This window comes from Fibrella rubiginis (assembly GCF_017353185.1).
GTDB classification, from domain to species: Bacteria; Bacteroidota; Bacteroidia; order Cytophagales; family Spirosomataceae; genus Fibrella; species Fibrella rubiginis.
In genome coordinates this window covers 57,672-791,099 of the sequence record NZ_JAFMYV010000002.1, presented here as the reverse complement: position 1 = coordinate 791,099, position 733,428 = coordinate 57,672, and the positions used below count along the sequence as shown (strand labels likewise).

The window sequence follows — 733,428 nt, the reverse complement described above, 5'->3', positions numbered from 1 at the left end:
CGTTAAACCTTGGACGTTAAACCTGAAACTCCCCTTAGTCTTCCGGATACGGAATGTAGACGAAGCCGGTGAATTCGGCGAGGACCACGAAGAGGCAGCAGTATTCGTCGGCGTTTTTGTAGTTTTCACGCCAGAGTTCAAGGGACTCAGGCGCAATGAGTTGACGCTCAATAAACTCGTCGACATACGTGGCTTTGTAGGTCAGCTCGTTGCCCATATTGCCTTGGCTAAACAGCAATTGACCCACGGCTACGTCGGTGTTCGAGGCCACAAATACGGGGTAATCCGAGAAGCCGCGCTTGCGGATCTGGTAGGAAGCTTCTTTCAGCGAGTCGGCCACCTTGACGAAATCGGCAGACACGATGCCCATCAGTTTCCGATTCAGATCGGGCGAATTCGCATCGTCCATCAGGACGTTTTCGTTACTGTAGTTGATCATGGGATGTGAAGGAAGGTTAATGTACAATGAACAATGTATAATGAACAATGGCTTCGCATATTACACTCAGTCGCGAAGCCATTGTTCATTATACATTGTTCATTGTACATTTTCTCTTAAAACCTCCCCGCGCCCAGGATCAGTTCCAGGTCTTTGTAGCGCATGTTGTAGGTGCGGGCGATGTGGGGGTTGGTGAGGGTGCCTTTGTGGCAATAGACGCCCTTCATAAACCAGCGATTGGCGTAGAGCATGGCTTCAATGCCGCCGATGGTGCCGGTCTGGAGCAAGAACGGCAGAAAAATATTGCTCAGCGCCATACTTGCCGTGTGGGGCACCCGCGCTGCAATATTGGGCACGCAGAAGTGGATCACGTCGTGCACCCGGAAAGTCGGATTCTTGTGCGAGGTCATCCGCGAAGTCTCGAAATTGCCGCCCTGGTCAATCGCCACGTCGATGATGACCGAGTGGGGTTTCATGCGGCTCACCATTGTGTCGGTTACTACCACCGGGCTGCGGCCATCGTCGCCGCGCAGGGCACCAATCACCACGTCGGCACGCTCAATGGCCTCCGAGAGGGTGTCTGAGTCCAGAATAGACGTGTAGACCGACGTGCCAATGGCGTATTTAAACCGCTGTAGTTTGTAAAGATCTTTGTCGAAAATCTTGATGTCGGCGCCCAGGCCCAGGGCGGCGCGGGTAGCGAATTCGGCCACGGTGCCCGCGCCAATGATGACCACTTTGGTAGGCGGCACGCCCGTGATACCCCCCAGAATGATGCCGCGACCATTGGCACTGCTGAGGTATTCACCCGCAATGAGCAGTACAATGCTCCCCGCCATCTCGCTCATCGACCGGATCACGGGCAGCCCCTCGGCTTTGTCTTCGATCAGCTCATAGGCGATGCCGGTCACGTTGCGGTCGTTAAGTTTCTCAAAATAAGACCGTTCGTGGGCGGGCAGGTTCAGAGCCGAAATAATCGTGGTGCCCTGCCTGAGGTGGTTAAACTCGTCGGCAACCAGCGGCTCAATCTTCAGAATCAGGTTGGCTTCGTAGACCTCTTTGGTCGAATAGACAATGTGCGCCCCGGCCTCGCTGTAGTCGCTGTCGCTGAATTTGGCACCCACACCGGCGTTGGTTTCCACCCGCACCTCGTGTCCGTTGCGCACCAGGATAGCCACGGCCTCGGGGGTAAGGGCAATGCGGTTTTCCTGCAACGACACCTCCTTGGGCAACCCAATCAGCAGGCTGCTCTGCGTCGACTTCACAGCCGCCGCTAGTTCTTTTGGGTAGAGCGATGTTTGCTTCGCTAGTTCTTCAAATCCTGTCACAGGCTTGGTAAGAAATTGATCAGGGTAAAGGGTCTGGGTTAACTGAGGGCCGTTTTTACGGTTCGTATGCCGTCGGGATCAACGGTGAGGTCGATGAGGTAGTAGTGAGCAGGCCACAGGCTGGCAATGCGTTCGGGCCACTCAATCAGGCAGTAGTTGCCCGAATCAAGGTATTCGTCAAGGCCAATATCGAGGGCTTCGGCTTCGTTGCGGAGCCGGTAGCAATCAAAATGATACACCGAATCGCCGGTTTGGGTGGTGTACTCGTTGACCAGCCCGAAGGTTGGGCTTTGCACCACGCTCACCACGCCCAACGCCCGACAGATGGCCTTGATCAGCGTGGTTTTGCCAACGCCCATATCGCCTTCGAAGAGCCACACCCGTTCCGGGCCGGCTTCGGCAATGAGTTGCTGCACCACAGCGTCGACTTCGGTTAGCTCAGTAAACGTAGCGGTCATGGTCGTGAACGTTGATTATAGCACAAAGATAGCCACTATGGCGCGAAAAGGCCATTCTGCCCTATGCATGCGGGCTAAACAACTGCCGAAACGTGAAGGCAAAGGGCGTGGGGCCATGTTCATCCAGCGAACGGAGCCGCGCTTTGGCCTCATCCACAGTTGGCTCGTGGCCTTCGTCTACCCACCACAGGGCCAGATAGGCCGTAGGAAATGTAGAAAACCACTCGTCGCGGCGGCGCATAACCACGGTATGGGCCGACTTAAACGCGAACTGCTTCAGGGCCTCGACAGACGTCCAGACCGACATGGTGACGATAATGAGGTCGTCGGCAAAGGGACTTAGGTCGGTCGCGTTGTTGCCTTCGCCCTTAAGTCTCCAGACGAAGCCGGGGCTACGTTCGGCCAGGGCGTTGATCTCGTCGAGTTGCGCCGCGAAATCGGCAATGAGCGGGTCGTGAATGGGCGCGAGGAGGCGCGAAATATTGATCTGGGCAATGTGCATGGGGTAGGGTCAAACCCGTAGCGACTGGATCAGTTGCCGTACCGACGAATGACCCAATAAAAGTAGGTAGTTGCCCGTTAAATATCGTTTTTCGCCCTCCACACGCACTAAGTCAGCCTCGTAGGCCAACTGGTTGTAGGCTTCGTCTGACGCCTGAAACAGCCGCGCCCACTGATCGGTAATGTCGGCATGAACGGGTTCTCCGCGTACTACCAGCCGATCATCAATTGAGTAATCGAACCGGCGGACGTTGCGGACAAACTGAAGCGCAAACTGGAGTACGTCGGGGGTGAGCCGTCCGTTTTTGAAGTGGACTAACTCGTGTTGTACGGCCAGTATCTGCATGAGCCGGGGCGTGGGTGTGCGGATGGCAAAAGCATAGCGCCGCAGAAAGAACAACCGCCCTAATGTATGCCGCATATAATAGCGGCTCAGCCGGTAGCCCAGCCCCCGTCCGGCCAGGGCATAATCCTGAAAAGCCAGCCCGCCATAAATAAACGGGACTGTGCCACGAAAAAAAGGCGTGTGTAATTTGTAGGTGTTATATGACTGAAAGCCAAGTAGTTGTCGGTTTCTATAGGCCATCACCACCGTAGGTTTATGCACGAAATGCGCCGACTCGATATAGTTGTCAGCCAACGGAAACCCGGTACGACGGGCCAGATCATAGAGCGCAGCAAGCTCATGCGACCTTAGGTCCTGGGCAGGTTTCAGCGTTATGGTTAGCACAGCAGAGGAGGGTTGTGGGACTGGAAATAACAAAATCCTTCCGCTATGCTGAATACCGTTTACTCAATTCACCGCATCGCCGGTGTGGTACGTCAGCCATCTGTTAACCAGCCTGTTACGTAAATAACTGATTAACAGATAAGTATATGTTAAACCAGCCACCTGCTAAATTACCGGGGGCTTGCCTGTAGATCACCCGACGCTAACGAATGCCGCTAGTAAGCGCGCCATTCAGTTGCCTAAACGCTTGGTTACCGGTATCTGATTGATGTGAAGCCTAAACGTCTGTCTGCCAACATCTGACCCATAGGGGGCCTGTATATTCACTTGTAAGGGGTTGGTTAGATAAAAAAACGGCTGACTGATGGGGGGCATCGGTCAGCCGTTGGTATGGGATTGGTGGCGGTATTACTTCATGTTGTGGTACACCATCTGCACGTCGTCGTCTTCTTCGATGCGCTCGATGAGCTTCTCCACATCGGCCGCCTGCTCGTCGGTGAGTTCTTTGTAATCGGTGGGGATACGCTCAAATTCAGCACCTTTCAGTTCGTAGCCCTTTTCTTCGAGGTATTTCTGGAGGGCACCGAAGGCCGTGAAGTCGCCGTAGATCACGATTTGGTTTGTCTCTTCGTCCAGTTCCAGCTCGTCGGCACCGAGGTCGATGAGTTCCAGTTCCAGTTCTTCCATGTCTATGCCCTCAGCGGGAATGCGGAACACCGATTTGCGGGTAAACATGAAGTCGAGCATGCCCTGCGTACCCAGGCTGCCACCCAGCTTGTTGAGGTAGCTGCGGATGTTGGCCACCGTCCGGTTGAGGTTATCCGTTGCCGTTTCGATCACCAGGCCCACGCCATGGGGGGCGTAACCTTCATACACAATCTCTTTGTAATCCTCCTGCTCCTTCGACGACGCCTTTTTGATAGCCCGCTCCACGTTCTCTTTGGGCATGTTGGCGGCCTTGGCGTTCTGGATGATGGCCCGTAACCGTCCGTTGGTGTCGGGGTCGGGTCCGCCGGCTTTCACGGCAATGACAATGTCTTTTCCGATGCGGGTGAAGGTTTTGGCCATCTGCCCCCAGCGTTTCATTTTTCGGGCTTTCCGGTATTCAAATGCGCGTCCCATTTTTTAAGGAGTCCAAGGTTTAATGTCTAACGTCTAAAGTTGCTTCGCGTACTAGAGTGCCGCACGCGAAGCAACTTTAGGCGTTAGACATTAAACCCTGGACTATTTTTTTAAATTGTTTCAACAGTGTTCAATAGGTCAACATCCACCATGCCCCGTGTCAAATCCTCGAAGGTGTCGCGCTGACGGATCAGGTGGGCGGTGCCTTCGTAGATCAGCACTTCGGCGGGGCGGCTGCGGAGATTATAGGTCGAGGCCATGCTGAAACCATAGGCTCCGGCATTTTCAATCGACAGCACGTCGCCGGGCCGTACTTCGGGCAGCACACGGTTGGTAGCGAAGGTATCTGTTTCGCAGATATAGCCCACCACGTCGTAGGTTGTTGGCGTGCCCGCTGGGTTGCTCAGGTTCACAATCTCGTGGTAGGCGTCGTACATCATGGGCCGGATCAGGTGGTTCAGGCCCGAATCGACCTGCACGAAGGTGCGGGTGGGGTGCTGCTTCACCACGTTCACGCCCACCAGCAAATGGCCCGACTCGCTTACCAGAAACTTGCCCGGCTCAAACCATAGTTCCAGTTCACGGCCGTATCGAGCACAAAAGGCACCGAACGCTTCCGACATGGCGGCACCGAGTTCGGCCATGTCCGTTACGTGGTCGCCCTCGCGGTAGGCCACTTTAAACCCACTGCCGAAGTCCATAAACTGAAGGTCGGGGTAGTCACCCGCCAGGTCGAACAGCACCTCGGCACCCTGCAAAAACGTCCGGGCCGACTTAAAATCGGAGCCTGTGTGTACGTGCAGGCCTTCTACCACGATGCCGTAGTGCGCCACAACCCGGGCAATGTCGGCGCGGAGGGCGTGAGGAATACCAAACTTCGAGTCGGCATGGCCCGTCTGAATTTTCAGGTTACCGCCGTCGGCCACGCTGGGGTTAATCCGCAGGCAAACAGGCACGCTGCTGCCGTAGGTTTCGCCCACCTGCTCCAGCAGGGGCAGGCTGTCGACGTTCAGGCGCAGGCCCATCCGGATGGCCTCTTCGATTTCGGTCCAGGCGTTGCCGCTGGGGGTATACATGATCTGGCCCGGAGCATAGCCCGCCATTCGGGCCAGCCGCGCTTCGTTTACCGACACCACGTCGACCTCTACGCCCTGCATCCGCATCAGCTTCAGGATCGAGAGGTTGGTGAGGGCTTTGGTGGCGTATTTTATTTTGAGGTTCACCCCGCGAAACGCCGCCCGGAACTGGTTGATCTGGTCAATGATCCTGTCGGCATCATAGACGTAGAGAGGCAGACCAAACTCGTCGGCGAGGGTGGTGGTGGGGATACCCTGAAGGTGATAAGGCGATGACATATGGGGCAAAATAGGCCGCAAATATACGGTTTTGGGCCGCAGAGGGCAAATTTAAGGGAAGGCCTGAAGGGTAAGTTCCGCCTTTCTGACGGACCAGAATAAGCTTGCGCTTACGCTCGAAATTGCCTGGCTGACAAAATAAAAATTCGCGCTGCGCGGGCGGTTTTGCATCACACGTGCTCTCTTTGCCGTACTTTGAGGCGACGATACACCCCCCGGGCGGGGGTTTGAAACCTAACGCGAACAGCCCCAGCGCCAATGATGGTATTTTGCCGTTCGCTCAATAGATTGCCAACGAATGACAACCTTCTACCTCTTTTTGTCGAATCCTCCCTTGTGAAACAGCCGCTTTTTTTAGTGCCCGAAAGCCAGTTACTACCAAAATTGGCCAAACGAGACGAACAGGCGTTTCAATGGTTATACGACCAGTATGCCCATGTATTATATGGAGTAGTACTCACTATTGTGGAAAAACCCAGTGTGGCCGCCAAGGTAGTAGAAGATGTTTTTGTCGCTGCCTGGGCCGATTTTGATACGTTTGCGCCGCGTCAGAGCAGTTTATTGACCTGGCTGCTAAACCGCGCCCGCCGGGCTGCACATGGTTGCGTTGACCCGCAAACAAGTGGGAGTCAGGTAAAATTTAGTCAAGATTCTACGGAAGTAGACAATCTAATGGCAGATGAACACCGTATTTTGTTAAATAAAATGTATTTCTGCGGACAGACTGCCGACCAGCTTGCTGAGTCTGCCCAGTTGCCTCCACAAGGGTTGCGGAGGCTGATGCAGACCACACTACAGGAACTTAAACAAGTATTCAGCCGATGAACATACCCGACTACATTGATTCCGGAATTCTGGAATCGTATGCGCTGGGAGCCGTCAGCGACCAGGAGCGGCGCGAGGTACAATGTTTGTCTGCCATTTATCCCGAAATTCGTCAGGAACTGGATAAGCTGACACAGGCGCTCGAAAACTACGCTCTCCTGCACAGCACCGAACCGCCAGCTGATCTTCAGGCGCGCATTCGCAGTCGGCTCACGATGGGGCCACCCGCACCATCGGAAAGCACCAATACAGACACAACGTCGGGCGCCAAGGTGGTACCCCTGCACCGCGAGGTGCCTACATTTCAGGTAGCCTGGGTAGCCGCCGCAGCCGTGGGGCTGGTGCTGATCGCCTTTGCGTATTTTTTGATCAATCAGCTTAAAAACAAGCAGGAATACGCCGACGAACTGGCGCAGACCAACACCCGTATCCAGACAGAGGTGAGCCAGTTGAAACAGCAGCAGGCGCATAACAGTCAGTTGATCAGCCTGTTGAAAACACCCGGTGTGGAAACGATCCGGCTGGCGAAAGCCAAACCAGATGGTGCACAGGCCGATCTGGTGGTGTACTGGAACCGGGCTGCCAAACAGGTGACGCTGGAAGTAGAGTCGCTGCCCACACTTCCCGCCGACAAGCAATACCAGCTCTGGGCGCTGGTGGGGGGTAAGCCCGTCGATGCCGGTGTATTTGGTACTGACCGTCAGCGGCTGCAACGCACGGCCCGCGCCATTGCCGCTGCCGACGCCTTTGCCGTGACTATTGAGAAGGCAGGGGGTAGCCCCACACCCACACTGTCGACGTTGTTGGCCATGGGTAAAGTAAGCTAAACTGTCGTGGGTTTTGGGGTGTTGAGCCGGTATGGATATCAACTACCGGTTCTACCCGACCCTGCTCAACACCTTCTCGCGCTACCTGCACGGCGGCAACCTGACCGAACAGGCCCTGCTCGACGCCATCAACCGGGTGCCGCAACCCTCCACCGCGGCGCAGGAGCGGGGCACTTCGTTTGAAGAAACCCTGATCAAAGGCGTTGACGAAGAACGTTTCGACCCCGACATTCTGAAGAAAGTGCGGAAACTGCTGCCGCGCCCCATCGTCGACACGCAGGTGTATTGCCAGTGGCAGATCGACGATGTGCTGTTCTACGGTTACGTCGACCTGATTGGTAAATACAAAGCTGTCGATATCAAAACTACGGGCTCGTATCAGCCGGGGCGGTACCTGTTCAACCACCAGAACCTGTATCTCCACGCGCTGAAGAAAAAGGGTATCAAGCTGATGGAATACGTCATCACCGATTTCAAGGACGTGTTCGTTGAAAGCTATACCCTCACGCACTCCATTGATCGCCAACTCGAAGAAATTCAGCAGTTTAAAGCCTTCATCAATGCCAACCGGGCGTTGATTACAGACAAAAAAATAGTGGTGTAAATTTTAATGATAAGTGATGAATTTGCGGACGCCAACTACGCTGACGTCCGCAAATTCATCACTTATCATTCATCACTCACCATTCCTTGTTCCCCCATGTTTGCTCTTTACCGGACAGTGTATACGGGTTTGCCGCGGCGGATGTGGCTGTTGGCGGGGGTGATGCTCATCAACCGATGCGGCACCATGGTATTGCCGTACCTGTCGCTATACATGACCCAGCACCTGCACTTTTCGGTGGAAGAAGCCGGGATTGTGTTGGCTGCTTTTGGGCTGGGGTCGGTGCTGGGGACGTTTTTGGGCGGGCAGCTTACCGACCGGCTGGGGTTCTATTCTATCCAGTTGTTTAGCCTGCTCTTTGGCGGGCTTATGCTCCTTGGCCTTCAGTTTATCACCTCTTTTCCGGGTTTGTGCGCCGCCGTTTTTGTGTTCACCCTTCTGGGTGATGCCTTTCGTCCGGCCAACTCAGCGGCCATTGCCTACTACAGCACACCCGAAACCCGAACGCGGGCCTACTCGCTTAACCGGCTGGCTATCAATCTGGGCTGGGCAGTGGGCGGCGGCCTGGGTGGTCTGCTGGCAAGCATCAACTACCGGTTGCTGTTCTGGGTTGATGGTCTCACCTGCCTCAGCGCAGCCTTTTTCCTGCTCTACGCCCTGCCACGGCCCACTACCGCACCACCGCCGCCCGATGCCGTCCAGACAGAGCAGGTACGCATACAGTCGCCGTATCGGGATGGGTTGTTTATGCTGTTTACGGGTTGCGTGCTGCTGTATACCACGGCATTCGTGCCTTTTTTTAGCTTTATCCCGCTCTATTTCAAAGAGAACTTAGGGCTGAACGAAGCCAAAATCGGGGTGCTGTCGGCCATGAACGGGCTGCTGATCGTGGGGGTCGAAATGGTGCTTGTCTACAGCCTCGAACGGCGGTTCCGGCGCCGGATGGGCATCTCGGCGGTGGGCGTGCTGCTAACGGCCCTGAGCTTTGTTGCCCTTGCCACCACCTACTGGCCGGGCGTAGCCGTCGTCACGATCCTGCTGATGACTGTGGGCGAAATGCTGGCCATGCCGTTTATGCAAACCTTCACGGCCAACCGCGCCAACGACAGCAACCGGGGCCAGTATATGGGCCTCTACGCCATGGCCTGGGCGCTGGCTCAGGTGTGTAGCCCTGTCCTCTGTTCGCAGGTGGTGCAGTGGGTTGGTTTTACCCCACTCTGGTGGCTGCTCACCGGCCTAGCGGTGGTGTCGGCAGCGGGATTGTTTTGGGTAAACAGGGTCGTAGGGGTTCGCTAGGTACTTGTCGGTTCAACCACTCATTCTTCACGCTTCACCAGCTGGTTATGTCGGTTCATCGGGATATTGGTTGGTCGTTTAGCCGCCGGCCACGATCTTGACGCGTCCTTGCCTATGCAAACGTGAAGTACGCTAACGATATAAAAATCAGGCTGTTTGGCCCCCCGGCGCTGTTCCTGTTCGGTACAACTTTCTTTCGGCTGAACTGGTATTTTGAGTTTTCCCTGCGCCAGATCATCAAGACCGACATTATCGCCATTTCGGCGGGCTACATCTGCTGGGAACTAACCCGCCGGGTGGTGCTGGCCGTTCAGCGCCGCTACCCCAGCCACACCCAGACCCGCACCCGAATTACCTGGCTGGCGCTGGCCCTGCCTGTTCTGGCCAATTTTGGCTGGTTTATTCGCAAAGTGGCCCATACTGTGTTCGACCAGAAAGGCTGGTACTGGCCCACTGCCGTTGACTATACTTCGTCGCTGGGTATCCAGTTTTTTTACCACTGCGTGTACATGGTCATCTACGAAGGGGGCTACGTCCTGCGGCAATGGCAGCAGACGTACGTGGAAAAAGAGGCGCTGGTGAAGGCAAACCTGCAAAGTCAGCTTGATTCGCTGAAGAACCAGATCAACCCGCACTTTCTGTTCAACAACCTCAATTCACTCTCGTCGCTGATTAGCGAAAACCCCCGGCAGGCCGAAGCATTTGTTGATGAAATCAGCAGTGTGTATCGCTACCTGCTGCGCAGTAACGAGTTCGACCTCACCACCCTGCGCAACGAACTGGCATTTATCGACTCGTATTTCCACTTGCTCAAAACCCGCTACACGGCCGGTATCGAACTACATATCTTCGCCCCCGAACACGAACAGGGTCTGCTCTTACCCCCGCTGACACTACAGGTGCTGGTAGAAAACGCGGTGAAACACAACATTATCCTGGCCGAACAACCCCTGCACATCGAGATCCTGGCGCGCGATGGTAGCCTGATTGTGCGCAACAACTTGCAGCGCAAATCCACCAGCGTAGTCTCGAATCGGGTTGGGCTGGCCAATATTGCCACCAAGTATCAATTGCTGGGCACCGGGGGGATCGACATTCGGGAAGAGGCCAGTTCGTTTGTGGTTACGCTACCGCTGCTGGCTGCCAGCACCACCGACCACCCAACCATGCCGCCGTTTGTGCTGGCTGGTTCGTAATCGGTTAATACGCTTCACCCAACAGACGTGCTGGTTGAAGGCCGGTTTTGTCCTGTTCAACGGTCAGGTTATTTGGGTGCGATAGTATAAGCCGTTATTTTGATGCATTGCAGTGCCTTTGTCCCGTTAACCTCCTAAATCAAATCGCTCCAGAACCATGCTGAACGTATTTATTGTCGAAGATGAAGAACTGGCCGTTCGCAAACTGACCAAGCTGTTGCAGGAGGTAGACCCCACCATTGAAATTGTGGGCACGGCAGCCAGCGTACGGGCGTCGGTGAACTGGCTGGAGCAGAACCGCACAACGGGGCAGCCCGCCCCCGACCTGATCCTGATGGATATTGAACTGGCCGATGGGCAGAGTTTCGATATTTTCGAGCAAACACCGGTTGAGTCGCCGGTTATCTTCACAACGTCGTATGACGAGTATGCACTTAAAGCATTCAAAGTCAACAGTATAGACTATCTGCTGAAGCCCATTAAACGCCGGGAGCTGGAGGCCAGCCTGGAGAAACATCACCGGCTTCGCAGTCAGCAGACAACCACCCAAGTGCCCGTTCAGGATGCCGGCCGCGTGGCGATCGACGTGCTGGTGCAGCAACTTCGGCAGCAGATTCAGCCCACCGACTACCGCAAGCGGTTTCTGGTACGTCACCTGCAGCAGTGGGTACCGGTGGAGGTAGCCGACGTAGCTTATTTCTATTCTGAAGACGGTGTGAGCCTCTTCCGTACCAATAACAACCAGAAGTTTTCGCTCGACTACACCCTCGACGAACTGGAAGCGATGCTGGACCCGACGCAGTTTTTCCGGGCCAACCGCCAGTTTATCATCGACATCAACTCGGTGCAGCAGATTCACCCTTATTTCAACAATAAACTGAAGCTAACCATCAAACCCGCCCCCACCGACGAGGTTATTGTGAGCCGCGAACGGGCTACGGATTTCAAAAAATGGATGGGGAAGTGAAGGGGCAGGTACAGTAGAACAATAATTTGGGCTGATGGGCTGGAAAGAACCGGTTCGGGATTATCTTACCAACGTTAACCGACATACCCCATCGGTTGGTTAGCAACACTGTCTGACCACGTTATGCTCAATCCAACACAAGCCGACCTTTCGCCAGCTTTCTACCAGTCAGTACTCGATTATTCGCTTACACGAATTTACGCGGCAATCGCCGTGCGCGACCCAGATACAAACGAACTGGTTGATTTTCAAGTCATTTTGTCAAACTATGCCTTTCGCAAGGCGGTTGCCCGTACAGAAGCTGAATTAAGTACCAACTCCCTGCGCGCGTTGTTTCCGGTGCTCGACCGCAGCGGATATTTCAACGAGTACCGTCGGGTGGTGGAAACGGGCATATCGTTTACAGGTGAGCTGGATGGAGCTGGCCCTGCCGGGCGCGACTGGTACAAGATCACGGTAAGGAAACTCAACGACGGTATCGTTGTCAACCTGATCGACATCACAGACCGTAAGCAGCAGGAACAAGCCAACCTGCTTAAAACCATCGCCAACGAAACACAATCGGCCATTGCCCTGCTCGAAGCTGTACGTGACGAAGCAGGTACGTTTGTCGATCTACGTTTTGCGCTGGCAAATCCCACCTGCGCTCAGATTCTGGGGCGCAGCCAGCAGGAACTCATCGGGGCCAATTACCTCAGCCTGTTTCCGGAAGCGCAACATGATGGTATGCTCGACTTATACCGAAACGTACTGGAGACAGGTGAACCGCTACAGCTATCAGAACTGGAATACCGGTCTGGGGCCGTCAATGGCTGGTTCGACACCAGGATTTCCCGCTATGGTGACGGGGCCATTGTCACGTTCAATGACATTACGGCCATCAAAGAAAATGAACTGGCCCTCTCGCGGCAGAGTGAGCAACTACGCGCCACGCTTGATGCATCGCTCAGCTCTATTTTCTACATGACGGCCATTTATGAGCCACAAACTGCCCAAATCATTGATTTCCGGGTGGAAATGGCCAACAAAGCCACCGAACGAAGTATCAACATGAAACCGGAGGAAATAGAAGGTCATACCTTGATGACCCTGTTTCCGGGTAATGCAGAGAATGGTTTTTTCGACGCCTACGTGCGTGTAATGCAGACTGGCCAGCCCGAACAGATGACGCAGCATTACCGCGACGAACTGGGGCTGGAAGGCTGGTTTGAAGTGTCGGCTGTAAAGCAGGGGGCTGACAGTATGGTAGTCACCTTCATGAACGTGACCGAGAGCAAGCAACTCGAGCGACAGCTTCGGGAGTCGAACGCCAGCCTCGATCAGTTTGCGGCGGTAGCCAGTCATGATTTGCAGGAGCCATTGCGGAAGATTAACTCGTTTAGCCAGGTACTGCGGGAGCAGTACGCGTCCAGATTAGGCGATGGGGCTGAGTTGTTGCTCCGCATGCAGTCGGCCGCTAACCGAATGCAGACGCTCATCCATGATCTGCTGGCCTACTCGCGGCTGTCGGGTGGCCAATCGGTGCCGAATCAGTCGGTTGATTTAAACCGGCTCATCGGCGATGTGCTGATTGATCTGGAAGTGGCTATTCAGGAAAAAGTAGCGTCGATTCAGGTAGATAAGCTACCTGCGTTGACAGGTAATGCGCTGCAATTGAGGCAGATATTTCAAAACCTGTTGTCCAATGCGCTCAAGTTCAGCAAGCCCAATCTGCCGCCCCACGTAAGGGTGTCAGGCCAGGAAGTGAAGCGCACCGCCCTGCCTGCCGAGCTGATCCTACCGGGTAAGCCACGACTAGCCTACTGGCAAATTACCGTGGCCGACGCAGGTATTGGCTTTAATGAAGCTTACCGTGAGCGCATCTTTGGCGCTTTCGAACGGCTCCACGGCCGCAGTAGCCAGTACAGTGGCACGGGCATTGGACTGGCTATTGTAAAGAAAGTGATGGATAACCATGGCGGGGCTGTATTGGCCCATAGCCGCGAAGGAGAAGGGGCAACGTTTACGCTGTATTTCCCAAAATAAAGATCGCCAGCCGTACGGAAGGCTATATAAGCGAACAGCCCCGACCTTGTGGGCCGGGGCTGTTCTTTCCATAGTGTTGAGTAAATCAGGGACGCGAAAGCAACGTTAGTTTGCCTTTACTGCATCTTTCGCTGAGTTGATGCCCGACTTAGCGTCGTCAGCAAACTCATCTACTTTATTGTTGTAATCGGCTTTGGCTTCGTACTTGTTCTTGTTGAACTCGTCTTTCGCCTCACCTTTAGCCTGATTGAACTGGTCTTTTGCCTGATCAGCATACTGGCTGGCCTGGCCTTTTACCTGGTTGAACTGGTCTTTCGCCTGATCAACGTATTGGCCTGCCTGCTCTTTCACTTTGTCGAACTGATCTTTGGCCTGGGCAACGCCTTTGTTCCATTGATCTTTCAACCCTTCGGTCCGCTTGTTTGCTTCTTCGGTCAGTTTATCGCGGGTCTCTTTGCCGCTACGGGGTGCTGTCAGGATGCCAATGGCTACGCCGGTCAGAACGCCGGTCAGGAAATCACGTGTGCTACGCATTGTGTTGGTTGGTTTGTGGTGAATCATTTAACTTAAAACTTCGCCCGGCGCTTTGCTTCGCCAGCAACACTTTTGGTCTTTGAGGCAGCGGTGTCGACATAATCGTTGTATTGGCTGCGGATGCTTTCGAGACCGTCTTGCAGTTGATCCTGCAAATTCTTGAAGAAGTTATCAGTCTCCGACGACAGGCCTTCGCGGGTTTTCTTGCCACTCTGTGGAGCGAGCAGAACACCGACAACAACACCAGCCGCCAGGCCTAAAAGAATTCCGGGTAACGATTTCATGTGCTTGGTTTGCGTTAAGTGAAATGGATCAAAACGTCTGACCATCCTTTTGAAAATATCGTACCAAGATGCCGACGCTGGAGAAACAGGTAAGTAGATTGCTATAAATCAGTGAGTTGTCATTTTTGAATTCAACAGATGATTTGATTGACGTATCTTGTTGACGGGGAACAACTTCTACAATATGGTCATCCCTCCCCCCAACCAACGCCCTGATGTTACCTAACCGTCTGCTTTTACAAACAGGCTTATTGAGCGGTATAGCCTGCTGCCTGCTCAACTGCTCTACGGCAACATACTACGTTGTTCGCCATGCCGAGCGGGCCAATGAGACCGATACAACCAGTTTGTCGGCAGTGGGATTGCAGCGGGCCGACAAACTGGCCACGCGGCTGGGGTTGGTCAAACTCGACAGTATTTATGCCACGCCTTATACCCGCACTCGTCAGACAGCCCTGCCCACCGCTCGCGCAAAGAATCTACCGGTGACACAATACCCCACCAGGCCACCTACCGAGCTATCCAATCGACTGCTTACTTTTAAAGGGCAATCGGCCCTGGTTGTAGGTCATAGTAATACGGTGCTGCCGTTGGTAGCGGCGTTGGGTGCTAAACCAACTATTGCGGTCATCAACCACGGCGACTACCAGTATCTATTTATCGTGACCCGCCGCCAGACACCTTTTGGCAAGCGTGTCTACCTGCGTGAAGAAACGTATTAAGAAATTTTTGATTTGGGATTGCGGATTGGGGATTGGTTGCTGACGCCGGTGCAGGTTATGCATGAGCAAACCCAGGCGTCGGCAACCAATCCCCAATCCGCAATCCCAAATCCAACACCCCAAATCCTCTATGCCCACTCTACTTGTTTTCTTTCGTCTTTCAGTCATTACCACATTATCGCTGGCTCCGGCCGTTGCGGCGCTGGCGCAGGGGCCTACGGTAGCCCAGCCCAACAGCCTTTCGGTTCCCAAAAAGAAATCGGGGCAAGCCGCCCGGCCAACCGGACCCCGTATCGGGAAATTCGTTCGTAAAACATCGCGGGAAGTACCTGATGTTTATAAGGGCCGGGTGCTCACGGTGGGGTCGGGTGGGGGCGTGGTGGGTCTGGAAACGGCCTACTCCCTGCTCGACGATGGGCGCTTGTTCAGCAAAACCAGCAAGGCTACTACCTACACTTTCCTGGGCACTCAGACGCCCCAAAACACCAAACGCGTGTTTTGGTCGGTAGAGGATCGGTGCCAGATAAAAAAGACGGCTTTCGACAAGCCGGGGAATATATATCGCTTTGTGCAGTGGCGAAAAGGCGCTGAAAAGCACAAGGTTACCTGGATGCCGGGCGACAAAACGTTACCTGCCAATTACGAAAAAGTATATACGGGTTTTATGGGCATGTTGCCCAAAAAGTAGTCGATCATGAACCACACCCTCTACCTCACTGCGCTGCTTACGACGCTGGCTGGCGGGATCGCCCTGGCGCAAACGCCCCAACTGGCCAGGCCCGCCGACCTGACTACGGGACCTGTGGAAACGGGTTTGCCCGGCTTTTCGCGAAAGCAAAAAACGGCCGTTGCCGACCCTACTCTGGCCAGGCGCCTGAACGCTGCCGAAGCCCCTCTGCCCACCAGCCGGATGCAGCCACAAACGCTTACGGCCACCGGCAAAGCCCCCCTACAGGTACCACCCCTGCGGCTCAAAATTGTGCGCGACAGCCGGTCGGGCCTCCCGATCTACATCGAGAACCTGAACCCGCGGCCGGGGACAAATCGCAACGGCCGGCGGTCGGCGCAGGCTGCTGCTTATGCGTTTCTGGGCGAAATAAAAGGGCTGCTGGGCATGGGCAGTCCAGAGCAGTCGTTACAGATCAGGCAGACTATCGCCGACGATGACCTGGGCCAAACGCACTACCGCATGGCCCAGACCCACCGGGGCGTGCCGGTCTACGGAGCTGAGCTGGCCGTTCACCTCACCAACGGCGAGGTGACGCTGGTGAACGGGCAGTACCAGCCTATTCCCGCCACGCTCGACGTGCAGCCCGAACTGTCGCTGGCAGCAGCGGGCAAAGCTGCCCTGCGCGATGTGGGCAAAACGATTCCGGTGCGGATGTTCGGGCAGAATGTGCTGAAGATGGAGCCGGTGTCGGGTAGCCTTTGTGTCTACGCAGGCAGCGCCGATCAGCCCGCGCCCGCCCGGCTGGCCTACGACCTCACCGTGCGGCCCAACCTGGTGCAGCGCTGGCAGTATGTGGTTGATGCCCAAACGGGAGCTGTTTTGGCTAAACACAACAGCACCTGTAGCATTGATGGGTCGAAAGATGCCTCAGCGCGGGATCTGAACGGCGTTACGCGGTCGTTCAAAACGTACCTCTATGGTAACACGTACATCCTGCTCGATGCCAGCCGGGAAATCTTCGACAAGACCAAATCAAAACTGCCCGACAACCCCGTTGGCGGGTTGTGGACCATTGATGCGGCCAACACCTACGGCGACAATATCGAGGTGCGGCAGGTGGCATCGGCCAACAATACCAACTGGACACCCACAGCCGCGTCGGCGCAGTATAACGTGGGCATTGCCTATGACTATTTTCTGAAAACATTCAAGCGGAAATCGATCAACGGCAGCGGCGGCACCATCACGTCGATCATCAACGTCAACGACCCCGAAACAGGCAAGGGCATGGACAATGCCTACTGGAACGGCGAGTACATGCTCTACGGTAACGGCGATAAAGGCTTTAAGCCCCTGGCCGGAGCACTCGACGTGGCCGGTCACGAAATGAGCCACGGTGTTATTCAGAATACGGCCAATCTGGCTTACCAGGGCCAATCAGGCGCCCTGAATGAGTCCTTTGCCGACGTGTTTGGCGTGCTCATCGACCGGGCCAACTGGACCCTTGGCGAAGACGTGGTCGTGGCTAAATACTTTCCGTCGGGGGCATTACGGAGCATGGCCAACCCCAATCAGGGTGGCACCAACGACAACGGCTACCAGCCAAAAACGATGGCGCAGTATGAAAACACAACCGAAGACAACGGCGGCGTACACATCAACAGCGGCATTCCCAACTACGCCTTTTACCTCTTCGCCAGCAACGCCAGCGTGGGTAAGGACAAAGCCGAGCAGGTGTATTACAAAGCACTGACCCAATACCTCACCCGTTCGTCGAAATTCATCGACCTGCGGCTGGCCATTATCCGGGCCGCCACCGATACCTACGGAGCCAGCAGCGCTGAAGTAAACGCCGCCAAAGCCGCCTTCGACGCGGTGGGCATTGTGGAAGGCAGCAGCACGCCTGTCGACACCAAGCCGACTATCCCCGCCTCGACGGGGCAGGATTTTATCAGCGTAGTCGACGTATCGAGTGGTAAACTGTTCACAACAACTTACCCCGTCACGACTTTCACGGCCCGAAGCACCTCGAAGTTACTTCGTCGCCCCAGCGTGACTGACGACGGTAAGGTAGCTGTTTTTGTGGGCAGCGACGGGAAGATCCGGGCCAGCAGCCTGACCAGCCCCGCGTCGGAAACCGTGATTTCTCAGGAGGCAGGCTGGGCCAACGTGGCGGTGTCGAAAGACGGTACGCGGCTGGCGGCGCTGACAGATAAACAGGACGGAAAGATGTACGTCTACAGCTTCGACCTGGGCAAATGGCAGACGTTCAAGCTCTACAACCCCACCACGGCGCAGGGCGTGAAAACCGGGGAAGTGGCCTACGCCGACTCGTTTGAGTGGGATTATTCGGGTGAATACGTCATCTACGACGCCTTCAACAAGCTCAAAAACGCCTCTGGTACCGCAGTCGATTATTGGGATGTAGGCATTTTGCACGCCTGGGATGGTGCCAAGAAAAATTTCGCCGACGGGGTTATCGAGAAGCTGTTTACCGACCTCGATGAGGGGGTCAGCATTGGCAATCCGTCGTTTGCCAAGACGGCGCCCAACGTCATTGCGTTTGACTATTTCGACGAAAACGACCAGAGTTATTATGTGCTGGGAGCTAACATTGAAACCAGCGATGTGCAGGCCCTTTACACCAACAACACGCTCGGTTTCCCAAGCTATTCGCGCACCGACAACGCCGTGGTGTTCGGCACCGTCGACAAGAATAGTAAAGAGGCCGTGGCGCTCATTGGCGTGGATGCTGACAAGATTTCGCCCAAAGGATCGGCTTCACCGCTAATTACGGGGGCAAAGTGGCCGGTCTGGTACAGCAACGTGGCGCGTGCCCTGCCCAACCGCGTGAGCCAGACGCTGACATTTAACCTGCCCAGCAGTCGGTTTCTCAATGAGGGGGATCTGACGCTTTCGGCCACGTCGTCGGCGAATTTGCCGGTGGGATTCAAAGTCATGAGCGGTGCGGCCACACTGTCGGGCAACGTATTGAAAATGAGTGCCGTAGGGCAGGTAGTGGTGCGGGCGTTCCAGGATGGTAACGCCCAGACCTATGCCGCCACGCCCGTTGACCGCACCATCGACGTGCAGCAGTTGCTGGCTACCGAACCCACCTGGGTTGGCGACGTGCGGTTGTTTCCCAACCCCACCCGCAGCCGCTTGTCTGTAGAGCTGCCCACGGGCGTGACCTGGCAAAAAGCGGATTTGGTTAGCACGGGCGGGGCTACAGTCCAGCAACAAACCAACGCCTTGCAAAAGCCATTGGAGCTAGATGTAAGTGCCTTGCCAGCAGGCTTGTATGTGATCACCATCGACACCGACAAAGGCCGCGTCCAGCGCAAGGTGCTACGCGAGTAGGGGCGACCACGAGGGGCCGCCCCTACAGGAGAACCGACTGACAGGTGGGGCAACCTTATTCTTTCCGTTCTTTCTTCTTCAACGTAATTTCCACTACACCATACCTTGCCTCGTCACCGTATTCTTTGTATTTATTTCTCGCGTAACTGTCTTTAAGCACAGTGACAGATTCAATGGTGTTGGGGTCCAGCGCGGGCATCGTGGCTTTGTCAGCTTTTTTGCCGTTAATAATAAACAGCGGTTCGCGACCATCGCCAATGGCGTTTGTTCGATTGATTACGTGAAATGACGTTGTTGATTCAGCTTTGTTTGAAGTAGTGGCTAGGCTGGATAACCCTATTCTTGGAAAACTGTACACCCCTACCTGAATAGGGTCTGGTGTGGGAACGTACCCCGTCTTCTTGTCATCCAACTGAAATCTAATGGGCAGCACGTACTTCACGGCCACGGGTTTACCATTTTCTAGGGCCGGATTCCATTTAGGCATTTGCTTCACGATCCGAACGGCCTCTTCGTCAATGCCAAAGCCAATACTCTTGAGCACCTGAATATTGCTTAATGAGCCATCCTCGTTCACAATCATTTCGATCAAGGAAGTGCCATCTATGTTGGCTTTAATGGCGCGTTTAGGGTAATGAATAGTCTTGATCAAAAACGATAACAGTGCTGACTCCCCACCTGGGAAACTGGGGGCCGACTGCCTGTTCGGTGTTGGTGCAACGTACCCTGACTTCTTATCTGACAACTGGAAATTAATGGGTAGGTTATATCTGACGGTAACAGGTTTGCCGCTCTGCCGACCGGGTACCCAGTTGGGCATGGCTTTCATGAGCCGGATAGCTTCGGCATCGCAGCCGAAACCAAGGCCCTTCAAAATTTGCAGATCACCAAGAGACCCATCTGTATTCACCACAAACTGGACAAATACTTTACCCGACACCTGCGCCCGCCGGGCTGCGTCCGGGTACTGAATATTATCATCCAGAAACTTGGTCAGTGCCTGCATGCCTCCGGGAAACACAGGCTGTTGCTCTACCACCGTAAATACTTCATTCTCGCTGCCGATGGGAGCCGTTGCCGTACTGGGGGGACTGGTCATGGGCACAGACGATACGTCGGCAGTTTCGCTGGCGAGGGCAACCAGCAGAATAATGTGTCGCCCATTTGCCTTTATCTCCCTTTCTTCTGACCTAAAACCGACGAAGCTTGCCACAAGTGTGACTGGCTTATCGTTTGGCAGGTTGATTTTGAAATTGCCTTCTGCGTTTGCGGTAGTGCCCCTTGTATCATTTTTGATGACAATGTTAGCGCCCGGTAGTGGCTTGCGCGTGGCCCGGTCAATAACTCGCCCTTCTATCAGCACCGTATCTATGGAGGCCGTTATGGTAGCCTCGGTCGGAGCAATGCCACTTGTTACTGTCGCCGTAGTGGCTACCTCAGTGGATGCTTCTGGGCGCGTAGTCATGGCCAGCAGTGCAGTGGCAAGGGGCATAATAAGCGCGTATTTCCAGAGGGCGCGGCGGTTGGTGTGTTGTTGATACAGCATCTGAATACGTTGTTTTAGTGTGGGCGATTCGGGTTGGGCGGGGCCAAACGAATGCGTCAGGCCATCGGGGGCGGTTTCGGTCCCGCGGCTGGGGAGGTGAAACGCATAGTCGAGAAGGAAGCGGGCGTAGGTGTCGCGGTCAGTGGCCGCTTGGGTCAGGGCGTCGCGGTCGGCGAGAAATTCATGCACCTGCCGAATGGCCCGACGGTAGCCAAAAAGCACCGGATTGGGCCAGCAGAGGGCCTGTAACACATCCATGAGCAGCACGTCGACGCTATGCCGCTGCCGTATGTGTACCAGTTCGTGCTGCCGCACAGCTTCTGTATGGGCATCGTCGGGATTGAGCACCAGGTACCGAAAAAACGAGAACGTGGGCGTTTGGGCGTCGGTGGGGTGCACGAGCGTATAGGTGGGCAATACCTGCGCTGGCCACTGCCTGATGAGCCGGAGTAACGCCCCCGTACGCCAGCCTGTGCGGATAAGCAAACCAAGCGCCACGGCACCCGCCAGCCAGAGGGCCAGCGTTGGCCAGTCGGGCAGGAGCGGAGCTTCCGGTGCCACAGCAACGGCCATCACGGTACCCAGGTCTGCCGCAACCGCGGTCACCACCGGTTCTTCGGTGCCCCAGGGCCACGCCCAGGCCAGACCCGGAATGTTGACCAGCGGCAGCAGCCACGCCACCACCACCGAGGCCAGCAGGTAGACCCGGTTGAGGCTGAGAAACGTATGGCGCCGGAGCAGCAGCCAGTAAAAGCCGTAGAACAAGGCCAGATACAGGTTAGCCTTACACCAGTAGAGCAGCAGGGGCGAATCGAGCAGGGCCGTGGTCATGGCTTTTGTCGGTTGAGAAGGTCGATGATCTCATCGGCTTCGTTGAGGCTCACGTTGCGTTCTTTCACAAAAAACGACACCAGTTTTTGCAGCGACCCATCGAAATAATTGGTCATAAGTTGCTCGGTCTGGAACCGGCGGTATTCGTCTTCCGATATCAGCGGGTAATATTCGTGGGTCTTTCCGTAGGCAGTGTAACCCACCACGCCCTTCTTCTCCAGAATCCGAATAATGGTCGATACGGTGTTGTAGGCTGGTTTTTCGCCTGTCGAATCCAGAACGGGGAGGTCGGCAAGTACGTCTTTGACAAATCCTTTCTTCAGGCGCCAGAGCACACGCATGATGTCTTCTTCGGCATTGGTTAGTTCTCTCATAGGGCTGGTTAGTTTGTGTCTAAACGAAGTTAGTACTATTTTGTTAGTTAAAAAACTATTGACTTAGTTATAAAGAATAAAAAGGGGTGTAAGTATTAAGAAGTACTACTAATCGTTGTCGCTTGGCTTCGCCGAGTGACCTATATCAAAGGGCCTCCGGCCCGTAGTGCGACGTTGAGAGGGTTTCAATACCCTTTACAATTCAGCCTACGGGCCGGAGGCCCTTTGAATACAGGTCACTCGGCGAAGCCAAGCGACAACGATCAATAGTACTTCTTACGACAGGTACTTCAGCTTTACCACTTCTTTGGCTTCCAGGAACCGCCACTTACCACGGGGCAGTTCTTTTTTGGTCAAACCGGCGAAAACTGTACGGTCGAGCTTGGTGACTACATAGCCGAAATGCTCGAACATGCGCCGCACGATGCGGTTACGGCCCGAGTGAATTTCCACACCAATTACCTGGGCATCGGGCGTGACAATAGCCAGGTCGTCGGGCTTAATGAAGCCGTCTTCCAGTTCTACACCCGCACGGATGGCCTCGAAATGCTCGTCGGTGATGGGCTTGTCGATTTCTACCTGATACACCTTTTTCACGTTGTTCGACGGGTGCGTCAGCTTACCGGCCAACTCGCCGTCGTTGGTCATCAGCAGCAGACCCGTGGTATTGCGGTCGAGGCGGCCAACGGGATAAAGACGGAACGGACCGGCGTCGGCAATAAGGTCCATGACCGTATTGCGCTCTTCAGGGTCTTCAGTGGTGGTGATGTAATCTTTCGGCTTGTTGAGCAGCAGGTACACCATTTTCTCCGGGTTCAGCACCTTGTTGCCGTATTTCACCACGTCGCCGGGTTTTACGCGGTAACCCATCTCGGTGATCACGGTGCCGTTTACCTGCACGTCGCCTTTGGCAATCAGCTCGTCGGCCTCGCGGCGCGAGCAAATGCCCGCGTTGGCAATATAGCGGTTCAGCCGGATGGCGTTAGGGTCACTTTTGCGTTCACGTTCCAGGTTCCTCGCTACCTTCCGCGATTGCGGCAAGTTTTCCTTCATGCGGTCCATGTTGTAGTTGGGCGCACTTTTGAAATAACCCGTGCGGCGTTCGATGTGCCGCTCGCCGGTTTCGCCTTCGTCAGCACGTGGCCGTTCGTCGCGCGGGCTGTCACTGCGGCGGTCAAACGAGCGTGGTCCGGCATTCCGGGGTGCCCGGGGTGCATCATTACGGTCGTCGCGGCGGTTGGCCGATGTACGGGGGCGTGGTTCGCGGGCCGGTTCGTCGCTCCGGTCAACGGGTTTGCGCTCATCACGGTCAAAGGAGCGAGGCTCGCGGGGAGGACCCTCACTGCGGCGGTCATCATCGCGGCGGCTAAACGGCCTGCGGTCATCATTCCGGTCGCCTCCGGCATAGGGCTTCCGTTCAAATGGCCGGGCGGGACGCTCATCGCGGTTGTCGCGCGGTCCGTCGTTACGGTTATCCCGCTCAAAGGGGCGGGCAGGCCGCTCACCGCGGTCAAACGGTTTGCGCTCGTCGCGGTCATATGAGCGGGCCGGGCGCGGGCTGTCGTTGCGATCACGGTCAAACGAGCGCGGTTCGCGGGGAGCATCCCGATCAAAGGAACGTGGCTCACGCGGAGCGTCGCGGTCAAATGAGCGGGGTTTATCGTCGCGGTTGAAGGGCCTGCGCTCAAACGTCGACCGGTCGCCGTCGCGTGGACGGTCGTCGCGGCGGTCACCACCGGCGTAGGGTTTGCGCGGCCCGTCGTTACGGGGTCCGGCTTCCCGGTCGAAAGGCTTACGGTCGTCTGTCCGGTCACGGTCAAACGAGCGTGGTTTATCACCGTAAGGCTTACGTTCACCGTCATAAGGCTTGCGCTCGCCACCAGCGTAGGGTTTCCGCTCGAAGGGTTTGCGGGCCGAGTCACCGTGGTTGCCAGTGCCACCCATGAAAGGCTTGTATGGTTTACGGGGGCCATCGCTACTGCCGCCGTAGGGCTTGCGGTCGTTGTCTTTAGTATAGGAACGAGGGGCGTCGGAACGGGGCCGGTCGTCGTCACGACGTGGGTAGGCCGGGCGTGATCCGGCATCCCGATCACTGCCAGCGCGCTGGTTGTCACGGTTAAAGGGGCGGGCATCATCGCGACGGCCACCTGAACGACCTTCACCATCCCGGCGGTCGTTGTTATTCGAATTTCGTTTCATGGAAAAATGCAGTCTGCATCAACTGCCTGTTTTGGCTTAATTCCGCTGACAGTCAGCCGATAAAGGGAATAGCTGATGGCCAATGGGGCCGCAAAGATACAGCTTTTTGTCCAATTCTATTCCGGGGATTTGCCTGTATCGAGGGGTCCGGGTAGGTCTTATGCCATCGTTGACGAAAATACCATCAATACTTATCCGGCTAGTAAACGGATTACCGCTTACGAAGGTGCTTATGAAACGTAACTAACTGTTCAATAGGTTTGTACATATCACTCCTCTCAAACCAGAATATGAACTATTTCCTGGCCCTTACCCTAACTGTATTGCTTTTGCAAAAGACCGTTGCCCAACCTGCGCTGCCACCCACGCCCCAACGGCCCGTGACCGACACCTATTTTGGCAAAACGGTTGTAGACAACTACCGTTGGCTCGAAGATATGGCTAACCCCGAAACCGCAGCCTGGTTTAAAGCGCAGGGCGACTACACCAACGCCGTTCTCGCCCAGATTCCGGGGCGAGACAAGCTCATTGACACCTTCGCCGATTATGACAGTCACCTGTCGGTGCGGTATGGCGAAATCAAAAAACGGGGCAACACGTACTTCTACCGCAAAACACTGCCCACCGAAAAGGCCGGTAAACTATACATGCGGGAAGGCCAGAAAGGTGCTGAAAAAATGCTCTTCGACCCCGCCGCCTACGCGCCGGGCAAAACGTACCTGATGACCGCTTTCACCCCCTCTTCCAACGGTCAGAAACTGGTTATTGGATTGCAGGAAGGCGGAGCCGAGCTGTCCACCATCCGTACCATGACCGTAGCGACGAAAACCTTTGGCCCGGAGAGCATCACCGCCGTCTTCGGGGGCGAGGTAAGCTGGCTGCCCGACGACAGCGGATTTTTATACACGCCCAACAACTCGATGGATACCAAAGACCCTAAAGGTAACCTGAACACTAAAGGGCGGCTGCATAAACTCGGTACCAATCCGGCCACGGACCCCGACCTGTTCTCTATCGAAAAGAACCCTGATTTTGGTATTCGGGCCGATCAGTATCCGATTATGTTTTACTCCGACGACAACACACAGGTATACGGCTACCTGGGTACGGTCGACCGCCGGGCCACGGCCTGGGTGGCCCCGGCTTCGGAAGTGGGCAAGCCGGCCATAGCCTGGAAACGGCTCTGTACTGTCACCGACAGCGTCAGTAGTTTCGTAAAACTGGGCAATCAGTTGTTTCTGGAAAGCGTGAAAGGGGCACCCAATGGGCAGATTCTGGTAACGGACGCCACCAACCCCAATCCGGCCAAGGCTACCGTGTTACTACCGGAGGGCAAACAGCGCATTACACGAGTAGGCTCATCCAAAGATTTTTTGTTTGTAACACTGAGCGATGGCATCAACGAGAAAATCAGGCAGTATAACCCCCGCAGCAGGCAATGGGCTGAGGTGCCTATTCCGCTGAGTGGCACTACCGGCCTGGAAGCCTACGATGCTGCCCATAGTAATGAGGTGCTCGCGTACGTTAGCTCCTGGAAGCAACCCACCGTCGTCTACGACTACGACCCCGTTACTCAAAAGCTGGTCAGCAGCCTTTTCGATGTGAAGGTAGATTACCCCGGCGTAGCCGACCTGGTAGTGGAAGAACTGGAAATTCCTGGCCACGACGGCACCATGGTACCGCTGTCGCTTATTTATCGAAAAGACCTGAAGCGCGACGGTAGCGCGGTTTGTTTCATGAATGGCTACGGCGCCTACGGCAATTCGTCGGTGCCCGTCTTTGCGCGGCAGCGGCTGGCCCTGCTCAACAAAGGCGTGGTGGTAGCCGAAACTCATCCGCGTGGCGGTTCCGAGAAGGGGCAGGCATGGTACAAGGCGGGCTACAAAACCACCAAGCCCAACACCTGGAAAGACTTTATCAGCAGTGGGGAGTACCTCATCAAAAACGGCTACACCAGCGCGGGTAGGCTCATTGGCATGGGTACGAGCGCCGGCGGGGTGCTCATTGGCCGGGCCATCACCGAGCGGCCTGACCTGTTTGCTGCCGCCATCAGCAACGTGAGTTGCTCGAATGCTCTTCGGATGGAAAACTCGCCCAACGGCCCCGTCAATGCGGCGGAGTTTGGCACCGTGAAAGACTCCACCGAATGCATGGCGCTCTACGAAATGGATGCGGTCAACCATGTTACGGCAGGCACGAAATACCCCGCCGTTATTTGCGTGGGGGGCTGGAACGACCCCCGCGTAATCGCCTGGCAGCCGGGCAAGTTTGCCGCCGCCCTGCAAAACGCAACGTCGTCGGGTAAGCCGGTGCTCATGCAGGTCAATTACGACAACGGCCACTTCACCGAAGACAAGGCCGTTACCTTCCGCAACTTCGCCAATATGTATGCCTTTGCCTTATGGCAGGCTGGGCACCCCGACTTTCAACCAGCCGGCGTGGCTAAAAAATAACCTGACAAGCCATTGACTGTAGTGTATTTCCTGACTTACCGACCATGAAAACCACATCCCTACTCCTGGCAGTATGCCTGTCTCTTCCAGTTACTCTGTTTGCACAGGGGCCGGTTTCGGCCACGCTCACCAACCCCGGCAACAAAACCTTCACTGTTCCGAAGAATCCGAAATTGCCTAAGCTGAACTGCATCATGAGTAATGGCAAACCCCGGCCATTTGATTGTGAATTTACGTTCGTCAAACTGGAGTTTTATGGTAAAAACGGGGCACTGCTCGGCACGGCGAAGCCCACAAAAGGACAACCCCAGTCAACGCCATTGCCGTTTGACCAAGCCAAAAAATCGGCCCCGGCTGGCCAGAATGGTCTCATTACCTACACCGTTAAAGCTTATTTCACCCGTCGGGTGAAACCCGCGTTTCCTGTCAGCAAAGGGTACCAGATTCGCTCGTGTATGGTCACCAACTGCCTCCAGCCCGACCAGAATCAGACGGTCGTATCGGGCCTGACAATGCCCGCTGCCATCGGTGATAAAGCCGTGCAGACGTTCGACTTGTCCTGGCAGTACAGTAAGAAAGGAGGCCAGTTTATTGGTCCCCGTTCGCTATATCTTGAGAACGACGTGACGACCACCAAATTCCCCTTCGATGCTGGCGTGACCATGGGCGACAAGTCGGAAGCATGGATCTCGTTTATGCCGTCTATTACTGGTGATCCCTCTCCGGCCAACTAATCCCAGGCCTTGAGGTCAGAAGCCGTTAGCGCTGATAAGTACCGCTCACAAAATCGAGTAGCTTGTCTATCAATAAGCTGGTAGCTTAGTCTCTTTAACGTTCGTCTCAGACCCCCTATGCACCCATCTGCACGCTTCCTTACATACACACTTCCCTGTAGTCTGCTGCTGGCAGGCTCACTGCTGGCTGGCGACCTGCCCAAGAAGCCGGTAAAAACCTATACCATCGGGCAGTTTATGAAGACGGTCCGGTTTGGCGGGGCCGACCTCTCGCCCGATGAAAAGACGGTGCTGTATAGCTCGAATCAGGACGGCATCTTCAATTTATATGAAGTGCCTTTTGCCGGTGGGACACCCAAACAACTTACCCACTCCAAAACGGAATCGCTGTATGTGCTTGGCTATTTGCCCGACGGACGGATTCTGTACAGTGCCGATCAGGGAGGTAATGAACTGACGCACATTTATTTGCGCGAGAAGGACGGAGCCGTAACGGATTTGACGCCCGGACCGAATGCCAAATACCAGTACGCCGGCCTGAGCCATGACCGCAAGAGTTTTTACTATCAATCGAACGCCCGCAACAAGGCCGCCTTCGATGTATTCGAGATGGACCTGGCTACCATGAAACCCCGGATGATTTACGAAAACGGGGGCGGCTTTTTCCCCGGCGACGTCTCGCCCGACCGGCGGTACATTGCCCTCGGTAAGACCGTGACAACTACCAACAGCGATGCGTACCTGTTTAATACACAGACGAAAGAAGTTAAAAACCTGACGCCTCATACGGGCGAGGTAGCCAATAGCCCGCAGGAGTTCAGCCCCGACGGCGCCAAACTCCTGATCCGCACGGATGCGGGCGGCGAGTTTGCCTATGTACAGGCCTACGACCTGAAATCGGGAAAAACAGAAACCCTCGACAAAGCCAGCTGGGACATTGCCGCCGATTATTATTCCTACAAAGGCCGCTACCGGGTGGTGTCGGTGAACAACGACGCCCGCACCGAACTTCGCCTGATCGATACCCGCAGCGGGCAGACCGTGGCTATGCAGGGCCTGCCGGCGGGTGACGTTACGGGCGTGAACATCGGCGACAGCGAAGGACGGATGCTGTTTTTCGTGAACAGCTCCAACGCACCCGCCACCCTGTTCAGCTACGATTTCGCCGCCAAAAAAGCTACGCCGCTGGTACGCGGGCTGAACCCCGAAATTGACCCCGCCGACCTGGTTACGGGTGAGGTGATCCGCTACAAATCCTTCGACGGGATGGAGATTCCGGCCCTGCTCTATAAACCTAAAGACGCCTCAGCTACCAACAAGCGCCCGGCTATCCTGAGCATCCACGGCGGGCCGGGTGGCCAAACGCGCCTGAACTACTCGCCGCTGGTGCAGTATCTGGTCAACGCCGGGTATGTGGTGCTAGCCGTAAACAACAGAGGGTCATCGGGTTACGGCAAAACGTTCTACGCTGCCGACGACCGCAAACACGGCGACGCTGACCTGCGCGACTGCGTGGAATCGAAGAAGTTTCTGGCCCAGACCGGCTACGTAGTGCCCGACAAAATTGGCATCATGGGCGGCTCCTACGGGGGCTACATGACCCTGGCAGGCCTCACCTTCACGCCTGATGAGTTTGCGGTGGGTGTCGATATTTTTGGCGTAGCCAACTGGCTGCGGACACTGAACTCCATGCCTGCCTGGTGGGGACCACAACGTGATGCCATGTTCAAAGAAATTGGGCACCCCCAGACCGATTCGGTGGCTCTCTACAATAAATCGCCGTTGTTCCATACGCAACGAATCAAAAAGCCGCTGCTTGTTATTCAGGGGGCCAATGACCCGCGCGTGCTCAAGATCGAGTCAGACGAGATTGTGGCGAACGTGACCAAAAATGGCGTTCCCGTCGAGTACGTCACCTTCCCCGATGAAGGGCACGGTTTTGCCAAGAAAGAGAATGAAATCGTGGCTTACGAGGCCGTGCGCAAGTTTCTGGACAAATACCTGCTGGGTACCGAAACGGCACAGCGATAAGGGAGTGTATAAATTACCGTGGTCGGTGTAGCTTCGCGCATCGTGCCCTTCGACAAGCTCAGGGTGACAGGAAATTAAAACAATCCTCTTGAATTGATTCAACGTCCCTGTCACCCTGAGCCTGTCGAAGGGCCACCAGCGCGAAGCCTAGAGCGCGAAGCTGCACTACTAATCCCCTTCCTCATGACCCGCCCGATCTTCTCCCTAATTGGCCTTTTGCTGTTCATCACAGCTTTCTCTCCTACTGTATACCAACCCGAACCAATTCGTGTTTCGGGCGGGCTGGTTTCGGGCATTGTTAATCCCAAAACGGGTATTCAGTCATTCAAGGGTATTCCCTTTGCGGCCCCGCCCGTGGGTAACCTGCGCTGGAAGGCCCCGCAACCCGCGAAACCCTGGACCGGCGTTCGGCAGTGCGATGCGTTTGGTCCTAGTCCCATGCAGGGTGTGCCGGCTCCGTTTGGCCCGTGGAGTGCCGAATTTCTCATTCCAAAAGCGCCCATCAGCGAAGATTGCCTGTACCTCAACGTCTGGACTGGGCAGGCGGGCGCAACACAAAAAAAGGAATCCCGCCGGCCGGTGCTGGTCTGGATCTACGGCGGTGGGTTTTCGAGCGGTGGGAGCGGGGCGCCCATCTACGACGGTGAAGCCACCGCGCAAAAAGGGGTTGTCTTTGTGAGCATCAACTACCGGGTAGGGCCTTTTGGCTTTTTCGCGCATCCCGAACTCACGCAGGAGTCGGGCAAAAACGCGTCGGGTAATTACGGACTGATGGATCAGATTGCGGCTCTACAGTGGGTGAAGCAAAACATTGCCGCCTTTGGCGGTGACCCCGCCAACGTGACCATTGCCGGCCAGTCGGCGGGGTCCATGAGCGTTAACTGTCTGGTGGCCAGTCCGCTGGCAAAGGGATTGTTTACCAAAGCCATTGCCGAGAGTGGAGCCAGTTTTGCCCGGCCGCAGCCGCTGCTCAAGCAGGCCGAAGAAAGCGGGGTAGCCGTGATGAAGGCAATGGGCGCCTCGTCGCTTGCCGAACTCCGGGCTAAATCGGCTGATGAGGTGTTGGCCAAAGCACAGGGTAGTGTACGCGGCCCCATCACCGACGGCTATGTGTTGCCCGAATCCATTGCCGCCATTTTTGCCCATAAAAAGGAGAACAGCGTGGCCCTGCTAACGGGCTGGAACGAAGACGAAGGCATGGTGTTTGGCCCGCCTAAAAACGCCGCCGACTACCGCAAACAAGTGGCGCAACAGCAGGGAGCGCGTGCTGACGTCTACCTGCAGCATTACCCCGGCACCACCGATGATGAAGCCGCCGATTCGCAGCTGAAGGGGTCGCGTGACCAGGTTTTTGGGGTGCAGAACTACCGCTGGGCCACCCTTCAGAGTGAGCAGGGCAAGCCGGTTTACGTGTATCGGTTCACCCGAAAACTGCCCGCTTCGGGTGAATACGCGCACTACGGGGCTTTCCATACCGGCGAAGTAGCCTACGCCTATGATAACCTGCGGTTCATTGACCGGCAACTCAGGCCCCTGGATGGCGCTGATGACAAACTAGCCACTGAGATGTCGGCCTACTGGGTTAACTTCATCAAAACGGGTAATCCCAATGGTGGGGGCCTGCCGCAGTGGCCAGCCTATTCAGCCACGGGCAAACAAGTGCTGATCCTGGGTGAGAGCACCCACGCCGAACCCCTGCCCGACGCGGCCCGGCTGGCGTTTCTGTATGGGCTGATGAGCAACTGATTGCCAAACGCGGTATGTTGAGAATAGTAATAATCCGTTTATATAGCTGGGGACAGGCTTTACAGTGAGGTAATATAGGAAAGCGAGCTTTGCGGCTCTGTCAACCAGTAAAGCCGCTCTTTGCTCATGATCCGCTCGTCGCTGCGTTTACCAATAGTTGTTTGCCTGGCCCTCGCTTGTTGGGTTAGTGGCTGTCAGGACCACCGGATGGTGCCTCAGGTGGGCTTCCCAGCCGTTGTTGATGCCATAAATCCAGGTACGTTTCTACCGGCGGTGCTCACCAATGTAAACGGGGTACAGGTGTATAACGGTGGGTTTGGCTCCGCCATCGCCGCTGACCCAACAGACCCGGCCGTATTTTATATGCTGACCGACCGGGGGCCAAACATCGACGGTACGCTGGCCAATTCCAAGGTATTTGCCCTGCCTGGTTTTGCGCCACAGATTGGCAAGTTCCGGCTGATAAACGGGCAAATGACGCTGGAAAAGGTCATTGAACTTAAAAATAGCACCGGTGATAAACTTAACGGCCTGCCTAACCCGGCCAATCAGGGTGGCACAGGCGAAACGGCCCTAAGCGTGGGTAACACCAACCTGGGCACAAGCGTAGATGGTATCGACTCGGAGGGGATGGCCATAGCACCCGACGGTACGTTTTGGGTGAGCGATGAGTATGGTCCCCATATCGTGCATTTCGATGCAACTGGCCGGACCATCGAGCGGATAAATCCATTTGGCAGCGGTACAGGAGGTCGCCGCATTCCACTCGTGTTTGCTACCCGCCGTGCAAACCGGGGTATGGAAGGCCTCACGATTACCCCCGACGGCAAGACGCTGGTGGGGATAATGCAGTTCCCGCTTTATAACCCGTCGTCGGCGGCTATCTCCGGCTCGTTAGTGACTCGAATTTTAACGTTCGATATTGCGAGTGGCAGCACGAAACAGTATGTGTATCTCATTGAACGGTCTAATCTTCAGGCCATTAGTGAAATTACGGCCATTACCAATACAACGTTCCTGGTGCTGGAGCGTGATGGTGAATACGGGACCGACGCCAATAAAGCTACCCTGTTCAAACGCGTCTATAAAATTGATCTGAGCAATGCTACAGACATCTCAGATCCAGCCAACGGGGCCAATGGTAAACTGTTTGGTGGCAAAACAGTGGAAGAACTCAAAACGGCGGCGGCACTGCAAACCAACGGCATTGTGCCCGTTAGCAAATCACTGGTGCTTGATCTGGCCACCGACGTATCGCCGGTATATCCACACGACAAAGCTGAGGGAATGACACTGCTATCGCCCACGTTGCTGGCCGTCTCAAACGACGACGATTTTGGGGTAACAGGCACTGGCACGTTTGTAGCCAAACTATTACCCGCTACCAATGCCGTAGACAGAAACCGGGTGTATTTCATTACGCTTAAGGCACCGGTCAAATAGCCGGAATGTATCGTTCTGTTTCCCGAGTGGACCTTCTCTGAACTGGGTTGGTCCACTTTGCGGTTAGTCGGTAGGGCGCTCGTACCTTTGCCCAACGATCTTTTTTTACCTTATGCAACGCGTTTATTTCGACAATGCCGCCACAACCCGGCTCGATCCGGTGGTGTTGGAGGCCATGCTGCCCCTGATGCAGGAGAATTTTGGCAACCCCTCGTCCATTCATGGTCATGGCCGTGTGGTGCGGTCGGCTATCGAAAAGGCACGCAAAACGGTGGCGGGCCTCCTTAACGCCGCCCCCGCCGAAATCTTTTTTACGTCGGGCGGCACCGAGGCCGACAATACCGCCATTTTGGGCAGCATCGACACCTATGGCATCACCCACGCCATTACCTCACCACTAGAGCATCATGCGGTGTTGCATACGCTGGAATACCTGGCCAAAAGCGGCAAAATAAAGCTTAGCCTGGTAGCCATCGACGAAGCCGGACGGCTGGATTATGACCATCTGGAAACGCTGCTGAAAACCAACCCCAACTCACTCGTGTCGCTGATGCACGGCAACAACGAGATTGGTAATCTGCTCGATATGAGTCGGGTAGGGGATCTGTGTCAGGAATACGGTGCCATCTGGCATTCCGATACGGTGCAGACCATGGGCCATTACCGGCACGATTTGCAGACCCTGAAAGCCGACTTTATTGTGGGTGCCGCCCATAAATTTCACGGCCCCAAAGGCGTTGGTTTCCTCTACACCCGCCCCACCGAACGCGGCTCCATTCACCCGTTTATTCATGGCGGGGCGCAGGAACGCAACCGGCGCGGCGGCACCGAAAACGTCTACGGTATCGTGGGCTTGGCTAAAGCGCTGGAGATTGCCTACGCCGAAATGGCCGAACACCGCGCCCACATAGAAGGCCTGAAGCAACGTATGATCGACCAGCTCCGCGCCCAGATTGACGATGTTCAGTTCAACGGACTGTCAGCCGACCTCGACCAGAGCCTTTATACGGTGCTGAGCGTGAGCCTGCCTCCGTCCGACATCAGCGACATGCTGCTCTTTAACCTGGATATCGCCGGAATTTCGGCGTCGGGTGGTTCGGCCTGTTCGAGTGGGTCTGAAGTGGGGTCGCACGTGTTGGGTGCCCTGCCTGGTCTCGATCCAAACCGGGGTAACATCCGGTTCTCATTCGGCAAATACAACACCGCCGACGAGGTCGATTTCGCCGTCGCCAAAGTAGCCGAGTTGTATGTGGGAGTGGCTTAATGAGTGAATTGGCGATTGAGCGAACGTTTAACCCAAACACAATACACTCAATCACTCATTCGCTAATTCACTCATTGACAGCGCGTGCCAGCGTTGGGCTACGGTCAGTGTGTAATCGATGAAGGCGCGGGCGGTGCGGTCGTATACTTCGTGGCCCACAAATTGCCCATCGGCATCCAGGTTTTTGTCCGTCTCGTGCGACTCGTACAACTTCGGCGAAATAATAGAGAAGTTATTGGTGAAGCTGATGACTTTGTTCAGCACCGTGGTCATGTCGAGCGCCGGCTGCCGTCCACCCCGTCCGTTCGACACGCCTACCATAGCGAAAACTTTATTGTCGAAGAGTTGATTGAACGCTGGTCCGCCAAGGGCATGAAAGGCGTTGAGGATTTGCGGCGTGGCTGTCCAGTTGTATTCGGGCGACGCAAAAAAGACCAGGTCGGCGTTGCCCCAGGCGCTAACAAATTGCTGCTGAAAGGAAGTAAGCGTCTCGGGTTTCATCCAGGCAGACCCCACAAAAAGAAGGTCATACTGCTCAAAATCAACGATTGTCACCTCATGCTGACCCGTTTCCTGCAACACGTTACGAACAAATTTGCAAAAACGCAGCGTGTTGCTATTGGCGCGTGGTGAGGTAGAAATAATGGCAATTTTCATAGGAAAGTGTTGCGGCCAACCCAGGCTACGTTGGAATGGGGGGCGGCATATAAATAAAACCCCGGCGTTGCGCAGATAGTTTATCCGGTAAAGCAGCGCACAGACGCCGCACCTACTATGACTTCATCACGCATTTGTGTTATCACCGGCGCTAATTCTGGCATCGGCAAAATTACGGCCCAGGAATTGGCCAAAAAGGGGTTCGACATCATCATGTTGTGCCGTAATCTCGACAAAGCCCGGCCCGTACAGCAGGAAATCCAGGCCGCCAGCCCGGCCCAGAAAATTGATCTTATCCGCTGCGACCTGGCCAGTCAGACGTCCGTGCGCGAAGCTGCGGGCGAGGTCCACGCCCGCGTTGACCGCATCGACGTGCTCATCAACAACGCGGGTTTGCTCGTCAACAAAGAGCAATACTCACCGGAGGGGTACGAATTAACGTTTGCCACCAACCACCTCGGCCCGTTTTTACTGACCAACCTCCTGCTCGATCTGCTGCGTAAGGGACAGGACGCCCGCGTGATCACGGTAGCCTCGGAAGGGCACCGGCTCACCGGCACCTTCCGCCTCGACAATTTGGCCCGCCCCAACTCCTACAGCCCCATCTTTGCCTACGACAGGTCGAAGCTGTGTAACATTCTCTTTGCCAAAGAGTTGTCAGAACGGCTGCTCGACGATGGTATCACGTCAAACAGCCTGCATCCCGGTGCTGTACGAACCAATTTTGCGGGTGACCCGGGGGGGATGATGAACGTCGTCTTTAAACTGGCTAGCCCTTTTCTGCGCACCCCCGAAGAAGGTGCCGACACCAGCGTCTGGCTGGCCTCCTCGCCCGACGTAGAGCACGTAACGGGCTTGTACTTCGCCGACCGCAAACCGAAAACCCCCTCCGAAGAAGCCCAGAATGGTTTCTACGCCAAGAAACTGTGGGCGATGAGCGAGGAAATGGTGGGGAAGGAAGAGGATGGAAAATGAAAAATGGCTTCGCGCTGGTGGCCCTTCGACAAGCTCAGGGTGACAGGAAACTAGAATCAATTTACCTGAACTGCATTAGATGGGCTGTCACCCTGAGCTTGTCGAAGGGCCACCAGCGCGAAGCCATTTTTCATTTTCTACTCCTTCACTCCAGCGCCCGTTTCAAATCAAAGATCAGGTCGTCGGCGTGTTCCAGGCCGATAGACATGCGAAGGAGGTTGGGGGGTGTTTGGCTATTGGGGCCTTCCACACTGGCGCGGTGCTCGATCAGGCTTTCAACGCCGCCGAGACTGGTAGCGCGGGTGAAAACCTGCACTTTGGCCGCTACCCGGATGGCATCATCGGCACCGCCGCGCACCTGGATGGATAGCATGGCACCGTAGCCGGTCATTTGCTTTTTGGCAATTTCGTGACCCAGGTGGCTTTCCAGGCCGGGGTAATGCACAGCTTCCACGTGCGGATGCTGCGCCAGAAATTCGGCCACCTTACCCGCCGTTTCAGTTTGCATCCGTACCCGGGCGACCAGCGTTTTTATACCCCGCAGTACCAGCCAGCATTCAAACGGCGACGGCACCGCGCCCCCCACCGACTGCAACCGGCGAATGCGCTGGTAGAGCTTGCTGTCTTCTTTAAACACCAGGGCCCCACCAAGCACGTCGGAATGGCCACCGAAGTATTTGGTAGTGGCGTGCATGACCACGTCGCAGCCCAGGTCGAGGGGGCGTTGCAAAATGGGCGTGGCCCAGGTGTTGTCGCAGACGCAGATTGCCCCACCTGCATGAGCGATGTTGGCAATAGCCTGAATATCAGCGATTTTCAGCAACGGGTTCGACGGCGTTTCTACCCAGACCACCCGCGTATTTTCGTGCATGGCGGCTTGCACGGCGGCCAGATCGGTCATGTCGACGCGGGTATAGGTAAGGCCCCAGGGGTGCATCAGCTCTTCGAGCAGGGCGGGCGTGCCGTAGTACGCATCGGTGGGAATAAGCACATGGTCGCCGGGGGCAAGGGCCAGAAACAGGTTCATGGTGGCCGCCTGCCCCGACGCGTAGGCTGCCGTGGCAAAACCGCCTTCCAGAGCCGTCAGGCTGCGTTCGAGCGAATCGCGGTTGGGGTTGGCGTTGCGGGCATAGAGGTAGCCATGCTTGAACGACCCGTCAGCATCGCGCTCAAAGGTAGTGGAGAGGTAGATCGGCGGCGCCAGCGCACCGGCGTTGCGGTCGTAGTAGTGCGTGGAAAGAAGCGCAACGGTTTCGGGTTTCATAGGAGAGCGATTTTGTCCATAAAAATGGGCCGCAGACGACGCAGATTAAGCTGATTTGCGCAGATTTATCGACACAAACAAGAAAAAATCGGTGTAAACCCGCTTAATCTGCGTCATCTGCGGCTCATTAGTGGCGAAGTAACAAAAAAGCCCCGACGTTGGCCGGGGCTTTTCAATATCTGGCGGAGCGTTGCTCCGCTGTATGATTGTTTTAACAGCGGAGCAACGCTCCGCCAGACAACGTCCTTACTTGTTGGCAACCAACTTCATTTCGACTGTGAAGTCGTCATGGATGGCTTTGTCGCCGATGCTTTCGAAGAATGATTTCGAGCCGTAACGGATGTCAAACTTCGTGCGGTCAATCGTGGCTTTGCCGTCGGCAGAGATACCAGCGGGCGTCACTTTCACCGTGGCCGGGAAGGTGATGGCGTTGGTGATGCCTTTGATGGTCATATTGCCCGTCACGTCATACTGATCGCCGCCTTTTGGGGCCACTTTCGTAATCTTGAACGTCGAGGTTGGGTGCTTGGCCGTGCTGAAGAAATCGTCGCCTTTCAGGTGGCCAATCAGTTTGGCGTTGTAGGTAGCATCGGCAATGTCGGTATCGGTGATGCTGTTCATGTCGAAGGTAAATTCGCCCCCGGTCACTTTGTTGCCGTCAACGACAAACGCGCCATCTTTCACTTTGATGTTGCCCGAGTGTTCGCCGGTTACTTTTTTGCCATTCCACACCAGGGTGCTTTTGCTGGCATCTACTTTATACATCACCGCTTTGGTTACCGCAGTGGTATTGGCCGTTTTTTTGCCGGGACCAGCTACTGCCGCCGTGGCCAGTGTTACGGCGGTCAATCCCGCCAGAATCAGGTTGGTTTTCATTGGATAATCTGAGATATAGTGAGAAAAAAATTAGGTGTACTCAAGTGAGTCAGTCGTCGGTGGCCCGGCTCCGGAAATCATCAATCAGTGCGTTAAGCTGGTCGGCATTAGGCTCAGTATAGCCGTCAAATTGCCGTTCCCAACCTTCCTGCGCCACATCAATTTGTTTCAGCAGAGCCAGTCCCTTCTCAGTGATCACCACGTCTACGGCGCGGCGGTCGCTGGGGCATTCGTTACGCAAAACCAGCTTCTTCCCCACCAGTTTGTCGACCAGCCGCGACGCATTCGACATTTTATCGAGCATGCGTTCGGTGATGTCGTTGATCTTAACGGGTTTGGGATGCTGGCCTCGCAAAATCCGCAGCACGTTATACTGCGGCAAGGTCACATCATAGGGCTTCAATAGCCGCATCTGACTGTCACACAGCCAGTTGTTGGTAAACATCAGGTTCACAAGAAGCCTGTGCAGGGGCGACCGGAAGGTCTCCTGCTTAATCTCATCTTCAATTCTCATGGTAGTCGACAACATTGTTAAAAGGGTTAAAAAAAGAGTACGGTGGTAACTAGTGTCTGTACGTGTATACAGGTACAAACGTTGCGAATACCCACTCTTTGTGTAAATCCTTGTTCATGTTGTGACAAAAAAAAGTATCATTCGTTACGTTGAAACAGCCCTGAATCAGTGGCAAAACAGGGGGCATAACCGTGCAGAAAGAATTGCTTTCAGCTAGCCGATGCGAATATAATGTTGATACATATAATACAAGCGTAAAGGAAAAAAATAAGTTCGTTACTGAAAAGAAATGACCTGCGGAGAGTTGATGTCGAAGTCGCGGAAACGCAGCACAGGTACGCCTTCGAAGGTGCTGCGGAACGGAGCCGAGTTGTTGGGCAGGTTGGGGTAATAGGCCAGCCGAATCTGGAAGCTGTTGAAGGTGAGGTGTTCGTTTCGCAACCGGAAGCCAATGCCATAGCCCTGATAAAGCGGCCCTGACAGCAATGATTCTGGTGGAAACGATACCATGCCCAGGTTGGCAAACGTGATGAACGCCACCCGGAAACCCAGCACGTTGATGCGCGAAAACAGCAGGTTCTCATAACTCACCAATAATCGCTTGGTGCCAATGAGCGCGTCGCTGTTGACGCCGAAGCTCCGGTCGCCGTTGAGGTATACGTATTCGTTATTGAACCGGTCGGCCCCAATAGTGAGGTTGGTGTTGAGAAAGTGGCGCATCTGCCCCCAGCCTGTTTTGTGGAGCGGACTGAAATAGTTGCTGATCAGCGACAAAATAGTCTGCTGACGACCCTGCTGCCCATAATAGGTACCCGCACTGACAAACCCGTAGAGATAGCCCATCTTTCGGATATACTGCCCCCGCGAGAGGTTAACGCCCATGTAGAGCCGCTCACCGAGTTCGGCCCGTTCAAACCCACCCACCAGCGAAATTGTGCTACCATAGGGAACGTCTTCGGTGCGGCCAAAGCCATAAATGAGCACATCGCGCACGTAACGACGCTGGGTGTAGCCAACGCTGAAAAGGCTGGTGCGCCGATCCTGATAAAGCTGGTTGGTGTCGGCCCTCACTTCGGGACGACGACCGTAATCATAAGTGGTCAGGCGGGCGGCCACCACAATACGGGCGCGGTCTTCCGGGTTGCGCAGCTTAAACGGCGACGGAAATGAGCGGCCAACCCAGGTGTCGAAATAAAAATAATTGAGTGGAAACTGAATCAGGCTGTCGGGTCGGATAAGCACCCGGTTTTGCAGCCAGTATTGGCCTAGTTCCAGTTGCCCCGCCCATTTAGTATCGGGGTTGATGAAGGGCCGGAATAACTTGGCCGACAGCACTTTCTGAAACCGAAGTAGCTGTAGATCAATCTGTCCCGTCAAAAACGTCTTGCCAATGTAGGGGTTCACGTAGCGCCCCAGGTATTCCAGCTTTTGGTAAGGATCGTTGCCATCGTAATTAACCCGGTTTACCAGTTGCTGGCCCAGCCCCCTGAAATTGCGCTGGTCGAGGGCCAGTTGAAACGAGTTAAATCCACCAACGCCGCCGTCGGGCAGGAGCGACCACACGTCCTGCGTAATCACGTACACGTCAACAAACTGTTTGCTGCCACGGCGGGGCACCACCAGAATACGGGCATCGAGAAATATACCGATTCGTCGCAGCAGGCGTTCGTTATCGCGCAGTACGGTGGGGTCTACAGGATCTCCTTCCTTGAAAAGCAGGTATGACCGCCTGATCACGTTCTCGCGGGTGTTGGTGTGCACCCGGTTACCCGTGCGCTCAATCCAGTTGGCGGCTTTTCGGGTTGTGTCGTAGACGCTGGCACCAAAAACCCCCAATCGCTGAATATAAATTTTACCAATGATGCGGCCTCTGTAGGGCAGGAACGGGTTTACCTCAATCTGGGCTACCTCACCCGTAACCTGGCTATTATATACGTCCCGGAACAGCACATCGTAAAGCTGGTGGGTGAGCCGGTGTTTGTACATCCGTCGTTTCAGCGAGGTGTAGAGCAGGCTATCGCTGGCGCGGGCGGCACTATCGGCTATGGCGGTTGAATAGGCCGTAGCCAGCGAATCGGCCGTTGAGCGGCGAAGGCTGTCGGTGGCGGGTGGACGGGGCGTGGGAATGCTGTCGGTTTTTTGCGCCATTGCTCCGCTGTGCTGAACCAGCAGAATAGCCATTACCAGTAGTGCCAAACGCAGGCCTTGGCGGCAATGACCCAACACAAAAATGATCACAGACATGCAGCAGTAGTTAGACGCAGCGACTCAATAGCCAATCCGGTTATAGGTTAGATGTTGAAGATACACAAAAGGTTTAGTTAAGGCTTGCGTTTAGGCCGCCGATTAAACCGCCCGACTCATCCAGATGTCGCGCTGACGTTCGCCACCAAACGGAAACACGTGCCAGCCGAAAGGGACAAAGCCCTGTCGCCGGTAGAAAGCGATTGCGGGGGCATTGTGTTCCCAGACACCCAGATAAACGGCTTTATGACCCTGAGCACGGGCCTGATCCAGACAAAATTGCATAAGCTGCTGGCCATAACCTTTGCCTATATACTGCCGTAACAGATAGATCCGCACAAGTTCGAGGGCGTTGCGTTCTGCCAGTCGGCGGGGGGGCGCATGGCGACGAAGTTTGAGGAAACCCATTGGCTCGCCTGCTTCATTTTCGGCCAGCCAGAACGACGCCCGGCGGTCGGTCATTTCCTGCGCGTAGATGGCCGTGGTCACGTTTTCGTCAATAAAGGCCTGAATAGGATTGCCTGGATACGTTTCCGGACTAAACGCTTCGTAATAACAACGTCGGGCAAGGGCCACCAGTGGGTGGAGATCGTCAGGTGTAACGCGGCGAATGTGCATCGGGGGAGCGATGAGATAAGGAAGGAGAAGCAAGAGATAAGAAGCAAGAAATAAGAAAATGAGAAGTAATAAATGATAAACGAGAAGTAAGAGGTAAGAAATAAGAGACAAGAAACGAGAGGTAAGAAATATGAAGTAAGCGTATAGAGCAAAGAGAAAGCTCCTGGCTCCCACCTCTTGTCTCTTGCTTCTTATCTCTTGCTTCTTATCTCTTGTCTCTTACTTCTTGTTTCTCTCCCGAACTTACCGTTTAGCAAATAGTGAGCCGATTTGGGTTAGTTAACGTGTCGGTTAGTGACAATGGCTGTATTTTGGTTTTTTAACCTGCCGCCTTTCAGTTATGGCCCACCGTCGTTTTGTGTTTGCTGTCATCGCCTGGCTGCTGTCGCAGGCTGGTTATGGACAGGTTAGCCAGCAGCGTCAGACAGAGAACCTGCTTCGTCGCTATATGGTTGCCCGTGCCTCGGAACGGCCTGAACTGGCAATCCGGCTGTCGGAAGCCTATGTATACGTAGACCCGGTCCGCAGCCGTACTTATGCAGCCACGGGGCTACAGCTACTGCAAAAATACCCCAACGACACGCTTTATCTGGCAGGCATCAATAACCTGGCGGTGGCCTACGGTGGGTTGGGGCAAAACAAACGGGCCGACTCCTGCTTTCGGGTGGGTATTGCGCGGGCGCAGAGGCTGAACAACACGGATAAGTTGGTGCGGATGCTGGCTAATCAGGCTACAACCTACATGGACGAGGGCCGCAACTACGACGCGCTGAAACGCCTGAGGAAAGCATTAGCCTATGCCGTTGGTTCCAGTCACGACGACAAGCGGGCCTTACTGCTCAACAACATAGGGTTGGTTTATGATAACCTGGGCGTTTACGGCCCGGCCCTGCGCTATTACCATGCCGCCCTGCGCGAAGCCGAACGGCAGCACAACCTGAACGTATTGGGATTAGCCAAAGGAAACATTGCCACCATCTACGCCCAACTCGACAACCCCCAACGGTCTAATCAGTTGCTGGGGCAGGCCATCAAGCATCTCATAGAATCCAATGACCCTATCACGGCCAACCAGTGCCGGCTAACGGTGGCCGAAAACTGGCTCGATATGGCCCGACCCGACTCCGCCCGCCCGTTGGTGTGGCGGGGGTTGCAGCAGGCCAAACTAACTCAGATGCCCTACCAGATGGCCGTGGCTTATGTATTACTGTCGCGCCTGTATTTCAGCCAGCAGCGGTTTGTACAGGCCGAAATCTGCGCCAGGCAGGCACTGGAACTGGCCCAGGTGGAAAACCAGTCGATGGAGGGCCAGGCGTTGATGCACTTAGCCAAAGCCATTGACGCTCAGGGTCGTACCGGGGTGGCGCTCCCGCTGGCGCAGCAGGCCGTTGCCGCCACGCACCAGACAGCCAACAAAGGTGAACGCCGCGAAGCCAACCGTATTCTGGCCGACCTGCTGGAACATAGTGGCAAGCTGAACGAAGCGCTGGCTACCCGGCGGATCTATGAAGCCCTGAAAGATTCACTCTACACGGCTGGTTTCCGGGAACAGTTTTCGCAGTTGCAGGTCACGTATGAAACCGAGCGGAAAGAGCAGCAGATCGCGTTTCTGAACCGCGAAAATGACCTCCGCAAAAACCAACTGACATGGTTGGGCCTGAGTATGGTAATGGTGTTGTTGTTGCTTGGCCTGGTCTACTGGCTCTACCGTCGTCAGCAGCTTGCCACCGAAAAAATCAGCCAGCAAAAAGAACTGCTCACCCGCCAGTCGAGCCAACTGGCCCTGCTCATGCGCGAGTTGCACCACCGGGTGAAAAACAATTTACAGATTGTTTCAAGTCTGCTGAGCCTGCAGTCAAAACGCCTGGTCGACGAGCAGGCACGGGCGGCCGTACGGGAGGGACAAAGCCGGGTTGAAGCCATGGCAATGTTGCATCAGCGGCTTTATGCCACCGCCGAAGTGACCAATATAAACTTCCGCAACTATGTGGCAGACCTGGTAGAGAGCCTGATGACAACCTATGGCTATCGCCCTGCCGATGTTGACCTGACGATTGAGATCAGCCATGAACAAATAGAGACAGACACAGCTATACCCCTTGGATTGATTATCAATGAGTTGATTACCAATTCATTAAAACATGCCTATCAGCATGTGGCCCGCCCCGCGCTGACGGTGCGGCTCGAGCCCACCCGTAATGTCGACGGTCTGATGACGCTCCGCCTCACCGTGGCCGATAACGGACCTGGCCTGCCCAGCGCACAACCCACAGTGACATATACGGCCGGGGCCGAGTGGGTTTCATCGTCAGCAGTAGGTGGGCAATTGGCCCGTCAAAACAAAAAACGAAGCCGTACCGGCGAAATCGCCTCGAAGGATAGTACGTTTGGCATGCAATTGGTACTGTCTTTGGCGCGTCAACTTCGGGCTACGGGCCAATTTATCGAAAATAAAGGCGCACAGTTTCAGTTAGATATTCCTATGGCTCAACCGCTGGCCTGATCTGTTTTGGAAACGATACACATTCTTGTTGTAGAAGATGAGGCCATCCTGGCGATGGACCTGGCTCAGCGCCTGGGCGACCTGGGTTATTACGTGGTTGACACGGTCGACAATGGCCCGCAGGCGCTGGAGATTGTGCGGCAGCAACCCATTGACCTGATCCTGATGGATATTCACATCATGGGCGAATGGGACGGGATTGAAACGATCCGCCGGATGCAGACTACGCACTCCATTCCGTTTATTTTCCTGACGGCCATGACCGATGCCACCACCATTGAGCGTGCCCGTCAGGTGTCGCCCTCGGCCTATATTACAAAGCCCTTCAACGATCTCAACCTGCGCATTGCCATCGACCTGGCCATCCACAATTTTGCGGCCCGCCTCCCCGCCGACCGGCCCCATACGATGGACACCGCCGCGCCCGAATCGTTGTTGAAAAATGAGGCCCTGCTGCTGGTGAAAGACTACTACTTTATCAAGCAGAACTACCGGTTTATCAAATTTCAACTGCAGGACGTGCTGTTTCTGCAGTCAGACGGAAACTATACCGACATTGTGACGCGGGAGGGTAAGTATACCCTTCGTGTGGTGATGAGCAAGGTGATTGAAAAAATGCAAGCGCCTGACATTGTGCGCGTTCACCGGTCATACGCCATCAACAGACGCGTTATTGACGGTTTCGGTGAAAGTGAAATCATCATTGGCAAACATACCCTGCCCATTGGCCGGTCCTACCGCGAGGAGTTTATGAAAGGGCTGGAGTTAATGTAGCTATGCCGTAGTGGCGTACTGAGCCCATCGTCACGCCGGCAAGCCAGGGGAAGGGTATTTTCACAACGACTGGTTGAGAAACGCTATCAAGGGATGAAGGTCTGCATAGGCCGCCAATATTTCCGTGGGCAATTCTGCTTTCGTAAGCAGCTTGTCGGGTAGGGGAGACGAGGCCGTAAAGCTTTTTAGTTTTAGGTACTCAATGGCGGGGTTATCGGGCAGATAGCCTTTGGGCGGGCGCGCGAGCGCCTCTTCGCGACTTAGCTCGTTGAAGCGTTTTTTGAAGGCTTCCCCCTGTACAATAGCGTCAAAATGGGCCAGGTTATAATCAATCTCCTGCCTGACGGTAGCCAGCAGCGGAGGTTCGGGCATGTAGAGGCCACCGGCCACAAACGCATGGCCCGGCTCAAGATGAAGGTAGTATCCCGCCGAGTTCAGCTTCTTACCGCCGATATTGAACCAGGCACCAAAATGGCTTTTGTAGGGGTCTTTATTTTTAGAAAAGCGCACATCGCGGTTGATGCGGAACACACATTTTTTGGGTTCCAGCGGTGTGTCGGCAATGGCCGGGTCGAGCTGACTCAGCCCGTTCAGCAACCGCCCAACCAGGGTCAAAAAATCAGCTTTAGCGGCATCATAAGCTGCCCTGTTTTCGTCGAACCAGGGCTTATTGTTATTCGCCTTGAGCTTGCGCAGGAAAGCGAGGGTAGTAGGCTGTAGCATAAGGCAAAGATAAGCAGTGTACCAGGCCGCTACTACGGCAGCAGTGGCCAGCAGACATGAGCAACTACCCGCCGCCACTGCCTACTGCCAACTAATTTTCGTACCTTTGCGGCCGAATTCAGCCATAATCAACGCGAATGCTATCAGTATCCAATGTCTCGCTTCGCTACGGCAAGCGGGTACTTTTTGACGACGTCAACATAAAATTTAACCCCGGCAACTGCTACGGCGTAATTGGGGCCAACGGGGCAGGTAAATCAACATTCCTGAAAATCCTATCCGGCGAAATTGAGCCGCAGACGGGCAACGTCAGCATGGGTGCGGGCGAACGGATGTCGGTTCTGAACCAGAATCAGTTTGCCTATGACGAGTTTCCCGTACTGCAAACGGTGATCATGGGCAACAAGCGCCTGTATGAGATCATGCAGGAGAAAGACGAGATCTACGCCAAAGCCGACTTCACCGACGCCGACGGGGAGCGGGCCGCTGAACTCGAAGCCGAATTTGCCGAGATGAACGGCTGGGATGCTGAGTCAGATGCCGCCTCACTGCTATCGGGGTTGGGTATCCGCGAAGACCTGCACTACACCCAGATGGCCGACCTCAACGCCTCTGAGAAAGTGCGCGTGCTGCTGGCCCAGGCCCTGTTTGGTAACCCCGACATTCTGCTGCTCGACGAACCGACCAACAACCTTGACGTGGAATCGGCGATTTGGCTGGAAGGGTTTCTGGCCAATTTCAAAAACACGGTGATCGTAGTGTCCCACGACCGCCACTTCCTCGACCAGGTCTGTACGCACATTGTCGATATCGACTTCTCGAAGGTGAAGCAGTATGCCGGTAACTACACGTTCTGGTATGAATCAAGTCAACTGGCGCTCCGTCAGCGGCAGGACCAGAACAAAAAGACCGAAGACAAGCGCAAAGAATTAGAAGAGTTTATCCGTCGTTTTTCGGCCAACGCCTCGAAGTCGAAGCAGGCCACTAGCCGCCAGAAACTGCTGGAAAAACTCACCATCGACGATATCGCTTACTCGTCGCGGAAATACCCGTACATCCATTTCAAGCCCGAACGCGAACCCGGCGACCAGATCCTGACCGTCGAAAACCTGAGCTACACGGGTGAAGACGGCCAGAAACTGTTCAGCAATGTGTCGTTCAGCATGAACAAGAGCGACAAGATCTTCCTCTACAGCCGCGATAGCCTGGCCGTGACGGCCCTGCTCGACGTGTTGTCGGGCACGAAGCAACCTGACTCGGGTACGTTTAAGTGGGGTGTAACCATCACGAACGCCTATTTCCCCAATGATACCGGCCGTGACGCTTTCTTCGAAGGCAGCGACCTGAACCTGGTTGACTGGCTCCGGCAGTATTCGGTAGAGAAAGATGAGAGTTTCATCCGGGGCTTCTTGGGGCGGATGCTGTTTTCGGGCGAAGAGTCGCTGAAGAAAGCCACGGTGCTGTCGGGTGGCGAGAAGGTACGGTGCATGCTGTCGCGGATGATGCTCTCAGGCGCCAACGCCCTTATGCTCGACGAGCCAACCAACCACCTCGACCTGGAATCTATTGAAGCCGAAAACCGGGGCCTGATCGAGTTCAAAGGGCCGGTGTTGTTTTCATCGCACGACCACCAGTTTGTGGAGACCATCGCCAACCGCATCATCGAGTTGTCGCCCAGCGGTATCCTCGATAAGCTGATGACCTACGACGAGTTCATCACCGACGAGCGCGTGAAACAGCAACGCGAAGAATTGTATTTAAAAGCAGTGTAATTACTAGTTCAAAAGTGTAAGGTTTAAAGTGTAAAGTTGGCTGGCCGGTCCGCCGGTGCGGCAAGCATACTATTGCGTCAGCCAACTTTACACTTTAAACCTTATACATTAAACTTATTTTGCCCCATGAAAGCTGAAATGCGTACCAACAAGGGTACAATGACCATCGAATTTTTTGATAAAGACGCACCGGGCACGGTTGCCAATTTTGTGAAACTGGCCAAGTCGGGTTATTACGACGGCATCTCGTTTCACCGCGTTATCCCCAACTTTATGATTCAGGGCGGCGACCCCACCGGTACGGGTGCTGGTGGCCCTGGCTACAGCATTCCCTGCGAACTGGACGGCGGAAACCAATTCCACGACCGGGGCGTACTGAGCATGGCACACCGGGGCCGGAACACGGGCGGGTCGCAGTTTTTCATCTGCCACAACCGCCAAAACACCGCCCACCTCGACCGCAACCATACCGTGTTTGGTAAAGTGGTAGAGGGCCTCGACGTGATCGACGAAATCAAGCAGGGCGACAAAATTGAGTCAATTACGATCTCAGAAGAAGCGGCTGCTTAGGTAGTTAACCCTGTTAAGTACACAAAATCCCGCCTGTTCACAGGCGGGATTTTGATGTTTATATGGCTTTGCTTTAGTATACAAGTGCTTTAAAGTCAGGTAGTTTGTTTCTTATTGATGCCGCATCAGGCATTGTTTTTATGCGCATCAACTCTTCAATGGCAATTGACTCCTGGTCGCGGTTCATGCTAGCCACGGCGAGCACCTTTCCCGCCTTGCTGTAGAACGCCAGAAACGTCTGGTCGGCTACCGAACCGTCGATAAAGAGATCATCCCAATCCTCGGCATGACCCACGTAGGAGAGCCGTTTGTCATACTGGTTTGTCCAGAAAAACGGAACATAGTCGGCTGTGCTTTCGGGTAGACCCATCATGTTTAGCGCGGCCGTTCGGCCCTGTTGCAGGGCCGTCCGCCAGTGTTCGATGCGGATGGGTGTTCCGTCGTTTTGCGCGCCTGGAAAGCGGGCAATATCACCCGCGACATACAGTCCTTCCGCCGCCCGCAGATGTTCATCGACGGAAATACTATGATCTTTTTCGTTTAATTGTAAGCCTTGTAAAAAGCCTGTGTTTGGCTTTACACCAATGCCCACAATGACCAGATCAGTAGACATAGTTTCACCATTGTCAAGTAAAATAGTGTCAACGTATTCCTGGCCCTGAATGGTTACTATTTGGGTGCCCAAACGAAAATTAACTCCGTTTTTTTCGTGCATACGTTGAAACATCTGCCCAATTTCAGCGCCAAGTAGTTTCTCAAATGGTAGTTTTTCGGGTGAGGTTATTGTTACCGGCAAATTGCGTTGCCGAAGACTGGCAGCTACTTCTAATCCAATGAAACTGGCCCCAACAATTACCACACGAGCGTCGGGTTTCAACTGGTCAAGCAGTTGCGCAGCATCGTCCTGCGAACGTAGGGTGTGCACGCCGGGCAGGTCGGCACCGGGTACGGGCAGGGTGTTGGGGGTGCTTCCGGTAGCAAGCAGCAACTGATCGTAGGGTAAGGTGGTGCCGTCTTTAAACGAGATCGTACGCGTGTCTGTAGCCACTTGTGTGGCCTCCTTGCCCAGTAAAACGTCGATGTCGGCATCTTTGAAAAAATCCTCGTTGCGCAGGGGCAGTTTGTCGGCAGTGGCCTTGCCGTTCAGGTAAGCCTTGCTCAGTTTAGTACGGTCGTAGGGTAGGTGATCTTCGCGCAGAACCAGGCTGATTCGCCCGCTAAATCCACGTTCACGTAGGGTCTGTGCCGCAAAAAAACCAGCCGCGCCACCACCCAAAATCAACACTGACTGCCGGGAATTGACTTTCGCGGAAGCCATAGCCGGTTCTGCCGGGGCTTTCTCGTTGTCGGGAAGTTGCACCCAAATTTGTCCGTCGGCTTCGCGGGCAGGGTAGGTGGAAAGACCGTCGAGCGAGGGCGGTTCGATCAGGTGGCCGGTGCCAATATCGAAGCTGCTGTGGTGCCAGGGGCAGTAGAGGCGTTTGCCGCAAAGCAACCCCTTGGCTAGTGGGGCCTGCAGGTGCGGGCAAACAGCACCAACGGCAAACACATCGGTACCCACACGGGCCAACAGCAGCTTGGTGTCGCCAGCGGTTACTTCTTTTAGCTGTCCATCGGCCAGGTCGTTGGTATGGGCTACGGCAATTTCAGTCATGGTGGTTAATGGTCTAGTGATCAACTAGACAAACCACGATTCGTGGGATTGGTTAAAAAAGTAGGGGAAAGCGGATATTGGATGTTGGATAGTAGTTGCTGGAGGCTGGCTATTGGCTGCTGGATGTTGGAGGCTTCGCGCTACGTGCCCTTCGACAAGCTCAGGGTGACAGGAAACTAGAATCAATTTACCTGAACTGCATTAGATGGGCTGTCACCCTGAGCTTGTCGAAGGGCACGTAGCGCGAAGCCTCCAACGTCCACTATCCAACATCCAACGTCCAGCATCCAGCCTCCAACGTCGTATCTTTAGCCTATGGAAACGTCGCATATGGGTTGGTATAGCCAAACCATCAAACAATACTTATCGCGGCAGGAGGTCGACGCAATCATGCGGAAGTCGGACTGGCGGGCCGTTGGTGAGTTGGCCACTACCTGGGGCTGGATCGCTGCCGCTTTCGCATTGGCAGGCTTCTTTCCGAACCCCATCACCATCCTGGCCGCCCTGATCGTGCTGGGCGGCAAGCAGTTAGCCTGCGCCATTATTATGCACGACTGTTCGCACAACGCGTATTTCACCTCAGCCCGCTGGAATACACTGGCGGGCAACTGGCTGGGCAGCTACCCGATTTTGCAGAACGTGGAACAATACCGCCCCTACCACCTGCAGCATCACAAATTCGCAGGGCTACACAACGACCCCGACCTCAGCCTGACCAAAGGTTACCCCACCACCGCCTTGAGCATGGTCCGGAAATTTGCGCGCGATCTGTCGGGGGCCACGGGCATTAAAGGGCAGTTGGCCGTACTGAGCATGCACGCTGGGTATTTGTCTTATTCGCTGGGCGGCGCGGCGCAGTGGCTACAGAAAAGATCGGCGTGGGACCATCTTCGGCTGGGCTGGAAAAACCTGCGTGGACCGCTGACTGCCAATGGATTGTTGTTTGCCCTGCTTTGGCTGTGTGGCGCGGGATGGCTTTATCTACTTTGGATTGGCGCGCTGCTGACCACCTACAATGTCTCGCTCCGGGTGCGGTCGATGGCTGAACACAGCGTGGTGGAGGAGCAGGAAAATCCGCACAAAAACACCCGCACCACCTATGCCAATTTTTTGGAGCGGCTGTTGTTTGCTCCCCACCACGTTAACTACCACGCCGAGCACCACCTGATGATGGCCGCCCCGCCCTACAACTACCCCAGGCTGCACCGTATACTCCTCTCACGCGGTTATTTCGACGAAGGTGTACTGGAAACAGGGTACTGGAAGATTCTGAAAAAAGCGGTGGCAGGGAAGAGAACGTAGTGCCGCGTTTTCAACTGGCGAACCGGAAAAACGCCAGACTACTTTTTCCTGACCAACACAACCCGGTCAGCTACGCCGGCTGGCGCTTGCACAACGCCGTTGACTACGGCCGTTTTTTGTAATGACCTACCGGTTGTAGCGTCGATCCATTCGGCTTCGTAGCTGCCTTTGGGTAGGCTTAGCACCAGGTTATAGGGCTTTGCGGCCAGCGTTTCGCAGTAGATCGCCCACCGGGTTTTGCCATCGCCCATGGCCCACGTCTGGGTGCCGGGTGCGGCTTTTACGATCGTATTGTCAGGCATTAACTGGCTAACGGTAAGTGCTTTAAGCAATTTTACTAAAACGTTGAGTTGCGCCCGCAGGGCTGGTCCACCACCACCCGGCGACGTGCCTACGCTGTCGGTGCCCGTCTCGGAGCCAACGGCATAGCTGTAGTCGAGCTGATTGAACAGACCCCCGCCGCTGAACAAAAACCGCCATGCCTGCCGCCGGTAGGTTGAGTCGGCCTGACCAGCAAAGCCGGTTTCGTTGAAGCCGATGACTTTGTTCAGATAGCTGTTTTCACCAACGGTTTCGGGGGAGGCGTAGTGAAACGTGAAAATTGACACATTGGGGTCGGGGTTGGTAATGGGGTAGTGAAAGTTGCTGATATCCTGCGAAATCAAATGCCGGATGGGCAGCCGTTTCTCTTCGTCGGTGATCCAGGCTGCCACCCGCCGCTGCCAGTCGTTCGAGCGTTGCGATACTACCTGTAAGGTGCTTCGCCAGTCGGTGGCAGGGCCATAGGCGTTGTGCATCCGGACCACATCTGTCTGGTCGGCCCAGGGTTCGTTCTGAATCTCGAAATAGATATTGTCGAACCGGTTCAGGCGCCGCACAATCTCGCGAACGTAGCGCTCCTGATGAGCCAGAATGGTGCCATTCTGAAGGGTATTCACCGCCGTTGATTGGACTGAATCAGTAGCGTTAACGTTGTTTTTAGGATTGAATGCGCTGTATTTCCAGCCATCGCTGTAGTGGGCCGAGAATAGATTGACTTCCACGATAACGCCCCGTTGTTGCGCTTCAGTCACAAAGTCGGCGAGACGCGTAAAATAGGCTTCATCCCACGTGCCCAGATCGAACTTGTTGCCGCCCAGTGCGTAGCCGGGGGCGTTGCTCCGTTTCCAGGGAAGCACCAGTCGGCCAGCTGCGGGGGCCAGCGTATTTTTCTGAATGCCGAAATCGCCCAGCTTTTCCACGTAGGCACCCGTAAATAGCCGGGTGGTGTTCATGCCATCGGCGGCGGTAGCCTGCAGGTATTTTTTAAAGTCGAAGTCGAGATTGACGACTGAGCCGTAGTGTTCGCCGGAGCCAAGCAGTATGATGGGCTGCCCACGGTAGGACAGGTAGTGCGGATTCTGGGGGTACAGCCGAACCGTATTGACAGACTGAGCAAAGAGAGGCAGGCAGGAGCCAAAAAAGACGAGCAGTAACAGTACTCTTAAATACATGGATCAGGGTTTTTGAAAGACCAATGTAACTCCACGCCTGGCAACAAAACAAAAAGAAAGAGCCGGATCACTGACCCGGCTCTTTGCTGACTATTCCTAAACCCTTAACCTTTTCTACTTGAAAAACTAACTTAAACTCATTCTTGTTCCAATAACCCAATTGAATGGGTGTATTTTTTCAGTTACTCATTTTCAGGCAGTTGCGCCTGATCCTGACTGACTGTCCAGAAGTACGTTAACGTACGAACTGTGTTGTTAACCTGGCCTGCCCATTGGCTTGCTTCAGGTTGTTTTTGCTTCGCCAATTGGCCAGAAACAACCGAAGATGCTTTGACAAACTCGGCACGGTCAGCGGCTGACAAACGCAGCACATCAACCGGATTTTGATTGTACATCGACACGACATTCATGTATGTCTGCCAGGCCGATGTGTGGCTGAAGCGGTTGGCGTGCTGCTCGATAAAGTGAGCAAACTGCTTTTCCGATCCATTAACCAGCAGGGTAGCTGCCGATTTGTTGGCAGCCGGACTATCATCAGAGATGGTGGTAGCCGCGTTTGCCGTGGTCGTTAATGCTAATCCAAGAATCAACGACGCAAAGATAACACGCGATTTCATTGTTTTGTTCTATTTGGTATTCAGTAATAGAACAGGGCCAGACCCCGATTAGTTTATATTTGATGCGTACTCTATAGGGGCCTTTCAAAATAATATTCTGAATTATATCCTCGAAAATGCCGTATAAGGCTTACGATTGCTCTGTTTGTGTTGTTTAATCAATAGATTATTTGGTAAGTATTTGCTCGTATATACCAATTGTACTTTTTTAAGTTTTTTGAAAGTTCTTCAAAAAAGTCAATTATTGGTTAAAATTATTCATGGCCTGCTGTATGCCCATAGTACAAAAAGCCAATGCTGCATCGCCAGCGCGGTCCAGCACCTCTGGTAGCATCGCTAATTCGCTGTCAGGAAACTGGCCCAGGACGAAATCAATCTGCCGCCCGCGCGAGAAAGCGTTGCCAATTCCGAACCGCAGCCGGGCGTATTGTTGGGTGGCGAGCACTTCGTCGATGTTGCGCAAACCGTTGTGCCCGCCCGCTGACCCCTTGGGCTTCATGCGCAGTTTGCCAAAGTCGATATCCTTATCGTCGGAGATAACGAGGATGTTGTCGACCGGGATGTTTTCCTGCTTCATATAATAGGCCACTGCCTTGCCGCTCAGGTTCATAAACGTGGTGGGCTTGATAAAAAACAGTTGCTTGCCTTTGTATGACCAGGCAGCGGTGTAGGCCAGTCGGTTCATCGTGAACGAAAAACCGTGTTGCGCGGCAAGCCGGTCGAGCACCATAAAGCCCGCATTGTGGCGGGTAAGGGCATATTCCGGGCCAATGTTGCCCAGACCAACGATCAAAAATTTCATAGAGATACTGGCAAGAAGGCACAAATTTGGGGAATTCAGCGGGTTGTTCGGATAAAATACGAGCGGAAACCTACTTTTAACCCATGAACCAGAAACGCCTTGTACTGGCCAGTCCATTGTTGGAAATTGTGATCAGCCGACTAAGCCAGGAGTTGATCGAAAATCACACCGATTTTGCCAATTCGGTGGTATTGGGACTACAACCACGCGGCATTTATTTTGCCGAACGTGTGGTGCGCGAGCTAAACCGGACACTGGCCGGCCGTTATCCGGCTCACAACGTCCCCCTGGGCTATCTGGACGCTACGTTCTACCGCGACGATTTTCGGCGGCGCGATGCCCCGCTGCGCCCCAACACCACCCACGTGCCATTTCTGATCGAAGACAAGCGCGTCATTCTGATCGACGATGTTATGGCTACTGGCCGCATGGTCCGCGCCGCGCTCGATGCCATGTCGGCGTTTGGGCGGCCCCGCAAGGTAGAGTTGATGGTGCTCATTGATCGCCAGTTTAACCGTGACCTGCCCATCAAGCCCGACTACGTAGGGCAGCGCGTTCAGACCCTGGATACGCAACGCGTGCTGGTAGAGTGGACCGAACAGGGAGCCGAAACAGATCGCGTCTGGCTGATTGATAAAGCGTAGGAACGAGTTTAAAGTCTAACGTCCAAGGTCTAAAGTTGCTTCGCGCATTACGATGGCGCGCGAAGCAACTTTAGACCTTGGACGTTAGACTTTAAACGTACCTACCCTCCTTAAGCAATTTCAATTTGCTTCACTTCGGGTTGTTTCTCTTCCACTTTGGGTAATTCAACGGTTAGAATACCGGCTTCGTAAGTGGCTTTGATGGCGTTGGCATCGACGTTTTTAGGCAGACGGAAGCTGCGTTCGAAAGCCTGGAAACCAAACTCTTTCCTTACGTAACCTGCATTTGCCTCTTCGGTGGCCTGCTCATTCTTGAGCGCCAGCGTCAGCACCTGCTGGGTTACGTTCAGGGTAAACTGCTCTTTCTGCGCACCGGGGGCCGCTACTTCAAGCACAAAGTGCGTATCCGTCTCTTTTACGTTTACAGCCGGGCCAGTGGAGGCTGGTTTGCGGTAGTTCACTACGTAGGGACGGTTGGCCAATGAGGGGCCAAAGAAGGTGTCGAATAAGGTAGGCATTGTGTTAACGCGTGCTAAGGTGTTCATTGTCTGTTGTTGTTTAACTGCTCAGTAGCAGGTTGTATCTCCCTATTTGCAAAAGTACTGCCAAAGGAAAAAAGATGACATGTTGTCTGGTTTTTAAAGAATTTATGATGTTTTAATGACATAATGTCTTGATTCGCCGTTTGCTCTTTATACGTTTTGTCATTACTATAGTCATTAATACTTATTAGTCAATCATAAGTTGTTCATGCCAATCCCGGATAGTAATTTTATGGGCCATCTACTCAGAAAATACTTGTATATAATCCCACTTGTAACCATGCTAAAATTCTACACGTCATTACTGGTACTTGTTACGGCCAGCGTCTTGTCAATACAGGCGAAAGCACAACAAACGGCGGTCGATTATTTTGAAAGTGGTGTAACTAAAAGCCGTTCCGGCGATTTCACTGGTGCGCTCCAGGCATTTAGCATGGCCATCACCATGAACCCCGACAATGGCCCCAGTTATTACAACCGGGGGCTGGCCAAAGCGAATCTGAAAGACCACCGCGGCGCTATTCTGGACTATGACCGGGCTATTGAACTGAACCCGAAAGATGCGCTGGCGTACCTGAGCCGGGGGGTAAGCAAAAGCAAACAGGATGACCACCGGTCGGCCCTGCTCGACTACGGGCGGGCCATTGAACTGAATCCCGACGAAGCCCAGGCGTATTACAACCGGGGCGCCAGCCGGAGCCGGCTGGAGCAGTATCGGGGCGCTTTACAGGATTTCACCCGTACACTGGAACTGGAACCCAACAACCAGTCGGCCCTCTACGCGCGGGGCATTACGAAGCAAAAACTGGAAGAGTTTTCGAGCAGTCTGGCCGATTTTACCAAGCTTATTGAACTGAACCCCAAGCGTGGTCAGGCCTATGCGGCAAGGGGCGCTTCGCGGGTGGAACTGAACGATTTTACGGGTGCCATTGCCGACCTGAACAAAGCCATTGAACTAAACGCCGAAGACACTGAGTCGTACCTGAATCGGGGTTTCGCCAAGGGGAAGACCGAAGATTTCAAGGGGGCCAATATTGACTTCGACCGGGCCATTAGTTTAGACAAAAACAGCCATCGGGGCTACTACGGGCGTGGTTTCTGCCGCAGCAAGCTGGGCGATCAGAAAGGAGCCGTGCAGGACTTTAACCAGGCCATTGACCTCAACAACACCAATACCGACACCAAAGTATTTTATAACGGCCGCCTGAACCGGGGGGCACTCGACAACCTGCGGGCGGTAGTGCAGGAGCGCAACAAAATCAACGAACTGTCCGGCGAACGTTCGGAAGCTTATTTCAGCCTGGCCGTGAGCCGCAACAAGCAGGGCGATGCCAAACTGGCCATTGCCGATCTGAACAAGGCCATTGAACTCAACCCGACGTATGCCGAGGCGTATTTCACGCGCGGTATGATCAAATCGTCGCAGAATGACCAGAAGGGTGCTCTGCTCGATTGCAGCAGTGCCATTAAACTTAACCCGCGCTACGCCGAAGCGTATTATATTCGGGGCATAATCCGGCATAGTTTGGGTGACGAAAACGGCGGTTGCCTCGATCTCTCGAAGTCGGGCGAACTGGGCTACACCCCCGCCTACAAAGTCATCAGCGACTATTGCAATTAACCCCCTCTGGCATGACCCACATTCTTGTTGTTGACGATGAACCGGACGTGCGTCCGCTTTTTGAGCAGCGGTTCCGGCGCGAAATTCGGGGCGGCACGATCCACCTGACGTTTGCTTCGTCGGGTGAGGAGGCGCTGACCATCTTCACCGAACGACCGCAGGAGGCCGTACTGATTTTGTCGGACATCAACATGCCGGGCATGAGCGGGCTGGAGTTACTGCGGCACATCAGAACAGTGACCCCCAAAAGGCCACCCGTGGTGATGATGATTACGGCCTACGGCGACGAGGACAGCCATAAACAGGCGATGGACCTGGGGGCCGACGACTTTCTGACCAAGCCACTCGACTTCACCGATCTGAAAGAAAAACTGGCCAACCTGCCGGTATAACCGAAGCCACATACCAATACCAAAAAAGGCCTCTTGTAACTACAGGAGGCCTTTCTAATTTATACAGTAATACTTATTGAAGAACTGGCTGCTGGAGCTTACGAAGGGCTTGCAGATCATCGGCGATTGTAGTGACCTCCAGTTGCTTCTGGGCAAATTTGAGGTTTAGCCGGCGAGACTTTTTCTGCTCAAAATCGGGGGAGGCCTCTACTTGCGCTATAGTCTGTTTTAAATTAGTGAGGACTTTTTGCCGCGTTAGCTGCCATGCTTCTGCCTCCCGAATGGTTACGGCCAGCCATTGATTGTATTGACCTGCTGGCACGTCGTCTCTTATTACAAGCAACGCTTTAGCTAGGGTAGCAAAGTCCTGCGAATGGGCTTCCAGCATATGCTCAGTAAAATACCGGATTAACGCACGATTGTTGCTGGCTAGAATGCCGTATTTGTTTAACAGAATACGCGGGTACAGTTGTTTAAAGACGATAAGTTTGGGAGACCCGGCGTTGTCAGCAAGATATTTTTTATAGTCGATAACTGCTTCATCCGGCGTAATTAGTGCAGGCACATTCGGCTGAGGAATGGGTACCGGATAATCCTGCACAACCTCTCGCTGTAGGGTAATGAGTCGTTCGCGGCAGTTGGATGACGTATCGTCAGTGCAAAGGGCGGCTGAGCTTAATCTTATCTGCGCCAGCGACATGTGGCTGACGCCAGCAAAGTGACTCGCATCAGGTTGGTTAGCATTGTTGAGCGTCGCTATTGGCGATATTGACAAGGCAGACGCAATGCGTGAATAATACTGGACGCAAGTGCATACAACGCCCAGAATGATGAAAGAAACTGGTATAGAGAAAGGTCGTTTCATTATGAGGTCAGGAGATGCTACAGCTAGATGCACGCACTGATGATATTCCACACGCAGCTACCCGAAAACTTTTTGCCCTGATCTTACTCCACCAACACGAGTGTACCGCTGCGTTCGGGTAGGGTGGGGGCAGGGTTTATGACAAATCGGTATGGCCCGGCTGGCGCCCGTTCACCCCGGATTCGGCCATTCCAGGGCTCATGATACGGTGATTCGTCCAGGATCAGGCTACCCCATCGGTCGAAAATACGCACCCGGCAATTGGGAAATGCCTCGATGCCCGTTAACCGCCAGACGTCATTCTGACCATCGCCATTGGGTGTAAACGCCGTGGGAATAAACAGACCGGGCAGGACGTCTACCTGTACACTGCTGCTAAGCGGGCACTGGCCATTGTCGCTAACGGTAAGCCGGTAGGTTGTGGTCTGATGCGGTTGAACCTGTATGCTTGAGCCAGTGAAGGCATTATCGGCAGGCTCCCATGCGTAGGTAAGGGACTTGCTTTCAGGCTTGACGGGCCCCTGTAAGGTGAGGCTTATGCCCGCCGCAATGGTTTGGTTTGGTCCCAGGTCGGGTTGAGGCACATCGCTGACGGCAATGGTTTGACTTCGGATAGCCGTACAGCCGGCTGCATTTGTAACTGAGTAGGTAACGGTGTGCACGCCTACCCCGGCCAGTGCCGCAGAAAAAAGATTGTTTTGAACACCCGGTCCATCAAATAGCCCGCCATTTGGTTCGGTATAGAACGGAAACGGCTCCGATTTGCTGACACACTGGGTTGGCGGCGGTGGAAACAAAATAGTCGGCTTTTCGAGTACAGCTACCACATTGGCGTCTACAGAGCAGATGCCGTCCGAAACGGAGACCGCGTACGTGCCTGGTCTTGTAGTCACCAGGGTGGGCGTGTTGCCGGGAATGTCGCTGTAATTATACTGCCACTGGTAGACGGTGTTGGGTGAAGCGTTACCCGTCAACGAGGCGGTTAGCGTGTTGCCCTCGCAGGCTACGCTGCCGCCCGTTGGCGCTGTAATGGCTACCCGACCCAGTGTACTCTGACGAATAACGATCGACGTTGTGTTGACGCAATCAGCAAGGGCCGTGTTGGTTACTTCCAGCGTGTATTCGCCGGGGCTATCCACAATCAGTGCGTAGTTTGTATGCCCCCTCAACAGAACGCCGTCTTTAAACCAGCGATACCGATAGGATGGCAGAATGTTCGAAAAAAGGTAGAGTATATCGCCCGGGCACAGTGTCGTCTTCGTAACGGTGATCTGGGCTTCATGGCAGTATCTTCTCGCCATCATCGACAGCGGTTTTTTAGGCTGCCTGGATCGTTGTTGTGCGTGCGTATGCTGACAGCTTGTATACAGGAGTAGTCCAACAAGCAGATAATGTACAAGGCGGCTAAGCATAGGTGGGGCAGTATGGAAGTTTTGGCATGGGCTTTTGCCGATGATGCGCTTTCTTGCGTTAGTCTTCCAAACTTCATCACAAACCATGCCTGTTTACCACCACCTTGGCCAGTTGCCGCCCAAGCGCCATACGGTTTTTAAAAGCCCGGCGGGGGCATTCTATTATGAGCAGCTTTTTGGTACGGTCGGCTTCGACGGTATGTCGTCGCTGTTGTATCACCTGCACCGCCCCACCCAGGTGAAGGCCGTGCTCGATTCAGTTGATCTGCGGCCTTCGCTGGCGGTGGAACACAACATCATGTCGCGAAAACTAATCGGTTTCGACGTGGCTCCGGCTGATGATTTTTTGCAAAGCCGCACGCCGCTGCTGGTTAACAACGACGTAGTGCTGGGCGTGGCCGCCCCCCGTCAGTCGCTCACCGACTATTTCTACAAAAATGCGGACGCCGATGAACTGCTCTTCATTCACCGGGGCACGGGCACGTTGCGTACCCTGCTGGGGCAGATTTCGTTTGTGCCGGGCGATTACCTGCTCATTCCGCGTGGCATGATCTACCAGATCTCATTCGACGAAACGACTGCTGCGGGGGCTGATTCGGTTGGCAACCGGTTGTTTTACCTCGAGTCTACCTCGCCGATCTATACGCCCAAACGCTACCGGAATCACTTCGGTCAGCAGCTCGAACACTCACCCTATTCGGAGCGGGATCTGAAGCTGCCGCAGAACCTGGAAACCCACGACGAGCAGGGCGAATTTGTCCTGAAAATTAAGAAGGAAGGCATCCTGCACGCGCTGGTATACGACTATCACCCGTTCGACGTGGTGGGCTGGGATGGGTATAATTTCCCTTACGGCATCTCGATCCATGACTTTGAACCCATTACGGGGCGCATTCACCAGCCACCACCGGTGCATCAGATGTTCGAGACCAAGGCGTGCGTGGTGTGCTCATTTGTGCCCCGGTTGTTCGACTATCATCCGCAGGCCATTCCGGCACCCTACAACCACAGCAACATCGACTCCGACGAGGTGCTGTATTACGTCGACGGCAATTTCATGTCGCGCAACGGCATTGGTCCGGGTGTGCTGACGTTGCATCCGGGGGGCATTCCGCACGGTCCGCACCCCGGCGCGATGGAGCGTAGCATTGGCAAAACCGGCACCGACGAACTCGCCGTGATGGTTGACACTTTCCGCCCGTTGCGCCTCACCACCCAGGCCATGGGTATTGATGATGGCGTTTATTTTCAATCATGGCGCGAACAATAAATAAATGAGTGACTAAGTGATTGAGCGAATGAGTGACTGGCTGATCGCTACGCCGCATTTGTGTTATAGCAACATAAGATAGCCGCGTAGCGACCAGCCAGTCACTCATTCGCTCAATCACTCAGTCACTCATTCCCCATATGTCTTCCGACTTCACCATTCATAATCTGCCGTTTGGCATTTTCAGTACTGCCCGGCAGCCTAACCCCCGTGTGGGGGTGGCCATCGGCGATCAGATCATCGACATGACGCTTGCCGCCAACGGGGCCTTATTCGATGAGTTTCTGACCGAAAAGCAGAAGACCGTTTTTCAACTCGCTACGCTAAATGAGTTTATCCGGCTGGGTCGATCTGTATGGCGGCAGGTGCGGCAGGTGCTACAGGCGGCGCTGACTGAACCCACCGGGCAACACCAATTGCCCGATCACGCCTTTGTACCCATGACCGATGCCATTATGCACCTGCCCGTGCAGATCGGCGATTATACCGATTTTTATTCCAGCATCGACCACGCCAGTAACGTAGGCAAAATGTTCCGGGACCCCGCCAACGCCCTGCTGCCCAACTGGCGACACCTGCCGGTAGGGTATCATGGGCGGGCTTCGTCGGTGGTGGTGTCGGGAACGGACATTCGTCGGCCCAGCGGGCAAATGATGCCCAAGGGCGCTACTGAGCCTGTTTTTGGCCCTTCGCGCCGCCTCGATTTTGAACTGGAAACGGCCTTTATTGTGGGCAAAGACACAGCGCTGGGTACGGTGCTGACGCCTGCCGATTTCGACGAACACGTTTTTGGTATAGTGCTGTTCAACGACTGGTCGGCGCGCGATATTCAGCAGTGGGAGTATGTGCCACTGGGACCGTTTTTGGGCAAAAGCTTCGGTTCGTCTATGTCGCCATGGGTCGTTACGATGGAGGCCCTGGCGCCCTTCCGCGTGCCTGGCTACGTGCAGGCTCCTCCGCCGCTGCCGTACTTGCAGGAAACCAACCCGCTCCCCAACCTCGACATCCACCTGGAGGTAGAGCTGATTCCCGCCAGCGGAGACGACAAAACAGGTAAAACAGTTATTTCGCGCTCAAATCAGCGTTTTCTGTACTGGTCGCAGGCGCAGCAACTGGCCCACCACACGGTCAATGGCTGCAACCTGCGGGTGGGTGATCTGATGGCGTCGGGTACTATTTCCGGACCGGACCGTTCGTCGTGGGGGTCACTGCTCGAACTGTCGTGGGGCGGCGCTGAACCGCTCAGGCTGGCAAATGGTGAAACGCGCACCTTCCTCGACAACGGAGACACTGTCACGTTCCGGGGCTGGGCGGGCGGGGGAGAGCACCGTGTAGGGTTTGGTGAAGTAACGGGACGGATTGTGGGTTAAGCGATCCTGCAGAAGTTCTACATTATGATTCGATTAAATCTATAGGCATTATAGATTAAAATTGTAAACGAAAACCGGTGAGCGCGGTTGAGGTTGGGTAATGCATAAACGCAACACACGCTAACGTATGAAAAAGGTAATCGTTTTGGCCGTATTGCTTGTAGCAGTAGCCACCGCAGGTACACAGGCAGCACCATCGCAGGGTGGGGCTGATCCCAAAAATTCATCAGCCAGCCGGACTACGCCAAGTAGCACGGGTGGAACTACATCGAGTAACCAATCAACAGGTGGCAGCACCGGCACTATGTCGGGCGGATCGATGAAACATGGTGGCAAGATGAGTGGTAAAGCCATGAGTAGCAAAGGGAAAAGCAGCAGCATGTCGTCGGGCAGTAAGAGCAGCAAGCAGCAATAGTTGAGCGCCTGCTCCAGTTAATGTTGTTACCAGCAGAGCCCCGTATCAGGTTATTTCAACCGATCTGATACGGGGCTCTCGTGTGTATAGAGAAAGGACAATGACGGTCATTTTCGTAGAAAAATGGCGATTTGTTACTGATGCATGAGGAGACATAGGATATTGCGTATCGACAACTGCTCTAACTCATGCGTATACTCACGTTTCTACTGTTTGTTATTACCGCGTCGCATGCCCAAAACCTGACCGTACGAGGGCTTAAACAACCCGTGGAGGTGTTACGCGATGGGTGGGGGGTGAACCACATTTACGCCAAAAATGAGCATGACCTGTTCTTCGCGCAGGGGTACATGGCGGCGCAGGACCGCCTGTTTCAACTGGAAATGTGGCGGCGGCAAGCGACCGGCACCGTAGCCGAACTGCTTGGCTCGCAAGAGCTTAAGCGCGATATAGGTACGCGCCTGTTTAGGTTTCGTCCCCAGGATCTGGATGCTGAACTGAACCGGTATCACCCCCGCGGGAGCGTGATTGTGCGGGCGTTTGTGGAAGGTATCAACGCCTACGTGACACAGATCAATCAGACTCCCGACAAACTCCCGTTTGAGTTTAAAACGCTGAATACACGCCCCGGCCTCTGGACACCGGAAGTAGTCATCAGCCGGCATCAGGGCCTGCTCAGCAACATCCGCGATGAGCTGAACTATGGTCGGCTCGTACACCTGATCGGAGCCGACAGCCTGCGGGCGTTGCAGTGGTTTCACCCCAAAGCAAACCAGAATGACAAATCGCCCGACCTGACACTGCACGTAGATGGTAAAGGGCTGATGCAGAATATATTAGAGTTGTACGAAGCCTTCCGCCTGCCCGTCCGGTTCAGCAAAGCCGACAAAACAATGGGCGTGACCATGGAAGACGAGGCACTGAACAGGGCGTCAAAGGGGGTAGGGATGCCATCACTCCAAGTGATGGCATCCCTACCCCCTTTGACGCCCTCTCAAGCTGAAATCGACGCCTGGTTCGAGGAAGAAAAGCAGTTTGTGGGGTCGAACAACTGGACTATTTCGGGCGAGAAATCAGCGAGTGGGTACCCCATGCTGGCCAATGACCCCCACCGGGCGCAGTCTACGCCATCGTTGCGGTATTGGACGCATCTGAACGCGCCCGGCTGGAATGTCATTGGCGCTGGCGAACCCACCTTGCCGGGTATTTCCATTGGCCACAACGACTATGGCGCGTGGGGCCTGACTATTTTCGACACTGACAACGAAGATTTGTACGTCTACGACATCAACCCGGCCAACCCGAACCAGTATCGCTACAAAGGTCGCTGGGAGACCATGCGCACCCGCCGCGAAACCATCGCCGTGAAGGGTCAACCCGCCCAGACCGTTACCCTGAGGTACACCCGCCACGGGCCGGTCGTGTTTGCCGATGCCAAAGCCCACAAGGCCTACGCCGTTCGGGCGGGGTGGCTCGAACCGGGTTGTTCGCCCTACCTGGCCAGCCTGCGCATGAACCAGGCCAGGTCGTGGACCGAATTCCGGCAGGCGTGTATGGCCAGCCGCGTGCCGGGCGAAAACATGATCTGGTCGGACCCCAAAGGCACCATCGGCTGGCAGGCGGTGGGGCTGGCCCCCATCCGTAAAAACTGGACGGGACTTGTGCCCGTACCCGGCGACGGTCGCTACGAATGGGCTGGTTTTCTGCCCATTGCGCAACTGCCCCACTCCGAAAATCCAAAATCGGGTATCATAGTCACGGCTAATAATAACCTTACACCCAGCGATTTTCCCCATCGCGATGCCATTGGCTGGGTGTGGGCCGGACCGTCGCGGGCGCAACGAATTGAAGAGGTGCTGGCCGATGGTAAACGTAAAACACTATCCGACTTCATGCGCCTGCAAGCAGATTACGTAGCCCTGCCCGCCCGCACGTTGGTGCCGCTGCTGGAACCCCTTTCGTCAGACGATGGCCCAACGGAGCAGGCCCTGGCGTATCTCCGCAAATGGAATTATTCGCTGGATATGAACTCGGTGGCGGCATCGATTTACGTGGGTTTCGAGACCAACCTCCGCCGGGCCTTCGCTGATCTGGTTATTCCTGACGATGCCAAACCGTATCTGAAAACCATTCCAACCAAGCGTCTGCTGGACTGGGCTGTGTCGCCACAATTGATAATCAGCCGACCTATTAATCGCGACAGTTTATTGCTGGCCTGTGTAACGCAGTCGGTGGCTGACTTAACCAAACGCCTCGGCCCTGACATGGAAACGTGGGTGTATGGGCAGCGCACAAACAAGCACATCACCCTTACGCACGCCCTGAGCGACCTGGTAAGCGATGAGCAGAAGAAGCGGATCAACCTTGGCCCGGTGGCGCGGGGCGGCTACGGCGAAACGGTGAATGTAACGGGCAGCGGCCTGAATCAGGAACATGGTGCGTCGTTCCGGATCGTGATGGATACCGAAGACTGGGACCGCACGATGGGTATCAACACCCCCGGCCAGTCGGGCAACCCCGACAGCCCGCACTACCGCGATCTGCTCCCTCTCTGGGCCGAAAATGGCTATTTTCCCGTTTTCTTCTCACGCAGTAAAATTGAGCAGGTGACAGAGCAGAAGACGGTGCTGAAACCGTAAATCGGTCTTTGGTCATTTGCCAATCGTAGGCAAATGACCAAATTTTCCGCCCTGCTAAGGGTTGAAACGGGGCTGGCTTGTCTTTACCTGTCAGACAATCCCCTCAGCCAAATCGATTTGGTCAGTTTTGCCGGTTAACGGTGTCATTCTACCTGAATCGTCTAATTTTAACCTCGTTAAACCTAAATCACTCCTTTTTTAACCCCACGAAATTGTTTTCATGAGTCAACTCATTACGACCGATTACATCGTTTTCCTCCTCTATTTCGTTGGCGTTTCGGCCTACGGATACTGGATCTACAAACAAAAACAGACCGGCAAACAAGACACCAAAGACTTTTTCCTGGCCGAAGGGTCGCTGACCTGGTGGGCCATCGGGGCCTCGCTCATCGCCTCAAACATATCTGCTGAGCAGTTTATTGGCATGTCGGGCGACGGGTTCCGGCTGGGCATTGCCATTGGCGTGTATGAATGGCTGGCAGCCATCAGCCTCATCATTGTGGCGGTCTGGTTTATCCCGATCTACCTGAAGAACAAAATCTTCACCATGCCGCAGTTTCTCAGCACCCGCTACAACGAGACCGTGAGTTTGATCATGGCCATTTTTTGGCTGTTTCTCTACATTTTCGTTAACCTGACCTCGATCCTGTTCCTGGGTGCATCGGCCATCAGCAACCTTGTTGGGGGCGATAGTTTCCATGCAATCATCATCGGGTTGAGCGTTTTTGCCATCATCATCACCCTCGGCGGTATGAAAGTGATTGGCTATACCGACGTGATTCAGGTGCTGGTGCTTATCATCGGCGGGCTGGTAACGACCTATTTGGCCCTGACCAAAGTAAGCGAAACCTTCGGGCTGGGCAGCAGTGCGATAACGGGTTTCAACGCCATGATTGCCAACGCCGAGGATCACTTCCACATGATTTTTGCCAAACCGGGACCGGGCTCGTCCCAGGCTGATATAAATAAATACCTGACGCTGCCGGGCATTATGATGTACCTGGCCGGGCAGTGGGTGGTAAACCTCAACTACTGGGGTTGCAACCAGTACATCACCCAGCGGGCACTGGGCGCCGACCTCAAGACCGCCCGGACAGGTATCCTTTTCGCTGCCCTGTTGAAAATCTTCATGCCCGTTATTGTGATGGTGCCGGGCATTGCGGCCTACGTCATTCACGCCCACGGCGGGTTGCAGGCCGAAATGCTTCGCGACGGGGCCGTATCGGGCGACAATGCCTATTCGGCGGTGCTGACGTTTTTGCCCAGTGGCCTCAAAGGGCTATCAGTAGCGGCCCTCACGGCAGCCATTGTGGCGTCGCTGGCGGGCAAGGCCAACTCGATCTCGACCATTTTCACGCTCGACATTTACCATAAATACGTGAACAAGACGGCCACCGAAACGCAGCTTGTGTGGGTGGGTCGGCTGGCTATTCTGGCTGCCGTGCTTGTCGCTATCGGCTTTGCCTGGGGCGACGCGCTGGGTATTGGCGGGGCGGGGGGCTTCACCTACATCCAGAAATATACGGGCTACATCAGTCCGGGTATTTTCGCCATTTTCATCCTCGGCTTTTTCTGGAAACGCACCACCGGCACGGCGGCCATCGTGGGTATTCTGGCGGGTTTCGGGCTGGTGGTTTTGTTCAATCAGTTTGCGCCTGCCCTCTTTGGCAACGACACGCTGCTCTATACGGCCTTCCCCAACAAAGATGGTGTGTATGAAATCCCCTTCCTGGTGTCGATGGGCCTGTCGTTTGCCCTTACGGTGCTGCTGATGGTGATTATCAGCCTGGCCGGTCCAAAGGTGAACCCCAAAGCGTTCGAGATCGATGCGACCATGTTCAAACTGGCCCCCACGCACGTTGCTATGATCGCTATTATCCTGGCGCTCGTTTCGGCGATCTACGTCCGGTTCTGGTAGGGAAACGAGTTTAAGGTTTAACGTCCAACGTTTAAAGTTGCTTCGCGCTCGGCTTTTGCGAACGCGAAGCAACTTTAAACGTTGGACGTTAAACCTTAAACTTTAGACGCCTCTATCTTTGCCCCCCTGAACTACCCCTCTCTGTGAACGAAATACGCGTGTTTGCCCCGGCCACGGTGGCCAATGTGGCCTGTGGCTTTGATATATTTGGTTTTGCCGTCGACCAGCCGGGCGACGAGGTGCTGCTTCGCCAAACCGACCAGCCCGGCGTTCGCATTATCGATATTATTGGCGACGACGGGCGACTGCCCCGCGACGCCGCCCGGAACACCGCTGGTATTGCCATCCAGTCTTTCCTGAAAAAAATAGGTCGCCCCGACGTTGGTTTCGACATGGTGCTGACCAAACACATGCCGCTGGGCAGCGGGCTTGGGTCCAGCGCGGCCAGTGCCGTGGCGGGGGTTTTTGCCGCTAATGAGCTCTTAGGCAGGCCGTTAACGACGCTGGAATTACTGCCTTTTGCGATGGAAGGTGAACGCATAGCCTGCGGTTCAGCCCATGCCGACAACGTGGGACCGTCGCTCTTGGGGGGCTTCGTAGTAGTACGCAGCTATGCGCCCCTCGACGTGATCAAGATCGAAACGCCCGCCAGTCTGTTTGCCACCATTGTGCATCCCGACGTGGAGGTGAACACGAAAGACGCCCGCTATATCCTGAAAAACGAAGTGTCGCTCAAAAACGCGATTACCCAGATGGGCAACGTGGCGGGCCTGATCGCGGGCCTGATGAAGCCCGACTACGACCTTATCGGCCGCTCCATGGTCGACGTGATCATTGAGCCCGTTCGGTCGATTCTTATCCCGGAGTTCGACGAAGTGAAACGGTCGGCAATCGCCAATGGCGCGCTGGGGTGCAGTATTTCCGGCTCCGGCCCCTCGATGTTTGCTCTTAGCCGCGACGCCGACACGGCACAAAACGTGGGTCAGGCCATGCAGCAGGCGTTTCTATCCGTTGGTATCACCAGCGAAGTCTACGTGTCGGGCATCAACAACGTAGGGCCGAGAGTACTGGCATAGGGTTAATACATCACCACCAATGTTCCCCGTTCTTCAGCCAGGTAGGGGGTTGGCTTTACCACGTAATGATACACACCTGACGGGATCAACTGCCCGTCGCGCCGTCCATCCCAGGGGTGCTGATAATCGTCGCTGGCGAAAATGACCTCACCCCAGCGGTTGAAAACCCGTACTGCGCAGCCCGGAAACGATTCGATGCCCCGGAACTCCCAGCTATCATTTAGGCTGTCGCCATTGGGCGAAAACGCCGTGGGAATAAACAGACCCGGCAACACCGTCAGTACCACCTCGTCGGTCAACGGGCATACCCCATTGCGACTGACGGTGAGCTTATACGTTGTGGTCTGGGCGGGTTGAGCCGTAATGCTGACGGCCGTGGCTGAGGTCAGCCCGGACAGTGGCGTCCAGGCGTAGGTCAGGCCCGCGCCGGGTGGTCCCCCCAGATTCACCCGGCTGCCGACCACAATGGTCATATCCGCGCCCAGGTCGGGCTGGGGGACGTCGACAACCGTGAACGTGCGTGTGGTGTCGGCGCGGCAACCGGCGGTGTTCGTCACTGAATACATAACCGTGTGCCGGCCAGCCCCAATCAGCCCCGGATTCAACCGCCCGCCCGTGATCCCCGTCCCCGAAAATACCCCTCCCGCCGGATTAGCCTGCAGCGTCAGGGTGGGGGCCGAGGCACCACAAATAGGCGAAATAGAGTCGATCAGGGGTACTGGGCGGGCATTTACCTGTGCCAGTGCCGACTTCACCGAACAAGCCGTATCGCTGACCGTGACCAGGTAAGCACCGGGTTTGTCGGCGCGGGTGGTGACAGAGGTAGTAGATAAGGGTGATCCATTCAGCTGCCAACTGTAGGAAATGCCCGTCAGCGACTGGGGCAACCGGACGGTGAGCTGTCCGCCTGCACAGAGCGGCCCGGCCAGGGCGGCCACCACACTAACGCTCGTAAGCGGGCTTTTGACCAGATTGATGGAATCGGCACTGAGGCAGCCGTTGGTAGTATTGAGAATTTCCAGACGATATTTTCCGCCCCGCGGCGACACGAGCCTGTCTTTGGTCTCGCCGGGTAGTGGCTTGCCGTCCTGGTACCACTGGTATCTGAAATCGGGGCGGGCGTTGGCCTGTAGCGTGGCAGGACGATCAACGCAGATAACGGTATCGGCTGCCGTGATGCGGGCGGGGTCGTTGGGTTTGTAGGTTACCCGAAACGGCTCCGACACCGAGTCGCGGGTGCAGACCGTGGCGAAGCTTTTAATGACTGTGTAGTCGCCCGCCAGGGTAGTGCGGATCGTGGGTTTGTTTTCGCCGGGCAGGTTATAGCCGTCGCGCCGCCATTGATAGTTGAAGTCAGCGGCATTTTCCGACGTTAGTGTGATGTCGCTGCCTACGCAGATAGCCACGGGCGACGCACCGGTTGGCGATACCGCCGTGATCGTTGGTTTGGGCGGTACCTGCGGTGAGCAGTCGACCACCAGAATCTGATGATCGCGGCGTACCTCGCCGATTTTCACCCCATTCCGATACTCTTCGCACAATACGGCAAAGGCAAACAGGCCCAGTTTATCGGGTTTCACGCGCAGGACCCCGTCGGGACTGATGCTTAAGGCTGGTTTTCCCGTAATGGCCTGCTGGGCGGAATAACCTGACTGCCACCTGAGCAGCGGAAAATCGGGGTCTTTGTAGGAATTTTTGAAGCCAAAAGGGGTGTAAATATTGTCGCGGTAGGGCGTCACCAGGCTGTAGCGCAGTTCGTCGCCGTCGGCATCGGTGGCCTGGAAGGGCAGGGTGAAATCTTTGTCGCGGCAGATATATTCGGGGTTGGGCGTCAGAAACACCGGCGACGAATTGCGGAAAGCCCCGCCGTTGCGTTGCAGGGCCGGAAACGCCAGGTAGTAGATCATGCCGGCCTGGTCGGGGCGGTCAATGTTGGTCACGTTTTTGTTGCGGCAACATTTTTCCCAGACAATATAGTACCCTGCCTGATCGGCATATTGAGCCGCGTCTAGCTGAACCAGCCCCTGGTATTTTACCTCCGACGTTTCTAACCCTTTCGACCGGGCGCAGGCGGGATTGGCGTAGACCAGCAGAATTTTTCTGAGAAATTTCAGCGGAAAGTCACCCATCAGCTTGTTGTCGCGCTGACGAAAAATAGACAGGTAAATCTGCGGGTCGATGATGGCTTCCGGTCCCTTGCTGGCTTCATCGATGTAGAGGTTCAGACTCAGCCGATACTGTCCGGGCTTACCTGTAGCGACCAGTTCTACGTTACCCCCGGCAATGTGCGATGCCCAGGCCAGTTGAGCACTCTGGCAAAGCAGGAACAAAAAAAGTAAGGCTGATTTCATATGTCGAGCTAGTATACAGGCAAGGTAAAATACGAATTTATCGTGGCACAGAGTTGCCTTATCTATCAGGCGCTTGATTTAGTAACAGGAGTACAAACAAGCGCAAAAGGTTGCTTCGCTCAACAGTAGGTGCCGTCCGCGTTGGCAAAGGAGAAATGGGGGTGTTGCTGGTACGGCTACTGGCAACAAAAACTACGGATGTTGCCGTAGCAAGTTTCAGCGATTTGGATGAGGATGAGCAATAGCAGGCCCATTCATACTTATCGTAACACCCCAACCAGCTGACCACCAGGACGGGCATGCCGAGAGCGATTTAATGCTGTTGATCTGATTCCTGGTATTGACAACCGAGTAAGAAATAAATGTATACGTAGGCAGACCTTATTTTGATGTCATAATGAACTGGTTAGTTTTGCTTAGTACACCGTAACATTCACTACATATGTGTAAGCAGGCAGGCTCGATTTGGGGATCAATACTCCTTGGCTGTTTGAGTAGCTTTTCAGGGCTACACGCTCAAAACCGCCCGTTGCCGAGTATACCTTCGGAACGTATCTTAAGCCGTGTCGAAGCTCACCTGCGCGCCTGTCGGAACGATAGCGCACTGGCGCTGACCGACCCACTCCTGACCCAACTCGGGGCGCAGGGCAAACTTGATATGCCCTTTGGGCTGCGGGTGCAACTGGCCGAAGCCACTGCCCTCGAACAAAGTTCGCATGACGACTTAGCCCTAAAAAAATTGCTGGCTATTCAACGGATGAGTCAACAGACCAGCGATTGGGAACTTCAAGCCAAAGCGGGCTTACAGTTAGCACTGATCTACGAAAAAGTTCACCGGCTAGACCAAAGCCGGGACTGGTTGGCCCAGTCAAAAGCCATTATTGAGCAGCAGGGTCTAACACGTCTATATCCGCTTTACACCGTACGCAAAGCCTCTTGGGAACGACATTTTGGCGATAAGATGATGGCTCAACGATTGGCCCAACAGGCAGTGCAGACTGCTTCTGGTCAGGGATTGCTTAAAGAAGAAGCCGACGGGCATCTGCTCCTGGCGGCCCTATTGCCTGCATCAGCGATTGATGAGCAACTACGCCACTCGTTTGCGGCTGTCAGGCTTTTTCGGCAACTGGGTGATTTGGAGACGATAGGCTTCATGTATGAAGCGATTACCAGAAAATATATTCAGCAAACCAAGTGGGCGCAGGCACTACACTACAATGACTCGACCCTTGCGGTTGTTGGTCGGATACTGGCCACCCATCAGGATACGCTCCCGGTAGATGTATTGCTGGGCCACGCCTTTGAGGCGCGGGCTACCATCTATCAGCAACGAGGCTTGCCCGATTCTGCCTTGGTGTTTATGCGGCGAAGCATACCACTGTTGCTGGAGGCACAGAATAAAGAGGTTCATACCCAGATTGCCAACATCGAATCGCGCTACCAGAATGAGCGCAAGCAGAAGCAGATCGAGGAACAGACGATGGCCCTGCGGCTAAAAAATAACCAACTCCTGCTGTCGGGTATTATCGGGTTTTTGGTGCTGACGATGGCCGTTGGGCTACTGGTGGGGTATCGGCGGCAACGAGCCGACAAGCAGCACCTGCATACCCAGTACGCCATTATCCGCCAACAGGCCGACACGCTCCAGCGTCTCGATACGGCTAAGACGCGCCTCTTTACCAATATCTCGCACGAGTTCAGAACGCCGCTTACGGTCATTAATGGCCTCGCAACTCAACTTGGGCAAAGCACCGACGACAGCATACAGGAAACGGCTACGCTGATTGGGCGCAACGGCAAAAATCTGCTGCACCTGGTCAATCAGATTCTCGATCTGGCCCAAATCGACAATGGATCGATGCCCATAAGCTGGGTACATGGCAATAGCATCACGTACCTGCAATACCTCACCGAATCGTTTTATTCGCTGGCGCAGCAACGAGAAATCCGGCTGGTATTTTATGCAGAACAGCCGACTGTTTTGATGGATTTTGATGCGGGGAAACTACAGACTATCCTGACCAACCTGGTGGGTAATGCCCTGAAGTTTACGCCCCGGCAGGGCAGAATAGTCATTCACGCCAAGGTGTTGCCGGGTACAGCCTGCCCCGCTGAGGCGGGGTTGGCCGGGAGCCAATTCCTGCAACTGAACGTACAGGACACGGGTAGCGGCATCGCCGAGCATGAACTGCCGCACATCTTCGACCGCTTCTATCAGACCAATGAGTCGAGCACGCGCCATAACGAGGGTACGGGCATCGGCCTGGCGCTGGTACACGAACTCACGACCCTGCTCGGCGGGCACATTGCGGTGGAGAGCCGCATAGGCAAGGGAACAACCTTCGCGCTCATGCTGCCCATTCAGCAACGCGACCCGGAGGCAACCCCCTGGGAACCGGCCCACACCCGGCCCAACGGGGCGAAACCTGACGTACTTGCGCCCGCCACATACCTGCCCCTCACCGCCACCGACAAACCACTCTTGCTACTGATTGAAGACAACGCCGACGTAGCCACCTACATCAACGGCCTGTTGCAGCGCGACTATCAGATCACGTGGGCCGAAAACGGCAAAATCGGTATCGAGCGGGCCTGGGAACTCGTGCCCGACATCATTATCAGCGACGTAATGATGCCCGAAAAAGATGGCTACGACGTATGCCATACGCTCAAAACCGACGAACGCAGCAGCCACATTCCGATCATCCTGCTCACGGCCAAAGCCACGCAGGCCGATAAGCTTACTGGCCTGAAAACCGGCGCCGATGCCTACCTCGAAAAGCCGTTCCAGACCGACGAACTGTTCGTACGCTTAAACAACCTCGTGTCGCTGCGGAAACGGTTGCAGGCAACATACAGCCAAACCATCCGCCTGACCGCCCCCTTGCCCGTTGGTGACGACGGCTCGCCCGCGCCCACCCTCGACGAGCAGTTTCTCGCCAAAATTAATACGGTCATTGCCGACCATATTGATAACCCCGACCTCGGTGTTGGGCACTTGTGCGCCGCCACCAACCTGTCGAACACGCAGGTGTTTCGGAAACTGAAAGCCCTTACGGGCCTAAACCCCACGCTCTACGTGCGCCGCCAACGGCTGGAACGGGCGGTGGGGCTGCTGCAAAACCCCGCGCTTAACGTGGCCGAGGTAGCCTACGCCGTTGGTTTTGCCGACCCCAATTATTTCTCCCGCGCCTTCACCGAAACCTTCGGCCACCCGCCCGATGCACTACGAAAGCGGTTGAAAACCAAGATGGTATAGTATGTATAGTTAGCACTCACGCAAACTGGGTGCTATTTTTTTTAGGGACAATGCATGCTGAGTGCTAGCTAATGCAAGCTGAGTGAAGTCCCGATGGGTACGTTGCCGTGCAGTTTTGTGGCATCACTTGAGCCGCCACTGAGGGCGGACTGGTGCAGTCTTTTTTCCACCAAAACCATCTCGGCGGAGTTACGCCCATCTATGAGAAAGCTAGTCTTTCTGTCGTCCTTTTTTGCCGGTTTGGCCATCGTCACCAGCCTGTGGTTAGCTAGTTGTAAAGGCGAGGTCGGCCCGGCAGGGGCTACTGGCCCGGCTGGTCCTGCTGGCCCGGCAGGTGCCGCTGGTGCTACCGGCCCGGCGGGTGCTTCAGGAGCATCAGGCGTTTCGAGTGTGATTCAATACTCGTTTACCGCCAGAACGTGGGCGGCAACAGTGGGAGCGCAACAAACGTTTTCTTTCACTGGTGTTAGTGACCAAGTTGCTGCTGCTAGCACCTTTGCCTGTTACATCGCGGTTCCTTCCTCGAACACAGCCATCAATTCCATCAACTGGTTTCAGGTTCCGGGGGTGATACGCATTAATGACGGCTCAAATAATTTTGATTATGGAGACTATAATACTTGGTTAAATACGGCCAACGGTCGTAGTCCAGTGTTAGCTGTACGGCGAGAGTCTGTAGGTACTAGTGGGGCATTAACCGCCGCTGTTCGCATCATTATGGTACCCGCCAACGACCTCCGCAATGGTGGTCGGAAGGCCGCCGTGGATTTCAAGGACTACAACGCCGTAAAGGCCTTCTACCACCTCCCCGACTAAGTCTCCTCTACTGCGTATTTTAGAAAAGCCCTCTACAGCTAAAGTGGTGGGCTTTTCTACTGGCATACTACTGCACATCGAGCAGAGCTACGTCTGCGCTTGCACTGTGCACCACGTCAACAATGTGCTTATTGCTCTACTACTAAACCTGTTAACCTAAAAAATCATGAGTGCCGTGAACTCTCCTCTCCTGTACGGATCAATTATCAACCTGCAAGCTGGCTCTTCGACAGGTGCGTATCTAACCAAGTATGCTAAAATTCCAGACGTCATAAGTTTTGCTGCAAGCGATTCGGCCAGGGGCATGGTATTGACAAGCTCAACCATAGATAATACGGCGGGGTCGGGTAACTGGGAAATACGTTCAGCTACGAAGAAAGACGGAGAGCCACTACTGTACGGTGATCAAGTTTATTTATCAAATCTGCATCCAGATATGGGTTACCTTGATTCGTGCCGATATACTAAAAATATTCCTTCACTAACGGATTATCCAGAAATGATTGGGGTATTTACCAGCAAATCCAAAAATCGTGATAGTAGCTCAGGAAGCTGGACCATCTCGTCAGCTACTGGTAGTAAGCAGACCGGCGAACCTGTTAACCAAGGGGATAGTATCTTTCTACAGAATGCCTATCCTGATGCAGGTAAGTTATGCGTATACGGTGCTGTTTCATCTAATCCCGCCTTCTCCGGCTACGACAAGGCTAAGTCATTTGTGTTTTGCACATATACTAGTGTGCCCCAGTCGACGAATGACACTGCGTGGACAGTAACTAACAGTACAAAATTACTCGACACGAATGATGCCGCTACAGCTCAACGAATAAATACATTTCTTAAAAAATTTAAAATAACCTCATTAATTGATACGTCATTAGGTACGGTAGCCAATCCAAAAGTTGTAAAATGCGGATATGTTTTTTGCGATTTCTCGGATAAAACTGGCAACCTGGGGGACATAAATACCAATTTCAATCTATTAAATGGAATAGATCAAGTCAGCAATACCAATATAGTGGCAGACTTTATCAACAAAGAATCTAACGGAACTGTCAAATTGGATATAGCCCAACACTCAGATAATTCAACTAAATGGATACGACTTCCTAAAACTAACGCAGATTATGTAGGCAATCTCAATACACTGTTTGCCGATGTCGATACTTTAGTAGAGATTCCAGATGAATGGCAAATCCTATTTCTTGCTTTCCCCAAAGGTGCCACTGCAATTGCCAGTTCCCAGATGTGTGGTGAGCGACTGCTCGATCAGAACCAAAAAATAAACATTGTTTTTCTTGACCCTAATCTGTACAACGAAGCAGATAATAATACCCCTTGGACAACTGTTCATGAAGTGATGCATGCCTTGGGCTTGCCTGATCTTTACGAAACGTCAAGTTACGGCTGGTCGCTGATGTCCGATTGTCGGACAGGGTGGCACATCACCGGCTTTGAAAAGTTAGTGTTGGGCTGGCACAAATTAAGTGATTATCATTTTCTGGAAAGTGGAACGATCAAAGCCAATATTTTTGATCAAAGCGCGGGGGAAGGAACTAAAAAAGGCATCATCGTTATGCCTGATACTGTGCGGAAAGAATGCTATTTCGTCGAAAAGGCGCAAGCCGTTGGTAGAACTGTGGTTGATGTAGCCAGTTTTGATCGGAATGGGTTGCTGCTTATGATGGCAGATCCCAGTTTACGCGATATCAGTCCGTTTGTTTCGGAGCGTGGTGATTCGACAACCAATTTGAAGTTTGGAGGTGCCGGAAAAGCACCGTTCATATCAGGGCAATCGTGTACTACGATGGGTATATCGTTATTTTATCACGACAGCGATCCGTACGTACGGGTAAATTCATCCTATACCGTACCAGACTCGGCCCAATCGCTTCGAGAGAACGAATACATCAAAACTTCAGATAGTACTGTTGTTTTCAAAATGGATATGTTCGGGATGCTTACGGCAGGGAGTGACCGATTAAAACTCGACGGCAAGCTCTTAAATGGCAAATCAACAAACAAAATGGATTATGGCTTCACTGTTTACGTAGACAGAAAAGGTATAGTACATTGGATCGCTGATATCAGTCAGACTGATTCATCAACTAATTTTTTATACCCGACCAACACACCTTCGCCTCTGCCCGACGGTGATTATTTCTTTAAAGTGGAAAAAGACCCGCAATCTGATGATTACCGGGTGGCTGTTTATGCTGGAAAGATCGGAGATACTCAGGCCGTATATAAATACACGCTTTTCGCCATCCTTAAAGCGGATATAAGTAGAGGTTGGGAAACGCCAGTGGACGAGAATAAATGCATTATTCGTTTTCAAAACGACGGTAATCTTTGCTTGTACAGTAAAAATGACGACAACACTGATAAGTATCGCTGGAGCTTGTATAAGAGTACAGAATCTAGAAAACCCGTATTTGCAGAATGGGAAGATTCGGGTGAATTGATCTTTTATTATGATGATGACACGCCTACTAATTCTGTAACGAAAAGCCTATTTTCGGCAGCGCAAAAAGGTACCAGACCATTCGCCCTAAAATCAAAATTGGTCGGCACCACGTACTCAATTGTTGTTGTGGATGGTGCCGGAGCGGAACTGTACGCACTCGATAATACACTAGATGGCAAAAAGTGAGATAGGGAGCGATTAAAATCGCAAGGTTAGTCATCCCCAAAAGGGGCGAGGTAACGTACCTGCCTCGCCCCTTTTACTATTAGCTAAATTCGCCTGATTGCCATTGTAGACAAAACCGGCATCTTACTCATTCCGAAATGGTCGCTCGTATGCCGGTTTCAGCAGCCGCCAGATGGCAGAGCGGTAGTCTTTACCATTGTGCATCGAAAACAACACACCGGGGTAAGGATGCGCTTTGTAGTGTTCAGCCAACTCCCGGAGGTCCTCACAGGTACGTAGTTGTTCGTGGCAGGTGCCTTCGATAGTGCTGCAAGTCGGCAACGGTGGCTTTGATCCACTGGTAAAACTCGTCGGGTACGCGTTCCAGCATCTCGTCGAAGGGTTGGTTCGCTGCCGGGTATTCCCAAATGCTGCGCGTCTATACCTGCGTCAGCACGCGGTGCAGGCGAACGTGCTCGGCAAACTTCACCTTCACGCGAAGGCCCAATTCGGGAGTGGGCCGGAATCTGGCGCTGCCGTATGACACAACTTCGAGTTGGAACGCAACCCGCTTGCTTCTGCCCAAAGCATGCAGGTGCTGTCGCCGGACCGAATACGCGAAAACATCGCCAAACGGCTGGCAATGGCGTTCAAGCAGTATAAGGTCCCAAACGAAGTACCAGATGAAATCTCAAAAGTTTAACTACGACCTCGACTATCGCAACCTCAACCTGCGCGAACAGCCCGAATTGTACCGGGTCGGTGTGGGTGAGATGGGCGTTCTGTTGGTACGGCCGTATAAAGATGAAATCTTGCCCCACTGGCGATTTAAAACGCCGGAGATTGCCCGCGAATCGTCGGAGAAAATCTATGCGATGTTTCTGGACTACAAAGCCGCCAACGACTTCATCGGCATGGACATGGCCAGGAAGTTTCTGCAAATGGGCTACACCCGGTCAAGGCGTTACGCCAACCACGCCTCCGGGCAGAAATACGATGGTCCCGTTCCCGATGATAAAAAAGGGCAGTCGGGTGCCCACGGGCGTGAGCAGCTGCCCCGCACGGAAGACCCCGTCAAGGCTGAATCGGCCCGGATATTTTACGCCAAATACCTCCAGGCCCGCGAAGACCCGGAGTATAAAAAATTAAGGAAAGACTGGCAGGAAAAGTGGGGATGAAGTGATTTACGATGTACGACTTACGATTTATTGCTGACGCCAGCGCAGACTAATGCAGCGTCAGCAATAAATCGTAAGTCGTAAGTCGTACATCGTAAATCACTTCACTACTGCCCAACCGGCACCGTAGGTGATGGCGTCTTCGATAACGGCCAGCAGGGGGTCGGGTACGTCCTGATCGTGGTTGAGATAACGGCGCAGATGAAAGAAAGCGAATGCCCCGGCTAGGGCCCCCGCGGCACCCAGCAGTGCACCAACGCGGACCGATGCCCCCCGCGCCTCGCTCAGCACGGCCCCACTCGTGGCACCAGACGCCAGACGGGCAATAAGCTGCGGTGGTGAAATGCGGTCTGGCCCGTGGGGTATTTTATCGCCAATGAGTTCTCCCCCCGCCAGCACTTTGAATACGTTAGCCACCTTAGGTGAAGCCATAAAAGCTAACCTACTGTTAAACAAAGGATTAGGTGTCTCAGCCGAAAGCTTCTGACTAACCAGTGCCGGGCCGGAAAATGCCCGCATACCCGATACCACGCCTATAGAAAAGGCACTCAGTGGTGATGATTTCATACGTTTTTCTACTCGTTGAGTTTCCTGTTCAACCGGGAATGTAGCCTTTTGTTTGCCAATGGGTAAGACGCACTGACCAATACGGGTTTAGCACCGTATGCCTCATCAGCATTAATTTCTTTGCGACCTTTGCCCGTCGTGTGGTAGCTCCTCACCAGCGCGATTTAACCGGGATTTGCCCCACTGAATACAACCATGATTCTCTTAGACGGAAAGCTGCTCTCTGCTCAGATTAAACAGGAAATAGCCACCGATGTGGCCGAAATAAAGGCCCAGGGTGGCAAAATTCCGCACCTCGTGGCCATCCTCGTCGGCACGGCGGGCCGGTCGGAGGCCTACGTGGCCAGTAAGATGAAAAGCTGTGAGGAAGTGGGCATGCACTCTACCCTCATCCGCTTCGACGACGACGTGACGGAGGCCGATCTGCTGGCCGCCGTAGAAGACGTCAATGCTAATCCTGACATGGACGGACTGATTGTGCAACTGCCCCTACCTAAGCACATTAATCCCGACAAAGTGATGGAGGCAATAGCTCCTGAAAAAGACGTTGACGGATTCCACCCCATCAATATCGGGCGCATGGCGAAGGGGTTGCCTGCCTACGTGTCGGCTACGCCGCAGGGGATATTGGAGATGCTGAAACGCTACGATATTTCAACTACCGGCAAGCATTGCGTGGTGGTAGGCCGAAGCCAGATTGTGGGCCTGCCCATGAGTATCCTGATGCAGCGCAACGACTACCCCGGCAACTGCACCGTCACGCTGACCCACTCCAAAACCACCAATCTTGCCGAGATCTGCCGCACCGCCGACATCCTGATTGCCGCCCTGGGTCGCCCCGAATTCATCACCGCCGATATGGTCAAAGACGGTGCCGTGGTGATCGACGTGGGGTTGGAACGCGTTGTTGATGCCACTAAGAAAAGTGGTTTTGCCCTCAAAGGCGACGTGAAATTCGATGAAGTAGCGCCCAAAACCACCTACATCACGCCCGTCCCCGGCGGTGTGGGCCTGATGACGATCTGCTCACTCATGCAAAACACCGTCAAAGCCGCCCGACGGGAGGTGTATAAGTAGAGAGGATTACAGAGGCCGTTTATTCATTATCAATGTATAGTTTCATACTTAATACGAAGCCAAAATCGTACAACAGTTGGGCAAAAGCTTCTGGATCTGGAATTCGCTACAAAGATGCATTGACAAACGCGCTGATGTCATTTCATCCGGACTGTGTTTCTGGTGAACAAGATATGTACGGGCTGGTGTATCACTTTTATAAGAAGCAAGAAGGGCTGGATGCAGACAACTTAAGTAAACCTATCTGGGATTGTTTACGTGGTGTGCTTTACACTGACGACAGTCAGGTAAAATTAAGGCTTGCTGGAAGTTTTAATTTGTTAGATCCGGTCTATGATTATCAAGCACTTGATTTTACAGGTATTTCAGGAGATATTGTTAGTGCTCTGTTAAATGCATTTGAAACGGAGCAACATATTCTTTACGTGGAATGTGGTACGTTCTCTGCCGATCTGATCCGGCTAAATTTGAACCGAGATGCGAATTAAGCAACAGTACTTGCAAGAATACCTTCACGACATTGCTGTCAATCAATTAAGGGCTGAGTATCAGTCGAAGGGCTATACTGTAGCCATTGACGCGCCTATAGGCGATACTAAAGCAGATTTGGTAGCCAAAAGGGCAGATGAGGTCGTCGTATTGGAAATCAAGGTGGGGTCGATGACACCAGAAAAAAGAGAGCGAGTAACTAAGCTGGGCGATTATGTAAGAGACCACAAGAATTATAAATTCCTGGTTGTTGTCTCCACACCTCCTAAGCCTAAAAATATTGATGTACCCGACTTGGATGAATTACTACACGAATATATTCTAGATAATTTCCCAAGTGAATTGGATTCGTTGTCTTCACATACGCAAATCGAAGACGTGATCGAAAGCACAGTTGATGAACTGTCAGTACTCGATGAAGGTCGGCTAGCAGTAAAGGGCAGTGGTGTTGTTGAAGTGGAGCTTCACTATGGCTCAAAAGATGATGAGCACATAAGCTATGATAGCTTTCCTTTCACGTTTGACGCCGTGTTAAAAAGAAACGAGAAAGATGAACTGACTATCGATGATATGCATGAGCTAACCGTTGACACGTCCTCATGGGATGAGTCCTAAACAGTGTTGTGCCATAAACCCCCGCCGCCATGAACAAACGTACCTTCCTCAAACTCTCGTCTACCGCGCTGGTCACGCCCATGCTCTCGCCCACTTTTGATTGGATAGCCCCCGGCGCCATGACCAACTGGGCGGGCAATTACCAATACAGCACTAACCGGCTGGCACAGGCCAAATCGGTAGAGCACGTACAGGAATTGATTCGCAGGTACCCCAACGTGAAGGTGTTAGGGACGCGCCACTGCTTTAACGGCATTGCCGACAGTACCCACCAGTTTATCAATCTGGGTGACATGAACCAGGTGGTGTCGCTGGATACCAATGCCCGCACCGTCACTGTGGATGCGACCATGAAATACGGCGACCTGGCCGTGTATCTGGATCAGAAAGGCTTCGCACTGCATAACCTGGCTTCACTGCCCCACATTTCGGTGGCGGGGGCCTGCGCTACGGCTACCCACGGGTCGGGGGTGGGCAATGGCAACCTGGCTACGGCCGTGGTGGGTATGGACTTCATTACGGCGGCGGGCGAAAAACGGACGCTGACTGAGGCTGCCGACGGCGAGGCGTTTCGGGCGGCGGTGGTGCATCTGGGGGGCTTGGGTGTGGTCACGCACGTCACGCTCAAGGTTCAGCCCACGTTTCAGGTGCGGCAGGATGTGTACGAAAACCTGCCCATGAGCCAGCTGAAGGACCATTTCAACGCCATTATGTCGGCGGGGTATAGCGTGAGTCTGTTCACCGACTGGCAGAAGGGTACGGTGAGTGAAGTATGGGTGAAGTCGCGCGTGGAGCCGGGTGGTACACAGGCAGCGGCACTTCAGGAGTTTTACGGGGCCAAACCCGCCACCCGCAATCTGCATCCCATTGCGGCCCTCGATGCGGTAAACTGCACGGCCCAGATGGGCATACCCGGCCCCTGGTATGAACGGCTGCCTCACTTCCGGATGGGATTCACCCCCAGCAGCGGCAAAGAATTACAATCAGAGTATTTCGTACCCGCCAGCAACGCCGTCGAGGCACTATTGGCCGTCGAACGCCTTCGCGACCAGGTAACGCCCCACCTGATGATCTCGGAAATTCGCACCATCGCTGCCGATAATCTCTGGATGAGCACGGCCTACAAACGGCCTTCGGTAGCGATTCACTTTACCTGGAAACCAGACTGGGTGTCGGTGAAAAAAGTCCTGCCGGTAATTGAAAAGGAACTGGCGCCGTTTGGCGCACGACCACACTGGGGCAAGCTTTTTACCATTCCTCCGGCTCAGCTACAGGCCCGTTACGAAAAATACGCCGAATTCAACCGAATGCTGGTTCAGAACGACCCCAAAGGCAAGTTCCGCAACGCATTTCTGGACACGAACATCTTTGGGTAATGATGAGTGATGAATGATAAACGATGAATTTGCTGCCGCATGAGTACCATGTATGCGGCAGCAAATTCATCGTTTATCATTCATCACTCATCATTCAAGATCAGTGGCGGCCTTTACGGGATTGTACAAACGTACCATCAGCGGCGAACGATAGCTCAATAAGCTGGCCGGCAGCCGTTTGAATGAATACTTTATACTGGCCTGTGGTGCTTTTGCCAGCCAGTTTAATGCTCGACCCGGCATAGTTTGTGGTGATGTAGGTGGTCACGTTAGCGGGTAAAGCAGTAGCATCCACTACGCTATAATTCCCTTTCACGCCCCGCACAATTTCCTGACTAAACGTGCCGTCGAGGTTGAACAGCAGGGTTTTGCGCTGGCTGTTTTGGGTAATCATGACCAGGTACCCCCGGTTGGCATCCGTCGCCGCCAGGTCTACGGTAGCCCCGGCGTAGTTGGCCGTTATGTAGGTCGTAATGGCGGCTGGAAGTGCACTCACGGCCACTACCGTCAGGCTGTCGCGCTTCCTGCCAAACCCATGTCCGCCATGGCCGCCCCGTAGCTGAAGCTCTTTATTGAACGTACCATCGGCGTTGAACAGCAGCAGGTTACGTGTAGTCGTTGTGCTGATGGCTACCAAAAAATTACCCTTGTCATCTTTGGCAGCGTAATCAACCGTCGATCCAGCGTATGTAGCTGTAATATAGGCCGTTACTGCTGCGGGCAGGGCTGTCACCGCAATCTTGGTCAGGCTGTCGCGGCAATGAAAACCGGTGGTATCGCCAGTAAGCCGGGCGGCTGATAGTGTAGCGTCGGGAGTTACGTTCGATCCAGTGTTGCATCCCCAGAGGGCCATGCCAAAGAGCGCTGTGAAGACCAGCAGTTGTAGCTTTTTCATCGTTGTATTAAGTTGGTTTTGTACAGGATTACGGCCTATAGAGTAAGGCTGTTGCAGGGAGTCAATTAATTTATGGTGAAAACTCTCCCCCTTGTACCACACAATCATCTGCCGTGCTGACCAATTTCATAATGTCATAAATCGCACAACAGGGTGGAACGCGGTCCGGTCTCATTACCTAACCACCCTCAAACTAAAAGCCAATATCAATCACCAGCGGCTGCACCAGCCATTGCTGACGGCGGATGTCGTAGATCGTGCGGAGGCCGAGTTCCAGCGGGGTGCGAAGGCGAAGTGGGTTGAAAACGAAGGAAATATCGGCTCCCACCGTCCAGTCGTAGCTGCTGACGGGAACAACGGCACGGGGCACCCCCCGAGTGTCGGTCTGAATCACGTTGCTGGTGCCCCGGGCATAGTCGGAGAAGAGGTTGCCTTTGATGCGTTGGACGTAGAGCAACCGAGTGAGCGACCAGTGCACGTCGGCGAGGGGGAGGCGGTAGTCGGCCCCGACCACCGTGAGGTTGTCAAACGCTACGTAGGGAGCCCCACGCGGGTAGAGCACGCTGGCCTGAAAGCGATAGAGTCGGTTGGCGTCGGGCGTACCCCACTGGTATTGATACGCCCCCCGCAGGCGCAGGCTGTGATGCTTACCAACACCCGGCAAAAACACGTTGACCGACGACCCCCACTGCATACCGCGTAGCTGCCCCGTTGCCGTGGCCAGTGGTGTGTGCCGTATCGATGAGTTCATTGTCACCCCCAGCCGTGGTCCCACGTCGCGGTAGCTTTGGCGGAGCGTATAGCTGTAGGCTGCCCCATAGGTCAGGGTATGCAGGTTGCCGTTACCACTTTCGGTCAGTAGCCGCCCCGGCAGGTCGTAGCCCGTTACGTTCATAAAGCCATAGTAGGCCGACAGGCTCGCGCTTTGGTTAAACCGCGATTGGGTTAGCACCAGGGGCAACCGAATCCCCGCCGTGAGTTGGTTGTAGTGCCAGGTGTCGGTGCGCAAACTGTCGAGAGGAAGCACCCTGTCCAGGTAGACACTGGTGCGGCGGTTGCCCGTCTGGAAGCCCACGTCGAGCACCGGATAAAGGCCCTGGTAGCTCAGATTGGCCGCGAATGCCCCCACTTTTTCGCTCTGGTCATAGACGTATGCCGCCGACACCTGGGTGGTAGCCAGAATATCCTGCGACTGTATGCCCACCGTCAGCCCCTGCCCGTTGGAACTGAAGGCCGGCCCCCAGCCATACACATTCAGGGCGTTGGTGAGTCGGCGGTAGCGTTGGGGCGGAGATGTAGACAGGGCTGGTATCGAATCCGTGACAATGGGTGTAAGCGTCTGATTGCCAGCGTCGGGTAGCGGACCAAAATAGCGTGTGGTCTGGTCGGTTTGGGCCGTTATGGGGGGCCAGGCAGCGGGATCCAGCGGCAGTTCGGCAACGCGGAAACCGTGGGTGTCGTAGTCCTGCACGGCCATCGTGCGGATGTTGGGCGACACCGTGGCGTGATAGGCACCAAATGGCCGCGATGTCACCTGCGACACCTGCCCCGAGGCGATCTCTACGGCGTAGATATTGTCGATGCCCGACTGCGGCGAATTAAACAGAATGTGCGTGTTGCCGTACGACTGCGGGTGGCTGATATTGACATTCGCCACGGGCATCAACGCTCGTTTGTCGCCCGTTTGGGTGTCTATATACGCAATCGTCTTGCCTGCCTTTGATAGCGTTACCGTCACGATCTGCCGGTTGTTATGCCAGCGGGGGTGAACGTAGAGGTCATTAGCGGGATTGGGCAATATGCTTAGCTCGCGGCCCGTGTTGGCATCCAGCACCACCAGCCGGTTCTGGTTATCTGTCTCATTGCGAAGGGCAATCAGCTTCTGGCTGTCGGGCGACAGAGCCACGGCGGTGTAGCGGCCACGCGTACTGAGGCGACGGAGGGTACCGGTGGTCAGGTCAAGCAGTTTTATTTCGCCGTAAATCCTTGACCGCCAGCGCGGATCGAACCGATTTTCGATCCAGCAGGCCCGTTGTGGTGTAGCCGAGAAATAGGCCGGGTCGTTCAGGATCAGCCCCTGTTTATACACCCGTTTTTCAACCCCATTCCGGCTCAGCAACACCAGTTGGGCAATGTCGCCGAGGCCACTTTTGATGCACAGTATCGTGCTGTCGGAAAGATACTGCGGGAAGCGATAGTTGGTAAAAACGGGGCGGGTGCGGTCCGATGGCTCGGTCCGGGCTTTTTCGGCCAGAACCGGGTATAGCGTGGCGGGGGTGATGGTCAGGCCTTCGCGCTTCTTTTTCCAGGTCTCGATCAGGTCATTCATTGTTTCGCGATAGAGGGCATCCACGCTCGTGCCACCCGGATTCTCGGCTGATTTGGTGCTTTGTTTCAGGCCGTTGGAAAACGAAAACGGGTAAAACGGGAACTGCGTGTAGATCCTGTTCAGCGCCTTGCTCCAGGCATTGGGACCATAGCTACGCTTGAGTTTGGTGGTGAGGAAGTAGCCCAGCTCGTAATGGTTGGGTACGTTATCACGGAATGAGCCGCCCGTGGCTTTGGCAAAGCTGAAGACGGGCCGGGTGAGCAGGTTGGTGCGCATGCCCAGTTCAAATTCGGGAATGCGGCCCCGGCCAGAGCGCGTCAGGATGGTTTCGGTACCCACAGCGTCGCCTTCCAGAAACCAGCCCGGCGTTACAATCTGCGCCGGGAAACTCAGCCCCTGTGCACCTAGCAGTGTATAGAGCACCCGTCCGTAGCCCTGCAACGCCTTTTCATACTGCACAATGTGGCGGTACTCGTGCACGGCCAGCAGGTCGGTCCAGGTGTTGGTACCCAGCAGGGCCGGGTCTTGTGGGGGCGTGGTGAAAAACTCGGCATGGCGCGGATAGAGCGTGGCAAACCCATTGCTCACCGTAGTCTGATTTTGCAACACCACCGACAGGGGCCGGGGGCGTCGTTCCAGTCCGGCCCCGTCGGGCTCATACACCTCCTCCAGCCGTTGCGCCGTACGGCGGGCAGGTGCCTCAAAACCAGCGGGGTAGATAACGCGAAAATGGGGGGTGTTGATCCTGTACCAGCGCAACGACGACGGATTCTGGTCGAGAATAGGCAGTCCCTGACCAACAGCCGTGAAGGCAGTCAGCAGCAAAAAGGCGAACGGAAAAAAACGCATAGAGTGGTCAATGAGTCAGCAACGACAACGCTGGAAGTGGTGCTGCTAAGATACCGACCGGCCGCGTTAAAAGGCAGGGTAGTTTTTGGCAGCGTTGTCGAGCACCAGCACCCAATCATGGCCGTAACCGCTGTCGGGAGGGGTAAACCGTTGTGGTTTCTGGTTGGTAAACGCCCCTGCCGACTGTGCTTTTCCCGTCCGTGGATCAAACCAGGTGGCCGTGAATTGTTTGCCCAAAAGCTTACCCGGGTTGATCGTAAACGGCTTACCCACAGCCGAATAGACAAAAGCGTAGTCTTTCCCCCGCGTGGCCTGAATGCGTTCGGCAGGGCCGAGGTTGTTCTCTATAATCAGCGATTGGTCGGGTACGCGGTCCAGCAGGGGGCGGGCGGTCATGAGCTTCCTGACGTGGGCCATCTGGTTGGCGCCGGGCAGGTCCAGGGCCTGTTGCCAGAATAGATGCGGGCTGTTTACGGCGGGGCGGGCGTTACTATACATCTGCCAGATGTCGTGGCAGCCGTAGGTATGGCCAAAGGCACCCGCAAACAGATCGAGGTAGGCATACAGCCGAACGTCATACGCGTTGGAGGTGCCTAGGTCGTTGGCGTTGAAACAGACCGGGTGATCTTCGTAAATAGGCTCGGCGTCGAGGGTAGGCCGGGTGGGTTGGCGGTTATAGGCTGCCGTAATGAAATCGTACATAGGCGTGGCGCGACAGTGTCCATTCTGATGCATATTCAGGTCAAACCAGGGTTCGGTGTTGAACCACTTGCCCGCCCCTGCCTCCATGCCGTTGGGTTGCGGGTGATAGGTGATCAGCGCTTTGTCGGCTCCACCCACGCCGTCCTGAATGCCCTCGGCCATGGCCCGCCACACGGCCACGTCGGCGGAGCCGTCGCGCGGGTTGCGGTCGCCACCCAGCACCCAAACGATGTTTTCGCGGTTTTTGTAGCGGTTGCCCACGTACCGGCCATAAACGCGGGCGTTAGTTTGGTTGAAGATTTCCGGTCCCTGTCCCCAGCCACTTTTAAACAGCTTGTCGCCCCAGGTAGGCAGAAACGCCACGACCATACCATAGCTCGCCGCACGGTCGATGATGTAGTCGACGTGGGCGAAATAGGCTTCGTTGGGGGTGGTGGGGTCGTTGTTACGCAGGGGCGTTTCGCCGTAAGGGTTGGGTTCTTTCAGGCCGTCGAACTCGGCCAGGGCAACGGCCTGCACCACGGTAAACCCCTGCGCGGCACGGCGTTTCAGGTACTGATCGGCCTCTTCGCGGTTCAGCCGGTGAAACAATTCCCAGGCGGTGTCGCCAAGCCAGAAAAACGGCGTATTGTCCTGATGGACCAGGTAGCGTTTATTCTCCGACACCCGTAGCCGACCGTGCGAAAAAGGCGTCTGGGCGTAGGAGAGGAAGTTTGTTACGGCAAAAAGCAGTACGAGCAGGGCGTTTTTCATGAGTGGTCTGACAGGGAAAGTCGTCAGGCTCATAAAGCAGAAAAGAAGGTTCGTTTCCTGTTTAGTTGGGCGCTACCTGCGATTGCGCGCTGCCGTCCGATTAGCCAATGCCAATTCCGGCCAGCAGCGCCATATACCCCTCAATACCAGCTTCCACTTCGCTCAGCAACACAAACTCGTTGGCGGTATGTGACCGCTCAGAATGACCGGGACCACACTTCAATGACGGAATCACCCGTCCATGCTGCGTCAGTAATGCCTGATCCGACAGCGTAGGCGAGCCGTAGGTGGTACGGCCCAGAGCCAGCCCTGCCTGCACCAGCGGGTGATCAATTGCAATGCCCGATGGCCGCAGCCGCACCGACCGGGGCGTAACCGTGGCCGAAACGTTTTCGCGCACGATAGCCAGCACTTCTTCCAGTGTGTATTGCTCCGTCACCCGCACGTCGACGGTGAACGTGCAGACATCGGGCACTACGTTGTGCTGCGTACCCGCCTGTATGATCGTGACGGATTGTTTCACCGGCCCCAGCAACGGCGATACCTTTGGGTAGGCATAGGTCTGAAACCACTGCATGTCAGGTAGTGCCTTGTAAATGGCATTCTCACCCTCGTCACGAGCAGCATGACCAGCCCGCCCCTGTACCACACAGTCCAGCACGAGTAGTCCTTTTTCGGCAATGGCAAGCTGCATTTGGGTGGGTTCACCCACAATAGCGACGGATAGCGGCGGCAGGTGGGGCAGGAGGGATTCGATACCGCCCCGCCCCGAAATTTCTTCTTCAGCCGTAGCCGCCACAACCAGATTATGGCTTAGGTCAGCGCGGTTATATAGGTGTACAAACAGGGCCAGCAAACTCACCAGGCAACCGCCTGCGTCGTTGCTGCCGAGGCCATAGAGCACGTCGCCTTCCACCGTCGGACTAAACGGATCACGCGTCCACGACGGGTTGGGCTTTACCGTGTCGTGGTGCGAATTGAGTAGCAATGTAGGCTTGGCGGGGTCGAAATGGCGGTTTTTGGCCCATACGTTATGCCCCAGCCGCTCGCAGGCCACGCCGTTCTGCTCAAAATAGGCCGCGATCAACGCCGCCGTTGGCCCTTCCTCCCGGCTCATTGACGGCGTGGCGATGAGCTGTTTTAGCAGGGCAACGGCATTTTCGGCAAGAGGGTTGTTCATGGAGGTAAGGATTTACGAATTACGAATTACGATCTTGCTGACGCTCCTTTTGCTCTATAGCAATTTCATGCGTCAGCAAAAATCGTAATTCGTACATCGTAATTCGTAAATCAATACATTTTCACCGTCACCAAACACTGCCCCACATGGCGCATGGTATGTTCGGCGGCGTGGAAGAGCAAGCCTATAACGGTAGATGGCAACGCGGCCCGGCCCACGGTGCGGTAATCCGGGAGGGTATCTGGGTCGGTTTGGGCCAGGGCAGCAACGGTGCGGTCGGTCTGGGTGCTAAGGCGAGTTAGCAGCTCGGCCACGGTAGTTTGTCCGGTGGCGGGTTGCCCCTCCTGTTTAAGATCGGCAAACTGAGTGGCCGACAGGTGCTCGCCACGGGCGTAGGTAAGCATCCGGTCCTGCACGCCGGCGATATGCTGCAAATGAAACCCCACCGAGGCTACCCCCGCCGGACGGTCCCACAGACGCTCATCGGGGAAGGCCGCAAGGGCGGCGTTAAGGTCTTCGCGGGCTTGCAACAGGGCGTGGGCTGCGGGTTGCAACAGGGCCGGAATGCCCGGCTGCGGCCCCCGGAGCCAGATTTCGGGTTGTGTTGGCATAGGTTCTCTTTTGTAAAAGCCTCGACCTGCGTTTATTATTCCGATAGGGCCAAATACTCAAACTTTTACCCCGTTCGGTCAGTTTCCTTAGTATATGGAAACGCTCGAAAAAATCCGTAAGGCGTACACTGAATACGTCCTTGAAAACGGCAAGCAGCCCACCTCCGTTTTCCAGTTTGCCAAAAAACTGAAACTCGCCGAAGCTGAGTTCTACGATTACTACGCCTCCTTCGATGCCATCGAAGCCGATGTCTGGCTCGCCTTCTTTCAAGCGTCGAAACAGACCGTCGAGGCCGACGATACCTACCAGACCTACTCCGTCCGCGAGAAGCTGCTGGCCTTCTACTACACCTGGATCGAACTGCTCAAAGCGCAGCGCAGCTTTGTGGTTTACAGCTATGGTCGGTTGCGGGGTATGAACGCCGGTGGCGACATGGCTGTGGCCTCGCCTATTGCCAAAGCTGGCCTACGCAACCGTACCGTCAACTCGCAGGTACTGATGCCCTTCAAGGAAGCCTTCAACGATTTTGCCCGCGACCTGCTGGCCGAAGGCCGCGAAAGCCGTGAAGTTGAACCCCGCCCGTTTCTTACCGACCGCTACCCCGGTGCTCTCTGGACACAGGCCCTGTTCATCCTCGATTTCTGGATAAAAGACGTAAGCAAGGGCTTCGAAAAAACCGACACAGCCATCGAAAAGTCGGTCAACACCACGTTCGACCTCATCGGCCGTTCGCCACTGGACACCCTCTTCGACTTCGCCAAGTTTGCTTATCAGAATCGATAAATAATGAAAAATGTAAACTGAAGAATCGGTCCGCCGATACGGTAAAATGTGGCTGTCGCAAGCGTACTCCTGCGACAGCCACATTTTACCGTATCGGCGGACCGATTCTTCAGTTTACATTTTTCATTACCCTTCATCATGAAAACCCAAAACTCCGTTCCAACTAGTAAGGTTGCCCGTGCCAGCCAGTTTGTTAAGGCCGGTGTGAAAGTAGGGGGTAACTATATCAAGCATTACAGCAAAAAGCTCGTCGATCCGTCGCTGACGAAGGAAGACCTGCACAACGATAATGCTGCCGATATCTACGATGCACTGAGCGAACTGAAAGGTTCGGCGCTGAAAATGGCGCAGATGCTGAGTATGGACCGGGGCCTTTTACCCACGGCCTACAGCGATAAATTTGCCATGTCGCAGTATTCCGCGCCGCCACTGTCAGGGCCGTTGGTGGTCAAAACGTTCCGTACCCTGTTTGGCAAAACGCCGGGCGAGATGTACGACAAATTCGACATCAATTCGGTCAATGCCGCCAGTATCGGGCAGGTGCACGTGGCTTATAAATACGGGAAAAAGCTGGCCGTGAAGGTGCAGTATCCCGGCGTGGCTGATTCCGTTACGTCTGACCTGCGCATTGCCAAGCCATTGGCTGTGAGACTACTGAACCTCGACGAGCGTCAGATTGATCGCTATATGGGTGAGGTGGAAAGCAAACTGCTGGAAGAGACAGATTATGATCTGGAATTGAAACGGTCGGTGGAAATATCTGAAGCCTGCGCTCACATACCGAGTTTGGTGTTCCCGAAATACTACCCCGAACTGTCGAGCAAGCGCGTGCTGACGATGGACTGGCTGGAGGGGCTGCACCTGAAAGAATTTTTGGCCACCAACCCCACGCAGGAGGTGCGCAACAAGATTGGGCAGGCGCTGTGGGATTTCTACGATTTCCAGATTCACACCCTCCGGCAGGTCCATGCTGATCCGCACCCCGGCAATTTCCTCATGCGCGCCGACGGCACGATGGGCGTGATCGACTTCGGCTGCGTGAAGGTGATCCCCGACTTTTACTACGATAATTATTTCCAGCTCATCAACCCCGACACGATCAAAGACGAAGCCCTGACGCAGCAGATTTTTACGAATCTGGAGTTTCTGGTGCCGCAGGACAGCCCCAAAGATCGCAAGTTTTTCTCCGGCCTGTTCATGCAAATGATCGACATGCTGGGTGCTCCCTTCGCCGTCAATGAATTCGATTTCGGCGACGATGAGTACTTCAACAACGTCTACGCCTTCGCCGATCAACTCTCGAAACTGGAAGAGCTACGTTCGTCAAAAGTGGTGCGTGGCTCGCAGGACGGCTTGTACGTAAACCGGACGTATTACGGTCTGTATGCTTTGCTCAACGAATTGAAAGCCAAGGTAGTAACGCACAAGCCCGAATGGCTAAAGCCAAAGATGATAGCCGTTGTTTAACGTAACCCGGACTTTAGTCCGGTTTGATAAATACACGCACAGACGCTCGCCAGATATCATTCTGGCGAGCGTCTGTGCGTAAAGACATGGCCTTGGCGGCTAGGGTAGGTAATCGTCCATTTGTCTTTATAGCACGTGTGGCACAAAGTCCAGACTAAACTTTATGAAAACGACAATCACACTCAGTATTGCCTGCCTGTTGGCTTGTTCCGGCTTTATGTATAGTCAGGCCCCCGGCGAATGGATGAGCCTCTTCGACGGTAAGACGTTAAATGGCTGGAAAGTGGGTAAAAACGCCGACACGTTCAGCGTGCAGGACGGGGCTATTGTGGTGGCCGGACCTACCGCGCATTTGTTCTACGAAGGTCCCGTGGGCAACCATTCGTTCAAGAATTTTGAGTGGAAAGCGCAGGTAAAAACCATGCCCGGCTCCAACTCCGGCATGTTTATTCATACTGCATTTCAGGAGGGTGGCTGGCCCGCGCAGGGTTACGAAATCCAGGTGAACCAGTCCCATACCGACTGGCGCAAAACGGGTAGCGTCTATGGTGTGCAGGACGTGAAAGAAACGTTTGTCAAAGACGACGAATGGTACACCGAAGATATTACGGTGCAGGGCAAACAGGTGACGGTAAAGATCAACGATAAGGTAATCAACACCTATACCGAACCCGACAGCCTGACTAACAGTACCATCAAACGCCGCCTGAGCCGGGGCACGGTAGCCCTGCAAGGCCACGACCCCAAAAGCAAAGTCCTCTACAAAGACATCATGATCCGCATCCTGCCTGATTAAGAAGAACTGTTTGGCGGAGTGCCACTCCGCCGTAAGCAAGTGGCATTGAAAAAGCCCGCCAAACATCGATTTGGCGGGCTTTTTGGTGCTAGTTCAGGACACGTGTAACCCCATCGGGGTTCCACAGCGCAGCGTCGGTAGAAAAAATGGCGTGATCGTTTTCTGCGTGCCGTAGGTACGCCACCACCCCATCTATGTTGTGGCGTACCTACGGCACGCAGGCAGGCGAAAACCGGTGCAAATTCTACCGACGCTCCGCTATGCAACCCCGATGGGGTTACTTCCGTACCGCCGAGATCGGGACACAAGGCGCTGGCAGGCAGGTCGACTCATACGCGCCCATATCCACCCGCCCGTTCTGAACGCGTGGTTGCCCGGCGAGGTCAGTAGGGAGCAGATCTAGTGTGTTTGGGTCGCCGGTATTGATCGCCGGGCTGTTAGCGAGTAGCCGATAATTACCGCTGGCAGGGTTAATGAAAGAAGGGTCAGAAATCATATTACCAGTACCCTGCATTGTTAACGTAGTCAACTCTTGCAAATCTGAATAATTAGCGTAGAAATAATTACTTATATCTGCACCCACCGATAAATGTATAGTTTGTTTTTTGAACATGGGCGAATCGGGGGCAGTGTTATTCCAGACGATACAATTTTTCAATAGTGTATGATTTGTTCTGAGCATGTTCGCATACATTATATTTTCGTCAGTCATTAAATTATAAAAAGCACCACCTGATATATAAGCTGAATTGCTAACCAAATTACAATTCGTAAAAAGAAGGCTGGTTTCTTTATCGCCCGATTTACTGTAGATAACACCGCCTCTTGCCGCTATGTTGTTAGCAAACAGGCAGTTGTTGTAGGTTGAATGAGACATGCTTGCGTTTATGGCTCCACCATCACCACCAGCTGAATTATACCTGAACAGTGAATACTCAATTCTACACTGATTTGATGCCGTACTGATTGCACCGCCCAAGATAGTAGCTTTATTTGATAGGAATTGACAGTTATTAATCGTTAGCGAATCCAACAGGTCACTGCCAGGATCAACATAAACGGCACCGCCATACGTGGCGCTATTGTCTGAAAAAAGGCATTCATCTAGGTTAATTTTGGCAGAGCCACTTTGTGTTACTGATGCAAAAGCGCCACCAGATTCAGCACTATTAGTTGCGAAGTAAGAACCCCTAATGCGAATAGTAGATTGACTATTATTTTTTGTTATAGCTCCTATGGCGCCGCCACCAACTAATGAACCTTCAATATTATTGTCGACAAATCGGCAATTATTTATAAATATAGATAAGGCGTTTCTGCCAGACTCAATATACAGGCCGGCTCCTGAACTGCTGTAATCATAGGGTGCTCTATGACCACCGTAAATAGTTAGCCTATCAAGTGTAATTAATTGTGCTGAATTGATTACGCTGACAACATGGGTGCTGTTATCGCCCGAATACCCCACCACGCCTATGTCGCCTGATAAGGTAGCGAGGTCTGCGTAAGGTGTTCGTTCATCAAACGTTGTTTCTGTCCCCCAAAAGCCGCCATATACCGATACGCCTGATGCAATACTGAACGAGGCAGTTCGGTCTGTTGTGGTCGTGGGTTTATAAACGCCGGCTCCTATCCAGAATTGTGTGCCGGTAGTGGCGGTAGCTATGCTGCCTGCCAGCGCTGTACCCGGTAACGCATTGGCCCACGAACTGCCCGAATGATCACCCGCGCCGGAAGGCGTGACCCGGATAATGGGCTGTGAAAAGGCGAACGTGAGACTGGAAAAGAAAACGACGAGCAGGTGGCAAAAGCGCATGAGCGGTTGTGGATCTAATACCATAGCAGAGCAATAATCATGCAAGGCGCGTTGACTTATTGTGGCTTCTCGGTCTTCCTTCGTCAGACAAACTCACGCAGCACCCCTTAACTGTTCGACTACAATTTTCAACCCCGTCTGCTTCGTTTTATCTTTACAAATGCCCATTCCCAACACCACCGTAGCCCCCAAACCCATGAAGCCCCGTTTCGACGATATTTTTATGGAATTGGCCGTGAACCTGGCCAAACGGTCGCACTGCATTAAGGCGCAGGTGGGGGCGGTGCTCACCAAAGACACCCGCATTATCTCCATCGGCTATAATGGCCCGCCCGCCGAGACGCACAACTGCGACGAAGAATTTCCCGGAGTTGGTTGCCCCCGCGATTCGAAGGGGTCGTGTTCGCTGGCCCTACACGCCGAACAAAACGCCATCCTGTATGCCGCCAAAAACGGCTCGGCTATTGAAGAGGCCACGATCTACGTCACGCTGTCGCCCTGCATTGCCTGCGCCCGCATCATCTACAGCATGAAAATTCAGCGGGTGGTGTACCTGCATTCCTACGCCGAATACAAGGGCATCGGCAGCGATGAAGGCGTCGATTTTCTCCGGAAATTTGGCGTCAATGTAGAGCAATACGTACCCACGTCGGGCTTTTTGCTGCAGGATCAGGCCCCTCTTGCATCCGCCCGGTCCGTATGAACCTACTGGCACACGCCTGGCTATCGGACCGCAACGAGGGCTACCTGGTTGGCAATTTTATTGGTGACTTTATCAAAGGTGACCCCGCCAACCCGCGCCACAGCCTGCTCCCCGACGAACTGCGGGGCGTGCGTATTCACCGGGCCATCGATGCGTTTACGGATAGCCACATAGAGGTGCAGGCCGTGCGCACACTGCTGCATCCGCGCTGCCATAAGTATGCTGGCGTGGCCGTAGACGTGTTTTTTGATCATTTTCTGGCTACTCAGTTCCCGGAGGTGACGGGCAACGAACTGGACGAATTCGTGCGCTTTGCGTACCACACGCTCCAAACCCGCGCCGACCGACTGCCCCCCCGCGCTGCCCGCATGGCCCACTACATGATGGAGCAGGACTGGCTCCGGCATTACCAGTCGACCACGGGCATCGACCGGGCGCTCAAGGGCCTTGCCCGACGTACCCAATTTGCCTCTGGCCTCGACACGGCCGTTGACGACCTGGTCTTGTATTACGCCCAAATCAACCTGCATTTCCTGCGTTTCTGGCCACAACTCGTTGCCCACATCCGGCAGGTTACGGTAGCGCTGGCGTGACGATTACTTGATCGGCAACACCCGAATGTTTTTGTTCTCGATACGCGACAGTTCGGTAAGCTGTTTGGCCATGTATTGCTGGTCGTAACGAATGGAGGCGGTGGTATCGGCGGGGTTGCCTTTGTAGTTGATGTAGTCCTGAAAACGGATGCCGCCCACCACCTGCGGGTTCATTGCCTTGCGGAAACGGGGCCCTCCCTCGCTGTAGGCCAGATAATCCATGGTGTGTGTTTTCTGGTTGAACCAGTAGCAGAAGACATCGCCATGGTCTTTACCGCCACCTTCTGCCCGGAAGCGTACCCGAACCTTATCATACAACTGCCCATCGACGGTGGCTTCACCAACGTAGTCGGCTAGTACGGCGGGGTCGCGGAGTTTAAATGGGAGCAGCACAAAATAAGCCACCGAGTTCACAGCCCGGCTGTATTTACCTGCCTGGGCCGTATCCAACACCTGCGGCTGACCATTTAGCGAGCGCGTCAGCCCATCATTTGTCAGCACCTCCCGGATGATCGTGCCCGTTGAGTCGGGGTGGGTTCGTTCGTAGCGGAACTGCCCGCCCTGCTGGAGTAACACCAGGTGGAAATTGCGGAAGTCGAATTCAATCTGCTTACCCTGCCAGGCATCGCCACCGTGCGCAGTAATTGCCTGGTCAATTAGCGTTTGCGCGTTCTTGCCAGACTGGCAGGCTACAGTCAGCAGGAGAAACAGCCCAATCATGGGAAAGGGGCTGGCTAACCCAGTCGGCAGGTGTGTTAGGAATCTTTTCACGAAGGACTCCGCCTGAAAGCGGACGTTGGATGGATGTCAGCAGCCTTATTTGATCCGGCTGTCGAACTGGAACGGCTCGACCTGACTGATCTGAATGTAGGCAAAATCAGGGTGTTGGGGGTTCAGCAGGTAGTTGTGTTCGGCGGGAACAATGGCCGATGGCACCTGTAAAATGGCCGATTTTCGGCCCACCAGCCAGGCGTCGCCCAGACGTTGGCAGTGGGTATATTGCTCAAAGTCGCTCCAGTCGGGGGGGAGGGTGTCCAGCGCAATGGTCTCGATGGGCAAGGTGTCGGGAATGTCGATGCAGATCGTTCGGAAATCGGCTTGCAAACCCCGTCCGGTACGGTGCACCACGTTTTCGAGGCAGGCCAGTGCCCGCGAGGCAGCGGTGTAGATCACAAACCGGTCGGCCGAATTCCAGCGCGCTGCCCGGCCCGATGCCACCAGGCTGTCGGCCCATTTGGCCAGCGTAATGCGGTATACCTCCAAAAGAGTTTTCAGTTTAGAGTTTGCTGTCTTCGGTTGCTTCGCGCTTCGGCGTGACCCCCCGCCCTGAAGGGTGCCCGCTGGCGCACGAATTAGGCCTTCGGCTTTTTATTAATGCGCCAGCGGGCACCCTTCAGGGCGGGGGGTTACGCCAAAGTGCGAAGCAACCGAAGACAGTAAACCGTTTTTACGCCAGCGCGCCAAATTCAATTCGCGTCAGCTCATCGTCGATCAGATCAATACCGCCCGACGTTTGCATCAGCTCAAAAGGGCGTTGATTACCAAGGCCATAGGCGGGGGCATCGAGCCAGCTTCTAAACTCGGCGATGCTGCCGAAAATGGCTTCGCCGTGCTGGAAAAGAGCCAGCATTTTCAGGGCCAGTTCGCCCGTGGTGGGGCTGAGCTTGCGCTTGGTTTCTTTGTAGCGGAGCAGCGTCTTCAGCGACGTGTCGAACAGAGGCGCGATCTCTTCCCGCTTGTAGCCGGAGAGTTCGGCCAGGTCGAAAAACAGCACGGCGTCGACCCCCCGGCGCGACGACAAAACGATAGATATTTTATCGCGGATAAGCGGTTCATACCGCCCGAAAACTGATTTACGCATCGTGCTGATTGACTGAGTGTTGTCCTGACAACACAAACCTAGAGAAGTTTGTCCCAAAAAAAAAGACAAATGATTCACGAGGTAGGCAAATGATTTACGAATTACGAGGTGCGATTTACGAATTTTGCTGACGCTAGTGGGCTGTCGCAAGAATACGCTCGCTTTAGCCCACTGGCGTCAGCAAAATTCGTAAATCGTACCTCGTAATTCGTAAATCATTTGTCTGCCGTCGATTCCGTCCTGAAAGATATTCGCAACAAGCGAATTGCGCCCGTTTATCTCATCCACGGCGATGAGCCTTATTACCTTGACCGCATTGCCGATGAACTGGAAAAAGTGGTTGTGCCCGTAGCCGAGCGGGGGTTCAATCAGTTTGTGCTGTTCGGAAAAGATGCCGACGTGGGGGCGGTGCTCAACTACGCCCGGCGCTATCCGTTCATGGCCGAACGGCAGCTGGTACTGGTGAAAGAGGCACAGCAGATCGGCGGTATTAAAGACAAATCGGGACAGCAACTGCTGGAAGGCTATGCCATGGAGCCCCTGGGTAGCACGGTGCTGGCCATCTTCCACAACGAACCCCTCGACGAGCGCAAAGCCTGGGTAAAGGCCTTCAGCAGCAAGGGTGTGCTGGTGAATGCCAAAAAAATGTACGACAGTAAGCTCGTCGATTGGGTGGGAGACTACTGTCGGGGGCGGGGTACCAAAATCAGCCCCAAAGCCTGCCAGATGCTGGTTGATGCCATTGGCAATGACCTGAAACGCATGGCGGGTGAGGTAGACAAGATCCTGCTCAACCTGCGCGTCGACGAAGAAATTTCGGCCACTACCGTCGAGCGGTTTGTGGGTATCAGCAAGGAATACAACGTCTTCGAACTGCAAAAAGCCATCACCCAGCGCGACGTGCTGAAAGCCAATCGCATTGTCGATTATTTCGGGCAAAACGCCAAAGACAACCCCCTGGTGGTGATTCTGGCGCAGTTGTTTCAGTATTTCAGCAAAGTGCTGTTGGTGCAGGCCAGCAAAGACCAAAGCGAACGCGGACTGGCCCCGGTGCTGGGCGTGAACCCGTTTTTTGTGAAAGACTACCTCTCCGCCGCCCGCACGTTTCCGTTGGTGAAGGTGGCCGACATCATCCACGCCATCCGCCGCGCCGACGCCCAGGCCAAAGGCATCGACACGGCTACTTTATCTGAAGACGATATCCTGAAGGAACTGGTGTTTGCCATTTTGCACTGAGACAATGCAAACCCTACAGGCCGTCCGCCGCTGCGGTTTCCAAACCTATAAGGTTTACGACAAGCCCTACCGGTGCCGGACGGTGCCGTGCGAAAAGTCGTAGCGGAAGATGGGTTCTACCTCGTGGGTGTGGTCGTATTTGACCAGTTCGGTAAGCAGGCCGGTGCCCAGACCAAACACCCATCCGTGCACCGTGGGGCGCTGCTCAAAATGCCAGGCCGACTGGATGATGGACGTCTTCACCAGGTTTTGCACCTGCGCCAACACGTTTAATTCCACCAGCCGGTCAACACGACTGGTTTCATCGTCAATGGCTGCAATCTCTGCTTCATGCAGGGCATAAACATCTTTTATATTGCGTAACCATTTGTTAATCAAGCCCAGGTCCTGGTGGGTCATAGATGCTTTCACGCCCCCACAGCCATAATGACCACACACGATAACGTGTTCTACCTTCAGCACTTCCACGGCGTATTGCAACACACTCAGCAGGTTCATGTCGGTGTGAATGACCAGGTTAGCCACGTTGCGGTGTACGAAAATCTCGCCGGGTTGCGCGCCCGTGATGCTCTCGGCAGGTACGCGGCTGTCGGCGCAGCCAATCCATAAAAATTTGGGTTTCTGACCTGACGCCAGCGTGTCGAAGAAGGTCTCATCCAGTTCAAGCTGATCCTGTGCCCAGGCCTTATTCTTCAGTAATAGCTTCTCGTAGGGTTGCATGTTGTTGGGTATTGCGTTTTTTTAAGGAAATCTCATTTAGTTCGTAATCAATGCCCTGCGCGCGGGCTGTGGCACCAAAATCGGTCAGCATGTTGACGATGTCATGGTCGATGAACATGGCGTGCTGTCCGTCAATGTACACTGAATCGCCGCGTTTCAGATTGCGCAAAGCCTCTTTCAGGCGAGGCTTACTCAGAAAATACATGTCTTTCTGAAGCTTGATCAGCACCTTGTTCTTGTCGCGAATGACCCGAAACGTGGCCTGCGAGTTGGTGTAAACAACATAGACAACGCCAATGACAGTGCCCATGAGAATACCAACCAGCAAGTCGGTGAAGACAATGCCGATGACAGTCAGGATAAAAGGGACAAATTGATTCGGCCCGTCGCGGTAGATGCGCACAAATAAACTCGGTTTGGCCAATTTATAGCCCACCACAATGAGCAATGCCGCCAGACAGGCCAGCGGAATATGGTTCAGCACCGACCCCAGCAAGGCCACCGCGATAAGCAACAACAAGCCATGCAACATGGTAGACACCCGCGTTTTGCCCCCGCCAAAAATATTGGCCGACGTGCGCACCACCACCGACGTAATGGGCAGTCCGCCCAGTAGTCCCGACACGATGTTGCCCAGGCCCTGCGCTACCAGTTCCTGATCGGGCGACGACTGCCGTCTGAGTGGGTCGAGGCGGTCCGAGGCTTCCAGGTTGAGCAGGGTCTCCAGGCTGGCTACCAGGGCTACTGTGGCCGCAACAACATAAACGCGCGGGTTTTTCAGGGCGCTGAAATCAGGAAAATCAAAAATAGCCGACACGTTTTGGCCGGCTTTAAACACCGGAATGCGTACCATATGCTCATTATTGTCGCCCAGGTACCAGTCGGGATAATACAGTCGGAAAAGCTGGTTGATGCCCACTCCCAGGACAACCACCAACAGAGCAGCGGGTAAATTTTTGAAGAAATTGATGCCCCGCCCGGCAGCGCGTTCCCAGGAGATCAGAAGGATTAGCGAGATAATGCTGATGAGTACTGCTCCCGGACTGGCAGTTACAATGGCCCTGTATATTTCGGAAACCGTGTTTTCACCATCAGCAAGCTGACTGAATTCATATTCGCCTTCGTAATCATTGTCGCGGCCCAGCGCGTGGGGTATTTGCTTAAGCACGATCACGATACCAATGCCCACCAGCATGCCTTTAATCACACTATCGGGGAAGAGGCTGCTGAACCGCCCGGCTTTGATCAACCCCAAACCAAGCTGAAATACACCCGCCAGAATTACCGCTGTTAGAAAGGCCTCAAACGAACCCAGATCACCGATAGACTCTGCCACGATTACGGCCAGACCCGCCGCCGGACCGCTCACACTGAGCTCTGATCCTGACAAACCGCCCACTACCAGACCACCAATGATGCCTGCAACGAGCCCTGAAAATAGCGGTGCGCCCGATGCCAGCGCTACGCCGAGACAAAGTGGCAACGCCACCAAAAAAACAGATATCCCTGCCGGTACATCGTGCTGGAGGTTACGCGGATGGTATTGGCTTAAAGTTGCCAGTGGGCCAGATAGTTTCATGAATGTGTCTTGGTCTACGCCTGTCTGGCATACGACTGCTAAAAAGCTACGCACCGGACAAGCATATTAAAACCAGATTAAAACAAATGGTTTCACATTCATCTACTATTTACAGATAGCCCATGCTTTCTAGCTACGAAAAGGCCCTAAAACGCCAAAAACCGCCTTTGTGGAGCGGTTTTTGTTTGTTGACTGACCAAGTAATCGTTGTAGCGGGGAGCAGGATCGAACTGCCGACCTTAGGGTTATGAATCCTACGCTCTAACCATCTGAGCTACCCCGCCGTATCGTTCTGCAAAAGTACGGCTTTAATTTGTTTGGTCAAGGAAGCCACCTTGTTTTTGGTACCTTTTTTCTGTTACCTTGCTAAAACCTTCCTCCTCGGTCAGCCTTGTTTTTGGGCCGCTTAACCGTAATTGGCTGAGGCCAAAGGAAGTACAAACAGCTTAGTGTTCACGAGTTTTTGCCGCTCCCCATCATGGAGAAATTTAAGTTTACTACCGAATATGAACTGCGGGCTTCGCCTAAAGTACTCTTCCCATACATCAGTTCGGCCTCGGGGCTGTCGCAGTGGTTTGCCGCCAAGGTCAATACGATGCCCGACCACAAATACGATTTCATTTGGGATGATGAAAGCCACGTGGCCCGCCAAACAGCACTGCGCCAGAACAAAAGCGTACGGTTCGATTTTTTGAACACCGGCGACAATGGCCACGACGGTAACTATGTCGATTTTCGGCTCGACGTGAGTGAGTTAACGCAGGCTACCTACCTGAAAATCACCGACTATTCAACCAATACCGATGAAGACGATCTTCAGGATATGTGGGACGGAATGATTCACAAGCTTAAAGAGATTGTTGGATCGTGAGTACCTGAGATCAGTAGTTATCAGCCAGATGATCGTTAAAAATGCATAACTGCAACTGATTAATGAACAATGCTCAATGGGCCGCGCGTTAATGAATGAGGTACGCATTGGTCGGTTATAACGGACGCGCTGTTCATTCATTTAGGTGAAAAAAATTGATAAACTGGTGCTGAAGTCGTTCTTCGGCCCCTTCTTTCTTACGCTGGCCATCGTCATCTTTATTTTCATGATGCGCCTGCTGATGCTGTATATCGAAGAGTTCGTCTCGAAAGATATTGGCTTCGTCACCATCGCGCGGCTGCTGTATTTCTTCGCCGTGCTTACTATTCCTACCGCCCTTCCGCTGGCTGTATTGCTCTCGTCGTTGATGACGTTTGGCAACCTCGGCGAGTATTTTGAGTTAACGGCCATGAAGAGCGCCGGTATCTCGCTCACACGGGTACTGCGCCCGCTCATTCTGCTGGCCGTGGGCTTCGCATTTTTCTCGTTCTGGTTCAACAACCACGTATCGCCCTGGGCCAACCTGAAAGCCTTTAGTCTGCTTTACGACGTAAAATCGGCGAAGGCGACGCTGAATCTGAAGGAAGGCATTTTCTATAACGACCTGCCGGGCTATAGTATCAAGGTTGACAGCAAAGACAAAGACGGGGTAGGGCTGAACGGGCTGGTGATCTACAAACACAGCACGTCGGGTGTTGAAACGGGCAACCGCGAAATCATACTGGCCAAATCGGGCAAGATGTACACCGACCCCAGCCGGTCATACCTGGTGTTTGAGCTAAATGATGGCAATGACTACCAGGAATACAGCGATAACCGGTCGGCGTCGTTTGGTGCTGGCGTATCAGCCAAGCCGTCGCAGTTTATGCGCAACGCGTTTAAACATTACAAGCTGGTGATTAGCATGGAGTCGTTCGGGTTGCACCGCACCGATGAACAGCAGTTTGAATATCACCCCTACATGAAAACGCTCTCGGAACTGACCACCATCACCGACTCGCTGCAACGCGATGCCAAACGGGCCAGTCTGAGTGTGGCCAGTTCGTCACGTAACTACTATACATATCAGTTCCGGTCTGACGAAGTGGTGAAATCCAAACGGGTCAAAGATGGTCCCTGGGTAGACAGCCTGCTGGCCCGCCCGCTACGCACGTCGAACCCCATTGAAGTAGATCAGCAGGCCCAGACGCAGGCGCAAAATATGCTTTCCTATGCCCAGTCAAATATCACATACCTGGCCGAGAAAGAAAAAAGCTCGTACCAGTATGACCTGGAGAGCCACCACAAATTCACGCAGGCTATCTCGGTGTTTATCATGTTTTTGATCGGTGCGCCGCTCGGAGCCATCATTCGCAAAGGTGGTTTTGGTTTGCCCGTGCTCGTCTCCATCATTTTCTTTATTGTCCTGTATGTGCTCACGCTGCTGGGCGACAAGTTCGCCAAAGATGGCGCGTGGCCCGTACCAATGGGGGCGTGGCTGGCTAATGCCGTACTCCTGCCCGTGGGCCTATACCTGCTCCGCCAGGCCCGCCTCGACTCCCGCGTGTTCGACAAAGACGCCTACCTGATCGCCTGGAACCGGTTGAAGGGGAAAGTGAGTTCAAGATTTAAAGTTTAAGGTTTAAAGTCTAAGGTCTAAAGTTGCTTCGCGCACGAAGTGGGTAGTACGCGAAGCAACTTTAGACCTTAGACTTTAAACCTTAAACTTTAAATCTTGAACGCCTCCCTCGGCCGGATATTCAGGGTTTGAAATAGCTGCAAATCGGCGTCTGTATCGGGGTTGGGGGTGGTAAGGAGCTTGTCGCCGGCGAAGATGGAGTTGGCTCCGGCCAGAAAACACAACGCCTGCTCTTCTACCGACATTCGTACCCGCCCCGCCGAGAGGCGCACCATGGCGGCGGGCATCAGAATCCGGGCGGTGGCAATCATCCGCACCATTTCCCAGACAGATACCCGCTCCTGCTGGTCCAGTGGTGTGCCTTCTACGTGCACCAGCGCGTTAACCGGCACCGATTCAGGGTGTTGAGGCAGCGTGGCCAGTGTCAGGAGCATCCCGATCCGGTCGTTGTGCGATTCGCCCATGCCGATAATACCCCCCGAACAGACCGAGATGCCCGCATGGCGAACGTGCTCCAGCGTGTCGAGTCGGTCGCCGTAGGTGCGGGTAGTGATGATGTCGCCGTAAAATTCTTCGCTGGTGTCGAGGTTGTGGTTGTAGGCGTAGAGGCCAGCATCTTTCAGCTTCTCGGCCTGACTGTCGGTAAGCATACCCAGCGTGCAGCACACTTCCAGGCCCATAGCATTGACACCCCGAACCATGTCGAGCACTTTGTCGAAGTCGCGGTTATCGCGCACTTCGCGCCAGGCGGCGCCCATACAAAACCGGCTGCTACCTGTTGATTTTGCCCGGCTGGCTGCCTCCAGCACTTCATCGACTTCCAGCAGTTTCTGCGTCTTCACGGCAGTGTGGTATCGTGCCGCCTGCGGGCAGTAAGCGCAGTCTTCGGGACAGCCACCCGTCTTGACCGAGAGCAGCGTGCAGACCTGCACTTCCTGCGGGTCGTGGTGCTGCCGGTGAACGGTGGCGGCCTGATAAATAAGGTCTAAAACGGGGCTGTTGTAAATAGCCGATACCTCGTCGCGGGTCCAGTTGGTGCGCATATATAAGGCAGTTTTCTGTTTACTGTCTTCTGTTTTCTGTTGGCTTACGCTAGCATATTAATCTTGCGTAAGCCAACAGAAAACAGAAGACAGTAAACAGAAGACTTATTTTAATTCGCTGATTTGCTTAACGTTACGTTTTGTGTCGATGTGGCCAGCCTGGGCTAGTTCGAGGGCGCGGTTGGCGGCTTTGCGGGCGTCGGCGGTGCGGCCGGCGCGGCGGAAAGCGTCGGCCTGCTCGTAGTAGAGGTCGGCCTGTTCACCAGGTGTTGTTTTGAGCGAAAGGGCCTTGTTAATCCACTTCGTCAGGTATGGCACGTCAGACGGGTCTGGGCTGCTCCGGTTGAAGAGTTTGGCTACGTAGAGATATTCGGCGGGCACCAGCGAGTGGGTGGCTACGTGGCTGTCCATGCGTTCGGCGGCGCGCTGACCCTGTTTCAGCTTGAAATACGCGTTTACCTCCGGCAGCAACGTACGCGACCCCGCCAGGTTCGGATCGATGCCAATGCGCACCAGCCCCTCATACACCTGCTTGATCTGCGCGGGCGAAAATTTCAGCCCCCGACTGCTGTACAACGACGACATCAGGATATTTTCGGCCACGTTCACGGCAGTTTGCCCATACTGCTGTTTGAAGATGCCGATGTTACTCACCAGGCTCCTGGCCAGCGGGTTATCCATGTCGAGGATGATCTTTTGCAGCACCAGCCAGTTCGTGTTATTGCTGTGCGTGTTGGCGGGTTGCTGCTTCGCATAGTCATCCATCGCAGCCATGTTCGTGACGGTGTCGCCGGTAACGCGGCTGTACATGCCCAGGTCGATCAGGAAATTGGGCGACTTATCGCCGGCGGCATACCGTTGTTTCCAGTTGGCCGACCGGGCGGCGGGTGTGGTGGCGTTGTTGCCGTGGCGGATCACTTCGTCGGTCGAGTTTTGGCTCATGGCGAAGTGAATCAGCTCGCCCTCCGGGCTGAAATACAGGAACAGGGGCAGCGAGGGGATGTAATATTTCTTCGACTGCAAAAAAGCGCGGGTAGCGGGCTGATCAACGTCGAGGCGGGTGTTGATAAACTTACTGTTGTACGACTTGCCTACGCGGCTGTCGGCCAGGGTGGGCATAAAGCTCTGGCAGACGTGGCACGAGGGCGAATAGATCTCCACAAAAACGGGTTTGCGGGCCGCCTGCGCCGTTTTGAACACTGAAGCGATGGGTGCCTGCACGAACGAGATGCCCTTCTGCGCTACGGCAGACAGGGTAGTGAAGCAGGTTAATAGGATGAGGATGGAGTTACGCATGGGGGAGGAGGGTGGATGGTTTTTTTGTCATCCCGACGCCAGGAGGGATCTAGTTTCCTGTTGCACAATACGCTTGTAGGAAACTAGATCCCTCCTGGCGTCGGGATGACAAAAAAACAACATCCAATGTCTATTTCTTCTGATTCTCAGCGCGGAATTCTTCTTCCACGCGCTTGCTTAAGCTACGGCACAGGTTGTCGATATCGTCGGCCATGGCGGCGTCGCCGGTGGCGGTGCGGACGGTGTTGGCAATGCCGCCCATGATCTCGATCATGAAGCGCTTCATGTCGCCTACTTCCATGTCTTTCGTCCACAGATCGATTTTGAGGGTGTTGCGGTGGTAGTGATCCCAAACGGCAATAGACACGCCCTTGGTGTCGTTGAGGCCTTCGTTGGGGTTCTCGGTGGCGTCCCAATAGATTTTATCGGGTACGTTCTGGTTGTCTAATTCGACAGTGAAGTTGATTTCTGATTGGCGCATTCTTGGGGGGAGTAGTTCAATGTCTAAGGTTTAAGGTTTAAGGTCTAAAGTTGCTTCGCGCACAGCAGTCTCTGGGGCGAAGCAACTTTAGACCTTAAACCTTAGACATTGAACTCATTTTTCCCCAAAATTAAGCATTCGGGGCCAAAACCGGCTTGGTCAGGGTTTGCCAGATTACGTCGTACACGTCGATAGCGTCGATTTCGGGTTGGGGAGTGGGTTGGTCGGTGATGAGCACGGGGTAATACTCCTTGCCGATGTTCACTCCGCCGTGCGAACCTTTTACGAGCGTAGCGTCCAGCGAGATCACGTTCATCAAATACCGGAAACCCAGCAACTTACGGGCCAGTTTATACCCCGCTTTGGCCTTAATCAGCGGGTTGGTTTGGTCCATAAATAGCTCGACGGGGTCATAGCCGGGCTTGCGGTGGATGTCTACAAGCTGGGCGTAATCCGGCTTTTTGGCGTCGTCGAGCCAATAATAATACGCAAACCAACTGTCGGGCTTGGCCACGGCCACCAGGTCGCCGGACCGCTCATGGTCGAGGTGATGGGCTTTTTTACCTGCCTCGTCCAGCACCTCGGCCACGCCGGGGAGGGCTTCGATCAGGGTCTTCACCTTGGGGATGTTGGCCGGGTCGCTCACGTAGACGTGGGCAATCTGATGGTCAGGCGCGGCGAAGGCGGCAGAGGCTCCCGCATCAAGCAGTTCACGGCCCACCTCGGTACGCACGGCGATCAGGCCCGCCTCGCGCAGGGCACGGTTGATGTAGATGGGTCGCGACACGGTGTTGATGCCGTATTCCGACAACAGGATCACCTCGGCCCCTTTTTGCTCGTAAAACTTGACCAGTTCACCCACCAGATCGTCTATTTCCCGCAGATCAGCGCCGATTTTGGCGAAATCAACGCCGAACTTTTGCAGGCCGTAATCCAGGTGGGGGAGGTAGATGAGCGTCAGCGTGGGGTCGTGCTTATCGTCCACGTACATCGACGCGTCGGCGATCCAGCGCGAGCACTTGATGCTGGTTTGTGGCCCCCAGAAACTAAACAGCGGGAAGGTGCCGAATTTGGCGTGCAACTCGTCGCGGAGGGAGGCGGGGTGGCTGTAGCAGTCGGGCATTTTCAAGCCATCGGCGTGGTATTGGGGTCGGGGCGTAACGGAATAGTCGACCGCCGCGTACATGTTATACCACCAGAACATCTTGGAGCAGGTGAAGCCCGGGTCGTCGCGTTTGGCGCGTTCCCAGATCTTTTCCGCCTCCACCAGCCGGTTCGACTGTTTCCAGAATTTAATTTCAGCGTCCTGCCGGTCATACCAGCCATTGCCCACAATGCCGTGTTCGGAGGGCCACTTGCCCGTCACGTAGCAACTCTGCGCCGTGGTGGTTACGGCGGGCAGCACAGGACGCACATACGTCAGCCGCCGCTTGGCAATGTACTGCTGCAAAAACGGCGTACACTCGCCAAGCACACTGGCACTCAGGCCAACAATATCAATGACAACGGTTTTGTTCATAGAGTTGAGGATAGCTTCAATAGTTATGAGCCGTTTTTATTCACTTTCATAATTGAAATGAAAGATATTTACAGACCTAGAATACTTTGCAGAGAATCAGTATTTTTCATAACCAATTCTACGCCAATGGTTTCTGAGAGCTTCTATTAGTGGATCGATGTGCCTTGCCTTTATTGGAAGATTTTCTCCACGCTTTAAGAATGCTTCTAGCCATTTTTGATCTGATAGGTTTTTATTCATTATCACAATCTGATATTTTTCGTTTAAAGTAAAAGCACCTTTTTCGAATGCTTTGTCATGCATTAGACACAAGCACAGACCATTTCCAGTTTTACCTCTCATTGACTCATTATCAGACCATCGGTCAATATGACCACTAATAAGATATCCCTTGCCTTCTACATCGCAATTTGGAAAACAGCATTTATATGAGAAGTTGCTCTTTACGTTATCTGAAAATTTTTGATGCCCAATCCGCACATACAGCTCTTTTAAAGCGGATCTTGTATCAGAATATTCTATAGTCAAACTTTCTTGCAAGCTTGTTTTGTATTCATTCAGGAGCATTGAAGGTAAAGGGGTATTAAAAGCTGAGAAATAAGCTCCGTTTAGGCATTGAAGGCGATTGTTTTGGATAGTATAAAATAAGTTAACTTTTTCTGCCTTATTCAATTTATTTTCTATGAAATAGTCTCTTAATAACTGATTGTTTATTGTAAAAAAATCCGAAAGAAGAACGTATGGTTTTAATTCTTTAAAATCTGACAACTCAACCTTGTGGAATGAGTCAACGAAATCCCAATCATGCTTTTCATATGAGGGGAGATCACTTGTTATGTAACCATCTGTTGATGCTGTCGAATACCCAATGAACCTCTTTTCGTTATTGAATGTCTGTAAATGAAAAACTATATCGTTCTTACTTACATTACTTAACAAATTCCAAAATGGCCATGAGCTACCATTTTTTTTGTGTATAGGCGCCCAAGCACTTTCTTGAGAATTCCAGCCAGGATTATACGCTGCGTCATGAGCTCTGAGTTCTAACCAAATCATAATCTAACGTTGAGTTTGATATTGTAATTTACTAAATACTTGGCAACTCTTTTACAAATATAGGCAGCTATACAAGTCAAAAAATAAGACTGTACTTCTCTCACCCATGTTTCGCAACCCACGCAATTTCCCTACTAATCGACTCGCTGATGGGGGCTTGGAGGTCGGAGGGGAGGACGCCCCAGGTGTAGGTTTCTATTTCGAGGTGGTTGGTGAAGGGGGCGATGCGTTGGCGGTGCAGGACTTCTATTACACTGGTTTGGGTGGAGCCGAGCAGGCCGTAGCGTTCCATAAACAGCGGCACGTGGAAATGGATGCGCCATTCGCGGTGGGTGGCGGCATCGTAGGCGGCGAGGGCATCGGGCAGGTCGGCGAAGTAGGCGAGGGTGCCGTCGGATAGGCGGGCCACTACTTGGTGCAGGTACGTGGGTTCGTTGAAAGCGCGGATGGCAGCGAGTTTTTCGGCGGCATCATCGGTGAAATCAATCTGCAACGCCGAGCTTATCTGTACTTTTCCCACGCGGATGTTGGCGGTTGCGAGCGATGCCAGCACGGTATCCGTTTCTTCGTAAGCTACTGCCACGTGGCACACATCGTAGCAGAGTTGAACGTGGTCATACAGCGCAAGGTCAGCGGATGCTTCGTCTAAACCGTGTGTTTCGGCCAGGTACGTTCTGGCGGCGGGGCGGAGGACGGTGGTGTACCAGGCTACAAAATCAGCACAATTGTCGAGCAGGCCGTCGGGTTCGGGTTCCACGTCGAGGTGCATAATTTTGCCTGTCGTTTGCCGCAGCCGGATGAGTTCATCCACCACCGTCAGCATGGCGTCGGTGGCGGTTTGCATAGCCTGTTGGCGGGCCTCGGGGGTGGGCCACCAGAGGCGGTAGGAGAGAGGCGAGGTCGAAATGCCGCCTTCGGTTTCGTCGGCGGGGAGCAGTTCGGTCAGTAGCCGAAACAGCCGGATCGTGTAGTCGACGCGGTCGGCGGTGGTCCAGTCGGGGCTATGCACGTCGTCTTTCACGCGTTCGTGGTGGAAGCCGCCGTAGGGAAAGCCATTCATGGTGAATATGTAGCAGCCCGTTTCGGCCAGCCACACCTTGAAGTCGGCCAGCTTTTTGGGTTGCATCAGATCAATACTCGCCTGATTGGCCAGTCGCAGGCCCAGCGCTAGGGGCTTGTCGGGACTAACGGTAGTCTTCACGGCGGGTACCTGCTCGCGCAGGTGCCGGAAATGATCGTCCCACGCTTCGCCGGGGTGGATATTGGTGCAGTAGCCTAGGATCATGGTTTTTACGATGGGCGAGCGGTCCGCCGCCACGGTTACGATTTAATGCTACCCCTAACCTTCATGAAGGTTAGAATGACGTATTAATGACGCGGGTATCGATGCGGAAGGGGGTATTTTCGACTATGTGCACACGTTCGAAAAAACCAGGATACGCTGTGTGGATCAGATAGTTACGGGAGCGATTTACAATGGCCGAGGGTACTGAAACGGTTAGTGCATCTGGTTTTTTCAGCCAGTCGGACAGATAAACCTGCATAGCTTCATCCTGTGTTTCGTCCTGCCAACTGGGTGGTAAATCGGCTAGTGCAATATGCCGGTGGTCATCGGGAATATCCAGGACTAATAGGTGAAACAGAGGAATAAAGCTGGGGTTCAGGTGGGCGATAACTTCCAGCAGAGCCAGTTCCGGCGTGGCCGACGTATACAGTATAGGAAAGCCTTTGGGATTCCAGCGCCCGCCCGCCCGACGGGCACCTTCGGCAGAGAGTGGCTCGGCAATGTAGGTGCTTTTGTAGAGGCGATAAACCAACATGGGTGGGCGGAAGGATCAGGAATAAACGCCGTATTCAATCCGCGTCAGTACGTCATCGACCAGCCCAAAGCCGCTGATGGTAGCCAGTAACTGGAGTGGTGACTGATTTTTCAGCTCACGAAGCGGATGCCGCAGCCAGTTGGCGAGCGCATCGGGTTGTCCGTCGAAAACCAGCAGCCCATGCGCCGTTAGGTTAGCCAGCAGCAGCAACCGCTCCGAGGCCTGCTCGTCGAGGTGCCCCTCTGTTCGAAACCGATGCAGACTGCGTTCGGCAATCTGAAGCACAACCGCCATTTCCTTCAACGATATGCCCAGCAACTGCGCCAGTTGGTCAACCTGTTGGGTATTCACCCCCCGCCGGGCCTGCTCAATAATGGCTAAACCGGAGAGCAGTTCAGGCCGGTAGGAAGCTACAGATGCCGACAAGGGCGACCGTCGCCGTTTTGGAATGGTTGTGGGCGAGGCCTGGTGTGAAGGTACAGTAGCCATTGGATTAGGGTTTTTCCAAAGATAACTGCCTTTTTGCAGTAATGCAACTGTAGAAAGACAGTTCAGGATTCGTGTTCAGAGAGCGGCTGAAGTCAGTGGCTTCGCGCTTTGGTGGCTTCGCGCTGTAGGTTGCTGACGCCTGGCCCTTCGACAGGCTCAGGGTGACAGCCCACCTAAAGCAGTTCAGGTATGTTGATTCAACTTCCCTGTCACCCTGAGCCTGTCGAAGGGCCAAGCGTCAGCAACCTACAGCGCGAAGCCACCAAAGCGCGAAGCCGCTGACGTCAGCCCACTGAAAACGGCACACTATAAACAGAAGACAGCCTTCCCACCGCCTGCTGAATCAGACCGAAATCCATGTCGTGGACTTCGATACCTTGTCCCAGCGCGTCGAGGAGGGTAATGGTGAGTTGACCGCCAAGGTGTTCCTGAAATTCGGTGAGGCCCCGGCGCAGGTTTTCGCTCTCGTTTTCGGCGAGGGCGGGGTGGAAAAGATCGAAGCCGAGTTGTTGGAAAACGTGCAGCACACGGTCGGCGTCGTGGGCTAAAATGCGTCCCGCCAGTTGTGAATAAACCGTGTCGAGGGCAATTCCGATGGCAACCGCCTCACCGTGGCGGACGCTGAAATTGGTCAGATACTCCAGTTTGTGGGCCGCCCAATGGCCAAAATCGAGGGGTCGGGCGGAGCCAAGCTCGAAGGGATCACCGCTCGAAATATGTTGCATGTGCATCCGGGCGCAACGGTAAATAAGCTCCGTCATCGCTTCGGTGTCGCGGTGGGCCAGGGCTTCGGCATGGGCTTCAATCCACTCAAAAAAGGCCAAATCCTTAATCAGGGCCACTTTTACGGCTTCGGCGATGCCTGCCCGCCAGTCGCGCTCGTCGAGGGTAGTCAGGAAATGGGCGTCGTTAATAACGGCCGCCGGTGGAGCAAACGTGCCGATGAAATTCTTTTTGCCCCGGTAATTGACCCCGTTTTTCACGCCCACCCCCGAATCGTTCTGCGACAATACCGTAGTTGGGATGCGGATATGCCGAACGCCCCGGTGGGCAATGGCAGCAGCGTAACCGACCAGATCGAGCACCGCCCCGCCACCAATGGCCACGATATAGGAGTGCCGGTCGATGCCGTACTGATCGACCGCGTCGATGAGGCGATCAACCAGTGCGGGATCATTTTTAGCCGCCTCGCCACCAGGCACCAGTATGGGATCGGCGGCAAGGATGGCCGAGGGTATACCGGCTACATACTGCGCGATAGCATCGGGCAGCGTGGGGTGATGGGCCAGTACGCCGCTGTCGATAACGAAGAGTAACTTTTTGGCCTGACCAGTAGGCGAAGGCTGACCCAGGTAGTCACGAAACAGGGGGTTTTCAGGCGCAAAGAGGTGTCGGGTAAAGTGAACGGCGTAGGTGAACGGTACGCTGAATGACTGTTGCAAAGGGGGTTGGACTGCGTTCATTGCATAGGTTGTTGCTGAAAACAAAAGCCAAATTTACGGTTGCTTACCCATGTTTTGGCTATAAAATAGGCCTCACTAAACCTTGAGGGCCTTTACCTATCCAACAGCCAATTAAACCAATAGAACTAATGACAATTCGCAAGATGATCCTCACGGGCGCGGTCCTGCTGGCTACAGCCACCACTGCCACTTTCGCCCAAACTCAGCCGGTATATTCAGGACATCAACACCTGACACCCGAGCAAAAGATGGCCCGCAAGGCCGAAATGAAAGCCAAACTGGCCGCCATGTCGCCCGCCGAGCGCGAGGCCTTCCGGCAGGCGCACCGCGAGCACCGGCAGGCCAAACTAGCCGCCATGTCGCCCGAAAAACGGCAGCGTGTGTTGGCCCGTCGGCAGCTGAAACGTGAAAGACGCCAGCAGGGGTAAGGGGGTGTGGATCGGGGCGCTATATTGCCCTATGAATCAACTCGTTAAAGCAGTCCTGTATGTCGCTGCTGCGCTGTGTTTGGCCGTAAGCTGTCAGCCCAACGCGCAACCACAACCCGCGGTAACCGTCACATCGCCAGCTACTTACTCGGCGACTGCCGCCGATAATGCCTTTCTCGATAGTCTCCAGCGCGACACGTTTCGGTACTTCTGGGAAACGGCCAATGAGCAAAACGGCCTCGTTCCTGACCGGGCGCCCACCCCCTCGTTCTGCAGCATTGCCGCCGTGGGGTTTGGCCTGACTACCTACCTGGTGGGCGTGGAACGGGGCTACATCACGCGCGCTCAGGCGGCAGACCGTACCCTGGCCACGCTCCGCTTTTTTGCCAACGCCCCGCAGTCGGAAAGGGCCACGGGCATAGCGGGCTATAAAGGGTTCTTCTACCATTTTCTGGACATGAAAACCGGCGAGCGGTTTAAGCAGGTCGAGCTGTCGACCATCGACACGGCCCTGCTGCTGGGTGGCATTCTGAGCGCTCAGGCCTATTTTGACCAAAACACCCCCGCCGAAACCGAGATCCGCACCCTGGCCGAGACCATCTATGGCCGCGCCGACTGGACGTTTTTTCAGAAAAGAAGTCCACTAGTGGCTATGGGCTGGCATCCCGAAACGGGATTCATTAAAAGCGACTGGACAGGCTACAACGAGGCTATGCTGCTTTATGTGTTGGCCCTGGGTTCGCCCACGCACCCGGTGGATCCGGAAGCCTGGACGGCCTGGACGAAGACCTATTCGTTTGCTACCTTCAATGGTCTTCAGCACGTCAACTTCGATCCGCTGTTTGGGCATCAGTACTCGCACTGCTGGATCGACTTTCGGGGCGTTCAGGATGCCTACATGCGCGACAAGCGGCTGGATTACCACGAAAACTCACGGCTGGCCACCTATGCCAACCGGGCCTACTGCGTGGCCAATAGGGCGGGCTGGACCGATTACGGCCCCACCATTTGGGGCCTCACCGCCTGCGATGGCCCCGCCGATACGCTGGCTAACGGACGACAGTTTTTCTCGTACCGGGCCAGGGGTGCAGCCTCCACCGGCATTGTCGACGATGGCACCATTGCCCCCACGGCGGCGGGTGGTTCGTTACCGTTCGCCCCGGAAATCTGCGTTCCTGCGCTCAGAGCCATGAAATCGCGCTACGGAGCGAAACTCTACGGCCCTTACGGTTTCCGCGACGCGTTTAATCCCACCTACCGCTACCCGTCGCGTTTTGCCAACGGCTCAACGGCATCGGGCTGGTTTGACGTTGATTACCTGGGTATTGACCAGGGGCCAATCCTGCTCATGACCGAAAACCTGCGGACGGGATTTGTCTGGAATCTGATGAAAAAAAGCCCGCACATCCGCCGAGGGCTGACAAGGGCCGGGTTTACGGGCGGGTGGTTGCAGTAGGACCCTACACGCCTACGTCACGGCGAAATATTTCGCTACGGGAATGGACAGCGGCAGGAGCAGCAATACGCCCAACGCCAGCGGCCAGTTGCCCGATACGCTCACCCAGGCGGCGTCCATCACAATCAGCGACAGCACCCCCGCTTTCACGGCCTTGCCAATATTGGGGCCAATGGGGTTTTGAACGGCGGTCAGCAGCGGGCGACCAATCAGGACCAGGTGTAGAAAGACAAAACCCAACGTAATGAGCAGAGTTTGGGCGCGGGAGGCCATCCAGAGTTGGCAGGCGATGACGAGCAGGTACAGGAAGCCCGCGAAATAGAGGGTGCGCTGCTTGCCGCCATGCACTTCGTCGCGGCTGATCATGGTGATGGCGGCGATGTAGATAACCGGCACGATACCCAGCCACCACAGTTGCCCAACGGCGTCGGCACCAGCAGCACTCACGCCCAGTAGCAGATTTACCCCCCGGCACAAGCCCATATTGACAGGGCCAAACAGGGACTGATGCTTACCAAAACGATCATAAAAAACGGCCAGTCCCGCCACCAGCAGGGCCAGCCAGCCGCTGGTTTGTCCATAAAAAAAGGCCAATGCAACCCCCAGTGCCAACAACCCCACCCCCAGCGCCGAGGCTTGCCCCAGCGACACGCGCCCGCCTGGAATGGGCCGTTCAGGGCGCTCAACGGCATCTAATTCGGCATCGAACACGTCGTTGAGGACTACGCCGCCGCCATATAAACCAATGGTCGACAGTACCAGAAGCCAAACGGGCTGACCCGTGCCAAACGGCGAAGCAAGTCCCGCCAGCGGAGCCAGTGCCGCCCCCGCCAGTACGTCGGCAGCAGCGGTCAGCAGGTTCGCCGGGCGCATAAGTTGGAGGTATGATTTCATTTAGACTGAAAGAATGGCAGGATTTTTTGGACAGGATTTGCAGGATTGCAGGATTCACAGGATTTTTTAGTTTGTTCTGTAGCAGATAAGGAGAGAGAAGGAAATCCTGTGAATCCTGCAATCCTGCGAATCCTGTCCAAAAAATCCTGCCATTCTTTACTTTATAAACAATGATTGTTGATCGCGGCGGGGTTGCTGACCGCCGCGGAGGATGGTGTTGCCGTTGAATTTTTCGCTTTGGTCAATGACCATCGGCGTGGCAAAGTCGGCGACGTTGATCTGGCCACTCTGGGCAAACGCGTCGATGGCGTTCTGGTAGGTCACGAGCCGGATGGCTTCGGGCGAAATACCCCGCATCACCATCAGGGCGGCGGTTTTGGGCACGGCCAGCGGGTCGCTGATGCCCCAGTCGGCGGCCGAGTTGACCATGATGCGCTCCGGGCCATACTGCCGCACTACCTCCACCATGCGCTCATTACCCATTTTCGTGAACGGATAAATGGTAAACGCCGCCCAGAACCCACCATCCAGCACCGACTTCACGGTCTCTTCATTGTTGTGGTCTACGATCACCATGCCGGGGTCGAGGCCGTGCTCCAGGGCAATGGCCATGCTGCGTTCGGTACCTTCTTTTTTGTTGCGGTGCGGCGTATGAATCTGCACGGGCAGGTGGGCTTCTTTGGCCAGTTCCAGTTGCGCCCGGTAGAACTTTTCTTCGGCGGTGGTCTGATCGTCGAACCCGATTTCGCCAATGCCCACCACGCCTTCTTTGTAGGCAAACAAGGGCAGCAGTTCCATCACCTCTTCGGCCAACGCCTCGTTATTCGCCTCACGCGAATTCAATCCGATGGTGCAGTAGTGCTTGATCCCAAACTGCGACGACCGGAACCGTTCCCAGCCCACCAGGCTGGCGTAATAGTCTTTGAACGTAGCGAGGCCCGTGCGGGGTTGCCCCAGCCAGAAGGCAGGTTCAATGAGCGCTACAATACCCGCGTCGGCCATCGCCTGATAATCGTCGGTGGTGCGCGAGGTCATGTGAATATGTGGGTCGAAAAAGGACATACCCTTGATATGGGCCATGTAATCGACCGGCGTTTCGGCAACGGGTTGAGCTGGTACTTCGTGCTCGTCCTGGGCGTGGGAGGGGTTCATAGGGGAGGGGTTTGATGTTCAAGGTTTAACGTCTAATGTTTAACGTTGCTTCGCCTGTGTCTGACGGAGCAACGTTAAACCTTGAACTCATCTGTTCAATCACCCGCCTGGCGGCTTCGCGGTCGCGTTCGTCGGGTGAGGCGGCTAGTCGTTTTACATCGGCCAGTAGTGATTCGTTCATGAATCGGGGCACCAGTTGCCACACCTCCGCGGGGACAGTACGGCCTGCCGCCCAGCGTTCGTGGGCAAATTCGGAGATGTCATGAGCCAGGGTGGCATTGGCGCGGTCCATCAGGCCGTGGATGCGGGTGATGGGTTTGTCGTTGAAAATGCACTTCAGCACCAGTTGATTCCAGGCTGCTTCGGTGAAGTATTGCGCCGGGTACGTATTGCCAAACGCGATAGCGTCAAACACCGGCCCCATGTTCGACCGAACGGCCTCTGTGGCCCTGAAAAGCCACTTTTGGGGGAAAGCTAAATGGGGGAGAGCCGAATATAAGGCCGCCAGTTCCTGCATTTCGGCCGTGTCGAACAACGTCTCGATGGCCTTCGTGTAAGCCGTTTCATCGTCGGCAGGCAGGCTGGTAAGGAGCAATACCCGCGCCAGCCGGTCCATTGTCCAGTCGGGGTTGTGGGGCACGGGTCGGCGTGACACGAAACGCGGCACCGCCACAAACGCAGCGAGTCTTGCGGGAATGGGTGCCTGCTGTTTCGACGTGAGCCACGCTTTTTCCGAATCAGTGGCTGTTTCGTTGAATAGATCGGGGAGTGTCATAACAAAAGAGTAGCACAGAGACACAAAGGTTAACGCAAAAGTCGCAAAAGATCAGCCCAACCCCTAAATCCCCTGAAGGGGACTTTGCTCGTGAGTAAGCAAAGTCCCCTTCAGGGGATTTAGGGGTTGGGCCGGCTACTAACTACCTCGCGCCGAACACCCGTTTCAGGATGTCTGTTACCCGCGCTACGGGGTTTTCACGGATGCGTTTTTCCTCCTGGGCTACGAGCAAAAACAGGCCATCGACGGCTTTGCCTGTGGCGTATTCCGTCAGGTTGGCGTTGACGGGTTTCTGACCAAACGCCAGCCTGTTATAGGTGGTTGCCAGTGTGTTATAATACCGCGTGGCATTATTTTTCTGTAACGTGCTGTCGATGATCGGTGCGAACTCGGCTACCAGTTGCTGACCGGTGGTGCGGCGCAGGTACTGCGTGGCGGCATCATCACCCCCGCGCAAAATGCTCACTGCGTCCTGAATAGTCATAGACGTAATGGCCTTGAAAAAGACCGGCTTGGCCTTCTTGGCGGCGTCCTCGGCCGAGCGGTTCAGGGCCACCACAAACTGATCGACCTGCTTGCCGAAACCCAATTGCCGTAGCCGCGATTCAATGCGCTGGGCTTCGGGCGGGAACAGAATCTTGATCAGGTCGTTTTTATAATAGCCATCCAGCGCCGAGGCCTGCGTAGCGCCCTTGTCGATTCCCACGCGCAGGGCTTCTTTCAGGCCCGTAGCAATGTCGGTGGGGGTGAGAGCCGCTCCGGTGGCGGTGGTTGAGGTAGACTGAAGCACTTTCCCCAGTACGCCACCCAGCGTACCCAGCGGCGATTGCCGACGGACAGTAGAGTCCTGAGCCTGAGTCGATAAGGCTAAAAATAGGGGAAGGGCCACGGCCCACACATGAATCGTTTTCATCTCTGAAGGTTGTTTTACGTACTTTTGACAAAAGAAAATGTACAATGTAAAACGGGTTCTATTAAAAAATGTACAATGAACAATGTACAATGCACGATGTGGTCTGCTGTTGCGGTTGCTAATGCAGAGTAGGTTAATGCGGAGCCACACCAGTAGAACCTCATTGTACATTATACATTGTTCATTGTACATTAAAACTACATGCCACAAACTGTTCGGGCCGAAGTAATCACCATTGGTGACGAAATTTTATTTGGCCAGATTACCGATACCAACACCCAGTGGATCAGCACCGAGCTGACTACGCTCGGCATCCGGACCGTCCGCAAAACGTCGGTTGGTGATGAGGCCGGGGTAATTCTGGACGCTCTGCGCGAGGCCGCCGCCCGCGCTGATGTGGTCATCATTACCGGTGGCCTTGGTCCCACAAAAGATGACATTACCAAGAAGACGCTGTGCCAGTTTTTCAACGTGGGCATGGTGCGCAACCAGCAGGCACTGGAACTGGTGACGGGATTTTTCGAGAAGCGGGGTCGTGAAATGACCGACCTCAACCGGGGTCAGGCCGACCTGCCCGAAAATGCTGAGTACGTGCAGAACGACTGGGGCACCGCTCCCGGCATGTGGTTCGATGAGAACGACACGGTCTATATTTCGCTGCCGGGGGTGCCGTTTGAGATGAAGAGCCTGATGACCAATCGGTTTCTGCCCAAACTGAAAGAACGGTTCGATCTGCCCGTGATTCGCCACAAAATGATTCGCACCATTGGCGTGGGCGAGTCGTTTCTGGCCGAAAAAATTGAAGCCTGGGAAGACGCCCTGCCGCCGCATATCCGGCTGGCCTACCTGCCCAGTTTTGGTCAGGTAAAACTGCGGCTAACGGCCACAGGTGCTGACAATGAACAGCTTGGGCGTGAACTCGACGCTGAGGTGGCGAAGATAATGCCCCTGATCCAGGCCAACGTGTACGGCTTTGATGGCGACGAAATCGAGAACGTAGTCATCAAGCTGCTAAAAGAGAAAAACCTCATGCTGGGCGTGGCCGAAAGCTGCACCGGCGGGCAGGTAGCTGCCACGCTGACCAAAGTGCCGGGCGTGTCGGCGGTGTTTGCCGGGGGCGTGGTGGCCTACAGCAACGAGGTGAAACACATAGCCCTGGGCGTGAACCCCGATACTCTGGCCGAATTCGGGGCGGTGAGTGAACCCACCGTCTGCGAAATGGCCGAGGGCGTCCGCATCATGCTTGGCACCGACGTGGGCATTGCCACGAGCGGCATTGCCGGCCCTGACGGTGGCACGCCCGACAAGCCCGTGGGCACGATCTGGATCGCCTGCGCCACCGACCACGGCACCGTAGCCAGGCACCTGAAGCTGGGCCAATACCGCGAACAAAACATTACCCTCACCACCAACTACGTATTAGAACTACTTCGTCAACAACTGAAAATAATGTACAATGCATAATGAACAATGTACAATGCTGCTTACGCCAGCGTAACTGCTCTGGCGTAAGCAGCATTGTACATTGTTCATTATGCATTGTACATCCCTAAAAAATGGCCCTCATTGATATGGTAATGCCCAAAATGGGCGAGAGTATAATGGAATGCACCGTCATCACCTGGCTCAAGCAGGTGGGCGAACGGTTTGACGCCGACGAGTCGGTGCTGGAGGTGGCTACGGATAAGGTAGATACCGAAGTGCCCGCTCCCTACGCCGGTGTGCTGAAAGAAAAGCTGGTAAACGACGGCGACGTGGTGCCCATTGGTCAGCCCATTGCGCGGATTGAAACGGAAGAAGCCGTCGGCGATAGCCCCGTCGATGCCGTTCCGGCCAACGCGGGCGCAACGACCACAAACCCCAACCTGGAGCCGATTGGCGTTGACGTGGCCGGGGTAAACGATCAGGTAGAAGCCGACGAGTTACCCGACGTGGCCCTGCATTCGGCGGTAGAACTGGAAGCCAGCATCGGTGCCATGAGCAGCCGCAACCGTGCCGACGTAGCCGTGACGGGCCCCGCGTTTGAGGGTCGGTTTTATTCGCCGCTGGTACTCAACATCGCCAAAGAAGAAGGTATTAGTCGCGCCGAGCTGGACACCGTGCCGGGCAGCGGAGCCGAAAACCGCGTCACGAAAAAAGACATCATGGCGTATGTGGCGAACAGAGAAGCGAGAGGTGAGAGTCAAGAGGCAAGAAATAAGAGTCAAGAAGCAAGTGAGAAGCGTCAGGAGGTAAGTGGGGAGAGGGAAGCGCAACAGCCTTCGGTAAACAAACCCGCAAACCCACAACCGGCGAAGCCAAGCCTGAACGGTTCGGCAGATATTATTCAGATGGACCGCATGCGGAAGATGATTGCGCAGCGGATGGTCGAATCCAAGCAGACATCGCCGCACGTGACCTCGTTTGTGGAAGCCGATCTGACCAACATGGTACAATGGCGGACAGCCAATAAAGACGCGTTCAAGGCCAAAACGGGCGAAAACCTGACCTACACGCCGATCCTGATCGACGCCATTGTCCGCGCTATCCGCGATTTCCCGATGATTAACGTATCGGTGGAGGGCGACACGATTCTGGTGAAAAAGAGTATCAACGTGGGCATGGCCGTGGCCCTGCCGTCGGGGAATCTGATCGTGCCGGTCATTCATGATGCGGCGCAGTATAACCTCACGGGTTTGGCTAAAAAGGTGAATGACCTCACCCGCCGTGCCCGCGAAAACAAGCTCACCGCCGACGACCTCGCCGGGGGTACCTACACCGTGTCGAACATTGGTACGTTTGGCAATTTGATGGGTACGCCCATTATCATGCAGCCGCAGGTGGCTATCATGGCGTTTGGGGCCATTGTGAAAAAGCCCGCCGTGGTGGAAACCCCGCAGGGCGATCTGATCGGTATCCGCCAGATGATGTTCCTCAGCCACTCGTATGACCACCGGGTAGTAGACGGCGCGCTTGGCGGCATGTTTGTCCGCCGGGTAGCTGATTACCTGGAGAAATGGTCAGAATCGAATTTTTAAATGTTCAAGGTTCAATGTTTAACGTTTAAAGTTGGCTAACGCAAGCGTACTCATGCGTCAGCCAACTTTAAACGTTAGACATTGAACTTTGAACTCACTTATGAAACAAACAATTTGCATTGACCAGGACGACGTGCTGGCCGACACCCACGCCAAGCTGGTTAAGCTTTATCTGCAATCGGACGCGCCACGCTATGAACTCGCCGAACTTCAGGAAAAATCATTTCAGGAGCTTTTCCACGAAGAAGAACGCAACGCCGTATACCGCCAGATTCACGAGCCGGGGTTCTTCGCCGATATTCCCGTAATGCCTGGTGCGCAGGAAGCCATTGTACACCTGCAGGAGCGATACAACGTTTTTGTGGCCACGGCAGCCATGGAGTTCCCCAATTCGTTCCGCGATAAGTACGACTGGCTGGCCGAACATTTTCCTACCATCCACTGGAAGAATTACATCTTTCTGGGCGACAAAAGCATCCTGGGGGCCAATTTTCTCATCGACGATATGCCCTACAACCTGCACACGTTTACGGGTAAGGGTTTACTGTTCGATGCGCTCCACAACCGCGACGAAACTGCCTATACACGGGTTCGCAACTGGACCGAAGTACTTGGTTTGTTGCTAGATTAAATATCTGGTAATTCGTTTAAACGGTCTAACAAGGACCTTAAACGAGACGTTAGCTAAACAATCCACATCAATTAGGTTGATCTTCACCCACGCACGATATTCTTATGTCACAAATTAGCTGCTCGTTCTGTGGCCGCCGTAAAAACGAGGTTCAACTGCTGCTGTCGGGCATTGACGCCCATATCTGTAATCACTGTATCGAGCAGGGTTTCGAGGTGGTGATTGAAGAAACCCGTCCCCGCCGTAGTCAGGGATCTGAACCACCCAAGCTGAATCTGATTAAGCCGGTGGAAATGAAAAACTTCCTTGATCAGTACATCATCGGGCAGGACGAAGCTAAAAAGGTGCTTTCCGTAGCGGTATACAACCACTATAAACGCCTGATGCAACCCTTCTCGGAAGATGAAATCTCGATTGAAAAGTCGAACATCCTCATGGTGGGTGAGACAGGCACGGGCAAAACCTACCTGGCCCGCACCATTGCCAAGATGCTGGAAGTACCTTTCTGCATTGCCGACGCCACCGTCATCACTGAAGCTGGTTACGTGGGCGAAGATGTCGAAACGGTGCTTACGCGCCTGTTGCAGGCTGCTGATTACAAGATTGATAAGGCCGAAATGGGCATTGTCTACATTGACGAGATAGACAAAATTGCCCGCAAGTCAGACAACCCATCCATCACCCGCGACGTGAGTGGCGAGGGTGTGCAGCAGGGCCTGCTGAAACTGCTGGAAGGGTCGATGGTGAACGTGCCACCGCAGGGAGGCCGCAAACACCCCGACCAACGGCTGATTTCGATCAACACCGAAAATATTCTGTTTATCTGCGGGGGGGCCTTCGATGGCATCGAGCGGCACATTGCCAAGCGCATTACATCGCGCCCGATTGGGTTCAGTGATGAACGTCGCCTGCACGCCGTCAGCGACCGCAGTCACCTGATGCGGTTTGTGTCGGCGCAGGACCTGAAATCGTTTGGTCTTATTCCCGAACTGCTGGGTCGGTTGCCCGTGCTCACGCACCTCGATGCGCTGGATCGCGAATCGCTCTACCGCATCCTGACCGAGCCAAAAAATGCCATCACGAAGCAGTATGAGAAGCTCTTTGCCATGGACGACGTAGCCGTAACCTGGGATGCCTCGGCCCTGGACTACATCGTTGATCAGGCACTGGCCTATAACCTGGGTGCCCGTGGGCTGCGCTCCATCTGTGAGTCGATCATTACCGACGCCATGTTTGAGATGCCCTCGCAGCCAGGCAAGAAGGAGTTGACCATCACCCACGAATACGCCTCAGAAAAGTTTGGTCGTACCACCATTCATCAGCTTCGTCAGGCGGCATAGCGTAAAAATTATTTTTACCCAATGAAAAGGGGTTTTGTTCTGATAATCAGGGCAAAACCCCCTTTTTATTGCGCGTTCATCCCTGGTGGACAAATCCCGTTGCATCTGTTTAAACACAGTTTGCTCAACAAATGAAGAAGTAGTCTGTTAGTGGGATGATAACTTATCGTTTCACTCAAACACATACACGTTATGAAAACGTCGACCAAACACGTTTTTTTTGCTCTTAGTCTAACCGCGCTGCTCGGTTCATGCAGCCGCCCAACGGCTACGTTCCAACCATCACACGCGCAACGTTTCTATTCGCCGCAGCCCACGGCTACGGTCGTGACTACAACCAACGATGCCGTTGCTGAAGCTGCTCCCGCCGTTGAGTCTACCCCTGTTGCCACTGCCACACCCGCTGCTACCAAAGCCGACATCGAAAACGTATTGGTGAAAGCCGAAGCGATGGCGTCAACAAAGGCTACTGCTACCGAATCACGGAAGTTGAACCGCCGCATTGCTAAAATTCGTGAAGTGTTGGCAAAAGCACCGGAGGCTGCTCCAGCCACGAACGCGTCGGCCAAGAAAAATACGCTTGTTCAGCGCATGATGCTGAAGCGTATGGATACCAAAATGAAAAATCAACTGGCTCCTGAGAAACCAATGGCCGCCAGCACATTAACGGCCGGTATTGTTATTGGTCTTATTGGTTTGCTGCTGTTGTTGCTCACTACGGGTACTGCCGCCACCCTCGGTCTGATTGGTCTGATCGTAGGTATTGTGCTGATCATTCTGGGTTTGCTATAAGCACACACGGATAACGGTCTTTGTTTCGCAGATCGTCAACCGATGGGCATGGTTTTTCGGAACCATGCCCATTTGTTTATTTTGCCCTGTCAACTTTTCAACCGATGCTCATGACCAGTTTCAGCAAGTCTATTTTCCTTTCGGTGGCCAGCGTTGCCCTATTAACTGCCTGTAGTCGCCCTATGGCCACATTTCAGGCGTCGAAACCCGTTCATTATTATTCCCGGCAGGCAACCGAACCGTTACCTGTTGCTGGTGAAACGATTGCCACCGGTATACCCGAAAAGCAGCCGAATGAGCCCATTGCTGTTGCCGGCAAAGCAGATCAGCCGGCGGGGGATGCACTGGTTAGTTTAAAGGCCACCTACGCTGGCAACAGGCGCATGACCCGGCGGCTGGAGCGCGCCGAGAAACAACTGGCCGAAAGCCGGTTGGTGCCCGCAGCCACCCAGGCGAAAAAGCCCACGCTGGTTCAGCAGTTGGTGTTGAAGAAGATGGCCAAGAAAATGGAGTGGAAGCTGGCACCTGAGCAAACAAAAGCAATTACCGGCAATGCCCGTCTGGGATTAATCATCGCTGGTGTAGGGTTGATCCTGCTGCTGCTCGGCAATGGACTTGGCAGCATCCTGGGCCTTATTGCGCTGCTGGCTGGTGGTGCCCTGTTCGTCTACGCGCTGCTACAGGAGTAGGCCCGAAATCGGAAAAATCAACAGAATGAGTCGTCGGGCGTTTAGTAGCCGAAGCATTAACGCGCACGTATATGGAACAACGACCGACCCTCATTTTTTTGCACGGCCATGGAGTAGACCCTTCCATCTGGGATTTCCTGGTTCCTGCCCTCGACCATGATTACGCCATTCAGCGGCCCGACCTCTCGAGGATCACGGAACACACCACCATCGATGCCTACGCCGAAGCAGTGCATGCCATGCTGAGTTCTTCAAAGATTGACCAGTGCATCCTCATCGGGCACTCACTGGGCGGCTATATTGCGCTGGCTTTTGCCAAAAAACACCCCGAACTGGTACGGGGCCTGGTGCTTTTCCACTCCACGGCATTCGCCGACGCCGATACCGACGAGCAGCGTAAAAAGCGGCAGGATGCCCAGGATATGCTCGAACAGCAGGGGGCACAGCCCTTTGTTGAAAAAGCCGTCCGTGCCATGTTTACTCCTGACCACCGCGACTCGATGGCTGGTACATACGTGGACCATAATAAAACGCTGCCGGTTGATGCGTTGCTGGCTGGTTTACAGGCCATTCGGTCGAGGCAAGACCAAACGCCGGTGCTCGCCAACGCTACGTATCCGGTGTTGATTATTGCCGGAAAACAGGACGAAGTGCTGCCCATCAGCCGTTCGGAAGAACTGCATAAGGCCCTGCCCAAAGCTGACTACGTTGTGCTCGACAACTCTGCTCACCTCGGCATGGTTGAAGAGCCGGAAGCATCGTTGCGGGCTTTGCAGCAGTTTCTGGAAAAAGCGGGAGGAAGAGAATGATGAGTGGTGAATGATGAACGATGAATGATGAATTGGCTGCCGCAAGAGTACCTGGGCTGGCGGCAGCCAATTCATCACTTATCATTCATCGTTCATCATTCACCATTCTCTTCTGTAGTTTTGCGCCATCAACCTGACAGGCACACGACTATGGCACAGCTATTCAATGTATATCCACTTTACGACATCGAACCCGTACGGGCGCAGGGCAGCTACCTCTGGGATACCAACGGCACGCGCTATCTCGATCTGTATGGGGGGCATGCCGTAATCTCGGTAGGTCACACGCACCCACGCTACGTGCAGGCCCTGACCGATCAGCTTCATAAGATTTCGTTCTATTCCAACTCGGTGCGCATTCCGCAGCAGCAGGAACTGGCCGATAAGCTGGGCGCCTTGTCGGGACATGACGATTATGCGCTATTCCTTTGTAATTCAGGCGCTGAAGCCAACGAAAACGCCCTCAAACTAGCTTCGTTTCATACGGGCCGGAAAGGCGTGGTTGCCTTTACAAAATCGTTTCATGGACGTACTGCCGGGGCTGTTGCCGCTACCGACAACCCCGCCATTGTAGCGCCTGTTAACGCCACAGACCACGTTACGTTCCTGCCATTCAACGATGCCGAAGCTGCCAAAGCAGGCATCACAACCGACGCCTGCGCGGTTATTGTGGAAGGTATTCAGGGCGTGGGTGGTATTCAGGTGGCCACCGACGAATTTTTGCAGACCCTTCGCCAACGTTGCAACGAAACCGGTGCCGTGCTTATCCTCGACGGGGTGCAGTGTGGCTATGGCCGGTCGGGGCAGTTTTTTTCGCATCAGCATAGCGGCATCCGCGCCGACATTATTTCCATGGCGAAGGGCATGGGTAACGGCTTTCCCATTGGTGGTATCCTGATTGCCCCCGAATTCAAGGCTTCCTACGGGCTGCTGGGTACCACCTTCGGGGGTAATCACCTGGCCTGCACAGCGGGGATTGCCGTACTCGACATCATGCGCGACGAAGACCTGATTGCCAACGCTGCCCGCCTGGGTACGTACCTGATGGATGGCATACGGCAGATCGGCGGGTACAAAGACCTGCGTGGCCGGGGCCTGATGATCGGCATAGAATATGATTTCCCCGTCGATAAACTCCGTCATCAGTTGCTGTTTGAGCATAAACAGTTCACGGGCGTGGCCGGCAAGCACACCATCCGCCTGCTACCCTCGCTGGCACTGGGTATCGACGAAGCCGATATGTTTCTGGAAGCACTGAGCGCGTGTGTGAGCGTAACGGGGTAATTTTTAATCAGTTCATTAGTTTACTACATGCGAAATTTCCTCTCTCTCGCCGATGTTACTGACCTCGACGCGCTCATACAATCGGGCCTGAGTGCCAAAGCCAATCCTTTTGCTGATGAGCAACTTGGTCATCACAAAACCATCGGACTACTGTTTTTCAATTCCAGCCTCCGCACCCGGCTCAGCACCGAAAAAGCGGCCCGTAACCTGGGCCTCAATGTCATGACCCTCAACGTGGGATCTGATAGCTGGGGCCTGGAAATGGAAGACGGTGTGCTCATGAACGGTGACAAAGCCGAGCACGTTCGCGAAGCCGCCGCCGTGATGGGTCGCTACTGTAACATGCTCGCTATCAGAGCTTTTGCGGGTTTGACAGACCGTGAACTGGATTACAAAGAACTGGTAATGAACCAGTTTGCCAAGTACGCGGGTGTGCCTATCGTGAACCTGGAATCGGCCACGCGGCACCCGCTGCAATCCCTCGCCGACTGCATCACCATCGAAGAAGCACGGACAAAGTCGACCATCATGCCCGCCCGGCCAAAGGTGGTGCTCACGTGGTTACCGCACTTCAAACCCCTGCCGCAGGCCGTGGCTAACTCTTTCGCCGAGTGGATAAACGCCCGCGCCGCCGCGGGGCATGTCGAATTTGTGGTCACGCATCCCGAAGGCTATGAACTGGCCCCACAGTTTGTGGGGAATGCTCGTGTGTACCATGATCAGGACGAAGCCTTTGCCGGGGCCGATTTTATTTACGGCAAAAACTGGTCGTCGTACACACAATATGGACAGGTGCTCACGCAGGACCCCAGTTGGGCGGTGACAATGGACAAAATGCGGCTGACCAACCAGGGGAAAATGATGCACTGCCTGCCGGTGCGCCGCAATCTGAAAATTGCCGACGAAGTCCTCGACAGCCCCCAATCGCTCGTTATCGAGCAGGCCGCCAACCGCGAATGGTCAGCACAGGCGGTACTAAAAGAGATACTCAGCAGTTTAAGGTAGTTTACGTTTTTCGAATGAATCCACTTACCATTCTCAAAATCGGCGGTAACGTCATTGACAACCCCAAGGCGCTGACGCGCTTTCTGACCACGTTCTCGATGCTACCGGATACGAAGTTGCTGGTGCATGGCGGGGGGAAAATCGCTACCGACGTTGCCCAAAAACTGGGTGTGGAAACCACCATGATCGATGGTCGCCGAATCACCGACAAACCCATGCTCAACGTGGTGACGATGGTCTATGGCGGACTCGTTAATAAACAGATTGTGAGTCAGTTGCAAAGCCTGGAATGCAACGCCATTGGCCTGACCGGGGCTGATGCGGGTATTATTAAATCGACAAAGCGCCCCGTAAAGGACATTGATTATGGCTTCGTAGGCGACATTTCGGAGATTGACTCAGGGCGAATACAGGCGTTTACGCGTGAGGGGCTGGTGCCCATTTTTGCCCCCATCACCTATGCCGAAACGGGCGATTTGCTCAACACAAACGCCGACACACTCGCCTCGGCTATTGCCTGCGACATGATCTACCACAACGACGTAACGTTGGTGTACTGTTTTGAGAAGAAAGGGGTTCTGGCTAATCCCGACGATGAGACCAGCGTAATCAACCAGCTCACGCCCGACCAGTACAGAGAACACAAAGCTGCCGACAACATCAACAAAGGCATGATTCCCAAGCTCGATAATGCCTTTGCCGCCCTGAGTGCCGGGGTAAAGCGCGTCATCATCTGCCATGCTGACGAGGTAGAAGCTGCATTGACAGGGCAGGCTGGTACAACGTTGCGGAGTTAAGAGCGTGTGAAACCGTTTGTCTATACGCAGCGAATAACTGACTGAGCGTCAGGCCTATTGTGGAGTCGAAGGGCTAGGCGACAGCAACCTACCTAGTGAAGCCTGCCTATAGCCCCTAGCCATTCCGCGATCACCTTAAGCGGCGCTATTTCCAGGTCATTTTTAGCAGCGACACGCCTTGCCGGGGCAGGACGAAATCAAGGGTGGCGGCGCCATTGGTTATGAGGAGTTGAGTGGGGGGAGTTAACTCGTCTAACTGACCGGCTTTTTCCAGTTGGTTTAGTTGCTGCGCTGTTGGCTGCTGGGGTGATCCCATCGTTTTCCAAACCTCAAACGAGTTGCTGTGCGTCTGATCAACCCGGTAGTGGTGTAGCTGAACAGCTTTGGCCGGAATACCCCGAACCTGTACCGACACCCGCGAGGCCGAATCCAGCCGGTTGTCGTCGTGGTAATTCCAGACCATGATGGCTGCCTGTTTCGTGTCCAGGGCGGCCAGTGCGTTGATGTCCGGTTCGGCGCGGATGCTCTCGTCACGCACCCGCCGGTAGTCGTAGGCCAGTCCCTGCTGATCGACGGTGGCACGCTTACCGGTCATCATGCCAAACATACGGAACACGTTCAGCACCGGTTTGTCGACGCCATTAGTTGCCAAATCGCGGAATCCGCGGAACCAGGGCTGATTTTCGAACTCAAATGCCCACGTCACGGCGCCCAGCAGGTTCACGCCCCGGCTGGCCGCCAGATCAAACTTACGGGCGAAGGATGCCGCCGTGTAGGTTGGGTACATCGTGCCGTTGCGGTAGGCGTTTTGCGGATGAAAGTCTTCGGAGCAGGCCGCGCAACCTTCCGGGTCCGACTCGCCGATGATGATGGGCAGTCCCTTCAGGGTGGGGTAGGAGGCTATAATGTCGAACCCCTTGTCGATGTCGCGAAGTTGCTTACCCATGTCCATCCGCACTACCCCATCAACCAGTTTGGGTGCCCCCTTGGCGTGGAAGGTGATAAAATCCAGGGGCGCACCCACCCGTCCGGTCACGTAATTTTTGCCCGAAACGATGTGATCCAGGAAGGTTTTCAGAAACAGCGCCGCCTTGGGCGAACCCGGGCCGGTTACTTCGGGGCCACCCATGCGGGCGGTGGGCAGGGCGCGTTTTACGGCGTCGGCGCTGTAGTCGTATAGCTTGATGTACTCTTCGGTGGTGCCTTTCCAGTACGGAATATCCGGCTCGTTCCAAAGTTCCCAGTACCAGCTTTCCACTTCTTTCCGGCCATAGCGCTTCACCGAGTGTGTTACCCATTGATACACCAGTTCGGCCCACTTGTCGTAGTCTTTAGGCGGGTAGGCCCAGCCCGTAAAAATCTCGTTATACGACGTCCCCGGACTCCACTGGTGGCGGTAGGGCTGCGGATGGGTCGACATGGCTTCGGGCATGAAACCGATCTGCGCAATGGGTTTCATACCCCGCTCAATGTATGTGTCGAAAATCCTGTCGACGATTGTCCAGTTATAGACGGGGTTGCCCTGCGCGTCTTCGGTGTAGGCGTTGGTAGACCCCCATTTTGGCGCGGCCGTGCCATCGCCCGTGACAAGCAGACTGTGCGCCCGCACATACACCGGTACGGGACTCAGTTTAGCCAGTTCAGCAAGCAGTTTTTTGCCGTCTTTCATGTAGGTGTAGTTCGGCTCGTCGTAACCAAACCACGCCCATATTGGCTTCAGGGGTACCTGCGTCTGGGTCAGGTCCACCCGGATTGTCACCCGTTTTGGGGAGGGCGTCTGGGCCTGGATAGCCCCCAGCATAAGGCCAGACAGGCAGGTCAGGGCAACGAGGTGCTTAAGCATATTGTCTTTGGACGTTGATAATTGACCTATGCCGAGACCGACAGCCGGTAAAACCAGGCTGTATTATTGGTGTTATCGCCGAAAAAGAGACCGGTGTAGTGCACTGGGCATCCCTCCTCAATAGTAGTCGCATTGGCGGTAGACGAACCAGGCCGTGTTAGCCTTAACGGTTAACTGGCTAGACAAGGTAAAGGGTGAGGGTAGGGGTAGTTTACCGTAGTTTGGTCCAGGGTCGATGATACAAAAAAAGCCCGCGACCAGCGCGGGCTTTGACGGAGCGTAGTTCCTAAAGGGCCAGTTCCTTAGCCGACACGATGGTGAGCACTTCCGTGTCTTTCAACCGGGCGGCCAGACCCAGCGTCTTGGGCACTTCGTAGTGGAAGAAGAACTTCATCGTGTGCAGTTTTCCCTCGTAAAAGGCGAGTTCGTCGCCTTGTGGGTTTTGGGTTAGCATAGCCTGCTTGGCCACGATAGCCTGTTTCAGCCACTGCCAGGCCACAACCACAATGCCCATTTGCTCCAGAAACAGGGTGGCGTCGCTCAGGTAACGCTCCACATCGCCGGCACCGGCATGGGGCATCAGGGCCTGTAATACCTCCTGAACGCGGCCCAATTCGGTTTTCAGCATCGTGGCATAAGGCTTCAGCTCGTCATGGGTGGCCGCTTCGGCAATGGTCTTGCCTACTTCACCCATTAGAATCTGGGCTGCTTTGCCGCCTTTCATGGTCATTTTCCGACCCAGCAAATCCTGCGCCTGTATGCCCGTGGTGCCTTCATAGATCGGCGTGATCCGGATGTCGCGGTAAAGCTGTTCTACCGGAAAATCTTCCGTGAAGCCGTAGCCACCAAACGTTTGCAGACTCTGGCTCACCGACTGCACCCCCATCTCCGACGGGTACGTTTTGGCCATCGGCATCAGAATCTCGACCAGCAGGTGCGCGTTCTCTTTTTCCTCGCCTTCGGCCACGCGCGAGATATCATAGGCACGGGCCGCTTCGAGCAGCAGCGACAGCGAACCTTCCGTCACGGCCTTTTGGAACAACAGCATCCGCCGCACGTCGGGGTGGTTGATAATGGCCGTTTGGGGGGCGTCGAGGGCGTTTTTTTCGTTCAGGCGGCGGCTCTGTGGCCGTTCGCGGGCATACTGTAGCGCCGCATGGTAGGCTGCCGTGGCAATACCCGCCGCCGTCATACCCACGCCAATCCGGGCACCGTTCATCATCTGAAACATGTAGGGAAGCCCCTGATGCGGTTGCCCCACGAGGTAGCCAATGCAGTTGTCGGCTTCGCCCATGGTGAGGTGCATGGCGGGTACACCCTTCTGCCCCAGTTTATGGTACACGCCCGTTGAGGTAACATCGTTGCTGACCTTGCCCGACTCGGTGATGCGGTATTTGGGCACTACAAACAGCGAAATGCCTTTGGTGCCTTTGGGTGCTCCGTCGATGCGGGCCAGCATGAGGTGGATGATGTTGTCGGCTACGTCATGATCACCCGCCGAAATAAACACCTTCTGCCCTTTAATCTTGTAGGTGCCGTCGGGTTGTGGTGTGGCCGAGGTGGTCACGTCCGACAGCGACGAACCCGCCTGTGGCTCCGTGAGGGCCATGGTACCCTGCCAGTTACCCGACAGCATGTTGGGAACGTACGCCTCTATTAGTTCGGGCGAACCGAAGGAGGCGATCAGGTCGGCTGCGCCGGACGTGAGGCCGGTATACATCATGCCGTTGTTGGCGGCCATCAGGATAAAGCCAATGCTCGACGTAATGAGTTCAGGCAGTTGCTGCCCGCCGTGATCGAAGGAGAAACCCGCGCCAATCAGCCCGGCGTCGCCCACGGCTTTGATGTAGGCCCTGATGCTGGGGTGCACCGTCACCTGACCGTCTTTCAGTTCGGGCTGGTTTCTGTCTACATCGCGTACGTGGGGGTGCATGAGCGTGTCGGCAATGTGGGTGGCCGAGTCGATGGCCATGTCGAACGTACCCCGGTCGTGGTCGGCGAAGTGGTGGTACTGCGTCAGATCTTCAGCACGAAATACTTCGTGCAGCAGGAAGTTGAGGTTGCGTTTGCTGAAATAAGCGGACATGGAGAGCTGGGAGTAAGTGGAGCACGTGTGATTTACGATGTACGAGCGGTCCGCCGCTGCGGGACGACTTACGATTTGTCGCTTACGCCAGAGCAATCATACGCTGGCGTAAGCGACAAATCGTAAATCGTAATTCGTAAATCAACAGTATGCATGCATACTATTATGTAAAAGTAGGAAAAAGTTGGATGCAAAGTAGACAGTGGGTAGAAAACCATATTGATCTGGCTTGCGTTTACGTTTTGATTCTGAATCACTAACTAACCAATTCATTCATGAACCACATGAAACGTTCTGTATCGTTCCTGCTCGTCGTTTTGCTGGCATTTGCTTCAGCGGCTGTTGCCCAAAACCGGAAGAGCCCACACACCACCGTAGAAAGCCCCGACAAGAGCATTAAAGTTGTTTATGGCCAGCCATCGAAGAAGGGGCGGGTTGTTTTTGGCCCTGAAGGCTCACAAAGCCTCGAAAAATATGGTAAGCCATGGCGCACCGGTGCCGACGAAGCCACGGAGGTGACGTTTAAAAAAGACGTGATGTTTGGCGGTAAAATGGTGAAGGCGGGTACCTACACGCTTGTTACGTTCCCCGACCAAAAGGAATGGGGCGTGGTGCTCAACAGCCAGCTTGGCCAGTGGGGCGCGTATGATTACGATAAGTTCAAGGAGAAAAACGTAGTGGAGGTGAAAGTGCCCGTGTCAGCCAACAAAACACCGATTGAAATGCTGACGATCACACCGTCAAACAAAAGCATTGCTATCGCCTGGGACAACATGACCGTTTCGGTGCCAGTAACGCCCCACGGCACAAGTAATTAGCGATTGCTGACAATGAGCTCCTTGGGGAGTGACCCCAGCGGGGTCTAGTCTTTGTAGCGAACGATCCGCCCTTATACACTTCGACCCCAGCGGGGTCGTGTCTTTAGTCTCTTCAGAAAGATCACCTAGATTTTTCTTCAGAAAACTGACAAAGACGCGACCCCGCTGGGGTCGAAGTGTATAAGGGCGGATCGTTCGCTACAAAGACTAGATCCCGCTGGGGTCACTAGTTATAAGTTCAGTAATGGAATCTAATCAGCCAGAAGGTCGATCAGCCGCTGGTTGACGTAATAGGTGGTGCGGCCAACGGGGTTGGGCGTCAGGATGCCCGCAGCGGCTAATTTTTTCAGGTAAGTGGACGCCGTTTGGCGATGAACCAATCCGCTTTTTACTAAAAAATCTACTTTCAAATAAGGCTGCGCAAACATGAGCCGAAGCAACTCAGGGTTATGCGACGTTTGCATGGTATGAGCCATTTCCTTTTTAACCTCCCCCATTAGGACAAGGATGCGCCGAATCTTCGACATGGTCAGTCGGGACGTATCAGCGATTGCGTTTAACATAAAAATGATCCACTCGGTCCAGTTCTCGTCTTCTGTGACGCTACGTAAGAGTTTGTAATAGGTACTGCGGTAAATGTTGATGTACCGGCTCAGATACAGAATCGGTTGCGAAAGCCGTTGCTGTTGCACCAAGTATAAGTTGATCATAATTCGTCCTGTGCGTCCATTACCATCGGAGAATGGGTGAATAGCCTCAAACTGGTAATGCATGAGGGCCAATTTAATCAACGTATCAGGGCCGTCTTCGCTATCCTCATTGATAAACTGCTCAAGAGCAGCCATCTTTTGCCGAATGACCGTTTCGCCCGTTGGCGGCGTGTACATTACGTCACCAGATCCTGAGCTACGCAGCGTAGTGCCAGGTGTTTGCCGAATTGCCGACTGATTGTTCTTAATTGTCTGAACCACTTCGATCAACGTATTCGTCAAGATCAGGTTGTGCCTTGTGCGCATCCGTGCTATACCTGTATACGTAGCTTCCCGGTAACTAAGTACCTCTTTTGCCGCTGTGTTTGTTGGCACACCGTCTACAGAAGCCCGGTACAATTCATCCTGGGTGGTTACGATATTTTCGATGGCCGAACTATCGCGGCTTTCCTGCAAAACCAGTGTGTTAAGTAATAACAGAGGGTCGGGTAACGTAGCGCACAACCCGTTCAGCTCACCCAAATATCGGGTAGCTGCTGCCAATGCTCGTACAATTTCTGGTTGGTAAAAATTGATGGCAGGTGGTAAATCGGGTAAGTCATTATACGGTTCTTCTCTGTGGTAGGCCATTGCTATTCCTAATGTCGAAAATTTGTCAAAACTTCGACAATATGGCCAATTTGTGTCAAATGCTTCGACATCAAATAGACTTGATGTCGAAAAAAAAGCAAAATTCCGACATCAAAATGGGCAAATTGTGACTTCACCGCCACTATTCCACCAGCCTGTAGTTCTTCCACTCGCCGAAGCGGTATTTGAGCCGGTCTTCGATAGCGTAAACTACTTTGTCTTTCAGGCTTTGTACGTGATGAATTTTGGTGGGGTCGAAGTCGTTTGGAGCAGCGGCGATATAGGGCTGCATCACGGCGGGGTGAGTACCTTCGAAGCGTTTGATGCGAAAAATGTTGTAATAGTCGAATTGTTTGGTCGCCATTGGGCTAACCATAACGTCGGCAGGGGCAGCCGATAGTGTATGTAGCGCCGGCTCGTCCATCTGACGGCCGTAGAACGTGCGGAAATAGGCCCACTTCTGAAACATCTGTTCGGCAGGACGCACAAAACTGTAGTGGTGCACCGGCACCGGCACATACTTCACGCGGAGTTTGGTACCGGTTTCGCCCTGCTCGTAGGCCGCAAATGACGTGTATTTCCGAAAGCCCTGCGAGTCGCGGTAGGCGTAGGCGTTGATGCCGTTGCGAAACACACGAATCTCTTTTTTATGCTGCTTACGGGTATTGTTAAGGTAGTCGTAGCTACCGTGGAAATTCAGGAAATCGAACAGCAAACCGTCAATATCGGGCCGATCATCAACGGCCTCCATCGCGGCGCGGATGATGGGCAGGTCGCGCTCATGCATAACCTCGTCGGCCTGAATATGGAACAACCAGTCACCGGTGCAGGCGTCAAGGGCGATGTTGGCCTGCTGGGCAAAGATTTTGCCGTTGCCACGCATGGTCTCGTCCCAGATAGTATCAATAATCCTGATTCGGGGATCGTTGAGCGCCACCAGAGCTTCTCGGGTTTCGTCGTTTGAATCACCCACGGCAACGCAAAATTCATCGCAAAGGGGTAAAACGGACTGGATAGCTGCTAGAAAAGGATATTGGTAGGTGAAACCGTTGCGGATGTACGAAAAGCCGCTGATTCTCATGGTGCTGTAGTTATGGTTCAGCAAAAATAAGCAGCTTTTATTAGAAGGGGTATCCTACCGCAATGTTGAGCACGAGGTTATTGCGTCGCCAGTCGCGGCTGCGGAAGTTGATTTTGTTCAATACCCAACGCTCCCCTTCGGGTAGGTAAGGAATGCTGAACGGCGTGGCTAAATCGGCACGAATCAGAAAGTAGGAGAGGTCGATGCGCAGGCCTATGCCCCCGCCGATAGCCAGTTGTTTGGCAAAATCTTTGGTAAACTCAGAGCCAACACCATACGTACTCTGACTGCTGTAGCTCCATACGTTACCGGCGTCGACGAAAGCAGCCACCTGAATGAGAGACGTCAGCTTAGCCCGAAGTTCAGTGTTCACCTCCAGTTTAATATCGCCGCCACCATCCTGAAACAACGTCCCCGGCGCGGGTGCGTAAAGACCTGGCCCTACAGCCCGTGGTCGGAAAGCGCGTACACTGTTGGCCCCACCCACAAAATATTGCCGGACAAAGGGCATTTCGTTGATGTTGCCGTAGGGAATACCGATGCCCCCAAAAAACCGGTTCGCCCAGGTCAGCTTGGGTGTTAACTGGAAGTAATGCCGGGTGTCGAGGTCAAACCGAAAGAACTGAGCGAAAGGTACGTTGGCAATGTTTTTATACCCGACCGAATCGGCTTTTACCAGGAGTCCAGCCAGGTTTCCGGCCGGCTCGGCGTTAATAGTCAGGCGGTTGGTGTAACGTCGACGGCTCTGTGGATCAGAGTTGTAGTTGAACGTGTAGATCGAACTCAGGATCAACTGTGGCTGCAACAGTTTGGCGTAGGCCTGACTTGTTCTGGGATCGGTAAGCCCTTCGATGTATTTCTGCTGTTCGTTGTACAGGTATACGTAGTTGATATTGAACGGTAAGATCGTGTGTTCAACACGACTGTTGGCCCGGAAGGCATAGCCAAACGAGGCCCTGGCCGAACTCAGGTTATACAGCGAATCGCGTTGCAGAATTTCGTAGCCTACTGTCAGGTTAGTTTTGGGCAAAATCTGCCGCCGGTCGTAGCGGATTTTGAACGGCGACACCAGCCGGGGGAAGCTCAGCGTGGCGTCGATACCGTAGCGATAGTTGGTTACGCCGCGCCCCGCTGCGCCTACCTGCAGGTCGATACCCGCCGTAGTGTTGACTTGCAGCTGCTCGGCGCGGTGTAAGAAGTTTCGATCTATGTAGCTCAGTGTCAGCAACGTACCTGCCAGATTGTTGGAGCGTGAGTTGCCCGACAGTTCCAGCCGGACCGACCGTTTGGGCAGGGGGGTAAGGTAATAATTCAGGTCCATCAGGGCCGAATCGCGCCCATAACGGCCCACCGGCTCGAAGCGGTTACGGATGTATTTAAACGTACCCAGATTCACCAGCCGCGACAGGGACAAATCCTGCGCCCGGCTGTTATAACGCCTCCCCGGCCGCAGGCTGATGACGTCTTCAAACAGGACAGGATTATACACCCTTGACGAATCGACGATGTAGAATTTGCCCGGTCGGTTGGTCAGGCCAGAATCGGCGGCGGTAGGGATAGGTGCCTGGTAAGCCACGGCCCGGTTGGTGTCGTTGCGGGCATTGGCGAGGGTGTAGTTTGGGAAGATATAGATGTTGCGCAGGTAATAAGGCACTTTCGCCGCCGCCGGAATGTCGGGCTTGATGGCCAGGTAGAACCGCACCTTGTGGTTGCCCACGGCGGTATCGGTCAGCACGGCCACGTAGTCGGGCAGGAAATAGAAGAAGCCGCGCTGTTTGATAGCCTCGCCGATACGTTCTTTTTCGGCCTTCACCACGTCGAGCACAAAGGGGTTTCCCGCCTTCAGCAGCGATTGCGGTGAGGTGTTGAACATAGCCCGCGCCACCAGCGTGGAGTCGCCGATAAACGACACCGAGTCGATCAGGTAGCGCTGGGGCACCTGAATGGTGTAGCGGGCTTTGGTTTGGTAACTGTTCACATCGACAAAATCGCCCTGTAGTGTCGTACCAAAATAGCCTTCGTTCTCCAGCGTATTGCCCATCAGCTGCCCGTTGGCGGCCAGTCCGCGCGCCGAGGCCAGCACGGGTGCTTCGCCAAACTTCCGCCGCAACCCCGCCCGGAAACCTTTTTCCTTCTTTGGCTCACCAATGAAATAATAGAACCCCACTTTGTAGGGAAAGCCAAAAATCCGACTGTTGGGCCGTGGCCGCGCCAGCGTTTGCAACTCGGAAACGAGCCGGTCTTTTTCCTTTTTCGTAACCGTCGAATCTGTCTTCAGCACAAAATCAGCTCCTACATACAGTTTTTCTCCCGCCGGCAGGTGCTTGGCTATGTTGCAGCTTTGGAGTATGGTAATGTACAATGTACAATGAACAATGTACAATGGTAGTCGCGTCGGCTTTATGCTGTGGCGTGTTTGTGTGAATGAATGGTATATTTTTATCAATGATCTCATTTTGTCGTATTCCCAGATGTACACGTTGTGGGCTGTTTGGAGCCGTAAGGCATTGTACATTAATTTTCCTCCTCCTTCCTGCGCCGAACCAGATCAGCCAGGGTGTTGAAGTCGACGGTGATGACGAAGCCCACGCCGGTTTCGATGACAAAGCCTTCCAGAATAGTTCGCTCACTGTTGGAGCGGCGGTAGGCCCGGAGCGCATACCGACCGTCGCGGGTGATGTTGTAGTTGAGCGACAGGTTGTCGAATACAGCACTGTTGTTCTGCGCCTGCTTAATATCCTGTGATCCCTGCACCAGAAAGTTCTTACCCACCGATACCGTCAGGCGTCCCTGCAAGAAACTCCGCGACAGACCAATGTTCAGGTCGGTACGGCTGCCGGTGGCGCTACCCGTCTGGGCCTCGCCCGCCTGCGAATTGAGGTTTACATCCAGATCGACGCCCTTGATCAGACCCGACGCAAACTGCTGCAATTGCTGCGAAATAATCTTACTTACGCTGCTGCGGGCCAGGTCGGTAGCCGTGGCCCCTACGTTGAACCCGGAGCTTGACCCGCTCGACGATTCGGCGATGAAGTTGCCCAGGATCAGCAGGCCAAACACCTGCTTGTTCATGTCGTTGGGGTTGGCGCGCAGGGCTTCCAGCTTACGCGTCACCTCGTCGCCCACCTGACCCAACCGGGTGATGGTTTCCGACGGGGCAATGATGTCGAAGTTAATGGTCGGTGCGGCCAGGTTACCACTCAGCGTAAGGGCCACGTTATACGGCACCTGAATTTTGGCCAGCGGCTGCGTGCTGCCCGACGTTTCGCTGGAAATAAGGGCATCCGATGTAGTGCGGGCCTGGTAAATGGCCGTCAGGTTCAGGTCGGCTTTAAGCGGGTCACCGGTGAAGTTGATATAGCCGCCTTTCTGGAGGGCAAATTCCCGTTGCAGCACCTGATACGTGAGCGAATATCGGCCTTCTGTCACCTCATACCGGCCCAAAACAGATACCTCGCCGCTGGGCGACACGTTCACAGCCAACCGCGCATTGCCCCGCGCCCGCAGGTTGTCGCCGTTCAGTTCATCTACAATAATCGTGATCTCCGATTTCTCGTCGGCCTCCAGCGTCAGGTTAATGTTGGAGTTGTTGAGCTGGTCGAACTGGAGGGGGGCGGCCACGGTGTCTTTACGCGGACGCAGGTATTTGGCAAGGGCCAGCGTGTCGTTGTGGTCAATGAATGTCAGTGTCTGGCGGGCGTCGTTCAGGCTGGCTTCATCGCTGGGGAGCACCGTAGTCACTTTCGAGCCGTCTTCCAGCCGCACACTACCGTCTACCGACGGAGCCGCGCCTTTGCCCACAATATGCAGGTTAGCCGACACCGAGGCTTGCCCGTATAAAAAGCCGTTGTCTTTGCGGGCGGCATTAAGGGCCAGGAAATTCTGCGCCCGCGCCCGAATATCGTACGATACGTTGGGGATGTTACTCAGCACCACGCGCCCGTCGATGTTCAACGCCCGGCCCAGGGTGTCGCGCAGGTTGAAATCCGTAAACGTCACCGTTTGCCCCGACAGCCGGATGCGCTCCTGATCAATTCGGTAGGTAGCATTCAGCTGTTTGACGTTAAACGCGACAGAGTCGAGCGAGATGCCGCCGTTGAGTTGGGGTGAGGTAGTGCTGCCCAGAATATCGGCCTCGCCGTGCAGTGTACCCCTGGCCCGACGTAGTTCGCCAAAGCTGAAGGCTTCGATGGTGCGGGCGTCGAGGCGGTTTAGCCTGAGGAAAAAATCGAGGGCCTCTTTGGGGTTGTTGGGGTTGTAATAGCCCGACAGTTTGGCATCATTATCTTTACTCAACAAGCTGACATCCACCGAAATACGCCCATTCGAAACGTTGGCGAATTTGCCATTGATGTTGCCAATGGGCTTGTCCATTACCCGGAGGCTGTCTACGGTCAGGTCGCCGGTAAAGCTGAGGGGCTCACCCCCCGGTTTCGACAGGTAGTTGCTCACGACCACATTACTGTTGAGCGTTCCTGCCGCCAGGGCCGTATCCTGATTGGCTACGGCGGCCAGATCCCGCAGATTCAGGTTGCGGGCCTCCACGCGCAGGGGGGCGTTTGGTGTCGGGGTGGTGCTGTTCAGGCTGAGCGTTTGTTTGCCCTGGCTAAGCATGAACCCCTTGGCTATCACCCCGGCATCGCCATACTGCAGGTAGCCCGTGCTGTCGGACGTCCAGGTGCGGTAGTTGGTGAGCAGCCCGCGCTGACCTATCTGCAGGCGGTAGTCGTTGCCTGCCAGGCTCACCAGCCCGGCCAGCCCGTGCCGGTCTTTATTGAGCGAATCTTTGCTGATCAGGCCAAACGAAAACCGGTTGTTGGCGGCACTGCCCGTAAGCTGGGTGGTATAGAACTTGAGGCTGTTGGTCTGCAGCGAATTGATCTGCCCCGCCACCGCCAGCTGATTGTTATAAGCCAGCAAGCCCAGCGACGATCCCTTCACCACAATGGTATCATAGTCGATCAGGCCCGTTTTCACGGTCATGGCCAGGGTGGTATCACGCTTATTGTCGATGTAGGCGTTGAGCGAAACGGGGTCGAGCTTGCGCAGGGCGGGTAAAAATGCCTGCAAGAGCGGGTGCTGCCGCACATTACCCGTGATGTAGAAGCTGTAGGGCGGCTGGATAGGCTTATAGGTCAGGCCCGGAATTTTGAAATACCGCCCAAACTCACTCGCAATGATGTCGTACAGACGCGTGTACTCAAACTGCCCACTCAGGCCCAGCTGCCCAAAAGGCAGACCTACCAGCAGGGTCTTGCGGTCGGGGTTAACGGTCCCGGCTTTCAGATACAGCGTGTCGATGGGGTAGGTCTTGCCTTTCAGCGTCACCACGGCGTTTTGCGCATTGACAGTACCTTCGGGCCGTTTGGGGTCCGTTGAGGTCATATTCAGCTGAATAGCACCCTTGATAGACAGCGGGTCGGCGTACAGTTTCAGCTTGTCGAGGTTTAGCTCGGTAATGTTTATCGCCCCGGTTACGCTTGGGAAAGCCGTTTTAAGCCCTACTCTGGTATCCAGCACCAGGTGCACGTTGGGGTCGTTGATGCCACCTTTTATGGTGAGAATGCCGTTGGTCAGCGTGCCATTGACGTCGGCGTTTTTGTACGAATAACCGTTCAGTCCTGCCTCGTCTACCACCGCCCGGAAGTTGGTCGACAGGGTTTTGGTGTCCAGCCCGCGTCCATTGAAACCCGCCCGCGCCGTGATCGTGCCAAACTGTTTGGGGTTCATGAGCCACTTGCCCGCCTCGAATTTTGTCAGCGATGCGCGGCCTTCATACGCCTGATTTTTGCCCGTATAAAAATTGCGCAACGTGCCGTCGAAGGTGGCGTTTCCCCAGTTGGTGGCCAGTTTGGCGTCGGCAGTGAGGGCGTCGAGCTTCCCGCGAATGCGTCCGGTCAGTTTCAGGTTGGGAGCCAGCGCCAGCGAATCGGGGAGGGTGCCTTTGGGGGCCAGTTTGTTCAGGTCGGCGCGGGTTGTGCGGGCGTCGATGAGGTTGAGGTCCAAACCCAGCCGGCTGGGTGTAGTTACGTTAGTGAATCGCCCGTTCATTTTCAGCACGGTACCACCCAGCATGGCAAAATCGGCCACGGGAATCCGCAGGTCAGCCAGGGTACCCCGGATCTGAGCGTTGGCGCGAACCACTTCGCGGGCATTGCCGGCTAGCGGGGGCGTCGCAGCCAGAAATGGAGCCAGTTGAATAACGTCGGCGAAGGCGAGGCGGCTCTGGCGGAGGTTCAGAAACACCTTCACCCGATTCAGGTTCTTACCCTCTGTGGCGTGGGATAACTGCCCAATGGAATCGTACCGGATTTCGAGCCGGTCGCGCAGCAGCGACCCCGGCTGTCCCGGCGCACCCGTGCGGATAAACAGGTTCGAGAGCAGCGTTTGCTTTGCCCCGTACTGTGCATCGACGTCAACGTGCTGCAACACAAACCCCGACTTGTCGCTGAACCGGCCGCGCCGCAACTGCCCCGAAATCAGGTCGGGGCTATAGAGCAGGTTGCGTCCTTCGATGCCCAGCCCTTTCATGTCGAGGTGGCCGTAATCCAAGCCGCGTTTCTGCCGGGGTGCCGTCTCATCGTCGAACTGTATGCGGTTATTGGCAAACTGTACCTGCCCCAACCGAGCCACCCACCCAGCGGGTTGTGTTGCTGTTGGCTTCACCGGCGGGGCGCTCGATGCAGCTCCTGTCTTCGCTATCGCCACCCGTGCTTCCGGCGACCGCGCAAGGACCTTGGGACGCTGTGGACGCAACAACGTGGCCGACACCTCCGAATTCAGCAGTTGCAGCGACTGGATGCCTATGTTCTCGCCGGTGAGGTATATGTGGTCGCTTTCCATAGCCAGCTTACCCACTTTACCGGTTGTGGCAAAGTCGGCAGTTTCCACGCGTACGTTCCAGAGTGCGCGCGTCAAGTCCCACTTACCCAGGCCCAGTGTGAGTGTGTCGCCGGGCTTCGAGGGGTCGGACGGTGGCGAAGGAACGCCTTCGTAAATGCGGCTTTTTACGTTCAGCCCATCGGCGGTCAGGTCGCGGATGAGGTAGCGCGATTTGGCCACGTCGACGTTCTGGAAATTTACCCGGAGGGTGTCTACGTAGGCATCTACGTTGGCGCCGGCCATGTCGTCTTCATACCGGATCAGTACTTTGCGCAGGCTGGCTTTCGACAAACTGATGTCCAGCGGCGAAGACGTTGTATCGGTGGCGGGGGCGGCAACAGGCTTTGGTGCCAGCGAATCGATGGGGTTGAAGGCGTCGATGAGGTAATTGAAATTAAACGCCGCCGTAGTGTCGCCTGGTTTGGCTAATTTCCTTGTAACGTGCAATTTAACTTCGTTTAACTGCACTTCATTCAGGCTCACTTTGCTCTGCAAGAGGGCCAGCATATCCAGATCCACGCGCATGTGTCGACCACTCAGCAGCGTGTCGCCCTGGGGTGTCTGGAAAAAAACGTCATTCATTTCTATCCAGTCGGGAATCCGATACCGGATGCTGCCAATGCGAAACGGGGCCTTTATTTTCTTGCCCAGGTAACTGTTAACCTGCTGTGTGACAAATCGTTGTCCCCATGAGGTGGTAACGATGAGCGTAGCAAAACCGACCAGCAGTAGCACGATGGCGAGTATGACAAGGCCGGTTGTCAGGAAAAAGCGTTTCACGAAGTGCGTTGAGTGTGTGAACTGTCTACTTAGGTATAACGCGGAAAAGGCATTGGATGTTGAGCGGGATTAATGAGTGAATGAGTGATTGAGTGAATGAGCGAATGCCTGGACTGCTGCGCGAGCGTTCCTGTTTGCACTGATGCAATCACAATAAACAGGAACGCTCGCGCAGCAGTCCAAGCATTCGCTCATTCACTCATTAACCTATACTCCACGCCTGGGCTGCGGTGCCGGCGGGAAACAGGCTCTCGTGGGCGGGCAGTTCAACGAAGGCGTCGGCGGCGGTGAGATTGGCAAAGTCGGCAGAGCCGCTGCCGGGCAGGGGGTGGGCCAGCAATTGACCATCTGGTGAGGCTTCGATGCGGGCGGGAATGAAATAAGTCAGGTTGGGTTTAAACGTGACCGGCTCGGCGAGTTGTACAAACAGCGGTGGGTCGGCGGGAGCACCCATAGCCCGCTGCAAATAGGGCCGCACGTACCTGTAGAAGCACATAGTAGTAGAAACAGGGTTGCCGGGCAGGGCAAACACTACCCGCTCGGTGCCCGCACTGCTGCCAAACCAGAACGGTTTGCCGGGTCGCTGTTCGATCTTGTGAAAATGGCGGCGGATGCCCAGCCCTTCCAGCACGTCGGGAATAAAATCAGCTTTTCCCGCCGACACGCCTCCCGTGCTGATTAGTACCTCGTGTGAGGCCAGCAGACGCGAAATACCCGTTGTGATGGTGGGCATATCGTCGGGGAATTGATGTACGCTGGCGTCGAGGCCCAAATCGCGCAGGGCCGCCTGTAGCAAATACGCGTTCGAGTGCCGAATCTGGTGGGGCAGCGGCGTTTTGTCAATATCCACCAGTTCGTCGCCCGTCGCGATCACCGCCACGCGTGGTCGCCGCCGCACCGACACGCTCGTTTGCCCTACCGACGCCACCACGGCCAGCTCAACGGGCCGCAACTGCACCCCGGCCGATAAGAGTACGTCGAGGGGTCGCCGGTCGATACCCTGATGGTGGACGTTTAGCTGCCGTTGCACCTCGTCGGGGGCCGTCAGCGTAGCGATGCCGTCAACAATTGAGAGGTCTTCATACCGGATCACGGTATCAGCGCCGGTGGGTAAAATGGCTCCGGTCATCACTTCCAGGCAGCCAAGCGGGTCGGGGAGGGGCTGGGCGGGTTCACCGGCGCGTTGGGTGCCCAGAATGGTGAAGGTCGTTTTTCCGTCGGCCAGGGCATCGTAGTGTATCGCAATGCCATCCATCGCCACCCGGTCGAAGGGCGGAAAGTCACGGTCGGCCACAATGGTTTCGGCCAGGATGCGGCCCAGGGCCTTATCGAATGGTACCGATTCGGTGCTCAGCACGAGGGTGTGTTCGGCTAAAATCCGGTCGGCGTCAGAGACAGTGTTCATAGGTATTGGGAGCTGTTTGGTTGCGCGAAAGTACGGCACCTAACCGCTTTGTCACTGCATCAAAGTTGCTTCGGGGATGAAGAGTCGAAAGCGGGTTCCGCGAACGAATGAGCGTTCGTCAGGTTCCAAAACGTCAATCAGCATTTCGGAACTTACCTGGGCGGGTGTTGCTTTGGGCGTCAGGTTTTCAACGGTGAGTATACCGCCGGTTTGTTCACTCAGCCCTTTGATCAGCCGTTTCCCGAACGACGTAGTAGGCCGCTGCCAGAGATCCATATCAATACCCGGCCCATTATCGGCCACTTCCAGCAACAGCCCGTCGCGTTTCAACAGCGAAATAGATAAACTAGGATCCGGCACGTGCGGAATGGCGTATTTGAAACAGTTTGTTAAAAACTCGTTGATAATCAAACTAATAGGGACAGCTGTGTCGATGTCCAGCACGTCGACGTTGCTGGTAATTTGCAGCTTTATCGACTGCTCTGAATACCCGTAAGCCTGCATGGTGCTGGCCGTCAGTTCCTCCACAAACTTGCCCATGTTGATGCTGGTCAGCTCTTCCGAATGATACAGTCGCTGGTGAATGAGGGCAATGGCGTCGATGCGGCGCTGACCCTCCTGAAATGCCTTAATCGCCTGCTTGTCTTCCAGCCGGTTCAGTTGTAGGCTTAGGAGGCCAGACACAATAGCAAGGTTATTTTTTACCCGGTGGTGCAATTCGCGCATGACCGTCTGTAGCTGGGCCGCCTGCTCTTCAATCCGGGCTTTATCGGCCTGAATTTCGGCGGTGCGGTCGGCCACCTGTTCTTCCAGCGTCTGGGCGTAGCGCGTTAGTTCGGTGCGGGCGTCATGCAGCGAACCGGTCATTTGGTTAAAGTGCTGGGTAAGTACCCCCAATTCGTCCTGGGTGGTCTGCACCACCTGAGCATCGAGATCACCGGCGTTGATGCGTTGCACCCCGTCCAGCAACCGGAGTACGGGCTGGGTGAAAGTGGCATTGACGAGCCGGGGCAGCAACAGAAAATTAACCGCTGCCGTGCTGATGATGAGTGCCGAGATTTTGAGCAGACTGTCTTGCTGTTGTAGGCGGGCGGGCAGGTCCAGTATGTCGACAGGGGGGCAGAAGACCAGCATAACCGTGAGTAGGATGGTAGCCACAATGATCTGGGCGAAGCCTATCTGCTTAATTTTCAAGCTGGTAGGGATGGCTGAGAAGTTGAGGTATACAAAGATTTCGGCCAGGTTGCCCAACCAGAGCAGCGTTGAATACATCCAGTAGCCCACGGTGGAATAGAAGCCCACCGACAGCACCACAAGGCACATAAACACAAATACACCGTTGACGGCCGTCATCCAGCGAAGGCCCTTGGCGACTTCAGTATCCTGGTATCGCAGCCGGAAAGCTTTCCGGGCGCAAACAGTTAAGGCCCACACGTTGGTAAGCGACCCGTAGAGGAAGCCAGCGGTGTTGAGATAGTTAATGTTGCTTTTATTGAGAAACTCGTTCTAAACCGTAAACAGGCAAAGCATAGCCCCTAGCCCAAACGAGATCCCCCGTATCACGCGCCGTTCTTTGGGAAACGTATCGTCGAGAAAAAGATAGTTGAACTGAATAAACGAAATTTCGACGAGGGCCAGGGCTGGAAATGTCCAGCAGGAAAGCAGTATCTTGTAGGGCAGGCTGCCAATGTAGGCCGGGTGAACGGCGTAATGAAAGATTTCGCTTGTTTGCCAGACGAACTGGAAAAAATAAAAAATCAGCAGCCACCGACGGCTGAGACTCCTTGCGGGTGCGTTCAGGACAAAAATCCACATGTTCCCCACGATGAGCGCCAGGCTGAGGGCCATCAGGGAATTTGTATGCAGTAGAAAGTAAGGCATGGATCGGATAAGCTAAGTTCGAGCGAAACCCCTGAACACTAAGGGGTTTTCATAGGGCAATATCTCCATAATTTGCGAAAATGTAGAGGTCGTCTCGACTTGTGCTTAACACTTTCGTAACCTGTTGAAATGCCGTGGAGTGGGTGGTATCTGCCAACTTGCAGGCAATACCAAAAATCACGGATTTTTTGACTAAGCCAATTTTGCACCGCGCCGACTTCGGACCTGACTTTGTCTGGGGAACAGCCACGGCTGCCTTTCAGATTGAAGGTGCCACCATCTCCCACGGGCGGGGGCCATCGGTCTGGGATACGTTTACCCAGAAGAAGGGGGCCATAAAAACGGGCGAAAACGCCATGATGGCCTGTGATTTCTACCATCGCTACCCTACTGATCTGGCCCTGAATGGTCAGATGGGCTTCAACGCGTTCCGGTTTTCCATTGCCTGGTCGCGCATCTTGCCGCAGGGCACCGGGCGCGTGAACGAAGCGGGACTGGCCTACTACGACCGCCTTATTGACGAGGGTATCCGGCAGGGGCAAACCCCCTGGGTTACGCTCTTTCACTGGGACCTGCCCCAGGCGCTGGAAGACCGGGGCGGCTGGATGAACCGCGAAATCGTGACTTGGTTTGCCGAGTATGTAGCCGTGGTGGTAAAGGCGTTTGGGCATAAGGTGAAACACTGGCTGGTGCTGAATGAACCCTCGGCCTTTACGCTGCTGGGCTACCTGGTGGGTATGCATGCCCCCGGCCGGCGCAACTTCCGGGCCATCACATCGGTCATTCACCATGCCGCGCTGGCTCAGGCCGAAGGCGGGCGGGTAGTGCGCAGCTTGGTGCCCGGCGCAGTAGTGGGCACCACCTTCTCGTGCTCGCCCGTCGAGCCGATGAATAGAGCCTCGAAGCGTGACCAACAGGCTGCTCACCGCGCCGACGCCTTGTTGAACAGGCTATTCATCGAACCTGCCCTGGGCATGGGCTACCCCACCGACGAGCTAACCTTCCTGAACAGCATCAAACGCATTGCCCGCCCTGGCGACATGGAGCGGCTGGCCTTCAATTTCGACCTTATTGGCCTGCAGCATTACTTCCCCGTGGTGGTCGAACACTCCATGCTCGTGCCATATCTGTGGGCCAAAGAGGTATCGCCCAACCGCCGTCAGGTGCCGGTGATCACCGAGATGGGCTGGGAGGTGCATGAGCAGAGCCTGCTCAGGATTATACGCCAGTTTAATCAGTACCCCGGTGATCATCAGCTCTTTATTGCCGAAAGTGGCTCGGCGTTTTATGACCGGGTAGAAGATGGGCAGGTAATTGACACCCAACGGGCTGCCTACCATGTGCAATGCCTTCAGCAGGTTCGTCAGGCCCAGGCCGAGGGTATTGATCTGGCCGGTTATTTCGTCTGGACGCTACTCGACAACTTCGAGTGGGCCGAGGGCTACCGCCCCCGTTTCGGCCTTGTCTACGTAGACCACCGCACTCAGCATCGTATCGTCAAGGCATCCGGCCAGTGGTTCCGGAGCTTGCTGTGTGGGGACTGATTGAAGGCCAGAACGTTTTTGCAGTTAGATCAACGGGGGCAGAAAGGGGAGTTATCGCTACTTTACAGCTTTGTTTACAAATCCTGTAAAATAAACTGGCAATGACAACTAAACAAAACCGCCCCAACCTCTTTACCTACGCTACCAGCGAACTCTCACAAGATGCCTTTATCTGCTGGCTCGCCGAATGGGCCGACCCGAAGTACAAGAAGGTCGATTCAGCATTGCATCAGGCGGGGCAGGAGTTTATTGTTTCAATGGTACAGAAGGTGAAACCAGGATTTGAAAGCACCGCAATAGAATCGGTTGGCATAGAGCCGCAATTTCAAAAACTAGATATATTAATTAAGATAAATGGGGACTCCCCTAATAAACTAGCTATTTTGATCGAGGATAAAACGCATACCAGTAATCATTCAGACCAGTTGGAGCGGTATCGTAAATTGGTTGGAGAAGCTGGTTATCAAGAGGATCAAATGATCCCATTGTATTTCAAAACTGGCTATCAATCGAGGTTTGATACAATCGGTGTATACAAGACATACTTACGCAATGACTTTCTAGCTATGCTACAAAATGGAAAGCGGGAAGGAGTGGTCAATGCTATCTATGACGACTTTCTTGCTCATCTGCTAGAAATAGATACACTCATAAAACAATTTTCAACCAAACCAACCCAGGAATGGACCTATCATGACTGGGTTGGTTTCTTTACAGTTCTATATGATCAACGTTCTGTGTTGAGCAGTGCGTCGAACAATGACGAAACAAATTGGGGGTATGTTGCTAATCCCGCAGGTGGATTTGTTGGCTTTTGGTGGTATTATAAAAAATTAGTTGGAAGAGGATTCACCCCTTATCTTCAATTAGAGGAGGAAAAGCTTTGCTTTAAAATCGTGGTTGATGATGACATGGACAAAGCTACGACTCGTGACGAAGCTTACAGGGCAATAGTTGCAGTAGCTGGCAGAGATTTGCGACCCAAACGAATGGGCAATGGAAAATACATGACTGTCGCTCAAATGGATAGTTATCTTCACAAAGACTCAGAGGGTCTGGTGAACATTGAAGCTACTATCGAAGAGTTGAAAAAAGCACAGGACATAATTGACGCTGCCTTTCGTGATTCGCAACCCACTGACAATTAGTGGTGTTGACAATCCGGTGAGGAAATTGCCTCAGCAGCGACTGAATTCTGGCTATATCTACTCACTAAACTAACCAACAAGCCAACGAAAGGAATCAACTTCCTCACCGATGAAAATGGTCAAAAAAACAGCCGTAGTCATTGATATTCAGACCTATGGCGAAGAGTTGGAAGACTTTCTGGATGGGCTAGAGGTTGAGTCACGGCAGGATGAACTTAGAGAAGATTTCGACACTGTGATTGAGCGCATCAGAGTCGGTGTATAGAGTGGCTACCCGAGTAATTTCTTGTCAAAAGCACGTCTGTCAAAACTAAATGGCTCTACCGACTGCACCATAACAGAATCGAAAAGTGGGTGAGCAGGGTTTAACAGATAGTTAAATTCACCGGAGATCACGGCAGACGGAACTTGCATAACTAAGTAGGCTTCTTCACGAATCCATGCGTCTGTAATGTCAAACAAAATGCCTGCCTGCTCTTTCCAATCAGGAGGCAACTCATTAGCAGCTAGCGACTTTATCGACGAATTGGGTATCTCGATTGTAACAACCGAATACGCATTTTGCTTTAAGGTCAACATCTTGGGCAGGTGAACCCAGTACTCCTAAGCGCAGAGTGCAATACTACTGCCAGTGTATAAGACCGCTACGCCTTCACGGTTCCAGCGTCCTCCATTTAGTTTGGCTCCATAGCCTGACAGATCCTCTATATATTCCGAAGTGGCAACCCGATAAACCTGCATAATAGTTGGACACAGTAAAGTAACCTAAGCCATTATGCCGTGTTCCAGGCGACCCATAAGTTTCGTTACAACCTCAAAGCCACCATCTTCTGAAAGCAAATCAACGGGTATACGCTTATCAATTGCCTGGTTGGGGTTTTTTAGCCAACTGTCAAAATCTTTTCTCGTCTCAAACAACTTTGAGGCTTTCTGCTGCCAAAGCACGTCAATCTGAGAAGCTATCGACGATTGATTCTGCTTGACGTCCTGTACAAATGAAAACTTACGGAGTAACTCCATTAAAAATGGTCCTTCGCTATCCTCGACTCTAACCGTGATTTCCATACCTATCAAAGTTAATACTAGTATTCACACTGCATAACGTACACCAGGTGATTCTGGTTGACTCTATTTGGCTCATCAGTGTCAGCCACTTAGCGTTGGATTCGCCAAAAATCTGCTGCGATTATAGAACAAGCCCGGCGTATCGGGTTATTTTTACCCACTTAAGACGCCGTATCCATGCAGTTTTCGCACCTCCATTGCCATACCCAGTACTCCCTGCTCGACGGGCAGGCCGATATTAAGAAGCTGATTAAGAAGGCCAAAGCCGATAATATGCCCGCTGTGGCCATCACCGATCACGGCAATATGTTCGGCGTGTTTGAGTTTGTGGCCGAAGCCGCCAAGCAGGGCATCAAACCCATTGTGGGCTGTGAATTTTATGTGGTCGAAGACCATACGATCAAGCAGTTTACGAAAGAGAAAAAAGACATTCGCTATCACCAGCTGCTGCTGGCCAAGAACGCGCAGGGCTACCGGAATCTGGCCAAATTGTGTTCATTGGGCTACATGGAGGGTCTTTACGGCAAATACCCCCGCATTACCAAAGCCATGATTGAGCAGTATAAGGAGGGCCTGATTGCCTCCACCTGCTGCATCGGCGCGATGGTACCCAAGACGATTCTGAAGAAGGGCGAAGAAGCCGGTGAGGTCGAATTTAAATGGTGGCTCGACCGGTTTGGCGAAGACTATTACGTAGAACTGCAACGCCACGAGATTCCCGACCAGATCAAAGCCAATGAGGTGCTGGTGAAGTTCGCCCGGAAGTACAACGTGAAGATTATCGCGTCGAATGATTCGCACTACGTGGATCAGGATGACTGGGTGGCACACGACATTCTGCTCTGCGTAAACACCGGCGAGAAGCAGAGTACGCCGAGCATGAAGGAATTCAGCGACGACGAGGCCATGCCCAAAAACACGCGCTTCGCCTTCTTCTCCGATCAGTTCTATTTCAAGAACACCCAGGAGATGACCACGCTCTTCCACGACCTGCCCGAAGCCATCGACAACACCAACGAGATCGTGGGCAAGGTGGAAACGCTGAAGCTGAAGCGCGACATTATGCTGCCCAACTTCCCCATTCCCAAGGAGTTTCAGCAGCATACCGACGACGTGATGAACCAGTGGGAGTATCTGAAACACCTGACCTACGAAGGAGCTAAAAAACGATACGTTGACATTTCGCAGGAGGTCCAGGAACGGCTTGACTTTGAGCTATTTACCATCCGTACCATGGGCTTCGCGGGCTACTTTCTCATCGTGGCCGACTTCATTCAGGCGGGGCGCGACATTGGCGTCATGGTCGGGCCGGGGCGGGGTTCGGCGGCGGGGAGTGCGGTGGCGTACTGCATCGGCATCACCAACATCGACCCCATTAAATACAACCTGCTGTTCGAGCGATTCCTGAACCCCGACCGGAAATCCATGCCCGATATCGATACCGACTTCGACGACGAAGGTCGGCAGAAGGTGATCGATTATGTGGTCGATAAGTACGGCAAGCAGCAGGTGGCGGCTATCGTTACCTACGGCACGATGGCGGCAAAATCGGCCATCAAAGACGTGTCGCGGGTGATGGACCTGCCCCTTAACGATGCCAACGCCCTGGCTAAGCTCGTGCCCGACAAGCCCACCTATAACATGACCCTCAAACGGATTTTTGAAGATCCGATTGACGGGCCGGGGGGCCTCAGCAACATCATCTCGCCCGACGAAGTAGAAAACGTGCGCAAGATGCGGGCGCTGGAATCGGGCGATCAGAATACGGGTCGGATCATGAAGCTGATCGACACCGAGAAGGTGCAGAACGTGCTGCAACAGGCCCGGCGGCTGGAGGGTACCGTGCGTAACACGGGCGTTCACGCGGCGGGGATCATCATCGCACCAAGTGACTTGTCCGACATCGTTCCGGTGTCGACCTCGAAAGATACCAACCTGATTATCACGCAGTATGAGGGTAAGGTGATTGAAGATGCGGGTGTTATCAAAATGGACTTTCTGGGGTTGCGCAACCTCACCATCATTAAAGAATGCCTGCGGTTGATCAAGCAGAATCACGGTCGCGAGATCGAGATCGACAACATTCCGCTCGATGACCCGGAGCCGTACAAGCTGTTTCAGCGGGGAGAGACAAACGCCATTTTCCAGTTTGAATCCGACGGCATGAAAAAGTACATGAAGGACCTGAAGCCCGACCGGTTTGAGGACCTCATTGCCATGAACGCCCTCTACCGCCCCGGCCCGATCCAGTACATTCCCAACTTCATCAACCGGAAACACGGGCGCGAAGACGTGACCTACGATTTGCCGGAGATGGAAGAGTACCTGTCTGATACCTACGGCATCACAGTGTATCAGGAACAGTTGATGCTGCTGTCGCAGAAGCTGGGTAACTTCACCAAAGGCGACGCCGACGTGTTGCGGAAGGCGATGGGAAAGAAAGACCGCGCCACGCTGGATAAGATGAAGGGTAAGTTTATGGACGGTTGCGCCGCCAACAAGCTACCCGCCAAAGCCTGCGCCAAAGTCTGGACCGACTGGGAGGCCTTTGCCGCCTACGCCTTCAACAAATCGCACTCCACCTGCTACGCCTTCGTGGCTTATCAGACGGCCTGGCTCAAAGCTCATTACAAGGCCGAGTACATGGCGGCGGTGTTGACAAGCTGCCTGGGCAACATTGAAAAAATTACCTTCTTTCTGGAGGAGTGTAAAAACATCAACATTCCGGTACTTGGCCCCGACGTGAACGAATCGGAGCGGGTGTTTGGCGTGAACAAAAAAGGTGAGATCCGGTTCGGGCTGGGGGCCATCAAAGGCTCCGGCGACGCAGCAGTAGAAAACATCATTGCTGAACGGACCGAAAACGGCCCCTTTCAGGACATCTACGACTTCATCACCCGCGTGAACCTGCGGACGGTGAACAAGAAAACGATTGAATCGCTGGCCTACGCCGGTGGGTTCGACGCGCTGGACCCCGATATTCACCGGGCCCAGTATTTCGAGATCGTGCCGGGCGACAATGCCACGTTTATTGAAAAGATCATTCGCTACGCCAACACCCACCATGCCGAGAAGGCCGCCTCGCAGCAGTCGCTGTTTGGCGGTGGTGCGGGCAACGACGTGGCCATGCCGAGGCCAAAACCCGCGGTGGTCACGCCCTGGAATCAGATCGAGAAGCTCAAGTACGAAAAAGACGTGGTGGGTTTCTACATCACCGGCCACCCGCTCGACGAGTTTCAGGTGGAACTGGAAGGGTTTTGTAACTGCACGCTAGACAAGGTCTATGAAACCAACGCACCCGATTTGCGCATTGGCGGTATCGTGTCGGCGGTGCAGACGCGAATTGCCAAGAACGGCAACCCCTTCATGATCTTTAAACTGGAAGACTACCAGGGGTCAATGGAAATGACCCTCTTCGGTGACGACTACGCCCGCATGGCGCAGTATGTGGAGGTAGGCCTGTTTTTACACGTAACGGGTAAAACGCAAAACCGCTGGAACTCGGACCAACTGGAGTTTAAACCCGTGAGCATCCGGTATTTGAGTGAGATCCGGGAGAAGCTGTGCAAGGAACTGCTCATCACGCTCGATCTTGCCTGCCTGAGCGAAACACTCGTGGCGCAGGTAAACGAATTGCTGAAAGCCCACCCCGGCACCTGCAGTTTATCCATGAAAGTGGTGGACCCTACCGACGGCATTGCCATCAATCTACAGTCGCGCACGTTGCGGGTGTCGCCCGCCAACACATTACTCAATGCCCTGCGGTCTATGGATGGCATCCAGTGTAAAGTTGCCTGATATCACTAAAAATAACTAGGTAAAAGGAACCCGCTTCGTGCGGGTTTTTTTGTGACTGCATCATTTTGTCCAGAAGCTCACTTCGGCGAACTGATAGTAAACAAACATTAAATAGGATAAAACAGCGAACCAAATAATATTTGGCCTTTTTGAGTCTGTGCAGAATATAGATAATGTTTCAACAATTTATCCAGTAACTATAAATTTACCAAAATAATATGTGAATTTATGAGGAATGTTCGATTTTATTGCTGATTTACCCCTATTTATAAAGGAGAAATATTGCAAAGGCCATTTTGTTAGATAAAATTTGTGCGATTCATTACCACAATCAAAGTCGGGTTTGACGAAACAAAAAGGATGAAAAAACAGATTTTACTTGCATTTTCAGTAAGTGCTGGTTTTGCTGCTCAAGCCGGTGATACCACGGATGTGGCCAAGCCAAAGGCTGTTTCTGCCGTTGCGACTACCGCTCCTAAGGAGGGTGAAGACACAGGTAAATTTACCTTTTCGGGTTACCTCGACTTTTATTACCTCGGCAACTTCAACAATCCCATCGACCGCATGAACACGGGCGTAAACGGCTCGGCACGGGCGTTCGATCAGCGGGCCGGGCAGTTTCAGCTGGGCATTGTGCAGGCTAAAGCCTCTTATACCTCTGAAAAAGTCGACGCGGTAATGGACCTGGCGTTTGGTAACAACGCCGACCTGGGCAACTACGGCAACACGGTGTCGTTGAATTCTGGGGCGGCCACGTCAACGGCCTTAGCCATCAAGCAGGCTTACCTGACCCTGAAAGCCACCTCTAAACTGAGTTTTACGGCAGGTCAGTTTGGTACGCACATCGGTTATGAGGTGATTGATGCTCCGGTCAACTACAACTACTCGCTCTCCAACCTCTTTAACAACGGGCCTTTCTACCACCTGGGCGTGAAGGCCCAATATGCCATCAGCGACAAGGCTTCGCTGATGGTGGGACTGGTGAACAACATCGACCGGAGTTTCGACAACAACCGGGCAAAAGGCTTCATCGCTCAACTGGCCCTGATTCCCGTTAGCGGCTGGAATATCTACCTGAACACGGCTATTTCTAACGAAGCAAACGTACGCACCAAGCCCGACGCCGCTGTTGGTACCGATACCACGGGTACGTATTCCATCTTCGACTTAACCACCACCTACCAGATTACGCCCAAGTTCTTTCTGGGGTTAAACGCGGCCTACGGTTCGCAAACAGGTGGTTATCAGCAGCTTAATCCTTATGCTACCGGTACGTATGTTGACAAATCGACCAGTTGGGGTGGGGTAGCCATCTACTCAAACTACGCCGTGTCGGACAAATTCGGTCTGGGTGCCCGCTACGAAGTATTCGACAATACGGGTGGTGCCCGCGCGCTGGTTGCCGCCGATGGTACAGGTGTTTCGGTCAACTCAGTCACGATCACGGGTAACATCACTACCGGCAATGGTCACGTGTTGCTCAAGCCTGAATTCCGGGTCGACAGTTACAGCAAAAACAAGTTCATCAACGGCGACGGTAAGCTCACCAAGAGCCAAACCACGCTGGGCATGGCGGCGATCTTCAAGTTTTAATCCTTACAACAAAACCAATTCTGAGTCATGAAAAAACCTGCTCTAGTTCCCCTGCTTATCTTGCTGGCAATCAGTGTATGGGCCGTGTTGAGCCCGTCTGTTCCCACGCAGATCGTGACGGAAGGTATCAATACCGGCGACACCGCCTGGATGCTGATGGCCACGGCACTGGTACTGCTGATGACCCCCGGTCTGGCTTATTTCTACGGTGGCATGGTGAATAACAAGAACGTGATCTCGACCATGTTGCAGAGCTTCATTGCCATGGGTGTCATCAGCATCCTGTGGGTGGTGTGTGGTTTCAGCCTTGCCTTCGGTGACTCGATCGGTGGTTTTATTGGCGATCCCCGCACATTTCTGATGTTCAAGGGTGTGCTCGATGGTAAGCCCTGGTCATTGGCCGCAACCATCCCCCTGGCGGTGTTCGCTTTCTTTCAGTTAAAGTTTGCCGTGATCACCCCCGCCCTGATCACCGGGTCAATGGCCGAGCGGATCAATTTCCGGTCGTATGTGCTGTTTATGATTCTCTTCAGCCTCTTCGTGTATGCTCCGCTGGCTCACTGGACCTGGCACCCAAATGGGTTCCTGTTCAAACGTGGGGTGCTTGATTTTGCCGGTGGCACTGTGGTTCACATGTCGGCGGGGTGGGCTGCCCTGGCGGGTGCGTTGTACCTGAAACGTCGTCAGTCGCACGTAGAGGCGGCTATTCTGCCACCTGCCAACATACCATACGTATTGTTGGGTACGGGTTTGCTGTGGTTTGGCTGGTTTGGTTTCAATGCCGGTTCGGCGGTGGGTGCCTCGCCACTGGCGGCTACGGCCTTCGCGACGACCAACACGGCGGCGGCGGCGGCGGGCCTGGGCTGGGTGCTGTTTGATGCGGCCCGTGGCAAGAAAGTGTCGGCCCTTGGGTTCTGTATCGGTGCGGTAGTTGGCCTGGTGGCTATTACGCCCGCAGCTGGTTTTGTAACGATACCAACGGCCATTTTTATCGGTACCGTTGCCTCGATGGTGTCGAACTATGTGGCGCACCTCCGCTCAAAATCAACCCTCGACGATACCCTCGACGTGTTTCCCTGCCACGGTGTGGGGGGTATGGTCGGCATGCTGATGACGGGCATCTTCGCCAGCAAAGGTGTTAACTCAGCCGTAACGGTCGAGGGGCTTGCCTTCGGCGAAACGGGCCTGTTCTTCGAACACCTGCTGGCCCTGGTGGTGGTTTCTGCTTTCGCTTTCGGCATGTCATTCCTGCTGCTGAAAGTAACCGACATGATTCTGCCCCTGCGCGTGACCGAAGCCGACGAGAAAGAAGGCCTCGACGTGAGTCAGCACGATGAGTTTTTGATCGACGCGTAAAGAGAGTTTACTGTTTACTGTTTAAGGTTCAATGTTGCTTCGCACTGTTACGCCGAGCGCGAAGCAACGTTGAACCTTAGACATTAAACAGTAAACCAAAATATAACGGCAGACCCACAGGCTTAGGTGTTGCGTTGGCGGCTTTGGCCGCTGGCTCATCGAACTGTGGTTTTGTTGTACTCGTTGAAGGTATCTACCCCTGGTGGATACCTTCTTTGTTATCTGGCCGCTGCCCGCCGTAATCGGTCGTTGATAGCGCGGCCAAGTCCCTGCTCCGGGGCGAGCTGCACATATATGTGTGTTACGGGTAGCGTATCGAGGGCACGAAGGTGAGCAAACAGGTTTTTTGCCGCTTCATTCAGGTTGCCGGAAGGAGAGAGTTGAAGCTGGTAACTTTCGGAAATGCCGGGCAGTAACTCACTGAATACCAAGGTACCTGCGTAAGCTTCAGGCGCCGGTAGCTGACCAGGCCGGAGCAGCGTGACGGGTTTGCGGGGGGCGTAATGGCTGCTGAGCATACCTGGGGCGGCGGGGTTCGAACTGGAATGGTCCTTTACGGATAGCGGCCCCGTCACGGCCTCGATCTGTTCCAGCGCCATGCCGCCAAGTCGGTAAACGGTGGGTTGCCCGGCTTCATCAAAACCAACAATTGTTGACTCCAGCCCAATCTGGCAGGGTCCTCCGTCGAGGATATACGGTACCTGATCGCCAAGCTGGTTGGCCACGTGCTGCGCCGTAGTGGGACTGATGTAGCCGAATGGGTTAGCACTCGGTGCCGCCAGCGGAAAATCGAGTTGAGCTAACAAACTCAGCGTAAGCGGATGATTGGGTATCCGTACGGCCACGCGCGCAAGGCCCGACGTGGTCAGGTCAGGAATGTGCGGTTGTTTGGGCAATAGCAACGTCAGCGGACCGGGCCAGAACGCCCGCGCTAATTTTTCGGCTAGCGGGGGCATAGCCAGCACCAGCGACCGCACCTTTTCCAGCGTATCGGTATGCACAATGAGTGGGTCAAAGGCAGGCCGGTTTTTCACCCGGAAAATGGTCAGCACTGCGTCGGGATCAAGGGCGTTGGCGGCTAGTCCATACACCGTTTCGGTGGGTATGCCTACCACAGTACCCTCTTCCAGAAAACGTTTAGCGGTGAATATATCCGTACCGATCATCCTAGCTCAACCGAATGCCATCATCACCGATGGTAATTTTTCGTTCGCGATAAAGTGCCCCCACGGCCTGCTTAAAGGTTTTTTTGCTCATGGCGAGTGCCCGGTAAATAACCTGTGGATCAGACTTATCCGTCAGCGGCAGAAAGCCATTGCTGGCGTTGAGCTTATCAAGGATGGCCTGGGCGTTGGGTTCTACTTTGGCGTAACCCATGGGTTGCAGGCTCAGGTCAACCCGCCCGTCGTCGCGGATGCGCTTCACATACGCCCGTACTTTGTCGCCATTGCGGAGTGGTTTAAACAACTCATTGGCGTAGAATAACCCCCGAAACCCGTTGTTTACAATAGCATTCAGGCCCAGGTCGGTACGCTCGTAAATCTGCGCAACCACTTCATCACCTTCTTTCAGGTCTTCCGGTGCCTCATCGTCGATCAGCGAATTAATCTTGGTTGAGCCAATCAACCGACCGGATTTTGTATCATACCCACAGTAGATCACGTACCAGCGACCCACCACCAGCGGTTCGGCCTGCTCCTGAAGCGGCACGAGCAGGTCTTTTTCCAACCCCCAGTCCATAAATGCCCCAAACGGAGCCGTTGCCACGCATTGCAACGCGCCAAACTCATCGCGCGTTACGGCAGGACGCAGGGTGGTGGCAATAGGCCGGTCTTCAGAATCGGTATAGACAAATACCTCTATTTCGTCGCCCTCACGGAGTGTATCGGGCACATATTTATTGGGCAGCAGGATATCGTTTTCGTCATCATCGCCCAAAAACATGCCCACGCTGGTCATCCGCAGGGCCGTCAACCGGTTGTTCCGTCCAATCTCAATCATGGGGCAAAGGTAGGGGAAGGGGGGTCAAGGTCTAAAGTCTAATGTCTAAAGTTGCTTCGCACTGAAACAGTACGCGCGAAGCAACTTTAGACATTAGACTTTAGACTTTAGACTTTAGACCTTGAACCCTCTTCCCCATCGCCAGTCCCGATAAAAAGGCTCCTTCCACATTGCCGTTGCCGAAACCGTCGCCGCCGAAGAGGAGGGGTGCGTGGGCCTGGGCAGACAGGAAGGGGGTGGGGTGGCGCTTGATGGCGTTGCTGTAGCGCCAGCGGTGAATCTGTCTGTCAACGATTGAATCGGCGGGGATATAGTGGGTGACGTCGGCGGTGAGCAGGGGGATCAGGGCCTGCTGGTCGGGGTCGTCGAGGTGTGCCTGACTGAAAGCGTGACTGGCGTGAAGGGTGACGGTAGTCTGATTGGGCGATATCCCTTTTTGCGCATTATCGGCCAGCCACGCCACCGGGCTGTGCTGGTCATCGCCGTCGGTTTGTTTCAGTCCACCCGGCTCCGGTAGTTGACTTGGACCGTTCAGTTGTAGCATGACGGCCAGGCAGGGCGCGTAGTGGATGGCTTCCAGGGCTGCTTTGTCGGCTTCGGCCAGTGCCAGACCAGAGGCGTCGCACAGGGCCAGGGCCTGCGGGGCGGGGACAGTAATAAGTAGCACGTCGGCGCTGAATATGCGTGTGTTGTCTTGTTCAGTGGTGGTTAGTGTCCAACCCGTTTTGGCGGGTGCGATGCGCGTTACCGTGCACTCCGTCTGCACGTCGAGACCCTGAGCGAGGTATTTGGCAATGCTGTTCATGCCTTCGGAGCCAACCCAGCGCGGATGCCTGAACCCAGCCGGGTCTGACTGCTCCAGATGCCATTCGTGCACCACACCCGCCTGGCTCATCTCCTGCGTAAGCGCATGAAATTCGGGACTTTGTGCCGAAAAATATTGAGCGCCATGATCGGCGCGGCCATTGCCGAGGCGGCGGGTTGCCAGGCGACCACCAATGCCCCGACCTTTGTCGAGAAGGGTAACGGTATGGCCCTGGCGGGTGAGTTCGCGGGCGGCAGTCAGGCCAGACAGGCCAGCGCCAATGATCAGGATAGTGGGCATAGGGTTGAAACCGTTAAGCCCTGCTCATTGTTGAACACGTCATGCGTTGGTCTGTTTTGCTACGGTGGTCGTTCTCGCTCCTGATTGCCCTGCCGCTGGCAGCCCTGCTGCTGTTTCCATCGCTCTGGCGTTGCCTCACCATCCAGTACTCGCCCCGGTTCGTTGTCCAGACAGAAAACAACCGCACCCTCTACATCAGCCAGGACGCCTCGGCCCGGCAACGCGACGTGTTGCTGGCCCATTTTGAGCAGGCCAACGACCGTATCCGGCAGTTCTGGGGCAAATCGGAAGGGCGGGCACTGGTAATTTATTGCCCTACGCAGGACCAGTATGCGCAGTATTGTTCGGGCGGTGAAGGGGCCGGGTGCAGCCTCGGTATGCCCTGGGGAGATTCATTTCTTGTTTTGGGCCCCGACGGCAACAACGTGGATGTAATGGCCCACGAGCTTTGCCACGACGAGTTATTTGCCCGGCTGGGCTGGTTTACCATTAAACGGCAGGTGCCGCAGTGGTTCAATGAGGGCCTGGCCCTGATGGTCGACTACCGGTTCACTACCGCCACCAACAGTGCTGCCGTACGGTTTCTGGAATATGATGCCCAATGGAACTACCGCGCCCACGGCCCGTCGGGGTTGTCACCGCAGTTTGTACCGGAACTGTCGTCGCTGGAGACCACACGTGATTTTTTTTATGGCGATTACGGTCGCGTCATGCTGGCCTACCTCACGGCTGGCCGCGAGGTGTCGCGCTGGATGGCCACCACCGGTTCGGCTGCGCTGACACGGCTACTGGCTGACCTACAGGCGGGTGAGTCGTTTGACGATGTTTACCAGTATGCTCACAAAAAGAAAACGGCTGGAAAAGCAGCCCCGTCAGGATCGGCACACTAAGCGAGGCCATTAAAAAATGTTCTTCGGGCAACTGGTCGCACGGATTGCCCGTCTGCTATCTTTGTTTACACGCCTCACAATACCCCTGTAATGACTAAAAAGTACGTCAGCGCCACCTCCCGCGATCCGGGTACAACCACCGTGAAGGAGGCGTTCGATAAGTTGTTGCAGGTGTATAAGTTACGGGGCCGGTTCAACGAAACATACCTCGAAACGTTCTGGGGTAAAATGATGGGACCAATGATCGCCTCACGCACCACCCGCCTTTACGTTCGCGACCGTACCCTCTACATCGAGCTATCATCGGCACCCCTCCGCAACGAACTGGTCAACGCCAAACAAAAACTCATTCAGGTCGTCAACAAAGAAGTCGGTGCCGACGTGATTGACGATGTTGTGTTTACCTGAGTTTAATGTTTAATGTCTAAGGTTTAATGTTGCTTCGTGCTCGGCGTAACAGCGCGAAGTAACGTTGAACCTTAGACATTAAACATTAAACATTAAACATTAAACTTCCTTTCTTCCTCCCCAAATCTGATACTGAATGCGTGCCCAGACCAGGATGCAGGGCACGGCTTTGATGCTGTAGGGTACGAAAAAAGCGTCGCGCCAGAGCTTAGGAAACAGATCGGTAGGGGAGAGGGATGTGAATAGGATGACCAGCGCCAGCAGGACTTTGTCGAGGGTAGAGGCGGGTTTGGGCAGCACAATCCACCAGAGCGCCACGCCAACTACCGCCAGCACGTAGGTAGGTGATTCGGCCATCTTGTTGAAAACGATGACGAACAGCAGGAAATACGCCACCATCAATCGCTGGTAGAGTCGGTCGTGCCACAGCTTGAATCGGGCGAAGGGAGCCAGAAAGAGCGTGATGCCCACTAGCTCGATAATGCGCAGGTTGCCATCGGATTTGTCCATACCGAACCAGGCCACCAGTACGCCCGGCACCGAAATAAGTACGCCCAGTTTGCTCACCACCACCACCCGGCCCCATTCGGCGTATTCGCTGAGTACGCTCTCCCAGGGAATCATGGTCCAGGGAGCCAGGCCCAGCAAGACCGTCCAGACGACCATAGCGAGCAGAAACTGTCCTTTCTTCGGGTAAAAAAGAAAGAAGATCGCCGCGCCTACGCCGTAGAATTTAATGTAGAGACAAAGCGTAAACGCCAGTGCTGCCCACCACACTTGCTGTTTCCGCAAGGCATATAGCCCCAGCAGCATAGCCCCCACGATGAAGTTGTTGCTCTGCATGTTCTGCGCCGTAATCAGCGCCTCGCTCACCACAATGGCCAGCACCACCAGCCGCTTCCGGTTGGCGTTTTCTTCATCCGACAGATAATACCAGATACCGGCCACCAGCACCACGGCATTGAGCAGGTTCCAGAGCAGCACGCCAAGCCAGTTGGGCAGGTAATAAAACGGCCCCATCAGCCACGCGAACGTCGGACTGTACTTGTAATTGTCTTCAAACAGATCAGGATGAAGGCCGTATATCGTTTTGTTAATCAACAGATTATGGAACGGCTTGGCAAACATCAGGTAGTTGTTGAACTGCCCAAGCGCGTATTTCTGCGCCGCCACTGCTGTCAGCAGCACGATAACGAATCCGGCAAACCGTTGCGCCGTCAGCCAGCGGGGAAAGTGGGGAGTAGTAAGCGCAACTTTAGCCATTGAACCTTAAACTTTAGACTCTAGTGTTTCCGCAAACTCACCCATCGTGGCGTACTCACCGTGCTGACGGAGGAAGCGAAGCAGGGCCTCTACGCGGTCGAGGAGTTCGTGGTCAGAATAGCGTTTGACGTAGGTCGGAATTTTGTCGAAAGCCGAGAGGTCGGTGAACTCCCAGGGGTGGACATACAGGTTCACGTAGCCATCGGCGCGGAGTGTTTCCAGGCACAGTTGCTTGTAGAGCGCAAAGGGAAAATTTTTCAGGCTAAGCCAAAACAGGGGCAGCCGTAGCCTGGGCGTTACCGAGGCCGGAATTTGCCATACCGACTGTTCGCGGAAGGGTAAGCGTGGTTCACCCCAATGGTTGTACCGCCCCGGAATGAACGTGGGGTGCAGCGATGAGTTGTATACATAACCTGCATCGGCCACCTCATCGGGGTTGGTATCGCCCATCCGCGCCCGCCGAAACCCACGAACAGGCTTGCCCAGCAACGTTTCCAGCGCCTGTTTCGATTTAGCCAGATCACCCGGTTCAAACGTCGTGTGGAAATACCCGTGCGAGGCAATCTCATGGCGCCTGGCCAGTTGCTGCATCAGTGCAGGTTCATGCAGGGCGTAGTTGGCCGTGGTGAACAGGGTGGTCCGGGCATTGAGTGCCTCGAACCGTTCGGCCAGCAGGCGCAGGCCTTTGGTCGATACCGCAATTTGATCAGTGAGTGACAGGTCGTGGCCGTATTCGAGGGCCGTATCAAATTCTTCTACGTCAACGGTGAAGAGTATGCGCGGGGGGCTGGTGCTTGCCATGTAATGACTTCCTCAATCTCGCTCGTGTCGCCAATGATGTAGGGTGGGCGCTGTTTCACTTCCACGAACGTTTTGCCCAAATATACGCCGATAATGCCGATGACGATGAATTGGGCACCCCCGATGAGCAGCGTCAGCAGCACCACTGTGGTGTATCCCGAGACAATACCGTCGGTGAAAAAGTACTCATACAGCACCTCAAGGCCGAAAAGCGTAGAGAACAGCGCCATCAGCAGGCCAAGTACCACCGAGGCATAGAGCGGCTTGGTGGTAAAGGAGGTAATGCCCATCACGGCCAGCTGAAACATCTTCTTGAACGAGTATTTGGTGGTGCCGGCGAAGCGGGCAGCAGGCTCATACTCGATCCGGCATTGCCGAAAACCTACCCACGAAATCATGCCGCGCAGGAAGAGGTCGTTCTCTTTAAAGCTCTTTAGCGTATCGATCACCTTCCGGTCGAGCAACCGGAAATCGGCAGCACCGTCTTCCAGTTCCAGATCTGATGCCGCCCGGAGCAGTTTGTAAAAGTTGCGCGAGGTAAATCGTTTCCGCCACGAGAGCGTGGGGTCGGGTTTGCGCACGGTGTAGACCACCTCAAAGTCTTCGCGCCATTTCTGCACCAGCGTCGGGATCAGTTCGGGCGGGTGCTGTAGGTCGGCGTCGAGGCTGATGGCGCAGGCACCGCGGGCGTGTTCGTAGCCCGCCCGGAGGGCCATCTGATGCCCGAAATTCCGCGAAAAAGAAATAAACCGCAGCTCGTCGTGCACCTGACTCAGCTGTCGCAATACCGCCTTGGTCTGATCCGTACTACCGTCGTCGATAATCAGGATTTCGTAGGGGCCCAGCGGCTCCATCACGTCCCGCAACCGCTCCACTAGCACCGGCAGGTTCTCTTCTTCGTTGAACGCGGGAACAACAAGACTGATGAGATCGGGCGTAAACGGGGCGTTCATGAGTAGTGGTTAACAGACCCTACAAATATACGGCAAACAGGTGTTGAGGCAGTTTAAGCGTATGCAGGTCCAGTCAAAACACCGGGGGTAAAATCACCACTGGAGTTTGTTTGTGACTACGAAACTTCTCGTCGGCGGTAAGCAGCGTGAAACCTAAATCCGTCGCAGTAGCTGCCACAATAGCATCCATAAGCTTAAGACGAGTAGTCAATCTAATTTGAATAGCCCGCTGTTTTATTGATTGTGATAAATCAATACTGACGCAATCGGCAAGTAACTCATTAATAATGTTCCGTTCCGGGCGAGTGAGTTGTGGCTGACACTGCATCTCCATTTCAGTGACCACTGAAATATATACCTGTTTCCCGTCAAGTAGTTCAGTGGCCAAACTATCGCCATTGAGTAGCCGAATAAGTACGTTCGTGTCGGCGAAAATAGGCTCAATCATCGCTACGTAATTCGCGCTGATAAGCTACCGGATCTTGATCCCATTTTACAGTCCCGGCATACTTTTTAGCATTAAACCCACTCCTGGGTTTAGTTTGAGCTTTTTTGACCTCGGCTTTCACCCTTTGGTGCCCTTGGTGTGACGTTGCCATGTTGCTGTTTTGTAGTGTTCAACTTACCAACATACGGGTCAATAAACAAGTTTGCAAGTTGAATAAGGTCATAGGCTAGCGGTACCCACTCATAGCCAGTCGCCCAGTTGATTTAGTACGTCCTGCTCGGTGATGTGGCCGGAGAGGATAATGTCGGCCTGGTTGTAGATGGGCAGACGGGCCTGGTGTTTCAGGCGCAGGTTGGTGAGCAGGTCGCTGTCCGCGGCGTCGAAGAGGGGGCGTTCGGCCTGCTCATTGGGGTGTTGTTCGGCATGGAGCAGCATCCGTTCCCAGATGACTTCGGGCGGGACATCTAAAAATACCGATACGCCCGTGGTTTTGATATAGGCCATGTTATCGTGGTAGATGGGCATACCACCGCCCGTAGCCACTACCAGGTTGACACCAGGTTTAATGGTGCGCAGCACGCGGGCTTCCAGTTCGCGGAAATGAGCTTCGCCAAACTTTTCGAATAGCTGAGCAACCGTCATTCCTTCTTCCCGCTGAATGAGTTTGTCGGTGTCCGTAAAATGATAGTGCAGTTCGCGGGCCAGCCGTTTGCCCAGCGTCGTCTTACCCGACGAAGGCATACCGATCAGGAAGATGTTTTTCATTTAACAAGCCCCAGTACCGTCTCTTTATCGGGTGTGCGGTTGTGGTGCCATTTGCCCCGAACAATACCATTGCTGAGAAGCCAGGTGCCGGGGTCGGTGCGCATGATTGTTTTCAGTACAGTGGCATCGCCCTTGTAGGTGGGCAGCACCAACTGAAACTCTTTCTTGAACGTGTTGATGGCCTCGTCGGAGGCCGATGTGAGCAGAATAGGCGTGACGGCAGTGCCTTTGAGGCTATTAACCAGCGACCGGATGGCTGGTATGGCCCCCGCGTCGACATGCTTCACGTCTTTAACGATCACAAAGAGTTTGTTCCCCTGAAACGTCTGTTCTGTGAAATCACCTTCGGCATCATTCCAGACGCGGTAGTCGGTAATCTTAGGCTTAGCCGATTCATTGAGCAACACCATCTCCTTGAACTTATAGGTGGTGTCGGTGGGGTACTTGTCGAAGCGTTCCGTTTTGCCATTTTTGGTCATAATATACTCATAGCGAAGTGGTTCCGACGGTTTCATCTGCGTAGGGATGCTCTTGCCAACTGCGTAGGGCAGCATATCCCAGGGCGGAAGGTACTGGATGGCATAGACGCCTAAACCAACCGACAGTATCAGCGACATGAACACAAGCCAGCCCGTTTTGCGCGATTTCATGCGGTTGCGGTGGCCGATGATGTAAAGAATGAGCACCATCAGCACCACATCTTTGGTAAACGACGTCCAGGGTTTGAGTTTCAGGGCCTCGCCGAAACAACCACAGTCGGTGACGCGGTTAAAGTAGGCCGAATAGAAGGTAAGGAATGTGAAAAAGCTGACCAGCAGCAGCAGCAACCACGTGGTCAGTTTGGGCCGGAACGAAGCCAGCAGGGCCACACCCAGCACCACTTCGGCCACACACATGAACACGGCAATAATGAGCATGTAGGGCAGGGTGGCAGTAAACAACGGAGCCAGCACAGGTAGATCCTGGGCAAATACTTCGAAGTATTCGTCCATCTTAATCTGCGTACCTACGGGGTCGTTGAGTTTGATAAGGCCGGAGATGACAAACAGAATGCCAACGGCAAAACGGGCAATGCGGGCGGCAATCAGCGTTTTCGAAATGCGCGCCTTCATTGGTGGCTGTGGTGTGGTGGCGTTCATAAGGTTAGCTTAATAAGGCAAAAAACGGCGTAATTGATCATATCCATGTAGTTGGCTTCCACCCCTTCCGAGACCAGCGTAGCTCCCTGGTTGTCTTCAATCTGCTTGGTACGCAGTAGCTTCATCAGAATAATGTCGGTCATGGAGCTAACGCGCATATCGCGCCAGGCTTCGCCGTAATCGTGGTTTTTGGCGAAAAGGAGATCCATCACCTGATTCATCTGCCCGTCGTAGAGGCGCTCCAGTTCGTCGGTAGGAATATCGGTGCGGGCATCAGCGGCAAGTTGAATCTGAATCAGAGCCATCACGCAGTAGTTAATGATACCTACAAACTCAGGCTCAATGCCTTCGCCTACTTTGCTCACGCCCTTTTCCTGCAACGTGCGGATGCGCTGGGCTTTGATGAAAATCTGATCGGTAATGCTCGACAACCGGAGAATGCGCCAGGCCGTGCCGTAGTCCTGATTTTTTTTCAGGAACAAGTCCTTGCAGCGCTGAATTACCTGCCGATATTGGGATTCTGTGGACAAAATAAGTTTAAAGTCTAAAGTCCAATGGTTAAAGTAGACAGCCGAAGGCAACTGGTTGCTGAGGTCTAAAGTTTACTGTTGACAGAGCTGTTGACATTGAACACTAAACGTTAAACATTGGACTGTTTTTGATGGCCGAAATTACGAAAAAAACGATCATCTGCCGGGGACAAACCGTCGACCTGACCGTGCCGAGGGTGATGGGAATCATCAACAGTACGCCCGATTCGTTCTACGCCGGCAGTCGCCTGGAGGTAGGACTTGAGGTGGCGACGGCCGCCGTGGCGACGGCCGCCCGTATGCTCGACGAGGGGGCTACATTTCTCGACGTAGGTGGCTACTCAACCCGACCCGGCGCGACAACCATTAGTCCCACCGAAGAGGCCGACCGCGTACTACCTGTGATTGAAGCAATCCTCAACAGCTTCCCCGACGCGCTTATATCCGTCGATACCTTCCGGGCCGACGTGGCGCGGCAGGCTGTAGAGCAGGGCGCGGCCATGATCAACGACGTGTCGGGCGGGACGCTGGACGCAGACATGTTTGCCACGGTGGCCGGGTTGGGGGTACCCTACGTGCTGATGCACCTGCGCGGCACGCCCCAAACCATGCAGTCGCTGACCCATTATACGGATTTGGTACCCGACGTAGTGGCTGAACTAACCGACCAACTAACCAAACTCCGGTCATACGGGCCGGTGCAGGTAATCATCGACCCTGGATTTGGGTTTGCCAAGACGGCTGATCAAAATTTTTTGCTACTCCGCGAACTGGCTGCTTTCGCCGTCTTCGACGCCCCCATACTGGTAGGGCTATCGCGCAAGGCGACTATTTATAAGACACTGAATACCAGTGCCGAATTCGCTCTGAACGGCACCACGGTAGTGAATACGGTTGCCTTACTGGGGGGCGCATCTATCCTGCGCGTTCACGATGTGCGGGAAGCGGTTGACGCGGTAATTTTGACCCAGAGATTAAAAAAAGTTTGACACCCGGCTTGTGTTCGCCAGAACGAAACCCTACTTTTGCAGTCCCAAAACGGCACTCGCACGGCTGTCAGGAATGATCTGGTAGCTCAGCTGGTAGAGCAATACACTTTTAATGTATGGGTCCTGGGTTCGAATCCCAGCCGGATCACAGGCAAAAAAGAAGGGTTGATAGCATTTGCTATCAACCCTTCTTTTTTTGCGTTAAGGAGTTTTATGCCTTCCGTCTTCTGCTGGGTTCGAGGCAATTGTTTATTTATACAAGTTGAGCTTACGCAATGTGGCCTGTAATTCGGATAAGTGAACGTCTTTTATTACTACTTTTCCTTCGGGGTCAATTAGCACCGTAGTGGGATAACCTTGTTGCGGTTAGACTGTATTCAATTATAATGTTACAAGCTACCGATTTTCTACAATGCTTCCTCATAAAAGTGAAAAACGCGAGTGTGGGTTTTACTCTGGTGTGGCTGCTTATCCCGTAGGGATTTAACAGCGTAGCGTCGGTAGCGGTGGGGTTGGGGTTTTACCCTTCCTACGTGCCGTAGGTACGTCACCAGTAGCGTACCTACGGCACGCAGAAGCAATTCGGGGTCATTTTTCTACCGACGCTACGCTGTTAAATCCCTACGGGACAAGCAGCCACACCAGAGTGAAACCCATCCAAGGCGCGAAACAACCACCGTGGACCGTCTTGGACAGCAGATCTTGACCTCAATTGCCTCCGAACCGCATGGTAGTGCCGATGAGGAAACCGGTGCCGAGGTAGTTGCCGCCCTGGAAACGACCCACCACTTCGACGCGAAAGAAAGGGAAGCCCGGAATGAGGCCGTCGAGGCCGTAGCCGACTTCGGTGTAGTTGCGGCTGGCGGGGGTGGCGAGGTAGTGCACAAATAGGTTTTCCCTAAAGCCCGCCAGCCGTACCAGTGTCAGCTGCGTAAGCAGCAACTGACGATATTCCATCAGCACGTGGGCCTCGGCAAAGCGACTGCGGGTGCTGTACTGGTAGTAGGGCAAAAACCGAAATGCACTGACCGGATCGCCCATTTGCAAAAAGAATTCGTTACCCTGAAAGTGCTTAAAGTCAGGAAAATACACCGATTTGTCGGTTAGGAATCCGCCCGCTGATAGTTGATAGGCCAGTCGGCTGCGGATACCCGTTTCGACTGAGTGCCGCCAGGTTAGCTGCGCAAAATCATAGTCAATATCCGAATTGCCCACACCTGAAATGCCTTTGCGGTAATTGAATGTAACCAGCGGGGCCTCGCTGTTGGTGAGCTGAATCCGCTTGCCGTTGCGTATGCGGTAGCGCAGTTCGCCTAGGCGCAGCGAGGCGTTCAGGTTCAGAGTCAGGGCCTGATGCACCGGAAAGCCCGCACTCTCTACCTCGCTAGTGGCGGGTCGGTTTGGCGTATAGCTGAAATAGGCCCAGTTGATCAGCGGCTTGATGCTCTCTTTGTAGTTGCCCAGTTCAGTACGTTCGGCGTATTCCAGGCTGCCGCCCAACCGGAAACGGCCTTCATTGGGCTGAGTGGTCAGGCTTAGTTTGAGGTAATCCTTCTGAAAGAGCTTCATCAGGTTGCGCTCGAAAAACGCCGTTGTAAGCGTGTTCAGCACGGGCTCAATGGGGTTGCTCTCGTTGAGTTGCGACACAAACCGCCCGCCCGACAGCTCAACAGCGGTGGTTTTGTGCGTGTAGGAAGCCGTGCCGTAGCCTACAAACTGCTGCCGACCGGTCTGGTAGCGGGCCAGGCCGCTGAGGGCCATGCGATTTTGTTTCAGGCTATCGAGCCGACGGTTGAAACGTAGCGAAGCCGTGATCGGAAAACCCTCGACGGTGTTAAAATAGGCACTTTCCAGATCAACGGGGCCATGCCAATGCCACGACGTACGGCGCGAAGGGTTCCAGTTGTGTTTGCCAAACAGCAGGCTGAAAGGGTTATTGGCTTTCCGTTTTTTTGCCGCCGCCTGCGCTTTTTTCAGGCTGTCGGTGGGGGCGGTGCCGAGCTTGATTACGCGCAGACTGTCGCTTTTCTGGTAACTGACCACCTCAGCCTTGGTGAGCGGCACCGTGCGGAGCGAATCCCAGAAGGCGTTGCTGCGTTTGCGGGCCAGCGAGTCGATCACGGTAGAGTCATTGCGGACTACGGCCACGTCTTCTTTGCGGGCCTTGCGGGCTTTGTATTCCTGCTTTTCATATTCTTTGACGAGCTGCTTCAGGTTTTTAGTCGAAAACTCTTTCTGTTTCGCCACGGCCTCGGCAAAGGGCTGGGCTTTCACGTCGGTTTTGCTCAGCGTGCGGGCCGGGGCATTAAATCGCTCGTCGACCACCTTCACGTCTTCCACAAAACCAGGGTTAATCACAAAATCGCGGAAGCTCTGACTGCGCACCGCCTGCGCCGAAAAGGTAGCCCCCATAAATGACCCGTCGACGTCGAACTGCTGACTCACGGGCATCCAGACCGATTTGATCGGGCTGCAGGTCGATTTCAGCTTTATCGTAAAACCCTGTTCGTTGATGGTTTCCAGTTGAGCACTGTAGATGGCCCAGGTATCCTCAATAATGTAGACTGTACCCCGCACAACCCCGTCGCCATACTGTTTGGGGATAACCTTGATCTTCGACACATCGACGCCCTGCTCATGGAAGGTGCCTTCGTATTCAAACTTGTAGTAGCCAAAGGCATTAGGTGCCAGCGGCGATACCGCACCCAAGAGTTTGGCCGGGTAAAGATTGGCGTTGTAATAGGCATTAACCTGCACAAACTGATTGTCTACCTGTGAGTTACGGCTAGCCACAATACGCTGCTTTACGGTGTTGGGCAACTTAAACTCAACCTCAGCTACGTTCTCGTTCAGTACTGGCTGACCTACTTTGATGTTTGATTCCTTTTCTAGTTCTTTCAGCTTGTCTTTGTACAAAAACGTCAGTGGCAGCTTGTGCACAATAAAAGACGATTTAGTGTAGACCCGCGCTTTAAACTGCTGCACCTGTAATTGGTGGAAGCGGGCTTTGGCAATGGCCCGCCGCATGATGCTCACCGCCGGGTCTTCGGTGTTCTTGCCAATTTTCACGTCCTGTAATTTGATGGCCTGCTCGGCCATAGTAACATCAATTGTCTGGTAGTCAGTGGCTATAGTGACCGCTTTGGTTTCGGCTTTGTAGCCCAGAAACTGAAAAACGATCTCATACTGACCAGGTTTCAGGGGCAGGTCATAACGGCCCTCTTCGTTGGCGATGGTGCCCAGTGTAGTGCCTTTGGCGGCAATTGTGGCAAACGACATGGGCTGACCCGTGCCTGATTTTACCACGCCCCGAATGCCCTGTGCCTGGCCCGCAAAGGGGACCGACAGGATTAATAAAAAGGTAAAAAAGCGGTTGAGTAACGACTGGTGCATACAGGTGGTTAGGCGGTTGCGTAGTTGACAAATAACGAATGGTAGGGGTTGAACCGGTACTGATTTCGTGCGAACAGGGGCATTATACGGTTAAGCTAGTAGTAAATACGGATAGGCGGTACCAACCCTGAGATGTATTTCCGGGACGAAGCGTTGCCCCGTTTACGTTTTTTAACATGAATTAAACGCCAGACAGATTTGTACTACTGGCATATATCCATGCAGCGTATGGCCAAAAAAACAACCACCGTTTCGGCACCAACAATAGCGTCAGACACCGCAAAAGCCCAGGCCGATGAACACCGGCTGGCCGACCGGAAAAGGGGGAGTAGTACACTCGTAGAACAGGAAGTAAAGCGGGAAGACCTCGGGTTTGGTACCAAAATTAATGATGCCTCCTCGCGGCTGGTCAACAAAGATGGGTCGTTTAATGTGGTACGGGCACATCAGGATTTCTGGAATCACCTGAACCTCTACCACCGCCTGATCACCATTTCCTGGGTACGTTTTCTGACGGTGGTGCTCATCTTTTATGTGTCGGCTAACACCCTCTTTGCGGGTCTGTATGGTTTACTGGGCTACGAAAACCTGGTTGGCCTGGAGAAGGTCACGCCCGATACGTCCTTTGGTCGCTTCATGGGCGCTTTCTTTTTCAGCTCGCAAACGCTGACCACCGTGGGCTATGGGCATATTAGTCCGGCGGGCTATTGGACCAGCGGTCTGGCGGCTATCGAGTCGATGTTTGGACTGTTACTGTTTGCCCTCGCCACGGGCCTGATGTACGGTCGCTTTTCGCGGCCAGTGGCCAGCATCCGTTACTCAAAAACGGCCCTTTTCGCCCCGTATCTCGACATCAACGGCTGGATGTTTCGGATCATTAATCAGCGCACCAATCAACTCATCGATGTGCAGGTAGAGGTGTCAATGTCGCGGCTGGAGAAGAAAGACGATGGTAGTATCAGCCGACGGTACTATGCCCTGAAGCTGGAACGCGCTAAAGTCAGCTTTTTCCCCGCCAACTGGACACTGGTGCACCCGATTACCGAAGATAGTCCGCTTTATAATTGCACCCAGGAGCAACTGGCCGAAAGCGATGCCGAATTTCTGATCCTGTTGCGCGGCACCGAAGATACCTTCAACCAAACCGTCCACAGCCGCTTTTCGTACCGGTATAATGAAATTGAGTGGGGGCGTAAGTTCACCATCATGTCGCAATCTACCGCCGAAGGCAGCCGGGGTACCCTGGTCGACCTGGACCAACTGGACGACACAGTGGAAGCGGCGTTAAATTGAAGGATGTACGAATTACGATTTACGAATTACGATTGACGAATTACGATTTTTGCTGACGCTAGAGTTTGCTCTACAGCAGGTTGATGCGTCAGCAAAAATCGTAATTCGTCAATCGTACCGCAGCGGCGGACCGCTCGTAAATCCCTTTTATAATGCTCACACCCCCCTCTCTGCGCCCCGGTGATACGGTGGCGATTTTGGCGCCGGCCAGCCCGTTTGCTTATGACGATTTACAGGCCGCTTTCGACGTGATCAGGAACGACTGGCAACTCACGGTCTGGGAAGGGGAGACCCTGCAATTGCATGCGGGTGGTTTTGCGGGTACCGATGCCCAACGTGCCGCCGATCTTCAGTACGCCATCAACGAGCCAAGCATCAAGGCCATCTTTGCGGCGCGCGGGGGGTATGGTTCCTACCGACTTATTGAACTGGTCGATTTTACGCCGTTGCTTACCCAGCCGAAATGGCTTGTGGGTTTCAGCGATGTCACGGTACTGCTCAGCCATTGTCAGCAGCTGGGTCTGGCCACGCTACATGGCATCATGCCCCGTGGGTTCCGGCTACCGCAGATCGAGCAGGATATCGAAACGCTCCGGCAGTGGCTCTTTGGCTTAAAAGTACCCCCATATACTGTAAAGGCTCATCAACTAAACCGAAACGGCCAAGCTACAGGACCGTTGGCGGGCGGCAATCTCTCCCTGCTGCTGCATACGTTGGGCACGTCGTCGGAGGTAGATTGGGACGGGCACCTGCTGTTTATCGAAGACATCGACGAGACGCTTTTTTCACTCGACAGAATGATGATCCAACTACGGCGGGCGGGTAAACTGGCCAATCTTGCCGGCCTGCTGGTGGGTAATTTCTCCGATATGCGTGACAATACGTCGTTGCCTTTTGGCAAAACACCAGCGCAGATCATCGCCGATTCCGTAGCTACTTATACTTATCCCATGGCTTTCAACGTGCCGGTAGGCCATGTTAGCCCAAATCTGGCTTTGCCTGTTGGCCTGGATGCGACAATGAACGTTAATGAAATAGAGGCAATATTGGTTTTTTAGGCTGTTTTGACATAAAACAGGTTAAACAGTTCTGGGCTGCGGTGTGTTTACGTGCTAGTTCACGCTTGCTACTGACACCGTGACAGATGAGAAAAACTACTTACGATATTGCTGTGGTGGGCGCTGGCTGTGCCGGATATCAGCTATTGTATCAGCTGGCTCAGCAACCGGCCTGGTCATCGTGGCGCGTCCTGTTGCTTTCCGATGGTGTTCCCCTTCAGCGTTCGTGGTGCTTTTGGGGAACCGATGACCATCCCCTGCAACACCTGGTGACAAAGTCCTGGACGGATATCGAATTCCAGTCGCCCGATTTTGGGCAAACGCAACCCATTGCACCCTACACCTATCACTACATTGCGGGTGAGGCGTTCTTTCGCTATTTCGAGAAGACATTTTTGCCCGCTAATCCCAACATTCAGGTGGTGCAGGCCGAGGTGCGTGAGCTAACCCAGGCGAACAGGCAGTTCACGCTGGTGACTGAAGACGCTACTTTTTGGGCGAAACAGGTGTTCAGCAGCCGCCATCAGACCCCCGTCCGGCCCGGCCGGTGGAACCTGTCGCAACATTTTCGCGGGTGGTTTGTCCGCACCGAAACGCCCGTTTTTCGCGAGCATGTGGCCACGCTGATGGACTTCCGGGTACCCCAGCAGGACGCTGTTCAGTTCGCTTACGTGCTGCCCTTTTCAGATAATGAGGCCCTCATCGAAATTACGGCCTTTTCCAGAGCAATGGCCTATACCACCGTTCGTTACGACGATATGCTGGCCGATTACATCAGCCGCCGCTATCCGGGCGTGATGTTTAGTGTGGAATCGACGGAGCAGGGTCAGATACCCATGACCGACTACCCCTTTACCCGGTTTGGTCCTGCCGGCGAAATGCTGCTGGGAACGGCGGCGGGTATGGTGAAAGCTACCACGGGCTACGCATTCCGACGCATTGGTCACGACTGCACCCAACTGGCCAATGCGTATGGCAATACCCAACCCGCCGACTGGCCCATTACCACCGGGCGTTTTCGTTTCTACGACCGGCTGCTGCTGGGCATCCTTACTGAGCAGCCGGGTATGGGGCTAAACGTGTTTTCGAGGTTATACCGCTACACATCCTTCCGGCAGATATTGCAGTTTCTGGACGAAGAGTCATCCCTTCTTGCAGAGGTCAGCATGATTAGCCGGTTGCCTTACGTGCCCTTTTTAAGCCAGTTGGTTAAACAATGGAAGCACTGAACTGGACGGCCCGCCGCATCGCTCAGACGCCATCGCTCGTGAGCATTGGGTGTGGTATGTTGCTGATTGTATGGCAACTAACTAATGGCTATGTGCCCCAATGGGCACAGTGGTTGGTGGTTGTTTTGTTGCTCTTTGGCATTGGCATCCCCCACGGCGCTATTGACCACTTAATTGATGAAGAAACGGCCCGCCGCACAAACCGGGGTTACTCGATTGGGGCTTTTGTGGTCAAATACCTGCTCACCATGGGCTTGTATGGCCTTTTGTGGTACTTTTTTCCCACTGCCAGCCTGTTAATTTTTCTGCTTATCTCGGCCTGGCATTTTGGCGAAACCGACATAGAACACGTGCCTCTGACCCTGCCCTGGACGGTAGTGCGGTTTGGGTGGGGTTATTGGGTGCTGTCTTTTTTGCTGCTAACCCACCCCACCGACGTTACGCCTATTCTGGCCCGTCTCACCCAGGGTAGTCCGGCTCCTATGCAGGTTTGGGCGTGGTGCGTGGCCCATACCGCTTTGTGGCTGGGTGGTGGTTTGGCCGCAATAGCCGGCCTGTTTGGGCTGGCTCAACAGACGCGTCGCTGTTTGGTCGACGGCAGGCGTCTGGTGCGGCTGGGTTGCCTGTTATTGCTGACCTGGCCCTTGCCGCTGCTGGTGGCATTTGCCCTGTATTTTGGGGGCTGGCACGCGTTGAGTTCGTTCCAGACAATTTATCATTACCTGAAAAACCGTCCCCAAAACCCGCTGTCGGCCCGGCAGGTGTGGTTTCGGTCACTACCGTTTACGGCCATTGCCCTGCTTGGACTACTGCTGACAGGGAGCTGGTGGTACCTCTATGCCCAAACCTGGGACCCGCTGCCGTTGTTGTTTTTGTTTCTCTCGCTTATCACCCTGCCGCACCTCAACGTGATGCACGGCATGAACAGCCGCACTCAACCCCATGATCCCACCATCATATCCCGATGACCCGCTTCCCTGGCAGACAGAAGGGTCAGACTACGTTTACAGAGAACGCTGGCTCACCGTGCGCAAAGATGCCGTGCGACTGGCTAAGGGTGGCTATATGCCTGATTATTACCTGTTTGAGTATACAGACTGGATCAATGTGGTGGCCGTTACTACGGCCGGGCAGCTGGTGCTCATCCGAATCTATCGGCACGGGGTTGGGCAGACCCTGTTTGAGCTTTGTGCCGGTGCCGTAGACCCGCCACCGCCCGGCGTTGATCCCCGCTCCGAGGCTTATCTGCTGGCTACAGCGCAACGCGAACTGCTCGAAGAAACGGGTTTTGGCGGTGGTACATGGCAACTGTTCATGACGGCATCGGCCAATACGGGCACGCATACGAATCTAAATTACACATTCCTGGCCATAGACGTTGACCGGGTTCAGGCGCAGGACTTGGAAGACACTGAAGAGATCACGGTGCATCTGGTATCGCCCGCCGAAGCCTGGGAAATCATCAATTCCGGCCAGATGAAGCAGGCCATATGCCTGGCCCCGTTGCTGAAATACCTGGCTACGATGCCACGATCAGCCCTGTCTGGCAATAGCCAGCAGCAATAAGATTGACCCTGTCAGGGTTAGAAATTGCCGAAAATAATCCCAGTATAACCGCGTTTTTCGGGAGCGTTGCATCATGGCAACAGCCTCGTCAACAGGCGATTCGCGAAGAATCCTGTTGCCCGGAAAGAAATAAACCACCGTAATAAACTGCGTCAGCGCAAAGCAGCCGATGGCGCCCAGCACCAACCACTGCCGCCCGACAGGATCAGACCAATACCAGCCGACGGCGGCAATGGCCGACAAACCAAAAACAGGCGAGAGCACTTTATAAAAATCGCCGGGATTGCGGTATTTCCAGTAGTTCCGCACGTGGGTAATGCTGTCGGGAAAGCCCCGAACCAGGTTTTCTTCGTTCACCAGCACGTCAAACAGCCCCCCGCCGAAGGATGCCATGAGCGTGAGGGTGGCGATGAAGAGGGCGATGAGTCCGACATCCATTAGCTATCAGTGAGTAGGTTGTAGCGTTGACGCTGAATCTGCGTCCAGTTTCTGCGGAACGGATTGCGTTGTTACGCGCTCGAACGTGGCATCGTAGTCGGGGCGGGTAGTGTCCATCCACTCGTCCCAGAAGCGGAAGTAAAGACCGTAGTTGCCCCGGAAAAACTGGTGGTGCTGGTTATGATTGACGGATGTATTGAGCCAGCGACCCAGCCGGTGGCGGTTCCAGTGGGCAGGAAATAATTCCCAGCCCAGGTGCCCATATACGTTATAAACCATCATAAACACCAGAAAGGCCATGATTGTATAGCCGTGCAGGGGTAGAATAAATGAGGCAATCGGCACAATCAGGGCCTCCACAACGGCCTCTAGCGGGTGAAAGGCGTAGGCTGCCCAGGGAGACGGGTTCGTCGATTTGTGATGCACCAGGTGCATGGTTTTAAACAGCCTGGGGTGGTGCATGGCCCGGTGCGTCCAGTAAAAGTAGGTGTCGTGCAGGACCACCAGTGCCCCAAAAGAGAACAGCCCATAGGCGGTGCCATAGTCGGACCAGTGGGCATACATCAGGTTATGATCACGAATACCCGTGACGAACAGCGCTACCGACACCAGCGCAAAAATGGCCGTCGTAGCCACCGAATAGCCGATTTCGCGCCGCAGATCGTCGTTTTTGGGGAAACGCGGCTGTATTTTTTGGGAAGCCAGCCGACTACGCCGCCAGTAATAGTAGATGACATAAAAGATGCCTGCTACCACGAGGTAACGCAGCAAGTGAATCATCCAGACGGCCATACCGCCCCAAACGGGATATGTTTTGAGTAGTGATTGCATGATCGCTTATTTGCCTTCCTCTTCCTGCTCTTCGCGCCATTGCTCAAACTCATCGGGTGAGGCAAACGTGACGGGGCGACGAGGGCGCTTTTCGGGTGCTTTTATCTCCAGATCGCGGCTCACGGATTGTCCATGCTGAGTTAGCGTCAGCTTGTATTTGCCGGGCTGGATATACAATTTCTTATCATCGGCGGGAGTCAGGTCAGCCGCCTTGTCGTCTTTCTTTTTTGCCTCGTTTAGCTGCGTCTGGTACAAGGCCCGGCTGCTGCTGTCAATGCTGTAATCAAACGCCAGGTAGTTCAGGCCCGCTTCGGTGGTGTCGGTCAGGGTGCGTAATACCAGCCCCTTCTCTGTCTGAATCGTGGCCGTAGTTTTTCCGGAAGACTTAGCTACGTAAGGAAGGGACAGAGAGTAGGTTGGTATGTCTTCGTAAGGGCTGCTTCGCTTACCCCAACGCGTGCTGGCGGTCACTGGTTTTAGGGTGAACAGATACAGCGGCCTGGCCAGAACGGAATCGGTTAGCTGCTGCAGGTGCTCTATGTTGGCCGTATATAATGACCGCCCGTGGGTGCCAATCAGCAACTCGTTGTCGCGTGGATGCACCACCACGTCATGCACGGCCACGGCGGGCAAACCTGTGCCAAACGGCATGAATGTCTGTCCTTTATCCAGCGACACGTACAGCCCATGGTCGGTACCGACGTAGAGCAGATTCGGGTTTTTGGGGTCTTCGCGCACCACGTTTACCGGCTCGGCGGGCAGGGATGAGGTGGGGCCGTTACCGAGCTGTTTCCAGGTCTGCCCGTAGTCTGTCGAAACGAACACGTAGGCGTTGAAATGGTCGTTCCGGTAACCGTTAAGCGACGCGTAAACCGTGCCTTCCTGATGCGCCGACGCCGACACCCGGCTCACCCACAGCTCGACGGGCAGGCCATTGGTAATGCGTGTCCAGGTGTTGCCGCCATCTTTCGAAACATGAATCAGCCCATCGTCCGACCCCGCGTAGAGCAATCCAAACCGCAGCGGTGACTCGTCGATGGTGGTCAGCGTGCCGTAGGTAACGTCGCTTTCGCGGTTGTCCTTGCGGTTGGCAGCGGCGGTTAAATCGCCCGACAGCGTTTTGAACTCGTCGCCTTTATTCAGGCTGCGGTGAAACCGGTTCGAGCCAAAATAGATCACGTCCTGGTTGTGCCGCGAGATCAGGATGGGGGCCTGCCAGTTCCAGCGCAGGCGCGGCTCGCCAACTTCCGTCGGTACCACCAGCCGCTTGGTTTCGCCCGTATTCCTGTTGACTCTGAAGTAGTTGCCGAACTGAAAACCAGTATAGACCGTGTTATTGTCGCGCCAGTCTACCTGCACCTGCATCCCGTCGCCACCCATAATCGACTTATACGGGTACTTCCCGGAAGCGTACCAGTCATTGTCTGCCTTGTAGTTGCTGGGGCCAGTCCAAACGCCGTTATCCTGCAGACCGCCGTATACGTTATACGGCTTGGCCATGTCGACGGCTACGGCGTAGAACTGTCCCACGGCGGGCGTATTGGCCTTAAACCAGGTTTTGCCGCTGTCGTAGGTGATGTTGATCCCCCCGTCGTTGCCCAGAATCTGATGCTTGTTGTTGGCCGGGTTGATCCATAGCGCGTGGTGATCGGAATGCACGTTGCCGCCGTCCATGTTGCGATAGGTCTTGCCGCCATCTGTCGAGCCAATGACCGGCACTCCCGCAATCACGATTTTGTCGGCGTTGTCAGGGGCCACCCATACGTTGCCAAAATAGTAGCCGTAGGTGTTGTACAGCCCGTCTAAGAAGTCGGCGTTGACCTTGCGCCACGTTGCGCCGCCGTCGTCTGACCGATACACTTCGGCCCCGATCACGTCGGCGTTGATGAGCCGCGAATTGGCATCGTCGGTATATTCCAGAATGGCCACCGGCTTGATCTTGTCGGCCTGCACCAGTTCCTTGAGTGTTTTGGGCGTGTACTTTTGGGGGAAATTCTGCTCTTCCAGATAATCGGCAATAAAGGAGTCTTCCGATTTCAGAAACTCTTCCTTCGAAATCACCCGCAGTCGGTCTTTGGTCAGTTTGCGGGCATCAGCCACAGCGTCCTTTGCCTCTTTCTTGTCGGGCCGGGCGCTCTGATTATCCAGAATCACATACATCGTCTGGGTGTTTCCGGGGAAGATACTCAGGCCGATCCGACCGGTCTTGGCATCCTGCGGCAGACCCGATTGCCCCCCCGACAGGATTTTCCAGGTTTCGCCGCCGTCGGTGCTTTTGTAAAGGCCAGAGGTAGCGCCACTTTCCACAAAATTCCAGGCCTTCCGCTCCTTGTGCCACATCGCGGCGTACACCACCTGCGGGTTGGCTGGATCAACGTCTACGTCGATAGCGCCGGTCTGATTGTCGATGTAAAGTGTTCGCCTCCAGGTTGTTCCGCCATCGGTGGTTTTGTAGAGACCGCGTTCGGGGTTGTCGGTGTAGAGGTGCCCAACGGCGGCTACCCAGGCCACGTTAGGGTTGGAGGGGTGCAGGGCAATTTTGCCGATGTGGTGGGTTTCGTCCAGCCCCGGCAGGTGCTGCCAGGTGCGTCCGCCATCGGTGCTTTTGTAGCAACCCATGCCGGCGTAGCTCGACCGGCTTGAGTTGGCCTCGCCCGTGCCCAGCCAAACGGTATGCTCATCGGTGTTGGCTCCTTTCCAGTCTACGGCCAGGGCACCGAGCGTCATAACGGCTTCGTGCTGAAACAAGGGGGTAAATGACATACCGTTGTTGTCGGTTCGCCACAGCCCGCCACTGGCATAAGCAACATAAAACTGGTTGGCATTCAGTGGGTTAACGGCCAGATCGACCACGCGGCCGCTCATCACCGTTGGCCCGATAGACGTGACGGGCAGATTTTGTACCAGTGAGGTTTTTGCCAGTTGCCGCCGGTGTGTGGCCCCGGCCATGCGCTCAGCAGCCGGTGTTGGTGCCAATGCAACAGGCGTAGTTAAGGGCGCTTTTTTGGCTTTTTTTTGGGCGAAAGCACCCGTAGTTACCAGCAGGATACCGCAGGAAAGTAGTAGTTTGTTCATGAACATCAGGGCAGTCATTGAATTGCTTCGCTAAAGTACGAAGAACCCTGCTTGACGGTCAATTAGGCTTAGCCTGTTCGGTCGCACAGCGATTACTTAAAATCCCTTTTCTGGCTGCTGCGAATCATCGCCGGTGCGTTCGGTGCTTTCAGGCGCATCCGGAGAGAGCTGATCGCTGATAATGAGGGCCATAACAATGCCTGTTGTGGCACAGAGCAGCACCAGCAAATCCGGTTGGGTCAGCCAGCCCAGCAACAGCACCGCCACGCCGGTTCCCGCCCGAACAGCCACCCCCCGTTTGAAACTGATATGCGCGGGGCCGGCGTGCAGGGTAGTGTAGCTGATGAGCGCCTCGGCCAGCAGATAAACACCCACTGAACCCGTCAGTAACCAGCGTAGTAAGTCGGACGGTGGCTGCCCAATGGTTTTGATCGCGTAGGTAAGGGCAACTCCCATTACAGTTAAGGCCACTGTCAGGGGCAAGTGTATGTAAAGCCATAGCGTATAGCGGCGAACCGTGGGTTTGCTTTGCTCATCGGTTTCGGCTTTCAGTTTGTTGCCTTTTTCCTCCTCAATGTGCGTTTGCGTCAGTTCACGTACTGCATCATCGTCAAGCCGGTCGAAATAAGCCCACCATAGTCCGAAGATCAGCAGGCCACCCAGGCAGGTAGCCGCTATATTCTTCGCCTGAAACGGACTCGCCACCAATCCCTGCACAATACCTGTTACGGCCTGCCCCAGCACCAGCAGCGTAAACAGGCCGTAGCGTTCGGGCAGGTGACGCACGTCGGGCGGGAAATCGCGGTGTAGTTTACCGCCCGACGTGATCGGCGTAGCCAGTTCGATCAACAGCGCTACCGCCCAAAGGGCGTAGCGGTAGGGGGGGCGTATCCCGATAGAAGCAATCCAGATAAGGATAGAAATGGAAAACCCAATCAGGATTACTTTGATATAAGGCCGGGCTTTGGGTACGTAATGCCAGGCGCGAACGTATTCGAGGAGCAGGATGCCCCGCACCAGGGCGTAGGTGAGGGCATAAACGGTTGCGTTTGTTTCAATGGCTGTTGGAATGGCCCCGGCCAGCACAAGCAGCCCAACCAGTTGCAGGCAGCCCAGTATTCGGTGCACCACATCCTGTTCACTGTCGAAGCGGGTGGCGTAGTGCGTTTGCCCATTCCAGAGCCACCAGACCGGTACGTAGAGCAGAAAAAACTGACCCAGTGCCAGGCCATCAAGATGATGGATAAGCCGATTGGCTAGCTGCGCCACAATAGCCGTGTATACCAGATCATTGAGTAGTTCGGCCCAGGTCGTGCGCCGTTCTCCCTTCAGCTCATCAGAGCGCAGGCGGGGTACGTGCCGGTCTTTCCTCGTTGGTCTGGCCATACTGGTTCATAGGGTAGTATGGTATGAACCAGAAAGAGCGTGGATGAGCACAAAAAAAAGCCCCTAACTTTTTCCGAGTTAGGGGCAATGTTAGTGACCGATACGGGAATCGAACCCGTGTTACCGCCGTGAAAGGGCGATGTCCTAACCGCTAGACGAATCGGCCGTCTTGTAAAAGACCTGACGGGTTGTTGATGATTAAACCACCGCGTCAGCGAATCGTGATGCAAAAGTACGGCTAAGCCCGTAAAATGCAATACCTACCCCCAAAAAAATCTCGGGGAAAGCGGTTCAGCCCCTTTTACTGCTATTTTTGGCGTGCAGCAATCCGCTCAACATCAACCTGTTTTACCCCCTTCGTCGGCATGAAAAAAAGTATAGGCATCTGCCTGTGTGCTCTGTTTCTCGCGGTACTTTCCTCTCCGCTTGTTGCCCAAACCACCGTCTCCAGTCCTGCCCAATTTCTGGGTTATGCCATCGGCGAACGCTTTACCCCCCACCATCGCGTACTCGACTATGCCCGTCAGGTGGCCCAGCAGGCCCCAAACCGGGTACGCTTTATCAACTACGGCACCACTTACGAAGGCCGCCCGCTGGCCGTGGTGATCATTGCCAATGAGGCCAATATGGCCCGCCTCGAGGAAATCCGAACCGACAACCTGCGCCGGATCGGCATGCTCGATGGCAAACCGTCGGGGAAAACCATCCCCAGTATTCAGTGGCTGAGCTACAACGTACACGGCAACGAAGCTGTTAGTTCGGAAGCGTTTATGGAGGTGCTCCACGGACTGCTGGTGCCGGCGCAGGCCAGAACGCCGTTTCCCGTTTCGCCCAAAATTCTGGAAACCAGCGTGGTCATTCTCGACCCCGGTCTGAACCCCGACGGCCACGACCGCTACGTGAACTGGTACAACCAGATGCATGGCCGCGTGGGCGACCCCAACCTGTTTGCGCGGGAACACAACGAACCCTGGCCCGGTGGCCGCTATACCCACTACTATTTCGATCCAAACCGCGACTGGGCCTGGCAAACGCAGGAAACGACCCAGCAGCGCATGGTGCTTTACCAACAGTGGATGCCTCATCTGCACGGCGATTTCCACGAAATGGGCCTCGAAAGTCCGTATTATTTCGCCCCGTCGGCCAAACCGTATCACGAAGACATTACACCCTTTCAGCGGAATTTTCAGACCATCGTTGGGCAATATTGCAGCCGGTATTTCGACAAAAACAACTGGCTCTACTACACCCGCGAACGCTTCGACCTGTTCTACCCCAGCTACGGCGACACGTACCCTACCTACAACGGCGCCATCGGCATGACCTACGAACAGGGTGGCAGCGGCCGGGCGGGCGTAGCGGCCCGTAAGGCCGACGGCGACACGCTCACGCTCCGGCAGCGCATTGACCACCACGTGGCTTCGTCGTTCGCCACGCTCGAATCGGTAGCCGACCGGTCGGCGGAGGTGGTGACCGAATTTGGCAATTTCTTTGACCGGGCGCAGCGCACGCCGGTAGGTGCCTACAAGACGTATGTGGTGAAAAGTGGTGGTGACGAAGGCAAGCTGGCTGCCCTCCGCCAACTGCTCGACCGCAACAACATTCGTTATGGTATGGCTGGCCGGGCCATCACGGTGGGTGGCAACACCACATCGCGGAGCAAAGGCTCATCGGCAGACGGGGTCTATAATTATTTCACCCAGAAGGCTGCCAAAACTGTGTCTGTTGCCCCGGAAGACCTGGTAATCAGCGCGTTTCAGCCGAAATCGACGCTGGTGAAAATTCTGTTTGAGCCTACCACGGCGCTGGAGGATTCGATCACCTACGACATCACGGCCTGGTCGCTGCCCTACGCGTATGGCCTGCAAACCTACGGCCTCAACACCCGCCTCGACCCCGTAGCCATGCCCGCGTCAACAACGGTCACGGCCACTGCCGCAACCACCGACCGGCCCTACGCCTATGTGGCCCGCTGGCAGTCGATGCCGTCGGTGCAGTTGCTGGCGCAGTTGCTGGCTAAAAAGCTGAAAGTGCGGGCTGCCGAAAAGCCTTTCGAAACCGACGGGCAGACCTACGGCGCGGGTACGCTGCTGATTACGCGGGCGGGCAATGAACGCCTCGGCGGCCGGTTCGACGAGATTGTGCAGCAGGAAGCGGCCAAACTAAACGTAAAACTGACACCCATCAAATCGGGCTTTGTTACGAAAGGGTCTGATTTTGGCTCCGACTTCATCCTGTCGCTCAAAGCGCCCCGGGTAGGCGTGGTGTCGGGCGAGGGGCTGACGGCCACGGCGGTGGGTGAGGTGTGGCATTACTTTGACCAGGAGCTGAAATACCCCGTCAGCCTGATCAACGGTGCCGACCTGGCCAACGTCGACTGGCGGCAACTCGATGTGCTGGTGATGCCCAATGGGTATGGCTACAGCCGGATTTTGAATGAGCGCGTGCTAACGGCCCTGCGCGAATGGATCCGGGCGGGTGGAAAGCTTATCGCCATGGAAAAAGCCATTGGGTCGCTGGTAGGTAAAGAGGGCTTCGACATCAGGGAGAAAGAAGACAAGAAAGATGAAGCCCGCAAAGGTGGCAAAGAAAAAGCCCTGACCGACTCACTAAAAATTTACGCCAGCCGTGAGCGTGAAGCTGTCTCCGACGAGACGCCAGGCAGTATCTACCGCCTCCACCTCGATGCCACGCATCCGCTGGGTTTCGGCCTGACAACCAACTACTACACCCTGGTGCTGGATGCCCACAACTACGACATTTTGAAAGACGGCTGGAACGTGGGGTATTTGAAAGATAGCGACTTAGTGGCTGGTTTCGCCGGAAAAAACGCGAAGGAGAAACTGAAACAAACGCTATCGGTTGGGGTGCAGGACCTTGGCAAAGGGCAAGTCATTTACCTGGCCGATAACCCGCTGTTCCGGGGCTTCTGGTATAATGGCAAGCTGCTTTTTGGTAATGCTGTATTTATGAGTTCGTATTGAGTCTAAAGTTTAAAGTCTAAAGTCTAAAGTCTAAGGTTTAAAGTTGGCTGACGCGAGAGTACGCCTGCGTCAGCCAACTTTAAACCTTAGACTTTAAACTTTAGACTTTAGACTTGATAGTGATATTTCAGTCCCCTGCGTCTTTACTACAGCAGTAGCCTAATTGCTTTCCAGTTCAGGTACTCCCAAACGAACGTTTTATGAATCCATTTCAGATTAAAGAAGCCCCTGTGGTCTACGATGTGGCTATTGTTGGGTCAGGTGCAGGCGGCGGCATGGCAGCCTACATGCTGGCCAAAGCCGGTGCGAAAGTGGTGCTGCTGGAAGCCGGTGGCTATTTCGATCCCGCCGACCCGAAATACATTACGCAGCTAAAATGGCCCTACGAATCGCCACGGCGCGGCGCTAACACAACCCGCCCGTTTGGTGATTTCGACGCGGCATGGGGCGGCTGGCAAATCGATGGAGAACCGTATTCGGCCAAGACCGGTACTGAATTTCACTGGTTCCGTTCGCGGATGCTGGGCGGACGGACCAACCACTGGGGGCGTATCTCGCTTCGGTTTGGCCCCGACGATTTCCGGCGTGGCTCGCTGACAGGTGTGGGCGACGACTGGCCAATTACGTATGAAGATGTGGCTCCCTACTATGACCGGGTTGATAAACTCGTTGGCGTATTTGGGTCGAAGGAAGGCATCCGCAATGAACCGGACGGCCACTTTTTGCCACCGCCAAAACCGCGCCTGCACGAGTTGATGATTCAGAAAGCAGCCAAGGGAATTGGTATTCCGGTGATCCCGTCGCGGCTGGCGATTCTGACAAAAGCCATCAACAATGAGCGTGGACAGTGTTTTTACTGCAATCAATGCGGCCGGGGTTGCCAGGCCTACGCCGACTTCTCGGCCTCGTCGGTATTGTGTATTCCGGCCATTAAAACGGGTAACGTGACCCTCATCAACGGGGCCATGTGCCGCGAAGTGACTACCGACCCCAAAACGGGCCTTGCCACGGGCGTGAGCTTTGTGCATACCGGCACCATGCAGGAGCATACCGTACGGGCCAAGACCGTGATGCTGGGTGCTTCGGCCTGTGAGTCGGCGCGGATTCTGCTCAACTCGAAGTCGGCGCTGCACCCCAATGGCCTGGCCAACAGCAGCGGCGTAGTCGGCAAATACCTCAACGACTCAACCGGTGCTTCGCGGGGTGCTTTCGTTCCCGCCCTGATGGACCGTGACCGCTACAACGAAGACGGCGTGGGGGGTATGCACGTATTTACCCCCTGGTGGCTCGACAACAAAAAACTCGATTTCCCGCGTGGCTACCACATCGAATATGGTGGTGGCATGGGCATGCCGGGCTTCGGCTTTGGTTTTGGCACCGAAAACATGAACGGAAAGTACCCCACCGCCAACGGTACTATGAAACCGGCCGGTGGCTACGGATCGGGCCTGAAAGAAGACGTACGCCGGTTCTACGGGGCCTACGTACACATGGCCGGGCGTGGGGAGCCGGTGCCGCTGGAGAGCAACTACTGCGAAATCGATCCCGACAAGGTGGACAAATACGGTATTCCGACCCTACGGTTCAACTACAAATGGTCGGATTATGAGGTGAAGCAGGCCAAGCACATGCAGGATACGTTCGAGGAAATCTTCCACGCGATGGGTGCCATTCCAATGGGTAACAAGCCTGGCCCGGAAACCAACCACGGCTACGGACTGGAGGCTCCCGGCAAGATCATTCACGAAGTAGGCACGGTACGGATGGGTAAAGACCCCAACAAATCGGCCCTGAATGCTTACCAGCAAGCCCACGACTGCAAGAACCTGTTTGTTGTTGACGCCGCCCCCTTCGTGTCGCAGGGTGATAAAAACGTGACGTTGACTATCCTGGCCAACTCCATGCGCACGTCTGAATTTGTTATCGATCAGGTAAAGAAGAAAAACATTTGACCCTGAACTTTCTCATGAAACGTAGAGACACACTAAAAGCCCTTGGTTTTTCCGGAATTACCTTCGGTTTGGCCGTTGGTCCCGCTGAGGCAGGCGTACCATTGCCCCCCGACAAGAAGGTGCCCCTGAAAGTACCGGGAGGAAGACAGCCGTTTGAGGCAGAGCGCGATGTCAAGCTCCATGCCGACAAGTTTTTTACGCCCCAGGAACTGAAAACCGTCACCCTTCTGTCGGACATCATTATTCCGGCCGACAGCAAATCGGGCAGTGCCACGCAGGCAGGTGTACCGGCCTTCATCGAGTTTATGATGAAAGACGTTCCCGCCAACCAAACGCCCATGCGCGGTGGTCTGGCCTGGCTCGACAACACCTGCCGCAAACTATACGGCAAGCCCTTCGCCGACTGCACCCGTGCGCAGCAGATCAACATGGTTGATCAGATCGCGTACCCGCAGAAAGCAAAGAAGGACATGTCGCAGGGGGTGGCGTTTTTCAACATGATGCGCAACTTCGTGGTCTGTGGCTTTTACACCAGTAAAATCGGCATTGAAGACCTCGGCTACAAAGGCAATACCCCCAACCAATGGGAGGGCGTGCCCGAACCCGTGCTGAAGAAGTTTGGGTTGAGTTATACCTAGAAGCAGGAAAGCAGGAAAGGAAGAAGGGAGGAAAGGGTGGCTGACGCACGAGCAATTTGCTGGCGTCAGCCACCCTTTCCTCCCTTCTTCCTTTCCTGCTTTCCTGCTTTCCCTTCTATCTTTGCCCCGTATGGAACAACGAACCCTATTTCAGCGCCTGAGGCCTCATTTGCTCTTTGTTTTCGGGCTTTTCCTGCTCACATCCATCTATTTTTTTCCCGCCTGGGAAGGCAAGGAACTCGCGCTGCAAGATGTACGGACGGGTAACGCCGCCACCATGGAGTTGCGCCATTACAAGGCAGAAACCGGTAAATACCCCAACTGGACCAACGCCCTGTTTAGCGGGATGCCCGGCTACCTGATCGCTTCGGAGTACCCAAATACATTCATTGGTACCGCTGCTGCCGCTGTGCTGCGCATTTTTCCCCGCCCCGTCGACGTGGTGTTTTTGCAGATGGTGGGCATGTATATCTTGCTCGTCGTGCTGCTCCGGAATGGTACAGTTAGTCGAGTGGTTAACAGTGTTAGAGTCGCTGAGGATAAGATAGTTGACAATAACGTGCCTTTGTCTGGCACTACACGGGGCTGGCTGGCTGCCATGGGTGCTGTAGCCTACGCCTTTGGCTCCTGGAACATTCTGAGCATAGAAGCGGGTCATATTTCAAAGGCGCTGGCACTGGCCTATGCGCCGGGCATTTTGGCTGGGCTGGTGCTTTGCCTGCGGGGCCATTACTGGTCGGGTGCGGCGGTAACGGGCTTGTTTGCCTGTCTCAACATCAGCGCCAACCACGTTCAAATTACATTCTATCTTTTCCTGTGCGTCGGGTTATACGTGCTGATTGAGGGTATTCGCCTGTTTCGGGCGGGGCTGGCCAAACAGTTCATCATGGGTCTGGTCATTTTTGGCGTAACCACCGGACTGGGTATGGCTACGTACAGCAAGCGGCTGCTGATTTTGAATGAATTTTCGAAAGAAACGATCCGGGGTAAGTCGGAGTTGACGGCCAAAACAACGGCCGTTGCGGCTTCACCGGGTCAGCCTGCCGTAGCCGAAACGTCGGGCCGCGCCAGAGCCACCGACGGACTGGATGAAGATTATGCCTTTCAATACAGCTACGGCATCGGCGATGCGCTAACCCTGTTTATCCCCAACCTGTTTGGTGGCGGCTCGGGTGGACTGACCGAAAAGTCGGAACTCTATAACGCGCTGGTAAGCCGGGGCTACCCCGCCGAAGATGCACTGGTGGCCGTGTCGCAGCAAATACCCGCCTACTGGGGCGACGAATACGGCATTGGCGGACCGGCCTACGCCGGGGCTATTGTCGTGTTTTTGTTTATCCTGAGTTTATTTATCAGTACGGGCAACTTGCGGTGGTATCTGCTGGCATCGGCAGCGTTTATGCTGGTTCTTGCCCTGGGCAAAAACATGATGGCTATCAACGGCCTGCTGTTCAACTATTTCCCGTTCTTCAACAAGTTTCGGGCCGTTACGATGGCCCTCACGCTGATGCAACTGTTTCTGGCGGCTGGGGCTGCTTTGGCGGTATATACGGTGGTGGCCCGGAAACCAACCTTTGCCGACATTAAACGGCCGCTGCTGATTAGTTTCGGTCTTACGGGCGGTCTGGCCCTGCTGCTGGCCCTGGTGGGCGGAAGTCTGCTGAGTTTCCGTGGCCCCAACGACGCGCAACTGTTTGGGCCACAGGGAGGCGACCTGGTGCAGGCGCTGGTCAACGACCGGATTGGCCTGATGCGGGCCGACGCGTTCCGTACATTCTTCTTCGTCGCCGTGGCTGCTGCCCTTATCTGGGCCTATGTGAGTGGTCGATTGAAAGCCGCGTTTTTCCTGCCCCTCCTGTTTCTGTTCCTGACTGTCGACATTTATTCGGTGGCAAAACGGTACATCAACAACCAAAGCTTCCGGTCGAAATCACTGGTAGATGCTGCTTTTGAGGAAACCCCTGCCGATGCGCAGATTTTGCAGGACAAGTCGCTAAGCTACCGGGTGTTCGACAATACGGGCGATTTTATGAGCGATAATCGGCCCTCGTACTTTCACAAGTCGATTGGCGGGTATAATGCGGCTAAATTGCGGCGGTACCAGGAGTTGATACAGTACGGTTTCCGGACTGGCAACGCCGACAACATTCTGAACATGCTGAACGTGAAATACGTGATCGCGGCTCAGATGGACAGCACGGGCCGGCCCGTGGGTGCCCCGCAGGCGCAGCAAAACCCCAACGCGCTGGGCAATGCCTGGTTTGTGCAGCGCATACAGCAAGTACCCAACGCCGACGCTGAAATGGCCGCGCTAAAAACAGCAGATCCGCGCACCACCGCCATTGTAGACCAACGCTACGCCAATCAGCTAAGCGGTCTGCCCGCCACGCTGTCGCCCGCCGGAACAATTGCACTGACGGCCTATTCGCCGGACAAGATGACTTACCAAAGCGACAGCCCAACGGAGCAGGTAGCGGTGTTTTCGGAGATATTCTACCGGGGCAACGACGACTGGAAAGCCTATATCGACGGCAAAGAAACTCCCCACTTCCGCACCGACTACGTGCTGCGTGGCCTGCGCATACCCGCCGGAAAACACACCATCGAGTTCCGCTTCGACCCAAAAACCGCCGCCATTGGTAACACCCTCGATTTGATTGCCAACGTGGGGTTGGTCCTGCTGCTCATCGCCGGTCTGTATTTTAGCCTTCGGGGGAGTGCTGGCAACGCTACTGCGGAAAAGGACAAAGTGGGAGCAAAGGCGTAGGGCGCGAGAATCAGCTAATGGACTACGACGGTAAACTGTTTCGCATCGTTTCCAATACAGACAATGGCGAAACCTCATCCGCTACGTTTTTTCGCTATCACCAGGATGGGGATCGGCTAATTGGCTCGTACTGTGGTGGGGTAATTGTAGACGGTTCATTGGCCGGGACGGTGGATGATGCAGGCGTACTCACTTTTCAGTATCAGCACGTCAACACGGATGGCGAAACCCGAACAGGTACTTGTCGGTCGGTGCCGGAAACATTGCCCACCGGTAAAATCCGGTTGCACGAAACCTGGCAGTGGACGTCAGGCGATGGCTCAGCGGGGGCGTCGGTGATAGAAGAAGTTTGATCTATGCTGTTCCGTCTGGCACCAACGCCTTCGGGGTTTTTGCACATCGGCAATGCCGTGAATTTTGTGCTGACCTGGCTGGCCGCCAGGCAACTGGGCGGACGGTTGCTGCTGCGCATTGACGACCTCGATGCCACGCGCAAACGCCCCGATTATGTGGTCGATATTTTCGAAACAATTCATTGGCTCGGTCTCGATTATGACCTCGGCCCGGCTGATCCCGACGATCTGGATAAACAGTGGTCGCAGTGGCACCGGCTGGATCGGTATGCAGAAACGCTGGAGAAGCTGCGCGAAGTTAACGCCTTGTATACCTGCTCATTATCCCGACACCAATGGCAGGAACTGGACGCTACAGATAACTGGCAGTCACTGGATCGAACGGGCGACTTATTCCATGAAGAAGACATCGCCTGGCGGTTTCGGGCACCGGGTAACGGGTCGGCAGATTTTGTGGTTCGTCGGCGAGATGGGTTGCCTGCCTACCAGATCGCTTCCCTTACCGACGATCAGCTACATGGTGTCACGCACATCATCCGGGGGCAGGATTTGGCTGAATCCACCACCCGACAGGCGCAGTTAGCCAAGGCGTTGGGCTGGACCGATTTTCTGGATACAGCCATCTGGCACCACCCGTTGCTGCTGGACCAGTCTGGACAGAAAATGAGCAAATCAGCTGGTCATGGGCACAATGGGCCAACATCGGTGCGGGCAATGCGGGAGGCCGGTGAAAACCCCAGTCGCATCTTCGAAGCCGTAGCTGAGCTGCTCCAATTGCCTTGCGAAACATCTGTTACGCTGCCTCAACTGCTGACCTGTTCAATCGATTGGGACGTATTTTTTAGGACCATAGGCACTGTTAATAAACCTTAAGACACGAACCAGATAAACAGAAGGGGTCGTTGGAGGTTAAAAGAGAGTCGATAGTCAATAGTCGTCAGTCGATAGTCGGCTGATGCGAAGAAAGTTTGTGCACCGAGTCTTGCTATGTCGAGGCATCGGACCGCAACGACAATTGACTATCGGCTTACAGACTACGACCATTTTATGCAGAACTACACCATACTCTGGGCCGACGATGAGATCGACCTGTTGAAGCCCCACCTGCTGTTTCTGAAGAACAAAGGCTACGACGTTACCCCTGTCAACTCCGGTGCCGATGCGTTGGAAAAAGTAGAGCAGGAAAAATATGATCTGGTCCTCCTCGACGAGATGATGCCCGGTATGACCGGCCTCGAAACGCTCTCGCAGATTAAGCAGATGCGGCCCAACCTGCCCGTGGTGATGGTGACCAAGAGCGAGGAAGAGCATATCATGGAAGAGGCTATTGGTGGTAAAATTGCCGATTACCTCATCAAACCCATCAATCCAAATCAGTTGCTGTTGTCGCTGAAAAAAAACCTCGACAACAAACGACTGGTGACCGAGCGTACCAACATCGGCTACCAGCAGGACTTCCGGAACCTGGCCATGCAGTTTAACGACCGTATGGATTTCAATGAATGGGCCGACGTGTATAAAAAGCTCATTTACTGGGAGTTGGAACTGGACAGCGCGCAGGATAACAGCATGTCGGAGGTGTTGAACATGCAGAAAAGTGAGGCCAACGCCAACTTCTGCAAGTTCATCATGGAGAATTACGAAGACTGGCTCAACGACCCCAAGGGTGATAAACCCCTGATGTCGAATCAGTTGATGCGTAAGAAAGTGTTCCCGCTGCTGAATACCACCGAGACCGGACCTCCTTCGGCCCCGTTGTTTTTTATCCTGGTTGATAATCTCCGCTATGACCAGTGGAAAGTGATCGAGCCACTGATCACGGACTTTTATACCGTCGAAGAAGAGTCATCGTATTATTCGATTCTGCCCACAACCACCAGCTTCGCCCGCAACTCGATCTTTTCGGGACTTATGCCGAGCGAGATGGAGAAGCAGCACCCCGACATCTGGGTGAATGATGACAATGAAGAAGCCGGCCTGAATAACCACGAAGATGAATTTCTGAAGCGCCAACTCGACCGGGCGCGATTGAACATCAAGTCGTCGTACCACAAAATTCTGAACGTAAACCAGGGCAAAGCACTGGTCGACAACGTGAACAACCTGATGCAGAATCAGTTGAACGTGGTGGTGTATAACTTCGTGGATATGCTCAGTCACGCCCGCACCGACATGGCGATGATTAAGGAACTGGCCCCCGACGAGTCGGGCTACCGGAGCCTGACCCGCTCGTGGTTCCTACACTCGCCGCTTTTTGAACTGATCAAAAAGATCGCTGATAAGGGTGGCCGCCTGATTATCACCACCGACCACGGCATGATTCGGGTGCAGAAACCGGCCAAGATTGTGGGCTACCGCGAAACGAACACGAACCTCCGCTACAAGCAGGGCAAGAACCTCGGCTTCGACGATGCGCACTTGTTTGTGGCCCGTAAACCCGAGCGGTTCTTCCTGCCAAAGCCCAACGTCTCGACTGCCTACGTGTTCACGACAGAGTATTACTTCTTCGCCTACCCCAACAACTATAATTACTACGTCAACTACTACCGCGACACCTTCCAGCACGGCGGCGTGTCGCTGGAAGAGATCATCATCCCCTTCGCGTACCTGACGCCGAAGAAATAAGGGAGTGGGCCTGCGTGTATACCCCCCGCCCTAAAGGGTGCCTTGCTTGCGCCAGCATATTCCTTCGGCATTGCTGCTCCTGCGCAAGCAAGGCACCCTTTAGGGCGGGGGGTATACACGCAGGCCCACTGCCACTTTCCTATGGCACCATTCTTGTTTTGGGTCAATTTGCTGGCTTCCTGTTGCCGGTATTACCCATGTATAAACGACTATTAATCCTGTTGTTATGCCTGCCTTTATTGAGCAACGCACAAACACTTAATTTCTTTGGCCAGTATCCACAATACAGCCAAACCGGGCCGATTTCAAAGCGGCTCAACTACCAGCTCTTTCTCTCGTCGACAATCGACGCGCTAGCGCAAACGATTGACAATCAGCGTTACCCGGCTACAAATCTGCAGGTTTATGCACAACCAAGCCTGCTGTATACTGTATCACCGCATGTACAGGTAGGACTTGGCTATGCCTACGTGTCGCATAACCTGTTTGGCATCCGCGTGAGTGAAAATCGGGTCTGGGCGCAAACGATGCTGACCCATGGCATTAGCCAAACGACGCTGAAGCTGAACCACCGTCTGCGATACGAAGAACGATATCCGTTTCGGGAATCGACGCAAAAGTGGTCGCTGGCGCAATTAGCCCGCTATTATGTGGGTGTCACCCTGCCGCTATTTGATGCGAAGAAAAGTAAAACCGGCTTCTATGCGGCGGTTTCCAATGAGGCCTTCCTGTGTTTTTCGGGTGCCAAAAACGGCCCTGTCAGCGCTAAAAATGTGTTTTACGGCGAAGATTGGGTGTATGGCGGTATTGGCTACAACACGGGCAAATGGGGAAAAGTCGAGCTGGGATACCAGTATCAGGATCTGGTGCGCAACCCCGCTCAAGACCACCGACATCTGCATTTGGTACAGGTGCAATGGGCGACCAATTTCAGCCTTACCGGCATCGCCGACTGGTTGCTAACGCCGCCTTTCTAAGTAGATACTGTAGCCCTGGCCTGCTAATTGCTCTATATTTAATGTCGAGCAGTTAACTGGATTATGCTATATTTGTTCTGCTCATTTTTACAATTAAATGAAACGCCTGCTTAGTCTCACCTTTCTGGCCCTTCTGGTCTACCATACGCTGGCAACGGTGTGGGTGTCTGTAGGGGTGTGGTGGCAGGAGCGGCACGATCTCACTGAAAGCCTGACGGTGTACTCGTCGGTCGATAGTATGGTCGAGTTTCAGGTGGTGCTGGGCAATCAGCAGGCGCAGGAACTAGCGCAGCAAACAAGCGAAGACGGGTTTGCCTACCACGGCAAATTTTATGACGTCGTCAGCGTTGAACTTCGGGGCGACACGCTGCACATTGCCGGGTTGCAGGACAAGAGCGCTAGTTTTTGGCAGCAGGACCTGCTCTCATTCGTGAAGCAGACTATCGGCACGCATGCCCAAAACGATACCCAGAAGAAAGCAGGGGCTTTTCTAAAACTGCTGCTGAAAGAATATCAGCTTACCGACCGTATTACCATTACGCCTCATTTCCTAACCTGGCTCGCCGACGTTCGCATTGCCGACGCGCCCACCCATGTACTCACCCGCGCCCTCGCGGTGATGTCGCCCCCTCCACGGGGCTGAACGCCTGTTTTCTTCTTGCCGGAATGTCATTGCGCTGATCGTCAGGGGTCATGCGTATTCGTTCACGTACACTACTCCTACTGGTGAGGTGTACCTGCGCTTACGTTCACCCACTGCACCACGGTAATCGCTCCGGCCAATGCCGATGCCCACACATGGCCCGAAATGGGGCACCCTGTTGCTGGCTAAGGCAAGGAAATCATTCGTTCATCATTCCCGACATCATTTCACCGTGAATACATCTTTATGTCGCGTAGGGCTGCTGGCCTTATGCTTATCGCTGCCTACCCAACTGATCCATGCACAGGGGTGCGTAGCTGTTCGTCACATGAGTTGCGCCGCGCCCACGGGTTCGTCGGCCGATTTTTTCAAGCAACGCACCGGCCACTGGCAGGTATCGGCGGGGTATCGCTTCTTTAATTCGTACAAACATTTTGTGGGCGACGTAGAGCAGAAGCAACGCGTGGAACAGGGCACACAGGTCATCAACACCTCTCACGCCCTCGATTTGGGCATCACCTACATGCCGTCGCTGCGGTGGTCGGTGTCGGTCAACCTGCCGATCCAGAATAACGACCGGTCGTCGCTCTACGAACACTACGGCAATGCGGTAGCTGCTAACCCCGACCAACTGCGGTTTCATACCAAGTCGCAGGGCATTGGCGATCTACGGATTTCGGGCAACTACTGGCTCGTGAATCCATATAAGCTGCCCAAAGCCAACGTGGCCCTGGGCCTGGGTGTGAAGCTGCCCACGGGCAATTACGCCGCCACCGATAATTTCCACCGCCGCACCAAAGAAGGCGCCGACTATACCATCAACAAGCCCGTGGATCAGTCGATTCAGTTGGGCGACGGACGGGTAGGTTTCAGCCTGGAAGCGCAGGGTTACTGGCAGTTGAGCAAAAGCCTGACAGCCTATGCCAACGGGTTTTACCTGTTTAACCCCGCCGCCACCAACGGCGTAGTACGCAGTCCGGAGGCCACCTCGATTGACCTCGTAACGGGCACGTTTTCTGTGGCCGATCAGTTTGCGGCGCGGCTGGGCGTGAGTCAGTCGGTCCGGTTTATTCCCGGTTTGGCCGTCATGCTGGGCGGTCGGGTAGAGGGCGTTCCCGCTATCGACGCCATTGGCAGCAGCACCGGTTTCCGTCGCCCCGGCTACATCGTTTCGGTTGAACCAGGGCTGGCTTACATGAAGGGCAACTATTCTGCTGCGCTTACTGTGCCAGTGGCCGTATACCGCAACCGGACCAAAAGCTACGCCGACCGGCTGGACCCGCTGGGCATCAAACAGGGCGACGCTGCTTTTGCCGATTACCTCATTTCGTTTAACGTTTCCCGCTGGTTTTAACTTGTCGGCAACCGGGCACTCATAAGCGCCCGGTTGCTGCACCACCTATCATGAAAAAACACTTTTCATTGGCTGCATTGGCCCTTTTGCTGGCCGGTCCGGCATTGGCGCAGATGCCACAGGATGCTATATACATGCCCAAAAAGACCATTTGCACCGCCCTTATGCTGGGCAAAAGCGACTGGAACTGGTATTGGGAGAACACACTGAAACGTGAGAACTATAACATTGGCCGGCATACTACGCAAAGCGCCACGCTGATGGTGGCCGCCGGACTGAGCGACCGGGTGAACCTGATTGCCAGCCTGCCTTATATCAGCACCAGCACCAGCGCGGGCAATTTGCTGGGCCAGAAAGGCTTTCAGGATCTGTCGGGCTGGTTAAAGATCAATGCCGTCCGGTACAAAGGATTTTCGCTGCACACCATCGTGGGGGCTTCCATTCCCGTGTCTGACTACGTGCCCAGCTTCCTGCCGATGTCGATTGGCATGGGGGCCAAAACGGCGTCGGGCCGGTTGCTGGCCAATTATAAGCACTCGCCAACGGGCCTCTATGTTACTGCCCACGGCACCTATACCTGGCGTGGCAAAGTGCAACTCGACCAGGATGCCTACCAGTTCGACGGCAAGATCTACAATACCAATCAGGCTGCTTTGCCCAACGCCATGGACGCGGCCGTGCGGCTGGGCATCCTGAAGCGTACGTTCCAGACAGAAGTGTTTGCTGAGCGGTTTGCCTGTGTGTCGGGCGATAACATCCGGCGCAACGACATGCCGTTTCTGACCAACAATATGCAGGCGACCACCGTGGGTTGGTATGGCAAATACCAGCCGCATAACGTGGGAGTCAACGCCCGTGCCAGCTACGTTACGGATGGCCTGAATATGGGTCAAAGCACATCATTCATGCTCGGCCTCCTGTACCAGTTCAACCTGTAACAATTACTCATTCCCGCCTTGCCTATGTAGGCGCGGATTAATGTCCAGAACAGATGAAAAATTTACATAAATTACTTATTGCCAGTACGTTGTCGATGGTGTTTTTATCCTGCGACAAAACCATTGACGAACCGCAACGCGTAGGCTACACACCCGCTAGCGTTGATGACAAGGCGGGTACATGGAAAACGTATGTGCTCACCGCACCCACCGACGCTACCCTGGCAGTCCCCTCGTCGACGAGTTCGGCGGAGTACCAGGCGGAGCTGACCGACCTGAAATCGCGGTCGGCGAATTTGAGCCTCGATCAGCAGGAAGCGGTAGTGTTCTGGGGTGCCGGGGCGGTATATCGCTGGAATGAAATCGCCCGTGAACTCGCCGCCCGTTACAACGTGCCACCCGCCTCAAACGCCGACGGTAAGTACCCCGTCCCTGACGCCACTAACCCTACCGCCGACCCGAAGTTCCCGTTTGCCAACCCGCCCTACACGGCTCGTGCGCTGGCGTATCTGAGCGTGGCGCAGTACGACGCGCTGGTGTCGGCCTGGAGCTACAAGTACAAGTTCAAGCGCGTGGCCCCCTCAAAAGTGGATGCCACGGTCCGGGTAGCCCTGCCAACGTCGGCTCTGCCCTCATACCCCTCGGAAGATGCGGTTGTAGCGGCGGCATCGGCTACGGTGCTGAAGGCGATGTTTCCGGGCGAAGTCGCGTTTATCGATGCCAAAGTGGCGGAACACCGCAACAGCCGCCTTTGGGCAGGTATGAACGTAGAAAGTGATCTGGCTGCTGGCGTAAGCCTGGGTTCACAGGTAGGAGCGAAGGTGATGGCCCGCGCCAAAACCGACGGCATGAGTGCTGCCAATAACCAATCCGTAACAGCCGCCCTGATCGAAGCCGCCAAAGCCCGTGGTCAAACCGAGGTGTGGGTAAGCCAGGAAACGCCCGCCCGTCCACCCATGCTGCCTAACTACGGCGCGGCCATCAACTGGAATTTTGATGCCGCAACTAAGGTGAAACTGCGCCCCAACCCGGCACCGCTGCCTGGCTCAGACCAGTTTAACAAGGAGCTGGCCGAACTGCAGGCGATGCAGAAAAACCAAACCCGCGAGCAGGCTCGTATTGCCAACTACTGGTCTGACGGCCCCGGCAGCTACACGCCCCCCGGCCACTGGCACCGTGCCGCCGCCAACGCCGCCCACGAAGCCAAATTCAGCGAGGTACGCATGGCCCGGACATTGGCCTTGGTGGGTACTGCTATCCATGACGCAGGTGTTTGCTGCTGGGAAACAAAGTTTTACTACTACACCCCCCGCCCCCAGCAGTACGGCGTAAAAACGTCGATTGGCCTGCCAAACTTCCCCAGCTACACGTCGGGCCACTCTACGTTCTCGGCAGCGGCAGCAGCCGTGCTCGGCTATGTTTTCCCCGACAAAGCCGATATGTTTACGGCACAGGCCAGAGAAGCTTCAGAATCAAGGGTTTATGGCATGATCCATTTCCGGTCTGACTGTGAAGCCGGCCTCGTCTGTGGCAAAAGCATTGGTGGTTATGCCGTTGTTCGTGGCCAGGCTGACGGGTCGGGGCTCTGATTGATGTGTGAATTGTGAATGAGTAAATAAGTGAAAAGGCGAACGTTTGCGTTATCCGCTGGTGCGGTCGGCGTAAACGTTCGCCTTTTCGTTGTAGCATGAATTGATCCATTATGAGCCGTAAACTGCTATTCTGGGCCTGCATAGGGCTATTCGGCCTGATTTTGTTCGAGGCGGCGCGGGTGTATTTTATCATGCCGTTTCCCGGCAGTCAGCTCGACGATGCGGCCAATGCTGATCGGGTGGCGGTAGCGTACTGGCTGCATGGGCACACGACGTTGCTGCGTGTGCTGGCCGTTTTGGCGGTGGCCTACCCGGTGTTTTTGGTGATGATGAAACCCGCCCGGTTGAGGCATCGCTGGCTGGTGGTGACTCTGCTACTGGCCTACGCCGGGGTGGTCTACCTGGTCAACACCGAGATGATGGCCGACCAGATGTTCAAACAACCCGTAACGAAACGGCTACTGGCGCTGGACCAGAACAAAATACCTGTGAACAAGCTGGTGCTGGGCGTGGTGGAAGGGACCGAAGCGCGGGCGTACCCGCTGCAACTTGTTGGGTATCACCATCAGGTGCGCGACACGGTAGGAGGGAAGCCCATCATGGTTACCTACTGCACCGTTTGCCGCACAGGCCGCGTGTTCGACCCAATTGTTGACGGTAAAGCTGAAACGTTCCGGCTGGTGGGCATGGACCATTTCAACGCCATGTTTGAAGACGAAAGCACGGGGTCGTGGTGGCGGCAGGCTACGGGCGAGGCCATTTTGGGGCCGCGCAAAGGCCAGACGCTGACCGAATTACCAGCCCGGCAGATGACGTTGGCTGAATGGTCATCAGAACACCCGAATACGCTGGTGATGCAGCCCGATCCGGCGTTTAAAGCAGAAATCGACAGTTTGGCCACGTACGACCTGGGCACGAAGCGGGGCAAACTTACCGGTCGGGATTCGGCCTCATGGAAACCCAAATCGTGGGTAGTGGGTGTGGTGGCTGGCAACGCCGCGAAGGCCTTCGACTGGAACGAACTGGTGAAAAAACGGGTGATCAACGGTCAGGTAGGCACCGAACTCGTGCTGATCACGCTGGCTCCCGATAAGCTCAGCTTCGGCACCTGGAGTAGGACGGTTCAACAGAAAACGTTGACGTTTTCACCTACCCCCGACGGACAGTTTACTGATCGTGAGACCAACTCTATCTGGAACCGGCAGGGTACCGCCGTAAGCGGCCCCCTAACCGGTCAACGCCTAACCCCGGTCCGTGGTTACCAGGAATTCTGGCACTCATGGCAGAGTTTTCACCCTGAAAAATAGGTTTAAAGTCTAAAGTCCCATGTGGCTGACGCGAGTGTATTCACGCGTCAGCCACATGGGACTTTAGACTTTAAACCTATTTTTCTAATATCCGTCGTTCTGCTTCAGCGCGGGGTTCGCATTGATTTCGCGGTTGGGAATTGGCCAGAGCGCCTGATTGGGATTCCAGTTAGCAAGGCGGGTGGCCGCGCGACCCGTGCGAACCAGGTCATAGAAGTAGTTGCCCCCCTCAAGGGCCAGTTCAAGGCGGCGTTGCAGGAAGATTTCGTCACGCATCAATGACTGGCTGGCGGCAGTAGTGGCCGAAACCGGTGTTAACCCCGCCCGCGTACGAATCTGGTTCACCAGAGTTACCGCCGTAGCCAGGTTAGCATCGCCTCCCAATTCGTTCAGGGCTTCGGCGCGGGTCAATAGCACTTCGCCTAAGCGGATCATGATGATATTGTCATCCTGGGTGCTGATGCGGTAATACTTGATCTTCGAGTCGAACGAGGTAGTCAGGATCGCGCGGGCATCGGTGGCTGAATACGACGTGGCCAGACTGGTTGATGGACGAACCTCGTTCCGGCCACCGCGCGCCGTTGAGAGCAAGAAAAACGCCAGGCTGTTCTGATTCGTGGGGTCCTGTTGCAACTCCCAGATTGACTCAGCCGTATTTTTCGCTTCGAACAAATCTGTGAATTTTGGCACGAGTGAATAGCCTGTTGACGCTTGCTGAGCAAATGAAGCGGCATCAGCCCATTTCTGTTGGTAAAGGGCCACTTTCGCTTTCATCGCCAACGCGGCGGGCTTTGTGGCCCGGCCCTTGCCAGCGGCACCCGCATAGGTAGCAGGCAGCGAAGCAATAGCTTTGTCGAGGTCAGCATTGATCTGGGCGTACACATCGGCTGCTGGTGACTTAGCCACCTGGAGAGCTGATGACACGACCGTAGTGGGTTGTGTAATAATTGGTACACCGCCCCATAGCCGAACCAGCGTAAAGTAGTAGAACGCCCGCAGGAATGTAGCTTCAGCCACAACAAAATTCTTGTTGTCGGCACTGAAGGTAGGGTCCGTGATGGTAGGCACTTTGGCGATCACATTGTTGACCCGGTTCACGCCGTCATAGAGAATATTCCAGGCGTTGGTCACCTCAGCGTTGTCGGTGAGGATAGACCGGTTAGCAATTTGCGCGAACGACGGAAACGTACCCGTGTGGGTCAGGTTACCACCTTCCAGATCAGGTAACAGGGTAAGGCGCGTTCCATAAGCATTGGCCGTTTGCAGGGCGTTGTAGGCACCATATAAAGCTGCCTGCGCCGTGGTAGCGTCATTGATTGCCGTTGCCGAATCGAGACTGGCTTGGGGAGTCTGGTCAAGCACATTGCAACCGCTCAGGGTAGTCAGAATAGCCAGCCCGACAATTGATTTTTTATAGGTCAATTTCATGAAATTAGTTTGTTTAGAAACCCAGGTTTAACCCGAACGTAACCGTGCGGGCCTGTGGGAACGTGAGGAAGTCAGTACCCAGGGCGGTGCTGCTACCTGAGAAGGTATTAACCTCTGGATCAAGACCGCTGTATTTGGTGAACGTCAGCAAGTTCTGGCCTTGTACATATGCCCGAATGCTCCGCACCTTCAGGCGTTGCAACACGCTTTTAGGTAGCGTGTAGCCCAACACTACGTTTTTGATCCGGCCATACGAACCATCCTCCAAGAACCGATTCGACGTGCGACGGTTGTTGTTGGGGTCGGCGTAAACTGCGCGGGGTACGTTCGTGTTCGTATTGGTGGGCGTCCATCGGTTTAGTACTCCGTCTGTCTGGCCGAAGATGCTATTCATCCCTTCTGAGAATGCCTTGGTGTTATTATAAATATACCCGCCGCTCACAAACTGATAGAAAACACTCAGGTCAATACCAGCATAGGAGAAGGAGTTGGTTACGCCGCCAAAGAACTTAGGTTGCGCTGAACCAAGGATTTGCTGGTCGTCGCTGGTGATGCGTCCGTCGCCGTTGATGTCTTTGAAACGGATATCACCGGGGCTGGTTAGGGCCGACTGGTACACGGCGCCTGTACCAAATTTGGCCACGGCGGCAGCGTTGGCAGCGGCAATCTGGTCCGTAGACTGGAAAATGCCGTCGGTCACGTACCCCCGAAATGAACCGATTGCCTCACCCGCTGCTACCCAACTGGCAAAACCGGCGGCGAAAGGCGGTACACCATCGGCCAGCGACAGCACCTTGTTACGGTTGAAGGCAATATTGGCATCAGTCGTCCAGCGGAAGCCGCCCTTATTGAAATTTTGTGAGCTGAGGCTAAACTCAAACCCTTTGTTTTCCATGCTGGCCGAATTTTGCACAAAGTTCGTGAAGCCAGATGAGGATGGAATGGGTCTATTTAGCAGCAGATCGGTGGTGTATTTATAATAATATTCGGCGGTGAAATTAAAGCGGCTTAGGAAACCAAAATCGATGCCAATGTTCGACTGGGCCGTTTTTTCCCATTTTAAATCGGGATTTGCGATCTGAGTGGGTGCCGTTCCAGGGCTTTGCAGGTATCGCACGTTATTACCAAACTGGTCAGACACACCATAAAGACCGAGCGAACTGAAGTTGCCAATGTTGGCATTACCCGTCAGTCCGTAACCACCCCGGATGTTGAGGTTAGTAAGGACCCGCTGGTTTTTCATAAACGGCTCCTCAACAATGCGCCAGCCCGCCGATACCGAAGGGAATAGACCGTAACGATTATTGGCTCCAAATCGCGATGAGGCATCGTCACGGACACTCAACTGCAACTGGTAGCGATTTTTGTAGTCGAAACCCAGTCGGGCAAAATATGATTGGAAACCCCACGACGTACCGCTCGACGATGCGTCGCTTTTAACGGAAGCTGCAGAAAGCCGCGTAATCGAGTTACCAGGGAAGTTCGTCGCTTGGGCTAATACACTCTCGAAGGTCGACTGTTGCCACGACGCACCGGCCAGCGCATTGATAGACAAGTTACCACTTAGAGCCGTTTTGCGATAAGTCAGATAGTTTTCGGCCAGCCAGTTCAGATCTTGGGCCGACCGGGCAATACCTGATCCATTGGCACCCCGGCCAATGAGGGCCGTAGAGGGGTTAAACTGGTCTTCGCGGAAGTTGAGGAGATCGAGTGAAGCCGTTGACCGCAGCGACAGACCTGGTACGAACGGAATCTTCCAGTCGAGGTAAGCACTGCCCAGAGTACGTAGTTCAACACCCGTAAGCTGGGGCAGGGTAGCCGCCGCCAGTGGGTTTTCTACTGACGAAACCGGGTCGCGGGCAAATGATCCATCGGCGTTGCGCACGGCCACGTCAGGAGCCAGCAGCACTGCCGTTGAGAGCACGCCGTAGATATTGTTGTCGTTCTGAATTCGGTTGCTCACCGACCGGCTCAGGCTCAGTTTAGCACCTACCGTCAGGCTCTTGTTCACGGTCTGATCTACGTTGACCCGGGTGCTAAGGCGATTAAAGCCTGACCCCAGAATGATACCCTGCTGGTCGAACCGGCCTGCCGAGACGTAAAACTTCGTCCTTTCGTTACCGCCCCGCACCGATAAGTCGATCTGCGAAATGGGTGCCTGTCGGAAAATTTGGTCATACCAGTTGGTGCTGGTTGTTACGGTGCTGGGGTCGTTAAACTGCGAGGCGTCGCGAAATTTGTTGGCGTCATCGCCATCGCCGAAAATAGCAGCCGTCAAGTCGCCGTATGTAGGCCATGAGGTGCCGAATGCCACGATGTTGCCCGCTGCATTCTTAGGATAGCGGTTTGTTACCATCTCGTTTAGCAGACCGTCGAACTGAGGGCCGGTGAGGGGCGTAAACCGCTTCCAGGTATTCTGTTGGCCGTATGTAGCGTTCAGGTCGATCTGCGTAGCACCCGCTTTACCGGCTTTAGTAGTGATCAACACCACACCATTGGCGGCCCGTGACCCGTAGATAGCTGCCGCAGCGGCATCTTTCAAAATTTCAAATGATTCGATATCTGACGGGTTAAGGTTTGAGAGTGCGTTCTGCTGTGAGTTACCCACGCCAATACCCGAATAACTGCCCGTGTTGATAGGAATTCCATCCACTACATACAGCGGTTCGTTACCCGCCGAAATTGAACTGGCACCCCGGATACGCACAGCAATGCCACCACCGGGTGTACCTGAGCTTTGGGTAACCTGCACCCCTGCTGCCCGGCCCTGAAGGGCTTGCTCAACACTGGTGATGGGCAGGTCGCTGATCTGTTTAGCATTAACGGTTGAAATTGAGCCAGTTACCTCTCTTTTCAACTGGGTGCCATAACCCGTTACTATAACCTCGTTGAGATTCGTGGCATCAGCCTGAAGTATTGCGTTGACCGTAGTCCGGTTGTTGACCGCTACATCTTGAATCACGTACCCAATGAAACTAAAGACGAGTCGCCCATCGGCGGGCACCGTGATCTGGTACTTACCGGTGGCGTCAGTGCTGGTGCCACGGGTTGTTCCTTTTACCTGTACGCTCACACCGGGAAGGGGTGAGCCGTCGTCTGATGAAGTGACGCTGCCAGTCACTGCTACATCCTGTGCCATGGCAGGCACAACAAGAAGTAACAGCAACAGCCAGCTTCCAAGAAAGAATTTGTTCATAGAAGTTTGACGATAGAGTTTGTTTGGTTTGTTTGATTAAACGGCTGCAAAACTATTTAATGAAACCGTAACATAGGCGGTTTGTTTGGCAAAAAGCCTAAATTCGCCAATAAATATTTTGCAACTTTAAATTGACTATTTACATGAGTATCTATTCTCAAATCGGTTTATTCGCTGCTTCAATAGGATTTTTCTGTGGTGTTATAAATGACGTTCAAGCGCAGAGTATACCTATAAAGGCCCGTATTGACCAGATGGCTACAGCCATTGAGCCAAAGGTGGTTGCCTGGCGGCGCGACTTCCATCAGAATCCCGAACTGGGCAATAGAGAACTGCGTACCGCAGGCAAGATTGCCGCCCACTTACATGCACTGGGCATCGAGGTGCAAACGGGTGTAGGAAAAACCGGCGTGGTTGGTTTGCTCAAGGGTGGCAAACCCGGTCCGGTGGTGGCTCTCCGCGCCGATATGGATGGCCTGCCCGTGACCGAGCGGGTGAACCTCGCCTTCAAATCGACGGTCACGACCGAATACAATAACCAGCAAACGGGGGTGATGCACGCCTGTGGGCATGACAGCCACGTGGCCATGCTGATGGGAGCCGCCGAAGTGCTGGCGTCGATGAAAGCCGATTTGCCCGGTACGGTAAAGTTTATCTTTCAACCCGCCGAAGAAGGTGCACCCGTGGGTGAAGAAGGGGGTGCGCAGTTGATGGTGAAAGAAGGCGTACTGGAAAACCCCAAAGTTGATGCCATTTTCGGGCTGCACATCAACTCGCAAACAGAAGTAGGCACGATCAAATACCGGCCCGGTGCCACCATGGCCGCCGTTGATTCCTACGCCATCAAGATTCGGGGGAAGCAAACGCACGGGGCCGCCCCCTGGTCGGGCGTTGACCCCATCGTGACGGCCGCCCAGGTAGTGATGGGTTTGCAAACCATTGTGAGCCGCAATCTTGTGTTAACCGATAACGCGGCCGTAGTGACGGTGGGTGCCATGCACGGTGGAATTCGCGAGAATATCATTCCTGAAGAGGCCAACATGATTGGTACTATCCGCACGTTTAGCCCGGAAGCGCAGCAGACGGTACACCGCCGCATCAACGAAATTGCTACCAACATTGCCGCCTCAGCCGGTGCCAAAGCCGACGTGAACATCAAGATTATGTATCCTGTCACCTACAACGATCCTACCCTGACCGACAGGATGGTTGGTACGCTGGAAGCCGTGGCCGGAAAAAACAACGTGAAGATCACGCCCGCCCAAACGGGTGCCGAAGACTTTTCTTTCTACCAACAAAAGGTGCCGGGCTTCTTTTACTTCCTTGGCGGCATGACGAAAGGCAAGAAACTAGAAGACGCCGCTCCGCACCACACGCCCGATTTCCAGATCGACGAAAGTGGCTTCACCCTCGGCGTCCGCACCCTCTGCCATCTGACGGTCGATTATATGACGAAGAAGTAAGGATTTACGAATTACGAATGACGATTTACGATTTTTGCTGACGCCAGCGGGCTAAAGCAAGCGTACGCTGGCGTCAGCAAAAATCGTAAATCGTACCTCGTACATCGTAAATCCTTACCCTTCCACCCTCCGGTTCCGAATTATTTTTGAGAGAATGGCGGGGAAGAATCGTTTGAGGTAAATGCCCCAGATTTCGCGTCCGCCGACGTAGATTTCTTCCCGGCCTGCCGCCACGGCTTTCAGTATGCGCCGGGCACATTCGTCGGCGGGCATGCCCTGTTCCTGCGCCCTGTCTGATTTTCCGTAAACTTCGCCGCTGGCACTGAGTGCACTGCTGGAAATAGGCGTACGGATATAGCCGGGGCAAACTATCGTCACGCGAAGTCCTTCGTTGGCTACCTCGGCACGGAGAGAGTCAAAAAAGCCGTGCAGGGCGTGTTTTGAGGCACAATAACCCGACCGCTGCTTCACACCGATCTTACCTGCCACGCTGCTGGTGACCACAAAATGGCCGCTTTTTTGCGTCAACAGTTGGGGTAAAACGGCCTGCGTAAGCGCTACGGCTCCGAAGAAATTGACATCCATCAATCGTCGATATACCACCGGGTCGGTGTCCTGCACCAGGCTCCGCTGGGTGATGCCCGCATTTTGAAACACATAATCAACGCGCCCAAAACGAGCCAGTACCGTCTGGACTTTTTCGGCCAGATCAGCCGCGTCCGTCACGTCGAGAGGTAGTACCAGCACGGCATCGGCGGGTAATCCGGTAGCTTTCGCCACGCGCTGAAGCTCAGTTTCGCGCCGCGCCGAGAGCACCAGACGGGCGCCCTGCCGGGCCAATTCCACCGCCAGCGCCTCGCCAATGCCCGACGAAGCACCCGTGATCCAGGCTGTTTTTTGATTGAACATGATCTGATTTACGACTTACGATTGACGAATTACGATTTTTGCTGACGCTAGAATTTGCTCTACAGCAGGTTGATGCGTCAGCAAAAATCGTAATTCGTCAATCGTAAGTCGTAAATCATCTCCTCCATTCGCCGGGGTTTTGCCGCCAGGCAGATAGTGAGGCCAGCGCATCGGCGGGGATATAGTTGAGGGTTTGGGCTTCCTGAACGAGGATATCGTAGTTGCTCAGGCAGGCTAGTTTTACGTCAGCATTGGCGAAATTCTCGTCGGCGAGGGCGAACCCGTAGGTGAAAATGGCGATCATGCCGACCACGTCGGCACCCGCCTGACGCAGCGCTTCAACCACTTTCAGCGAACTGCCCCCCGTCGAAATCAGGTCTTCCACGACCACTACTTTCGGCGGTAAACCCGACGCATCAGCCTCTAGCCGACCTTCGATCTGGTTACCCATCCCATGCTTTTTCGGCTCCGGGCGCACGTAACAGTAGGGGAGATTCAGTTCGTCGGCGATGAGTGCCCCCTGCGGAATGCCCGCCGTAGCCACACCTGCGATGACTTGTGCCTCTGGAAACTGGGTGCGTACTACGTCGGCAAGGGCGTGCTTGATGTATGTACGTACCTCCGGGAAGGCCAGCGTTACGCGGTTGTCGCAATAGATGGGCGATTTCCAGCCCGAACTCCAGGTAAACGGATCGGCGGGACGGAGGCGGACAGCCTGCACGGCAAGCAGGTGACGGGCAACGGTTTGAGCAACAGTAGACACAGGTAGCTGGCTGATTTAATTTGGGTGCAATATTAGACCTTGGACGTTGGATATTAGAGGCTGGATGTTGCAGAAGCAAATGGTAATGGTCAATAGTCAGCATCCCTTTCCCAAACACCCATGAAAACCCTTCTCTTCCTTTTCCTCTCGCTGCCCCTGTTGGCCCAGACTAAAACCAATAAAGGGCAGGTAGTACGGCTCGATCCGCGTTTTGATAAATTAATACCTAAAGATGCCGCGCCTGAAGTGCTGGCCACGGGTTTCGAGTGGGCCGAAGGGCCTGTCTGGGTGAAAGCGAAGGGTGGTGAACCGGGCTACCTGCTTTTTTCCGACGTACCCAAAAACACCGTTTTCCGCTGGACCGAAGCCGATGGCTGCAAACCCTTCCTGATGCCGTCGGGCTATACCGGGCGGGGTACCTATAGCGATGAACCCGGCAGCAATGGCCTTACCATCGACGCTCAGGGACGGCTGATCAGTTGTGAACACGGCGACCGTCGCGTTTCGGCCATGCCGCTGAATGGGGTGGGGGGCAAAATTACCCTCGCCGACCGCTACCAGGGCAAACGCTTCAACAGCCCCAATGATGTGGTGCAACATGCCAACGGCAGCTATTACTTTACTGATCCGCCCTATGGCCTCGCTAAAAAAGAAGCCGATCCGGGCCGCGAAACGCCCTTGTTTGGTGTGTATCGCCTCGACCCGACGGGTGCGGTATCCTTGGTGGTGCGCGACCTGACGCGGCCCAACGGCATTGCCTTCTCGCCCGATCAAAAAACGATGTACGTGGGGCAGTCAGACGAACACCGACCCGTCATTATGGCTTATCCCGTTCTGAAAGATGGTTCGGTAGGGGCGGGGCGGCTGGTCTATGATGTGTCGCCACTCTGGAAGCTGGGTTTAAAAGGCGCCCCCGACGGCCTAAAAGTAGATCAGCAGGGCAACATCTGGTCGAGTGGTCCGGGTGGCGTTATTGTGCTGGCCGTTGATCCGAAAACGAGCGCGGGTACGTTGCTGGGCCGCATCGAAACAGGCGAAGCCACCGCCAACTGCGGCTGGGGCGACGACGGTAGCATGCTCTATATCACCGCTGATGCCTATTTGTTGCGTATCAAAACAACGGCGAAGGGGGCGGGTTGGTAGCAGGTGGTTTTTCTCCATAAAACACCATAAATACATCGAATAAACCGGTCGCAACTTGGCTACTTCCGCTGTAAATTTGTGATAGTTGCCTAGGTAGTGAACCCGGCAGCTAACGTAGCTTGACATCAGGAGGGTTGTTCCATGTTAGAGAACAGGAAGTTTATCATTATTGGGGTGTTTTGTCTGGTGGGTTTGCTCTACGCCGCCCGCCTGTTTTACCTGCAAATTCTGGACGACAGCTACTCGCTGGAATCGTCGAGTAACTCGATCAAACGGGTGATCGAAGTGCCTTACCGTGGGCAGATTTATGACCGAAGCGGTAAGCTAATGGTTTATAATACACCGGTTTACGACTTGTATGTAACGCCCAAGCGGGTGAAGATTCCGGATACGCTGGCTTTCTGCCGGATGATGGACCTGAGCCTGTCGGAGTTCGACAGCATCATGAGCATCGCCAAGGCCTATTCGCCCGTGAAGCCGTCGGTGTTTTTGCGGCAGCTTTCCAAAGAAGACTATGCCCGAATTCAGGACGCCCTGGTCGATTACCGGGGGTTCGAGCCGGTGATGAGCTCCATGCGTACGTACCCATCGCATACCATGGCCAACGCCCTGGGATACGTCTCGGAGATTAGCAAGAAGAAGCTCGAAAACCAGGAAACACCCTACTACCGGCAGGGCGATTACATTGGGCACAATGGCCTGGAAGAAGCTTACGAGGTAGAACTGCGCGGACGGCGGGGCATCAAATACATGATGCAAAACGTACGGGGCGTTGATAAGGGGTCGTTTAAAAATGGTGAGTTCGACACCGCCGCCGTGGCCGGGAAGAACCTGTACACAAGTATCGACGTCGATGTGCAGCGCTACGCCGACAGCCTGATGCAGAACAAAGTAGGTGCCATTATTGCCATTGACCCTGGCACCGGCGAGATCCTGACGTCGGTATCGGCCCCCACCTACGACCCCAACCTGTTGTCGTCGCGTTTATTTTCTAAAAACTACCGTAAACTGATTGCCAACCCCTATAAGCCGCTGATCAACAGGCCTATAATGGCTAGTTATCGGCCGGGTTCAACGTTCAAACTGATTCAGGCCCTCATTGCCCAGCAGCAGGGAACGCTGTTTTCAAACACCTACTACGGCCATGCAGGCTCACCCATGCGGTGTCACTGCCGGGGTGGAAACAACCTGCGCGGGGCTGTGCAAAACTCGTGCAACCCTTATTTCTACCAGGTGTTTCGCAAGTACATCTACCATAACGGTAACCCCAACACGTTCAGGGCATCGGCCATTGGCTTGCAGGAATGGCACGATCATGTAATCAAATTCGGCATCGGCGAAAAGCTGGGCGTCGATCTGCCCAGTGAACTGCGGGGCAACCTGCCCACCGTGGGTTTTTATGATCGCGCTTACATGCACCATGGCGAGTCACGCTGGAAATTCTCTAATATCTACTCGCTGAGCATCGGTGAGGGCGAACTGCTGATCAGCCCCCTCAAACTGGCCAATCTGGCCGCCATCATTGCTAATCGGGGCTGGTACATTGCGCCGCACTATGTTAAGGGCATCGGCAAACTGGGCGAGGGCATTCCGGAGAAATACAGGGAGAAACACTATACTGACATCGACCCGCAGTATTACATTCCAGTGATCGAGGGCATGCGCATGGCTGTGGCGGCGGGTACGGTGAAAAAAGAGGCCGACATCAGCGGCATTGAGCTTTGTGGGAAAACGGGCACCTCGCAGAACGCCCGGTTTGGTCACGACCATGACCACTCGATCTTCATCGGTTTTGCGCCGATGAACAATCCAAAGATTGCGATTGCCGTTTTCGTGGAAAACGCAGGTTGGGGTGGCGTAGCTGCCGCATCGGCTGCGGCACTGGTAGCAGAACGGTACCTGAAGCGGAAGACCGAAGCCACCAAACTCAGTGAATGGCTGATGAAGCAGAACTACATGCCGCCCCTGTCGATGCTGCCCCAGCCACGCGTAGCCGTTCCGGCCGCTAAAAAGCCCGCCGATACCACGACCAAAAAAGTCCTCCCTAATGATTCCCTCCGTCGCCTCAGGCCAATGCTGACCCTGGCGCGGAAGGAGATAGCTGGCAGTGGGCAGTAGGCAGTGGCTTACGCCGGATTAGTACGCTGGCGTCAGTCACTGCCCACTGCTGCTTACCCACTGCTCACCTCTACAAAATGGCCCGTAACGCTGAAATATCCCGCAATATTGATACCCTGACGGTGGTGCTGTACCTGGGCTGTGTGCTCATGGGCTGGCTCAACGTCTATGCCGCTGTCTATAGCCCCGAAGAGCAAACCCACCTCTTCGACATGAGCACCAACGCCGGGAAGCAACTGATGTGGATCGGTACGTCAGTGTTGCTCATTATCTGCGTGCTGGTGATCGACTATAAATTCTACGACACCTTCGCCTTTGTGTTCTATCTCTTCATGATTGGGATGCTGCTGCTGGTGATGGTATTTGGCTCAAACATCAACGGATCGCGCTCCTGGTTCAAATTCGGGGGTTTTTCGCTGCAACCGGCCGAGTTCGCCAAGCTGGCCACAAGCCTGGCCCTGGCCAAATACCTTGATCAGCCGGGCATTAACCTGACCAAACAGAAAGACCTACTCTGGATTGGCGGCATCATTGGCCTGCCCGCCCTGCTTATTATTCTCTCGAACGAAACCGGCTCTACGCTCGTGTTTGCCTCGTTTGTGATCATGCTCTACCGCGAAGGTCTGCCCGGCTGGATTCCGCTGACGGGCATCACCCTGGCCGCCCTGCTGATTTTGGCCCTGATCGTGCCGTTTAAATTTCTCTTTTTAGGCATTGCCGTGTTGTGCGGCATCGTAATCCTGCTCCTGCCGCGCTACAACCGCAACGTACGCAACATAATTGGCATTGGCCTTATTGGCGGGGCCATGATGCTGACGGCTACGGGCGTCGACTTCTTCGTGAACAAGGTGCTGCAACCCCACCAGCGCAACCGCATTAAAGTACTCATCGACCCCAACGTCGACCCGCTGGGCGTGGGCTGGAACGTGACGCAGGCCAAAATAGCCATCGGGTCGGGCCGCCTCGACGGCAAGGGTTTCCTGGAAGGCACCCAAACCAAGTTTGATTTTGTGCCTGAACAAAGCACCGATTTCATCTTCTGCACCATCGGCGAAGAGCACGGCTTCATTGGCAGTATGGTAGTGATAATGCTGTTTATGGCCCTGCTCAGCCGCATCGTGATCCTGGCCGAAAAGCAGCGCAGCAAGTTTGCCCGCGTGTATGGCTACTGCGTGGCGGGCATCATCTTCTTCCACGTGATGGTCAACATCGGCATGACCATCGGCCTAATGCCCGTCATCGGCATTCCCTTGCCCTTCTTCAGCTACGGCGGCTCGTCGCTCTGGTCCTTCACGCTGCTCCTCTTCATCTTCCTCAAACTGGACTCCAGAAGGACGAATTCCCTTTTTAATTAAAGTGAATGTAAGTGGATATGCTATCTGTTGTAGTCAAGGAATTGATAGCCCCTTCTTTGTACAATTGAATCAGAAGTATTGCTATTTACCCAGTCAGTACGGATAGCATATTGATCAATCACCAATCTTTCGATTTCTTTATATTTGTAAGTAATTTGCGCGTCCAAAATTTCAACGTCATCATCATCACTAAACATCTTTATCATCATATCTCTTTTTTCGAGTAACTTTTCAACAGCTTCAAATAGTGGAGATACTTCAGGGTTTAACAAAGTGTATAGCTTACGACGAATTTTTGAATGCATCTCGTCACTATAATAGTCTAATAACGCCGCTCTATTGCTAAAAATAATCGTAAAAGAATAATTATAAGCTTTGGAGATTCTCAATTTACCACCGGTGCGTCCATCTGTGACCTCCCATGGTAGATCTGCCTTACTTCGGAAGTACGTATTTATAATTTTATAGTATTTTTTATTTGTGTCTAGAATATTTTGAAAGTCAAGTAGAATTTTCTCAAATTCGATCTTGATCTCGACTGAATTTGGTACCTTAAAGTATATAGAATGAATTATATCTCTGACATTTGTACTTTGTTTGAACAAAGCTGTCAGAGCATTAGAAAAAGCATTTGGATCATCATATAACTTGTCTTCCCATCTAATAATACCTAGTTCTTCCAATTCTTTCTCCTTCTTCTGTAAATCAGAAATAAATTGTGTTCTAGACTCATATATAGGGTCTGAAAAATCTATATGCTTAATATTCATCTGACCATTTGAAAGAATAGCCTCGTGGACTAGTAATTCATCCATATGGTCTTGTTCATAAATTAGAATGCCGAAATCTTGATCTTTGATACTTAAAATTTGACCATTATCGCCATAAAACCATTTATTCATTAAAATCTCATATTTCGAATAAGAACAAACTAAGACCCCCCCCTTCTCTTTATTTCTTCCATATTCATTATAATTCGCTTGTAAAACGTTTTTATAATGATTTACCTCTCTCGGTTCAGCAAAGACAAATAGCCTTACTATCTCTCTACCCTCTCCGTTCTGGGCTTTTAAATAAGACTTTTTTATAGGATTTGGGGTATTAGTGTCTGTCCAAAAAGTTGACACTCCAATGAGGCTCACAGCGAATATTCTGTTGGCTGACTCAAAGTAAGGTTTGGCCGTCTCTAAAAAATTTTGTTCGTAACTTACATTTAATGAAAAAGAATCTTTGATTACGCTTTCCATTTCGTTCACAGTCCTCTCTAACCTTTTTTCGAAATATCCAGTAGTGTACTTTCGTAGATACTCCCTTTTACCTTCACTTTCGACAATGTCTCCAATTTTCCTTATCTTATCTAAAGCTTTTAGTTGCCAATGATTTCTAAACTGCATTATAGAATTACAAACTTCAAAAGCTCTTTGATCAAAAGTGTTAGAATCAAATTCGTACCTCAAGTCGCCTTTTATAAAAAAAGGAATGTCTTTTTCATCTATTTCATCGTCGTTCTTAAATAAACAGTATAGTGTCTTTCTTCTTTCATGAGCTCTTGTGAATTCATCTCTAGTATTATTAGATTTAAGCCAGTTTTTTGTAATTATTGCAATTGCAATGTGCGACTTATTTAGTAACTTAGATATAGTTCCATAAAGATCTGACGGATTGTCAGAAATTACGTTGTCGTATTTCGCCTCTATTACGTCAACAAAAGGTTTTTTCTCAAAAAATGAAAGCAAATTATTTCTAAGTTGTATATCTTTATGATTGTAGCTAATGAAAACTTTTGTCTTCTCAGTCACTAATTTGCTATTGGTTTTCATCGTTCGCAGAAAATTTGATTTCAGAGTTAAAATTTACCTGTTGTTTTTTTTTTCTTCATGGTTAACAATAATCTGTCTCCATTGAAGATTTTCTTTTAGAATAATAGATTCTATTTTATCGACAAATAGTTGATAACTTCCTTGATTAGAATACTGTCTTGAAGAACTAAGAAATAAAAATTTTTCGTTATTTATGATTTCTGATGTTGATCTATACTGTTTCCATTTTTCGTTTGGTCTCAGTATAGAAGACAGGCTTGCAAAAATAGATATGGCGCCGCCGCAAACAGCAATGATTATGTCATTATATTTAATAACTGTTAGAATAGGAATTGAAACCGCGAGGAAAATTTCTGATATCTTAAAAAAGAAGTGCAGTTTTTTGTTTAATGAAGCATTTTGGTTATACCATGCTATTTGAGTTTCTACTCTGCTAGTAATGTAATCTTCTGTTGTCATGAGGTTGATGCAAAAAATAGAATTCATAGAGATTATACTTTGATTATATCCAGAGGCAAAAGTTGATTGAAGAAAGCCTCGAAATTCACTGGGTAGCGATTAAAGCATACTCTTCATAACATTTAGGAAGTAATATCAAAGCAAAGCATTTGTGACTGAAATTTAAAACAGCATTTTATCAATTGATTAAGCGTATGTTTTAATAATGATATAATGTCTTTAAAATGTATATGAATATGTTACATCTCGCCTTCCACACCCAGCCCGAAGAGGGCGAAGTCGTAGCGGACGGGGTCGGTGGGGTCGAATTGGCGGAGGACATTGGTGAGGGTTACAGCGGCTTTCCAGTCGGTTTTTGGGGTTTCGTCGGCTTTCAGGGGCAGGATACCCAGCTTGGCGGCTACCCGACCCACATGTACGTCGATGGGGATCACGAGCTGGTCGGGGCGGATGCGCCGCCAGAGACCAAAATCAACGCCTTTATCGTCGCGGCGGACCATCCAGCGGAGAAACATGTTCAGCCGTTTGCAGCCCGAATTGCGGGCGGGCGTGGCAATGTGTTTGCGGGTGCGTTCGGGAAAAAACAGGCCTTTCTCACCCGTAGTGTCACAAAACCGGTCGTGAAACGCAATCAGGTGGGGTTCTGTGGTGGGGCTGTCGGTGCCGCCATCGTCGGGGATAAACGCATCTTCCAGCGATTCGTGGTGGGCGTAATATTGCTTCAGGTAATGCAGGAAATAAAGCGTGTCCGTAGTGTTGAAGGTGCGGTGTTTGAACGTCAGAAACCGCTTTAGGTCGCTGTCTTCGTGATACCGGATAAAATCATAGGGGCGGCCTTCCATGAGTTGTACCAGTTCATTGGCCTTCTGCAAAATCACGGGCCGCTGCCCCCAGGCCAGTACCGCTGCCCAGAATCCCATGATCTCGATGTCCTGCAAGTGCGTAAACTGATGCGGAATGCTGATGGGATCGCGCTCAATAAAGGAAGGCCGATTATAGAAATCGGCCTTCACATTGAGCAACAATTTTACCTGTTCTAGTTGGGGCATTTTGAAGAGTTTAACGTCTAAAGTTTAACGTTGCTTCGCGTTCTGGGCCCTTCGACAGGCTCAGGGTGACAGGCCAATAAGAAAGTATCCTACAATGATTCAATGTCGTTGTCACCCTGAGCTTGTCGAAGGGCCCAGAACGCGAAGCCTAGAACGCGAAGCCACCTTGAACTTTAGACGTTAAACTCCCTTCACTTGCTCCGCCCGCCGCTGGCAAGCCATGCACCTGCGCGCGACACACCCGACATAACAGCCAGGACTGAGGAGATAACAAATGTGAAGACGGCAATGAACGGGTAGGCCAGCACAAACATGACGTTGAATGCTTTAAACCCAGGCGTCGCCCGCATTTTCTCGTCCCGCTCCCGATGCCGACGGGCAACTCGCTCTTCTTTGGATTCCATAGCTTTTGTAGTTCAAGGTTTAATGGCTAAGGGTCAACGTTGGCTTACGCAGGCCCGGCTCCCTTCTGGCATAACCTCTGCGTAAGCCAACGTTGACCCTTAGCCATTAAACCTTGAACTGCCTTTTATTTCGTATAACTCACTTCGGCTCGAAAACGCTGACCATTGGGTGAAAGTTTCTCGAAAGCGCGGGCCGAAAGGCGGATAATCACCTGGTCATTGATGCCCGTATCGGGAAGCTTGCCGATCACTTTTACGTACAGACTCTGGTTGTTGATGTCGTTGCGTACCTGTACCAGCGTACCCACGGGTGCCGACCGGTGGAGGGCCAAGTATTTGGTATTCGGCTCATTACCTTCAATCACATCGGCAAAACCAACGTCGGAATGCACCCGTCCCGACCGAGCTACAGTGGGCTCAGGGTCGGCGGTGGGCCGGGCGGGGCGGGGCGATTCAGCCTTGGGTGATTCGCGCTTGACGGGCTCCGCCGTGGTGGTAGGTTCTTCTTTTTTAGGCTCTGCGGCTGGTTTCGCGGTGGTGGCCGGCTTGCTTTTCGGCTTTGATCCGGGAGTCAATGGCGGCTCAGGCGTCACAATGGGTTTGGCTTCCAGACGGGTAGGCGCAGGCTCGTCGGCCGGGGTTGTGTTGCGGGCCGACGCCGACTCGCCACCTGGTTTCGCCTTTGTCGAGACAGGTTTAGCTTCGGCCGGTTTGGCGGCGGTTGACGAACCCGTACCTGCTTTGGTGGCGGCACTGGCGTTGACAATCAACGATTGGCCCACCTGAATACCGTCGGCCCCAAGGTGGTTCCACTCCCGTAGTTCGGCCATGGTCACGCCATAACGCACGGCAAGGCTGTAGAGCGTTTGACCACTCTGAACTATATGAACGCCTTCGTTTTCTTTCACCGTCATGCGCTCCTCGCGCCGGTCAGTGCGCCGTTGCGCTTTTGCGTCGGCTTTGTCGGCGGCTTCAGAGTCGGCAATGATCTTCTCCGTGTCTTTGGCGGCTTTAGCTTTCTCTTTCTCGTCTTTCCGAATGGCTTTCTCTACGTCTTTCTGCTCACGGCGCGACAGTTTTACGTCAGAAACCGGTACGCGCAGCAGTTGATCATACCGCACCCCCCCGTCGCTAAGGTCGGGGTTAGCCGTTTTTATGTCGTTGACATTGACCCCGTAGCGGCGGGCAACACCATAAAGCGTTTGCCCCTGATCCACGCGATGAAGGACGTATTTTCGGCCGTCCCTACGTTCAACGCCCACAGAGTCAATGGGATAGGTAGTTGCAAAAACGGCGGTGGCGCCAACGGCAAGCTGGCAAGTGAGCAGGAGGAGAGAAAGGCGTGCGTGTGTGGCTACATTCATGGGTGCTTTTCCGCCGGGAATCGGTGTCGAAGCCTCCGGCGGCTATTTGTAAAACTAAGTAAAAAGCGGGCATCTTTGCCAAAAAACGCCTGTATGCACCTTCTTGGTATAATTCCCGCCCGGTATGCCTCTACCCGCTTTCCGGCAAAAGCCCTGGCCGACATTGGTGGAAAAAGCATGATTCAGCGGGTGGTGGAGCAGGCCCGGCAGGCCCAGTCGCTCAGCCGCGTGGTGGTTGCCACCGACGATGACCGCATTCATGATCATGTTATGGCCTTCGGTGGCGAAGTGGTGATGACTAGCCCGCATCATCAAAGCGGCACCGACCGTTGCCAGGACGCGCTGCAACAGCTGGGCGGCTCATATGCGTATGTGGTGAACATCCAGGGCGACGAGCCGTTTATTCAACCGGCTCAGATTGACCGGCTTACGGCGGTGCTGGACGGGCGCGTCGAACTGGCCACGCTCATCAAGCGCATTACCGATGCGGCCATACTGCAGAACCCTAATTCCCCTAAGGTGGTAATCAGCGCACTTGGCGAAGCCCTGTATTTCAGCCGTCAGGCCATTCCTTACCAGCGCGATCAGCCTGTGGCTAACTGGCTCGATCACCAGCCCTACTACAAACACATTGGTCTGTATGCCTACCGAACCGACGTGCTGGCCCAAATCACACAGCTGCCTCCGTCGACACTGGAACGGGCTGAGGCGCTGGAGCAGTTGCGATGGCTCGAAAACGGCTTCCGCATTCGTACGGTAGAGACCGACCTGGAGACCATCGGCATCGACACGCCTGACGATCTGAGCAGGGCACTGGCTCAACTAGACCGGGTCTGAAACAAACATGCATACCGGAGGTTGAGTATGTTTGTGATTAGTTAAATGACTAATAATCAACAGTTAATCTACCAATCTACTATGCGTCTATTGTCTATCGCTGTGGTTGCCGTGTTCCTTTTGAGCCGGTGCCAATCGCCGGAAGTGGGGAGTCAAACTGGTTCAACCCAATCGGCAAGGGTAGGGGCACCGGGCACGCTGCTGGCTCAGTATCCCAACGGTATTCCGGCTCTGAAAAAGGGTATCAACCTCAGCAGCTGGTTTGGGTCGGGGGCCAGTCCGTCGCAGTTTACCACCCGGTTTACCAGCACCGCCTTCGGCCAGATCAAAGCACAGGGTTTTCTGCACGTACGCATACCCATCGGCCCTAACCAACTTTTCCAGGAAGCTACCCCCGGCATATTGAATCCTGCTACGCAGGCGGCGCTGAATACGGGCGTAAACGGCCTGTTGGCGGCTGGGCTAGCGGTTATTATTGACCCCATCCACGCGTCAGGCGACAGTGATTTCGAGCAGAAACTGGCCAATGACCCCACGTTTTTACCCAAAGCCCAAGCCTACTGGCGAGCGGTAGCGGCCAATTTCTCTGGCAAGCCTAACACGCAGGTATTTTTCGAGGTCATGAATGAGCCCCACATGGCCAGTACTAACCCGGCCTGGTATAGAACCGCGCAGGATAGTCTGATTTCGGCTATCCGGTCGGTCACGCCTAACCACGTAATCATAGCTACTGCGCCCGACTGGAGTTCAATGGACGCCCTACTGACGGTGACGCCCACGGACAAAAATGTGCTCTGGAATTTTCATTACTATTCGCCCATGGTGTTCACCCATCAGGGGGCGAATTGGATCACACCGACGTTTGGCTACATCAAAAATCTGCCCTATCCCTCAACACCCACCAACGTGCAGTCGGCGGCGAACGCCGCGGGCGATGCCACGGCCAAACAATGGATACTCTACTACGGCACCGAAAACTGGAACGCCGCCAAAATCATGACCGACGTAGGGCGCATCAACACCTGGGCCACCAACAACGGTGTGCTGGTGTCGTGCAACGAGTTTGGCGTCTACAAAACGTACGTAAGCAACACGCCCCGCTGTGCTTATTTAGGCGACGTGCGCAAAGCGCTTGAAGCCTATCAGATTGCCTGGACCATGTGGGAATACGACGAAGGCTTCGGCTATATCTCCTACAAAAATGCCAACAACCGTACCGGCGTGCAGATTAACACCACGCTGAAAACGGCGCTGGGACTCTGAATGGATAATGTAAATGGGCTGACGCGAACATGCTCCTGCGTCAGCCCATTTACATTATCCATTCAGAGCCCCGCCTGTACGCAGGATGTGGATGTTTGGGTAAAAGCCTGCAGCCTGATTGGTCAGGCACCCAAAGCCATTTTTGGCAAAGGCCAACATCAGAACTTTTCAGGACGGGTCAGTAAACAGCTTTAGATTCCACTCACTGTACCAATGAAGTTCCATCTTGCCATTCTGAGTAATGGTAATGGGCAGGAATACATATATCCCGCGATTCATGCCCGTTGGACCGGTAATGGTTCTGAACCACGAATGGGCCGGTGGGTTTGTTGCTGATGGCAACGCCCAGTTCAGCAATGGCGTATCGGTTGCCATCATAGTGAAACCACATCACATACTGACGCCTCGCAGCATCATAAATCACTTTAGGGCGTTCAACCGTCTCAATTATACCTTTTGTCAGGAATACACCCTCGTTTTTTCAATTTGTAGAGATCCTTCGACGAGTAACACGATGCGCCCCTGGGCTCTCCCCGGTGTTCACCGTACCAGTAAAACGTTTTCAGCGAATCAACGTAAAGGATATTGCCCCATGACAGTCGATGGGAAGGCCATCATCCGCGAGCCAAACGGCACCAGGTTTAAAGGCCGTGTACGGCGTTGGTTTCTGAGCGAAAGCGGTCAAACCGACTATAAATACACACCAGCCAACCAGCAGGGTTTTAGCAGGCAGCCTTCTACCAAAACAGGCATTTCTCGTTTTCATTTCGTCAAACGCTATCAGGCACGTAACAGGCCTTACTTCTTCTGGTTAGACAGGAAGGTGAGCAACGAGGCAAACTCTTCATACGACAAGGCGTTTACCAGACCCGTGGGCATCATAGAGGTGTCCAATTCCTTACGGGATAAAATATCTGTTGCTTTTATGGTGTATACCTGGCCCGTTACGTCCCGCATCACCACTTTGTTGGCCGTTTCTTCCGTTACAAAGCCAGTATAGCTTTTGTTGCCTTTTGCGGTAATCATAACCGTACTGAATCCCTGCGAGATAGACGCATTAGGCTTCAGGATCGACTCGGCAATCTGTTCACGGTTCATAATCGACCCAATTTGCCCCATGTAAGGACCTTTCATGGTTTCATTGCGGCTCAAGCTGTGGCAGCTAATGCAGCCCTGTTGGGCAAACAGGACTTTCCCAACCTGGGCATCGCCCTTTAGTCGAGCCATCGCCAGCATGACATCTTCAATAGATGCCTCACCCACCTGTCCCTTTTTATTCCTGATCTTTTCCAGATCCACTTTGGGTTCTTCTTTCGCAACCACCACCGAGTCCTGACCAAATTCGGCGATTTCCATCCGGTGCCGGCTGTTCAAGTCGGTGAAGAATTTCTTGTCCGATGACGTAGTCCATTCGGCCATCAGAAAGTCATGGATGGCGGGCGACGACGCCCAGGTAACCGCTTTGTAGTACGGGCCATGCGTGTCGGGCCGGGTGCTCCACCACCAGGAACCATCATAGTCTGCTTCCTTTTTGTAGAGCCGGGACAGGGTAACGAGAATCTGGTTTTTCAGGGCTGTATCGTTTGTCTTTTTGTAAGCGGCTATCAGCCCATCTACGGCTTTTGGGTCGTGCATGTAGCGTAACACCCACAGGGCCAGTGTATTGCTTGACGTGCCAATGGCCTGCACACAGGCATCGACTGCGTTGAGACTAACGAGCGCCCGCATGGCTAAGTGGGCCGGGATGATAGCGGGGTTCGGCGTAGCGTGTGGGCCTTCGGTACCGAGTGCGGGGGCCGCAAACGAAGCGGGCACCCCCACCTGCAACAGCGCCGGAGCAGCCTCCGGGCGACCTAACCGGCCCAACCCAATGATAGACGCCGTCTTCACCCGCACCGACGGGTCGTTGAGTCCCTGCATAAGCGGCTCGATGGGTACCTGAGCAAGCAGCGACTTCCGGTCGGCCAGGGCGCGGAGGGCATACTCCCGCATGGCCGGTTCCGTGCTTAGTGTAACGAGATCGGCGATACCATTGGCCCCGGCCGCCTGGGCGTAGGTGTACATTCCCGCAACCCGGTTCGCTACCGGCAGTTTAGTGTCGGCAGCAATTCTCCAGGCCGCTTTTGCAGCGTCGGTGGCGGGGCGGGTCAGCATTTCCTGCTGGGCGGCCAGGCGAGCCACGCCACTACCCGACTTGAGCAGTTCGGCCAGTTTCCTGACAGAACGTTTAGAGAGGGGTGAGAAGGGTTTGTACGACCAGTTTTTGGGTACCATCCGCACCACAAACCCTTTGTTCGGATTACCAGAATAGCCCGCCCCGTCCCAGGCCGACAGGTACGCCCGGCCCGACGCATCGATGTCGACGTCGGTAATCTGCGCCAGTTTCACAAACTCCTCTTCTTTCTGGGTAAAGCTGGGGCCATCTGCCGTTACCCGGTGGATGTAAAGCTGACTCCGGCCCCAGTCGGCCATCATGGGCACCTGGTTGTATCTGGCAGGCCAGGTGTCATCATCCAGAAACAGAGAACCCGTACCCGAACCGCCCCCTACATCGACTAACGCCGGCAGGATCTCATCGGTAAAGTGCTTGAACAGAACGGGGTACCCGTATTCGCCCGACTGAATCTGGTTGCTGAACCGGATATTCCAGCCCCCACCGTCGTTCGTATTTCCCCGCGTAAACATATTCATGAAGGGGTCGATGGCTACGTCGTAAATGTTACGCATGCCGTGCGTATAAACTTCCATGCCGGTGCCGTCGGGGCGAACCCGCACGATGCCACCACCCAGCATCGTCAGTTTCGTGCCCGACCGGTCAACGGCATTGTGAAACCCAAAGTCACCAACGGCAATGTAAATCCAGCCATCGATACCCATCCGGATACCGTTGGTGGCGTGGTCTGTTCCCCGGCTTTTCAAAAAAACCGGATTGCTAATGTGTTCGATGAGCGGCCGGGATGGGCCATCAGCCACACCGTCGTCGTTTTTATCGTCGAAAACCACCAGGTCCATACCCGTTGCCAGCCCCGTTTCTTTAGAGAAGATGGTGTGTAACACAAAAAGCTGATTGCCCACCGGCAAAAGGCCGCGCGGATTGTCAACTACGGCATAGCTGGTACTCTTGTCTACCTTGCCATCGTTGTTGACGTCTACGAGCCTGACAATGCGCCCGTTACCCGGCTTTTTACCCAGTGAGCCAATCATATCTACCCCCACAAAAACTTCGCCGGTTGGGGCAACAGCCAGACAGGCGGGACTCGGCACCAGATCGGCACTGGCAAAATTGGTGATGGTGAATTCGGCTGGCCAGTTGCTGGCGTTGCGGAGCGAATCGGCCTGGCTTAGTACCGGGTAGCTGGCTGCTTTTTCCGCGCTGTTTTGTTCTGTACTGTTCCAAATGCCGATCAGCAGAATGAACAGGAGAGCTAACTGAGATTTCATCGCGTTGGTTGTTAGATCAAATCAGTAGTTGAGGCGTGTTAAACGCCGTAGGGTACCCGTTAATGGGAAGTATATTTATGGGGTTCGCTACCCATGCTCCAGAAGAAAACAGGCACGGTTTTCAGTCCGTCAAAAATCAGCCGATACGCGCAATGATGACTAGAACGCTGGCCGGAAAAACCTCGCCGGCTGCCTACGTATAGGACAAAGCGAAGGGGGCAAAAACGCCGACTACCCACCGGTCTATTACGTCTCCATCTGTGGCTCCAACGCCAGCACAACAGGGCCCGGCGCTTCTTCGCCAAAGCCCGAGGCGGCTACTGTTGGATTACCGATCAGCAGATCATGAAGGTTGAGCGTCGTCTTCACGACAAAGGACCCGTAAGGTTTCCGCCGTGTCTTGATTATATAGTCTATATTTTAGAGTCAAAAACTTTCCCCTGCTCCACTGTCTGCATGATGCTGGCGGGGAGTTGTTCGGTGATAGGGCCATGGAGGGCTTCGTGGACGATGGCCGCTTTGCGGGCACCGGAGGCCATCAGAACGACGTCGCGGGCCTCGGTGAGGTGTTGCAGGCCGAGGGTGATGCCCTGCGAAAGAGGCGTGGGTTTTGTGAAGTATTTCTGTCCGACATCAATAGTGGACTGGGCGAGCTGCACCACGTGACAACGAAGCGTGAACGGCGTTCCTGGCTCGTTGAGGGCGATATGGCCGTTCATGCCAATGCCCACCAGCAGCAAATCGAGCTTGCCAAAATCGGCAATGGCCGCATCGACGCGGGCGCATTCAGCCTGCAGGTCAGCGGCTTTGGCGTCGAAGTACGTAATCTGTTCGGGGCGGATGCTGGCGGGCGTAAACAGGTCGCGGTAAACCAGGTAGCCGCAACTGCCTTCGTCGGTGGGGCCGAAACCGACCCACTCATCGAGGCCAATAAACCGGCACTGACTCAGGTCGAGCTGACCCGCCTGAACCATTGCGGCCAGGATACGGAAGGTTTCGCTGGGCGTGTCGCCGGAGGCAAGACAGAGCACGGCGTCTGGTTTCTGGCGAACGAGATCGGCAATGTAGTCGGCGGTGTGGTGGGAGAGGGCCGCGTGGTCGGGGAAGGTACGTTGTTGCATACTGGACAAAGGCAATGAGGTTTCGGGCCTACGCTGCTTTGCTGTTACAGACAACCAATTTTCCGACATGACCAAGTTTAGCAGTACCAAGTCAACGTTTGTTCTGGGCATTTTTGCCGCCCTGCTTTGTAGCCTAAGCCAACTATACGCCGCCGCCCCCAGGCGTGAATATTATCAGCTTAAAGTATACCACCTCAAAGACAACAGCCAGCGCGACCGGCTGGATGCTTACCTGAAAGATGCGTATTTGCCCGCGCTGCACCGGGCGGGTATCAGTAAAATAGGTGTTTTCAAGCCCGCCGAAGCCGACTCACTGGTGTACGTGCTGATTCCATTCAAATCGGTTGATCAGTTTGCGGGCCTGAATGAGACGCTGGCGAAAGACAAGCAATACGCCACTGCCGGGCAGGATTACCTCAACGCCGCTTTCGACAAGCCCGCCTATAAAGGTTTTGAATCGGTACTGATGGAGGCCTTCGCCGGTATGCCCAGCCTGATTGCCCCTAAACTGACCGGTACTCCCGCCGAGCGCATCTACGAACTGCGCCTCTACGAAGCCGCCACTGAAAAACTGCACGAAGCCAAAATAGCCCAGTTCAACAACGGCGAGCTGGATATTTTCAGCCGACTGGGTTTCAACACCATTTTTTGCGGACAGGTGAAAGCCGGGGCCAAACTGCCGAGCATGATGTACATGACTTCCTTCGCCAGCAAAGCCGACCGCGATGCCCACTGGAAATCGTTTAGCGCCGACCCCGCCTGGAAGTCCCTTAACGCCCTTCCCGAATACGCCCACAATTTCCTCCGCGCCGATATTTACCTGCTCCATCCAGCGGCGTATTCAGAGATTTAGTTGGGTACGTCATTTCCTTATAAAAAATGCCCTGGGTACGTACCCAGGGCATTTTTTGTGAACGCATTCTAAGCAAAATGAGGAGTGTAAATCGCTATACTGTACCGTACTAATTATGCTGTGGCATAGCCGGTATATTGACGGTACTCTTTGGGCTGAAAACCAATCACAATATCGGATTTTGGCACACCCTGAAGTTCCAAATCTTCAGCCACGTCAGCGTCGGTATTGTTCGCCATGATCCAAATCTTGCCATCGGGCTTGATATCGAAGTGAAAAATGACTGAATAACTGAAAAGCTTCTGGTTCCAGCCTGTTCCTATTAATACGTAATGATGTCCTTCTTCGTCTTTAATAACCTGATTGTCAACATCATGCATATTCATAGGTTGCGTCTTGGCGTAATCGTTCAGGATATTCAGAACGTACGATTGGTACTGCTCTATTTTTCCCATTGCTCAATAGTTTGTGTGTTTTCATTAAAGATAACCAAATGAATATTGGCCCGCTCACAAATCAGTTGAACACCTGGTACGTGAAACCGACGGTCATAAACCGACTTAGGCACAGCCAAAAATAGTACACGGTCCTGCTCTTGCTCATCCATCAACAGACGGTAATTTGTGTATTGCCCAACGGCATTGTGAAAATCGCGCATAAACGAAACACTCAGAAAGCTTTTTACTTCAACAGCTATCTTCTCTACATGGTCATTCTCAGTTTTTTCGGCAGCAATTACTCTTTCTGCACCCAGATCAATGTCAAGGTCTAAACCCAGCAGCCGAATAGGGTAGGGGTCGTGTGTAATTGTCCAGCCAGCTTGTTGAAGAGCTAGCCGAACCATATCGTGGAATACGTCTTTTGCCATGTCTAAAGTTAAGAGCAAATGGTAGTAGCTACAGTGCATCTTGGTCAGGAGCGCATTTTTGATAAGCTACCTTCGTGGATGGATTACTTTAAAAAGCTACAGGATCTACTACAACTAGAACGGGAAGAAGACCGCTACCAATACCAACAACTCACCCAGTCGAGCAGCGTTGCCGAGCGCAGGACCAATGGCCTGACCTGGTATCCTATTGCCATTCGTGGTTCCGAACTGGGGCTGGGCGATTACCTGACCGTCGAGGTGGAGCGGACTACCCATCAGGACCTTACCCATCAACTGCGGGGGGGCGTACCAGCGGTGCTGTTCAGTAATCACGACCCAAAAACAGATCGCGTAGAGGGCACCATCTCGTACCAAAACGGCAACCGGCTCAAGATTACGCTGCTGACCGACGAGCTGCCCGACTGGTCGCGCAACGGAAAACTGGGCATCGACATGCTATTCGATGATTCCAGCTACGACGAAATGCAGGCGGCCCTCAAACAGGCTAACGGGCTGGCCGATGCCGGTACGAATCGCCTGATCAACACCTTGATCGGGGCGGCATCGCCTACGTTTCTGCCCGATGGCCCGGATATAGTTATTCCCCGGCTGAACGATAGCCAACAACAGGCCGTTCGTAAAAGTCTGTCTGCCAACGAATTAGCTATTGTGCACGGCCCACCCGGCACGGGTAAGACCACCACGCTGGTGCAGCTTATTAAGGCACTGATTAGCCGTGACCACAAACAGATACTGGTGGTGGCACCCAGCAATGCGGCGGTCGATTTGCTGAGCGAAAAGCTGCACGACGAGGGGTTGAATGTACTGCGAGTGGGCAATCCAAGCCGTATTTCTGAACGCCTGACCGCGTTGACCCTGGACCACAAAATGGCGGAGCATAGCCAGATGAAGGAAGCCAGAAAGCTGAAGAAGCAGGCGGGTGAGTTCAAAAACATGGCCCACAAATACAAGCGAAGCTTTGGTAAAGCCGAGCGTGAGCAGCGCAAAGCCCTGTTCGACGAAGCGCACCGGATCATGAAGGACGTAGCCACCACCGAGCAATACATCATCGACGATCTGATGGGCAAGGCGCAGGTGATTACCGCCACGCTGGTGGGGGCCAATCACTACACCATCCGCAACCGCAATTACCATACGGTGGTCATTGATGAAGCCGGCCAGGCCCTTGAGCCTGCCTGCTGGGTACCTCTGCTAAAAGCTCAAAAAGTAATACTGGCGGGCGATCCTTACCAGCTTTCTCCCACGATCAAGTCGGCGGAGGCGGCCCGAAATGGATTAAGTACCACCCTGCTCGAAACGTGTATTGCGCTGTACCCCCAAGCCGTAACCCTGCTGGACGAACAGTACCGAATGCACGAACACATCATGGGTTACTCAGGCAGGGTATTCTACGGCAATCAGCTACGGGCACACGCGTCGGTAGCCCATCATGCGCTGTTTCCAGGCGACACTGCGTTAACGTTTATCGATACGGCGGGATGTGGCTTCGAGGAAAAGCTGGAGGGCACCAGTTCCACCAACCCGGAAGAAGCGGCGTTGGTCATCAGGCATTTAACGCAGACGGTTGCTCAGTTAGGCGAGTTCTATTCACCTGCCCATTTTCCGAGTATTGCCGTTATTTCACCGTACAAACAACAACTGGTTGTCCTGAATGAGCAACTAGACCACGCGCCGGATCTGCAACCGTATCGGTCGGCCATCTCGGTCAATACCATCGACAGTTTTCAGGGGCAGGAACGCGACATCGTCTATATCTCCATGACCCGCAGCAACGACAAGGCCGAGATTGGTTTTCTGTCAGACATTCGCCGGATGAACGTAGCCATGACCCGCGCCCGGAAAAAACTAGTCGTGATCGGCGATAGTGGCACGTTGGGAAGCCACCCGTTCTACGCCGATTTCATCACCTACGCCGAAGAGCTAAATGCCTACCAAAGTGCCTGGGAATGGATGTGAATTGTCTGGGTATGATTTAAAGTAGTGTATAACTGGCAATGCCCCCGATAGTCATTGGCTATCGGGGGCATTGTCAAACCTGTAAAGTCTCTAAAGACCTTTGGTCCTGTACGACTACGGTTTAAAGTTGCGGGATTGATGTATAACTCGTTGAATCAGAACTAAATCTGTATCTAACAACTCGTACATGATGCGGTAATTTCCTTCCAGTAGTTCGCGGTATTGAGACTTATTGATTTCAGGAATCATACGGCCCATCTCAGGGAAACTGGCTAGTTGGCCTGTTCGTTCGTAGGCGCGGCTAACGAACTGTTTAGCGTAGCTCACTGAAAAATCGCCAATGAACTCAGCTACTTCAGTGATTTCGTTTGCAGCACGGGCTGTCCAAATTACTTGAGCCACTTTTCGAGTCGTTTTCCTACCTCATCATGAGTGACAAACTGACCTGCTTCATACTGTTTCCGGCCTTCGTCAAAAATCTGAATGAGTATCAGGCGCTCTACGATATCATCAATAGTTACCTCGTCAGGTAAGGTATCGACCACTTTCTGTACGGCTTCTTTCGTCATGACTGATTCCAATTTAGTCAAATATAGCCAGTTTGACCGATAAAACGCCCGAACCACTTTGCGGCAATCCGGGCGTTTTACGGTAGCTTAAACCTCATAGGTTTCCAAAACCTATACTGTTTACTGCTTTATGCCTGCACCTGCATCTTGATCAAATTCAGAGCGGCACCAGCTTTGAACCACTCGATCTGGCCCTGGTTGTAGGTATGGTTTACCGGGAACTCATCGGTGCTGCCGTCGGCGTGGTGGAGCACCACGGTCAGGGGCTGACCGGGAGCGAAGGTGGTCAGGCCCTTAATGTCGATGCTGTCGTCTTCCTGCACCTTGTCGTAGTCGGCGGGGTTGGCGAAGGTGAGGGCCAGCATGCCCTGCTTTTTCAGGTTTGTTTCGTGGATACGGGCAAACGAACGCACCAAAATGGCCCGTACACCCAGGAAACGGGGTTCCATCGCTGCGTGTTCCCGTGATGAACCCTCGCCGTAGTTCTCGTCGCCCACCACAATCGAGCCAACGCCCGCGGCTTTGTAGGCCCGCTGCACGGCGGGTACTTCGCCGTATTCGCCGGTCAGCTGGTTCTTTACCGAGTTAGTCTTCTCGGTGTAGAAGTTCACCGCCCCGATGAGCATGTTGTTCGAGATATTGTCGAGGTGGCCGCGGTATTTCAGCCACGGACCGGCCATCGAAATATGGTCGGTGGTACACTTGCCTTTGGCTTTAATCAGCAGTTTCAGGCCGTTCAGGTCGGTTCCTTCCCAGGCTGGGAACGAGGCCAGCAGTTGCAGGCGATCCGACGTGGGCGACACCAGGATTTGCACACCCGAACCGTCTTCGGCGGGGGCCTGATACCCGGCGTCGTCAACGGCGTAGCCTTTTACGGGCTGCTCGATGCCCTGTGGTTCGTCGAATTTCACCTGCTCACCGGCTTCGTTGGTCAGCGTGTCGGTCATGGGGTTGAACGTCAGGTCGCCGGCGATGGCGAAGGCAGTCACGATTTCGGGCGAGGCCACGAAGGCGTGGGTGCTGGCGTTGCCGTCGTTGCGCTTGGCGAAGTTCCGGTTGAACGACGTGATGATCGAGTTTTTGCGGGTGGGGTCGTCCATATGCCGCGCCCACTGCCCAATGCAGGGACCGCAGGCGTTGGCCAGCACTACGCCGCCCATTTGCTCGAACGTGTTCAGGATACCGTCGCGCTCGGCGGTGAACCGTACCAGTTCCGAACCGGGCGTTACCGTAAATTCGGCTTTTACTTTCAGGTTTTTTGAGGCAGCCTGCGCGGCGATGGATGCCGACCGGGTCATGTCTTCGTAGCTGGAGTTAGTACATGAGCCAATCAAACCCACTTCCAGCTTCTCCGGCCAGTTGTTGTCGCGCACGGCCTTGGCGAAATTCGACAGGGGCCAGGCGAGGTCGGGCGTAAAGGGACCGTTTACGTGGGGTTCCAGCGTATTGAGGTCGATTTCAATTAGTTGGTCGTAGTACGTAGCGGGGTCGGCATACACTTCCTCGTCGGAACGGAGGTCGGCTTTGACACCGTCGGCCAGATCGGCAATTTCGGCGCGGCTGGTGGCGCGGAGGTAATTGGCCATCTTTTCGTCATACCCGAAAATCGACGTGGTGGCGCCAATTTCGGCTCCCATGTTGCAGATCGTGCCCTTGCCGGTAGCCGAGAGGCTTTCGGCACCGTCGCCGAAGTACTCCACGATGCAGCCCGTTCCGCCTTTCACGGTCAGGATACCCGCCACACGCAGGATCACGTCTTTGGCCGACGCCCAGCCGCTGAGCTTGCCGGTCAGTTTCACGCCAATAAGTTTGGGCATTTTCAGCTCCCAGGGCAGACCCGCCATCACGTCGCAGGCATCGGCACCCCCCACGCCAATGGCTACCATGCCGAGGCCACCCGCGTTGGGCGTGTGCGAGTCGGTGCCAATCATCATGCCACCGGGGAAGGCGTAGTTTTCGATCACCACCTGGTGAATGATCCCTGCGCCGGGCTTCCAGAAACCGATGCCATACTTATCGGATACAGAGGCCAGGAAGTCATAGACCTCTTTATTCTTGCTTTTGGCTGTCGACAGGTCATGGTCGGCCCCCGTTTCGGCCTGAATCAGGTGATCGCAGTGTACCGTCGAGGGTACGGCAACCTTCGGGCGACCCGCCTGCATGAACTGCAACAGGGCCATTTGAGCCGTGGCGTCCTGCATGGCTACGCGGTCAGGGGCGAAATCGACGTAGGCTTTGCCCCGCTCGAACGATTCGGTAGCCGAGCCGCCGGAGAGGTGTGTATATAAAATTTTCTCTGACAACGTCAGCGGGCGACCAACTACCTGCCGGGCGGCACGTACGCGTTCGCCGAGGTTCGCGTACACGCGCTGAATCATGTCTACATCAAAAGCCATTCTGCTAAAGTATTAACGGGTGAAAAAAAGGATTCGCTACAAAAACAACCCACCATCACGGGTGCTGGTTCACAGGCCCAAAATTAAGGAAGGGAAAGGAATGATGAATGATGAGTGATGAATGATGAATTTGCTGACGCATGTGGCTTCGCGCGCTCTCCGTTGTCGCTCGGCTCCAGCCGAGCGACCCATATCTAAGGGCCTCCGGCCCGTAGCTTGAACTTGAACGATGTAGGCCAACGTGTCTCAACGTTGCATTACGGGCCGGAGGCCCTTAGATATGGGTCACTCGGCTGGAGCCGAGCGACAACGGAGACTGTCACCCTGAGCTTGTCGGGGACGCCTAGTCGAAGGGCACGATGCGCGTAGCCTAGAGCGCGAAGCCACATGCGGCAGCCAATTCATCATTCATCACTCACCATTCATCATTCTTTTACAGGTTGCAACCTGTAGACGAAACCGGGCGATTCGACCGAGACGTAGAGGTAGCCGTCGGGGCCGGTTTCGATGTTGCGCACCCGGCCAATGTTTTTCAGCAACTGTTCCTGTTTCACCACCTTGTTGCCCTCCATCACGCAGCGGTTAAGGTACTGAAACCGCAGTGAACCCACCATCAGGTTGTTTTTCCAGGCGGGGTATTTTGTGCCGTCCACCGTGGCCATGCCCGACGGGGCGATAGACGGCAGCCAGTACGTAACGGGCTGTTCCATGCCCTCTTTGGCGGTCAGGTTCGTAATCGGCTTGCCGTCGTAGTTGATGCCGTAGCAGATGACGGGCCAGCCATAGTTCGCGCCTTTTTTAACCAGATTCAACTCGTCGCCGCCGCGTGGACCGTGCTCATTGGCCCAGATTTCGCCCGTAGCGGGGTTTTTGTACATGCCCTGCGGATTCCGGTGGCCGTAGGAATAGATCGTGGGCCGTGCGTTGGGTGTCTTCACGAAGGGATTGTCTTCGGGCACGCGACCATCGTCATACATCCGGTGGATCTTGCCCAGGTCGTTGGTCAGCGTCTGCGGATTTTCTTTTTCGTTGCCGCGCTCACCCACCGACACAAACAGGTAGCCTTTGTTGTCGAACACCAGCCGCGAACCGTAGTGGTGGCGCGTTTTGGAGTAGGGCATAGCCTCGAAAATGACCGTCTGATCGCTCAGCGTCGTGCCCGTCAGTTTGGCCCGCATCACCGCCGTGGTCGACAGTTTCTGGTTGCCTTCCATCTTACCCGCCGAATACGAGAAGTAAACAAGGCCGTTGTTGGCGAAATTGGGGTGGAGGGCCACGTCGAGCAGACCGCCCTGTCCTTCAAAAACCACCTCCGGCCCACCGGTAACCGCCGTTTTCTGGTGCATTTTGTCCACCCGGTAAATAGACCCGTTGCGGTCGGAGATCAGAAACTCGCCGCCGGGCAAAAACGCCATTCCCCAGGGCGACTCCATACCCGACGCGATAGTGTCGAGCTTAACGGTCTGACCCTCAGAGGTGAAGATGTTCGACGTAGGCTTACTGGCGAACTTGTACTGGTCGACGTTCTTGAGGCTCTCACCAATCAGGTCGGCCATGTCGCTAATCTCTTTGTCGGTCATGACGCCTTTCCAGGTGGGCATACCCAGGTCGGGGTAGCCGCCGGTGATGCTGGCTACGAGGTTCGCTTTTTCGGTACCGTGCTTCCATTTTCGGTCTACAAAAGCCTCTACTTTTTCGCCGTGGCACGAGGCGCAATACGTCTGATAATTGGTGCGGGCGGGCTTTTCAGCGGCCTTTTTTTCGACGAACGAACTGCTCAGCGCCGTGACAGCCGCGAAGGCAACGCCGATGGTATACTTGATCATTGGAATGCTGGTGAAGGTGAAAATTAACGTTCAGGTTGTCAACGACTAACAAAGCCGAAAGTGGGCGCGGTTTAACCGGCAGGCAGGTTTTGTTTCGTGTGAGATGCTGGTTCCAGGTGGTACCACGAACTAAGTAAGGGAGGCAAAATCACAATAATCAAGGCAGAAATAGGGTTGAGACTAAACATTCAACACAGTTTGTTGGTAGGTTGTATGGTATAATGTTTGTCCAACTTAACACTCAACTCATGAAAAAGGGAATCATCCTGGTAATGGGGCTTGTCGCCTCGACTTCGTTTTTTGCCTGCAAAAACGACAACAACACGGTTGTCACGCCAACCACTAAAACCATTTTCTCGGCTGTGCTGAACGGTGCCAGCGAAAAACCAACCTCGACTACGTCACCCGCTACGGGTACGTTTGAGGGGAGCCTGGAAAATACGACCAATGTAATGAGCTATACGCTTACGTATAAAGGATTTCCTACCTCATCGACCGTAACGATGGGTCACTTGCATGAAGTAACGCCCAACAGCACGTCGGGCGTGAACGGCACAGGGCCCGCTGTTATACCGTTCGGTACGTTGGCCTCACCCATTGTTGGTACCACAACGCTGACACAGGCTCGGGTTGATAGCATGAAAAACGGCTTTTTCTACGCTAATATCCACACGAATGATTTCCCTGGTGGGGCCATTCGTGGTAACCTGGTTCGTCAGAACTAATACGATTTCATTTTCAGTAAAAAAAGGCGATTCCGTTATGGAATCGCCTTTTTTGTTCAATAAATATTGGTCAGGGTTTTTGTAGTAGCTGTCAGCTTAATGCTCTGCATATGGTGTTTAGAGCACTAGAGCACCCCCTTTGTGCTTGGCAAACTATCCAATGCCTTGATATCGCGTTTAACCGCCATTTTAATGGCTTTGGCGAAAGCTTTAAAGATGGCTTCGATCTTGTGATGTTCGTTGTCGCCGGTGACCTTGATGTTTACGTTGGCCTGGGCGGTGTCGGCGAAGGATTTGAAGAAGTGGAAGAACATCTCGGTGGGCATCTCACCGATTTTTTCGCGCTTGAACTCTGCATCCCACACCAGCCACGGACGGCCCGAAAAGTCGATGGCCACTTGCGCCAGTGCCTCATCCATCGGTAGCAGAAACCCGTAGCGGCTGATGCCCCGCTTGGTACCCAGCGCCTGCCGATACGCCTCACCCAGCGCCAGCGCCGTGTCTTCAATCGTATGATGCTCGTCGATGTGCAAATCGCCCTGCACGCGGATACTCAGGTCGGCCCCGGAGTGCTTGGCCAGTTGGTCGAGCATATGGTCGAAAAAGCCCAGTCCCGTGTGCATGTCGGCCTTGCCGGTGCCATCCAGGTTTAGCTCAATCTTTATTTTCGTTTCGTTGGTATTGCGCTCTACGGTGGCCGTGCGGGCGGGTAAGCGCAGGAAGGTGTAGATGTCGGTCCAGTTATCGGTCTTCAGCGCAATGGCTTGTTGCATGGTCTCACTCATGCCTTCTGTATCAGCCGCTTGCGTATCGGGGTTGGCGTTGGGGGGCACAAACAAAATCGCTTTCGCCCCCAGGTTAATGGCCAGTTGCACGTCGGTGAGGCGGTCGCCAATTACGTAGCTGTTGGCCAGGTCGTATTCGCCGGTGAGGTACTGCCCCAGCAGGGCGGTACCGGGTTTGCGGGTAGGGGCCTTGTCGGCGGCGAAGGTGCGGTCGATGAACTCGGCGGCGAAGTGAATGCCCTCGCCTGCCATGGTTTCCAGCATCTTGCGGTGGGCGGGCCAGAAGGTCTCTTCGGGGAAAGATTCCGTTCCCAGACCGTCCTGATTGGTTACCATAACCAGTTCATAGGGCGTCTCTTCGGCAATGTGGCGCAGGGCCGAGAGCACGTTGGGAATGAAGGTAAGTTTGTCGAGTGAGTCGATCTGAAAATCGGTTTGCGGCTCGATGATCAGCGTGCCGTCGCGATCAATAAACAGGATAGGTTGCATGGCTGCAAGTTAGCCCCGACTACATAAAAAAAGGCTACTCAATCGTTTTTGGGCTATATTTGCCCCATAAAACGGGCAGCCGGCACTTGGTATTACCCCGGAAAGTAGGCATAAGTAGTTCGTATCGATAGACGTATAGATTCAGGCAGAACCATTCATCGTTTCATAGAATACACCCTGCTGCTCATTCGTAATAGTTCACAAAACTGCTTATTCGCTACCGCTATGTTCAATCCACAACATCCTATTTCTAACTAAGTCAACTTTTTGTAGTGTTCATTGTCTAAAAAAAATGCAAAATCAAAGAAGCAGTAAACTCACCCGCATTGGGGTGTTCTATGACGGTAATTATTTCCTACACGTAAGCAACTACTACAACTACTCGCACGAACGCCGCAGCCGCATTAGCATCTCAGGCCTGCACCAATTCATTCGTTCGCAGGTGGCTGATCTGGAAGACAGCAGCAAGGAACTCTGCCAGATCGTGGATGCCCACTATTTCCGGGGCCGCCTTAATGCCCACGAAGCCAGTCAACGGGGTAATCAACTGTTCTACGACCGCCTGTTCGACGATATCCTGATGTCGGAAGGGGTGGTGACGCATTATCTGCCCGTGAAGACCTACCAAGGCTATCGGCAGGAAAAAGGTATTGACGTGTGGCTGGCCCTGGAGACCTACGAGCTAGCCATTTATAAGCAGTTCGACGTGGTCGTGCTCATCACCGCCGACGGTGATTATGTGCCCCTGATCCGGAAGCTTAATACCCTCGGCACGCGCGTGATGGTGCTCAGCTGGGATTTTGAATACCTCAACGACGAAGGCGAAAAAATGGTGACACGCACCTCGCAGGACCTGCTCGAAGAGGTGTCGTACCCCGTGCCGATGCATGAGATCATCGACAACCGGCTGAAGAAAAACGACGCCATGATCCGCGATCTGTTTGTAAAGCAGCAGCCCCGCGCCGACGTACCGCCCCGGGCGTATTACCAGAACACGAACACGGCGGCACCGTCTAACGGCAACGGTGGATTCATCAACACAAACCCAATCGATCCGCAGTTTATGGGCGAGGGGGACGACGAAGACCGGCAGCCTGATTTCGACAACACCGACGAGCGCCATGTGAGCACGATCCGTAGCCTGAAAACAGGTTATGGCTTCATCAACTGGCCACCCAACAACCTGTTTTTCCATTACACGAGCGTCACGGCGGGCGACTTCAACGACTTCCAGGTGGATGATGAAGTGTCGTTCCGGCTGGGCAAGAACAACGAAGGCAAAGACATCGCCATCGACGTGCAGACGATTGATTATCAGGCATGAACCAGTTTCGCTTTGCTGTAGATAGCCACCTTGCCGACTGGCGCTGGCGGGTGGTAGCTACGGCAGAAGCACACTTCGACGCCGTTGTGTTGCTCAACAACAACGGCGTTGCCTACCCTAATGACCCGTTTCCAAACCGACTCTATGTTGGTGCGAAACGGGTCGTTTTGTTTACCGGAAAAGGTGACCTGCAAACACTGTCGGATTTCCACGAACAGCATCGCTGCCATCTGGTGGGGTACGTGGGCTACGACCTGAAAAACCAGTTGGAATCCCTGCACAGCCGCCACCCCGACCGCCTCGGCTTCCCGGATAGCTGGTTTTTTGAGCCGCTGTACATCCTCCAGTTTGAGCGTGATGCGGTTGTTATTCAAACGGATGAACCCGACGCCGGGCCGTGGCAGGCGTGGCTGACGGAGCCGGATGGGTTGTTGCCGCTGCCCGTTGCTGCGGGTAGGAGTGAGGCGGCTTTGGGTAAACAACCAATTGTGGAAGCGCGGGTAAATCAGACCGACTACGAAGCCGCTGTACGACATATCCGGGGGTTGATCGAAGAAGGCGACGTCTACGAACTGAACTACTGCATGGAGTTTTTTGCCGAGCCAATTACCCTCGCGCCGGTGGCGGCATACCAGGCGTTGTGTACCCGGTCGCCCATGCCGTTTTCAGTGTTGCTGAAGCAGGGGAGGCGTTATGTGCTGGGCGCCTCGCCCGAACGGTTTCTGAAAAAGACAGGGTCACGGCTTATTTCGCAGCCCATTAAAGGCACCATCCGCCGGGGGAATACGCCAGCAGAAGACAAGGCCCTGAAAGACGAACTGCGGAACAGCGAAAAGGAGCAGGCCGAAAACCTGATGATCGTTGATCTGGTGCGCAATGACCTCGCCCGGTCGGCCCAGGTCGGTTCGGTGCGGGTTGATGAGTTGTTTGGTATCTACACCTTTCAGCAACTGCATCAGATGATCTCGACGGTATCCGCCACGGCCCGCCCCGGCGTTTCGCTGGCCGATATCCTGGGCAACGCCTTCCCGATGGGGAGCATGACGGGAGCGCCAAAGATCCGCGCCATGGAACGCATCGACGAACTGGAAGCCACTCGTCGGGGCATTTACTCCGGTGCCATTGGCTACATCACACCCGACGGTGATTTCGATTTTAACGTGGTGATTCGCAGCCTGTTCTACAACGCCGACACCCACTATGCCAGCTTCTCGGTAGGCAGCGCCATCACCTACGATGCCGACCCCGCCACTGAATACGCCGAATGCCTGCTGAAGGCGACGGCCATGCGGGAGGTAATAGAGAAGGGTTGACAGGGTTCTCCTCTCAAGGAAAGCCGATAAAATCTCAAGTCGCAACGACGCCCGCCGGTGATCAAGCTGCCTTAGTTTTGGCTCGCCTCTAAGGAAATGAAAAATGAACCGGAGAACACTGTTAAAAACGTCCCTGGCCGCAGGTGCACTCAGCCCCTGGCCTCTAGCCTCTGCATTGGCACAGGGCCAACCAATAACACCCCCAGGCAACGACCGTAAGCCAAACGGCTTTAAACGGGTTGCGCTTGGCGATTTGGAACTGACGATCCTGACGGACGGCTATATCAGGCAAAGCCCGGTGCATCCGTTCCTGGCCCCGCTGGCCCAGCCTGATCAGGTAAAAGCCGCACTGGAGGCTGCTTTCCGACCCACTGATGTCATTGACGTGGCGATGAACGTATTAGTAATTGAAAGCAAAGACCGGCTGGTATTGCTGGATACGGGCATGGGTGTGTTTGCCGGACCTACCCAAGGGCAATTGCCCAAAAGCCTTGCCGAAGCGGGTTTTAAAGCCAGCGAGTTTACCGATGTAATTGTCTCGCACGCGCATACCGACCATATCGGGGGGTTGGTTAATCAGCAGAACAAGCTTGTATTCTCCAGGGCTGCCATCCACATGGCAAAAGCAGAGTATGATTTTTGGCAGCGGGCCACCCTGGCCGATTTTCGCAAAAGCCCGGCTTACCAGATGCCCGACTTTGTGAAAAAAACCATTGCAGACATTCAGCGGGTTTTAGGCCACCTTGCCCCAAACCTGACATTCATTGATACCAGCAGGGAGTTGCATGGTATGTTCAGCTTTGAGCTGGCACCGGGTCATACGCCGGGTCTCACGATGACCACGATCCGTTCGAAAAATGAAAAACTCGTGTGTATTGCCGACCTGATTCATTCTGATGCGCTGTTGTTTGCCCACCCGGAATGGGGCTTTTTTGGAGACACCGATATAGACCAGGCTGTAGCGAGCCGCATAAACATGTTGCAGCAACTGAGTGCATCAAAAAACAAAACGTTTGCCTATCACCTGCCCTGGCCCGGACTGGGGCATGTGCGCCCAAAAGGAACGGCGTTTGAATGGGTCCCCGACGTATATTCCGTTCCTTAGCAGAGAGTCCGTCTTTGTTAAACGACGGCATCGGGCTCTACCCGACCCATGATGGTTTGTACTAAAACCCCCTCCAGTCTGGTGGTCCTTGTTTGGAAAAAGGCGACGTTGAGCGAACGCGCCAGGAACGTTAAAGCACCGCCGGCTACTAATAAGAAAAGGTAGTTAGACACTCCCGCCGCTCCAGAACCAGAGTTAATGCTACTCAAGGCCGAGAATAAAATCACTGCCCCTAAAGGTATGTAAACCAGCAAGTCGAGTGTGTTATCTGAGGAAATAGTCATGTGTAGCCGCACGCCAGTCTGTGTTTCTTCCAGATGGCCAGTCAGGTTGATGTAGGAATTGTATCGGCCGCCGTATTCTACATACTGGACACGTAGCTCATTGCCCTCCAGGCGACCTGAACAAACAATTTTAGCCAGGATGAAATTGCCCTGTTGGATTACCAGCGGGGTAGCCAATGCCGTATCCAGGCGCTGGCGGGCATTTATAAGGGAGACCGGTAGCTCCACTGCTCGGCTAATTTCCATTCGATTAGCGGATTTAGTCCCTAACCAGCGTTTGGTCGTTATCAGATAGAGAAGAAAAATACCAAGCTTAGTGAGGGGAAAGTTCAGGTTTCATCCCAGGGCCGGTTTAAGGATTAGGATGCGTGCGTGATCTATACTGCACTGTCGTATGGCTCTGTTTCAGTAAGTTACGGCTTTCCCAGCTTGAAACCAGCTAATTTCTAGCAAGCGTATCAGGTCTCGGAGTAGAAAAAAGACTCACCGACATACGGGCGTCGAATCACAAGACTGGCTTGTACAATAGGGAACTTGCCAAGAACCATGCTTTTAGTAGACTGATAACTACCTCTACCTACCCTCATGACCTACATCAATTGCATGGCATTTCGACTAAAATGCACACTGCTATTTAGTAGTTGTCTGTTAGTGAGTCAGTTGGTGCTGGCTCAAACCAATGATGCCTTCGATCGGCAACTGGCCGAATACCACGCCAATCTGAACCAGCTACGAAAGGCACATCCCAACTCGCGCGATATGCCCGACCTGCGGTTCTTCTTTTTCGGTATGGGCGACCGGCGTAAGCTGATCTACAGGAACGGCGTACTGAAAGATGCCCTAACGGCTGAGGTGGTCCGTAGCTGGCCGGTAAAACGCGAGCGTATTATCCCGTCGGCCTACACGGTTGCGCTGGAAACGACCGGCGGGAAAACCATCATCCTTGCCGAAGACCAGGCAGGCGTCTGGCTCACGGAAGGGAAAGCCGCCCGTACCGCCCTGACCCGCAGCAACCTGGTGTTGCCCGATTTTAAAGGGAAAACCTATGCGCCCATTCTAAAAGTGCTTCACCATGAAGTCCTGATCAATATCAACCAGGGGAAGCCCGTACCTAATTTTTTGGTTTATAAAAAGCCCTGGTACCGCGATGCCACGCTGATGGGCATGGTGCTGAAACAGACAGGCAACCTGCGCCAGATTCGGGACTGGGTGATGGCCATCCGTGACCCCTTCGACCGCAATAACCACGGCATCAGCGAAGCCGACAATCCGGGGGAGTTGCTGTACCTGATTTCGCTGGTGAGCAATAAAAATCACCCCGCCGTAGCCACCGTGCTGGACTCGCTGAAGCAGTTCGTGAAAACGGGTGAGCAGGGGCCATACATCGAAGGCAAAACGGATTATAACGTTCACCCGGTCTTTCAAACAAAGTGGACCAAGTTTGGCCTCAACGCACTGGGCCTGCCCGATCCGTATCAGATTCCTAAAACCTATGATCAGTACTCCTCGCTGTTTTGGTGGGCCTACAAAGAACAACACGTAGACGGAAAGCGATTTGATCAGAGCAACAGCACCAATTACCCCTACCTGGTCTGGGCCGATGATCATTTCTACGGCGAAAAAAATGGCATTGTCACCAACCGCGATTATCCGCTCTCGTGGGAAGCACACGCCAGCGATGCCACTTACCCCGGCATTGCCATCCTGGACGAAAGCCTAATTCGCGACAAACTCAGCCCGTCGCACACCTGGCACGCGGCAGAAATGTTTTTGCTATTGATTGAGCAGTAACGCCTTTCCCTTGTCTACTCTTCGTTTATGCTTTTCTCTATGAATCGCTTTCTTCGTCTTTTTTCGCTGTTAGTGCTCTCAATCAGCGCGGCTGGTCAAAGTCAACCCTTGCTGCCTAAACCAGCCGTGGCCGACAGGATCACAGACCACTTTGCGGCCCCTGTTTACGAAGGCAACGCCACGCTCGACGGGTACGTCGGCGACCGGATGCGGATCAATCTGGAGCGTCGGCTGCTGACGCTCAACCTGCCGTCTATTCTGGAACCTTACCAGCACCGCCCCGGCAAGCAGACCTGGATTGGCGAGCACGTGGGCAAGTTCATTCATGCGGCGGGCCTCACGTGGCAATATATGGGTAACCCCCGCCTGAAAACCCGTATGGATTCGGCTGCCCGGCTACTAATCGCGACGCAGCTCTCCGACGGCTACCTGGGTACCTACCTCGACAAAGACCGCTGGACGGACTGGGACGTGTGGAGCCACAAATACAACCTCATCGGCCTGCTCACTTACTACCAGTTAACAGGCGATCAGGCCGCGCTGACGGCTTGCCGCAAGGTGGGCAACCTGCTGGTCCGCACGTTTCAGACGGAAAAAAGAGACCTTATCAAGGCGGGCTGGCACGTGGGCATGGCCGCTACGAGCGTGCTGGAGCCGATGGTGATGCTTTACCGCTACACCGGCGATCCTGCCTACCTTGGCTTTTGCCAGTTTGTGGTCAGCACCTGGGAACAGCCCAACGGTCCTAAGATCCTGACCAGCCTGCTCGACCACGGCAGCGTGTATAAAACGGCCAACGGTAAAGCCTACGAGATGCTCTCGAACCTGGTGGGCCTGGCCGATCTCTACCGCATGACGGGCGACGAACGGTACCTGAAAGCGGGCACCAACGCCTGGCAGGACATCATGACCAAGCGCCATTACCTGACAGGCACCTCAAGCTGGGGCGAGCATTTCCGGGACGATTTCAGTCTGCGCCCCGATGGCGAGGTCCACGGCGACAAGTACGAGTCGGCGGGAGAGGGTTGCGTAACCGTTACGTGGCAGCAGCTGAACCTGCAGCTGCTGCGGCTGTCGGGCAACCCTAAATACGCCGCTGAACTGGAGCGCATTACCTATAATAGCCTGGTGGGGGCGCAGTCGCCGCAGGATGGCAGCGTGTGTTATTTTATTCCTATGAACGGGCGGAAACGGTTTGGTGAAGTCAGCCACGGCATCCTGCCCGACGTAAGTTGCTGTGCTTCAAGCATTCCACGAGGGGTAGCCCTGATTCCGCAGTACATAGCGGGAAGCCTATCGGGCGGGCAGGCGGTGGTCTGGCAGTACGTATCGGGTAGGTACCCCATTCAGTTAATAACCGCCGGTAAAAATCAGCCTGTTACCCTCCAGATCCGCACCGCATACCCGCAGGACGGCAAGGCTACCATCACCGTATCCCTACCCCAACCAGCCAAATCAGCTACCCGGTTTGCCCTGCAACTCCGCGTGCCCGACTGGTGTTCCGACTACCGGGCTACTGTGGGCGGGCAAACCTATGCGGGCAAAGCGGGTCAACTGCTTACGCTGGAACGTAGCTGGCAAAACGGTGAGCAGGTGATGGTGACTATGTCGCTGGACTTACAAGCAATGCCCGACCCAAACAAAGGCTCTGAGGGCGTGATTGTGCAACGGGGACCGCAGGTGCTGGCCGAAGACGACCGCCTCGACACGGTAGACAAACTACCGGCGAACTGGTTTGGTGGGCAGTTTTACCAGCTAACGGGAAAGGTAGGCGGACAGACCAAACAACTTCGGCTGGTTCCCTTTGCTGAAGCCGGGCAAACGCAGGGTCACTACCGGGTCGTTCTGGATAATCTCACTAACCTTCACTACAAGCGCTAGAGGGCAGGGTGTTGCCGTGCGTTTTGCCTGATCAACCCACATTCTGCAGGTAAAATGCAACCGTAAACTGGCTCAGACAGGCAACGGGTACCCGGCAAAATAGGGGGCCGTCGGAACAACTCATCGACGTTTAAGTTACTTCTGCTAGATAACGCTGCCTGCTGCCTTGCCCCGGAACGTGACAAGCAGTTGCTGACATAAGTGTGTTGAGCAGGGTCATAAACAAGTCTATTTATGAGTTTATACGATAAATTATTCGCCACATCGATTCCAATGCCTACGTCGAATAAGCCGGACGATGCCAGCAAAAAAAGCTTTTTCGCTAATGCCTGGATTGTGCTGCGCGACGCGTTTAACGGCTTTCTCGACGACCGGTGCCTAAAGCTGAGTGCTGCGCTGGCCTATTACACCATCTTTTCGCTGGCTCCACTGCTGGTGCTCATTATGTCGCTGGCGAGCATCTTCCTGGGCGAAGAAGCCATTCGCGGACAAATTTTTGGCCAGATCAACGGCCTGGTAGGCAACGAAGCTGCCAAGCAAATTCAGGACATGATCAAGAATGTGGGGCTGTCGGGCAAAACGAACACGGCCCTTATTATAGGTATCGTTACCCTGTTGATCGGTGCAACCAGCATCTTCGTTGAAATTCAGGATTCGGTCAATCTGATCTGGCGAATAAAGGCTAAACCTAAAAAAGGATGGCTAAAATTGCTGAAAGACCGTTTGTTATCGTCTTCACTGGTGGTGAGCCTGGGTTTTTTGCTCCTCGTATCGCTCGTTGTTAACGGGATCATCCTGGCGATGAGTGATCAGCTCACCCGATTGCTGCCCGGCCTGGGTATATACGTAATCAGCGCCGTCAACTTTGCCATCAGTACGGCCGTTGTGACGTTGCTGTTTGGGGTTATTTTCAAGGTTCTGCCCGACGCTAAAATTGACTGGAAAGATGTGCGCTTCGGAGCCATTTTCACAGCCTTGCTTTTCATGTTGGGGCGATACCTGATTGGATTATATATTGAAACTACCGGCACTGAATCGAGCTACGGAGCCGCTGGTTCGCTCATCGTTATCCTTACCTGGATTTATTACACCGCGGCCATTCTGTATTTCGGAGCCGAGTTTACGCAAGCCTACGCCAATCATTTCGGTATCAAGATTGCGCCCGCCGACAATGCCGTCTACGTAGAGCAAATTGAACGCGAGCGCGAGGTAGATGTCATTCCCACAGAGCAGAAAGTAGAACAGGCAAAGCAGTAAAGGGGCCTTCTGGCCGTTACCTGACCTTTCTTGTTGTCTCGGCTTTGCGGATCAGGTCGAAGTGAGGCAGGCGATCAAGCGGGACTGACACGGTGATTTTGGCCGGACCCACAACCGTTGAGCCATCGTCGGCCTTCCAGGTGCCTTTGGGTAGTTGTACCGTCCGGCTGGTTTTGCCTTTCTCGGTCAGGGGAGCTACCAGCAGCGTGGAACCAACCATAAACTGGTCGGTGACCGTGGCAAACCCCTGATCAGGGAATTCATACTCCATGTGGCGCACCGTGGGTTCGCCGGTTTTGGCCGACTGCCGTACCGCCGCCATAATCCGGCTGGTCATCTGCTGGCGCAGAGCTACGGCCTGCTGCACGGCGGCATCATGCTGGCTGTCGAGAATGCGCCAGGGGGCCACCGAAAACTGCATCATGGGCATCAGCGCGTGGCATTGCGCCGACCGGACCACCAGATCCTGATCGAGACTGCTGCGGTCCAGAAACGACACGTAATCGCCGCCGCCAATCATGTCGGGGCAGGTGAAGGCATAGCCCATCAGGCCCTGCGCCACCAGTTGAGGCACCAGTTTGCGGAGGTCTTCCCAGGTGTGTCCTTTGTCGGCCAGGCGTTGCGCCAGCGGTTGACCCGCCATTTTCCACATAGCCCGGTACTCATTGAGGGGGTACGTCAGGCCAAACTGCCCGAACAGTTCCGTCTGCCGGTTGGGCAGCACCGACGTATAGGCGGTTGTGGTGGCCGGGTAGTAGGGCGCGTCGCCCGCATCGAATTTGAAGCCGTCTACGCCATAGGTATCGTGCAGGGTGCGGAGTTGCTCATTGAACCAGCTCACCGCTGTTGGATTGGTGAAATCGAGCAGGGCGCTGGCTCCATTCCACCAGCGGATCAGGGCGGGTTCGGTTTTGGTGGTTGCCCAGGGCTGGGATTTGCCACCTGGATTGTCCAGCAGCAGTGCCCTCCGTTTGCGCAGTGCGCGGTAGGCAGGCGAGTCGGCACTGACAAACGGGCAGATCCAGACCATGACCTTGAACCCCATCTTGTGCAGTTGGTCCATCATGCCTTTGGGGTCGGGAAAACGGCCCGAATGGAACCGCCAGTTGCCGTAATCGTCCTGCCAGGTGTCGTCGATCATGAGCACGCCGGGCTGGTAGCCGTGGTCGATGATGCCTTTGGCGTATGTCAGTACGTCGGCCTGGTTCTGGTTGTACGTCAGCTCAATCCAGGTGTTCCACTGCGGACGGGTAAAGAGCAGCGTGTCAGGCAGTTGGCCGGTGGTTGGAAAGTATTTTTTCGCCACAAACTGATACGCTTCGCGCAGGGTGGTGCCCGCCTGCCCCTGTTGCACAGCGCCGTGGGGCTGGGTGATCGTCAGCGTTTTGTCGGTAATGGTGAAGGCGAACGGCTCCTCACTCCAGACGTAGCGCCCCAGATTCGATAGTAACAGCGGCTGCGCCTGATTACTCTTGTTATCGGCGTACAGGTCGACCGTGTAGGGCGTCAACCCAAACGGTGCCCGATCCCCCTCCGATACAGCGCCACCCCACCAGCGTTCGCCCGGTTTTGACTGAATCGTGATGGGTGACTGGGTTGTTTGCGCCTGGGCCGTAAGCAGGGTTAGCGCGAGAAAGAGTACCTGGGTGGAACGTGTTAAATGGTTCATTAATAGTAAGTTAACTAGTATGAAAGAACTGCCCAACAGCGAGTTTTTGTCGCCCCAACGATAACAACGACCTGCCCTGCTAAACGCTTTGTTGCCTCTGTCCGGCTGCGTTTACGTATCAACTTCCTGAAGCATGTCGGGCAGCGACACGATTACCGCCCCCGTCGGCAACCACCAATCTAGCGAGCGCATAGTATAAACGGGATCTTACTCGCCCGTGTACACACAGCCAACCGTGCTGATTCGCCGGTGAAATTAGTTATCAGCGGATATAAGGTGGTGCTCTTCCATTAAGCAGCCTACCCGGCCGCCTGCCAATCAGATCGGGCTCTCAGACAATACGTTTCTGCCGCGCGAACGCTTACCTGCCTGAAAATCACCGAATTCAGGGACAGAAAATCACCGAACCCCGTGCTTTCCTGCCTTTGAGGAAAAAGGAACCTTTGTCGAGGCATTCGTTGGATACTTTTTCAAAGATGTCTCAACAAAATAACCTGAAACAGGGCGAAAACACAGATTCGCCAACAGGTGAAGCGTTCCCGCGTACCAGCCTTCTTTTTTTAACCTACAAACCCCGCTCGACTATGGAAGTAACAAAAACAGCCCAGCTGCCTCTGCAGTTGCACGGGCAGCTTATTACCCCGCAAAGCCCGGAGTATGCTACCGCGCGCCAGGTTTTCAACGGCATGATCAATAAGCACCCGGCTCTGATTGCCTGGTGCGCAACCGTCGACGACGTGGTGACGATGGTCAACTATGCCCGCGAGCAGCACCTGCCGCTGGCTGTGCGCGGGGGAGGCCATAACGCCGCCGGCTCAGGCGTCTGCGACGACGGCGTAGTCATTGACCTGTCGGGCATGAAACGGATTGATGTAGATGCCCAAAAGCAGACCGTCCGGGTAGAAGGGGGCTGTCTGTTGCGCGAACTGGACGCCAAAACCCATGAGTACGGCTTAACCGTGCCGACGGGCATCAATGGCACTACGGGCGTAGGCGGACTGACACTCGGCGGGGGCCTTGGTTACCTGACCCGTCAGTGTGGCCTGACGATCGACAATCTGCTGGAAGCGACCGTTGTTCTGGCCGATGGCCGGGTCGTCAACGCGTCGGCTACTGAACATGAGGATTTGTTCTGGGCCATTCGGGGTGGGGGTGGCAACTTTGGCGTTGTCACCTCGTTTCTGTTCCGGGCGCACCCCATCGGCACCGTTGTGGCGGGGCCCATGCTCTACGAACTGGCCGACGCGAAGGCGATTATGCAATGGTATCGGACGTATATCAGCGACGCGCCCGACACGATCAACGGCTGGTTTGCGTTTCTGACCGTGCCGCCCGGCCCGCCTTTCCCCGAACACCTGCACCTGAAAAAGATGTGCGCGATTGTGTGGTGCTACAGTGGCCCCGCCGAAGACGCAGACACCGTATTCGGACCGATTCGCGCGATGAAAACGCCCGCCCTCGATCTGGTTGGGCCAATGCCGGTGCCGGTGATGCAAGGCCTGTTCGACGCCTTGTACCCGCCGGGGCTGCACGCGTACTGGAAGGCCGATTTTGTCCGGGAATTAAGCGACGAAGCGATCGACATTCACCTTCGGCACGCGGCCCAGCTGCCCACGATGCTGTCGACCATGCATCTCTACCCAATCAACGGGGCGGCGGCCCGCGTAGACAATCAGGCCACCGCCTGGAACTACCGGGATGCCACCTGGTCGATGGTCATCGTGGGCTTTGATGCCGACCCGGCCAACGACACACTGATTACCAACTGGACACGGCATTACTGGCAGGAGTTGCACCCGCACGGGGCCGGTGGGGCCTACGTCAACTTTATGATGGACGAAGGCGAAGACCGCGTGAGGGCCACCTACGGCACCAACTACGACCGGTTGGCGACCATCAAAACGAAGTACGATCCGGCTAATTTGTTCCGGGTGAATCAGAACATCAGGCCGCGTTGACCAACAACAAAACCAAAGACAAACGACCATGCCGAAGTACGTAATTGAACGGGAGATCCCCGGTGTTGGCAGTTTATCTGCCGAACAGTTAAAGGGAATCTCGCAGACCTCCCGCGGGGTGCTGGAGCGAATGGGACCACAAATTCAGTGGGTACACAGCTATGTGACGGGCAACAAGACGTACTGCGTTTACATCGCCCCGGACAAGGAAATGATCCGCGAACATGCCCGGCAGAGTGGCTTTCCGGCTAACTCCATCTGTCAGGTTTCGACCATCATTGACCCCATCACGGCCGAATAATGCGCGACGGTCACGCTGCTTCGACTACCTACGGCTTCCCTCATCAACAGGCGGACCGAGACACGCAATCGGTAGCCGCCCCCCGGATCGAATCAGTTGATTTGCTCCGGGGGGTGGTAATGATCCTGATGGCGTTGGACCATGTGCGCAGCTACTTCCATTACGATTCATTTATGTTCAGTCCGACGGACCTGGCGCAGACAACACCAGCCTTGTTCGCGACCCGTCTGATCACGCATTTGTGCGCGCCAACATTTATTTTCCTGGCTGGCACGTCGGCCTGTTTCATGGCGCGGCGTAAAACCAGAAGGGAGGTGTCCAGCTTCCTGCTGACGCGTGGTTTATGGTTGATCGTCCTGCAACTGACGGTCATCCGATTTGCCTGGAATTTTGATCCCGGCTTTCATTTCAACTCCAGCAACATCATCTCCACCATTGGCTGTTGCCTGATCCTTCTTGCCCTCCTGATTCACCTTCCGGTCAGGGGTATTCTAGGCATCGGCCTGGGTATGGTGATAGGGCACAACACACTGGACAGCGTTTCTTTCGAGAATGGGTCCGCTCTGGACGTTGTCTGGTCGTTTATGCACGGGCATAAGCTGTACCCGCTGGGGCCTGAGTACTCGTTCCTGTTTCTTTATCCGATCATTCCCTGGGTAGGGGTTATGGCACTGGGTTACTGCCTGGGCAGCCTGTATGCGCCGGGCTATTCCGCCGCGAAACGGAAGCAGCTACTTAGGCAAACAGGCATCGCCAGCCTGTTTGTCTTTCTGCTGGTTCGGTGGGTAAACCGGTACGGTGATCCCGTGCCCTGGACTTCCCATCGGGCGATTTCGATGACGATTATGTCGTTCTTTAATCTCGAAAAGTACCCGCCGTCCTTTCTTTTCCTGTGCCTTACGCTTGGTGTTGCACTCCTGCTCCTGAGTGCGTTTGACGCCCCCGGAAAGCGGGATCGCTGGCGACCCATCGCGACGATCGGCAACGTGGCTTTATTTTATTATGTGCTCCATATATACCTCATTCATCTGGTGGCTTTACTAACCGTCATGCTCAGTGGGTATCCCTGGCAAACCATGGTGTTTACTGGTCCCGTCAGCCAGGTTTCACCCTTGCTGAAGGGACATTATGGTTTTGGCCTGGGGGAAGTTTATGGCCTCTGGATTGCCTTTGTTGGGCTGCTCTACCTGCCGTGTGCCTACTGGTATGCGTTTAAGCGTAGAAAAAGGGCCAGCTGGTGGGTTAGCTATGTATAAGCGGTTCCGTGTCCATACCTATGTTCGGGGCGGTTGATACGCCTGCGCCAGTCCTGTTGATGGTCTGGGAAGATTACGCTATAATGACCGTGTGGTAAGCGTCTGGTTGTTTCCCACCGGTAATTGTATTTTTGTCGTCATCCTAACTACCTGACTGTGGGCACTTTTAACGATCAAAAGCTGCGTATCTACGGCCCGTTCGTGCTGTTTCTGATCGGGACGCTGTTTTTTCGGCTGAACTGGTATTTTGAACTGTCGGTCACTGACCTCGCCATTTCAGACCTGACCAGCCTGGCGGCGGGCTATGCATGCTGGGAAGCAGCCCGCTGGACGGTTCTGTGGCTGCAAGCCCGCTATCCCGGTCTCGCCAACACCCGTCGGCGGTTGCGCTGGATGGTTCTGTTGTTGCCCATTCTGGCCAATGTTGCCTGGGCCTTACGGCGACTCGGTTATGTGCTCCTGGCAACAGACGATACGTTTATGGTTCCCCTGTCCAATTATACCTATGGTCTGGGTATTCAGATTTTTTACCACTGCGTGTATTACGTTGTCTATGAAGGAGGCTACGTGTTGCAGGCGTGGCGGCAGACGTACAACCACAACGAGCAGTTAAAAAAGAACCGCCTGACCCAGCAACTAAATCAGTTGCGTACCCAGCTGAATCCGCACTTTCTGTTCAACAGCCTTAATTCGCTGTCGATGCTGATTCAGGAGAACCCCCGGCAGGCCGAAGCCTTCGTCGATGAACTCAGCAGTGTGTACCGCTACGTGTTGCGGACCAACAACCACAGCGAAGGCGACCTTGGACTCACGACGCTACAGCAGGAGCTACAGTTTATCCGGTCGTATTTCGAGCTACTGAAGATTCGCTATGGCAGAGGTATCGACCTGCACATCGACGTTGACAATCGCTATCTGAACCACCAGATTCCGCCACTGACGCTGCAACTGCTGGTGGAAAACGCCGTGAAGCACAACGTCATTCTGCCCGATAGTCCGTTGCACGTGCATATCCTGACCGAAGGCTCCCAACTGGTCATTCGGAACAATCTGCAACGGAAAAACACCGCCGTGCATTCCACCAAGGTTGGGCTGACCAGCATTGCCACGAAATACCGACTGCTGGGCTCGTGCGACATTAGTATCTGTGAAGAAGCGGGGCAGTTTGTGGTAAAGCTGCCGTTATTGACCGCCCAACCCACCCCGGTTTACGAACCATGACGCCCCTTAACGACACGCGCCTGCGCCTGCTGGGGCCGCTTGGGCTATATCTGTTTGTGGCCGTCTTTTTCCGGCTCGACTGGTACCTGAAACTCCCCCTCGACAAACTGCTCATCAACGACCCCATTGCCCTGTTTTGGGGATTGGTCTGCTGGCAGATTGCCCGCTGGGTGGTGTTGCAAGTCCAGGCGCAGTACCCCGGACTGCCCAACACGCGCACACGACTGGTGTGGCTGCTGGCCTGCCTACCGGTGCTGGTGTTGCTGGCCTGGTTTCTGCGCCACGCCACGCGTTTTCTAGCAGATGGGCAATTCCTGTACTTCGGCAGCGCCGTTGAATTGAGCCGTACTATCGGCATCCAGCTCTTTTACCACTTCATCTACTTCACGGTCTATGAAGGCTGGTATATTCTGCGCCAGTGGCAGCGCGAAACCGTAGAGGCCAATGCGCTGGATAACGCCTCGTTACAGAGCCAGATCTTATCGCTCCAGCACCAGGTAAATCCCCATTTTCTGTTCAACAGCCTCAATTCGCTCTCCGCCCTGATTGCCGACGATCCTGACCGTGCCGAACTGTTTCTGGATGAGCTAACCACCGTATTCCGCTACCTGTTGCAGGCCAGCAGCCAACCGTCGATAACACTCGGCGACGAACTGGCGTTTGTGCGGGCTTATAGCCACCTGTTGCAGGCCCGGTATGATGCCGGGCTACAACTGGAGGTGGCCGTAGAGGCGTCGCAGGAACAGGCACACCTTGTCCCGCTGACGTTGCAGACCCTGATCGAGAATGCCATTCGCTACAACATTATCCTGCCCGAACAGCCGCTTCGTATCCGCATCTATACCGAGCAGGGGCGGCTGTTTGTGGCCAACACCCTGCAACGCAAGACCCTGCGCGTAGCCACGGCTGGTTCGGGCCTGACCAACCTGGCGATGCGCTACAAACTGACCAACCATGGGCAACTCGCTATCAACGAAACAGCAGGCTGGTTTGTGGTAAGCCTGCCCCTGGTACGCGAGGAGGAAAACGCGCCACTTACCGCGTGATTCGTCATCCCAGCCATGCTTTGCCTGAGCAGATTGGCGTTATCGATCAACAGGTTCAGTCCGTCGACCGGCGGCTTTGGCGGTTGCCCGACTAATTATGACTTTCCCTGTTTTAATCACTAAGTATTGCCAGTACAGGTGCCCGACAAGGGTTTATTCCAGAAAGAAGGCAGAATTGTTCCAAGGGGTGGAAAAAAGAGGTATTGCTTACTCCATGCCCCGAAAGCTACTGGGGGAGACCCCTTTTTCTTCCGAAAAGACCCGGCTGAAGTACCGGGGATTGTCAAAGCCCACTGCATAGGCAACTTCGGCAATGCTCAACGCTGAATGTAGTAGCAGTTCTTCGGCTTTTTGCAGGCGAAGAGCCCTGAGGTAAGGGATGACGGACATACCGGTCAGTGCCATTGTCTTGCGGTATAACGAGTTTCGGCTCATGCCCATCAACTGACATATCGTACTCGTATCAAGGGCCACGTTATCCAGATTACGTTCCAGGGTACTGCGCAGTTTTGCCACAAACTGGTCTTCCCGCGCATCGGCCCCGTCGGCGGGGACCGGGTTATGCTGCGGGTTGCCCAACGCCCGCTGGCTATAGTATTGCTGTAGCAAGCGCCTGGTTTTTAACTGATTATTCAGTACGAGGAGCAACTCCTCACGTCCGAAAGGCTTAACCAGGTACGCATCGCTCCCTCGCTGTAAGCCCACAATCCGGTCATCGCCCGCGGCCCGGGCTGTGAGCAGTACAATCGGAATGTGGCTCGTGCGTTCTTCGTTCTTCAGGGTGTCGCAGAGTTCAAATCCGTCTTTGACGGGCATCATCACGTCGCTCACAATTAAGTCTGGTATGATGGCGAGGGCCTGGTCAATGCCGAGCTGCCCGTTTTTGGCCCGTATGACCTGGTATTCCTCCCGCAGGCAGGCCTGGATGTAGGCGGCTGCATCATCATTGTCTTCCACCAGCAACAGCATGGGGCGATCAGGAGCGGGCACCGACCCGGTTTCGACCCAGTCTGGAGAGATCGGGTCGAAATAGGTGACTGGGTCAGATGTAGACACTAGGGGCGAGGCTAATACATCGTTGGCTAAAGGTGCCTGCCGGGTTAGAGGCAAACGGACCACGAATTCAGCGCCGGACCCATCCAGGCCGGACCGGTTGCGAACCGCCAGGCTACCCTGCATCAGGCTAACCAGCTCCCGCACCAGCGAAAGACCGATGCCGGTACCACCATTGGCGGAGGCGGCCACATCAGGCCCGGCCTGACGCGGCCCGGCCTGATAATAGCGGTCAAAAATTCTGGTCAGGCTGGCCGGGTCAATGCCGGGGCCGGTATCGCTGACGGTGATCTGGATCCATGGGTTAGTCAAATGACGGGTTGGCGTAAGTGCCTCGTAATAACCCGCAGAGGTAAGCGGATGCCAACTGGTCTGAATGGACACCTCACACCGTACTTCTCCCCCCGGCGGGGTAAAATTGAGGGCATTTCCCAGCAGGTTAGTTATAATGTCCTGTAGTTTGTCTGGATTGAAGTCAGCCTCACAGACTTCCTCGTCAGCATGTACAATCAGGTGTATACCCTTCGTTCGGGCTATTAAATGAAACGATTCACCCACGAAGCGGATAAAGCGGACCAGGTCGGTTCGCACGAGCTTAAGGGGCATCTCGCCGGCCTCCAGCCGGGAGAGGTCCAGAATCTGATTGATCAGTCGCAGCAGGCTGCGGCCATTTCGCTCAATCAGAACAGCCCATTGCTGCAACTGGGGGTCTGCCTGCTGGTGTAGGTTGTCGGCCATACCCAGAATCACCGTCAGGGGCGTACGAAACTCGTGGGATATGTTGGCAAAAAAGCGTGATTTGGTCTCGTCAAGTTGAAATAAATCCTGGGCTTGCCGGGCAATGATCCCGGTAGCCTCGTTGATCTGGGTTTGCAGTCGGATTTGTGCCTGCTGGTGTTGCCAGTTCCGCCACTGACCCCAGGCCCAGACCAGGCTCAGCAACAGCAACCCCACCGAAAAGACAAACCAGCTGCGCAGGTAAAACGGCCGTAGTACCCGCACCCCCAGCGTGAGTGTAGACGACGACATTCGACCGTCGGCAGCCTGTCCCCGAATCAGCAGTTCGTGGTCGCCGTAGGGTAGGTTGCCCAGCCGCAGCCAGGACTCGGCCTGGTAACGCCAGGTGTTATCGACGCCTTTAAACTGGTAGGCATAGGTGTTTTTCTGTGCATCGGTGTAGTTGAGCAGCGCGACCTCGAGGATACTACCCCGGTCGTTGGGCAGCAGCGTGATCTGATTGGTCCTGAGCAGTTCTCCGGTCTTGTCGATTAGCGTGTCGCGGTCGGCATCGAACTGGCGGAAGGAAACCACGCGCAGGGGCAGGGAAGGTAGCGGGGGTTCGGCTTCAAAATCACGCGGGTCGAAGGTCGTTACGCCGTTCAGACCACCAAAGTAGAGCCGCCCCTGCGTATCCTGGTAGTGCGCAATACGGTTGAACTCGTTATGGGTGATGCCATCCTGCACCATATAGGCCCGGGTGGTGAGCCGGACGGGATCGAACTGCATGATGCCGTTGTCGCTACTGAGCCAGAGGTGGCCCCGCCGGTCGGCATATACTGCGTAAATATTATCGTTGTTTAGCCCGTCGGCCCGTTTGAACTGGTGGTAGCGACTCCGGGCGCGATCCCAGCGGACAAGCCCGGCATTGGCCGTGGCCAGCCAGAAAACTCCATTAGGGGCCTGATAGAAATGCTGATAACTGTCGGTGGGTAGTTTGAAGGCACCTTTACCACCACGCCAGTAGCGGGCCGTAACGCCCTGTTGGGGGTCGACAGTGTATAGCCCCGTGGTGGCGCAGAGCCAGATTCTGCCTTGCCGGTCGGCACCGATGTGCAGGACGTGAGCCTGGGCTAATTCGGAAAACTGGTTATAACGTCTAAACGACGTTACCTGCTGGGTGGCCAGGTCAACCAGCCACAGGCCGGGGTCGCCACCGGCCAGCAACCGGTGAGGGTTGGCTGAGAAGGGATGAATGGTCCACACGGCTCCCGGGCCGGGTAAGGGCATTACGCTGGTCTGGGTAGTTCGGTAATCGTAGGCCACCAGCGTATGTCCCTCACCCAGGTACAGCTTGCTTCCTACCCTACCACTTAAACTTCGGAAGGACCGCGGACTGGCAAACACCTGGCGGGCCGCCGCCCCCGAACGCCTGCTGGCAAATAGACCCATGTCATTCTCCAGATTGGTATAGAGTGTGTCGCCCACGGCGGTAATGCCCCGGGCGGCGGGTTGTTTCCCGATGCCGGCCAGGTAGAACAAACGTTGGAAATAGTTCTGGCTAATCCGGGTCTGGTAGAGGCCAAAGCTGGTTCCCAGCCAGAAACTCCCATTTTTGTCCCGAAAAAAGCTTCGGTTGTCGACAGAGCCACCAGTCAGTTGATTGCTGATGTCGACAAACGACCGATTGGCCGCATCGCGCAACTGGTGACCATTCCAGACCAGTCCGCTCCGGTCGAAGGCATAGACGAGTCGCTGTTGCAATTTCTCCGAACTGATCAGATCAATGGGTTCCTCCCGCCGCCGACCCGACTCATCGATTGTAAACAGATGGCCCGAATAAGGGCGCTTTGGGTCTGTTGACGTCGTGTAGAAGAATTCCGTACCCGCATGGCGCTGCCCTAAACAAGTACGGATATTGTCTGTGTGGTCGTAGGTACGTAATAAGCGCCCATTCGGCGTTAGTTCAACCAGTTGCTTCTTGTTGGCAATGGCCCAAACGGTGTTGCGGGTTGTAACGGCCACCAGGGTCAGGTCGCTGTATCGGGGTAATGACACCGTTTCCAGACCCGACCTGGGATGGTATACGTTCAGCCTGGCTGGCTGGTGATCAATGAAGAAAATAGTCCCGTCTTCACTGTTCAGCAAAATCGGCGGCCATTCCGGGGGGTGGTTAGGTCGGGGCTGGTGGAACCGCTTCTCGAAGGAGGTGGCTACGCTAGTTATTGGATTAAAGAGGGTGATGCCTGATTTGCCCTCAGGCCCCATGAGCCACAACAGACCATCGGCATCCTGAGCGATGGCGTGGATGTCATCAAAATCAAGTCCGTTTTTCTCCCGGGTATAGGTCGTGAACGTAGCCCCGTCAAAGCGGTTAAGCCCAAACTTGGTGCCGAACCACATGAAGTCCCGGCGGTCCTGGAAAATGGCGTTCACTTCGCGGTGAGCCAGCCCCTGCTCGGGGCCATACCGCTGAGTGGAGGCTACAACAGGTTGCGCCCCGGCCAGCGAGCAGCAACCGAGTAAGAAGGCCAAACCCAAACTAACCGCTTTCAACTTGTCATGTTTTAATGCCTGGTGTCGGAAACGGGTTGTCAACAATACGTAGCGCCTGATGTCATTGCCTACACCAGACGTGCTGTTGTCTTGCGGCTATCGTGTCCCGCTGGCTGGGTACTGATTAGCCATCAGGGATAAGTTCGTAAGAGTACTCTCTACCGGTTCTTATACCTACTTGCTCGAAGAAATGGAATAAGTCGGCTATTTTCTTTCGCTTTTTGGCCTGATGCACCAAATATGCACCTATTTGGGTGAAATCTGCACATGGGTCTAATGGCTCTCGGCTAGACTTGCACAAGCATTCGGGACCGAAAAACCCCATCTATTCTCTCCCGATCTGGGGGGCTCTGCATTGAATGCCTCACTGGTTGCCTTGTATAACCCAATCAATAATGCTATGAAAAAAACAATGTTATGCCTGATAGGCAGTTTGGCGCTGGCCACCGGGGGCATGGCCCAGCGGATTAGTCCAAGTGTACTGGCTGCCGGCGGAGGCTCCGCCCGAACGGCCACCATGAGCCTCGACTGGACGGTGGGCGAAGCGGTCGTTGAGACCGCCACCACATCCACCCGGCTCTATACGCAGGGCTTTCACCAGCCACTGCTTCAGGTCAGTGAGCCGCCGACTCTGAAGGTCGAGGCCGCGGGTTATTCATTTACCATAGCCCCCAACCCCGTTGCTACCAACCTTACTCTGGGCATTGCTGCCCCGGAAAGCAGCCCGCTAAAATTGCTACTGACGGACATGAACGGCCGTCAATACAGCCTGCCTATTGTGCCTGCTAACACCACCTCGACACAGATTGACATGACGACTTTTCCAGCCGGTATATACCTGCTTCGGATCGGCAAAACCGATGGTCCTCAGTTGAAGGCCTACAAAATTCTCAAAACCCAATAACCCCTTTTAACGCAATTGACAATGAAAAAACAGCTATTGATCCTCTTCCTGCTCTGCTACGCCATCCTGCCGTTTGCCCAGGCTCAGCAGGTGCCTCAAGGCATGAAATACCAGGCCGTAGCCCGCAGTCACTCGGGTGAGGTGCTAGCTAACCAGCCCGTGACGCTCAAAATCAGTCTGAACAGCAAAGTGGCAGGTTCCTCAACGGTGCATTATAGCGAAACCCACTCAGTTACGACTAATGCGCTGGGTTTGTTCGACCTGACCATTGGAGCGGGTAAAGCGAGTCTGGGTACGTTCAAAAGCGTGCCGTGGAGCACTCAGGACGTCTGGATGGAAATTGCCATTCAGGACGGGGGAAACAGTGGCTTCTCCACCGTTAGCAGTAGTCGGCTGCTGGCCGTGCCGTATGCCTTTCATGCCATGACAGCCAACGAATTAGTGGGTAGCGCCAATGCCCGTGTGGCTGCGGGCGGGCCGACTGACGGCGTACCCAGCAACGTATGGTCCACCTTCGGCAACACCAGAACGGACCCCACCACCGACCGGATGGGTACGATGGACTATGCAGACCTGATTTTTGTAACCAACAAGACCGAACGGCTCCGTATTACGAAAGATGGCGACATCAACATCGCCAACAGCCTGAAAGTTGGTAAGGATGTGGAAGTTGGCAACGATCTGACTGTAAAACGAAATGTGTTTTTGAACACCACCGGTGGCTCGACGACGAATAATGGCCCGCTGACGGTGGCCAATATGAGTGCCACCAAACTGACGGGCATCCTGGACGTTGACAAGGCAACGAACCTGAACAGTACGCTGAACGTAGTGGGCGCGACAACGCTGAAGAACACATTCGCCGTCGATGGGGCAAGTACGCTTAAAAGCACACTCGACGTAACCGGGGCAACCAAACTCAGGAGTACGCTGGCCGTCGATGGTACGACAAACCTCAACAGTAGCCTGACTGTCAATAACATGGCCGCTACCAAACTCACTGGCACGCTGGATGTAGATAAAGCGGTTGACCTGAACAGTACACTGAATGTCGACGGCACCACTGTGCTCAACAACAATCTTACCGTTGGCGCACCGTCAGCCCTGAATGGTCAGGTAACGATTTCGGCAAACATGCCGGGCACCGACCAGAATGACTACACGAACTATCCACTGCGCGTACAGGGCAATGATCAGGGCATAGCGGTAAAACTAACGGCCTCTACTCCCCTGCCGGGCAATAACTTCATCACGTTTTTCGACAGCGGTGGTAAAGCGAAAGGCCGTATCGAAGGCTCAGGGGGCATTGCCAACGGACTACGGGCGGCTGTGATTTCGCTGATCGGCACACCCGATATAGATGCGGCCTTCGGCGCGTCGCAGAGCAAAGATCAAAACGTCGATCAGAGCATTCCCGGATCAGCCGGTGATTTTTTCACTTCCAACTACGCCTTTGGGGCGTACCAGCAGACACTCGACCTGGTGGGCGATATTATTCGCCTGATCACCAATATTATTGGTGCGTCGGGCCTTTGTATAACGGGTGACTGCGACGATGTAATCTGGAGTGCCGTAGACGTAGCGGTTGGTGCGCTTCAGTTAGGCGGCTATGTTGCCTACAACGAACTTCAGGCTGGCGTAGCCTTCGAGTCAGGTGGTGCCGATTATGCCGAATGGTTGTTAAAAGCCAACGTCAAGGAGACATTCCTGTTCGGCGAAGTAGTTGGTGTCAGAGGGGGCCTCGTCTCTAAAACCTTCACGGATGCTGAAAAATTTATGGTTGTTTCCAATGCACCAGCTGTCATTGGGGGCATGCCCGATAAAAAGAAGGTCGCACTCTACGAAAAAATCGCCTTTATGGGCCAGGTGCCGGTGAAGGTACTGGGCCGGGTTCGCAAAGGCGACTATATCCTGCCATCGGGTAAAGGGGATGGTATGGCTATGGCTGTTACGCCGATTAACATGAGCACACTCGACTACCACCGGGTGATTGGGGTTGCCTGGGCTGACTCAGATCCGAAAAAGGCGTTTAGTTTTATCAATACTGCCGTTGGCCTGAACACCAACGACCTGGCCGCTACGGTGGATCAGATGCAGTCGGTGATCAATGGGATGCAGTTGGCCTTGCAGAAGGCGGTTCCCGATTATAAACCCGCCCTGTTTGTTACCAGTGGTAAAACGCAAACGACCAGTTCAACAGGTTATTCGACGGCGCCAACCATGCGTGAGGTTATCAAGAATGATATTGCGAAGAGTGGCTATACCAACATCCGCGAGGCTATGCAGGAGGTGAAACAGTATATGGGTGCGCAAGGAATCGATTTGAGCCAGTATCCGTATATGACTGAACTGCTCAACAACCCAACACCCGAAGTAGCCCGCAAGGCGCAGGGTCACTATATGGGGGTACTGGTTAAGGCACAAGCCCTGCTCGCTCAACAGCAGAAGTTATCGCCTATGCCCCGGTAAGACCTGATTAGTAATACTGAAACACATCAGTAACGTCAACTGATTCGTTACCTGCTTTTCGTATTCCTAAGCAGTACCTGGCTGACAGTCGTTTGTCAGCCAGGTACTGCTTACCTCTCGCCCTGCCCCGTCGCCCCAGATAATGTTGAATGAGGTGCCGGTAGTATGCCCCAGTCTAATCAACGGTTTGTTTCAGATCAACCGGTCTACCAACTCCGGCGGGGCGATGGGCAACGTTGTGTGACCCAAATCGGGATGGGTAATATAGGTACCCCTGACGCAGACGTTCAATTGACAGATGGGGATCCACACAGCCATATAACGGCCACCTGAGCCGACAGGGTTCTGTTAACGAAGCCTTAAAAACGCAATTAACCTTCGAGCCGACTATTGTCACGATGAACCTCAGACCGCTTGTTTTAGCTAGCCAAAGCATTAAATTAAGATGTGACACCCTACGGGTTTACTTGCCTAAACAGGGACAGCAGCAGTTGGCTGTCAGTGAGTTAGTCTACCTACGATCGGAGGGAAACTATACCTGGCTGTTCTGGACTAATGGTCAGCAAACGTTATTACCCCGGACGCTGAAGTACGTTGAAGCAAAGCTGCCCGCCAACGCGTTTGTGCGCCTCCACCGTCACCATACCGTCAATAGTAGCCATGTAGTTGGCGTCTGCCAGAAGGTTACCGGCCTGGTAGTCAGGCTCAGCAATGGGCAATCACTGGTTGTGGCACGTCGGCGCAGGAGTCAAATTCTGAAGCAATTTCAGAGCCTTTATGAAAGACTCGAAAACAGACCTTAGCACGAATAACAGGTGATTCTGTCGGTGCGTCCCCCAGCGACGGAAAACCGCACTTCGTATCTATTGACCTGACGGATTAGCTCGGCACACCTAGGATGGTCTGACAAGCCGTTTTGCCTCCAACAAGATGCACGTCATGAACAATCGTCGACGTCACTGACCAGTCGATAAATTGACCAGACTGTATGATTAATAAGCTGGTTTATCCATTGTGTTATTCTTTCATGAAAACGGGGATAGATTGATAATCGTCCGGTCATAAGGGCTTAACATTCAGGCTATTTGGTGAACATACCTTTGCGGGAAATTAAGATAGCCCGTATATGTCCACTTCATTACTCAACCTTCTTTCCCGGATTTTGCACTGGCTCTTCATGGGTCTTGTGGCATTTCTGTGCCTCTTTGGTCGGCCCGCAGCGGGGCAGTCCGCCGTTTCGGGCGTGGTTCGGTCCGCCACTGATCAGACGCCGCTGGCGGGCGTATCGGTCATTATTAAAGGAACTACCACAGGTACCACCACCGGGGCCGATGGTGCCTATAAGCTCTCAGTGGCCAACCCCAGCGCGGTATTGACCTTTTCGTATATCGGTTTTGTGCGGCAGGAAGTGATGCTCAACAACCGTAGCACGGTCGACGTGAGCCTGGCCGAAGACGCGCAACAACTGTCTGAATTTGTGGTGACAGCCCTGGGCGTCAGGAAAGACGTGCGCAACGTGGGCGTGTCCATTCAAAACGTCGACGGGGCGTCGGTGATCAAAGCGCGTGAACCCAACCCCATCAACTCGCTGGTGGGGAAGGTGGCGGGCCTCAACATTGCCACGTCGGCCGAACTCCTGCGCCGCCCCATCATTCAGCTACGGGGCAACACCGACGTGCTGTTTGTGGTGGATGGCGTGCCGATCAACTCCGATACCTGGAACATCAGCCCCGACGATATCGACACCTATTCGGTGCTGAAAGGGGCCTCGGCGTCGGCCCTGTACGGTTTTCGGGGAAAAAACGGGGCTATTCTGATCACTACCAAACGCGGCAGCAAAGACAAACGCGGTTTTCAGGTCGACGTAAATACGAGTCAGATGGTGGAGAACGGCTTCCTGGCCATTCCAAAAGTGCAGGACCTCTACGGCCCCGGCGACCACGGCGTGTATGAGTTCGTAGACGGCAAAGGCAACGGCAAAAACGACGGCGACTACGACATCTGGGGGCCACCCCTCGATGGGCGACTGCTGCCCCAATACGACAGCCCCGTTGACCCCACTACGGGCAAACGGACGCCCACGCCCTGGCTTCCGCGCGGCAAAGACAACCTGACGCGGTTTTTGCAGGCGGGCATTTTGTCGACCAACAACGTCGCCATCTCATCGACGGGCGAGAAGTACGATCTACGGTTTTCGCTTTCGCATACCTACCAGCGCGGCATTGTGCCCAACACGCAGTTGAACAGCACCAACTTCAAGGTTACTACGGGCTATAACTTCACCGACCGGCTGCGGTTTGAGGGCGATTTGCAGCTAAACCGGCAGTATACGCCTAACTACCCTGACGTGAACTACGGCCCTAACTCACTGATCTACAATATGGTAATCTGGGGTGGTGCCGACTGGAACGTCGACGACATGAAAAACTACTGGCAGCCGGGCAAAGAAGGCGTGCAGCAGATTTACGCCGAATACCAGCGCTACAATAACCCCTGGTTTGTGTCGAAAGAGTGGCTGCGGGGGCATTACAAGACCGATATCATCGGCCAAACCTCGTTGCGCTACCGCATCGCCGACGGGCTGGAGGCTACCCTGCGCACGCAGCTATCGGCCTATAATTTGCTGCGGACCGAGAAGTTTCCGTACTCGGCCACGGTCTATGGCCGCGAAGAGGGGCGGGGCGATTACCGCGAAGACCGCCGCAACCTGTTCGACAGTAATACGGACTTGCTCATTCGGTATAACCACAAGATCGGGTCGCTACTGGACGTGTCGGCCATTGGTGGGGGCAACCTGCGGGTGTTCAACTATAACGCAAACTACGCCACCACCAACTACCTCAACGTGCCGGGCGTGTACAATTTTGCCAATTCGGCCAACCCCGGATTCTTCAGCAACTACACCGCCGACATGCGCGTGAACTCGGCCTATTATTCTGCCGACCTCACCTTCCGCGACTGGCTGACACTCTCCACCACGGGCCGCGTGGACAAGCTCTCGACCCTGCCCAGGGGCAACAACACCTTCTTTTACCCCTCAGTAGCCCTCAGCACGGTATTTTCGGACCTGTTTACCCTGCCCACCGTCATCTCGTTTCTGAAACTGCGGGCCTCCTATGCCAACGTGAAAGACGCGCTGACGGCCTCAACCATCGGGGCCACGCCGGGGGCCTCGTTCCCGCTGGGCTACGGCGACAACTACGCGTCGTCGTACGACGGGCCGACGTACCAGAACTCGGCGGTGTACAGCACGCCGCTGGTATATAACAACCAGCCGGGCGCCTATTTCACCAACACGCTCAACAACACCGACATTAAGCCCAACTCGACATCACAAACCGAAATTGGCCTCGACCTGCGGCTGCTGAAGAATCGCCTGGCGGTTGACGTGGCCTATTACGTGAGCAACGACGGGCCGCGTATTTTTCAGTTACCCCTTTCACAGACAACGGGTTACACGTCGGTGCTGGTCAATGGCATCAACACGCAGAAGAAAGGACTGGAGATTTCGGTGACGGGTAAGGCGTTGCAAACGGCGGGATTAAGCTGGGATGTAGTGGCCAACTACGCCACGTTTCAGGAGCGGTACACCGACATCTATCCCGGCGTAAACACGCTCAATACGTTCTTTAAAGTAGGCGACCGGACGGACAAATATTACTCCCAGACGTTTGTGCGCACCCCCGACGGGCAACTGGTGAATGACGCCGGTGGACGGCCCATTATCAACCCGGTGGCGCAGTACCTGGGCAACATCAATCCCGACTTTACCTGGGGCATCAACAACCGGTTTGGCTACAAAAACCTCACGTTCAGCTTCCAGTTCGACGGGCGCGTGGGAGGCGTAATTGCCAACTACATTCAGCGGCAGACGTTCCGGGGTGGGCGGCACATTCAAACCGTGGAGGGAGCTATGGGCATTGCCCGGCAGCAGGATGTACAGGGTATCAAATCGTATCTGGGCGAAGGGGTTCAACTGGCTAACGGTGCGCTGAACTACGATGCCGACGGTAACGTGCTGAATTTTGGCGAGTTAACCTTCGTGCCCAACGCTACCAAGACCTATCTCCAGGACTACATCAGCCGCCGCTACAGCCCAAGTGGCGGAAATCTGATGTCGCGCTCGTTTGCCAAACTGCGCGAGGTAACTATTGGTTACGCACTGCCTCAATCGTTTCTGAGCCGGGTGGGCATCCGGCAGGCGTCGATCTCGCTGGTGGGGCGTAACCTGCTCTACTTCGCCGAGAAAAAAGACATCGACCTCGATCAGTTCATCGGCAACGGCAGCTCAGACCTGCAAACGCCTACCACCCGCCGCTACGGCCTCAATTTGAACCTCACATTTTAACAGTTTTCAGTCTTCGGTTTGCCGTTTTCAGTTGCTTCGCGCCTTAGCCTGGACTGCATCAGAAAACGGTAAACTGGAAACGGTAAACTGAAAACAGAAAATTTTATGAAACTCAACCATCTATATATCAGCTCATTCTTGTTGCTGGTACTAACGTTGTCGGGTTGCGAGAAGCCGTTCGATGAACTGGAAAAAGACCCGAACCGGCCCGTCAACGCCCCGGCCTCGCTCGTGCTGAAGGGCGTCTTGGCCGACGTGTTCGACGCTACGGGCAGTGCCTGGGACGACGAGCAGCGCTGGAACCAGTTCTACGCCAGCAACTACAACTACTACGCTACCAACGAGTATAGCTGGACGGCGGCACCGCTGCGCTACACAACGCTGAAGAACGTGGTGAAAATGGAGCAGGAAGCCCGCCGGGTGGGATTGCCAGAGGTAAATGCCTACGCCGCGCTGGGTAAATTTTTCCGGGCCTATTTCTACGAAGACATGACCCGCCGCGTAGGCGATCTGCCCCTGACCGACGCCCTGAAGGGCCTCGACAATACCGCCCCCAAATATGACAGCCAGAAAGCGGTCTATGTACAGATCCTGAAGTGGCTCGACGAAGCCAACGCCGACATGACTGCCCTGATTGCCAAAGGCGACAACGCACTGGCGGGCGACATCTACTATGGCAATGACCTGCGCAAATGGCAAAAGCTGGTCAATAGCTACAAATTGCGGGTACTGATCAGCCTAAGCAACAAAGAAACAGACACCGACTTGGCCATAAAAACGCGCTTTGCCGAGGTGCTGGCCAACCCCGCCAAGTTCCCCCTGCTCACCAACGAGGGCGACAACTGGCAATACCTGTTCAACAGTACGACCAACAAATACAGCCGAAGCCCGGATAATTTCGGGCAGAACGCCACCCGCGAAAACATGGCCGCCACCTACCTGGGATTGCTTACGAGCCTGAGCGACCCGCGTACGTTTGTGGTGGCCGAACCCGCCCCGGCCAAACTGGCGGCGGGTCTGAAACCAACCGATTTTGGGGCCTTCGTAGGGGCATCGTCGGGCGAAGACCTGGCCGATATGTCGGCGAAGGCCAATAAGGGAGAGTACTCGTTTCAGAACCGGAAGCGCTATTACAGCACCTACACTGCCGAGCCGTATGTGCTGTTGGGCTACGCCGAACAGTGCTTCACCATAGCCGAAGGCATTAACCGGGGCTGGTCGGCGGCTACGGCGCTGGGCACGGCGGAAGAATTGTACAAAAAAGGGATACTGACGTCGTGGGCCTTTTACGGATTGAAAGATGGTAACAACGACGTATTTTTCTCGAAAGACGGTGGTTATAAAGAGTTTAACAGCTATTCGGTGCCGGTGAATTTTGCCACGTACTACGCGCAGCCGGGGGTGGCCTACGCCGGCAATACGGCGGCAGGACTGAAGCAGATTCTGACCCAGAAATACCTTGCCTTTGCGCAGGGGTCGGGCCTGGAAGCCTGGTTCAACCAGCGGCGCACGGGCGTACCCGCGTTTCTGACGGGTGTCGGCACGGGCAATTCGCAACGCATTCCCAAGCGCTGGCAGTACCCCACCTCCGAACGCACCACCAACGGCACCAATTTAAAACAGGCCCTTGATAGTCAATACAGCGGAAACGACGATATTAACGCCGCCATGTGGCTGTTAAAATAGCCCCGTTCTTATGCCAAACCTTACTTCCCGTCGCGACCTGCTCAAGTCGGCGGCGCTGCTGCCGCTGACATCGTTTTCTGTCGAAAAAACAGCGCCCCAAAAAACGCGGGCGGTGCGCTTTGCCTACATCGGCGATACACACCTGACGCCCGACGCCAAGCCCATGAAGGCCGTGGCGGCCTGTTTGCATCACCTGCAAAATCAGGCCGACAAACCCGCCTTTATCCTTCACGGCGGCGACGTGATCATGGACGCGCTGGGGCGCGACAAAACAGCCGTGGCGGCGCAGTGGCAGGCGTGGCAGCAGGTAGTAAAAGCCGATAACGCCTTGCCCATCAACTACTGCATCGGCAACCACGACGTATGGGGGCTGCCCGACGCCAAAGCCGATGCCCGCTACGGCAAGGCGTGGGTGCAGGAGGTGCTTGGACTACCCAACCGGTACTACAGCTTTGCCCGAAACGGCTGGTACTTCATTGTCCTCGACAGCGTACAGACTAAGCCCGACGGAAGCTGGTATACCGCCCACCTCGACGAACCACAGTTTGCCTGGCTGGAAAAGGAACTGGCTACCGTGCCCGCCACCACGCCCGTGCTGCTACTGTCGCACATTCCGATTTTGTCGGCCACCGCTTTCTACGACTCAACCAACGTAAAAGGCGGTAATTGGGCCATCCCCGGCAGTTGGGTGCATACCGACGCCACGCGTCTGTTCGCACTATTCCACCAGCATCCCAATGTGAAACTGGCCCTGAGCGGACATATGCATCTGCTGGACCGGTCGGAATACAACGACGTAACCTACTGCTGCAACGGGGCCGTGAGTGGCAACTGGTGGAACGCCGACTATTACCACGAAACCCCCGCTGGCTACGCCCTCATTGACCTCTATACCGATGGCAGTTTCGACCGAACCTATGTCCGCCAACTCTTCGCCTGAAACAGCCGCGGCCCAGATTCGTGACCTGCTTGTGCACGGCGGCGGGGCCGATTACGTAGGTGAACCCGTCACCCAACTCGAACACGCGCTGCAATGCGCCCAACTGGCCGAGCAGGCCGGGGCCGACCGAGCTACCGTGGTAGCGGCGTTTCTGCACGACATTGGTCACCTGCTGCCTGGCGAAACTGCCGCTGATTTTATGGCGGAGTTTGGCCGCATGGATCACGAAACGCTGGGTGCTGTCTGGCTCGAACAACGCGGTTTTCCTGCCGCGGTGACGCAGCTGATCCGCCACCACGTCAACGCCAAACGGTACCTGACAGCCAAATACCCCGATTACCTCGCCCGACTGTCTGATGCCAGTCGCCAGACGTTACTGTATCAGGGTGGCCCGATGAGCAGCGACGAGGCGCAGGCGTTTGAAGCGAATCCGTATGTTGACCAGATCATCCAGGTACGCCGCTGGGACGAAGCCGCCAAACGAACAAACCACGCCACGCCGGGGCTGGAGCATTATTTGTCTTTGGTCTACGGTTTGCTGTCTTCGATTGGCTGAGGTGGGAGTAGAGTTTTGCGCATGGTCGGCTTCGCGCTCTAGGCCCTTCGACTAGGCCGGTCCGCCGGTGCGGTCCCCGACAAGCTCAGGGTGACAAGCAAATAAGATAGGTTCTTGAATTGAATCAACGTCGTCTCCGTTGTCGCTCGGCTCCTGCCGAGTGACCCATATCTAAGGGCCTCTGGCCCGTAATGCAACGTTGAGACACCTGGGCCTACATCGTTCAAGTTCAAGCTACGGGCCGGAGGCCCTTAGATATCCGTCACTCGGCATGAGCCGAGCGACAACGGAGCAAATAAGACAGGCTCTTGAATTGAATCAACGTCGTCGTCACCCTGAGCTTGTCGGGGACGCCTAGGCGAAGCGCCGCCCACACTCAGCAAACCGAAACCATAAAAAGCATGAAACAAACCCTCTACCTTTTCTTGCTAACCCTCCCCGCCTTCGCCCAGAAAACTACGCTACAGGTGCCGGGGCGGAACCGGTTTTGCCAGATCGACACGGCGGGGGTATCGGTGCTGCCGAGTGGGCGGTTTGTGACCCCCGCCGGGCACGCTATCCGCATCACGTCTGATCCCTATGGCCTCGCCCTCAGCCCCGACGGGCAAACAGCGCTGGTGCTGCACGACGGCGTATTTTCCATCATAGGCCAGCCAGGTTCGGCGCGGCCCGTGCTGACGCGGATGCCCGCTTTTGGTCAGCCCGACTCGCAATCGCTGCTCACGGGCGGGTCGTTTCTGGGCGTGGCGTTTGGCCCCGACGGCAAAACAGCGTACCTGAGTCAGGGCGACAAGGGCAGTGTGCTGGTGTTTGAGGTGGCAACCAGGACCAAAATCGCGGAAATCAGCCTGAACGGGGCCGTTTCAGGCAAAAACTATACCGACAGTTTCACGTCGGACCTGGTGGTGAACGGGCCCAAAAACGAACTGCTGGTACTGGATCGGGCCAACTTCCGACTGGTGCGTATTGATCTGAATACGCGTAAGCTAACCGCCTCTGTACCAACGGGCAGGCAGCCGTTTGGGCTGCGCCTCAGCCCCGACCAAAAGCTGGCGTTTGTGGCCAACGTGGGCCAGTACAGCTACCCGCTCGTGCCCGGCGTGACGCCCACCAACCGCGACACCATGATGCTCAAATTTCCCGCCTACGGAGCCCACTCGAAAGCGTCGCGGGAGGGGGTGGACATAGAGGGGCGGCACATTCCCGGCCTCGGCGACCCGAATGATGACGAAGCCATGAGCGTTTGGACAATCGACTTGGCGACGAACCGGGTAGTGGCGCGGCACAAAACGGGCGTACGCATCGGCGAGATGATTGAAGAGGCCGAGGTGGTAGGAGGGAGCAGCCCCAACTCGCTGGCCGTAGGCCGAAACCTGGCCTACGTCACCAACGCCACCAACGACAATCTGTCTATCATCGACTACCGAAAACACCGCATCGTAGGCACCATCCCGCTTCGCCTGTCCCGGCTTGGTGCGCCGCCCGTGCTCGACAAACTCCGTGGGCTAATGCCCTTTGGCCTGTGTTTGACGAAAGACGAAAAAACGCTCTACGTAGCTCTGCTGGCCTTCAACGCCGTGGCCGTTGTCGACGTGGCTAGCCGGAGGGTGGAGGGCCTGATTCCCACCGGCTGGGGACCCACCCGCGTGCTGCTCTCGCCCGACGAAACCACGCTCTACATTACCTCGGCGCGGGGGTATGGGGCGGGACCAAACGGGGGTAAAGGATTCGTGGCACCGCCGCAGGGAACGTATATCGGCGATATTCAATTGGGTACGTTTCAGTCGGTGCCCGTTCCCGACGTCGCCCGGCTGGCGCAATACACCCGGCAGGTGCTGGCCAATACCTACGAGACGGTACCGGTTCAGCAGGCGGCTACGAGCCAGAAAGTACTGCCGATGGTACCGGGTTTACCCTCGTCGGCGATCAGATACATCGTGTACATCACCAAAGAAAATCGCACCTACGACGAAGTGCTGGGTCAACTACCCACCGGTCGCGGTGATAGTACACTGGCCCGGTTTGGCCTCGGCGTGACGGTGCGTGGTAAAAAAGATACCGTCTACCTGACGGGTGCTGACGTGATGCCCAACCACAGCCGCATCGCGGGCCAGTTTGCGTTTTCCGACAATTTTTACTGCGATTCCGACGCCAGTATTCACGGGCACCACTGGATGATGGGCACCATTCCGAATGAGTGGGTAGAGGCCAACGCGGCGTCTACGGGCACATTCAAGGCGTTTTCGGCGGCACCGGGGCGGCGGTTTCCGAAGACGACCGGGGCCATTGACCCCGAAGATTACAACGAGCGCGGCGGCATCTGGGAGGCCCTGGAACGCAGGCGCATCCGGTTCTACAATTTCGGGCAGGCCAACGAATACGCCGGGTCGTTTGAGGAACCGCACAACACCCCCTTCGGCACGGCGCACCCTGTCTCGTTCCCCATGCCCGACGCCGCGTTTCGCAACACCTCGCGCAACTACGCGGGCTACAACACCAGCATTCCCGATCAGTTCAGGATGGATCAATTCACGACCGAGTTTACCAAAAAATGGCTGGGCAGGAAGCCCCAGCCGCTACCCCAGTTGCTTACGGTGATGATCCCCAACGACCACGGCGCCAGCCCCCGACCGGCATTTGGGTATCCGTACCTGCAGAGCTATATGGCTGATAATGACCTGGCTGTAGGCCGGATGCTGCACTTTTTGAGCCGGACACCCTACTGGAAAAACATGCTCGTGATCATCACCGAAGACGACCCGCAGGGCGGCGTTGATCACGTGGATGCCCACCGGTCGCTGCTGATGCTGGCGGGGCCGTATGTGAAGCGCAACTACGTCTCGCACACCCACGCCAATTTCGGCTCTATCCTGAAAGTGATCTACAACCTGCTGGGCGTTCCCTACGTCAACCACTACGACCTGACCGCTTCGCTGCCTCAGGATTTTTTCACCGACAAACCCGACTTTACCCCCTACGACGCCGTGCTACCCGATGCCCGCGTGTTCAACCCCCAAAAAGCCCTCGACTATTACAAAAAAACCTTCGACTGGCCCGCCATCCAACGCGGTCCCCTCATGGGCGACGTCCCCAAAATGGACGACCCCCGCCAGCAACGCGCCGAGCATTACCGGCAGAAAGAGTAGGGGCAATGTACCACGGACTTCAGTCCGTCTACGGCTGCGTTAGCAATGAAGTAATCAGACAGCAACTATTGCTGACGCAGCCGTAAACGGACTGAAGTCCGTGGTACATAACCCACTGCCACCAAATCCATGAAAAACCTCCTTCGTCACCCCACAGTTTTTGTCCTCTTCGGCGCAACGGCGGCGTTCTGCACGTACACCTGCATGTACGCATTCCGCAAAGGCATCACGGCGGTCACGTTCGAGGGGATGGCCTATGCGGGGCTGAGCTACAAGACGTGGCTTATTATGGCGCAGGTGCTGGGCTATGCGCTGTCCAAGCGACTGGGTGTCAAGGTTGTATCGGAGGTATCGGCGGGGCGGCGGGCGGTATATGTGCTGGCGTTTATCGCGGCGGCAGAACTGGCCCTGCTGGGTTTTGCGCTCGTGCCCGCTCCCTGGAATATCCCGTTTCTGCTGCTCAACGGCCTGCCGCTGGGTATGGTCTACGGCGTGGTACTGGGCTTTCTGGAAGGTCGCCGACAAACCGACGCGCTCGTGGCGGGGCTAACGGCCTCGTTCATTTTCGCGTCGGGATTCGTGAAAACCGTGGCCCTCACCATCCGCGCTGACTGGGGCGTAACGGAATTCTGGTTGCCGTTTGTGACGGGGGCCTTGTTTGTGGGGCCGTTGCTGTTGTCGGTTTTTGCCTTGTCTAACCTGCCACCCCCAACGGAACAAGACCGGGCGCAACGAACCGTTCGTCCCCCCATGATGCAGACCGACCGGCGGGCCTTTGTCCGTTACTTCAATCCCGGTCTGGCCCTGCTGATTGCTGCCTATGTGCTTCTGACTGCTTTCCGCGACTTTCGCGACAATTTTGGTCCCGAAATCCTGAAGAGTGTAGGCAACCTGTCGCCCGCCCTGTTCACCAAAACAGAAGCCTGGGTGGCGGTAGTGCTGCTGGTGCTGATGTCGCTGATGACGCTGGTACGCGATCATTGGCAGGCGTTTCGGCTCATCAACGCGGTCATGATCCTGGCCATGATTACGCTGGCCGTGAGTACCTACGCGTATGAACAGGGCTGGCTGTCGGCGGGCAACTGGTACCTCGCGCTGGGCATTGGTCTGTATGCCGCCTACGTACCCCTGAACGGCCTGTATTTCGAGCGGCTGGTGGCGGCGTTTCGCTACCCGAGCACGGTTGGTTTTGTGGTTACGCTGGCCGATTATTACGGTTATCTGGGCAGTGTAGGCATTTTACTGTACAAAAATTTCGGCCAGTCGGACCTGAGTTACCTCGATTTCCTGCGCTATGGTGCCTACGCGCTGGCGGGCTGCTTTGTGCTGCTGCTGGGCGCTTCGTATCGGTCTATGGCCGGGCGTTATACTGAACAAACCCCTTCACGGTATGCTACCTCAACTGGTGATTTTTGATATGGCCGGGACCACCGTCACCGACCTGCACGAAGTGGAACAATGCTTTGCGCAGGCTGCCGCCGAAACAGGTCTCCGCGCTACCTCCGAACGGATTCTGGCCGTACAGGGCATGGCCAAACGACACGTATTCGACCTCTTGTGGCGCGAACAACTGGGCACTGATGGGGCCGACGTTGACGCACGGGTGGACGAGTCGTATACGATGTTCAAAACGATTCTGGAACACCACTACGAAACGCAGCCCGTAACGCCCACCGAGGGTTGCCTGGCCGCGTTTGCCTGGCTGAGCGATCGGGGCATACCCATTGCGCTCACCACCGGCTTCTATCGCACCGTAACGAACCTCATTCTGAACCGCCTGGACTGGCATGTTGATCCGTCAGGCTACTATATTGCTGATGACCAGACCGTTGTTCAGGCCAGTATTGCCTCCGACGAAGTGCCCAACGGTCGGCCCGCGCCCGATATGATTTGCCTCGCCATGCAGCAACTGGGCATCACCGACCTTAATCAAGTGGTCAATATTGGTGATACACCGTCCGATCTGTTGTCGGGAAAAGCAGCGGGTGTTGGCCTGAATCTTGGCCTTACCAATGGCACCCATACGGAAGCGCAACTGCGTGATTATCCGCACGATTTGCTGCTGGGTTCATTGCTGGAACTGCCCCAATTGCTGAGCAGCAGGGGGTAGCTTTTTTGTCATCCCGACGTTAGGAGGGATCTAGTTTCCCATCTCAGAATATGTCAGAAGGGCACTAGATCCCTCCTGACGTCGGGATGACAAAAAACGCGATGCTTACAGTGTGAAACCACCTTCATTACACCACCTTTCCAGACTCAACGACTCCTTATGTACGATCTTATTATTGTTGGCGCAGGTATTTTGGGAGCCTCGCATGCCTGTCATGCCACGCAACGAGGGTTAAGGGTGCTTTTGCTGGAAAAAGATAACCGCCCGGTAGGCTCGACAGTACGGAATTTCGGGCAGATTGTGCCGTCGGGAATGGCGGGGCAGTGGTTCGAGTATGGCCGTCGGACGCTGGAATTGTACCGGCAGTGGCAGGCCGAAACAGATCTGTCGCTTCGGCAAAACGGGTCCGTTTATGTAGCCTCTGACGAGGACGAATGGCAATTAGCCAACGAACTTTTCGACAAGCGGCGGGCCGAAAACTACCCCTGCGAACTACTCTCAAAGGACCAGACGCTGACTAAATATCCGCTGCTTCGGCCCGATTACGTCCGGGGTTCGCTCTGGTTCCCCGACGAGATGAGCGCCGAACCGGACGTATTCATCCACCGTTTCATCGACTACCTCGTGCGCAGGCACGGCGTCACCTACCGGCCCAATGCGGCGGTGGTAGGCTGCCTGTCAAACTACAGCGGGGCCATCGTCACGCTGGCGGGTGGCGAACGGCTCTCGGCGGGGCGGGTACTCATCTGCGGAGGCTATGAATTTCGGCTGCTCTACCCCGACGTTTTTGCCGATAGTGGGCTAATCGTGAGCAAGTTGCAGATGATGCAGACGGTGCCCATGCCAGCGGTGGCCTTGCTTGGAAACATCCTCACGGGTCTCACCATCCGTCGGTATGAATCCTTCGCCGAATGCGCGTCGTTTGCCCACATTCAGACCCCAGATCACCTCGCCCAGCTAAAAAACTGGGGCATCCACCTCCTTTTCAAACAAGCCACCGACGGGTCAATTATTATTGGCGATACCCACGAATATGCCCCCGCCGCCCGAATTGATGACCTGGGCTACGATACCAAAGACGCCCTGAACCACCTGATGCTCACCGAAGCCCGCCGTATCGTGCAATTTCCCGTCGAACCCATCGCCCGGACCTGGGCCGGATTCTACGCCCAGACCGCTGACGAAATTTTTGTGCACGATGTGGATAATTACATCCGCATCGTTACCGGCATCGGCGGCAAAGGCATGTCATCCGGCGCGGGGTATGCTGAGGCGTCGATGGGAGCGTGGGGGTGAGAGCTTAGGGTTTTCTGTTTTCTGTTGCTTCGCGTCTTTGTTATCCGCGCCGTTATCGCTTGGCTCCAGCCGAGTGACTTGTATCCGAGGGCCTCCGGCCCGTAGTACGAAATTGAAGCAAGTCAGCCAACACACTTTAAAGTCCAGTTACGGGCCGGAGGCCCTCAGATACAAGTCACTCGGCTGGAGCCAAGCGACAACGGCGGGTTGCTTTGCCTAAACCATCAACTTGCCTATGCGAAGCAACTGAAAACGCTAAACTGAAAACTGCCCCCCGCTTAGAAAAATACAAAATCTTCAGCCGCCCGCTTGCTTTTTTGGAAATATAGTCTTACTTTTGCACCAGAATTTCAAGCGGCATCCGGCGCGCTACTCTCTGTTCTAAGCGACTATACTGGTCGCACTCGTTTCAACATGTGGTTTACAGAGCCAGCACACGGATGTACAAAAGACAGTACAGTCTGTGGGCGATGGGTCTCTGAAAGGACGAGGGTCAACTACGCTGTTCTAAGCGAGTCAAAAATTCATCTGGAAATTGGTTGGGGCGGTCCGTTGGGGCGTCGGCAGATCACAAGTAAAACGTGTCTGCGACAAAGAATGTCTGGGTTGGTGCTTAGCAGGTTTCCTGCACACTACGCTGTCTGCTTGACGAAATTCCGCCGTATGCGGAAGTCATTCAATACCTTTTATATTATGAATTCGGACAATAATCAGCCCGAAATTGACGGCATTGCCGATCAAATCAGCGTGCAGGATACCGCCGCTCACACTGACACCGACGAGGCACCCGTTGCCAAAAAGCCCAAAGCCAAGAAAGCCAAAGCCGAACAACCCGCTGATACCGTAACGCCCGTTGCTGAACAGCCTGTTGATCAAGCCGTTGAGTCTAACCAAACCGTTTCAGAAGCGATGCCAGAAGCCGCTCCCGTTACTAACCAGAAAGACGTTGTCATTAAAGATACCATCACCGTTCAGCCCGACGCCAACCAGCGCACGTTTGCTGACCTGAACCTGTCGCCCGATATGCTGGCGGCGGTAACGGAGATGGGCTTCACCACGCCATCACCCATTCAGGCCGAAGCCATTCCGCCCATTCTGGCGGGTCGCGACGTGATCGGACAGGCGCAGACGGGTACGGGTAAAACCGCCGCATTCGGCATTCCTGCCCTCGAACTCGTTGACCCCAGCGACCGCAGCGTACAGGTACTCATCCTGTGCCCCACGCGTGAACTGGCCGTTCAGGTGACGGAAGAACTCCGCAAACTGAGCAAGTTCAAGCGGGGTATATACATCGAAACCATCTACGGTGGCGATTCGATTGACCGCCAGATTCGGTCGTTGAAGAAAGGGGTGCACATCGTGGTCGGTACGCCGGGCCGCGTTATGGACCACATGGAGCGCAACACGCTCAAACTCGACAACGCCAAAATGATTATCCTCGATGAGGCCGACGAAATGCTCGATATGGGCTTCCGTGAAGACATCGAAAGCATTCTGGAAGATTTCCCCACCGAGCGGCAGACGGTACTGTTCTCGGCCACCATGTCGAAGCCCATTCTCTCGATCACGCAGCGGTTCCAGCAGGACCCCGTGCTGGTGAAGGTGGTGAAGAAAGAACTGACCGCCGTTAACATCGAGCAGGTATACTTCGAGATTAAGCCCCGCGCCAAAACCGAAGTGATGTGTCGCCTGATTGATCTCTACGACCTGAAACTGATGCTCGTATTCTGTAATACGAAGCGGAAAGTGGAAGAAATTGTGGAAGACATGATGATCCGGGGCTATGCCGCTGAAGGTCTCCACGGCGATCTGCGGCAGGCGCAGCGCAACAACGTGATGAGCAAGTTCCGGGCCGGTACCACCACTATTCTGGTCGCTACCGACGTGGCGGCCCGTGGTATCGACGTGGATAATGTGGACGCTGTCATCAACTACGACATTCCCCTCGACGAAGAATATTACGTACACCGCATTGGCCGGACGGGCCGCGCGGGTAAGTCGGGCCGGGCGTTTTCGTTTGTGAGCCGCGACGAGAAATATCGCTTCCGCGACATTCAGAACTACACCAAAGTGCGGGTGGAGAAAGGCGTTATCCCGTCGTTTGAAGACATCGTGGGTATCCGCAAGGCCCGCTTTATCGAGCAACTGAGCGTAGACATCAAGGAAAGCAAAGACCTGCACCTGTATGGCGACATGCTAACCCAGTTGCAGCACGAAGGCTTTACGACCGATCAGATCGTGTCGGCGCTGATGAAGCGGAGCATGGGTATCGAGAAAAACGAATTCTCGGATCAGGACCTCAACGCCGACGACCGTCGCAACAGCAAGTTTGAAGGTGACCGCGGCGATTCGCGGGGTGGCCGTTTTGACGATCGTCGCAACGATTCACGCGGTGGTGATCGGGGCGGTCGTTTCGAAGATCGCCGGGGTGGTGACCGTTTCGGCGGAGACCGGGGTGGTCGCTTCGAAGATCGTCGTGGCGGTGGTCGCTTCGACGATCGCGGTCCCCGTCCGGGTGGCCGTTTCGAAGACCGTGGCCCCCGTCCGGGTGGTGACCGGTTTGCTGGTCCCCGCGAAGGTGGCAAGCCGTACTTCGGCAAAGACAACGAGCGCCCCGTTCGTGAGCGTGAAGCCAACATGACGCGCCTGAGCGTGAGCATTGGCCGTAAAGACTACGTCCGTCCGGGCGATCTGGTCGGTGCCATCGCGGGCGAGTCGGGCATTCCCGGCAGCAGCATCGGCAGCATCGACATTTTCGACAGCCACACCTTTGTTGACGTACCCAACGACGTAGCCAACCGCGTGGTGGCTTCCATGGACGGCAACAACATCAAAGGCCGCCGCGTAAGCGTTGAAATCGCCCGGTAATAATCCGTTGAAATTAATTGAAAGTGCCTCCGGCTTTGCTGGGGGCACTTTTTTTATGTGGAAGACGTATCGCAGGCTTCAGTCCGGGGCGCGCAGGCTGCGCTACAACCAAATGGGCCTTATCTTCGGCTACTCATAAATAAGTTGCATGAAATCTGTTTTGCGCATTTCTGGCCTGTTTGGCCTGTTTTTAGTCCTTACATACCTGGTCTGTCATTTCCTCGACACCTCACCGAATGGGCAAACCGACGGCCTCATCAAAGGCGTTGCGTATGTAAACGTGCTGTGGTTAGTAAGTATATGGTGGGTGATTAGTAGCCTGTTAGCTCTGGGTTTCCGGGCAAAAAGTGGATTGCTTCAGTCGCTGGCGTTCTACACCACGTCGGCCCTGGGTACGCTGGTGTTCCTGGAGGGCCTGTGCTGGATACTGGTGTCATTGGGCATCCCGGCGGGTGTAGGCGTGACCAATCACCGGCTCTATATTCCCGCCAACATCGAGAACCCAATCACGTATGCGGGCGACGTAAGCCCCTTTTCGGGCCGTTGGCGACTACCCAACGCCCGCGAGCAGGTGGTCAACTGTTCGGGCGATACCCTCCGTCGGTATTCAAACGAACTGGGTGCTGCCGATGACCCATATACGTCCGATACCACGACTAACCGCGTGATCGTGCTGGGCGATTCGTACATGGAAGGCTATATGGTAAACCCCGCCGACCGTATGTCGACGCGCTTATCAAAGGCTACCGGCCACCGGCACCTGAACTTCGCCATCAACGGCACCTCGCCCATTAATTATTGGCAAACGTACCGGCAATTCAGCCACAGCGTAGCCCACAAAGCCGTGCTGGTGGGGTTATTGCCTGCCAATGATTTTGAAGATTACAACGGTGAGAAAGTCCACGCGCAGGTCGATTTCCCCATCTATCGGCCTTATTGGACCAATGACAGTAAACTGGCGTATTCACTGGCCAACATCCACCAGTCAATTGGCGCAGTAGGCCGGACGCGGGCCAGCCTATTGCAAACCGTCGACTCTGTCTATCAGACGCTTACCTGGAAGCAAAAGGCCCGTGTTCATTTCGTCGAGCATTCGTACCTGGCCCAGACACTCCTAAAGCTGGCGCAAAACCGCGTGAAAGTGGATGCCAAATGGACACGATATGCCCAATTTTCGGAGGCTGAATGGAACACCATGACCCACAGTATGGACCAACTGAAACAGGATGCAGCCGGAAAGTCGGTGATCTTTGTTTCGCTGCCTATCATGCTGGACGTGAAGGCGTTACGCGCTGGTGCCGACAATAAATTCGACCGGCAGATGCGGACATTTTGTCAACAGCGGGGCATCGGATTTATCTCGTTAGTACCTCACGCCCTCGCCTACAAAGGCAACATAGCCGACCTCTACGTCCCCTGCGACGGCCACTGGACCGCCAAAGGCGAAGCCTGGGCCACCGAATGCCTGTTGAAAGAGGAGGCGTATTTGAGAGTGGTGAAATAATGAACAATGAATAATGTACAATGTACAATGGCTTCGCGCTGAAATGGGTTGAGCGCGAAGCCATTGTACATTGTACATTATTCATTGTTCATTATTTCACCACACATTCTCCAGATCGGCGGCGTCGTACTGGTGCGACCGGTCTTTGAAGAGGGTGTTTAGCCCCTTGCCGTTGCGGCGGTTGAGCAGGTTTTTGTTGCGCAACCGGTAGAGCAGGGCTACGGGCATCAGGAATACGAAAAAGATGACTGTGAGCAACACGCGGGTATTGATGAACCCCAGCACTTCGGCCAGTTTGAACCACACCCACGCGATGAACCGACTGAGGTAGGGGATGACAAACAGCAGGGCAATCAGACCGAATGCCCCGTAGAGATAGCCGATGTAGTGGTTTTTAGTGAAGATGTGCAGAGCCAACAGGCCCGCTGCAATAGCCACGTTGGCTTTCCAGACATCAATTTCGGGGATCGCTTTTGGTGCCATCGGTGCTTAAAACAGCGTGTAAATAAACGGAGCCAGCGCCGAGCCGCCGCCCAGCACGATCAGGATACCCAGCAAGAGCAGGATCACGATAACGGGGGCCAGCCACCATTTTTTGCGCTGTTTCATGAAGCGCAGGATATCAGTGAGAAATTCCATATGTAGGCTAATTTAGTTGTTGGTCATTCGTTGAGTGGCAGGTTGGCTACGCGCTCTAGGTCCTTTAAAATCACTAATCAAGCACAAATTCTTCTTTCCAGTTGTCGGTGTCCTGCCAGGCGGGTTGCTGCCGCTTGTCGAAGAGGTAATTACCCACCACAAGATAATCCATTTCGGTGCGCATAAAGCAGCGGTAGGCATCGTCGGCGGTGCAGACGATGGGTTCACCGCGCACGTTGAAGCTGGTATTCACCACTACGTCGTAGCCCGTTTTCTGTCCGAAGGCTTCAATCAGGGCATAATAACGCGGGTTGGTCTCCTTATGCACCGTCTGTATCCGCGCCGAAAAGTCGATGTGGGTAATGGCGGGCATGTCCGACCGTTCGTAGTAGAGCTTGTCGCGCAACGAGAGCGCATGGTAGTTTGCGGGCAGGGTCCGTCGCCGGTCTTTGGCTACGGGGTGCACCAGCAGCATATACGGTGACGGGCCTTCATAATCGAAATAATCGCTCACCCGTTCGGCCAGTACCGAGGGCGCAAAGGGCCGGAACGACTCGCGGTATTTGATTTTCAGGTTCAGCTTCTTCTGCATGTCCTCACTACGGGGATCGCCCAGGATACTGCGGCCACCAAGGGCGCGCGGACCAAATTCCATCCGTCCCTGCACCCAGCCTACCACATTATTGTCGGCCAGAATACCCGCTACGGTGCTCGAAAGCGCCTCGTTGGGCAGGTACGTGGCCACGGCATGGTATTTCCGAATCACGCGCTCGGTGTCGGCGTCGGTGATTTCGGGGCCAAGGTACGATCCCTGCAGCGCATCGAGCGAGGGGGCCACCTGCCGGGGCTGCTTGAAATAAATATGGTAGGCCGCCAGCGCCGCGCCGAGGCTCCCGCCCGCATCACCGGCTGCTGGCTGAATAAACACGTTTTTGAACACACCCGACGCCTGCAACTTCCCGTTCGAGACGCAGTTGAGCGCTACGCCCCCCGCCAGACAGATGGCATCGGCCCCGGTGAGGCGTTTGGCTTCCTGCGCCATCCGCAACACCACCTCTTCTGTGACGCGCTGAATGGCCAGGCCAAGGTTGCAGTGGGCATCGGTCAGTTCGTCTTCGGGCTGCCGTTGTTTCATGCCGAAAAGGGCCTCCCATTTGTCAGAATTGACCATTTTCAGGCCCGTGGCGTAATCAAAGTAGTCCTGGTCGAGCCAGATGGAGCCGTCGTCTTTGAGCGAAATGAGCGTGGTCAGAATCTTCTGCACGTACTCATCCACGATGGGGGCGGTGGGGTTACCGTAGGGGGCCAGGCCCATGAGCTTGTACTCGCCGGAGTTGACCCGGAAGCCCAGAAAGTACGTAAACGCCGAATAGAGCAACCCCAGCGAATGCGGAAAATGCAGCTCCTTCAGGATGCTGATGTGGCTCCCTTCGCCCAGACAGATCGACGCCGTGGCCCATTCACCCACCCCGTCGAGGGTCAGAATGGCCGCCCGTTCGTAGGGCGACGGGTAGAACGCACTCGCCGCGTGGGAGAGGTGATGTTCAGGAAACAGCAGCTTCACGGTCTTGGCTTCATCGCCGTAGGTGTCGGCTAATTCGCTGCGGATGAGTCGCTTAAGAAATATTTTCTCCTTGATCCAGACCGGCATAGCGGTCATGAATGAGCGCAGGCCTTTTGGCACGAAGCCGTAGTAGGTCTCCAGCAGCCGTTCAAATTTCAGGAGGGGTTTGTCGTAGAAAACGACCGCGTCAATATCAGCAAGGCGAAGCCCGGCGTAGTCGAGGCAATACTGAACGGCCTGTTTAGGAAATCCGGGGTCGTGCTTTTTGCGGGTAAAACGCTCTTCCTGCGCCGCGGCGACCACTTGCCCGTCGATCACGAGGGCTGCCGCTGAGTCGTGGTAAAAGGCCGAAATGCCAAGTATGTTCATGCGCAAAGAAACAGGTGTACAGTGTATGGGCTATGGATTAGGCCGCACAAAAGTACAATCGAATAGCCTTTCCCCCGCCCTCGGCGATGCATACGGTAGTAGATTATCGCTAATCTGATTGATTGCTAGTGGCTTAGAACGCATTATTTAGTGTGGGCGAACAAACCAGTGCCTGACCAACTTAATTTTTAAACATCTTGCTATCCGACCTCTACGGGGCCAGACTCGTTGCACTCGCTGGCGAAGCTAGTGGCGCGTCAGCCTGAACGCCATGCTTCAGCTTGGCGCTGGGTGGGTACATCCCCCTCCCTCAGCGACTTTAGTCGCGAGTGTGGTTCTTAGTCATTCCCGGCAGCGACTAAAGTCGCAAAGAGGGGAGGGGACATACCCGCCCAGCGCCGGGCTGAAGCCACGGCGTTCAAGCTCACACGCCACTAGCGCCGATGGCTCAAAACCAGCGAGAGATGATCGCCGATGAACCACTAAGGATAAGCAATAGTCAGCTAGAAGAAGACCTCGCGGGTTATCCCACATATCCCGGTGAGGTGATCACCGACAAATTGACCGCACGGAACAGCACGCTGAAACAACTTGGCGAGTCAACCAGACGTGAGTGCTACGTTTATGTCTGAGCTTATTTGTGGCCAAAAAAGTGTGTTGATTAGTTAAGGCAATACAATTGGTCCTAACCAACTCATCCAAAGCCAAAAGCCAAACAAACCGCCCACGAGTCCTGCAAGGATAAATGTAAATCGCTGTGTTTCTGGAACGACCTTTAGCGTGATAAAACCTAGCACAATGAATCCTACAAAGCCCGTCATCAGGCTGATAGACGGCACCCAAAGCTGTAAATAAGTGGCTAGTTTGGTCTCATCCATTTGGACTGACCACTTTTTGCCCTGCATCAAACTGTATAAGGACATAATCATATTGAAACTTTGTCTAAGCCAAAAGAGGGTAAGAAAAATAAAAAACCACGTTCTGAGGTCGAGTACCTGTTTGTCTTGCCACCACCGTTTTCTGGCAATTAAGACAGCCAGACCAATCGTACCTGTAATCATGGTTTGCGCTGGACCGCCGAGATTAATTGGAAACATAATCTTACGCTGCTGTTGCCGAAGTAAAGAATAATACGATTTTTCTTGGAAGTTAACGGTACTACCGAAATGAAATAAATCGCCCCGTTTTTTATATAGTTGATACTTTAAATCTAATTTATGTATGGTGTCACTAGCTTGACTAAACCACTCAGGTGTACCATTGAAATGGGTAGAGCCGTAATGAATCGAGGCATCAAAACCATAATATTTGGCTATTACATAATGCCCTGTTTCGTGCAATAACGTGCCAAGAATAGTAAAACAAATAAAGCTAAGAACTAATCGAAAAAATAGCTTGGAATAAAATGGGTAGAGGTTATTCGTCATTGTTTAATGAAAGACAAATAGAAACTTTGAACCATGTTTTTACAATTACTCTGTGTATGGAATGCCTAATTTCCTCAAACGTGAAGTGATCGCTCCTTTATTTCTACCTAATTTCAGCGCAATTTCGTTTATTGGAAAATCTTGAAAAAACATAATTTTTAATTGACGCTCTTCTTCATCTGTCCATAGACTATAATCTGACGCATGTTCTTTTCGAATCTCTTTTACCGAGTAAGCTTTCGGCTTATCAGTAACTGGAGATGTGTTCAAGTGAATCGTTTTCAGCTCTTTACTATCTTTTACTGATTCGTCAAAGACTTCGATTGGTAGTTGCACGAATAATCTTTTTCCGGTAGAATCAGAAACGTATTGGACGTCGATCATATTTATACGGAGTTTTTTTGCAATAAACTAAAATAAAGATAAAAATCAAGACGTTTTTTCCCGTATTCTAAAGTGAACTACGCATCGACCGCAATCAGCCTATTGTATCTATTCATGAGAGCATATCAATGGCTAAAATTTTATTGACCCGATAAACTATTTAAACTATCTGCTTAATTCTCTAAAAGATTGGTATAATACAGCATTACCTAATCGCATATTGATTCAGTCATAGCAGGATTAGTCGAGAAGAAAGTTCCTATTATTGAGGCCTGTAAGTGGGGCCAACGACCCGGATAAAGGTCATTTCTAGGCATGGCTAGACGCAAAAGGGGTACCGTCTCAAACTTAGACGGTACCCCTTTTGCATTGATAATCAACTACTTATCCGTGAAAGAAGTCTTTCATCTTCTCGAAGAAGCCTTTGTCGCTTTTGTTGGGCTTGGGCTGGAAGTTGGGTGAGCTACGGAGTTTTTCCAGGATCGTGCGCTCTTCGGAGCTGACCGATTTTGGGGTCCAGACGTTGACGTGGATGAGCTGATCGCCGCGGCCATAGCCGTTTAATTCTTTGATGCCCTTGCCTTTCAGGCGCAGAATCTTGCCGCTTTGCGTACCCGGTTCCAGCGTGATGCGGGCGCGTCCGTCAATCGTCGGCACCTCCACACTCGTGCCCAGGGCGGCATCCACGAAGTTGACGTAGAGATCGAACACCACGTTGGTACCGTCGCGCTTGAGGTCTTCGTCTTCTTCCTCTTCCACCACAATGAGCAGGTCACCGGCCACGCCACCCCGCGGGGGCACGTTGCCGCGACCACCCACCGACAGTTGGATGCCCTCGGCCACGCCGGCGGGAATCTTGATTGGGATCACGTCTTCCTGCAACACCCGGCCTTCGCCGTGGCACACGTCGCAGCGGTCCGTTACGATCTTGCCTTCGCCGTTGCAGGTGGTGCAGGTGGCCGTCGAGACCATCTGACCGAGCATGGTGTTGACCACCTTGCGGGTTTGGCCGCTGCCTTGACAGGTTTGGCAGGTCTGCACGGCAGTGCCGTTTTTCGAGCCGTTACCGCCGCACGTCTGACAGGCTACGTGGCGCTTTACTTTGATTTTCTTCTCAACGCCGTTGGCGATTTCCTGCAAATCGAGCTTCAACTTGATGCGCAGATCGGAGCCGCGGCGTACGCGCTGCCGCTGCCCACCTCCGCCGCCACCCCCGCGCCCGAAAAACGAGCCGAACGGTGATTCGTCGCCGAAAATGTCGCCAAACTGACTGAAAATATCGTCCATCGACGGGCCACCGGCACCGTAGCCACCAGCGGCACCACCCATACCAGCATGGCCATACTGATCGTAACGGGCCTTTTTCTGCTCGTCGCTCAGTACGTCATAGGCTTCGGCAGCTTCCTTAAATTTATCCTCGGCGGTGGGGTCGTCGGGGTTTTTATCCGGGTGAAACTTGATCGCCATCTTCCGGTACGCCTTCTTGATGTCGTCCGGCGAGGCGCTCTTGTCAACCCCCAGCACTTCGTAATAATCGCGTTTGTTTGCCATCGTGGTTAATGAGTGAATGAGCGATTGAGTGAATGAGTGAATAGGCTGACGCAAACACCACTGATGCGTCAGCCTATTCACTCATTCACTCAATCGCTCATTCACTCATTGATTTCATGCTCCTATAATCACCTTTGCGTAGCGGATCACTTTGTCGTTGAGGAGGTAGCCTTTTTCGATTTCGTCGATCACTTTGCCTTTCATGTCGTCGGTTGGGGCGGGAAACTGCGTCACCGACTCGTGGAGGTCGGCGTTGAACGGTTCGCCTTTGCTGGTCATGGGTTTCAGGCCTTTGGCCTCAAGCGTTTTGGTCAACTTATTGTATATCAACTGAATACCTTCCAGGGCCGCGTTTACGTCTTTGGCGTTGGCCAGCGACGGCATCGCCCGCTCAAAATCATCCACTACGGGCAGCAGGGCCACCAGCAGGTTTTCGTTCGCGTTGGTGATCAGATCCAGCTTTTCCTTGGCCGTGCGCCGACGGAAGTTCTCGAAATCGGCGTAGAGGCGCAGGTACTTATCTTTCAACACCGCCAGCTCAGAACCCACCGGCTCAGCCTGCTCGGCTTCGTCAGACGGGGTAGTTTGCTCCGGCTCGTCCGTTACGCCACCGTTGATGGTTTCGGCGGTCTCGGTATCAATGTTTTCGGTTGAGTTGTCAGTTGCCGACGGCTGATCGTCGATGAAGTCTTTATTTTCCATACCTACAGGTCGTATTGTTCCTTAATTCAGGTTGCAAACCTACGCGCAAAACCGGTACCAAACCGCCTCCAACTGACAAGATGACAGCCTATAGTCAACACAAAAAAGCCGCCCCTCAAAGCGGAGACGGCTTTTCGCCTAACCTAAACAAAAATAATATGGGAGAGTAATGAGGTTGTTTTTCTGCGAGGAGTCACCTCACCCCCGACCCCTCTCCTGAAACCAGGAGAGGGGTCGGGGGTGAGGTGACTCCTCGCAGAAAAACAACCTCCTATTCGCCGCTCATCATTCCTTTTTTAACTTCCTCCCTTCATCCGCGACTTCAGTTCATCCGCGCCGGTGTTGCGCTGACGGATGCCTTTCACGTTCTGGTTGCCGAAACGGTAGGTGAACGAGGCCCGGATCACGCGGCTCTGCCAGAATGATTTTACCTGGAAGTCGATGTCCTGGAATTGCGCTTTGCCCGTGAAGTGGTTGGTCCAGAAGAGGTCGTTCATGTTCAGGCTAAACCGGCCTTTTTTGTCCCATACCTGCTTCTGAATGCCCAACGAGAGGGCACCCTGTGGGCGCATCTGGTAGAAACCATATACGCCCGCGCCGTTGTAATAGCCCGATACCTCTACCGTTAGGGTCTTGTTGAGCGTGAAATTCTGGCTCGTGTAGGCGTTCCAGGACGTCTGTTGCAGCGTGATTAACTCGTTGTTATAGAAAGTCTTATACTTGTTGTAGAAGGCTGATACGTTGGTCTGCATGTTCCACCATTTGGTCACGGGCAGGGGGAAACTGAGCGTCAGGCTGAGGTTATCCTGATGGTCGATGTTCTCGCTCGTGACAAAGGTTTTGTTCTCGGCGGCAATCTGCCGGGGCACCTCGTCGATGATGGCGTCGACGACACGGCTGTAGGCCAGCGTGGTGATAAACGCCTGCTTGAAGGTGTGCGTAAGCTGGAACGAATTGGTGAACTGCGGCCGCAGATTGGGGTTGCCCTGCTGGTAGGTGAACGGGTCGAGGAAGAAGATGAACGGGTTGAGGTTCTGGTAGTTAGGGCGGTCGATGCGGCGACTGTAGTTGAACGACAGCGCGTTGCTTGAGTCAAGTTGCTGCGTGATAAACAGGCTCGGAAACAGGTTGGTGTAGTTGCGGCTGCGGACGTCAGCCAGCGTGACCGAGTTACCTACCGAGTTGGTGTGTTCCAGGCGCAGACCCGCTTGGAACTGCGTTTTCCTGCTCAGTGGACGGCTGTAGTTGAGGTACGCCGCTGAAATGTTTTCTGTGTAGATAAACCGGTTCGAGCGGGTTTGATCAACCACCCACGCATCCGCTTTGGTCTCAAACGTCAGGTTATTGTCAGACTCCACACGGCTGGCTTTCAGGCCCGTTTCCCACTTGCCTTTACCCATAGGGTAGGCATAGTCTACTTTGCCCACCAGAATCTGAATGGCCGACGGCATGTTGTTGCGCACCGAATCGGGACGGCCCGATACGGCACCGTCGGGTGTGAAGAACTGCGTGCCCAGAAAATTCCGCGACTGCCCATCGTAGGTTACGTAGTCGACGTCGGCGCTGAGTTCGTGGCCTTTGTCGTTGAACAGGTGCTTCGCGTTGAGGTTGTAATTCAGGTTAGTCAGGTTGGCCTTAATGGTGTTGCCGGTGGTGAAACGGCGTGTTACGGCTCGTTGCTCGTTTAGGATATCGGCGTTACTGATGCCGCTCGGCTGACGTTCATTCTCCACAAAACCGCTTACCAGCGCGCCCAGGGTCGTTTTTTTGGACAACGACCAGTCAATGCCTGCCTTGAAGTTGTGGTTCAGGCTCTGGCTCACCCGCGACGACCGCTGATCGAAGTACGTCACCTGCCCGTTGTAGGGAATTCGGCGGAAGATGTCGTTGCGGTTGAAATTAGTGTAGTTGCCGTAGCTGTAGTTGCCAAACAGGTTGACCTGCCCCACGCGGTGGTTCAGGGTCAGCGACGAGGTCATGCGCCCCCGCCCGTTGGGCTGCAACGTCTGCCCGGCGCCCACGGTGACAGTGCCGTTGGTGCCGAAATTCTTGTTCTTCTTAAACCGGATGTTGATGATGCCGGAATTACCCGCCGCGTCGTACTTGGCCGACGGGTTGGTGATGACTTCAATCTTCTCTACGTTGTCTGACGGCGTGTTGCGCAGCAGGTTCATCAGCTCCTGCGTAGACAGGTACGACCGCTTGCCGTCGATCTCGACAATGACCCCGCCTTTGCCGCGCACTTTGATCGCCTCATTCTGCTGATCGACGGTGACACCCGGGGCTTTTTCGAGCACTTCCAGCAGCGTATTCCCCGCCGACACCACGCTGTTTTCCACGTTGACCACCGTACGGTCTACCTGCTGCTCAATGAACGGCTTACGGGCGGTCACGGTCAGTTCGGCCAGTTTTTTTGTTTCTTCCGCCAGCCGGATAGGAGGGAGCTGCACTGTTTGATGCGCATCGTCGATGGTGATCAGATCGCTATACGCTTTGACGTATCCCACCTGTTGCGCCGACACTCGGTAGGAGCCGGCAGGTATGCGTTCGAACAGATAGGCCCCGGCAGCATCGGCTACGGCGCCCTTCACCAGACTTGAATCTGTCGATTTAATCAGCATCAACGTGCTGAATTCGAGTGGTTTAGTGGATGATTGTTGCGTTACACTACCGCTAATGGAGCCTACTGATTGCGCCAGCATGTCCGGCAGCACAACCAGGTAGAAAAGGATGCAGATATAGATAAATTTCATAAGGTTGGGTCTGAACGAAGGTTGTACTTTCGCCGGGTGATGCGGTAAAAATATGGTACTGTGTACTGCATAGTACCTGATCTTACACGAACGGTAGGTTCAGGATGATTAGCGGCCATCTGCCATACAGATGCTATCTGTCCTGGGGGCGTTGCATGGTTCAAAAAAAGCGCAACCATCGGCCGCGCTCGTAGATGTGTAGAAGGAGAGGATGCAATCGGCTAGTCGACTTTATAGGCGATCACCTGATTGCCAAAAAACGTGGGCACCAGCAACAGCTTTTTTCCGCGTATGTACGTGATGTCGGCAGAGCTGACTTTGGCCGCGCGGGTATCGAGCAACTGTTGTTTCGTGCCGTCCCTGTCGACAAAGAACACCTGTCCGTTCCAGTCAGACACGAAATAGCCTTTTTTGCCGTCGTTCATGATGCCATCCGTAGCAGCCATGCCATCGGCGATGGTGGTGATCGCCTGCGTACCCACGTCGACCGAGCGGAGGGCACCGGTTTTAGTGCTGCCAATTACTAGTTTGTCGTTGCCCATGGCTAACAGGCCGTTGGGCTTGTTGAGTTGTTCGCCCTGAAGCCATACCGTCCAGGCACCGTCTTTGAGGCGGTAAATTTTGTCGAACCGGCTGTCGGATACGTAGACCGTACCGTTGGGGCTGACGGTAACGTCGTTGAGGAAGGCGTTTTTCGGGTCCACAGCGTCGTATGTCTTTTCCACCTGCCCGGTTTCGATGTTCAGTTCCAGCAACCGATACACGTCTGATACGTAGAGTTTGTTCCGGTGAACGGCCATGCCTTTAGGGGCGTTGAGGCCCGTGGCCCAGTTCAGCTTGCGGATCGTGCCATCGAGGTTCATGGTCGAAATAAACCCGTTCCCATCCAGGGCATCGGATTTGCCATCGATGTTGGCTACGTAAAGTAAGTCCTGTTCGGCGTCATAGAGCACTGATTCGGGTACACGAAGGGTGGTGTCGGAAGCCCACATTTTGGTCAGCTTCTTTGGCTTGGGGCCGGCGGTGGCAGCGGCAGGAGGGCTGAAAAAAAGGTATCCGCCCAGGGCGAAAGCAGTAAGTGATGCGTAAAGCGTGTTCATTGGAACGTTGTTTGGGCAAAACAACAAAGACCATGCGCTGGCTGCAACCCTTAGGATAGAATAGCAGGTATAACCAGAAAAATTCAGTGGCTTTGCGTATATAGGTACAAACGTAAATAGGAACGCATTAACAGACGTTATTGACACACGTATTAAAATTTCGTCTCATTTTCTTTATTAGCAAACAATCTCTAAATGAGCCTGTTAATGACCTGCCACGGCGTCTTAATCAAGTATAACATGTATTCGATAACTTACTCGACGGCTATTTCAGCCACCCTCAAAGAGAGCATCCGGGACCTTGTCCGTTTGCAACAAATGTATGACCCATCAGACGAACTGCTATGGGCATTTTTCAACGCGCGCGTGTTGCTCAACCAGCCTATTGCTGTCGACGACTTTGTGCAACAGGCCTACACGACCGACCATGTTATGGGGCACAAGTCGGTTTATACGGCGTAAGAAACTGCTGAACAATGCGTATCATTACGCGCCCAAATCGGGCAGTTTAAGCTAGTTTTCAGGCATACAACCGCTGCGTTTCTTATGCAAATTGGATTCATTGGCCTCGGCAAAATGGGCTTCAACATGGTGTTGAATCTATTGCGCCACAAGCACGAGGTAACGGGCTACGACATCAACGAGTCGCTGGTCAACGAGGTTAAACAGGAAGGGGCCGGGGGCGTTTTAACCCTGCCCGAACTTTGCCAGTCGCTACAGGGGCGGCGCGTTTTGTGGCTCATGATCCCCGCCGGTCCGCTGATCGACCGGGTAATTGATCAACTCATTCCGCTCATCAGCGAAGGCGACGTAATCATCGACGGGGGTAATTCACATTATAAAGATTCGGTTCGGCGCTACGGCATGCTCAAAGAAAAGGGCATCCATTTTGTCGACTGTGGCACGAGCGGCGGTACAGAAGGCGCGTTGAACGGTGCCTGCACTATGGTAGGTGGCGACCCCAACGTGGTGGCTTCCATCGGTCAGGTATTCACCGATATTTCGGTCGAAAACGGGTATCTCTATACGGGGCCATCGGGGAGTGGGCACTTTACCAAGATGGTGCACAATGGCATTGAGTATGGCATGATGCAATCTATTGCAGAAGGTTTTGAAGTACTGGAAAAAAGCCCGTATCCGTTTGACTACCAGGCCGTTTCCAAGATGTGGAATAACGGGTCGGTGATCCGAAGCTGGCTGATGGAACTGACGGAGAATGCGTTTTCAAAAGATCCTAAACTGGAAAGTATTCTGGGCAGGATGCATTCGTCGGGCGAGGGTAAGTGGACCCTAGAAGCGGCGCTCGATATGGGTGTGCCAACGCCGGTTATTGCGCTGTCGCTGATGATGCGTTACCGGTCGTTGCAGGATGATACGTTCTCCGGCAAAGTTGTGGCCGCCCTCCGAAACGAATTCGGCGGCCACGCGGTGGATAAGAAGTGAGAGGCAAGAAGTGAGAGGCAAGAAGTGAGAGGCAAGAGGCAAGAAGTGAGAGGTAAGAGATAAGAAACAAGAAGTAAGATGTGAGAGGTAGGAGGCAAGAAGTGAGAGGTCAATGTATTTCTGCGTCAGCAACGTTTACTTCCAGCTTCCTGCCTCTCACCTCTTGTTTCTTGCCTCTTGCTTCTCACCTCTTGTTTCTTATCTCTTATCTCTTACTTCTTGCTTCCCACCCTTGCCCTTCGCTTTTCGCCGAACATTCGCAGGGGCCACACGGTTGATATGCCAGATTCACCACACAGAACCCATACATGGCGCTCAACTTACTCACCTATGTAAAATCGCAGTTTACGGCATCGGTCGTCGACCAGCTTGGCGAACGGCTTTCTGAAACCCCCGCCCACACGTCGGCGGCCGTAGCAGCTATTATCCCTACCGTGCTGGGTGCCCTGGCGAAGCGAACACAATCGGTTTCCGATGCCGAGGGGATCGTCGACGTGCTCCGCTCAGGAACCTACAGCAAAGAAGCCACCCCATTCGATATCGGGCAGGTAACGGATACCGCCGCCGAAACCCAGACCGCCGTTTCGTCGGGCGATGCATTTGTTAAACAACTCTTTCCGAATCAGCTGGATCAGGTGGCTGAACAGATCGCCCGGTTCAGTGGGGTAAACCGGATGTCGGCTCATACGCTCATCGACCTCGTTGGCTCGGTGTTGAAAGGCATGCTGGGGCGTCAAACGCTCGATAATGGCCTTACGGGGCTGAATTTGCACACGATTGTGGCCGGTCAGGTCGACGAAATCCGGGCGGGACTGCCTGCCGGGCTGGCCTCGCTGAGTACGCTGCTTGGGTTTGACAAGCTGCCCGGCTCGGCGTCGGACAAAGAGGCGCAGAGCGTGACCACGTTTATGAGCACACCCACCAACCCCGACCTGCCCAAAAGTCCGCTGGTGGAGCGCGAACACGAGAACATTCGCTGGACGCGCTGGGCCATGTTTGCCGTGGGGGCACTGGTGCTGTTTCTGATTATCCAGAAGTGCCGGCAGCCCGAATCAAGCACTGAGGGCGTTTTCACCGACACCACAGCCCGGTCTGAACCCGCCAGTCAGCAGGATACCGCCACCACACGGCAGAACATCGAAAAATCGAACGGCTCCACGGAGGATACGGCCCGTGGCCCGTTTAAAACCACTGTTGGCACGGGAAGCGGTATGGTAGGCGATACCACCGCCGGGGTCACCAAATCAGTAGAACTGCCCGGCGGACGGCGGTTGAATGTGGTGGAGAACTCGTTTAACGCCAACCTGGCGGGATTCATGGCCGGGAAGTCACGCCCGATACCGCGCACGTTCACGTTTGAAAACCTGACGTTTGATACCAATTCGGCCCGGATCACCAAAGAGTCGCAGCCTAACGTCAACGACCTGATCGAGATTATGAAGGCCTACCCAACGCTGCAAATCAACGTACAGGGTCATACCGACAATACAGGCGACGCCGCTGCTAACAAAAAACTGTCGCTCGACCGGGCCAACGCCGTGCGGGAAGCACTAACCGCCGCTGGTATTGCCGCCAACCGCGTGACGACGCAGGGATACGGTGCCGAGAAACCCACGGCTACCAACGATACCGCCGAAGGACGCCAGAAAAATCGTCGCATCGACGTGGTGGTGGCGAAACTGTAAAATGAGTCGTCAGTCAATAGTCGTCAGTCAATAGCCAGCTGACTATCGACTGACGACTATTGACTAGCGACTCATTAACTTGCAGGGCCAATCAGCGCCTTCATATGTTTGTTAATGCCATCGACCGTGTCGATCCGTTTACCCGTCCTATTCACTCCATCATGCGCCTGTTCGGCCACGACGAAATCGTGCCGGGGTCCGCTACTCTATTCTTTGTCAACGAGCAGGCCTGCGCCGTCACCTGCAAGCATGTAGCCGAACTGATTGCCCGATCAGACGCCATTTTCGGTCAGTACAATGCCTTCAGGGCTGAACTAAGGCAGTTTCAGCGCGACCGGAACTACGCTCACATACAGACGAAGCTGGAAGAAAAGTACCAGTTGAAGAGCGAAACGGTGATCCGGCTGCGCAACATGTTCATGAACTGTGTTGACCAGTTTTCGGAGCTTAAAATAGACCTGCACCCCACGCAGGATTTGGCCATTCTGCGGTTCATCGGCTATAAGAAGTTGCTGTATAAAAGCCACGCCGTCTTTCTGCGCGACAGCAGCCGGGCACGTCCGGGCCGGTCGCTATGCCGGCTGGGTTATCCGTTCCCCGAATTCACCAACTACACCTACAACGCCAAAACCGATGATATTGAATGGACCGTTGGGGGCCGCGAAACAACCCCTAAATTCCCCATCGACGGCATTATAACGCGCTTACTGTCAGACAACGGGGCCGACATAACGGGCATTGAGATGAGTACGCCGGGGCTGCGCGGCCAAAGCGGCGGCCCCCTGTTCGACGTCAACGGGGTGGTGTATGGCATGCAGACCGAGACGCGCCATTTGCACCTGGGTTTCGACATTGAAGACCGCAACGTGCTGGTGAATGGCCGCAAAGCCCGCGTGTCGAACTACCCGTTCCTCAACGTCGGGGCCTGCGTTCATGCCGACGTCATCAAGCGGTTCCTGGCCGACAACAGCGTGAACTACTTCGAGGAATAGCGGTTATACTGGCTCTGTTCAGGCCGATTTAGGCAAGCTAACGACCGTGCCATGGTTCGGTTTACCGCAACCCGGTTCAGGATAGTCCCGCCTGTGCAGTTGTCAGGGCAAATGTGGCCGCATATAAAGCAATAAAAGCCGGGTAAGTAGCCCGGCTTTCATGGTTAGAAGATGACCAACGGTGGTTAGAACAACTTCTCATTTGGGGGTTTGATGCCCTTCATCCGAATGTAAATCGTAGTTTGGCCGCGGTGGTGCGTCTGGTGTTCAAACTCTTTGGCAAACGCCGTTTCGCGACTCATCTCTTTACCAAACACCTTGATTTGCTCGGCCATCTGGGCATCTGTCATGCCCTTGAGCGCGTCGATGGTGAAATCGTAGCTTTCCAGCACCACTTTCGAGAGTGCCGCTTTGGTCTTGAACTCATCCATCTTTTCCAGATTCTTGCCCTGGTAGGGATTGGCTTTGCCACTGGCTGCCGCCGCGAAATTGAAGTTGCCGTTGGCCAGGTGCAGCATCTGTTCGGCAAAGGTCCGTATCTCTGCCGTTGGCTTGTAGTTGGTGCCCTCTTCGGTCATCGCGTCGAGGTATTCTTTCGTAAACTCTTTGGCCCGTTGCCATTCGGCCACCATCTGTGCTACGGTCGTGGTAGAGCCGCTCCCGGCTGCCCGGCCCGTTAATAGTCCTGACACCAGTAGCAAACCGGTAAACAGCAATCGGGTAACTGTTTTCGTGATCATAATTGGTAGGGTTTTAAAAATCTGTTTGGTTTTGGTAAAAGACAAAGATAAGGCGTGACGGGTCGACTGCGAGGCCGGGTCGCCAAGATCATGATAACACAAAACAGCCCACTACGAACTGATCAACAACATGTTCTACGATGGTTGCATGTTCGCGTGGGATGATCCCATAGCCCGACCCGTTTTACAGCATACCTGACGTGAGCGATTCAGAAGAACCGGCAGCATAATCACCCCGCCCGCCACCACCGACGGAATTGTGCTTGGCAAGATGGCCGCTACGCCTCCGCTCCACTACGTTGGCGCCTGCGTTCAGGCCGATGCGATCAGGCGTTTTCTGGCCGTAAACTGCGTAAACTCGTTGGCGAGTAGTTGATTGATCACTTGAACGATTAATTTAGCAACCATGCGCGAATCAGTATTTATGGTATTGGCCCTGTTGCTTATGATGGCCCTGCTGGCGTCGGTAGCGCAACGCATACGGGTTCCAACGCCTATTTTTCTGGTGCTGGGCGGCCTGCTGGTCAGCCTGATACCGGGGGTGCCCCACCTGGTTATCGACCCGGATCTGATTTTCCTCGTGTTTTTGCCGCCGCTGCTCTACGAAGCAGCCTGGTTTATGTCGTGGCGTGAACTTTGGCGGTGGCGACGCATTGTGCTCGTACTGGCCTTTGGGCTGGTTATCTTAACGGCCACCGCCGTTGCCTATACGGCTCAGTGGCTTATTCCGGGCTTCACGCTGGTGCTGGGTTTTGTGCTGGGGGGCATTATTTCGCCGCCCGACGCCGTGGCGGCAACGTCCATTCTCAAGGATGTGAGCGTACCCAAAAGCATGGTCAGCATCCTGGAAGGCGAAAGCCTCATCAACGACGCCGCCAGTTTAATTGTGTTTCGATTTGCCTTGGCAAGCGTGGCAACGGGTACTGTGGTCTGGAAACAGATCGGCCTGTCGTTTGTGGCCGTTACGGGCCTGGGCGCGGCGGTTGGCCTGGCCGTGGCCTGTGTGTTCTACGTCATTCACCGCTGGGTGCCACTTCAGCCGCGTATCAGCATTCTGCTCACGTTTTTGGCCCCCTACCTTATGTACCTCGCGGCGGAAGAACTGCATTACTCGGGCGTCATTGCTGTGGTAAGTGGGGGACTGTTTCTGTCGAACCACAGCCACCGGCTGTTGCAGCATACCGAACGGGTGCAGGGGGCGGCCATGTGGGGAACGGTTATTTTTATCATCAACGGCCTGGTGTTTGTGCTTATCGGCCTCGAATTACCGGTCATTCTGGAGGGGCTTGACGAATATTCTCTGGCCGCTGCCATTGGCTATGGGCTGGTTATTTCGGCGGTGGTGATTGGGGTGCGGCTGGCTTTCTCGCTTATTTCGTCGCCCTTCACCGACCTGGTGGGGCGGTTCATGCCGGTGGCCGTGCGGCACGTCGGCTGGCGGGGACCAATCATCGTGGGCTGGGCCGGTATGCGGGGCGTCGTGTCGCTGGCGGCGGCGTTTTCGGTACCTATTACCCTGGGCAACGGTGCTCCCTTTCCCCACCGGTCGCTGCTGTTGTTCATCACCTTTATCGTGATCATGATGACGCTGGTGGTGCAGGGCCTTAGCCTGCCACTGCTTATCCGCTGGGTGCGTCCCGAAGAGTTGGTTGACCGTATACCCGATCAGCAGCAGGAAACTACCATCAATCAGCAGCTGCACGCGTTGGCATTATCCGAACTGAACGGGCAGTATGCCGACCAACTGACCCATAACCCCTTGCTCACCGGTTTAAAAAGCCGGTTGGAAAACGGACTTCAAGTCAATCAGCTAGCCCTGTCAGAACAGAACAAAGAACTGTTTACTACCTACCAGGAGGCGCTGGTCAGGCTTCACCAAATAAAGCGCGACGAACTGGTGCGCCTGCGCCACCAGGCCGACTTCGACGACGAGGTGCTTCGGAAAATAGAAGCACAGCTAGACCTGGAAGAAGAAAAAAACGATCATTCCATCCGGTAATCCCTGACTAAACCACCATTACCATGAAACACACGCTACTACTGCTGCCCACCCTTTTCTGGGTCAACTCTTCCTTCGGCCAGATGACCATGAACTCATCTGGCACCTACAATACCCTAACCATTCAGGACCCGTACCAAAACAATTATGTCGGGGTGGAAGGGTCGCCGTACATGCCCGAGAAAGGATTTGCACCTGGCTGGATCAAGGTAAGAACGGGCAAACAACCAATGCAGGGCCGCTTCAACACCCAACTGGGGCAACTTGAATTCATCGACGGGCAGCGGGTGCAGCGCCTTATCACGCCGACCAGCGAGTTTGGGCTTATTCCCAGCCCTGGCGACACGCTATTGTTCCGGAATGGCTTCTCAGGCAAAGGAGAAATAACCCCCACCACGTTCTGTCAAGTGCTTTTTTATGGCAAAAAGGCCGCCCTGCTAGCGTACCTGTCGGGGGTGATAAAAAAAGACGAAGACCCCATGAGCAATGATTTTGGCAAAAAGCAGTTTGTGCAGAAAAAGCAAGTTTACCTGCTTATTAACAATGATTTACAGGCTGTTATGCCTACCAAATCGTCGCTCATCAGTGCGTTTCCCGCTGACCAGCGCGACGGACTGGGTGAAACAATTAAACGCTACGGTGGCAAACTGAAATCCTGGACCGAGGTGAAACTGGTGCTTCAGGCCTACGATAACCAGTAGTTGCTAAAGTTACGTCAGCCGCACCCCAAAGAGATCTTTAGACCGGGTGTAGATGTAGCCCACCACCAGCAGCGTCACCACGCCGCCCGCCACCACCGAGGGGATCGTGCCGAGCAAACTCGCCGCCACACCCGATTCAAACGCGCCGATTTCGTTGGACGAGCTGACGAAGATGCCGTTGACCGCTGCCACCCGCCCGCGCAGGTGATCAGGGGGAAGCAACTGCATAATGGTCTGGCGGATAATGACGCTGACACTGTCGAACGCGCCGGTTAACGCCAGCATCAGGAGCGACAGGTAAAAATTGGTGGAGAGGGCAAAAATGAGCGTGGCTACCCCAAAACCTGCCACGGCCAGGAGCATGTTGCGCCAGGCGTTAACGGTGGGTGGAAATTTAGCCAGGGCCAGCATTGTGATCACCGCGCCCACAGACGGTGCCGCCCGCAAAAAGCCCAATACCACGGCTGGGGGCACAATAAGCTGCCCGTTGCTCAGGACGGGCGCAATGCCCAAAAACGACCAGCCTGCCGCATCGACGCGCAAAATGTCTTCGGCGAAAATGGGCAGAATGGCCACTACTCCGCCAAAAAGCACCGAAAAGAGATCAAGCGAAATGGCGTAGAGCACAATCCGATTGCTGAACACAAACGCGAAACCCTCGCGCAGGCTATCCCACAGCCCCAAACTGGCCGACGCGGAATTAGTCACCGTGGGGGCTGTTTGGCGTTTGATCAGCGACAGGAAAATGAAACAGATAACATACAGCCCAATCACCACCAGCAACGTATTGTCGAAACCGAGGGCTGCGTACAGAAACCCGGCCACACCCGGCCCGGCAATGGCCCCCGCCTGCCAGAACGAACTGCTCCAGGTGGCCGAGTTGGCATACAGCTCACGCGGCACCAGAAACGGCTTTAGCGACGAACTGGCGGGCGAATAAAACCCCCGCGCCGTGCCGATGAGCATCAGTACGCCATAGATCACTACCAGCCGCATGGCCTCCGACAACTGCCCCGCCACCGAGGGCCGAAACGCCAGGTACAACACCACCGACCCCAGCATGATCACCAGCAGGCTGATTTGCAGAATCCGCTTTTTGTCGCGCCGGTCGGCGAGGTGTCCACCAAAGAGAGACAACAGAATGAACGGAATGGCCTCGGCCAGGCCAATCAGGCCCAGGGCCAGCGGATCATGGGTGATCTTGTAGAGTTCGTAACCCACAATGACTTCCTGAATGAGCAGGGTGGCCGTGATCAAAAACGAATTCAGCACGTAGTACCGAAAATCGGGTACGCGCAGGGCGGCATAGGCGTCGTGGGCAGGAGGTACCGGTGTTGTCATACAAAAAACAACCCCGAAACCAGTGCGTTGGGTTCGGGGTTAGTTTTCAGTTAAGCGTTTAGGGTTTTCAGTTTAGCGCGAAGCAACGGAAACGCCAAACGGAAAACGGTTACGGATACATCGTCTGCACGGTGGCAATGTCGAGCGGGGAGAGACCGTTCCGTTGCGCGTTGAAGGTAGAACCGTCTTTTTTGGTGATCGTGGGTTGACCGTTGGCCGAAAAGGCCCACGAGTTATACAGCATGATCGAGTTGAAATCCAGTCCGCCGGCCTGATCGAAGCCGTCTTTATTCATTTGCGTATACGTCTGAAAATCAATGTCATGCCCAGGTTGTGCATTGGCCATGTTGACCGTCAGGTATTGATCGCGGTCGGCCCGGCTGTGTTCGTGATACAGCCCGACAGTATGACCAATTTCGTGGATTACGTTGCCCACGGTGCATTCTGTGCCCATCGTGATCCACTGCTGACCACCTACCCGACCCACATAACCCGAACAGCCGCTGCCATTCTGGAAAGTAACATAACTGTACTGGTTGGTACGCTGCACAAACCGGATGCCTGTGTTGGCTACCCAGTGGTTCATGGCGTCGACCACGCGCTGCTGATTGGGCAAGGCCGGGTCAATGGTGTAATAAACGATCTTGTTGGTCCAGCGCAGACTTTTCAAGGTACGGCCCGCCCCGGTGGTGGCGTGTTCCGGATCGGTCAACTCATTGGGCGAGAGGATGATATCACCCTGAAAAACGGCTTTCCCGTTGATGAGCTGGTAACTGACGGGATCGCCCCGGTGAATACCCGTTTTCAGGGTTCCGGTTTGGTTGGGAAAAGCCTGCTCGACCTGAGCAGGCACCGGGCGCGCTGCGTCGGTAGAATCAGTTGAGCAGCTAAGCAGGCACAGGGTTCCAATGACCCCAGGTAGAAGTAGAGCGTAACGTTTCATAAGATAAGGAGTTGGAAAAGTGTTTAACTATCAGCGATTTACGCACAAATAAAATGCCATGATCATATGATACATATATATTTTTTAGATTCGAGTATTTATACTTAAATGTCAACTACTTTTTTCGTCGAATCGGCCTGTGATATGCTGAAAAAGCCTGACCGGTATGATGGCGACCCACAAAGGCCGTGTAAGAATTCATCGTATTACGCAGGATAAGTGAGTAACGCACACCTCACTCGTTGAAAATTGCAGTAGTTTAGCTTATAAATACTACACCCTAGACCGCCCCACTGGCACCACTGCCTTTTTGTTATGGCTACACGCATTATTCCCCGCGCGGCATCGGCCCACGAACCGCCCATGCTCATCAAAAGCCTTTTGTATCAGTCTGTCCGTTATGAGCCGCACCGGGAAATTGTTTATCGTGATCTGTTCAGGATGAACTACGTCACGTTCAATGAGCGGGTGCGTCGGCTGGCCAACGTGCTCACCGAAGCGGGCGTGCAGGCGGGCGACACCGTAGCCGTGATGGACTGGGATAGCCACCGTTACCTGGAGTCATTTTTTGCCATCCCCTGCATCGGCGCCGTATTACACACCATTAACGTGCGGCTGTCGCCATTTCAGATTCTGTATACCATGAATCATGCTGCCGATAAGGTGGTGCTGGTGCACGAAGATTTCATGCCGTTGCTGGACGGTATCCGGTCGCAGCTGACTACCGTCGAGACGGTGATTGTGGTTAGCGACAAACCGTATGCCGAGGCAACCAAAGGCGACTTTGTGTTGCCCGCCAACACGCACGGTGAATATGAAGCCCTGCTGGCCGAGGCATCTACAGAATATGATTTCCCGGATTTCGACGAAAACTCGATTGCCACCACCTTCTACACCACGGGTACCACGGGCCACCCCAAAGGCGTCTATTTTTCGCACCGGCAACTGTTTATGCACACCATGTGCCTGACTACCTATGTCTGCGCTTACCAGGCCGTACCGTTTCAGTCGCCCGTGGATGTGTATATGCCTATCACGCCCATGTTTCACGTGCACGCCTGGGGATTTCCGTTTTTGGCTACCATGACATCAACGAAACAGGTGTATCCCGGCCGCTATGAACCAGAGATGTTGCTGAAGCTGATTTTGGCCGAGGGTGTCACGTTTTCGCATTGTGTACCGACCATTCTAAATATGCTCATCAGCAGCCCCGCCGCCGTAAAATATCAGGAGCAACTCAGCCGCTGGAAAGTAATCATCGGTGGGTCGGCGCTGACCAAAGGGCTGGCTACGGCCGCGCTTAATATAGGTATCCGAGTGTATCAGGGCTATGGCATGTCGGAGACGGCCCCCATCATGTCGGTATCGTACCTGAATGATCACGAACGTACGCTTGATACCGAAGGTAAAGTGCATCTGCTGACGCAGGCGGGCCGCATTGCGCCGTTTGTGGAAATGCGCCTGATGGACGAGGCCGGCCATTTTATGCCCCACGACGGCGAGGCCGTTGGCGAGGTGGTGGCCCGTGGCCCGTGGATGACGCAGGGTTACTGGCAGGAACCCGAACGCAGCGAAGAACTCTGGCGCGGTGGTTGGCTGCATACCGGCGACGTAGCCAGCATTACGCCCGACAATTGGGTGCATATTGCCGACCGCACCAAAGATGTGATCAAAACCGGGGGCGAGTGGGTCTCGTCGCTGGAAATCGAAGACCTCCTCTCGCAGGTGGCCGGGGTGGCCGAAGTAGCTGTGGTGGGCCTTCCCGACGAAAAGTGGGGCGAACGGCCCCACGCCATCATCGTGCTCAAAGCTGATTACGAGGGCAAACTGACTCCCGAATCGGTGAGAGCATCGTTGCAGGAAAAAGTAGACAAGGGTGAGCTAAATAAATGGTATGTGCCTGACCGTGTGCTGTTTGTGAAAGAAATACCCAAAACCAGCGTGGGTAAGCTCGACAAAAAACGCATCCGCAGTGAAATGAAAGATGCCATTCTGGGATGAAGAAGGGCAGTTTAAAGTTTAATGTCCAAGGTTCAAGGTTGCTCCGCCCATGTCTGACGGAGCAACCTTGAACCTTGGACATTAAACTTTAAACTACCCCTATGCGCATCGGCTTGCTCTCCGACACCCACAGCTACCTTGACCCGGCTGTTTTTGATCACTTCGCCGAGTGCGACGAAATCTGGCATGCGGGCGACGTAGGGCTGGATACGGTAGCTCAGCAACTAACTCAGTTTAAGCCGCTTCGCCTGGTGAGCGGCAATATTGATGACCCGCAGGCGTATCCTGAAAACCTGCGCTTCGAGGTGGGAGGTGTGCGGGTCTGGATGACCCACATTGGCGGTAAACCACCGCGTTATAATCCCACCGTGCGGCCACAACTACTGGCCAACCCACCTGACCTATTCGTTTGTGGGCACTCACACATCCTGCAGGTCATGCGTGACCCCACCAACAAACGACTGCTCTTTATAAACCCCGGTGCGGCCGGGAAAACGGGTTTTCACCTCATGCGCACCTGCGTGCGCTTCACGCTCCATGAAGGGCGTATCAGCGACATGCAGGTGATCGAACTGGGCAAGCGGTGAGTCCTAACGGCCCAGCACACTTTCGCCGAAGGGGGCGCCCATGCGGGCAAAAGCCCTGAATGCCGACTCGTTATTGGCGATGAACGTAGTCATAGACGAACTTAGATTCGTCCAAAATGAGGTTGTTGACTCTTGCGTATAGGCCGACTTAAAACTCGTGCGAATGGTTTGCATATTTCCTGATAGTTGGTTGACAATAAGGTCGGTAGCTCAGAGAGCTAATTGACCTGTTACCAACTAATGAACAAGATTGCACTTTAAAATGATTCGCGCTTATAGGAATAGTACAACTTGTTCATCTGTCAACTATCCGTTTAACGGCATAATACCAGAGAATCTTCGTACGGTCTTACGGAATCAGGCGTCCAGGAAGCATACTTTGATGGCTTCGCTGATAGTATTCAGGGCTGCGTAGCTCGACGGTTTCTTTATATAGGCGTTAATGCCGTATCGGTAAGCTTCGCGAACAAGATCTGGCTCGGCGCTGGTAGAAATGATGACCGCCGGTATGAACTGTAAGGCCTGATCAGCGCGAATAGCTCTGAGCACTTCAAGTCCGGTCATGAGAGGCATGTTCATGTCTAGTACAACCAGCTTAATTTCTTCGGTAGCCTTCTGTTCCCGGAGCAACTGTAGCAATTCCTGACCATTTTCAGTTTCAACAATGGTGGCTTGCCAGCCTGATTCTTTAATGGCTATACGCATGAACATGCGATCATCATCATCATCGTCTGCCAGGTAAATAATTTTATTTGTATGGTGCATGGGTATACGGTTGGGTGTAAAAAGAAGCTATAGAACAAAGCTAATTCGGCAGTACTTCCCTAAACTATGACATGCGTCACATGAAATTATGATGGTCATTGGTGTTTCAGTACGCTGAAAGAAGAATTGGCCGGGGGCTAGACGGTTGTCATCTATTTTTCTTTTTTTTGCATCTATAGTGCCAGCGTAGTAGGCCCAATGGTCTGACAATGTATCTGGTTAAGTCTATGCATGAATCTACCATTACATACGGCCGACGCACAGGCTGAACCTGAATTGTTTCCTTATATGTGGCTGACTTCCAGACGGGTATGGGATGTGATCAACGCTGCGCCCGTGGGTATTAGTTTGCTGCAGGCATTGCGGTCAGACGATGCAGACCTCATCGATGACTTTCAATACGTGTTTGTTAATCCGGTTCAGGAAGCCATGATTAAGTTGTTGGCTGACGACATAGTGGGCCAGCCCCTCACCATGATCAGTCCAGATGTGACAACGGCGGGCGTACTGGATCGGCTGCGACAGGTGGTGGAAACCGGCCAACCAGCAACTCAGATTGAGGCCTATCAGCTAGACGGTATAACAGGGCTTTTTTGTCAGGTCTACCTAAAATCGGGTGATGGGGTGTTGTTGTTAGTGCAGGATGTTTCGTTCCGTCCGCTGTCGGCCGCTGAACAGCAGCAGCAAACGGCTCTGTTAACCGCCATTCATAATCGCATTTCCGCAGCTCATATCCGGGCCATGCTGATCGCGCTGATCAGCGGTCAACTCTTCTGATTTCCTGACAAGGAACTGATAGCCGGTTGGGGGGACGGTCATATGGGTATGTGACCGGGGTCATTGCGTGGTCCTTATGGAAAAAGCACCTTTGTGTTTACTCAACTTCAATTAATGCCGGCCACCTGAAATATGCCATCATATCCTACTGAGCTATCTGACGATGCCGCCCCTGCTAATCGCCTGCGTCAGCAGGAAGAGGCAATACACGACCTCACCCAACAGCTTAGCGAACGTACTGCCGAAGTGGGCATGCTTCGTATGCTGTTAGCCGACGAAGCGCAACATCAGTCTCAGGAAACTCATCTGTTACGCATTTTCAGGTACACATCCGTAGCAATTGGCATTTTGAAAGGACCGGAGTTCGTAGTCGAGCTTGCCAACCCAGCCATGTGTGCTCTCTGGGCACGACCTGAAGCTGAGCTGCTGGGCCGACCTATCTTTTCGGTATTGCCTGAAGCTGCTAAGCAAGGCTTTGAAGAATTATTGGCGCAGGTGATGCAAACAGGGATACCCTTTATTGGGACAGAAATGCCTGTTGTGCTTCAGCGTGAAGGCAATTTGGGCACAGTTTATTTCGATCTGGTTTATGAGCCTTTTCCTGATGCTGACGGGCGGATCAATCGTGTTATTGTAACAGCTACCGATGTTACCAGTCGGTTAAAAACCCGTGATCAGTCCGATAAGTTACTGGCGCAGGAACGCGAGCTGCACGAATTGAAATCGAATTTTGTGACGATGGCCTCCCACGAGTTTCGTACCCCTATGGGCACCATTCTATCGTCGGCCTCCTTGATAGGGCGGTATAATGGTGCCGACGATGGCGAAAAACGGGAGCGCCACGTGCAGCGAATCAAAGCGGCAGTGCACGGATTAACCGACCTGCTGAACGACTTTCTGTCGCTGGGACAGATGGAGCAGGAAACCATGCACGGACAACCTCAACCGCTGGAACTGCAAACTTTTTGTGCCGAGATCCTGGATGATATGCAGGGCATGGTGAAGATAGGGCAACACTTTGTTTATCAACACCTGGCTGGCGCGTTAACGGTCAGCATTGATGGTTCGATGCTGCGTAATATTCTGGTCAACTTGCTGGTTAACGCCAGCAAATACTCGTCGGAAGGAAAATCCATTGAACTTACCACTGCGGTGCAGGACAATTTGCTGGTAGTAACGGTGAGAGACGAGGGCATTGGCATTCCCGACGCAGATAAAGACAAACTATTTATCAATTTTTTTCGCGCCCGCAACGCCATCCACGTGCAGGGAACGGGTTTGGGACTATACATCGTTAAACGATACGTTGACCTGCTGGGTGGTACCATTTCATTTACGAGCCAGCTCGACTCGGGCACCATCTTCACCGTCCAACTTCCCATCTACCCCTTTGTGGCATGAATACCATTCTGGTCATTGAAGATAACCCGGAAATGCGGGCGAATATCACCGAAATTCTCCAGCTGGCTCCGTATCAGGTGGTGCAGGCCGCCAATGGTAAGCAGGGTGTGGCACTGGCCCGGCAGCAGCGCCCGGATCTGATTTTGTGCGATATCATGATGCCTGAGCTAGACGGCTACGGCGTATTGCACATTGTGAGCAAAGACCCTGATCTGGCCGGGTTGCCGTTTATTTTTCTGACGGCCAAGGCCGAATCAGCCGATTTCCGGTTTGGTATGAACCTCGGTGCCGATGATTACCTCACCAAGCCTTTCGACGATATAGCCCTGCTGAATGCCGTTGAAATCCGCCTAAAGAAAGGCAAGCAGAGCCGACCCGAGCATACGTCGGATTCGGCCCATCTGATGAGCCTGATGCAGGCCGTGCGGCATATCGACGATGCCAGAGCGCGCCTGTGTGAGAGTTATCCAACCACCCTGCACAAGAAAAAGCAGTCTTTGTTTATGGCCGGAAGCCTGCCCGCGTCGCTCTACTTCATTAAACGGGGTAAGATCAAACTATTTACCAGCGACGAGTCGGGCAACAACTACATTACTGCGCTCTACGGAGAGGGCGATTTTGTGGGCTATCTACCACTCCTGGCCAATACACCTTATGCCGAATCGGCAGAGGTGCTCGACGACACGGAGGTCTGCAGCATTCCACAGGCTGATTTTCTGACCCTGATTTACCATAACAAGGAGGTCGCCAACGAATTTATCAGGATGTTGGCCTCAGACGTAGCCGAGAGCAGAGACCGATTGTTGCAACTGGCCTACCAGTCGGTGCGCAAACGTACCGCCGAGGCCCTGCTGATGGTACAGCGTAAATTTTACGCCGACGCGCCTCCAATCATGACCCTATCGCGCGAAAACTGGTCGCACCTGGTAGGGGCATCCACCGAAACAGTGATCCGCACCCTGAGCGACTTCCGGACCGAAGGCTTAATTGAGATTATGGGTAGTCAGATCAGGCTCCTTGATGTGGATAGACTGGCCCGGCTGAGACATTGATTGGCTGACTTTTATCAGGCTAACCTATGACGAGCATCAGCATAATAGGTGATGATAATTCGCCTTGTCGGGACGAATATCATGGCGGCTGGCGGGTTTGATGGGGAATTTTGCAGCGTATGATAAACGCTCAACGCCAACTAACCAGATCGGTCAAATTCACCAACCCCAAGCGCTCGCTTTTCTTTGCCACGGCCCGGAAGCGGGTGGATGCCTACTTTGCCCGGCGCGGCGAGTCGCCTCACGCCAATGGGGCTATGTGGGGTAAAGCTGTCTTCTTTCTGGCTATCTACGGGGCCATTTACGGATTAATGCTGAGCAACCAGTTTGGCGTTTGGCCCATGCTGGGCCTGGCCGTTGCGCTGGGTTGTTTTGCCGCGTTTGTGGGCTTCAACGTCTCGCACGACGCTATTCATGGCGCTTTTTCGGCTCGAAGCTGGGTTAACCAGCTGTTGAGCAACACCTTCAACCTGGTGGGTGCCAACCCCTATCTGTGGAAAACAACGCACAACATTGTCCACCACACCTATACGAATATTCCCGGCCACGACGAAGACATCGAAGTTGCACCCGGCCTGGTGCGCCTGGACGCCGACGAGCCCCACCGCCCCTGGCAGCGCTTCCAGCACCTGTACGCGTTTCCGCTCTACGGGCTGGCGTCGCTGTCGTGGGTGTTCCGGAAAGACTACCTCAAGTTTTTCAAGAAAAAGATTGGGCAGCACGACAACACCAATCACCCCCGCGCCGAGTATGTGAAGCTGTTTCTGTACAAAGCCATCTACTACGCTGCCTTTCTGGCCCTGCCCATGCTGGTGCTTGACCTGGCCTGGTGGCAGGTGCTGGTGGGGTTTGTGGTCATGCACCTGGCCGAAGGGCTGGTGATTGGCCTGGTGTTTCAGCTGGCCCACGTGGTAGAAGGAACCTCGTTTCCGGTGCCTACCCAGACGGGCACCATTGAAGAAGCCTGGGCGGTACACCAACTGCAGACTACGGCCAATTTTGCCCCCCGCAGCTGGTTTGCTACGTTTTTCTGTGGTGGCCTGAATCGTCAGATCGAGCATCACCTCTTTCCGCAGGTATGCCACATTCATTACCCGGCCATTGCCCAGATTGTGAAACAAACGGCGCAGGAATTTAAACTGCCTTACCTCGAAAACCCCACGTTTCTGTCTGCTCTTGTCTCGCATTATCGACTGCTGAAACAACTGGGTCAGCAGGCATAACCTACGCACAAAACACGCAGCCAGTGTTGGACTGGCTGTTGCGGCTGGCTTACAATGAAAGGTTGCCAACCAATGCCCTACCAGCCGTTGTCAGGCAACGGTAGCGAAACAGAACGCGACACAAATACATCTTCAGTTTATGGCTACTCAACAAGACCTAGACTTCACCTACTCGACCATCGACAAGGTATTCCGGCTCAGCATTGGCGAGACCGGCGACTACAGTGGTGCCATGTATAACGGCGATTTTTCGCTTACACTGGAGGAGGCGCAGCAGCAAAAACACAAGTTTATTGCCGACAGCCTGCGAATAGGCCCCGGCTCGACAGTGCTCGACATGGGCTGTGGGTGGGGGCCTTTCCTGACGTATGCCAAACACCACCGGGGCGCCATTGGCCGGGGCGTGACGCTATCGCAGAGGCAAGCCGAAGCCTGCCGAAAGAATGGTCTGAACGTTGACGTGAAAGATTGCCGCCTGATCACCCCCGCCGACTACGGCACCTTCGACGCCGTCACCTGCATTGGGGGCATGGAACATTTTTGCTCCATCGAACAGTGGCAGGCCGGTGAGCAGGATGCTATCTACAGCAATTTCTTCAGGAATCTGAGCGAACTGCTGCCTGCCGGGGGGCGCTTTTACATGCAGACGATGGTGTTTGGTGAACAATTGCCCCCCTTTGAAAGCATCCGGCTCGACGCCGATTCTGATTCTGACGCGTATTACATGGCCTTGATGATTGCCCAGTTTCCCGGATCCTGGCTGCCCTACGGTCCTGCCCAAATCAACCGGTGTGCCAGACCTTATTTCAAATTGGTATCGATCAGTAGCGGTCGGCTCGATTACATCGAAACCATTGGCCAGTGGCGCAAGCGGTTTCGGGCGTTCATGACCCAAAAGTATGCCCTCTACGCGTCACTGTTGCCCAAACTGCTCACCAACCCGTCATTTCGTGGACTAATCAGCGTGTTTCGGAAAAGCCCTAATCGGGTGTGTTTCGAGCGAAACATTATGGACCACTATCGGCTGGTTTTCGAAAAATTGTAGCCTCGGCAGCCATTCGTCCAGATGCGTTGTTGTATTTAACACGCCCTGTTTTGCCCGAATGCGCTGATGTCCTTCAACTTTATTGCTCCCCTCTACGACAGCCTGGCCGCGTTGATGTTTGGCCATACGCTGAAGCTGGCCGGGCAGTGGTGCGTTGAACGGGTACCGCCCCACAGCCGGGTGCTGGTGCTGGGTGGTGGCACAGGCACTTTGCTGCCCCGCCTGCTACAAACCAACCCGCAACGGGTGCTGTACCTGGAAGCGTCAGACACTATGCTTCACATGGCTCAGCAAAAAATAGGTAAATCCTCTGCTAATGAGCGCATTGTGTTTAGGCATGGCACGGAGACAGATCTTGAGCAGGGAGAACGGTACGACGCGATTTTGCTGCCGTTTGTGCTCGATCTGTACCCCGAATCTACGCTAACAGGTCGCTTATTGCCCTGTTTACTTGAGCATCTAACCGAACCAGGTGCGTTGCTGATCTGTGATTTCGACCAGCCCAAAACAACCTGGCAGCGGCTGCAACTCTGGATGATGATTCGTTTTTTTCGGGTTGTTGCGTGCATCGACGCCAGCCGGTTGCCCAACTGGCCGCAGGTGTTGCAACAGGCCGGGCTAGTGGAAACACAAAGCGCGACCTTGCGTCGGGGACAGATACGAATGGGCAGCTGGCAACGCGTTATACCCGCTCCAGCGCCCGGTACACCTCCGGCAACGCGCTGATATCGAACCACATGTCGGTGCCGACCGTCAGGAAATGACCGTCGCGTTTGGGGGGCTTCGCCAAGCCGTCTTCGGGGTTGTAGTCGTAGGCAAAAACAGTGGACATAAGGGGCTGTAGCGCCTCCCAGGGCATGGTTTTGCGCTGCTCCTGCCGGTTGTTAACCGTTATAACCTGTACGCTCCGGTTGGCGAACGAGGCCTGAATGTGCAGTTCGCGGTCACCAGACTGCTGGTAGCTGAGGTAGCTTAGCTCAAAGGGTTTTTCTTTACCTCCCGCTTCATAAATAGCCTGAATTAGCTCCTGAATGGGGTACAAAAATGCATCGGGATTGGTCGGCGTGCCCGTTTGCGTCGACTGACCAGTCGGGCCGGAGCCGGGCGTGATGAGCACTTCGAGGTAATCGTCTTTCTCCGACAGCTCACTCTCCCGAAGCGGCTTCAGGCGGGTATTGGCCACTACATTGTCCAGCACCGGCAGCCAGTCTGGACCAAGCGTGCCTGACCAGTCGAAATTGTCGGCCAATGTGAAACCTTCTCCTGTAATGTCTTCTTCGTCAAGCTCTTCGCGGTCAGTATAGGTAATGGAGAAGTCGACGTGGAGGGCATTTTTTGGCGTGGGTTTTACCTCCAGCGTGTAATAATGAGTGAAAGGCGGGGGTATCATCCCCGCCGACTGGAAGCGAATCGTAAGTGAAGCGAAGGGCATAAAGAGAAGGAGTCCAAAGCCTAAAGTTTAAAGTTGGCTGACCAATCCGCCGGTGCAGCAAGCGTACTCACGCCGCACCGGCGGATTGGTCAGCCAACTTTAAACTTTAGGCTTTGGCCTTTAAACGTTGGACCTTGAACGTGTTGTCATACAAAGATACACAGCCGAGGGCCGCCAGCGTACCCACGCCTGCTCCGGCCAGCACGTCGAGGGGGTAGTGGGCACCCACATACACCCGGCTGTAGGCTACCAGCGTTGCCCAGGCAAACAACCACCGCAGCCAGCTATGTTGCCTGCCCAGCAGCAACCACAACCCCGTAGCCAGCGCGAAGGTGTTGGCCGCATGGGAGGAGCAGAAGCCATATTGTCCGCCACAGGGTAGTAGGGGATGAATGGCCGCCTGTAGGGCTGCTTCGTGGCAGGGACGCAGCCGGAGCGTGAGCGGTTTCAGCACCGACGAACAGACCTGATCGCTGATGGCTACGGCTACAGCCAGCGTAAGCACCAGGCCCACGGCCCGCTGCCGGAACCGCCAGGCCAGCCAGCCCACCAGCACCACATAGAATGGAATCCAGGTGTTTCGCTCCGTAAACAGCACCATGACGGGGTCGAGCCAGGGGGCATGGAGGCGATTGAGGGTCAGAAAAAGCCCGGTATCGAGTTGATTGATCGTCTCGCGCATAGCCCCGCAAAGGTAGGCTTCCTGAACTATCTGCCCTGGCTTTTCAGCATCCTCGACACCGTGCTGCGGGTAAAGGAGATCTTGGCCTGGTCGGAGTCGGAACAGCACAAACTAATCCTGGCGGGTGGTTACCAGAAAGTTGGCGCATTACCCGCGACCACCACAGAACCCGCCCCTCATAGCCAAATGCGGCGCAAAAAGCGGCCTCAGCTTTGAGTAACTCGCGCTCATCGAGCCTGAAATTGTTTGGCGGTTTCGGGAAGAAATCGGAGTAGCCTAGTAGCACCATACCGGCAGATTGCGGCCTGGCCTGCCTTGTTACTGGCAATTCTGACCCAAGGACTTGCTTTATAGAACAAACAACTTGCTTTATAGAACATATGACCGATTTTTATAGCGACTAATCATCGTTATATGCGCTTATTGCTTGTTGTTGCCTGCCTACTCAACGCACTGACTACTTTTTCGCAGGATGCCAGCCGTCCCAAACCCATTCACAAGCAACAAGCTGGCGCTTTTGCACAACTTGACTGGGAGAATGATGCGTTTCAGGTGCATCAGCGAAGCGTGACAGATCGGTATTACAGCAACGGTATTCGGCTGACCCATCTGAGCAATTACTGGCAAAAATGGCCTACCCACTACGCATTGCTAAGGTTGAATCCGAAAGACAAGCGGTCCTACAAGGCCCTGTATAACGCCTCGGTTGGTCAGGAACTTTACACCCCCCGCGATACCAGGAGCGTTCGGCCCCCGCTGTATCCCTACGACCGTCCCTACGCGGGCTACCTGTACGTAGCCTGGGGCCTCACTACCACCGACCCCACGGGTGGGCGTCGGCTTAGTTCATCGCTTGCGCTGGGTGTGATTGGCCCTGCTTCGGGGGCCGCCGAGTTGCAGGATCACATGCATGGTCTGCTCCATCAGGCCGTACCGGCGGGTTGGGGTACGCAGATGAAAAACGATCCGGTTATTAGCTACACCGTGCGGTATGAGGGTCGGGCTATCCCTCTTTTTTCGCCCGTTTTCGACGTCATCAGCGAGGTTGAAGGAACCATTGGCTCGTTGATGAACGCGGCGGGAATGGGCGGTACACTGCGCGTCGGGTTGTTTAATGACTATTTTGGCCACCCCACGGGCTTATATAGTGCAGGAACGTCGCCCCGGAAATTTCAGTGCTACGCTTTTATTCGGATTGGTTTTCGGGCTGTTCTCGACAACTCGCTCATGCAGGGCGGCTGGCTGAACGGGGCCAAAAACTATTATGCCCTGCCCGCCGTAGAGCTACAGCATTTCTACGGACAGACCGACGTGGGCGGCGTCATTGCGGGCAAAAACATGCAACTTACTTTCATACAACACGTTCGCACGCCCGAATTTGTAGGCGCCTTGTCTGACCAATGGGGCCACCTGGCTCTGCTCGTGCGGGTGGGGAAATAGGGGAGTAACCAGCCTTCTGTCGGGAGGTGCTTATTTGGGTTGGGTGGCTTCGCGCTGTGGTGTGGCTTCGCGCTCTAGGCCCTTCGACAGGCTCAGGGTGACAGCCCATCTAATGCAGTTCAGTGGAGTTGATTCAACTTTCCTGTCACCCTGAGCCTGTCGAAGGGCCCGATGCGCGAAGCCACACCAGAGCGCGAAGCCACACCAGAGCGCGAAACCGCCCAACCCCACTCAAAACCGGATCAGCAAATGCCCTTATTCGATTAAAGCGTTTGTAAACAGGGTGTTGGCATCTAGATCAGTTGTTTCCAGCCCCTGCGTTTTTAGCCAGTCGAGGAACGCGTTAACCCGTCCGCTCTCCAGCTTGCCCCAGTTGGTTTCGTCGCCATAATAGGCTGATGTATAGGCCTGGCTTTTCAGCAGATCAATTCGTTCCTTATCCCGTTGGGGTACGAACTGGGCCAACATAGCGGCGCTTTCGGCTACGTTACCAACCGCATACAGAAACCCTTTTTTCGTTGCGTTCAGGAAGCGTTTATACACCTCCGTGTTGTTGTCGATCTGGTGCCGGGTGGTCAACAAAACCGGTGAATAGCCATACGGAATACCATAGTCGGCAAGGCGAAATCTGGTCAGTTGGATACCCTGCGTGTCGGCTTCTACGCCTTCCCAGTTATCAAATATCCAGGTCGAATCGGCGGCGTTGGTGAGCAGGGTATGCCAGATACCAAGCTTGTCGGGGTAGGTGATACGAAGGTCACCCCGACCACCATCGTTCACAATCATCTGCTTCACGATGGCGTCTTCGTAGCGCGCTTTATAGGATGCGTAGATAAGCCCGTCCAGGTCGCTGGGCCTATTTATATGGCTGCTGGTCAGCGCTACAATGGCGCTGATGTCTTCCCGTAGCAACGCCGCCACGGCCACCGCCTGCATTGGATTGGCTTTGGTGTTGAGGCTGATGACGCTCTCGAACGGTGCCAGGGCAAAATCGGCTTGTCCAAGCGCCAGTTTTTTGGCGGGCGTCAACGTATAATTGTCCGATTCGGGTGTTAACAAGTGGACTTCCAGACCTGCTTCGGAATAATAACCCAGCGACTGTGCGACGAAAAAACCGGTGTGGTTGGTGTTGGGCGTCCAGTCGAGGGCAACGCGTAAGTGGTTCATAACGATTGAGTTGGTTGGCAAAGGGCTAGTCAGCCAGAAACTGCCGCAGGTAGTTCCGGGCGGTCAGGATAGCCGTTTTTACGTCGTCGGGGGATCCTTCGTAGGCTTTGTCTTCTACTTCAATGCAGACCGGGCCCCGGTAGCGCACGTCGGTGAGGGCGGCGAAAAAGCTACCCCAGCGCACGTCGCCGAGGCCGGGTAACTTGGGTGAGTGGTACTCCAGCGGATTGGCCATGATGCCCACCCGGTCGAGCTTGTCGCGGTAGATTTTTGCGTCTTTGAGGTGGATATGGTGCAGCCGGTCGCGGTAGGTATAGATGGGTTTCACTTCGTCCATCATCTGCCAGACCAGGTGACTGGGGTCGTAGTTGACGCCCAGTGCCCGCGAGGGGATAAGCTCAAATACCCGGTCCCAGATGGCGGGAGTGGTCATCAGATTTTTGCCGCCCGGCCACTCATCATTGGTAAACCACATGGGGCAGTTTTCGATGCCGATTTTTACGTTGTGCGCTTCGGCTTCGTGCACAATGGCCGGCCAGTGTTCGGCCACCAGCTTCAGGTTATCGGCCACGTTGAGCGTGGTGTTGCGCCCCATAAACGTGTTGACCACCGGCACCGCAGCGCCGGACCGACCCAGCCTAGCCGCTGCCCGGATAAGCTTTTTGATGTGCTCGCGGTAGAATTCGGCCTGTTCGGCGTTGGCATCCAGCGGGTTAGGGTAGTAGCCGAGTCCCGAAATAGACACGCCATATTTGTGGCAGAGGAAGTGTACGGCTTCCACGTCGAGGTTATCAACGTCGATGTGCGACACGCCCGCGTAGCGCCTAGCGTCGGCGCTGTCGGTAGGCCAGCACATGATTTCTACGCACTTGAAACCGTGATCCGCCGCAAATTTGAGGACGGCATGAAGGTCGTAGTCGGGCAAAATAGCCGATACAAAGCCGAGGTCTAGCATAAAGGGAGATGTGTTTAGCGCAGTTTGCAAAAAACTAATTCAGGCTCGTTTTGAATAAACAAAATCTCGCCGGCGGGGGTGTAACCCCGTTTCTGAAGCAGGTGCAGCATGGGTGCATTGTCGGCTTCGGTCGAGATGTAAATTTTTTCGACCGGCCAGCGAGATTCCGCGAAAGCCAGCAAGGCATGACCAATGCCATGCCTTTGCTGATTGTCCCGCACCTGAATGTAGGCTATAAACGGATTCTGGTAGAACGACCGGGCCGTTGTCAGGTAACCCGCCACGGTTTCGCCCTGAACAGCCACGAAGCATTCGCCCCGGCTGATTTCTTCCTGCCGGTCGCCGGCAAACATGTCGAACTCGTCAATCGCCTCAAAATCAGCCGCAACGGCTTTTCTGATGGAATAGGAGGGGGTTGTCATGGCGTAAAACTACACCGACCAGTTTGAATACGACCTACATCAGTAGCCTTTCCCTTCCTGACTATCGGCCATTGGCGCGTCGGGAGCAACGGCACCGGGCGACGCTTCGCCAAAACGGCGGTAGGCATCTTCCATGATGGCAGCCGTTGCCGAAGCACCCAGGCGGGTAACGCCCATTGCCTTCACCTGCAACAACCCGTCGAGGGTACGCACGCCCCCGGCGGCTTTCACCTGCACCCCGGGTCCGACGCTGTCGAGCATGACCTGAAGCTGATGAATGGTGGCCCCTTCGTAGCTGTATTTGCCGTCGCCACCTTTCACGAAACCGTAGCCCGTAGACGTTTTCACAAACTCAGCACCGACTTCGGTACAAAGCTGGCAGAGTTTGATGATGTACTTAGTGTCGGACAGGTAGTCGTTCTCGAAAATGACCTTCAGGATGGCTCCATGCGCCAGACAGGCCTCGTGGATGGCCTTTATCTCGTCGCGCACGAAGTCCCAGTCTTCACCGAGCACCTTGCCGATGTTCACGACCATGTCTATTTCCACGGCTCCGTCCCGGCAGGCCTGAATGGTCTCGGCTACCTTGATCGACGTGGCTGAGTTACCGGCCGGAAAACCAATGACCGTGCCCACCAGCACGTCCGAGCCGGCGAGTAATGTCTTTGCCAATGCCACGGCATAGGGCTTGATACAAACCGAGGCCACATCGTACTTGAGGGCAACGGCGCAACCGTCGCGCAGTTCGGCGTCGGTCAGGGTGGGGTGCAGCAGCGAGTGATCGATCATCTTGGCGATCTCGCGGATAAGGGTTGTGTTGGGCATGATTGTTTTAATGAGTGATTGAGTGAATTCACTCATTCACTCAATATTTATAGTCCGCCGCTGATGGCGTACTGGTTGGTGAAACAATATAACTGACTGTAAATGTGCAGGTTAGTTTGGTTGGTTTGGTAGCGGCGCTCTATGAATAGGAGTGGGGTGTTCTTGGGGCAGGCGAAATAGATGGCCTGTTCGGTGGTGGCTCCCACGGCCCTCAGGCGCTGATCCATCTGCCTGATGTCGAAGTTGTACTGGCTGCTCAGGGTTCTGAATAACGACCCGTCGAGCAGGTCCTGGGTAAGTAATCCGTCGAGTCCGCAGTTGGGCAGCCAGGTATATTCGAGCATAACGGGGCTGTTGTCGGCATACCGGATCCGGTTCATGGTCAGGCAGTTGATGCTTTTCTCCGTGTCGGTCAAGGCGTAGAAAAAACTGTCGGGCCAGGGTCTGACGGCAGGGTCGGTCAGGAATTCGGTGCGTACCGTGTGCTGACTACCTACCGCGTCTGAAAAGCCTTGAAACGACAATAGCCCCAGTGCCTGTCGTTCAGAGCGTACGATGCTTCCCTTACCATGCCGCCGATCAATGTAGCCTTCCCGCACCAACTCGGTTAATGCCTGCCGAACGGTCATGCGTGTGGTGTTGAACTGCGTAGCCAGTTCGTTTTCCGAGGGTAGGAGCGAGCCAACGGCGTAAACCCCCTCGGCTAACTGCTGTTTCAGCGAGGCGTGAATCTGTTTGTACTGGCGCGGCTTGTTTGTCATTGAGCCAAAGGTAATTAGTTATCTTGTATAGACAAGTTTTATTTGATTAACTGGTTGTCTATACAAGTAGCTGTTCGAACCATACCGTTTTATAAATTGGCTGTCAGTCAATAACATAGATTCACCCGGTGGTATAAGGTGGGCGGAAAAGTGCGGATTTTTGAGGCCAACATCATTCACCCACGCACATGCTTCACAACTTTCGTTCCTACAGAATTGCCCTGGTTCTCGTCACCCTGTTGACGACGGCGCAGGCGCAAAACAGTCCACCCACTGCTGACCCGGTGCCCGACTATGCCGAGTTCAACCGTCGGGCCGTGGTACCCGTCGAGTTTGGTATGGGCTTTTCGTCCCAGCAGTCAAAATCCCTGTTTTCGGTGCAGACCTGTCCGCAGTTCACGCCGATCAATCATTACTTGCGGGTAGGGGCCGTGATCGGTGCGGCTTACACTGCCGGTTCGCCGGAACTGAAAACGGAGCACTGGGTAGCTTACGCCGGTCCACGGATCGCCCTGAAGCTGACGTCGCTCGACGTTAAAATCAATGGTCTGCCGGAAGGCATTCTTTGGGGAAATATGCAGCTGTTTGTTGAGCACCTCTGGGGGCAAACCAACGCAAAATTGCTGGGTGGTGGTGTGGCGCTGGAGATACTGAAACGATACGGCGTAGCCCTAAAAATTCACCGCGACTACGAACACCAGTCTACCTGGGGGCAGTTTGCCGTGGCCTATAATGTTATCGGTCAGCGGAAAGAGAAGAGTTTTCAGGACAACTAAGCAGAGACAGCCATGAAAAAAGCATTGGTTATCAGCGGTGGTGGCTGCAAAGGTGCCTACGCTGTGGGCGTGCTGAAATTCATCAGAAACAGGCCCGAGTTTTTCAAAAACGGTCAATTCCTGTTCGACGTGTACCTGGGCACCAGCACCGGCGCCCTTATTGTACCCCTCGCATCGGTGGGCGATATGAACGTGCTGATTAATTTTTATTCGGGTACAGCAACGGCCAATTTACTGGCCACGCACGACGCAGCGGCTTTATTCAGGACAGGCTGTTTGTTCAACAGCTTCAAGCTCGATCAACTCATCGACACGGTCTATGATGCTCCCCGTTTCGGGCGGATAGTGACCCCCGAAAAACAGGTGGGCGTTTCGGCGGTTTGTCTGCAAACGGGTGAGTTACGGCTGTTTACCACGCAGCCTCTGGCGGCCCGACTGCCGCATTACACCACGCAGACAATCGCCAGCCGGAATGATTTGGTCGACGCCATCCTGGCGTCGACCCACCAGCCTTTTTTCCTGGAGCCGGTGCGCATCCGGTCGGCCCCGGTCGCACCCGCCCGGCACTACGTAGATGGGGGTGTGCGGGAATACGCGGCTATTCAGGTGGCCCTCGATGCCGGTGCCGACGAAGTACTGGCCGTTTTGCTGTCGCCCGAAACGCCGGAGGCTGCCGACTCGCTGAAGCCCAACGACCTGATCGGCGTGTTGCAGCGCACCATCGACATTTTTAGCGAAGACGTGAGCCTGAACGACGTGCGGGTGCCGGACATCCTGAGTCGGGGTGCCAACTACGTGCTGGCCGTGCGGCAGGCCATGGTCACGGCGGGCCTGCCCACGGCCCAGATCGACAAGCTGTTGAATCCACCCCGGCAACCGAATCCGTTCGCTAACCGCTTGGCCAGCAGGATACACATCATACGGCCCAAACTACCGCTGGGGGGTGGTCCGGGCGGGTTGCGGTTCGATCCCGTGGAGATGCAGGGCATGATGGCGAAGGGCGAGGTCGATGCCGCCGCTTATTTCAATCAGCTCGATGCCAACGGCGGCGTTCCACCCGTTGTACTGGCCTGACTGTCTGGAATGTACGCGTATCCTGAATCTGAAGTTGAGGATGTTTACGGGTCTTTTTCGGGTGAAACACCTGATACCGAAAGGAGACATTTCCCGGTTTTGGATCCAATACAGACCCGTATTTTTGGCCTACTCTGCGCGCTGTAGTTCACACTCACCACACTGATTCTAAACCGATTACGCACATGCATCTGAACCTGCCTACCCTGCTGGACGTAGCCATTGGCCTCATCTTTATCTTTTTCGTCTTCAGCATCTTCGTCTCCGGCGTGGTTGAGCTGATCAATACCCTCTTTCAAAGCAAGCGCGCTGAATTTTTGCGGCTGGCCATCGACAAATTGCTGGGTGCATCACTAGCCGATGCCTTCTTTTCCCACAGACTCACCAGCATAAAACAGCAGGACTACAGGGGGCTGAAGCCGATCAGCTACCTCTCGGCTGATTCGTTCTCGACCGTGCTGATTGACTTGCTGAGTAAAGCTGGTCATAAGGTAGGGCCTGTTGATGCAACAGCGGTGGGCACAACCCAAACGCTGGCCGCCATCAGGCAGGGGATGGAGCATGGTTCACTCGCCGACGTCAAAGAGCTAATTGAGCCAATGCTGGCCAAGTCAGACAGCTTCCAGTCGTTCAAAGACGCTTTGGAGAGGTGGTACAACGGCTATATGGAGCAGGTATCGGGCTGGTATAAACGATACGCGCAGGGGGTAGCCTGGCTGGTGTCGCTGGTGGTCGTGCTGGTATTTAATGTCGACACCATCTACCTGACCAACCGGCTCTTCAATGATACCGACCTGCGCGGACGACTGGTAGCCGACGCTATCAACGCCACAAAAACGGGTAAGGCCACCTACGGCAAGGATCGTGCGTTTATTGACTATCTGGTTGATAACAAGTCAGCGGTCCTTAACACGACGAAGAGCGCGCTCAAAGACACACTCACCGATTCCGAGAAACTGATGGTGCAATCGGCCTACGTAAAGTTTGTGCAGGGCCAGATCGACGAACTTCAACTGCCTATTAGCTGGAAACAGGGCGATGGTAAGTGGGGGTTTCAACCGGGCCAGGAGTGGTACGTTGCCATCGTTGGTTGGGTGCTAACCATGGCTGCCCTGTCGTTTGGTGCCCCGTTCTGGTTCGACCTGCTGCTCAAGCTCGTCAACATTCGCAACACCGCCCGCCGCCCGCCCGGCAATCCTGACCCGACTAAATAACCCCTTAGCTAAACCCCATCACGTCGCGCACGCGCTGAATGGTCTGGCTGGCTACGGCGCGGGCTTTCTCTTCACCAGCCTGCAGTTCGCGCTCCAGTTCGGGATTACCCTCGGCCATCAGTTCATTGAAACGCTCGCGTTCGGTGGCGAATTTTTCCACCATCAGCTCATAGAGTTCTTTTTTGGCAGCGCCAAAGCCGTATCCACCCGCAGCATAGTTGGCGCGCATTTGCCCGGTCTGTTCGTCGGTTGCCAGCAATTTGTACAGCTGAAACGTGATGTCGGTGTCCGGATTTTTGGGGGCTTCCAGCGGTGTAGAGTCCGATATGATCTTTTTTACCACCTTATACAACTCGTTGGCGGGCAGAAAGATATCGATGTAGTTGTTGTACGACTTGCTCATTTTGGCCCCGTCGGTGCCCGGAATGGTCATAATTTTCTCGTCGATGCGGGCTTCGGGTAGCACAAAGACGTCTGTGCCGTACTGGCTGTTGACTGCTGTGGCAATGTCGCGCGTCATTTCGAGGTGCTGACGCTGGTCTTTTCCCACCGGCACCAGGTTGGCGTCGTAAAGCAGGATGTCGGCAGCCTGCAACACGGGGTATGTAAACAGCCCCGCACTCACCGCCGATTTGCCCAGCTTTTCCACCTTGTCTTTAAACGAAGTGGCATTGTCGAGCATGGGCATGGGCGTGAAGCAGTTCAGGTACCAGTTCAGTTCGGTATGCTCCGGCACCCGCGACTGCCGCCACAGGGTATTTTTTACGGTGTCGTAGCCAAAAGCCAGCCAGGTGGCAGCCACGGCCCGGACATAGTCACGGCGATGCTCGCCATTTCTCAGCGTGGTCAGTGAATGGAGGTCGGCAATGAACAGAAACGATTCATTACCAGCCTCTTTGGATAAATGGATGGCGGGCAAAATGGCCCCCAGTATATTGCCCAGATGCGGCCTGCCGCTGCTCTGAATACCCGTTAGGATGCGTGACATATGGAGATTGTAAGGGCCGCAAAAGTACGAACGGATGCCGTAGCCCCATCAGGAACGCACCGACAAAAGGGGGCAGCTGTACGCTAAATAAAGGGTGTTACTGATCGGAATAATCCATCGGCAAAACCGATACATTTGATTCCGTATTTCACCTAAAACCACTGGACTAATGCTACCTATTTTACTGGATGCCAACACGTTTGTTCAAAAGGATTTCTTTACTGTAGCCAGCGTCACCACGTTTGCCGGGGCCACCGGCATTACTTACGTGATTGCCAACGGACTGCAAAAAGCTTTCGATTTTAACCCTAAATGGCTGGCTCTTGCCATTGGTATCATCGTCTGCGAATTGGGCGCCGCCCTTTCCAGCGCGTCGGGTGTGGCCGATTACCTGATGGCGGTTGTCAATGGCTTTCTGGTGTTTAACACCGCCGGGGGGATGACCAGCCTCACGGGCCCTCCAGCACCACCCGCGGGCGGCACCACCCGCGAAACCCCCTTCGGTCCAACCAGACGTGAGTTTACATCGCCCTGGTTTTGACTTGCTTACGCATTAAAACCACCTTCACACCATGAATAACGAATCAACTATTACCGAAACCGAGCCTCCCTCATCCCCGGCTACGTATTACCGGAACCTGCTGAGCCGGGGTGGCCCGGCCGGGTCAGGACTTGAGTCACGCGAGGGCGTCGGCGCAGGCCCCGACCTGTCGGAGCACGGCATCCGCGAACGGCTGGACTATGCCCGGCTGAGCTGGCAGGACGTGGTGAAGAACAACCTCGGCGACAGCCCGAAACTGCATCGTATTGCCCGCAAACTGGTTAAACAGGCCGCTGAACCCCTGCGTATGGTGGCCAATGATGACAACGCCACCCTCAGTCGCGGACTGGACAACCTGGCCCGGCTGGAGAGTATTGTCCGCCTCGACGGGTCGCGGCCTTCGTTTATGATCCGCGATGGAGCGGTAGACCTGACCACAAGCCCGGCGGGAAACTGGGCCGACCAAATCAACGCCGATTTGCCTAACCTGGGGCAGATGCTGCGCTGTGTGGGCCGGATCGACGACCCCAAAGCAAGTCAGCAATTCGACGGTACCGGCTTTTTGCTGGCTCCAAACCTGCTGCTGACCAATCGGCACGTGCTGGATGTTTTCGGCGAAAAGCAGCGCAATGGTGTCTGGAAACTGCGGAAGGGGATCACGGTCAACTTCGGGCACGAGTTTCAGACCAATACCCCGCCCCGCGTCCGGAAACTCAAATCGGTGCTGTTTTGTGGCCCCGATCTTAGCCCTGAGGTGAACCACGCCGACACCGACATGGCTCTGATTGAACTGGAGCCGGTGCCCGCAGGGGAGGCCCTGCCCTTATTTCTAGGCCTCGATCTCACCCCCGACTGGGCCGTTGAGGGTACGTTTATTTATACCGTTGGCTATCCGGCCAATCCGGGTATGCCCGCGCCGGGGTCGGGGGTAACCTTCACGCTTTTGGAAGAACTGTTTAAATCGACCTACGGCATCAAACGGCTGGCTCCGGGGCAGCTGATGCCGCTCGATGCGGGCTTTACGCCCCGTACGCTGGCCCACGACGCCACCACGCTGGGCGGCAATTCGGGTTCATTGATTGCGCAGGCAGGCCGACTCACGCTGGCGGGTGGACTGCACTATGCCGGTAAGTCAAATGTGCCGCGCATGAACTGGGGGCATGTGCTCGAACATATCCTCGATGCCACAGACGGCCACTCGTCGAAAACGGTCGGCGAGCACCTGGCCGAACACCACGTTAAGGTCCACTAACCCCACGGTCATGCTACCCATCGATCAGATTGTGAAGGCGTTACGGCTCTCGCGCGACGAATTTGCCACGCTCTTTTTGCAGGCGCAGGTGGGTAGACCTACGCGTATGAACTTCGAAGCCGTCGCCCAGACGGCCATGGGCGACGAGGCCTTTCGGTTGGGACTGACCTATGCCCTGGGCCAGGGTTTTCTGATGCAACTGCTGAAAGGAATCGTCGACGATCAGCGCGACGATGGTACGCTGGCTTCCGAAATGCTGATGAAAGGAGCCGAAGGATCAGCTGACTTGCAGGCGATGGTGAACGTGGTCAACGGGTTTGGCTTACCCAAAGCGATGGCCTACCGGTTGCTCAACGGCATGAAATGGGCCTGTAAGGTGCACGTCGACGGGCAGGAACGTGGAACGGGCATCCTGATTGGTCCAAACCTGGTGCTGACGGCCTGGCACGTGGTGGTCGACCTGTACCAACTAAACCAATCCAACCCCAGTGAGCGCATACCCGATAAGCAGGCGGCCAACCGCCTGCAGGTGGAGTTCGATAATTACGACGGCTACCTGAACGGCACACTCATGTTGCGGCCGGCCACCTCGCTGATGGTCAACGCCCACAAAGATTGGTCGGTCTGTTTTAAAACCTGCCACGAGCAGGAACTGCTGAAAACCATACCCCCCGTGCTCACCGAGTTAAAGGACTGCTGGGATTACGCCGTCATCCGCCTGGCTCGCCCCATCGGTGCCGAACGCCGATGGGCCAACCTGGACCCCAACGCCGTGGTGCCCCGCAACGGGCAGCGGGTGATGGTGTTTCAGCATCCGCAGGGCAAGTCGCTGAAGTTCGACGAGGGGCCGATTGCCGCCCCGGCGGTGGCCAACCCGGCCGTATTTCCGGGGCTGCGGTTCCTGCATCAGGCCAACACCCTGCCCGGCTCGTCGGGTGGACCGTGCTTTGATCAGGACTTTATGCTGTTTGGCCTGCATCAGGGCGAGTGGCCCACCAAACCTACCGAGCCAAAGCTGAACCGGGGCGTACCCATTGCCGGTATAGAAGCCCACATCAGGCAGGTCATTGGCACGCTGCCCGGCCCTGACCCCGCCGACAGTTCGATCTGGACGCTGGGCGAATCGGAACGGAATATGCCTGTACTGGGGTGTGATGAGTTTCAGTCAACCATCTGGCAATCTGTCTTGTCTGGTCAGTATCGGTTGTTTGTGGTCAACGGTATGCCGGGTAGTGGCAAAACGTTCCGCACGCGGGTGCTGACGGCCATGTTGCCCGCGAGTGGGCATCTGATCATCCGGCTGAATGGGGAATCGGTGTCGAAAAAAAGCGCTGCTGAACTGGTCGATACCATTGCGCACCAGGCAAGTCAGCCATCGCCTGCCCTGGTCGCGCAGGTCGACATGAACACCACCGCCGCGGCCTGGCTCCGGGCCGAAGTACTGCCCAAACTGCTTCAGGTGCTGGAGCAGGCCCGGCAGGGACGCATGGTGTGGCTGGTGCTCACCGACCTGAACAGCTATAACATCGACGGTTCGCTGGCTACCGATTTGCTCACACTGCTTTATGAACAGGTTGCCACGCTCGACTGGCTGCGGATTGTACTCGACGGCATGCGTGGCGATCTGCCCGATCAGATCAGTCAATGGCAATTACCGCTTCAGGTAGCCCCCACGTTAGAGGTAAAAGATATTGTCAGCTACTTCCGTCGGCGACTGGCTGCCGAGAACAGTGCTGTTGATGACACGGCTATTATGGCCATGTCGAAAACCCTGTTTCGGATGTATCAGACTGCACAGAATACCGGCCTGGATAAGGCAACCCGGCAACTGGCTACCGACCTGCTAGACTGTTACACCGACCTGCGACAGGCCATTGACGAATCGATCTGATGGAAGAGACCGCCGCCTATAATGCGAAAATCGCCACCAAAATGGCCCGCTGGATGAATGACGCCGCCGTCGATGCGGTGGTGGAAGAGTCTGCGCTAGAGAGAACGGATGACGGTTCATTAGTAGACCAGTTCGCTGATTATCAACGGCTAGTTGATAAGCAGCTTGTGGCGCTGGCGTTGTCTGGCCGCGTCTCGCCTGATGCGCTGGGTCAGGATAGCTGGTCACCTAGCCTGCGCGTAGATGTGCTCAGCCGGGTGGTGGAGCATTGCGTAGTGGAAGCGGATGAAACGGGCGTAGGCTGGCTGCTGAAACAGCCAAAGCGCATCGAGATGTTGCGGCCAATCATCGCGTCCGGAATGTTGCGACAACGACTGGACGACCCGTTACCAACCACCGACCTGTTTGGTAAAATGCTCCGTAATTTACTAGGGTTCAATGGTAGGATCAAGGTAATAAACCGCTCCCACGATGAGCTATTGGCCCTGATGGAGGCGATGGAGGCCACCAGACCACTACATTTACCCCAGCCCGACTGGACGCAGATTCGCCTGCAAATTGGGCTCGCCAACTTCCTCACGGATCAACGCGCCCTGCTGGCTAATGGCTTCGTAGGTCGCCAACCGGAGCTGGATACCCTGCGTGCCTTTGTAAATGATACTAGTCCTTCGCTGTCGTGGCCGTGGAAAGGGCTGGTGCTGACAGGCCTGGGCGGTTCGGGGAAATCGACGTTGCTGGCCCGTTTTTCAGAAGAAGTCGTTGCGCAACAACTGGCTACGCTCGTGGTGTTCGATTTCGACCGTCCCGGCCTTAACCCTGACGACCGGCTGTGGCTCGAATCGGAAATGGCCCGGCAGGTGGGGTATCAGTACCCGGCTATCAACGAGACCTTGAGGAACAAACGGAGCCTGTCGCGGCAGCAGAAAGTTGAGACGGGCAATGGCTACGAGAAATCATCGGCAGAGTCGGAATCACACAACCGTTCGCTGGGGTTGCTCGGGCCGATTCGTGACGCACTGCTGGCTACGAATCCCACGCCCCGGCCTATTTTGCTGGTGCTGGACACCTTTGAAGAGGTGGAGCAACAGGACCTGACCGAAAAGCTGGTATCGTGGCTCTACAACGTGGGCGACCTACTGAGCGCATTTCCGATCCGCCTTATTTTCTCCGGTCGGCTCTTCGACGGGGCGTTGCAAAAAGTGCTCCGTTTTGCCGACGGGCGCCATCTTGATCTAGGCGAACTGGCTGGTAATGAGACGCGTATTTTGCTAAAACGGCTTGGTGTAAACGAGGCACTCATCCGGCGTGTAGCCAAATCGACGTTGATTCCACACCGTCCGCTGGAGCTAAAATTGCTGGCGAAGATGCTGGCCGAAAAAGGCGATGCCACGCTGGATGAGATCGAGGACGAGTTGCGCAACGGGGGTGAGGCGGCCAAGTCGATGTTTATGGGCTTGGTATACAGGCGGGTGCTGCTGCGCATCAACGACAACACCGCCCGCAAGCTGGCCTACCCCGGACTAGTCCTTCGCTACGTCACCACCGACCTCATTCTGCACGTGCTGGCCCCCGTACTGGACCTGACCTTAACGGAGGATCAGGCACAAATGGCGCTGGATACGCTGGCTAAACACAGCTGGATTTGCTACCGGGGTACCAATGGTGAGGTATGGCACCGCAAAGACCTGCGCCGGTCCATGCTCAGCGCCATGCGGGCACAGGAACCCGAACTGGCTAACCGAATCAGCGAGGCCGCATTTGCCTATTTTTCTCAGCTCAGGGATTCGAAAAAAAAATTGGAAAAAGAAGACAGATCACTATTAGCTGAACGTATTCATCAACGTACACTGTGGCTATATAATGTGACTGTTCCTGGCCCAATGGAAGCCGAGCAGCTCTACCACCGCCTGCTGTGGCTACAACAACCCGACGAAGGTGCAGGCTATGATTTACCCACGCTAAAAAACACTGCCGAGTACATCGGAGCCGACGCGCAGGACCTGCCCAAAGCTGCCGCCATTCTGCTTCAATACGCCCAAAAAGGCCGCGTCAAGGCCGATGAGGTGGAGTTTTTGCCCGCCGAGTATTTCCAGAAAGCGTACCAAAAAACGGGTGAGCGACTTGTAGAAAACCGGGAGTTTGGGAAAGCATTTCGATTGTATAGGCGTAGTGAAAAAATCAGGCAATCGAGACACGTTCAGGTTGAGGAGATTCACCAAACGTGGGAACTCGATACCCTGTTTGCAGTAGCACAGTGGGAAGACCTGAGTTTGCTAATCCAATCAGAGGCGAATTATCCAGAGGCAGACAAACTGTCGGTGATTCCCCGTCGGGTTTGCCTTATGTCTTTGATTGATCATGACTGGGCGCAACAGAATTCTCCGATCAATTTGTCGAGCGTTCTGGCTGATGGACCGATGCTGGCAGCCTACAAAGAGAGTAAAACAGCCCAGTTTTACAATAAAAATGTCTTAATATATCTGCTGCTACAACGCTTTTCAGCACAGGCCAACGCAGACGACGATAAACTCATCTTACTTTGGGTTCGCAGCCTCAAACACAAGACTGCTCTTTTGGAATCAGCTCATTTCCAGCGCAAACTGCTTTATCTGGAACTCTGGCAGCCCAATCAACCTCTCACGCTAACCCTAGCCCCGTCGCTGCTCAAAATTGATCCGGCCTGGCTGGAAGCCCTTGTCACACAGCCGTTTATGCGCGATCAGTTGGGGCAGGATGGGCGCGACCTACGGCAGATGCTGCTTGATGCGCGGGCTTTGCTGACGCGCAAAACCGTCCGTCGCACACTCGATGCGCTGGACGTGCTTTATAAAAATAAGATCGCCGGGAAGGTACGGCGCATCGAGCGCAACCCGGCAGAATTTGGTGTCGATCTGGTACGCTGGTTTCGCGGACCGGACTCCGAGTTTCGTGATCCTGTCCGGTTTGCCCTGCTCGACGCCTTCCGCACCCGCGACGACTACCAGCAGCTAGCCGGGCTACTGGCTTCCGTACTTACCCTGCCTTTTACCGACCTGGAACCGGAAGCCTTCGCCGAGGCGATGGTGCCTGATCCTGAGCACTTTCTGGAACCGTACATCGAAATCGTGGATCGGACCTGGGCGTTGGGTCCATTGTTAACAGCCGCCGTAGCTACCCGTCCCGGTGCTGCGCCACTGGCTCGCGTCAAAGCTGCCTACGACCGTTGGGATGCGGCCGTGCTGGCGGCATTTGAGCAGTACGACGCGCGAAACCCTACCAAGCATTCACCTTAAACTACACCATACCATGTATGCAGATCTTACCCAGCTCGCCACCCTGGCGGGCATGACCCGGCTCGTCGATGACGCAGCTGAACAACGCGAAAGTGTACTGGAAGGGGTTAGCAATGTTACGCCACCAACCTCATTCAAAGGCCGTGTTGGCTACAAATCCGATTTTCTAACGGGCTGGAGCCTCGCCCTTCCCCTGGCCGCCGGCACCACCGCCGCCGATATGCGCAAACTGCGCCGTGGCGGTACCGGCGTAGTACTGAAGTATGGACACTTTTCGTCGGTCATGTCCGTCTCCCGGAAAATGCCCATGCTCACCGCCGTCAACATCGACGGGTCGAAATCGAAGAGTCTGCCACGGGTAAAAACCTGGAACTACGACGGTCGGCTGGACGAGGCCGACCAATGGGGTGAAGAGCTTTACGGTGGCAACGCCCTGGACCGGGGTCACATGGTCCGCCGCGAGGACCCCGTTTGGGGCACCCCCGCCGAGGCAAGCATGGCCAACGTCGACACGTTTCATTACACCAATGCCTGCCCGCAGATGGCCGGGATGAACCAGAAAACATGGCTGGGGCTGGAAAACTACGTCCTCAGCAACGCCCGCGCCGACGGCATGCGCGTCAACGTCTATACCGGCCCATTCTTTACACCCGACGATCTGGTGTATCGGGGGGCCTTCATTCCGCGTTCGTTCTGGAAAGTAGTCGCTATTGTGCTGCCTAATGGTCGCCCGTCGGCCACGGCCTACAAGATTGATCAGAATAAAGAACTGCAGGAACTAGAGTTTGTGTATGCTGGCTACAAAACGTACCAGATTAGTATTCAGCAGGTTATCAACGGCACCCATATCGACTTCAGCTCAATGGTGCCCTTCGATGGTTTTTCGCAACACGAAGCCGCCACGGGTACGTTACTCGCCGAAGCGATTGATGACCTGAGCCAGATTAGAGTTTAAAGTCTAAGGTCTAACGTTCAAAGTTGGCTGACGCGAGCTTACTGGCGCGTCAGCCAACTTTGAACGTTAGACCTTAGACTTTAAACCTTATTCCCACTCAATCGTAGCTGGTGGTTTGCTTGAAATGTCGTAGACCACGCGGTTAACGCCCTTGACCTTGTTGATGATCTCGTTTGATATATCGGCGAGGAAGGTGTAGGGGAGGTGGGCCCAGTCGGCCGTCATGCCGTCGACGCTGGTGACGGCGCGGAGGGCTACCACGCGCTCATAGGTACGTTCGTCGCCCATTACGCCCACGCTTTGCACAGGCAGAAGCATGGCCCCGGCCTGCCACACCTGGTCATACAGCCCCTCACGGCGGAGACCGTCGATGAACAGAGCGTCCACCTGTTGCAGAATAGCCACCTTCTCTGGGGTCACGTCGCCCAGGATACGGATGGCCAGACCCGGACCTGGGAACGGATGACGACCCAGAATATGATTGGGTAGTCCCAGCGTACGGCCCACCAAACGCACTTCATCTTTAAAAAGCGTATTCAGCGGCTCAACCACCTTCAGCTTCATGAAATCGGGCAGGCCACCCACGTTGTGGTGCGACTTGATTGTGGCCGATGGCCCTTTCACCGAAACCGACTCGATTACGTCGGGGTAGATAGTACCCTGACCCAACCAGGCCACGTTTTCGATCCGGTGTGCCTCCTGGTCAAACACGTCGATGAACGTTTTACCAATGGCCTTGCGCTTGGCTTCAGGGTCGCTCAGACCGGCCAGCGCGTGGTAAAACTGGTCTTTGGCGTCAACGCCTTTTACGTTGAGCCCCATTGTCTTATAGCTTTCCAGTACCCCCTCAAACTCGTCTTTACGCAACAGGCCGTTGTCAACAAATACGCAGTAGAGATTAGCCCCGATGGCCCGGTGAATAAGCATGGCCGCCACCGACGAATCGACCCCGCCAGACAGGCCCAGCACTACGTTATCGTTGCCCAACTGTTCTTTCAGCGTAGCTACGGTCGTGTCGACAAACGATTCAGCCGTCCAGTCCTGGCTACAGCCGCAGATATCGACGACGAAATTTTTCAGTAACTGCTTACCCTGCGTGGTGTGTGTTACTTCGGGGTGAAACTGGATGCCATACGTCTCTTCGCCCTGCGCCTGAAACGCCGCTACCCGCACCGTTTCCGTTGAGGCAATCACGTCGAAATCAGTTGGCAGGCTTGTGATCGTGTCGCCGTGCGACATCCAAACCTGCGAGTTAAGGTCAAGACCCTGCATCAGGCGGTTGCCGGTTTCGATATGGTTGATGCGGGCACGACCATATTCGCGAATAGAGGAAGGCTTTACTTCACCGCCGCTTGTCTGAGCCAGTAGCTGAGCACCGTAGCACACGCCCAGAACGGGCAATTTGTGGCGAAAAGCGGCTAAGTGAACGGTGGGGGCGTCGGCGTCGCGGACAGAACAGGGACTGCCGGAAAGAATAATGCCTTTAATGGCGGGGGTGATGGGAGGGAGGTTGTTGTACGGGTGAATCTCACAGTACACGTTCAGTTCACGAACCCGGCGGGCAATTAATTGGGTGAACTGCGAACCGAAGTCCAGAATCAGAATTTGCTCGGTAATCATGCGTGGCTTTCTAAAGCCCAAAATTACATGAATTTGGGCTTTACGCTCATTGGGGCCTAATTATTGGAATGTATAGTCTTGTAGGGTATTCACTCGGTCCCACCCTTTATCAGAAAAGTTACATCGAACTGCCTGATAATCAGCCTTTCACTCAAGCATTAGTTACACACTCAAAAAGTATGAAAACCATGACATCAGAATCATTCATCGACGCCCTGTCTATGCCCTTCCACAAAACTGTGGAAAAAAATTCCCTCCCCAACAACCAGAAACTGCTTATTCCCTTTTTCGACCGTAAACGCACGGTGTCTGTTGATGAGATTGTTCGGCTTGAAGGATCGGGTAACTACACAAATTTTTACCTGAAAGACGGCACGAAGATGTTGGTGTCACGCACGTTGAAAGAATATGAAACACTGCTTGATGGTCAGGCTTTTGTACGCGTTCACAAGTCGTGCATTGTAAACCTGAGCTTCGTGCGTAAGTTTTTTGTGAAGAAAGAAGGTGAACTCGAATTGGCCGACGGTCAGCAGGTGAAAATTTCACGCCGCCGCGCTCAGGTATTCATCGACCGGATTCGGGACCACAGCCCTGCTTTGGTAAACTAATTAGGTACGTAGTTAACGCAATAGGTATTTTTCGCAACGAACCGGGCCGGGGTGCTGTTTACACCTTAGCCCGGTTTTCTGCGTATTTTATGTGGTTAAACAACTTATTTAAAGGGCGTATTTCTACGTAATCGGTAAGGGACATACACGTGAAGGTAAGTAGTAGATTTATATGAAAGTGTTTGATTGTCAATTAGTTATGAAATAAAAAACCGTATGTACATGTAATTGCGTTTTTAGCTAACGGTTGTGCCTCCGTAGTTTTGGCTATCCCAAACAGGAAGTCATCCCCCAGAACCAAAAACTCATTTGACATGGAATCGAACCACTTCGCACCGCCCGTTGGCATGGCTATGCCTACCTACCCAGCCACGTATCAGCGCAACACGCACCGCCTCGCGTTACCTTACCTGAACCGTACGGTAATGGTGTCGGTTGATGACATCGTCTATCTGGAAGGAGAGGGAAATTATACCTTCATCCATACCCGTGACCGGCGTAAGTATTTGGTGTCGAAGACGTTGAAAGAGTTTGAGAAAACGCTGGACAACGGTATTTTCATTCGTATTCACAAGTCAAACATCATTAACCTGGCTTACGTACAGCACGGCGTTTTTGCCCGCGATCGGGTTATTCGCCTCGCCGACAACCGTGAACTGACTATCTCGCGCCGCCGTATGCATCAGATCACGCAGTTGCTGGTGAACTACCAGGATGAGTTGAACTAGTCAGTGTGTGTCGCAAAAAAAGGGCCTGTTGCTAGCAACAGGCCCTTTTTTTGCGACACACACTGACTAAACTGATTTACGAATGACGCTGTACGAGCGCTCCGCACCGCGGCTACGCTTGCTTTGGGGTCAGCAACAATCCTACATCGTCATTCGTACATCAGAATATCTTATACGCCAGCGTGATCTGCCACGATTTGGCACGTTGACCGAAACTGCCTGATGCACTGTTGATCTGGGCAATGTCGGATAGGTTGCCCTGATAACGCACGTCGAGGCCAAGACTGCCAAGATCAAGGCCGCCGCCTACCTGGTAGCCATAGTAAGCCTTCTGCCAGGCGTCGTTGAGCGTGCCGCCCGTATATTGTTTCAGCGCATCGCTCAAACCAGCATTGTTATCAATGCGGAAAGAAGCCATAGGACCAGCCACAATACGCAGAGGACCACCTTTGAGGCCAAGCAATACGGGCACATCGAAACTTGTCGTCTGAATGGTTACGGTTTCGGGCTTGCCGTTGCGCAACACATCAAATTGTCCCGACAGGTTTGTATAGAGCAGTTCAGGCTGGATAAACAGGTTCTTGCCGAAGCGGGTGTAGATACCAAAGGACGTGCCAGTACGGCTGTTCAGGCTTTCGCTCAGGTTATCGCGGAAAGTCTGACCGTTCACGTCTACCGTGGGCGAACCGTTGGTGTTGGTACCCGTGCTGACAAAATTGCCAAACGAAAGACGTGATAAATTGATGCCGCCTTTAACACCAATCTGGAATTGAGCGTGTGCAGCGAGTGGTAGGAGGGCAATGGCGAGGCCAAACAGGAGTTTGTTCATGCAAGCGGTTGTGCGTTTCATATGCTGTATGGGTTTAACGTAAAAAGCGTGCCAGGCGCGTCAAAAACTAACTTTTTCTGAGCAAACGGCGTTGTTTCAGTAGACGATCAACAGCCGGAAGCCAACAGTTTCTGCGCGTGTCAGCGTGGTTATAGCCGTTGGATTGACGTTAACGCTAATCGTTTAACGGTTTGTAAAAAGTTTACGGTCCGCGCTGTTGGTTACGTGTTATCCGCTGTTCGTTGCAGACTGCTCACTGTTAACTGTTTCCTCCGTGGCTAAAATCAAAACCGCCTATTTCTGTCAAAATTGTGGTCATCAGTCGCCGAAGTGGCTGGGCCGTTGCCCATCATGCGGTGAATGGAACACTATCGTTGAAGAGGTTGTCCAGAAAGATGAACCTGAAAAAGGCGGCTGGCGACCATCGAATAGCCCGCTGAAAGTATCGGCTAAGCCCAAGCCTATTCACGCTATCAACTACGAAGAGCAACCCCGCATGCTCACCGCCGACGCCGAGTTAAACCGGGTGTTGGGCGGGGGGATCGTGCCGGGGTCGCTGGTGCTGATTGGCGGCGAACCGGGCATTGGCAAATCGACTTTGCTGCTGCAGATTGCGCTGAGCCTCAGTAGTATGCGTGTGCTTTATATTTCGGGTGAGGAAAGCGAGCAGCAGATAAAAATGCGGGCCGAGCGCCTGGATGCCCCCACGTCTGACTGCCACATCATGACCGAAACCTCCACGCAGAATATCTTCCGTGTGGTGGAGCATTTTGAGCCAGAAGTCCTCATCGTCGACTCCATCCAGACCATGCAGTCATCGCTGGTCGAGGCGGGAGCGGGGAGCGTGTCGCAGGTGCGGGAGTGCGCCGCCGAGTTTATGAAGTACGCTAAAGAATCGGGGGTACCGGTGTTTATGATCGGTCATATTACTAAAGAAGGCTCCCTGGCCGGTCCTAAAGTGCTGGAACACATGGTCGACACGGTGCTGACGTTTGAGGGCGACCGCCATACGACCTACCGTATTCTGCGCACGTCGAAAAACCGCTTCGGCAGCACCGCCGAACTGGGTATCTACGAGATGCTGGGCAGTGGACTGCGGCAGGTAAGCAACCCGTCGGAGATCCTGATTTCGCAGCGCGAAGAAAGCCTGAGCGGTGTGGCCATCGGTTCGATGCTGGAAGGGAATCGGCCCTTAATGATTGAAATTCAGGCCCTTGTGGGTGTGTCTACCTACGGAACACCGCAACGGAGCAGCACCGGCTACGATAACAAACGCCTGCAAATGCTGCTGGCCGTGCTGGAAAAGCGGGGTGGGTTCCGCCTGGGTCAACAGGACGTGTTTTTGAACGTGGCGGGTGGCCTGCGCGTAGAAGACCCGGCCATTGATATGGCCGTTTGCGCGGCTATCGTGTCGAGCTACGAAGACATTGCCATTCCGACCAACGTGGCCTTTGCCGCCGAGATTGGCCTGGGCGGCGAGGTACGGGCCGTAAACCGCATCGAACTCCGCATTGCCGAAGCGCAGAAGCTGGGTTTCAAGCAGATCTACGTCTCGAAATACAACCTCAAAGGCCTCGACATCGACTCATACAACATCAACATCCGCCCCGTCGCCAAGCTGGACGAAGTATTCCAGGGAGTTTTGATGTAAGCGTGTACGACTGTCAAATGGAGCAGGCTCACGCATGACCCCAGCGGGGTCTCGTCTCTGTAGAAACAGGCGGGTTTGTGTTCATATTCGACTCCAGCTGAGTCGCGTCTTTGTATGGGATAGGAACACAGCCATCATATACAAAGAAGCGACTCCGTTGGAGCCGAATATGAACACAAACCCGCCTGTTTCTACAGAGACGAGACCCTGCTGGGGTCTTTCCTGCGCAATAAGTTTTTTTGTATATTTCTCTGTAATTATATGTTGATAATATAAGTTTGATACTTTTCAAATTGAGAAATCTGATCTCTAAATGAAGGAAGAAAAATCATGAATTCTTCAATCTTACTAGTGTGATAATTGAGAACAACAATTGATATCGGATACTTATCAAGATTTTGTTAAAACATCAAATTCTTGTCGATGGTTAAAAGAATATCAAACTTATTGTCAACGCAATAAGCCATCAATTCTCCATTCTTAATGCCACTCAATTCAAACTCTCTGACCGTGTATACCTCAAAATCATTCAGGTGCTTTTGAGCATTTTAGTGACGCACTCATCAAGCAAAATTTTCATTGAGAATGTTTGCTGAAGTTTCAACTAATTTTTGCGACATCTCAAGCAGGCGAACAACCTGATCTCTATGTACTCCGTCAAAGTCGTCTAAAAAAACGTCGATGGATTCGCCAGTTTCCAGATAGTCAAACAGGTTTTTAATAGGAACTCTCGTACCAAAAAACACGGGTGTTCCGCCTAGAATATTGGGGTCGATGTTGATTACCTGGCCATTCATATGGTGACGATTTATTCAAGACTAGCCAAGTTAGCTTACACCTCTTCTCCCTGCAACTGCTTGTCATACAGCTCCCTATACAAACCATTATGCGCCATTAGCTCGTCGTGGGTGCCTTTTTCGCGGATTTCGCCGTCGTCCAGTACGATGATTTGATCGGCGAGTTTGGCGGAGGAGACGCGGTGCGAAATGATGACCGAGGTGCGGTTTTCCATGATCCGCTTTAAGTTATTCAGGATAATGTTTTCCGTGTTCGTGTCCACCGCGCTTAGGCAATCGTCCAGCACCAGAATGCGTGGGTCGCGGGCAATGGCGCGAGCAATACTCAGGCGCTGCTTTTGCCCCCCAGACAATGTTATACCCCGCTCGCCAATGCGCGTGTCGAAGCCTTCGGGAAACTGACTGATGTTGTCGGCCAGATCGGCGTCGGCTACGGCGCGGAGTACGCGTTCCTGCGGCATGTTGGGCTGTCCGAAGCGCACGTTGTTGCTGATGCTGTCGGAAAACAGGAACACGTCCTGCGGCACGTAGCCCATCTGTCCGCGCAGCTTGCTCAGGTCATAATCCTTGATCGGCACATTGTCGATACGGATTTCGCCCGTCGAGGCATCGTACATCCGCATGATCAAATTGGCCAGCGTGCTTTTGCCGGACCCCGTCGTACCCAGAATCGCCACCGACTCGCCCGCCGCTACGTTCATGGAGAAATTTTTCAGCGCCACAATGCCGGTGTCGGGGTAGACGAAGCGGACGTTATGAAATGAAAGTGCCCCCTGTAGCTCACGGCGCAGGTTTTTGGTCGACACCAGCGGCGTTTTCACCGCCATAAATTCGTTGATCCGCTGCTGTGAGGCCGCCGCCCGCTGCGTCTGGCTCGTGGTCCAGCCCAGGGCCATCACGGGCCAGGTGAGCATGTTTACATACAGGATAAACTCGGTGATGTTGCCCGCAGTAAGTCGTCCGGCCAGCACCTCCTGCCCGCCCACGTAGACCACCAGCACGTTGCTGAGGCCAATGAGCAGTACGCTCAGGGGCTGCCACAGGGCATCGACGAGCGTGAGCCGTAACGATTTTTCCTGGTACGAATCGGCCTCATGAGCAAAGCTATTGACGGAATTTTGCTCCTGTACAAACGATTTCAGCACCCGAATACCCGAAAACGCTTCCTGTACATACGTGCTCATCCGCGACAACGCCCGCTGTATCTCTTCTGACCGTCGAATCACGATGTTCTCGACCAGATAGATACCCACCGACAGAACAGGCAGCGGTAGTAGTACATAGAGCGTTAACCGGGCGTTGATACTCACCATGTAGCTGATAACCAGCGCAAATAACACCAGCAGGTTCATGCCGTACATGATGCTTGGCCCTACATACATCCGCACCTTGCCTACATCTTCCGAGATACGGGCCATCAGATCGCCGGTGTTATGCTGTCGATAGAAGGCCAGCGGCAGGGTCTGGTAGTGGTCGTAGATGTCGTTTTTGAGGTCGTATTCAATATGCCGCGACATCACGATCAGCGTCTGGCGCACCAGAAACAGGAAGAACCCCTTTAGCAAGGCCAGCACCAAAATCAGCAGGCCATAGAGCAGTATGCTAAACGCAAATATATCGTAGAGCGTAGGCTGAAGGCTCGTGCTGTCGTAGAGGTAATAGATGTCGAGGGTTTCGCGGACCAGGTCGAGCGAATAGCGCACCAACTGGGCGGGGAAGATGCCAAAGAGATTGGATATAGCCGTGAACACAATACCCCAGATGAGGTACCATTTGTAGCGGGCCAGGTATTTATTGAGGTGCGAAAGGGCGCGTAACGTTTCCACAAAGACAAGTCGTTCTGTAGTGGCAACGCAGCCAGTGGGGGGGAGGGTTCAGGGTTAGTTTAAAGTTTAAGGTTCAAGGTTTAAAGTTGGCTGACGCGTCACTACGCTGGCATCAGCCAACTTTAAACCTTGAACCTTAAACTTTAAACTCCTCCTTATTCCCACAAAATGCCCGACGTGGCCAGGGCAGCGAACGTGACGAGGGCCATGCCGACGAAGCTCGTTGCCAGGACAAGGGCAAGAGCAGCCCAGCCCCGCCCCCGAAACTGGGCTTTGTTACGCCGGATCTTGGCCAGCGAACCGGCGGCTATTAACATCGACGCCAGCGGCAATGTAAGGCTGAGTACCCAAACCCAGGGAGCTACCGGAGCCAGCAAAAACAGGCCATAGGGCAACACGCTGCCGCCCAGCGCGTAGAAAACGCCCTTGGGTACGCGCCGTTTTGAGGGTAATTCGTCGGGAATGAGCTGGTTGGCAGTGTAGTTGGTTTGTGAGCCGGCCATTAGTTGACTGGTATATAACCAGGCCGGACGGCGGGGAACGGTTATGTCGGGGTTACCATGCCGAACGGGAACACCAGTTGATAGGGCCAAACTGGTAGTGATAGGTCTGGGGGCCGTCGTGCCATGAACGGTTTTGCGGGGCTGGAGGGCTGCTGTTGAGTAGTGCGGTTCTGCCGACTCGCTGGGCTGGGGAGCAGTAGACAGATGGACTGGTGCAGGTGCCAGGGTTACCTGGTCTGGTGGCGTCAGTAAGGAAGGCGTGTAGGCCGGTTGAGCGGGACTGAAGTAGGCAGGCTGAGCTACCCGGCAGCCACCCAGACATAGCAGCATGAAAGGCCCTAACCAGGCCAGAAAACGGTACGAGAGCATACGGAGGAGGTAGATTTAGGTCAAACGATACGGGGTTACAGTTGGGAAAACTACCCATTTAGGCGTATTTTTGCAAGACCAATTCAGTGTTCTTTTCCATATCGGTAGAATTAGTAGGATTTAAGCGGCATGTTAAGCAGACGACTCCTGCGTATTAAGGTCATGCAGACCCTTTATGCGCTACGGCAGGCCAATCAATCGACGAAACAGTTGGCCGTCGATGGCATCAATGATCAATTCCAGCCTGATCTCAATTCCATGCTGCCGCAGAACAGGCGGCAGCTGGAAGGTTACCGCAAACTGGCCGCGTTGCTCTTCGACGAGGCCGTGCGTACCAACGAACCCGCTCAGGATCAGGAGGTACCCAAATCTGTCATCGATGCCGTTAACGACGCCGTCACCTACTACCAAAACCGGTATCGGAAAGATCAGCAGTTTTTGTCCGGGCGGCTTATTGAAGCCGTTAAAGACATTTACAGCGACTACCTGCGAGTACTACAGTTGCTGGTTGAATTTGGCCACATGTCGCGCCTGGACCGCGAACGCCGCTTTCCTGATCCCGATGAGACGCCGTTTGTGTATGCCTCTGATCTGAGTCAAAACCGCATCATCGAGGCGCTGACGGCGCACCAGCCCCTACAGGTGGAAAATACCCGTCGGGGCATTTCCTGGACGGAAGACCTGACCTTTGTGCGGAAGACATACCGCGAGGTGCTGAAAACTGACGAAACGTTTATTGCCTATTGTGCTGCCCGGCAGCACACGCCCGACGAGGACCAGCAACTGGTGCAGCATTTGCTGCGGCAGTTGATTTTCAAACACGATACCGTCCGCGACCATCTGGCCGAAATTGACCTGGCCTGGACGGAAAACAGCGAAGTAGTGCGGGGCATGGCGATCCGGACGCTGAAATCGGTACAGGGACCGCAGGGATTGACGCTGGAACAACTCACCGAAGACTGGGAAGAGGACGAGCGGTTTCTGAACGAACTGTATCAAAACGCCCTAACGCGGGATGCTGAGGTAGAAAAATTGCTCGGCGAACAGCTTAACAACTGGGAGCTTGACCGGGTGGCTATTCTGGACCTGATCATCCTGAAACTCGCTGTTTGCGAAATGCTTACCTTCCCCAACATCCCTACGAAGGTGACCATCAACGAGTATATCGACATGGCAAAAGCATACAGCACACCCAAGAGCGGCACGTTTGTCAACGGAATTTTGGATAACTTGGCGACCCGATTGACTACCGAAGGCAAACTCCGCAAGAGTGGCCGGGGGTTATTGGACAATAAATGAACTGATTTACGATGTACGAATGACGAGCGGTCCGCCGCCGCGGTTACGATTGGTTGCGTACACAGACTGTAGCAACTTAGCCGTAAGCGATACATCGTATATCGTAATTCGTACATCGTAAATTTTTGCACATGAGCAGATCAAGTCGTGACCTCGCTTTTTTTCTGACCGGAATTGCCACAGGCACCATTCTGGGCTTACTCTACGCCCCCGAGAAGGGTCATGTAACCCGCGACCGGCTATCGTACCGCTTGTCGAAATACCGGGAGCAATTGCAACAACTCCTCAACGATATCCTGGAGTCAGCTGAGTTGCCGGAGAATTTTTCTAAAACGGAAGGGCAGCGTGTTGTTGACGACGCCCGTGAGAAAGCCGAGCGGTTGCTGGAAGATGTTGATCGGCTGATGGCGCAGATCAAGCAACAGGGTGCATAAACCATCAATCAGTCTATTTCCCGTGAAAACTACCTTGTATAGCCTTGCTGTTCTTCTGCTCGTATGGGTAGGCTCAGCCTGTTCAAACCGCCGCGATGCTCAGGGGCAACCCGTTGGCGAGGCCAATGCCATTGCAGGTAAGTCGGCTAAGATTACGTTCAAAGAAACGGGTGTGCATGATTTTGGTACCATCACCGAAGGCGATACGGTAGAGCATACCTACGCGTTTAGCAACACCGGCGAATTGCCTCTGGTCATCAACAATATCACGGCATCGTGCGGATGCACCACGCCCGACTGGCCCCGTGAGCCGGTTGCTCCCGGCGCTGCATCGACGGTGAAGGTGCGGTTCAACAGCAGGGGTAAAGAAGGTGAACAGCGCAAAACCGTTACGGTATACGCCAACACTAACCCCCCCACTACTGATATCTCGTTCAAAGTGCTGGTGAAACCGAAGGGGAAGTAAGTTCAATGGTCAAAGTCTAAAGTTTAATGTTGTAGATCGCTGACAGTGAGCGTATCAGGAAGACAATAACACGAGACTTCATGCTTTGAATCAGCAAACCTTAGTCTTTAAACTTTAAACTTTTATATGCACGTCGTTCTTGCACAGGCCATGGGCCAAAATGGTATGTTGACACTGCTGCTTTGGGGCGGAGTGTTGCTGGTGCTGTATTTTTTCATGATTCGGCCTCAACAGCAAAAAGCAAAGCAACAGAAAGACTTTGTAGCTAACCTTAAAAAGGGTGATGCCGTTGTGACTATTGGTGGCCTGTATGGCAAAATTACCAGCGTTGACGCCACAACCGTGACCCTCGACGTAGACCGTGGGGTAAAACTCACGTTCGATAAATCGTCGATAGCGCGGGAGGCCTCGGCCAAAGTTGATGCCGAAAAAGCGGCCTGATTTACGTCAGTTTTTGCCCCGAACTACGTCAATGCAACAAGAAGCTACCCCCTCGAAACCGGCCTTTCAGATGGGGAAATGGCTGGCCTGCCTGTTGGCAGCTGGCCTGTTTTGGGTTATGAACGCCCTCAACCGCGACGGGTATTCGCTGAACGTGAATTATCCCGTAAAATTTCAGTACAACGATTCGCTTTTTATCCCTACTACCGCATTGCCCCGCACGGTTCGCGTTAATGTGTCGGGCGATGGCTGGGGACTGTTACGGCTGTCATGGTTACCATTTCGCACCAGCCCGGTGCAGTATCCGGTAAATAACCCCCTGAAGGCATCCATTATTAATACGTCGGCTATGACGGCCGCGCTGGCTGAACAGGTGAAGAGTTTGAAGGTCAACTACGTAGTGGCCGACACACTGGAAATGGGCTTTGAGCGGCGTATGACAAAATCTATTCGGCTTATTCCCGATAGTACGCATATTGACCTGCTACCCCGGTTTGTGGTGTCGAGCGTAATTAATTTCACCCCAGCCACGCTGACGGTAGAAGGCCCCGAACGGTTGGTACGTGGGTTTGCTGATACACTAGTCGTGCGTATTCCCGGCCGTCGTATTGCCGACAATTATGACGAGGAACTGCCGCTGAACGCTTACAAGCATCCTCTGGTGAAACGTAGTCACGACAAAGTCTTCGTTAGTTTCGAAGTAGCCGAGTTGTTGTCACCAGTACCGAAAAAATAACCTTGGCTTATTTCGTGAATCGTGATTTGATTAGTCCTGATTTCTTGAGACTGACGAATAAGCCAAGGTTATTTTCGTACAGATCGCCTTTGTCGTAACCTACGGTGGTGTTCAGCACAGTGCCTCCCAGCCAGTTGAGCTGACTATACAAACCAATCATTCCAGAAAATTGAGCTGCCATCTGGTTGAAGGGGGCGTCGTAGATGCCTAAATTCTGGCTGTAGGAAAACTTGCCTGTGAACCCCATTCTCTTCGAAAATTGCCCCGACAAGCCTACATGGTATACCCGAACACGGTTGTTGTTGGTGAATTCATTGCCCGGATATCGGCTGGGTAGGTCAGTAGCCGGGGCAATGAACGGCGTACCAATCGTGCGGCCATAGCTCGACCAGCCATCGCGGTACTGGCCGTGGTTGAAATAGTTGTCACGACCCCGTTTGCTGGGATCTTCGTTGATGAACTCGCCCCCTCCCTGGCTGTAGGTGTTCAGGTATTCCAATACGGCCCGATTGAGCCGAAAGCCGCCCCGGTTTGGCCGGTTGTTGGTGAATCGTGTGCCATGGAGTCCGTCAGCTATATTGATAAGGTAGAACAGTGAGCCGTCTTCGTAGATACTTTGTCGATAGAAAAACACCGACACCGCTTTGCCCCTAAATTCCATGCCCAAATCGACCGTACCGAGGTGATTACCAATACGGTTTCCGGCATCAAAGGGGCTGTACTTGGTCGTGTCGATAAGGCGATCACCAAGGCTGCTCCCCAACACCACATCGATGTAGTCCTCGGAACTGGCAGGTAGCTGGCTGTTCCGAATAAATGAGCTGGGTAGTGATTCATTATTGCCACCCCACTGCACAGAATGATTCATGCCACCAATAAACCAAAACTTGCCTGTTGCACTGCCCAGCCGAAGATACAGTGCCTTTTGGTGAAGCATTGATCCTTTTACAAACCGATTGTATTCAAACCAGCCATGTGCGTAGAGTGCATTTACGTACAGCCAGCGGGTAAGTGGCACCCAGCCAACCGTATTGAGTTGAATTTTGAGGGGGGGCACGGCATTACCCGACCAGATATAGGAGCCTGTTGATAAGGAAGAGTCGGCAAGGCCAATAATTTCACGTCGTCGTCCACCCCAGGCTTCAATGCCCCGAATCCGCATTTTTACGTACGCCTCCGGAAGCACAAAAGCTACCATGTTGCTTGGCTTTGTCCGGTTTGCATTAAACCCATTGGCGTTGGCGGCCAGATCGAATCCCCATCCCCAGTCAACATGGCGGTGACTGGCGCGGAGGCTGTCGATGGCAGTTACGGGTGCACCGTGGTAGTCTACCCGGAGGCCTGTGCGCAACGTATAAACGTTTTCACCGCGTGGTACAATGCCATACTGATTGGCGCGAAGCCAGAACGGAATTTCGGCCCGGTCAGCAGAACCGGCCTGGGCTTTTCGCTGGCTATCCGTGAACTGAGGCGTTATATAACTGCCTAATTCAACCTGAAAAGTAAGCGGTTTTGTAGTTTGTCCATACGCTGCCAAACTACAGAAGACTAGAAGTGTAATTCGATACATCAAGGCTGATTATTAACGAGAGTAAATGGGGGGAACCAACAAAAAATGCGCTGAATCTAATGCGAAGGCTACAAAATCCAAGCCAGACGACCAAGTAATCTATCAAGCGCGACTACCTGGTATCTATTTACCGGTCAATAGTGATCGCTATTCGTTTTGGTCTATCTTCGGAACGCCACTAATATTGCCCTACCTTTGCCCGGAATAACAGATCAGTTACCGCGTTGGTTGATGTTTAATGGTGTCAAACGTCCCAACCGAATTAGTGCTATGGAAACAGTAAATAACCCCAATAACGACGAATTACTGCGGATCATCGATTTGCTCAATACTACCTATGAGGGCGAAGAAGCCTGGCACGGCCCCTCAGTGGCCGGAGCTATGCGCGACCTGACCCCCGATATGGTTGGCCGACGCCTTACGCCCAACGTGCATACCATTGCCGAACTTGTCTTTCACATGACGAGCTGGCGCATCTTCTGCGTGAAGAAAATGCAGGGAGACGGTGAATTTGATATTCTGACTCCGGAGAAGAACTTTGGTCAACTGCCCGAAAAAATTGACGATTTTGAGTGGGAGGCGCTACAGATGGAGTTGAGCCTGAGTCAGGAAGAACTCATTAATGAACTCGATAAACGCGACGATGATGAGTTCCTGGAAGACATCGTGCCGGGCCGTGACTACACGTATTATGACCTTCTGCATGGCATTATCAACCATGATACCTACCATACAGGACAAATACAGATTATGAAAAAAGCCCTGGCGTTTAGCCATGCCGGTACCAGCCGTTTCGCCGATGATGACGATGAATTTGGTGGTAAATTTGATCGTGAAGACTATTATTGATCAGTATTTGCGCTAAAAAGTCGTTTTATGCAATGACTTGACTATCAACAGGTTTACAGTGTTAGGTTTAGTCTATAGTTTTTGTTTTGTACGAGAAATAGCCTCCAGATAAAAGGCGGTAGCAGTGGGCAGGAAATCGGAAGGGATTCGGCAGGCTGCTACCGCTTTTATGTGAACAGTCAATCCATGAATTATTGGTTAGTTAAGACCGAGCCGGAAAAATATGGCTGGTCTCATTTCACGGCGCAGGGCCGGGCCGTATGGGACGGGGTCCGAAATTACCAGGCTCGTAACAACCTCGCGGCGATGCAACTGGGCGATCAGGTCCTGTTCTACCACAGCGTCTCAAACCCGGCCGTGGTAGGCGTGGCTACAGTGATGCGCGAGGCCTATGAAGACCCCACTGCCCCCGCCGAGCCCAACGGCAAACCAACACCCTGGTGTGTGGTGGAACTGGAACCAACCCTGGTTTTCACGCAGCCCGTGCCGTTGGCACAAATCAAAGCTGAACCGATGCTGGCCAACATGGGCCTGATTAAACAATCGCGGTTGTCGGTCATGCCTGTGAAGCCCGACGAGTTCGATCAGATTCTGGGCTGGGGAATGGGGGAAGCCAGGAAGGGTTGAGGTCCACCATCAAACATTAAGCGTCCAACACTAATCGCTGTCCCAATCATGGCGCTCCTTCAACCCATCCTTGATTTAGTCGACCTGCTGTACAAAAAAGGCATTCGTGATGTGGTGATCTCGCCTGGCTCACGCTCAGCGCCGCTTACCCTGGCGGTGGCACGGCATCCGGGTCTGACTGCCCGTGTGGTGCCCGATGAGCGGTCAGCGGGGTTTACGGCATTGGGCATGGCGCAGATGAGCGGGTTGCCTGTGGCTATTATCTGCACGTCGGGTACGGCAGTGTATAACCTGAGTCCTGCCGTGGCCGAGGCGTATTTCGCGGAAGTGCCACTGCTGCTGCTCACCGCCGACCGGCCTTTGGAGTGGCTCTACCAGCAGGACGGGCAGACGATTGCGCAGGATGGTCTTTTCGGGAAGCACGTTAAACGCAGCTACCAACTCCCCGCTGATTACACGCATGCCGATGCCCGCTGGTTTATAGAACGCACTGGTAACGAGGCTGTTAATCTCTGCGTTGCCTCGCCGCCGGGGCCGGTGCATATCAACGTACCGTTGCGTGAGCCGTTCTACCCAGCCCCTGACGAAACGTTTGTTTATCAGGCGGGTAGGGTAGTGGAGGCGCTGCCTGTAGAGCCGCAGCTTCCCACCGATGCCTGGCATGCGCTGCTGGATGAATGGGACGGTACCGAACGGAAACTGATTACTGTGGGTCAACTGCCTTATTCGCCTGAGCTGATGCGCGTACTTACCCAAATCAGTCAGGAGTTTCAGGTGCCGGTGGTGGGCGAAATTATCAGCAACCTGGGGCGTAACGAGCTGTTTATCAGTAGTTCAGATACGTTGTTGGCCCAAAAAGACACCGACCTGCTGGAACGCCTCCGCCCGGAGCTACTGATTACACTGGGCAATTCATTGCTGACGCGCAACCTGAAAACGTACCTCCGTGCCTATCCGCCCACACGACACTGGCACATCCGCCCCACCACCGCCCGGCTCATTGACCCGTTCCGGTCATTGACCACCCAGATACCAATGGCCCCGCTGCCATTTCTGACCAAACTGCTCGCCGACATTGATTATCAGCGGTTTAGGCAGGGTGACGACGACAGCGATGAAGAAAGCACGTACCTGACCACCTGGCAAACCGCCGACCGCGCCGCCCGCCGACTGATGGAAAGTCATTTGCGGGAAGCACCCTTCACCGACTGGTCGGCCACGCAGCGGGTGCTGGAGGCGCTGCCTGATGGATCGCACCTACACCTGGGCAACAGCATGCCTGTTCGGTATGCCAACCTGTGTGGTCTGGACGCCCGACAGCAGGTGCGTGTGTGGGCCAATCGGGGTACGAGCGGCATCGACGGCTGCATGAGCACCGCCGTGGGGGCGGCCCTGCGTACCCAGGCTGTGGTGACGCTGCTTATCGGCGACGTATCGTTTTTCTACGACCGCAACGCGCTCTGGCAACCAGACCTGCCCAAAAACCTGCGCGTGGTGCTGCTCAACAATGCCGCCGGACATATTTTCCGCATCATCGATGGCTCCTCATCCCAGCCCGAACTAGAAACCTATTTCGAAACCCCCCACGACCTGACCGCCCAGCGTACCGCCGCTGATCATCATTGCGATTATGAGGCTGTTGCTGACCAGGATGCACTTTCTGAGGCATTAAGCCGCTTTTATGCCCCGTCAGATTGCCCGCGTATCCTTGAAATCAAAACGGATAAATTCGTCAATGAGGCTGATTTCAAGGCATATAAAGGCAGAAAATAATGAGTCGGCGTTGTTGCCTGACCACTTAGTCCTCAATGGCCTCGATGCCAAGTTGCTTCAGTCGCTCAAGGTTCTCTTTCATGGCCCTGAGTTGTTCCGGGGCATGTCCCTGCCAATCTGTAACCTCACCAGAAACCCGAAGCGGATGCCGGGAACGGTATGACTTTGTTGGGTTTCCGGGAAACTTCTTGTCCGTCAGATTGGGATCGTCTTCAAACGGGCCGGTTGGCTCTACAACATAAATTCTGCCGGGGGATTCGCCCAGCGCCAATTCAGCCCCCCACACAGCGGCATCCAGGGTGGCGGTCAGGTAGACAAAGGATGCCTGCTTCTGCTTGCCGTAATTTGATTTAAAGCCGGGTTCAATTAAGTCGCCGGGCTTCAGATCAGCCTTAGTGCCATGATAAAACAGTTGAGAACTCCATTCGTGGGTGAAAGATGCTGGCTTTTCTTCACTTGGATTTGCTTTCATTGCTTCCGCTTGCTTTCAGTTTCGGTTAAAGAATAGCTATAGGCACGTTACCGGCAATTTGTCCTTAATAGGTCATTAACCTGTTCATCGCCAGCCTGTTGGCCTCGTTGCCAGGCGGCGCAGGCCGCTGGTTTATGACCCAGTGCCAGATGGGCTTTGCCTATGTAAGCATATAATTGATCGACCGACGAGTCGAGTTGTTCGGCCTGCTGGAAACTGGTTAGTGCTTTGGCAGCTTGTTTTCGACGGAGGTAATAAATACCCAGATTTCGGTGTGCCCAGGCGTTTTTGTTATTGGCCCGGAGGGCATCCTCAATCAGAGGGAGTGCATCAGCGTCGCGGTTGAGCATCAGGAGCAGATAACCTTTGTTGTTGCGGTAGTAGGGCTGGGTGGGTTGCTGGGCCAATGCCCGTTCTACAAACGGCAGTGCCTGCGCAAATTGGCCTGTCTGGGCCAGCAGCAGGGCCTGATTGTTTAGCGTCTCAGCCCGGTTGGGGTCAATAGCCAGCGCTTGTTTCAGATCGGCCTGGGCATCGGCATACCGTTTTTGGCCAAACGCCAGTGCCGCCCGGTTGGTGAGTGCTTCAGCATTTTTGGGGTCGAGCAAAATGGCTTTGTCAAAAGCCGATTGTGCCTGTCCGGCATTGTTCAGACCAGCATAGGCCTCGCCGAGGCGGGTTTGGTAGAACGTGGAGTCTTTATAGGTTTTGGCAATTTGCTGTAAATCGCGGAGCGCATCGGTGGGTTGTCCGGTAGCGAGAAACACGTCGGCGCGGTTGAGGTAAGCGGGTTCAAAGGCCGCGTCGACCTCAATTGCTTTGGTTAAGTCAGCCTGCGCTGCCTCCAGCTCGCCATTGCGGTAGTGGGCCAGCCCCCGGTTACTGTAGGCATCGGCAAAATTACCTTTTTTAGCAATGGCTTCGGTGTAATACCGGATGGCTTCTTTATACTCCCGTTTTTGCAACTGTACATTGCCTTTCAGAAAGAACTGCGCTGCCTCGCCGGTGCGGTCGGTGCAAGAAGTAATGTACAATGTACAATGTATAAGGTACAATGCTAAGAGCCTACCATACCGCCGCCTCACCTTCACTCCAATATGCTCTATGCTATTGAACCGGAGGCCATTGTACATTGTACATTGTGCATTATACATTCCTTTACTTTTCATCCCCTTATGCGCTATATAAAAGACCTTCCTCATCCACAGGTCAAAATCAGTCTGTACAGTTGGAACAGCAAATACATCGTAAAAATTGAGGCCGGTCCCTACGAACAGACCTATAAGATCGGTGAGTTCGACGTGACCGGCCCCGACGATGTAGAGAGCATGATCTCTGAATCATTTATGGCCTCTGTGCTAGCCCGCTTTGGCGAAATGGACCGGGACTGGAGCGGAGCGATGAGTAATGATGAGTGATGAATTTGCTCGTGCCTATACCCCCCGCCCTAAAGGGTGCCCGCTGGCGCATGAGCATAAGCTCTGGTAAAGCTATTGACGCGCCAGCGGGCACCCTTTAGGGCGGGGGGTATAGGCACGAGCAAACTCATCGCTCATCATTTAATGTACAGCCACTTATTATACAGCGCTTTCTGCTTCTCGCTTGCGTTGGCAAGAGGCTCGAGGCGGTAGCCGAGCAGAGGGCTTTCGGTGAGTTGTACGGTAAATTCGCGGGAGATGCCGCCCCGGTTCACGCTCATTTTCAGGCGTTCACCTGCCTTGCGACCTGCAAGCGTCTTTGTCAGGTCCTCTGTTAAAGTGGCCCCGTCTATAGCCAATACCTCATCGCCCACGTTGAGACCACCCAGTTCGGCAGCCGACCCCCGGCGCACGCTCGTGATCGTAGCCCGGTTAGTTGCGGGGTTGGTACGGGCGGTGGCACCCAGAAAACCACCCTGCTGCTGTCGTGCCTCCGGCGTCTCGGCGGCGTTGACCAGCCGCAGGCCAACGGGCTCAAAATAAGCATTGTAGTTCAGCGGCCCTGTACCGTTTACGCCATTGTCGAAGAAGTCGGCAAGCGGTTTACCCGCTATTTGCTCGGCGGCCTTGCGGAACTCGTCGTCGGTGAAACCACGCTGCTGCTTTTTGTAATACTCCTGATAGAGATACCGCAGTAGATCATCCATCGACCTTTTCCCGTCGGTGGCACCCAGAATGGCCAGGTTCAGCAACGACCCCAATACGGCTCCTTTCGAGTAATACGATACGGTGCTGTTGGCCGAATTCTCGTTGGGGCGGTAGTACTTGATCCACGCATCGAAGCTCGATTCGGCCGCCGACTGTACCCGGTTGCCCGGTGCATTTTCGATACCCGAAATATCGCCCGCTACCACGCGCAGGTACTCTTCCGGCGTATGAAAGCCCGCCCGGCGCAGAATGTAATCTTCGTAGAACGACGTGCAACCCTCTGATAGCCAGAGCATATGCGTGTAGTTCTCATTTTCGTAATCGAACGGTCCGAGCGCAATGGGACGAATGCGTTTCACGTTCCAGAGGTGGAAGTATTCATGGGCCACCAGCGTCAGAAAACCTTTGTAATTGGCTTCTGTAGCATAGGCTGCGCGGTTGGTTTGCAGGGTCGTGGAGTTCAGGTGTTCCAGCCCACCGCCACCCTGATTGGTGTGGTGCACGATGAAGGTGTAATCGGTGCAGGGATGTTCGCCAACCACGCTGGCCGCGGTTTCGCAAACACGCTTGTAGTCGGCGGCGAGTTTGGCGGCATCATACTGCACGTTGCCGTACATGGCTACCGTGTGCGGAATAGCCTGCCCTAGGTTAGCGGGGTTGCTGGCTGTAAACGAAATGATGTCGTGGTTGCCAATCTCCATCGGCGAGTCGACCAGGATATCGTAGTTGGGTGCTTCGAAGGTGAACTCACTGCTGGCCACGGGTTTCAGGCCCGTGGCCACCTTTTTCCAGCCGGTAAACGGCACCACCTGTACCTGCAACGGGTTATTTTTCAGGGCGTTGCTGTACAAAAAAATGCTGGCCCCGTTGAGGTAGCCGTGGGTATCGTCGAGGAAGCTGTTGCGCACCGAAAATTCAAACGAATAAACGCGGTACCGCACCGTCACATCATCGGCTTTGGTGTAGATCCGCCAGGTGTTCTTGCTCACTTTTTCCGACCGCACGGGCTGCGTACCGGCCAGGGCGGTGAACCCCTCCACATTTTTAGCGTATTCCCGAATGAGATAGGAGCCGGGTGTCCAGACGGGCATTTTCAAATCGAAGTAGCCGTCTTTGCTCGCGTTGGTAGCTTTCGCCGCGTTTTGCAAGCGCATTTCCACTTCAAAGTAATGGGTTTGTGGCTGTGGCATCGAGAGCACGTACCGAATCTGGGCGGCAGGAGCGGGCACCGGATCGTCGGCATGGGGGGCCGGGTAGGAGCGTGGTGCTGCCTTAAGCGGGTGAATGGGGCCACTAAATAGGGTTAGAAGCGTACAGGCTAAAAGGCCGGCGGCCAGGAGTTTTTTCATACGGAAAGAGCACTACATTCGTTGATTGGGTAAGTTTACCGGGCCAAAACAGCCATTTTATGGCCGTTTTGAGTTTGCGAAACTACAATGCTTTCTACCCTTACACAACCGTTCACCGGTTCTATGCAACTACCGTCACATCGTTTTTGGGGTGCACTATGCGTGGTTCTGGCATCGCTGCTAGCCCTGCCGGCCACTGCCCAGCGCACCCTATCCTATACCGAACCCGAGCTGTACTATCGCAATGGCCTGGAACTGTTCGGAAAGACCAATTATGCCGCTGCTCGCGCTGAGTTTCAGCGGTACCTAGCCCAGCGTCGACCACTGCTTAATGCCACGGGCACGCCCGCTGCCGGGTCACCTGCCGCCGATCCTAACGCCATTTCGGCTGAATACTACATTGCCCTGTCCAGCCTGTATGCCAACGATCCGGGGGCTGAAGCGCTGGTCGATCGCTTTGTGCGCAACCACAGCGAAAACCCCAAAGCCGGGCAGCTTTACGGCGATCTGGGTACGTATTACATCGGTCAGCAAGACTATACCAACGCCATTACCTACCTGGAAAAGGCGGTGAACGGATCAAATTCGGGGGCACGGCAGCGGTCGTTGCAGTACCAGCTGGCCCTGGCCTACTATAATACGCAGGACCTGCCCCGTGCGCTGCCCCTGTTCAATCAGGTAAAGACCGACCCAAATTTCCCCGACGCGTCGGCAGCATCGTACTATGCCGGGGTGATCCTGTTTCGTAATGGCAACTACGCCGAAGCCGTGAACGACTTCCGGCGTATCCAGAATGATCCAACCTACAAGAACGAAGTACCCAACTGGATTGCGCAGGCTCTCTATAAACAGGGGCGCTACGACGAGTTAACGGCCTATACCGAACCACTGCTGGCACGGTCACCGGGCAACACTCTGGCCGAGGTGAGTTTGTTTACGGCCGAGGTCTACTACCGGCAAGGGCAATATGACCGGGCTATTCCGGCTTATAAACGCTACATAGCAGCCAAGGGCACGGCTGTTCCAGCGGCTGTTCGTTACCGCTACGGGCAATCGCTCTATAAAACGGGCAATTATGCCGAAGCCATCAACCAGCTCAAAGGCCCGGCAGGAGGGAAGGATACCACCGCGCAGTATGCCGCCTATACGCTGGGAATCAGCTATTTACAGACCGACAACCCAGCCTACGCGCTGACGGCATTTGATCAGGCGGGGCGGTTGTCGTTTAATCCCTCCATTCAGGAAGAGGCCCGTTTCACCCATGCCAAGCTACAGCTCGATCAGCAGCGCGGGGCCGATGCTATCAACGAACTGAACGATTTCCTGAAAAAATACCCCGACAGCAAGTTTGAGAACGAAGCCAACGAACTACTGGGCGAGGGCTATCTGGCCTCGAACAACTACCCGGTAGCTATTGCGTATCTGGAAAAACTTAAACGCCGTACTCCCCGCATCAATGCCACCTACCAACGGCTGACCTTCAACCAGGCGGTGGCCGATTTCAACGCCGAACGGTATGATGCGGCTCTGGTGAACCTGAATAAGGCCATTGCCACCCCCGCCGATGATAATGTAAAGGCCGACGCCACGTTCTGGAAAGCCGAGGCGCTATCAGCACAGAAAAAATTCACCGAAGCCATACCGCTTTATGCTGCCATCAAATCGGGCACCTACGCCAGCAGGGCGCAGTATGGGCTGGGCTATGCGTACTATAACCAAAAAGACTACGCCAAAGCATTGACTTATTTCCGGGCCTTCACCAGGTCGAATCCCGACGATGCCGTGTTGCTGGGTGATGCGCTGATCCGCACCGCCGACTGTTTGCTGGCAACCAAGCAGTATACCGAAGCGGTGCAGGCCTACGACCGCGCCATTGAAACCGGCCGTGCCGACGCCGACTACGCAACCTACCAGAAGGCCATTATTTTCACCTACGTAGGGCGTGATGCCGAAGCCCGCACTCTGTTTGATCAGGTGCAAAAGAACCCCAACTCGCGCTACGCCGACGATGCCCTGTTCCAAACGGCCAACGTCGACTTCGAGAAAGGAAATTTCGGTGGTGCTGTGAATGGATTCTCGCGGTTAATCAGCACGAAGCCAAGCAGTTATCTTATTCCGGCTGCGCTGTTGAAGCGGGCCGTAGCCTACAGTAACCAACAGCAGTACGACCCCGCCGTAGCCGATTACAAGCGTATCCTGTCTGACTATGGCAACACGCCCCAGGCGCAAAGTGCGCTGCTTGGCTTACAAAACGTGCTCGACGACGCCGGTCGGGCCGAAGAATTTTCCGGTGCCCTGGGCGACTATAAAAAGAAAAACCCCGGTAGCACCGACACCGAGAAAGCTGAACTGGAAAATGCCAAGTCGCTGTATTTCGCGGGTAAATACCCGCAGGCCATCACGGCTTTCAAGGCCTTTGTGCAGGAATACCCCAACAGTGCCAATGGGGCCGAGGCGCGGTACTATGGTGCTGACTCCTACGCCAAAACCGGCGACGTAGCGAGTGCGCTGAAACTCTATAACCAGCTGGTGCAGTCGGGGCAGACCGATTTTGCCACGAAAGCAGCATCGCGTGCGGCTGAGCTGGAGCGGAAAGGGCAGAACTACGCCAACGCCGTCAGGAATTACCGCTTTGTGCTGAGCCGCGCCAATGACCGTACTGATCAGGTAAATGCCCAACTGGGTTTGATGGACACGTACCTGGTCTACAAAATTGACTCGGCAGCGGTGTATGCCCGTGAACTGGTGAATGGCGGTAACGTGGTGCCGGGTGCACAAAACCGCGCGCAACTGGTGCTGGGTAAGGTAGCCCTGGCCAAAGCTGACTATAAAACGGCCATTGCCGATTTTGAAAAGACGGTAGCTCTGGCGAAAGACGTGAGTGGTGCCGAAGCCAATTACCTGATTGGCGACGCGCAATACCGGCAGAAAAAATACAAGGAGTCGATTGCCACCCTGCTGAAGTTCAACCAGGTGTTCGACGGTTTCGATTACTGGAAAGGCAAGGCCTTTTTGCTCGTTGCTGACAATAACATTGCCTTGGGTGAAACGGCGCAGGCCCGTGCCGTTCTGAGTTCGATCATCGACAATGCCGCTGATGCGGAGATTGTGGCCGAAGCCAAAAAGAAGCGTGATTCCCTTGGCGAACCTAAATAATGACCCTATCCAACCGTATGTCAATTCCCCATCATTCAGTTACTAAATCGCTGTTGGTCAGTGGGCTGTTGCTATTTGGCCTGCCGTCGGTCATGCTGGCGCAACAGCCGACCAAGCCGGCCAAACCCAGCGAAATTGAGAGTCAGGAAATCACCGTCGAGAAAAGCCGTCGGATTGAGTTGCCACCCGCCACCCGGATCATCAACAAGATTCCGGCTCCTAAGCCAAACACCGACGCCCGTAAGCTGACCTACGAATTTCAGGACCGCAAACTGACCATTGGCGACCCGCGTATTCAGCCTACGGTGCTTACCCCCGCTCAGGCTCAGGCCGAGGGGCGCACGGCCTTATCGAACTATGTAAAAATCGGAGCGGGCAACTACAATACCTTTTACGGCGAAGGATTTTACCAGACCTCCACTGCCAGTGGGCTGGGGGTGGAGGCGTCGGCGCGGCATTTGGCGTCGGCTATCGGGCCGGTGGATGGGGCTAATTCGGCGCAGCGCGAAACCCGCCTCGACCTGAAGGGCAGTTACAATACGGGCAACATGAAACTAACCGGCGGCGTGGGCTTCGATCAGCAACGGTACTTTTTCTATGGTTACCGGCCCATTACCGAAAATGGCGCGCGGGTAGTGCCCAATCGGGACAGTCTCTTGCAGCGCCTTAGCACATTCCGGCTTAACCTGGGTATCGAAAACACGGGTAAAGACCAGGCGGTGGACTATTCGCTGCGCACAAATTTGTCGAGTCTGCGCGATGCCTACCGCGCCGCCGAAACCGACTGGAGCACCCATTTTCAAAGTTCACTCGCCATTACCGATAACATTGTGGCCTTGGTCGATGCAGACGCGAGCCTGACCCAACGTGTTGATCGTGAGACAGATACGCGTAATTTGTTTCGGCTGCGTCCGGCGTTTAAATACACGGCTCCGAATTTTGCGGTCACCCTGGCCTTAAACGCCGTTAACGAAACTGACAAACGGCTGGGTATCAACAACACCCGGGCCTTCCCGGTCGTCAATATCGACGTGGTGCCGGCGGGGAACATCCACTTCTTTGCGGGCCTCGACGGCGATATTGTGCGGAACACCCTGCAAAGCTTCCTGTCGGAAAACCGCTGGCTGGCTCCCGACGTGGTGCTGGCTAACACTACTAAATCCTACGACATCTACGGCGGCTCGAAAGGACAGTTGGGCAATGGATTCAGCTACGAGGGTAAAGTGTCGTATGCCCGTTACCGTAATTTCTATGCCTTCAACAATACCCTGGCCGACACAACAAAATTTTATACCCTCTACGACGGCGGTTACGCGCAGGTGTTGACCCTGTCGGGACAGATTGGCTATTCACCCAACGATAATTTCCGGTCAACGCTGAAAGCCGACGTGTTCCGGTATGATCTGGACCGGCTGGATGAAGCCTGGGGCCGGCCGCGGGTATCGGCCAGTTGGCAAAACAGCTATTCACTGGAGAAAAAGCTGTTTGTTACGTCTGATTTTTACGTTTACGGCGGCATTCACAATAAAAATTTCGTCACCAACGAAACCGTTCGTCTGCCTGTTATCTATGATTTGAACCTGAAAATCGATTACCTGCTGGGTAAGCAGGTGTCGGCGTTTATCTCGTTTAATAACATCCTCGGCCAAACGTATCAGCGGTATTTGTATTACCGGGTGCAAGGACTTAACTTTCTCGGCGGAATCTCCTACTCTTTTTGATGACTATGCAACCCATCGGCGACTACCTCAAAAAATTGCTTTATCAGTATGACTGTCTTGTTGTGCCTGGTTTGGGCGCGTTCCTGACCCATGCTGTGTCGGCTTCCTACAACGAACGGGATGGCCTGTTTCTGCCACCCCGTCGCCGGTTGGCCTTTAATGAGGCTATGCGGCTCGATGATGGCATTCTGGTCAATTACCTCATGTTCCATGAACGCTGCAACCGCGAGGCGGCGCTGAATCACATAGACGCCTTTGTGCAGGAGATCAAGCAAACGGCGCAACAGCAGGGTAGCTATTCCATTGATGGTATTGGCCTGTTTTCGCTGAATGCGGAGAATAGCCTGCAGTTTGATCCCGAACTGCGGCATAATTTCCTTAGCAGTGCATACGGACTGGGACCTGTTCAATACCAGACTATTCCTGTGCTGCTGACTCAGCCCATGCTTGAAGCAGCCGGTGAGCCCAAACGAAACCCCCTGTTCGTGGCGGCCGTTGATTCTGCTGATGATGACGTGCCCGTGCTGGAGATGCCCGTTCGGCAGTTGTCGCCGGGTTGGCGCTGGGCTGCCGTAGCATTTTTGGCCGGGTCACTTGGTTTCATCAGCTATTTCACTGTATTGCATCCTAATCAGGGTCTACAAAGCAGTTTGAATCCGGCATCCATGTTTCGGGTGTTTGCTCCCGCATCAATGCCAACGTGGTCACGTGCCACCGCTGCTGAAGACGTGAAGCCTTCGGCTGCGGTTGTCACCCCGTCTGTTCCTGCTGTTCCAGTTGAGGAGGAACTGGGTAATGGAATGACTACGGCTGTTCCGACCCCTGCTCCGTCACCAGATGCCCCGGCGGCTAAGAAGCCTGATCTGGCCCCTGAAAAAGAGGTTGTAGCAGTAGCCGTGCCAACGCCAACGGTTGAGCCTGTTGCTGTTAAGGCGTCACTGCCGATAAAAGCTGCGGTTGCTCCGGTTAAAAAGGCTGTCAAAACAAACAGGGTGGTTGTTCGGCCTTTTGGTGGTAGTCCATATGCCCTTGTGGTGGGAAGTTTTGCTAACCGCAATAACGCCCTTCGCTTACGCAAACGACTTGTTGCTGCCGGTTACACAGATGCAGCGATCCTACCAACTCATAAAGGTGAGTTGATTAAGGTAGCGGCCCTGGGTGCTGCCACCCTCAGTGAGGCTGCCGCTCATAAAGATTCACTTACTCAATTCACCGGCACACACGCTATAATTGTGCGTAACCGGTAGGTTGTCAGTTTGTTAGCGCATAAAAAAGGCGGCCTGATGGCCGCCTTTTTTGTAGTTTATAGCGACCCTAACAACGAAAATGGCCGTTCTACCGTTATTTTGGCATCGTCAACCCTGTCCATCGACACCAACTCTCATGCGTATTGCCTACGATAACGAAGCTGAAGCCCGGACGGCCGCCTTTGCGGGGTCGTTTGCCATGATGGTGTTGCTGCTGATTGTGCTGTTTCTGGTCAGCATCTCGGCTAGTACGCCCCAGCCGCCACCCGTGGAATACATTGAAGTAAACTTCGGCACGTCAGACGTGGGTAGCGGGTCGGTGCAGACGTATAACAAACCCAACCCATCGCCGAGGGCGGAAAACGTGAAGCGTTCCGACGACAAGCCTAACCCCAAAGTGGCCACCACGCCCCGTGTGGAACGCACCCGGCCAACGCCGTCTGAACGTACCCCGGAGGCAAAACCGGCAAAAACAGTTTCCGAAAAACCAATCATTGCCTCAAGGGCTGAAAGCCCCGTTACCGTGCCTGACAGGCCTGAAACGAAGCGTCCTGAAGCGTCCTCCCCTAAAACCGTATCGGCCCCGCCCCGTACGGAACCGGCTAAAAAAGTAGAGACCGTAGATCCGAATGCACTCTACAAAAAATCGTCGGGGTCGGGTGGTTCCAACGGCACCAATGGTAAAGCGTCGGGTATAGGAGGCAACAATAACGGAGACGACCGGTCTGGCGTAGGGGATAAGGGTAATCCCGACGGAAATATTAACGCTAAAGAGTTTTATGGCAAACCCGGTGGCTCATCGTCGGGGGTAGCGCTGAACGTTTCGGGTTGGGCGTTTGGCAACAATCGCCTCGATAAAGATGATTCAGATGAGGGCGGCAAAATTATCTATCAGATTCGGGTAGACAGTGATGGTAACATTGTCTCGGCGCGCCCCATGACCCAGACCGTAAGCCCGTCTGTGGAGCGTTTCTACCAGCGGCAGGTGCTGCGGTTCCGCCTGCGGCCGAAAGGGTCTGTAACCCCGTCGGAGATCACCGTAGGCACGTTAACGGTAACCATCAGCGCCAGATAGCAACGCATCATCGCGTTTTGCCTTTTTCTTGTTCATGACGTATTCTGAAGCGGTCAGCTATCTCTATGACCGGCTACCTGTTTTTCACCGGGTTGGGGCCACTGCCTACAAACCCGGCCTTGACAATACGCTGGCACTGCTGGCGGCCCTGGGTGAGCCACATCATCAGTTTCCCAGTATACACGTGGCAGGAACTAACGGGAAAGGGAGTACCTCACACCTACTGGCCAGTATTTACCAGTCGGCTGGATACCGGGTGGGGCTTTATACCTCACCACACCTTAAATCCTTCACTGAACGGATTAGAGTCAACGGACAAGCAATTGACGAGCAGGCGGTAGTGGATTTTGTAGTGGCCAACCAGGCAGTTATTGAGCAACGATCACCTTCCTTTTTTGAAGTAACGGTAGCGATGGCCTTTGACCGATTCGCCCGTGAAAAGGTCGACCTGGCCATTGTGGAAGTGGGCCTGGGCGGTCGGCTGGATTCAACCAATGTCATCACCCCTGACTTGAGCGTGATTACCAACATTGGCTTTGACCATACCGATATTTTAGGTGAGACGCTACCGCTTATTGCCGCTGAGAAAGCTGGTATTATCAAGCCCGGCGTGCCGGTGGTAATTGGAGAACGCCATCCTGAGACCTGGCCTGTGTTCGACGCTGTCGCTGCCAGACAACAGGCGCCCATCACGTATGCCGAAACGGTTTGGCAGTGTGTAGATGCTGGTTTAGCCAATGGTATTCGCCTGATTGAGGCTCAGCAGCTAGACGCCGACAAATCGCTTTCCCTTGGATTGGCCTTACCTGGTCTTTATCAGCTACAGAATCTACAAACAGTGCTTACATCGCTAGCGGTGTTAAGCAGCCAATGGCCAGTTTCAGATGAGGCGATCAGGGCTGGTTGCGCGTCTGTGTTGAGTCAGACAGGTTTGCGTGGTCGGTTTCAGACTATCTCTATTCCGCAATCAGACAACATGTCGTTGCCCCTTGTCATTGCCGATACGGCTCATAATGAACCTGGTTTGCGGGCATTATTCGATACGGTTTATACGGTCCCGCATGAGCAACTTCATATCGTGATGGGCCTTGTGCGTGAAAAAAAAGTAGCGGCTATCTGGCCGCTCCTTCCGGACGATGCCCAGTATTACTTTTGTGCTGCCCAGTTACCCAGAGCGCTTCCCGCCGCCGAATTAGCCGAAACAGCCATGCGGCACGGTAAGATAGGTGCGGTGTATGAGGATGTGAATGTGGCCCTGGCAGCCGCATTAGCCAGGGCTACGCCTGCAGATCTGGTCCTGGTAACGGGCAGTACCTATATAGTGGCCGAGTTGGCCCCCTTAGATTAAACAAGAATGAGTGGTCGATTGAAATTACAGCGATTCGAACAGAACCGACTGGCCTATAATGTCATTGAGCGGGGAAAACCGACTTACACTACCATCAAAGGTGCCTGGAATCGTGATCAGTTTCCTACCGACCAGCCAATCGTGGTTGAGTTAGGCTGTGGCAAGGGGGAGTACACGGTGGGATTGGCCCATGCCTACCCTGCTAAAAACTTTATCGGTGTGGATGTAAAAGGTGACCGTATTGCCCGGGGCTCACAACAGGCATTGACCGAAAACTTAACCAACGTGGCCTTTTTGCGAACGGATATCCAATACCTGGAGGAATTCTTTGCTCCCGGTGAGATCAGCGAGCTATGGATTACCTTCCCCGATCCGCAACCGCGTGATAAACAGGAAAAACACCGGCTTACCTACGCCAAATTTCTGGCCATGTATAGTCGTCTACTGAAACCTGAAGGATTTCTTCACCTAAAGACAGATAATCTTCCTTTTTTCGCTTACAGCCTGGATTCGCTACCTGCCAATGGCTTCACGTTGCTCGACTGGACGAATGACCTTTATAAATCACCACTGAACGAACGCCATCTGGGTATTCAAACCAAGTATGAGGCGATGTTCTTTGCCAAAGGCTTCTCAATAAACTATCTAGTTAGTCAAAAAACAGTACGTTGACCTAAGCTACACCAAGAGAGGCTGCCCTGATTGGGGCAGCCTCTCTTGGTGTGTAGTAATACGATCGTTAACGCTTACCTTTTTAGCTGAACAAACGTTCCATCAAATCAGCCACACGGCTTGAGTAGCCGTACTCATTATCGTACCAGCCAACTACTTTGACAAAGTTGCCCATCGAGGTGGTCAGTTTCGAATCGAAAATGCATGAGTAGGAACTACCGATAATATCAGCCGATACCAGTTCATCTGTTTCGTAGTGCAGAATACCTTTCATGGTTGTCTCTGCAGCTTCCTTCATGACCCGGTTAATTTCCTCTACGGTTGCCTCTTTTTTCAGAATTACAGAAAAATCAGTGATCGACCCATCCGGCGTTGGTACGCGCATCGAATTACCGTCGAGTTTTCCCTTCAGATGGGGCATGATCAAGCCAATGGCTTTAGCTGCACCTGTAGAGGTTGGTACAATGGACAAGGCAGCTGCCCGCGCGCGGCGCATATCAGAATGAGGCGCGTCCTGCAAGTTCTGATCAGCCGTGTAGGCGTGAATAGTGGTCATAAAACCCCGTTCGATACCGAAATTATCGTCAAGGACTTTTGCCATTGGAGCCAGGCAGTTAGTTGTGCAGGAGGCGTTGGAGATAATTGTCTCGTTACCGGTCAGGATGTTGTCATTTACACCGAGTACTACGGTTGGAATGTTGCCTTTGGCAGGAGCCGATATAACCACCTTTTTGCAACCGGCTGTGATATGCTGGCCTGCGCCTGCTTCATCCACAAAACGTCCTGTCGACTCAAGCACGACATCGATGCCTAAAGAAGCCCAGGGAAGTAATTTAGGGTCGCGCTCTGCATAGGCATGAATCCGCTTTCCATTTACAGTCAGGCTATCTGCATCGGCCTCTACCTGACCATTGAACCGGCCGTGTACTGAATCGTATTTCAGCAGGTGGGCAAGGGTATTATTATCGGTTAGGTCGTTGATAGCAACGATCTCAATATTTTCTTTTTCCAATAATCGACGGAAGGAGAGACGTCCAATACGTCCAAAACCGTTGATCGCTACTTTAATGGTTGCCATTCGGATATAAACAGGTTTGGTTAACGGCCTCAAATATACGCGTATGAACTGATAAAGAGAGGGCGCAACTACAAGCGAGTAGATTTAGCAGAAAAGGATGCGGTTTAGCAAATCGATTAGTAAATACCACAGCAATATTTAGTAAAATCATCTATTTGCTAACATATTGCGCTAAATTTCGTCTTTTTGCTATTATTTTTGATTAATTTTTTAGCCAATCTGTCAGTTTTTTCGATAATATTTAGTAATACTAATATTATTTACTAATATTTGCTGCCTGTATAACGCATTTGCTAAAATTGACTATCGTATTTGCTAAATGATTCTTTCGTCTCTATTGATTCGTCAGTTCAGTCAGTAAGGTGGATGCTGCTATCGAAGAATGATGGAAGTCTATTATTCTCAGTGGGATCAATCCGTATTGATAAGGAAGAGGATCTGGTCATAGACTGGGTATAACCATACACCTAGTGAGTCCGAAATAAAAGCTCCTACAAACACGACCAACACGACCAAGTTGTAAGACAGGATCCTGCTAATACCGCACTGGTCGTAGATTCGCTTCTACAGACAGGGTAACCAAAGCAACAGCATGCTTATGGCAAACCTGCTCTACATACTACACCATCAGTCTTTCCTCGATACTGATATAAGCCAACTAGTGGCTACAGATAACAACAACCAATCTTATACTGGTACTGTCATAAACACTTCAACCTGCCAGATTCATTACATGATCATAGGCATAAGATTTGGAAGGCATTAATTGTATTAATAGGAGAGGAGGCATTGGGCAACAGCCTTACAAGTGGTATATCTCTATGGTAGCCAACTCTTGAGACACTATCTTATATGGACCGTTACCCTTTATATTTGTTACGTCAGCATTCATTTTGCAAACAGGCAAATAGATTTATCTTGTAATGGATCCTCTATGCGAATCATAACAAAATAAAATTTGCTTTTGGGTTTTGCATTCAACAATTACTTGCTGATTATCAATCGTTTAGCAACTTGCAACTCTAGTTTCACTTTATATTATGAACCAACACATCACTGCCGTCGAAGCAGTTTGGCAGGACAGAAGTTTGCTCTCAAATCCAGAATACAAACACACCATTGACACCGTTATACGCGAGTTGAATTACGGAAATATACGCGTAGCAGAACCTATAATGGGAGGGGAGTGGCAGGTAAATGAGTGGATTAAAAAAGCCATCCTTCTTTACTTCGTGAGCCAGCCAATGCAGGCCCAGGAAGTCGGCATTTTTCATTACCATGACAAAATTCCTCTCAAGACAGACTTCGCTACCGCCGGCGTTCGGGTGGTGCCACCAGCCACTGTTCGTTACGGTGCTTTCATTGCTGCGGGGGCAATTCTTATGCCGTCGTACGTAAACATAGGTGCTTACATAGGCGAGCGTACCATGGTCGACACCTGGGCAACGGTAGGTAGCTGCGCTCAGATTGGCAGTGATGTTCACCTAAGTGGCGGCGTAGGTATTGGCGGCGTATTGGAACCGCCCCAAGCGGCTCCTGTTATCATCGGTGATGGTGCATTCATTGGCTCACGTTGCATTGTTGTGGAAGGTGCCCGGGTAGGCGAGCGAGCCGTTCTGGGAGCAGGCGTAACCATTACAGGATCGTCAAAAGTGATCGACGTGACGGGTAGCGAACCTAAAGAATATAAGGGTTTAGTACCTGCTAATTCTGTAGTCATTCCGGGTAGCTACACCAAGTCATTCCCAGCCGGCAATTTTCAGGTTCCGTGCGCGCTAATCATCGGTCAACGCAAAGCCTCCACCGATTTGAAAACATCGTTGAATGATGCGTTGCGGGAGAACAACGTAGCTGTTTAACCAAGCCAGCGTTTCTGATGCTGCTTCGTAAAGGCGCAGTACAATTGTAACACGGAACTTATTGGTCAGGTTAACCCCGATTTACATTTGTTAAGTCGGGGTTTCTTTTTTATCAAGGTTTACATTTGTTAAATTTACATTAGTCATTTACATTTGTGTGTTATCAATCTGCTAGTTACACATGTCAATCAATGACAAAATTAAACAGGTACTGCTCACCAAAAACTTGTCTCCATCGTATCTGGCTGATGATATTGGGGTGCAACGGTCCAGTATCTCCCATATTCTCTCTGGTCGGAATCGGCCCAGCCTCGACATCATTCAAAAGATAGTCCGGCGATTTCCGGAATTCAACTACGAGTGGTTTCTGGATGATGATGTACAATTGTTAACCGAACAAGCACCCACTGCTGATTCAACGGCAGGCCGCCTGGATGTTACCCGCGGACAAACCCGTACTGAGCGACCCTTAGTAGCGCCTAGCGATATCAATACCGAACGATCAGCCTCCGTAAACAGACCAAACGTTCCAAAACCGATTGCCGTATCTGAAGGATCGCTACAGCAATCAGCGGATGTTAGTCCGATAGCCGGTAAACAGATCGACCGGATCCTCATTTTTTACACCGACGGCACCTTCCGCGAATACACCCCTGCCTAGGCACTTTTTCTTTCCGTACCTTTGCAGCCAATTGCCGTGGTGCCCGCCGTTTATTCTGAACGACCGGGCTGAAAAGGGAAACCGTCAAAAGCCGGTGCTGTCCCCGCAACTGTAGGTTCAATTACGTTGGTTGCCCATGCTACAACGCCACTATCTGGTAGTCCGGATGGGAAGGCCGTGCAACCAATTGAACAAGCCAGGAGACCTGCCACGTCATAAACCGTCAGACTGGTTTCGGGTGAAAGCCGTCTGCTGATGCTTAGTGGCTCCCGCAAGGGTAGCCGTGGTTATGCACGAGGATGGAGTGGTTCGGTCAGCAGTGTATGGCTGTCGTATCCGGTTAGGGGTTGTGTCAGGTTTATTAACTGGCATGATCCTGTTTGCTCACCTGGTACTGGGACAGGTACGTCAATCCATCTGGCTCGATACGGTTCAGGTAGTTGACCGCGTGCAGCCGACACTTACCGTGGGCCTGGGCACCTGGCAGACAGACAGCAGCCTGTTACAACTAACCAATCTTCGTTCACTGGCCGATGCCTTACCCACTGTGCTACCGGTATCTGTACGCAACTATGGCAACGGCATGTTGAGCACCCTGTCGGTTCGGGGAACAGGACCGTCACATAGTACAGTCAACTGGAATGGTTTACCCCTAAGCTCGCCCATGCTTGGGCAACAGGATTTAGCCTTAATTCCGGGCATTGCCTTTAACCGACTCAGTCTGCAAACGGGGAGTTACAATACCGTAGTCGGGGCCGATGCGGTATCGGGGGTGCTTGCTTTGCAAACGACACCCAGCTGGACACCGGGCCTTCGTGGTGCTGTTATGGCTGATGTCGGCAGCTTCGGCCGATATGCTGGTCAAGTAACCCTGCGCTATGGTAGCAGGTCGGGGCGGTGGTCGGGGCAAACGGGCAGTTACGGCCTGACACTGGCCAATAACTTTCCGTATCAGAATCTATCCCGTTTTGGCAAACCCATCGAAGAACAAACCAACGCGGGTATCCGGCAATGGGCCATTACCCAATCCATTTTCGGGCAGTTGACCAGCCATTCGCTGCTGGCCCTGCACGGCTGGTGGCAATCGGCTGACCGCTATCTTCAGCCGGGCATTGGTGAATCGACTACGGGGGAGCGGCAACAAGACGAGAGTCTGCGACTGACGGCACAACTATCGGGCGGGCAGAGCAAACGGGAATGGCTCGTACAACTGGGCTTCATCCAGGACTATTTACGCTACGTTAGCCCCCTTGCTCATCTTGACGAACCCTCAACCACCCGGCAATTTGTAGTGCGGGCAGAGCAAACCTGGTCGTTGCACGCTCAAGAGGTCACCAACCCCGGCTGGACGATCCGGGTGGGGGCAGAATCCATTATGGCCATGGGCCAGATTGCAGCCTACCAGGGACAGCAGAGCCAGACGCGGGCCGATGGGTATGCGCTGCTTACGGGCATACTAACCCCTCGCCTTACCGTAACAGGCCAGTTTAGGCAGGGGTGGGCGAGTGGCTTTTCCCCACCACCTGTACCCGCTTTGGGCGCTACCTACCGCCTCGTGGACCGCCCCGGCTTTTCGCTCACGGGTCGCCTGCACTTAAGCCGTACTTACCGGATGCCCACGCTCAACGACCGTTTCTGGCGACCGGGGGGTAACGAATCGTTACGACCCGAAAGCGGCTGGAGTCAGGAGGGAGGCTTTACCCTTGAACGAACTCCTCGTCCCAACCAATCCCTCCGGCTGCTGCTGACAGCCTACCATACGCTGATTCACGACTGGATTCTGTGGCTACCCCAGGCTAACGCCGGTTACTGGTCACCCCGTAATGTGCAGGTGGTACGCAGCCGGGGACTGGAAAGTCAGGTTACCTATACGGTTAAAAAAGGGGCATTTACCTGGCAAAACGGCCTTAATCTGGCTTATACACGGGTAAATGAAGTGGCTGGCCCTGCCGTGCAGGATGCCTCTACCCTGGGATTACAATTGCCCTACGCACCCGTGTGGGTCATTAACAGTCAACACTCAGTTACCCACAAAGCCTGGACAATAGGGGGGCAGGTTAGCTACACGGGTGCCCAGGCCACACAGGCCGACCACGGGCATTCGCTGCGGGCGTTCTGGCTCGTCAACGCTCAGCTACATCATCGCTTTACCCAGCTGCCGGGTTTCACGGGAAGCCTACAGGTTAACAATCTTACCCAGTCTATTTATCAAACCATTGAAAACAAGGCCATGCCCGGTCTTAACGGGCGGCTGCAACTTGCTTATGCATTTCACTAATACAAGGCCTCTGGGCCGTTCCGGCTGTGTTGCCCTATTGGCTACGGCGGGCTTTTTTATTCTACAGAGTTGTTCGGTTACTGAGCCTGTCCGTACTGAGCCGTTTGAATCGGGAGTCCTGGTTATGGAAGAAGGGGCGTTTAAGAAAGGAAACGCTTCCGTCAGCTTGCTCAACGCCCAAACCGGGCAGGTTACGGCCCCCAACATCTTTTCGGCGGTCAATGATCGTCCCCTTGGCGATGTGCTACAGTCATATATTGAAATCGGCGGAAAAGGGTATCTCGTCGTGAACAACAGCGACAAGGTAGAAGTAGTGGAAAGCAGCACGTTTCGCAACATCGGTACCATTCAGAAGGGGATAAGCGCCGCCCAGCTAGCCGTTGAGCAACCCCGCTACATGGTCGCCGCGCCGCCCCAAAATGGGCAGTACCTTAAAGCGTACGTAAGTTGCTGGGGGGGCAAAACAGTAGGGCCCAACGTGGCCGTTGTTGACCTGGCCGGTCGACAGGCATTTAAGCAGATTACGGTAGGCGGCGGTCCGGAGCAGCTTGTACTAGCCGGCAACCAAGTCTTCGTAGCTAATTCCGGCGGGTTTGGCGTTGATAATACCGTGTCAGTCATCAATACCGATACCGATCAGGTAGTAACGACCATTACCGTTGGCGACCGGCCAACGTCGATGGCCTACGACCCGGACAACAACGTGGTATATGTGTTGTGCAGTGGCAAGTATGCCTTTGATTATACGACCAATAAACTGGTGCCCACCACCGCTGAGCTGATAAGAATCAATCCAACCACGCGCCAGATCGTCAGCCGCGTCACGATTGGAGGAAAACCTGTGCTCGATAATCCAGGCAACATGGTGTTCAATAACACCACCAAAACGCTGTACTTTACCTTCGGTGGGGCCGTGTACAGCACACCTGCTGCCGCCACGAGCATTCCATTAGACAGGCCACTCATCAACCGAAGTTTCTACGGCCTTGGCGTTGACCCGGCCACGAACATTATCTACGGTGGCGACGCAAAAGATTTCAACCGGGGCGGCACGGTGGTGCGGTACCGGGCTACAGGTGTATTGCTTGATTCGGCTAAGGTGGGTATTGCGCCAAACGGGTTTTACTTCAAGTAGGCACGGGTTGGCTCTTTCACAAAAAGCCCGCTTCAGGCGGGCTTTTTCATGGGTACCAGGGTTACTTCGTGCCGCTGCAGAACCCCCTATACAGGGTGTATAGCCCTATTTGGCCACCTAAGTCTTTCTCTAGTAGTACGTTAACGTTTCACGTGGATAAGGTCTTCACACAGGATGGCTAACCTACACCAGTTGAGTTGTATAATTTATATTATGTTAAGTAGATGATGATAAAATAAGGGCGCCTTTTATCAGCGCCCTTACCCTTACGGCTTATTTCGATTCTACACAGGCAATGTTCTTGCCTTCAAATTGCTTCAGAATCGTTTCTAATTGCTCAAGCGATGTATTCAACGAGTTGTCATCAGCTTTCACCGATTTTGCTTTCGTGAAGTACGGCAATGCCTGCTTGAATTTGCCACAAACGCGGCCTTCTACTTCTTTGCCGTTTTTCGTGTAATCAGCCATGCTCATGTTATCAACTTCGCGCTTCATCTCGGCACCTTCGTTGAAGTAATATACGCCCAGGTTAAAGTTAGCTTCGAAGTTATTGGGATCCGTAGCCAGCACTTTGTTGTAGTAACCCTTCGACAGTTCACGGGTCTCGGTGGCTTTCTTGGTTAGCTCACCCGCGTTTTTCTGCATGGCGGCACCATCTACTCCTTTAGCGGCTTCTTCTTTCATCTGAGCGTCCAGATCAGCCATTTTCTTTTTCTGCTCAACTACTTTAGCCTGCAAGTCGGTCAATTGACGTTTCAGTTCGGCGTTTTTGGGTTGCTTCTTGATGGCACCTGCCAAACGGGCTGCCTCAGCATTGTACGTGTCTAGTACCGCCTTTTCGTCGGCCACTTTCTTGCTCAGCTGACCACCTTTCTTACCCGAGTCGAGTGCTTTTTTGGCTTCCTTCTCATACTCAGTGGCTTTATTGTCGTACAGGATAGCCAGGTTCAGCGCCGACTGCACGTCGGTCGGATTCTTATCATAGTAATCCTTCATGCTGGCGATGGCGTCATCTACCCGGCCCGACGATTGCAGGATACTCACGCGGGTGGCATTAAGATCACGATTGCCCGGTAGCACTTTCAACGCCTTATCGAGCGTAGCCAGGGCTTTGTCGGTTTCTTTGTCGTTGTTATACATCTGCGCCAGTGAAGCCCAGATAGTAGCGTCGCGACCACCGTTGGCACCATATTTCTCAAACTGCTCTTTCGTCTGGGTCATATAGGTGGCTTTGTTTGCCCCCTCCCCTTTCGCATTCATTGCCTGCTGGGCACTGATACCCGCATACATAGGTGCTGTGGTATCGGCAGGATTAATCTGGGCAGCCATCGACATAGCGGCATAAGCTGCATCATAATTTTTAGCCTGGTATTTCCGAACCCCCTGGTTCATCATGGCCGAATACATCATCTTACCCGTCAGGGCTTCGTTGATCTCTTTGCCCATTTTGCCACCATTCGGCTCTACTTCCAAGGCCTTTTTATACGACTCATAGGCCACCATCGCGGCGTTTGAATCGAGCGTGTTCAGCTTTGGATCCAAGGCAATGGCTTCATAAATCTGCCCTTTGGTATACCAGGTTTTGGCTTTACCCGACAGTTTAGGCTCAGCCACGTTGGCGTCGATTTCTGTTTTGGCCTTATCGAGCGCACCCTGCTCTTTCAACAGAATCGCTTTGTTCTGGGCCATAGCTGTCAACGAAAACAGCGAGGCGGCCGATAGGATCAGGACTTGTTTCATGGATTGTGCCATGTAGCGTACTTATTGGGTTGATTTTGAAACTAAGAACGAAATTACACATTTCCTTCTGTTTTTAGACGCAAAACCGAGTCGCCGGTTTAATCCCAGCGACTCGGTTTCGTTACCTGGTACACACGCGCTCTATTCTGCCGACGAAGCAGAAACTTCATCTGGGCTATCTGTTACCTCAACCACGCCGTCAGATGGGCCGTCGGTTAACGTACTGGTCACACCTCCATCCTCATCCAGGTCATCCTGCACCACCGTTGTTACCGACGAGATAGCGTCGCCTTCACGGAGCTTGATCACGCGAACACCCTGTGTATTGCGGCCAATCACGTTGATTTCCCGTACAGGCGTCCGCAGCAAAATGCCCGACCGGTTGATGACCATCAGGTCAACGGTATCTGAGGCTTCCAGAATACCCACCAGGGCACCTACTTTTTCCGTCACCTTCAGTGTACCAACGCCTTTAGCGCCGCGGTTTGTGATCCGATACTCGTCGATAGGCGACCGTTTGCCATAGCCGTTTTCCGAAATCACGAGCAGTTGCGCATCAGGGCTACCAATGCACACCATGCCCACTACCCTATCGTCGGGCTGTGATTCATCAAGCGTGATGCCTTTCACCCCGGCCGCCGTACGACCCATGGGCCGAACGCCGCGTTCGTTGAACCGAACGGCTTTACCCGCCCGCGAGGCAATCACAATTTCGTTACTACCGTTGGTCAAAACCACGTCGAGCAGACGATCTTCCTGGTCAATCGTGATCGCGATGATACCACTCTGACGGGGCCGTGAATAGGCTTCCAACAACGTTTTCTTGATCGTGCCCTGCTCAGTACACATCACAATGTAGTTGTTGTTGATATAGTCCGGGTTGCCCAGGTCTTTCACGTTGATCACCGCCCGCACTTTATCATCCTGTTCAATCTGAATGTAGTTGGGCAGCGGCTTACCCTTGGCATCGCGGGCACCTTCCTGCAGCTTATACACCGGAAGCCAGTACATGCGCCCTTTCTGCGTAAAAATCAGCAGGGTGTTATGCATCGAAGCCGAGTACAGATGCTCGGTAAAGTCGCCGTCTTTGCTGGTGGCTCCTTTCGAGCCGGTACCACCCCGCCCCTGCTGCCGATATTGCGTCAGCGGCGTGCGTTTGATGTAGCCTTCGTGCGAGATCGTAATGATCATTTCCTCGTCGTCGATCAGCGACAGGTCGTCGATGTCACCATCGGCCAGGGCGTTGATCTGCGTGCGACGGGGATCGCCGTAACGGTCTTTGAGGTCGGCCAGCTCGATCTTGATAATCTGCCGCTTCCGCTCATCCGACGCCAGAATCTCGTTATAGTCGGCAATAGCACGCATCAGTTCGTCATACTCTGCCTGGATTTTAGCGCGTTCCAGGCCCGTCAGGCGCTGGAGGCGCATTTCCAGAATAGCTTTCGCCTGGGCATCAGACAAGGCAAAGTCCTCCATCAGTCCTTTGCGAGCCACGTCGGCATCGCGCGAACCACGGATCAGCTTGATCACCGCGTCAATATTATCAAGGGCGATGAGCAGACCCAGCAAGATGTGCGCCCGCTTTTCGGCCTCGCGCAGTTCATACTGGGTGCGACGCGTAATTACCTCATACCGATGCTCTACGTAATAGCGCATCATGTCTTTGAGGTTCAGAATCATGGGGCGGCCCTTCACCAGAGCCACGTTATTGATGCTGAACGACGATTGCAGGGCCGTGTGCTTGTATAGGTTGTTAAGCACTACGCTGGCGTTGGCATCGCGCTTGATGTCATACACCACCCGCATACCATCGCGGTCTGATTCATCGCGGAACGCCGAAATACCCTCAATCTTTTTTTCGTTGATGAGGTCGGCCGTTTTCTCCAGCATCACCGACTTGTTGATCATGTACGGAATCTCCGTGACGATGATCTGGGTTTTGCCTTTGTGTTCTTCAATGGTCGCGTTGGCCCGGATCACCACGCGCCCCCGGCCTTCGCGGAAGGCCGACTGCACGCCGCTCATGCCAAAGATGGTGCCGCCCGTTGGGAAATCGGGAGCCACCACGTGCTTCATCAGCTCGTCAACCGTGATGTCGTTGTTATCCAGGTAAGCCGTGATACCGTCGACCACTTCCGACAGGTTATGGGGGGCCATGTTGGTGGCCATACCCACGGCAATACCCGACGAGCCGTTGAGCAGCAGGTTGGGCAACTTGGCGGGCATGACGGTTGGCTCTTCCAGCGAATCGTCGAAGTTGGGCTGGAAATCAACGGTTTCCTTGTAGATATCACCCAGCATTTCTTCGGCAATCCGCTTCAGGCGCGCTTCGGTATACCGCATGGCCGCCGGCGAATCACCATCTACGGACCCGAAGTTCCCCTGCCCGTCAACCATGGGGTAACGCAGCGACCAATCCTGGGCCATCCGCACCATGGTATCGTAAACAGATGAGTCGCCGTGGGGATGGTATTTACCCAGCACCTCGCCCACGATACGGGCTGATTTCTTGTGTGGTTTGTTATAATTGACACCCAGTTCGGCCATACCGAAGAGGACGCGGCGGTGTACGGGCTTGAGGCCATCGCGTACGTCGGGTAAGGCCCGAGAAATAATCACCGACATAGAATAGTCGATGTAGGCACCGCGCATTTCGTCTTCGATATTGATCGGGACTACGTTGCTGGGGTTCTCCATTTCGGGAGCTTGATCTGCCATAAACGGAAGGGGGATTTCGCGAAAATTTACAATTTTGGCCGTAGCGTTTCACAGCAAGCGGCTATACACAAATATACAATTTTTCCGGGTAAATTAAAAGATATAGCCTAGAATCACGCGTAAGAAGCCTTGTTTGACAAAAAATACCTCCCCCCTATCCTGCTGATTACCAATCCGTGGAACAGTAGCTATATTCTTTCCGAAATACAATTAGTCGTTTTCTAAAACAGCCTTAGCAGCGCTGGACAATGAACGCTATATAGTGGATTAAAAAATCAGCGCTGACCTGCCTTACGCCTTCAGGCGGGGGTCGAAAAAAAAGGGTTCCGTGCGCAGCAGCTCGATGGCCGCAAAGTCAGGATGGGCGGGGTTGAGCAGGTAATTCCACTCCTGCGGCACGATCACCGACGGCACCCGCAACACCGCCGACGTGCCCGCCAGCAACCAGTTTTCGCCCTGCTGCTGGCATACGTCAAAATTCTGGTAATCAGTCCAGTTGTCAGGTAAGTCGGCGGGCAAAATAGTCTGCACGGATAGCCGGTCAGGAATATGAATGACCATGACCCGAAATAAGTCCTGCAGGCCCTCACCGCTACGGTGCACCACGTTTTCGAGACAGGCGAGGGCGCGGCTACCCGCCGTGTAAATCACAAACCGACCCCGCGTGTTCCAGCGCGCTACCCCACCCGATGCCATCAGCCGGTCGGTATAGATGGCTCGCGTAATTCGGTATACCTCCAAGTGGGTTATTTATTTACTGTCGTCCGTCTTCTGTTGCTCCGCATTTGCCCCCGGTTGCAAAGCAACAGAAGACGGACGACAGTAAACAGAAGACTTTTTACATTACGTTAAGCCAGGTCGCCGAAGTCGATGCGGACTAGTTCGTCCATGATTAAATCAATACCGCCCGACGTGCGCAGTAGTGAAAAAGGCACCTGATTACCCAGGCCAAACGCGGGCTTGTCCATCCACCGCCTGAACGCCTCGGAAGAACCAAACACCTCGGCCCCACGACTGAACAGAGCCTGCATTTTCAGCACCTTCTCACTATCCTGCGGATTAAGGTTGCGGTGCTCCCGTTCATAACGCTGAAACGTCTTGAGCGACGTGTCGAACACGTCGGCCACCTGTTCTCGCCGGTAGCCGGTTTGGTCAGCCACGTTAAAAAAAAGCAGTGCGGGTATACCCTGTAAGGCCGCCAACACCAATCTGTTTCGATCCTGAACCATGCTGAGTTTACGGTTTAGCGAAGTGGTGCTCCGCGGTGAACTGTACTGATAGCGGAGTGGTACTCCGCCAAACAGGTTACGACAAATATAGACAATTGTCTGATTAACACGGAAATTTGTCTTATTGTTCAGGAGCTGGTGAGAGAAAAAATCAGTACTGCCTCCAGAACCTGTAGCGACCACGGCCAGCCACTGCCTAACGCCTGCGTTGGCCAACAGCCAGTGAGCTGCCTGGTACTGGCAACGAAAGCCAACTGGTTACTCAGAAACACCTTACTTGTTTAGCGTTGGTCACTACTTAACCGATATCGAATCAGACCAGAAGGCGGGATGTCAATGCACCAGGTTAGGCAGGGGTAGCTGACGAAGTTGCCCGATCACGTATTGTTTATACGTCCGACCAATGCGTAGAACTTGTCCGTTGATGGTCACTTCATCTCCCTGCCAGCGAGAAATAAACTGAGGGTTTATCAGGTGTGATCGACTGATGCGTAAAAAGCCGCTGCCAGCTAAGTCTATTTCAACTTGCTTGAGGGTACTCCGCATTAAATAGCTGGGGCCAGCTGTTATGACCCGCACGTAGTTTTCCAAACTTTCCAGGTAGCGAATGTCATGGGCGTTCAGTTCGTGCCGCCTACGATCAGTCTGAACAGTGAGCAGATAACGGGGAAGGTTGCTAACCGAGGCGGTAGCCTGAGCGGCTCGGTTAGCAAATGGGACTAACTGGCGGAAGAGTACATAAACGCCCAGCCCCGTAAGCGTGAATAAATAGTATTTAATCAGGATAGGGATAGGCCAGAGCCCAAAACCGAACCGTAGAATTAGCCAGATATTAATCGTCCCCACGCTGAGCGCCAACGCTGTCCAGTACGCATACTGGCGACGTTTGCCCTGTTGGTACAGGCCCTCAAATAATACCCGATTGTGAAACACAAGCCAGCCATAAAGCAAGACTAGGAAGGCGTAAGGCGACCAGGCCATCCAACCTTTTCGGGCGTTCACCGCATACACGTCGAGCAGGTAGATAGCCATCAGCAAAGCCGTTAAGGCCAATGCGTTTCGCATCTAAAATCGATCTAGCCCCATGCGCTGCTCCATTGCTCGTTTAACAAAGATAATTAGGGAGCAATGCACTTAGTCACTAGTCAAGTGCATTGGCCACTCTACACTTGACAACGGCAAGTTGGGCTATCCACATTTGGGCCAGTCGCTGTCCAACGGCTATCGCTTCTATGTGTATCATGATGAATTAATTGCCCCGACCTGCCTACTGGCGGCTTGTTTGTCTACTGGTAATCTGCCTACTGAACCGGCAGAAAGCCCTGGCTCAACTCCGGGCTGGTGAATCAGCTCCGAGGTTTTCCTTGGCCGATCAGTTCGGTCAAACTACCACGCTGGATTTTCCAGTCAATACCCCAGTCATTATAGTGTTTGCCGGCCGGTCGGGCCGGGCCGAAGCCCAGCAGTGGGTTACGGCCCTGTTGCAGGTAACCCGCCCTGTCCGGCTGCTGACAGTTGCCTGCACGGGTTGGGTGCCAAAGCTGCTTCAGGGCGTTGTTCGCCGGGCTTTTGCAGAGGCTAAGCCCATCTTAATCAACTGGAACAACCGCGTAGCTGACTCGTACGGCTTTGGGCAAACGACCTGCCGACTGGTTGTCTTGACCGGCATAGGTCACGTAATCATCGTTGACGATGGCCCCTACTCACCGAAGCGCTTAACCGCCGTTGTCCACGCGATCACGCAACTACAGGCTAACAACTGATGATGGCTACTCCAACCATTTCTCTCCGGCGGTTGATTGCCTTGCCGTTTGTGGTGTTGCTTCTCACCCGCCTGGGCATTGAGCTTAGTGTGCATCTACTGCCCATGCGCTGGGCCTGGCTGCCCGCTTTTGGCCTCTACTATGCTACCACTAGTGCCAGTATTTTGTTTGCTAATCGGTATTGGGGTATCCCCATTGGCTTAATGAGCCGCCTATCGCCCCGGCCATCCTGGTCTCTCTTGGTCAGCGTCGTTATACCAGCCCTCTTACCCTTGGGCGTGTTTGTCTTCAACATAAAAGCGGTGTCCCTACCAATGCTAGGTGGCATCGGCTTGTTTGCGCTGATTAACCCCTGGTTTGAAGAATCGTTTTGGCGTGGCTTGCTCACCCACCTGCCGCTCTCCCGCTGGGGGCGCATTTTGCTGTCAGCCGCCCTCTTCAGCTTTTCCCATTATTTTCTCTGGGGTGCTTACTGGCTATCGGCCAGGCCGGTGTTGGTGGCTACCTGCGTAACGACGTTTTTGATGGGCGTCTGTTGGATGTGGTTCTATTTACGGGATGGCCGACTAGTTTACCCTATACTTTCTCACCTAGTCGTGGATGTGTTGAATCTATCAGTGGCTGTGTTTATGGGTCTTCAGCTAGCTACAATTCAATGAGATGCCGGATGCGTTGGTGAACCAGTTGGCGGAAACGTCGCCTTGAACTACCGCCTCATGATACCGTATGGGAAGTGGTGACCGGGGCGACGCGTTGGCTGGCTTACTTCACGTGAGATACCCAAATACGTACGTTAAGCCACCAGTTCCAGCAACCGGTCTTGTTGCAACACAATCCGCTGGCGCTCACCAAGCTCATCAGACGCCCGCATCAGGGGCAGACGGACTTCGGGCGAAATCAGGCCCATGATAGCCATTATATTCTTGATCCCCACGGGGTTACCTTCTTCGTAGAGCAGCGGGTCGATGCGCAGGAAATGGCCCAATTCATGGCTGGCCGTTTTGAAATCACCCTGCAACGCCGCGTCGATCATGGCGGTGAACTTGGCCGGGAAAGCATTGGCAATTACCGACATCACCCCTACCCCACCAATGCTGATGATGGGAACGCCCTGTACGTCGTCGCCAGAGATAAGCAGGAAATCAGCTGGCTTGTCGCGGGCAATTTCCATGCACTGCTCAATCACGCAGGAGGCTTCTTTCGCCCCAATGATGTTGGGGTGCTGAGCCAGTTCTACAATCGTTTCGGCACTCATGTTAATGCCCGTGCGAAACGGAATGTTATACAGAATAACCGGTACAGGGCTGGCATCGGCAATGCGCGTAAAATGCTCGATTACACCCCGCTTTCCGGGTTTATTGTAATACGGACAAACCGACAATATAGCATCAACTCCCTGAAAGTCAACATCTTTCATGCCTGACACTACCTCGCTCGTTACGTTGCCGCCAACGCCATAGACGATGGGCAACTGCTTCGGATTGTTAGCTTTGAGGTAGTCGAGCAACTGCGCCTTTTCTGTCTTCGTCACCGCCGGCGATTCACCCGTGGTGCCTTGCAGCACGAAGTAGCGCACGCCCCCTTCCGAGACGTGGTTGATAACCCGGCCAAAGCCATCGAAGTCGATGGTATGGTCGGCGTTGAAGGGTGTAACGATGGCGACACCTACGCCATGAAAAAGAGAGGACATGTACGGTAACGGGGTTGTATTACCCCAAAGTTACGGCTTTTCGGTGAAGGGAGTTTAAGGTTCAACGTCTAAGGTCTAGGCGACCCCGTCTAACGTTGCTTCGCGCATTAAACTCAAAGCGCGAAGCAACGTTAGACGGGGTCGCCTAGACCTTAGACGTTGAACCTTAAACTCCCTTCACCCCAGCATTGCCATGAACTCGTCTTCGGAGAGCATAGGCACGTTGAGCTGCTGGGCTTTGGCTACTTTCGACGGTCCGGCGTTTTCGCCAACGATAAGGAAGTTCAGCTTTTTCGATACCCCGCTGAGCAGTTTGCCACCATTGGCGGCAATGCGCTCTTCCATGGCTTCGCGGCTGAAATTGGTGAAGGTGCCAGTATACAAAAACGTCTTACCCGCCAGCGAATCGCTCTCCAGCGCCACCACTTTTTTCTCGGAAACAAACTGTAGCCCCGCCGCCCGGAGCCGCGCTACGTACCGCCGGTTATCTTCATCCTGAAACCAGGCAAAGGCACTTTCGGCAATACGGGGGCCTACATCAGGTACGCCCGCCAGGGTGTCCAGGGGGGCCGCCATGAGCGCATCGAGCGAACCAAAATAATCGACAAGGCGGTCGGCGGTGGTACTGCCGACGTACCGTATCCCCATAGCAAACAACACATTACCAAACGGTTGCGACTTAGACCGGTCAATAGCGGTGAGAATATTATCAACGGTTTTCTGGCCGAACTTCACCGTCCGCGCTTTGCCCGGCTCTTCCGTACCGTCGGCATGAACGACGGGCGTGGCGGGATATGTCTTTTCCAGACCCAGCAGTTTTTCGTTTGTCAGGTCGTACAGATCAGCAGGCTCTTCCACCAGCCCCCGCTCAATGAGCAGCTCAATTTTACCTTCGCCCAGGCTTTCGATATTCATGGCCCGGCGCTGGATAAAATGCTCGAACCGGGCCTGCCGCTGCGGAGGACAGTGCTTCTCGTTGGTGCAATAAAAGTGGGCTTCCCCCTCCTGCCGAACCAGCGGCGTTCCACAGGCGGGGCATTCGGTGGGGTATTCGATGGCGCGGGCCGATTCGGGCCGCTTGCTCAGGTCAACGCCCGTCACTTTAGGAATGATCTCGCCGCCTTTTTCCACGAACACCGTGTCGCCGAGCATTACCCCCAGCCGGGCAATCTCGTTGGCGTTATGCAGTGATGCCCGCTTCACCACCGTCCCTGCCAGCAGCACCGGCGATAGGTGCGCCACCGGGGTAACGGCCCCCGTGCGCCCCACCTGATACGTAATGCTGTTGAGCGTGGTAGCCGCCGCTGCCGCCTTGAACTTATAGGCAATGGCCCAGCGCGGACTCTTGGCGGTGTAGCCCAGTTCGCGCTGTTGGTCATAGCGGTTTACCTTGATCACGATGCCATCGGTGTTGAGCGGCAGGGTGAATCGTTTCGTATCCCACTCGGCGATGTAGGCCATAACCTCGTCAATACTGGTGCATTTCTTCCAGGTCGGTGAGATATTGAAGCCCCACTCGGCCAGGGTAATCAGGCTTTCTTCATGGGTCTGAAACACGGGTTCGTCGGAAAGAAACGAGTAGATAAAGCAATCGAGCCGGCGTTTGGCTACTGCTGCTGAGTCCTGCTGTTTAAACGTGCCCGATGCTGCATTGCGGGGATTAGCCAGTAGTGGCTCGCCAATGTCTTCGCGTTCTTTGTTGATCCGCTCAAATTCGGCCAGGGGCAAAAACCCTTCTCCCCGCACCTCAAAAAGGGGAGGAACGGAGGAACGTGAGGAGGTGGCATTCCCCCTTCCCTCCTTCACCCTCAACGGCATGGTGCGGATGGTGCGGATATTATGGGTAATATCGTCGCCACGGACGCCATCGCCACGGGTAGCGGCCTGTACCAGCAAACCATTTTCGTAGGTCATGCTGAGGGCAACGCCATCAAATTTTTGTTCGCAGATGTATTCGTACCCATCACCGTTCAGGCCTTTGCGCACCCGGTTGTCAAATTCAATCAGGTCCGTTTCATTGTAAGTATTCCCCAGCGACAGCATCGGAAAGCGGTGGTAGACGGTGGCGAACTCCTTGCTTATGGTACCACCGACCCGCGAGGTGGGTGAATCGGGTCGCTTGGCATCGGGATACTGCTGTTCAAGGGCTTGCAGTTCTTCCAGCAGTTTGTCGAAGGTGTAATCGTCTACAACCGACTGGCTGTGCTGGTAATATTGATCGTTATAATAGTTGAGCTGATCGGTCAGCTCCTGGATACGGTCTTGTGGCGACATGAAAAATAAGGCACCCGTAGCTGAGCTATAACAGCGACTTCGATACCTGGCTGGATTGGTTTACGAAGATGGCGGCGTTTCAGCGTTTGGGCAAAAAAAAGTAATTTTACTGAATTATGAACCCACCAATTATTGCCCCGTCGATCCTGGCGGCTGACTTTGCCAACCTGCAACGTGACGTTGAACTGATTAACCGTTCGGAGGCCGACTGGTTTCACGTCGACGTGATGGACGGCGTGTTTGTACCCAATATTTCCTTTGGTTTTCCGGTGATGGAGGCCATCCGCCGCCACGCTACCAAACCCCTCGACGTTCACCTGATGATTGTGCAGCCTGAGCGTTACATCGACGCCTTTGCCAAGGCCGGAGCCGCCGCCATCACCGTTCATTACGAGGCCTGTACACACCTGCACCGCACCTTGACGCAGATTCGGGAAGCGGGTTGCCGGGCGGGGGTAGCGCTAAACATGCAAACGCCCGTAGAGAGCCTGATCGACATTGCCGATGCATTTGACCAGGTGCTGATCATGACCATCAACCCCGGCTTTGGGGGGCAAAAATTATTACCCTTGTCCGTTCCGAAGGTGGCCAAACTGCGCCGGTTGCTGACCGAAGCCCACAGCCCGGCCCTTATCGGCGTTGACGGGGGCGTTGACACTCATACAATCGGCATGGTCGTTGCGGCAGGTGCTCATTATGCCGTGGCTGGCACCTCCGTTTTTGGCGCACCCGATCCGCTGGCTGCCATTCAAACATTAAAAACTGCCTCAAAACCCCTCCTGGCTTAACTTTACCGACACCGCAACGAAACCGTTCCTATGAAGAATCAGGTCCTTTACGCCTCCCTGTTCCTATCACTTTTTTTTACCGGTTGTAAGTTCAACCAGCAACGTACCGACAACCAACCAGCTTCTGACTCTACAACGGCTGAGGCCGACAGCACAGCAACGGCTACCGCTGACAAACCAGCTGAACCAGAATGGGCCAAAAATGCGACCATCTACGAAGTAAACGTACGGCAGTTTTCGGCCAAGGGGGATCTGGCTTCTGTGGAAACACAGTTGCCCCGACTTAAAGAACTGGGCGTTGACATTGTCTGGATGATGCCCATCTATCCGGTGGGCAAAGTAAACCGGAAAGGTTCGATGGGTAGCCCCTATGCCGTGGCCGACTACATGGCGGTGAACCCCGACTACGGAACCGTGGCCGACCTGAAACGGCTGGTGAAGCGGGCCCATGACCTGGGGCTCCGCGTGATTCTTGATTTTATTCCCAACCACACGGCCTGGGACCACCCCTGGACCAAACAGCACCCCGACTGGTATACGACGGTGAATGGTAAGATGACCTCACCCCTCGACGAGAAAGGAAAACCCACCGGCTGGGATGACGTGGTGGACCTTGACTACAGCAAGCCCGAACTGCGCAAAGCCATGACCAGTGTGCTGACGTACTGGCTTCGCGAAACCGATATCGACGGCTACCGCATGGATGTGGCCGGGCTGGTACCCACTGATTACTGGAAAGAACTGCGTCCGGCTCTCGATGATGTGAAACCCGTGTTTATGCTGGCCGAATGGGAGGCCGACCCGGCTCATTTCCGCACAGCGTTTAACATGAACTACGGCTGGGCTATGCACACGCTGCTGAAAAACATTGCCAAAGGCACCCACTCGGCCCTGGCGATCGACACGCTGCTGGCGCAACGGCAAAAAGAATATCCCGACTGGGCCTACCAGATGCAATTCACCCAAAACCACGACGAGAACACCTGGAACGGTACGCTGGCGGAGTCATTTGGCCCCGGGGCCAAAGCGTTTGTCGTACTCACGAGCACATTCAACGGCATGCCACTAGTATATAATGGAGCAGAAGCAGGACTAAATAAGCGGCTACAGTTTTTCGAAAAAGACCCGATCAGCTGGGGTACTTACAGCGAAGCCATGTTCTATAAATCATTGTTGACACTGAAACACCGCAACCGGGCGTTGTGGAACGGAAAACATGGTGGGCCACTGGTAAAAATCCCCACGGGTCACGATGCGCAGGTGTACGCCTTTTACCGGCAGAAAGACAATGACCATGTGGCCGTGATTATCAACCTGAGCGGACAGCCACAGACCATCAAACTCGGTGAGGGTGCCTACGCCGGTTTATATACCGATGTGTTCGCCCAGACGCCAATGGAGCTTAAAAACGATATGTCGCTGACACTCAAGCCATGGGCATATCATGTACTAACGAATTGAGTTTATACTTCAACGTCTAGGGCTAAGGTTGCTTTGCTGGGGTGTTCACCAACACGAAGTAACCCTGACCGCTGAGACCACTTCTTTACCCCTTTCATGTCGACACCTTTCTCCACTTCATGGCTTCACGTGCCCCCCCTGTGCAGGCGGGTCTGGCTGCTGTTTTGGCTACTGGCTGGTCTGGGGGAGGTATCGGCACAGGGTATTCAGTGGGCAAGTAAAGTAGTGGGCTATTCGTCGGAAGGACGGGGTGACGGAGGTGGACAGCAGTTTCAGGCAACACAGATCCTGGGCGTTCCCAGTATCTATCCCCGAACGGGCGTAAGTCCCTGCGCCTGGTCGCCGATCAGCCTGGACGGTGCGCCCGAAGAATGGATTACCGTGGCGGTGGCTAACACCCGTCCTGTGCGGCAGGTGCTGATTGCCGAGACGGCCAATCCCGGAGCGGTGGTGCGGGTGATCCTAACCGACGTTTACGGTAAAGAACACATCGTTTTTGATGAGAAAGAGGCAGCCATCCGGGCAACTAAAACGCCCATCGATCCGCTATTGCGCATCAACGTGGCCGATAGTACCCTGGAGGGGCGGCAGGTAAAGGTGGTGCTAAACCCAAGCCGTACCAAGGGGATGAACCAGATCGACGCTGTCGGGCTTAGCTACCTGCCCAACCCGCCGGTACCTGGCATACGCGTATCGCCCGATACGCCCGCCACGCTGGCTAAGGAAAGCGTAGGGCGGGGCATCAACACACCCGGTCAGGAGGTGGCCCCCGTCATTGCTCCCGACGGGAAAGTGCTTTACCTAACCCGTAATTTCCACAAAGGCAACACCGGTGTACCCGACAAGCAGGACGTGTGGTACTCGGTGCTTGATGCCGACCGAACCTGGAGCGAGGCGCAGAACATTGGCCCGCCCATCAACAATAATGACAATAACGCCATCAGTGGCATTTCGCCCGACGGCAAAACGATTTACCTGATCAACGTGTATCAGCCCAATGGCGGCATGACTTTCGGCATTTCCAAATCAACGATGACCAAGACCGGCTGGAGCATGCCCCGTGAGTGCAAAATCGTGAACAATTACAACAACCACGCAGAGCACCATATGGAGTTTACCGTGTCGCCCGACGGCAAGACGATGTTGCTGGCTGTACAGCGCAACGATGCCCTTGGCGATCAGGACCTGTACGTGTCGTTTCGGCAACCCGATCTCACCTGGAGTGAACCTAAAACCCTGGGGCCGACCGTGAACACGGCCGATTCGGAAAGCTCACCGTTTTTGGCTGTCGACAATAAAACCTTGTATTTCACTTCGCTAGGCAGGCCCGGCTTCGGCAATGGCGACATTTACGTGACCCGCCGCCTGGACGATTCCTGGACCAACTGGTCGGAACCCGAAAACCTGGGACCGGCCGTGAACACGCCCGAATGGGACGGTTATTTTACCATTCCTGCCTCCGGCGATTATGCCTACCTCAGCTCACGGGCCAATTCGCTGGGGGCAGATGATATTTTCCGGCTAAAACTATACCCCGCCATTCGGCCCGATCCAGTGGCCATCGTGTCGGGACAGGTACTGGATGCCATCAGCAAAAAACCGGTGGCCACCGACGTTATCTCTGACCTGTTCGACGACAAGGAATTTGCCAAGGTGGAATATGACCCCGAAACAGGCGAATACAAGATGGTGCTGCCTACCCAGAAGGCCTATCAGCTTACAGCTCGCAAAGACGGCTACTTCCCCGCCAGCGAAACGCTGGACCTGAGCAACGACAAGCGATTCCGCGACATCAAACGAAACCTGTACCTGATGCCCATTCAGGCCGGAGCCAAGATGATTTTGCGTGGGGTGCACTTTGCTCAAAGCGAAGCACAGTTGCTGCCAGGGTCGGAAATAGAACTGGACCGGGTGCTGGCTCTGCTGAAACAACACCCCGACATGGAAATTTTGCTGGAAGGCCATACCGACAATCAGGGTGAGTGGGCACCCAATATGAAGCTGGCCGAAGACCGGGTGAAGACCGTGAAAGAGTACCTCACAGGCAAAGGTATCACCGAAAACCGGGTGCAAACCAAGGCGTGGGGGCCCTCGAAGCCCATTGCCAGTAACGAAACCGAAGAGAAGCGTAAGCTGAACCGGCGGGTAGAATTCACTATTCTGAAATTGTAATTCAGTGGGGTGTTGGCTTATTTTGTGCCCATCACCCCACCTCCATGCCGGTCGCTCGGCCCGCTATGCCCCTCCGTCCTTCGTCCAACATTCCTCTGTCTACCCGTTCCCTCATTGTCTTGCTGGTCATCATGGCGGTGGCCTTCGCGTTGCGCATCTACAAGCTGGATGCCCACGGCGTGTACCTCGACGAAAAATTTACGCTCGTAGCCTCGCAGGGTGTGGTGCAGGAAGGATCGAACCAGCACGACGTTTTTTTCACGCCCGGCAAACCCTATTTTACCCCCAAAGAATTTCATAAACCCAAGCGCCTGGCCGACTACGACGAAGCCATTGCCCGCAGCGACATCAGCAATAGCCCTGCCTACACGGGGCTGCTCTCGCTTTGGATACGCGTGTTTGGCATCAGCGATTTCTCGGTGCGGTTCCTGTCGGTGCTGTTTAGCATGGGTACGGTCTGGCTTATTTTTCTGCTGGCCCGTCGCTACACTGGCTCGGTGCGCGTAGGCCTGATTAGTGCCGCTGTGGCAGCTACAGAGCCGTTTTTTGTCGCCTACAGCCACGTTGCCCGCGCCTACAGCATGACCATTTTTGTGTCACTGCTGGCTACCTGGCTCTTTCTGCGCATTCTAGATCGGCTTTCCGACCCAACCCGGACCGGCGAACGCAACGTGTTTCTGGCCAATAAAGGCCTCTGGGGTCTCTATGCAGGCTACGGCATTGCCTATGCGGTCTCTATTCTGGGGCACACGCTGGGGCTGATGGTGTTTGTAGCCCACGGCCTGTACCTGCTGCTGTACGTGCGCAACTGGTCAGCCTACGTGGGCTTTGGCCTGGCCGGTCTGCTGGCCACGCTGGGGCTGCTGGTGCCGTGGTTTACGCTCTACGCGGGCAAATACCTGTTCATGACAATGGCCTATCAGGCGCAGTTTTACAAGCATCTGGCCGATACGAACCCGCTCAATAACGGGTTTGGCGTTATCCTGCCCGCCACCATGCCCAACGTATTCAATGCGGCGTTGCCCGTGGTGGCTGATTTGTTCTGGCTCACCAACGGCCTGGCCTCTGATACGCTGGGGCGACGAAATGTGCTCATCGAATTAGCCATCGGACTGTTGGTGCTGGGCTTAGTGTTGGTAGCCGAGCGACAACGCCGGGCAGGCCAAACGCCGTACGGGCAGACACCCTGGTGGGCAAAAGTTGGCGTACCAATGCTATTGTTGGGCGTTCTGCTGATCGTAACGATTCCGAACGGTCAGGCCATGATGCTGACGGCACTGCCCCTGTTCGGTTACGTACTCTACAAAGCCGTTCAGTATTTTGGCCAAATCCAGCAGCGGCATTTTCTGGTGCTCATGGGCCTGCTGCTGCTTACCCCTACGTTTTTCCTGTTGTTCATCGCCTTCCGCAATGGACACACCTACGGCATTACGCAGCGGTACACCAGCTTTTCGTTTCCCTACGCGGTCATAATCATCGGTGTGCTGATTGACCAGTTGTTCCGAATGGACCGCTACATCAGCTACGTTCTGGCGCTTGTGCTGCTGTTGAAAGTATACTACATCATGGACCTGAACAACCGTATTCTTGCTGATATCGCGCCTAAATACACGCAGTTTGGCGTGGCCCGCATCAAAAATCCGTATATGACCGCCGCCGACCGTATCGAGCAGCAATACACTCCTGGCGATACCGTGCTGTACCCCGCCGTCAGGCTGCATCCCGCCGACGAAATAGAGAAAACATTCTGGCCGTTTTCCATCAAAGACGCACAGATGACTAACCTCTACCTGCCCCACGACGCCACGTATTATCAACGAATGGACACCACACAGGAAAATCAGATTTGGCTTGTGAAAGGCCGCACCGGGCAGCGGGTGCTTATCTTTGATTTTAAAGGACCAACCTATCGGTATTGAGCTAGCTGATAGACCGCTGATTTTTATGATCATTATGATTAAAAAAGATCATTCTTGATCATACGCATCATAAAAATCCGCGGTCTATCAGCCAGTTCAGTGCCTATACATTATGATATCCCAACAACCCACACAGCCGGTTTTTCCCAGAGCGACGGCAACCCACCGGCCCTGGCTGGGTTGGCTGTATGCGCTGGTATTTACGGCCCTACCCATTGGTGCAGTGGCCTGGGCATGGTGGTGCGGGGCGGCGAACGTACCCAAATGGGACGACCACGCGCTGAAAGAATCACTGCTGCAACTAGAGAAAGCCACCTCACCGCTCGGCTGGTTCCGGCAGGTGATTGCGCAACATAACGAGCACCGCATTGCCCTCGACCGGCTCCTGGCCTGGGCTGATTTTACCCTGTCTGGCAAGCTCAGTTTCACCCGGCTTATGGTCTACGGCGATATGAGTTTGCTGTTTTTGGTGGCGCTGTTCGGCGTGGTGCTGGCCCGCTACACCAAAGCCTGGTACGTGTTTTTGCCGCCGGTGGCGTTTTTTATTATCAGCCTGGCGCAGTGGGAAAACCTGTACTGGGCCTTATCGTCGATTCAGAATTTTGGCGTCGTTTTCTGGTCGCTGGCCTGCCTATACGCCCTGGCACACCAACCCAAACCATGGTTGGCCATTGGCCTCGCCGCCGGGGCAACGCTCGTAAGCGGCAACGGTTTTCTGGTCTGGCCCATTGGCGTTTTGATGCTGTTGGTGCAACGCCGCAACCGTGATTTGCTGCCCTGGGGTATCGCGGCGATGGGGCTGATCGCCCTGTATTTCTGGCACTACGCCATGCCCAAAACGCACCCACCCACGCGGGGCAATGTGGTCGAACTGGCAGGGGCTTGTCTGGCCTTTTTGGGTGCCGCCATTGAGGCCTTGCCTACCACCCAACCCTATCTGCTGAGCATGCTGCTTGGCGGGGGTTTATTGCTGGGCTGGGGCGTTGAACTGGTCCGTTTTGCAGGCCAGGGCAGGCATAAAACAAGCTGGAAACCTCTGCAAACGTTTGGGTTCGGGGCGTTGGCGTTCCTGGTTGGCACGGCTATGGTGGTGGTGTGGGGCCGGTTTGGCTACGGGAAGGATATGCTGCTCACCAGCCGCTACCGAATCTATTCCCTAACACTGTTATCTTTGACATATACCTACTGGCTGTCAATACGTTACAACAAAGAGGCATTTTCAGCGAAAATGGTATGGACATACGCGCTTGGCGGGCTTGTTCTAAGTGGTATACTCTGGTGGAGTGCCTTCCGGCTCAATACCCATGAGGTAATTGCCCTCCGAAAACAGTTGCTCACCAGTCAGTACAACTGGACCTATACCCGCAACGCACCCACGTCGGGCATTGACTCCACCACCGCCCGGCTTATCGACAATGCCCCGGCGTTTTATGATGCAACCCTGCCCCGGTTTTTCAAGCCCGTCACCGCTGCAATATTCCCCGTCGACACGCTATTTAAAGCCGGCGATAATTACATACTACGGCTCGGTGTAGCCCCCACTTCGCCCCCCGTTATGCCGTCGCTGACTCATCCCGACGCTGGGCTGAATGTATTGCTCCGGTCGGCCAAACGAACGTACCTCTACGGTGTCCTGCCCCGCCCCTATCGCAACTGGCGGGTGCTGGTTGGACTACTTCCTTTGTACCCCAACGGCCAGCCCATCGAAGTGGCCATACCAGGCGGTGAACTTGACGCGGGCACCTACGATCTAGCCGTGGTGCAGTACGGTCTCCAGGCCTCAACAGGTATGTTGCGGCCCACCAACAGGTTGCTCACCGTGGCCCCGCACCACACCATCACCGGCCCCGTTAAAAACTGGTAGCCCGGCTTTTTCTATGACAACGTTAACCCAACCCACCACTCGCCCCGCGCTTAACCACCTTGTGCAACTCGACGGAGTCCGGTTCATTGCCGTGGCGATGGTGCTCATCGATCACTGGACCGCCGAGCGCCTGCCCCCCATCCTGTTTGTACCACTGGGTTCGCTGGGCGTCACGATCTTTTTTGTGCTTAGTGGTTTTCTCATTTCGCGCATTCTGCTGTCGGGCAAAGACAAACTACCCGAACCCAAGTCGGCCTCACTGGGTGGCTATCTGAAAACATTTTACATCCGCCGGACACTACGCATTTTCCCGATATACTACCTCACGCTGTTTATTCTCTATGCCCTGAATGAACCGCCCGTACGCCGTACTATTGGCTGGCTGGCCCTGTATGCGAGCAACCTGTATATCGCCAGATACGGCACCTGGATGGGCACCGTCGATCACCTCTGGTCGCTGGCGGTGGAAGAGCAGGTGTACCTGGTGCTGCCCATGTTGCTGTTTGTGCTACCCCGCCGGCTGGTGATGCCCACGGCCCTGCTCATGATGGTGGGCAGCGTGGCCCTGCGCTATGGCCTTATGCGCCACGGCAGCACCTGGTTTATCGGCTACGTATCCATGCCCACCTGCCTCGACGCCTTCGGGCTGGGGCTGATCATGGCCTACCTCTGGCTCTACCAGCGCCCACGCTTCGATGCGCTCTTTCGCTCGTCTATTGGCCTCATCATCAGCATCATAGCGTTTGGCCTGGTGGTCTGGGGAGCGCGTACCACTGCCGCCGCACAACCGGGTCTCGACTATCACGTAAACAATATTTACGCGCACGTCTGGGAACGGCTCACGGCTTCGTTCGTTGGTTTTTTCCTGATCGGCCGGGCCATTCTGGGCTTTCGGGGACCCATGAAATCATTCCTCGAAAGCCGGGTCAGCCAGTATCTGGGCCAGATCAGCTACGGCCTTTACCTGTATCACAATTTCATTTACAATGCCTACCACACCCCCCAAACCCATATTGTGTTGCGCGTGTGGCGGCGGCTGGTGAGCTACGTACCTACGCTGGGCAGCTCGTTTGCCTTTGAGTTTGTTTATTTTCTGGTCATCACCATTGCCCTCGCCAGCCTGTCGTGGTTCCTGATCGAAAAGCCAATCAACCGCTTAAAGGACCGGTACGCCTACTAACCAGACCCATTGGCTAAGGTCTGGGGCCATTCGGGAGGGCGGGCCAAACAAATACCTATCTTTGCCCTGTTGTTTATTCAGTATATCATCTACGTATCGATCCCATCGGTAGCCTATAGATTTCTCCCCAAACGATGCCCGTATTCTTATCGATTGTCATGCCTGCCTACAACGAAGAAGCCGTTATTGAAGACGTTGTGGTGCTGTGGACCAATCTGTTAACCGCCCATTTCCCTACCGAAACCACCCGCCTGATTGTTGTCAACGACGGCTCAAAAGATAAGACGGGAGCCATTCTGGATCAGATCGCGCCGAAATATCCCCAACTTATGGTCGTGCACCAGCCCAACGGCGGTCACGGCAATGCGGTGGTCAACGCTTACCGGCAGGCCATCGCCCTCGATTCGATGTATGTGTTCCAAACCGACAGTGACGATCAGTTCGTCACCGCCGATTTTGACAAGCTCTGGGCAAAACGGGCCGAATCACCATTTATTCTGGGCCACCGCGAAGTTCGGTTCGATGCTCCCGCCCGGCTGATTATCACCCGCATCCTGCGGCTGAGCATTGCCCTGATCTACGGCACCTACATCAAAGACAGCAACATCCCGTTCCGCCTTATTCGGGGTAGTTATCTCAAGCGGCTGCTGGCGCAACTGCCCACACCCACGCCTTTCGCCCCCAACATTTTCCTGGCCGTGATGGCCAAAAAAGCGGGCAACAACCTATTCGATATTCCTATTACGCACAAAGAGCGCTTAACCGGCGAGGTGTCTATCCTCCGCTGGAAGCTGCTGAAAGTATGCATCCAGAGTTTCCGTGAACTGGCGCAGTTCCGGCTCGATCTGGGCAAGAAAGTAGCCGCGCTACGGCAACCTGAGCCTGTTCTCAACTAACTGATTACCAGCCTGTAAATAAATTTTCTTTTCACAAAATGCACACTAAATACGTAATTATTGGCTCAGGTCCAACGGGCCTGGGTGCGGCGCACCGACTGAAAGACCTCGGCATCACTGACTTTGTGGTGCTCGAAAAAGAAGACCGGATCGGTGGCCTGTCAAAAAGCTTCGTCGACGAAAAAGGCTTTACCTGGGACGTTGGTGGACACGTACAATTTTCGCACTACAAGTACTTCGACGACCTGATGCTGAAGGCATTGGGCGAAGACGGCTGGCTTAAACACCAGCGCGAATCGTGGGTCTGGATCGAGAACCGGTTTGTGCCGTACCCATTTCAGAACAACATCAAATACCTCTCGCCCGAAACGATGTGGAAGTGCCTTGAAGGCATTATTCACGTCTACAAAAACCCCTCGACGCAGAAGCCTAAAAACTTTAAAGAGTGGATTCTGCAAACCGCCGGGCCAGGCATTGCCGAGGTATTTTTGTTCCCCTATAATTTCAAGGTGTGGGCCTACCCCACCGAGGAGATGAACGCCGTGTGGGTGGGTGAACGCGTAGCCATTGCCGACTTGAGCCGGGCCACTAAAAACGTGATCTTCAACCAGGACGACTTTTCATGGGGTCCCAACAGCACGTTTCAGTTTCCTAAAAAAGGCGGTACGGGCAGCATCTGGGAAGCCGTGGGCAACATCATCGGGCGTGATAAATTCAAGCTCAATGCCACGGTAGAGAAAGTAAATGGCCCCACAAAAACCCTCACGCTGGCCGGTGGCGAAACCATCACCTACGATCACCTGCTGAGCACGGTACCGCTCGACATCTTCACCCGCTACGTAGAAGGGCTTGATCCTAAGCTGGTTGAGACTGCCCAGGGGCTGAAACACTCGTCGACCAACGTAGTGGGCATTGGCCTGAAAGGTAAACCCAGCGAACGGCTGAAGACGATGTGCTGGATGTACTTCCCCGAAGCCAACAGCCCATATTACCGCGTTACGGTGTTCTCGAACTACAGCCCCAACAACGTACCTGACTCAGAGCAGTATTGGTCGCTGATGACCGAAACGAGCGAGTCGTCGGCCAAGCCGGTAGACCGCGAGAACCTGATCCGGGATACGATTAAGGCCCTGATCGAAGACCAGTTGATTGAGTCGGAAGACGACGTGGTATCTACCTTCCATAAAGCATTCGAGTACGGCTACCCAACCCCATCCGTCGAGCGTGACGGTATTCTGAACGCCGTATTGCCCGCCCTGGAGCCGTTTGGCATTAAGTCGCGGGGTCGTTTTGGTGCGTGGAAATATGAGGTAAGCAACCAGGACCACTCGCTCATGCAGGGTGTGGAATGGGCCAACCGCGTAGTGGCCGACGTACCCGAATTAACCCTCTTCTTCCCAGATACGGCCAACGCCATGTGGGGTAAGTAAGGTTGCAGGTTTAACGTCTAAGCGGTCCGCCGCTGCGAGTCCAAAGTTTTCGTCTCTGAACCTATTCAGGACGGCTACTTTGGACTTTCTGGTTTTACTTTTGGTGGTCGTTGTTTTCTTTGTCATCCCGAAGTATGAGGGATCTACTTTCCTAATGTATAAGTCAATCGAAGGAAAGTAGATCCCTCCTTCGTCGGGATGACAAAAAACAACGACGGGTCTTAAACCTTAGTCTTTAAACGTTAGACGTTGAACCTTAGACGTTGGACCATACTAGCCATATTAAGTCTGCTCGTAGGCGGGTTGGGTTATCGTTGGTACCAGCAATCGCGGGCGGCGGTGGCGTCGTTTGTGCCGAATGATGCGCTGCTGGTTATGGACAGCCACGAACTGCTAACCAACTCGGACCCCGCCGGGCTATCTATTCAGCAACTTCCCCTCTTTTCCACGGCTGTTCAGCGGCTGAAACGGCTGCTCTATTCCGCTACGGATTCGGCTCAGGTTCAGGCATTGCTAGCCCAAAAGACGATCCGTTACTCGGTGCATCCGCTTACCAGATCGGCTTTCGAAATTATTTTCTGCGTTCCCGTTGGTACACCTGCCGACCAGGGGTTTCTGCAACGGCTCCAGCAACCCGACCCCAACCGGTTTCGGATACTGAGCCGTCAGTATGCCGGGCAAACGATCTACGAACTGCGCGATTTGCGCAACCAGTCCTACGGCTCGTTCCTCCTATACCGCGATCACCTCATCGGCAGCCCATCGGCTCTGCTGCTCGAAAATGTGGCACGCCACCTGAGCCAGTTTTTCCGCACGTCGACCGGCGTAGACTTCCCCGAATCAGCGGCTAACCTGGCGAACCTGTACGTCAACGCCGATGTACTGGGCCAGCTTCTGTCCAACCCGGCCGCCAATGCCTCGCTGCTGCGGACATTTTTGCCCCAAACGCTCACGCTCCAGTTTCGACGGTCCGACTCGCCCACGCATTGGCTTGGTTTTGCTACTGACCCCATTACCAACCGGCAGGATGTGGCCAACCTGTTTGCCGGACAAACGCCCCACCGAATCCGCAATGGTGCGCTGATTCCGCAACGCACCGCCACGCTCTACCACCTCGGCATTTCCGATCCGGCTCGTTTTGGCCAGTCGCTGACCACGTTGCTTCGCGCTTCGGATAATGCCCGGCTGCGGTCGCGGCTCTCTCGTATTACGTCCCTCCTGCCCAACCTGTATAATGCGCTCTCCGGCGACGTGATCCTGTGCCGTTTCGAATCCTCTAACACCGCCATTGGCCAGGTGCTTATTCTTGAAGGCACTAATGTTCAGCAACTTAGCAACGCCATCCAGGGGGTGGCGTATCGGCTGGGTGGTGGAGCAAAATCGGCGGCGCGGCCTGTCGCGGCGCGGCCGTATTTGGGTCATCAGCTATTGCCCCTGCCCGTTGATGAGTTGCCCGCCACGCTTTTCACCAACCTCTTCGCCGGTTTTTCGCAAACCTGGATGACGCAGCACGGTCGGTGTGTGGTGCTGGCCAATTCGGAAGAAAATTTGCAGGCCTGGATCCAGCAGATGAACAGCCATACGGTCTGGGCCACCGACGAACGGCTGTCGGCCCTCTTAACGCAAACGCTACGCCCCGCTCATTTCACCTCGTTCACGCGGTTGCCCCGGTCAGGGTCATCGTTTCTGAACCAGTGGCCCACCCCCTGGCAAAACCTGCTTGGCCCGGAGCCGTTTGAGCGCGTCGAAAACCTCGCCTACCAGGCCACCTACGGGCAAGACCGGATTCTGTCGACGGTCATTTTGGGGCGTACCTCGCGGCAGGCCGACACTACGTTGCTGGGGCGGGTGCTGCTGCGCAAACGCATTCCCTTCAATGCCAGCCTGATCGCGTCGCCGGTAGTGGCGGGGCGACTGTCGGACCCCGGCGCGCAAATTTGGGCGCAGAACAGCGCCCAACAATTCGTGCTGCTCACCACCGACAAAGACAAGATTGTGCAGGACACCACTGACGGTCCTATTCGCAGCAACGTGGTGGCGGTAGACTGGCGCAATAACGGGCAATTGCAATACCTGTTCATGACCAGCCGGTCACTGTACGTGGCTGATCTAGGGCTGAAACGTGTTCAACTTCAGCGTATTGCGCTGCCAGCGGGCATCGAGACCAGCTACCTGGCGCTGCTCAGTGGCAACCGTCAGCAGTCATCCATCGTGGCATTGATGGCCCACCGCGATGGGTCGATTTACGCGCTCGACCGGCAGCAGCAACGCATCAACCGGCTGTTTACGTCGCCTAAAAAAGAACCACTGCAACTGCCGTTTCAGGTGATCGACCAGCGCGGACAACTCGCCGTGCTGGGGTTGCAAACCGATGGCTTCCTGCATTATTGGGAAGGCGGCGCCACACAGACTATTAACCGCGAAGCAACTCGCTTTCCGTTGAAGCTAGCTATTAACTCCGAAGATGCCCGTGACTCCGTGCGCTTCGCCGGTCCGGCACTGTTTCTGCCCGCCAGCAATCAGATTGTAACCGTCAACGCCAATGGCGAACTAATCACCGTCGGCAGCAATGGACTGATAATCAGTCGAAAACAATTATACCGTCCTCTTCGCGATGGTACGTTCCGGCTCTTTCCCGATGCCGAACAGACGGGCTACATCCTGCTCCGCACTACGGATGCCGACGTGGCCGTACTCGACGCGCAGGGCAACCGGCGCTTTGAACTGCGCGGCCTCAAGCCCGACCAAACCCACGTGCAGTACCACCGGCTGGGTGCTGGTGTGGAGATTTTGGCCGTGAAATCGGGTAACTTTACTACGCTGTACGACCTGTCGGGCAACCGTATCGGCAACCGGCCCATTCCCAGCGATTTCCCGGTTACACTCCAGTTCGACGACGCGTCGAATGAGTTATATATTGTCAGCAGTATTCAAAAAGCAGTGCAGTTGTTTAGTATCCGAATTCGATGAAGATTGTCCGGTACCTGGTTTTGGTGGTGGTTTGTGTGCTTTGGCTGGGCGGGTGTTTTCAGCCGGTTATGCATCAGTTGTACGAGACAAAGGTGATCGTAGATGATTACCGCTATGGCGACCTGTATCGCCTCTCGAATCTGCCCCAATTCAAAGAGCGTCAACAGCGTTGCCCTCAACACGCATCCGTGTTGACCACCAAACCTGTCTCTGAAACGGCCCCGAACCTGTACGTCATCGGCGACAGTTTCACCGAACATGGCCGCTTAGCTGCCAATGATCTGCCCGTGCACTGGTTGCGGTGGCAACACTGGGAAGACCCTAAAAATCAGGTTGTGCAACTGGATACAACCCGGCGCAACATCTTGCTGCTGGAGTCGGTAGAGCGGCATTTTCGCGAACACGCAGCCGGACCGATCAACAACCTGCTTGTGGTAGCCGATTCAAACAGAACGAACAGTCCAAAACCAGAACAGCCCTCCTGGCGTGCTCAGTTGGTCGATATGGTCCGGTCGAAAGGCATCGAGGAGCGGTTAGAGACTGTACTGTTCAGTCATGATCTGTTCCAGTTTTTCCGCGAACAGAAGGCCGTGCTGAATCAGTTGTGGTTTGATCGGGTGGCCCCAACCGTCTCGCTGTCAACCAACAAACAGCACCTGTTCACCGACTTAGATACCAACCCCGACAAGCCGTTGAACTCGTCGTTTGCGCCACTCACCAACGCCGAAGTAGACACGCTTGTGGCGCACCTGAATCAGAGCGCCGCCCGCTATAAGCAAGCCGGTTTCGACGACGTACTCCTGTCGATCATTCCAAACAAGGCCACCCTGCTTGATCCGAATCGCGGGAAATACAACCACCTCATCGAGCGTATTCAGCAGCATCCTGCGCTCACGGCCAGGGTAGTCGATGTGTATCAGCCTTTTCTCACTCAGCACCCCGCTCCCTACGCTCTTAGCGATTCTCACTGGAATTGCGCCGGTCGCCAGATCTGGCTCGACACTCTAGCAAAGGCACTGGATTAGAGCCACCAACCGGCGTAGTGCAGTTAGCTTATACGCAAAAGCCCCCAAACCAGGCTGATTTGGGGGCTTTGTAGAAAGCAGCGGGCTCGAACCGCTGACCTCCGCTCTGTCAAAGCGGCGCTCTGAACCAACTGAGCTAGCCTTCTATACGCATCCCGTTTTGACCGGGATGGGATGACAAATTTAGGCAACGCCGGGCGTTTGTCCACTGCTCCGGTAAACTTTTTGCGACGGAATCCGCAACAACAGCAGTAGCCCGATCACAAACAAAACCAGCAACGCCAGGATACTGTTGCGCATGCTGCCGGTGAGTTGTTCCACCAGTCCATAGATAGCCGTGCCGACCACTATCGACAGTTTTTCGCAGACGTCGTAAAAGCCAAAATACGAGGCGGTATCTGTCGTTTCGGGCAGAAGTTTGGTGTAGGTAGAGCGGGAGAGCGACTGAATGCCGCCCATCACCAGGCCTACCACCCCGGCCACAATGAAAAACTGGTTCTCGTTGGCCACAAAATAGGCCGCCACACAGATGCCCGTCCAGATCACCACGGCCGTCACCAGGGCATAAATATTACCCACCCGTTCCGACAGCCGGGCGAAGCCGATAGCCCCCGGAATAGCCACCAACTGGATAAGCAAGATGATGATGATCAACGAACTACCTTCCATTTTTAGCTCGTTGGTGCCAAAGAGCGTAGCCACGTACATCACCGTTTGCACCGCCATGTTGTAAACAAAGAAAGCCAGTAGAAACCGCTTCGCCAGCGTTTGTTGCTTCAATTGATTGAACACGGTTTGCAGTTCACGAAAACCGTTGAAAATCCAGTTTTCGCCCCCCAGCGCCCTGGGCTTACGTACCCCATCGGGCAAGACGTTGAACGGAATTTGGGCGAAGCCAAACCACCAGAGGGCCACCGTCAGAAAGGAAATGCGCGAGGCCATGCTGCTCGAAATACCCCCAAACCACTGGGGTTTCAGAATCATAACCAGGTTAAACACCATCAGCAACACGCTACCGATATAACCCATGGTGAACCCCCGCGCACTGACCCGATCCGACTGGTCTTCGGTTGTGATATCGGGCAGGTAGGAGTTATAGAATACAATGCTGCCACCCCACCCTACCAGGCTCCAGGCAAAGCAGAATACGCTGAAGGTGATGGTGTCTTTAGTAAAGAAAAACAGCAGTCCGCAAGCCAGCGCACCCGTGTAGCAATAGAACTTCATGAACAGCTTTTTACGCCCGCTATAGTCGGCCAGGGCCGTGCCGAAGGGGCTAAGCAGGGCTACCAGCAGCATGGCCGCCGACACGGTATAGGAAAACAGTACCGAGTTGGGCAGGTGCATACCCAGAAAATCAATGTCGGTACCACCCTGCGCATTGACGGCGGTGGCAGCGAAATAAACGGGGAAAATGCTGGACACAATCACCAGCGAATGCACCGAGTTAGCCCAGTCGTAGAACGTCCAGGCGCGAATGAGCCGGGGATCATTTTTCACGATGGGCACCGCCTCAGCCAGCGTATGGTTGGTCGTAGCTAGTGAGGATTGAGCAGTAGGAAGGGCCATTGGTTTCGAAATTAAGAAGCAAGATGAAAGCCATCAGAAACACCAGCAAGAACGTCTTGTTTCTTGGCTCTGATGTCTCCTTCACCTTAAATAAGCCATACAGCATCTTTTCGGATGTAATAAAGCCCATTATTATAAAAGATGCGCCACCAGATGTCGCGGCTGCTCAGGATGTTTACCTTATTACCGCGCCCCAGGGTAGCCACCACCGGTGCCGCCGCCGACGGTTCCGTGCGGAGATAAACACGGTCGTTGCTGGTGATACCCGATTCGTAGCCTTCGGGCAGGTTGATGAAGATGAGTACCGTCACCAGGTATACCATAATGACGGTTTTGAGCCGTGTTGACGTTTCTTCGCGTCGCATAGATTTAAACAGCAACACCCCAAATACGTACATCCCAAGTAGCAGTAGCACGGCAGTCAGATAAATGCCATACTGCCGGTAGAAAAGGTAGAAATAGTTTAGGTCGCTGGTCTCGTAGCCCGACAAGCTGTTGACGCGGGCGATGTCGTTCATTTTGCGCAGCACGGCCTCGTCGGGGTTTCGTTTGCTGAACACCTGCAGGTAATAGAGTACCTTGGCCACGTCGCCCTGTTGTTCATAGGCTCGGGCCAGTTTCAGCAGCATGGGCCCGGAGGCCGGCTGCTCTTTCGAGAGGGCCGACTCGAAGAGTTCGGCGGCGCCAGCCCACTGCCCAAGCCGGTAGAGTGAGTCGGCGCGGGCGGTCAACACAGCCCCTGTTACATCGGCCACAGAAGGCCGTTGCGGAGGGGTTTGAGCGTGGGTTGTTGAGTACCAGTTCACTACGCCCCAAACCCCCAGAAATAGGAATATTTTTACGTGAAGGGCTTGCATTGGGCCAATTTACGCAATAATTTTGCATCGCGATTCTGAAAACGGTCATTTGTTCCGCGTGCAGAATAGCCCGATCTGGTAGCTCAGCTGGTAGAGCAATACACTTTTAATGTATGGGTCCTGGGTTCGAATCCCAGCCGGATCACACAAACAATAAGGGGTTGAAAGCGACAGCTTTCAACCCCTTATTGTTTAATGTTTAACGTCTAAGGTTTTAATGTTGCTTCGCCAGCCCGCCGTTCGCCGAATTAGTGTAGCTATACTACCAGGCTGGCGAAGCAACATTAAAACCTTAGACTTTACACTTAGAACGGCAAGTCGCCGCTGCCGTCTTCGTCGAAGGCACTATTGAAGGGAACGCTGGCGGGTTGCGCAGCGCGGGGCTGACGGGCAGCGGCCGGGGCCGCCTGACCACCGCCGGCAGGGGCGCCCCCTTCGGCACCATCGGCAGCCTCAATACGCCACACGCGGGCTTCGGTATACCAGCGCTCATTGTACTCCCGCGACTCCAGGTTCAGGCTCAGCTTCAGCATGTCGCCGGGGGCATACTGCTTCAGGTCATTGACCTTCTCACCCCAGAGTGAAACACATACTTTCTTGGGAAACTGATCGGTTGTTTCGACCACAAATTCCTGCTTTTGCCAGGTGCCATTTTTGCCCTGACCCGTCACTTCCGGCAGTGTTTTCACCAGCTTGCCTACTAATTCAAGTGCCATATGCTTAGTTGATTCGGTTTATCGAACAAGTCCGTAAAAGGGTGCTACTTACCCGTTCATACCCCTAAATTACGAAATTTTGGCCGATTTACCCGCCTATGCGTTGACTTTATGCCCGGTTAGACCTACTTTTGTCCTACCAAAAAATACGGCCACGTGGTGAAATTGGTAGACACGCCACTTTGAGGGGGTGGTTTCGCAAGATGTGGGAGTTCGAGTCTCCCCGTGGTCACAAAAGGCTCCCAATTGGGAGCCTTTTTTCGTTATGCAACAGCCCGACAGACAGTCGATTGTGGCCTGGCTCCAGGCACTTCAGGACCAAATTTGCGCCGCCCTCGAAACCGCCGATGGCACCGGCCAGTTCCGCGAAGACCACTGGGAACGGCCCGGCGGTGGTGGCGGACGGTCGCGTGTGATGGCCGATGGCGCCATCATTGAAAAAGGCGGTGTGGGCTTCTCCGCCGTGCACGGCGAGGCGTCAGAAGCCACCCTGAGGCAGCTTAACATCACCACAAAGCCCGGTGAAGCGCAGCCCGAATTTTTCGCGACGGGGGTATCCATCGTCCTGCATCCGCACAACCCGCACGTACCCATCATCCACATGAACGTGCGGTACTTTGAGATGAGCACCGGCCAGTACTGGTTTGGCGGGGGTATCGACCTGACGCCGCACTATGTAGTACCACAGCAGGCCCGCTGGTTTCACGAGCAGCTCAAACAGGCCTGCGACCGTCATGACCCGGCCTATTACCCGAAATTCAAACCTTGGGCTGATGATTATTTCTACATCCCCCACCGGCAGGAAACCCGCGGTGTTGGCGGCATCTTTTTCGATTACCTGAACGAAACAGAAACGGTGTCGAAAGAAGCCATTTTTGCCTTCTGGCAGGAAGTAGGCAGTGCCTTCGCCCCCATCTACACCCACCTGATGGCGCTCAACGCCCACAAACCCTACACGCCCGACGAGCAGCGCTGGCAGGGGCTGCGCCGGGGTCGCTACGTGGAGTTTAACCTGGCCTGGGACCGGGGCACTAAATTTGGCCTGGAAACCAATGGCCGCACCGAGTCTATTCTGATGAGCATGCCCCCGCAGGCCAATTGGGTCTACGATTACCACCCCGCCCCCAACACGCCCGAAGCGGAAACACTGACATGGCTTCGTAAAGGCGTTGACTGGGTTTAAATAAGGTTTGACGTTTACTGTTTAACGTTTAGGTCAAACGCTGCGCATCAAACTCCAGACTTTGAATCATTTTCTATGGATTATTACAACCAGACTTTCGACCAAAACAGCGAGCTGCCTGACAGCTGGAACGGGCAGGATTTTGAGAAATGTACGTTCCGAAAACTGGATCTGGCAGGTGCTCTATTGACAAAATCTAACTTTATCAATTGCCAGTTTGAGGAATGCAACCTGTCGAAAGTAACCGTTGGCAATACCAAGTTCGATGAGGTTCATTTTATCAAATGCCGCCTGACACAGGTCGATTTCGGGCATTGTAATCCCTTCGGCTTCAGCGTTGGTTTTCAAGGGTGTAACCTCGACTTCTCGGTATTCTTAAACCGAAACATGAAGAAAACGCGCTTCGATACCTGCTCGATGAAAGAAGCCCATTTCTTAAAATGCGATCTGGCCGGTGCGACCTTTCTTGATTGCGATCTGGAGCTAGCCAAATTTGGCGAGAATAACCTGACTCAGGCTGATTTTACCAGCTCGTATAATATCCGGCTGAACCCCGACGATAATAAACTAAAGAGGGCCAAATTCTCCCTCCGCCACCTGCCAGGTCTGCTGAGCAAATATGAGCTTGATATAACGAATTAATTCCTTCACTTACGGCTCACCAGCACATAATAATCTGCATCAACAGTCACCTCTTTCACGGCAGGCTGTTTCAACTCCTGCCAGCTGGTGGTGGGCGTGACAAGGCGGCGCGGGCCAAGGTCGTTCAGACAAAGGCGGACGGGCATCGTGAATCCTGGCAGACAGTTGACCCAGCGGTAGCGAATACCCGTTGGTGAGGTCGTGTATTCCAGCGTCGGGATTTGAGCCGTGCGCAGGTACTGGTCGAAGATGGGCTGAAGTTTCAGGCCCGTTTTTGTGATCAAAAACTGCTCAATCTGGGCTGTGGTAACGGTTTTGTGGTAGAATGTCTGGTTTAGCTGCCGCAGCACCTGCCGCCATTTTTCGTCGTTGGCCACCCACTGCCGGATCATGTGGAGCATGTTGGCTCCTTTGAAATACATGTCGCCCGACCCTTCTTCGTTGACGTTGTAATGGCCAATGATGGGCTTGTCGTTTTGCACCCGTGCCCGTGTACCAATCACGTACTGCGCCCCGGCATTTTTACCAAAGAGATAGTCTACGTAGAGGCATTCAGCGTAGCTTGTGAAGCTTTCGTGCACCCACATGTCGGCGATGTCTTTGTAGGTGATGTTGTTGGCAAACCACTCGTGCCCCGATTCGTGCACGATGATAAAATCGAATTTCAGGCCCCATCCCGTACCGGAGAGGTCAGTGCCGAGGTAGCCATTGCGGAAGCGGTTGCCGTAGGTAACGGAGCTTTGATGTTCCATGCCGAGGTAGGGCGTCTGCACCAGTTTGTAGCCGTCTTCGTAGAACGGGTAGGCCCCAAACCAGTGCTCAAAAGCCCGGAGCATGGTTTTCACCTGCCGAAAGTACTGCCGTGCGGCGGTTTCATTTTCGGGCAGTACATAAAAGGAGAGCGGCAGCGTGCCCTTCTCACCGCGCAGCGTGTCGGACCAGCTGACGTAGGTAGCAGCGTTTACATTCACCCCGTAATTGTTGATCGGGTTCACTACAGCCCATTCAAACGTGCGGGTGTGATCGTCGTGAGGGATAATGCGGCGGAGCTTTCCGTTCGATACGTCGGTGAGGGCTTCGGGCACACGCACCTGAATCAGCATCGAGTCGGGTTCGTCATACATATGGTCTTTGCACGGCCACCACACGCTGGCCCCCAGCCCCTGGCACGAAGTAGCAATAAACGGGCGTCCTTTGGGGTCACGCGACCAGGTGAAGCCCCCGTCCCAGGGCGGCATTTTGGCTACGTGGGGTTTGCCTTCGTAGGTTACCGTAATCGTTTCTGTCTGGCCAACCTGCTGTTTTTTAGCTAGTTGCACAAAATGGGCATTGCCTTCGTTGCGCCATGTCAACGCCTGCCCGTCCTGTTCCATCTTGGTGATCCGTAGGGGTAGTTGCAGGTCAATCTGCATGGTTTGCCCCCCGGCCAGCACCCGGTACCGAATGGCGTTGCTGCCCCGGATGCTGCTGTCGGAGGGGTTAATTTGTACCGACAGCGTGTAATGATTCAGGTCCCACCAGCGGCGTTCGGGGGTGATGCTGCCCCGTAGGGTATCGGCGTGGGTGAAGCCCGGCTGAACGGTGCTTTTGGGGGTTTGCCCACAGGCAGCGGTGCCACCGAGCAACGTCAGGACCAAAAAAAAGGCCAACAGGCCACGAAGATTGGTAAGCCCGGAATGGGTCATATCAGTGAGGACGCAGGCCGTTCAGGTGCCAGGGTGTGCTTGTATCGTAGCGAAGCGTGCCGTGGTCGATGTGGAGTGGACTGCTGATGTTGTTGTGATACAACTGGCCGGTGCCCAGCCCCTGCGGCAGCAGGTTTTTGAACTGTGCGGCATACTGCGCAATGGCGTTTAGCCCAATGTTGGATTCCAGCGCCGACGTAATCCACCAGCCAATAGACAAGCGGTTTGCCAGTTCGATCCACTCGTCGCAGTGCCGCAGACCACCCAACAGCGTGGGTTTGAGAATGATAAATTGCGGCTGAATTTTCTTCAGAAGCCGAAACTTATCCACGTATTCCATGTGGCCGATCAGCTCTTCGTCGAGGGCAATGGGCACGGGAGTCTGGCGACAAAGATCAGCCAGCAACTCGTGCTGACCCGCTGCAATGGGCTGTTCAATGGAATGAAGGCCATATTCCGCCAGCCGTTCCAGCTTGGCGAGGGCTTCGTCGGGCCGGAACGCACCATTGGCGTCGACCCGCAGGGTGATCTGTTCGGGCGAGTACTGCTGCCGGATGTAGCCCAGCAACGCACATTCCTGGTCGAAGTCGATAGCACCGATTTTGAGCTTGATGGTGGTGTAGCCCGCCGCCAGTTTTTCGTCGATCTGCTGCCGCATAAAATCCGGCGAGCCCATCCAGACCAGGCCGTTGATGGGTATAGCCCGGTGGCCGTTGACGAACTCGTTGGCCTGGATCAGCCGTTGGCCACCCGACAGGAAATCGAGCATGGCTGTTTCCAGACCAAACAAAATGCTGGGATGCTGCTGACTGATCAGCTGATTCAGCACAATCGGCACATTCCAGGAAAAAAGCTGGAGATCGATGGCGTTGAAATAGTCGCAGTACTCAGTGAGTCGTTGCTCAAAATCGGGCACATCGTCCAGGCTCAGGCCGCGCAAAGGGCCACATTCGCCGTAACCCACTACGTCGGGACGGTCGGAATCGACGAGCCGAAGAAAGTACGAATCTTTTTGGGTAAGCGTCCCCCGCGAGGTACCAGCCTCGAAAGTGAAATGCAACGTGTATTTCAGGTGGCTGACCCGGAGACTCATCAGGATGGGGTGGGCATAAGACGCGATAGACCGTTAAAACTACTACTTTTGACCCACCCCGAAAAACATGTTACGAAATTATTACCCTACCTGTGGTCGGTAAACTGCTGCTAAAACCCTTCTCTGCGCTGTACGGGGGCATCACCGATTTGCGCAACCGCTTGTATGACAACGGGTTTATAAAAAGCATTCGCCCCGCACAACGTTGCCTAAGTATTGGCAACCTGACGGTGGGCGGAACGGGCAAAACCCCCGCCGTAGAATACCTTATCCGCCTGCTTGGCCAGCTTGACCCCAGCCTGGCAGGTGGGTTGGCTACCCTGAGTCGAGGCTACGGACGTGACACAACGGGCTTCCGCATCGCCTCCCCCACCGACACCGCCGCCACCCTCGGCGACGAGCCGCTGCAACTGTATCATAACCTCGGCCATGCCGCCACCGTCTGCGTAGGCGAAGATCGAGCCGATGCCCTCGCCCAGCTTACTCGGCTTCGGCCCGAGATTGGCACGGTAGTGCTCGACGACGCCTTTCAGCACCGGGCCGTGCAACCCCAGCTTCAGCTTTTGCTGACGGACTACAACCGCCCATTCTACACCGACGACCCGTTTCCCGGCGGGCGCCTGCGCGAACGGCGGCACGGAGCCAAACGCGCCGACCTTGTGCTCGTCACCAAATGCCCCCATGAGCCAAGTGATACAGAGCGGGCACAGATTACGGCGAAAATCAGCCAGTATACCCGCCCCAATACGCCGGTGTTGTTTGCCGGCCTTCGATACGACACGCCAAAGCAGTTTATTGATAATCAATCTGTTGAGGCAATTACTGGCCCCGTTTTACTGGTATCGGGTCTGGCCGATGCACGACCGCTGGCGCAGTACGTAACCGAAACGTTTGGCCTCTGGAAACACGCTGCTTTCGGCGATCACCACGCCTATACCCGCGCCGACGTTGACCAACTCCTGCGCGATTGCCCACCCGATACGTGGTTGTTGACCACCCAAAAAGACGAAGTGAAACTGTCGGCCCTGCTGACAGACTCTGAACGAAAGCGGCGGCTGGCCTACCTGCCCGTGGCCATGCGTTTCTGGCGCGACACCGACGCGGCCGTACTGGAGCAGGCCATTTTGAGTGTGTATAAAAAACGTTAATGGGCCCGTACGGTTCGGTGGGTGGGTGTAATTGGCCTATTTTTGCCATGCTCCGGTAACAAGCGTTGCCGTGGCGGTATTAGTTATGAGGGGTTGCCTACGACTTTTTGTGTGTTTATTGATTTGGGGTATCGCTGGTTCAGCCTGGGCGCAGCAGTTTCCCGGCAGTGGTTCAGGCGGAACGTTACAACCAGGCAGTTTTCCCGGCATGTCGCCGGGAACGTCGACGGGGGGCGGGCGGCCCGGTGGGTCGGGAGCGGGTGTAGGACTTGACGACTCGACGAAGGTGATCTACGGCCCCAAAACCACCCGTTTTTTCCTAGAAAGCGACATTTTCAACAACCGTAAAAAGCTTTACATCACCGATACAGCCCTGGTTGGTACGCACCAGTTTGAATACACCCGCCGCAACCAAAACCTCTACACCGATTTGGGCAATCTGGGTACGCCTATGCGCCCGGTTTTTTACCAGACGCCCACGCAAATTGGTCAGCAGCAGGGCTATTACGTCTTCACCCCCTACGCGTTCAACACCGAGACAGTCCGGTATTACGACACCAAATCGCCATTTACTGATATGTACCTGGCCCTGGGGGCGCGCAATCAGAACATCCTGAATTTCGATTTCACCCAGAACATCAGTCAACGCTTCAACGCCGGGTTTAACGTGCAGCGGTTTACGTCGGAAAAGCAGTTTGGCTTAGGCTCGGCCCGGACGCAGACCGAACGGCTGCTGGCGCAAAACTGGGGGGTACTGCTCCACGCCAATTACCGCACCGAAGATGACCGCTACACACTGCTGGTGCACTTTAACCACATGAACCACAGCCTGCCCGAACAGGGCGGCAGCGTACCTACCACCCGCCCCGACGGCACGGTGCTGGCTTTTGATTATGAAGGGCAGGCCAAGCTGGTGGGTACTTTGGGCTGGGAACGCCACAGCGACGTGCATATTTACCAGCAATATGTACCGGCGCAGGGGTTTCAGTTCTTCCACCGACTTGATTACCAGTACCACGTCAACAATTACCGAGACGATCAGCTGAGGTCGAACCTTGATTTTGCCAAAGGATTTTACCCCGTTTCGATGACCAGCACAAACCGACCGCAGCAGTTTCTCGACTCGGCCCGTATTCAGCAGGATGTGTTCTGGAAAGCCCTCGATAACACGTTCGGCATCAAGGGAATATATGCCCGTGGCAAGTCGGCGTTCAATTACCGACTCTACTACCGGCCCCGCCTTTTCTCGCAGACGTCGCAGTACAATCAGGCATCCAGAATAGACACCCTCAGGACCAGGACAACCTCAACGGTGTCAACCTCAAGCGTAACGACCGTTACGCAGTTGGGCGAATACGACAATACGAAACTAGAGAACTACATAGGCGGGTGGCTGGGCTATTATTTCCCCGACAGCCTCTCGCGCCTCACCGCCGAAGCCGAGTACCTGTTGGGCGGGGGGTACCGGTTGCAGGGACTTTTGGAAAGCAAAAACTTCACGGCAGGATTCACCAGTCTTCAGGCTGCCCCCACCCTGATTTCGCAACGGTTTATCAGCAACAATTACAGCTGGACCAACAACTTTGGCCTGCGACGAACGCAACATGCCTATGGTCAGTTTTCGGTGCGCTACAAAAATGTGACCGCCACCCCCGGTGCCGATTTCTGGCTGTTGGGCAACTATGTCTATTTCGACGAAAAAGGGGTGCCACAACAGAATAAAGGGGAGTTCTCCATGTTCAGAACGGGACTGGGGCTAAGTTATAAAACGCCTCGTTTTCTAGCCAGTACGCAGGTTTATTACACGCCTCTCAACTCTGGTGACGGTATTTTGCGGGTGCCCAAACTATTTGTCAACGCCCGGGTGCAGTATGATTTCATCTACGCCAAAGTGCTGCATATCCAGACGGGCCTGGATGTGCATTACAAGTCGAGCTACTACGCCGATGCCTACATGCCCGTAACCCAACAGTACCACCTGCAAAACGTTCAGGCCGTGGAAGGAGCCCTGCTGGCCGACGTATTCGCCAATATGCGGGTAAACCGGGTGCGGTTTTTCCTGAAGTTGAGCCACGCTAACCAGGGCCTGTTCGGGCCGGGCTACTACGTCTCGCCGGGTTTCCCCCAAATTCAGCATGGCCTTTGCTTTGGCGTCGACTGGCTGCTGTTTGATTAAAGTCTGGCCTAGAGCGCGAAGCTATTCCAGATACAGCCCTATTAGTCAATTCAACAAATGACAAACATCACCGCCCTGTTGGGTGCTTTTGGCGAAGAAGTAAAACTGATTGAAGACTCCCTTGACCATGCTGATGTGGTGGAGCTACACGGTCACCGGTTTGTGACGGGTATGCTTGGGCAGCAGCGGGTGGTGGTGACGCTCACGGGCATTGGCAAAACCAACGCGGCCATGGCTACGGGGCTGGTAATGGCCCATTTCCGGCCCAGCCGTGTTATTTTTACGGGCATTGCAGGGGGCGTAAACCCGGCCCTGCAACCGGGCGACCTGGTCATTGGCGGCGATGTGGGTTACCACGACGTGCGGTCGGTGACGCTGACGATGGAGCCTACGCGCCAAACCATGCACCCGGTCACGTACGCCCTGAATCCGCTTTATTTTCCCGCCGACCCAACTCTGCTGGCACTAGCACAACAGGCCGCACAAGTCATTGACTTTGATACTGTTCCCGGAAAAAAACGCCCGCCCAGCGTGCACGTGGGGCGCATCCTGACCGGCGACGAGTTCATTCATTCGGCCAGCCGCGCCACGGCGCTGCGCGACGAATATGGGGCCGACGCCATCGAGATGGAAGGTGCCGCCGTAGCGCAGGTGTGCCATCAGATGGGTATTCCCTGCCTCGTAATCCGCAGCCTCAGCGACAACGCCGACAGCCACGCCGTCATCGACCTTCTTGCTTTCCTCAGCACCGCCGCCCGCAATTCAGCAAGGCTGGTGAAGGCAATGATGGAGTAAAAATTTTCAGGCTCGTTGTCGCTTGGCAGAGCCAAGCGACAACGGCGTGTCCGGTCTATTCTCTCAATCGCTCATTCACTCATTGATCAAGGTACTACGTTCACGATCCGCTTGGGGACTACAACTACTTTTTTGGGGGCTTTGCCCTCCAGCCACTTGATCACTACTTCGTTGGCCAGTACTTCCTGCTCAATACTTTCGGACGACTGATCGAGGGGGAAGCTGATGGTGGTGCGCACTTTGCCGTTAATCTGAATGGGGTATTCAAAGGCATCTTCGACCAGAAATTGCGGGTTGAAAACGGGGTACGACGCTTTTGACACGGTGCCTGGTTCGTTGCCCAGCGCGGCCCACAGTTCTTCGGCGATGTGCGGCGCGTAGGGAGATAACAGCAGTACCAGGTCCTGCAAAATGGCCCGCTTGTGGCACTTCAACTGCGCTAACTCGTTGACGCACACCATAAACGCCGACACCGACGTGTTGAACGAGAAGTTATCAATGTCTTCCTGCGCCTTTTTGATGGTCTTGTGCAACACCTTCAATTCCTCCCGCGTGGGCGCTTCGTCCGTCACAATCCATTCGCTTTGAGCATCCTGGTTTTCACCGTTGGGTGCAACTTTATAAAACAGCCGCCACAGTTTCCGAATGAACCGATATGTGCCGTCGATGCCGTTCGTATTCCAGGGTTTCGCCTGTTCCAGCGGCCCCAAAAACATCTCATACAACCGCAGCACGTCGGCCCCGTAACGTTCGGCTACATCGTCGGGGTTGACCACGTTGTACTTCGATTTCGACATTTTTTCCACGGCGAATCCGCAGACATACGTGCCGTTTGGTTCGAGGATAAATGTCGCGTCCGCATTGTCGGCAGACCATTTTTTGAATGCTTCCGTATCAAGTACATCGTTATCGACAATGTTCACGTCGACGTAAAGCTCCACTGTTTCGTACTGATCTTTCAGGCCAAATGACACGTAAACGGGGGGCACGCCGGGCATGCCGGTACCAATTTGACGATACACGAAATTGCTCCGGCCCTGGATCATACCCTGATTGATGAGCTTTCTAAACGGCTCTTCCTCAGGCACATAGCCCCGATCTTTCAGGAATTTATTCCAGAAGCGGCTGTAGAGCAGGTGGCCCGTGGCGTGTTCGGTGCCGCCGATATAGAGGTCTACGTTTTTCCAGTAGGCAATGGCTTCAGAAGAGGCAAATTCGTGGTCATTCTGCGGATCCATGTACCGGTACCAGTACCACGACGACCCCGCCCAGCCGGGCATGGTGCTTAACTCATATTGATAGTTCTCCTTATACTTCCAGTCTTCGGCGCGGCCCAGTGGGGGTTCGCCGGTTTCAGTGGGGAGGTATTTGTCCACGGCGGGGAGTTCCAGCGGCAGATCGGCCTCGTCGATGAGGTAGGGAAGCGGTTCGCCCTGCTCGTTCGGCGAATCCACGCGGGGCTTGAAATAAACGGGTACGGGTTCGCCCCAGTAGCGTTGGCGGCTGAACACGGCGTCGCGCATCCGGTAATTGACTTTGCCTTTGCCTGCCCCTTTGGCTTCCAATGCCGCAATCAATTTCGCCGTAGCCTCGGCGTAGGTCAGGCCATTGATCAGTTCCGAATTGATGTAGTGGCCTTCCTTGGTATTATCGGCCTGCTCATCGAGGTTCTTCTGGGCGTCGAGAACGGGTACGATGGGCAGATTATACTGCTTCGCAAAGAGGTAGTCGCGCTGATCGCCGGAGGGTACGGCCATCACCGCGCCCGTTCCGTAGCCCGCCAGCACGTAGTCGGCCAGCCAGATCGGCACCTGTTCGCCGCTGATGGGATTGATGCAATAGCTACCCGTAAACACCCCAGACACGGTTTTGCCCTCCGCCATCCGGTCCCGCTCCGACCGCAGTTTCGCCGCCGCCACGTATGCCTCCACCACCTCACGCTGTTCAGGCGTAGTCAACTCGTTAACCAGTTCATGCTCAGGGGCCAGCACCATAAACGTGACGCCATACAGCGTATCCACGCGGGTGGTGAAAACGTCTATTGATTTACGATTTACGATGGACGAATTACGATTTTTCACTGCGTCAGGATGGTGTTTAGTAGAACCATCATTCGTAAATCGTAAATCGTAAATCGTAAATCTAACGCTCGCTCCCACGCTCCGGCCAATCCAGTTGCGTTGCTGCTCTTTGATGGATTCGGTCCAGTCGATGGTGTCGAGGCCGTAGAGCAGGCGGTCGGCGTAGGCAGTGATGCGCATCATCCACTGCCGCATCAGTTTCTGCTCAACGGGATATCCGCCCCGCTCCGACACCCGCGTGCCGTTGGGTCCGTCTTTTACTTCGTCGTTGGCCAGCACCGTACCCAGGCCGGGGCACCAGTTCACCACCGCGTCGGCCACGTAGGTGAGGCGGTAGTTGAGGGTGATGGCATACTGTTCGGTTTCGGTTTTGGCGTTCCATTCTTCGGCGGTAAACTGCGGCAGGCCGTCGGCCGTAACCGCATTGACACCCGCCGTACCGTTCTGGGCAAACTTGGCCGTCAGCGTCTCAATGGGTTCGGCTTTGTCGGTATCGCGGTTATACCACGACCGGAACAGTTCCATGAAAATCCACTGTGTCCACTTGTAATAGCTGGGGTCAGACGTGCGCACTTCCCGACTCCAGTCGTAGCTGAAGCCAATGTTTTTCAGTTGCTCAATATAGCGCGTCAGGTTAACCTCCGTGGTGAGGGCGGGGTGCTGCCCCGTCTGAATGGCGTATTGTTCGGCGGGAAGGCCAAAGCTGTCGAAGCCCATCGGGTGCAACACGTTGAACCCTTTCAGCCGCTTGTACCGCGCCACAATATCGGAGGCGATATAACCCAGTGGATGCCCCACATGCAACCCCGCCCCCGACGGGTAGGGAAACATATCGAGGACATAATATTTTTCCTTGTCAGATTGATTGTCAGTCTTGTAGGTCTGGTTTTGTTCCCAGAACCGCTGCCATTTCAATTCGGTCTCGCGGTGGTTATAATCGGCCATTTCGGAATATATAATGAAGAATCGGTCGGGGACGCCCAGTCCGCCGATGCGGTACAATGAATAATGACTCTTCATGAAGACCCTGTTATTCACGTCACTTTCGTGCAAAAATAGCCTATTGGGCGGGATTGTGGGGCACAAACGGCGGTGACTTCCATTTTCTGAAGGGGGACTGCCAGGCCCAGCGGGTCGTAACATCGGTACGATTCAATAACAAACTACTATCTTGCAATGGGTTGATCAAACGAGCTAATCATAGCCGCTAAAGAATTTAACGATTGGGTAAAAGGCGATGTCGCCATCGAAATCATCGGCAAAATGATTGCGGAGGCAAATGGAAAGTTGAATCAGTTACTGGATTCATTCGAGGAGCAAGGCATTAATGAAGAAGACGAGTCTGTACAAAATGATCCTCGCTATAAAGCCATGATTCAACAACTGGATGTGTACGACGACGAAATTCAGGCCATTTATGCAGGAAAAGACACAGCCTCTATTTTTGACAAAGTGACTACGGTTTACGCCCCCCATATCAAACAACAGTACACTTTTGCGGCTGTGCCCCGCTGACCAATGCCGCTAGCTGATTTTACACGTCGCCAATTTGATCGCCAAAAAAAGCGGATAAGCCGAAAATTATTCAAACGAGTTCAGCCTCAGTTAATCGATAGGCCGAAAGGTATATTATTGGGAGGGCAGCCAGCCTCTGGTAAAACAAATCTGATCGAGACGATCAAACGACGAATGGCTGAACGCCAATTTGTCGTTATCAACGGCGACGAATTCCGGGTATATCATCCTAACTACAACGCCATTTACAGCCAATACGGCACCGAAGCACCGCACCACACCCAGCCATTTTCCAACGCGCTGGTGGAATAGGCCAAGAATGAATGCCTGACAAAAGGCTATAATTTCATCGTGGAGGGCACCATGCGCAACTTTTCGGTCATCCAAAATACGGTATCGGAGTTGCTGGCGCACGGTTTTCGGGCCGAACTTCACGCGCTTGCCATTCCACGCGTTGAAAGCCTATTGGGTATTTTTGACCGCTACGAGCGCGACATGACACAGACGCATATAGGGCGTTTTTCGGCCATTGCCGTGCATGATTAGGCGTATCATAATATACCCGCCAACCTGAACCGGGCTACCCGCGAACTAGCCGTTGACCGGTTTGTGGTCTACCGGCGTGATCTCGCCAACGAATTAGTCACCTGCATAGACACCGCCGATATGACCAATCTGGACACTGTCGATTTCAACGGCCTGTTTGCACAAGTACGTCAGCCACAACGCGATGCTGCCTTTTATACGGACAAATACAACGCTTTGCTGCAATCAGCGACGCAGCGGGGTGAGACCAATCAGGCTTATTTAGCGCAACTGACAGCCCTGGCGGGGCAACTTTCGTGACGGAGCTTTGCCGGGACGGGGTTATCTTTACTTAGTTAAGCCCATACCGCCGTGACCTTCCTGCAACAAACTGCCCAACTTATTTTCGCGCAACATCAACACCAGATGGATCACGTCTGGGTGATTTTGCCCACGCGGCGGGCCGTTTCGGTGTTTAATCAGGAACTGGCCGAGCTTACCGACCGGCCCATGCTGGCCCCCCACGCCGTAGCCGTCGATGACTTCATTACTGAAGCCGCCGACGTGCAGATCATCGACTCGGTCAGCCTGCTGTTTGAGTTGTATGACGTGTTTCAGCAACTGGAACACCAGGTCGAATTCGACAAATTTGTGGGCTGGGCCTCTATTCTGCTGACCGATTTCGACCGGATCGACCAGTTTCTGATCGATGCCGACAAGCTATTTGGCTACCTCACGGAAGCCAAACGCCTCGAAACCTGGAACTTGCAACTACCGTCGGGGGCGGCGCCGGTCGTTAATACGCCCGTTACGAGCCAGTATTTCAAGCTCTTCACCAACCTCAAAGACGCTTACCACCGGCTGCGCGAACGCCTGACAGCCAAGGGCTTGGCTTACAGGGGCATGGCCTACCGGCTGCTGGCCAACGAAGTAGAAGCCCGATTGCTGGGCAACCCGCTCTACGAGAAAATTTACTTTGTTGGGTTCAACGCGCTCAGTGCCGCCGAAGAGCAGATTATCAGGGTGCTGACCAAAGCGAACAAGGCCGAACTGATCTGGGACACCGACGCCTACTACATGCAGAACGGGCGGCAGGAGGCGGGTGTTTTTCTGCGGAAGTACAAGCAGATAGGCCTGCCCGGCTTTAAAGATCGCAGTGGCGGGCCGGGGCTGGGCAACACCGTCACAACCGGGCGTGACCTCACCGAAACGCCGGGCCGCACCTACCGCATGGTGGGGGTACCTACGGCCTCGTTGCAGGCCAAACTGGCGGGGCAGCTGGTGAGCGAAACCCCAACGGTGGGAGGCCACACGCCCCGCACCGCCGTGGTCCTGGCCGACGAAACACTGCTGATTCCCGTGCTGTATTCGCTGAACGAGACCGTACGCGACCTCAACGTTACGATGGGTCTCAGCCTGCGCCATTCGCTGCTGTTCACCCTCGTCGACACGCTGTTCGAGTTACAACGCACGCTGGTCCGCTTCAACGACCCCGGCGGACAATCGATACCCAAGTTTCACCATCGGCAGGTGACCAAGTTGCTGAACCATCCGTTCGTCCGGCAATATGCCACCATCAACGAACTGCTGGCACCCGACCAACCCAACGAACTACCTAAACCACTGATCGACTGGCTGTTGGGTGAACTGATTTCGGGCAAACGGGCCTACCTGAGCAGCGACGAACTGCGGGCGCTGGGGCAGCAGGACGCGCTGTTTGGTATCCTGTTTACTCCCTGGCCCGACCATGACCCCACACTGGCGATTCAGGCGCTGTACGAGTTGATCGACCTGCTCCGCGATGTGTATCGCGAGGGGCAGGACACGATTGAAATTGAATACCTGTACCTGTTTTTTAGCCTGCTGAAGCAACTGGAAACCACGCTTCGGCAGCAGGCGCAGCAGACCGGCGCCCCGGGAGGCCGAACCCCGGCCGTGACGCTGAAAAGTTTCCGGCAATTTCTGAACGAGTTGATCCGCCAAACCACCATCCCCTTCACCAGTGAGGGCGACAGTCCTGTGCAGTTGATGGGTTTGCTGGAAACGCGGGGGCTTGATTTTGAGCGGGTTATCGTGCTGTCGGCCAACGAGGGCGTACTACCTCAGGCCCGGAAGCACAACTCGCTGATTCCGTTTGACATAGCTCTTGAAGTAGGCCTGCCCACCTACCGCGAACAGGAGTCGATTACGGCTTATCACCTCTACCGCCTGCTGCAACGGGCCAAAGACGTCACGTTCCTGTATACCACCACGCCCGACGCCTATGGCAACGGCAAGGGAGAACCCAGCCGTTTTTTGCGGCAGATCGAACACGAACTGGTGCCCGCCGCCAACGGCACCATTACACTGTTTAAACCTGGTCTCCGGCTCGCGGCAGGGGCAGATCGGCAGGAAGCCGCGCTCTTGCAAGTGCAAAAAAGCGACGCGATCAAGGCGAAATTGACAACGTACCTGACCAAGCACGGCATCTATCCCACGCACCTGAATCAGTACGTATCCTGCGGGATGCAGTTCTATTTTCACAAGCTGGTCAACATCCGCGAAGAGCGCGACCTCGACGAACACATCGGTACCGACGAGTTTGGTACCTGGATGCACGAGACCCTGGAAGCCATCGACCGCGACTACCGGATGCGCCAACTGCCTGTCACAAAAGACATTGTCTTACAGGTATTGAAAGAACAATACGCCAAGGTGATGTCGGGGCGAGTGGCCGATACGGGGTACAATTTGCTGTTCTACAAACTGGCCGAAGACATTATGGTGCAGTTTCAGCAGTTCCAGAACGAGGAAACAGCCCGACGGGGCATTCGCATTCTCGGGCTGGAGGAACACTTTGCCACTACTCTGCCCGTCGATATTGGCGGTGGTACCATCGTTCACGTGCGTATTGGCGGGAAACTCGACCGCACCGAGCAGTTGGATAACGGCACGATTCGCATTGTCGACTACAAAACCGGCAAGGTGGAACTGCCCGTGAAAATGCCCAACCTGCGCGAGTCGATCACCGACGCAGCCGAAGGCAGATGGGACAAAATCAGGCAGCTTTGGCTGTATAAGTATCTGTTTCTCAAGAGCGGGCGTGCCAATGGTTACCCCGTCGAAGCGGGTTTTTACTCGTTCCGCGCCGACCCCGCTACCCCCCAGTTCAAGACCAACCGCGTGGCCTTTTCCGACGACAACGACCACGCAACGTACATCGAAGAATCGGAAAAGCTCATCACCATTTTCGTGCAGCGTATGTTCTCCGACGACCCCTTTACGATGACCACCAACCTCGCCGCCTGCGAGTTTTGCCAGTACACGAAAATCTGCGGGAGGTAGGAAGGGTTTTACAGTTTGCTGTTTTCTGTTGCTTCGCCAGCTTAGTGGTACATCGCGAAGCAACAGAAAACTGTAAACTTAAAAATACAGATTCGCCGCTACCCGGAACGTGTTGCAATGGGCATCTACGATGTCGGCGACGCGGGGAGAATAGCCGCCGCCCATGGAGACTACAATGGGCAGGTTGTGTTTCCGGGCCTGTTCAAAGACAAATTCGTCGCGTTGCTTCACCCCCGCCATCGACACGCTCAGTTTGCCCAGGCGGTCGGTGGCCAGGATATCTACGCCTGCTACGTAGAACAAAAAATCTGGCTGTTCAATAGCCAGCAGGCGGGGCAGCGTGTCGTAGAGGGTGTTCAGAAATACGTCGTCGCCGGTGCCGGTTAGCAGCGGAATGTCGAGGTCCGATTGCTCTTTTTTGAGTGGATAGTTGTCTTTACCGTGCATACTGAACGTAAACACGCGCGGCTCATGCCCAAACATCACCGCCGTACCGTTGCCCTGATGCACGTCGAGGTCGATCACCAGAATCTTGCGCGACTGCCCTGTTTCAAGCAGGTAATGGGCCGCCACCCCCACGTCGTTAAGCATGCAGAAACCTTCGCCATGGTCGGGGTAGGCGTGGTGGGTGCCGCCCGCCACGTTCATCGCCACGCCATCGCGGCGGGCGTAGTGGGTGCAGTCGAGGGTGCCCTGCGTGATCACCCATTCGCGTTCGATGAGGCGCGGCGACATTGGAAAACCAATACGACGCACCATCCGGGCATCTACGGTCTGCGTTTTCAGGGCGTGGACGTACTCGGGCGTATGAACGCCCAGTACCCACCGGTCGTCGATGGGGCCGGGAGCGAAGAAATTAGCCTCGGTGCAGGTGCCGTCATAAAGAAGCTGTTCGTGAATCAGCTCGTATTTAATCATCGGAAACCGATGCGGTTCGCCGGGTTCATTGCCACGGGGCGGGCTGGCGGGAAGTTCGTGTTTGTAGAGCGGCGCGTAGGCAATCTGAAGCATGAAAATAGGGGTGGGTAACAGCAGGACCGTTGAATAAAAGTTGACGTCTGCATACGTGTTGAGTCTCAAGGGGTAGACGATAATTTCGTAGATTCATCATTCCGTTACCTCTGTTTGGAGAAACCCTAAGCAGCTCACAACGGTTTGGTCTGTACGTCATCTACCAACATATCTTCATCAACCTATGAACATCGAACTTTCTACATCTACCGAGGCCGCACCCTTCGATCTGCTGGACGTACTGGTGCAAAATCGCAGAGACCGCGATGATGACCGTTCGTTGTTGTCGCTGCATTTTTTGGGTCAGCGGGGGCCCCAGACCGAGCGGTTAAAAATGCCGCTGCTGACTTGGTTCGATGCCCATCAGCTACAGTCGTTCACCCGTCAGTTGGCCAATGCCGGTAACCGACCCGACCGTTGCGAAATGGACCTGCCCGATGCAGGCCTGCGCCTGATTGCTACCGGCCAAAACCGCCGCTCGATCCGCGTTGAACCCATGCCCACGGCCTCGCGCCGGTTTGCGCCCGTTACCATCAACGGCACGCCCTCCGGCCTGCGCGACTACGCCAAAGTGCTTTACTCCCGCCTCTGGGAAGCCTTCTGCCGAGGGTAGTAAAGGGAATGTACCGCAGCGGCGGACCGCAATGAATAATGCACAATGTACAATGGCTTTGCGCTCAGACCTTCTCATGCAAAGCCATTGTGCATTATTCATTGTACATTGAAAAACAGCCACGCCACGGCTTTGCCGAACTCGCGGCTCCAGCGCCACTCTTCATGTTTACCGGCTGGGTCAACGGCTATTTGCAGGTAGGCGCACTCATCTTCTGTGGCACATTGCAGACTGTTTTGCAGGCGGTGAAGCGTCGGCACCATATTCCTTGATTCAGCCTCGCCGCCGTAGAGGTAAATTTTCGTGTCGGCGGGTAGGGGTTGTTGCCGGGCAGCGGCGTACACGCCCGGCGATATCCAGAGTGCGGGCGAAAACACCAGCCACCGCCCGAAGACATCAGGCCGACGCAGCCCCGCCCAAACTGCCAGCAACCCACCCAATGATGACCCACCAATACCCGTATGGGCCGCATCGGGCAGGGTCCGGTAGTTCGCGTCGATATGCGCTTTGACGGTGTTCACCAGAAAATTGATATGCGCATCACCCTTACCCAGACCCGCCTTTCTGGCCTCGACAGTGTACTCCCCCATCCGCGCTTCGTCTGCATGGTCTACGGCCACGATAATCACCCCCTGCTGACCACGACTCGCCAGCTGCGCCATTCTGAACTCGGCCTTCCAGGAACCATAGCCAGACCCTTCGCCGACAATATTCTGACCGTCAGTCATGTACAGCACAGGATACGCCTGGTCACTAGTGACATAGTCATAAGGCAACGCCACCTGCACCCGGCGTGGTTCGGGTTGGTCAGGTTCATCAATGTATAGTACCTGCTCGATGGGTAGGTGGGCCGGATTGATCGGCAGCCCGTTCCATTGCCAGAATGGCACATAGTCTTTCTCCAGTCCATCGGCGCGGTTGGCGGTGCGGTTAGGCGTTAGTTCGCCTTCGTCATCCAGTTCCAGACTTCCCTCACCACCCCGGTAATATTTATAGTCAAGCCCGTCGGGCAGGGATTCGTCCAGCAGCACATCAACGGCGTAGGTGCCGGGGCCGGTGGGTTGTAGTTGCGTGGCGTCCAGGCCAGTAGCCCACTCACAAAAGTTACCGGTAACAAACACAGGACGGTCATCGACCGCAGGTGTCGTCAGTTCAAAACGAAACGGAAAAAGCATACCTATAGAACACGTATGCCCACCAAAGTGTGCAAAGTTCTGCTACAAAAAGGCCGGGTTAGCAGCCCTGCCCGTAGTAGGCATCGGTGCCGTGTTTGCGCTGGTAATGCTTCTGGCAAAGGGTATCTTTCAGGCGCTGCGTGTCGGCGTTTAGTTGCAGGGTCAGGTGCGCCATCCGGGCGATTTCTTCCAGCACCGCCGCGTTATACACCGATTTTTCGGCTGTGTCTCCCCACGTGAAAGGCCCGTGGTTTTGCAGCAGCACCATTTCTACCTCTTTGTGCGACAGTGACTTATCGCGAAAAGCATTGATAATCTGGTTGCCCGTTTCATGTTCATAATCGCCCTGAATCATGGCGTCGGTCAGGACAGGGGCGCAGGGAATGTCGTGGTGGGTGTGGTCGGCGTGGGTAGTGCCAAAAAGGGGGATGTCCAGCCCCGCCTGTGCCCAGGCCACGGCATAGGTGCTGTGCGTATGCGTAATGCCCCCGATATCGGACCAGGTTTTGTAGAGCAGGGCGTGGGTTTTGGTGTCTGACGAGGGGCGCAGCGTACCGGCCACTACCCGCGCCTCGTAATCGCAGATGACCATGTCGCTGGGTTTCAGCAGCGCATAGGGTACGCCGCTGGGCTTAATAGCAAACACGCCCCGGCCGCGATCTACCGCGCTGACGTTGCCAAACGTAAACAGGACCAACCCCAGCTTCGGGAGCTGCATGTTGGCTTCATAACATTCATCCTGTAGGGTAGTGTACATGGTATGATGGGACGTCTTTATCGGTGGGCTGCCTCGCTCCAGCGCAGTTCGTTTTTCAACTGACGCAGGTTTGTCTGTTTATCAATGACTACCAGTTCAACGCCAAACATGTCGGCCAGGTCGTCGAGATGGGTTATGGTCAGGTTTTGGCTGTAAACGGTATGGTGCGCCCCACCGGCCATAATCCAGGCGGCGCAGCCGGTGGCCATATCGGGCATGGGTTTCCAGAGGGCGCGGGCAACGGGCAGTTTAGGCAGGGCTTCGGTCACCGTCACCGCCTCTACTTCGTTGACAATCAGCCGAAAACGACTACCCATATCAACCAGCGACACGTTGATGGCAGGCCCCGCCGGGGCGCTGAACACCAGCCGGACGGGATCTGCTTTACCCCCAATACCAAGCGGATGAATTTCGCAGCTCGGTTTACCGGCGGCGATAGACGGGCATATTTCGAGCATATGCGATCCCAGCACCAGCGGGTTTACGGGATCGAAATGGTAGGTATAATCTTCCATGAATGAATTGCCGCCCGGCAGGCCCGCCGCCATCACCTTCATGGTCCGCACCAGGGCCGCCGTTTTCCAGTCGCCCTCGCCGGCAAACCCATAGCCTTCGGCCATAAGCCGCTGGGCCGCAATGCCGGGTAGCTGGGTCATGCCGTGGAGGTCTTCAAACGTATCGGTGAAGGCTCCGAAGCCGCCCTCCTGCAAAAACGTCCGCAGACCAAGCTCAATCCGGGCGGCATTGCGCAGGGATTCGTGCTGTGGTCCCCCCCGTTGCAGGGCCGCCATCAGTGTGTAGCCATCGGCATATGCTTCAACCAGCCGGTCAACGTCAGCGTCTGTCACCTGCCCAATCACGGCCACCAGGTCGCCAATGCCGTGCGTATTAACCGACATACCGAAGGTCATTTCGGCGGCTACTTTGTCGCCTTCGGTGACAGCCACCTGACGCATGTTATCGCCAAAGCGGACCACCTTCAGCGTTTTCAGTTCGTGGGCCGCCACTGCCACCCGCGCCCAGCCTGCCAGCTGCTCAACCACCGACGGGTCCTGCCAGTAGCCAACAACAATTTTCCGGTTCAGCCGCATCCGCGACAGCATGAAGCCAAACTCGCGGTCGCCGTGTGCCGACTGGTTGAGGTTCATGAAATCCATGTCGATAGCCTGCCACGGAATGTCGCGGTTGAACTGCGTGTGCAGGTGCAACAGGGGCTTTTGGAGAATCGTCAGCCCCCGAATCCACATCTTGGCCGGCGAGAATGTGTGCATCCACGTCACCAGGCCCACACAGGCCGGGGTCACGTTGGCGTCCTGACAGATGGCATAAATCTCGTCGGGTGTTTTGACAACGGGCTTGAACACCACCCGCACGGGCATGGCCGCTGCGTTGTCCAAAAAATGGGCGATCATCTGGGAGTGCCCGGCCACTTGCTGCAGGGTCTCTTCGCCATACAGGTGCTGGCTGCCCGTGACGAACCAGATTTCAGCTTGTTTTAGGTTATGCATCAGGTGAGTAACAGATAATACTGACAGTTAAGTAGTTATGCTGGATTCACTGGCCCCGGCGCGGTTTCATTCTCGACAAACGCACCCAGCCTGAGGTATCGGTGATACAGCGTTTCGTAGATAGCCACCTGCGCCGGGCGAGGGTGATAGTGGGCATCGAAGCCCGACCCCATGGCTTGCTGGGCACTGCTCAGGCTGGGGTGAACACCCGCCGCCACCGCCGCAAACATGGCTGCCCCAAGCGCACAGGCCTGGTCGGACTGCGCCACCTGAATAGGCTTGTTGAGCACGTCGGCCAGGGTCTGCATTACAAAGGGCGACTTTTTGGCCACCCCTCCTATGGCAATGACCCTTTTGATGGGCACCCCTTCGGCCAGAAACCGCTCCACAATGCTGCGCGACCCAAAGGCCGTGGCTTCTACCAGCGCCTTGAACAGGCGTGGCGCATCGGTGCCCAGGTTCAGCCCGGCCACGGCTGCTTTGAGGGTATGGTTGGCGTCGGGCGTGCGGCGGCCATTGACCCAGTCCAGGGCAATCGGGTCTGCTTCTGTCAGCGGCAGTTGGGCGGCTTCAGTAGCCAGGTAGGGTATCAATTGCTCCGCCAGGGTTGTGGCGGCGTCGTTGCCCAGCAACGCCCGCACCGGCTCGGTGATGAGGCGGGCAAACCAGGCGTACACGTCACCAAAGGCCGATTGCCCCGCCTCCATGCCCAGCATGCCCGGTGCCACCGACCCGTCAACCTGCCCGCAAATACCCCGGATGAGCCGGTGCCCGATGTCGTGGGTAGGCGCCATCAGAATATCGCAGGTCGACGTGCCCATGATGCGCACGAAAGCGTAAGGCTCGATCTCGGCTCCCACCGCGCCCATGTGTGCGTCAAACGCCCCCACGCCGATGACCACGCCGGTCGACAGGCCCAGCTTTTTGGCCCACGCCGCCGAGAGGTTACCCATCGGCTGGTCGGCGGTGTAGGTTTCGGTGAAAAGCCGGTCGCGCAGACCGGCCAGCAACGGGTCTAACCGGGTAAGAAACTCATCGGAGGGCAGGCCGCCAAAATCGCCGTGCCAGAGGGCCTTATGCCCTGCCGCGCAACGTGACCGCCTCAGGCTCAGCGGATTTGTATTACCCGTCAGCACCGCAGAGATCCAGTCACAGTGTTCAACCCACGAAAAAGCCTGTTGCCGAACGGCGGCGTCGACCCGCAGCGTCCGCAGGATTTTGGCCCAGAACCATTCCGACGAGTAAATACCGCCCACGTATTTGGTGTAGTCGGTAGCCCAGTGGTGGGCCAGGTCATTGATCTGCTCTGCTTCGAGGTTGGCGGTATGGTCTTTCCAGAGAATGAACATGCCATTGGGGTTGTCGGCAAAGTCGGGGCGCAGGGCAAGGGGCGTACCTGCTTCATCCACGGCAACGGGTGTTGAACCAGTGGTGTCGACAGAGATACCCGCCACCTGCTGCCGAACGGCATCGGGTACGCTGGCCAGCGCGCCGGTGATGGCCGCTTCAAGCCCTTCGAGGTAATCGAGCGGATGCTGCCGGAACTGAGACTGAGCCGGATCACAATACAACCCCTGCTTCCAGCGCGTGTATTCGTGAACGTGCGTACCTACGGTCTCGCCCGTGCGCGCATCCACGAGCAGGGCACGCACCGAATCGGTGCCAAAATCGACGCCAATAACATACTGACTATTCATATTGACTATGCTTGCTGGAAACAGTGGGGCTGCCGCGACTAGCTGACCCGGCCATTGGCTAAGGTATGGGTTAGACCCGCGTATTAACAAATAGTCCCTTGCCACGTTTCAGCAGCAAGGGACCATCAGACATGGGCAAATAACCCTACTTCTTTTTTTTCGGTTTGTCGTCTTTATCTTTCTTGTCTGACTTCGGTGCCTTTTCGGGGTTGGAATCCTTCTTGGCGGCTTTCTCTTTTACGGGCTGACCTACCTCCATCTTGGCGGCATCGGCTTTCTTGTCTGCTTTGGCTTCGGTCAGGCCCGTGCCCATCACCGACCCCCGCACAAACGTACCCCAGGTAAGGTTGTCTTTGCCTTTTTGCACGCGTTTGGCCCGTTCAATGGCCATGTTGGCGGCGGCTTCCACCACCCAGTCGAAGTTGGCCTGCCCTACCGAGTTTACGTCGGCGTCGGGGGCGGGGTTGCAGAAGTCAATGGCAATGGGGATACCATCCCGCACGGCGAATTCAACCGTATTGAAGTCGTAGCCCAGGCCATGGTTCAGCTTCAGGATATAATCGTGCATGGTGGCCATGAGCTTCTTGCCCGCGTCTCCTGTTGTTTTCATTTCGGCATCGTAGCGCAGGTGGGGGGCGTTGCGGGGTTCGTAGGGCATAATCCGCACGTCTTTGCCGCCAATGCAGTAGCACCGGAAATAGTCGGTGAAGTCGATGGCCTCCTGATAGAGCATCACCAGTTGCCCGGTTTCGTCGTAGGCGCGGAACATCTCCTCGGCGTTGTCTACCTTATAGACGTTTTTCCAGCCCCCGCCTGAGTGCGGTTTCATGAACGCCGGAAAACCAATTCGCTCGAAAATGGCACCCCAGTTCATGTGCTGCAGGTTCGAGAACGACTCATGCTTGGTGTCGTCGGGGCGGTGTTTCGAGGGCAGCAGGATGGTTTTTGGCACCGGCACGCCCAGTTGCACGGCCAGGGCGTTGTTGAAGAATTTCTCGTCGGCACTCCACCAGAAGGGATTGTTCACCACGGCGGTGCCGGTAAGGGCGGCGTTTTTAAGGTATGCTTTGTAGAACGGTACGTCCTGCGAAATACGGTCGATGATAACGGCATAGTCTGTGGCTACGCCCTGCTCTACGCGCTCAATAGATACGGGTTCGGCCTGAAAATCAGACTGCTTCTCGTTAACCCGCTGAACAAAGGCCTCTGGAAACGAGCGTTCCATGCCGTGTAGTACTCCAATTTTTTTCATATGCGTTTATAGGTAAGGGGGACCGGATTGGGCTACTTTTTTGGACAGGATTTGAAGATGGACAGGATTTCCTTTTTTACTCTGAATACAAGCAGTAGAGCAAAGAAAAATCCTGTTCATCCGCAGCGGCGGACCGCCTAAATCCTGCTAATCCTGTCCAAAAAAGTAGCCCAATCCGGTCCCTATTTTAAATGCCATTCAGATACTCCGGGAATTGGCTGCGCCAGACGGGCCAGTCGTGTTCGCCCCAGGGCTTCACGTCGAGCCAGTGATGGATGCCTTTGTTGTGCAGGATACCCGACATCTGGAGGGTTGAGGGCTTACAAAAATCGTATTCCGACGTGCCCAGCACAATGCGCATCTGGTAGAGGTGATCATTTTGGGCGTTGGGCATGTAATCGACGGGGTTGTTAAAGTACACGTTGTCGTCGTAATAGCCATCCATAAATGAGCGTATGTCATATTTGGCACCCATTGTCATCAGGTGCGCCACCTGATCGGGGTGACGAAAGGCGTAGTTAAGCGCCTGAAAACCACCGAAACTACAGCCCGCTACGCCGATTTTGTCTACGCTGCATTCGCGCTGAATATGGGGCACCAGCTCTTCCGAAATGAACCGGTCATAGAGTACGTGGTTCCAGATGCGGGTGCCGGGGTGCAGGTGCCGGGCATACCAGCTGTCTTTGTCGATACTGTCGATGCAATAGAGCTTGATACGGCCCGAATCAATGTGGCCCTGAATGGCGTCGGTCAGCTTAAAATCCTTGGCCTCGTAGTAGCGGCCCATGGTGGTGGGAAACAACAGCACCGGGTACCCCCAATGCCCGTAGACCAGCATCTCGATGTCGCGGCCCAGCCGGTGGGAATAGTACTTACTATAGGATTCTTGCATAGACAAACGGAGAAAAGGCCCGGCGCAAGAACGGACTTTTGGCCAAAATGACGGTAATTTGCCTTCTGTGAATTTATTCTGTAGCCTATTTTTATCCTTTATGCTGACGTCTGCCTCGGCCCAGCCGTCGGCCTCGGTGACGGTATTACCCGACGATTCGCTCGTATCGGTGCCCCTGAACCGGCCCGTTCACCTGACCATCATCCTGCCGCCGGGCTATTCGGAAGCAGGTCCCCTCCTACCGGTACTGTACCTCAACGACGGCCAGGACATTCCCAAACTGCGGATGAACGAGGTGCTCGATTCGCTCTACAAAGCGCAGGCAATCAGCCCCTTTGTGCTGGTGGCCCCCCACGCCAACGTCGACCGGATTCAGGAGTACGGCACCGCCGCCCAGCCCGATTACCTGAACCGGGGCAGCAAAGCAAAAGCCTACACCGACTTTGTGCTGACCGAACTCATGCCCTACGTTCAGCACCATTACCGCGTCTCAACATCCCCCGCCGACAACGTGATTGCGGGATTTTCGCTTGGGGGTCTGTCGGCGTTTGATATGGCGTTTCATCACCCCGACCGGTTCAGCCGGGTAGGTGTTTTTTCGGGATCGTTCTGGTGGCGGTCAAAGGCATTCAACAACGCCTATGACGACGACACCGACCGGATCATGCACAGCCTCATCCGGGCAAGCCCCACCAAACCCGCCCTGACGTTCTGGCTCCAAACCGGCACCCACGACGAAACGAGCGACCGCAACAACAACGGCGTGATCGATTCCATCGACGATACGCTCGACATCATCAAGGCCCTGGAGAAAAAAGGGTTTATCCGCGAAACGCCTGGCAATCAGGGTGATATACGCTACGTGGAAGTGGTCGGCGGTGAACACAACCAGAAAACCTGGAGCGCCATTATGCCCAATTTCCTGACCTGGGCCTTTGGGCAGCGGTAAAGTATGGCAGTGGTCTTGTTTTAGGATGCAACATACACTAAACCCAATCCAGCATGCGCTACCAACACCGGTACATCCTGACCACATGCCTGCTGCTTACCCAGCTGCCTTTTACCCATAGAGCCTATAGCCAATCCATGGATTCGATAAAGACAGTAAAGCCGGGCGCAACGCTCGTGCAGGTTTCGGACCAATTTAAATTTACGGAAGGCCCCGCCGTTGACAAGAACGGGGTTATCTATTTCACCGACCAGCCCAACGACAAAATCTGGCGGTACGATACCGACGGCAAGCTGTCGGTGTTTATGGACAAAACCGGGCGGTCCAACGGATTGTATTTCGACAAAAAAGGGACCTTGTACGCCTGCGCGGATGAAAAAAATGAGATCTGGGCCATCAGCCCGTCGGCGAAACCCACGGTGGTACTGTCGGGGGTGCAGGGGCAGAAATTAAACGGTCCCAACGACCTGTGGATCGACCAGAAGGGCGGCATCTACTTCACCGACCCCTACTACCAGCGCGACTACTGGGAGCGAAAAAAACCCGACATCGACGGACAGAAAGTGTACTACCTCGCCAAAGGCAAACAGGAACCCGTAGTGGTTGATGGCGACCTGAAGCAGCCCAACGGCATTGTGGGTACGCCCGACGGCAAGCACCTGTACGTGGCCGATATTCGGGATAACAAGACCTACAAATACCAGATCAAACCAGACGGCACCCTGACCAACCGGCAGCTTTTTGTGACGCAGGGGTCAGACGGCATGACGCTCGACAACCAGGGCAACGTATACCTGACGGGGCGGGGCGTGACCGTCTATGACCCGGCAGGAACCAGGCTTGGCAATATCCCCGTGCCGGCGCGGTGGGTGGGCAATGTCTGCTTTGGCGGAAAAGACCGCAGCACCCTGTTCATCACGGCCTCTGAGTCTGTCTACACGCTGTCAATGCAGGTAAAAGGGGTAGAATAGCCCCGTCAACCCATAGCTTTCACTCATGAAACACCTCCTTCCCTTCCTCCTGCTCTGCACGGCAACCTACGCCCAGACCACGCCCCAACGCAAGCTTGTCTGGGCCGATGAATTTACCAAAAACGGCCTGCCTGATTCCACCAAGTGGGGTTACGACGTGGGCGGCAACGGCTGGGGCAACCACGAACTGGAATTCTATACGAAAAACCGCCCCGAAAATGCCCGCGTCGAAAACGGTAACCTCATCATCGAGGCCCGCAAAGAAGCCTACCAGGGCAGTCAGTACACCTCGGCCCGGCTGCTGACCAAAAATACCGCCAGCTGGACCTACGGCCGGTTCGAGGCCCGTATTAAACTGCCCGACGGACGCGGCACCTGGCCCGCCTTCTGGATGCTGGGCAAAAACGTCTCGACCGTTGGCTGGCCTTTGGGTGGTGAAATCGACATCATGGAGCACGTTGGTTTCGATCAGGGTGAAGTACATGGCACCATCCACTGCGAAGCCTACAACCACCGCAAAGGCACCCAGAAAGGCAAGCACACCACGGTAGCCACGGCCTCAACGGCGTTTCACGTTTACGCCGTCGACTGGACGCCCGACCAGATCGACTTCTATGTCGACGACCTCAAATACAACTCTGTGAACCGCGCCGAACTGGGCAGCACCGAAGCACAGTGGCCGTTTAACAAACCGTTTTTCCTGCTGCTGAACCTGGCCGTAGGCGGCGACTGGGGCGGGCAAAAAGGCGTGGACGAAACAATCTGGCCCCGCCGTATGGAGGTCGATTACGTACGGGTGTACCAGTAGAAACACGTACTCAGCCGTTTGGTAATACCTGATTTATTACCGTTGGCTCATTGGCAAATGGCTGATGACTCTGTTTTGAGCAGGCGCAAAAAAGCCTTCTACAGCTCGTAGAAGGCTTTTTTGTTGCTCCAGCAGGTAGTTCTAGCAGCATCGGGCAAGCACGTATAAGTGCGTAGTACCGCAAATATGGGATACATAGCCGGGGGCTCTCTGCTCAATTTTGTCACGGGCAACCGATCAGCCACATACCAAAACAAACGGTGTTGCCCAACGCCATGACAACACGCCCTTCATTCCGCACGCTACTCGTACTCATTACTGCACTGGCCATATCGGTCAGTGCCTGTCAGAAAGCCAAAGACGGCGAAGTAGGCCCGCAGGGTGCCACCGGTGCCACCGGGCCAGCCGGACCCAAAGGCGATCCCGGCGCGGCAGGCCCTAAAGGCGACCCCGGCACCGCCAACGTGATCTATTCAGCCTGGATCGACGTGGCTTTTACAGGCAGCGGCACCACGTATACCGGTAATATCACGGCCCCTAAAATTACGCAGGACGTGCTCGACAAAGCCGACATCCGCGTGTACTGGAGCGAAAGCAGCCGGGTAATTACCCTGCCCTATGCTGAAGTAGTTGGCACCACTGCCTACACGGTTCACCAGCGTTTCTATGTAGGCCGGGTAGAACTAAAAGCCAGCTATGCCCTGAGCACCCAAAAAATGCGCTACGTAATCATTCCCGGCAGCGTAGCCTCAGGCCGGGTCGGCAACGACGGTATCGACCGCAATGACTACGCCGCCGTAAAAGCCTATTACCACCTACCAGACTGACTTTGCTGGCTATTCCGCCTACATCCGCACCCCTATAGCTCTCTCCTATCCACACTCTACCTGAAAAGTGAGTCCCCGCCCTCTGCTGAGGTGGCGGGGACTTTTGCGTATCACCTTTTATGGGATAGACAAGCCTATCTGGCTACTTCATCTTTGTAGCAGGCAACCCGGCAATATTACTAAGCCACCGGACTGTTTGCCACGATGAGACAACCAACGAAGCAGTTAACCAGCCTAATGAGTCGTGCAGTAGGCATCCAGTTTAACCAGAAGATCAGCCATGAGGGGCATCTTATAAGTGGTTGCCGCACCCGTACCCATTGGTTGATTCACGGCACGCAGCCAGTTACGTAGTTCGCCAGGCGGAATTACCTTACCGTATTGCGCGCGGGCAATGCTCTGAAGGCTGCACACAATACCCGCCACAATGGTAGAGGCGGCAGAGGTGTCGGTGAAAGTGGCAGGTGTTGGTCCAACGTTGACCACCGTCCGGATCTGGTCGCCCCATACGAAGACATCAATACGTGGTCCTGAATTGGAGTTGGCTCTACGGGTATACCGGTGGTTTACAGCCGGAGGAGTGGGGTAATTGGTAGACCCTATCATAATGGCCCCCGAATCGGTGGTAGTATTGATAGTAGAGGTGCCATTTCCTGCTGCTTCCACCACCGCGATACTTACTGGTGCACTGGTAGCACACTTGATGATATCAAAAATCGTGGAATTCTGGTTTTCCAGCGGTAGCTGGCCCGCACTGGTGCCTATCTGAACCAGTATAACGCCGGTTTTGTCCGTTACGATTGGTCCCGATGCATTCAACTTGGCATTTAACAGTGCTGAATGATTGTCCTGAATGCCATTTGGGCCATCTACTGTGCTCAGGTATACGTCTGTTTTGGGGACCAGCCCAACGTAAGGCCGAGACGGAACTGAAAAACGGGGCAGCAGCACCCCAAGCGTGTTGGTGCCGTGGTCAGTTGCTCCGTCGGGGTTTGGATTGGGGTAGTTGGCAGGTGGAATCGTGTAGAGTGGTGTGATATTCCGCATCCATTGATGGTCAATAATGGCCAGTCGAACGTCTTGCCCTGTGCCGGGCTGCGGTCGGAGCCAGGCCTGGTCGATACCCAGTTCCTGCATGTAATTCTGGCATGAGCTGATGGGCGGAGGGGCTATGGGGGCGGGGCCACTTCTAAACAGGGTGAAAATAACCCGAATAATAACCCGGACTATAGCAACAATGAACCGGATTAGTCGGGCTAAGAGCGAGATGGTGCGAGGTTGCCCAGACACTGGTTTGTTGGCGTTGGGGTGATGCGTCAGGGGCACTCTTTCGTCGTCGGGCTGGGCTTCCAGGTAGGTAACCCCCTGAACGTCTACTAGCTTCCGCCGTTCGGTTTCGGGCGGAATTTCCCCCTTCGGATTAGACAGCCTGAAGTAGTTCAGGTAGTTGACGCCATCGGGCCGGTTCAGCCTGTAGTACCGCTGAAAATCAGCAATTGCCCTTGGCGAACTACCTTTAAATAAAAAGGAGATACTAAGGTTATTCTTCTTCGCAAAATCAACGACACGTTGCTCGTCCATCGGGGTAAATTGGGCACTGGACTTTGTGTAGGTATCGGTGTCAGGCCTCAAACGCCCATTCTCCTGGGGGCTGGTATCGGTGACTAATTCGGTATAGACGTCAGTAAACGTGCTGTCTGTGGCTTCCAGCGACTTCAGCCAGTTAGCTGATAGCTGTACAGAAGGGTCGATTTTTAAAATCAGGTAGGGCATGGATTTTCTTTTTTACCTAAACTAATCAATCTAATGCATCCACTCCACACTGCCCCCTGCGACGATTCGCTGGGGAACCCTGCCTCCCTTGAAGCCATGCTGGCCGAAGACAAGGCTGGCTACATGCCCGGTCACACGCCCGACCCGTTTATTCTGGCCCGCCACAACGGTCTGATGAAGGCCACAAAAGACTTCAAAAAAGCGATCACCAAATTCACGGTGCAGGGGCCAATGGTGAAACGGACGGCCCGGCCTATTTTCATCACCAAAGCCATGCTGAAGCAATTAGTCTACGAACACGACGGCACCCACGGCCTGCAATTGTACTGGGGGTTTGTGCCACAATTAAATGGCGTGGATGCAGCCTGGGACCCGATCAGCAACAAAAAGCCCTGGCCGACGCTCGATTTTAGGCTCCTGATCGTACCGACGAAATACGGAGCCGCCTTCGACCATGACAACCCATCACCTGAGCAGCGGGCGTGCCATATCACGCTCACTCCCAGTAAGATATACGCCCCGAAGACCAACCAGCCCAATGCGCCCTACGTCTGGCAGGATGCCACCCTGGGCGACCGCCAGGACCTGAAAGCCAGTCAGGTACACATGTGGCCATTTGACCCCGACACTGATCGCCCTAAGTCGTATTTTATTGGCCGCTACCGGCTGTATAATGACCTGCTGCAAAACCATGCCATGATTCGGATCGAGCCGATGGTGTTTACATCACCCGACGCGACAGGCCGGTCTGTTACCCAGGTGGGGCTGGTTATGGCCGGGGTAGATCGGGAAAGTGACCCTTGGCCAGCATGGAGCAAGGCCCCCGATGAGCCGGGCGATGGCCCAAAACCAACAATCTACTGGACCAAATATATCGACACCGTCACGGGTGCCTATTGTACCCTGCCCTGCCGACCCCACTGTCCGGGAGGCGAAGGCAACTAACCACGTTACTATGAGCAACCAACTCCTGATCTGGTACATCGGCGTGGCCGCCAACGTCCTCCCCATTGTGCTCGGCCTGTGGAGTTGGCAGCGGCTGAATAGCCCACTGCGGGCTATCTGGGGGGCGTTTGTGGTTAGTGGTGTGCTGGTTATCTCGTCACTGATTACCCGTCATCTAGGCATAACGGCCAATGCCCTCTATTACCTGGGGCCAGTTGCCTATGCCTGGCTGTATTCAGTTGCCTTCAGATCAGTTGTTGACAATCAGCGCCTGCAATGGCCCATCCGGGTGTTCCCGGTGGCGCTGATGCTGCTGTTGGGTAGTATGGTTATGTTCCGGGGCGTAGAATCCTTTTCGGTATGGGGCTATGTAGCGTCTGATAGTTGGGTGATTTGTCTAAGTTTGGTGTGGTTTAATGAACAACTGGCCCATCGCCCCGATCAGTCATTACGGGCCACGCCCTGGTTCTGGATTAATATGATGCTGCTACTCGAAAAGCTCTATAGCCTGTTCTTTGCCCTCACCGGCCAATGGCTCTACGGCTACCACGAGCAATTGTTCAACGTGTTGCTGATGGTGGTGTCGCCGCTCATAATCTGGGGTAATGCCCTCATGGCCTGCATGGGTATCTGGAAACAGCAACAGTTGACCAAACAACCCGCTCACCAACCTGTTATGACCGAATGACCCGTCGCGTACTGATTTGTCTGTTGGGTTTGCTGTCCTGGTCCGAACTGCCCGGTAGATGCCAGTCGGTTCGGATCAGGCAGTTTTGTAGCCTCCACGATTCAGTCTGCTTCAACCTCAACCGCCCCATCCTGCTTGATTACAAGCAAAACTACGTGGGCATCACGTTTCAGGACACCCTGCGACCCGCCGACGCCCAGTATGCCTACAGGCTCAGCAACGTCGATTTTGACTGGGTACAGGCGGGCGACAGGCGGGTGGTGACCTACTCTAACCTAAACGGCGACAACTATACGTTTCAGGTGAAAAACGTGCGGAGCAACAGCCCGCCAACCCAGTTCAGGTTTGACGTAGAACTGGCCTTTTACCAGCGGTGGTGGTTCCTGCCCGTTTTGTTTTTAGCCATGCTCGTGGTGCTGGGCATCGGTATTTACCTGGCCTTTCTGGTGCGGCTGCGGCAGGTGCTGCGGATGCAGCGTGTACGTGACCGCATTGCCCGCGATCTGCACGACGATATGGGCAGCTACCTCAGCAGCATCAGCATCCTGAGCCAGACCGCCCGCCGCAATGCCCTGCGCAATCCCGAAAAAACGCAACAGGCACTCGACAGCATTGGCCAGACCGCCCGGCAGGTCATCGACCGTATGGGTGACATGGTCTGGAGCATCAACCCCTCTCACGACTCCATGAACGACGTGCTCGCACGCATGACCGACGTGGGCAATACGCTGTTTAGTGATACCGACGTGGTATTTAACCTTTCCGTAGCCGACGATGTGCAGGGCATGAGCCTGTCGGCCGAGGTGCGGCGCGAGTTTTTTCTGATTTATAAAGAAGCCCTGACCAATGTGGCCCGCTACGCCAGGGCCAACGGTATCCGGGTCACGCTACGCCGCGAAGGCCACAACCTGGCGCTAACGGTACAAGACAATGGCTGCGGATTCGACCCGGCCAACCCCACCTACCGCAACCCCGGCGGTGGCAACGGCCTGCGCAACATGCAGGCCCGCGCCAAGCTGATTGGCGGCGAACTAACCCTACAGTCGGCCCCCGGCGAAGGTACCATTATTCGGCTACTGGTAGCAGGTGGCGGGGCGAGCTGACCGTTGCCGAAACAGGCCCTGCCACTCCCATGATTATGGTAGCTGTTGCTGCGCCGGAGCCAGTACCTTCGCTTATCAGCCAACTACAAAAACCAGCCCATTATGGCCATACGGGTATCTATATACGAAGACAACCAGCCCCTGCGCGAAGCACTCAGCGCCCTCATCACCGACGAGGACGACTATACGCTGGTGGGGGCCTTTGGCGACTGTCTGCACGCCAACGACCAGACCTACAGCCTGCAACCTGACGTGGTGCTTATGGACATCGACCTGCCGGGCCGCGACGGTATTCAGGCCGTAACAGGTCTCCACCGTGAGTTTCCCAACGTCGACGTACTTATGCTCACCGTCTTTGACGACGATGACCGGGTGTTCCGGGCCTTGTGCGCAGGGGCGTCGGGTTATTTGCTCAAACAAACCACACCCGACCAGATTCTGGAGGCCATCCAGTCGGTCTATGCCGGTGGCGCCCCCATGACGCCGAGTATTGCCCGGAAAGTAATCCAGACATTCCCTGCCCGGATTGGGCATTCGGCCGATCTGGACCAGCTCACCACCCGCGAAAGCCAAGTGTTGCAGTATCTGGCTAAAGGTCTGAGTTATAAGCTGGTGGCCGCCGAATTAAACATCAGCGTTGAGACCGTGCGAACGCACATCAAGCGTATCTACGAAAAACTCCACGTTCACTCCGTGACCGAGGCCATAGCAAAATACCGGGGGTAGCCAACAGGGCAGGTAGTTTCCACGTCACCCTTTCATGGGACGCGGCGGGATGAAAATGGGCGGAGATTTACACCGAATTAATTGGCTTTCCGCCGCTATCCCCATCATGAAAACCCAATCTGTTTCCGTTAACCCAGGTTATTTGGGTGTGTTTCTGCTCCTGCTATTGGCATCGACAAGCTGCAAAAAAGGAGGCGATGCCAAACCCGAGGAAACGCCACTGAGCAGCTTCGTTAAAGGCGATGCCTCACTGGCGATCACCACCCGCACGTCGGGCCCCTGGGAATTGGGCGTTGTTTTCAGTTCGTCGGCGACGGGCAAGATCACCAAAGTAGGGAGCAAAATGCCTGAGCCAGGCAGCTACCGCATCATTATCTGGGACTTTACCACGAAGACGGTGCTGCGTCAGAAGACAATTGAACAATCCTCACCCGATGCACTGACGATGGAAGGGATTGACGCGCTGACCATCGAAAAAAGCAAAAAGTACCTGATTAGCATCAACAGCCAGTCGGGCGGGGTAAACAAGAAATATACCACCATCAACCGGACGAGCGGCACGCTGTTTCCGGCAAACACGGGCAGTATTTTGTTACAGAATGCCTGCTACAAGTCGACTGCCACGGCCATCTTCCCCGACGGAGTTACCAACGTGACCAGTGAACTGTACGGCTATCCGGAGTTTGCCTTTGTGGCTGATTAACGTTATCAACCGTGGCTTTATTCCTGTAATTCAGCCGGTTGCGACTGATATGTTTTCATTTTAGCCGGACACGTCAGCGACAGCGTAGTACCTTCGCCGGGGCTGGACCGGATGGTAAGGTGGCCACCCAGGTCTTCGGCACGCTGACGCAGGCTGGTAAGGCCGTTGCTGCCCACCCTTGTTACCTGGGTATTGAACCCAACGCCATCGTCACTCACCGTAAGCCGCAGGTGCGCTTCGGTGCAGATAAGGTTCACAGACACGTGGCGGGCCGACGCGTGGCGCATGGTATTGTGCAGCATCTCTTTGTAGATCAGATACACTGCCCGCTGCATGTCTGGAGTCAAGTCAGTGCAGCTGTGGGCCGTGGGCAGGTCGAGATGCAGGTCAACGGGCTGACGGTCAAATAACGCATAAGCCGTTTCGCGCAGTCGATAGACAAAGTCGTCGCTCGAAGAAGGACTGGCGGCCAGGCTCCACACGATCTGCCGCATGGTAGTCAGCACCTGCCGGGCCGACTCGCCAATGAGCCGGAGCGTGGCGCGCGCCTCGTCGGGCTGGCTGACCAGCAGTTGGTCTGCCGCCTGGCTAAGCATACTAATGCCGCTGAGGTCGCCGCCGATATCGTCGTGCAGATCACGGGCAATGTCGGCCCGAATACGTTGAAGCTGCTGCTGTTTACGTTCGTTTTCCTGCAATTGCGCAATCAATTCGGCCTGAACAGCCACCCGTTCGCGCTCCGACTGCCAGTTTCGCAGCGACAGGCCCAGCGTGAAACAAAGCACTTCCAGCACCACGCCCAGTTGCATAAAGCTGATGGGAAACGTGAAAGCAAAGGCCCGCTGCATGGTAAACAGGCTGGGCACATAATTACCCCAAAGGGCAATCAGGCAACCTGCTGTAAAGAAAAAAGATCCCACCACAAAGTAGATCATAACGGGCTGGCGAAGCCGGAAAATGCGGGGCACAACCCAAAGTGCAGCACTAGCCAGCACCAGCCGGGTAGCCACGTAGATACCCGACCGCAGGAGCGGCGATCCGTCCATCAGATACAGCAGTGCTTCGGCAATCGTATGGCAGCCCAGCAGAAGCAGCATGGCCTGTAGCAGCCGGTCGCTCGGTGGGTCGTTGCGCCTGAAATCCATCAGGGCCATAGCAAACCGAATGTAGAGGGCAAAGGCAATGGTCTCGGTCAGCGTGACCATGTAGCTGGCTCCCGGCTGGTAATTCGGGTTTTCGTACTCCAGATCGTCATAGCGAAAGGTGACCGTCACACAAAGGATATAAACGGCGTAGTAGGCATACACAGCCTTACGCTGTTGCCAGTATGACAGCGCTGCGTAGACGGCCATCATCAACAGCATTCCATCAAAGAAAAGCCGTAGGTGGGGATACGTTACGGGCAAAATAGACATGGTGATGTTACGACCGGGAGGCGGTTGGGTTGGGTAAGCTTACATAACCGGAAGGTAGTATTAGAAAGTTACATAAGCAAAAAAACGCAAATCGTACAAGTATAATTACCTGTTTTATTATACAGTTTTAAATAGTGATATCAACAGCGGCCAGTTGAAGCTGGTCATGGGAGATCCTTTCCCACACACTTTCCGAATGGCCATCAGGGGCAATCCTGGCTTACTTTTTTAGAATATATGAATCCGCTCCGGTCTCGAGCGATTGGCATACTTTTTTGTCTACATCATGAATAGTACACCTCATATCGTCTTTACAATTGCTGTAAAAACGCCATTGTGTCAACTCCATCGGCGTAGTCGTTCAGGCCGGGGCGCTGGGTGGTGCCGAAGGGAATTGAACCGGGGTACCAGCCTGCCGCCGAAACGACAACCTGAATCTTTTCGGCATGTTGGGCTAACAAATCACGCAGGTGATCCAGACTGGCATAGGTTTGGTAATACACCACCGAAATGGGCGACACCAGATTGCCGGGGGTACTGTCTGGGGTCGGTGTGACCATTAAAAAGCCGTTATCCAGGTGTTCAACGCGGTTTACCAGGTAAATCGACTTGTTGTAGTCGTAGTTGTTCTGGTACTTGTGCAGGTTCAGATACTGGTTCATCCGGGGTTCGAGCGTACGCAGCAGGGGCACAAAATCGAAGGGTTTTCCATCGAGTTCGTCGGGAACAAACAAGGTCGATACGTTACGGCAACCCAAACCGTAGTACGTCAGGATATCGTCGCCGAGGCGTTCCAGCTGGGCGTCATCTTCCACCCCCGTCAGCACCCCCACCGACGTGCGGTTCTTGCGAATAACGTGCGGCTTTTTAGCAAAGTAATACTCGAAATAACGGGCTGTGTTGTCGCTGCCGGTGGCAATGAAGGCATCGGCCGCATTCAGCCGGTCGACGATCTCAATGCGGTCGGCGAAAGCCGGTTCCACCGTGATCAGTTGCTGAATCAGGTACCGCATCAGCATTTCGTCCTGACTGCTCAGTTTGGCCATGATGCTGTGACCGCTGATGAGCACACAGAGCAGGTCGCTGAACCCCACCGCCGGAATATTCCCGGCCATAACCACGCCTACCTTTCTGGGCGTTTCCGGCTCAGCCGGATATTGAGCCAGCCAGTCTGTTAACGCCTCAGCCGCAAGCATTTGCGAGGCAATCGCATCCAGTGCCAGCAGGCAATTGGGCACGGTAAACCAGTTATTTTTCGAGTTGGCCCGATAGGCGGCCTCCTCTCGCTCGGCTAGCCGAGTGGGGTCACGCAGGCGTTCACCGAGTTGTATAAATGCGTGGAGTCGTTGTTGACGGAACATAAAAAAGTCTTCAGTTAATAGTTTTCTGTTTACTGTTTTCTGTTGCTTCGCGCTGCAGTGGGCTGACGCACGGCCCTTCGACAAGCTCAGGGTGACACCGGGCTGGCGCACCAGGCCACCAGAGCAATCATCTTGAGCTGATTCAACTTCCCTGTCACCCTGAGCTTGTCGAAGGGCCGTGCGTCAGCCCACTACAGCGCGAAGCAACAGAAAACAGAAAACAGATTATTCCCCTAACAGGTCCGGCCTCCGCGCTCTTGTGCGGGCCAGGGCCTGTTCGTGCCGCCAGTCATCTATCTTAGCTTCGTGGCCCGACAGCAATACATCGGGAATGGTCCAACCCTCAAAATTGGCCGGGCGGGTGTAGATCGGCGGGGCCAAAAGGCCATCCTGAAACGAGTCGGTGAGGGCCGATGTTTCATCACCCAGTACGCCCGGAATCAACCGTATCAGGGCATCAGACAGTACTGCCGCCGCCAGTTCGCCCCCCGATAACACATAGTCGCCGATGCTGATTTCGCGGGTGATGAACTGTTCGCGCACCCGCTCGTCTACGCCTTTGTAGTGCCCACAGAGAATGATCAGGTTCTGCGCCAGCGATAGCCGATTCACCAGTGGTTGCGCCAGCCGTTCGCCGTCGGGTGTCATATAGATCACGTCGTCGTAGGTGCGTTCGGCCTGTAGCTTACGGATGCAGTTGGCAATGGGTTCGATCTGCATCACCATGCCCGCGCCACCACCAAATGGATAATCATCTACCCGACGGTGCTTGTCGGCGGTGTAGTCGCGGAGGTCATGCACCAGCACCTCGGCATGGCCTGCCTGTTGCGCCCGCTGCAGAATGGAGTAGCCGAAGAATGAATCCAGAAGCTTTGGCAGGCAGGTGATAATATCAATTCTCATGACTTTTGACGCTCGATTTTAGGCATCAGACTAAACAATCGTTGATCGGACGTTCAGTGTCCAACGTCCAAAATCCTGTTTATCTTTCTTCATCCGGGTCCGCATCGTCGGGCTTAGCGTTTACGTCAGAGAGGTATACGGCCAACAGCCCTTCGGGGAGGGCCACATGGAGCGCTTTGGCTTCCCGGTCAACGGTCTTCACGATCGCACTATTGATCGGAATCAGCATTTCCTGCCCCTTGTAATTCATCTCGATCAGGTCCTGTGTGGCCATCGTTACCACCGACGACACCGTTCCCAGAGCACCATCAGCTTCATCAATTATCTGATAACCAATGATTTCGTGGTAGTAGAACCGGTCGGGATCGGTGATCTCCTCTAAGTTATCGAGGGGCATCCAAAGCGGGCAGTTAATGAGTTTTTTTCCCTCATCAATCGTGTCAACGCCCTCCAGTGCCACAATAGCCCGATCACGGTTGATGGATATTGATTCGATAAAATACGGCAGCAGTTCACCCCGCACCTCGATCAGGATCGACTCTAAATCATCGTATTCGTCGGGGTCGTCAACGTCCAGAAAAAACACCACTTCGCCGTGGAGGCCGTGGGTTTTGGTGATATGCCCCAGTTGGAAACAATCGTCTTTCGTCATAAGTAGGTGAGAGCCAAGAGGTAGGGAGCAAGGGATGAGCGCTAAGAATTAAGCTGTACGTTTTTCTTACTTCTTGTCTCTCGCTTCTAATCTCCTGCTTCGTCTTATTGTGATACGCAAAGAGCCTGCTCGGAAGAACAGGCTCTTTGCACTACCGGTATTGAAATGAATTAAGCAGCGGGCTTGTCGTCAGTCGACGTTGCCTCAGCAGCAGGAGCCTCATCGGCCTGGGCTACGGGAGCAGCTTCGGCAGCAGGAGCTTCTTCAGCAGCCGGTGCTTCGGCTTCTACTGAAGGTACACCAGCTTCCATTTCTGGGGCGGCGGGGGCTTCAGCAGCAACGGCTGCAGGAGCGTCGTCATGCGCGTCGGCTACTTCAGCTACTGGCTCAGGTGCTACTTCGGCAACGGGCTCTTCCACTTTGTATTTGGCGGCAATGGTTTCAGCACGGGCGGCGCTTACTTTCTGCTCGGCAGCCAAACGCTCCTGACGAGCTTTATCCTTGCTCTGCACTTTTGTGTCGGCTTTGGTAGCCACACGGTTTGCTTTGTCGTCTTTCCAGGCGTTAAATTTCTCATCGGCCTGCTCCTGCGTGATAGCACCCTTCACCACACCCACTTGCAGGTGTTTCTTGAGCATGATGCCTTCGTGCGAGAAAATAGAGCGGGTGGTGTCGGAAGGCTGAGCACCAACCATCAGCCAGTAAACGGCCCGGTTGGCGTCGAGGACAATACGAGCGGGGTCATTATTGGGGTTGTACGAACCGATTTTCTCGATGTACTTCCCATCACGGGGTGACCGTGATTCGGCTACTACGATATCATAGATAGCCATGCGTTTGCGTCCACGACGCGTCAAGCGAATTTTAACTGCCATTTTCTGGAGTTTTTTCCCGGCAGGAGCGAATCCTGCCGAAGGGGGAGCACGTCCCCCGGGTTAAACATGGCCGCAAAGGTAAGAAAAAAAACGCAACAAAGGCCCGAATCTATAAGCCGGATTCTGTCGGCCCGACCGTACCCGTGGGCGCGTCGGACCGTCTTATCATTTATCTGGGAGGGCCGTCACCGACCCCCTCTATCGACCTACCCGTACCGGTCGCCACCCGAAGGCGACGAGGAGACGAGCCGCCCCACATCCGGCACTGTTTGGTCTTTCAGCCCCTAAGGTTTATCCTGCCCCGCATGTCGCCATCCGGGCGGTGGTCTCTTACACCCCCTTTTCACCCTTACCGGGGTTAATGAGTGACGGTCCGATGCATCGGACCGTCACTCATTAACCCCGGCGGTATATTTTCTGTGACACTGGCTGTCGAACGGTGGTTACCCGCCGCCCGCCTTCCCGTTAGGAAGTAGGGTGCCCTATGCTGTCCGGACTTTCCTCCCCACCCGAAAGCAAGGCGATAAGACGATCCGGGCCGTTGTTGCGCGGGGCAAAGGTACGGAGGAAAGCAGGAAGGGAGGAGAGGAGGAAAGCAGGAATAGCTACTGCCCACTGCTACTTCTTTAAAAACTCTACCACTCGCTGGCCGAACTCAGGCGTGCGCATGGCCCCGCCGTGGTCGCCGGGAACGGTGGCGAGGGTGGCATGGGGGAAGGCGGCGGCGAGTTCAGAGGCCTTGCCGTTGTCTTCGTCTTTATCACCCGAAATGACCAGTACGGGCTGCTGAACGCGTTTTAGCTCAGCCATCGTGGTCACGGGCTGAAACTGTTGCATGAACTTGAGGGCGGTGGTATCAGCCCCTGATTTAACGGCGTAGTCCACGGCGGGTTGCAAATCGGGGTGGCTGCCGGGCTTGGCCAGAGCTTCGTAGAAATTACGGCGGCGGAACCAGTTTGGATCGGTGAAGCCTGTGCCCATACCACCCAGTACGGCTTTGCGGATGGTGTTTTGGGGTGCAATGGCCAGCATTTTCGCCGCAATAATCGATCCCCGCGAGTAGCCCACGACATCGTAGCTTCGATGGCCCAGGTGCTTCATTAAGGCAATTACATCCCTGGCCTCTACGTCGTTCATGTACGCCTTTGCCTCGTGTGACCGATCAGAGCGCCCATTGCCCCGCAGATCGAGCGTAACCACCGCGAACCCACTGTCGACCAGCATTTTCGTTACCGCCGCCCGTTTCCAGGATTCGCCGTTGCCGATGAAACCGTGAATCAACACCACCGCCGGACCGTTCCCCTGGGTGTCATAATGAATCTTTGTGCCGTCGGCGGCAGTAAACAGCGGTTCACGAGTAGTCTGTGCCTGAGCTAATTGAGTCAGGAAAAGGAGGGTAAAGAGGAGGTGTTTCATGCTATGTTTTTAGAGAGCCAGGCAGCAATTATTCGATCAAGGAAATCATCTGAAGAAATTGATTCATATTTAAAATCGTCGTGCTTCGGTAAAGTCCTAAAACCAACAAGTCCTGATCGCCAGTCACTAAAAAATCAGCTTGGCAAGCTTCGCAGATTCCTAAAAGATAATTATCATCTACATCCCGCACAATAGACGGAATAGTCTCTATTGTAGTCTTTTTCATAAACTTCAGAGCAATTACTTTGAAGCGATGAACATGTCTCGGCGATACGATCTTAGCAAACTTCGCACGCTGAATCACATCGTCAAATTCAGCCATCAATTCAGGCGCGTAGAACACCTGCACCTGAACGTCTCTCAGAAGTTTATAGTAGAGCGTACGACGTGATTTTCGGCTGATACAGGCCGATACAAACCAGTTGGCATCAAGAACGACTTTGAGCCTTTTTTTCATTTCGGTATGCATTGATTTCTTGCTGAATCTCCTCAGCTGACATGTCGACATCGGGCATCTCAGCGTCCAATTCGTCAAAAAGATCATCAAGCAAACGAACCTGAATTTTCCTGGCAATAGTGCGCCTATCCTTGGGTGAGAAGGACTCAAACGTTTTTATAAAATCGGTCTGTGTCATATCTATTCATCGGCTACCTACTTGGGCAGACATATCGTTTCATCACCTACAACAACAAAATTACCACAAATAACACGGCTCACAGCCCTGCTACTTTCACGTCTACTTTACCGTTGGCGTAGACCACGGCGACCATAGCGGTGGGGGTTAAATAGACCTGATCGGGGCGAACGTCGGTGATTTTACCTTTCAGCGTCACGCCTTTAGCCAGCGGATAATTCGTTAGCCGCTCCTGCACCGATTGCCTGATGGCGTCGATCTGATCGCCGACGGGAAAGGCCATATTTTTCTCCATCGTCTTGGCTAACGTACTCTGCAACAGCCAGCTGGCGGCACGCTGCAGCAGATTTTTGGTATCCAGATCGTAGGTCAGATTCCGCAGGGCAACCGTCTTGGTTTGCGGGTCGTAATAGGGCTGACCACGCAGGTAAATATCGCCAGTGACGCTGCCGGTAATACCTGCTTTGACGATGAGGTTATCGTTTTGACCGTAAAGATCAATGTCGGTTACGGTGACGTTGTATGCTCCGTCTCTAAACGAAAACGACTTGCCAACAAGCTGTTTCTTAGCCAGTTCGGCCACTTCGGGATAGGTTGCTTCGGCAATGATGCCCACCCGAAAGTCATCTTTTACCGTTGGCACCACTGTCAGGTCGGGCAGGGCGGCGGCGGGGCGGACGGGGGGCTTGGGACCAATGGTGGTGAGCGTGTGCCCCTCCAGCCCGATGGTGGTACGGATCTCGCCCTGCTCGAACCGGAGGGGCGTAATCAGCACCCGGCGCGGCACTACCGACAGCCACGTACGAAATTCTTCCGACACGTTATATGGCTCCCGCACCAGGTTCCAGGTACGCAAAACAGGCGTTTTCAGGTCAATGTTGGCCTTTACCTGCTTATCCAGCGCCGCCGTGATAGTGCCCAGATTGTTGTCAATCGCCTTTCTGACCAGGCCCGTAATGGGAATGTCGAAGCCCACGAGCCGCACCGTCGGCGTGGTTACGAAGTCATAGCCTTCTGCCCTGGTTTGGGTCGAAACGCTCCAGTCGGGGTCGATGGAAAAGCGGGTGGCAAACTTCAGGTCAATCTCGAACGTGGTTTCGCCACTCTGCATGAAACCGAGCACTTTCTTGCCGGCCTTTGCCCAGATTTTCAGCGGCACCTGGAAATAGAACAGGCTGTCGCCCTTCACTACGCCCGCCGACACCCGGATGGGTGCGCGTTTCCAGACATTGGTCATAAACGGCGTACCGTCACCGTCATTGTCGAACGAGTTGTCTTCGTAAATCAGCCCGTTCACCTGGGTGTTGATCTGCCGTTCTACGTCGGCCAGGGCAATGGATACGGGAATGTTGACCGTCGACAGCAGCGATTCATTATGTACATCCATGTTGGTAGCCTTGTAGTTGGCCGTGGGAGCCGTAGGATTCAGCCGACCGCTGTTTGGCGAACAGGCAGTGAGAGCAAATAGCAGCAGGCAGTAGCAGTAAGCAGTGCCTGCTGCCACACCCCTTTTATTTAAGCGTAACCTTGGTGGCACCGTAGCCGAATTTCTGTTTTTGGGCATCTTCGAAAAAGCGAACGTTGGGGTGGCGACTCAGCTGGCGGTGGAGTTCCTGCCGGAGTTTACCCGTACCCACGCCGTGAATAAACGTAATCTCGCCCATACCCGACGCAATGGCGTTCTCTAAATTTTTCTCGAATGCCCGCAACTGCACCTCCACAATCTCGTCGGGCTTTCGGCCCGAATTGCCCGTAGGCAGCAGCTTTTCGATGTGCAGGTCTACCACCGAATTAGGCCGTTCTACGCTAACTATAGCTACATCCTCATTGGGCGTGAGCATGGCCGTTTTAAGCCCGTCAGACGTGGGTGGTGCCATGCTGGCGTTAGTGGTTTCGTCGTCGAGCTGGAAGACGTGACCAGGCTGACCGAGCACAGGTACGATCTGCTTGTTTTTGTAGAATGCCTGGGCGCGGGGCTTTAGTCGTTTCACCAGCGGCATCCGGGCGGGCTGACCGCCACCGGGCCGAAAATACAGCGCCTGCGCCAACAGCGTGGGCCACTGCTCGAACTTAGCCATCGCGTAGATTTCGGCCATTTTTACCTGCGTCTTCGCTTTCATGGTCCCGCTTTGAAGGCCCCGGTAGCTTCCCTCCCGCTCTTCGGCCAGGGTAAAGAGCACCTCCCAATCGGTGTTGTTCACGAGATACAGGGCTACGTCGCGGTCGTTTTGGGGGACATAGGCAAGATAAAAGCCGACACTCGCCAGCACCTGCCCCGGTTGCCCCAGCGGTCGTTGCGGCGCAAACGCTTCACGCACCTCAGCCGCCTGCCCCGACGGCTTGAACCGCTCGGCTTCCATGGGCGACACGACTACTAATTCCGACTGCATGACGGGTATTCTGAAGCCGTCTTCGATCTCAATTTCAACCTGGTTGCCCGACAGAAACCGCGTAATAACGCCCTGTTCTTTTGCCCGCAACATGCGCACTTTATCACCGATGTTCATAGATTTTGTTCAAACGTTCAACGTCTAAAGTCTAAAGTTGCCTGACTAGCGAACATCCAGCCTACAAACATTGGCCATTAGACGTTGAGCTTTAGACTATCTTATTCCCAACCGCAACCCGACCGTAAAGTTTCGGCGGGGGGCGGCGTTGTAATAGCGGTTACCTACTGCGTTGAGGTCGTAGCCGAGGCTATAGGTTTGATCCAGCAGATTATCACCACCGGCGTACAGGTCTGCCGTTATGTGCTTACCAATCAACTGCTTATAACCGACTGTAGCCTGCAGCAAACGCGTGGGGTCGGCGGTGGCGGTATTGGCGTCGTTAAGGACAAACGGCGTGAGAAACTGGTAGGTAACGTGCGCATAGAGTCCCATTGGTAATAGTGCATCCAGCCCCCAGACACCCGTGAGCGGGGCCACACCAGGTACTTTTTTGCCCGACAGGTCAACCGCCAACTGCTGGTAGTTCAGGTAAGTGTAGTCGGTGAGGGTCAGGCTCTGCCATACTTTCAGGACGGGTCCGCTGGTGGTAACGCGGGCGGGCAGCAGGTCATAACCGAGGTAGCTTTCCAGACCCAGTTGCTGGGTACGTCCTGCGTTGACGAAATACTCCGCGCCGTTGGCCAGCGACCGCCGCACAATAGTGTTGCTGAGTTGCAGCGAATAGCCTACCACGTCGAACTGAAGGCGGTTGAACAGTCGTCCGCGCAGGCCCAGTTCAGCCTGTATGCCCCGTTCCGGCTCCAGATCGGCGTTAAAGAACCCCGCCGACGAAAGCACTTCCTGGCTCGTGGGGGCCGAATAACCCGAACTGACGTTAAAAAATAACGCGGCCTGTTGCCCCAGTGATTTCGACACGGCCACCCGCAACAGGCCAACGGGTGTGAACGCACGGTTCTGCTGACCAGGACCCGGTTTGCCCGCGATGGAAAAGCGCGTAAACTGGTACTGCGTCTGGTTATAGCTTAGCCCCAGTGTACCGACCAACCCAAGCGGCAACTGGATTTCATTCTGCAGAAACACGTTCCACTGCTGCGCCCGAAGTTCATCGTCAGTTTGGAGCGTGTCGATCTGGCCTTTGCGATTACCAAAGTTGCGGTCGATGGTGCGGTTTGTCTGCCATTCGCCGCCCATTGTCAACGTATAGGCACCACCGGTGGGGCTGAACCGCGTTATGCTCCGCCCGCCGAGGCCCTGATCGGTACGCCGTTCGTAGTTGGTAATGAACGGGTTGTTGAACTCCGTCGATGAGGTGTAGAGTACGTTGGTGGTCTGCCAGCGCGGGTTCCAGATGTAGCGGTGCGATACCCCCAGGTAAGCCACTTTCTGGTTGATGGCTGCCCCCTGTTCGGCGCTGCCGGGGAGGGTACGGGTGGCGGGGCGCGAAGCAGCGGGGTTGGCCCGGTACTGGGCTTCGGTGAGGCCGCCGGGCGTTTCGTAGTACAGATCCGAGTAGATAAACAGGCCCGTCAGCGATTGCTTTTCGGTCAGGGCTACGGTGCCGGTAAGAGCCAGGTTATCCCGCACCGACCGGCTATGGTCGCGGTAGCCATCGGCTTGCAGGTGGTTTACACTCACCGTTATGTTCGCCGATTCTCCCGCCGACTGTGCCAGTGCATTGTATCCCTGCTGCCCGTAGCTGCCGGCCAGATAGCCCACTTCTACCTGGTTGGTGCCCGCCACCGTGGCGGGTCCGCCCAGCAGCACCGTACCACCCGTATTCGAGCCGTAGAGGCTGCCAGAGGGGCCTTTGATAACTTCCACCCGACCCAGTATCCGCACGTCGAGGGCGTTGAGGGGCGTGTTGCCGGCTGCGTCGGTGAGGGGCATATCCTGGTAATACACCCGCACGTTGCGCACCCCAAACGGCGACCGGATCAGGCTCCCCCGAATCGAGAGCCGGTAACTCCCCGGCGACCGTTCGTCCATGCGCACCCCCGGCAGGGTGTTCATGGCCGATACCAGCGTGGGCGTAGCAAAGCGTTGGGTAAGGTCGCGGCGCGAGAGCAGGCCCACCGACGCCGCCGTGTTCAGCAACGACCGGTTCGACTCGTAGGCGCGTACCACCACTTCGTTCAACGGTTTGGCGGTGAGGGTATCAGCGGTTAAGTCCGTAGATTGCGCCAGTAGTTGATGATTAGCGAAAAGTGCGGCAATCCAGCCGTAGCGTAGTAGAAAAACGTTCATCTGGAATCAAAAGTAGGCACGGGGTTTGTACCTGTTGTCATCAAGCCCCCTCCGTACAACTTATCTCCGTCTGTTTTCGTCATGCTCCGGCTCAGTTTATTCATTTTTCTTAGCCTGATCCTTCTGGCAGAGCGTGCCGCATATGCCCAAACCACCACCGAACGCCCTGATTTACAACTCGTTTTCGACAGCCTTCATGTCAACGGCGTTTTTCTGCTACTCGACGTCTCGGCCAACCAGTTGACGGCCTATCGCCCCGATGAATGCCGCCGGGGCACGCTGCCCGGCTCGACGTTCAAGATGGTAAACACCCTGATTGGCCTGGAAACGGGCAACCTCGCCGGACCCGAAACCGTTATTGCCTGGGACGGGGTGAAGCGGTTCGTGCCGGACTGGAACCGCGCTCACACGCTGGAATCGGCCTTTCGGGGGTCGGTGATACCCTACTATCAGGAGCTAGCCCGGCGCATCGGCCTCAACGACATGCGCAGCTATCTGGACAAGGTCAAGTTTGGCCATATGGTCGTGAGCCGCGCCACGCTCGACCAGTTCTGGCTCACGGGTTCGTCGACGGTTTCGCTCGTTGATCAGGTGTATTTCCTGCAAAATCTGTTGGCCGGTGCTGTACCCTTTTCGGCTGATAACCGGGCCATTCTGCGGTTTCTGATGCGAACTGAATCTACACCTGCCTACAAACTCTTTGCCAAAACGGGTTGGGTTGGATTTGGGCGAAACGAGGGACTGCCCGCCCCACTGACCCCAACTGATTACGGTTGGTACGTGGGCTACCTTGATCGCGCTGATGGTCGTCAGTTCATTTTTGCCACCCGCCTGGAAAGCCCCGCCCCCGTACCCGAACACTGGCCCGCCGCCCGCAAGGGTGTGACGGTGGGGTGCCTGCGGAAGTTGGGTGTGATCAAGTAGGTTTGGCTGTCAGCTTGTACCTGGCGGCAATAAACAGGCAGTAAATAATTCGTCAAAAATGGCCAAAATGGAGCCATTAAGGCCGTTTTAGTGTTTTCTATTCGATGGAAGATGTGCTGTTGAATCGTGTAGAAGGAAGCCCGAAAGTTGACCAGCGGTCGGCGCGGGTGTGGATGCCAAAACGGGTGCTGTTTACGCCCGACGCCCTGAACGAGCCGTATGGCCAGCAGATTTACGAACGCGTGTCGGCGCTGAACTTGCCCATCGAGGTGATGAAAAATAATCGGCTTACGGGCCTCCGGGGGGCCGACGACCGCGAGACGTATCGTATTGCCAAAAACACGCTGGCCATTGTCAACGCACCGCCCAGCGCCATGCGCCTGCAACCCATTCCGCCCTCGGCCGACTGGCAGATGAACCTGGCCGAAGGCTGCCCCGCTCACTGCCAGTACTGCTACCTGGCGGGTAGTTTGGCGGGGCCTCCGGTGGTGCGCGTCTACGCCAACCTACCCACCATGCTGGCTAACACGGCCAGTTACGAAGGCACCTACCCGCCCAATGCCACCTGGCAAAACAAAGACGGTCAGGCGGGCGCACGACCCACCTCGTTTGAAGTTAGTTGCTACACCGACGTGCTGGGCATTGAACACCTGACGGGCGGCCTGGCCGAATGCATCCGGTATTATGGCGGGCGCGAAAATGGGCAGCTCCGGTTTGTGACGAAATATGATGGGGTAGACAGCCTGCTCGACCTGCCGCACAACGGCCATACCCGCGCCCGCGTGAGCCTCAACACCGAATCGATTGCCCGAAAACTGGAAGGGGGCACGGCCTCCGTGGAAGCGCGGTTGCAGGCCCTGCGTAAGCTGGCATTGCCCAAAGACCTGGGGGGTGGTGGCTACCCCGTAGGCATCATCCTGGCCCCGATCATGCCGATCCCAAACTGGCAGGACGAATACAGCCACCTGCTCGACCGGATTCATGAGGCACTGGATTACAGCACGTTAGGGAATCAGCTGGATCTGAACGTCGAGATGATCAGCCACCGGTTTACGCCCGGCTCGAAAGATGTGCTCATGCAGTGGTACCCCAACACCTCGCTGGATATGGACGAGGCAGGTCGGTCGGCGAAGCGCAACAAATTCGGGGGTACTAAATACGTTTACCAGCCCACCGACATGCAGGCCATGAAACGATTCTTCTATGACGAATGGGCGAAACGTTTCCCCGACGCGCCAATTTTGTATTGGACGTGATGAGGATTTGGGATTGTGGATTTGGGATTTGGGATTGGTTGCTTACACCAGCGTATGACTGCTCTGGCGTAAGCAACCAATCCCAAATCCGAAATCCACAATCCCAAATCAAAATACCTGATTCCTTGCCCGAAACTGGATCGTTAGTCCGGTGGAGAGGGTGGCGCTGCTGAGGGTTTTCTGGCTCGTGTGGGTCTGTTGCTGCGACACGTTGCCGCGGCGCGACTCGTGGAGCACATTGGCGAATGTGAAACGGGCCGTACTGTAGTCGCCGTTTACGTGCAACGCCACAACGGGGCTAACCCGAAAACGCAGGCTCAGGCCCATTCCGCTCGCCAAAGCCTTTGCTTCTTGATTTTCAGTGCGGATTAAGGTTTCAGTCTGGTTTAGTTTACCCTGTACGATGGTGGCAGGACAGATGGCCCAGGCTTGCCCGGCCAGGGTGCGAATATCGAGCACTAACCGGCCCAGCGGGATGGTCACGAACGGTCCGGCCATCAGGCTGCGGCTCTGCCACCGGCCCGCCTGGCCTGCTGCTGTGCTACCTTCTACATTATCATTGGGTGTTTGACTGACAGCGGCCGCCAGCGCTTTCGTGTCGATACCGTTCTGTGTTTCTTCATAACGCCCCATCAGGCCCAGCGGCCCCGCCAGCCGGTAGCCAGCCATAACGCTCCAGGTTTGTCCGCGTAGGGCAAGGCCATTTTCATCGGCATCAGCGGTTCGTTTACCGAAAGTACCCAGCGGCTGACTGGTGCCAAGCGAAAAGGACAAAAACCCGTTTTTTTGCTGGCTGTTGAAGATAAACGCTTTCTGCGCCCAACTGCTTTCAGCAGCAAGCAAGAGAAACAGAATCAGGCATATACGGTTCATAATAGCAGATAAAGGATCAGGTAAGTAACCAAGTATTGCATGCTTCTACAAAAGCAGTGCCACAATCCCTTTGACCACCGTATTTTTGACGCATGCCATCGCCCACGCCAAGCGCTATTCTTCAGCAACTAACTGACGATCAACTAACTAATCGGCCTTTTTTTGCCGACGGCCTGTTCCCGGCGTATCGTTACAATCAGTATTGGAGATACCAGCGGCCCGATCCGAACCTGTTTTTTACGGCTATCAGCGTCTTCACGCTCCAGCAGCTTCTCCCCCACCTTGCTCCTGCCGAACAAGAACGGGCCAGTGCCCTTATAGCCCGCGCTCAAGCCGCCTACGCCCTGTTTCGCAACAAAGACGGCCTGCCTACCTACAACTTTTACGGCACCAGTCCGTCGCGGCATTTTCCGTATGGCTGGCTTATGCATCGGTTCCGGCATTTTCAGTTGCCCGACGATATCGACGACACGGCAATGGTCTACCTGACCCGTGGCGGCGGACTGGTTCAACCCAGTGCCAGTGACCTTACGTTTCTGCACGAAAAGCTGGCGCAACATGCTAACGGCACGCGGCTTACCGTGAAAAACACTTTTCCTGAATACCGTTCGTTACGCGCCTATTCAACCTGGTTTGGCAAGAATATGCCCATTGAGTTCGACGCCTGTGCCCTGGCCAATATGCTCTGTTGCGTGTATGCCTACGGCCTCCCGCTAGACAAACATGCCCTGGACAGTCTGACCCTGCTGGCCGACCTGATCCGCACCAACCGTTACCGCACCGACCCGTTTCGGGCGGCACACAACTACGCCCGCCCGGCCCTGATTGCTTACCACATTGCCCGCCTTATGGCTGACCACGACCCGGAGTTACTGCGTCCCGTTCAGGCCAAATTCGTTGCCGACATGCAATCTGAACTGGCCCGAACCGCGCCCCCAATGGAGCAGATTCTGTGGGCTACGTCGCTGCTGCGGCTGGGCGAAACGGCACCGGACGTGCCTCTGGAGGGTATAGAGGCCTCTTTCGGTCGTTTTTCTTTTTTTATCGCGGGCATGCTTTCGGCCTACGAACAGCCGTGGCTTTACCGCTGGGCGCACCATCCCTTCTGGCACATCCGCTGGCGCTGCGATGCTCACTGCCGGGTGCTGGTGCTGGAATATTTGGTGTTGAGAAACAAGAAGTGAGAGATAAGAAACAAGAAGCGAGAGATAAGACACAAGAAGCGAGAGATAAGACACAAGAAGCGAGAGGTGAGAAACAAGAAGCGCGACGTGTAGTACCTGCTTCTACACCCCTTTTTTGCTGGTTCATGCGGTTGAAAATACGGTTGATACCTGTAGCCAATGGCCCTGCGTGGGGCAGGTGGCAACTTTGTCCTGTCGGAACGCGAGACCAGTTCGTTTCTCCGGCGACCTTCCTCTTTTCAACCAAACAACCCGCTCAGAACGGGAAACAACAAATCACATGAACCGTTTATTCACCTTCCTCCTGCCCATCCTGGTTGGGCTATTGGCTTCGCTGTCGGCCTGCAAAAAAGAGCAGCAAGATGTCGACCCCAACCCAAACCCGCCGGGTGGTTTTGTGGCGTCCTTTGTGGGGGTGCGCTGGCAGATGGCCAGCTTTGAACTTGACCCTCCGCAGGACCTCGACGGCGACGGTAAACCCGATAGCAACCTGCTCCAGTTTCTGCGGCCCTGCGACCTCGACAACACCGTGGTTTTTGAACGCAACGGCACCATGTCGGGCGATAACGGCAAGCTGAAGTGCGACGATGACCCGGCTACGAGTAAGCCCGGTTCCTGGACGTATGACAACACGACGAAGAAAATGAAAATCGTGGATGGCGACGACGGCACGGTGTCTGACTGGATCGTTGACGAGGCCTCGGCCCGGTACCTGAAAGTACGCACCACGATCACCGAAGACGGGCGTAGCTACAGTGCCGTTATTACCTGGAAAGCCGTATAAGATTGGCTCGTACACACACCAGCGTTACCCATGAAAATCACCCGACTTGAACTGGCCGTTGCCAATCTGCCCAGTATACACCCGTTCTATGCCCATCAGCTTGGCCTGCCTGTGCTAAGGGCCAATCAGCAGAGTGTTACGTTCCGGGTGGGCTGGACGGAATTGGTTTTCAGGCAAACAGATAAGCCGGTGGCACCTTACCACCTCGCCCTCAACGTGCCCCTGTATACCCTTGAGCAATACCAGCTTTGGTTCGACCTCCCCTACCTCAGCATCGACGAGGTAGGGGGACGGGTAGCACATTTTCCGGACTGGAAGGCGCGGGCGGTTTATTTTCGGGACCCCGGCCACAACATCGTCGAACTCATCGAACGCGACGACGCGGGCTTCGCCGCACCAGGGAACTATTTTCAGGGTGTCAGCGAGGTTGGTGTCGCCACGGCCAGCGTACCCGGCACTGCTGCCTGGCTCGCCAGCCAGTATGGCCTGACACCCTTCAGGAAGCAGGACCCCAACCCCGACTTCATGGCCATCGGTGATGATTACGGCCTGTTTGTTCTGGCCAAAACCGGTCGGCCGTGGCTGTTCACCAACACACCTGCCGCTGAACAGGATTGCGTTATACACTTCACCGACTGGCTTGGTCAGCAGCACCAGACAACGGCGGCGGCTATCCGGCAGGGCTCCGCCGGGCATCAACCGCCAACCGCCAGGCCTCACCTGTGTTGTGGTGCATGTGCTGCCCAGCGGTTGGCCGCACACCACGCTTCAACGGGCAAATTGGTTGCTTCACCAACGGCAAGTGCGGGTTGGTCGGTGTCGGCGGCTATGTAAAGGGGGCTTATGGCCTACCTTGTGGCCTATTTTTGGGCCTTAAACACGTAGCTGACCCTATGGCTTTCGACACCTGGAATGACCTGTTTGTGGGGATGGTGGCGTCTATCCTGCTGCTGAACGTTGTTCAATGGTTCATCTACCGGGAGCGTATCTACGGCCTGTATACCCTCTACATGCTCGTATGGCTGTTTTTCTACGGTGTACGCATGCCCTTGTTCAGTGACCGGGTTTCTGAAAACACCTATTCGTTTATCAAGGCCGGCTTTCCTTCGCTGGCCTATTTTATTTATTTCGATTTCGCCGACGCCTTCCTCCAGGTACGCAGGCACCAGCCAGGGCTATTCAGGCTTTTTCAGTTCGGCAAGGCCATCGTAGTGCCTTACATCGCTCTCCAGCTGTGGGTCTGTTTTCTGGCCTCGGTCTGGCACCCGGCCCTCTTCAACACGGCCCATACGGCGGTGCGGGTGACGCTGGCGCTGGTAGCCATCTACAGCATCGCCCGCCTGTTTCAGTACCGCACCATGGCCGCACGGTATTTTGTTACGGGGTCAATCTGCCTGGTTGCGGGCGGACTTACGTCGATGGTGCTCACATTCATTTACCCCGTTTTACCCGACGATATTTTCTTCTGGCAGGCACCCATTGCCTACTTTCAGATCGGCATTCTGGGCGAATTGCTTTGCTTCTCGCTTGGTCTCAGCTACCGGCAACGGCGGGCAGCCGTCAAGACTGCCCTCGTGGAGCAGGAACTGGCGCAGGAGCGCGAAAAGCGACACCGCGAACAACTCGAAAGTGAATTGTCGGTGCAGCGGCTCCGGCAGGAGATGTCGGAGGTGCAGATGCGGGCGTTGCAGGCGCATTTGAATCCGCATTTTCTCTTCAACAGCCTCAACACGCTCTCGTCGCTCATTGCCGACGACGCGGTCCGGGCCGAAGTGTTTGTCGACGAAATGGCCAGCGTGTACCGGTATGTGTTGCAAACCAACGCCCAGGAACTAACCACCTTGGAGCGCGAACTGGCCTTCATCGACTCTTATTTTCACCTGCTCGAAACCCGCTACGGTCGGGGTATTCGCCTCAACAATCAGGTCGACGCCGTTTACCTGCCTTACCTGATCCCGCCGCTGACGTTGCAGTTACTGGTTGAAAACACGGTGAAGCACAACGTTATTCTGGCCGACCAACCGCTCACCATCAGCATTTTAACCAACGAACGGGCGCAACTGGTGGTGCGCAATAATTTGCAGCGCAAGCAGGTGCGGGTGGCGTCAAACGGCGTAGGGCTGAGCAACATCCTGACCAAATACCAGATGATGGCGCAGCCCGTTCCAGTCATCGAGGAGCGGGATGGGCACTTCGACGTGACGCTGCCCCTGATCGAGCCGGCAGGCAGTAATGGCGCAACCATTGCCCCCACTGCCCACCGGTAGTTATGCCCGTTTCACCGGTCTCTACTGACGTTCCAGGGATAATGTTGTTGCCCAACCGAAGGCGAGGCAACCAACTTCGGGGAATCAACCATCACAAAGTCAAGCACAATGGCACGTCCCTACCTCCGCTCCTTCCTGCTCCTGACGGCGGCAACCCTCTGGCTGGCAGCCCGTCCACTCGACATTCTGGCCGATCTGGACATCACACCCGACGAATTGCATCAGATAACGCTCAACAACCTGACCGACACTGCGTTTCATCTGCCCCCCATTTCATATAAAGCCCGCGACATGGCCAGGCAACTGGCTGTTGGGGCGCGGGTGGAAGCAGTAAAAGCCCTGGGTAACGTGGTACGGGCCTATACCGAAACCGCCGATTTCCGCAGTCGCTACGACGCATACCTACGCAACGAATACCACGTCAGCGACGGGCAGACCCAGGCGGCTGAACAGATAGCCAATACCAGCAGCGACGCGCCCAAACAGCAGTTTAACCAGGCCATGACGCAGGTGAACCAATCGCTGGCGGGCATGGACCCGGCCATGCTGGCTATGGTGCTCCAGTCGCAGATACAGGTAACGGCCGACGAGGTGGCGCAGTCGGAGGGAGACACCAGGGCAGAGAACATGGCAAAGCTAACGCAGCTTAAAAAGCTACAGGCCCTTTCGCGCAGCAATCCGGCCGAATTCAAGAAGCAGTATCTGGCCTTCATGAACCATGATCTCGGCAAGGCTGGGGCTGGTCAGCTCAAAGAACACGAAGCCCGGCTGGCCGATGACAAGAAAAAAGCCGCCGACTATCAGCAACGTCTGGCCGATTACAAAGCGCACGCCAGCCCGACTATTGGCCTGAAGAACAAACTGCGGGGGTTCATTGCCCTGGCTGAATCGGTCGATTTCGGCGCGAAAGTGATCACGACCAATGGTCGGGCCGAGTTTGTCGACGTGGCCAATCGGCGCAAAAGCAACGAATGGAAACTGCTCTACCGCATGGGCCGGGAACCGGTTATGGCCGCCCGTGCCGTTGCTCAGCGTTGGGTGCAGGACCTCGACCGAACAGCCAGCCGATAAGCGGCCCGCAATCGGTCAGGTCGACATACGAACCAACACAGGGCATTAGCCCGTACCAAAAGCCGCTTCATAGGCGGCTTTTGTCGTTTCACCCAGGCACGCGTTGGGCACCTGGCTGATGCCAGACACCTTTGACCCATCAGACCGTGAAAGCGGCGAACAGTAAACAACAACAGCACCCATGAACCGCTCCTTACCCCGCCTCGGCCTGCTGGCCGCCCTATCGCTTACACTGGCCTGTACTACGCCCAAAAATGAGGTTGTTCCTCCCGGCGGCACCACCGGCACGCCAGTCACTACCGGAAAAACACCCTACGTCACCATCACCACCATGGCGGGGGGCGACACCAAAAAAGGGTTCGTAGATGGCAACCGCACCGCCGCCCGGTTCAATTACCCCAACCAGATGACGATCGACAAAAACGATAACCTCTACGTCATCGACCAGCGCCAGAGTTACCAGGGCGGCAGCGTAATTCGCAAGGTAGACCCGGCAGGCAACGTCACCACCTTCGCTACAGGGCTGAAATCGGTCACCGACATCTGCGTGGACCCCCGCGACGGCGTTACGCTCTACGCCATTGAAAGCGGCGACGCCATTGGGGTCTATAACGGCATTTTCCGCATTAGCGCGGCCGGCGACGTTACCCGGCTCAGCGGTGGACCGGATGCGGGCGGTGGCTACAGTTTCGGCTATCGCGACGGACCATTGGCGCAGGCTAAATTCAACACACCCACCAGCATCATTATGGACAAAGTCGGGATGATCTACATCGGCGACGCCCTCAACAAATGCATTCGCAAGGTCGACTTAAGCACCAACATGGTTTCTACGCTGGCCGGAAAACCCCAGGACTCGGCTATCTGTCAATTTGTGGATGGCAAGGGCACCGAGGCCCGGTTCTGCTCTTTGGAAGACCTCACCATCGACGACGCGGGCAACCTTTACGTACCCGACTGGGGCAACCACGCCGTGCGCAAAATCACACCCGACGGCACCGTGTCGACATACCTGGGCCTGAGCACGGGCTATTCTGCCGACAAGCCCCGCAGCAAAAGCGGCGTCTATCAACCCTACCGCGTGCAGTATGACCCGGTCAACAAACGCCTGATCGTGGTTGTGGACACGGGCACCTACATGATCATGGTCACACCCGACGATTATGTCCACAGCCTGGATCGGATACTGGCCCACGACTACGCCGACACCAGCCCCGGCACGAGCCATGCCAACTACAGCCTGGCGGTAAACTCGAAAGGCGAGTTGTTTACGCTCGACAAGTATAACCACTGCATCCGCAAGCGGGCCATCACCTGGCAATAAGCTACCCCATTCACTGTCACCGCCAACTCTTCCCATTTTGTCATGAAATTGCTCCCGATGAGTATACAGATTACGGGTTTAACTACCACTATTCCTGATCAGGCGATGCCGGAGGACAAAGGGTCGAAAAACGCGGTAATTTTGAGGTAAGCAAACCAACAGGGCTATGGATAATCTGCGACGGTTCGAGGCAGTCAGTGACTACAACGCGTTCAACAATCAGGAAACGCTGCATCCTCTGGTCAGTGTCATTGACATGTCAAAGGCAAACCCAAGGCAGTCCTCCAGCATGTATTTTGGCTTCTACGTCGTCTTTTTAAAAGATGTCAACTGCGGTGATCTGCGGTACGGAAAAGGCACTTACGACTACCAGGAAGGCACGCTGGTGTTCATTGCGCCCGGACAGGTGGTTAGCGTTGACAACACCGGGGAAATCTACCAACCCAAAGGCTATGCGCTGGTTTTTCATCCCGATCTGATTCACGGCACGGTCCTGGGGCGGCATATTCAGGAATACACGTTCTTCAGTTATCAGTCAAACGAAGCGCTGCATGTGTCCAGACGGGAACGGGACATGGTGCTGGACTGCCTGTCGAAAATTGAGTATGAGCTGGAACACGGCATCGACAAGCACAGCAAACAACTGATTGTCAGCAACATTGAACTCTTTCTAAATTACTGCGTCCGCTTCTACGACCGTCAGTTCATCACCCGTAATCACGTGCACCAGGGCATTGTCGAGCGGTTTGAGCAGTTGCTGAACGACTATTTTCAAACCGACAAACCGCAGTTGCTTGGTTTACCCTCGGTAGCCTACTATGCGGGTGAGTTGAATTTGTCGGCTAATTACTTTGGCGATCTGATCAAAAAAGAAACCGGCAGAACCGCACAGGAATACATCCAGTCGAAGGTGATCGACGTGGCCAAAGAACGGCTGTTCGACCCCAGCAAATCGGTTAGCCAGCTAGGCTACGAACTAGGCTTTAAGTATCCCCAGCACTTCATCCGGCTGTTTAAACAACGCGTTGGTCAGTCGCCCAACGAATACCGAACGCAGAACTGAGCAATGGCCGCTACAAAGCACCTTGCATGACAAACAAACGCAAAACCTTGATAAACAGCAACTTATCAGGCAGCCCTCTACAGCTGTGGCGGCTGTTTGCGGTAAGTCTGTTACTTCTGTTGAGTGCTGAACGATCTTTGGGTCAAGCTACAGGACAATTGGTACGAATCGCCAAAATCGTGGTAGACACGACTCAACTGACGTTCTATCGGGCGGCGCTTAAAGAAGAAATCGAAGCGTCGGTGCGCCTTGAACCCGGCGTTTTAACCCTGTATGCTGTGTCGGAAAAAGACCGGCCCCACCACATCACGATTCTGGAGATTTACGCAGATTCTACGGCTTACAAAGCGCACCTGAAAACGCCCCATTTCATCAAGTACAAGACCGGCACGGCGGGCATGATAACATCGCTTGAGTTGGTTGAAACGGTGCCGCTGATACCAACGATGAAAATAAAACAAGCATAAACGACATGCAAAAACGCACATTAGGAAACAGCAAATTAGACGTCTCGGCCATTGGGCTGGGCTGTATGGGCATGAGCTTTGGTTATGGTCCGGCGGCCGATACACGCGACATGATCGCCCTGATCCGGGCCGCCGTAGAGCAGGGGGTTACTTTCTTCGACACGGCTGAGGTCTACGGCCCATTCACCAACGAAACGCTGGTGGGTGAAGCCCTCGAACCATTCAAAGGGCAGGTGACGATTGCCACCAAATTCGGCTTCAACATCCAGGACGGAAAAATGGCGGGGCTGAACAGCCGCCCGGAGAACATTCGTAAAGTGGCCGAAGCCTCGATGAAACGCCTGCGTGTAGACGTGATCGACCTCTTCTATCAGCACCGCGTTGACCCGAACGTACCCATTGAAGACGTGGCGGGTACGGTGAAGGAGTTGATTCAGGAAGGCAAGGTAAAGCACTTCGGCCTGTCGGAAGCCGGGGCCGGAACCATCCGGCGGGCTCACGCGGTGCAACCTATTACGGCCCTGCAAAGCGAATACTCTCTCTGGACCCGGCAGCACGAACGCGAGATCATACCCACCATCGACGAACTCGGCATCGGCCTGGTGGCCTACAGCCCGCTGGGCAAGGGGTTCCTGACCGGTACGATTGACGACAAAGCCACCTTCGCCGAAGGCGACATTCGGAACACACTGCCCCGCTACACCGAAGAAGCCCGCAAGGCCAATCAGGCACTGATTGATCTGCTGAACACCTTTGCCGACCGCCGACAGGCAACCACGGCGCAGATTGCGCTGGCCTGGGTGCTGGCCCAGAAACCCTGGATCGTACCCATTCCCGGCACCACGAAGCTGCATCGGCTAACGGAAAATAATGGTGCGGCCGCCATTGAACTCACCGCGGCCGAACTACAGGAAATCGAGGCGGCTTCGGCGCAGATTGAGGTAGTGGGGACGCGGTATACGGAACAGATGGAAAAATCAACGGGGCTTTGATCAGCAACCGCACCCTGCCGGCCACGCCCCTTTCGCTGTGTGTTGTGGTCGCTGTCTGGCTGCTGGGCATTGGCACAATGAGTGCTCAACATACCCCAGCTCAGCAGGCCATTTTATCAGCCAAGCAGCAGCGGATTGTCGCCATTGCTGCACTGACGGCCAAAGGTAATCTACCTGCCTTAGCACCTGCGCTGGTCAGCGGGCTGGAGGCTGGCCTGACCGTCAACGAAATCAAGGAAGTGCTGGTGCACCTCTACGCCTATTGTGGTTTTCCCAGGAGTATCAGGGGGCTCACCACCTTTATGGCGGTGCTGGACGACCGGAAAAAGCAGGGCATTCAGGACGAAATAGGCAAAGAAGCAACGCCCGTTACCAACACCGGGAGTAAGTACGCACAAGGGCAACATGTGCTGGAAAGGTTATCTGGACAGCCACAAAATGGCCCCAAGCGTGGTTATGCGGCGTTTAGTCCGGAAATAGACGTGTTTTTAAAAGAACATCTGTTTGCCGATCTGTTTGGCCGTGATGTGCTCAGCTATGCCGATCGGGAACTAACAACCGTTGCCGTTCTGAGTAGCATCGGGGGCGTAGAGCCAATGTTGCAGGCCCACCTGGGGATCTGCCTGCACGTTGGCCTCACCGAGGTGCAACTCAGGCAAATGCTCGCGCTGATCGAGACCCATGTCGGTAAAGTCGAGGCAGAGGCAGGTCGAGTCGTTCTGACCCAGGTCACAGGGTCGAGGAAGTAAAAAACGGTGGCTGTCAGCTGGCCGATTTCCAGAAAAACAATGAAGAACGGAATGCTAACCTTGAGGATGGCAGCCTTTATGGTTTTAGCCCTCGTCGGTATTGAAGCAGCCGCTCAGCACCGGCCCAGTGCGTCGGGAGCGGCAGACGCTATTTTTCCAAAAGGGCAGCGCGCACCCGATGCTACATTTACCGGTACGGTTTGGGTGCAGCAGTTGATTCAGCCCGACAGCGCGTTCAACATCCCGGTCGGCTACGTAACGTTCGAGCCGGGTGCCCGGTCGTTCTGGCATAGTCACCCGGGCGGGCAGGCCCTACTGGCCATGGGCGGTATTGGCTACTATCAGGAAAAAGGAAAACCTATTCAGGTTCTCAGAAAAGGCGACGCGGTCAAGTGTCCCCCTAACATACCTCACTGGCATGGCGCTTCACCAACGGTTGGCTTCACGCAGGTGGCCATTACGCCCAACACCCCAACCGGGCGGGTAACTTGGTTACGAAAGGTGACCGATGAGGAATATAACCGGTTGAAGCGGTAAGGCAGCTTTTTGTTTCAGGCTGTCAGGTACGTCAATGGGTGTGTGTTAATACCTTTATTTTTTGCAACCATTTCGCTACTGCCGCTGCTGCTTCATCGGCTTTTTCGTCTTTAATAACCAGGTATTGACCGTCTCGCTCCACGCCGCCCCTCGTTGTAAAGCCTTCCAGCATATTGCTGTTCGGGCATAGTTCCGCTACCGTCCGGAAACTACTACCTACGCCATAGCCGGCGTTAGAATTAAACGGAACAACGGTTTTTCCCCGCAGGTCATACTGCCGCAGAAAACTCTTTATCGGCGGCGGCAACTGCATGCCCCAGGTGGGGAAGCCTACAAACACGACATCGTATTGCTGAATGCGGTCGATCTTCGTTTTCAAGGGTGGTAGATACCCTGTTTCGTTCTCCCCGGCAACCTGTTGCACCGTTGCCTGATAGTTTTTAGGATAAGGATTTTCCAGTTCAAGGGCCACCAGTTTTCCGCCTACCTGCTTGTGAATCATCTCCGCTAGTGCCCTGGTATTGTTGGTTCGCGACAAATACACAATCAAGATTTTATCAGAAGACACCGTATCAGCAACGGTGGTTATGCTGCCCGCCTGTTGGGCAGGTGAACAGGCAGAAATCAGGATAAGGAAGGGAAGCAGTAAGTGCATGTATAGAGTGGCTAAGTGCAACTCACTATTTAGCAGCCGTCAGTTTAACGGGCCGCATCAGCTTTGAAAACGAGAGTGATCCCATGGTCCATTTGCCGTTTTGGTTGACATACACCTCCGTGACCATAAACGGATTGACCACCTCGTTGCCACCCACGACGGCCACCAGGTCAATGTCGCTCAGCAAAATAGCCGTGTTGCCAATACTATTCACCGTAGTCGAATACACCTCCGCTTTTTTGTACCAGATGCCCCCGCCTTTGATGACGTTCAGTTCCTGTTGTTTACCCCACGACCCACCCATGTGGACAAACATGGATTTGTCGTCGAAGAGTGTGGCAAGCTTATCTACGTTCTTGTCGGCCATCCACTGCCACTTATCCTTTGAGAGGTTGATAACGGCTTGCTCTGCTGTTGATTGAGCCAATGCCGATCCTGCGCTGATGAGCGCGAAGCCCAAGCTAATAATGAATGTTTTCATGCTGATTTTTAAGGTTTTACGGTTGAATGTACCCGTTTTTGATTAATGTTCAATTTTATGCGTGTCGCGTACGCTGCTAAACGTGAGGGCCAGTATTTTCCAGTCGCCCTTTTGTTTGGTATAGACTTCGGTGACGGTGAATTCCGTCACGGCATCAGCACCGCGAACCACGGCCGTCAACGTGATACGACTCCAGATAATGGCCGTTTTGTCGGCAATCTCTACGGCCACATCATGTACATCGGCTTTCTTGTACCAGATGCGTCCGGTCTTGATGATGTCGAGTTCTTCGGCCTTTTTCCAGGTGCCACTCATATGGACAAACTTGGCTTTGTCGTGGAAGAGCGGCGTCAGTTTATCCACGTTTTTGTCGGCCATCCACTGCCATTTCTCTTTAGAGAGATTGATGATCTCCTGCTCTGCTGTTGATTGAGCGAGTGCCGATACGGTGCTAATGAGCCCGAAGCTCAAGCCGAAAATGATTGCTTTCATAGTGATTAAGACTGGTTTACAATTGGTTTTTGGCGTTATTATTTCTTGCCGGCGTATTCGTCGTCGGTAACCCGTTTGAACCAGATGGTTCGCTCTTTCTGGGTGGGTGTGGTTTCAATCTGATTGACCGCCGTCGATAGCCGGTCGCGATGGCATCCAGCACGCTGCGTTCACATTCAGCTGCGTCGGGTATCTGGAATACACCAAATCCCGGGATGGGCATTACTGCCCCATTGTTTAATGTTACTGTTTGCACGAGTGTACTAAATTTATGTGACAAAGGTCTGCCTGTTTTCTGGCCGGATGGGTATACGGATTACGGACATAGTAACCATTATTACTGAGCTTCGGCGTGGCCATTACCAAGTGCTGCAACAGTACCGTGGGGCAGGTCGTGAAAGTGTCGCGCAGTAAGAACGGGGGTGTCAACATCGATTAGGTGTGGGCCGTGATGGACTGTGGCTGGTACGTGAATCCCGATACCATCAACGCCCAGCTGGAAGGTTCGATTGTGATGGCACGGTGCGGCCACCACCCACGAAATTACCTTCAAAGACGGCAAGACGGTTCAAGGGCCAGCCCATTCAGGTGCTGCACAAGGGCGAAGCCATAAACATTGCCCCCAACGTAGTGCACTGGCATGGTGCCAGCCACGACAGCCGCTTTACCCATATCGCCATTAACCCCAACGTGAGCCAGGGCGGGGCAGTAATCTGGGGGCAACCCGTAACAGACGATGAGTACAACGCATCCCGATCATAACCTGGCGGGCATATGATAGCACTCAACTAGTCATCTCTGCCCGCTGGACGTAGATTTCTTTTCACCCTAAAACCCCACCAGTTAACTCTTTCTGAGCAACTGATGGGGGTTTTTGTTGTTCCAGCTTACGCCGGTTGGTGTGGAGTCAGGCCGCAACGGTGGCCAGGGCGGCGCGGGGGCGGGCGGTGACGACTCGTTTCAGCGTCAGCAGGTCGCGCTGAATTTGCTGACTGAAGAGCTCATGCGTGAGGGCGGGCAGTAGTTTATAGAGACCCGTGGGCTCAATGGTCAGTTCGTAGGTGAAGCGGGTCTGGCCCGGACCTACGGCCTCGAATACCCGCTGCCCCTGCATGCTCATGGCCGTATTCACGGTGCGGAAAGCCAGGCGGTGGTTAGGCTCTACGGCCTCAACGACGGCCGTCAGTGTAAAATAGCTCCCCTGGTAATTCATGGCTTCCTGGAAGGTCATACCCACATAGGGCAATCCCGGTGTGTGCTGCTTGCGCGAAAGATTCATTCGCCAGAGCAGGTCATTGTCGAGGCTTCCGGCCAGTGCATAGACGTCGGCAACAGGCCGGTCTATGAGTTCGGTGACTTGAATAGTGATCATGCTACATTTGGTTTAAGCATATGGTTGGTGTTTTGACTCGGGGGGTGGGGCGGTTATCGGCCGCCCAGTGGCAGCAGGTAGGCTACTGACAGTTTCGCATTCTGCAGGCTGGTGTTGCCGTCGCTCGTTTTCAGGTAAGTACCGCGCGCCTCAAGCTGGAAGCTGCCCGATCCGGCTTTCATCGCCACGCCCAGCCCCAGCGACCCACCGTAGTTGATGCGGCCATCGTTGGGGCCAATGGGTATGTCTGCCTGGCTGGTTTCGCCCCCTTCTTTTACGGTGATCGTGCCGTTGAGCAAATACGTTGCCGTTGGCCCAGCATTGACAAAAAAGCGCATAGTCGACTGGCCGAAGGTGTATTTCAGCATGACCGGCACCTCCACCAAATTATACTTGACCCGGGCATAGTCCGTCCCCGCCGTTACGTTGAACCCGTATTGCGAGTAAAGCACTTCGGGCTGGATCGTAAAGGCACGACGGCCGAAGCTCAGCACCAGGCCCGCATGGAAACCCGTAACTGGCTCGATGCTCGTGCCGCTCCCAAAGGCGTCGGCCGACGCACCCGACACAGTGGCGCCGCTCCCACCGGCCCGGAAGCCAACGCGGAAACCGCTTTCCCGGGTGCGTTCCGGGCTGATTTTCACTTGCGCAACAGGAGCCGGTTTAGTCGCTTTCGCTGTTGACGTAGCGGGCGGGGTAGCCGGGGCCGACACGACGGCGGCTTCTGGCCGGGTGGTTATTGCCGGGGCAGTGGTGGGTGCGCTGGCGGCAATGGGTTCGGCAGCCGGGGCCTTGGCAACCGTCGATGCATGGGCCGGACGGGTGGTGGGCCGGGTGGCAGTGGAGCGAACCGACGATGTGGTTGGTTTACGGGCCGCAGGCTTGTGCTGAGCCGATAAACCAAGTGGCGCAACGGCCAGAGCGAGAAGTAAAATTGCGTTGTTCATGATAAGCGAAAGGTTTCGATTTGTTGTCATTGTTCGTGTTGAACACCACAAAATTGATAACCCCCGCCCCTACTACAGCTGGCCTTCTGCGTGAACTGTATAATTCGCAGGCCGAACCGGCGGAACCGTATGGTGAAGAGGGGAAGCAGGTCAGAGAAGGTGGCTTACCCCTGCCGACGAGGGTGATCCGGGCATCCTGCTAGAAGGGTGTTTCGCCGGGTGTCGTTTCAGACCGGGTAATGAACAGCCTCATCGTCTGCTTCTTCCGGTTCAGGTAGTTGGGCATTGGGTACCGGTTGGCCACGCGTCATTTTTGGCCGCACAAACAACAGGTAAACAACACATGAACTCCCAACGCATTCTCTTTGCCACCATGCCCATGGATGGCCATTTCAGCCCGCTTACGGGCCTTGCCGTTCACCTGCACCAGCTTGGGCACGACGTCCGCTGGTATGTTGGCGGCGACTATGGTGAACGGGTTAAAGATCTTGGTCTGCACCACTACCCCTTTGTGCGGGCCAAAACCGTCAACCAGGAAAACCTCGACAGCGTGTTTCCCGACCGTAGCCGCCTGAAAAACACCATCGCCCGGCTCCGCTTCGACATCAACGAGGTCTTTCTGCTTCGCGCCCCGGAGTTTGTCGACGACCTGAAAGCTATTCATGCCGACTGGCCCTTCGACCTTATCATCCACGACGTGGCCTTCATTGGCGGGTCCTTTATCCAGCAGTTGCTGTCCGTGAAATCGGTGGCCGTGGGTGTGATCCCGCTGGCCGAATCCGACGAGTGGGTAGGGCCGTCGGGGATGGGCATGCCACCCAGGGCGGGGTTTATTGGCCGCCAGTATCAGCGTTTTTTGCGCTATATGGTGCAGCACGTTTTATTCAAACCCTGCAACGACCTGCACAATCAACTCCGCGCCGGGCAGGGCCTGCCCCCTGTGTCAGACTTCATGTTCGATTACCTGGTGCGCTCGGCCGACTTGTACCTGCAAAGTGGTGTGCCAGGGTTCGAGTACCCACGCCGCCGTATTAGTCCTACTGTCCGGTTTGTGGGGCCACTGTTGCCCTTCAGCAGCGGCAAACGGCGCTCATTCGACCAGGCGGGCAAGGTCCTTTCCTATACCAAAGTGGTGCTGGTGACGCAGGGCACGGTTGAGCGTGACGTCGAGAAACTGCTGGTGCCCACACTGGAGGCGTTTCAGGACGACCCCACCACGCTGGTTATTGCCACCACGGGCGGGGCGCAAACAGAGGAACTACGCGACCGGTTTCCGCACGATAACTTCATCATCGACGACTTTATTCCGTTCAACGCCGTGATGCCCTACGCCGACGTGTACGTGACCAATGGTGGCTATGGGGGCGTGATGCTGGCTCTGCAAAACAACCTGCCCATAATGGTAGCGGGCGTTCACGAGGGTAAAAACGAGATTGCCGCCCGCATTGGCTACTGCCAGGTAGGGATTAACCTAAAGACCGAAACGCCCAAACCCGCCCAGATTCGCCAGGCCGTGGGCACACTGCTCACCGACCCCGGCTACCGGCAGAACGTCCGCCGGTTGGGGCGCGAACTGAGCCAGTACAATGCCAACAAACTGGCCGAACAGCATATCCATGACCTGCTGGAAAAGCAGGCCCTGGTTGCCGTGTAGGTACCGGCGATAAGTTTACCGATTATCCCGTTGAACACGCTACTGGTAATCCAACCGATCTGGACTTTTTTCCAGCGCCCGCCCAATGTCCTTCTGGTACAGCCGGCCGATGGGTAGTTCCTGCCCGGCAACCTCCACGTGGGTGGGGGTGTAGGCTGTAATCTTGCCGATGGCCACAATAAAGGAGCGGTGAATACGCGCAAAGGCACTATCGGGCAACATGGTCTCCAGTGAACTGATGCTTTGTTTCACCAGCAGCGGTCTGGCCGTTGTGGTCACGATTCTAACGTAATCCTTCAGGCTTTCTACGTAACAGATGTCGTGGGTAAAGACCTTGACCATTTTGCGGTCGGCCCGGAAGTAGAGAAACGAATTGACCGGTGTTAGTGCCGATGAGGCATCCGCCAACGTACCGGGTAAAGAAGCTGTGGGATTGGTTGCCAATGGCAGCGGCTCGGCTTTCATCACTTTAGACACGGCCCGCAAAAAACGCTCGAACGAGATAGGCTTCAGCAGGTAATCGACCACGTCCAGTTCATACCCGTCCAGTGCATAGTCGCGGTAGGCGGTGGTGAAGATGACTTTGGGCGGCTGACGCAGGCTACGCAGAAAGTCGGTGCCCAGCAGTTTAGGCATTTTGATGTCCAGAAACATCAGGTCGACGGGGGTTTCCTGCAGGCGGCTAAAGGCCTGCACGGCGTTGGTGCAGGTGCCCACCACCGTCAACCCATCGATCAGGTCGATATACGATTCGATAACGTCCAGCGCGGGTGGTTCGTCATCAACAAGCAGGCAGTTGATCGTCATGGCAGCAGGGGGTTAGTGGGCTTCCTGAAGTTGAGGGGTCGATACGGCGGCGCCCGTCAGCGGCGACAGGGCCAGCGTCAGCACAACCATAAACGTTTCGTCTTCGGCGGTGATGTGCAGGCTGTAGCGGTCGGCGTAGATCAGTTGCAGGCGTTTCTTTACGTTTTCCAGCCCGATACCACCCACGTAGTCGGCCTCATGCTCGGTTGTTTCGCGACTGTTGATCAGCTTGAATTTCAACGTTTCCTCCTGCACTGTCAGATCGACATGCATCCAGGCTTGCTCCAGTTGTTCGCTTGTGCCGTGTTTAAAGGCATTTTCCAGAAACGGAATCAGCAAAAGTGGCGCAATGGTCTGCTGCGGGTAGTTGCTCGAAATGGTCACCGACATATCGAGCCGGTCGCCATAACGGAGTTGCTCCAGGCCGATGTAGTTGCGCATGAACTGAATCTCCTTGTCGAGGGGCACCTCGGCGGCGTTGCAGTCGTAAAGCATGTAGCTCAGCAGTTCCGACAGTTTCAGCACCACCGCCGGTGACTGCTCCGACTGACGTAGCGTGAGCGCGTAAAGGTTGTTGAGCGTATTAAACAAAAAGTGCGGATGAATCTGTGCTTTAAGGAGTTGCAGTTCGGCCTTGAGCTTCTCGCGCCCGATTTGCTGGTAGGCCTGCTGCTTCAGGTACCAGTCTTTGGCCAGTTTGATGGAGGCCGCAAACCCGCCTACGGTGATGCCGCCGCGCATACCGGCGATGATGGCAAAGGAAAACGAACTGACCACTTTCGGGCCACCTGTCTGCAATCGTAACGGGTTGACGAGATATTCAGCGAGCATGGCCGACGTCAACGACGTGAGGAGGCCCAGCACCAGGATGTTCACCAGCAACCAGCCGTACCGCCCCGGATACAGGTAGCGCGGGATGAGCCAGTAGATAAGCCCGTAGGTCATCAGCATATGGGTAGGCATGAACAACACCGATTCGATGGACGAGATGGTGAAACCGCGCGGAAAAGCAGTCGACCAGACCACGCCCCGTTGCATCAGGTACGCTGCGGGCAGGAACCCATAGATGATCGTGAAAAAAAGTGCCCAGGTGAGCCAGAACAACCCATGCCGCGCCAGCCAGTGGCGCCGTTGATTTGAAAACACAAATTCGGTAGACCAAAGAGACATAAGGCGTTGGGTTTCTTACCCGAAGATAGCCAAACGCAGCACGTCGCCTTACGAACAGGGCTATTTGTCGACCAACGGTAACGGACCGTCGCCGAACAGCCCCGCCGGGCCACAAACGGCGCTGATCGTCAGCCCATTGCCGTGTGGCAACGGCAAGTCAGCACCGGGCGATTTTGCCAGCGGACCGTGGCCGATGTGGGTACGTTTGATCCGGTTGTCAACACCGACAGTCCGCCAACCAGATAAACACCATGAACATATCCGTTAACGTCCGCTCAGCCTTCGTGGCTCTTTTGCTTGTTGCTTCACTTGCCGGACAGGCGCAACCCCGAAAAGCAAAAGCGCCCATCGTGTCGCGCGAAGGGTCCTGGGTAATCGAAATGCCCGCCAGGGGCCGTCAGTGCGTGGTTCGGTTTTACACGGATCAGTCTCAGCTCATCTACGAAGAACGCCTGACCCGCCGCCTGAACATTAACCGGGCGAAAACAAAACGAAACCTGAATGCGGTGCTGGAAAAGACCCTGTTGGCCTGGAACAAAACGCACCAGTTCCCGGCAGACCGCCAGTTGGTAGCGGGCCAATTCGACAGAAAATAACAGGTCCACACGCCTTCCCACAAAGCCGCTTCATCAGCGGCTTTTTTCGTTTCAGCCCGGCTTTACCCGTTTTCGTTAAGCTTACCGTAGTGCCCGGTGCGTAGCCTGTCAACCTTTACATCGCTTTTCGAAGCCAACCTCTTTTTTCATCGGCCACCTGCCGACCTGCCCATTGCTGACGGGCCGACGATGACCACATCTGGACAACTACACATGAAAAAGTTAGTCACTATCCTTGGTATCCTGACCTGTATGGGCGGCACCACCGCCCTGCTGATGAGCAACAAACAGAAGCAGGCCGGACAAATTCGGGATGCGCAGAAAGCGCTCATTACCACCGTATCTACGGCCCCCGTCACCCGGCAATCCTTTTCAGAAGCGGCGCAGTATGTGGGCAAGACCGAGTGCTGGCGCGAGGTCACCATGAACGCCACCACGCAGGGCACCATCCGCACCCTTACCGCCCACCTCGACGGGCCTGTGCGCGAAGGGCAGCCCGTGCTGACGGTGGATACCGAACTGACCACCATTGCCATTGCCCAGGCCGAAGCACAACGACACAAAGCCCAAACCGACCTCGCCCGCTACGAAACGCTGCAGCGCGAAAACAACGTACCCCTCACCGACGTAGAGAACGCCCGCCTGCAGGTGCGTACTCTGGAGACCCAACTGCTCACGCTCCGCAAGCAGCTCCGCGATGCGGTCGTGAAGGCACCCATCAGTGGCATCGTGACCACCAAACTGGTGGAGCCGGGCATGTTTATTGCCCCCGGCGCGCCGCTGCTGACCATCACCGACGTGTCGGCGGTGAAACTGGTGGTGGGTGTTCCCGAAGCCGAAGTAGACCAGCTCCGGCCCGGTCGGCACGTGGCGGTGCAGTTCGATATGTACCCCGGCCAGTCTATGATGGGCACGGTGCAGCAGGTACGGCTGAAGGGCGGCGATACGGGCAAGTTTCCGGTCGAAATCCGGGTGGCCAATTCGCACAGCGCTCCGCTCCGGGTGGGCATGACGGCGGGGGTTTCGGTGCCCAACGCCAGCCGCGCCAGTGGCCTGACGATCCCCCGCGCGGCCCTTGTCACCACCAGTGCCACGCCCGCCGTCTACGTGGTGCAGGGCAGGCAGCTCAGCCTCCGCCCCATCCAGCCCGGCCCCACCTTCGGCACGACGCTACTGGTTAACAAGGGTTTACAGCCTGGCGAACAAGTGGTCGTCAGCGGCACAGAAGGATTAAAAGAAGGACAAACTGTAGTGGTAAGTGAGTGAATGGTGAGCGGGTGAAAGCGCGAAAGGCTTACGCCAGCGTAAACCCTCGCTGCACCGGTCAGCCCTTTCTCCATTCGCTCTATTACCATTCACTCTTTCGCCATTCACTCTTTCGCTCGTTCACTCATGAAACTCACTCTCCTCTCCATCACCCGCCCTATTTTGGTGATTGTCCTGTTTGTGGTACTGGGCATTCTGGGGCTGTATTCGTACACGCAGATGCGGTACGAACTCCTGCCAAACATGTCGATTCCGTTCATTATCGTCACCACGCCCTATCCGGGGGCGTCGCCGGCGGAGGTCGAAACGGGGCTGACCAAGCCCATCGAAGATGCCGTTTCGTCGGCCGACCGGATCAAGCGCGTCACCTCGCTGTCCCTCGAAAACGTCTCGGTCGTCATGGTCGAATTCAAGCACGATGTGGACGTTGACAAAGCGCAGCAGGATGTGCAGCGCAAAGTCAACACCGTGACGGGTACGTTGCCGACGGGGGCTAAAACGCCCACGCTCGACCGGTTTTCGCTCACCGAGCGGCCCGTGGTGCAACTGGCGGCCAACAGCAAGCTCTCTGATCTGGAACTGGGTACGTTGCTGAAAACGCAGATCAAACCGCGGCTGTCGCAGGTGGCGGGCGTGGGTCAGGTGCAGTTTGTGGGCCTGCCCGAAGCCGAGGTGAGCATCGCCCTCGATGCCGCCCGGCTCCGCGCCCTGAACCTCTCTACGTTGCAGGTGGTCGGGGCCATTCGCGCCGCCAACCTCAACGTGCCGTCGGGTAACGTACGCGATGCCGACGCGGCCTATTCGGTGCGCGTGGTTGGCAAAACCGATGCCCTCGATCACCTCCGCGACATTGTGGTGTACCGCAGCCCGGCGGGTCAAAAGGTGCTCCTGGGCGACGTAGCGGCCATTTCGCTCACACCCAAAGAACTCGAAAACCGGAGCCGCTACATGGTGGCGTCTGACACGGCCCAACCCGAGGGCCACGCAGCCGTGGGTATTCTGGTGAAAAAACAGGCGGGTGCCAACAACGTGGAAGTGAGCGCCGCCGTGCGCAGGACGTTGACCCAACTCGAAAAAGACTATGCCTCGGCGGGCCTGCATTTCACCGTGGCGCAGGACGGGTCGGAGTTTACGCTGGCGGCAGCAACGGCCGTTAACCACGACCTGATGCTGGCCATTGGGCTGGTGGCGCTGGTAATGTTCGTGTTTTTGCACAGCCTGCGGTCGTCGCTGATCGTGATGGTGGCTATTCCCGCCTCGCTGCTGTCGACGTTTATTTTCATGAACCTGCTGGGCTTCTCGCTTAACCTGCTCACGCTGCTGGCCCTGTCGCTGGTAATCGGCATCCTGGTCGACGACTCCATTGTGGTGCTGGAAAGCATTTATCAGCGCATGGAAAAAGACGGCGTGTCGTCGGACGACGACCGGAAGGCGGCGGCCCTGAACGGGCGGGGCGACATTGGCTTTGCGGCCATTGCCATCACCCTTGTCGACGTGGTGGTGTTTGTGCCGCTGTCGTTTTCGCCGGGGCTGGTGGGCGATCTGGTACGCGAGTTTTCGCTCGTGGTGGTCATCTCCACGCTCTTCAGCCTGCTGGTATCATTCACGCTCACGCCCATGATTGCCTCGCGCTTCGGCAAGGTCGAACACCTCACCCGCGACACCCTCATGGGCCGGTTTGGCCTGGGTTTCGAGCGGCAGTTTGCCCGGCTGTCGGCGGCCTACATGCGGCTGCTCCGGCGGACACTGCATTACCGAAAAACCACCGTTTTGATCACGTTGGGGCTGTTTCTGACGGCCCTGATGCTCCCCGGCGCGGGTTTTATCGGGGGTGAGTTCATGGCCCCCGCCGACAAAGGTGAGATCAACGTGGTGCTGCAATTTCCGGAGGGCTACAAGCTTGAGCAGACCGACGCAATGGCGAAACAGTTCGAACAAAAGCTCTACCGCCTGCCCGACGTTCGGCGCGTGTTTACCAACGTGGGGGCCAATCCCGAGGGCTGGTCGAGCCTGCCCACCAGCAAGAACGCCGTTGAGTTTGCGGTGGCGTTTTCACCCCGCAACGAGCGCGACAAAGACTTGAACACCCTCACGCGGGAGGTGAAAGAACTGGCCGTTCAGGTGCCCGGTGCGCGGGTGCGGGCCTACCCGCTGGGGCTGCTGGGCAGCGATGGGGCCGCCCCGATTCTACTGATGGTGAGCGGCACCAACCGGGATGTGCTGCGCCGCGAGACCACCCGCCTCACCGAGGCCATCCGGCAGATTCCCGGCACCGCCGACGTGCGGTTTTCGGGCAATGTGCGCAAGCCGGAACTGGCCATTACCGTCGATCAGGAGAAGCTGGCGCGCTACGGCCTCACCACCGAAGCCGTGGGCATGGCCATCCGCACGGCGCTGGCGGGCTTCGACGACCTTACCATGCAGCAAGACAACCAGACCGTGACCATGCGGGTGCGGTTTGCCGAGGCCTTCCGCAACCGGACCGAGCAGATCGGCCAGCTCACCCTGACCAATGCCTACGGACAGCCCGTTGAGCTGCGGCAGGTGGCCACCGTCCGCGAAACGTTTGACCCGGCCATTCTGGAACGTAAAGACCGCGACAATTCCATGACGATTACGTCACAGGCCGTAGGCCGCCCCTCGGGCGACATTGGCGGCGACATACAGAAGGCCGTGGCCGACCTGAAGCTCGATCCGTCGGTGCAGATCACCTACGGCGGCGACCTCGAAATGCAGGACGATTCGTTCGGCAAACTCGGGCTGATGTTCCTGGCGGCCATCGTGTTTATGTACCTCGTGATGGTGGCGCTCTACAACTCGTGGGCCTACCCGTTTGTGGTGCTGTTTTCCATTCCCGTAGCCTTGTTTGGTGCCCTGTTTGCCCTGGCGCTGAGCATGAATTCGCTCAATGTGTTCACCATCCTGGGCCTGATCATGATGCTCGGGCTGGTGGCTAAAAACGCCATTCTGCTGGTGGAGCGGACCAACGAAAACCGCGAACGGGGCCTCACCGTAGTAGACGCCCTGCTTGAGGCGGGCCACGTCCGTCTGCGCCCTATCCTGATGACCACCCTGGCGATGGTGATCGGGATGCTGCCCATTGCGCTGGCGACCGGCCCCGGTGCCGAGCAAAAAACGGGCCTCGCCTGGGCGCTCATCGGGGGCCTTAGTAGCTCTATGTTCCTCACGCTCATCTTCGTGCCGGTGGTGTATTACTACGTGGCAAGACTGATTGAAGGGAGGAAAGGAGGAGGAAGGAAGGAAGAACAGGGCGCTCCGCTAGCTGAAAAAAGACGACTCATACAGGCCGAGTTGGCGGTGGTCGCCTTGTTACTGCTAGCCGGAAACACCCTGGCACAACCCGTTCCTCCGTCCTCCATTTCTCCCTCCTCCGTTCCTTTTCCTCTCTCCCTGCGCCAGGCCGCCAACCTGGTTCGGCAGCAGAACGGCGAGGTGCGGGTAGCCCGGCTGGGTGCGCAGAAAGCCGACGCGCTGATTGACGAAACCCGCCGACTAGGCCTGCCCACGGTAAACGGAACGGTGCAGTATCAGCGCAACATCAGCGCGCCGGTGTTTTTCTTCCCCGCCTTCTCGATCACCCCCGACGGCGGCTTTTCGCTCGACAATACCCGCATGACCCCCGTTACAGCGGCCCTTCAAAACCAGTATAATGCGGGCCTGACCGTGGGCATGCCGCTGGTGCAGCCCAGCCTCCGGGTGGCCCGTCGGCAGGCGACGGTGGGGCAACAGGTGGCCCTTGAGCAGGAACGTGCCGTCACAAACCGGCAGCTAGCCGACGTTAAAAAACTGTATCTCAATACCTTGCTGGCGAAAGAGCAACGGGTGCTTATAGCCCAAAGCATTGGTCGTGCCGAGCAGGCCCTGCGCGAAGTGCGGAACCTCTACCGGGCACAGCTGGTCACCGATGCCGACACGCTGCGGGCTTTTGTGGAGGTCGAAAACCTGCGCCCTACCCTATCCAAACTCGACCGGTCGGTGCGGCTGCTGAAGGGTCAACTGCTGGTGCTGACGGGCCTCCCCGCCGACACCGACCTGATGCTGACCGACTCGCTGACCTACCCGGATGCGGCCATTGTGGCCGAAGAAGCCAGCATCGAAGGGGCGTATACTCAGCGGCCTGAACTCCGTCAGCTGGCGTTGGGGGTTGCGGCCAGTGAGTTGCAGGAGCAGTTGGAGCAGGTACGTCGTCGGCCCACGCTGAATGCGTTTGGGCAGGTGGGTACGTTGTCGCAAACGGGCAGTTTCCGGTTTTCCGACAGTCGCTGGCCGGTGGTAAGCTTCGTCGGGTTGCAACTGAACGTACCCATTGTCAACGCCGCCACCGCACCCAAAATCCAACAGGCACGGCTGGCGCAACAGCAGGCGCAGGAGCAGCTGCGCTACACCCGAACGGCCATTGCCAACGAGGTGCGTTCGTGCCTGTATGCCCTCGACGAAGCCCGCGACCGTATCCGGGCGCAGGCGGGGGTGGTCCGGGCGGCAGAGCGGAGCTACACCCGCACCGAAAGCCGCTACCGGCAGGGCCTTACCAAACTCGGCGACCTCACCGATGCCGAGCTGGCGCTACGGCAGGCACAAACCAACCGTCTGCAGGCCATCTACGATTACCAGGTAGCGCAGGTGGAACTGGAGCGGGCCAAAGGCGAGGTGGAGTGATGGCCACAAACTGACCGTTACCGCCGCCAATCTGATTCAAACAAAACAACGAACGACAGCCCATGAACAAGCTATTTTTTCTGGTCAGTGTGCTGCTACCCGCCCTGCCCGTATCGGCTCAGACACTCACGCCAACCGACCGGCAACAGACTATCGAGGCAACGCTAACCCTCCTCGACAGGGAGTATGTGTTTCCTGAGGTGGTAGGCAACATCCGTCAATACATCCACAGTCGGCTGCGTACCGGCTACGATACCATCACGAACGGCCAACAGCTGGCGGGCCAGCTCACGCGCGACTTACAGACAATAAGTCATGATAAACACCTGCGTGTCAGCTACTTCGACAGAGGGGTACCTGCCGAAGAACTTTGGAACAAGAACCCCAGCCCAGCTCAGCAGGCCAGGCAACGGACGTTTCTGCGCCAATGGATGCTGCGTGAAAACTTCGGCATTCTAAACCTGTCTGTGCTGAAGGGCAACCTGGGCTACATCAGTTTCAAGGTGCTGGCACCACCCGAATTCGCTGGGCCGTCCTACATGGCAGCCATGAATTACCTGGCGCAAACCGATGCGCTCATCATTGACCTTCGGCAGTGCAATGGTGCGCTTTCAGAACATGCAATTCCGCTACTGTGCAGCTATTTTTTCGCCCAGCCTACGCACCTGAACGACCTCTATTGGCGGGACGGAAACAAGACGATTCAGTCATGGACCTACGCACAGGTGCAGGGACAGCATTACGGCAACAAACCGATCTACGTGCTGACCAGTTCAGCTACTTTTTCGGGGGCCGAAGAACTGGCCTACGACCTGAAAAACCTGAAACGGGCTACCCTTGTGGGTGATACCACCGGCGGTGGAGCCAACGGCGGTGGCACGCTGCCGATCAATGCGCATTTTGCTGCATTCGTACCTGCGGGACGGGCCATTAACCCCATCACAAAAACCAACTGGGAAAACATAGGCGTCGCCCCAGATACACTCGTAGCGGCTAGTCGGGCGCTGTACGTGGCGCAACGAATGGCACTACGCAACAAACTGACTGACAAGAGCTTAGATACCAACGAGCGTGACCACCTGACCAGGCTTGTGGCTGAACTGGACCGTAATGCTCCCCATTTTGTCAAGCACACCTTTACCCTGGGTGGCCATGCCAGGGCTACATCGGTGCAGGTAGCAGGTTCATTCAACGGCTGGTCAACCAGGGCTACCCGCCTGTTTCGCCGGGGCAACGAGTGGATTGGTGAAGCCGAAGTAGAACCCGGCAAAGTGACTTACAAATTCATTGTAGACGGCCAGTGGATCATTGATCCTGCTAACCCCCATACCGAAGGAGAAGGGCAGTTTACTAACTCTGTGCTGGCTATAGCCGAACGCTGATTGCAGGCATGCGTATGCTTTGGGGCATCGTCCTCACCCTGGCCTGTGTGCGGGTGTTATACCCTGAATACACTCCCTTCAGCCCAAACAAAAAGCCGTTTCACAGGCGGCTTTTTCCGTTTCAGCCGGCCTGGTCTTGAGTGGTGACAGGCCGGCGGGCAACTTTGTCACGGTCAGCCTATTCAGACCACACCAACCTCTTTTTTCTCTTCTAACCAATTCACAGTCATGAAAAAAGTCATCAAAATCCTTGGCCTCGTGCTGGGTGGCGTAGTGCTGCTGCTGGCCGGTTTCTGCGGATACGTTGCCGCCGTGGGCGTACCTACCTACGATCCGCCCAGCGTTCCGAAAATCAATGTTGCTGTCACGCCTGAACGAGTAGCGCGCGGCGAGGTCATCGCCCAGATTCAATGCATGGCCTGCCATGCCGACAAAGATAACCGCCTCACAGGCAAGCACATGGACGATGTGCCCCCCATGTTTGGCACTATCTACACCAAAAATATTACGCAGGACAAAGAAAAAGGCATCGGTAACTGGACCGACGGCGAACTGCTCTACTTCCTGCGCACGGGTATCCGCAAAGATGGTTCTTATGCCTTCGTCATGCCGCAGTACCCCAACCTGGCCGACGAAGACCTGATGGCCGTAGTAGCGTGGCTGAAGTCGGACCGGTTTCCGGTGCAGGCATCCAAACGAGAGCCGCAATCGTCGGAGTTGAGCTTCGTGTCGACACTACTCACCCACACCATGATTAAGCCGCTGCCTTACCCGCCCTCATTCATTGCCAAGCCCGACACCAACGATCTGGTAGCCCTGGGTAAATACACCGCCGACGCCTTCGGCGACTGCTATGCCTGCCACTCCGGCGACCTGATTAAGCAGGACAAGGTGCAGACCGAAAAAACCGAAGGCTACTACGGCGGAGGGATTGAGTTGGTGGGTGAAAAGGGGCAAAAAATCATCACGCCCAACCTGACCTTCGACGAGCAGACGGGCATTGCCAGAAGATACACCAAAGCGCAATTTATCCAGGCCGTGAAAGGCGGTGTGCGGCCCGATGGCAGCATCCTGCGCTACCCGATGGCCCCCAAAATGGCCTTGTCGGATCGGGAGGTGGGTGCCATTTATGAATACCTGAAAACGGTGCCCAAGATCAACAACGACATTGCCAAAAAAACCGCCGAATTGCAGTTGGCGCAGAAGTAGGCAGATCGTTAAGGAACAAGGTCTACACCAGGGGCAGCACCACGCGAAACTCGCGCCCGTCGTCTTCGATGAGTGGCGCGGGCTGGCCCAGCATCTGATACTTGCTCAGAATGTTGCTCAGACCCACCCCGTTGCTCAGCCCCCGGCTGGGCTTGCGCTGCACATTGTTGCTCACAATCAACCGGTTGCCCCCATCCGTCGTCAGGTCGATGGTCAGCGGCTGCTCGGGCAGCAGCACGTTGTGCTTCACGGCGTTCTCGATCAGCAGTTGCAGCGTCAGCGGGGGCAGCTGCCGTTCCTCCAGGCCGGGCAGAATGCGCCGCACCAACGTGAGCGCCTCGCCGTGGCGGGTCTTGAGCAGGTGGTAGTAGGAGTCGATGAAGGCCAGTTCGGCCCCCAGCGTCACCAGGGGGGTCTCGTTGGCCCGCAGCAGGTAGCGGTAGACCGAGCCCAGCTCGTCGGCGTAGGCGCCGGCCTGCCTGGGGTCTTCTTCGATGAGGGCACTCAGCGAGTTGAGGCTGTTGAAGAGAAAGTGGGGGTTGACCTGCTGGCGCAGGGCGTCGAGCTGGGCCTGGAGCTGGGCTTTGCTGAGCGTTTCTACCTCCCGCGTCGACTGCTGCCAGTAGGCGAACGTGTCCATGCTTTCGTAGGTCATCACCACCACCAACACAACAACGAGGGTGTAGAGTACGGCTACTCCCAACCGGACGATGCTCAGCTCAAAACCGGGTAGCTCGATGGCCCAGAATACGCCATACAGTAGTGTAGCGTTGATGCTCGACGACGTACCCGTGAAGCTAAACCGAATAAGTGCGCGCTGGACATACCGTTTTTGGTCAGTAAACCGCCGGTTTATGTAGATCGCTATCTGGTTGTTGATGAGCCAGTTGCCAAACGACTCTGCGAAGGTGATACCCGTTGCCAGGCCGAACGTTGTCCAGTTGTGCCAGTAGGCATCGCCGATCATGATCCAGTCGAGCAAACCAATGTACACGGGCAACACAATCAGCTGCAACAGCCAGTCGTAGCGTGAATAATTCAGCGACTTCATGAGGAGGGTTCGGGAGCAACAAGTACGTAGTCAAAACTAAAGAATTCTATATAATCAGTCCACAATAATGGGCAAGCAGGTAACTATTGATATTGAATGGTAGCGCTGCCCAACTTCGCTATAGCCACGTCAACCGATGTTTCACAGGCAGCTTTTGTCGGTCCACCCGGTTTATCGCTGGAGCTATACTTTGCCTCGCTCACCTTTGACCCGTCGCTGCGACTGGAGCGGTGAACAGTAAACAACAACTTCATGAAACCCTTCCGCTACTTCCTGCTCACAGCCCTCACGCTGGCCCTTTTTTCGTGTAAGCACGACATCGACGTGGTCGACCCTGGCCCAAACGGTGGCCCAACGCAGGGCACCGAACAGCCCGTGGGTGAATCGCTGGGTGATCCGGTGACCAAAAAGATTGGCCCTGCCGGGGGCAACCTACAATCGGCAGACGGGGCGCTCACGATCACCGTACCCGCCGGGGCGCTCACGGCCCTCACTGACGTAGGCATTGAACCCATCACGGGCACCTGCCCCGGTGGTATCGGCGACGGCTGGCGGCTCACACCCCACGGCACCACCTTCGCCAAACCCGTGCAACTCACCATCGATTATACCGCCCAGAAAGACAGCGTCTCGCTGCCGCAGACGCTGGGCATGGCCTATCAGGACAGTAAAGGCATCTGGCGGTTTGTGGGCCAAAAAGCAGTCGATGCCAATACCCATAAGCTAACGGTGCAGACTACTCATTTCAGCGATTGGGTTTACCTGCAATGGATGACGCTATCACCCGTTACGGCCCGGGTAGGTGTGAAGCAGCAGGTGAAGCTGGAAGCCCTGGAATATGCGCCGGTGGCCCTGGATGCCGAGGGGTTGGTGATTCCATTTGTACCCGACTACAAAGACGGCTACCCCGTGGGTGATCCCCATCCGCTGCCGACCAAGTACATCAAAAAATGGTCGCTGGCGGGGGCGGGGTCGCTCAACGCGCCGGGCGGGGCGGAGGCCACGTATACGGCGCCGGGGCAAATCCTGAAATCGACTACGGTGGCCGTGAGCCTGGAGCTTAAGGGCTTCAGGGAGCAGGCCATACTGGTGTCGAACATCACCCTGGCGGCGTTTGAGATTGCCTATGTGCAGGTAGCCGAGAAGACCGGTCCCAACAGGCGCGACAGTGAACTGATTATCTACGGAAGCCAGTTTGGGGCGCAGGACAAAGCCAAATCGGGCGTCACCGTCAACGGACAGGCCATTGATCCACAGGATATTGGCCTTTGGGGCGACAACATCATCGTGTGCCGGATTCCGATGATCGGCCCCGGCTCGTCGGGATCGGTACGGGTGAAAACAGCGTCGGGGGCCATCACCGAACCACACCTGCTCAACGAGTGGACCGTGGCCATGCGACTTAAACACGTGTGTGCCCGCCCCATTCAGAGCTTAAACCAAACCAGCACCATCTACCTGCGCATTCGGGGCGACGCCTCGCCCGTTCCGCCCGGCCTGACGCCCATCTATGATGAAGCGTCACGCAACACCGTCGCCATGAAGTCGTATGTGCACTGGACAGCCGACGGCGAAGGGTTTTCAGTCATGAACAATGCCGAATTCTGCGGTACGGAAAAAGAAGTCTGGACCAAAAGCGCGGGCGATATCGACCTGACCTACGGGTCAGACCCCGCCGATAAGCAGTATTTCAACGTCTCGCTCTATCAGTCGCCGGGGAAAGGATTTGCCGTCAGTTTCACTTACGAGGCCAAAGATGCCGTCCCCTCCAGTCACGTGTCGACCAATTGCAACGGCTATACGGTCAATAGCAACCGGCCCCATACGGTTAGCTTTCCGAGTGAGTTTCACGGAGAGCTTTTTCCACTGCCGTTTAGCGGCAACACGCTCAGGGGGGGCAAATCGTCCCTGCGCGAAACGGGCACCTACAGCTACCTGCACTACGATTTCGATAAGTCACATGAGTGGAAAAATGAGCTTCAGGTCTTCTGGGACGCCACGCCCGGCAAGTTCTAAGCAACGCATGCGACACCCTACACGTACCCCGCAACACGGTCTACTCGATGTGGTACGACCCTGACACTGAAACAGCAGCTAACGGGCAGCTACACCCCGCCTTAAGTCAATGACAACACCGTATCAACTCCTCATTTTCGACTTCGACGGTACATTGGCCGACTCCTTCCCGCTGTTTGTGCGGTCGTTCAACGCCGTGGCGGATCGGTATGGCATCAAACCCATGAACCCAGCCGAACTCGATCAGTTGCGAACGTTAGGCTCCCGGCAACTGATGCAGCAACTGCGCATCTCGGCCTGGAAAGTACCGTTGGTTGCCTACTCGGTTCGTCGGCTTATGACGCGGGGCCTGGCTGAGGTCTGTCTGTTTGAGGGCGTACCTGACTTGTTGCGAAGAGCCATTAAAGCGCACAAGCAAGTGGCTATTGTCAGTTCGAACAGCGAGGCCAACGTTCGGCGGGTGCTGGGGCCGGAGTTGGCGGCACTGGTTAGTCAGTATCAGTGTGGCACGGCCCTTTTTGGTAAAGCGCGTGCCTTTCGGCAGGTGATCCAACGGGCGGGGGTCAGTTCGTCAGCGGTGTTGTGCATTGGCGATGAGGTTCGGGATTACGAAGCGGCCCGATCTGAGGGGATAGCCTTTGGGGGCGTCAGCTGGGGTTTCACCCAACCCGATACGCTACGGGCCCTGCCCAATGCCCAGTTTTTCGACGCGATGGCCGACATCGGCTACCGGTAGCCTACCCTAGCGTCAGCAGTTGGCCGTGACGAGCCATTTTAACCCTGCCTACGCCGGTGCTGAAGGGCTGTATAAACTAAAAATCGAACTAGACGAATAAGTCGCCTTACCCATGAATTTCGCCGAACAACTCGATCAGGAACGCCGACGACTGCTGGTTAGCAGTAACGGGGGTATCGCCCTGCCCGCCGCTGGGGCTATCTATTGGCTGGGCCTTGGGGCGGCGGGCGCGTGGCTTAGCCCGGGCCAGTGGATGCTGGTTGCCTTCATTACCAGCGGGCTGATTTTCCCGTTGGGCTTAGCCCTGCAAAAACCCTTACGGTCGAACATCCTGATCCAATCGCCGTTGGCAGGCCTGATCGGACTGGCCCTGGTGAGTATGATGCTGAGTTGGCCGGTCACCATTGCTGCATCTGGTGCCAACAGGGCGTTGGCGCCGCTGGCCCTGGCGGTGGGCATGAGCCTGCACTGGCCGGTAATTGGCTGGCTGTTTGGCAGCCGGGTGTGCCTGGTTCACGCCATTAGCCGCGCCGTACTGACCACGGGTTTGTGGTACGTGTTTCCTCATAACCGATTCACACTGATTCCATTGGCTGTGTCGGCCCTCTATGGTCTGACCATCTGGGGGCTTACACGCGAGGTAACAAGAACCCGGCGTTGATCGCCCTGTACCTGACCCGAAGTCAGCCGTGTTTGCTACGGGGCAACGGTCAGGTACAGGGCGTTTGTCTGCTCACCAACTCAACCCGCTTTCAAACCTTTTGCCCGTAAACAGCAAAGGCAGACCATTTGGTCTGCCTTTGCTGTTTACGGGCGAAGCGCATTACATCCTGATGGCGTATTGCTCGTCGAGTAGTTTAAGCATGGCTTCGATGGCTTCGGCGGGTGGTGGCCCCTGCGGCACGGGTGGGATGGTCAGCGATGTAGCCGGTTCGGCGAGGCCGGGGGTCTGGAAGTAGTTTTCAAACCCGGCCGGGGCGATGGTCATAACGGTTTTCGCAACGGGCGTGAGTACCTCAAACGTATGCTGGATGTTCTTGGGCATACAGACGTAGTCGCCTGGGTTGGCCGTGAAGACGTGCTTGCCGATGGTGAACCGGATTGACCCTTCGAGCAGATAAAACGTTTCGTCTTCGCGGGTATGGGTGTGGGCAGGCGGTTCGCAGCCGGGTTGTACGGTCATGGCCAATTGGGCGTAGCGCCCCCCGGTTTGGCTCCCGTCGATCAGGACGGTGACGAGCGAGCCATGATACCAGAACGATTTGTCGAGCGACGTGGCTGGTTTGGTAACGGGTACTGTTTCCGTGTTCATTGTCTTGTTGTGTTAAGGTTGATAAGATGGCTAACAGCCGGACCTCCCGGCTGACGAAGCAAAGGTGTGACGGCCTGCTTCGGATCGTATCAGCCTAGTTGATGAACCGGAAGTTCTCGCCGTTGAAGCGGTCTGTTTAGTGCCGAACCCAACAACCAATAAACGGCTGTAACCGCTACGTAAACGAGTCGGGTAAGTCTACACCAGGGGCAGCACCACGCGAAACTCGCGCCCGTCGTCTTCGATGAGCGGCGCGGGCTGGCCCAGCATCTGATACTTGCTCAGAATGTTGCTCAGACCCACCCCGTTGCTCAGCCCCCGGCTGGGCTTGCGCTGCACATTGTTGCTCACAATCAACCGGTTGGCCCCATCCGTCGTCAGGTCGATGGTCAGCGGCTGCTCGGGCAGCAGCACGTTGTGCTTCACGGCGTTCTCGATCAGCAGTTGCAGCGTCAGCGGGGGCAGCTGCCGTTCCTCCAGGCCAGGCAGAATGCGCCGCACCAACGTGAGTGCCTCGCCGTGGCGGGTCTTGAGCAGGTGGTAGTAGGAGTCGATGAAGGCCAGTTCGGCCCCCAGCGTCACCAGGGGGGTCTCGTTGGCCCGCAGCAGGTAGCGGTAGACCGAGCCCAGCTCGTCGGCGTAGGCGCCGGCCTGCCTGGGGTCTTCTTCGATGAGGGCACTCAGCGAGTTGAGGCTGTTGAAGAGAAAGTGGGGGTTGACCTGCTGGCGCAGGGCGTCGAGCTGGGCCTGGAGCTGGGCTTTGCTGAGCGTTTCTACCTCCTGCTTCGATTGTTGCCAGTAGTTAAAATTGTGAACACTCTCATACGACATTGTCATGATGGCATCGGTCAGTATGGTGAAGAGTACCCCAAATCCCAGTCGACTTAACTGGGGCACAAAACCGGGCAGGTCGAGCCACTGGTAGATGAAAAAAGCCAGGCCAAACACCAGCGATGAGCCGGTAGCGGTAATCATAAACTGTCTGGCCACCAACTGTATGTGTGAAGTTGACGCCATCATAGACGCACGAATCCGCCGTACAAACGCCCCATTTATCAGGAAGTTACAGACGGCCAACACGATCACCACACCCGTTGCGATCCCGAACGTGCGCCAGTTTTGCCAGAAAGGGCTACCAATCAGGATCCAGTTGAAGACACCGACGTAGAACGGGATGACAATGACTTGCAACAGGGCTAGATAGCGGGCGGGCAGCAGTGGTCTCATGGCTGTAGGGGGCTGGGCTCAATCAAAACTACAAAATCTAGTCATATCGCCTTTGACAGGCCACCGGGTCAACGAATCGCAGTCGTGATATCCGTCGGTTGGGTGGGGCAATCTTCCGTTTCATCCAATTTTGCGTTGATGCCAAAGTAGCCGCGGCTGACCTTTGGCCTGGTTAATCACCTTTCTCAAAACGCCACATATTATGACAGTCACTTATCCCTACAGCATTGATAACGACACGGGCGAGACGCTCACGTTCAAGCAGTTGATTCACGAACCAGACGGCGACAGGCTGCTGGTCGACAACCAGGTAGCACCCGGCAGCGGACCACCCATGCACGTGCACTGGCAGCAGGACGAATCCCTGACGGTAGTCAATGGCCGGATCGGCTATCAGGTGGCCGGGCAGGCCGAACAGTTTGCCGGTGAGGGCGAAACCGTAACCTTCGAACGCGGCGTGGCACATCGGTTCTGGAACGCCGGTACCGATACGCTGACCTGCACCGGCTGGATTAAGCCTGCCAATTCCATTGTCTTTTACCTCTCGGCCGTCTACGCTGCGCAACGCAAATCGGGACAGCTGCAACCTGAACCCTTCGACGCGGCCTATCTGCTTATGCGCTACGCGAGCGAGTACGACATGCTGGCTATACCCCCGTTTGTCCGGAAAGTGATCATCCCCATCACCTACCAGCTTGGGCGACTTCTGGGCAAATACAACCATTTCGCCGATGCGCCAAGTCCACTACCCGCAATCCGTTGATAGTCAAGGCACAACCCGTTTTTCGCAGTAGCAAAAAGCCGCTTCATGAGCGGCTTTTTCCGTTTCAGCTTACTTGCTGTTTCGAGCGTGAGGTGGTCACGCCAATTTTGGCTCCGTAAACAACATCGCGCCCTGGCGCACCACTAAAACTAAGTAAATACCATGAAACCGTTATTCGTTATGCTGCTGGTCGTGGCAGCACTCAGCACAAGTTGTAAGAACAACAGCAGTGATGTACTGCCCGGCGGCAGCGTAGATGCCCAGGCCGTTGGCAAGTGGATGTATGGCTCATTTTCCATGAGCGATTTCTGGTCGTACGACGGCCGGAACCTGGGGAAACCCTTTGAACTGGCGGTGGTCTTCGACTTCAAAGCCAACGGCACCTACGAAAAATATTTTGTGGCCGCCGCCCAGGACTACAGCAGTTGCCGCACCGAGGCCTTCACCTACGAGAAAGGCCGCGTGGATTTCAACGAAGCCGACGGCACCTTCACCACCACGCCCACCGAGGGCAAGTACCGGGGCTATTACTCGTGCATTCCCAGTAAGAACATTAACCGCCCGATGGAAAAATCGGAGTTGAAAGCCCAGACGTACTATTACGAACTAAAAACAGGCAGCAACGGCAAGCCTACTATTGTGGTGCGCTTTAACAGGAACGATACCAACACCAGCACCTTCCTGCCCACGTCGTGGTAAGCTATTGCTGAACATGTCCGTGGCTCAACCCACAACGATGATGAACAGACAACTTCCAACTCCACTGCCCATTCGGTGGACCATGAAGCCCCTCGCTTCAGCCCGAACAACATACTCAGTGCTGCCTTTCGGTAGTTACGAACTAACCATTGACCATGACCTCGTCCGGGGTGTAACCCCTGCCATGCTGCTCTGGTGGTTTCGGCACATCGGCGGCACGATGACGTACCGGGGCGAGACGTATAGTCGTTACCGGGTCTGGCACCCCCTCGACCACGTTCATTGGTCGATGACAAACCCCGCCCCTGATGGTGGCGCACAGGTAGGTTCGCGCTTTCGCATCGTGGAAGCTTTCGGGCGTGATGCGGCCTGCTACGTAGACAGCGTTGAAACGGTCGTGAAGTTAGACGAGGAAGGTATCCGGCTTGTGCGGCGCGAGCTGGGGCAGGAGGTCTTTAGCCTGCAACATTGGTTTGAGGCCACGCCGGGTGGTACGCTGTATCGGTCGCGAATGCAGGTCGGCGCAGAAAATCCTGTTGGTCAGTACCTGCTAAACCCGTTGCTGCACCGCTTTCTGTTCACCCGCGCTATGGGGAATGCCTGGCTCAAACACAACATCGAAGAGGTTGGCAATTTTGAGCAGTTTCTGCCGGAGTTATATGCGGTAAGCGGGCAGCAGGCTGATGGTGAATCTTCGCCGGATTACCCTTGCTGCACCAATGGACCCGTAGGCATCGCTCACTCCTGATGCCGCGCTCGGCTATCCCCTTTGTCTTGCTTGAGGCTGTCAGGCATCGAGCAGCCAACTGCTGTTGAGATCCACCTGTCGAATAACGTACCTGAAAGCCGCCCTGAACCAGTTCATAGGCGGCTTTTTCCGTTTCACCGGGTTTTTGATTGCTCTACCCCTAAGGTCAGGGCATTTTTGATTGCCGAACAAACGGCTCGGTCGGGTTGCGGCACGGCAATCCGTGTTGGTCCAATCCGTTCACAGTAACAATCGAGTATCATGAAAAAAACACTCCTTTCACTGGGCGTAGCGGCTTTCGGGATTAGCCTGCTAACGGCTTTTAGCCTGCCCCAAACCAAACCTGTCCAGTCTGCCAAGCCCACGCCCCCGGCCTACACCAGAGCGCAGATCGAAAAAGGGCAGTATCTGATTAACATCATGGGCTGCGCCGACTGCCACGCGCCCAAAAAATTCACTGCTCAAGGCCCCGTTCCTGATCCGGCGTTGGGACTATCGGGCCATCCGGCTCAGATGCCGCTGGGCACTATTAACAAGGACGCCCTGAAAGAGTGGGTGTTGTTCAACGGCATGAATACAGCCGCCGTAGGCCCGTGGGGCGTTTCGTATTCGGCCAACCTCACCCCTCATGCGACCGGCATCGGCAACTGGACGGAACAGCAGTTTATCATTGCCCTCACCGAGGGCAAAAGCAAAGGCATCCGCACGGCCCGGCCCCTGTTACCCCCCATGCCCTGGCCCAACTACGTAAACATGAAGCGCGAAGACCTGGTGGCGATGTTCGCCTACCTGAAAAGCTGCAAGCCCATCGATAACAACGTACCGCAGCCGATCACGCCGGATAAGTTGTAGCTAAATCCCCGTAAGGGTTCAAAACCCTTACGGGGTTGATTGATCCTAAAGCCGCTTCGAGTTCCGTCTCGTCAGCGGCTTTTTCCGTTTCATCGGGTTTACCGTTTCCCACGTACCGACTCCCTCCCACCTTTGGCTTCGTAAATAACAAACACGAATGAGCCATGAACAAGCTATATGCTCTCCTGTTAAGCCTGACACTCACCGCCCTGTCGGTAGGCTGTAAACATGATACCGACGTTGTTGATCCCGGTGGTCCCAGCGTACCTGAACAGCCGCAGGCCCGCCCCGGCAAAGTCTACCCCGTGGGTACGCTGCTGGGCGAGGCCGCCACCACCACCATCGGCCCCGCCGGGGGTAAACTGACCTCCGCCGATGAACGCCTGACGATCACCGTACCGGCTGGGGCTGTTGAAACGAGCCAATCGTTTAGCGTACAGCCAATCACCAGCACCGGCCCGCAGGCCCTGGGCAACGGCTTCCGGCTCGCCCCACATGGCACCACGTTTAAAAAGCCCGTCACGATCAGCGTTCGCTACAACCCCGAAAGCCTGGATGGCACCGTGGCCGAGGCACTGGCCCTAGCCTACCAGACCGACAAAGGTATTTGGCGACTGGCGGCCAAAGGGAAAGTCGATACGGCGGCCCACACCGTCAGCGTAGAAACGACGCACTTTAGCGACTGGGCCTTGCTGGAACGGGCACTGCTGATTCCTTCGGTCGGGTTTGTGAAGCCCGGCGACAATATGGGCCTGGAAGTACTGGTTCTGACCAAAGACATTGCCATACCCCTGCTAACTGAAGAAGACGTGCCCGAACCGTACGAATCGCCATCAGAATTTGTCGACTACCTGAGCTGGAAGCTGATTGGTCCGGGGCAGCTTAATCCGGCGGCGTACAAAGCACTCTACTACGCCCCCGCTACCCCACCTGCCCGCAATCCCGTGGCCGTAACCATCAAACTCAAAGGCCCGACCGTGATCGATGGAAAACCTTACGGTGAACTGTGGCTGGTGTCGAATATCTACGTGGGCGACGAAGGCATTACGTATCGCATCAACGGCGGTAACTGGATCAACACGATGGTGGGGCAGGGAGCACAACTCATGAACACGCCCAAAGGCCCAATGCTGATGATGATCGGCGGCGGCATAGACAATGGAAAGTCCGTCGGGGTGAGTATTCTACAGCTAAACCCACCAATAGATCCAGCTGGCGTAGATTTCGGCACCATCGGTGGGGTAAGTCAACCCTGGCAGCTGGGCGAAGCAGGCCCTCAGTTCCAGTTATCAGACCAGGGCGGCGGGCTGCTGTATGTGCATTATTATCGAGTTGGCAAAAATCCGTATCCCAGCCCCGGTGCCTTCACCATTTCGCAATTCGGCAAGGTGGGCGAACCGGTTACAGGCAAGTTTGCACTGGGCAAAGCGGGCATCATCTACCCTGGGCAGGAGGCCCTGGGCACCACCGCCCGTATTGAAGGCTTCTTCCGCGTCACCCGCAAGAAATAAGTGCCAGGGTATCCCAACAGGCAGGTAGCCAAGGCTATACAGCGTGTTGGGATACCCTGTTTTTGGGCCATCCACCCAGGTCGTCAACCGCCTGTCCGAATCTGGCAAACGGGCTTTTCCAGTCCGTTTGCCATACTGTTATTTTGGTGCGTAGCCAGTTACCACCAAACCGACAGCCCACCATGGAAAGGCGAAAACAAACCGCGCAGCTAGCCGGACTTCTGTATTTTTTGTTGGCGATTACGTCAGCGTTCAGCCTCATGTACGTACCGGGCCAACTCTATGTGAAAGGAGACCCGGTTGCTACCACCAACCATATTTTGGCCAGTGAATTCCTCTTTCGGGCGGGCATTGTCAGCAACCTCACCAGCCAAATGCTCTTTGTGTTTCTGGTGCTGGTGCTCTACCGCCTGCTAAAGCCCGTGCAGGAGCAACAGGCGAAAGCCATGCTGGCCCTGGTGCTGGTGCAGGTTCCGATCGTGTTTGTGCTGGAGGTGTTTAGTTTCACAGCCCTCATGGTGGCGAAAGGCGACGTGTTGCCCTCGTTTTCTGCCAGCCAACGGCAGGACCTGGTGCGGTTTTTCCTGAACATGCGTGGCTATGGGATCACCATCGTGCAGTTTTTCTGGGGGCTCTGGCTCATCCCGTTCGGGCAACTGGTCATCAAATCGCGATTCATCCCCGCCCCCTTTGGTGTGCTGCTGCTTATTGGTGGTGTGGCCTACGTTCTGCTTAGCCTGACAGACCTGCTCTTTCCCGGCTACGTGTGGCTCATCGAACAACCCGTTGCCCTCTGTTGCGCTGTCGCTGAACTTTCTGCAGTGGGCTGGCTCCTGTTTCGCGGCGCACGAATGGTAACAACGTAGCTATAGCCGAGCTGGTTACCAAAGAGTAAGCCGGTGATACCCGTTTTCGAACCGTCTATGTAGTAGGCGATACCCTGTACCTGGCATACGCTTTTTCTTTAGTAGCTCAAAATCAGCAGTATACCATGAAAACGATCACACCCAACAGCCTGCCCGACGGATCGGCAACTGACACACTACGGTCGCTGGCGACCGTTGCTCAAGCCCAAAACTCATCAAAGCCTACTGCTACAACCCTGGCTGATAAGCTTTTAGCGTCATCCGCCAGGGGTTGGTTCCTGATGGCCTTTGCCGGTCAATGGCTGTTTGTGTACTACATCGTGGCCTTTTATGGCAAGGCAACCCTGCTGGGCAATTTTGAGCAATGGGACCGCAACAAGATGCTCTTCCACGGACATGTAACCGGCGATACCATGGGCAACGCCTTTTTTGCCGCGCATGTGCTGCTGGCGGCCATCATAACGCTGGGGGCACGTTACAACTCGTCCCACAGCTTCGTTCCCGCGCGCTGTTATTTCACCGGTGGAACGGTCGGTTATTTATCCTGACGGCCTTCGCCATGAGCCTCGACGGTCTCTACCTGACGTGGGCGCGGGGCAGCGCTGCCAATTTGGTTGGGGCAATCGGTATTAGCCTCAATGCCGTGCTCATTGCCCTGTGCGCCACCATGACCTGGCGCTATGCCCGGTTGCGGCAGCTGGATCGTCACCGGCAGTGGGCGTTGCGGACTTACCTGCTGGTCAACGGCGTCTGGTTTTTCCGGGTGATGCTGATGGCCTGGATCCTCCTCAATGGCGGCCCTGTGGGTATGTCTCACGGCAACGGCCCGGTCGATCTGTTGCTGGCCTTTGCTGATTCGCTCCTGCCGCTGGCCGTGCTGGACTTGTATTTGCGCAGCCAAAAAAGCCGCCGCAGCCCCCAAAAGGTGGTTATGGCGATCGTATTGGGCCTACTGACTCTGCTGATGGGGGTGGGTATTTTCGGAGCCTTCAAAGCACTTTGGTCCCCACTGCTGTAACGGACTGTTAGCCAAATAGGGTTTCAAACGCGTTAACCAGACCGGTTCCTCCGCCGCCGCTGCCACAATCGCAGGTGCCGCCTGCTACCGGGCATTCGTTGGGCGGGCAATTTTTGTTGAACTGTGTGGCCGTTACGCAACTCCCCGGCGAAGTGGTGCTGGAGCAGTAGCAAGAAACATACTGGCAAGTTTCAATCTGGTCTGTTGCCCCACCGCTACCGCTATCGAAAACGGTTACGTAGCCAGAGCCGTTCAGTTGGGCAATCAGGCTGCCCGGTACGCGAATGAGCACTACGTCGCTGACGGCCATGCCCTGCAGTGCCTTGGCCTTTTTGACGTGGATTATCTCGACGTTGCCAGCCGTCAGCACGGGCGCAACAAAGGTCAGAACGGCGTTTTTTCGGGCGGCAGACAGGCTGGATTGTTGCAGCCAACTGGTAAAGGCAGGAGCCTTCATGGTTTCAATCTGCGTGGATTTCAGCGGTTGAAAGAGCTTGCTGAAATACGCGCTGAGCGAAGTAGCTACCTTGGGCGGCACATCGGTAGCTGGGGCATCTGGACGAAATCCCGCAGCGGTGAGCAGGATCATGACGGCAAAGAGTACGGCAGGCAGCCGCGTGGCAGATGAGGTTTTCATGAAACTATCTGGTTTATAGTGAATGGTTTACCTGCTCAAAGGTCATTAGTTGATCCCCTCCAGCCAAGCGCACTTCCACGCAATCAGTTACGTAGACCTACGAATCTATTTTTCCGTGTAGTTGTACCCGTTCTCCCGGTAGAACCACGATGACAAAAGCCCCTGCTGCTACGGTTCAGCGTGGGCTTTTGTCGTTTCATCGGGTTTGCCGTTCGCCGCCCGCACCGTACCTGATAGGTTTGACCCAGTTAAACAACAAATCGGCACGACCTGCCACCCTCTTCTATGAAATCAGCTACGTTACTCCTCCCGAACCCGCGCGTTCAATTCCACCAACTGGCCACCAACTGGCTGTTGCTCACCACCATTGCCTGCCTGCTGGCGCTGACCAGTTGCAAGAACAACACCGACGTGAACCCCACACCCGTTGGTGCTGTGATCGCCAACGCCGGGCCCGACCAACCGGTGCAGGTAGGGCAGATTGTCACGCTCGACGGCTCCAAGTCGTCCGATAGCCAGGGTAAGCCCCTGACCTACGCCTGGACGGTGGTACGCAAGCCCGCCAAAAGCACCATGACGCTTTCGGATGCGGCCTCCTTCAAGCCAACGTTTAAAGCCGACGAGGTAGGCGAGTATGAGTTTGAACTGACCGCCACCAGCCCCAACGGCAAAGCCACCGACCGCGTGGTTATCGCCGCTTCGGCCGCCGAACCGCTGACGATCAGTGCAAACATCACGGTGAAAACCACCCTCGTCGACCGCATCCTGAACCCCGACCTGCCCGATTACATCGTCACGAAAAACATCGACGTCAATCACGAGCTGACGATCAACCCCGGCGTGGTGATTGCCTTTGAGCGCGACGTGCGGCTGAACGTGAATGACAACGGCGGCCTGCTGATTGCCAAGGGCACCGCCGAACAGCGAATCAAGTTGGTAGGGGTGCAGAAAACGAAGGGTTACTGGGTAGGCATTGCGCACTATTCGGGTAGTAACGCCAACATCCTGGAATACGTAGACGTGATGCACACCGGCAGCCGGTCGCTGTATAGCACCACCAAAGCCGCCCTGTTTCTGTCGGGGGGCAGCAAAGCGCAGATTGCCCTGAACAACTGCCTGTTTTCGCAAAACGATGGCTATGGCGTCTACGTCTATGAAGGGGGCATCCTGCGCGAGTTTTCGACCAACGCCTTCACCAACAACACCGACGCGGGTATCCTGCTCGACGCCGCTAACGTGGCTAAACTCGACCCGGCTTCGACGTTCAAAGGCGGCAACGGACGCGACGTGGTCGAGATCACGCAATCGGCCATTACGGGCAGCGGCGAAGTGGTCTGGGCTGGTTTCGCCGACAAAACGCCCTACCGCCTCACGGGCAACCTCGCCGTTGGCACGGGATTCGCCCTCAAACCCGGCGTGACGCTGGAAATGAACCGCGACATCGCCATTTCGGTCAACCTGGAAGGGTATCTGTCGGCCAAAGGGACCCAGGCAGAGCCAATCGTGTTCACCGGTGCCAACCGGACGGCGGGCTTCTGGAGAGGCATCATTAGCTACTCGACCAGCAACAAAAACGTGCTGGAGTATGCTGAAGTGAGCAACGCGGGCAGCATCGCCATCGTGTCGGGCAAAAAGGCCAACATTGCACTATGGGGCAATAAAGCGATCATGAGCATCACCAAGAGCCGCATCAGCAACAGCGGCGGGATGGGTGTATTCGTGGGCTATGGCACATCTACCAACACCGACATCAACACGGCCAATACCTTCGCCAGCAACGCCGATGTGAACGTGTTTGTGGATAAGTGAGCAGTGAGAAGCGAGAAGTGAGAGGCAAGAAACAAGAAGCAAGAAGTGAGTGGGTAGATCTTGCATCTTATTTCTCACCTCTCGCTTCGTGGTTCTTACTTATGTGAAATAATCATTAAAATAAATACGTTTGTGCTACCTCTTTTACGTTAACCAGCACTGGTCCTGAAACGCCCGAACGACATATGGGTTCGCCTGATTGGCATTCCGCTGGTGATGCTGGCGGCTAATCTGTTGTTTCTAAACGAACTTCAGTATCAGCTGAAAGCCTACCTGATCTGGACGGTCGTGGGTATTGCTTTTGCACTGTTGCTCTGGGAGGCTATCATACGCTGGTTACTGTATACCCGACAACGATATGCCGCTATCGGGCAGACAGGTAGACGGGTGTTGATGACATTTATCGGGTATCTGGTGATTACGGCCCTACTGGAGTCGCTCTTTATCGGGATATCGAACGCATTGGCTGGCACGAATGCCGGTCCCGTCGGCATCGAAACGTACCTCAAGCGGATCGGCGTCTGGTTTTTTGGGGTGCTGCTGACCGGAGCCGTATTCGAGTTTATTTATTACATGCAAAAGTACCGCGAGGCTATCCAGGAGTCGGAGGCGATGAAAAAGGCGGGTTTGCAGAGCCAGTACGACAGCCTGAAAAACCAGGTAAATCCGCATTTTTTGTTCAACAGCCTCAACTCGCTCAGCGCCCTCATCAGCGAAGACCGGGGCAAAGCTGGCATCTTCCTCGACGAACTATCCAGTGTATACCGCTACCTGTTGCAGGCTGGTCAGCGCCCACTGGTAACCCTGGCCGACGAAGCGGCCTTCCTGCACGCCTACCGCTATTTGCTCGACACTCGTTTTGGCAACGCGCTCCGTTGGGAGATCAGCCTGGACGAATCGTTCATGGGCCACTGGCTCCCGCCGCTTACGGTTCAGACGCTGGTTGAAAACGCCCTGCGCCTGAATATGGCCTTACCCGACCGGCCCCTCACGCTGCACATTACCACGCAACCTGCTGGTACACTGACCGTTTGCAATTCGCTGCAGCGCAAAAAAGTAGCGGTGCTGGCCCCGCAGGGCGGGTTGACGATACTGGCCGAACGCTACACGTCGCTGGGGTTAGCGGCCCCGTTCATTGAAGACGACGGTGAGCAGTTTACCGTGCGCCTGCCGCTGACCCCCAAAGAGCGAATTCCCGACATACCGACCGACCTGGTCAGCTACCCGTCCAGCCTATGAAATTCGCCCGCTACTCGAATCAGGATGAGGTGATGCAGGGGCTGATTGTCCCGGTCTACGTGGGCGGGCTCAACTGGATTCTGCTGGGCAACCAATACTGGCACAACGGTTGGGTGTTTCTGATCGCCACGGTGTTGACGTTCGTGACAGCGCTGCTGGCCTGGTTTGTTAACAACGCCGTCGGACTGTATTTAAACCGGCGTTTTCCAGACATTGACCAGACCCTTGTGCGGTTATCGTGGCTGCTGGGCTGGTGCGTACTGGCGGGCTGGTCATGCTGTACGTTCCTGTATGGCTGTTATTTCCTGCTCAATTCGCCCAGCCTGCCTATGCAGCCGGGTCGACTACCCCTGGTGCTGCTGTTTAACCTGGTGGTGGTGCTGATGGTCATTATCTTTTATGAAGGTATCCGGGCGTTTGAACGCTGGGAACGCACGCTGCGCAAAACCGAAGAACTGAAAAAGGCTAACCTGCAAAGTCAGTTCGACAGTCTCAGAAGCCAGATCAACCCCCATTTTCTGTTTAACAGCCTCAACACCCTCTCGTCGCTTATTGAAGAGGATCCCGAGCAGGCCGAGCAGTTTGTGGAAGAAATGGCGAGCGTGTACCGCTACCTGTTGCGGAGTAACGAATCGCAGTTGGCGACGCTGGGCAATGAACTCACCTTTGCGCAGTCCTATTTTCACCTGCTTCGTACCCGCTACGGGGCCAACATTCACCTGGAGCAGGCCGTTGACGCCCACTTTCACGACCACCTGCTGCCACCACTGACGCTGCAACTACTGCTGGAAAACGCCGTCAAGCACAACGTGATCCTGCCCGAACAGCCCCTGCACATCAGCATCCGTACTGAAGCCGACAACCGGCTGGTGGTGCGCAACAACCTCCAACGCAAAAACACCCGCATCATAAGCAATCAGGTGGGCCTCACCAACATCGCCACGCAGTACCGGCTGCTGGGTGGGGGCGACATCCGCGTGGACGACGACGACAACTTCTTCACGGTCACGCTGCCCCTCATCCGAAAGGCCTAGCCGTTGGCCTATGGGACTCTTCCGCCTAAACTGGTATAAATGCCGTTGTGCTGCTTTATGAGGCATAAACTGTTTCCCGATGAACTATCGTTTACAACTACCCCTGCTGGCCGGGGCATTGCTTGTCTGTACCGTAGCCACCCGCGCCCAGGACCGGCTGACGGGCAAATCATTCGCCACCCGGACCGTGGTGATGGCGCAGCATGGCATGGTCTGCACCTCGCATCCACTCTCCACCCAGGCCGCTATCGACGTGCTGCGTAAAGGCGGCAATGCCATCGACGCCGCCATTGCCGCCAACGCGATGGAAGGTGTGGTAGAACCCGATATGAACGGCATTGGGGGTGATCTGTTTGCCATTGTCTGGGACGCTAAAACTAAAAAACTGTACGGCCTTAACGCGTCGGGCCGGTCGCCATACAGCCTCACGCTGAGCGAGTTGACCAAAAGAGGACTAACTCATATCCCGGCGGCGGGGCCGTTGCCGGTATCGGTGCCGGGCTGCGTTGATGGCTGGTACGAGCTGCACAAACGGTTTGGCAAAACGCCCATGCCCACCATCCTGAGCCATGCTATTCGCTACGCCCGCGAAGGTTTTCCCGTACACGACGAAGCCGCCTATTACTGGAGCAGCATGATTGCCCGGATGGGAAAATACCCCAACGTGATGGACGTGTATGCTCCCACCGGTGCGGCCCCCAAACGTGGCGAACTATTTAGGAATCCAGCCCTGGCCAATACCCTCGACAAGATTGCCACCGGTGGCCGCGACGCATTTTATAAAGGCGACATTGCCCGCACGATCGACGGGTTTATGAAAAAAACGGGTGGTTTCCTGAGCTACCGTGACCTGGCCGAACACACCTCCGACTGGGTTGATCCGGTCTCGACCAACTACCGGGGCTATGACGTCTGGGAGCTTCCCCCCAATGGGCAGGGCATTGCCGTGCTTCAGATGCTGAACATCCTGGAAGGCTATGATTTCAAGACCATTCCATGGGGTAGCCCCGAGCATATTCACCGGTTTGTAGAGGCCAAAAAGCTGGTGTTTGAAGACCGCGCCAAGTACTACGCCGACCCCGCTTTCGCCAAAATTCCTGTCCAGACGCTCATCTCCAAACCCTACGCTGCCCAGCGCCGCGCCCTGATCAACCCCGACCGTGCCGCCGTGGCCGTAGAAGCGGGCAACCCGGCGCTGAAAGATGGCGACACCATCTACCTGACCGTGGCCGACGGCGAGGGCAACATGGTATCGCTCATTCAGAGCAACTACCGGGGCTTCGGCTCGGGCATGGTACCCGACGGGCTGGGGTTCACCCTTCAGAACCGGGGCGAACTATACAGCCTTACCGAAGGCCAGCATAACACCTACGCGCCCCACAAACGGCCTTTTCACACCATTATTCCCGCATTTATTACCAAAGACGGACAGCCATTCATGAGCTTTGGGGTGATGGGGGGCAGTTTCCAGCCGCTGGGTCACGTGCAGATGGTGATGAACATCGTTGACTTTGGCATGAACCCGCAGGAAGCCGGCGACGCCCCCCGCATCGACCACGCGGGCGGGTCGGAACCCACCGGCGAGCGCATCGACGGCGTAGGCACGATCACGCTGGAGTCGGGCTATTCCTACGAAACCATCCGGGCGCTGATGCAAAAAGGCCATAACGTGGGCTACGGGCTCGGGGGCTATGGTGGCTACCAGGCCATCCTGTACGACGCCAAAAATAAGGTCTACCACGGGGCCACCGAGTCGCGCAAAGACGGCCACGCCGCCGGGTTCTGACCGGGCATAAGTGCGTGACTGGTGACTGGGTTATTTTTCAGCACAGGGCCAATCACACAAGATCAAAAAGCCTACGCTGTTTCGTCAGTGTGGGCTTTTTTGGGTCTGTACGTAGCTGGCGGCAATCGGTTTATTTCCAGCAAACGACACTTCATCGGCTTGTTTTGACGACTGGGATATTAAGTCATTTGCCCTGCGTTGGCCCGCTGCCACCTTTACATCGCCAACGCGGCAGAACCTTCCTTTTTTTAACCAGTAAACAATAACTACTGATGAAAACGTCAATCATTACCCGTCGCCTCGCTATCGGCCTGCTGGCTATGTCACTGTTCAGTGCCTGCAAAAAGGACGCCGACGTCACCCCCACGCCAACCGGCGATCTGGGCACCCGCGCCGCGGGGCAGTATACGCTGACCGAGGTGGCTACTGGCGGCAAGACGTACCCCGCCGCCCAGGCCGACCTGAAAGGCACCATCAGCATTACCCGCGCTACGGAAACCACAGCCAACATCGATTTTAACATCCGCTCGAAGTCAGACAATGGCGAGGTGCTGGTAGGCAACGTCAACGGCCTGCAACTCAGCGCCAGCGGCAGCGCCATTGCCTTCAAAGGCGACAACGCCCAGGTGGCCACCCTGAATGGCAACAAACTGAGCGTCGAAATCTCCGATAACTCCGGCGTCGCCGCCACGTTCATCGCTACGAAGTAGGCAGTGGGCAGGTTGCTACCACCCTGAGCCAGACGACAGCAACCTACCACACCTGGCACTGCCCATTGCTACTACTAAACTCAACAACACCCATGACGTTTCAACTTTGGGGGGCTGTCTTCACCGGTATGGTGCTGTCGATCATGTTGTTGAACGTGGTGCAGTGGAGTACATACCGCGACCGCAGCTACGGGCTTTATACCCTCTACATGCTGGCCTGGCTGTTTTATTTCGGCCTGCGCGTCTATGCCTTCCGCGACTGGTTTTCGCCAGAAACCAACCGGTTTGTGCGGGCCGCCGCACCCATGGGGGCCTATTATGTCTACTTCGATTTTGCCGACGCCATCCTTGACCTGCGTCGCCACCTGCCCCGTTTCTACCGCCAGCTGCAGGTAGTTAAACTCGGTATTGCCACCTATGTGGCGCTGCAGTTTGGTTTGTGCTACTGGCTGCCCTGGTCACCATCGCTCTACGAAACATCGTTTATCACCATGCGGCTGGCTATGGCCGTGCTGGGTGTTTACGGCATCCGGCAAATGGTCCAACTGGGCGACGTGGTGTCGCGGGCTTATGCCACGGGCACCGGTTTTCTGCTCGCCGGTGGTCTCACAGCCATGTTTATGTCGTTTGCGTGGCCCAATGAAAACTGGGAAGGACCGTTCTGGCGGGTGTCGTTGACCTACATGCAGGCGGGTATCATTGCCGAACTGGTCTGCTTTTCACTGGGCCTCAGCTACCGGCAACGGCGGGCGGCAGTGCGGGCCGCCACCATCGAGCAGGAGCTGAAACATGAACGCGAAAAACACCACCGCGCCCAGCTCGAAGCGGAGCTGACCCTGCGGCGCATGGAGCAGGAGAAAGTGGAGGTGCAGATACGGGGTCTGCAGGCGCAGGTAAACCCGCACTTCCTGTTCAACAGCCTCAACTCGCTCAGCGCGCTGATCGAAGACGACACCGAGCGGGCAGGCCTGTTTCTCGACGAGCTAAGTTCGGTGTACCGCTACCTGCTGCGATCCAATGACCAGATATTAACCTCGTTAGCGGCCGAGCTGGCTTTCAGCCGGTCGTACTGCCACCTGCTGCAAACGCGGCATGGCAGTGCTTTGCGCGTGGAATGGCAGGTAGACACCCCCCTGCTGACCCGCCAGATTCCCCCACTGACGTTGCAACTGCTACTGGAAAACGCCGTTAAGCACAACATCGCCCTCCCCGATCAGCCCCTTCATATTGCTATCACCACCGATGACCAGGAGAGGCTCCAGGTACGCAATAACGTTCAGCGCAAGAGCGTACGCGTCGCCTCGCCGGGTCTGGGTCTGGCCAACATTCTCTCTAAATACCAGATGCTCAACCAGCCTGTGCCCACCATCCGCGAAGACGCTGGTCAGTTTGTGGTCACCCTGCCGCTGGTGGGATAAATACCAGCAACTTTTTGGTAAGCAAGCCTTCTCAACGTAAAAAGATTACGTTGAGAAGGCTTCACCTTTGGGCCTGTGCGAGCGGCAAACCAAGCGGTTATACGCAGCAACACATCCTTACCAAACCACAAACAGAATGGAACAGCCAAAAGCGACCATCAAAAAAGCCTGGCCCTACCAGCAGGACATCATGAACTTACCCGTCAATGACCTCGACGCGGCTTTGCCCTTCTACGAGCAGACAATGGGTTTCCGGCTAATATCCCGGAAGGACACACCCTGCAAATCGGCCATCATTGCCCGGGACTCACTTCAACTTGGTCTGGCCGAAAACGGCGGCGATCCTGGCCAGGATGGCTGCTTCTTCGAAGTCGATGATGTAGTCAGCGCATTTGCTGAACTGAAAGCCAAGGGCCTGCCAACCCAACAGGCCGACTTCAGCTTTCAACAACATGGCGATGTGAAGTGGAAAGTCTTTTTCGTTGTGGCCCCCGACGGCCTTTGCTACTCCTTTGGTCAACGGCAAGGGGCATAACGTTTATAAAGGCAACTACCTTTCTATCAGTGGATTAGAAACAAAAGTCTGCTGCTTAACGGCTGATTAACACAGCACCGTTGAATGGGTTGTATGTTTGCTAAAAACTACCCTCGCTATGAGAACACGGCTGCTACCCTTCGCGCTGCTCTTGCTGCTGCACCACCACACCCATGCCCAAACGGCTAAGCGCCTGACCCTACCCAACGGCTGGAGCCTTTCCCCGCTGGGGCGGTCGTTGCCGCTGGGTGATCTGCCGTTGAACATAGCTGTGTCGCCGCCGGGTAAACCCGGCGGCCGGACCCTGTTGGCCGTAACCAACAACGGGCAGAGCAACCAGTCGATTCAGCTTATCGACCCCTCCGGTTCAACCGTGCTAAGCGAAGTGCCCATCCGCAAGTCGTGGGTAGGCCTGAAATTTAGTCCGGACGGCAAAACGCTGCTGGCGTCGGGCGGCAACGACAACCGGGTGTTGATCTACTCCACGGCGAATGACCGGCTCGTGAAAACCGATTCGGTGGTGCTGGGTAAGCCCTGGCCCAATAAAATTTCGGTGGCGGGCATCGAGACCGACAAATCGGGCCAAACGCTCTACGCCGTCACCAAAGACGACAGCGCGCTGTATATCTGCGACCTGATGACGAAGCAGGTGAAAACGCGCATCAAACTCCCCGCCGAAGCCTACACCTGCCTGCGGTCGCCGGTGAGCGACGAACTGTTTATCACGATCTGGGGCGGTGAAAAAGTGGTTGTCTACGACCCGAAACAGCAAAAGCTAACCGGCGAAATCAGCACAGGCAGTCACCCTAATGATCTCGTTTTCAGCGCCAACGGCCGCTACCTGTACGTAGCCTGCGCCAATGACAACGCCGTATCGGTAATTGACGTCAAAAGCCGCAAAGTGCTCGAAACCATTGTCACGTCGCTGTATCCCAACGCCCCGGCAGGTAGTACGCCCAACGGCCTGGCCCTGGTGAAAAATCAGTTGCTCGTAGCCAACGCCGACAATAACTGCCTGGCCGTATTCGACGTATCGCAGCCGGGCAAAAGCCGGTCGCTGGGCTTCATTCCCACCGGCTGGTACCCAACGGCGGTGAGGGCCATTGGCCAGAACGTGTTCGTTGCCAATGGTAAAGGGTTTACCTCCAAAGCCAACCCCAACGGCCCTAACCCCAACAAACGCCGCGAAGCCAACACCGAATACATTGCCGGGCTGTTTACGGGTACACTCTCGATGTTTCCCATGCCCACCACCACGGCCTTAGCCGCCCTCTCGAAGCAGGTGTACCAGAACACCCCCTACAAAAAAGAGCAGGAAACAATGGCCCTCGGCGAAACCAGCAACCGGAATGCGGCATCCCCCATCCCCATGCGTGTAGGACAGAAGTCGGCGCAGATCAAGTACGTCTTTTACATCATCAAGGAAAACCGCACCTACGACCAGATCTTCGGCGATATTCCCGGCGGCAATGGCGATTCGTCGCTGTGTATTTTCCCCGAAAAAATCACGCCCAACCACCATGCCCTGGCTAAGGAGTTTGTACTACTCGACAATTTTTATGTCGATGCTGAGGTGAGCGCCGACGGGCATAACTGGAGCACGGCCGCCTACGCTACGGATTATACCGAAAAAAACTGGCCTACCAGCTATGGCGGGCGTGGCGGCACCTACGACTATGAAGGGAGCCGCCCGGTGGCCTTTCCAAAAAAAGGCTTCATCTGGGATTACTGCCAGCGGGCGGGCCTTCGGTACCGCAGCTACGGCGAGTTTGAGGCCTACTCAAAACGAAAAGGATCGGCCCTCAACGGTCGGTTTGCCCCCAATTACCCCGACTTCGACATGACGATCAAAGACCTTAAACGGGTAGAGATCTGGAAAAAAGACATCGACTCGCTTATTGCCGCCGGGGCCGTGCCGCACTTCAGCAGCATCCGCCTGGGCAACGACCACACGAGCGGCGCCCGCCTGGGAGCACCCACCCCCGCCGCCCACGTTGCCGACAACGATCAGGCGCTGGGTCAGTTTGTCGATTACCTCTCGCATAGTTCGATCTGGAACGAATCGGCGGTTTTTGTGCTCGAAGACGACGCCCAGAACGGGTCTGATCACGTGGATGCCCACCGGTCGCCTGCGCTGGTCATCAGCCCCTACACGCGCCGGAAGCACATCGACCACACCATGTATTCTACGTCGGGTATGCTGCGGACGATAGAGTTGATTCTGGGTCTCCCGCCCATGAGTCAGTATGATGCTGCCGCCCGGCCAATGGTTGCCTGCTTCACCAACACCCCCACCGCGACGCCCTACACGCATATTCCGGCCAACATTGACCTCGACGCCCGCAACACCGCCTGGACCGAACCGGCCCGCCAATCAGAGAAGATAGACCTGCGCTACGCCGACAAAATCGACGACCGGTTGTTCAACGAGATCATCTGGAAGACCGTCAAAGGCGAAAAATCAGTGATGCCCGCCCCCCGTCGCGGTGCCTTTGTTCAGGTATCCAGGAAGGATGACGACGATTAGTGAGTGGTGATTGCTACGGGGTCTCCTGCACCCCGTAGCAATCACATCGATTTTCCGCCGAAGAAATCATAGGTGCCCAGCACGAAATCGAGGATGCCCGTGGCGTGGTTGCGGCCAGGCAGGCGGAAGAGCGACACGTTGGTAGCTCCCCGCTGCTTCATGGCATTGTAAGCGTTTTGGGTGTTAAAATAAAACACCGTCTTGTCGGCATCGCCGTGGTAGAGGCGGGTGGGCGTGGTGGGTTTCCAGTCGTGGATGTCGTTATCCTGCACGGCTTTGATAAACGCCGAGTCGGTGCCGTTTTGGATTGCCGCCTTGAATTCATCGGTCAGGGCATTGCTAAAACTAACGTTAATCAGCGCGTGGCGTCCGTCTGCCTTTACCCGGCTGGCATACGGCTCCTTGAAATAATACGCAGCCGGACGGTTCAACCCATAAACGCGGTCGTAGGTAAGCAACACCCACAGATACAGCCGGTTAACGTCGCTGAGCCCCTGCGTTTTTGTGCCAGTCACGTAGCGCATGAACGCCGGCTTGTCATACGCCCCCGCCCCTATGCTCGACGCCACCAGGTTAAACTCGCCGGGGGCCTCTTCTTCCAGTTTCTTCTGCAACGCCATTGTGGCGTAGCCTCCTTCCGAATAGCCCGCCGTATATAATCGACGATCCCAGTTCACATGCTGATCGGCCAAAAACTCTTTCGTGGCCCGCAGCATATCGAGTGATGCCTGCGCCAGGCTGTGGTTGTGCTCGTAGGGGTGCGGCAGCGCCTTCGACGCCCCGTAGCCGATGTAGTCCGGGGCCGCCACAATATACCCCACCGACGAAAACACCGACCCAAACTGGTAGGCCTCGCTGCTCGATTTATAATTCGACGGGGCCTGATCGTCGCCACTGATGGTGCCATGCTGCATACTAATCAGCGAGAGCGAATCTTTCGTGTCGGGCACCAGCACCGCCCCGGAGGCCAGGATCGACGTACCGTCGGTGTTGGTTGTGTGGTAGGTGAGTTTATACACCCGGATGCCATAGCGAGTCAGCAATCGCAGGAACGAAGTAGCCCCATTGTAGCGACTTCTGAGTTGATCGGGCGTATAGGTGCCCAGCAGTTGCGCGTCGACCAGGGTACGTGCGGGGGGCGTGGCAACCTCTACCTGCGTCTTTTGCCGACAGGCCAATGGAGCTGCCACGGTCAGGCCAAAAAGGGCCGAAACCAGCAATAATTTGATCATGAAAACGGGTTCAATATCGTTGAGTTGTCTGCTTAAAAAACACCGCTTTCAAACGCAGGGTTCGCTTTGGGGTGGTTAACAAATACCCATTAAGCCGATGGCACACCGGGCACATCGGCCAGCGAAAAGTAGACGGGAAGGCCACGTTCCTGAGCTAGCTTAACGTCGTTGTCGGCCCCCGCCGAAGCCCCTTCAAGCCGCAGAACAGCATCGCATTTTTCCAGTAGCTGGTGCGCTACCGGATACTGGATTTCGTTCCAGACAGCATCACCGGGTTTAGCAGAGCCACCAAGACGGATGAGGGGCAGGGCCACCCATTCGCCAATCATGGGCAGATGTCCCGCCCGAAACAACGGCAGGGCTGCCGACTCAAGATGAGCCAGGTTTTCGGCCATCAACGCCGGGTCATCGTTCGTGCCGCCGCGATACGGGCCAGCAATCAGAATCATCATATACTAGTGGCTTGTTTTAGTTTCAGGTGGTACAGCAGCATAATCGTTTTGCCGTCCATGATCTCGCCGGTTTCGATCATGCGCAGGGCTTCCGCAAAGGGCATTTCCAGCACATCTATTTCTTCTTCGTCCACCCCTCCCCCGTTCTGCCGGGCTGTGCTGGCACTATACTGAGCGATATAAAAAAACAGCCGTTCCGTAACCGAGCCGGGACTCATGTAAGCCTCAAGCACTTTTTGCACGTCAGAAATCTGGTAGCCCGTTTCTTCTTCCATCTCGCGGCGAATAGCATCGTCGGGGTGGTCATCGTCGAGCAGGCCCGCGCAGGTTTCAATGAGCATACCCGTGGGGTTGCCGTTGACGTAGGTGGGCAGCCGAAACTGTCGCGTCAGGATCACGGTGTCAGCGTCGGGGTTATAGAGCAACACCGTGGCTCCGTTCCCACGGTCATAGGCTTCGCGCTGCTGTGTAAGCCATGCGCCGTTCTTTTGCTGATAGTCAAACGTGTATCGTTTCAACACGTACCAATTGTCCGACAGCAGCTTTTCTTCCGTAATGCAGATAGAGGGATAGGCAATATTGTTCATTATTGTTTGAAATTGTTTATTTTTGAACAAATAAACTCACCTATCATGAACTTTCAAAGTCGAAAGCGTTTAATCCTTCAAACCCTTGAGCAGGCGGGCACTGCCGATGTACACGAACTGGCCCTGTTGCTACAAACCTCGGACATGACGGTGCGCCGTGACCTGGTCGAACTGGCGGCGCAGGGACTTCTTTACCGTACACGGGGAGGAGCCATGCGACTCGATCTGGCCAGTACCCCGGTGCGGTTTGACAATAAAATAGCTCAGCGGGTTGAACAAAAAACGCATATTGCCCGGCTGGCTGCTGAGTTTATCCATGAGGGCGACATTATGTTCATGGATTGTGGCAGCACCGTTTTTCAGCTCTGTCAATTCATCCGTCATAAACGTATTCAGGTCATTACCAACTCATTGCCGGTCATGGCCGAGCTGCTGGGTTCATCGGTTACGGTTAATCTTATCGGGGGCGAGGTCGATGCGGCGCGGCAGGCGGTGCATGGGCTGATGGCCGAGCGACACATTAGCTTCTACAGGGCCACACGGGCATTCATTGGGGTAGACGGTGTTTCGGCGACCAACGGGTTAAGTGCTAACAGTGAGCACGAAGCCAGCACGGCAATGGCTATGGCTCAACAGGCTCAACACGCGTATCTGCTTTGTGACTCCTCTAAACTAGAGCAGACCAAATACCTGCAATTCGCTCCTTTGACACTCGTACAAACATTAATCACAGACAACGACGCGTCGCCTGAGCTCCTGACCATGTATCGGGAAACCGGCTTAACCGTGTTATCATAACTTGAGTTGCTTGTCGGGATATATAACCCCACTTATCACGTAGAACTAATTCCCCAATTTGTCTATCCTATGCTATGCCTGTAGGAAACATTTAGGCTATGTCGTCATTTACTAGACTTATTTTATATACTAATAACTGACTGATTAACAGACTGTAAGTCGTTTTTCAGCTAACAGAAAGGCTATTCGTTATTAGTGTTGGTACGTGTTTTGGCTATGTGGTAGCAAATCAATTCACAACGCTATGTCTAACTTCATCATGAATCGTAACACGGCCGTGGCGCTGATGCTGCTTACCAGCCTCACCGCCAGCGACGTGCTTACCAGTTGTAAATCCGTTAAGCGTAACACCAATAAGACCCAGCGTGGTGCCGGCATTGGCGCGGCATCAGGTGCTGTTGTTGGTGGGGTTATTGGCCGCAAATCAGGCAACACTGTGCTGGGTGCCATCCTGGGGGCTACTGTAGGTGGTGCCGCTGGTGCCGTCATTGGTCGCCGGATGGACAAACAAGCCGAAGAACTGAAGCGCGATTTGCCCAACGCTACCGTTGAACGGGTTGGCGAAGGCATCAAAATCACGTTCAACTCCGACATTTTGTTCGACGTTAACAAGTCGGACCTCAAAGAGGCAACAAAACGTCAGTTGGCCGAATTTGCCCAGACACTGGAGAAATACCCCGATACGGACCTGGTTATTGAAGGTCACGCCGATGCGCAGGGTCCTGACGATTACAACCTGAAACTGTCGAGGCAGCGTGCCGACGCAGTAGCTTCTTACCTGCAGTCGCTGGGTGTGAAAGGTGGCCGGATCGACGAAAAAGGATACGGCGAATCGCAACCGGTTGCTGATAATTCAACGGAAGCAGGTCGGGCTAAAAACAGGCGTGTTGACATCGCCGTTTTTGCCAACGACAAAATGAAAAATGACGCCAAAGCCGGCAAAATCGAATAAGCTCGTTTTTTGCAGATGACAACTGGTTTAAGCATCGACTGATAAACAAACACAACCGTTATGGCAACCCAAGACACCACAGAGAAAAAAGACGTTTATGCCGAGTTCAAGGAGGTGGTGAATATGACACCAGCCGCCATTGAAAAGTGGCTTGACACGCCGGAATCAAAAAAAGTGGGCCAGAAGTCAGACGGTTCGTCAGAGTCAACGGGTCATCAGTCAGGCAAAAAAATAATTGAGATTCTGCACAAGAAGCAGGCGAATTTAACGGACGATGACTACGCGCACATGCACAAAGTAATTAGTTATGTGCGTCGTCACTCGGCTCAGAAACCAGCAGAAGTTGACGGTAGCAACTGGCTTTATTCGTTGAAAAACTGGGGACATGATCCACAGAAAAAGTAAATTGGTTAATTCAAAACAATAATTAGCGAATGCATGTCAATTAGCTAATACGTGATGGATAACTGACTGCCATTCGTTAATCACTGAAATCAATTTTCGTTATGAACGTCAAAGAAACCCGGGGTGAAATCCTCGACCAATTGAACAAATTGCTGACCAGCGCCCATGATGCCGAGAAAGGCTACCAGGAGGCTGCTGAAAATGTAAAAGACGCTGAACTGAAGAGCCTGTTTTTGGCCCAGTCGCGTGAGCGGGCGGAGTTCGGTACCGAGCTTGACCGCGAAATTCGGGCATTGGGTGGTGATCCGGACAACGGAACCAGCATTGCCTCAGACCTGCACCGCGCCTGGATCAACATCAAGTCGGCCGTGTCGGGTAGTTCAGACAAAGCAGTAGCCGAAGAGTGCCAGCGCGGAGACGCCGAGGCCCTGAGCGAATATAAAGAAGTGCTGGAGCAAACTGACGTAGCGGCTAGTACCCGCGAGCTGTTGCTCCGCCAGAAGAGTAAAGTCGAGTCGGCCCATGCAACAATGGGACGCTTGGCTTTGGTAGTGTAGTGAATGGTGGGATCGGAAAGCCTGCGCTCGTTGAGTGCAGGCTTTTTTGTTTTGGGGCAATTCTCAGCCAGGTATCTCGCTGATTCATAGGTAAATCGAAAAAATGGGTTAATTCGTTGGCTGAACTCAACACTGCTTATGTCGTTCACCAACGCTACCCTCGTTTTTCTCGGTATGACCGGCATGATGACGCTCTACGTGGGTGGACAGGCCATTGTAACGGGTGAACGCGCCTACCGTTGGTACACAGCCTACGCACTCTGCTGGAGCTGTTATTTTGTGGTCAAGGTTTTCGACCCGTTCGAGGCAACGCCCTACGATACCGTTGTTTACGGCTGCTGTCGGGTTGTTATTCCCATGATCGCCTACGTTTGCTACTACAGCTTTGCCGATGCCCTGCTGAACTTCCGGCGCAACCTGCCGGTGGTGTATCGGCTATTCCAACGCACCCAGGCCGTGTTGCTGCTCTATGTGCTGGCCGAGACCGGAGCCAGCCTTGTATGGCCCGGCTGGGTGGTGATGCCCGTTCACGAGTGGCTTCACTCGGTGGTGCGGATAGGTGTGGCGGTGGTATCGGTCATCGGTATTGTCAACGCTACGCACCGCCGCGACACACTCGTCAACTACTTCCTGGTGGGCTCGTCGATGCTGCTGGTGGGCGCACTGACGTCGATGGTGATGACGATGATCATGCCCAATGACGAGGACACGGGCTTCGGCTCTGAGCCGCTGCTGTACCTCCAGATTGGCATCACGCTCGAACTGCTGTGTTTTTCCCTGGGGCTGAGCTACAAGAACAAGCTGACCGAAGTGGAAAAAGCCACTGCCGAACAGGCCCTGTTGCTGGAACGCGAACAGCGGAATGTGGCGCAGCTCCGGGCGCATTTTTTCACCAACGTGTCGCACGAATTCCGCACGCCGCTGACCCTGCTGATTGGTCCACTGGCGCAGCTTATCCAGGAAAATCCGCTCAACAGCACTTTCCAGCTAATGCACCGACAGGCCACCCGGCTGCTGACGCTGGTGAACCAACTCCTCGACCTGACCAAACTCGATGCCGGGCAGCTACGGCCGCACCTGATGCCCGGCCACCTGCCCCGTTTTCTGCGTGGGCTGGCGGGGTCGTTTAGCTCGCTGGCCGACAGCCGCGACGTCCGCCTGCTGATTGAGACGGATGAGCAGCCGCCAACCGCCCTTTATGATAGCGACAAGGTGGAAAAGATTGTGCAGAACCTGATTGCCAACGCCCTGAAGTTTACGCCCGCGGGGGGCCTTGTCAGGTTCAGCTACCACTATGATGCTACCCGGCAACAGGCCACAATCCAGGTAGCCGACACAGGGCCGGGTATTGCACCCGAACAGCAGGCGCGGATTTTCGAGCGATTTTATCAAAGTCCACAGACCGTGCAATCAGGTACGGGCATTGGCCTGGCCCTGGTGCAGGAACTGGTGGCGGTGCTGGGCGGGCAGGTGTCTCTAAGCAGCCCACCGGGCGAAGGAGCCACGTTCACTCTCCTATTGCCCGTGTCTGAGACCAGTGCATCTGAAGCTGGTGAAGCGGTCTTAACAGAAGATAACGGAGCCCCCACGCGGCCAAACAACCATGCCGCTTCGCTCGCCCAACCCTACACGCCTGCTGCCGAATCGGACACTGGCCTGATAGAATTACCCCTGTTGCTGTTGATCGACGACAACGCCGATGTACGCGAATACCTGCGGATGCTCTTTGCGTCATCCTACCGCGTGCTGGAGGCTTCAACCGGCCGTTCGGGCCTGGCAGTAGCCAGTGAGTTGCTTCCCGACATGGTGGTGTCGGACCTGATGATGCCGGATATGGATGGGCTGGCGTTCTGCCACCACCTGCGCCATAACCCCGCCACCGACCATATTCCGGTGATTTTGCTCACGGCCAAAGCCGACGTAGACAGCCGTATTGAGGGCCTGCGCACGGGTGCCGACGATTACCTGGCCAAGCCATTCCACCCCGTAGAGCTACAGACGCGGGTACAAAACCTGTTGGTGTAACGCCGCCGGCTGCGCGGCCGGTTCAGCCGTGAGCTGCACCTCAAACCGTCGGACGTGGTGGTGTCGTCGGTTGAAGAGCGGTTCATTCAGCAGGCCATTGCGGTGGTGGAGGCGCATCTGTCCGACAGTACGTTCGACGTAGAAACGCTCAGCGCGGCGCTGAACCTAAGCCGGATGCAGCTTCATCGCAAGCTGAAGGCACTGACCAACCAGTCGGCTACGGAGTTTGTGCGGCAACTGCGCCTGCAACGCGCCGCCGATTTGCTCCGGCAGCGCAGCGCCAGCGTGTCGGAGGTGGCGTTTGGTGTGGGGTTCGAGAGCCTGTCTTACTTCGCCAAAGCCTTCCGCGACCAGTATGGCACGGTGCCGTCGGAATACAAATAAGTGACCCACAGCCCGTGATCTGGCAGGCGGTTACCGTCAGGCTAGTTCAGGGCATCGGCTTCAGTATACTGATGAAGTGTTCTGACCACCTTCGGCAGGGTAAAATAAAACGTTGTACCTACCCCAACTGTACTTTCCAGCCAAATACGACCACCATACATGGTCACTACTTTCTTGCATGTGGCCAAACCGATACCCGTTCCTGAGTACTGATTGCGACCATGTAGCCGCTGGAAAAGCTGGAATACCCGCTCGGAATATTGCGGTTCGATACCGATGCCATTATCGCTGACAGAAAACCGGTACTGGTCTTTTTCTTCGGTGGCCCGGATCACGAGCTTCGGAGGCACATCAGGATGGCGGTATTTAAGGCTGTTTGAGATCAGATTTTGAAATACCTGTTTCACATCCGTTCGGTGTCCCATCACGGTTGGCAGTGGACCTACGTCGGTGGTTGCCTGCGTAGCCTGTATTTCGGCTTGCTGTTCAAGCATTATTTCAGCCACGATGTCATTAAGATCGAGGGGCGAGAGGGCCACGTCGTTTCCCAGCCGTGAAAATTCCAGGAGGTCACTGATTAGGTTACGCATCCGCTCGGCGGCCGATGTCGACACCTTAATGAGCCGCTGTGCATCAGGCTCAAGCTGGCTGCCATAGGTAGACTCCAGCAGCGTGAGGTAGTTTGCGATTGTTTTCAGCGGCGACTGAAGATCATGCGAGGCTACGTAAGCGAACTGCTGCAACTCCTGGTTAGAACGTGTCAGTTCCTGCAAAGCCAGTTGGCGGTATGTCAATTCCCGATCATATTCTTTGGAGGTACGTAGCCCGAGCGCTTCGTTGAAGTACCGGATCAGGGCAATGACGGTCATCACCGAGACAATGCCCGTCAGGAAACGGACCAGTGCACTGATGCGGTAGGACGGATACCAGAACATCATGGCGTCGAGCAGGTGCGTGAGCCCACAGAGCAGAATAAAAGCCCCAAAGAGCCAGAATACGCCCGACAGTGGCACCCCTTTCTTAATGATAATGAAGCGGATCAACACGAGTGGGATAGCCATATAGGCCAGTCAGATCATCAGGTCAGAGCCGATGTAGAGCCAGCCATGGAAATCAGACCACCGGCCACAATACCAGCGGGGTGGCCAGTCGCTCATATCGGTCAGACGGCGAAAAAAATCATACAATTGCTCCATAGTGCATACGATGGCGGAAGATCAGTAGTCAAGCCAGTTGACAAGACCTACAACCGGCGAAATTACGTGTTCAGCATAGCCCGGAGGAACGTTGCGGGTTTCAGAGACCTAAAAACTACCCTGTGGACACAGAAAACTATCGGTCGGTAATTAACAAAGTTGTTGTTCTTCTGTGAAGGACCACCTTGTCAGTCCTTAGCCAATGACCGATGCCATTTCTCGCTACTTTTGGTCTATCAACCTGTTAAAGCCTTCATTATGACCATCCCTTACGTTCGTTTGCTGAGCACTGCGCTGCTACTCGGTCTGACTGCTGCCCTGGCTCCTGCCCAGGACCTGCCCACCTACCAAACGCCGCCCAAAGCCCTGGCTGATCTGGTGACGGTGCCACCCACGCCGGGCGTAAGCGTCACCTCAAAGGGCGATCAGATGCTGATCCTGGAGCGGGCGTCGGCCCCGTCCATTGCCGAACTGGCACAACCCGAACTGAAGCTGGCTGGCCTGCGGATCAACCCCGCCAACAACGGGCCGAGCCGGGCGTCATACATCACGGGGCTGCGGCTGAAAAAATTGCCCGGTGGCCCGGCACCCGGTGGCCCGGCACCCGGTGGTACAGAAATTCCCGTGAAAGGGCTGCCCGCCTCGCCGCTGATTGCCTACGTGCAATGGTCGCCCGACGAAAGCAAGGTTGCCTTTGCCGTAGCCAGCGACTCCCGGATTGTCCTCTACGTGGCCGACGTAGCCACCGCCACCGCCAGCCGCGTTGGGGACCGGGCACTGAACGCCACGCTTGGTGCGCCATTTCAGTGGATATCTGACAGTAAATCGCTCATTGTCAAAACAATAGTACAAAACAGGCCCGCCGCAGCAGCACCAAACCGGGTGCCCATTGGTCCTACCACGCAGGACAACAGCAGCGGCAAAAAAGGGCAGGCACCCACCTACCAGGACCTGTTGAAAAGCCCGTCTGACGAGCAGCAGTTCACGTATTTTACCACCACACAGGTAGCCAAAGTAGGGCTGGACGGGTCGGTGCAGCCCATTGGTCAGCCGGGGATCATCACCACCGCGTCGCCCTCGCCCGATGGCAAGTATGTGCTGGTCGAGACTGTACACACGCCGTTCTCGTACCTCGTGCCGGTGTACCGGTTTCCGCTCCGGACAGACGTGTTTGCCATGGATGGACAGCTGGTGAAAACACTGAACGATGGCCCGTTGCAGGAAAGTGTTCCCTACAGCTCGGACGGTGCACCAACCGGGCCGCGCGATTTTGAGTGGCGCAATGATGTGCCGGCTTCCGTTTATTTCACCGTGGCGCAGGACAAAGGCGACCCCAAAGTGAAAGCCGACGTCCGCGACCGGGTGTTTCTCGTCGACGCGCCGTTTTCGGCAGAACCCCGTGCCATTTACGACGCCGCGTTCCGGTTTACGGGCTTCACTTGGGGCAACGCGAGCACCGCACTGGCTACCGAACGCTGGTGGCAGACGCGCAAAGTTCTGACCAAGCTCGTGAACCCGTCGGCCACGTTCGCCGCTACTACCCTTTTCGACCGGTCGTTTGAAGATCGCTACGCCAACCCCGGCGAACCCGACACCAAGCCCAATCAGTATGGCCGCGAGGTGCTGAACATCCTGCCATCCAACGATATCATGCTTGTAAACGCACAGGGTGCCTCGCCCGAAGGTGACCGGCCCTTTGTGAACGTGATGAACCTGACCACAAAGAAAATTACGCCCCTGTGGCGGTCAGCAGCACCGGTGTTTGAACGACCCATTGCCGTACTCGATGCCGCCAGCGGGGTGCTGCTCACCACCCGCGAAACACCCGACGAAAACCCAAACTACTTCATCCGCAACCTCAAAAAGCGGATTGCTCCCATCCAGGTCACGCAGTTTCCTCACCCCTACCCGCAGCTAAAGGGCATTACCAAACAACAGCTCCGCTACAAACGCGCCGACGGCGTAGACCTCACCGCAACACTGTATTTGCCAGTAGGTTATAAAAAAACAGATGGGCCGCTACCCACCTTTATGTGGGCATACCCCGCCGAGTTTAAAAGCAAAGACGCCGCCGGACAGGCCCAGGGGTCGGCTTACCAGTTCAACCGGATTGCTGCCATGGGCGGGGCCGTTTTCGCCACCATGGGCTATGCCGTATTGGACAATGCCAGCATCCCGATTGTGGGCGAGGGCGACAAAGAACCCAACGACACGTATGTAGAGCAGTTGGTAGCCAGCGCGAAAGCGGCCATTGATGAGGGCGTCCGCCTGGGGGTGGTCGATGCTAACCGTGTGGGCGTTGGTGGCCATTCATACGGCGCGTTTATGACCGCCAACCTACTGTCGAACAGTAACTTATTCAAGGCAGGCATCGCCCGGAGCGGGGCTTATAACCGGACACTGACGCCCTTTGGTTTTCAGAACGAACAACGCACCTACTGGCAGGCTCCCGACGTCTACAACAAGATGTCGCCTTTCATGAACGCCGACAGGATGAAAACGCCGCTGCTGCTGATTCACGGCGAAGCCGACAACAACACGGGTACGTTCCCGATCCAGTCGGAGCGGTATTACAACGCGCTCAAGGGGTTCGGTGCCACTACCCGGCTGGTGTTTCTGCCCTACGAATCGCACGGCTACGCGGCCAAAGAATCGCTGCTGCACATGCTCTGGGAAATGAACGGCTGGATGGACACCTACGTAAAAAAGGGCACCGTCACTGCATCGGGCGCTCCGGCGAAAGTAACATCGGGCGAAAAGTAGGCTCCCCTCACCCGGCGTTACATCGTAGCAAAACGATGTTACAGGAACGTTAACGGCTCTTTTTGGGGCAGTGTAGGTTTGTCAGCACAAACCAAACCGCACTTCTCCCATGAAAACTGCTTTCCTGTCAGCAGCCCTGTTTAGTCTGTTTTTGTCTGCCCAGCGTGCCGCGGCCCAGTTCGGCAATATCGTTGACCGGGTCAATAATGCAGCCACTAACCGAGCCAACCAGAAGATTGATCAGGGCATCAACAAAGGCCTTGACAAAGTAGAAGACGGCGTTAGGAATGGGTCGAAAAAACCGGCCGATACCAAGACCGCCCCCACCACCAACCCCGACGATCAGCCCACCCAGGCGCAGGCCGATGGAGGCTCGTCGGGGGTGGCGGGGCCGGCCAAAGCCACGCCGCCATCCATGCGGTCATACGCCAACTATGATTTTGTGCCGGGCAACAACATCATCTTTGAAGACGATTTCCGTACCGACCAGGATGGTGAATTTGCCGAACACTGGGACCTGCTGGGCGGGCAGGCAGTGCTGAACAAATTCGGCGATGGGCTGGTGATGAAAATTACCGACGGCAATTATGGCAAGGTGACGCCACTGATGAAAAACAAAGCCTACCTGCCTAAAGAATTCACCCTCGAATACGACTACTACATGACCCCCGGTGCCTACCCGCTGGATTTCTGGTTCGACGACGCCGAAGGAACCACGGTGATCACCTGCCGCGCCAACCGAGACGCTGCCTCGGCAGTCTTTCAGGTCAATGGCGAAAGCCGCGACCTCAGCGGCATGCTGCCCGAAGAACTTCAGTTTGCCAATTTCAACGACCGCTGGCACCACATTGCGTTCATCATGAAGGGGCGTAGCATCAAGATGTATATCGATCAGTTTCGGGTGCTGACGGTGCCCAACAACACCGCCGTACCTGCGCGGGTGGTCTTTGGCGGCATTGGTGCACAAGCCGACCCACTGATTTTCAAGAACATACGCATTGCCGAAGGCGGCGGGGCCAACATGATCGGCGCGAAATTCACCGAGGGCAAATACATCTCGCATGGCATCCATTTCGACGTCAACAAAGCCATTATCAAGCCCGAAAGCATGGGTGAACTGACCGCCATCCAGACATTTCTGGTCGAAAACGGGGGCTCACGCTTTGAGATCGGCGGCCATACCGACGCCGACGGCTCTGATGCCGACAACCTGGTGCTCTCCCAAAAACGCGCCGACGCCGTGAAAGCTCAACTCGTGAGCATGGGCGTAGAGGCCAGCAGGCTTACGGCCAAAGGCTACGGCAAAACAAAGCCAGTAGCTGACAATGCCACATTTGAAGGCAAAGCCCAAAACCGGCGCGTTGAGTTCGTAAAACTATGATCAGGCATTCGGTTAAGTCTGCCACGGATGGGTGCTGACGACTGGTAATCACCCAGACCTGCCGCCAATTTATCCCGACAATTAAACCTCAACTACCCAATTTTTGTCAAACAGCCCGGATGGCCATCCGGGCTGTTTTTTCGTCAATGCGTCGTAAACTTGCTCCATATTTAAGAGAACTACAGATGTCTAAATTCATCCTTACTGCGTGCCTGTCGGCCTGCCTGACAACGGGCTATGCCCAGATTACCCTCCCCGCTGCCAGCCCCGCCGCCACTGTTGCCCAGCAAGTGGGTCTCGGCACCGTCACCATCGACTATGGCCGGCCGTCGCTCAAGGGCCGGACCATGTTTGGCGACCGCGTTCCCTACGGGAAAGTATGGCGCACCGGGGCCAACAAGATTACCGACCTGACGCTCTCTGAGCCGATGACGATTGAAGGAAAAGCCGTGGCAACGGGCAAATATGGCCTTTATTCGATCCCTGCGGCCGACTCGTTTACGTTCATCATCAACAAAGACGCCAACGCCTGGGGAGCCTACGACTACAAAGCCGCCAATGATGTGGTTCGGCTGGTGGTGAAAACCGAGAAGACACCCACGAAGACCGAGACGCTGACGTTCGAGTTTGTCGACCTCACGCCGGCCTCCGCGGTATTACAGATGCGCTGGGAAAATACCCTCGTGCGGCTCAACATCGCCGACGACGCCGATTCGCATGTGATGGCGCAGATCAAGGCTAAAACCAGTGCTGCCACCATCACAACAGAGACCTACTATAGCGCCGCCAACTATTACCTCGACACCAACCGCGACCTGAAACAGGCACTCGTCTGGGCCAATAAAGTGCTGGAGAAAAGCAACGAATACTATGACTACCACCTCCGGGCTAAAATCTTGGCCCGTTCAGGTAATTGCAAAGCCGCCCGCGCCGATGCGCAGATGTCGCTCGACCTGTCTAAGAAGGCTGGTGACGATGCCTACATCAAAAACAACGAGAAGATTCTGGAAGACTGCAAGCTGTAGCATACAGCGTTGGTATAGGCACTCATTAAAAAACCGCTCAAGACATGCTCTGAGCGGTTTTTTAATGAAGACTCGAATCTACCGACGGTGTTTATTCATTGCGCAGACTATTTACCGGACTCAGTAGGGCTGCTCGAACGCTCTGAAAGCCAACCGTCAACAGGGCCACACCGATGGCCAGCAGACCCGCCAGGGCAAATACCCACCACTCAATGGAAATCTTGTAAGCAAAGTCCTGTAGCCATTTGTCCATGGCCCACCAGGCAATGGGCGACGCAATGACGATGGCGATCACGACGAGCTTGAGAAAATCCTTCGACAGCAGCGTGACGATGCTCCCCACCGAGGCGCCAAGCACTTTCCGGACACCAATTTCTTTGGTGCGCTGCTCGGCCGTGAACGTAGCCAGCCCGAAAAGTCCCAGGCAGGAGATAATTACGGCAAGGAGGGCAAACAAGCCAAATACCTGCCCGGTGCGGGCTTCGGCCTGGTAAGTGCGGTTGAACGTATCGTCCAGAAATTCATAGACAAATGGTTTCTCAGGAAAAAGCGTGTGCCAGCGTTGTTCCAGTTGAGGAATCGTGGCCGGGATACTCCCCTTACGTAGCCGGATAGCCAACTGTCCTTCCCAGCCATCGTTGAGGGTGATGAGCAACGGGGCCACCGTTTGTTTCAGATTGGCGTAGTTATAGTCTTCAACAACACCCACTACCTCACCTCGTTGCGGTACTTCCTTATACGTACCCGGCTGAGCCGGATCATAGGCGTACGTGTAATAACCCGTCATCTTGCCCACAATGCTCTTCCAGCCAAAAAACTTCATAGCCGCCCGGTTCACCAGAAATACTCCCCTGTCGGCGGGGCGGTTCTGGTCGATGTTGCGCCCTTCCAGTAGTTTGATACCAAAGGTTTTCAGGTAGTTACCGTCAACTGTCAACCGGCTGATGCCGCCCGTCTGTGCGCCTTTGGGTACGTAGTCACTCACCAGTTTTTCGCCACGCACAGCGTTGCTGCCGGGCAGACCAAACGCACGGGTAGCCGCTTCCACCCCCGGCAGCGCCGATACCTGCTGGGTAAACAGCTCTTTGTTCTGATCAGACCCATCGCGCAGGTCCATGGTAAGCACCTGCTCACGTTGATAGCCTAGGTCGCGGTTACGAATAAATTGCAACTGATTGTAGACCAATAGCGTAGCTACGATCATGGCCACGGATACGGCAAACTGCCCAACCACCAGCGACTGCCGCAGCCACGACCGGCCACCCGTAGGTGATCCGTACCCTTTCAGTACGGCAACAGGCTTGAACGACGACAATACAAACGCCGGGTAGCTACCTGCCAATAACGCTACTGTGACGATACCCGCCAGTAGCCATGCCAGCCGGGTGCCACTAAACAGCGACGATATCGCCATTTGCTTGTCGGCCAGCGTATTGAACGCTGGCAGGGCGATGATGACCAGGACCAGAGCCAGTAGGGTGGCAACGAAAAGCAGGATGGCCGTTTCGCCCAGAAACTGCCGCCACAACTGCCCAAATGAGGAACCCAGTACTTTCCGGACTCCCACTTCTTTGGCCCGCTGTGTCGCCTGCGCCGTGGCAAGGTTGACGTAATTGAAACAGGCCAGACCCAGAATCAGCAGGGCCACAATGATAAACACATAGACGTAGATCAGCCGATTGGTAGCTACCAGATTGGTGCGCAGGTAGATATCCGGGAGGGGTATGAGGTTCAGCTTCCACACACCTGAGTTGGGGTCGCCGAGTTGTTTCAGATACGCCGGAAACTGTCCCTGCAGGTTAGCCGGGGTAGTACCCGGTGCCAGAAGCAGGTACGTCCAGGTTTCGCCACCGCCCCAATAGTTAGTTGTTACGTCGTTACCAACCAGTTCATTGGCGTTGGCGTAGGAGGCCAGGAAATCAACTTTCAGATGAGAGTTTGGGGGCAGGTCCTGAAAAACACCGGTTACGTGGAGGTTTGTTTTATTGTTATAGCGCAACTGCTGACCGATGATGTTGGTCGAACCAAAATACTTCCGGGCCATGGTCTCCGACAGTACCACACCATATTGCTCGGCCAGGGCTGTGCGTTCGTTACCTTCCAGCAGCGGCAGGGTAAATACCCCGAAAACACTGCTGTCGGCAAACCAGAAGTTGGACTCATAAAAAGCAGTCTGCTGTCGGCTCACCAGTGGTTTCACCTTAGTAAGCCGTACGGCATCCTTGATGGCTGTGAACCGATTTTTGAGATCAGTGGCAAATTTGCCCCCGCTGGTAGGTGAATTTTCAAACTGTTGAAACAACACAATCCGGTCAGCCTGCTTGTGGAAGCGATCATAGGCCAGATCGTCCAGCACATAGGCGGTGATGAGCACGCAGCACGTCAGGCCTACGGTGAGGCCTACGACATTGATGAGGGTAGCCAGTGAGTGGTTTTTGGCCTTTCGCCAGGCAATGATGAGGTAGTTGCTTACCATGATATCCGAATTTAGTTCACACCAGCCAAACGGGTCAAGGATCATACCATAGCCCCAAAACAGGGCCACAACGCTCACAAGCAGCCATTACCCGGTTTTAGTTGTCCAAAATCGGACAAAGACTGTCCGGCACAAACCAGCAAAGAGTAGGCTGTGAATAGAATACGGTTTTTCGCTAAACGAACCCGACGTATGAAAGCTGTCTTTGCCTTCGCCAGTGTACTTTTTTGCGGATTTACTCTTTTGGAGTCAGCCGCGCCACCCCGCTTTACCAAATATTTCGTGGCCGCCGAAAGCTACGAATCAGCGGGGGTGATGGATGTAGATGGCAACGGTACGCTTGATATTGTGTCGGGGGATTTCTGGTACGAGAACGAGGCACCCAAACAGGGGGGCGACAAACCTACCTTCCGCAAACGACACCTGATTGGCCACCAGAAACGCGAAGACCAGTACTACGACGATTTCTCGACGATTCCCTTCGACGTGAACGCCGATGGGCGCATAGACGTCATCACGGGCGGCTGGTGGAGTGGCACCCTGCGCTGGCTCGAAAACGTGAATAAGGGCGACTGGCCGGTGCATGACATCGCCAACGTGGGCAACGTAGAGACCACCCGCGTCTGGGACGTAGACGGCGACGGCCAGCCCGAACTATGCCCCAACAATCCCGGCAAGTCTCTCAAATACCTGAAATACCAGCCCGCCGAAAAGAACTTCCGCGTGGTTGATGTGAACCCCACGCAGGGGCACGGCCTGGGTTTCGGCGATGTCAATGGCGACGGTCGGGGCGATTTCATCGTGAGCGAAGGGTGGCTCGAAGCGGGTGGGCCAAAGGAGAATCCGACCTGGACATTACATAAAGAATTCGCCCTCGGCACGGCCAGCGTACCCATCATCGTGACCGACGTGAACGGTGATAAACGGGCCGACCTGATTGTGGGGCAGGGCCACGGATACGGACTGCACTGGTACGAACAGGGTGGCCAAAACGGCCAGCCCCGCACAGGTGGGGCAGGCTCAACCTGGACGAAGCACGTCATCGACGAAAAAAATTCGCAGTACCACGTTATGGAATGGGCCGACATCACCGGCGACGGCAAGCCCGAACTGATCACCGGCAAACGGTTCCGCGCCCACAACGACAACGACCCCGGCTCGAACGACCCCGTGGGCCTGTATTATTTTACGTTCAACGGCAAGACCTTCGACAAGCACATCATCAGCTATGGCCCCGCGGGTGAAGCCAAAGGCACCGGCATCTACTTCGCCCTGGCCGACCTCCGCAACACCGGCCGCAAAGACATTGTGGTGGCGGGGAAAGATGGGTTGTATGTGTTCTGGAATGAGCAGTAACGAGAAACGATAAAGCACCGTTGCCTTCCAGAAGCAGCCTAATCCGGGCTGCTTTTTCTTTTTGGGGCAAAATGTCCCAAATACGAATGAAAGTGTCCCAAATACGAACGTCACTCGTCGCACAGGAGTCGAGATTTGACGTACCCAAACAGGACATACCCAACTATCGGGGTACGATGCGGTTGGCGACTATTCAATCAATTCCCATCCCCAATTCGCCAGCCGTATGGAAGCGCACGACCCGGTTACGTACGTAAAAAATTTGTCGGTTCAGGATGCCCGAGAAGCCTTCCCACAGGAACGCAGTGGTCAGTCACCCGACATGGTTGAAGGTATAGAGCAATCCTTTTTAAATGCTAAATCACTGGTATCGTTTGTCTCCGACGTCAATGGACAGCGACGGAGCGACGTGCTTAATTCAGTACTGTTGGCCCAACTGGCGGCCAATAAAAAATTCCCCGACGAAAATCAGCTGGTCGACTGGTACAAAACCTTTGTGAACGTGCTGATGAATTTGGGCTGGGCTATTCAGGGAGCCGAATTCGCTACGTTTGAGGCCAACGACACGGTCTTCGAAGCCGAAAACGCCATCATCAGCATCCTGTCGGCGGCGTTTGGCGGCTCGTTTATGGTGGTCATTACCAAGACGCTGGACGCTATCAAAGGGCTGAGCGACAGCAACGGTAAGATCACCGTATTTGAGAAGAACACCCATTCACTTTCTAAGGGTGCTTTCCAGATTGGCCTGGTGAGCGAGGCCAACGGGGCGCTGTCGTTGCAGATCGGTACGTTTCTGGTCACGTCGACTAATGAGATCAAAAAGATACTGTTTTTCAAATCGACCAAAGACACGACGCAATTGACTTATTGCTCAAGAACAGGCACCTTGAACGAAGACATGTACGCCACCATCAGAACGCAAGTTCAGGATAAATTGGGGAGTAAAATGACCGAATTTATTGCTGAAATTGAGTTGTAATCAGCCATTTCTTCTATCCACACCATTCCTCTTTTTATCATGGTTTTCGCTACTTTACCCACCAAAGAAGATCGCTTTCGCCGCACCGGCAATGGGGGCGAGTATGTGCTGCGGCCCATTGCCGTGCCGGTGCCCAACGAGTCGCTCACGCTGAACGGCCTGCTCTGCACGCCCGCCCACCGTTCTGGCTATTACCACGACACCGTCTATACTAAAGAACGGATTGTGCTCCACTTTACGGCGGGGGGCCTGATCGGCGACATGAGTACGCTTACCCGCCAGGATTACCACGTGTCGGTGCCGTTTGTGCTCGCCCGCGACGGGACCATCTACCAGTTGTATTCGTCGAAATTCTGGTCGGGTAACCTCGGCGGCGAGGCGCTGGGTAACGCGGGTAACGCGCAGGACAAGCGTACCATCGGCATCGAAATTTCCAACTACGGGCCGTTGACACCAAAGGCCGATGGGCTGTATAATATCTACGGCGAACCCTACTGTGCGCTGAATCAGACCGAGGCGTACCAGAAGCTGCCCACACCATTTCGGGGCGAGGCAAACTACGCCACCTACACCGACGCCCAGTACGACAGCCTGATTGTGCTGCTACGCTACCTGACGGCGCAGTACGCTATTCCCCGTCAATTCTTTCCCGAACCAAAACGCTACCTTACCACCCCCGACGTGCTCACCTTCAAGGGCATCGTGTCGCATGTGAACTACCGCGCCACTGGCAAGTGGGACATTGGCCCGGCCTTCAACTGGGCGCGGCTGATTACGGGGGTACAAGCCCCGACTTTTGCTCCGCCGCAACAACGTGATTCTGAGCTGGTTGCCGATGATGTGCTGACATCGGAAGAGGCCATTATTCCGCTGCTGCCCCAGGCTAGGTCGGCAGCGCTGGAAGATGAACCCTATGATGACGCCGAATCAGCGCCTGATCCAGTTCCCGCCAGCGAGGCAGACCCGGCCAGTGCAGCCACCACGCCCGGTAAGGTATATGCGCTGATTGTGGGCATAGACAAGTACCCCGGCGAAGTGGTTTTGCAGCAAAGCGTGCGGTTTCCGGCGTTGCGGGGCTGTGTGCATGATGCCCAGGCCGTTACAGCGTACCTGGAAACCAGCCCGCCTGTCGAGGTAAACACGCTGTTATTGACCGATGAAAAAGCCACCAAAACGGCTATCGTCGAGGCGTTTCAGAGCCATTTGGGGCAAGCCAAAGCGGGCGACGTGGCCCTCTTCTATTTTTCGGGTCACGGTACGCAGGAATGGGCCGACAAAACCGTCTGGACGGGCGAAACCGACGGGCGGCTGGAATGCCTTGCCTGTTACTACACCGCCCAGACCGCCGACAGCTTTCTACTGGCCGACAAGGAACTACGCTACCTGATTGGGCAGCTTGCCGCCAACAAACCCGCCACCGAACAGCCGCAGATCGTCGCTATTTTCGACTGCTGCCATTCGGGCGACAATACCCGCAATGGTGAGTTGATGACCACGGCCTTTGCCGACGTGGCCGAACGACGTATCCCGTTTTCATTTGGGCAACGTAGCTGGGAGCACTTCATTTTCGGCAAGACCATTTCCGAGGCTACCGTCCGGCAGCAGGGCGTGGCAAAGGCCATTCCCGAAGGCACCCACGTGCAGCTATCGGCCTGTGAATCAGACGAATCAGCCTTGGAAGTGAATGGAGAAGGCGTGTTCACCAAGACGTTGCTGACGGTATTGCGGCAGGCGGGTGGCCCCATCAGCTACTACTCGCTCCGCAGCCGCGTTCGGCAGTACCTGCGCAACGTGTTCGATCAGCGGCCGCGCATCTACGTGGCCAACGGCGACGATGCGCTGCTCTATGCCAACTTCCTCAACCAGCCCGGACAAGCCAACGCCCTCACCACGGGCGAGGTCGTGTACGTACCCACCAACGGCGGAGCAGGCCGGTGGGTCATGAACCGGGGGGCCATCCACGGTGTGACGCCGGAGCTGGCCGATGTCACCGTTACCGACCCGCAGCACCCGTCAGTTACCTACAAGGCCCACGTTGAGAGTGTGCAGGTGGACCATACGTACCTGACGTTCAAAAAAGAGATCCCAGAAGACCAGAAAGCAACGTACCTGGCCGCCATTCCGGGGTTGATGGCCCAGCCCATTGCCATCTGCGTAAACCACCAGGACAGTGCCCCCGCCGAACAGCAGCAATTGCTGGACGGACTGTTGGGCCAAACCGTAGGCTACGTGGTCTTGCAGGACGACGAGTCGCAGGCCGATTATGTGGTGCAGAACCGCGACGGTCGCTACTACCTCACCCTGCCCAACGACCCCTTCCGGCCCCTGACCCAGCCCGTTGATGCTGGCTCGGAAACAACCGTGGCGCAGTTGGCCGATCAGTTGCGGCATATCTCGCAATGGGCATTCCTGGCGTCGCTGAGCAACACCGGTCCAGATGCCCTGCCCGCCAACACGCTACAGGTGGCTTGCACCCGCGTCAACGCCGATGGCAGTGAAACATCGGTGCTGAACGCTGACGGGACCATCCCGATTCAGTACGAAAAAGGGGCCGATGGCGCGTGGCGAAGTGCCTTCCGCGTCAAGGTGACCAACCCCACGCCCATTAAGCTCTACTGTGCGGTGCTGTATCTGGACACCGAATTTCAGTCATTTCTGGGCTTTTTGAATCCCACCACCTACCTGCTCGAACCCGGTAACTCGGTGTACCTGGGCCTTAAGGGTAAAGAGACAATCAACTCGCGGTTGCCACTGGCGATGCAGGCCTATAACTGGCCGGCGCGGGTGGAACACCTGAAGCTGATTGTCAGCACCGATGAGTTCGACGTGCAGGCGTTGGCCCTCGCGCCACTGCCCGAGCCACCCTTGCCCGGTCAGGCCAAAAAAGGCGGCGACCGGGGCGGACTGGACACCGACGAGCGGCCCGTGGCCCTGCGCGGCTGGGGTACGCAGCAGTACAGTCTCCAGCTTATCAACCCGACGGTTAACCACCTCGACGGGGCGCTGCTCGACGCCCTGCTCAACGACCTGGAAACGGCCCCCTTCGCGCTGGGCTTGTATTTCGACGCGTCGACCGGCCCAAACTGGCAGATCAACTACGAACGAAAGCCTGAGATTGCGCTGATTGGCCCGCATTCGGCTAAGCTGGATGAGCGCGGTTTTATTAAGGGGGTTGGTTTAGACCTGGCCAACGCCGTGGCCCGAAGGCTGCGCAACCGGCACTACGAGGCCGTGATCAAGCAGTTTCCCGACCGTATCCGGATGGTATCGGAAGGTGATTCGTGGTTTCAGCACCCGCTCGTGACCGACGTCATCGACCACCTGGGCCGCGTCTATGCCATTCACTGCGTAGCGGCGGCGGGTGATACGCTCCGCAACATCCAGGCAATGGGTGAGTACCTCGACGACATCGACCGGCAGAAGCCCGCGTTCTTTTTGCTCAGCGGGGGCGGCAACGATATCCTCGGCGACCAGTTCCGCACCTACCTCCACGACAACCCCGACATGAGCGTCCCCGTGGGCGAAAACCCGCGCCGGTTTCTGAAGGACACGCTTTTTGCCGAACTCGACTCGCTGCATGACATCTACCAAACGGTGTTTGGCGTGATCCAGACGAGCCATCCGGGCCTGCATATTCTGGTGCATGGCTATGATTACATCATACCCCTGAGCGTGACGAACAAAGGCTGGCTGGGGCGGTACATGATCGAAAAGGGCATCAACCGGCAGGAAGACCGACAGGCAATTATCTCCCTGATCCTGAACGAGTTCAACGCCCGTCTGCAGCGCGCAGTAGCCCCCTTCCCAAACGTGTCGTACATCAACGCACTAAACACCGTGCGGCCAAACCAATGGTACGACGAGATCCACCCCAACGCCGACGGTTTTCAACAGGTGGCCATGAAATTTATGAAACGGATCAATGAAGTAGTGGTTACTACTAAATAGCTATCCTGCCTATAATCTCAGGTAATTATATACGTGACAGACCCAGTCAACAAATGATATAAGTTTCATGTTATTAAGTATTGCAAAAGCCCGACAGTTGATTGTCGGGCTTTCTTGTGAGGTCAAAGTTGTGCCTAATCACTGTTCATTTAGCCACTAATCCACAGTAGATACCAATGCCCCAAAACGTAGACCGGTGTAGACGCTTCTCCCTTGTCACGGTCTACACCGGTCTACGAAATGTTTTTTTCGATTGTAATTGTCACAGGCAATCCATAAGTTTGTAGACACCAGAACGTCCCGTGCTTATGAGTGACACGACAAACCCAATAGATGGCCCACCCTCAATAGGGCGGCATCAAATCGACACTGACTTCTATAGGTCGCTACTTGAACAGACCCTAGTCGATAGCGACAAGAGTGAATCAGATCTTAAAAAGGACAGAGGAGAACTCGAAGAGGGCATTAGAAAACTTGACGAGAGTATTAAAAGGACTCAAGACAGAAAGAAGAAAGCAGAAGCCGAATTACGATTATTGGACAGCCTACCCCTACCCGACGATTCAATTCCGCCCGCCGGAGAGAAGGGTCTCTCTGTAGTCCCTAAGACGATGACGACCCGCATTCGTGAGTTCGTTGAATCAAGCCCTTTACCGGTAACTGTTTCAGAAACAGCCGAAGGCCTGGGCTTACAAGAGAACATGAAAACAGTGCGCGACATATTGTCACGAGGCGTTGACATAAAAAAGCGCGAAGCTCTTGACGAAAAAAGAAACCTCCGACCGCTATACCACAAACTTGACAGTACCGAAGCCGCTTTTCAGGAAAAGGCGGATGCATTGGGCTGGACACTGAAATAGATGCCTTTTGGGCAACAAACGACAACACCCCAAGCAAGGGTGACCGCCAAGTCTTAACCTTGCAAGGGGTGCGTAGAGTGTCCCGGCTTGAACGAATCCGGGTATTAGTTTCACGTTAACCCCTATGCTGTATGAAAGCAGAAAAGGTTAAAGCCACGATTCTTGAAACCCACTGGGGAATCAAAATCAAGGTGGTTACGGTCTATCGTATTAGACGCGTAACCCGCGAGGGTAGTGATGCCAAGTCCAAATAGGACAATCATCATACCAAACCCTGCCGTTAAGCGGGGTTAAAAAGAGCGCGGATTGCCGTCCGCATCTCTCTTTTTCTTTGTAGTTGAGGATTCACTTTGGGGCTGCTTTGAACGGATGATGGTTTTCATTGTCCGCTCAAACTGCTCAAACGTTATTTCCTCCCTTACTTCTGTTTCTTCTACCACACGGCCCGGTTTTCCGGTTCGCTTTTTCTGCTTACCCATACTTGCCAGCCTTTGGGCTGCAATGATACTACCCGTTTGCTTACTAACCAAAACAAGGTTTACTTAATAAGGGTCTTGTAAGTTAGCCGTCCATCAATATTGCCTAAAGCAGCGTTAAACCGTTGAGCATCATCTACCTTACGACTGTTATAGCGGTAAGTGAACTCGCCTACATACTGATCTAAATGCTTGATACTGACGTGATGGTAAATGCCGATGATACCCCGTTTTAATAACGACCAGAACCCTTCCAGCGTATTCGTGTGGGCCTCACCACTAACGTACTCGCCTTGACCGTGCCGTACGATTTGGTGGTCATACAAGCGGTGTAAGCGGACATAAGCCGTCCACTCATCAGTCATGATTTTAGCGCCTACTTTGATGTGTTGGGTAATGATTGGTTCTAACGTTTTAGCATCAACCGCCTTTACCGTCATAGCTACCACGCGCCCATTACACTCAACCATACCGAATACGGGAGCCTTTACTTTGGTGCTACGCCCTTGCGTCCCTTCGGTGCGCTTTGACTTATGTTTATTGGCTTCTTTGCCACCTACATAAGTCTCGTCCAACTCAACAACGCCCGTCATAGGCGCATCGAATGACTTTCCTCGCATGGCAAAAATAATACCTACCCTTACGCTGTATTTCTTACGACAGGAAGCACACTTGCAATCCCCATTAGCGAAGACGTAGGATTTCTTATGACCACAGTGAGGGCAAACGGCATCGCCACCTTTCCAGCGTAGACCCGCCAAATACTTTTTGCAGGTTAATTCGTCGGAGAATTTCTCACCGAGATCTGCCAGAGTAAAAGCGGATTTCTTAGCCATTTTCGTATTCGATTATGGCTTAAATATAAGAGTTAACTACTTGATAAACAAGTATTTGATCCCAAAATTAGGATTAAATTTTGGGTTTGTCACGTATATAATTACCAATTTTTATTCCAGGTGCAGTCTCCTCAACGGTGTTCTCACCGGATGGAACCCAAATACTGACCGCATCGGGCGACAAGATGGCGAGGATCTGGAATCTTGAGGGAAAATTGTTACAGGTTTTCGATCACAAGAGCGGCGTGAAATCAGCGGCTTTCTCGCCAGATGGCAGTCAGATTCTCACGCAAACGCTGGATGGGGGAGTCTGGGTTTGGCACATTGACAGAAACTGGCTGAGGACGCGCTATAAGCAGGCTACTGTCAATACAGTGTCCTTTTCGCCTGATAGAGATCGAATTCTGACCACGTCAAGGCAATATGGAGATACTACAGCAACGGTCTGGGACCTTGAGGGAAATCGGCTGCTGACACTCCCACACCGAGGCAAGGTATACTCAGCTGTGTTTTCGCCAGACGGGAGCCAGATGCTTACGACAGCTAGTGATAGTACAATTACCGTCTGGGGACAAAACGGGCAGCGGCTATATACGCTATTTATGCCAGATCTAATGTATTCTGCGATAGCCTCACCATCTGCTAAATGGGTCCTAACCCGTTCTCATGGGGGTAAAACCGCAGTCTGGAATGAGAATGGAAAGCCATTATGTGTACTCCCCCAAGGTTCTATAAACTCGGCGGTATTTTCACGTGATGGGAGCCGACTATTGACTACATCCGCTACAGACAAGCCTACTGTTTGGGATAGCAGCGGAAAATTTCTGCTAAAACTGCCTTACAACAAATACAGAGATTTTGTCACATCGGCTGTATTCTCGCCTAGTCAAAGTCTGATACTTACTTCTTCCATTTACACTGAGGATAATTATTTGGATGTTAATAGAGACGGTACGGTTACAATTTGGGATTGGAACGGTAAGCGGATCAAAGCATTCCGGGTGCCGGGTTTAGTCAACTCAGCAAACTTCTCACCCGATGGGCAGCAAATTATTACGGTTGCTGATCACAAAGCTGTTACCGTCTGGGACCATACGGGCAAGCAACTCTACACACTACCCATCCAGGGTTCTGTCTCCTCGGCGGTGTTCTCACCTGACGGGAATTGGATTGCGACCGATTCCAACAAGGTACTTTGGCTCACGCCAGAAGGGGCATTGAACTGGCTAAAGAAAAATCCGGGTAAGGTGGCACCATTGTCAGCGGAGATTCGGGAAGCGTACGGAGTGCCAGTTAGGTAGTACACAAAAAAGCCGCTCCAAATTGCTCCGGAGCGGCTTCATACCATAGGCGTCAAACAAACCTCTTTCTAGGCCTCTACCCGACGCTCGTGGCCGGTTTCAAACTCGGCGGTGGCTTTGGCGGGGCGCATCTTGATGATGCGTAGCTTCGAGAGCACTTTGATCATCGGGTAGGTAGGGTCAAACTCAAACCACTTGGCCCCGAAGTTGGCCGAATTGGGCAATTTGTGGTGGTTGTTCTGGAACAGCTCACCCATCATGACCACGTCCATGATCAGTGAATTCTTTGATTTATCGTGGTTGTCGAAGTTACTGTATCCGTACTTGTGTCCGCTCCAGTTGATAATCGCGCCGTGAACGGGCCCCATCACGAAGTGGACGGGCAGCAGGAAGAAAAACGCCCAGTGCATGTCAAGATAAATGAACGCAAAAATGTAGAACAGGCTATAGGCCACGCCCCATCCGGCCCGCGATAACCATGAGTCGCCTACTTTCTCGATAAAATTCCACTCGGGATAGTTGCGGTCAAACTGCCGTTCGATGGCCTGCTTGCGGTGCAACACGGCGTTGTAAATGTTTTTGGTCTGCCACATCATCGTAAACACGTTCTTGGTGTGGTGTGGCGAGTGGGGATCACGGGGGGTGTCGCTGAAGGCGTGGTGCATCCGGTGCAACACGGCATAGGCCCGTGGGCTTAGATACGACGATCCCTGCGAGACGTAGGTCAGGGCGTAGAAGAACCGCTCCCAGAACTTACTCATCGAGAACATCTTATGGGCCGAATAACGGTGCAGAAAGAAGGTCTGGCAGAACAATGAGAGGTACCAGTGCGCGGCAAAGGCGGCGATAACGATCACAGTGGTTAACGTTTAACTATTGAGCAAAAACAAAAACGAATGACTTAACAAAAATAAGATTTTTCGGGGACTACAAGGCCTTTCCACCCGTTGCTGGCGTATTTAATTGGCTAATATTGTCAATTGGCCACTGTAGTCGCGTATTGCAACAGGTTGGCACCCATACGCAGCGCCGCCTGACGGACCGATTCGGGATCGTTGTAGATCACCTGATCTTCCCAGCCGTTACCCAGGTCACACTCATAACTATAAAAACACACTAATCGTCCCTGATAGATCAGGCCAAATCCCTGCGGGGCCTTGCCATCATGCTCATGCACCTTCGGCAAACCGTTTGGAAACTTGAACTTCTGGTTATAGATAGGGTGCGAAAAAGGCAGTTCCACAAAAGACAAATCAGGGAACACCCGCTTCATTTCGCGGCGGATAAACTTATCGAGGCCGTAGTTATCGTCGACGTGCAGAAACCCACCCGACTGCAAGTATTTCCGCAGGTTGTCGACCTCGCCCTCTGAAAACGACACGTTGCCGTGACCGGTCATGTGGACAAATGGGTACGAAAACAGGTCGGGGCTGCCCGCCTCCACGATGTCTTCTTCGGGAAAAATGGCCATCCGCAGCTGCTGATTGGCAAATTTGATCAGGTTCGGCAGCGAGGTTTTGTTGGCGTACCAGTCACCGCCACCGTTGTATTTCAGTTTGGCAATCTTGAAGCCATAGGGCTGGGCGTGGGCCGCAGAAATAGTGAACGATGAATGATGAATGATGAGTACAAGTAGGACCAGGAGTCGTTTCATAGGGCTATTGTTCAAACCTATAAGGTTTCGGAAACCTTATAGGTTTACTAGATTTACTACGTTCAACAAATTCAAACTCTGACAGGCGCTCAAGGCGGCGGTTTCGGTGCGGAGGCGGTTGGGGCCAAGGGTCACAAGCTGGAAGCCTGCGTCAATAGCCTGCTGCACTTCCTGTGCCGAAAAATCGCCTTCCGGGCCAATAAGCACAATATACTGTTGAGCCGGTCCGGCGGCACTAAACAAATGTGGAGCCTGACCATCTTCTGGTAGGTGGGCAATAAACCGTTGACCATCAGCAGGCTGTTTTAATAACTGCGCCAGCGGAACAGCCTCGTCTAGTTGGGGCAACCACGCTTGCAGCGACTGTTTCATGGCCGCTACGGCAATTTTTTCAATGCGTTCCAGCTTCAACACACGCCGTTCGGAGTGCTGTCCGAAGAAGAAACTGATCCGCTCAATGCCCAGTTCAACGGCCTTTTCCACAAACCACTCCACACGATCCAGGTTCTTGGTTGGAGCCACGCAGATACGTACGGAAAACGGGCGCGGTGCGACTGTGTCAACTGTTTCTACCCGGAACGCGCACTGCTTGTTATCGGCCTTTGTGATAACGCTCAGGAAACGATTTCCGCGTCCATTCGTCACCGCAATAGCCTCGCCGGGGCCGAGACGAAGGGTGCGGGTGGCGTGCCGGGCATCGTCGTCGGTGAGCGTGCCGGAGGTGTCGGTGGGCGAAAGCGCGGGTTGGTAAAACAGGTGCATAGGTAACGTAAAGGTATTTACGCCTTACGGTTTAACTTCACGGCACAATAAAAACAGGCGACCGCAGATGATGCCGGTCCCCTACCTTCAATCAATCATTCAATGCATTTTTCACGAAAAATTGGTGTGCTGCTGCTGGTAGGCGTTTCGCTGTCGGCAACGGCTCAATTCCGGTCGCGTAACCTGCGCTGGAGCGCCGACGGCAACGCTACCATTCAGGCAGCCAAAGGCGGCATTACCCGCACCGACGTGCGCACCGGGCAGGAAACGACCCTCGTCACCGCCGCGCAGCTTACGCCGGCAAACGGCAAAGGCCCCATCAACGTGGCCGATTTTGCTTTTAGTCAGGATTCGTCGCAGGTACTTATTTTCACCAATACGGCCCGCGTCTGGCGATACAATACGCGGGGTGATTATTACGTCCTGACGCGCCCGATGGGTCGCCAAACCGGCCAGTTAAAACAGATAGGAGCTAAACAACCCGCGCAGTCGCTGCTATATGCCAAGCTCTCGCCCGACGGCAAGCGGGTGGGCTATGTGAGCAAAAGCAACCTGTTTTCGGAAGAAATCGCCACCGGCAAAGTCACCCAGCTTACCAGCGATGGCACCCGCCAACGCATCAACGGCACCTTCGACTGGGCCTATGAAGAGGAATTTGGTTGCCGCGATGGTTTCCGCTGGAGTCCCGACAGCAAGCAGTTGGCCTACTGGCAGGTAGACGCGAGCAAAATCCGCGATTTCCTGATGATCAACAACACCGACTCGATCTATTCATACACCATCCCGGTCGAATACCCAAAGGTGGGTGAGTCGCCCTCCCCTACCCGCCTTGGGCTGGTAAACGCCACGGGTGGCAAGACACGCTGGCTACCCCTCCCCGGTGACCCGGCGCAGCATTACCTGGTCCGGGCCGAGTGGTTTCCGACCACGGGACCATCGGGCAACGAGCTGATTGTCCAGCAGTTGAACCGCAAACAGAACGAGTCTATCCTTTTCGTTTGCGACGCGGCGAAGAACACCGTAAAGCCCATCTTCACCGAAACTGACAACGCCTGGATCGACATTAAAGCCCGCTGGGACCGCGACGACCCGACCGGCTGGGAGTGGGTCGACGGGGGCAAATCGTTTTTGTGGGTGTCGGAAAAAGACGGCTGGCGGCACATCTATAAATTCAGCCGCGATGGCAAACAGCAGACCCTGCTTACACCCGGCAACTACGATATGGCCGAACTGGAACGCATCGACGAGCGGGGGGGCGGTTCCGCGTCCGGCTTCGTGTATTTCACCGCCTCGCCCGACAACGCCACGCAGCGGTACCTCTACCGGGTGCCGCTGGCGGGCGGCAAGGCGGAACGGCTCTCGCCCGCCGAACTGATTGGCACCCACAGCTACGACGTATCGCCCAACGGACAGCTGGCCTTCCACAGCTTTTCGAGCCACCGTACCCCGCCTACCCGCGCCTTCGTTACCCTTGCCGACCATAAGCCCCTGCGCCCCGGCACCAACCCGCGCCCTTCGGCAGAATCGGGCCGTAACGTGCGGTTTTTTACCGTTAACACCGCCGACAACGTGACACTGGATGGCTGGATGGCTCTGCCGACGGATTTCGATAGTACCAAAAAATACCCCATCGTTTTTTACGTCTACGGCGAACCCGCCGGAACCACAACCAACGACGTTTTCGGCGCGGGCGAGAACAATATGTACACCGAAGGGATGGCCAAGTCAGGCTACATCTACGCTGCCCTCGACAACCGGGGCACGCCCACGCTGAAGGGAGCCGCCTGGCGCAAGAGCATCTACCGGCAGATTGGCCGGCTCAACATCCGCGATCAGGCCATGGGCGCGAAGGCCCTGTTCAGTCGCCATAGCTACATCGACACGAGCCGGGTGGCCGTGTGGGGCTGGAGCGGCGGCGGGTCGTCTACGCTGAACCTGCTGTTTCAGTACCCCGACATTTACAAAACGGGTATTGCCGTGGCGGCGGTGGCTAACCAGCTTACCTACGACAACATTTATCAGGAACGGTATATGGGCCTGCCGCAGGAGAACAGAGACGATTTTGTGGCGGGTTCGCCCATCACGCACGCCAAAAACCTGCGCGGCAACCTGCTCTACATCCACGGTACCGGCGACGATAACGTGCACTACGCCAACGCCGAAATGCTGGTCAATGAACTGGTTAAATACAACAAACAGTTTCAGTTTATGGCCTACCCCAACCGGTCGCACGGGATTTATGAAGGGGCTGGTACGCGGCAACACCTAAATGCCCTGTACACTAATTTTCTGAAGAAAAACTGCCCACCGGGTGGTCGGTGATAGTCAAGCAAAGTATAGTCAACACATCAAAAAAGGCCCTGAACACGTGTTCAGGGCCTTTTTTGATATTTTTTTAGCCAGCTGCCAATCTGAACGTACGCTTATCTCCGTAGATGTTTCCGAGAGTCGATCTCAAACAAATTCACTAACAAACGCAGGTTTTCCTGCAAAGCTCATGACTTCTTTCAAATTTATTCTTGGTGCAGTGGCCCTTTTGGCTGTCGGTCAATCGTCTTTCGCTCAGGGAAAGATTGTAATGGTAGGTGGTGCCCCCATGTACCCTTCGAAAAACATTATTGAAAACGCAGTGAACTCAAAAGACCACACTACGCTGGTAGCAGCGGTTAAGGCGGCTGGTCTGGTTGAGACACTGTCTGGCCCGGGTCCGTTCACGGTGTTTGCCCCTACCAACGCAGCCTTCAACAAACTGCCTGCCGGTACCGTAGAGACGCTGGTGAAGCCAGAAAACAAAGCAACGCTGACGAGCATTTTGACCTACCATGTAGTAGCTGGTAAAATGACCGCTCTGGAACTCATGAAAGCGATTAAAGACGGCGGTGGTAAAGCCATGCTGAAAACGGTAGCCGGTGGTTCGCTGACGGCCATGCAGAAAGGCAAAAAACTTATGCTGATCGACGAGAAAGGTGGCACGTCGACCGTTACCATCGCCAACGTCAACCAGTCTAACGGCGTGATCCACGTGATCGACACGGTGTTGATGCCGAACTAAGACAGTACCAAATAACCTGTGAGATGCGCCCGGGCCGTGAGGTCCGGGCTTTTTTTGTGGGGTCGTGCCTGATGGTGAAACCGCCTCGTCTCTACCAAGCTAGATAAAGCTACGCAAGCTACATCCTTACACAGTATTCGACCCCAGCGGGGTCTAGTCTTTGTAGAAACGGTCCCGTCGGCGCAGTATGTTTCGACTCCAGCGGAGTCGCGTCTTATTGTCTTCTCGTTTACCACAACCTTACTTGGCCAATGCTCTGACAAAGACGCGACTCCGCTGGAGTCGAAACATACTGCGCTGATGGGATTGGTTCTACAAAGACCAGACCCCGCTGGGGTCGAATATGGAGTCGTGCTGTCAGGTTAGCGAACCTGACAGCACGACTCCATAAAAAAAGTGGCTTCCGGATCACCAGAGGCCACTTTTTTATGAACTGTTGCGAAGAGCTTACGCCACCTTCAACACCGGGAAGCGACGTTGCAGCAGGGCGTAGCCACCAAAGAGCAGGCCGCTGAAGAAGAGATCGCCGAGGAGGGCGTTAACAAAAAACGACTGGTTATTGTAGAACGCCAGGCCAGCTGCGTAGCAACCCAGCAGGCCCGCGCCCGTTTGTGGGTAGAAGCTGCTGCCGTACCACACGGCGAAGTTGGTGATCAGGAAAAACAGCACCGATGCCACCAGTGAACCGGCCACAACCCGCCCGAACGTAGGCTGGCGTAGGGCGACGGCTCCAATGAGCCAGGCCAGGGCAAACGAGCTATAGACCGCGCCCATAGTACCGTGAAAACCAATAAAGGCATCGCTCAGGAGCATGGCCAGCGTAGGCACAACCAAGCCAACCCACTTTTTGTCGAACAGAGCACCGCCGAACAGGGCCATCGCCATCACGGGGGTGGCGTTGGGCGGGTGGGGTAAAGAGCGCGACAGGGCAACGAGCAAAACAAGTGAAGCAGCCGTGGTTAGGCGAATCTGGAGCGGTTTCATTACTGGAAGTGACGTTCGTTGACGCAAAAGACGTCTGTTTTGATTTAACGATTGATGTAGGCTACCTGATAAGTCCCCTGCTGAATAGCCACTTTTGATACGGCAGCATAGTCCAGGTTGAGGCGGTAGGCGTTGTGCAAAGATAGGTCTAAGAACAGACAAAGCAACGTACGGATCACCCCACCGTGGGCCACCACATAGACCGTTTTTGGGCCTTCCTGCGCTGCCAGCGGCAAAATTTGTTCGTCCCAGAAAGCACCAACGCGGTTCGCCAGGGCCTGAAACGACTCTCCCCCAGGGGGAGCGTTCGTCACGAAGTTAGCCATCCACCCATCAAGGGCGGCGCGGGGGATATCGGTCCAGGGCAGCATCTCCCAATCGCCGAAATGGTATTCGCGGAGGCGTTCGTCAAACTGAATAACGGTATCGGACGGGGCCAGGTCCTGCGCCAGCTGACGGCAGCGGCTCAGCGGACTCGACCAGATCAGGTCGGGCGGGGTGAGCAGGTTGTTTCGTATCCGGGCCAGTTGGTCGGGGTAGTTGTCGGCCAGGTCAACGTCGGAGTTGCCGTAGCAGATGCTCCGGCCCACACCCACTTCGGTATGGCGAATAAGGTAGATCGTCATGGATTGTTACACGCTAACCCACACCAGCGAGATGTAGGACAAATAGATAACCACTTCGGTAAGTTGTTGGGTGGCTCCCAGACAATCGCCGGTGTAGCCACCAAGCCATTTCCGGAAGAACGCCATCAGCCGCCAGCGTACCAGCCAAAGCGGAATCAGGAAGGTGAGGTAGATCCAGAGGCCGCTGATAATCACCAGTGCCAGCGTGGGCAACCAGCCAAACAGCGTAGCCACCACCAGCGGCCAACCCGACAGGCCACCTTTGGCAATGGGTTTGGCCTTCGACTGCTCATCTTCGCGGGCGTAGGGCATGGCCGCAATGATCGTGGTAGCCACCCACCGGCTCAAGCTATGCGCCGAAATAAACTTCAACGCCACCCGCCAACCCATCGCCTCGCCGGGAAGCAACCGCATAAGCGCGAAATATTTCACGGCCAGCAGCAGCCCCAGCCCGACGGCCCCGTAGGTACCCAGGCGACTGTCTTTCATGATGGTCAGAATCTGCTGTTTGCTCCAGCCACCGCCAAAGCCGTCGCACATATCGGCGAACCCGTCTTCGTGAAAAGCCCCCGTGACCCAGACCGTGGCGATCATGCTAAACAAAACAGCCAGTTCGGGGGGAAACAGGTACGTACACAGCCAGTAGGTGCCAAACCCAATACCCCCCACGATCCAGCCGATGAAGGGAAAAAACACCGTCGACCGGTTCAATAAAACTTCGGAATGGTCGATGTTTTTTGGCACCGGCAACCGCGTATAGAACATGAGCGCCGTAAAGAAAAGTGTACGCATCCAGTTGGTTTATTTATGCGAAGATAGCATGCCACGCCACCAGCAACCTGCGGGAAATAGAGAAGAGGTGGCCCGTTGCCAGGCCACCTCTTCTCCTACTAGAACCAGACAACCAACGGCAATCAGGCCAGATCGAAGCGGCCAAGATTCATCACCTTCGCCCAGGTTGCTACGAAGTCGCGCACGAATTTCTCCTGCGAATCTTCACACCCATATACTTCCGCAATGGCGCGGAGTTCTGAGTTCGACCCGAAGATCAGGTCAACCCGGGTGCCGGTCCATTTGGGTTCGCCCGTGTTGCGATCACTACCCACAAACAGGTTCTGGGCGTCGGACGTAGCGCGCCAGGTGGTACCCATGTCGAGCAGGTTAATGAAATAATCATTGGTAAGCACCTCGGGACGCTGCGTGAAGACACCATGTTTCGAGTGGTCGAAGTTGGTGTTCAGCACCCGCATACCCCCAATGAGCACCGTCAGTTGGGGAATCGTCAGCGTCAACAGCTGGGCTTTATCGATCAGCATATCTTCAGCTGCCGACTTATGCCGGGCGTTCAGGTAGTTGCGGAACCCGTCGGCTCCTGGCTCCAGGGCATCAAATGAGCGAACATCCGTTTGCTCCTGCGAGGCATCTGTCCGGCCCGGCGTGAACGGTACCGTTACCTCGTAGCCAGCATTCCTGGCTGCCTGCTCAACGCCGGCGCAGCCACCCAGCACGATCAGGTCGGCCAGCGAAATCTGCGTACCGTCAGCCTGCGCGCCATTAAACGCCTGCTGAATACCTTCGAGGGTCTTCAGCACGTTAGCCAGTTCGGCGGGGTTGTTGGCTTCCCAGTCTTTCTGCGGTGCCAGACGAAGGCGGGCGCCGTTGGTGCCACCCCGTTTGTCGGAATTGCGGTAGGTAGACGCCGAAGCCCAGGCCGTAGACACCAGTTGCGACACCGACAGGCCCGACGACAGCAATTTGCTTTTCAAGGCAGCAACAGCCTGATCGTCAACTAGTTTATGCGTAACGGCGGGCACAGGATCTTGCCAGATCAGCTCTTCGGTGGGCACTTCCGGGCCGAGGTAACGCTCAATTGGCCCCATGTCGCGGTGGGTCAGCTTGAACCACGCACGGGCAAAGGCGTCGGCAAACTCATCGGGATTCTCGTAGAAGCGACGCGAGATTTTCTCGTAGGCAGGATCGGCCTTCATGGCGATGTCGGTGGTCAGCATGAACGGCGCGTGACGAACCGACGGGTCATGGGCATCGGGGATGGTACCCGCACCGGCACCGTTGACTGGCCGCCACTGATGCGCCCCACCCGGTCCTTTATACACTTCCCAATCGAAGCGGAACAGGTTGTCGAAATATTCGTTGCCCCACTGGGTTGGCGTTGAGGTCCAGGCACCTTCAAGACCGCTGGTAATCGTATGGGGGCCACGTCCGGTACCAAACGAGTTTTTCCAGCCAAGGCTTTGCTCTTCAATGGTGGCACCGGCGGGTTCAGAACCAACGTGGTGGGTCGGGTCAGCCGCCCCGTGGGTTTTGCCGAAGGTATGTCCACCCGCAATCAGGGCCACGGTTTCTTCGTCGTTCATGGCCATGCGACCAAACGTCTCCCGGATGTCGTAGGCAGCACCTAGTGGGTCAGGGTTGCTTTTCGGACCCTCCGGGTTCACGTAGATGAGGCCCAGATGCGAGGCTCCCAGGGGCTGCTCCAGTTTACGCGTACCGTTGCTGCCGGCGTAGCGCACGTTATCGCCCAGCCATTCTGTTTCTGAACCCCAATAGATATCTTCCTCAGGCTCCCAGACATCTTCCCGTCCGCCGCCGAAGCCAAACGTCTTGAGGCCCATTGACTCAAGGGCACAGTTGCCGGTGAGCACCATCAGGTCGGCCCATGACAGTTTCCGACCATATTTTTGCTTGATCGGCCACAGCAACAGGCGGGCTTTGTCGAGGTTGGTGTTATCGGGCCAGCTGTTGAGGGGGGCAAACCGCTGGGCGCCTGAGCTACTGCCACCGCGGCCATCGCCAATGCGGTAGGTACCCGCACTGTGCCAGGCCATCCGAATAAAGAAAGGACCATAGTGACCGTAGTCGGCGGGCCACCAATCCTGCGACTTGGTCATCAGATCGACGATGTCCTGCTTCACGGCAGCCAGATCGAGCGTCTTGAATTCTTCAGCATAGTTGAACGTCTCGCCCATTGGGTCAGACAGCGACGAATGCTGACGGAGGATATTCAGCTTAAGCTGATTCGGCCACCAGTCACGGTTTCTCGTGCCACCGCCGGCGCTTTTATTTAATGCCCCGCCTGAGAATGGGCACTTGCCTACCGTGTTGACTTTGCTTTCGTCATTAACGTCCCACACGGTCGTATCCGGACCTGCGTTATTCTCCATATTTGATAGCGTTTTATTGGTTGACGGATCAAATGTAGGTCAATCTTCAGTATAGCTTTTATTTATTGTTTCTATGTAGTCATAGCCAAAATCTATAACTTAACAAGGAGTGACAGTCATTTGGCGGGCAAAGCAAGTCCGGCCCGCCCTGGTTAGTCCTGGTTAGTTGCAGGCAGCTGAGTAAGAAAGATCAGCGGGCTGGCTAACGGCCATCAGGTGCCGGGCGATGAACTACCCGTAGCTTGCCCTCAGTCCGGGTAGCCACCATATGCTTTGCCTGGGCTGTTGCGACTATGAAAACGGCTACACAGATGGTGCTTTTTTTCGTTTTGTTGCCACAACTGGCCAACAGCCAGTCGGTATGGGGCGGCGCGGGGTTTCTCTTTGGTGGGCAGAGTGTCTGGCCTGGCTCGGCCAGTGCCATGCACCAACTAAACCCGGCCATCAGATCGGCAGGAAACGATGGGTATCCGATGGTGGGGGCCGAGGCGTATATCCGGGTCAATCGCTGGCTGATTGGCGCCACGGCGTCGTCGCTGACCAACAAGCCCCTCTCTGCCGCTGGCGCACAACCCCGCCTGGAATCGTCGGCCTCGAATGCGCACCTATGGGTGGGCTGGGTAGCCTGGCAATCCCGGCGCACCAAATTGTATCCCAGCGTTGGACCCGGCTATAATTCGCTCAACGTCAATGCCATACAAACAGACGGCACCGTAGAGACGTCCGTACTTGATGGCTTTGCTACTGATCTGGGCCTGACGGTAGACTGGCATATTGTTTCTACGGGCAACGACCCGTTATTGCTGGCCGGGCCGCTGCTCAGCCTACGGGTAGGCTACCGGCTCACCACGGCGTCGGCCACGTGGCATGGGGATAGACCAATGTCAACCACTTTGGTAGCCAGCCGCTATTCCCCGCACGGGTTTTACATTACGCTGGGCATTGGCGGCGGCGGTTTTCGTCGAAAGCCGTAGCCAACCGAAAAGCAGCTACCTGGAAGCGGTACTGCCTGCTCCGCCCGCTTCCTGGCTCTACTAACCGCCTGTGAGCTTACTCTTGGGCTGGGTATAACCTCGGCAACCGCGCGTTTCTTTACCTGGAAATACTCCTTTTTATGCCTGTTGCTGAGGCTTATTTTTACCCTTATGTATGAGGTTTACTTCCGGCACCTTGCCAAAAAAATGCCACTTACGGCCGACGATCAGGCCTTGATTCAGCGCTTTCTGTCGGTGAAAAAAATTCGTAAGAAGCAGTATCTCCTGCAGGAGGGCGATGTGTGTAAGGTCATTGCCTTCGTGGAGAAAGGAGCATTGCGCTCCTACACCGTCGACGGTGAGGGCAAAGAACACATTTTGCAATTTGCGCTGGAGGGCTGGTTCATCGCCGATCTCTACAGCTTCCTGACCGGCGAGGAATCCAGCTACAACATCGAAGCCATTGATGATTCGGAACTGGTGCTCATCAACCAGTCGGCCTATAAAGAATTGCTGCAACGATCCCCCTGCTACCAGACCTATATGCTGGACCTGATTACGGGGGCCTACATCGCCCTGCAGAAACGCCTCAACGCCACCGTCAGCCTGTCGCCGGAAGAGCGGTATCAGGACCTGATTGCCCTCTACCCCGACATTGTGCAACGGGTGCCACAGCACATGATTGCCTCTTATATGGGCCTGACGCCCGAAACCCTCAGCCGCATTCGCCGCCGTATAGCCGAGAATTAAATTGTTAAAAATCAGATTCTTACAAGAAAGACCATTGATCTGAATCAATGGTCTTTCTTGATTTTGGGCAATGTAGGCCCCTCCCCGGCCCGGTAATTTTGTGTCGTCACAAAAGAAGAACGACATGAAAACGAAGCAAACGATAGCCGTTATCGGCGCAACGGGGAATATGGGGTCGGGTATCAGCCGCTCACTGGCAAAAGGCACTGATCGGCTGCTGCTGTTCGGCAATGACCAGGACAAACTACAAACGCTGCTTGCTGACATCAGGGCAGCCAACCCCTCGGCCGACGTGGAAGCCCACCAACGCCTAACCGATGTCTCTTAGGAGGCCGACGTCATTATTCTGGCCGTACCCCACGCAGCCGAGGCCGACATAGCCGCCCAAATCGAAGCGGTTGCCAACCAGAAAGTTGTGGTCAGCTTAGCCAACCCGCTCAACGAAACCTACAGCGGATTGGTAACTGCCCCCAATACCAGCGCTGCCGAAGAGTTGCAAAAGCGCCTGCCCAACGCCAACGTCGTGAAGGCATTCAGCACCGTGTTTGCCGCCGACTTCGCTACGCCGGTCATTGCGGGTCAGCAGGCCGATGCGTTTGTGGCGGGCAACGATACCGCCGCTGTTGAGACCGTCTCAGACCTGGTGGCAACGGCCGGGTTTAACCCCATCGTAGCCGGTGATCTGTCGGTGAGCCGCACGCTGGAGAACATGACGCTGCTACTGATTCAGCTGACCCTGAAGAACGGCTATAACTGGCTGGCCGGCTGGAAAATCCTGCACAACTAGTTGACACAAAACAGTTTAACCCTAAGAAACACACAAGAACATGAAAACGATATTCGCCACCAACGGGGCCAACACAACGGCCCTGATTGCCCGCCTGGCCTTAGGCATTGTGGTTTTTCCGCACGGGGCACAAAAACTGCTGGGCTGGTTTGGGGGCTACGGCTTCGAGGGCACGATGGGCTTTATGACCGGTACGGCAGGCTTGCCCTGGATCGTGGCCCTGCTGGTTATCCTGGTTGAATTTTTCGGTTCGCTGATGCTCATTTTTGGTGCTGCCACCCGCGTTGCGGCACTGGGCATCCTGGGCAACTTCCTCGGCGTGGTGCTGACCTCGCACCTGCACAATGGCTTTTTTATGAACTGGTACATGCAGGCCAACCAGGGCGAAGGGCTGGAATACTTCATCCTGCTGTTTGGCCTGGCCCTGGTCGCGCTGATTGCCGGGGGTGGTAAAGCCAGTGTGGATGCGGTGCTGACCAAAACGGCCGATACCGTCAAACGGCCAACGGAGACCGCCAAAACGCCTGTTCGGGCACTTATGCTGGCCCTGGCCGTGGCCCTGGCCGTGACCACGCTGGGGTTGGCAAGCTGCCAGCAACATGCAGCCACAACCGCCGGCGAATCGACTAACGTCGACAGCCTGCGGCAGGTTGCCCTGCAACTGGTGGCATCGAACGACACGATAGCCAGCCACCTGAAAACTTTTGACGTGCTGGACTTCGACGTGTTCAGTAACCAGAAATGGGACCGTCTGCGGGAAAGCCACGCCAAAGACATTAAAGTTTACTGGCCCGATGGCCACATGGCGCAGGGCATCGACGTGCACATCGACGACCTGAAAAAGCTGTTTGTTTTCGCCCCCGACACCCGCATTAAGCAACATCCTATTGCCTTTGGGTCGGGCAACTACACGGTGGTGACAGGCGTAATGGAAGGGACATTCACCAAACCGATGCCTGTTGACAACGGCAAATTCATTACCCCCACCGGTAAAGCCTTCAGGCTACCCATGGCAACGGTTGGGTTGTGGACCAATGGGGTAATGACCGAAGAGCATCTTTTCTGGGATAACCAGAGCTACAACAAGCAACTAGGTATCTAAAAGGCCAAAACATGACAACCTTAGCTGCCTTCAAAACCTTCACCGACGGCCTGCCCGTGCAGGATCAACTGATGCCGGTGCTGTTCGTTGGTCACGGTTCGCCCATGAACGGCATTGAGGATACCGAATTTAGCCGCCGATGGACCAAACTGGCGGGTGAAATTCCCGTTCCAGCTGCCGTGCTGGTGGTGTCGGCCCACTGGTTTACGCGGGGAACACGCATTACGGCGATGGATTTCCCCAAAACCATTCACGATTTCGGTGGCTTCCCGCCCGCCCTGTTCGAGGTGCAGTACCCCGCCCCCGGTCAGCCCGCGCTGGCGCTGAAAACCACGCAACTGATTCACTCGGCGCATGTTGAGCTGGACCACGACTGGGGACTTGACCACGGCACCTGGACCATCGTGCGGCACATGTACCCCACCGCCAGCATTCCGGTGCTGCAACTCAGCATCGACTATACCAAAGGCCCGCAGTACCATTACGACCTGGCCCGTGAACTCTACGCCTTGCGGAAAAAGGGGGTACTCATAATGGGTAGCGGCAACATGGTGCACAACCTGTGGATGGCCGCCTGGGACCGGCTGAACGATACAGACTACGGCTACGACTGGGCCGTGACCATAAACAACACGTTTAAAACGCTGATTGAATCGGGCGATCACAAACCGCTCATCAACTACAGCACGCTGGGGAAAGACGCCCTGCTGGCTATACCCACGCCGGAGCACTACCTGCCGCTGATGTATACGCTGGGCTTGCAGGGCCCTGCCGATAACGTATCTTTTTTCAACGACAAAGCCGTGGCCGGTTCGCTAACCATGACCTCGGTCAAACTGGCGGCATAAGCACCGCCGGGCTGACTGACAAAACTCAGCCGGTCCCCTAACAACGCTCACGATGCCGGGTGAGGGTCGACTCTATTTTTGGGCCTGTATCAACCCCCTAAACAGACGTTGTCATGGACCCCTTCGTACTGCCTTTTCATCAGATTACCAACCAGATGGTCCGTCAGGTAGGCGGCAAAAACGCCTCGCTCGGCGAGATGGTCAGCGCCCTGGATGAGCAGGGCGTTCAGGTGCCCGACGGCTTCGCGCTGACCACAGCCGCCTACCGCGCGTTTCTGCAGGAAAACCAACTGGAAGCGCCCCTCCGGCAACTCCTGGCTAACCTCAATACCACCACCTACGCTAATCTGGCCGAAACGGGCACGGCCATCCGGGCACTGTTTGGGCAGGCATCGCTGCCTGCTGCGGTGGCGACGGCCATCAAAAAAGCCTTTCGGGCGTTGCGCAAACAGAGTTCCAAAGCCATTCAGGTGGCCGTGCGCAGCAGTGCCACCGCCGAAGACTTAGCCACCGCCAGCTTTGCCGGACAGCACGAATCGTTTCTGAACGTGCGCACCGACGACGAACTGCTGTGGGCCTGCCGGGCCTGCTACGCCTCGCTGTTTACCGACCGCGCCATCAAATACCGCAACGACCACGGCTTCGACCACCTGAAGGTAGCCCTGTCGGTGGGGGTGCAGCGCATGGTGCGGTCAGACCTGGCCTCGTCGGGCGTGTGCTTTACCGTCGACCCTGATACGGGCCACGATCAGGTCATGCTCATCACGGGCAGTTGGGGCCTGGGCGAAAACGTGGTGTTGGGTACCGTCAATCCCGACGAATATTATGTTTTCAAACCATCCATCGGCCTGCTCAACGCCGTGCTGACCCGGAAAGTGGGCGACAAATCGATGACGATGATCTACGCCGATACGCCCGGCGAACACCACACCCTGAACATTCCCACGCTGGTGGAACGGCGCCATCAACTGGTGCTGAGTGATAAGGAAGTAAACCAGCTAGCCGGCTGGGCGCAGCTGATTGAACGGCACTACGGCCAGCCCATGGATATTGAATGGGCTAAAGATGGCCTCGACGGCGAGATGTATATTGTGCAGGCCCGCCCCGTTACCACGCTGGCCGACAGCACCTTAACAACGATTACGGACTACCAGCTAACCCAGCCCGGCACGGTGTTGTGCCAGGGCAACGGCATCGGCCACCGCATCGTGACGGGCACGGCCCGCGTGGTCAACTCCCCCCAGGACGTACCCGCTGATCTGTGTCCAACCGATATCCTGATTACCGACATCACGACGCCCGACTGGGACCCGATCCTGAAACGGGTGTCGGCCATTGTGACTAACCGGGGTGGGCGCACCAGCCATGCCGCCATTGTGGCCCGCGAAATTGGTGCCCTGGCCGTGGTGGGCACCAACACCGCCACCCAGGTCATTCACGAGGGCCACCACCTCACCGTCAGCTGCGTAGACGGTCAGCAGGGTGTCGTATATGCCGGTACGTTAGCCTGGACCGAACGGCAAACCGATCTGGCTCACCTGCCTGCGCCCCACACGCCCTGTATGCTTATCCTGGCCGACCCGGCACAGGCCCTGCGGCTGAGTCAGCTACCCTGTCAGGGTGTAGGGTTGTTCCGAATGGAATTCAGCATCAGCAACGACATTGGCATTCACCCCATGGCCCTGATCAACTACCCCAACCTGCCCGACCCGGACGCGGTATGGCAGATCTATGAACGTACCCACGGCTATGCCGACAAGAAAGCCTACTTCGTCGACAAGCTGGCGCAGTCGGTAGCCCTGGTGGCGGCCGCGTTTTATCCCCGGCCCGTGGTTGTGCGGTTCTCCGATTTTAAAACCAACGAGTACGCTAATCTGCTGGGGGGCAAGGCTTTTGAACCTACTGAAGAAAACCCCATGCTGGGCTGGCGCGGGGCGAGCCGCTATTACGACGACCGGTATGCCGAGGGGTTCCGGCTCGAGTGCGAGGCCATGCGTCGGGTACGTAATGACCTGGGCCTGACCAACGTGAAGCTGATGATCCCTTTCTGCCGCACCGTGGGCGAAGGGCGGCAGGTGTTGAAGCAGATGGCAAAATTTGGACTTCGACAGCACGAAAACGGCCTGGAAGTGTATGTTATGGCCGAAATCCCCAGCAATGTCCTTCAGGCGCACGACTTTGCCCAGTTATTCGATGGCTTCTCCATCGGCTCAAACGACCTCACCCAGCTCACCCTCGGCGTGGACCGCGACTCGTCGACGGTGCAGGGGCTGTTTAGCGAGAATGACCCCGCCGTGCGCGACCTGATCGCCATGCTGCTGACTTCGGCTCACCTGACGGGTACGCCCGTGGGCATCTGCGGACAAGGCCCCAGCGACAACCCGGCCTTTGCCGAATTTCTGGTAAAGGCGGGTATCAACAGTCTGTCGTTCAACCCCGATGCGTTTTTGCGGGGCGTAGCGGCTGTTGGGCAGGCCGAAGAACACCTGACTGAACACGTAGCCGGTTTTTAAGAAGTTACAAACAGAAGACGCCAACGCCCTGGGGCAGAATTGTGCAATACAATTCTGCCCCAGGGCGTTGGCGTCTTCTGTTTGTGGCTATTTCCTTGCCCACGGCGACTTTCTCTGCCGAGTTAAGTAAACTGCCTCGTAACTAAGTAAGTACATTTTCCCTGGCCATGTTTATAGCAACCTAATTTTAACGCAGGCAATTGGTTGCGGGCACTTGCAGGTTGCTTATATTCACTAGGCGTTGCCCATCCGGGTTGGTCATATTGCCTGTTCATCCATATACCCTGCCGTGTTATGAAAACGATCCTGGTTATTGAAGACGACGAAGCTATTGGCGACAACACGGTTGAGCTATTAGCCATTCTGGGGTTTGAAACCGCCCTGGCCGATGACGGGCAACATGGCCTTACGGCCATTTGCAACAAACAGCCCGATCTGGTTTTCTGCGACGTACAGATGCCCGGCATCAGTGGGTATGACGTGCTGCGGACCATCCGGGCCGACGGGCGATTTAAGCAGTTGCCGTTCTATTTTTTTTCGGCTAAAACCGAACCAGCTGATCAGGAGAAAGGCTTCGCTATGGGGGCCACGGGTTACCTGACAAAACCCTTTACGGAGGCTGATCTGCTCAATTGTATCTGCCGACACCTGCCCATGCCTGCTCAGGCATGCCGTGGTGCGGATACAATTGCCAAGTGAAGCCCCGCCCAGCTGTTGCAAATCAGCTCAATAGCTGACCAGAAGCAGCCTGCACGTGCATGGCTACCAGCAACTTTGCGGTTGCTAACCAGCTCACGTTGCAGGCATGAGAACATACCCTGACTACAAACGTTTGTCGCTGCCCCTGCGCAGGCATCAGTTGACGCACGCGCTCTGCTACGCCAGTTGGGCCATCCTGAGCCTGGTGGTGGGGGGCGTTGCCATGCAGTTTACCAACGGGCAGTGGCACCACTTCGTCCACATGCACGCTGCCTGGGGAAGCATCAACCTGCTGATATCCGGATGGTGTCTGTACAAGGCAAACCAACTCTCTCCTGCTCTCTCAGTGCGGGTAACGGCCAAAAAGGAGCGCGAATTTCGCCGGTTCCTGGCGGTCAATCTAGGGCTGGACCTGCTCTATATCATAACTGGGCTGTGGCTATGTATGTCAGCAACAGGAGCAGCTACCCATCGGGCTCTGCGGCTGGGTTTTGGTGAAGCCATCTGTTTACAGGGTATGGTCCTGCTCAGTTTCGACCTTGTGTCCACGTTCGCCAGCCGAGGCCGCTATCAGATGATCGTAAGTAAGCAACGGACCCTGCACCGGCAGACTGAGGCTGGTCAACCTGTGGGATGAGCAGCCTCATGGAAGGGTAAAGCACCAAACCTCAACTTTAAGGTCAGTAGCGCCGTTTGCCGTTGTCCTGCATCCCCTTTCGTTAGCAAATGGCTGCCTGGCTAAACCAACTACCCCTATGTTTCGCTACCTGTTTGCTTTTCTGCTGCTCACCCACGGCCTTATTCACCTGATGGGCTTCGTGAGCCAGTGGCACCTAACGGTCACCACGCCGATGACGGGCAAAACGCTCATTCCCATATCGGCCGACGTAGGCACTCTGCTGACGCGCCTCTGGCTGGTCACCTGCCTGGGTTTCCTGCTGGCCCTGGTGGGCTACCTGCTCCGGCATGAGGGCTGGCTGGCCGTTACGGCCTGCAGCGTAAGCCTCTCGCAGGTGCTCATCATTATCTACTGGCCCGACGCCAAAGCAGGCACGCTGGTTAATGTGTTCATTGCCACGGTGCTGGGCCTGACCTACGCACGCACCCATTTCGACCAGACTACCGATGAGGAAGCACGCGAGGTATTAGCCCAACCAGCTGTCAGGCAGGAAGTTGTTACCGAAAAAATGCTGACAGGCTTACCCACGCCCGTTCAGCAGTGGCTGACGGCGAGCGGCGTGGTGGGCCATGAGCGTATCCATACGGTGCGGCTTCGGCAGCGGGGCCTCATGCGCACCAGCCCCAACGGCAACTGGATGCCCACCTCCGCCGAACAATATTTCAGCGTCGACAGGCCGGGGTTTGTCTGGAAAGCCGACGTGCGGATGATGCGATTTCTCCCCCTGGCGGGCCGCGACAAGTACGTAGACGGCCGGGGCAACATGCTCATCAAAGCCCTGTCGGTGGTGCCGGTGGTAGATGCCGCCGATGCTAAAACCGATCAGGGTACGTTACTGCGCTACCTGGGCGAAATCTGCTGGTTTCCGGCGGCGGCGCTCAGCCCCTACATCGCCTGGCAACCCATTGACGACACGCACGCCCAGGCTACCATGACCTACAAAGGTGTGACGGCCAGGGCCACGTTTGCCTTCGATGCGCAACACCGGCTGGTAAGTGTATCGGCTCTGCGCTACATGGGTGGGGGCAACAAGGGTACGCTGCAACAGTGGTACATCCCGTCACACGCCTGGAAAACCCTCCACGGCGTCACGATCCCCGTGAAAGGCGACGTCACCTGGCAACTTCCCACCGGCGACTTTACTTACTACCAATGGGAAATCACCGACATCGACTACAACGTTCATGACTTGTATTGATGCTCGTAGGCCTCCGCTGATTCTTACGCCCGCATGATCAGTACGGGTACGTCGGCGTGGTTGACTACGTCTTCGGCTACGCTGCCGGTTAGCAAATGGCGCAGGCCGGTATGGCCGTGGGTGTAGAGAACAATCAGGTCGGCGCCCACTTCTCTAGCGTGGTTGATGATGCCTTCCGGAACGGTTTTGGCGGGGCGTATGACAAAGCTGAAGCGCGAAATGCCTTTACGCAGCGCAAACGCATCTACCCAGTCGCGAATGCCGGCAGGGTCGCGGTTGTCGGTGGGCGTCATCACGTAGAGAAACTGGTTTAAACCCTGTTCGCCCAGTTGAAAAGGGTAAGGATGCATGGTGTTCAGCCGCTCGTCGACGTCGATGGCGCAAACAATATTGCGGGGCTGAAAGTGAGGCACGGGCTTTTTAATCACCAGCACCGGGCAATGGGCGTAGCGCACAATAGCCTCGGCATTAGACCCCACCAGCCATTCGTTCAGGCCCGATGCTCCTTCAGAAGCCATCACAATCAGGTCGGCAGGTTGGTCGGTCACGTTGTCGACTACCCCATGTCCGTTGGTCAGTAACACAGGACGGATCGTTACGTCGGCGTAGGCCGGGTTGTTGGCCAGTTGGTTGAGGGTGTCACGGGCATCCTGCTCAATGTCTGCGTAGGTATTCATCGTGTAGTCGACGGTACTGCTGAAGGCTTCAGCGTAGGCGGGCATCGGCATGGGGTAAGCCACTGAATGCAGCAGTATAATGTTGGCACCCATGGGACGCGCCAGCGTAACAGTAACAGCTAACGCATTGACTGTCAACGGACTAAGATCGGTCGGAACCAGGATAGTTTTCATGATTTGTGCTGATTTATCTAGCCACAAATCAATCGGCTGCCTCCCAACCAGCCGATGAGACAGGTCAGATACGTAGCTGATCCTGCTCAACAGGCCAGCATCAGTTACGTACCGGATTAACCACGCCGAAGCTGTAGAGGGCGGTGGGATTAGTCACCATAATCTGGTTCCAGTAGCCGCCTAGCCCCCGGCGCGTGAGTTCGTCGCGGAACGTGGTTAGCAGGTAGGTCAGACCGGGCTGCCCACCGTAGGACCGCCAGTAGGTATTGCGGGCGGCGTCCATACCCACGGTCAGCTGATCCGGAAAATCGGGCAGCAGGGCCTCGAGTAGCCGGTAGGTGGTGTTTTCCTGTCCGGGCAGCCAGCGGAAGGCGCTGTCGAATTCGGCCCGCACCCCCGTAGCCAGCACAGCCCGGTGGTAGGCCTCGTCCGGGCACCGGTCCAGGTGGGAGAGCACCACGTGGCGCAGGTCGGCACCGAGCCGGGCAAAGCGTTCGGCCTGAGCCAGAGCGTGTTTACCGGCGTTGGTATGGGTCAGGATGGGAACGCCCGTGGCCCGGTGGGTATTTACCACCGCCCGAAAAATCAACTCCTGGTGGGGCGTAATGGCCTCGTCGCCGGTGGCGAGTTTGATCAGGCCGGCCCGGTGCGGTGTGCGGTCAATCAGGGGGCCGTTGTAGTCGTAGCGGTCGATACCCTCCGTCACGTCGGCGATAAAGAGGCGGGTAAGCTGATCTTCGGTGTACTGATACCGCCAGTGCGACACCGGGTAATACTGCTCCAGGTGAATACCCGTTGGGGCAATGATCTGGATGCCCGTCCGGCGCGACACCTCGGCCAGTTTCAACACGTTGCGGCCACAATTGGCGGGCATCGTGTCGACCATGGTGCGGCCCCCGGCCCCATACACCCGCGCCAGTTCTTCCGATACCTTGTCGACATCGTTGAGCAGAAAATCGGGGTTGGCCTGCGTGGGGAAACTAGCCTCGATGATCAGGTGCTCATGAGCATAGGTGATGCCTGCCTGACTGGCGGGTATGTCACCCAGTACGGTACGGATAAACGGCGATGGCATGGGCGTGTTCAGGAAGATAGCGGGTGGCCTGCGTTCGCCGATACGTTCATCCGCCAGCCATCACGCGAGGTGTCGGCTATGGCATCGGGTATATCCAGCACAGCACCCAGCTGACGCAGACCGTTTTGCAAAGTACTCACAGACAACCGACTAGCTGACTCATCCTGGCGTATCGACTGCGCAGCAGCCAGGCCAGCCGCCTGCCCCATCGACATGGTCTGGGCCATAGACCGGCACGACGCGTGGGCATCGTGGGTGGCCGAAAAACACCGGCCTACCATCCACACCGTATCGCTCCCTTTGGGAACAATGGTACCATACGAAACGCCGTATACGCCTGATCCGGGAATGTATTCCCAGTAGGTTTCGTCGCCGCCGTGCTGGTCCTGCCGATGGTCTTCGATGGGTGCCCCGCAAAGAAAAATCCGGTCGTCGGGGAGCAGCCCGGCCAGGCATTCGGCTTTGGTGAGGCGGTGTTCGCCGTATACACGCCGGGTCTCGCGCACGCCAATCTGGTGCGACAGGCCAATGATGTTCGACTGCGCAAAACCCGGCACATCCTGCTGAAAAAAAGCCTCATAGACAAACGCCTGCCGCCGCCCTTCCACCTCGGCGCGGGTGAGGCTGTCGCCGTCCAGCGCCGAGGTGTTGCCCACCTTTACGGCCACCGTCGAGATGCAGCCGACGGCGTTCATTTCGTGGGCCGACCCTTCTTTACGGGGCAGGGGGTGCCGCCCACTGTCGACAGCATCGGCCATTTTTTGCTTCAGAAGCGCCTTCCCGCCGGCCCGTTCGTAGGCCACCAGATCGACGTTGCTCATCCGGAAGGTAGTGGTCAGGCTCTGGGCCGGCTCGTGTTCACCCGCCGTTTCGTAGGTAAACCCGGCCAGGTGACAGAAGTCAGCGTCGCCCGACGCATCAATGACCCGGCGCGCCAGTACCCTGCCCAGCCCACCCTTGTTCCAGAACAGACACGCATGGCGTTCGCCCTCCACCGCCACGTCAATCAGCGTGGTGTGCAGCAGGTAACGAACACCCTGCTGAGCAATCAGTTGATCCCAAACGAGTTTCAGGCGTTCGGGGTTGTAGTTGACGCCCGTTCCCGCCCCGTAGGTATTGGGGCGCAGAAAGACTGCCCCGGCCCGGTCGAGTTCGTTGACCACCCGGTCGGGCCAGCCCCCAACAATTTTGCGGGGGGTGTGGCCGGGCGTGAAAAACCCGTAGAACGTGTCGAGCATTTGGGTAGAGGTGCCGCCCGGAAAGCCGTAACGTTCCACCAGCATCACCGACAGGCCCCGGTCAGAGGCGGCTGCCAGCGCGGCCACGCAACCTGCCGACCCGGCACCGATCACCAGAATATCTGTTTCGGCCCACAGCGGTGCGGTGGTGTTGAGTAAAGGAGTCATGCGATCCGTTCTGTTTAGCCCCCACCCACCGATGAGGGCAGGCCTACCCGTTCGTAGAGTCTGGCCAACCGGTGAGCGTGTTCGTCGTAGGCACTTTCAAACAGCGAAACGGCCCGCTCAGCCCCCACCACTACCCCCGCCGACAAGACGGTGGGTGGGTGCCCGGCTTCGGTTAGCAGACGGGCCACCTCCGCTTTGAGGCAGTTAACCAGCAATGCCCCGCCCACCGTGCTGCCGGGAGCCACGGGCGTATCCAGGCCCGGCACGTGCACCATGGCATCACCCACAGGCGCACCCGTGTCTAAAACCAGGTCGGCAAAATCGGTTAACTTCTTGCCGTCGGCCCGTTTGCTGGTGCTTTGCGCGGCATGGTCCCGCGTGATGAGGGCCACCACCCTGATGCCCTGTTGCTGGAACAGTTCGGCCATCTCGATTGGCACCACGTTGCACCCGCTGGACGAAATAATCAGGGCGGTATCCTGCTGGCTCAGGTCGAAGTTGCGGAGGATGCGGGCGGCCAGGCCGGGTACATTTTCGAGAAACATAGCCTGCCGCTGTCCATTGGCCCCCACCACCAGGTTATGAAAGGTGAGCGATAGTTCAACGATGGGGTTGAAGCCCGGAAACGACCCGTAGCGCGGCCACATTTCCTCCACCATAATGCGGCTGTGGCCCGAGCCGAACACGTGGACCATACGCCCGGCCAGAATGGTGTCGGCAAACCAGCGGGCACCCAGCTCAATGGCCGTTGTCTGCGCGGCCACCGTGTCGATAATGGCCCTTGATTTAGTTAGGTATTGATCAATAACGGTCATATCAGTTGTGGTTTGATGCGCTGATGGCGGCCCCGATGGCCCCGGCCCACTCGTCGAAATGGGCTTTTTGAATTCGTGCCTGACCACCCGCCGGGCGCCATTCGCAAAGACTCATGAAGCGGTTCAGCGGGCTAAACAGGGCATCGTCGGCCTGGGCAATGCCGCCACCAATCAGGATAAGTTCGGGTGAAATCACATTAGTTAGTGAGGCCAGTGCCACGGCCAGCTGCCGAACTGCCGTTAGCCAGACCAGCGTAGCCAGTGGCTCCTGCTGCCGGTAGGCGGCCACCAGGTCATGGGTAGATTGATACTGCCCAAACGACCGCCGCGCCACGGTGGCGTTGCCGATGGCGTCTTCCAGACTCCCCGGCATGCCGGTAATGCTTGTCTGGTCGCTGTCGGCATCAACGGTGAGGTGGCCCACATGCCCGGCTTTCTGGAAGGCTCCGGTATGCAACTGCCCGTTGAGCCACAGCCCCCCACCCACACCCGTGCCGAGCGTCACCATCAGCACGTGCTGGTAGCCTTTGGCCTCGCCAAGATGCACTTCGGCCAGCAGCGCCGCGTGGGCATCGTTGACTACCCGAACGGGCGTGCCCAGCCAGGTCGACCACACAAATCCTTCCAGGCCGGGAAGCCGGTTGGGCAGGTAGGCAATGGCGTCGCCCGCCGCCGACGGAAGGCCCGGCGCCGACAGGCCAATACCCTGCACCGGGCCGTCGCTGAGCCGGGTGAGCTGACCCGCTAGGTCGGCAATGGCCTGTTTCCAGGCGTCATCGGTTGCCGTGTTGGTCGGCATGAGCAGCCGGTGCTTCACCTCCCCCGTTGCCATGTCGATGAGCACACCCTTGATGCGCGTACCACCCAGGTCGATGCCAATGGTGTTCATAGCTGTCCTTCGCTAACAGACCACCCCCCATCGACCGACAGGATCTGGCCCGTGGTAAAGCGTGACTGATCCGACATAAAATAGACTGCCGCCCCGTCGAGGTCGCCGGGCTGCCCGATGCGTCCGCCCGCCAGTGGCTGTTTGGTTTTGATAAACGCCTGGATCACGTCGTCTTCGGCGGCGCGTTTGGCCATCGGCGTTTCCACCAGTGCGGGGGCCAGCACGTTCACGCGGATGTTGGCCGGTGCATAATAGGCCGCAATGGCTTTGGTAAACCCAATAATGGCCGATTTGGTGGCTGCGTAGGCGTGGGTAGCAAAGTGCGCCGGCGAGGGTGAATAGCCCAGCACCGACCCCATGTTCAGGATCGTGCCGCCCGTCTTCTGCGCCAGAAACGCCCGCACCGCCGCCTGATTGGAGAGCATCAGCGACGTCAGGTTGAGGTTGAGCGTGTACTGCCAGCCGTCGAGGGTGAGTTCGTGCAGGGGACCGTCGCCAAAACGGCGGCCGCTGCCCCCGGCCACGTGATACATCCCATCGAAGCCACCGAAGGCCTCCTGGCAACGGGCAATGGCCGCAGGGGCCGTGGCCGGGTCGACCGCGTCGCCGGTTAAAGCGATGCCCTTTCCGGTCAGGCTCGTTTCGGCAAGCTGGACATTGCCCGCGTCGCGGCCTACGACCACAACCTGCGCGCCATGAGCCACAAAGGCACAGGCGGCCGATAAGCCCAGGCCCGTTGTACCACCAATTACGACGAGCCGTTTGCCCGCCAGCCACTGCTGCTGCATACTTCCTTGCTACCTGTTTATTGACGGCGTAAACGTATGCAGGCAAGATCACTTTTCCTACAACTTATTATAATGAGTTGGAGGACCAGCCTAAAATGGATTAAGTTTGCACGCACCTTGCAACCCCACACCCCATGGACGCTCAGGCTGCCCGAAAACCGCATTATCAGCACCTGTATGAGGCGTTGCGCCAGCAGATTATTCGGGGCGACTTCAAGGCGGGCGGGTTGCTGCCCTCAGAAAGCGAGCTACAAACGCAGTACCGCCTCACGCAGCCCACCATCCGGCAGGCCCTGGCCCTGCTGGTGCAGGACGGCTATATCCGGAAACACCACGGCAAAGGCAGCATTGTACAACCCCTGCCCATTGGCCTGGGTGTGATGTCGATTGTAGGGCGACTGGCCAATACAGGCACCCCGCCAGACGAACCTGGTCAGGCGGCAGGCCCGCTTACAACGGCGATCCTCGTAAAGCCTCAGTTACGCCCGTTTCCAACTGATCTGCTGTTTGCACCGGCCGACAGCGAGGCGGCTCAGTTTTATTACCTCGAGCGCCTGCGATCTGTTGACAATCAGCGGGTTTTCTACGAAAAATTACTACTGCCCGCCGCATACCTGCCCGGCTTTACCCGTCAGCCATTAGCCAATCGGTCCCTCTTCGACTTGTTAAGAACCAAATACGGCCTGACGGTGAAAGGCGGCGAACAGAAGATTCTGGCCGTCAGCGCCGACGAAGCCGTGGCCGACCAGCTTCAGCTTTTGGTGGGCAACCCGGTACTCCGGCTCGATAAGCGAATCGACACCAACCGCCCCGAGTTTAGCTTCTATTCGTCGCTCTACGCCAAAACGGATCAGTTTCTGCTGCATGGGCGATTCTGAAGGCCTGGGGTAACGCGACACCATCCCGTGCCCGCTATCTTCGCAACACAAACGCCACCCATGTCTGCTTTGCTCACCCGCTTTCCAGTCTTCGCCTACATCTCGAAATGGCTGTTTCTGAGCAGTATCGTAGCGGTTGGGGCGGGGTCAGCGTCGGCCTTATTCCTGGTGTCGCTCGATTGGGTAACAAACTACCGCGAGGCGCACCCCTGGCTTATAGCTCTCCTGCCCGTAGGTGGGTTTATCATCGGCTGGCTCTATCTGCGGGTGGGCCAATCAGTGGTGGGCGGCACAAATCTGGTCATCGACACCATCCACCAAGCGGGCAGTCGGATTCCCTTTCGCCTGTTTCCGCTGGTGCTTGTGGGTACGTTGGTCACGCACCTGCTGGGCGGCTCGGCGGGGCGCGAAGGCACAGCCCTGCAACTGGGTGGCTCCCTCGCCGATCAGCTCACGCGCCCTTTCCGCCTCTCCCCCACCGACCGGCGACTGATACTGATGGCGGGCGTCAGCGCGGGTTTCGGGTCGGTGTTTGGCACGCCACTGGCCGGGGCCGTGTTTGGTCTGGAAGTACTTGTCATTGGCCGCCTGACCTACGAGGCCATTTTTCCGGTGTTCATCGCCGCGCTCGGTGCCGACTACGTCACGCGGTGGTGGCAGGTGGGCCATACGTACTACGCCATCGCCACGGTTCCGCCCATCACGCCCGTTTTTGCCTTATATGCGCTGCTGGCGGGAATTGTATTTGGCGGTTGTGCCCTGCTGTTTACCCGCATCACCCATGCCATCACTGACCTGGCCAAACGCCATATTGCCTATGCGCCGCTGCGACCTGTAGTGGGTGGTATTATTGTAGCGGGGGCCATGTGGGCATTGGGCACCACCCGGTACAGCGGTTTGGGCATTCCTGTTATTGTTGAATCGTTTACGCAGCAGCTACCCCCTTACGACTTCATTGTCAAGCTATTACTTACCGCCATCACGCTGGGCATGGGCTTTAAAGGTGGCGAAGTAACACCGCTGTTTTTCATTGGAGCCACGCTGGGCAATGGTCTTTCTTACTGGCTACCCCTACCCACGGGACTGCTGGCGGGCATGGGGTTTGTGGCCGTCTTTGCCGGTGCCGCCAACACCCCGCTTGCCTGCATGGTGCTGGCCCTCGAACTCTTTGGCACCGCCTGTGGTCCCTACGCGGCCATTGCCTGCGTCACGGCCTATCTCTGCTCCGGTAGCCGGGGTATTTACGGTAGTCAGCTGCCTGGAGAAGGCAAGAAGTAAGTACAACCTACATGTTGAGGTTGCTATGTGGCTACGCGTTGTCGTATGGCTACGCGCTCTAGGCTTCGCGCATCAGGCCCTTCGACAGGCTCAGGGTGACAGGAAACTAGAATCAAGTTCACTGAACGGATTTAGATGGGCTGTCACCCTGAGCCTGTCGAAGGGCCTGATGCGCGTAGCCTAGAGCGCGTAGCCATACGACAACGCGTAGCCACCATATAACCTAAGCACCCGGTTCACTCACTCGCTCCCACCAACTGCGCTCCCAGCCGTGAAAGAGCTTCGGCGGTGGCGGCATCGGTAACCTGACCCTCATTGTCCATCTTTTTTCGTACCGACGAAATCACCAGCGAACAGCCTTCGGGAATATGCGTGTTCAGGGCTGTGAGGGTGGGCAACAGTGAGGCCATGGCTTTGTGCCCGCCCTCGAAACCCGGCGACGCACAGAGAACACCCATTGGTTTCCGGTCGAACAAAATTGTTGATACGGCCCAGTCGAGGGCATTTTTCAATACGCCGGGAATGCCAAAGGCGTATTCGGGTGTGCTGATGAGCACGGCGTCGGCCCGGGCAATGGCCTCACGCCAGCGGGCTACGGCGGGCAGAACCGCCGTGCCGTTTTCATGGTCGGCATCCCGTTCGGGGCTGAAGTGGTGCAGGTCGTCGAGGCCATCGAACACCGTCATTACCGCCCCACTGGGCAAACGGTCGGCCACGGCCCGCAACAGCAGCGCGTTGGTAGAGCCCTGACGCAGGCTTCCCGAAACGCCGAGTATAGCTTTGGTTGAAGTCATTGGCAAGGTCATTAAAAAGCCCGGCCAGCAGCCGGGCTTAACGAGAGGTAGGCTGACTAGTTGTCCAGCGGCTTATCAAAATCGTGCTTGCCCGACCCGTCATTGTCGCTGTTTTCGCTCCGGTTCGGGTGCGTCATGCCAATGTGCTCCGCGGGTTCGTCGCCGTTCATGTAGTTCTCTTCTCGCTCATTACGAGGCAGTTCGGGGGCGTCGACCTCAGCACCGGGACCGCTGTTGCCTTCGGCAGACTGATCGCCCAGCCCGGCGGGTGAAATGGCCTGTTTGGCCCGTTCGATGTCTTCTTTTTCCTGGTCAGCCATGATCTTGTCGAGTTGGTTTTGTTCAAAGTATCTAACCCCGACCGGCCATTTGTGTTCCCAAATAAAATCTACTGGCGAAATAGATTAATAGGCGACCCAAAAACTCACTGACCCTCTCCGATGGTTGTTAGAGCTCAGTTAGTTGTTCAGTTTGTACCCTACCGTAAGCCCAAGTTGCAGGTCGGGCAGAGCGCGGGCCTGCTCATTGGCCTGATCGAACCGATCATTCACCGTGAAGGGGCGCGGGAAGGGCGTGAACAGGTAGTCGGCTACAGGATACTGGCTGTTCAAGGTGAACCCGAGTGGCCGGCGAACAACCCAGGCGTAGTTTATCCCGATGCCACCGTAGATGTCGAGCAGAAACCGGTATGTGCCGTCTGACCGGTTCAGGGGAATGATTTTGCCTACTTTGCCATAAGCCCCCACCACATAGCGCGCGGCAAGCTGGTCTACTAACTGAAAATAGGCGCAGTTTCCACCCAGGCAATCCCGGCCCAGCGTCTGGTGATGCAGGGCGTTGACCTGTTTGTAGGTTCCTTCAACGGCCCAGTACCAGGGGAGGTCGGAAGCTCCTCCCTGCGGGTTGTACCAGCGGTATTGCAGCCGTCCCCGCCAGTTTTCTTTTTGGGTATACGCCTCCGAATCGAAGGTCATCAGGCTCCTGAAGGCGCCATAACCAAACTCTGCCTGGATAGCACCCTGCACGCCCACGGGCACTTCTACGCCACCATACCCCGCCCCGTCTACCCCCAGAAGCATGAATGGGTTGAGCTTGATCACCACCGACCGCGGAACGGGTCGCTCACGCAGGTCCGGTCGACGGTAGTTCGGTGCGTTTCTGTAGCCCGGCACCTGGTCATAGCGGGGCACGTTACTGTAGGGATTCTGGGCCAGGGCCATCAGCGGCCCAAGCCAGCAAAGCAGCAGTAGGGTTGGTCTCATTTGGGCGTAACGGGTAGGGTGCTAAGCAGCCTGATGGCCGTTGGGTCGCTGTAGTCATACTGATAGATACCGCCGGTACCCGTCACAATCAATACGTTACGCGCCGGAATGAGGTCATAGGTGCTGATATTTTTGAAGAAAGCAATTTCGCGCAGGCTGGCCGGGTCGGTGGCGTCAAACACGCGCAGGCCCGACTCGCCTTCGCCAACAAACAGCGTCTTGTCGTCGATACCCAGGCCCCGCGGGTTGGTCATGGGATAACTGCGGATGAGTTTGGGCTTGGTGGGGTCGCTGATGTCTACGGTCTCCAGGGCGTTCTGCCCCGTTCGGCAGGGCGTGCCACTGCGCAGGGTAGCGTAGGCAATGGTGCCCTGCGCCACCACCGGGTCGCAGCTAAACCAGTGATGGTAGGTAGACACGTAGGTTGGTGTGGCGGGTTTCAGGCTGCGGTCGTAAAACAAAATGCCCGTTGGCGTGCCCAGCAGCAGGTATTTGCCAAACGGGAAGATGGTTTCGGGCGAGTTGCCATACAGGGCGACGTTGCCCCCCGCAACCGGGTTTTGGCTGGTCGACACGTCATACGACAGCAGGCTCTGTTTCTGCAAAACGTACAAAAAATTATCGGCCACGGTGAAGCGGGCGGTAGACCCGCCCGTACCCGCGCCGGTGGTGGGCGTTGCTGTGTCGCTGGCGGCACTACAGGCACAGAGCAAGGCGGGCAACAGGAAGTAAAGGATCGGTTTCATGATTGCGGGCCTGGAGTTAACGGTAGCACTGGGGGTTGGTGAGGGTGGTGCGCTCCCAGCCCACCACATAGCCTTTGGCGGGGTCGGGGCAGTCGAACCACACCTGCCGGGCGTCGGGGTAATTGCTGATGGCAAAGACGTTACTGATCCGTTTCACCACCCGCACATTGCCCGGCTTGCTGATGTTGACCGCAACCAGGTCGGGGCCATTGTTGGCGTAGAGCGTACTGTCTTTCACGGCCAGTTCCGAGTTGCCGGGAATGCGCAGAAAGCCCAGCTCAATGGGTTTGGCGGGGTTGCGGTTATCAATAATATGAATGCCGCGCTGCTGGTCATTGACAAACAGGTAGCCGTCTTTGATGTAGATTTTACCCGGATTTACCAACGGCTGTGGTGCCTGCACTACCACGTTGCGGAGGTCATCATTGCTGATATACACCGCCCGGTAGCCGGTGCTGCGGTCGGCGGGTTGCGGGGCCGGATCATTCCTGAACTTGCAGCCATCCAGCAGCAGAGGCAGCAGCAGACTTGCAACAAGTAGTCGGGTATAGGTTGGCATGGGAAATGACAGATAGCATTGGTTTCACCAAGATACCCGTTGGCCGGCAAAGGTTGGAATGAGCACGATAAAGTGAGGTGTTGGTAGTCTGTATAAGTCGAAGAAGCATTTTTTCCCTAGCGCGGCTCTTCATTACGCACTGCATAAATACTTAGCTAATGCCCTATTCGAGTATTTATCACCTATTTTGTGCTAAAATGATATACATTTGGTAAATAGATAATGATAATGTGATAAACAGCTATGGTAGCTCCCAAATGCCCGAAATGTGCTGCAAGCGAATCGGTACGCAATGGCATCATCAACCAGCGGCAACGGTTTCGGTGCCGGGGATGCGGGTATAATTTCACCGTTGAAAAGGCGGGTAAAAGCATTAGCAGCTACTACGTGGTCAAAGCCCTTCAACTTTATATTGAGGGTGTTAGCTACCGCGAGATCGAACGTTTGTTGGGTGTAAGTCACGTTTCGGTGATGAACTGGGTGAAAAAATACCAGATCAAAGCTCCTGACAATCAACACTATCATCCCACATATAAGGTGTTTAGCCATGCCGAATTAGCGGCCTATATGAGCAAGCCTGAAAATATGGCTGGTTCAGGCATGATCGTCACCGAATTGGGCGACAAGTTTATGCTGATCAAATGGGAACGGTTCAGGCAGGACCGGTAGGTGATAGGCATCTATAGTATAGGCATATCTATAGCAAAAATTTGAAGGATAGAGAGGAAAAATTGTGTTTTGTCGAGTCGATACGTCGGCAGCCAACCGAAACCATCCAAAACCTCGCTAACCTATGTCTTCATTTAGCAATCCTGCTACACTACGTGTTTGTTTACCGCTGCTGGGGTTAACTGCCTGTTTGGCGCAACCCGCTTTATCGCAATCAGCCACGCCCGACAATGGAGGTCCAGCGCAGACTACAGCCGTTGCGCCCGCCAGCGCGCCGGTTGTGTCTAGTACCCCAGCGGCAGTACCGCCCACTAATGCCGGACCCGCACCCGCCGCTTCAACACCCGCCAACGCCCCAGCTTTCACGGTGAAGATCAGCGGGTTTGTGCGTAACGACTTTATTTTTGATTCTCGCCAGACGCTGAACCTGCGCGAAGCGTCGGTCGATCTCTGGCCCCGCGATAAGCAACTTGATGCTGCCGGGAAGGATATCAACGACGTGTCGAGCCTGAACATGCTGGGCGTAAACAGTCGGTTGGGTGTCAGCTTCAATGGCCCCGATGCGTGGGGAGCCAAAACGTCGGGGCTGCTGGAAATGGAGTGGTTTGGACCATCCGATGCCGCCGTGGGTGGGGTACGCCTGCGCCACGCCTGGGCCAAACTCGATTGGCCAAAAACGCAGTTGGGCTTTGGTCAGTATTGGCACCCACTCTTCGTTACGGACTGTTTCCCGGCTGTACTCAACTTCAACACGGGCATTCCTTTTCAGCCCTTCAACCGGTCGCCGCAGATCCGAATGACCAACACGATTGGTAAGGATCTCTACCTGATCACGGCCCTGATTGCCCAGCGTGATTTCACCAGCCTTGGTCCCAACGGCGGCTCCTCGGAATACATGCGTAACTCGTCGATTCCTAACCTGCACGCCCAGCTACAACTAAAGAAAAGCAATTTTGTGGCGGGTATCGCCCTTGATTATAAAGTGCTTCGGCCCCGGCTATCAACGGGTTCGGGCACCACACTGGCTGTTTCAGACGCCACCGTTGGCAGCTCGGCCCTTATGGGTTACCTCAAAGTGGTTGGCCGGTCGACCACTATCAAGGTAGAAGCTGTATCCGGCTCGAACATGACCGACCACGTGATGCTCGGTGGCTACCTGGCTTATGCTAACCCCGGTTCACCTACCGTGGAAGCATCGTATAAACCAACGAACATCACCTCTGTCTGGGCTGAGATTCACGGTAATGGCAAAAAAGTGGTGCCAGGACTGTTTGTGGGCTACTGCAAAAACAACGGCACCGATCCCAACGCCATTGCGGCCTACGGTCGGGGCATCGGCCTCACCGGTCGCACGGGTATCGATAACCTGTTGCGCGTGTCGCCACGGGTCGAGTTTATTGCCGGCAAGTTCAAAATTGGTGGTGAGTATGAATACACGGCGGCAGCCTTCGGAACATCGACCAACGACTCGAAAGTGACTAGTACAGAAACAATTGCCAACTCACGCCTGCTGTTACTAACCGTATTTTCCTTTTAATTCACCTTTCCTAATCGCTTAACTTATTTCCGAACATGATAACTGAACGAATTCCTAGTCAGACAGCCAACACCCGCTCGCTCATGAGCGTGATTGGTGCCTCGTCGGTGGGTACGCTTATCGAGTGGTACGACTTTTACATCTTCGGTTCGCTGGCCGTGGTGCTGTCGACAAAGTTTTTCCCTGAAGGCAACCCAACGGCGGCTTTCCTCTCTACGCTGGCCACGTTTGCGGCTGGTTTTGTGGTGCGCCCTTTTGGTGCGCTGTTCTTCGGCCGGCTGGGTGATCTGATTGGCCGGAAATACACCTTCATGGTTACGCTGCTGCTTATGGGCGGTGCCACATTTGCCATTGGCTGTATTCCGAGCTACGAGACTATTGGCTTTCTAGCCCCACTGGCCGTTCTAATTCTCCGACTCTTGCAAGGCCTGGCTCTGGGTGGTGAATATGGTGGGGCGGCCACCTACGTTGCCGAGCACGCCCCCTCAGACCGTCGGGGTTTCTGGACGTCGTGGATTCAGATTACGGCCACCGCGGGCTTGTTTGTGTCGCTGCTGGTGATCCTGGCCACGCGCTACTCGATGAGCAAAGAGGCGTTTAACGACTGGGGCTGGCGCGTGCCGTTTCTGGTGTCGATTCTGATGGTGTTCGTGTCGTACATCATCCGCCGGAACATGAGCGAGTCGCCTTTGTTTGCCAAAGCGAAAGCCGAAGGCAAAACATCAGCAAACCCGCTCAAAGACAGCTTCGGCAACAAATACAACTTCAAATTCGTGTTGCTGGCCCTGTTTGGTGCCACTATGGGTCAGGGGGTCGTGTGGTATACGGGGCAGTTCTACGCCCTGAGCTTCATGAAAACCGTTTGTAACGTTGACGCCCTGCAAACCGACGGGCTGATGAGCATTGCCTTGCTGATGGCTACACCGTTTTTTGTGGTCTTCGGCGCGCTCTCCGACCGCATTGGCCGCAAAGGCATTATGCTGGCGGGTATGCTCATCGCTATTGTCAGCTACCGGCCTATCTACGAACGGATGTACCAGACTACCAATCTGAAAGCCAAGACCCTAATTGCCGAAAAAACCACCACCGATTCAACCTCAGCAGCCGACCCGAAAGTGGCAGGTGGTACGATCAATACTAAGACGGTAAAGAAAGAGTATACCGACGGCACGAAATACGAAGAGGTGACCAAGACTAAGATAGCCCCGGCCACCGCCGTGGTTGACCCGGCAGCCGCCCCCGTGAAGCCTGAAGTGAAAAAGACCGTCACCATCAATGACACCGACCGCTGGTCGCTGATCTGGCTGGTGTTTATTCAGGTAATTTTCGTCACGATGGTGTATGGCCCCATTGCCGCCTTCCTGGTCGAGATGTTCCCCACCAAGATTCGCTACACGTCGATGTCGCTGCCCTACCACGTGGGTAACGGTGTGTTTGGTGGCTTGCTGCCTGCCGTGGCTACTTATCTGGCCACCAACGCCAAAGATGCCAATACTGCTGCCGAAAAAGCGGGTTTGGCTCTTCCCAACGCCGCCCCGTATCTGGAGGGCCTGTGGTATCCCATTGCTATCGCGGGCATTTGTTTCGTCATCGGCCTGATCTACATCGACAAACGCACCGTGCAGGATTAGAAAGATGGATGAACCAGGGTGTATGCTGTAGCTAACACGAGAATACTACAGCATACCTCCTATTTTGTCCATCCTGTTTCATACATCATACATCTCTTCCCCCTCATTATGAACGCAGTAAAGAAATTCGCCGGTGTGGTCTGGATCGCGCTGGCCCTGGTGTTTGGTTATTTCGGCCTCACCGTTTTTGGGTTACCTAAACTGGCTTCCGGCAAAACAGACGACCTTGTTTTTGGCATCATCATCCTTGCCGTACTCCTGCCCCTGATCGTGGGTGGCCTGCTTCGCTTCGGTCTCTATGCTCTGGCCGGGGAGTATGACGAAGAAGTGTAAAAAAAAGCGGTGAGTGGTAAGGGCTACGTGCTGAGTTGGCTGCGGTCTGACGTCTCGGCGCCATAGCAATACGTCTGCGCCGAGACGTCGGACCGCAGCCAACTCAGCACGTAGCCCTTACCACTTCCTCCCCTCTCTTTCCATGAAATCCACGCGCCTTTTTCTGCTTAGCTTGGTGTTCCTGCTCCTGTTTACCGAACCGATGATCTCGCTGGTAAACGGGCAACGGATGGTGTGGGGGGTACCCGCTTTATACGTCTATGTGTTCGTTGCCTGGGCACTGATGATAGGGGTGTTGGTCTTCGTAATTCATCGCTCCCACCCCGGACGTGGGACCGCCGCCGACGATTCCGTTTCTGATGAGTAGTCTGACCCTGATCATCTGCTCGCTGTGCTATCTGAGCACGCTGTTTCTGATAGCCAACTGGGCCGAAAGCCGAAGCCGACGGGGCCGCAGTTCGGTCAACAATCCCTACGTATACGCCTTGTCGATGGCGGTTTATTGCACCGCCTGGACATTTTACGGCAGCGTGAGCAAAGCCACCACCGACGGTATCGACTTCCTCGCGGTTTATATCGGCCCTACGTTATCGGCGCCGTTATGGTGGCTGGTGACGCGCAAGATCATCCGCATCTGCAAGGTGCAGCGCATTACCAGTATTGCCGACTTTATTTCCGCCCGATACGGCAAAAACCGCGGTTTGGGTGTGCTGGTGACGCTTTTTTGCGTAGTAGGCATCATCCCCTACATCTCTATTCAGATCAAAGCCATTGCCGGCAGCTTCGCCCTGCTCACGAATCAGTCGGGCACCGTTTCTTCGCCTACGTTCCTCAGCGACCGGGCGTTCTACGTTACCCTACTTCTCGCCATTTTCGCCATCCTGTTTGGCACCCGCAAGTTCGAAGCCACCGAACGCCACGAAGGTATGGTCACCGCCATTGCCTTTGAATCGATCATCAAGCTGGTCTCATTCGTGGCCGTGGGAGCTTACATCACCTTTGGCCTTTTTAACGGTCCCACCGACATTTTTGCGCGGGCCGCCCGGCTACCCGCCCTGAGCCAGAATTTCGGTTTCGATTCAGTACACTCATCCGGCGACTGGTTTTGGCACTGTCTGCTGGGTGGACTGGCCATTTTGTTTCTACCCCGGCAGTTTCAGGTGGCCGTGGTCGAAAACGTCGACGAAAAACATCTGAACAAGGCCATGTGGCTCTTTCCGCTCTATTTGCTGCTGATCAATCTGTTTGTCTTGCCGCTGGCGTTTGGGGGTGCCCTGCTGCTGGGGACGGGGGCTAATGCCGACGGTTTTCTTATCACCCTGCCGTTGCAACATGGCCAGCATGGCCTGGCCTTGCTGGCCTACATAGGCGGTTTTTCGGCGGCTACGAGCATGATTATCGTGGAAACGACGGCCCTAAGCGTGATGATCAGCAACAACGTGGTGATGCCCCTGTTTTTGGCTCGTCCCCGCTGGCGTGAACGTTACGGTGCCTCCATGAGCGGGTTTGTGATCAACGTGCGGCGGCTGGCCATGCTGGGGCTGCTCTGCCTGGCCTACGTCTACTACCGGCAGGTGGCCAATCGCCTCTCGCTGGTGTCGGTGGGGATGATCTCGTTTGCGGCGGTAGCGCAATTTGCCCCCGCCATGCTGGGCGGTATTTTCTGGAAAAGAGGCACCCAGCAAGGTGCGCGACTGGGGTTACTGGCCGGCGGAGCGGTCTGGTTCTACACCCTGATCATACCCACGCTAGTGCCGATGTTACTCCCCGCTTCTTTGCTCACCGACGGCCCATTTGGCATTGGATGGCTTAACCCGCAGGCACTCATGGGGCTAACCACCTACGATGCCATCGCCCATTCGATGTTCTGGTCTATGGTAGCCAACGTAGGCGGCTACGTGTGGGGGTCGCTGGGTCAGCCGCAATCAGCATTAGACCATAACCAGGCCGTACTGTTTGTGGATGTGTTTACCTATGCCAAAACCGACGACAGTTCGGTGGTTTGGAAAGGCAAAGCCTTGTTGGCAGACCTGCAACGCCTACTCACCACTTTTTTTGGTGCTCCGCAAGCCAACCGCCTGTTAGAGCGCTATGGTCGGCGCAATCCGCAGGTAGCTACCCTGCCCTACGCACCACCGCAACTGGTTGCCAACGCCGAACGATTGCTGGCAGGAGCCGTTGGGGCAGCCTCAGCCCGCATCCTGGTGTCGTCAGTGGCTGAAGAAGAACCCATTGCCATCGACGAAGTGATCCGGATTCTGAAAACGTCGCAGGAGTTGAAGCAGGTGAATAAAGAGTTGACTCGCAAGTCGACGGAGTTGCAGCACCTGACCGAGCGGCTAAGCGAGGCCAATCATAAGCTTCAGATGGCCGATCAGCAGAAAGACGATTTCCTGGCCACCATCACCCATGAAATCCGCAGCCCTATCACGTCGATCCGGGCATTGTCTGAAATCCTGTTCGACGATGATACGGTTGACCACGACACGCGGCGGCAATTCTTGGGCACGATGATCAAAGAATCGGAGCGGTTGTCGCGGTTGGTAAACCAGGTGCTCGATCTGGAACGCATTGAATCGGGCAAGCAAAAACTCTCTCTTACGCCGCTGACCATCAGTAGCTTAATTCGCGATGCCGTCGATTCGGTTACGCCACTAGCCACGGCCAAATATATTTCAATCAATGTGCAGACGAACTGCCGGGAGCTAACCGTGCTGGCCGATGCCGACTGGCTGATGCAGGTGATGATCAATCTCATCTCGAACGCCATTAAATTCAGCACCAACGGAGCGGCACCGATTCTGCTAGAGGCCACCTGCCAAACCGATATTTGCGTGGTAAGCGTAACCGATCAGGGCATTGGTATTGACCCGCAATTCCACGAACTGATTTTCGAAAAATTTTACCAGACCCGACTGGCCCACAACTATACTCCCGCTACCGATCTGCGTAAGCCCATCGGGAGTGGTTTGGGGTTAGCCATTTCAAAACGAATCATTGACCTGCATGGTGGCAACCTGTCGGTAAGTAGCCAGCCCGGAATCGGGTCAACATTCACCTTTCAATTACCTTTACTCAACACTACATGACTCAACATACCACTCATGGCTACCAAAATCCTCATTGCTGACGATGAACCCAACATCCTTTTATCACTTGAATTTCTGATGAAAAAGCAGGGCTATCACGTCCTGATTGCCCGCGACGGCGGCGAAGCGTATGAATTAATCGTAGCCGAAAAACCCGATGTGCTGCTGCTCGACGTAATGATGCCCCGCATGAACGGCTACGAACTTTGTCAGTTTGTGAAAACCACCGAAGGCTACAAGCATGCCCGCGTGGTGTTTCTAAGCGCCAAAAGCAAAGAGGCGGATGTCCAGAAAGGTTACGATGCCGGTGCTGACCTCTATCTGCCCAAACCGTTTTCAACCCGCGAGTTGGTAGCCAAAGTAGGCGAACTAACCACACCCTAATCAGCAACCCATGATTGCCTCTCCCGTCTTAACCGATCAGTATCAGCGTAGCCTTAGCGACCCCGAAGGCTTTTGGGCCGAACAGGCCGGGGCCATTCCCTGGATCCGCAAGCCGGGTCGTATTCGCTCAACAGACCGCGACGGGCTGCATCATTGGTTTACGGGTGGTAAGCTTAATACCTGCTATGCCGCTATTGATCACCATGTTGGGCATGGCCGGGGTGAACAGATCGCGCTGATATACGACTCGCCCATGACAGGCGTGGTTCGCCGCATCAGCTACCGCGAACTGCAGCAGGAGGTGGCCCGGCTGGCGGGGGCGTTGCGGGCGCAGGGCGTTGGCGCGGGTGACCGGGTCATCATCTACATGCCCATGCTATGCGAAACGGCGTTTGCTATGCTGGCCTGCGCCCGGCTGGGGGCGGTGCATTCCGTCGTTTTTGGCGGCTTCGCTCCCCGTGAACTGGCCATCCGCATTGACGATGCCGAGCCGAAAGTAGTACTCACGGCGTCTTGCGGACTGGAATTTGACCGCGTCATTCCCTACAAACCCCTGCTCGACGAGGCCCTGCAACTAGCCACCCATCAGCCCACGCGCTGCCTGTTGCTGCAACGGCCACAATGTCCCGCTGAGCTCGACACAACACTATACAGTGATTGGCAAACCGTTGTCGATGAGGCCGAACCCGCTGATTGTGTGACGGTTGCGGCCACTGATCCGCTGTATATCCTCTACACCTCCGGCACAACGGGTAAGCCCAAGGGTATTGTCCGCGACAACGGCGGGCATGCCGTAGCGCTGGCCTACAGCATGAAAGCAGTGTATAATCTGGAACCCGGACAAGTGATGTTCACGGCTTCGGATTTTGGTTGGGCGGTGGGGCACAGCTATTCCGTATATGGTCCGCTGATTTACGGCTGCACGTCGGTCATTCTGGAGGGCAAACCCGTCCGCACCCCCGACGCCGGTACGTTCTGGCGCATCGTGCAGGACCACAAGGTCAACGTGCTGTTTACGGCCCCGACCGCCTTCCGCGCCATTCGGAAAGAAGACCCCGAAGCCGCGTTGAGCAAACAGTATGACCTGTCGTCGTTACAGGCCGTTTTTGTGGCGGGCGAACGTTGCGACCCCGCCACGCTGGCCTGGCTGCAACGCATCACGGGTGTGCCGGTGGTAGATCATTGGTGGCAAACCGAATCGGGCTGGCCGATGGTGGCCAATCAGTTGGGCATCGAACCATTGCCCGTCAAACCCGGCTCACCCACCAAGCCCGTCTGCGGCTACGATTTGCAGATTCTGGGTGAAGACGGGACCCAACTGGGGCCAAACGAGGAAGGCTACGTCTGCCTCAGGCTGCCCCTGCCCCCCGGCTGCCTGCCCACGCTCTGGCGCGACACACCCCGCTTCCGCAACGCTTACCTCACCCGCTTCCCAGGCTACTACCTCTCCGGCGATGGCGGCTACATCGATGATGACGGCTACGTATTCATTACGGGCCGCGTCGACGACGTGATCAACGTGGCCGGGCACCGCCTCTCAACGGGCGACATGGAAGAGTTGGTGAGCAGTCACCCCGCCGTGGCTGAGTGCGCCGTAGTGGGTGTTGCCTGTCCGTTACGCGGTCAGCGGCCCGTCGGCTTTGTGGTGTTGAAAGATGGACAAACCATTACGGGTGAGGCTATTGAAGGCGAGCTAATTACCCTCATCCGCGACAATATTGGTGCGGTAGCCTGGTTTCGCAACGCACTGTTGGTGAAGCGTTTACCCAAGACACGGTCCGGCAAAATTCTGCGCAAGACCATCCGCCAGCTTGCCGACGGTGAATCGTTTGAGGTCCCTCCCACCATTGACGACCCGCTTATTCTGAACGAAATCCGGGCACTGCTGGCCGCACGAAAAGTAGGCATCGCGTTTGAGAGATAAGTCGATCTACCCCTACTGGCGAAGCCCCGTACCACGGACTTCAGTCCGTATTAGTTATGTATGGTTACGGACTGAAGTCCGTGGTACATGGCTTCCCGACCAAAATTCAATCAATTTTGACCTGGTCAGCGAGAAGTAAACGGTACCAATGCCCGTACTTTTAGCACCCATTAATCATCCCTTTTCTTTACCCATGCGTATCCGAACCTTTGCCGAATACCAGTTGGCCTACGAACAGAGCGTGAACGACCCCGAAGCCTTCTGGGCCGAAGTAGCGCAGAACTTTCACTGGCGCAAGCCCTGGACCAAAACCCTGCAGTGGAACTTCGAGGAACCCAACATCAAGTGGTTTTCGGGCGGCAAACTCAACATCACCGAAAACGTACTGGACCGGCACCTGACCACCCGTCCCAACCAGCCCGCCATCATCTGGGAACCCAACGACCCCGCCGAGCCGAGTGTGACGCTGACCTACAAGATGCTGCACGACTACGTCTGCCGGTTTGCCAATGTGCTCAAGCGCAACGGCGTCAGGAAAGGTGATCGTGTCTGTATCTACATGCCGATGGTACCCGAACTGGCCGTGGCCGTGCTGGCCTGCGCCCGCGTGGGGGCCATTCATTCGGTCGTTTTCGGCGGGTTTTCTGCCCAGAGTATTGCCGACCGCATCAACGACGCCGCCTGTTCGGTAGTCATCACCTCCGACGGAGCCGTACGGGGCAACAAGACGATCCCGATGAAAGACACCGTCGACGACGCGCTGATTGGCTGTCCCACGGTGCAGCGGGTGATCGTGATGACCCACACCCGCACCCCCGTAGCCATGCGCAAAGGCCGCGACGTGTGGTGGGAAACCGAAATGAAGCAGGTCACGAGCGACTGTCCCGCCGAAGAGATGGACGCCGAAGATCCGCTGTTCATCCTCTACACGTCGGGCAGTACCGGCAAACCCAAGGGCGTGGTACACACCTGCGGCGGCTACATGGTCTACGCGCAATACAGCTTCGAGAACGTGTTTCAGGTCGAACCCGGCGACATCCATTTCTGCACCGCCGACGTGGGTTGGATCACCGGCCACAGCTACATCGTGTATGGTCCGCTTCTGGCAGGGAGCACGTCGGTCATTTTCGAGGGCATCCCCACCTGGCCCGACGCGGGGCGTTTCTGGGATGTGGTCGACCGGCACAAAGTCACGATTCTGTACACCGCCCCCACGGCCATCCGGTCGCTGATGGGCTTCGGGCTGGACCCGCTCAAGAACAAAGACCTGCGTAGCCTGCGCGTGTTAGGCTCGGTGGGTGAACCCATCAACGAAGAAGCCTGGCACTGGTACGACGAAAACGTGGGCAAGCACAAATGCCCGATTGTAGACACCTGGTGGCAAACCGAAACCGGCGGCATCCTGATTTCGCCGCTGGCGGGTATTACCAAAACCAAGCCCACCTTCGCCACGCTACCCCTGCCGGGCGTGCAACCCCTGCTGGTGGATGAGGCGGGTAAGGAAATCGAGGGCAACGGCGTAAGTGGCAACCTGTGCATCCGCTTCCCATGGCCGGGCATTCTGCGCACCACCTGGGGCGACCACGAGCGCTGCCGCCAAACCTACTTCTCGACCTACCCCGGCCTTTACTTCACCGGCGACGGCTGCCTGCGCGACGAAGACGGCTACTACCGCATCACGGGTCGCGTCGACGACGTGCTCAACGTGTCGGGCCACCGCATCGGCACGGCTGAGGTGGAAAACGCCATCAACATGCACACGGGCGTGGTGGAAAGCGCCGTGGTAGGCTACCCCCACGACATCAAGGGGCAGGGCATCTACGCCTATGTGATCACCGAAAGCGACACTGCCCACGAAGCTGACCTCATGCGCCGCGACATTCTGGCTACCGTCAGCCGCGTGATCGGACCCATCGCCAAACCCGATAAGATTCAGTTTGTGAGCGGCTTACCCAAAACGCGTTCCGGCAAAATCATGCGCCGCATCCTGCGCAAAATCGCCGAAGGAGACACGTCCAACATGGGCGATACCAGCACGCTCCTGGACCCCGCCGTGGTCGATGCGATCAAGGCGGGGGCGGTATAGCTTATTACTTTGGATGTACTTAATTCAGGATGAATAGCCCTTCAACAGGCTCAGGGTGACACAAGTACGTAGTATTCATATAATTAACTTCGGTATTACCACTACGTACCTGTCACCCTGAGCCTGTCGAAGGGCTACGCGTCAGCATTTTTTTACAAGAAAGCCTTGTTCGTGTAGATACGCATCTTTCAAGAAAAACTGGTATTCGTTATGTATTACTGGTTATTTATTCATCCACGTAGGATAATCATTAATTAGCCATGCTCCACATCATTGGGAACACATCCTTGCTACTGGCAGTTGGGTTGCTCACTGCCTGCACGACTCAACACAAGTTTGCCAAAGCGAACCGGATTGAAGCTGGGTACATGACCCAATATATGAACGACAGCCTGAATTTGTCTATTCTATATAATGGTGATTACACGTTCAATAAAAAGAAAAGTAAACTGCCAAAAATTATTAAAAATAATGACAAATACAAATTGATTAATAGAGAAGGAAAAGTTTTGTTTTCAGCAAAAAGTAATATCAGCCCTAACTTTCGAAGTATTGGATTTTTACTACGTAATCGTAAGCCTGTAAGTAATTATATTGCAGATGGTTATATTAAAACTGGCGATTCTATTTATACTAGGCTAGAAATTGATAGTCTCGGTATCAACTATTTAATTAAAACTCCAAAAAGTGATGTATTAATTTATAACACATTTGTCGAAGCGGAAAATGTTGACGATACTCAGACATCCCTAAAAGAATCACTGTTAAACGAGTTTACGGCAATTTTTAAAAGTGTGACTTTTAATTCGTCGGGTGCTAAGGTCATCAAAAACGATCCCTTCCAGACGGCAGTTTTGGCTTACATCGGTAACGACGGTATTGGTAATTACTTGAAGCCTTTGCGCCTTCTATTGGCTATGGAACAGCAGTACGATAGCAGTGCTATTGCCTACAAAGGAGCCTACTTACAAAGCATCGTGACATGCCTGTCGTTTGTTGGCGACACAAAAAAACAGGTCCATTTCCAACAAAAAATAAGGGGCGATACTAATAGTTTTCTAATAGAACTAACTGATTATGAACGTGTCGGCGGTGAGAAAGAATTAATTGACCGGTGCAGATCAGAGCAGGTAGTTATGTTCAATGAAGCGCATTCTGCACCTGCTCACCGACGGTTGGTTGCGCAACTGTTGCCTGCGTTGTACAAAGTGGGTTTCCGTTATCTGGCTTTGGAAGCACTAGGCGAGAAAGGGAGCGAATTGATGAAGCGGGGCTATCCGCTCATGAGCACCGGTTTCTACACCCGCGAACCGCATATGGCCAATCTGATTCGGATTGCCATCAAACTAGGTTTTACGCTAGTAGATTATGAAGATGAATTAGAAGAGGGGGAGGGACGCCGGGAGATTAATCAGGCGAAGAATCTGCAAAAAAGAATATTTATAAAAGATCCATCTGCCAAGTTACTTGTCTTGGCTGGTCATTCGCATATTGACGAACTTACCGATGGGAAACGCTGGCTGGCAGCGGAATTTAAACGACTGACAAAAATAGATCCGTTAACCATCAATCAATCCGATTTTGATGGAGCAACTGCTAACCAGCCAACGGACACGCTCTCTGTGTTAAAGCCAAAACACACGCCCAATAAAAATGATCTTTATCTAATTAATAATTCGTTAAAATACCTCACTGTTTTTTTAGGCACCAATTCGCCCTATGTTACCGTTGAGTTGACGCATCCAGCCCCGCCGCCTGCGGGATACGTGGTTCAGATTTACCCAGCCAATGAGTTTGCCGCCGATGCTGATGCGGTGCCCTGCTACGTACAACGAGTAGATGATTTGCAGCCCTTATCTGTATCTCTGCCAGAAAACACATACACCGTTTTGTTTGTGACTGACAGGGCGGTACCCCTGAAAAAGCAACTTAACGTTAGCAACGGAAATTTTCGAATTGAGTAGTAATGAAGACAGAGCTTTCTTACCAAAACCGTTAGGGTTCGTTTTGCCTATTTTTTTAGGAGAATTACTGACGCGTAGCTCTTTGACAAGCTCAGCATTTTTTTATAAGAAAACCTGATGGTTTACCTAATTAGTGACGAGGCAGGTACTGGAACCGTCCGTAAGAAAATGTATCATACGAACATTACCCCCTGCGCTACCTAATTCTCAATTGACCGTTGCTGAGTTGTTCAACTAACGTGCTGTCTCTGGTGTCGCAAGCCAGTTTGGTGGTCTATCTTTGCCTTATGGAATCAAGGAAAGAGCAGTTAGGGTTTGATTCGGTGGCGTTGGCGAAGGCGTTTGCTATTCAGCGGTTTGAAGCCAACGAGCCGGGCGAACTGATGACCCGGTGGCTACAGGCTCAGTATGAGCTGACTGCCGAAGAAACCAAACTGTTGCACGATCTACATGCTAAAGCGCAGGTCGAAGGTGACTATTGGAATGAGGAAGAGCTAAAGATCAACCTGATTGGTTTTCTCTTTTACCTGTCCCGAATTGAAGAACCGAAGCGCATCAAGGTTTTCTATGAACGGAGAATGTCAGCTAAGATTAACGGCTATAGTTTAGCCGTCATTTGTGACTGCATGGTGGCTACCCCGCTTTTCAACGCTCCGGGTTATCCTTATTTTTTCTTACAGGAATACAAGAAAAGCCGTGGTGACAAGGTAGATCCGGAAGCTCAGGTGCTCACCGCTATGCTGATCGCTCAGGCCCAGAACGACGATACCAAGCCGGTGTATGGCAGCTATGTGCTGGGTACGAATTTGTACTTCACCGTCCTGCACGGGCAGCAGTACTACCACAGTCGCAAGTATGATTTGCTCCGCCTTGAAGACTTGACACAGTTTGTGTTCAGCATCCGAAAGCTGAAAGAGTTTATAACAGAATAGACTAGGCACAAGACGCCGGGCAGGAACGTCTGGTGTTTTCATTATCTTTGGTAATCAACGCAAGCCAGTCAGTTATGATCGCCGACATTCAGCATAGCACTTACGGGGTCGCCAGATATGCCGGGCAACGCATGTCGAAAGAAGATTTCCTGCGCTGGGAATCGGACGACAACTATGTCTACGAATTCGACAATGGCTTATTGATACCCACCACCTCAATGAGACAGGACGAAAACCAGTTAGTTGCCAACCTTGAAAATTGTTTTTTTACAACTCAATACTTCCGCGAAGGAGGACGTCTGAGAGCTGAAATGGACGTCTGGCTTACCGACAAACAGCTACGCCGCCCCGATGTAGCGTACTATTCGGCTGAGCAACAGCGTGATATGATAAATGGCAACCGCGTTATTCCTGCTTTTGTCATCGAGTTTGGCTCAGTATCCGATACAGAATCGGTTAGCGTTCAAAAACGCCACGAGTACTTCGACGCTGGAGTTGAAGTTATTTGGTGGGTGTTTCCGATTTATAAAGAAGTAGTTGTTTACACATCACCCATAAGCATGACGGGCCGCCAGGGAACTGATCTATTATCGGCAGCACCTGCGCTACCTGATTTTCAATTGACCGTTGCCGAGTTGTTCGTAATTTAGAAACCATACATTTACATAATCGAGCCATTGCCTATAATAAATAAACAACCACACCATGAAGATAAATCTATATAATTTCAATATAAATCAGATCCCGCAAGAAGAGGATGACTATCATGAATTCAAATCGAGTTTAATAGAAAAAGAGCTAGCAGATAAGTTATGCAAGGCTGTTTCCGGTTTTGCCAATGCTGGAGGAGGATTATTTATTGTAGGCATTAACGATAAAACAGGAAATGCCGATGGAGGAATATTAAGGTCAAAAGGTCAAAAAACGCAAGAAGGACAGCCTATAAAAGATTGGGTAGATACTGTGATTAGCAAAATAGAACCTATTCCCAAATATGAAATTATTTTACTTGATGAAGTCTATGATCGTGGATTTTTACATGATGATCGAGTGGTAATGGTTATTGCTGTAGAAGAGAGTTTTATTGGACCTCACATGTTTGACTATAAGTACTATATAAGAGCTGGAAGGCATACTGTGCCTGCAAGACATTTTATTGTTGAGGCTATTCGCGCGAAGCGTTTTCTTTCTAAACCTTCGCTGAGTCATATATTTAGACTCAAACCGAAGAATGACCAAATTCTACAGTTAGGACTAGTGGCCATAAATGATAGTCCTGCCATTGACATCATGTTGTCACTTGAGCCGTTACCTCAACATTTGAAGAAATATGGAAGTGAATTTCCTATTCATATTCCTATAATTGATCGTAACAATCCGTATTATCTTGATGTCGCACTTTATAACGATTGTGAGACATCATTTGGGCACAATACTATTCTTAAGCTTGAGTACGAAGATCCTTTCAGTAACAAATATAAGATTGAGAAAATTGTTGGTGTAAAGTCTGCTCCCCCTGTCAATATTGGAAGCGACGAAATAAAAAAGGCTCTTGAAGAGATAGTTAAAGCGATAACACAACTTAAACAATAAGTATTTGTCCCTCGCAGGTAATTGTACCTATTCAAAAAAGTAATCACGATTTGTTTAGTTACTACTCAGTTCATCTTTTAGATAATCTTTTGAGGTTATTACTATTAAACCGTCCGGCGTTTTTTATTACCCCATTGCCTTACCGCACGGGCATCCAGACCCATACGGCCTGGCAGTGGGCTACTTCGGTGCCGGTTTCGTCGGTGATGGGGCTGGTCAGGGTTAGTTCGCCCCGTTCGGTCTGGCCGATGTGGGTTGCCCCTTCGCTGGTCAGCGTAGCCGTGGCCCGGATGCCGCCCTGTGCCCGTCGACGGTAGTCAATCGTAACCGTTTTAGCGACCACCACCTGGTTGTCGGCGAGGTTGGCACCGATTACCAATGCCATGGCGCTTTCGGCAGTGGTGTAGATGCCGCCCGCCTGAATGCCACCCCAGCCATTTTGCACGGCAGCCACGTTGGGCAAATACAACTGGCAATGATGGGCTTCGTATACCTCAAACACCACACCCAACGTACCCAGCATCGGGATGATCCGCTGCATGGTGGTGGTGAGCGCGGGGGTACGGGCCTCAACGGGCAGGGTAGCGAGGTGTTGCCTGAGTTGATCAAATCGGTTTGTCATGGGCCAGGGTTGGTTTAGGGAAGCAAACTCTCAAAAAGCTGATCGATTTCCTGTCGTATCTGGAATGGACTCTGCCGGAAAAGCTCACTCATGGCAAGTTGAATGGTATCGCTGACGGTTTCACGACGCGTTGCCAATACCTGCTCAATAGTCTGCACATAATGGCGATTAAATAGCAACCGATCTTTATCAACAACGCCTTGCTGGATCATTACCCTTGCTTTTTTGGGGCAGCGGCAGGGGTTGCGTGGGTCAACAAGGCCGCATTTACCCGAAACAAACTGACGAAGATCAGCCTTGGCGCGGTGGAGCCGTACCCGATAATTGCCCGGCGAGAGGCCAAACAAGGCCGCGCCCAGTTCATGGTCAGCGCCAAAAATGTCGCCGATGATGTAGAGCAGGCGTTGTTCGCGGGTCAGGCAGAGCAGCATGGCCGTAGAGCAAAGCACCCGCACCTCGTCGATCTCGGCTTCGTCGGCCTCGCGGTCCGGTGCGTCGTCGGGCAGCGTGCTCAGGTCGGCGGCCCGGTCGAGCCGCTGTTCGTAGCGGCGGGCCGGGCTGTTCAGGAAATGGTTGACCACAATTCGGTAGAGCCACGTCCGAAACTGGCTCTGCCCGGCAAACGTCTTCAGGCTCGTAACCACTTTAATCAGCACCTCCTGTGTAGCATCCAGCGCATCGTCGGGGTGAAGGAAAAGCCGCAGTGCTACGTTGAACACATAGTCCTGATGACGCTTTAACAATAGCTCCAGCGACCGCCGGTTGCCACCCACGGCCTCCGTCACCAGCGTCTCGTCGGGTGGGTTGGTCGGCACAGCCTGATGAAACGGATGCATAGCCTGCTATTGGTTAGTTGACAATACGGTTTCGTTGTTGAGCAAGGCCGGCGTTTTGTACCAGTCGTAGCGGCTTAGGTGCTGTTTGGCCACGAAAGACCTGGCCGATTCAGCTGAAGCAAACAGGAGTAAACCGCCCTGTTGCTGTCCCGATTCCCCAACAAGATACGTTCGCAATAAGCCATTCTGAGCGCTTAGGCACGCCTTTATCTGCTCCCCGTTCAACTCATGCACAAACACCGTGACGCAATCACCCTCGTGCTGCCGATAATTGAACGAGGGAGCCACGAAGGTAGCCACGCGCACAACCGGCAGGTAATCGACGGTTGGTCTGGCCTTTCGCTTTCGTTCCACGTCGGCGAACCAGGCAGGCGAATACCATTGCCGGGCCTGCCGTTCCGTATCCCACCAGTAGATGCCCCCGAAAAACGTGCCGTCGGGCCGGTCGATGCTGGAGAACGCTTTGAACCGCAGGCCATTAACTGACTGGTACGTAGGCAGTGCCTCGCGAAAGCCGCGCCGCAACAAAAAATCGAAGGCATACCAGGGCGCTTTCACCCGAACAATCGTGACCACCTGCCCCACCAAACGAGCCTCATTCTGCGTGGGCGGGACCGGGACATACGATGCGCATGACGGTTGCGCAGTAGCCAGCAGGGCCGCACCCGTCAGGGATAGTTGGAGCAATATAGACGTCGTCATACGTTGTGTTGATTGATTGACGACGCTTAGACCACCGTTTGGACAGGTGTTACAAAACGTCACGCTTCTCCTGCCGCTCAGCTGTCCAGTGCGAAGTTGACCAGCCCAACGCGCTTATAGTTCATGCCTGCAGTATGCGTTTTTCGCTCATGTCAGGCGGAAAGCTTGGCTAACTTTTCCATCATTTCTACCAGCGACATAGCCGTTACCCCGTTAGCCATCGGGTACGTTTCTTTTCCGGGGTAGACCACAAATCGCTCGGTGGCACCAATGTCCTCGCAACCCAGATGGAAGCCTTTCGAAACCGCCGGGCTTTGCGACCGCTTGATTTCAATAGCGTATTTCTTGTCTGAATTAAGGTCGATGACCAGGTCGATTTCTGCTCCTGCCGAGGTGCGATAAAACCAGGGTGTTATGCCTGCAGGTAAACACGACAGCAGGTTCTCGATCACGAACCCCTCCCAACTGGCGCCAACAACCGGATGGCCCAACACCTCGTCCAGCGTTGTGAGGTTGAGTAGTGCGTGGGTAAGTCCACTATCCCGGATATATACCTTAGGGGTTTTAACAAGCCGTTTTCCCAAATTACCCGACCATGGCCGGAGTGAGCGAATCAGCAACAGGTCTTCCAGTAGTTCAATATATCGTTTAGTCGTTACGGCTGATAAGTCGAGGTTGGCACCTAATTGTGCCATGTTCAATTGCCCACCCTGGTTGTGGGCCAGCATTGTCCACAGCCTACGCAGGGTTACAGCAGGAATTCGTGGGCCAAACTGGGGTACGTCCCGCTCCAGGTACGTGCCGATGAAATTTAACCGCCAACGGAAGCTGGCGGCAGCTGTCTTAGCCAGCAAACTATCGGGAAAACCGCCTCGTAGCCACAACGTATCCTGCTCAATGGGTAACAGACCGGCTATTTCTAATGCTGTAATTCCAGTCAACTCTTTGTAAGCAATTCGCCCTGCCAGTGATTCCGACGACTGTTTTAGCAGGTCAAGGGAAGCTGATCCCAGAATGAGAAATTGTCCGGTTTTAAAGCCTTTCCGTCGGCGACGGTCAATGACACCGCGCAGAATGGTGAACAGTTCAGGCACACGCTGAATTTCATCGAGGATAACCAGCTTGCCTACGTGAAGGTCAAAATACGCTTCAGGCTCGTAGAGCTTTGCCAGATCGGTGGGGCTTTCTAAATCCAGGTAAACAGGGTCGGGAGTCAGCACCGATGCGATGGCTTCGGCCAATGTAGTTTTGCCAATTTGACGCGGCCCTAATATTCCTACAGCCGGGAATTCGTCCAGCAACTGGCTTACCTCAGCTTTAACTGGTCGATCAATCATCCTTGCAAATCTAACATAAATTGTTAGATTTGCAAGGATGATTAGTTAGTCAAGGCAGCAAAAAGGCATCAGATGTCTACATCTGATGCCTTTTTGCTGAAACAAATTGAGCAGCTATTTAAACAGGGCCAGCGCCTTGATGAAAGTTTGCGAGATGCCCCACAGCAGCGGGATGGCCACCACGATCCAGGCGAGAGCAATCTGGACGGGTGATGTTGTGGGCGAGGGTGTTGATTGATTTTCCATGATCAGAATTGGTTAGGCAAGAACGGGTTTGGCTTCGGTTTCCTGGTATTTGGCATCTACGGGTTTCACCAGCAGGTTGCACACAAAACCCACCACCAGCAATGCCGCCATGATGTACATCGTCGTGTTGTAGGCACTGGCTTTGGCTACGCTTTCGGTGAGGCCCGCCGCTTTACCGCTGCTGATGTAATAATCGCGGAGTTGCGTTACAAGCGTGGGGCCGAGGATGGCTGCCGTGCTCCAGGCCGTTAACAGACGACCGTGGATAGCCCCCACCTGCAACGTACCAAACATGTCGCGGAGGTAGGCCGGGATGGTGGCGAAGCCCGCGCCATACATGGAGAGAATGATGCAAAAAAGCCCTACAAACAGGGCTGTGCTGCCCAAATTACCCGCCGTGGGTACCAGTGCGTAAAGCACAGCCCCCAGGCCGAGATAAATCATGTAGATGCGTTTGCGGCCCGTTTTGTCAGACAACGACGACCAGAAGAAGCGGCCCACGAGGTTAAACAAACTCAGCAAACCCACAAAGCCGGCGGCGGCTTCGGCGGTGATGCCCAGACCCGTGCCCCGACGGCCTTCCGAGAAAATCTCCTGAATCATGGGCGATGCCTGCGACAACACGCCGATACCCGCCGTGACGTTGAGGCATAAAACTGCCCACAACAGCCAGAATTGAGGGGTTTTGATGGCATTGTCGGCGGTAACGCTGGCGGTGGCAATCATCTGGTTACCCGTGTTGGCAACCGGTACCCAACCCGCCGGCTTCCAGTTGGGAGCAGGAACGCGGGCAATGACGGACCCGAAAATCATGAAGCAGAAGTAGATCGCGCCCATGGTCATCAGCGTTTCCGACACCCCCATCGAGGTAGGCGTTGCGTAGTGCTTCATGAGCGTCACGGCCAGCGGTGAGCCAATGAGCGCGCCACCGCCAAAGCCCATAATGGCGAGACCGGTAGCCATGCCGGGCCGGTCGGGAAACCATTTGATGAGCGTAGACACAGGCGAGATGTAGCCCAGGCCAAGCCCAATGCCCCCCAACACACCGTAGCCTCCCACAAACAGCGGCAGACTGTGGAGGTGTACACCCAGCGACGACAGGGCAAAACCACTGGCGAAAAACAGGGCCGAGCAGAGCATGGTTTTGCGCGGGCCACTACGCTCTACCCATTTGCCGAAGATGGCCGCCGAAATGCCCAGAAAGAAAAACGCCAGGTTGAACACCCAGACCGTGGCCGACAAACTCCAGTCGTCGGGGGCTGGCTCGGTAATGCCGATCAGCTTGGTTACGGGTATGTTGAAGACGCTAAGGCTGTAGGCCTGCCCGATGCACATGTGCACGGCCAGCGCGGCAGGCGGAAACAACCAGCGGTTGTAGCCAGGGCCGGCCACGGTATTGTCACGGTTCAGGAACGAAAGTGATGCCATTTATCAATTGATTTTAGGTGAATGCGTAACACGGAATTGACTAAACTGGCCCATTTTTTAACGGAATACTAATACGCCACGAAAACGGTAAAGCCATGTTCGGGTTTAACTTGTTAATACCCGATAACGACTGAAAGGCTTTGACCGCAGGAAAAAGCCTGGTCTCTATTATGCAACGTGTAGCCCCCATCACGATCCAGAAGGTTCGACAAACGGCAATTGACAACCCCCAACCCGATTTGCTGGCCGTGGAAGAGCCTATGGAGATCAGGCTGGGGTATGGCGAAGCTACCGACCGGCAGCAGCGTAGCATCTCCGTAACCATGCGTACACCGGGGCACGATTTCGAACTGGCCCTGGGGTTTCTTTTCACCGAAGGCATCATCCAGTCGCGGCAGCAGATCCACAGCATTCGTTACTGCACAGACCTGGGCCGACAGGAAGCCACAAACAACATTGTCCGGGTAGAATTGGCGCCCGACGTAGCCGTTGATCTGCGCAGTTCCGAGCGAAATTTCTATACCACCTCCAGTTGCGGCGTCTGCGGGAAAGCGTCTATCGATGCTGTCTGGAACACGGGTTGCCCTATTTTACCACCCGCTGAGGCGTTTGTTGACGCTGACGTGATTCACGCGTTACCCCAAAAACTCCGCGCCGCACAGGCCGTTTTTGAGCATACCGGAGGCCTTCATGCCGCCGCCATTTTCGATCAGAACGGCACCTTGTTGCTGCTGCGCGAAGACGTAGGGCGCCATAATGCGCTGGATAAAGTGATTGGTGCGGCGCTGCAACAGGGACTGGTACCCCTGCATAATTCGGTGCTTTTTTTAAGCGGTCGCATCAGTTTCGAGTTAGTACAAAAAGCCCTGATGGCTGGCATTCCGCTGGTGGCTGCCGTGGGCGCTCCGTCGAGTCTGGCCGTGCAGATGGGTCAGGACGTGGGCATGACGCTGCTGGGCTTTGTCCGGAACAATACATTCAATATTTATTCGGGTGCCGACCGAATTGTTATTCGGGAAGTCGCTCTGACAACGTAAAAACGTTGGATACCAGACGTTGGCCAAACAACAAAGCCACTGTCTGCTATCTCACGTCCAGTATCCAACCTCCAATATCCTCGAACGCATGGATAAGTCACCCAACAATGAACGCAAGCCAATTGATCCGGCAGCGCAAACCGCGGCTGGTCAGAAAAGCGGCGAACGGCCCGAACTGGGCACGCCGCAGGCTCCCGACCACTACGACCCCCACGGTAAACCCGATGCCGACAAACGCATTTTTCCCGCTCCCGACAACGTGGCCGCTAAAGACAAAAACCCCGTGCTGGCCCAGCCGCCAGAAGAATTTCTGGACCTGACCCTGGGCAAACCCGCCGACGTGGCCGCCGGCGTAACGGCCGTGCTCAAATCGGGGCAGTATGCCTGGGGATGGGACGGCGTGGGCCGGGGTACCAAGGCCCTGCTGAACCTCAACCAGAAGGACGGTTTCGACTGCTCGTCCTGCGCCTGGCCCGACCCCGACGGCGAACGGTCGTTTGCCGAATTCTGCGAAAACGGGGCCAAAGCCACCGCCTCCGACGCCGACACGCGCCGCGCCGACCCCGATTTTTTTGCCAAGCATAGCCTCGTCGAGCTGAGCCACATGACCGACCGCGACCTCAACAACGCGGGGCGGCTTACGCACCCCATGGTGTTGCGCCCCGGCGATACGCACTACCGGCCCATTGCCTGGACCGACGCGTTCCGGGTGGTAGCCGACGAACTGAACGCCCTGAAATCGCCCGACGAAGCGCTGTTCTACACGTCGGGCAAGGTGCCCAATGAACCGGCCTTTTTGTACCAGCTGTTTGTGCGGCAGTTTGGCACCAACAACCTGCCCGACTGTTCGAATATGTGCCACGAGAGCAGCGGTTCGGCCCTTAGCCCCACCCTGGGCCTGGGTAAAGGCTCGGTCACGCTCGACGATATTCACGAGGCGGAGGTTATTTTGATTATGGGGCAGAACCCCGGCACCAACCACCCCCGCATGCTCACGGCCCTGCAAATGGCCAAGCGCAACGGAGCCAAAATCATTGCCGTGAATCCCCTGCACGAAGCGGGCCTGAGCCACTTCAAAAACCCGCAGGATTTCATGAACCCGATCAAAGCTATCGGTACGCTCTTTGGCAAAGGCACACCCATCAGCGATGTGTATCTGCAGGTGAGAGTGAACGGCGACATGGGTGTGTTGCGGGGCATTATGAAACTCCTTTTCGAAGCCGACGAAAAGGCTCCCGGCACGGGCGTTATCGACCATGCGTTCATCAAGCAATACACGGCCAACTACGACGACTTTGTTGCCAACATCCGTAATACAAGCTGGGCCGACATTGAGCAACTGAGTGGCCTCACCAAAGATCAGATCAAAGAGGCCGCCGACATTATTGCCACCCGGAAAAAGCTCATTACCTGCTGGGCAATGGGCCTGACGCAGCAGAAAAACGGCGTCATGAGCATCCAGGAGATTGTGAACCTGCAACTCATGAAAGGCGCGATGGGCATTCCCGGTGCGGGCACCTGCCCCGTACGCGGCCACTCGAACGTGCAGGGCGACCGCACAATGGGCATCTGGGAACGTCCCCACAAGGAGTTTCTGGACGACCTGAAAAAGGAATTCAACTTCGAGCCACCCCGCGAGCATGGCTACGACACTGTGGAGGCCATCAAGGCTATGTATGAAGGCAAAACGGGCGTGTTTATCAGCCTGGGCGGCAATTTCCTCTCGGCCTCGCCCGATACCGAATTTGTGGCCGAAGGCCTGCGCAAGCAGAGCCTGACGGCTTTTATCAGCACCAAACTAAACCGGGGCCACCTCGTCACGGGTAAGACATCGCTGATTTTACCCTGCTACACCCACGTCGACATCGACATGCAGGCGTCGGGTCATCAGTTCACCTCCTGCGAAAACTCGATGGGTGTGGTTAGCCAGAATAAAGGTGTATTGCGGCCTGTAGCGGGCGAAATGCTGAGCGAAGTAGCCATTATTTCGGGCATGGCCATTGCCACATTGGGCAGCAAGACCACCGCCAATTGGGTGGGTTTTACCGAAAACTACGATACCATCCGCGACGCCATTTCGCGCGTGATTCCGGGCTTCGACAACTTCAACGAGAAGATCCGTAAACCCGGCGGGTTTTACCTGCCCAACGGCCCCCGCGAACGGAATTTTACGACCGAAAACGGCAAGGCCAACTTCTCGGTGACGGAGATGGTGCAACACCAGCTTGAGCCTGGTCAGCTGGTGCTGATGACCATCCGCAGCCACGATCAGTTCAACACCACCATCTATGACTACAATGACCGGTACCGGGGCGTGTATAACGAACGGCGGGTAATCTTCATGAACGCGCAGGACATGGCCGAGCGTGGCATCGCCGAAAAAGGGCTGGTGAACATCACAAGCCATTTTGAGGGGCAGCAGCGGCGACTGGAGAAGTTCATTGCCATCCCCTACAACATTCCGCGCGGCAACACGGCGGCCTATTACCCCGAAGCCAACCCACTGGTGCCCGTGGCCAGCGTAGCCTACATCAGCAACACACCCACCTCCAAATACGTGGTCATTACGGTTGAGCCGGTGGGTGAGTTGGTGGCAGCGTAAGAACAAACCGGTAAGGCTTTTGAAACCTTACCGGTTTAATTCTTCTGTGCTGTTTTCATCGTTCTACCTGTTGACTAACCTCGACTAATTTCTTGATTACCTATTCATTTTCTGATCTGTATTTTTCTACTTGCAAAATATTGTTTTGAATATCCTGCATAATCCATCTAGCCCACCAGCTAGCATAAAAGTTAAAAGTGGTCTTGAGTTTGAAATGGCTATATAAATGCAATCGATTCGTGGTACTGTTTAGTCGTTCAAGCTCGTAAGTTCCATTCAATACATCGAAATACTGACCACCAATAACTACATGTTCATCCATAGTCGTCGACGGAATCTCGTAAGGGTAGGCTTTTATCGAAAATACCATTTTTTGTTTATCAGCGTATTCAGAAACTGTTTCATGAAAAACCAGTCCATTGGTAAAAATAGCCTTTCTGTAGGCACCAACGCCATTGTAATTCAGCTCGGCTTTAACGGGCCGGGGAAAACCAAGAACACGAGTAAGCCAGCCCTTGTCCTGCGCAGCCGATATGCCACGGACCCTGGTCACATTACCCCATATTTTTTCGGCGGGTGCTTTGATATCAATAAAAGTATATGCCTCATAAGTACCTGAAATAGAACCAGCTACGACTTCTAAGGGTGCGACAAGCAGGGGCAATAAGGCTAGAAACGAAATATAGAGTTTACTATCATGTTTACGCATTTTCAATTGCCCACCAATCAGACCACCAACTGACGCAGCAATCAGAAACAAGGGTAAAATCATTAACCAACAGGCCCACCCTTCAATAGTAAAGGCAATGGTGATTATCAACAAGATGACAACCGGAATCCAAGGCACAAAAAAGCGATAACTAAAATGTCTTACGTTTTCAATATCTGAAAGATAAACGGTTAGTAGACCCATAATGGTAGGCACACAAAATAAAAATGACATCGACATTACAGAAAATAGATTTCCCCATGTGTTTCCGCCAAAAAATAATCTGAGCGCTACCGCGTAGAGGGTGGGCACTACCATTATCTGTACTATCGTAATTAAATTTTCCCGTTTCATAAACGTGTTTACCTAGAAACCGATTTTAATCATTCAACCCGCGGATGACGACGTTATCTGTTGAACCCGGACCGAAGATTCGTAAGCTTCGTTTGGGATTATTGATGAGCGTATAGAACTCGTCGAGGTATTGGATTGTGGCCTGGATATAGCTCTTCTCCAGCAACGGATTTCCCTCATACAGGGCATAAATGGCCTTTTTCTTCTCGTTAAATCGGTCGAACACGCGGCTGAGCAATTTCGCCGAATAGCTGGGGCCTCGGTATAGCCGGGTCCGCACCGATTCGATGTTCAGATGCTTGTCGGGTATGGCATAGCTGGTGCCCACGATGCCCGCATAATCGAAATCATAGGGCACCACCAACAGCCGTTTTTTCGTCGTGTCGGCCAGCAAGTTTACGTTATGCTGGTAACTCACCGACCAGTCGGTATTGCCAATCATGTATTCAAAAACGCCCACCATCGCCATCGTCAGCGAGTCGGTGTACTGGGCTTTGGTGCGCTGCTTAGCCAACCGGGCGCCATTGCGTTTAGCCACGTCTTCGTTGTCTTCCAGCAAAATAGCCCAGTGCGTACCGCCCTGTTTCCGGTTGGCGGTGTCGCTGTAGGTAATCTGGGCCAGTCGGGCGCGGAAACTCAGGTCGGTTAGTTCGTTGAAGACCTTGTAGACCAAGTACTCACGCACGATGTAGTTATCCGCCTGGCAGTGGGTGACCAGTTTCAGCTTGTTCTGATTGGCGAAAACAGTGTTATCCATCCGTTTTTTGGGCAGATCGAGCACCAGGGGCGGAAAGATGCAGTTGCCCGCCTCGCGCCGGTAATTGCCCCGCACGGTGAGCGAAACGGGTAGCCGCAGCGGGGCCGACATACCGGCCATAGTCAATACCGCCGGGTGTTTTTCGGGCTTCTCGCCGAAGGGTATTTTCACCCGGTCGCGGTTAAGAATCTGGAGCTGCGTAGTCAGGGTAAGCGACAGGGGGGCGGTATCAGCAAAAAGGGGCACCGACGTGCCCGGCGTCTGGGCAACAGCAGGTTGCCAGATCAGCCAGGTAAGCAATAGGGTGTAGAAACGGTTCATAGCGATTGGTTAGTGGCTGAAACTGGCGAACAGTGCGCCGTCTTTATCACCGCTGAAGAAGCGCGATTTTACGGCATCGGGGCTGTTGATCAGGTCGTAAAACTTATCCAGGTACATTATGGTCTGCTTCACGTAAGCCTCGTTCAGGCGGGCGTCGGACGTGTAGAGGGCGTAGAAACGGGGCCGCAGTTCAGTAAACTGGCTAAACACACGTTTCAGCAACCAGCCCGGATACAGCGGTCCGCGGTAGATTCGTTGCCCGGTGTCGTCGGCCCGGCTGGCATAGGCCGCATCCACAATAACGCTATGATCAAAATCGTACGGCACCACGCTGGGCAGCTTATCGGTACCGGGCTGGGTCATCAGGCGTACGTTGTGGCGGCTCTCTACATCCCAGTCGATGTTGCCGATCATGAACTCAAACACCGCCATGGTAGCCAAGCTAAGCGAATCGACCTTGTTGAACGGGGTTTGCATCTTTCGTTCCCGCCTGTTGTTACGACGGGCCACGTCGTCCTCATCCTCCACCAAAAAGGCCCAATGCGTTTCGACCGGGCGTTTTTTTGCCGACTCGACATAGGTCACGCGGGCCAGTCGGGCGCGGAAACTAAGGTCGGTAATGAGGTTATATAGTTTGTAGACCAGGTATTCGCGCACCACATAGTCGTCGCTCTGGCAATGCGTCACGAGCTTCAGCGTGTTCTGCCCGGCAAACGGCGTTCCGGCCACCCGTTTCTTCGGAAAGTCGACGTAGAGGGGCGGAAACGTGCAGTTGGTTGCTTTCCGCCGAAAATTACCCCGCACCACCAGCGCCAGCGGAATGGTCCCCACAGCCCTACTGGCCGAATCGGAGAGGTACGTAAGCTGGGCCGGGTGTTTGATCGCCAGGCTATCATGGGCCGGTTGGGTACGGTCTTTCATGATGGCCTGCATCCGGGCTGTCAGCGTAAACGAGAGGGGTGCCTCGCCCGCAAACAGGCCGTCGGGGACTTGTGCCACCGATTCTCCTGTAACCAACAACATACACAGGCACAGGGCGATGGGATTGAGGAGCAGCTTCATAGGGCGTGAATATACAAAACCGAACTGCGCATTTTCCATCGGTCAAAAGAACATCGGTCTACGTTGCTGGTTAAGTAGATGCACAACGCCCAACCAGATGAAAAACAGACAAACCACCCAGCCCACAGGTAGCCTTACACTTGATGCCCCACCAGCGAACAGCGTCACTTCGGCCACGCCCTATGACGTAACGGGCGACGTGTTTGGCATCAAAACCCTGTTTGTTAATGTCTTTTTTGTTGGCAGTCCCGGCCCCGGCAACGACTGGATACTGGTCGATGCTGGCTTCTACGGCTATGCCGATGCCATCCAGGACCGTGCTGAGGCACTTTTTGGCCCGAATAATCCACCCAAAGCGGTGGTGCTTACCCACGGTCACGCCGATCATATTGGCTCGTTGCGTAAACTGCTGAACCGCTGGGGGCAGGTGCCCGTATATGCCCACCCGCTGGAGCGCCCCTACCTCACCGGCCTCTCGGCCTACCCCCCACCCGACCCGGCCATTGGCGGGGGTGGCATGTCGCTGATGTCGTGGATATTTCCCATTGGCCCCACCGATTTCAGCGACGTACTGCGCCCAATCGACCCGTCGGGTATCATTCCCGAACTGCCCGGCTGGCGGGCCATCCATACGCCCGGTCACGCCCCCGGCCACATCTCGCTTTTCCGCGACAGTGACCGCACCCTGCTGGCCGGCGATGCGTTTGTGACCACCAATCAGAATTCACTGAGCGACGTGATCAACCAAACCGAAGAAATCCACGGCCCACCCGCTTACTTCACCTGCGACTGGCCCGCCGCCGCCGATTCGGTTCGTAAGCTGGCGCTGCTGAATCCGGCGCGGGTGGGTACTGGCCATGGCGTGTCCATGCACGGGCTTGATTTACAGCTCGAACTTGGTCGACTAGTGAGCGAATTCAATGACAGGGCCATCCCGTCGGAGGGTCGTTACGTGCGGGAAGCCGCCGTCACCAACGAGAACGGTATCGTCAGCATGCCGTCGCCCACGTCGTTTGTCGTGGCCCGCGCCATCGGCATCACAGCCGGCCTAGGACTGGTGTGGTGGCTGCTCAGGAAGTGAGTGATTGAATGATTGAGTGATTGAGTGAATGTGTGACGGTCCGGCGTCCCCGTGAGCGACTGCTTGGACTGGGACGCCGGACCGTCACACATTCACTCAATCGCTCAGTCACTCAATCACTCATTCACTCACTAATTTCGCTTCATGCTTCCTGCGCCTGAACAAGCCTATATCCTCACCCACCTCACCGCCGACGTGCGGGCCTTGGTGCTAAACCCACCGGCCCAGCCTAAGCTGGATTACAGGCTGGTGGCCGAACAGATTCAGGCACGACAGAAAGCCCGCGAAAAACTGCCCCACTGGTACGCTAATCCTGATCTGATCTTTCCGGCGGCGTTGTCGGTGGAACAGGCCTCGTCGGAACAGACGGCAGCGTACAAAGCGTCACTGGTGTCGGGGGAGCTACTTATTGATCTGACGGGGGGTATGGGCGTGGATACGGCGGCGTTTGCCGGGCGCATGAACCAGGTGATTTATGTGGAACGCAGCAACGTGCTGACGGCCATCGCAGCGCACAACCTGCGGGCACTGGGCCATGCAACCATTGATTTCATTACGGGCGACGGACTTGACCAGCTGGCCCGCCTCTCCATCCCCGCCGACTGGGCTTACCTGGACCCCGCCCGCCGCGACGACCGGGGCGGGCGGGTTGTTCAACTAGCCGATTGTGAACCGGATGTACTGAATCAGTTGCCGCTGCTACTGGCCAAGGCGAACCGGCTGCTGATCAAAACCGCGCCCCTGCTCGACATTGAAGCTACGTTGCGTGTGCTGCCCACTACGCAGGCGGTGCATGTGGTGGCGGCGCAGGGCGAGGTAAAAGAAACGCTGTTTGTGCTGGGGCAAACGCCCATTGCCTCCACCGACGTGCAGATGACGGCGGTCAATTTTCGCGACATTCCCCTTGATAATCAGGTTTTTACCTATAAGCGCGGCGATGAATCATCGGCTCCTGTAGCCTTGTCAAACCCGCTTACTTACCTCTATGAACCCAATGCGGCGGTCCTGAAGGCAGGCGCCTTTCGGCTGGTTGGTCAGCAGTTCGGGCTGGCAAAACTGGCCCCGCACAGCCATCTATACACCAGTCGGGAGCTAGTTGCAGCGTTTCCGGGGCGGGTGTTTCGGGTAGAGGCCATCTGTAAACCAAACCGGGCCGAGGTACGGAAAATCCTGCCCAGTCAACAGGCCAACCTCACCGTGCGTAATTTTCCAGAAACGGTAGCGCGTTTACGGCAGACATTAGCCTTGCGCGAGGGTGGAAATACCTACATTTTTGCCACCACCTTCGCGAACAACGACAAACGACTGCTTGTTACGCAGAAGGTCTGACAATCAGACAGACGTACAGAACCTAAAAATGATGATGACGATGCACGTTCGCAACGGGCTACTAAGTGCAGCCCTTTTCCTTGTCCTTACTGCCACCACCTTTGCCCAAACGGTCTATACGGGTGATCAGGTGATTGACAAGGTAACTTACAAAGGCATTTTCCTAACCCTGCCCCTGAGTGACCGGCAGGTGGAAAAAGAATGGGAAGATTACATTAAGCCTTACGGCCGCGTTAATTCGTCGCGGGGGGTGTACCGGATCACCACCGCCGATATGCGCGACATCTCGGCCGAGCCGGTCAATTTTACGTCGCAGGTGAAGGGCAACAAAAAGTCGACAACTGTCTTTGCCGCCTTCGATCTGGGCAGCGGCAATTTTGTGTCTCCGGGCAACGGCAACTACGATGCCGCCAATAAATGGCTGACCGATTTTGCCACCAAAACAGTGTTTAATGATGAGGTGCGCGTGGCCGAAGAAGGCTTCAACGAATCGCAAAAAAATCATCAGAAACTGGTCCGAAATGGTGAACGGCTGGTACGGGATATTGAGAACAATAAAAAGGAAAAAGAGCGTCTGCTGCGCAAAATCGATGAAAATGCGAAAGAACTGGAGCAGTTGCAGAAAGACGTAGAGACCAATAAAACCGATCAGGCCGCTGCCCTTACCGATGTCGAGAATAAGAAAAAAAACGTCGAAACGGTAAAGATGAAGAAGCAGCAGTAGTCTAACAGATGATGGTCTGGCGTCCCGGTAAGTGAATAGCCTAGAGCGCTTCACGCGTTGTAAAGCACATGCGCGAAGCGCTCCAGGCTATTCACTTATTAGCCTGCTGCGACCGTTAAATAATTAATAATAACATAATCTGGTGATTAGGTAGGTTTTTGCTGGGGGTTGCTATTTTTACTCTTCCGTTCAACAACATTCAGCTTGTTAGTCCGGTATATCCAACACGCCTCCTCTGACCCATGTTAGCCAACCTCCCTTCAACCGACCGTTTCATGCTCTACCAGCAGGAGCATCAGCAATGGCTGCGTTCGCTGGCGATGTATACCGATCAGGAATCTTATTTCGAGTCGCTGCTTAGCCGGGTTTGTAACAGCACTGCCGACTATGAACTGGTGAACCGGTCGGGGTCGTTTCGGCAATGGTTTGTGGGGTTGCGCACCCAAATGGCGCAGTTGTCAGAACTGATTGAGGCTGAGCAACACGCTACCGAAAACGGCATGCCCAACTGGCAGCGCCGCATGGACATCGACGATCAGCACCGCCGTATGCGCAGTGGCTATCAGATGCTCGAACAGCAATTCATCACCGTCCGCCAGCAATTCTACGCCTTCATTACGCCGTACGTGCATTAGAAGCCGATAGTCGGCTTGCGCACTAGTATGCCTGCGCAAGCCGACTATTGACTATCGACTCAGTCCGGCTATAGACTCGTTTATGATCCCACAGGCCAGTCGGATTTCGTCGTCGGTGATGGTAAGCGGGGGGGCAAGGCGCATGGAGTTGTTGCAGAACAGAAACCAGTCCGTAATGATGCCGGGCCGCGCCAGGCCCGGCCGCGTCAGGCCGGGCTGATCTTCGCCAGGCACAATGGCCCGGTCGATGATGGGCTTGAGCACCTCGAACGAATCGAATTCAACGGCCATCATCAGGCCCTTCCCCCGAATGGCGCGTATAGCCGGGTGCGTTAGCAGCGACCGGATTAGCTGGCCTTTACGCTCAGCATCGGCATAGAGCTTTTGATCCTGAATAACCCGGAGTGTTGCCAGCGATGCCGCGCACGATACCGGGTGTCCGCCAAAGGTGGTGATGTGGCCCAGCATTGGGTTGTTTTTGATCACGTTCATCACCGCCGTGGGGGCCATAAACGCGCCAATGGGCATACCACCGCCCATACCCTTGGCACTCACCAGCACGTCGGGCACGACCGGCCCCCCCTGAAACGCCCAGAACGTACCCGTGCGGCCAAATCCGGTCTGTATCTCGTCGAAAATGAGCAGCGCGCCCACGGCCGTACACCGCTCCCGAACCGCCTGCAGGTAGGCGGGGTCGGGCACCCGTACGCCCGCTTCGCCTTGTACCACTTCCATAATTACCGCCGCCGTTCGGGTAGTGATCTGGGGCAGATCGGCCCAACGACCATGCTGAATATGCCGAATATCGGGCAGCAGGGGGCGGTAGTTTCGTTTGAAATTCTCGTCGCCGCTCAGCGAGAGCGCACCCTGTGTGGAGCCGTGATAAGCGTTGTGGCAGGCAATCAACTCGCTCCTACCCGTGAATCGCTTTGCCACTTTCATAGCCCCCTCGATAGCCTCCGCCCCCGAGTTGGTGAAATACACATTGTCGATGGGTCCATAGGCCGTCTCGGCATCGATGGTATCGACCAGCGCCCGGGCCAGTTCAGCCTGGGTGCCCTGTACGTATTCGCCATAGACCATCAGGTGCATGTACTTATCAAGCTGCGCCTGTATGGCGGCCAATACGGCCGGGTGCCGGTGCCCCACATTGCTTACGCCAATACCCGAAATGAGGTCCATGTAGGCCTGCCCTTCGTGGCCGTATAAATAAACGCCTTCGGCGCGGTCAATTTCCAACGCTAAAGGGAAATCGGTGGTCTGGGCAATATGCTGAAAGAAAAGCTGACGATGTGTCACTATATATATATTGTCGTTGTACTTTGAGCGTCATTAAACCAGGCTCCAGGTCTAAAGTTGGCGGACCGGTCCGCCAACTTTAGACGTTAGACCTTGAACGCTAAACTCCCTTTTCTAACGTGCCCTTTTATGAAAACAGTTCTCCTGTTTACGCTTCTGCTGGTGGTCAGTCTAACGGCCGCTTCTGCCCAGACCTCACCCGTAGATACCACCAACGGCCGATCCTACTATATCCTGCTGAAAGACGGTTCACACATTCACGGGCGCATCGTCCGCAGCGACAGCGTGATGTATGTGGTGAAACCGCGTGTGGGGCCTGTCACCTACGTGGAGCGGGCCCTTTTCGGGTCCATCAGCAGCACCGCACCAGTGCCCGCCGCCGACCTGACCTATTACACTCAAACCGAGGCGACGCGCCCCGGCCTATCGCGGCCCGGCCAAACAACCCTATCACCTAATCAGTACGTGATTTCCCTATCGGATGGCACTACGTTAAGCGGACAGGTGCTCAGTCAGGACAGCAGCCGGGTAGTGATAAAAACCAACACCATCGGCACCGTATACGTCCCCGCCGACCGCGTGCTGCGCATGGAACGGGGCACAGTGGCGGGTAATACAGCCCGTGGTCGGTTGAACAGCGATGAAGCTTATCCGAACATCTTTCCGCAGTACATGGCTTTTACCCCCACAGCCTACCAGGCTGAAAAAGGCCGGGTTTACTACCGCAACAGCATTTTTTACCTCAATCAGTTTGATGTGGGCATAACCAACAACTGGAGTATTGGCGCCGGAGCGTTTTTGTTTCCGGTCACCTCATTCGGGTGGCTGTCTACCAAGCTGTCGGTGCCACTTGGCGAACATGCCCGAATTGCTGTACAGGGACAGCTCATCTATGGCGTCACTGATTTTATCTATAGAAGAGGCTTCAACACCAATTTTATACAGGGTCTCCTGTCCCTCGGCACTAGCCAAAACAACGTTACCATTGGGCTAGGCTTCAGTGGCGAGCGAGGCTCGTCGGGCCAACTGCTCACCGTTGGCATTGTGCGTAAGGTTAGCTCACTGATCACGTTTATCAGCGAAAACCAACTCATACTTGGTGAGTCGAGCGACACGATTGCTAAAGTAGGTGGTGGCGTCCGCTTCGACCGTCGACGCCACTCGTTCGATCTGTCGGCCAACGTACCCATCACCTTCAGCCGGTATTTTAGCACGCCCCAGTTTACTCTAATTCCCTGGGTGGCATATCAGGTACGTATTGGCCAGTGAGAAAACAGGTCGGCTGGTTTTGACCTGATTACTGCTCAAAAAAAGCAATGGTGCCGCCCACCCAGTCGAAGTCTTTGTTGAAGCGCACACCAATCATCTCACCCCGGCTGAGGCGGGCCAGGTTAGTGATAAGTTTGGGTTTGGCATCACCGTCGGGCCAGATAAACAGCAGCCTGATTTCACACTTCACCCCGCTCCCGTCGGGGGTAGTAATGACCGGTTCGTAGCGCACCTTGCGTTGCAGCAGGTAGTTGCCGCGCTGGGCCACCGGAATCGCCTCAATGTCGGCGGGGGTCACGTTGATGGTTACGCCGCTGCCGGCAAACGAAAACAGCGGCTTTAATACGTAGTTTTCCAGATCAGCGGGCGGTGTGGTCAGCTCGCTCAAAAAATAGCTTTTGGGCACGTATGGGCTGTTCAGCAGTGGCAACGTGTACTTGCTGATGCGGAAAAACCAGTTCGGATGCCCCACCCACACCACGTCGACGTCGTCGGTAAGGTGAAACCCAGTCGGGCCGCGTTCGGCCTGCAGGTTCTCCATGGCCTCCAGTTCGTCGAAAATGAGGCGGTTATAAATACGTTTGATCCGAATTTGCCGCCCGTCTTTTTCGTAAAACAAGGCTCGGCCCTCCTTCCTGATCTTTGTCAGGCACACCGCGTCGATGCCCACATAGTGCTTCGTGAGCGCAAAGTCGACTCGGGTTTTTTGCTTTTCGGGGAAAATTTCCAGCAGGATCACTTCTTCCGGCTGGCAGTCGCCCAGAATCAGGTCGCGCAGTTCGGCCACGTAGTCGGCGTTGGTCTCTACGCCAAACAGGTGCGACACAGTCTCAGGCACCGAAAAGATGCTTCGGAACGTCTCGGACAAATACGCCTGAAAGCCATAGAGCGACGGAAACCCCTGCAGTTCTATTAGTTGCGGCTCTAGCTCCCCCGACTGCTCATTTCGGCAAACGGCGAAGTCGACGGCCAGAAACGTGGTGTGCGGCGTTTCGTTGGGCACCCGCTGATGCGGCGGAATAGCCGCCCCGGTCAGGGCGCGATAGTCAGGGGCCGTAATGGTGTCCACAATAGCATCGCAGGCCGACAGCAGTTTGTTGGTGAACGCCTTCGGCACAAAGACCGGCGTTTCGGCCACCCGAAAGTCGAGCTGACCAGGGTAGTCGGCCTCTATTTTGTTCAGGAACGCCGCATACCGTTCGGGTGTGAAGGCCGCGTTATACGCCGCACGAATAGATTGAATCATAGAGAGTTTAAGGTCTAAGGTTTAAGGTCCAACATTCAACGTTGCTTTGCGCACTAGCTGGCGGAGCAATTTTGAACGTTGGACCTTAAACCTTGAACTTCATACCGTTACTACCTCACGGATAGCCGCCCGCAGAAAACCAGGCAGAATAACCGCTTCGGTCAGGGCAATCTTGTCGGGATCCTGCAACGAATCCACCATTTCGTTGTATTTGTCCTCGCCATAAACCGACGTGATCTGCTGCCGCTTTTCGTCGAGCAAAAAGTAGCGTAGCATCCCCTCATCATCAGCCTCGGGGTGAAACTGCGTTCCAAACACTTCGGGGGTAAACCGGATCGCCATGATGGCGCGGTCGAGCGGCACATGGGGTCTGATTTTCTCCAGGCAGAGCAGTTTCGCGCCCAGTTCGGTGAAACGCTCCACGTTTGGCTCAGTCAGTTGAAAATCACGTGAATCAACGGCGTAGAACGGTTCTGGCAAGGCTGTCAGTAGCGGGTCAGTCAGGCCATCGTCGGTTTTGTGCATCGGAAAAATGCCAAACGACGTCGACTTACGTTTGCTGATCACCCCCAGGCCCAAATGCCCGGCCACCAACTGAAACGAATGACAGATTAGAAAAAGTGGCTTTTTAAGCTCATGTTGAGCATTATGAGCCAACAACGAATCGATGAAATTGAAGTACGGCTGCTCCCAGGTCTCGCCCAGCGGCAGGGGTACGCCCGGCCCACCTGTCGAGATGTAGGCATCATAGGAAAGGTCGGGCACGGCATTTTCGGCCCGGACATTATACACCGTAAACGGCAACGGTTCGCCATCAATGGTTTCCACCAGTTGAATGGCCTGCTGAATACAACGCATGCCTTCGTTGGCCACGTTGTTATACATATCTAGAATTGCAATTCTCATCGTTTACCTAACTACCTGACGCCGAACGAAGTTTCCTGAACGATGTAATCGACTACGGCTTTCAGGTCGTTGGTTTCGTTGAAAACGGCCAGCTGACGGTCGGCACCGGTCCCGTTTCTCAGGATCTGCTCCACATACTGGCATTCTTCCCGGCTGCCCAGTTCATCGACCACATCATCCACAAAATCGATCAGTTCCATGATCAGTTCGTGGGTGGGCACCTCCTCCTGCTTGCCAAAGTCGATCAGCTTGCCTTCGATGCCATAGCGAGCAGCCCGCCACTTATTTTCGGCAATGAGTACGCGCCGGTAAGGCTGAAAATTGAGGTTCTGGCGTTGCAGCTTGTGGATTTTAGCTACCAGTGCCTGCATGATCGCGGCCAGACAGATGGTCTCATCCACGCGCATGGGTACGTCGCAGATGCGGAACTCGATGGTGTCGAAGAAGGGGTGCAGGCGAATGTCCCACCAGATTTTTTTGCCGTTATCAATACAGCCCGTTTTCACCAGCAGGGCAATGTACTCGTCGTATTCGGCGGCACTGCTGAAATAATCGGGGATACCCGTGCGCGGAAACTTATCAAACACCTTTGAGCGGTACGATTTGAAGCCCGTGTTGCGCCCGCACCAGAACGGCGAATTGGTAGACAAGGCGTAGATATGGGGCAGGAAGTAGCGCACGGCGTTCATGATCTTGATACCCTCGTTACGGCTGGCAATACCCACGTGTACGTGCATGCCAAAAATCAGGTTCGAACGGGCCACGTCACGCATCTCTTCGATGAGCCGGTCGTAGCGTTCGTTGGGCGTGATAAGCTGCGCCTGCCAGTCGGAAAATGGGTGCGTTCCCGCCGAAGCAATGAGCAGGTTCTGCTTGTCGGCCATCTCCATAATTTCGCGCCGCAGGAAGGTCACTTCCTGCCGCGCCTCGTGGATATTGTGGCAGATGTTGGTGCCTACTTCCACCACCGCCTGGTGCATTTCGGCTTTCACACGCTCCTGAAGCACTATTTGCCCACCATCGACGAGCTTCGACATATGCGAACGCAGTTCGCGGGTGACGGGGTCAATCGTTTGAAACTCTTCTTCAATACCAAGGGTGAATTCACGCATAGAGGCTAGGCAACGGCCGGGTAGCCGTTTTAGTTAGTGCTTATTGGACGTTGGACCGTCGGACGTTAGACATTGGATAAAAGCTATTCATCGACCTGATCAGTCGGAATAGGCCGCTTAATGTCCAGTATCCAACGTCTACCATCCAATATCCATCTTTGAAAGTTAAGGCATTCAGGCAAACGGGCCAACGGGAAAGGCATTTTTCAGTTATTTAACTACTTATTCTGTAGATTTTACCAACAGATGCCTTGCTGCCCGCGTTACTGATGTACTAAACAACGCAACGCTTATGAAAAGGAATCTCAACGTAAATCTGCTCCGTTTTGCGGCGCTTCTAGCCCTGACGGCTCTTGGCTTCCTGGTCAGTTGTAGCAGCAGCGATACAACCACGGTCACGACTACCACAAAGGCCACCACCAGCCTTATCGACACAACAGGCAAGGCCATCGGCACGGCCACCTTCACCGAAGAAACGCCCGGTCTTGTCACGATGGTTGTCAGTGTAACGGGCCTGTCGGCGGGGCAGCACGGAATTCATTTTCACATGGTGGGCAAAGCCGAACCCAGCACCAAATTCATGTCGGCGGGGGAGCATTTTAACCCCGACAACAAAAAACATGGCCTGCAAAACCCCAGTGGTGCGCACAACGGCGATCTGCCCAACCTGGTGGTAAACGCGCAGGGCGTGGGTAGCCTCACCACCGCCACCGATCGCATTACGCTGGGCATGGGCACCAAATCGGTCTTCGACGCCGACGGCACGGCCATTATCATCCACGCCAACGCAGATGATCAGGTCACAGACCCCTCCGGCAACAGCGGTGGCCGCATCGCCGCGGGTGTACTGACGAGGAATTAAGGAAGGGGGTTTATTGTTTAAAGTCTAACGTTTAAGGTTGCTTCGCATAGCACAGTAACTCGCGAAGCAACCTTAAACGTTAGACTTTAAACAATAAACCCCCTTTGCGTCTTCTCCTCCTCACGCCGCCATTTACGCAATTGAATACGCCCTATCCGGCAACGGCGTACCTGGCGGGGTACCTGAAAACGCTGTCCTGGCCGGGCGGCGGGTTGCAGGTACATCAGGCTGATCTGGGTATAGAGACCATTCTGTCCTTATTTTCGGCGGAGGGCGTTCGGCAGCTGTTTGCTACTGTGGACGAAGTCATTTCGGGCGGTGCCAACCTGTCAGACAACAGTTTACGCATTGTCCGGCTGCGCGAAGACTACCTGGCTACCATTGGTCCGACTATTCGTTTTTTACAACATAAGAACCCTACCCTGGCCCACGCCATTGCCACGCGGAGTTACCTGCCCGAGGCCAATCGGTTTGCCGAACTCGACGATCTGGAGTGGGCTTTTGGCACAATGGGGTTGCAGGACAAGGCCCGCCACCTCGCTACGCTCTATCTCGAAGACCTGAGCGATTTGATCGTGGAAGCCATAGACCCGCATTTCGGCTTTAGCCGCTACGCTGAGCGACTGGGCCGGTCGGCCGCCCATTTCGATGAACTATATGAGGCGTTGCATCAACCTAAAACATTGATTAGTCAACTGTTGCTTCGTTTGCTCGACCAGAAGATGGCAGCGTATCTGCCCGACCTGGTTTGCCTGACGGTACCTTTTCCGGGCAACCTATTCGGTGCGCTACTCTGCGGGCAGCATATAAAAACCAATTACCCCGGCATACGGGTGGTCATGGGCGGCGGTTACGCCAACACCGAACTCCGCACCCTGGCCGAGCCCCGCCTGTTCGATTTTCTTGACTTTGTCAGTCTCGACGACGGTGAAGCCCCCCTCCGGTCCCTGCTCGAACACCTCAACGGCGACCGGGCCATCGGCCAGCTCAAACGCACCTTCTACCGCAACACCGACGGGCGGGTGATCTTCGGCAATGGGGCTGCTGAGAAAGATGTGGCCCAGCGCGACGTAGGCACGCCCAGTTATGCCGACCTGCCCCTGGGCGACTACCTGTCGGTGATTGAGGTGACCAACCCCATGCACCGGCTCTGGAGCGATGGCCGCTGGAACAAGCTTACCCTGGCCCACGGCTGTTACTGGGGCAAATGCTCTTTCTGCGACATCTCGCTCGACTATATTGCTCGTTATGAACCCGTTACGGCTAAGCTACTCTGTGACCGTATCGAAGCGCTGATTGCCGAAACAGGCCAGAACGGATTCCATTTTGTGGACGAAGCCGCCCCGCCCGCCCTCATGCGCGACCTGGCGCTGGAGATTCTGCGCCGCCGCCTTACGGTAGTCTGGTGGACCAACATCCGGTTTGAGTCGGCGTTTACGGCTGATCTGTGTCAGTTGCTGAAACTGTCGGGCTGCATTGCCGTATCGGGGGGACTGGAAGTGGCGTCGGACCGGCTGCTGGCGAAGATGCAGAAGGGCGTGACGGTGGCGCAGGTAGCCCGCGTGGCCGGGCATTTTACGGAAGCAGGCATTATGGTCCACGCCTACCTGATGTATGGATTTCCAACGCAGACCACGCCCGAAACGATTGACTCGCTGGAGATGGTGCGGCAGCTTTTCGCCGCTGGCGTGGTGCAATCGGGGTTTTGGCACCGCTTTGCCATGACCGCCCACAGCCCCGTTGGCCTCCACCCCGCCCTCTTCGATGTCACGCGCATTGACCCCGTTGGGGCCGTAGATGGTCTAGGCCCGTTCGCCAACAACGACCTGGATCACCACGACCCGCAGGGAGCCGACCATGACCTGTTTGCCGAAGGTCTGCGCAAATCGCTGTTCAATTTCATGCACGGCGTGGGGCTTGATTTCCCCCTCAACAGCTGGTTTGACTTCGCCATTCCGGCCACTACAATCCCGAAGCGATTTATCGAACGGGCCATAGCCGAAACCGACGACAAGGCCCCGCGCAGCAACGCCCTGGTGGTGTGGCCGGGCCGGAAACCTGACCTTGAGCTTGTTACCCAGAAACAGGGAAAACGCCGGGTTCAACAAGCTGAGCTACTCCTGGCCCGCCGACAGGATGACCTGGTGGTGGATATGCCCGTCGGCCTCGGCGAATGGTTGCTGCTGATGTGGCCCAAGCTAAGCACGCAAGCACCCGCCCCCCTCACCTTCGCCCAGTTCCGCACCGAATTTGAACAAGCCAATCTCGGTTTGTTTAGCGAGTTTATAGCTTCTGAGGCCTGGTCTGACTGGAAAGAGGCAGGGTTATTGGTTGTGTAGTTAGTAAGCGGTCAGCAACTGCTTGGTAAGTATTGGGAAGCTAATTAGCTTGCAAGCATAAGGTCAACGGTGGGGTAATCAAAATACGCTACTAGCCAGGCCAATACGACAAATGGTTAGTCCGAAGCACCAGATAGATATAAAGACAGCTTTTAGCGAAAAAATAGAAAGCTCATTTGCAGCTCTTTTACCCTATGGACGACAGAAAAGTGTGAGCAAAGGCACCTTTATAGTAGAGCAAAACGAGTTGTGTAACAAACTTTTCCTTGTTCAGGATGGTGTTTTCAGAACATACAGGGAAACCAATGATGTAGAATATACTACAGGCTTTTCTTTTAGAGGTGATTTCGATACTTCGCCATTTTCATTTTACTATGGCTTACCTGCTACTGAAACCATCGAAGCTATCACTAGCGCGACAATTTTAGTCTTTGACAGGCAGGATTTTTGGAACGTCACGCGCAACAATATCGACTTTCAGAAGGGAGTGTATTTATTATTAGCAGGCTACATAGAGCTGTTGGAAAACCGACTTCATGAAAACAGGAGTATGACAGCTGAAGAACGATACATACATTTAAGGGCAAGTCAACCAGAAGAAGTAAAAAAAATACCGTTACATTTTATTGCCTCTTACCTTGGTATTACAAAAGAGAGATTAAGTAGAATAAGAAAAAAGATAGCCTGAATTGACTTAGGTCAAAAATGGCTTCCTTAACGCTTAGCACCTTTGTATCTCAAGGTAAAGAAGAGATACAATGACTACATGGCTAACTTCTTTTTTGTTCATGGTCGTGCTGTGCTACGAAAGCAACGCCCAGGTTATAATAGATAACAAGATCCAGTTTCATTCTCGAAGTTTTGGCATACAGGGAGGGCTTTCTTTGTTAGAAAATCCTTTTGTATTGTATCCAATGGTGGGCTTGTCCTACTCACAATCTATTCTAGGCTTCAACAGGCATCAGCTAGCTATTTTTCCTCAACTAAATGTAATAATGTTGCCAACCATTGAAACGAAATTTTTGTTCTCTACTTCGTTATAATACAGATATATAGCGAAAAAAAGATTTGAAGCAGCTGTATTTTTGGGGTTGAACTATCAGCTCAGAAAGCTTGCATACGATAATTATCAATTCGAAGATAACGTATTAAAAAACAAGGGAAGCTACCTACACCAAATCGGACCAGTGACGGGTATCAATATTGGCTACAAAGTAATTAAGAAAAAGAATTATTCGCTTAGTCCATTCTTTGGCGTTTCACTGATTAAGTTAAACAAGAACTACAGGCCAGATGCCTTGAGTGGATACAAACCAAACTTTAGTTTTGGTTTATTTTTAAACAACTAAGAAGATGAAAAGCGCTACTCCTCTGCTGTTTTTGTGGTTGTCGTTGGCTGCGGCTTGCAAAACAGAAGACATCATAACGTCGCCAAAACTAATTAGCAATAATCCTTTATTATCGGCAACGGATAGTGCCGTAAACAAAGCGTTTTTAAACTATCAATCTGATTTAAACACCGTTGGTGTATCTATTGGCCTGTATAAAAATCAGAAAACCAGTTTTTATGGCTACGGTGAATCAAAACTAGGTAGCGGAATTGCACCGGACAAAAACACTTTTTTTGAAATTGGCTCGATCACTAAAACGTTCACGTCCATAACGGCAATGAATATGCTGCTGGAAAAAGGCCAAACTATTGAGAATCCAATTCGTCCTTACCTTCCCACTAACCTGCCAACGCTGGCCAGAGACGGGGTTGAAATAAACTTTAAACACCTAATGACACATACGTCGGGGCTTTCGTACTTCCCTGATAATTTTGGTACTGGCTATTATACAGGGAATGTGGGCGAGGAATTTGCCAAGTATGATAGAAATAAGTTGTTTACTTGGTTGCTTAACACGCCACTGAGATCAAAACCATTTACAACATGGGAGTATTCTAACGGCGCTATGGGCCTCCTAGGAACGCTTTTAGAACTAAATTACGAAAAAGAGTATGGTTCTATTCTGAAAGAAAAGCTATTGGGGCCTCTTCAACTCACTGATACTAAAACTGACATGAACGAAACAGATATGAGCAGATGGTCTAAAGGTTATAGTAATGGAAAAGAAGTGGCTTACTGGAATTCGCTAAATGCTATGAACGGGGCTGGCGTAATTAAATCGACGGCGTCTGACATGATTAAGTATGGATTAGCTAATTTGAATCCGCCTAGCACACGTTTGGGAGACGCCATCACAAAAACACAACAGGTAACGTTTTTACCATTCACAGAAGCGGGCAGAATAAAGATCAATGGTCGCTTGGGTTGGTTTCAGTGCATCCATAAAGATTTACCCAATGAAATATTTATCTGGCACAATGGCGGTACAGGGGGGTATAGTTCTGACATGTATATCAACGAAGCCAGGGGCAGCATACTTGTCATACTGTATAATACAGATAAAGGAACACAAGCCAGAGAAGATTTTACGTTAGCATTATTGAGAATTATAAGCAATTAAAAAAAGAAGTATTAATAGACTGTCATCAGTAGACTTGTTTATTTTGAGCTAAAAACGCTGCGTACCCATCAGAACGAGCGAAACGTATAAGCCCGATAAAGGGTGTCCCGTTGATAGAGAGTTAACTGGCAGGCTAAACGAAACGGGCGAGGTGCCTGTTTCTTCGATACCTTGCCAAACCAATGAGGTGTTGGACAGGGCTACCCAAGGCCCGTTCACTTAACCAACCTCTTTCATCAACATGAACTACTACAATTCTATTATCGACACCATTGGCAACACGCCGCTGGTGAAGCTCAACAAAGTCACCAAGGGCATCCGGGGAACGGTGCTGGCCAAGGTCGAATATTTCAATCCGGGCAACTCGGTCAAAGACCGCATTGCAGTGCGCATGATCGACGATGCCGAGGCGGCGGGGCTGATCAAACCGGGGGGTACCATCATCGAGGGCACAAGCGGTAACACCGGTATGGGCCTGGCCCTGGCGGCTATTGGTAAGGGGTACAAGTGCATTTTCACCATGGCCGACAAACAGTCGCAGGAAAAGATCGACATCCTGCGGGCGGTGGGCGCCGAGGTGGTGGTGTGCCCTACCAACGTTACGCCCGATGATCCCCGGTCCTACTATTCGGTGGCAAAACGGCTGGCCCGCGAGATACCTAACTCATTGTATCCCAATCAATATGATAACCTGTCGAACACGGCGGCGCACTACGCTACCACCGGTCCCGAAATCTGGCGCGACACCGACGGGCGCATCACGCACTTCGCGGCGGGCGTGGGAACAGGCGGCACCATCTGCGGCACGAGCAAGTTTTTGAAAGAGCAGAACCCCGGCCTGGTTTCGGTGGGGATTGATACCTACGGGTCGGTTTTCAAGAAATACAAAGAGACCGGCGTGTTTGACGAAGGCGAGATTTACCCCTACCTGACAGAAGGTATTGGCGAAGATATTTTGCCCAAAAACGTCGATTTCAGTCTCATAGACCACTTTGTGAAAGTCACCGATAAAGACGCGGCGATCATGACCCGGCGGCTGGCGCGGGAAGAAGGCCTGTTTGTAGGCTGGTCGTGCGGGTCGGCTACGCACGGGGCGCTGGAGTGGGCAAAGGAGCATTTGACCGAAACCGACGTGATGATTATCCTGCTGCCCGACCACGGCACGCGTTACCTTGGCAAGATCTACAACGACACCTGGATGAAAGACCATGGCTTTCTGGAGTCGCGGCAGTTTGCCACCGCGCGGGACATTGTTCGGTCGAAGAATGGCAAGAGTTCACTCACCACCATTTCGCAGAACGTGACGGTCAGTGAGGCCATCAAAGTGCTCAACCAGCAGGGTATCTCACAGATGCCCGTGACCGATACCACCGGCCACATCGTGGGCAGCCTCACCGACTCTACCATTCTGAGTCGTCTCATCGACGATTCGACCGTGAAAGATCAGGCGGTGGAGACGGTGATGGACAAACCGTTCAAATTTGTTGGCTTAGACAACACACTCGACGTACTTTCGTCGCTCATTGACCGCGACAACAAAGCCCTGCTGGTTCGCGATGAGCAGGACCATATCCACGTCATCACCCAGGCCGACTTGTTAGCGGCGGTAACAGCGTAAAAAATGTACAATGTATAATGCACAATGCACAATGGGCTTACGCACGTACTATTCTTGCGCCAGCCCATTGTGCATTGTGCATTATACATTGTACATTAATCACCATGAAATTCGGAACCAAAGCCATTCACGCGGGGGTACACCCCGATCCTACTACGGGGGCCATTATGACCCCGATCTACCAGACTTCGACCTATGTGCAGGAATCGCCGGGGGTACACAAAGGGTATGAGTACGCCCGTACGCAAAACCCCACCCGCGACGCCCTCCAGGCCAATTTAGCTGCCCTCGAAAATGGGAAGCATGGCCTTTGTTACGCCTCCGGGCTAGGCGCTACGGATGCCATTCTGAAGCTCTGCAAACCCGGCGACGAAATCATTGCCAGCAGCGATTTATACGGCGGCACCTACCGGATCATGACAAAAGTCTACGAGCCGTTTGGCATGACCTTCCAGTTCGTTTCGCTCGACAATCCCGCCAATCTGGAAGCGGCATTGACACCCGCGACCAAAATGGTCTGGATCGAAACGCCAACCAACCCACTGCTGCGTATCGTTGATATTGAAGCTATTGCGGCCATCACCCGGGCACGGGGCATCCTGCTTGTGGTAGATAATACGTTTGCGTCGCCCTACCTCCAAAACCCGCTTGATCTGGGAGCCGATGTGGTAGTGCATTCGGTGACCAAATACATTGGCGGCCACTCTGATACGGTCATGGGCGCCATCATCTGCAATGACGACGACACTGCCGTGCAACTGAAATTCATCCAGAACGCCTGCGGGGCCGTGCCTGGCCCGCAAGACTGTTTCCTGGCTCTGCGCGGGGTTAAAACGCTGCACATCCGGATGCAGCGCCACTGCGAAAACGCGCAGAAGGTAGCCGAATACCTTCAGCAGCACCCCCGCGTAAGCCACGTACATTACCCTGGTCTGTCCAACCACCCCGGCCACGAACTCGCCAAACGCCAAATGCGCGGCTTTGGCGGTATGCTTTCGTTTGAACTCCACGGCGACTCCTACCCCGAAGCCATCAAGGTCATGGAAAGCATCAAAGTGTTCTCGTTAGGCGAATCGCTGGGTGGCGTCGAATCACTCTGCACACATCCCGCCAGCATGACCCACGCGAGCATTCCGAGGGAAGAGCGTGAGAAAAACGGCCTCAAAGACACCCTTATCCGCCTTAGCGTGGGCATTGAAGACGCCGATGATCTGATCGCCGATCTGGAACAGGCACTAGCGGCATAGTTGGGCAGGATATTGGGCATGTGCTCGATATCCCATCCAATATATAATCATGCGAGCATGACATAGCGGTGGTTAGCTTTAGACTACCAACTCTATGTAGCGATATGACAGCACGCCTCTTCCTTTTTATGCTGCTTGTCGGTTTGTATGTGCCCGGCTTTGCGCAGCCTGCCAAACCGCCCGGAAGATCGCCCCAATACCCCATTGCCAATCAGTTCGAGCACCTGTCGGTGGCCGACGGGCTGTCGAATAACTCGGTCAACTGCATGGTTCAGGACCGGCAGGGCTACATGTGGTTTGGCACGCATGAGGGGCTGAACAGGTACGATGGCATCACGTTTACCGTCTTTCGGCCCGACCCCAGGCACCCCACCCGTAGCTTTCAAAACAGTATCGTTACTGGCCTGTGCGAAGGCGATGACCAGGTGTGGGCTATCACGGAGGGAGGCCTCCACGAGATCGACACGAAGACCGGGCTGGTTACGCCGCACCTGATCCGGACAAACAAGGCCAACCGATGGAACAATCAGATTTCGATTCACAAAGACAGCCTTAATCAACTCTGGATCAGCACGTTCGCCGGCCTTGCTCGGTACAGTCCATCGCGGCACCATTTCACGCTATACCCCAGCCCTAACGCCGAATCCCCCGTCATTACCACCTTCGAAGATCGGCAGCACCGGCTTTGGGTGGGTACGCTGCAGGGCATCTATCTCCTGAACCCCGCAACGGGTCGCTTCGTGCCGGTGCCGGTTGCAGGGGTGACGGGGCCACAGCCTACGGTTAATTCATTTTATCAGGACAGCCAGAACCGGCTCTGGATGGGCACCGCCAGTGAAGGCTACAGCCTTCTGCGGCTTGATCTGAATCGGCAACCCTGGCGGGCGGAACGGTACAACCCCGGCGGGCAGCACAACCCCTACGTTTGGCGAAACACCATCCATCAGGACTCAACGGGACTGATGTGGGTGGGTACCAGCAACGGGTTGCAGGCCCTCGATCCCCTGAGCGGACAGGTGGTCACCTATCGCACGGAAGTTAACCTGTTGAAAAGCCTGGGTAGCAGCAACGCGCAGACTGTGTATCATGACCGGGCCGGCACACTCTGGGTAGGCACTGACAACGGCGTCGATCGGCAGTCGGCGAACACCAAACCCTTCCAGACTTACCGGGTGTTACCCAACGAGCGCATGGCCAACCGTCCCGAAAACCGGGTCAACACCCTGGCCAGCGATGGCCGAGGGCAGCTCTGGTTCAGCAACCAGGTCACGGTATATCAGCAGGGTGCCGGGCAACAGCAACCCAATAGTATTCCACCCGACAGGCTGGGGTCGGTGGGGGGCCACATCAATTACATCAATACGATTGTGCCTGATGGGCTGGGTGGCATGTGGTTCGGCACGCAGGACGGCCTCTACCACGCCGATCAGGTCACGGGTCAGTACACTGGCTACCCGTCCCAGTTTCCGGTTCAATATATTTCAGTGAAGTCCATTAGCAACGTACCAACAGATGACCTCTGGGTTGGGGGCGTTGGCGGCATTGCTTCGTTCAACCGCCGCACCCACGTCTTCAGGTACTATACCGGCAAACAAGGCACCGCTAACGGGCTGCCTGATAAGCAGGTAAACGGGCTGTTGGCCAGTCAGGACTGGAACGTGTGGGTGCTGATCAGGCAGTTGGGGCTTTGTCGGATGAACCCCCGAACGGGCGTGTTTACACGCTTTGTGGCCGGTCCCAGGGGGCAGTTGAGTACCAACGATGTGGAGTCTATTTATGAAGACAAAGCTGGTACTGTCTGGGTAGGTACGCACCTGGGCGGCCTCAATCGGTTCAACCCCCGTACGGGTTTGTTTTCGGTCATCACCCAGGCCGATGGTATTCCCGGCAACAGTATTCTGGGTATCACCGGCGATGATTCGGGCCAACTCTGGCTCAGCACTGATAAGGGTCTTTGCCGGTTCGATCCTACGACCAAAGCCGTTCACACGTATGAAGTGGCCGACGGTTTACCCAGCAACCACTTTATTCAGAATGCCGTTTTCCGGCAGCAGAACGAGCTTTTCTTCGGTAGCCAGAACGGATATGTGCGGTTCAATCCCAGCCGAATTCTGGACGACACCCGCCCTTTTCCAGTCTATATCAACGCCCTGACCGTACTGGACAAGCCCCGCCCCCTCACCGACAGCCTGGTTCGGCTAAGGCATGATGAAAGCATGGTCTCGTTTGGGTTTGCCGCGCTGGCCTATGAACAGCCTGGACAAAATCAGTATGCGTATCAACTAGTTGGCGTTAACCCAGACTGGGTACAGAACGGCAACCGACACGTGGCCAACTTCACCAACCTGGCACCGGGCAACTACACGTTTCGGGTGAAAGCCGCCAACAGCAACGGTTTCTGGAGTCCGAGCATAGCCTACGTCAGGGTGATTGTCAGCCCGCCCTGGTGGGCTACGTGGTGGGCCTACATACTTTATGCCCTGCTGGCGGCGGGCGCTATCTGGGCCTACATCCGCTTCTACACGAATCGCATCAGGCAGCAACAGGAATTGGTGCTGAACCGGCAGCAGGCCGAGCAGCTCAAGGCCCTAGACGAGCTAAAGACGCGGTTTTTCTCTAACATCACCCACGAGTTTCGCACGCCCCTCGCCCTGATTATTGGTCCTGTGGAAAAGCTCCTGCAGGAAAACCGATTCGACCGGCCCATGCTCACTACCGTGCATCGCAACGCCGACCAACTTCTGCGGCTCATCAACCAATTGCTGGACCTGTCGAAACTGGAGGGCAATTACATGGCGGTGTCTCTGATGCAGGGTAGCGTGCCTGACTTTATTCATCAGGCGGTAGCGGCATTTGAGCGGGCGGCAGAACAAAAGGGTGTAACGCTGACGTGTGAGGTGACTGGATTCCCGCCGCATGACTATGTGTTCGATGCCGACAAGTGGGAAAAAATCCTGTCGAACCTACTGTCGAACGCCCTGAAGTTCAGCGATGCCGGGGGACATATAATGCTAACAACCCTCCCCACCCAACGGGGCAATGAGCTGACGGGTGTGCAGATACTGCTTGTTGATTCGGGTATTGGCATTGCCCCCGACAAGCTACCCCACATCTTCGACCGTTTCTATCAGGCCGACACCTCCAGCACCCGTGCCTATGAAGGCACGGGCATTGGCCTGGCGCTGGTACATGAGCTGGTTGGCCTGTTGGGTGGCACCATCGAAGTGGAGAGTGAACTGGGTGTGGGCACCACCTTCCGGCTGATGCTGCCCGTTCAGTCGATCATGGATGCCGCCGACGTACCCCGCCTCAATTGGGCAGGCACCAGACAGGCTTTTGTTGCGCCGTTGACAGTATCGACATCCGCATCCACTTCTAATCGTTCAATTGACAATCAATCAGTTACGCGCATTCTGATTGTAGAGGATAACGACGAGTTGCGGGCATTTTTGGTAGGCGAACTAGGTATAGCGTATTACGTACTTGAGGCCGCCGACGGTGAGGCGGGTTGGGCAATTGTCCAAACAGAGCTGCCCGACATTGTGCTTACTGATCTGATGATGCCCCGCATGGATGGCTACGAACTGACCCGCCGCATCAAAAACCACCCCGATACCGATCACATTGCCGTGGTGATGCTGACGGCCAAAGCGGCCCAACAAAGCCGTCTCGACGGGCTGCAACAGGGGGCCGACGAGTATCTGGCCAAGCCGTTCAGCATTGACGAGTTGCACCTCCGGCTGCACAATCTTATTAACCGTCAGCAGAAATTGGGCGAACACTACCGGCAGCAGTTTGCGCTATCCACAGAACCGTTGGACAGCGTGCCTCCTGACCCGTTTCTGCTCCGCATTTATGGTCTTCTAGATAGCCACATCGACAACTCGGCCCTGAGTGTAGACTGGCTGGCCGGCCAACTGGCTATGACCCGCAAGACGCTCTACCGCAAAGTGCAGACGCTAATTCAGCTTCCCCCGGCCGATCTGATCCGGCAGTATCGCCTCCGCAAAGCCACCGATTTGCTGCGGGCAGGACGGAGCGTATCTGAAACGGCTGATCTGGTTGGCTTCAGCACCCCCTCGCATTTCAGTCTGGTTTTTAAAGAATTCTACCAGCAAACCCCGTCTGAGTTTATGACCAACCGGGCAAAGGGCGTGTAACTGACACGGATCAATATTTCACAAAAAAGGCTCTGGAAGCACATTCAGGGCTCTTTTTGTGCCTCCTAGGCCAAAAATGTCCCCAAACTGACTGAAAATGTCCTGAATCAGACAGCCCAGGGGCGCGGCTTGGTGGACTTTTGACTTACCCAAACGGGTCGTTCTGTTCGAATCACTGATCGGGCAGAACGAGTGCTTTCCGCTGCCAATCCACACATTAATGACGTACCCGAAAAAGGCTGCTGATCTCCGTCGGCAGCCTTTTGTCTACCCCACGCTCAACCCCGAACGAAGCAAGTGCCCCTTTCTGCGGCCAGCAACAACGTTACAGACCTGCTACAATCAGTTAACGGATCCGGCTATCGCGCAAAACAACAAAGCCGCCCCGCCAAGCTGACCTACGTAATAAGGTCAGCTTGGCGGGGCGGCTTTGTACTGGTTGTTATGTATCAGGCTACTACCGGGTCATCATCCGCCGGGTGCCGATAAGCCGGTCGTCGGCTTCGATCGTGTAATAGAACGTCTCGATTCTACCCTCGTTTTTGTAGCTGAACCGGTACTCGTTGATGCCCTCCCGCACCTCGATCTTCCGGCGTTCTACCACCGTTCCGTCACTCTTTCTGATTGTCAGAAACGCATTTTTGTAATGGGTATCGCTTTCATTCCTGAGCACAACATAGGTCGACTCGTCGAAGGGGTTGGGGTAGTTGGGCAGTACACTGATACCAAGTTGATTAGCCGAAACGTCGAGCAGCGATTGTTTCGCTGTCCGGGTGGCCGCAACGGTTGTAGCACCAGCAGGCACCGTCACCGACAATTCGTTTAAAAACAGGCTTTCAACACCTGCTGCGTTGACGGCCGCCACACTCACATACCGCACCGTGCTGCTGTTGCCCGGATACCCGATGGTGGGTGTTTTGGTGGTAACCGTGTAGACCGAATCCCAGTCGTTGGTCAGCGACCGCAGGGCAATCCGGTAGCTGGGGGCGTTGCTGGCGTCGGTAATGGTAAGCGACAACTGGTTGGTAGCTACGTAGCTGGCAGTAAACGAGGTGGGAGCTTTCACCGACTGCGCAGCCATCGCCAGGGCGTTGGCGTTGATGACGGCATTGCGGGCGAGGTAATAGAAATCAACGCTGAAATCATCGTAAATGCCGTCGTTGTTGGTGTCGATCTGTTCGTTGTCTTTCACCGAGTGAACAATGCCGCAAGTGCCTGATCCGTCGCCATTTTCGTTTTGCGAAATCATCCGCACTGCCGCGTAGCCTTTGCTGCGGAATGGCACATGGTCGCTTGAACGACCGGTACGGTCTTCGGTAGCCATGATGTTGATGGTCATGGGCAAAGCAGCAACAGGTTTGATCTGTTCGTTGTATTCGAGCTTGACATAGCGGGCCAGTTGCTTATGAATCGAGCTGGCGCTGCCGTACGAGAAAATCCGGATGCTGTTGGTGGCCACGTTGCCGGATGTACACGACGGTGCCGACGAGCAGGGACCGCAGAGCGTGGTGCCGGCAATGTCGTTGTCGAGCACCATCCGAATGGCCCGGCCCTTGGCCGACGAATAGTTGGCGAAGGCCGTGCTGCCATACAAACCCTGCTCTTCGCCCGTTGTCAGCAGAAAAACGATGGTGGCCTTGAAGTTGTATTTCGACAGCACACGCGCCGTTTCCAGTACCAGCGCCGAACCCGTAGCGTTATCCGATACCCCCGGCGCGTTGCAGGTGATATTGCAGCCATCTTCGCAACGCGAGTCAATATGCCCTTCCACAATGATAAACGACTTGTCGGTCAGGTCGGTGCCGGGCAATACGGCGAACACCTCGCTGTAGGTCTTCGTCGACGAGCAGATGGTTGCGCTGTAGGTCATGCGCGATACCAGCAGCCGGTTATTGCGCAGGGCGCTGAGTTGTTTGAATTTGCTTTCGACCCAATTGTTGGCCGCGCCCAGGCCGGTTGTCGTCGAAGTATTAAACAGCGTGTTGGTCTGGCGGGTGCCAAAGCCCGCTAATTTGCGCACATAGGCCTTTACTGAGTCGGGCGAGATGGATTGATTCAGATCGGCAGAAATGGTGGCTGGGGTGGCCGTGATGCCCGAACTGTAGTTGGCGGGTGAATAGTTACCGGCCATGACGGCGTCGGCGGTGGCGTTGGTAACAACCATGTTGGTTTGGCCAAAAGCCAGTTGGCTACACAGCATAGCCATGAGGTAGAGGTGTTTTTTCATAAAGAGATAAAGCGTAAACGTTAAGCCCGAAAGCCTTTTTTAGTTACTGGATGCACTAATGTATTACTAGGTAGTTACAATACTAAGTAATAATTAACTAAAGTAAAACACATCAAACCGTCTACTGCTTTTTAGGTAGTATATCGGCTCACGAATGCACGAAAAAAGAGCTTACAGTCTATTGCCCGGGCATGCAGCAAGTACATCGCCCGCAGTAAGTGCATCGGGCTCACAACGTGCAGACTTTTGCCAATCTAGATTCTCCAAATAAAAAATAGTATTTTATAGAGATCCGTACGCTCAGTATCGACTGAATAAGGCCCGTATTAGCATTCTTTTAATACCTTCTAATTTTTCTCTCATACCTTTTTAATCTCGCGGGTCTTGCTTTGCGTCAACCAATTCAGACGCAAGTCACGCAACACCGACAGCCTCCCCCCATTTTTTCAATGGCCTGGGTGTGGCGCTTTTGCTGTTACTACCGTACCCAATGCCTCATCAAACGGAATTCCCCCCACAACTGAGTAAGTAAAGTCAACATATTATGAAGCGAATACCACTGTTCATGAGTTTGTGCGTGCTTTTGTTCGCTACAAGCTGTGAAAAAAAAGAAGAGGCCAAAGAAGAAGACGTTCAGTTTCTGGTTACCAGCCCGCTGGAAAGAGATACGACGATTGCCAAAGACTATGTGTGTCAGATTCACGCCATTCAACATATCGAAATGAGGGCTTTGGAGAAGGGGTATCTCCAGAAAATTTTTGTGGATGAGGGGCAGCGGGTACGGCAAGGGCAACCTATGTTTCAGATTATGCCCCTGATCTACAATGCCGAACTGCAAAAATCACAGGCCGAAGCCAACTACGTAGGCATCGAATACAAGAATACCAAGCAGCTTGCCGACAGCAATATTGTGTCGAAAAATGAACTGGCCCTGGCGAAAGCCAAGTTCGACAAGGCGAAAGCGGAGGTATCGCTGGCCCAGACGCATTTGCAGTTTACGTCGATAAAAGCACCGTTCGGAGGTATCATGGACCACTTTCAGGTCCGGCTGGGCAGCCTTGTCAATGAAGGCGATCTGCTGACGACGCTGTCTGATAACAGCAAAATGTGGGTGTATTTCAACGTACCAGAAGCAGAATACCTTGATTTCAAGACCCACACGCAGCAGGAAAACATGACCAACGTGAGCCTGGTGATGGCTAACAACGAGTTGTTTCAATACCCGGGCGTGGTGCAAACCATTGAGGCTGACTTCAACAATGAAACCGGCAACATCGCCTTCCGGGCTACATTTCCAAACCCCAACGGTCTGCTACGTCATGGCGAAACCGGCAACGTTCGCATGACCGTGCCCATCAAGCACGCGCTCATTATTCCGCAGAAAGCCACCTTCGAGGTGCTGGAAAAAAAGTACGTCTACGTGGTCGATAAAAACAACGTGATCCGGTCGAGGGAAATCACGATTGCCGCCGAGATGCCGCACATTTTCGTGGTTAAATCGGGGCTACGGAAAGACGACCGGATTCTGCTGGAAGGCTTGCGCCAGGTGAAAGAAAACGAAAAAATACACCCCAAATTCGAGCAACCCGCTGCGGTTATTTCTCATTTGGGCCTGTATGCTGAATAGTCACCTATTTTAAATAGCATGGGACGCTGATTAGTGTGATACATATGATTTCAAGTCATAATGAATCATAACCATCTTAAAAATCAGCGTTCTATAAGACACTAAAACGATGTTTTCTAAATTCATACGCAGGCCCGTATTCGCGATTGTGATATCGGTCATGATTGTTTTTGTAGGGGCGCTGGCTATCAAGAAATTACCCATTTCTCAATTCCCCGACATCGCCCCCACCACCGTCAATATCTTCATTGCCTACCCCGGTTCCAGTGCCGACGTGCTGGTGAAATCGACGTTGATTACGCTGGAACAGGCCATCAACGGCGTGCAGGACATGCGCTACATTGCCACCGACGCCACCAGTGCCGGTGAGGCCACACTCCGCATCATTTTTGAACCCGGCACCGACCCCAACGACGCCGTGATCCGGGTGAAAACGCGGGTTGACCAGGTGATGCCGCTGCTGCCCGAACTGGTGCAGCGCGAAGGGGTAATCATCACGCCCATCCAGCCTAGTATGCTCATGTACGTCAACCTCTATTCGAAGGAAAAGAGTATTGACGAAAAATTCCTGTTCAACTACGCCACGGTGAAAATGATCCCCGAAATCCAGCGAACCAGGGGTGTGGCGCGGGCGCAGATATTGGGTAGCCGACGCTACGCCATGCGCGTCTGGCTGAACCCGGAGCGGATGCGGGCCTACAACGTGTCGGTAGAGGAAGTGATGAAGGCCATTGGCGAACAGAGCATCATTGGTCGACCCGGTCGGATTGGGCAAAGCTCCGGCATTGCGGCGCAGTCGCTGGAGTACGTACTGACCTACAAGGGCCGCTATAACAAACCTGAAGAATACGAGAGCATCATTATCCGGGCCAATCCGCAGGGAGAGAGCATCCACCTGAAAGACATTGCGCACGTTGAGTTGGGCAGCGAATTTTTCGATATCTACTCCAACCTGGATGGTCATGCATCGGCGGCTATTGTGTTGCGGCAGAACTACGGCAGTAACGCCAGCGACGTCATCAACGAAGTGAAAAAGAAGCTCGAGGTCATGAAAGCGTCTTTTCCTCCGGGGGTCGACTACAAAATCAGCTATGACGTATCGAACTTCCTGGACGCCTCTATCGAGCAGGTAATCGACACGCTGCGCGACGCGTTTATCCTGGTTGCCCTGGTAGTGTTCATCTTTCTGGGCGACTGGCGTTCTACACTCATTCCAATTCTGGCGGTGCCGGTATCGCTGGTTGGGGCGTTTTTCGTGATTCAGGCGTTTGGCCTGTCCATCAACCTTATCACGCTGTTCGCCCTGGTGCTGGCTATCGGTATCGTGGTCGACGATGCCATTGTGGTGGTGGAAGCCGTGCACGCCAAGATGCAGGAAGAGCCGGATATATCGCCGTTCAATGCGGTGAAAAAAGTGCTTGGCGAGATCAGCGGGGCCATTATCGCCATTACGCTGGTGATGGTGTCGGTGTTCCTGCCCATCTCGTTTATGACCGGTCCGGTGGGTACGTTCTACCGGCAGTTCTCCATTACGATGGCCAGTTCCATTGTAATTTCGGCCATTATCGCTCTCACGCTGACGCCCGTACTGTGCGCCATGCTGTTGAAAAACCACCATGGGCACCCTCAGAAAAAGAACATTTTGAGTCGTGCGCTCGACAGTTTCAACCGGGGCTTCGACAACATGACCGGCTGGTATGTAGGCCTGTTGCGGCTAATCGTGAACCGGCGCTTCGTCACGTTCGCCGTACTGGTCGGATTTTGTCTGGGTATTGTGTTCGTGAATGAAGTGCTGCCCGCGGGCTTCATCCCCAACGAGGATCAGAGCACCATTTACGCCATCATCCAGACGCCGCCGGGATCAACGCTGGAAAAAACCAACGAGGTGTCGCGACGATTGCAACGGATTTGCGAAGGCGTGCCGGGTATCGAGTCCATCTCATCGCTGGCCGGTTACGAAATCATGACCGAGGGACGTGGGTCTAACGCGGGTACGTGTCTGATCAACCTGAAATCGTGGTCGGATCGCGACAAGAATGTGAAAGAGATCATGGAAGAGCTGGAGGAGAAATCGAAAGGCCTTGGGGCAACTGTCGAGTTCTTTGAGCCACCCGCCATCCCCGGCTTTGGTACGTCGGGCGGTTTCTCGATGCGCCTGCTGGATAAAACGACCGACACGGACTACCGCGAGTTCGACAAGATCAATAAGCAGTTTATGGAGGACCTGGGCAAGCGCAAAGAACTGACCGGCCTGTTCACGTTTTTCGCCGCCAACTACCCGCAGTATGAACTGGAGATCGACAACAACCTGGCCATGCAGAAGGGGGTGTCGATTGGCAAGGCAATGGACAACCTGAACATCCTGATCGGTAGTACCTACGAGCAGGGGTTCATCAAATACAACCAGTTTTTCAAAGTGTATGTGCAGTCGGACCCCAGTTTCCGGCGGCTGCCCTCCGATCTGCTCAAGCTGTTCGTCAAAAACGACGCTGGCGAAATGGTACCGTACTCATCGTTTATGCAGCTGAAAAAAGGACAGGGCCCCAACGAGATTACCCGGTTCAACCTGTATAATTCAGCCGCCATCCAGGGTCTTCCGGCCAAAGGTTACACCACGGCCGATGCCATTCAGGCGATCCGGGAGGTGTCGGCCAAAACGCTGCCCAAGGGCTACGACATTGCATTTGAAGGTCTGTCGTACGACGAATCGATTCGGGGCAACGAGTCGCTGTATGTGTTCCTGATCGTGCTGGCGTTCGTTTATATGGTGCTGGCAGCGCAGTACGAAAGCTTCATCATACCGCTGGCGGTGGTGTTTTCGCTGCCGGTGGGGGTATTCGGCTCATTCCTGCTGCTGAAACTGATGGGGCTGGAAAACAACATTTACGCGCAGATCGGCCTTATCATGCTGATTGGTCTGCTGGGTAAAAACGCGGTACTGATCGTAGAGTTTGCCGTGCAGAAACGGCAGCAGGGTGAGACCATTCTGAACGCCGCCATCGAAGGAGCCAAAGTTCGTTTCCGCCCTATTCTGATGACCTCGTTTGCCTTCGTGGCCGGTCTTATTCCGCTGATCAGTGCCAGCGGCGCGGGTGCCATTGGCAACCGGACCATCGGCGCCTCAGCCCTGGGAGGTATGTTATTCGGTACGTTGTTCGGGGTTATCATCATTCCCGGGCTGTACTTCATCTTTGGCTCATTGGCCGACGGTCGGCACCTGATTAATGACGAAGACGAATCACCCCTATCTGAACCATCCGATAATCACCACACTAACCATGTTGAAGAAGTCAATCACGTATAAACTGTTGGCAATGGGTGTGCTGGCCTCTCTGTTTTGGGCATGCACCCCCCCAGCCAACCTTGTCAACCGCGACGTTAACCGGAGTGTGCCAGGCCAGTTTGCCAACAGCCAGGACACCACCAACTCGGCCAAAACCAGTTGGAAAACGTATTTCACAGACCCTTATCTGGCGGCATTGATCGACACGGCGTTGCGCAACAACCAGGACCTGAACGTTACGTTGCAGGATCTGCAGATTGCCAACAACGAAGTGTTGACTCGGGCGGGGGCCTACCGGCCCTTCGTAACCCTGGGCGGCGGGGCCAGTATTGATAAAGTGCCCCGCTACACCAGCCAGGGAGCCAGTGATGCCTACACCGAAATCCGGCCCGGCAAACCCACGCCGGAGGTACTGCCCAACGTATTTTTGGGCCCCACGGCCACCTGGGAAGTAGACATCTGGCGTAAGCTGCGCAACGCCAAGAAGTCGGCTATTGCCAGTTACCTGGCGTCGGTGGAAGGGAAAAATTTTGTGGTGACAAACCTCGTGGCCGAAATTGCCAATTCGTACTACGAATTGTTGAGCTATGACAATCAGCTGGCCATTATTCAAACCAACATTGGCATCCTGAACAACGCACTGTCGATTACCCGGCAGCAGAAAGAGGCCGCCAAAGTGACAGAGTTGGCCGTTCAACGGTTTGAGGCTGAAGTGTTTAAGACTCAAGCGCACCAATACGAGGTTCAACAGCAGATTGTGCAAACCGAAAACCACATCAATTACCTGATGGGTCGTTTTCCGCAACACGTCAACCGCAATGCCGACGGCTTTATTCAGCTGACGCCGCCCAAAATCTTTGCGGGCGTCCCCACGCAACTACTCGAAAACCGCCCCGACATTCGGCAGGCGGAGTTGAACCTGGAAGCCGCCAAGCTGGACGTGCAGGTGGCCAGGGCCAATTTTTACCCCACACTGACGCTGTCGGCTTCGCTGGGACTGATGGCCTATAACCCGCTGTATCTGGGCAACGTCCCCGAATCCATCTTCGCCTCGCTGGCGGGGGGACTGGCCGGACCGCTGATCAACAAAAACGCGATCACCGCCACGTACCGGACGGCCAGCGCACGGCAGATTCAGGCCATTTATAACTACGAAAAAGCAGTATTGAACGCCTATGTGGAAGTGGCCAACCAGTTGGCAAATATTGACAATCTGGAAAAAAAGTACGGCCAGAAAAGCAATCAGGTAGACGCGCTAAACCGGTCTACGGGGATTTCACTCAAGCTGTTCACCTCTGCCCGCGCCGATTACATGGAGGTGCTCCTGACCCAGCGCGACGTGCTGGAAGCGCGAATTGAGTTAATAGAGACGCGGATGCAGCAAATGAACGCCCTGGTCAACACGTATCGGGCCCTTGGCGGCGGCTGGAAGTAAGGCTGGTGTCTTGCCAAATCGTTGCCTGGTACGCTACTCGCATGCTTTTTGGATTTAATGATTCACAACCATCAACAGACAGGTCAACGATGCACCCGGTCTGGCGCAGTGCTGGGCCACGGGTGCCCTCTACCTTAACATAGCTTGTATAAGATTGACTACCGTCGCAGAAAACGGGTGTTTCGAGAAACAGCTAAGCGTCCACTTGTTTTTTAGCTGCTCGACAATTTGCTCGGCTACATTGACTGTGTCTGCTCCAGCAATAAACAAAAGGAATGAATTCCTTTCGCCGACAACTTTAATCAGCGCTAACTATTTATTTTTTTGCAACGATTTTTATAAAAAGTTTAACGTCGTCCGAAATTCCAACACTAGACTGATAAAAGCGCTTTTCTGATCTATAATCTATATCCCACTCTGTTCGGTCAATAACCAGCGTGCCATTCAGCTCGACAGTTCCGTCCATTCCGTCCTTAAAATACATTTCGGCTGGAAAAGTAACTGCCTTCGTGATACCTTCAAAGGTCAGGTTCCCTGTAACTTTTATATTTTCATCCTTAACTCTTATACTTCCGTCATTTGGAACTTTTGTATCTCCACCATTCCCTGTTTCAACCTTCGTAATTGCGAGCGTAGACACAGGGAATTTTTTGACATCCAAAAAACCAGGTAGTCTATTGTATGAACGTTGATCATCAAATTTTTGTGCAGCTGTAGCCATGTCGACGTCAACTGTACCACCCACCAGATGACGGTTTTCAATCAACAAGTCTCCCTTTACCAGATCGACGTTTCCTTTAATGGAACCATCACTAACTAACATAGAACCTTCCCATGCACCAAGTAGATAAGAACCTTTCCAGATGACAATACTTTGCTTCGTATCTATGCTATATTTTTTCTGACCCTCTTTATTATAAAAGTCCGTGATGGTCTTCCCATCATAACGATACACGCCGGTCGCATCGCCAAACCAAACACTTCCATCATTCGCTTCCGAAAGCCCCAGAAAAGACCTTCCTGACATTATCTCGGTTACCGCAGGCTCATTCCTATCCAAGGACTTTGCGTCATAACGGGAAAGTGCCTGAACCGTCCAATTAGCAGAATTTACCGGACCAGTGGTCCAGATGTTTCCTTTTTTGTCCTGGATTATAGCATAAGCACCTCTATCGGATACCTTCGTAAAGCTACTGCCGTCGTAGCGATAAAGGCCACCGGGCCGCCGGCCTCCTTTAACATTGAAACCGCCGAGCCAAATAGCCCCTTTTTTATCTTCCATTATCCCCCAAACGCCGAGAAAGGGTTCACCTTTATAGATTAAATTGGTAAATGTTTTTCCGTCAAAAACGAAAGCAGTACCCCTTGTGCCAACCCACAATTTCCCAGTTTTATCTTCAATGATGGTAGTAATATCATTATTCCAGTTTCTTCCGTTACCATCACGCGAGGGGTTCGGATTTTTAAAGTTTCGAAACGATTTCCCATCATAACGGCTTAGGCCATTTCCGGTACCCAACCAAATAATGCCAGCTTTATCTTCATAAATACACATGACGCGGTTATCTGCCAGGCCCTCCGCAGTAGTGAACCGTTGAAAGGATTTTCCGTTGTAATAAAAAGCACCTGAATCAGTAGAAGCGAACCAACTATTTCCTCGTCGGTCTTCCAAGACATCCCAGAATCGGTGCTGGCCTGCTTTACTTGTGAGATTCGTAAATGATTTTCCATCGTATCGAAATACATCACCAAATGATGAGTTGTTTGGGCCAGCAATTAAAATGGTGCCATTTCTGCCTTTTTTTATGTGACGAACCATTACGTTAGGCCCTATGTCTTTAATTTCGGACTTGATGTTATCGTTTGATACGTTTGCTTGGTTTTGTCCACAGGAAGTGAGAAAAACAGTCATCAGGAACAAAGCATATACGCGGGAGTAGTTCATCCTTTTTCTTTTTGATACCAACGAATGTCAGCCGTGAACGGTCGCAACGGCAGACCGTAAACCTACCAGTCTTTGTGCTGAGATATGTTGGAGAGAAAGTAAAAGAATGTTAACGGAACGTAAAAGTTGCTTTTACAGACTGCTGTGTGTTTTTGCCTTCAAGCAGGTGGACATATTGAATGAAAATAATGCCGATACAACGGTCTCACAAAAGCGCTTTATTAGAGAGATGGCGGTATAACTGCTCGGAACATACGACAAGTACAATAACGTTTTTTCAATCGCAACGGCGAACCGTCAATTTTCGGTGCCGCTTCACACTTGACAGGCTGATTCCGGTTAGACTTACCGTTTCGACCTCCGTTGAGCCCCGCTCCAACGTCTTCTTGACTTTCGCGAACGTCTGGGTATTCTGCTCCGCCGGGCTACATTTGCCGTTTTGCCCAACGCCATAACCTGCGTTCTGGTTGTTGCGAGAGCCTTCTCATCAGCCATCGGCAGTTTTGCGGTGGGCATCTTTGCAGTACTGAAGCCAGCCTAGTGGGTAATGATTTGGCCTTGGGCCTATCGGTGGCTACCAGGGTATCCTTTACACTATAACAAGCCATTGGCATCGAGTCGACAGACTGTGCGGTGGCAACAGAAAAAGCATGTGAGAGGCCCGTAGTGAACAACTTGAGGCAGTTCGCACGGGTTCGGTTAGTATGCCAATACGATTCCGTTAGGTTTCTTACCAACAGCAATATCCTGTTTTTTGGTGCGGGTAGCCACGTCAATGACCGATACCGTTGCCGCACCCTGATTGGTGACGTAGGCTGTACCACCATCTTTAGTAAAGGCAATAGCGTGGGCATCCAGCCCCGTAATGACCTCACCTGCTTTCAGCCATTGGTTGTTCCTGCGCTCAAAAATAACGACCCGATTACCCGTTCGGGCCTGACTAACCCAAAGTTCATTACGGACAGCGTTGTAGGCAGCATAGCCCGGCGTAAAGCCCAAGCTGACGGTTTCGGTAACGCTCAATGCAGCCACGTTGATGACGCTGATACTCTGCCCCGTTTCATTATCGACGTACATATTGCCATCTGCACCAGGCCAGGCACCTACCGGATCAGCGCCTACGGGCAGGGTTTTCACCACCGATTTATCGGCAATGCGCACAACAGAAACGCTGTTGCTCATGCCATTGGCGACAAAAGCATACTGTCCGTTGGCCGATACTGTTACTTCGGCGGGTTCCATGCCTACGTCAATGGTCTTTTTCACCGCCATTGTCCCTGCGTCATAGACCAGCACTTTACCGGTCATGGCCATCTGCGACGTCCAGATTTCGGTGCCATCGGGCGAGAAAACAGCATTATGATTCATAATCGGCGTGGTTTTATTCGTCGTGGTTTCCCCCGTCTTCGGGTTAACCACCAGAATTCGTCCGGTCATGCCATTCATGCCGCCCGCATGCCCGGCACTCAGGTCCATACCGGGTACACCAATGCCTAGTTTGGTACCATCGGGTGATAGATATACGTGGTGGGGCCACATGACCATGTCGGTCGTAGAACCACCTGTATGGGCCATCGACGGGTTACCCAAAGTGATCGTTTCGCGCACTTGCTGTGTAGCTAAGTCAATGACGGAAAGCGTGTTAGTTTCAGCATTAACCACATAGGCAGCCGGGTACGTGATAGCCAGTAAGGGTTGCGTCGGTTTCATTGTGTCCATGTGGTGCATGGTACAGCCCGACAGGGTAAGCAGGGGTAACAAGACCAACCAACTGTAGATGAAGCGGGTATGGAGCGGGTTTATCATTCAGCGCGTTTTTTCACTGCAAACCTACGGGCTTTATGGGCTTTAATCTTTACATGATTTAGTGGTATGCTTAGGCTACATCAGACTCAATTTATCTGTATCCTATTAGTGGCCTAAAATTTGTGCCTAGTCCAATTCGTGTAGCTAATTATGTTCTTCGACGTATAGCCGAACCCGTTTGCTCACAAAAATCAGTTCTCACAGCTATAGCCTATTGTTCACTACGCACTGAGAAACCTTTCGCTCTTATCAGTGCCAGTTTATAACTAGCTTATAGTGAACCAGTTAATCTAATCCATCAGACGATTTGTGCTGACTCCGGCTACCGCTGGCTGATCAGTTCATTTACGGCACAAAAGTCCACGCCGAACCCACGCTTTATCGCGCCGATACTGGCCCATGATTTGCAGCCGGGTAATTACCTCGTTCTTCTATACAAACAGCCTTGTTGAGTTGCCGCTCCGCCCATGACTTTTTGGGCGGGCTTATTTCCTATTGCCTAACGCTTACTTATCCAACGATTGCGCAACATGAAGAAACGTTTACTCACTACGCTACTTATCCTTCTGGCGACCCTCCTGCGGGCGCAAACCCCCACCCCCGAACGGCTGACCATCAGCGCGGTCACGGCTAATGAGAACACCGGGCAGGACTACTCGTCGTGGTTGACCGACGATCTGGCAAAGCTTGTTCCCAATGCCTGGTCGGGTAATGAGAAATGGGTGCAGGTGACGCTGAAGCTGGAGAAAAAGAGTCTCATCACCAGCCTCTCGCTCTACGATTATGAGGGTGTTTTCACCGACAAACCCGCCCTCATTTATGCCCTGAATGGCACCCAACGAGTGCTGATTGGTCAGTTTACGGGTGAAGCCTACCAAAAATGGGTGACGCTGACTCCGTTTCAGTCGCTGGTAGCCGATGCCATCATGGTGTATAAGTATGGCAATAATATTCCGCAGAAAATCAAGGTGTTCGGGCAGCCCATCACGGCCACTACGCTCCTGCCCCGGCCAACAGATCTGCTCAAACTGGTGTCGGTCAGCGACAAGCCCGTAACGGGGCAAAACTATTCGGCTTTCCTCAACGACGACCTGAGCAAGCTGGTGCCAACCTTCTGGCAGAGCAGCAACATGCAGTGGACCGACGTCACGATCAGGTTCGACAAAAAGAGCCTGCTGACAAAGGTTGACCTGTATGATTACGAAGACATGTTCACGGCTACCCCTGCCCTGATCTACGCGGTCAACGGCACTGAAAAAAGACTGATCGGCACGTTTACGGGCGAAAGCTACATGGTGTTCAAGTCCTACCCGCTGTCAGAACCTGCTGTGGCAGAAGGACTTATCATCCATAAATACGGCAACGCTATTCCGGTAAAGATCCGGGCGTATGGCAAGGTGCTCCCCGCCGATCCGCTCGACGCCATCTTGTATGCACAGGAACGCGTGAAGGTTATTTCGGTCACGACCAACCTGCCCACGCCGCAATCATACGCTGCCTACCTCACCGACGACATGAGCCGCCTGGTAGCCGACGACTGGAGTGCGGCCAACAACCGCCAGATTGAACTGACGCTGAAGCTGGAAACGCCCGCCACCATCAATAAACTTGAGCTTTACGATGGCCCCAACAGCTGGCCCGACACCCCCGCGTCGATCTACGCCCTGAAAGGCACCACCCGCACCCTGCTCGGTACGTTCACCGGTCCCGGTTATCAGGTGTGGCAACCCCTGACCCTGCCGCAACCGCTGGTAGCCGACGCCATCCTGATACTGAAAAAAGGCAACGCCCTGCCGTTGAAAATTAAGGTCTACGGCCATCCGACAGATGCCCCCATGACGATTGTTACGCCCCCGACGGTAACAACGGTGACACCACCCGTAGTCACGACGACCACGCCCCCGTCTACCACGACTGCCGTAGCGGTTCCACTGGGTGACAAAATCCCCCTCGTAGCCAGTCGCTGGTATCAGCTCAACAACACCACCAACGGACTAACGGACCTTTTCGATGGCAAAACCGACGGCGAGATTCAGACTGGCTACGGCAAAATCATGAGCACGTATGATGCCTATTACCCGCTGCAACCCGGCGAGGCAATGACGATCAAGGCCGTTAAGTTTTACGACGGTAACGGCATCAACACGGCCACGCCGTTCCGGCTTTCGGTCATTACCAGCGACTGGAAACGAGTCGAGATCGCCCAGTTTCAAGGGCTGGAGTACGAGCAGTGGGTTGGCCCCTACCCTACCCGGCAAGCCACTGGCAACAGCAAGTTTCTGCTCGACAACGTGATTGCAGATGCCCGGTACCTGCTTATCACTACCACCGATTTCTGGCCCCGCGAAGTGGAACTGTATGGCACCTATCAGGCCGCCAGCCAGATGCTTGGCTCGACACCGCAGAAAACACCTCTGTTTAAAAATCTGCTGGGCATCAACGCCTTTGAGTGGGATTTTTATCCCCCCGGCATCTCCACTATCGACAAGGCCAAGATGAAAGCCTTACAGTCGTTTGGGGTCATACGCCACTACATGGACTGGGAAAAGCTGGAACTGACCCCCGGCAACTACACCTTTAACCCAACGCATTCGGGCGGCTGGGATTATGACCAGATGTATGCCCGCTGCAAAGCCGACGGTATTGAAGTAATGGCTTGTTTGAAAGACATTGCGCCTTATCTGAAAGCCACATACCCCGCCGACCAGCAGGCCAACGACAACGTGCCGGTGGCTTTCGGGCGCGACTACGCTAACCCCCAATCGTACATCGAACAGGCCCGCGTGGCGTTTCAGTATGCCGCCCGCTACGGTAAAAACAAGCAGGTGAACCCAGCGTTGGTGAAAGTCAACACAGCCACGCGCTGGAATACTGACCCGCCCAACGTGGTGAAAATTGGCCTCGGCCTGATCAACTTCATCGAGTGCGATAACGAGCGCGATAAGTGGTGGCGGGGTCGGCTGGCCTACGCAACCGGTCGCGAATACGCCGCCAACATGTCGGCGTTTTATGATGGGCACAAAGGCACAATGGGACCAGGCGTGGGCGTGAAAAACGCCGACCCTACCATGACCGTGGTGATGGGTGGTCTGTGTTCGATCTACGCCGGCACCGACTACATCCGCGGCATGATCGACTGGTGCCGGGAGTTCCGGGGCTACCGGGCCAATGGGCAGGTTGACCTCTGCTGGGACGTGATCAACTACCACCTCTACCCCGACAATAACAACTCATCGCAGGGGGGCACATCGACGCGGGGCGCCGCGCCCGAACTGTCGATAGCGTCGAAGGTGGCCCGCAATGTGCTGAAACTGGCCCACGAAGCCTGCTACGACATGCCCGTTTACGTCTCCGAAACCGGGTATGACGTCCACCCCGGCAGTCCGCTGAAAGCCATCGCCATCGGCAACAAATCGGTGCTGCAAACCCAGGCCGACTGGAACCTCCGTACGGCTCTGCTCTACGGGCGCGAAGGCGTTGATCGGGTCGATTTCTACCAGACCTACGACCAGAACATTAACTGCGGCACACAGTTTTGCTCGATGGGCCTCATCAACCAGGATTTCAGCCGTAAGCCATCCGCCAACTATTTGTTCCAGGCCAAACAGCTCCTTGGCGATTACGTCTTCAAAGAAACGCTGAGCACCAACCCCAACGTGGACCGCTATGAGCGCAACGGGCAGTCGATCTATGCGCTCTGGATTCCCGACGAGGTGGGCCGCACAGGGCAGTATTCGCTGAGCCTGCCCACGGCGGGCGCACGGGTCTACACGCCGCAGGCCAGCCGCGACACCATGAGCTGGCAGGTAGTGCCCACGGTAGCGGGCAAAGTGGGCCTGACCGTAACAGAAACACCCATTTTTGTGATGGGCACCGGCACCACGGGTATGGCAAGGGTTGCAGCCACGGTAGAGCAAACCAATCTGAACCAGGTTGTCCGGGTCTATCCCAACCCTACCACCGACCGCCTAACCCTTGAGTGGACTAATAGCTACACCGGCGATGTATCGATTCAGCTTGTCGATGCTAATCTGGGTATCACGCATAAGCAGTTGACAGCCCGTAAAGAAAGTCCGGCCTTTTCTACTACTATCGACCTGTCGGTTGTTCCTTATGGCGTTCACCTCATCACTATTCAGCAGGGCAGCGAACGCACCGTACGCCGCATCCTGAAAGTGCAGTAACACAAGCAGGATGGTTATGGCTCACGTGCCAAAAAAAACGACACCAGACTTTCTGGTGTCGTTTTTTTTGGCACGTGAGCCATAACCATCCTGCAAGAACAAGGCACCCCCATCAGGCTATTCGTTCTTATTGTCTGTTAGTTAGTGTAGTCAGCTTTGCACTGTTTCCTGTCGGCAGCCGGGTGGCACGTGTTGGATATGGGGCATACAGCCGTAGGAAACCTTTACGGTAGACTTTACCTTTAGTACACAAATAATGTATCAGTAGTTTCTATGAAGAAAGCCACCCCTTCCTTATCCGTTGCCGCAGAAAATGACCCACTCAGCATGCGCCAGCGCATTGTCGACGCGGCGATGGCCTTGTTTTTCAGGTATGGCTACAGCCGCGTCGTGGTCGATGATATTGCCCGCGAACTGGCTATCAGCAAAAAAACGATCTATAACCACTTTGGTGGTAAAGCCGATATCCTGATGGCGGGTATCGAGCAGTTTGCAGACCGCTACGTCACGGGTGCCGAGGCTATTTTAAACAACGTTGACCTCACCTTCCGGCAGAAACTGAATGATTACCTGCTGCATATTGGCATTAGTTTCAGTAGCGTCAATCGGCTATTTCTTGATGACCTAAAGCGTTCAGAACCAACGTTATGGCAACGCATGACCGACTTTCGACGCGATGTACCACTGAAGAATTTTGCCCAACTACTGGATGAGGGTGCCCGTGTAGGCTACATCCGCGACGACTCAACCCGACAACTGGCGGTGCTGGTTTATGTCAGTGCCATACAAAGCCTGACCGATCCCGATTTCCTGACTCAGTTTCCCGGTGCTGTAACGGTTGGCATCGCCAGTAACCCCCGTGAAACCATAGAGCAAGTTATAAATTTACTGTTACGAGGCATGTTGACCGAGAAGTTTTACCGCGAATAGAGTTAGGTAAGTAACAAACGAAAAGGTAAGCACATTCCGATGATTCGTTTGTGCTTATTTTTCATTTGCAAGGAAACTATAAAAACCAAAATAGTGTAATCAGTGCAACATGAAACGCTCAACGACATCTGTATTTTCGCTGGCTGCGCTGTTTTCATCAGCAGTCGCGCTAGGCCAGCCACTCACGCCTGCCCCGGTTGGCGGAGGATTATCGCGGGCTGCGCTCATCGAGCAGGCCCTGACCAGGAGTTATGCGCTGGCCAACAATCAGGCTGAACAAACGAAGGTAAAAATTGAGCAGCAGTCGCTGCGGAATCAATATCTGCCCGAGATCACATTCAACCCCACGTTCACGCACCTCGACCGCGACATTTCCATCACGATTCCGCGGTTACCCTATCAACCCTTGCCAAAAGAGCTCTACAGCGGCCCCTATGATCTGTCGCAGGTAATTCAGCGGCGCGATATTCTGCGGGCTACGGTGTCGGCCAACGTACTCCTTTTTTCGGGGACAAAAATTCCAACGCTCGGCAAGGCTCTGACTGCCAAAGGGAAAGCCATTTCGGCTATGGCCGACAAAGAGCGCATGGCGATTATTCGCGAGGTAGCGCAGGTATATGACCAACTGGCACTCGTGGCCAAATCGGAACAGGTGCTGACCGAGGCCGATGCCCGCCTGCTGGCCCAGACAACGTTTATTAACCGGGCCGTGAAAGAAGGGCTGGCTACACCCTATGATCGCAGCAAGGTTGAACTGGCTACCCAGGACCTGAAAGCCAAACACGTCGACCTCGACGGTAAGCGACAACTGGCTATTGCCCGCCTGACCCAGCTGACGGGGCTGCCCGCCGCACAACTCGCCGACATTCGTCCGGAACTAACCCCGTTAATAGCCGACACGCTTGCCACGGGCATAGACAACCGCCCGGAGATCAGGGCGTTGACGTTCTCGGAACAGGCGGCAAACTACAAACAGAAGGCTACCATTGCGGGCTACCTGCCACAAGCCTACGCCTTCGGCAAAAACGAACTCCGCCGCCAGGACCTATCGGCTATTGAGCCTTACTGGTATGTTGGCGTGGGTATTCGCTGGACACTCTTCGACAAAATGGCTGCCCGCTCCGAGCGCCGTACGGCTCAGCAGGATGTGCTCATTGCCCAAAATAGCCTGAGCCAGGCCCGCGAGCTGCTGACGCTGAATCTGGCCAAAGCACAGACCGACGTTGCCACGGCTAATCAACTACTGGCGGTGGCGCGGCAGAAAACAAACCTCGCCCGCCGGGCACTCGACATTGCCACGAAGCAATATGAGCAGGGGCTAATTCGGATTACAGAGCGGTTGGAGGCCGAAAGTGATTTCCAGAAGGCAGAGTTCGACTACCTGCAAGCCATTGTTAATCAGCGCACAACGGTTGTTGCGCAGCGTGAAGCTACCGGCGATCTGACTGTTGCCGACGTGTACTAATCCCGGCGGTTTTGGCCTCCGATAATCAACTAATCGTATGAAACGCAACCTATTCGTATCAATAGCCATCGGCACGCTGCTAAGTGCCTGCCAACCCGAAAAGCCGCTCACCACCGGTGTCATCGAGGGCAAAGTAAAGAAAGAGACTGTGAGCGTAACGGCCAAAGTAACGGGCCGGATCACGAAACTACTGGTCAGTGAGGGTGATGTGGTGCACAAAGGGCAGCCCATTGCCAGCATCGACATCCCCGAAGCCGAAGCGAAACTGTTGCAGGCGCAGGGTGCCTATACGTCGGCCAAGGCGCAGTACCAGATGGCCCGCAACGGCGCCACCACCAATGAACGCAAACAGGCTAACGCGGCGGCAACGGCCGCCAACGACCAGTATGCGCTGGCTGAGAAAAGCTTCACCCGCATCAAAAACATGTACCGCGACTCGCTGATTTCGGCGCAGCAATATGATGAGATGCTGACCAAATACCAGTCGGCGAAGGCGCAGCAGACGGGCACCCTCGCCAAACGTGATGAAGTCGATGGCAACGTTCGGGCCGAACGGATTCAGATGGCCTATGGCGATATGCTCCGGGCCGAGGGTGCCCTGAAAGAGGTGCAGTCAGCATTGCGCGAAAAGGTGATCGTGGCAGCGCAGGACATGACCATCGAGAGCATCAGCCTGCACGAGGGTGAACTGGCCCCGGCGGGCTATGCCGTAGCAACCGGCTATGCTACTGGCCGCACATATCTGCGGTTTACGGTGGGGGAAAAACAAATAGGTACGTTCGTGAAAGGCAATATCTATGCCGTGAAACTGCCTTATGGCAACAAAACGGTGAATGCTAAGCTGCTAACGATCAAAGAGTTGGGTAGTTACGCATCACGCACAAGCAGCTACCCAACCTATGAGCTTGGCGAGGCGACGTACGAACTGAAACTGATGCCGGTCAACCCGGCTGATCAGGCTGCGTTGCTGACCAACCAGACGGTCATGCTTTCTGCCAACTAATTCCCATTCAACCATGAAAACGTTCTTCCAGCTGCTGGGTCGTGAGTTCCGGCAGTTTAGCCGCAACAGCGTGGCGGTGGCGGTATTCATTGGCGGCCCGCTTTTTTTCGGGCTGCTGCTGGGCTTCACCTACAACCGACCCACGGTGACGAACCTGCCCATCGCGGTGCTCGATCTGAATCAATCGTCGCTGAGCGGCAAGGTAATCGACGCGCTCGACGACAACCCAACCATACACATCCGGCAGCTGTTTACCGACGAGGTAGACGCCCGCAAGGCTTTCCAGACCGGGCAGTATGAAGCCATTGTGACCCTGCCCGAACACTTTGAGGGCGACGTACAGCAGCGACGTACCCCGGAAATCCAGGTGGATCTGAACATGGCTAATATTTTGACGGCCAACTTTGTATCACGGGCGGTGCAAACGACCCTTTCAACAATTAATGCCGGAGTTGAGATTGAAGGCCTGATGAAACGGGGCGTGCCGGCAGCAGATGCACGCAGTCAGTTTCAGGCGTTCAGCATCAACAATACGCGCTATTTCAACCCGTCGGGCAACTACGGTTATTATATGATGCCGGGGCTAATGGGCGCGGTGCTGCAACAGGTTTTTCTGCTGGCCTTGGCGCTGGCTTTCAGCAAAGACTTTGAAGAGCATACGTTTGGGCAGGTGCTGGCTAAAACCCGCTGGTCGGGTGTGGTCTTGCTCACCAAAATTTTGCCTTACTGGTTGATGGGCGTGGGCATCTGGGCGTTTGTGCTGGGTTTCCTCTTTCCCCTGCTCAAGATCCCACCCATTGGCGAACTCTCGGCGGCGGTAGGTCTCATTGCAGCTTTCACGCTGGCCATCACCGGCCTTGGCATCCTGGTTAGTGTACTGATTCCGAATCAGTTGCGGGCTACGGAGATCCTGATGGTGCTGGCTACACCCAGTTTTGTCATCAGCGGCTACACCTGGCCCGCGAGCCAGATGCCTGGTTTTTTGCAGGGCCTGGCGCAGGTCATTCCGCTCACTCATTTCCTCAGCGCCTTCCGGAAAGTCTTCTTTTTGAACGCGCCATTTTCCGCTATCTGGCCGGAAATACAGTTGCTCACGATCTACGGGCTGGGCACGTTGCTGATAGCCTGGCTTGCCCTCTGGCTCATCATGCGGAAACAAAGCCGGGTTGCTGCCACCGTGATAGCCTAATCGTCACAACGGCAATAGGACCGACCGACAACGACCTGCTGATCCTAAACCAGTCGCTTCACCAACTGAGCTCTGGAGTCAGCCTGTGATCAATAAAAAATCCCGACCACACTATGGTCGGGATTTAGATTTAGAAGGCCCCAGTCGGGATCTAACCGCAGCGGCGGACCGTCAACGACCTACTAATTACAAGTCAGTTGCTCTACCAACTGAGCTATAGAGCCAGCCCTTTGTCAATAAAAAATCCCGACCATAGTGTGGTCGGGATTTAAGCTTAGAAGCCCCCAGTCGGGATCGAACCAACGACCTACTGATTACAAGTCAGTTGCTCTACCAGCTGAGCTATGGAGGCAATCAAATCGAGCTTGGGCAATGCCCTTGTCGATTTTGGTGATGCAAAAGTAGGGCTTACAGGCGTTTTCTGCAAGTAATTGACCTAAAAAAAGGCCTACTGATTACAAGTCAGTAGGCCTTCTGGCAGTAACTAGCTGATTCTCTTATTCCTGATTGCGCAGGGCATCGAGCTGTTTTTGGGCATCAGCAATCTTTTTCTCGATGTCGGCGCGAAGCTGATCAGCGTTTTTCGAGCGGGCAAAGAATTCGATGTTGTTGCGATAAGTGGCAATGTCGTTTTCCAGCGTCGAAATACGACGGCGGGTCTCGCTGCCACCGCCCCCTTCCGTGCTACGCCGGTAGGCTGCATAGTCACCGCTGTCGCGCGAACCACCGCCACTGTAGCCGCCATCGCGAGGGCCTCGGTCACGTGAACGATCGTTATTGCGGCCACCGGCAGGTCGGCCACCCTGCCCACCCTCACGGTTGCCACCACGGGGAGCATCACTACGACCACCCCGGTCACCACCGCCTCGTGGGGCGTCACTGCGTCCACCCCGGTCACCACGTGGGCCACCAAAACGCGATACCTCAGCTTCGTTGTCCTGAATGGCGCGTTCCTTTTCTGTCGACGACATCGTTCCGTTGGCTCGCACAAGCGCGTTGATGGCAGCGATGTATCCCTTCTGAATACGCTCTTTATCCTTCTTCGGCACAAACCCGATGCTGTTCCATTCGCTTTTGAACGCGTCTAATTGCGAAAGATCAGCGTTTTGGGTAGCGGCGGCTTCAATCCGGGCAATAAGGTCTTCCTTCTTGGCAAGGTTAGCTTCAAATTCCCGGTCGGTATCCTGATTGCGGTTGCGCTTCTTGTCGAAGAAGGCGTCGCAGGCCGCTTTGAACCGGTCAAAAATGCTATTTTTCTGTTTCTCCGGAACCTGACCAATATTCTTCCATTGCCGCTGGTACTCAATCACACGCTGTGTAGCCTCGCTCGACTCATCGCCCGATGCCAGGATGGCTTCTACCTGCTCGCAGAGTTCGGTTTTGGCTTTCAGGTTTTCCTCGCGCTTGCCTTCCAGCTGACGGAAAAACTCGCCTTTGTTGGCGAAGAAGGTTTTCAGCGCCGCCCAGAATTTCTTGCTCAGCTCTTTGCCTTCTTCACGCGGCATTGGGCCTTTTATGGCGTTCCAGCGGTCCTGGATGGCCATAACAGCCTTTGTCTTGTCATTCCAGTCGTTAATACCCGACGACGAAAACGAAGTCAGCGGTACGAGTTCTTCATAAATAGCCGACTTCTCTTCGTAGAGTTGAGCCGACTCTTTACGCTGATCTTCGTTTTGCCCACGACGCTTGTTGTAGAGTGTATCAAGCGCCGCTTTCATGCGCTGCCAGAGTGCCTCCTGCTCTGCCTTGGGCGCAGGGCCAATGTGCTTGTACTCTTCAAAAAGTGCGTTGGCTTCGTCGATAGTCTGGCGCGTCACGGTCTTATCGGCCTGGGCCGCGGCCAGGGCTTCTACCTTATCAATTACCTCACCTTTCAGTGTAGCATTGCGTTTGCGGTCAAGCTCTTTTAGCTCAAAATAAATATTGCGGTTGCTGTAGTACCGATCTACCAACGCATGATAGGTGGCCCAAAGCGTGGCGTTGTGAGGCGAATTGATGTTACCTGCCCCTTTCCACTCGTCCTGAATTTTCTTGAACTCGTTCCAGCTTGTTTTGGCATCGCCCGCGTTCGACTCATCCGATTCTACAAGTTCACGCAGGCGGCGGAGCAGATCGGTCTTTGAGCTGAAGTTGGCGTCTTTTGCCTTGTCGAGCGTCTGGAAATACGTGTTTTTCTGCGACTTGATCTGCTTATACAGGTCTTCATAGCGCAGGGCCGTGTCGTCGGTACGGAACTGGAAACCCTCCTCCGAACCTGTATCGGCAATATATTGGGTCAACGCGGCCTGCCTTTCTGCCCGTTTGAGCGCATCCATCACCGGCTTCGACTGTTTCAATACGTCGTCGGCATGACGGAATTGGGCGGCTGTTGTTGTCTCTCCTTTAATTGACTGCAGCGTCTCGTCCAGCAGGTTGACCAGATCGGCTTTTGAGTAGCCCGTATAGTCAACGGCCGGCTGCGCAGCAGCGGCTTCTTCTGCCTCCTGACTCGCTTCGGTTTCCGCGTAACTCGCCGTGATCTCCTCAGCAACCGTGGGGTCCAACGATGCCATTTCGGCTGATGGTTCTGCAACGGCATCCGCTGTTGAAACCTCGGCCTGCGGGTCTTCAACGGGTTGGTCGTCGGCCATTAGCGTAGGTACCGTAGGATCTACGTCGGCCTCTACAGCCGTCGGAAGTTCCGGCGTAGTTGGTGTCTGGTTGGCCACAGGAGCTTCTTCAACAGCAACTGGCTCTGCCTCAGGCTGCTCTGGGAGCACCTCAGCCACAAACGAGTCTGCCTGGGCAGGTACGTCGGCGGGTTCGGTGGCATCCACGGGTTCGGTCTCTTCAGCCGCTGGTACCGCCGAAGTGGCACCCGTCGCCGATGGATCGGCTACCGATTCGGTAGCGGTGGTCTCGTTGGCTACGGGCATATCTTCTGCAGTAGAAACGGGAAGGGAAGCGGCTTCTTCAGCCGCCGATGTCGAAGCCGACGGTTGGGGATCGGGTTGAGTGATCTCCTCTGGTCGGTCGATTTGCTGGTCTTCGTTTGTCATGTTGGTTACGCACCACTTACTTTTACAAAACTAAAGAAAAAACGCGGGTAATACCCATTTTTCACGGCTTTAGCCCCTTCTCTCTGCCTCAAATGACGTCCGAAATAGCTGACTTACGCAAAGAATACACCCTAAACGGACTGGACAAGTCAGATGTTTTGCCCAATCCGATTACCCAATTTCAACAATGGTTCGATGCAGCACTAGCAGCGGGTGTTCATGAACCCAATGCCATGCACCTGGCTACGTTGGGGCCAAATGGCCAGCCGTCGGGGCGCATTGTGCTGGTGAAAGGCGTTGATGAGCGCGGCTTTTCCTTTTATACGAACTATGAAAGCCAGAAAGGTGAAGAACTGATTAGCCATCCATTGGCTGCACTCACCTTTTTTTGGCCAGAACTGGAACGACAGGTTCGGCTGGAAGGAGTTGTGGAAAAAGTAAGCGCTGACGAATCAGATACTTATTTTAACAGCCGCCCACGCGGTAGTCAGATAGGCGCCTGGGTATCACAACAAAGTGGTGTCATCGCCAGCCGCGACATCCTGACGAATCGCCAACACGAACTGGAAACGCAGTTTGCCGATAAACCCGTTCCCCGCCCGCCACACTGGGGTGGTTTTCGACTGGTGCCCAACAGCGTTGAATTCTGGCAGGGTCGTCCTAGCCGCCTCCACGACCGCCTCCGCTACCGCAAGGATGGCGAGGCGTGGGTGATTGAACGGCTGGCTCCCTAGCAACCCGGCCACCTATTATACTACTTCTGCGGAGTGCTCTTCCAGTGCTTTCTCGTCGGGCGATTCGCCAATGGGCTGTCCGGGCTTGCGGCGCGACAGGAAGATGTACATGGCCGGGATAACGAAGAGCGTGAGCACCAGCGAGAACAACAATCCACCTACGATGACCACCCCCAGCGGCACCCTGCTTTTGGAGGCTGACCCCAATGCCAGCGCCAGTGGCAACGCGCCAAAGGCCGCTACCAGTGTGGTCATCAGAATGGGGCGCAGGCGCATGGCAGCCGATTCAAGCGCAGCGGCGACTTTAGTCTTGCCGTCGGCCATTTGTTCATTGGCGAATTCTACGATCAGGATTCCGTTTTTCGTTACCAGGCCCACCAGCACAATAATGCCGATCTGGCTGAAGATATTCAACGTCTGATTGAACAGCCATAGCGAAAAAATGGCCCCTGCCAACGCCAGCGGCACCGTGAGCATAATAATAAACGGATCAACAAACGAGTCGAACTGGGCGGCGAGAATTAGGTAAACCAGAACCAGTGCCAGGCCAAACGCAAACAGTGTGTTGGATGAGCTTTCGGCAAAGTCACGTGAGGAACCGGTGAGCGACGTTTGAAAACTGGGATCAAGTACCCGAGCCGCAATGGCGTTCATGGCCGCCACCCCATCGCCCACTGTTTTGCCCGGTGCCAGCCCCGCCGAGACCGTGGCTGATTTGAAGCGATTGTAATGATACACCTGCGGCGGGCTGCTCACCTCCAGGAACCGCACCACGTTGTCGAGCGGAATAAGCTCCTGCCGGTTGTTGCGAACATAGAACGTACGCAGGTCGGTGGGTTCGTCGCGGTTTTCACGGTCTACCTGCCCAATCACCTGGTACTGCTTCCCGTTCATGAGGAAATACGCCAGCCGCCGGTTACTCAGGGCCAGTTGCAATGTGTTCGACACGTCGAGCACCGACACACCCAGGTCGGTTGCTTTCTCACGGTCAACGCTGATGTTTAACTCCGGCTTATTGAATTTCAGGTCGACGTCAACGTTCTGAAACGTCGGATCTTTCTGAGCTTCCTCCAGAAATTTGGGCAGTTTCTCACGCAGTTTGTCGAAGCTCAGATTTTGCAACACAAACTGCACCGGCAACGATGAACCCGAACGGCCACCGGTTGAAATGGTCTGCTCCTGCGTGGCAAACATCCGGGCATCGGAAAATTTCTTGAAATTTTTGGTCAGGTAATCGACAATCTGCTGCTGGGTACGTTTTCGGTTTTGTGGGTCAACCATATTAATGAACACAAAGCCCGAATTGACCGCGCCCGCGCCCGAAAACCCCGGTGCCACTACACTAAACGTCAGCTTGGTTTCGGGCACCGAATCGAGTACAAACTTGGTTACCCGGTCAGTAATGGCCGACATGGCTTCGTAGCTCGTTCCCTCCGGCGCGGTGATGGGTATCCGAACGCGGCCCCGGTCTTCGAGTGGTGCCAGTTCCGATTTCAGCGTGGCCCCCAGGCCAAATACCAGGGCCAGACAGGCTACCATCATGATCCAGGCCCAGCGGCGTTTCTGCAAAAAAGCACTCAGGTTGCTGCGGTATGAGTTGTCGAGCCATTGAAAAAACGGCTCCGATTTTTTGTAGAACCACGATGATTTACCGTGGTCTTTGGTGGTCAGCTTTACACTCAGTACAGGGGTTAGCGTGAGCGAAACAAAGGCTGAAATAAGTACGGCCCCGGCCACCACAATGCCAAACTCACGGAAGAGCCGACCCACAAAACCCTGGAGGAAAATGATGGGCAGAAATACCACCGCCAGCGTGATGGAAGTGGCGATGACCGCAAAGAAAATCTCTTCCGACCCTTCCTTTGCTGCCCGTTCAGGCTCCATGCCTTTCTCGATTTTCTTAAAGATGTTTTCCGTAACAACGATGCCATCATCGACCACCAGGCCGGTAGCCAGTACAATACCTAACAGTGTTAGAATATTGATACTGAAGTCGGCAACGTACATGATAAAGAAAGCGCCGATCAGCGAAACGGGTATGTCGATCAGCGGGCGGAACGCGATGAGCCAATCGCGGAAGAAGAGATAAATGACCAGCACCACCAGTACAAACGAGATCATCAGGGTCTCTTCTACTTCCGTTATGGCGTTACGAATGAACGTGCTGCGGTCAATCCCCACGCTCACAATCAGGTCTTTAGGCAAATCGCGTTTAATCTGATCGAAGCGTTTGTAGAATTCATCGGCAATGTTCACGATGTTGGCACCGGGTTGCGGAATCAACACCAGTATGACCCCCTGCACCCCATTTTGCTTCGACGACGTCTCTTCATTTTCTGGTCCGAGCGTGGCATAACCCACGTCGCGCAGGCGCAGAATCTGCTGATTCGTTTCGCGCAGGATCAGGTTGTTAAAATCATCTTCGGTGGTGAGTCGCCCCACCGATTTTACGGTTAATTCGGTGTTGTTACCGTAGATTTTACCGCCGGGCAGTTCCACATTCTGGGCTGTAAGGGCGGCCTGAATATCCTGCACCGTGATTTTATAGGCCGCTAGTTTGGCGGGGTCGAGCCACATGCGCATGGCGTAGCGCTTCAGCCCGTAGATACTCACCTGCGACACCCCGGGAATGGTCTGTAACCGCTCCTGCAACACATTTTCGGCATAGTCCGACAGTTGCATGGGGTTGCGGGTGGTGCTTTGCACCGGCATGAAAATAATGGGGTCCGAGTTGGCGTCGGCCTTGGTCACTACCGGGGGGGCGTCGATGTCCTGCGGCAACAACCGTTGCGCCTGCGACACCTTGTCGCGCACGTCGTTGGCAGCCCGTTCCAGGTCGGTATCGAGGTTAAATTCAACGGTGATGTTGCTGACACCCAAAGCCGAACTGGACGAAATTGTGCGGATGCCCTCAATACTGTTCAGCGTTTTCTCAATCGGCTCGGTTATCTGCGACTCAATGATTTCGGGGTTCGCACCGGTATAGCTCGTCCGGACCGAAATTACCGGCGGGTCAATAGCCGGAAACTCACGCACACCCAGAAAGGTGTAGCCAATAACGCCAAACAGTACAATGGCAATGGACATCACCATGGCAAAGACCGGACGTTTTAGGGAAAGAGAGGAAAGGCTCATAACGGGGAAGGGTAAGTTCAACGTCTAACGTCTAACGTTGCTTCGCGCACTTACGTCAACGGAGCGCGAAGCAACGTTAGACGTTAGACTTTAGACCTTGAACTCATCATTAGTTGTTGATTTTGACCACTTTAACTGGCGCATCTTTTTTTACAAAGAGCAATCCGGTCGTCACTACAGTATCACCAGCGGTAAGGCCTTTGGTGATCTGAATGTTATTTTTATCCCGAATGCCGGTTTGAACCTCAACAAACGTGGCTTTTCCATTGCGGACCACCACAACCTGCTTACCACGTGTTTGTGGTAACAACGCCTGCGACGGAATGGTTAGCGCTTTGTCTTCGCGGAACGTCAGGTTGACTTTGGCAAATGCGCCGGGTCGTAAATCGCGCCCTGTGTTGGCTACCCGCGCCCTGATGCGTAAACTACGCGTCTCCACGTCAACATCGGGTTCGATAGCATAAATCTGTCCTGTATAACCAGCCTGACTCCCCTCAACGGTGAAGTTGACCCGCTCTCCCGACCGCACCGATGAGCTGTAGCGTTCGGGAACGGTGAAATCGAGCTTCATAGGATTGAGTTGTTGCAACCGGGTGATGAGCGTTTGGGGCGTGACCACCGCACCGGGACTGACGTTTCGGATGCCGATGACCCCCGAAAAAGGTGCCCTGATTTCGGTACGGCGCAGAGCAGCCTTGGTCAGGTCAATGTCGGCAAGGGCACCTTTCAGGTTCGTGACAATAATATCATATTCCTGTTGGCTGATGCCACCCCGTTCCAGCAGCTGTTTGTTGCGGGCTTCGGTGCGGCGGGCGTTTTCCTCTACCACCCTAAACTTTTGGAGTTGCGCCTGCAAATCGCCGTCGTATACCTTTACGAGCAACGACCCCTGCGCAACAGGTTGCCCCTCGCGGATATTGAGTTGCACAATGCGTCCAGCTATTTCGGGGTAAATATCGACCTGCTCATTAGCCACCAGCGACCCTGTAGCCACGACTGCGTTAGCAATCAATTTGGGCACCACCACGTAGGCGTTCACTGCCGTTGGGCCACCCGCATTGGGGCCACCGGGGCCTCCTTTGCCCCCCGCACCGCCTGCGGCCGGGGCAGCTCCGCCGCCACCGCCGCCACCCGCGCCAGGGGCCGGTTTTAGTATTTTGTTATAAACGATCAGGCCCCCCAGGACCAGCACGACGAGACCAATGGCAATCCAGCGTTTCAAAGTTTGTGTGTTGAGGTTTTTTAATCAAACCGCAAAGACGCTACGGTTTACTTCTATTTACAGTAGAATACCCACGCCAAACAGCACCACAAAGAGCAGCGTGGAGAGAGCCAGCTGACCCAACCTGGGGTTTAGTTCGGCTGGATTGGTATGATTGGCAACGGCCCGTCCGTTCAAGATAAATAGCGGGAAGGCTAGCACATAGACATAATCAAAGGCAGCCGTGGCTGATATGAGTGAATAGGCCACCGCACACACCATACCACCAACCAGCAACAGCCAGTGATAACGGACGGCACCTGCTCTACCCAACCGCACCGGAATGGAGTTTTTACCTGTCTTAGCATCGGTTTCAATATCACGTATGTTGTTGATATTCAGCACACCCGTAGCAAAAAAACCGACGCTGCTGGCTGGCAGCAACAGCGGCCAGCTGATGCTCTGCGTTTGCAGGTAATAGGTACCGAGCACACCTACCCAACCGAAGAAGAGCAATACGGCAATGTCGCCGTAGCCGGCATAGCCGTAGGGTCGTTTGCCATTGGTATAGGCCACTGCTGCTGCAATGCAAAGCAGGCCTAGCATCAGGAATACCCAGAAAAGCGTAGCCCCGGCCCCACGGGTGGCTTCAACAAGCAGCCACACCCCCGATACCAGCGACAGCCCGGCGGTGATAAGCATAGCCCGACGCATGGCTTCTTTAGTCAGGTCACCGGTCGCAACGGCCCGGCGTGGACCAACGCGGTCGGGGGTGTCTTTGCCCGAAACGGCATCACCGTAGTCGTTGGCGAAGTTCGACAGCACTTGTAAACAGATGGTAGTCAGCACGGCCAGGCCAAACGTAAGCCAGCTGAATCGGCCCGCACCCGCCGCCAGAAAACTCCCCAGGATAATGCTGGCCAGCGCCAGCGGCAACGTCCGCGGCCGCGCCGCTGCAATCCATTCTTTCATTTTTAATGTACAATCGGTCCGCCGACGCGGTATGATGAACAATGTACAAAGGTACTACTGATCAACGCCACAGCTCACAGGCGGAGCCACTGTACATTGTTCATTATACCGCGTCGGCGGACCGATTGTGCATTAAATGCCAACCGCTTTTCTGAACGCCGGGTCGTTGGGCTTTACGCCAGAGGCGAAAAAGTGGGTGAGCTTACCGTTTTCATCCACGACATACTTACAAAAATTCCAGCCGGGGGCCTGCTCATTCCAACCGTTCATACTCTTAGTGGTCAGCCACTTATAAAGCGGTGCCTGCTTGTCGCCCACCACGTCGATTTTTTCGAAGAGGGGGAAGGTGACACCATAGTTTTTCTGGCAAAACGAGGCAATTTCCTTGCTGCTGCCCGGCTCCTGACCACTGAAGTTGTTGGCCGGAAAACCCAGCACCACCACCTTGTCTTTGTGGGCTTCGTAAAATTTTTCCCAGTCGGCGTACTGCGGCGTGTAGCCACATTCCGAAGCCGTATTCAGGATGATGACTTTTTTGCCTTTGTATTGACTCAGGGCCACGGGCTTGCCATCAAGGGCATTCATTGTAAAATCATACAGCGATTTCGCGGGGGCATTGTCTAGCGTGGCGGGTGCCGACAGAGCCGCTTTTTTGTCGCTGAAAACGTGTTTAACCAGGCGGGAGAATGACATAGAAACGAGTACGGTTAATAGTGCAGCGGCCCCAAGGCCAATCTTAGTGGACGTCTTCATATTTTTTGTGGGATTTGATGGGCCGCAGATTGTTATGATCCTTATGATTCATTATGATCTCTTTTAAAAAATCATAATGAATCATAAGGATCATAACAATCTGCGGCCCATCACTACATCGACTTACATTTTTTCAGGTACCTCAATACCCAGTAAACCCATGCCTTTGCGGATAGTTTCGGCCACCACCGCCGATAGGCTAAGCCGGAGTTGCGTCTTGGCGGCATCAGGTTCAGACAGGATCGATACGTCGGCGAAAAGGCGGTTGTAAGCTTTTGCCAGATCATATACGTATTGCGCAACATACGACGGCGCATAGTCCCGGCCTGCGTTGGCAACGCTTTGCGCAAATTGCCCCAACAGCACGATCACCTCCTGCTCCGTTTCGTGCAGCGGCCGGTCCGCCGTTGCGGTGGCTTCATCAGCAGGGACACTGGTTGACAAACCCGCCTCTTCTGCCTTGCGCATGATAGACCGGATGCGGGCGTGGACATACTGAATAAACGGCCCCGTATGCCCATGCACATCGACCGACTCGGCGGGGTTGAAGAGCATCCGCTTTTGCGGGTCCACTTTCAGCAGGTAATATTTCAACGCGCCGAGGCCAATCAGGCGAAACAAGTCCTGCTTCTCGGCCTCCGAAAACTCATCCAGCTTTCCCTTAGCGGCATCGGCGGCGGCCTGTGCAGCCACAGCAGCCACTTCATCGACCAGGTCATCGGCATCCACTACGGTCCCTTCGCGCGATTTCATCTTACCGCTCGGCAGGTCGACCATGCCATAGCTCAGGTGGTAACAACCCTCGGCATAGGGACGACCGAGGCGTTTCATGATGGCAAACAGCACCTTAAAATGATAATCCTGCTCGTTGCCCACCACCCACAACGACTTGTTGGAGTGAAAATCGCTGAATTTCAGATCGGTTGTGCCCAGGTCCTGCGTGATATAGACCGAGGTGCCGTCGCCGCGCAGCACCAGCTTGTGGTCAAGCCCTTCAGCCGTGAGGTCAATCCAGACCGATTTATCTTCTTTCTGGTAGAAAATACCCTTGACCAGCCCTTCTTCCACTACGTCTTTCCCCAGCAAATACGTCTGCGATTCGTAGTACGTTTTGTCGAAGCTAATACCCGTTTTCCGGTAGGTTTCGGCGAAACCGGCGTAGACCCAGGCGTTCAGTTGCTCCCAGAGCGCTACGGTTTCGGCATCGCCCTGCTCCCATTTCAGCAGCATTTCCTGCGCCTGGAGCATCAGCGGGGCTTTTTTGGCAGCTTCGTCTTCGGCCATCCCCCCCGCCACAAGCTCGGCTACTTCAGCTTTGTAAGCCTTGTCGAACAGCACGTAGTATTTACCAATCAGGTGATCGCCTTTCAGGCCTGCCGATTCGGGTGTCTCGAACGTGCCATTGGGCTGCCGACCAAACTTCTGGTACGCCAGCATCGACTTGCAGATGTGAATGCCCCGGTCATTAACGAGGCACGCTTTAGTTACGGTATAGCCATTGGCAGCCAGAATCCGGCTCACCGAATCGCCCAGAAAAATATTACGTAAATGGCCCAGGTGCAGCGGCTTATTCGTGTTTGGCGACGAGAATTCAACCATAACCCGGTTCGCCTGCGTTGCTTCTGTGTCTGGTTGCTGCGCTCCTGCAACGCCATCAGCAATCAGGGCATTAAGCGACTGTATGTACGCTATATCGGCGAGGCTGATGTTCAGGAAACCCTGCACTACGTTGAACGCACGCACCAGAGGGCTGTTGGCCACAAGCCAGTTACCCAGCCGCTGCCCAATCTCGACCGGCGACAGGCGCAGGGGTTTGGTGAGTGGAAAGGTGACGTAGGTATAGGTACCCTCGAATTCCTTCTTGGTGGGTTGAAGCAGCACCTCACCCGGTTCTGGAGCCGCACTGGGGTCGGTATAAAGCGATTGGATGGCCTGCTGAATGGCCGTTTTTAATGATGCCTGTAAATCCATGGTATTGGCCTGCGGGGCAGAAGCCGGGCGGTGTATTGAACCGCAAAAGTACGAAGACCACCCGCATTTGGGTAATTACGGCTTCTGAAGGGCCTTGAACAAGGATTTTTCTGACAGGATTAGCAGGATTTCAGGATGGACAGGATTTTTTGTTGTTGTCGCTCGGCTCCTGCCGGGGGCGCCCAGCCGAGTGACAACAACAAAAAATCCTGTCCATCCTGAAATCCTGCTAATCCTGTCAGAAAAAGCACTTCACAAAATCCTGCCCGGAAAATCTTGTCCTACGTCTGCCCACGATGTAGTTTAGAGCACTCGCCCGTTTACCCCTGTCTCTCTTGTCCTATGCGCCTTCTGTACGCACTCCTGTTTTGTTTTGTTACGGCACCAGTCTGGGCGCAGTTGGCCGCCGTGACCCGCGTTGAGATGCCCATCGACCCCAATTCGTCGGATGCCTATTCGGTCTGGCCCCTGCGTGACCGGGGGGCTCTGCTGGTGTATCAGCACGAAGAACCCTATGGACAAGTGGGGTTCAAATACACTTTTTCGCGCATGGACACGACAATGAAGCCACGTTGGAAAACTGATTTCAACCTAAAAGCGCATTTCGTACCCATCAGCGAGTTCACCAACAACCTCTACCGATTTCAGCTTTTTACCGAACCAGGCACCGAAAATATCCAGATCATCCGGCTCAATCTCGACGACGGTACAATCGACATCTTCGAGGGTAAACTACCCTCACCCATTGACCTGACCCACTTCAGGGTTATGGGCAACGTGGCCTATTTGGGTGGCTATTTTCACGACCGGCCGCTGGTGATGGGGTTTTCTTTCTTCGACGCGACCACGCGGGTGTTTCAGGGACTATACATGAACAACATCGAGATTGGCAGCATGGACGTAGACGAGTACCGGCAGGAAGTGCACGTGCTGACGCATTCGCCCAAGAAACGCTGCCAGTTTACCGTTCGCTCTTATTCACCCGATGGCAAACCCTTGCGCACCATTGAGTACGACGGCACGCAGTACAGCCTTATTTCGGGTCAGATTTTGCCCATCAGCGCGGGCGAGTCACTACTGATTGGCAACTACTCCGCCGACTGCACGCCCTATTCGCAGGGCATTTATGTCACGCGGATTCAGCATGCTGAAACAGGCAAGATGACCGTGGCTACTGACCACGGAGAGGCCATTCGCTACATCGACTTCTCGCAGCTAAAAAACTTCTTTAACTACCTTGACCCCCGGCGGCAGCAACGGGTGCTGGCCAGGGTGACACGGCGGCAAAACGAAGGCAAAAATGTCAAGTTCCGCTACCGGCTGCTGGTGCATGAACTGATTCCAACCGCCGAAGGGCTAACCCTGGTGGCGGAAGTGTATTACCAGCAATACCGTTCAACCAATACGATTTATACGAGCGGAAACTTCTCGACCAATCAGGCAACCCGGCAGAGCAGGCAGGTAGAACAATACCAATACACCCACGCTTTTCTCTGCGGGTTTGACAAACAGGGCAACCTACTCTGGGATAACTGCCTGCCAATTAAAGACATAGAAAGCATACGATTGACCCCCAAAGTAGAGGTAATGCACCAGTCAGACTATGTGGTGATGGCCTATCCCGACGAAGACAAGGTGCACAGCCAGTTGATTCGGCGCGACAGTGTGCTGGCTAACAAAGAGCTGTTCACCCTGAAACCAAGGTTGGCAACAGAGCGCTTCACCAACACCGCCGAACCGGTTGTGCACGCCTGGTATGGCTCCTATTTTCTGGCAACCGGCTATCAGCGCATCTCGAACGCGCGCGGTGGGTCGGCGGTGCCCCGCGACGTGTTCTACCTGGCCAAGCTCCGCTACGACACGCCCAAAAACCACTTGCCAGCCCCGACACAGGCCACCAGAACCACCGACCCCGACCATTGACACCGGAACCGTTGGTCTGTTTTCGGGGTTGAAAATGCTATGACAACCTCCAACCGCGAACTGATTCATGCCCTCCGTCAGGGCCAACTGATTGGCATTGCCGACGAAACGGGCTGGTCGGTGGGGGCCGACCCGCAGAACGACGATGCTTTGGAGCAGTTGCTTGCGCTAAAAGAAGCCACCAAAAATCCATACATGCTCACGGTGCTGGCCAAAAACACCGATCAGGTAGCGATGTACGTGCTCAAGATGCCAGACATTGCGTATGACCTGGTCGAGTTTGCCGAAATTCCGCTGACCGTTGTTTTTGAACGAGGCAAAAACGTAGCGGGTGGCCTCGACCAGGGTGAAATTGCCATCCGCAAATCGACCGATGAAACAGTACAATTTCTGTTGGGCGGATTTACAAAAGGGCTGATTACGTTGCCGTTTGAAAGTTTCACCCTGCCCGACGCCGCCCAAAAGGTCATTAGTCACTCTGTTGGTACGGTATCCCGCAACTTCCGCAAACCCCGTATCATGAAGCTGGGTCAGGGTGGCGAAGTTGAATTTTTAAGAAAATGAATTTCTCAGATTTCCTCCATACCAAACCCATCTTCGAGCGTATTGCCACCCAGGCGCGGGCACTGGGCATTCCTGCCTACGTAGTGGGGGGTTATGTGCGCGACCTGGTGCTGAAACGGCCTTCCAAAGACATCGACATCGTATGCCTGGGTAGCGGCATCGCGCTGGCCGAAGCCGTGGGGAAAGCGGCAAAAGTCAACGTGACCGTGTACCAGAACTTCGGCACGGCCATGCTTCGCGTAGACGACCCTGCCGACGGCCTGATAGGAGTAGAATTTGTGGGTGCCCGGAAAGAATCGTACCGGGCCGACTCACGCAAGCCCGTCGTTGAAGACGGCACCCTACAGGATGATCAAAACCGGCGCGACCTCACCATCAACGCCATGAGCATCAGCCTCAACCCGGATACCTTCGGCGAGTTGATTGATCCCTTCAACGGCCTCACCGACCTGAAACGGAAGATTATCCGCACGCCACTGGCCCCCGACATTACTTTTTCCGACGACCCCCTGCGCATGATGCGGGCCATCCGGTTTGCTACCCAGCTTAACTTCGACATTGACGCCGATACGTTCGACGGCATCATCCGGATGAACGACCGAATCGGGATTGTGTCGATGGAGCGGATCATTGAGGAATTGAACAAGATCATTCTGGCTCCTACCCCCTCCTACGGGTTTAAACTGCTTTATCAGGCCGGCTTGCTGCAGCATCTCCTGCCCGAACTGGTGGCCCTGAAGGGCGTGGAAACCGTAGATGGCAAAGGGCACAAAGACAATTTTTACCATACCCTGCAGGTGCTTGATAACGTGGCGGGCAGGAGCAACGACCTCTGGCTGCGGTGGTCGGCGTTGCTGCATGACATTGCCAAAACCCAGACCAAACGCTTCGACAAACGCGTGGGCTGGACCTTTCATGGTCACGAAGAAGTGGGTGCCCGACAGGTGCCCAATCTGTTTCGGCGGTTGAAATTGCCCCTCAACGAGCACATGAAGCAGGTGCAAAAGCTGGTCCGGCTGCACATGCGCCCCATTCCGCTGGTTAAAGACGGCATCACCGACTCGGCCCTGCGCCGGTTGTTGTTTGACGCCGGTCCGGACCTGGAAAACCTGCTCACGCTTTGCCGAGCCGATATCACGTCGAAAAATCATGACAAAGTACAGCGGCATTTACAGCGGTTCGATCAGGTAGAGCAGAAGCTGCACGATCTGGAAGAGCGCGATCAACTCCGCAACTTTCAGCCCGTCATCACGGGCGAACTAATCATGGAAACCTTCGGCCTGAAACCGTCGAAAGAGGTAGGCGAGATTAAGGTGGCCGTCCGCGAAGCCATCCTGGACGGCACTATTCCCAACCGCCTAGACGAAGCGTTTCCCTTTATGCTGGATATGGGAAAAAAACTGGGCCTAACGCCCCGGCAAACGGCTAATTCACCTTCAGCAGGTCAATCTTGAATATCAGGATCGAGTTGGCAGGAATGCCGTTCTGAGCGGCAGAACCGTAGGCCAGACTGGGTGGTAAGTAGAGGGTGATGCTGCCGCCGGGGGCCACCAGCGGGATACCTTCCTGCCAGCCAATGATGAGTTGGTTTAGCCCAAAACTCACGCCATTGCCACTATCAAACGTACTGTTATCAGTGAGCTTACCGCTATAATTCACCGTCACGTTGGAACAAACCGTAGGCTTGGCTCCCGTTCCCGGCGACTGGATACTATAATAAAAACCGCGGTCGTCGGCAGTGGCCGCAATCTTGTTTGCGTCAATGTATTGCTTCAGCGTGGCTACTTCCGTGGGTGGTGCCTTTGCCGTAACGGCCGAGGAAGTGCAGGGCGTTTGGTCGGCCTGTTTACAACCACTGGCAGCGAGGGAGCAAATCAAGAACGCGAGGACAAGTCTGTTTAGCATAATCAAGTTTATCAATGGTTAATGCGTTGGTACTATCACCAAACTTTCTGCTGAGCAACGTAGTTTTGCAGCACTATGGAAAAGAATAATTTTCGTCGTTCGTTTGGTGCGGGCCTAGCCATTTTGGGGGCCGTAGTGATCTTGTTTGCCTGCGTGGCTTTCCTGTCTGATGGCAAGCCAACGCTGGGTCTGGACGTATCACGCGGTGAAGCCGCCGCCCCCTTCATCGTGGGCCTGATCTTCTTTGGCGCCGGGATCAATTTGATTAATAATTCGTAGTAATAATCTACAATGCATAATGTACAATGTACAATGGTTAACCAACGAGTAGGCTTGCGCCAGCCATTGTACATTATGCATTGTACATTATTTCTTCGCCGTCAGCAGCCACCCATACGTATTCTTAGGCTGTGGCAGGCCGTCTGGCTGGAGTTGCAGATACATCAGGTGCAGGTGCGTTGGCGAACGGGCTTTGTAGGCGTTAAACCCTGAGCGCCCCACCTCACCAAGCTTTTGACCAGCCTGCACCCAGTCGCCCATAGCCACGTTCACTACCCTGTTGTGGGCGTAATAAAACAGGCCATCACGAACGGGATCGTAAACCCAAATCCAGTTGCCGCCCCGGTAATCCTGCCCCGGCGTCCAGCCTGTTTCAACGGCCAGCACCAGCCCCTCGCCCATAGCCAGCACGTCTACCGGCGCACCTGTGCGGTCGTCAATACAGTCCTGGTTCTGATCGCGAATGAAAATATCCTGAGCCGGGTGGCTACCCCGCACATTATAATCGAACAGGTCGAAGCCATTACCCCGGTAGCCTTCGCCGTGACGACCGCCAATAGCCGACGAGGCATAACCCCGCAACGGAAACCACATGGCCGTGCGGGCAAGTCCGTCTGGTTGAGTCGTATCCGGAAAATTCACGTTAGTCTGGTAACGGCTGCGCAGGCCCTGCATAATCTGGCTGAACACTGCCCGCGCTGAATCAGGGGCAATGCTCTGTTCCCGAATTTCCACGTAGAGTGTGTTGAAGCGCTGACAAAACGCATAAGGCGTGGCGTCGGGCGTTAGGGGCGTTGGAATCTGTGAGGAAGCGACGCTGACGCAGCCCAGCAACAACACCAGCAGGATGCTGGTCAAACGACTAAACGGCGGCATGTGCAAGGTAAGATTCGGCGAATAGACGGGGTAAGTTTACTGCAAACATACACCTCAGAAGCCACCTGATAGGCCTTCTGTTGGGCCTAGGGGCAAAAGACTTTGTAAAACGTATAGCTGAGCGTAAGGGCCACAAACGTATACTGATCGTTGGTATCGGGATCGCTTTGATTCAGGCGTGGCGTGCCAGCAGTGGGTTGCTTTAAGCCGTCGAGCGAATCGGTAAACGTAAACCGGGTACCCCATTCCAGACCCAGTGTCCAGGGGCGGTGAAACTCATATTTAACCCCTACACCCAGCGGAAACGCGATATTAAGCGGCTTTTCTCCCGGCTGCCGCAAACCGTGGGTGAACACGCCAAGGCCGCCGAAGACGTAGGGTGTCCAGTTTTTTACGTTGCGAAGCGGGGTATAATTTCTGAACTTGTATTCACCCAGCACGGCAAACTCCCGAACCGTATTACGGAAAGAAGCTCCACGTGCGCGTTGGAAGGCATCGGTAGTCAGGCTGTCTACGCCTACCAGCCTGCCCGTGCTCACCTGCACCCGAAGCGCCACAGAGCGTGTGGGATGATACCGAAAAAACAACCCGCCGCCCGGTTGTACAAACCGCGGATTCAGCGTTGGCGATATGTCGCCCTTGTAGAGCATGCCGCCCAACGCGCCGCCTACTTCAATTTTCTGTGCCCGGCTTATGGTTGGTAAAAGAAAAAATCCGGCCAAAAACAGCCGGACCAGGACAGGGGCTACGGGCATCTGATTTTGGCAGGAATGATGTAATGAATCTGGAAGCTCGTCAGCAGGTACGAATCTTTGATAGGGATGCGTCCACCGCCGCCCCGCGCCCGGATATCGGCGGGGTTTTGCCCGGTAGCAATGATTTTGTCGATTCCTGCCTGCCGGTCTTCGCCTGAGCGGGTAGCCAGTCGTTCCAGCGTACGATCTGAAAATGCTTTAGCCAGGGGTGTGGCCAGGTCGTTCGGGTTGGGGTAAGGCCCACCTACGTCGTCGAGGTAATCGCTGAACGTAGGTGTCAAACGCACCTCAGCCGCCAGATTGAACGACTCGCTGAGGGCATACCGAACGCCCAAACCAACCGGAACAGATACCGTCACCAGCGAATAGGGTTTGGCGTAGCCGGGCTGGCCCTGGCCCTCGGTACCCAGCGGTTGCAGGGCTACCCACTGCTGTCCGGCATCCGGATTGTCGCGACCAGTAAGGCCCATTGGGTTATGAGCTACCAGAGCCACCCCCAGCAGGAAATAAGGGGCCACTTTGGGCCGGTTGCGGGGGGTGCGCCCACCCGGAATGAAATCATACATCCCGATCAGGGCAAACTCTTTCAGATCATTCCGAAACTGAAGGTTACGCACATACAACGGGGCATATTTTACCGGGTCACTCTTACCGTAGGTATAATCATCGCCCGCAATGCGTGCCCAGGTGAATGAGGCCCGTGCGCTGAGCTGAGGAGTGAAATGCCGGGTATACATCAGGCCCAGGTTCCAGCGGGGCAGGGTAAACAGGCTTTTCAGCGGGCGGCTATACCCAGCCAGGTCGCCGAAGTACGTCGACGTACCGGCCCCGAACCCTACTTCGGAATAAGGCAAAAATTTGGGGTTTTGCCGACCCTGCGCTAACCCTTCGTTGCTAACCACACTAACCAGCAGCGCCGACAAAAATCCCCAGGTAGCAATGTTTCGGTATATCATGAATTATAGTACAAGCTGAGCAGCCCCAGCTTCATCGGTTTGTTCAGAAAACGGCGGGCAAGGCGAATTATTGGCGAATAAACGCTTTTTCTACGCACCTGCTCCCGTTTAGTTACGCACGTCGAAGCCCCAGTTGAGCTTACTGCGCAGGGTGTTGAGGAAATTATCGTCGCTGAGTTTTACCAGCCGTGCCGAAAAACGCTCGCGCTGTACCTGCAGTTTCGTCGCCACGTCGACGGTGGCAGAACGGGAATCGAGGGCTACCAGAAAGTTGCCACTGCGGCTCTCTACCTCAAAGGACAGCTTGCACGAATCCATGATCACCATGGGCCGCACGTTGAGGTTGTGCGGGCTGATGGGCGTGATAATGAAATTGTTGGTATGGGGCAAGAGCACCGGCCCGCCGCAGCTGAGCGAATAGCCCGTGGAACCAGAAGGTGTGGAAATGATGATGCCGTCGGCCCAGTACGAGTTCAGAAACTCACCATCCAGGTACGTATGCACCGTAATCATGGATGAGCTTTGGGTGCGGGTGATCGTGAAGTCGTTTAGCCCAAACGGGATACCCTCGAAAATATCGGTGTCGGTCTGCACGCTCACCAACGACCGTTCGTCGATGGTAAATTTCTGGTGCATCAGGGCGTGAAGCATAAACTGAATCCCCCCCGGCGACACCGTTGCCAGGAACCCCAGCCGACCAATGTTAATGCCGACAATCGGGATTTCGCGCTCCCCCACCTGCGACACTACGTCGAGCAGGGTACCATCGCCGCCCAGGCTAAAGGCAAAATCCGCGTCGAACAGCTCGTGTGGCGTAGCATAGGTGCTGTGGCTGTTGTGCGTCACGCCCATTTCGTCGAGCGCCTTCCGGTATACTTCCGAGAGCTGCACGTCGATACCGCGGGCCGCCAGCGTGTCGAACATCGACTGAACAAAAGGTCGCGCCGGCTCAGGCAGCGTACGTCCGTGAATGGCAATTTTCATAAAAACAGTTTTCCGTTTTCGATTTTCCGTTTTCAGTTGGCTAAAGCAAGCGTACTACGGCGGTAGCCAACTGAAAACGGAAAACCGAAAACGGAAAACTTATCTAGTTTACGTATTCAAATACCGCATCAGGGCATCGTACCGTTCCTGGTCGACACTTTCGATGGGCACGTTGGCAAAAGCAGATTCAATGGTGTAACCAAACCGTTCGAGGGTCGAAACAAGCGGCGTGATGTCGCGGCGGTTTAGTTTCAGCGTCAGGCGCGACCGGTCGGCCATGCCAATGGCGGCACTGCTGTAATAGCTGCTGATTATTTTGGCATTGTTCGATTCTACCAAACGGCTGATTTCCGACATCGAATAGTCATGTTCGTCCAGCGCCAGAACAAGGATGGCCCCGCTTTCGAGCATGCCCAGGTCACGCGCAAACTGCCGCAACAGTTCCGTAGTAGAAACACAGCCGAGCAGTTCGTTGCCTTCGCCCACAATAGCCAGCACGTCGAGGCGGTGCTCCGTTACCATAGGGATCAATTCCAGCAGGTGCTGATTTTCGCGGGCCATGACGGTTTCGGCCAGCCGCATCACGTCGCTGATGGGTCGTTCGTCGTCCGATAAATCGAGCAACAGGTCTTCACTCACGATGCCGGTATAGATGCCCGCGTCGGCAATGACCAACTGCGACAGGCGGTGTTCCTGCATCCATTCCAGCGCGTCGGCAACAGAATCGCCCGGTTTAAGGGCAGGAATCATGGGGTCAATCAATTCAGCGGCGATCATAGGTTCTAGCAGTCGAGTGATAACGTTGAAAACTAAGAAGATTTTTTCATAGTTTCCAAAAACTACCTTACGCCTCCACTAACAACGGATGGCGGGCCAGCCAGTCGATCAACAGATTGTTGAACCGGGCGGGGTTTTCCATCATGGGTGCGTGGCAGCATTTGTCAATAAAAAATAATTCGGTGTTGTCGATGAGCCGGTCAAATTCGTGGGCCACGTGCGGCGGGGTAATGGTATCGTTCAGGCCCCAGACCAGGAGTGTGGGCACCGTAATCTGGTGCAAATCTTTGGCCACATTGGTTCGTTGCGCCGATTTGGCAATCTGCACGATGTTCATGCATTTGGGTATGCTGCTGGTCACATTAAAGACCTCGTCGATGAGTTCTTTGGTGGCCACGGCAGGGTCGTAGAAGGTGTAGGCTACGCGTTCGGCCACAAAATCGTAGGAGCCGCGTTTGGGGAATGACCCGCCCATGCCGTTTTCAAACAGGCCCGAACTACCCGTGAGCACCAGCCGCTTCACCATGTCGGCATGGCGAAACGTATACAGCAGGCCCACATGCCCCCCCAGCGAATTGCCTAACAGGGTAAGGTCGGTCAGGTCGCGGAAGGCCACAAACCGCTCCACAAACGCCACCAGCCCGTCCAGGCCGGCCTCACGCACGGGCATGTCGTAGATAGGCAGGATAGGAATGACCACCCGATACTGTTTGCTGAAGGTGTTGATTACATCGTCCCAGTTGCTGAGGGCCCCAAACAGGCCGTGGAGCAACAAAAGGACTTCTCCCTGCCCTTCATCGACATAGCGGAATTCGCCTTCGTGGTGTACGGTATACTTCATAGTGTGGGTTGGTTTGCGGTGATAAAATTGCGTAAGATGGTCAATCCTGATTCGGTGAGTACGGCTTCGGGGTGGAACTGAACACCCCAGATCGGCAAGGCCCGATGCCGGATCGCCATAATCTCTCCATTGGCCGTTGTAGCCAGGGTGCCGAGCAGGGGCGGCAGGTTCGCTAACGTCAGGGAGTGATACCGCGTCACCCGGATATGCTCCGGCACATTCCGAAACAGCGGGTCGGTGGTCTGCACCCGAATTGTCGATACTTTGCCATGCATGGGTTTTGGGCTTTTTTGCAAACTAGCCCCAAAATAGCTTCCAATGGCCTGTTGTCCCAGACAAACCCCCAACATGGGCAGGCGGTTGTGGTAATAATCGATCACGGGCAGCAGGCACCCCGCAGACGCAGGCACTCCCGGCCCTGGCGAAAGCACGATGGCATGGTAGGGCTGATTGATAATAGTTTCCAATGGCAGGCTGCTTCGGCGCACTACACACTCGGCCCCCGCCTGTTGCAGGTAATCTGCCAGGGTGTAGGTAAACGAGTCTAGGTTGTCGAGCAAAAGCACACGCATGTCGAATTGGCGTAACGTTGGCCTAAAGTACCCTTTTCTGGGAATAATTGTCAAACGCAAAAATGCAAATCACTGTAAAACAGCTTGTTATTTTTTTGTTAACTTAACTAAATGCAATTTTTCTGCGAATAGTACCAGAACAAACATTCATTTGCTTTTGCTCCCCTGCCTGCCTTTTTTTGTTCTTTCCAAACAGCCTTATCCACCCTATGCCCATTCTCATCGTTGGTGCTGGCATGGCCGGTCTCACCTGCGCCAACTACCTCCACCGCCAAGGCCGCGACGTGCTGCTACTCGACGCCGCCGACGCCGTTGGGGGCCGTGTTCGCACCGATGTTGTCAACGGCTTTCGCCTCGACCGGGGGTTTCAGATCCTGCTGACAGCGTATCCCGAAGCCCGTCAGCTACTGAACTACAGCGCGTTAGACCTGCAGCTGTTTCGGTCGGGTGCCCGTATTCATCATGACGAGGCCGGCAACAAGGACCACTGGATGCGGCTACTGAACCCGTTCAAAGAACCCTTCAGTGTGTTTGAAACACTGGTTTCGCCCGTTGGCACCCTGCCCGACAAAATTCGGATTGTGAACCTGATTCGGCAGGTTCAGGGACTTTCCACAGAGGATATGTTTGGTCAGCCCGCCACAACCACGCTAACCTATTTGCACGAACAGGGCTTTTCAGAGCAGATGATCAACCGGTTTTTTCGGCCTTTTTTCGGTGGTGTTTTCCTGGAAGATGACCTGACCACGTCGAGCAATTTTTTCCAGTTCTGCTTTAAGAACTTTTTCCTCGGCGACGCGGCCGTTCCTGCGCTCGGCATTGGCGAGATACCCGCCCAACTAGCCCGCAGCCTCCCCGATAACAGCATTCGGTTGAGTACGCCTGTGGCTCATGTGTCAGCTAAAACCGTCACGCTGGCCACGGGCGAAACGCTCACCGGCGAGGCCGTCGTACTAGCCGTTGATGCCGCTTCGGCGGCGCGGCTGCTGGGCAGGCCCGCCCCCACCGAGCAGGCCTTCAACCACACGACCTGTACTTATTTTTCGGCCCCGGCCGGTACCCGCCCCGACAGTCTGAAAGTCGATAAGTTACTGATGCTAAACACGAAGCGGTCATCTGCCGTGCATAACCTCACCGTTATCAGCGACATTGCTCCCGCCTACGCCCCCGCCGGCCAACTCCTGATCTCGGTTAGCACACAGGGCATGACCCGCGTGGATGAATCGGCCCTGACCAGCCAGCTTCGCACTGAACTGACAGACTGGTTTGGCGAGTCGGTACGTGGCTGGCAACACCTCCGCACCGACCATATTCCGCAGGCATTACCCACCTACGGCCCCAATGCCATTCATCAACCGCTGCAACTGGGCGATGGCCTCTACCAGTGCGGCGACCAAACCGCCTACCCGTCGCTCAACGCCGCCATGCAAACGGGACGGCTGGTGGCGGAGAAAATTGGAGGGGTTGTTTGACTTCGTTCAGGTGAGACTCACCTCACCCCCGGCCCCTCTCCTCAAACCAGGAGAGGGGAGACGAGTTGAGAAATTCTACAAACGAAGTCAACCTTATAAACATCCCTATTTTGGTAAGTCTCCCCTCTCCTGGTTTGAGGAGAGGGGCCGGGGGTGAGGTCAGACTCGCCTAAGCAAAAACAATTCTCTTCCCTAAAAAACACATGTTCCGAACACTCATCCTGCTTCTTCTCACCACTACGCTCACGTTCGCGCAAGCCACCGAAAACGAGTACAACATCATTCCTTTTCCAGCCAGATTCTCGGCTGGGGCCGGGCGGTTTGTCCTGACAGGCACAACCAAAATTCTGACTACCGGCAAAGACCCCGCACAGGCAGCGGCGGCACAACTGCTTAGTAGTCAGTTAAAATTAACAAGTGGCCTGCCCATTTCTGTAGCGACAGTTACGCCCGCACTGGCGAAGGGAAAACAGATTCTATTCGACAAACATACGGCAGGCCGGTGCGGACCGGAGGGCTATCTGCTGCGCGTAACGCCCGATGGCGTGCGGGTGGAAGCCGAGACCCCGAAGGGTTATTTCTACGCCGCACAGACGCTGATGCAACTGCTGCCCGCCGACGTATACGGCACCACCCGCGCTGCCAGCACCAACTGGTCGATGCCCGCCTGCGATATCCTCGACCGGCCCCGCTACGCCTACCGGGGCCTGATGCTCGACGTATGCCGCCACTTCATGCCCGTCACCTTCGTGAAGAAGTTTATCGACCTGCTGGCGATGCACAAAATGAACACCTTCCACTGGCACCTCACCGACGATCAGGGCTGGCGGATCGAGATCAAGAAATACCCCAAACTGACAACTGTGGGATCGGTGCGGAAGGAAACGCTGATTGGTCAGTATGGTGAATATTACCCGCAGCGCTTCGACGGCAAACCCCATGGCGGGTTCTACACGCAGGAGCAGATCAAAGACGTGGTGCGCTACGCCGCCGCCCGGCACGTGACCATTGTGCCCGAAATTGAGATGCCCGGTCATGGGCTCGCTGCCCTGGCGGCTTACCCCGAACTGGGCTGTGAGCCAGCCAAAAACTATACCGTCGGCACGCGCTGGGGCATCATCCGCGATGTATTCTGCCCCACCGAAAAGACGTTCACGTTCCTGCAGGACGTGCTTACCGAAACGATGGCCTTGTTCCCCGGCAAGTACATCCACATTGGTGGCGACGAGTGCCCCAAAGACGCCTGGAAGAAGAGCGCGTTTTGCCAGGAGCTGATCAAAAAACAAAACCTGAAAGACGAAAACGGCCTGCAGAGTTACGTGATCCGGCGCATCGAGAAGTTCGTCAACAGCAAGGGGCGGGCCATCATCGGGTGGGACGAAATTCTGGAAGGGGGCCTCGCGCCCAACGCCACCGTCATGAGCTGGCGGGGGGTGCAGGGCGGCATTGAAGCGGCCAAACAAAAGCATACCGTGGTAATGACACCCGGCGCGTTTTGCTACATCGACAAGTACCAGGCCGACCCCACCACCGAGCCGCTGGCTATTGGCGGCTACCTGCCCGTGGAGAAAGTCTACAGCTACGAACCCACCCCCGCCGAACTGACTGCCGATGAGCAGAAATACATCCTGGGCGTGCAGGGCAACCTCTGGACAGAATACATCCAGACACCTACCGACGTGGAATACATGGTCTACCCCCGCGCTGTGGCCCTGGCCGAAATTGGCTGGATGCCCGCCGGGCCGCGCAACTTCGAGGACTTCGCCGCCCGCCTGAAAAACCACCTGAAACGCTTCGACCGAATTGGTCTGAACTATGCCAAGCGTCTGCTCGACGTGCGGGCCGAGACGCAGTTTACGGATGAAAATGGGTCGACACCCCGACAGTTGCAGGTACGGCTGTCGAAACTCGACACCGACGGCAAGATTTTCTTCACCACCAATGGCCGCGATGCGACGCCTGCCGCCACTGAATACATCGCTCCAATTACGCTCACGAAGACGACCACGATCAAAGCCATAACAGTGCCCGGTAACGACAAGCCCTTCGCCGAAACGTTTATCATCCACCGCGCCAAGGGCAAACCTTACACCTATGCTACGCCAGCCCCGAAAAACGCCGACCCGGATCTGAAACGCCTCACCGACGGACAAGTGGCCGCCAGCCCCCGCGACGACCGCCCCTGGGTGCAGGTGTCGGGTGGCAACGATATTGAGCTAACCATCGACCTCGGCGAGGTAAAACCCGTAACGAAGGTGACGACCTCGTTCATGAAAAAAGTGATGTATGGCGTGCTGCCACCCAAGTCGGTAGAGGTAGCTTTATCACGCGAAGGCGACTCGTATAAAGAGGCCATTGCCCAGCCTGTCAACGAGCCACTGGAGGGGCACTGGCGCGTGGTACCGGTGGTGGCAGATTTCAAAACCGCCCGCGCCCGCTACGTCCGCGTTATCATCAAAAACTACGGCATCGTGCCCGACGAACACCAGAACGAACGCGGCGGCAAACCTGCCTCACTGGCTGTGGATGAGGTTATTGTGGAGTAGGGAAAAGTTTAAAGTCTAATGTTCAAGGTGCAAAGTTGCTTCGCGCTCTGCGTGTAGTATGCGAAGCAACTTTGCACCTTGAACATTAGACTTTGAACCCCTTTTTCATTATATTTAAAGCATGGAACAAACAACAAATCCCCTTGAAAAATTGACCCTGCCTATCCAGCCCGACGAGATGGAATGGCGGGTGCAGATGCAGACCAAAACCGGTAAACTGGTGGTGGTACCTTACATCACCAACCGCTGCGTGATGGACCGGTTCGACAAACAGTTTGGCTGGCAGGGGTGGCAGAATGAGATCTCCGAGATCCAGGGTGGTTTCTTCTGCAAAATCACCGTTACCATTCCTGGCGAAGAAGGGAAACCGCCCACAATCCTCTCAAAAATGGATGGTGCCAGCCGTACCGATATTGAACCGGTGAAAGGAGGTATCTCTGACGCCATGAAGCGGTGCGCCGTGCAATTCGGGCTGGGGCGCGACCTGTATAACTACCCCCGTGTATTCATCGACACGCCCGATAAGTTCATTCCCGACTGGGCACATCAGCAACTGGAAGTGCTGGTCAAAAAAATCAACGACGGCTCCTACCGCGGCGGCGAAATCGTTACGCTCAAAGCGTCTTACCAGAAAACATAACAACCTGCTTCTGGCGGGTATAACGGTCAATCTGGCAGCACATGATGTGCTACCAGATTGACCGTTTTTCGTTGATTCAGCGGCTGCTGGCGTGAGGCAACCAATGGAGCCTGCGGCTGACCGTTTACTCAATAAACCTACTCAGCGATTCTGTTAATCCAGCTTTGTTTAAGAGTTTTACAAAAACATTCAACAAAATCTACCCAGGTACGTTTGTATGAATGTCAGGCGTAGTTCATTGTTCTACTGGTTTAACCCGTTTTGTCGTATGCATTTCATCAACAAATCACTTCACCTCCTGGCCGGCAGCCTTTTGCTGTTGACTGGCCTGCTTACCTCATCCTGCAAAAAGGACGACCCTGTCGTTACAACCAACACCATCACCGACATTGTCAACAAAAACAACGACTTCACCCTCCTGCGGGCGGCCCTCGTAAAAGCCAACCTGACCGAGACGTTCAAGACCGGTTCGTTTACCGTGTTTGCGCCAAACGACGCCGCGTTCAAAGCGTCGGGTATTGCCGATGTGGCAGCCGTAAATGCCCTGCCAACGGCCACGTTAACCAACATTTTGCAGTACCACGTGCTGGGTACGCGGGTGTTGGCAAGCGCCATTCCGACGGCGGTGAATACACCGCAGCAAACTCTGCTGACCACCAACGGCACTGTCTACGTGTCGAAAATTGGCTCGACGGTTTCGGTCAACGGCAAAAAAGTCATCACGCCCGACGTGGCGGCTGACAACGGTATAATCCACGTGATCGACGGCGTGTTGATACCTCCCACCGGCGACGTAGTGGCTACGGTGCTGGCCGATCCGGGCAGCTACAGCCTGTTGGCGGCGGCCGTCACCAGAGCCGGAGCTGGTGTGGTCACGGCTCTTCAGTCGACCACGGCGGCCACGCTGTTTGCGCCTACCAACGATGCCTTTATTGCGTCTGGCTTCAGCGCCACGGCTATCGCTGCTGCCACGCCCGCCCAGCTTACCCGCATACTGTCGTATCACGTAGTGCCGGGTCGGGTGTTTTCAACGCAACTCACTGACGGTCTGACTTCTGCAACGCTACTGGGTGCCACGCCAACGCTGAAATTTGGCGTAACAGCCACCAGCGTAACGGTCTTAGGCGCGGGCAATGGTACCACCACGGCCAACGTAACCAGTGCCAATAACCTGGCTACCAATGCCGTCATTCATAAGATAGACCGGGTGCTGTTGCCCGGCAACTAAGCGCTTCTGCCTTCTCTTTTCGGCAGAAAAAGCCCTGCCTGGTTTGTGTAGTCGCCTTTAGCACTATGCAGACTGGGTGGGGCTTTTTTGATGGCTTCTGCGGGCAGAAATCGGAATCAAAAGCGCGTAGGGCCTGTTCTATTTTTACCGTCATTTGCTAGCGTATACCCGGACGCGGGACCGCCCCCGCCCTAAAGGGAGCCTTGCTTGCGCAGGAGCAACTACGCTGTGGGCATACCCCTGCGCAAGCAAGGCTCCCTTTAGGGCGGGGGCGGTCCCGCGTCCGGGTATACGCTAGCAAATGACCAATGATCTCCTATATAATGGCCAAACCTGAAAAGAAACTGTTTTTGCTCGACGCGATGGCGTTGATCTACCGCGCCCACTTTGCGTTTAACAAAAATCCGCGTATCTCCTCGAAAGGGGTCAACACCTCCGCCGTTTTCGGCTTCATGAACTCGCTGCTGGAGGTGTTGCAAAAGGAAAAACCCACCCACATGGGCGTGGCCTTCGACCACTCCAAGAAGACGTTCCGGCACGAACAGTTTCCGATGTACAAGGCCACCCGGCAGTCGCAACCCGAAGACATTTCGGTGGCTATTCCGTATATCAAGCAGATCGTAGAGGCCATGAACATGCCGATGCTGATCAAGGAAGGCTTTGAAGCCGATGACGTGATCGGTACCCTGGCGCACCGGGCCTGCGCGGCGGGCGACTTTGAGATCTATATGATGACGCCCGACAAGGATTACGGGCAGCTTGTCAACGACTGCGTCCACATCTACAAACCCGCGTTCATGGGCAAACCTGCTGAAAAGCTGGGCGTGAAAGAGATCTGTGAGCGTTGGGGCATCGAACACGTAAGTCAGGTGGTCGACATGCTCGGTCTGGTGGGCGATTCGGTCGACAATATTCCCGGCATTCCCGGTATTGGTGAAAAAACGGCCCAAAAGCTCATCGCCGACTACGGCAGCATCGAAAACCTGATTGCTAACGCCGATCAACTCAAAGGCAAGCTGAAAGAAAACGTGATTCAATACGGGCAGCAGGGTATTATGTCGAAAGAGCTGGCTACGATCCATATGGAAGTGCCGGTGCCCTTCGACGAAGAGGCCCTGAAGCTGTCGGACTATGACAAACCCCGGCTGGCGGCGTTGCTGGATGAACTGGAGTTCCGGCAGATGAAAACCCGGTTGCTGGGCGATTTTGACGGTGCTGCTACCTCCACCCCAGCGGCCAAACCGTCGAACGGGCAAATAGGTCTTTTTGATGCGGCTCCGGCCTTTATGCCCATGCCCACCGCCGTTGGCAATCCGAGTGGGGCCGATGACCTGCCGTTTTTGTTTGGCGACGAACCCGCCCCGGCAACCGTTGAACCTGCGAAGAAAACGCGGGCTAAAAAGACAACTGTAGCGGCTCCTGCTGCCTCTGGTGAAGCCGCCACACCCGATGCCGTGACCGATACCGCCGCTGTAGAAGACGCACCCGGCGCTGAGCGCGTGGCTACATGGGGCGACGACGCCCATGAGTACGAGATCGACACGGCTTATTCGACGGAGCGGCGCAAAGACATCAACTCCGTATTGCATGACTACCGGCTGGTGGACACCGCTGAACTGCGGGCTAGTCTGGTGGGCTACCTCAACGAGCAAACCCGCGTCTGTTTTGACTCCGAAACCACCGCCATTGACCCCGTTGAAGCTGATTTGGTGGGGCTGTCGTTTTCGTATAAACCCGGCGAGGCCTTTTACGTCCCTGTCCCCGAAGACCGGGCCGAGGCGCAGGCGGTGGTTGATCAGTTCAAGCCATTTTTCGAAAACGAGGCCATCGAGAAGGTGGGACAGAACCTGAAGTATGACCTGCTGATGCTGAAAAAGTACGGCGTGGTGGTACGTGGGCCGCTGTTCGACACCATGATTGCCCATTACCTCATCGAGCCCGAGCAACGCCACAACATGGACGCGATGGCCAGCATCTACCTCAACTATAACCCAGTGGCCATCGAGTCGCTGATTGGCAAGAAGGGAAAAGGCCAGCTCACCATGCGCGAGGTAGACATTCAACGAGTGGTGGATTACGCCGGAGAAGACGCCGACGTGACCCTGCAACTCCGCGACACTTTCGCGCCGATGCTCAATAAAGACGAGCTAAACAAACTCTTCGACAAAGTAGAAATGCCGCTGGTGCAGGTTTTGGCCGACCTTGAGCTGGAAGGCATTACACTGGATACCAACGCGTTGGCTGAATTATCGGCCACGCTGGAAACTGACATGCGGCTGGTGCAACAGGAGATCTACGAGATTGCAGGCAGCGAATTTAACATTGGCTCACCCAAGCAACTCGGCGAGATTTTGTTCGACCGGCTCAACCTCGACAAAAACGCCAAGAAGACCAAAACGGGCCAATACGCTACCGGTGAAGAGGTGCTCTCGAAGCTGGAAGCTGAGAACCCGATCATCGGCAAGATCCTGGATTACCGGGAGTTGATCAAGCTCAAAAACACCTACGTCGATGCCCTGCCGCTGCTGATTTCGCCGCGCACGGGCCGGGTGCATACGTCGTTCAACCAGGCCGTAGCCAGCACCGGGCGGCTGTCGTCGACCAACCCGAACTTGCAAAACATCCCCATCCGTACCCCGCGCGGGCAGGAAATCCGCAAAGCCTTCGTGCCCCGCTCCGACGAGTTTCTGATCATGTCGGCCGACTATTCGCAAATCGAATTGCGGATCATGGCGGCCTTCAGCGGTGATCAGACCATGCTCGATGCGTTCAACAACAACATCGACATTCACACCCAAACGGCCAGCAAAGTCTTCCACGTGGGCATTGGCGAGGTGACGAGTGAGATGCGCCGGAAGGCCAAAACCATCAATTTTGGCATCATATACGGCATTTCGTCGTTCGGACTATCGCAACGGCTGAAGATTCCGCGCAAGGAAGCCGGGCAAATCATCGACGAGTATTTCCAGGAGTTTTCGGCGGTGAAGGCCTACATGGATCAGAGCATCGAGAAGGCCCGTGGCTGTGGCTACGCCGAAACGATTCTGGGTCGCCGCCGCTACCTCCGCGACATCAATTCGCGCAACATCACTGACCGGATGTTTGCCGAGCGTAACGCCGTGAACGCCCCCATTCAGGGCAGCGCCGCCGACATGCTCAAGATCGCGATGATCAACATCCACGCCTTCATGACCCGCGAAAACCTGAAGTCGAAAATGATCCTGACCGTGCATGACGAACTCGTGTTCGACGCTCACAAATCAGAGATGGAGTTCCTAAAAGAAAACGTAGACCGGATCATGAAAACCGCCATCCCCATGGCCGTCCAAATGGAAACCGGCGTCGGGTTTGGGGAGAACTGGTTAGTGGCGCATTGAGATGGGAATGAAAAATGTAAAATGCGGTTCGATAGGTCGGCTTCGCGCTACGTGCCATTCGGCAGGCTTATTTTTTGTCATCCCGACGCAGGAGGGATCTATTTTCCTCACTCATAATCTGTTCTCAGGAGACTAGATCCCTCCTGCGTCGGGATGACAAAAAATAAGCCTGCCGAATGGCACGTAGCGCGAAGCTGTTACACGTTAAAATGTTAGAGCAATGTATAAGCAGATAGAACGATACGAAGCAATCCTAACCAGTTGGCTAGAGACGTTTGTCAGCCATCGTCAACACCTTGCCGATACGGAATATACGCTGGTGACAGACACGGTTCATCATCATTTTCAGGTGGTGAGAATCGGATGGGTGATTAGCTAATACCTATACAAAGTACTGTTCCATTTCCAGATCAAACCCACCGGCAAAATCTGGATATTGGTCAACAACACCAACCTACTCATTGCAACCGATGACCTTACAGCCTAAGGTATTCCCACCATGTCAGACATTGTCATCGGCTTTCTTCCCAATTCAATTCGGACCTATTCTGGATTTTCGGTGGCGTAAAATGGCCGTCCAGATGGAAATCGGAGTCGGATTTGGGGGAAACTGACTCGTAGCACATTGGGAGATAAAACACGCACAGTTTAGAACTAACATACCGGTTTTGCTAACTATGACTTATGGAGCGCCACGAATACTTTAACCTTTTTCACAACATTAGCACAGAAGACTATGCTTTGCTTGCAGACAGACTTAAACCCGAAGCATTTAAAAAAGGCAGTTTTATAATTGTTCCGGGCCAAGTTCAGGGAAAACTTTATTTTGTAAAAAGTGGTGTGCAAATGTCTTATTTTGATGCTGACAACAAAACACATGTCATTGCCTTTACCTACCCGCCAAACTTGTGTGCTATTCCTGAATCTTTTTCATTACAGCAACCTTCAACTTATTTCTTGACATGCCTGACAGACAGTGAGTTAGAATACGTAACTTTTAATGATCTTCAACAACTTTTTGACCAATCTCAGCAACTAGAACGCCTTTTTAGAAAAATGACGGAATATGTCTTGGCTGGAATGATTAGCCGACATATTGAGCTGCATTCATTAACTATCGAAGAGCGATACAGGATATTTTGCCAACGGAGCTCTCACCTATTGCAACTTGTTCCCCATAAGTACATTGCCTCTTACTTGGGTATAGACCCAACAAATTTTAGCAAGTTATTTAACAAAGTGAAAATCTGATGTTGGTATAGACCAAGATTTATCTTTGATGAGGTTGCGACTTTTGTTATAAAAAAGTATGGCAACACATTGGCTTGACACAGCGGAATATCCGTTTATATCAAACTACGCTAACATCAACGGATACAACCTTCATTACATCGACGAAGGAGAAGGAGAAACAGTGCTGTTTGTTCATGGTACGCCATCGTGGAGTTTCGATTTTCGCAATGTTATCAAAAAACTGGCTAAGCATTTTCGTTGCGTAGCGATTGACCACATTGGTTTTGGGCTTTCAGACAAACCCGAACGGTATGACTACTCAACACAAAACCATAGTGAAACCCTTGAGAAATTTGTATTTGAAAAACAACTGGACAATATAACGTTGGTGGTTCACGACGTTGGCGGACCAATTGGATTAAATTTCGCAATGAAATTGCCTGACAGAATAAAGAGGCTAGTAATCCTTAATTCTTGGTTATGGAGTAGTAGATATGAACCTGATTTCATCAGGCTTAGTAAGATATTAAAAAATCCATTACTTCCTTTTTTGTATCGCTATCTCAATTTTTCACCAAAATTCATTCTACCTAACTCGTTTGGTGATCATAAAATTACCAATAAATTGTTGAAGCAGTATACAGGACCGTTTGCCAACAAGACGCAACGAAACGGAGCGTTGGCGTTTGCTAAATCATTATTAAATGATCAGGATTGGTTTGAATCACTTTGGATCAGGAAGCAGGATATTTCCAATAAGCCTACACTGTTTATCTGGGGGCTAAAAGATCCTGTGATTAAAGTGCATTACTTACATAAATTTGTTTCGGGATTTACAAATTCACAGGTAATCAGCCTTGAAACAAGCGGGCATTTTCCACAGGAAGAGCAGCCAGAGGTAGTAGCAAAAGCTATATTTAACTTTTTGCTTGACAAAGAACACATTGGCTGATATGTATGGCTATTTGCTACCCACATTGTACATTACCCTATTCCCCGCCATACATTTTCTTCAACGCCACTTCGGCGGGTTTGCCCTGCGGGCTGAACATATCGCGCTCGCGGTGGCCGTGGCGTTCGTTCATGTGCCATTTCCAGACAAAGCCACCGGCAAACCAGGGTTGGGGCCATACGGCGGCGGTGAGGGCGGCGTAGGCGTTGGCTTGCGCGGTGGGGTTGGGCTGGCAATCGGTTTCGGATTCCCACGGTTTTTCGGCGGCGTGGTCGCAGGCGCGGTAGCCAAACTCGGTGAAGAGAATAGGTTTTTGGTGTTTGCCGCTTAGCTCCGCTAGCTCGGCCATTGGTTTTTTCCAGCCGCGCACCATCGCTTTTTCGGAGGGGGTTTTGGCATCGTCGAGGGGGAAATAGGCGTCCACTCCTATGTAATCAAGCTCCTTCCAGAACGGAATCTGCGCGAACCGGTCCCAGTTGGCGGCGTAGGTGAGCTGGCCTTTATATACCTTCCTAACGTCGGCAATGAGGGTTTTCCAGAAATCCGGGCGGGCCATCGAGAACTTGTCGAGTTCGGTGGTAATACAAAACAGGTCGACCTTGAGCGAGTCGGCGATGCGGGCGTTACCCAGTACGTAGCCCCGGTAATCGGTTTCAAACGATTGCCAGTCGGCTTCTTTATCAAAGGCCAGGTCGAGGTGCGAGCCGCCCATCATCCAGACGTGTGGTTTCAGCATCACCTTCAGACCCTGCGCCCGCGCCATCGCCACGGTGCCCGCAATGCCTTCGGGCGTTTCGCCCCACCATTGGCCCATGCGGCGTTCGCCGGGGGGCGGGTTGCCGTGCCAGTAAAAGTGGGGATCGTCTTTTTTGCAGAAGCCGTAAGGCACCACCGCCACCCAGGTGCCATTGTCAGCGCGAAGGGCCATCAGGGTGCTGTCGTTGGGCTTTTGGGGCGGGGCCACGAGATTCACGCCCTTCATCTTCTTGCCCGTATACACAAAGGGCACCGTCGATTGGCAGTTGGCCAGCAGGGCCATGAGAAAAAGGCAGCAGGAAAACGAGAATTGGCGCACAGGTTTTGGATAGATTGCGTTCATATTCCAGCGTGTAGAGGAAGGTTTTTTGGACAGGATTAGAGGGATTTTATGGATTGACAAGATTCTTTAATCCGTTTTTACATGAGAAAGAATCTTGTCAATCCATAAAATCCCTCTAATCCTGTCCAAAAAACCTTTATACACTGGCGTAGGGCAACTTACGCAAACTTCATCAGCGTTACGCACCTCAATGATCACCACCTCTGTTTTTGACCTGTTTAAAATCGGTCCCGGCCCGTCGAGTTCGCACACCATTGGCCCCATGAAAGCGGCCTACGATTTCGTTCAGCGCGTGTCGAACCTTCCCGCCGACCAACTCGCCGCCGCCACCGAACTGCACATTCACCTCTACGGATCGTTGAGTGCCACGGGCAAAGGCCACGGCACCGACCGCGCCATTGTGGCCGGACTGCTGGGCTGGCAACCCGAAACTACCAACCCCGACGCCCTGCTCAACCTCCTCCGCGACCCCACTGAAGTGTATCCCGTTCAGGCAGGTCATAAGGTGTTTCCGGTCAACGCGGCATCGATTCATTTCGAGCGCGTCCGTTATGATTCGCCCTACGCCAACACCATGGTACTGACCCTGACCGACGGCTCGACCAGGATTGCGTCGGAAGAATATTACTCCATCGGGGGGGGGTTCATCATCCGCAAAGGCCAACCCGATGAGAGTGCCAACCCCGTTTCGGTGCCCTACCCCTACTCGACGATGAACGAGTTGAAGGCGCATCTGACCGCATCGGGATTGCCGCTCTCGGAGGTGTTGTTAGCCAACGAAATAGCCGTTTCCAGGCTGTCGCGAAAGGAAGTAAACGCCCGGATTGATGGACTCATCGAGGCCATGCACAAGGCCGTGCGGCGGGGATTGCGACATAAAGGCGTACTGCCCGGTAACATCCGCCTGCGTCGTAAAGCACCGGCCCTGTATCAACAGGCACGGTCACTGGCACAGTCGGCAGATAGCTTTCTGATTTTCCTAAATGCCTACTGCTTAGCAGCTTCCGAAGAAAACGCGGCGGGAGGCATTGTCGTTACGGCCCCCACATCGGGCGCGTCGGGTGTGATTCCGGGGCTGACGTACCTGGCCAAACACCATTTTCATTACGACAAAACCACCCTGCGCGAAGGCCTGCTGGCGGCGGCGGCCATCGGCTTCCTGGTGAAGCACAACGCCAGCATTTCCGGTGCCGAAATGGGGTGCATGGGTGAAATCGGGACGGCCTCGGCCATGGGCGCGGCATTCCTGACGCAGTGTGCGGGCCACGGCATCGGGGCCATCGAAGCCGCCGCCGAAATCGGCATTGAGCACCACCTCGGCATGACCTGCGACCCCATCGGCGGCTACGTGCAAATCCCCTGTATTGAACGCAACGCGATGGGTGCCGTAAAGGCTTACAACGCCTACCTGTTGGCCTCGTCGGGTTCGCCCGGTATGCAAAAAATCTCCCTCGACGCGGTCATCAAAGTGATGAAAGCCACCGGCCGCGATATGTCCACAAAATACAAGGAAACCTCAGAAGCCGGATTGGCCCTGAGCGCGACGGAATGTTGAGGCCGGTTTAAGGTTGCTTCGCGCGGGTTGGCTTCGCGCTCTAGGCCCTTCGACAAGCTCAGGGTGACAGGCAGCTAGGGACATCTCAAAGAGTTGAGTCAAGGTCGTTGTCACCCTGAGCTTGTCGGGGACGCCCAGTCGAAGGGCAACCCGCGCGAAGCAACCTTAAACCTTAGACGTTAAAACCCCTCATCCCCTTCCAATACCTTTCGCTCTGTGGTCGGGTTCTGCTTAAAAATCAGTTCGAGTTGTTCGAACAGTTCCGGGTGCTTTTGTTTCAGCAGGTCGGGGCGTTTGAAGAAATATTCGGAGACGACGGCGAAGAACTCGGCTTCGTTGGTGAGGCCGTAGGGGTTGATGTCGGTGCGGCCCGTTTCCATCTGTTGCATGGTCTCGTGCATGAGCCGTAGCCAGGGTTGCAGGTGCTCTTTGGGCATCATCCTCTCCGGTGCCCCGTCGATCTCGCCGTCTACTTTGTCGAGGAGGTGAACAAACTCGTGGATGCCGGTATTTTCCTTGCTCGTCTTGTTCAGAAACCCGTTGAGCAAGGCCGATTTTGAGAGTGCCATGCTGCTTTGCAACGCACCGCCCGTACCCACCAGCCCCATTGTGCGCCGGTCGGCTCCTTCGGTCTCGAAGGTCTTTTCGTTGAACGTGCTATCGTAGAGCACCACATTGGTCAGGTTGGGGTACTGCCAGTCGTCGAACGCGAACACGGGAATGACTGCGCTGCTGGCTACCAGCACTTTATCCACGTCCGTCACCTCGGTATCCACGCCTTCGATGGTCACATTGGCCAGAAACTGATTGACGCGCTCGGCAAAAACCGGCTGCTTCTCATCGGGCAGCGAGGCATAGTACGGCACGTTTTGGGCCAGCAGCTCCACCATTGTTGGGGGCAACGGTGCCTCCGGCTCCACCACCGGTTTTCGGCGTTTCCGAAAAAAGAAAAACAACAAAAAGCCCGCCGCTAGCAAGCCCAGCAAAATCCCAATTACATAGCCCATGAGGAGGTAAACGGTAGGGGTAGTTCAATGTTTAAAGTCTAACGTTTAACGTTGCTTCGCGCTTGTAGAAGCCGGACGCGAAGCAACGTTAAACGTTAGACTTTAAACATTGAACTACCCTTCCGCCCACACCTGCGCCAGGTGCACGACTACTTCGGCGGCTTTTTGCATATCCTGAACCGAGACCCACTCCTGCCGCGAGTGGAAGGCGTGTTCGCCGGCGAAAATGTTAGGGCAGGGCAGGCCCATAAACGATAGCCGCGAGCCGTCGGTGCCGCCCCGAATGCTGCGCCGTTTGGGCGTGAGACCCGCCCGACGGATAGCTTCCAGTGCCTTATCGACCACGGCGGGGTGGCGGTCCAGTACTTCTTTCATGTTGCGGTACTGCTCCGTTACCGAGAACGTGGCCGTAGAATGGGGGTAGTCGCGGAGGACGCTGTTGAGCAGGTTTTGCAATAGCGTTTCGTGCGCGTGCAGGCCTTCCGTCGTGAAATCGCGGACGATGAAGCTGAGCGTCACACGGTCCTGATTGCCTTCTATGCTGGTGGGGTGAACAAACCCCTCCTTACCCTCCGTCGTTTCGGGCGAGAGGCCTTTCTGGGGAAGCCCGGCCAGGATGTCGCCCGCAATTTTCAGCGCGTTTTCCAGCTTGCCTTTGGCAAAACCGGGATGCGTACTCACGCCCTGAATCACAATCTTCACACCATCGGCGGAGAACGTTTCATCTTCCAGCGTACTCAATGATTCACCGTCGATGGTGTAGCCAAAATGGGCGTCGAGGCGTTTCATGTCGAGGTTGGCCGTGCCGCGCCCTACTTCTTCGTCGGGGGTAAACAGCAGCCGGATGCGTCCGTGAGGGACTTCCGGGTTCGTCATCAGGTATTCGGCGGCGGCCATAATGGCGGCAATGCCCGATTTGTTGTCGGCCCCCAGCAGCGTGGTGCCACTGGCCGTGATGATGTCGTTGCCCACTTGCTCGGCCAGATCGGGATGGTCGGCGCGGCGGATCACGATGGGCGCATCGGTGGCGTTCTCCCGGTCGGGTAGTTCAATATCAGAGCCGTCCCAGGCGTGGTGGATGATGGGTTTTACGCCCGCCCCCGTCACGTCGGGCGAGGTGTCCATGTGGGCGCAGAAGCAGATCGTGGGGGGTTGCAGAGCATCTACGTCCGGGTCGCCTTCATCGAGGCTGTTGGCCGGAATGGTGGCGTAGATATAGCCGAAGTCGTCCAGTTCGGCATCGGCAATGCCCAATTCGTGCAACTCCGAAACCAGCAGTCGGCCCAGATCTTTTTGCTTTTCGGTAGTCGGCCCCGCCGTCGATTGAGGGTCCGATTGGGTGTCAATCTGCACGTAACGCAGAAAACGGCTGGTGAGGGATTCGGTATTGATCATAAGGGGGGGGTACGTGGCTGTTTTTGTGTGTGGCTTTGTGCGACATGGCTTTGCACGAGTATGGCTGCGCGCTCCAGGCTACGCGGCGCGGGCCCTTCGACAAGCTCAGGGTGACAACGACGTTGATTCAATTTAAGAACCTCTCCGTTGTCGCTCGGCTCCAGCCGAGTGACCCATATCTAAGGGCCTCCGGCCCGTAATGCGACGTTGAGACACCTGGGCCTACATCGTTCAAGTTCAAGCTACGGGCCGGAGGCCCTCGGATATCCGTCACTCGGCATGAGCCGAGCGACAACGGAGAGGTTCTTAAATTGAATCAACGTCCCGCCACCCGGAGCTTGTCGAAGGGCCCGCGCCGCGTAGCCTGGAGTACAAAGCCATGTCGCCCAAAGCCACACTCCCCAAACTTACGACGCATCTACACTTCCACCCCATTTATCCGATTTAATGCATCCGATTGGTGCCGCCACATTTCGCCGAAAATGATGCTGCGTCGGCGGAGGTCGACGAATGTGCCCTCATCCACAATGCGGCCATTGTCGAGGATGTAGATATAGTCGAAAAGGGGGAGCAGGTGCAGGCGGTGGAGGGAGGAGACTACGGCTTTGTCGGCGAAGGTACCCAGCAGGGCGTGGTAGATCAGGTACTCCGTTTTGGGGTCCACGCTGCTGGTGGGTTCGTCGAGCAAAATAATGTCACTTTGGCGGGCGGCCAGCAGTCCCCGCGCCAGGGCCAGCCGCTGCTTTTGCCCACCCGACAGGTTCACGCCTTTTTCCTGGATGAGCGTGTCCAGGCCGTTGGGCAGGTACGAGGCTACGTCGGCAAAACGGGCTATCTGGCATACCTCGGCCACTTCGGCGTCGGTGAAGGGTAGTCCCAGCGTGATGTTGTAGCGGGCGGTGTTTTCAAAAATTTCCGGCTCCTGCGGAAACAGCGTTACTGTGCCCCCAATAGCCGACCAGTCCATGCGCGTCTCGCCATCGACGGTCCAGTTTACGCCCTCGCTGGGGCTGTTCAGACCACGCAACAGGGTCAGCAGCGTACTCTTGCCCGATCCACTTTCGCCGATAAGGGCCACGCGTTTGCCCCGTTGCAAATTGATCGACAAGCTTTTGAGCGAAGCAGGCTGCCGTTCATTCAGGCCCGGAACTACGGGGTGTTCATAGTTGAGGTTACTCACCGAAAGCGCTGTCCAGCCATCGGGCAGCGTGGCGGCAGCGGGCTGGTGATGTTCGTTGTAGGCCTCGCCAATTTGCCGGGCGGTCTGCACGTCGGTGTTGAACTGCACAATCTGCGTGTACTGCCAGGCTACGTCGTTGAACACACTCGTAAACTGGTTTACATAGCCCAGCAGCGTTACCAGCCCACCCACGTAAAATACCGTTCCCGGCACGTAATGCTGGTGGATGTAGCCGGTGGTAATGATCACATAGATGCCCGCAATGAGCATGGAGGCCACAAACCACTTCCATTCGTTGATCCTGATTTCGCGACGAAACGGAGGCTTAATGTCATCGACCTTACCCGTCAGCCGCTGCTCCATCCGGCCTTCCAGCCGTAACGTGAGCACGGTGATGATGTTGGAGAGGCTGTCGTAGAGCGACGAGGACAGTTCGTGCTGCCGTTCGTTGGTCTCTTCCAACGCGGCCACAAACGGTTTGTCGAACCGACGGATCACCCAGACCGTGAGGGCACCCAGCACCAGACCCAGGCAGCCATAGAGGGGTGCAAAGTAGAGCATGGCACCAAACGAGAGGGCGAACTTGGCCACGACGTGCAGGTAGGTGAAGCCATTTTCGAAAAAGCCTTTCAGTGCTCCGTAGGCTTTATTGATTCGGTTGATGGTGGCCCCGCTATGGTGCGTTTTGTGCCAGCCTAGGGGCAGGTGCAGGGTTTGATGATACAGTTCGTCCAGGAAATTACGGCTCACGTCGAACGCCAGTTGCCGCTCCAGAATCCGGGCCGGACCGTGGAAGGCCCACTCCAGGATTTTCAGCCCCAGAAAGATGCCGCCGTAGAGCAGCGTCGTGTTCAGAACGGTGGCCGGGCTGTGCTGAATGCGGTCGATAAACCAGCCAAAAAGCAGCGGGTGCGACGCGCCCACCAGGTTGGCGCCAATAAAGAGGAGGTATACAACGAGGTAGCGCCCGCGCTGCTGACGGGCGTAATGCCAGGCCGTACGCAGCAGGGCTACGTAGGGATTTTTCATAGTTGGTAGTGAGTCGTTACGGTAAAGCGAAGTTCACAAAAATGATGCCCATTTCACAGTAGGTCTATGTGAATAAAAGGATTTCGGATTGGGGATTTCGGATTGCGGATTGGGCTGACGCACGAATGCGCTTGCGTCAGCCCAATCCGCAATCCGAAATCCCCAATCCGAAATCCCTTTTCCCTTTCCACGTGTTTATTTCGGGGTTTTTGCGTATCTTTAGGGGTTGCTGCCATGGCTGCGACGGCCTGCTTTCCCACCCAATTTTTTGACCAGTTAACGCGTATTTTTTTTGCAAGATGACAGACGACAATCAGGAATCTGCTGACCAAACAACACCTACTAATGATGAACCCATCAACGACCTGCTCCACGATCAGACCGTTGTATCGGGCCTCTACGAAACGTATTTTCTCGACTACGCCTCCTACGTCATTCTGGAGCGGGCGGTACCGGCCATTGAAGACGGGCTAAAACCCGTGCAGCGCCGCATCCTCCACGCCCTGAAAGAGATGGACGATGGCCGCTTTAACAAGGTGGCTAACGTGATCGGGCAGACGATGCAGTACCACCCCCACGGCGACGCCTCCATCAACGAGGCGATGGTCAACATTGGCCAGCGCAACCTGGTCTTCGACATCCAGGGCAACTGGGGCGACATCCTCACTGGCGACGGTGCCGCCGCGCCGCGCTATATTGAAGTGCGCCTCTCGAAGTTTGGGGCCGACGTGGTGTTCAATAATGATACTACCGAGTGGCAACTGTCGTATGACGGGCGCAAGCGTGAGCCGGTAACCCTGCCCGTGAAGTTCCCGCTGCTGCTGGCTATGGGCGTGGAAGGCATTGCCGTGGGCCTTTCCACCAAAATTCTGCCGCATAATTTCAATGAATTGATCGACGCCAGCATTCAGTTGCTGAAAGACAAACCCGTTACCCTTTACCCCGATTTCCAGACCGGCGGCCTCATCGACGTGAGTAACTACAACGACGGGCACCGGGGCGGTAAAGTGCGGGTGCGTGCCCGGATTGAAGAACTGGACAAGAAGACGCTCGTCATCCGCGACATTCCGTTTGGCACCACCACCACGTCGGTGAAGGATTCGATCATTAAGGCCAACGACGACGGGAAGATCAAGATCAAAAAGGTGGAGGACCTCACCTCGAAAGACGTCGAGATTGTGGTTCACCTCACCCCCGGCGTATCGCCCGACGTGACGATTGATGCGCTCTACGCTTTCACGGACTGCGAGGTGAGCATTTCACCCAATGCCTGCGTCATCATCAAAGACAAGCCGCACTTTGTGAGCGTGTCGGAGATTCTGCGCTACAACACCGACCAGACGGTGGCCTTGCTGAAGCAGGAACTGGAAATTCGGCGGGGTGAACTGATGGAAAAGCAACTTTACGCGTCGCTGGAGAAAATTTTCATCGAAAACCGCATCTACCGGAAAATAGAGGAGTGCGAAACGTTCGAGGCCGTACTGGAAACCATCGACAAGGGTCTGAAACCGCATAAGAAACTCTTCTACCGCGAGATCACCCAGGACGACCTGATCCGCCTGACTGAGATTCGGATCAAGCGCATTTCCAAATACGATGGCTTTAAGGCCGACGAGCTGGTGAAACGCTTGGAGCAGGAACTGGCCGAGGTGGAAGACAACCTCGCCAACCTCACGCGTTATGCCATTGCCTACTTCAAAGACCTGCAGAAGAAGTATGGCAAAGGCCGCGACAGGCGCACCGAAATCCGGGCGTTCAACACCATCGCCGCTAACGTAGTCGCCGCCGCCAACCAGAAGCTTTATGTCGACCGCGAGGGTGGGTTCATTGGCTACGGCCTGAAAAAAGACGAGTTCGTTTCGGACTGCTCCGATATCGACGACGTGATTGTGTTCCGCCGCGACGGCAAATGCCTGGTGACCAAGATTCAGGAGAAGACGTTCGTGGGTAAAGACATCATCTACGTATCGGTGTTCAAGAAAAACGACGAACGCCGGGTCTACAATCTCATCTATCAGGATGCCAAATCAGGCATTTCAATGGCCAAGCGGTTTCCCGTCACCGCCGTCACCCGCGACCGCGAGTATGACCTCACGATGGGTAACCCCAAGTCGAAGATTCTGTACTTCTCGGCCAACGACAACGGTGAGGCTGAGATTGTTACGGTAAACCTGACGGCGCAGAGCACAGCCAAACTGAAGCAGTTCGATTTTGACTTTGCCACCATCAGCATCAAAAACCGGTCGGCGCAGGGCAATATTCTCACCAAATACAACGTCCGTAAGATCACGCAGAAAACGGCGGGGTCGTCAACCCTCGGCGGCGTAGACATCTGGTACGACGATCACCTGGGCCGGCTCAACCGCGACGAACGGGGGCGACTGCTGGGTAATTTCGACGCCAAAGACACCATCCTGGTTGTTTATAAAACCGGCGAGTATGAGCTGACCAGCTTTGATATTACCAACCGCTACGAACCCAACGACGTAGCCGTGCTGCAAAAGTTCGACCCCGAAACGGTCATCTCAGCGCTGTATTACGAGGCGGGTCTGAAGCTGTATTACGTGAAGCGGTTTAAGATCGAGACCACGTCTATCGACAAAAAATTCAGTTTTATTGGTGAGACAAAAGGCTCAAAACTCTTTGCTGTTTCAGCCGACGCAACCCCCCGTATTGAATTGCAGTATATGGTGAAAGAACGGGGGCCTGTCGAGAAGATGGTGCTCGAACCGGCTGGCTTCATCGATGTGCGTGGCTGGAAGGCACTGGGCAGCAAGTTGCCCTACGCAAAGGTGAAAGAAGCTAAATTGCTGGCTCCTAAAGCCGGTCCGGTTGCAACCGTGAACGTGCTCAAGGAGTCTTCCATCATTGACCCTGAACCCGAAGCCGAAACCGTTGCTGACGACGGTGGGCAGTTGGGGCTATTTTAACTTAGTTCAATGTCTACAGTCTAAAGTTCAAGGTTCAGTCGAGTCCATACGCAATCCTTAAACTTTGGACTGTAGACATTGAACCTTGAACTCCATCTATGACCACTGCCCGCCCCGCTGCCCGTGCGGTTGCTCGCCGCTCACGATCGCGCCGTTCTGCACTTCGGCAGGGTAAGCGCGTGGTGAAGTGGCTGATTGTGGGCATGTTTGGTGGTGTATTGATCGTGCTGTGCTGCAACTGGTGGGTGGTTTACAGCACCCGGAGCCAGATCTATTTCGACATGCACAAACTGCCCGCCAACGACGTGGGGCTGGTTTTGGGTACGAGCAAATACGTGAAGGGCGGCAAAGACAACCTGTTCTTCCGCTACCGCATGGAGGCCACCGCCCGTCTCTGGAAAGAAGGCAAGGTCAAATACCTGATCCTGAGCGGCAACAACGATTCGGAATTCTATAACGAGCCGGTCGACATGCAAAACGCCCTGCTCAAACTCGGCGTCCCCTCCGACGTGATGATTCCCGACTATGCCGGCTACCGCACCTTCGACTCGGTGCTGCGGTGCAAGGAGGTGTTCAAGCAACACCACATCACCATCATCTCGCAGAATTTTCACAACGCCCGCGCGCTGTACATTGGCAACCACGAAGGCATCAACGCCGTAGCCTTCGCCGCCCAGGACGTACCCGACGGATACTCCCTGCGCACGCTCATCCGCGAATACATGGCCCGCCCCCTCGCCATGCTCGATGTGCACCTGTTGCGCCCACAAACAGAGTTAGGGAATGTGCCGATAAAGTGAGTTTAAGGTTTAATGTCTGAAGTTGCTTCGCGTCCCAGGGATGCGAAGCTACGCCACCACGCGAAGCAACTTTAGACGTTAAACCTTAAACTTGCAACTCTCTTTAATACCGCCGCAGTAGGGCCAGCATGTCGGCGTCGAGTTGTTGGCCCTGGTGGTTTTTGTAGTTTACGTCGGGGCGGTCGCTGTTGAGGATACCGAAACTGCCCCTGAAATTCCAGAGCGACCAACCCCACCCCGCTTCCTGCCAAAGCTTCAGATTCGATTCCATCCAGGCTAGTGCCACATCGTGCGGGGTCTTGTTGAAACAGCCCCACTCGCCCACGTGCACACCCACACCTTTGCGTTGCAGGGCCTGCCAGGGTTCAATATTGACTTTTCTGAGCATATCGGGGTTCCAGGTCGCTCCCATCCAGGCCATGGGCCAGGCGGGCGGTTGCCAGTCTTTGATGTTTACCCACGACGCCTTGTAGTGGCTTACCGACATGGGCAGGTAGCCCCGCGTACTCTGACCACCCACCACCCCCGCCAGCGACGGCACCGGTTGCGTACCATACTGTAGTCCGTCGGCAATGATCAGCCGCTGGGGGTCAATCGCCTGAATGCCCGCCACAAGGGCTTTTACCACCCGTGTGTAGCTGGCTTCGTCGACGTTGGCGGGTTCGTTAATCAAATCAAAGCTGACCTCGGTGTTGGGACGGCCCTTATAGCGTTGAGCCAGGTGTTTCCAGTGAAATACGGCGGCTTCCAGTGCCCGTTCGTCGGTCCAGAGGCTGAGGGGTTCGGCGGGTGGATTTACGCAGTAGCCCGGAATCCGATGCAGGTTCAGGTTGACGTGGAGGCCATGTTTTTTGCCCCACTCAACGGCCTGGTCGACATCTTTGAGCTTGGCTTTATTCAGGTTCATCCAGGTGGTTGGGTCGCCGGAGGCCCAGCAGCGGTACGACATGGGCAACCGCACGAAGTTGAAACCCCAACCGGCAATCCAGTCGAAGTCGCGTTCCTTGAAAGACCCCTCTGGTTCGGGGCCACCGCCCCCGGCTATAAATTTTTCGAGCAGGTTGAACCCCCGCCAGCGGGGTAAGGCGTTGGGTAGTGGTGGTATCTGGTTGGCGTTGGCCTCAGCAGCCAGCGCGAAAGCCGTACCCGCCGCCATTGTTGAACAAATAAAAGATCGTCTATTCATAAGAAGTTGATGTGAAAAAGTGAGATGCGATTGAAGAGAAGTGACTGTGTGCCCCACCGTTGTCAGCCGCTCTCGTTCTGTCGTTGTAGGCCGTTGTCGCTTGGCTCTGGCCGAGTGACCCATATCTGAGGGCCTCCGGCCCGTAGTGCGACGTTGAGACACGTTAGCCTACATCGTTCAAGTTCGAGCTACGGGCCGGAGGCCCTCAGATATGGGTCACTCGGCCAGAGCCAAGCGACAACGAGTGACAGACAACAGAGCGACAGCAGTGGACAACGGCACTCCAGCGTGTAAAACCCATTCCCCTTACACCTTCCACCGGTCTTTTAGAAACTTCATCATAAACACGTTTACATCCCACTGACTCACAACGGGTTGCTGGGTGTAGGGCAGCGTGGGGAGGTAGCCGGGGGCAGGACCAAATTCGCAGGTGACGGTGAGTTCGGGGGTACCAGCCGTAAGCATGCGTTGCCGAATCGTGTCCCACCATTTGGCGTGGGTTTCCAGCGCACTTTGCCACTCCGGCGCGCGGGGGTCCGACACTTGCGGACCTTCGGGGTGGCCCACCCGGCAGTGAATATGATCGGTGCGTTGCAGGGCGCGGCTCATGTTGTCGGCCTGATCGGCGAGGTACGATTCCGATACGTTGACCCAGTGCGAAAAATCGCCCGTGAGGCGCAGGTTGGGGAAGGTAACGAAGTAATGCTGTATGGCCGGTGCCGAATAGGAAAACCGCCCGCGGTGGGTCTCGTTCAGGATCGTTACGCCCGACGCTTTCTGTACATCCAGCGTCACCTGAATCAGCTCACAGTTTTGTTCGTAGGTGAAATAATCGTGGCCCGTGTGGGCATTGATGAACTGCGGTTTGTGTTTAGCCGTAGCTTCCAGATCGGTACGGAATTTGGCTTTATGTTCGGGGAAGTTGGCCCCACCGCCAAAGGCCATCAGGATCAGCCGGAGGCCGTTGTCCTGCATGATTTTCACGGCTTCGACCTGTTTGTCGAGGCCCACGGCCACTTCCATCCCATCATAGCCAGCCGCCTTCACGCGCCTGGCTGCTTCGGCCAAACCAAGGGATTCCATACCCCAAAATGGGCAATAAAAGAGCGTTTTCAAGAGATTCTGGGGTTGTAATTTGTGATGTTGCTGTTGGTTTTGCGGGGGGTGGCTTCACGCTCTAGGTTGCTGTCGCCTGGCCCTTCGACAAGCTCAGGGTGACAGCCCATCTCAGTGCAGTTTCTTGACTTGATTCAAGTTCCCTGTCACCCTGAGCTTGTCGAAGGGCCAGGCGACAGCAACCTAGAGCGTGAAGCCACCCCCGCAAAACCAACAGCAACCCATGCAAGCAGCACTACGAAACCCAAAGGCTGGTTTTCGCCATCACTCCCCATTTACCGTCTTTTTTTTCCAGAAATACCAAAAATCCTTCCCCAGAGAAGCTACCGCTCACTTCTGAGTAGTAGCAGACAGCTTTTGTATCGTCTGATGAGAAGGCCACCTTTGAAAACTGTATGATAGATCTGAAGTCAGGGTAGTCTTTGCGTAAAGCCTCATACCCGCGTGCCGCCCAATTTTCGCTGCCAAAATAGTAAGCTCTTTTGTCGTTTGTCCAAAGTAATGTCTCCTGGCAGGCAAACCTGAGCCGCTTTTTTAATTCGTACCGGGTAAATTGACTGCCATCTATCGACGCTAGGAACGACCACCAGTCTGCCTGCTTGTGAAAAGGCTTTTTTTCTAGGAAAAGCCAGGCAAGTTGCTTTGGCATTTCGTTGAATTTGAACCAGGAATTCTGGCCTGACTGTATTTCCGTTTGGGAGTGCACCAACCACAACTTGTTAGGCTGACGGACATAGCTTGACTCGTCGCAACGGGAGAAATAGTTGCCGACGACGGAATAAACTTCATAGTCTTCATCGGGCAGGACTGGGAATGTTGGCTGAGCCAAAGCAGCCTGATGCAGGGTAACTAGCACGATTGAGAACCAGAGCAGTCGGGCCATTTGTTGCAGCTGTAATTGAGTAGTTTACTGATGCCATCGTTTGGAGTGATAGCATCAATATAAGCAACGTTGGGTAACAGATACTACGCTATCTGTCGGCATGTATTCTGGTAATGCCCCGTCGTATGGGGCAAAAATTGTACTTTGCGGTGTTTGTGGGCTGTCTGGTTATGGCAGCTAAGGCATCTTCTACTTTTTCTAATCAAAATTCAATTCTTCAGTTCTTATGAGCGATGTAGCCACCCGATTTGCCCCCGGCGTTGTCACGGGTGAAGGCGTTTCCGAGATTTTCCGTCATGCCAACGAAAATGATTATGCCCTGCCCGCAGTCAACGTGGTGGGTACCAACTCGGTGAACGCCGTGCTGGAAACGGCCAAAGCCGTTAACTCGCCGGTGATTATCCAGTTTTCAAACGGCGGCGGTATTTTCTACGCGGGCAAATCCCTTTCCAACGACGGGCAAAAGGCAGCTATCGCCGGGTCGGTATCAGGGGCGTTGCATATCCACAACATCGCCGAACTCTATGGTGTACCCGTTATTCTCCATACCGACCATTGCGCTAAAAAACTCCTCCCCTGGATCGACGGCCTGCTGACGGCGTCAGAAAAGCATTTCGACCAGACGGGCAAGCCCCTCTACTCTTCGCACATGCTCGACCTTTCAGAAGAGCCGATTGAAGAGAACATCGAAATTTCGTGCAAATACTTCGAAAGGATGGCCAAGATGGGCATGACGCTGGAGATTGAACTCGGCGTGACGGGTGGCGAAGAAGACGGCGTGGATAATTCAGACGTCGATGACTCAAAACTATACACGCAGCCGTCGGAAGTGGCCTATGCCTATGAGCACCTGCGTAAGATTTCGCCCAACTTCACGATTGCTGCCGCTTTTGGCAACGTGCACGGCGTATATAAGCCCGGCAACGTGAAACTGTCGCCCATCATTCTGAAAAACTCGCAGGACTACATCCAGGAGAAATTCGGTACGGGTCCGCTGCCGGTGAACTTCGTCTTCCACGGCGGATCAGGCTCAAGCCGCGAAGAAATTCGCGAGGCCATTCAGTACGGTGCTATCAAAATGAATATCGACACCGACATGCAGTGGTCGACCTGGGAGGGCATCCTGACCTATTACAAGGCGAAGGAAGGCTATCTGCAAAGCCAGCTTGGCAACCCTGAAGGGCCAGATTCGCCCAACAAGAAATACTACGACCCCCGCGTGTGGCTCCGCAAAGGCGAAGAGAGCATGTCGGCCCGGTTGAAAGTGGCCTTCGAAGACCTCAACTGCATCAACCGCCTGGCGTAAGAGGGGGAAGATAGTTTAGAGTTTTCAGTTCATAGTTTTCAGTTGCTTCGCCCGCTTAGGAGGTTCATCGCGAAGCAACTGAAAACAAAAAAAGGTCTGGCAAAAAGCTTAAACAGAAGCTTTTTGCCAGACCTTTTTTTACGCCTGTGCCAACTGGCGAATGGTGCCCGCCAGCGCCTTGAAGCCCTCAATACTGGTGGGTTTGGTCACAAAAGCATCAGCCCCCAACGCCATACATACATTGCGCTCGTCGACCGACGACGACGTGGTCAGCACCAGAATTGGCACTCGTCTGTAGATGGAATCCTGCCGAATTTGCGCCAGTACGTCACGGCCATGAATAATCGGGAGGTTCAGGTCCATCACGATCAGGTCAGGACTAGTACTATTTTTTTTCAGCGTGGGCAGGGCTTCATCACCCTGCATCACAATGGTTAACGCAGCCGCAATAGCCTCCCGCCCAAGTGCGTAGCGGAAGAGGTCGATGTCGTCCTGGTCGTCTTCAATGAGTAATAAGGAAAGCATTGGTATGTCAAGTACGGAGATTTACTCACGAAGTTATCCATATTTAGGCTATGCTGCCAGCAACAAACTGCTTATTTTCACACGGCTATTCATTAATCCTTTAACTGCCGTTCCATGTATTCGTCTTCGCTAAACGTCGATGGCAACCTAGTGCAACTTACTGCATTGCTCAACCAGGCCCCTATATCGGTGGCTATTTATGAAGGTTCCGATTATGTCATTGCCTTTGCCAATGAAAATTACGGGCGCGATACCGGCCGTAAAGCCGATCAGCTCATTGGAAAACCATTCCAGGAAGCCTTTCCTGAACTTGATAACCAAGGCTTTAAGGTTATACTTGACAACGTATATAGTTCGGGGATTCCCTACGAAGCCAATGGACAGGGGGTTTTGCTAAAGCGCAATGGCCGCGAGGAATTGTCTTATCATAAGCTCACTTTTCAGCCAATCCGGAATGAGACGGGTGCTATCACGGGCATTTTCTCGGTTAGCCAGGAAGTAACCGAACAGGTATTGGCTCGCCAGAAAACCGATAAAGACCAACGATTGCTGGAGGTCGTACTTCAACAAAATCCGCTTGGTGTTGGCGTATTTAACGGTCCCGATTATATCATTGAGTTTGCCAATCCGGCTGTTTGCCAGTTGTGGGGCCGCTCCCTGGAGCAGGTGCTTGGCAAGAAGCTATTCGACGCCCTGCCCGAAGCCGCCGGACAAGGCTTTGAGGAATTGCTCCACAGTGTCCGTACCACAGGCGTACCTTTTGTAGGCAATGGCTTACCAGTGGTACTTGAACGGACTGGAGGACGCGAAACGGTCTTCTTTGACTTTGTGTACAAACCCATCCGTGAGCCAGACAGCACGATTGACCGCGTGATGGTGGTGGCTACCGAAGTGACCCAGACGATGCAGGCCCGGCAGGCACTGGAAGCCTCAGAAGCCCGCTACCGGCAACTAGCCGAAGAACTGGAGCAACGGGTGAACGAGCGCACGGCCGAACTACAACAGGTAAACAAAACGCTCGAAAACTCGAACTTCGACCTCATGCAGTTTGCCTCGGTGGCCTCGCACGACCTGAAAGAACCACTTCGTAAAATCCAGGCTTTTGGCACCATCCTCCAGACAACCGCCGACACAAAACTGGACGAGACCGAGCGCAACTACTTTCAGCGCATGATTACGGCAACGGGCCGTATGCAGTCGCTGGTCGACGATGTACTCAATCTCTCCAAGTTATCCAATCAGCACGCCATTTTTGCCGAGACAGACCTCAACGCCGTACTATCACAACTTGTTGATGATCTGGATGTTACTATCCGTGAGCGGGGTGCCAGAATCAACGTTGGTCCGCTGCCCGTTTTGTCGGCCAACACGGGTCAACTGCATCAGCTATTTCAGAACCTGATCAGCAATGCGCTGAAATTTACCGGCGACCAGCCACCGGTGATCGACATTCGTCAGCAACCGGTAAGCCCGGAATTGGCCATGCAGGCCGGATTGCCACCCACCCGCTACGTACGGATCGACGTGCGCGACAATGGCATTGGGTTTGATCCAACCTACCGCGACAAGATTTTCGGCATTTTCCAGCGGCTGCACGGGGCGCGGTTTGGGGGTACGGGCATTGGGCTGGCCATTTGCAAGCGGATTGTGGAGAACCACAACGGACGCATTCTTACCGAAAGCAGTCCCGGCAACGGTGCCACGTTTCAGATCTGGTTGCCCGTAGAACAATAGTATTTCTGGCAAACACAAAACGGCTTCGGGAGTTGATAGAGCGTAATCCTTTAGATCTATCAACATTATGCAGTATCCTGAATTTATCCACGAAGCCAAAGCTAAACTTGGCGTTTCAACGGAAAGTGAGGTCATTGACGTAACGCGGGCCTTCCTGCACACCCTCACCCATCACCTGGCCGGAAACGCCGCCGACAACATGGGTGCGCAACTACCCGGCCCGCTGCTCGACATCATCCGCGAGATTCCCGCCGCCGAACGTGATCAGGGCGAACGGTTCAAACTCACCGAGTTCTACGACCGCGTAGCCGACCAACTGGGTGTTGACTCAGAGCAGGGGAAGACCGTTACCCACCAGTTTATGCAGGTGTTCCGGCAACTGGTAACGCCGGGTGAACTACACAAGATCCAGATCACCCTCTCCGACGATTATGCACCACTCTTTGAGGGGGTGACTGTCTAAGGTTTAAAGTCTAAAGTCTAAAGTCTAAAGTTGGCTTGCGCAGGAGTACGCTTGCGCAAGCCAACTTTAGACTTTAGACTTTAGACTTTAGACTTTAAACCTTAGACTTTAAACCTTAGACCTTAAACGTTACACAGTTGACATAATCCCCTCCCCCATGCCCCTTCCCTACACCACGCCCGAACAGGCCGTTTCGGCCATACAGTCGGGCAACCGGGTGTTTATTCATAGCGTTGCCCAGACGCCACACGTACTTATCCGGGCCATGGTAGCGCAGGCCGACCGGCTCCGCGACGTGGAGGTTTGCCACATACATACCGAAGGCCCCCTGCCCTATCTGGAGCCGCAGCACCAGGCTAGTTTTCGGCCCAACTCGTTTTTTATCGGGGCCAACATGCGGCGGTCGCTGGCGCAGGGCATCGGCGATTATGTACCCGTGTTTCTGAGTGAAGTGCCCCTGCTGTTTAGCCGGAAAATCCTGCCTGTGGATGTAGCACTGATCCAGGTGTCGCCACCCGACCAGCACGGGTATTGTTCGCTGGGGCCATCGGTGGATGTGTCGCTGTCGGCCATCCGGGCGGCCAAATACGTCATTGCGCAGATGAACCCACGCGTGCCCCGTACCCACGGCGACGGCCTTATTCCGGTGTCGATGCTGCACGCGGCGGTGGAGGTCGACGAGCCGATGTATGAGGTTAAACCCGCCGAGATCGACGCTACCGACCGTAAAATAGGGCAATACGTAGCCTCGCTGGTGGAAGATGGGGCCACGCTTCAACTGGGTATTGGCGGCATTCCCAACGCCACCCTGGCCGAACTGATTCACCACAAGGGCCTGGGCATTCACACCGAAATGTTCACCGACGGCATCATCGACCTGGTGGAGCGTGGCGTGATCACAGGCGAATACAAGACCGTGCTGCCTTACCGCATCGTGTCGAGTTTTGTGATGGGCAGTCAGCGGGTGTATGACTTCATTGACGACAACCCCGCCGTGGCCATGAAGCAGGCGAGCTATACCAACGACACGGCCATTATTCGCCGAAATCCGAAAGTAACGGCTATCAACAGCGCCATCGAGATCGACATGACGGGGCAGGTGTGCGCCGACACCATTGGCACGATGCAGTATTCGGGCGTGGGTGGGCAGATGGATTTTGTGCGGGGGGCATCGCTCTCCGAAGGCGGCAAACCCATTATAGCGCTGCCCTCTACCACCAGCAAAGGGTTGAGCAAGATCGTGCCGTTTTTGAAAGAAGGTGCGGGCGTGACCACTACCCGCGCCCACGTCCACTACGTCGTGACGGAATACGGCATCGCCGATTTATATGGCCAGAACCTGCGGCAGCGGGCGCGGCTGCTCATCAATATTGCTCATCCCGACCACCGCGAAAGCCTTGAGCAGCAGGCTTATGCACGCTTTGGCAGGCTGTAGCTGTCTTTTAGCACAATGCTCACCTCACCGCTTGGCTCCATGGTTGCTTTCTGAATCAGGTCCAGCGAGTCGAGGTTGGTTTCTTTGCGTACCACACCCTCCAGTTCTTTGGGGGCAACCATGCTTTTCTTCAGATTATTATCCTGAAAAATACCCTGTTCATAGAGTATCTGGCTTTTGCCATTAATGAAATTGCGGAAGCCATCGCTCCGGCAGCTAACGTAAGCGATAAGTCGATGCAGGCAGGCCAGGGTCAATGACCCCGCCACGATGCCCACAAATCCCCCGTCGCCAACGATAGCCCGGCTGAGGGTAGCACCCAGCAGAAAGGTAATAACATTGTCTAAAGGGGTTTTCAGGCCAAACGCCCGCCGCCCCGTAACGCGGACGCAAAGCAGGGCAACAACGGCCACCAGCACGGCCCGCGCCACAATCTGAAACGCAGTGAGGGTTTTGTCGTCATGTAGTAAATCGCCAAACAGGTAGTCAATCATAGGTCATATTGGTTGTCTATAGCTAACCGCTGGGGTAAGCTACTGTTTCAGTTCCAGGGTCACCACAGAATAAGTAACGCGGTGGTGGAGCCAAACCGGGAGCAATGGGGATGAACCGCCATGCATAGGCAGCGTATCTTGGCATTCTTTTCAACCCAGCCACCATGCGCCACGTTTTTATTTCGTTGTTGTTACTGAGTACCGTTGCTGCCACTGCCCAGACCCCACCCACCCGTCCCGCTGCCGACCCCGTGGAGTGGGTTAACCCGCTGATGGGCACCGACTCGAAACCCAGTCTCTCCAACGGCAACACCTACCCCGCCATTGCCCTGCCCTGGGGCATGAATTTCTGGATGCCCCAAACCGGCCGCATGGGCGACGGATGGGCCTACACCTACGCCGCTGATAAAATCAGGGGCTTCAAACAGACGCATCAGCCCTCGCCCTGGATGAACGACTACGGCCAGTTTTCGATCATGCCCATGACGGGCAGGCCGCGTTTTGTAGAAGAACAGCGCGCCAGTTGGTTCACCCACAAATCGGAGGTAGCCAAGCCGTATTATTACTCCGTTTACCTCGCCGACCATGACGTGACTACCGAAATTGCCCCTACCGAACGGGCGGCATCGTTCCGGTTCACGTTTCCCAAAACCGACAGTGCCCAGGTGGTGATCGACGCGCTGAACAAAGGCTCGTACGTGCGCATTGTCCCCGGCGAACGCAAGGTTGTGGGCTACACAACCAAAAACAGCGGCGGCGTTCCGGCCAATTTCAAGAACTACTTCGTGCTCGTGTTCGACAAACCCTTTGCCCGGCACGCAGTATGGCAGAACGGCAAGTGGGCCAATGACCTGCTGGAGATTCAGGCCGATCAGGCGGGGGCCGTGGTGGGTTTCCAGACCCGCAAAGGTGAGGTGGTCCACGCGCGGGTGGCCTCGTCGTTCATCAGCCCCGAACAGGCTGAACTGAACCTGAACGAGTTGGGCAAGGATGACTTCGAGACGGTGAAGCAAAAAGCAAAAACGGCCTGGAATACCGTACTGGGGCGTATTCAGGTAGAAGGCGGCACCCCCGATCAGTACCGTACGTTCTATTCCTGCCTGTACCGGGCGCTGCTGTTTCCCCGTAAATTTTACGAGATGGACGCCGCCGGGAAGGTGGTCCACTACAGCCCCTACAACGGCGAAGTGCGGCCCGGCTATCTGTTTACCGACACCGGTTTCTGGGACACGTTCCGGTCGCTGTTTCCGTTTTTGAACATGCTGTATCCAAGTATCAGCGCCCACATGCAGGAGGGCCTGGCCAACGCCTACAAAGAAGGCGGCTGGCTGCCCGAATGGGGTAGTCCGGGGTTGCGCAATGTGATGGTCGGTTCCAATTCGGCGTCGGTGGTGTCGGATGCGTATTTGAAAGGTGGCAAAAATTACGACATCAACGCGCTGTATGAGGCACTGATCAAAAACAGCAACAACGAAGGGCCAATGGATGCTGTGGGTCGGCGCGGGGCCAGGTATTACAATGAACTGGGGTACGTGCCCTACGACGTGAAGATCAACGAAAACGCCGCCCGGACGCTGGAATACGCCTATGACGACTTCACGATCTACCAGTTGGCGAAGAAATTGAACCGCCCCAAAGCCGAAATCGACCTGTTTGCCAAACGCAGCCGGAACTACCGCAACCTGTTCGATAAGCAGACCGGGCTGATGCGTGGTAAAAACAAAGACGGCTCGTTTCAAACACCGTTCAACCCCTTTAAATGGGGCGACGCTTTTACCGAGGGCAATAGCTGGCATTACACCTGGTCGGTGTTTCACGACGTGCAGGGGCTGATTGGCCTCATGGGTGGCCCGAAGCAGTTTACCAATAAGCTCGACTCGGTGTTCATGCTGCCTCCCGTTTTCGACGATAGCTATTACGGCAGCGTGATCCACGAAATCCGCGAAATGCAGATTGCCAACATGGGTCAATATGCCCACGGCAACCAGCCTATTCAACACATGATTTACCTGTACAACTACGCCGGTGAGCCCTGGAAAACGCAGTATTGGGTGCGCGAGGTCATGAACCGCCTCTACCTGCCCACCCCCGACGGCTACTGCGGCGACGAAGACAACGGCCAAACCTCGGCCTGGTACGTGTTTTCGGCGATGGGCTTCTACCCCGTCTGCCCCGCTACGGATCAGTACGTCTTGGGCGCACCGCTGTTTGGCAAGGTGACCATGACGCTCGAAAACGGCAAAAAAGTGGTGATCAACGCTCCCAAAAACAGCATCAAAAACCGGTACGTCAACGGGCTGAAAATGAACGGTAAACCCTATTCAAGAAACTGGCTGAGCCACGCAGCCCTCATGCAGGGTGCCACCCTCGACGTTGATATGAGCGCCACACCCAACAAGCAGCGCGGCACCCAGGTGGGCGATTTTCCATATTCATTGTCAAATGAGCTGAAGTGATGTTTGGCGGATGCAAAAGTAGCTGGGCGCTGGAATGGCTTCGCGCGTCGTGCCCTTCGACAGGCTCAGGGTGACAGCCCATCTAAAGCAGTTTAGTGCATTTGATTCAACTTCCCTGTCACCCTGAGCCTGTCGAAGGGCACGACGCGCGAAGCCACAAGCGCGAAACTATGCCTCAACTATATCAACATTTTCCTCCATGTCAAAACACCCCTTATTACTCCTAATCGCCCTTTTCCTCAGCCTCACTGCTGTTGCGGGGAAGGTCGACACTGTGTCTGTGGAAAGTGCGTCTATGCGCAAAGCCATCAAATGCCTGGTTATCACGCCTGACCGGTACGCCTCGGCCAGCGCCGAACGGTTTCCGGTCGTTTACCTGCTCCACGGCTTCGGCGGTACCTACCGCGACTGGATCGGCATGGCACCCGAGCTAAGCAACTACGCTGATCGCTACAACGTCATTATTGCCTGTCCCGATGGTCAAAATAGCTGGTATCTGGATAGTCCGGTGAAGCCCACCGTACGGTTCGAGACGTTTATGACCGCAGAGCTATTGCCCTTCCTGGACAGGCAATACCGCACCCAGCCCGACCGGCAGCACCGCGCCATCACGGGGTTGTCGATGGGTGGGCATGGGGCGTTGTTTCTGGCTATGCGCCACCGCGACTTGTACAGTCAGGCGGCAAGCCTGAGCGGTGGAGTCGATTTCCGGCCTTTTCCGAAAAACTGGGAACTACGAGACCTGCTGGGCGATGCCGAAACCAGCCCCGACGTTTGGACGGCCAATACCGTAAGCACCGCCGCCGATGCTATCCAGAACGGCGAACTACGGTTGCTGGTAGACTGCGGCACGGGCGATTTCTTCTACGACGTAAACAAAGCCCTGCACCAGAAGCTCTTACAGCGTAACATCGCCCATGACTACATAGAGCGCCCCGGCGGCCACACCTGGGACTATTGGCGGGGCAACGTTGAATATCACCTGCTCTTCTTCCGTAACGGATTTCCGAGGTGAGGGTAGCGTGTTTTTTATCATCCCGAAGCATGAGGGATCTACTTTCATATCATTCAATTCCAAGTTTGGAAAGTAGATCCCTCATGCTTAGGGATGATAAAAAACACGCCACACCCGTTACCACAAGGTAAGTTAACCCTTGACTATCAGGCCATTTTGCTGCACTTTTTGAGGAAATGTCCGTGAATCGTGCTACAGCCTGTATTTTTGGAAATGGATTTGCGCTTCATCATCCGTTTACGAATCCTATTGACACGATATGCAGGCAGATGCTGAAAAGTTACGGATCTATGACCGGGCTGATAATAAAGGTTGGAAGAAGTGGGGCCCTTATTTATCTGATCGCGCCTGGGGTACCGTCCGCGAAGATTATAGTGCCTATGGCGATGCCTGGAACCACGTTAGCCACGACATGGCCCGCTCCCGCGCCTACCGCTGGGGCGAAGAAGGCATCGGCGGCATTGCCGACAACAAGGGCCATATCTGCTTCGCCCTGGCCTTTTGGAACCACAAAGACAACATCCTGAAAGAGCGGTTCTTTGGGCTGACCGGTCCCGAAGGCAATCACGGCGAAGACGTGAAGGAGCTGTATTATTACCTCGACAGCACGCCCACGCACTCGTACATGAAGATGCTGTACAAGTATCCGCAGTCCGAGTTCCCCTACAACAAGCTGGTGATCGAAACCATGCGGCGCAGTCGGCAGGAGCCGGAATATGAGCTGCATGACACAGGTATTTTCGACCAGAACGAGTACTTCGACATCTACATCGAATACGCCAAAGCCGACCAGAACGACTGGCTCGTGACCGTAACGGCCCACAACCGTGGCCCCGTGGAGGCCCCGTTGACCCTGTTGCCTACGATCTGGTTTCGGAATACGTGGTCGTGGGGGTATGAGCAGTACAGCGTGCGGCCTATGCTCACGGGTATTTCGACCAATCAGATTGAGGTGAACCACCGGCAGTTGGGCAAGTACAAACTCTACTGCGAAGATGCCGACGAACTGCTTTTCTGCGAAAACGAAACCAATACCGAACGTCTCTACGGCAGACCTAACAGCACGCCCTACCCCAAAGATGCAATCAACAACTACGTGATAACGGGGCGACCCGAATACGTGAACCCCAACCGGATCGGCACCAAAGCAGCCGCGCGGTACACCCGGATGGTGCCCGCTGGAGGCAGCACCCAAATTCGGCTTCGGTTTAGCGACCAAACGCAGCTTACCCAACCGAATTCGGCTGGGCCGTTCGCCGATTTCGACGCCACGTTTGCCCAGCGGCTGGCCGAAGCGGATGATTTTTACGGCCAGATTCAGCATAACGCCCACCACGGACCCAACGCCGGGGCCGACCTGGTCAACATTCAGCGGCAGGCCTATGCGGGTATGCTCTGGAACAAGCAGTTCTACTATTACAACGTCAACGAGTGGCTGAAGGGCGACCCAAAAATGCCCGTTCCGTTTCAGGGACGCGTATACGCCCGCAACGAAACGTGGCGGCATATGTACACGGCCAACATCCTGAGCATGCCCGACAAGTGGGAATACCCCTGGTTTGCGGCCTGGGACCTGGCCTTTCATACCCTCACGCTCGCCCGCATCGACCCGCATTTTGCCAAGCGGCAACTGGCCGTAACCCTGCGCGAATACTACATGCACCCCAACGGGCAGATTCCGGCCTACGAATGGAATTTCTCGGACGTGAACCCGCCCGTTCACGCCTGGGCGACGTGGAAGGTGTATGAGATCGACAAGCAGGCCAACGGCGTGGGCGACGTGGCCTTTCTGGAGCGCGTCTTCCACAAACTACTGCTGAACTTTACCTGGTGGGTGAACCGCAAAGACGTGGAGGGCAACAACATCTTTGGCGGGGGCTTTCTGGGGCTCGACAACATCGGGGTGTTCGACCGGAGTCAGCCGCTGCCGATGGGTGGGCGCATCGAGCAGGCCGACGGCACGGGCTGGATGGCCATGTATACGCTCAATATGCTGCGCATTGCCTGCGAAATCTCGCTGGTTCGTCCGTCGTATCAGGACATGGCCAGCAAATTTTTCGAGCACTTCCTGCACATCGCTTCGGCGATGAACAACCTGGGCAAACAGCACATCAGCCTCTGGGACGAAGAAGATCAGTTCTATTACGATATCCTCCATACCCCCGACAAACAGGCGCGGCTGCTGAAAATCCGGTCGATGGTGGGGTTGATTCCCCTGTTTGCCGTAGAGGTGATCGACGACGAGTTGCTCTCGAAACTGCCCGACTTCCGGCGGCGGCTGGAGTGGGTGCTCACCAATCGTCCCGACCTGGCGTCGCTGGTGAGCCGCTGGCACGAGCCGGGTAAGGGGTCTACCCACCTGCTGAGTTTGCTGCGCGGCCACCGGATGAAAATGCTGATGCGCCGCATGTTCGACGAGGCCGAGTTTCTGTCGGACTATGGCATCCGGGCACTCTCAAAATTCCACGAGAAGCAGCCCTATGAGCTGCACATGAACGGCGAACTGCTGCGGGTGAAATATGTGCCTGCGGAGTCGGAAACAAGCATTTTCGGGGGTAATTCCAATTGGCGCGGTCCGATCTGGTTTCCGCTGAACTTTCTGCTGGTGGACTCGCTGATGAAGTTCTACCAGTATTACGGCGACGATTATGAGGTAGAATACCCCACGCATTCGGGGCAGGTGATGAGCATAAAGGAAGCCGCCCTGCTGGTGGCCGAACGCCTCATCAGCCTCTTCCGCATCGATGCCACCGGCCAGATTCCCGCCATGGGCGACCTCAATCGCTTCACCGACGACCCCAATTTTAAGGACTTGCTGCTCTTCTACGAATACTTCAACGGCGACTCCGGCAGCGGCCTCGGCGCTAACCACCAAACCGGCTGGACAGGTCTCGTCGCCGACCTGATCGAGTACTATACCCAGTCGAAGGTGAAAGGTGAGGTGAGTTTGGTAGCGAAGTAAGGAGGGATATAGGGATCATAGGGATCATAGGGGTCCTAGAGATTGGGATATAGGGATCATAGGGCGATGCCCCATGCAATGGATTAAGCCCCTTCAGGGCTGCTAAGCGCGAACAGAACAAACAGCCCTGAAGGGGCTTAATCCATTGCATGGGGCATCGCCCTATGATCCCTATGATCCCTATATCCCTATATCCCTATCTCTAGGATACTGTGGGATAAACTACTCCTGACAATCGGCCTGCTTCAAAATCCGGTTGCCGCTGAACGTGACCGCTGTGTTTGGGGTGAAGCGCATCTTGCCGTTCTTTTCTTCAACGGGACCAAAGCCTTCCAGAAAACCGCCTTTCTGAGCCAGAAACGCTACTTCCCGGATCGACTCTACCCCTTCGGCGTGAAACATATAATCGGCCCGGAGGGTATCGCCATGCATGGTTCCCCGGATGGTGCCTGTATTGCGGTCTTTACCCGAAAGCTGGTAGAGCAGTTTTCCCGTCACGTCGTTCCCGGTTTGCCGCACAGTCAGCCGGACGGTATCACCGTTCATGGTCAGGGCGTAACAGCGGGTCACACTGCTGATGGTGGGAGCAGCCTGTTCGGTGGTAGCTGTTTTCTTCGCCTGGCAGGTCAACAGTAGCAGCCCGGCGAAAGCGGGCAGGCAGCAGGTAAGCGCTTTGAGCATAGTGGTATCTGTTAAATCACAAACCCATAGCCGTCTTCAAACCCCTTATGGTCGTCGGTGAGCCGGTGTGAGCAGACGTGGAGGTTGTCTTCTTCGCGCCAGACGGTGAGGTAATGGAACATGGGTTTGTAGTCCAGGGCGCGATCTTCAAATTTATAGGGGTTTGTGTGCAGCGGCTGTTTCAGACCGCCACCGCCGCCAATGACGAGGAATACCTTGCCCCCCACTTCAAACTTTTCGAACGCATGGGCGTGGCCCGTGATGAACAGCTTCGCCTTTTTCGAGGCCTGGTACGGCATCACAAACCGCTGCTGCACCGGCTTACTCGAACCCACCAGCCGGCTGTTTGAAAACGGAGCGTAGTGGGTGGTCACGATCACCGCCCGAATAGCCGGGTCGTCGTCGTAATCATGAAGTTGTTTTTCGTAAAAGGCCTGCTGCTGCTTTTGCTGGTCCAGCGTCATGGTGCTGAAATTCGAGTTCAGCAGAATCACGCCTACCCCATCTGTCACGTGGGCATAGCCGGTGGGTACGTGATCGGGAAAACGCTTCTGGAAGTTGCGCTGCCCCTTTTTAGGCCGTCCCATCACATCATGATTGCCCATAATGGCCTTCACGTCGATGCCCGCTTCTTCGCAGTTGGCCAGGAACGTATCGACCATGGGCCAGGCGGCATTTTTATAGCCCAGCACCACTACGTCGCCAAGCCAGTAGAGCGTTTCGGGATGCCGTTTCAGGATGTCGCGGAAAATAGCCTGGGTAGCTTTGACGTTATCGCGCTGTTTCAAAAACAGGGCTTCTATCCACATAGGGGCCTGGGTGTCGGCCAGAAAAGCGAAAGTTGGTGATTCCAAAAGTGGGTTTGGCTACGTTGAACGGAGATAACTAAACCGCAAAGGCACGGCGTTGGTTTATGGAAGAGCCTTCCGACAAGTGGTAGGCCTGGGGCACCATCTGGATTGCTTTGCGCCATACTGGCTTACCGGTTCGCTTTACCTTTGCGACCGACCCACAACCAAACCAGCGCACATTCATGAACATTACGGCAAACAAATTACTAATTACAGGTGGCGCGTCGGGCATTGGCCTCGGCCTTACGGAACGCTTTGTGCAGGAAAACAACACCGTCATCATCTGTGGGCGGCGGGAAGATGTGCTTCGGGAGGTGGCCGACAGGCTCCCCGGCGTGATCACCAGACAATGCGATGTATCGGTCGCTGCCGAACGGGAGGCGCTCTACCAGTGGGTAGCAGCCGAACACGCCGACCTTAATGTGCTGGTTAACAACGCGGGCATTCAGCAGTGGATGTCAATAGATGACAACGATTTTTATGAACGGGTTAAAGAAGAGATGACGACGAACATTGAGGCTCCCCTGCATCTGGCGGCTCTTTTTGCCAAATTACCATCGCTCAAAACGCTTATCAACGTCACGTCAGGCTTAGCGTTTGCCCCGTTGGCCAAGGTGGCCGTATACTCGGCCACGAAAGCATTCCTTCGTTCGTTTACCCTGTCGCTACGTGTCATGCAGGCACCCAACGGCATCGAGGTCATCGAAATGATTCCCCCCGCGCTGAACACCGACCTGGGTGGCAAAGGTCTTCACAACTACGCCCCACCGGTCAGCGACTTCGTTGATGCGGTATTCGAGCAGATGAAAGCCGGCAAAACGGAACTGACCTTTGCGTCCAGCGAAACCAGGTCACATGCCTCGCAGGATGACCTGCGAAAAGCATTTAATGCCATGAACGGGGTAGCCTAGCGAAGGGCTTTACCACGTGAGTGCCCGCCAGACCAGCGTGGCCTGGGCAATGAAACAGGCGTCTTTGGTTTGGGTGGCATCATACCATTTCAGCTCGGCGGCAATGCCAATGTTTTTGCCCAGGGGCTGCGTGTAGGTACCCGCCGCCATCCAGCCCAGGCTATAGGTAGTACCCTGTGTATCGCCGTCGTACTGTAGGTTCGAGTTAATCCGGTAAGGTCCGGTACCCGCATACAGGGCGAATCGTTTGACCACCGACATCGAAAACACCGCCAGAATGGGCGTTGCCGACACCCGCACGTTGGCAAGTTCGCCGTTGCGGGTGCCTTTATAGCTGTACATGCTCACGTAGCCCGTTTCTATACCCAGCCGCATGCGGTGGTCGGTTTGCCACATCACCCGCAACGAAAGCGGTATCGACCAGCGGAGTTGCTGTTTATCCACCAGCGCAACCGGACTGTTTAGCGGGGTGGCATAATACGATGCGCCCAGGCCAGCATACACCAGTAGTCGAAATGGACCCCGGTTGGGTCTTGTCGAGTCGGGTTGAGCGTCCCAAAGCTGGTCGGGGCTCAGGCGACGGAGCTGCCCCTTTTTGGTATAACCCGGTGCACGGGCGTTGAACACCCGCTGTTTATAGCCACTCCGCGGCTTAGCCGTTGCCTTTCTGGCGCGGGCCGGTGTGGGCGCTGGCTGCTGTGCCAGGGCGCTGAATGCGAGACCCACAACCAGCCAGGCAATAAACCAGTTACGGCAAAAGGACATGGGGCTAGGGCTTTTGTACATAATGATAGTAAGCCACAATGGCCGAATAGTTGGTGAGAATACCATCCAGCGCCCCCCCATCGATGAACTGACGAACAAAGTCGGGCACGTCGAGCGTCCAGACAAAGACCTTCAGGCCCGCTGCCTGCATCACTTTTGCCGACTCAACGGGGTTGCCAAGGGTAAAGCGGGGCGCCCAGACTTTGGCATTGATACGCCGGGCGATAGACGTATCCAGCTCACAAAGCGACGGAGCCGACAAGTGGTCGTCGAGGGCTTCAAACTGGTTCAGCGTCGTCTCGGTGGGCAGGCCGATGTAGATGTTTACCTTCCGGCCCTGTGCGGCGGCTTTGGCGATGTATTTTTTGTGAATTTCCCGAATCAGGGGCATATCCCGAATCAGCTTACTATCCATCCAGACCGTTTGCAGGGGCGTGTCGTCGATTACGGCGGTCAGTGCTTCTTCCAGCGTGGGTATCTGTTCGCCGTTAACCAGCCGCACCAGGGAGGTGAGCTGTTTGTAGGTATAGTTCTCTACCGGACCGATAAGGCCACTTTTCTGCGTCAGACGCAGGTTAAGCTGATCGTCGTGATACAGAATGGGTACACCGTCTTTCGTTTGCCGAATGTCGAATTCAACACCCGTGGCCCCTAGCTCTGGTGCCAGCCGGATAATCTCGACCGAGTTTTCGGAGGCGGGCAGCAGATCAGAGGTGCGCCCTCCGCTGCGGTGAGCTATAATCTGAAACGGCTTGGGGTTCAGCGGCCGGTTAAACGAGAGCGTCAGGGGATATTTCTGGTTTTCTTCTCCGTTGCCGTACATGCCCTTGAAGACTACATCGCCCGGTTTTAGCGCCTGGCAGCAGTCAGGGGCCAGCAGCACACGGGCGCCGCCGTTTCGCCGCACCACAAAGCGGGCCGTACCTACGTCGGCATTAACCAGCCGCCGCCAATAGCCGAGAAATATAATGGAGTCGGCTACCTGCCTGCCTTCCAGCACAAAATAGGTAGCCTGAGGCTCACAGAAAAGCGAGAAATGGTAGGTGGTATCGACTTTGTTTTTTACCGTGTAACTCCACTTGGCGGCAATTTCGGCACCAAAAACATCTGAGCCGTCAGATACCGCATACACTCCTTCGCAGGCCTTGCGGGTTTGAGCAAACAGCAGTTTGGCACCGGGCAGATCCAGACCGGCCTTCAGGTTCTGCGGAATGACAACGGCCGTATCGAATTTGGTACGGCACCCTCCCCCCAGATACGCGACAAAACCAGCCAGCAGAAACAGGGTCAGGGAGCGAAAAAAGGATACGTTCATAGCGTTGGAATGGTATATGGCAGGGGCTACAAAAAGAAGCCCATAAACACTTCGGGATAAAAAATATTTCGGTCGAACGTATCGTACAGCGACCAGAACTGCCAGTTGAAATTGGTATAGAGTGCCCGGAAACCAATGGCCGCATGGCGACGACCAAAAAAGGCCTGTTCCAGCGTGACCGTGGCCCCATACCCGTTCGAGACAATCCGCCCGTCGTCAGACACGGTTTGGCCTACGGCCGTTCTATTCAGCAGGCCTAGGTCTTTTTGCAAGCGAAACGTAACCAGCAGGTCACGCGAGGAGCGAAACCCAACCGCCACGTCGGCAGCCCCCATAAACCCAAAGCCGCTCGTGTTGAAATCGGCCAGCCGGAGCATACCAAACCAGCCGCCCAGACCTGCCCCCGCCGAGCCGTAGAAGCGCCCTTTTATGGGAAAGGTGCGGCGCAGGCCTGCCATGGCGTTGTTTTGCAGAAACTGGAATTTCATCTCTCCTGTTAAGGCCAGGTTCTTTGTCAGCCCCCGGAGAATGACCAGATCACCCGCCGGTACGTCAATTTGCGTTTGTTCGGTAATATCGCGGGGCGACGTAGTAAATGTTACGCCCAGCGTGGCCCGGTTGATGCCCCTGGCCAGTGGGTACGGGAAATGCACAAAAGGCACCTGCGGCGAGGTGGAGTCGGGAGCTACAAATCGGCCTTGTTGGTAAGCCCGCCGGTATGGATTGGGCGCTCGTTTGGTGCGGCCAGGGCGTTGCTGTCCCCAGGCCGATGCCGTCGTGAGCAGCAGCAGTATAATGATCAGTAATCGTGCGTGAATCATGGTGTCATTAGCAGCCGCCAGGGCTACCAATGTGTAACTAACGGGTCACTCCAGAAAAAGTTAAGCAACCTTACTGTGTCGTCCTACGGCCACCTGTCCTTCAACTGCCGGGCCAGACAGCGCCCACAGGCCTACGTAGGTAAACAACCCATTGAGTAACAGCCGCTCAAAGCTGAAAACGTAGCCATTGAACCACTGCTGCGAGTGGCTATTGACCCAGTAGGTAAAAAACGGCGAGGCAAGGCAAACCAGCGGTACCCAGCGGTCGCGCACGGGGCGGCGGTTGAACAGGCCAAACGCATATAGGCCCAGCAGTGGTCCATACGTATAGCCCGCCAGGTCAAAGACGGCCGTGATGACGTCGCCGCTGCTGAGCCGTTTGAAAATGACGATCACCACCCAGAACAGCACCGAGAAACCAATGTGAACCCGGTGTTTGATCCGCGCCCGGTCTACTTCGGGCTTGTTTTCTACGTTCATGAAGTCTACACAAAATGAGGTTGTCAGGGCTGTCAGGGCCGAATCAGACGAGGCGTAGGTGGCGGCGGTGATACCCAGCAGGAAGGTAATGCCCACAATTGGACCAAAATGGTTTAGCGCCAGCATGGGGTATAGGTCGTCGGTTTTGGCGGGGATGGCAATGCCTTCGGTGTTGGCGTAGAGGTAAAGCAACGCGCCCAGGCAGAGGAACATGAAGTTAACTACGGTGAGCGTGATGGTAAACCAGAACATGTTTTTCTGGGCCTCGCCGATGTTTTTGCAGGTCAGGTTTTTCTGCATCAGGTCCTGATCCAGCCCGGTCATGACAATGGCAATGAACGCCCCCGAAATGAACTGCTTGAAGAAATTACGCGGGTCGTTGAAATTATCGAAATAGAAGATCTGCGAATACGGGCCGTTTTTGATAGCCGCGCTCACCTGCCCAAAATCGAGCTTCAACTCCTTGGCAATCAGTATAATGGTGAGCGCCACGGCCGTTACCAGAAACGTGGTCTGGAGGGTGTCGGTGATGATGATCGTTTTCACGCCACCCTTGAAGGTGTATAGCCAGATAAGCAGAATGGTGATGGCCACCGACACTTCAAACGGCACGCCGAGGTCGTTGAAGATGGCCAGTTGCAGCACGCCTGCCGCCACATACAGCCGCACCGCCGACCCCACCGTGCGGGCCAGCAGAAAGAACCCCGCCCCCGTCTTGTACGACCAGAAACCGAAGCGCTTTTCGAGGTAGCCGTAGATCGAAATCAGGTTCATGCGGTAGTAGAGTGGCATGAGCACGGTGGCAATGACATAGTAGCCCACGATGTAGCCCAGCACCACCTGAAAGTAGAAGAAGCCTTTGTAGCCCTCGAAGCCTTTGAAGATGCCTCCTACGGCCCCCGGCACTGAAATGAACGTGACGCCGGAGAGCGACGTGCCGATCATGGCGAAGGCCACCAGGTACCAGGGCGACTGTCGGTTGGCGGTGAAAAACGTGTTGGTGTCGGCCCCGCGTGAGGTGTAGTACGACACCCCGATAAGCATAGCGAAATAGGCGATCAGGATGACCAGTGCGATGGTGGAATTCATTGAAAAAGGGCAACTTTTAAGCCCTGTATGGGGTTATTTTAACGGGCATTAACCGGCCAAATTTCCATAAATTTGCCAAGAATCAATCAACTAGCTGCGCTGTTATGACGCCGTTTTTTCAACCCGAGGTAGAGGTACTGGACGAAGTAGTGGAGACGGAGGTGTACAACCTGGTGGTCTTCAACGACGAAGTGAATACATTCGAGTACGTCATCGACACGCTGATGGAGGTTTGCGAGCACACGCCCGAACAGGCTGAGCAGTGCACGCTTTTGATTCATTACAAAGGCAAATGCACCGTCAAGAATGGCGGTTTCGAGGAGTTGGTCCCCCTGCGCAACGAGATCTGCCGCCGCGGCATCTCAGCGGAAGTCATGAACTGATTGCGGATTGGGGATTGCGGATTTCGGATTTGCCAGACTGCCATGTTACCAGGTAGTTTCTCGTTCGAGTTCCACAATCCGAAATCCGAAATCCCAAATCATAAATCCTTTGGAGTTCCCCTCGAAGCTAATTGAAGATGCGGTAACGGAGGTGTCGAAGCTGCCGGGCATTGGTAAGAAAACTGCCCTGCGGCTGGTGTTGCACCTGCTGAAACGCGACGAAGAACAAACCCAGACGCTGGCGCAGTCCCTGACAGCTATGCGCACGAAGGTTAAATACTGCCAGCGTTGCCACAACCTCTCCGACGACGATCTCTGCACGATCTGCGCCAACCCCCGCCGCGACGGGTCCATTATTTGCGTAGTGGAAGATACCCGCGACGTGCTGGCGGTGGAGAATACGGCGCAGTATAAAGGCCTCTACCACGTGTTGGGGGGCATTATTTCGCCCGTCGAAGGCATTGGCCCCTCCGACCTGCACATCGAATCACTGATTCACCGGCTGGCCAACAACATTCAGGCCGACGAACCGGTGAAGGAAATTATTCTGGCGCTCAGCCCCACGATGGAGGGCGACACCACGGCGTTTTATCTGCAAAAGAAACTCCGCCCGTTTAACCTCCGTATTTCGACCATCGCCCGTGGTATTCCCATCGGTGGCGACCTCGAATACGCCGATGAAGTCACCCTGGGCCGGAGTATCCTCAGCCGCGTGGTGTACGAGTAACGGCCGTCCAGTTAGTCATAAAAAGACCCTCAGCGTAAACTGAGGATCTTTTTATGACTAACGGTTACCTGATAAGTTCTCCTCCAATTCGTATTGAACCCTCCACCAGTATGTCCAGGTCGGCCAATTGGGTGCGGTGGTTTACGTGCGCGACGCGGATGGCGTACCGGCCACCAAGCAAGGTGTATGAGGGAGTAGCGATACCTTGCTCGTGAAGACGCATCAGGATTTCCTTGTTTAGCGCATTCAACGCGTCGGTGTCTCGGCCATCGCGGGGGTTGAACCGGTAGCAGACAATGTTCATTGGCGCAGGAGCCAACAGTTCGAGTTGCGGTTCATCATTGATTCGTTGCGCCAGGTACTGCGCCTGCTCGATGTTCTGGGCAATGACCGCGCCGAGTCGGTCAACACCGAACGTCTTAAAGCTCATCCAGACTTTCAGTGCCTTAAACCCGCGCGACAGTTCGATGCCATAATTGCTGAGCGAATCGGGGCCACCGGCCAGCCCACGCTCATGCCGGGCCAGATACGTCGGTGTCATGGCAAAGGCGTCGCGGTGCAGGTCGGCGTTGCGGATGAGGGCGCAACCCACTTCATACGGCATGGACAGCCACTTGTGCAAATCGAATGCCACGCTGTCGGCCCGTTCGATGGCCGCGAGTGAATGGGCGTAGGCAGGCACGAGTTTAGCCAGGGCACCAAACGCCCCGTCGACATGAAACCAGAGGTTGTACTGCTGGCAGAGGTCGGCGATGGCATCGAGCGGGTCAATGGCCCCGGTGTTGACGGTGCCGGCGTTGCCCACTACGCAGAACGGGTGTAGGCCCGCCGCCAAATCAGCTTCGATCATTGATTGCAGGGCCGTATCATCCAGCTGGTAACTGGCGTTTACGGGCACCTTGCGCAGGGCCTCGCTGCCCAGGCCCATTACCTCGACAGCTTTCTGAACACAGCTGTGCGTTTCGGCCGACGCATACAGCACCAGCGGTCGATCGGTTCCGCGTACACCATACCGTCTGATCCGGTCACGGTCGGCCGTATGGCGTGCTACAAGCAAGCTGGTGAGGTTTGCCATGGTGGCCCCGCTGACGAGCATACCGCTGGCGTTTTCGGGAAAATTCATCAGGGCTTTACACCAGTCAATTACCTGCTTATCAACGTACATGGCCGCGTGGTCGCCGATGGTCACATTGGGCGTCATGCCCGACGCCAGCATGCCCAGGGGTGTACCGGTGGTTTGTACCCACGAAAAAAACCGGGGGTGAATGTTGCCGTTGTTGTAGGGCAGGATGTACCGCAAAAACTCGGCATAAACGGCTTCGGCAGGTTGGCCTTCAAGAGGTAGCGGCTGCGCCAAATGGGCCTTTACGTCGTCGGTGGGCGCTTTCCAGGCGGGTTGTTCGCCAATCTGTTGCAGGTAGTCGAACATATCGTCGACCATGCGGTGGCCCAGGGCGCGCAGGTCGTTCCAATTGTCGGGATCAAGCGAAAGGGTTTTTTTCAGGGTATTCATAAGCAGTTGGCAAGGTACTATTTCTACCCGAAACACTGAGCCGCTTCCCAACCGAGCATAGCCTGTTTGCGGGCCACACCCCAGCGGTAGCCGCCAAAAAGACCCGTTTTTTTGATCACCCGGTGGCACGGAATCAGGTAGCCAATGGGGTTTTGGCCAATGGCCGTGCCCACCGCCCGCGATGCCGAAGGCTGCCCAATGGCCTGGGCAATCTGGTCGTAACTCACCAGCGCACCCTCCGGTATGTTCAGCAGTGCCTCCCATACTTTCAATTGAAACGCCGACCCGCGCATCATCACCGACATGGTAGGTAAGCTACCTGTCTTATAGCTGTTTAAGGAGTTGGCAAACGCAGCATCGGCCAGAGGTTGCAGGGCGGCAGGGTCATGCACAAGCGTGGCGTTGGGCCAGGTCTGTTGCACGATGGCTTCGGGTAAATCGGTTTCAGACAGAAACTGGAGCACCGCGACTTTACCGTCGATAGCCCCCAGCACATACGGTCCAAACCGGCTCACGAATTGTCCGTAGGTAAGCGTCATACCCGCCCCGGCCTGCTTGTACTGTCCCGGCGTGACGCCCTCGATGGTTACAAACAGATCATGCAGCCGCCCCGTCCCCGACAGGCCCGCATCTTGAGCGGTGTGAAGCAGCGACTGCCCCGCGCGGAGTTGTTTCTTGGCGTAGTCGAGGGTAAGATACTGGCCAAATTTCTTGGGGCTAACCCCTGCCCATTCGGTAAACAGCCGCTGGAAATGGTACTCGCTGAGGTTGGCCCGATCGGCCAGATCAGTCAGCGAAGGCTGTTGCTGGAAATTGGCCGCCAGGTGTTCGATAGCCTCGGCAATCTGGGCATAGGTGTAGGGGGAAGCCGTAGTCATCATTGCGCTAGTTGATACCCTCAAAAGTCGCCGTTTCCCCCACCGCGATCAACCCGATTCTTGCGGTATTGGTAAGTTGTTGGCTATAGCCAACAACAAACACAAAAAAGGCTCCCCACAGATGTAGGAAGCCTTTTCAAGACAAACTTCTTTTACTTAATAACCCGGATTCTGCTGCTTGCTCAGCACGGGGTTGTTCAGGATTTCTTCCTGCGGCAGCGGCCACACAAACAGCCGGTCTGTGTAGGCAATAGCAGGCAACAGCGCGAACGTCGTGGCCGGGTTGTTAGTGTACAGCGGCGCGAAGTTTAGAATGGTGTTGTTCGCTTTTGCCGGTATACCCGTTGCCTGCCGGTAGGTGGCATCTGTCGACAGCCGGTGAATGTCCAGCCAGCGCATGCCTTCGGCCAGGAATTCGGGGCGGCGTTCGTTGATGATCGCCCGCACCAGATCGGTACCGGTAGCGAAGCTGGCGGCGGTGTACTGGCTAGCCGCATCCGTATTGGCGCGGTTGCGCACGGCACTCAGCAGGGTTAGCGCACGCGGGTCAGAGGGTGTTGTCCGGGCCAGCGCCTCGGCCATCGTCAGCAGCACTTCGGCATACCGAATGATGGGCGCATTGTCTGAACGGTTTACCACGTCGACGTATTTCCGGCTGAAATTGCCCCCGCGACCTGCCGCCGATGGGGCGTCAGAGGCTACGGCCGCCGCCGACTTCCGCAAATCCGTAGCGGGGAAGAACGGCTGATTCCACAGGATGGGGCTGATGGCAATGATACCCCGGCCACCCACGCCCGACGCGTTATACATAGACGCGGGAGCACCGTTGACACCTCCATTGTCTACGTCGTTGTTTTCAATCGAGAAGATCGACTCCGTATTGTTCTTATTACCGGCTCCAAACGCACCCAGGGGCGAGGCCGTGAGTTGGTAAGCACCAATGGGGCTGGTCAGCGCTCCCGTTGCTGGAACAAGTTTGTTGCCTTCCTTGATTACCTCGGCCCAGTTGTTCTGGTGCAACCGTACCCGCATTTTCAGGGCAATAGCGGCACCCTGCGTGGCCCGCGTGATCTTGTTGGTGCGGGTAGCCGGCAATACTGACTCGGCGTAATTCAGATCTTCGATCAGCTTATCGTAGCACTCAGATACCGTGTTGCGGCCCTGTTGCACCACCTGATCCACCGTGGCGCCGCCCGTAACAGGCTGCGTCCGGTACGGAATACCACCGTTGGCAGCGGTGGGGTTATCACCAAAGGGACGGGCAAAAAATACCAGCAGGTAATGATGCCCCAGGGCGCGCAGAAAACGCATTTCGCCTTTGTAAGCATCAATTTGCGCCTGCGTCAGCGCAGCCGTCGGCTTGGCCGTTTCCAGACCGGCCAGCACCACGTTGGCGCGGTTGATCATGGCGTAGGTCGTCTGCCAGAAGAAGCCGTTGTTGGGCGAAGAAGCATCGTAGGTGCTCCGGTAGGTGACGGCATAGAACGCCTGCACGCTGACCATGTCTTCACCCCGCATGTCGCCCTGCTCCAGATGCGCCGCGCCGAAGGGATAGCCCCGCACCACGCCCGTTGTCAGGCTACCGTTGTAGAAGCCCGACTGGGCACCGTCATAGACCCCGGCCACGGTTAGTTCCAGCCGCTCAGGGGTTTGAAAAGCCGTTGTTTCCGACAGGGCAGTTTGGGGTTGCAGGTCGTTAACCTGGCACGAACCCAACCACAAACCCAGGCTCAACAGCATGTATTTATGTGAATTGCGAATCATATGTCTTGGTAGTTAGAGGCTGGATACCGGATAGTAGATGTTGGACAGTAGACGTTAGACCCAAAACAACTCTTTGGGCAGTAGTCCAGCATCCAACAGCCATTATCCCGTATCCAGTGTCGTCTGTTAAAGGTTAAAAACCGATGTTCGCGCCGAAGTTGACGAACCGAATCTGTGGGTTCGTGTTGAAGTCGATCCCGAATTGGCTGTTGGTATCACCGTTGGCGTTCAGCTCGGGATCGAGACCCGTGTACTTGGTGAACGTAAACGCATTCTGCATCTGGGCAAACACCCGCACGCTACGTATGTACTGCCCCGTACCAAACAGGCTCTTGGGCAGGTTGTAGCCCAGCGAGATGTTCTGGATGCGCACGAAATCACCCGACTCCACAAACCGGCTGATAGCCTGCCCGGTGAAGTTGATCACGTTGCCCGCGTTGAGCACCATGCGGGGCACCGTTGTGATGTCGCCCTCCTTCCGCCAGCGGCTCAGGATCTCGGTACCGTTGTTGTTGAAATCCTGGTTGAGCAGGGTCTCCTGACGCGTCACGTTCATGATCTTGTTGCCACCCGAATACCGGATAAACACCTCAAGATCAAAACCTTTGTAGGTAAATGAGTTGGTGATACCGCCAAAATAGGTGGGGTTGGTATTGCCCAGAATCCGACGGTCGCCGATGATATTACCGTTGGCATCGAGCGTCGAAACGTCCTGCGAGCTGAGGGCTGCCCCGGCCACCGCACTGAAATTACCCGGTGCTGCAACGTCGTAGAACGAATAGGCACCCGAGGCATTGCGTTGTACCAGCTGGCCATTTCCTTTCACGTACAGTGCATTACCATTGTTGGGGTTCACCCCGGCATACTGGTAGCCATAGATAGCACTGATGGGGCTACCCACACGGTTGATGGTGTACGTGAAGTTGATGGGCTGATCTACTCCATTCTGGTCTTTGTTCAGGCCCGTAATCCGGTTTTGAATCGTCGAGAAGTTCAGGCCCACATTCCAGCGGAAATTGTCTTTGTTGATGGCTGCAATGTTCAGCGACAGCTCATAACCGCGGTTATACATCGACCCTACGTTCCGGCTGATCGAGTTGTTGGGAATACCCAGCGACGGGGCCGTGGGGGCCGCCAGAATCAGGCCGTCGATGGCGTTGTTGAAATAATCAACGCTACCCGTGATCTGGTTGTTGAGCAAACCAAAATCGATACCCGCGCCAAACTTCGTCGACGACTCCCACCGCAGATCGGGGTTACCCGCCTGCACGTAGCCGATACCGTTCTGGCTGGCGTACTGCGACGCACCGAACGTACCTACGTAGGGGAATGAGCCGATATCGACGTTACCTACCTGCGCCAGGCTAACCCGGAATTTCAGGTCGTTCAACGTCCGGCCTACGCCAGACCGCTTGTAGAAATCTTCCTGCGAAAGCCGGTAGCCCAGTGAGCCACCCATAAACGTACCGCGACGGTTGGCAATGGGTAATGACGAAATACCATCATTCCGGATGCTGAAGCTGGCCAGGTACTTGTCGTTATACGAATACAGCAACCGCGCGAAGTACGAATCGAAGCCTTCCGGTGTGAAGCTACCGCTCGAGGTCTGGGTAGAATACGAACCAGAGATCAGCCCGTTGGTCAGGAAGAAACGATCCGAGAAATTGCTGCCACCGGCCGTAAATGAGGCGTAGTTTGTCTTCTGGTACTCGTTACCCAGGGTCAGCAAGATGTTGTGCTGCCCAAAGTCGCGGTTCAAGGTCAACACGTTCTGCCAGTTCCAGCGGGCCACCTCACGCGAGGTCTGGCTGATGATACCGTTTGACCCACGACCATCGCCGTGACGAGGGTCATACGACAGAAAATCGCGCAGGTTGGTGTAGTCTGTACCAATCTGCGACCGGATGTTCAGCCAGTCGGTGATATTCACCTGCGCAAAGGCGTTGGCCAGAATACGGTTGGTTGTGGCCCGGAACAGGTTGTTATCAATCGCAAAGGCAATGTTCGTGTAGTTGTTGTCGATGTTCCGCAGGTTTGGCCCGCGACCCAGCACCGCCCCGTCCGACGAGATATTGTAGCCCGTTGGGTTGTTGGCGTCGAAAATGGGTGTATTGGGGAACAACCGCGCCGCCGCTGATACGTTACCCGACAGGGCGTTAGTACCTGTATTGAGGCCGTTGTTGCTCGTTTGTGCTACCTGCACTTTCGCGCCCACCTGCAGAAACTTGTTCATCGTGTGGTCGAAGTTGGTAGTAAACGAATACCGGCGCTGCTCGTTGGGTTTAATTGACCCGACGATGTTATTGAAGCCCAGCGAGAAATAGTACCGGCTCTTTTCGTTGGCACCCGACACGTTCAGGTTATAGTCCTGCGAAGACCCCGTGCGGAAGATATAGTCCTGCCAGTTAGTGGTTACGTCGCCCAGCACAGCCTGTGGTTGCGCGGTTGGGTCGGCGTTGAGAATCTTCTCATTCTGAATCTCCACAAACTGCGCCGGGTTGAGCAGATTGAACCGTGAGCTGGGGTTGGTGATGCCGCCCGTTACGTTCAAATTAACCCGTACGGCACCCTGACGGCCTTTTTTGGTTGTAATCAGGATCACGCCGTTGGCCGCCCGTGAACCGTAAATAGCCGTGGCCGCACCGTCTTTTAGCACGTCATACGTTTCAATATCCTGCGGGTTGATGTCGGCCAGCGGGTTGGTGTTTGTCACCCCGCTTTGGTTACCCGTGTTGATGGGTACTCCATCGACCACCACCAGCGGCGAGGCTCCCGACGTGATCGAGTTGGTACCGCGAATACGAATGCGCGGCGCCTGACCCAAAATTCCCGACGGCACCGTCACCTGCACACCGGCGGCCCGACCTGCCAGCTGCTGGTCGAAGCTGGGCGTTACCAGCTGCGAAATAGCCGCTCCGTTCACCGTCGAAATCGACGACGTGGTGCGCGCCCGGTTGGTTGAACCGTAGCCAATTACGACCACCTCATTCAGTACCCGCTGGTCAGACGTAAGCGTCACGTCGATGATGCTCTGATTGCCCACGATGATTTCGCGCGAGCCATAGCCGATGAAGCTGAACAGCAGCACCTGACCGCCGTTTGTTTCAAGGCTGTAATTACCCGTGGCATCGGTGGTGGTACCGCGCTGTGAGCCTTTCACCACCACACTTACGCCCGGCAGGGCCGAGCCATCTTCCTGTGAGGTTACCCGACCGGTAACGCGTTGCGCTTGTGCAACAGCCACCGAGAGCAGCCAACAGAGCAGCACACCGTGGAGTGTTACAAAGCTTTGTAAATATGATTTTCTCATAAACATTTGTTTGGTTTTTGTTTGTCTGAAGCGTTCAAACGACTGGTCATTAGACTTAAAAACGAATTAAAATTTTTTGAGGGCACGAAAGTACATAACGGTCTATTTATTACCTATGAACTGTTGGAAAAATAAAAATTATGACTAATAACACTTAAGTATTTTATTGATATTCAATTTTTATAGTAAGCATTTTAACTCATAAAAAAAGAGCCGTACCATACGGCTCTTTTTTTATGAGTTAATGGATTTATTTTTACCACTCAATGGGTTGTAAACCCTTGCTGGTGAGGTAGTCGTTGGCCTGGCTAAAATGCTTGTTGCCAAACCAGCCGCCCCACTGTGCTGCCATGGGTGAGGGGTGTTTGGCTTTCAACACCAGGTGCTTCGATTCGTCAATGACGGCTCCCTTCTTTTGGGCATAGGCCCCCCAAAGCATGAAAACAACGTTTTCTTTCCGTTCCGAGATCAATTTGATCACCGCGTCGGTGAAGGTTTCCCAGCCCTTGCCCTGGTGTGACCCGGCCTGACCGGCACGCACTGTAAGCGTTGAGTTAAGCAGCATCACGCCCTGTTCGGCCCAGCGCTCCAGGTTGCCCGACTTCGGAACGGGCTTGCCCAGATCATCCTGAATCTCTTTAAATATATTAATCAGCGACGGTGGTTTGGTAATGCCCTCCGCTACCGAAAAAGCCAGCCCGTTGGCCTGCCCCTCACCGTGATAGGGGTCCTGCCCCAGAATCACTACCCGCGCCTCATCGAACGAGCATTTATCAAACGCATTGAAAATTAATTTGCCCGGCGGAAATACACGTTGTGTGGTATATTCCTGCCGAAGAAATTCGGCCAGTTTCGGGAAATAAGGTTTGTCGAACTCAGCTTGAAGATAGGGTTTCCAGGAATCGGCGATGATGACGTTCATAATACGAGGGGCCGGAGAGGAAAACCGGCAAAGCGGCTTTCTCCGTATGTAGTTGGGTGTTAGTGGTTGACTTTCGTCAGGAAAAAAAGTTGGCGGTGTCCCGATTGGAATACCAATCTTATCAACCTATTTTACGTTGCAAGGTTGTCAAAATCGATTCATTAACATGATCACGGCTGTCACAGAGGGCGTAAAGGTGAGTGTAAAGACAGAATACCAGCACGACTATTCCAGTCCGATGCAGGCACATTATGTATTTACGTACCGCATTGCCATTGAAAATGTGGGTGAACATACGATTCAGATTCTGCGCCGCCACTGGTTTATCCATGACGCCAACGGCCTGGTACGCGAAACCGAGGGCGAAGGCGTAGTGGGCCTGCAACCCGTGCTCGAACCCGGCGAACGCCACGAGTATGTGTCGGGCTGTAACCTCCACGCCAGCATGGGCAAGATGGTAGGCACCTATCTCGTCGAGCGGTTGATCGACGGCAAACAATTTCGTATTCAGGTGCCCGAATTCACGATGGTGGTGCCTTTTCAGTTGAATTAGTACTTGATCGCTGCGTATCTCCGCCATCTCTGGCAAGCCCGCGACGAACACGCCCTGCACTCGCCGTTCGTCTATTCACTCTATACACAGGCCATCCGTAGTCGCGCCAAGCCGGCCGCCACGGCTCAGATTGAAGCCTTGCGCAAAGCCCTGTACCGTTCATCCGAAACAATACAGGTTACGGACTATGGTGCCGGCTCGCGTACCCGCAACGGCACGGTACGTTCGGTAGCCGACATAGCGCGCGCGGCGCAGAAATCTCCCCGTTACGCCCAATTGCTGTACCGACTGGTGCGGCACATGCAGGCCAGAACCGTGCTGGAACTCGGCACGTCGCTGGGCCTGACCACCGCCTACCTGGCGCAGGCCGTAGCCGAAACGGGGGGCCAACTGATCTCCTTTGAGGGGTGCCCCAGCATCGCCAGCCTGGCCCGGCAGCACCTGACGCAGCTCCACTGCCCGCCGGTCGAGATTGTGGAGGGCAATTTAGACCAGACATTAGCCAGCCGCTTAGTCAATTTAACCTCGCTTGATCTGGTCTTTTTCGACGCCAACCATCGCTACGAACCCACCCTCGCCTACTTCGAAACCGCGTTGACCAAAGCGCACAACGATTCCCTGTTTGTCTTCGACGACATCCACTGGTCGGCCGACATGGAACGGGCCTGGGCGGCCATTCAGGCCCACCCCGCCACCCGCGTCACCATAGACCTGTTTGGCGTAGGCCTGGTTTTCTTCCGCCGCGAACAACCCGAACAGCACTTTATCCTGCAGTTTTAGTGACGCACCGCTGCGTTTTGCATCCTGATTCTAACGCTCTCCACTACGGCTTGTCGATGCAGGCTTGTGCCTCGTCGACAGCACGAATACGTAGTATAAATACGTTGTTCGTAAATTAGGGATTGCTAATCAGGAAGGGCTTTCCGCACAGATTACTTATTCAAATATGACCATTCGTCATTTAGTATACGCCACGTCGGGTATTATGCTACTGCTGGGGGCTTGCCAGCGTCAGGTAGCCGACACGGTCACGCCGACAAGCACCGGTACGGATTCGTTTGCGCTGATGCAGGACCGTATTCTAACACCCACCTGTGCTACGGCGGGTTGCCACGCCTCGGAGGCCGACGCGAGTTTTAAGCAGCATGGCCTGGTGTTGGCCAAAGGCTTAGCCTTTGCGAATCTGGTGAATGTGGCGCCGAAAAATGCGCTGTCGCTGGCCGACGGTCACAAGCGGGTGAAGCCATTTGCCTCGCTGGAGAGTCTGTTGTTTCATAAACTCAACCCTGACGCCAGCCACCACGCGGGCAAAGTCTACGGCAACGCCATGCCCCTGGGCGGCACCCCACTGACGGTGGGCCAGATCGAGTTCGTGCGCCGCTGGATTGAAGGGGGCGCACTGCCAACAACAAGCTACGTTGATCCGGCCCTGCTCGACGACAAAACACCTTCTACGAGTACTACAAGCCTATTTACACCACCCGCTGCTCCTGCTAAGGGGACTGGTTTTCAGCTAAAAGTAGAGGCATTCGATATAGCCCCCAATTTCGAGCGGGAGCTATTCACCCGGCAGGCAGTAGGCAACACCGAAGACATTTATGTAAATCGGTTTACGGTGAACATGCGCTCGGGCAGCCACCATTTTCTGGCCTACGATTTCGAGAACAAGTCGCTGGCCCCGCCGATGAACACCATCCGCGACCTGCGCAATCCCGACGGCACCCTGAACCTGCTGACGGCGCTTCAGATGTCGAACCATGTCTATCTGGCCGGTAGCCAATCAGCCACCAATGATTATTCCTTTCCGGAGGGTGCCGCCCTGCTCATTCCCGCCAACGCAACGGTGGATCTGAACGTGCATTACGTAAACAAGACCACGGCCGTTACGAAGGGCGAAGCGTACATGAATTTCTATACCACCCCCAAAGCAGCGGTAACCAAGGTGGTGAAGACGCTGAACATGGGGAATACAAGCCTGAGTATTCCGGCGGGCACGACCAAAACATTTACCAAAACGTTTCTCGTTGCCAAAGACATGCAGGTGCTCACGCTCACGTCGCACATGCACAAGCTGGGCGTAAAATTTGTGATTAAAATTAAGGGTGGTGCCCGCGACGGTGAAGTGGTCTACACAACCACCGATTGGGAACATCCCGACATTATCAATTTCAAAACACCTATTCTGCTCGCTAAAGGCGAGGGCCTTATTTCGGAAATTACGTATAACAACACCACGGCCAAGACAGTCAATTTCGGTCTTACCAGCGAAGACGAAATGGGCATCATCTTCGGGTATTATTACGAGATCAATTAATTGGTCCGCTGGCGATAATCCTCCTATGCTCTCCCTGTTAGATTTGCCTTTATTGATTACAACGCTGGATCTAGGGGAATTGGTCCAACAGGGACTCTACCGATGCGGTATGCTAATAATAGCATTATATTAAATGAACTACGAATCAGTAACTGCGTTTTATAGTATTGATCAACTTGAATTAACCCAAGCTATAAGATAGCAATTTTAGCGCACCAATTGCGTGTCAGGTTGCCTATTTTAGGCACAGCGTGCCGTAACATCGGTAGAAAATAGTAGTACATTTGTTGATTCATAACCTCACAAGTAGACAGCACGCTAACATTGGAATTTCACATGTCTCGTTAAAATAGTATGATGAAGCCCTTATCGTCTGAAGAAAGAAAACAAGCAAAAATCATTAAACACACCACCATCTATTTGTCCGTCAATACTTTCGCTTGCTACTTTATACCACATTTTTTAGCCTGGGTGCATTACGTTATCAATGGTTTATTTATTCCGAGACGATTCTTTTACAGCATTACCCGCCCTAACCAGGATATGACCCCATTATACTCATTAATGCTGCTCATCATTACTATCGAGTTGATTGGACTGTTAATAGGCCTTCACCGTTTTAATACGGGTTACACTATCGCTTCATCATCTAAAAGATCGCCTCTGATTCCTTGGCTAACAACAATCCTTGTTGGAGTGATAACTACGAGCTTGACCTTAAAGGAGTTCTCATATCTGGTTGACGAATTTTAGTCTTTTTTGGCAATGCAAGTGCGCTTGCATAAAATAGCAGAAGAAACGATATCCTTCCGTAATTTTTTATTTTGTACAAATCAGTTTTATGTATTATTAAAGCCACCTTCTTACCTTTGCCTTGTAAGCGAGGTATTCTTGCCCAAACTTTCGTGTTAGATAGCTTTCCTCACGTTTAATAATATATACCTGAACGAGTAACAGAAGAAATGGAAAAAGAATTATATTCCACCAGTTGCCAATAAAACAACTCACGCTCAGGTAAACAATAGCTAAACCAACATACATAGGATTTCGGGTAAAGTTATAAATACCAGTAGTTTGAAGGGAAGTTGCCGACTTCATTGTAATAACTGTATTTTTACTATTAAAAAATTGCCTTAAACTACTGACCAAGAAAAACGAAGCTATTATTAGCAAAACTACGCCAATAATTTTTATCCACTGATGATGAAATAATACATCATTGATGGATACCTTTTTTTGAATAAACACGGCCACCAAAAAAGTCAATACATATAATAGGGGTGGCGGGACGTAAACGCCTGGATTATCTTTCTCAGCTTCCATACTTATTTCTTTAATGGATGTCTTTACAAAAGGTGTCTCCTGATCAGCAAGTAGCCAAAATCGGTGTCCGTATCGAAGAAGTTTTTATGTATCGGCTATCTTTTCACTATAACAATCTTACTCGAATGTCATGCCGGAACGGGCCAGCAGAAAGCGAGCGCTGGGTGTTCCTCTAACACATTCGACTACTTGCCGTTACTCGGTGCTATTTTGCAGCATGAAACGCTCGTTCCTGTGTACGGTTCTTGGCCTGGCAATCACCACCGCCACCCACGCTCAACTCCCCGCCCCTACCCCTTCCCCGGCCCCCTCTCCCGCCGACCGCATCGCGCGGGTACGGGCTGCTCTGCCGGTGGTGGAGAAACTATACCGCGACTATGCTGCGCAACGCCACATTCCAGGGCTTGGCTTTGGCGTGGTAATGGATGGGCAACTGATTTTTGGATCGGGTGCGGGGGTAAATAACCTGACAAGTAAGACGCCTGCCACGGCACAGTCGCAGTTCAGGATCGCGTCGATGACCAAAAGCCTGACGGCGATGGCCATTTTGAAGCTGCGCGACGAGGGTAAACTCCGCCTCGACGACCCCGCCTTCACCTACGTACCTGAACTGCGGAGCCTCACACCGCTTACCTCCGATGCGCCGCCCATAACGGTCCGGCACCTGCTCACCCACGCGGCGGGCTTTCCCGAAGATAACCCCTGGGGCGACCGCCAGCTCGCCGATTCCGAAGCCGAGTTTACCCAGTTTCTGAAAGGCGGCGTGTCGCTTTCCAATGTGCCGGGTGTGGCTTATGAATACGCAAATCTGGGCTTCACGCTGCTGGGCCGGATCATTACCAACGTAGCACAACAGCCTTACCAGCAATACATTACGCAAAATATCCTGCGTCCGCTGGGTATGAACAGCACAATATGGGATTACCGGCAGGCCGACCCAAATCGGTTTGTAACGGGCTACCGCTGGCAGGAGGAACAGTGGTTGCCCGAAGTTCCACTGGCCGATGGGTCGTGGGGCGCGATGGGCGGACTGATCACCACCGTCGAGGATTTTGGCAAGTACATGGCCCTGCACCTAAGCGCCTGGCCAGCCCGCTCTGAACCTGAAACCGGCCCCGTAAAGCGCAGTTCCCTCCGCGAAATGCAGCAACCGTGGAATTTTCGGGGCCTGAATGGCGCCTACAAATACCCGTCGGGCCGGACGGTAGCACAAACCGGCAGCTACGCCTACGGCCTTGGCTGGACCCGCGACAGCGACGGGCGGGTGAGTGTGGGCCATAGCGGAGGCCTGCCCGGCTACGGCAGTGAGTGGCAAATCCTGCCCGATTATGGTATTGGGGTGGTAGCCTGCGCCAGCCTCACCTACGCCGGGCCGCGTGGCCTGAACACCGCCGCCCTCGACACCCTAATTACGCTGGCTGGCCTAAAACCGCGTCCAGTGGTTGTATCGGCCATTTTGCGGCAACGACAGGCGGAACTGTTGCAGTTGCTGCCCACCTTCAACGGGGCCGATGCCAGTGGAATTTTTGCCGAAAACTTCTTTCCCGATACGCCGCTACCCCTGCGGCAGAAGGCATTGGCAGCCCTGTTCGGCAAGATCGGCCGGGTGGTGCGCGTGAGCGAGATGGTGCCCGAAAACAATCTCCGGGGCACGTTCCAGATCACAGGCGAGCGTGGCACCGTCGACGTGTTTTTCACCCTCACGCCCGAACGCAACGCGCTTATTCAGCAGCTTGATCTGCGCGAATCAACAAAGTAAGCTGACTGCTTAAGCGGTCAATAATCATCCCTACGATGCGTCGGGTTAGCTCGGCTTCGTCGGCCAGAAAAGCGGATAGTTCGGCAGTAGTAAACTGACCCACGACGGTGCCAACCAGCAGGTTTTTAAATTTTTGATCAGTGCGAATCGTGTGGTCGATGTAGGCTACCTGTTCGGGTTGGGTGATGCGGGCAAACCTGCCATCGGGACCACCCTGTTTTCGCTTGACGAGGTAGTTCCGAAACAGGCTAGTAAACAGGTCGTTGTGTAGTTTCAGGATAGAACGCAACGTCCCGTTCTGGAATGCTTCCGGCGACTGTTCCACCGTCGGTTCGGTATCAATCTGAGGGCGCAGGGCCAGGAGAGCTTGGTCTTTTGTGGTCATGTTGCCTAGTGTGGCTTTGCGCTTGACGCTGTGTGTGGCTCCGCGTTGTAGCGTGGCTTCGCGCGGGCTGGCTTCGCGCGTCGTGCCCTTCGACAAGCTCAGGGTGACAGGAAAGTTGAATCAACTTAGGAAGATTGCTTATTTGCCTGTCACCCTGAGCTTGTCGAAGGGCACGACGCGCGAAGCCAACCCGCGCGAAGCCAACCCGCGCGAAGCCACACAGCATCAAGCGCGAAATCCCTGAAACTGTTTCAGACAGATCAACTTGCCAATGGTGCTGAACCTGCTTTGCTATGAACAGGCTTTTTTCACAAAAACTCCATCGGGTTCCAGGCAATGCGGGTATCGTCGAAAAAGGTGTTCATTTCGGCAAAGTCAGCGGCGTCGATCTCAAAGTCGAAAACATCGAAATTGGCCCGGATACGCTCTTTCTTTACTGATTTCGGGATGGTTACCACGCCATGTTGCATCGACCAGCGAACCAACACCTGGTAGGTACTCTTACCGTACTTCTCGGCAATGCGCACTAGTTTGGGGTCGTTCTGTTTTAATCCACGTACCAGCGGCGCATAGCCTTCGGGCTGAATGCCTTTGGCCCGGCAGTAGTCGAGTTCATCGGGCAGGTAGCAGTAGGGGCTAAATTCAAATTGATTTACGGCGGGTGTTACAGTGGCCGTTTTAACTAGTTCATCGAGGTGCGGCTGGTAATAATTACACACGCCGATGGCCCGAGTCCGACCTGTCTCATAGATTGTTTCCAGTGCCCGCCAGGTCTCGGCCCGGTGTTCGCGCACGGGCCAGTGGATCAGGTATAGGTCCACCACGTCGAGCTGAAGTTTGTCCAGGCTCCGGTCGAAAGCGCGAAGTGTTTTGTCGTATCCCTGGTCGTCATTCCAGACTTTGGTGGTAATAAACAGCTCGTTACGCGCCACACCGCTAGCCAGAATGGCATCGCCTACTTCGCGTTCGTTGCCATAGGCCGACGCCGTATCGATCAGCCGACAGCCCAGTTCAAGGGCGTCTTCCACCGCCTGCTGCACTTCGTTGTTATGCTGCGGCGCGTACACGCCCAGGCCCAGGAGGGGCATCTCGACGCCATTGTTGAGGGTAACGGTTGAGTTCATGCGTAATTAATTGTTGGTTAACAGGATTGTAATGATGTAGTTTCGTGCGGGTTGGTTTCGCGTTGTGGTGTGGCTTCGCGTTGTAGTGTGGCTTCGCGCGTCGTGCCCTTCGACAGGCTCAGGGTGACAGGGAAGTTGAATCAACAACCTGAACTGCATTAAATGGGCTGTCACCCTGAGCCTGTCGAAGGGCACGACGCGCGAAGCCAGCCCGCGCGAAGCCACACTACAACGCGGAGCCACCGCACAGCGCGGAGCCCATTTGCGTGAGCAATAAATAATAAAAGTAAAGCTGCCTGTAGCGGGCAGCTTTACTTTTTCGGATAAACAGCCAAACACATCAGGCAAATATTCGCCAACCATCAAAGCACCTCCACCACGGTATCGGAAATGACGTTCCAGGTTAGCTCTTTGTTATCGTCCAGATCTACTTGCAGGGTGTCGCCTTTGTTGACCTCGCCGGAAATAATCATGCGGCTGATGGGGCGGCGTAACTGAGAGCGAATGACGCCTTTGAGCGGACGGGCACCGTAGCGTGGCGTGAACCCGCTGAGGGCCAGAAACTCGCGCGCGGCGGGACTGATGTCCAACGCTATACCCTGCCGACGCATGGGTTCGGTGAGGCCGCGCAGGTGGATGTCGAAAATCTTGACCACGTTTTCTTCCGAAATCGGCGCGAACGGGACAATCTCGGTGAGGCGGGCCAAGAATTCGGGGCGGAAGTGCTTCGACATAATCTCCATCAGGTCATTCGGGGCGGGAATGATGCCTTCGCCAAACTGCCTCACCACAAACTCAGAGCCAATGTTCGACGTGAACAGTACCACGGCATTGGTGAAGTCGCCTTCTTTGCCCAGCCGGTCGTGGAGTTTGCCTTCGTCCAGGATTTGCAGGAATATATCAAACACCGATGGGTGGGCTTTTTCAATCTCGTCAAACAACACCACCGAATACGGTTTCTCCCGGATTTTGTTTACCAGCATGCCACCCTGCTCGTAGCCCACGTAGCCCGGAGGGGCCCCATAGAGCAACGCCGCCGAGTGCTCTTCCTTGAACTCCGACATATCGAACCGGATCAGGAATGACTCGTCGTTGAACAGAAAATCGGCCAGGGCTTTGGCCAGTTCGGTCTTGCCAGTACCGGTGGGTCCAAGCAGAAAGAACGCCCCCGTCGGCTGTTTCCCGCCCGACAATCCCGCCCGCGATTCGAGGATGCTGGCCGTCAGCGTGCGAATGGCGTGGTCCTGACCCACCACCCGCTTACGGAGCACATCATCCATTTTCAGCAGGCGTTCGCGCTCGTTGGTTTGCAGTTTACCCATCGGGATGCCCGTTTTGGCAGCCACCATCGCGGCAATGTCCAGCTTCGTAACCAGTTCGTGTGGTTTCTCGGCCAGGGGCATTAGTTCGGCAATGCGGTTGGTCAGGTAGTCGCGCAGCACGCCGGGAATCTCGATGGTGTCGGGCTGGGTATCGTCTTCAATTTGCTGCTGTAAAATAGGGCTGACCTTGTGTTGCACCTGCTGCAAAATCCACTGATATTCAGCCAGTTGCTTAGCATCGTCCCACTCGGCCATGTGGTCGGTAGCGGTGGTTAGCTGGTCGCGGAGAGTGGTTAAGTCCTGCATGGCGGTGTCGCCCATCGACCGGATGGCGGCCATCGTGCGGTCGAGTAAATCGATGGCGGCATCGGGCAGTCGACGATCTTTGACGTAGCGTTGCGCCAGCCGAACGGCCTCTTCGGCCACGCCCTCGTCGGTTTTGAGGTTATGGTGTTCTTCGTAGCGCGGAATCAGCGTTTCTACCATGCGCGTGGCGGCTACGGTGGTAGGCTCGTGCACGTGCAGTTGCTCAAACCGGCGACTAAACGCTTCATCTTTCTCCACGTACTGCCGGTATTCATCGAGCGTGGTAGCGCCAATTACGGTCAGTTCGCCGCGGGCCAGTTCGGGCTTCAGCAATTGCGACACCCCCGCCCCCACCGAGCCGTTGGGGTTGAGCAGCATGTGGATTTCGTCGATAAACAAAATGGCCTTATCGTGCTGCTTGATCTCGTTGATGACGTTTTTGATCCGGTCTTCCACCTCGCCTTTATACGATGCCCCGGCCACCAGTGAGCCGAGGTCAAGCTCATACAGTTCGGCGTTCTGGAGGCTGGCGGGCACGGTGCCGGCCACAATAGCCTGCGCGAACCCTTCAACCAGGGCGGTTTTGCCTACGCCCGGTTCGCCAATAAGCATGACGTTGGGTTTGGTGCGCCGCAGCAGAATTTCGAGCATTAGCCGAAGCTCGCGGTCGCGCCCTACGATGGGGTCTACCTTGCCGTCGCGGGCATCTTGTGTCTTGTTTTGGCCAAATCGTGCCAGCGCTGATTCCGTAGCCGGGGTACCACCAGCCGCATCCGGTCCACTGCCCAATGCCGGGGCAGCGCCACCTCTTTGCCCGTTGACGGCGGCCTGAATATGGCGGTCGTCTTTGGCGGCGTCCAGCACCTCTTTTTGCGTAACGGGCAGCGATTTTAGCTGGTCGGCGGTGAAGGCCACATTGGCTTTGAGCAGAGCCGCCAGCACGTGTTTCGGCTCTACTTCCATGCTTTCGAACTGCGTGGCAATGAGGTCGGCCAGTTGCATCACCTGCGTGGTGGTGGCATCCTGAATAGGGTCTGTTACACCGTTGACAGCCTTCGGAGTCAATTCGAGGCGGTAATCGGCCCAGTCACGAAGGAAATAAACGTCTTTGCCCAACGCTACCAGCCAACTAGCCAAACCAACATCATTGTGAAGCAACCCAAGCAACAAATGAGCAGGTGTAATGGCTCCGTGACGGTACTCGTGGACGTGCGCTTTAGCGATGTCGAACGCCCGTTTGGTTTCGGTAGATAGCAGCATAGGGGCAGAAGCGGGTTGACCAGCGAAGTTACCCGGTTGAGTTAGTATACGTAACTAAACGAGTGACTTGTTTGCTTTCGTATTTCGCTCCTTACTGTGCGGTATGGCACAAAAAAAGCCCCCAAATAGGGGGCTGAAGAGAATTTTTTCTTTGTCATCCCAACGAGGGGAGGGATCTACTTTCCTAATTTACAATACGCCTGTAGGAAAGTAGATCCCTCCGTTGTCGGGATGACAAAAAATCAGAAAAACACCCCTACCGACAGCAGCGCACTACCGACTTTGTTGTTCAGCACCGCCGCCGCATAGTTCTGCGAATTATTCAGCGTGTAAGGAGCATAGGCTGTCTTGAACGCATACGCTGAGTAGGCTACGTCAGCAAAGAAACGCTCGTTGCGTACTCCTACCCCACCTGACAGCAACAGCGAATTGCGGTCGCCGTTGCGGGCCAGTTGATCGAACGTGTCTTTGTAAGCGCTGGGTAAATAGGCTGCCCCCGCCCGGAACCGGAACATGCTGGCGCGTACCTCAGCACCCACCCGGAAGTTGACCACATTCTGATAGGCTGCCTGCACATTCTTCTTGTTATCTTCCCGAAACGCCTGGTTATCAGCCGCCGACTGATAATTCGACGTACCTACGCGCATGCCGCTGTAGCCAACGTATTCGGCGGTAGCGGTAATAAAACCGCGCTTGGCAAAAAAGAACGTAGCCCCACCCGACGCCCGCAACGGCGTAGTAATGGTGTAGTCGAAATCGTTCGACGGTAACGCAATGCGTTGAAGAGCCGGCACAAATCTCACTGGGTTTCCATTTGCATCTGTCTGACGAATGCCAATAATGTCGGCACTTAGCGTGCGGTCATAGGTCTCGGTTAAGCCACTAAAGGTGGGAGATACCACCGTAGCACCCAGTTGCACAGCCTCGGTGGGTCGATAAATAGCACCCAGGCTCAGGTTGATGCCCGTACCCCGAACCGTCAGCGTGCTCAGGTCAGTCAGACCCCGAATTTGGTCGCCGCCCACAAACGTTTCCGAATAGCGATTGGTAAAATCAAAACGGGTGCTGGCAATACCGAGCGAACCACCCACGTAGAGCTTATCGTTGAAATTAGCACCATACCCCAGCGTCCACTGCGACTGTGATCCGCTTGAGGAATAGCTTTGGGTCTGGTTCGTCACTTTGTCGCCTTCAGCACCTGTGTAGACTGAGCCACCCGCTGTTGTCGGATCAATCAGGTAAAGCTGATAAGCCGCTGCTAAGTAGGATGTACCGGGAACGCCGTTGATATCGGTTACTTGGTTTGTCTTATCATTGAATGCCTTGTCAACCACGCCAGAGGCAATGTTAAGACCGTTCAGGTCAGCCGCCCAGGCATCAGTGATGGAACTGCGGTTGTTTAAACCCGTGAAGGCAAACTCATTGCCAAGGCTCACCTGCCGCGAATACGTGATGCCAAACGTACCCCGCCGTAAACTTCCCTGCCGCGAGGGTTCGCCCGCAAAAATCAACCCTGCCTGCCCCACAAAGGGCACCGCTTTGTTCGAGTTGGTATTTTGGTTAGCGTAGTTTACGCCCACATTTTGAAGCCGAACACCGGGACTGAAACTAAGCTCTGACCGGTTGTAGAAGCCCAATCCAGCTGGATTGGTAAAGGTAGAGGAAGCGTCGCCGCCGAGGGCTACATGGCCGCCTCCCAAGCCCTGAAAACGAGCCGTACCCGTAATAGTCTGGTCAGAATAGCGAAACACGTCGCCCGAATAATCCTGCCCAAAAGCACTGTAAGCCCCACAAAAGAGGGCACCAGCCAAAAGCAAATATCTGTTCATAACTGATCTGGATGTAGGTAGTCTAAAACGCCTTTTCAGTGAGACAATGGTACGCACAGAACGTTTAATACCCATTGTAGAGTAAACGAAAAAACCCCGCCTTCTCTCTCAGAATGGCGGGGTTTTCCTATGTATTAATTAGTATTTAACTACGCTGATTACCGTGGGCCACGTGATCCACCGCCGCCACCGCCACCGCTGTAACCACCACCGCCCGATGAACTAGGCGCGCTGGGAGCGCTATAGCTGGGAGCACTTGGTGCACTGTAGCTACCCCGGCTTGGAGCCGAATAACTCGGTTGCGAGTAGCTCGGCTGGCTGGGCTGTGAATAGCTGCGTGAAGGGGCCTGATAGCTTGGCTGCGAGTAAGAGCGGTTTTGTGAACCGCTGGCATCATACGAAGGCGTATAGTTGCCCCGGCTGCTACCCCGGCTCGGTGCTGAGTAGTACGTGTCTGACGAACCGCGCGATGAGTTACCATACGACTGCGTAGCAGGTGCTGAGTTACCCGACGTACGGCCACCGGCTCCGCTGTTGTCATAGTAGTAAGTACCCCGCGTGTTGGACCGTGAGCCATTGTACCCACCATCGGCAGGGCGGCTGTAATAAGCATCGCCGCGCGATGGGGTTGTGTTGGTATAACCACCTGTACCCGTGTAGGCCCCGGCGCTCCGGCGACCACCGTTGTCGGTGCTGGCACGGGGCGTGTTATTGAAATCACCGTTGTAACGACCCGACGCGGAGCTATATCGTGCGCCCGACGTCCGGTTGCTACGGTAGGGGTCAGCACCGGTCACGTAATAATTGTTTACCACCGTTGGACGATAGCCATAGAAACTGCCGTAGCCACCATAGCCACCAAAACCATAGCCGCCGATACCGTAACCATAACTATAGAACGGATCATAGCCATACCCGAAGGGGCTACCAAACGCATATGAATTGTACCCGTAACCGCCAAAACCAAATGGGCTATACCCAAACCGGAAGCCAAACGGACTGTAGCCGTAACCACCAAACCCGCCATAGCCTAACCCGAGGCCCAAACCCAGACCGCTGTAGAAACCGGCGTTGTTAAGACCCCAGCGATTCCAGCTGTTGGCCCCGTAAAGACCATTGTAATAGCCGTTATTATAACCGCTGTTGTAGGCACTGGAAACGTCACCCCAACCCGGATCGGGCGAGATGCCGCGCTGCACGTTGCGGGCACTTAATTCAGAATAGTATTCCTGCTGATTGGTGCCACCCACGCCCGACTGCTGCTCTTCGTTGTAATCGGGGTTAATGTTACTGAGCCGCTGCCTGCGGTCGAGCCGGGCCGAGCGCTGCTCCTGCCGGGCTGATGTCTGGCGTTCGTTGCCAGAAGCGACCACGGCATCGCCCGAGTTACCATAGAGGTCGTCTACCTCACCGGCATTCTGGGCAGTTTGGCGGCTGGAACTACATGCTCCAACACCCAGCAAAGCGGCCATCGCCAGGTAACGCCACGTATTATTGGTTTTCATAAACAAAGCGGTTTGGTAATCAGTGAGGGTTCAAGCAAAATCGGAACGCGCAAAGACTCGCCTATATAACAAGCAAGGCGGCTGATTGATTACAAAAATAGAGTTAAAACCTATCTTTGCAACCCCTCAGTCTATTAGACTGAACGGTCTAATCAAGGTTTAATCTCAATAAAAAATAGTCAATAGTCGATAGTCGGTAGTCGATGGTTGGCTGACGCATGAGTAGCTCTGCGAGAGCCAGTCAGCGCGTCAGCCAACCATCGACTACTGACTATCGACTTACGACTTTAGTTTCATGGCTAAAGCAATTCCAGCCCGGTCCGAGGATTATTCGGAATGGTATAATGAGTTAGTACGCAAAGCCGATCTGGCCGAAAATTCGGCGGTTCGGGGCTGCATGGTGATCAAGCCCTATGGCTTTTCCATCTGGGAAAAAATGCAGCGGGCGTTGGACGATATGTTCAAGGAAACCGGCCACCAAAACGCTTATTTCCCCCTCTTTATTCCTAAATCGTACCTCAGCAAAGAAGCGTCGCACGTGGCGGGTTTTGCCAAAGAGTGTGCCGTGGTAACCCACTACCGCCTCAAAAACGCCGAAGACGGATCAGGCATTATCGTTGACCCGGAGGCAAAACTGGAAGAAGAACTCATTGTGCGGCCCACCTCGGAAACAGTGATCTGGAGTACCTACAAAAACTGGATTCAAAGCTACCGCGACCTGCCGCTGCTCATCAACCAGTGGGCCAACGTGGTGCGCTGGGAAATGCGGACGCGCCTGTTTCTGCGCACCGCCGAGTTTCTCTGGCAGGAGGGCCACACCGCCCACGCCACCGCCGAAGAGGCGCAGGCCGAAACCCGGCAGATGCTGGAAGTGTATGCCACCTTCGCCGAAGAGTGGATGGCTATGCCCGTGATCCGGGGTACCAAAACCGCCAATGAACGCTTCGCCGGTGCCGACGACACGCTGTGTATCGAGGCCATGATGCAGGACGGCAAAGCCCTTCAGGCGGGTACGTCGCACTTTTTGGGGCAGAATTTCGCCAAGGCGTTTGAGGTGCAGTTTCTCTCGAAGCAGAACAAACTCGAATACGTCTGGGGTACGTCGTGGGGCCTGTCTACCCGCATGATGGGTGCCCTGGTGATGGCTCACTCCGACGATGATGGCCTGATTATTCCTCCGAAACTCGCGCCCATTCAGGTGGTCATCGTGCCTATCTACCGGTCTGATGAGCAGCTGGACGCCGTATCTGAGAAGGTAAAACCGCTGATGACTGAACTTCGTAAAGCGGGTATTTCGGTGAAGTACGACAATTCAGATTCGTACAAGCCGGGCTACAAATTCGCCGAATATGAACTTCGGGGTGTACCCGTCCGGCTGGCTATAGGCGCACGTGACCTGGAAAACGGCACCGTCGAAATGGCCCGCCGCGACCTGAAAACGAAAGAAACCGTGCCCTTCGACGGCCTCACCGAGCGCATCGTGGCCCTGCTCGACGATATTCAGAAAACGATCTACCAAAAGGCCCTTGCCTTCCGCGAGGCCAACACATTTGTGATCGACACCTTCGACGATTTCAAAGTGCAGATCGAAAAAGGCGGTTTCATCATGGCCCACTGGGATGGTACCTCCGAAACCGAAGAGGCCATCAAAGAGCAAACCAAAGCCACCATACGCTGTATCCCTTTCGAGGGAGCCAACGAATCCGGCACCTGCGTTTACTCCGGTAAACCTTCAGCCCAACGGGTCGTGTTTGCGCGGGCGTATTGATACAATAGGCAGTAGCGAACGCGCCAAGATTCCCCCTGCGTTCGCTACTGCCGACTGACCTTTACTGCCCACTGTAAAACGGTATCCTGTAACTTTGATACATGAATCGCCTCCTCGCCCTGTATCTCTGTTTGGTTGCCTCTCCTCTGCTGGCGCAGTTTCGGTATGTACCCGAAAAACCCCTTCCGGGCGAGGTCGTCTCGTTTACTTATACGCCAAAAAATACGCCTCTAGCCTCAGAAACGGCCGTTTTGGGATCCTACGTACGCTACGCAGGTCCAGCGCAGATGCGGCTTAGCCAGCCCACTACGGCCACGGCCGTTCGTGAAGGCAATGCGTTTACAGGTGAACTAACCCTGCCCAAAGCCCCCGTTTCAGGGCTGTTGTTTGCGTTTCAGAGCAGGGCCAATTCAGCCCTGATCGATGCCAACAAGGGGCATTTCTATCCACTCTTTCTGTATACGGAAGACGGCAGGCTACAGCCCCACGCCACGGGCGGACAGGCATCGGTGCTGGTGCGCACGGCGTTTCCTTCGCGGCTGAAAGTGAAACCCGACTGGGCCTGGGCGGTGCAGCAGTACGAGCACGAGCTGGCGCAAAATCCCCAGCTTCGGTCACAGTACTGGAGCGACCTGATTGCCACGCAGCTCAAGCTGCAAAAGCCCGGTGCCAAAGCCACGGCACTGAACCAGATTGCGGCCTACCTCGACAGTCACCAACCCACCCCCGACGAACTGACCACCGCCGCCAACCTCTATGAACAGTTAGGCGAACCGGCCCGCGCTACAGCCGCCCGCGACCGTATCCGTACGGTTGACCCCACCGGCGACGCCGCCCAGAAAGCCCGCGCCGAGGTAATCCGGAAAGAGGCCGACCTGGCCAAAAAGCTGTCGGCGTTTGCGTCGTTCACGCAGGCGTTTCCTAACTCCACGTACCGGGGCATGCTGGTGAGTTCAGTGGCCGAAGCGTACTTCAAACCGGGTCAATTCAAAGATTTGGTGGCGTTTCTGGCTCAGCAGCCGCTACCTGCCACCGACCCCATGCTGCTCCACAGTTTCGCCGGGCAAATGACCGACGAAGGGCGGGGACTGCCCCAGGCCGAATGGCTGGCCCAGCGTGCACTGACAGGCTTGCAGCAACGCGCTTTACCCAAACGTACCACGCCCGAACAAACCGCCCAGCGCAACACCGACCTGCAAAATTTCCGCGCTACGCTGGCCTACGCCTTCGATCAGCAGGACCGATTTGGCGCCGCGCTGGCCACCTACAAACAGGCTATTCCCAACACCGAACCCGAAGCTGCCGATCCGCGCATCAGCGAACGTCTCTGGCTCTGCGCCCTTCGCGCCAACCGCGCCGACTCGGTGCTGCCTTACATTGAGCGTGGCGTGCGCGTAGGCAAAATTACACCCCGGTTGCGGTCGGCACTTCGAACCTATCAGGCCAAAAAGCTGGGTTCTGAGGCTAAAGGCGAGGCTTACGTCCGCGATCTGCTGGCTCCCTACCGCGCCGAGCGCCAGGCCGAACTTGCCGAATCGTTTGTCAACCAACCCGCGCCGGGTTTCACGCTCAGCACCCTAACGGGCGGCACCGTGTCGCTGGCTTCGTTGCGGGGCAAAGTGGTCATGCTCGATTTTTGGGCTACCTGGTGCGGACCCTGCGTGGCTTCATTTCCGGCGGTGCAACAGGCAGCGGCCTACTTCAAGAATGACCCCAATGTGGTGTTTCTTTTCATCAACACCCGCGAAGGTGGCCCCCTGAGTCGGATTCAGTCGTTCATGGCCCGGCAAACCAATCAGTTCACCGTCCCCCTCGACCGCGACCAACGCGTTGCCGACTCGTATGGCGTGCTGGGCATCCCCACCAAAGTTATCATCGACCCCAAAGGCCGGGTCCGTTACCGCAGCCTGGGCTTCTCTGGCAATACCGAAACCACCGCCGAGGAACTTACGCTGGTGATTGAAGCATTAAAAAATGTACAATGAACAATGAATAATGTACAATGGCTACGCGCGTCAGCCCACTACAGCGCGTAGCCATTGTACATTATTCATTGTGCATTGTACATTAATCCTTCCCCTACCTTTGTCCCATGAATCAACCGGTTGTTGTTATTACGGGTGCCTCGTCGGGAATTGGCGAGGCGCTGGCGTTTGCGTATGGGCGTACGGGGGCCGCCATCGCCTTTTGTGGCCGCAAAGCCGATGCCCTCCAGTTCACCGCCAACGCCCTCACCGAAGCAGGCATCACTAACCTCCCCGTGGTGGCCGACGTAAGCATTGCCGCCGACATGCAACGCCTGATGGATGAGACCGTTGCGCGCTTTGGGCGAATCGATATTCTGATCAATAATGCGGGCATTTCGATGCGGTCAATGTTTGTCGACGCCGACCCGGAAGTGCTCCGTAAATTGATGGATATCAACTACATGGGTACCGTATATGCCACGCGCTACGCCCTGCCGCATATCCTGAAAACGAAGGGGTCTGTTGTGGGCATTTCGTCCATTGCAGGCTACCGGGGACTTCCCGTTCGGACGGGGTATTCAGCCTCGAAATTTGCCATGAACGGTTTCCTGGAAGCCCTGCGTACTGAGCTGTTGCACTCAGGCGTACATGTGCTCACGGCCTGCCCCGGCTTCACGGCCTCCAACATCCGCTTCGCCGCCATCGACGGGCATGGGCAGGTGGCGGGTGAAACCGTCCGCGACGAAGCGAGCATGATGACCGCCGACGAATGCGCCACCCATATCCTGCGCGCCGTGAAAAATCGCAGACGCGAACTGATTTTAACAAGCCAAGGCAAGCTCACCGTATTCCTGAACAAATGGCTCCCCGGCCTGGCCGATACGCTGGTTTACAATACGTTAGCCAAGGAAAAGAATTCGCCGCTGAAGCGGTAACCTCCCCCCTTCAAATATAGGACGCTACGCCCAATATGCTGCTCGGGTTTTCGTCGTCCGAAAGGGTCAGGTATTGGTTGGCTTCGTCGACAAGGAGGTGGTCAATGACGTCGGTTTCGGCAGGGAGGAAATACTTTGTTAAGAGGTTCATGATTTTGCGGCTGCGGCCATCGGCGAGAAAGTCGTTTAGCTGCTCACTGTTGAGTGGTCCTACCCTGATTTCGTAGGCGGGCATGGTGTCCTGATACAGCCCTTCCAGCGAAAAACCACCCAGTTCCGCTTTCGACAGGTCATTGGGCGCGGGCACGTCGTCATCGGCCAGTTTGATCAGATGCACCAGCGGCGCAATAGTCCTGATTTCTACCGGAACGCCCAGAATCAGTTCGTAGACCTCCGTCACCAGCGCGTTGTTATGTACCAGCCGGTGAGCAATGGGCAACAAGTGCAGCAGGTTATTCAGCTGCCGGATATCGAGCAAATCGTTGGGCAAATCCCAGAACTGCCGCAGCACGTCGCCCTGCCCGTTTGGCATTTGCGACTGTTGCCGGAGCGTCTGTTCGTTTACCAGATACGTCCGCTCCTCCAGTTCCATCAGCAGTCCCTGCAAATAAAACTCCTGCTCGATGGGCTGGAAAAACTGCCGCGCACCCCGCTGCCGCCGGGCCTGCTCGTCGATATCCTCGAAGACTTCTTTCTGGTCGCGGGTTTCGTTGCTGGGCTGGTGGAACAGGCCTTCGGGCAGGTAATCATACAGCCCGTCGCGGTTCACCTTCACGTTCAGGTATGTACGCCGCGCGGGATCAATGGAGGCGGCATCATCGCCATATACGTCGGCGTTGCCCACGCGGGGTTCGCCGATGTCTTTGCGGTAGCTACGTTCAAAAAGGCCCACCGGGTGCACCAGCAGGTCTTTTTTTGGGTCGAACCCCTCAAAATACAACTCCGCCAGGATCACCTCCAGTCGCACGTCGCTGCGTAGCTTGCTTAGTTGGTCGGCATAGTGCTGCAGCTTCATAGCGGGCGCATGGCGGGGGTTAAGGGTTGCATTTTTACCCGGTAAGGCAGGTTCATCGCCGACCGTTCGGCCATGTATTGTCGGCAGCGGTCACACTCGGCGGCCCACTCGGCGGCGGTCAGGTCGGTGCGGCTGCGGGGAATAATTGTCACGTCGAGGCAGCGCACATAGCCCGCGCCTTCAATCAGGTTTTCGGCAAACGCTTTCTCCACCGTCACGTCGACGGGTATACCGCCCAATCGCCCAAAAAAGTACGCTTTGCATTCGGCTTCGATGTCGGCCATCGTCACCAGCCGTTGGCGGGTGAGCAGGGTTTGGCGCAGGTGGTACTCCTTTTCAGCAATGCCCGGCTTGTCGCGCCCGCCCACGGTGGTCGTCACCAGAAACAGGGTAGCCGGATCGCTTTTTATGGCGTCGTATCCGCCGTTATACGTCAGGGGTGTGCCCGCGCCGATGAAGTTACCCGCTTTGCCATTGGTGCTCCAGAACTCCATGAAAATGTTGCTGTCGTTCTTGCGGGGCTTGATGAAAATGTACGGATGCCCCGCCTTGAACCCCTCATTGGGCATCGACTGCACCTGCTGCCGGAGGTCTTCCAGGTTGCGGTTCAGTTCGTCCAGCGTTTTCACAAACCAACCCGTGCCTAGGGCACGAAAAGCCCGGTTTTCGTCCAGCAGCAATCGCTGTACATGTTCCAACAATTCGCGGGCATTGCGCTCGTCGAACCGACCCACATCGTGCGGTCGCCACATAAACGTGTTGTCGTCCAGTTCGTTGATATCGCGGAGCGGCGACGACCGGAACAGGTCTTTGCTGTCGGCATCGTATACCCGGCGGATAAACAGAAACTCGGCGTCTGACTTCAGCGGAAACACATTCAGCGCCGGGTTCAGGCGTTGCTGCTGCCGGTTCAGGTAGCGGTTCATGACCGGAAAGCAGTTCAGGCGTACCTCCATTGTAGCTACGGCTTTGGCCGGAAATGACCGGCTGAGGCGGAGTTCGAGCCATAGCACCTCCCGCTTGAACAGCAGTCGCTGCGTTTCGGTCAGGTTAAAACCGGGCGGATAGAGCCCCACTGCCGCGCCCCACTCCGACCGGTCGGGCAGGTTGCCCAGGGTAACAAACGACCGGTGGTGCTGACTCATTACCTCCTGTTCCAGCAGGTGAAGCACGTCGAGCTGCGGCCCCAGATGTTCGGCATGCGACGATGGGTTAATGAAACCGTTATGCACCGGAACGGGCTTGCCATTAAGATACCACGAGGTCTGGTAAGGGTCCTGAAGTTTACGGTAATAGGTTGCCTTTTGCTGCACCGATTCCGTTTCCCAGTCAATGTAAATGGGTAGCCCACTCACCGACGGCACATAGCTGTTTAGTTCCAGACCAAGCCAAACCGACTGGTAGTCAGCAGGAAACGTAGGAATCAGCTGTTTATCCCATTCCATGCGCTCCGGCCCGGCGAACTCTACGATGCCTTCTTCACTCACCAGAAACAGCACCGACCCATTTACCACGCGGCTCTTGACTACAGGCGAAAAGAAGATGTCAGGCGCAACGCCCTCACGGGCTGGCGGGCGGTGAAAAAACTGCACCGACGGGTCCAGATCAGCCAGTGTATCGTCGGGGCGGGCGTGGAGTATGGCGTGGGCCGGGCGGGGCAGATCAACCACCTCCGGACACATCACGTTGGCCAGCCGGTCGACAATACGGCCCCGCGTCTGCTCAATAGCCTTGGCCGTATTCTCCAGTTCATAAGCACAGGCCTCCATCAGGTACGTTACCAGCGGATCGACGGCATCGATGTCTTTGGCCCGCATCTGCCACACCGCCGCCGCGTGCTGAGTGATGCGCTTGCGAATCTCTTCGCGGCTGAAATCTTTCTGTGAGAGACTTTCCATCATCAATGGGCCGCAGATCAGCTTAATCAGCTCCGTCTGCGGTCCGTTTATTTCACCTGATTTTAGTAATAAACGGGGCTACGACGATTTCGCGCTGATACGTAAATGGTCGCCGGTTAGAGGGGGCTATTTCAGCCGATACCTTGATAATGACCAGCTTATGTGCATCGGGGGTACCTTCCCGGTTCACGCTCACTTCAACTTTTACGCGCTCCAGCCGGGGTTCATACCGCCGGATCGACGCTCGTAGTGAGTTTTCGATCCGGTCGGTCCAGAGGATATAGATCGAGTCGTTGCCCACGTTGAAGTCATCGTCCCAGATGGTGCAGCCAAACTGCCCGTCGTAGCGGGCTTCGTTATACTGCGTGGTGGTGATGAGGTAGAGATTGTTGCGAATCGAATCCTCCATGGAGCAATGGGTGAGGCGCGCCGGGGCTGCTTTTTTAGTCAGCAAATCGAGACGGAGGGGGAGCTTGTAGAATTCGTCGGCCATGGAGTTGGACTGTTACAACAGGGGGTATACCCTCTCTGATCTGAGGCCTTGGAGGCTGCCTCGCTTTATCCGAGTTAGCATACAGACCACCCTAAAACGATATTTCATACTAAATTTATATACTTTGTGTTACCTTGATTCGTTAACGTAAAGTGTCGTTCCTATCCGGGGCAAACCAGCTGATTACCGTTCGCTAAGTACCCCTCTATTTATGCCAGTAAACCTATAGGAACAGTTGTCAATATACGTAGCTTTGTTTAGTTTAGTCGCTCAATCCAATTTATTTGGTTCGTTAAACAGCTAACTAATGTTCAATTTTGACAATACCATGCCCGGCGCATGGCCCGGACTGCGCGAGTTGCCCCCCAGCCTGTCGCCCATCAGCATGAACAAAACGCTCTTTGTGGCCAAGTTCACGGATGAACTGCCCTCTGAAGCGGAAGCCGCCCCTGATCTGGAATCAGTAGATGACGTGCTGGAACATTACAAGCCCGAAGTAACGGTGATGCTCAGCAGTCAGAAAGGCGAGCCCATGGCCGAGACATTCCGTTTTGGTCGCATGGGCGATTTTACGCCCGAGGGTTTTGTTGACCAAAGCGAGTATTTGCAGGAATTGAACGACCAGATGCGGGATCTACAGCGCATCAACTACCAGTTGCGGTCGAACAAAATGCTGCAACATGCCGTAGCCAACCCACAGGTGAAAGCCACAATGCTGGCAATGGTGCAGCAAATGATCGACGAGATTGATCAGGCGAGCTAACTAGAGGCGTTATCCATCCCAAACAGACTTTTCCTGCCATGGCCGAAGCACAGCAGAACCAGGTTCCTACCCCAAAATCGGCCGAGCGCGAAGCGCCAGCCCGGTCTTTTTCGCAGCACATTGCGGAACTGCAACAACTTAAATTCGGCGGATTCAAATTGCTGGAAACGGCCATTGAAGGGGCTGACAGCCTGAATCCTGAACGTCGGGCCAAACGCGAAATATTTCTTAAAGAAGCCGACCGCCGCCGCGACCGGCAGATGCTGAAACGCCGCCTGGAGCTTTGGAAGAAAGTGCTGGAGACGGAAGGTACCGTGGCTGATATGGCCGAAGAGACCCAGCAGCAGTTCGACACGACCGAGGCACTCTACAAGTCGAATATCAAAGAAATCCTTGACGCCAGCCGCGAACTGGAAGCGACCTACCGGGGTGTGGCACTGTATTTTGCCAACGCGGCCGTTAGCGGTTTCAAGGTGCGTAACATCGTGTTTGTCAACGCAGGCATCAGTCAGCTTGACCCGGCCAACGTGTATAACAACGACACGATTGAGTTTGTCCGCAACGAAATTCACCAGGTATACAACCGGTTCGACCTGCAGGACAGCTATTCGTTGCTGGTCATTCCGGGCTACCTCGGCAAAAAAACGGTGGTAGACGCCTGGGCCAAAATCGCCTCTGACCACAAGCTCATGCTCATTACCGACTACCGGAACATGGGCGACCTGAAAGACACCATCAAAGAGTTTCAGCGCGAGCGCCTTAGCCAGGACGTACCCCGCTATGCCAACGCCATAATGACCGTAAACCACCTTATCGGGCGGGGTAAGTACGAAGAGTTTGGTGAAGAAGAAGACCTGTATCTGGAACCCTCAACGGCACTGGCGGGCAAGATGCACCAGAACCTCATCTCACAGGTGTCGGCAGGTTTGCAGTTTGGTTCGCTGGAGGAAGTAGACGGCGTGCGGATGGATCTGTTGAAAACCGAAGTGGGTGAACTGGAGGGGCTGGGTCTGATTCCGTTTACGAAAGAGTTTGCGCGGATCATTCCGTTTTCGGGCAAAACCCTGTTTGCGGGCAACAACGTGGGGTTCAAGACCTATTCGGTGGTGCGCGTATTCGACTGGATCATGAAAGTGATGATGAACTTCCTCAACAAACGCGCCATGGAAAACTGGAGCGGCAAAGTAGAGAAGCAACTCACCGACGAGATCGTGGCGTTTCTGGACCGCATCAAAGGACCCGGCAAAATCATCGACACGTTCGATCCGCCCCGTTTCCGGCAGGATCCCATTCAGCCCGACCGGATCATTGTTGATTTGAACATTACGCCTTTCTTTCCGGCCAAAACGTTCATTATCAACCTCACCGGCGAAAAGGGCCGCAACGAGAACACCGGCCGCCGCGACGATTTCAAAGCTGAGATCAAGTAAGCGCACCGCATCAACCTAAGAGACGAAAACAACCAGCCCGGAGGTGCTTTTTGCACCTCCGATTGGCATAGCCTTGGTTAATTGGGCCTACTTCAGGCCTGAGCACCCCAACGATAACTGCCTTAGCGCCATGCCTTCATTCCATGCCCAGCTAGCGATTGGCCCGTTTAAACCGGTTCTGGATTCGTTCATACTGGACATCAATCAGGACATCGATTCGCTGGGCAGGCCATCATCGCGGGTGTTTGCCGGCATGATTACCATGGCGTTTAATACATCGGCTGACCCACTGGTGGCCGAGTGGATGTTCAGCCCCTCGAAGCAATTGAGTGGCACGGTGACCATACGGGAACTGGAAGGGCAAACGTTAAAGACAATTCATTTTACGAATGCCTACTGCGTGGAGATGGATGAATTTTTCGATGGCACGGCTAATACGGCCAAGATGACTACAACCATCACAATCTCGCCCGAAAAAATTACCGTCGGCCAGGTAAAACACGATAATGACTGGGCACTGATTGAATACACGTAAGCCGTGAATATAGACCGGAGAAGCTCAGGCCGACTACTAAAACGAACAGCCTATGGCATCGTCTTTTGAAGCACATTTCACCATGACCGGGCTTGCCAGGCCGCTCAGGGTGCTCACATCCAGGGTATCGTTCAGCCAGCCCGTTAACCGCCAGGGCCGTCCAACGGCGGGCGTACGGAGCGGGCAGATTTCGGTGCATTTAATGGGCGACGATGAGGCTCAACTGACGCAATGGGCTATTGATCCGATGAAGTCACTGGGTGGATCAATCACCTACATTGACCCGGAAACACGCATGACTTTTCGCACACTCACCTTCAGGGATACGTACTGTGTAAGCTACCATGAAATATTTACGATAGGCGATTCGGTGGGGGCCTACACGTTTGAGCTTGGCCTCACAGCCCGTGAACTGCATGTAGACAGCAACCTGCACGACAATATGTGGTCGAACTGGATACCCGGACAGGGTTGATGGGGGCACTTTATCCAACTAATCAACGACAAAGATATGGCACAACAGGTAGACGTTTCGGTTCAGATCGGCGGGGCTGCAATCCAGCACTTTCAGAGCCTGCGTATTCAGCAGTCTTTGTTTGACCACCATACGTTCGAGATTCGGGTGGCGTTTGAGGATCTGGAAGATAAATCGCAGTTTTTTTTCAAAGGTGCTCATGCAGCGTTGGTTGGTCAGCCAGCCACCATCAGCTTCAAGCCCAGATACAAACTGGTGCCTGCCGACTTTCAGTTTTTAGGCATCGTTACAGAACTTGCCCTATCGAACAACTCAGAAACTGTTAACACCTACATCATCCGGGGGCACAGCCCCACCATCATGATGGAAGACGGCCGTCAGCGGCGGGCGTGGGTCGAATCTGGCTTGAGCAACATTTTTGGTACGGTGGCCGGTGATTATGGTGGGAGTGCACTCTCATTCAATATTGCCCCCGCCTACACGGCCCTGATTGATTACAAGGCCCAATACGATGAGTCGAACTGGGCCTTCGTAAACCGGCTGGCCGCTGAATATGGCGAGTGGTGTTATTACGACGGGCAGACGCTCAACATTGCCAAGCCAAGTCCCGCCGAGCAGGAGTTTGTTATTGATGGAGTGCAGCATTTCGACATGGCCATCAGCCTGAAGCCGAATAAGTACCTGATGCACCACTACAATTACCAGAAGCACAAGTCGTTCGACGCGCCGCATAGTCCGGCGGGGGGCTACGGCACCTTTGGTGATTTTGCCTATGCCAAATCGTCGGCCCTGTTTGGCAACCCTGCTCAACTCTGGCCGTTGAAAGACGTTGGTTCACCGGGCGAACTGGATGGCCACCGTGGCACGGTCAACGCCGTGAACGGTACCGACATGGTGCGCTTCCAGGGGTCGGGCGAAAACCCAAACCTGACGGTAGGTATGACGGTCAATGTGACGGGGCAGAAGTTGATTGAGCCGGGCAAGTACAAACAGGAAAGCGTCGGGAAATACCGGATCATTGGCATAAGCCACTACGTTGATGAAGTGGGTAATTATGAGAATCAGTTCGAGGCTGTTCCAGCTTCGGCCTCATTGCCCCCACACAACCCGCATGTGAAGCAGCCGGTGGCCCTGCCCGAAATCGCGACGGTGCTAAAAAACCAGGATCCACTGCAACTGGGCCGGGTGAAACTTCAGTTTCACTGGCCTAATCAACTGGCTGGCAAATCGAGCTGGGTACGGGTGGCGATGGCTTACACGGGTGGGGCGCGTGGTAGTTTGTTTATACCGGAAATCAATGATCAGGTATTGATTTCGTACGAGGCGAACCATGTCGATTTTCCGGTGGTGTCGGGCAGTCTTTATCACAAGGATCCTACCACGAATTATTGGTCAGATAATAATTACAACAAGATTATCAGGACCAAGGGCGGCAACAAGATTGTAATGAAAGACAAGCCCAATGAGCAGGAGTTTTTCATTACCAACGCTAACAACAAAAGTACCGGCCTTCACATCTCGTTTAAAGGCGATGGCACTATTCAAATATACACCAAGGGTCTGGTTGCTGTGACAGCTAAAAATATTACGATGGATGCGGAAGTCGACATAACGATGCACGCCAAAAATGATATAACGATTACCGGAGAAAACAATGTGAAAATCTCCGCCACGAAAACCAACGTTGAGATCAATGCAAAGGCCGAGGCCAAGACAACCTCAAAGAACGTAACCATAAATGGTACGGCTAAAATTGACGCAACAGCGCCACACATTGATCTGAATGAATCTTAACATCGCATTACCCGAGTCCATTTCATAAATCAATCGTTCAACTAAAACCAGTACTATTATGGCTGAAGTATCAGCAGTATCCGCCTATTTTTCGTCAGGAGGTTATAGCGACCAGGAGGTCGTCCATTTCTCCTACAAACTGGGTCGTAGCATCGACTCAAAAGGTCGTCCCTCATCGGTGGTGCAGGGCGGTGTGGTCGACATTGAGGTGATCTCATCACCACAAGATGGCCCTTTGGCCGACTGGATGGCCAACTCCTACAAGGGACAGGATGGTACCATTCGGGTAGTAGACCAGGAGAAAAGCACGCTCAAAGAAATTCACCTCACCAATGGCCGGGCTATCGGCTGGGCAGAGCGCTTCGACAAAACGCCCCGGGCCGAACGGCCTGAGCGTCCCGCTGGTACGTTTACGATCACAATCTCGGCCGAAAAGATCACCTTTTCAGGTGCTGAACACGACAACAACTGGGGCGACAAAGCCTAATCTGTATCACTGTATTGTACAGGTGCGCACTGGCCTGGGGATGCCCCGGTTCGGTGCGCACTCCTTTGCTACTGCCAACTAGTCCAAAACCACGATGCTTGTTGTTGACCGTCAATTACAATTAGATCTCCCTGCGTCGACTCGGGCGGTACGGCGACGGTACGAACTGGCCTACGCCTACCGGATGGTCAACACCCGTCAGGTGGATGAGTACGTTGAAGCGGCTACGGTCGAGGTGGGCTTCATGGCAAGTGACCATACAGCGGTTCAGTGGACAGTTGATTACCAGCCGCAGCGGATCGAGTATGTGGGTAGCGCCGAAGCACTGGCATTCTTCCAGTGGCATGAGCAGCAATGTAGGCAGAAGCCACGTTTGGTTGTTTTCACTGATGTTAATGGGGCTGCCATTCCTGGCCCGCCGGAACAGGCCGTGCCATCGCTTATCCTGACAGGACACCTTGCTTTTGTTACGGCAGGCATCTGGGGTGACTACCCGGCCGAAGGACGACTGCGTGAGCATGTGCTGCCTCAGCATTTCGGCCCGATTGATCTGCCGTTGCTAGAAACCCTGCGGGCTACCCAAACGGCAACGGGCTTTGAGGTGACCATTGATGGGCAACTAAACAAAGCCCAGTTTGAACAGCCCCGGTTCAGTCGCTTCGTAAAAGACATGACCGACATCTATGACATGAGTACCCGCGTAGATCTGACCCACGAGGGGCAATACAAACTAGATAGCGAGGGGTTAATCGAGCAGGCTGAAACCTATACCGAAACCGAAGTAGCCAACGCCTACAACATCACCTACGCTCGCACGCTTAAGCGCCTGTAGGAATGTATAAGCCTTCTAACTAAGTACTTCAGCATATGGGTGATAAAAAGTATGTCCCGGATGGTAGCTGGCTGCGGTGCGACAAAGGGGCCCTGCCGCAACAGCTAAAGGTCACCCACCACAACAACACCCAGATCTACGGTTCACCCCTGGCCTCGGAGGCCGACAAGGAACCCTTTGTCAATATTCCCTCCCTGGGCTTCTGCCAGGTCTCGTGCAGCGCCTGCGTGCCCGCCCCCATCTACTGGGACAAGACGGCCCGGGGCGTGAAGGTCAACGGCTACAAACTGCTGGTTGACGAGGCCAAGCTGCAATGCTCATTGGGAGGCAAAGTCAGCGTGTATTTCAGCCGGGCTGAGGCTATGGGTGGCGATAACCCCCTAGACTATGGCCCTTTAGGCAATGGCTTATTCGGAGTTGGGCTGGGCACCGAATTCGGCCAAAATTACCTGGGCAACCAGTTTGGCGAATTGGCAGCGCAAACGCGGCCCTTCGCCAATTCTATGGTCGGGTTGACGCCTGATCAAATCAATGCGCTACCATCTGGCCAACGAGGCAATTTTGGTGAGATGAGAGCAACAGCCGATTTGCGTATGCGTGGTTACGATGTAATCAGTAATACACAGGGAGGGGCTATCAACCAGAATGGTCACCAGGGCCTTGATCTAGCGGCGCGAGATCCACATGGCCCAACTGACATTGTAGCGGATGCCAAGATGAAGGCAGATCCTACCAAGTCGCCTAGTATGGGTTATACAAAGCGGTCTGGTAGACAGATGAGTGATCGCTGGCTGCTCGACCCCACTGAAAATCGGCTGGGACGAGCAATGAGCCCAGCCGATGCGGCACGTATAGATGGTAAGATTCGTTCAGGATCACCAGATTTATTACGGCTAGCGGCTAAAGTAAATCCGGACGGAAGTGTTAGTTACTACGATATAAATTCGCGGGGTGGTACAGGCGCGCGTAGCCTTACAGACTTGCCTCCGGCGAACGTGGTCAGTGGAAGTTCGCGAGCTTCTAATTTCATTAACAATGCCTCTCGTAGTATACAGAGCACACGAACTGTTAGTGGGGCCAATCAGTGGTTAGTTCGCAACGCAAACACAGTAGCGCGAGCGGGAAAAGTGCTGGGGCGCGTTACTCTTGTCCTTGGCATTGCTGCTGATACGTATAATATCTACCAGAGTTATAAAGCTGACGGCAACCAGGTGGGCACCAACACCAAACAGGCCATTGGCACGGCTGTGGGTGGCATGGCCGGTGCCTGGGGCGGAGCGCAGCTTGGAGCCACCATAGGAGCAGTTGGTGGTCCGGTGGGCATTATAGTCGGTGGTGTAGTTGGTGGTATTATTGGCGGCTTGGCGGGCGGATGGCTTGGCGGTAAAATAGGCAGTTGGTTTTAGCATTTAAACGAACATAAGGATGAGTTTTTTAAAAAAATTGTTTGGTGGGCAACAGCCAAACCAACTAAATACCAACGCCCCAACGGTGTCTACATTTACCAGGGAGGGAGTGAGAGCACAGTATAAATCAAAAGAGTATTTTGACAGCAAATATGTGTCTATCCAAAAACGCCTGGAATCTGATTTGGCTTTCTATCAAAAGCTGATTGATGAGCGCGGAGAGCATTATGATAAATACAAGTTATCAGAGTTTATTATAGGACGAGACTACGAAATGCTGTTCGACGCTGGATTTTCTCGTGGTGATAACGTTCTTAGCCTCAAGCCGTTTGTTGAAAAAGCGACATATCATTTTATTCAGGCTTGGCATCTTGAGGAAGACAATTATAGCCAGGCACTTTCCATACTGTCACTGGGTGTGTTATTAGACGTCGACAAAACTTATTTCGATCAAATTGACGCTTTATTCAGAAAAGACCATTATAATGATTATCTATTATCCTATCTACTTCGATATAAGGTATCTGACACTATTATCGTACCTACCTTACTTTTTCCTGACGACGATGCATTGAAAAGTTTAATGGACATCACTACCTCATCTATTCCTGAAGCTCAAAAGAAAATGAATCATTTTTTATCAAATCAGTGGTATACCCGCCAAAATTTGGAAAGCTTATATAATGCACATCTATCAGATGACAAATACCTTGGCTATTGGTCGTATGAAGCAGCGGCTATTACTAAAATAATGAAGCTTGATGATAGCAGCTATAAAGACAATGCTTATTATCCTTATGATTTAATGCGTTTGTAATTAGGTAGAGGTATATTGCTTATTTAATGAAGAAATTTTTGAGTGCAAAGAAAACTTATATCATACAACATTAACTACAGGATAAAAAGCCATATCAGTATGGATGTACGCTAACGTAAACGACTAATAAACAGATGCATTATGAAAAACATTGCGAATAAGGTTATTGTCTGGATTAAAGAAAAGATGAATTTTTTTAATAAATCATCAAGTCCGATAGAACCAGCTAAGCAGTCTGCTACTCAAACACGGCTAGGCGTTCGTGAGCCCTATTTTTACAAAGAATATTACGATGAAGTGATGATAAAGTTAATTCTATTTACAGAGAATATAGAGAAGCAATATCGACAACTAATAGCAGAAAGAGGACCTGAGTTTGACGGTTTTAAAACTTCTGAATTTATGTTAGCTGATGACCGAATTATCAAGCTAACTATTGCTTATTCTCGCGGAGATGAAATTAGCAGCCTGATACCTGTCTATAATCAAGCTGTAAACCACTTTATTAAATCGTGGCAGGCAGATTATATCTACAATCATGTACTTAGAATTATCTCCCTGGGTTGGCTACTAGATCAGCATGGCGAATCGCTCCGTCGAGTAGCGGCATTGTTGGTTCGCGAACAGTTTGAGGATGCCGTGATTGGCTATATGCTTCGCCCAATTGACAGTCAGATTACCGTACCTAACCAGGTCATGTTTCCGGATGACAAAGGACTGGTTCTCTTACAGTCTATTACACAAAATACGTCTCAAGAGGCGGCTATTAAATTAAAAAATTATCTAGAAGAGCATTGGTATACAGCCGACAACTTAAGCACCAGGTTTAATTCTCATAAAAAAAGTAGTGGTGGACACATTGGTTATTGGTCCTTTGAGGCTGGTGCCATAACCAAGATTATGGGATTAGACGATAGCAGCTTCAAAGACAATCCATTTTATCCCTATGATCTAGTTCATTGGCAAGATGGTCTATAATGCCAGCTTTTAACGGTAGCTGTGCTTGTGATGAAGGTCAGTCCTGATTCCTTTGTGGGTGGGTGGCAAGCGTATTTTTCCGAATCGACGTAAACACGATCAGCCCAACGAGGATCACCAATAAAATTAACGACGACGCTTTTGTACCAAATCCAAGCCCGCCTTTAGCCGGTACTTTGGTCAGCAGATCACCGAACGTAGCCCCGAAAGGCCGGGTCAGCACAAAGGCTATCCAGAACAGCACCACCGACGAAATGTTGGTGTAGACATGCGCCAGTACTACCAGTAGCAGGAGGCTGCCAATGAGGACAGCCCCCCCGGCGAAGCCCAGACCAGAACTGTCGGCCAGGAAATCGCCGAGGGCCGTGCCGAGGGTGTTGGAAAACAAAATAGTCGTCCAGTAAAACAGTTCGGGCCGGGTCGGGTGGTTTTGATGTCGGTGACAGAGAGTGATTTTTCGGTCCGGTACCAGATAACAAGCACTGTAACCAGGATAGACACCAGCACCAGCGACCCCATGGCGTAGCCGAGACCGAGCGTCCGGTCCATGTAGTCGGACATGGTAGTGCCAGCGGTGCTGGTGGAGAGGATCACCGACCAATACAGAACCGGGATGTAGCGTTTGGCGCTAAGCTGGGCAATGAGCGTAGCCACAAAAATACCGATCAGCAGCAGCGAGCTAAGGGCATAGCCCACGTTGAGGGTCATCGAGAGCAGATCACCGCCAGTTTCACCGGGCAGGCATGAACTTACCGCCCAAACCTGGAGACATTCTGATTCGACCCGACAAGCCGGTTTCTTTTCGTCGTAACCTCAGTGGCCCTTTGTGGGTTCTTGCGCTGTATGCTTGCGCTGCTCTTCTCTGCCCTCCTGCTCATTACGCCTCCCGACACGCTGGCCCCCCAACCCGACAGTTCGGGCCGGGCCGATACGTTGCGGCTGAGCAAGGCCGTAACCAAACTGGCGGTTAACCTCGACTTCCGTGATTCGTTTCTGGAGCGGCAGCACGTCAATGTGTGGGGCGTCAACGCCGGTATTGAGTTTGGCGAAAAGCGCCATCAGCTCACCCTGGGCTACTACTGGCTCAGCTACGCCACCTACCTGCAACTCATCAACTGGCGGCGCGACGCGGCCCGGCGCATCAACCTCGACTATTACACCCGCACGGACCTGTGGTTCATGAATATCCAATACTGGTGGAACCTGACCAACAACCGCCACTGGATGGTTAGCTTCCCGGTGGAACTGGGCGGAGGCGTGGCCTACGCCCTGCCGCAGAGCCTTGGCCCCGACCAGCCCATTGACCGTACCCACCGCAGCTTTTTTGTGCCCGTGCAGGTGGGAGCCTACGCGCAGTGGAAAGCCACGCGCTGGGCGGGCCTGAGCATACAGGGGGGCTACCGCCGTGCCA

At 54.7% G+C, this 733,428-nt stretch carries 608 protein-coding genes, 8 tRNA genes, 1 other RNA gene, 2 pseudogenes and 1 riboswitch (1 of these 620 cut by a window edge); of the genes and pseudogenes, 350 read left to right on the top strand and 269 right to left on the bottom strand.

The window, feature by feature from the left end; all coding sequences use genetic code 11:
- Window positions 1-34: 34 nt before the first annotated feature.
- The 7 genes from J2I47_RS06825 to lysA all read right to left on the bottom strand — a co-directional run bounded on the left by J2I47_RS06825 (window position 35) and on the right by lysA (window position 5,933).
- Window positions 35-439 carry a hypothetical protein gene (locus J2I47_RS06825; RefSeq protein WP_207363788.1) on the bottom strand — a complete coding sequence of 135 codons (405 nt, stop codon included), beginning with the start codon at window positions 437-439 and terminating at the stop codon, window positions 35-37.
- A 116-nt stretch (window positions 440-555) separates the two neighbouring features.
- Window positions 556-1,767 (bottom strand): alanine dehydrogenase, encoded by a 1,212-nt coding sequence (locus tag J2I47_RS06820; RefSeq protein WP_207363787.1) that lies wholly within the window; start codon window positions 1,765-1,767, stop codon window positions 556-558.
- A 38-nt stretch (window positions 1,768-1,805) separates the two neighbouring features.
- Window positions 1,806-2,225, bottom strand: coding sequence for a tRNA (adenosine(37)-N6)-threonylcarbamoyltransferase complex ATPase subunit type 1 TsaE (gene tsaE / locus J2I47_RS06815; RefSeq protein WP_207363786.1), 420 nt, complete (start codon window positions 2,223-2,225; stop codon window positions 1,806-1,808).
- A gap of 61 nt (window positions 2,226-2,286) precedes the next feature.
- On the bottom strand, window positions 2,287-2,727 hold the full coding sequence (locus tag J2I47_RS06810; RefSeq protein ID WP_207363785.1) for a DUF3291 domain-containing protein: 441 nt from the start codon (window positions 2,725-2,727) through the stop codon (window positions 2,287-2,289).
- 9 nt (window positions 2,728-2,736) lie between these two features.
- The gene (locus J2I47_RS06805) at window positions 2,737-3,456 is read right to left on the bottom strand and encodes a hypothetical protein (protein ID WP_207363784.1); all 720 of its coding nucleotides are present in this window, start codon (window positions 3,454-3,456) and stop codon (window positions 2,737-2,739) included.
- A 408-nt stretch (window positions 3,457-3,864) separates the two neighbouring features.
- Window positions 3,865-4,578, bottom strand: a complete 714-nt coding sequence (locus J2I47_RS06800) for a YebC/PmpR family DNA-binding transcriptional regulator (protein WP_207363783.1) — start codon at window positions 4,576-4,578, stop codon at window positions 3,865-3,867.
- A gap of 110 nt (window positions 4,579-4,688) precedes the next feature.
- Window positions 4,689-5,933: a diaminopimelate decarboxylase gene (gene lysA / locus J2I47_RS06795; protein WP_207363782.1), complete on the bottom strand. Its 1,245-nt coding sequence runs from the start codon at window positions 5,931-5,933 to the stop codon at window positions 4,689-4,691.
- A 336-nt stretch (window positions 5,934-6,269) separates the two neighbouring features.
- Here lysA and J2I47_RS06790 point away from each other — a divergent pair, with 336 nt between their 5' ends.
- The 7 genes from J2I47_RS06790 (at window position 6,270) to J2I47_RS06760 (ending at window position 13,673) form a co-directional block, all read left to right on the top strand.
- The gene (locus J2I47_RS06790; RefSeq protein ID WP_207363781.1) at window positions 6,270-6,758 is read left to right on the top strand and encodes an RNA polymerase sigma factor; all 489 of its coding nucleotides are present in this window, start codon (window positions 6,270-6,272) and stop codon (window positions 6,756-6,758) included.
- Window positions 6,755-7,585 carry an anti-sigma factor gene (locus J2I47_RS06785; RefSeq protein ID WP_207363780.1) on the top strand — a complete coding sequence of 277 codons (831 nt, stop codon included), beginning with the start codon at window positions 6,755-6,757 and terminating at the stop codon, window positions 7,583-7,585. The genes J2I47_RS06790 and J2I47_RS06785 overlap by 4 nt, the downstream gene beginning before the upstream one ends.
- Before the next feature lie 31 nt (window positions 7,586-7,616).
- Window positions 7,617-8,189, top strand: coding sequence for a PD-(D/E)XK nuclease family protein (locus tag J2I47_RS06780; protein ID WP_207363779.1), 573 nt, complete (start codon window positions 7,617-7,619; stop codon window positions 8,187-8,189).
- 96 nt (window positions 8,190-8,285) lie between these two features.
- On the top strand, window positions 8,286-9,485 hold the full coding sequence (locus J2I47_RS06775) for an MFS transporter (RefSeq protein ID WP_207363778.1): 1,200 nt from the start codon (window positions 8,286-8,288) through the stop codon (window positions 9,483-9,485).
- Window positions 9,486-9,607: 122 nt separating this feature from the next.
- Window positions 9,608-10,681: a sensor histidine kinase gene (locus J2I47_RS06770; RefSeq protein WP_207363777.1), complete on the top strand. Its 1,074-nt coding sequence runs from the start codon at window positions 9,608-9,610 to the stop codon at window positions 10,679-10,681.
- Window positions 10,682-10,841: 160 nt separating this feature from the next.
- Entirely contained in the window at window positions 10,842-11,648 is an 807-nt protein-coding gene (locus J2I47_RS06765) for a LytR/AlgR family response regulator transcription factor (RefSeq protein WP_207363828.1), read from the top strand.
- Between the two features lie 123 nt (window positions 11,649-11,771).
- Window positions 11,772-13,673 (top strand): PAS domain-containing protein, encoded by a 1,902-nt coding sequence (locus J2I47_RS06760; protein ID WP_207363776.1) that lies wholly within the window; start codon window positions 11,772-11,774, stop codon window positions 13,671-13,673.
- A 105-nt stretch (window positions 13,674-13,778) separates the two neighbouring features.
- On the opposite strand, the gene J2I47_RS06755 is transcribed toward J2I47_RS06760, so the two are convergent.
- Complete coding sequence (locus tag J2I47_RS06755; protein WP_207363775.1) at window positions 13,779-14,207, bottom strand: YtxH domain-containing protein; 429 nt, start codon at window positions 14,205-14,207, stop codon at window positions 13,779-13,781.
- 32 nt (window positions 14,208-14,239) lie between these two features.
- Entirely contained in the window at window positions 14,240-14,491 is a 252-nt protein-coding gene (locus J2I47_RS06750; RefSeq protein ID WP_207363774.1) for a YtxH domain-containing protein, read from the bottom strand.
- 215 nt (window positions 14,492-14,706) lie between these two features.
- On the opposite strand from J2I47_RS06750, the gene J2I47_RS06745 reads away from it, so the two are divergent.
- From J2I47_RS06745 to J2I47_RS06735, 3 genes are all read left to right on the top strand, one after another.
- Entirely contained in the window at window positions 14,707-15,213 is a 507-nt protein-coding gene (locus tag J2I47_RS06745) for a histidine phosphatase family protein (RefSeq protein ID WP_207363773.1), read from the top strand.
- Window positions 15,214-15,343: 130 nt separating this feature from the next.
- On the top strand, window positions 15,344-15,901 hold the full coding sequence (locus tag J2I47_RS26490) for an FAD-binding oxidoreductase (RefSeq protein ID WP_229374325.1): 558 nt from the start codon (window positions 15,344-15,346) through the stop codon (window positions 15,899-15,901).
- Window positions 15,902-15,907: 6 nt separating this feature from the next.
- Window positions 15,908-19,243, top strand: a complete 3,336-nt coding sequence (locus J2I47_RS06735) for a M4 family metallopeptidase (RefSeq protein ID WP_207363772.1) — start codon at window positions 15,908-15,910, stop codon at window positions 19,241-19,243.
- Between the two features lie 55 nt (window positions 19,244-19,298).
- Here the strand turns inward: J2I47_RS06735 and J2I47_RS06730 are convergent, their stop codons facing one another.
- From J2I47_RS06730 to J2I47_RS06720, 3 genes are all read right to left on the bottom strand, one after another.
- The gene (locus J2I47_RS06730; protein ID WP_207363771.1) at window positions 19,299-21,620 is read right to left on the bottom strand and encodes a M56 family metallopeptidase; all 2,322 of its coding nucleotides are present in this window, start codon (window positions 21,618-21,620) and stop codon (window positions 19,299-19,301) included.
- A complete protein-coding gene (locus J2I47_RS06725) occupies window positions 21,617-21,994 on the bottom strand; it encodes a BlaI/MecI/CopY family transcriptional regulator (protein ID WP_207363770.1) in 378 nt (125 codons plus the stop codon). Before J2I47_RS06725 ends, J2I47_RS06730 begins: the two co-directional genes overlap by 4 nt.
- A gap of 276 nt (window positions 21,995-22,270) precedes the next feature.
- Window positions 22,271-24,193 (bottom strand): pseudouridine synthase, encoded by a 1,923-nt coding sequence (locus tag J2I47_RS06720; protein WP_207363769.1) that lies wholly within the window; start codon window positions 24,191-24,193, stop codon window positions 22,271-22,273.
- 290 nt (window positions 24,194-24,483) lie between these two features.
- Between J2I47_RS06720 and J2I47_RS06715 the strand changes: the two genes are divergently transcribed.
- The 6 genes from J2I47_RS06715 (at window position 24,484) to J2I47_RS06690 (ending at window position 33,864) form a co-directional block, all read left to right on the top strand.
- Window positions 24,484-26,646, top strand: coding sequence for a prolyl oligopeptidase family serine peptidase (locus J2I47_RS06715; RefSeq protein ID WP_207363768.1), 2,163 nt, complete (start codon window positions 24,484-24,486; stop codon window positions 26,644-26,646).
- Window positions 26,647-26,690: 44 nt separating this feature from the next.
- Entirely contained in the window at window positions 26,691-27,380 is a 690-nt protein-coding gene (locus tag J2I47_RS06710; protein WP_207363767.1) for a hypothetical protein, read from the top strand.
- A gap of 117 nt (window positions 27,381-27,497) precedes the next feature.
- Entirely contained in the window at window positions 27,498-29,411 is a 1,914-nt protein-coding gene (locus tag J2I47_RS06705) for a S9 family peptidase (RefSeq protein WP_229374323.1), read from the top strand.
- A gap of 183 nt (window positions 29,412-29,594) precedes the next feature.
- On the top strand, window positions 29,595-31,157 hold the full coding sequence (locus J2I47_RS06700) for a carboxylesterase/lipase family protein (protein WP_207363766.1): 1,563 nt from the start codon (window positions 29,595-29,597) through the stop codon (window positions 31,155-31,157).
- Window positions 31,158-31,283: 126 nt separating this feature from the next.
- Window positions 31,284-32,600, top strand: a complete 1,317-nt coding sequence (locus J2I47_RS06695; RefSeq protein WP_207363765.1) for an esterase-like activity of phytase family protein — start codon at window positions 31,284-31,286, stop codon at window positions 32,598-32,600.
- Window positions 32,601-32,712: 112 nt separating this feature from the next.
- The gene (locus tag J2I47_RS06690; RefSeq protein ID WP_207363764.1) at window positions 32,713-33,864 is read left to right on the top strand and encodes a cysteine desulfurase family protein; all 1,152 of its coding nucleotides are present in this window, start codon (window positions 32,713-32,715) and stop codon (window positions 33,862-33,864) included.
- A 51-nt stretch (window positions 33,865-33,915) separates the two neighbouring features.
- Here the strand turns inward: J2I47_RS06690 and J2I47_RS06685 are convergent, their stop codons facing one another.
- The gene (locus J2I47_RS06685) at window positions 33,916-34,521 is read right to left on the bottom strand and encodes an NAD(P)H-dependent oxidoreductase (RefSeq protein ID WP_207363763.1); all 606 of its coding nucleotides are present in this window, start codon (window positions 34,519-34,521) and stop codon (window positions 33,916-33,918) included.
- A 117-nt stretch (window positions 34,522-34,638) separates the two neighbouring features.
- Between J2I47_RS06685 and J2I47_RS06680 the strand changes: the two genes are divergently transcribed.
- On the top strand, window positions 34,639-35,496 hold the full coding sequence (locus J2I47_RS06680) for an SDR family oxidoreductase (protein WP_207363762.1): 858 nt from the start codon (window positions 34,639-34,641) through the stop codon (window positions 35,494-35,496).
- A 145-nt stretch (window positions 35,497-35,641) separates the two neighbouring features.
- Here the strand turns inward: J2I47_RS06680 and J2I47_RS06675 are convergent, their stop codons facing one another.
- The 5 genes from J2I47_RS06675 to J2I47_RS06655 all read right to left on the bottom strand — a co-directional run bounded on the left by J2I47_RS06675 (window position 35,642) and on the right by J2I47_RS06655 (window position 41,045).
- Window positions 35,642-36,760, bottom strand: coding sequence for a trans-sulfuration enzyme family protein (locus J2I47_RS06675; protein WP_207363761.1), 1,119 nt, complete (start codon window positions 36,758-36,760; stop codon window positions 35,642-35,644).
- 246 nt (window positions 36,761-37,006) lie between these two features.
- The gene (locus tag J2I47_RS06670; RefSeq protein ID WP_207363760.1) at window positions 37,007-37,636 is read right to left on the bottom strand and encodes a YceI family protein; all 630 of its coding nucleotides are present in this window, start codon (window positions 37,634-37,636) and stop codon (window positions 37,007-37,009) included.
- A 49-nt stretch (window positions 37,637-37,685) separates the two neighbouring features.
- Window positions 37,686-38,150 (bottom strand): MarR family winged helix-turn-helix transcriptional regulator, encoded by a 465-nt coding sequence (locus tag J2I47_RS06665; protein ID WP_207363759.1) that lies wholly within the window; start codon window positions 38,148-38,150, stop codon window positions 37,686-37,688.
- Between the two features lie 276 nt (window positions 38,151-38,426).
- A complete protein-coding gene (locus tag J2I47_RS06660; RefSeq protein ID WP_229374321.1) occupies window positions 38,427-40,394 on the bottom strand; it encodes a hypothetical protein in 1,968 nt (655 codons plus the stop codon).
- A gap of 102 nt (window positions 40,395-40,496) precedes the next feature.
- On the bottom strand, window positions 40,497-41,045 hold the full coding sequence (locus J2I47_RS06655; RefSeq protein WP_207363758.1) for a GNAT family N-acetyltransferase: 549 nt from the start codon (window positions 41,043-41,045) through the stop codon (window positions 40,497-40,499).
- 307 nt (window positions 41,046-41,352) lie between these two features.
- Between J2I47_RS06655 and J2I47_RS06650 the strand changes: the two genes are divergently transcribed.
- Both J2I47_RS06650 and J2I47_RS06645 read left to right on the top strand, forming a co-directional pair.
- Window positions 41,353-43,515 carry a sensor histidine kinase gene (locus J2I47_RS06650; protein ID WP_207363757.1) on the top strand — a complete coding sequence of 721 codons (2,163 nt, stop codon included), beginning with the start codon at window positions 41,353-41,355 and terminating at the stop codon, window positions 43,513-43,515.
- Between the two features lie 6 nt (window positions 43,516-43,521).
- A complete protein-coding gene (locus J2I47_RS06645; RefSeq protein ID WP_207363756.1) occupies window positions 43,522-44,289 on the top strand; it encodes a response regulator in 768 nt (255 codons plus the stop codon).
- Window positions 44,290-44,349: 60 nt separating this feature from the next.
- On the opposite strand, the gene J2I47_RS06640 is transcribed toward J2I47_RS06645, so the two are convergent.
- Window positions 44,350-45,012 carry a DUF2461 domain-containing protein gene (locus J2I47_RS06640; RefSeq protein ID WP_207363755.1) on the bottom strand — a complete coding sequence of 221 codons (663 nt, stop codon included), beginning with the start codon at window positions 45,010-45,012 and terminating at the stop codon, window positions 44,350-44,352.
- Window positions 45,013-45,149: 137 nt separating this feature from the next.
- Here J2I47_RS06640 and J2I47_RS06635 point away from each other — a divergent pair, with 137 nt between their 5' ends.
- Window positions 45,150-46,784 (top strand): ABC-F family ATP-binding cassette domain-containing protein, encoded by a 1,635-nt coding sequence (locus tag J2I47_RS06635; protein WP_207363754.1) that lies wholly within the window; start codon window positions 45,150-45,152, stop codon window positions 46,782-46,784.
- 126 nt (window positions 46,785-46,910) lie between these two features.
- Window positions 46,911-47,354, top strand: a complete 444-nt coding sequence (locus J2I47_RS06630) for a peptidylprolyl isomerase (RefSeq protein WP_229374319.1) — start codon at window positions 46,911-46,913, stop codon at window positions 47,352-47,354.
- Window positions 47,355-47,427: 73 nt separating this feature from the next.
- On the opposite strand, the gene J2I47_RS06625 is transcribed toward J2I47_RS06630, so the two are convergent.
- Entirely contained in the window at window positions 47,428-49,008 is a 1,581-nt protein-coding gene (locus tag J2I47_RS06625; protein WP_207363753.1) for an FAD-dependent oxidoreductase, read from the bottom strand.
- 315 nt (window positions 49,009-49,323) lie between these two features.
- Between J2I47_RS06625 and J2I47_RS06620 the strand changes: the two genes are divergently transcribed.
- Window positions 49,324-50,310: a fatty acid desaturase family protein gene (locus J2I47_RS06620; RefSeq protein WP_207363752.1), complete on the top strand. Its 987-nt coding sequence runs from the start codon at window positions 49,324-49,326 to the stop codon at window positions 50,308-50,310.
- 38 nt (window positions 50,311-50,348) lie between these two features.
- Here the strand turns inward: J2I47_RS06620 and J2I47_RS06615 are convergent, their stop codons facing one another.
- The 3 genes from J2I47_RS06615 to pth all read right to left on the bottom strand — a co-directional run bounded on the left by J2I47_RS06615 (window position 50,349) and on the right by pth (window position 53,222).
- Window positions 50,349-51,803: a cellulase family glycosylhydrolase gene (locus J2I47_RS06615; protein ID WP_207363751.1), complete on the bottom strand. Its 1,455-nt coding sequence runs from the start codon at window positions 51,801-51,803 to the stop codon at window positions 50,349-50,351.
- A 182-nt stretch (window positions 51,804-51,985) separates the two neighbouring features.
- Entirely contained in the window at window positions 51,986-52,420 is a 435-nt protein-coding gene (locus tag J2I47_RS06610; protein WP_207363750.1) for a hypothetical protein, read from the bottom strand.
- A gap of 241 nt (window positions 52,421-52,661) precedes the next feature.
- Complete coding sequence (gene pth / locus J2I47_RS06605; protein ID WP_207363749.1) at window positions 52,662-53,222, bottom strand: aminoacyl-tRNA hydrolase; 561 nt, start codon at window positions 53,220-53,222, stop codon at window positions 52,662-52,664.
- Window positions 53,223-53,305: 83 nt separating this feature from the next.
- Here pth and pyrR point away from each other — a divergent pair, with 83 nt between their 5' ends.
- A complete protein-coding gene (gene pyrR, locus J2I47_RS06600) occupies window positions 53,306-53,866 on the top strand; it encodes a bifunctional pyr operon transcriptional regulator/uracil phosphoribosyltransferase PyrR (RefSeq protein ID WP_207363748.1) in 561 nt (186 codons plus the stop codon).
- Window positions 53,867-53,976: 110 nt separating this feature from the next.
- Here the strand turns inward: pyrR and J2I47_RS06595 are convergent, their stop codons facing one another.
- A complete protein-coding gene (locus J2I47_RS06595; RefSeq protein WP_207363747.1) occupies window positions 53,977-54,411 on the bottom strand; it encodes an Hsp20/alpha crystallin family protein in 435 nt (144 codons plus the stop codon).
- Between the two features lie 277 nt (window positions 54,412-54,688).
- Between J2I47_RS06595 and J2I47_RS06590 the strand changes: the two genes are divergently transcribed.
- Both J2I47_RS06590 and J2I47_RS06585 read left to right on the top strand, forming a co-directional pair.
- Complete coding sequence (locus J2I47_RS06590) at window positions 54,689-56,029, top strand: tetratricopeptide repeat protein (RefSeq protein ID WP_207363746.1); 1,341 nt, start codon at window positions 54,689-54,691, stop codon at window positions 56,027-56,029.
- A gap of 11 nt (window positions 56,030-56,040) precedes the next feature.
- A complete protein-coding gene (locus J2I47_RS06585) occupies window positions 56,041-56,421 on the top strand; it encodes a response regulator (RefSeq protein ID WP_207363745.1) in 381 nt (126 codons plus the stop codon).
- A 73-nt stretch (window positions 56,422-56,494) separates the two neighbouring features.
- Here the strand turns inward: J2I47_RS06585 and J2I47_RS06580 are convergent, their stop codons facing one another.
- Together J2I47_RS06580 and J2I47_RS06575 are read right to left on the bottom strand one after the other, a co-directional pair.
- Window positions 56,495-57,286, bottom strand: coding sequence for a hypothetical protein (locus J2I47_RS06580; RefSeq protein WP_207363744.1), 792 nt, complete (start codon window positions 57,284-57,286; stop codon window positions 56,495-56,497).
- A gap of 83 nt (window positions 57,287-57,369) precedes the next feature.
- Window positions 57,370-58,590 carry a T9SS type B sorting domain-containing protein gene (locus tag J2I47_RS06575; RefSeq protein WP_207363743.1) on the bottom strand — a complete coding sequence of 407 codons (1,221 nt, stop codon included), beginning with the start codon at window positions 58,588-58,590 and terminating at the stop codon, window positions 57,370-57,372.
- 193 nt (window positions 58,591-58,783) lie between these two features.
- Between J2I47_RS06575 and J2I47_RS06570 the strand changes: the two genes are divergently transcribed.
- The 6 genes from J2I47_RS06570 to J2I47_RS06545 all read left to right on the top strand — a co-directional run bounded on the left by J2I47_RS06570 (window position 58,784) and on the right by J2I47_RS06545 (window position 67,386).
- Window positions 58,784-59,968 (top strand): homogentisate 1,2-dioxygenase, encoded by a 1,185-nt coding sequence (locus tag J2I47_RS06570; RefSeq protein WP_207363742.1) that lies wholly within the window; start codon window positions 58,784-58,786, stop codon window positions 59,966-59,968.
- A 140-nt stretch (window positions 59,969-60,108) separates the two neighbouring features.
- Complete coding sequence (gene fahA / locus J2I47_RS06565) at window positions 60,109-61,338, top strand: fumarylacetoacetase (protein WP_207363741.1); 1,230 nt, start codon at window positions 60,109-60,111, stop codon at window positions 61,336-61,338.
- Between the two features lie 127 nt (window positions 61,339-61,465).
- Window positions 61,466-61,753, top strand: coding sequence for a hypothetical protein (locus J2I47_RS06560; protein ID WP_207363740.1), 288 nt, complete (start codon window positions 61,466-61,468; stop codon window positions 61,751-61,753).
- A gap of 188 nt (window positions 61,754-61,941) precedes the next feature.
- A complete protein-coding gene (locus J2I47_RS06555) occupies window positions 61,942-64,392 on the top strand; it encodes a penicillin acylase family protein (protein ID WP_207363739.1) in 2,451 nt (816 codons plus the stop codon).
- A 220-nt stretch (window positions 64,393-64,612) separates the two neighbouring features.
- Entirely contained in the window at window positions 64,613-66,310 is a 1,698-nt protein-coding gene (locus J2I47_RS06550; RefSeq protein ID WP_207363738.1) for a sodium:solute symporter family transporter, read from the top strand.
- Window positions 66,311-66,453: 143 nt separating this feature from the next.
- A complete protein-coding gene (locus J2I47_RS06545) occupies window positions 66,454-67,386 on the top strand; it encodes a homoserine kinase (protein WP_207363737.1) in 933 nt (310 codons plus the stop codon).
- 2 nt (window positions 67,387-67,388) lie between these two features.
- Here J2I47_RS06545 and J2I47_RS06540 read toward each other — a convergent pair whose 3' ends face one another.
- A complete protein-coding gene (locus J2I47_RS06540) occupies window positions 67,389-69,737 on the bottom strand; it encodes a T9SS type B sorting domain-containing protein (RefSeq protein ID WP_207363736.1) in 2,349 nt (782 codons plus the stop codon).
- A gap of 529 nt (window positions 69,738-70,266) precedes the next feature.
- Here J2I47_RS06540 and J2I47_RS06535 point away from each other — a divergent pair.
- The 4 genes from J2I47_RS06535 (at window position 70,267) to J2I47_RS06520 (ending at window position 77,622) form a co-directional block, all read left to right on the top strand.
- Complete coding sequence (locus J2I47_RS06535; RefSeq protein ID WP_207363735.1) at window positions 70,267-72,996, top strand: ATP-binding protein; 2,730 nt, start codon at window positions 70,267-70,269, stop codon at window positions 72,994-72,996.
- A gap of 201 nt (window positions 72,997-73,197) precedes the next feature.
- On the top strand, window positions 73,198-73,812 hold the full coding sequence (locus J2I47_RS06530) for a collagen-like protein (RefSeq protein WP_207363734.1): 615 nt from the start codon (window positions 73,198-73,200) through the stop codon (window positions 73,810-73,812).
- A 166-nt stretch (window positions 73,813-73,978) separates the two neighbouring features.
- Window positions 73,979-76,465, top strand: a complete 2,487-nt coding sequence (locus J2I47_RS06525; RefSeq protein ID WP_207363733.1) for a metallopeptidase domain-containing protein — start codon at window positions 73,979-73,981, stop codon at window positions 76,463-76,465.
- A 662-nt stretch (window positions 76,466-77,127) separates the two neighbouring features.
- Window positions 77,128-77,622, top strand: a complete 495-nt coding sequence (locus tag J2I47_RS06520; RefSeq protein ID WP_207363732.1) for a DUF4385 domain-containing protein — start codon at window positions 77,128-77,130, stop codon at window positions 77,620-77,622.
- A 99-nt stretch (window positions 77,623-77,721) separates the two neighbouring features.
- Here J2I47_RS06520 and J2I47_RS06515 read toward each other — a convergent pair whose 3' ends face one another.
- Window positions 77,722-78,189 (bottom strand): DUF4126 family protein, encoded by a 468-nt coding sequence (locus J2I47_RS06515; RefSeq protein ID WP_207363731.1) that lies wholly within the window; start codon window positions 78,187-78,189, stop codon window positions 77,722-77,724.
- Between the two features lie 195 nt (window positions 78,190-78,384).
- Between J2I47_RS06515 and J2I47_RS06510 the strand changes: the two genes are divergently transcribed.
- The 4 genes from J2I47_RS06510 to J2I47_RS06495 are packed head-to-tail and all read left to right on the top strand — an operon-like array spanning window position 78,385 to window position 81,746.
- The gene (locus J2I47_RS06510; RefSeq protein ID WP_207363730.1) at window positions 78,385-79,266 is read left to right on the top strand and encodes a bifunctional 5,10-methylenetetrahydrofolate dehydrogenase/5,10-methenyltetrahydrofolate cyclohydrolase; all 882 of its coding nucleotides are present in this window, start codon (window positions 78,385-78,387) and stop codon (window positions 79,264-79,266) included.
- 32 nt (window positions 79,267-79,298) lie between these two features.
- Complete coding sequence (locus J2I47_RS06505) at window positions 79,299-79,754, top strand: RusA family crossover junction endodeoxyribonuclease (protein ID WP_207363729.1); 456 nt, start codon at window positions 79,299-79,301, stop codon at window positions 79,752-79,754.
- A 10-nt stretch (window positions 79,755-79,764) separates the two neighbouring features.
- Window positions 79,765-80,370 carry a pPIWI-associating nuclease domain-containing protein gene (locus J2I47_RS06500; protein ID WP_207363728.1) on the top strand — a complete coding sequence of 202 codons (606 nt, stop codon included), beginning with the start codon at window positions 79,765-79,767 and terminating at the stop codon, window positions 80,368-80,370.
- Window positions 80,371-80,399: 29 nt separating this feature from the next.
- Entirely contained in the window at window positions 80,400-81,746 is a 1,347-nt protein-coding gene (locus tag J2I47_RS06495) for a D-arabinono-1,4-lactone oxidase (RefSeq protein WP_207363727.1), read from the top strand.
- Window positions 81,747-81,846: 100 nt separating this feature from the next.
- Here J2I47_RS06495 and J2I47_RS06490 read toward each other — a convergent pair whose 3' ends face one another.
- From J2I47_RS06490 to J2I47_RS06470, 5 genes are all read right to left on the bottom strand, one after another.
- Window positions 81,847-82,641, bottom strand: a complete 795-nt coding sequence (locus J2I47_RS06490) for a PepSY-like domain-containing protein (RefSeq protein WP_207363726.1) — start codon at window positions 82,639-82,641, stop codon at window positions 81,847-81,849.
- A gap of 193 nt (window positions 82,642-82,834) precedes the next feature.
- Window positions 82,835-85,819: a TolB family protein gene (locus tag J2I47_RS06485; protein WP_207363725.1), complete on the bottom strand. Its 2,985-nt coding sequence runs from the start codon at window positions 85,817-85,819 to the stop codon at window positions 82,835-82,837.
- Window positions 85,820-85,885: 66 nt separating this feature from the next.
- The gene (locus J2I47_RS06480; RefSeq protein ID WP_207363724.1) at window positions 85,886-87,274 is read right to left on the bottom strand and encodes a glycoside hydrolase family 140 protein; all 1,389 of its coding nucleotides are present in this window, start codon (window positions 87,272-87,274) and stop codon (window positions 85,886-85,888) included.
- A gap of 100 nt (window positions 87,275-87,374) precedes the next feature.
- The gene (locus J2I47_RS06475; RefSeq protein ID WP_207363723.1) at window positions 87,375-88,454 is read right to left on the bottom strand and encodes a M20 family metallo-hydrolase; all 1,080 of its coding nucleotides are present in this window, start codon (window positions 88,452-88,454) and stop codon (window positions 87,375-87,377) included.
- A 110-nt stretch (window positions 88,455-88,564) separates the two neighbouring features.
- Window positions 88,565-89,065: a DinB family protein gene (locus tag J2I47_RS06470; RefSeq protein WP_207363722.1), complete on the bottom strand. Its 501-nt coding sequence runs from the start codon at window positions 89,063-89,065 to the stop codon at window positions 88,565-88,567.
- Between the two features lie 94 nt (window positions 89,066-89,159).
- Between J2I47_RS06470 and J2I47_RS06465 the strand changes: the two genes are divergently transcribed.
- The 3 genes from J2I47_RS06465 (at window position 89,160) to J2I47_RS06455 (ending at window position 92,112) form a co-directional block, all read left to right on the top strand.
- A complete protein-coding gene (locus J2I47_RS06465) occupies window positions 89,160-89,849 on the top strand; it encodes a TetR/AcrR family transcriptional regulator (RefSeq protein WP_207363721.1) in 690 nt (229 codons plus the stop codon).
- 138 nt (window positions 89,850-89,987) lie between these two features.
- On the top strand, window positions 89,988-91,316 hold the full coding sequence (locus J2I47_RS06460; RefSeq protein ID WP_207363720.1) for an ABC1 kinase family protein: 1,329 nt from the start codon (window positions 89,988-89,990) through the stop codon (window positions 91,314-91,316).
- A gap of 163 nt (window positions 91,317-91,479) precedes the next feature.
- Window positions 91,480-92,112 carry a 3-keto-disaccharide hydrolase gene (locus J2I47_RS06455; RefSeq protein WP_207363719.1) on the top strand — a complete coding sequence of 211 codons (633 nt, stop codon included), beginning with the start codon at window positions 91,480-91,482 and terminating at the stop codon, window positions 92,110-92,112.
- A 277-nt stretch (window positions 92,113-92,389) separates the two neighbouring features.
- On the opposite strand, the gene J2I47_RS06450 is transcribed toward J2I47_RS06455, so the two are convergent.
- Window positions 92,390-93,952: a choice-of-anchor Q domain-containing protein gene (locus J2I47_RS06450; RefSeq protein WP_207363718.1), complete on the bottom strand. Its 1,563-nt coding sequence runs from the start codon at window positions 93,950-93,952 to the stop codon at window positions 92,390-92,392.
- Between the two features lie 136 nt (window positions 93,953-94,088).
- On the opposite strand from J2I47_RS06450, the gene J2I47_RS06445 reads away from it, so the two are divergent.
- Together J2I47_RS06445 and J2I47_RS06440 are read left to right on the top strand one after the other, a co-directional pair.
- Window positions 94,089-94,631: a deoxycytidylate deaminase gene (locus J2I47_RS06445; RefSeq protein ID WP_229374317.1), complete on the top strand. Its 543-nt coding sequence runs from the start codon at window positions 94,089-94,091 to the stop codon at window positions 94,629-94,631.
- Window positions 94,628-95,224: an acyl carrier protein phosphodiesterase gene (locus tag J2I47_RS06440; RefSeq protein ID WP_207363717.1), complete on the top strand. Its 597-nt coding sequence runs from the start codon at window positions 94,628-94,630 to the stop codon at window positions 95,222-95,224. Before J2I47_RS06445 ends, J2I47_RS06440 begins: the two co-directional genes overlap by 4 nt.
- Before the next feature lie 3 nt (window positions 95,225-95,227).
- Here J2I47_RS06440 and J2I47_RS06435 read toward each other — a convergent pair whose 3' ends face one another.
- The 3 genes from J2I47_RS06435 to J2I47_RS06425 form a co-directional block, all read right to left on the bottom strand.
- Window positions 95,228-95,995 carry a DUF6503 family protein gene (locus J2I47_RS06435; RefSeq protein WP_310587632.1) on the bottom strand — a complete coding sequence of 256 codons (768 nt, stop codon included), beginning with the start codon at window positions 95,993-95,995 and terminating at the stop codon, window positions 95,228-95,230.
- A gap of 45 nt (window positions 95,996-96,040) precedes the next feature.
- The gene (locus J2I47_RS06430; RefSeq protein ID WP_207363716.1) at window positions 96,041-96,487 is read right to left on the bottom strand and encodes an RES family NAD+ phosphorylase; all 447 of its coding nucleotides are present in this window, start codon (window positions 96,485-96,487) and stop codon (window positions 96,041-96,043) included.
- 184 nt (window positions 96,488-96,671) lie between these two features.
- Window positions 96,672-97,085 carry an Xre family toxin-antitoxin system antitoxin gene (locus J2I47_RS06425; RefSeq protein WP_207363715.1) on the bottom strand — a complete coding sequence of 138 codons (414 nt, stop codon included), beginning with the start codon at window positions 97,083-97,085 and terminating at the stop codon, window positions 96,672-96,674.
- 219 nt (window positions 97,086-97,304) lie between these two features.
- Here J2I47_RS06425 and holA point away from each other — a divergent pair, with 219 nt between their 5' ends.
- On the top strand, window positions 97,305-98,321 hold the full coding sequence (gene holA, locus J2I47_RS06420) for a DNA polymerase III subunit delta (RefSeq protein ID WP_207363714.1): 1,017 nt from the start codon (window positions 97,305-97,307) through the stop codon (window positions 98,319-98,321).
- Window positions 98,322-98,387: 66 nt separating this feature from the next.
- Here the strand turns inward: holA and can are convergent, their stop codons facing one another.
- From can to J2I47_RS06405, 3 genes are all read right to left on the bottom strand, one after another.
- Window positions 98,388-99,041, bottom strand: a complete 654-nt coding sequence (gene can, locus J2I47_RS06415) for a carbonate dehydratase (protein WP_207363713.1) — start codon at window positions 99,039-99,041, stop codon at window positions 98,388-98,390.
- Window positions 99,007-100,620, bottom strand: coding sequence for a SulP family inorganic anion transporter (locus J2I47_RS06410; protein WP_207363712.1), 1,614 nt, complete (start codon window positions 100,618-100,620; stop codon window positions 99,007-99,009). The genes can and J2I47_RS06410 overlap by 35 nt, the downstream gene beginning before the upstream one ends.
- Window positions 100,621-100,830: 210 nt before the next feature.
- Window positions 100,831-100,904, bottom strand: a tRNA-Met gene (locus J2I47_RS06405).
- Window positions 100,905-101,098: 194 nt separating this feature from the next.
- Here J2I47_RS06405 and J2I47_RS06400 point away from each other — a divergent pair.
- Window positions 101,099-101,491 (top strand): START-like domain-containing protein, encoded by a 393-nt coding sequence (locus J2I47_RS06400; RefSeq protein ID WP_207363711.1) that lies wholly within the window; start codon window positions 101,099-101,101, stop codon window positions 101,489-101,491.
- Between the two features lie 145 nt (window positions 101,492-101,636).
- Complete coding sequence (locus J2I47_RS06395) at window positions 101,637-103,109, top strand: LptF/LptG family permease (protein WP_207363710.1); 1,473 nt, start codon at window positions 101,637-101,639, stop codon at window positions 103,107-103,109.
- Window positions 103,110-103,198: 89 nt separating this feature from the next.
- On the opposite strand, the gene bioB is transcribed toward J2I47_RS06395, so the two are convergent.
- The 9 genes from bioB to J2I47_RS06350 all read right to left on the bottom strand — a co-directional run bounded on the left by bioB (window position 103,199) and on the right by J2I47_RS06350 (window position 112,276).
- The gene (bioB, locus tag J2I47_RS06390) at window positions 103,199-104,152 is read right to left on the bottom strand and encodes a biotin synthase BioB (protein WP_207363709.1); all 954 of its coding nucleotides are present in this window, start codon (window positions 104,150-104,152) and stop codon (window positions 103,199-103,201) included.
- Window positions 104,153-104,257: 105 nt separating this feature from the next.
- Window positions 104,258-105,448 (bottom strand): thioredoxin family protein, encoded by a 1,191-nt coding sequence (locus J2I47_RS06385; RefSeq protein WP_207363708.1) that lies wholly within the window; start codon window positions 105,446-105,448, stop codon window positions 104,258-104,260.
- 130 nt (window positions 105,449-105,578) lie between these two features.
- Window positions 105,579-105,929 (bottom strand): gliding motility protein GldC, encoded by a 351-nt coding sequence (gene gldC / locus J2I47_RS06380; RefSeq protein ID WP_207363707.1) that lies wholly within the window; start codon window positions 105,927-105,929, stop codon window positions 105,579-105,581.
- A gap of 130 nt (window positions 105,930-106,059) precedes the next feature.
- Window positions 106,060-107,448 carry an alkaline phosphatase family protein gene (locus J2I47_RS06375; RefSeq protein WP_207363706.1) on the bottom strand — a complete coding sequence of 463 codons (1,389 nt, stop codon included), beginning with the start codon at window positions 107,446-107,448 and terminating at the stop codon, window positions 106,060-106,062.
- Window positions 107,449-107,544: 96 nt separating this feature from the next.
- Window positions 107,545-108,504 (bottom strand): HNH endonuclease, encoded by a 960-nt coding sequence (locus J2I47_RS06370; RefSeq protein ID WP_207363705.1) that lies wholly within the window; start codon window positions 108,502-108,504, stop codon window positions 107,545-107,547.
- A gap of 100 nt (window positions 108,505-108,604) precedes the next feature.
- Window positions 108,605-109,789 (bottom strand): metabolite traffic protein EboE, encoded by a 1,185-nt coding sequence (gene eboE, locus J2I47_RS06365; RefSeq protein ID WP_207363704.1) that lies wholly within the window; start codon window positions 109,787-109,789, stop codon window positions 108,605-108,607.
- 70 nt (window positions 109,790-109,859) lie between these two features.
- Window positions 109,860-110,324 carry an RES family NAD+ phosphorylase gene (locus J2I47_RS06360; protein WP_207363703.1) on the bottom strand — a complete coding sequence of 155 codons (465 nt, stop codon included), beginning with the start codon at window positions 110,322-110,324 and terminating at the stop codon, window positions 109,860-109,862.
- Between the two features lie 15 nt (window positions 110,325-110,339).
- The gene (locus J2I47_RS06355; RefSeq protein WP_207363702.1) at window positions 110,340-110,813 is read right to left on the bottom strand and encodes an Xre family toxin-antitoxin system antitoxin; all 474 of its coding nucleotides are present in this window, start codon (window positions 110,811-110,813) and stop codon (window positions 110,340-110,342) included.
- A gap of 284 nt (window positions 110,814-111,097) precedes the next feature.
- Window positions 111,098-112,276 (bottom strand): 3-dehydroquinate synthase, encoded by a 1,179-nt coding sequence (locus tag J2I47_RS06350; protein ID WP_207363701.1) that lies wholly within the window; start codon window positions 112,274-112,276, stop codon window positions 111,098-111,100.
- Window positions 112,277-112,404: 128 nt separating this feature from the next.
- Here J2I47_RS06350 and J2I47_RS06345 point away from each other — a divergent pair, with 128 nt between their 5' ends.
- Together J2I47_RS06345 and J2I47_RS06340 are read left to right on the top strand one after the other, a co-directional pair.
- Complete coding sequence (locus J2I47_RS06345) at window positions 112,405-112,704, top strand: hypothetical protein (RefSeq protein WP_207363700.1); 300 nt, start codon at window positions 112,405-112,407, stop codon at window positions 112,702-112,704.
- Between the two features lie 31 nt (window positions 112,705-112,735).
- On the top strand, window positions 112,736-114,160 hold the full coding sequence (locus tag J2I47_RS06340) for a glucoamylase family protein (RefSeq protein ID WP_207363699.1): 1,425 nt from the start codon (window positions 112,736-112,738) through the stop codon (window positions 114,158-114,160).
- A 12-nt stretch (window positions 114,161-114,172) separates the two neighbouring features.
- Here J2I47_RS06340 and eboC read toward each other — a convergent pair whose 3' ends face one another.
- The 4 genes from eboC to J2I47_RS06320 form a co-directional block, all read right to left on the bottom strand.
- Complete coding sequence (gene eboC / locus J2I47_RS06335; protein WP_207363698.1) at window positions 114,173-115,054, bottom strand: UbiA-like protein EboC; 882 nt, start codon at window positions 115,052-115,054, stop codon at window positions 114,173-114,175.
- A 156-nt stretch (window positions 115,055-115,210) separates the two neighbouring features.
- The gene (locus J2I47_RS06330; RefSeq protein ID WP_229374356.1) at window positions 115,211-116,134 is read right to left on the bottom strand and encodes a TatD family hydrolase; all 924 of its coding nucleotides are present in this window, start codon (window positions 116,132-116,134) and stop codon (window positions 115,211-115,213) included.
- Window positions 116,135-116,231: 97 nt separating this feature from the next.
- On the bottom strand, window positions 116,232-116,981 hold the full coding sequence (locus J2I47_RS06325; protein WP_207363696.1) for an EboA domain-containing protein: 750 nt from the start codon (window positions 116,979-116,981) through the stop codon (window positions 116,232-116,234).
- 142 nt (window positions 116,982-117,123) lie between these two features.
- Complete coding sequence (locus tag J2I47_RS06320) at window positions 117,124-117,894, bottom strand: DUF4197 domain-containing protein (RefSeq protein ID WP_207363695.1); 771 nt, start codon at window positions 117,892-117,894, stop codon at window positions 117,124-117,126.
- Between the two features lie 201 nt (window positions 117,895-118,095).
- Here J2I47_RS06320 and J2I47_RS06315 point away from each other — a divergent pair, with 201 nt between their 5' ends.
- The 10 genes from J2I47_RS06315 to argB all read left to right on the top strand — a co-directional run bounded on the left by J2I47_RS06315 (window position 118,096) and on the right by argB (window position 128,258).
- Window positions 118,096-119,358 (top strand): competence/damage-inducible protein A, encoded by a 1,263-nt coding sequence (locus J2I47_RS06315; protein ID WP_207363694.1) that lies wholly within the window; start codon window positions 118,096-118,098, stop codon window positions 119,356-119,358.
- A gap of 92 nt (window positions 119,359-119,450) precedes the next feature.
- Window positions 119,451-120,911 carry a dihydrolipoamide acetyltransferase family protein gene (locus tag J2I47_RS06310; RefSeq protein WP_207363693.1) on the top strand — a complete coding sequence of 487 codons (1,461 nt, stop codon included), beginning with the start codon at window positions 119,451-119,453 and terminating at the stop codon, window positions 120,909-120,911.
- A 100-nt stretch (window positions 120,912-121,011) separates the two neighbouring features.
- Entirely contained in the window at window positions 121,012-121,542 is a 531-nt protein-coding gene (locus J2I47_RS06305; protein WP_207363692.1) for a 5' nucleotidase, NT5C type, read from the top strand.
- 104 nt (window positions 121,543-121,646) lie between these two features.
- The gene (gene clpX, locus J2I47_RS06300) at window positions 121,647-122,882 is read left to right on the top strand and encodes an ATP-dependent Clp protease ATP-binding subunit ClpX (RefSeq protein WP_207363691.1); all 1,236 of its coding nucleotides are present in this window, start codon (window positions 121,647-121,649) and stop codon (window positions 122,880-122,882) included.
- Window positions 122,883-123,074: 192 nt separating this feature from the next.
- On the top strand, window positions 123,075-123,674 hold the full coding sequence (locus J2I47_RS06295) for a hypothetical protein (protein ID WP_207363690.1): 600 nt from the start codon (window positions 123,075-123,077) through the stop codon (window positions 123,672-123,674).
- Window positions 123,675-123,856: 182 nt separating this feature from the next.
- Window positions 123,857-124,363: a hypothetical protein gene (locus J2I47_RS06290; protein ID WP_207363689.1), complete on the top strand. Its 507-nt coding sequence runs from the start codon at window positions 123,857-123,859 to the stop codon at window positions 124,361-124,363.
- Between the two features lie 71 nt (window positions 124,364-124,434).
- Window positions 124,435-125,172 (top strand): alpha/beta fold hydrolase, encoded by a 738-nt coding sequence (locus J2I47_RS06285; protein ID WP_207363688.1) that lies wholly within the window; start codon window positions 124,435-124,437, stop codon window positions 125,170-125,172.
- Window positions 125,173-125,322: 150 nt separating this feature from the next.
- Window positions 125,323-126,456, top strand: coding sequence for an aspartate aminotransferase family protein (locus J2I47_RS06280; RefSeq protein WP_207363687.1), 1,134 nt, complete (start codon window positions 125,323-125,325; stop codon window positions 126,454-126,456).
- A gap of 27 nt (window positions 126,457-126,483) precedes the next feature.
- The gene (locus tag J2I47_RS06275; RefSeq protein WP_207363686.1) at window positions 126,484-127,461 is read left to right on the top strand and encodes an N-acetylornithine carbamoyltransferase; all 978 of its coding nucleotides are present in this window, start codon (window positions 126,484-126,486) and stop codon (window positions 127,459-127,461) included.
- 14 nt (window positions 127,462-127,475) lie between these two features.
- The gene (gene argB, locus J2I47_RS06270) at window positions 127,476-128,258 is read left to right on the top strand and encodes an acetylglutamate kinase (protein ID WP_207363685.1); all 783 of its coding nucleotides are present in this window, start codon (window positions 127,476-127,478) and stop codon (window positions 128,256-128,258) included.
- A 145-nt stretch (window positions 128,259-128,403) separates the two neighbouring features.
- Here argB and J2I47_RS06265 read toward each other — a convergent pair whose 3' ends face one another.
- Together J2I47_RS06265 and J2I47_RS06260 are read right to left on the bottom strand one after the other, a co-directional pair.
- Window positions 128,404-130,101 carry a GH39 family glycosyl hydrolase gene (locus J2I47_RS06265; protein WP_207363684.1) on the bottom strand — a complete coding sequence of 566 codons (1,698 nt, stop codon included), beginning with the start codon at window positions 130,099-130,101 and terminating at the stop codon, window positions 128,404-128,406.
- Window positions 130,102-130,387: 286 nt separating this feature from the next.
- The gene (locus tag J2I47_RS06260) at window positions 130,388-132,187 is read right to left on the bottom strand and encodes an acyl-CoA dehydrogenase (protein WP_207363683.1); all 1,800 of its coding nucleotides are present in this window, start codon (window positions 132,185-132,187) and stop codon (window positions 130,388-130,390) included.
- Window positions 132,188-132,471: 284 nt separating this feature from the next.
- Between J2I47_RS06260 and J2I47_RS06255 the strand changes: the two genes are divergently transcribed.
- Window positions 132,472-133,005, top strand: coding sequence for a DUF2911 domain-containing protein (locus tag J2I47_RS06255; RefSeq protein ID WP_207363682.1), 534 nt, complete (start codon window positions 132,472-132,474; stop codon window positions 133,003-133,005).
- A gap of 251 nt (window positions 133,006-133,256) precedes the next feature.
- Here the strand turns inward: J2I47_RS06255 and J2I47_RS06250 are convergent, their stop codons facing one another.
- From J2I47_RS06250 to J2I47_RS06220, 7 genes are all read right to left on the bottom strand, one after another.
- Window positions 133,257-134,345 (bottom strand): Fic family protein, encoded by a 1,089-nt coding sequence (locus tag J2I47_RS06250; protein ID WP_207363681.1) that lies wholly within the window; start codon window positions 134,343-134,345, stop codon window positions 133,257-133,259.
- Between the two features lie 142 nt (window positions 134,346-134,487).
- Window positions 134,488-135,426 carry a glycosyltransferase family protein gene (locus tag J2I47_RS06245; protein ID WP_207363680.1) on the bottom strand — a complete coding sequence of 313 codons (939 nt, stop codon included), beginning with the start codon at window positions 135,424-135,426 and terminating at the stop codon, window positions 134,488-134,490.
- Window positions 135,427-135,466: 40 nt separating this feature from the next.
- A complete protein-coding gene (tamL, locus tag J2I47_RS06240; protein ID WP_229374314.1) occupies window positions 135,467-137,788 on the bottom strand; it encodes a translocation and assembly module lipoprotein TamL in 2,322 nt (773 codons plus the stop codon).
- Window positions 137,789-137,940: 152 nt separating this feature from the next.
- Window positions 137,941-143,088 carry a translocation/assembly module TamB domain-containing protein gene (locus J2I47_RS06235; RefSeq protein ID WP_207363678.1) on the bottom strand — a complete coding sequence of 1,716 codons (5,148 nt, stop codon included), beginning with the start codon at window positions 143,086-143,088 and terminating at the stop codon, window positions 137,941-137,943.
- Between the two features lie 202 nt (window positions 143,089-143,290).
- Window positions 143,291-144,493: a molybdopterin molybdotransferase MoeA gene (locus tag J2I47_RS06230; RefSeq protein WP_207363677.1), complete on the bottom strand. Its 1,203-nt coding sequence runs from the start codon at window positions 144,491-144,493 to the stop codon at window positions 143,291-143,293.
- 51 nt (window positions 144,494-144,544) lie between these two features.
- Complete coding sequence (locus tag J2I47_RS06225) at window positions 144,545-145,927, bottom strand: sensor histidine kinase (RefSeq protein WP_207363676.1); 1,383 nt, start codon at window positions 145,925-145,927, stop codon at window positions 144,545-144,547.
- 72 nt (window positions 145,928-145,999) lie between these two features.
- A complete protein-coding gene (locus tag J2I47_RS06220; RefSeq protein WP_207363675.1) occupies window positions 146,000-146,374 on the bottom strand; it encodes a hypothetical protein in 375 nt (124 codons plus the stop codon).
- 188 nt (window positions 146,375-146,562) lie between these two features.
- Between J2I47_RS06220 and J2I47_RS06215 the strand changes: the two genes are divergently transcribed.
- The 3 genes from J2I47_RS06215 to J2I47_RS06205 all read left to right on the top strand — a co-directional run bounded on the left by J2I47_RS06215 (window position 146,563) and on the right by J2I47_RS06205 (window position 149,331).
- A complete protein-coding gene (locus J2I47_RS06215) occupies window positions 146,563-147,918 on the top strand; it encodes a GH1 family beta-glucosidase (RefSeq protein WP_229374312.1) in 1,356 nt (451 codons plus the stop codon).
- Window positions 147,919-148,019: 101 nt separating this feature from the next.
- The gene (locus J2I47_RS06210; RefSeq protein ID WP_207363674.1) at window positions 148,020-149,066 is read left to right on the top strand and encodes a PD-(D/E)XK nuclease family protein; all 1,047 of its coding nucleotides are present in this window, start codon (window positions 148,020-148,022) and stop codon (window positions 149,064-149,066) included.
- A 109-nt stretch (window positions 149,067-149,175) separates the two neighbouring features.
- The gene (locus J2I47_RS06205) at window positions 149,176-149,331 is read left to right on the top strand and encodes a hypothetical protein (protein WP_207363673.1); all 156 of its coding nucleotides are present in this window, start codon (window positions 149,176-149,178) and stop codon (window positions 149,329-149,331) included.
- Window positions 149,332-149,336: 5 nt separating this feature from the next.
- On the opposite strand, the pseudogene J2I47_RS06200 reads toward J2I47_RS06205, so the two are convergent.
- A pseudogene (locus J2I47_RS06200) lies at window positions 149,337-149,807 on the bottom strand (RES family NAD+ phosphorylase).
- A 24-nt stretch (window positions 149,808-149,831) separates the two neighbouring features.
- Window positions 149,832-150,131 (bottom strand): MbcA/ParS/Xre antitoxin family protein, encoded by a 300-nt coding sequence (locus J2I47_RS06190; RefSeq protein ID WP_207363670.1) that lies wholly within the window; start codon window positions 150,129-150,131, stop codon window positions 149,832-149,834.
- A gap of 177 nt (window positions 150,132-150,308) precedes the next feature.
- On the opposite strand from J2I47_RS06190, the gene dnaE reads away from it, so the two are divergent.
- The 3 genes from dnaE (at window position 150,309) to J2I47_RS06175 (ending at window position 156,878) form a co-directional block, all read left to right on the top strand.
- A complete protein-coding gene (gene dnaE, locus J2I47_RS06185; protein WP_207363669.1) occupies window positions 150,309-153,929 on the top strand; it encodes a DNA polymerase III subunit alpha in 3,621 nt (1,206 codons plus the stop codon).
- Between the two features lie 360 nt (window positions 153,930-154,289).
- Window positions 154,290-155,522, top strand: a complete 1,233-nt coding sequence (locus J2I47_RS06180) for a porin (protein ID WP_207363668.1) — start codon at window positions 154,290-154,292, stop codon at window positions 155,520-155,522.
- Window positions 155,523-155,549: 27 nt separating this feature from the next.
- A complete protein-coding gene (locus tag J2I47_RS06175) occupies window positions 155,550-156,878 on the top strand; it encodes an ammonium transporter (RefSeq protein ID WP_207363667.1) in 1,329 nt (442 codons plus the stop codon).
- Between the two features lie 218 nt (window positions 156,879-157,096).
- On the opposite strand, the gene J2I47_RS06170 is transcribed toward J2I47_RS06175, so the two are convergent.
- From J2I47_RS06170 to J2I47_RS06160, 3 genes are all read right to left on the bottom strand, one after another.
- A complete protein-coding gene (locus tag J2I47_RS06170) occupies window positions 157,097-158,044 on the bottom strand; it encodes an L-threonylcarbamoyladenylate synthase (RefSeq protein WP_207363666.1) in 948 nt (315 codons plus the stop codon).
- Between the two features lies 1 nt (window position 158,045).
- Window positions 158,046-158,879, bottom strand: a complete 834-nt coding sequence (locus J2I47_RS06165) for a CvfB family protein (protein ID WP_207363665.1) — start codon at window positions 158,877-158,879, stop codon at window positions 158,046-158,048.
- Window positions 158,880-158,979: 100 nt separating this feature from the next.
- Entirely contained in the window at window positions 158,980-159,984 is a 1,005-nt protein-coding gene (locus tag J2I47_RS06160) for an NAD(P)/FAD-dependent oxidoreductase (protein ID WP_207363664.1), read from the bottom strand.
- A gap of 41 nt (window positions 159,985-160,025) precedes the next feature.
- Here J2I47_RS06160 and J2I47_RS06155 point away from each other — a divergent pair, with 41 nt between their 5' ends.
- Window positions 160,026-160,874: a hypothetical protein gene (locus J2I47_RS06155; protein ID WP_207363663.1), complete on the top strand. Its 849-nt coding sequence runs from the start codon at window positions 160,026-160,028 to the stop codon at window positions 160,872-160,874.
- Window positions 160,875-160,964: 90 nt separating this feature from the next.
- Window positions 160,965-161,282: a DciA family protein gene (locus J2I47_RS06150; RefSeq protein ID WP_207333444.1), complete on the top strand. Its 318-nt coding sequence runs from the start codon at window positions 160,965-160,967 to the stop codon at window positions 161,280-161,282.
- A gap of 99 nt (window positions 161,283-161,381) precedes the next feature.
- Here J2I47_RS06150 and J2I47_RS06145 read toward each other — a convergent pair whose 3' ends face one another.
- From J2I47_RS06145 to J2I47_RS06115, 7 genes are all read right to left on the bottom strand, one after another.
- Window positions 161,382-162,545, bottom strand: a complete 1,164-nt coding sequence (locus tag J2I47_RS06145; RefSeq protein WP_207363662.1) for a glycosyltransferase family 87 protein — start codon at window positions 162,543-162,545, stop codon at window positions 161,382-161,384.
- Window positions 162,546-162,551: 6 nt separating this feature from the next.
- A complete protein-coding gene (locus J2I47_RS06140; protein ID WP_207363661.1) occupies window positions 162,552-163,346 on the bottom strand; it encodes a polysaccharide deacetylase family protein in 795 nt (264 codons plus the stop codon).
- On the bottom strand, window positions 163,301-164,299 hold the full coding sequence (locus J2I47_RS06135; protein WP_207363660.1) for a glycosyltransferase family 2 protein: 999 nt from the start codon (window positions 164,297-164,299) through the stop codon (window positions 163,301-163,303). The genes J2I47_RS06140 and J2I47_RS06135 overlap by 46 nt, the downstream gene beginning before the upstream one ends.
- A gap of 73 nt (window positions 164,300-164,372) precedes the next feature.
- Window positions 164,373-164,747, bottom strand: coding sequence for a type II toxin-antitoxin system VapC family toxin (locus J2I47_RS06130; protein WP_207363659.1), 375 nt, complete (start codon window positions 164,745-164,747; stop codon window positions 164,373-164,375).
- 240 nt (window positions 164,748-164,987) lie between these two features.
- On the bottom strand, window positions 164,988-165,512 hold the full coding sequence (locus tag J2I47_RS06125) for a shikimate kinase (RefSeq protein WP_207363658.1): 525 nt from the start codon (window positions 165,510-165,512) through the stop codon (window positions 164,988-164,990).
- Window positions 165,509-166,651: a BT_3928 family protein gene (locus J2I47_RS06120; RefSeq protein ID WP_207363657.1), complete on the bottom strand. Its 1,143-nt coding sequence runs from the start codon at window positions 166,649-166,651 to the stop codon at window positions 165,509-165,511. Before J2I47_RS06120 ends, J2I47_RS06125 begins: the two co-directional genes overlap by 4 nt.
- Complete coding sequence (locus tag J2I47_RS06115; protein WP_207363820.1) at window positions 166,648-167,184, bottom strand: DUF1599 domain-containing protein; 537 nt, start codon at window positions 167,182-167,184, stop codon at window positions 166,648-166,650. The genes J2I47_RS06120 and J2I47_RS06115 overlap by 4 nt, the downstream gene beginning before the upstream one ends.
- 128 nt (window positions 167,185-167,312) lie before the next feature.
- Between J2I47_RS06115 and folP the strand changes: the two genes are divergently transcribed.
- Together folP and J2I47_RS06105 are read left to right on the top strand one after the other, a co-directional pair.
- Window positions 167,313-168,170, top strand: a complete 858-nt coding sequence (gene folP / locus J2I47_RS06110) for a dihydropteroate synthase (RefSeq protein WP_207363656.1) — start codon at window positions 167,313-167,315, stop codon at window positions 168,168-168,170.
- A 75-nt stretch (window positions 168,171-168,245) separates the two neighbouring features.
- Window positions 168,246-168,318: transfer RNA gene (locus J2I47_RS06105), tRNA-Lys, on the top strand.
- Window positions 168,319-168,878: 560 nt separating this feature from the next.
- Here J2I47_RS06105 and J2I47_RS06100 read toward each other — a convergent pair.
- Window positions 168,879-171,563 (bottom strand): DUF5686 and carboxypeptidase regulatory-like domain-containing protein, encoded by a 2,685-nt coding sequence (locus J2I47_RS06100; protein ID WP_207363655.1) that lies wholly within the window; start codon window positions 171,561-171,563, stop codon window positions 168,879-168,881.
- Window positions 171,564-171,791: 228 nt separating this feature from the next.
- On the opposite strand from J2I47_RS06100, the gene J2I47_RS06095 reads away from it, so the two are divergent.
- The 5 genes from J2I47_RS06095 to J2I47_RS06075 all read left to right on the top strand — a co-directional run bounded on the left by J2I47_RS06095 (window position 171,792) and on the right by J2I47_RS06075 (window position 176,709).
- Window positions 171,792-172,856 (top strand): ion channel, encoded by a 1,065-nt coding sequence (locus J2I47_RS06095; RefSeq protein ID WP_207363654.1) that lies wholly within the window; start codon window positions 171,792-171,794, stop codon window positions 172,854-172,856.
- Between the two features lie 152 nt (window positions 172,857-173,008).
- Entirely contained in the window at window positions 173,009-173,914 is a 906-nt protein-coding gene (locus tag J2I47_RS06090; RefSeq protein ID WP_207363653.1) for a S66 peptidase family protein, read from the top strand.
- A gap of 86 nt (window positions 173,915-174,000) precedes the next feature.
- Window positions 174,001-175,143, top strand: a complete 1,143-nt coding sequence (locus J2I47_RS06085; RefSeq protein WP_207363652.1) for a lycopene cyclase family protein — start codon at window positions 174,001-174,003, stop codon at window positions 175,141-175,143.
- Complete coding sequence (locus J2I47_RS06080) at window positions 175,131-176,111, top strand: Brp/Blh family beta-carotene 15,15'-dioxygenase (RefSeq protein ID WP_207363651.1); 981 nt, start codon at window positions 175,131-175,133, stop codon at window positions 176,109-176,111. The genes J2I47_RS06085 and J2I47_RS06080 overlap by 13 nt, the downstream gene beginning before the upstream one ends.
- Window positions 176,086-176,709, top strand: a complete 624-nt coding sequence (locus J2I47_RS06075) for an NUDIX hydrolase (protein ID WP_207363650.1) — start codon at window positions 176,086-176,088, stop codon at window positions 176,707-176,709. The genes J2I47_RS06080 and J2I47_RS06075 overlap by 26 nt, the downstream gene beginning before the upstream one ends.
- Here J2I47_RS06075 and J2I47_RS06070 read toward each other — a convergent pair.
- The 5 genes from J2I47_RS06070 to J2I47_RS06050 form a co-directional block, all read right to left on the bottom strand.
- Window positions 176,677-177,147, bottom strand: coding sequence for a hypothetical protein (locus tag J2I47_RS06070; RefSeq protein ID WP_207363649.1), 471 nt, complete (start codon window positions 177,145-177,147; stop codon window positions 176,677-176,679). The two genes, J2I47_RS06075 and J2I47_RS06070, sit on opposite strands and share 33 nt — an antisense overlap.
- Window positions 177,148-177,153: 6 nt before the next feature.
- Entirely contained in the window at window positions 177,154-177,978 is an 825-nt protein-coding gene (locus J2I47_RS06065; RefSeq protein ID WP_229374310.1) for a sterol desaturase family protein, read from the bottom strand.
- A 6-nt stretch (window positions 177,979-177,984) separates the two neighbouring features.
- Window positions 177,985-181,053, bottom strand: coding sequence for a WD40/YVTN/BNR-like repeat-containing protein (locus J2I47_RS06060; RefSeq protein WP_207363648.1), 3,069 nt, complete (start codon window positions 181,051-181,053; stop codon window positions 177,985-177,987).
- Between the two features lie 96 nt (window positions 181,054-181,149).
- Window positions 181,150-182,439, bottom strand: a complete 1,290-nt coding sequence (locus tag J2I47_RS06055) for a low temperature requirement protein A (protein WP_207363647.1) — start codon at window positions 182,437-182,439, stop codon at window positions 181,150-181,152.
- Window positions 182,440-182,533: 94 nt separating this feature from the next.
- Window positions 182,534-182,605: transfer RNA gene (locus tag J2I47_RS06050), tRNA-Glu, on the bottom strand.
- 199 nt (window positions 182,606-182,804) lie between these two features.
- On the opposite strand from J2I47_RS06050, the gene J2I47_RS06045 reads away from it, so the two are divergent.
- From J2I47_RS06045 to J2I47_RS05985, 13 genes are all read left to right on the top strand, one after another.
- Complete coding sequence (locus tag J2I47_RS06045) at window positions 182,805-185,423, top strand: M14 family zinc carboxypeptidase (RefSeq protein ID WP_207363646.1); 2,619 nt, start codon at window positions 182,805-182,807, stop codon at window positions 185,421-185,423.
- 200 nt (window positions 185,424-185,623) lie between these two features.
- Window positions 185,624-187,375: a GMC oxidoreductase gene (locus J2I47_RS06040; RefSeq protein ID WP_207363645.1), complete on the top strand. Its 1,752-nt coding sequence runs from the start codon at window positions 185,624-185,626 to the stop codon at window positions 187,373-187,375.
- Window positions 187,376-187,389: 14 nt separating this feature from the next.
- Window positions 187,390-188,013, top strand: coding sequence for a gluconate 2-dehydrogenase subunit 3 family protein (locus J2I47_RS06035; RefSeq protein WP_207363644.1), 624 nt, complete (start codon window positions 187,390-187,392; stop codon window positions 188,011-188,013).
- Between the two features lie 130 nt (window positions 188,014-188,143).
- Window positions 188,144-190,780, top strand: a complete 2,637-nt coding sequence (locus J2I47_RS06030; protein ID WP_207363643.1) for a hypothetical protein — start codon at window positions 188,144-188,146, stop codon at window positions 190,778-190,780.
- Window positions 190,781-190,797: 17 nt separating this feature from the next.
- Window positions 190,798-191,133 (top strand): avidin-fold protein, encoded by a 336-nt coding sequence (locus J2I47_RS06025; protein ID WP_207363642.1) that lies wholly within the window; start codon window positions 190,798-190,800, stop codon window positions 191,131-191,133.
- Window positions 191,134-191,136: 3 nt separating this feature from the next.
- Window positions 191,137-192,006, top strand: coding sequence for a glutamate--tRNA ligase family protein (locus J2I47_RS06020; RefSeq protein WP_207363641.1), 870 nt, complete (start codon window positions 191,137-191,139; stop codon window positions 192,004-192,006).
- Between the two features lie 174 nt (window positions 192,007-192,180).
- Window positions 192,181-193,758: a T9SS response regulator signal transducer PorX gene (porX, locus tag J2I47_RS06015; RefSeq protein ID WP_207363640.1), complete on the top strand. Its 1,578-nt coding sequence runs from the start codon at window positions 192,181-192,183 to the stop codon at window positions 193,756-193,758.
- A gap of 197 nt (window positions 193,759-193,955) precedes the next feature.
- On the top strand, window positions 193,956-194,735 hold the full coding sequence (locus J2I47_RS06010; RefSeq protein WP_207363639.1) for a DUF2490 domain-containing protein: 780 nt from the start codon (window positions 193,956-193,958) through the stop codon (window positions 194,733-194,735).
- A gap of 97 nt (window positions 194,736-194,832) precedes the next feature.
- A complete protein-coding gene (locus J2I47_RS06005) occupies window positions 194,833-195,378 on the top strand; it encodes a hypothetical protein (RefSeq protein WP_207363638.1) in 546 nt (181 codons plus the stop codon).
- 259 nt (window positions 195,379-195,637) lie between these two features.
- Window positions 195,638-196,732, top strand: a complete 1,095-nt coding sequence (locus J2I47_RS06000; RefSeq protein WP_229374352.1) for a hypothetical protein — start codon at window positions 195,638-195,640, stop codon at window positions 196,730-196,732.
- Between the two features lie 50 nt (window positions 196,733-196,782).
- Window positions 196,783-197,670, top strand: coding sequence for a hypothetical protein (locus tag J2I47_RS05995; protein ID WP_207363636.1), 888 nt, complete (start codon window positions 196,783-196,785; stop codon window positions 197,668-197,670).
- Window positions 197,671-197,723: 53 nt separating this feature from the next.
- The gene (locus J2I47_RS05990; RefSeq protein WP_207363635.1) at window positions 197,724-199,259 is read left to right on the top strand and encodes a phosphatase PAP2 family protein; all 1,536 of its coding nucleotides are present in this window, start codon (window positions 197,724-197,726) and stop codon (window positions 199,257-199,259) included.
- A gap of 113 nt (window positions 199,260-199,372) precedes the next feature.
- A complete protein-coding gene (locus J2I47_RS05985; protein WP_207363634.1) occupies window positions 199,373-200,569 on the top strand; it encodes a DUF3179 domain-containing (seleno)protein in 1,197 nt (398 codons plus the stop codon).
- A gap of 84 nt (window positions 200,570-200,653) precedes the next feature.
- On the opposite strand, the gene J2I47_RS05980 is transcribed toward J2I47_RS05985, so the two are convergent.
- Entirely contained in the window at window positions 200,654-201,997 is a 1,344-nt protein-coding gene (locus J2I47_RS05980) for a RagB/SusD family nutrient uptake outer membrane protein (RefSeq protein ID WP_207363633.1), read from the bottom strand.
- Between the two features lie 13 nt (window positions 201,998-202,010).
- A complete protein-coding gene (locus tag J2I47_RS05975) occupies window positions 202,011-205,193 on the bottom strand; it encodes a SusC/RagA family TonB-linked outer membrane protein (protein WP_207363632.1) in 3,183 nt (1,060 codons plus the stop codon).
- Between the two features lie 143 nt (window positions 205,194-205,336).
- Here J2I47_RS05975 and J2I47_RS05970 point away from each other — a divergent pair, with 143 nt between their 5' ends.
- A complete protein-coding gene (locus tag J2I47_RS05970; protein WP_207363631.1) occupies window positions 205,337-206,656 on the top strand; it encodes an amidohydrolase in 1,320 nt (439 codons plus the stop codon).
- A 114-nt stretch (window positions 206,657-206,770) separates the two neighbouring features.
- Here J2I47_RS05970 and J2I47_RS05965 read toward each other — a convergent pair whose 3' ends face one another.
- Both J2I47_RS05965 and pyrE read right to left on the bottom strand, forming a co-directional pair.
- Window positions 206,771-207,565 (bottom strand): SDR family oxidoreductase, encoded by a 795-nt coding sequence (locus J2I47_RS05965; protein WP_207363630.1) that lies wholly within the window; start codon window positions 207,563-207,565, stop codon window positions 206,771-206,773.
- Between the two features lie 115 nt (window positions 207,566-207,680).
- Window positions 207,681-208,328 (bottom strand): orotate phosphoribosyltransferase, encoded by a 648-nt coding sequence (gene pyrE / locus J2I47_RS05960; RefSeq protein ID WP_310587630.1) that lies wholly within the window; start codon window positions 208,326-208,328, stop codon window positions 207,681-207,683.
- A gap of 120 nt (window positions 208,329-208,448) precedes the next feature.
- Here pyrE and J2I47_RS05955 point away from each other — a divergent pair, with 120 nt between their 5' ends.
- The 3 genes from J2I47_RS05955 to rodA all read left to right on the top strand — a co-directional run bounded on the left by J2I47_RS05955 (window position 208,449) and on the right by rodA (window position 212,944).
- Complete coding sequence (locus J2I47_RS05955; protein WP_207363629.1) at window positions 208,449-209,471, top strand: SMP-30/gluconolactonase/LRE family protein; 1,023 nt, start codon at window positions 208,449-208,451, stop codon at window positions 209,469-209,471.
- Between the two features lie 141 nt (window positions 209,472-209,612).
- Window positions 209,613-211,589, top strand: coding sequence for a peptidoglycan D,D-transpeptidase FtsI family protein (locus J2I47_RS05950; protein WP_207363628.1), 1,977 nt, complete (start codon window positions 209,613-209,615; stop codon window positions 211,587-211,589).
- A 77-nt stretch (window positions 211,590-211,666) separates the two neighbouring features.
- Window positions 211,667-212,944 (top strand): rod shape-determining protein RodA, encoded by a 1,278-nt coding sequence (rodA, locus tag J2I47_RS05945; protein ID WP_207363627.1) that lies wholly within the window; start codon window positions 211,667-211,669, stop codon window positions 212,942-212,944.
- 20 nt (window positions 212,945-212,964) lie between these two features.
- Here the strand turns inward: rodA and J2I47_RS05940 are convergent, their stop codons facing one another.
- The 5 genes from J2I47_RS05940 to J2I47_RS05920 form a co-directional block, all read right to left on the bottom strand.
- Window positions 212,965-214,764 (bottom strand): toll/interleukin-1 receptor domain-containing protein, encoded by a 1,800-nt coding sequence (locus tag J2I47_RS05940; protein WP_207363626.1) that lies wholly within the window; start codon window positions 214,762-214,764, stop codon window positions 212,965-212,967.
- A gap of 33 nt (window positions 214,765-214,797) precedes the next feature.
- The gene (locus J2I47_RS05935; RefSeq protein WP_207363625.1) at window positions 214,798-215,223 is read right to left on the bottom strand and encodes a DUF4231 domain-containing protein; all 426 of its coding nucleotides are present in this window, start codon (window positions 215,221-215,223) and stop codon (window positions 214,798-214,800) included.
- Between the two features lie 239 nt (window positions 215,224-215,462).
- On the bottom strand, window positions 215,463-216,272 hold the full coding sequence (locus J2I47_RS05930) for a TIGR02757 family protein (RefSeq protein ID WP_207363624.1): 810 nt from the start codon (window positions 216,270-216,272) through the stop codon (window positions 215,463-215,465).
- A 191-nt stretch (window positions 216,273-216,463) separates the two neighbouring features.
- A complete protein-coding gene (locus tag J2I47_RS05925) occupies window positions 216,464-216,676 on the bottom strand; it encodes a hypothetical protein (protein WP_207363623.1) in 213 nt (70 codons plus the stop codon).
- A gap of 125 nt (window positions 216,677-216,801) precedes the next feature.
- On the bottom strand, window positions 216,802-218,040 hold the full coding sequence (locus tag J2I47_RS05920) for a LysM peptidoglycan-binding domain-containing protein (RefSeq protein ID WP_207363622.1): 1,239 nt from the start codon (window positions 218,038-218,040) through the stop codon (window positions 216,802-216,804).
- A 93-nt stretch (window positions 218,041-218,133) separates the two neighbouring features.
- On the opposite strand from J2I47_RS05920, the gene kdsB reads away from it, so the two are divergent.
- Together kdsB and J2I47_RS05910 are read left to right on the top strand one after the other, a co-directional pair.
- Complete coding sequence (gene kdsB, locus J2I47_RS05915; RefSeq protein ID WP_207363621.1) at window positions 218,134-218,877, top strand: 3-deoxy-manno-octulosonate cytidylyltransferase; 744 nt, start codon at window positions 218,134-218,136, stop codon at window positions 218,875-218,877.
- A gap of 81 nt (window positions 218,878-218,958) precedes the next feature.
- Window positions 218,959-220,140 carry a glycoside hydrolase family 5 protein gene (locus J2I47_RS05910; protein ID WP_207363620.1) on the top strand — a complete coding sequence of 394 codons (1,182 nt, stop codon included), beginning with the start codon at window positions 218,959-218,961 and terminating at the stop codon, window positions 220,138-220,140.
- Window positions 220,141-220,308: 168 nt separating this feature from the next.
- Here the strand turns inward: J2I47_RS05910 and J2I47_RS05905 are convergent, their stop codons facing one another.
- From J2I47_RS05905 to J2I47_RS05895, 4 genes are all read right to left on the bottom strand, one after another.
- Window positions 220,309-220,518 carry a hypothetical protein gene (locus J2I47_RS05905; protein WP_207363619.1) on the bottom strand — a complete coding sequence of 70 codons (210 nt, stop codon included), beginning with the start codon at window positions 220,516-220,518 and terminating at the stop codon, window positions 220,309-220,311.
- Window positions 220,519-220,938: 420 nt separating this feature from the next.
- Window positions 220,939-223,581, bottom strand: a complete 2,643-nt coding sequence (locus J2I47_RS05900; protein ID WP_207363618.1) for a DUF7133 domain-containing protein — start codon at window positions 223,579-223,581, stop codon at window positions 220,939-220,941.
- A gap of 246 nt (window positions 223,582-223,827) precedes the next feature.
- The gene (locus J2I47_RS26765; RefSeq protein ID WP_262899002.1) at window positions 223,828-223,950 is read right to left on the bottom strand and encodes a hypothetical protein; all 123 of its coding nucleotides are present in this window, start codon (window positions 223,948-223,950) and stop codon (window positions 223,828-223,830) included.
- A gap of 44 nt (window positions 223,951-223,994) precedes the next feature.
- On the bottom strand, window positions 223,995-224,702 hold the full coding sequence (locus J2I47_RS05895; RefSeq protein ID WP_207363617.1) for a glucosamine-6-phosphate deaminase: 708 nt from the start codon (window positions 224,700-224,702) through the stop codon (window positions 223,995-223,997).
- Window positions 224,703-224,769: 67 nt separating this feature from the next.
- On the opposite strand from J2I47_RS05895, the gene J2I47_RS05890 reads away from it, so the two are divergent.
- Window positions 224,770-225,555: an NIPSNAP family protein gene (locus J2I47_RS05890; RefSeq protein ID WP_207363616.1), complete on the top strand. Its 786-nt coding sequence runs from the start codon at window positions 224,770-224,772 to the stop codon at window positions 225,553-225,555.
- Window positions 225,556-225,668: 113 nt separating this feature from the next.
- Here the strand turns inward: J2I47_RS05890 and J2I47_RS05885 are convergent, their stop codons facing one another.
- Window positions 225,669-226,010 carry a XisI protein gene (locus J2I47_RS05885; protein WP_207363615.1) on the bottom strand — a complete coding sequence of 114 codons (342 nt, stop codon included), beginning with the start codon at window positions 226,008-226,010 and terminating at the stop codon, window positions 225,669-225,671.
- On the bottom strand, window positions 225,998-226,423 hold the full coding sequence (locus J2I47_RS05880; RefSeq protein ID WP_207363614.1) for an element excision factor XisH family protein: 426 nt from the start codon (window positions 226,421-226,423) through the stop codon (window positions 225,998-226,000). Before J2I47_RS05880 ends, J2I47_RS05885 begins: the two co-directional genes overlap by 13 nt.
- 78 nt (window positions 226,424-226,501) lie before the next feature.
- Between J2I47_RS05880 and J2I47_RS05875 the strand changes: the two genes are divergently transcribed.
- A complete protein-coding gene (locus J2I47_RS05875; RefSeq protein ID WP_207363817.1) occupies window positions 226,502-228,400 on the top strand; it encodes an AAA domain-containing protein in 1,899 nt (632 codons plus the stop codon).
- Between the two features lie 114 nt (window positions 228,401-228,514).
- Here J2I47_RS05875 and J2I47_RS05870 read toward each other — a convergent pair whose 3' ends face one another.
- From J2I47_RS05870 to J2I47_RS05855, 4 genes are all read right to left on the bottom strand, one after another.
- Window positions 228,515-228,802, bottom strand: a complete 288-nt coding sequence (locus J2I47_RS05870; RefSeq protein ID WP_207363613.1) for a type II toxin-antitoxin system RelE/ParE family toxin — start codon at window positions 228,800-228,802, stop codon at window positions 228,515-228,517.
- Window positions 228,790-228,969, bottom strand: a complete 180-nt coding sequence (locus J2I47_RS05865; protein WP_207363612.1) for a hypothetical protein — start codon at window positions 228,967-228,969, stop codon at window positions 228,790-228,792. The genes J2I47_RS05870 and J2I47_RS05865 overlap by 13 nt, the downstream gene beginning before the upstream one ends.
- 128 nt (window positions 228,970-229,097) lie before the next feature.
- Window positions 229,098-231,365: an aconitate hydratase gene (locus J2I47_RS05860; protein WP_207363611.1), complete on the bottom strand. Its 2,268-nt coding sequence runs from the start codon at window positions 231,363-231,365 to the stop codon at window positions 229,098-229,100.
- A gap of 425 nt (window positions 231,366-231,790) precedes the next feature.
- Entirely contained in the window at window positions 231,791-233,191 is a 1,401-nt protein-coding gene (locus J2I47_RS05855; RefSeq protein WP_207363610.1) for a PQQ-dependent sugar dehydrogenase, read from the bottom strand.
- A 248-nt stretch (window positions 233,192-233,439) separates the two neighbouring features.
- Between J2I47_RS05855 and J2I47_RS05850 the strand changes: the two genes are divergently transcribed.
- Window positions 233,440-233,916: a CHRD domain-containing protein gene (locus tag J2I47_RS05850; protein ID WP_207363609.1), complete on the top strand. Its 477-nt coding sequence runs from the start codon at window positions 233,440-233,442 to the stop codon at window positions 233,914-233,916.
- A gap of 125 nt (window positions 233,917-234,041) precedes the next feature.
- On the opposite strand, the gene hisB is transcribed toward J2I47_RS05850, so the two are convergent.
- Window positions 234,042-235,190 carry a bifunctional histidinol-phosphatase/imidazoleglycerol-phosphate dehydratase HisB gene (gene hisB, locus J2I47_RS05845; RefSeq protein ID WP_207363608.1) on the bottom strand — a complete coding sequence of 383 codons (1,149 nt, stop codon included), beginning with the start codon at window positions 235,188-235,190 and terminating at the stop codon, window positions 234,042-234,044.
- Window positions 235,191-235,482: 292 nt separating this feature from the next.
- Here hisB and J2I47_RS05840 point away from each other — a divergent pair, with 292 nt between their 5' ends.
- The 3 genes from J2I47_RS05840 to J2I47_RS05830 all read left to right on the top strand — a co-directional run bounded on the left by J2I47_RS05840 (window position 235,483) and on the right by J2I47_RS05830 (window position 238,932).
- Window positions 235,483-236,514 (top strand): NYN domain-containing protein, encoded by a 1,032-nt coding sequence (locus J2I47_RS05840; RefSeq protein ID WP_207363607.1) that lies wholly within the window; start codon window positions 235,483-235,485, stop codon window positions 236,512-236,514.
- Window positions 236,511-237,827, top strand: a complete 1,317-nt coding sequence (locus J2I47_RS05835; RefSeq protein WP_207363606.1) for an anthranilate synthase component I family protein — start codon at window positions 236,511-236,513, stop codon at window positions 237,825-237,827. The genes J2I47_RS05840 and J2I47_RS05835 overlap by 4 nt, the downstream gene beginning before the upstream one ends.
- 103 nt (window positions 237,828-237,930) lie before the next feature.
- Window positions 237,931-238,932 carry an MBL fold metallo-hydrolase gene (locus tag J2I47_RS05830; protein WP_207363605.1) on the top strand — a complete coding sequence of 334 codons (1,002 nt, stop codon included), beginning with the start codon at window positions 237,931-237,933 and terminating at the stop codon, window positions 238,930-238,932.
- A gap of 17 nt (window positions 238,933-238,949) precedes the next feature.
- Here the strand turns inward: J2I47_RS05830 and J2I47_RS05825 are convergent, their stop codons facing one another.
- Window positions 238,950-239,462 carry a hypothetical protein gene (locus tag J2I47_RS05825; protein WP_207363604.1) on the bottom strand — a complete coding sequence of 171 codons (513 nt, stop codon included), beginning with the start codon at window positions 239,460-239,462 and terminating at the stop codon, window positions 238,950-238,952.
- Window positions 239,463-239,801: 339 nt separating this feature from the next.
- Between J2I47_RS05825 and J2I47_RS05820 the strand changes: the two genes are divergently transcribed.
- The 3 genes from J2I47_RS05820 to J2I47_RS05810 all read left to right on the top strand — a co-directional run bounded on the left by J2I47_RS05820 (window position 239,802) and on the right by J2I47_RS05810 (window position 244,145).
- Window positions 239,802-241,007, top strand: a complete 1,206-nt coding sequence (locus J2I47_RS05820; protein WP_229374309.1) for a hypothetical protein — start codon at window positions 239,802-239,804, stop codon at window positions 241,005-241,007.
- Window positions 241,008-241,046: 39 nt separating this feature from the next.
- The gene (locus J2I47_RS05815) at window positions 241,047-242,888 is read left to right on the top strand and encodes a beta-L-arabinofuranosidase domain-containing protein (protein ID WP_207363603.1); all 1,842 of its coding nucleotides are present in this window, start codon (window positions 241,047-241,049) and stop codon (window positions 242,886-242,888) included.
- Window positions 242,889-243,161: 273 nt separating this feature from the next.
- Complete coding sequence (locus J2I47_RS05810) at window positions 243,162-244,145, top strand: YihY/virulence factor BrkB family protein (RefSeq protein ID WP_229374348.1); 984 nt, start codon at window positions 243,162-243,164, stop codon at window positions 244,143-244,145.
- A 16-nt stretch (window positions 244,146-244,161) separates the two neighbouring features.
- On the opposite strand, the gene J2I47_RS05805 is transcribed toward J2I47_RS05810, so the two are convergent.
- Complete coding sequence (locus tag J2I47_RS05805; protein WP_207363601.1) at window positions 244,162-245,814, bottom strand: glycoside hydrolase family 31 protein; 1,653 nt, start codon at window positions 245,812-245,814, stop codon at window positions 244,162-244,164.
- A 476-nt stretch (window positions 245,815-246,290) separates the two neighbouring features.
- Between J2I47_RS05805 and J2I47_RS05800 the strand changes: the two genes are divergently transcribed.
- The 5 genes from J2I47_RS05800 (at window position 246,291) to J2I47_RS05780 (ending at window position 251,596) form a co-directional block, all read left to right on the top strand.
- The gene (locus J2I47_RS05800; RefSeq protein WP_229374308.1) at window positions 246,291-247,772 is read left to right on the top strand and encodes an FAD-binding oxidoreductase; all 1,482 of its coding nucleotides are present in this window, start codon (window positions 246,291-246,293) and stop codon (window positions 247,770-247,772) included.
- 28 nt (window positions 247,773-247,800) lie between these two features.
- Window positions 247,801-248,073, top strand: a complete 273-nt coding sequence (locus J2I47_RS05795) for a DUF4242 domain-containing protein (protein WP_207363600.1) — start codon at window positions 247,801-247,803, stop codon at window positions 248,071-248,073.
- Window positions 248,073-249,329, top strand: coding sequence for an acetyltransferase domain-containing protein (locus tag J2I47_RS05790; protein WP_207363599.1), 1,257 nt, complete (start codon window positions 248,073-248,075; stop codon window positions 249,327-249,329). Before J2I47_RS05795 ends, J2I47_RS05790 begins: the two co-directional genes overlap by 1 nt.
- 156 nt (window positions 249,330-249,485) lie before the next feature.
- Window positions 249,486-250,550: a sensor histidine kinase gene (locus tag J2I47_RS05785; protein WP_207363598.1), complete on the top strand. Its 1,065-nt coding sequence runs from the start codon at window positions 249,486-249,488 to the stop codon at window positions 250,548-250,550.
- The gene (locus tag J2I47_RS05780; protein ID WP_207363597.1) at window positions 250,547-251,596 is read left to right on the top strand and encodes a sensor histidine kinase; all 1,050 of its coding nucleotides are present in this window, start codon (window positions 250,547-250,549) and stop codon (window positions 251,594-251,596) included. The genes J2I47_RS05785 and J2I47_RS05780 overlap by 4 nt, the downstream gene beginning before the upstream one ends.
- 207 nt (window positions 251,597-251,803) lie before the next feature.
- Here J2I47_RS05780 and J2I47_RS05775 read toward each other — a convergent pair whose 3' ends face one another.
- Window positions 251,804-255,901, bottom strand: a complete 4,098-nt coding sequence (locus tag J2I47_RS05775) for a two-component regulator propeller domain-containing protein (protein ID WP_207363596.1) — start codon at window positions 255,899-255,901, stop codon at window positions 251,804-251,806.
- A 421-nt stretch (window positions 255,902-256,322) separates the two neighbouring features.
- Here J2I47_RS05775 and J2I47_RS05770 point away from each other — a divergent pair, with 421 nt between their 5' ends.
- The 13 genes from J2I47_RS05770 to J2I47_RS05710 all read left to right on the top strand — a co-directional run bounded on the left by J2I47_RS05770 (window position 256,323) and on the right by J2I47_RS05710 (window position 277,749).
- Window positions 256,323-256,826, top strand: coding sequence for a T9SS type A sorting domain-containing protein (locus tag J2I47_RS05770; RefSeq protein WP_207363595.1), 504 nt, complete (start codon window positions 256,323-256,325; stop codon window positions 256,824-256,826).
- A gap of 21 nt (window positions 256,827-256,847) precedes the next feature.
- Window positions 256,848-259,295: a DUF8740 domain-containing protein gene (locus J2I47_RS05765; protein ID WP_229374307.1), complete on the top strand. Its 2,448-nt coding sequence runs from the start codon at window positions 256,848-256,850 to the stop codon at window positions 259,293-259,295.
- A gap of 398 nt (window positions 259,296-259,693) precedes the next feature.
- Window positions 259,694-260,098 (top strand): LytR/AlgR family response regulator transcription factor, encoded by a 405-nt coding sequence (locus tag J2I47_RS26965; protein ID WP_374759897.1) that lies wholly within the window; start codon window positions 259,694-259,696, stop codon window positions 260,096-260,098.
- 323 nt (window positions 260,099-260,421) lie between these two features.
- Window positions 260,422-263,643: a SusC/RagA family TonB-linked outer membrane protein gene (locus tag J2I47_RS05755; RefSeq protein WP_207363593.1), complete on the top strand. Its 3,222-nt coding sequence runs from the start codon at window positions 260,422-260,424 to the stop codon at window positions 263,641-263,643.
- A 105-nt stretch (window positions 263,644-263,748) separates the two neighbouring features.
- Complete coding sequence (locus J2I47_RS05750) at window positions 263,749-265,329, top strand: SusD/RagB family nutrient-binding outer membrane lipoprotein (protein ID WP_207363592.1); 1,581 nt, start codon at window positions 263,749-263,751, stop codon at window positions 265,327-265,329.
- A gap of 10 nt (window positions 265,330-265,339) precedes the next feature.
- Window positions 265,340-266,269: a metallophosphoesterase family protein gene (locus J2I47_RS05745; RefSeq protein WP_207363591.1), complete on the top strand. Its 930-nt coding sequence runs from the start codon at window positions 265,340-265,342 to the stop codon at window positions 266,267-266,269.
- Window positions 266,247-266,825: an HD domain-containing protein gene (locus tag J2I47_RS05740; protein ID WP_207363590.1), complete on the top strand. Its 579-nt coding sequence runs from the start codon at window positions 266,247-266,249 to the stop codon at window positions 266,823-266,825. Before J2I47_RS05745 ends, J2I47_RS05740 begins: the two co-directional genes overlap by 23 nt.
- Window positions 266,826-267,226: 401 nt before the next feature.
- Window positions 267,227-269,971, top strand: a complete 2,745-nt coding sequence (locus J2I47_RS05735; protein WP_207363589.1) for a bifunctional YncE family protein/alkaline phosphatase family protein — start codon at window positions 267,227-267,229, stop codon at window positions 269,969-269,971.
- Window positions 269,972-270,100: 129 nt separating this feature from the next.
- Window positions 270,101-271,387, top strand: a complete 1,287-nt coding sequence (locus tag J2I47_RS05730) for a DUF5690 family protein (RefSeq protein ID WP_207363588.1) — start codon at window positions 270,101-270,103, stop codon at window positions 271,385-271,387.
- Window positions 271,362-272,081, top strand: a complete 720-nt coding sequence (locus J2I47_RS05725; protein WP_207363587.1) for an HAD family hydrolase — start codon at window positions 271,362-271,364, stop codon at window positions 272,079-272,081. The genes J2I47_RS05730 and J2I47_RS05725 overlap by 26 nt, the downstream gene beginning before the upstream one ends.
- Before the next feature lie 159 nt (window positions 272,082-272,240).
- Window positions 272,241-273,377 (top strand): TIGR03364 family FAD-dependent oxidoreductase, encoded by a 1,137-nt coding sequence (locus tag J2I47_RS05720; protein ID WP_207363586.1) that lies wholly within the window; start codon window positions 272,241-272,243, stop codon window positions 273,375-273,377.
- 693 nt (window positions 273,378-274,070) lie between these two features.
- Window positions 274,071-276,245 (top strand): DEAD/DEAH box helicase, encoded by a 2,175-nt coding sequence (locus tag J2I47_RS05715; RefSeq protein ID WP_374759896.1) that lies wholly within the window; start codon window positions 274,071-274,073, stop codon window positions 276,243-276,245.
- A gap of 148 nt (window positions 276,246-276,393) precedes the next feature.
- A complete protein-coding gene (locus tag J2I47_RS05710) occupies window positions 276,394-277,749 on the top strand; it encodes an SGNH/GDSL hydrolase family protein (protein WP_207363585.1) in 1,356 nt (451 codons plus the stop codon).
- A gap of 96 nt (window positions 277,750-277,845) precedes the next feature.
- Here J2I47_RS05710 and J2I47_RS05705 read toward each other — a convergent pair whose 3' ends face one another.
- From J2I47_RS05705 to J2I47_RS05665, 9 genes are all read right to left on the bottom strand, one after another.
- Complete coding sequence (locus J2I47_RS05705; RefSeq protein ID WP_207363584.1) at window positions 277,846-278,232, bottom strand: hypothetical protein; 387 nt, start codon at window positions 278,230-278,232, stop codon at window positions 277,846-277,848.
- Between the two features lie 6 nt (window positions 278,233-278,238).
- Window positions 278,239-278,388 carry a DUF5989 family protein gene (locus J2I47_RS05700; protein WP_207363583.1) on the bottom strand — a complete coding sequence of 50 codons (150 nt, stop codon included), beginning with the start codon at window positions 278,386-278,388 and terminating at the stop codon, window positions 278,239-278,241.
- 73 nt (window positions 278,389-278,461) lie between these two features.
- Window positions 278,462-280,321, bottom strand: a complete 1,860-nt coding sequence (locus tag J2I47_RS05695) for a carbamoyltransferase family protein (protein WP_207363582.1) — start codon at window positions 280,319-280,321, stop codon at window positions 278,462-278,464.
- Window positions 280,322-280,986: 665 nt separating this feature from the next.
- Window positions 280,987-281,748 carry a hypothetical protein gene (locus J2I47_RS05690; RefSeq protein ID WP_207363581.1) on the bottom strand — a complete coding sequence of 254 codons (762 nt, stop codon included), beginning with the start codon at window positions 281,746-281,748 and terminating at the stop codon, window positions 280,987-280,989.
- 45 nt (window positions 281,749-281,793) lie between these two features.
- Window positions 281,794-282,132 carry a hypothetical protein gene (locus J2I47_RS05685; RefSeq protein ID WP_207363580.1) on the bottom strand — a complete coding sequence of 113 codons (339 nt, stop codon included), beginning with the start codon at window positions 282,130-282,132 and terminating at the stop codon, window positions 281,794-281,796.
- A gap of 384 nt (window positions 282,133-282,516) precedes the next feature.
- The gene (gene dnaJ / locus J2I47_RS05680) at window positions 282,517-283,683 is read right to left on the bottom strand and encodes a molecular chaperone DnaJ (RefSeq protein ID WP_207363579.1); all 1,167 of its coding nucleotides are present in this window, start codon (window positions 283,681-283,683) and stop codon (window positions 282,517-282,519) included.
- A 114-nt stretch (window positions 283,684-283,797) separates the two neighbouring features.
- On the bottom strand, window positions 283,798-284,385 hold the full coding sequence (locus tag J2I47_RS05675; RefSeq protein WP_207363578.1) for a nucleotide exchange factor GrpE: 588 nt from the start codon (window positions 284,383-284,385) through the stop codon (window positions 283,798-283,800).
- A gap of 296 nt (window positions 284,386-284,681) precedes the next feature.
- The gene (locus J2I47_RS05670) at window positions 284,682-287,138 is read right to left on the bottom strand and encodes a TonB-dependent receptor (protein WP_207363577.1); all 2,457 of its coding nucleotides are present in this window, start codon (window positions 287,136-287,138) and stop codon (window positions 284,682-284,684) included.
- Between the two features lie 221 nt (window positions 287,139-287,359).
- Window positions 287,360-288,238, bottom strand: a complete 879-nt coding sequence (locus J2I47_RS05665) for an SMP-30/gluconolactonase/LRE family protein (RefSeq protein ID WP_207363576.1) — start codon at window positions 288,236-288,238, stop codon at window positions 287,360-287,362.
- A 240-nt stretch (window positions 288,239-288,478) separates the two neighbouring features.
- Here J2I47_RS05665 and J2I47_RS05660 point away from each other — a divergent pair, with 240 nt between their 5' ends.
- From J2I47_RS05660 to J2I47_RS05645, 4 genes are all read left to right on the top strand, one after another.
- The gene (locus J2I47_RS05660; protein WP_207363575.1) at window positions 288,479-288,700 is read left to right on the top strand and encodes a hypothetical protein; all 222 of its coding nucleotides are present in this window, start codon (window positions 288,479-288,481) and stop codon (window positions 288,698-288,700) included.
- A gap of 84 nt (window positions 288,701-288,784) precedes the next feature.
- Entirely contained in the window at window positions 288,785-289,681 is an 897-nt protein-coding gene (gnd, locus tag J2I47_RS05655) for a phosphogluconate dehydrogenase (NAD(+)-dependent, decarboxylating) (protein ID WP_207363574.1), read from the top strand.
- Between the two features lie 308 nt (window positions 289,682-289,989).
- The gene (locus J2I47_RS05650) at window positions 289,990-291,366 is read left to right on the top strand and encodes an OmpA family protein (protein WP_207363573.1); all 1,377 of its coding nucleotides are present in this window, start codon (window positions 289,990-289,992) and stop codon (window positions 291,364-291,366) included.
- A 104-nt stretch (window positions 291,367-291,470) separates the two neighbouring features.
- A complete protein-coding gene (locus J2I47_RS05645) occupies window positions 291,471-292,358 on the top strand; it encodes a S1 family peptidase (RefSeq protein ID WP_207363572.1) in 888 nt (295 codons plus the stop codon).
- 185 nt (window positions 292,359-292,543) lie between these two features.
- Here the strand turns inward: J2I47_RS05645 and J2I47_RS05640 are convergent, their stop codons facing one another.
- Window positions 292,544-293,098, bottom strand: coding sequence for a DinB family protein (locus J2I47_RS05640; RefSeq protein WP_207363571.1), 555 nt, complete (start codon window positions 293,096-293,098; stop codon window positions 292,544-292,546).
- A gap of 406 nt (window positions 293,099-293,504) precedes the next feature.
- Between J2I47_RS05640 and J2I47_RS05635 the strand changes: the two genes are divergently transcribed.
- A complete protein-coding gene (locus J2I47_RS05635) occupies window positions 293,505-295,097 on the top strand; it encodes a Na+/H+ antiporter (RefSeq protein WP_207363570.1) in 1,593 nt (530 codons plus the stop codon).
- 23 nt (window positions 295,098-295,120) lie between these two features.
- On the top strand, window positions 295,121-295,798 hold the full coding sequence (locus J2I47_RS05630) for a hypothetical protein (protein WP_207363569.1): 678 nt from the start codon (window positions 295,121-295,123) through the stop codon (window positions 295,796-295,798).
- A gap of 9 nt (window positions 295,799-295,807) precedes the next feature.
- Here the strand turns inward: J2I47_RS05630 and J2I47_RS05625 are convergent, their stop codons facing one another.
- Complete coding sequence (locus J2I47_RS05625) at window positions 295,808-297,139, bottom strand: MFS transporter (RefSeq protein ID WP_207363568.1); 1,332 nt, start codon at window positions 297,137-297,139, stop codon at window positions 295,808-295,810.
- Window positions 297,140-297,248: 109 nt separating this feature from the next.
- Entirely contained in the window at window positions 297,249-298,082 is an 834-nt protein-coding gene (locus J2I47_RS05620; RefSeq protein ID WP_207363567.1) for a M12 family metallopeptidase, read from the bottom strand.
- Between the two features lie 315 nt (window positions 298,083-298,397).
- On the opposite strand from J2I47_RS05620, the gene J2I47_RS05615 reads away from it, so the two are divergent.
- A complete protein-coding gene (locus J2I47_RS05615) occupies window positions 298,398-300,083 on the top strand; it encodes a fatty acid--CoA ligase (RefSeq protein WP_207363566.1) in 1,686 nt (561 codons plus the stop codon).
- Between the two features lie 101 nt (window positions 300,084-300,184).
- Window positions 300,185-300,670 carry a metallophosphoesterase family protein gene (locus tag J2I47_RS05610; protein WP_207363565.1) on the top strand — a complete coding sequence of 162 codons (486 nt, stop codon included), beginning with the start codon at window positions 300,185-300,187 and terminating at the stop codon, window positions 300,668-300,670.
- Window positions 300,671-301,027: 357 nt separating this feature from the next.
- Here J2I47_RS05610 and J2I47_RS05605 read toward each other — a convergent pair whose 3' ends face one another.
- A complete protein-coding gene (locus J2I47_RS05605; RefSeq protein ID WP_207363564.1) occupies window positions 301,028-301,435 on the bottom strand; it encodes a response regulator in 408 nt (135 codons plus the stop codon).
- Window positions 301,436-301,666: 231 nt separating this feature from the next.
- Between J2I47_RS05605 and J2I47_RS05600 the strand changes: the two genes are divergently transcribed.
- From J2I47_RS05600 to J2I47_RS05575, 6 genes are all read left to right on the top strand, one after another.
- Window positions 301,667-302,212, top strand: a complete 546-nt coding sequence (locus J2I47_RS05600) for a PAS domain-containing protein (protein WP_207363563.1) — start codon at window positions 301,667-301,669, stop codon at window positions 302,210-302,212.
- 132 nt (window positions 302,213-302,344) lie between these two features.
- Window positions 302,345-303,613 (top strand): sensor histidine kinase, encoded by a 1,269-nt coding sequence (locus tag J2I47_RS05595; protein WP_207363562.1) that lies wholly within the window; start codon window positions 302,345-302,347, stop codon window positions 303,611-303,613.
- A complete protein-coding gene (locus J2I47_RS05590; RefSeq protein ID WP_207363561.1) occupies window positions 303,610-304,665 on the top strand; it encodes a response regulator in 1,056 nt (351 codons plus the stop codon). The genes J2I47_RS05595 and J2I47_RS05590 overlap by 4 nt, the downstream gene beginning before the upstream one ends.
- A 119-nt stretch (window positions 304,666-304,784) precedes the next feature.
- Complete coding sequence (locus J2I47_RS05585) at window positions 304,785-305,888, top strand: fatty acid desaturase family protein (RefSeq protein ID WP_207363560.1); 1,104 nt, start codon at window positions 304,785-304,787, stop codon at window positions 305,886-305,888.
- A gap of 139 nt (window positions 305,889-306,027) precedes the next feature.
- A complete protein-coding gene (locus J2I47_RS05580; protein WP_207363559.1) occupies window positions 306,028-306,933 on the top strand; it encodes a class I SAM-dependent methyltransferase in 906 nt (301 codons plus the stop codon).
- A 66-nt stretch (window positions 306,934-306,999) separates the two neighbouring features.
- On the top strand, window positions 307,000-307,659 hold the full coding sequence (locus J2I47_RS05575; protein WP_207363558.1) for a class I SAM-dependent methyltransferase: 660 nt from the start codon (window positions 307,000-307,002) through the stop codon (window positions 307,657-307,659).
- Here J2I47_RS05575 and J2I47_RS05570 read toward each other — a convergent pair.
- The gene (locus tag J2I47_RS05570; protein ID WP_207363557.1) at window positions 307,616-308,365 is read right to left on the bottom strand and encodes a hypothetical protein; all 750 of its coding nucleotides are present in this window, start codon (window positions 308,363-308,365) and stop codon (window positions 307,616-307,618) included. The two genes, J2I47_RS05575 and J2I47_RS05570, sit on opposite strands and share 44 nt — an antisense overlap.
- Before the next feature lie 106 nt (window positions 308,366-308,471).
- Window positions 308,472-309,047 (bottom strand): phosphatase PAP2 family protein, encoded by a 576-nt coding sequence (locus J2I47_RS05565; RefSeq protein ID WP_207363556.1) that lies wholly within the window; start codon window positions 309,045-309,047, stop codon window positions 308,472-308,474.
- Here J2I47_RS05565 and J2I47_RS05560 point away from each other — a divergent pair.
- Complete coding sequence (locus J2I47_RS05560; RefSeq protein ID WP_207363555.1) at window positions 309,027-309,263, top strand: hypothetical protein; 237 nt, start codon at window positions 309,027-309,029, stop codon at window positions 309,261-309,263. The genes J2I47_RS05565 and J2I47_RS05560 overlap by 21 nt on opposite strands.
- Before the next feature lie 198 nt (window positions 309,264-309,461).
- On the top strand, window positions 309,462-310,487 hold the full coding sequence (locus J2I47_RS05555) for a lipid A deacylase LpxR family protein (RefSeq protein WP_207363554.1): 1,026 nt from the start codon (window positions 309,462-309,464) through the stop codon (window positions 310,485-310,487).
- 255 nt (window positions 310,488-310,742) lie between these two features.
- Here J2I47_RS05555 and J2I47_RS05550 read toward each other — a convergent pair whose 3' ends face one another.
- From J2I47_RS05550 to J2I47_RS05530, 5 genes are read right to left on the bottom strand one after another with little or no spacing between them, the layout of a single operon-like run.
- Window positions 310,743-311,654, bottom strand: coding sequence for an ABC transporter substrate-binding protein (locus J2I47_RS05550; RefSeq protein WP_207363553.1), 912 nt, complete (start codon window positions 311,652-311,654; stop codon window positions 310,743-310,745).
- A 25-nt stretch (window positions 311,655-311,679) separates the two neighbouring features.
- Window positions 311,680-312,609, bottom strand: a complete 930-nt coding sequence (locus tag J2I47_RS05545) for a sugar phosphate isomerase/epimerase family protein (RefSeq protein WP_207363552.1) — start codon at window positions 312,607-312,609, stop codon at window positions 311,680-311,682.
- Window positions 312,610-312,623: 14 nt separating this feature from the next.
- Entirely contained in the window at window positions 312,624-313,031 is a 408-nt protein-coding gene (locus J2I47_RS05540; protein ID WP_207363551.1) for a GNAT family N-acetyltransferase, read from the bottom strand.
- A 39-nt stretch (window positions 313,032-313,070) separates the two neighbouring features.
- Complete coding sequence (gene deoC / locus J2I47_RS05535; protein WP_207363550.1) at window positions 313,071-313,856, bottom strand: deoxyribose-phosphate aldolase; 786 nt, start codon at window positions 313,854-313,856, stop codon at window positions 313,071-313,073.
- A gap of 47 nt (window positions 313,857-313,903) precedes the next feature.
- A complete protein-coding gene (locus J2I47_RS05530; protein WP_207363549.1) occupies window positions 313,904-314,617 on the bottom strand; it encodes a GntR family transcriptional regulator in 714 nt (237 codons plus the stop codon).
- A gap of 188 nt (window positions 314,618-314,805) precedes the next feature.
- Here J2I47_RS05530 and J2I47_RS05525 point away from each other — a divergent pair, with 188 nt between their 5' ends.
- From J2I47_RS05525 to J2I47_RS05515, 3 genes are all read left to right on the top strand, one after another.
- Entirely contained in the window at window positions 314,806-315,393 is a 588-nt protein-coding gene (locus tag J2I47_RS05525) for a hypothetical protein (RefSeq protein ID WP_207363548.1), read from the top strand.
- A 12-nt stretch (window positions 315,394-315,405) separates the two neighbouring features.
- Window positions 315,406-316,467 (top strand): patatin-like phospholipase family protein, encoded by a 1,062-nt coding sequence (locus J2I47_RS05520; protein ID WP_207363547.1) that lies wholly within the window; start codon window positions 315,406-315,408, stop codon window positions 316,465-316,467.
- 185 nt (window positions 316,468-316,652) lie between these two features.
- Entirely contained in the window at window positions 316,653-317,681 is a 1,029-nt protein-coding gene (locus J2I47_RS05515; protein ID WP_207363546.1) for a hypothetical protein, read from the top strand.
- Window positions 317,682-317,685: 4 nt separating this feature from the next.
- Here the strand turns inward: J2I47_RS05515 and trpS are convergent, their stop codons facing one another.
- Window positions 317,686-318,669: a tryptophan--tRNA ligase gene (gene trpS, locus J2I47_RS05510; protein ID WP_207363545.1), complete on the bottom strand. Its 984-nt coding sequence runs from the start codon at window positions 318,667-318,669 to the stop codon at window positions 317,686-317,688.
- Between the two features lie 169 nt (window positions 318,670-318,838).
- Between trpS and J2I47_RS05505 the strand changes: the two genes are divergently transcribed.
- From J2I47_RS05505 to J2I47_RS05485, 5 genes are read left to right on the top strand one after another with little or no spacing between them, the layout of a single operon-like run.
- Window positions 318,839-319,210, top strand: coding sequence for a hypothetical protein (locus J2I47_RS05505; RefSeq protein WP_207363544.1), 372 nt, complete (start codon window positions 318,839-318,841; stop codon window positions 319,208-319,210).
- Window positions 319,211-319,241: 31 nt separating this feature from the next.
- A complete protein-coding gene (locus tag J2I47_RS05500; protein WP_207363543.1) occupies window positions 319,242-320,462 on the top strand; it encodes a trypsin-like serine peptidase in 1,221 nt (406 codons plus the stop codon).
- Window positions 320,463-320,472: 10 nt separating this feature from the next.
- Entirely contained in the window at window positions 320,473-322,353 is a 1,881-nt protein-coding gene (locus J2I47_RS05495; protein ID WP_207363542.1) for a trypsin-like serine peptidase, read from the top strand.
- Entirely contained in the window at window positions 322,353-325,625 is a 3,273-nt protein-coding gene (locus J2I47_RS05490) for an ATP-binding protein (protein WP_207363541.1), read from the top strand. The genes J2I47_RS05495 and J2I47_RS05490 overlap by 1 nt, the downstream gene beginning before the upstream one ends.
- A 13-nt stretch (window positions 325,626-325,638) precedes the next feature.
- Window positions 325,639-326,580, top strand: coding sequence for a DNA/RNA non-specific endonuclease (locus tag J2I47_RS05485; RefSeq protein ID WP_207363540.1), 942 nt, complete (start codon window positions 325,639-325,641; stop codon window positions 326,578-326,580).
- Between the two features lie 87 nt (window positions 326,581-326,667).
- On the opposite strand, the gene guaA is transcribed toward J2I47_RS05485, so the two are convergent.
- Complete coding sequence (gene guaA, locus J2I47_RS05480) at window positions 326,668-328,197, bottom strand: glutamine-hydrolyzing GMP synthase (RefSeq protein ID WP_207363813.1); 1,530 nt, start codon at window positions 328,195-328,197, stop codon at window positions 326,668-326,670.
- A 182-nt stretch (window positions 328,198-328,379) separates the two neighbouring features.
- Between guaA and J2I47_RS05475 the strand changes: the two genes are divergently transcribed.
- Both J2I47_RS05475 and J2I47_RS05470 read left to right on the top strand, forming a co-directional pair.
- The gene (locus tag J2I47_RS05475) at window positions 328,380-328,808 is read left to right on the top strand and encodes a LytR/AlgR family response regulator transcription factor (RefSeq protein WP_207363539.1); all 429 of its coding nucleotides are present in this window, start codon (window positions 328,380-328,382) and stop codon (window positions 328,806-328,808) included.
- A gap of 314 nt (window positions 328,809-329,122) precedes the next feature.
- A complete protein-coding gene (locus J2I47_RS05470; RefSeq protein ID WP_207363538.1) occupies window positions 329,123-329,536 on the top strand; it encodes a LytR/AlgR family response regulator transcription factor in 414 nt (137 codons plus the stop codon).
- 160 nt (window positions 329,537-329,696) lie between these two features.
- On the opposite strand, the gene J2I47_RS05465 is transcribed toward J2I47_RS05470, so the two are convergent.
- Window positions 329,697-330,365, bottom strand: a complete 669-nt coding sequence (locus J2I47_RS05465; RefSeq protein WP_207363812.1) for an outer membrane beta-barrel protein — start codon at window positions 330,363-330,365, stop codon at window positions 329,697-329,699.
- 274 nt (window positions 330,366-330,639) lie between these two features.
- Here J2I47_RS05465 and radA point away from each other — a divergent pair, with 274 nt between their 5' ends.
- Window positions 330,640-332,016, top strand: coding sequence for a DNA repair protein RadA (gene radA, locus J2I47_RS05460; RefSeq protein ID WP_207363537.1), 1,377 nt, complete (start codon window positions 330,640-330,642; stop codon window positions 332,014-332,016).
- A 563-nt stretch (window positions 332,017-332,579) separates the two neighbouring features.
- Here the strand turns inward: radA and J2I47_RS05455 are convergent.
- The 3 genes from J2I47_RS05455 to J2I47_RS05445 all read right to left on the bottom strand — a co-directional run bounded on the left by J2I47_RS05455 (window position 332,580) and on the right by J2I47_RS05445 (window position 335,511).
- Window positions 332,580-332,813 carry a DUF433 domain-containing protein gene (locus J2I47_RS05455; RefSeq protein WP_207363536.1) on the bottom strand — a complete coding sequence of 78 codons (234 nt, stop codon included), beginning with the start codon at window positions 332,811-332,813 and terminating at the stop codon, window positions 332,580-332,582.
- A gap of 35 nt (window positions 332,814-332,848) precedes the next feature.
- A complete protein-coding gene (locus J2I47_RS05450; protein WP_207363535.1) occupies window positions 332,849-334,639 on the bottom strand; it encodes an ABC transporter ATP-binding protein in 1,791 nt (596 codons plus the stop codon).
- Between the two features lie 155 nt (window positions 334,640-334,794).
- On the bottom strand, window positions 334,795-335,511 hold the full coding sequence (locus tag J2I47_RS05445; protein ID WP_207363534.1) for a hypothetical protein: 717 nt from the start codon (window positions 335,509-335,511) through the stop codon (window positions 334,795-334,797).
- A 162-nt stretch (window positions 335,512-335,673) separates the two neighbouring features.
- Between J2I47_RS05445 and nusB the strand changes: the two genes are divergently transcribed.
- The 5 genes from nusB (at window position 335,674) to J2I47_RS05420 (ending at window position 338,887) form a co-directional block, all read left to right on the top strand.
- Complete coding sequence (gene nusB, locus J2I47_RS05440; protein ID WP_207363533.1) at window positions 335,674-336,810, top strand: transcription antitermination factor NusB; 1,137 nt, start codon at window positions 335,674-335,676, stop codon at window positions 336,808-336,810.
- A 131-nt stretch (window positions 336,811-336,941) separates the two neighbouring features.
- Window positions 336,942-337,244, top strand: coding sequence for a YtxH domain-containing protein (locus J2I47_RS05435; protein WP_207363532.1), 303 nt, complete (start codon window positions 336,942-336,944; stop codon window positions 337,242-337,244).
- 22 nt (window positions 337,245-337,266) lie between these two features.
- Window positions 337,267-337,710, top strand: coding sequence for a DUF1573 domain-containing protein (locus J2I47_RS05430; RefSeq protein ID WP_310587629.1), 444 nt, complete (start codon window positions 337,267-337,269; stop codon window positions 337,708-337,710).
- A gap of 126 nt (window positions 337,711-337,836) precedes the next feature.
- Entirely contained in the window at window positions 337,837-338,151 is a 315-nt protein-coding gene (gene yajC, locus J2I47_RS05425; protein WP_207363531.1) for a preprotein translocase subunit YajC, read from the top strand.
- A gap of 31 nt (window positions 338,152-338,182) precedes the next feature.
- Window positions 338,183-338,887 (top strand): YbbR-like domain-containing protein, encoded by a 705-nt coding sequence (locus J2I47_RS05420; RefSeq protein WP_207363530.1) that lies wholly within the window; start codon window positions 338,183-338,185, stop codon window positions 338,885-338,887.
- A gap of 7 nt (window positions 338,888-338,894) precedes the next feature.
- On the opposite strand, the gene J2I47_RS05415 is transcribed toward J2I47_RS05420, so the two are convergent.
- Window positions 338,895-340,424, bottom strand: a complete 1,530-nt coding sequence (locus J2I47_RS05415) for a capsule assembly Wzi family protein (RefSeq protein WP_229374304.1) — start codon at window positions 340,422-340,424, stop codon at window positions 338,895-338,897.
- A 303-nt stretch (window positions 340,425-340,727) separates the two neighbouring features.
- Between J2I47_RS05415 and J2I47_RS05410 the strand changes: the two genes are divergently transcribed.
- The 3 genes from J2I47_RS05410 (at window position 340,728) to menD (ending at window position 343,706) form a co-directional block, all read left to right on the top strand.
- On the top strand, window positions 340,728-341,306 hold the full coding sequence (locus J2I47_RS05410) for a DinB family protein (RefSeq protein WP_207363528.1): 579 nt from the start codon (window positions 340,728-340,730) through the stop codon (window positions 341,304-341,306).
- 186 nt (window positions 341,307-341,492) lie between these two features.
- Window positions 341,493-341,933, top strand: coding sequence for an EVE domain-containing protein (locus J2I47_RS05405; protein ID WP_207363527.1), 441 nt, complete (start codon window positions 341,493-341,495; stop codon window positions 341,931-341,933).
- 48 nt (window positions 341,934-341,981) lie between these two features.
- The gene (menD, locus tag J2I47_RS05400) at window positions 341,982-343,706 is read left to right on the top strand and encodes a 2-succinyl-5-enolpyruvyl-6-hydroxy-3-cyclohexene-1-carboxylic-acid synthase (protein WP_207363526.1); all 1,725 of its coding nucleotides are present in this window, start codon (window positions 341,982-341,984) and stop codon (window positions 343,704-343,706) included.
- Window positions 343,707-343,731: 25 nt separating this feature from the next.
- On the opposite strand, the gene arr is transcribed toward menD, so the two are convergent.
- Both arr and J2I47_RS05390 read right to left on the bottom strand, forming a co-directional pair.
- Complete coding sequence (gene arr / locus J2I47_RS05395; protein ID WP_207363525.1) at window positions 343,732-344,178, bottom strand: NAD(+)--rifampin ADP-ribosyltransferase; 447 nt, start codon at window positions 344,176-344,178, stop codon at window positions 343,732-343,734.
- A 47-nt stretch (window positions 344,179-344,225) separates the two neighbouring features.
- Window positions 344,226-345,212 carry a tetratricopeptide repeat protein gene (locus J2I47_RS05390; RefSeq protein WP_229374302.1) on the bottom strand — a complete coding sequence of 329 codons (987 nt, stop codon included), beginning with the start codon at window positions 345,210-345,212 and terminating at the stop codon, window positions 344,226-344,228.
- Between the two features lie 141 nt (window positions 345,213-345,353).
- Between J2I47_RS05390 and J2I47_RS05385 the strand changes: the two genes are divergently transcribed.
- The gene (locus J2I47_RS05385; RefSeq protein WP_207363523.1) at window positions 345,354-345,596 is read left to right on the top strand and encodes a hypothetical protein; all 243 of its coding nucleotides are present in this window, start codon (window positions 345,354-345,356) and stop codon (window positions 345,594-345,596) included.
- A gap of 137 nt (window positions 345,597-345,733) precedes the next feature.
- Here the strand turns inward: J2I47_RS05385 and J2I47_RS05380 are convergent, their stop codons facing one another.
- Complete coding sequence (locus J2I47_RS05380; RefSeq protein WP_262899001.1) at window positions 345,734-347,653, bottom strand: M61 family metallopeptidase; 1,920 nt, start codon at window positions 347,651-347,653, stop codon at window positions 345,734-345,736.
- A 123-nt stretch (window positions 347,654-347,776) separates the two neighbouring features.
- Between J2I47_RS05380 and J2I47_RS05375 the strand changes: the two genes are divergently transcribed.
- From J2I47_RS05375 to trmB, 6 genes are all read left to right on the top strand, one after another.
- On the top strand, window positions 347,777-350,809 hold the full coding sequence (locus tag J2I47_RS05375; RefSeq protein WP_207363522.1) for a tetratricopeptide repeat protein: 3,033 nt from the start codon (window positions 347,777-347,779) through the stop codon (window positions 350,807-350,809).
- A 17-nt stretch (window positions 350,810-350,826) separates the two neighbouring features.
- On the top strand, window positions 350,827-352,530 hold the full coding sequence (locus J2I47_RS05370; RefSeq protein ID WP_229374300.1) for a TonB-dependent receptor: 1,704 nt from the start codon (window positions 350,827-350,829) through the stop codon (window positions 352,528-352,530).
- A complete protein-coding gene (locus tag J2I47_RS05365) occupies window positions 352,530-353,777 on the top strand; it encodes an HU domain-containing protein (RefSeq protein WP_207363521.1) in 1,248 nt (415 codons plus the stop codon). Before J2I47_RS05370 ends, J2I47_RS05365 begins: the two co-directional genes overlap by 1 nt.
- Before the next feature lie 136 nt (window positions 353,778-353,913).
- Window positions 353,914-354,852 carry a hypothetical protein gene (locus J2I47_RS05360; protein ID WP_207363520.1) on the top strand — a complete coding sequence of 313 codons (939 nt, stop codon included), beginning with the start codon at window positions 353,914-353,916 and terminating at the stop codon, window positions 354,850-354,852.
- Between the two features lie 34 nt (window positions 354,853-354,886).
- On the top strand, window positions 354,887-356,200 hold the full coding sequence (locus J2I47_RS05355) for a bifunctional folylpolyglutamate synthase/dihydrofolate synthase (RefSeq protein ID WP_207363519.1): 1,314 nt from the start codon (window positions 354,887-354,889) through the stop codon (window positions 356,198-356,200).
- Window positions 356,201-356,206: 6 nt separating this feature from the next.
- A complete protein-coding gene (trmB, locus tag J2I47_RS05350) occupies window positions 356,207-356,872 on the top strand; it encodes a tRNA (guanosine(46)-N7)-methyltransferase TrmB (protein ID WP_207363518.1) in 666 nt (221 codons plus the stop codon).
- Between the two features lie 82 nt (window positions 356,873-356,954).
- On the opposite strand, the gene gap is transcribed toward trmB, so the two are convergent.
- The gene (gap, locus tag J2I47_RS05345) at window positions 356,955-357,950 is read right to left on the bottom strand and encodes a type I glyceraldehyde-3-phosphate dehydrogenase (RefSeq protein ID WP_207363517.1); all 996 of its coding nucleotides are present in this window, start codon (window positions 357,948-357,950) and stop codon (window positions 356,955-356,957) included.
- Between the two features lie 1,040 nt (window positions 357,951-358,990).
- On the opposite strand from gap, the gene J2I47_RS05340 reads away from it, so the two are divergent.
- From J2I47_RS05340 to J2I47_RS05325, 4 genes are all read left to right on the top strand, one after another.
- Window positions 358,991-359,809 (top strand): 2,3,4,5-tetrahydropyridine-2,6-dicarboxylate N-succinyltransferase, encoded by an 819-nt coding sequence (locus J2I47_RS05340; protein WP_207363516.1) that lies wholly within the window; start codon window positions 358,991-358,993, stop codon window positions 359,807-359,809.
- A 181-nt stretch (window positions 359,810-359,990) separates the two neighbouring features.
- A complete protein-coding gene (locus tag J2I47_RS05335; protein WP_207363515.1) occupies window positions 359,991-360,470 on the top strand; it encodes a helix-turn-helix transcriptional regulator in 480 nt (159 codons plus the stop codon).
- Between the two features lie 20 nt (window positions 360,471-360,490).
- Window positions 360,491-360,697, top strand: a riboswitch (cobalamin riboswitch).
- Window positions 360,698-360,840: 143 nt separating this feature from the next.
- Complete coding sequence (locus tag J2I47_RS05330) at window positions 360,841-362,748, top strand: TonB-dependent receptor (protein ID WP_207363514.1); 1,908 nt, start codon at window positions 360,841-360,843, stop codon at window positions 362,746-362,748.
- Window positions 362,735-363,883 carry a DUF5074 domain-containing protein gene (locus J2I47_RS05325; RefSeq protein WP_207363513.1) on the top strand — a complete coding sequence of 383 codons (1,149 nt, stop codon included), beginning with the start codon at window positions 362,735-362,737 and terminating at the stop codon, window positions 363,881-363,883. Before J2I47_RS05330 ends, J2I47_RS05325 begins: the two co-directional genes overlap by 14 nt.
- A 273-nt stretch (window positions 363,884-364,156) precedes the next feature.
- Here J2I47_RS05325 and J2I47_RS05320 read toward each other — a convergent pair whose 3' ends face one another.
- The 5 genes from J2I47_RS05320 to J2I47_RS05300 all read right to left on the bottom strand — a co-directional run bounded on the left by J2I47_RS05320 (window position 364,157) and on the right by J2I47_RS05300 (window position 370,635).
- Complete coding sequence (locus J2I47_RS05320; protein WP_229374298.1) at window positions 364,157-365,623, bottom strand: tetratricopeptide repeat protein; 1,467 nt, start codon at window positions 365,621-365,623, stop codon at window positions 364,157-364,159.
- 141 nt (window positions 365,624-365,764) lie between these two features.
- Complete coding sequence (gene gyrA, locus J2I47_RS05315) at window positions 365,765-368,341, bottom strand: DNA gyrase subunit A (protein ID WP_207363511.1); 2,577 nt, start codon at window positions 368,339-368,341, stop codon at window positions 365,765-365,767.
- A 291-nt stretch (window positions 368,342-368,632) separates the two neighbouring features.
- The gene (locus J2I47_RS05310) at window positions 368,633-369,082 is read right to left on the bottom strand and encodes an RES family NAD+ phosphorylase (protein WP_207363510.1); all 450 of its coding nucleotides are present in this window, start codon (window positions 369,080-369,082) and stop codon (window positions 368,633-368,635) included.
- Window positions 369,083-369,189: 107 nt separating this feature from the next.
- Window positions 369,190-369,570, bottom strand: coding sequence for an Xre family toxin-antitoxin system antitoxin (locus J2I47_RS05305; RefSeq protein WP_207363509.1), 381 nt, complete (start codon window positions 369,568-369,570; stop codon window positions 369,190-369,192).
- A gap of 333 nt (window positions 369,571-369,903) precedes the next feature.
- Window positions 369,904-370,635: a LytR/AlgR family response regulator transcription factor gene (locus J2I47_RS05300; RefSeq protein ID WP_207363508.1), complete on the bottom strand. Its 732-nt coding sequence runs from the start codon at window positions 370,633-370,635 to the stop codon at window positions 369,904-369,906.
- 188 nt (window positions 370,636-370,823) lie between these two features.
- Here J2I47_RS05300 and J2I47_RS05295 point away from each other — a divergent pair, with 188 nt between their 5' ends.
- Window positions 370,824-371,333 (top strand): thioredoxin domain-containing protein, encoded by a 510-nt coding sequence (locus J2I47_RS05295; RefSeq protein ID WP_207363507.1) that lies wholly within the window; start codon window positions 370,824-370,826, stop codon window positions 371,331-371,333.
- Window positions 371,334-371,335: 2 nt separating this feature from the next.
- Entirely contained in the window at window positions 371,336-371,992 is a 657-nt protein-coding gene (locus tag J2I47_RS05290) for a CPBP family intramembrane glutamic endopeptidase (RefSeq protein WP_207363506.1), read from the top strand.
- A 134-nt stretch (window positions 371,993-372,126) separates the two neighbouring features.
- Here J2I47_RS05290 and dapA read toward each other — a convergent pair whose 3' ends face one another.
- Entirely contained in the window at window positions 372,127-373,023 is an 897-nt protein-coding gene (dapA, locus tag J2I47_RS05285) for a 4-hydroxy-tetrahydrodipicolinate synthase (protein ID WP_207363505.1), read from the bottom strand.
- 177 nt (window positions 373,024-373,200) lie between these two features.
- Complete coding sequence (ligA, locus tag J2I47_RS05280; RefSeq protein WP_207363504.1) at window positions 373,201-375,297, bottom strand: NAD-dependent DNA ligase LigA; 2,097 nt, start codon at window positions 375,295-375,297, stop codon at window positions 373,201-373,203.
- Between the two features lie 116 nt (window positions 375,298-375,413).
- On the opposite strand from ligA, the gene rpe reads away from it, so the two are divergent.
- The 10 genes from rpe to J2I47_RS05230 all read left to right on the top strand — a co-directional run bounded on the left by rpe (window position 375,414) and on the right by J2I47_RS05230 (window position 391,002).
- Window positions 375,414-376,085: a ribulose-phosphate 3-epimerase gene (rpe, locus tag J2I47_RS05275; protein WP_207363503.1), complete on the top strand. Its 672-nt coding sequence runs from the start codon at window positions 375,414-375,416 to the stop codon at window positions 376,083-376,085.
- A gap of 30 nt (window positions 376,086-376,115) precedes the next feature.
- Window positions 376,116-377,546 carry an alpha-amylase family glycosyl hydrolase gene (locus tag J2I47_RS05270; protein WP_207363502.1) on the top strand — a complete coding sequence of 477 codons (1,431 nt, stop codon included), beginning with the start codon at window positions 376,116-376,118 and terminating at the stop codon, window positions 377,544-377,546.
- A 96-nt stretch (window positions 377,547-377,642) separates the two neighbouring features.
- Entirely contained in the window at window positions 377,643-379,718 is a 2,076-nt protein-coding gene (locus J2I47_RS05265) for an OmpA family protein (RefSeq protein WP_207363501.1), read from the top strand.
- A 65-nt stretch (window positions 379,719-379,783) separates the two neighbouring features.
- Window positions 379,784-381,637, top strand: coding sequence for a glycosyltransferase family 39 protein (locus J2I47_RS05260; RefSeq protein ID WP_207363500.1), 1,854 nt, complete (start codon window positions 379,784-379,786; stop codon window positions 381,635-381,637).
- 112 nt (window positions 381,638-381,749) lie between these two features.
- Entirely contained in the window at window positions 381,750-383,501 is a 1,752-nt protein-coding gene (locus J2I47_RS05255; protein ID WP_207363499.1) for a protein kinase family protein, read from the top strand.
- Between the two features lie 13 nt (window positions 383,502-383,514).
- On the top strand, window positions 383,515-384,681 hold the full coding sequence (locus J2I47_RS05250) for an acyltransferase family protein (RefSeq protein WP_207363498.1): 1,167 nt from the start codon (window positions 383,515-383,517) through the stop codon (window positions 384,679-384,681).
- 134 nt (window positions 384,682-384,815) lie between these two features.
- Window positions 384,816-385,577 carry a glycosyltransferase family 2 protein gene (locus tag J2I47_RS05245; protein WP_207363497.1) on the top strand — a complete coding sequence of 254 codons (762 nt, stop codon included), beginning with the start codon at window positions 384,816-384,818 and terminating at the stop codon, window positions 385,575-385,577.
- A 38-nt stretch (window positions 385,578-385,615) separates the two neighbouring features.
- Window positions 385,616-387,007: a protoporphyrinogen/coproporphyrinogen oxidase gene (locus J2I47_RS05240; RefSeq protein WP_207363496.1), complete on the top strand. Its 1,392-nt coding sequence runs from the start codon at window positions 385,616-385,618 to the stop codon at window positions 387,005-387,007.
- A gap of 249 nt (window positions 387,008-387,256) precedes the next feature.
- The gene (locus tag J2I47_RS05235; RefSeq protein ID WP_207363495.1) at window positions 387,257-389,977 is read left to right on the top strand and encodes a hypothetical protein; all 2,721 of its coding nucleotides are present in this window, start codon (window positions 387,257-387,259) and stop codon (window positions 389,975-389,977) included.
- Window positions 389,974-391,002, top strand: a complete 1,029-nt coding sequence (locus tag J2I47_RS05230; protein WP_207363494.1) for a hypothetical protein — start codon at window positions 389,974-389,976, stop codon at window positions 391,000-391,002. The genes J2I47_RS05235 and J2I47_RS05230 overlap by 4 nt, the downstream gene beginning before the upstream one ends.
- Before the next feature lie 71 nt (window positions 391,003-391,073).
- On the opposite strand, the gene J2I47_RS05225 is transcribed toward J2I47_RS05230, so the two are convergent.
- From J2I47_RS05225 to J2I47_RS05215, 3 genes are all read right to left on the bottom strand, one after another.
- Window positions 391,074-391,148 (bottom strand) — tRNA-Val (locus J2I47_RS05225).
- A 37-nt stretch (window positions 391,149-391,185) separates the two neighbouring features.
- The gene (locus J2I47_RS05220) at window positions 391,186-392,502 is read right to left on the bottom strand and encodes an MFS transporter (RefSeq protein WP_207363808.1); all 1,317 of its coding nucleotides are present in this window, start codon (window positions 392,500-392,502) and stop codon (window positions 391,186-391,188) included.
- A 155-nt stretch (window positions 392,503-392,657) separates the two neighbouring features.
- Window positions 392,658-393,428 (bottom strand): SH3 domain-containing protein, encoded by a 771-nt coding sequence (locus J2I47_RS05215; RefSeq protein WP_207363493.1) that lies wholly within the window; start codon window positions 393,426-393,428, stop codon window positions 392,658-392,660.
- Between the two features lie 72 nt (window positions 393,429-393,500).
- Here J2I47_RS05215 and J2I47_RS05210 point away from each other — a divergent pair.
- A tRNA-Lys gene (locus J2I47_RS05210) sits at window positions 393,501-393,573 on the top strand.
- Between the two features lie 160 nt (window positions 393,574-393,733).
- Here the strand turns inward: J2I47_RS05210 and J2I47_RS05205 are convergent.
- Window positions 393,734-394,144 (bottom strand): DUF3127 domain-containing protein, encoded by a 411-nt coding sequence (locus J2I47_RS05205; protein ID WP_207363492.1) that lies wholly within the window; start codon window positions 394,142-394,144, stop codon window positions 393,734-393,736.
- 150 nt (window positions 394,145-394,294) lie between these two features.
- Here J2I47_RS05205 and J2I47_RS05200 point away from each other — a divergent pair.
- From J2I47_RS05200 to J2I47_RS05190, 3 genes are all read left to right on the top strand, one after another.
- Window positions 394,295-394,376 (top strand) — tRNA-Leu (locus J2I47_RS05200).
- A 33-nt stretch (window positions 394,377-394,409) separates the two neighbouring features.
- Complete coding sequence (hemF, locus tag J2I47_RS05195) at window positions 394,410-395,327, top strand: oxygen-dependent coproporphyrinogen oxidase (protein WP_207363491.1); 918 nt, start codon at window positions 394,410-394,412, stop codon at window positions 395,325-395,327.
- A 75-nt stretch (window positions 395,328-395,402) separates the two neighbouring features.
- The gene (locus J2I47_RS05190; protein ID WP_207363490.1) at window positions 395,403-395,969 is read left to right on the top strand and encodes a pentapeptide repeat-containing protein; all 567 of its coding nucleotides are present in this window, start codon (window positions 395,403-395,405) and stop codon (window positions 395,967-395,969) included.
- 5 nt (window positions 395,970-395,974) lie between these two features.
- Here the strand turns inward: J2I47_RS05190 and J2I47_RS05185 are convergent, their stop codons facing one another.
- A complete protein-coding gene (locus tag J2I47_RS05185) occupies window positions 395,975-397,654 on the bottom strand; it encodes a M1 family metallopeptidase (protein WP_207363489.1) in 1,680 nt (559 codons plus the stop codon).
- Window position 397,655: 1 nt separating this feature from the next.
- Window positions 397,656-398,747: an o-succinylbenzoate synthase gene (gene menC, locus J2I47_RS05180; RefSeq protein WP_207363488.1), complete on the bottom strand. Its 1,092-nt coding sequence runs from the start codon at window positions 398,745-398,747 to the stop codon at window positions 397,656-397,658.
- Between the two features lie 92 nt (window positions 398,748-398,839).
- On the opposite strand from menC, the gene lpxK reads away from it, so the two are divergent.
- From lpxK to J2I47_RS05165, 3 genes are all read left to right on the top strand, one after another.
- Entirely contained in the window at window positions 398,840-399,895 is a 1,056-nt protein-coding gene (gene lpxK, locus J2I47_RS05175) for a tetraacyldisaccharide 4'-kinase (protein ID WP_310587628.1), read from the top strand.
- Window positions 399,896-400,004: 109 nt separating this feature from the next.
- On the top strand, window positions 400,005-402,071 hold the full coding sequence (locus J2I47_RS05170) for a putative porin (protein WP_310587627.1): 2,067 nt from the start codon (window positions 400,005-400,007) through the stop codon (window positions 402,069-402,071).
- A gap of 57 nt (window positions 402,072-402,128) precedes the next feature.
- Window positions 402,129-402,866, top strand: a complete 738-nt coding sequence (locus tag J2I47_RS05165; RefSeq protein WP_207363486.1) for a 5'-methylthioadenosine/adenosylhomocysteine nucleosidase — start codon at window positions 402,129-402,131, stop codon at window positions 402,864-402,866.
- 86 nt (window positions 402,867-402,952) lie between these two features.
- Here J2I47_RS05165 and leuS read toward each other — a convergent pair whose 3' ends face one another.
- The gene (gene leuS, locus J2I47_RS05160; RefSeq protein ID WP_207363806.1) at window positions 402,953-405,892 is read right to left on the bottom strand and encodes a leucine--tRNA ligase; all 2,940 of its coding nucleotides are present in this window, start codon (window positions 405,890-405,892) and stop codon (window positions 402,953-402,955) included.
- A gap of 318 nt (window positions 405,893-406,210) precedes the next feature.
- On the opposite strand from leuS, the gene J2I47_RS05155 reads away from it, so the two are divergent.
- The 4 genes and pseudogenes from J2I47_RS05155 to J2I47_RS05135 all read left to right on the top strand — a co-directional run bounded on the left by J2I47_RS05155 (window position 406,211) and on the right by J2I47_RS05135 (window position 410,311).
- Window positions 406,211-406,462, top strand: coding sequence for a hypothetical protein (locus J2I47_RS05155; protein ID WP_207363485.1), 252 nt, complete (start codon window positions 406,211-406,213; stop codon window positions 406,460-406,462).
- 3 nt (window positions 406,463-406,465) lie between these two features.
- A pseudogene (locus J2I47_RS26485) lies at window positions 406,466-407,008 on the top strand (zeta toxin family protein).
- A 63-nt stretch (window positions 407,009-407,071) separates the two neighbouring features.
- Entirely contained in the window at window positions 407,072-407,308 is a 237-nt protein-coding gene (locus tag J2I47_RS05140) for a hypothetical protein (protein WP_207363482.1), read from the top strand.
- A 51-nt stretch (window positions 407,309-407,359) separates the two neighbouring features.
- Entirely contained in the window at window positions 407,360-410,311 is a 2,952-nt protein-coding gene (locus J2I47_RS05135; protein WP_310587625.1) for a PD-(D/E)XK nuclease family protein, read from the top strand.
- A gap of 78 nt (window positions 410,312-410,389) precedes the next feature.
- On the opposite strand, the gene J2I47_RS05130 is transcribed toward J2I47_RS05135, so the two are convergent.
- Entirely contained in the window at window positions 410,390-411,322 is a 933-nt protein-coding gene (locus J2I47_RS05130) for a histone deacetylase family protein (RefSeq protein WP_207363804.1), read from the bottom strand.
- A gap of 184 nt (window positions 411,323-411,506) precedes the next feature.
- Between J2I47_RS05130 and J2I47_RS05125 the strand changes: the two genes are divergently transcribed.
- Window positions 411,507-411,935: a hypothetical protein gene (locus J2I47_RS05125; RefSeq protein WP_207363481.1), complete on the top strand. Its 429-nt coding sequence runs from the start codon at window positions 411,507-411,509 to the stop codon at window positions 411,933-411,935.
- A gap of 98 nt (window positions 411,936-412,033) precedes the next feature.
- Here J2I47_RS05125 and J2I47_RS05120 read toward each other — a convergent pair whose 3' ends face one another.
- The 6 genes from J2I47_RS05120 to J2I47_RS05095 form a co-directional block, all read right to left on the bottom strand.
- Window positions 412,034-413,110 (bottom strand): alpha/beta hydrolase, encoded by a 1,077-nt coding sequence (locus J2I47_RS05120; protein ID WP_207363480.1) that lies wholly within the window; start codon window positions 413,108-413,110, stop codon window positions 412,034-412,036.
- 58 nt (window positions 413,111-413,168) lie between these two features.
- Entirely contained in the window at window positions 413,169-413,867 is a 699-nt protein-coding gene (locus J2I47_RS05115) for an L-ribulose-5-phosphate 4-epimerase (protein WP_207363479.1), read from the bottom strand.
- Window positions 413,868-413,884: 17 nt separating this feature from the next.
- On the bottom strand, window positions 413,885-415,375 hold the full coding sequence (gene araA / locus J2I47_RS05110) for an L-arabinose isomerase (RefSeq protein WP_207363478.1): 1,491 nt from the start codon (window positions 415,373-415,375) through the stop codon (window positions 413,885-413,887).
- A gap of 35 nt (window positions 415,376-415,410) precedes the next feature.
- A complete protein-coding gene (locus J2I47_RS05105) occupies window positions 415,411-417,072 on the bottom strand; it encodes a ribulokinase (RefSeq protein ID WP_207363477.1) in 1,662 nt (553 codons plus the stop codon).
- A 145-nt stretch (window positions 417,073-417,217) separates the two neighbouring features.
- Window positions 417,218-418,324: an ATP-grasp domain-containing protein gene (locus J2I47_RS05100; RefSeq protein ID WP_207363476.1), complete on the bottom strand. Its 1,107-nt coding sequence runs from the start codon at window positions 418,322-418,324 to the stop codon at window positions 417,218-417,220.
- A gap of 187 nt (window positions 418,325-418,511) precedes the next feature.
- Complete coding sequence (locus J2I47_RS05095; RefSeq protein WP_207363475.1) at window positions 418,512-419,216, bottom strand: esterase family protein; 705 nt, start codon at window positions 419,214-419,216, stop codon at window positions 418,512-418,514.
- Between the two features lie 100 nt (window positions 419,217-419,316).
- On the opposite strand from J2I47_RS05095, the gene J2I47_RS05090 reads away from it, so the two are divergent.
- From J2I47_RS05090 to J2I47_RS05075, 4 genes are all read left to right on the top strand, one after another.
- Window positions 419,317-420,165, top strand: coding sequence for an alpha/beta hydrolase (locus tag J2I47_RS05090; RefSeq protein WP_207363474.1), 849 nt, complete (start codon window positions 419,317-419,319; stop codon window positions 420,163-420,165).
- A gap of 137 nt (window positions 420,166-420,302) precedes the next feature.
- On the top strand, window positions 420,303-421,136 hold the full coding sequence (locus J2I47_RS05085; protein ID WP_207363803.1) for an SMP-30/gluconolactonase/LRE family protein: 834 nt from the start codon (window positions 420,303-420,305) through the stop codon (window positions 421,134-421,136).
- Window positions 421,137-421,161: 25 nt separating this feature from the next.
- Window positions 421,162-421,944: a glycoside hydrolase family 16 protein gene (locus J2I47_RS05080; RefSeq protein ID WP_207363473.1), complete on the top strand. Its 783-nt coding sequence runs from the start codon at window positions 421,162-421,164 to the stop codon at window positions 421,942-421,944.
- A gap of 275 nt (window positions 421,945-422,219) precedes the next feature.
- Window positions 422,220-422,771 (top strand): collagen-like triple helix repeat-containing protein, encoded by a 552-nt coding sequence (locus J2I47_RS05075; protein WP_207363472.1) that lies wholly within the window; start codon window positions 422,220-422,222, stop codon window positions 422,769-422,771.
- Window positions 422,772-423,005: 234 nt separating this feature from the next.
- Here the strand turns inward: J2I47_RS05075 and J2I47_RS05070 are convergent, their stop codons facing one another.
- On the bottom strand, window positions 423,006-424,544 hold the full coding sequence (locus J2I47_RS05070; protein WP_207363471.1) for a S8/S53 family peptidase: 1,539 nt from the start codon (window positions 424,542-424,544) through the stop codon (window positions 423,006-423,008).
- 33 nt (window positions 424,545-424,577) lie between these two features.
- On the opposite strand from J2I47_RS05070, the gene J2I47_RS05065 reads away from it, so the two are divergent.
- The 5 genes from J2I47_RS05065 to J2I47_RS05045 all read left to right on the top strand — a co-directional run bounded on the left by J2I47_RS05065 (window position 424,578) and on the right by J2I47_RS05045 (window position 428,709).
- Window positions 424,578-425,489, top strand: a complete 912-nt coding sequence (locus J2I47_RS05065; RefSeq protein WP_207363470.1) for a hypothetical protein — start codon at window positions 424,578-424,580, stop codon at window positions 425,487-425,489.
- 10 nt (window positions 425,490-425,499) lie between these two features.
- Window positions 425,500-426,177, top strand: a complete 678-nt coding sequence (locus tag J2I47_RS05060) for a hypothetical protein (RefSeq protein ID WP_207363469.1) — start codon at window positions 425,500-425,502, stop codon at window positions 426,175-426,177.
- The gene (locus tag J2I47_RS05055; RefSeq protein ID WP_207363468.1) at window positions 426,174-427,280 is read left to right on the top strand and encodes an ATP-binding protein; all 1,107 of its coding nucleotides are present in this window, start codon (window positions 426,174-426,176) and stop codon (window positions 427,278-427,280) included. Before J2I47_RS05060 ends, J2I47_RS05055 begins: the two co-directional genes overlap by 4 nt.
- A 102-nt stretch (window positions 427,281-427,382) precedes the next feature.
- Window positions 427,383-428,006, top strand: coding sequence for a response regulator (locus tag J2I47_RS05050; protein ID WP_207363467.1), 624 nt, complete (start codon window positions 427,383-427,385; stop codon window positions 428,004-428,006).
- A gap of 106 nt (window positions 428,007-428,112) precedes the next feature.
- On the top strand, window positions 428,113-428,709 hold the full coding sequence (locus tag J2I47_RS05045; RefSeq protein WP_207363466.1) for a DUF4082 domain-containing protein: 597 nt from the start codon (window positions 428,113-428,115) through the stop codon (window positions 428,707-428,709).
- 17 nt (window positions 428,710-428,726) lie between these two features.
- On the opposite strand, the gene J2I47_RS05040 is transcribed toward J2I47_RS05045, so the two are convergent.
- The 12 genes from J2I47_RS05040 to J2I47_RS04985 all read right to left on the bottom strand — a co-directional run bounded on the left by J2I47_RS05040 (window position 428,727) and on the right by J2I47_RS04985 (window position 440,660).
- Window positions 428,727-430,124: a sensor histidine kinase gene (locus J2I47_RS05040; RefSeq protein ID WP_207363465.1), complete on the bottom strand. Its 1,398-nt coding sequence runs from the start codon at window positions 430,122-430,124 to the stop codon at window positions 428,727-428,729.
- Window positions 430,125-430,435: 311 nt separating this feature from the next.
- Window positions 430,436-431,485, bottom strand: coding sequence for an acyl-CoA reductase (locus J2I47_RS05035; RefSeq protein WP_207363464.1), 1,050 nt, complete (start codon window positions 431,483-431,485; stop codon window positions 430,436-430,438).
- Window positions 431,486-431,710: 225 nt separating this feature from the next.
- Window positions 431,711-432,388 carry a tRNA (guanosine(37)-N1)-methyltransferase TrmD gene (gene trmD, locus J2I47_RS05030; protein ID WP_207363463.1) on the bottom strand — a complete coding sequence of 226 codons (678 nt, stop codon included), beginning with the start codon at window positions 432,386-432,388 and terminating at the stop codon, window positions 431,711-431,713.
- 79 nt (window positions 432,389-432,467) lie between these two features.
- Window positions 432,468-433,040: a ribosome maturation factor RimM gene (rimM, locus tag J2I47_RS05025; protein WP_207363462.1), complete on the bottom strand. Its 573-nt coding sequence runs from the start codon at window positions 433,038-433,040 to the stop codon at window positions 432,468-432,470.
- A gap of 170 nt (window positions 433,041-433,210) precedes the next feature.
- Complete coding sequence (locus J2I47_RS05020) at window positions 433,211-433,915, bottom strand: 30S ribosomal protein S16 (protein WP_207363461.1); 705 nt, start codon at window positions 433,913-433,915, stop codon at window positions 433,211-433,213.
- 96 nt (window positions 433,916-434,011) lie between these two features.
- Window positions 434,012-434,455, bottom strand: an RNA gene (rnpB, locus tag J2I47_RS05015) — RNase P RNA component class A.
- A 78-nt stretch (window positions 434,456-434,533) separates the two neighbouring features.
- Window positions 434,534-435,331: an alpha/beta fold hydrolase gene (locus J2I47_RS05010; protein WP_207363460.1), complete on the bottom strand. Its 798-nt coding sequence runs from the start codon at window positions 435,329-435,331 to the stop codon at window positions 434,534-434,536.
- Between the two features lie 28 nt (window positions 435,332-435,359).
- The gene (locus J2I47_RS05005; RefSeq protein WP_207363459.1) at window positions 435,360-435,788 is read right to left on the bottom strand and encodes a putative toxin-antitoxin system toxin component, PIN family; all 429 of its coding nucleotides are present in this window, start codon (window positions 435,786-435,788) and stop codon (window positions 435,360-435,362) included.
- Complete coding sequence (locus J2I47_RS05000; RefSeq protein WP_207363458.1) at window positions 435,760-435,966, bottom strand: hypothetical protein; 207 nt, start codon at window positions 435,964-435,966, stop codon at window positions 435,760-435,762. Before J2I47_RS05000 ends, J2I47_RS05005 begins: the two co-directional genes overlap by 29 nt.
- A gap of 79 nt (window positions 435,967-436,045) precedes the next feature.
- A complete protein-coding gene (locus J2I47_RS04995; protein WP_310587624.1) occupies window positions 436,046-437,470 on the bottom strand; it encodes a DUF4403 family protein in 1,425 nt (474 codons plus the stop codon).
- Between the two features lie 7 nt (window positions 437,471-437,477).
- A complete protein-coding gene (locus tag J2I47_RS04990; protein ID WP_207363456.1) occupies window positions 437,478-438,473 on the bottom strand; it encodes a Smr/MutS family protein in 996 nt (331 codons plus the stop codon).
- Window positions 438,474-438,569: 96 nt separating this feature from the next.
- On the bottom strand, window positions 438,570-440,660 hold the full coding sequence (locus J2I47_RS04985; RefSeq protein ID WP_207363455.1) for a TonB-dependent receptor: 2,091 nt from the start codon (window positions 440,658-440,660) through the stop codon (window positions 438,570-438,572).
- A gap of 81 nt (window positions 440,661-440,741) precedes the next feature.
- On the opposite strand from J2I47_RS04985, the gene J2I47_RS04980 reads away from it, so the two are divergent.
- Both J2I47_RS04980 and J2I47_RS04975 read left to right on the top strand, forming a co-directional pair.
- On the top strand, window positions 440,742-441,584 hold the full coding sequence (locus tag J2I47_RS04980) for a penicillin-binding transpeptidase domain-containing protein (protein ID WP_207363454.1): 843 nt from the start codon (window positions 440,742-440,744) through the stop codon (window positions 441,582-441,584).
- A 104-nt stretch (window positions 441,585-441,688) separates the two neighbouring features.
- Window positions 441,689-442,840: a spore photoproduct lyase family protein gene (locus tag J2I47_RS04975; protein ID WP_229374293.1), complete on the top strand. Its 1,152-nt coding sequence runs from the start codon at window positions 441,689-441,691 to the stop codon at window positions 442,838-442,840.
- A 108-nt stretch (window positions 442,841-442,948) separates the two neighbouring features.
- Here the strand turns inward: J2I47_RS04975 and J2I47_RS04970 are convergent, their stop codons facing one another.
- Window positions 442,949-443,713 carry a hypothetical protein gene (locus J2I47_RS04970; protein ID WP_207363453.1) on the bottom strand — a complete coding sequence of 255 codons (765 nt, stop codon included), beginning with the start codon at window positions 443,711-443,713 and terminating at the stop codon, window positions 442,949-442,951.
- A 92-nt stretch (window positions 443,714-443,805) separates the two neighbouring features.
- Between J2I47_RS04970 and J2I47_RS04965 the strand changes: the two genes are divergently transcribed.
- The 11 genes from J2I47_RS04965 to J2I47_RS04915 all read left to right on the top strand — a co-directional run bounded on the left by J2I47_RS04965 (window position 443,806) and on the right by J2I47_RS04915 (window position 454,151).
- The gene (locus tag J2I47_RS04965; RefSeq protein WP_207363452.1) at window positions 443,806-444,897 is read left to right on the top strand and encodes a hypothetical protein; all 1,092 of its coding nucleotides are present in this window, start codon (window positions 443,806-443,808) and stop codon (window positions 444,895-444,897) included.
- Between the two features lie 280 nt (window positions 444,898-445,177).
- On the top strand, window positions 445,178-445,681 hold the full coding sequence (locus tag J2I47_RS04960; RefSeq protein WP_207363451.1) for a hypothetical protein: 504 nt from the start codon (window positions 445,178-445,180) through the stop codon (window positions 445,679-445,681).
- 30 nt (window positions 445,682-445,711) lie between these two features.
- Entirely contained in the window at window positions 445,712-446,515 is an 804-nt protein-coding gene (locus J2I47_RS04955) for a VOC family protein (RefSeq protein ID WP_207363450.1), read from the top strand.
- 59 nt (window positions 446,516-446,574) lie between these two features.
- A complete protein-coding gene (locus tag J2I47_RS04950) occupies window positions 446,575-447,948 on the top strand; it encodes a sensor histidine kinase (RefSeq protein ID WP_207363449.1) in 1,374 nt (457 codons plus the stop codon).
- Window positions 447,949-448,056: 108 nt separating this feature from the next.
- A complete protein-coding gene (locus tag J2I47_RS04945) occupies window positions 448,057-449,019 on the top strand; it encodes a hypothetical protein (protein WP_207363448.1) in 963 nt (320 codons plus the stop codon).
- Between the two features lie 181 nt (window positions 449,020-449,200).
- The gene (locus J2I47_RS04940) at window positions 449,201-450,343 is read left to right on the top strand and encodes an NHL repeat-containing protein (RefSeq protein ID WP_207363447.1); all 1,143 of its coding nucleotides are present in this window, start codon (window positions 449,201-449,203) and stop codon (window positions 450,341-450,343) included.
- A gap of 166 nt (window positions 450,344-450,509) precedes the next feature.
- Entirely contained in the window at window positions 450,510-451,406 is an 897-nt protein-coding gene (locus J2I47_RS04935; RefSeq protein ID WP_207363446.1) for a helix-turn-helix domain-containing protein, read from the top strand.
- A gap of 158 nt (window positions 451,407-451,564) precedes the next feature.
- The gene (locus J2I47_RS04930; protein ID WP_229374292.1) at window positions 451,565-451,873 is read left to right on the top strand and encodes a putative quinol monooxygenase; all 309 of its coding nucleotides are present in this window, start codon (window positions 451,565-451,567) and stop codon (window positions 451,871-451,873) included.
- 5 nt (window positions 451,874-451,878) lie between these two features.
- The gene (locus J2I47_RS04925) at window positions 451,879-452,865 is read left to right on the top strand and encodes an aldo/keto reductase (RefSeq protein ID WP_207363444.1); all 987 of its coding nucleotides are present in this window, start codon (window positions 451,879-451,881) and stop codon (window positions 452,863-452,865) included.
- Window positions 452,862-453,614, top strand: coding sequence for a carboxymuconolactone decarboxylase family protein (locus tag J2I47_RS04920; RefSeq protein WP_229374291.1), 753 nt, complete (start codon window positions 452,862-452,864; stop codon window positions 453,612-453,614). The genes J2I47_RS04925 and J2I47_RS04920 overlap by 4 nt, the downstream gene beginning before the upstream one ends.
- A 66-nt stretch (window positions 453,615-453,680) precedes the next feature.
- A complete protein-coding gene (locus tag J2I47_RS04915) occupies window positions 453,681-454,151 on the top strand; it encodes a cupin domain-containing protein (protein WP_229374290.1) in 471 nt (156 codons plus the stop codon).
- 31 nt (window positions 454,152-454,182) lie between these two features.
- Here the strand turns inward: J2I47_RS04915 and J2I47_RS04910 are convergent, their stop codons facing one another.
- The 3 genes from J2I47_RS04910 to J2I47_RS04900 are packed head-to-tail and all read right to left on the bottom strand — an operon-like array spanning window position 454,183 to window position 455,779.
- On the bottom strand, window positions 454,183-454,806 hold the full coding sequence (locus J2I47_RS04910; RefSeq protein WP_207363442.1) for a flavodoxin: 624 nt from the start codon (window positions 454,804-454,806) through the stop codon (window positions 454,183-454,185).
- 25 nt (window positions 454,807-454,831) lie between these two features.
- Window positions 454,832-455,287, bottom strand: coding sequence for a nuclear transport factor 2 family protein (locus tag J2I47_RS04905; RefSeq protein WP_207363441.1), 456 nt, complete (start codon window positions 455,285-455,287; stop codon window positions 454,832-454,834).
- Window positions 455,288-455,329: 42 nt separating this feature from the next.
- Window positions 455,330-455,779, bottom strand: a complete 450-nt coding sequence (locus J2I47_RS04900) for a nuclear transport factor 2 family protein (RefSeq protein ID WP_207363440.1) — start codon at window positions 455,777-455,779, stop codon at window positions 455,330-455,332.
- Window positions 455,780-456,367: 588 nt separating this feature from the next.
- Here J2I47_RS04900 and J2I47_RS04895 point away from each other — a divergent pair.
- Window positions 456,368-456,541 carry a cupin domain-containing protein gene (locus J2I47_RS04895; RefSeq protein ID WP_207363439.1) on the top strand — a complete coding sequence of 58 codons (174 nt, stop codon included), beginning with the start codon at window positions 456,368-456,370 and terminating at the stop codon, window positions 456,539-456,541.
- Between the two features lie 145 nt (window positions 456,542-456,686).
- Here the strand turns inward: J2I47_RS04895 and J2I47_RS04890 are convergent, their stop codons facing one another.
- Complete coding sequence (locus J2I47_RS04890; RefSeq protein WP_207363438.1) at window positions 456,687-457,151, bottom strand: SRPBCC family protein; 465 nt, start codon at window positions 457,149-457,151, stop codon at window positions 456,687-456,689.
- A 53-nt stretch (window positions 457,152-457,204) separates the two neighbouring features.
- Window positions 457,205-458,098: a porin family protein gene (locus J2I47_RS04885; protein WP_207363437.1), complete on the bottom strand. Its 894-nt coding sequence runs from the start codon at window positions 458,096-458,098 to the stop codon at window positions 457,205-457,207.
- 343 nt (window positions 458,099-458,441) lie between these two features.
- On the opposite strand from J2I47_RS04885, the gene J2I47_RS04880 reads away from it, so the two are divergent.
- Entirely contained in the window at window positions 458,442-459,752 is a 1,311-nt protein-coding gene (locus tag J2I47_RS04880; protein ID WP_207363436.1) for a glycosyltransferase, read from the top strand.
- Between the two features lie 39 nt (window positions 459,753-459,791).
- Here the strand turns inward: J2I47_RS04880 and J2I47_RS04875 are convergent, their stop codons facing one another.
- Both J2I47_RS04875 and J2I47_RS04870 read right to left on the bottom strand, forming a co-directional pair.
- Window positions 459,792-460,559: a LytR/AlgR family response regulator transcription factor gene (locus J2I47_RS04875; protein WP_207363435.1), complete on the bottom strand. Its 768-nt coding sequence runs from the start codon at window positions 460,557-460,559 to the stop codon at window positions 459,792-459,794.
- A gap of 12 nt (window positions 460,560-460,571) precedes the next feature.
- Window positions 460,572-461,729: a sensor histidine kinase gene (locus J2I47_RS04870; RefSeq protein WP_207363434.1), complete on the bottom strand. Its 1,158-nt coding sequence runs from the start codon at window positions 461,727-461,729 to the stop codon at window positions 460,572-460,574.
- Window positions 461,730-461,793: 64 nt separating this feature from the next.
- Here J2I47_RS04870 and J2I47_RS04865 point away from each other — a divergent pair, with 64 nt between their 5' ends.
- The 6 genes from J2I47_RS04865 to J2I47_RS04840 all read left to right on the top strand — a co-directional run bounded on the left by J2I47_RS04865 (window position 461,794) and on the right by J2I47_RS04840 (window position 470,859).
- Window positions 461,794-461,997, top strand: a complete 204-nt coding sequence (locus tag J2I47_RS04865; RefSeq protein WP_207363433.1) for a hypothetical protein — start codon at window positions 461,794-461,796, stop codon at window positions 461,995-461,997.
- The gene (locus tag J2I47_RS04860; protein ID WP_207363432.1) at window positions 461,981-462,325 is read left to right on the top strand and encodes a hypothetical protein; all 345 of its coding nucleotides are present in this window, start codon (window positions 461,981-461,983) and stop codon (window positions 462,323-462,325) included. The genes J2I47_RS04865 and J2I47_RS04860 overlap by 17 nt, the downstream gene beginning before the upstream one ends.
- Window positions 462,326-462,538: 213 nt before the next feature.
- Complete coding sequence (locus tag J2I47_RS04855) at window positions 462,539-463,591, top strand: efflux RND transporter periplasmic adaptor subunit (protein ID WP_207363431.1); 1,053 nt, start codon at window positions 462,539-462,541, stop codon at window positions 463,589-463,591.
- A 126-nt stretch (window positions 463,592-463,717) separates the two neighbouring features.
- Window positions 463,718-468,268 (top strand): efflux RND transporter permease subunit, encoded by a 4,551-nt coding sequence (locus J2I47_RS04850; RefSeq protein ID WP_207363430.1) that lies wholly within the window; start codon window positions 463,718-463,720, stop codon window positions 468,266-468,268.
- 62 nt (window positions 468,269-468,330) lie between these two features.
- Complete coding sequence (locus J2I47_RS04845; protein WP_207363429.1) at window positions 468,331-469,650, top strand: S41 family peptidase; 1,320 nt, start codon at window positions 468,331-468,333, stop codon at window positions 469,648-469,650.
- 228 nt (window positions 469,651-469,878) lie between these two features.
- Window positions 469,879-470,859: a c-type cytochrome gene (locus J2I47_RS04840; RefSeq protein ID WP_207363428.1), complete on the top strand. Its 981-nt coding sequence runs from the start codon at window positions 469,879-469,881 to the stop codon at window positions 470,857-470,859.
- Window positions 470,860-470,881: 22 nt separating this feature from the next.
- On the opposite strand, the gene J2I47_RS04835 is transcribed toward J2I47_RS04840, so the two are convergent.
- Window positions 470,882-471,910, bottom strand: coding sequence for a sensor histidine kinase (locus J2I47_RS04835; RefSeq protein WP_207363427.1), 1,029 nt, complete (start codon window positions 471,908-471,910; stop codon window positions 470,882-470,884).
- A 96-nt stretch (window positions 471,911-472,006) separates the two neighbouring features.
- Here J2I47_RS04835 and J2I47_RS04830 point away from each other — a divergent pair, with 96 nt between their 5' ends.
- The 4 genes from J2I47_RS04830 (at window position 472,007) to J2I47_RS04815 (ending at window position 475,323) form a co-directional block, all read left to right on the top strand.
- Window positions 472,007-472,144, top strand: a complete 138-nt coding sequence (locus J2I47_RS04830) for a hypothetical protein (protein WP_207363426.1) — start codon at window positions 472,007-472,009, stop codon at window positions 472,142-472,144.
- 18 nt (window positions 472,145-472,162) lie between these two features.
- On the top strand, window positions 472,163-473,926 hold the full coding sequence (locus J2I47_RS04825) for a hypothetical protein (protein ID WP_207363425.1): 1,764 nt from the start codon (window positions 472,163-472,165) through the stop codon (window positions 473,924-473,926).
- Window positions 473,927-474,035: 109 nt separating this feature from the next.
- On the top strand, window positions 474,036-474,662 hold the full coding sequence (locus tag J2I47_RS04820) for an HAD hydrolase-like protein (RefSeq protein ID WP_207363424.1): 627 nt from the start codon (window positions 474,036-474,038) through the stop codon (window positions 474,660-474,662).
- Between the two features lie 112 nt (window positions 474,663-474,774).
- Window positions 474,775-475,323: a DUF7010 family protein gene (locus J2I47_RS04815; RefSeq protein ID WP_207363423.1), complete on the top strand. Its 549-nt coding sequence runs from the start codon at window positions 474,775-474,777 to the stop codon at window positions 475,321-475,323.
- Window positions 475,324-475,485: 162 nt separating this feature from the next.
- On the opposite strand, the gene J2I47_RS04810 is transcribed toward J2I47_RS04815, so the two are convergent.
- On the bottom strand, window positions 475,486-475,974 hold the full coding sequence (locus tag J2I47_RS04810; RefSeq protein ID WP_207363422.1) for a cupin domain-containing protein: 489 nt from the start codon (window positions 475,972-475,974) through the stop codon (window positions 475,486-475,488).
- A gap of 198 nt (window positions 475,975-476,172) precedes the next feature.
- Window positions 476,173-477,201 (bottom strand): sensor histidine kinase, encoded by a 1,029-nt coding sequence (locus tag J2I47_RS04805; protein WP_207363421.1) that lies wholly within the window; start codon window positions 477,199-477,201, stop codon window positions 476,173-476,175.
- 202 nt (window positions 477,202-477,403) lie between these two features.
- Between J2I47_RS04805 and J2I47_RS04800 the strand changes: the two genes are divergently transcribed.
- The 8 genes from J2I47_RS04800 (at window position 477,404) to J2I47_RS04770 (ending at window position 483,658) form a co-directional block, all read left to right on the top strand.
- Window positions 477,404-477,964 (top strand): cupin domain-containing protein, encoded by a 561-nt coding sequence (locus J2I47_RS04800; protein WP_207363420.1) that lies wholly within the window; start codon window positions 477,404-477,406, stop codon window positions 477,962-477,964.
- Between the two features lie 162 nt (window positions 477,965-478,126).
- On the top strand, window positions 478,127-478,663 hold the full coding sequence (locus tag J2I47_RS04795) for a hypothetical protein (protein WP_207363419.1): 537 nt from the start codon (window positions 478,127-478,129) through the stop codon (window positions 478,661-478,663).
- Window positions 478,664-478,703: 40 nt separating this feature from the next.
- Window positions 478,704-479,411 carry a DAPG hydrolase family protein gene (locus tag J2I47_RS04790; RefSeq protein WP_207363418.1) on the top strand — a complete coding sequence of 236 codons (708 nt, stop codon included), beginning with the start codon at window positions 478,704-478,706 and terminating at the stop codon, window positions 479,409-479,411.
- A gap of 261 nt (window positions 479,412-479,672) precedes the next feature.
- The gene (locus J2I47_RS04785; RefSeq protein WP_207363417.1) at window positions 479,673-480,263 is read left to right on the top strand and encodes a diheme cytochrome c-553; all 591 of its coding nucleotides are present in this window, start codon (window positions 479,673-479,675) and stop codon (window positions 480,261-480,263) included.
- 164 nt (window positions 480,264-480,427) lie between these two features.
- A complete protein-coding gene (locus J2I47_RS04780; protein WP_207363416.1) occupies window positions 480,428-481,774 on the top strand; it encodes a hypothetical protein in 1,347 nt (448 codons plus the stop codon).
- Between the two features lie 182 nt (window positions 481,775-481,956).
- On the top strand, window positions 481,957-482,640 hold the full coding sequence (locus J2I47_RS04775) for a DUF4386 domain-containing protein (protein ID WP_207363415.1): 684 nt from the start codon (window positions 481,957-481,959) through the stop codon (window positions 482,638-482,640).
- 125 nt (window positions 482,641-482,765) lie between these two features.
- Window positions 482,766-483,188, top strand: coding sequence for a hypothetical protein (locus J2I47_RS26480; protein WP_229374289.1), 423 nt, complete (start codon window positions 482,766-482,768; stop codon window positions 483,186-483,188).
- On the top strand, window positions 483,149-483,658 hold the full coding sequence (locus J2I47_RS04770; RefSeq protein WP_229374339.1) for a DUF2306 domain-containing protein: 510 nt from the start codon (window positions 483,149-483,151) through the stop codon (window positions 483,656-483,658). Before J2I47_RS26480 ends, J2I47_RS04770 begins: the two co-directional genes overlap by 40 nt.
- A 7-nt stretch (window positions 483,659-483,665) precedes the next feature.
- On the opposite strand, the gene J2I47_RS04765 is transcribed toward J2I47_RS04770, so the two are convergent.
- Complete coding sequence (locus J2I47_RS04765) at window positions 483,666-484,295, bottom strand: hypothetical protein (RefSeq protein WP_207363413.1); 630 nt, start codon at window positions 484,293-484,295, stop codon at window positions 483,666-483,668.
- Between the two features lie 285 nt (window positions 484,296-484,580).
- Here J2I47_RS04765 and J2I47_RS04760 point away from each other — a divergent pair, with 285 nt between their 5' ends.
- The 8 genes from J2I47_RS04760 (at window position 484,581) to J2I47_RS04725 (ending at window position 495,353) form a co-directional block, all read left to right on the top strand.
- On the top strand, window positions 484,581-486,104 hold the full coding sequence (locus tag J2I47_RS04760; protein WP_229374288.1) for a PKD domain-containing protein: 1,524 nt from the start codon (window positions 484,581-484,583) through the stop codon (window positions 486,102-486,104).
- Window positions 486,105-486,320: 216 nt separating this feature from the next.
- Complete coding sequence (locus tag J2I47_RS04755) at window positions 486,321-487,343, top strand: sensor histidine kinase (RefSeq protein ID WP_207363412.1); 1,023 nt, start codon at window positions 486,321-486,323, stop codon at window positions 487,341-487,343.
- Window positions 487,340-488,377, top strand: coding sequence for a sensor histidine kinase (locus J2I47_RS04750; protein WP_207363411.1), 1,038 nt, complete (start codon window positions 487,340-487,342; stop codon window positions 488,375-488,377). Before J2I47_RS04755 ends, J2I47_RS04750 begins: the two co-directional genes overlap by 4 nt.
- A gap of 193 nt (window positions 488,378-488,570) precedes the next feature.
- A complete protein-coding gene (gene ggt / locus J2I47_RS04745; protein ID WP_229374337.1) occupies window positions 488,571-490,163 on the top strand; it encodes a gamma-glutamyltransferase in 1,593 nt (530 codons plus the stop codon).
- A gap of 272 nt (window positions 490,164-490,435) precedes the next feature.
- Window positions 490,436-490,873 (top strand): hypothetical protein, encoded by a 438-nt coding sequence (locus J2I47_RS04740; RefSeq protein ID WP_207363410.1) that lies wholly within the window; start codon window positions 490,436-490,438, stop codon window positions 490,871-490,873.
- Window positions 490,874-490,965: 92 nt separating this feature from the next.
- Window positions 490,966-492,291, top strand: a complete 1,326-nt coding sequence (locus J2I47_RS04735; RefSeq protein ID WP_207363409.1) for a sensor histidine kinase — start codon at window positions 490,966-490,968, stop codon at window positions 492,289-492,291.
- 136 nt (window positions 492,292-492,427) lie between these two features.
- Window positions 492,428-492,826: a VOC family protein gene (locus J2I47_RS04730; RefSeq protein ID WP_207363408.1), complete on the top strand. Its 399-nt coding sequence runs from the start codon at window positions 492,428-492,430 to the stop codon at window positions 492,824-492,826.
- A 118-nt stretch (window positions 492,827-492,944) separates the two neighbouring features.
- A complete protein-coding gene (locus J2I47_RS04725; protein WP_207363407.1) occupies window positions 492,945-495,353 on the top strand; it encodes a bifunctional YncE family protein/alkaline phosphatase family protein in 2,409 nt (802 codons plus the stop codon).
- A gap of 41 nt (window positions 495,354-495,394) precedes the next feature.
- Here J2I47_RS04725 and J2I47_RS04720 read toward each other — a convergent pair whose 3' ends face one another.
- The 3 genes from J2I47_RS04720 to nudK form a co-directional block, all read right to left on the bottom strand.
- Window positions 495,395-496,585, bottom strand: coding sequence for a lipase family protein (locus J2I47_RS04720; protein WP_207363406.1), 1,191 nt, complete (start codon window positions 496,583-496,585; stop codon window positions 495,395-495,397).
- Window positions 496,586-496,674: 89 nt separating this feature from the next.
- Window positions 496,675-497,037 carry a DUF4406 domain-containing protein gene (locus J2I47_RS04715; protein WP_207363405.1) on the bottom strand — a complete coding sequence of 121 codons (363 nt, stop codon included), beginning with the start codon at window positions 497,035-497,037 and terminating at the stop codon, window positions 496,675-496,677.
- Window positions 497,034-497,624 carry a GDP-mannose pyrophosphatase NudK gene (gene nudK / locus J2I47_RS04710; RefSeq protein WP_207363404.1) on the bottom strand — a complete coding sequence of 197 codons (591 nt, stop codon included), beginning with the start codon at window positions 497,622-497,624 and terminating at the stop codon, window positions 497,034-497,036. Before nudK ends, J2I47_RS04715 begins: the two co-directional genes overlap by 4 nt.
- A 45-nt stretch (window positions 497,625-497,669) precedes the next feature.
- Between nudK and J2I47_RS04705 the strand changes: the two genes are divergently transcribed.
- The 6 genes from J2I47_RS04705 to J2I47_RS26475 all read left to right on the top strand — a co-directional run bounded on the left by J2I47_RS04705 (window position 497,670) and on the right by J2I47_RS26475 (window position 502,745).
- A complete protein-coding gene (locus J2I47_RS04705) occupies window positions 497,670-498,422 on the top strand; it encodes a DeoR/GlpR family DNA-binding transcription regulator (protein ID WP_207363403.1) in 753 nt (250 codons plus the stop codon).
- 259 nt (window positions 498,423-498,681) lie between these two features.
- Window positions 498,682-499,374: a YiaD family glycine zipper/OmpA-like lipoprotein gene (locus J2I47_RS04700; protein ID WP_510186170.1), complete on the top strand. Its 693-nt coding sequence runs from the start codon at window positions 498,682-498,684 to the stop codon at window positions 499,372-499,374.
- A 60-nt stretch (window positions 499,375-499,434) separates the two neighbouring features.
- Window positions 499,435-499,779, top strand: coding sequence for a DUF3140 domain-containing protein (locus J2I47_RS04695; RefSeq protein ID WP_207363401.1), 345 nt, complete (start codon window positions 499,435-499,437; stop codon window positions 499,777-499,779).
- Between the two features lie 101 nt (window positions 499,780-499,880).
- A complete protein-coding gene (locus J2I47_RS04690) occupies window positions 499,881-500,336 on the top strand; it encodes a ferritin-like domain-containing protein (protein WP_207363400.1) in 456 nt (151 codons plus the stop codon).
- 138 nt (window positions 500,337-500,474) lie between these two features.
- On the top strand, window positions 500,475-502,361 hold the full coding sequence (locus tag J2I47_RS04685) for an ATP-binding protein (protein ID WP_207363399.1): 1,887 nt from the start codon (window positions 500,475-500,477) through the stop codon (window positions 502,359-502,361).
- Window positions 502,362-502,418: 57 nt separating this feature from the next.
- The gene (locus tag J2I47_RS26475) at window positions 502,419-502,745 is read left to right on the top strand and encodes a helix-turn-helix transcriptional regulator (RefSeq protein WP_207363398.1); all 327 of its coding nucleotides are present in this window, start codon (window positions 502,419-502,421) and stop codon (window positions 502,743-502,745) included.
- Window positions 502,746-502,786: 41 nt separating this feature from the next.
- Here J2I47_RS26475 and J2I47_RS04675 read toward each other — a convergent pair whose 3' ends face one another.
- Together J2I47_RS04675 and J2I47_RS26760 are read right to left on the bottom strand one after the other, a co-directional pair.
- Window positions 502,787-503,806, bottom strand: coding sequence for a sensor histidine kinase (locus J2I47_RS04675; protein WP_229374285.1), 1,020 nt, complete (start codon window positions 503,804-503,806; stop codon window positions 502,787-502,789).
- Between the two features lie 9 nt (window positions 503,807-503,815).
- Window positions 503,816-503,941: a hypothetical protein gene (locus tag J2I47_RS26760; protein WP_262899000.1), complete on the bottom strand. Its 126-nt coding sequence runs from the start codon at window positions 503,939-503,941 to the stop codon at window positions 503,816-503,818.
- Between the two features lie 258 nt (window positions 503,942-504,199).
- Between J2I47_RS26760 and J2I47_RS04670 the strand changes: the two genes are divergently transcribed.
- The 3 genes from J2I47_RS04670 to J2I47_RS04660 all read left to right on the top strand — a co-directional run bounded on the left by J2I47_RS04670 (window position 504,200) and on the right by J2I47_RS04660 (window position 509,110).
- Window positions 504,200-506,704 carry an alpha/beta hydrolase family protein gene (locus tag J2I47_RS04670; protein ID WP_207363397.1) on the top strand — a complete coding sequence of 835 codons (2,505 nt, stop codon included), beginning with the start codon at window positions 504,200-504,202 and terminating at the stop codon, window positions 506,702-506,704.
- A gap of 109 nt (window positions 506,705-506,813) precedes the next feature.
- A complete protein-coding gene (locus J2I47_RS04665; protein WP_207363396.1) occupies window positions 506,814-508,085 on the top strand; it encodes an OmpA family protein in 1,272 nt (423 codons plus the stop codon).
- Between the two features lie 185 nt (window positions 508,086-508,270).
- Window positions 508,271-509,110, top strand: a complete 840-nt coding sequence (locus J2I47_RS04660; RefSeq protein ID WP_207363395.1) for a DUF2911 domain-containing protein — start codon at window positions 508,271-508,273, stop codon at window positions 509,108-509,110.
- Between the two features lie 91 nt (window positions 509,111-509,201).
- Here J2I47_RS04660 and J2I47_RS04655 read toward each other — a convergent pair whose 3' ends face one another.
- A complete protein-coding gene (locus tag J2I47_RS04655) occupies window positions 509,202-511,586 on the bottom strand; it encodes an ABC transporter permease (protein ID WP_207363394.1) in 2,385 nt (794 codons plus the stop codon).
- A 192-nt stretch (window positions 511,587-511,778) separates the two neighbouring features.
- On the opposite strand from J2I47_RS04655, the gene J2I47_RS04650 reads away from it, so the two are divergent.
- The 5 genes from J2I47_RS04650 (at window position 511,779) to J2I47_RS26755 (ending at window position 518,983) form a co-directional block, all read left to right on the top strand.
- Window positions 511,779-512,942 carry an FG-GAP repeat domain-containing protein gene (locus J2I47_RS04650; protein ID WP_207363393.1) on the top strand — a complete coding sequence of 388 codons (1,164 nt, stop codon included), beginning with the start codon at window positions 511,779-511,781 and terminating at the stop codon, window positions 512,940-512,942.
- Between the two features lie 226 nt (window positions 512,943-513,168).
- Entirely contained in the window at window positions 513,169-513,921 is a 753-nt protein-coding gene (locus tag J2I47_RS04645) for a hypothetical protein (RefSeq protein WP_207363392.1), read from the top strand.
- Window positions 513,922-513,960: 39 nt separating this feature from the next.
- Window positions 513,961-517,869, top strand: a complete 3,909-nt coding sequence (locus tag J2I47_RS04640; RefSeq protein ID WP_207363391.1) for a caspase family protein — start codon at window positions 513,961-513,963, stop codon at window positions 517,867-517,869.
- A 308-nt stretch (window positions 517,870-518,177) separates the two neighbouring features.
- Entirely contained in the window at window positions 518,178-518,729 is a 552-nt protein-coding gene (locus J2I47_RS04635) for a hypothetical protein (RefSeq protein ID WP_207363390.1), read from the top strand.
- A gap of 131 nt (window positions 518,730-518,860) precedes the next feature.
- A complete protein-coding gene (locus J2I47_RS26755; protein WP_262898999.1) occupies window positions 518,861-518,983 on the top strand; it encodes a hypothetical protein in 123 nt (40 codons plus the stop codon).
- Between the two features lie 36 nt (window positions 518,984-519,019).
- Here J2I47_RS26755 and J2I47_RS04630 read toward each other — a convergent pair whose 3' ends face one another.
- Window positions 519,020-519,208, bottom strand: coding sequence for a hypothetical protein (locus tag J2I47_RS04630; RefSeq protein WP_207363389.1), 189 nt, complete (start codon window positions 519,206-519,208; stop codon window positions 519,020-519,022).
- Window positions 519,209-519,267: 59 nt separating this feature from the next.
- Complete coding sequence (locus J2I47_RS04625) at window positions 519,268-520,041, bottom strand: IS1595 family transposase (RefSeq protein ID WP_207363388.1); 774 nt, start codon at window positions 520,039-520,041, stop codon at window positions 519,268-519,270.
- Between the two features lie 107 nt (window positions 520,042-520,148).
- Here J2I47_RS04625 and J2I47_RS26960 point away from each other — a divergent pair, with 107 nt between their 5' ends.
- Window positions 520,149-521,342, top strand: a complete 1,194-nt coding sequence (locus tag J2I47_RS26960; RefSeq protein ID WP_374759898.1) for a WD40 repeat domain-containing protein — start codon at window positions 520,149-520,151, stop codon at window positions 521,340-521,342.
- Between the two features lie 68 nt (window positions 521,343-521,410).
- Here the strand turns inward: J2I47_RS26960 and J2I47_RS04615 are convergent, their stop codons facing one another.
- The 3 genes from J2I47_RS04615 to J2I47_RS04605 form a co-directional block, all read right to left on the bottom strand.
- Window positions 521,411-522,199, bottom strand: a complete 789-nt coding sequence (locus J2I47_RS04615; protein WP_207363386.1) for an acyl-CoA desaturase — start codon at window positions 522,197-522,199, stop codon at window positions 521,411-521,413.
- 119 nt (window positions 522,200-522,318) lie between these two features.
- Window positions 522,319-522,996 carry a DUF4159 domain-containing protein gene (locus tag J2I47_RS04610; RefSeq protein ID WP_207363385.1) on the bottom strand — a complete coding sequence of 226 codons (678 nt, stop codon included), beginning with the start codon at window positions 522,994-522,996 and terminating at the stop codon, window positions 522,319-522,321.
- Window positions 522,997-523,032: 36 nt separating this feature from the next.
- Window positions 523,033-523,758 (bottom strand): 16S rRNA (uracil(1498)-N(3))-methyltransferase, encoded by a 726-nt coding sequence (locus tag J2I47_RS04605; protein WP_207363384.1) that lies wholly within the window; start codon window positions 523,756-523,758, stop codon window positions 523,033-523,035.
- Window positions 523,759-523,860: 102 nt separating this feature from the next.
- Here J2I47_RS04605 and J2I47_RS04600 point away from each other — a divergent pair, with 102 nt between their 5' ends.
- Together J2I47_RS04600 and J2I47_RS04595 are read left to right on the top strand one after the other, a co-directional pair.
- Window positions 523,861-526,080, top strand: coding sequence for a S9 family peptidase (locus J2I47_RS04600; RefSeq protein WP_207363383.1), 2,220 nt, complete (start codon window positions 523,861-523,863; stop codon window positions 526,078-526,080).
- A gap of 175 nt (window positions 526,081-526,255) precedes the next feature.
- A complete protein-coding gene (locus tag J2I47_RS04595; protein ID WP_207363382.1) occupies window positions 526,256-526,810 on the top strand; it encodes a fasciclin domain-containing protein in 555 nt (184 codons plus the stop codon).
- A gap of 447 nt (window positions 526,811-527,257) precedes the next feature.
- On the opposite strand, the gene J2I47_RS04590 is transcribed toward J2I47_RS04595, so the two are convergent.
- The 4 genes from J2I47_RS04590 to katG form a co-directional block, all read right to left on the bottom strand.
- Entirely contained in the window at window positions 527,258-527,794 is a 537-nt protein-coding gene (locus tag J2I47_RS04590; RefSeq protein WP_207363381.1) for a DUF6580 family putative transport protein, read from the bottom strand.
- 44 nt (window positions 527,795-527,838) lie between these two features.
- Window positions 527,839-528,420, bottom strand: coding sequence for an alpha-ribazole phosphatase (gene cobC / locus J2I47_RS04585; RefSeq protein WP_207363380.1), 582 nt, complete (start codon window positions 528,418-528,420; stop codon window positions 527,839-527,841).
- 6 nt (window positions 528,421-528,426) lie between these two features.
- Complete coding sequence (locus J2I47_RS04580) at window positions 528,427-529,212, bottom strand: adenosylcobinamide-GDP ribazoletransferase (protein WP_207363379.1); 786 nt, start codon at window positions 529,210-529,212, stop codon at window positions 528,427-528,429.
- Between the two features lie 122 nt (window positions 529,213-529,334).
- A complete protein-coding gene (gene katG, locus J2I47_RS04575) occupies window positions 529,335-531,602 on the bottom strand; it encodes a catalase/peroxidase HPI (protein ID WP_207363378.1) in 2,268 nt (755 codons plus the stop codon).
- A gap of 293 nt (window positions 531,603-531,895) precedes the next feature.
- Here katG and J2I47_RS04570 point away from each other — a divergent pair, with 293 nt between their 5' ends.
- The 10 genes from J2I47_RS04570 (at window position 531,896) to J2I47_RS04525 (ending at window position 541,152) form a co-directional block, all read left to right on the top strand.
- Window positions 531,896-532,576, top strand: a complete 681-nt coding sequence (locus J2I47_RS04570) for a hypothetical protein (RefSeq protein WP_207363377.1) — start codon at window positions 531,896-531,898, stop codon at window positions 532,574-532,576.
- A gap of 171 nt (window positions 532,577-532,747) precedes the next feature.
- A complete protein-coding gene (locus tag J2I47_RS04565; protein ID WP_207363376.1) occupies window positions 532,748-533,326 on the top strand; it encodes a Crp/Fnr family transcriptional regulator in 579 nt (192 codons plus the stop codon).
- A 124-nt stretch (window positions 533,327-533,450) separates the two neighbouring features.
- Window positions 533,451-533,654, top strand: a complete 204-nt coding sequence (locus tag J2I47_RS26470; RefSeq protein WP_229374282.1) for a hypothetical protein — start codon at window positions 533,451-533,453, stop codon at window positions 533,652-533,654.
- 87 nt (window positions 533,655-533,741) lie between these two features.
- Window positions 533,742-534,113, top strand: a complete 372-nt coding sequence (locus J2I47_RS26465) for an NADPH-dependent F420 reductase (protein WP_229374280.1) — start codon at window positions 533,742-533,744, stop codon at window positions 534,111-534,113.
- A 40-nt stretch (window positions 534,114-534,153) separates the two neighbouring features.
- A complete protein-coding gene (locus tag J2I47_RS26460) occupies window positions 534,154-535,215 on the top strand; it encodes a DoxX family membrane protein (RefSeq protein ID WP_229374277.1) in 1,062 nt (353 codons plus the stop codon).
- A gap of 11 nt (window positions 535,216-535,226) precedes the next feature.
- Entirely contained in the window at window positions 535,227-536,063 is an 837-nt protein-coding gene (gene ygiD, locus J2I47_RS04545; RefSeq protein WP_207363375.1) for a 4,5-DOPA-extradiol-dioxygenase, read from the top strand.
- 113 nt (window positions 536,064-536,176) lie between these two features.
- Window positions 536,177-538,576: a phosphoenolpyruvate synthase gene (ppsA, locus tag J2I47_RS04540; RefSeq protein WP_207363374.1), complete on the top strand. Its 2,400-nt coding sequence runs from the start codon at window positions 536,177-536,179 to the stop codon at window positions 538,574-538,576.
- A gap of 294 nt (window positions 538,577-538,870) precedes the next feature.
- Entirely contained in the window at window positions 538,871-539,275 is a 405-nt protein-coding gene (locus tag J2I47_RS04535) for a response regulator (RefSeq protein ID WP_207363373.1), read from the top strand.
- A 106-nt stretch (window positions 539,276-539,381) separates the two neighbouring features.
- Window positions 539,382-539,912 (top strand): DUF6992 family protein, encoded by a 531-nt coding sequence (locus tag J2I47_RS04530; RefSeq protein WP_207363372.1) that lies wholly within the window; start codon window positions 539,382-539,384, stop codon window positions 539,910-539,912.
- A 118-nt stretch (window positions 539,913-540,030) separates the two neighbouring features.
- Window positions 540,031-541,152 carry a DUF6544 family protein gene (locus J2I47_RS04525; RefSeq protein WP_207363371.1) on the top strand — a complete coding sequence of 374 codons (1,122 nt, stop codon included), beginning with the start codon at window positions 540,031-540,033 and terminating at the stop codon, window positions 541,150-541,152.
- Between the two features lie 23 nt (window positions 541,153-541,175).
- Here J2I47_RS04525 and J2I47_RS04520 read toward each other — a convergent pair whose 3' ends face one another.
- The 6 genes from J2I47_RS04520 to J2I47_RS04495 form a co-directional block, all read right to left on the bottom strand.
- Entirely contained in the window at window positions 541,176-542,003 is an 828-nt protein-coding gene (locus J2I47_RS04520; protein WP_207363370.1) for a universal stress protein, read from the bottom strand.
- Window positions 542,004-542,103: 100 nt separating this feature from the next.
- Window positions 542,104-543,078 carry a phosphotriesterase family protein gene (locus J2I47_RS04515; protein WP_207363369.1) on the bottom strand — a complete coding sequence of 325 codons (975 nt, stop codon included), beginning with the start codon at window positions 543,076-543,078 and terminating at the stop codon, window positions 542,104-542,106.
- 8 nt (window positions 543,079-543,086) lie between these two features.
- Window positions 543,087-544,484 (bottom strand): FAD-dependent oxidoreductase, encoded by a 1,398-nt coding sequence (locus J2I47_RS04510; protein WP_207363368.1) that lies wholly within the window; start codon window positions 544,482-544,484, stop codon window positions 543,087-543,089.
- Between the two features lie 14 nt (window positions 544,485-544,498).
- Window positions 544,499-545,299, bottom strand: coding sequence for a sugar isomerase domain-containing protein (locus J2I47_RS04505; protein ID WP_207363367.1), 801 nt, complete (start codon window positions 545,297-545,299; stop codon window positions 544,499-544,501).
- 1 nt (window position 545,300) lies between these two features.
- Window positions 545,301-546,188 (bottom strand): ROK family protein, encoded by an 888-nt coding sequence (locus tag J2I47_RS04500; RefSeq protein WP_207363366.1) that lies wholly within the window; start codon window positions 546,186-546,188, stop codon window positions 545,301-545,303.
- Window positions 546,185-546,976, bottom strand: a complete 792-nt coding sequence (locus tag J2I47_RS04495) for an SDR family NAD(P)-dependent oxidoreductase (protein ID WP_207363365.1) — start codon at window positions 546,974-546,976, stop codon at window positions 546,185-546,187. Before J2I47_RS04495 ends, J2I47_RS04500 begins: the two co-directional genes overlap by 4 nt.
- Window positions 546,977-547,110: 134 nt before the next feature.
- Between J2I47_RS04495 and J2I47_RS04490 the strand changes: the two genes are divergently transcribed.
- Together J2I47_RS04490 and J2I47_RS04485 are read left to right on the top strand one after the other, a co-directional pair.
- Complete coding sequence (locus tag J2I47_RS04490; RefSeq protein ID WP_207363364.1) at window positions 547,111-547,854, top strand: GntR family transcriptional regulator; 744 nt, start codon at window positions 547,111-547,113, stop codon at window positions 547,852-547,854.
- Between the two features lie 60 nt (window positions 547,855-547,914).
- Window positions 547,915-549,132 carry a voltage-gated chloride channel family protein gene (locus J2I47_RS04485; protein WP_207363363.1) on the top strand — a complete coding sequence of 406 codons (1,218 nt, stop codon included), beginning with the start codon at window positions 547,915-547,917 and terminating at the stop codon, window positions 549,130-549,132.
- A 236-nt stretch (window positions 549,133-549,368) separates the two neighbouring features.
- Here the strand turns inward: J2I47_RS04485 and J2I47_RS04480 are convergent, their stop codons facing one another.
- The 5 genes from J2I47_RS04480 to J2I47_RS04460 form a co-directional block, all read right to left on the bottom strand.
- The gene (locus tag J2I47_RS04480; RefSeq protein WP_207363362.1) at window positions 549,369-549,926 is read right to left on the bottom strand and encodes an NADPH-dependent FMN reductase; all 558 of its coding nucleotides are present in this window, start codon (window positions 549,924-549,926) and stop codon (window positions 549,369-549,371) included.
- A gap of 56 nt (window positions 549,927-549,982) precedes the next feature.
- Entirely contained in the window at window positions 549,983-550,246 is a 264-nt protein-coding gene (locus tag J2I47_RS04475) for a hypothetical protein (RefSeq protein WP_207363361.1), read from the bottom strand.
- Between the two features lie 138 nt (window positions 550,247-550,384).
- The gene (locus J2I47_RS04470) at window positions 550,385-551,188 is read right to left on the bottom strand and encodes a hypothetical protein (RefSeq protein WP_207363360.1); all 804 of its coding nucleotides are present in this window, start codon (window positions 551,186-551,188) and stop codon (window positions 550,385-550,387) included.
- Window positions 551,185-551,934, bottom strand: a complete 750-nt coding sequence (locus J2I47_RS04465) for an LVIVD repeat-containing protein (RefSeq protein ID WP_207363359.1) — start codon at window positions 551,932-551,934, stop codon at window positions 551,185-551,187. Before J2I47_RS04465 ends, J2I47_RS04470 begins: the two co-directional genes overlap by 4 nt.
- 16 nt (window positions 551,935-551,950) lie before the next feature.
- Window positions 551,951-552,493: an LVIVD repeat-containing protein gene (locus J2I47_RS04460; RefSeq protein WP_207363358.1), complete on the bottom strand. Its 543-nt coding sequence runs from the start codon at window positions 552,491-552,493 to the stop codon at window positions 551,951-551,953.
- Window positions 552,494-552,736: 243 nt separating this feature from the next.
- Here J2I47_RS04460 and J2I47_RS04455 point away from each other — a divergent pair, with 243 nt between their 5' ends.
- The 13 genes from J2I47_RS04455 (at window position 552,737) to J2I47_RS04395 (ending at window position 568,635) form a co-directional block, all read left to right on the top strand.
- A complete protein-coding gene (locus J2I47_RS04455) occupies window positions 552,737-553,162 on the top strand; it encodes an IS1/IS1595 family N-terminal zinc-binding domain-containing protein (protein ID WP_207363357.1) in 426 nt (141 codons plus the stop codon).
- 124 nt (window positions 553,163-553,286) lie between these two features.
- A complete protein-coding gene (locus J2I47_RS04450) occupies window positions 553,287-554,699 on the top strand; it encodes a hypothetical protein (RefSeq protein WP_207363356.1) in 1,413 nt (470 codons plus the stop codon).
- Window positions 554,700-554,734: 35 nt separating this feature from the next.
- A complete protein-coding gene (locus J2I47_RS04445; RefSeq protein ID WP_207363355.1) occupies window positions 554,735-556,330 on the top strand; it encodes an MFS transporter in 1,596 nt (531 codons plus the stop codon).
- 108 nt (window positions 556,331-556,438) lie between these two features.
- Window positions 556,439-556,663: a DUF6814 family protein gene (locus tag J2I47_RS04440; protein WP_207363354.1), complete on the top strand. Its 225-nt coding sequence runs from the start codon at window positions 556,439-556,441 to the stop codon at window positions 556,661-556,663.
- A gap of 142 nt (window positions 556,664-556,805) precedes the next feature.
- Complete coding sequence (locus tag J2I47_RS04435; protein ID WP_207363353.1) at window positions 556,806-557,030, top strand: hypothetical protein; 225 nt, start codon at window positions 556,806-556,808, stop codon at window positions 557,028-557,030.
- Window positions 557,023-559,752, top strand: coding sequence for a sensor histidine kinase (locus J2I47_RS04430; protein ID WP_207363352.1), 2,730 nt, complete (start codon window positions 557,023-557,025; stop codon window positions 559,750-559,752). Before J2I47_RS04435 ends, J2I47_RS04430 begins: the two co-directional genes overlap by 8 nt.
- A gap of 15 nt (window positions 559,753-559,767) precedes the next feature.
- Window positions 559,768-560,136, top strand: coding sequence for a response regulator transcription factor (locus J2I47_RS04425; protein WP_207363351.1), 369 nt, complete (start codon window positions 559,768-559,770; stop codon window positions 560,134-560,136).
- A 10-nt stretch (window positions 560,137-560,146) separates the two neighbouring features.
- Window positions 560,147-562,060, top strand: a complete 1,914-nt coding sequence (locus J2I47_RS04420; RefSeq protein WP_207363350.1) for an AMP-binding protein — start codon at window positions 560,147-560,149, stop codon at window positions 562,058-562,060.
- Between the two features lie 193 nt (window positions 562,061-562,253).
- Entirely contained in the window at window positions 562,254-564,146 is a 1,893-nt protein-coding gene (gene acs / locus J2I47_RS04415) for an acetate--CoA ligase (RefSeq protein ID WP_207363349.1), read from the top strand.
- Window positions 564,147-564,406: 260 nt separating this feature from the next.
- Entirely contained in the window at window positions 564,407-566,110 is a 1,704-nt protein-coding gene (locus J2I47_RS04410) for a hypothetical protein (RefSeq protein WP_207363348.1), read from the top strand.
- Between the two features lie 287 nt (window positions 566,111-566,397).
- Window positions 566,398-567,042 carry a hypothetical protein gene (locus J2I47_RS04405; RefSeq protein ID WP_207363347.1) on the top strand — a complete coding sequence of 215 codons (645 nt, stop codon included), beginning with the start codon at window positions 566,398-566,400 and terminating at the stop codon, window positions 567,040-567,042.
- A gap of 74 nt (window positions 567,043-567,116) precedes the next feature.
- A complete protein-coding gene (locus J2I47_RS04400) occupies window positions 567,117-567,692 on the top strand; it encodes a Uma2 family endonuclease (RefSeq protein WP_207363346.1) in 576 nt (191 codons plus the stop codon).
- Between the two features lie 55 nt (window positions 567,693-567,747).
- Window positions 567,748-568,635 (top strand): AlbA family DNA-binding domain-containing protein, encoded by an 888-nt coding sequence (locus tag J2I47_RS04395; protein ID WP_207363345.1) that lies wholly within the window; start codon window positions 567,748-567,750, stop codon window positions 568,633-568,635.
- Window positions 568,636-568,774: 139 nt separating this feature from the next.
- On the opposite strand, the gene J2I47_RS04390 is transcribed toward J2I47_RS04395, so the two are convergent.
- The 6 genes from J2I47_RS04390 to J2I47_RS04370 all read right to left on the bottom strand — a co-directional run bounded on the left by J2I47_RS04390 (window position 568,775) and on the right by J2I47_RS04370 (window position 573,806).
- Window positions 568,775-569,257 (bottom strand): DUF4442 domain-containing protein, encoded by a 483-nt coding sequence (locus J2I47_RS04390; protein ID WP_207363344.1) that lies wholly within the window; start codon window positions 569,255-569,257, stop codon window positions 568,775-568,777.
- Between the two features lie 14 nt (window positions 569,258-569,271).
- Window positions 569,272-570,093, bottom strand: a complete 822-nt coding sequence (locus tag J2I47_RS04385) for an RNA polymerase sigma factor (RefSeq protein WP_207363343.1) — start codon at window positions 570,091-570,093, stop codon at window positions 569,272-569,274.
- Between the two features lie 6 nt (window positions 570,094-570,099).
- On the bottom strand, window positions 570,100-570,795 hold the full coding sequence (locus tag J2I47_RS04380; RefSeq protein ID WP_207363342.1) for a hypothetical protein: 696 nt from the start codon (window positions 570,793-570,795) through the stop codon (window positions 570,100-570,102).
- A gap of 152 nt (window positions 570,796-570,947) precedes the next feature.
- A complete protein-coding gene (locus J2I47_RS04375; protein ID WP_207363341.1) occupies window positions 570,948-572,132 on the bottom strand; it encodes an ATP-binding protein in 1,185 nt (394 codons plus the stop codon).
- 114 nt (window positions 572,133-572,246) lie between these two features.
- Window positions 572,247-572,378: an MFS transporter small subunit gene (locus J2I47_RS26750; protein WP_262898998.1), complete on the bottom strand. Its 132-nt coding sequence runs from the start codon at window positions 572,376-572,378 to the stop codon at window positions 572,247-572,249.
- Window positions 572,379-572,390: 12 nt separating this feature from the next.
- A complete protein-coding gene (locus J2I47_RS04370; RefSeq protein ID WP_207363340.1) occupies window positions 572,391-573,806 on the bottom strand; it encodes an L-lactate MFS transporter in 1,416 nt (471 codons plus the stop codon).
- Between the two features lie 170 nt (window positions 573,807-573,976).
- On the opposite strand from J2I47_RS04370, the gene fdhD reads away from it, so the two are divergent.
- A complete protein-coding gene (fdhD, locus tag J2I47_RS04365; RefSeq protein WP_207363339.1) occupies window positions 573,977-574,843 on the top strand; it encodes a formate dehydrogenase accessory sulfurtransferase FdhD in 867 nt (288 codons plus the stop codon).
- An 88-nt stretch (window positions 574,844-574,931) separates the two neighbouring features.
- Window positions 574,932-577,445 carry an FdhF/YdeP family oxidoreductase gene (locus J2I47_RS04360; RefSeq protein ID WP_207363338.1) on the top strand — a complete coding sequence of 838 codons (2,514 nt, stop codon included), beginning with the start codon at window positions 574,932-574,934 and terminating at the stop codon, window positions 577,443-577,445.
- Window positions 577,446-577,545: 100 nt separating this feature from the next.
- Here J2I47_RS04360 and J2I47_RS04355 read toward each other — a convergent pair whose 3' ends face one another.
- Genes J2I47_RS04355 through J2I47_RS04345 form a run of 3 tightly spaced genes read right to left on the bottom strand, consistent with a single transcriptional unit; the run spans window position 577,546 to window position 580,648 of the window.
- A complete protein-coding gene (locus tag J2I47_RS04355; protein WP_207363337.1) occupies window positions 577,546-578,508 on the bottom strand; it encodes a hypothetical protein in 963 nt (320 codons plus the stop codon).
- A gap of 25 nt (window positions 578,509-578,533) precedes the next feature.
- Window positions 578,534-579,586 (bottom strand): hypothetical protein, encoded by a 1,053-nt coding sequence (locus J2I47_RS04350; protein WP_207363336.1) that lies wholly within the window; start codon window positions 579,584-579,586, stop codon window positions 578,534-578,536.
- Between the two features lie 9 nt (window positions 579,587-579,595).
- Complete coding sequence (locus J2I47_RS04345) at window positions 579,596-580,648, bottom strand: hypothetical protein (protein ID WP_207363335.1); 1,053 nt, start codon at window positions 580,646-580,648, stop codon at window positions 579,596-579,598.
- A gap of 97 nt (window positions 580,649-580,745) precedes the next feature.
- On the opposite strand from J2I47_RS04345, the gene J2I47_RS04340 reads away from it, so the two are divergent.
- The 4 genes from J2I47_RS04340 to J2I47_RS04325 all read left to right on the top strand — a co-directional run bounded on the left by J2I47_RS04340 (window position 580,746) and on the right by J2I47_RS04325 (window position 584,417).
- Window positions 580,746-581,729, top strand: a complete 984-nt coding sequence (locus J2I47_RS04340; protein ID WP_207363334.1) for an MBL fold metallo-hydrolase — start codon at window positions 580,746-580,748, stop codon at window positions 581,727-581,729.
- 144 nt (window positions 581,730-581,873) lie between these two features.
- A complete protein-coding gene (locus J2I47_RS04335) occupies window positions 581,874-583,058 on the top strand; it encodes a THUMP-like domain-containing protein (RefSeq protein WP_207363333.1) in 1,185 nt (394 codons plus the stop codon).
- Between the two features lie 34 nt (window positions 583,059-583,092).
- Window positions 583,093-583,782, top strand: a complete 690-nt coding sequence (locus J2I47_RS04330) for a hypothetical protein (protein WP_207363332.1) — start codon at window positions 583,093-583,095, stop codon at window positions 583,780-583,782.
- A 242-nt stretch (window positions 583,783-584,024) separates the two neighbouring features.
- Window positions 584,025-584,417 (top strand): hypothetical protein, encoded by a 393-nt coding sequence (locus tag J2I47_RS04325; protein ID WP_207363331.1) that lies wholly within the window; start codon window positions 584,025-584,027, stop codon window positions 584,415-584,417.
- 51 nt (window positions 584,418-584,468) lie between these two features.
- Here the strand turns inward: J2I47_RS04325 and J2I47_RS04320 are convergent, their stop codons facing one another.
- Complete coding sequence (locus J2I47_RS04320; RefSeq protein ID WP_207363797.1) at window positions 584,469-585,725, bottom strand: aspartate aminotransferase family protein; 1,257 nt, start codon at window positions 585,723-585,725, stop codon at window positions 584,469-584,471.
- Between the two features lie 120 nt (window positions 585,726-585,845).
- Here J2I47_RS04320 and J2I47_RS04315 point away from each other — a divergent pair, with 120 nt between their 5' ends.
- The gene (locus J2I47_RS04315; RefSeq protein ID WP_207363330.1) at window positions 585,846-586,985 is read left to right on the top strand and encodes a hypothetical protein; all 1,140 of its coding nucleotides are present in this window, start codon (window positions 585,846-585,848) and stop codon (window positions 586,983-586,985) included.
- Between the two features lie 28 nt (window positions 586,986-587,013).
- On the opposite strand, the gene J2I47_RS04310 is transcribed toward J2I47_RS04315, so the two are convergent.
- The 3 genes from J2I47_RS04310 to J2I47_RS04300 all read right to left on the bottom strand — a co-directional run bounded on the left by J2I47_RS04310 (window position 587,014) and on the right by J2I47_RS04300 (window position 590,249).
- Window positions 587,014-588,231: a hypothetical protein gene (locus J2I47_RS04310; RefSeq protein WP_207363329.1), complete on the bottom strand. Its 1,218-nt coding sequence runs from the start codon at window positions 588,229-588,231 to the stop codon at window positions 587,014-587,016.
- Between the two features lie 99 nt (window positions 588,232-588,330).
- Window positions 588,331-589,137 (bottom strand): type 1 glutamine amidotransferase, encoded by an 807-nt coding sequence (locus J2I47_RS04305; protein ID WP_207363328.1) that lies wholly within the window; start codon window positions 589,135-589,137, stop codon window positions 588,331-588,333.
- Between the two features lie 11 nt (window positions 589,138-589,148).
- A complete protein-coding gene (locus J2I47_RS04300) occupies window positions 589,149-590,249 on the bottom strand; it encodes a carboxylate-amine ligase (protein ID WP_207363327.1) in 1,101 nt (366 codons plus the stop codon).
- Window positions 590,250-590,541: 292 nt separating this feature from the next.
- On the opposite strand from J2I47_RS04300, the gene J2I47_RS04295 reads away from it, so the two are divergent.
- The 8 genes from J2I47_RS04295 (at window position 590,542) to J2I47_RS04260 (ending at window position 603,383) form a co-directional block, all read left to right on the top strand.
- Window positions 590,542-591,111, top strand: a complete 570-nt coding sequence (locus J2I47_RS04295; protein ID WP_207363326.1) for a superoxide dismutase family protein — start codon at window positions 590,542-590,544, stop codon at window positions 591,109-591,111.
- Window positions 591,112-591,215: 104 nt separating this feature from the next.
- Entirely contained in the window at window positions 591,216-593,450 is a 2,235-nt protein-coding gene (locus tag J2I47_RS04290) for a B12-binding domain-containing radical SAM protein (RefSeq protein WP_207363325.1), read from the top strand.
- Between the two features lie 112 nt (window positions 593,451-593,562).
- Window positions 593,563-594,138, top strand: a complete 576-nt coding sequence (locus J2I47_RS04285; RefSeq protein WP_207363324.1) for a Crp/Fnr family transcriptional regulator — start codon at window positions 593,563-593,565, stop codon at window positions 594,136-594,138.
- Between the two features lie 665 nt (window positions 594,139-594,803).
- The gene (locus J2I47_RS04280) at window positions 594,804-595,961 is read left to right on the top strand and encodes a serine hydrolase domain-containing protein (protein ID WP_207363323.1); all 1,158 of its coding nucleotides are present in this window, start codon (window positions 594,804-594,806) and stop codon (window positions 595,959-595,961) included.
- A gap of 241 nt (window positions 595,962-596,202) precedes the next feature.
- Window positions 596,203-597,579, top strand: coding sequence for a cystathionine beta-synthase (locus J2I47_RS04275; RefSeq protein WP_207363322.1), 1,377 nt, complete (start codon window positions 596,203-596,205; stop codon window positions 597,577-597,579).
- A 104-nt stretch (window positions 597,580-597,683) separates the two neighbouring features.
- Window positions 597,684-598,826, top strand: coding sequence for a cystathionine gamma-synthase (locus J2I47_RS04270; RefSeq protein WP_207363321.1), 1,143 nt, complete (start codon window positions 597,684-597,686; stop codon window positions 598,824-598,826).
- 104 nt (window positions 598,827-598,930) lie between these two features.
- A complete protein-coding gene (locus tag J2I47_RS04265; RefSeq protein ID WP_207363320.1) occupies window positions 598,931-602,986 on the top strand; it encodes a hybrid sensor histidine kinase/response regulator transcription factor in 4,056 nt (1,351 codons plus the stop codon).
- Window positions 602,987-603,206: 220 nt separating this feature from the next.
- The gene (locus tag J2I47_RS04260) at window positions 603,207-603,383 is read left to right on the top strand and encodes a hypothetical protein (protein WP_207363319.1); all 177 of its coding nucleotides are present in this window, start codon (window positions 603,207-603,209) and stop codon (window positions 603,381-603,383) included.
- Window positions 603,384-603,443: 60 nt separating this feature from the next.
- On the opposite strand, the gene J2I47_RS04255 is transcribed toward J2I47_RS04260, so the two are convergent.
- On the bottom strand, window positions 603,444-605,213 hold the full coding sequence (locus J2I47_RS04255) for a M28 family peptidase (RefSeq protein ID WP_207363318.1): 1,770 nt from the start codon (window positions 605,211-605,213) through the stop codon (window positions 603,444-603,446).
- Window positions 605,214-605,757: 544 nt separating this feature from the next.
- Here J2I47_RS04255 and J2I47_RS04250 point away from each other — a divergent pair.
- The 3 genes from J2I47_RS04250 (at window position 605,758) to J2I47_RS04240 (ending at window position 611,558) form a co-directional block, all read left to right on the top strand.
- Complete coding sequence (locus J2I47_RS04250) at window positions 605,758-606,840, top strand: efflux RND transporter periplasmic adaptor subunit (protein ID WP_207363317.1); 1,083 nt, start codon at window positions 605,758-605,760, stop codon at window positions 606,838-606,840.
- A gap of 109 nt (window positions 606,841-606,949) precedes the next feature.
- On the top strand, window positions 606,950-610,144 hold the full coding sequence (locus J2I47_RS04245; RefSeq protein ID WP_207363316.1) for an efflux RND transporter permease subunit: 3,195 nt from the start codon (window positions 606,950-606,952) through the stop codon (window positions 610,142-610,144).
- Window positions 610,119-611,558, top strand: a complete 1,440-nt coding sequence (locus tag J2I47_RS04240) for a TolC family protein (RefSeq protein WP_207363315.1) — start codon at window positions 610,119-610,121, stop codon at window positions 611,556-611,558. The genes J2I47_RS04245 and J2I47_RS04240 overlap by 26 nt, the downstream gene beginning before the upstream one ends.
- A gap of 316 nt (window positions 611,559-611,874) precedes the next feature.
- Here J2I47_RS04240 and J2I47_RS04235 read toward each other — a convergent pair whose 3' ends face one another.
- Together J2I47_RS04235 and J2I47_RS04230 are read right to left on the bottom strand one after the other, a co-directional pair.
- Window positions 611,875-613,503, bottom strand: coding sequence for a two-component regulator propeller domain-containing protein (locus J2I47_RS04235; protein WP_207363314.1), 1,629 nt, complete (start codon window positions 613,501-613,503; stop codon window positions 611,875-611,877).
- A 699-nt stretch (window positions 613,504-614,202) separates the two neighbouring features.
- The gene (locus J2I47_RS04230) at window positions 614,203-615,309 is read right to left on the bottom strand and encodes a YncE family protein (protein ID WP_207363313.1); all 1,107 of its coding nucleotides are present in this window, start codon (window positions 615,307-615,309) and stop codon (window positions 614,203-614,205) included.
- Window positions 615,310-615,839: 530 nt separating this feature from the next.
- Between J2I47_RS04230 and J2I47_RS04225 the strand changes: the two genes are divergently transcribed.
- The 5 genes from J2I47_RS04225 (at window position 615,840) to J2I47_RS04205 (ending at window position 624,080) form a co-directional block, all read left to right on the top strand.
- Entirely contained in the window at window positions 615,840-619,493 is a 3,654-nt protein-coding gene (locus J2I47_RS04225; protein WP_207363312.1) for a T9SS type A sorting domain-containing protein, read from the top strand.
- Window positions 619,494-619,766: 273 nt separating this feature from the next.
- Complete coding sequence (locus tag J2I47_RS04220) at window positions 619,767-620,423, top strand: TetR/AcrR family transcriptional regulator (protein ID WP_229374274.1); 657 nt, start codon at window positions 619,767-619,769, stop codon at window positions 620,421-620,423.
- A gap of 109 nt (window positions 620,424-620,532) precedes the next feature.
- Window positions 620,533-621,888: a TolC family protein gene (locus tag J2I47_RS04215; protein WP_207363311.1), complete on the top strand. Its 1,356-nt coding sequence runs from the start codon at window positions 620,533-620,535 to the stop codon at window positions 621,886-621,888.
- A 37-nt stretch (window positions 621,889-621,925) separates the two neighbouring features.
- Window positions 621,926-622,891, top strand: coding sequence for an HlyD family secretion protein (locus J2I47_RS04210; protein ID WP_207363310.1), 966 nt, complete (start codon window positions 621,926-621,928; stop codon window positions 622,889-622,891).
- A gap of 13 nt (window positions 622,892-622,904) precedes the next feature.
- Entirely contained in the window at window positions 622,905-624,080 is a 1,176-nt protein-coding gene (locus J2I47_RS04205; protein WP_207363309.1) for an ABC transporter permease, read from the top strand.
- 135 nt (window positions 624,081-624,215) lie between these two features.
- Here J2I47_RS04205 and J2I47_RS04200 read toward each other — a convergent pair.
- The 3 genes from J2I47_RS04200 to J2I47_RS04190 form a co-directional block, all read right to left on the bottom strand.
- Window positions 624,216-624,304: transfer RNA gene (locus J2I47_RS04200), tRNA-Thr, on the bottom strand.
- Window positions 624,305-624,359: 55 nt separating this feature from the next.
- Window positions 624,360-624,432: transfer RNA gene (locus J2I47_RS04195), tRNA-Thr, on the bottom strand.
- A gap of 145 nt (window positions 624,433-624,577) precedes the next feature.
- Window positions 624,578-627,118 carry a DUF349 domain-containing protein gene (locus tag J2I47_RS04190; protein ID WP_207363308.1) on the bottom strand — a complete coding sequence of 847 codons (2,541 nt, stop codon included), beginning with the start codon at window positions 627,116-627,118 and terminating at the stop codon, window positions 624,578-624,580.
- A 92-nt stretch (window positions 627,119-627,210) separates the two neighbouring features.
- On the opposite strand from J2I47_RS04190, the gene pdxH reads away from it, so the two are divergent.
- Window positions 627,211-627,852 (top strand): pyridoxamine 5'-phosphate oxidase, encoded by a 642-nt coding sequence (pdxH, locus tag J2I47_RS04185; protein WP_207363307.1) that lies wholly within the window; start codon window positions 627,211-627,213, stop codon window positions 627,850-627,852.
- Between the two features lie 15 nt (window positions 627,853-627,867).
- On the opposite strand, the gene J2I47_RS04180 is transcribed toward pdxH, so the two are convergent.
- From J2I47_RS04180 to argS, 5 genes are all read right to left on the bottom strand, one after another.
- Window positions 627,868-630,987: an efflux RND transporter permease subunit gene (locus J2I47_RS04180; RefSeq protein ID WP_207363306.1), complete on the bottom strand. Its 3,120-nt coding sequence runs from the start codon at window positions 630,985-630,987 to the stop codon at window positions 627,868-627,870.
- Window positions 630,988-631,096: 109 nt separating this feature from the next.
- Window positions 631,097-632,209, bottom strand: a complete 1,113-nt coding sequence (locus J2I47_RS04175) for an efflux RND transporter periplasmic adaptor subunit (protein ID WP_207363305.1) — start codon at window positions 632,207-632,209, stop codon at window positions 631,097-631,099.
- 57 nt (window positions 632,210-632,266) lie between these two features.
- Complete coding sequence (locus J2I47_RS04170; RefSeq protein WP_207363304.1) at window positions 632,267-633,160, bottom strand: 1,4-dihydroxy-2-naphthoate polyprenyltransferase; 894 nt, start codon at window positions 633,158-633,160, stop codon at window positions 632,267-632,269.
- A 132-nt stretch (window positions 633,161-633,292) separates the two neighbouring features.
- Complete coding sequence (locus J2I47_RS04165) at window positions 633,293-633,913, bottom strand: glutathione peroxidase (RefSeq protein ID WP_207363303.1); 621 nt, start codon at window positions 633,911-633,913, stop codon at window positions 633,293-633,295.
- A 123-nt stretch (window positions 633,914-634,036) separates the two neighbouring features.
- Window positions 634,037-635,884, bottom strand: a complete 1,848-nt coding sequence (gene argS / locus J2I47_RS04160; RefSeq protein WP_207363302.1) for an arginine--tRNA ligase — start codon at window positions 635,882-635,884, stop codon at window positions 634,037-634,039.
- A 342-nt stretch (window positions 635,885-636,226) separates the two neighbouring features.
- Between argS and J2I47_RS04155 the strand changes: the two genes are divergently transcribed.
- The 3 genes from J2I47_RS04155 to J2I47_RS04145 are packed head-to-tail and all read left to right on the top strand — an operon-like array spanning window position 636,227 to window position 639,825.
- A complete protein-coding gene (locus J2I47_RS04155) occupies window positions 636,227-637,807 on the top strand; it encodes a hypothetical protein (RefSeq protein WP_207363301.1) in 1,581 nt (526 codons plus the stop codon).
- Between the two features lie 39 nt (window positions 637,808-637,846).
- Entirely contained in the window at window positions 637,847-638,371 is a 525-nt protein-coding gene (locus J2I47_RS04150; protein WP_207363300.1) for an L-threonylcarbamoyladenylate synthase, read from the top strand.
- Window positions 638,368-639,825 (top strand): CCA tRNA nucleotidyltransferase, encoded by a 1,458-nt coding sequence (locus tag J2I47_RS04145; RefSeq protein ID WP_207363299.1) that lies wholly within the window; start codon window positions 638,368-638,370, stop codon window positions 639,823-639,825. The genes J2I47_RS04150 and J2I47_RS04145 overlap by 4 nt, the downstream gene beginning before the upstream one ends.
- Here the strand turns inward: J2I47_RS04145 and J2I47_RS04140 are convergent.
- Window positions 639,797-640,276 carry an FKBP-type peptidyl-prolyl cis-trans isomerase gene (locus J2I47_RS04140; protein ID WP_207363298.1) on the bottom strand — a complete coding sequence of 160 codons (480 nt, stop codon included), beginning with the start codon at window positions 640,274-640,276 and terminating at the stop codon, window positions 639,797-639,799. The two genes, J2I47_RS04145 and J2I47_RS04140, sit on opposite strands and share 29 nt — an antisense overlap.
- Before the next feature lie 75 nt (window positions 640,277-640,351).
- Between J2I47_RS04140 and J2I47_RS04135 the strand changes: the two genes are divergently transcribed.
- Complete coding sequence (locus J2I47_RS04135) at window positions 640,352-640,555, top strand: hypothetical protein (RefSeq protein ID WP_207363297.1); 204 nt, start codon at window positions 640,352-640,354, stop codon at window positions 640,553-640,555.
- Between the two features lie 87 nt (window positions 640,556-640,642).
- On the opposite strand, the gene J2I47_RS04130 is transcribed toward J2I47_RS04135, so the two are convergent.
- The 7 genes from J2I47_RS04130 to J2I47_RS04100 all read right to left on the bottom strand — a co-directional run bounded on the left by J2I47_RS04130 (window position 640,643) and on the right by J2I47_RS04100 (window position 646,316).
- Window positions 640,643-641,431, bottom strand: coding sequence for a M23 family metallopeptidase (locus J2I47_RS04130; RefSeq protein WP_207363296.1), 789 nt, complete (start codon window positions 641,429-641,431; stop codon window positions 640,643-640,645).
- Between the two features lie 86 nt (window positions 641,432-641,517).
- A complete protein-coding gene (gene porG, locus J2I47_RS04125) occupies window positions 641,518-642,186 on the bottom strand; it encodes a type IX secretion system protein PorG (protein ID WP_207363295.1) in 669 nt (222 codons plus the stop codon).
- Window positions 642,177-643,142: a hypothetical protein gene (locus tag J2I47_RS04120; RefSeq protein WP_207363294.1), complete on the bottom strand. Its 966-nt coding sequence runs from the start codon at window positions 643,140-643,142 to the stop codon at window positions 642,177-642,179. Before J2I47_RS04120 ends, porG begins: the two co-directional genes overlap by 10 nt.
- Window positions 643,143-643,250: 108 nt before the next feature.
- Window positions 643,251-644,126 carry an NAD kinase gene (locus J2I47_RS04115; protein WP_207363293.1) on the bottom strand — a complete coding sequence of 292 codons (876 nt, stop codon included), beginning with the start codon at window positions 644,124-644,126 and terminating at the stop codon, window positions 643,251-643,253.
- Between the two features lie 108 nt (window positions 644,127-644,234).
- Window positions 644,235-644,903: a CBS domain-containing protein gene (locus J2I47_RS04110; RefSeq protein ID WP_207363292.1), complete on the bottom strand. Its 669-nt coding sequence runs from the start codon at window positions 644,901-644,903 to the stop codon at window positions 644,235-644,237.
- 67 nt (window positions 644,904-644,970) lie between these two features.
- The gene (locus tag J2I47_RS04105) at window positions 644,971-645,744 is read right to left on the bottom strand and encodes an alpha/beta fold hydrolase (protein ID WP_207363291.1); all 774 of its coding nucleotides are present in this window, start codon (window positions 645,742-645,744) and stop codon (window positions 644,971-644,973) included.
- A complete protein-coding gene (locus tag J2I47_RS04100; RefSeq protein WP_207363290.1) occupies window positions 645,741-646,316 on the bottom strand; it encodes an anthranilate synthase component II in 576 nt (191 codons plus the stop codon). Before J2I47_RS04100 ends, J2I47_RS04105 begins: the two co-directional genes overlap by 4 nt.
- A 209-nt stretch (window positions 646,317-646,525) precedes the next feature.
- Between J2I47_RS04100 and J2I47_RS04095 the strand changes: the two genes are divergently transcribed.
- The 8 genes from J2I47_RS04095 (at window position 646,526) to J2I47_RS04060 (ending at window position 657,764) form a co-directional block, all read left to right on the top strand.
- A complete protein-coding gene (locus J2I47_RS04095) occupies window positions 646,526-647,788 on the top strand; it encodes a protoporphyrinogen/coproporphyrinogen oxidase (RefSeq protein ID WP_207363289.1) in 1,263 nt (420 codons plus the stop codon).
- 203 nt (window positions 647,789-647,991) lie between these two features.
- The gene (locus tag J2I47_RS04090) at window positions 647,992-650,334 is read left to right on the top strand and encodes a glycoside hydrolase family 20 protein (protein ID WP_207363288.1); all 2,343 of its coding nucleotides are present in this window, start codon (window positions 647,992-647,994) and stop codon (window positions 650,332-650,334) included.
- Window positions 650,335-650,455: 121 nt separating this feature from the next.
- The gene (locus J2I47_RS04085) at window positions 650,456-650,974 is read left to right on the top strand and encodes a Rad52/Rad22 family DNA repair protein (RefSeq protein ID WP_207363287.1); all 519 of its coding nucleotides are present in this window, start codon (window positions 650,456-650,458) and stop codon (window positions 650,972-650,974) included.
- A gap of 268 nt (window positions 650,975-651,242) precedes the next feature.
- Window positions 651,243-652,202: a fasciclin domain-containing protein gene (locus J2I47_RS04080; RefSeq protein ID WP_229374272.1), complete on the top strand. Its 960-nt coding sequence runs from the start codon at window positions 651,243-651,245 to the stop codon at window positions 652,200-652,202.
- A 323-nt stretch (window positions 652,203-652,525) separates the two neighbouring features.
- The gene (gene polA / locus J2I47_RS04075) at window positions 652,526-655,579 is read left to right on the top strand and encodes a DNA polymerase I (protein ID WP_207363795.1); all 3,054 of its coding nucleotides are present in this window, start codon (window positions 652,526-652,528) and stop codon (window positions 655,577-655,579) included.
- 220 nt (window positions 655,580-655,799) lie between these two features.
- The gene (locus J2I47_RS26955; protein ID WP_207363285.1) at window positions 655,800-655,958 is read left to right on the top strand and encodes an element excision factor XisI family protein; all 159 of its coding nucleotides are present in this window, start codon (window positions 655,800-655,802) and stop codon (window positions 655,956-655,958) included.
- A 305-nt stretch (window positions 655,959-656,263) separates the two neighbouring features.
- Complete coding sequence (locus tag J2I47_RS04065) at window positions 656,264-656,830, top strand: Crp/Fnr family transcriptional regulator (RefSeq protein WP_207363284.1); 567 nt, start codon at window positions 656,264-656,266, stop codon at window positions 656,828-656,830.
- 58 nt (window positions 656,831-656,888) lie between these two features.
- Window positions 656,889-657,764, top strand: a complete 876-nt coding sequence (locus J2I47_RS04060) for an alpha/beta fold hydrolase (protein ID WP_207363283.1) — start codon at window positions 656,889-656,891, stop codon at window positions 657,762-657,764.
- Window positions 657,765-657,801: 37 nt separating this feature from the next.
- On the opposite strand, the gene J2I47_RS04055 is transcribed toward J2I47_RS04060, so the two are convergent.
- Window positions 657,802-658,863, bottom strand: coding sequence for a glycoside hydrolase family 113 (locus J2I47_RS04055; RefSeq protein WP_207363282.1), 1,062 nt, complete (start codon window positions 658,861-658,863; stop codon window positions 657,802-657,804).
- Window positions 658,864-659,053: 190 nt separating this feature from the next.
- Here J2I47_RS04055 and J2I47_RS04050 point away from each other — a divergent pair, with 190 nt between their 5' ends.
- Window positions 659,054-660,418 (top strand): L-serine ammonia-lyase, encoded by a 1,365-nt coding sequence (locus J2I47_RS04050; protein WP_207363281.1) that lies wholly within the window; start codon window positions 659,054-659,056, stop codon window positions 660,416-660,418.
- Window positions 660,419-660,597: 179 nt separating this feature from the next.
- On the opposite strand, the gene J2I47_RS04045 is transcribed toward J2I47_RS04050, so the two are convergent.
- The 3 genes from J2I47_RS04045 to J2I47_RS04035 all read right to left on the bottom strand — a co-directional run bounded on the left by J2I47_RS04045 (window position 660,598) and on the right by J2I47_RS04035 (window position 665,029).
- Window positions 660,598-661,425 (bottom strand): M90 family metallopeptidase, encoded by an 828-nt coding sequence (locus tag J2I47_RS04045; protein WP_207363280.1) that lies wholly within the window; start codon window positions 661,423-661,425, stop codon window positions 660,598-660,600.
- 114 nt (window positions 661,426-661,539) lie between these two features.
- Window positions 661,540-662,820: a peptidase T gene (gene pepT, locus J2I47_RS04040; protein WP_207363279.1), complete on the bottom strand. Its 1,281-nt coding sequence runs from the start codon at window positions 662,818-662,820 to the stop codon at window positions 661,540-661,542.
- A 418-nt stretch (window positions 662,821-663,238) separates the two neighbouring features.
- Complete coding sequence (locus J2I47_RS04035) at window positions 663,239-665,029, bottom strand: ABC transporter ATP-binding protein (RefSeq protein ID WP_207363278.1); 1,791 nt, start codon at window positions 665,027-665,029, stop codon at window positions 663,239-663,241.
- Between the two features lie 299 nt (window positions 665,030-665,328).
- Between J2I47_RS04035 and J2I47_RS04030 the strand changes: the two genes are divergently transcribed.
- Entirely contained in the window at window positions 665,329-667,959 is a 2,631-nt protein-coding gene (locus J2I47_RS04030) for a DNA gyrase/topoisomerase IV subunit A (RefSeq protein ID WP_207363277.1), read from the top strand.
- Window positions 667,960-668,057: 98 nt separating this feature from the next.
- Entirely contained in the window at window positions 668,058-668,759 is a 702-nt protein-coding gene (locus J2I47_RS04025) for a SanA/YdcF family protein (protein WP_207363276.1), read from the top strand.
- Window positions 668,760-668,862: 103 nt separating this feature from the next.
- On the opposite strand, the gene J2I47_RS04020 is transcribed toward J2I47_RS04025, so the two are convergent.
- From J2I47_RS04020 to J2I47_RS04010, 3 genes are all read right to left on the bottom strand, one after another.
- Window positions 668,863-669,945, bottom strand: a complete 1,083-nt coding sequence (locus tag J2I47_RS04020) for a glycoside hydrolase family 5 protein (RefSeq protein WP_207363275.1) — start codon at window positions 669,943-669,945, stop codon at window positions 668,863-668,865.
- A gap of 306 nt (window positions 669,946-670,251) precedes the next feature.
- Window positions 670,252-671,028 (bottom strand): sugar phosphate isomerase/epimerase family protein, encoded by a 777-nt coding sequence (locus tag J2I47_RS04015; protein ID WP_207363274.1) that lies wholly within the window; start codon window positions 671,026-671,028, stop codon window positions 670,252-670,254.
- A gap of 268 nt (window positions 671,029-671,296) precedes the next feature.
- A complete protein-coding gene (locus J2I47_RS04010; protein ID WP_207363273.1) occupies window positions 671,297-671,944 on the bottom strand; it encodes a hypothetical protein in 648 nt (215 codons plus the stop codon).
- Between the two features lie 226 nt (window positions 671,945-672,170).
- On the opposite strand from J2I47_RS04010, the gene fbaA reads away from it, so the two are divergent.
- Entirely contained in the window at window positions 672,171-673,250 is a 1,080-nt protein-coding gene (fbaA, locus tag J2I47_RS04005; RefSeq protein ID WP_207363272.1) for a class II fructose-bisphosphate aldolase, read from the top strand.
- Window positions 673,251-673,388: 138 nt separating this feature from the next.
- Here the strand turns inward: fbaA and J2I47_RS04000 are convergent, their stop codons facing one another.
- Window positions 673,389-673,775 (bottom strand): response regulator, encoded by a 387-nt coding sequence (locus J2I47_RS04000; protein ID WP_207363271.1) that lies wholly within the window; start codon window positions 673,773-673,775, stop codon window positions 673,389-673,391.
- A 114-nt stretch (window positions 673,776-673,889) separates the two neighbouring features.
- On the opposite strand from J2I47_RS04000, the gene J2I47_RS03995 reads away from it, so the two are divergent.
- The 3 genes from J2I47_RS03995 (at window position 673,890) to J2I47_RS03985 (ending at window position 677,407) form a co-directional block, all read left to right on the top strand.
- Window positions 673,890-675,509 (top strand): PAS domain-containing sensor histidine kinase, encoded by a 1,620-nt coding sequence (locus J2I47_RS03995; protein WP_207363270.1) that lies wholly within the window; start codon window positions 673,890-673,892, stop codon window positions 675,507-675,509.
- Between the two features lie 67 nt (window positions 675,510-675,576).
- Complete coding sequence (locus J2I47_RS03990; RefSeq protein WP_207363269.1) at window positions 675,577-675,972, top strand: DUF2267 domain-containing protein; 396 nt, start codon at window positions 675,577-675,579, stop codon at window positions 675,970-675,972.
- 157 nt (window positions 675,973-676,129) lie between these two features.
- Entirely contained in the window at window positions 676,130-677,407 is a 1,278-nt protein-coding gene (locus J2I47_RS03985; RefSeq protein ID WP_207363268.1) for an acetyl-CoA hydrolase/transferase family protein, read from the top strand.
- On the opposite strand, the gene J2I47_RS03980 is transcribed toward J2I47_RS03985, so the two are convergent.
- Window positions 677,383-677,901 carry a YetF domain-containing protein gene (locus J2I47_RS03980; protein ID WP_207363267.1) on the bottom strand — a complete coding sequence of 173 codons (519 nt, stop codon included), beginning with the start codon at window positions 677,899-677,901 and terminating at the stop codon, window positions 677,383-677,385. The two genes, J2I47_RS03985 and J2I47_RS03980, sit on opposite strands and share 25 nt — an antisense overlap.
- A gap of 164 nt (window positions 677,902-678,065) precedes the next feature.
- Here J2I47_RS03980 and J2I47_RS03975 point away from each other — a divergent pair, with 164 nt between their 5' ends.
- The 3 genes from J2I47_RS03975 (at window position 678,066) to J2I47_RS03965 (ending at window position 684,334) form a co-directional block, all read left to right on the top strand.
- Window positions 678,066-680,357: a GH92 family glycosyl hydrolase gene (locus J2I47_RS03975; protein WP_207363266.1), complete on the top strand. Its 2,292-nt coding sequence runs from the start codon at window positions 678,066-678,068 to the stop codon at window positions 680,355-680,357.
- A 199-nt stretch (window positions 680,358-680,556) separates the two neighbouring features.
- A complete protein-coding gene (locus J2I47_RS03970; RefSeq protein ID WP_207363265.1) occupies window positions 680,557-681,372 on the top strand; it encodes an alpha/beta hydrolase in 816 nt (271 codons plus the stop codon).
- Window positions 681,373-681,631: 259 nt separating this feature from the next.
- On the top strand, window positions 681,632-684,334 hold the full coding sequence (locus J2I47_RS03965; RefSeq protein ID WP_207363264.1) for an MGH1-like glycoside hydrolase domain-containing protein: 2,703 nt from the start codon (window positions 681,632-681,634) through the stop codon (window positions 684,332-684,334).
- Between the two features lie 222 nt (window positions 684,335-684,556).
- Here the strand turns inward: J2I47_RS03965 and J2I47_RS03960 are convergent, their stop codons facing one another.
- Together J2I47_RS03960 and J2I47_RS03955 are read right to left on the bottom strand one after the other, a co-directional pair.
- Window positions 684,557-685,015 carry a hypothetical protein gene (locus tag J2I47_RS03960; RefSeq protein WP_207363263.1) on the bottom strand — a complete coding sequence of 153 codons (459 nt, stop codon included), beginning with the start codon at window positions 685,013-685,015 and terminating at the stop codon, window positions 684,557-684,559.
- A gap of 11 nt (window positions 685,016-685,026) precedes the next feature.
- Window positions 685,027-685,869 (bottom strand): metallophosphoesterase family protein, encoded by an 843-nt coding sequence (locus J2I47_RS03955; RefSeq protein WP_229374269.1) that lies wholly within the window; start codon window positions 685,867-685,869, stop codon window positions 685,027-685,029.
- Between the two features lie 179 nt (window positions 685,870-686,048).
- On the opposite strand from J2I47_RS03955, the gene J2I47_RS03950 reads away from it, so the two are divergent.
- Window positions 686,049-686,777, top strand: coding sequence for an SDR family oxidoreductase (locus J2I47_RS03950; protein WP_207363262.1), 729 nt, complete (start codon window positions 686,049-686,051; stop codon window positions 686,775-686,777).
- 9 nt (window positions 686,778-686,786) lie between these two features.
- Here J2I47_RS03950 and J2I47_RS03945 read toward each other — a convergent pair whose 3' ends face one another.
- Genes J2I47_RS03945 through J2I47_RS03930 form a run of 4 tightly spaced genes read right to left on the bottom strand, consistent with a single transcriptional unit; the run spans window position 686,787 to window position 691,247 of the window.
- On the bottom strand, window positions 686,787-687,542 hold the full coding sequence (locus tag J2I47_RS03945; RefSeq protein WP_207363261.1) for a hypothetical protein: 756 nt from the start codon (window positions 687,540-687,542) through the stop codon (window positions 686,787-686,789).
- 4 nt (window positions 687,543-687,546) lie between these two features.
- A complete protein-coding gene (locus J2I47_RS03940; protein ID WP_207363260.1) occupies window positions 687,547-688,857 on the bottom strand; it encodes a glycerophosphodiester phosphodiesterase in 1,311 nt (436 codons plus the stop codon).
- Window positions 688,858-688,883: 26 nt separating this feature from the next.
- The gene (locus J2I47_RS03935) at window positions 688,884-689,678 is read right to left on the bottom strand and encodes a hypothetical protein (protein ID WP_207363259.1); all 795 of its coding nucleotides are present in this window, start codon (window positions 689,676-689,678) and stop codon (window positions 688,884-688,886) included.
- A 60-nt stretch (window positions 689,679-689,738) separates the two neighbouring features.
- Window positions 689,739-691,247, bottom strand: a complete 1,509-nt coding sequence (locus tag J2I47_RS03930; RefSeq protein WP_207363258.1) for a sodium:solute symporter — start codon at window positions 691,245-691,247, stop codon at window positions 689,739-689,741.
- Between the two features lie 104 nt (window positions 691,248-691,351).
- On the opposite strand from J2I47_RS03930, the gene J2I47_RS03925 reads away from it, so the two are divergent.
- Together J2I47_RS03925 and recR are read left to right on the top strand one after the other, a co-directional pair.
- The gene (locus J2I47_RS03925; RefSeq protein WP_207363257.1) at window positions 691,352-691,630 is read left to right on the top strand and encodes an ATP-dependent Clp protease adaptor ClpS; all 279 of its coding nucleotides are present in this window, start codon (window positions 691,352-691,354) and stop codon (window positions 691,628-691,630) included.
- Between the two features lie 109 nt (window positions 691,631-691,739).
- On the top strand, window positions 691,740-692,357 hold the full coding sequence (gene recR, locus J2I47_RS03920; RefSeq protein WP_207363256.1) for a recombination mediator RecR: 618 nt from the start codon (window positions 691,740-691,742) through the stop codon (window positions 692,355-692,357).
- Window positions 692,358-692,421: 64 nt separating this feature from the next.
- Here the strand turns inward: recR and J2I47_RS03915 are convergent, their stop codons facing one another.
- The 5 genes from J2I47_RS03915 to ung form a co-directional block, all read right to left on the bottom strand.
- Window positions 692,422-693,870 carry a pyridoxal phosphate-dependent decarboxylase family protein gene (locus tag J2I47_RS03915; protein WP_207363255.1) on the bottom strand — a complete coding sequence of 483 codons (1,449 nt, stop codon included), beginning with the start codon at window positions 693,868-693,870 and terminating at the stop codon, window positions 692,422-692,424.
- 23 nt (window positions 693,871-693,893) lie between these two features.
- A complete protein-coding gene (locus tag J2I47_RS03910; protein ID WP_207363254.1) occupies window positions 693,894-694,748 on the bottom strand; it encodes a methylated-DNA--[protein]-cysteine S-methyltransferase in 855 nt (284 codons plus the stop codon).
- 156 nt (window positions 694,749-694,904) lie between these two features.
- Window positions 694,905-696,512 carry a RagB/SusD family nutrient uptake outer membrane protein gene (locus tag J2I47_RS03905; protein ID WP_229374267.1) on the bottom strand — a complete coding sequence of 536 codons (1,608 nt, stop codon included), beginning with the start codon at window positions 696,510-696,512 and terminating at the stop codon, window positions 694,905-694,907.
- Window positions 696,513-696,645: 133 nt separating this feature from the next.
- Window positions 696,646-699,822: a SusC/RagA family TonB-linked outer membrane protein gene (locus tag J2I47_RS03900; RefSeq protein ID WP_207363253.1), complete on the bottom strand. Its 3,177-nt coding sequence runs from the start codon at window positions 699,820-699,822 to the stop codon at window positions 696,646-696,648.
- A 256-nt stretch (window positions 699,823-700,078) separates the two neighbouring features.
- Window positions 700,079-700,744, bottom strand: a complete 666-nt coding sequence (ung, locus tag J2I47_RS03895; protein WP_207363252.1) for a uracil-DNA glycosylase — start codon at window positions 700,742-700,744, stop codon at window positions 700,079-700,081.
- Window positions 700,745-700,910: 166 nt separating this feature from the next.
- Here ung and apaG point away from each other — a divergent pair, with 166 nt between their 5' ends.
- The 3 genes from apaG to J2I47_RS03880 all read left to right on the top strand — a co-directional run bounded on the left by apaG (window position 700,911) and on the right by J2I47_RS03880 (window position 703,611).
- Window positions 700,911-701,297, top strand: a complete 387-nt coding sequence (gene apaG / locus J2I47_RS03890) for a Co2+/Mg2+ efflux facilitator ApaG/CorD (RefSeq protein WP_207363251.1) — start codon at window positions 700,911-700,913, stop codon at window positions 701,295-701,297.
- Between the two features lie 3 nt (window positions 701,298-701,300).
- Entirely contained in the window at window positions 701,301-702,077 is a 777-nt protein-coding gene (locus J2I47_RS03885; RefSeq protein ID WP_207363250.1) for an O-methyltransferase, read from the top strand.
- A gap of 166 nt (window positions 702,078-702,243) precedes the next feature.
- Entirely contained in the window at window positions 702,244-703,611 is a 1,368-nt protein-coding gene (locus J2I47_RS03880; protein ID WP_207363249.1) for a monooxygenase, read from the top strand.
- Window positions 703,612-704,460: 849 nt separating this feature from the next.
- Here J2I47_RS03880 and J2I47_RS03875 read toward each other — a convergent pair.
- A complete protein-coding gene (locus J2I47_RS03875) occupies window positions 704,461-704,934 on the bottom strand; it encodes a methyltransferase family protein (protein WP_207363248.1) in 474 nt (157 codons plus the stop codon).
- Window positions 704,935-705,151: 217 nt separating this feature from the next.
- On the opposite strand from J2I47_RS03875, the gene J2I47_RS03870 reads away from it, so the two are divergent.
- The gene (locus J2I47_RS03870) at window positions 705,152-706,693 is read left to right on the top strand and encodes a serine hydrolase domain-containing protein (RefSeq protein ID WP_207363247.1); all 1,542 of its coding nucleotides are present in this window, start codon (window positions 705,152-705,154) and stop codon (window positions 706,691-706,693) included.
- On the opposite strand, the gene J2I47_RS03865 is transcribed toward J2I47_RS03870, so the two are convergent.
- The 5 genes from J2I47_RS03865 to J2I47_RS03845 all read right to left on the bottom strand — a co-directional run bounded on the left by J2I47_RS03865 (window position 706,656) and on the right by J2I47_RS03845 (window position 714,424).
- Complete coding sequence (locus J2I47_RS03865) at window positions 706,656-707,174, bottom strand: hypothetical protein (protein ID WP_229374266.1); 519 nt, start codon at window positions 707,172-707,174, stop codon at window positions 706,656-706,658. The genes J2I47_RS03870 and J2I47_RS03865 overlap by 38 nt on opposite strands.
- A gap of 212 nt (window positions 707,175-707,386) precedes the next feature.
- Window positions 707,387-708,202, bottom strand: coding sequence for an aldo/keto reductase (locus tag J2I47_RS03860; RefSeq protein WP_207363246.1), 816 nt, complete (start codon window positions 708,200-708,202; stop codon window positions 707,387-707,389).
- Window positions 708,203-708,564: 362 nt separating this feature from the next.
- Window positions 708,565-711,090 carry an ATP-dependent Clp protease ATP-binding subunit gene (locus tag J2I47_RS03855; protein ID WP_207363245.1) on the bottom strand — a complete coding sequence of 842 codons (2,526 nt, stop codon included), beginning with the start codon at window positions 711,088-711,090 and terminating at the stop codon, window positions 708,565-708,567.
- A 242-nt stretch (window positions 711,091-711,332) separates the two neighbouring features.
- Complete coding sequence (locus J2I47_RS03850; RefSeq protein WP_207363244.1) at window positions 711,333-712,919, bottom strand: OmpP1/FadL family transporter; 1,587 nt, start codon at window positions 712,917-712,919, stop codon at window positions 711,333-711,335.
- A 158-nt stretch (window positions 712,920-713,077) separates the two neighbouring features.
- Window positions 713,078-714,424, bottom strand: coding sequence for a hypothetical protein (locus tag J2I47_RS03845; protein ID WP_207363243.1), 1,347 nt, complete (start codon window positions 714,422-714,424; stop codon window positions 713,078-713,080).
- Window positions 714,425-714,719: 295 nt separating this feature from the next.
- Here J2I47_RS03845 and proS point away from each other — a divergent pair, with 295 nt between their 5' ends.
- The 3 genes from proS to J2I47_RS03830 all read left to right on the top strand — a co-directional run bounded on the left by proS (window position 714,720) and on the right by J2I47_RS03830 (window position 719,094).
- The gene (gene proS / locus J2I47_RS03840; RefSeq protein ID WP_207363242.1) at window positions 714,720-716,192 is read left to right on the top strand and encodes a proline--tRNA ligase; all 1,473 of its coding nucleotides are present in this window, start codon (window positions 714,720-714,722) and stop codon (window positions 716,190-716,192) included.
- Window positions 716,193-716,293: 101 nt separating this feature from the next.
- Window positions 716,294-718,177 carry a TlpA disulfide reductase family protein gene (locus tag J2I47_RS03835; RefSeq protein WP_207363241.1) on the top strand — a complete coding sequence of 628 codons (1,884 nt, stop codon included), beginning with the start codon at window positions 716,294-716,296 and terminating at the stop codon, window positions 718,175-718,177.
- 107 nt (window positions 718,178-718,284) lie between these two features.
- Window positions 718,285-719,094 (top strand): SDR family oxidoreductase, encoded by an 810-nt coding sequence (locus tag J2I47_RS03830; RefSeq protein ID WP_207363240.1) that lies wholly within the window; start codon window positions 718,285-718,287, stop codon window positions 719,092-719,094.
- 10 nt (window positions 719,095-719,104) lie between these two features.
- On the opposite strand, the gene J2I47_RS03825 is transcribed toward J2I47_RS03830, so the two are convergent.
- Genes J2I47_RS03825 through J2I47_RS03815 form a run of 3 tightly spaced genes read right to left on the bottom strand, consistent with a single transcriptional unit; the run spans window position 719,105 to window position 722,500 of the window.
- Window positions 719,105-720,109, bottom strand: a complete 1,005-nt coding sequence (locus J2I47_RS03825; RefSeq protein WP_207363239.1) for a hypothetical protein — start codon at window positions 720,107-720,109, stop codon at window positions 719,105-719,107.
- Window positions 720,106-722,007, bottom strand: coding sequence for a baseplate J/gp47 family protein (locus tag J2I47_RS03820; protein WP_207363238.1), 1,902 nt, complete (start codon window positions 722,005-722,007; stop codon window positions 720,106-720,108). The genes J2I47_RS03825 and J2I47_RS03820 overlap by 4 nt, the downstream gene beginning before the upstream one ends.
- A 52-nt stretch (window positions 722,008-722,059) precedes the next feature.
- Complete coding sequence (locus tag J2I47_RS03815; RefSeq protein WP_207363237.1) at window positions 722,060-722,500, bottom strand: GPW/gp25 family protein; 441 nt, start codon at window positions 722,498-722,500, stop codon at window positions 722,060-722,062.
- A 307-nt stretch (window positions 722,501-722,807) separates the two neighbouring features.
- Here J2I47_RS03815 and J2I47_RS03810 point away from each other — a divergent pair, with 307 nt between their 5' ends.
- From J2I47_RS03810 to J2I47_RS03765, 10 genes are all read left to right on the top strand, one after another.
- On the top strand, window positions 722,808-723,263 hold the full coding sequence (locus J2I47_RS03810) for a type VI secretion system contractile sheath small subunit (RefSeq protein ID WP_207363236.1): 456 nt from the start codon (window positions 722,808-722,810) through the stop codon (window positions 723,261-723,263).
- A gap of 38 nt (window positions 723,264-723,301) precedes the next feature.
- Window positions 723,302-724,693, top strand: a complete 1,392-nt coding sequence (locus J2I47_RS03805; protein ID WP_207363235.1) for a type VI secretion system contractile sheath protein TssC — start codon at window positions 723,302-723,304, stop codon at window positions 724,691-724,693.
- A gap of 130 nt (window positions 724,694-724,823) precedes the next feature.
- Entirely contained in the window at window positions 724,824-725,228 is a 405-nt protein-coding gene (gene tssD / locus J2I47_RS03800) for a type VI secretion system tube protein TssD (protein ID WP_207363234.1), read from the top strand.
- A gap of 52 nt (window positions 725,229-725,280) precedes the next feature.
- Window positions 725,281-725,703 carry a type VI secretion system tube protein TssD gene (gene tssD, locus J2I47_RS03795; protein WP_207363233.1) on the top strand — a complete coding sequence of 141 codons (423 nt, stop codon included), beginning with the start codon at window positions 725,281-725,283 and terminating at the stop codon, window positions 725,701-725,703.
- A gap of 36 nt (window positions 725,704-725,739) precedes the next feature.
- Entirely contained in the window at window positions 725,740-727,497 is a 1,758-nt protein-coding gene (locus tag J2I47_RS03790) for a type VI secretion system Vgr family protein (protein WP_207363232.1), read from the top strand.
- A 58-nt stretch (window positions 727,498-727,555) separates the two neighbouring features.
- Window positions 727,556-727,984: a type VI secretion system tube protein TssD gene (gene tssD / locus J2I47_RS03785; RefSeq protein ID WP_207363231.1), complete on the top strand. Its 429-nt coding sequence runs from the start codon at window positions 727,556-727,558 to the stop codon at window positions 727,982-727,984.
- Window positions 727,985-728,078: 94 nt separating this feature from the next.
- On the top strand, window positions 728,079-728,816 hold the full coding sequence (locus J2I47_RS03780) for a hypothetical protein (protein WP_207363230.1): 738 nt from the start codon (window positions 728,079-728,081) through the stop codon (window positions 728,814-728,816).
- 35 nt (window positions 728,817-728,851) lie between these two features.
- Complete coding sequence (locus tag J2I47_RS03775) at window positions 728,852-730,222, top strand: PAAR-like protein (RefSeq protein WP_207363229.1); 1,371 nt, start codon at window positions 728,852-728,854, stop codon at window positions 730,220-730,222.
- Window positions 730,223-730,241: 19 nt separating this feature from the next.
- A complete protein-coding gene (locus J2I47_RS03770; RefSeq protein ID WP_207363228.1) occupies window positions 730,242-731,039 on the top strand; it encodes a PoNe immunity protein domain-containing protein in 798 nt (265 codons plus the stop codon).
- Window positions 731,040-731,180: 141 nt separating this feature from the next.
- Entirely contained in the window at window positions 731,181-732,017 is an 837-nt protein-coding gene (locus J2I47_RS03765; RefSeq protein ID WP_207363227.1) for a PoNe immunity protein domain-containing protein, read from the top strand.
- Window positions 732,018-732,054: 37 nt separating this feature from the next.
- Here the strand turns inward: J2I47_RS03765 and J2I47_RS26950 are convergent, their stop codons facing one another.
- Window positions 732,055-732,405 (bottom strand): COG4705 family protein, encoded by a 351-nt coding sequence (locus J2I47_RS26950; protein WP_374759895.1) that lies wholly within the window; start codon window positions 732,403-732,405, stop codon window positions 732,055-732,057.
- A complete protein-coding gene (locus tag J2I47_RS03755) occupies window positions 732,297-732,725 on the bottom strand; it encodes a COG4705 family protein (protein WP_207363225.1) in 429 nt (142 codons plus the stop codon). Before J2I47_RS03755 ends, J2I47_RS26950 begins: the two co-directional genes overlap by 109 nt.
- A 135-nt stretch (window positions 732,726-732,860) precedes the next feature.
- On the opposite strand from J2I47_RS03755, the gene J2I47_RS03750 reads away from it, so the two are divergent.
- Window positions 732,861-733,428, top strand: partial view of a hypothetical protein gene (locus tag J2I47_RS03750; RefSeq protein WP_207363224.1) — the 5' portion only. It continues 164 nt past the right edge of the window; only the first 568 of its 732 coding nucleotides appear in the window; it begins with the start codon at window positions 732,861-732,863; its stop codon lies beyond the right edge, outside the window.

Bases quoted from the DNA above. Each gene is read 5' to 3' on its own strand.
- pepT (WP_207363279.1), bottom strand. From the start codon at position 662,820: ATGATCAATACCGAATCCCTCACCAGCCGTTTTCTGCGTTACGTGCAG.
- eboE (WP_207363704.1), bottom strand. From the start codon at position 109,789: ATGATCCTAGGCTACTGCACCAATATCCACCCCGGCGAAGCGTGGGAC.
- J2I47_RS05320 (WP_229374298.1), bottom strand. From the start codon at position 365,623: ATGAAACAAGTCCTGATCCTATCGGCCGCCTCGCTGTTTTCGTTGACA.
- J2I47_RS06205 (WP_207363673.1), top strand. From the start codon at position 149,176: ATGAAAATGGTCAAAAAAACAGCCGTAGTCATTGATATTCAGACCTAT.
- J2I47_RS04405 (WP_207363347.1), top strand. From the start codon at position 566,398: ATGGAATCAAGGAAAGAGCAGTTAGGGTTTGATTCGGTGGCGTTGGCG.
- fdhD (WP_207363339.1), top strand. From the start codon at position 573,977: ATGCAACGTGTAGCCCCCATCACGATCCAGAAGGTTCGACAAACGGCA.
- J2I47_RS06665 (WP_207363759.1), bottom strand. From the start codon at position 38,150: ATGAGAATTGAAGATGAGATTAAGCAGGAGACCTTCCGGTCGCCCCTG.
- J2I47_RS06265 (WP_207363684.1), bottom strand. From the start codon at position 130,101: ATGCTTAAGCACCTCGTTGCCCTGACCTGCCTGTCTGGCCTTATGCTG.
- J2I47_RS05565 (WP_207363556.1), bottom strand. From the start codon at position 309,047: ATGCGCGAGACGATCAATCAACTCGATACCGGGCTTTTTCTGACCCTC.
- J2I47_RS06715 (WP_207363768.1), top strand. From the start codon at position 24,484: ATGAACTATTTCCTGGCCCTTACCCTAACTGTATTGCTTTTGCAAAAG.
- J2I47_RS05435 (WP_207363532.1), top strand. From the start codon at position 336,942: ATGAGCAGATCAAGTCGTGACCTCGCTTTTTTTCTGACCGGAATTGCC.
- J2I47_RS05375 (WP_207363522.1), top strand. From the start codon at position 347,777: ATGCAACTACCGTCACATCGTTTTTGGGGTGCACTATGCGTGGTTCTG.
- J2I47_RS05405 (WP_207363527.1), top strand. From the start codon at position 341,493: ATGAATTATTGGTTAGTTAAGACCGAGCCGGAAAAATATGGCTGGTCT.
- J2I47_RS05765 (WP_229374307.1), top strand. From the start codon at position 256,848: ATGAAAAAACAGCTATTGATCCTCTTCCTGCTCTGCTACGCCATCCTG.
- J2I47_RS04435 (WP_207363353.1), top strand. From the start codon at position 556,806: ATGAAATCCACGCGCCTTTTTCTGCTTAGCTTGGTGTTCCTGCTCCTG.
- J2I47_RS05730 (WP_207363588.1), top strand. From the start codon at position 270,101: ATGAAAAACCTCCTTCGTCACCCCACAGTTTTTGTCCTCTTCGGCGCA.
- porG (WP_207363295.1), bottom strand. From the start codon at position 642,186: ATGCCCGTAGCCCCTGTCCTGGTCCGGCTGTTTTTGGCCGGATTTTTT.
- J2I47_RS06440 (WP_207363717.1), top strand. From the start codon at position 94,628: ATGAACCTACTGGCACACGCCTGGCTATCGGACCGCAACGAGGGCTAC.
- J2I47_RS04225 (WP_207363312.1), top strand. From the start codon at position 615,840: ATGAAGAAACGTTTACTCACTACGCTACTTATCCTTCTGGCGACCCTC.
- J2I47_RS06570 (WP_207363742.1), top strand. From the start codon at position 58,784: ATGCCTGTTTACCACCACCTTGGCCAGTTGCCGCCCAAGCGCCATACG.
- J2I47_RS06480 (WP_207363724.1), bottom strand. From the start codon at position 87,274: ATGAAAAACGCCCTGCTCGTACTGCTTTTTGCCGTAACAAACTTCCTC.
- J2I47_RS05615 (WP_207363566.1), top strand. From the start codon at position 298,398: ATGGCTACACGCATTATTCCCCGCGCGGCATCGGCCCACGAACCGCCC.
- J2I47_RS06525 (WP_207363733.1), top strand. From the start codon at position 73,979: ATGAGTGCCGTGAACTCTCCTCTCCTGTACGGATCAATTATCAACCTG.
- J2I47_RS03755 (WP_207363225.1), bottom strand. From the start codon at position 732,725: ATGACCCTCAACGTGGGCTATGCCCTTAGCTCGCTGCTGCTGATCGGT.
- J2I47_RS05105 (WP_207363477.1), bottom strand. From the start codon at position 417,072: ATGAATAGTCAGTATGTTATTGGCGTCGATTTTGGCACCGATTCGGTG.
- J2I47_RS03850 (WP_207363244.1), bottom strand. From the start codon at position 712,919: ATGAACAGATATTTGCTTTTGGCTGGTGCCCTCTTTTGTGGGGCTTAC.
- J2I47_RS05485 (WP_207363540.1), top strand. From the start codon at position 325,639: ATGTATGCAGATCTTACCCAGCTCGCCACCCTGGCGGGCATGACCCGG.
- J2I47_RS04240 (WP_207363315.1), top strand. From the start codon at position 610,119: ATGTTGAAGAAGTCAATCACGTATAAACTGTTGGCAATGGGTGTGCTG.
- J2I47_RS06055 (WP_207363647.1), bottom strand. From the start codon at position 182,439: ATGGCCAGACCAACGAGGAAAGACCGGCACGTACCCCGCCTGCGCTCT.
- J2I47_RS04750 (WP_207363411.1), top strand. From the start codon at position 487,340: ATGAAATTCGCCCGCTACTCGAATCAGGATGAGGTGATGCAGGGGCTG.
- J2I47_RS06330 (WP_229374356.1), bottom strand. From the start codon at position 116,134: ATGGCCCATATCAAGGGTATGTCCTTTTTCGACCCACATATTCACATG.
- J2I47_RS04295 (WP_207363326.1), top strand. From the start codon at position 590,542: ATGAAAAGGAATCTCAACGTAAATCTGCTCCGTTTTGCGGCGCTTCTA.
- J2I47_RS05095 (WP_207363475.1), bottom strand. From the start codon at position 419,216: ATGCAAGAATCCTATAGTAAGTACTATTCCCACCGGCTGGGCCGCGAC.
- J2I47_RS06180 (WP_207363668.1), top strand. From the start codon at position 154,290: ATGAAAAAACAGATTTTACTTGCATTTTCAGTAAGTGCTGGTTTTGCT.
- J2I47_RS04325 (WP_207363331.1), top strand. From the start codon at position 584,025: ATGTTAGCCAACCTCCCTTCAACCGACCGTTTCATGCTCTACCAGCAG.
- J2I47_RS03915 (WP_207363255.1), bottom strand. From the start codon at position 693,870: ATGAATACCCTGAAAAAAACCCTTTCGCTTGATCCCGACAATTGGAAC.
- J2I47_RS04000 (WP_207363271.1), bottom strand. From the start codon at position 673,775: ATGCTTTCCTTATTACTCATTGAAGACGACCAGGACGACATCGACCTC.
- J2I47_RS04270 (WP_207363321.1), top strand. From the start codon at position 597,684: ATGAAATTCGGAACCAAAGCCATTCACGCGGGGGTACACCCCGATCCT.
- J2I47_RS04180 (WP_207363306.1), bottom strand. From the start codon at position 630,987: ATGAGCCTTTCCTCTCTTTCCCTAAAACGTCCGGTCTTTGCCATGGTG.
- trmD (WP_207363463.1), bottom strand. From the start codon at position 432,388: ATGAGAATTGATATTATCACCTGCCTGCCAAAGCTTCTGGATTCATTC.
- J2I47_RS04985 (WP_207363455.1), bottom strand. From the start codon at position 440,660: ATGAACGTTTTTCTACTACGCTACGGCTGGATTGCCGCACTTTTCGCT.
- J2I47_RS06490 (WP_207363726.1), bottom strand. From the start codon at position 82,641: ATGAAAAAGCTACAACTGCTGGTCTTCACAGCGCTCTTTGGCATGGCC.
- J2I47_RS06495 (WP_207363727.1), top strand. From the start codon at position 80,400: ATGAACAAACGTACCTTCCTCAAACTCTCGTCTACCGCGCTGGTCACG.
- J2I47_RS04950 (WP_207363449.1), top strand. From the start codon at position 446,575: ATGGCTTTCGACACCTGGAATGACCTGTTTGTGGGGATGGTGGCGTCT.
- J2I47_RS05370 (WP_229374300.1), top strand. From the start codon at position 350,827: ATGTCAATTCCCCATCATTCAGTTACTAAATCGCTGTTGGTCAGTGGG.
- J2I47_RS04470 (WP_207363360.1), bottom strand. From the start codon at position 551,188: ATGAGACCAACCCTACTGCTGCTTTGCTGGCTTGGGCCGCTGATGGCC.
- J2I47_RS06345 (WP_207363700.1), top strand. From the start codon at position 112,405: ATGACAATTCGCAAGATGATCCTCACGGGCGCGGTCCTGCTGGCTACA.
- J2I47_RS03875 (WP_207363248.1), bottom strand. From the start codon at position 704,934: ATGGAAGCTGAGAAAGATAATCCAGGCGTTTACGTCCCGCCACCCCTA.
- J2I47_RS05575 (WP_207363558.1), top strand. From the start codon at position 307,000: ATGTCCTTCAACTTTATTGCTCCCCTCTACGACAGCCTGGCCGCGTTG.
- J2I47_RS06085 (WP_207363652.1), top strand. From the start codon at position 174,001: ATGAGAAAAACTACTTACGATATTGCTGTGGTGGGCGCTGGCTGTGCC.
- J2I47_RS06610 (WP_207363750.1), bottom strand. From the start codon at position 52,420: ATGAAATCGCGTGTTATCTTTGCGTCGTTGATTCTTGGATTAGCATTA.
- J2I47_RS06705 (WP_229374323.1), top strand. From the start codon at position 27,498: ATGCACCCATCTGCACGCTTCCTTACATACACACTTCCCTGTAGTCTG.
- J2I47_RS04860 (WP_207363432.1), top strand. From the start codon at position 461,981: ATGAACATATCCGTTAACGTCCGCTCAGCCTTCGTGGCTCTTTTGCTT.
- J2I47_RS05710 (WP_207363585.1), top strand. From the start codon at position 276,394: ATGAAATCTGTTTTGCGCATTTCTGGCCTGTTTGGCCTGTTTTTAGTC.
- J2I47_RS06595 (WP_207363747.1), bottom strand. From the start codon at position 54,411: ATGAACACCTTAGCACGCGTTAACACAATGCCTACCTTATTCGACACC.
- ppsA (WP_207363374.1), top strand. From the start codon at position 536,177: ATGGACCCCTTCGTACTGCCTTTTCATCAGATTACCAACCAGATGGTC.
- J2I47_RS05610 (WP_207363565.1), top strand. From the start codon at position 300,185: ATGCGCATCGGCTTGCTCTCCGACACCCACAGCTACCTTGACCCGGCT.
- J2I47_RS06660 (WP_229374321.1), bottom strand. From the start codon at position 40,394: ATGTCTGTGATCATTTTTGTGTTGGGTCATTGCCGCCAAGGCCTGCGT.
- J2I47_RS05895 (WP_207363617.1), bottom strand. From the start codon at position 224,702: ATGCAACAACGTACCTTCCCCGACCACGCGGCCCTCTCCCACCACACC.
- J2I47_RS04395 (WP_207363345.1), top strand. From the start codon at position 567,748: ATGAAGATAAATCTATATAATTTCAATATAAATCAGATCCCGCAAGAA.
- J2I47_RS06425 (WP_207363715.1), bottom strand. From the start codon at position 97,085: ATGCGTAAATCAGTTTTCGGGCGGTATGAACCGCTTATCCGCGATAAA.
- J2I47_RS05550 (WP_207363553.1), bottom strand. From the start codon at position 311,654: ATGAACCACTTACGCGTTGCCCTCGACTGGACGCCCAACACCAACCAC.
- J2I47_RS04990 (WP_207363456.1), bottom strand. From the start codon at position 438,473: ATGAACATCGGTGATAAAGTGCGCATGTTGCGGGCAAAAGAACAGGGC.
- J2I47_RS04285 (WP_207363324.1), top strand. From the start codon at position 593,563: ATGGTTAGTCCGAAGCACCAGATAGATATAAAGACAGCTTTTAGCGAA.
- J2I47_RS05545 (WP_207363552.1), bottom strand. From the start codon at position 312,609: ATGCTAGACCTCGGCTTTGTATCGGCTATTTTGCCCGACTACGACCTT.
- J2I47_RS05130 (WP_207363804.1), bottom strand. From the start codon at position 411,322: ATGCTTCAGATTGCCTACGCGCCGCTCTACAAACACGAACTTCCCGCC.
- J2I47_RS06315 (WP_207363694.1), top strand. From the start codon at position 118,096: ATGCCACAAACTGTTCGGGCCGAAGTAATCACCATTGGTGACGAAATT.
- J2I47_RS05935 (WP_207363625.1), bottom strand. From the start codon at position 215,223: ATGACAACAGAAGATTACATTACTAGCAGAGTAGAAACTCAAATAGCA.
- J2I47_RS04300 (WP_207363327.1), bottom strand. From the start codon at position 590,249: ATGCGTGAATTCACCCTTGGTATTGAAGAAGAGTTTCAAACGATTGAC.
- J2I47_RS04110 (WP_207363292.1), bottom strand. From the start codon at position 644,903: ATGATCGCCGCTGAATTGATTGACCCCATGATTCCTGCCCTTAAACCG.
- argS (WP_207363302.1), bottom strand. From the start codon at position 635,884: ATGGATTTACAGGCATCATTAAAAACGGCCATTCAGCAGGCCATCCAA.
- J2I47_RS04500 (WP_207363366.1), bottom strand. From the start codon at position 546,188: ATGAACACCATTGGCATCGACCTGGGTGGTACGCGCATCAAGGGTGTG.
- J2I47_RS06785 (WP_207363780.1), top strand. From the start codon at position 6,755: ATGAACATACCCGACTACATTGATTCCGGAATTCTGGAATCGTATGCG.
- J2I47_RS05040 (WP_207363465.1), bottom strand. From the start codon at position 430,124: ATGTCTATTTTGCCCGTAACGTATCCCCACCTACGGCTTTTCTTTGAT.
- J2I47_RS04900 (WP_207363440.1), bottom strand. From the start codon at position 455,779: ATGAAAGCAATCATTTTCGGCTTGAGCTTCGGGCTCATTAGCACCGTA.
- J2I47_RS05645 (WP_207363572.1), top strand. From the start codon at position 291,471: ATGTTTGTTAATGCCATCGACCGTGTCGATCCGTTTACCCGTCCTATT.
- J2I47_RS06170 (WP_207363666.1), bottom strand. From the start codon at position 158,044: ATGATCGGTACGGATATATTCACCGCTAAACGTTTTCTGGAAGAGGGT.
- pyrR (WP_207363748.1), top strand. From the start codon at position 53,306: ATGAACCAGAAACGCCTTGTACTGGCCAGTCCATTGTTGGAAATTGTG.
- J2I47_RS06010 (WP_207363639.1), top strand. From the start codon at position 193,956: ATGTATAAACGACTATTAATCCTGTTGTTATGCCTGCCTTTATTGAGC.
- J2I47_RS05685 (WP_207363580.1), bottom strand. From the start codon at position 282,132: ATGATCGACGTCCAATACGTTTCTGATTCTACCGGAAAAAGATTATTC.
- J2I47_RS05805 (WP_207363601.1), bottom strand. From the start codon at position 245,814: ATGAACCATTTAACACGTTCCACCCAGGTACTCTTTCTCGCGCTAACC.
- J2I47_RS04790 (WP_207363418.1), top strand. From the start codon at position 478,704: ATGAACAGACAACTTCCAACTCCACTGCCCATTCGGTGGACCATGAAG.
- J2I47_RS05465 (WP_207363812.1), bottom strand. From the start codon at position 330,365: ATGAACAAACTCCTGTTTGGCCTCGCCATTGCCCTCCTACCACTCGCT.
- J2I47_RS06620 (WP_207363752.1), top strand. From the start codon at position 49,324: ATGGAAACGTCGCATATGGGTTGGTATAGCCAAACCATCAAACAATAC.
- J2I47_RS04460 (WP_207363358.1), bottom strand. From the start codon at position 552,493: ATGCCAACCTATACCCGACTACTTGTTGCAAGTCTGCTGCTGCCTCTG.
- J2I47_RS06360 (WP_207363703.1), bottom strand. From the start codon at position 110,324: ATGTTGGTTTATCGCCTCTACAAAAGCACCTACATTGCCGAGCCACTC.
- pdxH (WP_207363307.1), top strand. From the start codon at position 627,211: ATGACGTCCGAAATAGCTGACTTACGCAAAGAATACACCCTAAACGGA.
- J2I47_RS26750 (WP_262898998.1), bottom strand. From the start codon at position 572,378: ATGGAAAATCAATCAACACCCTCGCCCACAACATCACCCGTCCAGATT.
- J2I47_RS26470 (WP_229374282.1), top strand. From the start codon at position 533,451: ATGAAAACGAAGCAAACGATAGCCGTTATCGGCGCAACGGGGAATATG.
- J2I47_RS06460 (WP_207363720.1), top strand. From the start codon at position 89,988: ATGAAAACCCAAAACTCCGTTCCAACTAGTAAGGTTGCCCGTGCCAGC.
- J2I47_RS04450 (WP_207363356.1), top strand. From the start codon at position 553,287: ATGTCTTCATTTAGCAATCCTGCTACACTACGTGTTTGTTTACCGCTG.
- J2I47_RS05905 (WP_207363619.1), bottom strand. From the start codon at position 220,518: ATGATGGCAACCGATACGCCATTGCTGAACTGGGCGTTGCCATCAGCA.
- J2I47_RS06465 (WP_207363721.1), top strand. From the start codon at position 89,160: ATGGAAACGCTCGAAAAAATCCGTAAGGCGTACACTGAATACGTCCTT.
- leuS (WP_207363806.1), bottom strand. From the start codon at position 405,892: ATGGCCGATTATAACCACCGCGAGACCGAATTGAAATGGCAGCGGTTC.
- J2I47_RS05800 (WP_229374308.1), top strand. From the start codon at position 246,291: ATGTCTCAACAAAATAACCTGAAACAGGGCGAAAACACAGATTCGCCA.
- J2I47_RS03960 (WP_207363263.1), bottom strand. From the start codon at position 685,015: ATGCTCAAAGCGCTTACCTGCTGCCTGCCCGCTTTCGCCGGGCTGCTA.
- J2I47_RS26460 (WP_229374277.1), top strand. From the start codon at position 534,154: ATGAAAACGATATTCGCCACCAACGGGGCCAACACAACGGCCCTGATT.
- J2I47_RS05270 (WP_207363502.1), top strand. From the start codon at position 376,116: ATGAAGAATCAGGTCCTTTACGCCTCCCTGTTCCTATCACTTTTTTTT.
- J2I47_RS05330 (WP_207363514.1), top strand. From the start codon at position 360,841: ATGATCCTGTTTGCTCACCTGGTACTGGGACAGGTACGTCAATCCATC.
- J2I47_RS04080 (WP_229374272.1), top strand. From the start codon at position 651,243: ATGCATTTCATCAACAAATCACTTCACCTCCTGGCCGGCAGCCTTTTG.
- J2I47_RS04915 (WP_229374290.1), top strand. From the start codon at position 453,681: ATGGCAGCCTTTATGGTTTTAGCCCTCGTCGGTATTGAAGCAGCCGCT.
- J2I47_RS04375 (WP_207363341.1), bottom strand. From the start codon at position 572,132: ATGATTGATCGACCAGTTAAAGCTGAGGTAAGCCAGTTGCTGGACGAA.
- J2I47_RS06445 (WP_229374317.1), top strand. From the start codon at position 94,089: ATGCCCATTCCCAACACCACCGTAGCCCCCAAACCCATGAAGCCCCGT.
- dnaE (WP_207363669.1), top strand. From the start codon at position 150,309: ATGCAGTTTTCGCACCTCCATTGCCATACCCAGTACTCCCTGCTCGAC.
- J2I47_RS05950 (WP_207363628.1), top strand. From the start codon at position 209,613: ATGTTAGAGAACAGGAAGTTTATCATTATTGGGGTGTTTTGTCTGGTG.
- J2I47_RS05590 (WP_207363561.1), top strand. From the start codon at position 303,610: ATGAATACCATTCTGGTCATTGAAGATAACCCGGAAATGCGGGCGAAT.
- J2I47_RS06590 (WP_207363746.1), top strand. From the start codon at position 54,689: ATGCTAAAATTCTACACGTCATTACTGGTACTTGTTACGGCCAGCGTC.
- J2I47_RS04030 (WP_207363277.1), top strand. From the start codon at position 665,329: ATGACAGACGACAATCAGGAATCTGCTGACCAAACAACACCTACTAAT.
- J2I47_RS04355 (WP_207363337.1), bottom strand. From the start codon at position 578,508: ATGAAACGGGAAAATTTAATTACGATAGTACAGATAATGGTAGTGCCC.
- J2I47_RS06735 (WP_207363772.1), top strand. From the start codon at position 15,908: ATGAACCACACCCTCTACCTCACTGCGCTGCTTACGACGCTGGCTGGC.
- J2I47_RS03970 (WP_207363265.1), top strand. From the start codon at position 680,557: ATGTCAAAACACCCCTTATTACTCCTAATCGCCCTTTTCCTCAGCCTC.
- J2I47_RS06725 (WP_207363770.1), bottom strand. From the start codon at position 21,994: ATGAGAGAACTAACCAATGCCGAAGAAGACATCATGCGTGTGCTCTGG.
- J2I47_RS04265 (WP_207363320.1), top strand. From the start codon at position 598,931: ATGACAGCACGCCTCTTCCTTTTTATGCTGCTTGTCGGTTTGTATGTG.
- J2I47_RS05780 (WP_207363597.1), top strand. From the start codon at position 250,547: ATGACGCCCCTTAACGACACGCGCCTGCGCCTGCTGGGGCCGCTTGGG.
- J2I47_RS04095 (WP_207363289.1), top strand. From the start codon at position 646,526: ATGCCCATTCTCATCGTTGGTGCTGGCATGGCCGGTCTCACCTGCGCC.
- J2I47_RS04020 (WP_207363275.1), bottom strand. From the start codon at position 669,945: ATGAATAGACGATCTTTTATTTGTTCAACAATGGCGGCGGGTACGGCT.
- J2I47_RS04045 (WP_207363280.1), bottom strand. From the start codon at position 661,425: ATGGGCTATGTAATTGGGATTTTGCTGGGCTTGCTAGCGGCGGGCTTT.
- J2I47_RS05495 (WP_207363542.1), top strand. From the start codon at position 320,473: ATGCTACCCATCGATCAGATTGTGAAGGCGTTACGGCTCTCGCGCGAC.
- J2I47_RS05790 (WP_207363599.1), top strand. From the start codon at position 248,073: ATGCGCGACGGTCACGCTGCTTCGACTACCTACGGCTTCCCTCATCAA.
- J2I47_RS04315 (WP_207363330.1), top strand. From the start codon at position 585,846: ATGAAAACAGTTCTCCTGTTTACGCTTCTGCTGGTGGTCAGTCTAACG.
- J2I47_RS04705 (WP_207363403.1), top strand. From the start codon at position 497,670: ATGAACTTTCAAAGTCGAAAGCGTTTAATCCTTCAAACCCTTGAGCAG.
- J2I47_RS05965 (WP_207363630.1), bottom strand. From the start codon at position 207,565: ATGTTCAATCAAAAAACAGCCTGGATCACGGGTGCTTCGTCGGGCATT.
- J2I47_RS04055 (WP_207363282.1), bottom strand. From the start codon at position 658,863: ATGAACGCAATCTATCCAAAACCTGTGCGCCAATTCTCGTTTTCCTGC.
- J2I47_RS05815 (WP_207363603.1), top strand. From the start codon at position 241,047: ATGAATCGCTTTCTTCGTCTTTTTTCGCTGTTAGTGCTCTCAATCAGC.
- rimM (WP_207363462.1), bottom strand. From the start codon at position 433,040: ATGACGAAAGACGATTGTTTCCAACTGGGGCATATCACCAAAACCCAC.
- J2I47_RS03790 (WP_207363232.1), top strand. From the start codon at position 725,740: ATGGCACAACAGGTAGACGTTTCGGTTCAGATCGGCGGGGCTGCAATC.
- J2I47_RS03975 (WP_207363266.1), top strand. From the start codon at position 678,066: ATGCGCCACGTTTTTATTTCGTTGTTGTTACTGAGTACCGTTGCTGCC.
- J2I47_RS04215 (WP_207363311.1), top strand. From the start codon at position 620,533: ATGAAACGCTCAACGACATCTGTATTTTCGCTGGCTGCGCTGTTTTCA.
- J2I47_RS04955 (WP_207363450.1), top strand. From the start codon at position 445,712: ATGAAAATCACCCGACTTGAACTGGCCGTTGCCAATCTGCCCAGTATA.
- J2I47_RS05045 (WP_207363466.1), top strand. From the start codon at position 428,113: ATGAAAACCCAATCTGTTTCCGTTAACCCAGGTTATTTGGGTGTGTTT.
- J2I47_RS05100 (WP_207363476.1), bottom strand. From the start codon at position 418,324: ATGAAAAAAATTGGAGTACTACACGGCATGGAACGCTCGTTTCCAGAG.
- J2I47_RS04910 (WP_207363442.1), bottom strand. From the start codon at position 454,806: ATGCACTTACTGCTTCCCTTCCTTATCCTGATTTCTGCCTGTTCACCT.
- J2I47_RS04530 (WP_207363372.1), top strand. From the start codon at position 539,382: ATGAGAACATACCCTGACTACAAACGTTTGTCGCTGCCCCTGCGCAGG.
- J2I47_RS05520 (WP_207363547.1), top strand. From the start codon at position 315,406: ATGAAAAAAGCATTGGTTATCAGCGGTGGTGGCTGCAAAGGTGCCTAC.
- J2I47_RS04855 (WP_207363431.1), top strand. From the start codon at position 462,539: ATGAAAAAGTTAGTCACTATCCTTGGTATCCTGACCTGTATGGGCGGC.
- J2I47_RS03940 (WP_207363260.1), bottom strand. From the start codon at position 688,857: ATGAACGTATCCTTTTTTCGCTCCCTGACCCTGTTTCTGCTGGCTGGT.
- J2I47_RS05445 (WP_207363534.1), bottom strand. From the start codon at position 335,511: ATGCTCTCGTACCGTTTTCTGGCCTGGTTAGGGCCTTTCATGCTGCTA.
- J2I47_RS04335 (WP_207363333.1), top strand. From the start codon at position 581,874: ATGCTTCCTGCGCCTGAACAAGCCTATATCCTCACCCACCTCACCGCC.
- J2I47_RS05420 (WP_207363530.1), top strand. From the start codon at position 338,183: ATGCAACAAGAAGCTACCCCCTCGAAACCGGCCTTTCAGATGGGGAAA.
- clpX (WP_207363691.1), top strand. From the start codon at position 121,647: ATGTCACAAATTAGCTGCTCGTTCTGTGGCCGCCGTAAAAACGAGGTT.
- J2I47_RS04635 (WP_207363390.1), top strand. From the start codon at position 518,178: ATGAGTGACACGACAAACCCAATAGATGGCCCACCCTCAATAGGGCGG.
- J2I47_RS06355 (WP_207363702.1), bottom strand. From the start codon at position 110,813: ATGGCTACTGTACCTTCACACCAGGCCTCGCCCACAACCATTCCAAAA.
- J2I47_RS05875 (WP_207363817.1), top strand. From the start codon at position 226,502: ATGGATTACTTTAAAAAGCTACAGGATCTACTACAACTAGAACGGGAA.
- J2I47_RS04825 (WP_207363425.1), top strand. From the start codon at position 472,163: ATGAAACCCTTCCGCTACTTCCTGCTCACAGCCCTCACGCTGGCCCTT.
- J2I47_RS05825 (WP_207363604.1), bottom strand. From the start codon at position 239,462: ATGGAAATTAGCCGAGCAGTGGAGCTACCGGTCTCCCTTATAAATGCC.
- J2I47_RS04445 (WP_207363355.1), top strand. From the start codon at position 554,735: ATGATAACTGAACGAATTCCTAGTCAGACAGCCAACACCCGCTCGCTC.
- J2I47_RS04490 (WP_207363364.1), top strand. From the start codon at position 547,111: ATGGACGCTCAGGCTGCCCGAAAACCGCATTATCAGCACCTGTATGAG.
- J2I47_RS06700 (WP_207363766.1), top strand. From the start codon at position 29,595: ATGACCCGCCCGATCTTCTCCCTAATTGGCCTTTTGCTGTTCATCACA.
- J2I47_RS05980 (WP_207363633.1), bottom strand. From the start codon at position 201,997: ATGAAATTGACCTATAAAAAATCAATTGTCGGGCTGGCTATTCTGACT.
- J2I47_RS06585 (WP_207363745.1), top strand. From the start codon at position 56,041: ATGACCCACATTCTTGTTGTTGACGATGAACCGGACGTGCGTCCGCTT.
- gyrA (WP_207363511.1), bottom strand. From the start codon at position 368,341: ATGGCAGATCAAGCTCCCGAAATGGAGAACCCCAGCAACGTAGTCCCG.
- J2I47_RS03830 (WP_207363240.1), top strand. From the start codon at position 718,285: ATGAATCAACCGGTTGTTGTTATTACGGGTGCCTCGTCGGGAATTGGC.
- J2I47_RS06190 (WP_207363670.1), bottom strand. From the start codon at position 150,131: ATGGAAATCACGGTTAGAGTCGAGGATAGCGAAGGACCATTTTTAATG.
- J2I47_RS03980 (WP_207363267.1), bottom strand. From the start codon at position 677,901: ATGATTGACTACCTGTTTGGCGATTTACTACATGACGACAAAACCCTC.
- yajC (WP_207363531.1), top strand. From the start codon at position 337,837: ATGCACGTCGTTCTTGCACAGGCCATGGGCCAAAATGGTATGTTGACA.
- J2I47_RS05720 (WP_207363586.1), top strand. From the start codon at position 272,241: ATGTACGATCTTATTATTGTTGGCGCAGGTATTTTGGGAGCCTCGCAT.
- J2I47_RS06695 (WP_207363765.1), top strand. From the start codon at position 31,284: ATGATCCGCTCGTCGCTGCGTTTACCAATAGTTGTTTGCCTGGCCCTC.
- J2I47_RS06755 (WP_207363775.1), bottom strand. From the start codon at position 14,207: ATGCGTAGCACACGTGATTTCCTGACCGGCGTTCTGACCGGCGTAGCC.
- J2I47_RS04775 (WP_207363415.1), top strand. From the start codon at position 481,957: ATGGAAAGGCGAAAACAAACCGCGCAGCTAGCCGGACTTCTGTATTTT.
- J2I47_RS05530 (WP_207363549.1), bottom strand. From the start codon at position 314,617: ATGACAAACAAGCCGCGCCAGTACAAACAGATTCACGCCTCGCTGAAA.
- nusB (WP_207363533.1), top strand. From the start codon at position 335,674: ATGCAGACCCTTTATGCGCTACGGCAGGCCAATCAATCGACGAAACAG.
- J2I47_RS05050 (WP_207363467.1), top strand. From the start codon at position 427,383: ATGGCCATACGGGTATCTATATACGAAGACAACCAGCCCCTGCGCGAA.
- J2I47_RS03815 (WP_207363237.1), bottom strand. From the start codon at position 722,500: ATGGCCGACGAATTCTACAAGCTCCCCCTCCGTCTCGATTTGCTGACT.
- J2I47_RS04820 (WP_207363424.1), top strand. From the start codon at position 474,036: ATGACAACACCGTATCAACTCCTCATTTTCGACTTCGACGGTACATTG.
- J2I47_RS04050 (WP_207363281.1), top strand. From the start codon at position 659,054: ATGATCACCACCTCTGTTTTTGACCTGTTTAAAATCGGTCCCGGCCCG.
- J2I47_RS06220 (WP_207363675.1), bottom strand. From the start codon at position 146,374: ATGCCTTACTTTCTACTGCATACAAATTCCCTGATGGCCCTCAGCCTG.
- J2I47_RS06035 (WP_207363644.1), top strand. From the start codon at position 187,390: ATGAAACGTAGAGACACACTAAAAGCCCTTGGTTTTTCCGGAATTACC.
- J2I47_RS06305 (WP_207363692.1), top strand. From the start codon at position 121,012: ATGAAACAAACAATTTGCATTGACCAGGACGACGTGCTGGCCGACACC.
- proS (WP_207363242.1), top strand. From the start codon at position 714,720: ATGGCTAAAGCAATTCCAGCCCGGTCCGAGGATTATTCGGAATGGTAT.
- J2I47_RS04945 (WP_207363448.1), top strand. From the start codon at position 448,057: ATGGCACGTCCCTACCTCCGCTCCTTCCTGCTCCTGACGGCGGCAACC.
- J2I47_RS05470 (WP_207363538.1), top strand. From the start codon at position 329,123: ATGGAATCGAACCACTTCGCACCGCCCGTTGGCATGGCTATGCCTACC.
- J2I47_RS05255 (WP_207363499.1), top strand. From the start codon at position 381,750: ATGATATCCCAACAACCCACACAGCCGGTTTTTCCCAGAGCGACGGCA.
- J2I47_RS04085 (WP_207363287.1), top strand. From the start codon at position 650,456: ATGGAACAAACAACAAATCCCCTTGAAAAATTGACCCTGCCTATCCAG.
- J2I47_RS06160 (WP_207363664.1), bottom strand. From the start codon at position 159,984: ATGCCCACTATCCTGATCATTGGCGCTGGCCTGTCTGGCCTGACTGCC.
- J2I47_RS04220 (WP_229374274.1), top strand. From the start codon at position 619,767: ATGAAGAAAGCCACCCCTTCCTTATCCGTTGCCGCAGAAAATGACCCA.
- J2I47_RS05000 (WP_207363458.1), bottom strand. From the start codon at position 435,966: ATGACACAGACCGATTTTATAAAAACGTTTGAGTCCTTCTCACCCAAG.
- fbaA (WP_207363272.1), top strand. From the start codon at position 672,171: ATGAGCGATGTAGCCACCCGATTTGCCCCCGGCGTTGTCACGGGTGAA.
- J2I47_RS26755 (WP_262898999.1), top strand. From the start codon at position 518,861: ATGAAAGCAGAAAAGGTTAAAGCCACGATTCTTGAAACCCACTGGGGA.
- J2I47_RS05070 (WP_207363471.1), bottom strand. From the start codon at position 424,544: ATGCCCTACCTGATTTTAAAAATCGACCCTTCTGTACAGCTATCAGCT.
- J2I47_RS05810 (WP_229374348.1), top strand. From the start codon at position 243,162: ATGCCTACGTCGAATAAGCCGGACGATGCCAGCAAAAAAAGCTTTTTC.
- J2I47_RS06290 (WP_207363689.1), top strand. From the start codon at position 123,857: ATGGCCACATTTCAGGCGTCGAAACCCGTTCATTATTATTCCCGGCAG.
- trmB (WP_207363518.1), top strand. From the start codon at position 356,207: ATGAGTGGTCGATTGAAATTACAGCGATTCGAACAGAACCGACTGGCC.
- J2I47_RS06375 (WP_207363706.1), bottom strand. From the start codon at position 107,448: ATGAACAAAACCGTTGTCATTGATATTGTTGGCCTGAGTGCCAGTGTG.
- J2I47_RS06120 (WP_207363657.1), bottom strand. From the start codon at position 166,651: ATGAACGCCACCACACCACAGCCACCAATGAAGGCGCGCATTTCGAAA.
- J2I47_RS05335 (WP_207363515.1), top strand. From the start codon at position 359,991: ATGTCAATCAATGACAAAATTAAACAGGTACTGCTCACCAAAAACTTG.
- J2I47_RS04475 (WP_207363361.1), bottom strand. From the start codon at position 550,246: ATGGCTGACCAGGAAAAAGAAGACATCGAACGGGCCAAACAGGCCATT.
- J2I47_RS04675 (WP_229374285.1), bottom strand. From the start codon at position 503,806: ATGGCTATCCCACTCGTGTTGATCCGCTTCATTATCATTAAGAAAGGG.
- araA (WP_207363478.1), bottom strand. From the start codon at position 415,375: ATGCATAACCTAAAACAAGCTGAAATCTGGTTCGTCACGGGCAGCCAG.
- J2I47_RS05240 (WP_207363496.1), top strand. From the start codon at position 385,616: ATGCACACTAAATACGTAATTATTGGCTCAGGTCCAACGGGCCTGGGT.
- J2I47_RS04940 (WP_207363447.1), top strand. From the start codon at position 449,201: ATGAACCGCTCCTTACCCCGCCTCGGCCTGCTGGCCGCCCTATCGCTT.
- J2I47_RS06530 (WP_207363734.1), top strand. From the start codon at position 73,198: ATGAGAAAGCTAGTCTTTCTGTCGTCCTTTTTTGCCGGTTTGGCCATC.
- J2I47_RS04830 (WP_207363426.1), top strand. From the start codon at position 472,007: ATGGTAGCGCTGCCCAACTTCGCTATAGCCACGTCAACCGATGTTTCA.
- J2I47_RS04505 (WP_207363367.1), bottom strand. From the start codon at position 545,299: ATGACCGTTATTGATCAATACCTAACTAAATCAAGGGCCATTATCGAC.
- J2I47_RS03845 (WP_207363243.1), bottom strand. From the start codon at position 714,424: ATGAAAACCAATAATACGTGGCGTTACCTGGCGATGGCCGCTTTGCTG.
- J2I47_RS03950 (WP_207363262.1), top strand. From the start codon at position 686,049: ATGAACATTACGGCAAACAAATTACTAATTACAGGTGGCGCGTCGGGC.
- J2I47_RS04115 (WP_207363293.1), bottom strand. From the start codon at position 644,126: ATGAAAATTGCCATTCACGGACGTACGCTGCCTGAGCCGGCGCGACCT.
- J2I47_RS05985 (WP_207363634.1), top strand. From the start codon at position 199,373: ATGAGCCGTAAACTGCTATTCTGGGCCTGCATAGGGCTATTCGGCCTG.
- J2I47_RS03860 (WP_207363246.1), bottom strand. From the start codon at position 708,202: ATGAACTCAACCGTTACCCTCAACAATGGCGTCGAGATGCCCCTCCTG.
- J2I47_RS04430 (WP_207363352.1), top strand. From the start codon at position 557,023: ATGAGTAGTCTGACCCTGATCATCTGCTCGCTGTGCTATCTGAGCACG.
- J2I47_RS06025 (WP_207363642.1), top strand. From the start codon at position 190,798: ATGGACTACGACGGTAAACTGTTTCGCATCGTTTCCAATACAGACAAT.
- J2I47_RS04815 (WP_207363423.1), top strand. From the start codon at position 474,775: ATGAATTTCGCCGAACAACTCGATCAGGAACGCCGACGACTGCTGGTT.
- J2I47_RS06135 (WP_207363660.1), bottom strand. From the start codon at position 164,299: ATGAACGCCCCGTTTACGCCCGATCTCATCAGTCTTGTTGTTCCCGCG.
- J2I47_RS04455 (WP_207363357.1), top strand. From the start codon at position 552,737: ATGGTAGCTCCCAAATGCCCGAAATGTGCTGCAAGCGAATCGGTACGC.
- J2I47_RS06175 (WP_207363667.1), top strand. From the start codon at position 155,550: ATGAAAAAACCTGCTCTAGTTCCCCTGCTTATCTTGCTGGCAATCAGT.
- J2I47_RS05230 (WP_207363494.1), top strand. From the start codon at position 389,974: ATGAAGATTGTCCGGTACCTGGTTTTGGTGGTGGTTTGTGTGCTTTGG.
- J2I47_RS05455 (WP_207363536.1), bottom strand. From the start codon at position 332,813: ATGAATGGCCAGGTAATCAACATCGACCCCAATATTCTAGGCGGAACA.
- J2I47_RS06040 (WP_207363645.1), top strand. From the start codon at position 185,624: ATGAATCCATTTCAGATTAAAGAAGCCCCTGTGGTCTACGATGTGGCT.
- J2I47_RS04890 (WP_207363438.1), bottom strand. From the start codon at position 457,151: ATGATCACTATTCAAGTCACCGAACTCATAGACCGGCCTGTTGCCGAC.
- J2I47_RS04655 (WP_207363394.1), bottom strand. From the start codon at position 511,586: ATGGTAAGCAACTACCTCATCATTGCCTGGCGAAAGGCCAAAAACCAC.
- J2I47_RS04170 (WP_207363304.1), bottom strand. From the start codon at position 633,160: ATGAAAGAATGGATTGCAGCGGCGCGGCCGCGGACGTTGCCGCTGGCG.
- J2I47_RS04145 (WP_207363299.1), top strand. From the start codon at position 638,368: ATGAATTTCTCAGATTTCCTCCATACCAAACCCATCTTCGAGCGTATT.
- J2I47_RS06505 (WP_207363729.1), top strand. From the start codon at position 79,299: ATGTATAGTTTCATACTTAATACGAAGCCAAAATCGTACAACAGTTGG.
- tssD (WP_207363233.1), top strand. From the start codon at position 725,281: ATGGCATCGTCTTTTGAAGCACATTTCACCATGACCGGGCTTGCCAGG.
- J2I47_RS04305 (WP_207363328.1), bottom strand. From the start codon at position 589,137: ATGAGAATTGCAATTCTAGATATGTATAACAACGTGGCCAACGAAGGC.
- deoC (WP_207363550.1), bottom strand. From the start codon at position 313,856: ATGCCCAACACAACCCTTATCCGCGAGATCGCCAAGATGATCGATCAC.
- J2I47_RS06630 (WP_229374319.1), top strand. From the start codon at position 46,911: ATGAAAGCTGAAATGCGTACCAACAAGGGTACAATGACCATCGAATTT.
- J2I47_RS04385 (WP_207363343.1), bottom strand. From the start codon at position 570,093: ATGCATCCGTTTCATCAGGCTGTGCCGACCAACCCACCCGACGAGACG.
- J2I47_RS06580 (WP_207363744.1), bottom strand. From the start codon at position 57,286: ATGAAACGACCTTTCTCTATACCAGTTTCTTTCATCATTCTGGGCGTT.
- J2I47_RS04840 (WP_207363428.1), top strand. From the start codon at position 469,879: ATGAAAAAAGTCATCAAAATCCTTGGCCTCGTGCTGGGTGGCGTAGTG.
- porX (WP_207363640.1), top strand. From the start codon at position 192,181: ATGCAGAACTACACCATACTCTGGGCCGACGATGAGATCGACCTGTTG.
- J2I47_RS04665 (WP_207363396.1), top strand. From the start codon at position 506,814: ATGAAAACTGCTTTCCTGTCAGCAGCCCTGTTTAGTCTGTTTTTGTCT.
- J2I47_RS06635 (WP_207363754.1), top strand. From the start codon at position 45,150: ATGCTATCAGTATCCAATGTCTCGCTTCGCTACGGCAAGCGGGTACTT.
- J2I47_RS04630 (WP_207363389.1), bottom strand. From the start codon at position 519,208: ATGGGTAAGCAGAAAAAGCGAACCGGAAAACCGGGCCGTGTGGTAGAA.
- J2I47_RS05005 (WP_207363459.1), bottom strand. From the start codon at position 435,788: ATGAAAAAAAGGCTCAAAGTCGTTCTTGATGCCAACTGGTTTGTATCG.
- menD (WP_207363526.1), top strand. From the start codon at position 341,982: ATGGCGCTCCTTCAACCCATCCTTGATTTAGTCGACCTGCTGTACAAA.
- J2I47_RS06760 (WP_207363776.1), top strand. From the start codon at position 11,772: ATGCTCAATCCAACACAAGCCGACCTTTCGCCAGCTTTCTACCAGTCA.
- J2I47_RS04275 (WP_207363322.1), top strand. From the start codon at position 596,203: ATGAACTACTACAATTCTATTATCGACACCATTGGCAACACGCCGCTG.
- J2I47_RS04605 (WP_207363384.1), bottom strand. From the start codon at position 523,758: ATGCACCTGTTTTACCAACCCGCGCTTTCGCCCACCGACACCTCCGGC.
- J2I47_RS06485 (WP_207363725.1), bottom strand. From the start codon at position 85,819: ATGCGTTTTTTTCCGTTCGCCTTTTTGCTGCTGACTGCCTTCACGGCT.
- J2I47_RS04660 (WP_207363395.1), top strand. From the start codon at position 508,271: ATGTCTAAATTCATCCTTACTGCGTGCCTGTCGGCCTGCCTGACAACG.
- J2I47_RS05355 (WP_207363519.1), top strand. From the start codon at position 354,887: ATGACGTATTCTGAAGCGGTCAGCTATCTCTATGACCGGCTACCTGTT.
- hisB (WP_207363608.1), bottom strand. From the start codon at position 235,190: ATGCAACCTATCCTGTTTATTGATCGCGACGGCACGCTGATCATCGAG.
- J2I47_RS06060 (WP_207363648.1), bottom strand. From the start codon at position 181,053: ATGAACAAACTACTACTTTCCTGCGGTATCCTGCTGGTAACTACGGGT.
- J2I47_RS04230 (WP_207363313.1), bottom strand. From the start codon at position 615,309: ATGATAAACCCGCTCCATACCCGCTTCATCTACAGTTGGTTGGTCTTG.
- J2I47_RS06625 (WP_207363753.1), bottom strand. From the start codon at position 49,008: ATGACTGAAATTGCCGTAGCCCATACCAACGACCTGGCCGATGGACAG.
- J2I47_RS05750 (WP_207363592.1), top strand. From the start codon at position 263,749: ATGAAACTCAACCATCTATATATCAGCTCATTCTTGTTGCTGGTACTA.
- J2I47_RS05925 (WP_207363623.1), bottom strand. From the start codon at position 216,676: ATGGAATCCAAAGAAGAGCGAGTTGCCCGTCGGCATCGGGAGCGGGAC.
- J2I47_RS04700 (WP_510186170.1), top strand. From the start codon at position 498,682: ATGAATCGTAACACGGCCGTGGCGCTGATGCTGCTTACCAGCCTCACC.
- J2I47_RS05155 (WP_207363485.1), top strand. From the start codon at position 406,211: ATGATTGCGGAGGCAAATGGAAAGTTGAATCAGTTACTGGATTCATTC.
- J2I47_RS04935 (WP_207363446.1), top strand. From the start codon at position 450,510: ATGGATAATCTGCGACGGTTCGAGGCAGTCAGTGACTACAACGCGTTC.
- J2I47_RS05090 (WP_207363474.1), top strand. From the start codon at position 419,317: ATGCTGACGTCTGCCTCGGCCCAGCCGTCGGCCTCGGTGACGGTATTA.
- J2I47_RS04740 (WP_207363410.1), top strand. From the start codon at position 490,436: ATGAAAACGTCAATCATTACCCGTCGCCTCGCTATCGGCCTGCTGGCT.
- J2I47_RS04480 (WP_207363362.1), bottom strand. From the start codon at position 549,926: ATGACTTCAACCAAAGCTATACTCGGCGTTTCGGGAAGCCTGCGTCAG.
- J2I47_RS04370 (WP_207363340.1), bottom strand. From the start codon at position 573,806: ATGGCATCACTTTCGTTCCTGAACCGTGACAATACCGTGGCCGGCCCT.
- ligA (WP_207363504.1), bottom strand. From the start codon at position 375,297: ATGTCGCCACAAGACCGTATCCAGGAGCTGACCGATCAGCTCAACTAT.
- J2I47_RS03775 (WP_207363229.1), top strand. From the start codon at position 728,852: ATGGGTGATAAAAAGTATGTCCCGGATGGTAGCTGGCTGCGGTGCGAC.
- J2I47_RS05340 (WP_207363516.1), top strand. From the start codon at position 358,991: ATGAACCAACACATCACTGCCGTCGAAGCAGTTTGGCAGGACAGAAGT.
- J2I47_RS06385 (WP_207363708.1), bottom strand. From the start codon at position 105,448: ATGCGTAACTCCATCCTCATCCTATTAACCTGCTTCACTACCCTGTCT.
- J2I47_RS04205 (WP_207363309.1), top strand. From the start codon at position 622,905: ATGAAAACGTTCTTCCAGCTGCTGGGTCGTGAGTTCCGGCAGTTTAGC.
- J2I47_RS05205 (WP_207363492.1), bottom strand. From the start codon at position 394,144: ATGGCACTTGAATTAGTAGGCAAGCTGGTGAAAACACTGCCGGAAGTG.
- J2I47_RS26965 (WP_374759897.1), top strand. From the start codon at position 259,694: ATGAACCTCAGACCGCTTGTTTTAGCTAGCCAAAGCATTAAATTAAGA.
- J2I47_RS05525 (WP_207363548.1), top strand. From the start codon at position 314,806: ATGCTTCACAACTTTCGTTCCTACAGAATTGCCCTGGTTCTCGTCACC.
- J2I47_RS04885 (WP_207363437.1), bottom strand. From the start codon at position 458,098: ATGAACAACGCAATTTTACTTCTCGCTCTGGCCGTTGCGCCACTTGGT.
- J2I47_RS05955 (WP_207363629.1), top strand. From the start codon at position 208,449: ATGAAAACCCTTCTCTTCCTTTTCCTCTCGCTGCCCCTGTTGGCCCAG.
- J2I47_RS04835 (WP_207363427.1), bottom strand. From the start codon at position 471,910: ATGAAGTCGCTGAATTATTCACGCTACGACTGGCTGTTGCAGCTGATT.
- cobC (WP_207363380.1), bottom strand. From the start codon at position 528,420: ATGACGATCTACCTTATTCGCCATACCGAAGTGGGTGTGGGCCGGAGC.
- J2I47_RS05605 (WP_207363564.1), bottom strand. From the start codon at position 301,435: ATGCACCATACAAATAAAATTATTTACCTGGCAGACGATGATGATGAT.
- J2I47_RS03765 (WP_207363227.1), top strand. From the start codon at position 731,181: ATGAAAAACATTGCGAATAAGGTTATTGTCTGGATTAAAGAAAAGATG.
- J2I47_RS05185 (WP_207363489.1), bottom strand. From the start codon at position 397,654: ATGACCCATTCCGGGCTTACCAATCTTCGTGGCCTGTTGGCCTTTTTT.
- J2I47_RS05115 (WP_207363479.1), bottom strand. From the start codon at position 413,867: ATGTACACTACCCTACAGGATGAATGTTATGAAGCCAACATGCAGCTC.
- J2I47_RS05060 (WP_207363469.1), top strand. From the start codon at position 425,500: ATGAGCAACCAACTCCTGATCTGGTACATCGGCGTGGCCGCCAACGTC.
- J2I47_RS06685 (WP_207363763.1), bottom strand. From the start codon at position 34,521: ATGAAAATTGCCATTATTTCTACCTCACCACGCGCCAATAGCAACACG.
- J2I47_RS05515 (WP_207363546.1), top strand. From the start codon at position 316,653: ATGCATCTGAACCTGCCTACCCTGCTGGACGTAGCCATTGGCCTCATC.
- nudK (WP_207363404.1), bottom strand. From the start codon at position 497,624: ATGAACAATATTGCCTATCCCTCTATCTGCATTACGGAAGAAAAGCTG.
- can (WP_207363713.1), bottom strand. From the start codon at position 99,041: ATGCAACCCTACGAGAAGCTATTACTGAAGAATAAGGCCTGGGCACAG.
- J2I47_RS06095 (WP_207363654.1), top strand. From the start codon at position 171,792: ATGGCCAAAAAAACAACCACCGTTTCGGCACCAACAATAGCGTCAGAC.
- J2I47_RS05410 (WP_207363528.1), top strand. From the start codon at position 340,728: ATGGAAACAGTAAATAACCCCAATAACGACGAATTACTGCGGATCATC.
- trpS (WP_207363545.1), bottom strand. From the start codon at position 318,669: ATGTCACGCATCCTAACGGGTATTCAGAGCAGCGGCAGGCCGCATCTG.
- J2I47_RS06825 (WP_207363788.1), bottom strand. From the start codon at position 439: ATGATCAACTACAGTAACGAAAACGTCCTGATGGACGATGCGAATTCG.
- J2I47_RS04310 (WP_207363329.1), bottom strand. From the start codon at position 588,231: ATGATTCAATCTATTCGTGCGGCGTATAACGCGGCCTTCACACCCGAA.
- J2I47_RS04135 (WP_207363297.1), top strand. From the start codon at position 640,352: ATGGAAAAGAATAATTTTCGTCGTTCGTTTGGTGCGGGCCTAGCCATT.
- hemF (WP_207363491.1), top strand. From the start codon at position 394,410: ATGCAACAGCCCGACAGACAGTCGATTGTGGCCTGGCTCCAGGCACTT.
- J2I47_RS04260 (WP_207363319.1), top strand. From the start codon at position 603,207: ATGACGTACCCGAAAAAGGCTGCTGATCTCCGTCGGCAGCCTTTTGTC.
- J2I47_RS04810 (WP_207363422.1), bottom strand. From the start codon at position 475,974: ATGAACACGGAAACAGTACCCGTTACCAAACCAGCCACGTCGCTCGAC.
- J2I47_RS06075 (WP_207363650.1), top strand. From the start codon at position 176,086: ATGATCCCACCATCATATCCCGATGACCCGCTTCCCTGGCAGACAGAA.
- J2I47_RS03995 (WP_207363270.1), top strand. From the start codon at position 673,890: ATGTATTCGTCTTCGCTAAACGTCGATGGCAACCTAGTGCAACTTACT.
- J2I47_RS06370 (WP_207363705.1), bottom strand. From the start codon at position 108,504: ATGATTTGGTTAGAACTCAGAGCTCATGACGCAGCGTATAATCCTGGC.
- J2I47_RS05715 (WP_374759896.1), top strand. From the start codon at position 274,071: ATGAATTCGGACAATAATCAGCCCGAAATTGACGGCATTGCCGATCAA.
- J2I47_RS06090 (WP_207363653.1), top strand. From the start codon at position 173,009: ATGCTCACACCCCCCTCTCTGCGCCCCGGTGATACGGTGGCGATTTTG.
- J2I47_RS05910 (WP_207363620.1), top strand. From the start codon at position 218,959: ATGCGTCTATTGTCTATCGCTGTGGTTGCCGTGTTCCTTTTGAGCCGG.
- eboC (WP_207363698.1), bottom strand. From the start codon at position 115,054: ATGAAATCATACCTCCAACTTATGCGCCCGGCGAACCTGCTGACCGCT.
- J2I47_RS05630 (WP_207363569.1), top strand. From the start codon at position 295,121: ATGAAACACACGCTACTACTGCTGCCCACCCTTTTCTGGGTCAACTCT.
- J2I47_RS04870 (WP_207363434.1), bottom strand. From the start codon at position 461,729: ATGTCTCTTTGGTCTACCGAATTTGTGTTTTCAAATCAACGGCGCCAC.
- dnaJ (WP_207363579.1), bottom strand. From the start codon at position 283,683: ATGGCAAACAAACGCGATTATTACGAAGTGCTGGGGGTTGACAAGAGC.
- J2I47_RS04130 (WP_207363296.1), bottom strand. From the start codon at position 641,431: ATGCCGCCGTTTAGTCGTTTGACCAGCATCCTGCTGGTGTTGTTGCTG.
- J2I47_RS04595 (WP_207363382.1), top strand. From the start codon at position 526,256: ATGACTTCTTTCAAATTTATTCTTGGTGCAGTGGCCCTTTTGGCTGTC.
- J2I47_RS04340 (WP_207363334.1), top strand. From the start codon at position 580,746: ATGAAAAACAGACAAACCACCCAGCCCACAGGTAGCCTTACACTTGAT.
- J2I47_RS06155 (WP_207363663.1), top strand. From the start codon at position 160,026: ATGCGTTGGTCTGTTTTGCTACGGTGGTCGTTCTCGCTCCTGATTGCC.
- J2I47_RS04015 (WP_207363274.1), bottom strand. From the start codon at position 671,028: ATGGAATCCCTTGGTTTGGCCGAAGCAGCCAGGCGCGTGAAGGCGGCT.
- J2I47_RS04580 (WP_207363379.1), bottom strand. From the start codon at position 529,212: ATGCGTACACTTTTCTTTACGGCGCTCATGTTCTATACGCGGTTGCCG.
- J2I47_RS06350 (WP_207363701.1), bottom strand. From the start codon at position 112,276: ATGAACGCAGTCCAACCCCCTTTGCAACAGTCATTCAGCGTACCGTTC.
- J2I47_RS05035 (WP_207363464.1), bottom strand. From the start codon at position 431,485: ATGTTCCGTCAACAACGACTCCACGCATTTATACAACTCGGTGAACGC.
- J2I47_RS06100 (WP_207363655.1), bottom strand. From the start codon at position 171,563: ATGCACCAGTCGTTACTCAACCGCTTTTTTACCTTTTTATTAATCCTG.
- gap (WP_207363517.1), bottom strand. From the start codon at position 357,950: ATGGCAACCATTAAAGTAGCGATCAACGGTTTTGGACGTATTGGACGT.
- J2I47_RS05075 (WP_207363472.1), top strand. From the start codon at position 422,220: ATGACAACACGCCCTTCATTCCGCACGCTACTCGTACTCATTACTGCA.
- J2I47_RS05625 (WP_207363568.1), bottom strand. From the start codon at position 297,139: ATGACAACACCGGTACCTCCTGCCCACGACGCCTATGCCGCCCTGCGC.
- J2I47_RS06690 (WP_207363764.1), top strand. From the start codon at position 32,713: ATGCAACGCGTTTATTTCGACAATGCCGCCACAACCCGGCTCGATCCG.
- J2I47_RS03780 (WP_207363230.1), top strand. From the start codon at position 728,079: ATGCTTGTTGTTGACCGTCAATTACAATTAGATCTCCCTGCGTCGACT.
- J2I47_RS04150 (WP_207363300.1), top strand. From the start codon at position 637,847: ATGACAACCTCCAACCGCGAACTGATTCATGCCCTCCGTCAGGGCCAA.
- J2I47_RS06045 (WP_207363646.1), top strand. From the start codon at position 182,805: ATGAAAAAAAGTATAGGCATCTGCCTGTGTGCTCTGTTTCTCGCGGTA.
- J2I47_RS05975 (WP_207363632.1), bottom strand. From the start codon at position 205,193: ATGAACAAATTCTTTCTTGGAAGCTGGCTGTTGCTGTTACTTCTTGTT.
- J2I47_RS05300 (WP_207363508.1), bottom strand. From the start codon at position 370,635: ATGCGAAACGCATTGGCCTTAACGGCTTTGCTGATGGCTATCTACCTG.
- J2I47_RS06295 (WP_207363690.1), top strand. From the start codon at position 123,075: ATGAAAACGTCGACCAAACACGTTTTTTTTGCTCTTAGTCTAACCGCG.
- J2I47_RS06125 (WP_207363658.1), bottom strand. From the start codon at position 165,512: ATGAAAAACATCTTCCTGATCGGTATGCCTTCGTCGGGTAAGACGACG.
- J2I47_RS06470 (WP_207363722.1), bottom strand. From the start codon at position 89,065: ATGCCAACACAACCCGAAATCTGGCTCCGGGGGCCGCAGCCGGGCATT.
- J2I47_RS04565 (WP_207363376.1), top strand. From the start codon at position 532,748: ATGTATGAGGTTTACTTCCGGCACCTTGCCAAAAAAATGCCACTTACG.
- J2I47_RS05865 (WP_207363612.1), bottom strand. From the start codon at position 228,969: ATGACGAAAGAAGCCGTACAGAAAGTGGTCGATACCTTACCTGACGAG.
- J2I47_RS04850 (WP_207363430.1), top strand. From the start codon at position 463,718: ATGAAACTCACTCTCCTCTCCATCACCCGCCCTATTTTGGTGATTGTC.
- J2I47_RS04625 (WP_207363388.1), bottom strand. From the start codon at position 520,041: ATGGCTAAGAAATCCGCTTTTACTCTGGCAGATCTCGGTGAGAAATTC.
- J2I47_RS06400 (WP_207363711.1), top strand. From the start codon at position 101,099: ATGGAGAAATTTAAGTTTACTACCGAATATGAACTGCGGGCTTCGCCT.
- J2I47_RS06065 (WP_229374310.1), bottom strand. From the start codon at position 177,978: ATGCAATCACTACTCAAAACATATCCCGTTTGGGGCGGTATGGCCGTC.
- J2I47_RS03900 (WP_207363253.1), bottom strand. From the start codon at position 699,822: ATGAGAAAATCATATTTACAAAGCTTTGTAACACTCCACGGTGTGCTG.
- J2I47_RS05595 (WP_207363562.1), top strand. From the start codon at position 302,345: ATGCCATCATATCCTACTGAGCTATCTGACGATGCCGCCCCTGCTAAT.
- J2I47_RS03810 (WP_207363236.1), top strand. From the start codon at position 722,808: ATGTTCAATTTTGACAATACCATGCCCGGCGCATGGCCCGGACTGCGC.
- J2I47_RS04210 (WP_207363310.1), top strand. From the start codon at position 621,926: ATGAAACGCAACCTATTCGTATCAATAGCCATCGGCACGCTGCTAAGT.
- J2I47_RS04730 (WP_207363408.1), top strand. From the start codon at position 492,428: ATGGAACAGCCAAAAGCGACCATCAAAAAAGCCTGGCCCTACCAGCAG.
- acs (WP_207363349.1), top strand. From the start codon at position 562,254: ATGCGTATCCGAACCTTTGCCGAATACCAGTTGGCCTACGAACAGAGC.
- J2I47_RS06310 (WP_207363693.1), top strand. From the start codon at position 119,451: ATGGCCCTCATTGATATGGTAATGCCCAAAATGGGCGAGAGTATAATG.
- J2I47_RS04590 (WP_207363381.1), bottom strand. From the start codon at position 527,794: ATGAAACCGCTCCAGATTCGCCTAACCACGGCTGCTTCACTTGTTTTG.
- J2I47_RS04155 (WP_207363301.1), top strand. From the start codon at position 636,227: ATGCGCCTTCTGTACGCACTCCTGTTTTGTTTTGTTACGGCACCAGTC.
- J2I47_RS05385 (WP_207363523.1), top strand. From the start codon at position 345,354: ATGCGCTATATAAAAGACCTTCCTCATCCACAGGTCAAAATCAGTCTG.
- J2I47_RS03985 (WP_207363268.1), top strand. From the start codon at position 676,130: ATGCCCCTTCCCTACACCACGCCCGAACAGGCCGTTTCGGCCATACAG.
- J2I47_RS03935 (WP_207363259.1), bottom strand. From the start codon at position 689,678: ATGATTCACGCACGATTACTGATCATTATACTGCTGCTGCTCACGACG.
- J2I47_RS05080 (WP_207363473.1), top strand. From the start codon at position 421,162: ATGAAACACCTCCTTCCCTTCCTCCTGCTCTGCACGGCAACCTACGCC.
- kdsB (WP_207363621.1), top strand. From the start codon at position 218,134: ATGCACCTTCTTGGTATAATTCCCGCCCGGTATGCCTCTACCCGCTTT.
- J2I47_RS03930 (WP_207363258.1), bottom strand. From the start codon at position 691,247: ATGAATTCCACCATCGCACTGGTCATCCTGATCGCCTATTTCGCTATG.
- J2I47_RS04755 (WP_207363412.1), top strand. From the start codon at position 486,321: ATGCTGGCGGCTAATCTGTTGTTTCTAAACGAACTTCAGTATCAGCTG.
- J2I47_RS04380 (WP_207363342.1), bottom strand. From the start codon at position 570,795: ATGACGACGTCTATATTGCTCCAACTATCCCTGACGGGTGCGGCCCTG.
- J2I47_RS05325 (WP_207363513.1), top strand. From the start codon at position 362,735: ATGCATTTCACTAATACAAGGCCTCTGGGCCGTTCCGGCTGTGTTGCC.
- J2I47_RS03870 (WP_207363247.1), top strand. From the start codon at position 705,152: ATGAAACGCTCGTTCCTGTGTACGGTTCTTGGCCTGGCAATCACCACC.
- J2I47_RS04695 (WP_207363401.1), top strand. From the start codon at position 499,435: ATGGCAACCCAAGACACCACAGAGAAAAAAGACGTTTATGCCGAGTTC.
- J2I47_RS06670 (WP_207363760.1), bottom strand. From the start codon at position 37,636: ATGAAAACCAACCTGATTCTGGCGGGATTGACCGCCGTAACACTGGCC.
- J2I47_RS06710 (WP_207363767.1), top strand. From the start codon at position 26,691: ATGAAAACCACATCCCTACTCCTGGCAGTATGCCTGTCTCTTCCAGTT.
- J2I47_RS05700 (WP_207363583.1), bottom strand. From the start codon at position 278,388: ATGGAATTTCTCACTGATATCCTGCGCTTCATGAAACAGCGCAAAAAA.
- J2I47_RS05305 (WP_207363509.1), bottom strand. From the start codon at position 369,570: ATGGTTCAGGATCGAAACAGATTGGTGTTGGCGGCCTTACAGGGTATA.
- J2I47_RS04600 (WP_207363383.1), top strand. From the start codon at position 523,861: ATGCATTTTTCACGAAAAATTGGTGTGCTGCTGCTGGTAGGCGTTTCG.
- J2I47_RS04925 (WP_207363444.1), top strand. From the start codon at position 451,879: ATGCAAAAACGCACATTAGGAAACAGCAAATTAGACGTCTCGGCCATT.
- J2I47_RS06255 (WP_207363682.1), top strand. From the start codon at position 132,472: ATGAAACGTTCTGTATCGTTCCTGCTCGTCGTTTTGCTGGCATTTGCT.
- J2I47_RS06675 (WP_207363761.1), bottom strand. From the start codon at position 36,760: ATGAAACCCGAAACCGTTGCGCTTCTTTCCACGCACTACTACGACCGC.
- J2I47_RS04025 (WP_207363276.1), top strand. From the start codon at position 668,058: ATGACCACTGCCCGCCCCGCTGCCCGTGCGGTTGCTCGCCGCTCACGA.
- J2I47_RS04960 (WP_207363451.1), top strand. From the start codon at position 445,178: ATGAACCGTTTATTCACCTTCCTCCTGCCCATCCTGGTTGGGCTATTG.
- J2I47_RS26955 (WP_207363285.1), top strand. From the start codon at position 655,800: ATGTATAAGCAGATAGAACGATACGAAGCAATCCTAACCAGTTGGCTA.
- J2I47_RS04875 (WP_207363435.1), bottom strand. From the start codon at position 460,559: ATGACGATCAACTGCCTGCTTGTTGATGACGAACCACCCGCGCTGGAC.
- J2I47_RS04330 (WP_207363332.1), top strand. From the start codon at position 583,093: ATGACGATGCACGTTCGCAACGGGCTACTAAGTGCAGCCCTTTTCCTT.
- J2I47_RS05830 (WP_207363605.1), top strand. From the start codon at position 237,931: ATGAACCGGAGAACACTGTTAAAAACGTCCCTGGCCGCAGGTGCACTC.
- J2I47_RS04190 (WP_207363308.1), bottom strand. From the start codon at position 627,118: ATGACAAACGAAGACCAGCAAATCGACCGACCAGAGGAGATCACTCAA.
- pth (WP_207363749.1), bottom strand. From the start codon at position 53,222: ATGAAATTTTTGATCGTTGGTCTGGGCAACATTGGCCCGGAATATGCC.
- J2I47_RS03825 (WP_207363239.1), bottom strand. From the start codon at position 720,109: ATGAAGCTGCAGCACTATGCCGACCAACTAAGCAAGCTACGCAGCGAC.
- rodA (WP_207363627.1), top strand. From the start codon at position 211,667: ATGGCCCGTAACGCTGAAATATCCCGCAATATTGATACCCTGACGGTG.
- J2I47_RS04250 (WP_207363317.1), top strand. From the start codon at position 605,758: ATGAAGCGAATACCACTGTTCATGAGTTTGTGCGTGCTTTTGTTCGCT.
- J2I47_RS05670 (WP_207363577.1), bottom strand. From the start codon at position 287,138: ATGAAATTTATCTATATCTGCATCCTTTTCTACCTGGTTGTGCTGCCG.
- J2I47_RS06245 (WP_207363680.1), bottom strand. From the start codon at position 135,426: ATGAGAATCAGCGGCTTTTCGTACATCCGCAACGGTTTCACCTACCAA.
- J2I47_RS05660 (WP_207363575.1), top strand. From the start codon at position 288,479: ATGTATTCGATAACTTACTCGACGGCTATTTCAGCCACCCTCAAAGAG.
- J2I47_RS04510 (WP_207363368.1), bottom strand. From the start codon at position 544,484: ATGACTCCTTTACTCAACACCACCGCACCGCTGTGGGCCGAAACAGAT.
- J2I47_RS05585 (WP_207363560.1), top strand. From the start codon at position 304,785: ATGATAAACGCTCAACGCCAACTAACCAGATCGGTCAAATTCACCAAC.
- J2I47_RS04090 (WP_207363288.1), top strand. From the start codon at position 647,992: ATGTTCCGAACACTCATCCTGCTTCTTCTCACCACTACGCTCACGTTC.
- J2I47_RS03820 (WP_207363238.1), bottom strand. From the start codon at position 722,007: ATGGAAAGTCTCTCACAGAAAGATTTCAGCCGCGAAGAGATTCGCAAG.
- J2I47_RS05725 (WP_207363587.1), top strand. From the start codon at position 271,362: ATGCTACCTCAACTGGTGATTTTTGATATGGCCGGGACCACCGTCACC.
- J2I47_RS03880 (WP_207363249.1), top strand. From the start codon at position 702,244: ATGACCATTCGTCATTTAGTATACGCCACGTCGGGTATTATGCTACTG.
- J2I47_RS06145 (WP_207363662.1), bottom strand. From the start codon at position 162,545: ATGGCTAAAGTTGCGCTTACTACTCCCCACTTTCCCCGCTGGCTGACG.
- J2I47_RS06150 (WP_207333444.1), top strand. From the start codon at position 160,965: ATGACTAAAAAGTACGTCAGCGCCACCTCCCGCGATCCGGGTACAACC.
- J2I47_RS05990 (WP_207363635.1), top strand. From the start codon at position 197,724: ATGAAAAATTTACATAAATTACTTATTGCCAGTACGTTGTCGATGGTG.
- J2I47_RS03945 (WP_207363261.1), bottom strand. From the start codon at position 687,542: ATGTCCTTTTGCCGTAACTGGTTTATTGCCTGGCTGGTTGTGGGTCTC.
- J2I47_RS05500 (WP_207363543.1), top strand. From the start codon at position 319,242: ATGAATAACGAATCAACTATTACCGAAACCGAGCCTCCCTCATCCCCG.
- J2I47_RS06210 (WP_207363674.1), top strand. From the start codon at position 148,020: ATGACAACTAAACAAAACCGCCCCAACCTCTTTACCTACGCTACCAGC.
- gldC (WP_207363707.1), bottom strand. From the start codon at position 105,929: ATGCGCCAATCAGAAATCAACTTCACTGTCGAATTAGACAACCAGAAC.
- J2I47_RS05365 (WP_207363521.1), top strand. From the start codon at position 352,530: ATGACTATGCAACCCATCGGCGACTACCTCAAAAAATTGCTTTATCAG.
- J2I47_RS04465 (WP_207363359.1), bottom strand. From the start codon at position 551,934: ATGAAACCGATCCTTTACTTCCTGTTGCCCGCCTTGCTCTGTGCCTGT.
- J2I47_RS04715 (WP_207363405.1), bottom strand. From the start codon at position 497,037: ATGATGATTCTGATTGCTGGCCCGTATCGCGGCGGCACGAACGATGAC.
- J2I47_RS05900 (WP_207363618.1), bottom strand. From the start codon at position 223,581: ATGAAATCTCAGTTAGCTCTCCTGTTCATTCTGCTGATCGGCATTTGG.
- J2I47_RS06555 (WP_207363739.1), top strand. From the start codon at position 61,942: ATGCGTATACTCACGTTTCTACTGTTTGTTATTACCGCGTCGCATGCC.
- J2I47_RS04350 (WP_207363336.1), bottom strand. From the start codon at position 579,586: ATGAACCGTTTCTACACCCTATTGCTTACCTGGCTGATCTGGCAACCT.
- J2I47_RS06260 (WP_207363683.1), bottom strand. From the start codon at position 132,187: ATGTCCGCTTATTTCAGCAAACGCAACCTCAACTTCCTGCTGCACGAA.
- J2I47_RS05940 (WP_207363626.1), bottom strand. From the start codon at position 214,764: ATGAAAACCAATAGCAAATTAGTGACTGAGAAGACAAAAGTTTTCATT.
- J2I47_RS06070 (WP_207363649.1), bottom strand. From the start codon at position 177,147: ATGGATGTCGGACTCATCGCCCTCTTCATCGCCACCCTCACGCTCATG.
- J2I47_RS04485 (WP_207363363.1), top strand. From the start codon at position 547,915: ATGTCTGCTTTGCTCACCCGCTTTCCAGTCTTCGCCTACATCTCGAAA.
- J2I47_RS05190 (WP_207363490.1), top strand. From the start codon at position 395,403: ATGGATTATTACAACCAGACTTTCGACCAAAACAGCGAGCTGCCTGAC.
- folP (WP_207363656.1), top strand. From the start codon at position 167,313: ATGGCCGAAATTACGAAAAAAACGATCATCTGCCGGGGACAAACCGTC.
- J2I47_RS05245 (WP_207363497.1), top strand. From the start codon at position 384,816: ATGCCCGTATTCTTATCGATTGTCATGCCTGCCTACAACGAAGAAGCC.
- J2I47_RS05840 (WP_207363607.1), top strand. From the start codon at position 235,483: ATGCAAAATCAAAGAAGCAGTAAACTCACCCGCATTGGGGTGTTCTAT.
- J2I47_RS04650 (WP_207363393.1), top strand. From the start codon at position 511,779: ATGAAAGCTGTCTTTGCCTTCGCCAGTGTACTTTTTTGCGGATTTACT.
- J2I47_RS04570 (WP_207363377.1), top strand. From the start codon at position 531,896: ATGAAAACGGCTACACAGATGGTGCTTTTTTTCGTTTTGTTGCCACAA.
- ung (WP_207363252.1), bottom strand. From the start codon at position 700,744: ATGAACGTCATCATCGCCGATTCCTGGAAACCCTATCTTCAAGCTGAG.
- J2I47_RS05930 (WP_207363624.1), bottom strand. From the start codon at position 216,272: ATGCCCCAACTAGAACAGGTAAAATTGTTGCTCAATGTGAAGGCCGAT.
- J2I47_RS05570 (WP_207363557.1), bottom strand. From the start codon at position 308,365: ATGCCCTTCGCTTCACTTACGATTCGCTTCCAGTCGGCGGGGATGATA.
- J2I47_RS05010 (WP_207363460.1), bottom strand. From the start codon at position 435,331: ATGAAACACCTCCTCTTTACCCTCCTTTTCCTGACTCAATTAGCTCAG.
- J2I47_RS06410 (WP_207363712.1), bottom strand. From the start codon at position 100,620: ATGAAACTATCTGGCCCACTGGCAACTTTAAGCCAATACCATCCGCGT.
- J2I47_RS04980 (WP_207363454.1), top strand. From the start codon at position 440,742: ATGCTCCGGCTCAGTTTATTCATTTTTCTTAGCCTGATCCTTCTGGCA.
- J2I47_RS04645 (WP_207363392.1), top strand. From the start codon at position 513,169: ATGGAAGCGCACGACCCGGTTACGTACGTAAAAAATTTGTCGGTTCAG.
- menC (WP_207363488.1), bottom strand. From the start codon at position 398,747: ATGAGTCTCCGGGTCAGCCACCTGAAATACACGTTGCATTTCACTTTC.
- J2I47_RS04640 (WP_207363391.1), top strand. From the start codon at position 513,961: ATGGTTTTCGCTACTTTACCCACCAAAGAAGATCGCTTTCGCCGCACC.
- lysA (WP_207363782.1), bottom strand. From the start codon at position 5,933: ATGTCATCGCCTTATCACCTTCAGGGTATCCCCACCACCACCCTCGCC.
- J2I47_RS06560 (WP_207363740.1), top strand. From the start codon at position 61,466: ATGAAAAAGGTAATCGTTTTGGCCGTATTGCTTGTAGCAGTAGCCACC.
- J2I47_RS05555 (WP_207363554.1), top strand. From the start codon at position 309,462: ATGCGCTTATTGCTTGTTGTTGCCTGCCTACTCAACGCACTGACTACT.
- tsaE (WP_207363786.1), bottom strand. From the start codon at position 2,225: ATGACCGCTACGTTTACTGAGCTAACCGAAGTCGACGCTGTGGTGCAG.
- J2I47_RS06510 (WP_207363730.1), top strand. From the start codon at position 78,385: ATGATTCTCTTAGACGGAAAGCTGCTCTCTGCTCAGATTAAACAGGAA.
- J2I47_RS05740 (WP_207363590.1), top strand. From the start codon at position 266,247: ATGTCCGCCAACTCTTCGCCTGAAACAGCCGCGGCCCAGATTCGTGAC.
- J2I47_RS06780 (WP_207363779.1), top strand. From the start codon at position 7,617: ATGGATATCAACTACCGGTTCTACCCGACCCTGCTCAACACCTTCTCG.
- J2I47_RS05770 (WP_207363595.1), top strand. From the start codon at position 256,323: ATGAAAAAAACAATGTTATGCCTGATAGGCAGTTTGGCGCTGGCCACC.
- J2I47_RS05290 (WP_207363506.1), top strand. From the start codon at position 371,336: ATGGCTACTCCAACCATTTCTCTCCGGCGGTTGATTGCCTTGCCGTTT.
- J2I47_RS05635 (WP_207363570.1), top strand. From the start codon at position 293,505: ATGCGCGAATCAGTATTTATGGTATTGGCCCTGTTGCTTATGATGGCC.
- J2I47_RS04880 (WP_207363436.1), top strand. From the start codon at position 458,442: ATGAACTCCCAACGCATTCTCTTTGCCACCATGCCCATGGATGGCCAT.
- J2I47_RS04725 (WP_207363407.1), top strand. From the start codon at position 492,945: ATGAGAACACGGCTGCTACCCTTCGCGCTGCTCTTGCTGCTGCACCAC.
- J2I47_RS05540 (WP_207363551.1), bottom strand. From the start codon at position 313,031: ATGACAACCCCCTCCTATTCCATCAGAAAAGCCGTTGCGGCTGATTTT.
- J2I47_RS04140 (WP_207363298.1), bottom strand. From the start codon at position 640,276: ATGCTAAACAGACTTGTCCTCGCGTTCTTGATTTGCTCCCTCGCTGCC.
- J2I47_RS04735 (WP_207363409.1), top strand. From the start codon at position 490,966: ATGACGTTTCAACTTTGGGGGGCTGTCTTCACCGGTATGGTGCTGTCG.
- J2I47_RS26490 (WP_229374325.1), top strand. From the start codon at position 15,344: ATGCCCACTCTACTTGTTTTCTTTCGTCTTTCAGTCATTACCACATTA.
- J2I47_RS06615 (WP_207363751.1), bottom strand. From the start codon at position 51,803: ATGTATTTAAGAGTACTGTTACTGCTCGTCTTTTTTGGCTCCTGCCTG.
- gnd (WP_207363574.1), top strand. From the start codon at position 288,785: ATGCAAATTGGATTCATTGGCCTCGGCAAAATGGGCTTCAACATGGTG.
- J2I47_RS05735 (WP_207363589.1), top strand. From the start codon at position 267,227: ATGAAACAAACCCTCTACCTTTTCTTGCTAACCCTCCCCGCCTTCGCC.
- J2I47_RS06540 (WP_207363736.1), bottom strand. From the start codon at position 69,737: ATGAAATCAGCCTTACTTTTTTTGTTCCTGCTTTGCCAGAGTGCTCAA.
- J2I47_RS05250 (WP_207363498.1), top strand. From the start codon at position 383,515: ATGACAACGTTAACCCAACCCACCACTCGCCCCGCGCTTAACCACCTT.
- J2I47_RS04060 (WP_207363283.1), top strand. From the start codon at position 656,889: ATGGCAACACATTGGCTTGACACAGCGGAATATCCGTTTATATCAAAC.
- dapA (WP_207363505.1), bottom strand. From the start codon at position 373,023: ATGTCCTCTCTTTTTCATGGCGTAGGTGTCGCCATCGTTACACCCTTC.
- J2I47_RS05860 (WP_207363611.1), bottom strand. From the start codon at position 231,365: ATGGCTTTTGATGTAGACATGATTCAGCGCGTGTACGCGAACCTCGGC.
- J2I47_RS06810 (WP_207363785.1), bottom strand. From the start codon at position 2,727: ATGCACATTGCCCAGATCAATATTTCGCGCCTCCTCGCGCCCATTCAC.
- J2I47_RS06520 (WP_207363732.1), top strand. From the start codon at position 77,128: ATGAAATCTCAAAAGTTTAACTACGACCTCGACTATCGCAACCTCAAC.
- J2I47_RS05650 (WP_207363573.1), top strand. From the start codon at position 289,990: ATGGCGCTCAACTTACTCACCTATGTAAAATCGCAGTTTACGGCATCG.
- J2I47_RS06250 (WP_207363681.1), bottom strand. From the start codon at position 134,345: ATGGCCTACCACAGAGAAGAACCGTATAATGACTTACCCGATTTACCA.
- J2I47_RS04425 (WP_207363351.1), top strand. From the start codon at position 559,768: ATGGCTACCAAAATCCTCATTGCTGACGATGAACCCAACATCCTTTTA.
- J2I47_RS06080 (WP_207363651.1), top strand. From the start codon at position 175,131: ATGGAAGCACTGAACTGGACGGCCCGCCGCATCGCTCAGACGCCATCG.
- J2I47_RS06450 (WP_207363718.1), bottom strand. From the start codon at position 93,952: ATGGTATTAGATCCACAACCGCTCATGCGCTTTTGCCACCTGCTCGTC.
- J2I47_RS04245 (WP_207363316.1), top strand. From the start codon at position 606,950: ATGTTTTCTAAATTCATACGCAGGCCCGTATTCGCGATTGTGATATCG.
- J2I47_RS05020 (WP_207363461.1), bottom strand. From the start codon at position 433,915: ATGGCAGTTAAAATTCGCTTGACGCGTCGTGGACGCAAACGCATGGCT.
- J2I47_RS05215 (WP_207363493.1), bottom strand. From the start codon at position 393,428: ATGCAAGCCCTTCACGTAAAAATATTCCTATTTCTGGGGGTTTGGGGC.
- J2I47_RS04785 (WP_207363417.1), top strand. From the start codon at position 479,673: ATGAAAAAAACACTCCTTTCACTGGGCGTAGCGGCTTTCGGGATTAGC.
- J2I47_RS06730 (WP_207363771.1), bottom strand. From the start codon at position 21,620: ATGACCACGGCCCTGCTCGATTCGCCCCTGCTGCTCTACTGGTGTAAG.
- J2I47_RS05920 (WP_207363622.1), bottom strand. From the start codon at position 218,040: ATGAATGTAGCCACACACGCACGCCTTTCTCTCCTCCTGCTCACTTGC.
- J2I47_RS06650 (WP_207363757.1), top strand. From the start codon at position 41,353: ATGGCCCACCGTCGTTTTGTGTTTGCTGTCATCGCCTGGCTGCTGTCG.
- J2I47_RS26480 (WP_229374289.1), top strand. From the start codon at position 482,766: ATGAAAACGATCACACCCAACAGCCTGCCCGACGGATCGGCAACTGAC.
- J2I47_RS03770 (WP_207363228.1), top strand. From the start codon at position 730,242: ATGAGTTTTTTAAAAAAATTGTTTGGTGGGCAACAGCCAAACCAACTA.
- J2I47_RS05745 (WP_207363591.1), top strand. From the start codon at position 265,340: ATGCCAAACCTTACTTCCCGTCGCGACCTGCTCAAGTCGGCGGCGCTG.
- J2I47_RS06325 (WP_207363696.1), bottom strand. From the start codon at position 116,981: ATGACACTCCCCGATCTATTCAACGAAACAGCCACTGATTCGGAAAAA.
- J2I47_RS03910 (WP_207363254.1), bottom strand. From the start codon at position 694,748: ATGACTACGGCTTCCCCCTACACCTATGCCCAGATTGCCGAGGCTATC.
- J2I47_RS05880 (WP_207363614.1), bottom strand. From the start codon at position 226,423: ATGGCAAAAGACGTATTCCACGATATGGTTCGGCTAGCTCTTCAACAA.
- rpe (WP_207363503.1), top strand. From the start codon at position 375,414: ATGAACCCACCAATTATTGCCCCGTCGATCCTGGCGGCTGACTTTGCC.
- J2I47_RS04255 (WP_207363318.1), bottom strand. From the start codon at position 605,213: ATGAAAAAACACCTCTACCTCATGGCTATGCTGTGTAGCCAACTGGCT.
- apaG (WP_207363251.1), top strand. From the start codon at position 700,911: ATGATCACGGCTGTCACAGAGGGCGTAAAGGTGAGTGTAAAGACAGAA.
- argB (WP_207363685.1), top strand. From the start codon at position 127,476: ATGAATCCACTTACCATTCTCAAAATCGGCGGTAACGTCATTGACAAC.
- bioB (WP_207363709.1), bottom strand. From the start codon at position 104,152: ATGCGCACCAACTGGACCCGCGACGAGGTATCGGCTATTTACAACAGC.
- J2I47_RS06455 (WP_207363719.1), top strand. From the start codon at position 91,480: ATGAAAACGACAATCACACTCAGTATTGCCTGCCTGTTGGCTTGTTCC.
- J2I47_RS05835 (WP_207363606.1), top strand. From the start codon at position 236,511: ATGAACCAGTTTCGCTTTGCTGTAGATAGCCACCTTGCCGACTGGCGC.
- J2I47_RS04535 (WP_207363373.1), top strand. From the start codon at position 538,871: ATGAAAACGATCCTGGTTATTGAAGACGACGAAGCTATTGGCGACAAC.
- J2I47_RS05120 (WP_207363480.1), bottom strand. From the start codon at position 413,110: ATGCTTTTTCCGTTTCGTTTTGAACTGACGACACCTGCGGTCGATGAC.
- J2I47_RS05265 (WP_207363501.1), top strand. From the start codon at position 377,643: ATGTCGACACCTTTCTCCACTTCATGGCTTCACGTGCCCCCCCTGTGC.
- J2I47_RS06130 (WP_207363659.1), bottom strand. From the start codon at position 164,747: ATGATTGAGCCTATTTTCGCCGACACGAACGTACTTATTCGGCTACTC.
- J2I47_RS06745 (WP_207363773.1), top strand. From the start codon at position 14,707: ATGTTACCTAACCGTCTGCTTTTACAAACAGGCTTATTGAGCGGTATA.
- J2I47_RS06775 (WP_207363778.1), top strand. From the start codon at position 8,286: ATGTTTGCTCTTTACCGGACAGTGTATACGGGTTTGCCGCGGCGGATG.
- J2I47_RS03965 (WP_207363264.1), top strand. From the start codon at position 681,632: ATGCAGGCAGATGCTGAAAAGTTACGGATCTATGACCGGGCTGATAAT.
- J2I47_RS06005 (WP_207363638.1), top strand. From the start codon at position 194,833: ATGAAACGCCTGCTTAGTCTCACCTTTCTGGCCCTTCTGGTCTACCAT.
- J2I47_RS03905 (WP_229374267.1), bottom strand. From the start codon at position 696,512: ATGATTCGCAATTCACATAAATACATGCTGTTGAGCCTGGGTTTGTGG.
- J2I47_RS04420 (WP_207363350.1), top strand. From the start codon at position 560,147: ATGATTGCCTCTCCCGTCTTAACCGATCAGTATCAGCGTAGCCTTAGC.
- J2I47_RS05065 (WP_207363470.1), top strand. From the start codon at position 424,578: ATGCATCCACTCCACACTGCCCCCTGCGACGATTCGCTGGGGAACCCT.
- J2I47_RS04520 (WP_207363370.1), bottom strand. From the start codon at position 542,003: ATGAAAACTATCCTGGTTCCGACCGATCTTAGTCCGTTGACAGTCAAT.
- J2I47_RS05165 (WP_207363486.1), top strand. From the start codon at position 402,129: ATGACAAACATCACCGCCCTGTTGGGTGCTTTTGGCGAAGAAGTAAAA.
- J2I47_RS04010 (WP_207363273.1), bottom strand. From the start codon at position 671,944: ATGGCCCGACTGCTCTGGTTCTCAATCGTGCTAGTTACCCTGCATCAG.
- J2I47_RS06515 (WP_207363731.1), bottom strand. From the start codon at position 78,189: ATGAAATCATCACCACTGAGTGCCTTTTCTATAGGCGTGGTATCGGGT.
- J2I47_RS06140 (WP_207363661.1), bottom strand. From the start codon at position 163,346: ATGGCAAGCACCAGCCCCCCGCGCATACTCTTCACCGTTGACGTAGAA.
- J2I47_RS04805 (WP_207363421.1), bottom strand. From the start codon at position 477,201: ATGAGACCACTGCTGCCCGCCCGCTATCTAGCCCTGTTGCAAGTCATT.
- J2I47_RS04975 (WP_229374293.1), top strand. From the start codon at position 441,689: ATGGAAGATGTGCTGTTGAATCGTGTAGAAGGAAGCCCGAAAGTTGAC.
- J2I47_RS04235 (WP_207363314.1), bottom strand. From the start codon at position 613,503: ATGAACTACTCCCGCGTATATGCTTTGTTCCTGATGACTGTTTTTCTC.
- J2I47_RS05475 (WP_207363539.1), top strand. From the start codon at position 328,380: ATGAAAACCATGACATCAGAATCATTCATCGACGCCCTGTCTATGCCC.
- J2I47_RS04690 (WP_207363400.1), top strand. From the start codon at position 499,881: ATGAACGTCAAAGAAACCCGGGGTGAAATCCTCGACCAATTGAACAAA.
- J2I47_RS05995 (WP_207363636.1), top strand. From the start codon at position 196,783: ATGAAAAAACACTTTTCATTGGCTGCATTGGCCCTTTTGCTGGCCGGT.
- J2I47_RS04120 (WP_207363294.1), bottom strand. From the start codon at position 643,142: ATGATATACCGAAACATTGCTACCTGGGGATTTTTGTCGGCGCTGCTG.
- J2I47_RS04765 (WP_207363413.1), bottom strand. From the start codon at position 484,295: ATGAAAACCTCATCTGCCACGCGGCTGCCTGCCGTACTCTTTGCCGTC.
- J2I47_RS06320 (WP_207363695.1), bottom strand. From the start codon at position 117,894: ATGAAAACGATTCATGTGTGGGCCGTGGCCCTTCCCCTATTTTTAGCC.
- J2I47_RS06340 (WP_207363699.1), top strand. From the start codon at position 112,736: ATGAATCAACTCGTTAAAGCAGTCCTGTATGTCGCTGCTGCGCTGTGT.
- J2I47_RS04345 (WP_207363335.1), bottom strand. From the start codon at position 580,648: ATGAAGCTGCTCCTCAATCCCATCGCCCTGTGCCTGTGTATGTTGTTG.
- J2I47_RS06280 (WP_207363687.1), top strand. From the start codon at position 125,323: ATGGCACAGCTATTCAATGTATATCCACTTTACGACATCGAACCCGTA.
- katG (WP_207363378.1), bottom strand. From the start codon at position 531,602: ATGGAGAATAACGCAGGTCCGGATACGACCGTGTGGGACGTTAATGAC.
- J2I47_RS05490 (WP_207363541.1), top strand. From the start codon at position 322,353: ATGGAAGAGACCGCCGCCTATAATGCGAAAATCGCCACCAAAATGGCC.
- J2I47_RS03925 (WP_207363257.1), top strand. From the start codon at position 691,352: ATGACGCCGTTTTTTCAACCCGAGGTAGAGGTACTGGACGAAGTAGTG.
- J2I47_RS04795 (WP_207363419.1), top strand. From the start codon at position 478,127: ATGAAACCGTTATTCGTTATGCTGCTGGTCGTGGCAGCACTCAGCACA.
- J2I47_RS04360 (WP_207363338.1), top strand. From the start codon at position 574,932: ATGGATAAGTCACCCAACAATGAACGCAAGCCAATTGATCCGGCAGCG.
- ygiD (WP_207363375.1), top strand. From the start codon at position 535,227: ATGACAACCTTAGCTGCCTTCAAAACCTTCACCGACGGCCTGCCCGTG.
- J2I47_RS05755 (WP_207363593.1), top strand. From the start codon at position 260,422: ATGTCCACTTCATTACTCAACCTTCTTTCCCGGATTTTGCACTGGCTC.
- J2I47_RS04280 (WP_207363323.1), top strand. From the start codon at position 594,804: ATGAAAAGCGCTACTCCTCTGCTGTTTTTGTGGTTGTCGTTGGCTGCG.
- J2I47_RS05690 (WP_207363581.1), bottom strand. From the start codon at position 281,748: ATGACGAATAACCTCTACCCATTTTATTCCAAGCTATTTTTTCGATTA.
- J2I47_RS06800 (WP_207363783.1), bottom strand. From the start codon at position 4,578: ATGGGACGCGCATTTGAATACCGGAAAGCCCGAAAAATGAAACGCTGG.
- J2I47_RS05795 (WP_207363600.1), top strand. From the start codon at position 247,801: ATGCCGAAGTACGTAATTGAACGGGAGATCCCCGGTGTTGGCAGTTTA.
- fahA (WP_207363741.1), top strand. From the start codon at position 60,109: ATGTCTTCCGACTTCACCATTCATAATCTGCCGTTTGGCATTTTCAGT.
- J2I47_RS03990 (WP_207363269.1), top strand. From the start codon at position 675,577: ATGCAGTATCCTGAATTTATCCACGAAGCCAAAGCTAAACTTGGCGTT.
- J2I47_RS05505 (WP_207363544.1), top strand. From the start codon at position 318,839: ATGCTACCTATTTTACTGGATGCCAACACGTTTGTTCAAAAGGATTTC.
- J2I47_RS06165 (WP_207363665.1), bottom strand. From the start codon at position 158,879: ATGATTGAGATTGGACGGAACAACCGGTTGACGGCCCTGCGGATGACC.
- J2I47_RS06750 (WP_207363774.1), bottom strand. From the start codon at position 14,491: ATGAAATCGTTACCCGGAATTCTTTTAGGCCTGGCGGCTGGTGTTGTT.
- J2I47_RS05600 (WP_207363563.1), top strand. From the start codon at position 301,667: ATGAATCTACCATTACATACGGCCGACGCACAGGCTGAACCTGAATTG.
- J2I47_RS04035 (WP_207363278.1), bottom strand. From the start codon at position 665,029: ATGAAAAATCCCTACGTAGCCCTGCTGCGTACGGCCTGGCATTACGCC.
- J2I47_RS04760 (WP_229374288.1), top strand. From the start codon at position 484,581: ATGAAATCAGCTACGTTACTCCTCCCGAACCCGCGCGTTCAATTCCAC.
- J2I47_RS05620 (WP_207363567.1), bottom strand. From the start codon at position 298,082: ATGAAACGTTACGCTCTACTTCTACCTGGGGTCATTGGAACCCTGTGC.
- J2I47_RS05380 (WP_262899001.1), bottom strand. From the start codon at position 347,653: ATGAAAAAACTCCTGGCCGCCGGCCTTTTAGCCTGTACGCTTCTAACC.
- J2I47_RS05665 (WP_207363576.1), bottom strand. From the start codon at position 288,238: ATGAACACGCTTTACGCATCACTTACTGCTTTCGCCCTGGGCGGATAC.
- tssD (WP_207363231.1), top strand. From the start codon at position 727,556: ATGGCTGAAGTATCAGCAGTATCCGCCTATTTTTCGTCAGGAGGTTAT.
- polA (WP_207363795.1), top strand. From the start codon at position 652,526: ATGGCCAAACCTGAAAAGAAACTGTTTTTGCTCGACGCGATGGCGTTG.
- J2I47_RS04845 (WP_207363429.1), top strand. From the start codon at position 468,331: ATGAACAAGCTATTTTTTCTGGTCAGTGTGCTGCTACCCGCCCTGCCC.
- J2I47_RS04165 (WP_207363303.1), bottom strand. From the start codon at position 633,913: ATGAAGACGTCCACTAAGATTGGCCTTGGGGCCGCTGCACTATTAACC.
- J2I47_RS03855 (WP_207363245.1), bottom strand. From the start codon at position 711,090: ATGCTGCTATCTACCGAAACCAAACGGGCGTTCGACATCGCTAAAGCG.
- J2I47_RS05885 (WP_207363615.1), bottom strand. From the start codon at position 226,010: ATGGGAAAAATAGAGCAGTACCAATCGTACGTTCTGAATATCCTGAAC.
- J2I47_RS05085 (WP_207363803.1), top strand. From the start codon at position 420,303: ATGGATTCGATAAAGACAGTAAAGCCGGGCGCAACGCTCGTGCAGGTT.
- J2I47_RS05260 (WP_207363500.1), top strand. From the start codon at position 379,784: ATGCCCCTCCGTCCTTCGTCCAACATTCCTCTGTCTACCCGTTCCCTC.
- J2I47_RS05360 (WP_207363520.1), top strand. From the start codon at position 353,914: ATGCGTATTGCCTACGATAACGAAGCTGAAGCCCGGACGGCCGCCTTT.
- J2I47_RS04970 (WP_207363453.1), bottom strand. From the start codon at position 443,713: ATGAACCGTATATGCCTGATTCTGTTTCTCTTGCTTGCTGCTGAAAGC.
- J2I47_RS04670 (WP_207363397.1), top strand. From the start codon at position 504,200: ATGACCATCCCTTACGTTCGTTTGCTGAGCACTGCGCTGCTACTCGGT.
- J2I47_RS06575 (WP_207363743.1), bottom strand. From the start codon at position 58,590: ATGATGGCGAGAAGATACTGCCATGAAGCCCAGATCACCGTTACGAAG.
- J2I47_RS04780 (WP_207363416.1), top strand. From the start codon at position 480,428: ATGAACAAGCTATATGCTCTCCTGTTAAGCCTGACACTCACCGCCCTG.
- J2I47_RS04100 (WP_207363290.1), bottom strand. From the start codon at position 646,316: ATGCGTGTGCTTTTGCTCGACAACCTAGACTCGTTTACCTACACCCTG.
- J2I47_RS05695 (WP_207363582.1), bottom strand. From the start codon at position 280,321: ATGAACATACTTGGCATTTCGGCCTTTTACCACGACTCAGCGGCAGCC.
- J2I47_RS04965 (WP_207363452.1), top strand. From the start codon at position 443,806: ATGCCATCGCCCACGCCAAGCGCTATTCTTCAGCAACTAACTGACGAT.
- J2I47_RS04495 (WP_207363365.1), bottom strand. From the start codon at position 546,976: ATGCAGCAGCAGTGGCTGGCGGGCAAACGGCTCGTCGTAATTGGTGGT.
- J2I47_RS05820 (WP_229374309.1), top strand. From the start codon at position 239,802: ATGACCTACATCAATTGCATGGCATTTCGACTAAAATGCACACTGCTA.
- J2I47_RS04525 (WP_207363371.1), top strand. From the start codon at position 540,031: ATGTTTCGCTACCTGTTTGCTTTTCTGCTGCTCACCCACGGCCTTATT.
- J2I47_RS06680 (WP_207363762.1), top strand. From the start codon at position 34,639: ATGACTTCATCACGCATTTGTGTTATCACCGGCGCTAATTCTGGCATC.
- J2I47_RS26760 (WP_262899000.1), bottom strand. From the start codon at position 503,941: ATGGAGCAATTGTATGATTTTTTTCGCCGTCTGACCGATATGAGCGAC.
- J2I47_RS04105 (WP_207363291.1), bottom strand. From the start codon at position 645,744: ATGAAGTATACCGTACACCACGAAGGCGAATTCCGCTATGTCGATGAA.
- J2I47_RS04410 (WP_207363348.1), top strand. From the start codon at position 564,407: ATGCTCCACATCATTGGGAACACATCCTTGCTACTGGCAGTTGGGTTG.
- J2I47_RS05970 (WP_207363631.1), top strand. From the start codon at position 205,337: ATGAGTATCTATTCTCAAATCGGTTTATTCGCTGCTTCAATAGGATTT.
- J2I47_RS05855 (WP_207363610.1), bottom strand. From the start codon at position 233,191: ATGATCAAGTATACCATCGGCGTTGCCTTCGCGGCTGTCACGGCGCTG.
- J2I47_RS06275 (WP_207363686.1), top strand. From the start codon at position 126,484: ATGCGAAATTTCCTCTCTCTCGCCGATGTTACTGACCTCGACGCGCTC.
- J2I47_RS05705 (WP_207363584.1), bottom strand. From the start codon at position 278,232: ATGGCACCAAAAGCGATCCCCGAAATTGATGTCTGGAAAGCCAACGTG.
- ggt (WP_229374337.1), top strand. From the start codon at position 488,571: ATGGCGCAGCATGGCATGGTCTGCACCTCGCATCCACTCTCCACCCAG.
- J2I47_RS03835 (WP_207363241.1), top strand. From the start codon at position 716,294: ATGAATCGCCTCCTCGCCCTGTATCTCTGTTTGGTTGCCTCTCCTCTG.
- J2I47_RS06720 (WP_207363769.1), bottom strand. From the start codon at position 24,193: ATGAAACGAAATTCGAATAACAACGACCGCCGGGATGGTGAAGGTCGT.
- J2I47_RS04065 (WP_207363284.1), top strand. From the start codon at position 656,264: ATGGAGCGCCACGAATACTTTAACCTTTTTCACAACATTAGCACAGAA.
- J2I47_RS06285 (WP_207363688.1), top strand. From the start codon at position 124,435: ATGGAACAACGACCGACCCTCATTTTTTTGCACGGCCATGGAGTAGAC.
- J2I47_RS04720 (WP_207363406.1), bottom strand. From the start codon at position 496,585: ATGATCAAATTATTGCTGGTTTCGGCCCTTTTTGGCCTGACCGTGGCA.
- J2I47_RS05125 (WP_207363481.1), top strand. From the start codon at position 411,507: ATGAACATCGAACTTTCTACATCTACCGAGGCCGCACCCTTCGATCTG.
- J2I47_RS04610 (WP_207363385.1), bottom strand. From the start codon at position 522,996: ATGAAACGACTCCTGGTCCTACTTGTACTCATCATTCATCATTCATCG.
- J2I47_RS04400 (WP_207363346.1), top strand. From the start codon at position 567,117: ATGATCGCCGACATTCAGCATAGCACTTACGGGGTCGCCAGATATGCC.
- J2I47_RS04440 (WP_207363354.1), top strand. From the start codon at position 556,439: ATGAACGCAGTAAAGAAATTCGCCGGTGTGGTCTGGATCGCGCTGGCC.
- J2I47_RS03805 (WP_207363235.1), top strand. From the start codon at position 723,302: ATGGCCGAAGCACAGCAGAACCAGGTTCCTACCCCAAAATCGGCCGAG.
- J2I47_RS06030 (WP_207363643.1), top strand. From the start codon at position 188,144: ATGGAACAACGAACCCTATTTCAGCGCCTGAGGCCTCATTTGCTCTTT.
- J2I47_RS05675 (WP_207363578.1), bottom strand. From the start codon at position 284,385: ATGGAAAATAAAGACTTCATCGACGATCAGCCGTCGGCAACTGACAAC.
- J2I47_RS05580 (WP_207363559.1), top strand. From the start codon at position 306,028: ATGGCTACTCAACAAGACCTAGACTTCACCTACTCGACCATCGACAAG.
- J2I47_RS04390 (WP_207363344.1), bottom strand. From the start codon at position 569,257: ATGACAAACCGATTTGATCAACTCAGGCAACACCTCGCTACCCTGCCC.
- J2I47_RS04905 (WP_207363441.1), bottom strand. From the start codon at position 455,287: ATGAAAACATTCATTATTAGCTTGGGCTTCGCGCTCATCAGCGCAGGA.
- J2I47_RS06550 (WP_207363738.1), top strand. From the start codon at position 64,613: ATGAGTCAACTCATTACGACCGATTACATCGTTTTCCTCCTCTATTTC.
- J2I47_RS05850 (WP_207363609.1), top strand. From the start codon at position 233,440: ATGAAAAAGGGAATCATCCTGGTAATGGGGCTTGTCGCCTCGACTTCG.
- tssD (WP_207363234.1), top strand. From the start codon at position 724,824: ATGCCTTCATTCCATGCCCAGCTAGCGATTGGCCCGTTTAAACCGGTT.
- J2I47_RS04515 (WP_207363369.1), bottom strand. From the start codon at position 543,078: ATGCCATCGCCGTTTATCCGTACCGTACTGGGTGACATACCCGCCAGT.
- J2I47_RS06230 (WP_207363677.1), bottom strand. From the start codon at position 144,493: ATGAACACTGTCTCTGACGCCGACCGGATTTTAGCCGAACACACCCTC.
- J2I47_RS06475 (WP_207363723.1), bottom strand. From the start codon at position 88,454: ATGAACAACCCTCTTGCCGAAAATGCCGTTGCCCTGCTAAAACAGCTC.
- J2I47_RS06020 (WP_207363641.1), top strand. From the start codon at position 191,137: ATGCTGTTCCGTCTGGCACCAACGCCTTCGGGGTTTTTGCACATCGGC.
- J2I47_RS04685 (WP_207363399.1), top strand. From the start codon at position 500,475: ATGTCGTTCACCAACGCTACCCTCGTTTTTCTCGGTATGACCGGCATG.
- J2I47_RS05640 (WP_207363571.1), bottom strand. From the start codon at position 293,098: ATGATCACGAAAACAGTTACCCGATTGCTGTTTACCGGTTTGCTACTG.
- J2I47_RS05055 (WP_207363468.1), top strand. From the start codon at position 426,174: ATGACCCGTCGCGTACTGATTTGTCTGTTGGGTTTGCTGTCCTGGTCC.
- J2I47_RS06640 (WP_207363755.1), bottom strand. From the start codon at position 45,012: ATGCTACAGCCTACTACCCTCGCTTTCCTGCGCAAGCTCAAGGCGAAT.
- J2I47_RS05890 (WP_207363616.1), top strand. From the start codon at position 224,770: ATGACCAAGTTTAGCAGTACCAAGTCAACGTTTGTTCTGGGCATTTTT.
- J2I47_RS04800 (WP_207363420.1), top strand. From the start codon at position 477,404: ATGACAGTCACTTATCCCTACAGCATTGATAACGACACGGGCGAGACG.
- arr (WP_207363525.1), bottom strand. From the start codon at position 344,178: ATGAAAGCAAATCCAAGTGAAGAAAAGCCAGCATCTTTCACCCACGAA.